Below are 901,360 nucleotides of genomic sequence, written 5' to 3'. Positions count from 1 at the left end.
CCAAGACGGCGAACGCGGAAAAGGCGGAAAAGGCGGAAGAGGGCTAGCCTCCTTGAGCCTCGCGTGGCGGCGCGGCCGTGGCCCGGCTCTCTATTTCCTTCAGCTCTGCATCGATGGCCGCGGGCGAAGCGTGTTCAAGCCCCACCACCTCGTTGCGGGCGGCGTCCAGGGCGACGATTATCTCATTGAGCTTCGCCTGCATGGCCGAGGTGTCGCGGTAGTTCTGGATCAGGACCACGCCTGTCAGGCACATCGCTGAAATGGATATGATGTAGGTTCCGAGCGTCGCGCTGGTGAGCAGTGCGCAGACGAGCGCAGCGGCCAGCATCACGTAGAAGCCCGGCGGCTTGGAGAAGAACTCGGCGAGGGCATAGAGAGGTCTGTCCACCCAAATCTCCGCCTGAGGATGCAAGGAGCCCGCCATGCCGATGAGGGCCGCGAGCTCCTTGCCGATCGGCAAGCCGCCGATCGGACTGACTGATGTAATGTCCGAGAAAGAAGCCGGTTCCAGCTGATGTCACCAAAGATCGGCTTCAGCCCAGCTTCACCTTCGGTTCGCGTGCCCACAAGCGCAGGTCGCCGAGACTGGTGACGAAGCCTGCCACGTCCTTGGCCGATGCAAGCGGGATCACCGCTTCATCCTGGACAATGCCGGCCTTGTCCAACAGTGGTGCCGCCGCTTCGACGAAGCCGATGAACTTGCAGTGCGCGAAGGCGTCGGCGACAAAATCGCGGGCGTTCGATTCCTTCAGCAGGTCGGCCATTGCGGGTTTTGCCGGCAGGAGTGCGATGGCGTCGTAAAGAACCGACGGTGCGCCAGCGATCATCTGCTGCGCGTCGATCCAGCCGCCGTCGCTCGCCTTGGCGCCGCCGACCTTGGGCGCGATGATCTCGAACTTGGCTCCGGCCTTGGTCAGCGCCTGCTTCAAGGCATTCAGCAAACCGGCATCCGTTCCCTCGGTCACCAAGATGCCGAGCTTGCGGCCCTCGAAACGGCCGGGGCCGTTCTTGAGGATGCTGAGCGCATCCGAGGCGGGAAGATCCCTGCGCGTCGGCACCGCCGCATCGGCGGGCTTCGGCATGGCTTTCAAGCCGAGTGCATCCGCCACCTTGCCGGCCAGGCCGTCATCGATGTTGAGAAGGTGGGAAACGATGCGCTCGCGAATGACAGGCGTCCGCACCTTGCTCAGTTCGAAGGTCAGCGCGGCGGCGATATGGCCTTGCTCCACGGGGTCCTGGCTGATGTAGAACTGGCGCGCCTGGCTGTAATGGTCGGCGAAGGTTTCCGACCGCAGCCGTGCCTTCGGTCCGGCTTCGACCTCGGCAAAGGAACGGAAACCCTTTTGCGGGGATTTGCGCGGACCTTCATCCCATGAGTTGGGCTGGTAGTTGGCGCGCCCGACCGGGTTGCGCATCGCCATGTGGCCGTCCTGCTGGAAATTGTGGAAGGGGCATTTCGGCGCGTTGATCGGGATGTGGGTGAAATTGGTGCTGCCCAGCCGTTTGATCTGCGTGTCGAGATAGGAGAAATTCCGGCCCTGCAACAGGGGATCGTTGGAGAAGTCGACGCCGGGCGGCACGTTCTGCGTCATGAACGCGACCTGCTCGGTCTCGGCGAAGAAATTGTCGGGCATGCGATCGAGCACCAGGCGGCCGACCGCGATCGGCGGCAGCACCTCCTCGGGAATGAGTTTTGTCGGATCGAGGATGTCGAAATCGAAACTGTCGGCGAAAGCCTGGTCGAAGAGCTGCAGCTGCAGCTCCCATTCCGGGAAATTGCCGGCATGGATCGCGTCCCAGAGATCGCGGCGGTGGAAGTCGGGGTCGGCGCCGTTGATCTTGACCGCCTCGTTCCAGGCGACCGACTGGAGGCCGAGCTTCGGCTTCCAGAGGAATTTCACGAAGGTCGATTCATCCTTGGCGTTGAGCAGCCGGAAGGTATGGACGCCGAAGCCTTCCATGAAGCGCAGCGAGCGCGGGATGGCGCGGTCGGACATCGCCCACATGATCATGTGCATGCTTTCAGGCGTGAGCGAGATGAAGTCCCAGAAATTGTCGTGCGCGGTCTGCGCCTGCGGGAAATCGCTGTCGGGCTCGGCCTTCGCGGCGTGGATCAGGTCGGGAAACTTGATCGCGTCCTGGATGAAGAACACCGGTATGTTGTTGCCGACAATGTCCCAGTTGCCTTCCTGCGTGTAGAGCTTGACGGCGAAGCCGCGCACGTCGCGGGCAAGGTCGGCCGAACCCTTGTTGCCGGCGACCGTGGAGAAGCGCACGAAAGCCGGCGTCTTCTCGCCAGCGCGCTGAAAGATGTCGGCGCGGGTGTATTTGGCCAGTGATTTATAGGTTTCGAAATAGCCGTGGGCGCCATAGCCGCGCGCATGGACGACGCGCTCGGGAATGCGCTCGTGATCGAAGTGGAAGATCTTTTCGCGGAAATGGAAGTCCTCGAGCACCGTCGGGCCACGGGCGCCGATCTTGAGCGAGTTCTGGTCGTCCGAGACCGGCCCGCCTTGCGCGGTGGTCAGCACCGGCGTCGAGCCGGATGCGGTCTGGTGCAGTTCGCCGCCTTCGCCGCGCTGCAGTTTCTGATCGTGAATGGTCGCGGCCGTTCCGGCCGGCTTGGATGTTTGCTTGGCCATGACTGAAGTCCTCGAGGGGTCAATGCGCGGGCTGCGCTGGTTCCTCAATCTCTGGCGGGGCAATGTGTTCCCTGCCGATTTCAAATCCGGACGTAAAGAAGGCCGCCGGTTGGTACGGCGGCCTTCGGGTGCTTCAAGAGCGAAGAAGCCCTCAGAGGTTCTTGTTGATCGCGGCGGCGGTCTTGTTGGTCGCGTCCTTGACCGCGGACTTGGCGTCGCCGACGGCCTTCTGGACCTTGCCCTTGGCTTCCTGTGCCGCGCCTTCGGCGCGCAGGCGATCATTGCCGACGGCCTTGCCGACACCTTCCTTGGCCTTGCCTACAGCCTGATTGGCGAGACCCGAGGCCTTGTCACTGGTGCTTCCCATGGAATGTTCCTTTTTGCGAATTGTCTGCCTGACCGGCGAGGACCAACGTCGCTTTGTCGGGAAGGTTCCGCATGCCATGGGTCCGCATGCCATGGAGAGCGCGGCAAACGAAAAGGCCCGCCACCGACGCGAGGGGTGACGGGCCTTCTGGAGTAGACCGGGCGTCCCACCGCCCGGCCGTTTGCAAAACCTGTCAGCGGGACGATCGTTCCATCGTGACGAAAAGCCCGTCTTCCGCGACGCATGCGGGCGGCCTTGATCGCCAGATAAAAGAAACCCCGCCGGCCGGGGCCTGGCGGGGCTGATTGGAGGAGTAGCGGATCGAATGGGAGACGATCCACCCCTGAAACGCAAACGCCGCGCAAAGGTTCCGCTCTTTCTCCGTCAGTTCCTGTCCACCGGCTTCGAGCGCATGCGTGACACCGTCTCGCGCTCCGCCCGCTTGGAGCGCAGCGGCGGCAGGCCGCGGTCGATCAGGTCCATGTCCTCCAGCACCATGTCGCCCATGCGCTTGAAGGCGATGTCGAGCGCGCCGGCGCGGTGGGCCGAGCGCAGGAAGCCGGGCAGGGTGCGCACGGGATGGTCCGGCGCCAGCGGTTCTTCCGGAAAGACGTCGCTGGCGGCGACGATGTGGCCGCTTCTCACCGCCGCCATCAGTGCCGGGAAGTCGACCACGCCGGCGCGGCTGAGCAGGATAAAGGCAGCGCCCTTGCGCATTTTCGCAAAGGCATCGGCACCGAGAAAACCCTGGTTCTCGGAGGTTACCGAGGCGACGACGAAGACGAAGTCGCTGCGCGACAGCACCTCGTCGAGCGAGGCCGGCTCGACGCCATTGTCGATCAGGATCGATGGCGGCAGCCAGGGGTCGAAGACCCGCGTGCGGGTACGGAAGCCCGACAGCAGGCGGTTCAGCGCGCGGCCGAGATCGCCGAAGCCGACGATGCCGACATCGGCGCCCGACAGAAGCCGTGCCGTCGAATTGCCGTCGCCGCCCCACAACTCCTTGCCTTGCCGGAAGGCGAGGTCGGCGTCGACGATGCCGCGGGCAAGGTTCAGCGCCATGGCAAGGCCAAGCTCGGCCACCGGATCGGCGAAGACGAGGCCGGTGGTGACGACATGGATGCCGCGCGCGAACAGCGTCTCGTAAGGCATGTTGTTGAGGAGGTTGCTCTCGACGTTGAAGACGCAGCGCAGCGCCTGCATGGCGTCGAGGGTTCCGGGCGCGATCGGCGGCTGGCCGACGATGTAGCGGGCCTGCGCCAGCACATCGGCCGGCAGGCTGGCGACGCCATCGGCCGTGGTTTCAACGACGCGGTATTTCGCCTTGAAGCGCGCCAGCTGCGGCGGCGTGAAGATCAGCTCGAGCGTGCGTGGCTCCGGCGCGCTGATCACCAGCGGCAAATCCTTGTTCGACATGATGATTCCTCCCGGCGCGACCCGCGCTCTCGCGGCAATAATCACCTCGCGTGAACCGATTTACAACTCGCAAAAATCGATTATTCATGTCCTCGGCCGACAAGAATATGCCTCTGGCCGCGCCTCGGGAGGACGAGCCATGGCACATAGGCAGGACCAGCCGCGGCGTCCGTCGATCCACGACGTGGCGAGCCGCGCCGGCGTGTCGGCCGCCACCGTCTCCAAGGTCATGGCCGGCGTCACCACGGTGAAGCCCGAGAACGCGCAACGCGTCTTCGATGCCGTCGAGCAATTGGGCTACCGCGTGGATCCGCTGGCCTCCGACATGCGCAGGGCCAGGCGCCGCATCATCGGCGCCATCATGCCGGAATTCGAAAGCGAGTTCTTCGGCCAGATGCTCACCCAGCTCGAGAGCCTCGCCGAGCAGCGCGGCTACACGCTGGTGGCGGCGTCGAGCCGCGAATCCGAAGCGCGCGAAACGGAGATCCTGGCCCGCATGCATGACTGGCGCGTCGCCGGCGTGGTGCTGGCGCCGGTGCGCAACGAGCATGGCCCGGCGGCCGCATTCATGAAGGCCAACGGCATGACCGGCGTGTTGATCGACCGCGTGTTGTCCGACGATGCCTTCGACACGGTGTCGGCCGACAGTGCCTCGGCCAGCGCCGAAGTGGCGCGCGAGCTGCTCGGCAAGGGCCACCGCCACATACTGGTCGTCGGCCTCGGCGAGCAGGCGGCGACGGTGCGCGCCCGCCTCGACGGGTTCCGCGCCACCGCGCTGCGACTGGCGCCGGATGTGCGCATCGACGTCGTGCTTGCCGAAACCGATGTCGAGCCGCTCAGGGCACGGTTGCGCGACTATTTTGCAGAAGGCGAGCGCCCGACGGCGGTCTATTCGCTGTTTCTCAAGGGCACGCTGGTGGCGTTGTCGGAATTCCGCCGTCGCGGCTGGCACTGCCCCGACGACATTTCGCTGGTCGGCTTCGACGACGCCGAATGGATGCAGGCGACATGGCCGGCCATCGCCGCCGTGGTCCAGCCGGTGCGCCAGATCGCCGGCCACGCGATGGACGCCCTGTTTGCCAGGATCGAAGGCAAGGAGGGACCGCCGACGGCGCGGCTCGAACCTTGCCGGGTCTTGATGCGGGAATCCGTTGGCTCGCCAGGCAGCGGCCCGCCTTCCGGGGAAGGGGACCGACAATAGCAGCCGCATCGTCCATAGCGCCGTGCCTGAGGCGGCTCGCACAATTGACATCGCGCGCCGAAGCGGTTTTTTATGGCGCGGTATCCAACGCGGAGGGCGCTATCCGGTGAAGAAATACGAGAAGCCAAGCTGGCAGAAGCGTGAGCGGCTTTCGGCCGTCACGGCCCAGGCGAGCCCATCATCAGGTGCGACGCCGCCGCCCTGAGCTGTCTGGCGCATTCGCCTGCCGAAACGCAAGGCGCGGTCGCTCGATCGCGCCTTTTGCTTTTTGGCCCCTCACGCGATGCCGGGCGCCCGCCGCGGTCCCAGATGACGCATCCTGCGGCCGATGATCATCAGTTGACGTGCCGTGTTGTTGCGCAGGCGCCGCACGCGCCATTCCAGCCCGGTTTCGGTGGTGATCTGCTTGGCGTAGACGCTCACACGCATACCTTCCTCATCCGAAGCCACCTTGACCGGGTCGTCATAAAAAGCGCCGATCTTGTCAGCCGCCATGCCTGGCGTTTCCAGCCAGCGCGGAATGTGAACCGAATGGAGCTGATCGACATCGATCATGACCCGCCCGATGCCGACGCCCGGCGTCGGGCATGTCGTCACGAATGCATCGCCAATGAAGACGACCCCATCGCGACGATGGCCTTGCGTCATGGTCAGATTGACCTGTCTGACCTCGACGGGGCTCGCCACTTCGAAGTTGCCGCACTGCGCCGATATTTCGGGCATCAGCTCGCAGAGCATCTTTTGCGGATCGGCGCGGAAATCCCGCGTCCACTGGTCGGCGACGGTGCGATAGACGAACATGTTCGCCCGCATCCTGTCGCCGATGGGAAAAACGGTGAGATAGGCGACGCGGTCCGAGGCCCGCTTGCCGTAGGAGGTTACGGCCCGATAGGCGCAATCACGCGGCGCAATGGCGAGGTCGAACCCCATCGACAGCGAATGCGCCTTCGACAGCTCGATGCGTTCGACGCCGATGGCGCGCCGCACCGCCTCGCTGTAGCCGGTGGCCACCACCAGCAGGCGGGCATTGATGACGCTGCCGTCGGCCAGCACCAGCCGCTGCCGGTCCGGTCCGGTCGAGACCTCGGTTACCTTGCCGACCGTCAACGGCACCTGCGGCGGCAAGGCGTCGCGCAGGCCGTTGATCAGCGCGCCGTAGGAAAATGCGTATTCCCACTTCTTTTCACGGGCGAAGAACTGGCCGAGGCGGAAGACATCGACGTCGGTAAACGGGGTGACGAGAGGCATGACCATCTTGTCGAGGCCGAGCTTCTCGAACAGTCGCATTTGGTTCGCGCCGATCTTCTCGGCCCGGAACTCGTCGTGATGGACGCGGTGCGGATCGATCAGCGCCACCTTGCGGCCGGCGTTTCCCAACAGTGTTGCCAGGGTGGTGCCGGCCATCCCGGCGCCAATGATCGCCACGTCGACTTCAGTCGGGGTAGCCTCGGCGGGCGGCATGTCGACGCCCTCTATGCTAGTCATTTCCGTCTCCACAATCTCTGGTGGAACTATCTTCCGGGCCCATATCAACCTCAAGCAACCAGCACGGGTGGCTGGTGGTAACCAATGTTTAGGTTAATGGTGGGCGCCTCTCCTGTTTCCAGCGCGGCGCGATCGCCGAGCCATCGATGAATTCCAGGCCGCCCGCCTCGTTGAGCGTGTGCAACTTGCGCCCATTCCATAGCGCGCCTGGGGTTAAGATGGTCTCGACCACCTGCTCCATGCCGTTCACATCAAGGTGAGCGACGCGTGCGATGCCAAGGGCGGCGCCGTAGCTCCTGCGGCAATCCTGCACCGGGCGCAGCAGGTCGTTGCCGCGCTTGACCATGCGGCCGGCCGGCCGCGCCGAGGCAATGTCGACCAACACGGGGTTCTTGGGATGCGGCGTCCAGGGTCCGCGAAAATCCGGCGCCGACCACAGATACAGCGCGTCGGAGAAGGCCCCGCCGCCGTCGCGGACGGTGGCGAACAGCCACCAGCGCCCGCCATGCTCGACCAGCGTAGCGTCGCTGGCGACGATGTCGGACAAGAGCGTCGCCTCCTTGACCCATCCGCCGGGGAAGGCGGTGGCACGGTAAAGGTCGACCGTGCGGTTGGCGCAGCTTTCCGGCACCATCCAGACTTCGCCGTCGCGCTCGAAGACGAAGGGGTAGGAGAGGTGATAGGGCAGGTCGAGCACCGGCTCGGGACGTCCGATCGGCCCCGATGGGCCAAACGGCACGGCGGAGATGATGGCCTTGCCGAGGCGGTGGATATAGTCCTCGACGAACAGGGTTACCTGTCCCTGGTAGAGGATCGGAAACGGATCGGCGTAGAAGCGGCTGCCATCGTCGGGCAGCACCTGCCAGCCCGTTGCCGGATGGGCGCGCAGGTCGAACAGGTCGCGGCCATTGGTCTGGCGCCAGCCGACCTTCCAGTGCGGGGCATTGTAGCAGAGGTGATAGATCTTCTGGACGACGCGCCGCGCCAGCGCCTTGCCCGCCCTGATGCCAAGCCTGGCGGTGGAGGGTATCCGCGGCGAGGCGCCGGCCTGCGCCGGTTCAGGCAGGACGGGCACGGTGCGCGCCGTGCCATTCATTGCCGACGGGGGCATCGCCGCGACGATCAGGCTTGCCGTGCGCGCCAGCATGTCCTGGAACGAGGCAAGCGCGATGCCGCCATATTCGGTGCCCAGGCGCCCTTCGGCGACGGCGGCGCCGTTCTCCTCGATGCGGGCGACCGGCGTGCGGCCGTCGAGGATCAACGCCAGCAGGGCCGCTTCGCCGGCGGCGCCGTCATAGGTCACGCGCCAGACCCGCGTTCCTTCCAGGCGGACGTCGCCGCAGAGGTCGATCACCAGATCAGGAGAGGCGGGCGGCTGCGTCCGGTAGGGCGCCAAAGCCGACAGCGGCAGGCGCTTGGCCAGCCCGTCCGCCGGCAGGCCATGGATGGCCGTTTCAAGCTGAAACAGCGCCGTGGCGCTGCCTGGAATGCCGCCCCCGGCCGGCCTGGCGTCGACGGAAACCTCGACCGGGGCCAACTCGGCCAGGCGCTGCAGGAGCAGCAGGTGAAAAGCACGGACGCGCTCGCTGTCCAGGCGCAGGCTTACCCGCATGTCGCACCCCTGGCATTTCGACGTTCGGCATCTGGCCGGTGTTCGAAAATTGGACACGCGAGAGGCCCGGACGGATGGGTCGAAGTGAAATGTTGCCCCATTTGCGTCCGTCTCCTGCTCGCCCGCGCCCGCGTCACCACGCTCGTGCCTTTATCAGGCAAACTCCGTGCCAAAAATCAGGAGAGCTCCCAACATAATTAACAGTGTTTTAACAGTTGGAGGAATAGCTAGGCTGAGGCCGCAATTAATCTTTTGGGGCATATGGAGTGTTGTCGGAGCGACCTTTGCAATCATCCCTGCTCTCGTTGCCGCAACAACATGCTCCAGAGGTGACGCAATACGCCCCGGAGCCAGCGCCGACGGCGTCCTATGCATCCTCGACCGTCGAGCTGGGTGACCTGAAGCGCATATTGGTGCGCCGTCGTTTCCTGATCCTCGCCACCGCCGCGCTGCTGACCCTTGTGACGCTGCTCTACGGCCTGTTCACGCCGGCGCTCTACAGTTCGGTGGCCGAGATCATCATCGACCCGCAAGACCTGCAGGTGGTCACCAACGACGTCAATCCGAGCCGCGTTCCGCCCGATGGCGGCATCACCATGGTGGAAAGCCAGGTCAGCGTCGTCCAGTCGACGGGCGTGCTGCTCAGGGCCATCGAGGCAACCAACCTGACCGAGGATCCGGAATTCAACGGGCAGGGCGGGTTGGTGGGCCGTTTGCTTGGCGGCTTGCTGGGTTCGGGGTCGGCCGAAACCGACAGGACCGGAAAGACGCTCGATGCGCTGCGCCGGCGGCTGGCGGTGAAGCGGGCCGACAAGGTGCTGGTCCTGGATGTGATCGTCACCGCCAAGAGCCCCGACAAGGCGGCGAAGCTCGCCAATGCCATCGCGCAGGCCTACCTCGCCGACCAGGCGAGCGCTCGCGCGAAGATGGCCACCGACGCTTCCGATTCCATCACCGCGCGGCTGGACGAACAGCGCAAGCGCGTCCAGCAGGCCGAGAACGCGGTGGAGGCCTACAAATCCGCCCACAACATGGTGATGGCGGCGGGCAATCTGGTCAGCGACCAGGAACTGACCGAGATCAACACGCAGCTTTCCGCCGCGCAGAGCCGCACCGCGACGCTGAAGGCGCAGGTCGACCAGCTGCGCCGGTCCGGCGGTGCGCCGGACGCGACCTCGGAAGCGATGCGCTCGTCGGTGATATCGAGCCTGCGGGCGCAGGAGGCGACGCTTGTCGACCAGGTTTCGCAGCTTGGCACCGAACTCGGGCCGCGCCACCCCTCGATGATCGCGGCGCAGCAGCAGCTGCGCGACACGCGCGCCCTCATCGCGCGCGAACTCGGCCGCATCAGTGCCGCCGCCGAGACCGACTACGAACGGGCGCTGGCCAACCAGCAGGCGCTGGAGGCCAAGGTCGCCGGCATGAAGAGCAAGTCGCTCGACACCGACCAGGCGTCGGTCAAGCTGCGTGAATTGCAGCGCGACCTCGAGGCGGTGCGCTCGGTCTACGCCACCTATCTGCAGCGGGCGCAGGAAACGCGCGAGCAGATCAACGTCGACAGCACCAATGCGCGCATCATCTCGCAGGCCATGCCCGCCTTGAAGAAGAGCTGGCCGCCGCTGCCGCTGCTGCTTTTCGGCGCCCTCTTCGGCGGGCTGGGGCTGGGCACCGCGCTGGCGCTGATCGCGGAATATTCCTCGCCGACCGTGCTTTCCAGCGCGCAGATGCAATCGGCCATCGACGCGCCGGTGTTTGGCGTTCTGCCGGCGAAATCGGCGCGCCGCCGCTGGTGGCCCTTCGGCGGCGCGGCCGCCTCGGCCGGGCAGAAAACGGATGCGGTCGCGGGCCTGGCGCTGAGGCGCCTTTTCGCCTCCAGCCGGCGTCCGCCGAACTGGCCGCTGGTGCCGTCCATCCTGCTGACATCGCCGCCCGAGGACGCCGCGCAACGGGGCAGGGTGGCGCGCCTGCTCGCCAATGCGGCGGCTGCCAGGGGCAGCCGTGTCCTTTTCATCGACACCAACAATGCCGGCGGCAAGAAGGAGCCGCAACCCGGTCTCCTCGACGTGCTGCGCGGCGAATATGCCTTCGAGTCGCTGAGCCAGTACACGGCCGGCAGCAATGTCGCGGTGCTGGGCAGGGGTCGACAGAAGGCCGTCCTTTCCGAGGCGCAGGCCGTCTACTTCACGCAGCACATGCTGGCGCAGGCGGGCCGCAATTTCGACCTCGTCGTCGTCGACGGCGGCGCGCTGGCCGACAATCTCAACGCCTCGCCGCTGGTCGCCATGGTCGACGAGATCGTGATGGTCGCGACACTGAACTCGACGCCGATGCGCGATGTCACGACGGCCTCGCAGGCCATTTCCGTCATGGGGCGGTTGCCGACCGGCGCCTTGCTGGTCGACGAGGCGGCCTGACATGGCCGCGATCCGGACCGCCAACCCGGCAGCCGGCTGGGCCGGTTCGGGTCAGGTCGCGGCCGCACCCCGCGCCGACTCCGTCGACTGGGTGACGCGCTTCGGCCTGGTCGCGGTCGTGGCGCTGCTATTCGCCATCTCCGGCGGCATGTTGTGGCTGGTGGGCTATAATTACGACGGCCTGACCGGCAACCCCGCCACCAAGATCCATCCGTCGACCTATCTGCTCGTGCTGGTGTTTGCCTGGCGCGCCTGCACCTTCGGCAATCCGGTCGGCTACACGGTGGCCATCGCCGACCGGCGGCCGGCCAGCACGCTGATGGCGGTCATCTCGATCGTGCTGCTGGTCGTCGTCATCGCGCGCCAGCGCCCTGGCATGGCCGGCATGATCGACACGTTCGTGGCGCCGGCGCTGCTGGTGATGATGCTGGCCGAGGACGACGAGAAGACATTCACCCGGATGCAGACCGTGGTTCACGCCATCATGACCGTGAACGCACTGCTGGCCCTGTTCGAGTTCGCCACCAAGACGCTGATCTTTCCCTATCGCCTCGACGGCGAAGCGTTCATGACCGACCTGCGCTCGACGGCGCTTCAGGGCCATCCGCTTTCCAATGCCACGGTCACCTCGATCTATGTGCTGGCGCTGCTCTCCGGCTCGAAATCGCTGTCCGTGCCGCTGCGGCTGGGGCTGATCGGCCTGCAATGCGCGGCTCTCGTCGCCTTCGGCGGCCGCTCCGCGATGGTGCTGACCATCTTGCTCGGCGGTTGCTACCTGCTCATCCAGGGCCTTCGCGGCTTGCGCACGGGGCGCGTCAACCTGCTTGGCGCGGCCCTGGGCCTCATCCTTGCCGCGCTGGTCCCGGTGGTCATCGCGGTGGCGGCGTCCTACGGCTTTTTCGACGCGCTGCTCGAGCGCTTCGTGTCGGACTCCGGCAGCGCCAACGCCCGCGTCGAGATGTTCGACCTTTTCAATCATCTGGAATTGCGCGACGTGATCGTGGGGCCGGATATCGACCTCATCGAGAGCCTGCGCCGCATCAGCGGCCTCGAGCAAGGCATCGAGAACCCCATCATCCGCATGGTCCTCTACCAGGGCGCCTTCTTCACCTTGCTGTTGTTCGTCGGCTTCGCGCTGTTCATGCATGAAGTGGCGCGCCGTTGCCATGCCGGCATCTGGCTGCTGATGCTGGGCTGGCTGATCCTGCTCAACACGTCCGAAAGCCTGGCGTCGAAGACGACGCTCACGACCAAATTCGTGGTGATCGCGCTGGCGCTGTATCGGCCGACGAGGGGGGTGGTGAGGCAAGGAGTGCGCGGACCGGGGGATGGTCAGCCAAAGGGCTTGCCGCTGCGTCGTTAGCGTCAGATTCCCCCGCGCCTCGTCATCCGTGCCAGCGCTTCTCCCAGGGGCCATCGTCAGGCGCAACACGTCAGGTTTCGACCGTTGCCTCATTTGATGTTCGCGGCATGGGTTCCAGGCGACCCGGTCGCAAAAGTCCGCCCAGAAAAAGTCTGACGCGGTCCCCTGGAACGAGAAGATTACGCAGGAGATTCATGGCAAGGGTGGGACAATCTGGTTCCAGCCCTCGAGACCCGCCCCGTGCCGATCAAGCCGTTTTTCCTTGCCTCCGCATCGAGCCTCGCGCTCCTCGCCGCACCTGCGGTGGCGCGAGCCAGCTGCCCTCAGTTGTCCCTCGACAACCAGGCCTACACCAATGCGACGGCGATCTGCTTCGTCACCACGAGCGGCGTTGTCGACCTGACCAACACCAATACGGGCATGATAGGCGGCGTTGGGGATACGGCGAGCACCGACACCACGACGATCGACAATGCCGGCTCGATCAGCAGCTCCTTCTCGGCAATCAGGTTGCAAGGAACGCTGACCCTGACCAATCGCTTGGGCGCCACCATCTTTGGATCGAGAGGAGCCATAAATGTAGGCCCCAGTGGCCTCACCACGATCGTCAACGATGGCAGGATCGAAGGCATCTACGCCCTCGATGGGGACCACTACCTTGACCTGACGAACACCGGGGTCATGGCGGGGCAGTCATTCGGCATCGACGGCTACACGGTGAAGGCGACCAATTCCGGCACGATCTCGGGTGGCTACTTCGCGCTCAGGGCCATCGGCGACCTGACCCTCGACAATTCGGGCGACATCGTCACGGACACCGACCCATCGACCAACAGCACGGCTGTCAGGGCTTGGGGCGGCACCACCGTGATCACCAATTCGGGGCTGATCTGGAGCGACAGCGGCTATGGCATCCACGCGGAGGTCTACGTAAAAAACGTTTCCGTCGGCTCTTTCAGCTTGACCAACAGCGGCACGATCGGCGGCGACATCGGAGTCTATACCGCCTCCAATAGTCTCAGCACTGTCAGTGCGACTATTGTCAATTCCGGTACGATTTCTGGCTCTTCGGCGGCCATTTCAACCGATGGAGATCTGACCCTCGATAATTCAGGCTGGATCAAGTCCATCGGCAATTCGGGCGATTGGGATGGTGTCGCGGCCCACGGCGTCACCACGAAGATCACCAATTCGGGCAACATCGACAATTTCGGCGTCTATGGCACGGGCATCGTTGCCGACGGCACCGACGCCAACGCGTCCCTGGCGTTGACCAATAGCGGCCGGATCACCGCCACGTTCGGTGTGTCCTCGCAGGTCACAACGACGACGATCGACAATTCCGGAGGCATTACCGGCACGGGTGGCGCTGGCGTCTACGCGGACAGCGCGGCCGCCAACGCGTCTCTGGCGTTGACCAACGGCAAGAGCGGCACGATCACCGGCGAGTACGGTGTCGATTCGCAGCTTGTCACAACGACAATCACGAATTCGGGCACCATCACCGGCGTATACGATGCCGGCGTTTATGCCGAAAACGCCGCCGCCGCCGCATCCCTGACGGTGACCAACAACGGCACGATCACCGGCGTGTCCGGCGTCTCCTCGCAAGTGGCCGCGACGACGGTCGCCAATTCGGGGATCATGACCGGCACAGGCGACTCCGGCGTCTTTGCCCGCAGCGCACTTGCCGACGCGTCCCTGGCGCTGACCAACAGCGGCACGGTCACAGGCGGCTATGAAGGCGTCAATTCCCAGCTTGCCACGACGACGGTCGCCAATTCGGGGGCCATGACCGGCACAGGCGACTCCGGGGTCTTTGCGCTCAGCGCGCTTGCCAATGCGTCCCTGGCGGTGACCAACAGCGGGGCGATCGCCGGCGGTTACTTCGGCGTCAACGCGCAGGTGGCCACGACGACGGTCGACAATTCGGGGACCATCACCGGCACGGGCGCTTTCGGTACTGGCGTCTATGCTTTCAGCAGAAGCGCCGACTCGTCTCTGCTGTTGACCAACATTGGCTCGATCACCAGCGGCTTCGGCGTCAATGCACAGGTCGCCACGACGACGATCGACAACGCCGGAACGATCGCCGGTGCGGCCTATTTCGGCGTTGGCATCGGTGCTTACAGCTCACTTTCCGGCGCATCCCTGGTGCTGACGAACAGTGGCACGATCACTGGCAACGTGGGCGTCTCATCGATGGTCGCCACGACGACGATCGACAATTCGGGGACCATCGCCGGCGACCAATACGGCATCAACGCAGGCAGCTTGCTCACGCTCACCAATACAGGCCTGATCTCGGGCGGTGCTGCCGCGGTCCTGCTGAACAAGGACGGCAACAGCATCGGCCTCGACAAGGGTGCTCGCTTCGATGGTGCCATCGACTATGCCGGCACCACCGGCAACACCACCCGCTTCAGCCGTGGCAGCTGGATCCTCGACGTCGCCAATTACGATGCCGCTGACAACACGATCGTCACCGGCGGCAGCGCCTATGTCGTGAAGGGACACCAGATCATCGTCGCCGATGGCTCCGCGGTGCAGGCCGGCGCGCGCAGCGCGCTCGACATCACCCGCTCGCTCTCGGGCCTCGCCAGCGACGCCCTGTCACTGTCGCCGTCGTCCTTGCCCATTGCCAGTTCCTCCGGCGCCAGTTCCTCCGGCGGCGCGCTCGCCTATGCCGACGACAATGCCGTCGATCGGAGGTTTACCTCCGCGGCGCTGACCGGCTCAGGCCAGGACAACGCGTTCTCGGGCTTCTCGAACGGGGCTGTCGGCGATGCTGCCGGCAACATCGTCTGGTCGCGTGTCCTGGCCGGGCGGAGCGTGGCTTCGCAGGACGCGGCCAGTGCAGACTCCTGGATGAATTTCGTCGGCGTTGCCTTCGGCGGCGATCATCGCGTCTCGGACACGCTGCGCCTCGGCGGCTTCTTCGGCCTCGCGGACAGCCGCACCGAGACCGACAGCAATTCCTCGCTCAAGTCCAAATGGTACTATGCAGGGCTCTATGGCAGCTGGTCGCCCGGTGCCGCCTTTGTCGAGGGGAACCTTACTGGCGGCTATGCCGAGAACCGTTCCGAGCGCATGGTCACCAACGGCCTCGCCACGGAAACGGCCAGCGGCGACTATGGCTCGACTTTCGTATCGCCCGAGCTCGCCCTTGGCTATCGTGTCGCCCTGCAGCCCGGCACCAGCCTGACGCCGCAACTGCGCGTCCGTTATCTCGGCGTCGACGCCGAGGGCTATGGCGAAACCGGCTCGAGCGCCGACATGACGGTGTCCTCGCACTATACCGGCTTCCTGGAGGAGCGGGCGCTGGCGAAGCTTCAATTCGACAATGAGCGCTGGAGCCTCTTCACCACTCTCGGCGTCGTCGCCCTGCAGCGCGTCCAGGGCTCGGGCACGGATGTCAGCCTTCTCGGCATCGCCTCGACCGTGGCGGAAGGCGACAGCAACCTCTTCGGCATCAGCTTCGGTCTCGGCGGCAACTGGAAGATGAGCGACACCGTCTCGCTCTACGGCGCCGTCAACGGCACGGCCTTGAACAACAATGCCAGCATCGACACCAATGTCGGGGTGAAGATGGTGTTTTGAGGGGCGGCACCGCGCCGCGTCGCTCCTTGCTTCGCGCTAGGGTGACGAAGGGGGAAGCTCAATCTCGACGGTCGGCGCGCTATTCCGCCGGCATCCTCAACCCAAGTGCTTCGACCATCGCCGGATCCAGCGCGCGCGTGGTGTCGTCCATCATGCCCATGCCGTCGAAGAGGTCCCAGAACGCCCAGGGAAAGCCCGCGGCCTCGGCGCTCTGCCTTACATCGGCGATGTAGCGGGCGCGGTCGGGGTTGGGTGCTGCCACATAACGCGCGTCGGTGCGCAGCGCGCCGAATTCGCCCATGATGACGCGCTGCGGCGCGATGCCGTTTCTGTCTGCCCAGTCGCGCGCCTGGCTGAGATATTTGTCGATGAACCAGCGGTCGGGCCGGGCGTCGAAATAGACCTTCAGCACGCGCTCGGTCTCCGCATAGGCGGCCTTCTTGTCCGCTTCGGAGGTCTCGGTATCCGCGGCCATGCGCGCCCGGACGGAGGCCAGCGTCCGTTCGAGCGAACCGGCGGAGGCCGGCCACGGCACGTTGTTCAGCGCGCGGTAGACGGGCTCGCGCATCCACGGCGCGCCCTGGTGGCTGAACAGATAGGGCTCGTAGAAGTGGAAGGTGAACAGGATCGGCTCGTAGGCCGCCAGCGGCGCCGGATCGAGCGCGGCCAGCCTGCTCACCATCGAGCCGCAGCCGCCGGTGACGACCAGCGGCAAGGCCCGGGATGACGCCCTGGCCGCGGTCAGCAGGGATGCCTGGACCTGCGACCAGACATTGGAGTCGCAGGACTGAGGCGGTTCGTTGACCGGCTCCAGCGCCACCATGCCCCGCGTGAACCGGTCCAGCCTGCCGGCAAGCTCGCCGACCAGCGCCCGATAGGCCGCGAATTCGGGTGCCGCGGTGCTGGAGACCATGCGGTCGGGGTTCCAGTAATGGGTGGCGCCGTTGGCCTGGACGTTGACGATGATGCCGAGACCGGCGTCGATCGTGGCGGTGACGGCGGCGTCCAGCATATCCAGCAACTTGCCGCGCGTGGTGGCGTCGGCTGCCAGGAACGGGCCGGGATCGACGGGCAGGCGGATGAAATCGAGCCCGGTCTGGCGCAGCCGACCTAGGTCGTTTGGGGTTGGCACCGGCCGCTGCGACTGGAAGGGCGGCCAGTCATAGTCGGTGCGCGGGGCGGGGAATTCGCGTGTCAGTGCAAACCAGGGCCAGGCGTTGACGCCACGGCGGAAACGCCATTCGCCGGCGCCGGCAAAGGCGGACCGCGCGGGAAGCTGCGCCAGCGCCGCGGGCACCAGCGCCGTCGACAGCGCGGTGCGCAGCAACCGCCGCCGCGACCAGCCCGTCATACGGCGCCGGGCGAGGGGCGGTCGATCGCGGCTGTCCGCTCTGATGTCACGCCGAGAAGCCGGTAGGCTTCATCCTCATAGGCAAGCAGCACATCCTCCCAGCGGAAGGCTTCGCGGGCGCGCGTCCTGGCGGCTTCACCGCAGGCCTTGACCAGCGCGTCATCCTCCATCGCCTGCCGCATCCGCTCGGCGCAGCTCTGCGTATCGGTGAAGTGGACGGCGGCGGCCCCGGCGACCCACCTGTTGTAGGGATTGTCGTGCGCGATCACCATGTTGCCGGCGGCCAGCGCCTCGACCAGCGACGGGTTGGTGCCGCCAACCGTGTGGCCATGCATATAGGCGCGCGCATGATATCTCAGCGCCTTCACCGCCGCCTGGTCGTAGATGGCGCCGGGCAGGACCACCGAGGCGTTCGCCGCCTTGCGGATGGCGACATGATAGGGATTCTGGTCGGAGAGCGTGCCCAGCACCACCAGCTTCATGTCGCGTTTCTGGCTGCAGAAGGCTTCGACGATGGGCAGGATGTTGTTGTCGGGCTCGATGCGCGCGATCGAGATGAGGTATTTTCCAGGTTCGAGCCCGAGCGCGCGTACCGGCGCCTCGGGTGCCGATGTCACCGGGTCGGCGCCATAGGTGATGGTGGCGATGGCGCTGCGCGGCCGGCGCGTCGCCAGGTGATCGGCGATGACAGGATGGTCGGCGACCAGGCGGTGCGAAGCCCAGGCGCCGATCCATTCATTGAGCCAGAACCAGGTGCGCGCCGCTGGTCCCCATTTCGGGCGGCGCCACTCGATGCCGTCCATATTGGTGATGATCTTGCGCCGCATCAGCCTGAGCCAGGTCAGGAAGACCGCGCCATTGTAGCCTAGCACCAGGCAGACACCGGGCCGGCGCGCTGCATCGAGCACGCACTGCCAGTCGAATTCCAGCGTCGCGCGCGGGCCTTTCGAGGCGACCTGGATGTGGATCAGGTCGATGCCGCGCCAGCTGTCGAGACGCACCCGCTGGTCGACCCGCTCGACCTCTTCCTGGCAGTAGACGCCGACCTTCCAGCCGCGTGCGACCAGGAAAAGGGCCAACTTCTCGGCGAAGGTCTCGAAGCCGCCATGGGCCGCGGGAATGCCGCGCGTCCCCAGGATCAGGATGGAAGGCTGTTCCGGTTTCATGACTGCTGGTACTTTCAGGTCCGCTCGATCCGTGACGCGAGGCTGTGTCATCTCAGAACCGCAGCCTAGCGATATCCATGCCAGACTCAGTTCCGGCCATCATCGCACTGGGGTTGTAAAATATTTCTTCCAACCGCCGGAGTTGTTTCACTATCGGTCAACTTTCCGCACGTATGTGTATCGAAACGAGGCAATGCCGGGGCCAGTCGGCCCGCGGATGGGTATATTAGCCCGGTATGATCCTTGCTGATGGACTTCTGCGCGCCGGAATCGGCGGAGGGCGTGCAGCATTGGTGTGGTGATCCCGTTCACGACCACACTCGCAACCAGTGAAGTCCAAAGGGGTGTTTCCGGCCGCCGGTAGCGTCAGGCGGCGGGATCGTCACACCACCCCTGACAGAAAGATGCATGTGAAGATGCGGATTGCCTGCATCCACCAAGGCTACGAACTCTACGGCTCCGACCGCAGCTTCGCGGAGAGCGTGGCGGCGCTGCGCGCCGCGTTTCCGTCCGCCGACATCGAAGTGGTCCTGCCGCGCAGCGGGCCGATCCTGCAGATCCTGGAGCCTCATGCCAGCCGGATCGTCTTCGAACCGCTCTGGGTGCTGCGGCGCCAGGCGATGCTGAGGCTGGCGACCATCGAGATGGCGCGGCTGCCGGTCGCGCTGTGGCGGGCATGGCGGCGCCTGCGCGATTGCGACCTCGTCTACGTCAACACCTCGATCGTCGCCGACTATGCGCTGGCCTCGCGCCTGCTGCCGACGAAAGCCCTGCTGCACATCCACGAGATTCCCGAAGGCGTGCTGCGCCGGATCCTGGTCGGGTTGATGCACTGGAGCCATGCCGATCTCATCTTCAACTCGCGCGCCACACGCGCCGCGTTCGGCGATCCCAAATCCGCGCGCTCATACGTCGTCTACAACGGCGTTGCCGGCCCGCCGGCGGCCGAAGCGATGACCTATGACGGCAAACGCCCGCTGCGGGTTCTGCTGCTTGGCCGCATCAACCGGATCAAGGGCCAGGAAGTGCTTCTGGAGGCGATCGCCTCGATGCCGGCGGAGCTGAAGTCGAGGATCGAGGTGCGGCTGGTCGGCGGCGCTTTCGAAAGCGTCGAGCGCGAGCGCGCCTTGGCCGAACTCGTCGGGACCATGGGGCTGGCCGACCAGGTCAGCACCTTGCCTTTCATATCCGACCCTTCCGAGCATTATCGCTGGGCCGATATCGTCACCGTGCCGTCGCGACGCCCGGAATCGCTCGGCCGCGTCGCCATCGAGGCGATGGCCTATGGCCGGCCGCCGCTGGTGTCGGCGATCGGCGGACTTGTCGAGGTGGTCAGCGACGGCGAGACCGGCTGGCATGTTCCGCCTGACAATGCTCCCGCGCTTGCCGCGAAGTTGCAGGAGATCGTCCTCGCCCCTGAAGCCTGGCGCGGGTTCGTCGCCGCCGGGCGCAAGCGCTACGAGACGGTGTTCAGCGAGCCGGTCGCGGCCGCGGCGATCGCCGCGATCGCCGCCGACAAGCTGAAGGCGGCGATGGCAAGGCCAGGCAAGGCGGCTACCACCCGCCAGGCGGAGACGCAGCCGTGAAGTTCCCCGTCCATCTGGTGCGGCGCCTCGTGCTGATGATCGGCGGCGAGGCAATGCAGAGCGGCTTTCACTTCGCCCTCAACCTCGCGCTGCTGCACATGCTGTCGGCGCAAGGCTACGGCCTTTTCGCCCTCGCCATGGTGATGGGCGGCGTTGGCCTCTCCTACATCAGGTCGCTCACCGCCGTCCCCGCCTCGATATGGATGAGCAAGAGCAGCAACAGGGCCGGCGTCGATGCCCATGACGTGGCCTTCGGGACGGCGGCGCTGGTCGTGGCGCTGCTGATGGCCGCCGGCACGGCTATTCTGATGCATCTCCTGGGCGACCCAAGCGGCATTGCCGCCGGCTGCTTCGTCGGCGCCTGGTCGCTGCGCAGCCATATGCGAACGGCATTCTTCACGCGTCGCCAGCAGGTGGTCGTCTCCATCAGCGACGCCGCCTTCACGATCGCCGGCACCGTGCTCGCCGGGTCTGCGATCTGGTTCGCCAGGGACGTGCTGCAGACCGTGTTCTACGCCCTCGCGGCGGCAAACCTATTTGGCATCTTCGTCCTGGTCCGGCTGGCGGGCCGCAGGGTTCGCGTCAGTTTCCGCATGCCGACGCGCCGGCGCTACACCAAGCTCTGGCGCCAGCTGTGCTGGTCGGGCTTCAGCGCGACCACCACCAACATCCAGGGGCAATCCCTGGCGCTGCTGGTCGCGGGCATTGCCGGACCGGCCGCCTACGCGCCGCTGGCGGCGGTCCTCGTGCTGTTTGCTCCGCTGCGCATCATCAGCCTTGCCTTCGTGAACATGACGCAGCCGGAACTCGCGAAGCTGATGCAGAACAACGAAACGCGCCGCGTCTGGACGCAGGCGAAGATCTGGTCGCTCGTCATGGGGCTCGGCGGCCTGGCCTATGGATGCGCCATCATGTTCGTCCTGCCGATGATAAAATCCCAGGCTCTGCAGGATGCCTCGGTCGGGTTCATCGGGCTTTTCGCGATCGCGAATTTCGTGCCGATCATGCTCTACATCATGCCCCGGATCGTGCTCGAGATCTTCGGTGATTTCCGGATCGTCGCCTTCATCACCATGGGCGGCGCGATCGTCGGGCTGGCGCTGATCGCGATCCTGCTGGCCGTCGCGTCCCCGCCATGGGCGCTGCTGGGCTCGGCGGTCTCCGAGACCTTCGTGCTCGTGGCATCATGGTATTTCGCGCATCACCGCATGTGGAACATCGAGCATCCGGACCAGCAGCGGCACAGCCGCCTGGGCTCCTGGCGGCGGGCGGTCACGTTCGCCGCGGCAAAGCGATAGGAGAGGGATGTGACAGACCAGGCATTGCACATTGCCGCGGCGACCGACTTGCCCGACGGGCAGGCCTCTCATCCCGCCATCGTCGCCGCGAACGACGCCTACACGGCGCGATTGCACACCAGCCTCGAAACGGTCAGGCCGCTCTGGCTGCGCTTCCAGACGGATGGCGTCTGCACCGCCCACCAGCATTTCGCGTGGGTGGAGGGGATCGTGGCGCGGCTGATGCCTGCAGGCGCGGAGCCGCTCATCGTTGAAGTGAACAACGCGGTGACGGGCGCGCCCTTGATGTTGGTGCCGCTGATGCTGCGGCCAGCCTTCCACCATCGGGTGATCGAATGGCTGAGCTGCGGCGTCTGCGACTATTCGGCACCGCTGCTGGCCGATGCGAGCGCGTGGACGGCACAATCCGCGCAGGCCGCGTGGGCGGCGGTGCGTTCCGTGCTGCCGGCGGCGGACCGCGTCAACATCCTGGGAATTCCGCGGCGGATCGACGGCGTCGCCAATCCGCTGGCGCTGCTTCCGGCGACGCGCGATTCGTTGCAGACCACCTTCGGCCTGGCCATCGACGGCGAGCCGGAAACCGTCCTCAAGCGCCTGTGCAGGCCATCCTTCGTCAAGGAATTCGGCAAGGACTGGCGGCGGCTCGAACGGCTCGGCGGCGTGGAACTGGTCGAGGCCGCCACGCAGGCCGAGGTGGAGCAGCTCTTCGGCGAACTGATCCGGATGCGGCTCAGCCGTTTTCGCGAACTTGGCCGCTTCGACCTGCTGACGCAGGAGGCGGTTGTCGATTTCTACCGCAACGCCGCCCTGCAGGGCCTGCCGGACGGATCGGTGCGGCTCTTCGGGCTGCGCGTCGGCGATGCCCTGATCGCCGTCCAATATGCGGTGGTCCATCAAGGGACTGTTCATGCTCTGCTGATAGCCATGGACCAGAGCGTGGTGCCCAACGTCTCGCCGGGCCTCTTGATCATGGGCCGGCTGATAGGCTGGGCGCGCGAGCGGCGGTTCGATTATTTCGACCTGTCGGTCGGCGACCAGAGCTACAAGGAACGTATGGGCGCCAAGGCTTCGGTGCTGGCCGAGCTTCGCCATGGGTTGACGGTGCGGGGCAGTGTCGCGAGCACCGCCATCGAGCTCCGCAACCGGACCGAGGCCTTCGTGCGTTCCAACCCCCGGCTGCGCAGCGCGGCCCAGGGGATGATGCGGGGTTTGCGGCGTCTTCGTGGGGGATGACGAAGGCGGGCCTGAACGACGGGAGAAGTACGTGGCAGGCCAGGCAATGCGAATGGAAGCGGCGGCGGATGTATCGGGCCAGCTGGTTTCCCCCGATGTCGCCGGTTTGGGCGCCGTCGCGCACTATACGGCGCGTCTGCACACCAGCTTCGACAGCGTAAGGCCGCTGTGGCAGCGCCTTGAGGCGACCGGCCTATGCACCGGTCATCAGGGCCTTGCCTGGGTGGAAGGGATCGCCAAACGGCTGATGCCCGGAAGCGCCGAGCTGCTGGTCGTCGAGGTCAACGACGCCGTTACGGGCGGGCCGGCCATGTTGCTGCCCCTGATGCGGCGCCGGGCGCTTGGGCACTATGTCATCGAATGGCTGAGCTGCGGCGTGTGCGATTATTCGGCGCCGCTGCTGGCCGATGCGAGACCCTGGACCAGGCAAGGTGCCGATGCCGCATGGGCAGCGGTCCGCGCCGTGCTGCCGCCGGCGGACCGCATCCACATAGCGGGCATTCCGCAACAGATCCATGGCGTCGCCAATCCGCTGGCGCTGCTTTCGGCGACGCGCGATTCCATCCAGATCGCCTCGGGCCTGGCCATGCATGGCGAGCCGGCGACGCTGATCAAGCGCATCTGCAAATCGTCCTTCGCCAAGAACTTCCACAAGCACTGCCGCCGCTTCGAACAGATGGGCAAGCTCGACCTGGCCGAAGCCGAGACACCGGATATGGTGGAAGAGCAGTTCGCGACGCTGCTGGAGCTCAGGCTCAATCGCTTCCGCGAGCTCGGGCGTTTCGACCTCCTGACGCAGGCACCGGTCGTCGAGTTCTATCGCAACGCCGCCCTGCAAGGCCTGTCCGACGGCTCGGTGCGGCTGTTCGGGCTGCGTGTCGGGCAAACCTATCTCGCCGTCATCTATGTGCTGGTCATGAAGGGCACCTTGCATGCCCTTCTGCTCGGGATCGACCAGGACGCGGTGGCCAACGCCTCGCCGGGCCTGGCGACAATCGGCAAGCTGATGATGTGGGGGGTGGCGCAAGGGCTCGGCTATTTCGACCTGTCGGTCGGCAGCCAGGGTTACAAGCAGCATATCGGCGCTTCAAGCTCGGTGCTGGCGGAGTTGTGCGAGCCGATCACGCTGCGAGGCAGCGGGGCGACGGCCTATATCAAGTTGCGCGGCAGGATCGAGCTTTTCGTGCGCTCCAAGCCGGAACTGTACAAGACCGTGCAGGGTGTGATGCGCCGGCTGCGGCGATTGAAGAACTGAAGAACGGCTCCCGAAGCGGCTTCGGGAGCAGGAATTGATGGCCGTGCGCGATGACGTGATGGTTCAGAGCGGCTCGGTGTCGAAGAGCAGCATCGTCACCAGATCATCATCGCCGGCGAACTTTCGCCGGTCCTCCGCGCAGGCCCGGCCGATCTCGCTGGCAAAGGCCGTGCGAATGGCCTCCGGACTGTCGAAATGGAGGATGGCGACCCTGTAGGGCGTCTCGCCCGGCAGGACATTCATGATCGGCGACCGGCTGATCTCGTAGCGCCGCAGTCCGGGCAATTGCTTGGCCAGCGGCACGTGAATGTCGTGATAATGGCGCTCGAACGCCGCTGGATCGGCGGGAGTTTTGTAGATGACAAGCATCTTGGCCATGGTGGAGCTCCCTGCTTGAGGTGATCGCGCCTCGTCGGCGCCGCACCAATGTCGTTCGCCGGGAGCGGATTTCGACAGCGATGCCGGATTTTCGCGGGACCAGCGGCATGGTCCCGCGCCCGAAATTGACAGGACTGCTTGTCTCCGTCATCCTTGAGCCCAGTCGCCCGATGTGTCAGGGCGACCGAGGGCAGCGTCATGTTCAGTCCCGTAACCAGCCAGAATGCCAAGCGCGCCGCGGTGCGCAAGGCGCTCGACGCCCACAAGGTCTACATCACCGCGCAGAGCTTTTCGGACGGTGCCTACAGGGCGCGCGTGCTGGTCGACGGCGAGGCCTACTGGGTGGATGAGTTCCGGCTCGAGCAACTTCGGCAGGGGCTGTCGCCGGCCGAGCTCGAACTCACGCCGGCCGCCGACGATTGAGAGCGTGACGTCCATCGGTTACGGAACGCGGCGGTTGCTCCTGCTTGCCAAACGCTTTGGGCGCTGACCCATGCCCGCTTCCTCCAAGCTCAAACCCTATCGCGCCAAGCGTGAATTCTCCAAGACGCCGGAGCCGGCGGGCGGCCTCATTACCGGCGACGGCAACCGCTTCGTCGTCCACAAGCATCATGCCACCGCCGATCATTACGACCTGCGCCTGCAGGTCGGCGATGTGCTGAAGAGTTGGGCGGTGCCACGCGGGCCCTCGCTCAACCCGGCCGACAAGAGGCTGGCGGTCGAGACCGAGGACCATCCGCTCGAATATATCGACTTCGAGGGCGTCATCCCCGAGGGCGAGTATGGCGGCGGGCCGATGATCGTCTGGGACACCGGCACATGGGCGCCGATGGACGATGTGGAAAAGAGCCTGAGGACCGGCGCCTTCAAGTTCCGGCTGGCCGGCGACAAGCTCAATGGCGGCTGGATGCTGACGCGCCTGAAGCCCAAGCCCGGCGAGGGCGCGGAGAAGAAAAACTGGCTGCTGTTCAAGGAGCGCGACCTTGCCGCAGACACGACGCTGAACATCCTCGAAGCGCGGCCGGAAAGCGTGAAATCGGGATTGCGCATCGAGGAACTGGCCGCAACGGCGAAGCCGGCCGCGAAGTCCTCGCCCAAGCCGGGTTCCCTGAAACCAAGCACGCTGCCTGGCGCCGTCAAGGCGCCGGCGCTCAGCCGCATCGAGCCGCAGCTGGCGACGCAGGTGCCAAAACCGCCGGGCGGCGAAAGCGTTGCCGAGAACACAAACGAGCTCTGGCTGCACGAGATCAAGTTCGACGGCTACCGCACCATGGCGCATGTTTCCGACGGGCAGGTGCGGTTGATCACCCGTGGCGGCATAGACTGGACAAGACGCTACGGCGACCTGCCGCACGCCTTCGCCAGATTGCCGTGCCGCGAGGCAATCGTCGACGGCGAGATCGTCGTGCTCGACGGCCGGGGCATCAGCCGCTTCGCGCTGCTGCAGGATGCGCTGGCCGAAGGTGCCGGCAGCAAGCTGCATTTCTATGCCTTCGATCTCCTGCATCTCGACGGCTGGGATCTGACGAAGGTGCCGCTGATCCGGCGCAAGGCGCTGCTGGCGGAACTGCTTGCCGGCCTTGGCGCCAACTCCGCCATCCAGTTCTCCGACCATGTCGAAGGCTCCGGGCAGGGGCTTTACGATCAGGCTACGGAGATCGGGCTCGAAGGCGTCGTGTCCAAACGCGCCAACGCCATATACCAGAGCGGCCGCACCAAGAGCTGGACCAAAAGCAAGGCGCTCCAGAAGGACGATTTCGTCATCGCGGGCTACACGACCTCGCAAGCGGCGGAAGGGCTGGCCGCACTTGGCATGGCCGAGTGGGAGGACGGCGAACTGCATTATCGCGGCAAGGTCGGCACCGGCTTCGATGCCGAGACGGCCTCGGACCTGCTGGCACGGCTGGAGCCGCTGACAGCGGGCGCGACGCCGCCCGAAGGCGTGCCGCGCGAGATCATGCGCGAGATGCACTGGGTGAAGCCATTGTTTTCGGCGCGCATCCACTATGCCAACCGAACGGCGGACAATTCGCTGCGCCATGGCGTGTTTCGCGGTCTGAGGGATGTCGGCCTGTCGACACCGGTCTCGGCCAAGCGCAAACGGCTGATATCCGAGGCGGACCTCGCCACCATCTGGGTGACCAATCCGGAGCGGCGCCTGTTCGGCAAGACCGGACCGACCAAGCTCGACATCGCCGTCTATTACGCGCTGGTCGGCGACTTCATGCTGCCGCACATCCTTGGCCGACCGGTGTCGCTGGTGCGCTGTCCGACCGGCCTGCCCAAGGATTGCTTCTTCCAGCGCCACGCCTTCACCGGCATGCCGCCCTCGGTGGTGACGTTCCAGGCGACCAATTCCGAAGGCGAAACCAAATCCTATCTCTCGGTCGAAGGCGCCAAGGGCTATCTGGCGCTGGCGCAGTTCGGCGTCGTCGAGTTCCACACCTGGGGCACGCACCGCGCCAGCCTCGACAAGCCCGACCAGATCGTCTTCGACCTCGACCCGGGCGAGGGGATTTCGTGGCGCGAGGTGGTGGAGGCGGCCGTCCATATCAAGGGCGAGCTGGAGGGGCTGGGGCTGGTTCCTTTCGCCAAGACATCCGGCGGCAACGGCATCCACATCACCGTGCCGGTGACGCCAAAACAGAACTGGAAGAAGCTGCATCAGGCGACCAGCGCCATATCAACCCATCTGGCGGCCACCGCGCCCGACACCTTCACGACCACCATGGGCAAGGAAAACCGCAAGAAGCGCATCTTCATCGACTATCACCGCAACGCGCGCGGCCACACCTCCGCCGCCCCCTATTCGCTGCGGGCGCGGACCAATCTGCCGGCCTCGACGCCGGTGAGCTGGAGCGACCTGGAAGCGATCGATGCGCCGCAGGATCTGAACTATTCCTCGCTGCCGGGGTTGCTGGAGACGTCGGGCGATCCGTGGGCGGAGATTGATGAGTTCGCGCGGGATTTGCCGGTGTTTGGGACCGCGCGGTAGATCATTCGTGATGGCGCGCGACCCTCGCATTCGTCATCCTGGGGTCTGCGCGCGTCGCTTCGCTCCTTGCTCCGCCCTAGGGTGACGAAGCTTCGAGGCAATCGGCCAATCACCAGCGCCTCGCCCACCATCGACGCTTCCGACAATTTGAATTATTCTCCGCCCCTGACCCCTCCGGCGAGATGGAAGATTTCGTCAGGGATTTGCTGGTATTGTGCGGGGTCGGTGTAGGATTACCACGGCGCCAATCGTCCTTCGGACGAAAGCGCTGCAGAGAGCATGATCCCAAAAAGTGGGAACCGGTTTTTGGGTAAGATCATGTTCAAGCTAAAATGTCAGTGCATGGCCGCGTAGGAGTGTATCATGGCGCCCAGGGCAAGTTGGAAGGGTTACCTCAAGCTCAGCCTCGTCAGCTGTCCGGTGCGGCTATACCCCGCAACGACCACCAGCGAACGCATCTCGTTCAACCAGCTGCACAAGAAGACCCACAACCGCATCAACATGAAGCCCGTCGACCCGGAACTCGGGCTTGTCGAGCGCTCGGATCTGGTCAAGGGTTACGAGTACGAGGACAAGCAGTACATCATCATCGATGATGCCGACCTCGACGCGGTGCGCATCGAGTCCAACCATACGATGAACATCGAAGCCTTCGTCGACGAGGGCGAGGTCGATGTCATCTACCAGGACGCGCCCTACTATCTGGCGCCGGATGGGGCGATGGCGGAGGAGACCTTCGCCGTTTTGCGCGAGGCCATGCGCAAATCCGGTAAGCTGGCGATCGCGCGGCTGGTTCTGTCCAGCCGCGAGCGGGTGGTGACGATCGGCGCGCGCGAGAACGGCATGTTCGTGTGTACCTTGAGAAATCCGAACGAAGTGCGCGGCACGGCTGAATATTTCGGCAACATTCCGGCCGGCAAGCCGGATCCGGAAATGCTTGAACTCGCCGAAGCGCTGATCAAGCAGAAGGAAACCACCTTCGATCCGAAGAACTACGAGGACCGCTACGAGATCGCGCTGATGGCGATGATCCGCGAGAAGCTCAAGGGCCACAAGCCGATCATCGCGGCGGCGCCCGAGCGCGGCAATGTCATCAACCTGATGGACGCGCTGAAGGCCAGCCTGTCGCAGTCGAAGCCGCCGGCCAAGTCGAAGAGCAAGGCCGACGAGGTGGCGGCCAAGCCCGCCGCCAAGAAGGCGGCAGCGGGCGGTGCCCCTGAAAATCCGCTGAAGGCCAGTCTGCTCAAGGCGGTCGGCAAGAGCAAGAAATGACGGCACCGGCCGTCGGGCTACCGGGCGCCGTCTTCGGGACTGTCGGCGCGCTGTCGGCGTTTCCGCTCAGGCTCGCCGCCCGCGAGGTCGAGCGCCAGCATGGCCAGCTCAGGCGCGGCATCACCCGGCGCACCACGCATGTCGTGTTCGGCCGCACGCTTCTCGCCAAGGCTGGTCTGACGAAAAACGGCGATGCCGGGATCGGGCGCCGCGTCGCCGCCGAACGTGCGGCAGGGCGCGTGCTGATCAGCGAGAATGGTTTTCTGCGCCTGCTCGGGCTGATGAAGGCGCCGGAGGTATCGTCACTGTCCAGGCAGTCGCTGATCGATCAGTCGCGGCTGTCCGGCGCCGACCTCGATCTGCTCTCGCTGTTCGATGCCTTCGAGCATGATTGCGAACCCTATTCCTTCCGCGACCTGATCCTGGCGCGCAAATATGCCGGGCTGGTGGCCGGCGGGGCGAGTTGGGGCGCGATCGCGCGCTCCGTGCACCGCTCCGGTCCGGTCGCCTCGCTCACCGCCAAATCGCTCAATGTCGGCTCGCAGCACGGCCGGCCCGACGCGATCTATCTCGAGGGCGGCCAAAGCGAGCTCGACGGGCAATTGCTGTTCGATCTTGGCAGTGCTGCACAGGGCGACGACACGCTGGAAGAATTGTTCGCCGAGGCCGAAGCGGCGGAGGAGGGCGGCGACCATGAAGGTGCCGCCGCGCTCTACCAGCGCTGCCTCGCCATCGACCCCAGCGATGCCATCGCCGCCTTCAACCGCGCCAATTGCCTGCGCGCCGGCGGCCACGCTGCCGAGGCCGCGCATGACTATGCCAGGGCGATAAAACTAGACCCCGCCTTCGTCGAAGCCTGGTTCAACCTCGCCGGGCTGATGAGCGAGCAAGGCCGCGAGGCCTCGGCGCGACGGCATTTGCAGAAAGCGATCGCGCTCGACAAGGCCTATGCCGACCCGGTGTTCAACCTGGCGCGACTGGAGTTCGATGCCGGCAATCTGTCGGAAGCGCGGCGGCTGTGGGTGCGGTATCTGGAGCTCGATGCGGAGTCCGAATGGGCCGGTGTGGCGGCCAGGGGGGTGCAGTTCGTGGATTTGCAGCTGGCGCGGACGGCGGGGTGAGGGAAAAGTCTTCTGATCGGCAGTCGGTTCGACGTTACTGTTGACGGGCAGTCAAGTGTCGATCAAGTGTCGATCGGAGTGTCTTGAAATCGTCCTAATGCTCCAGCTATGCTACGCTCGGGTGGGTCGATAGCAGTTTGCGTGGGCAGCAATATGCGTTTGAGGGGTGTTCTGCTGGCGCCGTTTTTGGTGCTTTGCTGGATGTGTGCGTCGCAGGCTCAAAGCGATGCGGTCGAAGATTTTTCGACGCCCTCCGGTTCGGATATTTTCTACAAGCGTTACCTAGAGGCACTGGATAAGCCGGCTTCTGCCGCCGACGCCGTCACGTTCTTCGTGCGCGGTGAGGTCGCTGCCGGAAAATGGATGCCGGCAGACGAGGGCGCACAGCAGGAGCCGGGCGCCGCCAGCCCTGAAAACGAGGATGCGGAACTGGGCTCGGCAGGGCCTTTCGTCACCCACTCCTGGGAGCAGGTCAGCGTCGCCGACATCGCCACTCTCACCCGCGTTGCCACGCTGGCCGGTCGTTATGAGGCAGGGATGCAGGCGTTGCGGCCCGCCCCGCCGGCGTTGCAGGTCGCCGTAGCGGAACGCTTGCTCGAGGGGACGGTCGATGGCCGCAATGCTGTCGCCGCCACGCGCCTTTTCGAAATGGCGGCGGAGGCCGGCAGTCCGCTGGCGCAATCGCGCCTGGCCTTCCTGTATCAGGAGGGTCTCGGTGTCGAGAAGGACAAGGCGGCCGCCAGGCGGTGGGCGCAACGTGCCGCCGATGCCGGCGATGGTTTCGCCATCTACCAGCTGGCGCGCATGGCCGAGACGGACGAGACGCGCGCGGGCGCTTCCATGGCGCTCTCCCTCTATCAGCGGTTCCTGTCCGAGCCCGGGCGGTTTCGCGCCTCCGAGGGACCGACGGCGGCGGCGCTGCTTATGGCCAACCGGATGATGTCGCCCGGACTGGCGCTGTCATCAGAGGCGGCGGCCACCGCGATCATGAACGTGGCGGAGGTGGCGCCCGACTTCGCGCTCGCCCTGGCGCGGGTCAATCTCTGCAGCGGATGCGGCGGCGTCATAGACGTCAACAGGGCCGCTGAATGGCTTCGCCTGGCGCATGATTTCGGCAATCAGGACGCCGGCTACGAGCTCTACCTCCTGTTGCGCGCCCGGCCCGATCTTGCGCAGCAGCCCAATGAAGGACTGGAACGCCTGCGCGCGGGTGGGACGGAGCACATCGATTCCTTCGTCGCCGCGGCTCTCGAGGAGGCCCGCCAGAGGGACGGTGAAAGGGCGGTGCCGGTCGCGGCCGCCGCATTGCTCAAGCGTGTCTGCAAGGACGACCAGTATGCCTGCGAAAGCTCCGCGCGGGCCATGGCTTCGGGCCGGCTCGACCTTGCAGCGGTGGCGCCGGGGCTCGCCAAGCTGACCGAGCTCGATTCGAACGAGCTGGTCGACATTCTGGCCGCGTATGGCGACTTCGACGGCGCGCTGGCGCGGGCCCGCCGGATCCGACCGACAAGCTTTGAAATGTCGCAGGTCACCGGTCCGAGCGAGCAGCATGCCCGGACGCCCACCTTCCGGCGCCTCGTCGCTTCCCGCGACGCCGGCAACCTAAAGGCGCTACCGGAAGGGTTCGTACCGCTTCTGACCTTCCTGGCGGACAATGGCGACGAGGAGGCGATGGCCTTCCTCGATACGCTGATGCAGCGCGGTTCGGCTGGCAAGCGCGAGCCGACGGTGCCTCCGCTCGACGATGCCCGCGCGGCTTTCGGGCGTGTTGCCGCCAAGGGCGGCCTGTCGCGCGCCTTCGTCAACGCCGCACGCGATCTGTCGGGTGCGTTCAAGCAGGTAGAGCAGCCGAAAGAGGCACTCCGCATGGAACTGACGGCGCTTTCGGCCGAACTTCAGCTCAACGAGATCGCGGGGCTTTCCGAGGGAAGCCTGCAGCGCGACCTGACGCGAGTCTGCCTGCTCTCCAAGGCCAGCGAACGGACGCTGGCCCTGGGCTCGAATGACGTGGCGATGGTGCTGGCCAAGGACGCGGTCAACACGCTGCAGACGGTGCGCTCGGCGCTGTCGACCCTGCCCGAACATCTGCAGACATGTTTCAGCGACTTGGTCGCGGACAATTATCGCTGGCTTGCCGACTTCTTCGTGCGCCAGAACCGTCTTGCCGAAGCCGAGTCCGTGCTTGCCATGTTGAAGGATTTCGAGGCCTTCCAGTTCGTCGACCGCGATGCCGATTTCCGGGGCCGTTCCTATGATACGCTGCCGCTGTCCGAGCCGGAGCGCGGGCTGAAGGCGGCGATCGACACGCTGCGTCCGCCGACGACGCAGGATGCAAGGCGTTCCGAGGAACTGATTGTCAAGCGCGGCCAGGGCGGCCTCAACGACGCGGAGACGAAAGAGCTCGATACGCTTCAAGCAAGGCTCGCCGAGGCGGACGCCGCCTATGACAAGGCGCTCGACGCCATCGTGGAAAAGGCCGAGGCGCTGGGACGCGGCGAGGAGGTCGCGCGGATCGACGCGCTCGGATCGCTGCAGGGTTATCTGAGGGATGAACCCGAGCAGCCGGCGGTGCTGCACTATCTTGTTCTTCCCGACAGGCTGAACATCATCCTGACGACCGCCTATGACCGCAAAAGCGTGACGATCGACCAATGGGACGGCCAGCCCTTCTCTGAGGCGCATCTCAATGAAGAGATACAGAAGCTGCACCTCGCGATGACGTCGCCGTCGCGCGACCCGAAGTCACAGGCGCGCAGGCTCTACGACTTGCTTATCGCCCCCTTCAGGGCCGATCTAGATGCGGTCCAGACCAAGCTTGTGCTGCTGTCGCCGGACCGCCGCCTGCGCTACATCCCCTTCGCCGCGCTCTATGACGGCACGGGCTATGCCGTGGAGCATTTCGAGTTCGCCATGCTGTCCGACGCCGGCTACGAGATCGCCGGCAGGAAGACGACCGGCATTCCGTTCGCCGCGCTTGGAATGACGCGCGCTGCCGATGGGTTCAAGGCGCTGCCGGGCGTCAAAGCCGAGATCGACGGCATCATCAAGGGCAAGGACGGATACGGCCTTTTCGAGGGGCGCGCCGTCTTCGATGCTGCGTTCAACAAGGACGCGCTGGCCGATGCGCTGCGCATCGGCGCGCGCTCGCCGGCCGGCCTCGGCGTCGTGCATATCTCCTCGCATTTCAACTTGGCGGGAAGCGATGGGGCGTCTTTCCTGCTGCTCGGCACGGGCGAAAAACTGTCGCTGCGCGATATCAAGAAGGATCGGCGCGCCTTCGATTTCGGCCGCGTCGACCTGCTGACGCTCTCCGCGTGCGAGACCGGCTATGTCGATCCGGGTCTCGACGGGCGCGAGCTCGAAAGCCTTTCCATGCTGACCGGCAGCCGTGGCGCGCGCGCGATCCTGGCCAGCCTGTGGCCGGTCGACGATGCCTCGACGGCACTCAGCATGCAGCGCTTCTACGAGATCCGCGAGCGGGGCAATATGTCGAAGGCCATGGCGCTGGCGCTGACACAGCGCGAGTTCATCGCCGGCAAGATCGGGTCGACGGATATCGCGGCGGGGCCGAGCATCGTGACCGAGACCGCGGCGCGCGGCGCCATTTCGCTGGTGCCGCCGGATGCGCAGGGCGGGCTTTCGCACCCTTACTACTGGGCGCCCTTCCTGCTCACCGGCAACTGGCGTTGAGAGATGAGCATGACGCGTATCTTTTCAATGATGCTGGCGATGGTCATGCTGGGATTGGTTCCGAAAATCGCGCGGGCGGCGGACAAGTTCGAGTCCGGGCAATGCATGACACTGCACAATGACCGCAAGGACGGGCCTGTGAAGGACATGGCCGTGCAGTTGCAAGACGACATCATTAGGATCTCGTTCACCGAGTGGGATGTGCCCAACACCGAGTTCGAGACCAGTGCCAAGTGCTATCTCGTCAAGGGCAAGCTGGAATGCCAGATCGATTGCGACGGAGGCCACGTCACGGTTTCGTCGACGCCTGACGGGGCGTGGGAACTGGACAGCTCGCTGATCTACTCGATGACCGGTTCGGAGAGTCTTTTCACGGTGCAGCCGGGGCCTGACCTCGCCTCGCTGGTGGGCAAATTCAGGGTCTCCCGGGATGAGGGAAACAAGCAGTGCAAGGTCTTGCCCGACCATGTGTTCGCGGCTCTCCAGCCGGGCGACATCTCGCCGCGCGTCAAGCGGGTCGAACGGCTGCTCAGCCGGCTGGGGCTGCTGCTCGAATTCCCCGACACTGTCTATGACGAGGCCACGGCCGAGGCCGTTCGCCGCTTCCAGCGGCAATACGGGCTGACGCAGAGCGGGATCATAGACGAGGCGACATCGGCCACGCTGGTTTCGGCGGGCTTCGTCGGCACGGGCTGCTAAAAACTTGCAAGAGGAAAATGCTTCATGAAATTGTTGCGACTGTCAGTTCTGCTCGCCGTGGTCTTCGCGCCCGCCATGGCATTGGCCGATCCGATCGAGGGAGAGTGGAAGACATCAGATACGTCGATCGCAACGATCAACGGCTGCGGCGATCAATTCTGCATCGTCATGAAGACCGGCGATTGGCCGGGCAAGGAGATCGGCCGGCTCAAGGCGTCGGGCAAGGGCATCTATTCCGGCACGGTTACCGATCCGCGCGACGAGAGGGAATATTCGGGCCGTGCGACGCTGAAGGGCAATTCCCTGAAACTCACCGGCTGCGCGCTCAAGATCTTCTGCCAGACGGAAATCTGGTCGCGGCGCTGAGGCGGGTAGGCACGCGATGCCATCCACCGTGCCAGGAAGACGATTTTTTCGTCATCACGGCGCAACCGCGGCGGGCAAAAGCGAGGGCATGTGATAGAAAGCATGTCGAAGCGGATTGTCTCTTCTCTTCCGGGAGTTCCCGCCTGATGCCCACCACCTTCCTCTTCGACGGCGACGACACCGCCCCCGTCACCATCCTGCTCGCGCATGGCGCCGGCGCGTCGATGGATTCGCCCTCGATGACCGCCACCGCCAAGGCGCTGGCCGCCGCGGGCTTCCAGGTGGCGCGCTTCGAATTCCACTATATGGCGGCCCGCCGCTACGGCCAGCGCAAGCCGCCGCCGCGCGCCGAGACGGTGAATCCGGAGTACATCAAGGCGATCGCCGACTTGCGCGCCAGGGGCGTGACCGGGAAGCTTATCATCGGCGGCAAGTCGATGGGCGGGCGCGTCGCTTCCATGGTCGCGGACGAGATGTTCGCCAAGGGCGAAATATCAGGCCTGCTGTGCCTCGGCTATCCCTTCCATCCGCCCGGCAAACCTGACCAGTTGCGCACGAAGCATCTGATAGGGCTGAAGACGCCGACGCTGATTTTTCAAGGCACGCGCGACGAGTTCGGCACGCGCGACGAGGTGGCCGGTTATGGGTTGTCCGATGCGATCGAGGTGATCTGGCTCGAGGATGGCGACCATGATCTCAAGCCGCGCAAGAGCATTTCGGGATTTTCGGCGGCCGATCATCTGAAGACGCTGGCGGAGGCGGTGAAGGTTTGGATGGTGCAACCATCGACTTCGTCATCCTCGGGTCAAGCCCGAGGATGACGAACCGAAATGAAAATCGCCACCTTCAACATCAACAACATCAACAGCCGGCTGGAAAACCTCCTGTCCTGGCTGGCGGCGGCAGAACCCGACGTCGTCTGCCTGCAGGAGCTCAAGGCGCGCGACATGCAGTTCCCACGTACCGCGCTGGCGGACGCCGGCTATGGCGCGGTGTGGAGGGGCGAGCCGACCTGGAACGGCGTCGCCATTCTCGCGCGCGGCGCGGAACCCGTCCTGACCCGCGATGCCTTGCCCGGCGACGATGCCGACAAGCAAAGCCGCTACATCGAGGCAGCGGTGAACGGCATCGTCATCGCCTGCCTCTACGCGCCGAACGGCAATCCGCAGCCGGGGCCGAAATTTAAGTACAAGCTCGCATGGCACAAGCGCCTGGAGGCGCATGCCGAACAGCTTCTCGGCACCGGCCTGCCTGTCGTGCTGGCCGGTGACTACAATATCGTGCCCGAGCCGCGCGACATCTATGCCACCCGCTCCTATGACGACAACGCGCTGGTGCAGCCGGAAAGCCGCGCCGCCTTCGCCGCCCTCATCGAGCAGGGCTGGACGGATGCGCTGCGCAAGGTCTATCCGAAGGAGACGCTCTATACTTTCTGGGATTACCGCCGGAACCGTTGGCCGCGCGATGCGGGTTTGCGGCTCGACCACATATTGCTGTCGAAGACGCTCGTCCGCCGGCTGAAGGGGGCGGGCATAGACCGCGACGTGCGCGGGCAGGACGGCGCCAGCGACCATGCGCCGGTCTGGGTGGAGTTGAAGTGAGCGGCCGCGCGACAATCGTCACACGAACAGGCAGCGCCAACACGTAGCCTACAAAATCTCCAGCGGCCTATCCGTGCCCGCCGTCAATCCAGGCCCGGTCGTGTTGGTTGATCAGGTTCCGAGGGTCAATCCAAGACCGGCGGAGCCGAGGCGGTCGCCGTGACCGATTTCAAATTGCCCTTCTTGACCAGGACGGGCCGTACATAGGTCTTCTTCATATTCCAGCTCTCGACAATGGTGATGGCGTAAATCAATTAAAGCCGTCAAATCAACACCATTGACAGCCAGGGCCATACCGGAAAACCCGGCGAAGACGCGATATTCTTATTGCGGCTGGATCGACGGCGTCACCGCGACGACGGATTTCAGATTGCCCTTCTTGACCAATACCGGCCGTTCATAAATTTTCTTCATAATGCAGACTCTCCACTATATCCCAGCACGACAGTGACACAGTGCCGCCTGGTGTCAATATTTCGCAGGGGATAGTCCAACGCGTATCGGTGATGACTGTGGTAAATTGACATCGGTTCTTTTTGTAGCGCCTGATCAAGCCGAAGAACACATTTTTGCGCCGCGACGCGGGCGATCGCGATCAGCTTCGAACTGCTCTCTTGATCGAGGTCACTAACCGATCTTCTTCAAGGTTTTAGACGCATCCATCCGTCGCATGCAGGCACAGGATGCGTTTTGCGATAGACGGTTGACGCTGGTAGTGTCGCCCGAGAGCCCGGCGAGGGGGGAGCGCGATGAACAGATTGGCTGACAGGTTGGCTGCGCTTGTCCTTGCCGCGTTTGCGATCGCCTGCCTGGCGCTGATCTATCCGCTGATCGGCGCTGTCGCCTTGCACGGCTTTTCCGGGCCGGGCGCGAATTTGCCCCGGCTGGCGGCTTTCTCCGTGGCGGCGTTAGCCTGCCTGGTCGGCGCCTTGCTGTTCTGGGCCGGTCTTCTGCCTGGGCGGCCGGCGCATGCCGCCGGGGCGCCGCTGTTCGGCCGCACGGCCGAGGTGCGGGAGACTGGCAGGCCCGGCCTGCGCAAGGTGTTCTTCGCCTTGCCGTTGGTTGTGCTGGCGGCGCTGGCCGCCGACCGGTTCGGCCCGTGGCATGATGGCGGCGACGTGGCCAGCCAGCCGAGCGAGCCCAAGCCCAATGAACCCAAGCCAGATCAACCCAAACTTGCCGAACCCAAACCCGGTGAACCAGAAGGCCAGGATGTGGCCAGCGCGCCACCGGCAGCGGAGCCGGCTCCCGCGCCAGCCCCGCAACCAGCTCCGCCGCCGGTAGCCGCCAATCCGCCGCCGGCACCGGCGCCGCCAGCACCGCCCATGGCCGCGCCGGCGCCGGCGCCCGTCGCCCCGCCGGAGGTTGCGGTCATTCCGCCGCCCACCGTGGCGCCGTTGCCGCCGCCGCCACCGGCGGCTCCGACGCAGCCCGATGGCCATCGCGACGCGGTCGTGTGGCTGGCGGTGGCGCCCGATGGCCAATCGATCATGAGCGCCAGCACCGACCATGTGATCAAGCTCTGGGACATGGGCGGCAAGCACCTGATCCGCAACCTCGGCGTCCACAAGGACATGGCGCGCACCGCGCTCTACATGCCCGACGGCGTCAGCGCGCTGACGGGGGGCGACGACGGCGAGATCGTGCTGCGCAAACTTGCCGATGGCGCCGTGCTGCATGTCTTCCAGGCCGGCCAGAATGGCGGCGTCAATAAGCTGGCGATCAGCCCGGACGGCAAGCGTGCCGTCAGCGGACATGATACCGGCAACGTCATCGTCTGGGATCTCGTCAACAATTCGGTGCTGCATGTGCTGACCGGGCACGACTGGTCGATCAGCGCGGTCGCCGTCTCACCCGACGGCAAGCAGGCGCTCAGCGGCAGCATCGACGGCACGCTGAAGCTCTGGGACGTCGAAAGCGGCAAGCAGCTGCGCAGCTGGCACGGCCACGAGCAAGGCACCTATGGCGCCGTGTTCACCGCCGACGGGCGCCATCTGATCACCGGCAGCGGCGACCTGACGATCAAGGTCTGGGATCTCGACAGCGGCCGCGAGGTGAAGCGCTTCGACGGCCATGAGGGCACGGTCTACACGGTGGCACTGTCGGCGGACGGCAAGCGCCTGCTGTCGGGTTCGCTCGATGGCACGGCGCGCCTGTGGGACATGGAAACCGGCAACCAGATCGCGATGTTCGACAGCCAGACCGGCCCGATCTACGCGGTGGCCTTCGCCCCCGACGGCACGGTGCTGACCGGCGGCTACGACCGCACTATCAGGGATTGGCCGGCGGCCGGCGGCGACGGCGTGGTGCTGTTTGCCGGTGCGCCGCAGTGAGGGCTGGAGAGGCCGAGGGCAAGACAAGCCATGTTCGGCTCGCGCCTTGACGATTTGTCACTGTGTATACAACGACGGCTTAATTCCGAGCTGACGATTGGTCCGATAAGACGCCTGGATGAATTGGTGGATCGGCTTTTGCTGGATTGCCGGCAGCATCTGCTCCGCAATGTTGGACTATCGCGATCGTCACGTCGCGCGGCGGCGTCGTCTGGCGCCATGCGCTTGCCGTGGCCGACGCGGGCGGGGGGGCGCATTGTTGGGGTGTGCTTGGGCGCCCGCGTCAACCAGGGCGGCTCGTACCGCCGCGACAGCATCATTGCATATCGCGGCGCCCGCCGAAACTTCCGCGAAAGCGGAATAGGCAGGAGCCAAGACGTGGTTCCCGACCGGGCTGTTGCGTGAAACAGTTCTCGCCTCCGCCGCATTGACCCGCGGCGCGCGGGCGGCGAGGACTGGCGCTTTCAACAGGACCGGTGAGCCAACTGACGATTTTCCGCAACGCGAAGCTGGCCGATGGGTCGCTGGCGAATTTCTCTACCGCTCCGGCTTCTACGAGGACCGCGACCTGGCTGCTGCCTTCGATGTGGTGGTGGATTAGGGCATCATGGTTGGCGCCAAGGCCGATTTTGTGGCCATGCGGGCGCTGCATGTGCCCGAGGCGGTGGTAGCCGTGCCGAAGGACCGCACGGTCTATCGCCGGGACAAGGCGGTGGCCATGGACGAGACGATACTGGCGCGCCGAGGCGGCGTCCTTGACATGAGGCGAGAGGGCGCTCCGAAGCGCGGATCGATCAATTCGCCGCTCCGCGATCAGCTTGCTGGAACGATCGCGCCGGCACCGAAGACAGGGCGTGTGAGTCCGAAGACGCCTCGCCGAAGTAGAGCGCGCCGCCAAGGACGAGGAACACAATTCCCACCGCCATCAGCCCGACCATCAACACGGCGATCGCCGTACCGGGGCCGTGGCCTGTCCTGGTGATGATGGACCGATGTGACATCGCTTTTCCTCCTAAATGATCCGGTCTGGGGACCTTGCGGCAAACGATGGCAGAGGCGGGATGTTCCCGATGAGGAGCGTCATCGGCCCTTTGCGTTTCCTTGCAGGACCAAGGTCTTGGGTATCTGTAGCAAAGGTCCGGGAGGCCCTGTTCGGTTCCGGCAATGTCCATTGGACGTTCCGTTATTTTAGCCAAAGGAGATATAATGCCCTTGCCCTCCCGAGAGGCAGAAGGGTGTTGGGAAGGGCAATTATCAGCCGGCGACATGTGGCTGCGAGGTGGAATTCGCCACATTTCATCAGGCAAAGGCCGCAGCCCAGGGACAAAGAATTTATAGGGCTTCTTGCGCGGCAGGTCGTCATGCGGCACCCCAGCCGATGCCGATGCCGATGCCGATGCCGGAAGTCCGCGAGGAAGCGGACCCATTTGAAGAGGCTTACCGGCTTGCAGGCGAAGCAGGAAAATCCTGGATTGCCGCAGCCGCCCGCAAAGATCCATGAACTTGCTGAACATCGCCGTTTCCCGCGGCCAGGCACACTCGCTCGTTTCGAAACTCAAGATGCATCCCACACGACTGTTGCGGGAGTGGGGTCAGCTGCAAGGGCCTACGCCGAAATTGCGGGAAGAGGTGCTTGCAGCTCTGAAAAGGGCCGGTGATTGCAGCCCTCACGTCTCGTCGAACCGACCCTCGCGCGTCGGGTGGCGCTTGATCGCGGCTTCTTCCTCGTCGTCGGGCAAGGCGTCGTCGCTGTCCTGATTGGCGTTGTCGTCGTCTTCGTCCGGCAGCTCGCCATCCTTTTCCGTGCCGTAACGCATGTCGCCGTTTTCGGAGACGGAATCCGGCAGGATCTGGCCGCCCTTGACGGCATCCCAGTCCAGTTGCGCGATGGTCGGACCCTCGACATCAGGGCCGTCGTCATCGTCGGTGCGTGGTTTGCTGCGCCGTGCCATGCTTGGACTCCAATCCATGAAAGACTGAAGGCGAAACTCGGGATACAGCTGTTGGTTCCGCTTCGGACCGCGGGGTCCAGGCGCAGCTACCCCAGCCACCACCACAGTGCGGCAAGCACCGCCACCACAGCGGCGATCGCCAGCCCCAGCATGATGTACGACCCCTTGATGATGTCGCGGATGATCTTCTTGATCGTCTCGCGGTCGTTGAGATTGGGGAAGGGATCGTTGGGCAGCGCCACGCCGAGGAACTCGCAGAGCGGCGCCCAGCCCTCGGTCACCTTGTAGACCAGCAGCTTGTGCGGCGGCACCGCCGCCTTCACCTCCTCGATATAGGCGTTGTATCGCGCCACGGCCTTGGCGCGGTCGCCCATCACCCTGTCCAGCGTGCGGCCCCATATCAACTTGCGCGACATGTCGCCGAATTTCCGCCCGAACGGCGTCAGCCATTCCAGGATCTTGAACTGCCAGACATTCTCGGTGAAGTAGATCGTGTCGATGGTGCTTTCGTACCACGCCTCGGCGCCGCGCGGGTGCAAGGTCAAAAGCACCTTGGCATCGGGATAGGTGGCCAGCAATTCCTTCCACACGCAGCAGCCCGGGTTGTCGACGGTCGCCGTATAGTTGGCGAAGACGCGGTTCCAGTCGTGCTGGGTGCCGGGCGGGCTGTTGGCGACCTTGCGCCAGAAATCGAGATGGCCCTTGTTGGCCTTGTTCATGATTACTTCCTGCATGTGATAGCAGGGCAGGCCGAGCCTGTTCAGCGCAACAAAAGTAGACCACGTGCCTGTGCGGCCGAAACCGGCCCCAATCAGTTTGAGCGTCATTTCCCCCATCCCCCGCAGACTTATTTTCTGCGTTATCTCAGTCCGTGAGCATCAAATTGCGCCGGACCGGGCCAACGCGCAATAGCCGTTGCCCAACCGGTCGACCACATACTTGCGATTTTGCTAAAACAATGGAGCGTTGTGTGCGGGAAAATGGGAATTCGGGCAGGGAGTCGTGCGAACCGGGGCGGTTTCGGCGACTTTGGGAATCAATGTACTTTGGACAGTTTCTCGTTGGGATGTCAGCCACTTCAATCATTGTCGCGGTATGGACCTATATAGCCACCGGTTCTTTCTGGCAGGCGCTTGCGTGGACAATAGCAGCACTGCTTGTCCTGCAGGTCGGCTATGTGGTGCTCGTCGTGCGGCTGATCTACAGGGGCGCGCGCAATGCGACACGCCACGGTCAGGTCGACGCTGTCCCGCCGCTGCATCGCGACGGGATCTGGCTGTGAGCCTTTCATGGCCTGTCGTTTCGTTGAACATGCGGGCCGGGCGGAATCAGCCCGGCAGGGTGATCTCGCGGCTGAGCTTCACCAAGTCGCCGCGCGAGTGACGCCCGGTCTTCTCGAACACCTTTAGCAGATGGGTGCGAACGGTGCTTGGCGCCACGCCCAGCGTCCGTGCGATGGCGGCCGTCTTTTCGCCGGCCACGACGAGTTCGAAAACGCGCTGCTCCGCAGGCGTCAGTTCGTAGAGCAGGCGCATGGCATCGGCGGGCATTTCGAGGGGAGCGGCGGCGTCGCCGATGAACACGGCGACCACGGCGCGTCGGTCCACTCCGCCGCGCAAAGAGCGGTTCTCGAGCGGCATCACCTGCACGGCAAGTGCTGTACCGTCTCGGGACTTTGCCGCGATGCCGATGCCGCGACGGCCCAGTTCCTGTTCGGCGCGCGCGGCGGCCTGCACCGCTGCTTGCAAACGGTTTGGCACGAGTTCGCGCGGCAAGGTGAGCTTGCCGCGCACGGAGGCTATCGGATCACCGTTCCCCAACATGGCCCGGGCCACGGCATTGGCATGCACGATCGCCATGTCCCCGTCGACCAGAACCACGGCCGAACGCGTTGCGTCGAGCGCGGCCTCGAATGTCGCGGCAGCCGAAGCCGAACTGTCCAGCAGGCGGCTGATGATCGCCGCGCGCCGCACATGTGGCGCCATGAAGCGCAGGCCGTCCATATGCACCTGCGTGAGCGGCCGCGAGGATTCGTGCAGGCCAAGCCCGATATTGCCCACCATTGTACGGTCGCGCGCCAACATGATGCCGACCTGATCGACAAGACCGAGCGGGCGCACCCATTCCTCATAGAAGCGATTGCCTTCCCAGACATCCGGCCCTGTGATCCGCGACTGAAGGATGGGCTCCTCCAGCGGCATCTCGGCCATCCGAGCCACGCCGCCCCAAAGCTCGATCACGTCGTTATTGTAAGCCTGCATTCCGGCGAGGTACTCGTCGGGAATGTTGGTGGTTACCTGCACAACGGCGCTCCCAGTAGGCATGGCTATTACGGAGATTGCGCCTAGATGGAAGCCGAAGTGGCGGCGCATATCGTCGAGCGCCTTCTGCCAGAGGTGGGGCTCAATGACCGCATCATAGAAGGTGCCGATCATGTCGGTGAGTTCTGAAGACCTATCTGGCAAGCGATGCTCTCCCCCGAAAGCGCCCAGTGACTGAAATACAGCATAGTGTGGGTACGTTGGCTAGTTAGGACAGTGATCTTGTCCCATTCCCCGTTGATACACTGGCTCCAGCTTCGCCGTATCCACCAATTGGTGGATGCCGGCATCCGATTCGCCGACTAGGTTCCTGTCGATTGCGAATCTGGTTTTCGATCAGGCGGGGGCGTTTGCGGATGACGAAGCAGTGCGGCGTGGTGCGTGGTGCGGTTACGGTCGGCGTTTGGGGTGGCAGCGTTTTTTCGGAATGCTCGAAGACCACTCGAACCTTCCTGAATGTTTCATCAGTCGCGCTTGGCATCGCGTTGTGTTCGGGCACCTCGGCTCTTGCCGATGACTGCGGCGACGGGTCCGGTCTGGACGGTGCCTATGCCTGTGGATCTGGCGCGCTCGCATCCAACAGCCCGGCCAACAGCGCATTCGGCAACAATGCCGTGGCCACTAGCGATGGCGGCAATACTGCGGTTGGGGCGGCTGCGACCGCCGGCCTTGGTGCCAACAACACGGCTGTCGGCTACAATGCGCTCGCATTTGGCAACGGCGCCACCGCAATCGGACAAGGTGCCAATGCCAGCTTTGACGCATCCACGGCTGTGGGCCAGGGTGTTTCCACGACCAGGGATAACCAGGTTGCCATCGGCACTGGCCAGGCGACGTACACGCTGGCCGGCCTGCCTTCGGCAGCCAGCACCAGCGCCCAGTCCGGCACGACTTACTTTGTAACGACAGACAGCGCCGGGAATCTGGCTGCCTCTACATTCGACCTGGCAACGCTGTCGGCCTTGCCGGCGACGGTCGCGCAGAACAGTTCCGACATCAGCGCCCTGCAGGGCACGGTCAGCGGCCACACCACGGAACTCGCCAACCATGAAACGCGCATCACCAACAATGAGGGCGATATTGCGCAGCACACGACCCAGATCGCCTCGCTCGACACGCGAGTGACCACGAACACCGCCGACATAGCCACCAACACCAGCAACATATCCATCAACACCGCCAACATCGCCATCAACACCGCTGACATCGCCACCAATACCAGCAACATCGCGTTGCTGGACGGCCGCGTGGGCAGCCTTGAAAGCGGGCTGAATGCGGTCAATGGCAGGATCGACAAGGCTTTCGAAGGCACAGCCATGGCGCTGGCGATGGCCGGCAGCGGCCTTCCCGGCGACAAGAACTATGCCGTGTCGCTGAACTGGGGCACGTTCCAGGGCGAAAATGCCTTTGCCGGCAGCGCGCAGGCCCGCATCAGCGAAAACGTCATCCTGAGCGGCGGCATCGGCGTCGGCGCTGGCAATCACACCGTTGGCGGGCGTGCCGGCGTGACTGTCGCCTGGTAGTTCGGGACCAAGCCGGGCTGTTGGTCATGAGCGCTGCCCACCGGCCAGCTTCGCCCTGGAGAGGCATTGCCCTGGCCGCATTGCTGCTCGCGATGCCGGCAAATCTTGTCGCCTCGCCGACAATGGCGCAAGCGTCCGGCACATCCGACAAAAGGGTCCAGCCCAAGCCGGCCCAGATCGATCGCAACGGCGTGCTGATCTTGACGCGCAGCGTCCTCTTGGCGCTCGACCAGGCCAACAAGACCGGCAATTACACCGTGCTGCGCGACCTTGGCTCGCCCAATTTCCAGGCCAACAGCGCGGCAGGGCTCGGCGACATCTTCGCCGCCCAGCGCAAACAGGCGCTCGATTTCAGCGCGGTTGCGGTGCTCGAACCGCAATTGACGCTGCTGCCGCAGATTGAGCCCAACGGCATGCTGCACATGGCCGGCTTCTTTCCCTCGGCGCCGCTGCAGGTGAATTTCGAACTGCTGTTTGAGCCGGTAAACCGGCAATGGAAGATTTTCGGCGTCTCGGTCAACCTCACGGCGGGCGGGCCGGCGGCACCGGACAAGCCGGCGGTGGATAAGCCTAAGCCATCTGAAGCATCGCCGCCTCCCGAGGCTCCATCGGTCACCGTCGGGAAAAAGACGACCAAGCGGTAGTTTCCTGGTCGCGCCTTACAGACAGCCGCGAAGCCTACCAACCTATCCATTCGCGGGTACGCCAGGCGAGGCCAGCAAAGGGCGCCATCAGCGCGATGACGACAAACATCAGCGTGAAGGGATGCTTGGTCACGGGAGGGCGGGGAGCCATGGCGCGATATCCTTGCTTGGGATTTCCTCGAATGCGTGCACAACGTCGTCAGGGCGCCGTGGTTGCATCGAGGGCAGCCCATGTCGCCTTGGCTGGAACCGGATGCCGGCACCGGCGTTTTCCTGGTGTGACCGGTGAGGCTGCCACCTCCGCCGGCATCGTCTAAGGCTCGCTCTGCTCCCGGCAGCGCGAGCCTTTTTCGTCGCACCGCGCAACGGCATCCGGAACGACATCGCGCTCTTTACGTTAGCTATCGCTAAGGCGATCGGTAAATCGTGTTTACGGAAGAGGCACCTATGCGCATCTTTCCGTTGTAAGCGTATTTTGCTTTATGTCTTAAATATTAGGATTAATTTTTGATATTTCGCCATAGGCTGAGTGATACAACTCATGCGTAAACTAATAAAATCGGCGTTTGTTTGGCATGCCGCATTTATTCCACAAATTGCGATGGAACCTCGTGGTATCGGCTGAGTTATTCTCCTGGGTGGCTACTGAATAAATACAAATGGAGGTTACCGTGAAACATTATCTTTCGAGTGCAGCAGCCGCGATCGTCCTGATGGGCGGCATGGGTGTGGCGATGGCCGACACAATCGTCGTTCAGCCCGAGCAGGAGACGGTGGTTCGTGAATACGTCAAGAAGCAGCCGCTGGCGTCGGTTAACCTGCTCGGCCTTGAGCTCAAGCTCGGCTCTCCTGTGCCGGACAAGGTAGAATTGCGTGAGGTGCCGAACGTCAAGTACCGCGTCGCCGTGATCAACGACCAGACCGTGCTGGTCGATCCCGATACGCGTCAGATCGTCGAGGTGCTGCACTGATCCATGGCGCGGCCATGACAGTGGGTGCGACACCAGTCTAGCCTTGGGAAAAGCCCGCCACGGTCCGTGGCGGGCTTTCTTGTGAAGCTGGTCTTGCCGCTGTCTATTCGGCGGCCAGCTTGTCCTGCGTCTTGGTGTCGAAATCCCCGGCGTCGTGGCGCTCGTGCAACTGCAGGGCCGGTTCGCCGAAGGCGCGGTTGACCATGCGGCCGCGCTTGACCGCGGGGCGGGCGTCGATCGCCTTCGCCCAGCGCTGTACATGGCTGTAGTCCTGCACCGACAGGAACTCGGCGGCGTCATTGTACATGCGGCCAAGCGCCAGCCCGCCATACCAGGGCCATACCGCCATGTCGGCGATCGAATAGTCCTTGCCGCCGAGATATTCGGTCTCGGCAAGCCGGCGATCGAGCACGTCCATCTGCCGCTTCACCTCCATCGAGAAGCGGTCGATGGCATATTCGAATTTCTGCGGCGCATAGGCGTAGAAATGGCCGAAGCCGCCGCCAAGATACGGCGCCGAGCCCATCTGCCAGAACAGCCAGGACAGAACTTCGGCGCGCGCCGGCTGCTCGGTGGGCAGGAATTCGCCGAACTTTTCGGCGAGATAGACCAGGATCGATCCGGATTCGAAGATGCGCACCGGCGTCGCGCCGCTGCGGTCCATCAGAGCCGGGATCTTGGAGTTCGGGTTGACCTCGACGAAGCCGCTGCCGAACTGGTCGCCATCGTTGATCCTGATGATCCAGGCATCGTATTCGGCGCCCTCGTGGCCGCGCGCCAGAAGCTCCTCCAACATGACGGTGACCTTGACGCCGTTCGGCGTCGCCAGCGAGTAGAGCTGCAGCGGGTGCTTGCCGACGGGCAATTCCTTGTCATGCGTCGGCCCGGCGATCGGCCGGTTGATGCTGGCAAAGGCGCCGCCATTTGCCTTGTTCCAGGTCCATACTTTCGGCGGGGTGTACTCTGTCATGTCGGGCCTCGTGGGGAAGATAGCGTGGGACGGGATGGGCAGATCCATCTACAGCTAGGGCTGCGGAGGCGGAAGTTCAACTTGCGTTGAACTATTGTCAATGTGGGTGCCGGTCTCGACCTTCTCGCCGCGTGCCGCCCTTCGCTGGCTCCTGCCTTTCAGGCGTTCAGCCCCTGAAGGCCGACCGGGCCTTCACCGTTCGAAGCTCGAAAAGCCAAGCAATTGGCTTTTCGTCCGCCGCGCGGACCGCTTCTCACCCCTTGCACCATCCCCTCCGAGGCATACCTATAGAAGAAGCCGCCAGGGCATTTGCATCGCAGGACAAAATCATGGCCATCAATCCCAACCCGCGCTCCGTCGTCGCCGTGCGCGCCACCGTTCCCGACGATGCCTTCACGGCCGGCGCGCTGGGCACGCTCAGGGAAGGCAGCGGCGTCGTCATCCGGGATGACGGGCTGGTGCTGACCATCGGCTATCTCATCACCGAGGCCGAGGAGGTCTGGCTGACCGCGCATGACGGCCGTGTCATCCCGGCGCACGCGCTGGCCTATGACCAGGAATCGGGCTTCGGTCTGGTCCAGGCACTGGCGCCGACCGGCCTGCCGGCGGTGGCGCTGGGCGATGCCGGCAAGGCCCGGATCGGCGACGCGGTGGTGCTTGCCGACGGCATCGGCCGGGCGGTCGAGGCCAAGATCGTCACCAAGCAGGAATTCGCCGGCTATTGGGAGTATCTGCTCGACGAGGCGATCTTCATCGCGCCCGCGCATCCGTCCTGGGGCGGTGCGCCGCTGTTCGGCGCCGATGGCGCACTGCTCGGCATCGGCTCGCTGCGCCTGCAGATGAGCCGCGCCGGCGAGGTCGCCGATATCAACATGGTGGTGCCGATCGATCTGCTGCCGCCGATCCTCGACGATCTCCTGACGCGCGGCCAGGTGGCCAGGCCGCCGCGTCCATGGCTTGGCGCCCTGTCGGCCGAGAGCGACGGCAAGGTGGTGGTGATGAGCGTGACCGAGGGCGGCCCAGCGGCAAAAGCCGGCCTGCGTCAGGGCGACGTCATCTCCGAGGTCCGCGACGGCGCGGTCGACGGGCTCGCCGATTTCTACCGCAAGCTATGGGACAGCGGCTCGGCCGGTGCCGAAATCCCGATGCGCGTGGTGCGCGACGGCCGCGAGACCTGGCTGCGCGTCAAGTCCGCGGACCGCGGCAGCTTCCTGAAGAAGCCGCAATTGCAGTAGGCTGGGCGATTTCGGCCAGGCGATGCATCCAAGACTGCTCAAGACCTTTCTCGCGGTGGCGCGCAGCCGCAACATCACGCGCGCCGCCGAGGCGGTTCACCTCGCGCAATCGAGTGTCAGCGACCAGATCCAGACCCTCGAGGCCGAGCTTGGCGCTGCCTTGTTCACGCGCTCGAAGTCGGGCCTGGAGATGACGCCGGCGGGGCTGGCGCTGAAGCCGATCGCGGAAGAGTTGCTGCGGCTCGACGTCGAGGCGCGCGCGGCGGTTCTGCTGGCCGCCGGGCAGACAAGCGGGGCGCTGAGCATCGGCGCGCTGGAAACGATCGCCTCGGCCCGGCTGGCGCCCTGGCTGCCTGGGTTCCAGGCCAGCCATCCAGAGATCACCGTGCGGATGAAGGTGGCCGACAGCGGCACGCTGCGGCACCTGCTCAGGGATGGCGATATCGATGTCGCCTTCTGCTTCGAACGTCGCGACCGCGTGGGGGGCGCCGCCGATGAACGCCTGGCCAGCCGCACGATAGGGGCCGAACCGCTGGTGCTGGTCGCGGCTCCAGGGCAGGCCACCGCGCCACGCGGGTTGGAAGACCTTGCCGCGCTGTGCTTCGTGGCGACCGAGCCTGGGTGCATCTACCGTCATATGGTCGACACTGCTTTTGCCGAGGCGGGCATGGCGGCACCGAGGCTTGCCGCCGAAGCCGGCAGCATCGGCGCCATCGTCCGGCTGGTGGCGGCGGGCGCCGGCCTGGGCCTCGTTCCACGCCTTGCCGCCAGCGACGCGCTTGAGCGTGGTGATCTTGTCGAACTGCCATGGCCCGGCCGGATGCGGGCGGCGCCGCTGGCGATGATCTGGCGGCGCCGGCGCGTCCAGCCGCCGGCGCTCAGGCAATTGCTCGCCGCCGCGCGCGACATACTGGCGCCGGAACGCTCCGGGGCTCGTTCAGGTCTTGAATCGGCCGAAGGGTCCAAGGCCCTGTTTCCAAACAACTCTCTGAAAACGAGCGTCACCAGCTAAACCAGCCGGTGCCCGCCCTCGACATGCAGCGTCGTTCCGGTGGTAAAACCATTGCCGATCAGGAAGGCGATGGCGTCGGCGATGTCTTCCGGTCGGCCGACCCTGCCGACGGGCAGCCGCTCGGCCATCGCGGCAAGCGTCTCTGCCTTGCGGTCGCCGGCGACCTGCGCCCAGATCTCGGTATCGACCCAGCCGGGCGAGACGGCGTTGACGCGGATCGGCGCGAGCTCGACGGCAAGCGCCCGCACCAGCCCTTCGAGCGCGGCATTGACCGCGGCGACGACCGAGCCGCGCGCCGCCGGCCGGTAGGCGGCGATGCCTGAAACGAAGCTTATCGAGCCGGTTGCCGCCAGCCGTGGCGCGCCGTGCTTGGCGAGCAGCAACGGGCCATAGAACTTGCTCTCGACCACGCGTTGCGCCGCCTCGAGATCGAGCTCCGGCAGCAGCCTGTAGGCACCTTCAATATCGGCCGCCGTGCTGACGATGTGGTCGAGCCCGCCGATGCGCGCGAACAACGCCGCAACCTGGTCTTCCCGGGCGATGTCGACGACGGCTACCTCCAGGCCGGCGGGATTGCCGAGCGCCTCGCGCGCCTGTTGCAGCCTCTGGTCGCCGCGCCCGGCGATGACGATTTCGGCACCGGCCTCGACGCAACGCCTGGCCAGCGCCAGGCCCATGCCGGAGCCGCCGCCGACGATCAGGATTTTCTGGTTTGAAATGCTCATGTCGCTCTGCCTTTGCTGGATTGGACAAGGGCAGGGGATTGGCAGGTCAGGGCACCATGGGAAAACGGAAGAAACCGATGGTGCTATCGGAGAGGCCGATGGTGTTGGCCGCCCAGTGGGACCGTCTCGTTCAACGCACCAGCGGGCTGTCCCACACCGCGAACAGCAGCGCCTTCAGCTGGTGAAGCGCTCCGGCCCGAGCTCGGTGCGCCACTCCTCCTCGATGTCGCGCAATATGTCCCCGGCGGCGATCGGCCCGGACTATTTCCACGAGATCTTCGCCATGTTCCACGCCACCGCGGGCGGCCCGCCTGACAAAGCCGGGATGATGGGGATCATACGCCGCCATGGACTGACGCCGGCCACCCCGCCACCGGCCTAGGCGGCCTATCTTCCCGCCGTGCGGGCGCAGTTCGGCGCTCCTACTCGCGTTCGTGGCTCGCGAACACCACCAGGTTCCCGTCGGGATCGCGCATGCGCATGATCCAGAAATGGTCGGCCTCCTCGATCGGGCCGGGTTGGAGGCCGGCCGCCACCAGCCGCTGCCGTTCGGGTGCCAGGGGCAGGACGCCGAGCGTCAGCGTCGAGGTGCCGGCCTTGTCCTTGTCCTCGAACAGCTGCAGCTCGGCGCTCTCGGTGAAGTGCCACTCGGCCAGCCCCGGCATCGGCCGGCGCAGCGGCGGCTTGCCGAAGAGCTTTTCGTACCAGCCGATGCTGGCTTCGAGATCGGAACAGCTGACATGGGCGAAAATGGTCTCTATCGCCATCGGGACCTCCATCGGGCGGTTGCACTGAAGCCGCAACGCGGCGATGGATGGGCCGTTCCGTTGCTTCGCGGCGGCGTGCCCCACTGCTGCCTAAAACTGACAGTGGACTGCGCCATGATGCGGGCAATCGCACCATGACGGAGGCAAGATGAAAGCGACGCCAGCGACAATGATGCCGAACAGGCGGGCTGGCTGATGGCACCGGTCAAGGTCGATCCCGCCAAGGTCCGGGAATTCCCCGACGCGGCCAGTTTCCACGCCTGGCTCGGCCAGCACCATGCCACGGAAACCGAAGTGTGGATCAAGGTGCACAAGGTCGGCTCGGGGCTGAAGTCGATCACGCCGAAGGAGGCCATCGACGTCGTGCTGTGCTTCGGCTGGATCGACGCGGTGCGCAAGGGGCTCGACGAGAACAGTTTCCTGCAGCGCTACACGCCGCGCGGCAGGAAGAGCATCTGGAGCAAGATCAACATCGACAATGTCGCGCGGCTCATCGAGGAGGGCCGCATGACCGGGCATGGGCTGAGCCAGGTCGAGGCCGCCAAGGCCGACGGACGCTGGGCGCGCGCCTATGGCAGCGGCAAGGAGATGAAAATCCCTGACGATCTGCAGGCGGCGATCGACGCCGAACCAGCGGCGAAGGCGATGCTGGAAAAGCTCAGCGCGCAGAACCGCTTCTCGCTCGCCTTCCGCACCCACAACATGAAGACCGAGGCCGGCCGCAAGAAGAAGATCGAGACCTTCGTGGCGATGCTGAAGCGCGGCGAGACGATCTATCCGCAGGGCAAGAAGTAGGGCGCGTCCGGCGCTGGAGCGTGGGTCGACGTTATAGGAATGGTCGGCGAGGGCGGCGCCGACGCCATCAGGATGTCGTCGCGCACGGCCTGGACAAGAAAATCGAGGACTGTCGTCACACGCGGCGGTATATTCCGGCGGGATGGGTAGACGATGTTGATCGGCAGGCGTGTCGGCGGAAAGTCCGGCATCAGCCTGACCAGCCTGCCGGCTTCGATGTCCGGCCCGGCCAGGATGTGGGAGAGCACCGCAAGCCCGGCTCCTGCCAATGCCGCGCGATGGACGGCCATTGAATTGTTGGCGACAAGGCGGGGCTCGATGCGCAGAACAACGTCATCCGCTCCACCGGAGAACGACCATGACCGGCCGTCGCCGCCACGGCTGTAACAGATGCAGGCGTGATCCTTGATGTCTTGCGGGGTTCGCGGTGCGTCGCGTCCCTTGAGATAGGCTGGCGAGGCGACGAGAAAGGCTGTTGTCCAGCCGATCCGGCGGCACATCAGGCTGCTGTCACCTACCGGCCCGAGCCGTACCTCGAGATCGATTGCGTTCGCGACCAGCTCGGACGGCTCGTCGCGAAGGAGCAGTTCGACCTGAAGTGCCGGATGGCGCTCCAGCAGCGTTGCCAGGCGGTCGCTGATGAAGAAACCAAGCGGCGTCGGCAGGCTGAGCCTCACCTTTCCGGATACGGCTGCCGCTTCGGCGCCGTTGGCCTGGCCGAGCGCTTCGACCGCTTCAATGACGCGCAGCGCCATCGGCAGCACCCGTTCACCCTCCGCCGTCAGGGCGAGCGCGCTCGTCGTGCGGTGCAGAAGGCGGGTCTTCAGATGCGCCTCCAAAGCGGAGACCTGCCGGGATACAGCCGGCTGCGTCAGATCGAGGTCGATGGCAGCCGCAGAGAAGGATTTTGTCTGCGCCACGCGCAGGAACGTTCGCAACGCCGATACGACGTCCATCCTCGCCCTCATACTTTTCGACATAAGCCTTATGTCCGCATTCTAGGCGGGTGGCACTTTACTGTCCAGAGATTATGGATATTAAATATCCTTAAGGACATAAAATATCCTCAAATAAGGGAAAGCCATGACACACCGCCTCAACGCCGCGCAGCAATCGCCTGAATTGTTCAAGAAGCTCATCGATCTCAGCATGGCTGAGACACATGGCGCCATCGAAGAGAAGATCCGCGATCTGGTCCACATCCGGGCTTCCCAGATCAATGGCTGCGCCTTCTGCCTCGACATGCATGTCAAGGAAGCCAAGATCCATGGCGAGAGCGAGCTGCGGCTTTACCACGTCGCCGTCTGGCGGGAATCGAGCCTTTTCATTCCCCGTGAACGCGCCGCCCTTGCCTGGACCGAGGCCGTCACCAAACTCCCCGAAGGCGGTATCCCGGACGAACTCTACGAGCGCGTGCGCGGGCAGCTCTCTGAAAAGGAAATCTCCGACCTCACCTTCTCGATCATGGCCATCAACGCCTGGAACCGCGTCAACGTCGCCTTCAAGACCGTGCCCGGCTCCGCGGACAAGGCCTACGGTCTCGACAAGGCCGGCCTGAACTAACCCGTCGCCGAACAAACCCATCGATCGATGCGGCGCAACAGTGCGGCCGCAAACGGAGACTGTTATGAAAATCGTCATCATCGGGGGCACCGGTCTCATCGGTTCCAAGACCGCCGAACGCCTGCGCGGGCAAGGTCACGAGGTGATTGCCGCCGCACCCAATACCGGCGTCAACACCATCACCGGCGAAGGCCTGCCAGAGGCGCTCCAAGGCGCGGAGGTCGTCATCGACCTCGCCAATTCACCCTCCTTCGAGGACAAGGCGGCGATGGACTTCTTCGAGACGTCGGGCCGCAACCTGCTCGCCGCGGACAAGGTCGCCGGGGTCAGGCACCATATCGCGCTCTCGGTGGTCGGCACCGAACGCCTGCAGGATTGCGGCTATTTCCGCGCCAAGCTCGTCCAGGAGAATCTGATCAAGGCTTCCGGCATTCCCTACACCATCGTTCATTCCACGCAGTTCATGGAATTCCTGGCCGGCATCGCCAAGTCGGGCACTGTTGGCGAGGCCGTGCATCTGTCGCCGGCCTATGTGCAGCCCATCGCATCGGACGACGTCGCCGACGTCATGGCCGGGGTCGCGCTCGCCGCGCCGATCAACGGCATGATCGAGATTTCAGGTCCAGAGCGTGTGCGCATGAGCGAGCTCGTCGCCCGCTACCTCAAGGCTGTCGGCGATCCCCGCGAGGTGGTGGCCGATCCGGAGGCGCTCTACTTCGGCGCGCGGCTGAACGACACTTCGCTCGTCTCCGACAACAATCCCCGTCTTGGCCGCATCACCTTCGAGCAGTGGTTTCCGACCTCGGCGCGGAAGTGACCGCCAGGATGCGGGTCGCGGCACGTCGCTCAACACAAAAAGGAGTTCTCAGATGTTCAAGTCAATAGCCGCCGCCCTCGTCATGACGGCAGCACTGGCCGGCCCGGCCGGAGCCACAGAGGCCCATGACGCCGGCCAGAAGGCGGCCAAGGTCACCCTCGTCTATGAGCATGAGCTGCCGAATGTCCCGGGCAAGAGCATCAAGGGTATTCTGGTCGAATACGGCCCGGGCGGTACTTCGGAGGCGCATACGCATCCAAGCTCCGCCTTCATCTACGCGACGGTTCTGGAGGGCTCCATCCGCAGCCAGGTCAATGACGGCCCGATCAAGGTCTACAAGGCCGGCGAAAGCTTTTCGGAGATGCCGGGCGATCGCCACAGCGTGAGCGCGAATGGCAGCAAGACGAAGCCTGCAAAGCTGCTGGCCGTCTTCGTGGTCGATACCGCTCAGAAAGAACTGACCTATCCGATCAAGAAGTAGGTGCAAAAGGCCGGGCGCCCCTTCCTGGCGTCCGGCCGTGCCTGTTAACCCGGATCACGGGGGTTCTACCCGCGACGAGAGGCCCGTCGCCCGTCGCGGTCATCCGGCTCGCTCCAGCACCCATTCGAAGCTGCTTTTCCAAAGGTCCGCCGGAATGTCGAGGGCCAGCGCTTCGGTCAGGTCGGAAAGCCTGACGGCGCGCAATTTTTCACGCCAGGCCTCGTCGGCTTCCCACATGATGCGCGCCACCGGGCAAGGCCCGCTTTCGCAATAGCCCTGGGGACGACACGGATTGTTCTCGCGGATGTTGTTGCACACAAACGTCCGCGCCTTGCCCTCCACCGCTTCGACGATGTCGAGGAAAGTCAGCTCGGCCGGTGGCCGCGCCAACCGGTATCCACCTGACGGCCCCAGCGTCGTAGCGACCAGACCCGCCTGCGACAGGCTTTGCAGAGCCTTGGAAAGATATTCCTTGGGAAGGCCGTGGAATTCGGCGAGCGCTTTCGTGGAAAGATAGCGCCCCTCGGGCAGACCGGCGAGAATGGCGCAGCAGTGCAGCGCCCATTCGACTTGGCTTTTCAGGATCATCCACGGATTCCGGCCGACCGAACTCTATTAAGGATATGAAATATCCCTATTCTGCCATGGTGTAAACAGACAGGTTCCGGCGGCACGGTCGGACGGTTGTGGGTCGAGGCCGGACCGCCGTCGCAGGCCCGCCGCTCGATCCCGGCACTGTCGTCTTCGACAGCGGCATGAGCGGCCCACAGGTTCGGGCCGCACTCGGCATTGGCGGTTCAACAGGTGAATCGCGAAATTGCGCTAACTGCCTGTTTTTACTTGAATCGGCGCCGGCCTATCGTGCTCCGCTTGCTGGCCGATGCCAACATCGCGGGTGGACGAAGGGCGGCGTGACCGCTACTTTTCGAACGCCGCGACGATCGGGCGGCGGAGCTGGTCGCGGAAGTCCTTGCCGTTGAGAAGAGTTGCTTCGTGGGCGATGACGTTGTTCCTCGTCGCCGCCGTCGCGTGTGCCGCAACCGGCGCCACCGCGCAGACCGATCAGTCCTCGTCCCTGCCCGCCAAGGAGATAGCGGTCGGGATCAAGGCCGCGCCGCCCTTCGCCTTCAAGCTGCAGGACGGCACCTGGTCGGGGTTGAGCGTCGACCTCTGGCAGAAAATAGCGGGGCGGCTCAACCTTCGCTTCCGCTATGTCGAAGTGCCAAGCGTGCAGGACCAGATCGACGGTGTCGTCGGCGGCAAGTTCGATGCGGCGATGGCCGCGATCACGGTCACCGCCGACCGCGAAAAGGTCGTCGACTTCACGCAGCCCTTTTTCTCGACCGGGCTCGGCATCGCCACGCCGCTCAACAGCCAGCCCTCCTGGCGGCCGGTGCTGCGCGCGCTGACCTCGTTCGGATTCCTGCAGGCGGTGCTGGGGCTGATCGTCATATCGGTGGTGGTCGGCGTGCTGATCTGGATGTTCGAGCGCCGCCACAATGATGATTTCGGCGGCGGCGTCGCCAGGGGCCTGTTTTCCAGCATGTGGTGGTCGACCATCGCCGCGACACAGGCCAGCACCGGCGATTTCGGGCCGCGGACCGTGCCGGGACGCGTGCTCGCCGCGATCTGGATGATCGGCTCGATCATCGCGATCGCGGTGTTCACCGCCGGCGTCACATCGGTGCTGACGGTGACGCAGATGGAAGGCATGGTGCAGGGCGAAAGCGATCTCGCCAAGGTCAGGGTCGGCGCCGTGCGGAATTCGTCGACGGCGTCCTACCTGGATTCGACCCATACCCGCCATCAGGACTTCGCCACGGTCGAGCAAGGCCTCGACACGCTGCGCGCCGGCAAGATCGATGCGCTGGTCCACGACAAGCCGCTGCTTGGCTGGCTGGTCGGGCAGAACTACGCGACCAGCCTGCAGGTTCTCGACGCGAGCTTCGACCAGCAGCAATACGCCATCGCGCTGCCGCTCGGCAGCCCGCTGCGCAAACCTCTCGATGTCGCCCTGCTGCAGACGATGGAGAGCGACTGGTGGAAGCAGGCCGTTTTCCAGTATCTGGGCGAGAAATAGCTCGGCAAAGGGCAGCGCGCGCAAGAAAAAGCCGCCCTCGCTTCATGCGAGTGGCGGCTTTTTCCCGGGAGGAAGTCAGAGAGAAGTCAGGGCAGCTCAAGCAGCCTTGGCGTGCTTGTGGCCATGCTTCTTGTGGGTACGGATGTGGTGATGCTTCTTGGCGACGTGCCGGTGGCCGTGCTTCTTGCCCGCGTGCCGGTGAGCGTGCTTGCGCACATGCCCGTGGTGCTTCTTGTGGTGCCGGTGACGCTTGTGCGCGGCCGCCTTGACCGGCGTCTTCGCCGCGTCCACGGCAGCGGCAGCCGCCGGAGCGGCCGCGGGGGCGGTCGTCGTGGCCGGAGCTGTCGTCGTCGTCGTGGTGGCTGTCGTGGCCGCCGCATTGGCGACAACCGGCATTGCCAGACCGAGAGCGATGGCCAGGCCGAGGGCAGAGAGGAGGGGCTTGTTCATGGTAGGCTTCCCTAGGGGTTGATGGTTGCTGTCACTGGTCGAGGTCGACCGGCGTCACGCCAAGAAGTTTCAGGGCGTTGGCGTAGGTCCGGATGCCTTGCGCCTGCTTGCGCTCGGAACAGAACCGGTTCGCCTTGTCCTGGAGTGCCGTTGCCTGCGCGATCTGGCTCGCACTGGCACCGGGTTCGGCTTTGGTCCGGATGGCTCCGTCGAGTTGAAGTCCGAGCCGGCTGCAATATTCGCTCCGGGTAACCGCCGCCTCCGCACCCGACTGCGCGACCGCGAGCATGGCAAGCGAAATGCCGGTCAGGGCACCCATCCATCCGGTCGAACGTCGTTGCATTGTCGGGACCATCCCTTTGCGTTGATGTGGCGGTCTCTGTTCGACCGCCGCGAGGATGGTTATCGCAGACGATGTTTTCCTCAGTTTTTCCCGGATGTTGAATCTTGTTTCTGAAGTGTGTCTGGGGGCCTTTTTCCCTTCTCCCCTTGTGGGAGAAGGTGGATCGGCGCGCAGCGCCGAGACGGACGAGGGGCGCGCCACAGAGGACCGTCGGTGCCAAGCTGGAGCACCCCTCATCCGACCTCGCTTTGCGAGGCCACCTTCTCCCACAAGGGGAGAAGGGAGAAGCGTCGCGCCCGCTGCGGCGGTAGCGCCTCTTCCTTTGATGCGCGCCATCGCGTATGGCCCCGGGAAAATCCTCCCAAGTTTCAATTCTCCGGAAACCGCATGATCAGACTTGAAAGCATCAGCAAGCAGAACGGCCGTCAGCTTGTCTTCATCGAGGCATCGGCCTCCTTGCAGAAGGGCGAGAAGGTCGGCCTTGTCGGGCCGAACGGCGCCGGCAAGACGACATTGTTTCGCATGATCACCAGCCAGGAGCAGCCCGACGAGGGCCAGGTGCAGGTCGATCGCGGCGTCACCATCGGCTATTTCAGCCAGGATGTCGGCGACATGGCGGGCCATAGCGCTGTCGCCGAAGTGATGAACGGCGCCGGGCCGGTGAGCGAGGTGGCGGCCGAGATGGCGGAACTGGAGGCCGCCATGGCCGATCCCGACCAGGCCGACCGCATGGACGAGATCATCGAGAAATATGGCGAGGCGCAGCATCGCTTCGAGGAACTCGACGGCTATGCGCTCGACGGCCGGGCGCGCGAGGTGCTCGATGGCCTGGGCTTTTCCCAGGAAATGATGGATGGCGATGTCGGCAAGCTCTCCGGCGGCTGGAAGATGCGCGTGGCGCTGGCGCGCATCCTTCTGATGCGGCCCGACGTCATGCTGCTTGACGAGCCGTCCAACCATCTCGACCTGGAAAGCCTGATCTGGCTGGAGCAGTTCCTCAAGGGCTATGACGGCGCGCTCTTGATGACCTCGCACGACCGCGAGTTCATGAACCGCATCGTCAACAAGATCGTCGAGATCGATGCCGGTTCGCTGACCGCTTACTCGGGCAACTACGAATTCTACCAGCAGCAGCGGGCGATCGCCGACAAGCAGCAGCAGGCGCAGTTCGAGCGCCAGCAGGCGATGCTGGCCAAGGAGATCGCCTTCATCGAGCGCTTCAAGGCGCGCGCCTCGCATGCGGCGCAGGTGCAGAGCCGGGTGAAGAAACTCGACAAGATCGACCGCGTCGAGCCGCCCAAGCGCCGCCATGAGGTGAATTTCGAATTCCAGCCGGCGCCGCGCTGCGGCGAGGATGTCGTCACCTTGAAGAACGTGCACAAGGCCTATGGCAGCCGCACCATCTATGAGGGGCTCGACTTCCAGGTCCGCCGCCGCGAACGCTGGTGCATCATGGGCGTCAACGGAGCCGGCAAGTCGACGCTGCTGAAGCTGGTGGCCGGCGCTTCCGACCCCGACACCGGCACGGTGGCGCGGGGACCGAGCGTGAAGATGGGCTATTTCGCCCAGCACGCCATGGAGCTGCTGGAAGGCGAGCGCACCGTGTTCCAGACGCTGGAAGACAATTTCCCGCAGGCCGGCCAGGCGCCGCTTCGCGCGCTTGCCGGCTGCTTCGGCTTTTCCGGGGACGAGATCGAGAAGAAATGCCGGGTGCTGTCAGGCGGCGAGAAGGCGCGGCTGGTGATGGCGCTGATGCTGTTCGATCCGCCCAACCTCCTGGTGCTGGACGAGCCGACCAACCACCTCGACATCGCCACCAAGCAGATGCTGATCGAGGCGCTCTCGCAATATGAAGGCACGATGCTGTTCGTCTCGCACGACCGGCACTTCCTGGCCGCGCTCTCCAACCGGGTGCTGGAGCTGACGCCCGAAGGCATCCACACCTATGGCGGCGGCTATACGGAATATGTCGAGAGGACGGGGCAGGAAGCACCGGGCTTGCGGAGCTGACATCAAGGGCGGTCGTCGAGCCGACGCCGCCCTTGTGACCAGCTTGCGTGTAAAGGGCGGAATGACCGCCCTTATCGCAGCGAGATGGCCATGCCGCTGAGATCGGCGTTGACCTGCAGCCCAACCTGCTTGCCGGTGAGTTCGAGCTGGGCGCCCTTGTCATTGGTCATGACGATCACCTGGGCACCCTTGCCGAGCGTGCCGCCGCCACCCGCCGCGCCATAGACCCCCGTCACGTCGCGCGCGCGCCTGATGTGGCGCACGGTGCCGTGGAAATAGGTCTTGGAAACGCCGAAGGCGAGGCCGCCCGAGACGCCGCCGATCGAGATCGGATAGGTCTTGCCGTGGAAGGTGAACGTGCCTTCGCCGCCGGAGCCGCCGACGAAGAAGGCAGCCTTGTAGACGGCAAAGCGGATCGTGCCGCTATCGGCATGGGCGGCGCTGGCGACGCTGACTGCCGCCGTGGCGATGGCGGCAACCGCGACGGACCGAAATCCGGACGAAATCTTCATGATGAAAGCTCCTTAAAATCGCCGCTTGCCCAACCAGCCGGGCGCGTCAGCGCTGTGTCAAAGTTACAACTGAACAGTCTCGCCGGTCATTTGGTTCCAGGCACGCGGCCCGAATCTGGCCGCGGGAAGATCGACACGAAGCGAGGCCTGTGGCAAGCGCTGGAGCGGCACATCGCGTATACGTGATGGCGCGGCCCGAATGTCCGTGGAAAGCGGAACGGCAAACAGCAGAGGCTTCGGGGATGAGACTTGCGATACGCATTGCAATGTCCGCATTGGCCGCGACGGTGGCTGGATGCGCGACCTCTCCCGTCGACTATGGCGCGTCGCTTTCGCCGCAAGACCCGAAATGGGCGTCGCCGGGATGCCAGCAGGCCCGCGCGGCGGCGGCGGACTATGCGGTTCGCGAGAAACAGCATCCGGGTTGGGAATTCGCGGCGCTTGGCCCGTACGGCCTAGGCATCATCGCGGCCACCAAGGAGGCCGAGCAGAAGCAGCGAAAGCTGTTCGCCCGCGAGGTGCACCTGCAATGCTCGAGCCTGCCCTTGCCGAAGGAGCTGGAGGGTGACCTGAGCCCGGCGGCCGCACAGGCGAAATATCCGTAGTCGTGGCTAGAGGGGCAGCCTGCCTGGCTCACGCACGGCGGGCCGCTCTCAGCAACATGCCGCTGGCGACGTCGATCAGGACATAGTTGGCGGTCTCAGGGTGAAGCGTTGCCCCCGAGCGCCTATCGATATACCGCCTAAAAGCTGGATTTATAGGGCCTGCAAATTTCTTCACTCTATTTTCTTGGCTAGATAAAATCTGCGCTGCGCGCGAGCCATTCTTGCGTTAAAGCTACCAAATATATATGAGAACGCCAAGAGAGTGACTGCCGCAAATATTTTATCGATCTTTAAAAAAATATGAAAAACTATTGCAGATATAAAAAATGCGATGAAGAGCTGAACAACCGTTGATATTCCGTCTGCCCACATTCTATTGCTTGGAAGATAACTCTCCATCAATGGTGGAACCAATCGGTTCCTGTCCCAAAACTGTTCAATGCGAACCGGTTCCTGCGTTACGCTTCCAAAATTTTTGGTCCCAGCGATAGTTTCATCGGGGCTATTTGAGCTGGGGGCCTCAGTCGCTGTCGTTGCGTTCCACTTCATTCCACTCATTTACCTGCCCCAGTTGACCACCACCGTAGCGCTTCACTCGCAGCTTGCCTAAAACGGTTTTGATCCCGGCCATCACTTTCTGTTGTTGGATAAGGGCTGCGTGGCTCATCGTAGCCGCCATTGGATTGCACCGAACGGCTTTGTCAGCAGCCTTTGGAACGTAAGTGCATTCGCCAAGTTCTTAGCCCAAGACAAGCTAAGGGACATTACGCATGCTGATCGCCGTTCGAGCCATGATTGGCCAAGCCCGCCTCATCACCGCCAAGAGCGAACCCGAAGCGCAGGCCACCCGGCAGACGCCGGTCTTGAAGGAGATCGATACGCTGGCAGCGATCCGCCTGACCGACATGGCCGGCTTGGGAGCGTGGTCGCAAGACCGTTGATCGGTTTTGATAGCGTCAGCTCTTTGACAGGGCGTTTATCGCAAATTGCGCGGCGAAGGCCCTGGCATAAGCAGGCCGGGCTTCGCCGCGCGCGACATAGGCAGCCAGGGTCTGATATTCGTCCAGAATGCCTGACATTCGCAGCCGAAGCAGCACCGATACCATCAACAGATCGCCCGCGCTGAATGCACCATCGAGCCATTCTGCGGCGCCCAGATAGGCCGAGAGCTTGTCCAGCACTGCCCGAACACGGTCTTTCACCAAGGGCAGGCGTTCCTTGGCCCAGGACCTGTCGGCTTCGAATATCCTGGCCGTCGTCAAGTCGAGGACCGGCGGCTCGACGGTGTTGAGCGCGGCAAACATCCAGGTGATCGCGCGGGCGCGGGCATCGCGATCCCGAGGCAGAAGGCCCGCATGCTGCTCGGCAAGATGAAAGACGATCGAGCCGGTCTCGAAGAGGCACAGAGATCCTTCCTCATAGGTGGGGATCTGGCCGAAGGGATGGATGGCCAGATGGCCGGGCGCCTTCATTCCGGCGAAGGAAACGAGACGAACCTCGTAGGGCTGGCCCACTTCCTCGAGCGCCCAGCGAACGCGCGTATCACGCGCCAGTCCCTTGCCGCCATCGGGCGATCGTTCAAAGGCTGTGATGGTGGGGGTCATTGGCAGGCTCCGGTGGTCGGTTCGGTGTCCGGTTCTTGGTGGTGGCACCCAGAGGACGAAGGGCCGACGTCATTCCCGACACGCCATCTCGTTTTTCGGCCATTGGATTTCGCGGCTCGAACCGGAGCAGTGCGTCCTCGGTCCTAGCGCAGCAGGCCTTCCGCCTCGAATGTGTCCCAACCTTCCAGCCGTGGAGTATTATCCTTTCCTGAACTCCTGGCGCTGCGCGCCTTACGCTGCCGTTTTCCAGCTCGCGTCAGAGCGGCCTTACCGGCACCGCGCCGTCTGTTTTCGGACGCTTCCCGCGCATCTTCCTCCCGCCAGGCGCTGGCCAGGTCACGATCGAGAATGTCCTCGATGTGGCGTGGATCGAAAACGTGGAAGGTCACCGCCTTGGATCGCCCGCGCATCTTGACGGTGCGGGTGCCGATGCTCTTCAGGCGACCGTCCTTCAGCCATTTATGGCGCTCGCGGGCGGAGATGGTGAGAATGTCCTCTGCCTCGCGCGGCAGCACGGCCAGTGTTTCGATGCCCTCCAGCGTCCTGGAGATGATTTCAGAGGCGGCCTGGAACGCATCCGCGTCGGTTTTCAACATGCGCAATACGATGCGGCCTGTATCAGCCTTGGCAAACTTCCTCACTGCCCATGGCAGGCGGGCTCGAATTTCGCGTTCGATCCCCTTCAGGCGCAAGGCGGAGCCAAGCGTCGCCGATGGCGGCAGCGGCCATTCGGCGACCACTGACGCCTTGGCGGCGCTCGCGCCTTGCTCTGATGTGCGATCAGGCGAGGCGGCAATCGCGGCGACGATGCCGCTCAGGATCTTCCGCAGGGAGTCGCGCTTCTTGGCTGCCATGTTTCATGTTCGCTCATCAGGGGCCTTCGTGGAACGACAGTTCGCACAGAAGACAACCGAAACCATGCTCAAACGGTTCCTCTAGCACATGGGCGGCTAGTCGCCTTGGCCAAACCATCGCGACGCGGCCTGGGCAGCGTGCTCGGGGTCAAGCTCACCATCGGCAGCCCAGGCGACGAAGCCATCGGGGCGCACGAGCAGGGCGCTCAGGCCCATCCGCTCCCTGGCATCCTCGGCGACATAGGTGATCCGGTCGCCCCAGCGGCTTGCAAGCGCTTGCAGGGCAGGGTGGGCATCGAAGTCCAGAAGCAGGCCTTGCCCGCTCCTCAGGCGCTCGCCGAGCCTCGTTCCGTCGGCCAGTTCGAAATCGGGCGCGCCGCGGCCGACCAGTGGGTGACTGCCGCCAAGATCGTAGCGCAGGGAAACGCCCCAGACGCGTTCGGCGAAGTAGGTCGCGCCGTCGCGCGTGGCGATGAGGTCGCGGATGATGGCTTCGAGCGCGCGCGAGCCGCGGTTTGGCCGCATCAGCGCGACCTGGGCGCGCGACCAGTCGAGAATTTGCGCGCCCACCGGATGCCGCTCATCGAAATAGCTGTCGAGCAGGCCGGCCGGCGCGTCGCCGCGGATGGTGGCGGCGAGCTTCCAGCCGAGGTTCATTGCGTCGCCGACCCCGAGGTTGAGGCCCTGGCCGCCCAAAGGCGAATGGATATGCGCGGCATCGCCGGCAAGCAGCACCCGCTTGTTTCGGTAGGTGCTCGCCTGGTAGGCGCGATCGGTCCAGGTCGTGGCGAGGCGCAGCGCCGTCAAGGTGACCCCCGTGCCGGACACGCGGCGCAACACCGCTTGTACATGCTCCAGCGTGATCGGCTTTGTCCGGTGGAAAGCGGCGCCGTCGAACTCGACCATGGCGATCGTGCCGGGCCGTGCGTAGGTATACATGCCCGTCGGCGTGTAATGGCGGCCGAGGCTCAGCGTGTCGGGATCGGCCAGTTCGACTTCGACGGAATAGCCGGTGAACTCGGCATCGGTGCCGGTGAAGGCAAAGCCGCCCAGCTTGCGAACCGTGCTGCGGCCGCCATCGCAACCGACGAGCCAGCGGGCGTGAAAAGTCTCGCCACCGGCGCTGACGGTCACGTCCTCGTCCGACTGGCTGAAGCCGTCGACGCCAAGGCCGCGCCTGATCTCGGCGCCCATGGCGCTCGCGCGGGCGGCAAGCACGGTTTCGAGATGCTCCATCTCGACCGCCATGCTGGTGCCGGCCGGGCCGGGCAGGCGATAGGGCCATTGCGAGGTGTCGACGGCATCGAGGTAGAACTGGATACCGGCGAAATGGCCGCCCGGGCGGCGCGGCTGCCGCATCCAGTGCGCGGCGGCCGCTTTGCCGCCAGCGGGGCCATCCTTCGCGGGCCGCGCCGCAATGTCGTCCAGCAGGCCGCGCCGATGGAAGGCCTCGATGGTGGGTGCCGAGAGGCCGCGCATGCCGAAGGGAAGCCGCTTCAGCGGCGAGCGGGGATCCTCGGCCTTTTCCAGCACCAGCACGGAAAGGCCTGCCAGGCGCAGCTCGCAGGCGAGAAACAGGCCGACGGGACCGGCACCGGCAATGATGACATCACGGGGAATAGGGTTGTGCATGAAACTGCTCCTTGGTCGATGTGTTCGACCGGAGCGTTCCTCGCGTTCGAGAGCCACACGGACGAACGATTGGGCGCTCAACAGCGTCCGATGTTCGTCGTGGGGATCTCGTGCACGAAGCCAAAGACCAGAGCTCCCGTTACCGAGAGGAGTTGGGCTTACCAAACCAACCCTGCCTTTTCCGACAGCGCCGATATAAGGTCATGGCGATCGATCCGCAACAGGGTGAGCCATGGTTTTCTGGATAGCGAGCGTGGCTGGATTGGCGATCGCCTACCTCCTTGGCTCTACGCCCACCGGCTATCTGGCGGGGAAAATGCTCAAGGGGATCGATATACGCCAGCATGGCTCCAGATCGACGGGCGCAACCAACGTGTTGCGGACGCTTGGCAAAGGACCCGCTTTGGCGGTGCTGCTGGTCGATGTGCTGAAAGGCGTGGCGGCGATCCTGTTCGCCCGCAGGCTTTACGCGCTGCCGTTCCTGACGCCTCCGGCAGGACTTGAGCTGCAAAGCTTCGTACCCTGGGCGGTGTGCCTCGCCGGACTTGCCGTTTTGCTGGGGCATGGCCGTTCGGTCTGGCTGAATTTCACCGGCGGCAAATCCGCAGCGACGGGGCTTGGCGTGCTGCTGGCGCTGTCCTGGCCGATCGGTCTCGGTGCCGCCGCCGTTTTCTGCGTTGTGCTGGCAATATGGAGGATTGTTTCGCTGGGTTCGATGCTGGCGGCGTTGACCGCGATCGCTCTGGTCTGCGCCCTGGAGCAGCCCTTGCCGCACCGGCTGCGGGTGATTGCCGGCGGCCTCTATGTGATCGCGCGCCATCGCGCCAACATCCGGCGGCTGCTGGCCGGGACCGAGCCGCGCCTGGGGCAAGGCAGTCCGGAATCCAAAGCGGAACCGCAGACCTAGATCGTTGGCTCGCATTCGACACCGTCAAGCTGACAGACTCCCTTTCTGGTTGTGACGATATCGCGTACAGGCGGTGGCAAAGCGGCAACCGCCGGGGGTAGGGCCACTACCCCGCGGCCAGCCATTTGCGCGACTGGGCGAAGGCCTTGAAGGCCTTGGCCTCCATCGGGCGGCTAAAAAGGTAGCCCTGCAAGATATCGCAGCCAAGTTCTTTCAGTATACGCGCGTGCTCCATCGTCTCGACGCCCTCGGCAACCACTTCGATGCCGAGCGATTTGCCGATCTCGATGATCGACGCCACCAGGTGCCGTTGCGCCATAGAGCCGGTGATGGGTGTGATCAGTTGGCGGTCGATCTTGAGGCGACGCGGCCGCAGCTTAAGCAGCGACACGATCGAGGCATGGCCGGTGCCGAAATCGTCGATCTCGATGTCTATGCCGAGTCCCTTGATGTGGTCGATATTCCAGGTGACCAGATCGTCGTTTTCGTCGAGGAAGATGGACTCCACCAGTTCGAACGACACGGTTCCCGCCTTGATGGCGAGCTTGCGCAGGCCCTCGATCAAGTCCTTGTCCTCCAGGCGCCTGGCCGAGACGTTGACCGACACGCGCGGGATGTTGAGATGACTGCGCGACCAACGTTCGAAATTCTCAAGCGCGTGTTTGAGGACGATGCGGTCGATCAGCGACACGACGTTGAGTTCTTCGGCCACCTTGAGGTAGGCGTCGGGGGCCAGGATGCCCCGTTGCGGATGCCTCCAGCGCGACAACGCCTCGACGCCAACGATCTCAAGCGTCCTGGCGTCGAACTGCGGTTGATAGTAGGCGACAAATTCGTGCCGCTCCAGCCCGCCGAGAATCTCGTCGGCGATCTGCTTGGTCCGCACGATCTCGCTCTGCAATTCCTCGTTGAAGAATTCGTAGCGGTTGCGGCCACGGCTTTTCGCCCGGTAAAGCGCGAGATCGGCATTGACCAGCAACTGCTTTACGTCGACGCCGCTGTTGGCGGCAATGCCGATGCTCACTCCAAAACGGCACGGATGGCCACGATAATCGACAGGCTGGCGCATGTCCTCAATGATGCGGTCGGCAAGTGCCGAGAGTTCGTCGTCGTCAAGCCCACGGCTCACCACGACGAACTCGTCGCCGCCGATGCGCGCAACGAAATCGTCAGGGCCCGCTTTGGCCATGATAACCTCGGAGGCATGCATCAGCATGGCATCGCCCGCGGCGTGGCCGAGCGTGTCGTTGATCTGCTTGAAGCGGTCGAGGTCCAGATGCAGCAGTGCCGTGCGCCGGTCCGGTTCGCCGTTCTCGACCAGCAGCTCATCGAGATAGCGGCGGTTGGGAAGGCCGGTCAGAGAATCGTGCAGCGCCGCATATTCAATATGTGCCTTGGCGAGATTGAGCTCGGCGTTCTTCGATTCCGTCAACTGGCGCTCTCGAACGAGGTTTTCGTTGAGCAGCACGTCGCTGGTCACATCCCACTCGGCGCCGATCAACTTGGGCGTGCCGCCGATGTCCTGGAAGTAGGTTGCGCGCGTGCGCACATGGCGGACGGTGCCGTCGGGGTGCAGTAGCCGGTATTGCGAGGAGTAGGGGCCTTTTTGGGCTGCGGCTGAATCGAAATCCTGTCTTGCCCGTCCGAGATCTTCAGGGTGGATCGCCTGCGCCCAGTCATCATAACCGCGTGGCTTGCCGTCGGCTGACTTGCCGTAGATTTCGTTGACGCGGTCATCCCAAACCATTTCGTTGGTTGTGAGGTCGTGTTCCCAAACGCCGATACCGGAGGCTTCAAGCGCCAGCTCCAGGCGCCCGGACAGGCGCCTGAGCTCTGCGTAGTTTTTCTGCCTTTCGCCGAATAGCCGGCCGGCCGCCATGATCGGCAGCACCACCAGCGCGCCAGCGAGCAACATCAGCGACCGCAAGGTCCATTCGTTCTTCGGAGCTGTCAGCCAGCCACCTTTGGGAATGGCCGAAATCCGCCAGGAGCCTGATGGCACTTGCACATTGGCCGATACGGGATTTCCGGCGATGACCTTTTCGCCGCCGAAAAAGCGTTCGCCGCCGCCACCCAGCGCATCCTTGCCTGTGAGCGCGACATCGATGTCGAGATCCGGGTCGGTCAGCCCGCTCGCCGCATAGAGCCGGTCGACATCGACCACCGCCGAAACGATGCCCCAGAAGCGTTCGCCGCCGCGCGCGGTCGGCACAAAGACCGGAATGCGGCCGATGAAGCCGCGACCGCCCTGGGCAAGGTCGACCGGGCCGGCAAACACCAGCACGCGCTGGTCCCGCGCCCGCAGCGCTGCCATGCGCTGCGCTTCATTCTTGCGGTAGTCGAGGCCGATCGCCTTCTCGTTGCCTTCCACAGGGTACATCAACGAGATGACAAGATTGGGCGCGCCGGCAATGTTGCGCAATTGCGATTTTTGCTCGAACAGATTGCCGGCAAGCGATGCAAATCGCTGCTGGCCCATATAGGGTTCCGTATCGATGGCCGAGACCAGTCCCTGAACAAGCTGAAGATTGCCGTTTATATTGCCTTCGAGCTTGGCGCGAATGATGTTGACCTTTGCCAGCACGTCGGCGCGCGCCAGTTGATCGGAGACCCTTCTGTTCTGCTGGTCGGCAACGACGGCGCAGACCAGAAGCACGACAAAAGCGATCGCCGCCGGCAAGTTGGCGGAAGAAAAAACGGCCCGGCTTACACGGCCGACACTGAATCCTGTTGTGGTCAATTCAACCCGGATACCTTTCCTGGACAATAGCTCATCGATCGAGCCTAGTAGCAAACGCTTAAATTTGCCCTTCCAGGCTGGCAGGAAGTTTCAGCATCAGCTAAGGCGGGGCGGACGGATTGCGGAAGTACAATCGCAAGGCGGTTTGCGTTTCTCCTGGTTCGCGACTTCACCATGTCGTCGCTGTCAGGACGGAGCCCCGCCTGGGGCAGGGCGGCCCGCATCACGAAATGCGCTGACCGTCCTCGTCGAGCAGAACGCAGCCCTCGGGATCAAATCCGAGGTCGATCGTCTCGCCTTCGCGAAGGACCCGGCCACTGATCGTTGCGTTGGCCCGGATGCTGGTCTTGCCGCCGATGTCGATCTCGTAGATGGCGCTGCCGCCCAGATATGACGCCGAGACGACGCGGCCCGACAGAAGGTTGGCGCCCGGCGCCGCGCCGACTGTCAGTTTCTGCGGCCGCACCACGACGGTGACCTTGCTGCCGTCGGCAAGCCGCCTTGGACAGACCACGTTGATCGTCTGGCCGCTGGCAAGCACCACCGCCGTTGCCTTGCCCGATCCGCTCACGGTGCCGGCCAGCATGTTGGCCTTGCCGAGGAAGTCGGCGACGAAGGCGGTGGCGGGCCGCTCGTAGACTTCCTCGGGCGTGCCGATCTGCTCGGCCGATCCCGCGTTCATCACCACGATGCGGTCCGACATGGAGAGCGCTTCTTCCTGGTCGTGGGTGACGAAGATGGCGGTGATGCCGGTTTCCTTCTGGATCTTCTTGATCTCGACGCGCATCTCCTCGCGCATGTTGGCGTCCAGGGCCGATAGCGGCTCGTCGAGCAAAAGCACCTGCGGCTCGAAAACGATGGCGCGGGCAAGCGCGATGCGCTGCTGCTGGCCGCCCGACAATTGCGAGGGCAGTTTCTTCTCGCTGCCCGGCAGCCGCACCATTTCGAGCGCCTTGCCGACCCTGCGCACGATTTCCGGCTTCGGCACGTTGCGGTATTTCAGGCCGAAGGCGACGTTGTCGAACACGGTCTTGTGCGGGAACAGCGCGTAGCTCTGGAAGACAAGGCCGATATTGCGCTTGTAGATCGGCACGTCGTCGACCCGGCGCCCATCGATCATGATCTGGCCGCCTGAAATGTCGACCAGGCCGGCGATCGAGCGCAGGATCGTGGTCTTGCCGCAGCCCGAAGGGCCGAGCAGCGTGACGAAGGAGCCCTTGCGGATCGACAGCGAGAAATCGCGCACGGCAACGAACTTGCCATAGGCGATGTCGATGTCGCGGAACTCGACCGCCGGCTGGCTCGCCTCGGCGCTGTCCGGTGCGGCCTTGCCCGCCCCGGCCGCTTCCGGCCGGGGCAATGCTGAAAGGTCGTTTCTGTCAGGCACCTTTCGAGATCCTGTTCCACTGCTTGGTCCAGGCGTCCTCATTGGTCGCCCAGTAGACCGGGTCGGCGAAGGTCAGCGACTTCATCGTGCCCGTCTTGTCGAAGGCCGGCAGCTTCTCGATCTTCTCGGTGAGCTTGACCTTGGTCGGGTCGAGCGATGGCGGATAGCTCTGGCCCTCGGCCACCGCGATGGAAGTCGCCGGGTCGAGCATGAAGTTGATCAGCTCCTCGCACTCGGCCATCGGCGAGCCCTTCAGGATCAGCATGTCCTCCATCCAGGCGTAGGAGCCGGCCGGATCGAGATAGCCGATCGGATGGCCCTGGTCCTGCAAGGCGGCGACGCGGCCCGACCAGGCGTCGGTCACCACGATCTCGCCCTTGGAAAGCAGGTCCATCAGCTCGGCGCCCGAGCTCCAGAACTTCTTGGCGAGGTCGCGCGTCTCGCGCACCTTGGCCCAGATCGTGTCCATGTCCTTGATGTTGTTGGGGTCCTGCCCGGTGGCGAGCGCGGCGTACCAGACGCGCGTCGTCATGTCGTCATAGCCGCCGACCTTGCCGGCATATTTCTTGTCGAGCAAAAGGGCGGCGCCCTTTTCCTTGGCTTCCTCGGGCGAGATCACCTTGGTGTTGTAGGCGATGCCTGTCGTGCCGTAGTCGTAAGGCACGGCCGAGAGTTTCGGCGTCAGCTTGCGGAACGGGTCGATCATCGGCTGCAGCACATTCGCCATGTTGGGAATGTTGGCCTCGTTGATCTCCGAGGTCAGGCCGCCATTGACGTACTTGATGTAGTAGTTGACGCCGGAGGAATGGATGACCTGGTAGTCGCCGGGCTTCGAGGTCTTGATCTTGGTGATGATCTCGTCCTCGTCGCCGAACGTGCCCTGGACGACCTTGATCTTGGTCTTGGTCGTGTAAGGCTGGAACGCGTATTTGTCGATCGCGTCCTGCACCGTGCCGCCCCAGCCGTCGAAACGAACCTCCTGGACCGCGGCGAGCGCCTGCCGCATCCAGGGCATGTCGAGACCCGCCGCGGCAGCCGCGGCGGCTGTCAGCGTCAGGAAAGTGCGGCGGCTGAGATCACCGTTGCGATATCTATCTTGCAGCCGTTCAAGCCGCTTGCCGTTGGACAGTTTCATCGTGCTTCCTCCTTTGGTTCGCCACGTCTTTTCAATCTGGTCAAGCTTTGCAGGATCAGGCCGCCGAGCAGCGGGATGCCTACGGTCACCAGGATCATCACGGTGCCGAGCGCGTTGATCTCGGGGCTGATCGAGATCTTGAGCATCGAAAGGATCTGGGTGGGCATGGTTTCGACGCCAGCCGGGCGCCAGAACAGGCTGGCCGACGTGTTGTCGAACGAGATGGTGAAGGCGAGCAGCGCGCCGCCGACGACGGCGGGGATGAGCAGCGGCAGCGTGATCTCGCGGAACGACGAGAAGCGCGAGGCGCCCAGCGAGAGCGCCGCCTCCTCGTAGACGCGCCGGATGCCGACCATGCGCGCCTGCGCGATCAGCACCACATAGGGCACGGCGAGCAGGATATGGCCGAGCACCAGCAGCAGCATGGTCCTTGGCTGGTCGACCGCCTTGATCAGCACCAGAAGGCCGACGCCGAGGATGGTCTCCGGCACCAGCGCCGGCAGGATCACCAGCGTGCTCAGCGCCTGCTTGCCGGGGAATTCGAAGCGCACCAGCGCAAAGGCGGTGACCACGCCTATCGCCGTGGTGACGGCGGCGGTGACCAGCGCGATCCACAGCGAGGTGCGGAAGGCGGCAAGCACCTGCTCGTTGGTCATCAGCTTGGCGTACCATTGCAGGGAAAAGCCGGTCATCGGGAAGCCGCCGAACATCGAGGCGTTGAACGACAGGATGACCGTCGCCACGATCGGCGCGAACATGAAGATGTAGACGCAGAGCGTGACGAAGCCGGTCAGCCGCCAGGCCCATCTGCCTTCCTCCTTGCGCCGCGCCTTCATTCGCCCAATCCCGTCATCCGCCAAGTCCTTTGACGATCTGCGACATGCCCATGTAGCGGGTGTAGATGGCGGCGAAGAAGCCAAGCACGAGGAACAGGACGATCGAAAGCGTGGCGCCCATCGGCCAGTTCAGCTCGCCCATGATGGTGTCGTAGATCAAATTGCCGAACAGCGCGTCGCGCCCCGAACCCAGAAGCTGCGGCGTCACATAGCTGCCGGCGGCCAGCACGAAGCAGAGCAGCAGGCCCGCCGCGAGGCCCGGCAGGGACAGCGGCAGCGTGACCTCGCGAAACGCCTGCGCGCTGGTGCAGCCCATGGAGCGCGCGGCCGAGATCAGCGTGCGGTCGATGCCCTCGAGGCTGACATAGACGTTGAGGATCATGTAGGGCAGCAGGAAGTGCAGGAGCCCCAGGATCACCGCGCCCTCATTGTAGAGCATCGGCAGCGGATCGCTGATGATCCCCATCCTCAGCAGCGCGACGTTGATGACCCCCTGTTCGCCCAGGATGTTGATCCAGGAGAAGGTGCGGATGGTGAAGGAGATCCAGAACGGCACGATGAGCAAAAGCAGGAGCAGCCATTTGTGCTTGAAGGTCGTGGCCCAGATGAAATAGGCCGGGAAATAGCCGAGCACGCCGCAGAGCAGCGCCGTCATCGCGCCGACACGCAGCGTCTTCAGGAGGAAGCCGTGATAGTAGCTGTCGGTGAGGAATTCGTGCCAGTTGGCGGTCGTCAGCGCGCTCGTTTCCACACCGGCGGTGACGAAGGTGAAAAAGGTGTAGGCACCCATCACGGCGATCGGCAGCACCAGGAAGAAGATCAGCAGCAAGAGCACCGGCGCGACCAGCATCCAGGCCAGCCGCGGATCATACAATGTCCATCGTCGTTTCATGACCACCCGGTGCGCTTTCTTTGAAGCGCGTGTTTTGTTCCCGGTACCAAGATTGGGTGATTAAAGGCCCGATGTCTACAGTCGGCGATTGAGCCAGTGGATATCGCCACGCCGCCGGCCGCGATGGACGCCGAAACTTGATGGGCGGACGGCACGGCAACAGGGGGCCATGGCCGTTCGACCTGGTTGATTTTCCCGACGGCAATCGCCTTCCATGCCGGCAGCCCTGCCGTTCGCATGGGTGCCTCGTACCCGGTTTCTGCTGCCACGCCCAGCAGCCTCTTCCCGGGTCGTCGATCTCATCTCCGACATCCGATGGCCACTCCTGGGGATCGCGGGGCTTGACGCCTGTGCCAAACAATACGCATCGGTGATAACAGCTCCAGCACGGGCGAGGGGACGGTTCCGGACACAAATGGCAAGGCGATTTGCGTTTCTGTTGGTTCGCGACTTCACGCTGTCGCCGCTGTCGCTGTTCATCGACACGCTGCGGCTGGCGGGCGACGAGGGCGACCGCAGCCGCAGGATCGAATTCGACTGGGAGATCGTCGGCGAACGCGGCCTGCCGATCCGGGCGAGTTGCGGCGTCGAATTGCTGCCGACCAAGGGGATCGGCAATCCGGAGGATTTCGACAATGTCGTCGTGGTCGGCGGCCTGCTCGACACCAACCGCAGCCTCAGCTCGGATAAGGAAACGTTCCTGCTGCGCGCCGCCGAGAAGGGGGTGCCATTGACGGCGCTCTGCACGGGAAGCTTCGTGCTGGCGCGCTACGGCCTGCTTGATGGCTACGCCGCGGCCGTCAGTTGGTTCCACATCAAGGACTTTCGCAGCCAATTCCCTGATGTAAACGCCCATGCCGACAGTCTGTTTTCCGTCGACCGTGGGCGTTCGACATGCGCCGGCGGCACGGGCGCCGCCGACCTCGCCGGCCATTTCGTGTCCCAGTTCATCGGCCAGAAGGCGGCGGAGAAGGCCGCCAAGATCCTGGTGCTCGACCGGATCAGGAGCAGCCGGGACGTGCAGCCCGTCGGCGACCTGTTTCCGGAGGCGTCAAGCCGCGCGGTGAAGCGCGCTCTTCTCTTGATGGAGAGCAACCTCCAGGAGACGCTCTCGGTGACCGAGATCGCGAGCCGCCTGAACTGCTCGCGGCGCCAGCTCGAGCGGCTTTTCGGGACCGAGCTCGGTATCGGTCCGATGGCGGCCTACCTGGCGCTCAGGGTGCATCATGCCAAGTCACTGCTCGAAGGCAGCGACCTGCAGATCGGCGACATCGCCTATCGCTGCGGCTTCACCAATGCCGGCCATTTCAGCCGGGTGTTCCGCCAGCAGACCGGCATCACGCCGACCCATCTCAGGCACCCCAACCGGATGCCCGCCACAGCCGCGGGGCAATGAGGCTCGCCGCGAAGCGGCGCTGACACTTTGTTTGGCGCAATTCCGGACGGAAAACCGTTCACACTTTTCCTGGAATTGCTCAGCCCTTCGAGATGCCGCGCGCGATCAGCCTTGCGAGCCGCTCCGAGAACGCCCTGGCGTCGGCCGGCTTGTCGCCGTCGAGCACGCGCGCCTCGTCGTAGAGAAGATGGGCGGCATCGTCCTTGAAGGCCTGCTCGTCCTCGCCCAGGCCGGCGAGCGCCAGCACGCGCTCGTGCCTCGGGTTGATTTCGAGGATGGGCTTGGCCGCCTTGTCGAGGCGGCCGGCGGCGTTCATCAGCCGCTCGAACTGACGGTCGGGACCGTGTTCGGGGGCGACAAGGCAGACCGCGCTTTCGGTCAGGCGATCCGATGCCTTCACGTCCGAGACGGCATCGCCAAGGGCGGACTTGACGAAAGCCAGGAAGCCATCGACCTCCGGCGTCGCTGCTGTCTCCGGCTTCTTGGCGTCGTCGAGCAGCGGGATGTCGGACAGCTCGGCCACGCCCTGTGTGACCGATTTGAACGGCTTGCCGTCGAATTCGGGCGCCATCGTCACCCAGAAACTGTCGACCGGGTCGGTGAGCAACAGTACCTCGATGCCGCGCGCCTTGAACCCTTCGAGCTGCGGCGAGGCTTCGAGCCGGGCGCGGTCGTCGCCGGCCATGAAGAAGATCGCCTTCTGGCCTTCCTTCATCGCGGCGACATAGTCGGCAAGGCCGCGCCAGCCTTCGCCAGAGGCGGTCGAGCGGAAGCGGGCTAGCTTCAGCAACTGCTCGCGCCGCTCATAGTCCTCGTAGAGCCCTTCCTTGAGGACGACGCCGAAATTGTCCCAGATTTTCGCATAGGCGTCGGCCTCGTTCTCGGCCAGCTTGGCGAGGTCGCCGAGCACGCGATTGGCCAGGCCCTTGCGGATGGAGGCCAGCAGCGGGCTTTCCTGGATCATCTCGCGCGAGACGTTGAGCGCCAGGTCGGCGGAATCGACCAGCCCGCGCACGAAGCGCAGGTAGCGCGGCAGAAGGTCGGCATCGTCGGTGATGAAGACGCGGCGCACATAAAGCTTCATGCGGCCCTTGCGGTCCTGGTCGAACAGATCGAACGGACGTGATCCCGGCACGAAGGCGAGCACTGAATATTCCTGCCGGCCCTCGGCGCGGAAATGGATGGTGGCTGCCGGCTCGTCATACTGGCCGGCGACGCCGCGGTAGAAGTCCGTATATTCCTCGGACTTGATCTCGCTCTTCGGCCTGACCCAGAGTGCCGTGCCGTCGGCGATGTCGCGCGCCTCGGCGCCGGGCTTTTCGATAAGCGTGATGGGCACCGGCACATGGCCCGACTGCGACTTGGCCAGTTGCTCGAGCCGGTAGGATCCGGTGTAGGAGACGGCATCGTCCATGAGATGCAGCACGACGCGGGTGCCGCGCTTCGGCGCGGCTTCGAGCGGGGCGGGCGCGATCTCGTAGGACCCCTTGCCGTCGGACGACCAGCGCCAGGCTTCCTCGCTTCCCGCCAGGCGGCTGATGACATCGACCCGGTCGGCCACCATGAAGGCGGAGTAGAAGCCGACACCGAACTGGCCGATGAGCTGGGTGTCCTCGGTGCCGGAGCCGACGCGCTCGATGAAGGCGCGGGTGCCCGAGCGGGCGATCGTGCCCAGCGCCTCGGCCATGTCTTCGCGGCTCATGCCGATGCCGTTGTCCTCGACCGTGATCTGCTTGTTGTCCGCGTCAGCCGAGATCGAGATGCGCGGCTTGGGATCGTCGGCCAGAAGTTCCGGGCGGCTGACGGCCTCGAAGCGCAGCTTTTCGCAGGCGTCGGCGGCGTTGGAAATCAGCTCGCGCAGGAAGACATCCTTATCGGAATAGACCGAGTGCACCATCATGTGCAGCAGCCGCGAAACATCCGCCTCGAACGCCCTGGTTTCAGTCGCTTTCGTATCCGTCGTCATTCCAATTTTCCCACGCTGTTCATCCGCCCGCCGCGCCGGGGCGCGTGCAGGACTTCCTTTCAACCATTTTTTGCGTTGCTGGCAACTCGGCAGGTGCCAGCGCGACGACAATATTGTGATGGGATGCGAGGGTGACAAGGGGGGCGGGCGCCGGCGGCAACGCTGCCAATCTCCGCCACGAGGGGGGAGATCGTTAGCGTCGGCGTCGCGCCTACTTCCCCGCCATGTGATCCGCCAGAGTCTGCGCCTGTGCCAGCAGCGCCGGGAAGGCCGCATCCGCAGGCAGGTTCTTGCCCATGCAGGCGCGGAAGTCGTTGTCGCCTTTGGTCCAGGCGGCGTTGGCGGCATCGGATGTGTTCTCGTCGCTGTCGTCGGTGGCCTGCTTGGCCAGTTTCTGGGCGGCGGCGTCGGCGGCGGTCCAGACGGCGTCGCAGGCCGCGATCTTCGGGACCGGCGGCGTCGCGGGGGCTTCGGCGATCAGGACGCTGTTGCCCTTGACGACCGTGACGATGACCTCCTGGTCGTAGTTCGGCCCGATATCCTGTGCCCAGCCGCCGAGCCGCGCGATCGCCATGTCGGCGCCATCAGGTGTCTTCAGCGCGAAGTCGAGGGTGCCGGTGAAGGCGGCGTCGCTGCCGATGGCCTGGGTGTAGAAGGCGTCGAGCTTCAGTGCGGCGTCGAAGCTGGTGGGCAGTTTGAGATCGGCGTCCGTCTCGGCGGCACGCGACTTGAGCCAGCGCTCCACCAGCCCGCGTGTCGATGCCACGATGCTGGGGCCGTCCTCGGTGCCGTGGCGCAGCCCGTCGAGCATGCCGAAGCCGACATCGGAGGAGCTGAGGCTTTCGATATTGATCGTGCCGGCAGCCGGGAAATCCTTGACCGTGAAGGGGCCAAGGAGGGCGGTGAGACGCGTTTCGAGATCGGCGCGGGCCTTTTCATTGGCGGCGTCGAGGGTTTCCACGGCTGTGTTCGTGCTCTCCATCGCCGCGATCTCGGCAATCGCCTTGTCGCGCGCGGCGATATAATCGTCCTCGGGCGAGGCGGCGAAGGCAGCACTGCTCGCCAGTGCGAACATGACCGTCCAGACCAACCGCATGACAGAACCTTTCTTCGTGGCGATCAACAGGCCAGGCAGCCATCGGGCAGCTTTGCGGCTATTGCGCGGCAGGAAACGCCGAGGCGAAACATCCTGATCGGGGTGGGATGGCAAGTGCGGTCATTAACCATCGATTAACTATCCGGTCGCCTTTGAATCAAATCTGACGGATACTGTTTCCGGGCCAGACGAGGCTGCTCGAGGGACCTGGAGAAGACAGCAATTGTGAGCCTGGCGCGGGGCCTCGGTCGCGCGGCAGGCTGAAATCAAGCGGCAGGCTGAAATCAAAGAAGGAGCGACGGACCACCGTCGCCTTGCGGGGAGGCGTCAGCATCATCTTGATGAGGATCGCCAGAATGAAGATCGAAGACGCGGTGACCGCTGTAACAGCCGAGGCCAGCGCGCTGCTGTCCTGCCTCGGCCAGCCCGTCATTGCCTACCACGTCACGGCTATCATGCGGGAGGCCGACCTCGATCACGCCAGGCGGATGCAGCTTGCCCTGATGCGGCGGAGCATCGAGGCGCTCGTCGATGACGGCCTGGAGGATGTCGCCGCGAAGCATTTCGCCTCGCAGTTCGATGGGCGCGTTGGCTCGGCGTGGCGGCTGCTGCACGCTTCGGATGGTGTGGCGCACTGACCCGATCGAGCTTTGATTGGCTGCGCTTCGAATGGCGGTAATGCGCCTCATGTCGGTTATTCCGACCGACTTGACGCCTACCAAGAGCGGACATTTCTGGCGCCGACGCTGAGGTCGCGGCTGCGCCACGACGGCCATTCCGCTCTGCGCCAGTGAAGGCACAAGCCTAGGCAGGAATCCATTCATTTGAGTGCTCCGCAGGCGGTCGCCGGCGACGAGAGGGCGTGGGCGCGAGGTGCAATTCCGGTTCAGTTCCGACGTGCAAGTGGCCTTTGTGCTGCGTCGTCCTGGGCCCGCAAGCTCTGAGTTTGTCCATGGAAATCGGCTGGACAGCCAGCGGCTCCAGATTTCCGCATGCGGCGAGGTCATCCACGTTATTATTGAGTCTTTTCTTTAGTAAGGGGGAGCTAATTAAATAGGTTTCCTGTCGCACAGACGTCACGGACTTCATTTTACTGATCAACGTTAGCTTTTTGGTAGTCCTCAAGACTATAAGTGCCTTGCGGGCCAATAATTTTCGTGCTGCCTTCGGCGCACTTGGGAATCAAGGGGATCAGGGGCATGGCGGGGCAAATTCTGGGGGGCGACAGGCTTCTGGACGGAGGCCGCAGGCGCCTTCTGGCGGGCGCTTCCTGCGCCGTGCTCATGCTGGCCTGCGGGCTTCCGGGCGCGGCTTTGGCCGCGACCTACTATGTGAGCACCGAGGGACAGCTGCGTACCGCTGTAACAGCGGCGAACGCTGATGGCGATGCGAGCGCAACGATCATCCTGACCACCAATATTACGATGGTCAATTCGGGCAGTCCGGATACGGCCGCCAAGCCGATTACGATTGACACCCAGGGGTTTACGCTCTCCGGCTCGGGCATACAGGCCCTTACCCTCCCAACAACCGGCAGCATGTATACACTGGTCGGCAACTTCAAGGGCAGCGATGGGGCCGCGTCGAGCAGCGCGGGTGTTCAAGCCTCGTTTGGCTCATCGATGACCAATAACGGCACCATCCAGGGAGGAAACAGCCAAACAGGAGGCGGTGGCCCCGGCGTGCTGGTGGGAACCTCTGGCGGGGCGAAGACATTCGTCAACAATGGGACTATCCGTGGCGGAACCGGACCAGCCAACGGCGTCGGCTCCAGCGGCGCGGGAATCTTTGTTCGAAATGCAACCACGAACCCGATCGTCAATACCGGCACCGGCACGATCGAGGGCGGCGCCGGAGCGGCGGCAATCGTCCTGAATCAAGCCACCTCGGCTTACAGCTTCGTCAACAGCGGCACGATCAAGGCCGGCGCCGGCGCCAATGCGATCCAGTGGTCCAGTTCCGTTACCCCGACGACGGGCTCACTCACCCTGGAGCTGCAGGCCGGCTCGGTGATTGAAGGTAATGTCGTCGCCAACGCCAACGCGCTCACCGATACGTTGCGCCTCGGCGGCACGACCAACGCCGCATTCGACGTCTCGGCCATCGGCGCCACGGCGCAGTACCGGAACTTTGACACATTCCAGAAAACCGGCACCAGCACTTGGACGCTGACCGGCACGGGCACCGCCACCACCAACTGGGACATCCAGCAAGGCACGCTGCAGCTTGGCAATGGCGGCACCAGCGGCTCTATCATCGGCGACGTGAACAACAATGGCACGTTCGCCTTCAACCGCAGCAATGAGCTGACCTATGGCGGCATCATCAGCGGCAGCGGAATGGTGCGCCAGATCGGCGGCGGAACGACGATCCTTACCGGCGCCAACACCTATAGCGGCGGCACCGCCATAGACGGCGGCACGCTTCAGGTCTCCGAGGACGGCAATCTTGGCGCGGCCTCGGGCAGTCTGACCTTCGACGGTGGCACACTGCGGACGACAGCGAGCTTTGCCACTAACCGCGATGTGCTGATCAGTTCGACGGGCGGGTTCGACACGGCGGCGGGCACGCAGCTGGACCTTTCCGGCCAGGTGACCGGCTCAGGCATGCTGGTCAAGAACGGCGCCGGCACGCTGAATGTCACCAGCTATTCCAACAACTACACCGGCGGCACCGTCGTCAATGCGGGTACGCTCGCCGGCAATACGGTGGCGATCCGCGGCGACATTCTGAACAATGGCGCCGTCTCGTTCCTCGACCTCGGCCCCAACACCTTCAGCGGAAACATCTCCGGAACGGGCAGCCTCGACGTCGAAGGTATCGGCACGCTGACCCTGACTGGCACCAACACCCACAGTGGCGGCACCACGGTCGGGGTGGGCAAGAGCATCTCCGTGGCGTCGGACCAGAATCTGGGCGCGGCGACAGGTCTGCTGACGCTCGACGGCGGCGAACTTGGCACCACGGCGAGCTTCGCCATGAGCCGCGACATCAGCCTCACTGCCGCCTATGGCTATTTCCGCACGGCGACGGGCACGACGCTGACCGTTAACGGCGAGTTGAGCGGAGCAGGCGGCCTCTACAAAGAAGGCGCCGGCACCATGGTTCTGAACGGCGACAGCATTTATACCGGCCGCACCACGGTCGATAGCGGCAAGCTTGTCGTCGAGGGATCGCTCGGCAACACCGAGACGACGGTCAACAGCGGCGGCACGCTCGGCGGCTCCGGCTCGATCGGCGGCGCGGTGATCGTCGCCGACGGCGGCACGCTGGCGCCGGGCTCCAGCCCCGGTACACTGACGATCGGATCGCTTAGCCTGAGTTCCGGCTCGACCCTCGACTACGAGCTTGGCCAGGCCGGCGTGGTCGGTGGCGGCGTCAACGATCTGATCGTGGTGACCGGCGCCCTGACGCTGGACGGCAGCCTCGACATTACCGATGTCGGCGGCTTCGGCCCCGGCGTCTACCGGCTGATCAACTATGGCGGCGCGCTTACCGACAATGGTCTCGAACTCGGCGATTTGCCGGTCGGCGTCACGGCTGCCGACCTGACGGTGCAGACCTCCGTCGCCAACCAGGTCAATCTGATCAGCAGCGTCGGCAACGACCTCTTGTTCTGGGACGGCGACGCGGCCGGCAATGCCAACAATGATCTGGTCGACGGTGGCAACGGCACCTGGACGGCGACAAGCCTGAACTGGACGACGAGCACCGGCCTGGTCGACGCAGCGATGAAGCCGCAGCCCGGCTTCGCCATCTTCCAGACGCTCGGCGGCATCGTCACCGCCGACGACGGCGCTGGCGCGCTGGAGGTTACCGGCATGCAGTTCGCCGCCGATGGCTACCGCATCGAAGGCGACGCCATCACGCTTGCCGGCGCTGGCGGCGAGAGCATCATCCGGGTCGGTGACGGCACGGTCGCCGGAGCAGGCTATACCGCCACCATCGCCTCCGTGCTGACCGGGGCGAGCAGCCTCACCAAGACCGATGCGGGCACGCTGGTGCTTTCGGGCGCCAACACCTACACCGGCGGTACCAACGTCTCCGGCGGCGTGCTTTCGGTTGCGGCCGATAACAATCTCGGCGACGCCGCTGGCGGCCTGACGCTTTCCAGCGGCACGCTGCGCAACACCGCCGCCTTCTCCTCGGCGCGCGGTGTCACGCTTTCGGCGGCCGGCGGCACCTTCGACACCGTGGCCGACCTCACCCTTTCCGGCGCGATCTCGGGTGCCGGCAGCCTCGCCAAGACAGGCTCCGGCACGCTGACCCTCACGGGAGCGAACAGCTATGGCGGCAACACGCTGGTGGACGCCGGCACGCTGATCGGCAATGCGGCTTCGATCCGTGGCGACATCGGCAATGCCGGTACGGTCGTGCTCGACCAGGCGGCGGATGCCAGCTTTGCCGGCGATATCTCCGGCACCGGCACGATGGTGAAGGACGGCGCCGGCGCGCTGACGCTGACCGGTACCTCGCTGCTCGACTGGACCATCGATCAGGGTGGCCTCGTCTCGGCGGCCGAGCGCTTCGGCGGCGATGTCGCGATCGGCGCGGGGGCCTCCTTCACCTTCGATGGGGAGGCCAATGCGAGCTATGCCGGGGTGCTCTCGGGCGCCGGCACTTTCGTCAAGGACGGGCTGGGCACGGTGGTGCTCGCCTCGGACAACTCAGGCTTCACGGGGGCCACGTCGGTCGTTGGCGGCACGCTTGCCGCGGGCGCGGCCAACGCATTCAGTTCCTCCTCGCAGTTCTCGGTCGCCTCGGGCGCCACGCTCGATCTTGCCGGCACCTCCCAGACGCTTGCCGGGCTGACCAATGCCGGAACGGTGCGCATCGCCGGCGGCGCTCTCGGCAACACGCTGACCATCAGCGGCGATTATGTCGGCAATGGCGGCACCGTCGTCCTCAACACCGCGCTCGGCGGCGACGGCTCGGCGACCGACATGCTGGTGATCGCCGGCGGCACGTCGGGGACGGGCACGCTCGAGGTCGCCAATTTCGGCGGCGCGGGAGATCAAACGGCCGAAGGCATCAAGATCGTCGACATCGGCGGCGTCTCGAACGGCACCTTCTCGCTCAAGGGCGATTATACCTTCGAAGGCGATGCGGCGGTCGTCGCGGGCGCCTATGCCTACAGGCTCTATCAGGGCGGCGTGAGCACGCCCACCGACGGCGATTGGTATCTGCGCTCCGAGCTCGACAACAGCCTGCTTTTCCAGGCCGGCGCACCTGTGTACGAGGCCTATGCGGGCGTATTGCAGAGCTTCAACCAGCTGGGCACGCTGCAGCAGCGGCTCGGCAACCGGTCCTGGACCGTAGAGGCACAAGGCGCCGACGGGATCTCCGATGACGTAAAGGCCGAGGCCGGGATCGGGCTGTGGGGCAGGATCGAAGGCGCCAGCGGCTCCTACGATCCGGCAAGCTCCACCACCGCAACGACATACGACACATCGACCTGGAGGCTGCAGACCGGCGCCGACATGCTTTTGTCCGACAGCGCGGCCGGCCAGCTCATCGGCGGCATCGCCTTCCAGTATGGCACCGTGTCCGCCGACGTCTCGTCGGTGTTCGGCAGCGGGTCGATCGACAGCACCGGCACCGGCGTTTCCGGTTCGCTGACCTGGTACGGCGCGGAAGGCTTCTACCTCGACGGCCAGGCGCAGGTGATCTGGTACGACAGCAATCTCGACTCGGCGACCGCCGGACAGCGGCTCGTCGACGGCAACAACGGCGTCGGCTACGCGCTCGGCGTCGAAGCGGGCAAGCGCATCATGCTCGATCCGAGCTGGTCGCTGACGCCGCAAGCGCAGCTTGCCTGGTCATCCGTCGATTTCGACGCCTTTACCGATACCTTCGGCGCAAGGGTTAGCCTGGATAGCAGCGACAGCCTGCTTGGCCGCCTCGGCCTGTCGCTCGACCACCAGTCGCAATGGCAAGACCACACGGGCCGCGCCGGCCACACGAACCTCTATGGCATCGCCAACCTTTATTATGATTTCGAGGATGGCTCGTCGGTCGACCTGGCCGGCAGCAGCCTCTTCGAGCAGGAACGAGCAGCTCTGGGGCGGTCTCGGCATCGGCGGCACCGTCAATTGGGCCGACGACAAGTTCTCGGTCTTTGGCGAAGCCATCGCCCGGACAGGCCTGGAAGACTTCGGTGACAGTCATGTACTGACCGGCTCGCTCGGCCTCCGGGTCAAGTGGTGAAACAAGTTGGGCATCCAATACCGAAAGTCGGCTTCGGGTCAGTCAGGGACTTCAATCCTGCCTGGTTGAATGTCTGCCGCGCTTTCTAGATGCCAGAATCTGCCATTCCGCTTTCGTGAAGAGTTTCGGGCGCCGGCGGGCGTATGAAAGTCCCCGAGGAAGGAACCCGTGCTACAGGCGAAGGCTATGGAGATTTCGATCTGCTGCTGATGCCGGCGATGGCTGGGGCGTCGCCCGGAGGCACCGAGTTGGATGCGGGCAGGCCGCTTCGTGGCGCCTCCACGCGATGTTGCCAGGACAGTGGGCGGCTGGGCGCGGTCCTGTCGGCGTCAGCAATTATCATGGATACGCGCGGACCCGTTGCCGAAGGCTGGGCGCCTGCGGCTGAACGCCTGCGGCTGAACGCTGGTTTATGGTCGCTCGAACAAAGATTTCACTTTCCGCGGAACGGAGGTTCCAATCTCATGTGAGCTGCTTCAAGCTCGGTCCTGGATCGCGGCAGGGGGCGTGACATGGCGGATCATGATCGGATCGACGGACTGATCGCGGCGGTGCCCGCCGCCCTGGCGCTTCGCGCCGGGCTGGACCTTGGCATCTTCACCCGGCTCGGTGGCGATGTGGCGACTGCCGACAGCCTTGGGGCCGCGCTCAAAGTCGAGCCCGATCGTCTGTCGCGGCTCCTCTATGCGCTCGCCAGCATCGGTCTCCTCGAGGTCGAGGATGGTCGCTTTCGCAACGGAGCCGAAGCGTCGGCCTTCCTCGACGCGTCCAAGCCGACCTATCGCGGCGGCGATCATGCGCTGCTGCGCGAGCTCTGGGGAGCGGACCTTTTGACAGCGGAGTCGCTGCGGCGGAACCGGCCGGCCGCGCTGCACGATTTTTCCGAGGCCGGACCCGAGGCCGCGGCCGCCTTCAGCCGCATGCTCGCACCGGGCGGGGTGATTTTCGGCAGAAACCTGGCCCGGGAGATGGACCTCTCCGCGATCCGTTCGGTGATCGATATCGGCGGTGGCGCCGGGACCATTCTGGTCGGACTTCGCGAGCGGTGGCCACGGATTACGGCGACGCTGATGGAACTCCCAACGGTCGCGGCGGTCGCGCCTTCCATCCTGGCCGAATACGGTGCCGACGACGTGACTGTCGAAGAGGGGGACATAACCGTCGCGCCATCGATCGGCCGGCACGATCTGGCGATCCTGAAGGCCGTCGTCCAGGTCCTTCCGCCGGACCGGGCGCGCAGTGCGATCCTGAACGCGGCGCGTTGCCTCACGCAAGGCGGCGAGATCGCAATCGCGGGGTGGGGCGTCGTCGATGACGACCGCCTCGGCCCGCCCGAGGGTGTCTTTCTCAATCTCACCTTCCTGAACCTCTATCGCCACGGCGAATCCTACACGGAAGGTCAGTATCGCGCCTGGATGACCGAGGCTGGATTGCGCGACATCTCCAGGTCGCGCCTGGCGGATGGCTCCGCCTTGTTTCGTGCGCGCCTCGGCTGAAGATCAGATTGGCCATGGAGTTCGTGGCCTGATTGCGGGTTCTCAGCCCTTCCGCTTCTCCACCTCCGCCTTCCTCAGCAGGAACCGCTGGATCTTGCCGCTTGGCGTCTTCGGCAGTTCGGCGACGAAATCGATCTCGCGCGGATAGGCGTGCGCCGAAAGCCGTTTGCGGACATGCTGGGCCAGCTCCTCGGCAAGCTCGGGGCTGCCCTGGTAGGCTGGCGCCAGGATGACGAAGGCCTTGACGATTTCGGTGCGCTGCGGATCGGGCACGCCGACCACGGCCGCCTCGTTGACCGCAGCGTGTTCGATGAGCGCGCTTTCGACGTCGAAGGGGCCGATGCGGTAGCCCGACGAGGTGATGACATCGTCGGCGCGGCCGATGAAGGAGACCGAGCCGTCCGGTTCGTATTCCACCGTGTCGCCGGTGCGGTAATAGCCGCCCGCGACCGCCGGCGTCTCGGCCTGGTGATAGCCGCCGAACCAGCGCAGCGGCGAGTTGGCGATATCGACGGCGAGGATGCCGGGCTGGTTGGGACCGAGTTCGTTGCCGGCCTCGTCGAGCACCACCATGCGGTAGCCCGGCATGGCGAAGCCGGCCGAGCCCGCGCGCACCGTATGCGCCAGGCCATGGTGGTTGTTGACCATCATGCCGTTCTCGGTCTGGCCGTAATGGTCGTGGATGGGGGCGGCGAGATGGGTGTCGAACCAGCGGATCACTTCCGGATTGAGCGGCTCGCCGGCGCTGCTCACGACACGCAGGCGGCCCTTTATGCTGGCGGCGGCCTCCGGCCCTTCGGCCAGCAGCAGGCGGAAGGCGGTGGGCGAGCCGGCGAGGCTGGTGACGCCGAGCCGCTCGATGATTTCGTAGGTACTCCTGGCCGTGAAGGCGCCCTCGTTGAAGGTCGTGGCGATGCCAAGCAGCAGCGGGCCCGTGATGGCGTAATAGAGGCCGTAGGCCCAGCCTGGGTCGGCGATGTTCCAGAAGACGTCGTCGGCGCGCAGCCCGATCGCGTCGCGCATATAGGCGCCGAAGGCGAGCAGGGCGCTGAGCGGCACCGGCACGCCCTTGGGCAGGCCCGTCGTGCCTGATGTCGACATCATCATGAACAGGTCGCCGCCCTTGCGCATGACGGGTTCGCAGTCCGGGGAGGCGGCGGCGAGGGCGGCGCGGAAATCGATGTCGCCTTGGGGCAAGGCATCACTGGGGCCAAGAATAGTGGCGATAGGCGGGCGGTTCTCGATCTCGTCGAGCTTGCCGCGATTGGCCGGGTTGGTCACCACCAGCCTGGCGCCGCTGTAGCCCAGGCGATGCTCGATCGCCTTCGGCCCGAAAGCGGTGAACAACGGCTGGTAGACGGCGCCGATGCGCCAGGTGCCGAGGATGAGCGCCACCAGTTCGGGAATGCGCGGCAGCATGCCGGCGACGACATCGCCGGGGCCGACGCCCAGCCCCTTGAGCATATTGCCGACGCGGCCCGACATATCGGCGAGGTCATCGAAGCTGAACAGCCGGAGTTCGCCGGCGGCGGAGATCGCGCGCAGCGCCAGCCGGTTCTGCCCGGTATGGCGGCCGCAGCATTCGACATACGCATTGATGCCGGTCGCCGGGTCACCGTCGAGCCGGGCGATCTCATCCTCGATGCGAAAGCGCGAAACGGCATCCCCGTAGCGCGGCAGGCCGGCTTGTGTGCTGGTCATGTCAGTCCTCCCTGGCGGCGCCCCATCTCCCCATGGCGCGCTGTCGCGACAACAATGCCATCAGATGGCGCCGATGGGCAACGACGGAAGCCTATCTCTTTGTTTTGACGCAATTCCCAAGGGAAAACGTCAAGCGTTTTCCCGGGAAAAACGCCACACACATTCCTGGAATTGCCCTTACAAGTTCGCCTCGGCGAAGATGGGGGCCGCCCAGTCGAGGAAGACGCGCAGGCGCGGCGAGAGTTGCCGGTTTTGCGGGTAGAGCGCCGAGAGCGTCGTCGGCGATGGCGGGTAGTCGGCCAGCACCTCGATGAGCGTGCCGTCGGCAAGGTCCTTCTCGAAGCGATAGCGCGGCGCCTGGATGAGGCCGAGGCCAAGGCGCGCCAGGTCGGCGGCGGTGTCGGAATTGTTGGCGGCGACGCGGCCCGGCAATCGGACCTCGCGCGTCTTGCCGCCGACGGTGAACTCGAAGGGCAGCACCTCGCCGGTGCGCGACGAGACGAAGCCCACCGCCTGGTGGCCGTCGAGCGCATCGGGGGAGGCGGGTGTGCCGTGGCGTTCGAGATAGGCGGGACTGGCGCAGGTCATCTCGCGGATCATCCCCAGCCGGCGCATGATCATGCCGCTGTCGGGAGGCTCGCCGACGCGGATGACGCAATCGACGCCCTCGCGCACGAGATCGACCAGCCGGTCGCTCTGGCCGATCTGCAGGTCGATCCTGGCATAGCGGGCGAGGAATTCCGGCAGGCGCGGCAACAGGAAGGTGCGGGTGAGCAGCGTGCTGGCATCGATGCGCAGCAGGCCGAAGGGCTCGGCCTTGCGGAAGGCGGCCTCGGCATCCTCGATCTCGGCCAGGATCGACAGGCAACGTTGATAGTAGGCCTCGCCGTCCTGCGTGGCGTTCACCTGCCGTGTCGTCCGTTCCAGCAGGCGAGCGCCGAGATGTTCCTCGAGCCGCCGGATCGCTTCCGTCGCGGTTGAGCGCGGCAGGCCGAGATCGGCGGCGGCAGCGGTGAAGCTGCGCCGCTCCAGCACGCGAACGAAGAGCCGCATCGTGTCCAGCCGATCCATCGCCTTTGTTCGCAGTTCCCGAATAGTGATGTCAAGTGTGAGTTGATTATCCGGAAGTTGGCCTGGCTTATATCCGTGTCACCAACAAACGGAGAGACTTCCATGGAAACTGAGCAAAAAAGAACGGGCCAGCAAACCAGAACAGCGATCGTGACCGGCGCCTCCAAGGGCATCGGTGCGGCGATCGCGCGGCGGCTCGCCCGTGACGGCATCGCCGTCGTCGTCAACTACGCACGGGGCCGCGCCGAGGCCGAAGCGCTTGTCGGCGCGATCGAGGCCGATGGCGGCAAGGCGATCGCCGTGCAGGCCGACATCGCCGACCCGGCTGGCATCGCAACACTTTTCGACGCCGGCGAGAAAGCCTTCGGCGGCGTCGATATCCTCGTCAACAATGCCGGCATCATGAAGCTGTCGCCGATCGCCGCGACCGACGATGCGTCGTTCGACACGCAGGTCGCGATCAATCTCGGCGGTGTGTTCCGTGGCATGCGCGAGGGCGCGAAACGCCTTCGCGACGGCGGCCGCATCGTCAATTTCTCGAGCAGCGTCGTCGGCCTGTACCAGCCGGGCTACGGCGTCTACGCCGCCACCAAGGCAGCGGTCGAGGCGATGACGCATATCCTCGCCAAGGAGCTTGGCGCGCGCGGCGTCACAGTCAACGCCGTGGCGCCCGGACCGGTCGAGACGGCGCTGTTCACGGACGGCAAGAGCGCGGCGCAGATCGAGGCCATTGGCAAGATGATCCCGCTCGGCCGGCTCGGCCAGCCCGACGATATTGCCGGCGTGGTCTCGTTTCTGGCCGGGTCGGACAGTGGCTGGATCAACGGGCAAATCATCCGCGCCAATGGCGGCGTGATCTGAGGAGGCAATGATGCAAAAGACAATCCTGATCACCGGCGCCTCCAGCGGTTTCGGCGCGATGACGGCTCGGGCGCTCGCAAGGGCCGGCCACACGGTCTATGCCTCGATGCGCGACCCCTCGGCGCGTGTAGCTGCGGTCGCCGAGATGGAAAAATTCGCTCGTGACGAGGGTGTGACGCTGAAGACCGTCGCGCTCGACGTCACCTCGGATGCCTCGGCGCAAGCGGCGATCCGGCAGATCCTGGGCGAGGCCGGCCGGCTCGACGTGCTGATCCACAATGCGGGGCATATGGGGTTCGGACCGGCCGAGGCGTTCTCGCCCGAACAGCTGGCGCAGCTCCATGACGTCAATGTCGTCGGCACGCAGCGCGTCAATCGCGCGGCCCTGCCGCATATGCGCTCTCTCGGCCGGGGCCAGATGATCTGGGTCGGCTCGAGCAGCACGCGCGGTGGCACGCCGCCGTTCCTGGCGCCCTATTTCGCGGCCAAGGCGGGCATGGATGCGATGGCGCAGAGCTATGCGCTGGAACTCGCCCGCTTCGGCATCGAAACGACGATCGTGGTGCCCGGCGCCTTCACCAAGGGCACGGAGCATTTCCACCATGCGGCGGCACCAGCCGACACCGAGCGCGCCGGCCTCTATTGGTCCGGTCCCTACGCCGATGTCGACCAAAAGGTGCTGAAGGGGTTGGCGGCCCTGGAGCCGATGGATGCCGACCCGGCCGAGGTCGCGACGGCAATCGTCGATCTCGTGGCGATGCCGCACGGCAGCCGACCGCTACGCGTGCATATCGACCCCTCCGATGATGGCGCCGCCATCGTCAACGGTGTTGCCGACCGCGTGCGGGCGCAACTCATGGAACGGATCGGCCTTGCCGACCTGCTCCATCCCAAAGCCTGAAATCCAATCTCAAGAAGCAAGGAGACGATCATGCCATTCGCAAACATCAAGGTGCCGCAGGCCGCACTCTCCAGGGCGCAGAAGGAAGACCTCATCCACCGAACCACGGCCATGTTCGTCGATTTTTTCGGTGAAGTCGCCAGGCCCACCACGATGGTGCTGGTGGAAGAGGTCGCCGACGGCGGCTATGGCCGGGCCGACGAAGTGTTCGTCGTGCCGGAGGCCTATCGCGCCAAGGAATAGGCGGGAGCGGCCCATGCAGTGCTCGACAGTCGTCATATGACGACTGGTCGCCGCGGACGCTAACGTCCACTCTGTCCGCGGGGCTGCATGTCGGTTCCCTGAAAACCGATGCCCCCTTTGGGGCGACATGCGCCAGGCGGGGGCCAGGTGGACAGCCCCGAGCTGTCCACCTGTCTCGGGCCTCCGCCTCTCCTGACTTTTCAAGACACCAGGCTCAGCGGCCGTGCTTCGGCGTCGTCGAGCCGTTCGGTTTTCCCCGCGGTCCGATAGCGCTTGGGCGCGGTGCCGGTGGCGCGCTTGAAGGCGTTGCTGAAGGCGCTTTCCGAGGTGTAGCCGAGCGAGCGGGCCAGTACCGCCACGGGCGTGTCTTCCTCGCGCAAGGCGCGCTCGGCCAGATGCATGCGCCATTGCGTCAGGTAGGCCAGCGGCGCGACGCCGGCGGTCCGCCTGAAATGGAAGGCAAAACTGGTGCGCGACATGGCGGCGGCCTTGGCGAGGTCCTCCAGATGCCAGTCGCGGCCGGGATCGCCATGCATCAGCCGCAGCGCCGGTGCCAGGCGCGGATCGGCGAGCGCGCGCAGCCAGCCGGCGGGCATCAGGCTCGACGTCTGCAGATGCGCCCGCAACACCTGGATGAACAGCAATTGCGCCAGCTGCGCCGAGGCAAGGCTGGCGCCGGGCTGGCCATCCGCTTGCTCGCGCACCAGCTGGTCGAGGATCCAGCGCAGGATCGTGGCTTGCGGCGACGAGGCCTGGATGTGGATCCAGGGCGGCAAGACATCGGCCAGCAGCCGCCCGCTCGCCTGGTCGAGCAGGACATGGCCGCCAATATGCGCGAAATCCTCGCCGTCGCCGAGCTGTGCGATCTTGCGGCCTGAGAACACCGCCATGGCGTCGAGCGGCGGCACCGACAGGTCGCTGGCAAGGATGAAGGAGCGCCGCGAGGCGAGCAGCAGCACGTCGCCTGTTTGCGCATGCACCGGCTCGTCCTCGCCCTCGAGGCGGATCCAGCAACTGCCCTTCACCACGGCGAAGAACTTGATTTTTTCGGGTGCCGGAAAGCGCAGCGCCCATGGCCCGCCGGCGGTGAAGCCGCCCGTCACCATGGTTTGCGCGCTGGTGAATTTGAGGATGTCGGAGAAGGGATCACCGGTCATTCCGTACTCTCACGCAATTTATGCGGATTTTCAAGCATTCACAATCCGGGCGCGGGCGCATAGCTGAGGTCGATCAATTGTAGGAGGTCGACATGAAAGATGAACTGGTGCTGGTGACCGGCGGCTCAGGCTTCATTGCATCGCATTGCATGCTGAAGCTGCTCGACGCCGGCTATCGCGTGCGCACGACGGTGCGTTCGCTCAAGCGCGAAGCGGAGGTGCGCGCGATGCTGAGGGAAGGCGGCGCCGAACCCGGCGACCGTCTGTCCTTCGTCGCCGCCGACCTGACCGCGGACGCCGGCTGGGCGGAGGCTGTCGCCGGCTGCGCCTATGTCATGCACGGTGCTTCACCAACACCCTCCGGCAGCCAGACGCGCGAGGAGGAATGGGTGCGGCCAGCCGTCGACGGCGTGCTGCGGGTGCTCAAGGCCGCGCGCGACGCCGGCGTGAAGCGTGTCGTGCTGACCTCGGCCATCGGCGCGGTCGCCATGGGCCACAAGCCGCAGACGCGGCCCTTCAACGAGACGGACTGGTCCGACCTCAGCGGCGCCATCGCGCCGTATCAGAAATCGAAGACGCTGTCGGAACGCGCCGCGTGGGACTTCATTGCTCGCGAGGGCGGTGGCCTCGAATTATCCGTCGTCAATCCGGTCGCGGTGCTCGGCCCTGTGCTCGCCGCCGATTACTCGCATTCGATCGGGCTGATCAAGCGGCTGATGGACGGCATGCCCGGCTGTCCCCGGGTTAATTCCGGCTATGTCGACGTGCGCGACCTGGCCGATCTGCACCTGCTGGCGATGACCAGTCCTGCGGCAAAGGGCGAGCGTTTCATCGGCATTTCGGGCCACAGCCTGTGGATGGCCGAAGTCGCGAAAGTGCTGCGCCGGCGCATGGGCGCGGCGGCCAGCAAGGTGCCGACCCGGGAGATTCCCAACTGGGTGATCCGCCTGCTGGCGATGCGCGGCGATCCGACGACGAAGATGCTGGCCAGGCATCTCGGCGTGATGATGGACGCCACCAGCGAAAAGGCGACGCGCCTGCTCGGCTGGACGCCACGCCCGGCCGAAGAGGCGATCGTCGCCACGGCCGAGAGCCTGGTGCGGCTGGGGTTGGTGGGGTCGAGAGCGGCATAGGCATAGGCCTCCCTCAACCGCCCTTGGGCATCCCAAGCCAGTCAGCCGCCACCTCAGCAAACAGCCAGTCGCGGAATGCCCTGGCCTTTTTCTGCCGCGGCGCGCCGTCGGGATGGACGAGGTAGTGGCTGGCCGCCGATTTCAGCGCGAGGTCGAAGGGCCGCACCAGCCGCCCTGCCGCGAGATCGGCCGAGACCAGCGCGCCGCGGCCGAGCAGCACGCCTTCGCCATGCACGGCGGCCTCGACGCGAAGGTGGCGGAATCGAAGCGCACGCCGCGTTTGGGGTCGATGCCGTCGACGCCGGCCTGTCGCAGCCATGTCGCCCAGTCGATGCGAAAAGCGTAAGCAATCGCTGCGGCATTTGAGCAACACGTCCGGGCAAATCCTGCGCGCCATGGCGCGGCAGGGGCAAGGTCGCGCCGTTGCCCAAAAAGCGCTATCACCGTGAAAAACATGATAAAAATATTCATCTATTTAGCCGCGGCCGTTCCCTGATTCGAAAAATCATTCTAACCTGTTGCCATTGCAGGATAATTTCAGAACCCGTAGGGATGGCGATCAACGGCTTGCCTGGTGACAGGATGCAAGCCAACTCACAGTTGTTGTATCCGTCCAATGGCTACTGATCGTCATTTCCAAAGCCGCTCGCGGCTCTCGTGCAGGCGCAAGCGATCATTGTCGACCGACGCGTTGGGGCCGCCCCGGTTCGCGGAGGCCGCGTGAGGTGGGATCCGCACGGCCTGTTCGTCAGGCATGCGCGCGAGATCGACCGGTTCCTGCGCCGTCGTGGCCATACGCCAGAGACCGCCGCCGACCTGACGCAGGACACGTTCGTGCGGGTGATGACGGCGATGCCGAACGGCGAGGGCGAAAACCCGCGCGCGTATCTGTGGCGCGTCGCCCGCAACCTTTCGACCGACCTCAAGCGGCGCGAACGCGTCGTCGAGCACGTGCATCTGGCCGATGACGACTTCCAGCGCATCGCCGACAGCGCGCCTTCGGCCGAGACTGTCGTCTATGACCGGCAGCGGCTGGCGATTGTCGAGAAGGCGCTGCTGGAACTGCCGCAGCGCACGCGCATGGCCTTCGAGATGCACCGGCTGGGCGAGAAGACGATGAGCGAAGTCGCCGTCGAGCTCGGGCTTTCGACGTCGCGGACCTGGACGCTGATCCGCCGCGCCTACCAGCACCTGCGCGCGCGCCTCAACGAGGATGTGCCGCGATGATTGCCGACGGCACCGCAAGTCGCGGCAGGAAATTGCCGCCGTTCATTCGTTTCAATTGCTGGAGGGTGGATTTGGCCTTCGGAAGCAGGGCGCTGGCGGGTTTGCAGTGGCATGATTGAGGACATCAGCGACGACGACAGGCTTTTCGAGGAGGCGGCCGACCTCGTCATCCGCCTGCAGAACGAGCCGGCCAATCCGGTCGCGCGCGAGCTGATCCAGAACTGGCGTGCCCGCGGCCCAGCGCATGAAGCGGCCTGGGCGGAGGTTGCTGAAATCCACGGCATGGCCGGCAAGGTGTTCGAGGTCCGCCGCAAGGCCGCGAGCAGCGTGGAAGGCGTGTCACGGCGCAAGGTCATACTGACGGGTCTTGCCGGGCTGGCCGCGCTCGGCAGCGGCGCGCTCTATGGGCCGGACCTGCTGATCCGCCTCAAGGCCGACCAGATCACGTCGACGGCGGAGCTGCGCCGCGTCACCCTGTCCGACGGCAGCGTCGTCACGCTCGGCCCCAACAGCGCCATGCGCAGCGCGCTCACGCCCGATCTGAGGCGGGTCGAGCTGCTGGCCGGCATGGCCTTCTTCGAGGTCGCGGCGGATGCCGCCAGACCCTTCCAAGTGCAGATGGAGACGCTGACGTCGACCGCGCTCGGCACCGCTTTCGATGTCAGCCGAGATGCCGGGCTGCTGACGGTGTCGGTGGCGCATGGGCTGGTCGAGGTGGCGATGCCCGCTTCGCCGCTGGCGCGGACGCAGAGGCTTTCCGGCGGCGAATGGCTGGCGCTCGACGACAGCACGCTCGCCGTCGAGCGTGGAACCCGTGACGCCGGGCAGATCGCGGCGTGGCGCGACGGGCTGATCGTCGCCGAGCGCGAGACGGTGGCTTCGGTCGTGGCCAGGATCGCGCGCTGGCAGGCCGGCCGCGTGGTGATCGCCGATTCCGGGCTTGGCGCAGGGCGCATCAGCGGCGTGTTCGACCTCGGCAATCCACTCGCCGCGCTGGAAGCGGTCGTGCAGCCGCACAACGGCAAGGTACGGCGGATATCGCCGTGGCTGACCGTTATTTCATCGATCTGAGAATTGGTCATCGACCTGAGAGATTGGTCATCGATCTGAAAAAATTCGGGCCGAGGGGAGAAAATCCGAACCCCCCGTTCGTTTGATCTCACAGGGGTTGCCGTCAGCCGCTGCCAACAGGTCTCCCTTCCACAAAATGAAAATGGAGCGGCTGGGCCATGGGGCTGGGGCAGAAGACTGGTGCGACAAGAGGATTTGGACGAAGGCTGCTGATCGCGGCGCTGCTGTCATCGACGGTGGGCGCGGCAATGGTTGCCGTGCAAGGGGAGGCGCATGGGCAATCCGCGCAGCAGGCGACCTTCAACATTCCGCCCGGCTCGCTTTCGGGCGCGCTGGCGGCTTTCGGCAGGCAGGCCGGGCTGCAGGTCACCTATCTGCCCGAGATCGCCGCCGGCAAGCGGTCGCCCGGCGTCTCCGGCGCGGCGGCACCTGGTGCGGCGCTGGCGCGGATCCTGCAGGGCACGGGCCTGACCCATGCCTTCACCGGCGCCAACACGGTGACGATCAGCGACAGGGTCGCCGCCGCGCACGCGCCGGCGGCGGGCGCGGTGGACGGTTTGACGCTCGACCCGATAACCGTCATCGCCGGCGGCGGCAGTCCCGGCGAGGAACCGTACAGAACAGCGGCTCCCACCGCCTACATTTCAGGCGAAACCATCGAGCGGTTCCGCGGCTCGAGCCCGGCCGACATTTTTCGCGGCACGCCGGGTGTGATGTCGGGCGAGGCGCGCAACGGCGCCGGTTCCATCGACGTCAACGTGCGCGGCATGCAAGGCATGGGCCGCGTCAACGTCACCGTCGACGGGGCGGAAAACTCGCTGCAGGTCTATCAGGGCTACCAGGGCATCTCGAACCGCACCTTCGTCGATCCGGACCTTCTGGGCGGTGTCGACATCACCAAGGGCTCGGATGTCGCATCCTACGGCATTGCCGGCACCGTCGCCATGAGGACGTTGAACCCGTCCGACATCGTCGAGGACGGCAAGACATTCGGGGTGCGGCTGAAGGGCGGCTTTGGCTCCAACACGAGCACGCCCCAGCCTGGCGACAAGGCCGGCTATCTCATCAGCAACCCCCTTGGCTCCACGAATGATCCGAATTCGGGTTATGGAGTGATCACACCCTCCGGAACCGGACTGGATCGGCCAGGCTTGCTGAAGCCCACGCAGGGCTCGGCCAGCATCGTCGCGGCGGTCAAGCAGGAGGACTTCGACTTTCTCGTCGGCTATGCCTATCGTGACCAGGGCAACTACCACGCCGGCAAGTACGGCCCCCACGCCAATCCCGTCAGAACAGGTCCCCAGCCTTACTGCTATGCGAGCGGTGAATGCCCATCCTATCTCCTCTACAGGGACTATGTCGTGAACACCGGCATCGCCAATTATCGCCCCGGCGAGGAAGTGCTCAACACGCAGCTTCAATCCCAGTCCTGGATCACCAAGGGCACTTGGCGTTTCGGTGACGGACAGAGCCTGCAATTTGGCTATACCGGCTTCCGCAGCGAGGCCGGCGACCGGCTGGCTTCAGCGCTCGGCAGCGCCACCGGACAGGCGGTCCAGCAGGCCCAGACAACCGGCACCAAGGTCGACACCGGCACGCTGCGCTACCGCCTCAATCCGGAAGGCAACGACCTGCTCGATCTCACCGCCAATCTGTGGGTGACCAATCTCGAGCTGCGCAACCCGCCGCGCAACGCCTATGGCCAGCGGCCCCCGGGTGTGCCGGCGGACTACCGCACGGGCTCCGATACGGTGATGTGGGGCGGCGAGGTCTCCAACAAGTCCAAATTCGTCACCGACTATGGCGCGCTCGATTTCACCTACGGCCTGACCTACCGCAACGAGGACACCAAGCCGAGCGAATTGACCGACACGATCGAAGGCTGGCTCAACCTGCGCGACGCCGAGCGGCAGGAGGCGGCGGGTTATGCCAAGCTGGCCTACAAGCCGGTGGACTGGCTGACGCTGAATGCCGGCCTGCGCTATTCGCAGTTCTGGTCGCATGACCGGCGCACGCAGGCCAACTCACCCGATCAGTTGAACGCCAAGCCCGACCGCCACGACGGCGGCTTCAGCCCGTCGGTCGGCGTGACGGTCGAGCCGTTCGACGGCACGCAGTTCTATGTCAACTATTCCAATGCCTTGCGCTTTCCCAGCCTGTTCGAGTCGGTCTCGGCCTTCACCATCATCCCCAATCCGAACCTCGGTCCGGAGCGCTCCAGCAATTGGGAGCTTGGCATGAATGTCCACAGGAACGGCCTGTTCACCGATACCGATACCGGCATGCTCAAGCTCGGCTACTTCAACTGGAACGTGAAGGATTATATCGCGCGCTCGTTCCGGTCGTTCCAGGGCGACGGCTACACCTGGTACGGCATGCAGGTCTACAACATCGACCGCGCCAGATTCTCCGGCGTGGAATTGTCCGGCCGCTACGAGGTCGGCGACTTCGCGGCGGATTTCGCGGCCAACTACTATCTCAATGTCGAGTTCTGTCAGCTGAACGGCGCCTGCGACACAAAGACGATGTATGGCGACTACGCCACCAACCAGGTGCCGCCAAAATATTCGCTCGACCTGACGCTGACGCAGAAATTCCTCGAGGACAGGCTGACGCTGGGCGGCAGGGCTTCCTATGTCGGGCCGCGCGTCATCGGCCACGGCCAGGTGACCAGCCAGGGGCTTAGCCAGTTCATTTCGCTGGTCAAATGGGATCCCTACACGCTGGTCGATGTCTTTGCCGAATACAAGCTGACGGCGAACCTGACGGCGACAGCGCGGATCGAGAACCTGTTCGACAGGTACTATGTCGATCCGCTTGGGCTGGTGACCGAGCCGGGACCGGGGCGGACGTTTTATGGGTCGCTGACGGCGAAGTTCTGAGGGCATCGCACAAAGGTCGCGGAGTGGGGCGGGCGTCGTCGGCACCGTGGCGGTTGACCGCGCCGCCCATCCGGCCGATAGGTCCGCGCGAACAGCCCGAGACCTGCAATGACCGACCTCAACGATGCCCCCTATACCGCCTGGCAGGACGATGTCCGCCAGGGCGTGCGCCATGTACGCGACCTCGCCGCCCTGCCGCTTTCGCCCGCCGAGCGCCAAGCCGCGCTGGAGGCCGCCAGCCGGCACAAGGTGCGTGCGCCGAAAGCCTATCTCGACCTGATCGACTGGAACGACCCAGGCGATCCGATCCGCGCGCAGGTCATCCCGTCACCGGGCGAACTGGTGGAAACGGAGGGCGAGCTTGGCGATCCGATCGCCGACCATGATTTCAGCCCGGTGCCCCGGTTGACGCATCGCCATGCCGACCGGGTGCTGTTGTTCCCGACCTATCAGTGCGCGGTCTATTGCCGGTTCTGCTTCCGCAAGGAATCGCTGACCTCGATCGGCCGCGGCTATACGCGCGAGGCGCTTGAGCCGGCGCTGGCCTATATCGCGGACCATTCCGAAATCCGCGAGGTGATCCTGACCGGCGGCGACCCGCTGTCGCTGCCCGACAAGGCGCTGGCCGAGATCGTCGCGCGCATCGAGGCCATCCCGCATGTGCGGCTCTTGCGCATCCACACGCGCGTGCCGGTGGTGCTGCCGGCGCGCATCACATCAGGGCTGGTCGAAGCGCTGCAGGGCCGGCTGATGGTCACCGTCGTCACCCATTTCAACCACGCGCGCGAGATCACAGACGCCACCGAGGCGGCCTGCCGGAGGATGCGGCAAGCCGGCTTCGTGCTGCTCAACCAGAGTGTTCTCCTGAAAGGCGTCAATGACAGCGTCGAGGTGCTGGAAGAGCTCTGCCGCGAGTTGATGTACCGGCTCGGGGTAAAACCCTACTATTTGCACCATGGCGATCTCGCGCGCGGCATGGCCCACCGCCGCACCACGATCGCGCAGGGCCAGGCGCTGGTGGAAGCGCTCAGGGCTAGGCTCTCGGGCATCTGCAATCCCGTCTATGTGCTCGATCTGCCGGAAGGCGGCGGCAAGGTGCCGCTCGGACCGTGCCCTGTCGAGGGCCGCGACGGGGAGAACTGGCGGATACGCGGGCTGGATGGGAAGGTGAGGGAGTATCGGGAGATTCTGGCCGAATAGGGCGGTGCGCTATTCCCCGACGAACGCCAGCACGACCACGCGCGGGGCAATGCGGTAGACGAGGCTGGCGCTACGACCGGTCGTTGTCGTCGCGTAGCCGGCGTTCAGGTCGACGGCGATATCCTCGTAGCCCAGCACCTGGTGGTCCAGCGGATAGACGGCCTTGTAGACCGCTTCCTTGGCGGCAAAGAGGATGCGGCCGGCAAGACGCTGGTCGGCTGAGCCCATCCGGTCCGCGCCGGTTGCAACGAGCGCGAAAATGTCATCGGGCAGAGGCAGCGTCGGCTCGACGTCGATGCCGAGCGAGAGGATCCGGCCGACCGTCGCGACCGCCGCCACGGCCATGTCGTCGTCATGGGCGAGCGAACCAATTGTCCCGTCCGGCCAGACCGGAGCACCGGATGGCGCGCGCGGGATGGCGACGTTCTTGATCCCGATGTCGGCCAGCAGCCGGTGCGCGATCCATCGCGCCGCGCCGCTCGCCCGCCGCATTGCCGGCCGGCGCGCCGGAATGGAGCGCGCCTCCTCGGGCAAAAGATGGGTCTCGTCGCCTTCGCGTATGAGCCGGCATCCGGTGCGGACCCCATACGGGGCGAGGGCGGCCAGCGCTTGGGCCAAGGAGGTTTCCTCGGGCAGATCCGGAGGCGAAGGATTTACGGCAGGCGTCATCGATCGCCCATCGATGCCGGCAAGGCGAGGTTGGCGATCATTTCGCCATCCTCGTCGAGCCCTTCTTCCACGAAACCGGCGGCGCGGTAGAGCTGGCGTGCCGCTTCATTCTCCGGCTCATAGCAGATGGAAACGTGCCTGATGTGGCCGAGCCCGCCGATTTCGCGCAGCACCTCGCGCAGCGCGGCCTTGCCGTAGCCTTTGCCCTGGCTGGCGCGGTCGATCATGAACCGATAGATGCGCGCCTCGTCATCATCGCGTGGCGCCTCGTACATCAGGAACCCGACAACATGATCCCCGGCCATGATCGCGCGCGGCCGCGCGTCGTGATCGGATCTGGCTTCGCGCAGCGAGGCCGCGTTGCTTGCGACGAAATCCATCTGCTCCGGGGCCAGCCGCAGTGCTGTCACCAGCGCGCGATTGGCGGGGGTTACCGGCGCGATCCGGATGTCCGGCGTGCTTCCGGATCGCTCTGTCACATGACCTCCGATGCTCTCGGGATCGAGCGTCAGGATGACGCCGTGGAGCCGTCATCCATGATCGGCTCGACGAAACGATGCAGCTTGGCCGGGTTGCCGCGCCAGATCGAGTTGGGCTCCAGCACTTCGCCCTTCATCACGAAGGAGTCCGCATCGACCATCGATCCCTTGCCCATGACGACGCCGTAATGGACAAAGGCGGACGGTCCGAGCGTGCAACCGTCGCCGATGCGGATGAAGTCCGACTTGAACGCACCTTCTTCCAGCGAATGGGCCTGGATGACGCAGCCCTCGTTGAGCGTGACGTCATCGCCGATCTCCACCAGCGAACGCTCGGTCAGGTTGCTGCCGCCGTCATAGACCCGCTTGCCGACCTTGACGCCCAGCATGCGCAGGATGATCGGCCGAAACGGCGTGCCGGCGAACAGGCGCACGATCGGTGTATCGGCAAGCTTCCAATGGCGTTCGTGGCGCCAGAAGTCGACGTCGTAGATCGTCGTCATCCGCGGCTTCAGCCGCCCAAAGCCAAGGCTTGCCCGCTCGACAAAAATGTAGAACGGAATGGTGATCGCCGAGGTCAGGAGCACGGCGACGAAGAGGGCGACCTCGTTCCATTCGGTGTAGTAGTTCAGCGCGCGGTCCCAGATCGCCAGCGTGGCGAACAGCATGACCCATTGCGTTGCCATGAACAGAAGGATCGTCACCAGGTTGTGGCGGTTCTTGAACGGGATGCGCTGGCGCCGGTCGGCCTCGTCGACGCCGGCGATGAGTTCCTTGTCGCGGTTCACCATGCGCGGGATTTCAAAGGCAGGCGAACCCAGGAGCCCGACATTCTCGCGCACCGGGCCATCGATGGGGATCATCACCTTGGTGCCGAGCAGGACGTTGTCACCCGTGCGGCCATCCGGCGGATAGTAGATGTTGTTGCCGAGATAGTTGCGCTCGCCAATGCGTGTCGGCTCGAGCCGGAACGCCGAGGCGGATTTGTGCACATTGATCATGAACAGCCCGTCGGACACCATGGTCTCGGTGCCGATCTCGCACAGAAGCGGGTTTTCGTGCTGCTGGTTGGAGCCGAAATTGGAGCCGGTCTGCACCACCTTGTTCAGGTTCCAGCCGATGGCGCTCATATAGTGGACGATGGCCGAGCTGTCGCCGAACAGCAGCCCCAGCACGCGCGAGTTGCTCGAAGAATTCGGAGACGGTCTGCAACCAGTAGCGGAAGCCATAGAGCGTGTAGGTGCGGCCCGGCTTCAGGATCAGGCTGAAAACGCGCGGCACAACCGTGGCGGCCAAAAAGGCCACGGCGATATAGCCGAATAGCGTGACCGTGGTGCCGATCGCGACAAGGCCGATCGTCTCCTGATAGTCGTCGCCGACATATTCCCAGTAGCTGTGGAACAGGAGCGGCAGCGGGGTGATGACAGCGAACAGCAGCACCAGCTGGACGGCTTCATAGAGGAAACGCCGGACCTCGTAAGGGTTCGCATTGCGCACCTTGCAATAGTCCGCCGTGGTCGGCACGGCCGGCGATCCGTGCCAGTGCTCGCCGTCGGGAATGCTTTGCCCGCTCTGCAGCGAGGACGAATGGCCGAGCTGGCCGCCGTCGCCGATCGAGGTGTCGATGTCGAGCGTGGAGCCGACGCCGACGAAGGCATCGCGACCAATGGTCAGCGGCCCGGTGTGGATATAGCCGGCCTGGGCCCGATAGCCGAGGATCATCGATTCCTTGCGCAGGATCGTGTTGGCGCCGATCGAAATGAGATCCGTGCAGACGGGCACGGATTTGGATTCGATGACGGCATTGTGCCCGAGCTTGGTGCCCAGCAGTTGCAGATAGATGCTGTAGAGCGGGCTGCCGCGGAACAGCACGACGGGTGCCGTCCGGATCAGTGTCTTGACGATCCAGAAGCGATAGTAACGCCATCCCCAGATGGGGAACGCCTCGGCCTTCCAACGGCCGATGAGCAGCCATTTCGCGGCAACGGCAAAGCCGGACATGCCGAAGAACACGCCGGCCGACAGCGCCACGCACCTGACGTAGAGCTCCAGCGGTTCGTCGAGTGCGTCATAGACCCAGTCGAGGCCGTGGTTGAGGACCCACAGCGCGGCATAGCTATAGAGCAGGTAGAACGAAAGCTGGCCCGCTCCGCAGGTCCAGTAGACAAGGTTCGATGCCTGGCGGGTGAGGACAGGCTCGTTGGTGGCCGTCGTCATCTCTTCCGCCACGCTCAGATGCTTGGCCAGGCGCGCAACGGTCGGATAGAGATAGATGTCGCGCATCGACGTCGTCGCCCATTCCTTGCGGGTGCGAACGCGGGCGCAGAAATGCGCCATCAGCAGCGAGTTCGCGCCGAGGTCGTCGAAGAAATTGTCCTCGACCGAGACCGCGTCGAATTTCAGCACCGCTGCCAGCGCATCCGCCAGGAAGCGCTCGTCGTCATTGCCGGGCGCGACCATCTCGCGGTCGGCGGAAAGCCGCACGCTGGTCGGCTTCGGCAACTGGCGAAGATCCACCTTGTTGGAGACGGTCATCGGGATCGCCGGCAGTTCCTCCAGATAGGAGGGCACCATGTAGTCCGGCAGACGCCGCTTCATCGTCTGGGCGAGATCGGCGCGCGAGAGCGCCGGCGCTCCGGCCTTGGGCGCGTAGTAGGCGACAAGCTCGACGCGGCCGGGCTCGATCTCCCAGGTGGTGACGGCAGCTTGCGCGATGTCGGGCTGGTCGAGCAGAACCGCCTCGATCTCGCCGAGCTCGATGCGATAGCCGCGGATCTTCACCTGGGTGTCGATGCGTCCGGCATACTCGATCTCGCCATCGCCGTTGATCCGGCCAAGGTCGCCCGTGCGGTAGATGCGCTTCGACGGGTTGTTCGGCAGGCCGATGAAATCGGGGATGAATTTCTGTTCGGTGAGGTCTTGCCTGTTGAGATAACCGACCGCGAGCCCGATGCCGGCGATGCCGATCTCGCCCAGTTCGCCAGGCTCGGCGAGTTCCGGCAGCGAAGGGTCGAGAATGACGATGGAGTAGGTGGGCAGCGGCGCGCCGATGGTTACGGGCTTGTCCGGCGTCAGCGCGCCCATGGTCGCGGTGACGGTCGCCTCTGTCGGCCCATAGGTGTTGAGGATCTGCCGCCCGGGCTTGGACCAGCGCACCACGAGATTGTGCGGGCAGGCCTCGCCGCCGACCAGGAGCGTGCGCAGGCTGGGCACGTCGCTCGTCATGGACGACAGCAAGGTCGGGCTGCAGGCCATGCAGGTGATGTCGTGATGCCGCAGGAAATCGGCGAGTTCCTCGCCGACGAGCGGCATCTGGCCGGGTGCCGGCACCACCGTCGCACCGGCGACGAACGGCACCCAGATCTCCTCGGAGGAAAAGTCGAAGGCGATGGTCATGCCCTGGTAGACGCGGTCGCCCGGCCGGTAGCCATAGGATGCGGCGGCGACGCGGATGAAGTTGACGAAGCTCTGGTGCCGGACGGCCACGCCCTTCGGCCTGCCTGTCGTGCCCGACGTGTAGAGGATGTAGCAGATGTCCTCGACTGCGACGGGGGCCGGCGCCTTCCGCGGTTTCAGCGGCGCGTCGGACTGTCTGGAGATCTCGGCGGCGGCGCTGTCGATCAGCACGTGGGGAACCGGCAACTGGTCGGCGCGCGACGCATAGGTGGCGATGGTGACGATCAGGCTGACGCTGGCGTCGTCGATGATCAGCGCCATGCGCTCTTGCGGAAAGGCGGTGGCTAGCGGCACGAAGGCGGCACCCGCCTTCACGACCGCGAGCACCGCGACATAGGTCTCCGCCGACCGGTCGAGGATAAGCCCGACCCGGTCGCCCGGCCGCACGCCGCGCTTGACCAGCAGGCGGGCGAACTGGTTGGCGCGCTTGTCGAGCTCCTGATACGTCCAGACACGTCCCTCGGAGATCACCGCCGGCAGCGTGGCGAATGTCTCGGCAAGCTCTTCGAAGATCGAGTCCAGCCGCTCATCGGGCCGGCCTGCCCGGGCGAAATCCGCGCCGGTCAGAACCTGGCCATGCACGGCCACGGACCGCTGGGCACTTCTTATGAGCGCATCGAAGCTCGCGACGCTGGTTTCGGGCTCTCCGTCCAGTCTTGCCGTGTCCCTGTCGAGTTCGGCGATATCGACACCGTGATCCATTTCCAAACTTTCTCGTCCTGGCCGCGCATCGCCCGGCTGTTCATGCCGCCGTTCGAGCAGGCATTTTCGGCTGTGCCGCCGCTGCGATTTGACCCTTGTTGGTGAGGACCGAAGCTTCCAAAAAGGAAATCCCCGCAGTCCCCCGCGGGATGGTTATGGCATCCGATCTTTTCGCCAGTTTTTCCGAACTGTTGAAACTTGTTTCTGAATTGTGTCTGAGCGAGACATCGCGAACACGGGGAGGGGCCGGAGGAATCGGCCCGCGATGGCGTAAAACCCGGTGTTGTCGCGGCCCGGTATGCATGCCTATGCTGCGCGGTTCGCGGAGGAACGTGGCGGATGGCATCGGGAGGCAACGGTCAGGACGTGGTGCCGGGGAGGGCTCCCGTGGGGCGCGGGGTGCCGCGTTCCGTGCTGGACACGGCGGGCCTGGCGCCCAGGGACGCGGTCGCGCTCTGGCAGGAGAACATGGGTTTCTTCTATGACGTTCGCCTGCGCAATGGCGGCGACGACCGGTTCCATGTCCATGCGGAAGCATTCTATTTCGGCGAGATCGCACTCAGTTCGTACCGATGTGTCGCGCAGAACTTCGACCGCTCGCGCGCCCGCATCGGACGCGACGGTCTCGACCAGATCACCGTGCAGGTCTGCCTGCGGGGCAGCCACGGCCGGCGCGATGGCGGGCCGGATGAAAAGGCATGCCCGGGCGACCTGATCGTCTCCGACCTGGCGCAGGCCCAGTCGACGGGGACGTCCGGCATCGACAGCCTCAACCTGACCATGCCGCGCCGCCTGCTGGCGCCGCTTCTGAAGGCGCCGGACGAGCACAATCTGCGCGTCATCCCAGGCAATGCCCCTTTGACGGCGCTGTTGCGCGGCCATCTGCTCGGCCTCTACGAGGCAGCGCCCGCCATGAGCGGCCAGGACGCCGAAGCGGTGACCAGGCCGACGCTGGACCTTGCCGCCGCGGCCATCAATTCGGCCGTGGCGGAGGCAAACGCCGCTTCGGTGCAGCTGGCGCTGGCCGGTGAAATCCGCCGCCACATCGACAGGCATGTCGGCAGCCGGGACCTTACCGCCGCAACGATAGCCGCGCTGTTCGGCATTTCGACACGCAAGCTCTATTACCTGTTCGAGCCGTATGGCGGCCTTTCCAGATATATCCAGGAGGAAAGGCTGCGCCGCTGCCGCGCCGAGCTCGTCGATCCCGCCCGCCGGCACGAAGCCATCGGCGAGATCGCCGACCGCTACGGCTTCGGCCACCGCAAGAGTTTTGTCCGTGCTTTCCGGCGTTGCTTCGACATGACGCCACGCGAGATGCGGGCGCTCGCCGCGCAGGGGCGCGGCCTGCCCGCGGGACATGGGCCGGACCGCACCCTGTGGCGCTGGATCCGCGACCTCCGCTAGGGCCATGCCTGGGTCGCGCCGGCCAGCAATCCGGTGCCGGTTTTGCGCCCACGGCCACATTCCTTGCGCGTGCCGCCACATTTGCGCGGAGCGTTCACACAAGCCTTGAATTGCCGCCGCCGCCCGCACGAAAACCAGTCGGAAGAACGGGGGGCGGACACAGGTGGCCAGCCAGGACAATGTCATCGTCCTGTCCACGGACGAGATCGCGGACCGCGAGCGCGAAGCGGCCGTGCGCGAATTCTACGGCCGCATCTGCATGCGGCTGGACCTTGCTCCGCTCGATCGCGGCGCGCTGCATCTGAGCGCCTCCACCCTTTTGCTGCCCGGGGTGAGCGTGGCCGAGGGCACGGTCTCGCCGATGGCCTGGGAACGCACGGCAGCCTTGCGGCAGGACGCCAATGACGATCTCGTCGTGTCCTGGATCGCGGGTGGCTGGGGCTTCGACACGCCAGGCCAGGGAACCGTGGAGACGCCGGCCGGCGCACCCTGCATCATGCCGATGGAGGAACGCTGGCGCGCCAGGGCGCCAGGCGGGGACTGGACCATCTGCGCCCGCTTCGACAGGTCGACGCTCGAGCCGCTGGTGCGCCATGTCGGCGATCTCAGGCCCGACGCGATCAACCCCGGCACGCCGGAGGCGCGGCTTCTCCTGGCCTACGTCACGGCGGTGGCGCGCGGCGGGATGAGCGCCGGGCTTGCGCCGCTGGCCGCCCAGCACATTGCCGATCTGTTCGCCGCGGCGGTCGGAACCAGCCGCGAGGTGGGCGAGGTGATCGCCGGGCGCGGCGTCCGCGCCGCGCGCATCGAGGCCATCAAGCGCTATATCGAGGAGAATTTGCACAGAGCGCGGCTGTCGGCGGAGATGGCGGGAAGGGGCCTTGGGCTCAGCCCGCGCTACATCAGGCGTCTTTTCGCCGAGGAAGGGCAGGGCTTTTCCGACTATGTCATGCAAAGGCGGCTGGAGCGGATCCACCGGCAGCTCGCCAGCCCGCTTTTCGCGGCAAGGCCGATCGCCGATCTCGCCTTCGAGGCCGGGCTGGTCGAGCCGTCGACCTTCTACCGGCAGTTCCGGTCGCGTTATCGGATGACGCCTTCCGAGGTGCGCGCCGGCCTGGCGCAGTGAGGCGCCTGTTCCGTCAGTGCCATCCGCCTGTGCCGCCCGTGCGATACGCCCATTGCTTGGCATCCGCATAGTCGCACGGCGGACGCGGTGCCGGAGGCACGCGCGGGAACGGAGGCTGGGCGGCCGGGCCTCCGCGACATCAGGAAACCTGGCCACAGGAGGCAACAATGCGTGCGGCGAAAAGGTGGATTCTCGGTATCTCGGTTTTCTGCGCCCTTCTTCCAACCGAGGTCTTCGCGGCCTACAAATGCATGAACCCGGCGATCTGCAGGGCTGTCTGCGGCAGCGAGACATGCGGCAAGATCAGCGCCAGCAATCGCGACATGAAGGCGCTGGACCTCGGCGCGTCCGGACAACTCGCCGCCTCCAGCGGCGGCTCTTCATCCGGCACCAGTTCCAAGAAGACCTACACCTGCTCCAACGAGGCGATCTGCATCGCGGTCTGCGGCAAGAAGACCTGCCCGTAAGCGGCGCCGGCCTGGCGCATTATCGGAGGCGTCGGCGCCCTGCGCCGGCGCCTTTTGTGTGTTTGTGCGATGCACCTGGCGGAAAGCGCCTGGCTGGCCGCGCCGCCGTGAAATCCTCTCTTTCAAAAAAATCTCACCGCCCCCGGGAATAAAGCACCACCCCGCCGGGTCTTCACTACAGCGGGCCAATACGGCCCGCGACCCAAAGAAAACGAAACAAGGATTTTTGGAAATGACCAAGCTCGCTCTCGGCGTGGCTGCGATGTTGCTTGCCTCGAGTGCTGCTTTTGCCGGCAGCGACCATTTCAACGCCGACACGGCAAACCAGCCGCTTGCCGCCGTCGACAGCAACGCCACCGCCTCGATCCCCCACAAGGCGCGTCAGAACAAGGTCGACACCAAGGTGACGACCGGTCCCAGCCAGACCGCTCCCCAGACTGATGCGGGTGAATTCGTCGGCCCGCCTGTGCCGGGCAACTGAGTTCAGGGGTCGCGACCCCTCCTCGAGGTCCCGACCCGGTCCGCACTCAGGACGGAGGGCCATGTGGCGTGGCCCTCCGTCACCCCCGGAATTTCTCGCCTTCCGACTTTTGCCGCCACCGCAACCCCACAGGAGACCACCATGTTCAGCATGACACGCCGCACAGTGCTTCAATCCGCTGCCGCCGCTGCCGCCTTCGGCCTTGCCGGCAAGCTCGAATTCACGCGTCCCGCTTTCGCGGAGCTGCTGGTCGAGCCGACCATCGGCTTCTACAAATACACGGTCGGCGATATCGAGGTGACCGCCATCTATGACGGCATCTGGAAGAAGCCGCACGACCCGGCCTTCATCAAGGACGTCTCGGTCGACGAGACCAAGGCAGCGCTCGCCAAGGCGGGGCTGACCACCGACTTCATGCCCATCCCGCTCACCGTCGTCGTGCTCAAGATGGGCGGCAGGCTGATCATGATGGATGCGGGCTCGGGCGTCGGCCAGTGGCAGGCCAACGCCACGCACCTGCCGGCCAACATGGCCGCCGCCGGCATCGACTACAAGGCGATCGACACCATCATGATCTCGCATTTCCACCCCGACCATGTCTGGGGCCTGATGGAGAAGGGCACCAACACGCCGGTGTTCCCCAATGCCGAGCTGATCGTCAACGCCACCGAATACAATTGGTGGACCGATCCGAGCCGGCTGGCCAAGCTGCCGGAGGGGCGCAAGCCGGCGGGCAAGCGCATCGCCGAAAACTTCCCGAAATGGAAGAACTGGAAGCTGGTTCAGGACGGCGCGGAAGTGGCGCCCGGCATCCAGATCATCGGCGCGCCCGGCCACACGCCGGGCCATTCCGTCTACCTCGCCAATTCCGGCAAGGAGCAGCTGATGATCTCGGCCGATACCATGTATGTGCCGGCCCTTCTGGCGCCGCACCCGGAATGGCAGGGCAGCTACGACCAGGATGGGCCCACCGCCATCACCACGCGCCACAAGATCATCGACCGGGTGATCGCGGACAACATCCGCATTTCCGGTTCGCACTTCCCGTTCCCGGGCACCGGCGTCTTCGTCAAGGACGGCAATGCCTATGGCTTCACACCGGTTCAGATCTGAACGCGGCAACCCAAACCAAGCGAGAAAGACAATGAAACAATCCTGTCTGGGCAAGCACGCCCTCTACGGCCTGCTCGGCGCCATTGCCGTGCTGACCGTGGTTCCCGTCGCGACGATCATGCCGGCCTATGCGGTCGACGACATCGAGGGCACTGATGCGCCCGACCTGACCGCCGTCCAGGCCAAGATCGCCGCCAAGGACTACAAGGGCGCGCTGGCCGATCTGCGCGACCTCGCGCAGGACAACCAGCAGGCCGACGTCTACAATCTGCTCGGCTTCACGCTGCGCAAGACCGGCGATTTCACCACCGCGCTGACCTATTACAACAAGGCGCTGGAGCTGAAGCCCGACCACAAGGCCGCCCGCGAATATCTGGGCGAGCTCTATGTCGAGACCGGCGACATGGCCAAGGCCAAGGAGCAGCTGGCCTCGCTGCAGAAACTCTGCCCCGCCGGCTGCGACGAGCTTTCCGACCTGCAAAAGGCCATCGACACCAAGGTGACGCAGTAAGACCGCGACGCATTTCCTTTCCCTCCGCGGGGGCGGGGGAGAGGTGGCCGCGAAGCGGCCGGAGTGGGGGACTGGCCCTGACCGCTCCAGTCCCCCACCACCAGTTCGGGCGCTCGTGGCTGGCGCCCATTGCCGGAGCCGGCGCCTCTCCCTCGAGCCGGCTCCGGCCTTTTCGAACAACCGACATCGCAGCGCCATCCGCGCGCCCGACCGGGCGGGCGGCGCCCGCCTGTTACCAAAATTGGCTTGTGCCCAAAAATTGGAGGCTGACCATGACACCCAATGACATCGCCGCGAAGCTCACCGGCCTCGCCACGAAATACCACATCAGGGACGTGGCCCTGCTCGCGGACCGCCTGCTTTTGTCCCTCATCTTCCTGCATGAGGGCGTGACACTGGCCACCCATTTCGAAGCCGCCGCCAAGGCGATGGCAACTCAAGGTGTCGGCCTGCCGCTGTTCGTCGCCACCATCGCGCTGCAACTGGGGGCAGGGCTCTCGGTGGCAACAGGCCTGCTGACGCGGCTGGGCGGCATCGGGCTCGGCCTGTTCTGCCTGTCCACGGCCTTGCTGTTCCACATCAACTTCGCCAGCCAGAACGAGCTGCTGCATTTCGAAAAGGACCTGGCCATATCAGGCGGCATGTTCGTGCTGGCCGCCGTCGGCGCCGGCAGGCTCTCGCTGGACCGGCTGCTGGGGCTCTATCTGCAAAAGCGCCGGCGCGACAAGGAAATGGTCGCGGCATTGCTGGCGCTGGAGAACGACTTCACGGTGGATGTAAGGCTGCCGGTTTGAGGCGCGCGCAGCGCTTTCCTGCCGCATTCCACGCAAAATCCCACTCTCCGGGCGGTTCTTACCACGCCGGCACCCACGCTGGCACAAACACCGGCCCCTTATTGAAGCCGCCAACAGCGCAACAACGAACCGAGCGCTGAAACCGGCAACCGCAAGCATCCAGTGAGGGTCGCGGCTGGCCGGTTCGCCTGAGACCATGAACAGACAGCCTCAAGGACGCGTGCGGGCGGCGCGTCGAGGTCGATGTCACCTTTTGAAAGATGGAGACTTGAAATGAAGAAGATCATTTTGGCTACTGCTGCGTTCCTGTTTGCCTCCGGCATGGCTTTTGCCGGCAGCGACCATTTCGGCTCGGACTTCGTCCCCGCCGTCAGCAGCTACCCGACCACCACCCATGCGATGATGTCCGGCGGCGCGGTCGACCAGGGTATCACCAAGAGCATCACCGACAGCGCGGCCGGGTCCAATGCGACCTCCGGCATGCCCGCATCGGGCTATGGCCAGGGCATCTGGGGCCGCTGACCTCAAAGCCGGCCAGCACGGCCGACAGCCAGGCGGCGGGCTTGCCCGCCGCCTGGATCGTTTCATCCGGGCGAAAGCGCGATGATGATCGGATGGTCGCTGAGCGTAATTTCCAGCGAACGCAAATTGCTCAGTGTTTGGATGGGGTCGACGCCAATTGTTGGATCGTAGGTTTTTACCGACATCTGCTTTTCGCCGAAATGGATCGTCAAGCGGTCCTGACCGGTCAAACGTTCGTTCCACACGACAAGTTGGAACGTGCCGTCGCTGTGCTGCAGGAGCAGGTCGTGAACGGTTTCGGGTTGGTCCGCGATGGTGAAGTCGAGCTGGCCGGGTTTGGCGAGGGCGCCTTTGTCCGCCAAAATCGTCGTAAGGTTGTGAAGGTAGATGGCGGCCATGCGGGGTGAATAATCAGCCTTGTAGAAGCCGAAAGACTGGTTGCCGCCTTCGTCGGTACGGTCCCGCAACAGATAGACCGATGTGTAGGCGTAGCCGCGCTTGAACTGCGCAAGGTACATGCTCATCAAGTTCAAGCCGTGCATTTGTTCCGTGACCATGCCTCCGATCGCCGCCCCGGTCTCGGTCGTGACCCGCGGCAGCGTATCGAGTTGCTCCTGGGTGTAGCCCAAAAACCCTCTCGCCCAGGTGACGCCGAAGTTGCCGAACAACCCGTCCACCCTGGATGCGGCGGTTGGATCGGCGGCGCGCCACGTCTTGTTGTCCGCCGGATACGGCGAATGCGAGTGATAGATGTAGTTGTGCACATTGGCGTAGTCGGCATATCTCGTGCCGTCCGGCATCCGGGTTTGCGCGCCGGGCGGGATCGTCAGGAACTGAAGACCGACATTGTCCCGCTGCGCACCGGGTTCCGAGATCGACCAGACAGGATACTTCGCAAGCACAGGATCACTTTTGACAGCCTGGTAAAGATCGCGCTGAAGCTTGGCGACGGCCATCCACGAAGGCTCCCTGCCGCCGCCTTTCTCGCCCTGATAGGTGACGCCCCAGTTGTTCGGCTCGTTGTTGCCCTCGAATGCGAGCAGCGCGCCGGCTTCGGCAAGCACCTTGCCCGTTTCGACCAGCTTCTTCACGTCGGTCCCCCCACTGACCAATCCCCAGTTCAGCAGCACTCCGGTTTCGCGATGCAGATCGAGAAAGGTCTGGATGGTTGTGGGGCCGTCGTCGCTCAGACCTTCTATTCCGGCCCTTACCCATCGAAAGCCGCAATAGCGGACCATCTCGATCGTCTTGGCCAATGGCTGGCCTCGATCGGGGAATGTGGAAACGACGCCGATGCTGTTGAGAAAGTCGTTCGTCGCAACGGCGGTTTGGGGTGCTGCAAGCGCATGGCGAGGCGATATGGGTGCCAGCGCCAACCACGCGCCGACGAGGAAGTGAAGCATTTTGGAAGTGGTGATCATCGCCTGGGACTCTAACCCACGTCTTTGCAGGGCGCATCGCCCACCTTTGGTTGGCCCGCCTGCATGATCGCGTCCGAACGGGCGATCTTCTCGACGGTTCATGGCGCCGAGGTCGCAGCTGATCCGGCCGAGCACGGCGGTGGCCACGCCGGTGGGCCCGGCGCCTCGCTGATGCGATCCGACCCGGGCCAGCGATCACGCAAAATTTTTGGATCGTTCGCGCAGGCGCGGCGTTCTTCCCGAACACCAAGGGAGAACGACGATGACCGACGACCGCAACGACAAGATCCGAGACCGCGCCTACGCCATCTGGCAGCGCGAAGGCGGCGCCCATGGCGACCACGAGCGCCACTGGCACCAGGCCGAAATGGAGATCGACCGGGAAGCAGCCCTGCCGCTGACGGCCGATGATGCCCTGCCGCAGACCCGCGAAATCGCCAGCACCGACGTGCTGGAGGTCGAGCAACTGGCCGTGCGCACCGGCCTGTCGGGCGACGAGGCGCAGGACCTGATCGACCGCCTGGGCGCCGACCGCGCGGCGACGGAACAAGCCGCCCGCAGCCTCAAGGCCAGGCGCAAATCCTGATCGATCCTGGACAAGGGAGAGCGATATGATCCGCAAACTCAAGGACGGCAAATACCGGCTTTATTCCCGCAAGAAGGACGAGAAGACCGGGAAACGGCGGAATTTGGGGACGTTCGAGACGCGGGAAGCGGCGGAGAAGCATGAGAAGGAGGTGCAGTATTTTAAGAGGCACTGAGGGGGTGGGTGCTACCATATCCTGGCGGTTGCAATGTCAGTAGGTCTTGCACCCGCCAGTCTCCGGTTTTGGATGGCGCGGCTAGCCGCCGAATAAGTGAGCAAGCCGCTTGTGCAATCCATCAAAGAACGGTTCCATGAACCGCAATTTGAAGAGGTCCGCAAACGCAAGAATCGTCATAACGGATAGGATGCCACTCAAAACCCACAAAGTCCTGGAAGAGTGAGCTTCTTCATTTTGTAGGAGAAAGGCATCGCCTACAACCCAAACTAGTGCCAGCAATAACAAGACCTTCAACCCCGTCACCACCCGATGTGCGCGCACACTGGCCGTCCTTTTCTTCTCGTCATCGAGTTGAGCCCGGATTTCAGCTTTAGCCTCCGCAACGGCTACATCAACGGCGCTTCGCTCACGAAGGCGCGCGTGCTCCAACTCCTCAACCTTGGTCTGCTCCATCTGTTGCACGATTGAAGCCTTCTCTTCCTCGGCCCGCTTTCGATGATCAGCTAGTCTCGCCTCTTGCTCCTCGACCATGCGCTTCTGTTCGGCTTCGGCCCGGCTCAATATCTCGGCCATATTGAGCTGACGCATGATGGCGGAACTACCAAAACTCTCGTCCTGTGCAATCCTGCGCGCGGCCTGGATGGTCAACGCGTTAGTGCCATTGCTTGAATAATCCTCCAATGAGTCGGAAACGACTTGCTCTATGCCCTCGCGGAAATACTTGAACCATTCTGCGTCGGGCCGAACTGCGGCGAAGCAGTTGGTCAAAAGCTCGCGCCCCGCCTTCTCAGGCGGAATCGTCTGATCTTTCAGGAGCCAGGCAATGGTGGCCATCTGCCCGAGCGAGATAATTGGAGGGAAGTTGTTGTAACCAAGCATCCGTTCCTCGATGAGGAAGCGCCTCGACGCATAGGCGAGAAAGGTGTTGGGCGTCACGAAGACGTACCCGCAATCCGCGAGATCGCGGGTTCTGTTACCGCGCCGCAGTCGCATAATCCATGCGAGAAAACCAGAAGTCATTGGTGCGGTTCTTCTCGCTGTATAGGCGTCCGGACTTCCTTGCTTGGGTGACGAGATAAGTGGAGAAGCCCGCCTCATCGATTTGAAAGCGAGCGGCATCGGCAGCGTTGGATTCCAGCGTTCCCGCTGGAAATATATTGAACCGTGCCAACTGCTCGGGAAAGTTATTCTGCAACATGCGGAGGCTGGTTGTCGTAACCTCTCCGTCCGCGATCGCGGCCGCCGTCTCACCCTCCAATTCCCCTCCCGTGTCTTTAACGTACACGATGGTATTTAGGATGTTGGATACTTCAGCCTCGTTGCCAGAGAAATATCGAATTTCCATCCCAAGATCTTGCAAGTAGCGCGTCAATTCCTCAGTGGCCACTTTCAGACTCTTGCCGGAACATCCCAACTGCCGAAGCAATACGGCGGTGTCGTACAACACCGTCACAGGTTTATCGAGGCTGAGTGTGCCGATTTCCGTGATTGACGAGATGAAGTCCTCAATCAATACGCCCATGAAGATGTGGACAATTTTTTCAAAATGCTCGGGTGAGTCCGTGTTCAGCTTGCGGATAAAAGTGGCGACAACCGCCATCTCGGCCGAACTGGGATCAATTAGCGCCCCTTTTATCTTCACAATACCTGCAGCGCCCTTATCAGTACGGACCCGCAAGAACGCGATAAGTGCCTGTCCCCATGTCCCCGACGGTGGGGGCTTCACCGTGAAGCCAACCGTCTCAGCGTAAGCTGCTAGCTCGGCAGTAATGTCATCGAACTCGGTCTCAATCTCCGACTTAACAACATCGAATTTGCTCTCGTGTGGTACGGCAAAGTGGGCCTTAACCTGCTGACGATATGCCACAAAGCCTTGCTGAGCGAGTGCCTTGATAAGTTGGTCAATCGCGTACTGAGGGATGTCAAAACCGAAGTCCTGTTTGAGGTAAGTCTGGATGCCCTGGGCTGTGACTTGCTTTCCGGCAATCTTGTTCGTGTAGGGCGCGACGAACGGAATAAGGCAATCGAGCGCATCGCGTACTGGGTTTGCGCTGATCTCCGTGCGCCTAAAAGCTGCCCATAGGAATGCGTATGCCTTCGCCTCCCTATTAGCGCCCTTAAGCTCGAATAATTCATCAATTGTAGTTTTAGCTTCAGCGTCCACCCGGAAATCCCCCATGCCTACTTTGAGGTAGTGTCGCGACACATGGGTATGAAAGCAAGGGCCTACAAATGAGCCAACGAGAGGCACGCGCCAAGCGGTTTGTACTTGGAGCGATGCGTTTGCTGATTCTACTTGCCAAGCCTCTGAGATGGAGAGCCAAACGACTCCGATGCGATCCCTTCGGCAGCCCTACTAGGTTCGTTAGAACGGCCCGGGGGTTGGATCACTGGATCGGCGACTCGCCGGGCTATTTTTTGCCGGACAATAAACATACACAGCACCGCAGTTACCGATCTTGACGATATTTCGGGCGTTCTAAGTCTTCGGCGGACCGCAGCGCCCTTTGAGGATGGCAATCTCGGCTTCATGATCACCCCCCGACATCGACGCCACCGGCACGCCAATCAAGAACACGCCCAACGCATCTCCAGTCGCAGCCTTATTCTGCTGGTTGGATATGACGGCCAGGCGCTCCCTATCAGCCTGTGTGCAAGGGCCTGAATTTGGAATTCCCGAAATCCTCTCCGGCGGCGTGGCGCAGCCTGCTAGGCCGGCCAATACCGATATTGTCAAAACAGCGCATTTCACTATTCCCCCACTTTTCAATAAATCCACCCGCCGGTACCATTACGTGGTGCATGAATTCGCACAAGTATTGGGCAGCGTGTTACACACGACTATTTTTGACAACAGGCGCTGGCCATTCTTCTCACTTGAGGTTTTTATGGCAGTGGCGTTGAGGCTACCGAATGCGCAGCCGGCTCATTCGCTGAAAAGGTCGGCAGGGGCTCTGTCAGGAACCTTAATTTCAACGGTCCTTAACCCTCCCTCATTAACCATTCGTTAACCATTCCCTCGCTAGCGTTTACCTCTCAGTAAGGATTCGCCAGCCGTGACCTTTGCCGCTCCCCTCGAGGCCAAATCCATTCGCTTTCGTGCCCGTTCTTTCGTCGCTTTCACATTGACCCCGGAAGCGCCCATGGTGGAGTGGTTGCAGGGGCTGGATCATTGGATCGGCAACTCGCCGGGCTATTTTGCCGGGCGGCCGGTGTTGCTGGATTTGAACGTGCTCAAGCCCGCGCCGAGCGAGATCGCGGCCCTTGTGGCGGAGCTTGGTACGCGCGGCATTCGCATCTATGCCATCGAGCTTGAAGGGGCTGTGCTCGGCCCTGAACTGCCGCCGCTGCTGGTCGGCGCCAAGGAGGCGACGACGGATGGGTTGTTGCCGGGCCGCAAGGGTGGGCAAGAGGGTTCCGGCACATCGGACAGCAAGGCCGAGGGCAGGGCGTCTGACCACCGCATGGACGCGCACGCCGGCAGCGTTGCGAAGGGCAAGGCTGGCGCAAGCAAGATTGGGGAAAGCGAGCCGCAGGTTTCGCACTATGATTCGGGCACGCTGATGATCAAGGCGCCGATCCGTTCCGGCCAGGCGATCATGCATGCGCATGGCGATGTCATCGTGCTGGGCTCGGTCGCGTCCGGTTCGGAGATCGTCGCCGCCGGCTCGATCCATGTCTACGGCACGCTGCGCGGGCGCGCTTCGGCGGGTGCGCTGGGCAACACCAGCGCGCGCATCTTCTGCCGCCGCAACGAGGCGGAGCTTCTGTCCGTCGACGGCTGGTACATCACCGCCGAGGAGATGGAAGGGGTGTCGCGCGGAAAACCGGTGCAGGCCTTCCTCGACGGCGACGGCCTGCGCGTCGAGACTTTGAGCTGAAGCGACTTGGGAGCTGGAGCGACTGACTGAACCGAAGGCCGTCAGGGCGGCCGACTGAGAAACAAAGCCGGTGCGGCCGACTGAAGGCCGGCAAGCCGGCCCGGAACAACAAAACGAACAACAACGGAGGCTTTTTGATGGGCAAGGTAGTGGTGGTCACTTCGGGCAAGGGGGGCGTCGGCAAGACCACCTCGACGGCGGCGCTCGGTGCCGCCGTGGCCAAGACCGGCAAGAAGGTGGCGCTCGTCGATTTCGACGTCGGCCTCAGGAATCTCGACCTGATCATGGGCGCCGAACGCCGCGTGGTGTTCGACCTCGTCAACGTCATCCAGGGCACGGCGAAGCTGTCGCAGGCGCTGATCCGCGACAAGCGGGTCGAGACGCTGTTCCTGCTGCCGGCCTCGCAGACGCGCGACAAGGACGCGCTGACGGAAGAGGGCGTCGGCGAAGTCATCGACAAGCTGCGCTCGGTGTTCGACTACGTGTTCTGCGACAGCCCGGCCGGCATCGAGCGCGGCGCGCAGCTCGCCATGCGCTTTGCCGACGAGGCGGTCATCGTCACCAATCCGGAAGTGTCGTCGGTGCGCGATTCCGACCGCATCATCGGCCTGCTCGACGCCCGCACCATGCGTGCCGAACAGGGCGAGCAGATCGCCAAGCACGTGCTGGTCACCCGCTATGACGCGGCGCGCGCCGCGCGGGGTGAAATGCTCAGCATAGACGATGTGCTGGAAATCCTGTCGGTGCCGCTGCTCGGCATCATTCCGGAAAGCCAGGATGTGCTCCGCGCCTCCAACCTCGGTTCTCCGGTGACGCTGTCGGAGCCGCTCAATTCGGCGGCCAAGGCTTACATCGAAGCCGCAAGGCGGCTTGAGGGCGAGGAATTGCCTGTCATCGTGCCCTTCGAGCGCAAGGGCTTCCTCGATCGTCTTTTGGGAAGGAGGGCGGCATGAACCTGCTCGACATCTTCAAGCGGCGCTCCAGCGCGCCGGTGGCGCGCGAGCGGCTGCAAGTGCTGCTCGCCTATGAGCGCCGCAACCGCAGCCAGCCCGACCTGGTCTCCATCCTGCGCGAGGAGATCATGGCCGTCATCGCCAAGCACGTGCAGATCGACCAGGATTACCTGCAGGTCTCGATGGACCGCGGCGAGACCATGTCGACGCTGGAGATCGATATCCAGATCCCCAACAAGAGCGCTGTGCCGATGGCGATCGCGGGATAGCTCTTTACCTTCCCCCTTGTGGGGAGGGTCGATCCGCAAAGCGGATCGGGGTGGGGGGGCCGCGCCGCACCCCTCACACAGCCTTGAACACCACCGTCTGCGCCAGCCCGCCACCTTCGCGGTTCTCCAGCGTCACCGTCCCGCCATAGCGTTCGATGATCTCCTTGGCGATGGCCAGGCCCAGCCCCGCGCCCGGAATGAACTGCTGGCGGCCGGGATCGACGCGGAAGAAAGGTTCGAAGGCCTTGTTGATGAGGTCGGGCGGAATGCCCGGGCCGTTGTCGGAAATGGTCAGCACGGCGCGCCTGTCGGCGAGCGCGAGGTCGATGCCGCAGGCCTTGCCGTGGGTGGCGGCGTTGACGATCAGGTTGCGCAGCGCGCGGCGCAGGCCGAGCGCGCCGGCGCGCACCGAAACCTTGTCCAGATGCCCGACCGAGACGTGATGGCCGAGCGTGACCATTTCGGCCGATATGTCGCGCACCATCTTTTCCAGGTCGAGCGGCTCGACGGCATCCTGGTCCACCTCCTCGCGCACCAGGCGGATGGCGCTGTCGGCGATGCGGTCGAGCTCGTCGAGGTCGTGAAGCCATTTGTCACGCTCCTCGTCGAGGAATTCGGCGCGCAGCCGCATGCGCGTCATCGGCGTGCGCAGATCGTGGCCGGCGGCGGCGACCAGCCGCATGCGGCTTTCCATGGCGGTCCTGAGCCGCGACGACAGCTGGTTCAGCGCATGCGCGGTCGCCTTGACCTCGGCCGAGCCCACTTCCGGCACCGCCGCCAGCACGCCATCGCTGCCGATCTTGGAGACGGCGGCCTCCAGCATTTCCAGCGGCCGGATCAGCACCGAGGTGAAGTACACCGAGACGGCGGTGGCGCCGGCCACGATCAGCGAGATCCAGCCGGCCAGGACCAGCCATTCGCGCCCGGGCGGGTTGACGTGCGGCACCTCCATGATCGCCCAGCGCCTGTCGGGCATTTGCACCGAGGCGATCTGGCCGGGTTCGTCCGGCTTCTGGCTGATGATCGCCATGAGGTCGAAGCCGCGGCGTTGCAGGATATCGTTGAGCATCTCCGTTTCCGCGCGGGCGACCTTGCCGGCGGCCGGATGGTCCGTGAATTGCACCCGCAGCACATCCGGTATCGGGCCCGGCAGCAGCCGCACCACGAGTTCCATCTGCTGGGCGATCCAGGGCACGGTCAGCTCCGGCGGCGGCCTGCCGCCGCGCACGCTGAGGACGGCGGCCGTCGCCAGGCCGACGACGCCGACGATCGAAAGGACCAGCAGCAGGATGAGGCGGCGGCGCAGCGAATTCACGCCTGCGCCTCCACCGCCTCGACGCGCGCGGTCAGCTGGTAGCCGCCATTGCGCACGGTCTTGAACAACGGGCCGTCGCCGGTATCGGAGAATTTGCGGCGCAGCCGGCTCATCAGCACGTCGACCGAGCGTTCGAGCGGGTCGCGCTCGCGGCCTTGCGTCAGGTCAAGCAACTGGTCGCGCGACAGCAGCCGGCCAGGGCGGTCGAGGAACACTTGCAACAGATCGAACTCGGCGCCGGTGAGGTCGACGAGTTCGCCCCGCGCATCCATCACCTTGCGGGTGTCCGGCTCCAGCCGATAGCTGGCGAAGCGGTAGATGCGGGCGCGGGGCGCGGGCGCTTCCTCGGGAACCGCGCGCCGCAGCACGGCCCGGATGCGGGCGGTGAGCTCGCGCGGGTTGAAGGGCTTGCCGAGATAGTCGTCGGCTCCCAGTTCCAGCCCGATGATGCGGTCGACATCTTCCTTCAGCGCCGTCAGCAGAATGACGGGGACGTGCGGCTTGCGATCGCGCAAGGCACGGCAGATGTCGAGCCCCGAGCCATCAGGCAGCATGACGTCGAGCACGACGAGGTCGAACTGGCCAGCACCCAGCTTCTGCTCGCATTCGCGCCGGTCGGCCGCCACCGAGACGCGAAAACCCTGGCCGTCGAGGTAGCGGCCCAGAAGCGTCCTGATCTCGCGGTCGTCGTCCACGACGAGGATATGGGGTTGTGATTGCATCATGCGGTGCCCTTTGCTTGGCGGTGATTATAGGGAGAGCGCTCGCCGGCGGCATGGAAAATTGCAACGCAATGTTTCTGGCCGGGGGCGGGAAACATTCGGAAACAAATTGCCGCTTTGCGGAAACCTTCGGCAACATGCCGACGCGAAGCGGAAAAACAGGCTTCCTATCCTCATGGCCGTCCGATGCATGAGAGAAAGGAACACCATCCATGCGAAGCAGACTTCTTGCGCTCGGCCTGTTTTCCGTCGCCGCGATTCATCCCGTGCTGGCGGCGCAGCCCGATGCCGGACCCGCTCCCGGCGCGCCGCCGCCCGCCATGGCCATGCAGGACGGCCCGATGCCCGGACCGCAGGGTTTTGGCCCGCATGGCCCGATGCGGCATGGTCCGCAAGGCTGGGGTCCGCAAGGCTGGGGTCGGCAGGGCTTTGGCCCGGAAGGCTTTGGTCCCCGCCGCATGGGACCGCCGCCGGAATTCATGCTGGCCGCCCGGCTGGCGGCGCTCGAGACGCGCGTCGGCATCCGCAGCGAGCAGCTCGACGCCTGGCGCGACTACACCAGCGCGCTCCAGGCGGTGCTTTCGCCGCCCCGGCCTGATCGCGGCCCCGGCGGCACTGGCGGTCCCGGAGAACCCGAGGCAAAGGGGCCTGATGCGGTTCCGGGCGGCAAGCCGGATGCCTTCGCCTTCCAGGAAAGGCTGGCCGACGACATCACCGCGCGCGCGGCTTCGGCCGCCAAGCTCAAGGATGCGATCGCCGTGCTGCGCGCCAAGCTCACTCCCGAACAACTCGAAATTCTCGCTTCGGCGGAACGCCCTCACGGACCACCCCCCGGTCCCTGGGGCGGCCCGCCGAATGATGCAGCCGCACCTGGAGGTCCGCCCGACCAGGGCGGGCAGCTTCCGCCACCCCAGCCCGGGAATGGCTGATAACTCCAGCCGGCTGCGCCGGCCGGCCCGCGCCCAACCCGTTCTCGGGCCGGCCGGTCCCGTGGGATGGCTGACATATCCAGCCATCCCACCCTTCAAATCACGCACAATGGAAGCTCGGCAATGTGGGAAGCCTTGATGATGCTGCGGCTGATCGCGTCGCTGAGCCCGAGGCTCTCGCTCGGCCAGCGCGCCAATCACGCCGCCGTGCCGGCGGCGTTGCCCGCCGACACGCTGAAGCGCGCGGTGCGCTTGCACTTTGCCGCCTGGCGCCTGTCGCTGCCGGTTTCGCGGCAGCCCAACGGCCACGGACATCATGACCGCAAGATCGCGTAAGACTTATCTTGTCCTGGCCGCCGTGCTGATCGTCCTGGTCGCCATGGCGGCGCTGAACGCCTATGGCCGCTCGACAGTCGAGCCTGCCGCACAGGCGGTGGCGGCGCCGCGGGCCAGTTTGACGGTCGCGGTCGAAAAGGTGCGCTCCGAGGCGATCGCCTCGTCGATCAGCGCCACCGGCACCGTCGCCGCCTGGCAGGAAGCGACTGTCGGCGCCGAGACGTCCAGCCTGAAGTTGACGGAAGTGCTTGTCTCCGAAGGCGACCATGTGCGGGCCGGCGATGTCGTCGCGCGGCTCGACGCCTCGGTGCTCAAGGCACAGCTGGCCGAGCAGAAGGCCGCGGTCGACCAGGCGCAGGCGACGCTGGATACGGCCATCTCCGCCGCCGGCCGCGCCGACAGGCTGCTAGCCAGCAAGGCGATCAGCGCCGAGACGGCGGAAGACAAGGCGACCGCCGTCAAGACCGGCCGGGCCTCGGTCGAGCAGGCCAGGGCCGCCGCCGACAGGCTGCAGGCCGAACTCGACCAGGCGACCATCCGCGCGCCTTTCGACGGCATCGTCTCCAGCCGGCCCGCGGTTGCCGGCTCGATCGTCCAGGCAGGCACCGAGCTGATGAAGATCATCCGCGACGGCAGGCTTGAGGTCGGCGTGCTTGTTCCCGAAAAGGACCTTCCTTTGGTCAAGGTCGGGCAGGCGGCAAGCGTCGTCGACGCCTCCGGGCGGACTTTTGCCGGCAGCGTGTCCTCGATCGCCGAGACGGTCAGTTCGACGACGCGGCTCGCCACCGTCTATGTCGCGCTCGGCGAAGGCTCGGGCCTAAAGCCCGGCATGTTCGCCCGCGTCTCGATCGCAGGCGCCACCTCGCAAAGGCTCGATGTCGCCGAGGCCGCCCTTGTCTGGCAGGACGGCAAGCCCAGGGTTTTCGTGGTCGACGCCGCCGGCAAGGCCGCCGCGCGTACGGTCACCACCGGCGCGCACCGGAACGGCCGCGTCGCCATCGAAAGCGGGCTGTCGGAGGGCGACAGAGTCGTTGTCGCCGGCGCCGGCTTCCTCAGCGATGGCAATCTGGTGCGTATCGCCGATGCGCAAGCGGGCACTGATGCCGGCAAGCTGACGGAGGCGGCGCGATGAACGCCATCTCCTCCTGGTCGATCCGCAACCCGGTGCCGACCATCGTCTTGTTCCTGTCGCTGACCATTGCCGGCCTCTACGGCTTCATGCAGCTGCGCACCAACAACATGCCCGACATCGACCTGCCGACGGTCACCGTCACCGTCTCGCAGCCGGGCGCGGCGCCGAGCGAAATGGAAGTGCAGGTGGCGCGGGTGGTCGAGAACGCCGTGGCGACGCTGGAAGGCGTCGACGACGTCTCGACCTCGATCAGCGAGGGGGCGTCCGTCACCACGGTCGAATTCACGCTCGGCACCGATCCCGAGACCGCGACCAACGATGTCCGCAACGCCGTGTCCGAAGTGCAGTCGAGCCTGCCGGCGGCCGCGCAGACGCCTGTCGTGGCCAAGATGAACGCAACCGGCAATTCGGTGCTGACCTACGTCGTCGAGGCCCCCTCGATGTCGCCGGACGCGCTGAGCTGGTACATCGACAATGATGTCGCCAAGGCGTTGCTCGGCGTCGACGGCGTCTCCAAGATCACCCGTTCGGGCGGCGTCGACCGCGTCATCCGCGTCGAGCTCGATCCGGACCGTCTGGCCGCACTCGGCATCAGCGCCGGCAATGTCAGCCAGACGCTCGCCTCCAACAATGTCAACCAGCCGGGCGGCCGCACCAGCGTCGGTGGCCAGGAGCAGTCGGTGCGCACGCTGGCCAGCGCCGGCACCGTCGAGGCGCTGGGCGATACGCGCATCGCGCTGTCGGGCGCCGGCGGCGTCAAGCTCTCGGATCTCGGCAGGGTGGTCGACAGCTGGGAAAAGCCGCGCCAGGCCGCCTATCTCGACGGCAGGCAGGTCGTTGCCTTCAACGTCTACAGGTCGGTCGGGTCGAGCGAGATCGACGTGGTCAAGGCCGCGCGCGCCGCGATCGCGGGCATCGCGTCGAAGACCGACACCGCGAAATTCACCGAAGTCACTTCGTCATCCGGTTTCGTGCAGGAAAGCTATGACGCCGCATTCGAGGCGCTATGGCTCGGCGCGCTGCTCGCCATCGGCGTCGTCTGGCTGTTCCTGCGCGACATCAGGGCGACGCTGGTTTCGGCGGTCGCCATGCCGCTGTCGCTGATCCCGACCTTCGCTGTCATGGCGGCGTTCGACATCTCGCTCAACAACATCACCTTGCTGGCGCTGTCGCTGGTCGTCGGTATCCTGGTCGACGACGCCATCGTCGAGATCGAGAACATCGTGCGCCATATGCGCCAGACCGGCGCCAGCGCCTACCAGGCGGCGATCGAGGCCGCCGACGAGATCGGGCTTGCCGTGGTGGCGACCACGGCGACCATCGTCGCGGTGTTCCTGCCGGTCGCCTTCATGCCGGGTATTCCGGGAAAATTCTTCTTCTCCTTTGCCGTCGCCGTCTGCGTGTCGGTGCTGTTCTCGCTGCTGGTGGCGCGCATGCTCACCCCGCTGATGGGCGCCTATCTGGTGCGTGCCGGCGGCCATAGCGAGGAGGACCTGCCGGCCTGGGTGCCGACCTATCTGTGGCTGCTGCGCAAGGCGCTCGACCATCGCTGGATCACACTTGTCGCCGGCATCGCCTTCTTCGCCGGTTCGCTCGCGCTGGCAACCAAACTGCCGACCGAATTCATGGCGGCGACCGATCGCGGCCGCTCGATGATCTCGGTCGAGCTGCAGCCGGGGTCGACGATCGAACAGACGACAGCTGTCGTCCAGGACATTACCAGGCGCCTGAAGGACGAGCCGGCCGTCGACAGCATCTTCGCCACGATCGGCACCGCGGCCTCATCCGGCGGCGGGCCGAACCGCGGCTCGACCTCGGCCGAGGTGCGCAGCGCAAACGTCACCGTCAACCTGAAGCCGCGCGGCGAGCGCAGCGTCAGCCAGCAACAGTTCGAGGCCGAGGCCTCGCCGAAGCTCAACGATATCCCGGGTGCCCGCATCCAGTTCGGCGCCGACGGCTTTGCCGGCGCCAAGGTGGCGATTACGCTGGTCGGCGACGATGGCGAGGCGCTGCAGAAGGCCAGTGACGCGCTGATCGACGCGATGAAGTCGGTGCCCGGCCTGATCAACCCGACCTCGACGGCGGCGACGACCAAGCCGGAACTGATCGTGCGCCCCGACAGCGCGAGGGCGGCCGAGCTTGGCGTGACACCGACCGAGATCGCGTCGACAGTCAAGATCGCCACCATCGGCGACACCGACACCAGCCTGGCCAAGTTCAATCTCGGCGACCGCCAGGTGGCGATCGTCGTCACCTTGCCCGACGGCGCCATCGACGATCCGGCGAAACTGGCCGTGCTGCCGCTGATCGGCAGCAAGGGCACGGTGCCGCTCGGCGCCGTCGCCGATATCGGCTTCAATGCCGGGCCAAATAGCATCACAAGGGTGGGGCGCAGCCGCAGCGCCACTGTCGAGGCAGACCTTTCCGGCCTGACGCTCGGCCAGGCGACCACCGCCATCCATGCCTTGCCGGCGATGCGCAACCTGCCGGCCGGCGTGGATGAGCTGGCGCGCGGCGACGCGGCGCGCATGCAGGAGCTGTTTTCGGGTTTTGCCACAGCGATCGCCGCCGGCATTCTGCTGATGTACCTGACGCTGGTGCTGTTGTTTCGCGGTTTCGTGCACCCGGTGACAATCCTGGTCGCGCTGCCGCTGTCGATCGGCGGTGCGCTCGGCTTCATGCTGATTACCGGCAAGGCGCTTGGCATATCGCCGCTGATCGGGATATTGATGCTGATGGGCATTGCGGCCAAGAACTCGATCCTGCTTGTCGAGTACGCCCTGGTCGCTCAGAAGGAGCGTGGCATGAGCCGCTTCGACGCACTGCTCGATGCCGCCCGCAAGCGGGCACGACCCATTGTCATGACATCGATCGCCATGGGCGCCGGCATGTTGCCGATCGCGCTCGGCATCGGCGCCGACGCCGAAACGCGGGCGCCGATGGCGATCGCCGTGATCGGCGGGCTCATCTCCTCGACCGTGCTCAGCCTCGTCTATGTTCCCGTTGTCTACACTTTCATGGACGACATCCAGCGCTTCCTCGGCCGGCATCTCGCCCGGCTGCTGGTTGAACGATCCGACCCCGACAGCCAGACGGCGACCGCAACTTCAGCGAAAGATCATCCAGGCCATGTCCATCCAGTCTAGCCCGTCTTCCCGCCGCCGGCTCGCGCCATGGGCCGCAGCGCTCGCCGCGACGGTTCTCCTGGCTGCCTGTTCGCAGGAGGGGAGCAAAGCTCCCGCCGGCATGGCCGGTGCAAGCAAGCCGGAAGTAGGCGTCGTCACGCTGCATCCGCAGTCGGTGGCGATAACAGCCGAACTGCCGGGACGCACGTCAGCCTCGCTCACCGCCGATGTGCGCCCGCAGGTCAACGGCATCATCCAGGCGCGCCTGTTCAAGGAGGGCAGCGAGGTGGTGGTCGGGCAACCGCTCTATCTCATCGATCCGGCGAGCTACCAGGCCGCCTATGACAGCGCGCAGGCGGCCCAGCAGAAGGCCGAAGCGGCGGTGCCGACGGCGCAGGCCAAGTTCGACCGCTATGCCGGCTTGCTGAAGCAGAACGTTGTTTCCAAACAGGATTATGACGATGCCGCCGCAACGCTGGCACAGGCCAATGCGGATGTGGCGTCCGCCAAGGCCAGTGTCGAAAGCGCGCGCATCAATCTCGACTACACCAAGATCACCGCGCCGATCGCCGGCCGCATCGACAAGTCGTCGCTGACGCCAGGCGCCCTGGTCACCGCCAATCAGGACACCTTGCTCACCACCATCCGTTCGCTCGATCCGATCAATGTCGACGTCACGCAGTCGAGCACCAACCTGCTCAATCTGCGCCAGGCCATCAATGAGGGCCGGCTGAAGTTCAGCGGCCCCAATGTCAGCGTCAAGCTCAAGCTCGAGAACGGCACCATCTACAACCAGACCGGCAAGCTGGAATTCGCCGGCGCCAATGTCGACCAGACCACCGGCACCTTTGCGCTGCGGGCCGAGTTCCCCAATCCCGACCGCCTGCTTCTGCCGGGCATGTATGTGCGCGCGCTGGTCGAAGAGGGCGTCGCCCAGAACAGTTTCCTGGTGCCGCAGCGCGGCGTCACCCGCAACACCAAGGGCGAGGCGACCGCCATGATCATCAACGCGCAGGGCAAGGTCGAGACGCGCGTGCTCACCGTGCGCAACAGTGTCGGCAACAACTGGCTGGTGGATTCCGGCGTCGGCGATGGCGACCGTGTCATCGTCGAGGGCCTGCAGCTGGTGCGCGCGGGCGGCGACGCGACGGGCGTCGAGGTGACGATCGACGAGACCACCGGCGAGGTCAAGGACCGGGCGCAGACCTCTTCGGCCGCATCTCCCACGTCCAAGATGGCCGATAGCAGCCAGTCGACCGGGAACTGAGGCGATGTCAGCATTCTTCATCAACCGGCCGATCTTCGCCTGGGTGATCGCCATCGTGATCATGCTGGGCGGCCTGCTCGCGCTCACCACGCTGCCGATCTCGCAATATCCGCAGATCGCACCGACCACGGTCAACATCAGCGCCAACTATCCGGGCGCCGACGCGCAAACGGTCGAGAACTCGGTGACCAAGGTCATCGAGCAAGGCATGACCGGCATCGACAATCTCGACTACATGACGGCGACCTCGACCTCGACCGGTGCGGCCACCATCACGCTGACCTTCACCAGCGCGGCCGATCCCGACACCGCCCAGGTGCAGACGCAGAACAAGCTGCAGCTGGTGCAGTCGCAGCTGCCGCAGGTGGTGCAGAGCAATGGCATCACCGTCTCCAAATCCTCGACCGGCTTCCTGATGGTCATCGGCTTCGTCTCCAGCGACGGCAAGATGAACTCGACCGATCTTGCCGACTACGTCGACTCGACCATCAACGACACGCTGAAGCGCGTCGAAGGCGTCGGCTCGACGCAGCTGTTCGGCTCCAGCTATGCCATGCGCATCTGGCTCGATCCCGACAAGCTCGCCAAATATACGCTGATGCCGAGCGACGTGGCTTCGGCGATCGAGGCGCAGAACACGCAGGTCTCGGCCGGCCAGCTCGGCGGCATGCCGCAACGCAAGGGCCAGCAGCTCAACGCCACGGTGACGGCCAAGAGCCGGCTGCAGACCGCCGAACAGTTCCGCAACATCATCCTGAAGAGCCAGACCGACGGTTCGCTGGTTCGCCTCAACGACGTCGCCACGGTGGAGCTCGGCGCCGAGAGCTATACGACGCAAGCCAGATACAATGGCCAGCCGGCGGCCGGCGTCGCCGTCAACCTCGCAACCGGCGCCAACGCCATCAGCACGGCGGAAGCGGTGCGCGCGACGATCAACCGGCTGAGCTCGACTTTCCCGCAAGGCGTCGAGGTCGTCTACCCCTACGACACCTCGCCCTTCGTGCGGCTGTCGATCGAGGAGGTGGTCAAGACGCTGGCCGAGGCGATCGTGCTGGTGTTCCTGGTGATGTTCATCTTCCTGCAGAATCTGCGGGCGACCATCATCCCGACCATCGCCGTGCCGGTGGTGCTGCTCGGCACGTTCGGCGTGCTGTCGCTGTTCGGCTATTCGGTCAACACGCTGACCATGTTCGCCATGGTGCTGGCCATCGGCCTGCTGGTCGACGACGCCATCGTCGTGGTCGAGAATGTCGAACGCGTGATGGCGGAGGAAGATCTATCGCCGAAAGAGGCGACGCGAAAATCGATGAACGAGATCACCGGCGCGCTGGTCGGCATCGCCACCGTGCTGTCGGCGGTGTTCGTGCCGATGGCCTTCTTCGGCGGCTCGACCGGCATCATCTACCGGCAGTTCTCGGTCACCATCGTCTCGGCCATGGTGCTGTCGGTGCTGGTCGCGCTGGTGCTGACGCCGGCGCTCTGCGCCACGATCCTGAAACGGCCCAAGGACCATGCGACGCAGACGGGCCCGTTCGGCTGGTTCAACCGCGTCTTCGACCGCGGCACGACAGCCTATCGCGACGGTTCGCAGGGCATCATCAACCGGTCCTGGCGCTTCCTCGCCGTGTTCCTCGCCATCGTCGTCGCCATGGGCTGGATGTTTGCCCGGCTGCCGAGCTCGTTCCTGCCGGAAGAGGACCAGGGCATCCTGATCACCAGCGTGTCGCTGCCGGTCGGTGCGACGCAGGACCGGACCGAGCGTGTCCTGGCTGAGGTGACCGACCACTATCTCAAGCAGGAAAAGGACGCTGTCCAGGGCGTCTTCACGGCTTCCGGCTTCGGCTTCGGCGGCGCCGGGCAGAATGTCGGCATCGCTTTCGTGCCGATGAAGGATTTCAGCCTGCGCAAATCGCCGGCCTTGTCGGCGCAAGCGGTCGCCGGGCGCGCCATGGGCGCCTTCCGAGAGATCAGGGATGCGCAGGTTTTCGCGCTTGCCCCGCCCGCCATCCAGGGTTTCGGCAACACCAACGGCTTCGATTTCTACCTGCAGGACGTCAACGGCGCCGGCCATGACGCGCTGATCCAGACGCGAAACCAGCTGCTGGGTCTTGCCGCGCAGAGCAAGCTGCTCGCCAATACCAGGCCCAACGGCCAGGAGGACCAGCCGCAATTCTCGATCGATATCGACCAGGAGAAGGCCAGCGCGCTCGGCGTCAGCCTCGCCGACATCAACAACACGCTGTCGAGCGCCTGGGGCAGCGACTACGTCAACGACTTCATCGACCGCGGGCGGGTGAAGCCGGTCTATATGCAGTCGGACGCGAATTTCCGCATGCAGCCGGAAGACCTGGACAAATGGCAGGTGCGCAATGCCAGCGGCGCCATGGTGCCGTTCTCGGCCTTCGCCTCCAGCCACTGGACGTTCGGTTCGCCGCGGCTGGAACGCTACAATGGCTCGGCGGCGGTCGAGATCCAGGGCGCGGCGGCGGCCGGCGTGAGCTCCGGCGCGGCGATGGACGAGATCGACAGGCTGGTGGCGCAGCTGCCGCCCGGATATTCTCACGAATGGACCGGGCTGTCGCATCAGGAACGGCTTTCCGGCAACCAGGCGCTGTCGCTCTATGCGATTTCGGCGCTGGTCGTGTTCCTCTGCCTGGCGGCGCTTTATGAGAGCTGGTCGATCCCGTTCGCGGTCATGCTGTCGGTGCCGATCGGCATTTTCGGCGCGCTCGCTGCGGCAACGCTTTTCGGCCAGACCAACGACGTGTATTTCAAGGTCGGCCTGCTGACCACGATCGGCCTGGCCGCCAAGAACGCCATCCTGATCGTCGAGTTCGCCATCGAGCGGCAGACGGCCGGCATGGGATTGGTCGAGGCGACGCTGGAAGCGGCGCGACAGCGATTGCGGCCGATCCTGATGACGTCGCTGGCCTTCATCCTCGGCGTCACGCCGCTCGCGATCGCCAGCGGCGCCGGCTCGGGCGCGCAGAACTCGGTCGGCATCGGCGTGATGGGCGGCATGATCGCGGCGACGGTGATCGGCGTGTTCCTGGTGCCGCTGCTGTTCGTCACGGTGCGGCGCATCTTCAAGGGCAGGGTGGCCAAACAGGATACCGGGCCGGATCTCGGGCAAGGCACGGACGAGAAGCCAGCGACAGCCAACCAGCAATAAGGAAACTTCCCATGACAGGTTTTGAACGTGGCCCTGTGGCCGCGGGGCGGCTCATTGCGCCCATGATTACGGCTGTTTTGCTCAGCGGATGCGTTGTCGGCCCGGATTACCAGTCGCCGATCCTGCCGATGCCGGCAAACTGGAGCGGTGAGAAGCCGACGAAATCCGTCCAGCCGGCGCAGCTGTCGCAATGGTGGCAGCGCCTGCGCGATCCGCAGCTCAACACGCTTGTCGAGGAAGCCGTCGCTGGCAATCTCGACGTCGCCACCGCCAAGGCCAAGATCCGCGAGGCGCGCGCCAGCTATCGCCAGAGCGCCGGCACGCTGCTGCCTTCCGTGGATGGCTCCGGCTCGGTGACGCGCAACAAGTCGTCCACGACCACGGCGGGGACCAATTCGATCTACAGCGAATACCAAGCCGGTTTCGACGCCAGCTGGGAGCTCGACCTGTTCGGCGCCAACCGCAGGGGCGTCGAGGCCGCGCGCTACGGCGTGGACGCGGCGCAAGAGGAATTGCGCTCGACCCTTCTGACCCTGGTCGGCGATGTCGCGTCCTATTACACCCAGGCGCGCGGTTACCAGGCCCGCATCGCGCTCGCCCGGCGTTCGGCCGCCTCGCAGCGGCAGACCGCCGAACTCACCCGCACCATGGCGCTGGCGGGGTCGGCGACGGCCGCCGACGTCGCCAAGGCGATGGGGCAGGCGGCCGGCACCGAGGCCGAGGTTCCGACGCTGGAGGCAAGCTATGCCGAGGCGGTGCATCGCCTGTCGGTGCTCACCGGCCGGCCGCCGGCCGCACTCAGCGAGCGGCTGAAGCGCGGCAAACCGATCCCGTCGCCGCGCCTGCCGATGCCGACCGGCATTCCCGCCGACATCCTTTTGTCGCGCCCGGACGTGCGCATGGCTGAGCGGCAATACGCGCAATACACCGCCAAGGTCGGCCAGGCCGAGGCGGCGCGTTATCCCTCGGTCAGCCTGACGGGAAACATCAGCACGGCGGCCCTCAATCTCGGCGATCTCGGCAAGAATTCGTCGATCGGCTGGTCGTTCGGGCCTTCGCTCAGCGTGCCGCTGTTCAACGCCGGCCAGTTGCAGGCGGCGGCCGACGTCGCCCGGGCGCAGCGCGACCAGTATTTCATCGCCTATCGCGCCTCGGTGCTGACCGCGCTCGAGGATGTCGAGAATGCGCTGGTGCTGATGGCGCAGGAGCGCATCCGGATCGGCAAGCTTGCCTCGTCGGCCAAATCCTATGGCGAGGCGGCCAGCCTGGAAGGCACGCTCTACAAGGCCGGCGAGACCAGCCTGCTCGACGTGCTCGACGCCCAGCGCTCCCTCTACACGGCGGAAGATTCGCTGCTGCAAAGCCGCGTGCTGCTGGCGACCAACTACATCGCCCTCAACAAGGCGCTCGGTGGCGGCTGGGACGGCGCGCTCGACAGCGCGAAGCCCGAGATCATCGACGTCAAGACCGGGCCAAGACTGGCGTCGACGATGACGGCACAGTGAACAAGATGTGTAAGCAAACCCGGGGCCGTCCGTTTATGATAGCGTGGAGGCAATGCGATGTCCCGTACCTACGATCTTGCATCCGATGTGATCCGGCGTGTCTATGAGAAGCGGATAGAGGCGCCGGCGATCCTCGATACCGATACCGAATTTCCCAACGCGGCGAAATTCATCGACGCCTGGCGTGAGATCCGCGACGAAGCGCTGGGCGTGCATCTGGGCAAGGTCCCGCGTTTTCACGACATCATGCCCGAGCAGGCCGAAATCTCGGCCAATGACGGTCTCGACTGGCGCATGTTCGTGCTCAAGGCCTACGACATGGCGGTTCCCGAGAACCTTGCGCGGATGCCGGTTCTCAGCCGGTTGCTTGCCGAATGCCCCGAAGTCAAATCGGCTGCTGTCTCGTTCCTCGCGCCGCGCAAGCACATTCCCAGCCATCGCGGACCCTTCCGCGGGATCATGCGGTTTCACCTCGGCCTGGTCATCCCGCGCCAGGCCGATGGCCGCCCGGCAACCGTCATGATGATCGACCATCAGGAGAAACGGATCACCGACGGCGAAGGCATGCTGTGGGACGATACCTATCTTCACGAGGTGATGAACAATGCCGATGAAGCCCGCATAGCCCTGCTCCTGGATGTCTGGCGTCCAGGAATGCCCTGGGACATGGAAGTCCTGTCCAGGCTGATCGTGCGCGGCGTGCAGGCGGGAATGCGCCGCAGGGGCGTGTCGTTCGGCGGCTGAACCAGCGGCGGGTGACAACGCCGTGCGACGGCGTAACAGGCTGGCCCGCCCTTGGTCCGATGCAACGAGGCTGTGCCTGCCGGCCGCTGCCGTCCGTCTGCTTGACAGGCCTAATTAATTTCTTAACATTAGAAAATAATAGGGAGGAAGGACATGGGCGCCCATCACGGAGCCATCCTGCGCATCCTGCGTGATGACGGCCCGCAGTCGCGCGCCGAATTGGCGCGGCGTACCTCGCTTTCGCCTACCGCGCTCACCCATCTGACGGCCCATCTGCTGAGGGAAGGCACGGTGGTCGAACTCAACCAGGCGGCCACGGGCGACGCGCCGGTCGGGCGGCCGGCCATTGGTGTCGCGCTGGTGCCGGATGCGCTGTCGGTGGTCGGCGTGCATATCGGCGCCGGCACCATCGACGCCACCATCACCGATCTCAGGGCCGCGTCGAAAGCCATGGCCTCTCAGCATTTCGACACCGCCACCAGCGAACCCGCCGATGTGATCGGCAAGGTGGTGCGAACCGTCGAGCAATTGATCCGAAAGACCGGGGTCGAGCGGTCCCGCCTGATCGGCCTCGGTCTCGGCGTACCGGGGCCGGTGGACACCAAGCGCCGCCGCAACCTGCAATCCGTCAACTACGACTGGAAGGACGTGCCGTTCGCCGACGAGCTGGAAACGGCGCTGCGCATGCCGGTCGTGGTCGAGCACAATGTCAGCGCGATGGCGCTGGCGGAATCGCGCTACGGCATCGGGCGCGACGCCACCGCGCTGCTCTACATCTACCTGCGCACCGGCCTCGGCGCCGGCCTGGTGATCAATGGCATGCCGTTCCGCCCCGGCGGCTATGGCGCCGTCGAACTCGGCCATGTCCAGGTGATCGAGGATGGCGAGCTTTGCGCCTGCGGCAACAGGGGTTGCCTGGAAACCTTCCTGTCCGAACGCGCACTGGCCCGCGCCGCGCATGTCGACACGCCTCATCCCCGGCACCTGCTGGCCGCGGTGGAAAAGCATCCGGACGTGTGGAGCGCGGCCCTCAGGCACCTGACGACGGCGATCGCCACCGCGACCAACCTGCTCAACCCGGACCTGATCGTCTTCGGCGGCCATTTGGCCGAAGCGCCGGAAAGCTTCATCGATCACATCCGGGCCGGCGTTCCGCCACGCGTCCTGCCGCCGATGCGCGACGTGCTGCGGATCGAACGGTCGAGCCTTGGCCCTGGTGCCGGCGCCATCGGCGCCTCCGCCGCGGCGCTCGACCATTTCTTCTATTCGGGGGTGTCGCGATGAGCGAGGCATCGAAGACGACCCGCCAAGGCAATGCCCAGCCGGAAGGCCAGGGCGTCGATTACTCCAGCCTCGCGCTCAATCTGTGCGGCCTCGTCGCCGGCATCGCCATCTGGTGGGCGCTGACGGCAGGCGGGGCGGTCGGCCTGCCGCCGCCGCCGCAGGTCGCGGCAAGGTTTGTCGACGTCATCGCCAGCGGCCAGCTCGCCACCGACATCGCCTCCAGCCTGGCACGGGTGCTGACCGGCTTCCTTCTCGGCGTCGTCCTGGCGATCCCGGTCGGCTTTGTCATGGGCTGGTACAAGGTCGCGCGTTCACTCATCGAGCCCTACCTGCAGTTCTTCCGCATGATCCCGCCGCTTGCCATCATTCCGCTGGCGATCGTGACCATGGGCATCGATGAGACGCCGAAGATCTTCGTCATCTTCCTGGCGTCCTTCCTGGCCAGCGTCGTCGCCACCTATCAGGGCGTCATCAGCGTCGACAAGACGATGATCAACGCCGCCCGCGTGCTTGGCGCCCGGGACATGACGATCTTCCTGCGCGTCATCATTCCCGCCTCGACGCCGTTCATCCTGGTCGGCGTGCGCATCGGGCTTGGATCGGCCTGGGCGACGCTGGTGGCCGCCGAACTGATCGCCGCGCAGACCGGCCTCGGCTTCCGCATGCAGCAGGCGCAGCTCTACTACGACCTGCCTACCATCTTCGTCAGCCTGATCACCATCGGCGTTCTCGGCCTTGCCATGGACCGCATCCTGCTGGTGATCGAACGCCGGCTCACCGTCTGGCAGGAGCGCGTGTGATGCCGCCCGAGATCGCCCCAAAGCCAAAGATTGCCCCAAAAATCGTCTTCGACAAGGTGACGCGCCGCTTCGACCTCAAGGACAACGCCTTCCTCGCGCTCGACCGGCTGTCGCTCGACATCGCCGACGGCGAGTTCGTCACCCTTGTCGGTCCGTCCGGCTGCGGCAAGTCGACGGCGCTCAACATCGCCGCCGGCCTGTTGACGCCGAGCGAGGGCACCGTGCTGGTCGACGGCAAGGCGGTCGATGGACCTGGGCCGGAGCGCGGCATGATCTTCCAGCAATACGCGCTTTTCCCCTGGCTAACCGTGCGCCAGAACGTGGAGTTCGGGCTGCGCGTCAAGGGCGAGGGGGCTTCGCGGCGCAGGGAAATCGCCGCGCGCTTCATCGACCTCGTGGGACTTGGCGACTTCGCCGACGCGCTGCCCAAGACGCTGTCGGGCGGCATGAAGCAGCGCTGCGCGATCGCCCGCGCCTACGCGGTGGACCCGTCGATCCTTTTGATGGACGAGCCGTTCGGCGCGCTCGATGCGCTGACCCGCGTGCAGTTGCAGGACCAGTTGCTCGACACCTGGAGCCGGGAGCGGCGCACCGTGATGTTCATCACCCACGATGTCGACGAGGCCGTCTACCTCGCCAACCGCGTCATCGTCATGGCGGCGCGGCCCGGCCGGCTGAAGGAGATCATCGACGTGCCTTTGCCTTACCCGAGAACCGAGGAAATCCGGCTTTCGGCAGCGTTCATGGCCATCCGCAATCGCGTCTGGCAAGCCGTTTACCACCAGTGACAGTGACAGGAGGAGAGTATGGTGACACTGACAAGACGTAACTTCATCGCATCATCGGCGGCACTGGCCGCATTCGCCGCTTCCGGCGTTCCCGCCAAGGCAGCGGGAATGGCGGCGCGCATTGGCTATAACGGCGATTTCTGGGGCGCCAGCGTGGCCGGCGTCGCCGCGGACCAGGGGTTCTACGCCAAGCACGGCGTCGATGCCGATATCAAGGTCTTTACCAATGGGCCGATCCAGGTGCAGGCGCTCGGCGCCAACAGCCTGGAATTCGGCTATCTCGGACCGGGCGCGCTCTGGCTGCCGGCGACCGGCAAGGCCAAGATCATCGCCGTCAACGATGTCGGCTTCTCCGACCGGGTGATCGCCCAGGCCGGCATCACCTCGATCACCGACCTCAAGGGCAAGAAGGTGGCTATCGCCGCCGGCACGTCGGGCGACATGTTGCTGCGGCTGGCATTGCGCAAGGCCAACATGGCGATGACCGACCTCGACATCGTGCAGATGGACCCCAGCACCATCGTGGCGGCCTTCGCTTCCAAGCAGGTCGACGCGGCCGGCATCTGGTATCCGTTCGTCGGCATCATCCAGAAGACCGTTCCCGATCTGGTGGAATTGGCCAAGAATGACGACTTCTATCCGCAGACCACTTTCCCGAGCGTCTTCATCGCCCGCAATGACCTTATCGAGGGCAATCCCGATCTCGTGCGCAACGTGGTCCGCGCCATCAAGGACGCGCAGGACTTCCGCGCCGCCAACCAGGGCAAGGCGATCGAGATCACCTCGAAGCTACTGGGCATCCCTGCCGACCAGCTGAAGACGGAGGCCGGCTACGGCCGTTTCATGACGTCGGCCGAGCTGATCAAGCTGACCAAGGACGGCACGGTCAATGGCTGGTTCGCGACCATGAACGAGCTGTTCAAGACCTTCGGCAAGTTCGAGACCTCGCTCGATCCCAAGGATTACTACCTAGGCGATCAGTATATCGCGGCCTGAAGCCGGCCCGGAAACCATCCCTTGCAATCTCGGGTCCCGGTTCCGAACCGGGACCCGCCTTCTGAAAATCATACCACCAGCGGCGAGCCATCCATGAACGTTCTCTACATCGACATCGACAGCCTGAGGCGCGACCATCTCGGTTGCTACGGCTACCATCGCAACACCTCTCCGGTCATCGACAGCCTTGCTCGCGACGGCATCCGCTTCGAGAACATCTATGTTTCCGATGTGCCCTGCCATCCCTCGCGCACGGCGCTGTGGAGCGGCCGCCACGGCATGCGGACCGGCGTGGTCGGCCATGGCGGAACCGCCTGCGAGCCGTTCCGCGAGGGCGCCGAAAGGGCCTGGGCCGGCACCTTTTACGAGGAGGGCTGGATGCGGGCGCTGCGCGATCTCGGCTACCACACCACGACGATCAGCAGTTTCGGCGAACGGCATGGCTGCTGGCACTGGTATGCCGGCTTCAACGAGATCATCAATCCGGGAAAGGCCGGCATGGAGAACGCCGACGAGGTCTCAGGCCTGGCGCTCGACTGGCTGAAGCGCAACGGCTCGGCCAAGAAGTGGTTCCTGCATGTCAATGTCTGGGACCCGCACACGCCCTATCGCGCACCGGATGCCTTCGGCGATCCCTTCGCCGATCAACCGCTTCCCGACTGGATGACCCAGGCGGTGTTCGAAAAGAGCCATGCCGGCTATGGCCCGCACAGCCCGCAGGAGCCTTCGGGCTTCGATGTCGAGCCGGGCGGATCGAAATACCGGCGCATGCCGTCGCCGATCAGCGACATGGACACCGTCAAGGCCTGGTTCGACGGCTACGATACCGGCGTGCTCTACGCCGATCACCATGTCGGGCTCATCGTCGAGGAATTGAAGCGGCAGGGCCTGCTTGACCAGACCATCATCGTCATCGGCGCCGACCATGGCGAAAACCTTGGCGAGCTCAATGTCTGGGGCGACCACCAGACGGCGGACGAGTTCACCTGCAACGTGCCGCTGGTCATCCGCTGGCCCGGCGCCGACGACATGCGCGGCGTCAACCGCGGGCTGCATTATCATTTCGACTGGGCCGCGACGCTGATCGACCGGCTTGGCGGCAGCGTGCCGGCGCTGTGGGACGGGCGCTCCTTCGCGCCCGCGCTCGCCGCCGGCCAGGACGGCGGTCGCGACTTCCTGGTGCTGAGCCAGGGCGCATGGGCGGTGCAGCGCGGCGTGCGGTTCCGGCGCGACGGGGCCGACTGGCTGATGCTGCGCACCTACCATGACGGCTACAAGGATTTCGGCCCGGTCAGCCTGTTCAACCTCAGCGAGGACCCGCATGAGCAGCATGATCTTTCCGGCTCCCGGACCGACATCGTCGATCACGCCAGCCGCCTGCTCGAGGACTGGCGCGGCGCCATGGCCGTCCGCGGCGACAGCGACGTCGATCCGCTGGTCACGGTGATGAAGGAAGGCGGGCCTTTCCATTGCCGTGGCGAATTGCCGGGCTATCTTGAAAGGCTGCGCCGGACGGGTCGCGCGGCGGCGGCGACGCAGCTCGAGCAGCGTCACCCGGCGCCACCGCCGCGGCGCCAGTCGCTGAACTGAGGGGAGAGCCCGCGGCCGGCGGCACGCCTGGCCGTGTCCCATCAAACGCTGCGCTCTGTCTCACGACAGGCGGTTCGGTCCGGCCTATCCCGATGCGCCAGAGGGCTTCCGCCCGGTGGCACGGAGGATAGCACCAAGTGACATCGATGCCGGTTGCCAGTCGCGAAGCGGCGCCCTTGCCCGTCGCGGCGCTGATGGGCGCGATGGTGTCGATCCAGATCGGCGCCACTTTCGCCAAGACCCTGTTTCCGGTGATCGGTGCGCAAGGCACGACGACGCTGCGGCTGGTCGTCGGCGCGCTGATGCTGATCGTGGTGCTGCGTCCCTGGCAGATGCGACCGACGCGCGCCAACTTGCCCTGGCTCGCCGCCTATGGAGTGACGCTCTGCGCGCTCAACCTCCTGTTTTATGCGGCCCTTTCCAGGATCCCGCTCGGCGTCGCCGTGGCGCTCGAATTTTCCGGGCCGCTGCTGGTGGCGACGCTGACGTCGCGGCGCGCCAGCGACTTTGCCTGGATCGCGCTGGCGGTGGCCGGCATCGTCCTGCTGTCGCCCTTCATTCATTCGCTGCAGCCGCTCGATCCGACCGGGGTGATGCTGGCGCTGGCGGCCGGCGGCTTCTGGGCGCTCTACATCGTGCTCGCGCAGAAGACGGGCGCCCAGCTTGGCACCCGCACCACCGCCTACGGGATGGCGATCGCCGCCGTGCTGGTGCTGCCCTTCGGCATCGCCGAGGCCGGAACGGGCCTGCTGGCGCCGTCGATCCTGGTCGGTGCCCTGCTCGTAGGCCTGTTTTCCAGCGCGCTGCCGTTCTTCCTTGAGATGGTGGCCCTGACCCGGATGCCGGCCCGCATCTACGGCACGCTGACCTGCCTGGAGCCGGGGCTCGGCGCGCTCGCCGGCTTCCTGTTCCTGCACGAAAGCCTGAGCCTGGCGCAACTGGCCGGCATCGCCGCCGTCATCGCGGCCGCCGCCGGCACGGCGCTGACCTCGAAGCCACCGGTGCCGTCGCCGGAGTAGGGTGCCGCAGCGCCCCCGTCCTCGTCGGCGCCTTCGGTGTCACGACGGCCAATGCCGCGTTCGCGCCGATCGACTGCGGCTGAATGGTCACACTGATCGGGAAAGCGGCGTGTCGCTTTCCTGGACAATTCCGGTGCGACCCAGCCCAAGACGCAGCCCACGGACAATGCCACATCGGGGGCCTCGACCACACCTGGATCGCCACGGAGTATTTTCGTGGCGAGGACCACAACATATGGGGCGGCAGACAAACATGAAAATCATTCTTCTCGCGACGGCCTTCATTCTGGCGCCTGTCGGCATGGCGTGCGCGGCCGACATCAACGAGGTCTCGCCTGTTGCCGGCTACGACTGGTCCGGCCTCTATGCCGGCGTCGACGCCGGCTACGCAGCCGGAAAATCCAATCTCCTCATCGCTGGCGGCGGCTTCGGCGGCGGATCCGACCTCAACGTGCCGCTTGATCCGGACGGTTTTATCGGCGGCATCCATATCGGCGCCAACTACCAGATGGCGAACAGTTTCGTGATCGGCGCCGAGGCCGACATCGCCTACAGCAATGCCGATGGGCTGACAGGCGTCGACGCTGGCGGCGGTGGCGTCAATACGTTGCTCAAGAGCGAACTCAAGTGGTCGGGGTCGGCGCGGCTGCGGGCCGGCTATGCGTTCGACCGGACCTTGCCTTACATCACCGCGGGCGTGGCCGCGGCCAAATATGAAGTGACCGCGATCAGCGCCGGCCCCGGCGGTGAGATACCGTTCCACGACGAGAGCCATGTCGGCTGGACGGTTGGCGCCGGCATCGAGCATGCCTTCACCGACAGATGGATCGCGCGGGCCGAATACCGCTACTCCGATTTCGGCAGCCAGGATCTGTCGATAGCAGCCGGCCTGCCCACGGAGACGAACGTCGACCTGCAGACGCACGATGTCCGGGTAGGCCTCAGCTACAAGTTCGGACGCTTGAACTGCAAATCTCCCTCGGGAGATGGCCGGCGGGCCAAGGGGCCGGGGGGCTCGGCCTGCTGCCGCGGACGGGGTCGGCGCTCTAACGCGACGACCCCTCTGTCGCCTTCGGCGACATCTCCCTTGGAGGGGATCAGCAGCTTCGACGTCGCATCCTGAATCCGTTTTTCCGCCGTGATCGGCAAGTCGCGTACCCGTTTGCCGGTAGCGTGAAACATCGCCTCCGAGCTCGACCCGTTCCGCCGGTCGCAAAATAGCCGCTGTTGCCGGAAATCGTGCGGCCAAGCAGCTATATGGCGCGAGGGGAGAGCCATGATGAAACGATCGATCATGGCGGGCCTCGTTCTGGCAAGTTCCCCGGCGTGGGCAGGCGGCATGCCCTATGCGCCCTCGGCCGATGTCCCCGACTATGTCGCGACCATGACGGTCCAGGAGATTTGGGGAAAATCAATCGGCCCGCAAACGCGGATCGTCATACAGCATGGCGGTTGGGTGCGTGTCGACCAGCAGCAAGAGACCATCTATGGAAATCCGGCAAAACAGACATCGATCGTCATCCGCTCACATCCACAGGCAAGCTATTCGTCTGTCCTGATCTACCGTGAGATACCCGCATCGTCGCTTGGAGTGCGCGGAACAAGCCAGACGGGGCAAACAGAAATACATGCCGGCGAGTCCTGCACTGTGCTGAAGCTCCTGCGCGGCGATCCGGACAGGATGAAGAACGGGCCACAATGGCTGAGTTGCCTGACAGCCGACGGGATCGAGATCGGCGCGAAGGTGCTGGGTAACAATGGTTCGCCGGAGGAGCAGGTGACGCTGGTCAGGCTGGAGCGCCGGCCTGTGCCCGCCGAGGACGTAAGGCCGCCCGCCGATCTGCTCGACGTCGCGCAATGGCTGCATTTCGACGACCAGCCGGCGCAGGGCGCAACCGCCGTTGAACAGTTTCCCGACTATGCCCTCCACATGCATTCCGAAGGGGCGACAAGGACAGTACGCCGGCACGGTGCCTGGACCTATGATGAGAGATCGTATGCTGACGGGCGGCGATATCTCGTCATCTGGAACGACAAGACGGGGCAGCAACTATCCTTCAATACGCTCAAAGGTGGCGCGTTCGAACGGCTCTCTATGCTGCAGAAATACCTGCCTGGACAGAGAATCTACTTTCCCGATGGTCGTGGCAGCGCTGGCACCCCGACAAGAACCGGTAAAAACAGCGGCGTTATGGGCGAGCCGTGCGCATGGTTCGACATGACGCCGAATATGGCGGACGGGAGCCTTCACCACTGTCTCACGCAGGACGGCATCCCGTTGAAAATCAGAAGCGGCGAGTGGGGATCCGAGGAATTTGTCGCCGATGAGATCCAGCGCCGGGATATCAAGACAGAAGAGATTCTTCCTCCCGCCGATGTTCTGACACGATCGAACTGGGATATTCCGGGGTAGGCCGACGGAGCCGGGATGACGGCCCTCCCGTTGCGATACGAGAGGGCCGTTGCGGCCCTAAATCAGCTTCTCCAGCGTGATCGGCAAGTCCCGCACCCGCTTTCCGGTCGCGTGGAACACCGCGTTGGCGATCGCCGGCGCCACGCCGACAATCGCCAGCTCACCGACGCCCTTGCCGCCGAGCACCGAGGAATGCAGGTCGGGGATGCCGACCGAGATGACTTCGATGTCAGGGATGTCGGCATTGGTCGGCACCAGATAGTCGGCGAGGTTGTTGTTGACGATGCGGCCGTGGCGGCGGTCGACGATGCCTTCTTCCAACAGCGCCTGGCCGATGCCCATGATGATGCCGCCCTTCCACTGGCTCTCGGCGAGCTTCGGGTTGTAGAGCCGGCCGGAATCCAGCGCCGACACCACGCGTGACACACGCACCGTGCCGAAATCCTCGTCGACGCGCACCTCGACGAAATGCGCGCACCAGGAGTGGCGGGAATAGTCGCCTTCGGTGTGCGGCAGCGCCATGGCGATGGTGGTGTAGTTCTTGTAGCGGTCCTCGGCGGTCGAATTGGCCGGCATGGTGTCGCCGGTCGCCTCGATGCGGTCGCGCCCCACGCTCTTGAGCAGGTCGGCGATCGAGACATCGGGGCCATCGCCGCGCGGCGAGCCGATGCGGCCATTGGCGACGACCAATGTGTTTGCCTGCAGCGTGTGGAAGGGCGAGCGCGGGTCGCTGATCGCCAAGCCCACCAGCTGGTCGAGCGCCGAGGTGGCCGCCTTGTAGACCGCACCCGTCATCACGCCTGCCAGGCGCGAGCCGCCGGTGACGCCGGCGCGGGGAAAGCGGGAGTCGCCGAGCTTCACCACCACGTCGTCGGCGCTCACGCCGACCGTTTCGGCGGCGGTCTGCGCCAGGATGGTGTAGGTGCCCTGGCCCATGTCGATCGAGGAGCTTTCGACCTCGACCGAACCGTCGGCGAGGATACGCACGACCGCCTCGCCATAGGCGCGCCGGACCGGATAGGTGCCGGCGGCGACACCCCAGCCGATCAGCTGATTGCCGTCACGCATCGAACGCGGTTCGGGTGTCCGTTTGGACCAGCCGAAGCGTTCGGCGCCCGCGGCAAAAGCCTCGCGCAACTGCCTGGTCGACCAGGCTTTTTTGGCGTGCGGATCCTGTTCGGCGTAGTTGCGCAGCCGGATCTCCAGTGGATCGATGCCGACCTCGTGGGCCAGCTCGTCGATGGCGCTCTCGATGCCGAAGGCCGAGGGGTTTTCGCCCGGCGCGCGCATGGCGCCCGGCACCACGGAATTCACCCGCACAACATTCTGCTTCGAGGAGAAATTCGGCGTCGCGTACATGATCGAGGTGACAGATCCCAGCGGCTCGACCCACATGCCGTCGATGGATGTTTCATTGACGCCGCGATGCACGATCGACTGGATCACGCCGTCATGGTCGGCGCCGATCGTCACCGTCTGCCGGGTCGCGGCGCGGCCGCCATAGCCGGTAAAAGTCTGCGGCCGCGTCATCACCAGTTTCACCGGCCGTCCCAGCATTCTGGCCGCACTCGCGGCAATCGCGCCGTGGCCGAGCGCCAGCGCCTTGGAGCCGAAGCCACCGCCAATATAGGGCGAGACCAGCCGCACATTCTCGAAGGGCACTTCGAACCATTCGGCATAGGTGCGGGCCATGCCGTCCAGCCATTGGCTGGGCTCCCACACGGTCAGACGATCGCCTTCCCAGCGCGCGATCAGGCCATGCGGCTCCATCGGCGCCTGGTATTCGCGCGGCGTGTTGTAGGCGGCGCAGATCCGCACCGGCGCCGAGGCGAAGGCGGTGGCCGCATCACCCCATTCCTTGGTCATGGCGTCGATCGGGATGCCGTCACCGGCCTTGCCGTCGCTGAGGTCGACGATGGAAGGCGTCTCGTCATAGCTGACCTTGACCAGCGCCGCCGCGGCGACCGCCTGCTCGAAGGTTTCGGCCACGACGGCGGCGACATGCTGGCCTGAAAACGTGATGTCGCGTGCCAGCGGGCAGTAAGGCCTGTCCGGCGGCGGCGTGCCGAACCAGTCCGACGCGGTTCTCAGGCTGATGATGGTGTCCGGTGTGAGCACCTTGAGGACGCCCGGCGCCGCCTCTGCCCGCGCGGTGTCGATCGCGCGCACCTTGCCGGAGGCAATCGTGCTTTCGACCAGCACGGCATGGGCGAGGCCTTCGAGCTGCTGCTCGACGGCGTATTTGGCCGCACCGGTGATCTTGGCCGGGCCGTCGACGCGAGACAGCCGCCCGCCTATGGCTTCCGCCAGCGCGCCATCCGAGGCGTCGCCATGTCTTGCGTGGACAGTCATGCCGTCTCTCCCAATTTGAGGATGGCCCGCGCGACAACGCGCGGTGCGAGTTCGATCTTGTAGTGGTTGGCGCCATGGTCGACGGCGCCTTCGACGGCAAGCAGGCTGGCCGCGCGGACAGCGGCCGGTTCCAGCACCTTGCCTATCAAGGCGGCCTCCACGGCCCGCGCCCGCCACGGCTTCGTCGCGACGCCGCCGAGCGCCACGCGCAGGTCGCGGATGGTGCGCCCATCGGCTTCCAGCTCGAGCCCTACGGCCGCGCTGGCCGCCGCGAATTCGTAGGATTGCCGGTCCCGGATCTTTAGGTAGGTCGAACGGCGCGCAGCGGCGGATGAGGGGATCTCAATCGCCGTGATCATTTCGCCCGGCTCGATCGCGTGCTCCCTGTCGGGCGTGGTGCCGGGCAGCAGGAAGAAGTCGTCGACCGCGATGCGGCGATCGCCGAGATGGACCATCGCGTCGAAGGCGACCAGTGCGGTGGCGAGGTCGCCGGGATACATGGCGATGCAGGCCTCGCTGGCGCCGAGCACGGCGTGGCCCCTGGTGACGCCGCCGATCGCCGAACACCCGCTGCCTGGCTCACGCTTGTTGCAGGCGGAAAAGTTCGAGGGATCGCGGAAATAGGGGCAGCGCGTGCGCTGCATCAGATTGCCGCCGATGGTCGCCATGTTGCGGATCTGCGCCGACGCCGCCTGCCACAGCGCTTCCGACACGGCCGGGAAGCCGCTCTGGATGTCGGCATGGTCGGCGACATGGCTCATTCTGGCGAGCGCGCCGATGGTGGCTCGGTGTTCGCCCACTTCGATCCGGTCGAGCCCCTTGAGGTGGGTGATGTCGACCAGCGTGTCGGGTTCGGCGACGCCGCATTTGGCAAGATCGATCAGTGTGGTGCCGCCGGCAAGCAGCATGGCGCCGGGCAGGGCAGCGGCCTGTCGTGCGGCATCAACCGAAGTGGCGCGCAGATACGAAAAATCCCTCATGATGCGACCTCCAGGGCTGCCTGGCGCACGGCGGCGACGATGTGCGGATAGGCGCCGCAACGGCAGAGATTTCCGGCCATGTATTCGCGGATTTCCTCATCCGATCCGGCGTGGCCCTCGCGGATGCAGGCGACCGCCGACATGATCTGGCCCGGCGTGCAATAGCCGCACTGGAAGGCGTCCTGCTCGAGGAAGGCAGCTTGCACGGGATGCAGTTCGCCCTCCCGTGCAAGCCCCTCTATGGTGGTGATGGCGCGGCCCTCGGCCTGCGCCGCCAGCGTGAGACAAGCCAGCACGCGCTCGCCGTCGACATGCACGGTGCAGGCGCCGCACTGGCCGTGGTCGCAGCCCTTCTTCGTGCCGGTCAGGCCGAGCCGCTCGCGCAAGGCATCGAGCAGCGTCACGCGCGGCTCAAGCTGCAATTCGTGATGATGGCCGTTGATCTCGAGATGGACGGGGATTTTCGTCATGGGCGTCTGGCTCCAGTTGCTTGACGCGAAGTCGGTTGATCATGTTGCGCGGGCGGGGCAGCCGGCGGGTCTAGCTCCAGCCGTCCGGCCCTTCGCTGTCGCTTCCTGCCCTTCGGGCGTTCAGCCCCTTAAAAAGCTCCACTGGACCTTTTGATCCGCCCGAAGGCGGACCGGGCCTTCACCGTTCGTTGTTCGGGAAGCCGGGCAATTGGCTTCCCGTCCATTATGCGAACCACTCTTCACACCAGCAGGTCCTCGATGCGGATCGGAAAGCGGCGAGGCCGCACGCCTGTCGCATGCCAGACCGCGTTGGCAACCGCGCCGGCCGTGCCGGTGACGCCGATTTCGCCGACGCCCTTGATGCCGAGCGCGTTGACGTAGGGGTCGTCCTCATGGACCAGGATCGCCTCGACCGACGGCACGTCGGCATTCACCGGGACATGGTATTCGGCGAGGTTGGCGTTCTGGATCCGGCCCGAGCGCCGGTCGGTGCTGGCTTCTTCATGCAGCGCGAAGGAGACCCCCCAGATCATGCCGCCATAGTACTGGCTGCGCACCAGCCTGGGATTGATGACCCGTCCGGCGGCGAAAGCGCCGACCAGCCTGGTGACGCGGATTTGCCCGAAATCCGGATCGACCTTGACTTCGGCGAACACGGCGCCGTGCGCATGCTTGGCATAGGTCTCCTGGGACGCCGGGTCCGGGGCGCCCTTGCCGCGGCCTTCGATCTCCGTGAGGCCGGCGCGCGTGAGGATCTCGGCATAGCTTTCGCCCCGGCTTTCATCGTCGCGCCGGTACAGCCAGCCGCCACGCGCCAGCACGCCTTCATTGCCGGCACCGAACAATGGCGAGGCCTCGTTGCCGGTGGCGAGATCGGCGAGCCTGGCGATGACGGCGGCGCCCGCATTGTGGATCGCCATGCCGGCCGTCGCCGTGTGGCCGGAGCCGCCGGCAATGCCCGCATTGGGCAGGTCGGAGCTGCCGGCCCTGAAATCGACCTGGTCGATGTCGAGCCCCAGCCCATCGGCGGCGATCTGGGCGAAGGCGGTCCAGGCGCCTTGCCCCATGTCCTGCGCGCCGGTCTCCATCAGGCCGCTGCCATCGGCCCTCAACACCGCACGCGCCTCGGCCTGGAACATCAGGGCCGGAAACGTCGCCGTACCCATGCCCCAGCCGGTGAGGAAACCGTCGGCGTCGCGCATCAACCGGGGCTGAAGCGGGCGGCTCGCCCAGCCGAATGCCTCAGCGGCTTGGCTGTAGCATTCGCGCAGCGCCTTGGAGGAAAACGGCTTGCCGGTCATCGGCTCGACCTCGGCATAGTTCCTCAGCCGGAATTCCAGCGGGTCGATGCCGCAGGCGTGAGCCGCCTCATCGATGGCGCTCTCCAGGGCTATCGAGCCGGTGGCTTCACCGGGTGCCCGCATGAACAGCGGCGTACCGGTGTCGAGCCGCACCGCCTCGTGCGAGGTGGCGATTGCCGGGCTGGCATAGAGTGTGTGGGAGGCATCCGCCGCCGGTTCGAAGAAATCGTCGAACGTGCTCGAAGCGGTCTTGGCGTGATGGTCGATCGCCGTCAGCCGGCCCTCGCCATCCATGCCCATGCGCAAGGTCTGGCGCGTCGGAGCACGGTGGCCGACCGGCCCATACATCTGCTCGCGCCGCAGCACCAGCTTGACCGGACGGCCAACGAGGCGCGCCGCCAGGATGCCCAGAACCTGCGGCCCCGAAATCATGCCTTTCGAACCGAAGCCGCCGCCGAGGAAAGGGCTGCGGATATGGATGTCTTGCGGCGCGATGCCGAACAGGCCGGCTATGCGGCCCTGGGCCATGGCAAGGCCCTGGCTCGGCGTGTCGATCGACAGCCTGCCGCCATCCCAGGCGGCGACGATCGCATGCGGTTCCATGGCGTTGTGGTACTGGGCAGGCGTCTCGTAGGTGGCTTCGATCCGCGTCGTTGCCGATTTGAGGCCGGCTTCGACATCGCCCTTGTGATGCACGGCCGGATTGCCGACGCCGACACCACGCGGCACGAAGCTTTCGGCACCGTCGAGACCGACGCGCGCCGGCAGCGCCTCATAGCGCGGCGAGAGCAGCGCCGCCCCCTCGGTCGCCGCCTCCAGCGTTTCGGCGATCACCACGGCGATGGTCTGGTTCGGGTAGCGGACCTGATCGTTCTGCAACAGGTCGAGCCGGAACATGAAGGGATTGTCCTTGGCATCCGCATCGATGGCGAGCGCCGGCCGGTTGCTGGGCGTCATCACCTCGACCACGCCCTTGTGCGCCTTGGCCGCTTCGATATCCAGCGCGGCAACGCGGCCGCGCGCGATGCTGGAGACGGCGAGCACGGCATAGAGCATGCCGGGCGGATGGTTGTCGGCCGCGTAGCGCGCGGCTCCGGTGACTTTCAGAAAGCCGTCGCGGCGGGTCAGCGGCTGTCCGATGCTGGAGCCTTGCCGCGCGTGGGCGGGTTGCTGGTTGAGTTCAAGCGTCATGGCGCACTCCGGGAATGGAGGAAAAGGGAGAGGCCGGAAGGGCCGGTATCCGCTCGGGCGTCCCCGCCAGGGCCGATATCAGCGCCCTGACCACGATGCGGCGGGCAAGCTCGATCTTGAACGCATTGTCGCCGGAGGGACTGGCGTCGGCCAAGGCCGCGTCCGCCGCGCTGGCGAAGGTCGCCTCGTTGGCATCCGCGCCAAGCAGCACGGCTTCCGCCGAGCGGGCACGCCACGGTTTGGCCGCGACGCCGCCCAGTGCCAGCCTCGCGGCGCGGATCTTGCCGCTGTCGACGACAAGTGCCGCTGCGGCCGAGACGACGGCGAAGGCATAGGAGGTGCGTTCGCGTACTTTCAGGTATCGGGCATTGGCGGCGAAGGCGGTTGCCTCGGCCGGCAGGCGCACCGCCACGATCAGGTCGCCGGGCTCCAGCACATTCTCCCGCTGCGGCGTTTCGCCGGGAAGCCGGTGGAATTCCTCCAGCGTCACATGGCGCCGGCCCTGCTTGCCCTCGATCTCGACCACGGCGTCGAACGCCACCAGCGGCACGCAGAAGTCCGAGGGATGGGTGGCGATGCAGGCATCGCTCCAGCCAAGCACGGCGTGCAGGCGGTTCTCGCCTCCCAGCGCGTCGCAGCCGGCGCCTGATACACGCTTGTTGCAGGCGCTGGCGGTGTCGTAAAAATAGCTGCAGCGCGTGCGCTGCAGGAGATTGCCGCCGACGGTGGCGGCGTTTCGAAGCTGCGCGGAGGCGCCCGACAGCAGCGCCTCGGCCACCGCCGGATAGGCCTTGGCGAATGCCGTGTCGTGGGCGAGATCGGCGTTGCGGACCAGCGCGCCGATGCGCAGGCTGCCATCGTCCAGCCGTTCGACGCGGTTGAGTTCCGGCAGCCGCGAGATGTCGACGATGCGCTCGGGGCTGGTGACGCCGCCTTTCATGAGGTCGAGCAGATTGGTGCCGCCGGCGAGATAGGCCGAACCCGGCTCGGCCGCCGCCGCGATGGCGTCGGGGATGGTGGCGGGCCTGATATAGTCGAAGTCCTTCATGCCGCGGTCCTCCGGTCGGCCTTGGCAAGCTGTTGCTGGGCTTCCAGGACGGCCTCGACGATGCCGCCATAGGCCGCGCAGCGGCATATGTTGCCGCTCAGCCCCTCGCGGATGCGCTCGGGATCGTCGCCGGCCTGTCCTTCGGCGATCAGGCCGAGCGTGCTCATGATCTGGCCCGGTGTGCAGAAACCGCATTGGAAGCCGTCATGGGCGATGAAGGCGGCCTGCACCGGATGCAGTTCCTCACCACGGGCGACGCCTTCAATGGTCAAGACATCGGCGCCGTCATGGCTGACCGCCAGCGCCAGGCAGGAGTTGATGCGATTGCCGTCGACCAGCACCGTGCAGGCGCCGCACTGGCCACGGTCGCAGCCCTTCTTGGTACCGGTGAGGTCAAGCCGCTCGCGCAGCAGGTCGAGCAGGGTTACGCGTGGATCGACTTCCAGTTCGTGTCGGTGTCCGTTGATGGTAAGCGTGATGGGAAGACTGGTCATGGGCGTCTGGCTCCAGTTTGCTTGACGCGGATGGGAGGTGAACTGGTGCCTTGCCGGGGAAGGGCAAGGTAACCTTTTGGTCAGGTGTTGGCGGAGATGACAGCGGATCTCCCGGGAGATAGGCGGGCAGGGGAGATGTCAGCTTGCAGGTTCGAAAGGCGTGACATAAGCGTTCCCCTTCTTATATGATGAAAGCACTCCACTAAATCGGAGGCGCCTCCGTTTATTACGTGGGGGCTGGCCCGGCCGGGTTCAAGCCCCCATATTTCGACCGTGGAGAAAAAATTGGCCGTTGAGCCGTCCGTCATCGCCGAAACGAAGACCGCCGCGGAAGCCAAGCCGCTGCGCGCGGACGCGCGACGCAACCGCGACCGGCTGGTCGAGGTGGCCGCATCGGTCTTCGCCGAACGCGGCATCGATGCCTCGCTGGAGGACATTGCGCGCCGCGCCGGTGTCGGCATCGGTACGCTCTACCGGCATTTCCCAACGCGCGAGCATCTGGTCGAGGTGGTCTACCGCCGCGAGGTGGAGGCGCTGTGCGCGGCCGCCGGCGAGCTTGCGGCAAAGCATCCGTCCGATGTCGCGCTGGAAGAATGGATGCGGCGCTTCGTCGACTACATCGCCACCAAGCGCGGCCTGGCAACCAGCCTGCGCATTCTGCTCACCACCAACTCGACGCTGTTTTCCGACACGTCGGGCAGGGTCTCCCAGGCCTTGCGTCAATTGGTCGAGGCTGCGGTGGCCGAGGGCACGATCCGGGGCGACGTCGATGCCTCCGATGTGCTGCATGCGCTGTCCGGCATTTACTCCGCACCCGATACGCCGGAGTGGCGCGACCGCTCGCGCCGGCTGGTCAAGCTCCTGATGGACGGCTTGCGGTTCGGGGCAAACAGCCCGCGTTGAGGAGCTGGATATCGGCCGCGTGACAACCATGCCTGTCCACGATCTTTGAGGGGAATCCGATGTATGTAGGCCGTTCCTACAAGCTGATCGACTTCGCGCTCTGGTCGCGGCGCAGCGTCATCTACATGGTGGTGGTGAGCGGGCTGGCCGTCGCGGCCTATCGTCTTCCCGGTATCGCCGGCTTCTCGGTGCCATGGTCGGTCGTGCTGGTGCTCGGCACCACCGTATCGCTTGTCGCGGGGTTCAAGAATTCGCAGGTGTTCACCCGCAGCGGTGAGGCGCTGCAGGCGTTCACGCAAATCACCGCCAGCAGCCGGGTGTGGTCCAATTTCTGCCGGGACTTCCTCGACGCGCCGACGGCCAGGCAGCTCATCTACCGCCATATCGCCTGGATGACGGCACTGCGCTTTTCGCTGCGGCGGCCGATGCCCTGGGAATCCATGGGGAAGGCCGCCAATATCGAATACCGGCGGCGCTACCGCATCCAGGAGGACAAGGGCTCGATCGCCGACGAATTGCGGCCGCTGCTGGCCGAACAGGCCGAGGCGGTGCTGAAATCGCCACAGCCGGCGCTGGCCCTGCTCGAAATGCAATCGGTCCAGGTCAACGCACTGTTCAAGGACGCCAGGATTCCTCCTCAGATCTATGTCGAACTGACGAAGCTGATCCGCGACTTCCACGATCAGCAGGCGCGCTGCGACCGCATCAAGAACAATCCCTATCCGAGGCAGTATGCCATCGTCAGTTCCATGTTCGTCATGATCTTCTGCACGCTGTTGCCGTTCGGCGTCGTTCCGGTCTTTGCCGACATGGGCAAACTTGGCGGCGTGCTCGGTACGCTCGGCATCTGGCTGACGATCCCGTTCAGCACGCTGCTGGGCTGGGCCTACATGTCTCTCGACCAGGTCGGCGAGAGCAGCGCCAACCCGTTCGAGGGCAGCGCCAACGACGTTCCGATCTCGCAGATATGCCGCGACATCGAGATCGAGCTGCGCGCCGGGCTTGGCGAGGCTGACCTCCCCAAGCCATTGCTGCCGGTCAACGACATCGCGACCTGAAGTGCTGGACCTGGCGCGGCTACGCCTTCGCTTCGACCAGGATCACCAGGGACTCCGGCACCACGCCATCGTGCGCCATGGCATCAGCGGCCGCCTTGCTCTGCATCAGCGCGGCCATCTTATCCATATCCGGCACATCCATCATCACGGCCACCCGTTTCGGGTTCTGCGGGTCGACGAAGGTGCGGATGTTCGTGATCCCCAGCGAGCCGAAAAGCTCCTTGCGCTTGGGTGAACCGAGCCAGTGCTTGCTGTCTTTCGAGATGTTGTGATGGCCGATTACGGTTGGCATGGCATCCTCCCCAGGGTGACGCCGGCGGTCGAAATCGCCCGCCTGCTGCTGCGATCCACCTGTACAAGGCACTGAGCGCCGTTTCGCATCGGCTGTCAATTAGCCATTGCTGATGGAGTGGCGGTGACGTGGAGTCACCGACAGATCAGGGCTGCGAACGGTGTGACGTGCATTCTACCCGTGCTTGTAGCCATGAATTGGAAGCCATTGCTGCTGGTCGACGATATTGCGACCCATGCGGGACTGACGCCTATTCCCAGACTGCTCGAGTGCCGACCGCGACGCCACCCCAGTCCTCAGGCGCGACGTCGGCAATCGACTGGGAGAACGTCCAGTGGTGGCCGGCGAGGTCGCGGCAAGTATACTGGCGCTCGCCATAGGGGTAGCTGGCCGGCGGGCTCAGGATCACGACACCGTGGCGCGCAACTCGCTTGTGATGGGCATCGACATCCTCGACACGCACCATCACCGCGAACGGCGCGCCGGCCTGTTCCGGTATCGGTTCGCCGTTCTTCGACCCGGTGACAACCACCGCTCCGTCGCCGAAGCCGAGCCGGTGGCGGTGGTTGCCGATGATCAGCCTCTGTTCGAACCCGAAAACCTGGCAGAGCCAGCGGCTGGCCGTCTCGACGTCGGGATAGGACAGCACGGGTATGACCGCGCTCGCGGGCATGGAGCGATTGGCGATCATGTCATTCTCCGTGGCCTTCCGCGCGGGGCATCCAGGACGGATTTCTCCGCTTCAACTATAGGGCGACCAGCATTGCTGGCGAGGCCCGTTATAAGGCTGGTAGCTGTTGTCCCAAGCGCGGTAGGAGACGTACCGGTCATAGCACCAGCGCACATGCGCCGCTTCCAGCCGGACGGCAGGAGGCGCCGGCAATGGCGCGGCGGACCCGGCCGCGACGCCGGCGGCAAAGGCAGCGGCGGGGAACCAGTAACCGTTGTAATAGCGGTAGCCGGGCCGCATGCGCACATAGCCGCGATAGCCATTGTAGTAGTATCCGCCGCCGACGACGTAGAAACCGCGCCGAAACCAGACTGGTGTCGGCGCGGTGGTGACCGACGCCGGGGCAGAAGCCGGCACGACCGGCAAGGCCTCGGCCGGCGAGGCCAGCACCGAGGCGCCAATCATCAAACCGCAAAACGCTGTAAGTGTCCGTTTCATCATGTCTCTCCTGTGAGGGGTGTTAAGGGGATCACTGGCGTCTGAGCGCCCGCAGTTCGGAGATCGAAAGCGCGCCGTCGCCGTTGGTGTCCGCCCGCAGCAACCGGTCTGGAATGAAGGCGGCAAACTCGTCGCGCGAAATCCTGCCGTCGCCATTGCGGTCGATGCGGCCGGCCTGGGCCTGGAAGCCGCCGAATTGGGCGGCCTGGAAGTCGCGCTTCGACTTCACCGCTTCCACCGCCGCGCGCACTTCGCCCGCGTCGAGCAAACCATTGTGGTTGGCATCCATCCGGTCGAACATCCGCGCTCGCGCGGCCTGGATTTCGCTGAATTCGAGCTTGCGGTCGCCGTTGGTGTCTATGCGCCGGAAGAGTTCCTTGGCACTGCCGTCCGCCGCACAGGCGCTTCCCGCGCCAAGCAGCAGGCCGGCAAAGGCCATGACTATCTTGTTCATGCTGGTCTCCGCATTGGGTCGGATGGTCCGCCGCGGACCGTCCTTGCAGAGCCTTCTACGCGGCGCCTTCCGTGCCCCTACGCGGCGCGAGGTCATTTTTTTTCAAGGTGGTGCAGGCGTAACGGCCTACCCCGCCGCGACAGGGATTGGCAGGTCCGGCAAAGAATCCTCCGCGTCGAGCGTAGGGCTTGGCCCCGTGCTGCGTATCGGTCAGCAGTCGCCCCCCGACTAGACACGAAAGGACCACCATCATGAAACGCTCTGCACTCATTGCGGGCCTGCTCATCGGGCTTACGCCGCTCTTTGCGGCGCAGGCACAGGACATGCCCGGCCAGCGCATTCTGCAACGGATCGACACCAATGGAGACGGCGCCATCTCCAAGGATGAGATGACGGCCGCCCGCGAGCGCTTGTTCAGGAAGCTCGACCGCAATGGCGATGGCGTCATCGACGAGAAGGAGATGGAGAGTGCCCGCCAGGCGATCAAGGATCGCGCCGAGGTGGCGCAGGCGCGGCTCGGCAGCCGCTGGCGGCGCATGGACGCCAATGGCGACGGCAAGGTCTCCGAGCAGGAATTCGCCAGCAGCATGCCTTTGTTCGACCTCGCGGACCGGGATGGTGACGGCAAGATTTCGGCCGACGAGATCGCCTCCGTCCGCAAGCTGATCGCCGAGCACGCCAACTGATGATCGGCAGCGATCATTCCCTTTACAAAACAAGGAGTACGACATGTTGTCTTCGGTAAAGATTCCGATTTTCTGTCTCGGTGCGATGCTTATCTGGTCGACCGCTTCGCCGGCTTCGGCCGAGGAATGGCAGCGTCCGACCGCGCACGGCGGCGAGATCAGCCGAAGCGTCAGCAAGGACGGCAATGTCTACACCGGCTCGACCACCCGCACCGGCCCCAATGGCGGCACCTATACGTCGAGCTCCAAGTGCATTGCAGGCGTTGTTGACCGCTGCGCCAGAAGCTATTCTGGCACCGGGCCGAAGGGGCAGACCTACTCTGGCAAGCGTGTATCGGCGGGCGGGGTGTTTCGGGGCCGTTCGGCAGGCAGCTTCACCGGCCCGAACGGCAACACGGTCCACGGCTTCCGCCGCTGGCGGCGCTGACATCTGATGTGATGGATTTGAACCCGAAATTCGTTTCTGTGCTCCTCCTGATCGATGCGAATTTCGGATTCGCCGAACCAGCAGTCTCGTCCGTGGATGCGCGCCGCCGTGCGACATGAGGAACCCCGCGGTGACGATGAGCTTCTGGCGCGCATCGCCGCGGGCAGCCAAAGCGCGCTGTCCGAGCTCATCGCCCGCCATGGCCGTGGGCTGCGAATGTTCGCGGCGCGGTATCTCGGCAATGCCGGCGACGCCGAGGATGTGGTGCAGGAGGTATTCGTGGCCGTCTGGAAACAGGCCACGCGGTTCGATCCGGCCAAGGGGCGGGCTTCGACCTGGCTCTATCGGATCACCGCCAACCGGTGCATTGACCAGCGTCGACGCAGGGCGCTACGCAGTTTCATCGGGCTGGACGACATAAAGGAAGAGGTCGCGTCGCCGGAGGCGGATGCCGAAGTGACGACAGCGGCGCGGCAGGAACTGGCGATCGTGCGCGACGGGCTCTCGCGCCTGCCGGAACGGCAGCGCATGGCGGTGCTGCTGAGGGCGGTCGGCGACCTCGATATCGCCGCGATCGCCGAAGTGATGGGCAGCAGCATCGGCTCGGCCGAGCAATTGCTGGTGCGCGGACGGCGCGCGCTCAGGGATCATTTGGCAATGGCGGCCGTGGGCCGTGAAAGGAAGTCCTCATGACACGGGACGAATTCGAACGAAACAGGCGCCGCTTCGGCGACAGGGTCGAGGCATGGCCGGCGCCCTTCCGCCAGCAGGCGCTGACCTTGCTGGCGGCGGAGTGGAAGGACGATCCGGATGCCGTGCTCGATCGTCTTGTGCTCGAGGCGGCGCTGACCGATGGCGACGACCAGGCGCTGGCGCGCAAGGTGCTGGCCCGTATCGACAGCGGTAGTGTTCCGGCGCGCTCGTCTTTCCTGCCGCGCTTCCTTTTGAGCCCGGCCGGGTTCGCGGCCTGCGCCGCCGCCGCGCTCGTTGCGGCGACGCTGGCAGGCTACCAGCTGGCACGGCTTCAGGACGATCTGTCTGATACGGAGCTGCTGGCGCTGGCGTCCGGTTCGTCGCTGGCCGAAGGCCGCGGTATCGTGGCCGATCCAGAAGGGGAGGGCTCGCTTTGAAGCGCTCCTGGATATGGACGGCGACCCTGGTGCTGCTTGCTCTTTCGCTGGCCGTCAACTTCTTCCTGGTCGGTTATGCCATGCATGGCCTGCGGCAAGGCGCGGCGACGCGTGTGCTGTTGTCGGAGATTGCCAGCAGCTATCCGCCCGAGGTGAGGAAGGAGTTCCGTGGCATTCTGCGCGACAACCGCGCGCGCACCTTCCAGGCTCTGCGCGACCTGCGTAGCGCGCGCGCCACCCTGGCGGCGGCACAAACAGCCAAACCCTTTGACGAAACGGCGGCGAAGGACGCGATGGCGGCTGTGCGCAGCGCAACGACCAACCTTCAGGCGACCATGCAGGACTATCTCCTGACCGCGCTGAAGAATGTCAACGCCAGGCCCGCCGCGGGAGGTTGAGCCGCGGCGGCCCTACTGGCGGCACAATTGTCGCCGACCCATGTCGGTATCCAACCGGCTTGCGATCGCGAAGATGGAATAATGCGGCACGACAGGCTTGTCCTAACCCTGCTTTGGCGCGAGTTCTCGGCTGGTCTGCGCTCGATGCGCCGCCGCGACCTTGCCTGGATCGTGGCTGGCGGTGGGGCGTTGCTCGCCTACGCCATTGCCGACATCGTCGTCGCACTGCATGCGGCCGCCGCCACGTTGCGGCAAGCGCAGGTGTTGTGGATGGCCGGCCTGCCGGCGGTACTGCTTTGCCTTGGCGGCTTCGCCGGCAGTGCGGTCGCAAGACTTTGCCTGTCACGCGCATTCGCGCCGTTCCTGAAAGCATTTCCGCTCTCCCTCTTCGAGCGGCGGCGCATGGCCGCGGTAGCGGCATGTGCGCTGGGCGTTCCCATTGCCTTCATCGTCGCGGTGGCCGCGGGCCTCGGCTGTTTCGTCATCGCAAAGCCGCTTGCGTCGGTCTGGGGTGTCGGTGCCGCGATGCTGTTTGGCACCGGCTTTGGCGCCGCGGCCGGGCTGCGACTGCGGAGCGCTCGCGACCTGATCCACTCCGGCAACACCGAGCCGGCGGGCGATCGCGGCGGGCGCAAGCCCTCGCTCGGCGCCTTCGATCGTTCGACGCCGGCCTGGCTCTCGAGCTGGGCCTGGGACCTGCCGGCCGGCCGCGTAAGGCTTTCATGGCGGCTGATGGGCGCGGCCATGCTGCTCGGTCTCGTGGCGGTCGTTGCGGCCTCCATCAGTTTCGTTCGCCATGATGCCGTGCCGGCGGCCATGGCCGGGCTGGCCGGCGGCGTTCTCGTCTTCATGCTGAGCGCGCGCTTCCACCCGCTCGGCTCGCCGGTGCTGCGCACGGCTCCGCTCGGCTTCGTCAGGGCCTGGTTGCGCCTGGCGCGGCTGCCGCTGCAACTGTCGCTCGCCTTCTTTCTCCTGCCGGCGGGTGCTGCCCTGGCGGCGGAGCCGTCGGCCTGGGCGATGCCGATCGCCAGCGGCTTCTGGCTGCTGGCGCTGAACGGCGCCTATGCGGTGTTTGCCGCCTATTTCATGAGCGCGCCGTTCGTCGCCGCGCTGAGCTTTCTCAGTGCCATCGCCTACACCAGCTACGAGTTGCTCGAATATGGGCGCACGGTGCTGATCGGCTTTGCCGCCCTTGTCCTGTTCCTGTGGCACCGGGCGCAACGGAGATACCGCCATGGATAGCAGCGCCGACCCTGCCGAGATACTCGCGGTTCGCGGTCTCAGCGCCGGCTATGGGGGCCGCCCGGTCGTCCGCAGTGCCGACCTGTCGCTCGGCCGTGGTGACATCCTTGGCCTGCTTGGCGCCAACGGCTCGGGCAAATCCACTTTGCTGAGAGCAATCAGCGGTCAGATCCGGCCGCTCGCGGGCAGCGTGGCGATCAACGGCGTCGACCTTGCCGGCGCACCGGAGCGCGCCAAGTCAGGCTTCGGCCTTGCCGTGGATCCATCCGAACTGCCGGCAGCACTGAGCGGGTGGCAATATCTCCAGCTCGTCGCCTCGATCCGCGGCTGCGCCGAAGACGACTGGCCTGGCGTCAATGTCGCCGATCGGCTCGGGCTCAAGCGCTGGATCGACCGGCCTATCGGCGAATATTCGCTGGGCACGCGGGCCAAGATCGCCATTGCCGCGGCTCTGCTTGGTGCGCCGCCGCTGCTGATCTTCGACGAGTCCCTGAACGGCCTTGATCCGCTTGCCGCCTTCGAGGTGAAGCGCATCATCCAGGCCCTGGCTTCGACCGGCCGCCATGCCATCATCATCTCCACCCATGTCGTGGATTCCGTGCCTGGCCTGTGCAACCGCGTCCTGCTTCTGGCCGAGGGCCGCATCGCGCGTGACTGGAATGCACGGCAGCTGGCCGAGGTGGGGCGCGTGCCTGGCGCTTTCGAAGCCGAAGTCATGCGGGCGCTGACGGTCCAGGCGGCTGACGGATGAAGGCACGTCGAGGCGTGAATCTGCCGCAGGCTCAAAGCTCCAGGCAAACCTTGCCGAAGTGCTTTCGCGCTCCCGTAATGCGTGAAGGCGGCGGCAATGTCGCGCAGCAGGAAGCGGCGGTCGATGACGGGCTTCAAGCTGTTTGATCGCTATCGCGCGGATCATGTCCTCCTGGTCCGCCCGGCTGCCGCCGCCGACGGCGATCACTTCACCCGCGCCGTCGGACAGCGGCACGCGGCCGTCGGCGAGCGGTGTCCTGCCTTGCACCGCGAAATCGTCGCGCATGTTCAACGAACAGGCGCGTATCCTGACCGGCACGTCGCCCCGCCCCCCTCCGGCCGCGGCGGATCCTTCTCGACCAGTTCGAGCCTGTCCAGGCCACCCCGCGCCCTCAGCCCGACCAGCTTCATTGTCTTCTCCGACGTGTGGATGTCTTGATATGGCGACAGCGAGCCAGGTCTACCGGACCTGCCGGCCGGAAATCATCCTGAGCCAGGGTGCGAGATGGAAGGCGCTCATCAGGAGGTACATGGCCGCCATGCCGGTCAGCGGCGAGCCGCCCATGCACAGCATGGCTGCGTCGCCACCTTGAAGACACGAGAGCAGGGCCATCAGGGCGAAGGTCGGTGCCGCCGCGAGACACAGCCAGTCGGCGATACCAAGGGAGGCGGTATTTTCGGGGGTCGCGCCGCCGGTGCCGGAATGGATGTCGGTCATGGTCCTTTTTTCCCTGATGATCATGCCAGTGACGAGGCCAGGGCTTGGGTTCCTCGCCCCACGGTGTGGGGAAGAGGAACCCAGGCTGGATGGGGCGTCGATCCACCGGTCCTATTGTTCGCCCTTGTCGCGGAAGGCGGCTTCGCCTGCGGCGGACACTTCGGCCCATTTCTTGTCGGCCCCGGCTTCGTAATTGTCGTGCCAGTTCCACCAGCTGTAGAGCGGCGTCTGGGGATAGCCTTCGGGCGAGTCCTCCCAGACCTCCTGGCGACCGAGCGGGGTGGCGTCGAGGTAGCTCCAGACCGTGCCCATCGCCTCGTCGCCGCGGCTGTTGATGAAATAGGTGCGGAAGACGCGGTCGCCGTCATGGATGAAGACGTTGTGGCCATGCCATTCGTCGACACCGAAGTCTTTGTCGAAGCTGTCGGTGATGGTGTACCAGGGCATTTCCCAGCCCATCCGCGTCTTCAGCCGCGCAATGTCGGCCTGCGGGGCGCGCGAGGCGTAGGCGAGCGTGGTGTCGCGGGCGTTGAGATGGGCGAGGTGGCCGACCTGGTCGGCGCCGAGCGAGCAACCGCGGCAGGCGTGATCGGGCCAGCCATAGACACCGGGCTCGAAGAAGGCGCGATAGACGATCAGCTGGCGGCGGCCTTCGAACAGGTCGAGCAGGCTTGCCTTGCCGTTGGGGCCCTCGAACACATAGGCCTTGTCCACTTCCATCCACGGCATGCGCCGGCGTTCGGCGGCCAGCGCGTCCTTGGCGCGCAGCGTCGCTTTCTCCTTCACCAGCATCTTTTCGCGCGCGGTGTCCCATTCCTGCCTCGAAACGATCGGCGGGGTCTTCATCGTCATGTGCTTGGTCATTGATCTTCTCCTTTGCCAGTCATGGGGCCGCCGCGGCCTGTGATCGCCCGGGGATCCTGAGCCAGGGTGGGGCGGTGAGGGACGGGTGTTGCAAAAGCGGTCGGATCCGCATCGTCCGGTCCGGCGCAGCAGGGGTGACGTCGGGCATGCCCGGCGCCGTCCTTCGATGCGTCGAGAGCAAGGTCGGTTGAGACAGTCATTGCGTTCTCCTTGGTGCGCCGCCCGTTGCCGATGCGGCTTGCTGCCTGGCCGTGGTGACTTAAGTTAGGGCGGTGCTTCGCGAAGGTGGGAGTTACAAGTGTGACGGGATTTGAATGGACTCGCTGATCACGGCGGCGGCACTTGCGCTGGCGGCGGGTGATCCGCTCGGCGCGCTCGACCGCGTCGCGCTGCGCGAAGATGCGCCGGCGCTGGCGCTGCGCGGCATTGCCATGGCGCAGCTCGGCGACTTCGACCGCGCCAAGCTTTTGTTGCGGCGCGCGGCCCGCGCGTTCAGCCCGAAAGAAGCCGTCGCGCGCGCCAGATGCGTCGTCGCCGAGGCCGAGATCGCGCTGGTCTCGCGCGATCTGGGCTGGCCCGCCAAGGCGCTCGACGCGGCGCGGACCGCTCTGGAGAAGCATGGCGACCGGCTGAACGCGGCGCATGCAGGCCAACTCAAGGTTCGGCGCCTGTTGCTGATCGGCCGCCTCGACGAGGCCGAACATGTGCTGGCGGGGCTTGACCCGACGCCGCTGCCGCCGGCCGCGAGGGCCGCCCATGAGCTCGCTGTCGCCGGCATCGCCATGCGGCGCCTCAGGATCCGGCCGGCGCGCGCGGCGCTGGAATGGGCACGCAACGCCGCCCGCCAGGCCGGCATTCCAGGCCTCATGGCGGAGGTCGCCAGCGCATCGCTGGCGCTCGAAACACCGGCGGCGCGGCTGATCACGCAAGGTGCGGAGCGGCCGCTGCTGCTCGAAGAGGTCGAGGCGCTGCAGGCATCGCCGGCGCTGGTCATCGACGCCATTCGCCATGTCGTGCGCGCCGGCGCCAGCACCGTCTCGCTGGCGAGCCGGCCGGTGCTGTTCGCGCTGGCGCGCGCGCTCGCCCAAGCGTGGCCCGGGGATGTATCGCGCCAGGATCTCGTGGCGCGGGCCTTCGGCGGCAAGCACGCCGATGAATCGCACCGCGCGCGCCTGCGTGTCGAGATCGGCCGGCTGCGCGCCGAGCTTGCCGCGCTGACGGATATCAGCGCCACCAAGCGCGGCTTCACGCTGGCGCCGCGCCAGGCGCGCGCGGTGATGGTGCTGGCGCGGCCGATCGAGGAACGGCACGCGGCGGTGCTGGCCTTGCTCGCCGACGGCGAGGCCTGGTCGAGCTCGGCGCTGGCGCTGGCGCTCGGCACTGGCCAGCGCAGCGTACAGCGGGCGCTCGAGCCGCTTGCCGAGGCCGGCAAGGTACAGTCCTTCGGCCATGGCCGGGCGCGTCGCTGGATGACGCCGCCAGTGGCCGGATTCACGACCACCTTGTTACTCCCGGCGCCGCTGCCGAACGGCTAAGGTGTGGCGATATTCAGGTGAGGCCGGCCTGCAAATGGCGGCCTGACCCGGATTTCGACACCTTGGATGACGACCATGAGGATCAAGACATGAAACATTCAGCGGCCGAAATCCTGCGCGAATACGGACCCTTTTCCGGGGTGGAGCGGGTGCATGGGGTGAGCTTCGACGGCGAGAACGTCTGGTTCGCCTCGGGCGACAGGCTGAACGCCTTCGATCCGGAAAGCGGGCAGGCGCTGCGTTCGATCGACGTCGCGGCGCATGCCGGCACCGCCTATGACGGGCAGCATTTCTTCCAGCTCGCCAATGATCGCATCCAGAAGATCGATCCCGATACAGGCAAGGTGGTCGCCACGATCCCGGCGCCGGGCGGCGGCCGCGATTCCGGGTTGACCTGGGCCGAAGGCACGCTTTGGGTGGGGCAGTACCGGGAACGCAAGATCCACCAGATCGATCCCGAGACCGGACAAATCCTGCGCACGATCGAATCCAACCGCTTCGTCACCGGGGTGACGTGGGTGGACGGCGAGCTGTGGCATGCCACCTGGGAAGGCGACGAGAGCGATCTGCGCCGCGTCGACCCACAGACCGGCAAGGTCCTGGAGAGGCTCGACATGCCTGATGGCATCGGCGTCTCGGGGCTGGAATCCGATGGCGGCGACCGCCTCTTCTGCGGCAGCACATCCTCTGGGGTGGTGCGGGCGGTGCGTCGGCCGAGATGAGACGGTTCTCCTGACAGGGGCATCAGGGCTGGCAGCCCGCGTTTGCGAATTTGTCCACCGGTGACTGGCCGTCGCCCCAGTGCGCGCCTAGATAGGCTGCGTTGGGCGACCGCCCGGACATCTCTTCGCAAAGGAACCGACCATGCCCGAACAGATCACGCTGAACGACGGCGCCACCATTCCCCAGCTTGGCCTTGGCGTCTGGCAGGTCGATCGTGACATCACGGCTGATGTGGTGGGCTGGGCGATCAAGGCCGGCTACCGGCTGATCGACACTGCCGAGGGCTACCAGAACGAGGAGGGCGTCGGCGAGGCGATCCGCGCCGCCGGCGTGCCGAGAAGCGAGCTCTTCATCACCTCGAAACTGCGCAACGGCGCGCATCAGCGCGATGCGGCCCTTCGCGCTTTCGACGATACGATGAAGAAGCTCGGCATCGAGCAGCTCGACCTGTTCCTGATCCACTGGCCGGTACCCAGCCAGGACAAATATGTCGAGGCCTGGAAGACGCTTGTCGAATTGAAGCAGGCGGGGCGGATCAAGTCGATCGGTGTCTCGAATTTCAACCAGGATCATCTGGAGCGTATTATCGGCGAGACCAGCGTAGTCCCCGTGGTCAACCAGATCGAACTGCATCCCCGTTTCCAGCAGCGCGAGCTCAGGCATTTCCATGCCCGCTACGGCATCCACGCCGAAAGCTGGAGCCCGCTGGGCAGCGGCCGGCTGCTCACCGACCCGACGATTGCCGGGATTGCGGGGAAGCACGGCAAGTCGGCCGCGCAGACCATCATCCGCTGGCATCTTCAGGAGGGCTTGATCGTCATCCCGAAGTCGATCCACCAGGATCGCATCGCGGCCAATTTCGACGTCTTCGATTTCGAGCTGGACGAGCAGGACCTGAAGACGATCGCAGGCATGGATTCGGCCGATGGACGCGACGGACCGAACCCGGCCACGGCGGCATTCTTGTTTTGAGCTAGTCCGGCAGATCGACCAGCACGGCGCCGCCTTCCAAGCGCGCTGCGTAGCTCTTGAGATTGATGCAGGGCGGGAGGCGTTTGGCTGCGCCGGTGCGATAGTCGAAGGCGCCGCCGTGCTTGGGGCATTCGACCTCGTAGTCCATCACCAGCCCGTCGGCGAGGTGGACCGCCTCATGGGTGCACAGCCCGTCGGTGCAGAACACTTCGTCGTCGGGCGAGCGGAAGATGGCGTAGGTCCGGCCGCCATGATCGAAACGGCGCGCGCCCTCCTGTTCGATGTCGTCGAGGCCGCAGGCCTTGATCCAACTGGACATTTTGCTTCCTTCTTTGTCGCATGATGTGAGCGTTCCGGCTGGCGCCGTCTACTGGCTGCCTGGTCGGGCCGGGGTCAGTTGGCGGCGTTGGCGCGCGCCTTCTTCTTCTCGTAGCGAGCCTGCATGCGGGCCTCACCTTCCTTGCCGCCGTCGTGGAAAGTGCCCAACCATCGGTCGAACGGGATGAGACCGTCGCCGTAGTTCACCTCGAAATATTTGTGGTGGAGGTAGTGGATGTAGGCATGGCTATCGACGCTGGCCTTCTCGCCCAGCTCGATCTTGTCGAAGCCGACATGGCCGGGAATGGCGCCGAAGCCGGCATAATTCAGTTGGTAGAGCGCCAGGATCGGGTTGGACGGAATGACGAGGTGCCAGAGCGCCACGCCGAGGTAGCCGAACTGCTCGACCGGGTGCATCGCCAGCGACGACCACGGCGACGGGTTGACCGAATTGTGGTGTACCGAATGCACCCATTTGTAGAGCGGCGGCCAGTGGATCGCGCGGTGCAGCAGGAAGAAATGCGTCTCGTGGATGATCGGCACCGCCAGCGCCAGGCAGAAGAGGTAGACCGGGTGCGAAGTGAAGGTCAGCCACGGCACATAGCCATTGGCGTAGGCGTAGAGAATGCCGACCTCTATCGCCGTCCAGATCGGCATGCCGGTGCCGAAGGTGCGCAGCATGTTGTCGAGGTTCTGGTTCTGGAAGAAGAACGCCTTGCTCTTCTGCTCCGACGGCCATTTGCCGTTGTATTTGAATCGGTTGCCCTGGCTTCTCAAGATGTAGAGTTGGAGTTCGAAGACACCGAAGAACACAAGCAATGCCGCGCAGTTGACGAGGAACAGCCGCAGGATCCAGCCCCAGCCAAGCGTCTTCATCACCTCGACATCGGGCAGCACGAAGTGCCACCAGGCGACCGCCGAGAGCGCGAAAAGGAGATTGTAGGGCAGGAAATAGTGCGGCAGCCATTTCAGGAACGCCAGCGGTTGCGGCGGGAAGGTAAAGAGCGGCGCCGTGCCGGCAGGCTCGTTCGGCGCCCAGTCGCCGCGCTTGTTGCGTGTGCCGTATTTCAGATCGTCCATGGCGGCCTCACAAGGTGCTGGTTCACAAGGATTGGGAGAGGGTGAGAAAGCGGTCGTAGGCGGCATCGTCCATGTCCACCTGGTGCCTGGCCTCGGGGTAAAGGCCATCTGCCACGTCGCGACCAAAGGCGCGGAAGGCGGCGATGCGCTTTTCCTGCAGTTCGGCTTCCAGCGTGACGAAGTCGGCGTAACGCCTGGCGTGGCGCGGATAGTGGCCGGTATGAGTGCCGAGCACGTCAGAGGAAAACAGATACTGCGTGTCGCAGGCGCTGCCGCAACCCATGCCCATGGTGATCAGCGGCGTCGAGCGGGTGATGTGCTCGGCAAGCCTGACCGGCACCACCTCGACCTCGATACAGGCCGCGCCGGCGTTTTCCAAATCCTTGGCGGCGCGCAGCACCGTGATCGCTTCTTCGGCTGATTTGCCGATGGCGCGGAAATTGGTCCAGGTGGCGCGGTTGGGCACCAGGCCGACATGGCCGGTGACGGGAATGCCCTCGACCGCCATGGCTTCGATGAAGCGCGGCGAATGCGATGAATAGACCGCATCGGCGCCGCGCTTCATCATCGCGAAGCCGAGCCGCACCGCCTCATCAGGCGAGGCGACCGCGCCGTGCGGCATCCCCACGGAGAGGAAGGCGAAGGGTGCTGCCTGGCGAATGGCTTCGAGATTGTGGTCGGGTTCGCAGGACAGGATGACAATGTCGCTGGCGACAGCGGCGCCGGCCTCGGCCGGGGTGTCGACATGCAGCTGCAGCCATTTCTTGCTACCCTTGGCGCCTTGCAAGTCGTGTACCGTCAGCCGTCTTGTCACCAGTGATCCTCCCATTTGCGAGAGGCGTAGCATCGCGGCCGGCGGAAGGCCGCTTGTTCCTTGATCAAATCAGATCAAAGGTTCTCGGCGGTGAAGGTGATGAAGCGGATCGGCGGGTTGTCGATTGGCAGATCGTGCAGGCCAAGCCGGGCCATGATGAGATCGATGGCGCGGCGCGCTTGCGCTTCCGGCGCCTGGTCGAGCACGACGTCCATGGTCCCCGCGCGCAGGGCAGCACCGCTGCGCTCGGTGAGTTCATGGCCGACGAAGAAAATCTCGTGGCGGCGCGGATGGCGAGCCAGCACCTCGTTCAGCGAGCCGTTGCCACCGCCGGCGTTGTAGAAGCCGGCGAGATCGGGGCGCTGGCCCAGCACATCGACGAGAAGGTCGGCGCTGCGGCGCCCTTCGTCATGGCCAAACAGCACCTCGGCGAAGGTGAGGTCGGCGCGCGGGTGCTCGGCAAGATAATCGGAAAAGCCGCGGATGCGGTCGCGGTGCACCTGGTAGATCTGGCTGTGGCAGAGCGCGACGATGCTACCACTGCCCATCTGCATGCGGCTAATCAACTGCGCGGCCATGCGGCCGGCGGCGTAATTGTCGATGCCGACATAATCGGCCTTCGAGCCGGCGATGCGGGTCACCACCTGGACCGTCGGCACGCCTTGCCCTTCGACTTCGGCCAGCGCCGCACGGATCAGCGGATCGTCCGGCACCGCCAGGATCAGCCCGCCACGGCGCATGCCGGGCTCGCGGATGCGCCGGGCGATGGCCGTGGCGTCGCCTTCGTCGAGGAAGGTCCGGTGCACGGCGACCGTGCGGTCGAGCGTGGCGGCGATGCGCTCGAAGGCACGGGACAGGCGGGAGAAAAAGGTCGAGTCCGGCCGCACCAGGATGACCTCGATGCGGATGATGCCGCGATGCGCTTCGGGAAGCCGGCGCGGATAATCGAGCGAGCGCGCGGCGGCGACCACCTTCTCCACCGTCTCGGGTCGCACGCCGCCCCTGCCGTTGAGAACGCGCTCGACCGTCGCGGTGCCGACGCCGGCGCGGCGGGCAATGGCGGCGAAGGTCGGCTTGGTGATGGCGGGCTCCTGATCTGATTTGATCAGGGAGATATCATATCTTGCTGGGAACCCTCAAATCCCCGACCCATCCAACTGCTGGGCATCCTCACCTTCCCAGGGCGCCGGCAGCGAGCCGCCGCGGCTGAGGTTGGCCGAGGGCAGGGGCATCCAGCACTTCAGCTCGGGGTCGGCGTATTCGACGACGCGGCCGGGCGAGGAATCCGACGCCCGCCAGCCTTCGCCGGCGAACTGGTCGCCGCGCGACCAATAGGCGAGATCGACTTCGGCCGGTCCCTGCTCGGAGGGACGGACCGTGACCAGGATGCGGCTGCCGTCCTTGGGCGCTGTCGACATGTGGCGCCACCGTTCGGGCTCGTCCATCGCATTTCCTCCTGCCTTTGGTGCGAGAGGAAGTGTCGCCTCGCCATCGGGGCCGGTCAACCCAAACTTTGTCGGATTGCACCGTCCACTTTCGTCCTTGGTCTGGCGATGTTCGCCAGGACAAGGAGAGGCATTCATGAGTGACAAGGTCGAGCTGGTGCCGGCCGCGGGCGAAATGAAACTGTATTTCAGCCGCAATCCCAATCCGCGCCTGGCGGTCGCGGTGGCGCGTCACCTCAAGGCGCGGGTGACTTTCGAATTCGCCTCACCGTTCGCGCCAGGGCAGGCCGACAAGTATCGTCCGCTCAATCCCAATCTTTCCATCCCGATACTGGCATGGCCGGGCGGCAGCCTGTGGGAGACCGACGCCATCGCCTGCCGTCTGTCGCGTGATGTCGGGTCGGATTTCTGGCGCACCGGCGATGACGAGCCCGACATGATCCGCTGGATAAGCTGGGGCAAGGAGAATTTCGCCAGGGCCTGCGACATGGTGCATTTCGAGCGTGGCACCAAGCAGCGCTATCATCTGGGCCCAATCGATCATCAACTGGTCGAGGAGGGGTTGAGTCTGTTCCACAAGATGGCGGCGATCCTTCAGGGCGCACTTGGGGGCCAGCAATGGCTGGTCGGGGATCGGGTCTCCTATGCCGACTTCCGCATGGCAACGTTCCTGCCTTTCAACGATGTCGCCGGCCTGCCGCTCGGTGATTATCCCGTGCTTGCCGGGTGGTATCGCCGGCTTGAAGGCATCGAGCCCTGGCGCGATCCGTTCAGAGGTCTGGATGCACCTCAGCTGCCGCCGGTGCAGCCTGGCTGAGGCACGGCGCGGAATGGCGACCAAGCTGATGCGAGGACGAAGGCTTCGCACGACCGGATATGCTCATTTCGCCTGGGCGAGCTGCTGTTCCACCAGGCCGAGTTCATTCTCGTAGAAGCCCTCGAAACCGGGGGCATAATGCTGCTCGCGGAAGATGTCGCGCGCGCTGATGAAGGCGTCACGGGCGGCGAGCAGGCTGGCCCTGTCATGCGTCCTTGTGCCGATGGCGAGCAGGATTTCGCCGCGCACCGAATGGGTCTTGCCCCAGATGATCGGCGACTTGCCGCGTGTCAGCTCGGTCAACGCGAGGTCCATCTGTTCCAGCCCCTTGCGGTAGCTTGGCACGCTGGCCTCGGCGTCGCCGATCAAGCGGTAGGCCCTCCCCATATTGTGGGTGATGGTTGCCCAGGTGAAGGGGTCAACCTCCCGGGTGATCACCTCATGCGCCTTGTCGAAGGCGGCAAGGGCCTGCGTAAAGCAGTCCGGGCATTTGCCGCGCTGGCCGAGCGACAGAAGCACCGAGCCGAGATTGTTTTGCGTGTTGGCCCAGTCCATGGGCTGGGTTTCGCGAGCACGGAAGGCGAGCACGTCCTCGAAGGCGGCCCGCGATGCTTCCAGTTTCTCGGTGCCGCCGCCGACGTCGCCGAGCCTCTGCAAGGCGACGGCGAGGTTGCCCAGTGCCATGGCCCATTGCATCGGCATTTTGTCGCGGGTCCAGACGGTGAGCGCGGCATGATAGGCCTCGATCGCCGAAGTGTAGTTCTTTTGGGGGTCGGCGGCGTCGCCTAGGGCGGTGAACGCGTTGCCGATGTTGTTTTGCAGCCCCGCCCATTTTTCGGGATAGGTCTTTCTCGTGTAGACCTTGGTTGCCTGGCGGTAGGCCTCCATGGCCTTGGCATAATAGGCCATGCCGCCGGCGCGCTGGCCCATCAGGTGGTAGGCGTTGCCGAGGTTGATCAGCACGGTGGCCCACAATTGCGGCTTGCGCTTGCGGGTGAAGAAATCAAGGGCGTCCTCGTAGACCTTGATCGCCTGCTCGAGACGGGCCGTGCCGTTCTCGCGCTCGGCCAGCGCGGTGAGGGTGATGCCCTCATTGATGGCGACGCCGGCCGGACCGCCGGTGAAGACTGTGACGCCCGGCAGGAGCTTCGCCGCTTCGTAGACATCGACGGCCTGCGACAGCGCGGCGTTCTCGCCCTTGATCATGCCCTGGTCGGTCAGCGCGTCGGCTTCGAAGATCTTGTAGATGAAGGCGGTCTTCGGGTCCCAGCGCTCGGCTTGCCGGAAGGCGTCCTCGTAGCGCGCCGCGGCGGTGCGGTAGTCGAAGTTGAGGATCGCGGTGCGGGCATGGTCGGCGAAGGTGTCGGCCAGTTCCAGCCGGCGCTGCCTGATATCGGCCTCGGCCTCGTCAAGCGCCTTGCCGATCTCCTCGGCGCGGGCGCTGGCCTTGGCCCGGAAGGTCAAGGCGAGGCGGATCGCGCCTTCCGACTGCGCGCGGTCAGCAAGGCCGGAAAGCCGAATCAATTCCGGGTCCTGCCTGGTTTCGGTGTCGTGCCGGTCGAGGATCTCACGCAACTTCTGTGCGCCCGCCGCAAGCTGCGCCCGCAAATCGGCGGGACCGGCCGACGTATCGACCTGCAAGGCGCCGAGCATGCCGTACAGCTGGTCGAGAGGCACCTCGTTCTGCGCCGCCACCGTCTCGACCATGGAGCGCTGTTCAGCCGGTGTCGCGGCGATGGTCAGCAGGAGCTTGCGCCGGGCCGAGCGGATCGAGGCCTCGTCGCTGACGGTTTCTTCCGGTGCCTGGCCGAAATAGAGCAGGCGGCGCAGGCTGGCGTTGGTCCATGGCAGTTGCCGGCCGCCGGTCTTCACATAGACCTCCTCGGCGACCATGGTCATGACGTCGCCGAAGGCGAAGCCGCCGGCGGCCAGATGTTTCAAGAGCGCCGCGGCATAGGGGCTGTTGCCGCCGGGCTCGCCGTCCAGCGCCGCGTGGCCGGGCTCGGCGGCAAAGCCGATGACCTCGCCGAGGCTCTGCGGCGCGCCGGATGCATCCGCCAGCGGCGCCGCGCCGCGCGCCAGGTCTAGTCCGGCGGCCGCGACCGTCGCCGGGCCGGACGGGGCGGTCAGCCTGGCACCCGGTGGAAATGGATTCGAGCGGCAGGCGTCGAGCAGCACGATTGCCACCGGCACGCTGGCCTTCAGCTCAGCCAGCAGAGCGGAGACAGGCACCAGCCGGTTCGCCGGATCGGACAGCGAAGTGGCGTCCGCTTCGACCGGCACCAGGTAATTCTCGCCGCCGGCCTCGATGCCGTGGCCGGAATAGTAGAGCAGCGCGACGTCAGCGCCGGCGGCGTCCTCGACGAAATGCTTGAGGCCGCGCGCCAGGCGAGGCGCGTCGCCGTCGGGAATGGAGCTGACCTCGAAGCCGAGGCTGGTCAGAAGCTGGGCGACGGCGCGCGCGTCATTGGCCGGGTTGGGAAGCGCGGGCAGGGTGCGGTATTGGGATTCGCCGATGACCAGTGCCACGCCGCGCAGCGGCTTGGCGTCGTCGGCCCGTGCCGGCCAGGCCAGCACAACGGCCTGCAATGCCAGCAGCAATGCAGCGCAAAGAGCAAAGCGACACCAACCCGCCATGCACAACCCCGATCAGCCCAGCCCATGCTAACCGGCATAAAGTGGCGGCTCAATGGCGAATGGTGGTCCGCCGACTGGCGAAAAGACTGGCGACCGGCGTATACACGAAGGGACTTGAAGACGCCGGCCGCCATTTGGGGCGTTGGGTGCATCCCGTTGGGGCGCGATGCAGGGTCAGGCTAGGCGGATGACCGGCATCTTCAATCGGAACGCCTGCCCATGGTGAATGAGGGGTTACTATCCACAGGGGCCGGCCAGGCGATGGCGCACTCTTCGCCCGGCCTTCGCTGTCTCTCGCAACTGTGTGCAACGCCGGGCAGTCGGCCATCAGTGCTCGACGGGCAGCGCCTGGGTTGGTAAGCCCCATGCCGCGCAGGAGACCTTTTTGAGTCGAGACATGACCGTTGCGATCGAGATGGGACACACCACGGCGGGCGCCCCAGCCAACCTCGATCTCGAGGAACTGCTGGCGACCCGCCTTCTGGTGCAGGGCAATTCCGGCTCCGGCAAGTCGCATCTCTTGCGCCGTCTCCTGGAGCAGAGCGCGCCCTGGGTGCAGCAGACCATCATCGATCCCGAAGGCGACTTCGTCTCGCTCGGCGAGCGCTACGGCCATCTGGTGATCGATGCCGAGGAGCATACCGAGCGCGGCCTGCAGGCGGCCGGCGAGCGGGCACGCATCCACCGCGTCTCCACCGTTCTCAACCTCGAAGGGCTCGACGCGGAGAACCAGATGCGGCGCGCCGCCGCCTTTCTCGGCGGGTTGTTCGAGGTCGCCCGTGACCATTGGTATCCGATGCTGGTGGTGGTGGACGAGGCGCAGCTGTTCGCGCCGGCGGTGGCCGGCGAGGTCTCCGACGAGGCGCGCAAGCTTTCGCTCGGCGCCATGACCAATCTGATGTGCCGCGGCCGCAAGCGCGGGCTGGCCGGCATCATCGCCACGCAGCGTCTGGCCAAGCTCGCCAAGAATGTCGCCGCCGAGGCGTCGAATTTCCTCATGGGCCGGACTTTCCTCGACATCGACATGGCGCGCGCCGCCGATCTGCTCGGCATGGAGCGGCGCCAGGCGGAAGCCTTTCGCGATCTGGAGCGCGGGCAGTTCATGGCGCTGGGGCCGGCGCTGTCGCGCCGTCCGCTCGGCCTGCGTATCGGGCCGACCGACACCAGCCCGCGCAACGGCACGCCGCGGCTGATGGCGATGCCGGAGGCAGCGCTTGAGGACGCCCGCGCGATCATCCTGGCGGCGCCGCCGCCCGAGACGGTGCGCGCGCCGCGCCGGGTGGCGTCGCCGGATCTGCTCGACCAGCTGATGGCGGCGAAGTCGGCGGCGCTCGAAATCCGCCCCGAACCGCCGGAGCCGCAGATCAGCGCCGAGGATCTGGCCGATCGGCGCGAACGGGTCGACCGCGTGCTGCGCGCCATTCTCGCGCAACCCGACGCGGGTTTCCGCGTCATCGGGGTGCTCTACCAGGAATTCGTGGTACGCTGCCGCATCGAGGGCCTCGCCTCGGTGGTGCCGGATCTGCCGGAGTTCCGCCGCATGCTGACGCGCGCGCGCGCCGGCCTCGGCTCCGAGACGACGCAGGATGACGCGTGGCGGGACGTTTCCGTCCGCGCCTCGCTGCTGCCCGACGATATGCAGGGCGTGTTCATGATGATCGCGCGTGCCGCGAAGGAGGGCTGGCCGTGCCCGAGCGACGCCGCGATCGCGCGCGCCTATGGTTCGCACTCGCTGCGCCGCGCCCGGCGCCTCCTGACCTATATCGAGGAGCAAGGCCTCATCGTCTGCCAGATCGACGGCACGGGAAAGCGCACCGTGACACTGGTCGAACTCGCCTGGGCCACGGCGCCGGGCGATCCCAATGCCGAGGAGGCGGAGCAGGGGAGCCTGGCGCTGTGAGACGGCCATGACGCGTTCAGCCCCCGACGGACCCCAGAGGCAGCCTGGCGGCAATGCCGCCCGGGTGCGCATCATGGGGACGCCGAGATCCGGCACAAATCTCGCCAAGCACCTTGTCCAAACCCATCTCGGCGTGCCTGTCGTCTTCGACCAGGGCTTTTGGAAGCATGGGATATTTCCGGCGCTGATGAGCGGGCGCGACCTCGGATATGGCGGCTTGCCTATCATCGTGATGAGCAAGGACCCCATTACCCAGCTTCTGTCATGGTTCCGTTTCACCAGGAACAGCAGCATTTTCAGGCCGGCCAGACATCTCGGTCCGTTCCTGAACAGGCCTTTGGAAATCAGGCAGGATTTTACGCGGCCGGGCCAGATGGAGTACAGGTTCCGCACGCCCGCCGACTACTGGAACCAGTTCTACTTTGCCATGGAAGCCCTGCGCCGCACCGGCGCGCCGGTGCATTTCGTATGTTATGAGCAGCTCGTTTCCACGCCGGCCCTTTGCCTGAGTTCGATGTCCCGTTTTCTCGATTTGACCTCGCCTTTCGACGCCGGCGCCTCGGTGACGGTCCCCCGCTACGCGATGGGCGCAAGCAATGACATCGACCGGTCCGCCGATCCGGCCGCCAATCAGGGGCCGTTCGATCCCGCGCGCGCGGATCTGGCATCGGCGCTTGCCAGGATCGGATGGCGCAATGCGCGCCGCATCCTGCGCGACATCGACGATGATGTGCTCGAGGCGACGGGCCGGGCCGGATTTCGCAAAATCTGCCGGAAAGCGATCGGTCCCGCGGCGATACTGAGGTCGCTGGTGGGTTTTTGGTGAGGTGGGCGGACGCCGGCAAGCTTGACGTCACCGGCCCGTCAACCCGCGGAGGGTGTCGCAATGCCGGCGTGATGGCTGCCCAATTGCCACAGGGGCAGGGGGAAACGCCCGTGCTGCTGTTCGGTGAGGCTGAAGCCGGCGGCGCGGATCAGGCTTAGCGGATCGCGGTTGAGGTGGCAGCCGCCGGCGAGACGCCCCCATAGCCCGTTGAGCCGCTGTTGCCAGCGGCGGCACCACTTTCCCTCGGCCTGGCCGTGCTCGATGAAGATCAGCTGGCCCGTGGGCTTCAGGATGCGCCGGATTTCGCCGAGCGCGGCTTCAGGGTCGGGAATGGTGCAGAAAGCATAGGTGACGACGACCGTGTCGGCGAGGCCATCGGCCAGTGGCAGGCTTTCGCCGCTCGCCCGCAGGCACTCGACCCGGAATGGCAAGCCACGGCTCCTGGGTCCGGCAAGGCCGAGCATCGTGCCGTCGGGATCGACGCCGATCAGCCATTCCACTTTGGCGGGGTCGTAATAGGGAAGGTTGAGGCCGGACCCGAAGCCAACCTCGACGACAATTCCCTTTGCGCGCGGGATCACGCGCCCGCGCATCCGCGAAAAGGCACCGGCCGAACAGCCGGCGTGGACGAAGTAAGGGGCGACGCAGCGCGCGTACCAGGAAAGGCAGGTCTGGCACATGGTTCAGCCTCCATGCCCGGCGGCAGGGGCGCCGGCTAGCGGTTCTGATGTGCGATGGCTTGATGTATTGACCGGTGACATTTCTCGCTCCAAGGGAGTTGATCGGGCCGGATCGGCTCGAAACCGGGGATAGAAGGCCGGCGTCCCCTCAACGTCCTCTGAAAACCCTTGCCCGGCCGCGTGCGGATCGATGGAGCTGATACAACTCAGACTTCTGGGTTTTCCGGAGTTCCGGCTGAACGGGCGGCCGATAGAGCTTGCCTTGCGCAAGGCGGCGGCGCTGGTCATCTACCTCGCCGAGGCCGGCGGGCCGGTGGCGCGCGACGTCGCCGCCACGCTGCTGTGGCCCGAGGCCGACGCGGAAGCCGCCCGCGCCCGCCTGCGGCGCACGCTCTACAAGATCCGCGTCGCGTTCGGCGAGGAAGTCATATCCGCCAGCGCGGCATCGCTGAGCCTGCGCCCGGCGCTGTCGGTCGAGGCCGACTCCCGGGCTTTCGACCACGCCTGCGACGCCGGGCTTCTCGACGATGCCGCTGACCTCTACACCGGCGACTATCTCGCCGGTTTCTCGCTGCCGGATTGTCCCGAATTCGAGGAATGGGTTTTCTTTCGCCGCGAGGCCTTGCGCAGCCGGCTGGTGCAGGCGCTGGAGCGGCTGGTCGAAGCCAAGATCGCCGGGGGCGAACCGCGCGGCGCTGTAGTCCACGCGACGCGGCTTGCCGCCCTCGACCCCTTGAGCGAAAGCGCGCACCGCCACCTGATCCGCGCCCATCTGGCGGCCGGCGACAGGGCGGCGGCCGAGCGCCAGGGCGAAACCTGCATGCGGTTGCTGCGCGACGAACTCGGCGTGGCGCCGGACCCGGCCACGCTCGCCCTGCTGCGCGCGCCGACGCCCGACCCCGAACTGGAGATGCCCAGGACCTGCTATGTCGAGGTGGACGGCATCCATATCGCCTACCAGACCGTCGGCAACGGCCCGGCCGATATCGTGCTGGTGCCGGGCTTCATCTCGCATGTCGAGCGCATCTGGGAGGACAGGAGCTGCCGCGCCTGGCTCAGCGCGGTGTCGCGGCTTGGCCGCCTGATCCTGTTCGACCGGCGCGGCATGGGCCTGTCCGACCGCGTCGGCGCCCGCCCGACCGTCGAGGCGACGGCGCGCGACATTCTGGCGGTGATGAACGCGGCCGGCAGCCGCAAAGCCTTGCTGGTCGGCGCCTCGGAGGGCGGCCCGGGCTGCATCCGCTTCGCCGTCGACCACCCCGACCGGCTGACCGGCCTGGTTCTGTGGGGCTCGCTCGCCAAGGGCAGCCACGCGCCCGACTACCCCTTCGCGCTGACATCGGCGCAATACGATCTGTGGCAGCGGCGCCTGCTCGCGGGCTGGGGCGGCCCGGCGGAAATCGAGACTTTCGCGCCGAGTGTCGCCCGGGATCGCCAGGCGCGCGCCTGGTGGGCCGGCCTGCTCAGGGCCGCCTCCAGCCCCGGCGCGGTGGCGGGCCTGCTGCAGGCGCTGCGCGATGCCGATGTGCGGCCGCTGCTGTCAAAAGTCTCGGCCAGGACGCTGGTCCTGCACCGCACCGGCGACCACGCCGTGCGCATCGAGGCCGGGCGGTACCTGGCGGCGCGGATCGCGGGAGCCCGGTTTGTCGAGGTGGAGGGGGAGGATCACTGGTTCTGGGTGGGGGAGCAGCGGCAACTGCTGGAGACGATCGCGGCGATGGCGGGCGCACGGTGAGGGCAGGCCCGCTTCCGCGCGTGTCGGCCATATCAGGCATTGGTCGGGGCCGCGCTTGCGAGGCCGGCCGCCGCGACGTCAATTACACGTCGTCGCGGTCCTCAGTGCCTGCGCACGGGAAGGCTCGGGCAAGGCCGCGATCCGCCGAACGGACGCATAGAACCTTGGATAGTCGCCGGAGCACAAATCATGCAGGCGAAGGAACGCCGGGACCTGTTCGCCGTAGACGGACGTCGCGGCGAGCTTTGCGTTGTTGATGGGGCTGTTGAACCAGGCGTCGTATCCGCGGTATCCGGCCCAGCGCCCGTCACGCATTTGCCGGTAGCGCACCCGCAGTCTGTCGATCACGGCTGTCTTGGCGGCAGCCATCTGCCGCGGGGCGCGGGGACTTCCGTAGACCTGCCGCAACTCGTCGCGCGTTTGCGCGATGAGTCCGAGAAAATCCGCACTGCGCTTGCGGCCGACCTCGTAGCGGCGCAATCCGGCGCGATTGCCGGTGACCCGCAGCCATTTCCTCACGCCGCTGGTTTCGACGGCAACAGCGAACGCCTCGTTGAACGCGGAGTCGTTGTTCACATAGATTTTCTGATGCGCCAGCTCATGGAAGATAAGGCCCGCAATATAGGTGTCGTCCTGACGCAGCATGGTGCTGAGCAGCGGGTCGCTGAACCAGCCCAGCGTGGAATAGGCGGTGATGCCCGAGACGTAGACGTCCAGCCCCTTCCGCTGCAGGTCGCCGGCGCTTTCAGCCGCTGCTTTCTGGGAAAAGTAACCCCGGTACGGAACGCAGCCGAAGACCGGAAAGCACCATGTTATGGGTGTGAGCGAGAATTGCGGCGCGGCAAAAACCGCAAAGGTCACATTGTCCCGTCCGATGTCGACATAGCTTCGATAGCTGCTGTTGTCGGGCAGCGCCAGCTCATCCGTGGCAAAGCGACGTATGGCGCTCGCCGACGTCAACTTCGCGCGCAATGCCTCCGGCGTCGAGGGGTCGTGGATGAGCCTTCCGACATTCTTGCGCGCCGCCATGATCCGCGCATGGCCTTCCAGCGACTGCGCGTAGTAGGAAACGCTGGTGCACCCGGCCACCCCGGAGACCATGACCACAGCGGCAAGCAATCGAAAAAAGCGCTTCACAGCTTGCCCTGCTCATCTCCCCATGGAGCGATTGCCCCATTTGCCCTAGTGTCTCAAACAGGCGCACCGGTTCTCGTCAAGAGCTCGATGGGCAGGCGGCCTCGGTTGCGCCAGGGAATGAACCGGACATGGGCGCCCCCTATCCCTTGCTTCCGATCGATCGCCTTGGCCATGCCGCGAAATAGCTGTACGCAGAGATCAGAAGCCGAACAGACCATTCGGAGCCGGGACGGACGCCAAATGGCCCGAATCAAGATTGTCCATACGACCGAGTACACCTACCGCAATCCGGTCGGCCTCCTGCGCCACCGGCTGATGGTGCGGCCAGACGACAGCCACGATTTGAGACTGCATCACGCCGACCTCAAGATCGAGCCGGAGCCAGCCTCCATCCACTGGAAGCACGACACATTCGACAATTCCATCTGTTTCGTCGAATGGCCCGAAACGCTCAGGACCAAACGTCTAAGCATCGTCTCGACGCTGGACTTGACGCATCATCCCGAAGGCCCGCCACTGCCGCAATACAGCCTTGAGCCCGCGGCCGAAAAATTCCCGCTCTCCTACGACCAGAGCGAAACCGCTGACCTGGGGCGTCTGACCGAACTGCAAATGCCGGACGCGGACTGCAAGGTCGAGGCCTGGGCGCGACGCGTGGTCGCCGAGGCCGGCGGCACGGACACGTTGAAGGTATTGGAGGCGATGACTCGCGCCATCCAGCGGCAGTTCCGCTACGGCGCCCGCCATGAGGAAGGCACGCAGACAGCCGCCCAGACAATCGAGCTCGGCACCGGTACCTGCCGCGACTTCGCTGTCCTGATGATGGAGGCGCTGCGAAGCTTCGGCCTGGCCACCCGCTTCGTCACCGGGTACCTCTACGACGACACTTCCGGCACGACGCGCGGAGGCGGCAGTACGCACGCCTGGTGCGGTGTCTATCTTCCGGGCGCCGGCTGGGTCGAGTACGACCCGACCAACGGGCTGGTCGCGGGCGCCAACCTGATCCGCGTGGGGGTGACCCGCGAAGCCTCGCAGGCCCTTCCAATCTCGGGAGGCTTTGTCGGCAGCGCCGCAGATCCGACCGGCATGCATGTCGACGTATCAGTCTCCGCGGTTCCGATACGCTGAAGCATCTGTCCTTGAAGGCAGTCTTCCCTTGGTGTCGGTGCATAAGCCCTGCTGGTGGGAATCTCGACTCTCGGATAGCCTTCGCTGACCGAACGCCTTCCATTCCGCCGCCGACCGCCAACAACGAGCCAAGATGCCTTCAATTGAGGAAATCGCCCGGGCGGGTTGGTTGCCATTGAACGGGGATGCAAAATGAATGCAGAACTCGGGCTCGTCCTCGCCCTGCTGGTCTCCGCGATTGTCATGTTCGCGGTCAACAAGCCAAGGCTGGACGCCGTCGCGCTTATCATGCTGGTGGCGCTGCCTTTTACCGGCGTGCTTTCGATGGGAGAGGCGCTGGCGGGCTTCAGCGATCCGAACATCGTCCTCATCGCGGCTCTTTTTGTCATCGGCGACGGATTGGTGCGGACAGGTGTCGCCCAGCAGCTCGGCGACTGGCTCATTGCAACAGCGGGATCAAGCGAGCTCCGGCTGACCGTGCTCCTCATGCTGGTCGTCTGCTCGCTGGGGGCGACGATGAGTTCGACGGCGGTAACCGCGATTTTCATTCCCGTCGTCCTGCGTATTTCGCAAAGCACCGGCATAGGCCCGGGACGGCTGATGATGCCGCTCAGCTTCGCTGCCCTCATCAGCGGCATGATGACCCTCGTGGCCACCGCGCCCAACCTTGTCGTCAACAGCGAGCTCGAGCGGCACGGCGTGCCGGGCTTCGGCTTCTTCAGTTTCACGCCGTTCGGCCTTCCGGTTCTTGGTCTTGCGATCGTGTACATGATCTTTGCCCGACGCTGGCTGCCTGGCGAAAACGAGCCGAAAGCATCCCAACAGGCGACGTTCGGGGCCTGGGTGGACGAATACAAGCTCGCTCATCGAGAGCGGCGGGTGAAGATTTCCGACCGGTCTCCCCTGGTCGGACAGAATCTGGAGCGGTTGGACCTGCCAAGCACATCGGGCGCCAACATCCTGGCGATCGAGCGTAGTCACAAGTTCCGAAAGGAAATTCTCAGGCCGGCCATCAACACGGAGTTGCAGGCCGGCGACATTCTCCTGATCGACCTGACGGCTCCCGGCGGTCAATTCGACGAGCTCCGGGCGCGGATGGCCCTGGAAGACCTGCCATTGAGCGGCGGCTATTTCGCGGATCGGTCACAAGAGATCGGCATGGCGGAGACCATCGTGCCGCCGACGTCGGAACTCATCGGCAAGACGGTGGTGGAGGCCGAGCTGCGGACCCGGTTCGGGTTGACGGCCGTCGGCCTGAACCGCGGCGACGGCCCGCACACGGACAATCTCCTGGCCGAGAGACTTCAGACCGGCGATACGTTGCTGGTGATCGGATCCTGGAAGGAAATCGAGCGGTATCGGACCGATACGAAGGATCTGGTGGTCATCAAATTGCCCGTCGAGATCGAGGAACGGCTTCCGGTCCCCGGAAAGTCGTTGCACGCGGTGATTTGTCTGCTTTTCGTCATCGGCCTGATGGTCAGCGGCATCGTGCCGAATGTGCAGGCGGCGCTCATCGGCTGCCTGCTCATGGGCGTGCTCGGCTGCGTCGACTTCGCGAGCGCCTATCGATCGATCGACTGGAAGACGATCATCCTGATCGTCGGCATGCTGCCGTTTTCCGTCGCCTTGGAGCGAACCGGCGGCGTCGACCTGGCGGCGGAAGGCCTGAAGACGCTCACCGCCGGGGCGGGAAACAGCATTGTCCTTGCCATGCTCTTCGCCATCACGGCTGCCCTGGGCATGTTCATCTCGAACACGGCAACCGCGGTGCTGATGGCTCCGGTCGCCCTTGCCGTGGCGCACGAACTGGGTGTGTCCCCCTATCCATTCGCCATGACCGTCGCGCTGGCGGCCTCCACAGCCTTCATGACGCCGGTTTCCTCGCCCGTGAACACGCTGGTGGTCGCGCCGGGGCGCTACTCCTTCGGGGATTTCGTCCGCATCGGCGTTCCCTTCTCCTTCATCGTGCTGATCGTGAGCGTGATCCTGGTTCCGTTGCTCCTGCCTTTTTGAGGTGGAGCGGGGCAGGATTTGGAAGCGGGTTCGTGATGGATGCCTCCGGCAGCCGGCGCTGCTGGTCGGCGCCTCGGAGGGGGCCGGGCTGCATCCGCTTTGCCGTCGACCACTCCGACCGGCTGAGCGGCCTCGTTCTGTGGGGTTCCTGCTCGCCGACTGGGGCGCCCCGGCCGAAATCGAAACCTTCGCGCTAGAGCGGGTCAGCGTTTCACGGAATCGCAGAACCGCTCTAACTATTTGTTTTTACGCAATTCCGGACGGAAAACCGTTACACACTTTTCCTGGAATTGCTCTAGGCGTCGCCTCCTACCGCCAGCGCGCGCCTGGTGGGCCGGCCTGCTTAGAGCCGCCTCCAGCCCCGCGCGGTCGTCGGCCTGCTGCAAGCGCTGCGCGACGCCGATGTGCGGCCGTTGCCGTCAAAGTCTCGGCCAAGACGCTGGTGCTCCACCGCAAGGGTGACCGGGCGGTGAGGGCTGAGGCCGGGCGGTATCTGGCGGCAAGGATAGCAGGGGCGCGGTTTGTCGAGGTGGAGGAGGAGGATCCCTGGTTCTGGGTGGGGGAGCAGGGGGGCTGAGGGGATTGGGCGGATGGTGCGGGGTGGTTGAGAGGCGGGGCGAAGTTGGCCATCAGCCGACGCTTGCTTAACAGCAAGAAGCAAGCCCAGGGTCGGACTTAAATAAGTGTGTTGTGGGCCGAGGCGTCGCGCGCCCGCGCTAATTCAAGGTCCGCTTTGCGCCTCATGTAAGCCGTTGAAGTCAGCTTTTCCATTTTCCGCAAGCGGTCATTGAGTGCGATTGCTGGAGTCGGACTTTGGACGAAGATGATTGTCGGAGACAACTCGGATTTACCTATCCCGTCGCTTTTGGCGCGGCAAAATAAGCTACCACCAGCGTCAGTACGGTCAGAATCCCGGCAACAACGCTGGCCGTTGTAATGCCACCAGCGTAGAGGGCGGCTGTGCCTGCCCAGCCGACCGACGAAAACCCTTCGGCGAACGTAGCGATCCGCGAGGAGGTCTGGCGACGATGAAATTGGGCACGCCGCGCCTGCGCGCGGAACCAAAGCTGGATCATCGTCGCCGAGATCGCGGCCAGTGCCGAGCCGGCTGCCAGAACCAGCGCGTGTCGCGTCGAAACCAATGCGAAAGCCAGGACGAATGGGGCGACGACGACTATGATTGCGCGCAAAACCGCCTCGACCTTTGCGCGTATGATGCTTGTCGCGGTGACCGGCGCGGTTGCCACCAGATCGGGTGCATCCTCACCGGAAATGGCAAGCCAGGCCAGGCCGCCGGCCAACTGCCCGGATGCCATCACCAGCACGGGGATGATCAGAACCAGAGCGTCCGTGCCGTGGCCATAACTCTTCCACAGCAATATCGCGGGTGGCAGCATGTAAAGCAGTTGCATCAGGCTTTGCGATATGAGCCAAGGATCGCGAAGCAACAATGTCCATTCCTTTGAACGCAAGGCGTGTCCCGGCGACATCAGACGAAACGACGCTGCCTTGCCTTGGCGGATCAAACCGCTTTCGCCAATGTTGGCGGTGAGCGCCGTGTAGCGCACGAAACGCCATGAGAAAACTGCAATGGCGGCGGCGGCCAAAGCCACCGCACAGCCAAGCACCCAGGCCAGCTTCACGCCGTCGCCAAGCACGGCCCGCGCCGGCCACCACACCAGGCTGTCCTCGGGCGGCGAAAGCGCGATTACCCACTCGTCCCGCAAGACCGCTAATTGCGAGAGCGTGTCGGTCGTGAAGATAGCGATGACCTGCAGAGATATGACGAACAGCGCGCCGACGATTGCGGCCACAAACTGGGCGGCAAATCGCGTGCGCCGTGGGCCGACGACGTTGAATAAAAACGCCGTTAGCGTGATGGCCAAAGTAGCTGCAACGCACCCCGTCGCGAACACCACGCCATAGGCGGCCAGCCATTGAGCTCCGTGGCGCCAAGCCAAGACGTTGATGAAAGGCGATGCGATCAGCATCGCCATTGTGGCGATCGAAATCGCGATCATCGTCAGGCGCACGACAAAGACCCGCCGCAGCGCCACCGGGGATGAATGCAGCAATTCCAGATCGGCGCGGGCATACAGCACACGGGTCGCCGCCTCCATCGCCTGCGAGGTCATCAGGAAGAAATAGAGCAGAACACCGCTGGTCAGCAGTAGATAGTTGGCGCGCGAAACGGGAAAATCGGCGGCGGTGAAACGCCCAATCACAAATAGAGCAAAGGCATGCGCGAGCAGCACGCCGACTATCAAGAGTATGCCTAACCCGCGCGAACGCCCCTTCTTGCCTGCAGTGAAGAGATAAAACCAGTCGCGCCACGAGAGGCGCAATTCATGTGCCGCCAGCCAACCGATCGTTGCGGGATGGGCGCTCATGCCGCTTCGGCCACCAGAGCCAGGAAGGTATCTTCTAGGGTTCCCACCCCATGGCCGGCCTGCCGCCGCAGTTGCTCGAAAGTGCCCTCGGCGATCAGCCTACCCTTGGCAATGACTCCGATGCGCTCAGCCATGCGTTCGGCCACCTCCAGAATGTGCGTCGTCATTATGACCGTTGCGCCGGCATCGACGCGTTCGCGCAACACCCGCTTGACCTGACGCGCCGAGCCGGCATCAAGGCCGGTCAGCGGCTCGTCGAGGATGATGATTTCCGGGTCATGGACCAATGCTCCAGCCAACGCCACCTTCTGTCGCATGCCCTTCGAAAAGCCGCTGCAATGCGTGTGTGCATACGGCGTCAAGTCCAGCAGATCGAACAGCTGCCTTGCCCGTTCCTGTGCCGTGCTTGCCTTGACGCTCCACAGACCGGCGACGAATTCGAGATATTCGAATGGCGTGAGCTTATCGTAGATCATCGGTTCGTCCGATATCCAGGCAATGATGCGTTTGGCTTCGATGGGGCTTCGGAGCGCGTCGCGACCTGCAATGGTGATCGTTCCCGCATCCGGTTGCAGCAGCCCAGCTACCATGCGCAGCGTCGTTGTCTTTCCGGCGCCATTTGGGCCAAGAAGGCCGTAAAACTCTCCCGCCCTGACGGTCAGGTCGAGGCCAGCCACCGCAGGCTTGTCGAAGCTTTTGTAGAGCCCACGAATTTCAAGCGCGTTCGCAGTCGTCGTCTCAGCGGCCATGGCAATCTCCAATGGATGGAGTTGGTAGCCCGGCAACGGTTTCCTAGGGGTGAAGGCCGCACCTGCACGTGAGCCACCGTGTCCCATTGGTTAACGAACGGTAATCCGACCCCGCGCACGCCAGGGCGGTCACAGCCCCAGTGCCGCAGCGACCCGTTCCTGGAAATACTGCACTCCCCGCTCATGCCGCCCCGAGAGCGGGCCGGAGCTATAGGCTCCCGCGGCATAGTTGCGATGCGTATCGGCGCAGATGGTATAGTCCTCGCGTACCACGGCCAGGGTGCCTTGCACGGATTTCGCCCTGCTCTCGGATGCTTCCGCGGAGGTGTCGGCAAAGAAGAAATGGTAGTGCTGGTCTGTGTGATGCGGTGAGGTCGGGTTGATCCGGCTAACGTTCATGCCGCCATCGAAAAGCGACAGCGTCCAGTTCGGCCACATCCAAAGCCATTTGCCGCGATAGAACAGACCGTCTTTCGGCGGTGCGGTCATCCGGACATAACCGGGATGGGCGGTGGTCTGGAAGGCTTCGAAGTCGATGGCAGCGTAAAACGAGGGATGCGTGCCAGGGATGTGGTAGCCTTCGACGAAATTGTCGGTGTAGATCTTCCAGTTCGCCGCAAAGCTGACAGTGGCCTGATCGGTGGCGGCATAGGTCTCCAACGGCTCGTCCTCCAGTTCGGCGGGCAGAGAGCCAAGTTGATCCAGAAGGCTTTCCTTCGGGTCGAGTGCCGCGAAGAGCAGCCCGCGCCATTCGGACAACTGCACCGTCTCCAGTGGCCAGTCTTCGGCGATGATCGCGGGATCCTTGCCATACCATGGGGCCTGCACCAGCCGTCCGGTGTCGGCAAAGGACCATTTGTGATAGGGACAAACGATCAGCCCACATTTGCCCGCGCCATCGGCCAGAAGTTTCGCCCCCCGGTGGCGGCAGACGTTCTTAAATCCGCGCAAGGTCCCGTCCCGGCCCCGGATGGCGAAGACCGGCGTGCCAGCGATGTCGATGGCAAGGTATTGACCTGATGTCGCGACCGAGGCGGCAGGCCCCATGAACTGCCAGGTGCGCGCGAAGATGTCGCCCCGTTCCTGCTGCCAGATATCATCGCGGACATAAAGCGAAGGGTCCAGGTTCAGGTATTGCACGGGCGGAGCGTCGAGTGGCAGGTGGTCGGGCCGCAAGGTGTCTGGCGTCATAGGTTAACCTCAAGTTGCGGCAATCCTGTCGTAAGCGGGGCGACATCGCAAGGGAATTGGCTCTGCCGCGCACAGCCTGTAAGCCGGCGTGCAATTTTGCTCTAACGCAGATTTGCTGGAGTTGCGGTTCATTTCCAATTCGCCGACCTAGTTGTCGACCGCGATCAACACGTCGTCTGCCTTAACCGCAGCACAGGTTCCAGGCCGACCTCGAGCCCAGTTCGTCGTCCGCCTGATGAACTGCCGGTATCAGAATGGTGCGGTTCGCTCGCGAACGACGAGGATGGGGTCGTCAGCTGACGAGGCAAACTTTGCCCGATGACTGTGAACTCGAACGGCAGCTTACCGACGAGCGCTTCCTAGAAGCAGACCGTCAGGATACGGCCCAAAGTGAGCCGTTTCCCCTACCTTTCCTCCACAATCCGCAAATAGGCCGCCGTCACGAACAGCACGATCAGCCCGAACAGAATTCGCCTTGCCCCCTCCGGCATCTGCAAAATCGTCAGCAGCGTCGTCAGCACGGTCAGGATCAGGGCGCCGATGATGGTGCCTGTGTAGCCGCCGCGGCCGCCGAAGATGGAGGTGCCGCCGATGACGGCGGCGGCGACCGAGGGCAGGACCAGGGGTTCGGCGAGCGACAGGGACGGGGCCTTGATCAGGCCGATATAGAGCAGGCCGGTGATGCCGGCGAGCACGCTTGACGTGATGTAGAGCGCGGTGATGACCTGCCAGTATTGCACGCCCGACAGGCGGGTCGCGCGCTCATTGTCGCCGACGGCGTAGAGCAGGCGGCCGAAGCCGGTGCGCGCCAGCGTGAAGACGATCAGGGCCGCCAGCGGCACGTAGAGCAGCAGCGCGTTGGGGAAGCTGAAACCGATGCCGGCGTCGGTCAACCACTGGCGCGCCGCCTCCGAAGGCACCCATGCGTCCGGCAGGCGGGTGACGCCTGTGCCGAGCCAGGCCAGGAAGTCGGGGATCTTGGCGCCCGACGCGATCACCGTGCGCTGGTAGACCTGCAGGCAGCCGGTGCCGATCAGGCTGGTGCCCAGCGTCATGATCAGCGGGTGGACGCGGAAGACGCCGACGCCGATGCCGTTGACGAGGCCGATCAGCACCGCCGGCATCATCGCCAGCAGGAAGGCGATGGCCGGGTCCTGGTTGACGATTTGCGTCGCCATGATGAAGGCGCTCATCGTCGCCACCGTGCCGACCGAGAGATCAATGCCGCCGGTCAGCATGGTCATGGTCTGGCAGCCAGCCAGGATCGCCAGCGGAATGGCGAACTTGATGGTGTTGGCGATCCAGCGCTCGTTGACGATGCCGGGGCGCAGGAGCTGCAGGATCACCACCAGGATGACGAGCAGGATGATCAGCGGCACCAGCGGCCGGTCGGCCATGAAGCGCTTCAGGCGGCGGCCGAAGGGGACGGTTTGGGGAACAGTCGCGGCGTTGCTCATTGTTGCCGGCTCCGCATGGTGATGAACGCTCCGAACATCACCACGGCGACCATGATGGCGCCTTCGATGATGGCGGTGACGTTGGGGTCGATGGCGAGCAAGGTGAGATCCGTGCGCACCAGGCGCAGCACGAAGACGGCGATGATCGGGCCGAGCAGGCCGCCCTTGCCGCCGCCGAGCGCCACGCCGCCCAGCACCACGGCGGCGACGCTGGCCAGGAGATAGGGGCCGGGGATGGGCGCGCCGATGCCGGTGCTCATGGTCAGCGCCAACCCGCCAAAGGCGGCGAACAGGCCCGACAGCGCATAGGCGATGATGCGGGTGCGCTTGACCGGCACGCCTGAGCGGAACGCGGCCAGCTCGCTGGAGCCGATGGCGTAGATGGAGAGGCCGAGGCGCGAGCGCCGAAGCGGTATCCAGATGATGGCGAGACAGACGATGAGCACCAGCAGCGCCTTGGGCAGCCAGGCGTCGATGGCGTCGGGCAGGCCCGGTATCGGCACGGTGCCGGAGATCAGCGCCTTCAGCCATTCGGCCGCGGCACCGCCCGGCGCGTCGAGCACCAGAAGGGCCGCGCCCTGCAGCACGAACAGCATGGCGAGCGTGACGACGATGTCGGGCACGCGGGTGACGACGATCAGGACGCCGTTGAGCGCGCCGAGGACAAAACCCATGGCCAGCACGAAAGGCACGACGAACAGCGCGTATTCTTCCGATGCACCCGCCATCATCGAGGCGGCGGTGACGCTGGTCAGCGCCATCATGGCGGCGACGGAGAGGTCGATGCCGCCAGCGATGACCACCACCGTCTGCGCGGCGACGGCGAAAGCGTAGGGCAGCACGGCCCGCGCCAGCGAGCCGAAATCGCCGCTGCCATAGGCGGGCTGGATGATCCTGGTGGCGATGAACAGGACGACGAGGAGGGCGAACAGGCCGATGACCCAGCCCTGGCGGCGCAGGAAATGGTTCATGGCTTTGCCTCCGGCGCATCGGAGGCGTTGGCAGTGGGGGCCGCCAGGATGCCGACATCGGCCTTGGCGCCGCGCGGCAGGCCGTAGGCGGCGCGCATCAGCGCCGGCTCGTCGGCCTCCTCGACCGGGAAGATGTCGACAAGGCGGCCGCCGAAGATGACGATGACGCGGTCGCAGACGCGCTGCACCTCTTCGAGTTCGGAGGTGTAGAACAGCACCGACTTGCCGTGGCCGGCAAGCTCGCGCAGCAGCTTGTAGATCTCCTGCTTGGTGCCGACATCGATGCCGCGCGTCGGGTCGAAGCACAGGATGGTGCGGGCGTCGGCCGCGATCCAGCGGGCAATGGTCACCTTCTGCTGGTTGCCGCCGGACAGGCGCTGCACCTCGCCTTGAGCGCGGGTGTCGATCTGCAGCCGCTCGATGGCGCTGAGCACCTTCGCGCGCTCGCGGCGCATGGGAATGGGGCCCCAGTTGCGCAGCGCGGCGCTGAAGGGCAGCGCGATGTTTTCACGCACCGAACGCTGCATGGCGAGCGCCTCGGAACGGTCGCCCGGCACATAGGCGATGCCCGATCGGATGGCGTCGATCGGATGCGAAAATTTCACCGGGTGGCCATCGACCTCGATCGTGCCGCCGGAAGGCCGGATCGAGCCGGCAAGGGCGGAAAACAATTCGTCCTGGCCCTGGCCTTCCAACGCTACCACGCCGGCGACCTCGCCATCCCCGAGATCGAAGGAGACGTCGTTGAGCTTGGTGCCGACGCGCAGGTTTTTCACGGCGATGCGCGGCCGGGCAGGGGCGGGCGCGGCCTTCTCGGCGGCACTGCGGGCGGCGACATGCGTCTTGACGATGCGGGTGCCGAGCATCAGCTCGACGATCTTTTCCTCGACGCCGGGCACGATGTCGACGACGCCGACGGTCTCGCCGTCGCGCAGCACCGTGGCGCGGTCGCAGAGCGCCGATATCTCGACGAAGCGGTGCGAGATGAAGATCACGGCGCGGCCGGCGTCACCCTGGCGGCGCACCACTTCGAGTACCTTTTCGGCGAGGTTGGCCGGGAGTGCGGCCGTCATCTCGTCGAGCAGCAGCACATCGGGCTCAACGGCCAGCGCGCGGGCAAGGTCGAGCACGCGCAGCACGGCCAGCGGAATGTCGCGCGCGGTGTCGCGCAGGTCGAGGTCGGCTATGCCGAGTTCGCGCACCCAGGCGCGGAACGGCTCGACCGGCGTGCCGGTGAGCCGCAGATTGGACAGAACGTCGAGATCGGGGATCAGCGACGGCTCCTGGTAGACCGGCAGCAGCCCGGCGCGGCGGGCGGCGGCGGGCGAGCGTATGTCGCGCGCCTCGCCCCGGATCAGGATGCGCCCGGCATTGGCCGATATGGCGCCGGTCAGGATCTTCACCAGCGTCGACTTGCCCGCACCATTGGCGCCCATCAGCGCATGCACCTCGCCCGGCAGCACGGAGAGCGACGCGTTGCGCAGTGCCGCGACCGCGCCGTAATTCTTGGCGACGCCTGACGCGTCGAGGAGGGGGCTGGTGGTCAAATCGCTGTCCGCATCAGAAATTCTCTTGCTGGCATTCTACGGCGCCCCCTCTGTCCGGCAGGAAAGAGAGGGGCGTCGCAGAGCGCCAATCTGAGTGGCGAGGATGGCAGTTCGCCGTCCTCGCCATGCAATTCAAAGCCCAGACTTACTCGCCCGGGCCCTTGCAGGCCACGATCTGGTCCTTGGTGTATGTCGTCCAGTCCGGGATCGAGATCGAGACCGGCCATTCGGGGCTGAGCGACGGGTCGGCGGCGGCCTTCAGCTTGGCCTTGCCTTCGTCGGTGGCGTTGTCCCACAGCTGCGGGTCGACCAGCACGGTCTGCTGTGCCGGCTTCTTGCCGTCGAGGATCTGCAGGGCCAGCGTCACGCCCGCGCCGCCGATCGAACCGGGGTTGGTGACGGCAGCGCCGACGAGGCCCTTGACCGAGCTCAACTGGCCGACGAAGCCGGCATTGTCGGCGCCGACCACCGGCACCAAAGGCGCCTGCGATTCAACCAGCGCGTCGACGATGACGTTGTCGATGCCCGACGTCCAGACGCCGTTGAACGGCGTGCCGGTGGCGAGGAACGACAGCATCTGCTGCTTGGCCTGGTCCTGCTGCCAGCCGGTGAAGACTTCCTGCGCGACCTTCACGTCGGGGAATTCGGCCAGCGCCTTCTTGAAGCCCTTGTCACGATCGCTGTCGGCGGAAGCGCCGGCGGCGCCACGCATGTAGAACACCTCGCCCTTGCCGCCCATCTGCTGGAACAGCCACTTGGCGCCGAGATAGGCATACTGCTCCTGGTTGTTGGAGATGATGTAGGCCGACGGTTCGGTGACCGCCTGGTCGACGGCGACGACGACGATGCCGGCCTTGGTGGCTTCTTCCAGGCCCGCCTTGATGCCGGCCGGATCGGCGGGGTTGACGACGATGGCGTCGACCTTGGCGCTGATCAGGTTGCGGATGTCTTCCAACTGGCCGGCGGCGTCGGTGTTGCGGTGCGCGATGTTGAGCTTGGCGACTTCGCCCGAAGCCAGCGCCTGCGCCTTCATGGCGCAGACCATCTCCTCGCGCCAGCCATTGCCCTGCACGGTGTTGGAAATGCCGATCGTGTATTTGCCGGCGGCCGACGAGACGCCCACCGAGGCCAGCAAGGCCGCGCCCGCAAGCAACGGAACCATGGTCAGGATTTTCTTCATTTCAGTACTCCTCCACATTGTTTTTCAGTTTCAGTTTCAACCTGTTGAAACACGCCGCTGACAAAGTGAGTCATGCGGCGCGCCCTCATTCATTTGACGAAGGGGCGCAGCACGTCGCGGGCGAGCAGGAAACCGCGCTTCACCTTGTCGTCGCTGCCTTCAAATCGCCTGTCCTCGTGTTCGATGATGACGGATCCATCATAACCGGCGCGGTAAAGGCCGGAGAAGAAGCCGCTCCAGTCGACATCGCCCAGCCCCGGCATGCGCGGCACCTGCCAGCCTATGCCGGCCGAAAGGATTCCGCGCTCGTACAAACCATCATGATCAATCATCAGGTCCTTGGCGTGGACATGCAGCATGTAGGGACCGAACTCCCTGATGAAGCGGGCCTGGTCGATCATCTGCCAGACCAGGTGCGAGGGGTCGAAATTCATGCCGACATCGCCGCCCCATGTCTCCAGGATGCGGCGCCAGACCTGCGGCGAATAGGCGATGTTATGCCCGCCCGGCCACTCGTCATGGCTGAAGATCATCGGGCAGTTCTCGAAGGCGAGTTTCACCCCGTGCCCGCGCGCATAGGCGACGATCTCGGGCCAGATCTTCAGCGCGTCCTGCCAGTTGACGTCGACCGTCTTGGATGCATCGCCGCCGCAGAAGGTGTTGACGACCGGCACGCCCATAGTGGCGGCCAGCACGATCACCTTCTTCAGATGGCCGATGACCGCCTCGCGATGCGCGGCATCCGGGTGCAGCGGATTGGGATAGTAGCCGAGGCCTGAGACAGTGAGGTTCTTCTGCGCCAGCGAGGCAACGATTTCCTTGGCCTGCGCGGGGGAGGTGCCATCCGCATCGATGTGGCTGGTGCCGGCATAGCGGCGGGTCGCGCCGGATGTTTTCGGCCAGCAGGCGATTTCCAACGCCTCGAAGCCGGCGGAACTCGCCCAGCCGGCAACCTCGCCAAGCGACGTCTGCGCGAACGGTGCCGTAAGCACACCAAGTTTCATCATGCCTCCCCTAAAGCCAGTGCCTATAATGCCGATTGTTTGGATCGCTTCAACCTCGCGACCTCATCTTGTTCAAGACCGCGCCTGACAGCAGCCATCGGATCGTCCGAGAGCAGCTCGCCAAGCGCCGAGGTCACGGCCTCGCGAAACGTAGCGTTGGCTGCGAGGCCAGGGTCGAAAATCGTGTCGATCGCGAGAATGGCGGAGGCCAGCGCCGGTGCATCGCGCCCGGTCGTGTCCGCGATCTCGGCGACCTTGCCGGCATAGGGGTCCGACACCGGCCAGCGTTTGCCGAAGCGGGCCGAGGCCTGGACGAGGTAGGCCATCCAGCCGGCGACCGGTACCGACAGAAGGCCGATGCCCTGGCCCATGGCAAGGCGGTCGCGGATCGGGTTGAGCAGGCGCTGCACGATCTTCTGCGAGCCGTCGGTGGCGATCTGGTGGTTGCGGTGGCGGATCGCCGTGTTCCTCAGCCGGCCAAGGCTTTGCTCGACGTAGGCCAGCGGCTCCATGCCGGGCACCGGCATCAGCGTCGGCAGCGTTTCCTCGACAAGCATGCGGTGCACGAAGACCGACAGCAGCGGGTCGGCGATGGCATCGAATGTGTGTTCAAGCCCGGCCAGGACGCCGAGGGTCGCAAGCGTCGTCTGGGCGCCGTTCAACACCCGCATCTTGAGATGCTCGAACGGCGTCACGTCTTCGACGAAGGTCGCGCCGGCCAGATCCCAGCGCGGCATGCGGCCGGCGAATTTCTTCTCGATCACCCATTGCCGGAACGGTTCGCCAACGGCAACGGCGGTATCGCGGTAGCCGAACCATTGCTCGACGCTGTCGAGATCGTCCTGCGTCACCGCCGGTGCGATGCGGTCGACCATGGCCGAAGGGAAGGCGGCATTGGCCGCGATCCAGTCGGCCAGGCCATTGCCGCGCCGTTCGGCAAACGTGCGCACGACATTTTCGAGGATGACGCCGTTGGTCGGGATGTTGTCGCAGGAGAGCAGCGTCAGCTTCCGGCCATGCGTGGCCCGGCGCAATTCCAGCGCCCGCGTCAGTATGCCGGGCACGCTGCGCGGTGCTTGCGGGTTGGCGAGGTCGTGAACGATGTCAGGGTGGCCGAGGTCGAGCGCGCCGCTGGACGGGATGTGGCAATAGCCTTTTTCCGTCACCGTCATCGTCACCAGTTCGATGTCGGGAGAAGCCAGTACGTCGAGCGCCGGCGTGGCACTATCCTGGCTGTCGACCACTTCGACGATGCTGCCGATGACGCGCGCCTCGACATGGCTGTTCTCGCGGATCAGCCTCGTATAGAGCCCGCCCTGCCGGCCGAGCGTGTCGGCAAGGTGAGGCGGGCGGATGTTGATGCCGACAATGCCCCAGCGGCCGAACTGGAGCGAGAGCAGATCGTCCGTGTATTCGGCCTGGTGGCAACGGTGAAAGGCACCGACGCCGAGATGCGCCATGCCCGGGGCCAACGCAGCGCGGTCATAGGACGGTGTCTGGACAGCCGACGGAAGCCGGTCAAGCAAGGCCGGCCCAAGTGTTTCCGGCGATTTGGGAGCAGCGTTCACCGGTTCGCCCCGATCACCGACTGCTCCTGATCGATGACGGCGCCGGTCATCGGCCCGGCCGCGTCGGAAAGAAGGAAGACCGCGAGGCTGGCGATATCGCCTGGCTCGAGCAGCCTGCCGAAAGGCTGCGCGGCGCTGGCGGCGTCGAGCCAGCCGGGGCCATGGCCGAGCGTTTCGGACTGCATGATGCGTTCGGCCGGCGTGTCGGTCCAGCCGACATTGATGCCGTTGACGCGGATGCGGTCGAAACGGTGGGCGTTGGCGGCGTTCTTGGTCAGCGTCGCCAGAGCGCCCTTGGTGGCGGAATAGACGGCAAGCTCGGGCGAGCCGCAATGGGCGTTGATCGACAGGATGTTGACGATGGCGCCGCGCTCGCCGCGCTTCTTCATGTCGGCGATGGCCGCCTGCATCAGGAAGAAGGGCGCGCGCGCGTTGACGGCGAACAGCGAGGCCCAATCGTCGAGGCTGGCATCGAGGAAGGAGGCGCGGTCGGTCAGCCCCGCCGCGTTGACGAGACCGTCGATGCGGCCGAAGCGCTCGACGCAGGCCTGCGTCAAAAGGGCAGGAGCTGCCGGGTCTCCGAGGTCGGCGGCCACGAAGACAGTCGGCGTGCCCAGCCGCGAGAGCTCCGCCGCCACCGCATCGCCACGCGTCTTCTCGCGGCCGGTGACCAGCAGCCCGGCCGCGCCGGAGCGCGCCAGCGTCTCGGCGATGGCCCGGCCGATGCCTTGCGTCGACCCGGTGACCAATATCACCTTGCCGTCGAGCCTGATCTCCATTCCTCCTCCCGGAACAAAGTTTCTATTTTTTGAAATATGGAATGATAATTCCCGATAGTCAATTGTGCCAGCACCACCTCATGTGCCGCGCTTTGCCGCGACGCCTTGGACCAGTGCCATGCCGACCGCCAGCGACGCCGCCAGCGAGCGGAAGCCGGCGAAGTCGGATTCCACCACCTCCAGCCAGCTGTCCGACAGCCGTATCAGCGGGCTGAAGGTGCTGTCGGTGATGGTGACGATGCGGGCCTTGCGCTCATGCGCCACCGCGACGAGGTCGGGTGTGATCGAATTGTAAGGGCTGAACGACACCGCCAGCACGGCATCGCGCGCACCAATGCAGCCGACCTGGTCGAGCGCGGTGGAGCCGACATTGTCGACCAGCACGTTGCGCACGCCCTGCTGGGAGAGCGTCAGCGACAGATAGGTGGTGACCGGGAAGGCGCGCTTGGAGCCGATGACATAGATCAGGTCGGCGGCCGCCAGCACCTCCACCATCTTCTCGAAACTCTCGACGTCGAAGCCCGCCTCGATGCGGCCAAGCGAGGCCTGCGAGGCGCCGACCATGCCATGCAGGAAATGCAGGAGAGCATTGGGTTCGGCCTCGGTCCGCTGCTCGCCGCGCCCGTCCGGCCATGACCCCTTGATGTGCTCCTTGAACAGGCCCTGGAAATCGGAAAAACCGGAATAGCCGAAGATCTGCGCGAAGCGCACCAGTGTCGATGGCTGCACGCCGGCCTGTGCCGCCACCTGGGCGATGGTGCCGAGCGCTACATCGCTCGGATGCTGCCACAGGAAGATCGCCACCTGGCGCAGGCGCTTGGGGAAATGTACCGTGCCGGATGACAGCACGGCGCGCAGTTCCTCATAGGTCTGCGGCTGGATATAGCCCAGTGCCGCCAGCGAGCGCCCGCGCTTACGTGTCGCCGCCTCGTCGCTGAGAGACCGTCCCGATGATTTGCCCGCCCCACTCATGATGTTCAGGCTAGCGCGGCACAATCGTATTACAATATGGAAATTGGAAATTATGTTCGAAAGTGGTAGCCGAGCTTGAGGCTTGGCGCGTCGCCAATGATCTGCCCGGAGGAGAAAACATGGTCTACGCAACATCGGATGGGTCGGCGGGCAAGCGCCTGAGGGTCGGCATGGTCGGCGGCGGCCGCAATGCCTTTATCGGCGCGGTGCACCGGTTGGCGATGCGCCTCGACGACCAGATCGCGCTGGTGGCAGGCGCGCTGTCCTCCGACCCGGAGAACGCCGCCGCTTCGGCCGCCGAGATCGGCATCGCGCCGGAACGCAGCTATGCCGATTACCATGCCATGGCCAAGGCCGAAGCCGCGCGGCCTGACGGTATCGAGGCGGTGGTCATCGTCACGCCCAACCATCTGCACGCGCCGATCGCCACCGCCTTCCTCGAGGCCGGCATCGACGTCATCTGCGACAAGCCGCTGTCGACGACGCTCAGCGATGCCGAAGCGCTGGTGGCGTTGGCACGAGCAAGACAACGCCGCTTCGTCGTCACGCTCAACAACACCGGCTACGCCATGGTGCGGCAGGCGCGCGAGATGGTGATGGCGGGCGAGCTCGGCCGCATCGTGTCGGTGCATGGCGCCTATATCCAGGACTGGCTGACCAAGCCGATCGACGCCGAGGGCCAGAAGCAGGCGGAGTGGCGCACCGATCCGGCAAGGGCAGGGCAGTCGGCGGTGCTGGCCGATATCGGCGTGCATGCCTTCAACCTGGCGAGCTTCATCTCCGGCCGCGAGGCCGAGGCGGTCTCGGCCGACCTGTTCACCGCCGTGCCCGGGCGCCGGCTCGACGACAACGCGCATGTGCTGGTGCGCTGGACGGAGGGCGCGCGCGGCACGATCCTGGCCAGCCAGACCTCGCCTGGGCACTACAATGATCTCTCCGTGCGCATCTATGGCGACAAAGCCGGGCTCGAATGGTCGGGCGGGCGGCCGGAGGAACTGCGCTTTTCGCCCTATGGCGAGGAAACCCGCACGCTGGTGCGCGGCGGTCACGGATCGACGGCGGAAGCGCGGCGCGTGTCGCGCATGCCGGCGGCGCACCCGGAAGGCTATATCGAGGCCTTCGCCAATTTCTACCGCGACGCCGCCGACATTATCCGTGCGCATCGCTCCGGCGGCACGGTCGATCCGGAACGCGCGGCACAGGTGCCCGACGTGGTCGATGGCGCGCGGGGTGTGAAGTTCGTCGCGGCGGCGGTGGAGTCGAACGCGGCGGGCGGGGCCTGGACGGCGGCAAGGTTTGGAGGATGACAGCGGATCTCTCGACAAGCGGGGAGATCACTCAACTCCCAGCTGCTTCGCCAAATCAGCCAGCATCGGGCGTTGCCCCTGGACAATCTTGGCCTCGGCCTCGGACAGGCCGAACCAGCCGGCCCTGTCGACCTCCGGGAACTCTTTCATCGACCCAGACCGCGGCGGCCATTCCATCGTAAAGCTGTTGCTCTTGATGCTCGTCATATCGATCTCGGTGTACGCTTCGACCGACCAGGCGATGACGATCTTGCCGCCCGGTTGCTTGTAGTCGCCAAGGCGCGTGAAGGGGCCGTCGACCGTGATACCGAGCTCTTCCCCGGTCTCGCGTCGTGCCGCCGCGAGATCATCCTCGTTCTCCTCGACGAGGCCTTTCGGGATCGACCAGGCGCCATCGTCCTTCTTTGCCCAGAATGGGCCGCCGGGATGAACCAGAAGCACTTTGAGTTCGCCATTGTTTCGACGATAAATCAGCAGGCCCGCACTGCGTTTTGCCATGATAGCGTGTCCGTTTGCCGTGCTGGTGCGAGTCGGCCGATTCCGCAGGGATGATGGTTGCCGAACTTGCACCGGGAAATTGCGACGCTATGTCAGATGCTTCTGCATTGCACCTCACCCGCGAGTTAGGCAATCTGATAGCATCGTTTCTGGGGCGGCGTCGAAAATCGGATGGGACGTCCGGAATGCAACTGAGTCTGATCGGCTACTACAGCGACTTCGTGGTCTATCCCTTGGTAATCGCCCTCCTGGGGGTGGCCGGGCTGATCGAGGCCGGCGAAGAGAGCGCGCCGGAATGGATCGGCACGGTGCTGATCTGTCTCGTTCTGTGGACCTTGATCGAATACGTCCTGCACCGCTTCGTCCTGCATCACGTTCCCTACATCAGGGATCTGCACGACCGTCATCATGTCGAGGAGCGCAGTCCGGTCGGCACGCCGACCTGGCTGAGTCTCGGCGTGCATGCGTTGATCGCACTGCCCGTCTGGCTGATCTCGGATTTCGCGACCGCCAGCGCGGTCGGCTGCGGGCTGATGCTGGGTTATCTCTGGTACATCAGTGTTCACCACATGATCCACCACTGGCATCCCGCCCATCCCAGCTATCTCTACACGCTCAAGCGCCGCCACGCGGTGCACCACCATATCGACGACAACGCCAATTTCGGCGTGACGTCGCTGTTGTGGGATCGGGTTTTCGGCACGGCGCGGCTTTAAGGCGGCAGTAGGGCAGTGGTTCAGCGCCGCTTGCCGCGGCCGGCGGGGGACTTCGCTCCGCGCGGCCCGCTCTGCACTGGCGTGTTGTGCTGGTTTTCTTCGGACAGTTTGCGCCAGCGGGCCAGGCGCTCGGGATCGAGCGTGCCGGCCTTGATGGCAGCCTGCACCGCGCAGCCCGGTTCGTGCACATGGGTGCAGTCGCGGAACTTGCACAGCGGGGCAAGCTCGGTGATCTCGGCAAACAGCGTGTCGATGCCGTAGCCGACGTCGCTGACCTGCAGCGTGCGCATGCCCGGCGTGTCGATCACCCAGCCGCCGCCGGCAATGGCATGCAGCGACCGCGCCGTGGTGGTGTGACGTCCCTTGGCGTCGTGTTCGCGAATGGCTCCGGTCTGCTGCGGCGATTGCTGCGCCGATCCAGCCAACGTGTTGACCAGCGTCGATTTGCCGACGCCGGAGGAACCGATCAGCGCCACCGTCTGCCCCGCGCCGCACCAGGCGGCGAGGGCGGTCGCGGCATCCGCTATGCGCGGGTTCAGCGTCACCACGGCCAATCCGCGCTGCAGCGCGGCGGCTTGGCGTTGATACGCCTCGGCGTCTTCAGCCGTGTCGGCCTTGGTCAGCAGGATGACGGGTGTCGTTCCGGCCTCGTTGGCCAGCGCCAGATAGCGCTCGAGCCGCGCGATGTTGAAGTCGGCATTGCAGGAGGTGACGATGAACAGCGTGTCGACATTGGCCGCGGCCAGCTGCGGCACCCGGCCGCCCTGGGCGCGGCGCTCCAGAACCGTCTTGCGGGTCAGGCGGCGCTTCACAAGCTGATCATGCGGCTCGACCAGCACCCAGTCGCCAACGGCATAGTCGCCGGTGGTGGCCTGCGGCGGCAATGTCAGGTCGGTTTGCCCTGCCTGGTACAGGCCGCTCAGGCGGTCACGATGCACCATCGCGATGCGGGTCGGGATCAGGCTTGCCTCGCCCGATTCGAGCTGATCGGCGAAGAAATCCGACCAGCCAAGGTTGACAAGCGATGGTGACGAGGCGGGGGAGGAGGCCGTCAAGGCTTCGACCAACGGTACGGCGTCGCAGACATCGGACAGTATCCCGGCAAGAAGAGGTGTGGCGCGGACAACGCCTTTCGGGGGCGATCCGCCCGCGCTGTTGTATGGGCGGCATGGCGGGATTTGGCAAGCATCTCACGGCGAGAGGGCCTGGCTCGGGTGCATTCCGACCATTCGCGGCCACAAATCATACGTCCAGCGACGTCGATTGTCGCGATGATCACCGGGCGAGCCTCAAGACGCGCCAGGCCGGAGTCCGCACCTTCTTGACAAGCTGTGCTGGCCGGATGTTACTGCCGCCAGCCGCTTGGGCTGGGGACTTTGCCGTGAAGAAGACATATCAGAAGCCGGTCTTGGTGAAGCGCGAGCTGCTGTCCGCCGTGACCGCCGCGCCTGCCACTTCCGGGCGTTGATCCGGAAGCCGTGGGGCGAGGGGGCTGACGCCTCACGCGCTCACAGCTCCTTTTCCGCCAATTCCCTGAATTCGTCGGGCACGGAGCGCGCTGCTTCCAGCGCCACCGTGCCGTAGCCGACCGCCTGTTTGCCGAAGCGCTCGCGGATCTTGTCGATGGCGCGGTCGGCGCCGAAGCGAGCGAGGCCTTTTTTGCTGCCCGGCCGGCGCTTCTCGTCGGCGAGGCCAAGCGGCAGGTCGAGTTGCAGTTCGGCGTTCTCCTCCAGATGCGAAACGGAGATCGCCAGCAGCGAGATCGTCTTTTCCCGGGGATGGTCGGCGAGTAGGCCACGCACCAGGTCCTGCGCGATTTCGGCCAGCATGGTGGTCGCCGAGATCGGCTGGTCCAGCGTGATCGAGCGTGTGACGGCGCTGAGATCGGCAAAGCGCACCCGCACCGTCACCGTGCGGCCGGGCCGCGCCTTGGCGCGCAGGCGGCTGGCGACGCGGTCGGCCAGGTGCAGCAAGGTCGGCTCGATCACCCGCGCCACGGCGGGTTTCTGGCCAAGCGCCGATTGCGCACCGGCCGAGTGTGCCCGGCGCTTGGGTTCCAGTTTTCTCGGGTCGCGGTTCCACGACAGGGCGGCAAGCTTTTCGCCGGCGGCGGGGCCGAGCAGCCGCGTCAGCGCGCCGCTATGCGTCCTGGCCAGCTGGCCGATGGTCTCGACACCGATCTCGGCCAGCCGCGCTTTGGTCGCCGGGCCGACGCCCCACATCAGGGAGACCGGCAAATCGTGCAGGAAGGCGAGTTCGGTGCCGGGGGCGACCACCACCAGCCCGTCGGGCTTGGCGACCTGCGAGGCGATCTTGGCCAGGTGCTTGGTGCGGGCCACGCCTATCGAGATCGGCAGGCCAAGTTCCGTGCGCACGCGGCGGCGGATCGCCGTGGCGATCTCTGCCGGTTGCCCGAACAGATGCGTGCAGCCGGCGACGTCGGCGAAGGCCTCGTCGATGGAAATGCGCTCGACCACCGGCGTGAAATCGTCGAGTACCTTGATCGCCGCGTCGCCCAGCCGCTGGTAGTGGCTGAAATTGCCGCCGACGAAGATCAGCTGCGGGCAAAGCTCGCGCGCCTTGCGCCCCGGCATGCCGCCGCGCACGCCAAAGGCGCGCGCTTCATAGGAGGCGGCGAGCACCACGCCGCCGCCGACAGCGATCGGCTTGCCGCGCAGCGACGGGTCGAGCAGCTGCTCGACCGAGGCATAGAACGCATCGAGATCGGCATGCAGGATGGTGGCTGTCGTTTCCATCCCGACCGCTCATCCGCAGTTGCTGATAGATGCGAACAGATAGAGAACAAAAGGTGATTGTTGTCAAGGGAAACCGTTTACCGAAACCCGTTCCCTTGAGGGAAAGGAGAGGCAGCGCCTAGACAACATGCTCCGCCCGCAGCGCGGCCTTCATCCGTTCCAGCGCCGGCTCGCCGCCGGCCGCCAGTTCGTCGGCAAGCCGGGCCAGGTGATCGTCGGCCTTGCGGTGCTTGCTGCCCCAGGCGCCGAGCGTGGCCAGCACCGGCAAAAGGTCGATGCCGGCCTCGGTCAGCCGGTAAATCGCCTTCAGCCCATGGCTCGGGTCGACGCTGCGGGTGAGGATGCCTTCGTCCTGCAGCGTCTGCAGCCGCTCCGCCAGCGTGCGTGAGGAGATGCCTTCATCGGACTGCAGGAACTCGCGAAAATGCTTTTTCCCGGCGAAGACCAGGTCGCGGATGATGAGCAGCGTCCAGCGGTCGCCAAGCAGTTCCAGCGACAGGCTGATCGGACAGCCGGATCTTTCACGCGTCGACATGTCTATGCTTCCATTTTTAAATCACTTTACTATTGACATCATTTTTGGCTTGCGTCAATAGTTCCAAAAGTAAAGCAATAGCCTTTTGATCCTGCAGGGGAGACGACGATGAAGAAGCTCATCCTTCAGATGCAGATGTCGGTCGACGGTTTCGTCGGCGCCCATGAGGATCATGGCTGGCAGCTCTGGGAGTGGGGCGACGACAGCGCCTGGGACGAGGAGCTGAAGCGGGACTTCAACGCCGTCTTCGCCGGCATCGACACAATCCTGCTCAGCCGCAAGATGGCCGAGGAGGGGTATCTGACCCATTGGGGCAATGCGGCGAAGAGGTTTCCGGCCGATCCGTTCCACGCCTTCGCCCAGCGCATCGTGGAGGCCCGGAAGGTGGTGCCGAGCGGCAGGCTGAAAACCTCGCGCTGGGAGCGCACGACGGTGGTCAGTGGTGACCTGCCGCGCGAAGTCGAGGCACTGAAGGCGGGCGAGGGCGGCGACATCGCCGTCTTCGGTGGTGCCGGCTTTGCGTCGGCGCTGATCGCGGCCGGGCTGGTCGACGAGTTTCAGCTGTTCATCAACCCGGCGGTGCTGGGCGCGGGACGTCGTATCTTCGAGGAAGGCGGTTTCCAGAACCTGCTTCTGCTCGGCTCGAAGGCCTATGCCTGCGGCATGGTGGTCAACCGTTACGCCCCGGCAGGGTGATTGGGGGCACGAAGGTTTCAGTCAAAAAAACTGTTTGGGGAGAATCCTTTGCCCTCGTCTCTTCGTCTTCAGGGTGCGGTCGCCGCTGTGGCGCCCGTCTCAATCCCAGACGGAGAGAAGACGATGATCCTGGTGACGGGCGCCACGGGCCTGAACGGCAAAGCGATCGTGCGCGAGTTCGCGCGGCAGAAACATGAGGTGAGGGCGCTGGTGCGCGATCCGAAGCGGGCGTCCGTGGCGGGACTCGGCGGACTTGCCGGCGTCGAACTGGTCGAGGGCGACATGCGCCGGGCGGAGACGCTGGGCGCGGCGCTCGACGGTGTCGACCGCGTGCTGATGATTTCGACCGCCGCCGAAGACATGACGGAGACGCAGTGCCGTTTCGTCGATGCCTGCAAGCAGGCCGGCGTCGCGCATGTGGTCAAGTTTTCCGGTGCCGAATCCAACATCGGCTACGATGCGACGAGGTTCCGCTTCACGCGCATGCATGAGGAGGTCGAACGCTATCTGGAGGGAGCCGGCATGGCCTGGACGCATCTGCGCCCCAGCCAGTTCATGCAGGTCTACCTGCGCGACGCGCCGACCATTGCCGCCGAGGGGGCTTTCTACCTCGCACTTGGCGAGACCGAACTGTCACCGGTCGATGTCGAGGATATCGCCAAGGTGGCCTTCCGGCTGTTGCGCGATGGCGGCCATGAGGGGGAGAGCCTCGACATGACCGGGCCAGAGGCGCTGACCATGAGCGACATCGCGGCGCGTATATCGCAAGCGATCGGCAAGCCGGTCCGCTATGTCGATGTCAGCCCCGCGGAGCGGCGGCGCAACCTTTTGGCCGCCGGCATTCCGCCCGGTTTCGCCGATGCGCTCGACGAGCAACTGGCCGAGCGGCTGCGGCGGCCGAAATCGCGGGTGCATCTGGCGACGCACGACATGTTCGGGGTGCGTGCAACGCCGTTCGTCGAATTCGCCCAACGCCAGGCGGCCATGTTCCGGGGCGAGGCTTAGCCGAGCCTTGGAAAAAGCATCCGCGGCCGCGTATCCTTTTTGCCCGCCCGTCCGTCTCTGCTTCTCGAAGGTCGCAGTCGGCGATCCGTAACCCGGGAGACCATCATGGCGAGCACTGAGAGCGAGGCAAACAGGAACCACTACGCGGCGATCGCCGCCAATGCGGGCAAGCTGACCAGCCCGCAGGCGATCATCGACCACAACGACACGCATTGGACGGCGCTGACCGGCGAGCCGGGCGGTGTCGACTATAGCGAGGTGGATGCCGGCGGCGTGCCGGCGCTATGGATCGTGCCGAAGGGCGCCGACGCGCAGCGCGTGCTGTTCTACGCCCATGGCGGCGGCTTCATCGGCGGTTCGGTCCACACGCACCGCAAGCTGGTCGGCCATCTGGCCAAGGCCGTCGGCTGCCGGGCACTGGCATACGATTATCCGCTGGCGCATCAAGCCAAGCATCCGGCCCAACTCGAGGCGGCGATGGCCGCCTGGAACTGGCTCATCGACCAGGGCGTCGACCCTAGGCATGTCGCGCTTGCCGGCGATTCCTGCGGCGCGGTGCTGACCTATGGCGTGCTGCAGCGGCTGCGTTCGCAAGGCCGGCCGTTGCCAGCCGCCACGCTGATCATCTCCGGCTGGTTCGACATGGCGCTGACCGGCGCCAGCTACGAGACCAACCGGAAGAAGGATCCAGCCTTCGCCAGGGAGGCCGTCGACTGGCTGGTGACCAACTTCATCGGCGACCGCGACCGGCTCGATCCGGAGGTCAGCGCGCTCTACGCCGACTTGAGGGGCTTTCCGCCTGTGTTCCTGCAGGCCGGTGCCGACGAGACGCTGGTCGACGAAAGCCGCATGTTCGCCGAGCGCGCGCGGCAGGCGGGCATCGAGACGCGCCTCGATGTCTTCGACGGCATGCTGCACTCCTTCCAGATGATGGCCGGCCGGGCGCCGGAGGCCGATGACGCGATCGGCCGCTTGGCCGCATGGGTGCGGCCGAGGCTGGGCCTGCCGGATGCCGTCAACATGGCGGCCGGCGAAAGGGCGGCGTGACCATGCGCCGGCTGAGCCGGGCGAGCTTCGCGCTTGTGGATGTGCCGCGCTTGCGCGATGCTGCGGTGACGTTAGAGCAGTTCACCGTTTCACGGAAACGGCGAACTGCTCTAACTCTTTGTTTTGACGCAACTCCGAACGGAAAACCGCTACACACTTTTCCTGGAATTGCTCTAAGCGACGTGCCGCGATGAACCAGCAGATCCGCACATCCCATGAAACGAGGCAAGGCATCGAGCCGCGCCTCGATCCCGAAGGCCTGTTCGACCTGCGCTACAGGGCATTCCTGGAGACGGTCTCGCATTTGCGCGTCCGTCTGCACCGCTACTGCGCGCGCATGACCGGCTCGGCTCTCGACGGCGAGGACATCATGCAGGAGGCGCTGTTCGAGGCCTACCGCAAGATCGGGCTGCTCGACGATGCACAGGCATTGCGGCCATGGCTGTTCCGCATCGCCCATAACAGGTGCATCGACTTCATCCGCACCCGTCGCACGCGGCTCAAGGCCGAAGCAGGCTATGCCAGCGATGAGATCGTGCTGCCCGTCGAGCCCGCCGGTGCGGGCGCCGGCCGCGCCATCGAGCGGCTGGTGGTGCACCTGCCGCCGAAGGAGCGCGCCTGCGTGCTGCTCAAGGATGTCCTCGACCATTCGCTGGAGGAGATCGCCGACCTGGTCGGCTCGACATCGGGCGGCGTCAAGTCGGCGCTCAATCGTGGCCGCGCCAAGCTCGCCGCTCTTCCGGCGCAACCGGTCGCGGCACCCGCGCACGACCCCGAACTGGCGCGGCTGCTCGGCCGCTATGTCGAGCTCTTCAATGCCCGGGACTGGGACGGTGTGCGGGCACTGACCAGCGCCGATGCCCGGCTGCGGGTTTCGGACTGCTACAATGGCCTGCTCTCCCGCTCGCCCTATTTCGTCGAATACGAGCGCGGCGAGCCGTGGCGCATGCGGCAAGATGCGATCGAAGGGGAGACCGTGCTGGTCGTCGACAGGCTGCAGGGCGAGGCGTGGCGGCCGGCCTATCTGGTGCGCATCCATGCCGATGGCGGCGTCATTGATCGCATAGCAGACTATTATGCCTGCCCCTGGATCCTGGAGATGGTCTTGGCGGACGGGTGACGGACCTATCCGGCCCGCGTCCTATTTCACGGAGTTGGCCGCCGCCAGAATGACATCGGCCACCTCGCGCGGTTTGGAGAGCATCGGAACGTGGCTGGTCGCAAGCTCGGTCACCTCAGCGCCTATCGCCTTGGCCATCGCAGCTTCGGCCGCTGGCGGTATCATGCCGTCGTTGCTGGCGACGATGTAGAAGCTCGGCTTGGTCTCGTAGGCGGCGGCCGTGAGCTTCTCGTCGAAGATACCGGCAAAGGGCGGACCTTGCGTGGCTGCGATCAGGCTGATTTCCTGTGGCGGCAGGTCCTGCGCGAAATGTTTGGCGACGCCTTCGGCGCTTAGCCTGACATAGCCGCCGCTATCGGCTTCCAGGGCGCTCGCCCAGGGCAGCGGCGGCTGACCCTTGCCAAGATCGTTCACCGACACGCCCTTTGGCGGTGCGAAGGCGGCGACGTAGACCAGCGCCTTGACCTTGTCGTTCACGCCCGCCTGACTGATGACGACGCCGCCCCAGGAATGGCCGACCAGGATGACCGGACCCGGCTGGGCATCGATGACCCGCCTGGTTGCGTCGACATCGGCGGCCAGCGAGCTCAACGGATTCTGCACCGCCACCACATTGAGCCCCTTGGCCTCCAGCAAGGGGATGACCTTGCTCCAGCTCGAGCCGTCGGCAAAGGCGCCATGCACCAGCACGACCGTTTTCTTCGGCGCGCCGGCGGCCGAAGCCGGCGCGGCCATCGCCATCAGGACGGCGGTTCCCGACAAGAGAAGATGCGACAACGACATCGAATGGCTCCATTTTTGTCGTGAGGGCCGCCTTGCGGGGGACAACCCATCGGATTCGTTCATGAGATCGGTTTCAGCAGGCCCGAGATGATCGCCGGTCGGTTGTTACCTGGCGAGGAAATCGGTGATGAGCTTGACCGTGGCATCCGGGTTCTCTTCCATGATCCAATGGCCGGACGCGGGCACGATGGCGCCCGTCACGTCCGACGCGACGAACCGCAGGATGTCGGCCTGTGACGTGCCTGCCGATTTCTCCGCGCCGGCCGCGAGCACCGGCATGGGCAGCTTGCCGCCGGCGGCAAGCATCGCCTGGTTGTCGATGGCGTCCTGGTCGAATGCCTTGAACTGCTCGAAGGCGTCATGCATGGCATGCGGCCGCGCATAGAGTTTTGCGTAGTGGGCGCGCGTCGCCTCGTCGATCTTCTTCGGGTCGGCCGACAGTTCGTTGTAGAAGCGGTCGAGGTAGATGCGCTCGCGGCCCGCGACCAGCCGCTCCATGTCGGGGCCGCGGAAGTTGAAGTGCCAGAGCAGCGGGCTTTGCTTGATCTTGTCCCAGTCACCTATGCCCGGCAGCGGTGCGTCGATGACAACCCATTTCGTGATGCGCTTCGGATATTGCGCGGCCAGCGCATAGCCGACCATGTTGCCGATGTCGTGCGTCACCAGGTCGGCCTTGTCGATCTTCAGCGCATCCATCACGCCGGCGATGTCGATTGCCTGGTTCTTCTTGGCGTAGCCGCTGTCCGGATGCGCCGAAAGGCCCATGCCGCGCAGGTCCGGTACAATCACCGTGTGATCCTTCATCAGCTTTATCGCCGCCGGTGCCCACATGTCGCCGGTATCGCCGAAGCCGTGCAGCAGAATGACCGCGGGCCCTTGTCCGCCGACGCGCACATGCAGGCTGGTGCCGTTGGTCTCGATCGACTGGGTCTTGAAGCCCGCCGGAAACGGGATCACCCGCGCCGAGGCCGGAGCGGCGAGTGACAGCAGACCAAGCACGATAACCAAAGGACGAAACATGATGCATTACCCCGAGCTTTTGTGGCCGCCTATCGCGGTCCTTCCAACTATGGCACCATGCCCTTGATTTCGTTAGGCGTCGGTCGCCTGATTGTGAATTCGGGAACGCCGAACAATGCTAAAGCTTGAAGCCGCCGCCGCGTTTGTCGCCGTAGCGGAATCCGGTTCGATCAGCGAGGCGGCCAGGCGCATGAGCCTGTCCAAGTCCGTCATCAGCGAGCGGCTGTCGGAGCTCGAGCGCAGCCTCGGCACAAAGCTGCTGGACCGCACCACCCGCAAACTCTCGATCACCGAAGCGGGGCGGGGCTTTTACGAACGCGCCAAGCGCATCCTGCAGGAGGTGGCCGATGCGAGCGCCGAAATCGCCGAACATCGCGGCGAACTGGCCGGGCCGCTCAGGATATCGGCGCCGACCAGTTTCGGCATCCTCCATCTCGGCCCAGCGCTGTATGGCTTCCTGGCCAGACACCCGGGAATCGAACTGACGCTTGATCTCGACGATCGTTTCGTCAGCATGGTGGCCGATGGCTACGATGCCATCGTGCGTCACGGGCCGGTCGTCGATGACGGACCTATCATCGTCAAGAAGCTGGCTTCCAGCGAGCGCTTCCTGGTGGCCTCGCCGGATTATATCGAGCGGTTCGGACGACCCGCGACCACCGACGACCTGAAATGCCACAAGGGGATCATCTATTCCATCCGGGGCGCCGCCGACTGGCGCTTCAAGATTTCGCGGCGGCTGGTGACAATCCGTCCGCAAACCGCGCTGCGCGTCAACAACGGGATCTTGATGCGCGACGCCGCTCTTGCCGGCCTCGGCCTGGCATTGCTCCCCGCCTACTTCATCCAGACCGAAATCGCCGACAAGCGATTGACGGTCGTCGATGTCGGCGCCGAGCCGCAAGGAGCCACCATCTATATCGCCTATCCCGAGGATAGGCGCGGATCCGCCAAACTGCGCGCGCTCACCACATGGCTACGCGATGCCTTTGGCCATCCGCCCTATTGGGAGGCTTGAGCGGCGCTCACTTGGCATCGTGAAAAATGATGCCGACCGTGTGGCGCATGCCCGAGTGCAGCCGGCTGACGCCGTGGCGCAGCTTGACGCGGTAGTTGCCCATGGTTCCCTGCACCGGCCTGTTGTGGACGGCGAAGGCCACCGCATCGCCCTGGCGCAACGGCACCACTTCGACGCGGCTCTGCATGCGCGGCCGCTGCTCGGTCAGCGCGAACTCGCCGCCGGTGAAATCCTCACCCGGTTCGGAGAGCAGGATCGCCACCTGCAGGGGGAAGGCGAGGTCGCCATAGAGGTCCTGGTGCAGGCAGTTGAAGTCGCCGGGCACGTATTGCAGCAGAAGCGGCGTCGGCCTGATCTGGCCGGCGGCATGGCACTGGTCCAGAAACGCGGCATGCGTGCCGGGATAGCGCAGGGCGATGCCCATGCGCTCGTTCCATCGGTTGGCGACCTCGGCCAGCCTTGGGTAGAGCGCGCCGCGCAGGCCGCCGATGAGGTCGGGCAAGGGATAGCGGAAGTAGCGGTATTCGCCCTTGCCGAAACCGTGCCTGGCCATGTGGACATGGCTGCGGAAATGCTGCTCCTGGGGGTAGAGGCCGGCGATCCGCCGGCACTCCTCGGGTGAGAGCAGCTTTTGCATCACCGCGCAGCCGAAGCCGTCGAGTTCGGCGGCAAGGGCCGGCCAGTCGTAGCCGGCGATGCGGGTCTCCGCGGCTTCGACCACGGATGTGGCAACCTTGGCATGGGCGTTCATATCGCGGCTTCCTTGTCCAGCAGCGCGCGCTTGCGCTCGATGCCCCAGCGGTAGCCCGACGGCGTGCCGTCGGCTCTGACAACACGATGGCAGGCAATGCCGAGCGCGATCGCGTTGGCGGCGCAGGCGATCGCCACGGCGCGGGCACCGTTCGGCTGGCCAAGGCGCCGGGCAAGGGCGGTGTAGGTGATGGTGGCACCGCACGGTATGGTGCGCAGCATCTCCCAGACCCGTTGCTGGAACGGCGTGCCGTGACGCATGTCGAGCGGTATGTCGAGGCCGGCGCGAGGTGTTTCGATGAAGCGCGCTATTGCCGCGAGATCGTCGCGCAAGGCGGCCTCGTCCTCGGCCAAGAGCTTGCCGGGGAAGCAACTGGCGAGATCCTGCTTCAATGCATCGGCGTCGGAGCCGATCAGGATGGCGCAGACGCCGAAGGGGCTGCGCGCCGCCAGGATGTGGCCGATCGCGGATTGGCCGGTGGCATAGGCGATGGTGTCGAGGGTGGCAGTGTTGCGGGCCGTCGCGGGTATGTGGGTTTGCATCAGGTTCATTGTCCTTACTCCTTCTGTGTGCCTGAACCCTAGCCGCGTGCCGGTGGGCGCTCACTCCGGTGCTTGCTTTCAAATTCAAATCCTGGCGTTCGAGGGACTAGCGATGCCAAGGTAAGCACGCCGTAGAGCGCTGAGTGTGCCTATGCCACACGCGTGACGGACACCTCGCCCAGCACGAGCACCTCGCCTGATGACAGCCGCAACTCGATCTCACCTGTCGCGGTGCGGCTCCACTCCGCCCTGCCGGTGTCGACCAGTTCGCCGATGGCGGCCAACACCAGCGACTTGGCGTCTTCTGGGCGGCTGACCGCGATCTGGCTGTTCGCGCCGGTGGTGGAGGACCTTGCCATCGCGCGCATCGCCGATCCTCGTCAGGCCCGCGAAGGCCGGTCGGCCCTGTCGGCGGCGGTCGCCGTCCCGTCCGCCTCGCGGTCGAGAAGCGCGCGCCGGCGCTCGGCACCCCAGGCATAGCCTGAGAGGGCGCCGTCCTTGCGGATCACGCGGTGGCAGGGAATCGCGACCGCGTGGGCGTTTGCGGCGCAGGCGCCGGCGACGGCGCGGGTTGCCTTGGGCGAACCGATGCGTTCGGCGATCTCGGCGTAGGAAACCGTGCTGCCGACCGGGATATCCCGCAAGGCCCGCCAGACGCGCTGCTGGAACGCGGTGCCGCGCACGTCGAGCGGCAGGTCGAGACCGAACTGTGGGGCCTCGACGAAGCCGACGGCGCGGGCGACCAGCGCCTCGTAGTCGCGGTCGCCGCCGATCAGCCGGGCCCTGGGGAAACGGTCCTGCAGGTCGCGGACCAGTGCATCCGGATCGTCGCCGAGCAGGATCGAGGCGACGCCCTTGTGGCTTGACGCGACCAGTATGGTGCCGAGCGAGGATTCACCAACGGCGAAGCGGATATCCTCGTTGGCGCCGCCGGCGCGGTAGCGCGTCGGCGTCATGCCGAGCATGCCGGTCGATTTTTCGTAGAAGCGCCCGCTCGAATTGAAGCCAGCGTCGTAGATCGCGGCCGTCACGCTGGCGCCGTCCTCCAACCCCTGGCGGAGCCGGGCGGCACGGTGCGCGGCGGCATAGTCCTTCGGCGTCAGCCCGGTGGTCGCCTTGAAGATGCGGTGGAAATAGCCGGCGCTGCGGCCGGCGGCATCGGCGAGTTCGGCGAGCGAGGGCTCTTCCTCGCATTGTTCGATCCTGCGGCAGGCATCGGCAACCATCGCGGCATTGCCGGCCTCGAGCGATCGACCATCCGGGTTGCAGCGCCGGCAGGCGCGAAAGCCGGTCGCCTTCGCCCGGGCCAGCGTGTCGTGCAGTTGCACATTGGCAGGGTTGGCCTGCCGCGACGGGCAGGAGGGCCGGCAATAGACGCCGGTCGTCGCCACGGAATACCAGAATTGCCCGTCCGCCAATTTGTCGCGCGCGACGATGCGCGCCCAACGCGGATCATCCGTGACCGGCAGCGGCGTGGATTTCAGATCTCTGGCCAGGGTGACGAACATGGCCGCATTGAAGCCTAGCGAAGCCGGGCTCGCCACCCGTTTCCTGCCAACTGTCAGGATGCCTCACGGGTCTTCCCAGATTGGGAAGATTCCTCTTGTTCCCAATTTGGGAAGTTGCTATATCGGGACATGCAGATCATCGCCAAGAAAGCGCTGAAGGATTTTTGGGCCAAACACAATCAGGCCGAAGCTCCTTTGACGGCTTGGTATGTGGCTGTCAGCAATGCTGACTGGAAGACTCCGACAGACATCAAAAACGCATTTGGAGCGACAGTCGATTTCGTGGGCGACAATCGCGTCATTTTCGACGTTGGCGGCAACAAGTACCGCTTGATTGTCCACGTCGCCTACAAGTTTCACCGCGTTCTGATCAAATTCGTCGGGACGCATCGAGAGTATGACAAGGTTGATCCGGAGAAGGTGTGATGGAGAATATTCGACCCATTAAGACCGAAGCCGATTATGATTGGGCGATTGCCGAAATCACCAAATATTTCGATAATGAGCCGGAGGTCGGCTCCCTCGATGGTGACCGCTTCGATGTCCTCGCAACGCTGATCGAGGCTTATGAGGACAAGCACTACCCGATCGAAGCGCCCGATCCCGTTGAAGCCATTCAGTCGCACATGCAACTGTTCAGCCTGTCGCGAAAGGCTCTGGCCGAGGTGATCGGATCATCGCCTCGGGCGACTGAGGTGCTGAACAGGAAGCGGGCTCTCACCCTGGATATGGTCTTCAAACTGAACAAGGAATGGAACATTCCTGCAGAAGTCCTCGTGCAACCCTACCATCTCGCAAATGACAGGGGCCGCAAGCGCGCCTAAGCCGCCGCCAGACCCTCCTACGCCGCGCGCTTGGGCTCGACCGCGAACGGGCTGAGCCCGAGCCAGGTCTGCATCTTCCTGCCGATGGCCTGGTCGTCGGTCAGGGAGACCTTTGCGCCGGCCTTCTCGACGGTCAGCAACCTCATCCAGATCGCCGTCATCGTGTGCAGGTCGGTGGCGGTCGAATACATCACCTAGAAGGGGCCGGCGTCGCTGGACGGACAGCTGTTCAACTTCAACAGCGCGCCCAACCGCTACGGCCTTGGTGAATTCCACGAGCTGCATGTCTGGGCCTGGAAGGGCAACCCGACCGGCACTTTCGCCGACATGAACCCGAAAGTGTCTTGCGAATACACGATGGCGCCGAGCCAGTAGCCAGCCAAGGCCAGGCGGCGCCGAGGCCGCCTGGCCGAAAGGCAGCGGGGCGGTTTGCCGGCGTCAGCCGGCTCGGTCATTGCGACACCGGTTCGGGCAGCGGCAGATCCATCCCAACGGTTTCCCGGCTCGCTTGCGGCAGGACGAAACGCCCCGTCAGGTACCAGATCGCGGACACGACAAGGATCGAAAGGTAGCCGTCCACGGCATAGTGCCAGCCGGTGTAGACCGAGCCGAACAGGATGAGTGCTGCAAAAGACCAGCCGGCGACGGCCCAGCGGCGGCCGAAACCGGTGAGGAAGAGAGCATTGAGCGTGGCGATGGCGACATGCATGCTGGGCATCGCGGTGATGCCGGTGCCCAACTGGGACCTGCCGTTGTCGTGTGCATCGAGCAGATAGTTGGCGGCGAACCTCACCGGCAAGGCATGCGGGTCCGCCAGCAACGCGGCCAGCACCCCGGCAAATCGGTCACCGCCGTAGAACCGGTCGTAGAATATCGGCCCGGTGGATGACAGCACGGTCGCAAGAACGGCGCCGCACGACATCATGGTGAGCGCGAACGCCCAAAAATAGCGGATGCGCCGGGCGGGATTGTTCCAGAAGGCGACGAAGAGCATGACGCCGAACCATTGCATGAACCACCAGGACATGTAGGCCTTGAAAACCAGCATGGAGGCGGGCTCTGAAACGATGCGGTGCGTCCATACCCAGGGATCGATGCCATGCAGCCAATGGTCGAGTTCTGCCAGCTTGGGATCGGCATAGTAAGGCACGACCTCCGGTATGGTGATCCTGAACGTCGTGAAAGCGGTGATGCCGAGAAAGAACAGCAGGACGACCCGCGCGGCCGCCAGGCCACGTTCCCTGAGCACCCGCACCATGAACCTTGTCGGCCTGGGCCTGCCATACATAAGGGCCGCCAGCCCGAGGCCAACCACCAGGAGCACCGGCAGCACACTGAGGAATGTCCCGAAATACTGTATGGACAGCCGCAGATAACGCTCCGGCCGCAGGCAAATCGCCGCCGCGATAGGGGTAAGGCAAAGGGCGGTCAGCAGCCAGCCGCTCCTGGTCACCGCGATGTCCACGTCGAAAACGGCAAGAGATCGGCGATCGCGGCCCTGTTGCCCGGTGTACGCACTCATTGAGGGACGTCCCGCCATCTGCCCAAAGCATTATTGATGGGTATTTCGCATATTGTGTATTACTATTCAGTTACACTTGGCAAAGGATAAAAATGGAAATATTAGACCTCTATAATTCTTCCTTTTTTATCAAGGAATCGTTGACGAAGATATCGTCGTGAAATGCATAAGTATTGACGATGTCGCGGGCCGCTTCCGAACACCCTGAACGGCTCCCAGCTTCAACCAAGGGGCCACCGCCCAGGCCGTGAAGTCATAAATACGGAAAAACCGACATGGGGTGGAAGCAGACTTCAGGGAAAGCGTCGACTGCGTTGACGAGCCTGGATTTCGGCGGCCATCAGCTTCTGGATTTGCCACAGGTTTCTGTCGCGGATTCCATGTTCTTCCAGCTTGCTGACGGTGTTGAACGCATACTGCGCCGCGGACCCCCAGTGCCCAGCCGCTTGAGAAAGCACACTGGCGACCTCCGATAGAGGCCTCTTGCCAGCGTAAGCGCCGCCACTGCGCAAAGCTATGAAGGCGAGAGCTTTGAAACGTCCTTCATCTGTTGAAACGTCTATCCATCGAGGCACATTCGTTGGAGGATTTGCATCGATCTCACGTTCAAGCAGCCGGACGATCTGCCCTTTCTTGTCGCCGGGTGGCAAGCGATACGCAATTCCCACGCAGGAGCCGCCGCGGTCGAGTGCCAGCATGAGGGCAGGAAGCTCGCGTGTGCCTCGCCATCTTGTCAGCTTCAGACAAAAGGATCGATGCCATCCGGCTGCGACGGCACGGCGTTGTTCGACCGCCTCAAACTCCGGGTTCCAGATCAAGGAACCATAGGCGAAAACCCACAGGTGCTCTGGATCGTGTTGAGCCAGCATTGCATCGGCCATCGACGCGAAATCGCCAGCAGTGTGTTCGGCGGTGCCAGCCTCGGGACCAGGATCTGGTTCCTTCCGCTCAATCAGTGCGATGAGTTCGGCCGTCAGGTGCATCGCGTTCCTCGGATCTCGATCTCAAGCCAATATGGAGATCGCGTTGCCGCCTCCGCTCATCGCAGCAATGATCGCAGATGAGGATCATCCTACGTGTGAAGGTGGTAGAGCTTGCTGACGATCTTCCACTCTCCGTCGATCTTGAGCAGGGAAAGATAGTCGGTGAACTTCATGCTCCCGAACTCGTCCTCAACCTTCACCGTGGCTGCGTCGACCGTGATGTCGAGCAACGAGACTTTCCAGTTGGGGCTGCTGTTCGGTGCCAAGCCCGCGCCCATCACCTCGCCCACATAGGCATCGACGCTCAGCCATTCGACCGCGCCTTGGTAGTTGCCGATGATTGATGCTGATGCGTGAAACGCCGCTCGCAGCTTCTGTTCGTCGGCAGCGGACATGGCCAGGACGTAGGCCTCAACCACAGCATTGATTTGGCTTTCTTCGGTTTGCGTCATCAAGGATAGCCCCAAGCTTTCCCCAAAATCATAGCCCAATCAAAGAGCATTCGCCACTTCCACCGATCTCGAATGGCGCGCGATCGAGCCGCTGTTGCCTAACAAGCCGCGAGGAGTGCCGTGCGTAGACGGCCGCCGGGTGCTGAACGGCATCTTCTGGGTGCTGCGATCGGGTGCGCCCTGGCGCGATCTGCCAGAGTGATACGGCCCCTGTACCACTTGCTACAATCGCTTCGTCCGATGGCGGAAGGCAGGTGTGTGGGGCGACTACGAAAAGCCGAGGCTCGAAAGGCGCGAAAAGCTGTCCAGCGTGACGGCGGCCAGTGGCGTGTCAACGGTCGAGATAAATTGACGGGCCGCCCGTTGCGGCAAGCAGCGTGGACGCCTTGACGGGCCGCTGACCTTCCAGACATGGCAATCCGCCCCTCCGGTAACTGTTTCTTCTCTGGTTTTGGCGCAGATTGCCCTTGGGTGGGGCAAGCGAAACAGACTATGGCGCGTCCGGGCAAGAAAAGTCGCAATGGAGCGTTCTGGGCCAAGGCCCTGGAACGCGCCCATCTTGGCGTCTGGGACTGGGATCTTCGCAGCGGCGACTGCTTCTATTCGGCGACCTGGGCGCGAATGCTGGGTTACGGGGAAGATGAACTCGCCAACGCCAGCGACCTGTGGCTGCAACTCACCCATCCCGAAGATCGCGAGCGGGCGCTGGCCAGTGGCGACCGCCACATCGCCGGGCTGACCGATATCATCGAGACCGAACTCAGGCTGAAGCACAAGCAGGGGCACTGGGTGTGGGTGCTCGATCGCGGTGGTATCGTCGAGCGCGGCACGGACGGGCGGCCGCTGCGGCTGATGGGCGTGCAGACCGACATCTCGAAGCAGAAGGCTGCCGAAGCCGCGCTCGAACAAGTCACGATGCGCTTCCGGCTGGCGCTCGCCGCCAGCGGCACCGGCATCTGGCACTACGACATCGCCACCCACAGGAGCTATTGGGACGCCCGCACCAGGGCCATATTCGGCGTCACCGCGGATGCCGACGAGGTGCCCGCCGACCTCTGGCACAGCTTTCTGCACCCTGACGACAAGGAAGCCACCGAGCGCGCGCACCAGCCGATACCCGGATCGGACGGCGTCACCGCCTCGCAATACCGCATCATCAAGCGCGACGGCGAGATCCGCCATATCGAATCGCTGGTGCGTTTCGTCGCCGCCGCGGGCGCTGCCGGCCAGGTCCTCGGCACGGTGCGCGACATCACCGAGGACAAGCTGCGCGAGCAGGAGCTTGCCTTCGCCGCGCGTCACGACGCGCTGACAGGCCTGTGGAACCGCGCCGCCTTCGACAGGCTGCTTGCCGACCATATCGCCACGGGCATGCCGCTGGCGGTGTTCTACGTCGATCTCGACTACTTCAAGGCGCTCAACGACTTCGCCGGCCACGCCGCCGGCGATCTCGCGCTGAAGAGCGTGGCGGCGGGCATCGGCCGCTGCCTGCCGCCATCGGCGCATGCGGCGCGGCTGGGCGGCGACGAGTTCGCCCTGCTGGTGCCCCATTGCGACACCGCGCAGGCCGAGCGGCTGGCCGGCGCCATCCTGGCGGCCGTGCGCGGCGCCGATCTCGGCCTCGCCGTGACCTCGCGCCGGCTTGCGGCGAGCATCGGCATCGCGATCGTCGATGACCGAGCCACCACGGTTGCCGACGCGCTGGCCTGCGCCGACGATGCTTGCTACGCGGCCAAGGCCGCCGGGCGCGACCGTTTCGCGGTGTTCTCGGCCGAGGCCGCTTCGGGCGGCCTCAACGCGGCACGGCTCGCCGCCGACACGGTCGAAGCCATGGAGGACGGCCGGCTGAAACTGTTCGGCCAGGAGATCCACCGGCTGGGCCGGCCCTGGCAGGAAAGCCGCCATGTCGAGGTGCTGGCGCGGCTTGCCGGGCGCGGCGGCAAGCTGATCCCGCCCAGCGAATTCATACCGGCGGCCGAGCGCTTCGGCATTGCCGCCAGGCTCGATCGCTGGATCATCCGCACCGCGCTCTCGCGGTACGGCGCGGCCATGAAGTCCGGCGCGATCACGCTCGGCTTCAACCTCTCGGCGCAGACGCTGAGCGACCCGGGGCTGTGGGACTTCGTCGACAGCATCATCGAGCAAACCGGGGCGCCGCATTCCGGCATCGGATTCGAGATCACCGAAACCGCCGCCGTCACCAATTTCGACGCCGCCGAGGCGTTCGTGCGCAAGGCGCGCGAGCGGCGCTGCAAGGTCAGCCTCGACGATTTCGGCGCCGGCATGAGTTCGTTCGAATATCTCAGGCGTTTTCCGGTCGATGCCATCAAGATCGATGGTTCCTTCATCGAGCACATCGCCGAGAGCCGCTTCGACCGCGAGATCGTCTTGGCCATATCAGGCATTGCCCGCAGCGTCGGCTGCGCCGTCGTGGCCGAGAAGATCGAGCAGGTGGAGACGCTCGGCATCCTGCAGGCAATGGGCGTCGATTTCGGCCAGGGCTTCCTGCTGCACCGGCCCGAACCGCTGGAGCAGATCGTGGCACGTGTGGCCGGGCCGGCAAGCGCTGCCCGCAAGGCATCCTGATGCTTGTCGCTTATATCAACTCGGTTGCCGCATCGTCGCCTGAGCAAAGTCCAGCACTCCGGTCTCGGGCCGCCTGTGCTGGGCCTCCGCCACCGTCTCGATGAGGAGGTCGAGGGCCTCGCATGTCGAGCGGCTCGTCTCGTCATTGCCGCGCAGATAGTGATAGGCGCGTTCGAGATGGATGCGGGCGGCTGAAAAATCACTGGTCAATGGTCCCTCCATGATCTCGCCCTAATTTATCTTGGCTCGCCCGCCGGAACGCTGGGTAAATATCCACAGGCGTTTTTTAATCAAATGCCGCCGGACCTTGCCGCGCTGTCAGGAGAGACACCGCGCAACTCTTTGCCTTGCCTGGCCGCACGGCTAGACTGTGACTTCCTCGCCCGAGGTGACATTCATGATCGTCCAGGCCTGCATCAACGGCGCGCGTCCGCGCGATTTCCACCCGAGGCTGCCGCTCGACGTGCAGGCCATGGCAAGCGATGCCGCGGCCTGCGTCGCCGCCGGCGCCGGCGAACTGCACATCCATCCGCGCGGCGCCGAGGGCCGCGAAAGCCTGGCCGCCGTCGACGCGACGGTGCTGGCGGTGCGCCGGGCTTGCCCGGGCACGCTTGTCGGTGTGTCGACCGGCGCCTGGATCGAGAACGATGTCGGGGTGACCCGCGCGGCGATCGCCGGCTGGCGCGAGCTGCCCGACTACGCCTCTGTCAATCTGTCGGAAGCCGACGCGCCCGCCGTGATGGAGCTGTTGCGCCAGCGCGGCGTCGGCATCGAGGCCGGGCTTGCCACGACGGAGGATGCCGAGCGCTTCGTGGCGCTTGCCGACCGCAACCGGGTGCTGCGCGTCCTGATCGAGATCGACATACAGGACCTGCCGGCAGGGCTCGACGAGGCTCGAGGCATCGGCGCCGTGCTCGAACGCGCCGAAATGCGGCGGCCGATCCTGCTGCATGGCGTCGACGCCACGGTCTGGCCGTTCGTGGAGCTCGCGCGCCAAAAGCGCTGGTCGACGCGGGTCGGGCTGGAAGACGGCAAGACGCTGGCCGATGGAACGGTGGCGAAGGACAATGCCGAAATCGTTGCGGCGGCGGTGGCGATTTTCTCGTCGCGGGGCTGATCCTATTGCCTCGTCTCGTCCGGCGCCGCGAGCCGCAGCACCAGCGCTGCCAGCGCGATCACCGGCGGAACGACGAAGCACCAGACATTGACGAAGGCGAAGCCGAGGGCGGCTGCCGCGCAGCCGGCGGCGAACACGGCGACCGCCGCCGCCATGCGCCGCAGGCGGGCAACAAGCGCCGGACGGGTCTCCGGCGCCGGGACGCCGATGAGGTCGGCGAGGTCGATCATGATCTGGGTGGTGGTGCCGGTCATCAGCGTCGAGGGCGGGGCTGCCGCCAGATGGACCCGATGCACGGCGTTCTGGATCGCCATGGCGGCGACCAGCACCATGCCGGTGAGGATCGCGGCCGCGCTGTCGCCACTGGCGAAGGGGCCAAAGCGGATCGCCAGGGCGGCCCCGACGACAAGCAGCGCCAGTTTGGTTCCCAATAGCGGCCCGAGCGCCGGCCGGCCATGCCGGCGCAGATGTTCGCCGGCCAGCCGGGTCAGGATGACGACGATGCAGAACACCGGCAGCGCCAGGAGCTTTGCCAGCACACCCGAAATGCCGAGCACCAGCGAGGCGCCCAGGGTGACGAAGTTCCCCGTCACATGCGCGGTGAACAGGCCCTGCAGCGCCAGGAAGCCCGCCGTGTCGACATAACCGCCATTGAGGCTCAACAGCAGCGGCAGAGTGGGCTTCATGGCGGCATCTCGCGTCCGGGAATCAGGCAGCGTCTCATATCCCTGCGCGGCATGCCAGTTGCGAGCGCACCAACCGTAACGATCGCGGCATCACGTCTTTCTTCGCGATCGCGTGCTCAGCTTACTCGAGAATGATCCGGATCGCTTGATCGACCACTGGATGGAGGCCGCTGGCCTGGAAGGAGAGGCGGTTGCCGGAGCCGACATTGCTGGTCATGGCGATGGTGAGATCCGTTTCCGGGTCATGCAGCATGACGGCGACATAGCCAGGAATGCTGCCCTGGTGGCCGTAGAAGGCGCGGTCGGCATAGGCGCTCTGGAACATGCCGGCGCCGGTTTCGCGCATGCGTGTGCCGGGAAAGCTCGCCGGCACGCGGTGTTCGAACATCTCCGCGAAGAAGGGCGGCGACAGCAGCCCGCCGGAAAACAGGCCGCGCATGAAGCCCACCATGTCGGACGGGGTCGACACCATGTCGCCGCAGCCATAGGCGGCGCCGAAGGGGAAGGAATCGGAGGAATCCTGCAAGGCGTCGGAATAGGGCAGAACACCGTCCATGCGCCACATCTCGCCGCCCGAGGCGATGTCGGTGGGTGCGTTCGACGCCGGCGGCGGCCGGTGGTAATAGCCGCGCACCATCGATTTTTCCGGAAAGGCTTCGGTCGCCGGCGACCAGGTGTTTTTCAGGCCGAGCGGCTGCAGGATCGCGCTTCTGACATAGGCGCCCAGCGACTGGCCGGTGACGGCCTCGATCACCATGCCGGCCAGCACATAGCCGGTGTTGTTGTAGACGGCCGGACCGCCCGGGGCCTTCTGCTTGTCGGAGGCGAAGGCGATATCGACCAGCTGCTGCGGCGTCCACCGCCGGCTTGGGTCCATCGGAATGTAATATTCGAATTCCGGCAGCCCGCTGCGATGGTTGATCAGCTGGCGCACCGAAATATCCCTAGCGCCTGGCAGGTCCGGGAACCAGATGGAGATCGGCGCGCCGAGATCGAGCTTGCCGGTCTCGGCGAGCTTGACCAGTGCAGCCGCGACGAAGGTCTTGGTGCAACTGCCGATCTTGAACAGTTGGTCCGATGTGACGCCGGCCCCGCTTTGCCGGTCGGAAAGCCCTGATGCGAGGGCGGTCGGTGTCGCGCCGTTTCGCGCATAGGCCAGCGAGGCGCCTACCGCGCCATCGGCGAGGTAACTGTCGAGGAGGGCGTTCAAATTTTCACGCATCGATTCTGCTTTCGCCGCTAAATTGCTGGTTTCATGGATGTCGTGGTCCATCCTGCCGAAGGATGGACCACGAGGAGCCGAGCCCTCACTCCGCTATATCGACCGCGGCGAAATTCTGCCGGCCGAAGGGGTCGAGCACGTAGTTGAGCACGCTCTTGCGGATCGGGATCGCCACCATGGAATGAGCGATCGGGGCCACCGGCACTTCCGCCTTCAGGATGGCCTGCGCCTTGCCGTAGATCGCGGCGCGTTCCTTCGGGTCGGCGGCGACGCGGCCTTCGTTCAGCAGCTTCTCGAAATCCTTGTCGCACCAGCGCGAGCGGTTGGAGCCGCCCTTCACGCCGTCACAGGACAAGAGGTAGCTCAGCATGTTGTCGGGATCGCCATTGTCGCTGCTGCCGCCGAGCAGGAAGGTGTCCTGCTCGCCCGCCGCGGTACGCTTGAGGTATTCGCCCCATTCGAAGCTGACGATCTCCGACTGGACACCAACCTTGGCCCAGTCGGCCTGGATCATCTCGGCCATGCGCTTGGCGTTGGGATTGTAGGGACGCGACACCGGCATCGCCCACAGGCTGATCTTCAGCCCGCTTTCGTGCCCGGCTTCCTTCAGCAGCTGCTTGGCGCCGTCGGGATCATAGTCGATGCCGGCATCGGTGACGGCACCGAGCTGCGCCGGCGGCACGACGCTGCCGGCCACCGTGCCCGCGCCGGCATAGACGGCCTCGACGATCGCCTTGCGGTCGATGGCCTTGGCCAGCGCGGCGCGCACGCGCACATCGTTCAGCGGCTGGTGTTCGACATTGAAGCCGAGGATGCCGATGTTCTGGCCCTTGAGATCGAGCACCGTGATGTCGGGATCGGCGCGCAGGTCGGCCACCGCGCTTGGCGGCGGCGGGGCGGCGATCTGGCATTCATTGGCCTTGATGCGCTCGACGCGGGTGGTCGGCTCGGGCGTGATGGCGAAGACCAGCGTGTCGATCTTCGGCGCGCCGCGCCAGTAATCCTTGTTGGCGGTGTAGCGGACCTGGCTGTCGGGCACATAGGCCTCGAGCATGAACGGGCCGGTGCCCACCGGCTGGCTGTCGATCAGTTCCGGTGTGCCGGCAGCCACCATCTTCTCGGTCTGCTCCAGCGACAGGATCGAGAGATAGTCAAGCGCCAGCCCGGCCAGGAAGGTGACGTTGGCTGATGTCAGCGTGAAGCGCACCGTGTAGTCGTCGACCTTGTCGATCTTGTCGATGAGCGTGCCCATGCCCAGCGCGTTGAAGTACTCGTAAGTGCCGCCGCCGAGCTTGTGGTAGGGATTGTTGGCATCGCGCTGGCGGTTGAAGGTGTAGAGCACGTCGTCGGCGTTGAAATCACGCGTCGGGGTGAAATGCTCGTTCGACTGGAACTTCACGCCGTGGCGCAGGTGGAAGGTGTAGGTCTTGCCGTCCGGGGAGACATCCCAGCTCTCGGCCAGCGCCGGCCCGACCTCCGTCGTGCCCGGCTTGAATTCGACCAGCCGGTTGAAGATCGTCTTGGCGGCGGCGTCCATGGTGGAATCGGCGATGCCGATCGCCGGGTTGAAGGTCTCCGGATTGGCTTCGGAACAATAGACCAGCGTCTTGGCGTAGGCCTGCCCGCCGAGAAGGACGGACGAGGCCAGAAGGGTCGAGGCAAGCACTGCGCGCAGAACGGTGGATTTCATCGCAAACGCTCCTGATGACACTTTCGGGGTTGAGGGAAGGGCATGAACTTCATGGCGTTGCCGCCGGGACGAGGAAGCGGTCGGGCGCCAGCACCGCGGCGGTGACGCCGAGCGCCGTGACATCCGCCGGCAAGGGCTGGCCGCGCATCAGCGCCGAGCTCAGCCTGGCCAGCGTCAGCGACACCTGGAAGCCGTAGCCGCCCTGGCCGCCGAGCCAGAAGAAGCCGGGCAGGCGCGGGTCGAAGCCGGCGACCGGCGTGCGGTCGGGCGCGAAGGTGCGCAGGCCCGCCCACGGCGTCGAGGGCCGGCCGATGCGCATCGACGTTGCCTGCTCGATGCGGTCGACAGCGATGGCGATGTCGATGTCCTCGGGCCAGGCGTCGCAAGGCTCGGAGTCCGTTTCGTCGGCGAGCGAGCCGATCAGCCTGCCGGCATCGGGCTTGAAGTAGAATTGTTCGTGCAGATCGACCACCAGCGGCCAGCCGGAAATGTCGATGCCCGCGGGCGGGTCGAACAGGAAGGCGGTACGCCGTTTCGGCTGGAAGCCAAGGCCGGAGAGTCCGGCAAGGCCGGCGACGACATCGACCCAGGCGCCGGCGGCATTGACGACGATGTCGGCCCGATGCTCGCCGGCACTGGTGGTGATGCGGAAGCCGTCTCCAGCATGGGCGATCTCGCGGACTTCCTCGCCGGTGCGGATGATGCCGCCGCTGGCCTTCAGCGCCGAGGCGCTTGACCCCAGCATCTTGCCCGTGTCGACATCCATCGCGTCCGGCTCATAGACGCCGCCGCAGGTAGCCTCCGTGGCAATGACCGAAACCAGCGTGTGCAGTTCGGCCGCGGAGAGGCGGCGCACGCTCGGCACCAGCGCCCGCAATTCGCCGGCAAGCCGGTCTATCGCCGCGTCGTCGCCGCGCCAGCCGACATGCAGGGCGCCACGCCGGTGGGCGACGAACCCGCCCTCGACGATGGCCTGCCGGCTGGCCAGCGTCAGCCCGCGTACCACCCGGTTGCCATAGGTCTCGGTGAACAGGGCGGCGGAGCGGCCGCTGGCGTGGTAGCCCAGATGCGGCTCACGCTCGATGACGATGACATCAGCCCAGTCCCGCACGGCCGCCGCCAGCGACAGGCCGGCAATGCCACCACCGATGACGACGATTTTTTGGGGAGACTTCGACTGCATCCACCACTCGTAAAAATGTTTTCGTATCCAGTCAATATTTAGCGTATAAGAAAATTGTTGGTGTTGTTGATGGCGGTGGGGAGTTCGACTACCTAGAGCAAACGAGCGACGGGTGGCCGCGCCATGGAGCTGATGATGTCGGAGCAACCGAACCTCGGTGATTGTCTGCGTGCGCTGAGAAAGACGCATGGCTGGACCTTGCAGGAGGTCAGCACGCTCACCGGCGTCGCGGTGTCGACGCTGTCCAAGGTCGAGAACGACCAGATGTCGCTGAGCTACGACAAGCTCCTGCAGATCTGCGAGGGGCTCGGTATCCATGTGACGGAGTTGCTCAGCGGCGACCGCAAGCAGCCCGCGTCGCGCACCCGCCGCTCGGTGACGTCGCCAGCCAACACGCTGCGCCAGCTGACCCGCAACTACGACTATCGCTATCTTGCCACCGACCTGGTGCGCAAACGCATGGTGCCGATCCGCGCCTATGCGCGCGCCCGCACGCCGGAGGAGTTCGGCCCGCTGACCAGGCATGCCGGCGAGGAATTCCTGATCGTGCTCAAGGGCGAGATCGAACTGCACACCGACCAGTACGCGCCGGTGCGGCTCAAGGAGGGCGAGAGCGTCTACATCGATTCCACCATGGGCCACGCTTACCTCTCGGTGGGCGAGGGCGACGCCGAGATGCTGTGCGTGTGTTCCGGCGACGAGCCCGACATGGAAGGCACGCTGCTGAGCGTGCTGGAGACTGTGGAGGGGTAGGGGCGGGAAGGCTTAGTGAATTCACCGCCCCATTTGGCTAATGGAGGCGCTCGTCGTACTGATCGCTGCCGGCAATCCGCACCACTTGCGGGAAGATCCCGAAGAACATTCGAAGCCCTTGAAGCCGGGTACCAAAGTTCCCTCGGCCCTTGATCATCCGCATTGCAAGCGCGCGTTGCGCAAAAAGATGACCGGCATTGGCCGCCTTCAGCAGAAGCTCATTGCGCTCGCCCGCGTGGCGTTCCAGCTGCGGGTTCGTGTCCAGGACCCTGAACTGCCAGTAGAGTGAGGAGATCGGCTTGCTTGTCTCTGTCCGCAACCACTTCAGCGCCACCTCTGGACGGCCAGCCCGGAAGTTTGCGACCCCCGCGATGTTTGCGACCGCGTGCCGGCCACCTTCGTAAGCTGCCTCGTAATGCCGGACCGCCTGGCCAAAATTCTTGGCGACACCACAGGCACAGAAGTAGATATACCCTAGGCATTCGTGAGCCCATGCATCGCCTTCCTCGGCAAGCTTTTCGAAGACAGGTAAAGCCTCCGCATAGCGTTTTGCAGTCAGGAGGTTGTGAGCTTCACGTTGGTGCTGCCATTTGATCGAAGGCTTATGGTCCTGTGCCGCTGCTTTTCGCAACCACCGATCTGATTCTTCGTGTTCGCCCGCTGCCGCTAGAACCGATCCATAGTTGTATTGGCCGTCAGCGTCCCCCAATTCTGCCGACTTGGAGAACCAAAGGCGTGCTGCATCGAGATTGACGGGCACTCCGATCCCTTGCGAGAGCATGTAACCGAGCCAGGACATCGCGCTGGCATCACCTGCATCCGCCGCCTTCGCATACCACTGGTATGCCGTGGCCTTGTCCACGTCGACACCGCTGCCTCTGAAATAAATGTTGCCGATCCAGCCCATGGCCTCCGCGTCGTCTGCTTCCGCGGCTTTCAAAAACCATTCAAGCGCCGCCGCGGTGTCGACCGCTACACCTTTGCCTTTCAGATAGACATATCCGACCCATGTCATCGCCGGCGCCGAGCCGGACTCCGCAAGCTTTTTGAATAGGGGTACAGCGTCGGCCTCATCCCCGGACCGGTAGAGGGCTTTGGCCGCCTCCAACTCCGGGTCCAACTGGACGGAGTGCGAGTTGTGATTGGCAGTAGCGTCTTCGTCCATTGACAGAAACAGTCCTGATCCTGGTCCGTTCTGCCAAATATATGTATTCCGAAAATGGGACGTTAGACGTCTCAACTCAAATCGAAGACATGCCTACATTCTGGTAAACGTGCGTTCTTCGTTGCTTCATAGGCAAGCGGCTTGACGTCTCCAACGGGTGCGGCGTCATCGTCAAGACAACGCCCGTTCCCCCGCATCGAGCAGCCATTGCCGCACGGCCTGTGTCGGTTCGGGATGGCGCTGTTTTCTCGGCATCACGACATAAAAATCCTGCGTGCCGCGCATTTCGCCACGCACGGGCTGGACCAGCCGGCCGGCGGCGAGGTCGGCGGCCACGAGGAAGCGGCTGGCCAGAGCGATGCCCTGGCCGGCGATGGCCGCGTCGATGGCGAGCCCGGTCTGGTTGAAGCGCATGCGTTTCAACTCGGTCGTCATCTTCAGGCCGACCGCCTTTTCCATGAATTCCGGCCACAGATTGTGCGCGTCGTGCAGCAGGACGTGATGCTGGATTTCGGCCGCCGCGATTTCGATTGTGCCGGCCGGCAGCAGGGCCGGACTGCAGACCGCGATGATCTGCTGGGGGAACAACAGGTCGACGATCAGGCCGGGGCCGAAGGGGGCGCGGCCTTGCCGCACCGCGATGTCGACGCCGTCGGCCTGGAAGCTCGACAGGCTCTCGCTGGCCAGCACGCGCAGGTCGACCAGCGGATTGTCCGCCATGAAGTCCTGCAGCCTGGGGATCAGCCATTTGGTGGCGAAGCTCGGGGTCACGCTGATCGTCAGCCGCGCCGGTTCGGGGCGCAGAAGCAAGGTTGCCTCCGAGATCAGGTCGAAGGCGCGGCGAATGTTGGGCACATAGGCGCGGCCCTCATCGGTCAGCGCCAGGCCGCGCGGCAGCCGTTCGAACAGTTTCGTGCCGAGATCGGCCTCCAGCCCGCGAATGTGCTGGGCCACCGCCCCTTGCGTGACGTTCAGCTCCTCGGCGGCGATGCGAAAGTTGAGATGGCGTGCCGAGGCCTCGAAGGCGCGCAGCGCATTCAGTGGCGGCAGGCGCAGGAAGGCTTCTGGCATGCAGGAGTTTTTCTACTGGTTGATTTCAGGCATTCTGGTTCGAACCGATCGGAAAAACCAGCTATATCGGCGCTCAGATCCCGAAAATACCGTTTGCGGCTCCTGCCAACCCGAAGAGGAAAATCCAATGAGTGTAGAAAAAGTGGCCGTGGTCGTGGCCGGCGGCAGCGGCATGGGTGCGGCGGCGGCCAAGCGGCTGGCGGCGGATGGGTTCAAGGTCGCCATCCTGTCCTCGTCGGGCAAGGGCGAGGCGCTGGCCAAGGAATTGGGCGGGCTCGGCGTCACCGGCTCGAACCAGTCGAATGAGGATCTGCAGCGCCTCGCCGACCTGACGCTGGAGCGTTTTGGCCGCATCGACGTGCTGGTCAACAGCGGCGGCCACGGCCCGCGCGCGCCGATCCTGGAGATCACGGACGAGCAATGGCACACCGGCATGGATGTCTATCTGCTCAACGTGATCAGGCCGGTGCGCATCGTGGCGCCGCAAATGGTCAAGCAGAAGGGTGGCGCCATCATCAACATCTCGACCGCCTGGGTCGCCGAGCCGAACGCGATGTTCCCGACCTCGGCCGTGTTCCGCGCCGGTCTTGCCGCCTACACCAAGATCTTCGCCAACACCTACGCGGCCGACAATGTACGCATGAACAATGTGCTGCCCGGCTGGATCGACAGCCTGCCGGCCACCGAGGAGCGCCGAGACAACGTGCCGATGCGGCGCTATGGCACATCGGAGGAGATCGCCGCGACCATCGCCTTCCTGGCCTCCGAAGGCGCCGGCTATATCACCGGCCAGAACATCCGGGTGGATGGCGGTGTCATCAGGGCGCTGTGAGGCGCCTGCCTGGATCCAGGCAGGCGCCAATCTCGCGGCCCATGCGCAGTACTTTCAATCATTTCTTGAAACCAGCAGCGATCGTTTCATGGTTTGATGGCGCCGGCCAAGAGGGGAGGCGTCATTGACCGACTTCATAGGACTGCCGAAAGCCGAAGTGCACATCCATATCGAGGGCTGCTTCGAGGCCGACGATGTGGTCAGGAACTGCGAGGAAGCCGGCATTCCGCTGCGCGCGCCGCGCGACAGGCTCTTCGAAGCCCATGACCTCGAGAGCTTCCTCGAGATGCTCGACTGGTTGTGCGGGACATTCCGCACACGCGAACAGCTCGCCACCACGGCCTACAAGTTCGCGCAGCGCATGGGCCGAAGCGGCGTGCGCTACGCCGACGTCATCGTCAACCCGACGCATTGGCCGCATTGGCACAAAGACGTTCCGGGGATGATCGACGCGTTCGATGCGGGCTTCGCGGCCGCCGAACAGGATGGGCACCCGCCGGCCGGGCTTTGCGTCAGCCTGCTTCGCACGCAATCGGCGGCGGAAGCGATCGAGCTGGTGGAGTTGCTGAGCGACATCAGGCACAGCCGCGTCGTCGCCTTGTCGATCGACGGAAACGAGGCGGCCGCCGGTCGCACCGGTCCACGCTTCGCCGAGGCGTTTCGCCGCGCCGGCGCGGCGGGTTTGCGGCGGACGGTTCACGCCGGCGAGTCGAGCGGGCCGGAAGGTGTTCGCGACGCAATCGAACTGCTGGGTGCCGACCGCATCGACCACGGTGTGCGGGCGATCGAGGAACCGGACCTTGTCGACTTGCTGGCGCAAAGGCAGATTCCGCTCGGCATCTGTCCGGTCTCCAATCTGGCGCTCGGCGTTTATCCCTCGCTTGCGCAACATCCGCTCGACGCCCTGCGCAAGGCCGGTGTCCCGGTCTCGATCAACACCGACGATCCGGCGCTGCTCGACACCACGCTTGAAGCATCCTACGCCGCTTGCGCCGAGGCCTTTGCCTGGGACGAGGAAACCATTCGCCAGCTCGCCGCGACGTCGGTGCGGGCGAGCTACGCCGACCCCGCGCTGAAGGCACGGATCCTGGCCGATCTGGCGGCTTGGCGAAGCTAGCAGGGGTTCAGTTCGCAGGCACCGTCCCGGCCTGCTGATCCGCGTCCGTCAGCGTCTGCAGGAACGCGACAATGTCGTCGATCTCGGCGTCGTTGAGCGCCGGCTTGTCGCCGGGCTTTTTGCCGTTGAAGGGCGGGTCCTGATTCAAGTTCGGCCAGTAAGCCTTTGGCAGATCATCATATTGCCGGACCGTGCCATCGGCATTTCTGGGGTACCAATGGCCGGGATCGGTATCGCGGCTGGCGTAGAAGGCGACCGCGTCGCGCAGCGTGTGGAAGGCGCCGTTGTGGAAGAAGCTCTTGCGCAGCGCGACGTTGCGCAGGGTCGGCGTCTTGAACAGGCCGCAGTATTCGGACCGGCCGTGAAAATCGGTGCGCAGCGGGCCGCACAGGCCGAGATCGACATAGGCCGCATCGGCATTGGCGGGGATCGCCGCATTGCGCGGCACGGCGATGGCGATCAGGCCGAAATCGGTGAATTGCGGCGGCTCGCCGTCATTGGCGGGTTCGCTGAGGTGACAGCTGGCGCAATTGCCCTTGGCCTCGTCCTCGAACAGCGCGCGGCCTCGCAACTCCCGCGCCGTCAGATGCGCCTTGCCGGCAAGGAAGGCGTCGTAGCGGCTGGAATAGGGATAGAAATCAGGCGCGCTCTGCTCGAACGTGCCGAGCGCTTCGGCGGCGGCGTCGAAGGCATCGCCCGGGTGGTCGAACACGTCGTCGCCGAAGGCGGCCTTGAACTCGCCGGCATAGGCGGCCTTGCGCAAGGCTGATGTGACGGCGGCCCCGTCCTTGTTGGCCATCTCGAAGGGCGAGAGCAGGGGGATTTTCGCCTGGTCCTTGCCATGGTCGGCCCGGCCGTCCCAGGTCAGGCCGCCGGTCGGGCCATTGTCGACGCTCTCGTCCCCCTCGTCCTCGGAATCGTAGAAATGCTCGGTGAAGGCGGGCGCCGCCTGCAGATAGCGCAGCGACGGCACGGCGCGCACGCCTGGTTGGTCGAGGTTCGGACCGCCCATCTCGACCGGCGCGGCCGTGGCCGGGCCGAAGGCGTGATGCGGGTCATGGCAGGACGAACAGGCCTGCCTGCCCGAGGCGGACAGCGCCGGATCGAAGAACATTTTTCGGCCAAGCGCGGTCAGCGCCCGCGCCCGCGCGAAAGCATCGGCGCGCGACAGCGGGCCGGGATGGATGCTGCCGGTTCCGGCGCGAACAAGGGTTGCCGGCAAAGTGATGGCAAAGCCGAACAACGATGCGGCAGCGGCCGCGATCATCAGGCGTCTGCCTCGTCCCGTCGTCATCGCTTCCAGGTCCATTTCATTCCGCAGTAGGTTCGCACTGCAACGGATTGATGACTGCTCCCGCTCTTCACGAAACCGTGTTCGCGGGCGAGGCAAGTGTCACAAAGGTGACAAGGCATCGACGTAGCTCTTTGCGTGCGCGGCCACCGGCCATGCACGACGCCTCTAGCCATCCCCCCTAGCCATGAGGACTCCTTAATGCGGCCCTTCAATTCGCTTTTCCTGGCCTCCACCGCCCTGGCATCGTTTGCTAGTGCTGCCAACGCCGCGCCTCCCGGCTACGACAAGATCGATACGGTCGTCGTCATCTATGCCGAAAACCGCAGCTTCGATAATCTCTATGGCGGCTTCCCCGGCGCCAATGGGCTGGCCAATGTCTCGGCCGACCAGGCGCGCCAGCTCGATCGCGACGGCAAGCCGCTCGCCGAATTGCCGCCGGCCTGGGGCGGACTGACCGCCAAGGGCGTGACGCCTGTTGTGACCGAGGCGCAGTCGGCGCATCTCAGCAACGCCAGCTTCGCCATCGACGACGCCAACGGCTTCAACGAGAAGGCCTCCGTCGTCACGCGCGACCTCTGGCACCGCTTCTACCAGGAGCAGATGCAGATCGACGGCGGCAAGAATGACAAGTTCGCCGCCTGGGCCGATTCCGGCGGTCTCGTCATGGGCCATTATGACGGTTCCGGCCTGCCGATGTGGGCGGTGGCGAAGAAATACGTGCTGGCCGACAATTTCTTCCAGGGCGCCTTTGGCGGCTCCTTCCTCAACCATTTCCAGCTCGCCTGCGCCTGCGCCCCGGTCTATCCCAATGCCGATACCAGCCCGGTGAAGGGACAGATCGCCGTCGTCGAGGCCGATGGCAAGACGCTGAAGGTGGCCGACAACTCGCCGCCCTCCGCCCTTGGCGGCGTGCCGAAATTCGTCAATGACGGTGCCATCACGCCCGACTTCTATGCCGTCAACACCATGCAGCCGCCTTACCAGCCGAGTGCCAACAAGCCCGTCGAAGGTGGCGACAAGGCGCTGGCCGATCCGGCGCAGCCGACGACGCTGCCGCCGCAGCACGACATCACCATCGGCGACCTCCTTTCGCTGCGGGGGATCGACTGGGCCTGGTATGCCGGCGCCTGGCAGGCAACGCTCGACGGCAAGAATGCGACGCCGGTGCCGAACTTCCAGTTCCACCACCAGCCGTTCAACTATTTCGCCGCCTATGCGCCGGGCACCGCCGCGCGCACCGCGCATCTCAGGGATGGCGGTCTGGACGGCTCCGAATTCATCAAGGCGATCGATGACGGCAAGCTGCCTTCTGTCAGCTTCTACAAGCCGCAAGGCAATCTCAACGAGCACAGCGGTTATGCCGATGTGACATCGGGCGACCAGCATCTGGCCGACCTCGTCGCGCATCTGGAGAAGAGCCCGCAATGGAGCCACATGCTGGTGGTCGTCACCTATGACGAGAATGGCGGCTTCTGGGATCATGTCGCGCCGCCCAAGGCCGACCGCTGGGGACCGGGCAACCGCGTCCCGGCCTTCATCATCTCGCCCTACGCGAAGATGGGCACGGTCGACCACACGCAATATGACACGACGTCGATCCTGCGCTTCATCACCGCGCGCTACGACCTGCCGGTGCTTTCAGGCATAGTCGCCCGCGACAAGGCGCTGCGCAACAACGACCAGCCGCCGATGGGCGATTTGTCAGCCGCGCTTGATCTCAGCCGCTAGGGCAGAGGCAGGTCAGAAATCCGCCGCCGCGTCGTCAAGGCGCTGCGGTTCGTTTCAAGGACCGCTCACCAAGGCTAATACAAGCTTCTGCAGATTGCCGCCCTGACCGAACTCGACACGGTCGAAATCCCGGCTGCCCTGTATCCTCGCCTTCGAGATCGCGTCGAGCCGCTTGACCACCTCGGCCCTGGTCTTGCTGCATTTGGGGTCATCGGAGACGGTCAGGCCGTCTGTCGCGGCTTCGATGTCATGCACCATTTTTATCATGCTGGCGCCATGCACCTTCTCATGGGCGCTGACGCCGGCGATGAACACCTCCCAGGTCTTCTGGACGGCCGGCGGCAGCGGCGCGGAAGGGCTTGGCAAGGTGTAGGTGATGATCAGTTTCGGCTTGCCCGCCGTCAGCACGCAATCCTTGCCCCGGGGCTTGTAGTCCCTGACCCCCCAGGTCAGCTTGAAATTGGTGTAGGCGATGGCGCGGGCAATGCCGACATTGGGTCCGTTCTCGCCGATCGACCGGTAGAGCTCCAGCCCGGACTGGCCCGAAATGGCGTAGGTCTCGACCTTCTCGACCGGCTTCCATTCGGCATGGGCGGTGGGCGGCAAGGCCACCAGGGCGGCCAGCAGAAGATACAGGCGAACTTTCGACACAACGCTCTCCAAACCGATCCCGAACGTACGTGCCGCAACGGGCAATGCCACGGGATCGCTTTTCCTATATGCTGCCCGCGGGTGCTGCAATTGTCAGGGGGAATTCATGAAAGCTGGATATCTCGTCGTCGCCGGTGCCGTGGCGGTCTTGCAGGCCGCGCAGCCGGCCGTTGCCGCGTCGTGCGGCGGCTGGAGCGCGAAGATGGAGGAAGACGAGGGCGGCAAGGTGCTGACAGCCTCGGTCTGCGGCGGACCGAAGGGCGATGCGTATCTGATGCTGACCTGTTTCGACACGCCGGTGCTGAGCTACGATCTGGGCGCCAGCGGCCAGCAGACGGAGCCCGGAATCAGCGGCGCGTTCGACTTCAAGGCCGACGGCAAGACGGTGACCAAGACGCTGCAGCTCGAGGAAATGTACAATTATTTCGTGGTCAATCTGGCCAAGGCCGATCCGCTGCTCGACCTGTTGCGTTCGAAGGGTGATGTCTCGGTCAGCTCAGCCAAATATGGCGCGATCAGCTTTCCCCTGAAGGGCTCGAGCGGGGCTATCGGCAAGGTGCTGGCGCAGTGTGGCAAGGCCAAGCCCGCGGACGACGGGGATTAAGGGCGGTACCCGCGCCTTCCTCAGAGTTGATGACGATGGGAGGGGATGCTACCGCATCACCCCGCCCAGCCGCATCGTCGCTCCCATCAACTCCTCATCCGAAAACCCGGAAAACCCCAGCACCAGCCCGTGCTTCGGCGCCCCGTCGATGAACATCGCGGACAGCGCCCGCGCGCCGACGCCCACCGCTTTTGCGGCTTCGACGATCGCGGTGTCCGGGCCTGAGCCCTGCAGCGTCGCCATCAGATGCAGTCCCTGTTCGGGCACGGACACCTCGAGCGTATCGCCGCAATGCGACTCTAGCCCCGCGACCAGCACGTCGCGCGCGGCTTGCACCCGGCGGCGCACGCGCCTGAGATGCGCGGCGAAGTGGCCTTCGTTCAACAGGTCGGTCAGCGCGCCTTCGGCCAGTGTCGAAGGGTAGCGGTCGGAGCGCGCCCTGACCGCCATCACGGCATCGAGCAGCGGCTCCGGCACCACGACATAGCCGATGCGCAGGCCGGGGAAGAGCACTTTGGAGAAGGTGCCGAGATAGGCGACGCGGTTCGCGCCATCCATGCCTTGCAGCGAGGTCAGCGGCGGGCCGGCATAGCGGAACTCGCTGTCGTAATCGTCCTCGATGATCCAGGCATCGTTGCGCCGCGCCCAGTCGAGCAGGGCAAGGCGGCGCTGCATTGTCATCGTCACGCCGAGCGGATATTGGTGCGAGGGCGTGACATAGGCCGCGCGCGCCTTTGGACAGAGGCTTTCGCCGATCCCGGGATCGAGCCCTTCGCTGTCCACCGGCACGGCGACAATCCTGGCGCCGCTGCCGGCCAGCACGGCGTGCGCCATGGGATAGCAGGGATTTTCCAGCCAGACGGCGTCGCCGGGGCGAAGTGCCGCGCGCGCCAGGAGGTCGAGCCCCTGTTGCGTGCCCGAGGTCAGCACGATCTGGCCGGCGTCGCAGCGCACGCCGCGCGCGGTCCTCAGATAGGTTGATATCGCGGTGCGCAGCGCGATGCCGCCACGCGGATCGCCATAGCGGAAATGTTCGGGGCCGGGGCGGGCGAGGTGGCGCGACAGCAGGATGCGGAACAGGTTGAGCGTGCGCGGGTCGGACACCGCGACGCCAAGGCCGCAAGGCAACGACGTGGCGGCATCGATCTCGGGCGGACGGGGCTTTGACAGTGTTGTCGGCAGATACGGTACATCGCGCGCGACGAAAGTGCCGGCGCCGACCTTGGCGACGGCAAAACCTTCCGAGATCAGCATTTCGAAACAGGCGACCGCCGCCGAGCGCGACAGGCCGAAGCGCCGGGCGAGGTCGCGGGTGGTCGGCAGCTTGGCGCCGGCGGCCAGCGCGCCGGTCTCGATCAGCCGCCTGAGCGCCGCGTAAAGCTCGCGGCTGCGCGGGCCGCCGCCGGGCAGAACCGGGATCAGCGCCGACCAATCCGGCGGATTGGTCTGAATTTTATCACCTTGATTGGTTCTTTTATCGACCAATGCCATGGTGCATGGTTGGCAGACAAGAAGTGAGGATGCAAGCCGTGAACGATGTCGCCGCCAGCTTTCCGACCACCAGCCGCAACCGGGTCAAGCGCCTGCACGAGCGCGGCAGCTACGACCATGCGGCCGTTTTCGCGGTGCTGGATGCGGGGCTGCTCTGCCACGTCGCCTATACGTTCGACGGCCAGCCCTATTGCACGCCGACCATTCACTGGCGCGAGGGCGACATGCTCTACTGGCACGGCTCTTCCGCCAGCCGCATGCTGCGCCAGTTGCGCGGGGGCACGCCTGCCTGTCTCACCGTGTCGCATCTCGACGGGCTGGTGCTGGCGCGCACCGGCTTCAACCATTCCGCCAACTACCGCTCGGCCATGTGCTTCGGCACGGCACGGATTGTCGACGAGCCGGAGGAGAAGATGAAGGCGCTGGCCGGCGTCGTCGACCGCTTCTACCCCGGCCGCAGCGAAACCTTGCGGCCGATCTCGGCGCAGGAGGCCAAGGCGACGACGGTGATCGGCATGCGCATAGAGGAAGCGTCGGCGAAAGTGCGCGCCAAGGGTGTCGGCGATGACGAGGAAGATTACGGCCATCCCGTCTGGGCGGGCGTCATCCCGGTGCGGATGGTGATCGGTGCGGACGAGCCGTGCCCGAGGATCCTGCCTGGTATCGAGCGGCCAAAGAATCTGGCTGGTTATGCCGAGGGCGAGAGGCTGGACCGGGCGCTGACGCAGGCGCAGAGAGTGTATGAGGGTGGGCGTAACTAGCGCCTTGCCGCCACCACCGCCTCGCGCTATCCCGGCGCATGATTACCTTCCACAAGGCGCAAGCCTCCGATCTTCCCGCCATCGTCGCCATGCTGGCCGACGATCCGCTGGGCGCTGCCCGTGAGGATGCCTCGTTGCCGCTGGCGCAAGGCTATCTCGACGCCTTCAACGCCATCGACGCCGATCCGAACCAGTTGCTGGCGGTGGCCGTGGATGGCGCGGAGGTGATCGGCACGCTGCAGATCACCTTCCTTGCCGGGCTGTCGCGCAAGGGCGCCTGGCGCGGGCAGATCGAGGCGGTGCGTGTCGCCGGCCATCGCCGCTCGGGTGGCGTCGGCCGGCTGATGTTCGAATGGGCGATCGATCAATGCCGCGCGCGGGGCTGCAGCCTTGTGCAACTGACCACCGACAAGGGGCGGGCGGACGCGCACCGCTTCTATGAAAGCCTCGGCTTCGCAGGCAGCCATATTGGCTACAAGAAGAGCCTTTAGGGCAATTCCGTTTCCGCCCGTGCGGTGACTGGCGTATACCGCAAGGTTGTCAGGCACTATTCAAATCTCCTGGCAAAGCGGATATAGGTCAGCCAAGTTGACCTATATCGGAAACGTCTGGGGAGGCGTGACTTGACCCTTTTGAACCTCTTGGCTTCTCGCTCGTCGCGCATGAAAGCCTCCGAAATCCGCGAGTTGCTGAAGCTGCTCGACCAGCCTGATATCATCTCGTTCGCCGGCGGCATTCCCGATCCGTCGCTGTTTCCGGCCGACGCCATCCGCGATGCCTATGCCGAGGTGCTGGGGGGCGCGGAGGCGGGCGCTGCGCTGCAATACCAGGTCTCGGAAGGCTATCTGCCGCTGCGGCGCTGGATCGCCGGGCAGATGGGCAAGCTGGGCGTCGCCTGCGACGAAGCCAACATCTTCATCACCTCCGGCTCGCAGCAGGCGCTGGACTATCTCGGCAAGCTGTTCCTGTCGCCGGGCGATACCGCGCTGGTGACATGGCCGACCTATCTCGGCGCGCTGCAGGCCTTCAACGCCTATGAGCCGCGCTATGACCGGCTGCGGCCCGAAGGCGGCAACATGACACCGGATGCCTATCGGGCGGCGGCGGCGGCAAATGGCGGCAAGGTCAAATTCGCCTATTTGGTTCCTGATTTCGCCAACCCGACCGGCAACACGCTGGACCGGCAGCAGCGCGAGGCGGTGCTCGACCTTGCCGGCGAACTCGACATCGCCATCATCGAGGACGCCGCCTATCGCGCGCTGCGCTATGACGGCGAGGCCGTGCCGCCGATCCTGGCGCTTGACTGCGCGCGGTCCGGCGGCATCGACAAGGCGCGCACGCTCTATTGCGGTTCGTTCTCGAAAATCCTGTCGCCTGGCATGCGCGTCGGCTGGGTGTGCGCGCCGCGCCATGTGGTCGAGAAGCTGGTGCTGATGAAGCAGGCCTCCGACCTGCACAGCCCGTCGATCAACCAGTTCGTCATGCACCGCGTCGCCGAGGCCGTGTTCGACGGCCAGGTTGAAAAACTCATCGGCGCCTACCGCGAGCGCCGAGACGGACTGCTGGGCGCACTGGAAGCCAATATGCCCAAGGGCGTGACCTGGAGTTGTCCGGAAGGCGGCATGTTCGTCTGGGTGACGCTGCCGGAGGGGGTCGATGCAACCGAACTGCTGGCGCGGTCGGTCAAGGAGGCCCGCGTCGCCTTCGTGCCCGGCAATGCCTTTTATGCCGATGGCACCGGGCGCAACACGCTGCGGCTGTCCTTCACGCTCGCCGACCGCCGCGCGGTGACCGAGGGCATTCCAAGGCTGGCGGCGCTGCTGAAGGGGTAGGCTTGGTTGAGCTTCGCCGCCGAAATGACGATCCGGCAGCGAAGCTTCTGGAGCAGTTCACCGTTTCACGGAAACGGCAAACCGCCTTAACTCTTTGTTTTGACGCAATTCCCCGGGGAAAGCGCTACGCGCTTTTCCCGAAAGAACCGTTTCACACTTTTCCTGGAATTGCTCGAAGTCAGACGCGGTTCACGTCACGAGCTCCGTCGCGTCCGATTTCGTTCGAGCGGTAATTCTCCGCATCGGCGTCAAAGCCGGTCCAACCGTCGGCCTGGTATTCACCGCGCCGCTCTTCCAGGTTCACGGACTTGGCCTGCCCGAGGATCCTTTCAGCCTCGGGCACCAACTGGTCATCAACCTTGGCCGTGACCAATGTGCCCCCACGGCGCACGCCCTCCGCGTAAACGTGTGCATCGGCTTCAGGCACGCCGGAGTCGGTCAGCGCGCCGACGATGCCACCCGCGGCGCCACCAACCACGGCACCTCCCACTGCGCCGACCGCGGTGGCCGCCAACCATCCAGCCGCCACCACCGGGCCGACGCCCGGAATGGCCATGAGGCCAAGTCCAGCCAGCAGCCCGCCGGCTCCGCCGATCGCAGCTCCCAGTCCAGCACCGCCCGCGGCATCATCCGCGGCCTTGGAGCCGTCATTTTCGTGCCGGTTGTCCGCGTTCTTGGCGACGATGCTGATGTCGGAATGCGGAATGCCCGTGGCTTCCAGTTCGCCAACGGCATCGGAAGCGTCGTCATAATTGTCGAATAGTCCGGTTACGGTTTTCATGTTCTTGATCTCCTGGATTTCGGATTCAGTTGGTGCCGGCAACGACGTTGCCCTTGTAGTCCAGCGCGATGGCGGTGTTCTTGCCGTCCTTGCTCGCCTGTCCACGCCAGATGCCCTGGTCGTCCTTGGTCAGCTTCGAAACATCCGAGAAACCGGCATCCTGGATCCGGCTCTTTGCCTGGTCTTCGGTGAAGCTGTTCGCGCCGGAAAGCGGAGGGGTCTGCTCAGGCTTGTCGCCGACCGTAACCTTGGGCGTCTGCGAAGTTGACGACTGGGTGCCCTGGGTCGCCGCGATCTTTTCGATCATCTCCTGGTGCATCTTGAGTGTCGGCAGAGTCTGCCCGGCGAACGTCTTCAGCTCGGCGTTGTCGCCGTCCTTGGCGTAGCTCTCGAACAGCTTCACGGCATCGGTGTGCGCGTCGCGCTGCATCTGGACGTAGGGGCCGTCGATCGGATCCTTGCCGTTCTGCAGGGTGTCGACGTCACTCTTGTGCTTGGCGTCCAGTTCCTTGGGAACCGTCAGCTTCTGCTCGCCGGCGATCGTCTCCAGCTTGGCATTGGCCGCGCCGTGATCGCCGATCATCTTATGCGCAAAATCCTTGACGCTCTGATCCTGCGATCTGGTTTCGGCGATCTTGCTCGAATCCACTTCGAACATTGCACCGTTCGCTGCCTTGTCGACAAAGTCTTGCGCGCTGTCGGCAGCAAAGGCTGGCAGCGCGAAAGCCATAGTTGTGGCTGTGGCCAGTGAGGCCATAAGAAGGCGAGTTTTCATGGTGAAGGTCCTTGTTGATGCACTGATGTGCCGAGGACTTAATCTGCGCCCGAGAGCTTTGTTCCCAGGGATAAGCAATAAAGCGATGTCGCCAATGGCAACAAAGTCATCTCCCTACCTTTGCGACCAGCGAAGGAACTGAAGCGGGGTGGGCTACGCGGAAACCACGTATCGGCGCTCGGCAGGCTTGTGGACCTGGCCACCAGCCCGTTACGCCGGAACGCCGACCAAGAGCTTGATCTTCGAAAGCCTGGCGCGAGCCAGCTTGCGGATCGATTTTTCGAACCCTTCCTTGCCGCTTTCAATGACGAAGACCAATGTCTTGAGGTCCAGCATGAACTCGTCCACCGCCGCTGTGATCTCTTGCGACCTGCCCTTGAAGCGGCGCAGCAAAGCGGTGGCTTCTTCGATGCTGTCGCCGCCGGCGCTATCGACGAGTGCTTCGAGCCTCTGAAAACTGTCCAATTCCATTCCTTCCTGACCGCGCCACAAAACCCGGTCAGCAGTGGAAGGTTCCAGCTCGGAGCGGTCCCGTGAAAATAAATCGCTTCCGCGTTTGAATCGCCGAGGTCCAACCTCTGTCGGCATTCTTTTGGTTTTGTTGGAACCTCTGTGCTCACTAAAGGTTGTCACTGCGTCTGATCCCCCGTCAGACATCTGAAAGCTCAATATCAGCTTTCCAAAGGCCCGCTGGATCCCCCTCCTGGCGGGCTTTTTGTTTGAGGCGCGGCCGGCGGGCCACCCAGTGGCGCGCCGACCGGTGCGGCGGGCTTAGGGGCCGTTATGCGTGATACGGGCTCGGCCACCGCGAGTGTACGCAGGTCGCGCGGCGGAGATGATTCCCGCGCTCCTGTATATTTTCGATTGTCTTGAATTTTCGAACGCGGGATCGACGAATATCGACTGAATTCTTGACCGGGACGGCAATGAAATTGTCGTGCAAGGCACAAATATCGCCAACTCTGGACAAGACGCAAGCAAGTTTCATACGGTGCATTTCCTGGAAGGCGCGGGAAGGGCCGGTTACTTTTGAAAAAGAACGTCTTCTCGTCGATCGATCTGCCGTCGCATCTCGATGATCAAGCACGGTTCGCGCTCTGGCAGGATATCCATGTCGCCGAGATATGGTCGGTCGAATATGCCATCTCGGCCAACCGGCCGTTCGCCGCGGCCATCGAGGCGACGGCGGTCGGGCCGTTGGTGCTGGGGCAGATGGCCGGAACGATCCAGCATGCCAGCCGCAAGGCCCGCAACATCGCCGATGACGGCCGCGACGGCTATCTCCTCCTGATAAACAACGGCGACACAAGGCTGAGCGGCATCCAGGCCGGCCGCGACTACAGCGTCGGCAAAAACGAGGCCGCGCTGGTCTCTGCCTCCGAAGCGCTGGAAATGAGCGGCGGCGACAGCAATGTGTGGGCCAACATCGTCGTCCCGCGCGAGATCCTGGAGAATGCCTTTGCCCGTGTCGAGGACCGGCTGGCACTGACTGTCGCGGCCGACAATGAGGCGCTCGGCATGCTCAGGCGGTATTGCAGGTTCCTGGAGGCGGGCCCGGCCCTGGTCTCGCCCAACCTTGTTACCCATGCCACCGAAACCATCGTCGACCTGATCGGCCTGGTGACCGGCGCCAAGGGCGATCCCGCCGAACTCGCCGGCATGCGCGGCCTGCGCGCGGCGAGGCTGCAGGCCATACTGGACAAGATCCGCGACAATTTCGCCGATCCCGCCATCTCGGCCCAGCAGGTCGCCCAGCAGTTGCGGCTTTCCGTGCGCTATGTCCACGACCTCCTGCAGGAGACCGGGGCGAGCTTCGCCGAGCGCATTCTCGAATTGCGCCTGCAGAGAGCCCACCGCATGCTTGGCGACAGGCGCAACGACCGCATGCGCATCAGTGAGATCGCGCTGCTGAGCGGTTTTTCCGACGTCTCCTATTTCAACCGCTGCTTCCGCCGCCGCTTCGGCTCGACGCCGAGCGGCGCCAGATAGGGCAACTCCAAGAAGCATGAAACGGGCTTTCCCTTGGGAATAGCGCCAAAACAAGGAGTTGGGGCGGTTCGCCGTCGTCGTGAGACGGTGAACCGCTCTACCGCATCGGGCGATCCGGTTTCATCCGGCCGGTGCGGAACGGCCACACGGGGCGGGAAAGCAGCACGGCGCGTTCGAAGACAAGTCCGGTGCGGTCCAGACCAAGACGCGGGACAGCGAATAATGCAAGACCGCGATGTATCGCCGCGAAGCACTTCCGCCGTGGCGTGCATCTCGGGGACCGCGGACAAGCAATGAAAACGATATTTCTCGCCACAGCCTTCTTTCTCGGGCTCGCCGGCATGGCTTCTGCCGCCGACGCCGGCCCGCCGGTCTCGGCCTCCTACAACTGGTCCGGCGGCTATATCGGCGCGCAGGCCGGATACGGATGGGGGGACGCAAGGGTCGGCCAGACTTTCGCGGCTGACAGTTTTGGCGGCTACGGCTGGGGCTACGGCAGCCTTTCGGGCGGCTTCGGCGGCCTTTATGCCGGCTATATGAAGCAGTTCGACAGCGGCCTGGTCCTCGGCGTCGAGGGCGACTACAACTTCGCAAATCTCAAGGACACGACCGTCTATCAGGCGCTGGGCGTCGACGATCCCGGCTTTGGCGGTGTGCTGGAACTGAGCTCGATCGGGTCCGCCCGCCTGAGGGCTGGCTACGCGATGGATCGGTGGCTTCCGTTCGTCACCGCCGGCGTGGCGATGGCGCACTACAAGCACAGCACCGTCTTCCTTCCGAGCGGAGATACCTATGCCGATGTCGAGGACACCATCGCGGGCTATGCGCTGGGCGCCGGCGCCGAATATGCCGTCAGCGACAATTGGGTGGTCCGGGGCGAATACCGCTTTGCCGACTTCGGCCGCCACACCTCCATACGGCACTCGACCTTCAATGGGGCCGCCGTGAACCCCGATGCGATCGAACTGAAGACGCACGATATCCGGCTCGGCATCGCCTACAAATTCTGAACGGCGTCTCGGCTGATGCCGAATGGTCACACCGGTGCGCCAAGTGCGGCGGCGCACTTCAGGATAATTCACATGCGGTCCAGCCCAAGAACGCGGCACGGCGAACGATGCAGCAGGGGAAGGCCCGTCAGGGCCGGCCGCGGTATCGGCCAATTGATGGTGGTATCGGCCAATTGACGGTCATTTCGCCGGACGCGGGGTCCGGAACACACGGTAACCAACACGAAGTGACGGGGCGGGCCCAGCGCGGCGGACAGTGTCCGGGAATTTACCAGCCGCCGCGCAGGGCCGGCTCAAGGGAAATCCAGCGAAACCAGGCAAGGCATGTCAGCTGACACAGTCGCCCGTATTGACGGCGCCCGGTCCGAATCTACATTCGGAGCCTTGCAAGGAGGATTTGCATGGAAACCCAGGAATTGCATCGCGGCCGGCTCATCGACCATATCCAGCTGGTGGTAAGGGATCTCGCCGCCAGCCGGCGTTTCTACGAGGCGATCCTGCAAGCGCTCGACGTGCCGATCGGCGGGACGGCAACGGATTATTTCTGGTGCGACGAGCTGTTCGTCTCCAGTGCCGACAGCCGCGCCGCGCTGGGACAGCTCACCGGCCGTCATCATCTGGCCTTCCAGGCAAAGGACCACGCGATGGTCGACGCCTTTTACAAGGCCGGGTTGGCGGCCGGCGGCAAGGACAATGGCGCGCCAGGCGAGCGGCCCTATCATCCCGGGTACTACGCCGCCTTCCTGCTCGATCCGGACGGCAACAACATCGAGGCCGTCCATCATGGTCCGCACACGCGCAGTACCGCTTCGGTGAAGATCACCTTCTGAGAGACTGTCTGGACATTCCTCCCTGGCGGCAAGAGCGAATTCGAAACAGTCTCCAAGCGTCGGCTTTTATTTGGTCTCGTATCCTCGTATACGAGATTGGAATGAGCCGCCCCGAGGATTCGCATGAGCCCGTTGCCTGAAGCCGTGCCGTTTTTCAGCCAGTGGGAAACGCCTGACATGACGCTGGCCGTGCTCGCCGATGGCGCCCAGGCCGCGTTGCGGCGGGATCCGCTGTGGCGAGGATCAGGCGCGGACACCCTCGAAGAATACGCGGTCTGGGCCGACAACATCTGCGGCATGGCGTGCCTGAAAATGATCCTGGCGACGCGGGGTGAGATCGTGCCGACGATCGAGCTGGCCAGGCGGTGCACTGGATATGGCGGCTATGTCGTCAAGGAAGGCTCGATCAAGGGCCTGATCTACGCGCCTTTCGTGACCTTCGTGAAGGCGGAATTCGGCCTGGAGGCGCAGGTGATGACCAATGTCGCGACATCGGACATCCCGGCGATCCTCAGGCAGTCGCGCTTCTTCATCGCTTCGGTCAGCAGCTCGATCCGCTGGCCCGAGCGCGAGCCGCCCTCGAAGGGCGGCCATCTGGTGCTGGTGACAGCGGCATCGGACGATGGTTTTCGCTTTCACAACCCATCCGGCCATACCAGCGCCACACAAGAGAACGCAATGTTGGCGCCATATGATTTCGACCGTTTCTTTGCCAATCGCGGCATTGCCGTCGCCATTTGATTTTTTGAGGGGTTTCAATGACCGGGAAGACAAGAGTTGCCATCCTCTATGGCGGGCGCTCGGCCGAGCATGAAGTGTCGCGCCTGTCGGCGGCCAATGTGCTGAAGGCGATCGACCGGACGCGCTATGAAGTGGTCCCGATCGCCATTACCAGGGACGGCAGATGGCTGCTGCAAACGTTGTCCGAGGCTGGCGGCGACGGGGCAGGGGCCGCGGTATCCGAGGACGGTATCGAGGTCGCCCTGTTGCCAGGCGGCAAGGGAAGGCTGGTGGCCGTGCCGCACGGTGGCGCGCAGCACGACCTGCCGCCGGTCGATGTCGTCTTTCCCGTGCTGCACGGGCCGTTCGGCGAGGACGGCTCGGTGCAGGGCTATGCCGAGGTCGCCGATGTCGCCTATGTCGGCTGCGGCATCCTGGCCTCCGCCGTCGCCATGGACAAGGACGTCGCCAAGCGGCTGATGCGCGAGGCGGGGCTTGGCGTTGCCCGCTCCGTGACCGTGCATCGCAACGACAAAGGTTCGTTCCAGGAAATTGCCGGCGCGCTTGGGCTGCCCTTCTTCGCCAAGCCGGCGCGCCAGGGCTCGTCCTTCGGCGTGAGCAAGGTGAATGACAGGGATGGCTTCGAGCAGGCCATCGAAACGGCCTTCCGCTATGACGGCAAGGTGCTGATCGAGGAGTTCGTCGAAGGCCGCGAAATCGAATGTTCGGTGCTGGAGCGGGCCGACGGCTCACTCACGGTGTCGCTGCCCGGCGAGATCATTCCGGCCGGCAAGCATGGCTTCTACACCTATGAGGCCAAGTATCTCGACGCCGACGGCGCGGTGGTCCAGGTGCCCGCCAATGTGCCGGCCGCGGTTGCCGACAGGGCGAAGGAGATGGCCGCGCAGGCTTTCCGGGCGCTTGGCTGCGAGGCCATGGCGCGCGTCGACTTCTTCCTGCGCGCCGACGGTTCGCTGCTGGTCAACGAGGTCAACACGCTGCCGGGCTTCACCGACATTTCGATGTACGCCAAGGCGCTGGCGGCGATAGGCATCGGCTACAGCAAGGTTATCGACGTGCTCATCGAGCACGCGCTGGCAAGGTATGCGGCGCGGTGATCGACTGATACCGTTCGGGAGCAAGCCCCCATCGCGCTTGCTTCCGGCTGGAAGCCGACGGCATTTGCTGTATGTACAGATGATCCTGTACGGTATCATGATTTGTGATCCCGTACGGTAGCAAAATGGCTTTGATTTCATCCCGGCAAGGCATATGCTCCCGCTCGGGAGCAGAATCATGACCGAGACCACACCGTCGCCTGAAAGCGCTGTCGAAATTGCGCGCCGCGCCGTACGATCCGCGCCCGCCGAGCAGGGGGATTTATTCGGGTCGCTGGCGCCGGCCGTCCCGGCTGGCGGCGTTTCGAATAAGCATGATGGGAGCCTTGAGAACCCCCGCGATGCCTCCGGGTCCGTCCGCGCATCGCTGCCGCGGCGGCTTCCGTCGGTCCGCGACGATGACGGGGGCGCCTTGGCGCAATCGGCCTTGCAGGGCAACACCATAACGTCGCCGGCGGATCTCGGCCGGCTGGTTCGCGCGGCCCGCAAGCGGCGAGATTTCTCCCAGCAGCAGTTCGCCGATCTCGCTGGGGTCGGCCGGCGCTTCCTGTCGGAGTTGGAGAACGGCAAGCCGACGCTCGAACTGGGGAAAGTCCTGAAGGTCGCCGGCACTGCCGGCATTGCGCTGTTTGCCAGGGAAGGCTGAACGGACGGGCGCCCGGTTCGACCGAGATGACCTTGACGCCGAAGGGGGCGAGTTCCGACGCCAGCACTTCGGTTGGGCCGCCCACCGCCACTTTGCTGCCTGGTAGGCGCTGAGGCCGGCGTGGCCATCCGCCCGCCGACCGAGGAGATGTTGGCGATATCGCCCGAGCGCTGCGACGGATATGAAGTCAGCAAGGCGTTGCCGAGGTCGGTCTTGATCTCGAGTAGAGCTGGTTGAGCAACTCATCCTTGCTGGCGAAGTCGTTGAAGAGCGTGCCTTCCGAGAGGCCGGCCTCCCTGGCGATCCTGGCCGTGGCCGCGCCGGTTCCAAGCGTCGCCACCAGTTCGGTGGCCGAGGCCAGGATTGCCTGACGTTTTTCTTCGCCGAGGGGGCGTGCCATGTCCAACCCGTTTGAGTGAGTGGTCACTCATTTATTGCGGTGTGCACAAAATGTCAGGCGTGTGGAGCCATTCGGACCGGCGTTCGTTTGGAAGCAGCGCATTGCCGCCGGCCAAGGTTGCACGCCGGCTCAATATATCAGACCATGGCCATTGGCAGGGGAGAGGTACGAGGTGGCGAACAATCGTCCGAATGGAATGGCGCCTCAAGCGCTGGACGACATTCTTGCGGCCGCCGCGCCCCACCCGCGAACCTCGTTGCCCAATGTGGCGACCACCGTCACGACGGTGGCCGCACTCTATTTCGGGCGCGAGGTTTTCCTGCCGATCGCCATTGCACTGCTGCTGACCTTCGCGCTCGCGCCCTTGGTTTCGGCGCTCAAGCGGATCGGCATTCCCCGGATCGCCGCTGTCATCGCCAGTGTGCTGGCCGCTTTCGCGGCACTTGCCCTGTTCAGCTTCGTCGTCGCCACGCAGGTCAGCGAACTGGCGCAGAACATCCCTGTCTATCAGACCAACATCCTGGCCAAGATCCGCTCCCTCAAGGAAACCGGGGTCGGGGGAGGGATCATTTCGAGATTGAGCGGCGTGGTCGAGCGTGTCGGCCAGGAGATCGACAGGCAGGACGCCACGCTGCCGGCCGCCACGCCCGACAAGCCGCCGCGCGAGCCGGTGCCCGTCGAAATCGTCGCGCGCGAAAGGCCGCTCGAAGTCCTGCAGAACATCGTCGGTCCGCTGATCAGCCCGCTCGGATCGGCCGGGCTGATCATTGTCGTCGTCATCTTCATGCTGCTCGAGCGGGAGGATTTGCGCGACCGTTTCATCCGGCTTGTCGGCTATGGCGACCTCCACCGCACCACCGAGGCGCTTCAGGATGCCGGCAAGCGGGTGGGCCGCTACCTGCTCATGCAATTGGTCGTCAACATCGTCTACGCCATACCGATCGCGATCGGGCTGTGGATCCTCGGCATTCCAAATGCGCTGCTGTGGGGCCTGCTCGCACTCGCGCTGCGTTTCGTTCCCTATATCGGTCCGGCCATAGGCATGCTGCTGCCGCTGCTCCTGGCGCTGGCCGTGGCACCCGGCTGGTCGCTCGTCCTGTGGACGGCCGCCCTGTTCGTGGTGATGGAACTGGTCACCGGCAACGTCGTCGAACCCTGGCTTTACGGTTCGCGAACGGGGCTGTCACCGCTGGCGATCATCGTTGCGGCCATCTTCTGGACGTGGCTCTGGGGGCCGCTCGGACTGGTCCTGTCGACGCCGCTCACCGTCTGCCTGGTGGTTCTGGGCAGGCACGTGCCGCAGTTCGAATTCCTCGACGTGCTGTTCGGCAACGAGCCCGTGCTGGAACCTCATGCGCGGCTCTACCAGCGGCTTCTGGCCGGCGATCCGGACGAAGCCACCGATCATGCCGAGGAGATGCTGGAAGAAAAATATCTGGTCGAGTTCTACGACAAGGTCGCCATTCCGGCTCTTCTGCTGGGCGAGCGGGACCGTGTGCGCGGCGTCATGGGTGACCTGCAAAGACGTCAAGTGGCGGCCAGTGCCCTGACGCTGGTGGCCAATCTGGAAGACGACGCGAAAGAGGAAGCGGGCGAGGAGGATGCGCAGGCCGAGGAGACGGGCGAGCCCGGCGACGCGGCCGATGAGGACGCGGCCGACCTGCCAGACGGCACCGGCCTATCGGTGCTTTGCGCCGGCGGGCGAGGCGAGCTCGACGATGCCGCCGCCGCGATGCTGGCGCAGGTGCTGGAAGTCCAGGGCGCGGCCGCGTCGAAGGCGGGCTTTGCCGACATGGAACCCGCCAGCATCCGCCGCCTCGAACTTGAAGCCATCGATACGGTCGTGGTCGGCTTCCTCAACCGCGATTCCGTCAAGCACGCCCGCTTCCTGGTTCGCCGGCTGAAGCGGGCGAAGGCAGCACTTCGGGTGGGCATCGTGTTCTGGTCGGAGACCGGCAACGACGACAAGGAAGCGGCCGCCAGGCTGGCCCAGGACATCAGCGCGGATTTCGTCGCGCATGGCATGGTCGGCGCGGTGACGGGCGCGCTGTCGAAGGAGCCGCCAATTGCGTTGAAGCTCGTCGCCAAACGGCGCCGGCCGCGCGCTGCCCCAAGAAAGGTGGCTGCCGCGGCGACGGCTTAGAGACGAAAGCCGGTTACAGCGAGGGAGTTTGAGTCTGAGTGGGCTCTCCCGGGAAGGTGCTCATGACGGCTTTGCGCCGCATGTCAGTCTTTCGATCAGTTCGATCGCTATCCGGAAAGCGGACGTAACCGTGGGTGCCCTGGATTTCCGGTTCCGCTGAGGCGGCTGGCTCGATTCGATTTCGTCGGATCACATGCGCTTCTCGAAGCGGAACATCCCGCCGTCCTCCGGCAAGTCCGGTCCGGCGGAATGTTCCGGGCCCGGGTGGCGTGCGTTGTAGTACTCCACGATGCTGAAGCCACAGACGTTGATGTAGAAGTGGATGTTGCGCTTCTCGAAATACGGCGTGTGGGTCGTCCATACCTTGGTGGCGGGATAGCGGTTCTCGATCGCGGTCCACGCCTTGCGGCCGATTCCCCGGCCGATCTCGCCTGCGCGCACGAAGAAGAAGTCGAGCGAATTGTGCTGCGTCTCGATGTCGATGGACACGACGGCGCCGCCGACCCATCGCCCGTCCTCCAGGATGCGGTGCACCTCGGCGTTCGGCGCCTCGAACGAGGCGGTCACGTCTGCGTCGGATGGAACCGATCCGTCTTCGGTAGACCCGAACGCCTCGATGGCGGCGATCGCGAAGGCTTCCCCGAGATCCCAGCGGAAGCGGGGCAGATCGGCTTCTGTGGCGATGTCGAGCGTAATACGGCTTTGGTTCGGCGAGGCTGTCATCGGAAGTCTCCAGATTGAGGGAAGAAGCGGCGCTCGCGTTCGGCCGATCGAGCCCGGATACTCATGCCTTGACCGGAGCCGCGCCGGCTCCGCCTTCGGCCGGCGCCTTGCGGCCCGGCAATCGCATGACGAGGACGAAGAACACGGGCACGAAGATCACGGCAAGCACGGTGGCCGAGATCATGCCGCCGAAGAGGCCGGTGCCCAAAGCGTTCTGCGTTTCGGAACTCGGACCCTTGGCGACGACCAGGGGCACGATGCCGAGCGTGAAGGCCAGCGATGTCATGACGATGGGGCGCAGCCGCAACCGCGCCGCTTCGACGGCCGCCTCGCGCAGGCTCCGCCCCTCGTCGCGCAGCTTGCGGGCGAACTCCACGATCAGCACGGCGTTCTTGGCCGACAGGCCGATCAGCGTGATCAAGCCGACCTTGAAGAACACGTCGTTCTCGAAGCCACGCAGATGCACCGCGACGACCGCGCCCAGGATCCCGAGCGGCACGACCAGCATGACCGAGAGCGGAATGGCCCAACTCTCGTAGAGGGCGGCCAGCACCAGGAACACGACGACGACGGAGAACGCCACCAGAAGCGGCGCCTGCGCGCCCGACTGGCGTTCCTGGAAGGACTGGCCTGTCCATTCCACGGCGAAGCCGGCGGGAAGCCGCGCGGCGATCCGCTCGATCTCGTTCATCGCATTGCCGCTCGACACACCGGGCGCGGCATCTCCCGAGATGCTGAGCGAGGGGTAACCGTTGTAGCGGTTGAGCTGCAGCGGGCCGACGGACCATTGCGGCGTCACCACTTCGGACAGGGGAACCATGCCGCCCTTGTCGTTGCGCACCTGGAGCTTCAGGACGTCCTCGACCTGCATGCGGTCCCTGGCCTGCGCCTGCACGATGACCTGCTGGAGACTTCCGGCACGCGGAAAGTCGTTGACATAGGTCGAGCCCATGGTGGAAGCGAGCACATCGCTGATGACCGAGAAGGAGACCCCGAGCGCGCCGGCCTTCTGGCGGTCGATGCGCAAGTTCACGCTGGGCCCGTTGGGCAGGCCGTCCACGCGCACATTGCGCAGGAGCTTGCTTTGACCGGCGAGTGCGACCAGCGTCTCCGACGCATCCCGCAGCGCCCCCGCGTCGCGCCCGACGCGGTCGACGAGGCGAAGCGAGACGCCCGAGGTCGTGCCAAGTTCCTCGATGGCTGGCGGCTTCATGATGATGACCTCGCCTTCCGTCGCCTCCCGCATCGCCCGTTCGGCCGCCGCGATCTCCGCATCGGTGCTGCCGCTGCGCGCATCCCAGTCGCGCAACGTCGTGAACGCCATCGCCGCGTTCGAGCCGGAGCCGGAAAAGCCGAAGCCCATGATGGACAGGTTGTTGGCGATGTCGGGGCGCGTCGCGGCGTGGCGGTCGAAGCGTTCGACCAGTGCCTGGGTGCGTTCGGAGGTGGCGTCGGCAGGCAGCGTGAACGAGGCCATGAATGTCCCCTGGTCCTCGTCCGGCACGAAGGCGGTCGGCAGCGTGCCATAGCCCAGCGCCAGCGCGCCGATGAGAACGCTGTAGACCAGCATGACGCGACCGGTCCGCCTCACGAGCCAGCCGACCCATGACGTGTACCGTCCCGTCAGCCTTTCGAAGCCGCGGTTGAACCAGGCAAAGAAGCCCTTGCGCTCGTGATGAGACGGCACCGGCTTCAGGATCGTGGCGCAGAGCGCGGGCGTCAGGCTGAGGGCCAGGAACGCGGAGAACAGGATCGAGACCGCGAGCGAGACCGTGAACTGGCGGTAGATTGCGCCGACCGACCCGCCGGCGAGGCCCATGGGCAGGAACACCGCCGTCAGAACCAGCGTGATGCCGACGACCGCGCCCGTAATCTCGCGCATGGCGCGGCGGGTCGCCTCGCGCGGTGACAGGCCCTCGGTCGCCATCAGCCGTTCGACGTTTTCCACCACCACGATCGCGTCGTCGACGATGATGCCGATCGCCAGCACCATGCCGAACATCGTCAGCGCGTTGATCGAGTAGCCGATTGCCCACATCACCGCGAAGGTGCCGAGCAGCGCGATCGGCGCGACGATGGCCGGGATCAGCGTGTAGCGGATGCTCTGGAGGAAGAGGAGCATGATCAGGAACACCAGCACCATGGCCTCGGCGAGCGTCCGCACGACCTTCGAGATCGACAACTTCACGAAGGGTGCCGTGTCGTAGGAAACGGCATAGGTGACGCCCTTCGGCATCGACGGCGCGAGCTCGGCAAGGCGTGCCTTGACACCTTCCGAGGTCGAGACGGCGTTGGCGCCGGGCGCTAGCTGGATGGCCGCGGCGGTAGCCGGCTTTCCTCCGTCGAAGATCGAAAAACCCATTGTCTGTGCGCCGATCTCGACCTTGGCCACGTCGCCGAGCGTCAGCTTCGAACCGTCCGGATTGGAACGCAGGACGATGGCGGCGAACTCCTCGGGAGTCTTCAATTGTCCGTCGAGGCCGAGCGGAACGCTGATCATCTGGCCGGGAATGGTGGGCGCCTCACCGAGGCGGCCGGGCGCCACCTGCACGTTTTGGGCCTGAATGGCTTGTGTGATCTCGGCCATCGAGACCGAATAGGAAACGAGCCGGGCCGGATCGATCCAGACGCGCATGGCCGCCTCGGAGCCGAATGACTGGACGCGGCCGACGCCCGGCACGCGCTTGAGCTCCGGGGTGAGCCCGCGTACCAGATAGTCCTCCAGCGCCAGGGAATCGGCCTTGCCGCCTTCGGAGCGCAGGGAGACGATCATCAGGAATCCCGACGTGACGCCCTCCACGGAAAGGCCTGAGCGCCGGACGGGCTCGGGCAGGCGCTGCTCGACGGCCTTCAGCCTGTTCTGGACATCGATCTGGGCGAGCTCCGGATCGGTGCCGGGCTTGAAGGTGACGGTTACGCTGGCGTTGCCGGCCGAGTCGGACGACGATTCGATATAAAGGACGTTCTTCACAGCCGTCAGCTCGCGCTCGATCGGTGCGGTGATGCTGTCGTTGATCGTCTGTGGGCTGGCGCCGGTGTAGGTAGCGTTGATGCTGACGCTCGGCGGCGCGATGACGGGGAAGCGCGAGACCGGAAGCTGTGGGATCGAGACGAGACCGGCCAGCGCGATGAAGATCGCGATGACCCAGGCAAAGACCGGCCGATCAATGAAGAAATTGGGCATCGCACAGTTCTCCTCAGACGTCGTTCTTGGGCGACGCAGGCTGGTAGGGGACGAGCTCCAGCGGTTGGCCCCCTTCAGTCCGATCCTGGCCCTGCACGACCACGGTCTCGCCGGCCTTCAGGCCGGACAGGATGACGTATTGACGGTCGACCAGCGCTCCCAGCTCGACGTCGTGGCTGGTGGCGGTCTTGCCGTTCGCGATAACCGTGAGTTGGGCCCGCCCCGAAGCATCGCGGCGTACGGCCTCCTGCGGCACGGTCAAGGCATCGGGATAGATGGCGCTGGGTACCCTGGCGCGCAGATACATGCCCGGCAGCAATTGCCTGTATGGGTTGGGCACCTCCACGCGCATGGCGATGCTGCCGGTGCCGGGATCCACGGTGCTGTCGGAGTAGAGGACCTTGCCCTGGTACGCGTAGGGCTTTCCGGTGATCGTCAGAATGTCGACCGGAAGGGCGGCGGCATCCTCGCCGCGACCGCTTTCGGCTTCCTCTTCCAATTGCTCCCGACGCATCGAGGGCTGACGGACATCGAGATAGACGCTGTCGATCTGCTGGACGACGGCGAGGGCCGTCGCGGCGCCGACGGAAGCGAGGCCGCCTTCGGTGGTGAGAGCCTGACCGATGCGCCCGGCGATAGGGCTTCGGATGGTCGCATGCGACAGTTCGAGTTCGCGGCGGACCAGGTTCGCCTTGGCTTCGGCGACACTCGCACGTGCCTGTGCCAATGCAGCCTTCGCATCGCCGAGGGCCGCGGCGCTCGCGGTCCGCGCCATTGCCAGCGCCTCGACCCGTTCATGCTTGACCGTCGCATTGACGAGATCGGCCTCTGCCCGCGCCAGCACAGCGGAAGCGGCGTCGACATCGGCGGCGAAAGGCGCGGGATCGATCTGGAAGAGGGGCTGGTTCGCCGAAACCTCCGCTCCTTCGGTGAAGATCACCTTCTGCACGATGCCGTTGACTTGCGGACGTATCTCGGCTGTTCGCAGTGCCGATACGCGGCCGGGCAGTTCGTCGTAGACAACCACTCGGTGCGGCTGCACCTTCAGCACAGAAATGCGGACGGGGGCGGCGATTGCCTCCGGCTGCCTCTTGGCATCGGACGTTGGGCCTCCTGCACTATCCGTGCAGGCAGCGAGAAACAGCGCCATACTGGCGAAGGCAGCAGACGTCAGGAGTGGGCGAAGGCGCATCGTGCGGTCATCCGTGAAAGCGGTTCCGTCGCTGGGGGCGACGTCGCCTCTATCCATCCGCCGGGTTGCTGCCGTGTGGACGTTATGTTGCGATTTGATGGAGACGGGCCTGGAGCGCTCGACGCAGGCCGCGCCGGATGGCATTCCTTGTCCAAGGAGAACGCCATGACAGCCCTCGTTCTGATAGCTGAAGACGATGACGAGATCGCCGCGATCCTCGACGCCTACCTCGTGCGGGAGGGGTTTCGGACGGTGCAGGCTCGTGATGGCCGCACGGCTCTCGACCTGCACCTCGCGCTGAAGCCGGACCTCGTCCTTCTCGACGTCACGATGCCCCGGCTCGACGGATGGGAGGTCTTGGCGGAACTGCGGCGCCGGGGAAACACCCCCGCCATCATGATCACCGCGCTCGACAAGGACATCGACCGGCTGCAGGGCCTGCGCATCGGGGCGGACGACTATGTGGTCAAGCCCTTCAACCCGATCGAGGTCGTCGCCCGGGCCAAGGCCGTCCTGCGTCGCTCGGGCCTCGCGACCGCGGCGGGCATCCTGCGGGTCGCCGATCTCGCCATCGACCTCGATGCCTACCAGGCAAGCTTCGGCGCCGGCGACGAGGCGACACGGCTTGCGCTGACGCTGACCGAGTTCCGCCTCCTCGCCCACATGGCGCGCAATCCTGCCAAGGTCTTCACGAGAAGCGAGCTGGTGGACGCGTGCCTGCCGGGCTCCGACGCGCTTGACCGCACGGTGGACAGCCATGTCAGCAAGCTGCGCAGGAAGCTCGAACAGGCTGGAGCCATCGGCCTGCTGCCGGGCGTGCGCGGCATAGGCTACCGGCTGTCGGCCTGACGCGATGGGTTCGCGCACCGGATTGAGCCGGCAGATCCTCATCGCCATGTCGGCCATCACCGTAACGGCCGGGCTGCTGGTCTTCTTCGGAACCTATTTCGCCTACACGGCCATCGTCGCCCTTTATCCGATGCCGGAACAGGACGGCGGGCTTACCTCGCTCGATTTCGTGATCGTGGGCGTGCTGATCCTCGTCACCCTGCCGATCGCGGCCCTGATTTCCCTGCGTCTCGCACGCCGGATCCTCGAGCCCCTGGAGTCGCTTGCCCTGAGTGCACGGCGGATCACGGCCGGCGACCTCACCGCGCGCGCATCGGCCGGCGACCGTGCCCTCGGCGAGACAGCAGCCTTGATCGACGATTTCAACACGATGGCGCAACGCCTGCAGGACATGGCCGCCGACATGGCCCTGTGGAACGCCACGATCGCGCACGAGCTACGCACCCCGCTGACCATCCTGAAGGGACGCCTGCAGGGCATCATCGACGGCGTTTTCGAGCCGGACGAGCGCTCGCTTCAGGGGCTGATCCTGCAGGTGGACGGCTTGGCGCGGCTGGTCGAGGACCTGCGGACGGTGACGCTTGCCGACAGCGGCCATCTGGATCTGCGCATCGAGCCGATCCGCCTTGCGTGGGAAATCGAGCAGATGGCCGAGTTGATGGAACAAGACCTGCGTGCCAGCGGCTACCACCTGAAACTCGACCTGGCCGATTTGACCGTGGAGGCGGATCCGACACGCATTCGCCAGGCCCTGCTGGCTCTCGTCACCAACGCGCGTCGCTATGCGGTTCGGGGCACTATAACGATCTGCCTCGCGCAGGACGACGGCGCAATTCGGCTGGGCGTCGCCGACGACGGACCGGGGCTCTCGCCGGAGATGGCGACGCGCGTCCTTGAACCATTCATCCGGGGCGACCCGATACGCTCGCGGGAACTGGGCGGCAACGGGCTCGGCCTGTCGGTGGTGCGCGCGATCGTGGAGGCGCATGGCGGACATCTTCGCTACCGCAGCGCGCCCGGGGGCGGGGCGCTGTTCGAGATGATCTTTGCCCAGACGAAGCGTCCTCCCGCCGCACGCGATGCATAGCCGGAGCGCTGCGAGGGGCTTCGCCGCGCATTTCAAAGCATCCGCCGCCTCGAACTCGAAGCCATCGATACGGTCGTGGTCGGCTTCCTCAACCGCGATTCCGTCAAGCACGCCCGCTTCCTGGTTCGCCGGCTGAAGCGGGCGAAGGCAGCACTTCGGGTGGTCATCGTGTTCTGGTCGGAGACCGGCAACGACGAAGCGGCCGCCAGGCTGGCCCAGGACATCAGCGCGGATTTCGTCGCGCATGGCATGGTCGGCGCGGTGACGGGCGCGCTGTCGAAGGAGCCGCCGGTGGCGCTGAAGCTGGTCGCCAAACGGCGCGCGAGACGGCAAAGGGCACCGCCAAGGAAGGTGGCGGCGGTGGTGAGTTAAGGCAAAATCCAATGGCTGCGAGCGCGCTGGTTCGAGCCTGAGCCTAGCTTCGGTTACACTCGGACGAATTCACGTCCTGGCGGACTGACATGTCCGCTTTGATGCGCCAGGAATAGCTATCCCGATAGGGGCGTTTCGTTGTCGGCGATAGTGCGTCGTCGGGTTCGAGGTCGCTTCCCAAAGGGGGTGGAGCGCAGCGTGATCAAGCACAAGCGGGGGCGTCAGGTGTGATCGGGATGCTGTTGGTTCAGCAGCGTCGATAAAGCCGTGATGATCTGAGGCAGGAAGAAGGGCTTGGTGATCATGACGCTTTCCGGAACGCCCTCGGCGCCCCAGTGGATGGCACTGTCGCCACTCATGTAGATCACGGGAATTGTCGGGTTGGCGTGGCGCAGATGCCTTGCAACATCCCAGCCGGATTTGCCCGCCCCCAGGCGTATGTCGGTGACGAGGCCCTTGAACTTGCCCGGCTCGGCGTCAAAGGCCGCGATGGCTTGAACCGCATTGTGAGCCGCCACGACTTCAAAGCCGGCTTCTTCCAAGGCCGACTCGACATCAAGCAGGATGAGTTGCTCATCGTCCACGACCAGAACCGCGCCGTTGCTCATCTGGATGCTCCCTCGGCGGTCCACGCCACGGTCTCGGTAGGCTCATACTACGGCTTCGAGCCCGATTTAGTTCCATCTAATAATTCAACTGGATGTGAGGCCAGCCTTAAGTCTTTAAAGAGTGGGCCAGACGGTCCGCGCTCAAGGCTTCTGACGCGTTTCGATCGGCGACAGCATCCGGCGCATCTGTTCGACAATCGTGCCGTCGTTGTAGGGCTTGGGAAAAAAGTGACTTCCTTCAGGCAGCCGGCTCTGTTCGATAATCGACCTGCCGGAAGCGACGATCAGCTTGACCGGCGGCCATCGATTTCGGATGTGGTGGGCCAATTTGATGCCGTCCATGGTGCCGGGCATGCCAACGTCGGTGAACACCAGCACGATGTCCGTTCGTGCCTCGAGCAGCCGAATTGCCTCCTCCGCATTGCTGGCCTCGAGCGCCCCGTAACCGGCATGGACGACGAGGTCGACCGCTCCCATCCTGATGATGGCGTTGTCTTCGACGATCAGAATGAAAGCCTTGCGGTTTGCCGTGATGTCTCCGGCCTGCGCGGGACCAAGTTTCGCATTGGGCGATGGTTGCCCCGCGTCAGCGGATTTTGCTGGGGTCATCTGGCTATGCTGCCGCCGGCACGTTGTCGATGGCGTCGGCGAGGTGGGTAACCGACACGAGCGTTCCGGGATTTGCGTCGGTCACGCTGATGTCGCTTTGCAAGTTCCTGGCAAGCGCCTCGACGATGCCGGTGCCAAGCCCAGCCTTTGAGGCACTGTCGCCCATACCGATCCCGTCATCGCGAATTGACAAGGTCCAATCCTGCCCGTGCGAACGGTAGTCGACCGAGATCTTGCCGGACCGCTCCTGCGGAAACGCATGCTTCAGTGCGTTGATCACCAGTTCGGTGACTATCAGCCCCAAGCTGATCGAAATGTCCGACTTTACGACGCTGTCGTCCACGGAAACGACGATTGAAAGCCGGTCCCTGTCGGAGATCATCGACGCGCCAAGGCTTTCACTTAACTGCGTAAAATAGGTCCGAAGCGAAACGTTTTCCACGCCGGACTGGGCAAGGTGCCGCTGCACGGCCGCGATCGACATCACCCTGTTGTGGGCGTCACGCAGATGGCCGCGAGCCTCTTCTGACTGGACCCTGCGCGCGCTCTGCATCAGCACGCTGGCGATGATCTGCAAGCTGTTGGCGACCCGGTGCTGCACTTCCTGCATCAGGATCGCCTTGTCGCGAATGAGATCGTCCTTTTGCCGGGCGTCCGCGCGCGCATCGGTGACGTCGGCCACGGCCACCAGAAGGCGAATTCGATCGGGATCGCCGTCTTCGAGCACGCGCGCGTTCACGACCAACTGGCGGGTCTTCTGGCCGGCCCGCTTCAGGTCGATCTCGTAGGCCTCGATCCTGGCGCTGCCGGCGGCGGTCGCCTTGAGCAATGAGTTCAGCTTCGGCATGTTCCATTCGCCGGCGCCGATCTCCGAAAGCAATTTCCCCGATATCGTTGCGGGATCGACCTGAAAGGTCCGGCAAAACGAGGCACTGACAACAATGATCCTGAGATCATCGGTCAGGAACAGAAGCGGCTCGTTCGATGAAACGACGACTGCAAGCGTACTCGCCGCTTCTAGATGGGATGTGGATGCTGAAATGGATGCCATGAAAGTGGCCCTCAAGGGCCGAAAGCGCGCGAAGCGAGCCATCACTCGGCAGGAACGTCGACCGGAATACGTCCGGCCGAAAAACATGACACACCCTATCACATTGTGGGCCGCTGGCTATGCAATTTAACTCTGTCTCACATAGGAACGCGATATGACGACAGACGGTCAGTCCCGGAGGCCAGAAGCGGCAGACAGATTTTGACCCCGAAGCCTGCGGGCCGCAATGCGTCTCATGCCGTCATGTGAAAGCGAAACGGGCGCATGCATGTATCGCGTCGAGCGCTGCCATCAGATTGGGCGTGCCAATCGTTGAACTGGCCGCGGACGAAGCGGAATCGCTCCGCCCGTCACGCCAGATTACGTCAGCTCATAGTAGAAATCACAAATCAGGTCCGCGACCTTGACGGCCTCGAAATCCGTCATGTGTGCGGCGGTCTCGACAGCGACCGTTTCCATATCGTCTTGATCGACAGCAAGCAGATCCAGTATTTTTGCAAACTTGAACTTGAGTTCCGGGTCACCATCGAACTCGTCGATCGTAACGTCCAGAATGTTCGTATTTGCGTCGATCAGGCGCGCTTGAACACTGTCGGCAGAGGCTGCTAGCGTCCTGATCGCCGCGAAAAAGTGCTCGCGCGCGTTGGCATATTTGTCGTCCATTTTTGATACCTTTATGGGTGAAGCGCTGCGCCTTGGACGTGAGACGCGCACCGCGACTTACGCTTTTGGCATGTCCTGAGTCAACGACACAGACGCGGCCGGTCGCACGCGGATGCCCATGAGCGGCCGGACTGCAGGCGACCATTCAGACAACGCTTAACCGAATGTTCGAGCTTCAATGGACGGCAAGCGCCTCTACCAAAACCGGATTGCAAAGACTGGGGACGGTCCTGATGGAGATGCTGGACGATGATGAAGACACACAGCCGTGCATTGCAGCCCAGCACGCCGGGCACTTCAGGAAATGGGCGGCGTTTGCCGGGTCATCTTCAAAAGCAGGGCGGAAGGCCAGCCTTTGCGAACCCGCTGCGAACCGGCGCAGCGGGTTGCCATGTGCCTTTCGCCAACAAGCGCTCAGTCAGGCATAGGCCGGCTGGTGATTGGCCATCACATACGCGCCACCTTGCCCCCCACCCGGTACGCGCGGCGCGACGGCAGCCGGGCAAGGCGGCGGATCATCATCGTCGTCCCTGCCAGTAAAGCGCCGTCTGCGCGGCGATCCATTGATGCGCCGGGCGCGGCGATCGAACGCCACGGTCCACGGCATTGCCCGACGCGAAAGACCCTTGCCGGCGGGGCCGACTTGATCCAGCGCCTTCAGGCATCGCAAGATATCGTCGACGGGGACGATCTTGCCATTGTCCAGTTTGCGTAGGGTGGGGCGATTTTCGACGGCATGCGCATCAGACGCCCATGATGCGAGCAAGGCGCGCTTTTCGTCCAAGGCCATGCGTGGATGCTTGAGCACATCGCTCGGACTGTCGAGAAGACAAAAAAGACCCTCGAAACGTCCGGTGCGCCGGGTCGCCGCGCGGAATGTTTCAGTCTGCTGATTCATCTCCAATCTCCGCAATCGAGGCCTCCCGACCGAAGCCGGGAGGCGACCGCAGTGTTCGTGTTGAAAGATCGGCGTCAGGCAACCTTGCGCGGTTTTTCGACATCCTGGACGATCTGCTTGCTGACCGCTACAGCGTCGCCCGAGCCGATGTTGATGCGGCGAGGCTTCAGCTCCTCGGGGATTTCCCGCACGATCTCGACGCTGAGCAAGCCATTCTCAAGGGACGCAGCCACCACCTTCATGTGGTCGGCCAGCTTGAACACGTGTCTGAAGTTGCGCAAGGCAAGGCCCTGGTGCAGCACTTGACGCCCCTCCGTGTCGGTGGATTTCTGGCCGACAACCACAAGTTCCGGGCCATTCTGCGTCAACTCCACCTCCTCGGAACTGAAGCCGGCGATAGCCATGGCGATACGGTAGTCGTTTTCACCCGTCTTCTCGATATTGTAAGGTGGCCAGTCGGTCCTGGCGCTGTTTTCGAGCATGTCGAAAAGACGATCGAATCCGACGGTGGTTCGATAAAGCGAGTCAAAGGTTCTCATAGCCACATTCTCCTTGAAGCAACATGGGTACAAGGTGCGCCGCCCAGCGGCAGCGCCCGTCGTCGAGCCATACAGCCTCGACGGCGGACGATTTGGGCAGCGTCGAAAACAGCTTCAAGACCCCTGCGCAAAAAAATTCGAGCCTCTTGAATCCGCTGCCGGGGATCGATGTCGACGTCGCTGCCTTGCCGAGCGGCGGATCAGAGCAATCTGGCCTGGCTTGTCGCCCCGCGCGGTCGCCATGACCGTGCACCCGGGAGTGGTCGATCTTCAGGACAAGGCAACGGCCAACTGAGCTCGTCAGGCGTTCATGCACGCCAAAACCAATTGCCAAGCTCAGGCGATACAGCTTAAATCTGATTGCATAACGCAATCAGATTTCGCTCGAATACGACGCGCAAGGAAAGGGGAGTGGGCATGGCCAGGCTTGTCTTCGGAATGAACCAGTCGCTGGACGGTTACGTCGACCATACGGGATTCGCGCCGGGCCCCGCGCTGTTCCGCCACTTCGTCGAGGAGGCGGAGCGGCAGGCGGGCAGTGTGTACGGTCGCCAGATGTATGAGATCATGCGTTACTGGGACGATGATCATGCTGAATGGAACGCGGATGAACGCGCCTTCGCGGCGGCGTGGCGGCGCCAGCCGAAATGGGTCGTCTCGCGCACCTTGAAATCGGTCGGCCCTAACGCGCGGCTTGTCCAGGGTGATCTGGAGAGCGCCATACGCGCGCTCAAGGCCGAGCGCGACGGGGAGGTCGAAGTGGCCGGCCCGAACCTGGCGCGGAGCCTCACGGATCTTGGCCTGATCGACGAGTATCGGATCTACCTGCACCCCGTCGTGCTTGGTGGCGGCAAGCCCTATTTCGCCGGACCCCGGCCGCGGCTGCGCCTTGTGGCTCATGATCGGATGGGTGGGGACGTGATCAGGTTGACCTACGTCCCTGCTTGATCCCGCGACCCTTCGGACGAGACGGAATTCGGGTTTTCCGGATCAGGCTATGGTCGCCTTACCGATCCACCATCGCCATGCCGCGCTCGTTATAGCGGGGGCCGGCGATTTTCCCGGGCGCAAGCGCTTCGTCGAGTGCTGCCATTTCGGCGGCATCGAGCTTCAGCAAGGCGGCGGCGATGTTTTCTTCCAGATATTGTCTTCGCTTGGTGCCCGGGATCGGTACGATATCGATTCCGAAATCGGAGCCTTTGCCGAGCAACCAGGCCAGTGCGACCTGGCCTGATTTGGCGCCCCTGGCGGCCGCGATGGCGCGCACGGTGGCGGCCGCCTCGACATTGGCGTCGTAGTTCGCGCCCTGGTAGCGCGGGTCGTTGCGGCGGTAGTCGCCTTCGGGATAATCCTCGGCCCGCCTGACGTCGCCGGTCAGAAAGCCGCGGCCAAGCGGCGAGAACGGCACCAGGCCGATGCCGAGTTCACCGAGCAGCGGGATGATCTGCGGCTCCAGATTGCGCTCCCAGAGCGAATATTCGCTCTGCACGGCCGAGACGGGATGCACGGCATGCGCGCGGCGAATGTTGGCGCTGCCTGCCTCCGACAGGCCGAAGAAGCGAACCTTGCCCTCGTCGACCAGTTTGCCGACCGCGCCGGCGACATCCTCAATCGGCACCGCCGGGTCCACGCGGTGCTGGTAGAGCAGGTCGATATGGTCGGTGGCGAGCCGGCCGAGCGAGGCTTCCACGGCTTCCCTGATGTGGCCGGGCCGGCTGTCGACCCCAACCTGCTTGCCGCTTTCGATGCGGAAACCGAATTTGGTGGCGATGGTCACCTGATCGCGCTTGCCCTTCAGCGCCCGGCCGAGCAGTGCCTCGTTGGTGTACGGACCATAGACCTCGGCGGTATCCAGGAAGGTGCAGCCAAGCTCGATGGCCCGGTGCAGCGTGGCGATGGATTCGGCCTCGTCCGCCGGACCATAGGACTGGCTCATGCCCATGCAGCCGAGGCCGATGGCCGAGACCTGCAGCCCCTGGCTGCCGAGTTTTCGTGTGGCGAGGGTCATGGCTACGGTGCTCCGGTTGAGATTCAGCAGCACCATATAGAGCGCGCGCTCTATTCCCAAAGGCGTTTGGCGCTCTCTCAACCGACTGTGATCCAAGGCGCGAGGCACCGGGATTCTCCCGGCCACGGGCCGGACAGCCGCGCGGCGTTCAATCAGATATCGGCAAGCGGCATTCCGGCTGGAGGGCGTCGCGTCAGGGCGACATTATTGGATCGAGGCCGGCGGGGAGAAAACGGATGTGCTGATCGCCGGCTCGTCATCATGGAGAACATCGTCTCCAGACAGTGCCAAACCACTGCCCAAGGCGTCGAATTCGATTGCCGCGCCAAGCAGTTGGGCCGCCTGGAGAACCAGATATTCAATGTCCTCGAGGGCGACATTCTCGGCCAGGTTCCTGACCCTGATCTGCTCGGCCGTCGCCGAGATGTTGACGATGCCTGCCGTCTTGAATGCCATTTGGACCGCTGAATGGACGTCGTCGCGCAAGCGCGTGGAGTAGTCGTACCGCATCGAAACCTCCCAAAGGGAACGGTTTTCTGTTCAGTCTGAAGCATGCGCTCCAAGAGGCGGGCGGGCAAGTGAAATTTTCAAAATATCCAAATAAAATCAATTAGTTAGTATAGTTGCAAGAATGTGCATCCGGGGCTTGATACGCATCATGAGCTTGATGCGCGGAGTGCTCACTGGCCGGTCTTGACGCATGATGAGCGCTATCATAGTTATAAGATAAATGAGTTACATACTAACTCACCGTATTTTTAGTCCTGAGCGAGGAAAGCGCACATGGCTGAACTGGAACGCCCCGAACGGCTGCAAATCATGCTCGCCGCCGACGAATTGGCGGCCCTGGAAAACTGGCGCTTCGAGAAGCGCATGCCAAGCCGCTCGGCCGCGGTCAGGGAGTTGTTGCGGCGTGGCCTGGCCTCGGACGGATTCCTGATGGCCGGGCAGGGCGTCAAATCGCAAGACTTCGGCGTCCTGCCCGAGAGCGACGGCAAGGTAACCGATCGGCCTTCGGAGTGAATTCCGTTTCGGCCGTGATTCGCGGACCGTGCGAATTGTCCGGGGCGAGATTGCCTTGATCCGTTTGCGCGCTACCTCATGCAAATGAGCGACATCGTGGCGGCGACAACCAACCAAAAACTGAGCGCGACCGCGGATGCACGCCTTGCGGCGATCGTCGATTCCTCTTTCGACGCCATCATCAGCAAGGATTTGAACAGTATCGTCACCAGCTGGAACCGGGCGGCCGAACGCATGTTCGGCTACAGCGCCGAGGAAGCGATTGGCCGGTCGATCGTCATGCTCATTCCCGATCACCTCAAGAGCGAGGAAATCGAGATTATCAGCCGGGTTCGCGCCGGCGAGCGGGTGGCGAGCTATGAGACGACGCGAAAGCGCAAGGATGGGGCGCTTATTTCTGTCTCGCTGACGGTTTCACCGATCAAGAACGCCAATGGCGAGATCGTCGGCGCCTCCAAGATCGCCCGCGACATTTCCGCCGCCAAGGAGAGCGAGCGCAAGATCAGGCTGCTGATGCGAGAGGTCAACCATCGTGTCAAGAACCAGTTCGCGGTCATCCTGTCGATGGTCCGGGAGACGAGCAAGCGCTCGAGCGACCCGCGCGAGTTCGAGGAGCTGATCCGTGCCCGCATCATGGCGCTGTCGCGTTCGCATGATCTGCTTGTCACCTCGGAGTGGGCCGGCGCCAGCCTGTTCGACCTGATCCAGGAGCATTTGAAGCCTTTCGGCCGCGAGGAGCAGATCCTGCTCTCCGGCCCGGTCCTGACGCTGCAGTCGAATGCGGTGCAGAATCTTGGCATGGCTTTCCATGAGCTCGGCACGAATTCGTCCAAATATGGCGCGCTGGGCAGCGAAGACGGCCGCGTCGAAGTCACCTGGACGATCGGCCCCGGCACCCACGATGCCGGCGCCTCGGGCGAGCGTGAGTTCCAGCTGCTTTGGAACGAGACATCCACGCCCCGTCCCGACGACAGGCCCGACCAGGCCACACGCAAGGGGTTCGGCACCGTCGTCCTGCAGCGGGTGGCGCCGCAGTCGCTTGGCGGCTCCGCCGTCCTCGAGCGATCCGCGGGGCATCTCAGATGGCAGTTGGCCGCGCCGCTGGCATCGATCATCGTGCCGCAACCCGGCGCCGAGTCCGATGACGCCGCCGCGCTCGGCTTCGGCCTCTGACGCCCCGTCAAAAGAACCTGGTGTCGCGCCTATCCGGCGGCGGGCAACTGCCGGACGTTGATCCCCACGTCGATGGCAATCGCGGCAACTCGGGAACATGCCCGATGCGCGTGGACAACGGCCGCTGCCCGAGCGGCGTTGTGCCCAGGTGGGGGCGGCAGGTTTCTCCGCCGCCCCGGCCTGCCGGTCCAATATCATTCGACCAGTATGTGCGCTTCGCGCGCGGCCTCGACGAAGGCCTCCCTGGCGGCATCGGGAGACACGTCGCCGCTCGTCGCCCGGCGGCAGGCACGCAGCGCGGACTGATGTTTCAGGCTGCCGGCATCGCGCCAATGGGTCGTGAGCAATTCGATGGCCTGCTGCGTGTTGGACAGGTTGCGGGTGGCACCGGTGACACCGACGGAAACCACCACGGGTTTGGAGAACCAAGCGGTCTGCATTGGAACCTCGACGGCGTTGCGGTACTAAACGTCCGCGTCGGCGCAAAGTTTCATCCCTGCCAATCACTGTCGCGTGAGGCTCGGTGGCCCCCCGCCGGCAGAACGCAATCATCCCCTGGCCGGCGCCAGGAGCGCGGGGCTAGAGGATGTTGGTCGTCACCTCGACGATGATCGCGGCACCATCCAATGTGCCGCCGGGGACATGCACGACGCGAGAGACCCGCAGGTCCTGCGGACTTCCATCGACCGACAGCGAAATGCTTTCTCCGATCCGCGGCACCGCCTGGAAAACGGCGTCGGTGGCGTCCGGCCGGTTGTCGATGGATATGCGGCAGTTGACGGTCATGAGATGTCTCCTGTGTCTGGCCATGCCCCGGTCGTCAACGCAGGGTCCATGAAATGGTTTCAGGAGGACCGGTTCCAAACCGGAGCTCTCTTGACGCAATTGCCGATGGAATAACCGTTTCACGGCTTCCTGGAATTGCTCCAGCCTGTTGAAGGGCTGGTTCCCGCTCATGGGCTCGAACCACGATTCACGCCTTCAAAGGGCGCTGTCCTACCATTAGACGAAGCGGGAGAAGCTGGGAACGGTTATGGCGCCAGTACGGCGAAGCGTCAATTCGGGAAGTTGTTGACCGGCTCTTCGCAGCGATAAACCGGGCAGTTTCCATCGCGCGCCGGTATATAGGCCGACATCGGCACCTCCGGCCAGTCGCATTCATTGCCGAATTGCCTGACATAGCGGTCATAGGTGTTGGGGCCGGTGGTCAGCACCACCGCGCGACGGCTCTGGATCATGGCCCGGATCTCGGCGCAGCTCATGGCGCGGCTGTCGGGCCGCGCCTCGGCGAGCCCGGTCGCCGCTAGCACCGTGCCCAAGGTCATCAATAGGATTCGAACGCGAGCTGACATCATGTTTCTCTTCTAACGCGGTTTCGGACAAAGCCGCTTCACTTTTGCCGGAGCTGCCCGAGCGGCTTTCATCGTCCCATGGAACTCTTCCTCCGTCCCGCCGGTTCCGCGACAGGCTACGCATGGAGCGTGGCGAGACGCGGCGCGGCCACCAGCGCAACCAAATCACGTGTCGCGCATTGCTGGGAATGGACAGCAGGAAACCTTACGAAACACCGCGATGGTGGCCCGGAGACGAGGGCCGCGAGGCGATGTGCTGTTCTTTCTGCGGCGGCCGCGACCACCGCTATGAGGAGTGCCCGCAAAGGGCAGACCCGCCCGCTGCCCCGTCCGAGGACGATGCGGAAAAATCTCGCTGATCCCGTTGCAGCCGACAACCGAACATGCCGTCGTTGGCTTTGATCCTGTCACGCCTTGAATGCCACCTTTCGCGCCGACAGGCGTTGTCCTGCGAAATGGAAAGCCGCCGCGGGCGGCCGCGCAGGAGAAGGAGATCGAGATGAAACCTCTCGCCATCGCGTCCCTGATGCTGGCGTTGGCAGTGCCGCCGGCGGCGGCACAGACGGATCCGCAGCAGAACCCGGCCCAGCAGGCCGACAAGTGCCAGGTCCAGCCGGAGCAAGGCAAGCAGCCGTCCAGCGGCGGCAATCTGACCGAAAAGCTCAATGATTGCGGCGGGGTGCTGAAGCCGCCGGCCACCGGCGACCAGGGCATGGCCGCGCCAGCGCCCGACGAAGGCAAGACGCCGGTGATCAAGCCCGGCCAAGTGCCGGCACAGCCGCCTTCCAAGTAGAAACCAGGTCGGCGCATTATCGCCGGGCAGCGGAACCTCTTAGATCGGGAAACGTTTCTTTCGTGGATTGGATTCGAAAGGACGGAGCCTTGAGGGATATTGCCGGAACCGCCACATTTATTGCCACGATCGCAATCGTGATCGCCCTGATGCTGATGGCGCCAAAGAATTTCGGGTTCGAAACCTCTCATCCTATCGTGGACGGCGACCTGCCTGCCCAATAACAGACCCGCTTCGCGAAAAAGCAGGCGAGGGCATCGCCTGCTTTTTGTCGGGCGAAACCGTTCGCACTTTTCCTGGGAGTGGTTCTAGCGAACCAGAATGCCGGCGTGATCGCACAGTGCGGTGAAGGCTTCCTGCGCCTGTGCCGCGCCGTCCTTGTTTTCCAGCGCCGCCTCCACCTTCTCGCGCGCGGCCTGGTAGAAGGGACCGCGGCTGGCATGCGGCCAATCGATCAGGATCTCACTGGCGTCCTGAAGGCTCGCCACCTCACGGATCGTGTCCGAGCCATGCGGCCTGATGCGCATTGGTGTCGACAGCATCGCATCGGCCATTGTTTTTCCCGCTACTGGAGGATGTGTGCTTCGCGCGCGGCATCGATCATGGCCCGCATCGCCTTTTCCGGCGGCGTCCAGCCATCCAGCGCATCGCGGCAGCTGCGCAATGCCGCCCGGTATCGCCGGCCCTGGCCGGCCGGCCAGTCGCCGAGGCATTCCAGGCCCTCCCAGGCGCTGCGCACCACGCGCTCACGCTCGGGGGCAAATTTCAGGCGGATCGGTCGGGGAAACATCTTGTCGTTCAACTGAAGTCTCCGTGACGGGTGCATATGGCCCTGCGGTTTTGAGGGACCGCGGCATGCATAAGGGGCGCCGGATAACGCCGCCGGCAGGGGAGGGTTCCAGAGCCTAGGGATCAATTTTCAATCGCCGGCGACGACGTCCGACAAAGGTCTCGGCGCCGGCGGATCGGCGTCTTCGGCCTGCGGCCGGTCATGCTCGAATTGCTCGGCGCCGGGCAGGGCGTGCAGCCAGGTCTCGCGGCGGCTGATCCACAATTCATATTCGGGGGCAAGGTCGGTCGGCGCGACGTCGAGGCTGCCAAGCATGACCTCGGCCTCGGTGTCGCCGACCCAGGCCACGCGACCGCCGCAGGTCGGGCAAAAGCTGCGCGTTCCGTAAGTGGCGACTTCGCCCGATGTCTCGAAGGCATCGCGCGGCCAGATGGCAAAGGCCGAATAGACCGAGCCGCCCGCCTTGCGGCAGTCCTTGCAATGACAGAGGCCGACCCGCGTCGGCTGACCGGTGACGACGAAATGCACGCCGCCGCACAGGCAGCTGCCGGTCCTGCGTATGGTGTCGGACATCGGCGGCCCTCCGTTCCCGCGGCGCGCGGCCGCCACCTCTATCCGCGCGCGGCCATATGGTTGTCGAGCTTCTTGCGCGAAGGCCCGTAGCGCTTGATGATGGTCTGGGCTTCGCTTTGCGGGATGCCGTATTTGCGGGCAAACGCGGCAACCTCGTAGGTTTCCTCGCTCGAAACCAGCTTGCGGTCCTGTTTGATCTTCGATTTGTCGTCAGGCATGGCTTGCCTCGCTTTCTGTCAGCCGCATGGTCGCGCGGACATTGTACCACGCGATGCCGCGATCAGACATAACAGCGATCGGCGCTGCTGGTTCCATGATGGCGGATCGCACCGGCAGGAAGCGCTTGCAAGCAGTTGTTCAGGCCGGCGAATGAACCGGGCCGGCGTCGCGGTGACCGGTGTCGCCGCATTCGACGCAGGGCGCGCTGGCGCCGGGGCAGCCACGATGGTGGGTGCCGGCGGGACAGCAAAGGCCGTTGGAGCTTGTCCAGCGCGGGCATTGGAAAACCTGCCCGCTGCCGCCGCAGCCATTACACTCCACCACCGATGACCCGACCAGAAAGGATCTCGTCCCCAGCCTGACACGCGCGCCCAATTCTTACCCACCCAAACACTGCATCAGACATAGCTGTGCATTAGCCCAAGCTAACGATATCACGATCATGGTTACGAACAAGTTTCGCGATATTGTGGCGAGAGCCTCGCCCGGGCAGAAGGGCGTTTGAAGCAGGGTGATCGACTGCCGCCACCGTGGCGGCGGATGCCTTATGGGTTTTCGGGTAAATTCGCGAAGGGGTGTCGGAACCGCCTCCCGTCGCACGTCCTTGGGAGCGAAACGTTTTTCAACCCCTGGAGAAAATCATGCCGTCGCAAATCGCTCAATCGCCGTGGCAGACCACGGCCCTTCTCATTGCCCGCCTGATCTTTGCCGCCGTCTTCCTCATGGCGGTGACCTTCAAGTTCATGGGCATGGGCGCCACCGCGGGTTTCATCGCCGCCGCCGGCTTTCCTTTCCCGCTCTTCCTCGCCTGGTGCGCGGCGATCCTGGAGGTTGCGCTGGTGCTGTGTTTCCTGAGCGGCGCCTTCTTCACGCAGGCGGCCCTGGTCGCCGCGGCCTATGTGCTGTTCCTGGCCTTTGCCTTCCACGGCCCCAGCCACTGGGCCGGCAACCAGGCCGAGTTCGGCTTCTTCGTCGACCATTTTTCCTTCATCGCCGGATTGCTGTTCGCGGCGGTGCATGGGCCGGGACAGACGCTGGCGCTGAACCTGGGCTGGCCGGGCAGGGCGTGAGGCGAGGATAATTCCAGGTCAGACGTGTTCGCCGTTCCGTGAAACGGCGAACCTCACATCTGGTCGTTGTATGGTTCCTTCATCTGGCCGACCATGCGAGCCAGTTTCGAAAATGAGGGCATGTCCGCCTCCGGCTGGCATTGATTGGCGAGCTCCAGGAGCCGGATCGGGAAGTTGACGGCGTCACGGCTCGACGCCGACATGCCGCCGGACCTCTCCTCGCTGGTCTCGCCGGCCTCGGCCTTGCGCAAGGCGATATCGATCTCCTCCGATGTCAGCACGCCTTTGCGCACCAGCACGTGGTTGATCGAGGCGACGGCCATCAGCAGGCCTTCGAGTTGCAGGTTGGCGACATTCATGGCGGTTGCTCCCTCTATTCACCGTAGCTGAAACGCGCCAGCGGCGTTTCCGATCCGGAGGCAATGCATGCCGCCTCGGACCCTGTTGGCGAACAGCAGGACCAGCAGGATCGCCGCCGCTATCCCGGCGAGCCGATGAAGGCGCCGGTACGGTCATCTTCAATCCGGACGGCGGGCAGGTCGTCTGCCGCGGGAAACGATCTATTCCTGCGTCAGGCGCTCGCCATATTCGCGCCACAGCGCCTTGACCTCCAGGCTGCCGAGGCGCGGGATCGACGGATCGCCGCAAGTGATGGCAACGGCGCCGATGTCGTAGTTGGGGTAAGCACCGGCGACGAAACGGATCGCCTCGCCAAGCGAGTTCACGCGGATCACCGGATCGGCCTGACCCTGGCCGGTACTTCGCACCCCGGAAACCGAGGCTGGAGCATGTCGCATCCTGAAAACGGATGCCATGGCTGGTCTGTCCATCGTCCTCTCCCACAAAGGCCGTGACGCGAATCATTCCATGAGCTTCAACTGATGATTCCACAGCCGGGGGCCGAAGAAAAGCCGGCTAGCCAAAGCCGGATTTCGGCGATCTGCCGGCGGCCATCCGATTGTCCGGTGAGGGCAGCTGTGCTACCATTTCGTCCATGGTGCTGATTTGCGCCGCCGACCCGCCGCCGAGGCGGTTTTTGTTTTTTCGGCCTCCCGCTCCCGCCGCCGGCGGCTTGTCGAAGCGCCCGCGCTCTGGCATCTTGCCAGTAATGGGAGATGTCTGGCATCTTACCAGTGATGGGAATGGGGTTCTCCCGAAACCGCCAGTGATGGCTGATGACTCCTGCCGTGAAAACCGCGGTGGGAATCCGTCGATTCCGCCGCCATGGCGGGCCGATGTGCTCGTCTCAGAGAGGATCGAGCATGTCTTTTTCAAACTGTCTTCTGGTCATGGCCGGTGGGGCGATCGGCACGCTGGCGCGCTACCTCGTTTCCACCTGGGCGTTGCCGGTGAGCAGTGAACTGCCCTGGGGAACCATCATCATCAACATCAGCGGCTCGCTGCTGATCGGCTTCTTCGGCACGCTGACGCTGGCCGGCGGGCGCTATCCCGCCTCCGAAGGTCTGCGCCTGTTCGTGATGATCGGCCTGTGCGGCGGCTACACGACCTTTTCGTCGTTCAGCCTGCAGACGCTCGACCTGCTGCGGGCCGGCGGCTTCGGCCGTGCGGCACTCAACATCGGCCTCTCGGTGCTGCTGTGCGTGGGTGCCGTGGCGCTCGGCCACATCATCGCCGCCCGGATCAATGGCGGCGCCACGCAGGTCGCGCAGAGCATGATCGAGGAGGAGGCTTGAGGCGAATTTGAAGGTCTAGGAATCTTTTCCTTGACCGAGTGAGGGCAGCCAAGCTATCATTTTGTCCATGGTGCTGATTTGCGCCAACGACCCGCCGCCGAGGCGGGTTTTGTTTTTTTCATCAAGCGACACGGCCTTGTGCCAACATTGAAATGCCGGCGGGACCGCGCCCCCTCTGCGAGAATCCGATGACCCAACGCTACGCCACCATCATCACCGACGATGACGGCCGCGACATCGTCAGCGCCATTGGCGAGTTCGAGGGCGGCGCGCCGCAGGCGCGTCTGGGGCGCGTCGAGCCGGCCGCGCCAGGCGTGCTGATCGGCATGGTGCGGGATGCGGCCGGCGGCTTTGGTTTTCCGCGGTCCGGCATTGGCGGGCAGGCCATGGGCCTCGTACTGGCGCGGCTCAAGGCGCAGGCCAGCGTGGCAAAACGCGCCAGTGCGGCAAAACCTGCCGCGGTGGCCAAGTCGAAGCGCGCCAAGCGGGCCAAGAAAAAAGCCACCCACTCGAAGAAGCCGGCCGGATCGATGCCGAACGCGGGCAAGGCGGCCAACGATACCGCCGCAAAGGCGATGGACCCTGTCGATGGCTGATGATGTCGACGCCAAACCGGCGCGCCGCAAGACAAGGCCGGCAAGGCACAAGCCGGCTCGCGAGACGGTCGCGCCGACGCCTCGTCCGAAGCGGACGAAAAAGACGCTCGGCGACGACTTTCTCGCCGCCGTGCGGGCCGATTTCCGCGCGCATGGCGCCGGCGTCATCGCCGAGGTGCGGGCCGACAAGCCGGACCAGTATCTGAAGATCGTGTTGTCAGTCCTGCCCAAAGATTTCGATGTCGCCGTCAACCATCTGGATGCAATGAGCGATGAAGAAATCCGCAGCCGTATCCGCGGCCTCGAAGCCGTCCTCAGGCCGTTCCTCCAAGAGCCCACCGATCGCGGCGAAGACGGAATATCTGACGCTGCTCGCGGAGCTTGATCGCCGACGCCGCAGAAATCTGCTGGCGGCCTATAAGCCGTATGACCGCCAAGCCGAATTTCACGCGGCGGGTGCCCAGAACCGTGAAAGACTGTTCATGGCCGGCAACCAGCTCGGCAAGACCAGGGCCGGCGGCGCGGAGTGGGCCATGCACCTGACCGGCCGCTATCCCGCGTGGTGGCAAGGCAAGGTTTTCGACACGCCCGTGCGGCTGTGGGCCGCCGGCGTGACCGGCGAGGGCACGCGCGACAACCCGCAGCGCGTGCTGGTCGGCCCGCCGCAGCAGCAGGCGGCCTGGGGCACCGGCATGATCCCGGCCGATACCATTGTCGACACCATCATGGGGCGCGGCGCGCCCGGCGCGCTCGACAGTGTCGTGGTGCGCCATGGCGGCGGCGGCGATGTGCAGGCCGGCGAGAGCGTGCTGTCGTTCAAGAGTTTCGAGAAGGGCCGCGAGAAATGGCAGGGCGAGACGCTGCACGGCGTCTGGTTCGACGAGGAGCCGCCGCTCGACATCTATTCCGAAGGCCTGACCCGCACCAACGCGACCGGCGGGATAACGATCGTGACGTTCACGCCGCTGCTTGGGATGAGCGATGTGGTGCTGTTGTTTTTGTCGGCCGCGCAGGTCGAGGGGATGGGGAAGGGGTGAACCGCCGCGAAACCATGATCCGCAATACCGCTTTTGCGGCAACCAGTGGCCGAGTAGCGTCCGGCGTGACGATCGGGGTCCGACATGCGCCAAATTGCAGAACTGCTCCTCCTTTCCGCCCTGCTTTCAGCCTGTAGCGGCAGCGGCGATTGGCGCGCCGATGCAATCAGTGCCGCCGAAGGCAAGATGCACAAGCTGGTGAGCGATCCTTCCGCCACATTCTCACATGTGCAGCTTACCGGCGACAGTTCGTCCGGCCAGACCTGCGGCGTCATCACCGCCAAGGTTGGCACCTTCACCAAGGAGGCGCGCTTCATCGTCTATATCGACAACACCGCCGGTCCGTTTGTCGAGCCTGGCATGGGCCAGTCCATGTCGCGGGCCGACTTCGACTGGGCCTGGAAGAATGATTGCCTGAACGAGGGGTACAAGAGTTAGGTGGGCCTCGGAACTCGGGTCCTGGAGTCGCTCACTCCGTCTCCCGCGCCACCATCCGATCGAGGTTCTCGTTCAGCCGCCTGAGCATGCCCAGCAGCGTCGCCACCTCGTCCTCGCTGAAACCGGCCAGTGCCTCGTCCCTGCCTTCGTCCAGCGCCTCGCGCGCGGCGGGCAGTTTTTTCAGCGCCACTTCGGTCAGCGAAATCAGGCTGCTGCGGCCGTCGTTGGGGTCGGGCGTGCGGTGGATCAGGCCGTCGCGTTCCATGCGCGCCAGCATCTGCGCCATGGACGGCTGTTCGATCTTGGCGAAGCGCGCCAGTTCCTTCTGCGACATCGCCGCGCCGTCGCGCAAGAGATAGATCACCGGCATCTGGCCGATCGAGAAGCCGAAGGCTTTCACCCGGCGCTCGCCGAGGCGGGCGAGGCTGCGCGAGGCCATGTTGATGAGCGGGGCGGGGTTCGAGAACAGGGTCCAGTCGGTCATGACTTGCATTGGTGCCTATGTTTATTGTATAGGTTCCTATATAAATCAATGCGAGCCCCCTGTCCATGACCGGAATCCCTTTGCGCATCGCCATCATTGGCGCCGGCCCCGCGGGCCTGACGCTTGCACGCATCCTGCATCTCAACGGTATCGCCGCCACAGTCTTCGAGCGCGAGGCGCATGCGCTGGCCCGGCCGCAAGGCGGTACGCTCGATCTGCATGTCGACTCCGGCCAACTCGCCCTGCGGCGCGCCGGTCTCGAAAAGGAATTTTTGCGCATTGCCCGCTACGAGGACCAGGGCAGCCGGCTCTACGACAGGGATGGCCGCCTGGTGCTGGCCGATGACGACGACAGCGGCGACCGGCCGGAAGTCGACCGCTCGGCGTTGCGCGACATCCTGCTTGCCTCGCTGCCGGAAGGCAGCGTGCAATGGGGCAGGGAGCTGCGCGAGGTCTATGCGCGCTCCGACGGTGCCTATGACCTGGCCTTCGGCGTCAACCTGCTCGGCCCGTTCGACCTCGTCGTCGGCGCCGACGGTGCCTGGTCGCGGGTGCGACCGCTGGTCTCGCGCTACCGGCCGCAATATTCCGGGCTCACCTTCATCGAGTTCGGCATCGACGATGTCGACGCCAGCCATCCGGCGCTGTCGAAACTGGTCGGGCGCGGCAAGATCGGCGCCGAGGGCGACGGCCGCGGCATGATCGTGCAGCGCAACGCCAACGCGCATCTGCGCGGCTACGCCATTTTCCGCGTGCCGGCGGACTGGGCGGAGAGAACCTTCGATTTCGCCTCGCCGGCAGCGGCGCGGGCCCGTCTGATCGCCGAATTCGAGGGCTGGGCGCCGCAGCTTGTCGCGCTGATCGCGGCCAGCAACGACAATATCGTGGCCCGCGCCATCCACGCGCTGCCGATCGGCCACCACTGGCCGAACCGGGTCGGGGTGACGCTGCTGGGGGACGCCGCCCATGTCATGTCGCCCTTCGGCGGCGAGGGCGTCAACGCCGCCATGCTCGACGCGGCCGAACTCGCCCGCCACCTGGTCGAGGCCGATGACTGGAGGCAAGCGGTGAAGCATTACGAACAGGAGATGTTCGAGCGCGTCGTGGAACCGGCCACGCACGCCGCCGATGCGGCTGCGACCGAGCTGTCGCATATCGGGCTGGAGCTGACGCTGGAGCATGTGCGGCAGCATGCCGAGATGCGGGCGGTGGCTGGGTAAAAAGATCGAAGAGCGCGCTCTTCCTTCTCCCACAAGGGAGAAGAACTGTCGCATCTGACCCCAAAAAACCACGCATGAACAGCGCCATACAGTGGTCACCTCGCAATCTGATTCAGGTCCCGCCATGTCCCGTCACGTCACCTTCATGACCATCGACGATGCCGCGCATTATTCGCCTGGGGAACGCGCGGCGATCGTCGCCGCCTATCCCGAACATGAGCGCGAGGCGCGCGCCCGCGGCATTCCGGTGCTGGGCTCGGGCCGCATCTTTCCGGTGGCCGAGGCGCTGATCGCCTGCGAGCCGTTCCGGCTGCCGCGCTACTGGCCGCGCATTGGTGCGCTCGATTTCGGCTGGGACCATCCTTCCGCCGCCGTCGAGCTCGCCTGGGATACGGAGGCCGATGTCGTTTATGTTTCCAAAGCCGTCCGCGCCTCGCAGCAGACACCGGCCATGCAGGCGCTAACCTTGAAACCCTGGGGCGAATGGCTGCCCTTCGCCTGGCCGCGCGACGGCCGCCGCGAAACGCTGGAAGGGGCGGGCGTGGCGCTCGCCAAGCAATATGCCGCCCACGGGCTGAACATGCTGTCGCGCCACGCGCAATTTCCGGACGGCTCGGTCTCGGTCGAGGCGGGGCTGATGGAAATGCTAGACCGCATGCAATCCGGCCGCTTCAAGGTGTTTTCGACGCTCATCGACTGGTGGGAGGAGTTCCGGCTCTACCAGCGACAGGGATTTCGCATGTGCCGTATCGTGCAGGACGCGTTCGGGCCATCGACTGGCTACCCCGAAGGGTTGCTTGTGAACGGCATTCCGCTGCGCGACCAGGTGGTCTTCGAACGCGACCTCGGCACGGATCGAGGGTAGCGGATCCTCCACCTCGCGCTCCGGCTTCACGACAGTCCAACAGCCCGCTCCGGTTCGCCGGAGCGGGCTTTTTTGCGTTTCGGCCCAAAGCGCGTCGCGGCGAAGTGGATTCATGCGTCGCGCTTTGGGTCTTTGTTTTTATGCATGTCTTCTTCCCAAACCGCGGTCACTTTTGCGCGCCATGCATCAGGCCAGGATGTTGACGGCGCGGGCCGCGACCAGTGCGATCGTCAGCAGGGAGATCATCGCCTCGGCCATCATCAAAAGTTTGGCGCGCTGGGATAGCGGCAAGGTGTCAGTCGGCGAAAACGCCGTCGCGTTGGTGAAGGCGAGGAAGACATAGTCGACGAAGCCCGGCAGCCAGTCGCGGATCTCGCGGTCGTTCAAGGTCATTTGCGGGAACAGGAAATCGGAATGGGCGCGGTTGACGAGGCCGCAGGTCGGCGGCCCGCCGCGATCGGTGCTCCAGAACCACAGGGCAAAGATGATGACATTGGTGACCCAGATGTTGAGCGCGTCGATCAGCAGCGTCTGGCCGCTGGAGCCGGCATGGCCCGCCAGCAGCGCGCGCACCAGGAACACCAGCGAACCGCAGTTCATGACGCTGACGACGCCAGTCATCACCAGGGCCGTCCTGCGGATCATGACGCGGAACCGGCCGACCAGATACCAGTGCTCCTCCTCGACCGCCTTCTGGGTGGCGACCTGCGTCCAGGCCGTGGCGACCGACAGCGGCACGAGCAGCGCCGCTTCAAGGGCCGGCGCCAGCCAGCGGGGGCCGAACGAAAGATCGTTTATGACCAGAAGCTGCAGGCAGATGATGACAAGGACAGCCGCGCGCGCCAGCCAGAAATCGAACGCGCGGTGGTGGATGACGGCATGCTGGTGACGCATCGAGTATCCGGAAGGTTCAGACAGGATCAGATATGCGGGTTGTTCTGTCGGGGAGGGCAACGGAGCGCTGAAATTCCTGCTCAATCTTGGTCTTGCAATGGCCTGCAAGTATACTTTTTCGTAAGCTTTGACGTTGGGGCTGTTCGGCAAACCGGTCGGTGTGATTTAAGCGCCGCATGACGGGAATTGACGACTCCATAGATGGTTGGCTGCCGGCCGGGTTGCTTGTCGTGGGCATCGACCGTTCGTCGGTCTGGTCCGGCCTGCTTCGTCATCCCTGGTATTTGCTGGCGCTCTTGTGCCTGGTGCAGATCGTGTGCTGGACGGTGGTGCCGGCGCTGATCGACCCCGCGCCGCCTGGCGATGTCGTGGAAGGTTTCATGTGGGGCCGCGAATGGATGCTGTTGACCTACAAGCATCCGCAGCTTCCCGGCTGGCTGCTTGAAACCAGCCATCTTCTGACCGGATCGTTCCGCTGGCCACAATATCTGCTCGCCCAACTGACGATTTCGTCGACCTTCGTCCTGGTCTATCTGCTGGCCCGCGACATGCTCGGCCAAACCCGCGCGCTGGCCGCCGTGCTCTTGATGCCGTCGGTTTATTTCTTCGGCTGGCCGACCCCGCAATTCAATCATGACTATGCGCAGATGCCGTTCTGGGCGGCCATATGCTGGCTGCTTTGGCGCGCCGGCCGCGGCGGTGGGCCCGGCTGGTGGCTGGCGCTTGGACTGGTGTCGGGCGTCGGACTCTATGCCAAGTTCTCCACCGGCCTGCTGCTTGCCTTCGGCGCTCTCTGGCTGTTGTCCGACGCACGCGCGCGCAGCCGGCTTGCGACGCCTTGGCCATGGCTCGGCCTCGCCGTTTTTCTGGCTGTCGCCGCGCCGCTGGCAATTGAACTCTACCGCATCGATTTCCTGCCGCTGACCTATTTCGCCGACCGCGACGCCTGGGTGACTGAACACCGTGCGCGCCTGTATTACATCGGTGTCCAGATGGCCGGGCTCTCCGGCTTTCTCCTGGTGCTGTCGATATCAGGGCTGCTGCGGCGCTCGCCTGCCCCCGAAGCGTCCGTCGAACGCGGCATTCTGGTCTATCTCGTATGGATGGGGCTCGGCCCGGCGGTCCTGATCATGCTGGCCTCGTTGTTCACCGGCACCGGTGAATCCTGGGGTGCGCCGATGTACAATCTTGTCGGCGTCGTGGTGCTCGCCTTCCTCGGCCACCAACTCGGCGCCTTCGAGATGCGAAGGCTGGCGATCTGCGCATTCACCTGCATCGTCACCATGTCGGCCGCCTATGCGGCGATCCGCTGGACGGACTGCAATGTGCGAGGACGCATGGATGCCGTCTGCTGGCCGGCGCAGCCGATCTCGGACGAGGCCGAGGCGGTCTGGCACGCGGCGGTGCCCGGCCGGCTCGACGTTGTCGGCGGCGACACCAATCTGGCCATGCTGGCTGGCCTCAATGCCTATGACAAGCCGTCGATCTTCACCGACCTCAATATGCGGTTCGCGCCGTGGATCACCAGGCAGCGGCTGCGCGACCACGGCATGCTGATGGTCTGGTCGGGGCGTGGTGTGCCGCTGTCGCTGCGGGCATGGCTGGGTAACATCCCGGTCAAGACCGTTCTTTTCAACTGGTCGCGCAAGGCGCCGCCCGTGCCAATCAATTTTGCCGCTATTCCGCCTGGCACGCGCTATCTGCCGCTTGCCGTGGACAGCCGAACCCGGCATCCGCACAGCTGAAGCCTGTCGCGCGGCCCGATCCCGTTCCCGCATCGTGATATTTCGTTCGTGCATGGTCACACGCCCCTTGTAGGCGCCGCGTTCACTTCCAGTCGGCTGGACGAAGCCGCCGACAATGCCCATTTATGGGAAATCCAATTTGTTGTTGTGCAATTCAGGTCGGAAACGGCTACCGTTTCTTCTGAATTGCTTTCTTGAGGAGACGTGACATGGCGACTTCGACCGAACGCGCAGTGCTTGCCGGTGGCTGTTTCTGGGGCATGCAGGATCTGATACGGCGCTATCCTGGCGTCATCTCCACTCGTGTCGGCTATAGCGGCGGCGACGTACCCAACGCCACTTACCGCAATCACGGCACCCATGCCGAAGCCATCGAGATCAATTTCGATCCAGCCGTGATCAGCTATCGCACACTGTTGGAGCGCTTTTTCCAGATCCACGATCCGACGACGCGCAACCGTCAGGGCAACGATGTCGGGATGAGCTACCGCTCCGCGATCTACTATACCAGCGACGAGCAAAAGCGCGTCGCCGAAGACACCATTGAAGACGTCGATGCCTCCGGTCTGTGGCCCGGCAAGGTCGTTACCGAAGTCGCGCCGGCCGGTGCCTTCTGGGAGGCCGAGCCCGAGCATCAGGATTATCTGGAGAAATACCCCAACGGCTATACCTGCCATTTCGTCAGGCCAGGCTGGAAGCTGCCTGTTCGTGAGAAGGCCGTCTCATAGGTTTACGGATAGGCTTTCGCGCGGCATGGGGCTATAATTGCTTTGCCGATTGCCGCGCGACCAGCCATCGCATGGCGATTGACGGGAGGTGGCATCTACCGAAATTGCGCGGGCTGATCTGACGGGGGTGAGCATGAAGAAGATCTATCGGAAGCCAGTCCTGGTGAAAAAGGGCCGCCTTTCAGACGTCACCGCCTTGATACCGCCTTCGCAAATCAAGGCCACCTGATCGACAGCCTTCATTGGCAGGTGCGGTCGCCCGCCCCGAAAAGGCCAGGCTCGACCGCCGTTTGAATGAGGTGATCGGCTTGACAGGCGCTTTGAGAGGGTGCCGCTTTTGAGCCCGCGGACCGGGCAAGACCGGCTTTCGGCCGTGTTCATACTCGACGTCAACCCCTATACCGGGCCGCTGCTGGCAGGGTGGCTTGAAGCAGGCCATCGCATCGGTGCGATTGTTGTGCCGGGGTTGCGTCGGCGCCCAAAACACTTCAGCATCAGCAATTTACGCCGAAGACTGAAACGCAGATTGCTGCTCAGGCGCTATGTCGGCGACACGCCGGTAAGGCTGATCGAATTTGCGCGACCTTATGATTGGGACACGCTCGGCAAGCAATTGTCGCAGGTCAGGGCCGCTGTGTTGATCTGCTATGCTTTCCCCACATTGGTCCCACAGCAATTGCTGAACATCTTTCCCAAGGGCGGGCTCAATCTTCACCCGGCGCTGCTGCCCAACTATCGGGGCCCGCATCCTCTCCATCGCCTGGCGGTGGACGGCCAGCATGCCGTTCATGGCGGTGTGACGCTGCATCAGATGTCCGCCGCCTTCGACGACGGCGACATCCTTGGGCAGGTGTCGTTTTCGGAAACAGACTGGACGTCGCGGCGGGCCCTGATCGACGGCTTGGCAAGCGCGATGCGCACGCTGGTGAGCGAGGTGGCGCCAGCCTACTGCAAAGGCAGCCTTTGGGGAAAACCGCAGCCGGCCGGCGATTTCATCTGGGCGCGGCTTGAATCGGCCCACACGATGATCTCGCCGGCCATGTCGATCGAGCATGTCGCTCGGTTGTGGCATGTGCTGGGCAATATTCCAGGGATCTATCTGGATGTCGCCGGCCGCAAGGTCAGGCTGGCGTTCCAGATCGGACGGCTAGGCCCGCCGACCGGACAAGTGCCGGTCGCACGATGGGGGACCGTGGAGTTCGATCTTGCCGATGGGAGGGTCCGGTATCTCATCTATGGCCGCCTGGTCAAACGGCTCTTGAAAATGCGCGCCGCTTTCGCGCGCGCTCACGTCAGCAGCCGTGTTCTGAAATAGCGTTTCCAGCGAGAAACGACTGGACCAGGGACTTGCTGAAGCGTCGCCATTGAGCTCGCTGAACGCGGAGAGTCGCGGCGCTTGCGCTCCGCGACCTCCCTGGCTGCGATCGAAATTATTTGCCGCAGTTGTTGTCGTTCACCGTAGGTGCGGTTGCGTTGCCGTTGGCATCGCTCTGCGCGCCCTGGGGATTGGTCGGGCAGTTCTTATCCGCATTGGAATTCATGTCGCCGGGGGCGGTGGTGGTGCTGTTGGTCGCCGCCGGATCGACCGGATTGGGTGACGCCGGCGTGCTGGGGTCCACGGTGATCGACTGGCCGCTGCCGCCCGACCCGTCCGTGCCGTTTGCGCTATTGCTTTGCGCCATCGCGGATGTGGCAAGGGCAACGGTGAACGCCGAAGCTGCGAGGATTTTCATGAACATGGTTCTGTCTCCATTTCTGTGAACTCGTCGCGTTGCGACTGGTGGTCAACCTCGCGGCGTGGCGAAGGTTCCCGATAAAATTCGCGCGGAGAGGACCCTCCGGCGTCCATCTTGTGATCAGATCTGGTGCAGTGTTTTTGGGCCAGTGCGCTGAAAAAACGGCTTCCCCTTCAGCTCGAATGGTGCTTTAACGCGTCCATCCACAGGGGTGCTCCGTACGGTCGGGGCTGAGACGGGGGCGGCAAGCCCACAGACCCTAGAAGCTGATCTGGGTAATACCAGCGGAGCGAGGCGGGCGATGTTTTCAGGCGCACAGATTTCCTTATATCCCATGGCCGACGATTTCGTTGGCGTCATCCTTGGTGCGCTCGGCGCGCTCGATCCTTACCGGGACAGGCTCAGGATCGAGACCGACGACATCTCGACCTTGCTGGTCGGGCCGCCCGAAGTGCTGTTCCCGGCGCTGCGGGATCTGTTCGTGGCGGCGGCGCGGAGCGGCAAGCATTGTGTGCTGTCGGCGGCCATTTCGCGCGGCTGCCCGGGCGAGCCGGACGATCCGATCTGCCGCTCCGACGCGTTTGGCGGACCTGTGGGGCCGCTCGGCCCACGCAAGGAAGCCGCCATCACCGCAGTGCGCAATGCTGCTGCCACCGGCCAGCCGGCGGCGGCGCAATTCTCGCTCTATGTGATGGGCACGGGCGACCACATGGACGAGATCTATGGCTGCATCGATTTCCTCAAGCAGTCCGGCGTCTACGATCGTTCCAAGAACTTCTGCACCAAACTGCGCGGCGACACGGGCGCGATCTTTTCGGCACTGAACGAAGCCTTCTGCCGCTTCGGGCCGGGCGCCGGCCACGTAACCCTCGACGTCACGGTTTCGGCCAACAGCCCGTCGGCTGTCTAAGCCGGCCGCGCTTCCGCGCGACCCCGTCAAAGGTTATGCCCGTGGTCTCATCATCAGTGCCGCGCCCGCTCGCGGATTCCCTTGCCAAGGCGATACCCGCCGTCATCTCGGTCGGGTTGCTGCTTGTGGCGTGGGAGCTCTATGCCACCTATTCCGGTATCAAGCCGACGATCTTGCCCGCGCCGTCACGCGTCTTCGAACAGGCGATGCTCAATCGCGGGGCACTGGTCGACAACGCTATCCCCACCATCCGCGCCACGCTGATCGGCTTTGCCTGTTCGCTCAGTGCCGCCTTTCTGCTGTCCATGCTGGTCGATTTCTTCCAGCCGCTGCGGCGCGCTCTGTTTCCTGTCTTCATCATCAGCCAGACCTTGCCGCTGGTGGCGATCGCGCCGTTGGTGGTGCTGTGGTTCGGCTTTGGGCTGACCCCGAAGATCATGCTGGTCGCGCTGGTCACCTTCTTTCCCATGCTGGTGGCTCTGGTGCAGGGCTACGAGGCGACCGAGGCCGAGATCGGCCAGATGCTGCGCGCCATGGGGGCAGGGCGCTGGCGCGTCTTCGTGCTGGCGCGGCTGCCTTCGGCGCTGCCCTATTTTTTCGCGGGCCTGCGGATCTCCATCACCTATGCGGTGGTCGGCGCCATCTTCGCCGAATATGCGGGTGCGGCGAAAGGGCTGGGCATCTACATGCTCAACGCCAAGAACAATTTCCGCCCCGACCTGGTGCTGGCCGCCGTCGGTGTCAGCGCCGCGCTGACACTTGTCCTGTTCGGGCTGACGGCGCTCGTTCAGCGCTTTGCCATGCCTTGGGAACGGGCCGACCGGCAGCCGGCGGGGAAGGGGGCGCAGAGATGAGCCGGCTCGAATTGCGGCATGTGCGCAAGGCATTCGGTGGGCTCGACGTCCTCGCCGACATTTCGCTCAGCGTCGGCGCCGGCGAATTCGTTTCCATCCTTGGGCCTTCGGGTGCCGGCAAGTCGACGCTGTTCCAGCTCCTGACGGGTGCCGAGCACGGCGAAGGCGACATGTTGTTCGACGGCGTGCCGCTCGACGATCATGGCAGGCATTTTGCTTTCATGCCGCAGCGTGACGCGCTGATGCCGTGGCGGCGCATCATCGACAACACGACGCTCGGGCTGGAAGTGCAAGGCACCAGGCGCAAGGTGGCGCGGGCTCGCGTCGCGCCGCTGTTTGCCGAGTTCGGGCTTGCCGGCTTCGAGCGGCATTTTCCGGCACAGCTTTCGGGCGGCATGCGCCAGCGCGCGGCGCTTTTGCGCACGGTGGTGCAGGAGCGCGACATGCTTTTGCTCGACGAGCCGTTCGGCGCGCTCGACGCGCTGACCCGCGCGGCCATGCAGCGCTGGCTCGAGCAGATGTGGCGGCATCATCGCTGGACGGCATTGCTGATCACGCACGATGTGCGCGAGGCCGTGTTCCTGTCCGACCGCATCTATGTGCTGTCGGCGCGCCCGGCCCGTGTGCTGCGGGAAATCAGGGTGCCACTACCGCGCCCGCGCGATCCGATCGGCGCTGCCGCGCAACAGGCCAGCGCACTCGAGGCCGAGATCCTCGACATTTTGCTCAACCCTCAACCATCCAAAGGACATGACCATGACTGACTTGACGCGCCGGCGGGCATTGCTGCTCACCCTTGCCAGTGGTCTTCCGCTGGTCGCGGGATCGAGCCGCTCCTTCGCGGCAACGCAAAAAGTCTCTGTCGCACTGGACTGGACCGTCAACACCAACCACATCGGGCTGTTCGTCGCCCGTGACAAGGGATTTTACCGCGAGGCCGGTCTCGAGGTCGATATCCTGCCCTACAGCGACACCGGCGCCGGCACGCTGGTCGCCAACCGCGTTGCCGATTTCGGCATCAACGGCACCATCAGCCTCTTCACCCAGAGGACCGCCGGTGCCGACCTGAAAGCGGTCTATGCGGTGGTGCAGGCCGAAACCGGCCGGGTGGTCTTCAATGCGACGCGCGGCGAGATCAAAAGCCCGAGGGACCTCGACGGCCTGATCTATGGCGGTTTCGGTAGCGCCTGGGAAAATGCGCTGATCTCGACCATCATCCGCCATGACGGCGGCAAGGGCAATTTCGAGACGGTGACGCTCGGCACCTCCGCCTATGAGGCGCTGGCCAATGGCTCGGTCGACTTCACGCTGGAGGTCGAGACCTGGGAAGGCGTCGAGGCCGAACTCAAAGGCGTCAAGCAGCGCAGTTTCGTTTATGCCGACTACGGCGTCCCCGACGAGCACACGACGCTGATCTCGTCGAGCGAAGCGTATCTCCGAGCAAACCCGGCATTGGCATCGGCCTTCGTCCAGGCAACGCGGCGCGGCTATCAGTTCACCGTCGATCATCCAGAAGAAGCCTCCGCGCTGCTGATCGCGGCCAACAAGGATGCCCTGACCAATCCGTCATTGATCGAGGCGTCGCTGAAAGCGCTGATCGACGGACACTATCTGCGCGCGGAAAACGGTGCCATCGGCACGTTAGACCCCGCCAAGATGGACGCGATCGGGGGCTATCTCTTCACTGCGGGCATTTTGCGCGACGCCGATGGCAAGGTTCTGACGCAACGTCCGGATTTCGCCAGGTATTTCGCAAATTCATATCTGGGTTGAGGCTGGATGCGCGTCAGCCGGTGGCGCTCGGTGCGCTACGTCGGCTTGGCGTCGGGGCGCGTCTTTCTCCAGCCTTCGGGTCTATCCCGTCAATCCCGATTCAATCTTGCCGGTTAACCGCACGGCAATGGTTGCATGCAATGGTCCCGCCGAGGGATCATCGGGGTGTTTGCCTTGTTCACGTCAAAAAGTGAAACGCTTTCAAGCGCCAGCCGGGACGGGATCTTGTCCGACGTGCGCAAGCGCGAGATCCTTGCCGACCTGCGCGAAGGCTTCTTTCGCGCCTGTGCCCTGGCATGCGCGGGGCTGTTCGTCTATCGCGGCCTCTATCAGGTCGTGGAGGATCCGACCCGGCTCAACGCCGCCTTGATGGCGATTTCCGAGATACTCACCTTCACCTGGCTGCTTCTGTCGCGGCGTCCGGTGACGCGTGACTGGAATCCGCTTACGGTCATCGTCTCCGTCAGCGCCAGTTTCGGGGTTGCATTGATCAGCCTTGAACCTGGCACGGCGCTCGTTCCAGTCTATATCGCCGCGCCGTTGCAGTTCGCGGCGCTGCTATTCGTCATCTGGGGCAAGATATCGCTTGGCCGTTCCTTTGCCATCCTGCCCGGCAACCGTGGCGTGATGACGGGGGGCGCCTACCGTATCGTGCGGCACCCGATTTATGCCGGCTACCTTGCCGGCCACGTGCTCTACCTGCTGTCGGCCTTTTCCTTCCACAATCTCGCGGTCTATGCGGTCATCACCTATTTGCAACTGTATCGCATCCTGCGCGAGGAGGCCCTGCTTGCGGCCGAGCCGGAATATCGCGCCTATATGGAACGGGTGCACTACAGGCTGTTCTATCGGATATTCTGAGAGCAGGACTGTCGATGAAGAGGGGCCGATCCTGTCAGGCTTGGGGATGGCCGGCAGCGCTTGCCCGGAGCGATTCATTGTTTCATGTCCTGATCTGTGAGTGATGTCCGATCTTCCGTTTTGCGCCAAGCGGAGATGTCTGTTGGCAATGACCGGAGTGACGCTTCCATGGAAAATCGTTTTATCTCTAGATAAGACACTATATCGATACACATGTATTATATTTTTATTCATTTTATAATTTCTGTTTTTTTTCATTTAACACCATCATCCTCGCAAGTATGAGATGATTTGAAACCTGATCTCCCCTGTCACGTAGTTGAATCTGCAATCGGCTGTATGCCGACTGCCTTGGCGCAACGACAACAGGAGAGTGTTATGGCTTTTACCTTCAAGACAGTCGCCAGTGTGTTGGCCGGTAGTGCAATAGTCGTCGTTCTTTCCTTGCCAGCGAATGCGGCAGGGTTGGGTGTCGGCGCCTCGGTGGGCGGTAGCGGTGGCGTCAATGCCGGTGTCGGCGCGTCCGTCGGCGGCAGTGGTGGTGTCAACGCCGGCGCCGGAGCTTCGGTTGGCGGGAGCGGTGGCGTCAATGCTGGCGCCGGTGCCAATGTCGGCGGATCGAACGGCGTCAACGCCGGATTGGGGGCCTCGGCCGGTGGAAGCAACGGCATCAATGCCGGGGCCAGTGCGAGTGTCGGCGGCACGGGTGGCGTTACTGCCGGGCTCGGCGCCAATGTCGGCGGCACGAGCGGCGTCGGCGTTGGCATCGGCGGAACCAATCCGACAACTGCGTCCAACCCAAGCAATCCGTCGAACGCGAGCCTCCCGGGTGTCGTGGCCGAGATGTCCGGCAGCAAGGTCGCGCGCATGAAGAAGCGCTGCGTCGATGTGCTCAGCAGCGAAGGCACCTATGACCGCGATCTGCGTCAGCTCTGCCTGCTGATCGCCCGTCGTTGAGGCAAAGAGCGCCAGGGAGGGAAGTGCGAAACCAGCCGTGAGGCTTGACTGCACTCTCCTGGCCTCCGGCCGGTCGGAAGCCCGCCACTCAGGCGGGCTTCCTGCGTGTCGAGCGCTTTCAATTTCCACCGGCACTTTATTGCCCGAGATTTCATTCGCCGGCGAAAATTATCTCCGAGCGGATGCCGTGCCACAATCGCGCGGAACGGTAGAGCTGCTCGAACGTTCTCGTCTTCGAAACATCGCATGCAGCGATGTTAAAACCGGCGTGGCAGCGCCTACAGGAGCGGGAAAGCCATGAGCTTAGGCACCATACTCATCATCATCCTTGTCATCGCGCTGCTTGGCGGTTTCAGCGGGCTCGGGGGCGGGCCGTTCTATGGAACTGGCTACTATGGTGGCGGCGGGCTCGGGCTTGTGCTGCTGATCATTATCGTCCTTGTCGTGCTAGGGCGGATCTAGAGGCCCGCAAGGCTTCGGATAATCGCGATCTCGTGACCACGTTCAGGTCGGAGCGCACCGGATTGTGATGAAAGCAAGCCGGCTTGTGATCCCAGATTTTTCGCGACTCTCGTATTGTGAGTTCGGTCCACACCCCCCGTGGAAACAAGAGGAGAGGGTCCCACCCCTTCATCCTCCTCCAAGGCCCGCCCCGGCATTCCGGAGCGGGCTTTTGCATTGAAGCCGAGGGAACCGGCTTGCGTCGAGACTGTGGAGTTTGCGGAAGGCTGCCCGATGCCTGCAACACTTAGAACCACATTCTGCGAAATTCGCGATGATCTTCATGTCCTGCGGCGGATGTTGGCGGCTGGCAAGCATATCGAGACATCCAGGGGATCGATGGGTTGATGGCATAGCGGAAAGCGGAGGCGATCAAGGTCATGCGGCCAATCCCCATGCATGCGAATTGGTGGGAGCCTGGAGCGCCGAAGCCCGGCGATACTCTGGTGCCCTCGGGCAGCCATCTTTTCTATTAGATCAGGATCGAGGCGATGTCGGGAAGGCAGGCCTCGTGATAGCGGTTCTTACGCCGCGCGCGGCACTCGTGAGGTGAACGTTGCCCGGGTGACCGAGACGCTTGTGCCGTTGGTGTCGCTGATGGTTTCCACCTTGGCCTCCAGCTGTTTCACCAATGCCTCGACAATCGCTGTTCCCAGTCCAGTATTCGACAAGTCGTTGGCGATTTTGCCGACGCCGTTGTCCGACACCGTCAATTTCCAGTCAGTGCCGGCGGTCTCGAAGGTAACCTGGATACGGGCGCCGGACTTTTCCTTGGGGAAGGCATATTTGATGGCGTTGAGGGCGAGTTCGGTGACGATGAGGCCGAGGCTGACGGCACGATGCGAGTCAATCCTGCCGCCCTCTGCCGTAACGGTTACCTCGATCGGCTGAGTCTCGCCGATCATTGACGAGGCGAGGCTGCCGCACAGCTTTGAAAGGTAGGAGCCGACATCGATCTCGTCGACGCCGACCGAGGTGTGGAGATGGCGTTGCACCTCGGCCACGGACAACACGCGCTGGTGGGCATCCTTGAGATGCTGGCGCGTCTCTTCCGACGTGACCGAGCGTGCCTTCAGCAACAGGATGCTGGCGATGATCTGCAGGCTGTTGGCAACCCGGTGCTCCATCTCGCGCAGCAGCACGTCCTTCTGCTGGAGCAGATCCTCGGTGCGGCGCAGCAGTTCTTCCTTTTCCCGTTCGATGACACGGCGGGCGGTAATGTCATTGAAGGCGAGAAGGATGGTTACGGCCGGGCTGTGGTCGTAAAGCACCTTGCGGGCGTTGAGCAGCATGGTGCGGCGGCCGATCCGCGGGAAATCGTGCTCCACCTCGAAACCGTCCATGGCGGCTTTCTCGGGAATGATCGTCTCCAGCAGCAGGCGAAGTGCTGGAATGTCCCACTGACCATCGCCAAGCGCGTAGAGCAGCGTGCCCTGGGTCTGTGCGGGGTCGACTTCGAATGTCTTGTAGAAGGAGCGGCTGGCGGCCAGCACGCGAAACTGCTCGTCGAGCACCAGGAATGGCTCGGTGATCGTGTTGACGATCGCCTGCGCCAGCGTCTGCGCGTCCTCGATGTTCGCAATGGGTTGAAACATGAGCAAGAAGCCAGACGAGCGGCGTTTCGCCTCTCCAAGCAAGGACTTTACACCTTTGCCTGACCGCTGTCGCGAAGTGAATCGCCAGCCACGATGACGTGATGTCCCGTGTATCGCGAAAAGGCGGGCACTCGGCCCGCCTTCGTCCGGCTGTTCGATTTAGGCGTGCGCCCAATCGTGGTGCGTCAGTTTGCGCCGCCGAGCTGCTTGGTCATCTTGCAGAAATTGTCATGCGACTTGGCAATGGCGTTGTCGCCGCATTCCTTCATCATGCCTGCGCGGTCTTCTTCTTTCATGGCCATCCAGGCGGCCTTGAATTCCTTTTCGGATTTCATCGTCTTCATGCCGGAGTCCGTATAGAAGGGGGCCATCTTCTCCGGATTGTCGAGCGCGGAGGTGTTGCCGCCAGAAGCGGCCAACGCCGAGCCAGTCATCATCGCAAGCGCCATCGCGCCCATCGTGAGCATCTTGAAGTTCATCTGGGAATTCCTCTCTGTCGAGGTCATTGGAATAAACGACCTGAAGACAAACGGTATTGAGAGAAAACAGTTCCTTCAGGCGAGCTAATATTAAAATCAGATTTTATTTCACCTGTCTGCCTGAGCGCTGCCGAATTATTCCATGTCCGGGACGTCGCCGCTGACAAACAGCGTGGTCGGCGGACCGTAGTCTCCGAGTGTCGGGTCGGCATCGCGGCTCCAGGCGATCACGCCGGCATGTTTTGCCGCCAAAGCCCTGGCCGTGCGTATGGCGCGGTCTTCGCTCTGTTGGTCAGCGGGGCCGAAGGCTGGAAACAGGTCACCGTCCTCGCCGCGATCGAACGCGACCACGACGATCAGCCTGGGATTTTTTTGCTCTGTTGAATGGGACATGTTGCTCCTTCGCCGCGCGAACGTATCACACTGCCGGCACCAGTGGTCGGTTGTCCGGCTCTCCCACCACATTTTCCGGGGCTCCCCGGAACGCGCTGCCTTCTCCAACTGCCTTGGCGCCGCATTGACACGCGTTTTGTGACCATATATTGAACAGGATTATACAGGTTCACTGAACAGGTACGCATATGAAGCGGCGCGCGGTTCAACTGTCTCCCGGCACGGGCAAGCCCGAGCAGATCGCGACCGTTCTGGAACATGAAATCCGTTCCGGTCTGCTCGGTTTCGGCGACCGCCTGCAAAGCGAAAACGAGCTCGTCCAGCGCTTCTCCGTCAGTCGCAACACGGTCCGCAAGGGCCTCGAGGAACTGTCAAGCCGCGGGCTGATCACCACCAAGGTCGGCATCGGCTCCTTCGTCACCTTTGACGGCAAGCCGGTGGACGACGCCATCGGCTGGTCGCGGGCGCTCGCGAATGCGGGTGCCAATGCCGAGACAAGGACGCTGCGGCTGGAAGTCATCGAAGACGCCGATCTCGCTGCCTTGCTGGAGATCGAAAGCCCGTTCTTCATCGCCGTCGACCGGGTGCGCACCAATGCCAGCGATGGCCATGCGATTTCCATCGAGCGCAGCCGCCTGCCGCTGTCGCCGGAACTTGAGGATGTGCCGCTGCGCGGCCTGCGCGAGGGGTCGCTGCACCAGACGCTGCGCGGCGCCGGCCTGATCCCCGACCATGGCGAGGAATGGGTGGGCATCGAGATGCTCAACGCCGAGGACGCGGCCATTCTGGGCTGCCCGCAGGGCACGCCCTTCCTGCGCGGCCGCCGGCTGACGCGTGCGGCCGACGACCGGCCGATCGAATATGTCACCAGCCTGCTCAATCCCGCGCATTTCGCGCTGCATATGAGGTTCTGAGCGATGCCGGACAACATCACGCTTGATCGCGCCATGGGCGCGCTTGTCGGCGGAGCGCTGGGAGACGCGCTCGGCATGCCGACGCAGCTTCTGTCGCCGGCCCGGATTGCCGAGCTCTACGGCCATGTCGAGGATTTCATCGCGCCCTTCGCCGATCATCCGGTGTCGAAGGGACTGCTGGCCGGCACCATCACCGACGATACGGAACAGGCGCTGCTGCTTGGCCGAATCCTGGTCGAGTCCGGCGAGCGCTTCGACCATGCGCGCTGGGTCAACGCGCTGCTCGACTGGGAGCGCGAGGTCAAGGCGCGCGGCAGCTACGATCTGCTGGGCCCATCGACCAAGCGTGCCATCGACGCCATCAACAATGGCGTGCCGGCACAAGAGGCGGGGCGCGGCGGCGACACCAATGGCGCCGCGATGCGCATCGCGCCGGTGGGCATCATGATGCCGCTGGAGCCGCTCGATGCATTCGTCGCCAAGGTGGCTGAAACCTGCCGGGCGACGCACAACACCTCGATAGCCATATCGTCAGCCGCCGCCGTCGCGGCCGCCGTCAGCCGCGGCGTGTCCGGCGGCGACTGGCGCGCCGCATCCGACAGTGGCGTCGCGGCGGCGAGGCGAGGGGCGACGCTTGGCCATTGGGTGACTGGCGGCGACATCGCGGCGCGTATCGTCTGGTCGCGGGATCTGGTGCGGGGCAAGGTGATGGGGGATGCAATCCGGCTGATCACCGATCTGGTCGGTACCGGCGTGGCCAGCCAGGAATCCGTTCCGGCGGCCTTCGCGGTGCTCGAGGTCGCCGGCGGTGACCCCTGGCAAGCGGCGGTCATCAGCGCCAATCTCGGCGGCGACACCGACACGATCGGCGCCATCGCCGCCGGCATGGCCGGCGCCTGCACCGGCTTTTCGCAATTGCCAAGGGATCGCGTCGCCGGCCTCAGGGGGATCGACATCGTGGAGGTTCGTGCGCTTGCCGCCGACCTTGTTGCGGCGCGTACGTCCAAAGACCTTGCGCCAAAAACCGGCTCCGGCAAGGACGCGGCGGCATGAGCGGGCGGCTCGTTCATATCGGCAGCGCGGTGGTCGACTATGTCTACCGCATCGACGCATTGCCGGCGCCCGGCACCGAGAAGACGGCATCGAGCTATGCCCAGGTCGCCGGCGGCGGCTTCAACATGATGGTCGCGGCCGCCCGCACCGGTATGACAGTAGTGTTTGGTGGCCAGCTCGGCAGCGGGCCGAACGGCGATTTCCTGCGTGCCGCCTTCGCAGCCGAGGGCATCGAGACGCTGACACCGCCATCATCCTTGATGGACAGCGGCAATTGCGTCGCCATGGTCTCGAGCGATGCCGAACGCACTTTCGTGTCATGGCCCGGTGCGGAGAGCATTCTCGACCTCGACATGATGGCGCCGGTATCAGTGGCTCCGGCGGATTGGGTGTTCACCTCGGGCTATACGCTGAGCTACCCGGGCAGCCGCGAGGCGCTCGCCGACTGGATCGAGGCGCTGCCGGAAAACATTCCCTTTGTCTTCGACCCGACGCCCGTCGTTTCAGACATTCCACGCCCGATCCTGTCGCGGGTGCTGGCCCGCTCGGCATGGCTGAGCTGCAACATGGCGGAAGCCGCCGAGATCGCCGGCCAGGGCGACGTCGAGACCCTCGCGGCGCGGCTGCTTGCCGATCATTGTCCAAGGGCGGCCGGTGTCGTGATCCGCTCCGCCGCCAAGGGCTGCCATATCAGGCTTGCCGACGGTTCGACGCAAACCGTTGCCGGGTTCAAGGTCGATGCCGTCGACACCAATGGCGCCGGCGACACCCATATCGGCGCTTTCGTCAGCGCGCTGGCACGGGAGGCACATCCTTTCGAGGCGGCGCGCTACGCCAATGCGGCGGCGGCCATTTCGGTGACCCGCCATGGCGGCTCATCGGCGCCGACCGATGCCGAAATCCAGACTTTCCTGAGCCAGGCCGCCGCGACCGGCACGCCGGGCCAGAACCAGAAGGCCCATCAGATAGCCTGACAAGCCCCGCCAAGCGGGCAAACAAAGAGAGGAACCAACATGCGCATGCCAAGACTGACTGCTCTCTTGACGGCGACCGCCGTCTTCACCACCGCGCTCACGCTGGCGGCAAGCGCCGCTGAAGTGCATGTGCTCAACTGGAAAGGCTACGGCGCCGATGAGCCATGGGCCGTCGAGGCCTTCGAGAAGGCGACCGGCAACAAGGTCGTCAACGACTTCTTCAATTCCGAACAGGAAATGCTGACCAAGATCCGGACCAATCCGGGCCTCTACGACGTCGTCATGATCAACGCCGCTTTCAACGACCAGGCGATGGCTGAAAAGCTGATCCAGCCGATCGACGTGTCCAAGCTGCCGAACTATGCCGACATCAGCAAGGACAAGGCGGGCTCGCCGATGCTCGACCATGACGGCAAGGTCTACGGCGTGCCGTGGGTGTGGGGGCTGACCGCACTCGCCATCAACGAAAAGTCCTTCGACAAGCCGCCGACGTCGATCGCCGAAATGTGGGACCCCGCGCATAAGGGCCGCGTCGTCATCCGCGACGACGCCGTCGAGGCGGTGCAGTTCGGTGCCATCGCCACCGGCCAGAACATCAACGACATCAAGGATATGGATGCGGTCAAGACGAAGCTCACCTCGTTGATGCCGCAGATCAAGACCTTCTGGAGCTCGGAGAACGACTGGAACCAGATGGTCGCTTCCAACCAGATCGACATCGGCACCTACTGGAGCGGCTCGGCCGACCGCGCCAAGACGCATTTCAAGCTGCCGGTTTCGCTGGTCATTCCGCAGGAGGGCGCCGTCGCCTGGCTCGATGCGTTCTCGATCCCGGCAGGTTCGAAGAATGTCGAAGGCGCGCAGGCCTTCATCAACTGGATGATCGATCCGAAATTCTATGTCGAATGGGTCACCAAGGTCGGCGCTCCAGTCTCTGCCAACACCAAGGCGGTGGAAGCGCTGCCCGAGAATGCCTTCAACCGCAAGGTCATGGGTGATCCCGAGGTTGCCAAGCGCATCCAGTTCCAGGCGCCGATCACCGACGCGCAGCGCGAGGCCTATCTGGCGCTTTGGCAACAGCTCAAGGTCGACGTGAAGTAGGCTTACGTCCGGACCAGTCGTCGGTTCGCGCCGGCTGGTCCTTCAATCCTGGGGAGGAGGCTTATCATGGCAGCGCAGAGTGCGCCGCGCAGCGGGCTGAGATCGGCCCTGCCGCTGCTGGCGCCGGCCTATCTCTGGCTGACGGTGGCGATCTTCCTGCCGCTCTCGGCCATGGTCTTCTTCTCCTTCATGACCGACCTGCCGCTGACGGGGAAGCCTTGGGCTTTCACGCTTGGCAATTACGCTGCCTTCTTCTCGCAGAGCCTCTATCTGACGCTGCTGCTCGCTTCGCTCAGGCTCGGCCTGGAAGTGACGCTGTGGTGCATCGTCATCGGCTATCCCGCCGCCTACGTGCTGGCCAAGGTGCTGAAGGGCCGCAGCCGCGAAGCGATCTTCCTGCTGGTCATCCTGCCCTTCTGGTCGAACGGGCTGGTGCGGATCTTCTCCTGGGCGATGGTTTTGCGCGAGGGCGGCATCCTCGACACGGCGCTCAACGCGGTGTTGCCGTTCAAGATCAATATCGATCTGATGTATTCCTATCCCGCCGTCATCATCGGCCTGGTGCACTCCTACGTGCCCTACATGGTGCTGACCTGTTATCTCACCTTGCAGGCGATCGACGATTCGCTGATCGAGGCCGGTCGTTCGCTCGGTGCCTCGCGGCTGCAGGTGCTCAAGCGGGTGATCATCCCGCTGTCGATGCCCGGTCTGGTGGCGGGGGCCGCGCTCATCTTCGTTCCCGTCGTCGGCTCGTTCATGGAGCCGCGTATCCTTGGCGGGCGCACCGGCACCTTCTACGGCACCGTCATCGAGGACCAGTTCGTCGCCGTGTTCAACTGGCCGCTAGGCGCGGCACTGTCCTTCATCCTCCTGGCCGTCGTGCTGGTCATCCTGGCAATTGCCTCACCAGTGCTGCGGAGGGCCGCGTGATGATGACGACACGCATCCTCGAATGGTTCGGCCGGATCTATATCTTGTTGCTGCTTGCCTTCCTCTATCTGCCGATCATTATCATGGCGCTGATGTCGTTCAACGTCTCGCCCTTCTACCAACTGCCGTTCGAGTGGACGACGGAATGGTACGCCTCGCTGTGGCAGAACGACCAGCTGATCGCGGCCACCTGGAACAGCCTCGAGATCGCAATCATCACCACGCTCATCAGCGTGGTGCTCGGCTCGGCGGCGTCGCTGGCGCTTTTTCGCTATGAATTCCGCGGCAAGAAGGTGCTGCAGGCACTGCTCTTTCCGCCTATCGCCATTCCGTGGCTGATCACCGGCACGGCGATGCTGATCTTCTTCTTCGGCGTCGGCATCGGGCGCGGTCTGTTCGCCATTCTGCTCGGCCATGTCGCGCTGGCGCTGCCCTATGTCATCGTCGTCGTCTCGGCCCGGCTGCAGACCTTCGCGCCGGAACTGGAAGAGGCGGCACGCTCGCTCGGCGCCAACCAGTGGCAGGTGACCAATCGCGTCACGCTGCCCTGGATCATGCCGGGCGTCATCGCCGGTGGGCTGTTTGCTTTTGCCGTGTCGTTCGACCAGTTCGTCGTTTCCTACTTCCTCTCGACACCCGGCCAGACGACGCTGCCGGTCGAAATCTACGCCGCGATCCGCAAGGGTTTCACGCCCGAGATCAACGCGGTCTCGACCATCATCATTGTCGTGTCCATGGCGCTCATGCTGCTCACGGCGCGCTTCTTCAAATTCGGCGGAGAGAAATAATGGCTGGCGTGCAGGTCGCGAACGTCTCCCGCAGCTTCGGCGCGCACAAGGCGCTGGACAATGTCTCCATCGATTTCGCCGATGGCGGCTTCTATGCGCTGCTCGGACCGTCGGGCAGCGGCAAGACCACACTGCTCAGACAGATCGCCGGTTTCGACTTTCCCGACTCCGGCCGTATTTCCATCGGCGGCGAGAGCGTCGAACGCGTGCCGGTCGAGAAGCGCCGCATCGGCATGGTGTTCCAGAACTATGCGCTGTTTCCCAATATGAGCGTCGCCGACAATGTCGCCTTCGGCCTGTCGGTGCGCGGCGAGGCCAAGGCTGTGATTGCCACCGAAGTGCAGCGCGCGCTCGACCTCGTGCAATTGGGCAAGCTCGGCGGCCGGCGTCCGCACCAACTCTCCGGCGGCCAGCGCCAGCGTGTTGCATTGGCGCGCGCCATCGTCACCAAGCCGCGCGTGCTGTTGCTCGACGAGCCGCTCGGCGCGCTCGACAAGGCGCTGCGCGTCGACATGCAGATCGAGTTGAAACGCATCCAGCGCGAGATCGGCATCACCACCATCTTTGTCACCCACGACCAGGAAGAAGCGCTGACGATGAGCGACCGCATCGGAATACTGCGCGACGGCAGGCTCGTGCAGGAAGGGCCGCCGGAGGAAATCTACGACCGGCCGAAAAGCGAATTCGCCGCCACCTTCCTCGGCGACGCCAACATCTTTCGCGGGGACTCGACCGGCAACGGCATCCGCCTGCCGGACGGCACGGCGATCGCCGCTGGCGTGGGCCTGACGCTTGCCGCCGGCGCCAAGGCGAGCTGCGCCGTGCGGCCCGAGCGAATTCGCATTGCCACTGATGGCGGGGTCTCCGATGCGGCCGATGCGAATATGCTGAAGGGCCAGGTGTCCAAGCGCATCTTCGCCGGCAACAACAGCACCTACTTTGTCGAGCGCGCCGGCCAGACGTTGAAGGTCATCGTGCAGAACACTGGCGCTGAGAGGCTGGCGGAGGGGCAGGATGTGGTGCTGCGCTGGTCGCCGGAAAGCACGGTGTTGATCGCTGCGGGTTGATGCGCCGGGGTCTTGCCAGACTGTTCCCAATCAGGGACAGCATAGGCAGGCAAGAGCCTGGAGCATGCCGATGACCTTGGAACTGACCCCGCAGGACCGATCCATGCTCGATGGCGGACAAGGCCCATCCGCGGCCGCCGCCATGAAGATCCTCATCGCCTTTTCCAACGCGATCGGCGCGCGCGGCCTGCTCGACATTTCGGGTGCCCATATCGATGGCTGCCTCTATCACGGCAAGGCCGGGCTCGATTTCGTCGAACGGCTGGTCGAGGGCGGCGGGCGCGTGCAGGTGCCGACGACGCTGAATGTCGGCTCATTCGACCTCATCCATCCGGGCATGGTGAAGATGCCGGGGGCGCAAGAGGTGCCGGCGCGGCGGCTGATGAAAGCGCATCTGGAACTGGGCTGCCAGGCGACCTTCACCTGTGCGCCTTACCAGACCCGGTTTCGGCCTGAATTCGGCCAGCAGATCGCCTGGGGCGAATCCAACGCCATCGTCTTCGCCAATTCGGTGATCGGCGCGCGCACCAACCGCTATGGCGATTTCATCGATCTGTGCTGCGCCATGACCGGACGCGCGCCCGCCTGGGGCCTGCATCTCAGCGAAAACCGGCGTGGCCGCATCCTATTCGAACTGGACATCGCTGAGGCCGAACCAAGCGACAGCCTGTTCGTCGGCGTCGGGCTGATCATCGGGCAAGCCAGTGGCGACCGCGTTCCGGTCATATCAGGTCTACCGAAGCCACGCGACGAGGATCAGTTGAAGGCGCTGGGCGCGGCCGCCGCTACGACGGGTGCCGTGGCGCTGTTCCATGCGGTGGGCATCACGCCGGAAGCGGGGACGCTCGACGAGGCGTTGCACGGCCACACACCGGAAGAGACGATCATCGTCACCCGCGCCGATATCGATGATGCGCTGGCCAGGCTGTCGATGGTGCCGGACGGAGCGCCGCTGGCGGCCGTGTCGCTCGGCACGCCGCATTTCTCGCATGAGGAATGGATGCGCCTGTTGCCGGTGCTGCGCGAGGCATCCCCTGGCAAGGGCATCCCGATCTATGTCAACACCGGGCGCGCGACGCTGACGCGGCTGCAGGAGGAAGGCGCGCTTGCCGGCATGGAGGCATTCGGCCTGATCCCGGTCGCCGACACCTGCACCTATGTCACCGCGATTCTCGAGCGGCTCGACGGCGTGGTGATGACCAACTCCGGCAAATGGGCGCATTACGCGCCGGGCAATATCGGCGTGACCGTCGCCTTCGCCGACATGAGGGATTGCATCCGCTCCGCCGCGGTCGGCCATGTCGTGAGGAGTGGTTCATGACGCGATCGGTTGCAACGGGAGCTGTCGAATGGCCGGGCGCTTTCCAACTCGCCGGCGAGGCCGAAGGCCTGGCTTTGGTGTTTTCGCAGCCGCTCAGTTTCTGGGGCGGTATCGACGCCGAGACCGGCGACATCATCGACCATTCGCATCCTGGCCTTGGCCAGAACGTGGCCGGCAGGATCCTGGTCATGCCGAGCGGGCGGGGGTCGTCGTCTTCGTCGTCTGTCCTGGCCGAAGCGATCCGCCGCGACACTGCGCCGGCTGGTATCCTTCTGCAGCGGCCTGACCCGATCCTGGCAGTGGGCGCAATCGTGGCGGAGTTTCTCTACGACATTCACATGCCGCTGGTCGTCTGCGACATTGCGAGGATTGTTTCCGGCGACGGGATCGCAATCGACGTTGGTCAGGACGGGGGGGCGGTCGTCAGAGTCTACCCTGCCATGAGCCCCGCAGCCCCGCGCCGCCAATAGGCCGCTGCCAGCGTCCGGTCTCGGCCCAAACCCAGCGTGTCGCGCCAATATTCGCGCACGATCCTGGCGGCACCCGCTTCCGCCGCGAACCAGCCGAAGGTCGAGCCGTCCTGCGGCCATGCCACCGAGCGGACGGCTTCGGCGAGCAGCTTGTCCTCGCCCGCCGGCACACCATCCCTTGTCAGCCAGTGCAGTTCGATGCCGGTGGCGTTGTCGATCTTCTGCTTCTCGCGCTCGTCGGCGATTTCGACAAAGGCGACGCCCCTGGTTTGCGCCGGCAGCGTTTCCAGCAGCCGCGCCAGCGCGGGAAGACCGGTTTCGTCTGATCCCATGACATACCACTCAGCCTGCCGCACGGGGCGGCCGACCGGTCCCATGACGCCGACCTTCATCCCGGCTGCCGCCTGCATGGCCCAGGCCGAGCCGACGCTGTCACCGGGATGGACGAGGAAATCGACATCCATGATGCCCTTGGCGACGTCGAGGGCGCGGATGGTGTAGACGCGCGCCACCGGGCGCCGGTCGTCAGCTGGCCAGACCGGTAGGCCATTGTCACCGAGCATCGGCCACAGCGGATCGGGCACGTCCCCGGTTGGGAACAGCATGCGGATATGCATGCCGCCGAATTTGGCGAAACGACCGAGGTCCTGGCCGGCAAGGCGGATGCGGCGCATATGCGGGGTGAGGTCACGAACCTCAATTACCGTCATCTCGCGGAACTGGGCGAGGCTGGTTTCGCCAGAGAGATCGCCGGTCCAGACGATCTCCGGGTTTTCTTCCTTGGCGTAAACCTGGACCGCCGTGGCGAGCAGGTCCTTGATGCGGGCGAGCCCATCACGGTCGGGCGCGTTGGCCCGCATCACCAACTGCTCCATGTCGATGGAGGCACCGCCAAAGGCGAAGCGGAAATCGATGCGCCCGCCATGATGCGAGGCATCGGCCTCGAAGCTCCGCAGCCTGTCGCTGATGCTGTCCATGTAGTCCGGCAGGCGCCGCAGCTTGAGCCGCGCCTCGCAGGCAAGTTCATGCACCGGTGCTTCGCTCATTGTCATCCTCCTATTCTGCCGGTGAGGGCCAGCTTGAAGGTCCGGCCCTTGCCCTGTTCCGTTGCAGCCGTGGTCGACCATGCGCTTTGCGGGTCGGTGTAGGCGGTGTTGAAGACGTTATCGACGCCGAAATCGAGCTTGAGATTGTCGTTGATGGTCCAGTTGGCGAAGACGTTGACGAGGTCGAAACCGTCGTCGACCACCGGCACGGCGTTGGGATTGGTGCGGCTGGTGCGGGTGATCTTGCCGACGCTGAGATATTGCGCGCCAACGGTGAGCTGGTCCTCCAGCATGCGCAAGCCGATCGTGGCCGAGAAGCGGTCGAGCGGCGTGTTGTTCAAAGCCTGGCCGGAATAGACCCCGCTGACGACCTTGGCGTTGATCAGCGCGCCCGCGAAGTTCACGAAACCCCAGTTATAGTCGTAGACCATCTCGGCCTCGACACCCCTGAGGCGCGCGTCGCCGATGTTGATTGCCGTGCGCGGCAGGACGGTAAGGTCGACGTCGATGTAGTCCTCGACATCGGTGTGGAAGACGTTGACCTTGGCGCGCAGCCGGTCGCCCGCCGTCAGCACATCGTCGTACTTCACGTTGATGCCGGCCTCCCAGTTCTTCGCCGTTTCGGGCTGCAGCAGGAGATTGGGCCGGTAGCTGTCGGCGCCGCCATGCGCGCCGCCGCCACGGAAGACATCCTGCAGGCCCGGCGCCCGGTAGCCCTCGGAATAGGTGCCGTAGAGCTGGAAGCCTTCGAATGGCGTGACACCGACGGTCAGGCGAGGCGACCAGCGGTCGCCGGAGATCGACGCCTGTTCCGGTGGCACGGAGCGGGTCTCGCCGTCGAGCTGGTAGCCGTCATAGCGCAGGGCCGTGATCACCTGCAGCCAGTTCTGGTAGTCGCCCTGCCATTGCAGGAAGCCGCCATAGCCCTGCTGTTCGCCGGCGCCGAAATGCGCGGCTTCCGAGGAGGCCTCGAGATAGTAATAGTCGAGCCCATAGGTCAGCGTGTGGGCGATGCCCCGGGCGTCGAAGCGCGAGGAGTTCTTCACGTTGAAGCCTGATGTCGCGACATCATAGAAGCGGAAGTTGCCGATCGCCGAGATGGGCCAGACCTGCGTCTGCTCGGCGCGGGTGCGGTTGTGATAGGCACTGGCGCTGAGGTCGATCAGGTCGTTGTCGTCAGGCTTCCAGGTGTAGGCGGCGGTGTAGGTCTGGTTGGTCGTGTTGGTGTCGTAGCGGCTCAGTGTCGGCGAGGTCGAGCCGCTCGAACCGGTGATCTGGTCGTTGTAGCGCTGCAGGATGGCGCCGAGCTTCAGCTCATGGCCGTCGGCCGGACGCAGCGTCGTCTTCAGATAACCGCTTGTCACGCGCTCGCCGGTCCATGGCACGGTGTCGCCATTGCCGTCGGTGTAGCTGTCGCGGTCGCGATAGATGAGGTTGCCGATGATGTCGGCATCGTCGCTGAATCGGTAAGCGCCGGTGGTGCTGGTGGTGAAGCCGTCGCCATTGTCCTCATAGCCGAGCTTCTCGCTCAGTGCCCAACTCTCCTGCGGCTTGAGAAAATCGCCGGCGTCCTTGGTCTCGAAGGAGACGACGCCACCGATGCCGCCCGAACCATAGGCGTTGGACACCGGGCCGCGAATGACGGTGGCTTCCTTGATCAGGTCCGGCTCGACATAGAACGAGCCGGAGCCATGGCCGACGCGCCAGTAATCCTGGCGGGCGCCGTCAAGCGTGACGACAACGCGGCCATACTGTTCCAGGCCGCGAATGTTGATGGCGGTGGCCGGGTCGTCGCCATTCATCGAGGCGGCGACGCCGGGCGTGGTGCGGAAAATGTCGGCGGCGGTGTCGGGCTGGATGCGGTCGAGCTCATCCTGGTCGACGGCGCTGATGGCGGCCATCGATTCGATGACGGCGGTCTTGATCATCGTCGCCGAGATGGTGATCACGTCGAGCATGGTCGCAGGCTGGCTCTGCTTGGCAGTGGCCGGCGCCAGGCGGTCGCTCTTGGTGGCGGCCTTTTTCTCCTGTTCCTGCGCGTTGGCAAAAGGCGCGGCGCAGAGGCCGAGCACGAAGGCGAGCGCGGTGCTGGCCATCAAGGTCGTGTTTGTTGTCGTTGTCATGCAAGCCCCCAAGCAAATGCAAACTGCTGGCGGTGGCCGAACGGCCCTGGCTGGCATGATTGGAATCCCTCGACTCTAGCGGTCGGGCACGGGTCACATATTAAAACATGATGACATGAGTCAACTTTAAATTTATAGGCCAAACTAGTCATCGAAAAGGCAAATGGACAGGAGTGAACGATGCAGGGCAGCGTAGGCGAGGGCAGGCGGAGTCCGTGGTTCCGGCCGGGCAGGACCCTGGCGGTGCTGTTTCTGGCGCTGTCGGTGCTGGCACCGTCCTGCGGCTTCAAGGCGCTGGCCGCCGAGAACGTTGTCGATGCGCTGGGGCGAACTGTCGCGCCGGGGCCGGCAACGAGAATCCTGACGCTTGGCTCCGATGTCACCGAGATCGTCCATGCGCTCGGCGCCGGCGAGCGCGTCATCGCGGTCGACCGGGGCAGCAAATATCCGCCCGAGGTGACTGAGAAGCCCAATGTCGGTTATCGCCGCCAGCTTTCGGTGGAAGGGCTGGCGGGCCTGCGTCCCGATCTGATCCTGGCGGCCGAGGACAGCGGGCCGCCGGAAGCGATGGAGGTGCTGAAATCGCTGGCGATCCCGATCGTCTTCATCCCGCAAGACAACACGCCAGAAGGCATCGAACGCAAGATCACGCTGATCGCCGCCTCGCTCGGGCTCGAGGACAAGGGCAGAGCGGTTTCCACCGAAATGCTCGCCGCCTTCCGGACCGCCGCCGAGCTGTCCGCGAAAATCCCGCTGGAGCGGCGCAAGAAGGTGGTGTTCTTCCATGGGCTGGTGAAGTTGAGCGCCGCCGGCGCCGGCACCTCGGCCGACGCCATCATCCGCTATGCCGGCGGCCTCAATCCCATGGATGTCGTGCAAGGCTACAAGGCCGCCTCGGAGGAAAAGCTGGTGGAGATGGCGCCCGATGTGATCCTGATGATGAGCGACGGCAAGGGCGGGCCGACGCCGGAGCAGGTCTTCTCAAACCGGGCATTGGCGGCTACGCCCGCGGCGGCCAACAAGGCACTGATCGTGCTCGACGGCGCCTACATGATCGGCTTCGGCCCGCGCACATCGGACGCGATCCGCGACCTGGCGAAGGCGCTTTATCCGGAAGGTGATGCCCGCACCGACCCTTGATCAGCAGATGACGCCTCATTCGCCGGATCTCTGGCTTTTGAAAGGTTCGATCGACTACGGCAAATGGGTCGACAAGAGTTTTGTCGACGCCGCCGAAGCCCAGCTGGCCGCCGTCCAATAATTGTAACCCAGACATTCATGAGGTCGCGCCAACCAGGCGCGACCGTCGTTTCCGGCAGCAGTTCGTCTGCCCGGTGATCTTGTCGCCGATGGCGGCGGTGATGGGAATTGATGGTGCTGGCCTTGGCTGACCGGCAAGCCATGGCGCTATATGCTGTCCTCCAGGGAGGAATGGATGGCAGGCACGGATCTCGAACCAGATGTGAAGGTTCGCAGCAGGGAATACCGGATCGGCTGCGTCGGCGCGGGCATGATCATGGCGGAATGCCATCTGGCCGCCTATGCGCAGGCTGGTTTCCCGGTGGTGGCGATCGCCTCGCGGACGAAGGCCAGCGCCGAGAAGGTGGCCAGGCGCTGGGATATCCCCGTCGTTCACGACACGCCCGAGCAATTGATCGAGGATTCCGAGGTCGAGATTGTCGACCTTGCCTTTCCGCCGGACCAGCAGCCGGCTCTCATCCGTCACGCGCTGAGGCAGCCCCACATCAAGGCGATCCTGGCGCAGAAGCCGCTCGCGCTGTCGGTTGAGGAAGCCGTCAAGCTGCGCGACGAGGCGGCCAGGTCCGACAAGATTCTCTCGGTCAACCAGAATATGCGCTACGACCAGTCGATGCGCGTGCTGAAGCAGATCATCGACAGCGGCGCGCTGGGCGACATCGTCTTCGCCCAGATCGACATGCATGCCATCCCGCACTGGCAGGCTTTCCTTGCCGATTACGACCGGCTGACGCTCGCCAATATGAGCGTGCATCATCTCGACGTGTTGCGCTTCCTGTTCGGCGATCCCCAGGAAATCACGACGCTGACACGCAAGGATCCACGCACGGCCTTCGATCATTCCGACGGCATCACCGTGTCGACTTTGCGCTTTCCTTCCGGGGTGCTCGCCGTTTCGCTGGAGGATGTCTGGTCCGGTCCGCGTGAGCAGGGCTATCGTGACGACCAGCACATCAACTGGCGTGTCGACGGCACCAGGGGGGTCGCCAAGGGCACGATCGGCTGGCCGACGGGCGTCGCTTCGACGCTGACCTATGCCTCGACGGAGACGACGGGCGGCGAATGGGTGAGCCCCAGCTGGGACACGATGTGGTTTCCACACGCCTTCATCGGTGTGATGGAGCAGCTGCAATATGCGGTGAAGACCGGCACGCCGCCGGCCCTTTCGGTTGCCGACAACGTCAAGACCATGGCGCTGGTCGAGGCCGGCTATCGCTCGATGGCGGAAGGCCGCACCGTCCGGCTTTCTGAAATTCCGACCAACTGAAATACGGACCGCGTAAAAAGCGTGGCGGCTGAATCGCTTACCGGGAGGAGTTCACATCATGATGCAGGCAGGGATATTTACCGGCTACTTTCCCTACGAGCTCGACGAGGCTGCCAGGCGCATCCGCGCGCTCGGCTTCAATACCGTGCAGCTCGACATGCATTTCCGGGATATCGATCTCACCGCCGGGCAGATCACACGGGACAAGGCCAGAAAAGTGCGCGACACGTTCCGCGATCACAATCTGCCGGTGTGCTGCATTTCCGGCTACACCAACATCATCCATCCCGACAAGGCCGAGCGCGAGAAACGCGTAGGCTATCTCAAGGAAATCATCCGCAACGCACGCGAATTCGGTTCGCCCTACGTGATTTCTGAGACCGGAACCTACAACACCGAGTCCGACTGGGTGCATGATCCCAGGAACAAGACCGAGGAGGGTTTCGAGGAATGCCGCAAGGTGATTTCGGATCTTGCCCAGACCGCCTATGACCATGGCGCGGTCTTCCTGCTTGAAACCTATGTCAACAATGTCGTGGGTTCGGTCGAGGAGACGGTGAAGATGTTCGCGCAGGTCGACCATCCGGGCCTCGGCCTGCTGATGGACCCGACCAATTACTTCGAAGCGCACAACATCGATCGCATGGACCAGGTGCTGAACCAGGTGTTCGACACGCTGAGCGACAAGATCCGGATCGCGCATGCCAAGGATGTGAAGCGCTCGGGCAGCGACAAGACGGAGAAGCATGCCGACATCGGCGATGCAGACGCGCATGAGGGACTGACGTTCCGTGGCGTCGGCGAGATCGAGCTGCCGGCGCCTGGCCTCGGCTCGCTCAACTATGATCTTTATCTGAGGCGGCTCAGCGAAAAGCACCCGAACATCCCTGTCATCATCGAGCATCTGACCGAGGATGACGTGCCGCGCGCGAAAACATTCCTCGACGGAAAATTCCGCGCCAACGGTCTCTAAGTCCAAAGAGATAGAGCAGGATGTCGTCCAACAACCGCTTCACACTTTTCGGCATCATGCTCTCGAGGCGACGATGACGACGATGGCAAAAAAGCGCGATTACAGCCTGGTCGGCGAAAGCACACGCAGGGCGATCGAGACCGGCCTGGCCTCGGCCGAATGGTACCACACCGACGTGCCGCGCAAGGCGATGAAGGAACTGATGCAGCGCTCGGACGGCCCGGCGATCCGCGACACGGTGATCTGGCTCGCTGTCATCGTGGGCTCGGCCGCCGGCATTGTCTGGTTCTGGGGTTCGTGGTGGGTGGTGCCGTTCCTGTTCGTCTATGGCGTGCTCTACGGCTCGTCGAGCGACTCGCGCTGGCACGAATGCGGCCACGGCACGGCCTTCCGCACGCGCTGGATGAACGATGTGGTCTATCACATCGCCTCCTTCATGCTGATGCGCAATCCCGTGCAATGGCGCTGGAGCCATGCCCGCCACCACACCGACACCATCATTGTCGGCCGCGACGCCGAGATCGCCGTGATGCGTCCGCCGGATTTGTTGAAGGCGGCGCTCGCCTTCACCGGCATTCTCGATTTCCGCTATTCGCTGCCGACGCTGGTGCGCCAGGCCTTCGGCACGCTGTCGGCGGAGGAGAAGAGCTACATCCCCGAAATGGAACAGCACAAGGCCGTGGTCGCTGCTCGCTGGCACGTGGCCATCTATGTGGCGACGATCGCTCTTGCGATCGCGCTGAGGTCATGGATACCGCTGGTGCTGATCGGCCTGCCGCGCCTTTACGGCACCTGGCACATGGTGACGACCGGCCTGCTGCAGCATATCGGCCTTGCCGACAATGTCGTCGACCACCGGCTCAACACGCGCACCGTCTACATGAACCCGATCAGCCGGTTCATCTACTGGAACATGAATTACCATGTCGAGCATCACATGTTCCCCATGGTGCCGTATCACGCGCTGCCCAGGCTGCACGAGCTGATCAAGCACGATCTGCCGGAGCCGAACCCATCGATGTGGCATGCCTATCGCGAGGTCTGGCCGGTTCTGCTCAGGCAGCTGAAATACGAGGATTTTTACCTCAAGCGCGAATTGCCGCCGACGGCCAGGCCCTATCGCGGCGAGTTCCACGAGGTCGATATGTCGGCAGCCGCCGAATAGCGATCGCGAGTGTTGGCAGGAGACTGAGATGGCCGATTGGGTTGAAGCGTGCGCGGTGGATGACGTCGAGGAGGAAGATGTCATCCGCTTCGACCATGGCGGCCGCACCTTCGCGGTCTACCGCTCGCCGGATGATGAGTTCTTCGCCACCGACGGCTATTGCACGCATGAGAAGGCGCATCTGGCCGACGGACTGGTGATGGACGACATCATCGAATGCCCCAAGCATAATGGCCGTTTCAACTACAAGACCGGCCAGGCCAAGGGCGCGCCGGTCTGCGTCAATCTCGTGACCTATCCGGTGAAGATCGAGGCCGGTAAGGTGATGATCCAGATTTGACGCGCGGCAACCGACCCAGCACATGGCAAGCGTTAGAGGGGATGTTTTAATGAGCCGAAAGAGACCGACCGTCGCCGATCTGCGCGCCATGAAGGGCAAGCGCCAGCTGACCATGCTGCGCGTGCTGACGCTTGACGAGGCGGAGGCCGCCGAACGGGCAGGGGTCGACATTGTCTCGGTGCCGCCCGAACTGGTGCTCAACCCGCAATATCGCGATGCCGCACCCAGCCTGTTCACCATGCCGGGCGAAAACTTCTTCGAGATCGGCACGGCGGACGATTTCCTGCGCTGGGCGTTCCGGCTCTACAAGGCCGGTGCCGACGCGGTCTATTGCAGCGCCGGCTATGCCACGATCAGGCGCATGGCGGATGACGCCATACCTGTCATCGGCCATGTCGGCCTCATTCCATCCCGCGCCACCTGGACCGGCGGCTTCAAGGCGGTCGGCAAGACCGCCGATACCGCTCTCCAGGTCTTCGAAGCGGTAAAGCAACTGGAGGCTGCCGGTGCCATCGGCGCGGAGATCGAAGTCGTGCCGGTGGAGGTGGCCAAGGCGATCTCGGAGCGGACCTCGCTGATCATGCTGTCGATGGGGGCGGGCACCGGCTGCGACGCGCAATATCTGTTCGCCGAGGATATCCTTGGCCAGAACCGGGGCCACATGCCGCGCCACTCCAAGGTCTATCGCAATTTCGCCGCCGAATATGACCGGCTGCAGGCGGAGCGGGTGGCGGCATTCTCCGAATATGTCGCCGACGTCAACAGCGGCGCCTATCCCGAGGACAGGCACATCGTGCACATGGACCCGGCCGAGCTCGGCCTGTTCATGAAAAGGGTAGACGCAAAGAGCTGATTATTCGGTTTCCTGGCTGACCATCGCAGCGCCTTGCCACGCTCCATCGGCGAGCATGGCGTGGAGCAGCTCGGCGTCGGTTCCCAGCGGCCGGTCGTCTTTCAGCATCGATACATGCGCGCGCACCGCCGCATAGATCGAGCCAGTCCGTGGCCCCAGCGTTGACCCTTCACGCAGGTCGACGGCCTGGGCGGCGGCCATCAGCTCGAAGGCTATCAGCCGCCGCCACAGCGCGATCATCCCGGCGCATTTCGCAACGGCGAGGGGTGACTGGGTCGCATGGTCCTCGACGCCTTCCGATACCGGCAGGAAGTCGAGCATCACAGGATTGGCCTTGTGGCGAATGGCGGCCAGGATCGATGTCGCCGTCTTCTGCAGGGGCACGAAGCCGGCCGACGCGCCGCCGACCGGCGACAGATACTTCGCCAGGCCGTTGCGTCCCGAGCCGGTGAGCTGAATGAAGCGGGCGACGCTCGCGGCGGCGCATTGCGCGATCGCAAGGCTGAGCGTCTCGAAAGCGAGCGAAAGGGCGGCCGTGTGGAAATTGCCGGTCGACAGCACGAGTTCGTCATCGCCCAGCACCAGCGGGTTGTCGGCGGCGGCATTGAGCTCGATCTCGACGGCACGTTTCGCCTGGCCGATCGCCTCGATCAGCGCGCCGTGGATCGACGGCATGCAGCGGATCGACAGCGGGTCCTGCAGGGTGGTCGGCGCCGGCGGCTCGTCGCGGGCCAGCAGATCGTGCAGTACCTTGGCGGCCTCCTGTTGGCCGGCCGCCGGGCGTGCCATGTGCAGGCGCGGATCGAGGATGGTGCGGTTGGCGCCAAAACCTTCCATGGTCAGCGCGCCGGCCTGCTGCTGCTGGGCCAGCGCCGACAGCGCGTCAGTTATCGCAAGCGCGCCGCTGCCGGAAGAGACCGCCGAAGCGTTGATCAGCGACAGCCCGTCCTTGGGTGCCAGGCTGATGGGTGCGAGGCGGCCCATCATCAGCGCCTTGGCCGCCGGCATGCGACGGCCCTGATAGTCGACTTCGCCTTCGCCGATCAGGACACGGGCAAGCGCCGTCATCAGGACGAGGTCGCCGGCGCCGATCGAACCGAGAGACGGCATCACCGGATGGACACCGGCATTGAGCACGTCGGCCAGAGCGACGAAGACAGCGGGCGAGAGGCCGGAGCCGCCGGCCGACAGCATCGCCAGGCGGGCGACCATTGTTGCCCGCACCGCCTCAACCGGCAGCGCCTCGCCGACCGCGCCGCTGCGCCCTTCCAGCAATTGGCGCTGGAAGGCACTGGCGTCGCCCTCGACCGCCGTGCCGAGATTGGCGCCGAGCCCGGTGTTCAGCCCGTATATGGGCTGGCCGGAGGCAGCGGCCTGGTCGAGCACTTTTCGTGCCTTGTCCAGCCTGCCGAGGACATCGGATCCGATCTCCACCTTGCGGGCTTCGCGGGCGACGGTGGCGATATCGCCGACACTGACGGCGGCTCCGGTGAGGACGAGCGCGCTCATGCGAAACGCAGCCTCTGGCCGACGCCTTTTTCTCCTGCCTTGGCCAGCATAGCCTTGCCGAGCGCAATGTCGGACAACGACAGGCCGCGGTGCCAGAACAGGATGGTTTCGTCGTGGCTCTGCCGGCCCGGCTTGAGGCCGGCGGCGATCTGGCCGAGCTCGGCATGCAGCGTCTTTTCGCTCAGCCGTCCGGTTTCGACATGGGCCCGCAGCGAGCCGAACTTGCCGCCCTTGCACTGGCCCCAGTCGTCGACCACCATCTTCTGCATGATGTCGGTCAGCGACAGCTCCACCGCGCTCATCGTGCCATAGGGCACGACAAGGGCGCCGGGCCTGATCCATTCGGTCTTGAGCAGCGGCTGAGGCTCCGGCAGCCGTGAGGCCTCGACAACGATGTCGGCACCTTCGATGCAGGTCTTCCAGTCGGCGACCGCCGTCACTTTCTTGCCGAGGTCGGCGGAGAGCCTGGCGGCAAAGCCGTCACGGCTTTCCGGGCGGCGCGAATGGACGCGGATCTCGTCGAAGTCGAAGAGATGGTCAAGCAGGCGCACGTTCCAGTAGGCGGTGCCGCGCGCGCCGATATGGGCGAGCACCTTGGAGTTCTTGCGTGCCAGATGCTTCGCGCCGATGGCGGTGACGGCGCCGGTGCGCATGTCGGTGATGACGGTGGCATCGAGGATGGCACGCGGCGTGCCGGTGCGCGGATCGAACAGGTTGAGAATGCCGAATTCAGAGGGCAGGCCATGCAGATAGTTGTCGACATAGTCGCCGACGATCTTCACGCCCGCCGCGTCGAGTGGCGCCACGTAGCCGCGCAGGACGTTGAAATGGCCGTGGAAGGATGGGTCCGGTTCCAGGTGGACACGCGGCTCGATCACGGTCTGGCCCTTGCCCTGAGCGACCAGGCCGGCCTCGACGGCGGCAATGATTTCGCCGTCGGTCATGGCAAGCGCATCGATGTCAAGAGCATTGAGATAGTCGATGTAGATGGGCTTCATTCTATGCGCGCCCTTTCCTCGGTCGCCCCGCTCATCCCATAGCAGGCCGCGAGGCGACACGAAAGTTTGTTGCGCTGGCTATGGACGCAGTCGGTCAAATGCTGTTCAACCCGGTCTCGACATGACTGCCATTCCCGAAACTGAAACCTTACCGGCAACGGCCACCAGTGCGCGGCGCGTGGCCCTGATCGTCGCCATCGCCTTCTTCATGCAATTGCTGGATTCGACGATCATCTCAACCTCGTTGCCGCAGATGGGTGCCTCCTTCGGCGTGCCGGCGGTGGCGATGAGCATCGGCATCACGGTCTACATGCTGACAATGGCTGTTTTCGTGCCGCTGTCTGGCTGGCTTGCCGACCGGTTCGGCGCGCGCAACATTTTTCTCGTGGCGATAGCGCTGTTCACGCTGGCCTCGCTCGCCTGCGGCTTTTCGGAAAACCTGACCCAATTTGTCGCTGCTCGTGCCGTGCAAGGGCTGGGCAGCGCGCTGATGACGCCGGTCGGCCGCATTCTTGTCCTGCGCAATGCGTCGAAGTCCGAGCTGCTGAACGCCACCGCGCTGATCACCTGGCCGGCGCTGTTCGCGCCCGTGGTCGGGCCGGTGCTCGGCGGTTTCATCACCAGCTACCTGTCCTGGCACTGGAATTTCTTCATCAATGTACCGCTTGGGCTGATCGGGCTGGCGCTGGTCGCCCGCTTCATTCCGGGCGACCGGGAAGCCGATCCCAAGCCGCTCGACTGGCCGGGGTTTTTCCTGACGTCGCTCGGGCTCGCCTGCCTGCTCTTCGGCCTCGAGCGCATCGCGCATCCCGAGGACGGCCTGCGGCCGACGGTGCTGCTGATCGCGGCGGGCATCGTCATCGGCTGGCTGGCGGTGCGGCATCTCCTCCGCGCGGCTCATCCGCTGCTCGATCTCTCCTCGTTCAAGGTGCTGACCTTCGCCATCTCGACACTCGCCGCGGGCACCATATTCCGGATGGCGATCAACGCCACGCCGTTCCTGCTGCCGCTTTTGTTCCAGGTTGGCTTCGGCCTCTCGCCCGTCGATGCCGGCTTGATGATCCTGGCCTATTTCCTCGGCAATCTCGGCATGAAGACGGTAACGACGCCAACGCTGCGGCGTTTCGGTTTCCGCTCGGTGATGGTCGTCAACGGCATCATCGCCTCGGCCTCGATCATGGCTTGCGGAGCGATCTCGCCGCAGACGCCGCGGGCGCTGGTCGTGGTTCTGATGCTGATCGCCGGCCTGTCGCGGTCGATGCAGTTCACCGCGCTCAACACGCTGGCCTTCGCCGATATCGATGCGGCGCAACGCAGTTCGGCGGCGACGCTGTCGTCCATGCTGCAGCAGGTGGCGATGCTGTTCGGCGTCGCGGTGGCGGCGGCGATCCTGAACCTGTCGCAGATCGCCAGGGACCGGCCGGCGCTCGACCTCGCCGATTTTCGAATCGCCTTCCTGGCGATCGGTGTCATCGGCCTGATCGCGGCATTGCGTTTTCTCGTGCTGCCGCCCGCGGCGGGGGCAGAGGTTTCCGGCCACGTACCGGCGAATTGAAACCGAATTTTTCGCCTGATGCGGAGATAAATTCCGCCTCATCCTTTCGCCTTGATGCAGCGCTTTCGCAAATGGCTGCGATGGCGCAATCGATTGCCAAAAATGCAGGAGTTTCCGCGCATTGCGCCAGTTTCGGCAATCAATGTGTCCACCCGATGAATATCGACATCAGCCGGTGTTCCGAGCGCGGATTCATTTGACGAACCGGCGCTGAGCCGATTAGCTTTTGCTTTCGGGATGGCAGCGCTGCCATCGGGGCAAATGCAGACATGAACACGATCGGCTGGCTAAATCCGAGGAGCCTGAATCAGGAAGGCATTGTCTTTGCCATTGCCGTGGTGCTGTTCGTTGCCGCGGCAATAGGGCTGCCGGGCTTCATCGATCCCAACAACCTCGTCGCCATTGTCCGCTCGGTGTCGGTGCTGGGCATATTGGCGCTCGGCATGGCCGTTGTCATCATCGGCCGCGGTATCGACCTGTCCGCCGTGGCGATCATGGCGATGTCGGTCGCCTGGTATCTGCAACTGCTCAACACGGGAACCTCGGACGGGCTGGCCTTCGCCTATGTGCTGGCCGGCGTGCTCGCCATCGGGCTGCTCAACGGCTTTCTCGTCGCCTATGCCGACGTCCCGGCGATTTTCGTGACGCTGGCCACCGGCTCCTTCGTCTTCGGCTATGTGCGCTCGCAACTGATCACGCAGGATGCGGTACCGGTGCCGCAAGGACATTGGGTCGAACTGCTCGGCGGCCTGCGCTTCCTCGATATCCCGATCGAGGTGTTCGTCTTCGCGGGCCTCGCCTTCCTGTTCTTCCTCTTCCTGCGTTACACCAAATGGGGGCGCTACATCTATTTTGCCGGCGACAATCCGGTCGCGGCCCGCAACATCGGCATCCCGGTGCGGCCGATGCTGGTGCTGCGCTACGTGCTGTCCGCCTTCGTTGCCCTGATCGCCGGCCTGCTGACAGCGGCCAGCCTGCATTCGATCAACACCCGCGTGGTCAATTCGACGCTGCTCTACGACATCGTGCTGGTGGCGGTGATCGGTGGCATCGGCCTGTCCGGCGGGCGGGGCGGGGTGCGTAACGTGCTGGTGGGAGCGGCGCTGATCGGCATCCTGCTCAACGCGATGACCATCATCGACATTCCGCTGCTCTACCAGAACCTGATCAAGGCGGCGATCCTGCTCGGCGCCATCATCGTCGACGGCATCATCAATCCACGCGACGAACAGACCGCGCAACAAGGCGACATTTAGGGGTACCCGGAACGATCGCGACGATCGGCCGGCAATGACAATCGAAACAGAGGATGTGACATGAAACTGCTCAGAACACTGATGGCCGCCGCCACGGCGCTGGCCGTTACCGCCTTCGTGGCGCCGACCTTCGCCGCTGATGATCCGGGTCCGGCCGCCTATGCGCAGGCGCTCAAGGGCAAGCGCGTCATGCTGGTGCCGCTGGCGATGGGCTTCGACCTTGCGCAGGGCTGGGCGCACTATCTGAAGAAGGAAGTCGAGGCCTGGGGCGGCGTGTTCGAGACGCGCGATCCGAACTGGGTGGTCGACGCGGGCGCGCAGGCTATCACCGACGCGATCTCGTCCGACACAAGGCCCGACGTGCTGATCATCCATGCACCGGACCTCAACTCCTATTCCAAGCTGATGAAGAAGGCGCAGGCCGCCGGCACCTATGTGCTTCTGGTCGACAACCCCGCCAACTTCCCGGCCGATGCCTTTGTCGGCAGCGACTGGGACCGGCTCGGCCAACTCGAGGCCGAAGCGGCGATCAAGGGCTGCGGCGAGAACTCGTCGAAGAAGATCGGACTGGTGCAAGGCGACCAGGCGAACTCTTCCAGCCTCTATCAGTATGCCGGCATCATGAAGGTGCTGGACAAGCATCCTGACTTCAAGGTGGTGGCCAAGCCCGACTCCAACTGGGATGCGACGACCTCGCGCAACGTGACGACGACGATGCTGCAGCAGAACCCGGACATCTGCTCGATCATCGATTTCTGGGATGGTGACGCCACCGGCGCATCCGCCGCGATCCGCGACGCCAAGCTCGACGGCAAGGTGTTTCTCGTCACCACCGGCGGCGGCGAGAAGGCGGCCGATTGCGACAAGCTGCAGGATGGCACCTATGGCGCGGTGGTGATGACCGATCTCGCCCGCCAGTCGGGCGACATGAACGCCATCATCAAGTTCCTGCTGCAGAGCGGCCAGCCAGCCGGCACCTCGCACACCTACATCTACACGCTGGAGAAGGCGACGACCAAGGCCGATCTCAAGCCCGACAGCTGCTGGGACCTGAAGGCGCTGCAGGCCGAAGCGGCGGCGAAATAAACCGCACGTTGCCGACAGATATCAATGAGGTGGCCGGATTGTCCGGCCACCTCTTTCTCGTACCGCAGTGAGCCGATGTCCTTTCGCGAACGCCTTCAGTCCTGGCGCTACAATCTCGTGCCCGACCATCTGGTCGGCGAGATCCTGACCAAACGCTGGACCGACAATGCCATTCCGTTCCTGGCGCTTGTGGCAACGCTCGGCGTGTTCGGCTCGATCATTCCGGGTTTCTTCAAACTGACGTCGCTGCAGGAATCGACCCGCCAGCTCGGCGAATTCTCCATGGTGGTCACCGGCATGACGGTGGTGATGCTGGGCGGCGGCATCGATCTCTCGGTCGGTTCGATCTTCGCGCTGTCCTGCTTCTCGGCCGTCTATGTATTCTTCATCCTCGAACAGTCGATCTGGCTGGCGCTGGCCGCTTCGCTCGCCACCGGCCTCGTCTTCGGCGCCATCAACGGCTACCTCGTCGGATATCTCAGGCTGCGCGCCTTCCTCACCACGCTGGTCACCTTCATCTTCGGGCGGGCGTTGTTCGACATCCTTGTCACCACCTATGCCGCCGATGTGCAGCTTTCGACCGCCACATCGGATGTGCTGGATTTCATCGGCGACAGCACCTTCTGGGGCCTCTCGGTCTCGGTCTGGCTGGCGATCATCCTCGCCATCGTCACCCATATCGCGCTGACGCGCTCGCGGCCGGGCTGGCATGTGCTGGCGGTCGGCGGCTCCCGGCGCTCGGCGCACAATGCCGGTATCCGCGTGCGCCGCACCGTGTTCATGACCTATGTCTTCTCGGGCTTCTGCGCCTCGATCGGCGGTTTCCTCATTGCCTGCCGCTTGAGCGGTGCGGGGCCGGGCACCGGCCTCAACCTCGAGATCATGGCGCTGACGGCCGCGGTGGTCGGCGGCGTCAGCCTCGGCGGTGGGCGCGGCTCGGTGATCAAGGGGCTGATGGGCGCCATCATCGTCTTGACCATGACCAACGGGCTGATCCGGCTGGGCTACGGCACCGGCACCAACCAGATGGTGCTCGGCATCATGCTGGCGGTGGCGGTGACAATCGACATCCGCTGGCTGAAGAACCGCCACAAGGTGCTCAACGAAGTCTATGTCGCGCCGGTCTATCTCAAGATGGGCGAGACACAGTCTGCGGTGCCTGGTTCCGGTACGCCTTACGAGCTCGACAACCGTCTGTCCGCGGCCGATCATATCGGGCTTGGCGAACTGGAGGGGCCGGAGGACGTCATCCTCGACCGCAACGATCATCTTTACTGCGGCACCCGCCATGGCGAGATCGTCCGCTTCTTCGCACCGGACTATGTGAAATCTGAAGTTTTTGCCCATATTGGCGGCTTTCCGCTGGGGCTCGCCTTCGACAAATCGGGCAATCTGATCAGCTGCGTCGGCGCCATGGGGCTCTATTCCGTTTCGCCGGACCGCGAGGTGAAACGCCTTTCGGCCGAGACGTCGCGCTCCTGGACCTCGATCGTCGACGATGCACGGCTGCGCGATCCCAATGATTGCGACATCGCGCCGGACGGGCGCATCTATTTCACGGATTCAACGAAGCGCTACGACGCGCATGACTGGGCGCTGGACTCGATCGAGAACCGCGCCACCGGCCGCCTGCTGGTCTACGATCCGAAGGACGGTTCGACGAAAACGCTGCTCGACGGCTATCGCTACACCAATGGTGTGTGCATGGCCCATGACGGCAAGTCGCTGTTCTTCGCCGAAAGCTGGGCCTGCCGCGTGCATCGCTATTGGCTGGAAGGGCCGAAGGCCGGCACCGCCGAATGCGTCATCCGCGACATGCCGGGCTATCCCGACAACATCAACCGGGCGTCGGACGGCAATTACTGGATGGCGTGGCTGGGCATGCGCACGCCAAGCTTCGACCTGTCGCTGCGCCATCCCGACATGCGCAAGCGCATGACGCGCCGGCTGCCTCAGGACGAGTGGCTGTTCCCCAACATCAACACCGGCGGCGTGGTGAAATTCAACGAGAAGGGCGGCATCGTCGAGGCACTCGGCGACCTCACCGGCGATGCGCACCCGATGGTCACCTCGATGCGCGAGCACAAGGGATATCTTTTCGTCGGCGGCATCCTCAACAACCGCATCGGCCGCTACAAGATCTCGGGCGCCGACCCGAACTGGACCAGCCCCGCTTCCTATTGGGGAGCAAAGCCATGATCCTCGATCTGATCCTGGATATGTTTCGCGGCAAGGCGGTCACCATCCCGCCGCTCGACGGCGCCTTCCGGCCCAACACGCGGCTCGATGACGCGCCTGCGTTTGCCGAACTGACCGAGCCGGACAATCTGCTGGCCTCCGGTGAGGGGTTGCTCGCCTCAAGCGGCAACGCCGTCTATTCGCTTGGCTCCGGAGCCGAGCCCAAGGTTGTCGAGACCTTTGCGTCCCCCGTCTCGGCACTGGCGCTGTCGCCGTCGGGTGAGCTGACGGTGGCGCTCGAAAGCGGCAAGCTGCTGATATCGGACAAGGAGGTTTCGCTGCCGACGGACGTGCGTTGCATCACGGCACTTGCCTATGCCGATGATGGCACGCTCTGGCTGGCCAACGGGTCGGCCGAGCATGCGCCATCGCAATGGGCTGCCGACCTGATGAAGAAGGGCGCGTCCGGTTCGCTTTGGAAGCGGGACGCGGCCGGCGGCGACTTCCGCAAAATGACCGGCGATCTCGCTTTTCCCTATGGGCTCCATCCCGTGGGCAGGGATTTGCTGGTCAGTGAAAGCTGGCGCCATCAGCTCATCCGCTTCGATGGCGCGACTGGCAACCGTTCGACGGTGCTCACGCATCTGCCCGGCTATCCCTCCCGGCTGTCGCCAGCTGGCGATGGCGGCGCCTGGCTGGCCCTGTTCGCGCCGCGCAACCGGCTGATCGAATTCGTGCTGCAGGAGACGCACTACCGGCAGGACATGATCGACCAGGTGCCGCCGGCCTACTGGATCGCGCCGGCGCTTGCCTCCAACCGCAGCTTCCTCGAACCGCTGCAATGCGGCGGTATCCGCACCATGGGTATCCACAAGCCATGGTCGCCGAGCCGCTCCTACGGGCTGGTTGTCAGGCTCGACGCAAGGATGCAGCCGCAATTCAGCCTGCACAGCCGCGCCAACGGCACGCGTCATGGCATTTGCAGCGTGGCCGAGAAGGACCGTCGGCTGTTCATCGCGTCCAGGGGCGGCGATTGCGTGCTGGCCATCGACATTGCTTCGGGAGGTTTCTGATGGAACCGATCGTCCGCCTGGAGAATGTCACCAAGAATTATCGCGGCGTGCCCGCCGTGAAAAATGTCAGCTTCGAACTTCGCAAGGGCGAGATCCACGCGCTGCTCGGCGAGAACGGTGCGGGAAAATCGACGCTGACCAAGATCATCGCCGGTGTCGTGGACGCCACATCCGGCAAGATGTTTCACAAGGGCCGGGAGATCGCCTACGCCTCGCCGCATGCAGCGCTCGAGGCCGGCATTGCCATGGTGTTCCAGGAGACCAGCCTGGTGCCGTCGATGACGGTGGCGCAGAACCTTTATCTCGGTACTGAAAAGTTCCTCAACCGGCTGCGCGGCACGTATATTTCGGCACAACAGTTTCTGCAGTCGCTGAATTTCCCGGTCGATCCGAACGCGATGGTGGCGACGCTGGGCGCGGCGAAGCGGCAGATGGTGGAGATTGCGCGTGCGGTCCACCACAATGCCGAAATCATCATCTTCGACGAGCCGACGGCGACGCTGACGCCGGAGGAGAAGCGGCATTTCTTCGCGCTGATCCGCCGGTTGAAAGCGAGTGGCGTGTCGATCGTCTTCATCAGCCATGCGCTGGAGGAGGCGCTTGGCATTGCCGACCGCATCACCATTTTGCGCGATGGCGAGCTGGTCGTCACCGACGATACATCCGCCTTCGACCGCGACAAGATCGTGGCCGCCATGGTCGGGCGCACCTTGTCCGGCCAGATCTACCGGCAGCGCGACGAAGCCAAGCTGCGCAAGGCGGGCAAGAAGGTGTTGTCGGTGCAGGACATTTCGATGAGCAATGTCGTGCGCAACAACTCCTTCTCGATCTTCGAGGGCCAGATCACCGGTGTGTTCGGGCTGATCGGCTCCGGCCGCACGGAGACCTTCAAGATCGTGTCCGGCATCTACAAGCGCGATTTCCTGCGCGGTGGGGCGATCGAGCTCGATGACAGACCGGTGCGCTATCTCGTGCCGAGCGAGGCGGTGGCCGACGGCATCGTCTATGTCACCGAGGACCGCAAGAGCGAGGGCATTTTCGAGACGATGGGCATTGCCGAGAACCTCTTCGGCGGGCTGCTGGCGGCAGGCCGCGAAAAGGCCTGGGTGATCAACCAGCAGGAGATGCGGCAGCTCTCGGCGGAATGGACCAAGACGCTCAATATCAAGGCGATCAACGACAATGCGCGCGTGGTCGAGCTTTCCGGCGGCAACCAGCAGAAGGTGGTGATCGGCAAGGGGCTGGTGCAAAAGCCGCGCATTGTCATCTTCGACGAGCCGACGCGCGGCGTCGATGTCGGCGCCATCGCCGAAATCCATCAGATCATCAACCGGCTGGCCGACGAGGGGCTGGCCGTCGTGGTTATCTCGTCCTACCTGCCGGAGATCATGAACCTGTCCGACCGGATTTTGGTCTGCCGCCAGGGCCGCATCGTCGAGGAGTTTTCGCCGGCGGAGGCGACAGAGGAGAAGATCATGTACGCGGCCGTGCATTAGGGGGCTGGCGGGCTCGGCTAACCATCAACGTTCCGCGCCAATCGGCATCGAAAACTGAATCAGAAGAGCCGATTAGCCATCTCTGCTCGAGACCTGATTCAACGACCTGATCCACCGATCCAACGAAGGAAAAACAACATGGCCACCACAAGAACTCCTCAGCGATGCCGAGGTCGAAAAAATCCCGGCGGTGAAGGCCGTGTTCGACGATATCCGCGCGACGCGCAAATCCGATTTCGTCAACAATTTCTGGCGCGGGCTGGCCAATGATCCGGTGTCGCTGAAGCGGGTCTGGGAGCAGCTCAAGGCGGTGATGGTGGCCGACAGCGCCATAGATCCACTGACCAAGGAGATGATCTATATCGCCGTCTCGACCGCCAATGGCTGTTCCTACTGCGTCCATTCGCACACGGCGGCGGCGCGGGCCAAGGGGATGACCGATGCGCAGCATGGCGAGCTGGTGTCGATCATCGGGCTGGCGGGGCAGACCAACCATCTGGTCACGGCGATGCAGATCCCGGTCGACCCGCAATTCGAGGTGAAGTGAGCGTGATTTCCCGCCGCGCTGTCGCAAGATTGTGAGCGCGGCCGTTCCATAGGCAAGCAGCGGCAAGCAACTGAAATCCGGGCGCTTTCCACGCTGCGCCGGTTGCCGCCGGCTAGCTTCGCCAGCCGCTGCCCGCAATTGCGCGGTTTACCCCAGCGTCTGTTAAGGAAGTGACATGGAACGGCACTAAGGAAGCCCCATGCGATGCCGCTCGCCGGGGGCCTCGGCTCGCATGGTGGAGCCGACATGAAAATCGTTCAGATCACAGACACCCATTTCAGCCCGACCAAGCCGCATTTCAACGGCAATTGGCAGCCGCTGGCCGCCTGGATCGAGCAGAGCGGCGCCGACCTTGTCATCCACACGGGCGACCTCAGCGTCGACGGTGCCGACAAGGACGACGACATCGGCTTCTGCGTGGATCTGATGCGGGAAATCGCCACGCCGATGCTGCTGGTGCCCGGCAATCACGATGTCGGCCATCTCCCCGGCTCGCTGCAGCCGGTCAATGCCGGACGCCTTGAGCGCTGGCGCCGGCTGGTCGGCCCTGATTACTGGGTGGAGGACACCGGCACCTGGCGTCTCATCGGGCTCGACAGCCTGCTGATGGGGTTTGACGATGCCGAGGAAGAGGCGCAGTTCGACTGGCTGCGGAGCGCGCTGGAAAGCCGCGGCGGCCGGCGCGTCGCCCTCTTTGCCCACAAGCCGCTCTTCATCGACGAGCCCGGCGAGGGCGACACGGGTTACTGGAGCGTCAGGCCGGCGCAGCGGCAGCGTCTTTATGACCTGATCGGCGCCCACGATGTTGCGCTGTTCGCCAGTGGTCACCTGCACCGGGCATGGCAGGGCGAATATGAAAACACGTCGCTTGTATGGGGTCCGTCGGCGGCCTTCGTGGTCGGCGACATGGAGCGCGATATGCCGGGCGAGCGCTTGCTTGGCGCCGTTGTCCATCAATTCGGCGACACGGTCGCCAGCCAGATCGTCGCCATCCCCGGCATGACGGTCCATGTCCTGGATGACGTCGTCGAGGAGGTCTATCCGCATGAGGCGCACAAGGTCCGCAAGAAGGTCGCGTCATGAGCGCGCTTTCGCTTCGCGGCGTAAAAAAGTCGTTTGGCGGCAATGCCATTCTGAACGGCATCAGCCTTGATGTGGAGCCCGGCGAGTTCATCGCGCTTGTCGGTCCCTCCGGATGCGGCAAGAGCACCTTGCTGCGCATCCTGGCGGGGCTCGACCATGCCGACAGCGGCGAGATCTTCGTCGGCGACAGGGACATGTCGCCGGTTGCCGCGGCCGACCGCAACATCGCCATGGTGTTCCAGTCCTACGCCCTCTATCCGCATCTGACGGCCGGCCAGAACATCGCCGTGCCGCTTGCCATGAAGCGGCTGAGCCGGCCGCAGCGCCTGCCGCTCGTCGGCTCGCTGCTGCCCGGCCAGAAAGAGATCCGCACGGGCATTGCGCGCGATGTCCGCGAGATGGCGGGTCTGCTCAAGATCGACCATCTGCTCGACCGCAAGCCGGGGCAGATGTCGGGCGGCCAGCGGCAGCGCGTCGCCTTGGCGCGCGCGATGGTGCGTCATCCCAGCATCTTCCTGATGGACGAGCCGCTCTCCAATCTCGACGCCAATCTGCGCGTCCATGCCCGCGGCGAGATCGTCGAACTGCACCGCCGCGCCGGCGTGCCGACGCTCTATGTGACGCACGACCAGGCCGAGGCGCTTTCGATGGCCGACCGGGTGGCGGTGATGATCGGCGGCAATCTGCTGCAACTCGCATCGCCCGAAGTGATCTACAACGATCCCGCCCATATCGAGGTCGCGCGTTTCGTCGGCCAACCGAGGATCAACATCATCCAGGCACAGGCCGAAAGCGGCCGTGTCGGCTTCGAGGGCATCCGGCTGGCCCTGTTGGAGAAGGTTGCGACCGGTCCGGTCAGCCTCGGCATCCGGCCCGAATTCGTAAGACTTTCCCCCAGCGGCCGGAGCGGCCTTGCCGGACGGATCGAGCGTCTCGAATTTCTCGGCTCGGAAGTCATGGCCCATTGCCGCCTCGACGCCTCCGGCGACATCATCATCGCCAAGCTGGCGCCGCACGAGACGAGGGACCTGATTGCCGGAATGCCGGTGGGCATCCTTCTGTCACCCGAACAGGCGATGGTCTTCGGGCCGGAGGGAAAGCGTCTGCGCATCGCGGCGGGCGCGCGGCAGGAGCCGGCCTATGTCTAGTGTCGCGCTGGCGGGCAACGTCTCGAGCGCGGCGGCGCTGCGCGCGCGCAGCGAGGACCGGACCGCCTGGCTGCTGGCGGCGCCGGCCATCGTGCTGTTGCTGCTGTTCGTGCTCTTGCCCGTGGCTGCCGTGATCTTTCTCGGCTTCACCGATTTCGAACTCGGCTACGGCAAGTTCCGCTTCGTCGGCTTCGAGAATTACGCGCATCTCCTGAACGACCGCACCTTCCGCCGGTCGCTGTGGAACACATCGATCTACACGGCGATCGTCGCGCCGGTCTCGATCGTGCTTGGCCTGGGGGTTGCCTTGCTGATCGAAGGCGAGGGGCGGGCGCGCGGCTTTTTCCGCACCGTCTATTTCCTGCCCGTCGCCTCGCTGATCGTCGCCATGGCGACCGTCTGGCAATACATCTTCCACCCGACGATCGGGCCGCTCAACGCGCTGCTTTCATTGGCCGGCATTCCCGGCCCGAACTGGCTCGGCGCGTCGAACACCGTGCTCTACAGCCTGTCGATTATCGGCATCTGGCAGTCGGTCGGCTTCAACATGGTGCTGTTCCTGGCGGGGCTGACGGCGATCCCGCGCGAGCTCTATGCCGCTGCTCACGTCGACGGCGCGAAATCTGCGCTCGACCGGTTTTTCCTGGTCACCTGGCCGATGCTTGGGCCGACGACGCTGTTCGTCGTCACCATCAGCATCACCAATGCGGTGAAGGTTTTCGAAACGGTGAAGATGCTGACCGATGGCGGCCCCAACAAGGCCTCCGAAGTGCTGCTTTTCACCATCTATCAGGAGGGCTTCGTCTATCTGCGCGTCGGCTATGCCTCGGCGATGACGGTCGTGTTCCTGGCGATCCTGGTCGTGCTGATGCTCCTGCAATACCGCGTGCTCGACCGGCGGGTGCATTACACATGACGAGCATTCCGGCCGGCCGCATCATCCGCTTCGCGCTGCTTTCGCTCGGCACGCTGATGATCCTTGCGCCCTACATCTTCATGATCTCGACGGCGGGCAAGACGCAGAGCGACATCTTCACCTCGTCGCTGACGCTCATCCCGCGGCATTTCTACTTCGCCGAGAATTTCGCCAAGGCGTTTGCCAAGGTGCCGATGGCAACGCTGCTGTGGAACGGCGTCGTCGTCTGCGGCCTGATCTTCTTCTTCCAGGTCGCGGTCGCGATCCCTTGCGCCTACGCGATGGCCAAGCTGAAGTTCCGCGCCGCGCGGCTGATGATGGTGCTGGTCATGCTTGGCCTGCTGGTGCCGATCCATGCGACGGCGCTGCCGCTCTATGTCGCTTTCGACAGGATGTCGCTCTTGAACAGCTACACCTCGCTGGTCGCGCCCTTCACCATATCGGTGTTCGCGATCTTCATGTTCCTGCAGTTCTTCCGCGCCATGCCCGACGACCTGCTGCACGCGGCAAGGCTCGACGGCATGTCCGAACTCGGCATCGTGGCGCGCGTCATCGTGCCCAATGCGTGGCCGGCGGTCACCGCCTTCGCGATCTTTTCCGTCGTCGCGCACTGGAACGACCTCTACTGGCCGCTGATCGTCGTCAGCAAGCAGGCTTATGCCACGCCGCCGCTCGGCCTGATGTATTTCCGCGCCGCCGAGGCTGGCGACGACTACGGCGCGCTGATGGCCGCCACGCTGATCATCACCCTGCCTCTCGTCGCCGCCTTCCTGCTCGCGCAGAAGCGTTTCGTCGAGGGCATCACCATGACCGGTCTCAAAGGCTGAACTTGCCAATAACTGACTGGGCCAACAAGGAGCACGAGCGATGAAGCATTTCTCCAGGATTTTTGCCGCAGCAGTGGTGTCGCTGGCGGCGGCCCTCCCGGCCTATGCCGAGACGACGCTGACGGTTCACTACCCGATGCCCGGCTTCTTCAAGAACGTGATGGACACGATCTCGAAGAAGTTCATGGAGGAAAATCCCGATATCAAGATCCAGTTCGCCAGCCCGTCGGCAACCTATGAGGAAGGCATCCAGACCATTCTCCGCCAGGCCGGCACCGACGAGATGCCCGACATCACCTTCATCGGCCTCAACCGCCTGCGCATGCTCAACGAGCGTGACGTTGCCGTCGATCTCGGGCCGCTGGTCAAGAAGGAAGGCAACATGGCGGAGCTCGGTTTCTCCGACACGATCCTGAAGCTGGCGCAGGTCAACGGCAAGCAGGTTGGCCTCGCCTTCGCCACGTCCAATCCGATCATGTATTACAATGCCGATCTGGTGAAGGCCGCCGGAGGCGATCCCGACAATCCGCCCAAGACCTGGGACGAGGTCATCGCGCTAGGCGGCAAGATCAAGGCGCTTGGCAACGGCGTCGACGGCATCGACTTCCGCTGGCAGGGCGATGACTGGATGTTCTCGGCGCTGCTGTTCGGCGCTGGCGGCAAGATGCTGAACGAGGACGAAAGCAAGGTCGCCTTCAACGGGCCGGAAGGCGAGAAGGCGGTGGAGATTCTGGCGCGGATGGTGAAGGAGGGCGGCATGCCGGTCTTCACCAAGCCGGCGGGCGAGCAGGCTTTCGCGGCCGGCAAGGTCGGCTTCGAATTCCAGACCACCGGTGCGCTGGTCAATACGATCAAGAATGTCGGCGACAAGTTCACGCTGCGCACCGCCAAGATCCCGCTGATCGATCCGGTCAACGGCCATCTGCCGACCGGCGGCAATGCCGTGGTCATCCTGACCAAGGATGCGGCCAAGCAGGAAGCCGCCTGGAAGTTCGCGAAATTCGCCGCTGGCCCTTATGGCGCTTCCGTCGTCGTGCCGGGCACCGGCTATGTCCCCAACAATGAGCTGGCGGCGAAATCGTCGGACTATCTCGGCGATTTCTACAAGAAGAACCCGCTCTTCCAGGCCGGGCTCAGGCAGATGCCGCTGATGGTTCCGTGGTATGCCTTCCCGGGCACCAACGGTGTGAAGGTGACGCAGACGATCGTCGACAATCTGTCGCGCATCGTCGACCAGTCGGCCTCGCCCAAGGAAGCGCTCACTGACGCGGCCAGCGACGTCGAAGGCATGCTGCCGACGCAATAAGAATTTTTCCAGGGCAACCGCCGCGCTTGCGGCGGTCGTCCTGGCGATCAGGCCGGCCGGTAAACCCGCTCCGCCGTGTTCCAGAAGATATCGGCCTCGGCGGCCGCGCCGTGCTTCGCTACCGCGTCACGGTGCGCCTTGATCAGCTCGGCGTGGCTGGTCCAGAGCTTCTCGATCGGGAAGTTCGAACCGAACATCAGATGATCGGAACCCAGGATATCGATCGCGTTGTCGACGATATAGGCGATGAGCGCCGGGTCGTTGCGGTGGACGAAGGTGCCGAGACCGGAGAGCTTGGCATAGAGATTGGGTGCCGCTGAGAGCGTGCGCAGCCCCGCCTTCCAGGCCTCGGTGGTCTCTTGATCCGTGCCGGTCAGCATGCCGGCATGGGTGAGGATGAAGCTGGTCTCGGGATTCTCCCCGACCAGCGTCAGCCCGTCCTTCATCTGGGCGGGGAAGAGCTGCAGGTCGAAAGACAGGCCATAGTCCTTCAGCCTCGCGACGTTGGCGCGCACTTTTGGGTCGATGACCTGGTCGGCCGAAGCGGCGAAGCGGAAGGCCGGCGTTTCGTGCCAGTGCAGCTGCATGCGCACGCCGCGCAGCAGTTTGTATTTCATCAGCCGGTCGATCTGGGGCCTGACATCATCCACCGTCATGTCGGCATAGCCGACGATGGCGTGCGGCCAGCCGGTTTCATCGGCTGTCTTCTGCAGGAAGGCGACCTCTTTCTCGAAATCCTCCTTCGCCCAGTTGGTCTGGACATAGACGGCCTTTTCGACGCCTGATCCCTTCTGGTCGTCGAGGAATTCGGCGATCGGATAATCGCGGCGGATCGGCTCATAGGGGCCGAAGATGCGCGGCACCATCGGCCCGACCAGCCAGGGCTGGTCCTTCTGGCGCCAGATGTGGAAATGCGCGTCGATGGCTTTTTGCATCAGGAAACCCTCTTCCAGATTGTCGATGCCGTGGGGGCGGGACGGGCGAGCGACAGGATGAAATCGGTGAGGCTGGTCAACGACGAGCCGTCGATGAGGTCGTCGAGATCAGGCAGGATGGCGCGTAGCGCCGCAGTAGCTGGCCGGAAGCGCGGGTCGCCGGCCAAGGGTGTGGCCAGCGACAGCCGGAAGGCGCGGGCGCTCAGCCTGCGTATGGCCGTCTCCAACTCGGCATGGTCGCCGCGCTCCAACGCATCGGACAAAATGATCACGGCTGCGCCGCGTGCAAAGGCGGAAAAACGCGGCACCGAGAGGAAAGCGAGCAGCGTCGGCCCCATGCGGGTGCCGCCGTCCCAGTCGTCGACCTGGGCCGCCGCGCGCGCCAGCGCCTGATCGCGGTCGCGGATGCGCAGTGCCGTGGTGATGCGGGTCAGCCTTGTGCCGAAGGTGAAGATCTCGGCGCGGTCGGCGCCTTGCACTGCGGCATGCGCCAGCTTGAGATAGTCCGCCGTATGCAGCTTCATCGAGCCGGAGACGTCTATCAGCAGCAGTAGCTTGCGGGGCACGGTCTGGCGGCGACGCAACAGCGGTGAGGGCACGTCGCCATCGGCGCTGACGATTTCGCGCAGCGAGCGGCGCAGATCGAGCTTGCCGCGCGAAGGGGTGCGCACGGTGCGGAAGGAGCGGCGGGCGGGCAGGGCCGACGGGAGCCTGCGTTGAAAGGCGGTCAGCCTGTCCTCGTCGCGCTGGAAGTCGCGGCTGCTCAATAGCTCCAGGACCGAGGACAGTTCGCCGCCTTCCTGGCTGTGCTCGGCTTCAATCCGCTCGTCATCAGCGCCGCCATCATCCTTGACGCGGGTTTCCTCGTCCGCGTCGCCTTCGACCACGGCTGAAGCGTTGCCGTAGAAATGGCTCTGGAAATGCGCTTCGAATTCGTCGCGGCGATCGGGCGGCGGTGCCAGCGTGGCAAGGGCCGCCTCACGGATATCGGCCATCGACCGGGGACCGAGCAATGTCACCGCCCGCATGAAGCCGGAGACTTGCTCGGGGGCGATGGCAAAGCCGTAGCGGCGCAGCAGCCGACCGAAGCCGAGGAAGGGCGTTGCGGCGCGGGGCAAGGCGCTCACGCAAGCGCCTCCTCGACAATCCGGCCGAGTTCCGGCGCGATATAGGACAGGTCTTCCTCGTCCTTGATCAGCACGCCGATGGCGCGGCGGAAGGCTTCGGGCCATGGGCTGCCACCCCTTTCGAGGATGGTGGCGGCATTGGCCCATTCGACGGCCTCGGCGATGCCGGGCGGCTTGGCCAGCGGGCGGGCGCGGATGGTCTGCACGGCTGCAGCAACGGCGCGCGCGGTGCCTTCAGCGACATCGCCGGCACGCAGCATGATGATGGCGGCTTCGCGCTCGGCATCGGGATAACCGATCCAATGATAGACGCAACGCCGGCGCAGGGCTTCGGCAAGTTCGCGGGTGCGGTTGGAGGTCAGGATGACAATCGGCTGCGCGGCGGCGCGGATGGTGCCGCGCTCGGGGATGCTGATCTGGAAATCGGAGAGGAATTCGAGCAGCAGCGCTTCGAATTCATGGTCGGAACGATCGATCTCATCGACCAGCAGCACGCGTTGCTCCGGTGCCCGCAACACCTGAAGGAGCGGACGGGCGATCAGGAAGCGGTCGTCGTAAATGTCGATTTCGTGTTCGCCGGCATGGCGGATGGCGAGCAACTGGCGCTGGTAGTTCCATTCGTAGAGCGCATGCGCGGCGTCGATGCCTTCATAGCATTGCAGGCGCACCAGATCGCGGCCGAGCAGCTCGGCGACAGCCTTCGCGGCCTCGGTCTTGCCGACGCCCGGCGCCCCTTCGAGCAGCAGCGGCTTGCCGAGCCGGATCGCCAGGAATATGGCGGTGGCCAGGCTGTCGTCGGCCAGATAGCGCGAGGCGGCGAGATGCGACGCCACCGCCTCCGGTGAGGTCGCGACAGTCTCGGCGTTTACCTCGGGCATGTCAGTTCGCCGCTTGCGCCTTGAGCGCGCGCAGGATGCGTTCGGGTGTGATCGGCAGCGTGTCGATGCGCACGCCGACGGCGTCGAAGACGGCATTGGCGACCGCCGGTATCTGCGGATTGGCGCACATTTCGCCCGGCCCCTTGGCGCCGTAGGGACCATCCGCCGAGGGCCGCTCCAGAACGATGATCTCGGTCTTGGCAAGGTCGCCTGGCCCCGGCATCAGATACTGGTTGAAGTCGGTGCCGCCATGATCGCGGTTGGGGTAGTAGGGCTCGGTCGTCTCGTAGAGCGCGTGGCTGATGCCCATCCAGGAGCCGCCGACCAGCTGCTGCTCGACCATCTTCGGGTTCAGCGCGCGGCCGATCTCGAAGACGTTCTTGACCGTCAGCACCGTGACCTCGCCGGTCTCGTCGTCGACTTCGACCTCGGCCACGGTGCAGGCATGCGCGTAGCAGGTCGATGGCTTCATCGCGCCGGTTTCCTTCTCGGGATAGGAACGCGGGATCAGGAACATGCCGCGCCCCGAGATCGAGCGGCCGCGCTTGAAATGCGCCGACAGCGCGACATCGAAGATCGAGATCGATTTCTGCGGCGCGCCCTTGACCAGTATGTTGCCCTGGCCGTCGGTCTCCAGATCGGAGGCGTTGACCTCAAGTTCTTCCGCCGCCACTTCCAGCATCACCTGGCGCGCCTCTTTCGCGGCCTGGATGACCGCATTGCCGGCGCGATGCGTGCCGCGCGAGGCGAAGGTACCCATGCAATGCGGGCCGGTATCGGTGTCGGCGGTGTCGACGACGACGCGGTCGGTCGGCACGCCGATGGTTTCGGCGCAGATCTGCGCCATGATCTGCTTCATGCCCTGGCCGAGATCGACCGACGACAGCGTCACCATGAAATTGCCGGTCGGTGTCGAGTGGACCAGCGCCTGGGTCGGGTCGCCGCCGAGATTCATGCCGGTGGGATAGTTGATCGCGGCGACGCCGCGTCCGCGCCTGATCGCCATCTCAAGCTCCCTTCACGTAGGACGACATCGCCATGTATTTCTCCGCCACCGGCCAGTTGGCGGCGCGCGAGGCTTCCTGCATGCACTCGATGAGTGCTGCTCCTTCCGTCGGCTGGCGATGCGCCTTCATGTCGCCGTCGCGATAGGCGTTGATGAAGCGGAATTCGAGCGGGTCCATGCCGATCAGCCGTGCCAGCTTGTCCATCTGCACCTCCAGCGCGAAGTCGCCGATGGTGACGCCGAAGCCGCGCATGGCCGACGACGGCGTGCGGTTGGTGTAGACGCAGTAGGTGTCGATCCACACATTCGGGATTGTGTAGGGGCCGGGATAGTGCCCCGCACCCTTCTGCGCGCCATAGGGCGAGTGACGCGAATAGGCGCCGGCATCGGTGTAGCCGGTGACCTTGCGCGCAACGATGCGGCCGTCCTTCATCACGCCATCCTTGATGACCACCTTTTCGGCCGCACGGGGTGACGAAATCTGCATCTCCTCCTCGCGGCTGTAGATGAAACAGACCGGTCGCCCGGTCAGCTTGGCGCCGAGGATGGCGATCGGCTCGACGATGACGTCGACCTTGCCGCCAAAGCCGCCGCCGACCGTGCCGCCGACGAAATGCAGCTTCGAGCCTGGCATCTGCAGGATGATCGAGGTGTTGTCGAGGGTGAAGAACATCGCCTGCGTGTTGGTGTAGCAGGTGAAGCGGTCGTTGCCCTCGGGCGCCACGACGCAGCCGGTGGTCTCGGTCGGCGCATGCTCGATCGGCGAGGACTGATAGCTTTGTTCCAGGATGTGGTCAGCGCCGGCGAAGCCGGTCTCGACATCGCCGAAGCGCACCTTCCGGCACTCGCCGCTGTCATAGAGATAGTAGTTCTGGCCGTGATATTCGTTGACCAAAGGCGCGCCGGGCTTCAGCGCTTCCTCCATGTCGAAGACGGCCGGCAGCACTTCATAGTCGACCTTGACCTTCGCCGCGGCTTCCTGCGCGGCGCGCTCCGTCTCGGCCAGCACCGCCACCACGGCCTCGCCCTTCCAGCGCACCTTGCCGTCGGCCAGCACCGTCTCGTCCTCAGGACCGACCTGGATCAGGATCAGGATGGTGTAGACATTGTGCGGCACGTCCCTGGCGGTCAGCACCTTGACCACGCCTGGATGTTTCTCCGCCTCCGACGTGTCGATCGAGCGGATGCGGGCGTGATGGTGCGGACTGCGCACCATCTTCAGGTGCAGCATGCCGGGAAGGTTGCGGTCGGCGAAAAAAGCTGTCTTGCCGGTGACATGGCCGGGCGAATCCGAACGGGGCCTCGGCTGGCCGATCTCGTGCAGATCGTCCTTGCGAACATCGGCGAAGTAGTTCTTGCGCAGTTCCATTCTCTTGTTCCCTCAAGCCGCGTTCTGAGAGTTGGACCGCGCGGCGGTGAGCACCGCCTGGATGATCGGCTCGTAGCCAGTGCAGCGGCAGATGTTGCCCGACAGCGCCTCGACCACGTCGTCGCGGGTGGGGTTGGGCGTGTGGTCGAGCAGTACCTTGGCCGCCATGATCATGCCCGGCGTGCAGAAGCCGCACTGCGTGGCGAACGTGTCGAGGAAAGCGCGCTGCAGCGGATGCAGGACGCCGCCCTCGGCGAGGCCCGATGTCGTGGTGATGGCTGTTCCGCTGCAAGTTTCAGCCAAGGTCAGGCAAGACAGCCGGAGCTCGCCGTCGATGATGACGGAGCAGGCGCCGCAAGTGCCCTGGTGGCAGCCGCCTTTCGGCGAAGTGTCGCCGATCTTGTCGCGCAAGGCGTTGAGCAGCGTCGTGCCACTGTCGATGAATTCGGCTTTTTCGGAGCCGTTGAGCGTGAATTGAACCGGGACCTTCGCCATGTTTCCTCCTTGCGCGTCCGTCCGAAGGATCGGACAGACGCGCGCCCCCCAACTCGTTATTTCAACTCAGCAGCAGCCGGCCGAGATGGACCGGCAGCACTTCGGCGCGATACCAGGCGCTGGCGATCGGATCGGTGATAGGCGTGGTGCCTTCGGTGGAGGCGGCCAGTGCTGCCGCGATGCCGCCCTGGTCGAGCGACTTTCCCTTGAGCGCCTTTTCCGCCGCCCTGGCCCGTATCGGCCGGTCAGCCATGCAGCCAAGTGCGATCCGTGCCGAAGAGACGGTGCCGTCCGCGGCCTGCTCCAGAACGGTGGCGATGCTCAGCACCGAGACGCCCTTGGGCTTGATCCGCGATACTTTCAGGAAGCGGAAGCCGTCGGCCTTCGGCAGCGTGAAGGCGACCGACGTGACAATGGCGTGGCTGTCGTCCCGCCCGGCCAGGAAGGTCTCGATCGGCAATTCGCCATCATCGGTTCCGACCGTGGCGTCGAGCGCCAGCAGGGCAACGGCGAAATCGCCGTAGGGCGCGGGCGCCAACAGATTGCCGCCGACGGTTGCCATGTTGCGCACCGCCGGGCCGCCGACGGCGCGCGCGGCCTTGGCGAGCGTGCCGAGTTCCGGATGGCGCGCGATCGCCGCCATGGTCACCGAGGCGCCGATGCGGATCTTGCCGTCGGCGACCGTGATGGCCAACAGGGTCGGGTCGGTTGACCTGACAAGACCGGAGACCGAGACATCGCCTTCATTGGCCGCGCGGACCACGAGTGTGCCGCCACCGAGATAGCGGGTGCCGGCCGTCTTCAACGCGGCATTGGCGTCCTTCACGGTCGGAAATGTCTGGAGGGCAAGCGCCATTGAACACTCCTGTTCTCAGCCCGATTCAGCTCTGGCCGGCAAAGTGGTTCTTCAGGGCGTTGAAGCCGCCCTGGAAGACATTGGCGCCCATGCCCTCGGCCAGCTTGTCCGCATCTTCCGGGGCGGCGTCGAAGCTGGCGGTCCATTCGGCATAGGTACGGTCGCCATCGGTGACGCGCCGAAGCTGCAGCGTCGCCTTGTGGTTGGTGAGCGGCTGCGGCGTTTCGAGGATGGAATAGCTGACGAGGAAATTGTCGTCGGAGAAGTCGAGCAGTTTTTCACGGATGCGCGCGCCGCTGGCGAGCTGGAAGTTGCGCACGCAGCCGATCGCGGTGGCGTCCTTGCCATCCTCGATATGGCTTTCGACCATGCGCGGGTGCCAGCCCGGCAGGCCGTTGAAGTCGCGTATGCGCGCCCAGACTTTCTCGACCGGCGCGTCGATGACGCTGGAGATGGTGACCTTGGCCATATGATGTTCCCTTGCGAATGATCGTTGTGACAAGGGTAGGGGGCTGGCCCGGGTGACGCTTATCAATGCGTCTTGAGCGCGTATCAAGGAGTCTGAAAAAACAGGCGGCTTGAGCTCAGGCCGTTGCCCGCGCTGCCTCGCGGTAGAGTGTCGGCGGCACGCCGACATGGTCGCGGAAGAAGCGCGAGAAATTGCCCTGCGTGGTGAAGCCCAGATTGCAGGCAACCGAGATCAGCGGCTCCTGCGACCACTGCAACTGGCGCACCGCTTCTTCCATGCGCAGCGTGTTCCAGTAGACGTTGGGCGTCAGGTTGGTCTGTTCCTTGAACAAGGCAAAGAAATGCGGCCGCGACAGCCCGACGCTGCGCGCCACGTCATCGAACGAGATGCGCTCGCAGACATTGGCCTTCATCAGCTGGATCGCCTTGCGGACGCGGAAATCCTGCATCGTGCTGATGCGGATGCGCGTGTCCTGTGGCGCCGAGGCGTCGGCGGCATCGAGCACGCTATCGATGAAGCGCTCGATCTCGTAATTGGCGACGTCGTCGACGCTTTCATTGTCGGTCAGATGGTCGAGCAGGCTTGCGGCGGCCTGGTGCAGCCAGGGCTCCAGCGTGATCGCCGCCTGGGCAAACAATGGCGCGGAGGAGGGCAGGTCGCGGCGGCGCCGCGCCCAGTCGGGATCGATGTAGAAGGCCAGGAACAGGCCCGGCCTGCCATCCTGCGACAGGACGTGGCTGTGCGGTTGCAGAGAATTGATGCCGGCGGCGGTGTGTGGTCCCAGCCGAACCGTCTCGCGGCCGATCGTCATTTCGCCGGCCGTGCCTTCCAGCCAGATGATCAGGTGTGCCTCGACATGGGCATGGGTGACGAAGTCGCTTGCGACATTCAGGATAGAAACATGTCCGAACCGGCCCCAGTAGAGCCTGATCGCTTCCGTCATGGGTATATCCTCCCGCAGGCGACTGGCCTCCCTTCGCCTGCATTGGGATTGTGCGGCCGGTTTCCGGTTTCCGTCAAGGCATCGGCTCGCGGCCGGTACCGATGGCGGGTCGCCTCAGCCGATTTTCAGACTGAGCGATAGGAACCGGAACGAATAGCGCTTCGGCGGCAGAGGCCTCTCAATCGCTGCGGCGGAAGTTGCGGATGCGGTCGAACAACACCGCCAGCAGGATGGCGCCGCCGATGAAGGTGCCCTGCCAGAAGGCGTTGATGCCAAGCAGGCCAAGGCTGTTGCGGATCACCTCGATGAGGGCGGCGCCGACGATGGCGCCAAAGGCGGTGCCGACGCCGCCGGCCAAGTTGGCGCCGCCGATGACGGTGGCTGCGATGACCTGCAGCTCCATGCCGGTGCCGAGATTGGTGGTGACGGCGCCGAGCCATCCGGTCTGGATGATGCCGGCAATGCCCGCCGACAGCGCCGAGATCATGTAGACGGCGACCTTGATCTGGCGCACCGGCACGCCGGTCAGCGTTGCAGCGTGCTCGTTGCCACCGATGGCGAAGATGTGGCGGCCGAACTTGGTCCAGCGCAGGACGAAGCCGGTGATCAGCGCCAGCAGGATCATGTAGAGCACCGGATTGGCGATGCCGAACAGCCAGGCGCCGCCGCCCAACGCCAGCAGCTTGTTGTGGTCCGGCCCGAACTGGAAGACGACGGTGTTGTTGGAGGCGACCATGGCCAGGCTGCGGGCAATCGACAGCATGCCGAGCGTCACCACGAAAGGCGGGAAACCGAGATAGGCGATCATGACACCGTTGAAGGCGCCGATGGCAAGCGCGGTGGCGATAGAGGCCAGGATGCCGATTTCGATCGAATAGCCGGCATGCATGGTGACGGCCAGCACCATCGACGACAGGCACAGCACCGACCCGACCGACAGGTCGATACCGCCGGTGATGATGACGAAGGTCATGCCGAGCGCGACGATGGCGACGAAGGTGACGTTGCGGGTGATGTTGTAGAGGTTCTTCGAGGTGGCGAAGGCATCGGTGGCAAACGACAGGAAAATGCAGGCGAGGATGACGGCGATCACCACCCAGAACGTCTGGCTGGAGAACATCCGCGACAGAAAACTGTGCTGCTTCTGCGCGATCGTCTGGTCAAGGGTGACTGCCATTATCGACCTTTCCTGCCGGCGGCGATGCGCGCCAGCGTGGTGAAATACGGGTTTTGCGCCCTCATGCCGCCTGCTCGATGGCGCCGGTGATCAGCCCGGTGACTTCCTCGGGCGAACTCGACGCGATCGTCTTGTCGGCGACCTTCCTGCCGCGCCGCATGACGATGACGCGATCGGCGACGTCGAAGACGTCGGGCATGCGGTGGCTGATCAGCACCACCGCGATACCCTGGTTGCGCAGATTGCGGATCAGGTTGAGCACTTCGGCGACCTGCCTGACCGAGATCGCCGCCGTCGGTTCGTCCATCAGCACGATCTTGGCCTGCGACAGCATGGTGCGGGCGATGGCCACCGCCTGGCGTTGGCCACCCGACATCTGCTTGACCAGGTCGCGCGGCCGGGTTTCGGACTTGAGCTCGGCGAAGATCTGGCCAGCGCGCTTGTACATCGCCGCATAGTCGAGAATGCGGAACGGACCGAGGCCGCGCCGCAACTCGCGCCCGAGATAGACGTTCGCCGCCGCGGTCAGATTGTTGCAGAGTGCCAGGTCCTGGTGGACGATCTCGATGCCGTGCTGGCGCGCCTCGACCGGCTTGTGCAGGATCAGTTCCTTGTCGTCCATCCGCATCGCGCCGTGGCTCGGCCGGAAATTGCCTGCGATCATCTTGACCAGCGTCGACTTGCCGGCGCCGTTGTCGCCCATCAGGCCGACGACCTGGCCTGGCTCGATCGACAGCGACACGTCGTTGACCGCCTGGATGGCGCCGAAATGCTTCGAGATGTTGGTGAGTTCGAGAACCGCCACCAGCCTTTGCCTCCCTGTGCTTGCCGCATGCCCGGGACAGGGGCGGCTTTCGCGTCGCTCTCCCAGCTCCTCCCGGAAACAGCGATGTCAGGCATTTACGCAAATGCCCGTGCGGGCGTCAATTGTCCGATGAATAGGAAATAGGGCAATTGTCGGACGAATAGGGGATAGCGGTTCCGAAAAATCCGTTTTGTAGGACAAATAGCAATTGACGTTGGCGGCTTGCCGTTATTAGCTGAGGGTCGGAGGAAGATTTGCCAGTCCCGAGCCATGATCGACGGCGGGGTCGGCGCGAGATCATCGACCGTGCCGGCGCTGCCGGTCCGGTCGCATCTGGAAATGCTTATCGGTCTTGCCAGGCGGCACGGGCATTCCCTGCCATCTCGCGTTGGGGCCGATTTGTGTGGCGGGCACGCCGTGTCCGTCTGTTTTTCAAGGGAGGACTGATATGAGGAAAACAGTTTTGCTCGCCGCCGTCGCCGCCATGGCGTTGGGCGCCGGGCCGGCTTTGGCCAAGAAGCAACTCGTCATCGTGGTGAAAGGTCTCGACAATCCGTTCTTCGAGGCCATCCACCAGGGCTGCGAGAAATGGAACAAGGAAAACGCCAGCTCGGAATATGAATGCTTCTACACTGGTCCAGCGTCGACTTCCGACGAGGCCGGCGAGGCCCAGATCCTTCAGGATATACTGAGCAAGCCTGACACGGCGGCGGTGGCGATCTCGCCGTCCAACGCGCCACTGATCGCGCAGACGCTCAAGACCGCCAATCCGACGATCCCGATCATGACCGTCGACGCCGACCTCGCCAAGGAGGACGCAGCCCTTCGCAAGACCTATCTCGGCACCGACAACTACCTGATGGGCAAGAAGATCGGCGAATACATCAAGAAGGCCAAGCCGAATGGCGGCACGATCTGCACCATCGAGGGCAACCCGGCAGCCGATAACATCCTGCGCCGCGCGCAAGGCATGCGCGACGCCCTGACGGGCAAGGAGGGGCTTGCGGCACTCGCAGGCGAAGGCGGCTGGACCGAAGTCGCCGGCTGCCCGGTGTTCACCAATGACGACGGTGCCAAGGGCGTCCAGGCAATGACCGATATCCTTGCCGCCAACCCCAAGCTCGATGCTTTCGGCATCATGGGTGGCTGGCCGCTGTTCGGCGCGCCGCAGCCTTATCGCGACCTGGTTGGACCGTTGAAGGACCGGCTGGCCAAGAACGACTTCGTCATCGGCGCCGCCGACACGATCGGCGACGAGGTGGCGATCGCCAGGGATGGCCTTGTCACCGCGCTGGTCGGCCAGCGGCCCTTTGAAATGGGCTACAAGGCGCCGTCGGTGATGATCGACCTGATCACGGGCAAGAAGGTCGACGATCCGGTCTTCACCGGCCTTGACGAATGCACCAAGGATACGGTCGACACCTGTATCCAGAAGTAGGTCTTCGATCCGGGGCGCTCGGCAAACGGGCGCCCCGTCAATTCCTGAGCGAGACGCCGTGGCGAGGGGCAACAGGCTCCGGCCTTGTCGCGTCCATGGTTTGGATTTTCGGCAACGGGATCGGCGCGCGCCACGCAGGTTCGGATCCATCCGGGCGACGGGCAGCCGACCTATTGGAACGTGGATGCCGCACGAGAAGGCAGAAAGAAAAGCCAGCCGGGCCAAGGCGCAAGCCAGCCGCGATCCGGCGGTCATGCGCAGGGCCGACGCGGCGCACTTTCCCGGATCCAGTGTTCATGCCTCGCTCGCCAGCGAGATCGGTCTGCGGATCGTGCGCGGCGATTATCCGCCCGGCAGCATCCTGCCCAACGAGGCCAAATGGGCCGAAACCTTCAATGTCAGCCGTTCGGCGGTGCGCGAGGCGATCAAGATGCTGATGGCCAAGAGCCTTTTGGCATCACGCCCCAAGATCGGCAGCTGGGTCGAGCCGAAGGAGCGCTGGAACCTGCTCGACCGTGACGTGCTCGCTTGGTACGCGACCGCGCCCGACCGCGAGGCCTTCCTGCGCACCGTGCAGGAGTTCCGCCATATCATCGAACCGGAAGCGTCGGCCTTTGCCGCCATGCGGCGCAGCGACGAGCAGATGGCCGAGATCAGCCTTGCCTGCCGCGAGATGGGCGAGGCGGCCAACCTGCCTGAACGCATCCGCGCCGACACACGCTTTCACCTCGCCATCCTGCGGGCCTCGGGCAATGACCTTCTGGTGCCGCTCGGCGTGCTGATCGAGTCCGCGCTCGACCATCTCTTCGTCTTCACCACGCGGCAGGTCGGCGACCAGCGGCGAGCGCAGAAACTGCATGAAGCGATCGAGAAGAACATCCGACTGCAACGGCCGGCGGCGGCCCGCAATGCCGTGCACAAACTGCTCGCAGACACCGATGAGGGGATTGGAAGCAGGCGGCGGTGAACCGTCCGGCCGTTTGAGCCTCAAATCGTCTGCTTCTTGCCATCCTTCGTCGGCATCAGGTCGACGCCGTTGATCTTGGCGATATGCGTCGCCAGCATGGGCACGAACTGTTCTGCCGGACCGGTGGCATGGGCGCCGGCGAAGGAATTCTTGGTGGCGTTGCCGAGCGGGTTGGCGATACCGGCCGCACCCGCCATGGACTCCAGGTAAGTCAGGTCCTTGAAGGCGTTGGCGATGGTGAATTTGTGGGCGTCGCGGTCGCCTTCCAGCGTCCAGCGCATGAAGGTCTGGTAGAAGCCGCAATCCATGCGGCCGTTGCGGATGACGCTGTCGAAACGCGGCGGCGAGATGCCGACCTTTTCAGCCAGGGCCAATGCTTCGGAATAGATGGCGGCATAGCCCAGCGAGATGAAGTTGTTGAGCAGTTTCATGCGGTGGCCATCGCCGGTGTCGCCGATGTGGACGATGCGGCCGGCCCAGGTTTCGATCACCGGTTTCACCCTGGCAAAGACGGCATCCGGCGCGCCGACCATGGCATCGAGCGTGCCTTCCCAGGCCTCCTTCGGGGTGCGGCTCAGCGGCGCATCGACATAGTCGATGCCAAGCGCGTTGAGTTCGGCCGCGAGCGCGACGGTCGAGACCGGGTCCGAGGTTGAACAGTCGACGACGACCGAACCTTTCTTCAAGCCTTCCTTGAGGCCACCGGGGCCGCGGATGATGGCTTCCACTTCGCGCGACCCGGTGACGCAGATGAAGACAATATCAGACGCCGCCGCGACATCGCGCGAGGTCGATGCTTCCCTGGCGCCTCGGCCAAGAAGGTCCTCCGCCGGCTTACGGTTCTTGCGGCCAAGGAATGTCAGGGGATAGCCCTTGTCGACGATGTTCTTGGCAATGCCGTGCCCCATCAGGCCAAGGCCGATGAAGCCGATCGTCTCGCGCGCGGCGGAGGTATTCATGTCGTCTGTCCTATCCCGGATTATCGATAATTGCGCCGCCGTTTTAGACCTATGTGGTTGCGGAATGCAATATTGTCTGACAATAGACGGGGATTCCAGAGCCTGTCATGGAGACCAGAATGACGAAGCGGATCATGTTCACCGGCGGCAGCGGCAAGGCTGGGCGCCATGTCGTGCAATATCTTGTCGAGCAGGGCTGCCAGGTGCTCAACATCGACACCAAGCCGCTCGACAATCCCAAGGTGCGCACGCTGATCACCGACATTACCGACAGCGGGCAGGTGTTCAACGCGCTGTCGAGCTATATGGGCCTGCACGAATTCGACCCGTCGCTGCGCCCGCAGCCGGTGGATGCGGTGGTGCATTTCGCCGCCATCCCGCGCATCATGATCACGCCCGACAACGAGGTGTTCCGGATCAATGCGATGGGCACCTATAACGTCATTGAGGCGGCGGTGAAGCTCGGCATCCGCAAGATCATCATCGCTTCCTCCGAGACAACCTATGGACTGGTGTTCGCCAACGAGCCGCGCGATCCCAAATATTTCCCGCTCGACGAGGAGTATGATGTCGATCCGATGGATAGCTACGCGCTGTCCAAGATCGTCAACGAGAAGACCGCGCGGGCTTTCGCGCAACGCAACGGCACCGACATCTATGCCTTGCGCATCGGCAATGTCATCGAGCCGCACGAATATTCGCTGTTTCCGAAATGGTTCGCCGATCCCGGTTTTCGCAAGCGCATTGCCTGGAGCTATGTCGACGCGCGCGATCTTGGGCAGATCACGCTACGCGCCATCGAGAAGGACGGTCTCGGCTACCAGGTGTTCAACGCGGCCAATGACGATACCTCGTCCGACCTGCCGACGGCGGAACTCCTGAAGCGCTTCTATCCGGGCGTGCCGGTCAAGGCCGAACTTGGTGAATATGAGACGCTGCTGTCGAACCGCAAGGCGCGCGACATGCTGGGCTTCCGCCCGGAACACAGCTGGCGCAAATACGTCAAAACGGCCTGACCGAGCGAACAAGAGAGGCTGGGCTGTGCATAGCGGGGCGCTTTGCGGCCCAACCGTTCCGTGGTGCTTGACAGCTTCCGCAAACCAGCCTTTCTGAAGCGTATGCGGGACGCGAAGCCGAACAAGGAAAAATCGCCTGTTAAGGCGGATGCCGCCGAGCGCTCGACCGGTGTTCGCCGGCCCGACGCGGCGCGTATTCCCGGCGCCAGCGTGCACACGTCGCTGGCGAGCGAGATCGGTCTGCGGATCGTGCGCGGCGACTATCCGCCCGGCACCATCCTGCCCAACGAAGCCAAATGGTCGGAGACCTTCAGCGTCAGCCGCTCGGCGGTGCGTGAGGCGATCAAGATGCTGATGGCCAAGAGCCTGCTTGCATCCCGCCCCAAGATCGGCAGTTGGGTGGAGCCGAAGGAACGCTGGAACCTGCTCGACCGCGATGTGCTCGCCTGGTACGCGACGTCGCCGGACCGCGAGGTGTTCCTGAAGACGGTGCAGGAGTTCCGCCACATCATCGAGCCGGAAGCGACCGCTTTCGCGGCGATGCGGCGGACCGACGAGCAGATGGCCGAGATCAGCCAGGCCTGCCGCGAGATGGGCGAGGCTGCCAGCCTGCAGGAGCGCACCCGCGCCGACACGCGCTTTCATCTCGCCATCCTGCGCGCCTCCGGCAACGATCTTCTGGTGCCGCTTGGCGTGCTGATCGAATCCGCGTTCGATCACCTGTTCACCTTCACCACCCGGGAAGTCGATGATCTCAACCATGCGCAAAAGCTGCATGAGGCGATCGAGAAGAACATCCGGCTGCAACGCCCGGACGCGGCGCGAGCCGCGGTTCGCAAGCTGCTGGCCAACACCGACCACGTGATCAAGTCGCGCTAGGGTGAATTGATGTCCAGGTGATGCCGGCCCGCGAACGGCAGTTTACGCCCCGCACCGGTTCTCGAGAACCACCATTCTCGGCTCGTCCTGAATCTCAACAAACCCTAGGCCGGAGCTACTCTTCCTTCTCGCGGCCGAAGGCCACGCGCAGTTCGTCCTTGGCGTGCTCGAGCACCTGTCTGCGCGCGGCGGGCAGGTTCTTGCCGGCGCGGTTGATGTAGAAATTCAGCATCGACATCGCTGACTGGAAGGGTTCGGCCTTGCGGCGGTGGCTGTGCTCGGCCGACCGCTTGAGCGAGGCGGCGATCTTTTTGGCGTCGTCGGATTCGAAGACGTGATCCTCAAGATCCATCGCGTCGCTGTGCTCGGTCACCTCGGCCGACCATTTCTTCTTGGCTATGGTCATGGCTGGGACTCCTTTGCGGGTTCGCTGATCGGAAAACTCCAGACATTGGCGTCGGTTCCCGCCTTCGTGCCCGCTCTGGAGCCACGGATTTGCTGGCCGTGGCGCTGCTGTGGGCTGAGAATGTGCCGATAGTGGCCGAAACGGCAGCCGATTTCGAGACCGCCGACAGGAAACGCCTTTGACCCGAACCGACTTGAGCCGGCCCAGTCCCGGCATCGACAGTTCCTACGCGTGGATGCGGCTGGCCATCTCAATGCTGCTGGCGACCATCGGTGCGGTCGGCATGTGGGCGGTGGTCGTGGTGCTGCCTGCCGTGCAGGCCGAGTTCGGCGTCGACCGTGCCGCGGCATCGATGCCCTACACCGCGACCATGGTTGGCTTTGCCGCCGGCAATGTGCTGGTCGGCCGCGCCATCGATCGCATGGGCTATTGGATCCCGGCGCTGTTCTCTTCCGTGGCGCTCTCCGCCGGCCTGCTGCTCGCCGCGCTTTCGACCTCGATCCTGCAATTCACCCTTGCCCAAGGGGTGCTGATCGGTGTCGGCACTTCGGTGATCTTCGGGCCGCTGATCGCCGACATCTCGCACTGGTTCAACCGGCGGCGCGGCGTCGCTGTGACAGCGGCGGCGGCCGGCAACTACCTCGCCGGCGCGCTCTGGCCCACCATCATGCCGACGCTGATCAAGGCGGAAGGCTGGCGCTTCACCTACGCGGCGATCGGTGTCTTCTGCCTGGTCACCATGGTGCCCCTGGTGCTGTTGCTGCGACGCGGTGCTCCTGACGCGGCCGCTGCTGGCTCGCCCGGGAGCCGGCCGGTGCAGCCGATTCCCATGTCGCCGGCGGCGCTGCAAATGCTGCTGGTCGTTGCCGGCCTCGGCTGTTGCGTGGCGATGTCGATGCCACAGGTGCACATCGTCGCCTATTGCATGGATCTTGGCTACGGCATGGCGCATGGCGCCGACATGTTGTCGATCATGATGGCGGCGGGCGTCGTCAGCCGGCTTGCCTCCGGCTTTATCGCCGATCGCATCGGCGGTGCGAAAACCTTGCTCATCGGTTCGGTGCTCCAGTGCCTGTCGCTGCTGTTTTACATTCCGTTCGACGGACTGGCCTCGCTCTACGTCGTGTCGCTGGTGTTCGGCCTGTCGCAAGGCGGCATCGTGCCTTGCTATGCGATCATCGTGCGCGAGTACCTGCCCGCCAAGGAGGCTGGCCAGCGTATCGGCATCGTCATGATGGCGACGATCTTCGGCATGGCGATCGGCGGCTGGATGTCGGGTTGGATCTACGACCTGACCGGTTCCTACGCCGCCGCCTTCCTCAACGGAATCGCGTGGAATCTGCTGAACATAGTGGCGATCGGGCTGTTCATGTGGAAGGCAAGGCACAGAGCCGTCATGGCAGCCTGACGCGAGCGGCGGGGCGCGGTTCTGAGCACCTCGGCTTGACAACGGGCAGGCACTGCGCGACCCCAGAGGCCGAAGGGTGCGGCAACAGGCCGGTGAGATGGCGATAGCTCAGATGATCATATTGCGGGCGCGCTTCGGCTGCCATGCGCACGAGCCGTGGCCTTGATCAAGCCGCGCTCGCGCCGGGGCGGCGGCCGCCCGACCATTTCGGATGTCGCGCGCAAGGCCGGCGTCGGCGCCATCACAGTGTCGCGCGCGCTGCGTGAGCCGGAGCGTGTCAGCCTGGATTTGCGCCGTCAGATCCAGGCCGCCGTCGACGAGCTTGGCTATGTGCCGGACCCCAATGCGCGGGCTCTGGCCTCGGCGCGCGCCGAAGTGTTCGGCGTGCTGGTGCCCTCGCTCACCAACAACGTCTTCGCCGAGGTGGTGCGCGGCATTTATGACAGCCTGTCGGACAGCCCGTTCCGCATCCAGCTGGGCAACACGCATTATTCGGGACTGGAGGAAGAGCGGCTCTTGCAGGTGTTCGGCTCGCAGCGGCCGGCGGCGCTGATCGTGGCCGGCATCGACCAGACGCCAACCTCGCGAAAACTGCTGGAAAATGCCGGTTGCCCGGTGGTGCAAGTGATGGAGACCGGGCCGGATCCCGTCGACATGATGGTCGGCTTCTCGCATCTCGACGGCGGCAGGACGGCGACCGAACACCTGATCGAGGTGGGGTATCGACGCATCGGCTTCATCGGTGCGCGCATGGATCCGCGCTCGCAGCGGCGCCTGGCTGGTTATCGCGCCGCGATGGAGAAAGCCGGGCTGTTCGACCCGCGCCTGATCACCACCACGCCGGTGCTGTCCAGCGTGTCGCTCGGCCGCGAAATGTTTCGCGATGCCCTTGCCAAGATGCCGACGCTCGACGGCGTGTTCTGCAACAATGACGATATCGCGCTCGGTGTGCTGTTCGAATGCCATCGCGCCGCGATCGATGTGCCGAAGACGATCGGCATCGTCGGCTTCAACGATCTCGATATGATGCAGGTGGCCTTTCCCTCGATCACCAGCATCCGCACCCATCGCTACGAAATCGGGCGGCGCGCGGTGGCCATGGCGCTGGCGGCGATCGCCGGCGACCGACCGGAGCAACGCATCGTTGACCTCGGCTTCGAGCTCAAGCGCCGCGAGAGCACGGCCCGCTGAACACACTTTCGGGAACGACCGCAAATGGCGCTTTACACAACGTCATGGTAGCGCTACCATTTTCACTGAACGGGCACCGCCAGCAAAGGTATTGCGCCTGTTTATTATACATAAGCAACAGTTCATGCTTGTTTATTATGTATAATATGATAGATTTTCCCCTGATCGATGGGGGCGGCAAGGGGAGGGATCGCGGAGGTCTTCGGCACCTGGCAGGCGTGACTGGGCAAGGCGGAGGGGCCAGCCCGAAACGCGAAAATTCCATAAACTGAACCGACACTCAGAACTGCAATCGGGAGGATTATCGATGATCAAGTCACTTGTCGGTGGCATTGTTGCCGCCAGCGCATTCGTCATGCTCAACTCGGCCGCCATGGCCGCCGGCCCGGAAATCGTATCCGGTCCCGCCGCCCAGGCCGACTGCTTCGTGCCGTGGAGCGCGGACACGAAATTCTTCAAATATCCAAAGAAGGAAGGCCCGTTCCGCATCGCCTTCGCCAATGGCTATATCGCCAATACCTGGCGCATCCAGATGGTGCAGACGGCCAAGGCCTATGCGGCCCAGCCCGAGGTCAAGGCCAAGATCAAGGAATTCAAGGTCGTCTCGACCGGCGAGGACGTCCCGGCGCAGATCTCGGCGATCAACAATTTCATCGATTCCGGCTATGACGCCATCGTCACGGACGCGCAGAATCCGACCGCTTTCGGTCCGGTCATCAAGCGCGCCAAGGAAGCCGGCATCGTTCTGGTCGCCTTCGACAACATCCTCGACACCAAGGATGCCATCAACGTCAATGTCGACCAGAAGGGTCTTGGCGAATTGTGGGCCAAGTGGCTGGTCGAGAAGGTGCCGAATGGCGGCAAGATCCTCGAGGTGCGCGGTGTGGCCGGCACCTCCGTCGATACCGATCGCCACAATGGCATCCATGAAGTGCTCGACGCCTCCGGCAAGAAATGGGACGTCACCGAAGTCGCCGGCAAATGGGATGACGGCGTGGCGCAGAAGGTGACCGCCGACGCCATCGCCACCAACGGTCCGTTCGACGGCATCACCGGCCAGGGCGGCGATACGGGCATCGTCCAGGCGATGATCGATGCCAAGCATCCGTTCGTGCCGTTCGGCGGTGAAACCGAAAACGGCTTCCGCAAGTTCTGCGCGGCCCATTCCGCCGATGGCCTGAAATGCACCTCCGCTGGCTCCGGTCCGGCCCAGGTTGCCGTCGCCATCAAGACCGCGATCGCGGCACTCGAAGGCGAGGTGGTGCCGCAGGAAGTGAAGCTGCCGCTGGCTGTCGCCACGGATCCGGACATGAAGGAAGGCACCGATTACTTCCCGAAGGAATCCGACAATTTCTTCGTCGGCAATTCCTTCCCGACCTGCGGCATCAATTTCAGTGCCCAGGAAATCATGGGGCAGACCAAGGAAAACCAGTAATCGCTGGCCAATGCCTGGCGCCGCGGCTTACCCCGTGGCGCCAGCCTGCAATCCCACAATGGCCCTGGAGGGTTGATGGACGGTGCGGCTCCTCTCTTTCGCATGGAAGGCATATCCAAGCGCTACGGCGGCGTGCGGGCGCTGGAAAAGGCCGAGCTTGCGGTCGAAGCCGGCAGCATCCACGCCATTCTCGGTGAAAACGGCGCCGGCAAATCGACGCTGATCAAGGTCATGGCCGGTGTCGTGGCGCCCGACGAGGGCCGCATGATGCTGGACGGCCGCGAAGTGACTTTCGCGTCGCCCGGTGCGGCGAACAAGGCCGGCATCGTCTGCATCTTCCAGGAACTGTCGCTGATCCCCGAGCTCAGCGTTGCCGACAACATCGTCATTTCCGACCCGCCCAAACGCTTCGGCATGATCGACCGCAAGGCGCAGCGCCGCATCGCGGAGGAAGCCCTTGCCCGCGCCGGCGCGGCCGACATCCATCCGCTGGCGCTGGTCAAGGACCTGCCGCTGTCGCGCCGGCAGATGGTCGAGATCGCCAAGGCGTTGGCCAGAAAACCGCGAATCCTGATCCTCGACGAGGCAACCTCGGCGCTGACGGCGGCGGATGTCTCGAAGATATTCGGCGTCTTGAAGCGGCTGCGCTCGGAAGGGTTGGCGCTGCTCTACATCTCGCACCGCATGAACGAGATCGCCGAACTTGCCGATCAGTGCACGGTGTTCCGCAACGGCCGCAACGTCGCCAGCTACAAGGCCGGCTCGAAGAGCGACAATGAGGTGGTCGAACTGATGATCGGCCGCGAATACAGCCACATCTTTCCGCCCAAACCGGCGGCTGCACCGGCCAGCGCCGCCCCCAGGCTCGAAGCGCGCAAGCTCTCCTGGGCCGACCGGCTGCACGACATCTCGCTGACCGTCAGGGCGGGCGAGGTCGTCGGCCTCGGCGGTCTTGACGGCCAGGGCCAGCGCGAATTGCTGCTTGCCTTCTTCGGGGTGCTGCGCGGCCTTGCCGGCGAGGTGCTGATCGACGGCAAGCCGGTGGCCATCAGCAGTCCCGCCGTGGCCCGCCAGGACGGCATCGGCATGGCGCTCATTCCGGAGGACCGCAAGACGGAAGGCTTGATGCTGCCGATGACGGTGCGCGAGAACCTGTCCTTTGCCGCGCTCGACCGGCTGTCCAGGAGCGGCATCATCGATCGCGCCGCCGAGCAGCGGCTGATCGACGATATGGTTGGCCTGCTCGCCATCAAGACGGCGGGTCTCGACATTCCGGTCGGCGCGCTGTCGGGTGGCAACCAGCAGAAGGTGGTCATCGCCAAATGGCTGATGCGCCAGCCGCGCATCATCCTGCTCAACGATCCGACGCGCGGCATCGATGTCGGCACCAAGCAGGAGATCTACCAGCTGATGCGCAAGCTGGCGGATGCGGGTGCGGCGATCCTGTTCTATTCGACCGATTATGACGAGCTGATCGGCTGCTGTGACCGTGTGCTGGTGCTTTACGATGGCGCAGTCAAGCGCGAACTGGTCGGCGCCGAGATCACCGAGCGGGCGCTGATATCGAGCGCGCTCAACATCCATGGCGAGGAGAGCCCGGTGGGCCTGGGAGCAAGCGTGTGAAAGATTGGCGCTACTGGCTGGCCGAGCAGCGCGGAACGCTGCTGGCGCTCGGCATCTTCATCGTCATGTTCGTCATCTACACCTCGAACCATCCGGCCGGATTTACCGCCAATGTGGTGCAGACGGCGGCCAACAAGGGCGTGCTGCTCGCCTTCGTCGCCATGGCGCAGACGCTGGTGGTGATCACCGCCGGCATCGACCTGTCCGTCGGCATGATCTTCCTGCTCACCAACTGCCTGGCTTCCTGGCTGGTGGTGGGCACGCCGGCGCAGACGGCGCTCGGCGTCATCGCCGTGCTGGCGGTCGGCCTTCTGTGCGGCGCCATCAACGGCGCCATCGTCATCTATGGACGACTGCAGCCGATCGTCGCCACCATCGCCACCGGCGCCGTCTATTACGGTATCGGTCTTTTGCTGCGGCCATTCCCGGGCGGCTCGGTCAATGAGGATCTTGCTGATGCGCTGACCGGCCGCGTGTTCAGCGTGGTGCCGGCGAGCCTCGTCGTGCTGCTCGCCATCGTGCTGGTGGTCTGGGTGCCGTTCAGCCGCTCGGTGCTTGGCCGGGCGGCTTACGCGGCGGGATCGTCGGAGACGGCGGCCTACATGTCGGGCGTGCCGATCCGGCGCGGCAAGTTCGCCGCCTACACGCTGGCCGGCCTGCTGGCATCGATCGGCGGTCTGTTCCTGACCTTCTTCACCTATACGGGCGAAGCGGCCTATGCCAGCGGCAACTCCTACACGCTGTTCTCGATCGCCGCCGTGGTGCTCGGCGGCGTCTCGCTGTTCGGCGGCAAGGGCAGCGCCATTGGCGCCATCTTCGGCGCGCTCGCTTTCCGCACCATTGGCGATCTGTTGTTCGTGTTCGATTTCGATCCGCTCTGGCAGCCTTTGTTCCAGGGCGTTATCCTGCTGGTCGCCGTCAGCCTCGGCGCCTTCGCCCTGTTTCGGGTCCGCAACCGGCTGGAGTGGTTCCTGTGAGCGAGACGACGCCGATGGTTGGGAAGAGCGACGGCGGCATTGCCGGCCGCATGCCGAAATTCATCCGCCGCGCCGATCCGGCGGTGCTGACGGCTTTTGCCTGCATCGTGGTGCTGCTGTTGCTGGGCAGCCTCTATTCGCGCAGCTTCCTGTCGCCTGAATATCTACTGCAGCAGCTCAAGGTGGCCTCATTCCTCGGTGTCATCGCCACCGGCATGATGCTGGTCATCCTGCTGGGCCAGATCGACTTGTCGGTGCCCTGGGCGGTGGCGGCGGGCGCTATGATGGCATGCGCGGCGGCGGCCTACGGTCCGGTCGGCGTCGCGCTGGCCATCCCGTTCGGCATCTTCTGCGGCGTGCTGATCGGCGTCGTCAACGGCATCGGCGTTGCCTATCTGCGCATCCCCTCGATGATCATCACACTTGCCACCAACGCCGTCGCGCAAGGGCTGATGGTGGTCTACACCGGGGGCTTCTCGCCGCAGGATTCGGCCACCGGCGCCATGCGTTACCTCGCCACCGGCTTCGCCATTCCGGGCGTCCCCAACGCGGTCATCATCTGGGCGTTGATCGGGGCCGCGATGGTGTTCGTGCTGACCCGCACCGGTTTCGGCCGCACCGTCTACGGCATCGGCAACCGCGAGCGCGCCGCCTATCTCTCGGGCATCGACACAAGGCGCGTGGTGATGATCGCCTTCGCCGTCTCCGGCGGGCTCTCCGCCTTCGGCGGCGTGCTTCTGGCCGGCTATGCCTCCAAGGCGGCGCAGTCGATGGGCGATGCCTATCTCTTGCCGTCGATCGCCGCGGTCGTGCTTGGCGGCACCTCGATCCTCGGCGGGCGCGGGTCCTATCTCGGCACCGTTGCCGGCGTCATCCTGATCACGCTCCTGCAATCCATCCTTTCGGTCATGCAGATGCCGGAGGCGGGGCGGCAGATCATCTATGGCGTCGTCATCGTCGCCATGCTGTTGCTCTACGGCCGCGCGCCGGCAAGCCGCTAGAGCCGGATGATTTCAGGTCGAATCGACCTGAAATCTGAATCCGCCTCTAAATCAAGGAGATAGAGCATGATGTCGTCCGAAAGCCGCTTCACACTTTTCGGCATCATGCTCTAGCCGTGGACGAAGAAGCAGCGCAGGCGCCGACGCGCGCCCCCGGCTCAGTGCCTCCGGCCATCGTGGTGATGGGCGTCGCCGGCTGCGGCAAGTCGGCCGTCGGCACCGCGCTGGCGGCCGCGCTGGGCGCCATCTTCATCGAGGGCGACAGGCTGCACCCGCCCGAGAATGTCGCCCGCATGGCAAGCGGCGAGCCGCTCACCGATCAGCTGCGCGAAGGCTGGCTCGATGCGATCGGCGAACACATCGCGGCATCGGTCGGCAAAGGGCAAGGCGTGGTCGCGGCCTGCTCGGCGCTGAAGCGCGGCTATCGCGAACGTCTGCGCGGCTTTTGCCTTGATATCACCTTCCTCTACCTGGAGATCGACCCGGCGACGGCGAGCGAGCGGGTCGCCAGCCGGAAGGGGCATTTCATGCCGGCCAGCCTGGTCGACAGCCAGTTCGCCATACTGGAGCCGCCGGGGAGGGATGAGCGGGCACTGACGATCGACGCGACGAAACCCGTCGCTGATGTGATTGCCGACGCGATCCGGCTGCTGGCTAAATCATGAGCCGGTATCGTCGGTTGTCATGGCATCGTCCGGGGCTTCCGTCAGCCTTCGGCTGCTGGACCAGATCAGCATCTGTTCGGGAAACTGTTTCAGCGCTTCGAGCAGCCGGTCGCGCTTGAGCAGGATATAGCGTGCCTGTCGCACCATGTCCTTGGTTCCGTCCCGTCCCATTTCCGCTTCAGGCGGCAGCAGCTCCGGGCTGATGACGGCCCGGTATTCACGGAAGGGAATGGTCTCGAAGGTCGACATTGCAAACAGCGCCGCCTTGCCCCTTGCGGCGAAATTCGCCGGTGCGGAGGCAAGGTGTGTCCAGCCGCCTTCGCCGATCGCGACCTCGGTGAAGGTTGAGCCTGCATGGATGGTGTTGGTCATCAGCACCACGCCATTGCGCTTCAGGATCTTCTGGATGCGGATGGTGACCTGATAGGCATCGTCGCGCTCAAAGACGATACGGCTCTTGAGGTAGCGGTTCTCGACCTTGACCATCGGCGGGTTCAGGAAACGCAGACCGAACATCGATTCCGAGACACCGTGTGAATTGACGCTCACCTGATGCGCCTCGATGCCCGCCTCGTGCAAGGCGCGCTTGCCGAAGATGGTCTGGGAGGTGAACTGATCGCACCAGATGATGGCGCCGTGGCCGCGCCGCAGTCCCGCCTGCAGTCCTTCCTGTCCCTCCAGCCGGACAATCGGAGACCACCGGAAACCGGCGAGGTGCGCTGCAAGCTGCAGCCGGCGGCGGTGGCGCGCCGCGAGCAATGCCTCGAACAGCTTGCGTGCGTCGATGCCGCCGCCCAGCACCGCGCGCGTCGCGGCGGCATAGCCTGGAAATTGCTTGCGCATATGGCGTTTCAGGCGAAGCCTGGACATCCGATCGCAAACCGATGCCCACCAGCGCACCGGCACTGAAGCCGCGACCATGATATAGAAGGCGGCCAGGAGGGTTTCGCGCAGGTCCTGGTTCGAGAACCGGCGCACCTTGCCGGGGCGGACGATCCTGCGGCTGAAGAAGCGCACGTCCTCAGCCCTTTCCGGCACAAGGACATCGGCGATGATTTCAGTCTGGAACCTGGCCGTGGGCGTCGGTCCGCGGGCAGCCTTTCGGGATTTCGCGAACGTCGACAGCCTCATTCAGGGGCGTCCATCTGTTCCTGTTGCAAGACCGCTTTAATGCGCCTGCGCGCATCGCGCAATCTCACGGGATGAACGGTGTTCGCCAGCCGTCGATCTAGATCTGCGAGGACAGCTCGACCGGGAAATCGTCGTTATCGGCATCGCGCATGGCGGCGAGGCTTCTGTTGTCGAGCACCTCGGCGATCGCCTGCCGCACTTCCAGCATCATGTGCCGGACCTGGCAGGTCGCTTCGTCGCAATCCTCGCAGCGCTGGTACTGTGTGCGGCTGGCGCAGGGAATGGGCGCCAGCGGCCCGTCGAGCACGCGCACGACGTGGCCGATCTTGATCTCCGAGGCCGGGCGGGCGAGGCGATAGCCGCCTTCCTTGCCCTTGCGGCTCTGGACGAAGCCCGCATTGCGCAATTCGCCCAGGATGGCATCCAGGAACTTCTTCGGGATGTTGTTGGCGACGGCGATGTCGTTGACGAAGGCCAATTGCCCAATCGGGAGACTGGAAAGATGCACGAGGGCCTTGAGGCCGTATTTGCCTTTTTTTGTCAGCATGCCCGAGTCAACCCGTTGAAACCCCAACCACCCCGCATCTGGCGGCTGTTTGTGTGCAAATAATGACGGTTTTGCCGCGCAATGGTATTTTGCGAAAGCGAGATGCCAAATGGCACGTTAGGCACAAACGCGTTGATTCTTTGTAACGTTTCGCAGGGATGGCGCTGTATTCGCCATGGCTGAAGGCAAAAACGAAGAAAGCCGGCTCATTGCCGGCTTTGCTTATCTGCTCAATATGTGCCGTGAGCCTTCAGCGGCTGCCATAGGCCTGATCGAGCAGGCCGCCGGCGGCGAAATGCTCTTTCTGGATCTTGTCCCAGCCGCCGAAGACGTCTTCCACGGTCAGCAGGCGTACCTCAGGGAAGTCAGCCTTGTATTTGGCTGCGACGGCTGCGTCACGCACGCGGTTGCCGTTCTGTGCGAGGATGTCCTGGCCTTCGGGTGTGTAGAGGAAGTCGAGATAGGTCTTGGCCAGATCGCGCGTGCCGTGCTCGTCGGCGACCTTGTCGACGATCGCCACCGGAAATTCGGCGAGCAGACTGACCGAAGGCGTGACCTGCTCGAACTTGTCGTCGCCATACTCCTTGCGGATGCCGCGCGTCTCGGATTCGAAGGTGATCAGCACGTCGCCGATTTCACGCTGCACGAAAGTGGTGGTCGCGGCGCGGCCGCCCGTGTCGAAGATCGGAACATTGTTGAACAGCTTGGTGATGAACTCCTTCACCTTGGCATCGTCGCCCTTGAAGGCTTCCTTGGCGTAGGCCGTGGCCGCCAGATAGGTGTAGCGCGCATTGCCCGAGGTCTTCGGGTTGGGGAAGATCACCTGGACGTCGTCGCGCACCAGATCGTTCCAGTCCTTGATATGCTTGGGGTTGCCTGCGCGGACAAGGAACGAGGGCAGCGAATAGAACGGCGAGGCGTTGTCGGGAAAGTCCTTCTGCCAGTCGGCGGATACGAACCCTTTCTTGGCCAGGAAATCGATGTCGGTGACCTGGTTGAAGGTGACGACATCGGCGCCAAGGCCTTCGGCGATCGCGCGCGCCTGCGCCGAGGTGCCGGCATGCGACTGGTCGACGGTCACGCCCGGATGCCCTGATATGAAGGCCTTGTTGACCTGAACGAACAGTTCGCGGCCAACGTCATAGGAGGCGTTGAGCAGCTTGTCGGCCGACCAGGCTTGGGAGGATGCGAGGAACAGGCCGGCGACGGTGGCAACGCCGAGGAAAAATCGCTTCATGAAAAAGGCTCCGGATGCAATGCGTTACCGCTGGACGATAGCCGTGGCGCAGGGGTGGGGCGAGGCATGCATAACGGTTCCGCGACCTTGCCACGAGAAAAGATGTGGCCAACACAATGGGTCCTTAGAATTCTGTTCCAGATGACACTCACTTCGGCCTGCGTTTTTTGTGCCTTGTCCAGGGGCTGTCGTTTGGCATATACATATGGCATATACAAACGGAAGCAACCATGCCCCAGCATCGTCATTCAACAACGCCGCCACCGAAGGAGGCGAAGCTGTTCCGCAACAATCGCAGCCAGGCGGTGCGCATTCCTGTCGAGTTCGAGCTTCCCGGCGAGAAGGTTCTGATCAGCCGCGAAGGCGACCGCCTTGTCATCGAGCCGCTCCGCAAACCCGGCCTTACCGCGCTGCTCGCCCAATGGGCGAAAGAGCCACCGCTTGGTCCTGAGGACGACTTTCCCGAGATCAAGGATGCGCCCGTTGAAGCTGAGGACATTCTTTGATGCGGTTCATGCTGGATACGAACATTATCAGCGACATGATCCGCAACCCGGCCGGCAAGGCCGCCAGTGCAATGGTGCGCGAAGGAGACGCGGCTGTTTGCACCAGTATCGTCGTCGCCTCTGAATTGCGATATGGCTGTGCCAGGAAGGGGTCGGCCAAGCTCCTCAAGAAGGTCGAGGACCTGCTGGCCGAGATCCCTGTCTTGCCACTCGACGTGCCCGTGGATGCCGAGTACGGCGCACTTCGCGCCGAGTTGGAGTCCGTTGGCCAACCCATTGGCCACAATGACCTTTTTATTGCCGCTCACGCCTGTGTATTGGGTACCACGCTGGTGACGGCCAATATTGGGGAGTTCACCCGGATAGGGAAGCTGAAGGTCGAGAACTGGCTGGAATAGCGCCTGACCCGAAGATCAGACTACCGGAAATAGCTTCCAACGCCCGGGACGGAACGCCACCCGGCTTTTCTGTGCCGCTGGATGATCGACGGGCAGTTCGATCTCGACCCGCTGGCGATCGCCTCCGATCTCGAGCTCCACCCGGCGCGTGCCCGCGACGCGGCGGCTGGCGGCGACCGTGCCGGCGATGCAGCCGCTGCAGCCATCCAGCAATTCGACATCGTGCGGGCGGAAGTAGAGCGTCGCCTCGCCCTCGGTCGCGTGCGGCGCCGACAACCCGATCGGGCGATCAGCGAGCCAGACCTCGCCATTCTCGACCTTGACGGGAAGCGAGCTTGATTCGCCGATGAAGCCATAGACGAAGGGCGAGTTCGGCGTGTCGTAGATATCGTCGGCGGTGCCGACCTGCTCGATGCGGCCCTGGCTCATCACCACCACGCGGTCGGCAAGTTCCAGCGCTTCTTCCTGATCGTGGGTGACGAAGACGGTGGTGTGGCCGGTGCGGTCATGTATCTCACGCAGCCAGCGGCGCAGTTCCCGGCGTACCTGGGCATCGAGCGCGCCGAAAGGCTCGTCGAGCAGCAGCACCTTGGGTTCGATCGCCATGGCGCGGGCCAGCGCGACACGCTGGCGCTGGCCGCCAGACAACTGCGCCGGATAGCGCTTCTCCAGCCCTGAAAGCTGGACGAGGTCGAGAAGCTCGGAGGCGCGGCGGCGGATTTCCTGTGCCGGCGGCCGCGAAGGCCCATGCCGGACCTTCAGGCCGAAGCCGATATTGTCAGCCACGGTCATGTGCCGGAACAGTGCATAATGCTGGAACACGAAGCCGACATTGCGCTCCTGGATCGACTTCTGCGAAGCGTCCTCGTCGCCGAAGAAGATTTTTCCACGGGTCGGCCGCTCCAGCCCGGCGATCAGCCTGAGCAGCGTCGTCTTGCCGGAGCCGGACGGCCCCAGCAATGCGATCAGTTCGCCCGACTTGATGTCGAGCGATACGTCGTGGAGCGCCGGAAACCGCTCGAACTCCTTGCGCACGTTGGCAACGCGAACTTCCATACAAATCCCTCTGTCAGTGTCCGCGCGTCGCGGCGAGTTCGGCGCCGTAGCGCATCTCGAGCAGTGTTTTCAAGACCAGCGTGACGAGCGCCAGCCCGGCAAGCAGTGAGGCGACGGCAAAGGCGCCGACCGCGTTGTACTCGTTGTAAAGAATTTCGACATGCAGCGGCATGGTGTTGGTCAGGCCGCGTATATGGCCCGACACCACCGACACCGCGCCGAATTCGCCCATGGCGCGGGCGTTGCACAGGAGCACGCCATAGAGCAGGCCCCATTTGACATTGGGCAGCGTCACATACCAGAAGGTCTGCCAGCCATTGGCGCCGAGCGAAAGGGCTGCCTCCTCATCGCCATTGCCCTGTTCCTGCATCAGCGGGATCAGTTCGCGGGCGACGAAGGGGAATGTGACGAAGACGGTGGCCAGCACAATACCTGGCACGGCGAACAGGATTTGGATGCCATGTCCCTTCAGCCAATCTCCGAGCAACCCTTGAGCGCCGAACAAAAGCACATAGACCAGGCCGGAGATGACCGGCGAGACTGAGAAGGGCAGGTCGATCAGCGTGGTCAGGAACGCCTTGCCCTTGAATTCGAACTTGGCGATGGCCCAGGCGGCGGAGATGCCGAAGACGACATTGAGCGGCACCGAGATTGCCGCGACGAGCAGCGTCAGGCGGATGGCCGAGCGTGCGTCCGGCTCGCCCAGCGCTTGCGTATAGGCGCCGACGCCTTTCGCCAGCGCTTCGTGGAAGACGATGATCAGCGGCAAGAGCAGAAAGACGCCGAGGAAGACGAAGGCGATGGCCATCAGTACGGCTTGTGCCGGACGGCTTTCGGTCACCGCCGCCGAGCGGCTCTCATGATACGGTTCGTAGGATTTGATTTCGGGATCAGCCATAGCGCTTGCGGCTCCATGTCTGCACGAGATTGACGACCAGAAGCATGACGAACGACAGAGCGAGCATGATCGCCGCGATCGCGGTCGCCGCCGGATAGTTGTATTCCTCCAGCCGGATGACGATCAAAAGCGGCGCGATCTCGGATTTATAGGGCAAATTGCCCGCGATGAAGATGACCGAGCCGTATTCACCGACGCCGCGCGCGAACGCCAGCGAAAAGCCGGTGATGATGGCCGGCGCCAGGCCCGGGAACAGCACGCGGGTGACGATCTGGAAGCGGCTGGCGCCAAGCGTGGCGGCTGCTTCCTCCACCTCCTTGTCGATCTCCTCCATGATCGGCTGCACGGTGCGCACGACGAAGGGCAGGCCGATGAAGACCAGTGCGACGACGATGCCGAGCGGCGTGTAGGCGACCTTGATGCCGAGCGGCATCAGCAATTTGCCGATCCAGCCGTTCGGCGCGTAGAGCGTGGTCAGCGCGATACCGGCGACCGCGGTCGGCAGCGCGAAGGGCAGGTCGACCATTGCGTCGACGATGCGGCGGCCGGGAAAGCGGTAGCGCACCAGCACCCAGGCGACGAGCGTGCCGAAGACGACATTGACGGCAGCCGCGAGAAAGGCGGTGCCGAAGCTGATTTCCAGCGCATTGATGGTGCGGCGGTCGCTGGCGATCGCCCAGAATTCAGCCCAGCCGAGAGAGGCCGAGCGCCAGATCAGCCCGGATAGCGGAATGAGGATGATGAGGGTGAGGTAGGCAAGCGAGAAGCCGAGCGTCAATCCGAAACCCGGAATGACACTCGGCTGCTTGAACCGCCACCCCGCCTGCGCGGGAGCTGTCGTCATGAAATTCTGGATTGTCCCTTCTTATTCAACCGGACTTTGCTTGAAGCTAGCTTCCTCAGCACAACCGAACCTCACTGGGCCGGCTTGTAAATCTGGTCGAATATACCACCGTCGCCGAAATGATAAGGCTGCGCTTTCTTCCAGCCGCCGAAAAGCGGATCGTCGATCGAGATCAGCTTGATGTCGGGGGTCTTGGGCAGATCCGCTGGTGCGACGAGCTCGGGCTTGGCCGGACGATAGTGGTTCTTGGCGATGATCGTCTGGCCTTCCTTGGAATAGAGCCAGCCGAGATAGGCCTCGGCCACCTTGCGCGTGCCCTTGGCATCGACGTTGGCGTCGACAATCGCCACCGGCGGCTCGGCCAGGATCGACGTCGGCGGATAGACGATCTCGAAATTGTCGGCGCCGAATTCGTCGAGCGCCAGATAGGCATCGTTTTCCCAGCCGATCAGCACGTCGCCGATGCCCTTTTGCGCGAAGGTGACGGTCGAGCCGCGCGCACCGGTGTCGAGAACCGGGGCATTGGCGTAAAGCTTGCCGACGAATTCCTTGGTCTTGGCCTCGTCGCCGCCGTCATGGGCATTGGCATAGGCCCAGGCGGCCAGATAGTTCCAGCGTGCGCCACCCGAGGTCTTGGGGTTGGGGGTGATCACCTGGGTGCCGTCCTTGACGAGGTCATTCCAGTCGTGAATCCCCTTGGGATTGCCCTTGCGAACCAGGAAGATGATGGTCGAGGTGTAAGGCGCTGAATTGTTTTCGAATTTCTTGCGCCAGTCGGGATTGATCTTCTTCGACTTCGAGACGATGGCGTTGATGTCGCCCTCGAGCGCCAGCGTGACCACGTCGGCGTCGAGGCCGTCGATCACGGCGCGGGCCTGGGCACCCGATCCGCCATGCGACTGCTGGATCGTCACCGTCTCGCCGGTCTCGGCTTTCCAATGGGCGACGAAAGCCTCGTCATAGGCCTTGTAGAGCTCGCGTGTCGGATCATAGGACACGTTGAGGATGGTGGTGTCGGCGAACGCGAAACCGAGCGTGCCGAACTGGACAGATGTGGCGACCAGTGCGCCGAGCAGTTTCCTGAAATGAGGTTTGGTCATTTCCGCCTCCGTTGAACCGCGCCAAATCTAGCGAATTGATAGAAATTAGATGCATCGAATGTTGCCTTTTTTGCCCTCCTGAAGAAAATCTTCGACGATCTTCCGCCACATCGGGAAATATCTTCCTCGCCGACGCACTACGCGGACTAGAGGGTCCTATCTAGAGATGCGCCATGCCGCGGCAAGGCCGTTTGGGCTTGGTCCGGCAATTACTCGGCGCTCACCGGGAAATCGAAGCGCTGCTTTGGAAAGGGCTCGTGCCCGAGCGTAAAATGCCACCATTCGCGGGCGTAGTTCTTGAAGCCGCCGGCAAGCATGGCCTCGACAAGCCGCTTGCGGTTTGCTGTCACTTGACTGCCGAGCGGTCTGTGCGCTGTCTCGCTCATCGGGTCGAAACAGTCGAAACCGGTGCCGAAGTCGAGTGTATCGGCATCGATGGCGCCACAGGCAGGTTTGGAGACTGATGGACCGTCGACCCGCGCAATCGCGACATCGACGGTCGAACCGCGCGAATGGGTTGACAGTTCACCGACATACCCCTTGGCGATGAGATCGCCACGCCGGACCCTGGGATACCATTGCGGGTCGGGCGGACCGCCCGCTCGCGTCCATTCGCCCATGTCGGCGACAGCGCGGGCAGGGCGGTAGCAGTCGAACACGACCAGCGTCAGGCCTTTCGCGGCGATCGCCTGCTGGACGCCGGCAAGAGCTTGCGCCGCCTGCCGGGTGAGAATGCAGATCGGTGCGTCGTAGCCATTCACCTTGCGGTGCAGGAAATCGTCCGGTCCGGCGTAACGAATGTCCTGGCGGATGGAGGGATCGATATCGGCGAGCCGAACGAAGCCGGTTGGGAGGGGGTCGGCATGTGCCTGCAGAACGGGAGCGACCGTCAGCGCGTAAAAGCCAACGCGCAGAATCGCCTGGTGCACTCTATTCAACGAACACTTTCACGCTGGCCGCTCGCCCGGCCGCGTCGATCACCGTCAACGTCGAATAGCCCGCGCCGTCGGGCAGCCAGGTCGCGGTGCGGCGTCGATCGATGCCAGTGAGCGGCTTGCCGTTGGCCAGCCAGCGAAACGGCGCGCGGCCGCCTTGCAGTTTCAGCACCAGCGGCGAGGCATCGGCCGAATTCGTGGCGAGATCGACACGGGCGCCGTCCGGCGGGAAGATGATGGTTGGGGCGGGCTCGGTCGGTGTCGCCTGCACCAGCCCGTCGGCACCGGCGCCGAAGCGGGCGAGTGTCACCGGCAGATCCTCGCGCTTGGGGGTGAAGGCGCCAGGCGGCTTGCCCGGCAGCGGCACGGTGGCGAGGCCGGAGCGGACAAAGCCCTCGAACAGGATCGGGGCCGCCGAGACATAGCCGGAGAGGCCCGGCACGGCGCTGGCATCGGGACGGCCAACCCAGACGCCCAGCACATAGCGGCCGTCGAAGCCGACCGACCATGCATCGCGGTAGCCGTAGGACGTGCCGGTCTTGTAGGCGATGCCGCGCTGCAGGGCGCCTTCCGGCGGTTTCACGCCCGACAATATGTCGATGATCTGCCAGTTGGCCTGGTCGTTGAGGATGGTGGCGGTGGTGCGTTCGGCATTGGCGGGCTCGGTGCCGTCATGCAGCGTGTGCGTCTTGCCGCCATTGGCGAGGCCCGTATAGAGCTGGACGAGATCGCGCAGCGTGACGCCAACGCCGCCAAGGCCGATGGCCAGGCCGGGCGCCTCGTTGACCGGCAGGATCGGATTGACGCCGGCCTGGCGGAAGCGCGCTGTCAGCCGCGCCGGGCCGACCGCGTCGAGCACGCGGATGGCCGGCACGTTGAGCGACAGTTGCAGCGCCTGGCGGATCGAGACATCGCCCTGATAGCCCATGTCGAAGTTCTTGGGCCTGTAGCCGCCGAAATCGACCGGGCTGTCCTCGATCAGCGTTTCCTGCGCCACCAGTCCCTGCTCGAAGGCGAGGCCATAGATGAACGGCTTCAGCGTCGAGCCGGGCGAACGCACGATCTTGGTCATGTCGATCCAGCCGGAGCGGCTGGAATCGAAGAAATTGGCCGAGCCGACTTCGCCGAGGATGTCGCCGGTCCGGGAATCGGCCAGCACCATGGCGACGGAGAGGCGCGGCCCGAGCTTGGTGGCGGCGTCGCGCGCCACCTGCTCCAATCCTTGCTGGACGCTTTTGCGGATCGTCAGCTTGAGCGGCTGGCCGGGAACGGCCCTGGGCAGCATCGCATAGGCGGCGTGCGGGGCAAGTGCCGGCAGAGTGCGGCGCAGGCCAGACACGTCGTCGAGGGCGGCGCGTGCCGCCTCGCGTTCGCCGATCAGGCCCGAGGACACCATGCGGGTCAGCACCCGGTCGCGGGCGGCGTGGGCGATTTCGAGATTGCGGTCGGGCCGGCGCTTTTCCGGCAATTGGGGCAGCGCCACGAGCAAGGCGGCTTCGGAGACGGTGAGCCGCTTCGGCTCCTTGCCGAAATAGGCGAGCGAAGCGGCGCGCACGCCTTCCAGGTTGCCGCCATAGGGCGCCAGTGTCAGATAACGTTCGAGGATCTCGCGCTTGGACAGCCGCCGCTCGATCTGGATGGCGCGCAGCATCTGCTTGACCTTGGAGCCGAGGCTGCGGCTTTCGCGCGGCTCGATCAGGCGCGCAAGCTGCATCGAGAGCGTCGAGCCGCCGGAGACGATGTGGCCGCTGGTTGCGAACTGGCCGGCGGCTCGGCAAAGCGCCAGCACGTCGACACCCTCATGGTCCCAGAAGCGCTTGTCCTCATAGGTGACCAGCATGTCGACGAACTGCTTGTCGACCTGATCGAGCCTGGTTTCCAGCCGCCAGTAGCCGTCCGGCGTGGCGAAGGCGCGCAACAGCTGGCCATCGCGGTCCTGGACTTCCGTCGAGACGGTGAGCTCCGCCGGCAAGGGGGGAGGGAAGGCGCGGTCGAGTTCCCACAAGGCGGCTGTGGCGACCGCCGCAAAACCCGCCAGGGCGGCAACGGCGATGCCTGTTCGACGGAGAGATTTTCTGGAGAGCATGGTGCTGCCCCTCATCCGCCTGCCCGTCCCCCGCAGCAGCTGCGCTGCAGCTGCGGAGAGGGGGCCGGCACCTTCTCCCCGTTGAACGGGGAGAAGGCAACTGTCGCGGACATCGGCGTGTTCATCTTCGCCAAGGCACCTTACGGCGCCTTGATCTCCATCATGCCGGTGGCGGTCCGGGCCGAGAATTGCGGCCGGTACATGTCTTCCACCGTTGCCGCCGGATGGGCATAGGTGCCCGGCGTCACGGCGCGCACGACATAGGCGAGCGTCAGATTGTGGTCGTGCTCGCCATCGGCCGGGTTGAACGCCGCGACGAAACGGTCGTCGCGGAATTCGAGATGCGCGGCGTCGGTCTGTGCCAGCCAGGAGAAGTTCGTCAATTGCGCGCTGGAAACCAGGCCGGGATTGTCGATCTCGAAGCCGGCGGGCAGGAGGTCGGTGACCAGCAGGCGCGACGGCCAGCTGTTCTGTTCGGTGACCTTGAGCACGACGACATAGCGTTCGTTCTGGGTGGCCTCGGTGACATTGGCTTCGGTGCCATCGAGCTTGTAGTAGGTACGGCTGATGGTGAAGCCATCACCGCCGGCCGGCAGGGGCTGGATCGGCGACGCCACGGTGGTGACGACGGCCTGCAGCGGGGTCTTGCCGGTGTTGGCGATTTCGAGCGGGCTATCGACCAGCTCGGAGCCGTTGACCTGGTTGGAATAGCCGCCCGAATGCGGCGCGCCGTTGACGGTCAGAGTGATCGAATCATTGCCTTCCTTCAGCGCACGGGCCGCCAGCAGCATCCAGGAATCGTCCTGGGTGCTGGTCCAGCGCACTTCGGCGCGCTGCCTGGTCACCAGCTTGATCAGTTCAGGCACGACCGTCGAAACCGGCTTCGATTCCGCCGCCAGCGACAGCATCGCCGCGCCGTCACGCAGCGCCGAGCCGTAGTCGGAGCGGTACCAGTCATAGTCGGTCTGCGACTTGGCGAGCTGCAGCGCGGTCTTGAACGTCGCTTCCGAGCGCTGGGTGTCGCCATAGAGCGCAAGGCTCGCCGCCAGCTGGGCCACGGCCATCGGGCTCGAAGAAGGCCTCGAGCTGGGTGTCCGCATAGTAGCGCAGGTCGCCGATCGAGGCCTTCTTGTTGCGGGCCAGAACGTAGAGGGCGTAGGCGATCTCGCTGCCGCGGTCCTGTACGCTCTGGTCGTAGCCGAGCGAGTTCTGCAGATTGCTCAGCGCCTGGTTCATGGCCAGAGCCGGCACATCGTATTTCTGCTCGCGCGCCCTGGTCAGGAACTCGCTGACATAGGCATCGAGCCACAGATCGCCGGAGCCTGGGCCCCACAGGCCGAAGCTGCCGCTTGAGGATTGATAGCTCAGCACCTTGTAGATGGCATCCTGGATACGGCCGTGCAGGTCAGGGTCGCTTTCCATGCCGATGCCCGAGGCCATCTCGTTGACATAGAGAAGCGGCATGGCGCGGCTGGTGGTCTGTTCGGCGCAGCCATAGGGATAGCGGTCGAGCGTCATCAGGAGCGAGGGCACGTCGAAGGCTGCCGCCTGCGAAACGCCGACGCTGACGGAGGCGCCTTCGAGCAGGCTTGCCGCAAGCAGCTCCTTGTCGACGCGCAGCGCGCCGCCATTGCCCTTGAGGTCGACCACAAGGCGCGTGGTGACCGGCAATTGCGCCGGACGTACCGGCACATAGAGCGTCTGCTCGACCTTGGTGCCGTCGGCATGCGCCAGCTTGATGGTAAGCGAGGCATTGCCCGCCGTCTTCGCGATCAGCGGCACGGTCAGCGTCTGGCGCTTGCCCTGGGCGAGCGTCAGTTTCTGGGGCAGGGGCTTGTCGCCCGTCGACAGGTCGCCGGTCGTGTCGATCGAGAAGGCATAGTCGCCGGCCGGGCCGTCGGTGTCGGCCACGTCAAGCCGCATGACGGCGTTGTCGCCAGGCGCCAGGAAGCGCGGCAGACCGGCGGTGATGACTACCGGATCGCGCACGATCACATCGGACTGGGCATGGCCGACCGCTTCCTTGGTCCAGGCGACGGCCATGACGCGCACGGTGCCGTTGAACTGCGGAATGTCGAAGTCGATCCGCGCCTTGCCGTCGGCGTCGAGTTCGACCGGGCCGGAGAAGAAGGCGACCAGCTTCTCGGTCGGCGGGCTGCCTTGCGCCTGCATGTTGGCGCCGTCACCGCCGGTCCTGAGCTTGCCGGTGGTGCCGAGCGACCCATCGATCAGGCGGCCATAGATGTCGCGGATCTCCATGCCCAGCATGCGCTGGCCGAAGAACCAGTTCTCAGGGTCCGGCGCCTTGTAGTTGGTCAGGTTGAGGATGCCGACATCGACGGCGGCAACCATGACGTAGGCGTTCGTGCCCGGCTGCACGCCGGCCACGGAAACCGGGATAGACAGCTGCTGGCGCGGCATCGTCTTGGCCGGCGGCGTCAAGGTGACCGCGAGCTTCTTCGAGCCCGGATCGACCGTCAGCCATTTCACGCCGATGGCGCGGGCCGGCATGCGCGTTTCCTGCGCATCGCCCGGCCGGAACAGGGTGGCCGTGACATAGGCGCCGGCACCCCAATCGTCGCCAACCGGAATATCGACGGTGCTGCCGCCGGCCGGCACGGTCGCCGTGATGGTCTTCAAGAGCTTGTCGGAACCGATATTGACCAGAAGTTCGCCGGCAAAATGCGGCGAGACTTTCAGCTTGGCCACTTCGCCCGCGGCATAGTTGTCCTTGTCGAGGGCGATCTCCAGTCCGTCAGGCGTTTCGGTGGTCGTCGAGGCGACATACCAGCCGGCGTCGAATTCATAGCTGGTCGCCGGCCCCTCGGGATCCGAGGTCTCGACCTCGAGCCGGTACTGGCCCCAGTCGACCGGCACGGAGACGGTGGCGTCGCCCTCGGCGTTGAGGTCGACCTGGCCATTGGCGATCGACTTGGTGAAGGTAACCGGCTCGTAGTTCCACGAATTGTTGGAGCGGTACCATTGGTAATTGCGTTCGACCTTGACCAGCGTCCACTGCGCGCCCTTCAGTGCCTCGCGCTTGCCATCGGGGTCAACGGCGATCAGGCTGAACTTGGCCGTGCCGCCCTGCGGCACTTCACCATCGGCGAAGTCCGGTCTAATGCCGATCATATGGCCTTGCGGGCGGATGCCGATGTTGAGCGAGCGTTCGATGGCGCGGCCACCGGTTTCGCGCATGCGCACCGTCACCTTGCCGTCGACCAGCTTGGTGGTCGAGGGCAATTGGTCAACGGAGATCGGGAAGGTCGCCTTGCCGTCATCGCCAACGACGGGCAGGTTGGTGAGCGGCGTTACCGTCGGCTCCGCCGACTGCTCGTCGGCGAGACCGAAGGAAAAGTTGGGGAAGCGGTCCCAGTCGCGCGCGGTCGACAGCGTCAGTTCGCCTTCAAGCGCCAGGCCCGCCGCCGGCGCGCCATAGAGGAAGCGGCCGTCAATGTTGATGTTGGCGGTTTCGCCGCGCTCGATCTCCTGCTTGTCGGCCTTCATGTCGAATTCGATGCGATCCGGCACGAAGTCCTCGACCAGGAACATCTGGCTGGCGACCGCCGGCTGCTTTGGGTCGGTGTAGATCGACACCGACCAGGTGCCGCGCATGGCATTGGGTTCAAGCGGCAGGTCGACGGCATGGCCGCCGGCCGAAGCGCCGTCGCTGACGATGCGGCGGTCCTCGACGCCGTCGGGGCGCGAGAAGATGAAGGTCAGCGGCAGGTTCTCAACCGCTTTGGCGGCGCCATCGCGGGCAAGGGCGGCGACATGGACATCCTCGCCGGCGCGGTAGATACCGCGTTCGGTCCAGGCATAGACGTCGAGCGCGCCGGGTGCGGCGCGTCCGGTGACGCCACGGTCGGAGAGGTCGAAGCCGGCCTTGGACATGTCGAGGAAGACGAAATCATTGTCGCCTTGCTTGGCCATCAGCACGGCCGGCACCATGCCGCCGTCGCCGCGTGTCAGGCCGGGGTTGAAGACGGCGTGGCCCTCGGCATCCGACGTCGCGGTGCCGAGAACCTCGTTGTTCCTGGCAACCAGCGTCAGTTCGGCGCCGGCGATCGGCTTGGCCGAGCCCAGCGAACGGGCAAAGACATTGAGCCCATCCTGGCCGGTATAGGTCGACAGGCCGATGTCGGAGACGACGAACCACTGGGTGGCCAGCGAATTGTAGCTGTCGCTCTTGTCGTTGACGGCCTGGGCGGTCAGCACATAGACGCCCGGCTTGCGCTGCGGCAGCGCTTCGTCGACCGGGAAGGAGGTGGTGACTTCCTTGTTGAGGTCGTTGACGATGTCGAGCTGGCCCTGCCAGACCGGCGCGCCCATCTGCTCGGAAATGTTGGAGATGTCATAGCCGTCGAGCTGGTGCAGGAACTGGTAGCCCGACAGAAGCTGCGCCAGCGAACGGTCGCCGATGCGGTAGAGCTTCATTTCGGCGGCGTTCATGTTGACGGTAACGACCGGAATGCCGCGGCGCGCGCCGGCCGGCAGCACGAAACTGTCACCGGTGAAGCGGGCGGACGGGGCGCGGTCCTGCACATAGATCGACAGCACCACGGGAGCGGCGGTCACTTCGCCGATCGCCGCCGGCAGGCCGGCGCGGAAGGTCACCTCGTAATGCTGGCCGTGTTCGAGCCCTTCGACGCAGATCTGCTTGTCCTTGGCCTCGACGCCCTTCGGCGGCGCGTTGTCGACGGTGACAAACTGCGCATAGTCGACGCCGGTCTTGACCAGATCCTCGGAGAATTGCGCGCAGATGCGCGGCGCGCTGGTGTCGGCATCGACGCTGTGGTCGATGACGCGGAAACCCTTGCGAGCCTTCAGATCGGCATAGTCGGCCTGGACGGCGGGGGACGTTACGAGCGCAAGGCTTGCCTCATAGGCCTGCAGGGCAGGCCGATAGAGATCGCGCTTGTCGAGGCCGGCGCCGAGCAGCGCCAGCACATCGGCGCGGGTCTTGGTGGTGCGCAAAAGCTTGTAGGCGTTGAAGGCGGCCGAAGTGGCGTTCATCGGCAAGGTAGACGCTTCGGAGGTGTTGGCGGCGGGCTGCACGGCCAGCGTTTCGCGCGCCAGATTGAGCCAGAGCTGGCCATCATCGGGCATTACCGAGACCGCGGCCTCGTATTTCTGCATGGCGGAACGATGGTCGCCGGTCAGCACGGCCTGCTCGGCCGCGTTGATCAGGGCCGCCATGCCTTCGGTCGGCTTGTCATAGGCCGGGCCAAGCAGCCTGTTGCGGTATTGCTGCGCCTGATCGGCCATCCAGTTGGGGAAGAAGGCGAGTTCCGGCGGCGCGCCGATATCCGGATCGCCGTCAATGTTGACGATCTTGCCGGCAACTGCTCCGTTGAAGGGCTTCAGCTGGTTGTAGTCGGATTTGAGGAAGCACCATTTGGCCTTGGTGTTGTAAGTGAAGGCGCGGCAGGCCGGGTCGCCAAGGCATGTTGTCTTGCACTGGTCGAGGGTGACATTCTGGTCGGATCGCAGATCGAAGCCGAAATAATCGGAATTGTCGGTCGTTGCGATTCGCCGGGCCTCGGCCGCTTGCGCGATGCCGTTCCAGGCCAAGGCATTGGCCCAGGCGAAGAAAAGAAGGATCAGAATCGACAGACCACGAGCCGTGCGCATTGCCATAACACCCTCCAGACAATTGCAGACGTCCGGGCATGTTCAAGCTTCAGTCGAGCTTGTCAACGCGCGGACGCGGCAGGTTCCGCCTGCCAACGGTTTATTTTCCGGCCAAGGACCGGTATGCGGACAGTAACCTCCATAGGGCGGGGGATCACGCTTTCTTGCGGAAACGCAGAAGGTGTGAATTCCAAGCCCGTCCTATTTCAGACAATTGGATTGTGGCCCCTTTACGTGCGCTTCAGAACTTCATTCCAATTTTAGTTTTGTAACCTAGGTTGTCTTAATGCCAGCGCATGAAAAGCAGATGTCAGGAGGGACCGCGCCAGGGCGCGTTCTTTCGCGCGCCCTGCTTTTGGCCATGATCTGCTCGACCGCGCTGGTCGCCGAATCAAGGTCCGCGGCTGCGTTCGAACTTTTCGGCATCAAGCTGTGGGGGTCGTCCAACGACGAGGACGCCGACATTGTCGACCCGCTGCGCTATGCCGTGACCATCACAGCGCCCGATGCGGACAAGGATCTTGTCAAGAAGCTCGAGAACGCCTCGGCGCTGAAGGGCGACGAGGACCGGCCGGTCTCCGGCTCGCTCGGGCTGATGGCGAAGGCGCGCAGCGACCGCGAACAGCTGGTTGCCGCGCTTTACGCCGATGCCCGCTACGAAGGCGTGGTCACCATCACCATCGACGGCAAGTCGCTCGACGAATTGCCGCCGGACGCCGAATTCAAGGGCCCGCAGCCGATTCCAGTGGCGATCAATATCGCGACCGGCCCCAAGTTCACCCTCGGCGATATCAGGCTGGAAGGGGACGCGGCAGGGCTGATGAGCGCCGACTACGGCCTGATATCGGGCGGCGACGCGGGATCGGGGGCGGTGCTCAAGGCCGAGGCGCTGATCGTGCGCACGTTGAAAGAACAGGGCCGGCCGCTCGCCAAGGTGACCGACCGGCAGATCGTCGCCGACCATGCCACCTCGACGCTCGACGTGACGCTGACGGTCGCGGCAGGCCCCGTCGCCGGCTACGGCGCGACAACGGTGGAAGGCACCGAGAAGGTCGACCGCGACTTCACCGAATACATGACCGGGCTGAAGCGTGGCCGGCAGTACTCGCCGCAGGAGATCAGCGATGCGCGTGACAGGCTGCTGGCGCTCGAGGTTTTCAACAGCGTGACCTTCAAGGAGGCCGACAAGCTCGATGCCGACGGCAACATTCCGATCGGCGTCCAGGTCAGCGAGCGCAAGCCGCGCTATTTCGGCCTGGGCGGCACCTTCTCGAACACGGAAGGCCTCGGCCTGGAAGGCTATTGGGGGCACCGCAACCTGTTTGGTCACGCGGAAAAGCTGCGCATCGATGGCGCCATCAGCGGTATCGGCAGCAACAATCTGTCCGATCTGAACTACAATGCCGGCATCATGTTCGAGAAACCCGGCGTGATCGGGCCGGCGTCGAAGTTCTTTGCCAGCGTGAAGACCGTACTCGAGCATCCCGACGCCTACGACCATTTCTCGGTCAAGGGCAGCACCGGCCTGTCCTATGAACTCGACAAGAAGCAGACCGTCTCGGCGGAGGTGGCGCTCGACTATTCCAGGATCACGGATGCGTTCGGCAAGCACACCTACCTGATCGCCAGCGTTCCGCTGCAATATGTCTATGACAACAGGGATAGCAGGCTGAACCCGACCAGGGGCTTCCGGGTTCTGGCCTATGCCGAGCCGAGCTACGACATTATGAGCGGGGCCGCCTTCCTCAAGCTGAAGGGGGAGGGGTCGGCCTATCAGTCGCTGGATACGGCCTCGAAGTTCGTACTGGCCGAGCGTGTCGCCGTCGGCTCGATCGTCGGCACGGGGCTTGAAAACGTTCCAGCCGACCGGCGCTTCTACTCCGGCGGCGGCGGCTCGGTGCGCGGCTATGCCTATCAGGGCATCGGCCCGAAAGACTTCACTGGCCAGCCGATCGGCGGCCTGTCCTTCTTCGAGACCTCGGTGGAGATGCGCATCGCCGTCACCGACACGATCGGCATCGTGCCGTTCGTCGATGCCGGCACGGTGTCGACCAAGTCGGTTCCCAACTTCTCCGACGTCAAGGTCGGCGCCGGCGTCGGCCTGCGCTATGTGACGCCATTCGGGCCGCTGCGCATCGATGCCGCCGTGCCGCTCAACCGCGATCCCAGCGATCCGCATTTCGGCATCTATGCCGGCATCGGGCAGGCGTTTTGACATGAAGACGGTCTGGCGCATCCTTCGCATTGTTTTTTACACGCTGCTGATCGTGGTCGCGGGCGCGATCGGCGCTCTCGTCGTCCTGACCAAGACCGAGCGCGGACGCGACAATCTCGCCGGTATCATTTCGCGGCTGGCCTCGAGCGACGACCGCAAGGTCACGGTCAGCGGCATCGACGGCATCTGGTCGGGCGCGCTCAGCGTCGACCATGTCGTGCTGGAAGACCGCAACGGTGCCTGGCTGGTGGCGCGCAAGGTCGCCGTCGACTGGTCGCCGCTGGCGCTGCTGTCGAAAAGCTTCAGTGCCGACCGCATCGCGGCAGAGCGCGTCGAACTGGCGCGCCTGCCGGTGGCCGGCACGCAACAGCCGGCGCCGAGCGGCGGCACGACGACATTGCCGGTTTCCATCGACATCAAGCAGATCGACCTGCCGGAAATCGCGCTTGGTCAGCAACTGGCCGGCAGCGGCATCGCCGAACTCGCCGCCAAGGGGATGCTCAAGGCCGATGCGGCGCCGCTGGCGGTCGAGACCACGCTCAACGTCACCCGCCATGACGGCAAACAAGGCAGTGTCGATGCGAACATCCACTTCGCGCCAGCCGACAACAGGCTCGACCTCAAGCTCAAGGCTTCGGAGCCGGCAGGCGGTATCATCGCCAACCTGCTCAAGCTGCCCGATACGCCGCCGGTCGACATAACCGTCTCAGGCACGGGGCCGCTCGCCAACTGGAACGGCATTGCCACGTTCACGGTAGACGGCGAGATCGTCACTCAGCTGACGGGCCGCCACCAGTCGACCGACAAGGGCAGCCACGTCGAGGCGAAGGGTGACGGCGATTTTGCCCGCTTCCTGCCGGAGAATTTGAAGTCGCTGTTTGCCGGCAAGACCAGTTTCGATGTCGCGGGCACCGCGACATCGGCCGGCGGCATCAGTGTCGACCGCGCCAGCATCGAAAGCGATGCCATTCATGGCACAGCGACCGGCATCGCCGATCCGGCCGGTGCCAGCGACCTGTCTGTGGAAATTGCCGCCAAGGGCGCGCCTGTACAGATCACCGTGGGAAGTGCCGCGCAACCGATCACGCTGGCGATCAGGAACGCGACCGCGCGTGCGTTCGGCGACGGCAAGGCGCCGATCGTCGACATCGGTGCCTCGCTGGCTTCGGTGGTGGCGGGCGGCACGCAACTGAACGACCTTGCGGCGCAGATCCATTCCGACGGCTTCGACATCCAGAATCGCTCCGGGCCGGTCGCCGTCAAGCTGACGGCGGGCGGGTTGAAGACCGACGTGGCGACGCTGGCGCCGCTGGTCACCGGCAAGGTCGATGTCGATCTCGCCGGATCGCTGAGCAAGGATGCCATCATCATCGACCAGGGCACGCTGCGTTCCGATGCGCTCAATGCCTCCCTGACGATGACGGTGGCACTCGCGGACCTGTCGATGCAGCTCAAGATGAATGCCGATGCGGTGTCGACCGCCTTGCCGCCACAGATCAGTTCGGTGCTCGGCGAGCGGGTGAAATTCTCGGCCGCGGCGACGCGCGATCCGCAAGGGGCCTTCGCCGCCAATTCGATCTCATTGACCTCCGGGACGCTCAGCGCCAGCGGCACCGCCAGCGCGCAAGGCACAGACATCCAGGCCGACATCAAGGGCACGCTCGGCGACGTTTCGGTGCTGTCGCCGATGGTCGGCGTGCCGGTTGCCGGCGGCGTCGATTTCGCCCTGTCGGCCAGCGGTTCCAGGACGGCCCCGGATTTCACCGTCTCCGCCAATAGCGACAGCCTGACGGCCTCGGGCCGCACGGTGAAGGCGATCAAGCTGACGGCAAGCGGCAAGGCCGACATAGCGAGCCCTTCCGCCGATGTTTCGTTGACGGGCGCCGTCAACGATCAGCCGCTCGACGTCAAGGCGGCGCTGGTGACGAGCGAGGGCAAGCGGTCGATCAACGGCTTGCTCATCTCGCTGGGCGACAACAAGGTTTCGGGCGACCTGGCACTGGATGACAAGTTCATGCCCCTGGGCACGCTGACGCTCGCAGCACCCGCAATCGACCAGTTGGCGGCGCTTGCCGGGCAGGCGGTGACGGGTGATATCAACGGCACCATCAATTTCGCCAAGGACGGCGAGTCGCCGTCGGTCACCATCGATGCCAAGAGCACCTCGATCGCGCGTGGCGAGGTGACCGCCAAGGCGATCGCCGTCAACGCGCTGATCGCCAACTACCTCAAGGCACCGGCGATCTCGGGCACCATCAAGGCTGACTCGGTCACGTCGGGCGCCACCGAGATCAGCGGCATCGGCGTCGACCTGAAGCGCGACGGCGACTGGACCAATTTCACCGGCGGCGCGACGATAGCGGGCATTCCAGCGACAGCGGCCGGCCGGGTCAAGATCGCTCAGGGCACCACCAGCGTCGAGATCGCCTCGGGGGAAGCGACGGTCCGCGGCATCAAGGCGGCAATCGCCCAACCCTCGACACTGACCATCGCCAATGGCACCACCAGCATCGAGAAGCTGGCGCTCGACATTGGTGGCGGCGCGGTGACGTTGTCGGGCAGCGCCGGCCAGACGCTCGATCTCGCCGCACAGTTCTCGGCGCTGCCAGCGGCGCTTGCCGATGATTTTGCGCCCGGCCTCGATGCCCTGGGTACACTTGGCGGCACGGCGCAAGTGACGGGAACGCCGTCCGCCCCGGAAGTTCGGTTCAGCGCGCAGCTTGCCGGCGCCGAAACCAGCCAGACCCGCCAGGCCGGGCTTGGCCCGCTCGCGGTCGATGCGGCCGGCAGCTACACCTTGGCTGGCGGCATCGTCCTCGATCATGCGACACTGTCCGGCGACAAGATTTCCGGCACGGCCGCCGGCACCATCAATCCGAACGGCGCCAGCGATTTTGCCCTGGATCTCACCTCATCCGGCCCCAGCCTGCCGCTGACCGTCGGCAGTGCCGATAGCCCTGTGAAGATCGAGGTCAAGTCCTTGTCGGCAAAGGTGGCGGGGGAGAGCACGAAGGCTCGCCTGGATGTCTCCGCGATCCTGCCTTCGGTCGTCACCAGCCCGGCGAAGGTGGACGGACTTGTCCTGGCGCTGCATTCCGATGCGTTCGATCTCAAGAACCGCGCCGGAGCGGTTTCCGGCACGGTGTCGGTGGACAAGGTCGGCCTCGACAATGCGGCGATCGCGCCGCTGATCGCCGGCAAGGTCACGGCCGCTCTCAATGCCCGGCTGAGCGCCGATTCCGTCGCGATCGACAGCGGCTCGCTCAAAAGCGATGCGCTCAACAGCCAGGTTGCCGGACAGGTATCGCTGCGCGACGGCGCCATCGACCTCAAGCTCAATGCGGATGCTCCGTCATCGGCCTTGCCGGCCGCGGCACGCGGCTTGCTTGGTGAACGGGCGCAGATCAGCGCCACGCTGAAGCGCGATCCCAACGGCAGCATCAATGTCGATGGGCTGAAGCTGGTCTCTGGCGCGCTGACCGCCGGCGGGCAAGCCAGCCTTGCCGACAACAAGCTGGCCGCCGACATCAAAGGCGCGCTGAGCGACATCTCACTGCTATCCAAGGACGCCAAGGGCGCCATTGCCTTCGCGCTGAACGCTCAGGGGCCGGCCATCGCCCCCGACCTGTCGCTGACCATCAACAGCGATCGGCTGCTGGTGGCGGAGCGCGAGATCACCGGGCTGAAGCTCATCGCCACCGGCAAGGCCGATGCCGCCAACCCGGCGGCGAATGTGCAGTTGACCGGCAATGTCGCGGGACAGGCCCTGCAGGGCAGCGCGGTGCTGGCGACGGCGGATGGCAAGAGCGCCATCAACGGTCTGCTCCTGTCGCTGGGCCAGAATAAGATCTCCGGCGATCTGGCGCTGGACGACAAGTTCGTGCCCGAGGGCACGATCTCGCTCGACCTTCCCGATATCGGCCCGCTCGCCGCGCTGGCACTGGAAAAGGCCGAAGGCGACGTGCGTGGCACGATCGCCTTTACGAAGAATGGCGCCGCACCCCAGGTTGCCATCAAGGCGGCCACCGCCTCGATCACGCGCGGCGACCTGCAGGCGAAGGCCGTCTCCATCGATGCGCTGATCGCCAACTATCTCGCCGCTCCAGTCATTTCGGGCAAGATCCGCGCCGACAGCGTCATATCAGGCGGCACCGTGATCAGCGGCATCGATGTCGATCTGAAGCGCGATGGCGACTGGACCGGCTTTTCCGGCGGCGCCACGGTCAAGGGCATTCCGGCCAAGGCCGCGGGCCGCGTGAAGGTGGCCAATGGCACGACCACGATCGAGCTCGCCTCGGGCCAGGCGACCGTCCAGGGCATCAAGGCGGCGATCGCCCGGGCGTCGACCGTCAGCATCGCCAACGGCACGACGACGCTCGACCGGCTGGTGCTCAATCTCGGCGGCGGCACGGCGACGGTGACCGGCAAGGTCGGGCAGACGCTCGACATCAACGCGACGCTGGCGCGGGTGCCGATGTCGCTCGCCAACAGTTTCTCGCCGGGCCTCGATGCTGCCGGTTCGATTTCAGGCACGGTGAAGGTGACCGGCGCGCCGGCCAGTCCGGCCGTGGCCTTCAACATCGACGCGACCGGCGTGCAGACGTCGCAGACCCGCGGCGCCGGGGTCGGCGCGGTAAGCGTTTCCTCGTCCGGCACGTTTGCCGGCAACAAGCTGACCTTCAACGCCAATGTCAGCGACGGCGCCGGACTTGGCCTCAAGGGCGGCGGCACGGTGACGACGGCGGGCACGCCGGCGCTCGTGCTCGACTTCAATGGCGCCGTGCCATTCGGCCTCCTCAGCCAGAAGCTTGCCGCGCAAGGCCTGGCACTGACGGGAACCGCCAATGTCAACGTCCAGGTGCGTGGCCCCGCGACGTCGCCTGTCATCGGCGGCAGCGTCAGCACCTCCGGTGCGCGGCTTGTCGATGCGCGCTCGGGCCTGGCCGTCAACGATCTCACGGCCGACGTCTCGATCGGCGGCGGCGTCGCCAGGATCAACCGGCTGACCGGAACGCTGTCGACGCGCGGCAGCCTGTCGGCGAGCGGCACGGTCGGCATCGACCCGGCGCAAGGCTTCCCGGCCGACCTTTCGATCAAGCTGACCGACGGCCGCTATACGGATGGACGCGTTGTGACCGCCAATCTCGGCGGCGACCTGACGATCAAGGGGCCGCTGACATCGGCACCGGTGATTGCCGGTACCGTCAATCTCGCCAAGACCGTCATCACGGTTCCGGACAAATTGCCGGGCTCGCTCTCGGCGCTCGACGTCAAGCACAAGAACGCGCCAAGCGCCGTCAAGGCGCAGGACAAGGCGCTGCGCCCGGCGACGGCCAGCGGCAAGAGCGGCGGCAGCGGTCTCGCGCTCGATGTCACCGTCAACGCGCCGAACCAGATCTTCATCCAGGGCAGGGGCGTCGATGCCGAACTCGGCGGCTCGCTCCGCCTGACCGGCCCGGCCTCGTCACCGCAGGCGGTCGGCACCTTCACCCTGCAGCGCGGCCGGCTGTCGATCCTGGGCAAGCGGCTGACCTTCACCGAGGGCACCGTTGGCTTCTCCGGCTCGCTGGTGCCCTATCTCAACCTGACGGCGACAACGACGACGACCGGCGCCACCGTCACCATCGTGGTGTCGGGCGAGGCGACCAACCCGAAATTCACCTTCTCCTCGGTGCCGGCGCTGCCCGAGGACGAGGTGCTGGCGCAACTGATCTTCGGCCGCTCGATGTCGAACCTGTCGCCGCTGCAGATCGCGCAGCTTGCCGAAGCCGCCGCGCAACTGGCCGGCGTCGGCGGCTCGACCTCGCTGCTCGAAAACCTGCGCAGTGCCATAGGGGTCGACGATCTCGATGTGACCACGGACAGTCAGGGCGGGACGGCGGTCTCGGCCGGCAAATACCTGAACGACCGCACCTATGTGACCATCCAGAAGGGCGACAAGCCGGGTTCGGGCAAGGCGACCATCGACCTCAATGTCGGGCGTGGCGTCAAGTTGCGCGGCGAGGCGACGGACGCCGGCGAGGCCAAGGGCGGCATCTTCTACGAAAAGGAATATTGAGAGGCTGGCCCTCACCATGGCCGCGACTGGCGCTGTCGTAACCAGCGCCAATGTCTCAGTTTAATCGCCTTGGGAGGAATCTGGGCGCACTAGCAATTTTGCGTCAAGACTGTCGCTATCGCGCGTACCGCTCCCTTTTCAAAGTTGCACATTCGCTAACATGTTCCCAATCCAAGCCATCTTTGACATCATGGCCTGGATGCGGAATGTTAATCGGCGGAAAGCCAACAATGGGAGTTAGTCATGACAATCTATAAAAGTAACGGCGACAGCGTTCCGGATCACATCCTGGCCATGGCCGAAGAAGCCAAGGCAGGAACAGTGGACCGCCGCGAATTCCTGGCGCTTGCCAGCGTCTTCGGCGCGTCGACGGCCATGGCTTACGGTCTGCTCGGCCTTGCCGCTCCAACGCCGGCCAGGGCCGAGGACGTGCAAGGCAAGAAGGGCGGCGTGATCAAGGTCGCCATGTCGGTCAAGGATCCCAAGGATCCGCGCACGGCGGACTGGTCGGAGATTTCCAATGCGGAGCGACAGGCGCTCGAACCGCTGGTGAAATACACCAAGGAGTACACCTTCGCGCCGTACCTGCTGGCGAGCTGGGACATCAACGACGACGCCACCGAATACACGCTGCATGTGCGGCCGGGCGTCGAATGGAACAATGGCGACAAGTTCACGGCCGACGACGTGATCTACAATTTCACCCGCTGGGCCGACAAGTCCGCCGAAGGCAACTCGATGCCGGGACGCCTTGGCAGCCTCGTCGATGATACGACCAAGAAGCTGCGCGAAGGCTCGATCGTCAAGGTTGACGACATGACGGTCAAGCTCAAGCTGACCAAGCCGGATATCGCCATCATCCCGAACCTGTGCGACTATCCCGGCCTCATCGTCCACAAGACCTTCGACGAGAAGGGCGCGAACTTCAAGAACTGCCCGATCGGCACCGGTCCGTTCGAACTCGTATCCTACGACGTCGGTCAGAAGGTCGTCTACAAGCGCCGCACGACCGGCAAGTGGTGGCAGGGCGAGGCCTTCCTCGACGGCGTCGAGTTCATCGACTACGGCACCGATCCGGCCGCGACGGTTTCAGCCTTCGAATCGGGCGAAGTGCACACCAACCACGAGACGACCGCCGACTACGTCAAGATCATCGAAGGCGTCGGCGCGCCGGCCTCGGAAGTTGTGACCGCGGCCACCGTGGTGTCGCGTTTCAACGTCAACGCCAAGCCTTATGGCGACCAGAAGGTGCGTCAGGCGATGTGCCTGGCCGTCGACAATTCGGTGGTGCTGCAGCTTGGTTACGGCAACGCCGGAACGCCGGCCGAAAACCACCATGTCGCGCCGATCCATCCGGAATATGTCGAACTGCCTAAGATCAAGCGCGACATCGCCAAGGCCAAGCAGATGCTGACGGAAGCCGGCGTGATCGATTTCGAGCACGAGCTGATCAGCAATGACGAGGACTACCACAAGAACACCACGGACGCGATCGCGGCCCAGCTGCGCGAGGCCGGCATCAAGGTGAAGCGCACCGTGCTGCCGAGCTCGACCTTCTGGAACGACTGGACGAAGTATCCGTTCTCGGAGACCAACTGGAACATGCGTCCGCTGGGCATCCAGGTCATCGCCATCGCCTATCGCAGCGGTGAAGCCTGGAACGAGACGGCCTATGCCAATCCGGAGTTCGACAAGAAGGTCAACGAGGCCCTCGGGATCGCCGATGCGGAGAAGCGCAAGGTGGTGATGAAGGACATCGAGACGATGCTGCAGGATTCCGGCATCATCATCCAGCCCTACTGGCGCAAGCTCTACATCAACATCAAGCCCGAGGTGAAGAACCACTCGATGCACCCCACCTACGAGCATGATTTCGGCAAGGTCTGGCTCGATCAGGCGTGACCCACAGCTTGAAGAATGCGAGGGGCGCAAGGCCCCTCGCATTCGCAGGATCGCCGCCGTTGCATGAGATGCAGCGGCGGCGTGACGTCACAAGGTTTTCGTCACAGGGTTGACCATATGACCCCAACCCGGCCGGCAGGGGGGCACACATGTTCTCATTCATCATCAGACGCATCGGCACAATCCTGCTCACGATGCTGTGCCTGACGCTGGTCGTCTTCTTCCTCGTCAATCTCGAACCCAATCTGAAGAAGCTGGCGATCAGCCAGACCGAAATGCACACATCGGCCGATCAGCTCGAAAGCTGGCTGGTCAACCATGGCTACCGCCAGAACTTCTTCTCGCGCTATGGCCAGTGGCTCGGCGTCCTGCCCAAGCAGCCGATCACCGATCCGGCGACCGGCAAGACGACGCAGCGCTTCACCTTCTGCAACGACCCGACCGTGCCGACATTCTCCGGCGTGATCGAGGGCGATTTCGGCTGCTCGACCAAGTTCAAGACCACGGTCGCGGCCAAGCTGTTCCCGGCGCTCGGCGCCACCGGGATCCTGATGTTCTGGGTGCTGGTGGTGATGGTGCCGGTTTCACTGCTGATCGGCATTCTCGCCGGCATGCGCGAGGGGTCACGAACCGACCGGGTGCTTTCTGTCGCCTCGATCGCCTCGACGGCGACGCCTGAATATGTGTCGGGCGTCATCTTCACCGTCGTCTTCGCCTCTTGGCTCGGCTGGCTGAACGGCTCGGCCGCCTCGGCGAGCCAGGGCATCACCTTCTACAATTTCACGCTGCCGGTGATCACGCTGGCGATCTACGGCATCGGCTACATCGCGCGCATGACGCGCGCCTCGATGGTCGAGGTGATGACGCAGCAATATATCCGCACCGCGCGGTTGAAGGGCCTTTCCTTTCGCGGCGTGGTGGTCAAGCACGCGCTGCGCAACGCGCTGATAGCGCCCTTCACCGTCATTATGCTGCAGTTTCCCTGGCTGCTCACCGGCGTCGTCATCGTCGAGGTCATGTTCCGCTACCAGGGCTTCGGCTACACGCTGGTCGAGGCCGCCGGCAACAACGACATCGATCTCTTGCTCGGCTGTTCGCTGGTCTCGGTGTTCATCGTCCTGATCACGCAGCTCATTTCCGATGTCGGCTACGCGTTCCTCAATCCGCGCATCCGCGTTCAGTAGGGAGAAGGCGCATGCAAGCTCAATATATCGGCGCCTCCACCATCATCCTCGAAGTGCTGTGGCGCTTCTGGCCGGTCTGGGTCGCGCTCGCCATCGTCATGGGGGCGAGCTTTCTCTACAAGAAGAAGCTGGCGCTCTATGGCCAGCTTTTCGACAGCGGCGTCGGCATAGCGGGTGTCTTCATCTGCCTGTTCTGGCTGTTCACGGCGATCTTCGCCTCAACCATCTCGCCGTTCGATCCGCTGGGCCAGATCCCGATCATGAAGGACACGCTGCCGGGCGCCATCGAGCCGCAATCGGGGCTCGTCTATCTCTTCGGCGGCGACAAGCTGGCGCGCGACGTGTTTTCGCGCATGGTCTACGGCAGCCAGATCGTGCTGATCATCGCCCCGGCGGCAACCGGTTTCGCGCTGATGGTCGGCATCACGCTCGGCCTGCCGGCCGGCTATTACGGCGGCAAGATCGATTCCATCCTGTCGTTCCTGGCCAACCTCGTGCTGGCCTTTCCGGTCATCCTGTTGTTCTACCTGCTGGTGACGCCGGGGATCATGGACACGCCGATCCCCTATGCGCTGGCCGGTGTCTTCTTTCTGTTTCCGATCATCTTCTTCAGCGTGCTGTTCTGGACACGCTACAAGAACCGGCCCGACCGGATCTACATCCTGCTCGGCCTGACGCTGATCGTAGGCGGCTGGATCTACCTCGGCCTTGTCTTCGACAGGGACCCGCTGCACATCGTGCATATCGACCCCAACCAGCTCAACATCTTCGTGGCGGTGGTGTTCGCCTCCAGCCCCGGCGTGTTCCGCATCGTGCGCGGCCTGGTGATGGACATCAAGACGCGCGACTATGTGGCGGCGGCGCAGACGCGCGGTGAATCACCCTGGTACATCATGCTGTGGGAGATCCTGCCGAATGCGCGGGGTCCGCTGATCGTCGATGCCTGCCTGCGCATCGGCTACACCACGATCCTGCTCGGGACGCTCGGCTATTTCGGCCTCGGCCTGGCGCCGGAAAGCCCCGACTGGGGCACGGCGATCAAGGATGCCAGCCGGCTCCTGCGCTCCTTCATCCACCCAGCGCTGCCGCCGACGATCGCGCTGATGTCGTTCGTGCTGGGGCTCAACCTCCTGGCCAACTCGTTGCGCGAGCAATCGATGAAAGACTGATTGACGGGCCTTGGCCCGCCTCTGGTATAATTTGGATTGGAGCGACCCATGAACGAGGCAGTTCGAAATCCCGGTAAGCCGACCACTGCGCCGATCATCGAGATCGAGAACCTGTCGATCTCCTTCTTCACCCGCAAGGGCGAGATACCGGCCGTCATGGATTTTTCCTGCACGGTCATGCCCGGCGAAGCGATGGGCATTGTCGGTGAATCCGGCTGCGGCAAGTCGACCGTGTCGCTCGGCATCATGCGCGACCTCTCCAACATCGGGAAGATCGTCGGTGGCAAGATCAAGTTCCAGGGCAAGGATATGGGCGAGCTCTCCGAGGAGGAGCTGCGCGCCATCCGCGGCAACAAGATCGCCATGATCTACCAGGAGCCGATGGCCAGCCTCAATCCGGCGATGAAGATCGGCCAGCAGCTGATGGAAGTGCCGCTGATCCACGACAAGGTGTCGAAGGAAGAGGCCTATAAACGCGCGGTCGAAATGGTGCGCTCGGTCAAGCTGCCGGACCCCGAGCGCATGATGCGCTCCTATCCGCACCAGCTTTCAGGCGGCCAGCAGCAGCGTATCGTCATTGCCATGGCGCTGCTGTCGAAGCCGGCGCTGCTTCTGCTCGACGAGCCGACGACGGCGCTCGACGTGACGGTGGAGGCGGGTATCGTCGAACTGGTCAAGGGGTTGGGCGAAAAGTTCGGCACCTCGATGATCTTCGTCTCGCACAATCTGGGCCTCATCCTCGAGACTTGCGACAGGATCACGGTCATGTATTCGGGCGAGGCGGTCGAGACCGGCAAGATCAAGGACGTCTTCGACCGGATGCGCCATCCCTACACGCAAGGGCTGTTCCGTTCGATCCCCCTACCGGGCGCCGACAAGAATTCGCGGCCGCTGATCGCCATTCCGGGCCAGTTGCCGCTGCCGCATGAGCGGCCCAAGGGCTGCAATTTCGGCCCGCGCTGCCACCATTTCGTCGAGGGCGTCTGCAACGCCGCCGAAATCCCGATGGTCGAGGTCGCCGGCCACGAAGGTCATTTCTCGCGTTGCGTGCGCTTCAACGAGATCGATTGGGAAGCGTTGCCGCCCGGCGCCAAGAAGGTCAATGAGCGTGTCGTGCCCGGCGCGCCGGTGCTCAAGATCGAGGATCTCAGGAAGTACTACAAGGTCGGCGGCAGCGAGGTGTTCGGGTCGAGCGAAGGCCGTGTCGTCAAGGCCAACGAGACCATCTCCTTCATGGCGCGCGAATCCGAGACGGTCGCCATCGTCGGCGAATCCGGCTGCGGAAAGTCGACGCTGGCCAAGGTTCTGCTCGGCCTGGAGACGGCAAGTGCCGGCACGGTGACGCTGGGCAACAAGGAGATCCAGTCGACCGGCATCGAGAAGCGCAGCGTCGACACCGTGTCATCCATCCAGATGGTGTTCCAGAATCCGTTCGATACGCTGAACCCCAGCCATTCGGTCGGCTCGCAGATCATCCGCACGCTGGAGAAATTCAACGTCGGCAAGACGGTCGCCGACCGCCGCAAGCGCATGCTGGAACTGCTCGACCTGGTGAAGCTGCCGCGTGCCTTCGAGACGCGCAAGCCGCGCCAGCTGTCGGGCGGCCAGAAGCAGCGCATCGGCGTGGCGCGCGCCTTTGCCGGTGACGCCAAGGTGGTGGTGGCCGACGAGCCGGTCTCGGCACTCGACGTGTCGGTGCAGGCGGCAGTGACCGAACTGTTGATGGATATCCAGCGCAAGAACAAGACGACGATGCTGTTCATCAGCCACGATCTGTCCGTCGTGCGTTATATCGCCGACCGCGTCGTCGTCATGTATCTCGGCTATATCGTCGAGCAAGGCACGACCGACCAGATCTTTGCGCCGCCTTATCATCCGTATACCGAGGCGCTGCTGTCGGCGATCCCGATCGCCGACACCAGCGTGGTCAAGAAGCACATCGTGCTGGAGGGCGACATCCCGTCGGCTATGAATCCGCCGTCTGGCTGCCCATTCCAGACACGCTGCGGCTACAAGAAGCTGGTGCCCGACAATCTGTGCGAGACCAAGGTGCCGCCGGTCAAGCACCTCGGTGACGGCCATATGAGCCTGTGCTGGCTGGCCGATGACGTGCTGGCGAAGATGGAGCCGGTGATCAAGTTCGACAAGGAACACGCCGCGCATGAGGGCGTACCGGAGGATGCGCAGGGCACCGGGCCGGGTTTGGCCGGGACAGCGCCCAAGCGGCCACGTGGCAAAACGGGCAGCGCGGAAGCCGACCAGATCGGGGACGCTGTGGAGCAGGGCGAGGCCGGCATGCGAGCCCGTCGCCACGAAGTCCGCGACGAGGTTTCCGAAACCGGTGTTTCGAAGCCGAAAGATACGACGAGGCGGCACTAACCTAGGTAGGTATCAGGAGCCGCATTGCCGTAGCTGCGCTTCATAGTCTCGGGCCATCTTGTCGGTGGCCCGGGCGTAACCCTGCACCCCGGCGTCGCCGCGGTTGCCGCGGCCATAGGCGGTCCAGCCGAGATAGTAGGCGAGGTAGAGATTGTAGGTGTCGTTGCGGGCGACGCCGTAGGTGTCTGATGTCTTGGAGTGATACCAGCCGACGAAGTCGACGGCGTCGGCGAATTTGGTGCGCCGCGCCGCCCAGTTGCCGGTTTCACGCTGATATTGCGACCAGGTGCCGTCCAGCGCCTGCGAGAAGCCGGTGGCCGACGAGACGTGCTTCCAGGGAATGAAGCCGAGCAGCTTGGTGCGCGGCGGCCGGGCATTGCTCTTGAAGCCGGATTCCTTGCGCACCGTCGCCATCAGCACAGGGACGGGAATGCCGTATTTCTGCTCTGTCCGTTCGGCCGCCGACTGCCAGTTGTCGAACCAGCCGTCATTCTGGTCGAAGACGGCACAGACATTGTTGATGTGGCTGGGCGCGGTCGCGCAGGCCGACAATGCCAGCAACACGCCAACCGCTGCAATTTTACTAAAACTCGACCTACGCATTGGATGAGCAATAGGCCGAAATCATAAAGGGAATCTTGCTGGCTCCGTTAATGCTCTGCCGCCATCAGCGCTTGAGAAAATGCCATATAGGCATTCCGACGCCTCCTGTCGCTTTTTATAAAAGGCTGCCGTAAAGATGCCGCCTTGACTAAAATCGCGCCTGTAAGCGGCGCATTTCTGACAGCTTGCCCGGTTTGCCGAAGCTTTGATGCCAGGCATGAACGAACCAAGACGCAAGCGCGGCGCCGAGCGCACCAGCAACCGAGGCCCAGCGCCCATCCCGCAACTGCCACCCAGGCGCGTGAGGAATCCCTATCCGCCGATGGCGCTGCTGTCGTCCGACCAGATCGAGGCGATCCACCAGGCGTCGATGCATATATTGGAGAATTTCGGCATCGAGGTGATGAGCCCGCGGGCGCTGTCGCTGTTCGAGAATGCCGGTGCCGCGGTCGATCATGCGACGGCCAATGTCCGCATCGATCGCGGCATGGTCGACGAGGCGCTGAAGACCACACGGCCCACCTATACGCTGACACCACGCAACCCGGCCAACACAATCCATCTCGGCGGCAACACCATCAATTTCACCCTCGTTGCCGGACCGCCCAATGTGCACGACATGGAGCGAGGCCGCCGCGCCGGCAATCTGCGCGACTATGCCGACCTGACCCGGCTGGCGCAGCATTTCAACTGCGTTCACATGCTCGGCAACCAGGTGTGCGCGCCGGTCGAGCTGCCGGCCAATTCGCGCCATCTCGACACCTACTTCACCAATCTGACGCTGACGGACAAGAGTTTCCATGTCTCGGCGATCGGCCGGGGCAGGGCGCTGGACGGCATAGAGATGATGGCGATCGCGCGCGGGCTGACGCTGGAACAGCTGCGCGAGGATCCCGGCATCGCCACCATCATCTCGGTCAACTCGCCGCGCCGCTTCGACGAGATGATGGCCGAAGGGCTGATGACGATGGCCGAGTTCGGCCAGTCGGTGGCGGTGACGCCGTTCACCCTGATGGGGGCGATGAGCCCGGTGACGCTGGCGGGTGCCTTGGCGCAGCAGAATGCCGAGGCGCTGTTCGGCGTCGTGCTGACGCAATTGGTGCGACCCGGTGCGCCGGTGATGTATGGCGCCTTCACCTCCAATGTCGACATGAAGTCCGGGGCGCCGGCCTTCGGCACGCCTGAAAACACCAAGGCCAACATCGCCTCGGGGCAATTGGCCCGGCGCTACGGGCTGCCGTACCGGACAACGCCGGGCTCGGCCTCCAACGCCGCCGATGCGCAAGGCGCCTACGAGACGCTGATGGCGCTGTGGGGCGCCGTGCTCGGCCATGGCAACCTCGTCTACCACGCCGCCGGCTGGCAGGAGGGTGGGCTGACAGCGTCCTTCGAGAAGTTCATCATCGATGTCGAGATGATCCAGCACATGATGGAGTTCCTGCGGCCGATCGAAGTCAACGAGGCCGAGCTTGCCGTCGAGGCGCTGGGCGCGGTGCCGACCGGCGGCCATTTCTTCGGCGAGCCGCACACGCTGGAGCGCTACGCGACCGCCTTCTACCAGCCTATGCTGTCCAACTGGCAGAATTTCGAGGCCTGGCAGGAGGCAGGTGGGCTCGACGCAACGGCGCGCGCGACGCGGCTGTGGAAGAAGGCGCTGGAGGACTATGTCGAGCCGGCGATGGATATTGCCGTGCGCGAGGCGCTGGAGGCCTATGTGGCCAGGCGCAAGGAAGCGATCGGGCACGGCGAGCCGTGATGCCTTCCGTCCTGAATCCACTTTCCCGTCCAATCCATTGATATCAGAGAAAAATCCATGAAGTCGCATGCAAAGGTCGTGGTCATTGGCGGCGGTGTCGTCGGGTGCTCCGTGCTGTTCCATCTCGCCCGCCACGGCTGGACCGACGTGGTGCTGCTGGAACGCGACGAACTGACCTCGGGTTCGACCTGGCACGCGGCCGGCGGCATGCACACGATCAATGGCGATCCCAACGTCGCCAAGCTGCAGAAATACACGATCAGCCTCTACAAGGAGATCGAGGAACTGTCGGGACAGGCGACCGGCGTGCACCTGACCGGCGGCGTGCTTCTGGCGGCGACCGAGGCGCGGCTGGACTGGCTGCGCGGTGTCGTCGCCAAGGGGCGCTATCTCGGCATCGACCTGGAAGTGATCTCGCCTGCCGAGGCGGCCGAACTGATGCCGCTGATCGACCCCAAGCAATTCGTCGGCGCCGTCAGAAACAAGGAGGACGGCCATCTCGATCCATCGGGCGTCACGCATGCCTATGCCAAGGCCGCGCGCAAACTCGGCGCCGAGGTCGAGCGCTTCACCAAGGTCGAGGACATTGTGCGGCGGCCCGACGGGATGTGGCGCGTCATCACCAACAAGGGCGAGGTGGTGGCCGAGCATGTCGTCAACGCCGGCGGCCTGTGGGCGCGCGAAGTCGGCCGCATGGTCGGGCTCGAACTGCCGGTGCTGGCCATGGAGCACATGTACCTGATCACCGAGGACATGCCGGAGGTCGCCGCCTGGAACGCCAAGACCGGCACCGAGATCATCCATGCGGTCGATTTCGACGGCGAGCTTTACCTGCGCCAGGAGCGCGGCGGCATGCTGATGGGCACCTACGAGAAGGCCAACAAGCCATGGTCCGAATACCAGACGCCATGGAATTTCGGCCATGAACTGCTCGAGCCCGACATCGACCGCATCGCGCCGTCTCTCGAAGTCGGATTCCGCCACTTCCCGGCTTTCCAGCACACCGGCATCAAGCAGATCATCAACGGGCCCTTCACCTTCGCGCCCGACGGCAACCCGCTTGTCGGGCCGGTGCGCGGCCTGCCGGGCTTCTGGGTCGCCTGCGGCGTCATGGCCGGCTTCAGCCAGGGCGGCGGCGTCGGCCTGGCGCTGTCCAACTGGATGATCGAGGGCGATCCCGGCGCCGATATCTGGGCCATGGATGTGGCACGCTACGGCGACTGGGCGACGATGGCCTACACCAATGCCAAGGTCCGCGAGAACTATTCCAGGCGTTTTTCGATCCGCTTCCCCAATGAGGAACTGCCGGCCGGACGGCCGCTGAAAACGACCCCCATCTATGACCTCTTGTCGGCCAAGGGTGCGCAATGGGGTGTCGCCTACGGGCTGGAAGTGCCGCTCTGGTACGCGCCGGAGGGCATCAAGGACGAGTTCTCCTGGCGGCGCTCCAGCGATTTCACGCATGTCGCCAGCGAGGTCGCAACGGTGCGCGGTGGCCTCGGCCTGTCGGAGATTTCGAGCTTCGCCAAATACAAGGTGACGGGCGAGGGGGCCGCTGCCTGGCTCGACCGGATGCTTGCCTGCAAAATGCCGAAACCCGGCCGCATGACGCTGGCGCCGATGCTGAAGGAGGACGGCAGGCTGATCGGCGATTTCACACTGGCCAATCTGGGCGCGGATGGCTGGTTCCTCGCCGGCTCCGGCATTGCCGAGCAGTACCACATGCGCTGGTTCGAGGCGCATCTGCTGGGAGACGGCTCGGTCCAGATCGAGGCGCTGGGCGCGAAACTCACCGGCCTTGCGATTGCCGGGCCGAAGGCGCGGGACGTGCTGGCCAAGGTCAGCCGCGCCGATGTCTCCAACGCGGCGTTTGCGTTCATGGCGGTGGCGAGGATGGATATCGGCATGGCGCCGTGCCTGGTCGGCCGCGTCAGCTACACCGGCGATCTCGGCTACGAGATCTGGGTGGCGCCCGAATACCAGCGCGCGGCTTATCATGCGCTGATGGCGGCGGGCGAGGAGTTCGGCATCGGCCTGTTCGGTTCGCGCGCGCTCAATGCGCTACGGCTGGAGAAGAATTACGGCTCATGGGGACGCGAATACCGGCCGATCTATGGGCCGCTGGAAGCCGGGCTCGACCGTTTCGTCGCCTATGGCAAGGACGTCGATTTCATCGGCAAGGCGGCGGCGCTGGCCGAGCGCAAGCAAGGCGGGAAATTGCGGCTGCGCGCCTTCATCGTCGATGCTGACGATGCCGATGTCATCGGCGACGAGCCGATCTGGTTCGGCGGGACGGTGTGCGGCTGGGTGACGTCCGGCGGCTACGCGCATCATTCGAAAAAATCGGTCGCCGTCGGTTATGTGCCGAAGGAGATCGCCGACGAGAGCGACGGCTTCGAAATCGAGCTGCTGGGCAAGCGTCACGCGGCGCGCATCCAGGCGGCGCCGCTGTTCGATGCGAATTTCGAACGGATGCGGGGATGAGGTTCACCCCCGGCATGGGGCATCAGGCGTTGCGGCGATTGTCCAGCGCGAAGGCGCCGGCGCCGGCGAAGACCAGATAGAGGAAGATGAAACAGAAGGAGATTGCCGCATCGCCGCCATTGTTGGCCGGGAAGAAGTCGCGCGGATAGTGCGCCATGAAGTAGGCGATCGCCATTTCGCCGGCCAGAAGGAACGCCACCGGGCGAGTGAACAGGCCCAGTGCCAACAGGATGCCGCCCGCGAATTCGAGGATGCCGGCGGTCAGCGTCAGTCCGGTGAGGGCGTGAGCCTGCGCGCCGGCGGGGAAGTTGAACAGTTTCTGGCTGCCATGCTCGATGAACTGCAGCGCGGTCATGATGCGCAGCACGCCGAGTGCCTGCGGCTGGTATCTGGCAAGGCCTTCAAAAAGTTTCATCCGAACTCCTTTTTCACCCTCCCGGCCCGGCGTTAGATTATCGCCCAGCGATGGACCATTCACTTCCCTTGGCATGTCATCAACAATCGGTGATTGGAAATGTCCCCCGGCATGCCCTTTGATATTGTTCTCGCCTGGGTTGCATTTATATCGCTATGGTTGTATTAGCATGAGCGCTCTGAACAGGTGGATTTCCTTGCCATGAAAAAAGTCATCATCAGCCTATTCGCACTCGTCGCAGGCACCGGTTTCGCCATGGCGGAGGACGCCGGCTGCGAGGCCTTCAAATGGCCGGTGACGCGGGAACAGACGTTGTTTGCCGCGGCGCCGGCAACGCCGTCCGGAGCGACGCTGGCGGTCGGCGCGGCCGCTGATCTGGCGCTGGTGCCGGTCGACAAGGCCAGCTTCGCGGTGCCCCCTGAACATGCTCCGGGAGAGGGCACGTTTGGCGCTGTCGCCAGCGTGGCTGTGCCACCCGAAGGCGCCATCCAGATCAGCCTGTCGGGCGAGGCCTGGATCGATGTCATCCAGGACGGCAAGGCCGTGAAATCGGCCGGCTATAGCGGTGTGAAAACCTGCCCGGGTATCCGCAAAAGCGTGCGTTTCAAGCTTGCAGCCGGCCCGGCCACCATCCAGTTCAGTGGCGCGAAAAAGGCTGAGCTGAAGGTCGCGGTGTTGACGCCGGAATAAGTCGGCCGGTAGAGGCATGCGGCCCTTCATCGATAGTGCGATAAAGGGCCGCCGCTTCGCGCCTGCAGTGTCTATTGTCGTCAGCGCACCGGCGCCATCAAGGCGAAATGCGCGCCTTGCGGGTCCTGGCATTGCACGATCCAGCTGCCGCCGGGCACCTCCATCGGCCCCATCAGGATCTTGCCGCCATTGTCGGTGACGCGTTTTGCGGCCGAGTCGATGCCGGTGACGTTGAAATAGAACTGCCAGACCGGGACGGGGATTTGCGCTGGCTTGTTCATGATGCCGCCGCCGGATTCGGGGCCGGCCGTGAAAGTCTGGTAGATGCCCATCGGGCCCATGTCGAAATCGCCGGCATTGGTCCAACCGAACTGGCTGGAATAGAAATCGAACGCGGCCTTCCAATCGCTCGTGTAGAGCTCGTGCCAGCCGATATGACCGGGTGTGCTGGCCGGAACGACGGGCTGGTCGGGGCCGTTGGGCTGCAGGAACATGAAGGCCGCGCCTTGCGGATCGGCGACAACGGCAAAGCGGCCGACGCCCGGAATGTCGGTGGGTTCACGGTGAACGCCCCCGCCGGCAGCTTTCAATGATTTCGTCGAGGCGTCCGCGTCCTTCGTCTTGATGTAACCGAGCCAGGCAGGCGGCGCGCCCATCCTGCTGACATCCTCGGGCACGGTCATCAGGCCGCCGACGCCGCGCTCGCCGACATTCATGACGATATAGCGCGGCATGCCGGGAGCCGTGTCGAAGGGCTGCGCCGTCCAGCCGACAACCTTGGTATAGAAGGCCTCGGCGGCGTCGAGGTCTGATGTCATCAGCTCGTACCAGAAGAAGGGCATCGGGGATTTCGGCATGGTCGGTCTCCTCACCGTTCAGCATCGATCGTTGTCCGATCCATCGAAGGACGATCCTGGCGACGGAAATCCGACATTCGCCCGGACGAATAATGTCGACGCATGACATGCGTTCCCGGGTTGCGCGCCCGACTTTTTTCGATTTCCCTGCGGCAAAAGAGGGGTTGTCGTTTCATGCGCCTGATGTCGCTCACGCCTGAGCTTGTCGCACTGTGTCATCGGCAAGAGGCCGATCCGGGCCCGGACCCAAGCTGGACCGAGCTGAATGACGAGGATTTCCGGACCCTTGCCATGCGGCTTGCCGCTGAAGCGGACGAGGGGCCGCTCTGGGTGTTCGCCTACGGATCGCTGATCTGGAAGCCGGAATTCGAATCGTTGGAGCAAAGGCTCGCCACGGCCTTCGGCTGGCACCGCTCCTTCTGCCTCGACATGGTGCGCTGGCGCGGCAGTGCCGAGCAGCCCGGGCTGATGATGGCGCTCGAACGGGGCGGACGGTGCAACGGCGTGATCTACCGCTTGCAGGAGGGCGAAAAACCGGCCCAGATCGAAAGGCTGCTGCGGCGTGAGATCAGCGACCATGAGAGCATCAGCTCAGTCCGGTGGCTGCCCGTTCATACGGCGCAAGGCCCGTTGCGGGCGCTCGGTTTCTGGGTTGGCGTGAAGGGGCGGGGAACGTCGCTGGGGCAGCCACTGGACAAGGTGGCAAGCATATTGGCCAGGGCCTGCGGCCATATCGGCTCCGGAGCTGAATATCTCTACAATACGGTCAGTCATCTCGAAGCGTTCGGCATCCACGACCGCAATCTGTGGCGGCTGCAGGAGCTGGTGGCGGACGAGGTCCGGGCACTCCATGGCCGGCCGGTCGACGAGGGCTTCCCAGCCCGGCAAGAGCAGCCGTCCACAGCATAACATGAGTAAAAAAATCATGTTTTTATCGAACCTTTTCAGCGGCTTGCGCCGAAAATTGACCAATTGATAAAAAAATAAAACGTGCTAGCCTTCCCCAAAACGAAAACATGGGGAACTGACAATGCCAGAAGGCCAGTTCAAGGAAGGTATTGCCGGCGGCCGGCTTGCGGCCGAGCAGTATGCGGATAATTTTTCCGACCTGCATCCGCCGCTCGATCACCACGAGGCGCTGGTCGAATCCGACCGCTGCTATTTCTGCTACGACGCGCCGTGCATGAACGCATGCCCGACCTCGATCGACATTCCGATGTTCATCCGCCAGATCTCGACCGGCAATCCGATCGGTTCGGCCAAGACCATCTTCGACCAGAACATCCTTGGCGGCATGTGCGCTCGCGTCTGCCCGACCGAGACGCTGTGCGAAGAGGTCTGCGTGCGCGAGGTGGCGGAAGGCAAGCCGGTGCAGATCGGCCGCCTGCAGCGCTACGCCACCGATGTCGCCATGGCCGAGAACAAGCAGTTCTATCCGCGCCCGGAGCCGACCGGCAAGACGGTCGCCGTGGTCGGCGCCGGCCCGGCCGGCCTTGCCGCCGCGCATCGGCTCGCCCGCCATGGCCATGACGTGACCATCCTGGAAGCGCGTCCGAAGGCCGGCGGCCTCAACGAGTACGGCATCGCCGCCTACAAGAGCGTCGACAATTTCGCCCAGGCCGAGGTCGACTATGTCACCGCGATCGGCGGCATCGACATCCAGAACGGCAAGGCGCTCGGCCGCGACTACCAGCTCTCCGACCTGATCCGCAATTATGACGCGGTGTTCCTCGGCATGGGGCTCGGCGGCGTCAATGCGCTGCGCGCCGATGGCGAGGATGCCGCCGGCGTCATCAATGCGGTGGAATTCATAGCCGAGCTGCGCCAGGCCAGCGATCTCTCCGGCCTGCCGGTTGGTCGCCGTGTCGTCGTCATCGGCGGCGGCATGACGGCGATCGACGCGGCCGTGCAGTCGAAGCTGCTCGGCGCCGAGGAGGTGACGATCTGCTACCGGCGCGGCCAGGAGCACATGAATGCCTCGGAGTTCGAGCAGGACCTGGCCGCCGCCAACGGCGTCACCATCCGCCACTGGCTGCAGCCGAAGCGGGTGATTGCCGAGGCCGGCAAGGTGTCGGGCATAGAACTCGAATACACGGCATTGAAGGGCGACAAGCTCGCCGGCACCGGCGAGACGCTGACGCTGGTGGCCGACCAGGTGTTCAAGGCGATCGGCCAGAGCTTTGTCCCGGCCGCCCTCAATGGCAGCGGTGCCGCAATCGAGCTCGAAGCCGGCCGCATCAAGGTCGACGCGGAAGGGCGTACCTCGCTGGCGAAAGTCTGGGCCGGCGGCGACTGCATCTTTGGTGGCGACGACCTGACCGTTTCCGCCGTGGCGCAAGGGCGCGATGCGGCGGAGAGCATACACAGGAGTCTGACGCAGGGATAAGGATCATGGCCACGGTGGAACCGGGCGTCGCCCGTCACTACGACATAGCGGGTCTCGAGCAGCGCATCCTTGCCGCGCTCGCCGATACGGGCGTGGACGTTGCGCATCTGCGCGCCGGCGATCTTGAAGCGGTCGACGAATTCCACATTGGCGGCATCGCCGCCACAAGGGAACTCATCGGGCAGATGGGTTTGAGGCCTGGAGCCAGGCTGCTCGATATCGGATCGGGGGTGGGTGGTCCAGCCCGCTTTGCCGCCAACGAAGCCGGCGCGGATGTCACCGGCATCGATCTCACGCAAAGCTATGTCGACATCGCGACCAGCCTGTCGAAGCGCACGGGAATGGCCGACAGGACGCACTTCGTGCAGGGCAGCGCCTTGGATATGCCGTTCCAAAACGCCAGCTTCGACGCGGCCATGATCCTGCATGTCGGCATGAACCTTCCCGACAAGAAAAAGCTGATGAGCGAGGCCGCGCGCGTGCTCCGTCCGGGCGGCGTCTTCGCCGTCTATGATGTGATGCGGCTGAAGGTCGGCGCGCTGACCTATCCGCTGCCATGGGCATCGGATGAAACCATGTCCTTCGTTGCCACGCCCGGTGACTATCGCGCGGCCGCTGCAGCCGCGGGGTTCTCGGTAACCGCCGAGCGGCCACGCGGCGCTTTTGCCATCGAATTCTTCGCCACTGTGCGTGCCCGGATGGCCGCCGCGCAAGCAGAAGGCAAAAAACCGCCGCCCGGCGTCGGCCTCATCATGGGCGAGAGCGCCCGCACCAAGATCGCCAATATCACCGCCGCGCTTGAAGGCGGCATTCTTGCACCCGTGGAAATGCTCCTTCGTCTCCGTTGAAAGGGACCTGTCATGGCTGACATCCGCAACAATTTCGTCGGCATCAAATCGCCCAATCCATTCTGGCTGGCCTCCGCGCCGCCGACCGACAAGGCCTACAACGTCATCCGCGCCTTCAAGGCAGGGTGGGGCGGCGTTGTGTGGAAGACGCTGGGCGAGGAAGGCCCGCCTGTCGTCAACGTCAACGGCCCGCGCTATGGCGCGATCTGGGGTGCGGACCGGCGCCTGCTCGGTCTCAACAATATCGAACTGATCACCGACCGCGACCTGCAGACCAATCTGCGCGAGATGAAGCAGGTCAAGATGGATTGGCCCGACCGCGCGCTGATCGCCTCGATCATGGTGCCTTGCGTCGAGGAGAGTTGGAAATCCATCCTGCCGCTGGTCGAAGAGACCGGTGCCGACGGCATCGAGCTCAATTTCGGCTGCCCGCATGGCATGTCGGAACGTGGCATGGGTGCGGCCGTCGGCCAGGTGCCGGAATATATCGAAATGGTGGTGCGCTGGTGCAAGCAGTACACGCGCATGCCCGTCATCACCAAGCTGACGCCCAATATCACGGATATCCGGAAGCCCGCGCGGGCAGCACATGCCGGCGGCACCGACGCGGTGTCGCTGATCAACACCATCAATTCGATCACCGGTGTCGATCTCGACAGCTTCGCGCCGATGCCCACCATCGACGGCAAGGGCTCGCATGGCGGCTATTGCGGCCCGGCGGTGAAGCCGATCGCCATGAACATGGTGGCCGAAATCGCGCGCGATCCCGAAACGCGCGGCCTGCCGATCTCGGGCATTGGCGGCATCACCACATGGCGCGACGCCGCCGAATTCCTGGCTCTGGGCGCCGGCAACGTGCAGGTGTGCACGGCGGCCATGACCTATGGCTTCAAAATCGTGCAGGAGATGATCGCGGGTCTCGAGAACTGGATGGACGAGAAGGGCCACCGCTCGCTCGACGACGTCATCGGTCGCGCCACGCCCAACGTCACCGACTGGCAGTATCTCAACCTCAACTATGTCGCCAAGGCGCATATCGACCAGGATGCCTGCATCAAATGCGGCCGCTGCCACATCGCCTGCGAGGACACCTCGCACCAGGCGATTACCAACATGGTCAACGGCGTCAGGCATTTCGAGGTGATCGAGGCGGAGTGCGTCGGCTGCAATCTGTGCGTCAATGTCTGCCCGGTCGACAATTGCATCACCATGGAGCCGCTGGCCGCCGGGGCAATGGATGAACGCACCGGCAAGCCGGTATCGCCAATCTACGCCAACTGGACGACGCACCCGAACAATCCGATGGCCAAGGTGGCGGCGGAGTAGGGGCAGACATTCGACAAAGAAGCGGCGCCTTCCGGCGCCGTTTTTCATTTTCCTATTGCGGATAAAGATTATCCAGGATAAAAGATATCCATGAATTGGAGATCGGCATCATGAAACTTGGCGAGGGCGTTGAAGCGGCCATCCACTGTGCGGCCACGCTGGCCAGCGTGGACGGAAACAGCACCATGCCGGGTGCCGCTCTTGCCGAATCCTTTGGCCTGTCGCCGAGCTATCTGCTGAAGCATCTCAACATGCTGTGCGCGGCGCGCATCCTGGAATCGATATCAGGGCCGGCGGGCGGCTACCGGCTGGCGCGGCCGGCGGAGAGCATCACCCTGCTCGACGTCGTGCTGGCCATCGAGGGACGTGAACCGGCCTTTCGCTGCGGCGAGATCCGCCGCAACGGCCCGGTCAAGCTCGACGCTTCGGCCTATGTCAAACCCTGCGGCATCAATGCCGCGATGCTGAAAGCCGAGCGCGCCTATCGGGCTGCGCTCGCCGAGACAAAGCTCTCCGACATCGTGGCGGACTACGCGGCAGAGGGCGATCCCCGATCGTTTGCCGCGAGTTGTGCCTTTGTCGCACGCCATCAGCGGCCGCAGAAATCCAGTTCCATCCCTCAACCCCCAAAGCAGATGTGAAAGGAAGACGATGAAACAGAGGATGCAATTCTTCGCCAAGGCGCCCGAGATCATGAAGGCGGTGTCGGCGCTCAACAAGGCGGTCGACGAATGCGGGCTGGAGGTGAGCCTGCTGCACCTGATCAAGCTCAGGGCGTCGCAGATCAATGGCTGCTCCTACTGCGTCGAGATGCACAGCCGCGAGGCGAGGCGCGACGGAGAAACCGAGCAGCGGCTCTATCTCGTCTCGGCCTGGAAGGAATCGCCGCTGTTTTCCGAACGCGAGCGCGCCGCCTTTGCCTGGACCGAGGCGGTGACCCTGATTGCTGACAATGGCGTCTCTGACGAACTTTATGCCCGCACGCTTGAGCATTTCTCGGACGAGGAACTGGTCAAGCTGTCGGTTGCTCTCGGCATGATCAACACCTGGAACCGGCTTTGCATCCCGTTCCACGCCATTCATCCGATGCCGGCCGCCAAGGCAGCCTGATTTTCTTGCGCTATGGGAGCGCCGCCGAGGCGGCGGCGCTCCAACAGTTTCAAAGGGAGCGTTTGATGCCTGTCGATTTGCCTTCGACCTTGTTGTTTCTCGGCCGCCTGTTGCTCGGCGGCGCTTTCGCCTTCGCCGGCCTGCGCAACATCCAGAACGCTGCTTTCCTGACAGGGCTGATGGCCGCGCGCGGCGTGCCGCGGGCGCGGCTGGCGCTATGGGCCGGCATCGTCTTGCAGATCGTTGCCGGTGCTCTGGTGATAGCTGGGCCATGGACCGCGATCGCCTGTGCGGTGCTGGTGGTGTTCCTGGTCGTCGCGACACCGATATTCCACAATTTCTGGGACCATCAGGGCCCGGACCGCGCGGCGCGCATCAACGGCTTCGTCGGCAATGTCGCGCTCGGCGGCGGGTTCCTGACTCTGATCGCTCAATCCGTTTGAAGGCTGAGGTCATGCCGCGAAGCGCAGGCCGCCATCGCAGGTCAGCACCTGGCCGGTCATGAAGCCGTTGGAGACGAGGAAGGCTATCGCCGAGGCGACATCCTCGGCGCGGCCGACGCGGCCGACAGGCGTCTTGCCGGCATATTCGGCAAAGACCGCCTGCCGCTGCTCTTCCGGTAAAAAATCCCACCACGGCGTGTCGATAACGCCAGGCGCCACGACGTTGACGCGCAAGGGCTTCAGTTCGACAGCCAGGATCGGCGCCACGGTCAACAGCATGCCGTTGATGGCGCCGATGCCGGCGATGCCCGGCATGGCGACCTGAGCCGATACCGCCGATATGAAGGTGACCGATCCGGTCTTGCCGAGCGTCGGCAGGGCTGCCTGCAGGCAGGACAGTTGCGGCCGTACCTTCTCCTCGACGCCGCTGCCGATGTCGGCAAGGTCGAGGGTCTCGAACGGGCCGAGGCCCTTGCCGCCGCTCGCCGCCAGAACGAGGTGGTCGAACGGGCCGAGGCGCTCGAAGAACTGACGCACTTCATCCGGCTTCGAAGCATCGAAGGCCGCCTTGTCGGCAGCGCCGCCAAGGCTTTTCCAGGCGCCGGCGAGCTTATCCTGGTTGCGCCCGGTGATCGTCACCTTCATGCCGGGTCCAATCAGCTTGCGCGCGGTTGCCAGGCCGATGCCGGACGAGCCGCCGATGATGACTGTGTGTTCGGCTCTGTTGGTCATGAGTGTTGTTCCTTCGATTTTGAGGAGGCCGGGCCGACAAGGTCGAGGCTCAGGCTCCGCAATTGCTGTCTTGCCCTGGCGTCGTAGGCCTGGGCGTCGGCGCGGGATTCGCGCAGACCGTCGAAATAGAGGCCGCTGCGTCCTGCGAGCGCGGACGAGGTCGCGAGGTTGACGATCGCGTCGGCACCGGTTTCGACCGAACTCCATGGCGTCACGCCCGCCTGCCGGACCATGGTGGTGTTCATGTAGCTCGCCGGATGCAGCGCGTTGACGGTGACGCCGGTGCCTTTCAGCTGTTCCGCCAGATCGACGGTGAACAGGATCTGCGCCAGCTTGCTCTGGCAGTAGGCTCGCACGCCGCCATAGCCGTGGGTCAGCATGACATCGCTAAAGTCGATCGCCTGCTGGCCGGCCGAGGCGACATTGACGATGCGCGCCGGCGCACTCGCCTTCAGCAACGGCAGCAGTTCCGAGGTCAGCAGGAAACCAGCGAGATAGTTGACCGCGAAGCGCAGTTCGTAGCCGTCGGCGCTGACCAGTCTCTTGGCGCTGGCCGTGCCGATGCCGGCATTGTTGATGAGGATGTCGAGCCGGTCCGTCCCGGCGCGGACGGTTTCGGCGAGGCGGCGAACCTCGGCCAGCGAGCCGAGGTCGGCGGCGAAGAACTCGGCTTTGCCGCCGGTTGCCTCGATGTCGGCGACTACCGCCTTGCCGCGCGCCGCGTCACGGCCGTGCAGCAGCACGCGGGCGCCGGCGGCGCCTAGCCTTTGCGCAACGACGCGGCCGACGCCGTCGGTCGAGCCGGTGATGAGGATTGTCTTGTCTTGCAGGTCCATGTCCGGAGCCTCCATTTCGTCGCTCCGAGCCGAAGATGGGACATCCGGCAGGCCTCAAACAGTTCAAACTTTATCCTGGTATCAGTACTGCTATAATAAGTGTCATGGACGCTCCCTCTCATTCCGCTGAAGACAGCCGCCGGCGTGAACTCGGTGCTTTCCTGCGCTCGCGACGCGAGAGGCTGACGCCCTCGGCAACCGGCATCGCGACCGGCCTCAGGCGGCGAACGCCGGGCCTGCGCCGCGAAGAGGTGGCAATGATCGCCGGTGTCGGCACCACCTGGTACACCTGGCTGGAGCAGGGCAGGGACGTGCGACCTTCGGTGGAAGTGCTGACGGCGCTCAGCGAGGCGCTGCGGCTGGACCCGGCTGAGAAGCGGCATTTGTTCACGCTCGCCGGCCGCCAGCAGCCCGAGCGGCGGCGCATTGTGCCGGCGAAGGTCGACGGGCCCTTGCTGCATATGCTGCAGAGCCTGGTGCTGCAGCCCGCCTATGTCGTCGGCCCGCGCTGGGACGTGCTGGCCTGGAATGGCGCGGCTGTTGCCATTTTCGGCGATTACGGCCTGTTGGAGGGGGACGCCCGCAACATCATCCATGGCGTTTTCACCGATCCGCACCGGCGGCATCTGCTGGTCGACTGGGAGCAGGTGGCCCGCGCCACTCTCGCCGCGTTCCGCGCCGAAAGCGCGAAGTATGTCGGTGATCCGGATTTCGAGCGGCTGATCGCGCTGATGATGCGCTCAAGTCCCGAGTTCCGGGAATGGTGGCCGCAGCGCGACGTCGTGCACCGTCTGTCCGGCTTGAAGCACCTGCGCCACCCCACGGCCGGCCCGATGGTGTTCGAGCATATGAGCCTGTCGATCGACGACGGCTCGGACATGAAGCTGATCGTCTACACGCCGCTTGCCGAGCAGAACTCGATCGCCAAGCTGCGCAAGCTGCTCGACGACCTTCCGGCCGAGCGACGCAGCGCCTGAACCATCGCGGCCGGGTCAGCCCTTTGGTCTCAGCCCCTCAAGAAACAACTGCTCCAGAAACCGCGCCGCGTCCTCGAAGCGGCCGTCGCCGCCTCGGTTCGGTCCCAGCACCGCGCGGACCTGGACGTCGAAATCGGCATAGTGCTGCGTCGTCGCCCAGATCGAGAAGATCAGGTGCCAGGGGTCGGTCTTGGCGATCTTGCCGGCACGCATCCAGCCCTTGATGACTGATGCCTTCTCGTCGACCAGCGTCTTCAACTCGCCGGCCAGCAGCGGCATGATGCGCGGAGCGCCTTGCAGGATCTCGTTGGCGAACAGCCGGCTCTCGCGCGGAAAATCGCGCGCCATTTCGAGCTTGCGCCGGATGTAGCTCCTGAGCTCGGTCATGGGATCGCCGATGTCGTCGAGCTCTCGCAACGGCGCCAGCCAGGTGTCGAGCAGGCGCTGCATCAAAGTCTCGTGAATGTCTTCCTTGCGGCGGAAGTAATAGAGCAGGTTCGGCTTCGACATGCCGGCGGCTTCGGCGATCTGGTCTATGGTCGAGCCGCGGAAGCCGTTGGTGGAGAACACCTCGAGTGCGGCCTCCAGGATGATTTCGCGCTTTTCCTGCTGGATGCGGGTGCGGCGGGGGGCCTCCGTGCTGGTGTTCACCTTTGCGGACCCTCGCATTGCCAAATCTCGTGCTCAAGGTCATCTGGACCAATTCTCTGGACCAGTTTTTCCCCGGGCTGTGGAACGCACTTCAGGAGCCGCATTTCCGCTAGTAATCCCTTGACCGCCGACAGGGCGGTGCTAACGTTTGTCCAATCGGTCAAAAATTTGCGTAGCATGAAAACGGCGCAAAGACCAAGCGTTGGACGCACCGAAACAGGTTACAAGGGGAAGTCTTGGTCATGTCCAACCGGCTGAAAGTCACGCCGAACGATCTCAGTGCATTCTGGATGCCGTTCACGGCAAACCGGCAGTTCAAGCAGGCGCCACGCATGTTCGTGTCCGCCAAGGACATGCATTACACGACCAGCGACGGCCGCAAGGTGCTGGACGGCACCGCCGGCCTGTGGTGCGTCAATGCCGGCCACTGCCGGCCCAAGATCACCGAGGCGATCCAGCACCAGGCCGCCGAACTCGATTACGCGCCTGCTTTCCAGATGGGCCATCCCATCGTGTTCGAGCTGGCCAACCGCCTGGTCGACATCGCGCCCAAGGGCATGGACCACGTGTTTTTCACCAATTCCGGTTCGGAATCGGTCGAGACCGCGCTGAAGATGGCGATTGCCTATCACCGGGTGAAGGGCGAGGGATCGCGCACCCGCCTGATTGGCCGCGAGCGCGGCTATCACGGCGTCAATTTCGGCGGCATCTCGGTCGGCGGCATCGTCACCAACCGCAAGATGTTCGGCACGCTGCTCGGCGGCGTCGACCATATGCCGCACACGCATCTGCCGGAGAAGAACGCCTTCTCCAAGGGCGTACCGGAACATGGCGCGGAACTCGCCAACGAGTTGGAACGCATCGTGGCGCTGCATGACGCCTCGACCATCGCCGCAGTCATCGTCGAGCCGGTCGCCGGCTCCACTGGCGTCATCCTGCCGCCCAAGGGCTATCTGCAGAAGCTGCGCGAAATCTGCACCAAGCATGGCATCCTGTTGATCTTCGACGAGGTCATCACCGGTTTCGGCCGCCTCGGCGCGCCGTTCGCGGCGGACTATTTCGGCGTGGTTCCCGATATCATGACCACCGCCAAGGGCGTCTCCAACGGCGTCATCCCGATGGGCGCGGTGTTCGTGAAGAAGGAAATCCACGACGCCTTCATGACCGGCCCCGAGCACATGATCGAGTTCTTCCACGGCTACACCTATTCGGGCAATCCGATCGCCTGTGCGGCCGCACTCGGCACACTCGACACCTACAAGGAAGAAGGTCTGCTTACCCGCGGCGAGGAACTGGCGCCCTATTGGGAAGACGCGCTGCACTCGCTGAAGGGCGAGCCGCATGTCATCGACATCAGGAACATCGGCCTGATCGGCGCGATCGAACTGGCGCCCATTGCCGGCAGCCCGACCAAGCGCGCCTTCTCGGCCTTCGTCAAGGCGTTCGAACGCGGCGCGCTGATTCGCACCACCGGTGATATCATCGCGCTGTCGCCGCCGCTGATCATCACCAAGGGCCAGATCAACGAACTGATCGACCATGTGCGGGAAGTGCTGCGGTCGATAGACTAGACTTGCTTTTATCTGGGCGGGTGGCGATGGGAACCGCCACCCGCCCAGAGCATGAAATGGAAGGACTTTGAATGGCCGCACCCGGCGAGAATCTGCGAATCAATTCAGATCGTTTGTGGGATTCGCTGATGGAGATGGCGAAGATCGGCCCCGGCATTGCCGGCGGCAACAATCGCCAGACCGTGACAGACGAGGATGGCGAGGGCCGGCATCTGTTCAAGCGCTGGTGCGAGGCCGCCGGGCTCGAAATGGGCGTCGACGAGATGGGCACCATGTTTGCCCGCCGCGAAGGCACCGACCCCAGCCTGGCGCCGGTCTATGTCGGCAGCCATCTCGACACGCAGCCGACAGGCGGCAAATATGACGGGGTGCTCGGCGTTCTTGGCGGGCTGGAAGTCGTGCGCTCACTCAACGATCTCGGCATCAAGACGAAACATCCGATCGTCGTCACCAACTGGACCAACGAGGAAGGCTCGCGCTTCGCGCCGGCGATGATGGCGTCGGGCGTGTTCGCCGGTGTGCTCGATCAGGCCGATGTCTATGAGCACACGGACAAGAACGGCAAGAAATTCGGCGAGGAGCTGGAGCGCATAGGCTGGAAGGGCACCGAGAAGGTCGGCGATCGCAAGATCCACGCCTTCTTCGAACTGCATATCGAGCAGGGCCCGATCCTCGAGGACGAAGACATCGACATCGGTGTCGTCACCCATGGCCAGGGCCTGAAATGGCTGCAGGTGACGCTGACCGGCAAGGAGGCCCATACCGGCTCGACGCCGATGCCCAAGCGCCGCAATGCCGGGCTCGGCATGGCTCGTGTGATCGAACTGGTGCATGAGATCGCCATGGACTACCAGCCCGACGCCGTCGGCGCGGTCGGCCACATGGAGGCCTATCCCAACTCGCGCAACATCATCGCCGGCCGCACCGTCTTCACCATCGACATACGCTCGCCGGAGAAGGAAGTGCTGGATGCCATGGACGGCCGCATCCGCGAAGGCATCGACACGATCTGCGAGGCGCTGGATATCCAGTACAAGGTCGAGCAGGTCGGCCATTTCGATCCGGTCACTTTCGATGCCGGCTGCGTGAAGGCCATCCGCGATGCCGCCGAACGGCTTGGCTACACGCACCGCAACATCGTCTCGGGTGCCGGCCATGATGCCTGCTGGATCAACCGCGTCGCGCCGACCGCAATGGTGATGTGCCCCTGCGTCGATGGGCTGAGCCACAACGAGGCCGAGGAGATCACCAAGGAATGGGCCTCGGCCGGCGCCGACGTGCTGTTCCACGCGGTGGTGGAGACGGCTGTCATCGTGGAGTGAGCTTTAGACATCCAGATTCCAAACGCTGCTCACGAAGAAGCGCGAAAAGAACAAGGGAACACGAAAATGACCAAAGTCATCAAGAACGGCACCGTCGTCACCGCTGACCGCAGCTGGAAGGCCGACGTGCTGTTCAGCCACGGCAAGATCGTCGCCATCGGCTCGGACCTGCATGGCGATCATGAGTACGACGCCACCGGTTGCTATGTGATGCCGGGCGGCATCGACCCTCATACCCATCTCGAAATGCCGTTCATGGGCACCTATTCGGCCGACGATTTCGAATCCGGCACGCGTGCGGCCCTTGCCGGCGGCACCACGATGGTGGTCGATTTCTGCCTGCCGGCGCCGCAGCAATCGCTGTTGGAGGCCTTGCAGATGTGGGACAACAAGACCTCCAAGGCGTCGTGCGACTATTCCTTCCACATGGCGATCACCTGGTGGGGCAAGCAGGTGTTCGACGAAATGGCCACCGTCGTCGACAAGGGCATCACCTCGTTCAAGCACTTCATGGCCTACAAGGGCGCACTGATGGTGGATGACGACGAGATGTATGCGTCGTTCCAGCGCTGCGCCGACCTTGGCGCGCTGCCGCTGGTGCATGCCGAGAATGGCGATGTGGTTGCCGCCCTGTCGCAGAAGCTGCTGGCCGCCGGCAACAACGGACCCGAGGGTCACGCCTATTCGCGTCCGCCGGAAGTGGAGGGCGAGGCCACCAACCGCGCCATCATGATCGCCGACATGGCCGGCGTGCCGCTCTATGTCGTGCATGTCTCCTGCGAGCAGAGCCATGAGGCCATCCGCCGGGCGCGCCAGAAAGGCATGCGCGTGTTCGGCGAACCGCTGATCCAGCACCTGACACTGGACGAGAGCGAGTATTTCGACAAGGACTGGGACCATGCCGCGCGGCGCGTGATGAGCCCGCCCTTCCGCAACAGGCTGCACCAGGATTCGTTGTGGGCCGGCTTGCAGGCGGGATCGCTGCAGGTGGTGGCGACCGACCATTGCGCCTTCACCACCAAGCAGAAGCGCTTCGGCGTCGGCGATTTCACCAAGATACCGAACGGCACCGGTGGCCTCGAGGACCGTTTGCCGGTGTTGTGGACCAAGGGCGTCAACACCGGGCGGCTGACGGTGAACGAGTTCGTCGCGGTGACCTCGACCAACATCGCCAAGATCCTCAACATGTATCCCAGGAAGGGCGCCATCGTCGAAGGTGCTGACGCCGACATCATCGTCTGGGATCCGAAGCGCAAGAAGACGATCGCAGCCAAGAAGCAGCAGTCTGTCATCGACTATAACGTCTTCGAAGGCGTCGAGGTGACCGGCCTGCCACGCTTCGTCTTCTCGCGCGGCGAACTGTCGATCGAGGAGACCGAGGTGAAGGCCAAGCCCGGCCATGGCCAGTTCGTCGGGCGCGAGCCGAACGCCGCGGTCAACCGCGCGCTGTCGACGTGGAAGGAAATCACCGCGCCGCGCAAGGTGGAACGCACAGGCATCCCGGCGACGGGGGTTTGAGGTGCGGCGCGGGGGGCTTCTTTTCAGCGCTCTTGTGGTTCTGGCGGCCAGCCAGGCGTCAGCGGCCGGCATCGACCTCAGCAAACCTTATGGCAACAAGTCCGGTTGCATCAACAAGAACGGCCAGCAGGTCTATGCCGAGGAGATGCTGCTCCTGACCAGCGAGGCATTCGTCACGGTGGCCAGTGCTTGCACCTTCACCGAAAAGAAGGTCCAGGCCGACGGGTCGCTGGTGGTGAAGGCCAGTTGCCAGGCGGAAGGCGAGGAGGGCGAGACGCCCGGCCAGTTCACCATCAGGAAGAGCGCCAAGAACGCCAAGAGATTGGTGATCGCCGACGAGGACGGCAACGTCATGGGCGAAGTCTCTCGGTGCAAATGACGGCACGAGCCTTTGCGTCGACCTCAGGCGACCAGCGCATCCAGTTCCGGCAGCAGGACGACGCTTTCCTGTTCGTTGGGATCGGTGCGGGCAATGACGGCCGAAGACGGGGCGTTGCTCAGATTGGCCGGCAAATGCGGCACGCCGGCAGGAATGTAGAAGAGGTCACCGGCCTTGACGACGATGTGGTGCTCGAGCCGGTCGCCATACCAGGTATGGACCTCGCCGGAGAGGACATAGATCGCCGTCTCATGGTTCTCGTGCAGATGCGCCTTGGCGCGGGCGCCGGGCGGCATGGTGAGAACGTGCATGCAGATGCCGGAGGAGCCGACCAATTCCGTGGCAATGCCGGCGAAATAGGTCAAACCCTGCTTGCCTTCATAAGTGCTTTCAGGGCGGATAAGATGGCAAGTGGGTTTGGGCGACATCGGGGAACTCCGGGCGTCGATTTGAGTGGGACAAGACCAATGGGACTGGGCGAGTGGAAAACAACATCGCTATAAAAGCAATCGGAATCCGGACGGCGCCGCAGGGGCGGGAACAGGCAGGCGGCAGCCGATGACCGGAATTTCGCCAGCCGTCGTCGCGGCAAGCAAACTTGGCCTCACCTTCCAGACCAATGACGGACCGGTCCAGGCGCTGTCCAATGTCGACCTGACCATCGGCAAGGGAGAATTCGTCTCCTTTATCGGGCCGTCGGGTTGCGGCAAGACCACGCTGCTGCGCGTCATCGCCGACCTGGAGAAACCGACATCGGGGACGATTTCGGTCAACGGCATGACCGCGGAGCAGGCACGCGAGAAGCGCGCCTATGGCTATGTCTTCCAGGCCGCCGCGCTGTTTCCGTGGCGCACGATCGAACGCAATGTCGCGCTGCCGCTGGAGATCATGGGCCTCTCCAGGGCGGAGCAGGCGGAGCGCATCAAGCGCACGCTCGACCTCGTCAACCTCTCGGGCTTCGAGAAAAAATACCCCTGGCAGCTTTCCGGCGGCATGCAGCAGCGCGCCTCGATCGCGCGTGCGCTCGCCTTCGACGCCGACCTGCTGTTGATGGACGAGCCATTCGGCGCGCTGGACGAGATTGTGCGCGACCATCTCAATGAGCAATTGCTGCAACTGTGGGCGCGCACCAACAAGACCATCTGCTTCGTCACCCACTCCATTCCGGAAGCTGTCTACCTCTCGACGCGCATCGTGGTCATGTCACCGCGCCCGGGGCGTGTCAGCGACGTCATCGAATCGACACTGCCGAAGGAGCGGCCGCTCGACATCCGCGAGACGCCGGAGTTTCTGGCGATCGCGGCCCGCGTGCGCGATGGTCTGCGGGCAGGGCACAGCTATGATGATTGAGGCGGCGAACGACGGGCTCCCTCCTCTCCCCAACGGGGAGAGGGTGGCCGGAGCGAAGCGGAGGTCGGGTGAGGGGGCGGCGCCGACGGATCCGACCAAGAGGAAGGCCGGGGCCACGGAGCGCGCCCGAGAGCTGCGACTTGACGAAACCAAGGCCGAATACCGGCTTTGGGGCGAGTTAAGGGGGCGACATCTCAACGGCTACAAGTTCGTAAGGCAAGTGCCGCTCGGACCGTTCTTCGCCGATTTTCTCTGCCGCGAGAAGAGCTTGATCGTCGAGCTTGACGGCAGCCAACATGCCGAGTCCCTGACTGATGAAAGCAGGACAGCTTGGCTGAACAGCCATGGCTATTCTGTTCTTCGCTTCTGGAATCATGAGGTTCTGGCGGAACGGCGGGCAGTGCTGGATACGATATTGGCGGTGCTTGAGGAGCAGATACACTCCCCCTCACCCGGCCTTCGCTTCGCTCCGGCCACCCTCTCCCCGGTGGGGAGAGGAGAAGGGCCCCGCTAGATGGACTCGTTCCGCGACAAGCTCGTCCCCGTGACGTCGATCCTGTTGGGCGTCGTCGTCCTTTGGTACGTCTTCGCCGTCATCCTCAACACGCCGTTTCAGCGCGACCTTGACCGCCGTGCCAACGCGACCTCCACCTTCAGCGAATTCATCGGCAAGACGCTGTCGCAGCCCAAGCCGACGCTGCCGGCGCCGCATCAGGTGGCGGTGAACTTCTTCGAGAACACTTTTCTGCGGCCCATCAATTCGAACCGCAGCCTCGTCTACAATGCCTGGGTGACGCTGTCGTCGACACTGCTCGGCTTCGCCTTCGGCACCGCGCTCGGCATCATCATCGCGGTGGGCATCGTGCATGTGGCGACGCTCGACCGCAGCCTGATGCCGTGGATCATCGCTTCGCAGACCATTCCGATCCTGGCGGTGGCGCCGATGATCATCGTCGTGCTGGCGGCAATCGGCATCACCGGCCTGATCCCGAAGGCGATGATCTCGACCTATCTGTCGTTCTTCCCTGTGACCGTCGGCATGGTGAAGGGGCTGCGCTCGCCCGAGATCATGCATCTCGACCTGATGCACACCTACAATGCCAGCCGTGCGCAGACCTTCTGGAAATTGCGTGTCCCGGCCTCGGTGCCGTTCCTGTTCACCTCCATGAAGGTGGCGGTGGCGGCAAGCCTGGTCGGCGCCATCGTCGGCGAACTGCCCACCGGTGCGGTCGCCGGCATCGGCGCCAAGCTGCTCGCCGGCGCCTATTACAGCCAGTCCATCGACATCTGGTCGGCGCTGGTCGCGGGTTCCATCGTGGCGGCACTTCTGGTCATGGTGGTCGGCATTGCCGGCCGCCTCGTCGACCGCGCCATGGGCGGGAGGCCGGCATGAACTGGCTGAAACCCTCCTGGCAAGCGGTGCTGGCGATCCTGCTCTGCCTGATCGCGCTCGCCCTCGGCGCGATGTCGAAGCCGGAAGCGGCAGCGCTTGCGGACCCGACAGCGAGCATCAACTATCCCTACCTTGGAACGAAGGGCGTGATGCTCGGCCTGGCGATCGTGGCGGCACTGATCTCGATGATCAGGATTCCGTCGCTTGCGGAGGCCGTCGTGCTGTTTGTCGGCGCCCATCTCGTTGCCTGGCTGCTGATCTCGGGCATCGCGGGGTTCGAAGGCACGGCACTGGCGCCGTATTTCCTGCTGCTCGCGGCCGCCTGGTTGCTTGGCTGGCGCTGCGTGGCGGTGCTGTCCAGCCTTCGTCCGATGAGGGGCTTGGCCCGCAACGCGCTGCGCCTGATCATCCCCGCCATATTCGGCGCCTGGATCCTCATTATCTGGGAAGCGGTGACGCGGGGCGCCGGCATCCCCTTCATCCTGTTGCCGCCGCCCAGCGCCATCGGCGCGCGCATCGCCAGCTCGCTGCCGGTGCTCGGCGCCGATGTCCGGCAGACCATCTTCAAGGCGGTGCTCTTCGGCTATGTCGTCGGCAGCGGCGCCGGTTTCATCACCGCGATCCTCGCCGATCGCGTGCCGTTCCTGCGGCGCGGACTCCTGCCGATCGGCAACATGGTCTCGGCGCTGCCGATCATCGGCGTGGCGCCAATCATGGTCATGTGGTTCGGCTTCGACTGGCAGTCCAAGGCGGCTGTCGTCATCATCATGACCTTCTTCCCGATGCTGGTGAACACGGTCGCCGGCCTGGCCGCCTCAGGCCATATGGAGCGCGACCTGATGCGCACCTATGCGTCGGGCTACTGGCCGACACTGGTCAAGCTCAGGCTGCCGGCAGCGGCCCCCTTCATCTTCAACGCGCTGAAGATCAACTCGACGCTGGCCCTGATCGGCGCCATCGTCGCCGAGTTCTTCGGCACGCCCGTGGTCGGCATGGGCTTCCGCATCTCGACCGAGGTCGGGCGGATGAACATCGACATGGTCTGGGCCGAAATCGCAGTTGCAGCACTTGCGGGTTCGGTCTTTTATGGCGTGGTCGCTCTTGTCGAAAGAGCCGTCACGTTTTGGCATCCCTCTGTCCGTGGTGGATAGGGGCGGTGGGTTTAAGGGCACTAACTTCAGAGGGTAAAAGAATGAAAAAACTGATTATTCCCGTTTTGGCCGGCGCGATGTCGCTGGCCGCGTTCCAGGCAATGGCCGCCGACAAGGTGACGTTGCAGTTGAAATGGGTCACGCAGGCCCAGTTTGCCGGCTACTATGTCGCCAAGGCCAAGGGTTTCTACGAGGCCGAGGGTCTCGACGTCGACATCAAGCCGGGCGGCCCGGACATTGCGCCCGAGCAGGTGATCGCCGGCGGCGGTGCCGACGTCATCGTCGACTGGATGGGCGGGGCACTGGCCGCGCGCGAAAAGGGCGTGCCGCTGGTCAACATTGCCCAGCCGTTCAAGAAGGCCGGCATGGAACTGGTCTGCCCGAAGGACGGTCCGATCAAGACCGAAGCCGACTTCAAGGGCCACACGCTCGGTGTCTGGTTCTTCGGCAACGAATATCCGTTCTACGCCTGGATGAACAAGCTCGGCCTCAAGACCGATGGCGGCCCGGATGGCGTCACGGTCTTGAAGCAAAGCTTCGACGTGCAGCCGCTGATCCAGAAGCAGGCGGATTGCATCTCGGTCATGACCTACAATGAGTACTGGCAGTTGATCGACGCCGGCTACAAGCCGGAACAGCTGACTGTCTTCAACTACTCGGCGATGGGCAACGACCTGCTCGAGGACGGGCTCTATGCCTCGGAAGACAAGCTCAAGGACCCGGCCTTCGAGGACAAGATGGTGCGGTTCGTGCGCGCCTCGATGAAGGGCTGGAAATACGCCGTCGACAACAATGACGAAGCCGCCGGCATCGTCATGGACGGCGGCGGCCAGGACGAGAACCACCAGAAGCGGATGATGAGCGAAGTCGCCAAGCTGATCGACAACGCCGACGGCAAGCTCGACCCGGCGACCTATGAACGCACCGCCAAGGCGCTACTCGACCAGAAGATCATCACCAAGGAGCCGAAAGGCGCCTACACGACCGCCATCACCGACAAGGCGATCAAATAAGGCGATCAAATAATAAGCCTACGGGAGCGTGATCCCGAAAAGATCATGCTCAAACGACAAGATGGAACGGCGCCTCAGAGGCGCCGTTCCTTTATGGTGTTCATGACGAAGCTGGTCTCGATCGAGGCGACGCATTTCAGCCTTGCGATCTTTTCCTTGATGAAGCGCTCATACTGTTCGAGGCTGCCGGTCACCACCTTCAGCACATAGTCGCGCGAACCGGTGACGAGGTGGCACTCCAGCACCTCTTCCCAGCCGCGGATCGCGTCCTCGAACATCACGATCTCGTCCTCGTTCTGCCGGCTGAGCCGGATGGTGGCGATGGCGACCATGCTCCAGCCGAAGGCGGCGGGGTCGACCAGCGTGGTATAGCCCTTGATGACGCCGGTCTCCTCCAGCCGCCGCACGCGCCTGAGGCAAGGCGACGGCGACAGGCCGATGCGCTCGGCAAGCTCGTTGTTGGTGATGCGGGCATCCGCCCGCAATTCCCTGAGAATCCTGAGGTCGAAGTCGTCGGCTATCTTCTGCTGCACTTTCGCTCTCTTGCGGCAATTTGTTGCCGACATGCAGTCATGCGAGCCCAAGAATAGCAAGGACTGGCTGATCGGGATCGCATAAATTGCGACGGAATACCCCTCGAAAGCAGGAAAAGCCATGACCGCGCCGCGCCCGTCGAAAACCCATATCAGCAACCACAAGCTCCATCCGGAGACGCTGATGCTGAGCTACGGCTTCGACCCGCAGCTTTCGGAAGGCGCGGTCAAGCCGCCGGTGTTCCTGACCTCGACCTTCGTGTTCAAATCGGCGGAGGAGGGACGCGACTTCTTCGATTACACGTCCGGCCGCAAGGAGCCACCGAGCGGCACGGCGTCCGGCCTGGTCTATTCGCGCTTCAATCATCCCAACAGCGAGATCGTCGAGGATCGGCTGGCGATCTATGAGGGGACGGATGCGTGCATCCTGTTTTCATCGGGCATGTCGGCGATCGCCATGACGCTGCTCGCCTATGCCCGCCCGGGCGATGTCATCCTGCATTCACAGCCGCTCTATGGCGGCACCGAGACGCTGTTGACGCGCACGCTTTCCGGGTTTGGCATCGGCGCCGTCGGCTTTGCCGACGGTGTCGACGAGAAAGCGGTGCGCGCGGCGGCCGATGCCGCGGTGGCGAAGGGGCGTGTTTCGGTCATTCTGATCGAGACGCCATCGAACCCGACCAACAGCCTGGTCGACATTGCGCTGATCAGGACGATCGCCGACGAGATCGGCGCCAGGCAGGACTCAAGGCCGATCATCGTCTGCGACAACACGCTGCTTGGCCCGGTGTTCCAGCGGCCGATCGAGCACGGCGCCGACGTCTCGGTCTATTCGCTGACCAAATATGTCGGCGGCCATTCCGACCTGATCGCGGGCGCCGCCATGGGCAGCAAGGCGGTCACCAAGCCGATCAAGGCGCTGCGCGGGGCGATCGGCACGCAGCTCGACCCGCATTCCTGCTGGATGCTCGGCCGTTCGCTGGAGACGCTGTCGATCCGCATGGAGCGGGCCAACGACAATGCGCGCCTGGTCGCCGAATTCCTGCGCGATCACGCCAAGGTTGCAAAGGTGCATTATCTGCCGTTCCTGGGCGAGGATACGCCGGCTGGCCGCACTTACAGGGCGCAATGCAGCGGCGCCGGCTCGACCTTCTCCTTCGACATCAAGGGCGGTGAGAAGGCGGCTTTCGCCTTCCTCAATGCCCTGCAGATATTCAAGCTGGCGGTAAGCCTCGGCGGCACGGAGTCGCTCGCCAGCCACCCGGCGGCGATGACCCACTCCGGCATTCCCTTCGACGTGCGCCAGCGCATCGGCGTGCTCGAGACCACGGTCAGGCTGTCGATCGGCGTCGAACATCCGGACGATCTGATCGCCGATCTGACGCAGGCGCTGGCGGCGGTCTGACGGCGCTCTCTCGTGGCTGGAAAGGGTGAGCGATCGCCCCTTTGCTGCTTTCCCGGTCACAAAACCGTGTGCAGGGAAACATTGGGCCGCCCAGCCGTTTCGGTTGAGGCATGCGCGCGACGGGGAGCCGCGACGCATGCGACAGCCACGGAGGTCCTTAATGCGCACACATTCCATCCTGCCGGTACTTTCGGCGTTGGCCATTTCGACCGCTTTCGTCTTCGCGTCCCCGGCCATGGCCGAGGTGGTGAAGTACAAGGCGACGCTCGATGGCAGCCAACAGAGCCCGCCCGTAACCACCAAGGGCAAGGGCACCGCCACGCTCACATTCGACACCACCAAGAAGAAGCTCAGCTGGAACGTGAAATATTCCGGCCTTAGCGGACCGGCGACGGCAGCGCATATTCACGGCCCGGCGGCGATGGGTGCGAATGCCGCTCCCGTCATCCCGTTCAAAGGCAAGCTCAAGAGCCCGATCAAGGGATCCGCAACGCTGACGGACGCACAGGCGGCCGACCTGGCGGCCGGCAACTATTATGTCAACGTCCACACCGCCGCCAACAAGGACGGCGAGATCCGCGGCCAGATCGAGGCAGCGAAGTAGCGCAAGCGTTTCGAAAAAGGGGCTGATAACCGCCCCTTTTTTGAATCACGCCTTGTCGCGGATCTGCGTCAGCGTGCGAGTCGGCGTGATTGCTTCCGGATCGAGCCTGATTTCGACGATCGCCGGCTTGCCGCTGGCGCGGGCTCGCTCGAAGGCGGGCGCGAAATCCGCTGTCCTCTCGACCGTCTCGCCATGGCCGCCATAGGCACGGGCCAGCGACGCGAAATCGGGGTTCTTGAGGCCGGTGGCGACGACACGGCCGGGATATTCGCGCTCCTGGTGCATGCGTATCGTGCCGTAGATGCCGTTGTTGACGACGATGACGACGATCGGCAGGTCATACTGCACGGCGGTGGCGAACTCCTGGCCGTTCATCAGGAAGCAGCCGTCGCCGGCAAAGGCGACCACGGTACGCTCCGGGAATAGCGCCTTGGCGGCGACCGCGGCCGGGGTGCCATAGCCCATCGAGCCCGATGTCGGCGCGGCTTGCGTGCCGAAGCGGCGGGAGCGGTGGAAGCGATGCACCCAGGTGGCGTAGTTGCCGGCGCCGTTGGTTAGGATGGCGTCGTCGGGAAGTACCTTCTCCAGATAATTCATGATCGGCCCCATCTGGACCGGGCCGGGGCCGGTTTCCGGTGGTGTCGACCAGTCGAGATAGGCGGCATGCAGTTTCGCCGGCTCGTCCTCCCATCCTGGTGTCGCAGCCGGTCTGCGCTTGACGAAAGCCTCGACGAAAGCCGAGGGCGATGCGTTGATCGCCAGCGTCGGCCGGTAGACGCGGCCGAGTTCGCCGGCATCGGCGTGAACATGGACCAGCGCCTGGTCGGGGTAGGGGCTTTTCAGCAGCGTATAGTCGGAAGACGGCATTTCGCCCATGCGGCCGCCGATGAGCAGCACGAGGTCGGCCTGCTTGATGGCGTTGGCCAGTTTCGGATTGATGCCGATGCCGACGTCGCCTGCATAGTTCGGGTGCAGATGGTCGAACAGCATCTGGCGTCGGAAAGAACAGCCGACCGGCAGCGACCATGTCTCGGATATGGCGCGCATGTGCGCCACGGATTCCTCATTCCAGCGCGTGCCGCCGAGGATGACGAATGGGCGCTTGGCGCCGTTGAGCAGCATCTCCAGCGCGTCGAGTTCGGCCTCGCCGGGATAGGTCTCGACCGGCGTGTGGGGAAGTGCGTCCGGCGCCTCGACCACGCTGGTCAGCATGTCCTCGGGCAACGAGATGACCACCGGGCCGGGACGCCCCGATGTCGCCACGGCGAAGGCGCGGGTGACGAATTCCGGGATGCGCGAGGCGTCGTCGATCTCGACCACCCATTTGGCGATGTCGCCGAAGAACCTGACATAGTCCACCTCCTGGAAAGCCTCGCGCTCCTTGGCGTGGCTGGCGACCTGGCCGATGAACAGGATGAGCGGAACCGAATCCTGCATGGCGATGTGGATACCGGCGGACGCATTGGTCGCGCCGGGGCCGCGGGTGACGAAGCAGATGCCGGGCTTGCCGGTCAGCCTGCCCTGGCAGTCCGCCATCATCGCGGCGCCACCTTCCTGGCGGCAGACGATGGTGCGGATCGCCGAGTCGTGCAGAGCGTCGAGCACCGCGAGATAGGATTCGCCCGGCACGCAGAAGATGCGGTCGGTGCCGTTCGCTTCCAGCGCTTCGACGATCAGTTGTCCACCGGTCTTCATTTGCCTGATCTCTCCAGCTCAGCAAGGATTTCGTCGGTATGTTCGCCTAGGCGCGGCGAAGGGCGTTCATAGAGCAGCGGTGTGCCCGACATCACCATCGGCGCGCGCACGGAAGGCAGACGGTTGCCATGGCCGTCGTCGAGGTCGAGCCGCATGCCGCGCGCGATCGTCTGCGGGTCGGCGAACATCTGGCCGATCGTGTTGATCGGGCTCGCCGGCACGCCTGCGGCTTCGAGCTTTGCCAGCAGCGGATCGCGATCAAGGATGCTCAGCGCCTCGATGATGCGCGCGCGCAGCTTGACCCGGTTGGCGACCCGGGCGGGGTTGGTAGCGAAGTCGGGATTGGCGGGCAGATCGTCCAGCCCGACGGCGGCGCAGAATTTTTGGAACTGACCGTCATTGCCGACCGCCAGGATGATGTGGCCGTCACGGACCGGCACCACCTCGTAAGGCGCGATGTTCATATGCGCATTGCCCATCTGCACCGGCGACTTGCCGGAGACGAGATAGTTGAGGTTCTGATTTCCGAGCGCCGAGATCTGCGTGTCGAACAGCGCCATATCGATGTGCTGGCCTTGGCCGGTCTGGTCGGCGTGCCGCAGCGCGGCCTGGATGGCGACGACCGAATAGAGACCGGTGAATATGTCCGAGATGGCGACGCCGGCCTTTTGCGGCTCACGGCCGGGCTCGCCGGTGATCGACATCATGCCGGCCATGGCCTGGATGATGAAGTCGTAGCCCGCGCGTGGCGCATACGGACCGTCCTGGCCGAACCCGGTGATCGAGCAATAGACGAGGCGGGGGTTGATCTGGCGCAGGCTGTCATAGTCGAGCCCGTATTTCCTGAGCCCGCCGAGCTTGAAATTCTCGATCAGCACATCCGATGTGGCGACCAGCCGGCGGATGGTTTCCGCACCCTCAGGCGTCGAAAAGTCGATGGCGATGGAGCGCTTGCCGCGATTGCAGGAATGGTAATAGGCGGCCGACAGGTTCTCGCCGTCATGGCTCATGACGAAGGGCGGACCCCATTTGCGGGTGTCATCGCCGCCGTCAGGGCTTTCAACCTTGATGACATCGGCGCCGAGATCGGCAAGCAACTGTCCAGCCCAGGGGCCGGCCAGGATGCGGGCGAGTTCGATGACGCGGACGCCTTTCAGCGGGGGTTCAGCCATAAATCACCATGATTGCCGCAATCACCGTGATTGCTGCGAAAGCAGAGGCTCTACCAAGCCCGGCAAGGGCTGTCACGGCCCTTGCAATAGGCCAATCCGTCACGCCTTCAGGGTACCGTCGGCCCAAGCGGCGAAATCGTCCATGATGATGTCGCGGTTCACCTCGTTCAGGCTTTCGTGGCGGGTGTCGGCGTAAACCTTTGAAACGAGATTCGAAAAGCCCATCCTGAGCATGCGGTTGGCAAGGTGGGTGATGCCCTTGCCGTAGTCCGAAGCGGGGTCTTTCTCGCCGCCAACGATGGCGACCGGAAGGTCGCGCCGCACGCTCGTGAACCCTGCATCCTTGCCGCCGTTCATCGCCATGGAGACCACATCGTGCCACATCGACACCGAGGCGTCCCAGCCGCACAGCGGATCGGCGATGTATTTCGCCACCTCCGCCTCGTCGCGTGACAACCAGTCGAACGGCGTGCGGTGGTTGGGCACCGCCTTGCCCCAGGCCTGGAAGGTGAGTTTCGGCAGCAGGCGCGATGGAACGTCGGAGCCCAGCCGCATCCGTTCCCAGGCAAGGATGCCGAGCGCTACCTGCCCAAGCCGCCCTTGCGAGAAATTGCCGTTCCAGATCGCGGCGGCATGGACACGCGGCGAGTGGCTCAAAAGGTAGTTCAGCGCTATCGACGCGCCCATCGAATGACCGAAAAGGATGACCGGCAGATCAGGGCATTCGCTGGCGATCAGGTCATGGATGGCATCGACGTCGGCGATCACCTTGGCCGGGCCATCCTTGTCGGCGAATTTGCCGAGCGGCGCGTCGGGCGCCTTGGTCGCGCCATGGCCGCGATGGTCATGGACATAGGCGTGGAAGCCGCGCGCGGCCAGGAAGTCGGCGAACCCGGCATAGCGCGCGGCGTGTTCGGCAAGCCCATGATTGATCTGGACGACGGCACGTGCCCGGCCATCGGCATGCCTGACGAGGAGATTGAGATCGGCGCCGGTCGATGAGCGGACCATGCGTTGTTGACTGAAAGGCATGGCCGCCTGCTCTCTCCCCATTTATCGTTGTTGGTTTTGTTTGCGCCGGCGTCGCTTTCGCGTCAATCCACAGCAACTGCTTTTACGCGACGATGTTTCTTGCGTTCGGCCAGCAAAACATCGCAATTCTGACATGGAGACAGCTTCAGTCTGTCGCCCACTTTCTTCAGCCGGGGATTCTCATGCGCATTGGTGTTGTTTTCGGATTGGCCATGCTGGCGATATCGCTGGCCGGCGCGGCGCATGCCGACGTCAAGATGAGCGGCACTTTCGTCGCCGACGCTGCCTGTCCCGCAACGCAGGCCATCAAGAACAGCAAGAATCCCGGCAATGTCTCGACCGATGCCGGACAGAGCTACCAGCTGCTGGCCGGCAACAAGGACGCGCCGACACATTATCTGATCCTGGTGCCGGGCGCCGATCCGGAGCGCCGCTGGGTGAAGGTCAGTTGCGGCCATCTGTCGGGCAGCAGTGCCGCGACGGTGCCGGCCGCACCTGGCGGACAAGGCAAGTCCGCCGCCTCGGGCAAGCCCGAATATGTCTTCGCGCTGAGCTGGCAGCCGGCTTTTTGCGAGACCAAGTCGAACAAGACCGAATGCAAGGCGCAGAACCCGAACGAATTCGATGCCACCAATTTCACCTTGCACGGCCTGTGGCCGCAGCCGGCCGGCAATTTCTATTGCCAGGTGGCGGCCAACGACAAGGCCAACGACAATCCGGCTCACTGGAAGGACCTGCCGCCGGTCAATCTGGACGCCGGCATCCGCAAGGAGCTCGACCAGGTGATGCCGGGTACGGCCTCCCAGCTGGAGCGGCATGAGTGGATCAAGCACGGCACCTGCTACGGCAAGAGCCAGCAGGAGTATTTTGCGGATGCGCTCGGCCTGATGCGGGAGGTCAACGGCTCGCCGGTGCGCGATCTCTTCGTCAAGAACATTGGCGGCAAACTGACGGCGGACCAGATCCGTGGCGCCTTCGACACCGCGTTCGGCGCGGGGGCGGGGGACCGCGTGCGGGTGTCCTGCGTCATCGATCCCACGAGCGGCCGGCGGCTGATCGGCGAACTGACGCTTGGCCTTGCCGGCCCGATCGGCCCGAACGCTTCGCTCAAGGATCTGCTGCTGGCCTCGGTGCCGACCAACAAGGCCGGTTGCCCAACCGGCACTGTCGACGCGATCGGGTTCCAGTAAGCACGCGCCCGAACGGCGTCGACTGCCCGTTAAGCACTGCGCTGAAATGGCTGGCGATCGCGTTGACGGCGGTCTCGACGCTGACGAGCATTCGGCGCCAGAGAAAATCCCAGACCGGCGCTAGAATTGCCCTGACTTGGTCCAAGCGACCGCCATTTCGGCCTCAGGGCCGCCTGGCTCGCCGACGACGCGATCACGCCCGGTCGACTTCGCCTTGTAGAGGCGTTGGTCGGCGAGCGCGAACAGATCGGCAAGGCAGCGGGTCGTTTCGCTGACGGTTGAAACGCCGGCGCTGACGGTCAGCTCGAAGCGGCTGGTGACGGCCGATGCCTTGACCGCGTAGCGGATGCTTTCGCCAAACAGCCTGGCGACCGAATGCGGGCGCGAACTCAGGACGGCGAATTCCTCGCCGCCGATCCGGAACACCTGGTCTTCGGCGCTGGCCACTTCGCGAAGCAGGGTCGCAACCGCCTTCAGCACCTTGTCGCCCTCGGCATGGCCGAAACGGTCGTTGATCGACTTGAAATGGTCGACATCGATGATCAGCAGGCTGAGCGGCCTCGCCGTGCGCAGGCTGATCTCGACCGCGGCTTCCCCGTCAGCGTCGAAGCGGCCGCGATGCAGCAGGCCGGTCAGGCCGTCACGGCCGACATGCTCGACCAGTGCTTCGTAGCGCTCGCGGTATGTCAGCGTTTGGAAAATATCCGTCAGTCCGCGCGGCAGCGGAATGTCGCGCTCCTCGAACCATCTGAGGTAAGCCACGAGCATGCCGCTGAAGGCCAGGGCGGCGGCCATCTTGGCGAACCAGCCGCCGAAGAAGACATCGATCGGCGCGCCGGCAACGAAATGCAGCGCGGTGAAGAAACCCGCCTGGTCGAAGGTCAGCACGCAGGCGACGCAAATCAGGATGCGCGCGAACTGCGTCTGGCGCAGATACCGGCCAAGCTTTTCATAGATCAGGATGATCAGGATGGCGTCGATGAACAGCAGCGTCGTGCCCCACACCATCAGCCAGCCCATCTCGTCGATGAAGCCGATGTCGGGCAGACGGCCGTCAGGCAGCGGCGCGATGGCGTGCAGGCGCAAGAGCAGCACCAGCCCGATCATCAGCGCATTGCCGAGCAGGAGGCCGTAGATCGGCTGGCGTACGGTGGCCGCGTCCTCCTTTATGTAGAGCAGGAGGAGCATCACCAGCTTGCCCGAAAACAGCACCGCCGAGCCCGGCGAAACCATGCCGAATGGCAAGGCGACATAAAAGACGCTGGCGAGATAGGTTTCAAGGAAGTGCATGACGCCGAGCGCGCAGACGAAGACGCCCAGACCAATGCGCTTCCTGAAGCGAAAAAGCGTCACCATGACGCTGAAGTAGACGATCGCTTCGGCAAGGAGCAGGAAACTGTTCAACAATGCCGTCGATCCGCTCTCTTTCCAGGAATCGCCGTAAGCCAGCGATTCCACCCCGATCCTGTTTTGACGCGGAAGGGTTAACCGGAGCTTTCAGCGGCTTCGTTGCCGATGGAAAACTTCAGGGAGGCGGCACACACTTGTCCGTGTGGTCGGCTTGATCTGGCAAAAGCGATTGCCGTTCGCCGCCGCATCGCCTACATAGCGGCCAACCTCCATTCAAATCGACAATTCAGTCAGTTTCAGGGAAGCGCGCGTGGCACGCCAGTTCATCTATCACATGTCCGGCCTGTCGAAGGCCTATGGCACCAAGAAGGTGCTCGATAACGTTCATCTGTCCTTCTACCCGGACGCCAAGATCGGCATTCTCGGGCCGAACGGCTCGGGTAAGTCGACGATCCTGCGCATCATGGCCGGGCTCGACAAGGAGTTCCAGGGCGAGGCATGGCTGGCCGAAGGCGCCACCGTCGGCTACCTGGCGCAGGAGCCGCATCTCGACAACTCCAAGACCGTGCGCGAAAACGTCATGGACGGCGTCGGCAGGAAGACCGCCATCATCGAGCGCTACAACGAGCTGATGATGAACTATTCCGACGAGACGGCGGACGAGTCCGCCAAGCTCCAGGACGAAATGGACCGGCTCAACCTTTGGGATCTCGACCAGCAGGTCGAGATGGCGATGGACGCGCTGCAATGCCCGCCGCCTGATTCCGAAGTCACCAGCCTGTCTGGCGGCGAGCGTCGCCGCGTGGCGCTCTGCCGGCTGCTTCTTGAACAGCCCGACCTGCTGCTGCTCGACGAACCGACCAACCATCTCGACGCCGAGACCACGGCGTGGCTCGAAAAGCACCTGCGCGACTATCCGGGCTCGGTGCTGATCATCACCCACGACCGCTACTTCCTCGACAATGTCACCGGCTGGATCCTCGAACTCGACCGCGGCCGCGGCATTCCCTACGAGGGCAACTACACCAGATATCTCGACGCCAAGGCCAAGCGCCTGATCCAGGAAGGGCGCGAGGACGACGCTCGTCAGAAGTCGATCTGGCGCGAGCGCGAATGGATCCAGTCGAGCCCGAAGGCGCGCCAGACCAAGTCGAAGGCGCGTATCAAGGCCTATGAGGAACTGGTCGAGCAGTCGCAGAACCGCAAGCCGACCGACACGCAGATCGTTATTCCCTCGAGCGAGCGTCTCGGCAATGTGGTCATCGAGGTCGAAGGCCTCAACAAGGGCTTTGGCGACGAGCTTCTGATCGAGAACCTGTCGTTCCGGCTGCCGCCGGGCGGCATCGTCGGCGTCATCGGCCCGAACGGCGCCGGCAAGACGACGCTGTTCAAGATCTTCACCGGCCAGGAGAAGCCGGATGCGGGCACCGTGCGTATCGGCGAGACGGTCAAGCTGGGCTATGTCGACCAAAGCCGCGATGCACTGGATGGGAACAAGACCGTGTGGGAAGAAATCTCCGGCGGCGCCGAAATCATCAAGCTCGGCAAGCACGAGATCAACAGTCGCGCCTATTGCTCGTCCTTCAATTTCCGTGGCGGCGACCAGCAGCAGAAGGTCGGCAACCTCTCCGGCGGCCAGCGCAACCGCGTGCATCTGGCCAAGATGCTGAAGAATGGCGGCAATGTCCTGCTGCTCGACGAACCGACCAACGACCTCGACACCGAAACGCTGGGAGCGCTGGAAGACGCGCTCGAAGCCTATGCCGGCTGCGCCGTCATCATCAGCCACGATCGCATGTTCCTCGACCGCATGGCGACCCACATGCTGGCCTTCGAAGGCGATGCGCATGTCGAGTGGTTCGAAGGCAATTTCGAGGAATATGAGAAGGACAAGCTGCGGCGCCTGGGCGCCGAAGCGGCGGCCCCTCACCGCATGACGCACAAGCGGCTGACGCGGTAGGGGACCAAGGGGGCGGCGAATTCTCAAACCATATGAGGAGTTCAAATGGCTGACTGGTCCGCCGCCCAATATCTGAAATTCGAGGATGAGCGCACGCGGCCCGCGCGCGACCTCGCAGCACAGGTGCCGGTTGATTTCCCGCGCCGGGTCGTCGACATCGGCTGCGGACCGGGCAATTCGACCGAACTCCTGGTCGAACGCTGGCCGGATGCTCAGGTGAGCGGTTTCGACACCTCTCCCGACATGATCGAAAAGGCGAGGGCACGCCTGCCCAATGTCAGCTTCGACCTCGCCGATGCTTCGACATGGCAGCCGGCCGAGCCGGTCAATGTCATCTTTGCCAATGCGGTGTTCCAGTGGCTGCCCGAGCACCCTGCGGTGTTTCAGCGGCTGATGGGCTTCCTCGCGCCCGGCGGTGCGCTGGCGATCCAGATGCCCGACAACATGGCCGAGGATTCGCACCGGCTGATGCGCGAGACCGCGGCCGAAATGCCGTTTGCGGCAAAGATAAAGGGCGCGGCGCGCGCGCCGCTGCCGCCAGTGTCGTTCTACTACGACCTGTTGTCGCCGCTCAGCGACCGGCTCGATATCTGGCACACCATCTACAATCATCCGCTGGCCGATGCCGAGGCGATCGTCGAGTGGGTCAAGGCGACCGGGCTGAAGCCGTTCCTCGATCCGCTGGAGGCGGACGAGCGAAAGCTGTTCCTCGACAGCTACACGGCCAAGATCGCCAAGGCCTATCCCAGAACGGCCAACGGCAAGGTGCTGCTGCGCTTTCCGCGAATTTTCATTGTCGCAAAAAGGGCCGGCTAGGAAAAGAATTATCCACTTTGCTTGGGCCCTGATGTGGCCGCTTGACCCGGTTTGACCGCCGTGCCCAACTCATCGCGCGGGCGACGATGGCCCGCATGGCAGGGGGTGAATGATGACTTTGAAAAGATTGCTTTACGGCAGTGGCGTATGCGCGGCGGCACTTCTGGCGTTTTCGGTTTCGGCCGAAGCCAAGCGGGCGCGCTGCTTCACCACGGATGACGGGTATTTTCCGTGCAGCTACCGCGCGATCGATGGTTCGGGCAGCTTCCGCATCTCGGCGCCGGGCTATCCGACCTATGTGCTGGAGATCGACGGGCCGGGTTTTGCCTATGGCTACGTCAATCTCGGCCGCCGCAACGTGCCGTTGCCGGGACAATATGTGCGCAGCCGTGACGACGGCGCCTGCTGGAACAACCCGCAGACAGACGCCAAGCTATGCGCCTGGTGAAAGCGGGTCAGGCCGGCCTGAAACCTTGATTTAAGCCGGCGTAAACCGGCCGGATGAGAAAAGTGTTGCGCCGAGACGTTTCGGCGCCCACATGAAGCCGCAACGCCTGCGGATGGGACGGACTGGAACATGCATCGCGTCATCATCAGCGGCATCGGCGCTGAAATTCCTGAAGCTGTCATCACCAATGAAGAGCTGGTCGAGAGCTTCAACAGCTGGGTCGACACCGAGAACGCACGCCGCCAGGTCACCGGCGAGGCGCTGCTGCAGAAATCCGACAGCGACTTCATCGTTCATGCCTCGGGTGTGAAATCCCGTCATGTGATCGAGCGCGAAGGCATACTCGATCCAACCCGCATGACGCCGCGTATTCCAGCGCGGCCCGACGATGCGCTGTCGCTGGAAGCGGAATTCGGCATCGCCTCGGCCAGGAAGGCGCTCGACCATGCCGGGCTTGAACCGTCGCAGATCGACCTGATCATCTGCTCTGCTTCGCACCACCAGCGGCCCTATCCGGCGATCGCCATCGAAATGCAGGAAGCGCTGGGGACAAGGGGCGCGGGCTTCGACATGGGGCTTGGCTGTTCGTCCGCCGCCGCCGCTCTTCACATGGCCGTCAATCTGGTGCGCTCGGGCGCGCACAAGCGCATCCTGGTGACCACGCCGGAAATCATCACCGGCCACCTCAATTTCCGCGACCGGCAGACGCATTTCATCTTCGGCGACGCCTCGGTGTCGCTGGTGGTGGAGGGACTTGCCAAGGGCGACAAACGACCGGGGCGCTTCGAGGTGTTGGATACACGCATCTGGACGCAGATGTCGAACAACATCCGCACCAATCTCGGCTATCACACGCGCACCGCCCAGGACGATCCCTACATGATCAACCTGGAAGGCAATCTGATCAAGCAGGTCGGGAACAAGGTGTTCAAGGAAGTCACCGTCGCCGGCCAGAAGTTCATCGTCGAATTCCTGGCCGAGCACGGGCTGACCCCTCAGGCAGTCCGGCGCTTCTGGCTGCACCAGGCCAATGCGCGCATGAATGCCATGATCCTGAAGCTCTCCTTTGGCCACGATGTCGATCATGACCGTGCGCCGATGGTGCTGGAGCGGCTGGGCAACACCGCTGGCGCTGGCGCCATCGTGGCGCTGTCGGAGAACCATGCCGACATGAAGCCAGGCGATTTCGGGTTGATCTGCGCCTTTGGCGCGGGGTATTCGATCGGCGGCGCACTCATCCGAATGCTTTAACGTGCGCCGATATTTCAGGTGATGCCGGTCTGCAAACGAAGGCTTTTCCGCGCTTCCGTCAGGCCGGTGTGAAGGGCACCAGCATCGGCACCCGCCGTGCGTAATCGTCATAGGCGGGGCCTAGTTCGCCGCGCAGGAAGCGTTCCTCGAGCTTGGCCTTCATGACGACGCCGATGATGAGCAGAGCCGCGCCGGCAATACCCCACACCGTGCCCTTCGCCGCCATTGTGGCGAGCACGGCCAACAGCAGCCCCGTATAGATCGGATGCCGGACCAGGCCATAGGGGCCGGTGTCGACGATGCGATGGTCTGCCTTGGCAGTGACCGAGGCCGACCACAACCTGCCCAGATGAATGCGCGCCCACCACGAGAAGATCAGCCCTATGGCGATCAGGGCAATGCAAGCCCAGGCCTCGGCGAGGGTTGGGGTCCACAATCTCAGCCTGCCTTCATAGCCGTGCGCCGGAACGAACAGCAGGACGGTGCCGGCCAGCCAGAAGACACGATAGCGGACCTCAGCTCCGATGGTGGCGCGTTTTTGAGCCGGATCAGCCCACGCCGCGGCCGCAACCCACGTGAGCACCCAAATCAGCCAGAGCAGCGTGATTGCCGTCACCGGTCGCATGCCGAACCTCCGGTCCTTGCTTTTATGCATGTCGTTCTCCCAAAGCCGGGATCCCTTTTGGGGCGACATGCATTCGAGCACCATGAAAGCGATCCGACGCGGCGGCAATGCGGTGACAATTCCATTTCCGGTAAGAAGATCGTGATCCTTATCCTCACTCGCTGGAACAGCTGAACATCCATTGCACGCCGTAGGCATCGACCAGCATGCCGAAACTGCTTCCCCAATATTGCCTGGCCAGGGGCACGGCGATGCGGCCGCCGGCGGCGATGCGTGGGAAAAGCTCCCGCATGGCGGCGAGATCGTCGAATTCCAGCATCATGGCGGAGCCTTTCATCGGCTCCGCATCGTCATTGTCGGAAGCGTGAAACAGCACACCCGGACCTTCGAAGCGCGCATGCAGGATCTTTCCGCGCATGGCTTCGGTTCTTACCGGCATGCCGTTGTCGCCCCAGCGCAACAGGATGGTTGCCCGGCCGAGCCCGCACTCTTCGTAGAAGGCCAGTGCCGGCTCGCAGTTGGCGGTGAAGAACAGCGAAGGGGAGAGCCGCATCCTGTCGTTCCCCATCAGTTCAGTGTGCTGCGGCGGCGACGGCGGCGGCGACAAGTGCATCGCCCGTATATTGCCTGTCGCCGATGCCCCAGCCGCCGTCGGGCGCGTTGACAATGTTGATCCAGGTGTTTTCAGCCTTGTGCTCCGGGACGCAGAGATCGGCGACTATCCCGGCGGCGGTGATGATGAAGGCCTTGCGGGCTTCAACCGAGCCAAGGCCGATATTGGGCAATTTCAACTCCACCATGACGACGGGCCGGTTGGCGCCGCCGGCATAGATGTGGCGGGACGGCATGACATGGACCGTGCCGCCGACGATCGCGGTGAAGAACGAATTGCCGGCAGCACCTGAGGCTTCGATGAGAGCGGCGCTGAGGCGCGGCAGGATTTCGCGCTCTCCGGCCTCTGTCAGGACGCCTTCCGGCGCGGTCACGGTGATTGGCATATGGGCTCTCCTTGTCCTCGGGTTGCACGGCCTTGCCCGACGGATCGTCTTCCGGCTTGCCATGTTTCGTATCAATTGTTACGTTATGCGAAACAATTGAGTCAACAGGTTTCGTATCGATCACTATGAATAATTTGGAAAAGGCCAGGGGCGGTCGTCCCCGTGCGTTTGACCCCGACCGGGCACTGGACGCGGCGATGCATCTGTTCTGGGAGCATGGCTATGAGGCGACGTCGCTTGCCATGCTTCGCGAGGCGATGGGGCTGACGCCGCCGCAGATCTACAATGCCTTCACCGACAAGGAGACCTTGTTCCGCAAGGCGCTGACACGCTACCACGAGACCGAGATAGGGTTTGCGCTGGAGGCGCTGAGCGCGCCGGTACCGACGCGCGAGGCGATCCGGCGGTTGCTCATCGGGGCGGCGGAGGCCTATTCCAGGCCCGGCAAGCCGGGCGGATGCCTTTTCGTCAGCGGCGCGCTGGCGGCCTCGCCGCAGGCGCAAGCCATTGCGGATGAACTCAAGGCCTATCGCAAGGCGAGCGAGGCGGCGATCGCCGAGCGGCTGGCCAGGGGCAGGGCGGTGGGTGACCTGCCGGAAAACCTCTCCGTTGAAGGCTTCGCCAAATACATCGCCGGCGTCATGAACGGCATGTCGATCCAGGCGCGGGACGGCGCATCGGTCGATGAGTTGCGCATTTTGGCCCAGACCGCTCTTGCGGCCTTGCCGGCCTAAGGGCAAAACCAGGGTGCATCATCCAAGGAATGAAGCCATGCTGGATCTCTTCCCCGAGGCCAACAAGCCGGTCGAAATCATCCCGGCAAAGAAGCTGTCCGCCCGTGCGGCCGCGCTTTACGTCGCGCCGGCGGGTCATTTCCAGACACGCCCGGTGGCGGAATTGCGGCTGGGCTTCGACGGCATATCGGGCGATTTCCATGCCGGCGCGACGCGGCGTTCGGGCGGACGCGAACCCTGGTATCCGCGCGGCACCGAAATGCGCAACGAGCGGCAACTGTCGATCGTGGCCGGGGATGAACTGGCCATTGTCGCCGAGCGGATGGGGCTAGCCGAGATCAAGCCGGAATGGATCGGCGCCAATCTGGTGATCGAAGGCGTGCCGCATCTGTCGATGCTGCCGGCCGGCACGCTGCTGTTCTTCAAGGACGGCGTCACCCTCAAGGTCGATGCCCAGAACGGACCATGCCGCATCGCCGGGCGGTCGATTGCCGAGAATTCTGGAATGGCCGACGTCGAAGCCGGCGCATTGTTGTTCCCGAAAGCGGCGAAGCGGCTGCGGGGCGTGGTCGCCTGGGTCGAGAAGCCGGGAACGATCAAGGCTGGCGAAGAGATTTCGGCACGGGTGCCGGAGCAGTGGATTTATCGGTCATAGCTTCTTCCGGGCGTGAGCGGCGGAAAAGGGCAGGGCCTCGCTTGACCTCAGAGGGCGCAGGCGGCCTACCGGGATAGCAGTTTCACAGGTTGCAAATGATTGTCCGAACAAGCCGCAGGGAAATCCTCAAATATATGGGAGCGACAATAATGGTTAGCACGACACCGGCCATGGCGGACGGCGACTGGCAGATTGCCGCGCCAAACACGGCGGGATTCAAATCCGATCCCGCGGCGAGCTTCGACGAACTGGCGAAGATGGGCAAACTGGCGGGGGTCCATGGAGTCGTTGCCCTTCGGGGCGGTCGTATCGTGTTCGAGCGCTACATGGACGGGAACGACATGAGATGGGGGCAGTCGCTCGGGAACGTGGCATTTGGGCCCGACACGCTGCACGATGTCAGGTCGGTCACCAAAAGCATCGTCGGTCTGCTCTATGGCATCGCGCTCGCCGGCGGCCAGGTGCCGGGACTTGATGAACCCGTTGTCGCGCAGTTTCCCGAATACCCCGATCTTGCCAGCGATCCACAGCGCAAGCGTCTGACCATTCGCCATGCCTTGACCATGACGATTGGCACGGAGTGGAACGAGAACGTGTCGTACACCGATCCCGCGAACAGCGAAATCGCCATGGAGCAGGCGCCGGATCGCTACCGCTTCATCCTCGATCGCCCGATACTTGCCGAACCGGGAAAGAGGTGGACCTACAGCGGCGGAGCCGTTGCGCTGCTCGGAAAGATCATCGAGAGGGGCACCGGCCAAAGCTTGCCTGAATTCGCTCGCGGCGCGCTGTTTGATCCCCTCGGAATCAACGCCATGGACTGGATTCGCGGACAGGACGGCGAAGCGTCGGCCGCGTCGGGCCTGCGGCTGGCGCCGCGTTCGCTGGCTCGCATCGGGCAGATGATCCTGCAGGACGGTCAGTGGGAAGGTCGCCCGATCGTGCCAAAATCCTGGCTTGAGCAGAGTTTCCAGCCCGCCGCATTGGTCGACATGGGCTGGCCGGGAATGCGCTACGGCTATCTCTGGTATCTGGGCGAAGAGGCCATAACGGATAGAGCTGGGACGTATGGGGAGCGCTTTGTCGCCGCCTTTGGAAATGGCGGACAAAGGTTGTTTGTCTTCCCCGGCCTCGATTTCGTACTCGCCATAACGACCGGAAACTACAATTCCCCCGATCAGTGGCGAGCGCCCGCGGCTATATTGTACAACGTATTTCTTCCTGGCTTGACCGGCACCTGACCGATCGCTTCCGGCCGGAACCGGCCCGATCCCGACAGGCGCGAGCAAACGTTTGTCGGGATCATACCGGGGCAGCCGCACCGCTTGGGGGCGATGCAGCATGGACGCGCCTCAGCCCTTGCGGTTCTTGTTGGCGCCTTGCGCCATGACGGAAACGTGGTCCCACTTGTCCCAGGTGGCGAGGCGGTTGGCGTATTCCTGGCGGATCATCGGCAGGCCGCCATCGCCGAAGAACACGCGCAGCGGCGGTTCGGCGGCGTCGACGATGGCCAGCATCGCCGGGCCGGTCGCCTTGGGATCGCCGGCGACCGAGTTGGCGCGGCGCTCGGCCATCTTGGCGCGGGCAGGCGCATAGGCCTCGATCGGCTTGGAGACCTTGGCGGAGGCGCCGGACCAGTCGGTGGAGAAGCCGCCCGGCTCGACCAGCGTGACATGGATGCCGAACTCCGCGACCTCGATGCTGAGTGACTGGCTGAAGGCTTCCAGCGCCCATTTCGAAGCATGGTAGAGGCCGAGCGAGGCAAAGGCATTGACGCCGCCGATCGACGAGATCTGGATGATGTGGCCGGACCTCTGCGACCGCAGGATCGGCAGGGCTGCCTGCGTGACCCAGAGCGCGCCGAAGACATTGGTTTCGATCTGGTCGCGGGCTTCCTGCTCGCTGACTTCCTCGATGGCCCCGAAATGGCCATAGCCAGCATTGTTGATGACGACGTCGAGCCGGCCGAAGCGCTTGTGCGCCTCGGCGATGGCGGCGTCGACAGCCTTCTTGTCGGTGACGTCGAGCTTTATCGCGGCAATGTCGTCGCCATACTTCTCGACCAGATCGGCGAGCGTGCCGGCGTCACGGGCGGTCGCGGCAACGCGGTCGCCACGCGCCAATGCGGCCTCGGCCCAGACGCGGCCAAAACCCTTCGACGATCCGGTGATGAACCAAACCTTTGATGTCATGATGTGGGATCCTTGCCCCTGCGGGCGCGATTTTGGGTGAAAGCGGAGGCTTCTCCGCTTTCGCGCATATACAGTCCGTCCCCTGATTTTCCAGAGGCGAGGGGGAAATCTTTTTGAACCGGGCGGCCGGGGATCAGGGATATTTCACGGGGCTCGACCACGCCGGATGATCGTGCTTTCGCCAATAGAGCGTCATCAGCCGGCTGGTGACGGGCCCGACCTTGCCATCGGCGATCGCCGCGCCATCGATCCGCGTCACCGGCATGATGCCGCCAGCGGTCGAGGTGATGAAGACCTCGTCGGCCGCCTTGAGCGCGGCGACGCTGACATCGGTGGCCTCCACGGTCAGCCCCTCCTCGCCACAGAGATCGAAAACGGTGCGGCGGGTGATGCCAGGCAGCACGCCGATGGCCGGCGTCGACAGTTTGCCATCCTTGACGCAGAAGACGTTGAAGCCCGGGCCCTCGGCGACATTGCCGTTGAAGTCGAGAATGAGCGCGGTCTCGGCGTCGCGGTCATAGGCGTCGTAGAGGCCGCGCACCAGGTCGAGCCAGTGGTAGTTCTTGATGGCAGGATCGATCGAAGCCGGCGGGATGCGCACCTTGTCGCTGATGGCGACGTGCAGGCCGCGCCGCAACTGTTCGGCATTGGCGACCGAGCCGAATTGCACCGCGAACGCCATGAAGCGGTTTATCGCCTGGCGTGGATCGCGGCTGAAGGTCGGCGAGGCGCCGCGGGTGCACAGCATCTCGACATAGGCGGCGCGATGACCCGACAGCGCGACGCAATTGTGCAGGATCTCGGCCACGCCATCCCTATCGAAGGGGATCGCCATGCGCAGCTTTTCGAGCCCGCCGAAGAAGCGGTCGAGATGCAGGTCGAGCCGGAAGAAGCGGCCGTCCCAGACATGCACCGTATCGTAGGTGGCGTCGGAGTGCAGGAATCCCCAATCCAGTACCGACACCTTGGCTTGCGACATCGGCAGGTACTGACCATCGAGGAAGGCGATGCCGTAGGGATAGGAATGCGGGTCGATATGGCGATCGCCAACCAGGGGCAGTTGCGCCAGGTCCTCTGTTGCCTTCGTCCGGTTCATCGCGGCCTCCTCTCTCACAAGGCGGACCAGCAGGCTATCGGCGCCGGACGGAAGCGATAGAGCCAGCCATCAGGCGCTGTTCGTCCTCCGTGATCTGGTCGATACATCGGATTGGAGTTGCCTTATGATCCGGCAGCTTGGAAATGGGAGGGGGATATGGTCAGGCTTGGGACCGTCATCGCAACCATGATGATTTTCGCCGCCGCGAGCGAAGCCAGCGCACAGTGCGTGAAACAAGGCGACGAACTCTGCCAGAACGGCCAGACCTATCGCTGCGAGAAGACCGGCAGCGAACTGACGCCGATCTTCCAGAACCTGCCTTGCGGGGTGAATGTGCCGGCGCAGACGCTGGCCGGCACCTGGGTCGGCAGTGGTCACCAGAGCCCGGCGGGTGATGCCGGCGCCGACTGGTCGATCGCCATGACGATCAGGGATGATGGCGCATCGATCGATTATCCGTCACTCGGCTGCGGTGGATCGCTGTCGCAGACGTCTCGGGACGGGACATCCGCCGAATTCCATGAAAGCATCACTTACGGCCAGGACAAATGCATCGATGGCGGCGACATCACCGTCCGGTTTTTCAAGGGGAACCTGTCCTGGACCTGGGTCGGCCAGGCCGACGGCCAGCCCTACAATGCGGTCGCGGTGCTGAAGCGAAAATAAACGGACCTGCCGTCTCATTCATCCTCGTCGTCGGCGTCGAGCAGGCGTGTCGCCCGCCAGCGGGTGAGCACCATGTTGGTCTGCTCGATGACGAAGAAACGTGCGGAGTCGCGGTCATACCCCTCGGTCAGCAGCTTTTCGTAATCGGTGTGCATGTGGCGGATGTGGGCGATCGTCGCCAGCCACACCGCGATCGTCGGCGGCAAGGTTTTCATATGCACCGAGCCGGCATCGGCACGAATTTTCTCCATGTCGGCGTAAGGCGCCAGCGGCAGGAGCGCTGTCAGCGCCTTGGCGATGGCGCGGCGGCGGCCGGTCGGCGCCGTCATCGCTCCTCGCGCCCTTCGATGGTCGCCTCCGGCACGGCGTCGGTCGAGGCGAAGTAAGGCTTGATGTCGATGACCGGGGTGCCGTCGAGCGCATCGATGGCCTCGATATCGATGCGCCCGGCGGCGATATCGAGCCCGACAAGTTTTGCCACATGCAGGCCGATCGGGTTCGGCCGGGCAGGGGAGCGTAGGCCGAATACGCCTTTTGCTTCAGCCGCATGGCGCGGTTTCTGAACAATCAGATTCCGCGGCGCGTGATGCAGCCAGGACAGGATGACGACGTGGCTGGCGCGCCCCAGGCCCTGCAAGCCGCTGCGATAGGGCGCGTCGATGGTCAGTACCGCCGGCAGGCCGGTCTCGCGGGCCGTGCGCATGTTCTTCGGGCAGCTCTCGCGTGTGGTCCATGGCGAGGCGATGCGGCCGATGAAGACGATGCCGCCATCTGGCGGCATTAGTGCCGGGTCGGTTTCCAGTCTCTGCTCGCCTTCGCGCGCCTCGAACATTTCACGCGGTGCGGTCATTCTGCCATCTCTGTGTCGGTGCCTGTCATTGTCCCAAAACCGCTACACGTTTTTGGGCGATATGCACCGGGAAATCACGCGTGCGGCATTTTCTTGTCCGGAAGCGCCATAGCGCTTGCAAGGTTTTGAAAATCGACATAAACATATGTTTATATCTTTTTCAAATCTGATGCGCTGAAAAGAGAATACGCAGATGCATGTCTCGCTCGACACCATGGTGGATACGCTGAAGGCGGCGGCCGAATCCAGCCGCCTGCGCATATTGGCACTGTTGTCGCGCGGCGACCTCACCGTTTCCGATCTTACCGAAATTCTCGGCCAGTCGCAGCCGCGCGTCTCTCGGCACCTGAAGCTCTTGCTGGAGGCCGGGCTGATCGGCCGTTACCAGGAGGGGTCGTGGGCCTTTTTCCGCCTGTCGGATGCCGATTCCGCGCGTGACTTTGTCATGGGGCTGGTTTCCAGCATTCGCGGTGCCGATCCGCAGGTCGAACGCGATCTCGAGCGCCTGGCCTCGGTCAAGCGCAAGCGGCAGGACCGGGCGGCGGAGTATTTTTCCGTGAATGCCGCAAGCTGGGACCATATCCGCTCGCTGCATGTGCCGGATCGTGCGGTCGAGGCCGCGATGCTGAAGCTGGTCGGAAAGCGGCCGTTCCAGTCGATGCTGGACCTCGGCACCGGCACCGGCCGGCTCCTGGAAATCTTCTCGCCGCTCTACCGGCGCGGCGTCGGCATCGACATGTCGCGCGAAATGCTGACCGTGGCGCGCGCCAATCTCGACAAGGCCGGCGTTTCCAACGCGCAGGTGCGGCAGGGCGATATCTTCTCGCCGCCGGTGGAGCGTGACGCCTTCGATCTCGTCACCATTCACCAGGTGCTGCACTATCTCGATGATCCCGCCCGCGCCATCCACGAGGCAGCGCGGCTGTTGCGCCCGTCGGGCCGGCTGGTCATCGTCGATTTCGCGCCGCACACGCTGGAGTTCCTGCGTGACGAGCATGCGCATGTCAGGCTCGGCTTTTCCGACCGGCAGATCGGCGAGTGGTTTGCCGAGGCGGGCCTCGATCTCGAGGATGCCCAGGAGTTCGAGCCGCGCGGCGGCAACGAGGCCAGTCTCACCGTCAAGCTGTGGCTTGGTCGCGACCGGCGCCTGCTGATCGCCGATCCCGCCAATGACAGCCAGCAGAGCAAAGTGAATTCGATAGGGGAAATCGCCTGATGAACCAGTTCCGCTTTTCCCGCCGCCCCGACATTGGCGACAAGGTCCGGGTTTCCTTCGAATTCTTCCCGCCCAAGAACGACGAGATGGAGGCGCGCCTCTGGGACACGGTCACGCGGCTGGAGCCGCTGAAGCCGAAATTCGTCTCGGTGACCTATGGCGCCGGCGGCTCGACGCGCGAGCGCACGGCGCGCACCATCAGCCGTATCCTGAACGAGACGAGCCTCACGCCGGCCGCGCACATGACCTGCGTCGACGCCGCCCGCCATCAGGTCGACGCCGTGATCCAGGAATTCGCCGATATGGGCGTGAAGCGCTTCGTCGCCTTGCGCGGCGACCCGGCCGCCGGCGTGGGCACCGCCTACCGTCCGCACCCGGACGGCTATGCCAACGGTGCAGAGCTGGTCGGAGCGCTGAAGGACGCCGGCGATTTCGACATTTCGGTCTCGGCCTATCCGGAGAAGCATCCGGAAAGTCCTGACTTCGCCACTGACATCGACATGCTGAAGCGCAAGGTCGACAATGGCGCGACGCGGGCGATCACCCAGTTCTTCTTCGACAATGATCTCTACGAGCGCTATGTCGAGCGCGCGCGCCGCGCCGGCATCTACATCCCGATCGTGCCCGGCATCCTGCCGGTGCACAATTTCACCCAGGTCGCCAATTTCTCCGCACGCTGCGGCGCGCTGGTGCCGGCATGGCTGGCGGAGCGCTTCGACGGGCTGCAGAACGACCCGCAGACCCATGCGCTGGTGGCATCGGCGGTGGCCGCCGAACAGGTGCTGGACCTGGTCGAGCGCGGCGTGGGCGATTTTCACTTTTACACGATGAACCGCGCCGACCTCGTCTTCGCCATCTGCCACATGATCGGCATCCGCTCGCACGAGGCGGAGGTGGCCGGATCGGCTGCTGCGTGAGGCAGGGCTGAACAGCAAAAGGCCGGGTAAAACCCGGCCTTTCGAATTGCTTAGACTATCTGGTGCTGGTCTTCCCCGTTTTGGCGGGTTCAGGGAAGGACGCCCATAATGAGGGCGCCGATGAAAGCAAACGCAGCACAAATCATCAATGCGTTGATTGGCCTCGTAAGTCCCATGACATAGCCTCCTCTTAAAGAGCTATGCCTAAGAGTCTAGGTTCATTTGTGCCACAGGCAAGCGGAAAATGTGCTGCATTGCGACGTGATTGCCAGATTTGCGACCTCGGTTTTGCCGTTAGCCGTTGAAACTTCTCGGCAAAAACCCGCTTCAGACCTGTGAATAAATTGTGGCGGGATGGTGTCGCGGGCGTGTCATGGCAGCGCTACATCAGCGAAAGTCGACTTCGATTTTCACGCCAATGCGGTTCAACCTACCGCCTTCCAAGGACGCGTCCGTCGATGGTGAGAAGACCAAGTCCGATCAGCACCACGCCGCCGACCTCGAACAACTCCAGGCGTTCGCCAAGGAACAGAAAGCCGAGCAGCATGGCGCTGGCCGGAACGATGAGCGTGACCAGCGAAGCGTTGGTGGCGCCGGCCGAGGCGACGAGGTTGAAATAGAGGATATAGGCAAAGGCGGTGGACAGGAGAGCCAATGCGAACACCGCCGCCCAGACCGGCGGCGAGGCCGAGAACAATCCGGCCGGACCGTAGGTGAAGAGCACAATGGGGATCATGATGATGGTCGAGGCGGTCAGCTGCCCGGTGGCGATAACCGGCGAGGGCACGCCCTTGAAGCGGCGGGCGACCATCAGCGCAATGCCATAGGACAGCGAAGCGCCGATCAGCGCGAATTTCGCCCAGACCGGGCCGCCAAGCCCGGCGAGCAGGCCGGGACCGATCATCACGGCGGTGCCGGCAACGCCGAGCGCGATGCCGGCCAGCTTGTTCCAGGAGAGCTTTTCGTCCGATGTCATCGCGTTGGCGAGGATCAGCGTCCAGAACGGCGTGGTTGCGTTGAGCACCGAGGCGACGCCGGCGCCAAGCTCGGTCTGGCCGGCGAAGATCAGCGAGAAGGGGACGACGTTGTTGGTGAAGGCCAGCAGGAAGAACAGGCCGGCATGCGGAAGGGCAAGGCGGAACGAGGGACCGCGCAGGCCGAGATAGAGCTGCAGCGCGATCGCGGCGATGGCGACGCGAAACAGCACCAGCACCAGCGGATGAAGTTCGGCCACCGCGATGCGGGCGAAGAAGAACGAGCCACCCCAGATCGCGCCGAGCAGCAGCAATTGCCCCCAGTCGGCAAGCGTCATCGGTCCGCGCGGCGCTGATGTCGCGGCTATTGCCATGTCTATCGTCCTCCCCCAGACGGCCCGGATGCAGCCGGTCGGACACACAGCATATCCGTTCCGGCGACAAGGGCCACCCGAAACCTGATCGCCGGCAAACGATGCCGCCAAAAACTAGCGCCGCTGCGTCAAGTGCACGAGACACAGAATTGTTTTCATTAGCCGCTAGCTTGGATTAATTGTGCGCAGGCTGAAGTCGAGGATTCGTCAATGCAGCGATTCGAGAATGCCCGCGAGGCGGCTCTGGCGCTTCGCCCGGACGATCCCGTCTATTGCTTCCGCCCGCAGGTGCTGAAGGCCGATGCCAGGCAGTTCATGGGCATGTTCCCCGGCAAGACCGCCTATGCGGTCAAGACCAATGGCGAGCAGATCGTGCTGAAGACGCTGGTCGAGGCCGGCGTGACCGCCTTCGACGTCGCTTCACCAGGCGAATTCGCGGCCGTGCGCGCCGTCTCGCCCGATGCCGAGATGCTCTACATGCATCCGGTCAAGGCGCAGTCGGACATCAAGCTGGCGCTGGAGAAATACGCCATCCGCGTCATCGCGCTCGACCACGAGGACGAGATCACAAAGCTGACCCGGGTGGTGCGGGCACTCGACATCGACCCGGGCTCGGTCAGCGTGTTCGTGCGGGTGCAGACCAAGGGGCATGCCGCCTACGAGCTGTCGAAGAAGTTCGGCGCCGGCCCGGCCTATGCCGTGGAACTGGCTGAGCGGCTGAACCGTACGGGCTACAAGGTGGGGCTGTGTTTCCATGTCGGCAGCCAGATCGAGGATCCAGACACCTATGAGCGGGCGCTGGCTTCGGCCGACTGGGTGCGCAACCGGCTGACCTTCGATCTTGCGGGGCTCGACGTCGGCGGCGGTTTTCCCGCCGAATACGGCCATGATCCCAACCGCAAGCAGATCGAGATGCCGTCGCTCGGCCAGATCATGTCGCGGCTTTCCGGCGACCTGAAAGAGTACCAGTTCGACCAGATGCCGCTGGTGGCCGAACCGGGCAGGGTGATCGTGGCGCGCTGCCTGTCGCTGATCGTGCGGGTGCTGTTGCGCAAGGGCAAGCGGCTCTACATCAATGACGGCATCTGGGCATCGCTGTCGGATTCCTGGACCGGCAAGATCACGCTGCCGGCGCGCTTCATTCCTGATCCGGCGATAAGGACCCGCAATGGCGATGAGAGCAAGATCGTGCCGTTCAAGGTCTGCGGCGCGACCTGCGATTCCGTCGACATCCTGTCCAGGCCATTCTGGCTGCCGGAAACCGTCGATACCGGCGACTGGATCGAGATCGGCCATATCGGCGCCTACTCGCTGTCGCTGCGCACACGCTTCAACGGCTTTTATCCCGACACCTTCGTCGAGGTGACGACGCCCTTCGACGAGGGCGACGCGCCGCAAGGATTCGCGAGTTTGGAGACGATGGCGGATTGAGTTTCTTCCTTCTCCCCTTGTGGGAGAAGGTGGCCTCGCGAAGCGAGGTCGGATGAGGGGTGCTCCAGAAGACACCAACGCCTCACTTCGCTGGAACACCCCTCAACCGTCTCGGCGCTGTCGCGCCGATCCACCTTCTCCCACAGGGGGAGAAGGAAAAACGAGCTACAATTTCCCCAACAGCTCCGGCGTCGGCCACCCATCCACCGGCAATCCCAGCCGCATCTGCTCCTTGCGGATGGCTTCGCGGGTGTTGGTGCCCAGAATGCCGTCGACCGTGCCGACGTCGTAGCCCCGGGCTTCGAGTTTGGTCTGCAGCGCCTTCATCTGCTCGTTGTTGAGGCCTTGTTCAGGGTTGCGGGGATCAAGTGGCGGCGCGCCGGCAAGCCGCGCGGCGAGATTGGCCGCGGTCAGCGCGTAGGTGAAGGACTGGTTCCATTCGAGATAGACATCGAAATTGTCATAGGTCAGGAAGGCTGGCCCCTTGCGGCCCATGGGCAGGGCCAGGCCGGCCTTCAGGCCCTTGTCGACGAGCGGCGAGCCGTCGGGATTGGTGACGCCCCACTGCGCCCACTGTGTCAGTGGCAATTTGTTGGTGCGCCCGGTCTGGTCCCAGGGCATCTCGTCGGGCACCCGCACTTCCTGGATCCATGGTTCGTCACGCTTCCAGCCGCGCGAAAGCACCTTGTTGGCGGTGGTCATGATCACGTCGGGCACGCTACCCCGCAGGTCGATCTTGCCGTCGCCGTCGCCGTCGACACCACGGGCCAGATAGTCCGAAGGCAGGACCTGCGTCTGGCCGATTTCGCCGGCCCAGGCGCCCTTGACGTCGGCCGGCAGCACGCCGCGGTCGATCAGCTCCAGAAGCGGCACCAACTGTTGGCGGAACAGTTGCGGGCGGCGGCAATCATGCGAAAGCGTCACCAGCGCGCTCAACGTGTGGAAATCGCCCTGCACGGCGCCGAAATCGGTTTCGAGCGCCCAGAAGGCGGTGATGACAGGTGCCTGGACGCCGAACTGCTGGTCGGCACGCGCGAAGATGTCGGCGTATTTCTTCATGTTCGCCGCACCCTGCTTCAGCCGGTAGGCGGAGATCATGCGGTTGGAAAATTCGATGAAGGTCTGGGTGAAGACGCCCTGGGCGCGGTCGCGCGCCAATGCCCTCTCGTCAAAATTGGCATCTTCCAGCGCATCGAGGCCGACGGCGCCGACACCGGCCGCCTTGGCTTCCGCCGCCACGCCCTGTTTCCAGGTTTCGAAGTCGCCGCCGCATTCCTGTGCCATCGCCGGCAAGGCCGTGGCGCACAGGAATAGCGCCGCGAGGGCTTGGGAACGCAGTCGCATCAGCTTCCTTCCGAAACGAAAAGGGCATTGTCGTGATTGGCTGGAAGCCCAACGCCCCGAATTACCAGCGGTTGCACTCTTTGCCGCTGGCTGTGTCGAAAAGCAGGCGGCAGGCCCGGTGTCAACGGTTCTTCTGCCACAGTCGCTTGTTCAAGGCGGCTTCGCTGCCGTGTACCCGGTTCAACGGAAACCCTGCCGGAGTGATTTGGTCGAAGGCTTCGCTGCCGTGTACCCGGTTCAACGGAAACCCTGCTGGAATGATTTGGTCGAAGGCTTCGATGCCGTTGAACCCGGTTCAACGGAAACCCTGCCTGGGTGATTTGGTCGAAGGCTTCGCTGCCGTTGAACCCGGTTCAACGGGTGTTTTGCCGCAGCCACTTGTTCCAGGCGGCCTCGCTGCCGTTGAAGACGTTGATGTCGGATTTGCCGGTCATGCCCGGAACGATGCCGGTCCCGGTGTACTGCCAGAAGGTGAACGGATGGCTGCCATACTTCTCGCGCGGGTGGCCGGCGACCGAGCGTAGCCAGTAGGGGTAACCGCGGAAGCTCGAGAGCTCGTTGTCGTCGAAGAAATCGACCGAGGTGTAGATGATCGGCTTCTTGCCGTAATGCCGCTCGACGATTTCGAGGAAGGTGGTCATTTCCGCGCGCACCGTGGCCGGGTCGGGGCGCAACCTGCAGGTCGGCGATTTCGGGTTCCATTCCATGTCGAGGACAGGCGGCATGGCGGATCGGTCGACGGGAACATTCTGGATGAACCACCGCGCCTGCTGGGCGGCCGGAGTGCAGAAATAGAAGAAATGATAGGCCGCGCGTGGAACGCCGGCGGCCTTCGTGCGCGCCCAGTGCTCGTTGAAATACTCATCGAAGCGGTCGCCGCCCTCCGTCGCCTTGATGAAGGCGAAGGAAATGCCGCTGGCCTTGGCGATCGGCCAGTCGACCGAGGTCTGGTATTTGGAGACGTCGGTGCCGTGAACAGCATAGTTCCACGGGGCGCCACTGTCCCATTCATGCGGCTTGGAATCCTCGAAGCGCGGCGCGCGCACGGCCACCGTCGGGCTGCTGGAAGCGGATGGCGACTGCGGCGACAGATCGTCCACGGTCGAGCAGGCGCCAAGCAGTGTCAGCATGAAAAGGACCGCAAGACGGCGCATCGCAACTTCCAAGCCGGAATCAGCCGGTCGCTGATGGGTCTGTGAACCGATGGCCGACGACTGGTCGAGCCCCCTCCAGGCGATCGCCCCACAGCATCGCCCAGCATATCCATTTCTATGCATGTCGTTGTCTCAAACCGCTATGCGGTCTTGAGCGGCATGCATCTCCCGTGATCGCCGATCATGGTTGATAATCCGTTGACGGCGCTCGACAAGTACCCCGATTTGCGGAAGCAATGGCGGCAAATCGATGACATAAGGGTCGGGCGAGAGCCCTGGAGGATGCGGATGCGGATCGTCGTCAGGATCGTCAGATGGCTGCTTGGCCTGATCGTGCTGGCGGTCGTCGCGCTGTTTGCCTGGCTTTACATCGCGCCACCCGAACTGATCCGCGTCGGCTCCGGCTATTCGGCCAAGATCGTCTGCTCCAATGTCTTCATAGCCGGGCGCGATCCCAACGAGGTGCTTGCCGTCGACGTGCAGGCGCCCGGACACCCGCTGCTGCGGCTGATGCGGGTCTCGGTCGACAAGAACCGGGGCACGGTTTCCGCCGGCCTGCTTGGTTTCCTCGGCAAGAGCGAGGCGGTTTCCCGTGATGGATTGGGCTGCGCCTCGGTGCCCGACGGCGATGTCGGCAAGGCGCGGCGCACGGCGGTCCATGTCGAACCATCGGCGACCAGCCAGGACACGCTGTGGCCCGAGGGCGAGCGGGTCGAGGCATCGCAGGATCCGGTGATCGGCAAGCTGCTGGACGACGCGGCGCTGACCGGGACCGGCATGCGCGCGGTGGTCGTGGTCAAGAACGGCCGCGTCGTCGCCGAACGCTATGGCGACGGTTTTTCCGCCAAGACGCCACTGCTTGGCTGGTCGATGACCAAGACGGTGAACGCCGCCATCATCGGCACGCTGGTCAAGGACGGCAAGATGGCGGTCGACAACAAGGGCCTGTTCGCACCGTGGAAGGCGGATGGCCGCGCCGCGATCAGCCTTGCCGACATGATGGCGATGTCGAGCGGACTTGAATTCAACGAGGACTATGGCGACGTCGCCGATGTCACGCGCATGCTTTATCTCGAGCCGGACATGGCGGGCTTTGCCGTATCCAAGCCCTTGGTGGGCGAGGTCGGCAAGGTGTTTTCCTATTCGAGCGGCACCGCGGTGATGCTGTCGCGGCTGTGGCAGGATGCGATCGGCGACAAGGCCAAGGCGCTGACATGGCCGCGCACGGCGCTGTTCGAGCCGCTCGGCATGCACAGCGCCGTGCTCGAAACCGACGAGCAGGGCACGTTCGTCGGCTCATCCTATCTCTACGCCACGGGGCACGACTGGGCCCGCTTCGGCCAGTTCCTGCTGCAAGGCGGGGTCTGGAACGGCAACCAGATCCTGCCGGCCGGCTTTGTCGACTGGATGCGCGAGCCGGCGCCGGCCTCGAAAGTCTACGGCAAGGGCCAGTTGTGGATCGAGGCGCCGGGCGACGAGGAAAGCCCCGGTGCCGGTGTCGCCGCCGGCCTGCCCAAGGACACCTACTGGATGGAGGGGCATGACGGCCAGACGGTCACCATCATTCCCTCCGAGCAATTGGTGATCGTGCGGCTGGGGCTGACCCCGGCCAAGCTCGGCTACCGCCCGCAGGCAATGGTGGGTGCGCTGGTGAAGGCGCTGCATTAGCTCCTTTTACCCTCCCTTTGATGGGGAGGGTCGGCGCGCAGCGCCGGGGTGGGTGCCTAGCGCTTCACCCCCAACCGCGACTTCGGCGCGACCTCCCCCATCGAGGGGGAGGCAAGGTTGCGCGGCCCGATCACGCCAAGCCAGGCGTAACCGCGATAAAGCGTGCGGAAACGGAAGGTTGCGCCGGTTCGCCGAGATTCCGATTCCAGGACTTCACGCAGGGTTGAGCGCGGCGTGACGTGGAATTTTTTCAGCCAGCCGCGCAGCATTGCCCGGAACCAGCCCGGCAGGCCTTCCTGCTGGCCGAAATCGACGACATGCAGCGAGCCATCGGGGGCCAGCGCCGCAAGGGCTGCCGACACCGTCTTTTCCCATCCCGGGATCATCGACAGCGAATAGGAGACGAAGACGCGGTCGAAGCGCTCGATGCCGTAAAGGGAGCCCGCATCGAAATCGGTGGCGTCGCCCCTTGCCAATGTGACGCGGCCGGTCAGGCCTTCTCGGTCAATCGCCTTGCCGGCGGTCTCCAGCATCTCGGCCGAGATATCGAGGCCGAAGAAGCGGGCATCGGGATAGCGACGGGCGGCAAGGATGATGTTGCGGCCGGTGCCGCAGCCGAGTTCCAGCACGGTGCCGCCTGCCGGCACGTCCAGCTCCGATATCAGCCGGTCGCGGCCGAGCAGATAGTATTTGCGGGTCAGGTCGTAGATGTGGCGCTGCCAGCGGTAGACGCCGTCCATCAATTCTGCATGGCCGGCCGGCAGCTCCGTCGTGCTCATGCCGCGCGCTTCACATAGAGGTGGAAGCCGCCATAGATGGCCGAGCGGTCGCGGGCCGAGAATTCGCGCGACGCCTCGTCCTGATAGTCCCACTGGTCGAGCAGCGAGGTCGAGACGCGGCCCGGCAGCAGACTGGGCTCGGCGGCGGTGCGGAAGATGACGCGGGCGCCGGCGGAGGCGGTGCGGCTGATTTCCGACCACAGCGCATTGAGCTGGTCGTCGGTCATCCAGTCCTGGGCATCGAGCAGGATGAAGCGGTCGACGGTGCCGGCATCCTTGCCGGCCAGGAATTCGATCAGATTGGCATGGTGGATGGCGACGCGGTCGACATTGCCGCGGATGGTGTCGTAGTTCTGCTTTTCCAGATAGGCGGGCAGGGCGGCCTCGCCGGGATTTGGATAGCGGCGGGCGAACGCCTGCCAGGCGAAATAATTGTTTTCCAATGGAAAGTCGCAGGCGAGCTTTTCCAGCCGGGCCTTCAGCACGCTGGCCATTGTGCCGTCGCCGGAGGTGATCAGGGAATCATACTGCGCCGGCGGAATGCCGAGGCCGAAGAGCGAAGCCTTGCGCGATGTTGCCCATTTGAGAAGCTTCTTGTCGAAAACCGGCGCCAGTTCCTCGTTGAAGAAGCGGCGCTGTTCGCCGATGTTCCTGGCTTCCATCATGCGGGCCGGGTTGACGCCGAAGAATTTGGCCGTGCGGTGGCCCATGGCGATGAACAGGCCAAGCAGGCCGGTCTGGTAGAAATTGCGGTCGAAAACACCGATGCGCCGGCGGCCGCGCCAGTTGCGGCGCTCCCAATAGTGGCGGCTCACCGGGTCGAGATGCGGCGCGATGAAACGGTCATAGGCTTGCGAATTGTGGCTGGTGTCGGCGGCGCCGAAGAACCGGAACAGGTCGCCCTGCGAAGGCAGGCGGCGCACCGCCTCCAGCTTCATGCGGTTCAGCGCGATGTGCGCGGCGTTGAGGTCGACGGCGTCGATCCGTGCCGGCGAGCGGGTGAGGTAGGCCAGGATGTTGCAGCCGCCCGAGGCGATGGTGACGATGCGGTGGCCCTGGCCAAGCTGCATGGCCTCCATGTCGACATCGGGGTCTTCCCAGATCTGCGGATAGACGAGGCCGGAAAACAGAAGGGCAAACAGCCGCTCCGAGATGCCGGCTTTCGAAAGCGGGCGGTTCTGGTAGACGGCCTTTCCAACTTCCTTGCCGCGGCGAAAAACCAGATCCGAGGAGACGTCCGTCATGACAAAGTGATTCCCCATTTGCTTTGGCGCAAGCGGGTACCGCAGGGTCATGACAGGCCGGTGACAGTCGGAGGCGTCGATAATTCCAGTGCGGTGGCCATCTGACGCGGCTTTCTGCGCTTCCGGTGCTCACGGACTTCTATGTCCGCTCCGCTCCGGTTCTCGAAAGCCACGTCACCTGACTCGCCGCAGCGAATTCTCGAAGCTTCCTCAGGCGCGGCCAAATCCACCCGGTGTCGGTGTCGTCAGGATGACAGCCTCACCGGCATCCAGCACGGTCTGGTCGCAGGCTTTCAGCATGTCGATCGTGCCGTCCTTGCGGCGGACCTTGGTCGAGCCGACCTCGCCGTCGCCGCCTCCGTCCAGCCCCTGCGGCGGGCGGTTGCGGTGCGAGGACAGGATCGCGCATTCCATCTTCTCGAGGAAGCGTATGGTGCGTCTGGTGCCGTCGCCGGCATTCCATTTGCCCTTGCCGCCAGAGCCCTCGCGGATGTGAAAATCCTCAAGCACCACGGGAAAGCGCAGTTCCAGCACTTCGGGATCGGTGAGGCGCGAATTGGTCATGTGGGTATGGACGCCGGAGGTGCCGGCAAAGCCGCGGCCGGAGTTCATGTGGCCAGCCGGGGAGCCGGAGCAGATCGTCTCGTAGTACTGGTACTTTCTGTTGCCGAAGGTCAGGTTGTTCATCGTTCCCTGCGCATTGGCCATGGCGCCCATGGCGCCGAACAGCGCATTGGTGACATGCTGCGAGGTCTCGACATTGCCGGCGACGACAGCGGCAGGATAGGCAGGCTTCAGCATGCAGCCATCGGGAATGACGATGTTGATTGGCCGCAGACACCCGGCATTCATCGGGATCATGTCCTCGACCATGACGCGGAAGGCGTAGAGGACCGCCGCGCGGGCGACGGGCTCCGGCGCGTTGAAATTGTTCTTCATGACAGGTGACGTACCGGTGAAGTCGACCGTCGCTTCGCGCTTTTGCCGGTCGACCGATATCTTCACCTTGATCACCTGGCCGGTATCGGTGGGATATTCATAGGCCGACGTGTCCGGCAGCCGCTCGATCACCCGCCGCACGCTTTCGGCGGCGTTGTCCTGGACGTGCCCCATATAGGCCTCGACGACATCGAGGCCGAAATGCGCGACCATCTTGCGCAACTCGGCGACGCCTTTCTCGTTGGCGGCGATCTGCGCCTTGAGGTCGGCGATGTTCTGGTGCGGGTTGCGGGCCGGGTGGGGGTGATCGGTCAGCAGCGTCTGCAGCTCCGTCTCGCGGAAGCGGCCGCGGTCGACGATGCGGAAATTGTCGAACAGCACGCCTTCCTCGTCGACCGTGGTGGCGAGCGGCGTCATCGAGCCGGGCGCGGTGCCGCCTATATCGGCGTGATGGCCGCGCGATGCCGTCCAGAACAGGATATTCCTTTGGGTATCGTCGAAAACGGGCGTCACCACGGTGATGTCAGGCAGATGCGTGCCGCCATTATAGGGAGCGTTCAGGGCAAAGACGTCGCCGGGGTGGATGTCGCCGGAGTTCAGCCGGATGATGGTTTCGACCGAACGGTCCATCGAGCCGAGGTGCACCGGCATATGCGGCGCGTTGGCGACGAGCGCCCCGGTGTGGTCGAAGACGGCGCAGGAAAAATCCAGCCTTTCCTTGATGTTGACGGAATAGGCGGTGTTCTGCAGTGTCACGCCCATCTGCTCGGCGATCGACATGAACAGGTTGTTGAAGACTTCGAGCATCACCGGGTCGGCTGATGTGCCGAGGGCGGCGGCCCGCGCCTTCCTTTCGGTGCGGCGGATCACGACGTGGTTGAGGTTGGTGATTTCGGCCCGCCAGCCCGGTTCGACAACGATGGTCTGGTTCGGTTCGATGATGAGAGCGGGGCCTGCGACCAGATTGGATGGGCGCAGGTTTTCGCGAAGATGGATGCCGGCTTCATGCCAGCGGCCTTCGGTGTAGATGCGCCGCGTTCCAGAAGCGCCAGCTTCAATCCTCGCAGGTCCGGCGGGCGCATAGGCTTCGGCGCTGCCCTCGCTGATTTCGCTGGCTTCGACGCCGACCGTCTCGACGATCATCGGCTTGTCGTCATAGACGAAGCCGAACTGCGCCTTGTGGGCGATTTCGAAGTCGCGCTTGGCCTGGAAGATCGAGTCGCTTTCGAAATTCACCGGCAGCGTCGTGTCGGTGCCGTCATAGCGAATGTGCAGCACCGGCCTGGTAGCAACCGCGTCCTCGGCGATCCCTTGCGCCGCAAGCTCGGTGATAACGGCCTTTTTCAAGATGGCGATAAGGCTGCCGATCTCCGTTCTGGATTCTTCGGCAAGCGGCTTGAGCAACGCCTGCTGGCGCGAGGCAAACACCGACGCCAGGCCGATACCATAGGCCGAAAGCAGGCCGGAGAAGGGGTGGATCAGCACAGCCTCCATGCCGAGCGCATCGGCGACCAGGCATGCGTGCTGGCCGCCGGCGCCGCCGAAGCAGTTGAGCAGATATTCGGTGACGTCGTAGCCGCGCTGCACGGAGATCTTCTTGATGGCGTTGGCCATGTTCTCGACGGCGATGGTGACGAAGCCCTCGGCAACCGCCTCGGGTGAACGACCGTCGCCGATTTCGGCGGCCAGAGCCGCGAATTTCGCGCGCACGGTTCCGACGTCGAGCGGCTGGTCCTGGCCGGGACCGAAGATCGCCGGGAAGAAATCGGGCTGCAGCTTGCCGAGCATCACGTTGGCGTCGGTGACGGCCAGCGGGCCGCCGCGCCGGTAGGCGGCGGGGCCGGGGTTGGCGCCGGCGGAGTCCGGTCCGGCGCGAAAACGGCCGGCCTCGTAATGCAGGATCGAACCACCGCCGGCAGCGACGGTGTGGATGCGCATCATCGGGGCGCGGACGCGCACGCCGGCGACTTCCGTGTCGAAAGCGCGTTCGTACTCGCCATCATAGTGGGCGACGTCGGTTGAGGTGCCGCCCATGTCGAAGCCTATGACCCTGTCGAAGCCGGCGAGCTTCGCCGTCTCGACCATGCCGACGACGCCGCCGGCCGGACCCGACAGCAGTGCGTCCTTGCCCTGGAACATATCGGCGGCGGTGAGGCCGCCCGAGGACATCATGAACATGAGGCGAGGGGACTGGTCGCTCCCTTCTTCAGGTGGGGAGACTGGCGCCGCCCCCAGCTCTCCCGCCACTCTCTGCACATAACGTGACAGGATGGGCGAGAGATAGCTGTCGACCACGGTGGTGTCGCCGCGGCCGACCAGCTTGATCAGCGGCGAGACCTCGTGGCTGACCGAGACCTGGCTGAAACCCAGCTTGCGGCAGACCATTGCCACCGCCTTCTCGTGGTCGGGGTATTTCCAGGCATGCATGAAGACGATTGCGACGGCATCGATGCCGTCGGCCTTCGCCTGCTCGATCGCCGGCCGGCAGGCGGCGATATCGAGCAGCCGTTCGACGCAGCCATCGGCCAGCACGCGTTCGTTGATCTCGATGACGCGCTCATAGAGCTGCTCGGGAAGGATGATTTCCTTGGCGAAAATATCGGGCCGCGCCTGGTAGGCGATCCTGAGCGCATCGCGAAACCCCTTGGTGATGAGCAGGAGCACGCGGTCGCCCTTGCGCTCCAGAAGCGCGTTGGTGGCGACCGTGGTGCCCATCTTGATATCGTCGATCAGGCCGGATGGGATCGTGGCGCCCGATTCAAGGCCGAGCAGGTCGCGGATGCCCTGGATGGCGGCATCGGCATACGCTTCGGGATTCTCCGAAAGCAGCTTGCGCGGATGCAGCCGCCCTTGCGGGTCACGGCCGATGACATCGGTGAAGGTGCCGCCGCGATCGATCCAGAAATCCCATTTCGCGGCCATGGCTGTAGTCTCCGGCATTTTCGTTTTCAGGTTTCGTTGTTAATGCGCCAACGCGCCGGCAGCAACGCATCCCGTTGATGTTACATGCAGAAACGCAACGTTACGAAACTCATCGACCCGTGGTGCATTGTTTCTCCGAGCGCTCACCGCAATTTGGGCGTGTATTGAAGGAGAGATATTATGAAAAAGCTCATTCTAGCTTCCGTGTCCGCCCTTGCCCTGCTGGGCGTCGCGGCCTGCAGCGACAGCGGCACCGACAAGACCACCACGCAGAGCACCAATCCGCCGGCTGCCGAGCAGCCGATGAAGCCCGCGGCCCCGGCTGACAATTCGACCAAGCCTGCCGAGCCGGCTCCGGCAACGCCTGCTCCTGCGCCCGCGCAGTAGTTTGTAAGCAGCAAGAGTGTCTTGGGAGGAAGGGCCGGCGTTTCGCCGGCCTTTTCTTGCAAAAGGGCCAGCGGGATCGACAAGGTGCCTCTCGGTCACGGACCCGGACAGGCCGTTATTGGCTTGATAGCGGGGACCGGTTGGCTCTATGAAGCGGGCCATGTCGATTTGGGATCGCCTCGGCGAGTTTATCACTCGGGTATCGTCTTCAGCGACGTCGGGCGTTGCCGACGTCGTCGAGGCTGTGCGCACAGTATTCTCCGGAGATGCGGATCTGCGCCGCCGCGTCGCCTTCTCGGTGGCGATGATCGCGCTGTCGGCCAAGATGGCCAAGGCTGACGGCATCGTTACCCAGGACGAGGTGCGCGCCTTCCAGGAAATATTCGAAGTGCCGCCCAAGGAGACGCGCAACGTTGCGCGTCTGTTCGATCTCGCCCAGCAGGACGTGGCCGGTTTCGAAACCTACGCCGAGCGAATGGCACAGCTGTGCGGTTCCGGGCATTCCAATTGCGTCATGCTGGAAGACATACTCGACGGCCTGTTCCATATCGCCAAGGCCGATGGGCTGGTGCATGAGCGCGAAGGCATCTTCCTGCACCGTATCGCCGAGATATTCCGTATCGACGAAGCACATTATGAATCGATCCTGGCCCGCCACGTCAATCTTGGCGCCGGCGATCCCTATGTCGTGCTCGGCATCGAGCGCGGCAAGCCGTTCGAGGAGGTCAAGAAGCGGTATCGCAAGCTGGTTTCCGACAATCATCCGGACCGGCTGATCGCGCGTGGCCTGCCGCAGGAATTCATCAAGATCGCGACGACCAGGGTCGCCGCGATCAACGCCGCCTATGAAATGATCGAGCGGGGCCTGCGGCACGCATGAGCGGCTTCCTGCCCGACGAGCCGAGCGCCGAGGTCAGGGTGTCGCCGAATTTCGGGCTAAGGCGCGATATGCTGAAGCCCGACATGATCGTGCTGCACTATACCGGCATGGCGACGGGGGCCGGGGCGGAGGCATGGCTGTGCGATCCGGCAAGCGAAGTCTCGTCGCATTATCTCGTCCATGAGAGCGGCCACATCGTGCAGATGGTCAGGGAAAGCGATCGCGCCTGGCACGCCGGCAAGAGCTCCTGGTTCGGGCGCACCGACATCAATTCCTGCTCGGTCGGCATCGAGATCGTCAATCCTGGACATTCGCTGGGCTATCCCGGTTTCCGCCGGCGCCAGATCAATGCGGTGATCGGCCTGTGCAAGGGGATTGCCGGGCGGCATGCGATACCCGCCACGCGCGTGCTGGCGCATTCCGATGTGGCACCGGGTCGCAAGATCGATCCGGGCGAGAAGTTCCCGTGGGCTGCTCTGTTCGAGGCCGGTGTCGGCCATCTCGTACCGGCCGCACCCGTCAGGCGCGGAGCCGCGCTGAAGCCCGGCGACAACGGTGCCGATGTCGAAGCATTGCAGTCGATGCTGGCGCTCTATGGCTATGGTGTTGAGATATCGGGCGTTTTCGACCACCAGACACGGATTGTCGTCGAGGCCTTCCAACGGCATTTCCGACCCCGCCTGGTCGACGGGCTGGCCGACGGCTCGACGATGCGCACGCTGCAAAAACTGCTTGCTTCCGTAAGCCGCTGACCTCAGGTCAAGGCGCTGCCCAAGTAATCTTATCCTGAATCAGGTTACAAACTGTCACTCAAAGTGACTTGCCCCGCCTTCATTGGCGCCAATTCGGGCTTCAAAGGGCAATTCGTACAGTTTGTCGGACGTCTTTCCCCCCGGATGTTCCGATAGTAATCAAGCCGCGCCGTGCGAAGATCTTCGAACGGTCCAGACAGAACAGGATCACATGCAGAAATTGTCCGTTGTAACGGCAGCTCTTGCTGCCGGCGTAATGACTATTGCCTTCAGTGCGGCCGACGCCGCGCCGTTGAGCCCACGGGCCGATCAGGGGCCCGTCACGGCGACCGTCAAGGGCAAGCCCATTTCGGCCAAAAGCAGCAAGAGTGCGAAGGCAACGACGAAGCAGGCTTCCGCCAAGGTGGAAAAGGCCAGCTGGGCCAAAGCGCAGAAATCCACGTCCAAAAGGCAGACGAAGCGTGGCCGCAAGACCATCGACATGACGACAACGGCCTCGATCGGCCTCAGGGATGTCGCCGCGTCGACGGCGGCGGTGGCCAGCGGCGGCCAGTATTCCGCGATCGTCGCTCGCTATGCGGCAAGCTACGGCGTTCCGGTGTCGCTGGCGCACGCCGTCATCAAGATCGAGAGCAACTACCGGCCGAACATGGTCGGCGGCGCCGGCGAGATCGGCCTGATGCAGATCAAGCCGGCGACGGCGCGGATGATGGGCTATAACGGTTCAGCCAAAGGCCTGTTCGATCCCGACACCAACATCAGATACGGCATGAAGTACCTCGCCTTGGCGCAGAACCTTGGCGGCGGCACGACCTGCGGCACGATCCTGAAATACAATGCCGGCCATGCCGCGACGCGGATGAACCCGATCTCGGCCGCCTATTGCAGCAAGGTCAAGGTTCAGATGGCGGCGCTTTGATTGCAAGTTGTGTGAGAGCCGGCGGACAAGCCGGCTTTTTCATTTGCGTTTTCCCGGCTGAACCCCTTTATACGCCTTGCCAGCTGGCTGGGCGGCCGCACTCGCAAACGCCGAAAGGCCGCGAGTGAGGAAAGTCCGGGCTCCATGGAGACACGGTGCCGGTTAATGGCCGGCGGGGGTGACCCCAGGGAAAGTGCCACAGAAAGCAAACCGCCACGACTTTGTCGGGGTAAGGGTGAAAGGGTGGGGTAAGAGCCCACCGCGCGACTGGCAACAGGAGCGGCACGGTAAACCCCACCGGGAGCAAAACCGAATAGGGGCGGTGCGAGGGGAAACCCTCGAGGGCTGTTTCCGGCTCACCGTCCGGGTAGGTTGCGTGAGGCGCATGGCAACATGCGCCCAAGATGAATGGCCGCCACGTTCTCGTCCCGCAAGGGCCGAGGGCCATACAGAACCCGGCTTACAGGCCAGCTGGCAGTTTCGCCTCGAAAAGAAATCCCTTGAGATCAGCAGGTTGCGCCCCAGGCGCGCCTGTCGTGTCCGCGGCGAGGCGATCGAAATCGTCCGCGTGCTGCACGGCCATCGCAACATCGAGGCCGACGACCTCGGTGCGTGACCGGCCCGTCAGCCGCTGATCCTGTCCAGTGACGTCTCTATGGCCTTCCAAAGCTCTTCCACCGGCTCACAGCCGACCGAAAGGCGGACGAACCCTGGCGGCACCGCATCGCCTCGCTTCAAACGCCGCTCGGCCGAGGTGTGGACGCCGCCGAAGGAGGTCGCGGCCTCTATCAGTGGGCAATTGTTGATGAAATCCTCGGCCTTCTCCTCCGAGGCGAGTTCGAAGGAAATGAGGAAGCCGAAGCGCTCCATCTGGGCGCGGGCAAGGTTATGCGAGGGGTCGCCGCTCAAACCGGGAAAACGCACGCCACGCACCGCGCGGTGTTCCTTCAGCCGTTGCGCGATCGTTTCGGCTGAAGAACACATGCGGTCGAAGCGCACCTCGAGTGTTTCGAGGCCGCGATGCACCAGCCACGCTTCGAACGGTCCGGGAATGCCTCCGGCCATTGCGCGCCAGTCCGTCACCTTGGTGACGATGTCGGCGTTGCGGCTGGCGACGTGGCCGAACAGCACGTCCGAGTGCCCGTTGACCGCCTTGGTGTCGGCGGAGACGACGATATCGGCACCCAAGTCGAGCGGCCGCTGGCCGAACGGCGTCATCGTCGTATTGTCGACGACAAGGACCCCGCTTTGTTCGTGGACAGCCTTGGCGACGGCCGAGATGTCGCAAATGTCCAGCCGCGGATTGGACGGTGTCTCCACGAAGACCAGCGAATAGCCTGCGAAGCCGCCGTCGAGGAAGGTCGGCGTCGGCCTGGTGTCGCAAACTATGCCGAGCGGCTTCAGGAAGCGTTCGGCCATCGCACGCGTGGCGTGATAGCCGTCCGCTGGCAGCAGCACGCGATCGCCCGATTTCAGGAGCGCGAAAAACACCGCGGAAATCGCAGCCATTCCGGAGGGAAAACTCACGCATTGCGCATCTTCCAGATGGCCGAGCACATGTTCCACGGCGCGCCAGGTCGGGTTGTCGTAGCGGCCATATTGATCGATGCCGGTCTCGACGCCCGGCGTGTGAAAGATCGAAGCCATGGTCAGCGGCAAGGGGATCGGGTCGCCGTTGGCGAAATCGCGGCTGCGCAAATGGGACAGTTCGGCGGCGCGTGACTTTGCCGTCTCGGACATGAACTCGATCCTTGTTTTTGGGCGGAAGACGGTTCGACGCTATGCGGGCGGGTGATCCGCAGCAAGCCCAAGTCTTTTGGGCCAGAGGGCTCTAAACGGTTCGTTAGGCTTAATAGACCATAAAGACGAGACGTGCCGTCAAGGCTGCTCTCATTGGCCGCGATGCGCGTGTTTGTGAAGCCTATTCCCGTTGACGCCCATAGTGCCCCATGATATCCCATTTTGACATCAAAGCCTTCGTTCCGCGTCAGGGTAAAGCGTACGCCAATCGGGCAGCCGCGGCGGCTGCGCGTTTGCCGCTCTTTACCCGTGTGGAAGAGCTGGCTGTGGGGCAGGGAACGCGCTGCGGCGGCGCGTGCAAGACGATGAAGAGGGGGGCGGCGGCGCAAGCGGCTGTAGCGTTTAATGGACCGGTTTCTGTCGAACACGGTGAGCAGGATCGATGCGAAGGGGCGGGTGTCCGTTCCTGCGCATTTCCGCGCCGTCGTGCAGAAACGCGGCTATTCGGAACTCTACGCACTGCGCTGCCTCGACCTGCCGGCGATGGATGTCGGCGGACTCGACCTGCTCGACCGCTACGAGCAGCGCATCGCGCAGGAAGATCCGTTCCTGCAGACGGCGGACGACATGTCTTTCTTCTGTCATGGCGACGGGACCTTCCTGAAACTCGATCAGGACGGCCGCATCACGATGACCGATTTCATCCGCGAGCACACCGGCATCTCGGCGGAGGTGGCCTTTGTCGGGCGCGGCAATTTCTTTCAGATCTGGGAGCCGGGGCGGCTTGCTGCCTATGGGGCGCAGGCGCGAGCCCGGCTTTTGCAGCTTCGGCAGGGGACGAAGCCTGGGGAGCGACCGGAATGACGGTGGGCCACGGCGATGACCTTCCTCACGCTGTAGGTGGGCACGCCGTTGGCGGATCGGTCCGCCACATTCCGGTCCTTCTTGGCGAAGTGCTCGAGGCGCTGGCGCCGGCGGCGGGCGACATCATCGTCGACGGCACGTTCGGCGCCGGTGGCTACACAAAAGCCATTCTGGCGACCGGGGCTTCCGTCGTGGCGATCGATCGCGATCCCGACGCCATCGCGGCCGGACGCGATCTCGAGGCGCAATCGGGCGGCAGGCTGAGACTGGTGCAGGCACCGTTCTCGACGCTGGACGAACATGTCGAAAGTGTCGACGGCGTCGTGCTCGACATTGGCGTGTCCTCCATGCAGCTCGACCAGGCCGGGCGCGGCTTTTCCTTCCGCACCGATGGGCCGCTCGACATGCGCATGGCGCAGGCGGGCCTCAGCGCCGCCGACGTCGTCAACAACTTCAAGCCGGGCGACCTTGCCCGCATCTTCGGCTTCCTCGGTGAGGAGCGTCACGCCGGTCGCATCGCCCGCATGATCGAGGCGCGCCGTGAAAAGCGGCCGTTCGAGCGCACGCTGGAACTGGCGGACGCCATCGAGACGCATATCGGCCGCGCGCCGAAGGACAAGATCCATCCTGCCACCCGCGTGTTCCAGGCGTTGCGCATCTACGTCAATGACGAACTTGGCGAATTGGCCAAGGCTCTGTTCGCGGCCGAACGCGCATTGAAGCCGGGCGGGCGCCTGGTGGTGGTGACGTTCCATTCGCTGGAAGACCGCATCGTCAAGCGTTTCATCGCCGACCGGGCCGACGTCGCCACCGGCTCACGTCATTTGCCCGAGGCGCAGGCGCGTACCGCGACTTTCCGCAAGGCTGGCGGTGGCGTGACGCCAGGTGATGCCGAGACCGCGGCCAATCCGCGTGCCCGTTCGGCCAGGTTGCGCGCGGCGATCCGCACCGAGGCACCGGCGCGAGCCGGCGATTTTTCGATTTTCGGCCTTCCAAAACTTCCCGGTATCAACCTGCCGGGGGAGAGGTAAGCACGTGTTCCGTACCAGCGACATTGTCCTGATCGCCGTCATGGTTTCGGCGGCGGCCCTGACCTACAAGACCAAGCGCGAGGCCGAGGATCAGTTGGCGGCGGTGCAGAAAATCCATACCCAGATCCGCTATGAGGAGGAGACGATCGACCTGCTCAAGGCCGACTGGAGCCTGCTCACCCAGCCGTCGCGGCTGCAGAAGCTCACCGAACTCTACAAGTCGCAGCTCGCACTCGAGCCGGTCAGCGCACGCCAGATCGTGGGCCTGGGCGATCTGCCGGCCAAGGCCCTGGATATCCAGGATATCCTGAACGGACGCCAGGGGGGCATGGCCGACAATTCCGACAAGGCGCCCGCGGGCGACAAGGACCCCGTCGTGACCGGAGGCATCGCCCAATGATCGGCAAACTGCTGAGGCGTCGCGCCAGGACGGGTGAGGACGGATCGATCGTCGTCGAGGGCGCCCGCAAGGCGACAGGCGGCAAGGGCAAGGCCCGCATCGTCATGACGATGGCGGTGTTCTTCGGCATCTTCTCGACCATTTCAGGTCGGCTGGTCTATCTCGGCTTCCAGACGCCAGATCTGTCGGGCGGCCCGCAGAGCCGGGTCACCGCCTCGCGGCCCGACATTGTCGATCGCAACGGCGAAGTGCTGGCGACCGACATCAAGACAGCGTCGCTGTTCGCGGAGCCGCGCCGCATCGTCGATGCCGACGAGGCGATCGAGAAACTGTCGACCGTGCTGCCCGAGATCGATTACGAGCAGACCTACCACAAGCTGAAGAGCGGCGCCGGATTCGTCTGGCTGCAGCGGCAACTGACGCCCAAGCAGCAGGCCGATATCATGCAGCTCGGCATTCCCGGTTTCGGCTTTCGCACGGAGAAGCGCCGCTTCTATCCGAGCGGCGAGACCTCCTCCTACGTTGTCGGCCTGACCAACATCGACAACCAGGGCATCTCCGGCATGGAGAAATATATCGACGAGCAGGGCCTGAGCGACCTGCAGGCGTCGGGCCTGGCGGTGGCCAAGGATCTCAAGCCGGTGAAGCTTTCGATCGATCTGCGCGTCCAGCATGTGGTGCGCGACGAGATCGCCGCCGGCCTGGAGCGCTATCGCGCCCTGGGCGCCGGCGCCGTCGTGCTCAACGTCAAGACCGGCGAAGTGGTGGCCATGGCCTCGGTGCCGGATTTTGATCCGAACAATCCTTACAACGCACAGGAGAAGGACCGGCTGAACCGTATGTCGGCCGGCCTCTACGAGATGGGCTCGACGTTCAAGAGCTTCACCTCGGCGATGGCGCTCGATTCCGGCAAGGCGACGATGAACAGTCGTTTCGATGCCTCGCATCCGATCCGGGTCGGCCATCAGGCCATTCACGATTTCCACGGCAAGAACCGTGTGCTGTCGTTGCCGGAAGTGTTCCTCTATTCGTCCAACATCGGGTCGGCCCGGGAGGCCGAGCTGGTGGGCATCGAGGGGCACCGGGAATTCCTGCATCGCCTTGGCATTCTGGAGAGGATGCAGACCGAACTGCCGGAAGTTGCCCGCCCGACCGAACCAAAGGTCTGGAAACAGGTCAATTCGTTCACGATCGCCTTCGGCCACGGCGTATCGACGACGCCCCTGCAGGCTGCTGTCGGCTGCGCTGCGCTGATGAATGGCGGCTTCCTGATGAACCCGACCTTCCTGGTGCGTACGCAGGCGGAAGCGATGGCCACCGCCAAGAGGGTCGTGAGCGAAAAGACGGTCGAGGGCATGCGCTACCTCTATTCGCTCAACGCCGAGAAGGGCTCGGCCAGAAACGCCAGAGTCCCCGGCTACCGCGTTGGCGGCAAGACCGGAACGGCCGAGAAGGTCGTCAACGGCCGCTATTCGAAGGACTTGAATTTCAATACGTTCGTCGCCGCCTTCCCGATGGACGACCCGCAATACCTCGTCTTTACGATTGCCGACGCCCCGCACCCTGAAAAGCCTGGCATGACGGACGTCGCGGCGGCGAATGCGGGGGTTATGGCCGGCAATATCATCAGGCGTTCCGCGGCCATGCTTGGCGTGAAACCAGATTTCAGCCATGAAAATGGTGCAACGTTGGTTTCCTATGAGTGATTCTTGGGGCGCGCCGGCGACTGCGCGCTATTTTATTGCGGTGAACGGAACTCGATGAAGCTCAGAGATCTAGCCGGTGTCCTGCCAGTCGAAGGAACAGCTTCCGCCGATCTGGAGGTTACCGGGATTTCGTCCGATTCCCGGCAGGTAAAGCCCGGCGTCGTCTTTTTTGCGCTCGCCGGCACCAAGGCGGACGGCGCGGCCTACGCTGCCGACGCGGCCCAGCGTGGCGCGCTTGCGATCGTGACAAGCAAAGGCGGTTCCGTTACCGGACTGCCGGTTCCGGTGCTGGCGGTCGATGATCCGCGCCTGGCGCTGGCGCTGAGTGCTTCCCGCTATTTCGGCAGGCAGCCGCAAACCATGGTGGCGGTGACCGGCACCAGCGGCAAGACCTCGGTCGCCGCCTTCACCAGGCAGATCTGGGAGCAGGCAGGCTATGCCGCGGCTTCGATCGGCACGACCGGCGTGGTGGCGCCAGGTCGCAACGAATATGGCTCGCTGACCACGCCCGATCCGGTCGCCCTGCACCAGTTGCTCAAGGAATTGGCCGATGCCGGCGTCACCCACGCTTCGATGGAGGCTTCCAGCCACGGGCTCGACCAGCGCCGGCTTGACGGCGTGAAGCTGGCGGCCGGCGGCTTCACCAATCTTGGCCGCGACCACATGGATTACCATCCGACGGTCGAGGATTATCACCGCGCCAAGCTGCGCCTGTTCGACACGCTGTTGCCGAAAGGCGCGCCGGCGGTGATCTTCGCCGACGACCCATGGTCGGCGCCGACCATCCAGGCGGCGCGGGCCGCCGGGCTCGACGTGCTGACGGTTGGCCGCCATGGCGATTTCCTCACGCTGAAGCGGGTCGAGCACGAACGCCATCGCCAGCGCGCCGAAGTGGAGGCCGAGGGCGTGCTTTACGAAATCGACCTGCCGCTGGCCGGCGATTTCCAGATTTCGAACGCGCTGGTTTCAGCGGGGCTTGCCATCTCCACGGGAACGCCTGTCGCCAAGGCCTTGATGTCCCTGGAGAAACTGAAGGGCGCGCCGGGCCGGCTCGATCTCGTCGGGACCACCGCCGGTGGCGCGCCGGTCTATGTCGACTATGCCCACAAGCCCGATGCGCTGGAAAATGTGCTGGCCTCGGTACGCCCGTTCACGACGGGCCGCGTCATGGTCGTGTTCGGCTGCGGCGGCGACCGCGACCGGGGAAAAAGACCGATCATGGGCGAGATCGCGACCCGGCTTGCCGATGTCGTCATCGTCACCGACGACAATCCGCGCTCCGAAGTGCCCGAAACGATCCGCGCCGCCATCATGGCCGCTGCTCCAGGCGCCATCGAAATTGGCGACCGGCGCAAGGCGATCCACGAGGCCGTCGGCATGCTTCATGCCGGCGACACGCTGATCGTGGCCGGCAAGGGCCATGAGGAAGGCCAGACGATCGGCTCCGAAACCCTGCATTTTTCAGATCATGAGGAAGTCCGCGCCGCTTTGCGGGAGCGTGCCGCATGAGTTTGTTGTGGACCTCCGAGGCGCTGGTTGCCGCCATGGACGGGAGGCCTCTCGGGCCCATGCCCGAAGGCATATCGGGCATTTCGATCGACAGCCGCAGCCTGGAGCCGGGTGACGCTTTCTTCGCCATCAAGGGCGAGGCCATGGACGGCCACGACTTCGCAACCGCGGCCATCAAGGCCGGCGCCGGCGTGCTGGTGGTGGCGGAAGGCAAGCTGCCGTCGCTCGGCCGGCTGACGGCGCCGATCATCGTCGTCGAGGACGTGCTGATCGCACTGGAAAAGCTCGGCGTCGCATCGCGGAACCGCTCGCAGGCCAAAATCATCGCTGTCACCGGTTCGGCCGGGAAGACCACCACCAAGGAAGCGCTGCGCCATGTGCTGTCGGCGGTCGGCAAGGTGCACGCCTCGGCGCAGTCCTTCAACAACCATTGGGGCGTGCCGCTGACCCTGGCCCGCATGCCCGCCGATTGCGACTATGCCGTGTTCGAGATCGGCATGAACCATCCCGACGAGATCCGGCCGCTGGTGAAGATGGTACGGCCGCATGTCGCCATCGTCACCATGATCGCGGCCGCCCATCTGGGTTTCTTCCGCAATCTGGATGAGATCGCCAAGGCCAAGGCCGAGATTTTCGAAGGGCTGGAGCCCGAGGGTGCCGCGGTCCTCAATCGCGACGACGCGCGCTTCAAGCTTCTGGACAAGATGGCGCATGCCGCCGGCGTGGAGCATGTCTACGGCTTCGGCGAGAATGCGCGCTCGACCTTCAAGCTCACCAAATGCGAATTGCATGCCGACCACTCCGACATCGCCGCCAGGATTGGCGGCCATGACATGATCGCCCGCATCGGTGCGCCCGGCCGGCACATGGTTCAGAACGTGCTGGCGGTATTGGGCGCGGCGCAGCTGATGGGCGCCGACCTCGACAAGGTAGCACTGGCCCTGGCCGATCTCTCGGCCGAGCGCGGCCGCGGAAAACGCCATGTGCTGCGGCATCCCGGTGGCTCGACTTCGAGTCACCCCGGTGGCTCGACTTCGAGTCACCCCGGTGGGCCGATCACGCTGATCGACGAGAGCTATAACGCCAATCCGGCCTCGATGGCGGCTGCCATGGCGCTGCTCAACGCAACGCCGGTGACGGGCGAGGGCCGCCGCATCGCCGTGCTCGGCGACATGCTCGAACTCGGCGAACATTCGGCCAAGCTGCACGCCGCACTGGCCGATCTCATCGTCGGCACCGGCACACGGACCGTCTTTCTCGGCGGGCCGGAAATGCGGGCGCTGGCGGAAGCGCTGCCAGGCGACATCAAGACGGAATACCGCGCCGGCGTCGAGGAACTGAAGCCGGTGCTGATTGCCGCGCTGAGGCCGGGCGACGTGGTGATGATCAAATCGTCGAAGGGCATCGGTTTTGCAAAACTGGTCGATGCGCTGCTGGGCAAGTACCCGGCTGAAACGACAACCAGCAAACTGACCTAGTCGGGGGACGAAAGCGCATGTTTACACTGCTGGTCGATTTCGCGGACAAGGTCTCGGTCTTCAACGTCTTCCGCTACATCACCTTCCGCACCGGCGGGGCGCTGATCACGTCGGCGCTGATCGTCTTCATCTTTGGGCCGACGATCATCAATTCGCTGAGGCTGCGCCAGGGCAAGGGGCAGCCGATCCGCGCCGACGGACCGCAAACGCATTTCAAGAAAGCCGGCACGCCGACGATGGGCGGCCTGATGATCCTGTCGGGCATCATCGGCTCATCGCTTTTATGGGCGAACCTGTCGAGCATCTATGTCTGGGTGGTGCTTCTGGTGACGCTGGGTTTCGGCTCGATCGGCTTCTATGACGACTATCTGAAGGTCACCAAGCAGTCGCATCTCGGCTTCTCCGGCAAGGCACGGCTGGCGCTCGAATTCGTCATCGCCGGCATCGCCGCCTGGGTGATCATGCATAACGGCCAGGCGCCGTTCTCGTCGTCGCTGACATTCCCCTTCGCCAAGGAATTCATCATCAACCTCGGCTGGTTCTTCATTCCGTTCTCCTGCTTCGTCATCGTCGGCGCGGGCAATGCGGTGAACCTGACCGATGGCCTCGACGGTCTGGCGATCGTGCCGATCATGATCGCTGCGGCATCCTTCGGCGTCATCGCCTATCTCTCGGGCAATGCGGTGTTCGCCGAATATCTGCAGATCCATTTTGTTCCGGGCACCGGTGAACTGGCGGTCGTGCTGGGCGCCGTCATCGGCGCTGGCCTCGGCTTCCTCTGGTTCAACGCGCCGCCGGCGGCGATCTTCATGGGCGACACCGGTTCGCTGGCCATGGGCGGCCTGATCGGCACGGTGGCGGTCGCCACCAAGCACGAGATCGTGCTGGTCATCGTCGGCGGATTGTTTGTCGTGGAAATCCTGTCGGTTATCATCCAGGTCGGCTACTTCAAGATGACCGGCAAGCGGGTGTTCCTGATGGCACCGATCCACCATCATTTCGAAAAGCTCGGCTGGACCGAAAGCCAGGTGGTGATCCGTTTCTGGATCATCGCCGTGATCCTGGCGCTGGTCGGCCTGTCGACCCTGAAGCTCAGATAGGACCGCCCCTTGATCCCCGCCGCATCCTTCGCAGGCAAGCAGGTTTCGCTCTTCGGGCTCGGCGGCTCGGGGATCGCGACGGCGCGCGCGCTGATCGAGGGCGGCGCGCAGGTGCTGGCCTGGGACGACAATCCCGACAGCGTCGCCAAGGCGGCAGCCACCGGCATCGCAACCGCCGACCTGCGTGGCGCCGACTGGGCGAAATTCTCCGCCTTCGTGCTGTCGCCGGGTGTGCCGCTGACCCATCCCAAGCCGCACTGGACGGTGGAGCTCGCGCGTGGCGCCGGCGTCGAGGTGATCGGCGACATCGAACTGTTCTGCCGGGAGCGGACGCTCAGCGCGCCAGCGGCGCCTTTCATCGCCATCACCGGCACCAACGGCAAATCGACGACGACGGCGCTTACGGCGCATATTCTGAAGGCTTCCGGCCGCGACACCCAGATGGGCGGCAATATCGGTCGCGCGGTGATGACGCTCGATCCGCCGAAGCCCGACCGCCACTATGTCGTCGAGTGCTCGTCCTACCAGATCGACCTTGCGCCCTCGATCAATCCGACCGCAGGCATCCTGCTCAACCTGACGCCCGACCATCTCGATCGCCACGGCACCATGCAGCACTACGCCTCGATCAAGGAACGGCTGGTGGCGGGCAGCGAGACGGCGATCATCGGCATCGACGATTCCTGGTGCGCGCAGATCGCCGAAAGGCTGGAGCGGGCAGGGCGGCAGGTTATCCGCATTTCCAAGCGCCTGCCGCTGACCGACGGCTATTTCGCCGACGGCACCAATCTGATGGAGGCCGTGCATGGCCGCTACAGCAAGGTCGCCTTCCTCGAAGGCATCGGCTCGCTGCGCGGCCAGCACAATGCGCAGAACGCGCTGGCTGCCGTCGCCGCTTGTCTGAAAGTCGGGCTGGACCTTGGCGAGATCCAGTCGGGGCTCGAAAGCTTCCCGGGTCTCGCTCACCGCATGGAGCAGGTCGGCCGCAAGGACCATGTGCTCTTCGTCAACGACTCCAAGGCGACCAACGCCGATGCGGCGGCTCCCGCGCTGTCGAGCTTTCCTCGTATCTACTGGATCGCGGGCGGCCTGCCCAAGGAAGGCGGCATCGAGCCGCTGCGCGGCTTCTTCCCGCGCATCGCCAAGGCCTATCTGATCGGCGAGGCGGCGCCCGCCTTTTCGGCGACGCTGGGCGAGGCTGTGCCCTACGAGATATCGGGCACGCTGGCCGCCGCGGTCGCGCATGCGGCGCATGATGCGGCCAGGGACGACAGCGGCGAGGTGGTGGTGCTGCTGTCGCCGGCCTGCGCCAGTTTCGACCAGTTCAAGAATTTCGAAGTTCGCGGCGAAGCCTTCAGGCAAGCTGCGAGCGCTATAGATGGCGTCAAACCCATCGGAGGGGCACGATAATGCAGAGCCGTCTCGATAAAAGTCCCGTCGCAACCTGGTGGTGGACGATCGATCGTTGGTTCCTGGCGGCGTTCCTGTCGCTGATGGGGCTCGGCATCGTCTTGTCCTTCGCCGCCAGCCCGGCGGTGGCCGAACGCATCGGCCTCGACAGTTTCCACTTCGCCACCAGGCAGATCATCTTCACCGTGCCGGCGCTCGGCGTGATGCTGGCCGTCTCCTTCCTCGATTCCAGGGAGATCCGGCGCATGTCGCTGATCATGCTGTGCCTGATGCTGGTACTGATGGTGGCGGTGCTCTATGTCGGCGTCGAGGTGAAGGGGGCGCGGCGCTGGGTCTCGCTCGCCGGCCTGTCGATCCAGCCGTCGGAATTCCTGAAGCCGGCCTTCGTCATCATGTGCGCCTGGCTGTTCGCCGAGCACAAGCGCCAGCCCGACATTCCGGGCAATCTGTTCGCCATGCTGCTCCTCGTGCTGGTCGTGTCACTGCTGGTGGCGCAGCCCGATCTTGGCCAGACCATGCTGACGACCGGCACCTGGGGCATCATGTTCTTCATGGCGGGGCTGCCCTGGCTGTGGATCATCGTGCTGGGTGCCGCCGGCGTCGGCGGTGTCTTCGCCGCCTACACGGTGTTTCCGCACGTTGCCTTGCGCATCGACAAGTTCCTCACCGGCGAAGGCGACACATTCCAGGTCGACATGGGACGCGACGCGCTGATCAATGGCGGCTGGTTCGGCGTCGGGCCAGGCGAGGGTACGGTCAAGCGGGTCATCCCAGACAGCCATGCCGACTTTGTCTTCTCGGTCGCGGGCGAGGAATTCGGGCTGATCATGTGCTTCTTCATCATGTCGATCTTTGCCTTCATCGTGCTGCGCGGCCTCAACACGGCGCTGAAGGAGCATGACGATTTCACCCGCTATGCGGTCGGTGGCCTCGTCACCGTGTTCGGCCTGCAGGCCGTCATCAACATGTGCGTCAACCTGCAGCTGGTTCCGGCCAAGGGCATGACGCTGCCCTTCATCTCCTATGGCGGCTCCTCGCAGATCGCCATCGCCATCTCGATGGGCATGGTGCTGGCGCTGACGCGCAAGCGGCCGGAAAAACGCAAGCAGATGGGCTTTACGTTGCCGCAACGCGCCCTGCCGGCGGAGTGACATGGCGAGGGGTGTCATCCTTCTCGCGGCGGGCGGAACCGGCGGACATCTGTTTCCGGCCGAGGCGTTGGCGCATGAGCTGATCGAGCGCGGCTGGACGGTGCAGTTGGCGACCGACGAACGCGCCGAGCGGTTTGCCGGCCACTTTCCGGCCACCGCCATCCACCCGATCCAGTCGGCGACGATGGGTTCGAAGAATCCCATTGCCGTGCTCGGTGCCTTCTGGAAAATCTGGCGCGGCGTGCGCCAGGCCTCCGCCATTATCGGCAGGATCAAGCCGGACGCGGTGATCGGCTTCGGCGGCTACCCGACCCTGCCGCCGCTCTATGCGGCAACGCGGCGCAAGGTGCCGACGCTGATCCACGAGCAGAACGCGGTGATGGGGCGCGCCAACCGGGCGCTGGCCGGCCGTGTCGATGCCATCGCCGGCGGCTTCCTGCCGCAGGACACAAGCGCCGCTGGTGCCAAGACGGTGACGACAGGCAATCCCGTCAGGCCGGCTGTGCTGGAGGCGGCCAAGACTCCCTATGTGGCGTCGACCGGAGAGCAGCCCTTCCGCCTGCTGGTGTTCGGCGGCAGCCAGGGCGCCCAGTTCTTTTCCGATGCCGTGCCGGGGGCGATCGCACTGCTTTCGGATGCGCAGCGCAAGCGGCTTGCCATCACCCAACAGGCGCGCGCCGACGACGTGGCGCGGGTCAAGGCGGCCTATGCCGCCCTTGGCGTCGCCGTCGAGGTCTCGCCCTTCTTCACCGACATGGCGGCGCGCCTGGCGGCAGCGCATCTGGTGATCTCGCGCTCCGGCGCCTCGACCGTCTCGGAGATCGCCGTCATCGGCCGGCCGGCGCTGCTGGTGCCCTATCCCTATGCGCTCGACCACGATCAGGCGGCGAACGCGGCTGCCCTTGCCTCCGCCGGTGGTGGCGAGGTGCATCCGCAATCGACGCTGTCGCCCGAGCGCATCGCGGCCCTCATTGGCGGGCTGATGGACAATCCCGAGCGGCTGGCGGCGATGGCCGCTGGCGCGAAATCGGTCGGCAGGCCCGACGCGGCACGGTTGCTCGCCGATCTCACAGAAGCTATTGCGTCCCGCAAAAGCGTATCGGATTTCAAGAAGGGGACGCACGCATGAAGATGCCGCAGACCATCGGCCTTGTGCATTTCATCGGCATTGGCGGCATCGGCATGAGCGGCATTGCCGAGGTGCTGCACAATCTCGGCTACAAGGTGCAAGGGTCCGACCAGGCCGACAGCGCCAATGTGCAGCGGCTGCGGGACAAGGGCATCGAATGCTTTGTCGGCCATAAGGCCGAGAATCTCGGCGACGCCGAGGTCATCGTCGTCTCGACGGCGATCAAGAAATCCAATCCGGAGCTGAAGGCCGCGCGGGAAAAATTGCTTCCCATCGTGCGCCGCGCCGAGATGCTGGCCGAGCTGATGCGCTTCCGCCAGGCGGTGGCGATCGGCGGCACGCACGGCAAGACGACGACGACCTCGATGGTGGCGACCTTGCTCGAAGCCGGCGGGCTTGATCCGACCGTCATCAATGGCGGCATCATCAACGCCTATGGCACCAACGCCCGAATGGGCGACGGTGAGTGGATGGTGGTCGAGGCCGACGAGAGCGACGGCACCTTCCTCAAGCTGCCAGCCGACATCGCCGTGGTCACCAACATCGATCCCGAGCATCTCGACCACTATGGCAGTTTCGACAATGTGCGCGAGGCGTTCCGCCAGTTCGTCGAGAACGTACCTTTCTACGGTTTCGGCGTGATGTGTACCGACCACCCCGAAGTCCAGGCGCTTGTCGGCCGCATCGAGGACCGCCGCGTCATCACCTATGGCGAAAACGCGCAGGCCGATGTGCGCTTTACCAACCACCGCATGGCGGGCGCGACGTCCGAGTTCGACGTGGTGATCCGCGACCGCAAGACCGGCGCCCAGAAGACAATATCGGATCTGCGCCTGCCGATGCCCGGCCGCCACAATGTCTCGAACGCCACCGCTGCGATCGCCGTCGCGCATGAGCTTGGCCTGTCCGCCGAGGCGATCAAGAAGGGCCTGTCGTCCTTCGCCGGGGTCAAGCGCCGCTTCACCCATACCGGTTCGTGGAACGGCGTCGATGTGTTCGACGATTACGGCCACCATCCGGTCGAGATATCGGCGGTGCTGAAGGCGGCGCGCAGCGCCACCAAGGGCCGCGTCATCGCCATTGCCCAGCCGCACCGCTTCACCCGGCTGCATGATCTGTTCAACGAGTTCTCCGCCTGCTTCAACGACGCCGATACGGTGATGGTGGCGCCAGTCTACGCTGCCGGCGAAGACCCGATCGACGGTGTCACGTCGGACGAATTGGTGTCGCGCATCCGTGCCGCTGGCCATCGCGATGCACGCTACATCGAGGGGCCGGCGGCGATCGCGCCAATCATTCGCGACCTGGCCAAGCCCGGCGACTTCGTCGTCTTCCTCGGCGCCGGCAACATAACCCAATGGGCCTATGCCTTGCCCAAGGAGCTTGCCGCCTCATGATGCACGGCCAGGTCCTGATCGACAGACTCGGCGACCGGCTTGCCGGCCTGCGCGGTCGTCTCACGCCGAATGCCGAGATGGACAAGATCACCTGGTTCCGCGCCGGCGGCCTGGCCGAGGTGCTGTTCCAGCCGGCGGACGAAGAAGACCTTGCCGCGTTCCTGCGCGCGGTTCCTGAAGAGATACCTCTTACCGTCGTTGGCATCGGCTCGAACCTGCTGGTCAGGGATGGCGGCATCCCGGGCTTCGTCATCAGGCTTTCGGCCAAGGGCTTTGGCGAGGCAGAGGTCGTCTCACCGATCAGGATCAAGGCCGGGGCGGCGACGCCCGACAAGCGCGTGGCCGCCCTGGCACTGGAAGCGGGCATTGGCGGCTTCCATTTCTATCACGGCATTCCGGGCGCCATTGGCGGCGCGCTCAGGATGAATGCCGGCGCCAATGGCGTCGAGACGCGGGAGCGCGTCGTCGAGGTGCGCGCGCTCGACCGCAAGGGCAATGTCCAGACGCTGAGCAATGCCGAGATGGGCTATGCCTATCGCCATTCGGCGGCACCTTCCGGGCTGATCTTCACATCGGCCCTGTTCGAGGGCTTCGCCGAAGACAAGGCCACGATCAGGGCGGCGATGGATGCGGTGCAGAACCATCGCGAGACCGTGCAGCCGATCCGCGAGAAGACGGGGGGCTCGACCTTCAAGAATCCGGAAGGCACGTCGGCCTGGAAGGAGATCGACAAGGCGGGCTGCCGCGGCCTGATGATCGGTGGCGCTCAGATGTCGCCGATGCACTGCAACTTCATGATCAATACCGGCACGGCGACCGGTTACGACCTCGAATATCTCGGCGAGACGGTGCGTGCGCGGGTGCTCGAACATTCCGGCATCCGGTTGCAGTGGGAGATCAAGCGCATCGGCAATTTCCGTGCCGGACATGCAGTGCAGGAGTTTTTGGGCCAGCTGCTTTAGTGCCGGCTGAAGTTCACGTGATGGATGAACTTCAACGCGTCCGCAGAACGCACAAACCGTTGCTCTGGGGACTCAGCGACACGGTTTTCGCATCCATTTTCTCAGAAAGTGAATCTCTCGGAATCATAAGTACTTGCCAGTGAATCAACTCTCTGATTCTCTGCTCGAAAGCGTTTCCTGATTTGAGTCGTTCGACGCGTTATCCGCGTTTTCCGTCTGGGGGGACATCCTGCCGGGAGACTTGGACTCAATGTTGCGGAAATCTTGGTTTTTGGTCCGCCGTGAGAGGGGATGACGGGGAATGAAAAGCAAGCATGTGGCCGTCCTGCTGGGAGGGTTTTCGTCCGAGCGGCCCGTGTCCCTGTCTTCCGGAAAGGCCTGTGCCGATGCTCTGGAGAAGGAAGGCTATCAGGTCACCCGCGTCGATGTGGGGCGCGATGTCAGCTCCGTGCTTGCCGATCTCAGGCCCGACGTCGCCTTCAATGCGTTGCATGGCCCCTTCGGCGAGGATGGCACCATCCAGGGCATCCTCGAATATCTCGGCATTCCCTATACCCATTCCGGCGTGCTCGCCTCGGCGCTCGCCATGAACAAGGAGCAGGCGAAGAGGGTTGTCAAATCGCTCGGCGTTCCCGTCGCCGAATCGAAGGTCGCCAATCGCTTCGCCATCCAGAACAAGCACCCGATGAAGCCGCCCTATGTGATCAAGCCGGTCAGTGAGGGTTCGAGCTTCGGTGTCGTTATCGTCTCCGAAGGGCAGTCTCATCCGCCGCAGGTCGTCGGCTCGTCCGAGTGGAAATATGGCGATACCGTCATGGTCGAGCGCTATATCCACGGGCGGGAACTGACCTGCGCCGTCATGGGCGATGTGGCGCTCGGCGTCTGCGAGATCATTCCGACGGGGCATTCCTTCTACGATTACGATTCAAAATATGTCGCGGGCGGATCAAAACACGAATGCCCCGCAAAAGTTTCACCGAATATTTACCAAAAAATACAGACACTGGCGCTCAAGGCTCACCAAGCTGTCGGCTGTCGGGGCGTTTCCCGGTCGGACTTCCGTTATGACGATCGTCACTCCGAAAATGGCGAGGTTGTATGGCTCGAGGTCAACACTCAGCCGGGCATGACGCCGACGTCTTTGGTGCCTGAAATCGCAGCCCATGCCGGGCATTCGTTTGGTGAATTGTTGAGTTGGATGGTGGAGGACGCTTCGTGTCTGCGTTGAAATGGGGACAAGGCAAGGAGAGGGGCGCGGCTGGGCCGTCGCTGTTCGGCTTGTCGCTGTCATCAGGCCATTTCGTGCTGCCGCGCGTGCTTCGCCGCCCGGTGCGCATCCTGGCGCGCCTGGGCGATGGTGAATTCGAGGCGCCGCGTTTCTCCGCGGCGATGATGTCGGCGGTGCTGCTCGCTTCGAGTGGTGCCTATGGTGCCTATCTCGGCGGCCATGCCGATGGCATCATCCAGAGCATCACTGCCCGCACCGGCTTTGCCGTCGATCAGGTCAAGGTGGTCGGTAACCGCCAGACATCCGAGATCGACATTCTCGACAGGCTCGAACTCGACGGCTGGACGTCGCTGATCGGCTTCGACGCGGAGGCCGCGCGCGAGCGCATTTCCGGCCTGCCCTGGATCGAGGTGGCGGCGGTGCGCAAGGTCTACCCGCATACGCTGGAAGTGCGCGTCGAGGAACGCGAGGCCTTCGCGCTCTGGCAGCAGGGCAATGATCTCTCGGTCATCGAGAAGGATGGTGCCGTCATCGCCCCGTTCTCCGGCGGCAAGCAGGTGCTGCTGCCGCTGCTGATCGGCGAGGGCGCGCCGGCCAAGGCACCTGATTTCCTGGCCAAGATCGAAAAATATCCCGACCTCGCGAGCCGCGTGAAAGGCTATATCCGTGTCGGCGACCGGCGCTGGGATCTGAAGCTGGACAATGGCATCACGGTCAAGCTGCCCGAGGATGACGAGGACCAGGCGCTCGCCGAGCTGGTTAAGATGGACCATGACAAGGGGCTGCTGTCGCGCGACATCGCCGCCGTCGACATGCGGCTCACGGACCGGCTGGTCGTGGAGCTGACGCCCGAGGCGGTGACGCAGCGCGAGGCTGCCCTCAACGAGAAGCCGAAAACCCTCAAGCGCAAGCCGGAGACGAAGATATGAGCTGGCTTGGCGGTTCTGGCGATGCCTCGTCGCGCCGGTCCGGCACCCTGACGGTGCTGGACGTCGGCTCGAACAAGGTCTGCTGCATGGTGGCCAAGCTCAAGCCGAACGATGACGGCAAGCTCTTGCGCGGCCGCTCGCACCGCATCCAGGTGATCGGCATCGGTCACCAGAAGTCGCAAGGCGTGAAGTCGGGCGTGGTCGTCGATCTCGACCGGGCGGAGCATGCCATCCGGCTGTCCGTCGATGCCGCCGAACGTATGGCGGGACTGACGGTCGATTCGCTCATCGTCAACATGACCGCCGGCCGGCTGAAGAGCGAAGCTTTCTCCGCGACCATCAATCTCGGCGGTCATGAGGCGGATGAGGCCGACATCAAGCGGGTGCTCGGCGCCGGCGCCAAACAGGCGCTCAAGGCCGAGCGCGAGGTTATCCATTCGTTGCCTGTCGGCTTCTCGCTGGATGCCGAACGCGGTGTGCGCGATCCGCGCGGCATGGTCGGCGACGCGCTCGGCGTCGACATGCATGTGCTGACGGGGGACGCGGCACCAATGCGCAACCTCGAACTCTCCATCAACCGCTCGCATCTGTCGGTCGAGCGCATGGTGGCGACGCCCTATGCCAGCGGGCTGGCGGCGCTCGTCGATGACGAGCTGGAGCTGGGTGCTGCCTGCATCGACATGGGTGGCGGCACGACCACGATCTCGGTGTTTTCGGAAGGCAAGTTCGTCCATGGCGACGCCATCGCGATCGGCGGCAACCACGTCACGCTCGACATGGCCAAGGGGCTCTCGACCTCGCTTGATGCCGCCGAGCGGCTCAAGGTGATGCATGGCTCGGCGTTGCCGGGCAGCGCCGACGACCGCGATCTGGTCTCGATCCAGCCGATCGGCGATGACGGCGACGTGCCTCTGCAGATACCGCGTTCGGTGATGACGCGCATCGTGCGCGCCCGCATCGACGAGACGCTTGAATTGCTGCGCGACCGGCTGAACAAATCCGGCTACGGCAATGCGGTCGGCAAGCGCGTCGTGCTCACCGGCGGCGCCAGCCAGTTGGCCGGCCTGCCGGAAGCGGCGCGCCGCATCCTGGGGCGCAATGTGCGCATCGGCCGTCCGCTCGGCGTGGCGGGCCTGCCCGAAGCGGCGAAGGGGCCGGCCTTCTCGGCCGCCGTCGGGCTTCTGATCTATCCGCAGATGGCGAGTTTCGAGAGCCATCCGGCGAAAGGCATTTCCGGTCTCAGGATGACCGGAACGGGTGGAAAACTGCATCGCATGAGTCAGTGGTTGAGAGACAGTTTCTAATTGACGGGGACAGCCCCATAGGCGGCCGCGGCGGCGAAGCGGCGTGAAAGGCAAAGGACGGAGACAATGACCATCAATCTGCAGAAGCCGGACATTACCGAGCTTAAGCCGCGCATCACCGTGTTTGGCGTTGGCGGCGGCGGCGGCAATGCCGTGAACAACATGATCACCGCGGGCTTGCGCGGTGTCGAGTTCGTCGTGGCCAACACCGACGCGCAGGCGCTGACCATGTCGAAGGCCGACCGGCTTATCCAGCTTGGCGCGCATGTCACCGAAGGCCTCGGCGCCGGCTCGCAGCCGGAAGTCGGCCGCGCGGCGGCGGAAGAATGCATCGACGAGATCCTCGACCACCTCACCAACACCCATATGTGCTTCGTCACCGCCGGCATGGGCGGCGGCACCGGCACCGGTGCTGCTCCGGTGGTTGCCCGCGCCGCGCGCGAAAAGGGCATCCTCACCGTCGGCGTCGTCACCAAGCCGTTCCACTTCGAGGGCCAGCGCCGCATGAAGACGGCCGACATGGGCATCGAGGAACTGCAGAAATGCGTCGATACGCTGATCGTCATCCCCAACCAGAACCTGTTCCGGCTGGCCAATGACAAGACCACCTTCGCCGATGCCTTCGCCATGGCCGACCAGGTGCTCTATTCCGGCGTTGCCTGCATCACCGACCTGATGGTCAAGGAAGGCCTGATCAACCTCGACTTCGCCGACGTGCGCTCGGTGATGCGCGAGATGGGCAAGGCGATGATGGGCACCGGCGAGGCTTCGGGCGAGGGCCGTGCGATGGCCGCCGCCGAAGCCGCGATCGCCAACCCGCTGCTCGACGAGACCTCGATGAAGGGCGCCAAGGGCCTGCTGATCTCGATCACCGGCGGCCGCGACCTGACCCTGTTCGAAGTCGACGAAGCGGCGACCCGTATCCGCGAGGAAGTCGACCAGGACGCCAACATCATCCTGGGCGCTACCTTCGACGAGGAACTCGAAGGCGTCATCCGCGTCTCGGTGGTCGCCACCGGCATCGACAAGTCGGCGGCTGAAATCGCAGCGGCGCCGATCTCGATCCGTACCGCTCCGCCGAAGCCGGCCGGCCGTCCGGCCGTGGCCGCCGTGGAAAGCCGCCCGGCGCCAGTCCAGCAGCCTGTCTATGAGCCGCGTGCCGCCGACCCGGTCGCCGAGGCCATCCAACTCGCCGAGGCAAATGCCGCGGCCATGGCTCAGGCTCGCCCGGCTCCGGTCGCCCATGCGGACGATTTCCGGCCGCAGAGCAAGATCTTCCAGGCGCCCCCGGCACAACCGCAGCCCATGCCGCAGCCGGTCGTCCAGCAGATGATGCAGCCGGCTCCGCAGCCGCGCGAGGTCCAGCAGCCGGTGGCGATGGCGCCGCAGCGCATGCCGCGCGTCGAGGACTTCCCGCCGGTGGTCAAGGCCGAGGTGGACGCCAAGAGCCGTCCGGCGGACCACGAGAACAACAGCGGACCGATGGGTCTTCTGAAGCGCCTGACCAACGGCCTGACCCGCCGCGAAGAGGAGCCGGCACGGCTGCAGCCGGCGCAACCGCGCGAGCCGAAGCTGCGCCAGGCTGCTCCTGAAGTGCGCCGTCTCGCCAGCCAGGACGCCCAGCTCTACGCCCCGCGCCGCGGCCAGCTGGATGACCAGGGCCGCCTGACGCCGCAGACCAGGGCGACTCAGGACGACGATCAGTTGGAGATTCCGGCGTTCCTGCGCCGCCAAGCCAACTGAACCGTTAACGGACTGTAACAATCGTTAACAGGCAAGCAAGGAATTGCTTGCCTGTTAACGTTTTAAATGGTGTAAAATCAATCGGTTACAGTGCCGTACATGTTCCAGTTCGCGGTTACAAAGAGTAAGAAACCGTGATTTGGAGTCTCCCTGCCGGGACATTATCTTCGCTGCCTACCATAGTCGGTCTGCCGGGATTTCGGGGAAGTGGCCCTGCCTGCCGATTTCACAAGAGCCGCGCCCTCGGGCTGGAGAAGCGGACCTAGGCATTTCGGGCTTATGGGGATTGTCTTGCACGACTACCAGACGACAGTGAAGACGCGCGCGTCGCTTACAGGCACCGGCGTTCACAGCGGCAAAGAAGTTTCCGTCAGTTTCCTGCCCGCGGATGCCGATACCGGCATCGTGTTCCAGATGATCGGTGGAGAAGGGCAGGGCCGCGAATTCCGCGCTCTGTTTTCCGAGATCGGCGCCACCGACCTTTGCACCATGCTTGGCGATCCCTCGGGCGAGCACATCGCCACCGTCGAGCACATCATGGCCGCGCTGCTCGGGCTCGGCATCGACAATGTCCTCATCGAGATCGATGGCCACGAGGTTCCGATCCTCGATGGCAGCGCCATGGACTTCGTGGAAGCCATCGACCAGGCGGGCATCGAGACGTTGCTGGTCAAGCGGCGCTACATCAGGGTCGTCAAGCCGGTCCGCATCGAGAACGGTGCGTCCTGGGCGGAGTTCAGGCCCTATGACGGCACCCGCTTCGAGATCGAGATCGATTTCGAAAGCCCCGCCATCGGCCGCCAGCTCTTCGCATCGGATATCAATGCGGACATTTTCCGCCGCGACATTGCGCGCGCCCGCACCTTCGGCTTCATGAAGGATGTCGAACGGCTGTGGGCCGCCGGCTATGCGCTTGGCTCGTCGCTCGAGAACTCGCTGGTGATCGGCGACGACAACCGGGTCATCAACATGGGCGGCCTGCGTTATCCCAACGAATTCGTGCGTCACAAGACGCTCGACGCCATGGGCGACCTGGCGTTGGCCGGAGCCCGTTTCATCGGCTGTTTCCGCTCCTATCGCGGCGGCCACAGGCTGAACGCGGCCGCGCTGCGCCGCCTGCTGTCGGACCGCACGGCCTTCGAGATCGTCGAGACCACACGCCGCGAGCGTGGCCGCGCGGCGGAGATGAGCGCCGTCAATGCGCCGCTCTACGCGCCCTGGATGATCTGAGCCCCGCGACGTTTTCGTCCCCGGTGACGGGGGCGCCGAGTGTTGCAGGAATGCACCACAAGCACGCGAAATTGCAGGGATGCTTCGACGCCGGTCGGCCGCCACAAAAATGTGCGATTGGCTAGACATAGCGTTGCCGGGCAAGGCGGTTATGGTTTATGGCTGCTGCCGTCGATTAGTGCATGTCGCTCAAAAGTGGGGACCAATTTTGGGACAACAGCATGCAAGAGGCATTAAAATAACGCCGAAAGGGCGCAATCCAATCATGTTCTTCAAGCGAGTCGGTCAATCGAAAGCGCCCCAGCGGTCTGTTCTCCTGGCGCTTTCGCTGGTTGTTCCATCGCTCTTCCTGTCGGCCTGCATGTCGTCGGAGAAAGACATCGACCTGTCGACCTATGTCGACCAGACCGAGCCGGCCGACGTCCTCTACAATCAGGGCCTCGCCAACATGAACGCGGGACGCCTGGATGAGGCGAGCAAGAAGTTCGACGCCGTCGATCGCCAGCATCCCTATTCGGAATGGGCCCGTAAATCGATGGTCATGGGCGCTTTCGCCGACTATCGAAAGGGCAGCTACGACGATGCTATCTCGTCGGCCAAGCGCTATCTGGCGCTGTATCCGTCCACCGATGACGCGCCCTACGCGCAGTACATCATCGGCCTGAGCTACTATCGCCAGATCAAGGACGTGACGCAGGATCAGAAGGAAGCACGCCAGACCTTGCAGACGATGCAGGATCTGGTGACGCGCTGGCCGAATTCGGAGTATGTCGACGACGCCAAGGAGAAGATGCGCTTCGCCAACGACCAGCTCGCCGGCAAGGAAATGCAGATCGGCCGCTATTATCTGGAGCGCCGTGAATACATCGCCGCCGTCAAGCGCTTCCGCACCGTGGTGGAGAGCTATTCCAACACGCGCCATGTCGAGGAAGCACTCGCCCGCCTGACCGAAAGCTATTACGCGCTGGGGCTGACCTCGGAGGCGCAGACGGCAGCCGCCGTGCTCGGCACCAACTATCCCGACAGCCCGTGGTACAAGGATTCCTACAAGCTCCTGCAGAGCAACGGACTGGCGCCGCGCGAGAATGCCGGATCGTGGATATCCAAGGCCGGAAAGCTGATCACCGGCGCCTGATCTTAGAGCGGCTCGCCGTTTCACGGAAACGGCGAACCGCTCTATCTCTTTGTTTTTGACGCAATTCCCATGGGAACCCCGTTTCACACTTTTCCTGGAATTGCTCTAAGGCGCGTCGCGGCGACGCGCTTTTTCGGATTGATCCGACGCTGAAACAAAAAGATAGTGCGGCGCTGCGACTCCGATTGGTCGCGTGCCGCTCCACGGCGGTTCTGTGGTTTGATTGAGCCGCTGAACCGTCCTATCTCTTGTTGTCGCAATTCCGATGGGAAAACCGTTACGCACTTTTCCTGGAATTGCTTGAGGTCCGGGTTCTGATGCTTTCCAGACTGTCGATCCGCGATATCGTCCTGATCGAGAAGCTGGATATCGACTTCCAGCCGGGCCTTTCCGTGCTGACCGGCGAAACCGGCGCCGGCAAATCCATCCTGCTCGATGCCCTGTCGCTGGCGCTTGGCGCGCGTGGCGACGCGTCGCTGGTGCGCCATGGCGCGGCACAAGGCCAGGTCATTGCCGTGTTCGATGTGCCGCGAAACCATCCGGTGCGCGCGCTGCTTGTCGAAAACGCCATCGAGGATGACGGCGACATCATCCTGCGCCGCGTGCAGACGGCGGACGGCCGCACTCGGGTCTTCGTCAACGACCAGCCATCCAGCGTGACCCTGATGCGCGATGTCGGCCGCGCGCTGGTCGAAATCCACGGCCAGCACGATGAGCGAGCCTTGGTCGATCCCGGTGCGCACCGGGATGTGCTCGACGCCTTCGGCGGCCATCTTGGGGCCGTCCGCTCGACCGGCGAGGCCTGGCGGCACTGGCGCGCCTGCGAGCAGGAGCTTACGCGCCACCGCGCCAAGGTGGCGGCGGCGGCACGCGAGGCCGACTATCTGCGCGCCGCGGTCACGGAACTGACCAGGCTCGATCCGCAGCCCGGCGAGGAAACGGAACTTGCCGAACTGCGCGCCCACATGATGCGCGCCGAAAAGATCGCTTCCGAAATCCATGATGCGCAGGATGTGCTGTCAGGTCCGTCGTCACCCTTGCCGCAACTCGCCAGTCTGCTGAGGCGGCTGCAGCGCAAGGCGACCGAGGCGCCCGGCCTGCTCGAGGACGTAGTCAAGTCGCTCGACGAAGCCATGTTGTCGCTCGACGCGGCGCAGTCTGGCGTCGAGGCAGCACTTCGCGCCACCGAATATGACCCTCAGCGGCTGGAGAAAGCCGAGGAGCGGCTGTTTTCGCTGCGCGCGGCTTCACGCAAGCACAGCGTTGCCGTCGACGATCTGGCGCAACTGCGCGACACGATGGTGGCCGACCTCGCCGATCTCGACGCTGGCGAGGAACGCCTGCATGGGCTGGAAAAGCAGGCCGCCGCGGGGCGTGAAGCCTATGACATCGCCGCCGCGCAGCTTTCCTCGCTTCGTCACGCGGCGGCCGTTGGCCTGACCAAGGCCGTGATGGCCGAATTGCCGGCGTTGAAGCTCGAACGCGCCGCCTTCATCGTCGAGATGAAGAGCGAGGCCGAGACCCGCATGGAAGAGGGCATAGACCAGATCGAGTTCTGGGTACGCACCAACCCCGGCACGCGACCCGGGCCGATGATGAAGGTTGCATCCGGCGGCGAGCTGTCGCGCTTCCTGCTGGCGCTGAAGGTGGCGCTGGCCGACCGTGGCTCGGCACCGACGCTGGTTTTCGACGAAATCGACACCGGCGTCGGTGGCGCCGTGGCAGACGCCATCGGCCAAAGGCTGGCGCGGCTGTCGAAGCGCGTGCAGGTGCTGTCGGTGACCCACGCGCCGCAGGTGGCGGCGCGCGCGGCGACGCATTTCCTGATCTCCAAATCGGGCGGCACCGATCGTGTGGCGACCGGCATTGCCGAGATGGACAGGACGGCACGACAGGAAGAGATCGCCCGCATGCTGGCCGGCGCCACGATCACCGACGAGGCACGCGCGGCCGCCGAGCGGCTGCTGCGCGAAAATACAAACGCGGCGTAACAACAATATCCGGCGTCACGGATCGAGTCAGGATATGGCTCCATGCTACTGGTTGGGAATGATTTTCCCAAAATCCTGATCTATTGTGACGCGCCACCGTCGGGGACGAAAAGCATGTCGGAAAAACCTGTCTATTCGCTTAGCGAAAGCGAGGCTGAAGCCGAGCTGAAGCGCCTCGCGGAGGAGATTGCCGAGCATGACCGGCGCTACCATACCGAAGACGCGCCGATAATCTCGGATGCGGCCTATGATGCGCTGACGCGGCGCAATCTCGCTATCGAAGAGCGTTTTCCCGACCTGGTGCGCGACGATTCGCCTTCGCGCCGGGTCGGGTCGCCGCCGGCGGAGGGCTTTGCCAAGGTACGCCATGCCGTGCCTATGCTCAGCCTCGCCAAGGCCTACACAGACCAGGATGTTGCCGATTTCATCGAGCGCGGCCGGCGCTTCTTCGACCGTGACAAGGATCTCGACATCGCTTTCACCGCGGAGCCGAAGATCGACGGGCTGTCGGCGTCGCTGCGCTACGAAAAGGGCGTGTTCGTGCAGGGCGCGACGCGCGGCGATGGTGCCGTCGGCGAAGATATCACCGCCAATCTCAGGACCATCGCCGACATCCCCGCCAAGCTGAAAGGCTCGGGCTGGCCCGAAATCATCGAGATACGCGGCGAGGTCTACATGACCTATGCGGAATTCGAGGCGCTGAAGCAGCGCTCGGCAGCGGCCGGCGGCCAGGATTACGTCAATCCGCGCAACACGGCGGCCGGCTCGCTGCGCCAGAAGGATCCCTCCGTCACCGCCACCCGAAACCTCAAGTTCTTCGCCTATGCCTGGGGCTTCACGACGGCGGATCCGGCGCCGACCCAGTACGAATCGGTGCAAAAATTCGCCGATTGGGGCTTCAAGATCAGCCCCTTGATGGTGCGGGCGAAGTCGGTCGAGGAACTGGTGGCGCATTACCATCTGATCGAGGAGCAGCGCTCGTCGCTCGGCTACGACATTGACGGCGTCGTCTACAAGGTCGACCAGTTGGAGTTGCAGCGCCGCTGGGGTTTCGTCACCGGCGAGCCGCGCTGGGCCATTGCCCATAAATTCCCAGCCGAACAGGCAATGACGACGGTCGAGAAGATCGACATCCAGGTTGGCCGCACCGGCACGCTGGCGCCGGTCGCGCGGCTGGCCCCTGTCACCGTCGGCGGCGTCGTGGTCGAGAACGTCACGCTGCACAATGAGGATTACATCAAGGGTTTCGACAGCAACGGCCTGCCGATCCGCGACGGCATCGATGTGCGCATCGGCGACACGGTGGTGATCCAGCGGGCAGGGGACGTCATCCCGCAGATTGTCAGCGTCGTCATCGACAAGCGTCCTGCCAATGCCGTGCCTTATGAATTCCCGCACACCTGTCCGGTTTGCGGTTCACCGGCAACGCGCGAGATCAACGAGAAGACCGGCAAGGAGGATTCCCGGCGCCGCTGCACGGGCGAGCTGATCTGCGCAGCACAAGCCGTGGAACGATTGCGCCATTTCGTGTCGCGTGGCGCCCTGGATATCGAGGGTCTGGGCGCGGAGAACATCGACACCTTCTTCAATGCCGGACTGATCAAGACAGCCGCCGATATCTTCACGCTCCGGGACCGTCGACCCGCCGTCACCAAGGCGCTTGCCGAGCGGCGAGAGGAGCAGGCCAGGCAGCGCGAGGCGGCGTCCGGCAAGACGCGCAAGAATGTGCGCAGCGTCGAGGATCGCAACTATGAAGGCCTCGACAAGCTGTTCGCGGCGATCGATTCGCGCCGCGAACCGGAGCTCGACCGCTTCATCTTCGCGCTCGGCATCCGCCATATCGGCGAGACGACGGCGGCTGTGCTTGCAAGGACCTTCTCGACCATCGAGGAACTGATCCGCGTTGGCAAGGAGACGGCGGCGGCGGAGGATCCGCATGCCGTTTTCCCGTCGATCAACGGCGTTGGCGACACGGTGATCGACGCGCTGCGCGATTTCTTCGGCAATGAGCGCAATGACGACGTGCTCGATAAGCTGCTCGAACAGGTCAAGCCGAAACCGTATGTCGTCACCGTCTCGGCTGACAGCGAGGTCGCCGGCAAGACCATCGTCTTTACCGGCTCGCTGGAAAAGATGACCCGCTCCGAAGCCAAGGCTATGGCCGAGCGTCTCGGCGCCAAGGTCGCCGGCTCGGTTTCGGCCAAGACGGATCTGGTGGTGGCGGGACCGGGTGCCGGCTCCAAGCTCAAGCTTGCCAGTGAACTCGGCGTCGAAGTGATCGACGAGGACACCTGGCTGCAGCGGGTCGGCAAGGCGTGATGGAAGGAGCGTTCAAAGGGTTCGGCCCGAAGGCCATTCCGTTCCTGAAGGCACTGGATTTCCACCAGAGCCGGGAGTGGTTCCTGGAGAACCGCGACTTGTTCGAAACGGAACTGCGTGATCCCCTGGGCGATCTCGTCGATACGCTGACGCAGCGTTTCGCCGATGCCGGACTTGGCCTGCGTGGCGACCGCAAGAAGTCGCTGTTCCGCATCAATCGCGACGTGCGCTTCGCCAAGGACAAGCGGCCCTACAACCGGCATGTCTCGGCGATCCTGTCGCCGGACGGTACCAAGATGTCGCAAGGCGTCTTCTATGTTCATATCGGGCTGGAGCGTTGTTTTGCCGACGTCGCCTGGTGGGACCCGGAGCCGGCCTCGCTGCTCGCCATGCGCAAGGCGATCGCAACGCGGCCAGATACATTTCGCGGCCTGGCGGCGGCCTTGAAGAAGAACCGGCTTGGGCTGGAGGCGGAGGGTCGCATGAAGCGGACGCCGCGCGGCTTCGAGCATATCAGCGATCCCGATCTGGCCGAGGCCATCCGCAACCGGCATTTCGTGGTCCAGCACGTCATCGATCCGGCGGGAATCCATACGCCAGCGCTGGTCGAGGAACTCGTCGATTTCACCATGCGCGCCAAGCCGCTGCTCGACTGGGGCAGGACGATCGAGGGCAAAATCGCGAAGGACTAAGTTCTATTCGGACCGGAGCGCCACGATCATTTCCGCTGATGGTTTGGCTCAAGCGAATTCGTGTGACAAGGCACGGTGTGCCACCTACATACCGCCACTCCTTGTTGTTGTGCATGTCGTACTCCCAAACCGCTACGCACTTTTGGGCGAACATGCATCAGGAGTGGTCGATGGCGACGGACGTGATCTCGCAGAGCGGCGGCAAAAGCGACTTCTGGCAAGGCGTGCGGCTCTCCATGCCTGTCGTGGTGGCGTCGGCGCCGTTCGCTGTGCTGTTCGGAGCGCTTGCCGTTGACCAAGGTTTCTCGGTCTTCGAAGCCTTCCTGATGAGCGCGCTGGTCTTCGGCGGCGCCAGCCAGATGGTCGGCATCCAGCTGTTCGGCCAGCATGTCGCGCCGTGGCTGATCGTGCTGTCGATCTTCGCCGTCAACTTCCGCCATGTGCTCTACTCGGCCGGCATTGGCCGGCGCATCGCGCACTGGCCTGTCATCAGCCAAGCTCTCGGCTATTTCATCCTCACCGATCCGCAATACGCGGTGACCGAAGCGCGGGCGCAATCGGGCCAGACCGTCAGCTTTGCCTGGTATCTGGGACTCGGCCTGCCGGTCTATCTGTTCTGGATCATCGAAAGCGCGCTCGGCGCGGTGTTCGGCAAGCTGATCCCCGATACGCATGCGCTGGGTATCGATTTTCTGCTGCCGATCTATTTTCTTGGCCTCGTCATGGGCTTTCGCAAGCGGCCGCTGTGGCTGCCAGTGGTCATCGCCAGCGCCGCGGCGTCCATCATCGCCTACAAGACGGTTGGCTCGCCCTGGCACGTCTCGATCGGCGCTGTTGCCGGCGTGCTGCTCGCCGTCATCCTGCCGCCGCACCATAGCGGCGTTGGAGAGCGGCCATGAGCACGACGTTCTGGATCATCATCGCGGGCGCGATCGCCACTTATCTCACCCGCGTCGGCGGACATCTGGTCATCTCCCGCTTCGAGAACATCCATCCGCGCGTGGAAGCAGGCCTCAATGCGGTGCCGGCGGCGGTTCTGACGACGCTGGTGGCGCCGGAACTGTTGAATGCCGGACCGGCGGAATGGGCCGCACTGGTCGTCACCGCCGCGGTCTCGCTGCGCGGCGGGCTGATGTCGATGTTTTTGGCGGGTGCCGCGGTGCTGATCCTGGCGCGACAATTTGTAGGGTAGTTTGTAAGCGCGATCTTTTTCGGAGCATTGGCGCTGCCCCTCATTGCCCTGCCGGGCATGCCCTCCGCTGTCGCTCCGGGCGTTCGTTGTTCGAAAAGCCAGGCAGTTGGCTTTTCGTCCACTGCGCGGACTACGTCTCACCCCCGTAGAACGGGGAGAAAGAAGCTAACCTCAAATCTTCGCGTCATGCGGCAGCGGTGCCGTCGCCTTTTCCAGCCAGGCCCGGGTTTCGCCATCGAGCATCGGTCCGATCTCGGCCAGCACACGCGCATGGTAGGCGTCGAGCCAATGCAGTTCGTCACGCGTCAGCAGGTCTGACCGCACCAGCCTGAGGTCGATCGGCGCCAGCGTCAGCGTCTCGAAGCCGTGCATGGCGATGTCGCCGCCCTCGATCTGTTCGGCCGGCGTCACCAGGATGAGGTTCTCGATGCGGATGCCGTAGGCGCCTTCCTTGTAGTAACCCGGCTCGTTGGACAGCATCATGCCTTCGAGCAGCTTTTCGGTGCCGGTGCGGGCGATGCGCTGGGGTCCCTCATGCACGGCCAGATACGAGCCGACGCCATGGCCGGTGCCGTGGGCGAAGTCGCAGCCATGCTTCCAGAGCGCCATGCGGGCGACGGCGTCGATCTCCGAACCGCGCGTGCCGGCGGGGAAGCGCAACGTGGAAATGCCGATCATGCCTTTCAGCACCAGCGTGAAGCGCTCGCGCATCTCCTCGGTCGGCTGGCCGATCGGCACGGTGCGGGTGATGTCGGTGGTGCCGTCCTGATACTGCGCGCCGGAATCGAGCAGGAACAGCTCGCCGGCCTGGAGCTTGCGGCTGGTGGCGCGCGACACACGGTAATGCATGATGGCGCCGTTCGGACCGGCGCCGGAAATGGTGTCGAAGGAGACGTCGCGCAGCGGCATCTGCGTTTCCTCGCCGGTCTGCCGGCGGCTCTCTTCCAGCCTGGTGACCACCGCGATCTCGTCGAGCGAGCCGGGCTTCTGCCGCTCCAGCCAGCACAAGAGCTTTGCCACCGCCGCGCCGTCACGGCGATGCGCGGCGCGTGAGCCGGCGATCTCGGCCTGGTTCTTGGTGGCGCGCGGGATGCGGGCCGGGTCGGGCGCGGCAATCACCATGCCGCCATTGTCCTCGACCAGCATGCGCAGCCTGTCGGCCGCCAGCACCGGGTCGAGCGCGATCTTGGCGCCGCCCTTGGCAAGCGCTGCGACCGCCGCCTCGAACTCGCCGGGCTCATGCGGATCGGCGAGCTGGGTGAGATAGGCCGCGACCTGGCGCGAGAATTTGCGCTTGTCCATGAACAGCTGGTGCGACCCGTCGGCGGCGAGGATGGCGAAGCCGAGCGCCAGGGGCGTATGCGGCACGTCGCCGCCGCGAATGTTGAAGACCCAGGCGATGGAGGAGGGGTCGGTCAGCACCGCGTGAGTGGCGCCGTCCTTGCCGATCGCCGTTGCCAGCCGCGCCAGCTTGTCCTTGGCGAGCTCGCCGGCGAAGCCGATCGGGTGCAGCTCGACCGGGGTCACGGGTGCGGCGGGCTGGTCCTTCCAGATGATGTCGATCGGGTTTTTGTCGAGCGGCACCAGCACGGCGCCGGTCTTGTCGGCCGAGGCCTGCAGCGCCTTGACCTCGCCGATCGTGTGCAGCCATGGATCGAAGCCGAGCCGCGCGCCCTTGCCGATATTGTCCTTGAGCCAGACAGCGGGTGGGTTGTCGACCAGGCTTTCGATCGAAAAAATGTCGAGATCGACCTCATTGCGCACCTGCAGCGTGTAGCGCCCATCGACGAAGACGAAGGCGCGGTCGCGCAGAACGATGGCGACACCGGCCGAGCCGCTGAAGCCGGTCAGCCATTTCAGCCGTGCCGAACGATCGGCGACATATTCGCCCTGATGCTCGTCCGCGCGTGGCACGATAAAACCATCGAGGCCATTGGCGCCCAGCCATTGGCGCAGCAGCGCCACGCGCGGCTTTCCGACCGAGGGGTCGCCGGCGGAATCGAAGGTCTGGAACATTATGGGCCTCCTTGGTAGTCGCGCGACCGTAACCTATGGGCTGGGAAAGCGGAATCGATTTCCGGCCGGCGCAAACTGCTACAGCGCCGCCTGGCTGACAACCAAATGGGGCTGGTCCAGCCGCGGCACGAGGGCGGGGTATTCGTTGTTCGCCCCCAACACGACGCGGCATCGCCGCGCTGCCCGCCAGCACCCCGGCAATTGTAACCAGAAAAAGTCAGCAATGGCCGCTTTTTGCGCGTGCGTCACTTCGCACGGCAAGTTATCTGTCTCGGGTTTTCTTGTCTTGACCGGAGGGGGGGCCTTCCGGTCAAGGTTGGTGTTGGCGGACCAATTCCGACATGGCCATGATGCTAGCCATGCGCCGCTTGCAGGATCGATGTTGGAAATGAGGACTGCATCCTGAGCCAGTCAGTCGGCAGAAACCGTGCTTGTTCGCGGTCTGGCGTCTGGTGTGGCCAACTGTTGATTGATGCAAATTCGCAACGGATTTGCTCTGATTTCTGGCCGAGTTCTGTGTTGCTTGGTTCCGGTAATCTTTACGGCTTACATTCGCTTGTCTCTCGGCAGCGGGTTTCGTAGCGTCGCCACGGGCTTAAGGGGTCGATTCACCCAATGGATGGTTGGTCGGGGGGTAGATGAGACATTCTGTTTGCGCAGCGCGTGCCAAAGGCGATGGCGAAGTGAATGCGCGGCTTGCGGGCTCGCTTCTGTCGTCCACGTCGCTTCCCGCTCTGCTGTTAGCCGGGCTGATCGTGGCCGCTGTAACGCCGATCACGTCAGGTGTCGCCTCGGCCGAGGATTTCGCTCACAACAGCGGCGATTGGGGTACGGCCGCGAACTGGACTCCCGCAACGGTTCCCAACGGCGTCGATGCGGTCGCGAACTTCAACCATGACGCGCCGGACCAGGGGCTCGGCTATACCGTTTTCCTGGCTGGCGGACCCTATACGGTCGGCACGCTGAACTTGAATGCCACGAGCACCTCCGGCGGTTACCGGTTTTCAAGCGGCGTTTTGAATTTCGAGGCCTCCGGGCAGGCCGCGATCAACGTGCAGACGCACAATTTCATTCCCGACCTGGACGCCAGCGCCAGTTTCAATCTCGTCTCCGACACTGTCGTCACGGTCGATGCCGGTGCTCATTTTACGGCCGATGGCGTGATCTCAGGCGCAAGCCTCACCAAGAGCGGTGATGGATTGCTGACCTTGAATGGCGCAAACACCTACACCGGCGGCACCAATCTCTATGGCGGCACGCTCAGCCTGGGCAACAATGCGGCGCTTGGAACGGGGCCCGTCTACGCCAACGGCGGCACGACCATCGACATCCAGAACGGCATCACGATCAACAACGACCTCACCATGTATGCCGGCATGAATCTGAATGTCGGCTTGGGGGCAACCGGAACCTATGCCGGTCAGATTTCGGAATTCAGCGATCCAACCGCGATCGTCAAGACCGGCGCCGGCACGCTTGTTTTGACCAACAGCAACAGTTTCAGCTCCGGCGCTATGATCGAGGAGGGAACGATCCGGGTCACTGCCGATCATGCGCTAGGCTCAGGCCCGATCACACTGGATGGCGGCACGTTGCAGGCCGGCGCAAACCTCAACCTTCCGAACGTCTCGATCCTGTTTGGCGCTGCGGGCGGTACCATCGACACCAACGGTTTCGACGTCAGCACGACCGCCAGCATGGGTGACAACGATACGCCAAGCGGGACGTTCACCAAGACTGGGGCCGGAACGCTGACGGTGGACGGTTTCGCCGGCAACAACAATTATGCCACGGCCACCGATGTCGCCCAAGGGACGCTGAAGGCGGGCCTGGGCACCAACCTTTTCAGCGCAAACAGCGCCTATACGATCGAAAGCGGCGCAACGCTCGATCTCAACAATTTCCAACAGACGATCGGCTCGCTTGCCGGCGCGGGAACGGTCAATGCCGGGGTAGGCGGCCTGCTCACGGGAGGCAACAACGGCTCGACGGTATTTTCGGGCGTCATCACCGGCAATGGCGGATTGATCAAGGACGGCACGGGAACTTTCGAGCTGTCGGGTTCGAGCCCGTTGTCTGGCGGGGTCGTGGTGAAGGCCGGCACCTTGCTGGTCTCCGGCTCACTTGTTAGTGCGGGGATTACGGTCGATAGCGGCGGCACGCTCGGCGGCGGCGGCACGGTTGGCGTGCTCGATGCTTTCGGCACGGTCGCGCCCGGCAAAAACGCGATCGGCACTTTGACCGTCGACTACTCCGCCCAATTCCGGGCCGGTTCGACCTATGCGGTGGAACTCAATTCCGCCGGGCTCTCCGACCTGATCGACGCAACGGGCGCCGCCACCATCGACAGTGGCGCCGGCTTGACAGTGAGCAATATCGGGCTGGGTAGCCTGGTGGCGGGCACCCGCTACACGGTGCTCGAAGCCGCCAGCGTCAGCGGAACCTTTACTCTGGTCGGAGATCCGCAGGTTTCCGCCTTCATCAGCCTGAGCACCACGTCCGATGCGACGCATGCCTATATCGATGTCACCCAGACGCAGACCTTCGGCTCCGCCGGCCTGACGCCGAACCAGATCGCCACCGGCGCGGGGCTGGACAGTGCGGCCAGCAGTGCCTTGGTCAGCGCGGTGCTTGCCTTGCCGAGCGACGCGGCCGCGCAGGCCGCTTTCGACCAGCTTTCGGGCGAAGTCCATGCCTCGGCCAAGGGCATGCTCCTCCAGGACAGCCACTTCCTGCAGGACGCGGTGACGGCGCGCCTGCGTTCGGCCTTCGGCGACAGCGGCAAGACCACTTCGCTGCCGGTCATGGCCTATGGCGAGGACGGCGTTCAGTCCGTCGCCGCCGACACCGACCGCTTCGCCATCTGGTCGCAGGGTTTCGGCTCCTGGGGCGGTACCGACAGCGACGGCAATGCGGCCGCCTTCGACCGGTCGACCGGCGGCCTGCTGGTCGGCGCCGACGGCCTGGCCGGCGACTGGCGCATCGGCGTGGTCGGCGGCTACAGCCGCACCAGCTTCAATGCCGACGACAGGCATTCTTCCGGCGACAGCGACAATTACCATCTCGGCCTCTATGGCGGGACCAATTGGGGCGCCATCGCCTTTCGTACCGGGGCCGCCTACACCTGGCACCGGATCTCGACGTCGCGCTCCGTCGCGCTCCAGGGCTTCACCGACGGCCTGTCAGCCGACTACGACGCCGCGACCGCGCAGGCCTTCGGCGAACTGGCCTACAAGACCGATGCCGGGCCGTTTGCCTTCGAGCCGTTCGCCAATCTCGCTTACGTGAACCTGCACACAGACGGCTTCGCGGAGAGCGGCGGCGCCGCGGCGCTGACCAGCGGCAGTTCCTCGTCGGATGCGACCTTCACCACGCTCGGCGTCAGAGCTTCCACCGACATCACAATTGGTGGCGTGGCGGCGACCGCGCGTGGCATGTTCGGCTGGCGCCATGCCTATGGCGAGGTCACGCCGCTGTCGACCGTCGCCTTTGCCGGCGGCGACGATTTCACCATCGCCGGGGCGCCGATCGCCAGGGATGCGATGCTGGTCGAAGCCGGCTTCGATGTGCAACTGGCGCGAAACGCGACGCTTGGCCTGTCCTATGCCGGGCAGTTCGGGCCGGATGCCTTCGACAACGGCTTCAAGGCCAATCTGGGCATCAGCTTCTAGGCGGCGACGGGGCTTTTTGCTGTTGGGGCGGAACATTCGTGCAGTGGCGAAGTTCTGAAAGGCCTGTTTCCCTCACAGGCATCTGAAGCTGGTAGAAAACAGCATTCAAGGCTCCGCTGACTCCGGTCGGCGGAGTTTTGGGCTTTGGCAACAATTTCGGAACGGATCTTGCTGTTGCCGGCGCTGCAGTGCCCGCCCTGTCTCAATGCTTGAGATGGATCGTCACCCAGCCTTCGCGATGCAAGGTGCGCACGTGCCGGAAATTCTGGCCGACATAGGCCGAGATGACGGCATCGCGCTGGCGCTCGAGAATGCCTGACAGCACGATCGAGCCACCAAGCGCGATGTGCCCGGCCATTTGCGGCGCCAGCCGCATCAGCGGCCGCGCCAATATGTTGGCGACGATGAGATCGAAGGGGGCGCGCTTGCCGAAGATCGGGTTGTGAAAGCCCGGGGCTGTCACCGTTTCGACGAGCGCCTTGACATGGTTGAGCCGCGCATTGGCGGCGGCGACCTTCACCGCCACGGGATCGATGTCGGTGGCGAGCACCGGAATATGCGCCAGCTTGGCGACGGCGATGGCCAGTACCGCGCTGCCGGTGCCGAGGTCGAGCGCATTGCGCGGATGCTCGCGCCGCACCACTTTCTCCAGCATATCGAGGCATCCGGCGGTGGTGCCATGGTGGCCGGTGCCGAAGGCGAGGCCTGCCTCGATCTCGATGGCGAGTTCGCCGCTGTGGCGCTTTGTGCGATCATGTCCACCGTGGACGAAGAAACGGCCGGCGCGCACCGGCTTCAGGCCTTCCAGCGAACGCGCCACCCAGTCGATGTCGGGCAGTGCTTCGCGCTCGACCGGCTGCGACAGAGCGAGGCCGGCAAGAATGTCCTTCACCCGCGCCTCGACGGCGTCGACGTCGCCATCGGCGTAGAGCGAGACCTCGTGGATGTCCTTGTCCTCGTCGACTTCGAGCACGGCAATCGGCAAGCCTTCATCCTCGAAGGCCAACTCAAGCGCCGCGAAGACGCGCTCAGCCTCGATCTTTCCGGTGGTGAAATGGAGCCGCGTCTGGGTCATCGGGAGTTTCTTCTTCGAGTTTGATCTTTGGACAAACGGAACCGTTTGTCGGAGAAAACCGGTTTCCACTTTTCGGGATCAAACTCTAGCCCTTCGTGGCAAGACGCTTCAGCTTTTCGACCGCGGTGCTGGCGCTTTCGCCATAGGCGATCGTGCCGGCGAAGTCGCCCTTGCCGTTGAGCAGCAGCACCGAGGCGGTGTGGTCCATCGTATAGTCGCCGTCGCCGGTGTCGACCTTCTTCCAGTAGATGCCGAACGACTTTGCCATGGCATGGACCTTGTCAGGGTCGCCGGTGATGCCGGTGATGCGGTCGGAGAAGTTGCTGACATAGGCATTCATCACCGCCGGCGTATCACGTTCCGGGTCGACCGACACGAAATAGGCGTGCAGGGTCTTGCCGTCGTCGCCGAGCGTCTTCAGCCAGCCGGAGAGTTCGAACAGCGTGGTCGGGCAAACCTCGGGGCAGTGGGTGAAGCCGAAGAAGACGACGCTGGGTTGCCCCCTGAACGCGGCCTCGGTGATCGGCGCGCCTTTCTGGTCGACCAGGGTGAAGGGTGCGCCGAACGGTTCGCCGCCATAATGGCCGCGATACCAGTCGAAGGTCAGCCAGCCAATGCCGGCCGCCATCAGGACGAGAATACCGACCAGGATAGAACGCATCATCAGAAAAGTCCGTCTGCAGAAATCATCGCGCCGGCTCAATGCCGCGCCGGTGCGACAGTCTTAGCGGTTCGGCCCTGCGCAGGCAAAGTGCCGCGTTGCCGCAACCGCGGTGGTGTTGACGCATCCGCTTGCAAAGCGGCACAACGCGCCCCACCTGAAACCGGCAACTCGAACCGCGGGGAGACTCCTTTGCGCAAACTGATTGGGCGAAAAGTGATCGGCGGCGCCTTGGCCGCATGCATTGCGCTCGGCACCGGCGGCGCCGTCGCCGAGGAAGTCGGCAAGGTGGGCGTCGACTGGGTCGGCAACGACATCATGATCGATGCGATCAAGGACCCCAAGGTGGATGGCGTGACCTGCCATGTCGCCTATTTCGACCGCAGCGTCATCGATCGCCTGCACAAGGGCAACTGGTTCGAGGACCCCAGCGATTCCTCGATCTCCTGCCGCCAGACAGGCCCTATCACCATCGGCGACATCGACATGAGCGAGGGCGGCGAGGAGGTGTTCAAGCAAGGCCTCAGCCTGATCTGGAAGAAGCAGGTGGTGAACCGCATCTACGACAAGGCCAACGAGACGTTGATCTACCTCTCGCATTCCCGCCAGGTGCAGAACGGCTCGGCCAAGATGTCGGTCACGACAGTGCCGCTCTACGGCCAGAACGTGGTGTGGAGCAAGGGCAAGCCGAACTAAGCGGGGTGGGCCTCTTTTGGGCTGATTGGCCCCACGGACAATTGCTCCTGCCTTGCAGGAGCAATTGCTCTGACGTAAAGCCGCCGCATGGACCGTTCCGAAAACCTCGTCCTCAAAGACCCCGAGCCGCGCATCCATCCGACCGCGGAACTCAAGACGTGCAAGCTCGGCCGCTATGCCTCGATCGGCGAACGGGTGGTGCTGCGCGAAGTGAGCGTCGGCGACTTCTCCTATTTCGAGCGCCATTCGGAAGCCATCTACACAACCATCGGCAAATTCTGCTCGATCGCCGCCAACAGCCGTATCAATGCGCTGGAGCATCCGATCGAGCGGCTGACCCAGCACAAGGTCAGCTATCGGCCGAACGAGTATTTTCGCTGGCTGGGCGTCGATGCCGCGTTCCGCGAGCGGCGGCAAGCGAATGCCGTGACCATCGGCCATGATGTCTGGGTCGGCCACGGCGCGGTGATCATGCCTGGCATCACTGTCGGCAACGGCGCTGTCATCGGCGCCAATGCGGTGGTGACGCAGGACGTGCCGTCCTACATGATCGTCGCCGGCGTGCCGGCGAAGCCGCTGCGACCGCGCTTTCCCCCGGCTGTCGCGGCACGGATCGAAGCGCTCGCCTGGTGGGACTGGCCGGTCGAGAAACTCGCCAGGGCGGTTCCCGACATCCAGGCAATGCCGATCGAGGCCTTCCTCGACCGTTGGGAAAATGACGCCGCTTAGAGTCGATCGTCTGTCCGAGTGCTGGTCGGCGCTTTCGGGAAACCCCTTCCGCCATGCGGGGGTGGCGCGGCGGAAGGGGCTGGAGTTAAACCGCCGTGAAGCGGAAGGAGCAGGCTCTTTGCCTGCATGGTTACCATGACACTAAACCGATAAGGTGTGCTTTCGCCAAACACCCTCATTGCGTGCATTCAATTGCGCCAGACGTATTTGTTGCCGGTGGGAACCTGGAACGGTCGTCGGTTGTTTCTCATCGCGGCAGCCATTGAGGGTTCTCGATGATGGAAAAGCTCTTCACCAAGGTCGCCAACTGGGTCGCGCACATAACCGGCCTACCGCTGACCTTTGCCGCCTGCTGCCTGATCGTCGTCGTCTGGGCGATAAGCGGGCCGTTCTTCGGTTTCTCGGACACCTGGCAATTGGTGATCAACACCGGCACGACCATCATCACCTTCCTGATGGTGTTTCTCATCCAGAACACCCAGAACCGCGATGGCGCGGCGATCCAGGCCAAGCTCGATGAACTGATCCGGGTCGGCGAGGGCCACAACCGCTTCATCGGCATCGAGCACCTGACGGAATCCGAGGTCGAGGAAATCCGCGCCAAGTGCGAACGGGCGGCGCGACGGCATGACGAAAAGCTCGCAGCCATGGCCGCGAAGAAGGCCGTGGCGCAAAAGCGGCCTCCGAAGAAGCGCGCCGCCTGAAGCGAAATTCAGTGCTTCAGGAAGGCGGCGAAAGGTTCCTTGTAATCCGGATGCCAGCGCGAAAGAGCCGGGCGGTTTTCGATGATGTCGCCAATGGCCCACGCCATGCGCTTCTCGTCCAGCGGCCGCGCCACTTCATTGTCGGGGCACAGGATGTAGAAGTCACCTCTGACCAGGGATTCCAACATGAAATCAACGACCTGCTCGCCGGTCCAAGCACCGGCTGGCTTTTCCGTGGCACCCTCGGTGAGGCCGGTATAGGTGAAGCCGGGGATGAGCAGATGCGCTGACAGGCGCGCACCAGGCTCGTTGCGCAGCGCATGCGCCAGGCCCTCGGTGAATGTCTTCACGCCGGCCTTGGAGACATTGTAGGCAAGGTTGCCGGGCGGCGTGGTGATGCCTTGCTTGGAGCCGGTGTTGACGATCAGGCCCGGCTTGGCCGATGCCAGCATGCGCGGCGCGAAGGCTTCGACACCATGCACGACACCCCAGAAATTGATGTCGAGCAGCCGCTTCCACGCATCGCGGTTCTCCCAGGGCTTTCCCGGGTTGTCGCCGACGCCGGCATTGTTCATCAGCAGCGAGATCTCGCCGAAGGCGCCAAATGCCCGGTCGGCGAGACGATCGACCTCGTCGGCCTTCGAAACGTCCGACGCAACGGCAAGCACGGCGTCGTCGCCGGCAATGGCCGAGACGGCCCGGGAGGCATCGTCAAGGCGGGTCCCGGCAATGTCCGCGAGCACGATCTTCATGCCCATCAACGCAAGCCGTTTGGCGGCCGCCAGACCAATGCCGCTCGCGGCCCCGGTGATGACGGCGGTGTTGCCGGTGCTAAGCGCGGGCAGGGCGGTCTGGATTTCGGCGTCGGTGATCATGAGCAACGGGTCCTTCTCTCGATGGCGCCGAACTTAGCGCTGGAACAGGCTTGCGCAAGCCTGCGTCGGCACGTGTCCGGGTTGACCGGGCCGGTCGAGGCTGCGCATGCTGTCTCGGTAATGGAGATTTTCTATTGACGGATTGGGTTGCAATTCTGAAGGAACAGACCGCCACCGGCGATCAGATGGGGCGAGAGGTGCCGCAGATGCTGGCCAACCCCGATATCAGCGAAGCCCAGGTGAAGACGCTGTTCTCCGCGTTGGAAAAACAGGCCGAATTCGTCGAGAAACTGCGCATGGCGCTCGAGAAGTTCGGCCATGATTTCTCGATCATCAAGGCAGCCGAACGGCTGGAGGAGCGCTATGCCGACCTTGCCGCTTCGGTGGCGGAAAAGCTGAAGGCGATGCGCGGCTAGGCATTCCAAGAAAAATGTGCAGCGCTTTCCCTTGGAAATTGCGTCGAAAGATAAAACTACTTCTCCAGGACGCGCGAGAAACGCGTGTCCGGCACAAGCCATACCAGGGCGATCGCAACGTAGAGCGCCACGCTGATCCACCGGTTGAGGAAGGCAAGCGCGATGGTCGCCAGATAGACGGCAAGCGAAATCCTTCCCTTGCGGTCGCTGCCGATTGCCTTGGCGAAGGCGGTATCCGGCCCATGCAGACGGTGCAGGGCGATGACCAGGATGCTGTAGGCGGCCGCGCACATTGCAAGGTCGAAACCATAGACCGCGACCGGAACCGTGGCGAAGTGGTTCTCGCCCATGAAAGCGGTCGTTACCGGCATCAGGGACAACCAGAACAACAGATGCAGGTTTGCCCACAACACGCCACCGTCGACGCGCTGTACGGTGTGGAACATGTTGTGCAGATTGTTCCAGTAGATGCCGACATTGATGAATGAGAGCACGTAGCACAGGAAGATCGGCAACTGCGGTACCAGGGCGGACAAGTCCTCGCCCTCCGGCACCTTGAGGTCCAGCACCATGATGGTGATGATGATGGCCACCACGCCGTCGGTGAATGCCTCGACCCTGCCTTTGCCCATGGAGCCTCCTGCCGCCAGGTTGCCAGTCTAGATGAGCCGAACGGCATCGGGAAAGGGCTCGAGGTCGGTTCTCAGCCGTTTGGCGTCTCAGGCGCCATGTTCGCGCGCCCACGCGGCACCCCAAGCCCGGTGTCCGGCGGCTCGCCGGCGGCCGGCCTGTCCTCGATCATGTGCATGGTGCGCCAGCCGCCGAAGCGGTAATAGGCCGCGGCCAGAACCAGCGAGGTGATCGAGCCGGCCGGAAAACTCCACCACAACGCTTCCTCGCCGATCACGCCGCGCATGAAATAGGCAAAGCCGGTGCGTATGACGAGCACCGAGATCACCAGGATGATCAGCGGCGGCATCACCGCACCGGTGGCGCGCACCGTGGCGAACAGCACGATGGTGATGCCGAACAGGATGAACGACCAGGACGCCACGGTATTGATATGGGCGGCGATATCAATTGCCGCGCTGTCGCTGCTCAGGAACAGGCTGAGGATCGAGCGGTCGAAGAGCCACAGCAGCGCAACGAGAGCGCCGGTCAGGACAAGGTTGAAGCCGACGCCGGACGCGGCGACGCGGCCGATCCGGTCCCAGCGGCCGGCGCCGACATTCTGCGCCGCCATCGAGGAGACCGCGGCACCGATGGCGAGCGCCGGCATCTGGATGTAGGTCCACAGCTGCGCGGCGATGCCGTAGGCGGCGGCGACTTGCGAGCCATAGGAGTTGACGATGCCCATCACCGTGAGTGCCGCCGCCGAAATGACGATCATCTGCAGCCCCATCGGCACACCCTTGAAGACGACAATGCGCAGCAAGGCGGGGTCGGGCCGCAGCAGAGCGAGATTGGCGCCGGCCAGCCGCAGCGGATGCTTGCGCGCATAGAGCACGACAAGGATAGCGATGACACTCACGGTCTGACCGACCAGCGTCGAGGTCGCCGATCCGGCGATGCCGAGTTCGGGGAAGGGGCCGATGCCGCGGATCAGCAGCGGGTTGAGCACGATATCGAGCACGACCGCCAGCGCCATGAAGAAGAAGGGTGTACGCGAATCGCCGGCACCGCGCAGCACGGTCATGACGAAGGACAGAAGGTTCATCATCGGCACGGCGATGAAGATGATGCGCAGATAGGAACGCGCCAGCGGCAAGGCGTCCGCCGGTGTGCCAAGCGTGTTGAGGATGGCGTCCACCCAGATCCAGCCGCATATCGCGAAGACTATGGAAACGAGGAAGAAGAAGGTGGCGCTGGTGCCAACGATGCGGCGCGCCTCGGGCAGGTCGCGGGCACCGACCGACTGCGCCACCAGGATGGTCGCCGCCATGCCGATGCCGAACACCGTGCCCAGGATCAGGAACAGGACGAGGTTGGCGTTGGAGGTGGCCGTCAGGGCCGATTCGCCAAGGAAACGGCCGACCCAGACGGCATTGATCGACCCGTTGAGCGACTGCAGCACGTTGGAGCCCAACACCGGCAAGGCAAACAGCAGCAGCGTGCGCGGGATCGGGCCGCTGGTCAGGTCGCCGGTGCGCCGGCGCGTGGGCATTTTTTCGGTCATGGCTGGAGGTTTATCCCAACTCGGTCCGCGATGATTGCCGATTCAACGGCACAGGTCGATGCGGCGTCGCAAAATTCCGCTTGGCGTGTATCGAGCGGTTCACCGCTTCACGAAACGGCGAACCGCTCGATCTCCCTGTGTGACGCAATTCCAAAGGTGGAAAGCGATATGCGCTCTGCCTGGGAAACCGAACGCGTTTTCCTGGAATTGCTTTGGTCCGATCATGTTCTCAAAGCTCCCGGAATGGGGTATTGATCCTTGGGGCGTGGGGCCCGCATATCCTTATCAGATATGGACAAGCCGGGGGGATCATGTCCGATATTCCGCTGTTTTCCGAGCGCCTGAGCCGGCGCGCGTTTCTTGGTGCGTCCGCTTTGGGTGCGGCCTCCATGGCTCTTTCGGCCTGCACCACGACGGATGTGGCAACGCCGCCGCCGCCGGTGGCCGCGGCGCCACCCGATGCGGCGTTCGGCGATGCCGCAAGCATGTACGCGGCGCGCACCGATGAGGGTTATCAACTGCCGGCAATCCCGGTGGCCAAGCTCGATCCGAAGTTCGTGCGCCAGATCGTGGCCGACCCGACCGGAGAGAAACCCGGCACCATCGTCGTCGATGTCTCCGAGCACTTCCTGTATCTGGTGCGCGATGGCGGCAAGGCCATCCGCTACGGCGTCAGTCTCGGCAAGGCCGGTTTTGGATGGACCGGCAGCGCCGTGGTGCAGGCGAGGAAGAAGTGGCCGGTGTGGACGCCGCCGCCGGAGATGATCCAGCGCCGGCCGGAACTGGCGAAATACAAGGACGGCATGCCGCCCGGCCCGCAGAGCCCGCTGGGCGCCCGCGCCCTCTATCTGTTCCGTGACGGCAAGGACACGATGTACCGGCTGCATGGCACGCCGGAGTGGGATTCCATCGGGAAGAATGCTTCGTCGGGCTGCGTGCGCTTCATGAACCAGGACATCATCGACCTCTACAGCCGCGTCAACGGCCCCGCACAGGTCTTCGTCCGCCCGAACCTGTCGGCCGCCGGCAAGATGATGGCCGTGTCGAGCTGGACGGCCGAGCCGATCGATGCGGGCGTGCCGAAGGACGCGGAGTTCTTGAAGTAGGCGTCCTCACGGCCAGCCGTTCGAGGTCGCTCAGGCGGACGCGCCGGGCGCGCCCGCCCTTTGTATGCGTTACTTCTTGGCGAGGCCGGGAAGCGTGACCTGATAGACCAGGAACATGGTGTCGACATTGGCGCCGTCGTCGGCCTTGTAGGGCGCGCCGACCTGGAAACCGTCCTGGGCGAGGAAGTCGTTGTCATTGGCGACGAACAGGAAATAATCGTCGGGCAGCTTCGGATCGAGCACGCTCGCCAGCGACATCGCTTCCCACTTCTCGGACAGGTTATTGTGGTCGTTCGGGGCGCCATTGTGCAGGCCGAAGCGGCCAAGCTCGACATTGTCGTTGATGTCGATGAACGGGGTCAGCTTGGCCGGCGTCACCGACGGGTCGAGTACGCCCTTGGGGGCGAGCGGCTTGTCCGCGGCGTCGAAAGGACCGCCGGCAATGTCGGTCGCGGCCGAGACATCGACGATGCTGATTTCGCGGTAGAGTGATGTATCGCCCTTCAGGCCCTGGCCGTTGCCGCTGTCGCGCGCCAGCATGAGGAACGCCGTGTCCGACAACGCCACGATCTCGCTTTGGGCGGCGACCTTGGTCTTGCCCTTGGCGTCCTTGAACACAGGCAGCGGCACGACATATTCGTGCGCCAGCTTGAGATGGGCGAGATCGGAGGCGTCATAGACCAGCGCCCGTGTGTTCTGCCGGGTCGAAGGTGAATCGCCGCCGTCCTGCCTGGTCGCCGACTGCAGCACGGCGATCAGGAACTTGCCGTCCGGCGTCATCGCCATGCCTTCCAGGCCCTGGTTGTTCTGGCGGCCGGTATCGGGATCCTTCGGATCGGGTTCGGCGGCACCTGGACCGGGATTGTCAGAAGAGAAGTTCGGCGCGCCCTTGCGCATCGGCACCAGCGCCGCCGGCGGTTGGGTCGCCGACATCAGACGGCCTTGCGCGGAGAACCGGTAGATATTCGGGCCATATTCATCGGAGATGAACATCGAACCGTCGGGCAGCCGCACGATCGCCTCGTTGTCTAGGGCGAGCTTGCCGTTCGTGGCGGCGGGCAGGATCGGCATGTCGCCAGCCGCGGCACGCACATCCGACAGCGGATCGAGGCCGCTGGCATCAGTGCCCTTGTCGTCGGTGAGCAGCAAGGTGTCGGCAAGCGTTGCCTTCACGCCTGTCTGCTCCTGGCCAGCGGCACCCGGTGCTGTCGGCGTGAATTCGATGTCGATGGTGTTGAGGCGCGGCCGGTAGTCGGTGGTGCCGGCGACATTGTAACCGCGATCCGGCAGCAACCAGAGCGAACCCTTGTAGGTGCCCGCGTCATGCGTCCAGCCGGCGGCGTCGATCGACATGCCGGAGCCTGAGCCGAACGTCTCGCCGAACTTGTCGCGCTGTGCCGCCGGGACGCGACCGACGCCAACCAGGCCCTTGTTGACAAAGCTGGTGGCGCCGACGGTCGCGGTGCTGTCGGCGAGCGCCGGCGTCAAGGCGGTGAACAAGGCCAGCGCGACGCCGAGCGAGACGGTTCGGTGCAGGTGTTTCATGGATAGTCCTCTTGGTGACGGATGTGCCGGAGCGGCCGAAGAACGAAAAAGCTCAAGGAGGCGGCACATCGATGATGCCGCGCGCCGTCCCCCCGAAAGCGGTCTACGGCGCGAACATGATGCTTGCGTGACAGCGCGACACGTATGCCCGCCGGCGTGTTCATTGCCCTGTGAGGACATGCGCTCGAGGCGAGAATTTGATCACTGCCGCATCCATTTGGGTAGGCAAGCGCAGTACTAGACACTTATGTACAGCGCGTATATGGTGCGGCTTCTGACGGACCGGGAGGAAAGCCTTGAAGCCGCATTATCGCGCAGTGGTCATCGGGGGTGGGGTGGTCGGCGCCTCGGTGCTCTACCATCTGACGCGATTCGGCTGGTCCGATGTGGCGCTGATCGAGCGCGCCGAATTGACGGCCGGTTCGACCTGGCATGCGGCGGCCGGATTTCATGCGCTCAATGCCGATCCCAACGTCGCGGCGCTGCAGGATTACACCATCAATCTCTATCGCGAGATCGAAGCCGAGTCCGGCCAGGACATCGGCCTGCACATGACCGGCGGCGTCAATATCGCCAGCGACCCCCAGCGCTGGGAGTGGCTGAAATCGGCCTGGGCGGTGTTCCAGTCGGTCGGCATCGAAAGCGCGCGGCTGGTGACCCCGGAAGAGATCAAGGCGATCTGCCCGATCGTCGACGTCGCCGGCGTACTCGGCGGCCTGCATGATTCCAACGAAGGCCATCTCGACCCCTACGGCACAACACATGCTTATGCGGGCGCCGCGAAGAAGCGCGGTGCCGAGGTGATCCTGCGCAACCGTGTCGTCGAGTTGAAGTCTCGCGCGGACGGCCACTGGGACGTCGTCACCGAACAGGGCACAATTGTCGCCGAGCATGTCGTCAATGCCGGCGGGCTGTGGGCCAAGCAGCTCGGCCGCATGGCCGGCGTCGACCTACCGGTGACGCCGATGGAGCACCACTATTTCATCACCGAGGACATTCCCGAGATCGCGGCACTGGACCGGGAAATCGGCATCGCCGTCGACCTCGACGGCTTTTCCTACCTGCGGCAAGAGCGCAAGGGCGTGCTGCTCGGCGTCTATGAGCAGAACCCGAAGCATTGGAACATGGACGGCGCGCCTTGGGATTACGGGATCGAGTTGATCCCGGAAGACATCGACCGCATCAGCCCGGAACTCGCCAAGGCGCATGAGCGCTTTCCCTGTCTGGCGAGCGCCGGCATCCGCAAATGGGTCAACGGCGCCTTCACCTTCACGCCGGACGGCAACCCGATCGTCGGACCGGTGCGTGGCCTGAAGAACTACTGGGTCGCCTGCGGCGTCATGGCGGGCTTCAGCCAAGGCGGGGGCGTCGGCAAATCGCTGGCCGAATGGATGATCTACGGCGAGCCGCAGGCCGACATTTTCGGCATGGACATTGCCCGCTACGGGGCCTTCGCCGCCAATCGCGAATATCTGAAGCAAACGACGCGGCAGTTCTATTCGCGCCGTTTCGTCATGACCTTTCCCAATGAGCGCCTGCCAGCCGGCAGGCCGCTGAAACGCTCTGGCGCCTATGACGGCATGAGTGCCGCGGGTTGCGAATGGACGGCATCGTGGGGGCTGGAAATCCCGGCCTATTTCGCGCCGATGGGTTTTCGCGAGAACACCACGCTCAAGCGCTCCAACGCCTTCGACATCGTCGGCGACGAGGCGCTGCAAGTCCGGCGTGCCGCCGGCCTCGTCGATATCTCGGCCTATTCACGCTATGCGGTGTCCGGCGCGGATGCGGAGGCATGGCTCGACCGGCTGCTGGCCTGCAAGCTGCCGACGGCGGGACAGGCGCGGCTGGCGCCGATGCTCGGGCCGGACGGACGGCTGAAGGGCGACCTCACCGTGATCAATTGGGGCAGCAGTGACTATTGGCTGATGGGTTCCTACTATCTCAGGGAATTCCACATGCGCTGGTTCGAGAGCCAGGCAGCAGAGGGCGCCGCGGTCACCGACATTTCCGACGCGACGGGCGGTTTCCTGCTGACCGGGCCGAATGCGCGGAAAATCCTGGAGCGTACAACACATCAGGACGTCTCCGTCGCCGCACTGCCGTTCATGGCGTGCGGCGCGTTCGACATCGGCATGGTGCGGGCGCGGGTTGCCCGCCTCTCTATCGCCGGCGAGCTCGGCTTCGAGATCAGTTGCCCGGTTACCATGCATGCCACGCTGCGTGACACGCTGCTCGCGGCAGGCGAGGATCTTGGTCTCGCCGAGGTCGGCTACTACGCGCTCAATGCGCTCAGGCTGGAGAAGAGCTTCGGCATCTGGTCGCGTGAATTCACGCAGGGCTACACGCCAGGCCAGACCGGCCTCGACCGCTTCATCGCCTTCGACAAGGGCGATTTCGTCGGTCGCGAGGCGGCGCTGAAGGCGCGCGAAGCCGGTGCCGTCCAGCGGATTGTGACGCTGGAGATCGATGCGCTCGATGCCGACGCCAGCGGCTTCGAGCCGGTCTGGCACGGCGGCCGGCGCGTCGGCTTCGTCACTTCGGGCGGTTTTGGCTACACGATCGGCAAGAGCGTCGCGCTGGCGTTGGTCGACGACGATTTTGCCGAGGAGGGGACGGCGCTTTCGGTGCACATTGTCGGCGTCGAACGGCCGGCACGGATCATCGCGGCCTCGCCCTACGATCCCTCGGGCAAGGCGATGCGGCAATGAGGAGGATTTTCGATGGTCGATGACGCGGCACGAGACAGCAGGCGCGAACGCCGGCGCGGACGCACGGGCGAAGCCGGCAGCGAAAGCAGCCGCCGACCCAATTACCGGTCGCTGAAGAACCCGTTCCTGCCGCAACCGATCTTTTCCGACGACCAGGTCGCCGCCATCCACGACACGGCGCTGCGGGTGCTGGAAGAGCTCGGCATCAAGGTGCTGCTGCCGCAGGCACGAGAGCTTTTTGCCAGCGCCGGCGCCCTGGTCGACCCGGACACCGACATGGTGCGCATCGGCCGCGACATGGTGGCGGCGGCACTCGCCTCGGCGCCGAAATCGATCCAAGCGCAAGCCGGCGACCGTTCCCGCGATCTGACGCTGGAACTCGGATCGATGACCTTCCTGGCCGGATGCGGGGCGCCGAACGTCACCGATCTCGAACGTGGCCGCCGGCCGGGTACGCTGGCCGATTTCGAGGATTTGCTGCGGCTGGTGCAGCATTTCGACGTGCTGCATATGCTTGGCCCCTGCATCGAGCCGCAGGATGTCGACAACCGCCTTCGCCACTATGCCGTCAACCGCGCGCAACTGACGCTGTCCGACAAGTTTCCGTTCGTCTTCGCGCGCGGCACGCCGCAGGTCGAGGACGGGTTCGAGATGATCCGGTTGGCGCGCGGCCTGTCGCCGGACGAATTCCTGGCGAACGCGCATTGCTACACCGTCATCAACACCAACTCGCCTCGCCAGCTCGACATTCCGATGGCGCAAGGCATCATCGATTTCGCAAGAGCCGGCCAGGTTTCCGTCATCACGCCGTTCTGCCTGGCGGGTGCGATGGCGCCGATCACGGTCGCCGGCGCGCTGGCGCTGCAGCATGCCGAGGCGCTGGCGGGCCTGACGCTGGCGCAGATCGTACGGCCCGGTGCGCCGGTCGTCTACGGTTCCTTCTCCTCCAATGTCGACATGAAATCCGGAGCGCCGGCCTTCGGCACGCCGGAGCATGTCAAGGCGACGCTGGGCGCCGGCCAATTGGCGCGCTTCACTGGACTGCCCTGGCGGTCGGGCGGCGGCAGTGCGGCCAACATTTCGGATGCGCAGGCAGCGCACGAAACGCAGTTCGCCCTGTGGGGCTCGGTGCTGGCCGGGGCGACGATGTGCATCCATGCCGCCGGCTGGCTGGAAGGCGGCCTGAGTGTCTCTTTCGAGAAGATGATCACCGATATCGAGGCGCTGCAGACGGTCGCGGAACTCTGCGCCGCGACGCCCGGCGACGATGATTCGATCGGCTTCGAGGCGATCGCCGAAGTGCAGCCTGGCGGGCATTTCTTCTCGGCCGGCCACACGATGGCGCGCTACCGCACCGCATTCTATGAGCCACTGGTGGCCGACTGGTCGAATTTCGGCAACTGGACGCAAAGCGGATCAAAGACCGCCAGCGAGCGCGCCACCAGTGTCTGGCGGCGCGCGGTTGCCGATTTCGAGCCACCCGCATCGGCTGCCGCCACATCGGGCGTGCTCGACGAATTCATCGCGCGGCGCACCGAAGAGGGCGGAGCCGCACCGGTTTCGTGAGCGGCGAGTAAGCCCCAAGACGCGTGATGCCTGCGGGAACTTTTCGGTGGATCGGTTCCCGCCATTGGCAATTGGCGCGTCCCGTGCAGAGATGAGCGATGCTCGAAGCCTTCATCGCAATGGTGATCTTCCTGTGCCTGGCGGCGTCGGCGTTCGCCAGCATGGCGATCTGGCCGAGATTGCCGGCCAGACATCGTGATGACGACACGAACGCGGTGGTTCGGCTCGCCGCCAATCTGTTCGGGGTCATGACCTCACTGATGCTCGGCCTGATGATCAACTCGGCCAAGAACACCTTCGAATCGATCGATCACAATGTGCACGCCTATGCGACGGAGCTGATCCTGCTCGACAGGACACTGCGGCTGTATGGCCCGGAAACCGACGCGGTGCGCCAACCGTTGGTCGCCTATATGCAAAGGGTGGTAGACACCTCGTCACAAGACAGCGAGACGACTATCGCCGCCAATCAGCTTTCCGAACGTCTGCTGACGGAGATTGGCGTGCGGCTGAATGGGCTGACCCCTCCCGACGCTGTACACGGTTCCCTTCTGCAGGACGGACGCCAGCGCCTGCAGAAGGTGCTGGAACTGCGCTGGATTCTGGTCGAGCAGTCGGAGGGCACGATTCCCTGGCCGTTGATCGCCATGCTGGTTACCTGGCTGGCGCTGATCTTCGCCAGTTTCGGGTTCAGGGCACCGAAGAATACAATCACCGCAGGAACCCTCATGGTGTCGGCCGCGCTGATTGCCGGGGCGATCTACCTGATCCTCGACATGGATGTGCCGTTCTCCGGCCCGATCCAGATTTCGTCGGCGCCGCTGGAAAGGGCATTGGCGGAATTGCAGCGATGATGCGGAACCGGCGGCATTCCCAGGCATTCATGGGAATGAACCATCGGAGGACGACATGGGTTTCGACCAGTATCACGAACCTCCTGAAGAACTATCGCAGAAGGTGCGGACCTTTGCCCGCATGATCACCTCGCTGATCGAGGAGGCGGAAGCCATCGGCTGGTACGAACAGCGCATTTCGGTGGAAAAGGATCCTCAGGCCCGCGCGATCATGAAGAACGCGCAGGGCGAGGAGTTCAAACATTTCGGCATGGATCTGGAATTCCTGCTGCGCCAGAAGCAGGACTGGCGGGCGGAACTGAAGGAAATCCTGTTCACGACGGGCGACATCGTCAAGGCCGGCGAGCGGGGCGAGAAGAAGGTGGATTGACCGGTAGCTCTACCGATTTCCGGCACTTTCACGAAGATGCCCAACTCGCCCGATGGCAGGTGACGGCTATCACCTGCCGGTGCTGGCGTTGGTGTTCGTCGGCGGCACCCCGACCTGGGGCGGCATCGGCACGGTTGCCGGCGGCGCGATCGGCGCGGTCACAGTGTCGTTCATCCAGACCGGCGTGGTGGCGGTGGGCCTGAGCGGCTTCTACGTGCAGTTGTTCAACGGGTTGATCATCCTGTCGCTGCTCGGCCACAAATGGAACCAGGCGGGGTGCAGGCGAGGGCAAGGGATTTTGCCCCGGGGGGCGCGGCCGTAAAAGCGAACGCTGCGGGCAGGCGGTTGCTAAGACCTTGATGACCAATCCGTCGAGCGCGCTTCCAGTTACAAAAGATATTCATCAGCCAATCATACGGGGCTGGTAGAAAGTCACTGTATGCGGCATTCTAAGTTATGCCGATTGCATTACCAGATACAAAAATTCTGTGGGGACGAGCAGGTGGGAAGTGCTCAAATCCGAAGTGCCGCGCTGACTTGACTAAAGTAGTGGACGGTGTGCCAACTTTTCATATTGGGGAAATGGCGCACGTTATTGCGCACAGCGCCGATGGTCCTCGTGGTCAAGCTGGAGGCGGACTCGACACGTATGAAAACCTGGTTTTACTGTGTCCAAACTGTCACACCGCCGTTGACAAGGCTCCGGCTGCATATTCGGAAGATTTGCTACGAGGATGGAAAAATGGGCGAGAAGAAGAAGTCAAACAAGCGGGATGCAATGTTCGATTTGAAAATTTTGACGAACTAAGAAACTATATTGGTCTGCTATTGGCGGAAAATCACGGAATTTTCTCGGAAGTTGGCCCGAGTTCGCCGATAGCGAACGAAGATCCTGGTTCCGATGCTGTTGAAATTTGGAGTGCTCGTAAATTAGATACAATTTTACCAAACAATATAAAGATCATGAACGCTATTGCGGGTAATATTTCGTTGTTGTGCAAGGAAGACGCGATCGCGTTCCTCGCTTTCAAGAAGCACGCCTTAGCCTATGAGCAGCAGCAGTTTGGTCGTACGGAGTTTTATCCAAAATTCCCAAGCATCTTTTCTGAAAGATTTGGCTATGAGTGATTCCGTCAACCCTTGGAGTATACCCTTCTCAAGGACGTCATTTCTGCAAAAAATTCTTTCAAACCATGATAACGTAAAGAATTTGCGGAGAGAAAAAGATATCCTTTTTCTATTTGATCGAAAGCAACAGGGAGACCAAATGCGCCTACTCGGCGGCGACGACTATGCATTCAGCCTTGCATTGGTCATGCGTGCCTTGCAAGATTTTGGGCCGCTTCAATATATTTGTGTAGGGGGCTCTTGGAATGGCTATTCGAATCAGGCGAAAGATTATTGCAGGGAAAATCATATCGGACTCTACAACTCTACCGAGCTGGCCGGAGGAATTTGGGCTACTAAATATTGGGATTATGCAAAGAAAGATAAAGACGGTAATCGATACTATAGCACTAAATCTTGACGTTATATCAGTCTATGGTTTTGGATCATTCTTTCGTGGCGAATTATTTGATGACGTAGATATGCTTTTTACTACTGAAATTTCAGACGAAAGGCTGCCGGATTTGCATCGGGCTCTTTGTGGGTATTTAAGTGGATTGTCTCTTTCGATCGACTGTCGTGTTGATTTCACGCTTTTAACTCTCGACGAATTCTCGGGCGCGCCGCTTAGAGATCACGCCGAGTTGGTGAAGCTGATCTAGGATCGCCACAGGCGAGCAGCTCACACCGCCGCGACGAACCCGTCCAGCACGCGTTTCTGCCCTGCCTTGTCGAAGTCGATGGTCAGCTTGTTGCCTTCGATGGCCGAGATATTGCCGTTGCCGAATTTCTGGTGGAAGACGCGGTCGCCGACGCTGAAGGCGGACGGCGTGTCGGAGACGGATTTGGCGACCAGTTCGCCATCGATGGTGCGGCCCTTCACGCTCGTGCGGCCGGCGCCGTAGCCGCTGTCGGTCTCGCCATAGCCGATACGCTCGACCTGGTGGCCGGAGCGCGAGCCCCAGTTGCGGTCGGTCGCTTCGGTGCGGTTGGCCTGTGCGCGCTGCCAGCCGGGCGTCGAATAGGTGTTAGAGAAGGCGCCGGATTTCTCCGCGCCGCCATTGTTGGCGCCAACATTGTCGAAACGCGACGCGCCATAAGGGTTCTGGCGGCCACCACGACCGGAAGCGAATGAGCCGCCGCCGTAGGAATTGCCATAGCCGCCATAGCTGTTGCCGCTTTCCGCGACCTCGACATGGGCCTCCGGCAGCTCCTCCAGGAAGCGCGACGGGATGGTCGATTGCCAGAGCCCGTGGATGAGGCGGTTGGAGACGAACCAGATATGCAGGTTCTTCTTGGCCCGGGTGAGGCCGACATAGGCCAGCCGGCGCTCTTCCTCCAGACCGGAGCGGCCGCCTTCATCGAGCGCGCGCTGGTGGGGAAAGAGGCCTTCCTCCCAGCCAGGGAGAAAAACCGTCTCGAATTCGAGGCCCTTGGCCGAATGCAGCGTCATGATCGAGACAGCGTCCTGCCCGGCATTCTGCTCGGCATCCATGACCAGCGCCACGTGTTCGAGGAAGGAGCGCAGCGACTCGTACTCCTCCATCGAGCGGATCAGTTCCTTGAGATTCTCCAGCCGCCCCGGCGCTTCGGCCGAGCGGTCGTTCTTCCACATGTCGGTGTAGCCGCTCTCTTCGAGAATGGTCTCGGCGAGCTCGGTGTGCGGCGTGGTTTCCAGCGCCTTTGCCCAGCGTTCGAAATTGGCGGCCACTTCGCGCAATGCGGCGCGCGGCTTCGGCTTCAACTCGTCGCTTTCGGCGAGATTGCCGGCGGCCTCCAGCATCGGAATGCGCAGCGCACGCGCCGTGTCGTGGATCTGGCGGATGGTGGCTTCGCCCAGGCCCCGCTTCGGCACATTGACGATGCGCTCGAAGGCGAGGTCGTCGCCGCCGTTGGCGACGACGCGGAAGAAGGCCAGCGCGTCGCGAATTTCCATGCGCTCGTAGAAGCGCGGGCCGCCGATGACGCGGTAGTTGAGGCCGAGCGTGATGAAGCGGTCCTCGAAGGCGCGCATCTGGAAGGACGCGCGCACAAGGATCGCCATGTCGTTCAGATTATGCTTCTCGCGCTGATAGGCCTCGATGGTCTCGCCGATGGCGCGGGCTTCCTCCTCGGAATCCCACGCGGCGTGGACATTGACCTTGCCGTCCTCGGGGTCGTTGCGGTCGGTGAACAGCGTCTTGCCGAAACGGCCCTCATTGTAGGCGATGAGATGCGAAGCCGCGCCAAGGATATGCGCGGTCGAGCGGTAGTTGCGCTCCAACCTTATGATGGTGGCGCCCGGGAAATCCTTGTCGAAGCGCAGGATGTTGTCGACCTCGGCGCCGCGCCAGCCATAGATCGACTGATCGTCGTCGCCGACGCAACAGATGTTGACTTTGTTATCGCTCACGGGCCGTTCCGCGCCTGCCGGCGCGGGCCCTCCGCGGGGGCCTCGCAACGGCTCGGACGCCCGGTCGGGCTTGCGGCCTTCGGCCGATCGCAGATCCGTCGACGTTGATCCGCGCCCGCTGTCCGGCCGCTGTGCCAAAAGGCGCAGCCACATGTACTGGGCGGTGTTGGTGTCCTGGTATTCGTCGACGAGGATGTATTTGAAGCGCCGGTGGTAGTCCTTCAGCACATCCGGATTGGCGCGGAAGATGCGGATCGGGTGGCAGAGCAGGTCGCCGAAGTCGCAGGCATTGAGCGTCTGCAGGCGCTCCTGATAGGCCTTGTACAGTTCGCGGCCCTTGCCATTGGCGAAGCTGCGCGCGTCGCCCTCGGCGATATCGGCCGGTCCTTGGCCCTTGTTCTTCCAGCCGTCGATCATCTGCGCGAACTGCTTGGCCGGCCAGCGCTTGTCGTCGAGTCCCTCGGCCTGGATCAGCTGCTTGATCAGCCGCACGACATCGTCGGTGTCGAGGATGGTGAAGTCGGAACGCAGACCGGCGAGCTCGGCATGGCGGCGCAGCAGCTTCACGCCGATCGAGTGGAAGGTGCCCAGCCACGGCATGCCCTCGACATTTCCTTCGCCGATCAGGATGCCGATGCGCTGTTTCATCTCGCGCGCGGCCTTGTTGGTGAAGGTCACGGCCAGAATCTGCGAGGGGAAGGCTTTTCCCGTGGCGAGAATATGGGCGATGCGGGTGGTGAGCACGCGCGTCTTGCCGGTGCCGGCGCCGGCCAGCACCAGAACAGGACCCTCGGTGGTCTCCACCGCCAGCCTTTGTTCCGGATTCAGCCCCCGGAGATAGTCCGGCGCATTGTTGTGGCCGCCGCGGGCAGCCATGGCGCGCGCGGCAATGCCCGACGGGGCCGTGGGCCGCGCATTGGGTTCGTCGAAAAAGGGCATGTCTTCGGAAAAGCCGGACATCGCCCCCGAATGTAGTGATTCGGTTGGGAAAGACCAGAACTGTCTACGTTTTGTTCCCGGTAAAGTGGCTTATCCGGTCACCTTGGCACGCATGACGCTCAGCCCGCCGCGCATTTGCAGCCGGACCGAGCGCTGCCTTTCGGCTCGTGGCCCAAGCTTGACAGGCGAGGCGGGCGGGAGAAAGTTGTGTACCGGGCAGGAACGCAATGCCGGGTTGCCCATGGCCGCGCGAGGCGCGCAACAGTCGAAGGAGTATCATCTTGGCTGTCACCATCACCTCCCTTGTTCTCTTTCTTCTCGGTCTGGCGCTTGGCGCTGGCGGCATCTGGTTGGCCTCGCTGGGCGGCAGCTGGTACTACATCATATCGGGTCTCGCGTTCCTGATCACCGCCTGGCTGTTCTACCGGCGCCGCTCCACCGCGCTGTGGCTCTACGCGGCGATCGTGCTCGGCACTCTGGCCTGGGCGGTCTGGGAAACCGGCTTCGACTGGTGGGAACTCGGCCCGCGCGGCGGCATCATCGTGCTGGTGGCGCTATGGCTGCTGACGCCGTGGGCGCGGCGGGGCCTTGCCGGTCCTGACGGGCGGGCGCCGCTGATCCTGGCCGTGCTGGCCTCGCTGGCGGTGGCCGGCTATTCGATGACCACGGACCCGAAGGACATCGCCGGCGCGCTCGACACCGACAAGGTGACCCCAAACGCCAATCTGGGCAACGATGTGCCGGCCGGCGAATGGCATTTCTACGGGCGCACGCAATTCGGCCAGCGCTATTCGCCGCTTGACCAGATCACGCCCGACAATGTCGCCAATCTGCAGCCGGCCTGGACCTATCGCACCGGCGACGTGAAGGGGCCGGACGATGTCGGCGAGACCACCTATCAGGTGACGCCGCTCAAGGTCGGCGACACGCTCTACATCTGCACGCCGCACAATTTCGCCATCGCGGTCGACGCCGCGACCGGCAAGGAAAAATGGCGCTACGACCCCAAGATCAAGCTCGACAAGGACCGCCAGCACCAGACCTGCCGCGGCGTGTCCTACTATGCCGATGCCGCTGGCGCCGCCGGCCAGCCCTGCGCGACCCGCGTCTACCTGCCGACCTCGGATGCCCGGCTGATCGCGCTCGATGCCGCCAACGGCCAGGTCTGTCCAGCCTTCGCCGAGGCCGGCACGCTCAATCTCTTGACCAACATGCCATACCCGAAATCGGGCTACTACTATTCGACCTCGGCGCCGCTGATTGCCGGCGGCAAGATCATCGTCGGCGGCGCGGTCAACGACAATTATTCGACGCAGGAGCCGTCGGGCGTTATCCGCGCCTATGATGCGGGCACAGGCAAGCTGCTGTGGAACTGGGATTCAGGCAATCCGGACGAGACGACGCCGCTGCCGGCCGGCCAGACCTACACCGCCAACTCGCCCAACATGTGGTCGACGCCGAGCGCCGACGAGAAGCTTGGCCTGCTTTACGTGCCGCTCGGCAACCAGACGCCGGACCAGCTCGGCGCCGGACGCAGCGCCAATGTCGAGAAGTTCTCCTCCTCGATCACCGCGCTCGATCTCAATACCGGGCAGTTGAAATGGGTGCGGCAGACCGTGCACCACGACCTCTGGGACATGGACGTGCCGGCGCAGCCGAGCCTGATCGACATCACCAAGGCCGACGGCACGATCGTGCCCGCGCTGGTCGGGCCGACCAAGCAGGGCGACCTCTATGTGCTCGACCGGCGCACCGGCGAGCCGGTGATCGCGGTCAAGGAAGTGCCGGCGCCCGGCGGCGCCATCGAGGGCGACCATGCGTCGCCGACGCAGCCTTCGTCCGATCTCTCCTTCAACCCGAAGCCGCTGACCGAAGCCGACATGTGGGGCATCACCATGTTCGACCAGCTGGCTTGCCGAATCGAATTTCAGGGCCTGCGTTACGAAGGCCGCTATACGCCGCCTTCCGTACAGGGCTCGCTGATCTATCCCGGCAATTTCGGCACCTTCAACTGGGGCGGCGTCGCGGTCGATCCGGTTCGGCAGGTAATGTTCGGCATGCCGACCTATCTGGCGTTCAAGTCGCGACTCATCCCGCGCGACCAGGTGCCGCCACCGGATGGAGGGCGCGGCAGCGAACAGGGCTTGAACCGCAACGAGGGCGCACCCTATGCGGTGGTGATGGGACCGTTCCTGTCGCCGCTCGGCATTCCCTGCCAGGCGCCGCCCTGGGGATATGTCGCCGGCGTCGATCTGAGAACCGGCACAATCGCCTACAAGCACCGCAACGGCACCGTCTATGACATGACGCCGCTGCCGTTGCCGCTGAAGGTCGGGGTGCCCGGCATTGGCGGGCCGATGATCACAGCCGGTGGTGTCGCTTTCCTGGGGGCCGCGGTCGACGATTATCTGCGCGCCTACGACCTGACGTCGGGCAAGCAGCTCTGGCGGGCGCGGCTGCCGGCCGGCGGGCAATCGACGCCGATGACCTATACGGTCGCCGACGGACGCCAGTTCGTGGTCATCGTTGCCGGCGGCCACGGCTCGGTCGGCACCAAGCCGGGGGATTATGTGATGGCTTACGCGCTGCCCAAGTAGACGGGGTTGCCTGGAGGCAAGCTCGGCGAATTGACGGTCAGCCGAGCCCGAGATGGCTCTTCAGGCTGGGCACCGAGCCCAGCACCTGGTTGGTCAGATCGGGGCCGGCAGCGGTTTCGGCCTGCTGGACCAGTGTGGCGCCAGCCTTCTGGATCTGCGCCAGATCGAGGCCGGATGCCTTGAGGGCGGCGAGGCCGTTGACCAGCGCGCCCGCTTTCTCGCCGAGAACGCCGCCAAGCGCGCCTTGCAGCGAGGACAGGAAGCCGCCACCGCCGCCGGCGGGGGCGGCGGCCATGACGTCATATTTCTGCGCCAGTGCATCGGCGCCCGGAATCTTGGCGAAGAAGGATGAGGCGCTGGTGCCTTCCGCCTCGTGCTCGAGCACCGAGAAGATGGTGCCGACGACCTTTTCCGTCGTTGCCTGGTCAAGGCCGGCCTTCTGCGAAACGGTGTTCACGATATCCTGTACGTCCATGACTTCACCTCAACCTTGGGTTTTCGTGTCTGCCGGGTGGCGCTGGCGGCCGCGGACCTTGACCATGGACTTCCGGCTCGCCGCTACAACGGCCGCGCGCATCGTCAGGATCGCGGCTGCGGCAACGATAAAGGCGGTTGCCAGGATCGGCGAGGGCATGGTCATCGGCGGCTTCCTTTCAGCTCGGGCCTTTCAGGACCGTGGCCGCGCCATGGGGCGGCCGTATGGTCAGTTTCCCCTACTATTGTGGCAGCGCCATCAAGATTTGTCGCCGATGACCAAATTGTGATGATGCCAGATTGGGATGATGTTGCCTCGGCTCGCCGGGAGAGATGGGGTGTCTCACCGGGCCGTGACTGGACGATGCAAGGCTCGCCCCTATCTTGCGAACGGCAGACATCGCATCGAGATAGCGAGATCGAGGAGTGCGCCGATGACCAAATCCACCGCCACCGACCAACCCGCCATCACCCAGGCGATGATCGACGCCTATGACGAATACACGCATCTGACGCTCGACCGCCGGCACTTCATGGAACAACTGACCAGGCTTGCCGGATCGGGTGCCGCGGCGGTCGCGATCGTGCCGATGCTGGCGGCGAACTCCGCCCAGGCGGCAATCGTTGCCGACAACGATCCACGGGTGAAAGGCGAGGAGATCAGCTATCCCGGCAACGGGGGCGATATGAAGGGCTATCTGGTCAAACCGGCAAACCAGGCCGGCAAACTCGGCACCGTCATCGTCATCCATGAAAACAGGGGGCTCAACCCGCATATACGCGACGTGGCCCGGCGCGTGGCGCTGGAGGGGTTCGTGGCGCTGGCGCCGGACTTCCTGTCGCCGCTTGGCGGCACCCCCGCCGATGAGGACAAGGCGCGTGACATGTTCGCGAAGCTCGACCCGGCGCAGACGGTCGCCAATGGCGTGGCGACCGTCGCTTTCCTGAAGGACGACAAGGACGGCAATGGCAAGGTCGGCGCCATCGGCTTCTGCTGGGGCGGCGGCACGGCCAACATGCTGGCCGTCAATGCGCCGGATCTCGCGGCGAGCGTGGCCTATTACGGTATGCAGCCGAAGGCCGCCGATGTTTCGAAGATCAAGGCCGCACTGATGCTGCACTATGCCGGCCTCGACGATCGCACCAATGCCGGCATCGACGCCTTCCAGAAGGAGCTCGATGCCGCGCATGTCGAATACACGGTCTATGTCTATGAAGGCGCCAACCATGCCTTCAACAACGATACCTCGGCTGCGCGTTACGACAAGAAGGCAGCCGATCTCGCCTGGGGCAGGACGATCGCCTTCCTGAAACAGAAGCTGGCGTAGGACGTCAGGCCGCTGGCGCCCAGACCGCCGCGAAGGCCGGCGACAGGGTGAAGCCGGCTGGACGTGTCGAAACCGGAGGCGGGCGGCGCACGCCCTCCTGCAGGTACCGCAACGCCGACGTCAGCCCGTTCATCGTATAGGGCTTGGCGATGACACCGATCGCACCGGCGAAATGCTCGGGAATGCGCTTCGGATTGGCGGTCATGAACACCACCATCGAGCTCTTCTTCTGGCCGATATATTCGGCCACCTCGACACCAGTCGGACCATCGGTGAGATGGATGTCGACAAAGGCGATGTCGGCATCCGTGGACTCGACCATGCTTTTTGCTTCCGCCGAAGACGTCGCCCAGCCGACGACGCTATGGCCGGCTTCCTCGACAAGGCTTTCCAGCTCCATCGCCAACAGCGCTTCATCCTCGACGATCAGGACCTTGAGTGGTTCAGTCATGAGAGAGTCCCTTTTGCTGCGGTTCGTTTGGCATCGAGATCACGACCTTGGTGCCGGGGCCGGCGTCACGCCATTCGATATCGGCGTGCAACTGGCGGGCGAGCGATTTGATCAGCCGCATGCCAAAAGAGGCATCGCCATTGGCTTCGGCCATGCCGACGCCATCGTCTGATACCTCGATGTTGAAGTGGCCGTCGGGCTGGCTCATCTTGACGCCGATGCGCCCCGCGGTGGTCCCGTCGGGTCCCTCCTTGAAAGCATGCTTCAAGGCATTGGTGACGAGTTCATTGACCATCAGCGCGACAGGCGTCGCCTTCTCTGCCGAAATCACAATGGGTTCGAGCTCAAGGTTCGACTTGATTCCGGATCGCCCCGACGCCGTCAGAAGATCCGTCACCAGGTCCTTGGCGAAATCCGAGACGTCGAACCGGCTGACATCCTTCGACTGGTAGAGCCGGCGATGCACGGTGCTGAGCGCCTCGATGCGCTCCAGCATGGTGGTCAACGAATGCCTGGTCGCTTCATCCTTTATGGTCCGGCGCTGCATGATGATGAGCGATGAGATCATCTGCAGATTGTTTTTCACCCGGTGATCGACCTCGTGCAGCAGGGTGGTCTGTGCCTCCAGTGCTGCTTCCAGTTCGGCGGTGCGTTCCTTCACCGCCTTCTCGAAGCGATCCTTGTCGGCCGTGATGCGATGCTCCGAGCGCTTGCGGTCCGAGACGTCGAGTTGCGAGGCGAAAAAGAACTGCACTTCGCCCTTGTCGTTGGAGACAGGGCTGATGTAGAGCGCGTTCCAAAAGGTCGAACCATCCTTGCGATAGTTCAGGATGTCGACGCTGACATCGGCGTTGTCTTCGATCGCCGTGCGGATTTGCCCGACGGCGGCCTTGTCGGTTTTCGGCCCCTGCAGGAAGCGGCAGTTCTTGCCCAGCACCTCCTGGCGCTCATAGCCGGTCAGCCGCAGGAAGGCGTCATTGGCAAAGACGATCGGGTTATCAGGCCGCCGAGGATCAGTGATGATCATCGACATGCGGGTGGCGCGGATGGCCGCCGCGAACGGGTCGCCCTTGCCATGCTCGACATGAAGGTCATCCGTCATGTGCCAAGCGTCGGCAGGCTCCCTGGTCCGTTTCCAGTCCATGGTGTCACTCCAAGCCGTTTTCGTAGGGGACAACGGCTCAAGGGCGAAATTGGTTCAATATTGAGCGTCTTGTCGCAGTCCGGCGAGATCGGGAACCGACTCGGCAGTTCTACAAGCAATTGAAGATAAAGGCTTTCCTGGCAGCTAGCTGCTGGATGCAGGCTTGTGGAAGGCGACACCGGCAACCACCAGCGCGATGCCGAGGCAATCGATCAGGCTCGGAATCTGGCGCAGCACGATGACGCCGATCAGCGTTGCCGTGACCGGCAGCAGCGACAGCATCAGCGCGAAACTCGAGCGCGGCAACCGCGACATCGCAAGCTGGTCGCAGATGTAGGGAATGACCGAGGAGCAGATGCCGACGCCGATGGCGGCGACCAGCAGCGGTGGTGAGAAAAAAGCGGGCAGCGCATCCGCGAAGCCGATCGGCAGCACGAAGACGAAGGCGACCGCCATGGCGGCACCGAGGCCCGCAATGCCGTCGCCGGCACCGGAACGGGCGACGCGATGGCCGAGCACGATGTAGCCGACAAACAGCGCGCCGTTGAGGAAGGCCCAGAACAGGCCGACGGGATCATCGGGCCATCTGACGTCGATGAGCAGCAAGGTGCCGGTGACGGCGACGGCGAGAGCAGCCAGGTTGCGGGCGCTCCTGAGGCCGACGAGCGCGACGCCGATGGTGCCGACAAATTCGATCGCCGCCACCAGCGAGATCGGCAGGCGGTCGAGTGCCAGGTAGAACGAGCAATTCATCACCGCCAGGTAGACGCCGAAAGCCATCAGCAGCAGGCGCGTTGCGGGATCGGCGCGAGCGAAGCTTCGCCACGGGCGCGTCAGCGGCGCGAAGATCAGCGCCGCGGTGGAGATGCGCAGCCATGCCATGCCGAGCACGTCGACATGCGGGAACAGCAGCACCGCGAAGGCCGGGCCGAGATAGTGGAAGATTGCGCTGACGCCGAACCAGACATGCGGCGGCAACCTTGCCGCCAGGGTGTCGAGCACGGGGCCGTTGAGGGCAGGGCCGGCAGCGGGCGCTTGCGTCTGATCGTTCATCGGATCAGTATCGCAGGCAGTTTTTCTATTTTATATGATGAATGGCCGATTTATCTGGCAATTTCATTCCTGAAAGAAAGGACTTTTCGTTGAAACGCCTTGGAACTGAAAATCCCGATCTCGACGCGGCGGATATGAAAATCCTGCGCCTGCTGGAAAAGGATGCGCGCACCAGCACGGCGGAGCTTGCGCGCTCGGTCGGCCTGTCGGCACCGAGTGTCGCCGAGCGCATCAAGCGGCTGCAGGAGAGTGGCGTCATCGAAGCCTATTGCGTCCGGATCAATCCCGCCGCGCTTGGCCTGACGCTGTCGGCGTGGCTGCGCATCCGGCCGGTGCCGGGACAATTGTCGGTCGTCGCCGATATCATTCGCGAGTTGCCGGAGATCGCGCAATGCGACCGGGTGACTGGCGAGGATTGCTTCATCGCGCTCGCTCATGTCGGGTCGGTGGCCGAGCTCGAACGGGTGATCGACCGCATCATCCCCTATGCGATGACGAATACGGCCATCATCCAGTCATCGCCGGTGGTGGCCCGCTCGCCGCTGGCGGCAATCAGGCGATCGCCATGAAACGGCACGACTTAATGGAACGGCACGACTTAATTGGTCGCCCCGATTTTTTCTCAGGCCGACTCGCGGACGCTATGCGTGGCCGCGCTTCAAGCGGGCGCGCTTCAAAATGCTGCGCCAGCGGATCATGTCGAACGGGATCGGCTCATTGTTGTTGGCGATATGGAAGATCTCGTTGTCGACGTTCTTGAGCGAACGCCAGAAATCATAGTCCGATATGCGCGGATCAGCGGCCAGCCTGTCCACCTCGACCTTGATGTCGGTTTTCATGCACGTCCCTCGAACCGGCTTCGCCCCGCCGCTCGTAAACAACTCTATGCGGATGGTTTTCGACCGCTCCGCTGAGTCGTTCAACGGCTCAATTGGCTTCTTCCCGTTAAAACCTCGGTAAGGTTAACGCCGGTCCAAACCCGCTTCAAGCACCGCTGCCGGTGGATATCGGGGGGCTCTGTGATTTTGAGTTCAGGGTGTGGCTTTGAAGCCAGACCCAATGCCTCGGCGTGCCGAATCCGGATGGATATCGGCTTCGCCCTATTTGCGTTTGATGCCGATGGCGCGGCCGGCGCGCTCCGGCATGGGCAGCACCGAATGGGCGGCGCGCATGGCCTCGATCCTGGCCAGCACATCGGCGGGGAAGGGCGCGACCTTTGGCCCAGCCATGTCGACATGCAGCGACAGCGTCTCGGACGTGGCGGCGAGCCAGCCGTCGACATGGCGGATTTCCTGGTAGGACCTGAGCCGCTTCGCGTCATGGTCGATGAGCTGGAAGGAGACCGTGACCTTGTGGTCGAGATGCAATTCCTGGACGTAGCAGACATGGATTTCGGCGGTGTAGATGGTGAGGCGCCGTTGCTTCACATAGTCCAGTCCCACGCCCATCGCCTCGAAGGCCTCATCCGAGCAGCGGTCGAACAGGACGTTATAATAGGCCATGTTGAGATGGCCGTTGTAATCGATCCAGTCCTTCTCGATGTCCATGGGCCTGGAGATGAAGGGGGCGGGGATGGACATTGAAACTTCCTTGTTCTGGTGCTGGATAGAGCGTGGCTGCGGGGTCTTTTTTGTTCTGACGCAATTCCCTAGGGAAAGCGCCATGCGGTTTCCCAGGAAAAGCGCTTCACACTTTTCCTGGAATTGCTTTAGGCATCCATAGCTGCAAAACAAGCGTGGGCGCTGGTCCATTCGCGGAGGAATTCATGGCTCTGAGCGACCTCAATCCGGTCGAACGCAACGAGGAAGGCATCGCGGCGGTGCTCGGCATCCTCAAGCAACAGTTGGGCGAGCGCTTCCAGACCGGCCAGGCCATCCGTTCGCAGCACGCGCACACCACCACCTATATCCCGACGCAGGCGCCCGATGGCGTCGCTTTCCCGGAGACGACGGCCGAGGTGCAAGAGATCGTGCGCGCCTGCGCGGCGCACCGCGTGCCGGTCATCGCCTTCGGTGTCGGCTCGTCGCTGGAAGGCCATACCAACGCGCCGGGCGGCGGCATCTCGGTCGACACGTCGCGCATGAACCGCATTCTTTCGGTCAACCCGCAGGATCTCGACTGCACGGTCGAGCCTGGCGTGACACGTGAGGATCTGAACCGGCATCTGCGCGACACCGGCCTGTTCTTTCCGATCGATCCGGGCGCCAATGCCTCGCTTGGCGGCATGGCGGCGACGCGGGCTTCCGGCACCAATGCGGTGCGCTACGGCACGATGCGCGAGAACGTGCTGTCGCTGACGGCCGTCATGGCCGATGGCGAGACGGTGACGACCGGCAAGCGGGCCAAAAAGAGCTCGGCCGGCTACGATTTGACCAGGCTTCTGGTCGGTTCGGAAGGCACGCTCGGCATCATCACCGCGCTGACGTTGAAGCTTCAGGGCATTCCACAGGCAATCTCCGGCGGCGTATGTCCGTTCCCGAGTGTCGAAGCGGCCTGCAACGCCGTCATCGCGACGATCCAGATGGGCATTCCGGTGGCGCGCATCGAACTGGTCAACGCGCTGCAGATGCGGGCGATGAAGAATTATTCCAAGCTCGATTATCCCGAGAGCCCGTGCCTGTTCGTGGAGTTCCACGGCAGCGATGCCGGCGTTGCCGAACAGGCCGAGACTTTCGGCATGATCGCCGAGGAAAATGGTGGCGGCCCGTTCCTGTGGACCAGCGTCGCCGAGGAGCGCACCAAACTTTGGAAGGCCAGGCACGACGCCTATTGGTCGTCGCTGACGCTGCGGCCGGGCGCCAAGGGCCTGTCGACCGATGTCTGCGTGCCGATCTCGCGCTTTGCCGAGTGTGTCACCGAAACCGAGGCCGATATCGCCGAGATGGGCCTGATCGCGCCGATCGTCGGCCATGCAGGCGACGGCAATTTCCACGTGCTGGTGCTGATGGATGTGAACGACCCGAACGAGATAGCGCTGTCGGAAAAGTTCGTCGCGCGGCTCAATTTGCGGGCGATCGCCATGGATGGCACCTGCACCGGCGAGCACGGCATTGGCCAGGGCAAGATCGGCTTCCTGCGCCGCGAACTCGGCCACGGCGTCGACATCATGCGCACCATCAAGCAGGCGCTCGACCCGCAAAACATCATGAATCCCGGCAAGATCCTGCCCGATGTGGGGTAGGGCTTCACGAAAAGGCTCGTCTTGACCGCGCCACCATTCGGGTCGAGGCTCCCGAGGCGGCGAGCCTGAAAGAACAGGCACGCCAGCCGAGGAGGACTGTGATGGCCATTTCACGCAAGGAAGAAGCGCGTGCGCTGAGCGCCGATGAAAAGGAACTGGTGGAAAAGTCGCACCATCCGGCGGTGCAGGACCTTTCCGACGCCGACCTTTCCGGTCTGGTCAAGCTGCTGCGGGACCGGCGCGACAAGGCGCAGGCCGAGGCGCACCGCCGCCGGCGCGAGATCCGTGGCAAGGGCGCGCCGAAAGGGGCTGCCGCTTCAAAGGCCGATGGTGGCTCGCAGGTGAAGTTGGCCGTGCTGGCCATGGCCATGCGGCGGCTGAATGGCGAGGCCGAACGGCGGCGCCAACTGGCGGCCCGCGTTTCCCTGGTCGGGAACGCACGCAAGGCGTTGGCCTTGAAGCAAGGTGCGCCATCGGACGGTCCGTCTCACAATTCACGGACGGCTCACAAGGGCATGCGCTCCGTGGCCAATAAGCGGGCGTCGAATCTGGTCCGGCCGGCGGAACTCGGCCGGCAGCGCAAGGCAGGCAAGGTGGCGCAAGCCAAGCGCGACGCACGCTGAGGTCCCGCGGACAATGGCTGTCGGCCCGCCGCTTTACCGTCCGGCGGGAAGCTGCTCCTGCGCGCCCTCGACAAGGGTCTGCAGCATGGGACGGGTCGGCGCGAAGAATGTCGTGCCGGTCTGCGGTGTCGAGACGTCGAGCAGCCGATCGTAAGCCCCCGGCGGGTCGCCGACATACATGCGCTGCAGCATTTTCTCGGTGACCCAGAGGTACCTGCTGTAGCCGATGAAGTAGGTGCCGAACTCATTCTGCCCGGGCCGGCCGAACGGCATGTTGTCGCGCAATATGTCGTACTCGTTGCCGTCGGCATCCTCGATCGTGGCCAGCGACTTGTGCGATTTGCGCGGCGCGTCGTCATCATCGATCTCGATGTTGTCGATCTTGGTGCGGCCGATGATCGCCTCCTGCTCGGGCGTCGGAATGCGCGCCCAGGCCTGCATATCGTGCAGATATTTCTGGACGACGACATAGCTGCCGCCGGCAAAGTCGCCATCTTCGTCGCCCACGAGCGCCGAGGCGGGCAGGTCGAGGCCGGTCGGGTTGGCGGTGCCGTCGACGAAGCCGAGCAGGTCGCGAGCGTCGAAGTAGCGAAAGCCGGTCACCTCGTCGACGACGGTCACATCGGGACCAAGCCTGTCGAGCAGGATACGCTCGAACTCGAAGCACATGTCGGGCCGCTCGGCCCGGATGTGGAAGAGGAGGTCTCCCGGTGTCGAGGGCGCCGAATGGACCGCTCCCTTGATCGGCGCGAACGGTTTCAGTTCCAGCGGCCGCCGGCCGGGGCTGAGCCGGTCCCAGAGATCGCGGCCGATGCCGGCAATGCACGACAGATGGCCGCCCAGGTCGCGGAACCCGACAGTCTTGACCAGGTCGTCAAGCTCACCGAGCACGGAACAAACCTTGGCCAGGGCCGGCTGTTCCGCGGCGACCGTGACAACGAGGAAAATCGCCGATTGCGAAAGCGGAGCATCGACGCTCTGCGCATCGATCGGCACACGGTCCCAGTTCTTACTCGACATCCGAAAATCTCCGCTTTTCCCGGATTTGTTTCAGATCGTCCGGGATGACGCAATACTGGATGAATTGCCTCTTTATCGACACGCGGATGCGGGTAGAGTGCGGCAGAATTTCAATCAACCTGTTCGGAGCTGATGCTCGCACGCCTGTTCGTGATCTTCGGTGGCTTGTTCGTGCTGGTGCTGTGCGCGGCGCTGGTGGGACCGTATTTTGTCGACTGGACCGGCTACCGCGCCCAGTTCGAGCGCGAGGCAAGCGCGATCCTCGGCCGCAAGGTGACCGTGCAGGGCGACGCCACGGCCAGGCTTTTGCCGTTCCCCTCGGTGACCTTCTCCAACGTCGCCGTCGCCGGTGGCCCCAACGGCCAGCCGGCCATGACCGTCGAGACGTTTTCGATGGATGCGGAACTGGCGCCCTTCCTGCGCGGCGAGGTGCTGATCTTCGACATGCGGCTGGTGCACCCGAAGGCGACCATCGATATCGCCAATGACGGCACGGTCGACTGGGCGATACGGCCGTCCTCGCCCTTCGATCTCAACCAGATCTCGATCGAGAAGCTGACGGTGACGGAGGGGCAGATCGAACTGCGCCATGCCGCGGGCGGACGCAGCCATGTCTTGTCCGAAATCAACTCGACCATCTCGGCCAAGTCGCTGGCCGGCCCATGGCGCATGGATGGCACGTTGCGGCTGGACGGGTTGCGCACCACAGTCGCGGCGTCGACCGGCAAGGCCGAAGGCAATGGCCAGATGCGGCTTCGCCTGAAGGCCGATCCCGATGCCTATCCGCTGGTCATCGAGACCGACGGCAATGCCGGCATCGTCAACGGCGCCGCCGTCTATTCCGGCCAGTTCAAAATTTCTGGCGCCGACAAGAACAGCGCCCAACTGCGCGGCAACGATGGCGAGACCGTGAAGGTCAGCGCCGGCAAGTCCGATCCGGGCTTCCGGCTGAACGGCAAGTTCTCGCTCGACCACCAGAAGCTCGGCGTCGATGAATTCCGCTTCGAGACCGGACCGCTGGACAATCCCTATACAGCCGACGGCAAGGCCTCGGTTGATCTCGGCCAGAAGCCGAGTTTCGCCATCGAGGCCAATGGCGCGCAGGTGCAGTTCGACGAGGCGGTCGGTGCCGAGGCCGGCGCCGGCCTGACGCTCGACCAGCGCATTGCCGGGCTGGAGCAGGCGCTGCTCGGGCTGCCGAAGCCGACCATACCCGGCACCGTCGAGGTGAAGCTGCCGGCGGTGGTGGCCGGCGATACGACGGTGCGCGATGTCCATCTTTCCGCTGAGCCGGTCGAAGGGGGCTGGTCGGTGAAATCGCTGGCCGCGACCTTGCCCGGCCGCACCACGCTGGAAGCCAATGGGATGCTGAGGGTCGAGGACCATTTCGGCTTCACCGGCTCGCTGCTGTTGGCGGTGGCGCAGCCGTCCGGTTTTGCCGCCTGGCTGTCGAAGGATGTCGACGAGGCGATCCGCCGTCTGCCCGCCGCCGGCTTCAAGGCCAAGGTCGATCTCTCCGAGAAGCGCCAGGCCTTCAGCGACCTCGAACTGATCCTGGGCAAGGCGAAGTTTTCCGGACGCATCGATTCCAGCCAGCCTGACGAAGCCAGGCCATCGGTGCTGATGCGGCTTGAAGGCGGCGAGCTTGACGTGGATGGGCTGGCGGCCTTCGCCTCGATCTTCGTCAGCGACAAGGGGGCCAACCGCTTTGCCGACCGCGATCTCGATTTCCAGATCAAGGCAGGGCCGGTCAGTGCCGGAGGGTTGACCGCCGACACGGTCGACACCGCGCTCAGGCTGCGCGACGGTTTGCTTGAAGTCGACCGGCTGTCGGTCGGCGGGCTGGCGGGCGCCTCGATCAGCGCCACGGGCCGGATCAAGGATTTCCCGGCAAGCCCGACCGGCAAGCTCGACGCTTCCGTCGTTGCTGTCGACCTCAAGCCGCTGATCGACGTTGCCGCGCAGCATTATCCCAATAATGCGGTGCTGAAGGGGCTGGCGAGCCGTGCGTCGGCCTATCCGGATCTGTTCCAGGATGCGCGTGTCGACCTTGTGGCGAGCGCCGCCGACAATGGCGACGGCACGACGGGATTGGCTGTAAGCGGGCAGGGTAACGCCGGAGGCTCGGCCTTTTCGGCTTCGCTGTCGGGGAAGGGGACGCTGGACAGACTGCTTGAGGCACCGGTGACGCTGACCCTTAACGCCAAGAACCCGGACGCCACGGCACTGCTGGCGCTTTACGGCCTGCCGGCGCTGCCGCTTGGCATGCTGGGCGAGGCACACACGGACATCCAGGCCAAAGGCACGTTTGGCGGCGGCCTGGCGACGACTTTCAGCCTTGTCGGCAATGACTTCAAGGCCGGCTTCGAAGGGACGATCGCCGATACGCCGCAAGGGCCTACCGCCAAAGGCAGGATCGACCTCGATGCCGCAGACATCGAACCCTGGCTGATGACGACAGGCATTGGCCTGCCGGGCATGGGAGCGGGCATGTCGACGTCGCTCTCGGCCCAAGGCGACTACGGCAACGGGCTGCTGGTGCTGGACAGTGTCAGCGGCGCCATCAACGAAGCGGCGGTCTCAGGCGACGTCAATATCGACACCAAGGACGGCATTCCGCATCTGGCCGGCGCGCTGGCGCTCGATGAGCTCGATCTCGATCCGATGGCCGTGGCGCTGTTCGGCGATTCCGCTTTCCTTGTTGACAAGAAAAACGGGGCCGACAAGAGCGCGAGTGACAAGGGGGGCGCTTGGCCGTCCTCGCCCTTCAGCCAGAAATCCAGCCTGCCGTTCACCGCCGACCTCGACCTGACGACATCAGCCCTTGCCGCCGGACCGTTCGCCACCGCCTATGACGCCGCCTTTTCGCTCAAGCTCGACAAGGAAGGCATCCGTGTTTCGGACCTCAAGGCGAAGCTTCTTGGTGGTGCGTTGACCGGCCTGTTCGAGCTGAAGAACAATGAAGGCACCGGGCTCTTCACCGGCCAGATGAAACTGGCGGGTGCCGATCTGGCGAACGTGTTGCCGGATGCCGGCATTGGCGGCATCGGCGATTTCTCGACGACGCTGTCGACCAGCGGCAAGTCGGTCGATGCGATGATCGCCGCTCTGTCCGGCTCCGGTACGGCGACGCTGAGGGGCTTGCAGGTCGCCGGCGTCAACCCCGATGCGTTCAGCGCCTTCCTGGCCAAGGCGGACGCGATCGGGCGCGACATCGACGTGGCCAAGACCGCCGGCTTCGCGCCCGGGATCGCGGCCGATGGCAGTTTCGCCGCCAAGGATGCCGACATCGCCTTCACGATTGCCGGCGGTACGCTGCGGGCGCCGCCGATCAGCCTTGAAAACCCGGCGGCGACCCTGTCCGCCGACATCACGGCGGATCTCAACACCAGCACGGTCTCCGCCAAGGGCGCGATCACCTATCGGCCAGGAGACGAGGCGCTGGTCGGTTCGGAGCCGGTCGTCAATTTCACCGCCGAAGGGCCTTTCGGCGCCATCACGCGGCAGTTCGACAGCGAGCCGCTGGCGCAGTTCCTGACCCAGCGCGCGCTGGAGAAAGAGCAGCAGCGCGTCGAGGCGATGCAGGCGGCGCTGCTCGAAAAGCAGAGGCTGCGGCGCGAGGTGCGCTATTACGCGGCACTGCAGGACGCACGCGACAAGGCGGCGGAAGAATTGCGCCAGCAGGAGGAAGCGGCGCGGCTGAAAGCCGAGGCGGACGCCAAGGCGAAAGCGGAGGCTGAAGCCCAGGCCCAGGCTGAAGCGGAGGCTAAGGCGAAGGCCGACGAAGAGGCGAAAGCCCAGGCCGACGAAGCCGCCAAGGCAAAGGCCGATGCCGATGCGAAAGCCGCGGCCGAGCAGCAGGCCGCCGACGAAGCCGCCAAGGCGCAGGCCGAACAGGAACGGCAGAAGGCGGAAGAAGCGCTGCGCATCGCTTCGCAGGAAAAGGCCAGGCTCGAGGCCGAACGCAAGGCCGCGGAACAGGCACCCAGGGTCGAGCGTGCGCCGCTGCCCGAGGCCAACGACAATCCACCGCCGGCCAAGCCGAAGTCCAATCCGTTCACGATCGACAATCTGCTGAAGTCGTTGCAGTAGGGCAGTAGGGCGGCCTTCCCAGGTGCTCTCCTGAAGGACAATTCTCTCAAAGGATGGACAGTTCGGCGCCGTCGGCGACGTAGCGGGCGTGGCGGAAATCGCGGATGGCGGCAAGCCTGCCATCCTGCCAGGCCAGCAGGATGAAATAGGCGGGGCGGGCCGCTGGGTCGTTAGGGTCGCGGACGAGGATTGCCGGCCTGTTTTCAACGAAGCCGGGCACGAGACGCCAATCCTGGACTCGGGAATAATTGTGGAAGTAGGTGGCCACTTCCTTGCGGCCGTTGAGCCGTGTCCTGGCCACCAGTTCCAGCCGCACTTCTTGCGCCAGCATGTCGCGCACCGCATCGAAATCGCGGGCATTGAAGCGATCGATGTAGGCATCGAGCAGCAGTCGTTCAGCGGCGCCCAGACTGGGAAGAGGGCGGTCGTCCGGTTCGTCGGCAATCCGGCGCAGCCGGTCGCGGCCGCGATGCAGCGCCGCCTTGACCGCGGGGATGCTGGTGTCGAGCGTCGCGCTGATCTCCTGCAGGGAATAGCCCAGGACGTCCATCATGATGACGCTGCTTCGCTGCGCGACGGGAAGCCGCATGAAGGTATGCAGCCCGGCGGCCGCGGCCTGACGATCGATGGTGGGGTTTACCGGGTCGACGATCATGTCCGGGTCCTCATCGGCGGAGGTCTTTTCGCGGGAGCGCCGGCGCAGGAAGTCGAGCGCCGTATTGTGCGCGATGCGAAACAGCCAGCCCTCCGGATTGGCGATCGGGCCGGCGCTGAGCAACGCCTCGAATGCCTTGGCCAGCGCCTCCTGCAGCACGTCCTCGCCGTCGATGACCGAACCCGTCATGCGGGCACAATAGCGGTGCAGCTTGGGGCGCAATTCCCCAGACAGGCGTTCAAAGAGCCGATGCTGCTCGCCGGGAATGGGAATGTTCATAAGCCTCCCGTTCGATGACGTCGTCTGCCCCGGTCACTCATCCAGCATCCGATAGCTGCCCACCACGGTCATCTCGTCGCGTTGCGGACGTTCGCTGCAGCGATCCCTGATGCCGTTTTGAAAGGCCTCGAATGCGGCCAGTCTGGTGATGATTTCGGCATGGGCATCGGTTTCCGTCTCGACCAGATGGACGAATGTCCCGTCGGGGGACCGCAAGGTCATGTAGCGAACGCCGTCCGGTGATTTGTCGCGTAGCTCCTTGAACACGGCCTTGATCAGCCGCTCGTTCTCGTCAGCCCGTTCGGGTTTCGTCTTGTAGCGTATCAGATGGCGTTTCATCGCGGGTCTTCCTCTCGATTGCCTTGCGCCCTTTGAAGCCTTCATCCCCTAGACGTTGCGGCGAGGTCGAAGGATTCGGGCGCCGCGAAAAATGACAATGCCATCCGGCGCAAGACGCCTGGGCGTCACTCGCGGCCCTGGTCGAGCAGGCGCCGCAGCATGGGCTCGATGCGAGAAAGCTCGTCGAGATGCGCCGCCGACAGTTCGGCCAGGCAATCGTCGGCGCGCTCGGTCAATCGCAGCAGCACACGGCGATGGTCATCCTTGTCCTGATCCCGCGCGACCAAGCCCGCCTCGCTGAGGCGATTGACCAGTTCGACCGCGCTGTGGTGGCGGATGCGCAGGCGTTCCGCCAGGTCGCCGACCGTCACCGGTCCGCCGCCCGGAAATCCCTTGATCGCCAGCAGAGCCTGGTGCTGGCGCGGCGTCAGGCCCGCGTCTTCCGCCTGCAGCTGGCTGAATTCGAGGAAGCGGCGGATCAGGTAGCGGAACTCGGACAGCCGCTGGTAGTCGGCCTGTTTGATGGCGGGGCGAGATTTTCCGGGCTGCGTCATTCCAGACATTTGTTCCATTCCGGCAAAAGGCTCAAACGGTTTTGATGCAAACCGGCTTGAATTTATATCGTGTTACGATACATAGCGAACCGACAAAGCCGGCTGGCGTCTTCGCCCGTGCCGCATATCCGAGATCCGGCCGCCACCAGAAAGCCAGCCATGAAGCCCCATCATTCCGAAAACGGTCACTTGCGCGATTTCACCACCGACGCGCGAGTCTTGACCATTGCCACCATTGCCGTGGTGGTCGCCACGGCGGGGCTGTTCGCCGGCATCGTGCTTTTGAAACTGATCCGGCTCGCCACCAACATCGCCTATTTCGGCCAGTTCACGCTCGACGACCTGAAGTTGCAGGACACGCCGCTCGGTTACGCCGCGGTGGTGGTGCCGGTGATAGGCGCACTGATCATCGGCCTGATGGCGCGCTATGGCAGCGAGAAGATCCGTGGCCACGGCATTCCCGAGGCCATCGAGGCGATCCTGCTCGGGCGCTCGAAGCTCGATGCCAAGGTTGCGATCCTGAAGCCGCTGTCGTCGGCGATTTCGATCGGCTCCGGCGGCCCCTTCGGCGCCGAGGGCCCGATCATCATGACCGGCGGCGCGATCGGCTCGCTGATCGCACAGATGCTGCCGGTCACCGACAATGAGCGCAAGACGCTGCTGGTGGCGGGGGCGGCGGCGGGCATGACCACGGTGTTCGGCACGCCGATCGCCGCGATCATGCTGGCGGTGGAACTGCTTCTGTTCGAATGGACTCCGCGCAGCTTCATTCCGGTGGCGGTGGCGGCCATCGTGGCCGAGGTCGAGCGCACCGTGTTGCATTTGCCCGGGCCGATCTTTCCGTTCCAGGGCGGCATGGCGGTGTCGTTCACCGGGCTCGGCGGCTGGGTTCTGGTCGGCATCTGCGCCGGCCTGTTGTCGGGACTGCTCACCCAGATGGTCTATGCCTGCGAGGACGCCTTCCAGAAATTGCCGATCCACTGGATGTGGTGGCCGATGATCGGCGGCCTGGTGGTCGGCATCGGCGGCTTGATCGAACCACGGGCACTCGGCGTCGGCTACGACAACATCGCCGACATGCTGGATGGCCGCACGATCGCCGCCGCGGCACTTCTCCTGCTTGTGGTCAAGGCGATCATCTGGTCGGTGGCGCTCGGCTCGGGAACATCCGGCGGCGTGCTGGCGCCACTGCTGATCATGGGTGGCGCAATGGGCGCGGTGCTTGCCGGGATTCTGCCCGCGGCGGATCCGGGCTTCTGGGCTCTGCTGGCCATGGCCGCCACGATGGGCGGCACGATGCGCGCGCCGCTGACAGCTACTTTCTTCGCCGTCGAGTTGACCGGCAACACGCATGTGCTGGTGCCGCTGATCGCGGCCTGTGCGGCGGCGCATGCCGTGACGGTGCTCCTGATGAAGCGTTCGATCCTGACCGAGAAGATCGCCAGGCGAGGGCACCACCTGGTGCGCGAATATCGTGTCGATCCGTTCGCGCTGACCAGGGTGCGCGAGGTTATGACGTCGCAGGTCGAGAGCGTGCCGGCGACGATGACGCTGTATGGCGCGGCGGCCTTCCTGACCGCGCCGGAAACACGCCATCCGAGTTTTCCCGTAGTCGATGAGAACGGGCAGGTGCTCGGCCTCATCGATCCGCCGGCGATCCTGCGCTGGCGCCGTGCCGGCACGCACAGGACGGCGACGCTCGGCGAGCTGCTCGCCGGAAGCAAGGTGACGCTGGCTTTTCCCGACGAATATCTGGAAGGTCTGTCCGACAAGCTGTTGATGGCCAATGTGTCGCATCTGCCGGTCGTCTCGCGCGAGGACGCAAAGCTGGTTGGCTATGTCGGCTGGAAGGATCTGATGCGCGTGCGGTCCAGAAAACAGGCCGAGGAGCGTGATCGTTCGACCTTGCTTGGCTTCGGCACCAGGCGCGGGAAAAAGACGGACCCAGTCGCGCGCGCCTAGATCGGTTCCCCGTTTCATGGAAACGGTGAACCGATCCAACTCTTTGTTTTGACGCTATTCCTGTGGGAAAACCGCTTCACGCTTTTCCTGGAATTGGTCTAGTTCAGGTGTCCGTTCCGCGCTTGGCCCATTGCAGCACGTGCAGCCTCAGCGCCGAGGACAGGTTGGTATCGCGGGGCCGGGTCTCGTCGACTTCAGCCACGAGTGCGGCGAGCGTCAGCTTTCTCTGCGCCGCGATCGCGACGAGATCGTCGTAGAAGGGTTTTTCAAGGGAATAGCTGGTGCGATGGCCGCGGATGGTCACCGAGCGCTTTTCGACGACGCTCACGGCCGAACGCTCATTGCTCGTCCTTGCCGGACGGCTCGAGGCGATGGCCTTCGACAAATCTTTCTGCCTTGTCGGTGACCAGCCGATCGCGTTGCTTGTCCGCCTTGGAACGGCCGTGCAGGGCCCGGTTCTGTTCGGCGATGCGCAGCTTCTCGTCCCGCGCCCTCTGCTTGCGAGCCTGGCGGAGATTGACGATGTCGGCCATGGCGGGAGCCCGGGAGCCTATTTCTTGCGGAAGGCGTCGAGCGAAACCACTTCGGCGCCCTTGGTGCCGGCTTCAGCCGCGGCGGGCTTCTTCTCCGCTTCGGCGGCGGCTTTCTTCTCGGCCTTCGGCTTCTTCTCGGAGACGATGGTCAGCGGCTCGGGGGCGGGGGCGGCCGGCTCCTCATCGGGCTGGGTGTCGGTCTTGACGTCGAACTCGAGCTCGAAATTGACCGAGGGATCATAGAAGCCGCGCACGGCCGAGAACGGAATTTCCAGTTTCTCGGGCACGTCGGAGAAGGACAGGCCAACCTCGAAGCCGGTGTCGGTCACCTTCAGGTCCCAATACTGGAACTGGATGACGATGGTCATCTGCTCTGGATAGCGCTCGCGCAGCCGCGACGACACGCGCACGCCGGGCGCGCCGGTCAGGAAGGTGATGAAGAAGTGGTGGTTGCCGGGGAGGCCGGTGCGTGCGACCTCGGCCAGGACCTTGCGCATGACGCCGCGCAACGCCTCCTGGGCCAGAATGTCGTAGCGGATGTGGTCGTCGGCCATGTGGTGGTCGGGTTCCGTTGAATCGTCCGCATAGCTGTAATCAAGCTTGAGCGCGGCGTAAACCGCATATAGATCACCGCCGCGTCGAAGCGAGGACTATTGCAAACGATTTGATCGGCAAGCCGGCTTCATGGCAACCGCAAATGTTATGCGTTAGCCAGCGTAGCGTGCTTTTTCACGCTGGCCGCCGTGGGGCGCTTGCCGAAAGCGCGCAGGAAGGTGCGCACGCCGTTTGTCGCCGATTGCACCACCTCATCCTCGCGCGGCGTGCCGCCGAGCATGAAGGTGGTCTGCAGTTCGGCATTGACCAGGCCGAGGAACTGGCGCGCCGCGACGTCGGGATCATCGATTGCGAGGTAGCCGCCATAGGCGAGGCGGGCGAAGCGGGCGGCGATTGCCGGCCATGTCCTGCCCGGGCCTTGCTCGCGCCATTCGGCAAACAATTCGGGATAGCGCTCACCTTCGGTCTGGATCAGCTTGCGCAGGAATTTTCCGTCGCGGTTGCAGATGCAGTTCTGGTTCAGGCGCACGGCAAAGCCGATCAGGTCGGCTTCGAGATCCCCCGGCTGGTCGGGAAAGGTGGCTATGGTGGCGAAGATGCCGACATTGCAGCGCTCGGTGAGGTCGCGCACCACGGCCATGAAGAGCTTTTCCTTGTCGCCATGGTGGTTGTAGACGGTCTGGCGCGAGACGCCCGCCTCGGCGGCGATCAGGTCGATATTGGCGCCGGCGAAGCCTTCGCGGCAGAACACGGTCGCCGCGGTGTCGACGATCGACAGGCGCTTGGCCTCGTGGCCGCGTGGCGGGAAAGTGTCAGGAGAAACGCCCGGTCTCATGAAAATCTATATAGAGGCGATTGACCATTTAGACAAGAGTGTCTAAATTTGTGGACAGGATACAAAGAGATTTCGCATTGGGGAAGCGAATAGAATTCGCTCTTGGCGAGTCGGAATCTCGCGGGGTGGACCGTCCTAGGGTTAGACGTCGCCTGGCGGCGGCAGCCAGATTCGAAAGAAGCCAATATCATGAGTCCCAAATTCCTCCGCATCGCGGTCGTGCTCGGCCTGTTGTCCGCCATCGGCCCGTTCGCGATCGACATGTATCTTCCCGCTCTGCCGTCGATCGGGGCGGATCTGCACGCCGGCACCGCCGCCGTGCAGATGAGCCTGCTGATCTTCTTTCTGTCGATGGGTTTCGGTCAGATCGTCGTCGGGCCGATCTCCGACATGGTCGGCCGCAAGCTGCCGCTCTATGGCGGCCTTGCGCTGTTCATGGTCGGCGGCATCGGTTCGGCAATGGCGCCGACCATCGAGTGGCTGATCGCCTTCCGGTTCCTGCAGGGCCTTGGCGCCAGCGCCGGCATGGCCGTGCCGCGCGCGATCGTGCGCGACCTGCACACAGGCAATGAGGCGGCCAAGCTGATGTCCTTGCTGATGCTGGTGTTTTCGGTGTCGCCGATCCTGGCGCCGCTGACCGGCAGCCAGATCATCGAGAATTTCGGCTGGCGTGCCGTTTTCTGGACGGTGACTGGTGCGGCGGCCCTTGCCACCATCCTGCTCGCGACCTCGCTCAAGGAGACGCGGCCGGCGGAAGAACGCGTCGGTTCTTCCTTTGGAACCGCACTTGCCGGCTACCGCTTCCTGATGGGGGACCGCAATTTCCTTGGCCTCGTGGCGATCGCCGGCTTCGGCATTGCGAGCTTCTTCGTCTATCTGTCGAGCTCGTCCTTCATCCTGATCGACCATTACGGGCTTTCGCCTTCGGTCTACAGCGTGTTCTTCTCGATCAATGCGGTCGCCTTCATCGGCATGTCGCAATTGACGGGAGTGCTGGCCGAGCGTTTTGGGCTGCGGCGCGTGGTGCGCGTCGCGGTGACCGGCTATGCCTCGACGATGGTGGTGCTGCTCGCGGTGATGGCGACGGGTATCGACCGGCTCGATGTGATGGCGGCACTGCTCTTCGTCGGATACGGCTTCCTCGGCCTGGTCATCCCGACCACTTCGGTGCTGGCCATGGAAGAGCATGGCGAGATCGCCGGCACGGCTTCGGCGTTGATGGGCACGCTGCACTTCGCCATCGGCGCGCTCGCCATGGGCGTCGCCGGTGTGTTCTTCGACGGCACGCCGCTGCCGATGGTCGCCGGCATCACGCTCTGCGCGGTGATTTCGTTCACGCTGGCCAAGGTCACGCTCGGCCGTTCGCGCGAGGCAGTCGAGGCGCCAGCGGAATAAGCAAACCCAAACGCATGAGAAGGCCGGGTTCGTCCCGGCCTTTCTCTTGCCCACGAGCTCTTATGCCCGCAGGCCGACCTCATCGAGGATGAAGCGGACGCGGTCCTCCGCCGGCACAAGCGGCAGGGGCACCAGTTCGTGCCCCAGTTCGGCATAGACGCCAGCCACCAAGTCATGGGTGCGCCTGGCTTCGTCGAGCGTCTGTTTGCGCTCTTTGTCCGGCGCAAAGATCTCCGGCCAGGGCGGCGCGATGAAGACACGGCGCGCATAGCGGAATTTCTCCGCCGCGCTGACGGCGTGATCCGGCACCGGCAGGCCGCAGAGCCTGAGGTAGCCGATCGTGTCCGGCACGCCGCGATCGAAGAAGACCGGACCGGATTCGGCATGCGCGGCATGCCAGGAGCGCAGCTCCCAGGAAAGCATCAGTTCGGCAAAGAGCGCGCGATCCTGCCAGGGAAGGGCAGGGCCGCCGATCGCCACCTGATCGCGGATGATGCCGCGTCCGGCTTCCGGCGCTGTCGGGAAGCCTGCTTGTTTCAGCGCCTCGATCAAGGTGGTCTTGCCGGAGCCCGGGCCGCCGGTCAGCACGAAGAATCGATCGGAATCGTTTTGCAATGTCCTATCCATGGAGAAAGGGGCGCACGCATGGCTGCCCGAAGGCATGCGAAGGAGCCGCCAGCGGAAGCTGCCATTTCGCGTGACGCGCGTCTATTGAGGGGAAGGAGAAGTGGAGGTTTCTGTTGCCAGGTACCTCCGAACCCCGCCTAGAAGTGCGAACCCCTAGGGCTTGATTTGAAGCGTTCGCACTGCATTAAGCAGCGAGACGAGCTTCCGCATAGTTGTCGTTGGCAACTATAAGTTTAGCCCGATAACGGTGGTACAATGCCGGGCAAAAGTACGATCTTTACACCTTCGTCGATCCTATTTCGCCCCCAGCAAAAACCGCTCTGTCGTCGACAGCGGCTTTTGGTGGAGGCGCCGGGTACCGCCCCCGGGTCCGAACGGCTTATTTCATCGCCCATTTATCGCCATAGTCGGTCAAGCCGACAAAACGAATATAGGGGGCGTTTGACTGAAATGAAAGGCCGCAATGGGGCTTTGTCCCTGTGTCAAATTGCGACGGCAAGGGTTGACTTGGGAGCGGTCTCAACCGAAGCTTTGCGGGCGGTGAGGAGTTATCGACCTAACGCACGGATTGCGAAGCGCGCCACAGCCCTCATCGATCGGATCCGTGGCGCCGACGAGGGGAATTTTAATGGCCGACTATCTTGCAGACGTGAAGAAGTACGACGCGGGCGCCAGCGCCGAAATTGTCGAAAAGATCGTCAAGCATCTGGGCATTGCGCTCAGGAACCGCAACTCCTCGCTGGTGTCCTGCACGGACCCGAAGGAGCTTGAACGCGTCAAGGAGAACTGGGTCGCCAAGAAGCTCGGCATCAGCGACGGCGCGAAAGCCGACGCCTCGATCGAGAAGACCTGCAAGGCCATGCAGTCCGACAATACCAAGAGCCGGGTGACTTTCTACTATCTGGTGGCCAAGGATCTGGGCAAGCTCGGCTCGCTCTGAGACATCTGACAATTCCACTTTGGTGGCCGATTGGCGCGGTCTTCCGCGCTTCCGGCTCGCCAGAGCGAGTTCTGAAGAGTCCGCTGCCATCCGCGTGGGGAAGACTTCAGACAGGCATGGCGTCGGCGCGCACATTCGCTATGATTGGCGAAATCTCGAATCGAGCCGGAACCGATGCGCCAATATCTCGACCTCTTGCAGCATGTGCTGGAAAACGGTGCCGATCGCGGCGACCGCACCGGCACCGGCACGCGCTCCGTCTTCGGCTACCAGATGCGTTTCGATCTGGCGCGCGGCTTTCCCGTCACCACGACCAAGAAGCTGCATCTGAAGTCGATCATCCATGAACTGCTGTGGTTCCTGGCCGGCGACACCAACATCAAGTACCTGACCGACCATGGCGTCACGATCTGGGACGAATGGGCCGACGAGAACGGCGACCTTGGCCCCGTCTATGGCAAGCAATGGCGTTCCTGGCCGGATGGTCATGGCGGCTCGATCGACCAGATCGCGAATCTTCTCAAGGAGATACGCCGCAATCCTCAATCGCGGCGACTGATTGTCTCTGCATGGAACCCGGCCGAGGTGGAAGCCATGGCACTGCCGCCGTGCCACTGCCTGTTCCAGTTCTATGTCTCCGAGGGCCGGCTTTCCTGCCAGCTCTACCAGCGCTCCGCCGACATCTTCCTCGGCGTGCCGTTCAACATCGCGTCCTACGCGCTGCTGACGCTGATGGTGGCGCAGGTGACCGGGCTGAAGCCGGGCGATTTCGTCCATACGCTGGGTGACGCGCATCTCTACTCGAACCATTTCGAACAGGCGCGCGAACAATTGCGGCGCACGCCCAGGGCGCTGCCGACCATGTGGATCAATCCGGAGGTGAAGGATCTGTTCGCCTTCCGCTTCGAGGATTTCCGGCTGGAAAATTATGTCGCCGATGCGTCGATCAAGGCGCCAATCGCCGTATGACGCTGGACAAAGCGACACTTCAAGCTATTGCCAATGCCAAACTGAACGATGCTGAGCTCCTGTTTCAGAACGAGCGCTTTTCGAACGCCTACTATCTTTTCGGCTATGCAGCAGAAATTGCCATCAAGTCACGAATTTCTAGGCTTTTTCTACCGGACACGATTCCCGATAAGAAATTTGTCCAAGATATTTATAGTCACGATCTCAACAGGCTCATAGGCTTAGCTGGGTTATCCGCGGAACTTGCCGAGAGCCGAACGGCGTCTCCGGTATTTGATGGCCACTGGTCGGCCGTCTCAGATTGGAATGAGGCTTCTCGTTACGATATGATAGATGTGTTTGAAGCGACGGCCATGCGAAATGCTATGGTTGATGAAGAGCAAGGAATATTCACATGGCTTCGGGAGCGCTGGTAAGGACGGACGTTGATGCCGGCATCAACCTAATTCGGGCTCTCGATGAGAAAAAATTTGGAGTCGCTGCTGCACTCTGGTTGTATAACAGCGATGTTGACAATTGGCGGATGATTATCGCCTATCGCGGCCCGCGCAAGGATCTAGAGAAAAAATACCTGGAAGCTGCGACCATTGCGGCAGACTGGCGAAAGGCTCGGCCAAACGAACCCATTTTAGATCTTAGCAAAGTGAAGATAACGTCGGCGGATGATCGTCTCATCGCCGGTTTAGGCATAGCCATGCGGGTTGATGGTCTTGGGGAGGTGCGCTTTTCCCACAACACTATCAATGGCATCTATGTCGAGGATGCCTTGATCCACCGGCTTGCTGCGTAAGCTTTGCAAGCCAGCAGATGGTTCAGTCGATGCCGACCATCGTCCGATGGCCTTGACCACGGCATAGGCCTGCTTACCCTTCGAGCTTGAGGTCGGCAACGGCTTCGTTGGTGATCGAGGCGGTGACGATGGCGCCGCCGCCAATATCGATCCTGACATGCGAGGTGGTCCCTCCCTTGACGATCTCGGTGATCGTCCCCTTGAGGACGTTGCGGGCGCTGACCTTCCTCGGGCTCTCCTTTGCTTTCATGCATGTTGTTCCCCCAAAACCGAAGTCGCTTTTTTGGCGACATGCATTGGGGTTCCTGCTCGTCTTGCCAGGACAATCGACGCCGCACAGACGTTTTCGCGAGGTGCCGGGCCTTCCCTTGTTATATTCATGCGGATATATCGGGTGGCAGGCTGCGAGCCGCACGGATTTCAAACCAGGGGAGTTTTCGATGACGCGCAAAGGTTTCGGGTTGAGGGCGATCGCCATTGGCGGTTTTGCGGCCACGCTGATGGCCGCGATGCCGGCCGCCCATGCGGAAGACAAGGTCGTGGTGTTCGCGGCGGCCAGCCTCAAGGACGCGCTCGATGCGGTGAACAAGGCCTGCGAGGCTGATGTCGGCGAGGCCGCGACCGTCTCCTATGCCGCGAGCTCGGCACTGGCCAAGCAGATCGAGGGCGGGGCACCGGCCGACGTCTTCATCTCGGCCGATCTCGACTGGATGAAATATCTCTCCGACAAGAAGCTGACCAAGCCGGACACCGAGGTGAAGCTGCTCGGCAACGAGATCGTGCTGGTGGCGCCGAAGGATTCGACCGTTGACGCCAAGATCGAGAAGGGTTTTGACCTCGCCAAGCTGGTCGGCGACGGCAAGCTCGCCATGGGCGATTTCAAGGCGGTGCCGGCCGGCAAGTACGGCAAGGCGGCACTGGAATCGCTGGGCGTCTGGTCCTCGGTCGAAGGCAAGGTGGCGCAGGCCGAGAATGTGCGCGCGGCACTCAAGCTGGTTTCAACGGGTGAGGCCGCTCTCGGCATCGTCTACGCCACCGACGCTCACGCCGAAAAGGGCGTCAAGGTGGTCGGCACATTCCCGGAGGATTCGCATCCGCCGATCATCTACCCGGTTGCCCAGACCGCCGATTCGAAGGACAAGGATACGCCGGCTTTCCTGCAATGCCTGCAGTCCGCCAAGGCCGGCGCGCTCTTCAAGGAACAGGGCTTCACCGTGCTCACGCCGAGCAACTGAGACGGGTCTGACATCGCAATATGAACTGGCTGCTGGACCTCACTCCCGACGAATGGAATGCGGTCCGGCTGTCCGTCAAGGTGGCGACTGTGGCGATGGTCGCCAGCCTGCCGCCCGGCATATTGATCGCGCTGCTGCTTGCCCGAGGGCAATTCTGGGGCAAGACGCTCCTCAACGGCGTTGTTCACCTGCCGTTGATCCTGCCGCCCGTGGTGACCGGTTATCTCCTGCTTTTGACTTTCGGCAAGCGCGGCCCGGCCGGTGCCTTCCTGGCCGAGCATTTCGGCATCGTCTTCTCGTTTCGCTGGACAGGTGCGGCACTTGCCTGCGGCGTCATGGGATTTCCGCTGATGGTGCGGGCGATCCGGCTGTCGATCGAAGCGGTGGACCGCAAGATGGAGGCGGCGGCGGGCACGCTTGGCGCCAATCCCTTGTGGGTGTTTGGCACCATCACGCTGCCACTGATCCTGCCCGGGCTGATCGCCGGTTCCATCCTGGCCTTTGCGAAAGCGATGGGGGAATTCGGCGCAACCATTACCTTCGTCTCCAACATCCCTGGCGAGACGCAGACGCTGCCGTCGGCGATCTACACTTTCACGCAGGTGCCGGGCGGCGATGAGGGCGCATTGCGGCTGACATTTATCTCGATCGTCATCTCGATGGCGGCACTGGTCGCCTCGGAAGTGCTGGCACGGCGCGTCGGGCGGCGGATGGACATCGAATGAGCGTCATCGTCGACATCAGCCACCGGCTGGGCGATTTCGCCATCGAGGCCCGTTTCGAGAGCGCAGGGCGTCTGACAGCGCTGTTCGGGCCGTCCGGCTCGGGCAAGACCACGCTCATCAACATGATTGCCGGGCTGATCCGGCCCGACAAGGGCCGCATCGAGGTCGACGGCCGCGTGCTGGTCGACACCGGCGCCGGCATTTTCGTGCCCAAGCACAAGCGCCGCATCGGCATGGTGTTTCAGGATGCGCGCCTCTTCCCGCACATGAGCGTGGCCAGCAATCTGCGTTACGGCCGCTGGTTCACGCCGGCAAAGGAGCGCTATGCCGACATGGATGACGTCGTCGACCTGCTCGGCATCGGCCCGCTGCTCGGGCGGCGCCCGGCAAAGCTGTCGGGCGGCGAGAAGCAGCGCGTGGCGATCGGTCGGGCGCTGCTGGCCAGCCCCGGATTGCTGCTGATGGACGAGCCGCTGGCCTCGCTCGACGAGGGGCGCAAGGCCGAGATCCTGCCCTATATCGAGCGGCTGCGCGACGAGACGAAAATCCCGATTGTCTACGTCAGCCATTCGGTCGCCGAGGTGGCGCGGCTGGCCAGTGACGTGGTGATGCTGGCGCAAGGCAAGGTCGTCGCCAGTGGCCCGACCGAGGCCGTCATGCAAAGGCTCGACCTGTTGCCGGCGGAAGAGCGCGGCGAGGGTGGCGCCGTGCTGGACACGAAGGTGCTGCGTCACGACGAGGTGTTCGGCATGACCGTGCTCGGCTCGGCCGCCGGCGAGATCCGCGTGCCACGCCTTGCGATGAAGGCAGGGGCTCCCGTGCGTGTCCGCATTCGTGCCCGCGATGTGATGATCGCGACGGAGAAGCCGACAGGCCTCAGCGCGCTCAACATCCTGCCCGGCGCGATCGTCGCGATCAGCCCGGGCGAGGGGCCGACGGTCGAAGTCGGCATCGATTGCAATGGCGCGACCGTGATGGCCCGCATCACCGAACAGTCGCGGCAGGCGCTGAAACTGCGGCTTGGCGGCAAGGTTTTCGCGGTGGTCAAGACAGTGAGCTTCGACCGGGCAAACACAGGGGCCGGCCTGCCTGCCGAGGCGGATGGATGAGTGCGCTATGTCTTTTTGGAATAGCGGTATCGCTGAAGACCTTCTACTATGGGGATCGGGCGTGAGCGAGGAGGAGCAAAAATGCCATCGCTGAGCTTGCGGATAAATCTCGATCCTGACGGGCGGATCGGTCCGGGCAAGATCGAGCTTCTGGAACACATCGCCACCTTCGGCTCGATCTCCGCCGCCGCGCGCGGCATGGAGATGTCCTACAAGCACGCCTGGGACCTGGTCGAGGACATGAACCGGGTGTTCGGCAAGCCGCTGGTTGCGGCGCAGACCGGCGGCCGCAAGGGCGGCGGCGCGCAGCTGACGGCCATCGGCCTGGCCGTGGTCAGCCGGTTCCGCGCCATCGAGCGCGCGGCGACGGCCGTGGCGGCGACGCATATGGATGCACTGCAGGCGGAGATCGACGCGGGGTGAGATCGACTGGAAACTCTGCCCCGACGGGCGACTAGCGCGATCTTCCGCGCCTCCGGTGCTCACGGACTTAATGTCCGCTCCGGTTCTCGAAATTCACGATATTGACCTCGCCAGGGCGAATTTCGAGCCGATCTCAGCGTTAGCGCTGACAAAAAAGATTAGTTCTCTTCCGGTTCACCGGCCTTGCGCAGCAGATAGGTGTCCATGATCCAGCCCTTTTTCCGGCGGGCCTCCTCGCGGACCTTTTCGATTTCGGCACCGACATCCCCCAGGCGGCCGGAGATGATGATCTCGTCCGGTGTGCCAAGATAGGCGCCCCAGTGAATGACGAGATCATGGTCGGCCAGCGTGTTGAAGGCGCATTTGCCGTCCAGCATGACGACTGTGCTGCCGGCATTTTCCGCAAGGCCTTCCTCGGTCAGCCGTCGGCCGGTGGTGACCAGGATGGAATCGCCTATGCGGTTCAGCGCTGTCTTGTGGCTGGCGGCAAGCGCCTGGATTGCGGTGATGCCGGGGATGACCTCCAGTTCGAAGGCGACATTGTCTCTCAGGCGCACCCGCTCGAGGATGCGCAACGCGCTGTCGTAAAGCGAAGGGTCGCCCCAGATCAGGAAGGCGCCGCAGCCATCGTCCGCAATCTCGTCGCGGATCAGGCCTTCGTAGATGGCGGCGATCGCCTCGTGCCAGTCGTCGACGGTCGAGCGGTAGGAGGATGTCGGTTCGGCGCGCACCGGCACGTCGAACTCGACCCGGCGTGATTTCGGGTTGGTGACGAAGCGGTCGCAGATCTCGCGCCGCAGGTCGGCGAGGTCGTTCTTCTTCGCGCCCTTGTCGGGGATGAACAGCACGTCGGCGCGGTTCAGGCCTGATATGGCCTGCACGGTCATGTGGTCGGGATTGCCGGCGCCGATGCCGATGACGAGGAGCTTGCGCATGGGCGAACTCCTGCCCGATCGGAACCTGCGTGTCCAGACCGCCACTGCGTGTCCAGACCGCTACCGCGTGTCCAGACCGCTACCGCGTGTCCAGACCGCTACCGCGTGTCCAGACGCTGTCGTGTACCCATGCGAGCGAAGGGCTTTGAAACGCCGCATTGAAACGGCTAGGGTCATCAGGGCATTCTTGCCGAGGGGGCTTCGATGTTGCGATATGTTATGACTGCGGCGCTGGCGCTTTCAGCCGCGCCTGCCTTGGCCAACGACTCTGTTGCCGAACTCGGCACCGGCGGCCTGATCCTGTCGCGCAGCGACGCGGTCGCGATGCAAAGCGAGGACCTCTTCATCTCGCCCGAAAAGGTGACGGTCGACTACGTTTTCCACAACAACACCGATAGGGATGTCGATGCGATCGTCGCCTTCCCGATGCCGGACATTTCGGGCGATCCCCATGAGATGCCGGCGATTCCTGAAAACCAGAGCGACAATTTCCTCGGCTTCGAGGTGACGATCGACGGTGTCGCGGCAAAGCCGCAACTCGAGCAGAAGGTGTTTGCGCTCGGCATCGACATCAGCGCCGACCTGAAGGCGCAGAATGTGCCGTTCAACCCGTTCGGCGACGCGGCCAAGGCGGCACTGGCGAAGTTGCCGAAGGCGGTGGCCGACGACTGGGTCGACCGCGGCATCATCATCGAGGATCCGGAGGGCGACAGCGACCCAAGCACCAGCCCGTCCTATGCACCCTTCTGGCAATTGCGCTCGACCTATTGGTGGCGCTCGACCTTTCCGGCCAACAAGGACGTCCGTGTCTCTCACCGCTACAAGCCCAGCGTCGGCGCCACGTCATCGGTCAGCTTCTTCAGTGACGGCCAGTTCCAGGGCGCATACGCCGCCTACAAGACCCGCTACTGCATGGATGGCACATTCGAGAACGCGGTGCGCAAGGCGGCGAAGGACAATCCGGACGGTTACCCGAGATATTACGAAAGCCGCATTGCCTATATCCTGACCACGGGCGGCAACTGGGCGGCGGGCACCATCGGCAAGTTCAAGCTGACCATCGACAAGGGCAATCCGAAAGCCCTGGTCTCGTTCTGCGGCGACAACGTAAAAAAGGTCGGGCCGACGACCTTCCAGATGACGGCGGACGATTTCTACCCGGAGCACGACATTGATATCCTGCTGCTCGAACCGTCCAACAGCAATGGCGGGGACGCGAACTGATGCATGTCGCCATCTATGTCGCCATTGCCGAGAACGGCGTGATCGGGCGGGACGGCGGGTTGCCCTGGCGGCTCTCCACCGATCTCAAGCGTTTCAAGGCCGACACGATGGGCAAGCCCATCATCATGGGCCGCAAGACCTATGAAGGCATCGGTCGTCCGCTGCCGGGCAGGCTGAACATCGTCGTCACGCGCGACAAGACCTGGCGCGCCGAGGGCATCGAGGTGGCGCATACGCTGGAAGCCGCGATTCAGCTGGCAACGGTGCGCGGGCGCTGCATGGCTGGCGTGGACGAGGTCTGCGTCATCGGCGGCGGCGAGATCTATGCCCAGGCGCTGCCGCTGGCCGACCGGCTGCACGTCACCCATGTGCTGGCCACCGTCGATGGCGATGCGCATTTTCCGCCGATCGACCCTGAGACATGGCGCATGGTCAGTGCGCAGGAGGTTCCGGCTGGAGAAAAGGACAGCCACGCAACGCGCTATTCGGTCTACGAGCGCCGTCGCCAGATACTTTGACAGACAAAACGTGCATTGAGGGACGACAAAGGGTCGCTACAGGGCCAAAAGGGATGATGTCGGCGGCGCATCGCGTTGAAAGCGCGCCGTGGCGTCCCTATAGAAGAACAACACTGGATTTGCGCCGTAACTCCGGCGCTTGAGGGAATTCCAAGCGAAAGGACATTCATGCCCTGGAACGACAAGAGTGGCGGAGGCGGCGGCCCGTGGGGCGGCGGCGGTAACAATCAGGGACCCTGGGGGCAGGGACCAAAGGGGCCAAGCGGCCCGCAGGGCTCGCCTCCCGACCTCGAAGACATCATCCGCCGCGGCCAGGACCGGCTGCGGCGCGCGCTGCCCGGCGGTGGCGGTGCCAGTCCGGCCGTTTTCGGACTGATCGCCGCGGTGCTGGTCGTGCTGTGGGCTTTCCAGGCGGTCTACACAGTGCAGCCCGACGAGGTTGCGGTCGAACTGCGTTTCGGCAAGCCGAAGGCCGAACTTTCCCAGCCGGGCCTGCATTTCCATTGGTGGCCGCTTGAGACCGTCGAGACGGCCAAGATTTCCGAGCAGCTCGTCGACATTGGCGGCGGCAACACCAGCGGCAACGGCCTGATGCTGTCGGGCGACCAGAACATCGTCAACGTGCAGTTTTCGGTGGCCTACCAGGTCTCCGATCCCCGCGCCTATCTGTTCGACGTCTCCGATCCGGACGGTATGCTGCGGCAGGTCGCCGAAAGCGCCATGCGCGAAGCCGTCGGCCGCAGGCCGGCGCAGGATATCTTCCGTGACGACCGCCAGGGCATAGCGGCCTCGGTGCGCGAGATCATCCAGACCACGCTCGACGGCTACAAGGCCGGCCTGCAGGTCAACGCCATCTCGATCGAGGACGCGGCGCCGCCACGCGAAGTGGCCGACGCCTTCGACGAAGTGCAGCGCGCCGAGCAGGACGAGGACAAGTTCGTCGAGCAGGCCAACCAGTATTCCAACCAGAAGCTCGGCCAGGCACGCGGCGAGGCCGCACAGGTCCGCGAAGACGCGGCCGCCTACAAGAACCGGGTGGTGCAGGAAGCCGAGGGTGAGGCGCAGCGCTTCATCTCGGTCTACGACGAATACGCCAAGGCGCCCGATGTCACGCGCAAGCGCCTCTATCTGGAAACCATGGAGAAGGTTCTGAAGGACTCAAGCAAGGTCATCGTCGAACAGGGCAACGGGCAAGGGGTCGTCCCCTACCTGCCGCTCCCGGCATTGCAGCAGAAAGCGCCGGCTCCGGCCGCGCTTGGCGCGAACACGGGAGGTAACCAGTGATGGGCAACCGTCTCCCCGTTTTCGTCGTCATCGCGGCGGTCATCCTGTTCCTCATCTATTCCTCGGTTTTCGTGGTCAATGCGCGCCAGCAGGCGCTGGTGCTTCGCTTCGGCGAGATCGTTGACGTCAAGACCGAGCCCGGCATCTACTTCAAGGCGCCGTTCTCGTTCTTCGACGCCGACACGGTGCAGCTGATCGAGAACCGGGTGCTGCGCTTCGACCTCGACAACATCCGCGTCCAGGTTTCGGGCGGCAAGTTCTATGAGGTCGACGCCTTCATCGCCTACCGCATTTCGGATCCGCGCGTGTTCCGTGCCGCGGTGTCCGGCCAGATCGAACTGGCCGAGGCGCGGCTCAGGACCCGTCTCGACGCTGCCTTGCGCCGCGTCTACGGTCTGCGCGATTTCGAGGCTGCTCTTTCGGAAGAGCGTGCGGTGATGATGCGCGAAGTGCGTGATCAGCTCCGGCCCGACGCCACCTCGCTCGGCCTGCAGATCGAGGATGTCCGCATTCGCCGCACCGACCTCACCGCCGAGGTCTCGCAACAGACCTTCGACCGCATGAAGGCCGAACGTCTGGCCGAGGCCGAAAGGCTGAGGGCACGCGGCAACGAAGCGGCGCAGCGCATCCGCGCCCGCGCCGACCGCGAAGTCGTGGAGATCATCGCCGAGGCGCAGAAGGAATCGGAAATCCTGCGCGGCGAGGGCGAGGCCCAGCGTAGCGCCACCTTCGCGCAAGCCTATCAGCGCGATCCGGCCTTCTTCGATTTCTACCGGTCGATGAACGCCTATGGCACGGCGCTGGACAACACCGGGACGACCATGGTGCTGTCGCCGAATTCGGAGTTCTTCCGCTACTTCCGCGATCCCGACGGCAAGGAAGGGCCGGCGAAACAGACGCCGCCGGCACCGGCAGCACCGGCGACGGCACCCGCCGCGCCGACGACACAACCCGGCACCGGCCAGCAATAGCCGGTGCAGGACTTCTTCGCGGCGATAGGCCTGGTCCTCGTCATAGAGGGCCTGGTCTATGGCGGCTTTCCCGGTTTCGCGAGGAAGCTCGCGGGCGAGGTGCTGTCGATGCCGGAGAACGCATTGCGGATCGCAGGGCTGGTCGCCATCGCCATCGGGGTCGGCATCGTCTGGCTGGTGCGGGGCGGGTGAGAACCATCGGTTTTCGTCTTCGGCAAAACGGGGGATTTATCCTCTGCCGCTGGTGGTAGCCGCAAACGTGCCGTATTTTTTGCCAACATGGCGCAACGCGGTGTTTTTGCCGTTGCGCTTTCTCTTTCAGAAATACCGGGAGGCTTCTCGATGACGTCAACACTCCTTTTGCGCGCAGCACGGCGGACATTCATAGCCGGCTCGGCAGCGCTTCTTGTCGGCACTGTCGCCGTCCCGTCCTTCGTGACGCCGACCTTCGCCGCCGACGGACCTGCTTCGGTGGCCGACCTGGCGGAAGGCCTGCTCGGCGCGGTGGTCAACATCTCGACCTCGCAGACGGTGAAGGGCACGGAAGGGCCAGGCGCCGTGCCGATGCCGCAGCTTCCAGAAGGCTCGCCCTTCCAGGATTTCTTCGACGATTTCTTCAAGAACCGCGGCGGCGACAAGGATAATGGCGCGCAGAAGGTGCAGTCGCTGGGATCTGGTTTCGTCATCGACGCCGAGCAAGGCATCGTCGTCACCAACAACCACGTGATTGCGGACGCCGACGACATCGAGGTCAATTTCTCCGATGGCGTGACGCTCAAGGCAACGCTGGTCGGCACCGACACCAAGACCGACGTCGCGGTGCTCAAGGTCGATCCGAAAGGCCACAAGCTCACCGCGGTGAAGTTCGGCGATTCCACCAAGATGCGCGTCGGCGATTGGGTGATGGCGATCGGTAATCCGTTCGGTCTTGGCGGCACGGTCACGGTCGGCATCGTCTCGGCGCGCAACCGCGACATCAATTCCGGCCCCTATGACGATTTCATCCAGACCGATGCGGCAATCAACCGTGGCAATTCCGGCGGACCGCTGTTCAACAGCGCCGGCGAGGTCATCGGCATCAACACGGCGATCATTTCGCCCTCCGGCGGCTCGATCGGCATCGGCTTCTCCATCCCCTCGCAGCTCGCCTCGGGCGTCGTCGACCAGTTGCGCCAGTTTGGCGAGACGCGGCGCGGCTGGCTCGGCGTGCGCATCCAGCCAGTCACGGACGACATCGCCGAGAGCCTCGGCATGGCGACCGCCAAGGGGGCGCTGGTCGCCGGCGTCATCAAGGGCGGACCTGTCGACAACGGCACCATCCAGGCCGGCGACGTCATCATCAAGTTCGACGGCAAGGACATCCATGAAATGCGCGACCTGCCGCGCGTGGTTGCCGAAAGCCCTGTCGGCAAGGCAGTCGACGTGCTGATCGTGCGCAAGGGCGTCGAGCAGACGGTGAAGGTGACGCTCGGCCGGCTCGAGGATGGCGAGAAGCTCGCCAGCGGCGAGAATGGCAACACCGACCAGGACAAGGGCGACAAGGCTCCGGCCGTTTCGACCGCCTCGGTGCTCGGCATGACCGTGGGCGAGCTCAATGAGGAGACGCGCAAGAAATTCAGCATCGCCGCCGATGTCTCCGGCGTCGTCATCACGGACGTGGCAAAGGACTCGGCCGCCGCGGAGCGGGGCATCCAGCCGGGCGAGGTGATCACCGAGATCGCGCAGGAATCGGTCGCCACGCCCAAGGATGTGATGGACCGGATCGGCGCGCTGAAGGAGCAGGGTCGCAAGAACGCGCTTCTGATGCTGGCGTCGAAGACCGGTGAGTTGCGCTTCGTGACGATCCGGATGGATTGAGTTTTCAATCTACCTCTTCGTTTTGAAGCAATTCCGGACGGAAAACCGCTTCACACTTTTCCTGGAATTGCCTAGCCAGCCGCCTTTTTTCTTGTCCGCCAACCGGCGCGAGAGAGCCGATAGAGCACATGCCGCTTGAGCGCGGGATGGCTGTCGGGAATGCCGGGATGATCGAAGTCAGCCGATGGATCGGCCGTCATGCCGAGGCGTTTCATGACGGCGGTCGAGCGGTGGTTTTCCGCGACGGCGAAGGAGACGATTTCGTCGACGTCAAGCGTCTCGAAACCGTAGGCAAGCCATGCCTCGGCGGCCTCGGTGACATAGCCCTTGCCCCAGAATTCCGGAGCCAACCGCCAGCCGATCTCGATCGTGCCGGCCGGCAGGACATCCATGTCCTCGGTTCCTGATAGTCCGACAAAGCCGATGCACTCGCCCGTGGCGGCAATCTCGGCCGCGGCGAAGCCATAGCCATCCTCATCGATCCATGCGCGGACCTCGTCCATCTTGGCGTCGGCGGCGGCGCGGTCGCGACGGAACGGGAAGAATTCCATGACGCGCTCGTCGGAATTGATGCGATGGAAGAGCTCGCGGTCGCGCTCTTCCCAGTTGCGCAGGATCAGCCGCTCGGTACGCATTGGTTTCATTGCGCAAATTCTTCCTGGCGATAGCCCTGCAAATAGAGCAGTGCGGTCAGGTCGCCATGGTCGATGCGCACCTTCGCCTGCGCCGCCACCGTGGGCTTGGCATGGAGCGCCACGCCGGTGCCGGCGAGGCGGATCATGTCGAGATCGTTGGCGCCGTCGCCGACGGCGATGGCGTCGGCGGGTGTCAGTCCAAGGCGCGCCGAAATTTCGAGCAGTGCATCGGCCTTGGCGGCGCGACCGAGGATCGGTTCGCCGACCAGGCCGGTGAAGTGTCCATCCTGTTCGAGCAGGCGGTTGGCGCGGTTTTCATGAAAGCCTAGCATCGTCGCGATGCGTGTGGTGAAGACCTCGAAGCCGCCCGAGACCAGCGCAGCCCAGGCGCCGTTGGCGCGCATGGTCTGGACCAGTTCGCGGCCGCCCGAAGCCAATGTCAGCCGGTTGGCGACGATGCGGTCGACGACGGCGGCATCGAGCCCCTTCAACAGCGCGACGCGTTCGCGCAGGGCCGGTTCGAAGGCGATCTCGCCGTTCATCGACCGCGCGGTAATAGTGGCAACGCGATCCTTGACGCCGATCTCGTCGGCCAGTTCGTCGATGCATTCCTGGTCGATCATGGTCGAATCCATGTCGGCGATGAGGATTTTCTTGCGACGCGTTTCCGCCAGCTGGACGATCACGTCGACCGGTTCACCGGCCAATGCGGCGCGCAGGGCATCGGTGATCCCTGCGGTGTCAGCCCCTTGCGGCAAGGCAAGATCGCAGGCAATGCCTTCGGCCAGCCAGACGACGGTGCTTGCGCCCACCGTCCGCGAGGCCATATTCGCAAGCGACTGCGACAGAGCGCGGTCAGCGGGACGGGAAACAAGCGTGGCAATGAGCGGCATCGAGAATTCCGGCGCGGATGCGGGCGAAGGCCGCGTGAAGAATGCGATCCTGATAGCCGGGCCGACCGCCAGCGGCAAGTCGGCGCTGGCGCTCGACCTGGCCGAACGCACAGGCGGCGTCATCGTCAACACCGATTCCATGCAAGGCTATTCGGTTCTCGACGTGCTGACCGCCAGGCCACAACCGGCCGACCTCGCACGGGTGCCGCATTTTCTGTACGGCCATGTCCGTCCCGATACGGCCTATTCGACCGGCGCGTGGCTGCGCGACGTGATGAAACTTGTCGACGACGGAACGTTGTCGCGGCGGCCGGTCTTCGTCGGTGGCACGGGCCTCTATTTTCGCGCGCTGGCCGAGGGCATTTCGGAAATGCCCGATATTCCGCCGCGCATCCGCGACCGCTGGCGCTACGAGCTGAAAGAGCAAGGCGCGGTCAAGCTGCACGGGCTGCTGCTGCGCGAGGATTCGAGAGCCGCCATGCAGCTCAAGCCAACCGACAGCCAGCGCATCGTGCGTGCGCTCGAAGTGCTCGACGCCTCCGGCCGGTCGATCCTGGAGTGGCAGGCAGAGCGCGGCCGGCCGCTCATCGACAGGCAGACGGCGCGTTTCCTGGTCATCGAGCCGGATCGGGCCGCGCTGGTCGATCGTATCGAAAGGCGCTTCGACCAGATGCTGGACAAGGGCGCGCTGGAGGAGGTCAGGCAACTTGCGGCCCTTCGCCTCGATCCGGACCTGCCGGCGATGAAGGCGATCGGCGTTCGCGAACTGCAAGCCGCGATGGCCGGACTATCAAGCTTTCCCGAGGCGATCGAGCGCTCCAAGATCGCGACCCGGCAATATGCCAAGCGGCAAGCGACCTGGTTTCGGCACCAGCTGGGGCCGGAATGGCAAAGATTGCGCTGGGATGACGATCTCGAAACCACGATCCAAACACTTGTTGCTAATGCAACTTAAAAAGTTGACCTTGAGGGAAAGGTTCCCGTCGAGGTTGTCGGAGTTAACGCTCCGTAAGGCGGTCCGTGCCATAAGGTCGACGGGCACTTTTCCATTGGGGAGCAGATGCGTTTCCATAAGGCGGAATCCGCTTTTTTCGTCTTTATTTTCGTGATCCTGGCCGCTGGTCTGGTGACGCTGCACGCCTATGGACTCATGCAATCCTTCGCCACCGAACTCCATACCCAGTCGGGCCTGGACAAGGTCATCTACCTCAACAAGCTGTTGTTCGCGACCGGCGTTCTGCTCGCCACCGCGCTGTTTTTCGGTATCTTCTTCATCTACCCGCTGATCCGCAAACAGGCGACGGAAGAAGGCAAGCTGCGCGCCATGACGGTTTCGCTCAGCGCCCGTTCCGAAACGCTCGAGCACGCCGCCCTGACAGATGGCCTGACCGGCATGCAGAACAGGCGCTATTTCGACGATGCGCTGAAGGAATATCTCGAGGAGTTCCGGCGTATCGAAAAGCCTGTCGGGCTGATGATCCTCGATCTCGACCATTTCAAGCAGGTCAACGACACGCACGGCCACGACGTCGGCGACGAGGTGCTGAAGGCCGTCGCCAGTTGCCTGAAGGACATGACACGCTTCCATGATGTGGTGGCTCGCCTGGGCGGTGAGGAGTTTGCCGTGGTCACGCCCAACATGGAGGCGGAACTGCTCGGCAAATTCGCCGAGCGCATCCGCAAGGCCATCGCCAACATGTCGATCCTTTCGGGCAATGTCAGGCTCAAGATCACCACCAGCGTCGGGCTCGCCGTCTGGGACCGCAAGGAAACCGCCGAAGAGTTCTACCGTCGCGCCGACCGCCAGCTCTACGAGGCGAAGAGGCAAGGCCGCAACCGCGTCTGCGCCTGAAATCCCATCATTGAATGCGCGAGGCCGGCCGTCTGCCGCCATTTTCTGCGCTTCCGGTGCTCACGGACTCAATGTCCGCTCCGCTCCGGTTCTCGAAAACAGCACCAGCCGACTCGGCCTGACGAATTCCCTGACGGGATTTACCAAGCTTTCGAGCGAAGAAGAGCCATGGAAGCCTGGCGCGGCTTCTCAGAACTGCCGGCAAATGGGCGTGACGCCCTGGGCTCAGTCGTTCTGGGGGCGCAGGCCGAAGGTGGCGGGCTTCAGGCCGTAGCGCATGTCGAAATCGTCGTCCGACGGCACGCGGGCGGTCGCCGGCTTGCGGTAGTCGGGGTCGCCGGCCTGGCGGCCGGAATCGACCACCTCGGCGAAGGCCATCGCCTGCGGCGTCGGTTTGGGCACGTTGCGCAGCCGCTCTACGATCGCCACCAGATCGACATCGTCGCCGGTCTTCGGCGCCTCGGCTTCTTCGCGTTTGGCCGTGCCGGGCAGCAGGTGGGCGGGCAGCTTTTCAAACTTCAACCGCATGGTCGTCGCCACGCCTTCGCCGAAGGCAATGGCCTCGCGCTGGCCCATGGACGACAGGAAGGCAAGCGTGGATGCGGAAGAGTCGGCGATGGCCGAGCGGATGATCGCCTGGTCCTGCTCATTGGCGAGCCGCATCGCGAAGAAGGTCGAGCATTGCGACAGGATGGTCGGGTCAAGCTCGCCCGGACGCTGGGTGACGACGCCGAGATAGCAGCCATATTTGCGGCCTTCCTTGGCGATGCGTGACAGCGCGTGCCGGGTCGGCGCGAAGCCGAGACGCGGATCGGCCGGCATGTAGCGATGCGCTTCCTCGCACAGAAACAGGAGTTGCAGCTTGCCCTCGCTCCACAGAGCGAGATCGAAGGCCAGGCGCGCCAGCACCGAGCAGACGGAATTGACCACTTCGGATGGCATGCCGGCCATCTCGAAGCAGGTCACCGGGCGGCCGTGATGCGGCACGCGGAAGATGTTGCCGATCGTCTCGTGGATGGTGTCCTCGATCAGGCGCGAGCTGAACATGAAGCGGTAGCGCGGATCGGCCGCAGCCGATTCGATGCGCGTCTTCAGCGCTTTCAGCGTCGGACGATCGGTCTTGCCTTCGAGCATGCCCATGCGCTCGTCGATCTGCTTGAGCAGGTCGGCGATGCGGTAAGGTACCGGCGTATCGGCAGTCAGCGCATCGTTGCCGCGCCTGAGATAGGCGCCCGAATTCGGGTTGCGGTAGAGGTTCTTGGCGAGTGGAATAAGGTCGCGCAGAGCGTCGATCTCCTCCGGGACCGTCTCACGGCCGCGGAACAGCACTTCGGCGAATTCCTCGAGCTTGAACATCCAGAACGGCAGGTCGAGAAGTTCTTGGAATCGACCTTGACGCAATATTCGGGCAATGAGCTGGCGAATTCATTGTGCGGGTCGAGGATCAGGATGCGCAGATCGGGCCGCGCCGCGATCGATTTGCGCAGCAGCAGCGAGACAGCGGTGGACTTGCCGACGCCCGTGGTGCCGACAATGGCGAAATGGCGCGCCAGCGTGTCGTCGATCGCGATGTTGGCGGCGATCCCTTCGTCCTGGGACAGCGAGCCGATGGTGATGGAATGGCGGCCGGCCAGATCGTAGACCGCATGGAGATCACGGCTGCGGATCCGGTGGGCGACGGCGCCGATATGCGGATAGCTGGTGATGCCGCGGTCGAAGATCGGCTTGGCGCCTGGCTCGGCGGCGTCGCGCACTTCGCCGATCAGTTCGATGCTGACCTCGATGGCGTTCTGGCCCTCACTGCTCCAGGCACGGTCCGACTTGCCGATGGCATAGACCAGGCCGACCGTTCGCGTCGTGCCCAGGTTGATCGAGATCATCTTGCCGACCGTCCAAAGGCCGGTGACCGCACCGTCGACATCGTCGGCATAGGCGCTGATGGTGGCGCGCGCGCCGTCGCATTGCACGACATTGCCCAGGATGCGCCGGTCGTTCTGCTCTGCGTTGCGGCGCTCCTGCGACGTCGGTTCTCCGACGGAAGCTTCGCGTTCGACATACATGGACAGGCCAATCCCCGTTTCCCTGGAGATCGGATCCTATCGGAGCGGGGTTAAGGTCGGATGAGGCTGGATGGTGTAGAGAGGATTAAGCGCTTGTTGAAAATTGTCACAAGAGGGCACTTTTCGATGGTCGGAATTTCGCTATAATGGACGAATGGATGATATAGCGAACGATATTTCCTCGACCATCGGCAGACGGATTCACACCGAAAGGACCATGCGGGACTGGTCGCTGGCCGAACTCGCCGAGCGGTCCGGTGTTTCCAAGGCGATGCTGAGCACGATCGAACGCGGCATGACCAGCCCGACGGCGGCCCTGCTGGTGCGCATTGCGGCGGCCTTCGGCATGACCCTGTCGACGCTCATCGCTCGGGCGGAACTACAAGGCGGCGGACTGTTGCGCGAAGCCGACCAGCCAGTGTGGCGCGATCCTGATACAGGCTATGTCAGGCGGCATTTGTCGCCGGCCTGCGACATGCCGCTCGAACTGATCAAGGTGCATCTGCCGGCGGGCGCCAGGGTCAGCCTGCCGGCGGCCTCCTACGCCTTCATCAAGCAGCAGATCTGGCTGATTTCCGGACAGCTCGAATTCACCGAGGGCGATGTGGTGCACAGGCTGGAGCCCGGCGACTGCCTGGCGCTCGGGGCGCCGTCGGACTGCATCTTCCATGCCCTGGAGGCGGGCGCCGACTATCTTGTCGCGCTGGTCAAGGGCTGACGCCATGGCGAGACGGCCAAAGCGCTCCCACAATGGGGGCCGCCTCTTGACGACTACAAGGGGCCGCCATGGGGCAAGGGTGATCCCTTTATCTTCCTGGCCTGGCAGGCCGCGCATGCCAAGGCATGGAAGGCGCCAAGCCACGAAATCATGCTGATGCGCATGGACAAGGCCGAGCGGCTGGGCCTGACCTATGAGGAATACACGCTCGAGATCCTCGAGCGCGGACGGCATCTCAGGGAAGAAGACGCCGAGCGCATCAGCGCCATCAAGGCGGCGCGCAAGCGGCGGCGCGTGCGCCATCTCGACTGATGCCGGCGCGCTATCGACCCCATTCATCGTTTCCAGAGGACTGGCCATGGATTTCATCGAGATCGGAGCCCTGAGCGCCAGTGCGGAAACACTGGCAAAGCTGGCTGACCTGCTGGTCGAGACAGTTGCCGCCGGCGGCTCGGTCAGCTTCATGCATCCGCTGGCGCCGGAAGCGGCAAGCGCATTCTGGGCGAGGTCGCTGGCCGCGGCGGCAAAGGGCGAAAGGGTGGTGCTTGGCGCCTGGGACGGCAAGGTGTTGGCCGGTACCGTCACCTTGCTGCTCGACTGCCCACCCAACCAGCCGCACCGGGCCGAAATCGCCAAGCTGATGACATCAGTCGAATACCGGGGCAAGGGTATCGGAACGCGGCTGATGGGCGCGGCGGAGCGTCTCGCCGTCGAGAAGGGGCGCACGCTACTGGTTCTGGATACGGCAACGGAAGAGGGCGCCTCGGGCCTCTACGAAAAACTCGGTTTCACCCTGGCCGGGGAAATTCCGGACTATGCGCTGAAGCCGCATGGCGGGCTGACCGGCACGCTGATCTACTGGAAGCGCATCGGCGCCCGATCGTGATAGCTCACGCCGGTCGGGTAGAGGTTTCCCTGGACAGGTGCCTCAGCAGCCACTGGCGGAAATCCTGCTCGGCACTGGTCAGGCGCGCGGTCGACGCCTTGGTGAGGAAATGGCCTGACGTGCTGGAGAGCTCGAAACCGGAAAGCGGCACCAGGCTCCTGGTCGTCAGTGCCATGTCGACAAGCGGCCGCGACCCCAGAAGCACGCCGGCTCCGGAACTCGCCGCTTCCATGGCGGCGACAAAGCTGTCGAAGCGATGCGACCGTTGGGGGTGGCCGGCCAGTCCGGCCGCCGCGAACCATTCCGACCACATTTCGCGCGCGCCGGCGACCAGAAGCAGCGGCAGGGATGTCCAGTCGGCGGCACCGGCGAGCGCCGGGCTTGCCACCGGCAAAAGGCGCTCGGCGGTCAGCCTGTCGGCCTCGCGTCCGGGAAAGGATCCGTTGCCGAAACGGATGTCGAGCGCGGAGCCCGGCAAATCGTAGTCGGTCGGCCGATGGATCGTCACCAGATCGAGCTGGATACGTGGCAGCGCCTCGGCGAGATCGGGCAGCGCCGGGACCAGTATCAGCAGGGCGAAGGAGATCGGCACCCGGATCGAGACGGTCTGGACGGCGCGCGGCTCGAACAGTTCCGTCGTGCTGCTGGAGATGGTGGCGAATGCCGACTGGATGTGGGGCAGGTAGGCCGCGCCCTCGGGCGACAGGGCGACACCACGCGCCAGCCTTGAAAACAGGCGCGTCTTCAATCGTTCCTCGAGCAGCCGGATATGCTGGCTGACGGCGGCTTGGGTCAGGCCGAGTTCGGCCGCTGCCGCCGTGAAATTTGACAGCCGTGCCGCGGCCTCGAAACTGCGCAGCCAGTCGAGCGGGGGCACAGAGGGAATGGGTTTTCGAGGCATTAGAAATTTATGGTCTTTGGCCAAAAAATGATAATTTGAATTATGCCTTTGCTGTGGCCAACATGCAATCGAAACCTCACGGATCGGGCCGTGGGGCGCAACGGACAGGAACGGCATTCCCATGCTCACCCACGCGCTGGTTGGCGACGAAGGCAAGACAATCGAACTTGGCTGGCAAGGTGGCAGGCGCGCGCGCTTTCACGCCATGTGGCTGCGTGACAATGCGCTCGACGACAAGACGCGTAGCGCCGGCAACGGCCAGCGCCTGATCACCATTCTCGACATTCCGGCCGAGACGAGGATTGGCGAGGCCACCATCAAGGCCGGTGCGCTGGAAGTCAGCTTCGTGCCGGAAGGAAAAACGGTCAGCTTTCCCGCGCAATGGCTGAGCGCAAACGCCTATGACCGCGACGAGCCTGGCGAGCCCGGCTGGACGGGCGACATCATCCAGCGCTGGACCAAGGCGACGATGCAGAATTCGGTGCCGCGCGCCCGATACGCGGCGGCCTTTCACAGCCGCAGCGTGCTGCGCGAATGGCTTTCGGCGGTGAGGACCTATGGCTTTGCGGTGATGGACGGCCTGCCGGCCGAATCCGGCGCGCTGTGCAAGGTCTCCGATCTGTTTGGCTATATCAGGGAGACCAATTACGGCCGCTGGTTCGAAGTGCGGGCGGAGGTCAACCCGAACAATCTCGCCTATACCAATCTCGGGCTTCAGGCACACACCGATAATCCCTACCGCGACCCGGTGCCGACGCTGCAGATCCTCTCGTGCATCGAGAATACGGTGGAGGGTGGCGAGTTCGAGCGTGGTCGACGGTTTTGCCGTCGCGGCCGCGCTGCAGGCTGAAAACCCCGAGGGCTTCCGGCTGTTGAGTTCCTGTCCGGCACGCTTCGAATATGCCGGCTCCTCGGGTGTACGGCTGCAGGCGAAGCGGCCGATGATCGAACTCGGGCCGGATGGCGAACTCATCTGCATCCGCTTCAACAACCGCTCGCTGGCGCCGGTCGTCGACGTGCCGTTCGCCGACATGGATGCCTATTATGGCGCCTATCGACGGTTCGCCCAGCTGATCGAGGATCCCTCTTTCGAAGTGACGTTCAAGCTGGAAGCGGGGCAGGCCTTCATCGTCGACAACACGCGCGTCATGCATGCCCGAAAGGCGTTTTCCGGCACCGGAAAGCGCTGGCTGCAAGGCTGCTACGCCGACAAGGACGGCCTGTTGTCGACGCTTGCCGCGATCGAGCACAGCTTCAAGGAGGCCGCGGAATGAGCGGCCGGGATCTGAACGCCGACAACATCGTCGAGTTCATAGCCGACATCTTTGAGCGCCGGGGCGCCGAATCCTATCTTGGCGAACCGGTGACGATGTCCGAGCACATGCTGCAGGGGGCATGGCTGGCGGAACAGGACGGCGCGCCCGACGCGCTGGTGGCAGCCGCGCTGCTGCACGACATCGGCCATTACACCAGCGAGTTCGGCACCTATTCGCCCGACGATGTCGAGGACAAGCATCATGACGAGGCCGGAGGCGAGGTGCTGGCGCCGTTCTTCCCGCCTGTCATCGTCGAGTGCGTGAGGCTGCACGTCGCGGCCAAGCGCTATCTCTGCGCCACGGACCCGACCTATTTCTCCAAGCTGTCGCCGGCTTCGGTGCATACCCTGTCGCTGCAGGGCGGACCGATGAGCGCCGACGAGGTGGCCGATTTCCGCAAGAACCCGTTCCATGAGGAAGCGGTGCGGGTCCGCATCTGGGACGAGGGCGGCAAGATCGCGAACATGAAGACGCGGGCGTTTCGCGATTATGTGCCGTTGCTGCAGCGCGTCGTGCGCGATTTCGCCCATCGCGCCTGACCGCGGTCCATCACCGGGAGGGTCAGCCCATGTGCTTCTGCTTCGATGGCGCAAACGCGCTGGCTGCATTCCGGCCGGAGACCTGTCGCGAGCGTTCGCCCGACGCGTCTATTTTCGACCCATTGCCGATCGCGCCCAGCGGCGGGCCTGATCAGTTCTCCGCAGCCGCCTCGTTCGAGGTCGCTGAAGCCGGACACGCTGGTCGTCTTGCCGTTGCCCCCTTTTCCGGATATTAGCCGCGCCCAACCTGCGGCGTCCATTTCGTCTTGCCGTAGACATCGACCACACGTTTCATGGAGGCGAAGATGAGATCTTGTTCACGCGTTTCGCGCCTTCGTGGCGGTCGAAAGGGCTGACTCGCGCCCCAGCGAATTCTACGTCCCTGATGATCTGAGAACCGCCCGTCCGCAACGTGTACTGCGGTCCGTTTCTCGTGCGCCCGAGCCGCACCGATGCTGGTCATGTCATTGTGACGGTGGGGGCTTCCCGGCCGACGATGGCGGCTGCCGGAAACCTCGAGATGCACCTTTGCAACACTCCGTCAGGCCCTTGTAAATATTGAGATAATTTCCCTTGCTCGGTTGCCTCTTGGGGCATAGAGAGCCCGCCCAGTCCAACCCGTCGTCCCCAGAGGAGACCTGTCAAATGTCACGCCAACCCAGATCGACACATTCCGTGCCGGCGCTGGACTTGCGTGCGGCTGACAGGGTTCCAATCGGGAAGAACGGCCATGGCCAGGTCCATGATCCAGCGCAGGCAGGACGCCGAGCGCGAACGCATTGAAATATACACCGCAACGCTGCGGCGGGTTTCTCCCACGCCGCGTCCCGCTCCGGATTTCGAGCGGGCGCTCGACGAGGTACGCCGGGGCTATGCCGGCATGGCGATCCGCGACGGCGCGTTGTGGCGTCCGAAGCTGAAGACGCGCGATCCCGCGCGGCTGCGGCTCGCTGCGGCCCGTCATCTTTATGCCCGCTATCCGGTCTCGGCCGCGCTCGAGGCCATCTGGCGGGATGGTTCGGGGCTGGATGCCGGCGAGATTGCGCTCCGCAAGGCCTGGTATGTCGCGGTTGCGCGCGGTGACTCGCTCTACAAGGCAGGTGCCAATGCCTTGATGTCGCGCAAGGAGGTGCATTGCTTCCTGAACCTGTCGGACGACTTGACCTTCGACGAGGCGTTCTGGATGGCGATCATCCGGTCCTACACGGATGATTTCGGATTGGCGGCCCGCCTTGCGCGCACGAAGATATCGCGCACGCCGCGTGCCGATCTGGCCTTCTGGCGCGAGGTGGCACGGTTCTTCTGCGCGCATCCGACGTCCAAGGAAGAGACCGACGATCTCTGCGACTACATCGGCGCCATGTACCGGCATGACCGAGCCTACAGCCTGAAGGGGCGCACGCTCGCCTCGCTGCGCAAGCAGATGTCGGAGTGGCACCGCGACATTGCCGCCGTCGAGCGCATCGAGGCCATGCGCCGCCGTGTCGCCGGCCTGGGCTCGGCGGTAAAGGGCGCTTGGGATGGCTCGCGGCTTGAGGACTGGGAGTGGCAGCCTTCGGCCAAGGAGGCGAAGGCGCATGGCGAGCGCTTCTTCGTCCGCCAGTTGAGGACCGCCGAGGACCTGGTCGGCGAATCCAGGGCGATGCATCATTGCGTCTCGACCTACGCGGCCAAATGCATCGCCGGCAATGCCTCGATCTGGGTGCTGCGGCGCACGGCACTTGGCAAGATCGAGCGGCTGCTGACGATCGAGCTCGATCCGCAGAACCGCGCGGTGCAGGTGCGTGGTTTCTCCAATCGCGTCGCCTTGCCCGACGAGCGCAAGATCATCGAGCGCTGGGCCAAGGCAAGGGGCGTGATGCTCCGCGACTGAAACGAAGTACCCGCGCGGCGGACATGCCGCGCGGGGCCGGCCTTGCTGATCGCAGGAGAGGAGGGGAACTCCTGGGGATTGGCAGCTAGGTGTTTAGTCCCGGCATTTGCTGGAGCGGATTTAGCGTGAAGCGTTCCGGCTGTGCAGCCCAGGCCTTGCAGATGAACTCGTATGGGGTGAGGCCCTTAAGGGTCTTCAGTCTGCGAGCGAAGTTGTAGGCTGCGACGAAGTCGGCGAGGTGCTGCCGGAGCTGATCGTGGCTCTCGTAGTAGAAGCGCTTGACGGTTGCGTCCTTGATGGTCCGGTTCATCCTCTCGACCTGGCCGTTGGTCCATGGGTGCCTGGCCTTGGTGGTGCGGTGGTCGATGTCGTTCCTGGCGCAGGTGTATTCGAAGGCGTGCGCCCGGAACAGTTCGCCGTTGGTGATGGCCTCTTTAATCAGCGGGACGGCCGAGCCACCGGCGCCAGGCGTCGTGAATTGGATGCCGTTGTCGGTGAGCACGGTGTGGATCTTGTAAGGGACGGCCGCGATCAGCCGGAGCAGGAACTCTTTGGAGACGGCGGTGGTGGCCTTCTCGTGCAGTTCGACGAAGGCGAACTTCGATGTGCGATCGATGGCGACGAACATGTGCAGCTTGCCCTGCTCGGTCCGCACCTCGGCGACGTCGATGTGGAAGTAGCCGATCGGATAGCTCTTGAACTTCTTTCTCGCGGGCTTGTCACCCTCGACATCCGGCAGCCGACCGATGCCGTGGCGCTGCAGGCAGCGATGCAATGAAGACCGGGTCAAATGCGAGATCGTTGGCTGCAGCGCATAGAGACAGTCGTCCAGTGGCAGCAGCGTGTAGCGACGGAAGGCAACGATGATCGCCTCTTCCTCGACGGAGAGCACCGTCGAGCGCGGCTCCTTCGGGCCGGTCGGCAGATCGGCCACCGAAGTCCGCGTCTTCCACTTCGCGACCGTCTTCTGGTTAATCCCGTAGCGTTTGGCCAGCGTCCTCAGGCTCTCTTGACTATGTTGTATCGCTCGACGGATCGCCTCTGTCGTCGTGGCGCTCCCATGAAGAACCTGGCCCATAGCGCATCCTTTGATTCGGACGACAAGAATGCCCCATCAAAGCCTGGGATCAAACAGCTAGGCCTTGTGGTGAACCTGTTGCAGCCCATAGACCGGCGTCGGCAAACCGACCTGCCGGGCTTTCAGCTGCAGCGACAGATACTGCGAATAATGGCGCGACTGGTGGAGGTTGCCGCCATGGAACCACAGTGCTTCCTGCTGGGTCGGCTTCCACATGTTGCGCTGCTCGCCTTCCCACGGGCCGGGATCCTTGGCGGTGTCGGAGCCAAGGCCCCAGACCTTGCCGACCTTGTCGGCCACCTCCTGCGAGATGAGGTCCGCGGCCCAGCCGTTCATCGAGCCGTAGCCGGTAGCATAGATGACGAGATCGGCCGGCAATTCGGTGCCGTCGGCGAATTTGACGCCGGTTTGCGTCAATTCCTGCACCGCGGCACCTGGCCCGCTCTTGAGCTTGATCGAGCCGTCGATGACGAGATCGCAAGCGCCGACATCGATATAGTAGCCCGAACCGCGGCGCAGGTATTTCATGAACAGGCCCGAGCCGTCATCGCCCCAGTCGAGCAGGAAGCCGGCCTTTTCCAGGTCTGCGTAGAACTTCGCGTCGCGTTCCTTCATCTGTTGGTAAAGCGGGATCTGGAACTCGTGCATGATGCGGTAGGGCAGCGAGGCGAAGATCAGGTCGGCCTTGCGCGTCGTCATGCCGTTCTCGACCGCCTGCTCGGAATAGAGCCCGCCGAGCCCGATATCCATCAGCGTATCGGACCTGACGATATGGGTGGAGGAGCGCTGCACCATGGTGACGTCGGCGCCTCCCTCCCACAGTGCCGCGCATATGTCGTGGGCGGAGTTGTTGGAGCCGATGACCACGACTTTCTTGCCACGGTACTTGTCTGGGCCCGGATGGGTCGAGGAATGCTGCTGTTCGCCCTTGAAGATGTCCTGGCCCTTGTACTTTGGCCAGTTCGCCTTGCCGGACATGCCTGTCGCGAGCACCAACTGCTTGGGCTTGAGCACGATCTCTTCGCCATCGCGCTCGACGACGATGGTCCATTCCTTGGCTTTCTCGTCGTACTTGGCGGATTTGGCTGATGTGGAGGACCAGTAGTTCAGCTCCATCACCTTCGTGTACATCTCCAGCCAGTCGCCGATCTTGTCCTTCGGCGCGAAGACCGGCCAGTTCTTTGGGAAGTCGATATAGGGCAGATGGTCGTACCAGACGGGATCATGCAGGCAGAGCGACTTGTAGCGCTTGCGCCAGGAATTGCCCGGGCGTTCATTCTTTTCGATGATGATGGCCGACACGCCGAGCTGACGCAGGCGTGCACCCAGCGCAATGCCGCCCTGGCCGCCGCCGATGATCACGACATAGGGCTGTCTGCTGTGGCCGAGTTCGGCGACCTCGTCGTCACGCTCCTCGCGCCAGGATTTCCTGTCCTTGCCGTGACCATGCTTGGCACCGAGCGGTCGGGTGAAGCCGGACTTCTCCTCGTGTCCCTTCAGTTCAGCCATGGTGGTGAGCAAGGTCCAGATGAGGTCGCCCTTGAAGCGAACCAGGCCGAAGCCGCGCGCCGCCCTGGTCTCGAAGGTGATCCAGGCAGTGGTGACGCCGTCCGCCTCGCTCGCTTCCTCGCCTTCGGCGACCTTCCAGTCGCTCGGTCCGGTTTCAGCCAAGGTTGCCGTCAGCATGTCGCGGATCTGGTCCTGGCCCTCCATCGTCTTCAGGTTCCAGGTAAAGGTGACGAGGTCGCGCCAGTAGCAATCCGCCTGGAAACAGTTGACGGCCGCGTCGATGTCGCCTTCCGCGAGCGCCTTGCCGAACTTGTCGAGCAGCGCCTGCGCCTTCGTAGTGGGAGTTCTCTCAAGCATGGTTTCTCCTCCGGTTGTCAAATTGATCAGGAAAGGTCGATCAGGATTTTCAGCTGGGTTCCGGCGGGATCGAGCAGCGCATCGAAACCGTCGGACACCGCCTCCGCAAGACGTATGCGCCTGGTGACCACCTTGGAGGCAGGCAACTGTCCCGAACTGATGAGACGGATGACACGCGGCCATAGATGCGTTGGATAGGCCCAGGAGCCGCGGATATCGACGTCCTTGAACGTGACCTGGAACCAGTCGAGCGGGTTCTCGTGCGGATGCAGGCCAGTTTGCACGACGACACCTTGCTTGCGCACAGCCGCGAGGCAGGCCTTCAGCGCATGCTCGTTGCCGACGCATTCGATGGCGATATCGCAACCGACGTTGCCTTCGCTCGCGGCGCGCACTGCCTCATCCACTTTGTCCCGCTTCGGATTGAGAGTCACGACGCCGGGCAGGATCGAACGCGCCATCTCCAGCCTGGTGTCGTTCAGGTCCGAGATGAACAGTTGCGTTGCGCCCGCGGCCCGCGCGGCCAGCATCGTCAGAATGCCGATCGGACCGGCGCCGGTGATCAGCACCGAGCTCCCGGCGCTTACCCCACCACGGTCGCAGGCATAGACGGCGACCGCGGTCGGCTCGACCAACGCAGCTTCCTCGTCGGACATTTCGTCTGGAATGCGCTCGACATTGTAGTCGTTGAGCAAGGCGGCTTCCGCCATGCCGCCGCCGATCCAGCTCAAGCCCGCCAGGGCAAGCTTGTCGGACAGATGGTACAGGCCGCGCGCGGCATAATAGTCTCCCGAGCGCGGCATGATCAGCGGCTGCACGGCCACGCGGTCGCCAACCGAGACCGACGTCACGCCGTCGCCGACGGCCTCGATCACGCCGCCAAATTCATGTCCAAGCACCTGCACACCGCTGGCGCCGGTGAACGGATGCGGCTGCGTCGGTATGAAGATCGGCCCGTAACTGTATTCATGCAGGTCGGTTCCGCAGATTCCGACAAACTTGTTGCGGAGAACAACCTGTCCCGGCCCCGGCTTTGCCGGCCGGGGAATGTCCTCGATGCGCAAATCCCTGGCGGCATGAAAGCGCAGGGCCTGCATGCTCCGCGCCGTGGCTGCGAGATTGACCGCGTTCTGTGTCATGGCTTCTCCTCCAAGTTCCATGTGGGTACCTGGAACAGGGAGCAAGCAGCATGCCAACCATACTGCTGAATCGGAAACCGTAATAAAATCAGCATCATGTAGCGGTTTCTGCTGTCATAGGCTGTTGCGGCGGTGTTGCGCGCACCATGGCGCGCCACAGCCGACGCAACACTAATTGGGCGCGTCCAGCCGCAGCCGCTTCATGCGGCGATGCACCGTCGTGCGGTCGACACCCAGACGCCGCGCGGCCTCGGAAATGTTCCAGCCCGCGGCCACGAGGGCGTCCAGAAGTGCCGCACGCTCGTCCTCGGGCGACGGAGCACGCAGGGCAACCAGCCTGGCGGGCGAGGCAAGCGGCGTCAGGTACGGCAATGCGAAGTCGGGCAGGTCGGCGGGCTCGATCATCCCGCCTTCGCAAAGCGTCACCGCCAGATCGATGGCGTTTGCGAGTTCGCGGATGTTGCCGGGCCAGCGGTGGCGGATCAGCGCCAGACGCGCCGCGGGCGAAAGCTTGGCTGTCCTGCCGGCGAGGTGGGCGCGCTGATCCACCAGCCGGTCCAGCAGCCATTCGAAATCGGTGCGTTCGCGCAGCGCCGGCAAGGTCAGCGAGGCCGCGTTCAGCCGGTAGAACAAATCCTCGCGGAAACGTCCCTCTTCGACCAGCTTGCGCAGATCATGGTGCGAGGCCGAAATGATCTTGATGTCGACCTGTCGCGGCTCAATGGCGCCGACCGGGACCAGTTCGCGTTCGGCGATCACGCGCAGCAGCCGCGATTGCAGGGGGTAGGGCATGTCGCCGATCTCGTCGAGGAACAGTGTGCCGCCGTTCGCCCCCTCGATCAGTCCCTTGCGTCCCTTGGCGGCGGCTCCGGTAAAAGCACCGGCGACATGGCCAAAAAGTTCGCTCTCGATCAGATGCTCGGGAATGGCCGCGCAGTTGATGGCGACAAACGGGCCGGGCCGCTGCGCGCAATCGTGGATCGCGCGGGCGAGATACTCCTTGCCGGAGCCGGTCTCGCCATGAATCAGGATGGGAATGGTCGTGCGCGCCAGCTTGGCGGCACGCAGTTGCGTGGCGGCCATCGCCGGATCGCCGCCGGAAAGGTCGCCGATCGGTTTCGGCACCGCCTCGACCGGCGCGCGGCGTGCGGTCGTCGGCTGCGGTTCGATGGCATGCGCGAACAGCGCGCTGCCGCTGCGGCCGGACACCAGCCGCTCCTCGGTCGGGCGGCCGCGTGTCAGGCTCGGCAAATCATCGACGCTGACATCGAGATAGCGCGAGATCGACTGGCCAATGGGGGAGGGCGAGTGCCGCCAGTCGACGCCTCCGGCCTGCGCCAGGAGCAGCGCTCCGCCACGCGTCGTGCCAAGGATGCGGCCGGAGGCATCGAGGGCGATGGCTGCCTCGGGGTCGACGTCGAGGAATTCCGGCGAACGGGAAAAACGCAGCACCCATTCGGAGTGCATCTGTGCCATCAGGTTGGCGAGTTCGATGCGCCGCGCGGAAGCCGTCACCAGATGCAGCGCCAGATTCTGGCTGATTTTCGGTTGCGGGGAGCGGAGCAGGGAAATGTCGAGCACGGCGGCGAGCTCGCCATTGGTGTCGAAGATCGGCGCGGCGGTGCAGGAGAGCGGCGTGTGGGTCGTGTCGAAATGGTCGGTCTGGTGGATCGTCATTGCCTCGCCGGTGACGATGCAGGAGCCAACACCGCAGGTTCCGGTGCGGCTTTCCGACCATTCGGAGCCGAGATAAAGCCCTGCCGTGCGCAACTGGTCCATGAACAGGGGATCACCGAGGAAGTCGACAGTGACGCCCTTGGCGTTTGCCAGCAGCAGCACATAGTTCTGGCCCGCCACCTGCTTGAAGAGGGTTTCCAGTCCGCTGCGGGCGATCGCGATCAGCCGCTCGGACTGTTCGCGATGTTCGCGCAACTGGGTATCGGGGACGATATAGGCTTCCGTCGGCCGGGCCGGGTCGAGCCGGTGGGTGTCGACACAGCGTAGCCAGGACTTGACCACGACATCGTCGCGGGCCGATGTCCTGCCGGACAGGACCTGCTCTATCTCCCGGATATGCTCCCGTTCGCCAGCCACGCGTCCTCCTCCCAAGGCAACGTCCTAGCCTGGCATAGTGGTGCGCCGGCCGCATGGGCTCAACTGTACTATGGTAGCGCGTGGCTTTATCATCGCAGTAGCGCGAGACGGGGCCGATCTCACAGGCGAGTGAATTCGCATTATCCCCCATTGACGAGCCCGCGACTCCACCTTTATGGTTCGCCACCATGAAAAAGGCACTCATTCTCGTAGGAAGGCGCGTGGGCAAGGCGGTGTAACCGCCGGGCGAAATCCTCCCATGCGCAACACACAGGCTCCCTCGGGGGCCTTTTTTATTGCCTGAAACACGACTAAACGACCAGCAATCGCCAGATGGCGGACAGTACGGGACCAGACCGATGAGCAATGGACAGAACGGGCGACGTGAAATGACGGGCGCCGAAATGGTGGTGCAGGCGCTGAAGGACAACGGCGTCAAGCACGTCTTCGGCTATCCGGGCGGCGCGGTCCTTCCGATCTATGACGAGATTTTCCAGCAGGACGAGGTCGAGCACATTCTGGTGCGGCACGAACAAGGCGCGGGCCATGCGGCCGAGGGCTATGCGCGCTCGACCGGCAAGGCCGGCGTCATGCTGGTGACCTCCGGCCCCGGTGCCACCAACGCGGTGACGCCGCTGCAGGACGCGCTGATGGATTCGATCCCGCTGGTCTGCCTGACGGGGCAGGTGCCGACCTCGCTCATCGGTTCCGATGCGTTCCAGGAGTGCGATACGGTCGGCATCACGCGGCCCTGCACCAAGCACAACTGGCTGGTGAAGGACGTCAACGAACTCGCGGCGACCATCCACGAGGCCTTCCATGTCGCGACGACCGGCCGCCCCGGTCCGGTGGTGGTCGACATCCCCAAGGACGTGCAGTTCGCCAAGGGGTTCTACGTCCCGCCGCAGATCGCGCCGCGCACCAGCTACCAGCCCAAGGTTCAGGGTGATCTGGAGAAGGTGAAGGCGGCGGTCGACCTGATGGCCGGCGCCAAAAGGCCGATCATTTATAGCGGTGGCGGCGTGATCAATTCCGGCCCGGAAGCGAGCCATCTGCTGCGCGAATTGGTCGACCTCACCGGTTTCCCGATCACCTCGACGCTGATGGGGCTCGGCGCCTATCCGGCGTCGGGCAAGAACTGGCTGGGCATGCTTGGCATGCACGGCACCTACGAAGCCAACATGGCCATGCATGATTGCGACGTGATGGTCTGCATCGGCGCGCGCTTCGACGACCGTATCACCGGCCGGCTCAACGCGTTCTCCCCGAATTCACGCAAGATCCACATCGACATCGATCCATCGTCGATCAACAAGAACGTGCACACCGAAGTGCCGATCATCGGTGACGTCGGCCGGGTGCTTGAGGATATGGTGCGGTTGTGGCGGGCAACCGCCAAGGCCGACAAGAAGGCGCTCTATCCCTGGTGGGAGCAGATCGCCAAATGGCGCGCGCGCGATTCACTGGCGTTCAAGATGAACAACGACGTGATCATGCCGCAATATGCCATCCAGCGACTCTACGAACTGACCAAGGACATGGACACCTACATCACCACCGAGGTCGGCCAGCACCAGATGTGGGCGGCGCAGCACTATCATTTCGAAAAGCCGAACCGCTGGATGACGTCAGGCGGGCTGGGCACGATGGGTTACGGCCTGCCGGCCGCGCTCGGCGTGCAGATCGCGCATCCCGACGCGCTGGTCGTCGACATTGCCGGCGATGCCTCGGTGCAGATGACGATGCAGGAGATGAGTGCCGCGGTGCAGCATAATGCGCCGATCAAGATCTTCATCCTCAACAACCAATACATGGGCATGGTGCGTCAGTGGCAGCAGTTGCTGCATGGCAACCGGCTGTCGCATTCCTACACCGAGGCTATGCCGGACTTCGTCAAACTGGCCGAGGCCTATGGTGGCCACGGCATTCGCTGCGAGAAGCCGGACGAGCTAGACGATGCCATCAAGGAGATGATCTCGGTCAGGAAGCCGGTGCTTTTCGACTGCCGCGTGGCGAATCTCGCCAATTGCTTCCCGATGATCCCGTCGGGCAAGGCACATAACGAGATGCTGTTGCCGGACGAGGCGACCGACGAGGCGGTGGCGAATGCCATCGACGCCAAGGGCCGGGAACTGGTGTAATCGACGAGCCAAGGCAGGGCTTGTCGAAAGAAGCCGTGCGCAAACAATAATTAGATCAAGAATTTGAGATCCATGTCATGAACGCACAGCACCTTCAACCGACCGGCTCCGCCTACTTCATCGCCAAGGAAACGGAGCGGCCGGAAATCCATACGCTTTCCGTGCTGGTCGACAACGAGCCCGGCGTGCTCGCCCGGGTCATCGGCCTGTTTTCCGGACGCGGCTACAACATCGAGAGCCTGACCGTCTCCGAGACCGAACATGAGAAGCACCTGTCGCGCATCACTATCGTGACGCGCGGCACGCCGCATGTGATGGAGCAGATCAAGAACCAGCTCGAGCGCATCGTGCCGGTACACCGTGTGGTCGATCTGACTGTCCGCTCGCACGAGCTTGGGCAGGAGCGGCCATTGGAGCGGGAACTGGCGCTGGTCAAGGTGGCCGGCTCCGGCGAGGCTCGCGTCGAGGCGTTGCGCCTGGCGGACGCCTTCCGCGCCAGTGTCATCGACGCCAACACCGAGCATTTCATCTTCGAGATCACCGGCAAGGGCTCCAAGCTCGACCAGTTCATCGCCATCATGAAACCGCTGGGCCTGGTCGAGATCTGCCGTACCGGCGTGGCGGCGATGAACCGTGGTCCGCAGGGCATGTAAGGCCTGCCACGTCGGCGTCGGATCAGTCCTGGGGTTTTGCCGGCGGGACCTCGCTTTTGCCGCTGGCCAAGGCCTTGCTTTCCCTTTTTAGTGGGCGTGACACGGGGCAGACATCCTGAACGAAGCCGTTCAGGGTGTTCACTAGGTTGTTCTCGACCAGCGAGTAGTGGATGAACTGTCCCTGCCGCTCCCTGGCGATGAGGCCCGCCGTCTCCAGAATGTTCAGGTGCTGCGAGATCGACGGCTTCGACATGTCAAAGCGCGCCGCGATCTCGCCCGCGGTCAGCGAGGAATGGGCCAGATAGGCCAGGATCCTGCGCCGGGGTGCCGAAGAGAGCGCCTCGAAGACGCGCTGGATCGCGCCGCTGGCGCCGATGCCGGCTTCAGCCTCCGATACCTGTTCAGTTTTCTCGACCACTTCGCGACCTCGTAATCACAGGCGCCATGGAGACGCTTGGCGGCATTTTTTTCGGCTATCATTTAGACTATTGCCTAAATGCCTAATCCCGCATAATAGATGATTAGCTTATTGCCTAAATACGGCGCGAGACGCCAAAAGGCAAGGCTTGGTTCGGAAAATGTTCATGCGAGGGGTTCCCATGAAGACCATATCCACGGGCAGAATGATTTCTCGACAAGACAGCGACGCGCGCGATGGCAGGGTTGTCTGGATGCCGGCCAAGTCGATCTGGGTCGGCACGATGACACTTATCGCCATCGTGTTCGGACCGCTCACCTTCAGCTGGAGCGCCTTTGCGCTGTTCGTGGTGACGACAGCGGCGACGATCTGCGCCGGGCACTCGGTCGGCATGCATCGCCTGCTCATCCATCGCTCGTTCAAGGTTCACATCTGGATCGAACACGCATTGGTCTATCTCGGCGTGCTGGTCGGCATGGCTGGCCCGTTCGGAATGATTCATGCGCACGATATCCGCGACTGGGCGCAGCGCCAGACGGCCTGCCACGACCTGCATGCCCACCGCCGGCCCTTTTTCATCGACGCCTTCTGGCAGATGCACTGCGCGGTCGCCTTGCGCAATCCGCCTGATTTCATCATCGAGCCGTCGATCAGGAATGATCGGTTCTACAAATTCCTCGAGCGCACGTGGATGCTGCAGCAACTGCCATGGGCCATTGCCTTCCTGCTGCTCGGCGGCTGGAGCTGGGTGGTCTGGGGCATCGCGGTGCGTGTTTCCGCGTCTCTAACCGGGCATTGGCTGGTCGGTCATTTCGCGCATCGGGGCGGCGACCAGGGATGGTGTGTCGAAGGCGTGGCGGTGCAGGGCTACAATCTGCCGCGTTTCGGATTGGTGACGTTCGGAGAGAGTTTTCACGGCAATCATCACGCATTTCCCGAATCCGCCAGGCTTGGTCTCGAACGGGGGCAGATCGACCTCGGCTGGGTCTTTATCCGGATCCTTGCCGGCCTTGGTCTCGCGCACAGCGTGAAACTCCCGGAAAATACTCCAAGACGGAAGGGGTTGCGCCGCCTGCGCGGCGGGCAGCAGGCCATGCCCGCCGCCAACAACCGGTTGCCGGCGCCGTCTCACGGCAGATGACGGCATCCTGGGTTCGGCGGGCTGAAGTCACGATCGATATGGCCGGCGGCTGCTGGACCAAAGGATTGCGGTTGCGTCTGACATGTCCGCTATCTATGGCGGCATTGCTGGCCTTGTGGACCCGATGTCACTCGACGCATTCCTCGCACTGCTCGTCTATGCCTTCGTGACCTCGATCACGCCGGGGCCGAACAACCTCATGCTCTTGGCCTCCGGTGTCAATTTCGGCATCATCAGGACGATACCGCACATGCTGGGCATCAGCATCGGCTTTCTCGTCCTGTTGCTGGCCGTCGGTTTCGGGCTTGGCGCGGTGCTGACGGCGTTTCCGGCGCTGCACAATGCCCTCAAGCTCGCCGGCGCCGCCTATCTGCTCTACCTCGCATGGAAGATCGCCATGTCGCGCTCACTGAGCGGCAAGGGTGAGGCGGAAGCGCGGCCGATGCGCTTCATCGATGCGGCGGCATTCCAGTGGGTCAATCCCAAGGCCTGGGTGATGGCAATCACCGCCATGGCTGTCTACACGAATCCCGATCACCCCTTCATCTCGGTGGCGCTGATCTCGATCGCCTTCGCCGTCGTCAACCTGCCCAGCGTTTCGGTGTGGGCGGGATTCGGCACGGCATTGCGTGGATTCCTGTCGGATCCGGTGCGGCTGAAATGGTTCAACATCGGCATGGGCGTGCTGCTTGCGGCGACGCTGTGGCCGATGCTGAAATAGGGTTCCCGGCGATTTGACGGGGCTCGGCCCCCGTGGCGGCGACAGGTTGCACACCTATTGTGCAGTGCACATTAAATCTTCGTAATGCCGTGTTTTGGCCCTTTTCCGACGAACGCCTGTCCTATCTATTCGGCTAAATCGCGGCAATCAGCCGCGAATGAGCTATAATACGACCACCTGGCAACGGCGTGTCGGACCGAGAGGGTACTTTGACGATACGTGGGAAAGCCATTCTTTCATTGCTTGCCGTCGCCTGTGCGGGCGCGGCCTGGCTCTATCTGTCTCCCGATACGCTGGGCAAGGTCGAGCAACTGGCCGGCGTAAAGCCGGTCGCAGTTGCGGGCAAATCGGCAACCGACAAGCCGGCGGCGGGCGACAAGCAGGCATCAGGCGGCGGTGGCGCCCGTTCGGCCTCGATCGTTTCGGCAACGGCAACGACGGCCGACTTCCCGATCCGGCGCTATGCCATCGGCTTCGTCTCCTCTCCGGCCGTGGTCAACATCAACGCGCGGGTCTCCAGCCAGATCGTGTCGATCGACGTCAAGGACGGGCAAATGGTGAAGGCGGGCGACACGCTGTTCTCGCTCGATGACCGCGCGCTGAAGGCGCAACTCGCCAAGGACCAGGCGCAGCTGGCCAAGGACCAGGCGATGCTCGCCAGCTCGAGTTCCGATCTTCAGCGCGCCAAGGATCTTGTCGCCAAGCAGGCCGGTACCCAGCAGACCTATGACCAGGCTGTTGCCGCGCAAAAGGCGGCGGCCGCCACCGTGGATGCCGACAAGGCGACGATCGATGCCGACAACGTCCAGCTTGGCTTTGCCACGATCACCGCGCCGATCGCGGGTCGACTTGGCGCCGTCAACGTGTCGGTCGGTGATCTCGTCACGGTCAGCAATGGCAACAGCAGTACGGCAACGCCGCTGGTGACGATCACCCAGATGGACCCGTTGCAGGTCAATTTCAATCTGCCGGAAAGCAACCTTGCGCTGTTGCACAAGGCGCTTGCCAATCCGCGGCAAGGGGCGGTGACGTTGACCAAGAACGGCGACCCGACGCCGATCGGCAAGGGCACGCTCGATTTCGTCGATTCCAGTGTCGACACCGCGTCGGGCACGATCGCCACGCGGGCAAGCATACCGAATGCCGATCTGTCGCTGTGGCCCGGCCAGTATGTGAATGTCGTCCTTGACGCCGGGATCATGCCGCAGATGATCTCCGTTCCGACCGTCGCGGTCCAGCCCAGCCAGAAGGGGCCGTTCGTCTATGTGGTCAAGCCGGACAGCACCGTCGAGATGCGGCCGGTGCAGGTGGCGCTGACCCAAGGCGAGAACAGCGCCATCAGCCAGGGACTGAAAAGCGGCGAGAAGGTCGTCACCGAAGGCCAGACAAGGCTGAAGGACGGCGCCGCCGTGCATGAAGGCAAGGCTACGGCCGTCGCCGCGCCGAAGGTGGCCGAGGCGACCAACGCGGGCGAGACGGCCCAATGATCTCCGAATTCTGCATTCGCAGGCCTGTCGCCACCCTTCTGATGTCGTTCGCCCTCGTGCTGGGCGGACTGTTTGCCTACAAGTTCCTGCCGGTGGCGGCACTGCCCAGCGCCGAATTCCCGGTGGTCAACGTCTCGGCCTCGCTGCCGGGCGCCTCGCCGGAAACGATGGCGACATCCGTGGCGACGCCGCTGATCAAGCAGTTCGCGACCATCGCCGGCATCGATTCCATTTCGACCACGAACTCCCTCGGCCAGACCTCGATCGCCATCCAGTTCGTGCTCAACCGCGACATCGACGCCGCGGCCGCGGACGTGCAGGCGGCGATCGCGCGCACGCAGAAATCGCTGCCGCCCGAAATGACGGCGCCGCCCAGCTATCGCAAGGTCAATCCGGCCGATGCGCCGATCCTGTTGATGTCGCTGGTCAGCGATACGGTTCCGCTGACCGACCTCGATGCTTTCGCGGAAAACGTCATCTCGCCATCGCTGTCGACGATCGACGGCGTGGCGCAGGTTTCGATCTACGGCCAGCAGAAATTCGCCGTGCGCGTGCAGATCGATCCGACCGCGCTTGCCGCGCGCGGCATCTCGATCGATCAGCTCCAGGCGGCGATTGCTTCCGCCAACAGCAACACGCCTCTCGGCGTACTGCAGAACAACAAGCAACAGCTAACTATCACGGCCAACACCCAGCTCGACAATGCAGCCGGGTTTTCCAACCTGATAATCGCGACCAAGAACGGCCACCCGGTGCGACTGGGCGAGGTGACCCGTGTCATCGACTCGGTCGAGACGACGACGACGGCAAGCTGGTATGACGGCACCCGCGCCATCATCCTTGCCGTCCAGCGCCAGCCAGACGCCAACACCGTCGATGTCGTCGACAAGGTGAAGGCGATGCTGCCGTCCTTCCAGGACCAGATGCCGGCCGCTGCCTCGATCAAGCTGCTCAACGACCGCTCGACCTCGATTCGTCAGGCCGTCGACGACGTGCAGTTCACGCTGCTTTTGACCATCGCGCTGGTGGTCATGGTGATCTTCGTGTTCCTGCGCCGGGTAACGGCGACCATCATCCCGGCCGTGGCGGTGCCGATCTCGCTGATCGCCACGCTCGGCGCGATGTTCCTGTTCGGATTCTCCATCGACAACATATCGCTGATGGGCCTGACGCTCGCCGTCGGTCTTGTGGTCGACGACGCCATCGTGATGCTCGAAAACATCTTCCGCCACATGGAGGAGGATGGTTTGTCAGCCTTCGACGCGTCGCTCAAGGGCGCGCGCGAAATCGGCTTCACCATCATCTCGATCTCGATCTCGCTGGTGGCGGTGTTCATCCCGGTGCTCCTGATGGGCGGCGTGATCGGGCGCATCTTCAACGAGTTCGCCGTCGTGGTGACCGTCGCCATCCTGGCATCGATGTTCGTGTCGTTGACGCTGACGCCGATGCTGTGCTCGCGGCTGCTGTCGGTCACGAAGGCCGATCGCGACAAGCATGGCCCTGGTCATAAGCAGGACCTCGTCACACGCGGCTACGACCGGGTCCTGACATTCTGCCTGCGGCACACCTTCCTGGTGTTCCTCGTCTTTGTCGGCACCGCGGCAGCGTCGGTGTGGCTGATCCAGATCTCGCCGAAAGGCTTCTTTCCGCAAGAGGATATCGGCCAGATCTCGGTGACCACCATCGCGCGCCAGGACATCTCGTTCGCCGCCATGTCGAAGCTGCAAGGACAGGTGGCCAGCGTGTTCTCGCATTCGCCCTATGTCGACCATGTGGCGTGGTCGGTGGGCGGGGGCAATAACGCCCTCAACCAGGGCCGGGCCTTCGTTCAGCTGAAACCCAAGGACCAGCGGCCGGATATCGAGAAGGTGCTTTCCGATCTGAGGCGGCAATTGTCGAATGTGGCCGGCATCGAAGCATACATGCAGCCGGTGCAGAATCTGCGGCTCGGTTCGCGCTCGTCGGCCAGCGCCTACCAGCTCGTGGTTCAGGGCCTCGATACCGGCCTGACCGACACGTGGGCGCAGAAACTGAACGACGCGATGGCGGCCGACCATGCGACGTTCACCGACGTTACTAGCGACCTGCAGAACAATGCGCTGCAGGCATCGCTGGTGGTGGATCGCGACAAGGCCGCCCAGCTCGGCATCGACACCGACACGCTGCGCACCGCGCTCTATGGCGGGTTCGGCACCGATCAGGTTTCGACGATCTTCGGTTCGGCCGACAGCTACGAAGTCATCACCGAGCTCGATCCCAAGATCGAATGGTCGCCCGAGCGGATGCTTGCCATCCAGATGAGGACGGCGAGCGGCTCCCTGGTTCCGCTTGGCGCCTTCGCCCGGGTCGACCGCACGGCCGGCGCCCTGACCGTCAACCAGCTCGGCCAGCTTCCGGCCGTGACGATCTCCTACAATTTGCCGCAAGGCGTGGCGCTGGGTGACAGCGTGACCCGCATCAACGCGCTCAAACAGCAGATCGGCATGCCGACGGAGATCTCGACCACCTTTGCCGGCACGGCCAAGACTTTCCAGGATTCACTGGCCAACCAGGGGCTTCTGGTCGGCGGCGCGATCCTGACCATCTATATCGTGCTCGGCATTCTCTACGAGAGCTTCATCCATCCGCTCACGATTCTCACCGGCCTGCCGTCGGCTGTGCTCGGAGCGGTGGTTGCCTTGCGCTTCGCCGGCATGGATCTGTCCGTCATCGCGGTGATCGGCATCCTGATGCTGATCGGCATCGTCAAGAAGAACGGCATCATGATGGTCGACGTCGCGCTTGAACTGCGACGAGAGGGCATGTCGGCCAAGGAGTCCATCCACAAGGCCTGCCTGATGCGTTTCAGGCCGATCATGATGACGACGCTGGCGGCGCTGATGGGGACATTCCCGATCGCGCTCGGCACCGGCGCCAGCGCCGAACTGCGCCAGCCGCTGGGCGTTGCCGTTGTCGGCGGCCTGCTGGCTTCGCAGGCGCTGACCCTGTTCGTGACGCCGGTGATCTATGTCTACATGGAGAATTTCTCGGGCTGGCTGGTCGGACTGTGGTCGAGGGGCAAGGCCAACCCGCAGGTGATCAAAGAGAGTGGCGACCAGCCTTCGCTGTTCGGCACCAATGACGACATCCCGGCAGACGCGCAAAAGACCGCAGCTGAATGACAGGCTGACACGGCAAGGATGGAAACTGGCCCAAGTTGTGGTGCTTGCGGCTGGCAGAGTAGAGCCGTAATTTACGGCCATGTCCCATGATCATGACCACGACAACGAACTCGATCCGTTTGCCGCCCGCGTGCGGGCCCTGGAAACCATCCTGACCCGCAAGGGACTGATCGATCCGGCGGCGATCGACGTCATCGTCGATACCTACGAGACCAAGATCGGCCCCCGCAACGGCGCAAGGGTGGTGGCCAAGGCATGGAACGATCCCGCCTATGCCGACTGGCTGAAGCGCGACGCGACGGCGGCGATCGAATCGCTGAGCTATACCGGCCGCCAGGGCGAGCACATGCAGGCGGTGTTCAACACCAGCGACACCCACAACCTCGTCGTCTGCACGCTGTGCTCCTGCTATCCATGGTCGGTACTCGGCCTGCCGCCTGTCTGGTACAAGGCGCCGCCCTATCGGTCGCGGGCTGTCATCGATCCGCGTGGTGTGCTCGAGGAATTCGGGCTGGCGTTGCCGGCCGCAACCAAGATACGCGTCTGGGATTCGACGGCGGAGCTGCGCTATCTCGTGGTGCCGATGCGGCCGGACGGTACCCAGGGCTGGAGCGAGGAGCAACTGGCCGATCTGGTGAGCCGCGATGCAATGATCGGCACCGCCCTGGCGAAAGAACCGGCATGAACGGACCGCAGGATCTCGGCGGGCAGATGGGGTTCGGCCCGGTCGCGCCCGAAAAGGACGAACCCTATTTCCACGCTGCCTGGGAAAGGCGGGCGCTCGGCGTGACGCTTTGCGCCGGCGCCATGGGAGCCTGGAATATCGATGAGAGCCGGCATGCGCGGGAATCGCTGCATCCGGCCGATTACTATGGTTCCAGCTACTATCAGATCTGGATCAAGGCGCTGGAGACCTTGCTCAAGCGCCATGGTTTCGTCAGCGAACGCGATCTCGAGGCGGGCGAGGCGATCGATGCGGCGGCGACCCCGAAGCGGGTGCTGAAGGCGGAAAACGTGCCGGCGGTGCTGGCCAAGGGTGGTCCCTGCGACCGGCCCGTTGCATCGCCGGCGCGGTTCAAGGCCGGCCAGCACGTGCGGACGAAGAATTTCAATCCCACCGGTCACACGCGGCTGCCGCGCTATGCGCGCGGCAAGCTGGGCAAGATCGAGGCGGTGCGCGAAGGCTTCGTCTTTCCCGACACCAACGCGCACGGGCAAGGCGAGAATCCGCAATGGGTCTATACGGTGGTTTTCGACGGCATGGAGATCTGGGGCGAGGGTGCCGATCCGACGCTTGTTGTCTCGATCGACGCCTGGGAGAGCTATCTTGAGCCGGCCTGACGGGATCGCCGCCGATTTGCCCGTTGGCCTCGACGCGCCTGTTTTCGCCGAACCCTGGCAGGCCGAGGCGTTCGCCATGACGGTGGCGCTGCACGACAAGGGACTGTTTTCGTGGGGCGAATGGGCCGATGCACTATCGGCGGAGGTGAAGAGGCCAAGTGCGGCAACCGACGGCCATGACTATTACGAGCATTGGCTGGCAGCACTGGAACGGCTTCTGGCCTCGAAGGGATTGGCCGCCAAATCCGATGTCGACGCGATGGCCGAAGCCTGGGAGCGCGCCGCGCACGCCACGCCTCACGGCAGGCCGATCCTGCTCGAGAACGACCCGGAGTTCCAAACCGCGACGTGAGCGGATGTCCAGGCCCCCGCCAAATCCTCGCCTCCGCCTGAGCGATGGCAGCCATCCGCCTCGAAAGCCGCCCTCTACCCAAAAGAGAATGAATGTACCTGTCGGAAATTCTCTCGATCGGCGCGGCCCTGTGCATAGCCACAAGCGGCATGCTCGCCGGTGAGCTGGTCGGCCGGATCGATGCCCTGACCCTGACGCGGCTGCAGACGCTCGCGGTGACCGTTGCCACTGCCATCGCGGCAACGGTGCTGGGCGGCTGGGGCGGGCTCGTTCCGTGGCAGGTTGCCTATCTTGCGGCGTCCGGCGTGTTCGGGATCTTCGTTGCCTCATCCGCCTATATCTCGTCGATATTCGCGCTCGGGCCGCGTCTGGCGCTGCTGGTCTTCTCGTTGACTTCGCCCTTTGCCCTGATCATGGGCTACGTGTTCCTGAGCGAGACGGTCGGTCCGGTGAAACTGACTGGCGTGGCGCTGGTCATCGCGGGCATCGTGCTCGCCATCCTGTTCGGGCGCCCCGCCAAAGTTCAGCCGGAAGGCATCTTCCCGACACCGCCCATCGAAACGCCGGCGCTGCCGGGACGACAGATGACCTTGCCTGTCGGTCTCGTCTTTGGGCTGATTGCGGCATTGGGGCAGGCCGCCGGCGCGCTGGTCGCGCGTCCCGTCATGGCGTCGGGTGTCAACCCGTTCCCGGCGATGGCGATCCGGACCGGCGTGTCGGCCGCACTGTTCCTGTTGCTGCTGGTGGTTCCGCTGCCTGGCGTTGCGAAGCGCTCCCAGCCATCGGCGCGAACACTCGGCATCGGCATTGGCGGCGCGCTGATCGGCACGGGCATGGGCATGTCGCTCATAATGGCCGCATTGGCCGGCGGCAAGGTCGGCATCGTCTCGACATTGTCATCACTGTCGCCGGTGCTGGTGTTGCCGATGGTGTGGCTGCGCAGCGGCTACAGGCCGCCGGCGCCGGCCTGGGCGGGGGCAGTGCTCGCCTTCGCCGGCACAGCCTTGATTGCGCTCTGCTGACAGCAACGACGAGCCGCGCGCCTGCTTTTTGTTCTCTTTACGTTCTCGTATGCGCCTGATAGCCTCAACCGTCGGAGGCGCGCGGTGCGTCATTGACGGCAGTCGATTGGCGGCTGTCTTGTGTTTCGCTTGCGAATCCGGTCTGTCGCACTGATGGAATTCTCACCCCAACAGGACGAGGCGCTGCAGGCGGTTGCCCGCTGGCTGCAAGCCGGCAAGCCGCAGCTGTTCCGGCTGTTCGGCTATGCCGGCACCGGCAAGACCACGCTGGCACGCTATTTTGCCGAACATGTCGACGGCCAGGTGCAATTCGCCGCCTTCACCGGGAAGGCGGCCCAGGTGCTGCGCTCCAAGGGGGCGGTCAATGCCCGGACCATCCATTCGCTGATCTACAGGCCCAAGGGCGAGGAATCGGTCGAGGACGAGGTCACCGGCAAGACCTCGATGTCGCCGACCTTCTCGCTCAACCGGCAGAGCCCGATCTCGCGCGCCAAGCTGGTCGTCATCGACGAATGCTCGATGGTCGACGAGCAGCTCGGCCGCGACCTCATGAGTTTCGGCACGCCGATCCTGGTACTGGGCGACCCCGGCCAGTTGCCGCCGATTTCCGGCGGCGGCTTCTTCACCGATCACGAGCCCGATTTCCTGCTCACCGAAATCCACCGGCAGGCGCGTGACAATCCGATCCTGCGCTTGGCGCTCGACGTGCGCGAAGGCCGCGAATTCATGCGCGGCGACTATGGCACGGCGCAGGTGATCGGCAAGGAAGACGTCAACCAGGAGCTGGTGCTGAGGGCGGACCAGGTCCTTGTCGGCACCAACCGCACGCGCCGCCGCTACAACCAGCGTCTGCGTGAGCTCAAAGGCTTCAATGCCGACTATCCCCAAGCCGGCGACAAGCTGGTCTGCCTGCGCAACGATCCCGCCAAGGGGCTGCTCAATGGCTCGCTGTGGAAGGTGATGACCTCGTCGCGCGAGACGGTGAAGCCCGGCATCAACCTGCTGGTTTCGCCCGAAGAGGACGATCCCGACCGCGGCGTCGCCAAGATCAAGCTTCTCAAGGCGGCGTTCGAGGATCCCGACGCCGATATCCCATGGCAGCAGAAGAAGCGCTTCGATGACTTCGACTATGGTTATGCGCTGACCGTACACAAGGCGCAGGGCTCGCAGTGGAACGAGATCGTGCTGTTCGACGAGAGCTGGGCCTTCAAGGAAACCCGCCAGCGCTGGCTTTATACCGCGATAACCCGGGCAGCCGAACGGCTGACCATCGTCAGGTAGCTACGACGACGACTTTTCCCGCACGCCGACGTGCCTGGCGCCGAGCCATTCCCAGGCCTCTTCCTCATCCTCGGCCTTGAAATGCCTGAATTCGATGGGTGACGACGCGGGCAAGGCGTGCCGTGCGTCCGGCGTCCAGTCCGGTGCGCCGATCGCCGCGCAGCGGCCTATATGCTCCAGTGCATGGAGGGCGCCCAGTTTGAGGGTCTCGTCGGAGATGTCGGCCCAGTCGACGCCGTCGTGATCGACCATGCGCACAGCCACGTCGATTCGCTGATGGAGCGCGTAGGCCGCTTCCAGCAGGCCGAACAGGTTTTCCGCATCGGCCGCCGAGACATGCCCGACCACATCGATTGCGAACAGTTCGTCGCGACTGGTGTCGATGCGACGGATCGCCGGCACGGATTGCAGGAAATTCACGGCGGGCCTCCTTTGACGGAACAGAGTTGGTCTTCTGGAACACTGGAAAGCCCTATCTGTTCCCGCCAAAGACGCTATAGATGCCGGTCTCAAGCGCGCCGAGGCTGAACGGATGGTTGTGGCGCGCCGTCAACCCGCCTGTTTCACGGACACCAGCCCATGCCCGCAAAGCTTTCCGTCAACCTCAACGCCATCGCCATGCTGCGCAACCGGCGCGACTTGCCGTGGCCCAGCGTGATCGGCATCGGCCGGCTCGCGCTTGCCGCCGGAGCGCATGGGCTGACCGTCCATCCGCGTCCCGACGAACGTCACACGCGGCATTCCGACCTGCCGGAGATCCGGGCGCTGATCGACGACGAGTTCCCGCAGGCCGAATTCAACATCGAGGGCTATCCGAGCGAGGATTTCCTGACGCTTGTGGAAAAGCACCAGCCCGAACAGGTGACGCTGGTTCCCGATGACCCGGCACAGGCAACCTCCGACCATGGCTGGAACTTCGCCGCCGATGCGGCGTTCCTGACACCAATCGTCAAGCGCTTGAAGAAGGGTGGTTTCAGGGTGTCGCTGTTCTCCGACGCCGATCCCGCCGGCATCGCGGCCGCGCGCGATACCGGCGCCGACCGGATTGAGCTCTATACTGGCCCTTATGGCAGCTACCATTCCGATTCCGCAAAGGCCGCCAACGAGCTGGAAAGATTAGGGAAAACAGCCGATGCTGCATCTGCGGCCGGTCTCCAGGTCAATGCCGGGCACGATCTGACGGTGGGCAATCTACCCGCTCTGGCGAAGCGCATTCCGGCATTGGCCGAAGTGTCAATCGGACATGGGTTGACAGCCGACGCGTTGGAGTATGGCATGGCCGGCACGGTGGGTCGATTTCTTAGGGCTTGTGGGTGGTAATGATGGCAGCCTCGCGTACCAGGCATGGCAGCCATAACGTGACGGTACTTGATATTGCATCGCAGCAAGCGTAGAGCACCGCGCGCTTATCGGAGTGTCGTCCATGGCCCTTGCCAATACTGGTAGTGAGGCAGAACCCGTCGAACAATCGAGCCATCCGGAAATCGAGCAGCACAGCACCAAGGTGTTGATGCTGGGCGCGCTTGGCGTTGTCTATGGCGATATCGGCACCAGCCCGATCTATGCTTTCCGCGAGGCCCTGGTGGCGTCGTCGGGCGGTGAAGTCGCCGATCGTGGCGATATTCTCGGTGTGTTGTCGCTGATCATCTGGTCGCTGACGATCATCGTCACCATCAAGTACATCATGTTCGTGCTGCGCGCCGACAACCGCGGCGAGGGCGGCGTGCTGTCGCTGATGGCGCTGGCGCGCGGCAGTTTCCCGAAGCGCTCGGCGGTCATCCTCGGCATCGGCATCGTCGGCGCCTCGCTGTTTTTCGGCGACGCCGTCATCACGCCGGCGATTTCGGTGCTGTCGGCGGTCGAGGGCATGAATGTCGTCACGCCCACCTTCCAGCCCTATGTCGTGCCGCTGACGCTGGTCATCCTGGCGATCCTGTTTTCCGTGCAGCGATTCGGCACCGGCGGCGTGGCGCTTATCTTCGGCCCGATCACCGCTGTGTGGTTCCTGGCTATCGGCCTGTCCGGCCTCAAGCACATCATCGCCGATCCGGAGATCCTGTGGGCGGTCAGCCCGCACTATATCGTCGCCTTCCTGATCCATTCGCCCGACGTTGCCTTCGTCACCATCGGCGCCATCTTCCTCGCCGTCACCGGCGCCGAGGCGCTCTATGCCGATCTCGGCCATTTCGGCCGCAAGCCGATCGTGCTGGCCTGGCTGTCGGTCGTGTTTCCCTGCCTGCTGCTCAACTATGCCGGGCAGGGTGCCTTCGTGCTGGCCAAGAACGGCGTGGTCGGCCATCCGTTCTTCGAGATGAACGAGGGCTGGACGCTGATACCGATGGTGGTGCTGGCGACTGCGGCGACGGTCATCGCCAGCCAGGCGGTGATTTCGGGCGCATTCTCGCTGACCAGGCAGGCGGTGCAGCTCAACATGCTGCCGCGGCTCGAAATCCTGCACACCTCGGAAAGACAATCCGGCCAGATCTACATGCCGCGCGTCAACCTGTTGCTGGCGCTGGTGGTGATGATGCTGGTGGTCGGGTTCGGCAAGTCCAGCAAGCTGGCTTCGGCCTACGGCATATCGGTGACCGGCAACATGCTGGTGACGACGGTGCTGCTCTACGTCGTGATGACCCGCATCTGGAAATGGCGGTTGTGGGTTGCCGTCGCGATGACCGCACTGTTTGCCTTCATCGATGTCGGCTTCTTCGCTTCCAACATCGTCAAGGTGTTCGAGGGTGGCTGGGCCTCGCTGGCGGTGGCCTTCACCATTGTCACAGCCATGTGGACCTGGGTGCGCGGCAGCCGCTACCTGTTCGACAAGACCCGCCGCAACGAGATCCCGCTCGATTTCCTCGCCGGCAATCTGTTGAAGAAGAAACCGCAGCTGGTGTCGGGCACCGCGGTGTTCCTGACCAGCGATCCGCTCAGCGCGCCGACAGCGCTTATGCACAGCCTGAAGCACTACAAGGTGCTGCATGAGCAGAACGTCATCCTTTCGGTGGTGACGGCGCCGCAGCCGGTGGTGCCCGATAGCGACCGGGTCAAGATGGAGACCGTCAACGAACTGTTCATGCGGGTGACGCTGACGTTCGGCTACATGGAACAGCCCAATATTCCGCGCGCGCTGGCGATCTGCCGCAAGCAGGGCTGGAAGTTCGACATCATGACGACGTCCTTCTTCCTGTCGCGCCGGTCGCTCAAGGCATCGCCCAACTCCGGCATGCCGGTGTGGCAGGACCGGCTGTTCATCGGCCTGGCGCGCACGGCCGCCGACGCGACCGAATATTTCCAGATCCCGACCGGACGCGTGGTGGAAATCGGTACGCAGGTGGCGATCTGACGACCTGATCGCCTCGACCTAACCTGGTGGAGGGCGGGCATGAGCGGCGAATTGGTGCTTGTCACCGGCGGATCGGGTTTCCTCGGCGCCCACTGTATCCTTGAACTCCTGAAGGCCGGCAACCGCGTACGCACCACGGTGCGCTCCGCCAAGCGGGAAGCCGATGTGCTGGACATGCTCAAGGCCGGCGGCATCGAGCCGGGCGACAGGCTGTCCTTTGCCATCGCCGACCTCACGAGCGACGCAGGCTGGCCGCAAGCCGTCGCCGGTTGCGACTATGTACTCCATGTCGCCTCGCCATTTCCGCCTGGTGTGCCCAAGCATGAGGATGATCTGATCATCCCGGCTCGCGAGGGTGCGCTGCGGGTGCTGCGTGCGGCGCGGGACGCTGGTGTCAAACGCGTCGTGCTGACCTCGTCCTTCGCGGCGATCGGCTATGGCAAGATGCCGCCAGACGGCCGGCCTTTCACCGAAGAAAGCTGGACCGATCCGACGGCCAAGGTCAGCGCCTATGTGAAGTCGAAGACGCTTGCCGAGCGGGCGGCCTGGGATTTCATCGCCGCCGAGGGCGGCAGGCTGGAGTTGGCGGTCGTCAATCCGGTCGGCATCTTCGGACCGGTTCTCGGCGCCGACCATTCGACGTCCACTGAATTTGTCCAGCGTATGATGAACGGCGCCGTGCCGGGGTTGCCGCGTCTGTCCTTCGGCGTCGTCGACGCACGCGATGTGGCCGACCTGCATGTGCGTGCCATGATCAATCCAGCGGCCAAAGGCGAGCGCTTCTTGGCGGTATCAGGCGACTTCATGACCGTGCGGGAAATCGCGCAGACCGTGAAGACGCGGCTCGGCGATGCGGCGTCGCGCGTCTCGACGAGGCAGCTTCCCGATTGGCTGGTGCGGATCGTCGGATTGTTCAACGCCGAAGCCGCGCAACTGGTGACGGAACTGGGCAAGGTCAAGAATGCCACCAACGCCAAGGCCGTGCGTGTGCTCGGCTGGGCGCCGCGCTCGCGCGAAGACGCGCTGGCTGCCACAGGCGAGAGCCTGGTCCGGCTCGGCCTGCTCAAGACATCGAAGTAGCGCGGCGGGAGGGTGACCTCCCACCGCTCTGGTTTCAACCAGCCAGCGCGGCTTTGTTGGCTTCCAGGAACTGCTTCAGCGGTACCGACTTTCGGCCGGAAAGCGTCTCGACCGAATCCGTCACCATGCCAAGGTCGCCGGCGCGCGCGGCGGCGTCGAAGGACACCAGAAGCTTGGCGATCGGCTCGGGAAGCCCAGCGGCCTTCATGCCGTCGGTCAGTGCTTCATCGGAGAGCTGGACGACCTGGATCGGCTTGCCGGTGGCTTCAGTGACAAGCGCGGCGACCTCGGCTGTCGTATAGGCCTTGGGGCCGGTCAGCGTGTAGGTCTTGCTCTCAACGGTTTGCGAGGCCAGCCCCGCGGCTATGGCCGCGGCGAGATCGTCGCGCGCTCCATAGGAAATGGCGCCGTCGCCCGCGGACGTATACCATTGGCCCGACGCCAGAATCTGCGGCATCGCCATAAAGAGGTTCTCGTCGTACCAGCCATTGCGGAAGATCGTGTAGGGGATGCCGCTCGCCTTGATCGCCTGCTCGGTATCGTAGTGGTCAGGCGCGAAGAGGACCGGCGAGCCCGGCTCAGTGTTGGGCAAGGAGGTGTAGAGCAGATGCTTGACACCTGCCTTTCTGGCAGCGGCGACCGCCGCCAGTTGCTGCTCGCGACGCTTTCCCTGGATCGCCAACTCGTTGGTCGAGATGATGAGCGCCCGGTCGGCGCCTTCGAAGGTTTTTGGCAGCGACGCCGTGTCATCGAAGTCGGCCTGGCGGATGGTGACCCCGCGCGCTGCAAGGTCCGCAAGGTTGGCGGGCGTGCGCGTGGTGGCGATGATCCGGCCCGCCGGTATCTTGAATGTGTCCAGCAGGTGGTTGATGACGCCGCGGCCGAGCTGGCCGGAAGCGCCGGTGACGAGAAGGGTTGCAGTCATGGGGAATCCTGACATTGCGCCGAAAGGCGGTTCGGTTGCTGGTCTCAAAAAGAGACCAGCACTAAAATAGGAATTGACCCGGTGCCGTAAAGAAGGCAGTTTTTGGGGAGGTAGGCACAGGCAGGGAACCAGCCGTGGACAGCAAGATCATCAATCTGAAATCCAAACTCGACATCTACAAAGCCATGACCGACGGCGGCAATCTTGCCGATTGCCCGGTCCGCGACGTCATCCAGGGACTCAATGGCAAGTGGAGTTCGCTGTTGATGGCGGCGCTGGCCGAGCAGCCCTACCGCTTCGGCGAGTTGCGGCGGCTGGTTCCCGATATCTCGCAGCGCATGCTGACCCAGACGCTCTACGATCTGCAGCGCGACGGCTACGTGCATCGCGAAGTGTTCCCGACCAAGCCGCCGAGCGTCGAATATAGTCTCACCGATCTCGGGCGGTCGATGTTCGACGCATTGCGGCATTTGTTGCAGTGGGCGGAATTCAACCATGATGCGGTGCGCGCGGCACGGGCCGGCTTCGACGCAACACAGGCTTGAACAGCCGGACAGAGCTAGGCGCCGCGACTTGATTTCGCACAGCGGCTGAAGGATTGTCCCGGCCAGTTCGGCTTGGGGGCATCGGCATTTCCTACGACATCGCAATTGCAGGCGCCGGCCCGGCGGGGCTGGCCATGGCGCTTTATCTCAAGCGGGCCGGGCACAGGGTCACCGTCTTCGAGCGCTTCGAGGAACCGAAGCCGGTTGGCTCCGGACTGATCCTGCAGCCGACCGGGTTGACGGTTCTGGCCGATCTCGGCCTGCTCGACGACATACTGGCGCTCGGCGCCCGCATCGACCGGCTGCATGGCGCCGATGCCTCGACCGGCCGCACCGTGCTCGACGTTCGCTATGATGCCCGGCGCGGCCGCCGTTTTGGCCTGGCGGTGCACCGGGCTGCGCTGTTCGGCACGCTCTTTCGCGCCGCCCGGCGCGAGGCGATCGCCATCGAGACCGGCGTCGAGATCGAGACCGCGGAGGCCGGAGAGGGGGCAACGCTGATCCGAGGCAATGGACGAAGGGCAGGGCCATTCGATCTGGTCGTCGACGCCAGCGGTTCGCGCTCGAAACTGCGGCAGCGCGCCGGCAATGCAGGCGCGCCACGGCCACTCACCTATGGCGCGTTCTGGGCATCGCTCGGCTGGCGCGGCGAAGGCTTTGACGAGCACGCGCTCTTGCAGCGTTACGACAAGGCCAGCGTGATGATCGGCGTGCTGCCGATCGGCCGGCCGGAGCCCGGTGCCGAAAAAATGGCGGCCTTCTTCTGGAGCCTGAAGCCTGATGATGCCGATGCGGTGCGCGCTGCCGGCCTCGACGCCTGGAAGGAGAGGCTGGTGCGGCTATGGCCGCAAAGCGAAGCGTTCACCCGCCAGATCTACAGTTTCGACCAGCTGTCACTGGCCCGCTACGGCCATCACACGATGAAGCTGCCGGTCGGCCGAAGATTGGCCGTCATCGGCGATGCCGCGCATTCGACCAGCCCGCAGCTCGGACAAGGAGCCAACATGGCGCTGCTCGACGCGGCGGCGCTCAGCCATGCGCTGGCACGCACGCAGAGCGTCGAGGCAGCACTTGAGGCCTATGCCAGGGCGCGGCGATGGCACGTGCGTGTCTTCCAGGCGCTGTCGCTGGCGTTCACGCCATTCTACCAATCGGATTCCGTGGCGCTGCCCTTCATCCGCGACAGGCTGGTGGCGACCATCGCAAAGATCCCGCCGGCACCGCAGCTTCTGGCCTCAATGGTCGCCGGCACGGTGATCGATCCGTTCAGGCCGGCAGGGTTGACGGAAGCGCGATGGGATTTCGGACAAAATCCAGGTCATGGTACGACAGCATCATAGAGTTTTCGCCAGGCCGATCCGCGTGAACACAGTGATGTCCATAGCCAGAGGACCGAGAGGTCTGATCCGCGTTGCGGCTTCGATGCTGGCGATGTTGATCGTCGCGCTGCCTATGCCGAAGGCATACGCCCAGACGACAAGCCAGTCCGGCCAACAGCAACCATCGGACAGCCAGGCAACGCTGACCGCCCGCATCGACGCGGCTTACAGACTGATGATGGACGCGGGACGGTTCGACGAAGGCTATGCGCAATTGCGGGCAGCGCTGCTCGCCACCGCCAGAAGCGACCTCTACGAATTCACCGTGGAGAGTTACTCGAACGCGGGCGCGACTTTCCTCAACAACCAGATCCTCGACGATGCCGAGGCGATTTTTGCCGAGGGCCTGAAGACGAGGGCGATGCAGCAGGATGTCGCCAAGCGCGCCGACTTTTATCTCAACTACGCTATGCTGAAGCAGGCGGAAAAGGATTATCAGGGCTTCGTGTCGATGTGCGCGACAGCCACCAATTTATACGCCCACTATCACGGCAAGGAGTCGCAGGAACTCCTGTATGCCAACGATGTGTTGGCGACCGGGGTCGCGGCGTTCGGTCAAATCGCTTCAGCCATCAATATCGAGCAGCGCAATCTGAAGTTGGCCGAGCAGGTGACAGGTACCGATGATCGTTTCATCTGGAAACTGCAGAACAATCTGGCCGACATGCTGCGCCAGATGGGAGCTCCGACACGCGCCCTGCAATATGATCTGGCCGTGCTGGAGAAGCGTATCGGCTACTACGGCCCGGACCACTTCAACGTTTTGGTCAGCGCCAACAACACCGCGCAGGACTATCTGGACCTTGGCAAATACGACGAGGCCTTGCGCCACTTCCAGCAGGACCGGGACATTGCCGTCGATCTCAAGCAGGAAGGCAATCTGGTCGAACAGGCCGATGCTTGGATGCTCTATACCAGGGTGCTCTCTGGTGCGCAGCCGCTCGATCGGCCAACGCTGGCACAGCTGCGGCAACTGACCACCGACCCGAATTATCCCGAGATACTGGCGATCAAGATCGCCAACCTGCTGGCCGCGCATTTTGCCACCGCGGGCGACACCGAAAGCAGTATGGCCCAACTCGAACGGGCCTACAGCGTCGCCGGATCGACTTACGGGGTGGTGCATCCGCTGACATTTGCCGCGCGCCAGGCGATGGCCAATCTCAAGGCAAGGAGGAATCCTGCCGCCGCGGCCGCCGATTTCGCTGCTCTCGACGATGACATGCTGCGTTGGAATTGGTTCCAGGTGAGCACATCTGGCAATCCCGTCGTTGCCGAGGCCAGCCGCGCCTTGGCCGACGACATGCTTTACGACTATGCGCGCCTCGCAAAAGACAATGCGCCGGTGGTGTCGGCGTTTGCTGAAGCCGTGCGCCGCTGGCCGACGCTTGAGAATGAAAAACGCGATCTGTTGCGCAGGCTATCCCGCTTGATCGATCCGAACGATTTGGAGACACGGCACTTGATCGAGGCAGGGATCCAGCTGTCCCTGGCCTATCAAGAGGCGGCTTCCAGCGGTGACAGCTCCGATGATCCGGGAGCGGTGCAGCCCGACCAGGTTGAGGCGGCGTACCAAAAAGCCATCGCCAAAGTCATGGCCAAGTACAGTTTCAGCCAGGGTCTGGTGGACAAACCCCTCCCGTCGGCCGGCACCTTGCTGAAGCCCAATCAGGCGCTGATCGACTACTTCATCACCCGCAAGTGGCGGGCGGATCGGGAGAGCGCCGAACCGCTGGAAGACGAGCGCCTCTATGCGATCGTCACACGCAAGGACCAGCAGCCGCGCCTCTACGATCTCGGCGATCCGCGCCGGCTCATCCCGGCCGCTCGCGAAACACGCATGGCAAATCTGAGGTCGACGCGTTCCGCGCAGGAGCGCGGCGCCGTGACGTTGGTCGACCTGAACGCCACATTCACGGGGCTTTATGCCGGTCTGATCGCACCGCTGGAGCCGTCACTCGGTGGCGCCGACACGCTCTTCGTGGTGCCGGACGGCAAACTGTTTTCGGTGCCGTTCCCGCTGCTGCAGGACGGCAAGGGCGCAACGCTTGATGACCACTTCGCCGTGCGCATGCTGACGCGGCCGGAATCGCTGCTGAACGCCAGCGTCGACCAGAGTCTTCCCAAGACCGGCAGAGCCCTGCTGGCCGGCGGGCTGGATTATGCGCGAGGTCCGGAAAAGGGGGCGGAGCCGTTACCGGGCACCCGCAAGGAGGTGGATGCGATCGCCTCGATCCTGCGCGCCGATGACTATTCGGTCCAAATGCTGACCGGAACGGCGGCCAGCGAGCGGACGTTGCGCGAGGATATGGAGCAGGCGACGGTCGCGCATCTGGCCACCCACGGCGCCTACCGTGACGAAAAAGAGGGCGGCGTGGGCGGTGTGAACGCCCTTTGGCAGAGCCAGGTCGTGCTGTCGCAAGCCGGAGACCGGCAGTCGATGAAACGTGACGATGAGGACGGTCGGCTCTATGGCATGGAACTGACGAACTGGGATCTGTCGGGGCTCGACCTGCTTGTCCTGTCCGCCTGTGAGACGGCGCGCGGCCAGGAGACATTCGTCGGCGGCTTGCGCGGTCTGCCTACGGCAATCAACATTGCCGGCGCCAAACGCTCGCTGCTGACGCTGTGGCCGGTGGACGACGCCGGTACCGCCGCCTTCATGGTCGGGTTCTACCACTATCTTGCCGCCGGACAGACCTATCCGGAAGCACTGCGCCAGACCCGCCGCGATGCCCGCGACGGCAAGATATCAGGCGCCCAGGATTCGCGGGTCTGGGCCGCCTTTGTCATGTTCGAGAACTGAGGCCGCTCAAGGCGAGTGATTGCTCGCGGGCGCTCACGCGGATCGCGCCAACGCAAATGGTCCGGCTGCATCGCTTCGGCGGATGAGGCTCGACAGGAAAGATCCCTTCGCTTGCAGGAAGGCATGCAGGCGTTGCGGATAATCCGGCGCCACGGTGTCCCTGATCGACGATCGATCATTCAGCGCTTTCCGCCAGGCCTGGACGCGCGGCTTGCCATCCAGGATGCCGAAGTCGCCGATCCGGTCGAAAGCGTCGACATATCTGAAAACAGGGCCGTAGACCGCGTCGACGAGCGAGAAGCTGTCGCCGGCGAACCATGGCTCGCTCCGGTCGGTGCCATCAGCCAGTTCGGCCTCGAGGCGCTCGAACATCCCCGACAGCGCGCGGGACTCGGCAAGGAAGCCGGCCTCGGTCGGCGCTGAATAGAACCGGCCGATGGCATTGAGCATGGCCGAGCCGTATTCGATCCAGGCACGGTGCCGGGCACGGGTATAGGGGTCGGCCGGGTGCAGGGGATTGGCCTGTGTCTCCTCGAGGAATTCGAGGATGACCGCGGATTCGAAGATTGTTGTTTCCTCGCCATTTCGCTGCACGCGCAGCAGCGGCACCTTGCCGAGCGGCGAGATCGCCTTGAACCACACAGGCTTGTCGGCGAGGTCGATGTCGACGCGCTCGAACGGCACGCCTTTCTCGGTCAGCGAGATTGCCGCGCGCTGGACATAGGGACAGAGAGGATGGCTGACGAGGATGAGCATGTCGGACATGATTTGCCTTTCGACGTTGATGCAGTTGCATCTATATAGATGCATGTGCATTTATCGTCAAGCTTGATGCATCTGCATCTATCGCCTAGGGTAGGCCATGACCGAGAAAGCCACGCCTTCGCCGGAAGCCATCAAGGCCTGGGCTCGCCTGATGCGCGTGTCGCGCCAACTGGTGGAGCGTGCCGAAGACGCCCTGAAAGAGGGCGGCCTGCCGCCGCTTGCCTGGTACGACGTGCTGCATGAGCTCGCCGAGGCGGGCGAGGGGGGCTTGCGGCCGTTTCAGTTGATCGAGCGCACCCTGTTCGCGCAGTACAACATCTCGCGGCTGCTGGCGCGGCTTGAGGCCGACGGATTGGTCGAGAAGCTGCCGGTGGCCGATGACGGTCGCGGCCAGACCATCCGCATCTCGGCCAAGGGACGTGAGACGCGCCGGCGGATGTGGGCCGTCTATGGCCGGTCGATCGCCGAACTGGTTGGCGCCAGGCTCTCACCGGACGAGCTGAACATGGTGTCGGCACTGCTTGGCCGGCTGCGCCATCCGCCTGCCGGCGATTGAGCATAGGCGCTGCGCGCGTCGCGCGGATAGTTGCGGATATTTTTCGTCATATCCCCCTTGCGCCGAGCATCGGATTGCGCAATATGCCGAACCGTAACGTACGGTACGGCTTCTGGTGACCCCAAGGGCTCTACCTTTGAACGGGAACAAAGCGTGTTGCTGGCAAACGCCGACATCGACAACAGCCAGGCGCTGACGGAGCGGCAGAAGGCCGTTCTGGATGCGGCGTTGCGGCTGCTGGTCGAGGAGGGCGATCAGCTGACCATGACCGCCGTGGCGCGGCGGGCCAGTTGTTCCAAGGAAACGCTCTACAAGTGGTTTGGCGACCGTGACGGGCTGCTGACGGCAACCGTGCAGTGGCAGGCGTCCAAGGTGCGTGTGGCGCAGGTCGACGGCAAGGGGCTCGACCTTGCCTCCCTGACGGCAAGCCTCGAGCGCTTCGCCTCCGACTGGCTCAAGGTGATCTCCAGCGACACCTCGATCGCGCTCAACCGGGTGGCGGTCGGTCATGCCGGATCGGGCAAGGACAATCTTGGCGCCGTTGTGCTGGAGAACGGCCGTTTCGCGCTGGCGAGGCGGCTGAAGCCGGTGCTCGAGGCGGGGCGCCAGGCCGGGCTTTTGGAATTCACGGATGCCGAGACGGCGTTCCGTACCTTTTTCGGGCTGGTCGCCCGCGACGTGCAGATCCGCCTGCTGCTCGGCGACCGGCTGGAATTGACTGAGGCGGCGATCGGCGGCGATGCCGCGCGGGCGACGCAGCAGTTTCTCGCTCTTCATGGAGCAAAAACCGGGCCACAAAGCCTCTGATTTAAAAACGGGAAGGAAGACAAAATGCGTGTTTATTACGATCGTGATGCCGATCTCAACCTGATCAAGGGCAAGAAGGTCGCCATCATCGGCTATGGCAGCCAGGGCCGGGCACATGCGCTCAACCTCAAGGATTCCGGCGCCAAGGAGATCGCCATCGGCCTCAAGGCCGGTTCGGCGACCGCCAAGAAGGTCGAGGCCGACGGGCTCAAGGTGATGAGCGTGGCCGACGCCGCCAAATGGGCCGACCTGATGATGATGGCGACGCCCGACGAGCTGCAGGCCGACATCTACAAGAACGAGATCGCGCCAAACATCCGCGACGGTGCCGCGATCGCCTTCGCGCACGGCCTCAACGTGCATTTCGGCCTGATCGAGCCGAAGGCCTCGGTCGACGTCGTCATGATCGCGCCGAAGGGCCCGGGCCACACGGTGCGCGGCGAATACCAGAAGGGCGGCGGCGTGCCGTGCCTGGTCGCCGTCAACCAGGACGCTTCGGGCAATGCGCTCGACCTTGCGCTCTCCTACGCCTGCGGCGTCGGCGGCGGCCGTTCCGGCATCATCGAGACCAATTTCCGCGAGGAATGCGAGACCGATCTGTTCGGCGAGCAGGTCGTGCTGTGCGGCGGCCTGGTCGAACTGATCCGCGCCGGCTTCGAGACGCTGGTGGAAGCCGGCTACGCGCCGGAAATGGCCTATTTCGAGTGTCTGCACGAGGTCAAGCTGATCGTCGACCTGATCTATGAAGGCGGCATCGCCAACATGAACTACTCGATCTCGAACACCGCCGAGTGGGGCGAGTATGTCTCGGGCCCGCGCATCATCACCGCCGAGACCAAGGCCGAGATGAAGCGCGTGCTGAAGGACATCCAAACCGGCAAGTTCACGTCGGAATGGATGCAGGAATACCGTGCCGGCCTGTCGCGCTTCAAGGGCATCCGCCGCATGAATGACAGCCACCAGATCGAGGAAGTCGGCGCCAAGCTGCGCGCGATGATGCCGTGGATCTCGAAGAACAAGCTGGTCGACAAGGCAAAGAACTGAGCAGATCCACGTTTCTTGCCTTGCGCGTCCTCGGGCTTCGCCCTGCGGGAGCGCGGGGATTTCGAAGAACAAGCTGGTCGGCAAGGCAAAGAACTGGGCGAAGTCAGCTCTATCAAAAACAGAAACGGCGCCTCGTGGCGCCGTTTTTCATTTTCGCATCACGCTAAACTCAGCTGTAAGGCGAGTAGCACTGCTGGCGCGGGCCATTATAGGGCTGGAACGTGTTGTCCCAGGAGCGATACGACCGGTAGCGGTTGTAGCACCATTGCACATGGGCGTTTGAAAGCCGTCCGGCGCGATAATAACGGCGCGGCGGCGGTGCATAGTAATCGTAGTTGTTATACATGCTGCCAAGGCCGAGCCCCAAGCCAAGGCCAAGGACCGCAGCGGCGGCGCCGTCATCATAGTAGCCGCCGTGGTAGTGGCGGCGGCCATGGCGCCAGCGCCAGTTGTCGCCGCCGTTCCAGTTGCCGCCACCATTCCAGTGCCGGTTTCCGTTCCAATGGCCCGACCGGCGCAAGCGCCAGTCATTGTTGAAGCTACGGTTATTGTTGTTGCCGCCCGCCCAGCTGTCACGAACCGGCGTGACCGTCGGTGCCGCGGTGCTGGTGGGAAGCGACAGGTTCGGCTGAAGGATCGGTCCGGCGGCCGACGGCGCGGTGATGCCGGAGACAATGCCGAGCGCTATCAGCCCGGACTTGATGGTGGAAGAAAAGAGCGAGTTCATTGTACTCTCCAAGAGATACAGGCCCCACGCCTACCCTGGAATGGGCCCAATGTGGATGTTTGCATCTGAACGGCGGATGAACGGAAAGGTTCCGTCAACCATGGCGCGAATGCCGGCAGGACCAACCGATCTCTGCTTGTGGTCCTGCGATCTTGTTTTCCGGCGCTCTTGCAGGCAAAGGTCTGGGCATGTCGCTGCGCCTTGCTACCTTCAATGTCGAGAACCTGATGAACAGGTTCGATTTTTCCGGCTATCGCAACCAGCTCAACGAGGATCGGACGCTGGCGCTGTTCGATATCCAGAGCGAGGCCGAGTACAAGGTGCTGGAACAGGCCCGCGCCATCGCGCAGTCCGACGACACGCGCCAGCTCTCGGCGTTGGCGATCGCCGCCACCCGGGCCGACATCATCTGCATGCAGGAGGTCGACAACATCGAGGCGCTGAAGGCCTTCGAATATGGCTATTTGTTCAAGATGGTGGGGCAGGGCTACCGGCAGAAATACACCACGTCAGGCAATGATTCTCGCGGCATCGACGTCGCCGTGATGATGCGCAACGAGACCGCGCAGGGACAGCCGATCGAATTCGTGCGCATGACCAGCCATGCCTATGTCACCTACGAGCAGTTCGGGCTGCATACGCCGGAACTGGCGGCCCTCGGCAGCCAGGCCAATGAACGCATCTTCCGGCGCGACTGCCTGGAAGTCGACATCACCGTGGGCGGCCTACCGCTGACGCTTTATCTCGTGCATTTCAAGTCGATGGGCCCGCCGCGCAACGGGCTCGACGGACGCGAGGCGACGATGCCGGTGCGCATCGCCGAGGCGCTAGCCGTGCGCCGGATCATCGAGGAGCGCTTTGGTAGGGACCATGCCGCCGACAAGCGCTGGGCGATCTGCGGCGACATGAACGACTACCGGCAGCGCGTCAAGATCGCCGGCGATGATGTCGACGGCTACCGTTTCGAGGTGGTCGACGAGAGCCAGTCCTGCATCAACCTGCTGACGGCTGGCGGCTTCTGCGAAAACGTCGTCGAGCGGCGGCCGGAAATGAACCGCTGGACCTTCTATCACACACGCGGGCCTGAAGAGCGGCATCTCTGCCAGCTCGACTACATACTACTCTCCAGGGGACTGGCGGCGAAGAATGCCACCGCCGTTCCCGACATCATCCGCAACGGCCAGCCCTGGCGCACGATCTTTCCGGCGGGCCAGGAGGTCGAGCGCTTTCCGCGCGCCGGCTGGGACCGGCCGAAAGCGTCCGACCATTGCCCGGTGGCGATCACGCTGGACATGGCTTGATAAGGGACTGAGGCTGGATTGGCATGAGTTTCGACCTGCCGCGCAATGTCATCCTGACGGTCGATGCCGTCGACGTCCGGCTCGACCCCGGCCCGCATCCTTTCGCCAGGGATAATGCGGCGGCGATCGCCGAGAACTGGCAGCGCGAGATAGCAGCCAATCCCGCGCTGTTCGACGGCACCGTGGTGCTGCTGTCGCAACTTGCCTGGCGCGACAACCGCCTCGTCGGCCGCTGCCATGCGGTCAACTACTCCACCTTCATGCTCTGGCGGAAGCGGCCAGAGAATTCCGGCGCCGAGCACGCCTATGCCCATGCCGTGCTGGTGGCGGGCGACAATGCGCTGGTGGCGATCCGCATGGGACCGCAGACGGTCAATGCCGGCCGCGTCTATTTCGCCGCCGGCTCGTTCGAACCTGTAGATTTCCGCGACGGGATGGTCGATGTCGATTTCAACATGATCCGCGAGGTGCGCGAAGAGACCGGTATCGACCTGACGGATGCCAGGCGCGGCGTGCGCTGGCACGCTTTGTCGACGGCAAGCGGCACGGTGATCTTCCGCCGCTATCATGTCGATGAGCCGGCCGATGAGGTCGCGCGCCGAATTTCGGCCTTCGTTGCCGCCGAAACCGATCCGGAGATCGAGGGGCCGGTGATCATCCGTCACGCCGCCGACCTGCCGGATGGGCTGTCGCCGCACATGAAGCCGCTGGTCGAGTGGCATTTCGCCTACAGCTAGATTGTCGTTTCCGCCCGCCGGCTTTTAAACTCCGCTCGGTTTTGACGAATCGGCGGGGGCCGCATGCTGTCAGTCTTTGAAATCGCCGCGCTGCTGTTGACGTTGTCGGCCCTGTTCGGCTGGCTGAACCTCCGTTTCCTCAAACTGCCGCATACGATCGGGCTTTTGATCATGGCGCTGGCGGCGTCACTGCTCTTGCTAGCCCTGGAGAAGGTCGCGCCGGGCCTCGGCATCACGGCGACGCTGCAGAATGTGATGCAAGAGATCGATTTTACCTCGGCGATCATGAACGGCATGTTGTCGCTGCTGCTGTTTGCCGGCGCCCTGCATGTCGATTTCGATCTGCTCAAAGGGCAGAAATGGGCGATCACCCTGATGGCCAGCATCGGCGTCGTCATCTCGACGGCGGTGGTCGGGGTAGCCTTGTGGTTCATGGCTGGCGGGCTTGGCTTCAACGTCCCCCTGCCATGGGCCCTGGTGTTCGGCGCGCTGATTTCGCCGACCGATCCGGTCGCCGTGCTCGGCCTGCTCAAATCCATCAACGTGCCGGAATCGATCAAGGCCAAGATCGCCGGCGAATCCTTGTTCAACGACGGCGTCGCGGTGGTGGCGTTCGGCGTGCTGCTGGCGGTGGCTGTCGCGACCACGGGCGAGCATCGGCCCGACCTTTGGGATATCGGCGAACTGCTGCTGCGTGATGGGCTGGGCGGCGCGCTGTTCGGGCTCCTGACCGGCTGGATCGCCTATCGCGCCATGCTGGCCGTTGACGATCACATCGTCGAGATCCTGATCTCGCTCGCCGTCTGCATCGGCACCTACACGCTCTGCAACCGGCTGCACATTTCGGGGCCGATCGCCGTGGTTGTCGCGGGGCTTTTGATCGGCAACCATGGCGCCGAGCATGCGATGAGCGAGACGGTGGAGGATTATCTCTTCGCCTTCTGGGAAGTGGTCGACGAGATGCTGAATTCCGTCCTGTTCCTGTTGCTCGGACTGGAAGTGCTGGTGCTGTCGTTCGATCCCTCGCATGGCTGGATCGTGCTGATCGCGATCCCGATCGTGCTGACCGGGCGCTTTGTCTCCGTCTGGATTCCGATCTCGCTGCTGGCGATACGCCAGACCTTCTCGGCGGGATCTATTCCAGTGTTGACTTGGGGCGGTCTGCGCGGCGGCGTTTCAGTGGCGCTGGCGCTGTCCTTGCCGGACAGCGCGGCCAAACCGGTGCTGCTGACCGCGACCTACGCGGTGGTGATCTTCTCGATCATCGTGCAGGGACTGACGATGAAATGGGTGATTGGCAGGACGACCAACCCGGCCAACGCGTAGCTTGCCCGGCTTTTCACAGGCTTTGTCAGCGCGGCGTGTTGCCCTGGGCCGCGCAGGCAAGCGTCCGAGGTTGGGGATAGCCCTTGAAGCCGCTGCCTATTCGTGCCGCAGCGCGTCGATCGGATCGAGCCTGGCGCCGCGCAGGGCCGGGAAGAAGCCGAACACCATGCCGATGAGCGCTGAAAAGCCGACGGCGAGCAGGATGACCGCCGGGCTTGGCGCGAAGGGGATGGTCAGCGTCACGGAGGCAAGGCCGGCCAGCGCCAGGCCGATCAGGATGCCGATGATGCCGCCGAGCAGCGACAGCACCGTCGCCTCGACCAGGAACTGGATGAGGATGTGCTTTTCATGCGCGCCGATGGCGAGCCTGATGCCGATCTCGCGGGTGCGCTCGGTGACCGAGACCAGCATGATGTTCATGATGCCGATGCCGCCGACCAGAAGGCTGACGCCGGCGACCGCGCCGAGCATGCCGGCCATGGTGGTGGTGGCGCTGGCCATGGCGTCGGCGATCTGGGTCATGTCGCGGATGGCGAAATCGCTCTCGCGGTCGGGGGGCATGCGGCGCGCGTCGCGCAAGATGTCCTCGACTCGCGGCTGCAATTCGCTGGTCGGCGTGCGGTCGTCGGCGGCGATGTAGATGTTGTCGATGTCGCGGTTGCCAGCGATGCGGCGCTGATAGGCGTGCAGCGGCATCAGCACGACATTGTCCTGGTCCTGGCCGAAGCCGGTATAGCCCTTGGGTTCGAGCAGGCCGATGATCTTGCAGGAGGTACGGTTGACTCGGATGATCTCGCCCTCGGGGTCGCCGGAGCCAAAGAACTGCTGGCGCACCGTTTCGCCGATCAGGCACACGCCGGTGCCCGAGCGGGTTTCGGAATCGCTGAACGGGCGGCCGGACACCAGCTTCCAGTCGCGCGCATCGAGATAGGCGCTGTCGGTGCCGGTCACACCGGAGGTCAGGCTTTCGGTGCCGAAGATGACGCGCACCTGCTTCTGCGAGGCCGGCGAGATGGCGCGCGCGCCGGTCAGATGCGCGACCAGTGCGGCAAGGTCCTTCTCGGCCAGTGGCCGCACCACCTGGTCGAGCCCGCCCGGGCCGCCGGGACCGGCTGGACGCCCGGCACGGACGACCAGCAGGTTGCTGCCGAGCTTGGAGATGTCGGCCTTGACCTTTTGCGTGGTGCCGGAGCCGATGGTGAGCATGGCGATGACGGCGGCGACACCGATGACGATGCCGAGCAGCGTCAGGAACGAGCGCAGCACATTGCGGCGGATCGAGCGCAGCGAGAGGCGAACGGTTTCCCAGATCATGGTCAGGTCACCTCGACATTCATGGTGTCTGATGCGACGTGGCCATCGAGGAAGCGGATGGTGCGTTCGGCATATTCGGCGACGTCGGCCTCATGCGTGACCATGGTGACGGTCAGGCCAAGCTCCTTGTTGAGCTTCGTCAGCAGTTCCATGATCTCGTGCGTGCGGGCGGTGTCGAGGTTGCCGGTCGGTTCGTCGGCGACGAGCAGCGTCGGCCGGGTGACGATGGCGCGCGCGATGGCCACGCGCTGCTGCTGGCCGCCGGAAAGTTCCGCCGGCGTATGATGCTCGCGGCCGACCAGGCCGACCTGGGCGAGTGCTTGCATGGCCAGGTCGCGCCGCTCGCGGGCGGCCACGCCGCGATAGATCAGCGGCAGTTCGACGTTTTCGGCGGCCGTGGTGCGCGCGAGCAGGTTGTAGCCCTGGAAGACGAAGCCGACATAGAGGTTGCGCAGCATGGCGCGGCGGTTGCGGTCGAGCCGGCCGGCGTCGACGCCCATGAAGGAGTAGGTTCCGGCCGTCGGCGTGTCGAGGCAGCCGATTATGTTCATCGCCGTCGATTTGCCGGAGCCGGACGGCCCCATGATGGCGACGAATTCGCCGCGCCTGATGGCAAGGTCGACGCCGGCCAGCGCATGGACCTTGGCTTCGCCCTGGCCATAGCTCTTCCAGACCTTGTCGAAGGTAATGAGCGTTGCGCCCGCGGCCACGGCCGTCAGCTCCGCGGCTGCGAGGCGGTGATGACTTGCGCGCCTTCGTCCAGGCCGGACGTGATCTCGGTCAGTTCGCCATCGGTCGAGCCGATCTTGACGTTGACCGGATGCGGCCGGCCGTTCTCCAGCACATAGAGCGTGCGCGAGCCATCGGTCGGGGTCGTCGCCTGACGCTGGCGGTTGCCGCCCGGACGACCCATGCGGCCGGTGAACAGGTCGCTGAAGCTCCAGCCACGCGCGGCCTGCTGCGCCGGGCGGTAGCGGAAGGCGGAGGAGGGCACGGTCAGCACGCCCTTGGCCTCCCTTGTGACGACGGAAACGGTGGCGGTCATGCCGGGCCGCAACAACAGCTCGTTGTTGTCGACCTCGAGCCGCGCATTATAGGTGACGACGCCGTCTGTCGTGACCGAGGCATAGGAGATGTCGCGGATCTCGGCATCGAACGGCCGGTCGGGGAAGGCATCGACGGTGAAACGAGCATGCTGGCCTGTCTTGACGGCGCCGATGTCGGCCTCGTCGACCGCCGCCACCAGTTCCATGTTCCGCAAATCCGCGGCGATGACGAACAGCACCGGCGCCTGCAGCGAGGAGGCTACCGTCTGGCCGGGGTCGACCGAGCGCGTCAGCACGATGCCGTCGATCGGGGCATAGATGGTGCTGTTGGCAAGGTCGGTCTGCTGCGATTTGAGATCGGCATTGGCGATTGCGAGATTGGCCTGGGCGCTGTCGAGCGCTGCCTTGGAGCGGTCGCGCGTCGCGGTTGCCGCCTCGAGCGACTGGTCGGTCGCCATGCCGCGCTTGGTCAGGGCCGCCGCGCGCACCAGCGCGCTTTCGTTCTCGGCCAGCGTCACCGTGGCGTCCTCGACATTGGCGGCGGCCCCTTTCGCGGAAGCCTCGGCCCGTTCGATCTGGACCTGCAGTTTGGCGGTGTCGAGAGCCGCCAGCACGTCGCCTTTCTTCACCTGCTGGTTCTCGTTGACCGAGACCGAGCGTATGATGCCGGAGAGCTGGCTGGAAATGTCGACCTGGGTGAGTGGCTGCAGCGTGCCCGTCGCCGAAACCTGGACGGTCAGGTCGGCCTTGGCGGCCGGCACGGTGGTGTAATCAATCCTGGCGGGCGTGGCCGCGTACCATTGATAGAGGCCAAAACCGGCGGCAAGCACGATCAGGGCCAGCAGCGCATAGAGCCAGCCACGCCGGCGCGTCTTGCGCAGACCTTGTCGGTCGAGCCCAAGCGCCGTCTCGATGGCGGAATCCGATTCCGTCTTTGGCAGATTGACAATCTGGTCCACGTCGGACCCCTATGATGCGTATGTCCCTGTCTGTGCACAGATCAGGCTTACCGGTTCAAATATCAAATTAAATTTCGCCCATGTTGGGATTGAGGCAGGAATGCAAACCCGGAATTACTTGCTTTACGATGTGTTTACGACCGAGCGACTGGCCGGAAACCCGCTGGCCGTGGTGTTGGATTGCAAAGGTCTGGATACGGCGGCGATGCAGGCCATCGCGCGCGAATTCAACCTGTCCGAATCGGTCTTTGTGCTGCCGCCCGACAATCCCAAGCACAAAAACCGCATCCGCATCTTCACGCCCGACTATGAAATGCCGTTCGCCGGCCATCCGACGGTGGGATCGGCAATCGCGCTGGCCGAACTAGCGGGTGAGGGCGGGGCCGGCATCTTCGTGCTGGAAGAGAACATCGGCCCGGTGCGCTGCGCCGTCAGCGCGCACGATGGCAACACCTTCGCCGAGTTCGATCTGGCGAAACTGCCGGAACCGCTGAAGCTCGAGGCCGATCCGGAAGCGATCGGGGCGGCCCTTGGCCTGGCGCCGCACGAGATCGGCTTCGAGAATCACCGCGTCTCGTTCTGGTCGGCCGGCGTGCCCTATGTGACCATTCCCGTCGCCAATCTCGAGGCGGCGGGCCGCATCCGGCTGGACAATCAGGCCTGGTCGGAACTGGCGCCGCGCAAGAGCGAATGGGCCTTCGCCAGCCCCTATGTCTATTGCCGCGAGACGGTGAACCACGAAAGCGCCTTTCATGTCCGCATGATCGTGCCCGGTACGCCTTCCTATGAGGATCCGGCGACCGGTTCAGCGGCGGCCGCCTTCGCCGGCGCCATCATGCATTTCGACGGCCCGACGGATGGCATTTCACAGCTGTGGATCGAGCAGGGGCTGGAGATGGGCCGGCCGTCTCGCATCCGCCTGGAGCTCAATGTCGAAGGCGGAAAACTGGCCTCGGCGCGCATTGGCGGTAACGCGGTCAAGGTGGCGGAAGGCAAGCTTTTCGTGTGACCATCTGCGTCACTTCAGCGATTTGTCGGGAAATGATTCCGGCAGGGCTAGACATGACCGATGGTGGCGGCTATATGCCCGCCAACGCCGGTTTTTGCCGGCCGAGTGGGTGCGTAGCTCAGTTGGTAGAGCAGCTGACTCTTAATCAGCGGGTCCACAGTTCAATCCTGTGCGCACCCACCAAATTCCTAGAAGACTTGGTGGAAAGACCCTGAAAGCGTGACGCGTGTGGCGCGTCTCGGGCCAAGTGCTGCGGCTTTTCAACCGGCAACGCTATTTCGCGCTCATGATGATCTAATTGCGTGCAAAAATGCGGCTTAGAAATCGGCCGAACCGAAAAGCAATGTTCTTTTCTGCGCTTTCAGCTTCGCTAGCGTCAGTTCCGCCTTCCCGCCCGAGAAATCGCTGATGAGCCACCAGAAGAAAACCAGGAAAACAACGAAAATCGCGGTGTCGATCGGGCCGTGGCTGGAGTATCCATCGCGCCGAAGCACAATGGCAAGCACAACGGCAATAGCCACAGCAGCGGCAGCGGGATGGAGTTTTTTCATCCGCCAGATCTATTCGAGAATCACCGTAGCAGGAAGATGCCACTCCTGCCTGTGACGGGAGCAGCTTCACGGACCCAACCGTAGAAGTCCGAAGCTACTTCTCCGAGACCCCAGCCTCGGCAAAGCTCGCCATTCTCGCATGACACTCCAGTGCCGAGCGGACGATGTTGACGGCGAGGCAGGCACCCGAACCCTCACCGAGCCGCATGCCGAGATCGAGCAGCGGCGGCAGGCCGAGCGCTTCGAGCAGGCCGCGATGGCCCGATTCGGCCGAGACGTGGGCCGCGATTGTGTGGGCCAGCCCTGTCGGGTGCAGCCTTGCCAGCGGGGCCGCGGCGGCGGTGCAGACGAAGCCGTCGAGCAGCACGGGAATGCCGAGATGACGGGCGGCGAGTGTGGCGCCGAAGATGGCGGCGAGTTCTCGGCCACCGAGTGCCGCGGCAACCCCCAACGGGTCGGCAAGGGCGGCGGCATGACGCTTCAGGCCGGCTTCGATGGCGACCACCTTGCGCTTCAGGCCGGCATCGTCGACGCCGGTGCCGCGCCCGGTCCATTTTTCCGCGCCCCCGCCGAACAGCGCGGCCGAAATGGCGGCAGCCGGCGTGGTGTTGCCGATGCCCATCTCGCCGAAGCAGATCAGGTCGAGATCTTTCGTCACCGCGTCGTAGCCGGCCGACACGGCGGCGAGGAAGGCCTTCTCGTCCATTGCCGGCACTTGCGTGAAGTCGCCCGTCGGATGGTCGAGGTCGAGCGGGATGACATCGAGTTCAGCGCCGGCGATGCGGGCGAGCTGGTTGATGGCGGCCCCGCCGCCGGCGAAGTTCGCCACCATCTGCACCGTCACTTCGGAAGGAAAGGCCGACACGCCCTGCGCGGTGACGCCGTGATTGCCGGCGAAGACGAACACTTTCACGCGGTCGAGTTTCGGCATGTCGCGGCCCTGCCAGCGCGCCAGCCATGCGGCGATGGTTTCCAGCCGGCCGAGGCTGCCTTGCGGCTTGGTCAGCGTGTCCTGGCGGCGGGCAACCGCCTTTGCGGCGGTATCGCTGCCGGCGGGCAGGTCGAGGCAGGCGGCGCGCAATTCATTGAGGGATTTGAAGGGCATGGGGGCAAGGTCTCCGGAAGAGAATCAGATCAAGGGGAATCAGGAAAGCGCGACGGAAGCGACGAGAAGCACTGATATTTCGCTCACTTGCTGCAAGGCGCCGATCGTGTCGCCGGTCTGGCCACCGATCTGGTTGAGGCAAAGGGCATGGAAGGCGGCAAACAGCAGGCCGAGCAGGATAAGCGCGGCGATGGCGCCGCCGAGCCCAAGCAGCAGGAGCGGAATCGCGCCAAGCACGGCGCCGACGATTGCCGTTTCAAGCGAGACAGTGCCGGCGCCGGCCGAGAGGCCGTCATCGCGCGCCGGAGGCAACAGATGCATGAAGGCGCCCAACACGCCACGCGAGGCCGCGTGGGCGGCAATAAGGGCAAAGAGAGCCTGAGTGGGGTCGACCAGTTGCGACAGTGCGCTCCAGCGGATGAGCAGCGACAGAGCCAGCGCCATGGCGCCATAGGCGCCGATGCGGCTGTCGCGCATGATGTCCAGCTTGCGGCCGCGCGATTTTCCCCCGCCAAAGCCGTCGGCGACATCGGAAAGCCCGTCCTCGTGCAGGCAGCCGGTGGTGACCACCGTTGCGACCAGGGCAAGGGCTGCCGCCGAGCCCATGGCAAGGCCAAACCGTTCCGCCGTGGCAAAGACGATGGCGCCGATCAGGCCGACGACGAGGCCGGCGACCGGCGCCGCCCAGATCGCGGCGGCAAGGCCGCGGCCGCGAAAATCGAGGATGGGCAGAGGCAGGCGGGTGAAGAAGACCAGGCAGAGCGCCAAGTCGTCGAGGATTTGCCGGGGCGAAAGGGTCAAATTCGGGAGCTTCATGCGCCGCCCCTTGCTATCGCATGGAAGAAGGTGCCGCTGACATGACCGCGCCGATAGCCGGAGGCGCCGATCGGATTGCCCTGACCATCGGCGAGGTCGGCCAGCGGCTCGTCATTGCCGGTTGCGGTCATCTGCGCATAGTGGAATTCATGCCCCCGGATCAGCGCGCCCTGTGAGCCCAATGGGCAATCGGCGCGCAGCCGCGCCTCGCGGTAGCCAAGATTCATCTTCCGCTTTGCAAAACTGGTGGAATGGCCAAGCAGGCCAAGCATTCCGTGCGTTTCGCCGGAGGCATCCTCCAGCGTCTGGCCAAGCACCATGAAGCCGCCGCACTCGCCATGCACTGGCTTGGTCGCGGCGAAGCGCGCCATTCCGGTCTTGAAAGTCTCCGACGCTGCGAGCCGACCGGCGTGAAGCTCGGGATAGCCGCCGGGCAGCCAGCAGACGTCACAATCCTCGTCGGGCGCTTCGTCGGCGAGTGGCGAGAACGGAACGATTTCCGCGCCCGCCTTGCGCCAATAGCTGGCGACATGCGGGTAGAGGAAGGTGAAGGCGGCGTCTTCTGCCAGGGCTATCCGCTGTCCGGGCGGCTGCAGCGCCTCGTCGAAGCCGCCTTCTGCCGGGGTGAGGGGCGTTGCCAGCGCCATGACCGCATCGAGGTCGAGCGACTTCTCCGCCATGTCGGCGAGGCGGTCCAGATGCGCCATCAGATCATCATACTCGCCGGCCTGGACGAGACCGAGGTGCCGCTCGGGCAGGTTCAGGGTAGGGTCGCGTAAGATGGCGCCGACGACAGGCAGGCCGATCGCCTCGATCGCGTCGCCGGACAGCCGGCGGTGGCGCTCGCTGCCAAGCCGGTTGAGCACGACGCCGGCCATGCGGACATCCGGATCGTAGGTGGCAAAGCCCTTGGCGACGGCCGCCGCCGTGGTCGATTGTCCGGAAACGTCGAGCACCAAAAGCACCGGCAGGCCGTAGAGCCGGGCGAGATCTGCCGCCGAGCCGGTGCGCCCCGGCGTGGCCGGAATGCCGTCGAACAGGCCCATGGCGCTTTCGAGGATAACGAAATCGGTGTCGTCGGCCGCCTGTGCGGCGAGCGCATTGAGCAGCGATGGCGGCATGGCCCAGCTGTCGAGATTGACGCCGGACAGGCCCGTGGCAGCCGTGTGGAAGCCGGGATCGATATAGTCGGGGCCGGATTTGGCGCCCCGCACCTTCAGCCCACGTCGGGTGAGCGCGCGCAGGATGCCGATGGTGACGCTGGTCTTGCCCGAGCCGGAACGCGGCGCGCCGATGATGATCGCGCGGGCCGTCATGCCTTGCCTGCCAGTGCCGCGCGCATGGCGACGATGCCGCCGACAACAATCAATGCCGGCGAGGCAAGGCCGGCGGCGGCCGCTTCCTCGGCAATGGTGGCGAGCGTGGCTACGACGGTTCGCTCCTGCGGTGTGGTCGCGGCGACGATCACCGCCGCCGGCGTCGATGGCGCCAGCCCGCCGTCGAGCAGTGCTGCCGCGATCAGCGGCAGGTTCGCCATGCCCATGTAGACGACAACCGGCTGGCCGGTGCGGGCGATTGCCACCCAGTCGATGTCGTCGTCGGTGCCGGCGGCATGGCCGGTCGCCAGGATCACCGCCTTGTTGATGCCGCGCATGGTGGCCGGGATGCCGGTCGCGGCCAGCGCGCTGAGGCCGGATGTCAGGCCGGGCAGAACCCGGAAGGGGATAGCTTCGCGCGCGAGCGCCAGTGCCTCTTCACCGCCACGGCCGAAAATATAGGGATCGCCGCCTTTCAGCCTGACGACGCGGCGGCCTTCGCGCGCCAGCCGCACCAGCAGGGCGGTGATGTCGTCCTGCTTCATCGAAGGCTGGCCGCCGCGTTTGCCGGCGTAGAACAGCTCGGCTGCCGATGCCACCGCCACGACATCAGGTGAGACCAGCGCATCATAGACCAGCGCATCCGCCTCGGCCAAGGCCGCCAGCACTTCCAGAGTCAGGCAGCCGGGATCCCCGGGGCCGCCGCCGGCCAGCCAGACATGGCCCGGCTCAAGCGGACGCGGCTTGAAGTTCAGCCGGGCGAGCGCCTGTTCGAGCGTGGCGTTTTCGCTCTTCTTTTTGATGCTGCCGCTCACAATCCGTCCCGTCCGCGAAAACGCCGCTGATAGTGGGCGTCGTACAATGAACTCTCGCCAAACCCTTCCGCCGCCAGCGAGCGGCCGACGAAGATGATCGCCGTGCGCTCCATCGGATCGGCGGCCAGCTGCGCCTCGATCGTTTCCAGCGTTCCCGTCAGCACGCGCTCATCTGGCCACGAGGCACGGAAGACGATCGCCACCGGACAATCGCCGCCATAGTGCGGCGTCAGTTCGGCGACGACACGGTCGATGGCGTGAATGGCAAGATGGATGGCCAGCGTGGCACCGGTGCGGCCGAAGCCGGCCAGCGTTTCGCCGGGCGGCATTTTTGAGGCGCGGCCGGAGATGCGGGTCAGCACCAGGCTTTGCGCCACTTCGGGAATGGTCAGCTCGCGCCGCAGCGCCGCGGCGGCTGCGGCGAAGGAAGGAACGCCCGGCGTCAGCGTGTAAGGGATGCCGTGTTTTTCCAGCCGGCGGATCTGCTCGGCCACCGCACTCCAAACCGACAAGTCGCCGGAATGCAGCCGCGCTACATCATGACCAGCCTTGTGGGCCTCGACATAGGCGGCCTCTATCTCGTCGAGCGACATTGGCGCGGTGTCGATCAGTTTGGTCCCAGGTGTGCAGTGCTGCAGCAATTCGGGTGCGACGATGGAGCCGGCGTGCAGGCAGACCGGACAGCTTGCCAGGAGCCTAGCGCCGCGCAGCGTGATGAGGTCGGCCGCACCGGGACCGGCACCGATGAAATGAACGGTCATGGCGCGTCTCCGCTGATGGCGATGGCGCAGGTGACCGGGCCAAGCACGGTGCGAGGGCCAAGCAGTTTTCCGCCGGCCCCGGCAACGGCAAGGGCTGCCGCTTCGGAAACGGAGGGCGTGCCGGCGAGTTCCTGCGAGAGGCTGGAATGGCTGAGCGTGCCTGGCGAGGCGGCTTGAAGCGCTGCGTCATCGACGATGACAACCGGGAGGTTCAGCGCGCGGCCAGCGCCAGCGATCGCGTCTTCATCCTTCTTGAACGCTGCGGTGGCCAGTGCCGAGAGCGCCGTCATTGCCAGCCCGTGCGCTTCAAGCGCGGTTTCAATCGCGGCAAGCAAGTCTTCGACGCCAACGCCTTTGCGGCTGCCGATGCCCGCGACCATCATGGCTTCACCCAGTTCCATTGCGTGACCGGCATTGCGGGCCGCCAGGCCTGCATCGAACCGACCGGCGAGGCGCGCGAAATGTCTATCCGGGTAAGATCGCCGCCCAGTTTCAGGTGCTGGGCGAGAAGCAGCGTTTCCATTTCCAGCGTCACCGCATTGGCGACGAGACGGCCACCTGGGCGCAGCGCCTTGATGGCGGTGTTCAAGACACCGGTGTCGCTGCCGCCGCCGCCGATGAAGATAGCGTCCGGCGTCTCCAGCCCGGCAAGCGCCCTTGGCGCATTACCTTCCACCACCACAAGGCCCGGAACGCCGCAGGCGGCGGCATTGCGGTGGATGCGAGCGGCGCGGCTCGGGTCGGCCTCGATGGCAATGGCGCGCATCAAGGGGTGGGCGAGCATCCACTCGATGCCGATCGAGCCTGAGCCGGCGCCGATGTCCCACAGCAACTCGCCGCGCCTGGGCGCCAGCGTCGACAAGGTGACAGCGCGGATTTCGCGCTTGGTGATCTGGCCGTCATGGTCGAACAGATGATCGGCAAGGCCAACCGTGAGCGGCAGCACACGGCCTTGCGGGTTCGAATCAATTTCGATGGCCAGCACATTGAGCGGATTGATGTTTTCGAGGTCGAAGGCATCGGCGCGTGCCATGTGCTGTTTCTCGTTCGGTCCGCCCAAAGCCTCCAGGACCGTCAGCCGCGATGCGCCGAAATCGAGTTCTGTGAGCAGGCGGGCAATTGCCGCCGGCGCGTTGCCGTCCGACGTCAGTGCCAGGATGCGTGCATTGGGCTGCAGCAGCGGCCGGATCAGGTCGAGCGGCCGGCCATGCAGCGAGACGGTCTCGATATCCTGCAGTGCCCAGCCAAGGCGGGCGGCGGCCAGCGAGACGGCCGACGGCGCTGGGATGACATGCATCTCCCGCAGCTCGACCTTGCGGGCGAGGGTGGCACCGACCCCGTGGAAAAAAGGATCGCCGGAGGCGAGCACGCAGACTTTGCGGCCCACCAGCGCCAGCACGTCAGCCATCCCGGCATCGAAGGGCACCGGCCAGGGGCGCGGCTCGCCCTTGGCGAAGGACGCGACCAGCGCCAGATGGCGCTTGCCGCCGAAGATGAACTCCGCGTCGGCGAGCCGCTGCTTGGCCTCGTCGCCGAGACCCGCTAAACCGTCCTCGCCGATGCCGATCACCGTCAGCCATTTCGACGTATAGCCGGCTCCGCGCGGACTTTCAGCAGGCATGATGACCCACCGTATTCTGATCCTCGGCGGCACCACGGAAGCCCGGCAACTGGCCGGAAAGGTGGCGGTGCGCGCTTCGGTCACGCTGTCGCTGGCTGGTCGCACCGAAAGCCCCGTAGCGCAAGGCGTGCCCGTGCGAACCGGAGGGTTTGGGGGCGCCGACGGTTTGGCCGCCTATCTCAAGGAGACAAGCACCGATCTTCTGATAGACGCCACGCATCCCTATGCGGCGCGAATCTCCGCCAATGCCGCGCAAGCGGCGCGAGCGACCGGCGTGCCGATCTTCGCTCTGCGCCGTCCGGGCTGGGAGCCTATTGAAGGCGACCACTGGACTGATGTCGATAGCGTCACCGATGCCGTGCATGCGCTTGGATCGGCATCGCGCCGCGTCTTCCTGGCGCTTGGCCGACAGGAGGTCGCGGCCTTCGAAGCCGCGCCCCAGCACCATTACCTCATCCGCAGCGTCGATCCGGTCGAGCCGAAGCTCGCCGTGCCCGACGCTGACTACCTGCTGGCGCGCGGTCCGTTCTGCGAAGCTGACGAGCGTGTGCTGCTGGAAAGACACAGCATCGATGTTGTCATGTCCAAGAACAGCGGTGGCGCCGCCACTTACGGCAAGATTGCCGCAGCGCGGGCGCTTGGTGTCGAGGTGATCATGGTCCGCAGGCCGATGTTGCCGGAGGTGCCTTCGGCTGAAACCGTCGAAGCGCTGGCCGCGATTGTCAACCAATTCGGGGCCGATCATTTTGTCGAACCCGATGCCGAACGCGGCGTGTAGACCAGCGCCGGCTTGTCTGCGCGCTTGATGATCCGGGTTTCCGGCGACCCGATGATGATGCAGGTCGCCATGTCGGCCTTTTTCGCGTCGACATCGGCCAGCAGATAAACCTCGATGCGCTCGTCCGGACGGCCGGCGGCGCGGCCGAAGATGACCGGCGTGGTGCCGGGCAGGATCGCGGTCAGGCATTCGAAGGCGCGGCCAAGCTGCCAGGGGCGTGCCTTGCTGATGGGGTTGTAGAGCGCGATGACGAAACCCGCGCCGGCCGCCGCCAGCAGGCGCAGTTCGATCAGTTCCCACGGCTTCAGATTGTCGGACAGCGAGATGGCGCAGAAATCATGGCCGAGCGGGGCGCCGATGCGGGCGGCAACCGCCAGCATGGCGGTGACGCCGGGCACCACGGCAACGTCGACAGCCCGCCATTCAGCCGGGCCGGCCTCGATCGCCTCGCAAACCGCGGCTGCCATGGCAAAGACACCGGGATCGCCGCCGGAAACCACGGCGACGTCATGGCCTTCGGCGGCCTTGATCAAGGCGTCCTTGGAGCGGGCGAGTTCCTCGCGGTTGTCGGAGGCAACGCGAGTCTGGTCCGGGCGCAGGTCCAGCCGGTCGAGATAGGGCTTGTAGCCATAGAAGAACTTTGCCTCGGCCACGGCGCGGCTTGCTTGCGGCGTGACCTGATCGGCATTGCCGGGTCCAAGGCCGATGACGGTGAGACGGCCGCTCATGCCTGTGCCTCCAGTGCCCCTGACCGGCCGGACCAGCCGGCGACCAGCACGATGGCGAAATAGGGGGCCTTGTCGTCCTGCTTGTCGGCGAGCTTCATCGAGACGCTGCCGGCCATGGTGCCGCGCTCGACATAGACGGCGCGCGTCAGCTTGCCGGTGGCTTCGAGCGCCCGCCTGATCTTGGGCAGGTTGCGGCCGACCTTCATGATAACGGCGGCATCGGTGTCGGCGAGGCGACGCGTCAGTTCGAACTCGCTCATCGTGCCGGGCAAAACCGTCAGCACGTCATCGCCCTGGACGATCGGCACACCGGTCTGCGACCAGCAGCCGGACATTGCGGTGACGCCGGGGATGACTTCCGTGGGGAAGCGATGAGCAAGGCGCACATGCAGATGCATGTAGGAGCCGTAGAACAGCGGGTCGCCCTCGGACAGGACGGCTACCATCCTGCCGGCTTCGAGGTGTTCTGCGACCTTTTCGGCCAACTCCTCGTAGAAACCGGTGATCTGCGAGCGGTAATCGTCGTGATTCTTGTCGATTTCGGTGGTCACGGGATAGAGCAGCGGCAGTTCCAGCATGTCCGGCCGGAAGCGCGCTTCGACGATGGCGCGCGCGTTGCTGTTGTTGCCGCGCTTGGCGAAATAGGCGACGACATCGGCCTCGGCCAAGGCCCGCGCGGCCTTCAGCGTCAGCAATTCTGGATCGCCGGGACCGGTGCCGACGCCGACAAGTCGGCCTTTGGGGAGCGCGTTCACAGGCCGGGCCTCGCCAATGAATTGAGCGCGGCGGCGGTCATGGCGCTGCCGCCAAGTCGGCCACGCACAATGGCATAAGGCACGCCATAGGAATTCTCGGCCAACGCATCCTTGGATTCGGCAGCACCGACGAAGCCGACTGGCATGCCGATGATGGCCGCCGGCTTCGGCGCGCCGTCGCGCAATTTTTCCAGCAGGTAGAAAAGTGCTGTCGGCGCATTGCCGATGGCGACCACCGAACCGGCCATGCGCTCGCCCCACAGGTCGATCGCGGCGGCCGAACGGGTGTTGCCGATCGCCTTGGCGATGTCGTGCGTGCGCGGATCGCGCAAGGTGCAGATCACCTCGTTGCCGGCCGGCAGACGAGCGCGGGTGACGCCATGCGAGACCATTTCGGCATCGCAGAAGATCGGCGCGCCGGCAGCGAGTGCCTTGCGTGCGGCTGTGACGAAATCAGGCGAGAAAACAAAATGGCTTGATGCTTCGACCTGGCCGCAGGCATGAATCATGCGGATGGCGACATCGGACTCGGCGTCCGAGAAGCGCTTGAGGTCGGCCTCGGCGCGGATAATGGCGAAGGAGCGCTCGTAGATCGCCGTGCCGTCGTGGATGTAGTCGTAGGCGGCCATGCTCATTTCCGGTTTTTAGTTTGGGCCTGTCGGTAAGTCTCGGCGATTGCCGCCGCCCCGAGCCTTGTCAGGCAAGCGGCGGCGGTCTCACCCTCAAATCGTGCGCTGCGGATCGTCGCCGCGACGCGACTGAAGCCGCGCGCGGCGTCATAGCCCGGCCTGTAGCCGGCAGGAAGAGCCTTTGCCGTCGCGTTCACGACAAGTCCGGCTCCATTTTCGCCGCCGACGATTGTGAGCGCCGCCGGACCGGGATGCGCGCAGCCCTTGGCGCAGCCGGAAATGTGCAGGGTGAAGTCGAGAATGTCTGCGTTTTCGGTGGCGATCGTCTCGGCGATGTCACGCGTGGCGATGCGGCCGGAGGCGCAGGCCGGCGTGCCGGGGCAGGCGGCAATGCGGGTGCGCGGATCGGTGGGAGAGGTGACGAAGCCGAGGGCGGCGGCTGTTTGCTGGAGGCTTGTGCAAGCGACGTCCGGCTGACCAACGACGAGCAAGGCGCGGCCCGGGGCGAGGCGGATTTCGGTGGTGCCAAGGGCGAGGGGGCTTTGCGCGAGGCTGATGATCTTGTCCGCCGGCATGCTGCCATAGGGGAGGCCGATGCCGAGAGTGAAAGTATCATCGGCCAAGGGGAAAAGGCCGATAGGTTTGCGCGAGGCGCCCCCCTCTGTCCTGCCGGACATCTCCCCCACTAGGGGGGAGATTGGCAGCCCTGCCGGCGGCGCTGCTCTTGCGAAGGCGGAGGTGGGCTCAGCCGTTTCGGCGTTGGAAATTGGCGAAGGCGAGCGTGAATGAGCAATCTCCCCTCTTGTGGGGGAGATGTCCGGCAGGACAGAGGGGGGCGCCACAGAATGCCAGCCTGCGAGAGATACTAATTGCCTCTCCGACAAATCCCTCGCATGCGCTTCGCGGCCCTTTTCAGCGACCATCCTGAGCGTGGCGACGGCTATGTCTCTAGCGGCATCCGCATCGACTGTTGCCAGCACCTTCGCGTTTCGGCCGTCACCGGCAACCGATACGCTCCAGACGATGACGTTGTCGGCTCGCTCCGCCTTTAGCCGCACGTCGGCCGTCACCGCATCCATCGTCAGTTGCCCGCCGCCGTCGACAACCACCGACACCTTCGGCCCCAGCCTTGGCGCCAGCCCGGCCTCTTCAATCGCCATCCTGATCCGCTCTGCCAGCGGTCGCGGATCGGCGATCTCCTGCGGATCGATGCCCGCCAGCGGTCCTGTCTCCACCGGCACGCCGGTCCGCACCGCAATGCCCAGCGCATCGACCTCCGCTGCCAGCAATGCTGCGCTCTCCGCTGTCAGCCCACGTATCTGTAGACTGCCGCGCGCCGTCACTTCCATGACGCCGTTGCCATGCCGCTGGGCAGATTCAGCCAACTCGATCAAAAGCTTCGGCGTCAGGGCTCCAGCAACCGGGTTGAGCCGCACTAGGAGCCCATCGCCGGTCTGCATCGGGGCCGACAGGGCCGGACACGCGCCACGGCGCGAGAAGGCGTTCATGCCGCCACTCCCAGCGCTTCTGCCTCGGCAATCAGCGCGGCGAGATCGTCGTCGATGGAATTGCGCAAGGGATGCCAGAGGCCGCGCCGGCGCGCCGAGAGAAAACGCTCGGCGATGACTTTCGCGGCCGCCGGGTTTTCGCGCAGGATGAAGGCGCGAACTTCCGCGTCGCCGACATAGGCGTCGTGCACGGCCTCGATCAGCGCGCCCGAAATGGCATGGGTGGTCTCGGCGAAGCCGACCAGCCGGTCGACCGTCTCGGCGAATTCGGAGGCGCCGCGCGGGCCGTGCCGCATCTGTCCGGCAATGAAACGCGCGTTGACGGCGCGGGCGCGTACCACCCGCGAGACGGCCTCGCCGACCGAACGCGGCTTCGGCTTTTGCGGGTCTGTCGTGTCGAGGACGATGACGTCGGCATTCCGGCCAAGCGCGGCAAGCGCGGCCGAGAAGCCGCCGATGAAGGCGACGTCGGCGGAGCCTTCGAGAATGTCGCGGCCGGGGTCATCGCCGGTGTGAACCAGAAGATCGGCTTCGGCGATGCGGGTTTCGAACGCGCCGGGCGCCGAGACGCCTTCGCCGCCGGCACCGCCATAGGCATGCGAGGTGGCGTCGAGATAGGCGCGGCCAATTTCTTCGCGCGCTGCCCAGTCGCCGCTCGACAGGAGATTCTCGACGCCGGCGCCGTAAGTGCCGGGCGAGGTGCCGAAGATGCGCGGGCTGATCTTGCCGTCGGCTCGGGTCCGGGCCGCGAGCGGGTTTTCCGAATCCTCCTCGTCGCGAGCGGCGACGGCATTGGCGGCGGCGTCGATCAGCGCGATCTGGGTCGGGAACATGTCGCGGAAGAGGCCCGAAATGCGCCAGGTGACGTCGACGCGCGGGCGGTCGAGCGTTGCCGGCGGCAGCACCTCGATGCCGGTGATGCGGCCGGTGGCGGCATCCCATTGCGGCCGGCAGCCCATCAGCGCCAGGCCTTGCGCGATTTCTTCGCCGCCGGTGCGCAGCGAGGCCGAGCCCCAGAGGTCTATCACCAGAGAGCGCGGCCAGTCGCCATGCGACTGGAGGTAGCCGCGCACGACCTCTTCCGCCGCCGCCTTGCCCAGATCATAGGCGGTCGGGGTCGGCATGGTGCGTGGGTCCGACGTGAACAGGTTGCGGCCGGTGGGCAGCACGTCGGAACGTCCGCGCGCGGGCGCGCCGGCCGGGCCGGCCTTGACGTGACGGCCATCGAGCGCGGCGACCAGCGCCGACCTTTCAGCCTCGGCACTTTGGCGGCGCATGGTGTCAGGCTCGCCATCGGGTGCACGGCCGTAGATATGCAATCCGTCCTTGATGGCGAAGTCCTTGAGGTCGCAGAGCCAGGCGTCGATGCGGCGCAGCGCCTCATCGGGCGCGTCGGTCCTGGCGACGCCGGCTTCGGTGGCGAGGCCGGTCTTTTGCGCCGTGTCCACGATCAGTTTTGCCAGGCGATCGCGGCGGCGACGGTCGAGGCCGTCTGCCTGGGCGTATTCGTCGACCAGGCGCTCGAGTTTTTGCTGGTCTTCGTCCAGTCCCGCGCCAGTCAGCGGCGGTGGCAAATGGCCAAGCGTGACGGCGGCGATGCGCCGCTTGGCCTGCGCCGCTTCGCCTGGGTTGGAGACGATGAAGGGGTAGATGACGGGCAAGGGACCGGTGACGATCTCGGGAAAGCAGCTTTGCGAGAGTGCAACCGTCTTGCCGGGCAGCCATTCCAGCGTGCCGTGCGCGCCGACATGGATGAGCGCATGGATGCCGAGGGATTTGCGCAGCCACAGGCCAAACGCGACCAGGGCGTGACGCGGGGGCAAGGTTGGATCGTGGTAGTCGGCGCGGCGATCGGCGGAGCGGCCGCGATCGGGGGCGAGGGCTACGGTGATGTTGCCGAAGGTCGCGGCGCGGAAGGGGAAGTGTTTCTGGCCGGTCTCGTATTCCGCTTTTCCCCAGGCCGCTTCAACGGCAGTCATTGCCTCAACCGGCAATTCCTTCGAGAAGCCGAGATAATCCTCCAGCCCCAGCCCGTCATCGCCTCTCCCCAGCAAATCCAGCAATTCCCGCTGCGATTTCGGAATCCCCTCAACGTCATAACCCTGCTCCTTCAGGTCATGCAGCATCGCCAGCACGCTGGACGGCACATCGAGGCCGACGGCATATCCCGTGCGGCCCGGTGCGCTTGGATAGTCCGGGATCAGGATGACAAGCTTGCGCTCGGCGCGTGGCGTCTCCTGCAGCTTGATGAAGGCCACCACGCGATCCGCCACCTGCGCCACGCGATCCGGCTCCGGCCGGTTGGCGAAGGCACGGTGGCCAAGTGCCGGATCGACATCGCTTTCGCCCTTGAAGGAAATGGCGCCGGCGAGGATGCGGCCGTCCAGTTCTGGCAGCACGACATGCATGGCGAGGTCGGCGGGCGCCACGCCGCGCTGGTTGTTTTCCCAGACGTCGCGGCGGGTGGTGGCGACGATGACCTGGAAGACGGGCACGCCGGCACGGTCGAATAGGGTTTCGACGCCGGGTTCGGCACCGGAGGCGAAGGCGGTCGCGGCGATGATGGCGGCGGGTTTCAGCGCGGCGAACGCGGTTTCCACAAAGGCGAGTGACGCCGGCTCTTTCAGGCTGGAGACGAAGATGGGGACCGGGAGGATGCCGCGTTGGCGCAGCGCCTCAAAAAGGGCATCGATCGGCGCGACATCGGCGGCCAGCAGCATCGAGCGGTAGAAGAGGATCGGTACCACCTTTCCCTCCCCCTGCAGGGGGAGGGGGACGACGCCGCGTGTGGGCTCGTAGTAGCCGGCTTTTGGCACTGCCACCGGCTCAACAACGGCCGCATCTTGTCCAGCCAGCCGCCCCAGCCTCTGCACCAGCGCGCTCATATTGGCCGGGCCGCCTTCGCGGAAATAGCCGAGCAACGCGTCCAATTCCTGGCGCGGCAGCGTCGAGGCTTCGATCAGCCTGAGATCCTCGTCGTGGCTTTCACCGGGAAGCAGCGCCAGTTTTATGCCGCGCTCGCGGGCGATCGAAGCCAACTGGTCGCAGCCATAGCGCCACCAATCGTGGCCGCCGAGGATGCGCACCAGGATGATCTTGGCGTGGCGGGCGACGCTGTCGACCCAGAGGTCGACGGACATGGGATGGCGCAGGTCGCGCAGCGCCGCCAGCCGCATCGAGGGCAGGCGGCCGGCATCGGCCTTCCACGCCGCCGCCAGCCCGGCAAGATCGCTGTCGGTGAAGGACAGGGCCACGATATCCGCCGGCGTCTGCCGCAGATCGACCGGCTCGGCGAGATCGTCGAGCGAGGCGGAGGTCGTGGTGAGGATATGCATCGCGGCCCGTGTCTGAAAATCAGCCGGCGAGTATACGCTCGATTGCCGGGCGGTTCAGCCCCTTGAGGCCGATGACGACCAGGCGCGAGCGGCGGTCGTCCTCGACCGTCCAGGCGCGGTCATAGTAGTGATTGACGCGCGGGCCGACGGCCTGCAGCAGGAGCCGCATCGGCTTGCCGCCGACCTCGACGAAGCCTTTCACACGCAGCACGTTTTCCTGTTCGGCGGCGGCCGCGACGCGCTTTGCCAACTCGTCCGGATTGGCGATCGAGGGGATGTCGACGATGAAGGTATCGAAGTCGTCATGCTCGTGGTCGAACGCGCCGTCATGATGCGACTTGCGGTTCTCGATATCGTCCTCGACAGCGAGACCGAGGCCGAGCAGCACCGAGGGGTCGACCTTGCCATGCGAGGTCGGCACGATCTTCACGGCGCGGGCGGAATGTTCGTTGATGATGGCGTTGGCTCGGGCCGAACCGGCGGTGTCCATCAGGTCGCTCTTCGACAGGATGATCAGATCCGCGCAAGCGATCTGATCCTCGAACACTTCCTCGACCGGGTCGTCATGGTCGAGGCTCTCATCCCCGGCGCGCTGCGCCTGCAAGGCGTCCATGTCGTTGGCGACGCGGCCTTCGGCCAATGCGGGGCCGTCGACCACGGCGATGACGCCGTCGACCGTCACGCGGCTCTTCACCGTCGGCCACTGGAACGCCTGGACCAGCGGCTTGGGCAGAGCGAGGCCCGAGGTTTCGATCAGGATGTGGTCGACCTTCGGCGTCAGCGACAGGATCTGGTCCAGCGCTGGCACGAAATCGTCTGCCACGGTGCAGCAGATGCAGCCATTGGCCAGTTCGACGATGTTCTCCTCCGGGCAGGTGTCGATGCCGCAGCCCTTCAAAATCTCGCCGTCGATGCCGATGTCGCCGAACTCGTTGACGATGATGGCAATACGCTTGCCGCCGGCGTTTTCCAGGAGATGGCGGACCAGCGTCGTCTTGCCGGCGCCGAGGAAGCCGGTGACGACGGTGCAGGGGACACGGGAGAGATTGCCGGTCGAATTTGGGGCGCTCATGATCAATCCTTCAACAGGTCGAGGGGAGGAATGCGGGCCACGAGGCCGCGCTTGAGGGAATCGGGCCGGCCACGCCATGGAATGAGGCCGTCCGTCGAGGTGGCGAAGAGCTTGGCGCCGGTGACGAGGTCGGCGCCGCTGGCCGCGGTCAGGTCGCCGAAGACATAGCTCCAGCAGCCGTCGCGCAGGATGGCGGCGCTCAGCCGGCGCTTGCAATTGCCGAGGCATTCGACCGTGCGGACGCGGATGTCGTCGCCCGCCGCGGCACGGCGCGTGTCCTCAGCCAGCAGTGCGCCGGCGCGGGGATGCGCGTCCGAGCCGGTCTCGTCGCGACAGGAGGCGCAGACGATGATGGTGACGCCGGCCAAGGCTTCGCCGTCGGCGGACGAATTGTCCGCTGTGCCAGCCGAAAAACTGCCGTTCTGGTCCAAAAAGCCGGGCTCCTTGCCCGGAAACCCGCCGGGCGATCGGATTCTTTTGTCGCAGACGGCAGGTCTCCTGGCTCGCGGATCATCGCCTTGGGTGCCGCCTTCCCGGGAATTCCCAGTGGCTTTCGGCCTTGGCTCTTCGCTTACAGTTGCGGGGACAGCCGCGGATTTGAGATTTTTCACCTCGCACCGCATTCCCTCTTAGCCCCTGCCGTTGCGGGCAGGGGACCGTCTGGACGGGATTTAGGCTTTTGCAGGCAGCGGTGTCAACGCGGGCTTACGACACGGCGATGTCGGCCAGCGCCGGGCCCAGATCGCCTGCCGGCGTCACGTCCATGCGTTCAAGGCCAAGCCAGCCCTGCATCTGCTTCAATTCCTCGAAGAGCTGCGCGGCGGTTTCAGGCGGGGCGCCGGGCTCGGGGTAGGCGGCATGGACGCGCAGGACGCTGGCCGGCCGGTCTGCCTTGAGGTCGACGCGCGCCACGATCTTGTCGCCGAGCAGGAAGGGGAGGACGTAGTAGCCGTATTGGCGCTTTTCAGCCGGCGTGTAGATCTCGATGCGGTAGTGGAAATCGAACAGCCGCTCAGAGCGCGAGCGCTCGAAGACGACCGGGTCGAACGGCGCCAACAGCGCGCGGGCCTCGATTTTCCGGGGCAGGCGCGCGTCCTTGTGAAGGTAGGCCGGCTTGTCCCAGCCTTCGACGCGCACCGGCAGCAACTCGCCCAACTCGACCAGTTCCTCCAGCCGGCCTTTCATATCGGCCGGCGACAGCCGGAAATAGTCGCGCAGGTCGCCCGATGTCGCCACGCCATGGGCGCGGGCCGAGATGCGCAGCAATTCGCGATGCGCGTCCTCGGCCGGGGGCGCCGGCAGATCGAGGATCGCCTGCGGCAGCACCCGCTCTGGCAAATCGTAGAAGCGCTCGAAGCCGCGGCGGTGCGCCGTGGTGATGCGCCCGGCCCAGAACAGCCATTCGAAGGCGTGCTTGGCATGGCTCCAGCCCCACCAGCCGCCCGAACCTTTCTGGCCTTCGAGCGCCGACGCGGCGATCGGGCCGAGCTCGACGACCGCGCGGTAAATGTCTTCTATATAGGCGGCGTGTTCGCGACCCCATTTGGCCAGCCCCAGATACATTTCATCGCCTTGCTCGGCGCGCTGCATGCGCCAGCGCATCAGCGGGTAGGTCTCGACCGGCAGGAACGAAGCCTCATGCGCCCAGTATTCGAAGACAGTGCGCTTGCGAGTCACGGCGGCATTGTCGAGCAAAGCGAACGGGTAGGGACCCAGGCGCGAATAGAGCGGCATGTAATGAGCACGCACCACCGCGCTGACGGAATCGATCTGCAGCAGGCCGGTACGGGAAAGCACACGGGCGAAATGGCGGCGGTCGGGTGTGCCATTTGGGCGCGGATCGAGGAACCCTTGAGCGGCGAGTGCAATGCGGCGGGCGGCGGCGAGCGAGATTTTTTCCTTCATGCAGGCATCACTCTGAGGGGCTTCGGCTGTGGGTCGGGTCTTTGTCTGGGCAGGTTCTTGTCGCAAAATCGGGTCCGCTTTTGCGGAACCTGCATGGTGATTCCAACCCATGCTAGCAGGGTTTTGGCGGCAACCATGTCAGGAGAGAAAAGTGGAGTAAAAGACGAAGGAAATCAAACAGGAGCGGATCGGACCAGTTTCTCCGGATATGCCGTCCAGGTCGGCGTTTTGAACAAGGTTTGACTTGCTTCGCTGGAAGTGCTGCGCTAACCCTCGCCGCGTTGCAGCATAGGCCCCTTAAAACGGTTCAGCGGTTAAACTGTCACGCTTCCGCATTAAGGTCCGGTGCTGTAATCAAAGTGGATTGGCGCCAACGGAAAACCGCTGCATGAACGCACTTCTCAGTTCGTACCTGCCCATCGTCCTGTTCATAGGCGTGGCACTGGTCGTCGGCCTGGCGCTGCTGGCCGCCCCGTTCCTGGTGGCCTACCGCAATCCCGATCCCGAAAAGCTTTCCGCCTACGAGTGCGGTTTCAACTCGTTCGACGACGCCCGCATGAAATTCGACATCCGTTTCTACCTGGTGTCGATCCTGTTCATCATCTTCGACCTGGAAGTGGCCTTCCTGTTTCCCTGGGCCGTGTCCTTCTCGAAGATCGGCATGCTCGGCTTCTGGTCGATGATGGTGTTTTTGGCGGTGCTGACCATCGGCTTTGCCTATGAATGGAAAAAAGGAGCGCTGGAATGGGATTGAACGACAGTTCAGGCACCCTCGTCGCGCCGAAGCCGAAGGGCATCATCGATCCCAACACCGGCAGGCCGGTGGGGGAGGACGATCCCTTCTTCCTCGAAATCAACAATGAGCTTGCCGACAAAGGCTTTCTGGTCACCTCGACCGAGGCGCTGATCACCTGGGCGCGCAGCGGCTCGCTGATGTTCATGACCTTTGGTCTGGCGTGCTGCGCGGTCGAGATGATCCACACCTCGATGCCGCGCTACAACTCGGAGCGGTTCGGCGTCGCGCCGCGCGCGTCTCCGCGCCAGTCCGACATCATGATCGTCGCCGGCACGCTGACCAACAAGATGGCGCCGGCGCTGCGCAAGGTCTACGACCAGATGCCGGAGCCTCGCTACGTCATCTCGATGGGCTCCTGCGCCAATGGCGGCGGCTACTACCACTATTCCTATTCGGTGGTGCGCGGCTGCGACCGCGTCGTGCCGGTCGATATCTATGTGCCCGGCTGCCCGCCGAGCGCCGAAGCTTTGCTCTACGGCATTCTTCTGCTGCAGAAGAAGATCCGCCGCACCGGCACGATCGAACGGTAAATCCATGGCCGCATCCCTGAGTGAACTGTCGACCTATCTCGGCGAAAAGCTGATCGGCCGCGTCAATGACGCGGCGATCGCCTATGGCGAGCTCACCATCCACGTCGAACCGCGCGACCTGGTCGAGGTGGTGACCTTCCTGCGCGACGATGCGCGCTGCCAGTTCATCTCGATCATTGATGTCTGTGGGGCCGATTATCCGTCGCGGGCCAAGCGCTTCGACGTCGTCTACCACCTGCTGTCGCCGAAGCAGAATGTGCGCATCCGCGTCAAGGTGCAGGCCGACGAGGAGACGATGGTGCCGTCGATCACCAGCGTCTATCCCGGCGCCGACTGGTTCGAGCGCGAGACCTACGATCTCTATGGCGTGCTGTTCTCGGGCCATCCCGACCTGCGGCGCCTGTTGACCGACTACGGTTTCGAAGGCCATCCCCTGCGTAAGGATTTCCCGCTGACCGGCTTTGTCGAGGTGCGTTACGACGACGAAGCCAAGCGCGTCATCTACGAGCCCGTGGAATTGAAGCAGGAATTCCGCAATTTCGATTTTCTTTCCCCTTGGGAAGGCACGGATTACGTGCTGCCCGGGGACGAAAAAGCCAAGACGAATTGAGGCGCCACAATGGCTGAGACCTCCGTCCGCAATTTCAACATCAACTTCGGTCCGCAACACCCTGCGGCGCACGGCGTTTTGCGTCTCGTGCTGGAGCTGGACGGCGAAGTCGTCGATCGCGTCGATCCGCATATCGGGCTCTTGCATCGCGGCACGGAAAAGCTGATCGAGGCCAAGACCTATCTGCAGGCGGTGCCTTATCTCGACCGGCTCGATTATTGCGCGCCGATGAACCAGGAACATGCCTTCGCTCTTGCCGCCGAGCGCCTGCTCGGCATCGAGGTGCCGAGGCGCGGCCAGCTGATCCGCGTGCTTTATTGCGAAATCGGCCGCATCATGTCGCACATCCTCAATGTGACGACGCAGGCGATGGATGTCGGCGCGCTGACGCCGCCGCTGTGGGGCTTCGTCGAACGCGAAAAGCTGATGGTGTTTTATGAGCGCGCCTCCGGCTCGCGCATGCATGCCGCCTATTTCCGCCCCGGCGGCGTCCACCAGGACCTGCCGCGCCAACTGGTCGAGGACATCGGCAAATGGATCGACCCGTTCCTGAAGTCGATCGATGATCTCGACAAGCTGCTGACCGGCAACCGCATCTTCAAGCAGCGCAATGTCGATATCGGCATTGTGTCGCTGGCCGATGCCTGGGCCTGGGGCTTTTCGGGCGTCATGGTTCGCGGCTCGGGTGCGCCCTGGGACCTGCGCAAGTCGCAACCCTATGAATGCTATTCGGAAATGGATTTCGACATTCCGATCGGCAAGAACGGCGACTGCTACGACCGTTATCTCGTGCGCATGGAAGAGATGCGCCAGTCTGCGCGGATCATGCGCCAGTGCGTCGATCTCCTGCTCGGCAAGGAAAGCACCGGCCCGGTGTCGAACCTCGACGGCAAGGTGGTGCCGCCGAAGCGCCAGGCGATGAAGCGCTCGATGGAAGCGCTGATTCATCACTTCAAGCTCTACACCGAGGGCTATCGCGTGCCGGCCGGCGAGGTCTACGCGGCCGTCGAGGCGCCCAAGGGCGAGTTCGGCGTCTATCTCGTCTCCGACGGCTCGAACAAGCCATACCGCTGCAAGCTGCGCGCACCCGGTTTCGCGCATCTGCAAGCCATGGATTTCCTCTGCCGCGGCCACATGCTGGCCGACGTCACCGCCGTTCTCGGCTCCCTCGACATCGTGTTTGGTGAGGTCGATCGCTAAATGTCAGTCCGCCGTCTCGCAGAAGCCAGCGTCCAGCCAGCATCCTTCGCCTTCAACCGGGCGAACGCGGCAGCGGCGAAGCAATGGATCAAGAAGTACCCGAAGGGTCGCGAGCAGTCGGCGATCATTCCGCTGCTGATGATAGCGCAGGAGCAGGAAGGCTGGGTCACCAAGGCGGCGATCGAGACGATTTCGGACATGCTCGGCATGCCGCGCATCCGCGGTCTCGAAGTCGCGACCTTCTACACACAGTATCAGCTGAACCCGGTTGGTACCCGCGCGCATATCCAGGTCTGCGGCACCACGCCCTGCATGCTGCGCGGTTCGGAAGCGCTGATGGATGTCTGCCGCTCGAAAATCCACCACGACCAGTTCCACACCAACGACAAGGGCACCCTGTCGTGGGAAGAGGTCGAATGCCTTGGCGCCTGCGTCAACGCACCGATGGTCATGGTCTTCAAGGACACGTTCGAGGATCTGACGCCGGAACGGCTGGCCGAAATCATCGATCTCTATGACGCCGGCAAGGGCGCCTCAGTGGCGCCTGGACCGCAGAATGGTCGCACCGGCTCGGAGCCGGCCTCCGGCCTGACGACGCTGAAGAGCGAAAAGGCGATCCTCAAGTCGACACGTGACAAGGAAGCCAAGGCGGCGACCAAGGCCGCCCAGAATGCGGCGCCGACCGCTCCGGCTGCTCCTGCTGCGCAGGCACCCGCAGCCGCCCCTGTCGCACCGTCCAATGCCAGCAAGCCGAAGACCGACGCGCCCGAAACCAGCCCGGCGTTGAAGACGCCTTCGGCGACCAAGGTGGCACCGGCGGCGGAGAAGGCGGCAAGTGTTTCGGCGCCGCTGCATTCGGCCGCCAACGCCAACACGGCAGCGCCGGAAGTCGAGAAGGTCGCCAAGCAGCGCAATGGGCCGACGGCCAAGGCCGAACCGGCCGCTGCCTTCAAGGCGCCGGAAACCAAGGCGCCGGCCGCAAAACAGGCGAAGCCGTCGCTGGACAACAAGAACCGTCCGGCAGGCATCGACAGGCCGGCCGCGGTCGACGATCTCAAGCTGATCTCCGGCGTCGGCCCGAAGATCGAGGGCATCCTGCATACGCTGGGCATCTTCACCTTCGCGCAGGTCGCGGCGTGGAAGAAGGCCGAGCGCGAGTGGGTGGACGGCTACCTCTCTTTCCAAGGCCGTATCGAGCGCGACGACTGGGTCAAGCAGGCCAAGGCGCTCGCCAAGGGCGGTGTCGCCGAATACATCCGCGTCTTCGGCAAGAAGCCGGTCTGAGGGACGAAAAATGCTCCAGGACAAAGACCGCATCTTCACCAACATCTACGGCCTCTTCGACAAGTCGCTGGCCGGCGCGATGGCGCGCGGCGCTTGGGACAACACGCCCGGCATCGTTGCCAAGGGACGCGACTGGATCGTCAACGAGATGAAGGCGTCGGGCCTGCGCGGCCGTGGCGGCGCCGGCTTCCCGACCGGTCTCAAATGGTCGTTCATGCCCAAGCAGAGCGACGGCCGCCCGAGCTACCTCGTCATCAATGCCGACGAGTCCGAACCCGGCACCTGCAAGGACCGCGACATCCTGCGCAATGACCCGCACACGCTGGTCGAGGGCGCGCTGCTCGCCGGCTTCGCCATGGGCGCGGTCGCCGCCTACATCTATGTGCGTGGCGAGTTCATCCGCGAGCGCGAGGCGCTGCAGCGTGCCATCGACGAGGCCTATGAGGCCAAGCTGATCGGCAAGAACAACACATCCGGCTACGACTTCGACGTCTACATGCATCATGGCGCCGGCGCCTATATCTGCGGCGAGGAAACCGCGCTGCTGGAAAGCCTCGAAGGCAAGAAGGGCCAGCCCAGGCTGAAGCCGCCATTCCCGGCCAATGTCGGCCTCTATGGCTGTCCGACCACTGTCAACAATGTCGAATCGATCGCGGTGGCGCCGACCATCCTGCGCCGGGGCGCGGCCTGGTTCTCGTCCTTCGGCCGGCCAAACAATGTCGGCACGAAGCTGTTCTGCATCTCCGGCCACGTCAACAATCCGTGCACCGTCGAAGAGGCGATGTCGATCCCGTTCCGCGAGCTGATCGAGACGCATTGCGCTGGCATTCGCGGCGGCTGGGACAATCTCCTGGCGGTCATTCCCGGCGGCGCCTCGGTGCCGCTGGTGCCGGCCGAGCAGATCATCGACACGCCGATGGATTTCGATGCGCTGCGCGACCTCAAATCCGGCCTCGGCACGGCCGCCGTCATCGTCATGGACAAGTCGACCGACGTGGTGAAGGCGATCGCGAGGCTGTCCTACTTCTACAAGCACGAGAGCTGCGGCCAGTGCACGCCGTGCCGCGAAGGCACCGGCTGGATGTGGCGAGTGATGGAGCGGCTGGTGCGAGGCGAGGCGCAGAAGCGCGAGATCGACATGCTGCTCGACGTCACCAAGCAGGTCGAGGGGCACACGATCTGCGCGCTGGGCGACGCGGCCGCGTGGCCGATCCAGGGCCTGATGCGGCATTTCCGCGGCGAGGTGGAGCGGCGCATCGACGAGTTTTCGCGCAACGCGCACCGGGCCGAGCCGGTGATGGTGGCAGCGGAATAGAGTTTGTGACCGCGGGCGAGAGCCCGAAGCGAGAATAACGGGGCGGGCGAACGAAGAAACGACCAGGAGAATTCTATGGCGCCGTATTCGACACCCAACCCATTGATGCCCAATTTGGACCAGCTCGAGAAGATGAACCAGGACCTGACCAGGATGATGCCGAAGGAGATGGCCAGCGCCGTCAACCTTTTCGTGCACCCTGTCGCGGGTGCGGCGGCGATGTCGGCGCTCGGCATCGGGCTCGCCAACCACGCGTTCGGCGTCTGGATGGGCGCGCTGTCGGGAGCCGCCGAGGCATCACAGCGCCTCATGCAGCCGCTGATCGAGGATTTCGAGGCACGCATCGAACAGTTCGAGGACGCGAACTCGTCGTCCATCAAGGCGCGGGCGACGGCGAAGACGCTGATTGCCGAGGCGCAGTCCTTCGCGCAGGAGGTCACCGACATCGCCGCCAAGGAAGCCGCCACCACGGCGCCAGCGGTGAATGCCGCTCCGACAACCGGCGAGGCCGCGGATGTGCTGCTGCCTGAAGATTTCAGGCAGCCCAAGACCATGGACAGGCCTGCGAAACCCTCCAACCTCAAGGCGATATCGGGCATCGGCCCGAAGCTGGAGAAGGTGCTGAACGGGCTTGGCATCTGGACATATGCCCAGATCGCCGCCTGGTCGCCGCAAGAGATCGCCTGGGTCGACGACTATCTGTCGTTCAACGGCCGCATCGGCCGCGACGACTGGACCGCCCAGGCGGCGGCGCTGGCCGCGAAGAAGTGAATGAAATGTCGGGCGCGTCTGCCGCGCCCGGGAAATGAGATTGCGGGAAATCCGCAGGGGTTTGAAGCGAATGGCAAAGCTCAAGGTCGACGGGAAAGAGATCACTGTACCCGACCACTACACGCTGCTGCAGGCGGCGGAAGACGCGGGCGCGGAAGTGCCGCGCTTCTGCTTCCACGAGCGGCTGTCGATCGCCGGCAATTGCCGCATGTGCCTTATCGAGGTGAAGGGCGGGCCGCCCAAGCCGCAGGCCTCCTGCGCCATGGGCGTGCGCGACCTGCGCCCGGGCCCCAATGGCGAGCCGCCGGAAATCTTCACCAACACGCCGATGGTCAAGAAGGCCCGGGAAGGCGTGATGGAATTCCTGCTGATCAACCATCCGCTGGACTGCCCGATCTGCGACCAGGGCGGCGAGTGCGACCTGCAGGACCAGGCGATGGCATTCGGCGTCGATTCCTCGCGCTATCACGAGAACAAGCGCGCGGTCGAAGACAAGTATATCGGCCCGCTGGTCAAGACGGTGATGAACCGCTGCATCCATTGCACGCGCTGCGTCCGCTTCACCACCGAGGTTGCCGGCATTTCCGAGCTCGGCCTGATCGGTCGCGGCGAGGACGCCGAAATCACCACCTATCTCGAACAGGCGATGACCTCGGAGCTGCAGGGCAATGTCATCGATCTCTGCCCGGTCGGCGCTTTGACTTCCAAGCCCTTCGCTTTCCAGGCGCGGCCGTGGGAGCTGACCAAGACCGAATCCATCGACGTGATGGATGCGGTCGGCTCGGCGATCCGCATCGATAGCCGTGGCCGCGAAGTGATGCGCATCCTGCCGCGTGTCAACGAACAGGTGAACGAGGAGTGGATTTCCGACAAGACCCGCTTCATCTGGGACGGCCTCCGCACGCAGCGCCTCGACCGCCCTTATGTGCGCAAGGACGGCAAGCTGGTTCCGGCAAGCTGGGCAGACGCGTTCGCGGCGATCAAGGATGCGGTATCGAAGACGACGCCAGAGAAGATCGGTGCCATTGCAGGCGATCTCGCGGCGGTCGAAGAGATCTACGCCTTGAAGCTCTTGATGGCTTCGCTCGGCTCGAACAACATCGACTGCCGCCAGGATGGCGCCGCGCTCGACCCGTCGCTCGGACGCGCCAGCTATATCTTCAACCCGACCATCGAGGGCATCGAGCAGGCCGACGCGGTGCTGATCATTGGCGCCAATCCGCGCTTCGAAGCCTCCGTGCTCAATGCCCGCATCCGCAAGCGCTGGCGGGTCGGCAACCTGCCGGTCGGCGTCATCGGCGATGTCGGCGACACGCGCTATGATTACGAATTGCTGGGTGCCGGTCCGGATTCGCTCAAGGATCTGGCCGATGGCAATGGCAAGTTCTTCCAGACACTGAAGAAGGCGACGCATCCGCTGATCATCGTGGGCCAGGGTGCACTGGCGCGCGCCGACGGCGCGGCCGTGCTCGGCCAGGCGGCCAAGCTCGCCACGGCCGTCAACGCCGCTCGCGCGGACTGGAACGGCTTTGCCGTGCTGCACAATGCGGCAGCCAGAGTCGGCGGCCTCGATCTTGGCTTCGTGCCGGGCGAGGGCGGCAAGGATGTCGCCGGCATGCTGGGCGAAACGGACGTGCTGTTCCTGCTCGGTGCCGACGAGATCGACATGGGCAGGACCGGCGGCGCCTTCGTCGTCTATATCGGTACGCATGGTGACGCCGGCGCCCACCGCGCCAATGTCATCCTGCCGGCTGCGGCTTACACCGAAAAGTCGGCCACCTACGTCAACACCGAAGGGCGCGTGCAGCAGACCAACCGCGCCGGCTTCGCGCCGGGCGATGCACGCGAGGACTGGGCGATCCTGCGGGCGCTGTCCGACGTTCTGGGCAAGAAACTGCCGTTCGATTCACTGCCGCAACTGCGCGCGAAGCTCTACGGCGAATACCCGCATCTGGCTCGCATCGACCAGGTCGCGGCCGGCAATGCCGAGGACGTCGCCGGCGTGGCGAAGCTCGGCGGGCGGCTGAACAAGGGCACCTTCACGTCGCCGGTCAAGGATTTCTACCTGACCAACCCGATCGCGCGGGCATCGGCCGTGATGGCGGAATGCTCGGCACTGGCCAAGAGCGGCTTCAAGCAGGCGGCGGAATAAGCATGGACACCTTCTTCTCCTTCTACGTGCTGCCGGCGCTGCTGATCCTCTTGAAGTCAGTCGTGCTGATCGTGGTGCTGCTGGTCTTCGTCGCGTATATCCTCTACGCCGACCGCAAGATCTGGGCGGCGGTGCAGCTGCGCCGTGGCCCGAACGTGGTCGGCCCCTGGGGCACGCTGCAGGCTTTCGCCGATCTGTTGAAATTCGTCTTCAAGGAACCAATCATCCCGTCAGGCGCCAACAAGGGCGTGTTCCTTTTGGCGCCGCTGGTGTCGGCTGTGCTGGCGATCTCGGCCTGGGCGGTCATTCCGGTCAACCAGGGCTGGGCGATCGCCAACGTCAATGTCGGCATCCTCTATGTCTTCGCCATCTCCTCGCTCGAGGTCTATGGCGTGATCATGGGTGGCTGGGCGTCCAACTCGAAATATCCGTTCCTCGGCGCGCTGCGCTCGGCCGCGCAGATGGTGTCCTACGAAGTCTCGATCGGCTTCGTCATCGTCACCGTGCTGCTGACGGCCGGCTCGCTCAACCTCAGCGATATCGTGCTGTCGCAGCAGGGTGGGCTTGGCACGCGGCTTGGCCTGCCCAACACCTTCCTCGACTGGAACTGGCTGGCCCTGTTCCCGATGTTCATCATCTTCTTCATCTCGGCGCTGGCCGAGACGAACCGGCCGCCCTTCGACCTGGTCGAAGCCGAATCGGAGCTGGTCGCCGGCCACATGGTGGAATATTCGTCGACGCCGTTCCTGCTGTTCTTCCTCGGTGAGTATGTCGCCATCGTGCTGATGTGCGCGCTGGCCACCATCCTGTTCCTCGGTGGCTGGCTGCCGCCCTTCGACTTCGCGCCCTTCACCTGGGTGCCCGGCGTCATCTGGTTCGTGCTGAAGGTCTGTTTCGTGTTCTTCGGCATTTCGATGGTGAAGGCCTTCGTGCCGCGCTACCGCTACGACCAGCTGATGCGGCTGGGCTGGAAAGTGTTCCTGCCGATCTCGCTGTTCATGGTGGTCGCCACCGCAGCCTTCCTCAAGATCACGGGGTTTGCGTGATGTCCGCTCTTTCCCAGGCCGCAAAATCGCTGCTGCTGCAGGATTTCGTCAGTGCCTTCTTCCTGTCGATGCGCCAGTTCTTCGCGCCGAAGGAGACGATCAACTATCCGCACGAGAAGGGGCCGACCAGTCCGCGCTTCCGTGGCGAGCACGCACTGCGCCGCTATCCCAACGGCGAGGAACGCTGCATCGCCTGCAAATTGTGCGAGGCGATCTGCCCGGCGCAGGCCATCACCATCGAGGCCGGCCCGCGCCGCAATGACGGCACGCGCCGCACGGTGCGTTACGACATCGACATGGTGAAGTGCATCTATTGCGGCTTCTGCCAGGAAGCCTGCCCGGTCGACGCCATCGTCGAGGGGCCGAATTTCGAGTTCGCGACGGAGACGCGCGAGGAACTCTACTACGACAAGGACAAGCTGTTGGCGAATGGCGACCGGTGGGAGCGCGAACTGGCGCGCAACATCTCGCTGGACTCGCCCTACCGCTGATATTTGACGCATGGACGGGGCGAGGGGCCTCGTCCAGAGGATGATCCCGAAAAGTTGCAGACTTTTCGGACCAGATCATTCTCCGGATGAAAAGAGTGTCGCATGTTTCTTTCGATCGGGTCTTTCAACCCGATCGGAACATGCGATAGGAACACGCAACTTGCCGACCGGAGGCGGTCGCAGAAATCAAACGGGACGAACGTCCTGTTTGGACAGGAACCCGGGGGAACCCCAATGCTGAGTGGACTAGAGGCGGCCTTTTTCTACCTCTTCGCCTTTGTCGCCGTGGCGTCGGCGTTCATGGTCATTTCGTCGCGCAACCCCGTGCATTCGGTGCTGTTCCTGATCCTGACCTTCTTCAACGCCGCCGGCCTGTTCATGCTGACGGGCGCCGAATTCCTGGCGATGATCCTGCTTGTCGTCTATGTCGGCGCGGTCATGGTGCTGTTCCTGTTCGTCGTCATGATGCTCGACGTCGATTTCGCCGAACTGAAGAGCGGCGCGCTGCAATATGCGCCGATCGGCGCCTTCGTCGGGCTGATCCTGGCAGCGGAACTGATCGTGGTGCTGGGCGGCTACACCTTCGTACCGCAGCTCGCCTCGACGATCTCCAAACCCATTCCGGATCTCGCCACGCGCTCGAACACGGCCGCACTCGGCGACATCCTCTATACCGACTACCTCTACTACTTCCAGATTTCGGGCCTCATCCTGCTGGTCGCCATGATCGGCGCCATCGTGCTGACGCTGCGCCACAAGGAAGGGGTCAAGCGGCAGTCGATCGCAGCCCAGGTCGGCCGCACGCCGGCCACCGGCATGGAAATCCGCAAGGTCAAGTCGGGCGAAGGAGTTTGAGATGGTCGTCGGCATCGCACATTATCTGACCGTATCGGCGATCCTGTTCACGCTCGGCGTGTTCGGTATCTTCCTGAACCGCAAGAACGTCATCGTCATCCTGATGTCGGTCGAGCTGATCCTGCTTGCGGTCAACATCAACTTTGTCGCCTTCTCGGCGGCGCTCGGCGATCTGGTTGGCCAGGTGTTCGCACTGTTCGTGCTGACGGTCGCGGCGGCCGAGGCGGCAATCGGACTTGCCATTCTCGTCGTCTTCTTCCGCAACCGCGGCTCGATCGCGGTCGAAGACGTGAACATGATGAAGGGTTGACGGAACCACCATGTATCAGGCCATCGTCTTCCTTCCACTGCTCGGCTTCTTGATCGTCGGCCTGTTCGGCACGTCGCTCGGCGCCAAGGCGTCCGAATACATCACCTCCGGCTTCCTGGTGATTTCGGCTGTTCTGTCGTGGGTTGCCTTCTTCAGCGTCGGCTTCGGCCATGGCGAGGTGTTCGTCGTGCAGGTGCTGCACTGGATCCAGTCCGGCGGGCTGGACGTATCCTGGGCGCTTCGCATCGACACGCTGACGGTGGTGATGCTGGTGGTGGTCAACACCGTGTCGGCGCTGGTCCACATCTATTCGATCGGCTACATGCACCACGATCCGAACCGGCCGCGCTTCTTCGCCTATCTGTCGCTGTTCACCTTCGCCATGCTGATGCTGGTGACGGCCGACAATCTGGTGCAGATGTTCTTCGGCTGGGAAGGGGTGGGCCTTGCCTCCTACCTGCTGATCGGCTTCTGGTACAAGAAGCCGTCGGCCAATGCCGCGGCCATCAAGGCCTTCGTCGTCAACCGCGTCGGCGATTTTGGCTTCGCGCTCGGCATCTTCGGCGTTTTCGTCCTTTTTGGTTCGGTCAATCTCGGCACCATCTTCGCCAACGCAGCAACGTTCATTCCGGCTGAAGGCGCCCCGCAAGGTGCGGCTGTGCTGACCTTCCTCGGCCATGCGCTGGACAAGCAGTCGGCGATGACCGTCGTCTGCCTGCTCCTGTTCATGGGCGCCATGGGCAAGTCGGCGCAGGTGCCGCTGCACACCTGGCTGCCGGACGCCATGGAAGGCCCGACGCCGGTCTCCGCGCTCATCCACGCCGCCACCATGGTGACGGCGGGCGTGTTCATGCTGGCGCGGCTGTCGCCGCTGTTCGAGCTGTCGCATTCGGCGCTGACGGTGGTGACCTTCATCGGTGCCTTCACCGCCTTCTTCGCGGCGACCGTCGGCCTGGTCCAGAACGACATCAAGCGGGTCATCGCCTATTCGACCTGCTCGCAGCTCGGCTACATGTTCGTGGCGCTCGGCGTCGGGGCCTATGGCGCGGCGATCTTCCACCTGTTCACGCATGCCTTCTTCAAGGCGCTGCTGTTCCTCGGTTCGGGCTCGGTCATCCACGCCGTCTCCGACGAGCAGGACATGCGCAAGATGGGCGGCCTGCGGTCACTGATCCCGACAACCTACTGGATGATGGTGATCGGCACGCTGGCGCTGACCGGCGTCGGCATTCCGGTGACCGTCATCGGCACCGCCGGCTTCTTCTCCAAGGACGCCATCATCGAGAGCGCCTTTGCCGGACATAACTCGGTCGCCGGCTTTGCCTTCGTGCTGCTGGTCATCGCCGCCTGCTTCACCTCCTTCTACTCCTGGCGGCTGATCTTCATGACCTTCCACGGCAAGCCGCGGGCGAGCCATGAGGTGATGCACCATGTCCATGAATCGCCGCCGGTGATGCTGGTGCCGCTGTTCATCCTGGCCGCCGGCGCGCTGTTTGCCGGCATCATCTTCCACAATTCCTTTATCGGCGAAGGCTATGCCGAGTTCTGGAAGGCGTCGCTGTTCACGCTGCCGGACAACCACATCCTGCACGAGATCCATGAACTGCCGCTGTGGGTCGAACTGTCGCCCTTCATCGCCATGCTGATCGGCTTCGCGCTGGCCTGGAAGTTCTATATCCGCTCGCCGGAAATGCCCGTGAACCTTGCCAAGCAGAATCGCGGGCTCTACGCCTTCCTGCTCAACAAGTGGTACTTTGACGAGCTCTACGACTTCCTGTTCGTGCGGCCGGCCAAGCGCCTCGGCCATTTCCTGTGGAAGACCGGTGACGGCACCATCATCGATGGGCTCGGACCGGATGGCATTTCGGCGCGCGTCGTCGATGTCACCAACCGCGTCGTCAAGCTGCAGACCGGCTACCTCTACCATTATGCCTTCGCCATGCTGATCGGCGTTGCCGCACTCGTCACCTGGATGATGCTCTGATGACCGCCTGGCCAATCCTCTCGCTGGTCACCTTCCTGCCGCTGGTTGGTGTGCTGTTGATCCTGTTCATCAACGATGACAGCGAAAACGCACGCCGCAACATCCGCGCCATTGCGCTGTTGACCACGACGTTCACGTTCATCATCTCGCTGTTCATCTGGACCGGCTTCGACAATTCGCAGGCGGGCTTCCAGTTCGTCGAAAAGGTCGCGTGGCTCGACTCCGGCATCTCCTACCACATGGGCGTCGACGGCATTTCCATGCTGTTCGTCATCCTGACGACCTTCCTGATGCCGCTCTGCATCCTGGCGTCGTGGGAATCGATCGAGAAGCGCGTCAAGGCCTACATGATCGCCTTCCTGTTGCTCGAGACGCTGATGATCGGCGTGTTCTGCGCGCTCGACATCGTGCTGTTCTACGTCTTCTTCGAAGCCGGCCTGATCCCGATGTTCATCATCATCGGCGTCTGGGGCGGCAAGCGTCGCGTCTACGCCTCGTTCAAGTTCTTCCTCTACACGCTCGCCGGCTCGGTGCTGATGCTGCTCGCCATCATGGCGATGTTCTATCAGTCCGGCACCACCGACATCCCGACGCTGTTGACCCACAACTTCCCGGCCAACATGCAGACCTGGCTATTTCTAGCCTTCTTCGCCTCCTTCGCGGTGAAGATGCCGATGTGGCCGGTGCACACCTGGCTGCCGGATGCACACGTCGAGGCGCCAACGGCCGGTTCGGTCATCCTGGCCGGCATCCTCCTGAAGATGGGTGGATACGGCTTCCTGCGCTTCTCCCTGCCGATGTTCCCGCTGGCGTCCGAAATGTTCGCGCCGCTGGTCTTCACGCTCTCGGTCGTCGCCATCATCTACACCTCGCTGGTGGCGCTGATGCAGGAGGACATGAAGAAGCTGATCGCCTATTCGTCGGTCGCCCATATGGGCTTCGTCACCATGGGCATCTTCGCCATGAACCAGGAAGGCGTGCAGGGCGCGATCTTCCAGATGCTCAGCCACGGCCTCGTCTCGGGCGCGCTGTTCCTGTGCGTCGGCGTCATCTATGACCGCATGCACACGCGTGAGATCGATGCCTATGGCGGCCTGGTCAACAACATGCCGAAATACGCCACCGTGTTCCTGATCTTCACCATGGCCAATGTCGGCCTGCCAGGCACCTCAGGCTTCATCGGCGAGTTCCTGACCATGCTCGGCGTGTTCCGGGTCAACACCTGGGTGGCGTTCTTCGCCGCCACCGGCGTCATCCTGTCGGCGGCATACGCGCTCTGGCTCTACCGCCGGGTGATCTTCGGCGCCCTGACCAAGGACAGCCTGAAGGGGCTGCTCGACCTGTCGGCGCGCGAGAAGGTGATCATCTACCCGCTGGTCGTGCTGGTCATCTTCTTCGGCGTCTATCCCGCTCCCGTCTTCGATGCGACGGCCCAATCGGTCAAGTCGCTCGTCACCAATGTCACCGCATCCATCGGCGCCGCGCAGACCGCGGCGGCGAACTGACCAGAGGTTTTGCGAACCATGACGCCGGACCTTCTCTCCAGCCTGTCGCTCTCGACGCCCGAGCTGATCCTTGCCATCGGCGCGCTCGCGCTGTTGATGGTCGGCGCCTATTCGCGCGCCAACACCGCCAATACGGTGACCGGCCTTGCCGTCGCCGTGCTGGTGGTCGCCGGCGCTTGGCTGATCTTTCACACCGGGCAGGGCAGCGCCTATGGCAATGCCTTCATCCAGGATCCCTTCGCCCGCTTCATGAAGGTGCTGGCGCTGGTCGGTTCGGCGGTGACGCTGGTCATGTCGATGCGCTTTGCCAAGGCGGAGCATTTCGACAAGTTCGAATATCCGGTGCTGATCCTGCTGTGCACGCTCGGCATGATGCTGATGATCTCGGCCAATGGCATGATCGGGCTCTATCTCGGCCTCGAACTGCAGTCGCTGGCGATCTACGTGCTGGCGGCGATCAATCGCGACAATCTGCGTTCGACCGAGGCGGGCCTGAAGTACTTCGTCCTCGGCGCGCTGTCGTCGGGCATGCTGCTCTACGGCATCAGCCTGGTCTATGGTTATACCGGCAATACCGGCTTCCAGGAGATCGCCACGGCACTTGGCAGCGGCGAACGCCAACTCGGCCTCGTCTTCGGTCTCGTCTTCGTGCTGGCCGGCCTTGCCTTCAAGATCTCGGCGGTGCCGTTCCATATGTGGACGCCCGATGTCTATGAAGGTGCGCCGACGCCGGTGACGGCCTTCCTCGCCGCAGCCCCCAAGATGGCTGCAATGGCACTGATCGTGCGCGTCACCATGGGCGCGTTCAAGCCGATCGCCGCCGACTGGCAGCAGATCATCGTCTTCATCTCGATCGCCTCGATGGCGCTCGGCGCGTTCGCCGCGATCGGCCAGACCAACATCAAGCGCCTGATGGCCTATTCCTCGATCGGCCATATGGGTTACGCGCTGGTCGGCCTTGCCGCCAACAGCCAGGCCGGCGTGCGTGGCGTCGCCATCTACATGCTGATCTACCTGGTGATGACGCTCGGCACCTTCGCCTTCATCCTTGCCATGCGGCGCAAGGAAGGCAATGTAGAACAGATCAGCGACCTGGCAGGGCTGTCCTCGACCAACCCGATCATGGCGACGATCCTGACCATCCTGATGTTCTCGCTGGCCGGCATTCCGCCGCTCGCCGGCTTCTGGGGGAAGTGGTACGTCTTCCTCGCGGCCATCAACGCCAACCTCTACGCGTTGGCGATCATCGGTGTTCTGGCCTCGGTGGTGGGCGCTTACTACTATCTGCGCATCATCAAGATCATGTGGTTCGACGAACCGGTCGGCGGCTTCGTGCCGATGGCCAGTGAACTGCGCCTCGTGCTCGGCGTCTCCGGCGCCTTCGTGCTGTTCTATGTGCTGATCGGCGGGCCGATCGGTACCTATGCCGAAGCCGCCGCCAAGACATTTTTCTGACGGGATGGCATTTCGGCTGGCCCCAACCTCGGCGTCGGAAGGGTTCCGGCTCGAGGCCCATGACAGTATCGGCTCCACCAACACGGTGGCGCTGGACCACGCAAGGGCAGGCGATCCGGGCAAATTATGGGTCGTTTCCAAGAAGCAGGAAAGCGGGCGTGGCCGGCGCGGCCGCGCCTGGGTGTCGCCCGAAGGCAATCTGGCGGCGACCTTGCTTGTCGTCACCGGCGGTGAACTTCGTCTTGCCGCGACGCTGGGTTTTGTCGCCGGCCTGTCGCTTGCCGATGCACTCGATGCCGTGGTGCCGAAGGGCCGCATCGCCATCGGGCTTGATGGCGCAAGCCAGGGACAAAACCGTTTCGAGTTGAAATGGCCGAACGACGTTCTGGCCTCCGGCGCCAAGCTGGCCGGCATCCTGCTGGAGTTGGCGATGCTGGACGGCGGCCGTTTTGCCGTGGCGGTGGGCATCGGCGTCAATGTGGTGGCGCATCCCACGGATTTGCCGTATCCCGCGACATCGCTCCAAGCGCTCGGCGCGACATGCGATGCCGAAACGCTGTTCCTGGCGCTGTCGGATGCCTGGAGCGAGAATGCCCGGCTGTGGGATGAGGGGCGCGGGCTTTCAGCCATCAGGAGACGCTGGCTGGCGCGCGCTGCGGGACTCGGCGGCGAGGTTGCTGTCAGAATTGACGGTAATGTGGTGCGTGGGGTGTTCGAGACCATTGACGAGGATTGCCGTTTCGTGATCCGCGACGATGAAGGGGCGGTTCTGACGATCGCTGCCGGCGATGTGCATTTTGGCGCCGTGGCATCCGCCCGGGTATAGTTTGTCCTTGCGCAATTCCGGACGGAAAATGGTTAGACACTTTTCCTGGAATTGCTTTAACGGCTTGGCCTGAGGGCCAGGAAGGGAAAAATCATGGCGAAAACGGAAAACGCCGAACTCGTCTTCGTGCCGCTCGGCGGCGTCGGCGAGATCGGTATGAACTTCGCCCTCTACGGCTATGGCCCGCCGAGCGCGCGCGAATGGATTGTCATCGATGTCGGTGTCACCTTTCCAGACGCGGCGCATCCGGGCGTCGACCTGATCCTGCCCGACACGCGCTTCATCGAGGAGAACCTCGCCAATCTGCGTGGCATCATCATCACCCACGCGCATGAGGATCATTACGGCGCGCTACTCGACATCTGGCCGAAGCTCAAGGCGCCCGTGTGGATGACGCCGTTCAGCGCCGGGCTGCTGGAAGCCAAGCGCCAGGGCGAGCAGGGGGCAGCCAAGATCCCGCTGACGATCTACCGGGCTGGCGAGAAATTCACTGTCGGCCCGTTCGAGATCGAAGCCATTCCGGTGGCGCACTCCATCCCCGAGCCGATGTCGCTGGCCATCACCACGCCAGCCGGTACGGTCATCCACACCGGCGACTGGAAGATCGATCCGGAGCCGACGATCGGACCCAAGACCGACGAGGCGCGTTTCCGCGCCTATGGCGACAAGGGCGTGCTGGCACTGATCTGCGATTCGACCAATGCGCTGCGCGAAGGCGAATCGCCTTCGGAAGTCGCCGTTGGCGAGGGCCTGAAGGGCGTCATCCAGAGTGCTGTCGGCCGCGTCGCCGTCACCACATTCTCCTCCAATGTCGGGCGCATCGTCTCCATCGCGAGAGCAGCACGCGATGCCGGCCGCCAGTGCCTGGTGTTGGGCCGCTCGCTGAAGCGGGTCATCGATGTCGCCGACGAGCTCGGCTACATGGACGGCTTGCCGGAATTCATCGCCGAGGAAGATTTCGGCTTCATCCCGCGCGAAAACCTCGTCATCATCTGCACCGGCAGCCAGGGCGAGCCGCTTGCCGCACTTGCAAAACTGTCGCGCGACGAGATGAAATCGGTGTCGCTGACGGCAGGTGACACGGTGGTGTTTTCCTCGCGCACCATTCCCGGCAATGAGAAGGCGATTCTCGAGATCAAGAACCGCCTCATCGATCTCGGCATCAAGATCATCGAGGACGGCGACGCGCTGGTGCATGTCTCCGGCCACCCGCGCCGCAGCGAGCTGCGCAAGATGTATGAATGGGTGCGTCCGCAGATCGGCGTTCCCGTGCATGGCGAGGCGGCGCATCTGGTGGCGCAGGGATCGCTGATGTCGACATCCGGCATCGGCCAGGTGGCGCAGGTGCGCGACGGCGACATGCTGAGGCTCGCGCCCGGTCCTGCCACCATTATCGACCAGGTGCCGTTCGGCCGCATCTACAAGGACGGCAGGCTGATCGGCACCGACCAGGCGATGGGCATTCGTGACCGGCGCAAATTGTCCTTTGCCGGCCATGTCGCGGTAAATGTCGTGCTGGACGACAAATATGAGTTGGCCGGTGACCCCGACCTGGTCGCCATTGGCGTCGCCGAGGCGGATGCCAGCGGCGAGACGCTCGAAGACCTGATGATCGATGCGGCGGTAGGCGCGGTCGACTCGATTCCCCGTCAGCGCCGGAAAGACCTGGACCTTGTGCAGGAGGCCGTGCGGCGGGCGGTGCGCGGTGCGGCCAACGAGGCCTGGGGCAAGAAGCCGCTGGTGACGGTGTTTGTTACGAGATGAAGGGACTAGGGCAGTAGAGATTTCGACATGGGCTATACGTCTGCCTTTCCCCCATTGCCGTACTGCCCTATTGCCTTACTTGCCTGAGGAATTTCTATGCTTGGACGCTTGAACCATGTCGCGCTTGCGGTGCCGGATCTGGCGGCGGCGGTCTCCGCCTACCGCGATACGCTCGGCGCCGAAGTGACGGAGCCGCAGGCTTTGCCGGAGCATGGCGTCACGGTGGTGTTCGTCAATGTCGGCAACACCAAGATCGAATTGCTGGAGCCCTTGGGGGAAAGCTCGCCGATCGCGGCATTCCTCGCGAAGAACCCGTCCGGCGGCATGCATCACCTCTGCTACGAGGTCGACGACATCCTGGCCGCGCGTGATCAGCTCAAGGCCGCCGGCGCCCGTGTGCTGGGCGACGGCAACCCGAAGACCGGTGCCCATGGCAAGCCTGTGCTGTTCCTGCACCCGAAGGATTTCTTCGGCACGCTGATCGAACTGGAGCAATCATGAGCTGGGTTTCGTTCACCGCCCTGTTTTTCGCGACGTGGTGGGTGGTGCTGTTTGCCGTCCTGCCGTTCAGCGTCAGGACACAGGACGACGATCATGACGTGACGCTGGGCACGGTTCCAAGCGCGCCGCGCGGCCCGCACATGCTGCGTGCCGTCATCCGCACCACCATCGCCACCGCGATCCTGATGGGCATTTTCTACGGCCTGACGCATGGCCTGGGATACAGCCTCAACGACATCCCGCACATCGTGCCGGATTTCGGCCAGACACCCGCAAAATAGATCGCCCGGCAAGGGCGCTTCGATACCGTAAAAGCGTGGCGGAGGGGATCGAGACGCCGCACTGCCTGGCAGCTGTATGCTTGCTGACGCAGGGTAATGTGGCCTGGCAACTCGCTGCGCTAACCAGATGATTGCACAAAAAAAATGCAAGGCACGAGGCCTTGCAATTAAACGCGTCCGATCTGTTTCCGGTTTCCGGCGGCAGCGAGTAACCGCGCCTAGATCGCATCCTCCCAAGACTTTGACCGCGTAGGAGAGCAGATTTTTCTCCGCCCTCTCGGTTATCGCGGCACACTAGCCTAAGCCGAATGAAAATGTCACGAAGAATTTTGCCTCGAAACAGGCATTCTCGTGCTGCACTGCACAATAGTATGGCATGCTTTGCTTTCGAAACGACCAGCAAGGCAAAGAGGAGCTGCTGCGGCATGTTTTGAGTTGACGTGCGCAAAGAATTCGAGGCCGAACGCGAAGAGATTGTGTGGGCTCAACCGCCGGCGCGGCCTGGCCCGGAAAGCGGAGGTTTCCGGGCTGCAACGCGCTGATGTGCCGCGATGGCCGGGTTTCCATTCCGCCATGAAATGGCTATGAAGCCGGGTCAAGCAAGCCTGCGTCGCACCGATTCTGGCGCGACCATTCTCATTCACGGACCAGTCCATGCGTTTGTCGCGCTATTTCCTGCCTATCCTCAAAGAAAATCCGCGCGAGGCCGAGATCGTCTCGCATCGGCTGATGCTGCGTGCCGGCATGATCCGCCAGCAGGGGCAGGGCAGTTTTTCCTGGCTGCCACTCGGCAAGCGGGTGCTGGACAAGGTTTGCCAGATCATCCGCGAGGAGCAGAACCGCGCCGGCGCGCTGGAGATCCTGATGCCGACCATTCAGTCGGCCGATCTGTGGCGCGAAAGCGGTCGCTATGACGACTACGGCAAGGAGATGCTGCGCATCAAGGATCGGCAGGACCGCGACATGCTCTACGGCCCGACCAATGAGGAAGTGGTCACCGAAATCGTCCGCGCCTACGTCAAGTCCTACAAGGACCTGCCGCTCAATCTCTACCATATCCAGTGGAAGTTCCGCGACGAGGTGCGGCCGCGCTTCGGCGTCATGCGCTCACGCGAATTCCTGATGAAGGACGCCTATTCCTTCGACCTTAACTTCGAAGGCGCGAGGGCCGCCTACAACAGGATGTTCGTGTCCTATCTCAGGACCTTCACGCGCATGGGCCTGCAGGCGATCCCGATGCGCGCCGACACCGGGCCGATCGGCGGCGATCTCAGCCACGAATTCATCATCCTGGCGGACACCGGCGAGAGCCAGGTCTATTGCGATCGCGATTATCTGTCGCTCCAGGTGCCTGACGAAAACACCGACTTCGCCAATGACGCCGAGATATCGGACATCGTCAAAACCTGGACAACGCCTTACGCCGCTACCGACGAGATGCATGATGAGGCGGCGTGGGATCAGCTCGGCGAAGCGGATCGGGTTTCGGCGCGGGGCATCGAGGTCGGCCACATCTTCCATTTCGGCGACAAATATTCCAAGCCCATGGGCGCCAAGGTGACCGGGCCCGACGGCAAGGACCATTTCGTCTCCGGCGGTTCCTACGGCATTGGCCCGTCACGGCTGGTCGCGGCGATCATCGAGGCCAGCCATGACGAGAACGGCATCATCTGGCCTGACGCCGTGGCGCCGTTCGACATCGGCCTGATCAACATGAAGGTGGGCGACGCCGAGTGTGACCGCGTCTGCGACGAGCTTTATGCCGCCTTCGCAGCCAGCGGCAAGGATGTGCTTTACGACGACACCGACCAGCGGCCGGGCGGCAAGTTCGCCACCGCCGACCTGATCGGCCTGCCCTGGCAAGTGATCGTCGGGCCGCGCGGCGTGGCCGCCGGCGAGGTCGAGATCAAGAATCGCAAGACCGGCGAGCGCGAAACGCTGCCGCTGGCCGACGCGAAAAAACGCTTCGGTGCGGCCGCATGAGCGAGGCGGCTGCGGCAAGATCGGCGGGCGCCGGCCCGTTCTCCATCTTCGAACGCATGGTGGCGTGGCGCTATTTGCGCTCGCGGCGCAAGGAGACGGTGATATCGGTGATCGCCTCGATCTCCTTCCTCGGCATCATGCTGGGGGTGGCGACGCTGATCGTCGTCATGGCCGTGATGAACGGATTCCGGGCCGAGCTTCTGACGCGCATCCTCGGCGTCAACGGGCATCTGATCGTGCAGCCGCTCGATTCGCCGCTTGAGGACTACGCCCAGGTCGCCGGCCGCATCAATGGCGTGCCCGGCGTAAAATACGCCATCCCGCTGATCGACGGCCAGGTGCTGGCGCAAGGCAATGTCGGCGGCGGCACCGGTGCGCTGGTGCGCGGCATACGCGGAGAGGATCTCGGCAAGATCGCCATCGTCGCCAGCAATGTCAAACAAGGCACGCTCGCCGATTTCGACTCGGGCGAAGGCGTGGCCATCGGCAAGCGCATGGCCGAGAATCTCGGACTGACGCTCGGCGATACCATCACCTTGATCTCGCCCGATGGTGACGTGACGCCGCTGGGCACCACGCCGCGCATGAAGGGCTACAAGATCGCGGCGATCTTCGAAGTCGGCATGTCGGAATATGACAGCTCCATCGTCTACATGCCGTTCTCGGAAGCGCAGCTCTACTTCAACATGGATGGACGCGCGCAGACGATCGAGATCTATGTCGACAATCCCGACAATGTCGACGCACTGAAGCCGAAGGTGGAAGAAGCGGCGCAACGGCCCATCGACATCGTCGACTGGCGCCAGCGCAACGAGACCTTCTTTTCCGCCCTGCAGGTCGAGCGCAACGTCATGTTCATGATCCTGACGCTGATCGTGCTGGTGGCGGCGCTCAACATCATTTCCGGATTGATCATGCTGGTGAAGGACAAGGGGCACGATATCGCCATCCTGCGCACCATGGGCGCGACGCGCGGTGCCATCCTGCGCATCTTCCTGATGACGGGGGCGGCGATCGGCGTCACCGGTACGCTCGCCGGCGTGCTGCTCGGCGTCGTCATCTGCACCAACATCGAATCGATCCGCCAGTTTTTCTCCTGGATGACCGGGAAGGTGCTGTTCAACCCGGAGCTCTATTTCCTCAGCCAGTTGCCGGCAAAGATGGATCCACGCGAAACGACCTATGTCGTCATCATGGCACTTGGACTGTCCTTCCTGGCGACGGTGTTTCCAGCATGGCGGGCGGCTCGCCTCGATCCCGTCGAAGCCTTGAGGTACGAGTAGTGGCCGAGGTCATTATCGAACTGAAGAGCGTCGAGCGGCACTATGTGCAGGGGCCGCGCAAGCTCACCATCCTGAACGGCGCCGATTTCTCGCTGAAGCGCGGCGAGATGGTGGCGCTGGTGGCGCCGTCGGGCACCGGCAAGTCGACGCTGCTGCACACGGCCGGCCTGCTGGAGCGCCCCGACGCCGGCGACGTGATCCTGTCCGGCCGGGCCTGCGGACGACTGTCCGACGACGAACGCACGTCGATCCGCCGCAACGATGTCGGCTTCGTCTACCAGTTCCATCACCTGCTGCCGGAGTTTTCCGCATTGGAAAACATCATGATGCCGCAGCTGATCAAGGGCCTGTCGCGCAAGGAAGCGGCGGAGCGCGCCGCACAGCTGCTCGACTATATGCAGATCGGCAAGCGCGCCTCGCACCGGCCGGCCGAATTGTCCGGCGGCGAGCAACAACGCGTCGCGATTGCGCGCGCGGTCGCCAATGCGCCGCTGGTGCTGCTGGCCGACGAGCCGACCGGCAACCTCGACCCGGTCACCGCCTCCTATGTGTTCGACGCGCTGGGCGCACTGGTCAAGCAATCGGGCCTCGCGGCGTTGATCGCGACCCACAATCACGACCTGGCATCGCGCATGGATCGGCGCGTTACGCTCGCCGATGGCAAGGTGGTGCCGCTTTAGGGCACGTCGATGTTCGGTGCCGGAATGGGTCCAACCTGGACAACCTCCAGCGAGATTTCGCGAATATAAGTTGCCGTCAGGGATTCTGATATCTTCGACAGTCACTCAGGCTTAGAACCGCCAGTGAGCATTCAGCGCGATCAAGGTGGAAGAGATCGCGATCATCACCAGGATCAGCAGCCAGGTTACAAAGTTGCGCGAGAGGCGCCACCGGCGGCCCTGTCTCATACGCTTTCGCCAGCGATCAGCTTGATTGGCGCCTTCGTGTTGCCCCACGTCCATCGCTCGGTAGTCGTACAGCTTGGCCACTATTGTCTCGACTGAGATTGAGTGTAAGCAGGCGTTACCACAGCTTGCCCTAGCCGAGGAACCGCAAGCTTGAAGCGCGCCAGGAGCCGCAAAAGGCTCATCCATACGCTACGGGAAGATGGCGTCGCCCACATCCTCCTGACCTGTTGATAGGTTTCGCGCCGTCAACCTTTCCTTAACCCTGCCGATTTGATCGCTCGAAGATTCCGGCCGCGGGCGGATTCTGTGCGTTGACTTTGAAACAAAGTTAGAACAAATTGAGAACATATCAACAACAGGAGAGAGTTATGACCGATCTGGTTCAGGATGTCATCTCGCTGGTTTGCATGAGTGCGTTTCTCGTTTCCATGGCGATCTGGATCGGCGCCATGTGATTTGGCGGCTCTCGCCGCTTTGGTTTCCGCAGGTGAAAGCCGCTCCCCGACCGGTCAGTATCGCAAGGGCGGCTGGTTCGAGCATCCGTTCAGTCAGGTCGGCTTTGCCGTACTGTCGGCATTGATGCTGTGGCCGTTCTTCGGCCTTCACCTCGGCGGGCTGGCGCTCGCCTCGGTCGTGGCCCTGCATGAACTCGGCCACATTGCGGCGTTCCGGCTGATGGGCCACCGCAAGGCGCGGATGATCTTCATCCCGCTGCTCGGCGGCATCGCCATTGGCGGCCGGCCGTACAACAGCCGTTTCGAAGTTGCCTTCGTGGCGCTGATGGGGGCTGGCTTCTCCGCCTTCCTGGTGCCGATGGTCATTGCCGCCAGTGCGTTTGCGGGCGGTGAGGGGCACAAGGCCGCGGTCGCGCTGCTGGCGGCGCTGGCGGGCTGCGCCGCCTTGTTCAACATCGCCAATCTGGTGCCGGTGTGGAAGTTCGACGGCGGCCAGGTGCTGCGCCAGATCTGCCCGGGGCCGATCGCGCTGGCGCTGGCTTCGTTTTTCCTGCTCTCGGCGTTCCTGGCGGTGGGGTGGCGGGCCGGCTTTTCCTCCGGCTTCCTGCTCGCGGCGGGGGCGGTCTTTTCAATCCTCAGCCTGCTGACCATGGGCAGCGGGATCAAGCCGCGTTACGAGCTGGAGCCGATCCGCACGGTCGACCGCTTCGCCATCGCCTGCGCGCTGCTGGCGGTGTTCGTCATCCATGGCTGCGGCGTCCTGTGGGCGTCGGCGCAGTTGCTTTGAGCCATGTTTGAACCCGAAGGGTTCAACCAGTCTTTCGGACTGGCTTGGTGGGTGCAGCCACGGCGGGACCGAAAACATCCTCGAAGGCTGATTTCAGCGCCAGATCGAGGTCGGCCATGCCAATGGGAAGGCCGAGGTCGACGAGGCTGGTGACACCGTGGTCCTGCACGCCGCAGGGCACGATGCCGCTGAAATGGTCGAGATCCGGCTCGACATTGATGGCGATGCCGTGAAAACTCACCCAGCGCCGCAGCCGGATACCTATTGCCGCGATCTTATCTTCGGCCGGCGAACCGTCCGGCAAGGCAGGGCGATCGGGCCGCACCACCCAGACGCCGACCCGGTCCTCGCGGCGTTCGCCGCGCACGTTGAAGGCGGCGAGCGTGCCGATGATCCACTGTTCGAGCGCGGCGACGAAGGCGCGCACGTCCTCGCGTCGCCGTTTCAGGTCAAGCATGACATAAGCGACCCGCTGGCCCGGTCCATGATAGGTGTATTCGCCGCCGCGACCGGCCGAAAAGACCGGGAACCGGTCGGGATCGATCAGGTCCTCGACGCGCGCGCTGGTGCCGGCGGTGTAGAGCGGCGGATGTTCGACCAGCCAGACCATTTCGCCGGCGGCGCCGCTGCGTATCGCCTCGGCACGCGCCTCCATGAAGGCAAGCGCATCGGGATAGGGGGTAAGGCCAGGCTCGATGCGCCACTCGACCGGTGCTGAACCGGCGAGCGGCAGGAACGACGTGGCGATCTGGCTGCGTTCTGTCATGGCTTTTCGTTTTTCACTTATGCCGCCGCGATCCGCTTGCACTTTCGGGCGGCATGCATCTGTCTCCATATGGCGTTATCAGCTGGAAACGTCCAGTTCCGGCCCTTCATTCCAATCCTGTGGACCGTTATGCCAATCGCTTGAGATTATTGCGTGTAGCGCACTTGTTTCACTGGAAACGATTTGCTACACGCCGCGAGCCGGTCGGTTCCGGCTCCTACCACGTGCGGTCGTGGCGGAATTGGTAGACGCGCAGCGTTGAGGTCGCTGTGGGGCAACCCGTGGAAGTTCGAGTCTTCTCGACCGCACCAACTCTCGATCCGTCGGCATCGCGATTGCCGCCATCCGAAGCCCAAACAGAGATCAGGTCTCGACGTCCAGCCGTATCTTGAGGTCGAGCAGCCGCGGGGCCTTGTTGCACACCTTTTGGAGCCGGCAGTGCGCGGCGTTGAGGTCGCTGTGTGGCAACCCGTGGAAGTCGATTCTTCTCGACCGCGCCATTTCGGTACAAAACCGGGCACTCCTGCCGGAGCCGTGCCGCCGCCCATCACCAGATTTCCAGAACCGTCTGCCTTCCGAGAGTACAGATTTCCGTGCCGTCCACCGTCGACGTTGTCGATCACCGCGCGGCCACAAGCGCGGGAGGTCAATCGACGACTTCTGCTTCCAGATCGTCCCCTTGCCTCCGGCCACCGTCAGAGCGGCGAAATGCTCGGTAGCGGCCAGGCGATAGGCCGTGATGTCGATGGAAAAGCTTCGAAAACGCGGTCGCGGTCTCATAGCCGACACGGGCCGCAATCCGTGCAATCGCCTCGTCGCTTGTTTCGAGCAGAAATGCGGCCTCCGACATCCGGCGCGCGATCAGATAGCGGTACATGGGCTCGCCGACGAGCTTGGTGAAGCGGGCCGAAAACGCCGAACGACCAAGTCCCACGCTTTGCCCGAGGTCGCCAAGCGTCCAGGGTCGATCCGGTCGTTCGTGGATCAACTGAAGGGCCGGTCCTATATGCGGGTCCGCCATAGCCCCCAGCCACCCGCCTTCTCCGGGGCCGAGCGACTTGATCCAGCTCCGCAACACCTCAACGAAGAGCACTTCAGTCAGACGTGAGAGCGCGACGCCTTGTCCGGGACGCTCGAACGCCGCCTCGCTCACCATGCGTTGCAAAATCGCCGCGAGCCATCCTCCGTCTTCCGCCGGCTTCAGGAGAAGCAGGGGCGGAAGCAATTCCAAAACGCTGCCGCGCGAGGGCCGTGCCACAGTGAAATTGCCACAGATCATCGTCGCGACAGGCTGCCCGCCGCCTCCGTGACGAATGAGGCCAAGACGCCCGGCCAGTCGATCGATGTCGAGAATCGGTAACGGCTCCGTCCGGCTATCCGAGTAGATCACATGGGGCTCGCCACGCGTGACGACCACAAAGTCGCCCTCGCTCATGTGGAGTTCCCGTCCCTCTTCGAGCGCGAGGGTAGCCGAGCCACGGCTGAGATAGTGGAACAGGGCGTAGGGGCGCTTTGGCAACGCGACATTCCAGGGATGGCCAAGCTCGAAGTGGAACAGCAAGGTTCCGCCAAGGCGAACGCGATCGAGCACTTCAGCCAGGATGTCCATCCTCCCAATGATAATACGACGGACGGTCCGACACAATATTCGGACGATTGAGGCCTAACGTCCAAATACTCCCCGTACTAGTTGATCGCAAGTCGAGCCGACAGGTCGCGCGGCAACCATCACCCGCAGCGGCGGATGGGAGAACCGCGACTGTTGCCGACACGCCTGCCCTTCCTCGGACCTGCGTCGTCCGTCATCACAACAGGAGCAATCAATGCGAAATCTTCTACTCTCCGTCGCCACTATCCTCATGGCCGGAGCAGCAATTGCCGCCCCCGCCCAATCGGCTCAGCTGCCCAAGGGGGCGGCTCACAATATCGTGCTCGTTCATGGCGCTTTCGTCGACCAGACGAGCTGGAAGCCGGTTGCCGATATCCTCACGAAGAAGGGCTACAACGTAACGCTCGTCGAAAACCCGCTCACCTCCCTCGCAGCGGACGTTGATGCCACCAAACAGGCGCTCGCCAAACAGAACGGCAGGACCGTCCTCGTTGGCCACTCCTGGGGCGGTGTGGTCATCACGCAGGCGGGTAACGATCCCAAGGTCTCGGCGCTCGTCTATGTCTCCGCATTCGCGCCCGACGTGGGAGAATCCCTGGCGAGCCTGGCCAAGAGCGGTCCGGCAACCGAGGGCGGCGCGGCGATTCATCCCGACGAAAAGGGCAACCTCTACATCGATCCCAAAGTGTTTCCTTCGGCAGTCGCGGCCGACCTTCCCGCGGAGATCGCCGAATCCCTGGCAAACCATCAGCTGCCGTTGAACCACACGGCGTTCGAGGCTCCCGTCGATACGGCAGCCTGGCATGACAAGCCGACATTCTATGTGATCAGCACGAAGGACAAGGTCATCGCACCCGAGGTCCAGAAGATATTCGCCGAAAGGATGAAGGCCCAGACGACGGAGGTCGCCGGTAGCCATGCCTCCCTGGTCGTCCACGCCAAGGAAGTCGCCGCGGTGATTGAAAAGGCTGCACTCGTGAAGTGACGATACCGCTCCCGGCACCTTCGTGCCGGGAGCAACACGCGTGCTCGACGGACCACGGAATGCCTTGGACCGCGAGCGGCTCAGACCCAGCCAAAACCGCACCAGCCACTCCCACTCAATTATTTAATGCCAAGCATCCGGAGGATGACATGACTGAGTTCGACCCCGCGAGCCAGGACGCAGCCACTCTAGAAACGGCGCCCACCCGTTACATCGAAGGCGGCGGCATCCGCTTCGCCTATCGCCGCCTCGGCCCATCGACCGGAACGCCGCTGGTTCTCCTGCAGCATTTCTCGGGCAACATCGATGCGTGGGACCCCGCCGTCGTCAATGCCCTGGCCACCGATCGACCGGTGGTCGTTTTCGACAATGCCGGGGTCGGCCGCTCGACAGGCCAAACGCCCGACAACATCGCGGCGATGGCCCGAGACGCGGTCGCCTTTATCAACCAGCTCGGCCTCTCCCAAGTCGACCTTCTGGGCTTTTCCCTTGGCGGCTTCATCGCGCAGCAGATCGCCGCCGAGCACGCAACGCTGGTCCGCAAGCTCATCCTCGTCGGCACCGCTCCGAAAGGCGGAGAGGAACATCTGTTGGCGGTTCTACAGGACGCGTTTTCCCAAACCGACGCGCCGGACCCCCGCCTGCCGTTGTTCTTCACGAAGTCGTCCGCCAGCCAGTCGGCCGGTCTGGCGTTCCTGAAGCGGGCGAAGGTGCGTAAGGAAGATCGGGACACCGATAATGGCGGCGCGGTGACGGATCCACAGGCCAAGGCGCTTATTACCTGGTGCGCCACACCTGATCCAGAGCACTCAATTCTGCGCGCCATCCATCAGCCCGCCCTTGTGGTCAGCGGCAGCCACGACACCATGCTGCCGGCGGACAACGCCTACGCAATGTTCAAGGCTCTAAGCAACGCTCAGCTGGTCCTCTATCCCGATTCCGGCCACGGCGCCCTGTTTCAGTACCACGAATTGTTCGTCAGCCACGTCCGGACCTTCCTGGAAGCGTAATCACGGCGCGATCGGTCGCCCCATTATTCCTGAAAGCTGTTGCGGAGAAAGAAATGACAATCGCAAAGGTCGAGGTTGAGCGTTTCAGCCTGACGTGTTCCAAACCATTCGACGCCGTTGTGGCCGCGCTCAAGTCAGCGGTCGGGCAACCTGACATGGTCGAATTTTTCAAGACAACGAGGGCTGCAAATTCCTTCTCGGATTTGGAGCGCGTTGTGCAAAGCGGCCTCGGCCGAACAGGTCTCATGCTCTTCGCGGAATTCGACTTGGGCGCCATTCTGCGCCGTGAAACTGGACGCGACACTCCCAAGAGCATGCGATTCCTGGTGGGCAATCCACTCATCATGAAGGACATGGTCAAGCACGTTCCCGATGCTGGATCTTACGCCCCGGTCACAGTCCTTGTTGATGAACGTCTCGATGGCGTTCATGTCTCCTACGACAAAATGGAGAGTTGTCTGCTCCCTTATGGCAGTTTGGAGGCTCTTGCCGTCGCTCGCGATCTTGATGCGAAAATCACAACCTTGCTACGCGAATGCGCGCGCTAACTCATGGTGACGCTTCAGGCGGCAGGTTACGCCCACGCATTTGGCCATGACATAGCATTGGCCCTGCTGCCGCTGGTCTTGGCACGCCCGGCACGGCGCTGGAGGTTTCAATTCTCGGCGAGCGGCGCCCGGCAGGGGTGATCGCCGACTCTCCCTATGACCCGGAACGATCGCGCGGGCGTATGTGAGGGACACCCCCAGCGTCGAGAGGCCCGGAAATCACGCCGCCTTTTTCATCCGTGCCAGCGTATCGGCCACCACCTCGCCAAACGACGATGGCGTCGGCACGATGATGACGCCTGCCTCCTTCAGGATTTCGACCTTCTCCTGCGCCGACTCGCCGAAGGCGGAGATGATGGCGCCGGCGTGGCCCATGCGGCGGCCCTTCGGGGCGGAAAGGCCGGCAATGTAGGCGATGAGCGGCTTGCGCATGTTGTCGCGCGCCCAGATCGCGGCTTCGGCTTCCTGCGGTCCGCCGATCTCGCCGATCATCACCACGGCGTCGGTCTCGTCGTCCTGTTCGAACAGCTTCAGCATGTCCTTGAAGGAGGAGCCGTTGATCGGGTCGCCGCCGATGCCGACGCTGGTCGACACGCCGATGCCGAGCGCCTTCATCTGCGAGGCCGCCTCGTAGCCGAGCGTACCGGAACGGCCGACGATGCCGACGCGGCCGGGCAGGTAGATCGAGCCGGGCATGATGCCCATCAGGGCTTGCCCGGGCGTGATGACGCCGGCGCAGTTCGGACCGATCAGCCGCATGCGGTCCTCGAAGCGGTAGCGGCGCATGTAGCGCTTGACCTGCATCATGTCCTGCGAGGGGATGCCGTCGGTGATGCAGACGCAGAGTTTTATCCCCGCATCGGCGGCTTCCATGATCGAATCGGCGGCGAAGGGCGGCGGCACGAAGACGATGCTCGCCTCCGCGCGGGTCTCGCGCACCGCGCCCTTGACGGTGTTGAAGACGGGCAGGCCGAGATGCGTCTGGCCGCCCTTGCCGGGGGTGACGCCGCCGACAAGCTTGGTGCCGTAGCGCTTCATGTCCTCGGCATGGAAACTGCCGATCTTGCCGGTGAAACCCTGGACGATGACGCGGGTGCTGCGGTTGAGCAGGATTGCCATTTTTTGACCTCCCTAGAGCATGATGCCGAAAAGTGTGAAGCGGTTTTCGGACGACATCATGCTCTATCTGTTTGATTTTAGAGACGGATTCAGATTTCAGGTCGATTCGACCTGAAATCATCCGGCTCTAGGCTGCTTTTTTCTTGGCGGCCGCGCGCCAGGCGGCGACGGCTTTTTCGGCGGCTTCGGCAAGCGTGTCGGCGACGATCACCGCCTCGCCGGAATCGGCCAGGATGCGGCGTCCTTCCTCGGCCTTGGTGCCGGAGAGCCGCACCACCAGCGGTATGGTGACGCCGACCTCGCGTATCGCCTTGATCACGCCCTCCGCGACCCAGTCGCAGCGGTTGATACCGGCGAAGATGTTGACCAGGATGGTCTCGACATTCTTGTCGCCGAGCACGGCGCGGAAGGATTTCGCCACCCGCTCGGGCGAGGCGCCGCCGCCAATGTCGAGGAAATTGGCCGGCTCGCCGCCGGCGATCTTGATCATGTCCATGGTCGCCATGGCGAGCCCCGCGCCATTGATGATGCAGCCGATGTTGCCGTCGAGGCCGACATAGGAGAGGCCACGGTCGCTGGCGAAGGTTTCGCGCGGGTCTTCCTGGCTCTTGTCGCGCAGTTCGGAGATTTCCGGCCGCCGGAACAGCGCGTTCTCGTCGAACGACATCTTGGCATCGAGCGCGATCAGATTGCCGTCGCGGGTCACCACCAGCGGATTGATCTCCAGCATCGAGGCGTCGTAGTCGCGGAACACCTGGTAGCAGCTGAAGATGGTCTCGGTCGCCTTGCCGATCAGGTCGTGATCGAGGCCGAGCCCGAAGGCGATCTCGCGGGCCTGGAAACGCTGCATGCCGACGCCGGGATCGACCGAGGTGCGCAGGATGGAATCGGGGGCCTTCTCGACGATGTCCTCGATCTCCATGCCGCCGGCGGCCGAGGCCACGATCATCACGCGCTCTTCCTTGCGGTCGAGGACGAAGCCGACATAGAGCTCCTGCGCGATATCGACCGCTTCCTCGAGATAGAGCCTGGAGATCAGCTTGCCGCGCGGGCCGGTCTGCTGGGTCACAAGCTTGCGCCCGAGCATCGCTTCGGCGGCACTGGAGATTTCCTCGTCATTGGCGCACAGCTTGATGCCGCCGGCCTTGCCGCGGGCGCCGGAATGAACCTGCGCCTTCAAGACCCATTTGCCGCCGCCGATCTCGCGCGCGCGGTAGGTCGCCTGCTCGGGGCTGTAGGCCAGCCCGCCGCGCGGCACATGCACGCCGTGCCGGGCGAGCAATTCCTTGGCCTGATATTCGTGGATGTCCATTCTCGTCCTCCCTGAACAGTCAATGCGTGGCGGTTTGGCCAGCACGTTCGATGGCTTCGTTGACCACCAGAACATTCCTCGCCATGCGTTCCGACGCGGCGTCGATCATCTTGCCGTCGAGTGCGGCTGCGCCTTTTCCCAGAGCCTCGGCTTCCTTGAGCACCTCAAGGATGCGCCTGGCCCGCGCAACCTCCTTTTCCGGCGGCGAGAAGACGTCGTTGGCAAGCGCGATCTGCGAGGGGTGGATCGCCCATTTGCCTTCGATGCCGAGTGCCGCCGCGCGCCTCGCGCCGGCGATGTAGCCCTCCGGATCGGAGAAATCGCCGAATGGTCCGTCAATGGCGCGCAAGCCATAGGCGCGGCAGGCGACGGTCATCCGCGATAGCGCGAAATGCCACTGGTCGCCGGGATAGTCGGGGTTGAGGCCACCAATGTTGACGGTGCGCGCCTTGCAACTGGCGGCATAGTCGGCGACGCCGAAATGCATCGCCTCGAGCCGGCCAGGCGTCGCGGCGATCGCCTCGACATTGGCCATGCCGAGCGCGGTTTCGATCAACGCTTCGAGGCCGACACGGGTCTTGTAACCCTTGGCCATCTCGATCTGGTTGACCATGGCCTCGACCATGTAGAGATCGGCCGGGACGCCGACCTTCGGCACCAGCATGGTGTCCAGCCGGTCGCCGGCCTGTTCCATCACATCGACCACGTCGCGGTACATGTAGTGGGTGTCCAGCCCGTTGATGCGCACCGAGACGGTCTTGCCCTTGGCGCGCCAGTCGATGTCGTTGAGCGCCTGGATGATGTTCTTGCGGGCGCGTTCCTTGTCGGGCGGGGCGACCGCGTCCTCGATGTCGAGGAAGACGAAGTCGGCAGCGCTGTTGGCCGCCTTGTCGATCATCTCCGGGCTGGAGCCGGGAACCGCCAGTTCGCTGCGCTGGAGTCTCAATTTCCTGAGGTGGTTGATGGTGTGGCTCATCGTCGTATCCCTCAGGCGGCTTCGGCGACCGGCACGGCGGCCGAGGCGCGGAAATGCTGGATGGCGGCGCCGACGCCGGAACCAGGCGCCAGGCGCACGCCGCAATCGAGCAGCGCCATTTCGGCCGCCGACAGCGAGGCGAGCACCATCACCTCGTTCAGCCAGCCGAGATGGCCGATGCGGAAGACCTTGCCCATCACCTTGTTGAGGCCGCCGCCGAGCGAGGTCTGGTAGGTGCGGTAGGCGCGCTTGACGACGTCGCCGCTGTCGATGCCTTCAGGAACCAGAATGGCGCTCACCGTATCGGAATGCCATTTCGGCGCCCTGGCACACAGCTTCAGGCCCCAGGCGTCGACCGCCTTTCGCACGCCTTCGGCGAGCCGATGATGGCGGGCGAAGATTGTGTCGAGGCCTTCCTCGGCGATCAGGTCGAGCGAGGCGCGCAGGCCGCGCAAAAGCTGCGTGGCCGGCGTGTAGGGGAAATAGCCGGCATCGTTGGCGCGGATCATGTCCTCGAAGGAGAAGAAGCAGCGCCTGTGTGTGGCGGTTCGCGAAGCAACGAGCGCCTTCTTGCTGACGGAGAGAAAACCGAGGCCGGCGGGCAGCATGAAACCCTTCTGCGAACCGCTGACGGCGCAGTCGACGCCCCATTCCTCCTGGCGGAAGTCGATCGAGCCGATCGACGACACGCCGTCGACGAAGAGCAGGGCAGGGTGGTTTGCGTCGTCGAGCGCGGCGCGGCAGCCGGCAACGTCGCTGGTCACGCCGGTCGCCGTTTCGTTCTGCGTGCAGAAGATTGCCTTGATGCGATGCGTCTTGTCCGCCTTCAGCCGTTCGGCATAGACCTCGAGCGGTACGCCGGTGCCCCATTCGCAGTCGATCACCTCGACCTCGAAGTCGAGGCGCTCGGCCATGTCGACCCACAGATGCGAGAACTGGCCGAAGCGCGACATCAGCACCCGGTCGCCGGGGCTGAGCACATTGGTCATCGCCGCTTCCCAGGCGCCGGTGCCGGAGGAGGGGTAGATGAAGACGCGGCCGGTCTCGTTCTTGAAAACGCGTTTGATATCCTCGAACAGCGGCAGAGTGAGATCGGGGAAGGACGCGGCGCGCATGTCCTCCATGGGCAGGTTCATCGCCTGCCGGACCTGTTCGGGAATGTTGGTCGGCCCGGGAATGAAAAGATGGGTGAAACCGGCCATGATGCGAACTCCTCCTGATCCAGCAAAGCGGTGGGGGGAGTTTCGTTTCGAGGGCTAAAGCCAACAACACCTTGGCGGGTAAGATCTCGCCGCGCGCGGGTGGGAAAAGCCTACCCGCTCAGCCTACCCGAGTGGCCCGGGTTCTGTCCTACCCGAAAGGCTGCTTCTGGGTGCGTTTCTCCCGCGCATAGAGGGCGACGGCCATCGCCCGGTTGCGGACATCGAGCTTGTCGTAGAGATTCTTCAGGTGGTATTTCACCGTGTTCTCGGAAATGCCGGTCCGCGTGGCGATCTGCAGATTGGTCCAGCCGTCGGAAAGCACCGCCAGCAGCTCGCGTTCGCGCACGGTGAGCTGCGCCAGCGGCGTGTCATTGACCTTGTTGATGTCGATATAAGGGATGCAGATGCGGCCATGCGCGACCGCCAGTATCGTGTCGAAGATGATGGCTGGGTCGTCGAACTGGAAACAGTAGCCCTGGGCGCCGAGCCGCACGCATTGCTTCAGGATGCCGATGTCATGGTCGTTGGAAAAGACGGTGATGCGCACGTCAAGCTTGCGGCTCTGGATCTCGGCCAGCACATCAGCGCCGTCCATGTCGGCGAGCTTCCAGCCGATGACGGCGACGTCGAACCCGCCCTTTGCCGCCAGATCCAGGAATTGCCTGCCGCTCTGCACGGTGCTCAACAGGTCGAAACGGCCGTCGCATTCGAGCATTTCGCGCAGCGCCGATATGACGAATGGGTTGCGCTCGGCGACGACAATGCGCATGCGCCGGTCGCCAACTGCCTTGCTCGTTTTCCCGGGCTTGCTGTTCAAGGGCCGTTTTTGTCCTGGGCTGGTTGTGCCGCAACTCCGAGGCCAGGCTTCAGGCCTGGACCCGTATCATGACAATTCTGCCCCAATCGCGCCGGGGTGCTCTTTCCCCAGCGACATCGGCTGTCGCGCCGCCTGAAGCCGGGATTGGCTGGTTCTTGATGGGATAGGCATTGCCAGGTCAGGCATCCGCGATACACTCGCCGGACAACGTGGAGCAGGCGTTTCGTTTGATATTCCGTACCTTAGAGCGATAAGTTCTCGAATCGAATCGCGTCTGTACGCGAGATGCATCGGATTTCCGCGAAACCGGTTTCCGCTTTAGGGTCCGATGCTCTAGACCTGAGGCACAATTTTTCCGGGATGGCAGGAGGCGCTGGTGGAGGACAAGCAGACGACCTCCGCCAAGGCGGCTGACGATGCCCGCGCCGATATCTATGGCGAGGACGGTGCGGTCCTTCCGTCTTTCCTTGCCCAGATCGGGGCGGCGATCGCCGATCGCGATACGCTGACCCTCAAGCATGAAGTCGACCATCTGCACCAGTCGGAACTCGGCGACCTGATCGAGGCGCTGCATCCCGAACAGCGGCAGGCCCTGGTCGAGCTGCTGGGCGCCGATTTCGACTTTTCCGCGCTGACCGAGGTCGACGAGGCGATCCGCATGGAGATCGTCGATCATCTGCCCAATGCGCAGATCGCGCAGGCGGTGCAGGAACTCGATTCCGACGACGCCGTCTACATTCTCGAAGATCTCGAAAAGGAAGACCAGGACGAGATCCTCTCGCAGCTGCCGTTCACCGAACGGATCAGGCTGCGCCGCTCGCTCGACTATCCCGAGGAGACCGCCGGGCGGCGCATGCAGACCGAGTTCGTCGCGGTGCCGCCGTTCTGGACCATCGGCCAGACCATCGACTACATGCGCGAGGACAAGAACCTGCCTGAGCGCTTCAGTCAGATCTTCGTCATCGACCCGACCTTCAAACTGTTAGGGGCCATCGACCTCGATCAGATCCTGCGCACCAAGCGCGCGGTCAAGGTCGAGGATGTCATGCACGAGACGCGCCACGCCATTCCGGCCACCATGGACCAGGAAGAGGCGGCGCGGGAGTTCGAGCAGTACGATCTTTTGTCAGCCGCGGTCGTCGACGAGAATGAGCGGCTGGTCGGCGTGCTGACCATCGACGATGTCGTCGACGTCATCCAGCAGGAAGCGGAGGAAGATCTGCTGCGCATGGGCGGCGTTGGCGACGAGGAACTGTCCGACACAGTGTTTGCGACCTCGCGCTCGCGCGTTCCCTGGCTGCTGGTCAACCTTGTCACGGCATTTCTGGCGGCATCGGTGATCGGCCTGTTCGACCACACGATCGAGCGGATCGTGGCGCTCGCCGTGCTGATGCCGATCGTGGCCGGCATGGGCGGCAATGCCGGTTCGCAGACCATGACCGTCACCGTGCGGGCGCTGGCGACGAAGGACCTCGACATCTACAATGCCGCCCGCATCATCCGCCGCGAAATGGGTGTGGGCTTCATCAACGGCATCGTCTTTGCCGTTCTGATCGGCATCGTCGCCGCCGTCTGGTTTCGCGATCCCAATCTGGGCGGGATCATCGGAGCGGCCATGATCATCAATATGTTCGCGGCCGCACTCGCCGGCATCCTGATCCCACTGCTGCTCGACCGGTTCAAGATCGACCCGGCCGTGGCGTCGGCGGTTTTCGTCACCACCGTCACCGACTGCGTCGGCTTTTTCGCTTTCCTTGGCCTTGCAAGCTGGTGGTTCGGCGTAAGGTAGTCGCCTCAATTGACTTTTACGTAAATGCCGTGCGAGGCTCGCGCGGGGGCCATGTCGATTCCGGCGGCCAAGGGTTTGGTTCAGGACAGAAGGCGGCGCCGCGTGGCGGTCGCCCGGAATTCCGACTTGGAGTGACAATGCGGGAATATTATTCGATCACCGAACTGACCCGCGAATTCGACGTGTCGACGCGGACGCTGCGTTTCTATGAGGACGAAGGCCTGGTGCAGCCGGTGCGGCGTGGCCGAACGCGGCTGTTTCGTCCCTCCGACCGCCATCTCATCCGGCAGATCATGCGCGGCAAAAGGCTCGGCTTCTCGATCAACGAGATTCGCGAAATCATCCAGATGTACAAGGAGCCGCCGGGCGAGGTCGGGCAGCTCAAACTGATGATCAAGCGCATCGAGGAAAAGCGCGAGGATCTGAGGCAAAAGCGCCGCGACCTCGAGGAGACGCTGGCCGAACTCGACCAGGCCGAGGAATCCTGCGTCGAGCGGCTCGTGGAGCTTGGCGTCAACACCTGACGCTGTTCAAATCCAGCGCCGCACCCGCTTCGCGTAGTCGCGGTATTTCTTGCCGAATTTCGCCGCCAGTATCTTTTCCTCGCCCTCGATCGCCAGCTTCTGGGTGAGGAAGGCGGCGATGAAGGCAAAGAGCAGGAACCAGGCTATCCCCGAGACAAAGGCGACGCCGATCAACAGCAGTGTGTTGGCGAGATACATCGGGTTGCGGGTGACGCCGAAGGGGCCGGTCGTGACGAGATGGTCGGGCACGGCATTGGGATTGAGCGTTGTCCTGGCCCGCATCATGGTGCGGATGGCGGTGAACCAGAGCACGGCGACGCCGAACAGCGCCACCCAGCCGGCCGCGAACAGGAGGTCACCCAGGAGATCGCCGATCCAGGGCAGGGGATAGAGCATGCCGAGGATGACGCTGATGGCGATCGCCGCGGTGTAGATAACCGGCGGCCACGGTATCACCCCGGGCTTCGGTTGGGGCTCGGTCATTGCGTTCCTCCCTCATCCATCTTGTCTTCGGTCTGGGCCGTGCAACTGCCGGCCAGATCGCCCAGATGCGCCCGGAATTCCGCAGTCTGGTCGTTGTTCTCGAGCCGATCAAGAGAGGCTTCGCCCTCGAGCGTCGTCAGCATGCATCCGCAATAGCTCGAACAGAAGGTTGCGTTGCGCGTCTGCTCGCACGAGCGCTGGCAGGTTTTGAGGAAATTGACCTGCGGGGTTTCGACCTGGGCCGGCATCAGTTGCGAGAACAACCAGACGCAGCCGATCAGCACCGGCTGGTGGATCAGGTAGAAGGCGAGGCTGTGGCGGCCAATGAAGACCAGCGGACTGGCCCAGCGTCCGGGTTCGAGGCTCGCAAGGCGGGCTCGCATGCCTGATGCGGAGGCGAGTTTCGCCACGCCGATGCCGACAAGCACCGCGCCGAACCATGGAAACAGGGGCACATAGTCGTTGGATCGCGGATTGATCGCCGACAGGCCGATCCACCACAGCCAGGGATGATCCAGCGCCTCGAAGCGCAAGTAGATGGGCGCCGCGATGACCAGCGCGGCAATGACAAGCGTCAGCAGCGCGGGCAGCCGCAGGAAGGCGAGGCCGAGCAGGCTGGCGAGCGCGATCTGGTGCAGGATTCCGAAGAAGATGAAGCCATCGGGCGTGGCGATCCGCGTGACGACCGAAATGGCGATCGCCGCTCCGGCAACCATGGCGAACCGCTTCCAGAAGCCGTTCCAGCGGATTTGCCGGCCATGGGCGAGGTACAGGCTGACGCCGACCAGGAACAGGAAGGTCGAGGCGATGCAGCGTGCGTAGATCTTCCACCAGCCGAAGGCGGTGAGGCCCGGATCGGTGTAGCCGAAGAATTCCAGGTCCCAGGTGAAATGGTAGCTCGCCATGGCCAGCAGCGCGATGCCGCGCACGATGTCGATGGCGACGATGCGCCTGGATGGCTCCGGAACGGGTGCGGTCGGCATATGGATGGTCATGGTCTCGCGATCTGATTCAGCCCGCCTGAGGACTATCACGGTTGGACGGGACAGAAGAAGGCCAGGGGGTGGATCAAGCGACGCTTTAGGCCAGAGCCGGGAAGCCTTTGACCGGCTTCGCTTTTGGCCGGTAACGGGTCGGTTTCCTCTTAATCGCCCGGGAATGGCCAGGGCAGATTTGGCTGGTGATTCTGCTTTGGGGAAGCAATGTCCACCCATGTGCGCCATCCGATCTGGCTCCCGGCCCTCAAGGCTGCGGATGCGCGCACCTTCGCCTCGCTCTACGCGGTGGAGTCCTTTGCCCGCGCCACGGTGTCGAGCGTCATCCCGATCCAGGCCTACGAGATCCTGCACAACGAGCAGATCGTCTCGATCCTCTACACCATCGTGGCGCTGCTCGGCCTGTCAGTGACCTTGTTCATGCCGATGCTGATCCGCCGCTTTGCCCGGCGCTGGGTCTACACGGCGGGCGCCTGCCTGCTCGCCATCGGCTCGCTGTTCTTCGTCACCCATACGCTTGCCGGGCAACTGGCGGGGATGCTGTGCCGGGTGATGGGCGCGAGCGCTTTGTCGATCACGCTCAACCTCTACATCATGGACCACATCCGCAAGACCGACTTCATGCAGGCCGAATCGCTGCGCATGGCGTGGTCGATGTTCGCCTGGACCGGCGGGCCGACGCTCGGCATCTTCCTCTATACACGCTTCGGCATCTACGCGGCGCATGGAGCGGTGGCGGTGTTCGCGCTGGCCTTGCTGGCGTTGTTCTGGACCTATCGGCTGGGCGACAACCAGTCGATCCGGCCCGGCAAGACCCGGCCGGCCAATCCGCTCGCCAATATCGGCCGCTTCGTCGCGCAGCCCAGATTGAGGCTTGCCTGGCTGATCGCCTTTGGCCGCTCCTGCTTCTGGACGACGTTCTTCGTCTATGGGCCGCTGTTCATGGTGATCACCGGCCAGGGCGAGCTGGCCGGCGGCCTCTTGGTCTCCGCCGGCAATGCGCTGCTGTTCATGGCCATCTTCTGGGGCAAGGCCGGAAAACGCTTTGGCGGTCGCATGACCATGACCTTTGCCTATTTCGCCATGTCGGCAACGCTCATGGCGGCAGGCGCGGTGGGCGAGAGCGTGCCGCTGCTCACCGGCGCCTTCCTCTTGTGCGGCGCCTTCTTCACCATCGCGCTCGACGCCTTGGGTTCGACCGCCTTCATGCGTTCGGTACGATCTTATGAACGGCCGCAGATGGCTGCGGTCTACCGCACCTATCTCGATTTTTCCGAACTGACGCCGCCTCTGGTCTATTCAGTGGTGCTGGCTTTCTTCGGGCTGGGTTCGGTGTTCGTCACGCTCGGCCTGCTGGCGGCGGCGTGCGGCTTCGTGACCTGGCGCTATCTGCCGAAGTCACTGTGAGGATCACGGCGAAAGCGTTGCGTGGTGTTCGCGCACCCAGTTGTGGAAGCGGTGCAGTTCATATTCCTCGGGCATCAGCACGCCGGCGGCGTGCCGCATCGAGCGCAGGCCTCTCTGGTTGACCTCGCAGATCGCCGCATCCTCCTCCAGCACCTGTGTGCCGAAGGCGATGATGTTGTCGATGTCGGTCGCGGCCAGCGCCTCGGGCGCGAACAGCCATTCGGAGACAAGTTCCGTCTGTTCCGGCCCGAGCGGCACCAGCCGAACGGTCCTGACATAGTCGACATGGCCGACGATGAACATCGAGGGCAGGCTGGTGGCGTAGGTCTGGCCGGCGGCGCGTTCGGCTGGTGTCAATCCCGAGAAGACCGGCCCATGGGTCTTGCCGTCGCTCGACCAGGTTTCGGCGCCCGCCCGCAGACCACCGGAAAACTCCGGCGCGTCATTGTCGGCGTGGCGGGTCCATTCGGGGTCGTCATGCCGGCTCATCAGGCCGCGGCCATAGATCGGCACCAGCCGCGACAGGTCCTTGTGGACGCCCGGACAATGCAGGCACTCGTTGAAGTTCTCCCAAAAGATCTTCCAGTTGCAGTGCATCACCTTGCGCAGCACATGGCCTGCCACCAGCGTTTCCAGAGGCCAGTTGCCGAGATTGCCGGAGGCCGGGTCGAAGGATGCCTGCGCGGAGCCCGCCGCGTCCTCCTGCAAATTGATGAACACGAAGCCGCGCCATACCGAGAGTGCGACGCGATAGAGCGGATGGTCGGCCTTGTCGAAGCCGTCCGGCAATGATTTCGACGGCACGCGCACGAGGTCGCCGCGCAGCGAATAAGACCAGGCATGATAGGGGCAGGTGATCAGCCGCGCCTTCAGCCGGCCCTCGCTCTCCTGGCAAAGTTGGGAGCCGCGATGCCGGCACGTATTGTGGAAGGCCCGTAACGCGCCGGTGTCGTCGCGCAGCACGATGATGTCCTGCGTGCCGATGCGGAATCGGCGAAAGGCCAGCGGTTGGGCCAGATCGGCCTCGCGGCAGACCAGCAGCCAGTTCTTGTACCAGATGGCATCGAGGTCCAGTTGATAGGCCGCTGCATCCCAATAGGCCGATGAGGGCAGGGTGGGTTCGGCCTGGGTCAGGCCGTTATAGGGATGGCGCTCGCTGGCAATTGGCTGCATGGCTGGCTTCCTGTGAAGAGGCAGCCGACACCCGGCCAGCATAATTGTCAATTGTGGTGCCGATGACGGCGGATGTGGGCGGCATGGCGTAATCGCGCTGGTTACCGGCGGAATTTGGTTTGCCGGAGGCGATGATTCTGCCTATAGTCGCCGATGTCGTCGGTTCCATTTTGGAGCCAAGAGGGAATACGGTGCGGGCTGACTTGTTGCCCAATGCCGTTGCTGCCCCCGCAACTGTGTGCGGTAGTCCTCTCCATATGCCACTGAAGATTTGTCTTCGGGAAGGTGGGGAAGGGCGCTGATCCGTGAGCCAGGAGACCTGCCGGCGACAGGAAACTGACTTCGATGCCCTCGGGTGGAGGGTGAAAGGACAAGACATGACTACCGCTTCCGTCTCTCTCGGCGCCTCCGTTTCCTCGCAGTCGCGCTTCATGCAGCTGGCGCTCGCCGCGCTGCTCGGCACCTTCATCATCGGCTTCGTCGGCTTCTCGCATATCGATGCGGTCCACAATGCCGGTCATGACAACCGGCATTCGATGGCGTTTCCCTGCCACTGACGAGGATCTGACATCATGAATCTGTTTCGCAACGTCGTGTTCATCGCGGCGATCGCAGGGCTCGTGGCCGGCGTCGTTCTCGCCTGCATGCAGGCCTATGCCACCGTGCCGCTGATCCTCAAGGCGGAAGTTTACGAACAGGCCGAAGGCGGCCATAGCCATGACCATGCCACGGCGCCGGCTGATGCCGCCAGCGGCAACGCAATGAGTTCCGCCGCGCCAGCGGCATCGAATGCCATGAGCGCTGCCACCCCGGCTCCGGCCGCAGCGGCTGTTCCGGCCGAGGACGAGGGCTGGGCGCCTGCCGACGGCTTCGAACGTTTTGCCTTCAACGTGGTGTCCAACGTCGTTACCGGCATCGGCTTCGCGCTGATCCTGGTCGCTGTTTCGGAATTCGCCGGAGGCATCGGCAATTGGCGCCAGGGCGTGTTCTGGGGCCTGGCCGGCTTTGCCGTTTTCACGCTGGCGCCCGGCCTCGGCCTGCCGCCGGAACTGCCGGCCATGCCGGCGGCCGACCTCACGCAGCGCCAGATCTGGTGGGTGGCAACGGTGGTCGCGACCGCCATCGGGCTTGGCCTGATCGCGTTCCGCAAGTCGTTGCCGCTTGCCATCCTTGCCGTGCTGCTGATCGTGGCGCCGCACATCGTCGGCGCGCCGCAGCCCGATAGCTTCGAGACACCGATCCCGGAAGGCCTGCACCACCAGTTCGTGGTGGCGGTGACGCTGACCAATCTGGTGTTCTGGCTGGTGCTTGGCGCCGTCGTCGGCGTGGTGCGCGGACGCTTCACCGGCACCGCGACCAGCCTGCGCGACAGCTTTGCCTGATCGCGGCAAGCTGAGCTTCATCATTGGTGGCGCGCGCTCGGGAAAGAGCGCGCACGCCGAAACCCTGGCGACGGCGTTGCCCTCGCCATGGGCCTATATCGCCACCGCGCAAGCCTATGACGACGAGATGCGCGAGCGCATAGCGCTGCATCGGGCGCGGCGCGGCGCGGGCTGGACGACTATGGATGCGCCGCTCGACCTCGCCGGCGCGCTCGAGGCTTTGCCCGATAGCCACCCGGTGCTGGTCGACTGCTTGACGCTGTGGCTGACCAATCACATGCTGGCAGACCATGACCTTGGGTTTGAGTGCCGGCGGCTGGCGGATGTGTTGTCGCGACCTCGCGGGCCGTGGTTCGTGGTATCCAACGAAGTCGGGCAAGGCATCGTGCCGGACAATGCGCTGTCGCGCCGCTTTCGTGATGAGGCCGGTCGGCTCAACCAGCAGGTCGCGGCGATCGCCGATACGGTGCTGCTGATGGTGGCGGGGCTGCCACTCAAGGTGAAATGAGATGACCGATATCGACGGCAAGACCACCGAAGACCGGGACGAAGAGCGCCACCGCGCCAAGATGGCCAAGCGCAAGGCGGTGCAGGACGCCGAGGTGGCGGCCAAGACGATCGAGAAGGGCCTGCTGATCGTCAACACCGGCCCGGGCAAGGGCAAGACGACAGCAGCGTTCGGTTTGGCGCTCCGCATGCTCGGCTATGGCAGGCGCGTCGGCGTCGTCCAGTTCATCAAGGGCAAGTGGCATACCGGCGAGAAGGATGCTTTCGCAACCTTCGGCGACCGCGTCGTCTGGCACGCAATGGGCGAGGGCTTCACCTGGGAGACGCAGGATCTGAAACGCGATATCGCCGCTGCCGAAGCCGCCTGGGCCAAGGCGCTGGAGTTGATGGCCGATCCGTCCATCAGCCTTGTCGTGCTCGACGAGCTCAATATCGCATTGCGCTACGACTATCTCGATCTCGACAAGGTGGTCGCAGCGCTGAAAGCGCGTCACGAGGGACTGCATGTCGTCGTCACTGGCCGCAACGCCAAGCCGGCACTGGTCGAAGCTGCCGACCTGGTCACCGAAATGGCTGTGACCAAGCACCACTTTTCGGCAGGCGTGAAAGCCCAGCAGGGGATCGAGTTCTAGAACGCCAGAACCGCGACAACCGAGACCAAGCCGACCAGCGCGATCAGCAGATAGTCAGCGACGCGGTAGAGTTTCAGCGCCCGCCTGATGTCGCCGCTGTCGACGTCGCGGCGGCCGCCTTCACCCATGAAGACGTCGTCGACCATGATGCCGCCATAGCTGCGCGGCCCGGCCAGTGCCAGACCGAGCGCGCCGGCCATGGCCGCTTCCGGCCAGCCGGCGTTGGGCGAGCGATGTTTTTTCGCGTCGCGCCACACCGCGTGCCAGGCGCTGCGGGGATCGGCGTCCCTGACCAGGAAAGCCGCCAGCACGATCAGCAGCGCCGTCAGCCGAGAGGCCGGCAGGTTGATCCAGTCGTCGAAGCGCGCCGCCGCCCAGCCGAAGGCCTCGTGGCGCGGGGTGCGGTGGCCGATCATCGAATCGGCGGTGTTGGCGGCCTTGTAGGCGGCGCCGCCGGCCAGCCCGCCGACACCGGTCCAGAAGGCGGGAGCGACGATCCCGTCGGAAAAATTCTCCGCCAGACTTTCGATCGCCGCACGGCAGACGGCGGCGCGGTCGAGCGCTTCGGGATCACGGCCAACGATTCGCGAGACGGCGACACGGCCCATGGCCAGCCCGCCTGTATCGAGCGCGTCGGCGACGGATTCGACATGTTCGTAAAGGCTCTTCTGCGACAGAAGCGATGTCGCCAGAAGGGCGGCAACGATCAGTCCCAGGGGAACGAACCAGAGCAGGACAAGCTGTACGCAAAGGCCGATCGCCGCCGGCACCAGCACGATGACCAGAAGTGCCTGGACACCGCGTTGGCGACGTAGTGCGTCGGGATCAGTGGCGCGGTTGAGCCTGCGATCGAGAAAGGATATCAGCCTGCCGAACCACGTCACCGGATGGCCGATGGCGCGAAACAGCCAATCCGGGTAACCGAGGGCGAATTCGACGGCCAATGACAGGAAAGCGATCAGGACTGACATGAAGCTTCTTGAAGGAGCGGTGGACCATGGTGGAAGTCTCGGCCGGGCGAGGGTGCTTTTCCCCAACGCCGTATTGCCTTTCGTCGACCTCTCTACCGGTATCAATCCGCACTCCTACCCGCTTTTCGACCTGCCCGCCACCTCGCTGTGGCGATTGCCGGAAGCCGGGCGAGCGCGTGAGCTGACAGAGATAGCGGCCAGAACCTACGGCGCGCCGTCGCCAGCCAACGTCGTCGCGGCGCCCGGCACGCAGATCCTGTTGCCGCGCGTGGCGTCGCGGGTCAGGCCTGGCAAGGCGTTGGTGCTGGGGCCGACCTATGCCGAACATGCGCGTGCCGCCGCGATCGCCGGTCACGAGGTGAGCGAAGTCAGCGATTTCGCGGCGCTGGCGCAGGCCGACCTTGCCGTCATCGTCAATCCCAACAATCCCGACGGTCGCGTAATCGAGCGCGGCCGGCTGCTGGCGCTGGCCGCCGGGCTGCGTGCAAAAGGCGGGCTGCTGGTCGTCGACGAAGCGTTCATGGATGTCGGCCCGCGCCAGCACAGCCTCGCCGGTGACGTCGATCAAGGCGGCATCGTCGTGCTGCGCTCGTTCGGCAAGTTCTTCGGCCTGGCCGGCCTGCGGCTCGGCTTCGCGCTTTCGGATGCAGCGACGGTGGAATCTCTGGAATCGCAATTCGGGCCATGGGCTGTTGCCGGCCCGGCGCTGGAATACGGCATCCGCGCGCTTGCCGATATCGGTTGGCAGGAAACGATGCGGGGCTCCCTGGCGGACGCGGCGGCGCGGCTGGACACATTGTTCGACCGTTTCGGCGTGCCTGTCGTGGGCGGCACCACGTTGTTCCGCTATCTCAGCCTGCCGGATGCCGCTGGCCTGTTTTCAGCGCTTGGCGAGCGTGGCGTCCTGCTTCGGCATTTCTCCAGCCGGCCGCATGTCCTGCGCGTCGGCCTGCCGGGGAGTCAGGAAGAATGGCTGCGGCTCGAATCGGCCCTTGCCGGTTGGGCGACGCGGCACGAGGATCGATCAAAGGGTTTAACACCATGATCCATGTCTGTTCGTTGTCGAAGATCGAGGAGACGGTGGCCAGGGCCGGTGCCGACCGCATGCTGTCGCTGCTCTCCGTCGGAACGGATGTGACGCGTCCGGCATCGATATCGAGAGAGAATCATCTGCACCTGGTCATGCACGATATCGCGGTGGCTCAGGACGGCATGACCATGCCGGGCGAGGAGCATGTGCGCAACCTGCTCGATTTCGCGCGCCGCTGGGACCGGGCGAAGCCCATGGTCGTGCATTGCTATGCCGGCATCAGCCGCTCGACGGCTTCGGCCTACATCATCGCGGCCGCGCTCGCGCCGAAGCGCGACGAGGTCGAACTGGCTCGGACGCTGCGGACACTGTCGCCATCGGCGACACCCAATCCGCGCTTGATTGCGGTGGCCGACGCGCTGCTGGAGCGCGATGGCCGAATGATCGAGGCGATCCATTCGATCGGGCGCGGCGCCGACGCGTTTGAGGGCACGCCGTTCGAGCTGAAGATCGATATCCAAGTCGATTATTTCAGCCAATCGGCTAGCTTTGCCTTGCGCACATCCCTGAGCAGGCTGATGAACCCGTCGGCTTGATGTTCCGCTGTCAGCCGGCCTTTTTCCGATGTCGCGATGCTTGCATCGCCGACCACCCCGTTCGGGTTGAGATCGCCGGCAATCCAGGCAAAGGCGTGGGTGCCGGTATGGCGCAGCAGCGAGAATTCCTTCTCGGCCCCGGCGACGTTGGAAACGAAATTCTCGGCCTTGGCCATGTCGACGAGATCCGGCCGGAAATGCAGCATCAGCGAGGTCTCGACGTCGCCGCCATGGATTCCGTGACGATCCTCGAGTTCGGTATACATGCCGGCCGGCCGGCCAAAACGCTGCCAACTCGTCTTCACCGCCAGCATCTTTTCGCGAACCCGCAATTCGCGCGTGATGATGCCCATGATCTCTTCGTTGCCGCCATGCGAATTGACGACGATGAGCTTGCGCACGCCGGCGCGCGCGATCGACACGCCAAGTTCGGTCCAGGCCTCGACCAGCGTCGTTGCGGGCAGGGTGAGCGTGCCCGGCGCGTGCAGATGCTCATTCGACTTGCCGACCGCCTGGACCGGCAGGATGCGGATGTCCAGATCGTCGGGCAGGCGGGCGATCACCGTGTCGAGCATGCCGTTCATGATCGAGGTATCGGTCGAGACAGGCAGATGCGGGCCATGCTGCTCGATCGCCGCCACCGGCAGGACGGCGATCGTCGCCTCCGGATCGATCGAGGCGTATTCCGTGGTCCGGTAGTCACCCCACCAGACTCGTCTTTTGGCTACGGTCATATCATGCCTCTTCAATGCTCAGGGCAGAGAGCAGTTCACCGTTTCACGGAAACGACGAACCGCTCTAACTCTTTGTTTTGACGCAATTCCCTAGGGAAAACGCTACGCGCTTTTCCCGGGAAAACCGTTTCACACTTTTCCTGGAATTGCTCTAGCCCGGCATGGGCGGCCTGTCGATCACCCGGCAGCGATGGCTTCGACCTCGACCTTGAATTCGGGCCGGGCAAAGCCGGAAACGATCATAAGTGTCGAAGCCGGCGCCGGGCTTGAAAACAGCCGATCGCGGACATCCATATAGGGCCGCAGATGCGCGCGGTCGGTGACGTAGGCGTTGATGCGCACGATATCCCCGAGTCCCAGCCCGGCCTCTCCAAGGATCGCCTCGATGTTGCGGAAGCAGAGCTCGGCCTGGGCGCCGGCATCCTCGGGGATCTGGTCGTCCGCCGTGATGGCGACCTGGCCCGAGCACAGCACCAGCCGCTTGCCGGCGGGCACTTCGACGCCGTGGCTATAGCGGGCAAAGGGAGGCTTGATCGACTTGGGGGTGAGGAATCTGAACATGGCAATCTCCTGGATGCCGTCAGCCTAAGGCCGTATTCACTACAGCTTCAAGATGGCCTGGGATGTCGCTGGTGCGATTGTGGACAGGCGTTCAAAAAATAGGCACGATGCCTCCGGTGCAGCACTACCTATCCGGCTTTCGCAGATGGCTGTGGTGCAAGCCGGCGGGTCCCGGCGCGAGACGCCGGTGGCATGTGTCTTGCTTCTTGAATCTTTGGTGTCGAGCCTGGCGCGAGGCGCGCCGGAGCAAACAAAGGGTGGTTGTCGATGTACGCAAAACAGAAGACCTCGGTGGCGGTGGTGGCCTTGCTTGCCGCCAGCACACTGGGGGCCGCGGCGAATGAAAAGGTGACCTTCGGCACCAACTGGCTGGCCGAGCCGGAACATGGTGGATATTACCAGGCCGTGGCGGACGGCACCTATGCCGCTTGCGGCCTCGACGTCACGATCATGCAGGGCGGCCCGCAGGTCAGCGGCCGGCCGATGCTGCTGGCCGGCAAGATCGATTTCTACATGGGAGGCAACCTGTTGTCGGCCTTCGATGCCGTCCAGCAAGGCATTCCGATGCGCGTCGTGGCCGCCGATTTCCAGAAGGACCCGCAGGTCATCATGTCCCATCCCGGCGAGGGGCTCGACAAATGGGAAGACCTCAAGAATGCCGACCAGTACATTCTGGGCGATGAAGGCGTGCAGACCTTCTTCCAGTGGATGGTCACGGCACTTGGCTTCGACGCCGCCAAGCGCGCACCCTACACCTACAACACCGCTCCTTTCCTCGCCAACAAGAAGTCGATCCAGCAGGGCTACGTCACGTCGGAGCCGTTCGCGGTCAAGAAGGAAGGCGGCTTCGTGCCCAACCAGTTCCTGCTCGCCGACTATGGCTGGGACACCTACTCGACGACGATCGAGGTCATGCAGGACACGATCGACAAGAAACCGGAAGTGGTCCAGTGCTTCGTCGATGGCTCGGCCAAGGGCTGGTACAAGTACCTCTACGGCGACAACAAGGCCGCCAACGACATGATCAAGAAAGACAATCCTGACATGACGGATGAGCAGATCGCCTTTTCGATCGAGCAGATGAAGAAGTTCGGGCTTGCCGATTCCGGCGATACCGAAAAGCTCGGCATCGGCGCCATGACCGATGCACGGATCAAGAGTTTCTACGACAAGATGGTCAAGGCCAAGGTCACGCCTGATGGCATCGACATCACCAAGGCCTACACGCTGGCCTTCGTCAACAAGGGTGTCGGGCTCGACCTGAAGAAATAGGCCAGCCTGGGCATGATAGGGGAAAAGGTGGCGCAAGCGCCGGCATCGGACGTCGCTCCGACCTTGCTGGCGCTGCGCGGCGTCGGCAAGGTGTTTTCCAACGGCGTGACGGCACTGAGCGCTGTCGACCTGACGATCCGGGAAGGCGATTTCCTTAGCCTGCTCGGGCCGTCCGGCTGCGGCAAGTCGACGGCGCTGCGGCTGATCGCCGGCCTGTCGACGCCGACCTCCGGCGTGCTCGACTGGCGCGGCGGTGGCTCGCTCGACCGCGCCAATATCGGCTTCGTCTTCCAGGAACCGACGCTGCTGCCCTGGGCCAGCGTCTTCGACAATGTCTGGCTGCCGCTGAGGCTGAAAGGCATTTCCCGCGCCAAGGCGGCGCCGGCGATCACGGAGATGCTGGCGCGGGTTCACCTGACCGGCTTCGAGGACGCCGTGCCGCGCGAACTGTCGGGCGGCATGAAGATGCGTGTGTCCATCGCGCGGGCCATGGTGACCAAGCCGCGCGTGCTTTTGATGGACGAACCGTTCGCGGCACTGGACGAGATCACCCGCTTCAAGCTCAACAACGATCTGCTGGAGCTTTGGCAAGACGAACGCTTCACCGTCGTCTTCGTCACCCACAGCGTCTTTGAGAGCGTGTTCCTTTCCAACCGCGTCGTCGTCATGGCGGCGCGGCCGGGCAGGGTGTTCGACGAACTCGCCATCGAGGCTTCCTATCCGCGCGACGAGGCGTTTCGGACCTCGCCGGACTACGCGGCCCTGTGCCGGCAAGCCTCGGACGTGCTGGTCAATGCCATCAATTCAACAGCAGGCGCGCATCATGACGGTCATTGACGAAGGGGTGCTCAAACTCGACCCCGAGGAAGCGCGCCGCGTGCGCCAGGAGCGGCTCGAGCGGGTCGGCCGTTGGGTGCTGCCGCTGGCGATCATGATCCTGGCGATCTGGCTGTGGGACCGCATCTGCGTCTGGAACGAGATCCCGCAATATATCCTGCCGCGCCCCGGCGTGGTGCTGCAGACGCTCTACAACGATGCCGGCCTGCTGCTCTCCTCGCTGCTGGTCACCTTGCGTATCACCTTTCTCAGTCTGGCCCTGGCCGTCATCGGCGGCGTTGGCCTTTCGGTGCTGTTCGCGCAGTCGAAATGGGTGGAGATGTCGTTCTTCCCCTTCGCTATCGTGCTGCAGGTGACACCGATCGTGGCGATCTTTCCGCTGATCAATATCTATGTGAACAACCAGACGACCAAGCTCCTGCTCTGCGCCTGGATCGTCGCCTTCTTCCCGATCCTGTCCAACACCACGCTTGGCCTCAACTCCGTCGACCGCAATCTGCGCGACCTGTTCAAGCTCAACGGCGCGACACGCTGGCAGCAATTGCGATATCTGCGGCTGCCGGCGGCAATGCCTTATTTCCTCGGCGGCTTGAAGATCGCCGGCGGCCTATCGCTGATCGGCGCCGTCGTGGCCGAGTTCGTCGCCGGCGCCACCGGCCAGTCGTCGGGACTTGCCTCGCGCATCATCGAGGCCGGCTACCGGCTGAACGCGCCAAGGCTGTTCGCGGCGCTGTTCCTGATCTCGCTGACCGGCATCCTGATCTTCCTCGTGCTGTCGCTGATTTCGCATCTCATTCTGCGGCGCTGGCACGAAAGCGCGCTGAAACAGGAGCGGTAGGTCCTTGATTCCGAACACAGGTTCATACCATCTCGCCAACGCTCGCGTTCATGCGTCGCTGACGCCCGGACTTGCCGCGGCCTTCGACGGCGACGGCTTTGCGCTCGCCGATATTTCTGTCGCCGACGACAAGATTTCCAGCATCACCGCGCATGGCCGACCGAAGGCGCCCGCCGATGCTATCGACCTTCACGGCCGCATCATCTTGCCCTGTTTCGTCGACTGCCATACGCATATCGACAAGGGCCATATCTGGCCGCGAAAACCCAATCCCGACGGCACTTTCATGGGAGCGTTGAACGCCACCGGCGCCGACCGCGTCGCGCGCTGGAGCGCGCAGGACGTGGCGCGGCGCATGGATTTTTCACTGCGCTCGGCCTACGCGCATGGCACCAGGGCGCTGCGCACCCATCTCGACAGTGTCGCGCCGCAGGAGGAAATCTCCTGGCCGGTGTTCGAGACGATGCGCGAGACATGGCGCGGCCGCATCGAGCTGCAGGGCGCCTGCCTTCTCGGCATCGAGGGCGTGCGCGACAAGACATGGTTCGACAGGCTGGCAAAGCGGGTGGCTGCCGCCAAGGGCGTACTCGGCGTCGTCACCTATATGGTGCTGGACCTGGAAGAGCTGCTCGACCATGTCTTCGCGCAGGCGATCAAGCATGGGCTCGATCTCGATTTCCATGCCGACGAGACCGACGACATTGCTGCCATCTCGCTGAAGAAGATCGCCGAGGCAGCGCTTTGGAGCGGCTTCGAGGGCAATATCCTCGTCGGCCATTGCTGCTCGCTGGCACGGCAGCCCGATCTCGAGGTTCTGGACACGCTGGACAAGGTGGCGAAGGCCGGGTTGGCGATCGTTTCTCTGCCGATGTGCAATCTCTATCTGCAGGACCGGCGTGTCGACGCCACCACGCCGCGCTGGCGCGGCGTCACGCTGCTGCATGAGATGAAGGCGAGGGGCATTCCGGTGGCAGTTGCTTCCGACAATACACGCGATCCCTTCTATGCCTATGGCGACCTCGACGTGCTGGAGGTCTATCGCATGGCGACGCGCATCCTGCATTTCGACCATCCGGTCGCCGACTGGCCGCAAGCGGTCACCGCGACGCCGGCCAAGGTGATGCGGCTTGATGGCTTCGGCACGCTTGCCGCCGGCGGCGGTGCCGATTTCATTCTGTTCAAAGGTCGAAGCTGGACGGAATTGCTGTCGCGGCCCGAATCGGATCGCATCGTCGTGCGCGCCGGACGCGCGATCGACCGGCAATTGCCCGACTATGCCGAGCTCGACGAACTGATGGTGGAATGATGGACGTCTCGGCGCTCAAACGCGATCTCGACGGGATAAAGCTCGACGACAATCCGGCCATCGTCCAGCAGAAGAGCCGCGACTTCTACTGGTACAGCCCGGTGCTGAAGCGGCAGCTCGACCATGTCACCGGCGACCTGGTCGTGACGCCGAAAACCGAGGCCGAACTGATCCGCGTGCTGGCCGCCTGTCATCGGCATGGCGTACCGGTGACGCCGCGCGGCAGCGGCACGGGCAATTATGGGCAGGCAATGCCGCTGTCGGGCGGTGTCGTGCTCAACCTCGCCGAGATGAACGAGATCAAGTCGATCGCGCCGGGGCGCGTGGTGACCGGGCCGGGCGCGGTGCTGGCGGATATCGACAAGGCGACGCGGGCGCATTCCGGCCAGGAACTCAGGCTCTCGCCCTCGACCTACAACACGGCCTCGATCGGCGGCTTCATCGCCGGCGGTTCGGGCGGCGTCGGCTCGATCAATTTCGGCGGGTTGCGCGATTTCGGCAATGTGCTTCGCCTGCGCGTGGTGACGATGGAGGCCGAACCAAAAGCGCTCGAACTCACCGGCGAGGATTTGCACAAGGTGACCCACGCCTACGGTACGAACGGCATCATCACCGAAGTCGAGATGCCGCTGACCGCGGCCTATGACTGGGTCGATGTCATTGTCGGCTTCGATGCCTTCATGGGCGCGGCGCGCTACGGCAATGCGCTCGCTTGCCAGGACGGCATCCTGACCAAGCTTATCACCCCGATCGCCGCACCCGTGCCGCAGCTTTATTTCAAGCGGCATCAGAAGTTTTTCAGGGAAGGGCAAAGCATCTGCGTCGTCATGGTGGCGCAGCATGGGCTGGATGCCTTCCTTGCCTTCACCCGGCGCGCCGGCGGCGAGGTTATCTTCAACGCGGCCACAGCGACGCCGGAGGAGAAAAAGGGCCTGCCGCCGGCCTACGAGCTGGCCTGGAACCACACCACGCTCAGGGCACTGCGTGTCGACCCCGACATCACCTATCTGCAATCGCTCTATCCCTTTCCCAACCAGCTGGCGCTGGTCGAGAAAATGGATGCAATGTTCCCCGGCGAAGTGTTCTCGCATCTCGAATTCGTGCGGCTCGACGGCAACATCACCTGTTTCGGCCTGCCATTGGTGAAGTTCACCACCGAGGCGCGGCTCGACGAGATCGTGCGGCTGCATGAGGAGAATGGCTGCCCGATCTTCAACCCGCACCGCTATACGCTGGAAGAGGGCGGCATGAAGCAGACGGATGCCTTGCAGCTCGCCTTCAAGCGCGAGACGGACCCGCAAGGCCTTCTTAACCCCGGCAAGATGATCGCCTGGGAAAATCCGGACTACGACTACCGCTCCGGGCGGACTTTTTTGTTCAAGGGGCTGCAAAAGGCAGGCTGATGAACATCCTCGTCCTCTACGCCCATCCGGTCGAGACCAGCTTCAATGCCGGCCTGCACCGATTGGTCGTCGAGCGGCTGATGGCGGCGGGCCATACGATCGATGATTGCGACCTCTACGCCGAGAATTTCGATCCAAGGCTGACGCGCCAGGAGAGGCTGGACTATCATGACCAGCGCGGCTCCGCGGACCCCGCGGCGCCCTATGTCGAACGTCTGCTGCGGGCCGATGCGCTGGTGCTTTCCTATCCTGTTTGGAACTACGGATTTCCGGCGATCCTGAAGGGCTTCTTCGATCGCGTGTTCCTGCCTGGCGTGTCGTTCAAGCTGGTCGACGGCAAGGTGCAGCCGTCCCTGCACAACATCAGGAAGGTCGCGGCCGTCACCACCTATGGCGGCAGCCGGTTTCGCGCCATGCTGATGGGCGATCCGCCGCGCAGGCTGATCAAGCGCATGCTGCGCGCGACGGTAAAGCCAGGCGCGCCGGTCACCTACCTCGCGCATTACGCAATGAACCTGTCGACCGACGAAACACGGAAGTCCTTCATGACGAAGGTTGCGGCGAGCATGGATGCGTTCTGATGCGGGTCCTCGTGGTCTACTGCCATCCGGTGCCGGAGAGTTTTTGCGCAGCGGTCCGCGACACCGCTCTCGATGTGCTGAAGGCAAGAGGCTGGGAGGTGCGGCTGCTCGATCTCTATGCCGAGAAATTCGATCCGGTGATGGGTTGTGACGAGCGGCGCACCTACAATGACCAGGCGCCGCGCGATCCCGCGCTGAAGCCGCATTTCGAACTGCTCGCCTGGGCTGAAGCGATCCTGTTCGTCTATCCGACCTGGTGGTACGGGTTACCGGCGATGCTGAAGGGCTGGCTTGATCGGGTGTGGGCGACCGATGTCGCCTTCAAGCTGCCGGCGGGCAAGGGGCGGATCACATCGCTGATGAGGCATGTCACCAAGGTCGGCGTCATCACCACCTGCGGCGCGCCGACCTGGTGGAGCGTCGTCGTTGGACAGCCCGGACGCAAGACCTTGCTGCGCGGCATGCGGGCACTGTGCGCGACGCGCTGCAAGACGTTTTTCCTGGCGCATTATTTGATGGATGCCTCGACGCCGGCAACGAGATCGGCGTTTCTAGCAAAGGTGCGGACGAAGCTGGAGCGGTTTTAGAAGCAGCTTCCTTCGCCCCGTTTAGGGGGCGAAGGAAGAGATCACATCTTCACCCGTTCCGCCTTCGGGTCATACATCGGCTTCAGCGACGCTTCGGCCGCAAACCGCTCGCCGGCGATCTCGATCTCGTAGGTCGAGGCCAGCACATCCGCCTCGCTCTCGCCTGGGCAGGGCACATAGCCCAGCCCGATGGCGCCACCGAGATGATGGCCGTAATTGCCTGACGTGATCGGGCCGACGATCTTGCCGTCGCGCAGGATCGCTTCGTTGTGGAAGAGCAGGGGTTGCGGGTCCTTCAGGCGGAACTGCACGAGCCGGCGGTTCAATCCGGCCTCCTTCTTCTTCAGGACGGCATCGCGGCCGATGAACTCGCCCTTGGCCGTCTTCACCGCGAAGCCGAGACCTGCTTCCAGCACATTGTCCTCGTCGGTGATGTCGTGGCCGAAATGCCGGAAGGCTTTTTCGATGCGGCAGGAATCCAGCGTATGCAGGCCGCAGAGCTTCAGGCCGACATCGGCGCCGACCGCGTCGATTGCCTCGAAGACATGGGCCGCCTGGTCGGTCGAGACATAGAGTTCCCAGCCGAGTTCGCCGACATAGGTGACGCGGTGGGCGCGGGCGAGGCCCATGCCGATCTCGATCTCCTGGAACGTGCCGAACGGATTGTTCTCGTTGGAGAAATCGTTGGGGCTGACTTTCTGGATCAGCTTTCGCGCATCCGGGCCCATCAGGCAGAGCACGCTTTCTGCAGCGGTCACATCCGTGATGACGACGAACTCGTCGGCCTGGTGTTTGCGCAACCAGGCCAGATCGCGCTGCAGCGTGGCACCCGGCACGACGAGGAAATAGGCCGTTTCCGAGAGCCTGGACACGGTGAGATCGCTCTCTATGCCGCCGCGCTGGTTGAGCATTTGCGTGTAGACGATCTTGCCCGGCGCCACGTCCATGTCGTTGGCGCACAGTTTTTGCAGGAAGGCACAGGCATCGCGGCCCTCGACACGGATCTTGCCGAACGAGGTCATGTCGAACAGCCCGACCTTGTTGCGGACCGCCAGATGCTCGTCGCGCTGGTTGTCGAACCAGTTCTGCCGCTTCCAGGAATAGCGGTATTCGCGCTCCTGGCCTTCGCGGGCGAACCAGTTGGCGCGCTCCCAGCCGGCGACTTCGCCGAACACGGCACCCCGCGCTTTCAGATGCTCATGCAGGGGCGAGCGCCTGACATTTCGCGATGTCGCCATCTGCCGGTAGGGGAAATGGTCGGCATAGAGCAGGCCGAGTGTTTCTGAGACGCGCTCCTTGAGGTAGCGGCGGTTCTTCTGGAAGGGCTGGGCGCGGCGGATGTCGACTTCCCACAGGTCGAAGGGTGCTTCGCCATCGTTGATCCACTGCGCCAGCGCCATGCCGGCGCCGCCGGAAGAGACGATGCCGATCGAATTGTAGCCGGTCGCCATCCAGTAGCCCCGCAGTTCCGGCGCCTCGCCGAGATAATAGCGGTCGTCCGGGGTAAAACTCTCGGGGCCGTTGAAGAAGGTGTGGATGCCGGCGGTCGCCAGCATCGGCATGCGGTTGACGCCCATTTCGAGGATCGGCTCGAAATGGTCCATGTCCTCGGGCAACTGGTCGAAGCAGAAATCCTCGCGGATGCCGTCCATGCCCCATGGCTTGGCCACCGGCTCGAAGGCGCCGAGCATCATCTTGCCGGCATCTTCCTTGTAGTAAGCGCACTCATCGGGGACGCGCAGCACCGGCAGGCGGGAGAGGCCTGGGATCGGCTCGGTGACGAGATAGAAATGCTCACAGGCGTGCAGCGGGATGGTGATGCCGTTCTGACGCCCGAGTTCTCGGGCCCACATGCCGGCGCAGTTGACGACGATGTCAGCCTCGATGGTGCCTTGGTCCTCACCTTGCGCCCACGACACGCCGGTGACGCGGCCGGCCTTGGTGTGGACCTTGGTGACCTTCACATTCTCGGCGATGGTGGCGCCGCGCTGGCGCGCGCCCTTGGCCAGCGCCATGGCGATGTTGGCGGGGTCGCACTGGCCGTCGAGCGGCAGGTGCACGGCGCCGACGACGTCGGACACGTTGAGATGCGGGTACATCTCTTTGACCTCGTTGGGGGAAATCTCGCGCACATCGACATCGAAGGCACGGGCGAGAGACGCCTGCCGGTAGATCTCGTGCTTGCGCTCCTCGGTCAGCGCCACGGTGATCGAGCCGACCTGGCGCATGCCGGTGCCGACTTCAGTCTCGGCTTCCAGCTTGACGTAGAGGTCGGCCGAATATTTCGCCAGCCGCGTCATGTTCTGCGAACCGCGCAACTGGCCGATCAGGCCGGCGGCGTGCCATGTCGTGCCCGAGGTCAGCTGCTTGCGCTCCAGAAGCACGATGTCGGTCCAGCCGAGCTTGGCCAGGTGATAGGCGACCGAACAGCCGGAAACGCCGCCGCCGATGATCACCGCGCGGGCCTTGGTGGGAATGGTCTTGGTCATGCGGCCTCGCGGCGATAAGTGGAAGCAAAACGGCGTAGCCGGGCCGCTGCTTCTTGCAGCACGGGCTCCGGCTGGCAGAGGCTGATGCGGATGTGGCCGGCAGCGGCTTCGCCGAAGCTGGAACCCGGCATCACGCCGACCTTCTCCTTGTCGAGGAAGGCGAAGGCGAATTTCTCGTCGTCAGGTTCGACCGCGGATATGTCGAGCATGACGTACATGCCGCCTTCGGAGCCGCGCACGCTGACGTCGTTCATGCCGCGCACGGCATCGAGGAGGACGGTACGGCGCGCCGCGTAGCGCTCGGCGATGTCCTTTACGCCGTAATGGTTCTCCAGCGCCTCGGCGCAAGCGACCGAAATGAAGGCCGGGAGGCCGTAGGTCGTCACCAGATTGAGATTGATGAGCAGTGTGATCATCGCTTCAGGACCGGTCAGCCAGCCCATGCGCCAGCCGGTCATGCCATGGCTCTTGGACATGGAATTGATGACCAGCGTGCGTTCGGCCATGCCGGGCAATGAGCGCGGCGAGATGTGCTCGCCGCCGCCCAGCGTCCAGTAGACCTCGTCCGACAGCAGCCAGAGGTCGTGCTCCCTGCAGATTTCGGCCAGCTGTTCGAGCCGCTCTCGCGAATAGACCGCACCGGTGGGGTTGTTCGGCGTGTTGATCAGGATGGCACGCGTGTTGGGCTTGAGTGCCGCGCGGATCATGTCGGCGTGCGGCTGGAAACCATCCTCGGCCGGCGTCTCGACGACGGTGAAACTGGCACCGGCGGCGCTGAACGTGTTGGGGTAGGTGGCGTAGTAGGGAGCAACGACGATGGCGTGGTCGCCCTGGTCGAGCACGGCCTGCACGGACGCGTAAAGGGCCGCCTGGCCGCCCGGCGTGGCAATCACCTGATCCGGCGTCGTCTCGACGCCGGTGCAGGCGCTGGAGGCTGCCGCCATCGCCTGGCGCAGGCGCGGCAGGCCGGGCAGCGGCGTGTAGTGGTGATTGCTGCCGCGGACCGCGGCGACGCAAGCCTCGATCGTTTGGGAAGGCGTGTCGAAATCATGGTCGCCGACCGACAACATGATGATGTCCTCGCCCGCTTCCTTGCGGGCCCAGGCGGCGGAATGGACTTCCCAGCCATCCTTGCCCGACGGGACAATGCCGGAAATGCGCGACGATGGTCTAGGCATGCAAAACTCCCGAAATTTCGTAACCATCCTGCTGCAGACGATCGTGTAGCGCGGCAATGTGCGGCGGTCCGACTTCGCAGCAGCCGCCGACGATGTCAGCACCTGCCTCCACCCAGCCGATCGCCTGCTCGGCATAGGCGTCCGGGCCGAGGTCGTGGCGGGCATGCAGCACATCGACGGTGCCGCCGTGCTTGAGCGCATCCGTGGAGGTGAAGCCATTGGCATAGGCGCCGACCGGGCCGCCAAGATCGATCAGCTCAGGCAAGGCGGCGGCGATCGCTTCCGGCCGGCAGCAATTGAGCAGCCGCGCCGCTATCGGCAAGCCATCAAGCGCGCTGGCCGCGGCGGTGATTGTTTCGCCGCTGCGCAGCCGCGGCGCGCCGTGATCGGCGAGCGTCCACGACACCCAGATCGGCTTGCCGCTCTCAGCGGCCGCGGTGACGGCCGCGCGCGCCTCATCGGCCGAGGCCATGGTCTCGCAGAGGAAGAGATCGACGCCATCCGCCTGCTCGGCAACGATGCGGCGGTAGATGTCGAGCGTCTCCTGGTAGGAAATGGTCAGCGCCGGTGCGTAGCTGCCGAAAAGCGGCGACAGGCAGCCGGCGATCGCTGTGTCGCCGGCCTCGTCGCGGGCTTGCCTAGCAAGCTCGATGCCACGCTTCTGCAGCGGCTTGAACAGGTCCTCGGCACCCTCGCGCGCCAGGCGTTCGGGTGTCGCCGAATAGGTGTTGATGGTGATGACGCGGGCGCCGGCGCGGATGAATTCGGCGTGCAGGTCGCGCACCAGATCGGGTTCGTCGATCAGCACCCTGGCCGACCACAGCGGCGTCGGCTCGGATTTGCTGCGCCGGACCAGCTCCTGGCCCATGCCGCCGTCTGTGAGGATGACCGCCTTCATGCGCGCAGCCTCTCGTTCCTGGGATCCCAGAGCGGTTCATCCTTCTGCACGACCGCCTTGAAACGGTCGCCGAAGATTTCGACCTCGACCGATGTGCCGGGCTCGGTCAAATCCACGCGCAGCATGCCGAGCGCGATGGACTTGTCGATGCGATGGCCCCAGCCGCCTGACGTGGTCTCGCCGACGATCTGGCCGTTATGCCACAGCGTCGACATGTAGGGTGCGTCGCAATCGCCGGGGTTTTCAACGACCAGCGTGACGAAGCGCTTCTTCACGCCTTGCTGCTTCTCGTTCTGCAGCGCGGCTTTGCCACGGAAGTCGGGCTTTTCCCATTTGACGAAGCGCTCAAGCCCGCCCTGCAGGATGGAATAGTCGGTCGAGAGATCGCCTTTCCAGGTGCGGTAGCCCTTTTCGAGCCGCAGTGAATCCAGCGCATACATGCCGAACGGCTTCAGGCCATGCTGTTGTCCTGCCGCACAAACGGCATCGAAGATGGCGGCTGTGTCGTCGACCCTGGTGTGGATTTCCCAGCCGAGTTCCCCGGCGAAGGAAACACGCACGAGCTTGGCCCAGCGGCCGGCGATCTTCGTTTCCTGATGCGTCAGCCACGGCAGCGTAAGGTCGGCGTCGCAGACTTCGGCGAGGATTTTTCGCGAATTGGGGCCGGCCAGGATTTGAGTGGAGAATTCCTCGGTCCGGTCGATCAGCTTGAATGGCAAGTCCTTGGGCATGCGCGATTTCAACCACTCGAAATCATGCCATTGCGCGACCGCGGCGGTGATCAGCGTCATCACATTCTCGTCGTGGCGCACGACGGACATTTCTGTGACGATGCGGCCCTTGTCGTCGGCGAAGTAGACGAGGCCGATGCGGCCGGGCTTCGGCACCAGTCCGGTGACCTGCAGGCTCAGCCATTCGGCGGCGCCCGGACCTTCGAGGTTGAAGCGTGAGAAGCCCGGCAGGTCGAGGATGCCGGCGGCGTCGCGCACCGCCAGGCATTCCTCGCGCACGCGATGCTGCCAGGGCCCGTCGCGACGGAAGGTCAGCGTGGCTTCCTCGGAGATGTCGTCGCCGTCCTTCGCGTACCAGGTGGCGCGCTCCCAGCCATTATAGGCGTCGAAACGACCGCCGAACGCCTTGATGCGGTCGTGGATCGGCGACAGTTTCCTGTCACGCCCTTCCGGCCAGGCATGGCGCGGGAACTGGATGGCATATTCATTGCCGTAGATTTCCAGGCCCTTGGCGACGCAGTAGTCGGGTGCGGCGGCGAAAGAGGTGAAGCGACGCGGATCGCAGGACCACATGTCCCATTCCGTCTGGCCTTGCGTGACCCATTCGGCCAGCACCTTGCCGGCGCCACCGCCCTGGGCGATGCCGAAGGTGAAGACGCAAGCCTCGAAGGCATTGGGCACGCCGGGCATCGGCCCGATCAGCGGATTGCCGTCCGGTGCATAGGGGATAGGTCCGTTGATAACCTTGGACAGGCCGGCGGTGCCCAGGATCGGCACGCGCGCGACGGCATCGGCCAGATAGTGTTCCAGCCGGTCGAGATCGTCGGGGAAGAGCTGGAAGGAAAAATCCTCCGGCATGGGATCGCCAGGGGTGGCCCAATGCGCGCGGCAATTGCGCTCATAGGGGCCGAGATTCATGCCGGCCTTTTCCTGACGCAGATAATAGGAAGTGTCGACATCGCGCAGCAGCGGCAGCTTCTTGCCCTGTTCCTTCGACCATGCGGCGAGTTCGGGGATTTCCTCGAACAGGATGTATTGGTGGCTCATCACCATCATCGGCACCTCGCGGCCGAACATCCGGCCCACTTCAGCGGCGCGATAGCCGGCGGCATTGACGACGATCTCGCAGCGGATCTCGCCTTGCGGCGTGGCGACCACCCATTCATCCTTCTCGCGGCGCACGCCGGTGACGGGGCAGAAGCGGATGATCTTGGCGCCCATGTCGCGCGAGCCCTTGGCCAACGCTTGGGTCAACTGCGCCGGGTCGATGTCGCCGTCGCTCGGGTCGTAGAGCGCGCCTTCCAGATCGTGCGTCTCGATGAAGGGGTAACGGCGCTTGATCTCGTCGACACCGACCACGTCGATGTCCATGCCCTGGTAGCGGCCCATGCCCTTGGCGCGCTGGAACTCCTGCATGCGCTCTTTCGAATGGGCGAGACGCAGAGAACCGGTGACGTGATAGTTCATGGGATAGTCGACAGCGTCGGCCAGGCCCCGGTAAAGCTCGGTCGAATAGCGCTGCATGTTCATCAGCGACCAGGACGAGGAGAAGGTCGGCACATTGCCGGCGGCATGCCAGGTGGAGCCCGAGGTCAGTTCGTTCTTCTCCAGAAGCACGCAGTCGGTCCAACCCGCCTTGGCGAGATGATAGAGCGAGGAGGTGCCGACAACACCACCTCCGATGATCACCACGCGCGCCGTGCTCGGCAAACCCGCCATGTTTCTTCTCCCAAACTGAACTTAGTATACGGGTGGCGAAACCACCCAGATGATCACTGCGGGCTCGGTGCCTGGATTGCGCCAGCGATAGGGCTTGCCTTCGAAGCGGAAGGAATCGCCTTCGCCGAGCCGGTGCCAGACGCCCGCTATCTCGATTTCGAAAATACCCGAGGCGATATAGCCGGCTTCCTCGGTCGGCCGCAGTTGCTCGGTCTTCATCTCCGCGCCTGCCGCGAAGATCGAGCGCACCATCTCGAAGCTGCCACCGAGATCGGGCGATAGGAGTTCTTCCACCAGGCCGGTCTCGCTGGTGCCAAGCGTGCGGCGCCGGCCGGCGCGCACCACCACGCCGCGTTCGCTCTCGACAGGCACGTCGTGGCTGAAGAACAGGCTGATCGGCACGCCGAACAGCTCAGCGAAGGCCCTGAGATCGCTCAGCGACGGCGTCGACAGGCCGCGCTCGACCTGGCTGACCCAGCCGACCGAGCGGCCAAGTTTCAGCGCGATCTCCGCCAGGGTCAGCCCGCGCGCGCGACGCAGCGCCCTGATATCGCCGGCCAGAACGCGTTCGTCGGGTCCCTGCAATGTTCGTGCGGTGGTGGAGGGCAAAACGCTCTCTTCGTGAAAATTTCATTCAGAATTTCATGAGAAATCAAGCTTATGAAAAAATCAAGTGGATTTTCACCAATGCTCAAGATTTGCTTGCAGGATTTTGGCGGTTCATGCAAAGGCTCCGCCGCGAGCGGCGAGTGGGGACGTCCGATCGACAAAAAGGCTAAGGGACGGCCCATGCTGGAAAAGAAGGCTCGAATCGCGGGTGATGCCGAGATCGTCGACGAGGCGATCATGTCGCGCCGTTCTGTGCGCGCATTCCTGCCCGACATGATCGACGACGACACCATCCGGGACATTCTGGCGGTCGCGGCGCGCGCGCCGTCCGGCACCAACATGCAGCCGTGGCGGGTCTACGTCACCAAGGGCGAGACCAAGCAACAGATCTCCGATGCCATCCTGAATTCCGGTATCCGAGCCGAAAAGGCCGACTGGGACGAGTATCGCTACTATCCCACCCAGTTCTTCGAGCCGTATCTTACCCGCCGCCGTGCGAACGGTTTCGGCCTCTACGGTGCGCTCGGGATCGGCCGCCGGGAGGTGGACAAGATGCGCGCCCAGCATGACCGCAACTTCGTTTTCTTCGACGCTCCGGTCGGCATGATCTTCACCATCGATCGCCGGCTCAACCAGGGCTCGTGGATCGACTACGGCATGTTCCTGCAGAACATCATGGTCGCGGCGCGGGGCAGGGGCCTGCACACGTGCCCGCAAGCCGCATTCGCGCCCTATCACAGGCAGATCCGCCCGGTGCTCAACATTCCCGACGAGGAGATCGTCGTCTGCGGCATGGCGCTTGGCCATGAAGACACGTCCAAGCCCGAAAACGCCTTTCGTACCGACCGTGTGCCGCTGGAAGAGTGGGTGACGTTCAGCGAGTAGCCGCGCCAGCGGTTGACTTTTCTCTTATGCATGTCGTTGTCCCAAAACCGCTGCACACTTTTGGGCGACATGCATTATTCCGTGTTCATCTGCATGCCGTGGCCGCTGACATGGGCGCCGTCCTGCGGCGTCAGCTTGAGGTAGGCGAGCAGAGCGCAGAGCGTGATGACGCCTTCGATCGCGAACAGGATCCGGAAATCATTGGTCACCGCAGGGCCGCCGCCGGCCAGGAACGACAGCATCGCCGCCGAAAGGCCGACGCTGATGGCCACCGCCAGCTGCCAGAGGATGTAATAGAGGGCGCTGAAGCGGGCAAGCTGTTCGGGGGCGATGTCGGAATAGGCGAGGTTTCCGGTCGAGGCCCATTGGATGGAGCGGAAGACGCCGAAAACAAAGATGTAGCCAAGCACGATCCAGACCGGCGTCGTGGCCTGCATCAAGGCGAAGCCCGCGACCATCGCTGCCACAACAGGCGTGTTGAAGACCAGTACGCGGCGAAACCCGAACCTGTTGAGAACGCGTGGCATGAAGAAACGCATGACCACCGAGCCGAGCGCGGCAACGAAGGTCAGCGATCCCGCCTGCACCGCGCTCATGCCGAAGCCGAGCTGGAACATCAGCGGCAGCAGGAAGGCGACGGAACTGAGCCCGATCGTGTCTAGCCCGCCGCCGGTGAGGAAGGAGATGCGGAAGGTGCGGATGCGCAGCAGCTTGAGGTCCAGCAGGGGATTGGCCACGCGCAGGCAGTAAAGCGAGGCAATCGACAGGATGACGACCGCCAGCGCCAGTTCACCGGCAATCATGCCGCCGGCGGCATCCTTGGCGGCAAGCGAGTCCATGCCGAAGACAAGCAGGATCATGCCGCTGCCGACCAGCAGGAAGCCTGGAAAATCGAAGCGCGTGCGCACCGGCTTGGTCACTGTCGGGAACAGCGAGGCGGCAAGGATTGCCGCCGCCAGCGCGAACGGCACATTGATGAAGAAGATCCAGCGCCAGGAAATGTAGGTGGTCAGCGCGCCGCCGACGAGCGGCCCGACCAGCGGACCGGTCTGGCTGGCCACGGAGATATACATGTTGATCTTCAGCGTCCGGTTGCGCGGAAAGCTCGACAGGATGACGACCTGGCCGAGCGTGCCCATCAGTGCGCCGCCAAATCCCTGCAGCGCGCGAGCGCCGACCAGCGTCCAGATGTCGTTCGACAGGCCGCAGAGCGCCGAGGAGGTGGCGAACACCAGCAAGGCAAAGCAGTAGACATTGCGCAGGCCGAAACGGTCGGCCGCCCAGCCGCCGAGCGGCATCGAGATGATCAGGCTGGCGACATAGACGGTGATCAAGAGGCCGAGCTGGCTGGGCGGTCGAGCCAGGCTTTCGCCGATGCCGGGCAGCGCCGTCACCACGACATTCTGGTCGAGGCTGGTCATGAACACGCCGCAGGCGACCGTCAGCGGCAGCAGAAGCAAGGCTCTGGCCGACACCTCGGCGCGATCCGTGGCGCCGGCGGATATTTCTGCGGTCATGGGGATGTTCGAACCAAACGAATGCGCCGACTCTTAAGACGGGATTTTTCTACCCCTTGGACCGTTTGGGCGGCCACGTGACTCCATCATGGGCGCCCGCGGCAGGATTCTCTAGCGACAGAACCGGCCGGCATTGAGGCCAGAAGCAACGGGGAGGCCAGAAGCAACGGGGAGGCCAGAAGCAACGGGGAGGCCAGAAGCAACGGGCGAGCGACCATACGTCGCCACCGGCTATTGTACTTCGTAGCCGACCTCCTCGCTGGCATGGCAAAGCGCCTTCCAGAAAGAACGCGCGAAGGAGCGGAAGACATAGATGTCGAACTGGTCGGCACCGGTGCGCTGGATCTGGGCGAAGACGTCGTGATGGGTGGTCGAGCGGCCCGCGCCGATGGGGAAGGCCGGCAGCGCGAAGTCGATGGCGAAGAATTTCGCCAGCACCCACTCCGCTTTCGGTCCGGCGATGCGGATGGCGGTGCGGCCATGCGACAGGTCCGTCACCGTGCCGATGGCCGGCGTCACCGCCTTGGCAAAGGAAGCGACCAACCCTTCGGCTTCGTCGGCCACGGTGAATTTTCCCGGTGCGAAGCCGAACACAGATTTCGTGCCCTCGCTCAGGCCACCGCCGGCGCCATCGGGCAGCGCAAGCCCGGTGACGGCGCGGATGGCCGCGATCAACTTCTTCTCCTCCCCAGGCCAGGCGGCGAGCTGCACGATCGAACCCGGCCGCGTTTCGGTCAGGAGGATCTCGACGCCGTGTTCGAAATTACCATGCGAGCCGACATGGAATTCCGGCTCGAGGGGGGATTGGCGCTCAACCATGCATGCGGGTCCCTTCCGGATCGTAGAAATGGTTGGAGACGATCTCGACCGGCCCGAAGCGGTTGCGCAAGGGATCGGAGACATGGGCACGCGTGCCGTGCCGCGCCTTGCCGCCCTCGACCAGCGCCAGTGCGATATGCTTGCCGAGCGCCGGCGAATAGCAGCAGGCGGTGATGTGGCCGATCGAGCCGTGTGGATTGGCCTCGTCCAACGTCTCGACAATGTGCGCGCCGCCATTGAGCGGCCGGTTGTCGAGCGCGATCAGGCCGACCAGTTCCAGGCGGTCGGACGCGATCAGGCCTTCGCGGTCCATCATGGCCGAGCCGATGAACGGCTTCTTCTTCGACAGCATCCAGTCGAGATGCAGGTCGCGCGCCGTGGTGCGACCGTCGATCTCGGCGCCGGTGACATGGCCTTTCTCGATGCGCATCGTGCCCAGCGCCTCGAGCCCGTAGGTGACCAGCCCGAACGGCTTGCCGGCGTCGATCAGCGCTTGCCAGACATGCGTGCCATGGCCGGCACCACAATAGACCTCGAAGGCCATCTCGCCGGAGAAAGACAGTCGACAAATCATCACCGGAACGCCTGCTATCTCGCCGCGCACGATACCCATGAAGGGCAGGGTCGCATTGTCGACGGCGGTGCCGGTGACACAGGAGGCCAGGATCTGCCTGGCCTTCGGTCCGCCGATCGCGGCACCCGCCCATTCGTCGGTCACCGAAGTGACATGGACTTTCAGCTCCGGCCAGATCACGTCGAGGAAATATTCCAGATGCTGCATCACCTTGCCGGCATTGGCCGTCGTGGTGGTCATCAGGAAATCCTGTTCGCCGAGCCGCCAGGTGGTGCCGTCGTCGAAGGCAAAGCCGTCCTCGCGCAGCATCAGCCCGTAGCGCGCCTTGCCAACGGCGAGCGTCGAAAACATGTTGGTGTACACGCGGTCGAGGAAGGCGGCGGCGTCGGGGCCCTGCACGGCGATCTTGCCTAGTGTCGAGACATCGACGATGCCGGCGCTTTCGCGCGTCGCTCTGGCCTCGCGCACATAGGCCTGCTCGACCGTTTCGCCTGAAAGCCCGTAAATCATCGGCCGGTACCAGAGGCCGGCGGAGTACATGGTCGCGCCATTGTCGAGGTGCCAGTCATGCATCGGCGTCAGCCGCTCAGGCTTCAGGTCGCCGAAGCGCTCGGCCGCGAGCGAGCCGATCGACACCGGCGCGAAGGGCGGCCGGAAGCGTGTCGTGCCGACTTCCGGGATCGGCTTGCCCAGCGCCTCGGCCATGATGGCAAGGCCGGGAATGTTGGAGCTCTTGCCCTGGTCGGTCGCCATGCCAAGCGTGGTGTAGCGCTTCAGGTGCTCGACCGAGACGAAGCCTTCGCGGTGGGCCAGCCGTACATCCTCAGCCGTCACGTCATGCTGGAAGTCGACGAAGCTCTTGCCCTTGGCCCTGATCTCGAAGACGGGCGCCGGATCGGGGTCGCCGCCCACAGCTTCCACAGTCGGCAATGCCGCGGGCGTGCCTGTTCCACCCGCGGCGGCAAGACCGGCGGCGCGGCCTTCGGCGATCGCCTCGGCCGTCGAAAAACTGCCGGTGAAAGCGCCGGCCCCGATCCATTTCTGTGTCGGCGTCGGTGGCAGGAAAGCCTGCCGGGCGGCATTCCATTCCGCTTTGGCGCCGGCCTGGCTGGCCAGATGGATGGTCGGCGACCAGCCGCCCGACATCAGCAGGCAGTCGGCGTGGATGCTTCGCTCATCACCGGTGAGCGCCCCGGTGACCATGTCGAAACGCTGAACCTTGAAGCCGGAAAGCGCCTTGCCGCCCTCGGTGGCGACGACGGCGTGGCCGGCAAAGATCTCGGCTTCGGCCTCGGTGGCCAGCTTGCGCATCTCGGCCGAAAGCTCGGACCGGACGTCGACGATGGCGACGATTGCCGAACCCGCCTTCTTCAGGGCGATGGCCGCGCGATAGGCGCTGTCATTGTTGGTGAACAGGGCGATTCTCTCGCCTGGCAGCACGCCGAACTCGTTGGCGTAGCGCTCGGCGGCATGGGCAAGCATCACGCCCGGCCTGTCGTTACCCGGGAAGACCAGCGGCCGTTCGAAAGCACCGGTTGCCAGCACCACGGATTTGGCACGGATTGCCCAATAACGATGGCGCGGCTCGCCCTTGGCGGGCTGTTCCTTGTGGTCGCTCACCCGCTCGAGCGCGGCCAGCGTGTTGTTGTCGTAGTAGCCCCAGACCGTGGTGCGCGGCAAAAGCCGGACATTGTCGCGGCCTTCGAGCTGAGTGACGGTGCGGCGGGCCCAATCGGCGGCCGGCGCGCCATCGATGGTTTCCTCGGACCAGTTGGTCGAGCCGCCGAAACGCGGCTCGAGATCGGCCAGCATGACGCGTGCCCCCTGATCGGCGGCGGCCTTGGCGGCCATCAGGCCGGCGGGGCCGGAACCGACCACCAGCACGTCGCAAAAGGCGTTCATGCGCTCATAGCGGGCCGGATCCTTCGCTGATCCGGCGCTGCCGAGACCGGCGGCGCGGCGGATGAAATGCTCGCAGAACATCCAGAAACGCGTACCCTTGAGCGGACCGATCACCGGTCCCATGAAGGTCTTGTAGTAGAAGCCGGCGGACAGGATCTTGCCGCCGAGCTGGTTGACGGCATTGACGTCCCAGGCCAGCGACGGGAAGCGGTTCTGGCTGATCGCCACAAGCCCGTCGTGGATCTCGACCATGGTCGCCGGGATGTTGGGTTCGCGCACCTCGCCCTTCAGCACCGTCACCAGCGCGTTGGGTTCCTCCACACCAGCAGTCAGCAGGCCGCGCGGGCGGTGGTACTTGAACGAGCGCCCGAAAAGCGTGATGCCCTTGGCCAGCAGCGCGGACGCCAGCGTGTCGCCGGCATGGCCGGTGTAGGCGACGCCGTCGAAGGTGAAACGGATCGTCTTCATCCGGTCGACGCGGCCGCCAGTGTCGGTGCGGCGCGGGCTCATGCCTTGTCCTCCGCCTTGCGGCGCGCGGTCGAGACATGGTCGCCGCGCACGAAGGCAACGCTCGAAATCTCATGCGTCAGCGTGTTGCGCACGACCCTGAGATGCGCGCGGCAGCCGCCGGAATGCTGCCAGATCTCATTGTGGTCGCCGGCCGGGTTCAGCCGGTCATAGACATAGGCGTTCCATGCCTCGAAGTTCTGCGAGGCGGGGTCGGGGCGCTCGCGGTTGCCGTCACCTTGATAGGTGAACTCGATGACGTCGCGCGGGCCGCAATAGGGGCAAGTGATGAGCACAGGATGTTTCCTAATGGAGCCGCGGGTTCGCACCCTGGCCCTTGTCGTCGATGACGAGGCCGCGGTGGAAGCGGTCGAGGGTGAACGGCGCGTTGAAATCGTGCGGCTCATCCTTGGCGATGGTCCAGGCGAAGGTCCACCCGGAAGCCGGCGTCGCCTTGAAGCCGCCATAGCACCAGCCGCAGTTGAGATACATGCCGGGCAGGGGGCCCGTGGTGATGATCGGCGAGCCATCCATCGACATGTCGCATACGCCACCCCAGGAGCGCAGCATGCGTACACGCGCGAGGCCCGGGAACAGCGCCAGCATCTCGCTCATCACCTCGTCGACGATGGGCAGGTTGCCGCGCTGGGCGTAGCTGTTGTAGCCGTCGATATCGCCGCCATAGACCAGGCCGCCCTTGTCGGACTGCGACATGTAGAAATGACCCATGCCGAAGGTCACGACCGTGTCGATGAAGGGCTTCAGCGATTCCGTCACGAAGGCCTGCAGCACATGGCTTTCGATCGGCATCGTCTCGATGCCGGCCAACCGCATGACGCGCCCGGTGCTGCCGGCTACCGCGACCGCCACCTTTTTGGCCCTGATATCGCCGCGCGACGTGGTGACGCCGGTGATGCGGTCGCCATCGCGCAGGAAGCCGGTGACCTCGCAATTCTCGATGATGTCGACGCCGCGCCGGTCGGCGCCGCGCGCATAGCCCCAGGCCACCGCGTCGTGACGGGCGGTGCCGGCGCGTCGCTGCATCAAGCCACCGACCACCGGAAATCGTGCATCGCTGGAAATGTCGAGTGCCGGGATCAGGCGCTTGATTTCGGCAGGCGTCATCAGTTCGGCGTCGACGCCGAGATGTCGCATGGCGTTGCCGCGCCTTGCATAGTCGTCGAACTGGGCAGGGGTGTGCGCCAGGTTCAGGCAACCGCGCTGCGAGAACATGACGTTGTAGTTGAGCTCGTGCGACAAGCCCTCCCACAGCTTCATCGAATGTTCGTAGAAGCGGGTGTTGGCGGGCAGCAGGTAGTTCGAGCGCACGGCCGTCGTGTTGCGGCCGACATTGCCGGAGCCGAGCCAACCCTTCTCGAGTACGGCGACATTGGTGATGCCGTGTTCCTTGGCCAGATAGTAGGCGGTCGCGAGCCCATGGCCGCCGCCACCGATGATGATGACATCATAGGAAGCCTTCGGGTCGGGCTTGCGCCAGGCCGGCTTCCAGTCCTTGTTTCCCTTGAGCGCGTTCGCGAGCAGCGAAAAGGCCGAGTACTCTGCCATCATTGTCATCCGGTTCGGGCGATGCGGCAGACTATAGAGCAGGCTGTATCCGCAAAGCCAATATTGCGCCATTGCCTTTCGACTGGCCGACGCTCGGATCGCGATCCGAACGCGATCGGATGCGACGGCTTGCCCCAAGATATGGCCGTCTTTATCAAGGACAGGCTTTTGAATGCCTTTGCCGCCCATGAGTTGCCAATACGTCATGCTTTTGAGATTGCTCCGCCTCATTCTGATCCTCGCGCTGGTTATTTCGGCGCCGCCTTCGTTCGAGGCCATGGCTCAGGCGCTTGGTCAAGGCTCCGCCGGATTGATCACCGATCAGCAGAAGGTCATCCAGGGCCTGACGGCCAAGACCGACGATCTCGAGAAGAAAATACAGCAGGACAGTGACGACGATTCCTCGCTCGTGGATATCCGCCTGCAACTGGAGGATTTGTCGCGCGCGGCATTAACCAGTGCGCTGGCGTTCCGTCCGCGACTGACCGATATCAACAATCGCATCGAGGTGCTGGGCCCGCCGCCGGCCGCCGGCCAGCCGCAGGAACCCGACATCGTGACCGGCGAGCGCCAGGCACTGGAGTCGGAAAAGGCCGAGATCAACGCGGTTGTCGCCAGCGCGCAGAACCTGTCGATCCGTATCAGCGGGCTGATCGACAAGATCGGCAATATGCGCAGCGAGCTGTTCCGCAACCTTTTGACCAAGCGCTACGTCCTGTCGGACGCACTGAGCCCACAGGTGTTTTCCGACGCGCAGGACGAATACGCCAATTTCTACAAGGCGGTGTCGTCCTGGCTGAGCTTCGCTTTCAAGTTCAAGTTCCAGGCCATTCTGGCGGCAACCTTCGTGGCGCTCGGGCTGGCGCTGGTGCTGCTGGTCGGCGGCAGGCGCCTGTTCGGGCGCGTGTTCGAGGCAGACCCTTCCAACGAAGACCCGTCCTATCTCAGCCGCTTGTCGGTGGCCTTCTGGTCTACCTTGCTGCCGACGCTGGCGGTCGGCGCCTTTCTCGGCTCGACCATCTTCTTCTTCAATTATTACAATGTGTTGCGTGGCGACATTGGCCTCTTCCTCAATGCACTGGCGACCGCCATCGGGGTGGTGTTCTGCGTCAACCGGCTGACCAACGCGGCACTGTCTCCGCGGCTGCCGAACTGGCGTCTCATCCCGGTCGAAACCGGGCCGGCGCGCTGGCTGGTGCGCCTGGCGACCGCCATGGCCGTGGTCATCAGCGCCAACACATTCCTGTCTATTATCAACGACAAGATGGGATCGCCGCTGTCGCTGACCATCGCGCGCAGTTTCGTCGCCACCATTGTCGTCGGCATCATCCTGATCCTCATGGCGATGCTGCGGCCGTTCAAGGCACGTGACGGAAGCTGGCGACCGTGGCCCGCATGGCTGCGCTACCTGGCACTGGCGCTTGGCCTGTTCACCATTACCGCCGCCTTGCTCGGCTTCATCGGCCTTGCGCTGTTCGTCTCGCTGCAGGTCGTGGTCACCGGCACGGCGCTGATCACCGCCTATATCGGCTTCCTCTCGGCGCAGGCGATCGGCGAGGAGGGGGCGTTCGCCAACACGACTGTCGGGCGCTGGCTGTCGACCAATTCCAGCTACGAGGACACTGCACTCGACCAGCTCGGCCTTGTCGTCAGTGTAGCCATCAATTTGTTGATCGTGCTGGTTTTCCTGCCGCTGATCCTGCTGATGTGGGGCTTCCAGCCCGGCGACATCCAGGCTTGGAGCTACAAGCTGGCGACTGGGATCAATATCGGGTCGGTGACGATTTCGGTCACCGGCATTCTTTCGGGCATCGTCGTGTTCGTCATCGGCTATTTCCTGACGCGCTGGTTCCAGGGCTGGCTCGACGGTTCCGTCATGGCGCGCGGCAAGGTCGATACCGGGGTGCGAAACTCGATCCGGCTGGCGGTCGGCTATGCCGGTGTCGCGCTGGCGGCGCTCGTTGGCATCTCGGCCGCCGGCATCGACCTCTCCAGCCTGGCACTGGTTGCCGGCGCGCTCTCCCTCGGTATCGGTTTTGGCTTGCAGAATGTGGTGTCGAATTTCGTCTCCGGCCTGATCCTTCTGGCCGAGCGGCCGTTCAAGGTCGGCGACTGGATCGTCGCCGGCGACGTCAGCGGCACGGTCAGGAAGATCAGCGTGCGCGCCACCGAGATCGAGACTTTCCAGCGGCAGTCGGTGATCCTGCCCAACTCAAACCTGATTAACAACGCCGTCGGCAACTGGACGCACCGCAACAAGCTCGGCCGTGTCGAGATCAAGGTCGGCGTCGCCTATGGCAGCGACGTCAGGCAGGTGCATGCCATCCTGCTGGAAATCGCGCGCAGCCATCCGCTGGTGCTGAAGAACCCCGAGCCCTTCGTGCTGTTTTCCAATTTCGGCGCCGCCGCGCTGGAATTCGAGATCCGCGTGTTCCTGGCCGATATTATGAACGGCAGCGCGGTGCAAAACGACATCCGCTTCACCGTTCTCGAAAAATTCGACGACCAGCATATCGAGATACCGTCGACGCCCCGCGCTGTCGTCGAGCCCAAGCATGTCACGGCCTGGCCTACCGACGACGACAAGATCGAGGCCGACTTTGCCGAACAGGAGCTGGCCAAGGCAGAAGCCGCGGCTGAAGCGAAAAAGCTGGCCAAATCAGGGCGCAAGCTGCGCAAGCCCGATCCCGACTAGCGCATTTCACCGTTTCCCGGAAACGCGGCCAACCGCTCTAACTCTTTGTTTTAACGCAACTCCGACGGAAAACCGTTCACACTTTTCCTGGACTTGCTCGAGGCCTGCTCACGGTTGGGACCAGCGCCGACAGTGCCGTGCGCAGATCGGTCTTGCCGCGCCTGATCTCACCGACGCCGTGTTCCACATCTATGCGGCCGGCATTGTGGGCGTCGAACATCGCGGCGACCAGTTCGGCGTAGCTCGTACCGATGCCGCCGCCGACGAGGGCGGGAATCCAGTCCTGTCTCGGCAATTCGCGAGCGACAATCTCGCCGCCGGCAATCTCACCAAGTGTCCGCGCCACATCGCTTGCGCTGTAACGATCAGGCCCTTCGGCATGGACCACACGCAACGTTTCGCCGCCCGGCGAAAGAAGCAGATCGGCCGCCATCAGGCCGACATCGCCGGCCGAGACGGTCGGGAAGGATTTGGACAGGGGATGATGCAGGCTCGGCAGCACGCCAGTCTCGATTGCCCTGCCAACCAGGCGGCTCCAGTTCTGCATGTGCTCGGCCGAGCGCAGCACCGTCAGCGCCGCCGGCATCTTTTTCAACCGCGATTCCAGATGATGGAAGGTCAGCGTGATGCCGGTGCCGGCGGCAAGCTGGGCCCCATAATCCGAGATCGCCAGGATGCTTTCCGGCCTGGTCTGATCGAGTGCATCCATGATGGACCGGATGGTGGATTCCATCTCGGCTGCCGCACTGTCGGCGCGGACGCCAGTTGGGCAGATGACTTGCACCGCTGTCGCGCCCCTTGTTGCCCGGGCCAAAGCCGGCGCATCGCGCAGATCGGCGATTTCTGCGTCGCAACCGAGCCCGCGGAATTCGTCGGCATGCGACGGGTTTCGCACCACGGTCCTTACCGGAACGCCATGTCGACGAAGTGCGCCAACCGTCGCCCGTCCGATCTTCCCGGCAGCGCCCAACACAACAAACATGCCCGTATCCTTCATTCTGGCCAATGGGATGTCAGGAATGCCGGATTGGTGGGCCGAGGTCGCCCAGATATGGACGGCGGAAGACAAAAACGGATGATTGGACTCGAAGCCGCAGACGGCGAAAATGCCGGATCGCCTGCTATCGGCGCATACGGATCAGTGCGCCAGGCGTGGCGCCGAGGATGCGCTTCATGCTTTGAGCCATGTGGCTCTGATGCGCGAACCCTGCTTCCAGCGCGATCTGGCTGAGCGGCATTTTTCCCTGGTGCAGCAACGCCTTGGCGCGCTCAACCCGCCGATGGATAACATATTGATGAGGCGGCATGCCGAACGTACGGCGAAACAGCACTTTCAGATGCGAGACGCTGATGGCAGCCACCTGCGCCAGCTCGTCCAGTGAAAGGTCCTGAGCGAGGTTGGCTTCGATGAAATCGGCCAGCCTGCGCTTCTGGCGGAAGGAAAGCGTTTGCCTGGCTGGAACGTCCGACTTCGACGCAGCACCCTGGATGATCTGTATCGCCAATGCCTTGGCCAGGCTTTCGAAATACAGCCGGTCGGATGGCACGTCCGGGCTGAGACCAGTCGCCAGCGCATGGGCGATATGTTCGATCCTCGGATCGCGACGTTGGAACTGGGGATGGACGACGATCCTGTCCGGATCGATCTCGAGATCCTCGGCCGCGCGCCGAACCAGCGCCGGGCTGACCCACAGCCGCAGGATGGTGCAATCTGCGTCGTCTTTCCAGTCGCCGTCGAGCCCTGCGGGTACAATATCGATGTCGCCGTCCGACTGGACCCGCCGGTGATGTTTTCCATCGCAGTGGCACGACGCATTGACCGGCGCCCCGACGTGGATTCCAAGCCGATGGTTGATGGATGCAGGCACATAATGGGTCAGTCCAGCGGCAATCCTTCGCGTCTCAACTCCAACGCCGATCGTTTCCAGCCAATTGCGGTGCATTGTCTCGGTACCGGGCATTGTCTTTCTTCGCGGTTGCCGCCTTCGGCATCATATTGTGCCGGTCGGGTAAATTAACAGGGCCCAGGCGTGTGCCGGGCAACCGGCATTGGAGAATGCCAAAACCAATTGCGGCATGAATACGGCATTCAGTTGCGGTTCAGCTTCCATCTCATATAAGCTTGCAAGCAAAGGGCGAAAATGCCTTGCGAAATGCAACAGAGGCGGTGGGAACACCGATATTGCACCATGTGGAAGTCTCTCGTCGCTGCCGTCGCCTTGCTCGCCGTGAGCGGCTCGGCTCATGCCGCCAGCGCGGTCAACAAGGACGCCGAGACCCGTACGCTGGTCGTGACGGAGGGCGGCAGCAAGACCGACCTTGCTCTGGCCGGCGGTGAAACCGTTGAATTCTGCCAGAACGGCTGCTTCGTCACCTTGCCGAACGGTGACCTCGAAGCCCTGACCGGTTCGGAAACCGTCGAAATTTCCGGCGGCGTCGCGCGCATCAAGTAATTCTGGCGGTATCATTGGAAAGGCCGGGTATTTGCCCGGCCTTTTATCGTTTCCAGTAGCCGTTGTTTAACAATGATGCCGGAAATACCGGTGCGGCAGCCGCCTGCAACCAGGCGTTTTAACGTTCGCTACGTCATCCCCCGCTATACCAGCATCAAGACGCCGAAAAGCGGCGCGCAACGGGATTCCGGTTTTCCGGATCATACGCTGGCAAGGCAGGACGGGCATGGATGCGCGGTCGGACAGGAACGCAATACCGCTTGCGGTCGATCTCGACGGCACGCTGATCGCGACCGACCTGTTGTGGGAAGGCCTGTTCCTCCTCCTCAAGAAGAATCCTCTCTATGTTTTCCTGGTGCCTTTCTGGGCGGCCGGCGGGCCGGCGCGGCTGAAGCAGGCGATCGCGCGGCGCATCGACATCGATCCCGCGTCGCTGCCCTATCGCGCGCCGCTGCTCGACCGGCTTCGCACTGAACATGCCGAGGGACGCAAGATCGTGCTGGCGACCGGCACGCCGCGCAAGTTCGCCGACGCCATATCGGCCCATCTCGGCATTTTCGACCGTGTGCTGGCGACCGATGGTTTCGACAATCTTACCTCGGGCAAGAAGCGCGCCTCGCTGGTCGCGGCCTACGGCGATGGCGGCTTCGACTATGCCGGCAACAGCCGCCACGATCTCCAGGTCTTCGATGCCGCGCGCAATGCAATCGTCGTCGCGCCCGACCGCCACGCCGCACGCTGGCAGGCGGCGAATGGCGCCGAAACCATGCCGGCGCCCAAGCCGACCTTGCGGACCATCATCAAGATGTTGCGCGTGCATCAGTGGCTGAAGAACTCACTGATCGCCGTGCCGATGGTGCTGTCGCACGAGTATTTCAACACCAACATGATCTGGCAATGCGTACTGGCCTTCATCTCGTTCAGCGCGGTGGCCTCGGCTATCTATATCCTCAACGATTTCTTCGACCTCGCGCTCGACCGCAAACACGCCACCAAGCGCAACAGGCCGTTCGCCAGCGGCGCGCTGTCGATCCCGTTCGGCCTTGGCGCGATCGCGGTGCTGCTGACGGTCGGCGTCGGCACCGGGCTGTTCCTGGCGCCTGAATTCCTGGCCGTCCTCGGCGGCTACATGGTCGTCACCACGGCTTATTCGCTGTCGTTCAAGCGCATGCTGCTGGTCGACGTGCTGACGCTTGCCGGCCTCTACACCATCCGCGTGCTCGCCGGTGCCGCCGCGACCGGTGTCGACGTCTCTTTCTGGCTGCTCGCCTTCTCGATCTTCTTCTTCCTGTCGCTGGCGCTGGTGAAGCGCTTTGTCGAACTGCGCACCACCGCCATTCCGCCTGGTGAGCGCATCGCCGGTCGTGGCTATCGCACCGAAGACCAGGAGATCGTCGCCCAGGCCGGCATGGCATCGGCCTTTTCTTCGGCGCTGGTGCTGGCGCTCTACATGGACAGTGTCGCGGTGCGCGAGCTCTACCCGCATCCATGGCTGATCTGGCCGCTGCCGCCGATCGTGCTTTACCTCACCATGCGCGTCTGGATCCTGGCGCGCCGTGACGAAATGCATGACGACCCGGTCGTCTTCATCATCCGTGACTGGCGCAGCCAGATCGTGGTGCTGATCGGCGCGGTGCTGCTGGTCATCGGGGGCTGGTAGGCATGGTTGACCGCTTCCGGAGCTTTGGCCTTGCCACGCCGCCCGCGCCGCATGCCATCCACGCCGATGACGCCATCGCGCTGTTGAAGGGCGGCCAGGCGAAGGAAGCATCGCTGCTGGCCTATGGCAATGGGCGTTCCTACGGCGATTCCTGCCAGAACCACGCCGGCGCGGTCGTCGACATGCGGACGCTGAACCGCATCCGCGCCTTCAATGCCGAAACCGGTGTGCTCGAAGCGGATGCCGGCGTGCTGCTGGCGGATATCATCGCACACGCTGCGCCCTACGGCTTCTTTCCGGCTGTCGTTCCGGGTACGCAATTCGTGACGCTCGGCGGCGCCATCGCCAATGATGTGCACGGTAAGAACCATCATCGGCGCGGTACCTTCGGCTGCCATGTCGAAAGCTTCACGTTGCTGCGGTCCGATGGAAAGCCCCATCGCTGCTCGGCATCAGACAATCCGCGCCTGTTCCGGGCGACCATCGGCGGCATGGGGCTGACTGGCCTCATCCTGTCCGCCTCGATCCGGTTGATGCGGGTGCATTCACTCGACATCGTCGAAAAGACGACACCGTTTCGCGACCTCGCCGAGTTCTTTGACCTCGCCGAAGCGGCGGACCAGGCCAATGAATATGCCGTCGCCTGGATCGATCAACTTGCCGGTGGCCGCAACAGCGGGCGTGGCCTGCTGTTTACCGGCAACCACGCCGAACACGGCTCGCATGCGGCCTCGCGCGCCGGCGGCAACCTGGCGATACCGTTTCAGCCGCCCTTCAATGTGCTCAGCCGGCCGTTCCTGACCGCTTTCAACGCCGCCTACCGATGGAAGAAGGGCCGGGCGACCGTGCCGCGCCAGACCGGCTACCACGGTTTTTTCTTTCCGCTCGACGGTGTACGTGACTGGAACCGGCTTTATGGCCCCAGGGGGCTGTTCCAACATCAGAGCGTGGTGCCGGAAGAGGCTGCGCGCATCGTTGTGCCAGAGCTGCTGACAGCGGCCCGACAGGCCGGGCAAGGCTCCTTCCTCACAGTACTGAAGCGTTTCGGCGAGGTCCGCTCGCCCGCGCTGCTGTCGTTCCCGCGACCGGGCTACACGCTGACGCTGGATTTCCCCAACAAGGGGGCGGCGACGCTTGCCCTGCTTGGCGAGCTCGACCGCATCGCGATCGCGGCTGGTGGAGCTGTCAACCCTTACAAGGATGCGCGCATGAGTGCTGCAACCTTCGCTGCCTCCTTCGCCGACTGGCCGAGGCTGGAAGCGTTGCGCGACCCTGCCTTCATGTCGGATTTCTGGGCGCGCACGGCCGGCAGCATCGATCTGCGGCGGCGTGGGGTCGAGGCCGCTGAGTAGATAAAATTGGAATGAATCGTGGTTATTGGATGATTAATCGCAGGATTTACTCAAAACATTCTTGTGAGTTCACGATATCTTTTCAGGTTTGTATTAGTCGATGACATGGGGTGGCGAGCTGGCATGAAATATATCGTCTTCATTCTCTTTACGGTCATGACCAATGCCGCCGCGCAGCTCATGCTGAAGCAAGGCATGATGTCGCTTGGGCCGATCTCGTTCGAAGGCGTCAATCCGCTCCTCAAATTGCTGCAGACCGTCTTCAGCCCCTGGGTGTTTCTTGGGCTCTGCACTTTCGTGATTTCCATGGCTTCGCATCTCTACGTGCTGTCCAAGGTCGAGCTTTCCTTTGCCTATCCGTTCCTCAGCCTCGCTTATGTCGCTGTCGCCATCTTCGCCTACTTCGTCTTTCGCGAAGACCTCAATGGCTGGCGCATTGCCGGCATCGCCTTCATCTGCGTCGGCACCGTGCTGATCGCGCAAAGTGGGCGAGGACATGAAGACCAGACCGCTTCCATCACGCCCGACAAGATCCCTGCAAACGAGACCGTTCGATGAGACATGTGATTTTCGGCGGTGACGGCTTCGTCGGCCGCCACCTTGCCCCGAAGCTTGTGGCCGATGGCGAAGAGGTTGTCGTCGCCGACATCGTCAAAAGCGATCTGGCGCACTACCGCAATGTCCGGTTCGTCCAGTGCGATGTCACCGATCCGGCCTCGGTCGCCGCTGTCGAGCTCAAGGCCGACGACATGGTCTACAATCTGTCGGCCAAGATGCTGTCGCCGATCCAGGTGCGGGCCAAGCGGCACGACTTCTTCTTCCCGGTCAATTTCCACGGCACCGAGCACATCATGCAGGCCATGGACAAAGCCGACGCGCCCAGGCTTGTCCACTACACGACCGACATGATCTACGGCCACACGGTCACACAGCCCATGACCGAGGAGCACCCCGTCGCGCCGCTCGGCGAATATGGCTGGTCGAAGCAGAAGACCGAGGAACTCGCCGCCGAATGGCGCAAGCGCGGCATGTCGATCTCATTGTTCCGGCCGCGCCTGATCATCGGCCCCGGCCGGCTCGGCATATTGGAGAAACTGTTCAAGCTGATCGACTGGAACCTTCCGGTGCCGATGATCGGCTCGGGCAAAAACCCCTATCAGTTCATCTCTGTGTTCGATTGCGCGGAAGCCGCGCGTGCCGCCTGGAAGGCCGGCGTGCCCAACGAGGCCTATAATCTCGGCTCGCTCAATCCGCCACCGGTGAAGAAATTGCTCGGCGACCTGATCCGGCATGCCGGTTCGAAATCGATCCTGATCCCGACACCGGGCTGGGCGGTCAAGCGCACGCTCGACCTGCTCGACCTCGTGAACATGCCGATCATGGACCCGGAGCAATATCTCATCGCCGACGAGGAATGCGTGCTCGACGTGTCCAAGGCCGAGCGCCAGCTCGGCTGGGTGCCGCAATATCGCGACGAGGACATGCTGATCGCCGCCTACAGCGAATACCGCGCCAAGAAGGCAGGGCACGCCGTCGCCACCAAACATGTGCCCGCCGAATAGCGGGCTCGCCAAACAGTTTTATGGCGCACGACGCTGGTCGTAGCGCGGACAGGAGATTGAAATGACCGTCATGGCCAAGCCCGAACAGACCAATGCGCGCACCATGGTGAGCGCACCGGCACTGTCGCCCGCCACCATCGCCAAGCCCGATCTGATCAGCGTCGAGCAGGCCAAGGCGATGGATGTCGCCCGCATGACCGACCTCTTCAAGGCGCATCTCAATCCCGGCCAGCTGCATTTCATGAAGCTGCTCGGCTTCCACAAGATCAAGATCGAGCGTGCCGAAGGCATGTTCTACATCGATCAGAACGGCCGCAAGATCCTCGATTTCTTTGGCGGCTTCGGTTCGCTGGCCTTCGGCCACAACCATCCGCGCCTGCTTGAGGCGCGCAAAAAGTTCCAGGAGGAAAAGCGCCAGGAAATCGCCATCGCCTTCATGTCGCAATATGCGGCGGCATTGGCGCACAACATCGCCAAATGCTCGCCGGGCGATCTCGACATGGTGTTTCTGGGCTCGTCCGGCTCGGAGGCGATGGAAGCGGCGGTCAAGCTCGCCGAGCGCGCCGCCGGACCGAAGCGGCCGAAAATCGTCTATGCCGAGAATTCCTTCCACGGCAAGACCAAGGGCGTGCTCGGCATCACCGACGGCCAGCTCTACCGCGCTGACTTCAAGATGGCCGAGAACACGGTCCGCATTCCGTTCGGCGACATCGAGGCGGTCGAGCGTCTGTTCCGCAGCGATCCCGAGGTCGGCGTCATCGTGCTCGAAACCATCCAGGGTGGCGGCGGCATCATCCAGGCGCCAGCCGAATACTGGCAGAAGCTGCGCGCGCTGTGCGACCAGCATGGCGTGCTGTGGGTGGCCGACGAAGTGCAATGCGGCTATGGCCGTTCGGGCCGCTTCTATGCCTTCGAGCACTACGGCGTCGTGCCGGATGTGACGGCACTGGCGAAGTCGCTCGGCGGCGGCAAGGCGGCGGTCGGCGCGATGATCGCCAGACGCGAAATCTACATGAAGGCCTATGGCACGCCGAAGACCGCGATGATCCATGCCATGGCGACTTTCGGCGGCATGGGCGAGGCCTGCGTCACCTCGATCGAGGCGCTCAACGTGCTCTATGACGAGGGGCTGATCGACAACGCCGCCGCCACCGGCGATTATCTGCTGCAGCGGCTGCGGGCGCTCAAGGACAAATACCCCAAGATCATCAAGGATGTGCGCGGCAAGGGTCTTATGGTCGGCCTGGAGTTCCACGACTTCTCGCAGACCTTGCCGATGGTGCTCAGGCCCATCGTCAGCGTGCTCGACGACAAGCTGAAGGGTTCGCTGTCGGGTTTTGTCGGCGCGCTCTTGCTGCGCGACTACGACGTGCTCGTCGCCTTCACCGAGTACAACCGCAACGTCATCAGGCTCGAACCCCCGCTGATCTGCCAGCGCGAACATGTCGACCGCTTCGTCGACGCCTTCGACAGCTTGCTGTCACGCGGCATCGTGTCGATCGTCAAGGACTTCGTCAAAAGCCAAGTTCGCTAAAAGAAAGCTCATTGGGCAGAACGATGCTGACCAAGTCTCCCGCCGCGAAAAACCCGCTCGACCGGCTCGCTGAAACCGGTCTGGCCTGGGGCGAGGGGACCTATGCGCGGCTGGCCGCACCCATCGGCGCGGCGGCCTTCGCGCTCTATATTCTTCTGACCGCGTTCACGGCATGGGTAATGCCCGACGCCAACTGGGACATGCTGCCTTACCTCGCAATATCAGAGGAAGGCACCTATCCCGATGCGCAGGCGCTGCATGATTACGCCTACAGCACGGTCAAAGCGGGTGTTTCGGTCGCCGATTACAAGACGCTGACCGATGATGGCGGCGGCTTCCGCAGCCACATGACGGAGAATGCCGCCGACTTCCATTCGCTGCTCGGAATGTATCGGATCAAGTTCCTCTATGCCGAGATGCTGTCGACGCTGAGCGCTGTGATGTCGCCGGTCGAGGCGATGCGCCTCGTACAGGTGTTTTCGGTGCTGCTGTTCGGCGCGATCGTGCTGCTCTGGCTGCGCTGGGAAAAGGCCTTGGCCTTGGCACCGGTGATCGGCGCGGTGCTGATCATGGCTGATTTCGGCGATGCGGCGCGTGCCTCGACGCCGGACCTGCTCACGTCGGCGCTGCTGCTCGGCGGGCTCTACGCCTATGTCAGGGGCCGCGAGGCGGCGACGGCGATCCTGCTCTTCCTCGCCTTCATGGTGCGGCCTGACAATATTGTCTTCCTTGCCATCCTTGCTGTGTTGCTGGTCTCCTTCCGGCAGCAGGCGTGGGGCGCGCTGGCCGGGTTCGCCGCGTCCTTCGTTGCCTATTTCGCCATTTCGCACTGGGCCCATCATCCCGGCTGGTGGCCGCATCTGTGGTTCTCCAGCATCGAACAGCACTACAATATGGACGGGTTCGAGCCGGCGTTCTCGGTCACCGCCTATCTCAGGGCGTTTGCGACGTCGCTGCTGCGCGCCGTCAACCTGAACAGCTGGGTCGGTGTCTCCGTGCTGGCGCTGGCCGGCTGGTTTGCCGCCGGCCGTGCCGGGTTCCACCTCGAGCGCCGTGCCGGCATCCTGTTCGCGGCGCTGGTCCTCGGTGCGCTGGCGAAGTTCACGGTCTTCCCGATCCACGACACGCGCATCTATTTCCCACATCTGATCCCGCCATTCCTGCTGCTGGCGGCGCCCTTCATGGCGCTGTGGGCGGCATCGGTTCGTGGCCAACACCGCGCGGCCTTGCACGTCATTCCCGGAGACAAGCCATGAGTTCTCTATCCAGCCTGGCGCGCATCGCCTTGTCGCTCGGTCTTCCCTCCGGCCTGCTCGATCGCGGGCCGTCGCTGCGCGGCACGAAATTCCTCGCCAAGGCGGCGCTGAAAGCGCGCTTCGGTGGAGCAGGGCAGGCGTTCCAGATGGTCAATGTCGGCGCCTGCGACGGCGCGCTGTTCGACGATGTCACGCCGTGGCTGCACAGGATTGCCGGCGCCCGCGCCATGCTGGTCGAGCCGATTCCGTACAATCAGAAACGGCTGCGCGCCAATTATCCCGACATGGACCGCTTCATCATCGAGCCGGTGGCCGTCACAAAAACCAGGGGCACGATCACCGTCCATACTTTCGACGCAGCCGCGCTGGAGGCCGGCACGCTGCCGATCGAGTTCATCGGTTGCTCGTCGGTCACCGACACCAATCTGATGTCGGGCAAGAATGCCTGGGGCGAGGCCGATGCCAATTTCAACAAATTCGCGCCGCACCTCAGGGATATCGAGGTGCCGTCGGAAACGCTGCAGACGCTGCTCGACCGCAATGGCATCAGCCATATCGACGCTTTCCTCGTCGATTGCGAGGGCGCCGACTGGATCGTCTTCGAACAGCTCGACCTCAAGCGCTACCGCCCGGGCTTGATCAAGGTGGAAGTCGGCGCGCTGCCGGCGCCCGAGATCGGCCAGGTCGTGGTCAAGCTGAAGACGGCGGGCTACCAGGTCGGCTTCCAGGCCGAGGATATCTGGGCGTTCGCGTAAGGTTTACCCATCAACGGCGGCAGCGGCTCCGCGTCGTTCAGCCATATAGCGGCCCGGCGAGGTACCGAACGCTTTTCGGAACATCGTGACGAAACTGCCCGCGCTTTCATAGCCAAGGTCGAGCGCCACGCTCTGGATCGAGGCGCCCGCCGCCATCCACTGTAGCGCAAGCATGATCGTCAGTTGCTGGCGCCAGCGGCCGAAGCTCATGCCCGTCTCGCGCGTGAGAATGCGTGCAAACGTCCGCTCGCTGAGACCGGCGCGTCTCGCCCATGTCTCCATCGTGCCGCGATCGGCGGGGTCGGCCATCATCGCCTCGACGATCCGGCGCAGCCGATCGTCTCGCGGCATCGGCAGGTGCAGATGCTCGACCGGAGCCGCGGCGATCTCATCGAGCAGCAGCGTGCCCAGATGCGATTCTCGGCCGCCTTCGGGATAGTCCAGGGGAAAGCTGGCGGCGCGGATCAGCAATTCGCGCAGCAGTGGTGAGACGGACAGCGTACAGCAGGTGGCCGGCAAGGCAGCCGCCATCGCGGGATCGATAAAGACATTATAGCCTTCAATCGGTCCGGCCGCCTTGATGGCGTGCACGGCACCGCCGGGCATCCAGATCGCGCAATGTGGCGGCACCAGCCACAGACCGCTCTCGACTTCGCATGTGAAGACGCCGCGCATTGTGAGCAGCAGCTGAGCCTTGCGGTGCGCATGATGGCTGAGCTCGATGACGCCTGTGGCCAGCGTCAAACCATAGACCATCACTGGTCGAGGCACATCGTCCGGATCGGGAAAATCGGCAGGTTTGGGATGCGATTCGATAATGGGCATCTGGTCTGCTGGCTTTCCATATTGGCAGGATCTCGAAACATTTTGTCATATTTGCCCGATGTCGCCAATCGCTTGAGATTGTAGTGATTGTCCTCGAACCTAAGGGAAATGCCACCAAGGAGCCCATTAGGAGGCCATGGAGAAGGGGTATTGAGGTCGTGTCCGTCGCGCTCCCTCAACGCCCACCCAAACGTGGAGTGCCGCCATGAACAAGCCGGTTGATACCGCCGCCCTGTTGAAAGCAACCATGGGCGCGACCCCGCCGATGAACTCTCGGATTATCGGTCATCTCGATCATGCCGCGCTGCGCTGGATCGCGGCTTCGCCGTTGATGTTCGCAGCGTTCGGAGACAGCTCCGGGCTCGGCGTCACCCTCGGCGGTGGCGTGACTGGTTTCGCCAGCGGCGACACATACGAACTGCGGTTGCCGGTTGCGATGCTCGACGATCCGGCCTTGGCCGTGCCTGGCCAGGGTTTTGGCTCGCTGTTCCTGCTGCCATGCGTCGGCGAGACGATGCGCGTCAACGGCACGGTGAGGGAGGTTCGGAATGGCGAAATCCGCATTGCCGTCGAGGAATGCTATGGCCATTGCGACAAGGCGTTGATCCGCTCCGAATATTGGGCGGCCCTGTTCGAGATGCTGGCGCCGCAAGGCGTCAGCGCGTTCGCTGCCGCCAACCGCTTCATGGCGCTGGCGACCGTCGATGCGTGGGGCCGTGTCGAGCTCAGTCCCAAGGACGATCCGGCCGGCATACTGGCGCGGAGCGGCGGGAGCGGTTTCACGGAGCGTCCGGGCAATCGCGTCTTCGGCGATCATCTTGCGCAGCCGCAGGTCGCTGCCCTGGTGCTGGTCCTGGGTTCGGCGCAGGTCGTTCGTGTGTCGGGCACCGTCCGCATATCAGCCGATCAGACCGCATGCGCACCATTCGTCTTCCAGGACGAGACGGCAGCGCTGGTCGCCATCATCGAGGACCCCGCCGCCGAGTTCGGCGAGAGCTCGACCCTTCTGCGCCTCGGCGATTGGCCCGGCAGGCCACCAGTCCGCGCGATGGAGGCGGCCAAGCCATTCGCCGCGCACATCAGGCCCGGCCGGCACACGGGCCTCGGCACCGAACTTGCGAGTGCTGCCGTGTCGGTTCCCGGCGTTTCCGATCTTTTGCGGAAAGGTCTGGAAACGGACCGCCAAAGCTACCTCCGTTCGGTTCCATCGTGATCGGCTCGCGGTGCCGATATCCCGCCCAGACGCTATAATGGAGTGATGCTCTTGACCAATTCTGCCCACCGCTTCCAGGAGACGACGTCTTCGCCTCAGCCGGGCTACGTCACGCGGACGTTGCTGCGATGGTTGATGCGCCCAGCGCGCGTTGCCGCCGTGGAGGTCCTGTCGCAGCATTTCCGCCTGATCGATCTTGAAGGCGAGGCGCTTAAGGGGATCGCCTGGGCGGTCGGCCAGAAGCTGCAGATATCCATGGGCACGGGCCTGACTGCCCGAACCTATACGCCGATATCCTGGGACGCGGAACGCGGCAGGACACGGCTGCTCGCCTTCGCGCATGGCGACGGTCCCGGCAGCCGGTGGGCTGATGCCTTGCGCGAAGGCGATAGTTGCCAGTTCTTTGGGCCACGCCGTTCGCTCGACCTCTCCGGCCTTGAGGCAACGATGGTGCTGTTCGGAGACGAAACTTCCTTCGCCCTGGCGGCGGCACTCCACGCCATTCCCAGATCGCGCGTGAGCTGTATTTTCGAAGCGACTGATATTGCGGAATCGCGGCCGGTACTGGAGGCGATCGGCCTTGGCGATGCGACGCTGATTGCGCGTGCCACCGACGATGCGCATCTCACCGCGGCTTCAGTCGAGGTGGCCACGCATGCTGCCGGCGGTGCGTATGTCATCCTGACAGGCAAGGCGCGGTCGATCCAGCATGTGAGCCGCGTGCTGAAAACCGAGGGCGTCGGATCGTCACGGGTGAAAGCCAAGGCCTATTGGGCGCCGGGCAAGGTCGGGCTGGACTGAGCCACGAACAGAACCATTCTGTCGTCTGGTCGCTCGGCTTTTTACCAATGTCGCAAACAGGCTTCATCAGGCCCACCGCTCCGCCCTATAGTCCGCCCGCTTTATCACTTTGGAGTCGCGGGCAATGGCAGAGTTTCCGAAAAAGGCGAAGGTCGTCATCATTGGCCTCGGCGGTATTGTCGGCGCATCGATCGCCCATCACCTGATCGAACGTGGCTGGGACGACATTGTCGGCATCGACAAGTCGGGCATCCCGACAGACATCGGTTCGACCGCGCACGCCTCTGATTTCTGCTACACCACCAGCCATGATTTCCTGTCCTGCTGGACGACGCTCTATTCCATCGATTTCTACGAGAAGATGGGCCACTACGCCCGCATCGGCGGCCTTGAAGTGGCCCGTGTCGGCGACGACGGCCGCATGGACGAGATCAAGCGCAAGATCGCCTCGGCGAAAGCTTTCGGCACACGCGCCCGCCTGATCGAACCGGCCGAGATCAAGGAAAAGTTCCCGCTGATTGAACAGGACATGGTCCAGGGCGGCCTGTGGGATCCGGACGCCGGCCTCGTCATTCCGCGCTCGCAGACCGTTGCCGGCAAGCTGGTCGATCAGGCGGAGGCGTCGGGGAAGCTGAAATCCTTCGCCAACACGCCCGCCAAGTCGCTCGTGGTCAAGGACGGCCGCATCAGCGCCGTGGTGACGGACCGCGGTACCATCGAGGCCGACTATGTCATCGTCTGCGCCGGCATCTGGGGCCGGCTGATCGCGGAAATGGTCGGCGAGGACCTGCCGGTCATGCCGATCGACCATCCGCTGACCTTCTTCGGGCCTTACAACGAGTTCGCCGGCACCGGCAAGGAGATCGGCTGGCCGCTGCTGCGCGACCAGGGCAACTCGGCCTATATGCGCGACACTGGCGATCCCAAGACCGCCGAAGGCGGTCAAATCGAATGGGGTTACTACGAAGAGACCAATCCGCGCCTTTGTCATCCGCGCGACCTGCTGGAGAAGGACCAGGCCCGTCTTTCGCCGTCGCAGCGCGATCTCGACATGGAGCAGATCCTGGCGCCGCTCGAGCGCGCCATGGAGTTGACGCCGATCCTGGGCGAACTCGGCTACAATGAAAGCCATTCCTTCAACGGCCTGCTGCAGGTGACGGCCGATGGCGGTCCGTCGATGGGCGAAAGCCAGAAGGTGAGGGGCCTGTGGTATGCCGTCGCCATCTGGGTCAAGGACGGGCCCGGCATGGGCAAGCTGATCGCCGACTGGATGACCGACGGCCGCACCGCGATCGATCATCACGCCATTGACTATGCCCGCTTCTATCCGCACCAGACCAAGGAGCAGTTCATCTGGGATCGCTGCACCGAGACGGCGATGAAGGTCTACAATCCCGCGGTGCATCCGCGCGAACCGTTCTCGAAGGGCCGCAACATCAGGCGCTCGCCGTTCTGGGAGCGCGAGAAGGAACTCGGCGGCTACTTCATGGAACTGGGCGGCTGGGAGCGCGCCCATGGCTATGCCGCCAACGAGCATCTGCTGGAGAAATACGGCAACCGGGTGCCGGTGCGCGAGAACGAGTGGGACAACCGCCATTTCTGGCGCGTCTCCAATGCCGAGCATCTGGCGATGAGCGAGGATTGCGGCATCGTCAATCTCTCGCATTTCTCCATGTATGATGTCGAAGGGCCCGACCATGTCGCGCTGCTGGAATGGCTGTGCGCGGCCAAGATCGGCGGCGACAACAACATCGGCAAGGGCATCTACACCCACTTCCTCGACGAGGAAGGCATGGTGCGCGCCGACTTCACCGTCATCCGGATGGCCGATCGCTGCCGTGTGATCGACGGTGCCGACGCCGGCCCGCGCGACTTCCGCTACATGCAGCGAACCGCGCAGGACAAGGGTTTTGATGTCACCATCACCGATGTGACGGAAAAATACGTCACCATCGGCATCTGGGGGCCGAATGCCCGCGCGACCCTACAGAAGGTGGTCGAGAATCCGGACGGGCTCTCGGTTGAAAACTTCCCCTTCGCCGCGATCAAGCCGATCCGGATCGGCGGCAAGGATGTCACCGCTTTCCGCATCTCCTATGTCGGCGAGCAGGGGTGGGAACTGCACATGCGCTATGAGGACGGGCTGGCCGTCTGGGACGCGTTGCGCACGACCGGCGTCATGCCGTTCGGCGTCGAGACCTATGCCAATACGCGACGCATGGAAAAGAGCCTGCGGCTGCAGAACGCCGACCTTCTGACCGAGTACAATCTGCTCGAAGCCGATCTCGCGCGCCCGAAGGTCAAGGAGAACGATTTCTGCGGCAAGGCCAAGCACCTGGAATACCGTGCCCGCGAACACCAGCCGGCGACTTTGTGCACGCTGGTGATGACCGAAAACACCGATTCGAAAGGCGTGGCGCGTTATCCCGTGGGCACCATGCCGGTGCTGGATCCCGCCACCGGCGAGACACTGGTCGACGAACTCGGCCGCCGCTCCTTCACCACATCGGTCGCCTATGGCCCGACCATCGGCAAGAACATCGCGCTCGCCTACCTGCCGCATTCGTATGCGCAGGAAGGCCGCAAGCTCAAGGTGGAATATTTCGGCGAGACCTACCCGGTCGAAGTCGCCGGCGTTGGTTACAAGCCACTCTACGATCCGGAGAACTTGAAGCCGCGCAGCTGAGCACAAGAGCCTTGGGCGCGCTGCGTGGCGGTTGCACCCAAATCCAAGCGAGATGCAAAAGCAAGAACCTGAATCGCGTAGCCTGAATCCGTTCAAACGCGAGGCGCTTTAGGTCAGTGCATTGTCTATTTCAGCCTGGCTTGATGGAATGCTGCCGCCGGCGGCGATTTCTTCACTCAATCGGCTTGCCCGCTCCCAGCGGTCGGCGAAGTTCCACCCGCCGATCTGGACACTCGAATAGACGGTGGTCTCGCCCCTTGATCCCGGCGTGAAATACATGGCTCCGTCCGCCGGAGACGGGTAAACCATGGCGCGTTTGTACTTCTTGTAGAACTGGCCGCGGATGCGGTCGCTGATCCGGGTGTTGTCCTGTTCACTGATCCACGACACGAAGGCCGCCGACAGGAATGTCGATAGCCCGGCGGCAAGCGTTTTCATCATCTCCTCGGTTGTGGCATCCGTGTCCTTCGGCGGTGTGAGGTCGATGGCCAGGACGACGATCAGGCCGGAAACGAAAGCCGCTATGGCTGCCGGTCCCAGCACCCAACCTTCAAGGAAAAGCAGCCCGGCGCGCGGCCTTTTCGGCAGCAACAGGGTGCCGATCAATTCCAGCAGATAGCCGGCCACGATTGCCGACAACACCAGCAGAAGCGCTTCAGCCCATTGGTGATGTATCAACATCCATGCGAAAGCCATGCCAATCAACACGACAATCAGCGCCTTGGCGGGGCCGCGAAGATCCCCGAACAGGTCTTGCAATTCCGAAAGGAACTTACCCAGCCCAAACATGGCAATTATGGATGTTGGGAGGGACGATGGCTGCATTGCCAGACGACGCTGCCGTCCGGCCTGCGAACCTGATGCATCGGCGCGTAAGGTACAGCCAGTTGGCATTCGCTGGCCGCGGCCAGGGCCGTCAACAGCTTCACGCTCTCGAAAAGCACTCGCATCAGCGGCTCGGCTGGGCCGATTGGCAGCATCGCCTGCCGGCTCTTGTCCAGGGCGGTGATGGCCTCGGCCAGTTCAAAGGTCGAGATCGACTTCGGGTTGTCGACGGGGGGCGATGCTGCGTTGAAAGTCAAAACCCGCGTCGCCAGAGCGAGCGCGCGTACCATGGGCTGGAGATCGACGCGTTCCGAAATCTCTTGCGTCGGCAACACGCCGCGCAACTCCAGTCTCGACAATTCGTTTTCCAGCACGCGGAGCTGCTCGACAGCTTGGCTTTGCGCGGCGGCAAGTTGAAGGCTGACCTCATCGCCTGAGCCTGTCCGAGACATGGTTTTCCTCCCAGCAGAAGGCGAAACAATAGTTCAAATCCGCTCGCCGCAGAAGTACTTCGACCCGATGGCGCGAATTTTCTCCGCGACTTGCCAACAACGACAGCGGTCGGGCGAAACACTGCGCAAGCGCGCCAATGCGAGAAAATGTGAGTGGTGCCACTTCACGCGCCAGTCGGCTGAGCGCATTATCCGGACATGGTTCGGGCATTGACAGCACTGCTGGCAGTATCCGCGGTTATCCTGCCGCTCACCGCCGACGTGTCGCTCGCGGACGAGCCGGTCGATGTCGAGCTGGTGCTGGCGGTCGATGTCTCGCTGTCGATGTCGGCGGATGAACTCGAGATCCAGCGACACGGCTACGCGGCGGCCCTGACGCATGACAATGTACTGCAGGCGATCGCCGATGGCGCCTATGGCAAGATCGCCGTCACCTATGTCGAATGGGCCGGTACCACATGGCAACGCGTCATCGTGCCGTGGACGGTCATCGCCAACCGCGCCGATGCCGAGCGAGTGGTGGCGCAATTGTCCGCCCAGCCGCCCAACAGCGCGCGCCGCACCTCGATATCCGGCGCGCTGGAGTTCGGCAGTGATCTCTTCGCCGAAAGCGGCTACCAGGGAACCAAGCGGGTCATCGATATTTCGGGCGACGGTCCCAACAATCAGGGCGCGCCGGTCAATCTCACTCGCGACGGGGTGGTCAGGCAGGGTATCGTCATCAACGGCCTGCCGCTGATGACCCGAGGCGGATTTTCAGGCGCCTATGACGTCAATGATCTCGACCGTTACTACAGCGACTGCGTCATAGGCGGCCCCGGTGCCTTCATGATCCCGGTCAACGACTGGACGCAATTTCCCGAAGCCATACGCCGCAAGCTGGTGCTGGAACTCGCCGGTCCGGCGTCACGGCAGTGGGCTGTGGAGGAGGCCGATCATCCGCCGGTGGTGCTGGCGCAGGACAAGCCGGCCGCCGACTGCCAGATCGGAGAGAAAATGTGGCGTAACCGCAGCTGGATGCTGGACAGTCGCTAGGCCTGGGCAACGGCGCGGCAAGCATTGGCAAACTGGCCAGACCGCGCTATCCAGTTGATGGGGGCCGCGGTTGAAACCGAGGAAACAGCAGATGAAACGCCTTGCCATCCTGACAGCTGTCGCGTCCGTGCTTTTTGCCGACGGCGCCAGCGCCCAGTACAATGACCAGCCCGCCTGCGTCATGTTCGAGCATGTGAATTTTCGCGGGCGGTCGATCGAAATGAGCCCCGACGATTCGGTGAATTTTCGCGGCGGCCAGTTCTGGAATGACCGCGTATCGTCGGTTTTCGTTCGCCGCGGCTGCAGCCTCGTTGCCTATGAGGATACGCGAATGGGCGGCCGTTCAATCGAAATCAGGCGCAGGGCCCGTGCTCTCGGGGACTGGAACGACCGCATCTCATCGGCCGAGTGCGTCTGCGACGGGTATTGACGGGGCAGGGCGTTGGCCCTGCCGAGCGCCGGCCACGAGGTGAGCGGGCTTCCCGCCGCCAAACACGTTCCTGTTGATTGACAAGCCCATTGGCGTCTGTGAACAATTTCCCCAGATAAAACAAAAGGGGAACTCGCATGAACAGGATCGCCGTTTTTGCCGCAACATTGACGCTTGCCGCCGGTCTGTCGGCGCCGGTGATGGCCGCCACATCGGTCACCATCGGCATCAGCGGATGGACCGGCTTCGCGCCGCTGACGCTTGCCAAGCAAGCAGGCCTCTTCGAGAAACACGGCCTCGACGTGACCTTGAAGAAGGTGCCGCAGGCGAGCCGTCCGCTTGCCATCGCCAGCGGCGACTTGCAATGCGCCGCCACCACGGTCGAAACCTGGCTGGTGTGGAACGCCAGCGGGGTGACCACCAAGCAGATCTTCCAGCTCGACAAGTCCTATGGCGCCGACGGTATTGTCGCCCGCAACGACATCAAGACCGTCGCCGATCTCAAGGGCAAGAACGTCGCCTCCTCGGCGCCGGGCACATCGCCCTATTTCCTGCTCGCCTGGGTGCTGAACAAGAAGGGCATGTCGACCAAGGATGTGACCGTCGTCAACCTTGAGCCGGACGCGGCGGCGCAGGCCTTCCTTGCCGGGCAAAACGATGCAGCGGTCACCTATGAGCCGTTCATCTCGGCCGTGCGCGACAAGTCCGACCAGGGGCACATACTGGCGACCACGCTCGACTATCCGATGGTGCTCGACACGGTCGGCTGCACGCCCGAATTCCTCAAGGCCAATCCCGACGCGGCAAAGGCGCTCGCCGACAGCTATTTCGACGCGCTCGACCTGATCAAGAAGGACCCGCAGAAATCCTACGAGATCATGGGCGCCGACGTGAAGCAGTCGGCCAAGGAGTTCGAGGATTCGGCGAAGTACCTGAAATGGGCCGACCGGGCGGAGAACAAGCAGTTCTTCACCAAGGAATTCCAGGACTTTTCCAAGACCGCCGGCGAACTGCTGCTGCAGATGGGGCTGATCAAGGAAGCGCCCGACGTTTCCACGCTGGCCGACACCAGCGCCGTGTCGAACTGACGGTCCGGCTTCCGACCATAATGCGGCGGCGCTCGGCGCCGCCGTTTTCTCCTGGACAAAGCACGACTTGAGCATGGGGACGATTTGAAGATGGGGTCGATTTGACGATGCGCCCCTTGCATCCAGTTTCGCCGGGCCTGCGAACCGTGCTCGGCATTTCTTTCTTCGTGCTGTTCATCGCGTTCTGGGCCTGGATCACACTTGGCGGTCACGTCAACCGCATCTTCCTCGCCGACCCTCTGTCGATGCTCAGGGACGGCTGGCGGCTGCTTGTCGAGGACCGTTTCTGGCTCGACATCCTGATCACCATCTGGCGGGTCTTTGGCGGTTTCGTGCTGGCGTCGGTAGTCGCCGTGCCGCTCGGCATCGCCATGGGGGCATGGAAGCCCGTGGAAGCCTTCCTGGAGCCCTTTGTCTCCTTCGCCCGCTATCTGCCGGCCTCGGCCTTCATTCCGCTGCTCATCCTGTGGGCGGGCATTGGTGAGCTGGAAAAGCTGCTGGTCATCTTCGTCGGCTCGGTGTTCCAGATCATCCTGATCATCGCCGTCAAGGTGGGGTCGACGCGGCGCGACCTTGTCGAGGCCGCCTATACGCTTGGCTCGACGAACAACAGCATCGTCAAGCGGGTGATCATGCCGGCCAATGCGCCTGAAATCGCCGAGACGCTGCGGCTGGTGCTCGGCTGGGCGTGGACCTATGTCATCGTCGCCGAACTGATCGGCTCGTCCTCCGGTATCGGCTACATGATCATCAACAGCCAGTCGCGCCTGGCGACCGGGCAGATCATTTTCGGCATCATCGTCATCGGGCTGATCGGGCTGTTGTCCGATTTCGCCTTCAAGGCGTTCAACCGCTGGCTCTTTCCATGGAGCCTGGCGTGAGCAAGCTTCTCATCGAGGGCGTTTCGCGCACCTTTGCCGGTGTGCGCGGCGGACAGCCGGTCAAGGCTCTGATGCCGATCGACCTGGTGGTCGGCGCCAATGACTTCATCACCATCCTTGGTCCGTCCGGCTGCGGAAAGTCAACACTGCTCAGGATCGTCGCCGGTCTCGAGGCGCCGAGCGAGGGCCGTGTGCTGCTCGACGGCAAGGCGGTGACCCGGCCGGGACCGGATCGCGGCATGGTCTTCCAGTCCTACACATTGTTTCCGTGGCTGACGGTCGCCGAAAACATCGCCTTTGGCCTGCGCGAACGCGGCATGGCTGAAAAGGAGCGAGACGGAATCGTTGCGTCCTATGTCGACCTCGTCGGCCTGAAGGGGTTCGAGAACCATTGGCCGAAGCAGCTCTCTGGCGGTATGCAACAGCGCACGGCGATCGCCCGCGCGCTCGCCAACGATCCCGAGATCCTGCTGCTGGACGAGCCGTTCGGGGCGCTGGACAACCAGACGCGCGGGCTGATGCAGGAGCTTTTGCTCGGCATATGGGAGCGGCGCAAGAAGACGGTGCTGTTCGTCACCCATGATATCGAGGAGGCGATCTTCATGGCCTCGCGCGTCATCGTGATGACGGCGCGGCCAGGCCGCATCAAGTCGGATGTCGCCATCGACCTGCCGCATCCGCGCCATTACACGCTCAAGACCAGTCCGGAGTTCTCGGCGCTGAAGGCGCGGCTGACCGAGGATATCCGCGTCGAGGCGATGCGCACGGCGCAGGGCCAGCCCGCGGAGACTTGATCCGGTCAGGCCGCCAGCAATTGCTTGCGATCGACGCGCTCCTGCTGCGGCGAACGGGCATAGAGTTCACGGTAGCACTTGGAGAAATGCGAGGCCGAGACGAAGCCGCAGGCGACCGCGACCTCGACCACCGGCAACGAGGACTGGATCAACAGGTGCCTGGCGCGGTCGAGCCGGATTTCCAGGTAGTAGCGGGCAGGGGAGCGGCCCATCTCGGTGCGGAACAGGCGTTCGATCTGGCGGCGCGACAGGTCGACATGGTCGGCGATCTCGATCAGTGACAATGGCTCGGAGAGGTTCGCCTCCATCAATTCGATGATGGTCAGCACTTTCGAGTTCTGCACGCCAAGGCGAGCCCGCAGCGGCAGGCGCTGGCGGTCGGTCGGGCTGCGCACGCGGTCGGTCAGCACCTGCTCGCAGACGCGATTGACGAGGCTCTCGTCGAAATCGTCGCCGATCAGCTTCAGCATCATGTCGAGCGCGGCTGTGCCGCCGGCGCAAGTGTAGATGTTCTGATCGATCTCGAAGAGGTCGGCAAAGACATTGGCCTTCGGAAACGCCTCGGAGAAGCCCGGCAGGTTTTCCCAATGGATGGCGCAGCGCTTGTTGGACAGCAGGCCGGCGGCGGCGAGGATATGCGCGCCGGTGCACAGACCGCCGACGGCGACGCCGCGATTGTACTCTTCGCGCAGCCAGGCAAAGGCCGACTTGTTCTGGTAACGCTCGACATTGATGCCGCTGCAGACGATGGCCATGTTGGGCCGATCAGGGCCGGCCATCTTCTTGCGCTCGTCCTCCAGCGAGGTGTTGACCGCGCATTCGACGCCGTTCGAGGCGCGCACCGGCTTGCCATCGATGCTGGCGAGGCGCCAGCGATAGGCTTCGTAGCCGAGCATGCGGTTGGCGGAGCGCAGCGGGTCGAGCGCGGTCGCAAAAGCGATCATGGTGAAATCGGGGATAAGGAAGAACACAAACGATCGCTTGATCGGATGCTTGACGGCGTTCACGGGAACCTCATCTGGCCATGACGCGAACAGGATGTCGCGAATAGCATAGCGACATCAGGAAAAACCATGCTTGTCAATTGGCTACGCCGCCTGGGTAAGATTAAATTTGCGACATGGGTCGCAAATGGGCAATTGCTGTGCGGCGATGCCCGGGGCGCGGCATCAACTGTCCAAACGACGGGCAAAATGCGCAAAGGCGAACAAAAACGCCGCCGTGGCCGGAGCCAGGCGGCGTTACAGTCTTGAAGCAGCGGCAGGGAAGCGCTGCCTGGAAATGGTCAGGCGACGAAGCCGAGGCGCGCCGCAGCCATCGCGCCGGTCTGGCCGGGCATGGTGTTGGCAAGGCGCTGACGCTCGAGAGCGGTGGTCAGGTTCATTTCGCGGCGGGCAAAGAGGCGGGAAAAAAGCTTCATGATCATCTCCAATCGGTTGCTCAGACGGGTCGCCTTCGCTTGATGGAGTGGGGCAGCTCGTTTGCTGGCGCTGATATAGGCTTGTGTGAGCAGAAACTAAATCGCAAAAACGAAGCGCTTGATATGAAATGCGACACCGAATGCGACAAATTTGGGCAGAGTGCCTGAAATTTGCAATTATTTACAGAGCGTTAGTTTGAAATCCGCGCCGCTATGCGGCTTGCTCATATGCGTCATGCAGCGCTCGCATGGCTTCGAAACTCATTTGAATGCAAATAAGATAGAGAAGGCCTGCCGGGCGGACTGCGCGGCAGGCCTCAGCGTTTGATACACACGATTTACTTTGCTCCAGCCCAGGATCCGATGCCGTTGCGAATACCGGTCTTGGTGTCGGATGCCTCGGGCCAGCCGATATCCTTCTGCAGTTCGATCGGCAGGGAACGGATGGCACGCTCGGTCTGGTAGCGGGCGCGGGCCGCGCTGAATTCGGTCGCGATGCGGCCGAGGGACGACAGGATAGACATTTCATTTCTCCTTGCGCGCCTGGCGGGGATGCCAGGGCAGCGACTGTTAAGTCAGGTTTGTTTCAGCTTCATTTCGTGTCGATTGCAGGTCTGTGTCGTGGTCGTTTCATGGCTGCTTGTGGCAGCATCCTCAATCGATGGAGTTGACTATGCTCCCGATCTGATGTTCAATCAAACGAAATGGAATGATGCTTTGTATCAGAAAAATTGAAGGCTGATCGCCATGAACGCCCCGCTTAATCATCCGCTGCCACTGCTCGATCTCGATGTTCTGCGTACTTTCGTGGCCATTGCCGAGACCGGCAGCTTCACCACCGCCGCCAATGCCGTCTTTCGTACGCCGTCGGCGGTGTCGATGCAGATCAAGAAGCTGGAGGACATTCTTGGCCGCTCGGTGTTCGCGCGAGACGCCCGCTCGGTGTCGCTGACCACGGATGGCGAGATGCTGCTTGGCTATGCCCGCCGGCTGCTGTCGATCAACCGCGAGGTGGTGTCGAAATTCATCATTCCCGAGATTGTCGGTGTGGTGCGGCTGGGGTCGCCGGATGATTATGGCGAGCGCGTGCTGCCGCATGTGCTGAAGCGCTTCGCGCAGTCGCACCCCTCGATCGCCGTCGATGTCACCATAGACCAGAGCAGCAATCTGCGCCGGCGCATGGACGACCGCGCGCTCGACATCACGCTGCTGACCAACTCCTACAAGACCAGCGCGCTCGGCGCCGAGGTGCTTTTGACCGAACCGATCGTGTGGGCCGGCGCCAAGGGCGGCTGCGCGCATCTGCGCGAACCGTTGCCGGTGTCGCTGTGGGAGGAGGGTTGCGCCTGGCGAGCCGGCGCGCTCGATGCGCTGGGGCGCGAGGGCCGCAATTACCGCGTCGCCTACATGAGCGCGCATACGGCCGGCCAGCGTGCCGCGATCATGGCCGACCTCGCGGTCGCGCCGCTGCCGCGGTCATTCCTCGGCAACGACATGGTCGAGCTCTGCCCGAAGGACGGCATGCCCGATATCGGTACCTACAATCTTGCCATGGTGGTGGCCCCGGACGCCAGCGCGCCGGTCAAGGCGGTGGCCGACCACATCCGCGCGACGTTCGAAGTGTTCCGGGAAACCGGCAAGTTCTGAGCCGCCGGGATCGGACCGAAAGCAGAAGCGCTACTCCGCCGCCTCGGCGGAGGGCGCTTCAAATCTTGTTTTCCTGTCTTGCCGTACCGGTGAGCGGTTCTCGCTGAGGAACGCAACGATGTGCTGGCGAGCGCGTCGTGATTCCGGCATGTCGATCAGCGGCCAGACGTGGAACATGCCTTCCTCATGGACGACATCGACCTCGACGCCGGCTGCCCGCGCCTTTTCGGCGAAGATCAGATTGTCGGGGGTCAGAAGATCACGCGAGCCTGTCAGCATCAGCGTTTTCGGCAGCACCGAGAGATCGCCGTAGACCGGGCTGATATGCCAGTCGCTGCGGTCCATGCCGGCACTGTACATTCGGATCGCCTCGAGGCCGCCCGGGATGCCGAGCCAAGGGTCATTGCGCTCTGCCTCGAACAGTTCGGGGTTGGACAGCGACATGTCGAGCCCAGGTGAAATCAGCACATGGCGCGACGGCAAGGGCAGGGCCTCTTCGGCAGCCATCATGGTCAGCACCACGGCCATGTTGCCGCCGGCGGAATCGCCCATGAAGATGATGTCCTCCGGTTCCGTCTCGTCGAGCATCTGGCGATAGACGTCGCCGACCATGCCGAACATGGCGTGGAAATCGTGTTCCGGGGCGATGGGATAGATCGGCACGGTGATGCCGTAGCCCAGCCGGTCGGCCATGTCGGCGATCAGACGCCAGTGATAGGGCGTGATCTCAAACACATAGGCGCCGCCATGCAAATAGAGGATGCGCTTATACTGGCCGTCCCTCGGGGCGATTTCGTATACCGGAAAGCCGTCGACGGTGCGTGTCTGGATATCCAAGCGCTGGCGCAGGGAGGCCGGCGGATGGTGATCCTCCGTCTTGCGCGCGGCCGCGATCCAGCGCTGCAGGTTTTCCGGGCTGGAAAACGCCTTCTTGCGGCTGTACCTGAGCACGAAGGACACGACGTGGCTTTTGAAACTTGGCATGCGGATACACGAACTTCGGCAAGAGCCGACTAAGAGAAACCTCCACTATTTCCGAAGATCGTACCTTGGCCGAGAAAGTCAAGTTTTACGCAGTGCCCACACGGCGCTGTGATCCGCGCCGCTGACGTCAGCGGCGCGGCAAGAGTGCCGCGCGCAGCCGGTTGCTGGTTGCCGCCGGCGATGTGCGAGCTCCCCGGCGGACGCCGAGCAATTTGCATTTGTCGGCGAAAGTCATCAGCGCGCCGTACCCAGAAGCAGCGACGTGAGCGCGGCCTGCGGATCGCTCGGCGGCGAAGCTGGCCAGCCAATATCCTTCTGGACATGCGCCGGCAGGCTGTTCAGCGCGCGGATCGCCTTGTTCCTGGCATGGGTCTGCCTGATGGTCACACCGAACCGGCCAAGATTTTCGAACATCGACATTTTCATCTCCCTTGAAGAACGGCTGTGGCCGAGGCTTATCTTCGGCTGCCGTTCGATGCGGGGTAAATGCGCCTGCTATGTATCGGATAGATTTCGCGAAAACAGCGTTTCGGTTTCCGGATCGGTTCGATCCGGAAACATTTGCATGCAAATGAGTTTGAGATTTCGAGGCAACCTGTAGAGGTCGCCTTTATTCCCGGCCGCGTCGTGCCGCGTGGCCTTCGCGCGAGCGCCGGCGCGGAGTGGCGTCGCCGGCGACACCATCCTCGCTGACCGTCTTGCGTGGCGGCAGTTTCACCGCCGCCGACAGTTTCGGGAACGGATCGACCTTGTTGGGCAGCGCCATGGCGTAGACGAAATGCTCCTGGAATTTCGGCTCCAGGGCAGTCTCGATCTTCTCGATCTGGCTCACCGTCTCCTCGATCTCGCGGCGATAGCCGCGGTTCAGGAGCGCCATGCGCGCACCGGCGCCGGCGGCGTTGCCGACGGCCGAGACCTTGTCGAGGTCGCAATCAGGGATCAGGCCCAGCACCATGGCGTATTTCGGATCGATGAAGGAGCCGAAAGCGCCGGCGAAATGGATGCGGTCGACGTGCTCGGTGTTCTGCTTTTCCATCAGCAGCTTGGTGCCGGCGTAAAGGGCGGCCTTGGCGAGCTGGATGGCGCGCACGTCGGTCTGGGTGATGGTGATCTTCGGTTCGCCTTCCTTCAGCACGTAGGAGAAGGTTCGGCCGTTGGCGACGACCCGGGGCGAGCGCGAGCTGAGCGATCCGTCGACGACGCCATCCTCGGAAATGATGCCGGCGAGATACATCTCCGCCACGATCTCGATGATGCCGGAACCGCAGATGCCGGTAACGCCCGTTGCCTGCACGCTGTCGAGGAAACCCGGCTCGTCGGACCACAGTTCGGAGCCGATGACGCGGTATTTTGGCTCCAGCGTTTCGGGGTCGATGCGCACGCGCTCGATGGCGCCGGGCGCGGCACGCTGGCCGCCGGAGATTTCGGCGCCCTCGAAAGCTGGGCCGGTGGGAGATGAAGCCGCCACGACCCGCGTACGGTTGCCGAGCACGATCTCGGCGTTGGTGCCGACGTCGACGATCAGCATCATCTCGTCCTGGCGATGCGGGCCTTCCGACAGCGTGACCGCTGCGGCATCGGCGCCGACATGGCCAGCGATGCAAGGCAGCATGTAGAGGCGTGCGCCCTGGTTGAGCTTCAGGCCGATATCGGAGGCCTTGATGCGCACCGCACCCGAGACGGCGAGCGCGAAGGGCGCGCCGCCGAGTTCGGTCGGATCGATGCCGAGGAACAGATGGTGCATGATCGGATTGCCGACGAAGACGGAATCCAGGATGTCGTTGCGCTGGACATTGCCTTCCGCGCAGACCTTGTCGACGAGGCTGGAGATCGCCTCGCGCACGGCCACCGTCATGCCTTCGCGGCCATCCGGGTTCATCATCACATAGGAGACCCGGCTCATCAGATCCTCGCCGAAGCGGATCTGCGGGTTCGACGTGCCGGACGAAGCCGCGACACGGCCCGACAGCAGGGACACCAGATGCATGGCGATGGTGGTGGAGCCGATGTCGCAGGCCAGGCCATAGGCCTCGTTCTTGAGGCCCGGCCACAGCGCGATGACGCGCGCGATGTCGCTGTCGGCATCCTTGTGGATGGCGGCGGTGGCGGTCCAGTTGCCCTTGCGCAGGATGCCCTGCACCTGCGGCAGCAGGTAGAAATCGAATTCGAGGTTTTTAAAGCCCCAATCCTTCATCAGCGCGATCTTCAGCCGGTCGAGGTCGCCGAGCGGCTTGTGCATGTCGGGCTCTTCGATCTCGACATAGCACATGCGGATCGCCGTATCGCGGGCGATCACCCTGGTGTCGGCATCCTTGCGGATGGTCTGCGCATTGATGACGGTATCCTGCGGCACGTCGATGACGAGGTCGCCGAGGATCTGCGCCGAGCAGGAGAGGCGGCGCCGCTCGGGCAGGCCGCGCACGCGCTCATAGCGCTCTTCCTTGGGTCCCTTGGCCGAAATGTGATCGTTGGAGGAGACGATCTTGTGCTTGGCGAAATTGCCTTCCTGCACCTCGATCTGGCAGCGCCCGCACGTGGCGCGGCCGCCGCACACGCTCTCGACATAGACGCCGAGCTGGCGCGCGGCATCCAGCACCGGCGTGCCGACGGGAAACCGCCCGCGCTTGCCCGACGGCATGAACAGCACGAGCGGATCGGTGATGTTGGCGGGAGAATTCATGCTTGCACGTGTCTCGGTAAGAATTGTCGATACCGTTTAACGGATCGTCTCAGGATTGGGCGGAATGTCTGATGGTCCAGAGACCGATCATGTCCGATCTCCTGCTTTCCGGCATATTCACTGCCTTCACCATGGTGCGGCTGCTCAAGGGCCCATGGCTGCGCAATCCGCAACATCTGGCCACCGGAATTCTCGGTGCGATTGTCGCGGTGCTGCTGCTGCACGGGCTCTGGCCCGCCTATGACGGTGATTTCATCATAGGCGGCGTGACCGGCATATTCGGATCGTGGGTGGAAATGGTATTGTTCGATGCCATATTGGGCATCGCCTGACCACAAAGCGAGCCCGTCCGGCGGCATCAACCGCACGACGGTACCGGTGATGTTGGCCAGTAAGTTCAAAGGGTCATAACGCTTCTGCTGGTTTCATTCGAGTATTGATTGCTTTGCAGCTTAATGTGGGCAAAGACGGCGGCTACGGCTAAAGCCAACAGGATCGAGCTGAACCAAAAGAAAATACTCGATAGTCGTTCCTGTCGACGCCGGTCGATCTTGTTCGCCAAGACGCCGATTAGCGCCCCAATTACAATAACCGACAGTGCTATGCCGAGCGGGGCCACATATCGCTTCAATTCCTCCACGAACAACTTGAACTCTTGGGCATTTTCGAACAGCGCATAACGCGCGATCACCACGAGCGGCAGCAGGATCACAATGGTGATAAAATGCCTTTTGAGCTCAAACATCACGATGTGCCATTAGCTGCGCTCTTAATGCGTTGCGCTTATCCCCGACCCATCCGGGCTTCACGGCCACCGCGCCGGCGTCCGCCATTGCCGCCGCCTTCGCCGGGAGCATTGACCTGCGTCGGCGCCGCAACCGCCTGGCCGCCTTCGGCAGGCTTGTAGTCCTTGTAGGTCCTGATCCAGTTGGTGCAGTTCTCGTCGGTGCCGTTCAACACATTGGCACCGCGCACGGCTTCCATTTCCTGCGGCCGAACCGGGTTCATGATCGCCGAGGTCATGCCGGCGCCGATCACCATCGGGATGAAGGCGGCGTTGATGCCATGGCGGTGCGGGAGGCCGAAGGAGATGTTGGACAGGCCGCAAGTGGTGTTGACCTTGAGTTCTTCGCGCAGGCGGCGCAGCAGCGCGAACACCTGGCGGCCGGCATCACCGAGCGCACCGATCGGCATGACCAGCGGATCGACGACGACGTCGTGCGCCGGAATGCCGAAATCGGCGCAGCGCTGCACGATCTTCTTGGCGACGGCGAAGCGCACATCCGGATCCATCGAAATGCCGGTTTCGTCATTGGAGATGGCGACGACCGGAACATTGTATTTCTTGATCAGCGGCAGGATGGCCTCGAGCTTTTCTTCCTCGCCGGTGACGGAGTTGACCAGTGGGCGGCCCTTGGCGACCTTGAGTGCCGCCTCGATCGCCGCGGTGACCGAGCTGTCGATCGAAAGCGGCAGGTCGACGAGACCCTGCACGATCTCCAGTGTCTGCACCAGCAGCGCCGGCTCGGTCGCATTGGGGTCGACCGCGGTCACGCCGGCATTGACGTCGAGCATGGTGGCGCCGCAGGCGGCCTGCTCCAGCGCATCCTTGATGACCGTCTCGAAATTGCCGGCGACCATCTCGGCGGCAAGCTTCTTGCGGCCGGTCGGGTTGATGCGCTCGCCAATCACGCAGAAGGGCTGGTCGAAGCCGATGATGATTTCTCGTGTCGCCGAGGCAACGATGGTCCGGGTCATGAAATCTCTCCGTCGTGATATAAAGAGTTCTTTATATCGTTATCTCTTTTCGATCAAGTGAATGCTGGTGCTCCGTGCAGGATCAGTGCGCGGTCTTCACCATGTCCACCTGGGTTTCGGTAATCTCGTCATGCAGGATGTGGTCCAGCCGATCGGCAACCATCTGGTCGTCGCGCCGGATTTCGCGCTTCCAGGGCTGGCGGCCCTTGAGCACACCCGATTCATCGACGATCTCGGCGACGTATTCCTCCTGGCGGTAGGCCATCACATGGATGCCCGAAATACCGGGGATTTCCTTCACCTCGTTGATGATGTCGATGCAGAGCTGCTTGCCTTCCTTCTTCTGGTCCTGGGCACCCTCCAGCCGCTTGATGACGGCGTCCGGGATATGGATACCCGGCACGTTGGAGCGGATCCACTTGGCGGTCTTGGCCGAGGCGAGGGGGCCGACGCCGCACAGGACGAACACTTTCTCGGTGTGGCCGAGGTCGCGCGCCTTCTGCATGAAGGTCTTGAACATCGGCACGTCGAAACAATACTGCGTCTGCACGAACTGCGCGCCGGCCGCGATCTTCTTGCCAAGATGGATCGGGCGGAAATCGAAGGGCGGCGCGAATGGATTGACGGCAGCCCCCAGGAAGACCTGCGGCGGCGTCGTCAGCTTGCGGCCGGACAGGAACTTGCCGTTGTCGCGCATGATGCGGACGGTTTCGAGCAGCGACATGGAATCGAGGTCGAACACCGGCTTGGCGCCGGGCTGGTCGCCTGCCTGCACGCCGTCGCCGGTCAGGCACAGCATGTTGGCGACACCCATGGCGGCGCCGCCCAGCACGTCGCCCTGGATGGCGATGCGGTTCTTGTCCCGGCAGGCGATCTGCATGATCGGGGCATAACCCATGCGGGTCAGAAGCGCGCAGATGCCGACCGAGGACATGTGGCAGTTGGCGCCCGAGGCATCGACGGCGTTGATGGCGTCGACCCAGCCATCGAAAATCTTCGCTCTGTTGTAGACGTCCTCGGGATCGGCGCTGTCTGGGGGATTGAGCTCGGTCGTCACCGCGAATTCACCGCGCCGCAGCACGCGCTCCAGCCGGCCGCGGGAAGAGTGCCCGGGCAGGGGATCGAGCGGCAAGTGAATGCCGGCCGGGTTTTCGTCGCGCTGGCGAGCGGTCATGCGGCGGCTCCGGTCTTTGACGCGGCAGCGGCTTCACGAGCTGCCGCCGCCTGCGCGGTGACCCGCAGCCAGGCTGACGTTTCCCGCAACGACTGGTCGACCGGCTTCTGCACGGCCAGGATCTTGTCGGAGTTGACCATGTTCTGCGAACCTTCCCAGGCCTTGACCCAGACGCAGGGCATATCGGGCTCCACCTCGCAATTGCCGTTGGCGCGCACGCCGCCGCAAGGACCGTTGCGCAGTTGCTTGGGGCAGTTCATCGGGCATGACATGCCGGTCGAGGACAGGATGCACTGGCCGCACATGCGGCAGTCGAACATAAAGCCTTTGACGCGCTTCTCGACGAATTTGATCGGGGCCTCGACGCGACCGTAGCCGATGCCCTTCCACAAGGGGTGCAGCAGCAGAAACATGTCGGCGAAACGGGAATAGAACCATTCAAGCAGGCGCGAATGCCGGATCGACCACAATCTCACCGCGAAAGAACGCTGCACGCGCCGCTGGGGCGACACGTCGGCTGGCTTGTAGTCGGATTTCGGCGCTGCCTTCTTGACCAGGGTGGCCTGGGTAACCGCCGGGTTCGTCTCAGACATTTTCTTTCCCGCCCGCCTTGACCAGAGCGACCAGCCGCTCGCGGTCGTATTTCGCATCGAGCTCCCGAAAAGCCTTTTCGACCTCGGCTTCGAGGTCGTCGCCAACCGGGACCGGATCGGCCTTGCGCCATTCGGCCAGATAGTCGTCGGTGCCGCCAGCGCCGGTGCGCATGGCGCACATGTCGATGGCCTCGGTGAAGCGCAGCGGCAGCTCACGCTTGGCGTTCTGCCGGCCCTTCTTGACGATGACCTGGGCAGGGATGTCGCGCCAGTAGACGACGATAAGATCGGCCATGAATTCTCGCTCCTCGAACTATCGAGCATTGCCGCATGCGCAATGGGGCCGCTTGTTATGGGACGACGCGCGCGCATTCAAAAGCGACGCATTTCAATGTCGTAAAATGAAAGGTGTCTTTATTCGTTTGCGACGTGCACCGGCGGCAGGTTCGGCATGCCGAAAAAGCCGTCCTGCCTTATGCGGTGCCGGGCTGAAAAGAGCCTACCAGATTCCGGTTCTGAGGCCGGTCCAGAGGTAGAACCAGATCGTCGGGTGATACCATTGTTTCGAAGGTAGGCCCGGGTCGATCGTCGTGAGTTTTCCGGCCAGTGCATCGCGCACGGCCTCGACGCAGATGTCGCGCGAGAACGCCGCCTGGCGCAGCGCGTGAGTTGAGATGGTGTCGCCTTTTTTCGGTCTGCCGCGCGCCTGCTTCAGCACGCCGCCAGTGTCGACGCCAGCATCGACGAGATGGACAGTCGTGCCGAAATTCTGCGGGTCACCGGACACCAGAGCCCAATAGCCGCCATTCATGCCGCGATATTTCGGCGTGATGCCCGCATGGTAGTTGAGCACCGGGCAGGGCATCTTGCTCAGCATCCCGGCCGAAATCAGCCGGCAACCGTTGAGCAGCACGACGCCTGGCTGGATCTTCTGGATCGCCTGCAGGCACTCAGGCCCATTGGCCGAGGCCACCTGGATGATCTCCTGGCCTGGTCGCGGCTCGACCTCCAGTTTCTCCTCCGCGATCAATCGCGCGCCATGGCTGGCCAGAAGCCGCTTGCCCAACCTGCTCAGCACCATCGTGCCAAGCTGACCCATGGCGGAAACCCAGCCCTGGCGCCGAGCCCGGCCACGCAGCAATTGCTTTTTGGATTCAGGGATTTCGAGGATGACGCTGACAGGACCAACGCGATCGGCGATTGCGTTGATCATGGCCCAGACATGCTGGCCGCCGCCGGTCACGACGACGATCGGCGCGCTCGTTGCTCCCGGTGAAGACATTGACCGTTTTCCTGCCTTGCATGCGACCGGCTGCCGCGTGCTGGCCGGATTTTGTGCCGGAAGGGGGTTAAATCTTGATGACCACGCTCAGCGCTTGAACTCGATGATGTCGAGCTTCAATTCGTAGTAGGGCGCGGGAAGTTCGATGCGCCATTCGCTGGCGCTGGTGCGGAAGGCATAGCCGACCTGGTCGGTCTGCGGACCGCTGCCGTAAGGTTTGGCCCGATCGTTGTTGACGGAGCCGGAGCCGAGATAGATGGCGCGTTTCTCGTTGTCGTCGAAGAAGCGGCCTTGGGTTCGCTGCGACCCGCTGATCTTTTCCAGCCGCCACCCGGAGCCGTCGTCGGTCACCTTGCACTTGAACCAGCCATAGATGACGAGCGGGCTCAACCCGCCTGCCTTGATGGTGCGGCACTTCCAATTGCCGGTCAGGTCCTTGTCGGAGAACGACACCAGCGGCTTCGCCAGCAAGGCATCGAGCTGTTTGACCTCGTCCGGATTGCCCGCCTTCGCCTCGGCAAGCGCCGCCTTGCGCGTCTCGCCATACTGGTCGAGACGGGCCTTGTCGGCGGGCGTGATCAGCTTCTGCACCTGGCCGTCGGCGAGGGTGGGCAAGGTGCAGCAGAGCAGGCCGATGGCCGCAAGCAGTGGGCGAAGGATCATCTGGAACTCCCCGAGTCTCTGAAATGGCAGTTGAAAATGGCAGTTAATGTCCGGAGCGGCGCTTCTGCCGGCTTATGGCTGACTTTACCGGGTCGCTCGCGCCTGTCATCCGTGCTTAACAGCGTCACCGTCAAAAATCATGGTGGTGCGCATGCAAATCTTGCTCACGGGATCGTCGGGTTGGCTGGGCGGCGCGCTGGCGCCGCGCTTGCGCGCGCTTGGCCATCAGGTGATTGGCCTCGACCCTGTTCCATCTGTTGAAACGCAGATGATCGGCTCGATCGCCGATCGTGACCTGGTTATGCGGGCGGTCGGGGATAATGATATCGAAGCCATCATCCACAGCGGCGCGCTGCACAAGCCCAATATAGAGAGCCGCGCCAACAGCGATTTCGTCGCCACCAATGTGCAGGGCACACTCAATCTGCTCGACGCGGCGGTGGCGACCGGCGTCGAGCGCTTCGTCTTCACCTCGACAACATCGCTGATGATCTCGCAGGCGATACGCGACGGCTTCAAGGGCGGCGCGCGCAAGGCGGCATGGCTGACCGAAGCGATGTCGCCGGAGCCGCGCAATATCTATGGCGTCACCAAGCTCTCGGCCGAACATCTCTGCCGCCTCTATCATCTTCAGCACGGCCTGCCGGTGGTCGTCCTGCGCACGGCCCGCTTCTTTCCCGAAGCCGATGACATGGCGCATCAGATCGAACAATCGGATGCCAATACCAAGGCGAACGAGTTGCTCTTCCGGCGGCTGACGGTGGAAGATGCAGCGCAAGCTCATGTCTCCGCGCTGGAGAAGGCGCCGCAGCTTGGCTTCGACATCTTCATCGTGTCCGCGCCTACACCGTTCCGGTCCGACGACTGCGACGCGCTGATCAGGGACGCGCCATCGGTCGTCTCGCGCTATTTCCCGGACTTCGCGGCCCTCTACGCGCGCAAGGGCTGGACGATGTTTTCCTCCATCGACCGCGTCTATGACGCGTCGCGGGCGAGGGACTGGCTGGGTTTTGTCTGCAGGACGAGCTTTGCCGATGTGCTGGCGGCGCTGAGGGCGGAGAACGGGCCAGGCTAGATTGCGCTCAGGCGACCTTCGCCGCCTGCGCCATTCCCGCGGTCAGGTCGCCATAGCCGGTCGCGCGCCGCTCATAGGCGAGGCCGAGCAGGGCGGCTGCTTTTTCCGCGACCTTGTCGAGTTCGGGATCATCGGTCTGGGCGAGATAAATCAGCTTCTCGTAATTGCCGAAATAGTCCTTGATCAGTTCCGGGTGCTTGTCGAGGCCGAGCGGCTTCATGAAGAAAGCATCGAACTGGCGGCAGAGGAAATCCGTCATGTAGAAGGACATCATGTCGTCGTCGGCAACCTTCGCGTAGGCTTCCATGCCTTGATAGAAGGCGAAGCAATGCGGGCCGGCCATGCGCTCGACGCCATGTTTCTCGATGACGCGGTCGAGCAGGCCGCCGGTGCCGCAATCGGCATATCCGACAAAGATGTGGTCGTAGCCCTCCGCCTTGGCCTTCCCGATCGCCTTGTCCATGGCGGGCGCGATGCGGTCGGGATAGAAGTGAAACTCGGCCGGCAGGCAGGTCAGGTCAAGGTGATCCAGCCCGAGTTGTTCCTTGACGGCCAATACCTCGCGCGCAATCATCCCGCAGGCGATGACGAGGAGCCTGTCTGTCTTATTCGGTTTCGTTTTTTGCGTCTTGACCAAGTCGAGCCGGCTTTCGCTGCGGGGCTAATTTATCTTTCGAGGGAGACACCGTCCATGAAACTGCTTCGCATCGCACCGATTGCCATTCTTGCCTGTGCCCTGGCCCTTTCCGCTTGCGCGAACACCGTCCGCGGCGTCGGCAAGGACGTCAAATCGACGGCGAGGGCGGTCAAGGACACTGTCGCCAACTGATCGGCAGCCTCGTCCATCATCTGGGAACAAAAAAGCCGCGCTGCAAGGCGCGGCTTTTTCTGTCTGTCCATCCTGATGCCTTGGATCAGGCGGAAGCGCGCACGTTATGCTTGCGCTTCATGAAGTCCTTGGCGGTCTCGACCGCCACCGCGGCATCGCGGCAATAGGCGTCGGCGCCGACGGCCTTGCCGAATTCCTCGTTGAGCGGGGCGCCGCCAACCAGCACGACATAGTCGTCGCGGATGCCCTTTTCCTTCATCGTGTCGATGACAACCTTCATGTAGGGCATGGTCGTGGTGAGCAGCGCCGACATGCCGATGATGTCGGGCTGATGCTGCTCGATCGCATCGAGATATTTCTCGACCGCATTGTTGATGCCGAGGTCGATGACGTCGAAGCCTGCGCCCTCCATCATCATGCCGACCAGGTTCTTGCCGATGTCGTGGATGTCGCCCTTGACGGTGCCGATCACCATCTTGCCCTGCTTCGGCGCACCGGTGGCGGCCAGCAGTGGCCGCAGGATGAACATGCCGGCCTTCATGGCGTTGGCGGACAGCAGCACCTCGGGAACGAACAGGATGCCGTCGCGGAAATCCTCGCCGACGATGCGCATGCCTTCGACAAGCGCCTCGGTCAGTACCTTGTAAGGTGCCCAGCCACGCTCCAGCAGGATGCGCGTGCCTTCCTCGATCTCTTCCTTCAACCCGTCATAGAGGTCGTCGTGCATCTGCTGCACCAACTCGTCGTCGGAAAGTTCAGAAAGGATGATCTCGTCGTCGGACATTTTAATCCAGCTCCTCACGGCATCGCGACTGTGTCGCAAGGCACAAAATATTGGCGTTCATACCTAACCCGCAACGGGCGGGTATCCATAGCTGATTTGCGACTTCCCGCAAAAGGAAAGCGACTGGAAAATCTACTGGTTTTCTTGTCGATTTTGCGACAGGCGTTGGCGCGGACGGGCCGTTTCGAATAGGGTGCATGGCTACGATCCGGCGAAAGCCGCGCCATGCGGCCGCAACGGTTACGGACCGGCCCATAGTAGGCCAGGCCATATTCAGGGAAGAGCGATCATGAGCGAACACGCGGCAGTCGACCAGGAAGCGTCAAACGCGCGGCGTGGGCGCGGCGCCAGCGGCGGAGCGGCGGCCAGGCGCGCGGCGCGCTCCGGTGGCGGGCCCGGCACCCAGCTCACCTACATCAAGCGCAAGATCAACGTCTATGAGGTGCTCGACGAGGAAGGGCTGGCGCTGATCGAGAAGAACACCGACACGGTGCTCGAGGAAATCGGCATCATCTTCCGCGACGACGCCGAAGCGCTGCAGCTCTGGAAAGAGGCCGGCGCCGACGTCAAGGGCGAGCGCGTGCATTTCCCGAAGGGTCTTTGCCGTTCGCTGCTGAAGACCGCGCCGTCGGTCTATACACAGCATGCCCGCAATTCAGAACGCTCGGTGCAGATCGGCGGCAATGCCACGGTGTTCGCACCGGTCTACGGCCCGCCCTTCGTGCGCGACCTCGATGGTGTCAGGCGCTATGCGACGATCGAGGATTTCCGGAATTTCGTGAAACTCGCCTATATGGCGCCGTCAATCCACCATTCCGGCGGTACTGTGTGCGAACCGGTCGACGTGCCGGTCAACAAGCGCCACCTCGACATGGTCTATGCGCACATCAAATATTCGGACAAGCCGTTCATGGGTTCGGTGACCGCGCCGGAGCGCGCCGAGGACACGGTGGCGATGGCCAAGCTCGTCTTCGGTGACGATTTCGTCGAGAACAATACGGTGCTGACCAGCCTGATCAACGCCAACTCGCCGATGGTGTTCGACGAGACGATGCTCGGCGCGCTGAAGGTCTATTCGCGGCACAACCAGGCCTGCATCGTCACACCGTTCATCCTTGCCGGCGCGATGAGCCCGGTGACGGTCGCCGGCACGCTGACGCAGGTCCTGGCCGAAGTGCTGGCCGGCGCATCGTTCACGCAGCTGATCCGGCCGGGCGCGCCGGTGCTGTTCGGCACCTTCGCCTCGTCGATCTCGATGCAGTCGGGCGCGCCAACCTTCGGCACGCCCGAACCGTCGCTGGTCTCCTATGGCGCGGCGCAACTCGCACGCCGTCTCGGTCTGCCATTCCGCACCGGCGGTTCGCTCTGCGCGTCCAAGGTTCCGGATGCGCAGGCCGCCTATGAAAGCGCCAACACGCTGAACTCGACCATCCTTGCCGGCACCAACTTTGTGCTTCATTCGGCGGGCTGGCTCGAGGGCGGGCTGGCATCCTGCTATGAAAAATTCATGATGGACGTCGACCAGCTCGGCATGCAGCAGAAATTCTCCGAGGGCGTCGATCTGTCGGAGAACGGCCAGGCGATGGACGCCATCCGCCAGGTCGGGCCGGGCAGCCATTATCTCGGCTGCGACCACACCCAGGCCAATTTCCAGACCGCCTTCTATCGCTCCAACATCGCCGACAACAATTCCTATGAACAGTGGTTGGCCGAAGGCGAAAAGACCGCGCCGCAGCGCGCCAACGAACTCGCCCGCCGCTGGCTGGAGAGCTACGAGGCGCCGCATCTCGATCCGAGCATCGACGAAGCCCTGAAGGACTTCATCGCCAGGAAGAAGGGGTCGATGCCCGACGCCTTCACCTGAAAGGAGCCCGAGTCAGGCGGGGCTAAAGTCGCCAACATCATCCACAAGGAAGTCTGGCGGAGTGCATTCTCCGATCCGGACAAGAAGGGATGATTCTTGCGCGCGGCATGATCGACGGGATCACGGCCGCGCTTGGCGCCAACGGCCTGATCCTGCGCGGCGGTTTCGTTTTCCCCGATAATGATGCCCCTCATGGCGCATCGGGTGCACCGGCAAGATCCATCCTGCTGGTGGGGCAGGCGGGTGCCGCACCCTGGCGGCATTTCCTGCGCTGGCGAGAGCAACAACCCCAGGCAATCGCCAATCCGCTCGACACATGGTCACGCGAAATAATTGGCGCGATCGCGGAAAAATTTGGCGCCCGTGCCGTTTCGCCCTCGGACAAGCCCTATCTGCCGTTCCAGCAATGGGCGATGCGTGCGGAGGGGCTAAAACCGTCGCCGCTCGGTATTCTCATGCATCCACAATACGGGCTCTGGCATGCCTATCGCGGCGCGTTGCTGTTCGAGGACGAGATCGCGCTTCCAGAGCAGGTCGCGGCAATTCACCTTTGCGACGCCTGTGTCGAGAAACCTTGCCTGAAATCCTGTCCGGTCGATGCCTATTCCAGGGAGGGCTTCGCCTACCAGGCCTGCCTGGCGCATGTGCGTGGCGGGAATGGCGAACCGTGCCGGAGCGGCGGCTGCCTCGACCGCAATGCCTGTCCCTATGGCGCCGCCTATCGTTATCCGCCGGACGTTCAGGCCTTCCATATGGCGAGCTTCGCACGGGCCGGGAGCTGATCGTCGCCATTGCGTGGCGCTTGGACTTGCTGATGTGAATCTTGACGGCAGGCGAAAGCAAGCCTATTCATCAAGTCATCATATGACTTGATGAATAGGCCCATGCAACCTGCCATCCGAACGAATCTTACCGACAGCGCAACCGGGAGCTTGCGTGCCGAAATCGTCGGCGGCCGCTGGGGCGTGGGCGAGCGCATTCCCAATGAGGCGGCTCTCAGTGACCTGCTGTCGGTCAGCCGCGGCACGGTGCGCGAGGCGGTGAGGGTGCTGGTCTCGCAAGGATTGCTGGACACGCGCCAGGGTTCGGGCACCTATGTGCGCTCGACCGTCGATTCATCGGCCGCGCTCGACCGCGTCAAGCGCACCGGCTTGCGCGACCAGTGGGAGGCGCGGGCAGCGCTGGACCTGGAGGCCGCACGGCTTGCCGCCTTGCGCCGCACACCCGCCGATCTCGAGCGGATGCGCCAACTGCTTGCCGAACGCGGCACCGTTGCCGACGGTGGAAGCGACGCCTTCATCCGGCGTGATCTCGCCTTCCACAAGTCGGTCGTCGCGGCTTCCGGCAACAAGGCGATGATGGAGCTCTACGACTTCTTCACCGCGGCCATCACCGAAACCATCCACGCCACCATCGACGGCGAACTGCCCGAGCCGGACCAGCAGGCGCATGCGGCAATCGTCGACGCCATAGCCGCGGGTGACCCCGACCGTGCGGTTTCCGCCGTCCGCGCTTTCATGGCGCCGGTGCTTGCCCAACTTGAAAGACTGCTTTCCCAATGAACCAGACGTTTCGTCAGCCCGCTCCGACGGCGCAATCCAAGGCCGTCGAGGGGCTGGATCTCATCGATGCCGAAGCCGACAGCTTGCCGAAGCCGCAGCCGCCCGAACTGCGCAGCCGTGCCGCGCGCATCGCGCTTGGCGCCAGCCTTGTGCTGATCGCCTTCAACCTGCGGCCACTATTTTCCAGCCTGTCGGTGCTGCTGCCCGAGGTGATGCAGGCGACCGGTCTTTCGACGACTGGCGCCAGCCTGCTGACCACGCTTCCGGTCTTGTGTCTCGGCCTTTTCGCCCCCTTTGCGCCCAGGCTTGCCCAACGCTACGGGGCTGAACGCACGTTGCTTGGCGCGCTTGCGCTGCTGGCGCTGGGAACCGGGCTGCGTTGGTTCGGCTCGGTGCCGCTGCTGTTTGTCGCCACCTTCCTTGCCGGCGGCGCCATCGCGATCGGCAACGTGCTGCTGCCGGGGCTGGTCAAGCGCGATTTTGCCGGCAGCGTCGCCGTCATGACCGGGCTCTACACGATGGCCCTGTGCGCCGGTTCAGCCGCTGCCGCCGGCCTCACCCTGCCGATCGAACATTTTGTCACGGGCTCATGGTCGGGCGCGCTCGCCGCATGGGCGGTGCCGACATTGGTCGTGCTGCTGATCTGGATCCCGCAAGCGCTGGGCAGCCGGCGACAGGTCAGCCATCGCGGCTTTCGCGTCGTCGGCCTGTGGCGCGATCGCCTGGCCTGGCAGGTGACGCTGTTCATGGGGCTGCAGTCGGCGCTTGCCTATTGCATCTTCGGCTGGCTGGCGCCGATCCTGCGCGAGCGCGGCTTCGACGCGGGCACCGCCGGCGCCATCGCGTCGGTGTCCGTCATGGCGCAGGTCATCACCTGCCTTGCCGTGCCTTCCGTCGCGGTACGGCTCAAGGACCAGCGCGGCATCAACGTGGCGCTTGTCGGCATAGCGGTGGTCGCGCTGCTCGGCATTCTCTTCGCGCCGACCTCGACCGTGCTTTTCTGGGCGGTCCTGCAAGGCATTGGGCAAGGTGGCCTGATCGCTGCCGCCATGACCCTGATCGTTCTACGTTCGCCGGATTCGCATGTCGCCGCGCATCTTTCGGGCATGGCGCAAGGCGTGGGCTATGTGCTTGCGGCAACCGGCCCGCTGTTGGTCGGCCTGATCCGCGGCTGGACCGGCAGTTTCGCGGAATCTGCCTTCCTCTTCGTCGCGCTTGGCCTGGGTGCCGCCATCATGGGGTTCGGCGCCGGACGTGCGCTGCATGTCGGCGCCAGGACCATGCGCATCGAGGGGGAAGGCTGAGCCAGGCCTTCCAAGTCGCTGCCTCGGACACTCGCCAACGCGTCACGCCTGCACGAAATGTTGACCAAGGGGCTCAGGGAACGCCTTGCCGTGGCGGTTTGCGCGGATATGTATCGCTGATCTGATCAACGGAGCAGGCAATGACGAAGCAGGACCTTCAGATCAAGACCCGTGACGGTGTGGCGAAGGCGGGCCTGTTTCGCTCGGCCAAGAACTCTCCAGCCAAGGCCGGCGTCATTGTCTACCAGGATGCGTTCGGTCCACGCCCGGCGCTCGACGGCATGGCCGAGCGACTGGCGGGTGAAGGTTATGCGGTGCTGGTGCCCGATCTCTTCCACCGCAACGCGCCTTACGGGCCGTTCGATGCCAAGACCGCCTTCGTCGAGGAAAAGACCAAGGCAGCGCTGATGGCGTTGGTCACCGGCACGACACAGGAGATGACGATCAGCGACAGCGCGGCCTTTCTTGATGCGCTCGTTGGCGAAGGCGTCACCGGGCCTGTCGGCACAGTCGGCTATTGCATGGGTGGCGCGCGGGCGCTGAACGCCGCCGCGTCCTATCCCGAAAGGATCAAGGCCGCCGCCAGTTTTCATGGCGGCAATCTCGCCAGCGACGCCGCCGACAGCCCGCACCGAAAGGCCGTGTCGATCAAGGCACGCGTCTATGTCGGCATGGCCGGCGTCGACAGGAGTTTCCCACCGGAACAGTCGACGCGGCTGGAGGAGGCACTGCGGAACGCGGAAGTCGACCACACGATCGAGAACTATATCGGCATGGCGCATGGCTGGTGCGTGCCGGATCATAGCGTCTACAACGAAGCCGGCGCCGAGCGGCACTGGCAAAGGCTGATCACGCTGTTTGCCGAAACACTGATCTGAGCCGTCGTGCGGCTCGCCTAAGCGAGGCCGATAGCGTGAAGTCCGATGAAAATAGCCACGCCTGCGCCGATCAAAAGCAGCGGATTGACCTTGGTCAGAAGAAGCGTGGCTGTTGATGCCAATGCGATGGCGCGCGCGACCCAGCCGCCATCTATCGCCTGCAGCAACACGTAGGTCGCCGCGAGGATCATCCCCGCGGCGACTGGCCGGAGCCCTGTCTCCAGCGCTCGCTTCCAGCGCGCGCCGCCGTTGCGGGACCACAGATGAGCGACCGCGTAGATCAGAAAGGTGGTTGGACCGAAAATTGCCAGCGTTGAAACGACGGCGCCCCAAAAACCCGCGACTTGCCAGCCGATCAGCGTAACCAGCAGCGATCCCGGACCCGGGGCCATGCGCGAAATGGCGAAGGCGTCGACGAATTGCGCCTGGCTAAGCCACTGATGGACGTCGACGACCTGCCGGTTGATATCGGCGATGGCGCTCTGCCCGCCGCCGATGGTGACGAGGGAGAGCGGAGCAAATACCGCCAGCAAGCTCAGCAACAACGATGTGTGTGGGGTCTCGCTCATCAACCTGCCTTGGCGTAGGTGTAGGCGACGCTTACTGTCCCAGCCGCGAGAACGACCCAGAAAAGCGGCCAGTGCAGAAGTGCAACGGCAATGAATGTGCCGGCCATGATCGTCATGGGAACAACGTTTCGAGGCACCGCTCGCGCGGCCGTGATGCCCATTGAGAGCGATAGGCCAACGGCCGCCGCCGCGGCTCCGGTTAGCGCAACATGTGTCAGCGCATAGCGCGACAGTGAAGAGAATACCGTTCCCAACAGGACTATGACGATCGCAGGCGGGACGATAATGCCGACAAAGCCAATAACGGCGCCACGCCAGCCAAGCAGCCGATAGCCGATCCAGACAGCCATGTTCTTGACGTTCACACCCGGGAGCGCCTGGGAAATCGACAGGCCGTTGAGAAATTCCTCCTGCGTCATCCACTTGCGGCTCTGAACAAATTCCCGGAGCAGCCAGCCGCTCAATCCACCGCCGAAACTGGTCAGGGCGATGCGTGTGAAAATCCAGAACAGCTGCGAGCAGCTGGGGGCCGATGGTGTTTCCGGTTCGGACATGTCGACGTTCTGACCGCGACCATCTCTTTGTTGGACTGTGGCAAGAGAACCAGAGACCCGAGTCGATATGGAATTGCCAGCACCATGCTTGATGCCAGCGGGTCACTCTTTCTTGCGCCGGATGTGAAGCCGTCCCGGCAGGCGATTTGAGCGTCAAAGCGCTGGGCTGAAAAAAATCTTTGCATCACCCCAAGGATTGGCCATTAGCCTTCGTCCAACAGGCAAATGATGGCGATGATGCTGGATGAGAGCGAAGCCTCCGACGCCGAACTGATCGGGCGGGCGAAGGGCGGAGACAGGGGGGCCTTCGGCAAATTGCTGGAGCGTCACTACGACTTCGTCTATCGCGCCGCCTATCGCTGGTGCGGCAAGAAGGCCGATGCCGAAGACATCGCCCAGGAAGTCTGCGTCCGGCTCGGCCGGGCGATCCGCGACTATCGCGGCGGCGGCGCCTTCACGACATGGCTTTACTCCGTGACCTTGAACGCCGCGCGCGACATGATGCGCAAATCCGCCCGCGACATGGCCAAGACCGAGGCCTACGGCGTTCATGCGCTGATTTCGGGCGAGGCTCCGGCCGAACCGGAAGACCCGGCCGAGGCGCTGTGGGCGGCGGTGCGGCAACTGCCGGACAAGCAGCGCGACGCCGTGCTGCTTGTCTATGGCGAGGGCCTGAGCCACGCGGCCGCCGCAGAGGCGATGGCGATCTCGGAGGCGACGGTTTCCTGGCACATCCATGAAGCGAAGAAACGGCTGAAGACGCTGATGCGCTCGGCCGGGGAAGTGTGACCATGGTCGACGACAACGAACTCAAGAGACTGCGCGATATCGCAACGCCGGTGCCGGGCGAGAGCGCGAAGGCGCGCGCCTTCGAGGCCGCCATGCGGGCCTATGATCAGGAAAATATTTCTGCCGTCACCCAAGGATCAGTCGGCGGTCTTCGTCTCACAGAGCGAGCACAAAAGCTCTGGAGCGAGATCATGCAAAAGAAACTCATCGCCACGCCGGCCCTTGCCGGGCTCGTCGCCCTGCCGATCGCCGGATACGCCACCTTCCATCTGCTGAGGGAACAGCCGCCCAAATTCGGCGGCGACGAAAAGATCACCGAGACGCTGGCTAACAAGCCGGCGACCGTGAAGCCAATCGTGGCAGAGCCGAAGCAGGCTCCGACCGAACTGGCGAAGGACAAGAAGGCCGATACCGATGTGGAAAGCCGCGACGCCGCCGATGCGCTTGTCGCGCCGGCCGCTCCGCCGAAACCCGAATCCGCCCAGGCCGGTGGCTCAGCTCAGCAGACTGCCGCGGAGCGCGGGATAGTGGCCGAGCCGGCACCGCCGGCGCCGACGGGTGAATTCGCATTGGACGGAACTGTGAGCACGCCCAGCACATCGCGGGTCGCCCGCATGCCCGCGGCCCAGTCCAAGCTGATGGCACCGCAGCAGCCGGCCATGGCACCGGCCGACCAGATCGCGCCGCAAGAGGAGAACCGCGACCGCGTCCAGGATTTCAAGACCAATCCGGTGCACGCCGCACTTGAAGATCCGGTCTCGACCTTCTCGATCGATGTCGACACGGCATCCTATTCCTTCGTGCGCAGTTCCCTGAAGCAAGGCTTCGTGCCGCAGGCCGACACGGTGCGCGTCGAGGAGATGATCAATTACTTCCCCTATGACTGGAAGGGGCCGGACTCGGCGTCGACACCGTTCAACTCGACGGTCAGCGTCATGCCGACCCCATGGAACACGCACACTAGGCTGATGCACGTCGCCATCAAGGGGTTCGATATCAAGCCGACCGAGCAGCCCAAGGCCAATCTGGTCTTCCTGATCGACGTCTCGGGCTCCATGGATGAACCCGACAAGCTGCCGCTGCTCAAATCGGCGTTCCGGCTGCTGGTGAGCAAGCTGAAGGCCGACGACACGATCTCGATCGTCACCTATGCCGGTGACGCCGGCACCGTGCTGATGCCGACCAAGGTTGCCGAGAAGGACAAGATCCTCAATGCCATCGACAATTTGCAGCCTGGTGGCTCGACCGCCGGCGAGGCCGGCCTCAAGGAGGCCTACAAGCTTGCCGGGCAGTCCTTCGTCAAGGACGGTATCAACCGGGTGATGCTTGCCACCGACGGCGACTTCAATGTCGGCCAGACCGACGATGACGACCTCAAACGGCTGATCGAGAGCGAGCGCAAGACCGGTGTCTTCCTGTCGGTGTTCGGCTTCGGCCGCGGCAATCTGAACGACCAGATGATGCAGACCATTGCCCAGAACGGCAACGGCACGGCGGCCTATATCGACACGCTGGCCGAGGCTGAAAAGGTGCTGGTCGAAGACGCTTCTTCGACGCTGTTCCCGATCGCCAAGGACGTGAAGATCCAGGTCGAGTTCAACCCGAACAAGGTCTCCGAATATCGCCTGATCGGTTACGAGACCCGGGCGCTCAACCGCGAGGATTTCAACAACGACCGCGTCGATGCCGGCGACATCGGCTCCGGCCATTCGGTCACCGCGATCTACGAGATCACGCCGAAGGGCAGCGGCGGCGAGCAGATCGACCCGCTACGCTATGGCCAGGCCACGGTCAACAATGGCGGTGTCGCCAACGCGGATGAATATGCCTTCGTCAAGATTCGCTACAAGCTGCCCAACGAGGACGTCTCGAAACTGATCACCACGCCGGTGACATCAGCCAACGAGGTGGCATCCTTCGACGAGGCCAGCACCGACCAGCGTTTCTCCGTCGCGGTCGCGGCTTTTGGCCAGAAGCTGCGCGACGAGGATGCGACCGCGAAGTTCGGTTACGACAAGATCATGGAGATCGCCACCGCCGCTCGAGGAGCCGACCCGTTTGGGTACAGGTCGGAGTTCCTCTCGCTTGTGCGCCTTGCCTCGGCGCTGGGCGGCAACCGGTAGTGGTGATACGGCCGGTTTCTTTCAGATGGGATCGTTCTGATACGGGAAATCGGCCTACGGGCGGGTGAGGCAGGCCGGCGAGGGATATTACCCTTGCCGGCCTTTTTTTCGGATCTATTGATATTCAGGTGAGACCGGCCTGACCTGAATCTCGACAGATTCCAAGGCGCGGCCTTGACCCACATGATCGTTAAATTGCGCGGTATTTCCGGTACCGGATCGCAATGTCCTCTTGTTACACCGGGCTTGTTTACAGGGCTTGAGGGAGCCGGAATTGCAGATCAAGACTATCGCCAACTCGCTGCCGCCGGCGCGGGACGCTTCGCCGACTTCATCAGCCCTGTCAGCCGAAACCAGACGCATCAGCGACGATGTCGCGCAGGCGCGTGACACCGCAATGTCGGCGCTGACCAACGATCGCTTCCGCTTGATGCTGGAACAGATCACCGACCCGGGTTCATCCGGTGCTCTGATGACGATGCGCGGCGACAATCTGGTCGATTTCAAGTCGGCGCAGTCGAGCTACGCCGACAATAGCGATTAACCCAAAGATATTGCTTCAGGCCCGGCTGCGGCGGCGTTCGCGGCGGGCTTCGCTGGTCTCGGTGGTGTTTTCCGTCGCCACCTTGTTGCGCATCGGACCGATGCGCTCGACGATCGTCTCGACCGTCGGGCGGCTGGCTTTGGTATGGGCGTCGAGCGCCTTGCGCATGGCGGCAAGGTGCTGGAACGATGTGCCGCAGCAGCCGCCGATGATCTTGGCGCCGGCATCGACGGCGAGACGGACATAGTCGGCCATCAATTCCGGCGTGCCGGAATAATGGATCTCGGTGCCGCGGAATTCGGGAATGCCGCAATTGCCCTTGACGATCACCGTCGCCTGCGGCTTCGCCTCGGTCATGTCGAGCAGCGAGGCCAGGATATCGGAGGCGCCGACACCGCAATTGGCGCCAACACCGAGCGGGGCCTGCGCCAGGCCATCGGCGACGCCATGGATGTCTTTCGGCAACAGGCCCATCATGGTGCGGCCGGCCGTGTCGAAGGAGCCGGTATAGGTGTAGGGCAGGCCGACGCGGATTGCGGCCTCGGCGGCGGCGCGGATTTCGTCGGGTGCCGACATGGTCTCGATCCACGCGACTTCGGCGCCGCCTTCCTTGAGACCCTCGATCTGCTCGGCAAAGGCGTCGACCGCCTCGTCATAGGTCATGGCGCCGAGCGGCACCAGCAATTCACCGGTCGGGCCAACGGAGCCGGCAACGATCACCTTGCGGCCGGCCTTGTCGGCAACGGCCCGCGCAATCTCGGCGGCGCGCTTGTTCAGCGCATGAACACGGTCCTGCGCATGGTGGAGCTTCAACCGATGACGGGTGCCGCCGAAGGAGTTGGTCAGGATGATGTCGGCGCCGGCATCGACGAAATTCTGGTGCAGGCTGGTGATGGTGGCGGGCGCGGTCTCGTTGAGCAGTTCCGGCGCCTCGCCGGCCTCCAGACCCATGGCGAACAAATTGGTGCCCGTGGCGCCATCGGCCAGCAGCACGCCCTTTTCAGCCAGCAGGGCATCGATCGGATTGGTCGTCGTCATCGGATTGGCTTTCATATTTCTAATTCGAATAAGGATATAAAGAAGTCTTTATGTCTAGTCAATGATTTGCAAGCGACGAGCTGCTCTATAACCGCGATGGTCGTCGATCAGGCGGAGCCCGACGGGAACGTCATGCCGGCCAGATTGCGCGCGAAGGCGGCGGCCTCGTGCGGGTTGACGTCGGCGGCCCGGATCAGGTTGTCGAAGTGCTGGGTCAGCGCCTGAACCGGCTGGGTGGCGTTCAGCACGACATACATGTCACCGACATAGATGGCGGCGCGATAGGGCCCGAAGATGGTGAGCGGGATCGAATAGCGCATGCGGCCGTCATAGAGAAACAGCCGGAAGGTCGGGTAGAGATCGTCAAGCAGCGTCGCCATATGGGCGAGCTGCTGCTGGCGATCGGCCTCCGGAAAACGGTCCCAGACACCGAGGCCGCGAGCGAAAATCTCCAGCGTGTGGCGCGGCATGCAGACTTCCATGTCGGTTTCCGGGCGCCGGTTGTATTCGATGCGGTACTGCGTCTCGCTGGCCTGCGCCAGGCGGCTCCTGTTGGTGATGTTGGCCTCGTAGTCGACCAGCGCGCGGGTCCGCAGCAGGTCGGGGATGCCGGCCGGCACGTAGCGGATCTTGGTGCCAGCGGCCTCGGCGAACCATTTGGCGAGCAGCGTGCGGTCGAAACCGTCGGGCGCTTCCTCGATTTCCAGGCTTTCACGGATTTCACCGGTTACGCCTTCGTCCTGGCTGAGGCCGAGCAGCCAGTCGAGCGAGACTTTGAATTCAGCGGCGATGTTGAGCAGCGTTTCTGCCCTCGGCAGGCGCGTCGAAGCGCCCGACATCAGCTGCGACAGTGCCGACCGGTCGATGCCGACCGCTGAAGCGAAGGCAGACTGGTTGAGATCCGATCGTGTCAGGAGCAGCCTCAGACGCTCCCGAAAGATTGCTGACAGGTCGCGTTTGTCCATCGTCCGGTCCTCCGAATGTTGAGGAAAAATTTGCGCCGAAGCGGCCCGGGAGCCGTCTCAGGCGTAAATGAATCCCTAAGGTTGTTTACAATGTGTAACATGTGCGGTCAAAAATGCGCAATCGCAACATTTTGTATACTTTGTCGCGTTGAGTGGAATCATTTCTCCTGACACTATGTTGTCAGGAACCATTTGGGGTTCCGGCGACTGAGGGGCAGTGGTCGATAGCATGACAGGCAAGAGCATCAAGCGACGAAACGCACCGGCCATCGAGTGGCCGACCACGGTTCTCGCTTTCTTCTGTTACGGAACGTGGCTTGCCACCGGTTTCCTGCTCTGGCCTTCCTATCCCATCGTGGCGCTCTTTCTCCTCGGCTTTGTCCTGGCGCTTCAGTCGTCGATCATGCACGAAGTGCTGCATGGCCATCCGACGCGCAATGCGTTGATCAACGAAGCCTTCGTCTTCCTGCCGATCGGTCTTGTCTGGCCGTTCCGGCGCTTCAAGACGCTGCACTTGCGCCACCATGCCGACGAGCGGCTGACCGATCCGCTGGACGATCCGGAAAGCTACTATCAGGCGCTGTGGCAGCACGACGAATTGCCGTCGACGATGAAATTCCTGCTCAAGGTCAACAACACCATGGCCGGCCGGTTCTTCCTCGGCCCCTGGCTGTCCTGCATCGGCTTTTTCATCGACGACGCCAAGCAGATCATGGCTGGCGACAAGGCGATCCGCAAAGCCTGGCTGTTGCATGCGATCGGCCTCGCCATCGTGGCGCCGATCGTGCAGTTCGGCTTCGGCATTCCGCTTTGGCTCTACATTCTGGCACCGGTCTGGCTGGGTCAGTCGCTGATCGCGATCCGCACCTTTGCCGAGCATCAGTGGTCCGAGCACCCGGAAGGCCGGACGGTGATCATCGAGCGCTCGCCGCTGTCGTTCCTGTTCCTGAACAACAACCTGCACTTCGTCCACCACAAGACCCCGACAGTGGCCTGGTACAGGCTGCCCAAGCTGTTTCGCGAGCGCCGCGACGAGTGGCTGCGGATGAACAATGGCTATGCCTATCCGAATTATTTCGCGCTGATCAAAGCCTATGCCTTCAAGGCAAAGGAGCCGATCGTGCACCCGGTGCTGCGTCGTGCGCCTGAGCACGGCCGGGCATTCAAGCCACGCATCCGGGCCCGCAACATCAACGGACTCGGCACCGCGCCGGTGCCCGCCGAGCCGCCCAAGGAATAGTCCGGGCATCCCGGGATACGTGTCGGCGAATTCTGATTGGACACCGCGTTTTGCGATCCTCTCTCGGACAGGATGATTTGATATCGGCATGAGTGAATCGATTGCGGCATTGCCAATGTATGACTGGCCCGAGGTGCGCGGCGAGGTCGACGCGCAATGGGCGCTGCTGCGGGACGCCTTCCGTCAAAAGGGCATCGATGCGCCGCAGACCCTCGTGCGCCGCAATGGCGACCTGTCGCCCGTGCCGGGCGGCATCCGCGATGCCCAGGGAGCCTTGATCGCGCCGGATCCGGTGACATTGCCGCCGGATGAACTCGATTTTCACAAGCTCTGGCTGCACCCGGCGCTGCTGTTCGCGCAGACCTGCTGGGGGCCGATGGAGCTTGGCCTGTCGAGCCATGTGCAAGTGGTCGGCCAGCCGAGCTACGACGCCTATGAAGGCGGGCAAAGCGAGCTCTATTCCAGTGCGCTGGTGATGCGGACGGGCGAGGGGCCGGAGGTTCGCTCGCCCGCGGACGGCAAGGCCTTGCTCCCACTAGATCTGATGCGTGGCAAGCGCTTCACGTTCAACGGTCTCGATTCGATGTCGGGCATCATCGGACTGACGCGCGACCTGCACGCGGCCGGCGAAAGCCTCGATATCTTTTCGGCGCGTAGCGCAAGCGGCGGTCATCGCGCGTCGATCGTCACTGTCGCCGAGGGCAAGGCGGATATCGCTGCGATCGACTGCGAAAGCTGGGCGCTGGCGCAGCGTTTCGAGCCGGCCGCCCGCGAGGTCGCCATTGTCGGCTGGACGGCACGGCGCAAGGGTCTGCCTTTCATCACCGCCCGGACGACGCCGGAAAAGACAGTCAAGGCAATGCGCGAAGCTCTCGCTGGATTAGCTGAGCAGCCTCGCATCCAGCGGGTAGGTTGAGAGCTGCTCGTTGCCGCTCTCGGTGATCAGGATCTGTTCCTCGATCTTGACGCCCTCGCGCCCGCCCAGCCGGCCGATATAGCTTTCCACGCACAGTACCATGCCCGGTTCAAGCACGCCGTCGGGCGTGTCTGGCGTCCAGTCGCTGGCATGTGGCAGCGTGGGGTATTCGTCGGCCAACCCGACGCCGTGGTAGAGGACGCCGTAGCGTGTCGGGAAGCAGTCTCCCGGTGGCACCGTCGAGCGCTCGACAAGATCGCGGAACGAAATGCCAGGCTGCATCAGTTGCGTGTTGTGTTCGATCTGGTCGGCGGCGATGCGGAAGAGGTCGCGCTGCTCGTTGGTCGGCTTTGCGTCGCCGCAAAGCCAGGTGCGCGACAGGTCGGCGCAGAAGCCGTAGGGGCCGATCAGGTCGGTGTCGAAGGCGACGAGGTCGCCCGCTTCGATCACGCGCGACGAGCATTCCTGGAACCAAGGATTGGTGCGCGGGCCCGACGCCAGCAGCCGCGTCTCGATCCATTCCCCGCCGCGCGCAATGTTGCCGCGATGCAGTTCGGCCCACAATTCGTTCTCGGAGATGCCCGGCTTCAGCGCCTGTTCCATCTCGCCCATTGCCGCCTCGCAGGCGACGATGGCACGGCGCATGGCGAGGATTTCGTCCGGCGATTTGATCAGCCGGGCATTCTCCATCACCGCTTCGCCATTGCCGATGGAGATGCCAAGCCGCACCAGTTCCTCGACGCCTTCCGGATTGATGTGATCGACCGCGATGCGGCTGTTGCCGCCGCCATGCTCTCTCACCAGATCGGCAATGCTTGCGGCCCAGCGGCGGACTTTCTGCTCCGTCAGTTCGCCGCCATAGAGATACATCCACGAGATAGCTGGACGCACTTCGTCGACGACGCCGGAATGGTCGGACAGATGCTCGCAGGAAAAATAGTCGAACAGCACCACCGGGCCTTCGGTGGCGACGAAACAATGCCGCGTCGGGTTGTGCGCCACCCACAGTTGCATGTTGGTGCTGTCGGTCGCATAGCGGATATTGACCGGATCGTAGAGGAGGGCGCCGGCATAGCCGCGGCGCTTCAGCTCGGCGCGGATGCGTTCCAGCCGGTATTTGCGCATAGCCGGAAGATCGGGGGCGGCAATGCCCGCTGCCGCCCATTCTGCTTCAGCTTGGACGCCATAGCCCAGCACATGCTGGTTGAGCGAAGCCGCCTTCTGGCGGGAGCCTTCGCGCAATTCCTCGATCGAGCCAGGCTCGAAAGGCATGATCTTGCGATGGCGGCCGAAGCTCCCCTTTGGCGCCGCGCTGTCCATTGTCGAACCTCAGGTCCGCATCTTCTCGCCGCTCGGGTCGAAAGGCGCCTCGACATTGATGCGGGCCGGACGCCGATGTCCAAGAATCTCGATCTCGAACAGGCCGGCGCTTTCGTCCTCGGCAAGCGCCGCCGGCACATAACCCTGTGCCATCGACTTCTGGACATAATGGGCATAGCCGCCCGACGTCACCCAGCCGACCACGCGCCAGTCACCGTCGATGATGCCGCGCACGGCCGAAGCGCCCTCGGCAGCCTTGGAGCCACGCACTTCCTTGCCCTTGTCGTCGAAGCGGGGCGCGCCATAGCCATGCGGCTTGTCCACCGTGCCAAAATCCTTGCTGACCTTGGCCCAGATCGGTTCGTCCCCCATCACGTCGGCATCGGCGGCATCAACGATGAAGGAGACACGGCGCAGTTTCGGGCCTTCCGCCTGTTCCTTGGCGGCGGCTTCGCGGCCGATGAAGTCGTTCTTCTCGAGCTTGATGAAGCGGTCCATCGAACCTTCGAACGGCCCGTAGATCGGCCGCAGCTCGCGGAACCAGGTCGGGAAGTTCTTCTCAAGACGCATCGACAGCAGCGCGCGCATGCCGAAATCGACCAGGCCGAATTCCTCGCCGGCGTCCTTGATCGCCTTGTACACCAAACGCTGGTAGGCCGGCGCCATCCAGATCTCGTAGCCGAGGTCGCCGGTATAGGTGATGCGGTTGACCATGCAGGGCGCGCCGCCGACCGCCATCTCGCGGAAATCCATGAAGCGGAAAGCCTTGGTCGAGATGTCGACATCGACCAGCTTCTGCAAGAGGTCGCGGGATTTGGATCCGGCGATCGACAGGCCGACCAGCGTCTGGTCGAAGCGATGGATGCGCACCGAACCGTCCTTCGGCAGGTGCTTTTCGAACCAGCGCATATGGTATTTCTGCGCCGCGGACGAGCCCCAGATCATGAAGCGGTCGTCACCGGCCTTGGCGATGGTGAAGTCACCGATCAGCTTGCCGAATTCGTTGATCATCGGGGTGAGCACGATGCGCCCGGTCTTCGGCATGCGGTTGGTCATCAGCCGGTTGAGGAACTCTTCCGCTCCCGGTCCCGACACTTCGTATTTGGCGAAGTTGGCGATCTCTGTCACGCCGACGCGCTCGCGCGTGGCGCGGACTTCCTCGCCAATCGGGCCGAAATCGTTGGAGCGGTGGAACGAGACGATGTCCTTTGGCTCCTTGCCTTTCGGCGCGAACCACAGCGGGGTTTCCAGGCCCCATGAGTTGCCCATAACGGCGTTGTTAGCGAGCATGGTGTCGTAGAGCGGCGTCGTCTGCGCTGGACGCGCTGCCGGCAGTTCCTCGTTCGGGAAGCGGATCGAGAAGCGACGCGAATAGTTTTCGCGCACCTTGGCGTTGGTGTAGCGCAGGCCGGCCCATTCGCCGAAGCGGGCGACATCCATGCCCCAGACGTCGAAACCGGGATCACCATGCACCATCCAGTTGGACAGAGCGAGGCCGACGCCGCCGCCCTGGCTGAAGCCGGCCATGACGGCGCAGGCGCACCAGAAATTGGTCAGGCCCTGCACCGGGCCGACCAGCGGGTTGCCGTCGAGCGCGAAGGTGAAGGGGCCGTTGATGATCTGCTTGATGCCGGCCTTTTCGATGCCGGGGAAATGCTTGAAGCCGATTTCCAGCGACGGCGCGATGCGGTCGAGGTCCGGCGGCAGCAATTCATGGCCGAAATCCCAAGGCGTGTTGACCGGCGACCACGGCTTGCAGGCCTTTTCATAGGTGCCGAGCAGGATGCCGTTGCGCTCCTGGCGGGTGTAGATCTCGCCCTTGAAGTCGAGCACGCCGATCATCTCGCGGCCGGTCGACTTGTTGAATTCCTCGACCTCCGGCATCGGCTCGGTGAGGAGGTACATGTGCTCCATCGCCAGAACCGGCAGCTCGACGCCGACCATGCGGCCGATCTCGCGCGCCCACAGGCCGCCGCAGTTGACGACGTGCTCGGCATGGACAGTGCCCTGTTCGGTGACCACGTTCCAGGTGCCGTCGGGCTGCTGCGTCAGGTCGACGACGCGGTTGCGCAGCACGATCTCGGCGCCGAGTTTCTTGGCCGCCTTGGAGTAGGCAATGGTGGTGCCGGAGGGATCGAGGTGGCCTTCGACCGGATCCCACATGGCGCCGACGAAGTTCGTCTCATCCATCAGCGGGAACATCGCCTTGGCTTCCGAAGGCGTGATCAGCTCGGTGTCCATGCCGAGATAGCGGCCCTTGGCGTGCGCGAGCCGCAGGAAGTCCATGCGCTCGGGCGTATCGGCCATCATCACGCCGCCGGTCAGGTGCAGCGAGCAGGACTGGCCTGATAATTCCTCGATCTCCTTGTAGAGCTGCACGGTGTAGGCCTGCAGCTTGGCGACGTTGGGGTCGCCGTTCAGCGTATGGAAGCCGCCGGCCGCGTGCCAGGACGAGCCAGAGGTGAGCTCCGAGCGTTCGATCAGCATGATGTCGGTCCACCCAGCCTTGGCCAGGTGATAGAGCACCGAGCAGCCGACGACGCCGCCGCCGATGACAACCGCTTTTACATGGGATTTCATGAAGATAGGTCCGTTTTTGCGTAAATTGAATCAGAGGTTTCGGTCGCTGGCGTGACGACGCACGCCAAGCACGGTCAAAAATCGGTCGGCGCGCCGCCTTCGGCCGTGCGCTTCTGGACGAAGTCGTTGAGTTCCTCGCGGATCGCCGGATCCATGTAGGGCTCGTCATAGGCGGCCAGCCGCTCTTTCCAGACCTTGTTGGCTTTTTCCATTGCCGTCGGCGAGCCGGCTTCCGCCCAGGTCTCGAAATTGCGCCAGTCGGAAAGGATCGGCGAGTAGAACGCGGTCTTGTAGCGGTCCTGCGTGTGCTGGGTGCCGAAGAAGTGGCCGCCTGGGCCAACCGACTGGATGGCGTCGAAGCCTAGCGCTTCTTCCGACAAATCGAGCGGGGTCAGGAATTCCGCCACCATCTGCAAGAGGTCGATGTCGAGAATGGTCTTTTCGTAGGAGCAGCGCAGGCCGCCCTCCAGCCAGCCGGCCGCGTGCATCATCAGGTTGCCGCCGCCCTGGATGGCGCCCCACAGCGAGAACACGCTCTCATAGGCCGCCTGCGCGTCGACCGTATTGGCGGCGCAGGTGTTGGATGTGCGATAGGGAATGTTGTAGCGGCGGGCAAGCTGGCCGCCGACAAGCTGTGCCTTCATGTATTCGGGCGTGCCGAAGGCCGGCGAACCGGACTTCATGTCGACATTGGAAGTGAAGCCGCCATAGCCGACAGGCGCACCCTTCTTCACCATCTGGGCAAAGGCAATGCCCGACAGCGCCTCGGCATTCTGCTGCACCAGCGCACCGGCGATGGTCACAGGCGCCATCGCACCCGACAGGGTGAAGGGCGTGACGATGACGACCTGGCCCTTGCTCGACATCTGGATGATGCCTTCCATCATCGGCACGTCGAGCTTGAGCGGCGAATTGGTGTTGATGATGGTGAAGACGGACGGCTCCTCGAGCAGTTGCTCGTGGCTGATGCCGCGCGCGATGCGGGTGATCTCAATGCCGTCGACATTGCGTTCCTTGCCGAGCGAATAGATGTGGAACACCTTGTCGGTCAGCATTGCGAGGTCGCGAACACATTCGAGGTGGCGGACGGATGGATGGATATCGGTCGGCTCGACCGGATAGCCGCCGGTGCAGTTCAGGATGTTGTGCATCTGCGCAAGGCGCAGGAAATTGCGGTAGTCCGCCTGGTTGCCGGGCCGGCGGCCACGGTCGATGTCGGAGCAATTGGGTGCCGACGCCATCATCGAGATGATCAGATTATCGCCGCCGAAGCGGACATTGTGCGCGGGATTGCGGGCATGGATGGTGAATTCGGACGGACAATGCGAGACGAGTTCGAGAATCATGTCGCTGTCGAAGCGAACGCGTTCCGAGCCTTCGCGCACATCGGCGCCATGCGCCTTCATGATACGCCGGGCCTCGTCGTGTAGGACGTCGACGCCGATTTCCTTGAGCACGCGCAAGGAGGTGAGGTGGATCGACTCCAGCTCGTCGTCCGAAACCAGCTTCGTGGGTTGCAGCGGGATCTTCAGCTGCCGAAACGGCGGCTGCTCGAACGCGGCCGAGCCTCCGGCTCGCTTTCCGGCACGGCCGCCACGGCGGGCACGGTCGGGTGCCAGGGCCGGTTCTGCAGGGTTTAGGGCGGCGGTCATGATGGTCCTCGTAGGATGCGAATGGCGGGCGGCATAATGGACCGGCGGCCCGCCGGCCATTGCGGAGGTGGCGACCACTAGGGCGAGGGAAGCGACATGCCGGAACGGCAGCCGCGTGGCTACGACATTCGCCTTGGCCAAACCGGCTCGCCGGGAAATGCCCGCGGGCGGCAGGCGGGATAGAGGCTGACGTGGAGTGCGTTACACTTCCGTCTTTTACTTCTGATATACTTCGGCGCTTAACGTCTTTGGAGGGGGCAGTCATGCCTGACGTCGTCAAAGTGCGTGCCGCGACAAACAACGAAGTCGCGTTCCTTTCCTGGGATCTTGACGGGATGATCCCGGGTTGCCTCGGTTTCGAGATCGTGCGCCTCTATCCAGACACAGGCGAAGAGCGCTGCCTGGCGTCCTGGGTGCCGTTCAAGGGGCAGCGCAATCCGCGATGGATTCCGCAGGACACCGGCGTCTGGCCGGTGCAGAAGACATTTTGGCGCGATCTGACCGTGCGGCGACGGCGCGACAGCATCGACGTCAGACCGGACGGCGAGATGATCGCCTACCGGGTGCGTCCCGTTGGCGACATGAAGCCGGGCCTCGATCCGGTGCCGGTGCGCCCCGATCAGGTCGTCGACGGCAAACCCGCCTATACGGGGCCATCGCGGCCGCTCGGCTATCTCGGCCAGGGTGCCGTCAGCCCGCCGATCTTCCTTGGCCAGATGTTCGGCAAGGCACGCGTCGCCTTCACCAATGGCGTGCTGTCGACGCAATGGATGTCGCACGCGTTGCAGGAAGCCGGCATCAAGGTGGGGCAGCGCGAGAAGATCGCCGCGATCCTTCAGGACCCGACCAGCAAGATACGCACCTATCTGCATGGCGATGTGCCCGATGTACTGACCAGTCTCCTGAAACGGGCCAGGACCGAGGGCGGCACGGTCAGGCTTGCCCTCTATGAGCTTGGTGATGACGAATTGTGTGACGCTATCATCGCCGCGAAGGATGTCATCGAGGTTATCCTTTCCAATTCCGGCAAGGGCAAGCTTCCAGACGCGGCCGAAGACGACAAGACCGAGGTTTGGGATGCCGGCAACTTTCGGTACAGGCAGCGCCTGCGCGATGCGGGCGTGGTGGTGACGGACCGCCTGTTCAACAACAACCATATCGGCCACAACAAATTCGCCGTCTACCGCGATGCGCAGGGCAAGCCGCTGGCGGTGATGACCGGCAGCACCAACTGGACCTCGACGGGCATTTGCGGACAATCCAACAATGCCTTCGTCCGTGACGATCCCGCGATGGCCGAGGTCTTCAACGACTATTGGCAGCGCATGAAGGCGGACGTGTTTCCTCCGCCAGCCAGCGAAACCGCTGCCGGGCACGTCGCGCAGATGCAAGGCGTGCCGTTCCGCAGGGATAACCATTTGCCCAATCCGCGGAACGGGGCGACCTCGGCGCTGGACGGCATGACAGTCTGGTTCTCCCCGAACGACCCGAAGCGCAGCAAGAAGGATATCTCGGTGCGACCGGTGGATCTGGAAGATGTCTTCGCACGCATCAAGGCGGCGAAGCGGGCGGTGCTGTTCCTGGTGTTCAATCCTTCGCTGCTTGGCGAAAACTCGATTGTCGACCAGGCCGTCGCGGCGGCGAAGGCGGATCCGAATTTGATCGTGCAAGGCGCGATCAGCGATGAAACCGCAATGCCCAATTATGTCGCTCCGACCAAGGATCCGGTCACCCACAAGTCGAACAAGGACGGCAAGGCGCCCTTCGTGTATCCGGAGAAGGTCTGGGAAGCGCCGAATGTCTCCATAGTGCGGGCGGCGAACCTGACCGGCGCCACGATCGCGCGCGACTTCCAGGCGGAGGTGCTGACCGTCGGCCATGCCATCGTGCACGACAAGATCGTCATCATCGATCCGATGGAGAACAACGCCACCGTCATCACCGGCAGCCACAACCTCGGTTACAAGGCGTCCTACGAAAACGACGAGAACCTGGTGATCGTGGAAGGCGACAAGACATTTGCCGCGGCCTATGCCGTGCACATGCTCGACGTCTTCGACCACTACAAGTTCCGCGCCTGGCGAAGGACGATCGGCAAAGGGCCTTCCGCCGATGACGGGATTTCGGTCGACGACAAGTGGCTGAAGCCTTACGCAGAAGGCAAGAAAGGCGCGATTGCCCGGTATTTTCCGTAGCGTCGCCAAGTCGCGCGTTTCAATCCGGACCGATCGGTGATCGCCAATCGCTCGGGTTGATTGGCGCAAGCGGATTTCCCCTGCCGGCCCTTTCTTTCCCATGATCGAGCCAGTAGCTAGTGACGCTTGCCGGCCGGGAGGTCAGCCGGCACCTCACATGGAATGACGGAATGGTCGCAACCGGCTCGAGCGAAGGCGAAGCGGGGACGCAGTGGGCGGCGCTTGCCGGCGTGACCGCGGCGCTTGCCATGTTCGGCGCCGCGCAAGGGCTGAGCTCGCCCCTGTTCACGCTCCTGATGCAGAAGCAAGGCATGTCGCCTGGGCTTATCGGCCTGTCGGCGGCAATGATGCCGCTCGGGCTGATCCTGTCGGCGTCGTTCGTGCCGGCGGCGGTACGGCTGGTCGGTGCGCGAAACCTGGCGGTCGGCTGCTCGCTGGTTGGAGCGCTGTGCTTCCTCGGCATCGGCTACCTGCAAAACTGGGTGGCCTGGTATGCCATCCGCTTCATCATCGGCGTCGTCATCAACCCGCTCTATATTCTCGGCGAGGTCTGGGCACTGTCGCTGGCGCCGCCCTCACGGCGCGGTCGCGTGATGGGTGTGTTCAACACGCTGATGGGCGCCGGCTATGCGGCCGGCCCGTTCACCTTGACCCTGGTCGGAACTTCGGGCTGGGGGCCTTTCAGCGTTGGTGTCGGCGGCTTCGTGCTATGCGCGATCATCCTGCGTCTTGTCTCCTCGAAGCTCGCCGGTTTCGAGGATGACGGCCAGCCCGCCGGCAGCTTTATCGGTTTCGCACGGCTGGCGCCGGCGCTGCTGCTGGCCGTGCTGGTCTCGGCCGCCGTCCAGCAAAGCACCTATGCGCTGGTCCCGGTCTTCGGCGCCGGCTATGGCTTGCCGGAAGCCGTGCTCGCCGCGCTGGTGATGGCGCTTTCCCTGGGCAACATCCTGCTGCAGATCCCGCTTGGCCTGCTCGCTGAGCGGTTCGGCGGCCGCCCGATGATCCTGGCTTGCGCGATGGCAACGGCCGCCTGCGCGATTCTGCTGCCGCTGCTGATCCTGACACCGCTGATATGGGGCGTGCTGCTGGTGATGGGCGCGGTCGGCTACGGCGTCTATACGATGGCATTGGTCGAGCTCGGCAGCCGGTTCAAGGGCACGCTGCTTGTCACCGGCAACGCCGCCTTCGCCTTGCTGTGGGGCGTTGGCGGTATCGTCGGCCCGCCCGGCGCCGGCCTGCTGATGCAGGGCATCGGCCCGCTGGGCCTGCCCGTGGTGATCATCGGCCTCGACGCCTTGCTGGTGATCTTCGCGCTCTATCGCGCATCGGTTCGCCGGAGCGGCCAGGCATGATGGCGGCCGGTTCGGACAACAGCCAGGCCGGGATGCAATGGGCAGCGATCACCGGCGTGATCGCGACGGTCTCGGTGTTCGCGATCGCGCAAGGGCTGTCCTATCCGCTGTTGAGCTTCATCCTGCAGCGCCAGGGCGTCTCGCCGGCAATGATCGGCTTGTCGGCGGCGATGACGCCGATCGGCTTCATCGTCTCGTCGCCGCTCATCCCAGGATTGGCGCGGCGGTTCGGGGCAGGGCGGACGGCGCTTACCTGTGCAGCGCTTTCGGCTGTGGTGCTGGCGCTGATCGGCTGGACGCAGAATGTCTATCTGTGGTTTCCGCTGCGCTTCCTGATCGGCGCGGTGACCAATCCGCTCTATGTGCTGAGTGAAATCTGGGTGATCGCACTGGCGCCGCCGGCGCGGCGAGGGCGCATCATGGGCGTCTATTCGACGATCATCTCGGCCGGATTCGCGGCTGGCCCGCTTTGCCTGCTTGCCGTCGGCACCGAAGGCTGGCCCCCCTTCCTCGTCGGTATTTCCGCCTTCGTTCTATGCGGCATCTGTCTGGCTTCGGTGCTGCCGCGCCTACCCAAGGTGGACGAGGCCGGTCACCAGGTCTCGGTCCTGGGCTTCGTGCCGATGGCGTGGCTGCTTTTGTTTGCGGTCATCGTTGCCGCGGGTTTCGAACAGGGCGCGCTGGCCCTGCTACCGGTCTATGGCACCCATCACGGCATCGCGGAGGTCCGCATGTCGGCGCTGCTGTCGGTGATGATTGCCGGCAACATCGCCATGCAGGTGCCGCTTGGCCTGCTGGCGGAGCGGATTTCCGCGCGTCTGGTGCGGCTTGCCTGTGTTTGCTTGACCGTGCTCGGATGCGTGCTGCTGCCGCTTCTCATCGAAACGCCGCTGATCTGGCCGATGATCTTTGTCTGGGGCGCGGTTTCGTACGGCATCTACACGATGTCGATCATTGAGCTTGGCGAGCGCTTCACCGGCTCGACACTGGTCGCCGGCAACGCCGCCTTCTCGCTGATGTGGGGCGTGGGTGGCATAGCCGTGCCGCCGCTGGCGGGAAGCGCGATGGATTTGCTGGGCGCCGGTGGCCTGCCGATCACGCTGGGTCTGATGTGCCTGGTGCTGGCGGTTGCGAGTGTCGCTGGTCGCGGTAAGGCCCGAATCCTCTGCTGAGATGCCGCAGCTATTGAATATCGGACAAGGCATGTCGATCTTGCATGCCGAAGCATTGCCTATCGGAGATTCCATGACCAAGCCCATCGCCAAGCCAGAAGCCGCAGATCCATATCTCTGGCTGGAAGACAGGACCAGCAAACAGTCGCTGGACTGGGTGCATCGCCAGAACGAGATCACGGTTGGCGAATTGCAGGGCGATCCGTCCTACCAGGCGTCGTTCCAAACGGCGCTCGACCTGATGACGGCCGAGGACAATATCGCGGTCGGCGCGGCAATCGCCGGCCATGTCTATAATTTCTGGCAGGACAAGACCAATGCGCTCGGGCTGTGGCGCCGCACGACGGTCGCTTCCTACAAGACCGAGAAGCCGGTCTGGGAAACAATCATCGACTTCGACCAGCTTGCGGCGAAGGAGGGGATAAAATGGGTGTTCAGCGGCGCCAGCCGGCTCTATCCGGATTTCAGCCGCTGCCTGCTGTCGATGTCGCCCGATGGCGGCGACGCCAGCGAGATGCGTGAGTTCGACATCGAAACCAAATCGTTTATCGAGGGTGGTTTCCGGGCGCCGGCCTCGAAGTCGAGTTTCGGCTGGCTGGACAAGGACACGGTCATTGTCTCGGCTGCCTTCGAGGAGGCCGACAAGACCGAGTCCGGCTACCCGCGCGTGATCAAGCTCTGGAAGCGTGGCACGACGCTGGATGAGGCGACGCCGATCTTCGAGGCAAAGACCGAAGATCTCGCCGCCGGCGCCGGCGTGGAGTTCGACGGCGACAAGCGTCACGTGTTTCTGGCACGGGCGATCAATTTCTTCGCGTCGCACAGTTTCCTGCATTTCCCGTCTGGTGAAAACAGGCGCATTCCGCTGCCCGACGACGCCACCGATACATCGCTTTTCAAGGATCAACTGGTGTTTGGCGTGCGCACGCCGTGGACGGCGCCTGACGGCACGGTGTGCCAGCCGGACGGGCTCTATTCGTTCAATTTCGCCCACTGGATCGAAGCCGGCGGTTTTGGGACCATCGAAACCTTGTTGGCGCCGGCGCATCGCGTGTCCATCGCCGGGCTCGCCAGAACGCAGGACCGGCTGTTCATCAGCCTGATGGACAATGTCCGCGGCAAGGCTCTTGTCTGCGAACGCAAGGAGGGCGCCTGGTCCATGAAACCGGTGGCGTTGCCTGAAAACGGCACTGTCGGCATCAGCCATGCCGAGCATTTCGGGTCGAGCGTGTCCTTCTCGTTCACGGATTTCCTGACGCCGAGCTCGATCATCTGGTCGGATGATGATGGCGAGACGCTCGCCACGGTGAAGTCGCAGCCGGCGCGGTTCGATGCCGCGCCGCTGATCTCGGAGCAGTTCGAGGCGCGCTCGAAGGACGGCACGATGATCCCGTATTTCGTCGTCAGGCGGCGCGACCAGAAGGGTCCGGTGCCGACGCTGCTCTATGGCTATGGCGGCTTCGAAGTGCCGCTCCTGCCCGGCTATGCCGGCGTGCGTGGCAGGCTGTGGCTGGAGAAGGGCAATGCCTACGTGCAGGCCTGCATCCGTGGCGGCGGTGAGTTCGGGCCGGCCTGGCACCAGGCGGCGCTGAAAGGTAATCGCCAGAACGGTTTTGACGATTTCGCCGCGGTGGCTGAGGACGTCGTCAGGCGCGGCATCGCGACAGCAAGCTCGCTCGGCATCCAGGGCGGCTCGAATGGCGGCCTGCTGACCGGCGTTTCGCTGACGCAGCATCCCGAACTTTTCGGCGCCGCCATCATCGAGGTGCCGCTGCTCGACATGCTGCGTTACACCGAGCTGCCGCCCGGCGCCTCGTGGATGGCCGAATATGGCGATCCGTCGAAGCCGGAAGACGCCAAGTGGCTGTCCGCCTATTCGCCCTACCAGCACGTCAAGGCCAATCCCGCCTATCCGCCGGTGCTGCTGACGACCTCGACCGCCGATGACCGGGTCCATCCCGGCCACGCGCGCAAGATGGCGGCTCGCCTGCAGGAGGCGGGCCACGCCAGGACGCTGTTTTTCGAGGAAACCGAAGGCGGACATGGCGGGCGTGGCGACCGCCGGCCGCAGGCGGCGCAGACGGCGATGAAATATGTCTTCCTGCAGCGGGCGCTGACCGCCAAGGCCTAGAATCATTCGTTCATGGGCCAAGCAAAGGGTGGTTCACCTCGACCAGCCTTTGCTCTAAGGTGCCGGCATGGCTCTCGTCAGGACCTTGGTTCGCGCATTTGAGGCTCGCGCATCGCGGGTCGCGGTGACACCGTCACCGCGCACGCTGCGCGCCGAGCTTTTGCGGCTGTGCGCCCGCATCGGTTATTCACCGCCCGCAGCCCTCTGATGCATTCGCCCCGGCGCCAGCCGGACAGAATCCAGAGGAAAGATCCAGACATGACCTATCAGAATTATTCGCTGAAGCAGCTTCAGCAGATCGACGCCGCGCATCATCTTCATCCCTTCACCGACCACAAGGAACTGCGCGAAGCCGGCTCGCGCATCATCACCCACGCCAACGGCCCGTTCATCTACGATTCCGAAGGGGCCGAAATCCTCGACGGCATGGCCGGGCTGTGGTGCGTCAACATCGGCTATGGCCGCGACGAGCTGGCGGAGGCCGCTTACGCCCAGATGAAGGAACTGCCCTACTACAATTCCTTCTTCAAATGCTCGACGCCGACGCCGGTGCTGTTGTCCAAGAAGCTGGCCGAGATCGCGCCGAAGCACGTCAACCAGGTGTTTTATGGTTCCTCCGGTTCGGAGGCCAATGATACGGCGCTCCGCCTGGTGCGCCACTACTGGGTGCTGGAAGGCAAGCCGGAAAAGAACCGCATCATCTCGCGCAAGATGGCCTATCATGGCTCGACCATCGCCGGCACCTCGCTCGGCGGCATGGATGCCATGCACAAGCAGCTCGGCGGCGCCGTGCCCAACATCGTCCATGTGATGATGCCCTATGCCTATGAACTGGCACTGCCTGGCGAGAGCGATCATGATTTCGGCCTGCGCGCGGCAAAGTCGGTCGAGGACGCCATCCTCGAAGCCGGCGCCGACAAGGTCGCGGCCTTTATCGGCGAGCCGGTGATGGGGGCGGGCGGTGTCAAGATTCCGCCGGCGAGCTACTGGCCGGAAGTGCAGCGCATCTGCCGCAAATATGATGTTCTGCTGATGCTGGACGAGGTCATCACGGGCTATGGCCGCACCGGTGAATGGTTCGCGGCGCAGACGCTTGGCATCGAACCGGACACCATCACCACGGCCAAGGCGCTGACGTCAGGTTACCAGCCGTTGTCGGCCTTGCTGGTCGGCGACCGCATTGCATCGACGCTGGTCGAGAAGGGCGGCGAGTTCAATCACGGCTACACCTATTCCGGTCACCCGGTGGCTTGCGCCGTGGCGTTGAAGAACCTGGAAATCATCGAGCAGGAAGGCCTTGTCGACCGCGTCAGGAACGACACCGGGCCTTATTTCGCCAAGGCCCTGCAGGAGCGCATTGCCGGACATGACCTCGTCGGCGAGGTGCGTTCGATCGGCCTGATGGGCGCGATCGAGATCGTCAAGGACAAGGCGACCAAGGAACGGTTCCTGCCGTCGGGAAGTGCCGCGGTGACGGTGCGCGACCATGCGATCGCCAACGGCATGATGCTGCGCGCCACAGGCGACACGATGATCCTGTCGCCGCCGCTGATCTGGACTCGCGACACGATCGACATGGCCTGCGAGCGTATCGGCAAGGCGCTGGATCTGGCAGAGGCCGATCTGCGCAAACGATAAGAGCAAACCTCGACCGGGCGTTCTTCAAGGGAATGCCCGGTTTCGGGATACATGCCGTGATGGTCGGGAACGATCCCGTTCTTGGCGCGTAGTGTGTGAGGCGGCGGCCGATCGGCCCGCGACAAGGGATTTGTTTCCATGAGAAAGACCGGCAAGAGCCGACGTATGCACGATGCGGCCGGCATCGGCGCGGACCTGATGCTGGCGCCTTTGGTGGCGATGATGCGCCTGCCCCTGATGGTCATGGACGCCAGGAGCGGCGAACCCTGGGCCACGGAGACGGCGAGGGCGGTCAGCGAGAAGACCCTTGCCATGGCCGAAGGCACGCTTGCGGCGCAAATGTCCTTGCTGCAATCGGCTTCGCGGTTCTGGCCGGAGGTTCTTTCGGGCCGCACACCGTCGCTGTTCAATGGCGTCGCCGCTGAACGGTCGGTCAGCGCGGCGCTGAAGCCGGCCAGCCGCACGGTAAAGGCGAATTTTCGCCGCCTTTCGTCATAGGCTTGACCCCGAGGCCACGGATTGTCGCCCGAAGGGGAGCGGTTACGGTTTTCGGGATGGTGATGTAGAACCCACTGAGGCAGATTTGCCCGCAGCGCATTGTGCGTGCCGGTATTCCAGAACCGATCTGGGGGCGGCTTGCATCAGGGGGACCTCCATGGCCGGTCAGCCGCTTAACCAACCCGCCGAAATCCCGGCCGAACTCGACCGCTGGAACTGGGGCGCTTTCTTCCTCAACTGGATCTGGGGTATCGGCAACAGCACTTTCATCGCGCTGCTGGCGCTGATCCCGGTCGTCAACCTCATCGTGATCATCGTGCTTGGCGCGCGCGGCAGCCGCTGGGCGTGGCAGAACCGGGCCTGGCGCGACGTGGAACAGTTCCGCAAGACGCAGCGCAACTGGGCAATCGCCGGTCTTGCTGTCTGGGTGGTCAGTATCGGCGGCTGTGCGACCATGGTAGGCAGCATCCCCTTCATGCTCAAGGGCAACGGCGCCTACCACATGACCATGGATGCCATTCGCGCCGACACCCGTGTGAAGGCTGCCATTGGCGACGACGTAGCCGACAATTTCTGGGTCGGCGGCCATCTCAACGTCAACGCGAATGGGACGGGCGACGCGCAGTTCAGTATTCCCGTCCACGGCACCAAGGGCAAAGGCACCGTGTTTTCCCATCTGGTTCGCAATGCCGGCACTTGGAGCATGCGCCTGCTCGTGGTCAGGGTTGATGGAGTGGACGCGCCGATCGTGCTGACCAACGAAGACCACGTGCCAATCCCGAACGCGGCGATCGGAATATAGACGTCAGCCCGGATTGAGCGGTGCAGAAATGCAAAAACCGCGCTCCATCGGGAACGCGGCTTTGCCAGATACGCATGGGAGCTTCGCTACGCAAACAATTTGCGAAACTTATGGGCACTTGTCGAAACTTACGGGCTCCGGTACGCGAGACCTGATCCGGAGCGCCGGGCGGATGCGATATGTCCGCCTCACGATCAGTTTTATAGCGACATCGTTACCGCGGAGTTATCGAGAGCTTAAGCAAATCTAAATTTGCGGTTTTTCTGCCGGAAGAATCCGAAAAAGTCCATCAAATCCGTTGGTTACGCTAGGTCACCCCTGAGAAAATTAATTATGCCGGAGAAATCGGCGCCGCCATGGCCCTGGGCGCTGAACAGGGCGTAGAGCTGCGCCGCTTCGGCGCCAAGTGGGGTCACCGCACCAGCGCCAAGTGCTGCCTCCTGGGACAATTTCAGGTCTTTCAACATAAGGGCCGCGGCAAAACCCGGTTTGTAATCCCTGTTGGCGGGTGAGGTCGGCACGGGCCCGGGAACCGGACAATAGGTGGTGAGCGACCAGCATTGGCCTGAAGACGTCGAGGCGACGTCGAACAGCGCCTGATGCGACAGGCCGAGTTTTTCCGCCAGCACGAAGGCCTCGGCGACGCCGATCATCGAAATGCCGAGGATCATGTTGTTGCAGATCTTCGCCGCCTGGCCGGCACCATCGCCGCCGCAATGGACGATGCGGCCGGCCATCGGCTTCAGGATCGGCTCGGCGGCGGCGAAGGCATTGTTGGAGCCGCCGGCCATGAATGTCAGCGTGCCGGCCGTGGCGCCTCCGGTGCCGCCCGAGACGGGCGCATCGATCGACAGCAGGCCGTGTTTTGCAGCCAGCGCATGCGCCTCGCGAGCCGATTCGACATCAATGGTCGAGGAATCGATGAACAGTGCGCCCTTCTTTGCCTTGGGCGCGATGTCTTCGTAGACCGACAGCACGTGCCTGCCGGCGGGCAGCATGGTGATCACAACGTCAGCATCCTTCACCGCCGTCGGTGCGTTGGCCATGACGATGATGCCATGCTCGCGCGCGATCGCCAGATTCTCGGGCATGAGGTCGAAGCCGTGCACCTGATGCCCCGCCTTGACCAGATTCGCGGCCATTGGATTGCCCATGTTACCGAGGCCGATGAAGGCGATCGTTGTCATTGTCTCACTCCCGGAGTTTGCTGGCTTCAGCGGCCGATCAGCGCCCGCGCGATGATGACGCGCATGATCTCGTTGGTGCCTTCGAGGATCTGGTGCACCCTGAGGTCGCGCACCAGTTTCTCGATGCCGTAGTCGTGCAGATAGCCGTAGCCGCCAAGCAACTGCAGCGCATTGTTGGCGACGTTGAAGCCGGTGTCGGTGACGAAGCGCTTGGCCATGGCGGACCATTTGCCGGCATCGGGCGCCTTGCGGTCGAGCTTGGAGGCGGCGGCATAGAGGAAAATGCGTGACGCCTGCAGTTCGGTCTCCATGTCGGCCAGCCTGAACTGCAGCGCCTGGAACTGGTTGATCTTCGAGCCGAAGGCCTTGCGCTCGGCCGTGTAGGACAGCGCCTTGTCGAGCGCCGACTGCGCGCCGCCCAGCGAACAGGCGGCGATGTTCAGCCTGCCGCCATCGAGGCCGGCCATGGCGATGCCGAAGCCAGCGCCTTCGCCCGACAAGAGGTTTTCCGCCGGCACCTTGCAGTCCTCGAAGATGACCTGGCGGGTCGACTGCATGTGCCAGCCCATCTTGTATTCATTCGCGCCGAAGGAGAGCCCTGGCGCATCCTTCGGCACAACGATGGTGGAAATGCCTTTCGGCCCCTCGGCGCCGGTGCGCACCATCACGGCATAGACATCGCTGTCGCCGGCGCCCGAGATGAACTGCTTGGCGCCGTTGAGGACATAGTCGCCGCCGCTCTTGACCGCGCGCGTCTTCAACGCCGCGGCGTCCGAGCCGGAGCCCGGCTCGGTCAGGCAGTAGCTTGCCAGCCATTCCATCGAGGTCAGCTTCGGCAGGAAACGCTGGCGCTGCTCGTCATTACCGAACCGGTCGATCATCCAGGCCACCATGTTGTGGATCGAGATGAAGGATGAAAAGCCCGGGTCGGCGTGCGACAGAGCCTCGAAGATCAGCACGGCGTCGAGGCGACCGAGGGCCGAACCGCCGACATCGTCCCTGACATAGATGCCGCCGAGGCCGAGCGGCCCGGTCTCGCGGATCACGTCGGCGGGGAAGTATTTCCTGCGGTCCCAGTCGAGCGCATTCGGCGCGACGCGATCGGCGGCGAAGGCCTGCGCCATCTCCTGGATGGCACGCTGCTCCTCGTTGAGTTCGAACTGGCTGGTGCTCGCATCGACCGCGGCGTCCATGGCGTGCTCCCTGATGGTTTCGGTCCTGCTGGCCTGTCGTTTTTGGCTTTGCGCGCGCACCAATCTAGACCAATGATGCCGCCGCGCAACCCGACCCGCTGCGGAGCGGCTGTGCACCAATGCATGTCCGGAGCAAGAAGTGACGACAAAATTCGATGAGCTGCTGGGACGGTTCCACGCCTATCTCGCTTCTGTGGATGACGCGCTGGTGCGCGACGCCGTCGCGCGCATAGGCTGGGACATGCCGGCCCGCGCCCTGGAGCCGCATGCGCTCGGTTGCCTGCGCCATCTCGATCGCGCGGCTGACCTGGCGCCGATGGCCGCGCAACCGCTGGTCCAATGGCTGGCGCAGCGGCGCAACGAATTGCATTGGGGGCAGACCTACACCGAGGCCGATTTCGGCAAGACCTTCATCGACAATTATGGCTGGCTGGAATTGTTCGGCACGCGCGGCCATTTCGCCAATGATGAGGTGGCGGCCGGCCTGCTGATCCTTGGACCCGAAATCGTCTACCCAGACCACCATCACGTCGCCGAGGAGATCTATATTCCGCTGACCGGCGGCACCGAATGGCGCATGGGCGAGGAGGGATTTCGCAAGCGGGAGGCCGGCGAGGTCGTCCATCACGCGTCCAATCTCAACCATGCCATGCGAACCGGCAACGAGCCGCTTCTGGCGCTCTACATCTGGCGCGGCGGACCGCTGGCGCAGAAATCCACGATCACCGGAACCGCAGCGCAGGGTCGGAACTGATGGCCAAGGCGATCATGCTGCAGGGGACGGGTTCGGATGTCGGCAAGACGGTGCTGGTCGCCGGCCTGTGCCGCGCCGCGAAAAGGCGCGGCCTGAAGGTGCGGCCGTTCAAGCCGCAGAACATGTCGAACAATGCCGCCGTCGCCGACATTCCCGGCGACAACAGCAAAAGCGGCGGCGAGATCGGCCGCGCGCAATGGCTGCAGGCAATCGCCTGTGGCGTCGCGCCGTCGGTGCACATGAACCCGGTGCTGCTCAAGCCGCAGACCGATGTCGGCGCGCAAGTCATCGTGCAGGGCAAGGTGTTCGGCGAGGCGCGGGCGCGCGACTACCAGGCGCTGAAGGGCCGGCTGATGGATGCGGTGCTGGACTCCTGGGCGAAGGTTGGCGAGGGCGCTGATCTCATCATCGTCGAGGGTGCCGGCTCGCCGGCCGAAATCAACCTGCGCAGCCGCGACATCGCCAATATGGGCTTTGCCACCCGTGCCGATGTGCCGGTGGTGCTGGTCGGCGACATTGATCGCGGCGGTGTCATCGCCTCTGTCGCCGGCACACATCTGATCCTGCCGGAAGAGGACCGGCGCATGATCGTCGGCTACCTCATCAACAAGTTCCGTGGCGATGTCTCGCTGTTTGATGACGGCATCAAGGCAATCGACAGTTTCACCGGGTGGCGCTGCTTCGGCGTCGTGCCGTGGCTGAAGGCGGCGGCTCGGCTGCCTTCGGAGGATTCGGTGGTGCTGGAGCGGCTGGCGTCCGGCGAGGCGCGTGCGTTGAAAGTGGCGGTGCCGATGCTCGGCCGCATCGCCAATTTCGACGATCTCGATCCTCTCAAGGCCGAACCGCAGGTCGAAGTGGTGTTCGTGCCCCCGGGCAAGCCGTTGCCGGAGGACGCCGGGCTGGTGGTTATCCCCGGTTCCAAATCGACGATCGGCGATCTCCTGAAATTCCGCGAAAACGGCTGGGACCGGGATCTTGCCGCGCACCGCAAGCGCGGCGGCCATGTCGTCGGCATCTGCGGCGGTTTCCAGATGCTTGGCCGTCGGGTGCGCGATCCGGACGGCATAGAAGGCAGCATCACCGAGGCCGAGGGGCTTGGCCTGCTCGATATCGAAACGGTGATGGAACCGGAGAAGACGGTGCGCAATGTCCGTGCGCGCTCGGTCCAGTTCGATCTGCCGCTCGAAGGCTACGAAATCCATCTCGGCCGCACCACCGGACCGGACACCGTGCGGCCGTCGGCGATCATCAATGGCGCCGAGGACGGTGCGATCTCCGCCGATGGCAAAGTGATCGGCACCTATATGCATGGCCTGTTCGGCGCCGACGCCTTTCGCGGGAAATTCCTGGAAAGCCTCGGCATCAAGGGCGGCGGCATTGACTACCGTGCCGAAGTCGAACGGGCGCTGGACGAGGTCGCGGCCGAGTTGGAAACCCATCTCGACTGTAACGCGATTTTCGGCCTGGCTCGGTGAGGCGCGCCGATATTCAGGTGAGGCCGGCCTGCAAACGGCGGGTTCCTGTGCTTCCGGTGCTCACGTACTTGAGTACGCTCCGCTCCGGTTCTCGGAACCCGTCATTTTCGGCTCGGCCTGACCTGAATCTCAGCACGCCTCAGGCCGGTGTCAGCCCTTATCCCCCGCCTTCGGCCAGTAGGTGCCGAACGACCAGACACCACCTTCCGGATCGCGGCAGATGAATTCGCGGCTGCCATAGTCCCGGTTCGTCAGTTCCTGGATGATCGTCGCGCCGGTCGTCTTCGCCCTCGCATAGGCGGCGTCGGCATCGTCGACAGCGATATAGATCGACTTGCCGCCGCCTGTACCGGGTTCACCGACCATCTTGCCGTAGTCGTCGTCGCGCACCGTGCCCAGCATGATCATCGAAGAGCCGAAGACCAGTTCGGCATGGTGCACGACATCGCCTTCGCCATGGCGGGCGCGGATGCTGAAGCCGAAGGCCTCGCAGAGCCAGTCGATCATTTTCGCCGCGTTTTTGTAGCGCAAAGCGGGGTAGAGGCGGGGGGCTTCGGTGGTGGTGGGCATGGGGACTCCTTCATCTGGATTGGTCGATGCCCCAATCTCGGCGAAGGCCGTTCCAGCGTCTTGAAGAAATGTTACCTGCCGACAAGTGCCGTCGGCGTCTCGCCGGCGAGGTCGCGGAATTCGCGCACCAGATGCGCCTGGTCGGCATAGCCGCAATCGGCGGCGATATCGGCCCAGTTCACCGTTTGCTGCCGCGACAGGCCAAGTGCCCGGTTGAAGCGGACGATGCGCGACAGCCTCTTGGGGCCGATGCCGGTTGCGTCGGAGAATTTTTCGGCGAGGTGTTTGCGGCTCCGGCCCAGCCGTTCAGCCAGCGATCCAATGCTGACCCGACCGCCTGATGCGATGATGCGGTCATAGGCCCAGGCGATTTCGAGCGGTGTTTCGGCGGCGTCGCCAAGACGGGCGATGACGAAAGCTTCGGCGAGGTCGAAACGCGACGCCCAGTCCGGCGCGTTGCCGAGCCGTTCGCGCAGCGCCAGGCCCTCGGCGCCCAGCACGTCGTCGAGGACGACCATGCTGTCGGTCAGTTCGCTCATCGGCAGGCGGAAGAAACGGCGTGCGCCAAGCGGCGTGAAGTTGATCTGCACGCAGCAGGCGGCGCCGAAGGATTCGATCATCACCGGTCCGGCAAAGAGGCCGGCGGCGAAACTGGCGAAGCGGTCATTGTCGCCGGGCGCCTTGCCGAGACCGATGGCGAAGGGTTCGGCGAAGCTGATCACCAGCGGCACGGTGAGCGAAGCGTATTCGACATTGCGGAAGTGACCTGGCGCCGTTTCGCGGTAGCCGCAAATGTCGGTGACGATCCCATCAAGCGCCGGATCGGGAAGGCGCCGGCGCATCTCGAAGCGCCCCGCGATGGAGCGGTCCTGTTCCTTCCGGCGCTGCATCTCGATCGGCATCGGCCATCCTTCTGCCGAGATGAGCCTATCAGCCGTGCGCCGGAATCAAAAGCGCCCGGCTTTGGACCGGGCGCTCTTTGTCCCCACTTCAGGGGAACTTTGTCAGGCGCCGCGCATCAGGCAGCCGGCGGCGAGCACGATGTAGGCAATCAGAACGATCCACACCGATGCGAGCGGGATAAAGGCGAGAACGCCAAGGGCGGCAAGAATGCCGATGATGGCGATGACAAGAGAAATTATGAAAACAATCTGAGTAGGCGCGCTGAGGTTCATGTCCGGGCTCCTGCAACATGATTCGAACAACGGCATAGTAACAGGCGCGTGATCACACACCAATCATGACACGCAGCGGGTTGGCCGGGTCGGCCAGCAGTTTCACCGCCAGGGCGAGGCAGACGACCACCAGCAGCGGCTTGATCAGTCTGGCGCCGACGCGCATGGCAAGGCTCGCACCGACGCGGGCGCCGAGGAACTGGGCAACGCCCATCATCAGCCCGATCTTCCAGGAGATAACGCCGACAGCGGCGAAGACGATGAAGCCGCCGATATTGGAAGCGAAGTTGAGCAGCTTCGTATGTGCCGTTGCCTTGAGCACGCCGTAGCCGGCAAGAGCGACGAAGGCCAGCATGTAGAAGGAACCGGCGCCGGGGCCGAACAGGCCGTCATAGAAGCCGATTGCCGGCACCAGGGTCAGTCCGAACAGGAAGGGCGACAGGCGCTCGGCCCGGTCGACATCGTTCATGTTGGGCTTGAGCGCGAAATAGAGTGCGATGGCGATCAGCACCAGCGGCAACAGGGCGCGCAACAGGGCGCCCGGAACAATGGTGGCCAGCAAGGCGCCAATGACACCCCCAGCGACCGCCAGCAGGGCCGACGGCAATTGTCGGCGCAAGTCGACATGACCCTTGGAGGCATAGTGGATCGTCGCCGATCCGGAGCCGAACATACCTTGCAACTTGTTGGTCCCAAGCGCTTCGACCGGAGAGAACCCGGCAAGCAGCAGTGCGGGTATGGTGATCAGCCCGCCGCCACCGGCAATCGAGTCCACAAAGCCCGCCGCAAAGGCGGCCAAGGCGAGCATGGCGACGGTCTGGGTGGTGAGATCGATCATCTGATGTGTGGAGATGTCCGGTAGACTGGAGATAGCGGGGCGTTCGACCACGACAGCCCAGTTTGCGCAAGGCCGATTCCGCGCTAACTCTATTGAAGAGGAATCGGAAAGGGGCCGCCCCATGGCATTCGCATTGCTGGACCAGATACGCTCGATCTTCGACGGCGACCCGGGTGTGCGCAAGGTCGCGGACGATCCGGTGCTGTCGGCCGAACTTCTGATGCTTTTCCGCATGATCCTGGCCGACGGGACGGTCAGCGAGAGCGAGATGGTTGCCTTCCGGCGCATCTGCAAAGAGGCGTTCGGCATTGCCGAGACCAGTATCGATAGCGTCGTCGAATATCTCAACGAGTTCGGCTACGAGACCAACGGCTCGCAGGCGATCGCGCTGTTTCGCGATCTCGACGTCGAGCGGCGCAAGCAATTGGCTCGGCACATGGCGGAGATCGCCAAGGCGGATTCGCAACTGGCCGAGACAGAGGTGCGCCTCTTGCGCCGCACGCTCGACCTGCTCGACATCAGCCCGGTCGATGTGGTGAAGCCGGAAGAATAGGGGCTGTCATCCCGCTCACCCTTGCTCTTGCATCTTCCGAGCGATCGCCCGGTGTAAATCGGGAGCCGCGGTGACCAGCTCCCTGGCGGCCTCGGACTGCGGATGGTCCAGCACCTCGCTCGTCTTGCCGCGCTCGACGATCTTGCCTTCATGCATCACCAGCACCTCGTCGGTGATGGCACGGGCGACGGTCAGGTCATGGGTGATGAAGAGGTAGGCGATGCCGAGCTTTTGGTTGAGCTCGGCGAACAGATCTAGGATCTGGGCGCGGATCGAGACGTCGAGCGCCGAGACCGGCTCGTCGGCGACGACCAGCTTGGGGCGGGTGATGATGGCGCGGGCAATCGACAGGCGCTGGCGCTGGCCGCCGGAGAACTCGTGCGGGTACTTCTCCATGTCGCGCTGGTCGAGGCCGACCTCGTGCACCGCATGCGCCACCATCTCGCGGCGCTCGGCGCGCGTCGGTTTGTTCTCGAGCACATGCAAGGGTTCCGAGACCAGTTTTTTGACCTTCTGGCGCGGGTCGAAGGAGCTGTAGGGATCCTGGAAGACAACCTGCATGTCACGCCGGGCCGGCTTCAACTCGGCTTCGCTCTTGCCGGTGATCGCTTCGCCGCGAAACCGGATCGTGCCTGAACTCGGCCGGTCCAGCGCCAGGATCATGCGCGCGAGCGTCGACTTGCCGCAGCCGGAGCGGCCGACCAGCGCCACAGACTGGCCTGGCGTCATCGACAGCGAGACGTCGTCGACGGCGCGGATGTCAGGCGCGCGGCGGAACAGCGAGGCGCGGCGGCCGCGATAGTCGCGGGTTACACCTTCGACCTGGAGCAGGGGCTTGCCCTGGCTGGCGTCATGTCGTCCGGCGCGTGCCGGCACATGCATCGAGGCTTGCGCCAGCTGGCGCGTGTAGGGGTGGAGTTGTTCGGACAGCGTGCGCGCGGTGTCTCCGGCCTCCATCACCTCGCCGCGGCGCAGGATGGTGATGCGGTCGGCCATCTCGGTCACCACGGCGAGGTCGTGCGAAATCAGCAGCAGGCCCATGCGGCTCTCCGCGACGAGGTCACGCAGAAGGTCCAGGATCTGCGCCTGCAGCACGACGTCGAGCGCCGTCGTCGGCTCGTCGGCGATCAGCAGTTTCGGTTTCAAGGCGCAGGCGATGGCGATGACGACACGCTGGCGCTGGCCGCCGGACAGTTCATGCGGATAGCGCGACATCGGGAATTTTGCCGAGGGCAGACCGACCCGGTCGAGCATTTTTCGCGCCCGCTCCTCGGCTTGCGCGCGTGTCGCCTTGGTGTGCCAGCGAATGCCCTCGGCTACCTGTTCGCCGATGGTCTTGACCGGGTTCAGCGCCGTCATAGGCTCCTGGAAAACCATGCCGATATCGTCGCCGCGCAGCGCGCACATCTGGTCCTCGCTTGCCGCCAGGATATCGATGCCGTCGAACGAGACGCGCCCGGTGGCGCGCGCTGCATGGGGAAGAAGCCGCATCATCGTCAGCGCGGTCATCGATTTGCCGGAGCCGGATTCGCCAACCAGCCCCATGACCTCGCCGGGCGCGACGGAAAGCTCCATGTCTTTCAGGATCTGGGTGTCGCCGATGGACAACGACAGGTTCTGGATCTCCAGCAGGCTCATCGCTGCCGCCGCGATTTCGGGTCGAGAATATCGGCGATGCCGTCGCCCAGAAGATTGAGCCCAAGCACGGTGATGACGATCGCCATGCCGGGGAAGATCGCCATCCAGGGCGCCACCACCATGCGGGTCTGGGCGTCGAACAGCATGCGGCCCCAACTTGGCATTGGCGGTTGTGCGCCGAGGCCGAGATAGGAAAGCCCCGCCTCGGCCAGGATACCCAGCGCGAACTGGATGGTGCCCTGGACCAGCAGCAGCGTGGCGATGTTGGGCAGCACATGTTCGACGGTGATCTGCGTGCTGCTCTTGCCCGCTGCGCGCGCGGCAAGGATGAATTCGCGCGGCCAGATCGCCAGCGCACCGGCGCGGGCGACGCGGGCAAAGACCGGGATGTTGAAGATGCCGATGGCGATGATGGCGTTGACGGCGCCCGGCCCGAAGATGGCGGTGATCATGATGGCCGACAGCAGCGCGGGAAAGGCGAAGACCAGATCGTTGACGCGCATCAGCGCCTCGTCGATCAAGCCGCCGCGTGCCGCGGCAAAGGCGCCGAGCGGCACGCCGATGCTCATGCCGATGCCGACCGCGACCAGCGCCACGGCGATCGAATTGCGGGCGCCAACCATGATCATCGACAGGATGTCGCGGCCGAAATGGTCGGTGCCGAACCAATGGGCCGGCGAAGGTCCTTGCGTCTTGTCCGCAATGATCAGCTTCGTCACATCGTAAGGCGTCCAGACATAGGAGATTATAGCCATCGCCAGGATCAGCACGGTGATGACGAAGCCGGTGACGAAAGCCGTGTTTCGGAACGCCTTGGCCAGAATGGAGCTGAATGTCTCCTCGGGGATATCGATGTGCAAGGTCATTGCAGGCCTCTCAGGCGCGGATCGACTACCGCGTAGGAAAGGTCGACAACGAGGTTGACGGCAATGACAGCGGCAACCAGCAGCATGACGACGCTTTCGACGACGATCAGGTCGCGCTGGGTAATCGCCTGGAACACCAGCCGGCCGAGGCCCGGGAGATAGAACACATTCTCGATGACAATGGTGCCGGCGAGCAGGAAGGCGAATTGCAGGCCAAGGATGGTCAGCACCGGGATCATGGCGTTGCGCAGCGCGTGCCGCCACAGCACGGCGCGGTAGGGCAGGCCCTTGGCGCGGGCGGTGCGGATATAGTCCTCGTTCAGCACCTCGATCAATGCCGAGCGGGTGACGCGCGCCAGGATCGCTGCTTGCGGCAGCGCAAGGGCGACCGCCGGCAGCAGCAGCGATTTCAGCGCAGGCCAGATACCGGCTCCCCAGCCGGGAAACCCGCCGGCCGGCACCAGCCGCAGCCAGACGGCGAAGACATAGATCAGCATCAGCGCGAACCAGAAATTGGGCACGGCGACGCCAAGCTGCGCCGCGCCCATGGAAATCGTGTCACCGGCGCGGCCGCGCCGGCTGGCGGAAAACAGGCCGACCGGAATGGCGATGAGGGTGGAGAGCGCGAGCGCGATCAGCGCCAGCGGCAGTGAGACGGCCAAGCGTTCGCGCACGAGGTCGATGACCGGCACCGAATAGGTGTAGGAGCGGCCGAAATCGAGGCTGAGCAGGCCGCCGGCCCAGTGAAGGTAACGCCAAGCCAGCGGCGCGTTGAGACCCAGCTGGTTGCGAAGAAGCTCCACCTGGTCGGCGCTCGCATTCATGCCCAGCATCAGCCGCGCCGGATCGCCGGGCAGGATTTCCAGCACCGCGAACACCACGATGGAAGCCAGCACCAGCGTGGCGAGGGAGATGGCCAGGCGCTTGAGGAGATAGGTGGTCATGGATGTTGCACGACGACAGTAGCGTCGTCATCCTGGGGTGAGGCAGGAGCGAAGCGACGTCGCGAAGACCCCAGGATCCATGCCGTGACAGAGATCAAAGAGCGCGACGGTCCAAAACCAGCGTCGCCTCCTTCTGTCTTCACTGCTAAGTCTCCCAATTCTGCACCGCGGGGGCGCTCGCAAGTCACGGAATGGATCCTAGGGTCTGCGCAGCCGCTGCGCGCCTGCTTCGCCCTAGGATGACGAAGCCGAGAGAGCCTCACTCGCTCCACTTCACCTTGGTCAGGTCGTTGGCGGGGATCGGGGCGTTTTCCCACAAGCCTTGCAGCTTGGCGTCCCAGACCCCGACCTTGGGCAGTTCGTAGAGGAAGCCGACCACGGCATCGTCGGCCAGGATCTTTTGCGCCTCGGCATACAATTCCTTGCGCTTGGCCTCGTCGGACGTCAGCTCCAGATCGGCAATGACCTTGTTGAAGGCGGGGTTGTCGTAGTTGAAGTAGTAGTCCTTGCGCGCGTAGATATCGATGTCGTTCGGCTCGGTATGGGAGACGATGGTCAGGTCGTAGTCTTTCTTGGTGAACACCTGGTCCAGCCACTGCGCCCACTCGACGGGGATAATTTCCAGGTTGATGCCGACATCGCGGAGCTGCGAGGCGATGATCTCGCCGCCGAGCCGCGCATAGGTCGTCGGCGGTAGCTTCAACGTGGCCTTGAGGCCGTTCTCCAGTCCCGCCTCCTTGAGGAGTTCCTTGGCCTTGGCCACGTCGTGCGGATAGCGGCCGGTCAGGTCGACATAATATTTGTTAGCTGGCGACATATGCGAGCCGATTGGCAGGCCGAGCCCGGCCGAGGCTCCGTCGATGATCGCCTTGCGATCGAGCGCGTAGGAGATCGCCTGCCTGACCTGCAGCTTGTCGAAGGGTGGCTTCTTGTTGTTGATGGACAGGATGGTCTCGCCTTCGGTCGCGCCGACAACAACCTTGAAGCGGGGATCATCCTTGACCTGGGAAACGCTGTCGGGATCGAAGAAGGGGAAAGCCTGTATGTCGCCGGAAAGCAGGGCTGGCACCGCGGCCGCGGCATCGGGAACGATGCGGAACTCGACCTTTTCGAGGAAAGCGGGGGTGCCCCAGTAATGATCTGATTTCACCAGGGTGATCGATGAGCCCTTGGCCCAGCTTTGGAATTTGAAGGGGCCGGTGCCAACGGGCTTTTCCTTGTTGGTGTCGGCGGATTTCGACGACACGATCACCGCATCGCCCCAGCCCATATTGTAGAGGAACGAGCCTTGCGGGTGGGTGAGCGTCACCTTCACGGTGGCGGGGTCGACAACTTCGACCTTGTCGATGGCGGCAAAGAGCTGCTTTTGCGCGTTGACGGAGTTTTCCGCGCGGGCACGGTCGAGCGAGAACTTCACGTCGTCGGCGCTGAAATCGGTGCCGTCGTGGAATTTCACGCCGGTGTGCAGCTTGAAGGTGTAGACCTTGCCGTCATCGGAAATGGCCCAGCTTTCGGCGAGATCCGGCAGAACCTCGCCATTCGGGCCGATCCGGGTCAGGCCCTCGAACACATTGGCGTAGGTGACCTCCCGGATAGCCGCGGCCGCTCCCGCCGTCGGGTCGAGATGCGGGGGTTCAAGCGGAATGCCGATGACAAGATCGGTCCGGGCGGCAAACGCCGAAGTGGCGGTTGCGACCGCCAGCACGGCAGCGGCCAGAAGGGTCTTCCACAGTTTCATCGCTGAACTCCCCATGTGCTCGAATGCTCAAGCCTAAAGCGCGTCGCGTTGAAACGGATCCATGCGAGGCGCTTTAGGTCCTTGTTTTTATGCATGTCGTCCTCCCAAAACCGAGGTCACTTTTGGGCGACATCCATTAGGGATAGAAGCGTGATTTCGCGCGGGAGTAAATTGCGTTTCGTGCTGTCGCGCCGCGTCAGGAGAAATGTTTTTTCGCCGCGGGCCGATCATCCGATTGTGCCGCGCAGCAGCACGTTGAGCCCGATCGCCATCACCTTGGCCGATTCCACCATATCCTCTATGCCGACCCACTCGTCCGGCCGGTGGGCGAGGTCGAGAATGCCCGGTCCATAGGCGATGCAGTCGTAGATATGGCCGATGCGGGCAATGTGCTTCTGGTCGTACGTGCCGGGCGAGATGACGTAGTCGGGCTCGCGGTCGAAGATCGCGTGAATGCCTTGCGCCACGGCCTTGACCACCGGCGCGTCGCGCTCGGTCATCAACGGCAGTACTTCCATCAGGTCGCGGATCTCGTAGTCGAATTTCTTGCGCTCGCGCTTCAGCCGCTCGAGAATGCCGGTCACTTCGCCCTTGACCGTGGCGAGATCTTCCTCGAGCAGGAAGCGGCGGTCGATGGTCAGCCGGCAGGAATCGGGCACGTTGGGCGAGGGCAGGCCGGGCCGGAAATCCTCGGTCTGGCCGCCATGGATGGAATTGATGTTCATGGTCGAGCGCCTGGCGCCTTCGGGCACGACCGGCATGCGCGTCACCTTGCGGTCGAGCGCCGGGAATAGTTCGTCCTCGAAAGCTCTCAGCACGGCACCCATATGGCGCACCGCATTGTCGCCGAGAAACGGCATCGAGCCATGCGCGATCTCCCCCTTGGTCTCGATCTCCGCCCACCAGACGCCGCGGTGGCCAAGGCAGATGCGGTCCTTGTTCAGCGGCTCGGGGATGATGACGTGGTCGACCCTGGGCTTGGAGAAATAGCCGAGGCCGGCCAAATGGGCGACACCGCCGAAGCCGCCGGATTCCTCGTCGACCGTGCCGGATATTTCAATGGCGCCGGGGAAGTCTGGATAGGCGTCCATGAAGGCTTCGACAGCGATGATCGACGCGGCCAGGCCGCCCTTCATGTCGCAGGCGCCGCGTCCATAGACCTTGCCGTCCTTGACGACGCCGGCAAACGGATCGACGGTCCAGCCGTCGCCAGCCTCGACGACGTCGATATGCGAGTTGAAGTGGACGCAGGCACCGGGTGATCGGCCGTCGAAACGGGCCACGACATTGACACGCGGGTAGCGGTCGGTATCGCCGGGCGTGCCTTCGGCGCGGATGAATTCGGTTTCAAAACCACGCTTCCTCAGCCGCGCGCCAAGATATTCGGCGCATGGCCGGTAGGCTTCGCCCGGTGGGTTGATGGTCGGAAAACGGATGAGGTCGGCGGTCAGCGCGACGACATCGTCGCGCCTGTCATCGATTGCTTGCAGGAGTTGATCGTTCATCGGGAGAGTTGAGCAGCGTTCGGTGTTGCATTGCAAGCCCGCCGGGTATCAAGCCGGCGTGACGTGTCGTTGCGGCAACTATCGCGGGAAATCGTTCAAATTCGCTGTTTTGGATTGGGGAATTGATCAAGGAGTATGTGTTAGCTGTTCACTGCCATTAAAAAGGTGAAAAACAACGTGATGGCAAGCAGGCAAGGGGCAATCAAAGGGGTTTGATCGCATGAAGAAGTTCTTTCTCGTGGCAGCTGCGATGTTGGCAACCGCGCTGTTTGGTACGCCGTCCGCAAGTTACGCGGCGATGTTGGAAGCGAAGATCGACGTGTCGTCGCAGACGATGACGGTGCGGTACGGGTCGGAGGTCTATCGCTGGGCCGTGTCGACCGCCCGCTCGGGTTACTTCACCCCGCGTGGCACATATCGGCCGCAGCGAACCGCCAAGATGTGGTATTCGCGCAAATACGACATGTCGCCGATGCCTTATTCGGTGTTCTTCCATGGTGGCTATGCCATCCATGGGACGGGCGCTGTCAGGCAACTCGGCCGTCCGGCCTCGCATGGCTGCGTGCGGCTGCACACGTCCAATGCCGCGGCTTTCTATTCGATGGTGCGGGAAGTGGGCTTCGGCAACACGCGCATTGTCGTTACGAACTGAAACGTCGCGGATTCGCCGTGGCATCAATGGCTGGCGTAGAAGTCGCTTTCTCGCCAGCAGCTTGAGCTAGGCGCTCGCGGCAGGAGCTGGCTTCGGCCGCTTTTTGCGCCGCCAGTTGCTGATTTCCCACCTTTTGTGAAACCACATCCACTGGCCGGGATCCTCGCGCACCCAGCGCTCGACCACATCGTTCAGCATCTGGGTGGTGGCGTGGACGTCGACGCTGCCGTCAGCGGTGCGCGGCAGGACCAGCTTGTCCTCGATCTCGAGCCGGAAACGGTTGCCTGGCAACCTGATGCAACGCGCCGGATAGACGTCGCAGTCGTAGTGGCGGGCAAGGGTGCCGAGCACCCGGTTGCTTTGGCAGGGGCGGCCGAAGAATGTCGTCTCCAGGCCGTTGGAGAATTTCTGGTCGACAAGGACACCGATATTGCCGCCGTTTTCCAACACAGACGCCAGGGCAAACGAGGCTCCCGCCATCGACGGCAGCAGCGCCCCCATGGTCGAACGCCGCGTCGAAAGGATGTAGTCGGCGAGGTATGGGTTGTTTGGCGGGCGAAACAGCGCCGTGATGTTCATGCCGAAAGTGGCCGCCGCCACCGGCAGCAGTTCGAAATTGCCGAGATGGCCGGTGAAGACGATATGCGGCTGCTTCTCCGCGGCGATCTCGACGAAATGTTCTACGCCCTTGACCTCGACGCGGCCGGGCTTGCTGGCAGCCGGGTCATAGTCGAACAGGGCGTCGAGGAAGATGTATTCGGCGGCGAGGCGGGCCATGTTGCCCCACATGTCGGAGGCGATGGCCTGGATTTCGTCCTCGCTCTTTTCCGGATAGGCGTTGCGCAGATTATCGACGGCGACCTGATGGCGCCCGACCCGGGGGCCAATGAGGCGCGCGACCCGGTCGGCGAAATTCAATGCGCTGTCGACCGGCAGCAGGCGCAGCACCGAAAGGATGATCATCGCCGCACGCGCAACCAGCCAGTAGTTCGCCTGGCGCAACTGCCGACCGTAGCGAAATCTGAGGTCGCGGCGAAACTTCTTGAGCACCGAGGTCAAGGCCCTAGGCGACGCGCAGGATGATCTTGCCGAAGACGTCGCGACCTTCCATGCGCTTCAGCGCGGCGTCGATATCGTCGAATCCGACCTCGGTGTCGATGACCGGTGCGACCTGTCCCGCCGCCATTTTCTGCATGGCGTTGGCCATGTTCTCCATTCGGCAACCGAAGGATCCGAGCAGCTTCAGCTGCTGCTGGAACAGCTGCATCAGGTTGATCTGCGTCGACACGCCGGAGGTCGAGCCGCAGGTCACCAGGCGGCCGCCGCGCTTCAGGCACAGCATCGAGCCGGCAAAGGTGTCGGCGCCGACATGTTCGAACACGACGTCGACGCCCTTCTTCTTCGTAAGCTTGCGCACGACGCCTTCGAAGCGGTCGTCGCGATAGTTGATGACATGGTCGGCGCCGAGCGCCTTGGCCTTGTCAATCTTGTCGTTCGAGCCGACCGTGGTGATGATGGTGCAACCCATCCGCTTGGCGAGCTGGATGGCAGCCGAGCCGATGCCGGAGCCGCCGGCATGGACGAGGATGGTTTCACCCGGCTGAAGCTTGGCGTTGTCGAACAGCATGTGCTCGACCGTGCCGAAGGTGACAGGCGCCACCGCGGCGCCAATGTCGGTCACGCCGGGTGGGGCCGGCACCAGCAGGCGTGCGGGCAGGTTGATCTTTTCCTGCGCGAAGCCGTCGAGATGGAAACCGTGAACGCCGGAAACATGTTCGCACAGATTGTCGCGGCCTTCGCGGCAGGCGCGACAAAGGCCGCAGGTGCGCGCGCCATAGATCGACACCAATTGTCCGGGCAGCAGGCTGGAAACGCCGGGGCCGACCGCCTCGACCTCGCCGGAGGCTTCAGCGCCGACGACCAGCGGCAGCTTGCGCTTGGCGAAGGCCATGCCGCGCCAGCCCCAGACGTCGATATGGTTCAACGCCACCGCCTTCACGCGCAACGTGACTTCGCCGAGTGGGGGCGGCGGGGGAGGCGGCAGGTCCACCGTCTCAAGACGCCGGTCCTCGATAAGTTGCAATGCGCGCATTGGGCCTGTCGGTTCTGTAGGGCTGAAAAAGGTCGCTTAGACCGGTTCCCGTGCCATGACAAGGCAAGTGTTCTGGCCGCCGAAGCCGAAGGAGTTCGACAAAACGCTGCGAACCTCGGCGTTGCGCTTCTTGTTGGGCACCACGTCGAGCACGATCGCCGGGTCGGGATTGTCGTAGTTGATGGTCGGCGGGATGACGCTTTCGCGCATGGTCATCAGCGAGAATGCCGCCTCGACGGCGCCAGCCGCCGACAGCGTGTGGCCGATCATCGACTTGTTGGACGAAACCGGCATGGAGCTTATGCGCTCGCCGAATACGGTCGACAGCGCCAGATGTTCCATCTTGTCGTTCTCGGGGGTCGACGTGCCGTGGGCGTTGACATAGTCGATCTCGTCTTCACTCAGGCCGGCATCGGCGAGGGCGGCGCGAACCGCGGCGATGGCGGGCGAAGCGTCCGGCTTCGAGCGGGTGCGGTGGAAGTCGTCGGCCTTCTCGCCGCAACCGCTGAGGACGCCAAGAACGGTCGCGCCGCGAGCCAGTGCCGCCTCAAGCGATTCCAATACCAGCGCCCCGGATCCCTCGGCCAATACGAAGCCGTCGCGATCCCTGGAAAAAGGCTTCGATGCCTTTTCGGGAATGTCGTTGTGCGTGGAGAGCGCCGAAAGCAATGAGAAGCGGATCAATGCCTCGGCGGTGGCAGAACCGTCCGCGCCGATCGATAGCGCACGGTCGCATTCGCCGCGTCGGATCGCCTCGACACCGAGCTGGATCGCGGTGGCACCTGAAGCGCAAGCCGTCGACAGGGTGATCGGCAGACCGCGTGTGCCAAGGCGGTCGGCAAGGCGGTCGGCGATCGAACCGAACTGGGTGGTCTCGAAAATATCCAGCTCTTTCAAGCTACGCGCCACCCGAAGCAGTCTTTCGGCGGCGGTGTCATCCTTGTCCTTGTCAGAATTGTAGAGCGAGAAGCGCTCGGCCCAGTCGAGTTCGACCGGCGGCGATGCTAGGAAAAGCGGTCCACCGAAGTCGCTGGAATCAAGACCGGCTTCGGTCACCGCTTCGAGGCCCGCAAGCTCGGCCAGCTCATAGGTGAGCGGACTGGCACCTTTCGAACTCGACGGCAGGAAATCGACCATGCCGGAGATGCGGGTATTCAGTTGATCGATGGGAAAGCGGGTGATCGGGTGGATGCCCGACTTGCCGGACGTCAACGCCGCCCAATTGTCGGTCTTGCCGACGCCAAGCGAGGTGACCACGCCGATGCCGGTGACGGCGACGATTGGCCTGCCCATGTGATCGTTCAGATTGGCCATCCGGGAGCCCTCGAGCGTTTATCGTTGCAGCATGGATCGCGGAGCGCCGCGTTACGCGGCGTTGACCAGCGCCATGCCCTCGAATTGGTGATAGCCGATCGCCGTTGCAAGGACCGTCGTGGGAACGCCTTCGAACGGCTTCTCGGCTGCGGCATCGAAAATAGGGTAGGCGGCCCTGCGGTCGACGGCGAGTGCCGCCAGCGCCACCGCGAAAGGAAACTGCGCTTCCTTCATGTGTCCGGTCAGCGTCGAGAAGCCGCGCGTGGCAATCGCCGGATTGGCATCGAGCACCGCCTTCTCGGCGGTGGTTGCGGCATGCGCGCCCGAGGCGCCCGACAAGGCAAGCAGCTTGCCGTTCGGCAGCGCCGCCTGGCTGAGTAATGCTGCGATCTCGGCGCCGAGCTCTCCGCGCGAGCGCCTGGCGCGGCCGGAAACCACCGGTCCGAGCTCGGCGTAGATCTTGCGCCCGCGGCTCACGGCGTGTTCGCGCTGCTCCAGCACCAGGAAGGCACCGCCGGATCCAGTGACGATGCCGCCCCCCTCGGCGCCCTGTCTTTGCCACACAGGTTTCCAGGGGCCGCGATGCAAATAGCCGGCCAGCTCGTAACCGAGCAGCATGTCGGAATGTTCGGTCTGGAAGGCGCCGCCGACCAGGATGTGCGTCGACTGGCCGGAACGGATGCGCGCGGCGGCCGTTTCGACGGCGGCGACGCCGGCACCTTCCTCGCCCATGAAGGTGCGCGACGAGCCCGTCACCTTGTGGACGATGGAGATGTTGCCGGCGAGCAGGTTGGAAAGCTGCGCCAAAAACAGGGTCGGCCGCAACTCGGTGGTCAGCTTCTCATTGAGCAGCACGTCGCGGTCGTTGCGGCTCTCGGATGCGGCGAGAATGGCGGCATCGACTGCCTCGTCGCGCTCGCCGCCGCCGGCGGCCACCACCATGTCCATGGTCGTGCAGAGCTCATCATTGCCTTTGATGCCGGCGTCGTCGAGCGCAAGCCCGGCGGCATAGGTGCCGAGCCGCTGCCATGTTTCCATCTGCCGCTGGTCGCCGCGCTTGGCGATCTGCAGGTTCCAGTCGATCTCCGGCAGCGGATGGACGGTGTAGGGCGCAAAGCGAGCGGCTTCGAGCACCGGCTGCAGGCCCGGCTGCGCCAGCTTCTGCCAGTGGGCGTCAGGACCTTCTCCCAGCGAGGAGACAAGGCCGATACCAGTGATGACGACGTCGCGGGGGCTGCTCATGGGCGGCTTTGTGGGTCAGGCGGCAGAGCGCGTCAAGGTCGCGTGCTCAACTGACGTCAGGCGGTCTTGGCTGCGACCAGCGCGTCGATCTTGGCGCACAGGTTCTTCATGACGAAGTAGTCGTCGGTCGACGCCTTGCCGTCATTGACTTCCTGGGTCCACTTTTCCAGCGGCACCTTGATGCCGAATTCCTTGTCGATGGCGAAGACGATGTCGAGGAAATCGAGGCTGTCGATGCCGAGATCGTCGATCGTGTGGCTCTCGGGTGTGATGGTGTCGATATCGATCTCGCTGGTGTCGGCAATGATCTTGGCGACTTTGTCGAACGTGGTGGAATTCGTGGTGGACAACGGGCTTTTCCTTCTTTGCGGGCGGAATCTGTCCGCATCTTGTTTGGGCGCTGTCTAATCGGTTTTTCCCAGCAGGAAAAGGCCTGATAAGCCGGGCGCAGATGGGTAGGCTGCCCAAGAAACGCAAGAAGGGCCGGCCGGTCAACCCGGTGGCCCTTCCCATTACGTCACGTCAGTCCCTGTTTCGGTGCCTGTCGTTTTCCCAAAACCGGAATCAATTTTGGGCGACATGCATCAGTTGTCGCGGAGCTTGACCAGGTCGTTGAGCAATCCGCCCGTTCCGTTGTGGACGGTCAGCCGCTCGACCTTGCCGGCGATGGTTTCCAGAGCCTCGAGCTCCTTCAGCCGCAGCATCACCGGGTTCTCCGCCATCACCCTGGCCGTGTTGAGCAGCGAACGCGTGGCGTTCGTCTCCTCGCGGCGGCGGATGACATTGGCCTCGGCCTGCTTTTCGGCCGACACCACCTGATTCAGGATCTCGCGCATTTCGCCCGGCAGGATGACATCCTTGAGGGCGATATCGCTGACCTCCACACCGATCTCGGCCATGTCGGCACGCACCTTGGCTGCCGCTTCCTCGTCGACTGTCACCTTCTTTTCAAGGATCTGGTCAAGCGTCAGCGAGCCCAGCGTCTTGCGGAAGGCGTATTGCAGGGCGCGGTAAAGGGCTTCAGAGAAGTCCTTCACGGCGCTCACCGCCTTGACCGGATCGACGACCCGGTATTCGGCGGCGATGTTGACGCGGATCGTCACGCGATCCTTGGTCAGCACTTCCTGCCCGGCGACGTCGAGCGACTGGCGCTTGAGGTCGACGACCTTCACCTGCACCATGCGTCCGACATTCCAGAAGCCGTGCATGCCCGCGGAAAGCGTCCGGACCAGAACACCGTCGATGAACAGCAACCCGGCCTGGCCGTCGAGGACCGGATGGACCGACATCAACTCCGCCTTCCTGGCCTGGCCGAGCCGGCGCATGACCGCCGGATCGATGGTCAGATCGGCCGATGTGTCGATCAGCGCCACCGTCCACGGACCGGCATCCGTCCACAGCACCAGCTTGCGATCCGGCGCCAGCACGGCATGCAAATTGCCGTCACGCTCGATGACGGCGACATCCGTGCGCCCGGTGCGAACGACGGTGAGATGACGCGCGGCCACATCCGGGAGCTTGTCGAACAACGCCTTCTCATATGCCGAAACGAATTCCGGATTCTTCAGATCGTGCCGGGACACTTCCAGGCTTCCGCGCCGATTGGCGAGCGAGTGCTCGCCCGGCAGCAGGACGGCCTTGATCTCCCCCTTGTGGAGGGTGAGGGCACGTTCGTTTTCCCTTACGAGGACGCGCTCGCGTCCAAGAACCTTGTCGAGAATAGTCGTCATTGTCTTACTCCTGTCGGGCATGGCCCCATGCGAGGCGTCACGTCATGCGTCGATCTTCCCTTCGTTTCTCGTTTCACGTCGTCATGGTCCGGACACGAATGATCCGGGGACTGGTGGCATCAATCCGTGGCGGGCCTTCGGGAGCGGGTCGCGGGGCAGCGAAGCGGGCTCGGCAAGCCTTGGCCTGCATTGCCGGCGACACTGCGCCTTGACCGTCACCGCGGACCTGGCCGCGAGCCGATGGCATCGGACCTTTCAAAACGGCCTTGGCCCGAAGGCTTCGGCCGTTTGTCAGGTCTTCAGCATTCCAGTCCCCGGACCGTTTTCAGATAACACCGTGGCAGGGTGCTGGCTTATCAGGCCAATGGAGAAGGAATCGAACCTTCGACAGTCAGATTACAAGTCTGATGCTCTCCCAACTGAGCTATCCGTGGTGCAGACGACGGGACTCGAACCCACAACCTCCGGACCCAAGTCCGGCGCTCTCCCAGTTGAGCTACATCCGCGATCCCAATCCCCAAAGCGGCGCCGTATACAGGGCGGCAAAGCCGCCTGCACGGGCGGAGACGAAAGCTCCAACCGTTGTGCTCACTTCGGTTCTCGTGACCGGGAGCGCGGCTATAGAGCCTGCGACGGGTTGTCGCAAGCGGCATTGTCGGGGCGAATTCGCGGCTTCTTTCGGGGGTGGTATTTCGGCAACACCGCGTCCGACGTCTGTGACGCGATACCGCATCGCTAGAAGGTGACACGGCCGAGCACACGCAGGCCGTCGCCCTGCGGCTCGACGACCACGGCTTCTCCCTCTCGCGGCGAAATACCGGTCAGCGCCACGATGTCTTCCAGATGGGTGACCATGACCAGGTTATCCGAGCCGGAATAGGCGCGGATTTCCTTCATGATGGCGGCGATCTGCGCTGCCTTTTGAGCATCGTCACCCCTCAGCAGATCGAGCGGCGCAAACAGCTCCGGCTCGGCCTCGAAGGCGATGCGGGCGGTGTCGAGGCAGCGGCAGTAGCGGCTGGACAGCACGCGCTCGATCGGCGCGGCGCGCGCGGCAAACAAGGCGCCGATCTTGCTCGCCTGCTGTTTGCCGCGCGCAGAGAGGTTGATCTGGGTGGCGCAGCTGTCGATGTCGAAATTGGCTGGATCAGTGGTGCCAGTGACCATGGCATGGCGCAGCAGCACCACATGGCCGCCATCGCGCAGCAACGCCCAGCCGGCATCCGTGGCATGGGCCGCGACGGGAATGACGAGCAGGAACAAGGCCAGGGCAAATCGGATCATCGCGGTCCTTCCAGGAGCCCGACACCGGGCTCCGGTCATTCGCATATAGGGATCGGAAGGCCGGCACAAAGACAAGCGGGCGTCGCAGACGGCCCAGTCTCACTTTTTGGCGAGCTGCTGCTTCACCAGATCGATCTTCTGGTCGGTGAGCGGGATGGGTACGGTGTAGCCGGCTTCGGTAAAGCCCTGCTTGGCGTTCTCGAAGAACTCGATGGCCCTGAGATATTCCGGCTTGCCGCCGCCATAGCTGGCGCGGTTCCAGTGGATATCGCCGAGATTATTCTGTTCGAAAGCCCATTGCATGGGCTGGTTTTCCCTTGTGAACACCTTCAGCGTCGCGGTGAAAGCCGCCTCGGCCTCGTCGAGATATTTGCCGGTCCGTTCGATATTGCCGAGGTTGAGCAGGCTCATGCCGATGCCATTCTGGGCGTTGGCCCAGTCGACGGGTGCCGATTCGATGGACAGCACTTCAAGTGCCGCCCGCCGCGCCGCGATCGAATCCTGCAAGGTTTTCGGATCGGCATTGCTCATGCTCAGCCAGTGCAGCGTCGAGCCCAGACCGGCCTGTGCCAGCGCCCATTGCCGAGGGTTCGTCTCGCGCTTGTATTCGCGCAGAGCATTCCGATAGGCGTCGACCGCCTCGCTGTAGTGCCCGGGCTTGTCCGTGACGCCGCCAAGCAGCTGAAGCGTGTTGCCGAGATTGTAGTAGCTCATGGCCCAATCCTGCGGGAATTTCCGCCTGACATAGACCTGTCGGGCGGTCTGGAAGGCTGCCGCCGACTGCTCAAGCTTGGCCGCATCGCGGGTCCGCTGGCCAAGCGTCTGGTAGATCGAGCCGAGATTGTTCTGCGCCGACGCCCAATCCATCGGGAACCGCTGGCGGGTAAACACCGTCAGCGCGTCGTCATAGGCCGCGGCGGCCTCTTCGAGCGTGCCCGTGCCCATATCGAAGCGGGCAACCCCGCTCAGCGCGTTGCCGAGATTGAGCCGGCTGGTCGCCCATGACACCGGAAAGGTCTCGCGGGTCCGCACCTTGAGCGCCGCTCGGAACGCATCGGCCGCCTCGTTGATCTTGGCCTTGTCGTTGAGCTGGATGCCTGAAGTCACAAGGGTATTGCCGAGATTGTTCTCGACCATCGCCCATTCCACGGGTGTTTTCTCGCGCGTGTATTCCTCAAGCGCCAGCCGGTAGGCTGCTTCCGCATCCTTCAGATGCCCGCCGTCAGGCTCACGCTCCGAGAGCGCATAGAGCGCGAGGCCGAGATTGTTCTGCGAAGCGGCCCAGTCGAGCGGCAGCTTGTCGCGTGGGCGCTTTTCGAGCGTGGCATGCATCGCCGCCACCGCTTCATTGAGTCGCTTCGGGTCGCTTTCCCGTTCCCCCACCTTCAAGAGCACATTGGCGAGGTTATTCTGCGCGGCCGCCCAGTTGCGGTCGTCCTTCTCGCGCTCGAAAATGGCAAGCGAATCGCGAAAGATCTGTGCCGCTTCTTCGAGATGGGCGGTTTCGGTCTCGCGTTCGCCGATGGTCTGCAACACCACCGCCATGTTGTTGCGGGTGATGGCCCAGTCGCGGTTCTGCTCGCCATTCGGGATGAAGTCCAGGATGACGCGATAGGCTTCGATCGCGTGCTGCAGCGCATCGAGGTCGCCGGTGACATACCCATGGGCATTGAGTGCCTCGGCTTCCTGGTTCTTGTAGTTCCAGCGCAGCTTTTCGTCCCATTTCTCGGCCAGCGAGAATGCCTTGGCGTAGTCGTTGGCGGCGGATCTGTAGTCGAAGATCAGCGCCGACGCGTCGGCGCGCCTGGCGTAGATGGCGGCGTCGGCGATCCGTTTCTGCCGGACCAGGTCCTCGGTCTCGTCAACCGCGTCGCTGTTCCGCTCGACCCTGCCGACCGCGTCATCGAGGAATTTGCGCGCCGTCACCATTGCGCCCTGGCTGACGGCCTTGTCGGCGGACGCGACCAGCCGTTTGATCTCCGGATCGTCTGTACGCAGTGCCGCGCGCGCGGACATCATCTTCTTCAGGCGCTCGGCTTGCGCGTCGAGTACCTTCTGCAGGTCGGCCGGATCCTCGGGGATCTTTTCGGTGCCGAGTGCCCTCAGCACCCCATAGAGCGCGTCGAGGGGCACTCCGTCCTGCAGCGAGGCCAGTTCCACCTGCGCCCGCTTCGGGTCGGGCAGGTCGGAGATGGTCAAGAGCAACTGCCGTCTTTCGCCGGTGATCAGCCCGTCATCGCCTGTCGGTTCCGGTGGCGCGACACCGAAATAGAGCAGCCGGCGCAGGCTTTCATTGACCCAGGGGCGCTGCCTTGCCTTGGTGTCGAGATAGACTTCCTCGGTCACCATGCGCATGACCGAGCCGAACTCCGTGCCTTTCATCGCCGCGAGGTGGCGCAGCAGCGCTGCCGCGTAAGGGCTGTTTTCACCGGCGGCACCATCCAGAGCCGGGCGCCCCGGCTCGGCGGCGAAGCCGACCACCGTGCCCAGGCTCGCGTCCGCCGCCGGCGTGTTGCCGAGGGCCTTGGCGCCACGCACCGGTTCCAGCCCGCCAGCACCGATCGGCTCGGCGGAAGCGGTTGGTGCGCGCCGCACCACGGCGTCGGCCGGAAACGGATTGGTGCGGCAGGCGTCGAGCAGCATGATCGTCACCGGCACGGTCTTTTTCAATTCATCCATGACGGCGGACATCGGCACCAGGGCCTGACCGGCATCCTTGAGCGACGAGACGTCGGCATCGACCGGAACCAGATAGTTCTCGCCACCGGCTTCGATACCGTGGCCGGAATAGTAGATGAAGGCGACGTCGGCGCCTTCGGCATCCTCGACGAATCGTTCGAGGTCGCGCTTCAGCTTGGCGGCATCGCGATCAGTGACGTTGCGGGCATCGAAACCGAGGTCGGTCAGCATCTTGGCCATGTCGCGGGCGTCGTTGGCCGGGTTGGGCAGGGCGGCGATGTGTTCGTATTTCGACTGACCGATAATCAGCGCCACACCCTTGAGGTTTTTCGGTTCGGCAAATGCAAACGCCGTCGCGGCAAGACAAAACAGAGCGGCGACGAAGACCGTCAGCCACATCCGCGCAAAAAGATTGCGTCCTGAGGTTTCGACAAAGGTCATTTGTCGTTCGTGTCCGCCCTGATGTTCCAAACCCTCTATAACGCTGCCTGCAGACCATGATCAAATTCGGGCATGATCAAATTCGGGCGCGATTGCGCCACGGGCGTGGCTCGCCTATCCCTGAAAGAATGTCCCCGCTCACAGAAACCGTGCTTTTCGTCTTCAGCCTGGTTGCGCTCGGCTATCTCGCCGGGCTCACCGGCTATCTCAGACCGGCGAGCGGTGAGGGGATATCGGACTTCGCGGTCTCGGTGGCGATGCCGCTGCTTCTGTTCCAGACGATGGTGAATGCCGATTTCCACGGCGTGGCGCCATGGCCGCTGTGGGGGGCTTATTTCACGGCGGTGGCGATCACCTGGGCCGCCGGCCATGTCGTCACCACGCGGATCTTCGGACGTGATGCGCGCGCCGGCGTCGTCGGGGGCGTGTCGTCGGCCTATTCCAATGTCGTGCTGCTCGGCGCGCCGTTCATCCTTGGCATATTCGGTCCGAGCGGCTTCGAAGTGCTGTCGCTTCTGGTCTCCGTGCATCTGCCGGTCATGATGATGGCCTCGATCGTGCTGTTCGAGATGTTCGGCCGCGGCAGCGGTGAACATGTCCATCCGCTGCGGGTGCTGCGCAGCTTCCTGCGGCGCTTGTTCATGAACCCGCTGATCATCGGCATTCTGCTGGGGCTGGCATGGCGGCTCAGCGGCGTGCCGCTGCCCGACCTCGCCATGCGGCTGGTCGATGCGCTGGCCGACACGGCGGGGCCGGTGGCGCTGTTTGCCATGGGGCTCAGCCTGCGCCGCTTCGGCGTTTCCGGCAATGTCAGGCCGGCCCTGGCGCTTTCGGCGCTGAAGCTGTTCCTGATGCCGGCGCTGGTTCTCGCCTTCGTCTGGCTGCTCGGCCTGCCTCCGATGACCGCCAAGGTGGCGGTCGTGGTCGCAGCGCTGCCATCCGGGATCAATTCCTATCTCATCGCCGTGCAGTTCAACACCGGCCAGGCGCTGGCTTCGAACCAGATGACCATCGCCACGGCCTGTGCCGCTGTCACCACGGCTTTCTGGCTGACCGTGGTTCTCCACATCTACGGCTAGTTCGTCTTCGGCTGGTTTCGCGCTGGCCCAAAGCCTATATGCCATCTTGCAATTGATTGCGTGGCTTGCCCTAGGTAAAGAGCACTGGCTCCAGTGTCCCGGCCTCGATATCATCGGGCACGCCCATCGAAGAAAATCCAGATACCGGCCCGTCAGTGCGCCGAGCGGAGGCTAGACCATGCTTCAGAAAACCAGCCATTTCATGCGGCAGGCCAATCTCATCAACGGCGAATGGGTGCAGGCCGACAGCGGCCAGACGGTCGACGTCAACAACCCGGCCACCGGCCTCAAGATCGGCACCGTGCCGAAGTCGGGCAAGGCCGAGACCCGCCGCGCCATCGAGGCGGCCGATACCGCCTTCAAGTCGTGGCGCAAGACGACCGCGCTCGAGCGTTCGAAGCTGCTGCGCAAGCTGCATGACGCGATGATGGACAATCAGGACGTGCTGGCCGAACTCTTGACCATCGAGCAGGGCAAGTCGCTGTTCGAATCCAAGGGCGAGATCGGCTCTGCCGCGGCCTACATTCTGTGGTTCGCCGAGGAAGGCCGCCGCACTTATGGCGACGTCGTGCCGTCGCCATGGGCGGACCGCCGCATCCTGGTGACCAAGGAGCCGGTCGGCGTCATAGCCGCCATCACGCCGTGGAATTTCCCGTCCTCGATGCTGGCCCGCAAGCTCGGCCCGGCTCTCGCCGCCGGCTGCACCGCCGTCGTCAAGCCAGCCTCGCAGACGCCGTATTCGGGCCTTGCCTGGGGCGCGCTGGCCGAGGAAGTCGGCTTCCCCAAGGGCGTCGTCAACATCCTGACCGGTGCCGCCGGCGAAATCGGCGACGAAATCTGCGCCAACCCGCTGGTCAAAAAGATCACCTTCACCGGCTCGACCGAGGTCGGCAAGATCCTGATCCAGAAGTCGTCCGTCACCGTCAAGAAAGTCTCGATGGAACTCGGCGGCAACGCGCCGTTCATCGTCTTCGACGACGCCGATATCGACCGTGCCGTCACCGGCGCCATAACAGCCAAGTACCGCAATTCCGGCCAGACCTGCGTGTGCACCAACCGCTTCCTCGTGCAGGCCGGCGTCTATGACAAGTTCGTCGAGAGACTGGCCGCCGCCAGCAATGGGCTGAAGGTCGGTTCCGGCCTCGAGGAAGGCGTGCAGCAGGGACCGCTGATCGACGAGAAGGCGGTCGAGAAGGTCGAGGAACTGATTGCTGACGCCACCTCGAAGGGCGGCAAGATCGTCGCCGGCGGCAAGCGTCATGCGCTCGGCGGCTCGTTCTTCCAGCCGACGGTCATCGCCAATGCTACACCCAAGATGCGCTTCATGAAGGAAGAGATCTTTGGCCCGGTCGCACCGGTGTTCAAGTTCGAGACCGAGGAAGAGGCGGTGCAACTGGCCAACGACACCGAGTTCGGCCTTGCCTGCTATTTCTACACCGGTGATCTCGGCCGTGCCTTCCGGGTCATGGAAGGGCTGAAATACGGTATGGTCGGCGTCAATGAAGGCCTCATCACCACGCCGGAGGCGCCGTTCGGTGGCGTCAAGGAATCAGGTCTCGGCAAGGAAGGCGGACATCAGGGCATCGAGGATTATCTCGATACCAAATATGTCTGCATCGGCGGCCTCGGCCTCTGATAGGCGGCTCTTGAGATGGGCAGCCCAACGGGCGGCCCATCTCTCCTGGGAAGACCTCCCGAAGTCCTCTGGATCAACTGGCATTTGCGGGCATGGCGATGAAGGACGGCGAGGTTTTCGGCACGACACAGGCGGGCGAGCCCGTGCGCCGCTTTACCATCCGGGGCGGTGGCCTCACCGCCAACATCATCGGTCTCGGCGCCATCATCCAGGATTTGCGCCTGACCGGCCATGAGGCGCCGCTGGTGCTCGGCTACAGCACCCTACAAGAGTATGAGGCCGACAACGCCTTCTTCGGCGCGGTGGTCGGCCGCTATGCCAACCGCATCCGCGACGGCCGCTTCACCATTGGCGGCAACCGCTACCAGACCGAGCCAAATTTCCTCGACAGGCACACGCTGCATGGCGGCTCGCAGGGCTATTCGCACCGGCCATGGGCGGTTTCACTGCACGGCCGGGATTTCGTCACGCTGACGCTGCACGATCCCGACGGCGCGATGGGCTTTCCCGGCGCGCTCGACGTCACCTGCACCTACCGGCTGAAGATACCCGGCGCGCTCAGCGTCGAACTGACGGCGACCTGCGAGGAGCCGACGCTGTGCAATCTCACGCAGCACTCCTATTTCAACCTGGATGATGGCGGCGCCGGCGACATTCTCGATCACAGGATGATGCTGAACGCCGGCGCCTATCTGCCGGTCGATGGCGACATGATCCCGACCGGTGTGGTCAAGCCGGTTGACGGCACGCCTTTCGATTTCCGCCAGGCGCGGCCGTTGCGCATGGAGACCGAGGGCGAACAACTGCCGTACGACCAGAATTTCTGCCTTGCCTCGGCGCGCGGGCCGCTGCGGCAAGCGTCATGGACGCAAGGGGCAAGCTCCGGCGTCGAGATGGAGGTCTGGACGACGGAGCCTGGCGTCCAGCTCTATACAGGCCAGTATGTGACGCCCCGCAAGGGGCTGGAAGGGCGAGACTACAAGGCCTTCAGCGGCTTCTGCCTGGAGCCTCAGATATGGCCGGATGCGCCGAACCGTCCGTATTTTCCACAGGCGACGCTGTGGCCGGGTGCAATTTATCACCACGTGACGGAATATCGTTTCCGTCTTCCCTAGTTTCTCCAGGCGCTAGTTTTCAAACGCCGCCCGCAATGTCTCGAACGGCGCGAGCGCGCCGCGGACCCGCACCACGGCGGCGGCGACGCGATGGGCCCGGCTTGCCGCTTCCCGCGGACCATGGCCGGCAAGGCGTGCCGCCAGATAGCCGCCATTGAAGGAATCGCCGGCCCCGGTCGTGTCGACTGGGTCCGCGACATGGATGGCCGGCACGTCGTGCAGCGTTCCGTTTTCGGCAATCAGCGCCGGCTGTTCGCCGTTCTTGACGACGACTTCGGCGACCCATTGCCTGAGCCGTCCGGCGGTCGCCTGCGGTGTCTGGTCACCAAACAGCATCTGCTCGTCGGGGAAGGTCGGCAGTGCGATGTCGGTGACGCCGAGTGCTTCGACAATCGCTGCCTGCGCGCTTTCGCGGTCGCGCCAAAGCCGCGGCCGATAGTTGGGGTCGAAGGCGATCAGCGAGCCAGCGGCGCGTGCCTTGGCCACGGCTTCCAGCAGTGTTTTGCGCGCCGCATCCTCCAGAATTGCCAAAGTGATTCCGGAAAAGTACACAAGCGCCTGATTTTCAAGGTTTTTCGACAGCGCGGCGGGATCCGATGCAAGCTGCCGGGCGGCGGCGTCGCCGCGCCAGTAAGTGAAGGAGCGTTCGGCCCCGGTCAGCGTGATCGCGTAGAGGCCGGGGCGTGCGCCCGATATCACCGGGCTGGAGCCGATGCCGATGCCGTTTTCGGCGAAGAAGCCGATCTGGCCTTGCGAGAAGGGGTCATCGCCGAAGGCCGAGACATAAGTCGCCGGCCGGCCCTGGCTCAAGGCATGCAACGCCCACAGCGTGTTGAAGGTGTCACCGGCAAAACCCATGCGCCAGTTCGTGCCGGTCTGGCCCGACAGTTCGAGCATGCATTCGCCGATCGATGCGACGCCGTTTCCCGCCATCTGCTATCCTCCAGTGATTTCCGTGCTGTAGCTTTTTGCCGGCGGCGGCGCCATGCTTGGCAAGCAGGCTTTTTTCCGCCACAGCGTTTTCCCACAGGCTGGCGGGATGCGATCCACCCGGCAGAACGTTGTCTGCAGAAGAGGAACCGGTTTGGCATCGATATGGCGTTATCTCCTGGCGGGTCTTGGTCTGGCTGCTCTGCTGGTCGGCGTTCTCGCGGTCGTCTATCTGACGGCGCCACAATCAGCGCAGCTTGCCGGCCCGGATGTCTCGCGGACGAAGAAATCCGAGAATGGGCTGTACATGGCCAGCTTCGTGCCGGAACGGGGCGTGGTGCGGCAGGGCGAACTGGAATCCTGGCTGCTGACCCTGAAAACAAAGACGGGGGCTTCGGTGGAGCGCGCCGCGATCGCCATCTCCGGCGGCATGCCGCAACACAATCACGGCCTGCCGACCAGCCCGCAGGTGACCGATTACCTGGGCGACGGCCGCTACCGCATCGAGGGGCTGAAATTCACCATGAGCGGCTGGTGGCAATTTCGTTTCGCCATCTCGTCCGGCGCCGGCTCCGACACGGTGCTGTTCAACGTGGTGCTGTGAGCGATCGATGAAGCGCCTGTTCTGCTTTCTGGCGCTGACGGTGGCCGTCATCCTTGGCGGCTGCGGCAAACCGGATTTTTCCGACGCCGAGAAGAAGACCATCGCTTCGCTGGCCCTGAACACCTTGCCGTCTCTGAAGCCCGACACGACCAATCGCTTCGCTGACGTGCCGGCCGCGGCGGCGCTTGGCTCGACACTGTTCTTCGATCTGGGCATGAGCCGCGACGGCACCGTGTCGTGCTCGACCTGCCACAAGATCGACCGCCAGTTCCAGGACGACCTGCCGCAAGCCGTCGGCGTCGGCCGCACCAACCGGCGCACCATGCCGCTGGCGGGCGTGGCGCGCGACCCCTTTTTCTTCTGGGACGGCCGCCGCGACAGCCTGTGGGCGCAAGCGCTGACCCCACTCGAAAACCCGCTGGAGCAGGCTGGAAACCGCGCCGCCTACGCGCATTACATCAAGGCCCGCTTCGGCGAGCGCTATGAGCGCATTTTTGGGCCGCTGCCCGACTTTTCCGGCATTCCGCTGAATGCCAGCCCGCTCGGCACCGATGCGGAGAAGGCCGCCTGGAACGCGATGAGCGATGCACAGCGCGACTCGATCAATCGCGTCTTTGCCAATATCGGCAAGGCGATCGCGGCCTTCGAACGCTCGATCGAGCCGCCGCAGACGCGCTTCGACCGCTTTGCGCTGGACCTCGCCACCGGCGCCGAACCGAAAGGCGATGCGGTCTTTACGCGCGAAGAAATCCTTGGGCTGAAACTGTTCATCGGCAAGGCCAATTGCGTAACGTGCCACGACGGCCCGCGCTTCACCGACAACGGTTTTCACAACACCGGTGTGCCGCCCGTCGCGGACCTGCCGCCGGATCGTGGCCGCGTCGACGCGGTCCACCAAGTCGAGGCTGATCCGTTCAACTGCTTCGGCACCTATCGTGACGGCGACGTCGCCGCCTGCGGCGAATTGCGCTTCATGGTCAAGGATGCGCCGCAACTGATCCGCGCCTACAAGACGCCGTCGTTGCGCGGCGCGGCCACGCGGCCGCCCTATATGCATGCCGGGCAGTTTTCGTCGCTGGACGAGGTGGTGGCGCACTATGCCAAGGCGGCTCCCAGCGCCGAGGGGACATCCGAGATCCATCCGCTGGAATTGTCGGATCGCGAGCGTGCCGCGCTGGTGGCGTTCCTGAAGACGCTGTCGGAGTAGGCTCTGTTGTCTTGTTTGACCATGATCTGGTCCGAAAACCGGCGCCCGCTTTTCGGGATCATGGTCAGCGGTCCTTCACCGTCTCCATCGCCACGAAGGTCGAGGTCTGGGCGACGTGGGGAAGGGCCGAGATGCGCTCGCCCAGCACACGGCGATAGGCGGCGATATCCCTGGTGCGGACCTTCAACAGGTAATCGAAACTCGACGCCATCATGTGGCACTGCTCGATCTCAGGCACGGACTGTACCGACCGGTTGAATGCGTCGAGTGCTGCTGAACGGGTGTCGGACAATTTCACCTGGACGAAGGCGACATGGCCTTCGCCCATGCGCTCGCGGTCGATGATTGCCTGGTAGCCCCTGATATAGCCGTCCTTCTCCAGCCGCTTCACCCGCGCCTGCACCGGTGTCTTCGACAGACCGACCTTTGCCGCCAATTCCGACATGGAAAGCCGGCCATTGCTTGCCAGCGCCGACAGGATGTTTCGGTCGATGCGGTCCAATTGGTCTTCTGTCATGGAAATCACAGTCCAAGCTTTGGAAAATTGACATAATGATAGGTCGATTGGTTTGCCCTGTCGATTTCTTTGGACCGATGGAAATTCACAGCTGTGCTAGCTTGCGCCATTCGGTCCGGTGACCGCCGGCCCGCTCCCCGATGCTCGTTCCGCAGGACCGCCATGCCGCTCGACACCATCCGCCAGCAGATCCGTGCCAACTATTTGCCTGACGAAGACGATGCCGTGAAGCGGCTGGCCGAGGCGACAGGACTCTCGACAGAAGATCGGAATGCGATCTCGGCCCGCGCCGCCGATCTGGTGCGGGCGGTGCGCGGCTCGTCCGATCCCCGGCTGATGGAGGTCTTTCTCTCGGCCTACGGTCTCTCCACCAAGGAGGGCGTGGCGCTGATGTGCCTGGCCGAGGCGCTGCTGCGCGTGCCGGACACCGAGACGATGGACGATCTGATCGCCGACAAGATCGCGCCGCATGATTGGTCCGCGCATTCCGGTGGTTCGAGCTCGATCTTCGTCAACGCCTCGACCTGGGCGCTGATGCTGACCGGTCGTGTCCTCGACGAGGGCGAGGGCGGGATCGAAGGCACGCTGCGCTCGATGGTGCGGCGGCTGGGCGAGCCGGTCATCCGCAAGGCGGTCGCCGCCGCCATGCGTGAAATGGGCGAACAGTTCGTGCTCGGCCGCACCATCGCCGAAGCCGTCAAGCGCGGCCGGCCGATGATCCAGAAGGGCTATCTCTATTCCTTCGACATGCTGGGCGAGGCGGCCCGCACCGAGGCTGACGCGCTGCGCTACCACAAGGCCTATGCCGATGCGATCTCGTCGCTCGATTCCGGCTCGAACGGTCCTGACATCAGGCAGAACCATGGCATCTCGGTGAAGCTCTCGGCGCTGCATCCGCGCTATGAAGTGGCGCAGAAGGAAGAGATGCTGCCTGTCATGGCCGAGCGACTGTTGTCGCTCGCGCTCGCGGCCCGGCATTCGCGCATGGGCCTCAATATCGATGCCGAGGAGGCGGATCGGCTCGACCTTTCGCTCGACGTCATCGAGCGGGTTCTGGCCGAGCCGGAGCTCGCCGGCTGGAACGGTTTCGGCATCGTCGTTCAGGCCTATGGCCCGCGTGCGGCCTTCGCTATCGACTGGCTCTACGCGTTGGCGAAGAAGTACGACCGCACCATCATGGTGCGGCTGGTCAAGGGTGCTTATTGGGATACCGAGATCAAGCGGGCGCAAACGCTCGGGCTTGACGGCTATCCCGTCTTCACCCGCAAGGCCAACACCGACGTTTCCTACATGGCTTGCGCGAAAAAACTGCTCGGCATGACCGACCGCATCTATCCGCAGTTCGCCACCCATAACGCGCATACCGTCGCCGCCATCCTGTCGATGGCGGGTGATCGCAATTCCTTCGAGTTCCAGCGCCTGCACGGCATGGGCGAGGCATTGCACGAGACGGTGCGCCAGGCCGAAGGCACGCGCTGCCGTATCTATGCGCCGGTCGGTGCGCATTCCGACCTGCTGGCCTATCTGGTCCGCCGGCTGCTGGAAAACGGCGCCAACTCTTCCTTTGTCCACCAGTTGACCGACGAAGACGTCGAGCCGGAGGACATCGCGCGCGATCCGCTCGAAACGATCGAAAGCCAGGGCCCCGCCGCCAATCCGGCGATAGCCCGGCCTTCGCAGATTTTTGGCGCTGGCCGCCGCAACTCGAAGGGATTCGACATCACCGACACGGTGACGCTGGCGGCGATCGACAGGGCCAAGGCGGCCTTTGCCGGACCGGACCGGTGGCATGCCAAGCCGATCACGCGGGCCGCCGGCTATGGCAAGCAGCGCCCGGTGGTCAATCCGGCCAAGCCTGACGACGTGGTCGGCACCGTTCACGAGGCCGCGGCCAAGCAAGTCGCGACCGCCGTGCGCATTGCGGTGGAAGCGCAGCCGGCTTGGGCAAGGCGTCCCGTTGCCGAACGCGCCGCCATCCTCAACCGCGCCGCCGATCTCTATGAAGCCAATGCCGTCGAGTTCTTCGCGCTGGCCACCCGCGAGGCCGGCAAGTCGCTGGCCGACGGCGTGGCGGAAGTGCGCGAAGCCGTCGATTTCCTGCGCTATTACGCGGCCGAGGCGGCAAACGCCGAGACGGGCACGCAGGCGCGCGGCGCCATCGTCTGCATTTCGCCGTGGAATTTCCCGCTTGCCATCTTCACCGGCCAGATCTCGGCAGCGCTGGTCACCGGCAATTCGGTGATCGCCAAGCCGGCCGAGCAGACACCGCTGATCGCCTTCCGCGCCGTCGAACTGCTGCGCGAGGCCGGCGTGCCGGAGGACGTCATCCAACTCCTGCCCGGCGACGGCCCATCGGTCGGCGCGCCGCTGACCGCCGACCCGCGCATTGCCGGTGTCTGCTTCACAGGCTCGACCGAGGTCGCCAAGCTGATCGAAAAGCAGTTAGCCGAGACCGCGGTACCGGACGCCATGCTGATCGCCGAGACCGGCGGTCTCAACGCGATGATCGTCGATTCCACCGCGCTGCCCGAACAGGCGGTGCGCGACATCCTGGCCTCGGCCTTCCAGAGCGCCGGCCAGCGCTGCTCTGCGCTGCGAGTGCTCTATGTGCAGAAAGACGTCGAGAAGAAGATGCTGGAGATGCTGAAGGGCGCCATGGAAGCGCTCAACATCGGTGATCCCTGGCAAATTTCGACCGATGTCGGCCCGGTCATCGACGATGAGGCACAGGCTTCGATCCGCGACTATTGCTCCAAGATGGGCCTCGAGGGCCGGCTGATCGCCAAGCTCGAGGCGCCGAAGGATGGCCGCTTCGTCGCGCCGCATGTGTTCAGGGTCAAGGGCATCGAGGAGATGGAGCGGGAAGTGTTCGGGCCGGTGCTGCATGTCGCGACATTCGACGCCGATGAGATCGACGCTGTGATCGCCGCCATCAACCGCAAGGGCTATGGCCTGACTTTCGGCTTGCACACCCGCATCGAGGGTCGCGTGCAGCATTTCGTTGACGGCATTCACGCAGGCAACATCTACGTCAACCGCAACCAGATCGGCGCTGTCGTCGGTTCGCAGCCCTTTGGCGGCGAGGGGCTGTCCGGCACCGGGCCGAAGGCCGGCGGACCGCATTATCTCCGGCGTTTCCGCAAGGGGCCGGAGGCGGGCACCCATCTGCAGGATGGCCACAAGGTGACGGCGACCGAGCTGGCCGACAATCTGCCCGATCCCACGCTGGGCGGCTGGTCGACGCGCCCGGATCGGATCGCGATCCTGAGGAAGCACCTGCGCGGCAAGGGAGCTGCCGCCATCGGGGCCGCCGCTGGTATCGATTTCGGCCAGGTCGATCTGCCCGGGCCGACCGGCGAGGCCAACACGCTGTCGCTGTCGCCGCGCGGCCGCGTGCTGTGCCTGGGGCCGGACGCCGACACGCTGCTTGCCCAGACGATCCAGGCGCTTGCCGCCGGCAATGCGGTGCTGGCCGTTGCCCCCGGGGCGCCGGCGGCGCTTTCGGCGTTGACCGGCAAGGGGTTGCCGCTCGCGGCGATAGATGGCCGGCCTGATCCGGTCGAGGCGCGCTCGCTGCGCGTCGATGTCGTTGCTTTTTCGGGCACGCCGGAAGCCGCGCGCATCGTGCGCAAGGTCATTGCCGAGAGGACTGGTCCGATCGTGCCGCTGGTCAGCGAAGTGCTCAACCCTGCGGCCTATGCGCATGAGCGGGCTGTCTGCGTCGACACGACCGCGGCCGGCGGCAATGCCAGCCTGCTGGCAGCGGCATAAGGACTATTCGTACCTCGCTTGCCTTATGTCGAGTTGCCGGGGATAAACATGGCCGGCAATTCGAGGGGGGCAACCGATCAGATGAATAACAAGTCCCCACCGTTTGAGCTGCCGTGCGTGGCGGTGGTCATCACCTGCTACAATTACCGAGCCTACGTCGAACACGCGATCCGCTCGGTGTTGGCGCAGACCTATCGGAACTGGAGCTGCGTCATTGTCGACGACGCCTCGACCGACGGTTCGGCCGACCTATCCGCGAGCTTCTGGCGGCCTTAGACGATCCGCGCCTGCGCCTGCTGGCGCGCTCACAGAATGGCGGGCAGATCGCGGGATTCCGCGATGGCTTCGCCGCGACCGACGCGCCTTTCGTGGTATTTCTCGATGCCGACGATGCGTGGCTGCCGGATTTTCTCCTGGCGCATCTGTCCGCCCACCTCAACGCAACACATTCGGCCGCGCTGTCGAGCTCCGACGTGTTCCTGGTCGATGGCAGCGGCACCTTGCTGAGCGGCACTTTCCTTGCCTTGCGCAAACCGCGCTCCGGGGTTGATGACAATGGCGTCGCCATAGCGCCTGGTGGCCAGCTTGCCGATATAGCGTCCGGGATTGCCTACGCATCGAAGCATCCGGTGACCTATTTCACGCCTGCGACAACTGGCTGGCTATGGTCACCATGCTCTGCGATCATGTATCGGCGTGGCGCGCTGGAATCGGTATTGTCCTTCCCGTTCAAGGCCAAGGTGGGTACGGATTATCTGACGGCCACGTGCGCGCATCTGGCCGGTGGTAGCCTCATCCTGTCCGAAGGCCTCAGCCTCTACCGCCTGCACGGGTCGAACCTGTCCTCCACTGGCGCTGCCTTTGCCGGCGGCCATGTGGGGCAAACATCTGGCTACCGGGCCTACAGGAGCATATTGGCGGCGGATGTCGTCGACTATGTGCTGGAGAATTCAGCCTGGCTCAGTGATGTCAACGGGCGCAAGTTGGTACCCGCATTCCTGAAGCAGCATGTGCGTCAGTTCAGGGAGCTGGCCGACGATCCGCGACTGATGCGAGATCTGACCCGGGGACGGCCCTGGCAGTGGCTGCGCATGCACATTGCCCAATGGCTGCGTCGGCTGGGTGGGCGCGGTTCCACGCGACCATGACGAGGGTGCCGGAGGTTCTCACAGTCGCTCGGGCAAAGCCACGTCAGGCACCCTCGACGACGGAGAAGCCCTCGAATTGCGGATGGCCGAGATAGTGGACTTTCGTCGTGCCGACATTCCTGTGGGCAGCGCGGAAATTCTCCGATCTGGTCCAGGCGACAAAATCGTCCTGGCTTGCCCACACGGTGTGCGAGGCAAACAGCGTATAGCCTTCGGTCTCGTTGACCGGGCCGCGCAGCAGGTGGAATTCCCGAAAACCCTTCATCTCGGCAAGGCTGGAATCGCGGTTCTTCCATACGGCTTCGAAATCGGCTTCCGAGCCGTTCTGCACCTTGAAGCGGTTCATGGCGATGTACATGGGATTTCCTTTTTCAATCAATGGATTGCGGACTGTTGATGGTTGAAGGCGGGACATTCAAAACGGCCCGATAGCGCCGGTAAACTCCAGGCTGCTGCCGATTTTGGGCGGAATAGGCGGGAACGGCGCCGCCTTGCGGACGATGCCAAGCACGATCTGGTCGAAGTTTGGCGATCCGGAGCTTTCCAGGATACGCAGGTCATCAATGCCGCCTTTGCTGCTGATAGCGAATGTCACAACGGCATTGTTGCGCGCGGTCAGTTGCAGGGAAGGCGGGACGGCTCGATTGACGCGGCTGAGCTTTCTGATCACATCGCCCCGGTAGCTGTCTTCCGCGGCGCTGCCTGGCTCTTCCTGTTTTTTGCCCTTGCTGGCCGCTTGAGCCAGCCGGTCCTGGCCGTCAGCGGTGCCGCGCTTCTCATCCGCTGCTTTTGAAGGGATCGCCGCCGGCGTTGGCCTGGCGCTGGGGATCGGCGGCTGGTCCGGAACGGCGACAGGCGTTTCGATGGTTTCGGCCTGGGCTCTTGGCTGTGCCAGCGTTTCGGCCTTGGCAGCCACGCTTTGGTCATCGGGGCGCGGGGCCTCCGCCACCAGTATGTCCGGCGTGACCGCTTGCTGTTCGACAGCTTCCGGCAAAGGCTGGGGCAGTTGCTTTGCCGCCTCCTTTGTCGGCTCGGGAGCTTGGTTCACGGTTTCCAGCTCGGGCCGCGAAGGTTTTGCCGGCGGCGCTGGTCTGGCAGGCTTTGCCTGATGTGGCCTGGCCGGCCGAGGGCTCGGCACCAGCCTGACGTTCACTGCCGCGGGGTCCTTGTCCAGTGCGCTGCCGGCGACCTTGTCACCTGTCTGATTGCTGCCTTCCGACTGCTCCGCATCCTGGAAATCGAATGTGCCGGCGGGCGAAACCAGAAAGGCCGCCGCTGCCGCGGCATGGAGCAGACCGGAGATGATAATCGCCGTCGCCCACTTGCCGTTGCCGGCTTGCGGTCGCGTCTGGGCAAGCGGCTCGGCCGGCGCTATCGCCAGCTCGCCGCTGGCGTCGGGGAGGGGACTGACTTCCTGCATGTTGCGGGCCGGAAACTGCAGCGGCCCACGCAGTGTTGTCAAATCAAGATCGATTGCCCCGCACGGCAGTAGACCGCAGCCGGTCATGGACCATGCCGCGGTGTCTTGTGTGAACGCGGTGTGCAGCCCCACCTTAGACGCCGAAAACGATGCCGGTCTTGGTGTCGGTCTTCAGCCTGCGCATGCAGGCGTTCGGCTCGACGCCGGTGCCGGCGCATTCCGTCGCGCTGTTGATCAGAACGCGGCTGATCTTGGTGCAATCGGTGCCGGCGAGATCAAAGCGCGTCACCTTGGTCTTGCCTTCCGGCAAATCCTTGAAGTCGAGCACGGTCAGCCGGTCGACGACGCCAGCCTCGTTGAACAGCGCGATCTCGAATGCCGCCTTGGCGAGGCCGGCGCCGAGGTTGTTGTTGACCAGGAATGTCAGCCGGCAACCCTTGTCGGAAGGTTGCGCGGCGTTCAGTTCGAGGGTCAGCGCGGGGACCGACGCGGACCCTTCAGCCCACGCCGGAACCATCGCCAGCGACATCGCAAACGTCGAGGTCAGCAGACGAAGGGATGTCGTCAAGCTCTTCATGACCATCAGCCTCCAAAACGCATGGTTGCCGCCAGCTTCAACGTTATGCCCGGCTCATAGACCGCAACTGTCGTGCTGCCGTTCAACGGGTTGGCGTATTTGACGTCGAACAGATTATCGGCACGGAAATCGACCTTCAGATCGTCCGTCGCCTGATAGCTGGCGAAGGCGTTGACCAGCGTATAGTCCGTGGCCACGGCATTGCCCTTCGGCTTGCCATTGTATTGCACTTCGCCGCCGACGGTCAGCTTGTCCTCGAGGAAGCGCAGGCCAAGCTGGGCCGTGACCTGAGAGGACGGTATCGTGGCGAGGTCTGCTCGAACGCCCGTGTAGGAAATGGTGTGACCATTGGTTATCGAGGCAGAGAGGCCAGCATATCCCCAACCGGCGTCATAGAGGCCTTCCAACTCGAAGCCGTTTATCTTGGCCTTGGCAAAATTCTGATACTGGTAGCAGATCGGGATGTAGCCGGGGTTGTTCATGAGCTGGTCCCAATCGACCGGGCAGGCGCTCGCTGGATTGGTGAAGGAAGCCCCGAAGGAGGTACCCTCTATGTAGTCGTCCACATTGTTGTTGAAGTAGGCCGCCTTGATGCGAAGCGCATCGCCGGGTTCAAGGATGTCATTCTGTTTGTAGTTGACGCCGAATTCCACGGTCTTGCCGGTCTCGGGCTTCAGGTTGGGATTGGGCAGGAACGGGAAGGTGACCCCCGCCGGATGGTTGCCGCTGATCAGTGTCTCGGTCAGCGATGGAGAGCGGTAGCCCTCCGCATAGGTGCCGTAGAACTGCAACCCCGACAGGCTTGGCGTGTCGAAGGGCGTGACGCCGACGGTGATGCGCGGCGAAAGACGGTCACCTGACGTTTCATGGGTGCCGTCCTTGAGGCTGTAGTTGTCGTAGCGCAGCCCGGCAATGACTTCGAGCCATTCCCAGGTGAGCTTGTCCTGAACGTAGGCTCCAGAGACGTTACGCTTTCCCGAAGGTGTGTAGAAACTGTCTCCGCCCGCGGTACCGCCGGTTTTGACGTCATCATTGACCCAATCGCCGCCATAGGTCAGTTCGTGCGCTACGCCGCCAGTCTCGAATCTCGATGTATTCCAGATGTCTATCGCCGCCGTGCCGACATCGAATGTCGATGTCGATCCAACCGGAAGGATTATGGAATCGCCCGTGATGGGATCGAATCGGCTGAGAGGAACAAGGCTGGTCAGGCCGAGATTGGTCTTGTTGTAGGAGGTGTTGATATGGAGATCGAGCCAGCTCTTGTCTTCGTCGGTGATGTTGTAGCGAGCCGTGAAAGTGTTGGATTTCAGATCGGCATCATTGATCGGCACGCCGCCGCTGATCTCGCTCCAGCCGTCGCTTGAGCCGACCCAGCCCAGCTTCAACTCGCTGTTGTCGGTCGGGCGGATGGTGGTCTTGAGCAGGCCGCTCAACACGTCGAAGCCGGTGCCCTTGACGGTGTCGCCGCCACCATCCTTGTAGTCGTCATAGTTGCGGTAGACGATATTGCCCAGCACATCCCAATTCTCGTTGAGACGATAGGCGCCGGTGGCACTGGTGCTCCAGCCCTTGCCGTTGCTCTCGTAGCGTCCGGTGACGGAGCCGGCCCACGTCTCTTCAGGCTTGAGAAAATCCGAGGCATCCTTGGTGTCGAAGAAGACGACACCGCCAATGGCGCCCGAACCGTAGGTGTTGGCGACAGGACCACGGATCACATCGACGGATTTGACGAGCTCGGGATCGATATAGAAGGTCGACTGCGTGCCGTGGTCGGACCGCTGGAAATCCTGGCGTGCGCCATCGACGATGACGGCGACACGGCCAAAATCCTGCAGGCCGCGGATGTTGATGCTGGTGCTGACACGCCTGGCGTCGGCCTGCGCGGCGACACCGGGCACGCCGAGCAGCATCTCGTTCGGCGTCGTCGCCATGCGACGGTCCAGCTGTTCCTGATCGATATGGCTGGCCGAGGCCAGTGATTCGATCGCCGTTTCGCCGGTGCGGCTGAGCACCAGGATCTTGTCGAGCAGCGTCGCACCCGCGGGTACTGCTTTTTCCTGGTCAGCCTTCTTCGATTGATCCGTTTGATCGCCCGCCGGCTGCGTTGCCTGTTGGGCGCGGGCTGCCGGCGCGGACAGAGCGATGACCGCCACGCTTGCCAACAAAGCCGCCATCCCGCTCGCCGCCGACCGGCCACGCCATTCCCAGTTCACCAACCCCATGCCCCAACTCCAAATTCCAGGTTTCATGCTGGCTGGCCCGGGGCTGGCTGGCATTTTTCATCGTGTCCGGCGTGTTAAATGTTGACTCATTTGCTCCGGTATTGCACTGACTAATAAACATGATTATTCAAGTCAAGAAATGAATCGGCAATTACGCAACGCCTAGCCAGATGCCCGGCACAGGAAAGGGATCGACCCAGATGAACACGCACAATCCCAACGATTTTCGTTATCGCGTCCGGCGTTCCGATGATGCCTCCACCCGCTTCGACCGGATCCCGCTGGCGGTGCGAACGCTGTCCAGCAACACGCTGTTCCAGGGCGAGCACGAGATCGGCATCGAGCATCATGGTGCGCTCTACCGGCTGAAGATCACCCGGCAGGGCAAGCTCATTCTCAACAAGTAAAAAGGTATCAGGGGTTAAGACATGGACCAGCGCGTAAAACCCGCCCCGCATGAAATCCGGCGGGCACGGACGGACAATCCGAAAGCGCGCGAGCGTGACCTTGCCGCTCAGCTCGGCATTTCGGAGGCCGAACTGGTGGCCGCACATTGCGGCGACGGCGTCGTGCGCATCGAGCCGCGCGTCAACGACCTTCTGACCGGCCTCGAGGCCGTCGGCGAGGTGATGGCGCTGACCCGTAATGAAAGCGCGGTCCACGAAAAGATCGGCGTCTATGACAAGGTGGTCACCGGCAACCACAATGCCATGGTGCTTGGCGAGAACATCGACCTGCGCATCTTCCCGAAAGTCTGGGCGCATGGCTTCGCGGTGGAAAAGCGTGACGGCGAAGAGATCCGCCGCAGCCTGCAATTCTTCGACGAGGCGGGCGAAGCGGTGCATAAGGTGCATCTCCGCCCGGCCTCCAGCCTCTATGCCTACCAGAAGCTGGTCGCCGCGCTGGCATCGTCGAACCAGGAGCCGACGATCGATATTTCGGGACCAATCCCGGATGATGAGAGCGAGGCCGGAGCAATCACCGCCAATCTTGACGACCTGCGCGACCGCTGGAGCCGGCTGACCGATGTGCACCAGTTCTTCGGCATGCTGAAGACATTGAAGCTCAGCCGTCGCCAGGCTGTGCGCATGGTCGGAACGGACTATGCCTGGCTGCTCGACAATGACGCTGTCCGCGCCATGTTCCATCACGCCTCCGAAGGCGAGATGCCGATCATGTGCTTCGTCGGAAACCGCGGCTGCATCCAGATCCATTCCGGACCGGTCAGGTCGATCAAGCCGATGGGGCCATGGATCAACGTGCTCGACGAGACCTTCCATCTGCACCTGCGCACCGATCACATCCATGAAGTCTGGGCGGTGCGCAAGCCGACCAAGGACGGCCATGTCACCTCGCTCGAGGTCTACGCCGCCGACGGTGAGATGATCATTCAGTTCTTCGGCAAGCGCCATGAAGGCGAAAGCGAGCGCGACGATTGGCGCTTCCTGGCCGAGAACCTGCCGCGCATCCCGAACCCGACGGCAGCCTGAGGAACAAAACGATGTCTTTTCTTTCGAAATCGCCGACCATGCGTGGCGCAATGGTCGGCCTTTCCCTCGTTTTTGCCATGCTGCAGCCGGCTGCCGCCACCGAAGGCGTCTCGATTTTCACGGACACCTCGAAGATCGTCGCCATAGGCGGTTCGATCACCGAGATCGTCTATGCGCTTGGCGAGGAGAAACGACTGGTGGCGCGCGACTCCAGCAGCCGCTATCCGAAGGCGGCGTTCGATCTGCCCGATGTCGGCTATATGCGCGCGCTGTCGCCGGAAGGTGTGCTGTCGGTCAATCCGACCGGCATCCTGGCGTTGCAGGGCAGCGGTCCCAAGGAAGCCGTCGACGTGCTGAAGAAGGCGAGCATCCCCTTCATCGAAGTGCCTGAACATTATAGCCGTGAGGGCATCCTGGAGAAGGTTCGTATCGTCGGCAAGGCGCTGGGCGCCGACGCCAAGGCCGAGGTGCTGGCCAAGGAGCTCGATGCCAAGCTCACCGCTGCCGAAAAGCAGACGGCCTCGATCAAGCAGCGCAAGCGCATCCTGTTCGTGCTGTCGATACAGGGCGGCAAGATCCTGGCGGCCGGCAGCGATACCGCTGCCGACGGCATGGTCAAGCTGGCGGGCGGGGTCAATGCCGTCGATGGCTTTTCCGGCTACAAGCAGATGTCAGACGAGGCGATCATCACCGCCAGGCCGGACGTGATCCTGATGATGAGCAATGCCGGACTACCGGTGTCGGACGACGAATTGTTCGGCAATCCGTCTGTTGCCTCGACGCCGGCCGGAACCGCGCGCAAGGTTATCCGCATCGATGGCGGCTATCTGCTCGGCTTCGGGCCGCGCACGGCTGAAGCCATACACGAACTCGCCGTCTCGCTCTATGGCGCGCAGGTCACGGACTGAGCGGCGCATCATGGTCGATCAATCGATCGCCGGCCCGGTGAAGGTGATGGCGAATGCATCCGAAGGCGACCGCTCGGGCCGCGCCCGCCTCGTCATCCTCTTGTTGTGCCTCGGGCTCGCGGCCGCCGTGCTTTTGTCGCTCACGTCAGGGGCATCGGATGCTTCGGCCGTCAACGTTCTCAGAGACTGGCTGCTTGGAGCCGTCCCGGGTGATGCGGCGCTGAGCGCGCGTGACAACCTGATCGTCTACGACATCCGCTTGCCGCGCATCATCCTCGGCATGCTGGTCGGCGCGGCGCTCGCGGTCTCCGGCGCCGTCATGCAGGGACTGTTCCGCAATCCACTGGCCGACCCCGGCCTGATCGGCGTTTCCGCCGGCTCCAGCCTTGGCGCGGTGGCCGTCATCGTGCTTGGCACGACGGTACTGGCGCCGGTGACAGCCTTGTTCGGCACGCTCGCGCTGCCGCTGGCCGCCTTCTTCGGCGGTCTTGCCACGACACTTGTGCTCTATCAGGTCGCCACGCGACGCGGGCAAACTTCGGTCGCCACCATGCTGCTGGCCGGCATCGCGCTGGCAGCCCTTGCCATGGCGCTGACCGGCATCCTCATCTTCATGGCGGACGATCGCCAGTTGCGCGACCTGACCTTCTGGCAATTGGGATCGCTCGGTGGCGCAACCTGGCAGAAGATCGGTTCCGTCGGGCCGATCATCATACTGGCATTGGCAGCGATGCCGTTCCTGGCGCGCGGGCTGAACGCGCTGGCGTTGGGCGAGGCGACCGCCGGCCATCTCGGCATTCCGGTACAGCGGCTGAAGTATACGGCCATCATCGGTGTCTCGGCAGCGGTCGGGGCGTCAGTCGCCGTCAGCGGCGGTATCGGCTTCGTCGGCATCGTCGTGCCGCATCTGCTGCGCCTGCTGATCGGTCCGGACAATCGTTATCTTTTGCCGGCCTCGGCACTGCTCGGGGCCTCGCTGCTGCTGCTTGCCGATGCCGTCGCACGTACCATCGTGGCGCCGGCGGAACTGCCGATCGGCATTGTCACCGCGGTCGCCGGCGCGCCGTTCTTCCTGTGGATCCTGCTGCGCAAGCGAGGCGTCATTGACCTGTAAAATTCGGGATTTGTGAGGCTGGGATGATCGAGGCAAGAGATGTTTCTGTTGATATCGCCGGCAAACGTATCGTCGGCGGGGTCGATTTCGATGCGCGACCCGGCGAAATCGCGGCGATCGTCGGCCCCAACGGCTCGGGCAAGACGACCTTCCTGAAGGCGTTGTCCGGCGAGCTTGCCCATACAGGGCGCATCGCGCTCAACGGCCGCGACCTTGCGGCGATGAAGCCGGTCGAGATTGCAGTCCATCGCGCGGTCCTGCCGCAGGCGACGACGCTGTCGTTTCCATTCACCGTGCGCGAGGTGGTCAAGCTCGGCCTCGTCGGCGGCCGCTCGGGTGCCTTGCCTGGCGAGGATGCGCGGCTGCCGGAGCGGGCGTTGGCTCGCGTCGACCTCGACGGTTTTGCCGGGCGCTTCTACCAGGAGCTTTCGGGCGGCGAGCAGCAGCGCGTCCAGCTTGCGCGCGTGCTGTGCCAGGTCTGGGCGCCAGTCCTCGATGGCAAGCCGCGCTATCTATTCCTCGACGAGCCTGTTTCCAGCCTCGACATCAAGCACCAGCTGATCATCATGAACATCGCCCGCGACTTCGCCAGAAGGGGTGGCGGCGTGGTCGCCATCCTGCACGACCTCAATCTGACTTCCATGTATGCCGACCGCATCTTTGTCATGCATCGCGGCCGGCTGGCCGCGACCGGCTCACCGCAAGAGGTGCTCAGCGACGATTTGATCGAGAAAGTGTTCGACTGCCGGCTCAGGGTCGGTGTGTTGCCGGCCGGAAATATGCCGTTCGTGCTGCCGCAATCGTCGGTCGGTTGATATTCCGGTGAGGCTGGCTTCCTGCGCTTCCGGCCGTGCCGCCCCAATTGTCGAAGTCGGCGCTGCCCCTCATTGCCCTGCCAGGCATTTCTCCCCGTGGAACGGGAAGAAGAAGCTCAGGCGGCTGGGGCGCGGCGTTCCAGCATGTCGATGCCAAGCAGGTTACGCACGTTCGGCCGTGCCGCCACCATATCGGCGATCGTGTAGCGGGAAAGCACGGCGAAGAAGGCGTTGAGCGCCTCGCGCAGCGCTGAATTCAACGCGCAGCTGTCGACCAGCGGACACTCGGCCGCATCGTTCTCGAAGCATTCGGCCATGGCGAAGCTTTCCTCGGTGACGCGCACGACGTCAAAGAGGCTGATCGCCTCGGCGGCACGGCCAAGCCTGACGCCGCCATTGCGGCCGCGCACCGTCTCGACCAGGCCATGCTCGACCAGCGGCTGCAAGATCTTGAACAGGAACAGTTCCGATACCGAATAGGCGGCCGCGATTTCGGGAATGCGGCTCAACCGGTCATTGTTGGCGGCACAATACATCAGGATGCGCATGGCATAATTGGTCTGGCGTGTAAGCCGCATTTTTGTCCTCACTAGGCGCCGGCGCGGTGCAACCACGCCAGATTCCAGAACTTTTGCCGGCGCGGCTGTGATCCGGAAGTTTCGGAGTCGCACGCTGGCCTTGGCCCGAATATGGCTTATACCTTGGAATAATTCCAGACTAGCTTCGCATTATAGATGAATATTCTCGTCAACTTTATGTGCGCAACCGGGCGGGACGCGGGGAAAGCTGGTCGTCACGGGCATTTCGGCTGATGAAACCCTAGATAGGCCGGAGATCGACCCCGAGATCGACCAGTGGTCGACCAGAAATCGACGAGGAGCAGTTCGTCCATGTCACAATCGGCTTCGTCCCTGGCGCCTGTCCGTTTCGATGCCGATGCGGCCGCCAAGCTCTCGGCGCTGCGGCGGACCAAATTCATCGCCACGGCCGCGCTGGCGGTTTGCGTGCTGGTGTTCGCCTTGGCCAAGTCGTTCCAAAACACCTATCCGTGGCTGGGGTTCGTCGCTGCCTTCGCAGAGGCGGCGACCATTGGCGGCCTGGCAGACTGGTACGCGGTGGTGGCGCTGTTCAGGCGGCCGCTCGGCCTGCCGATCCCGCACACCGCCATCATCCCGGAAAACCAGAACCGGATCGCGGACAATCTCGGCCGTTTCATCGAAGGCAATTTCCTGGCGCCGGAGCCGGTGCGGGAGAAACTGGCCGAGGTCGATTTTGCCGCACTCGTCGCCGACTGGCTGACTGATGCCGAACGCGCCGCTGGCCTGTCGCGCTTCGTGGTTCGGCTGGTGCCGCAGACACTTGCGGCCGTCGAACAATCCGGCCTGCGCGGCTTCGTCACCAGCCGCATGCTCGAACAGATCGAAAAGGTGCCGCTGGCGCCGCTGGCGGCGGAACTCCTGTCGGCGCTGACCGACGATCGTCGCCACCAGAAACTGTTCGACGAATTCATCAAGGTGGTCGGACGCTTCCTCAATGATGAACAGGCGCTGGCGACGATGCGCGAGAAAATCCGCGAGGAATTGCCGTCGCTGTTCAACCTGTTCCGCGCAGACGCCTATCTCCTGAAGAAGATCGTCGCCTCGGCGGGTTCCTTGCTCGACGAGGTGCGGGCCGATCCCGACCATCCGATGCGGGCCGAGTTCGATCGTTTCGCGCAAGGCTTCGTCGAGCGGCTGCGGACGTCCAAGCAATATGCAAAGCGTGCCGAGAAGATGAAGCACGATTTCCTCGCCCGCCCCGAAGTCAGGGCGCTGGCCGGCGACATGTGGGAGAGTCTCAGCCTGTTCATCGAGCAGGACGCCAAGGCGCCGAATTCGGTGATCCGCGCGCATCTCGCCAACATGTTCGTCGAGGTCGGCCGGCATCTTGCCGGCGATGCGCAGATCCGGGCCGACATGAACCAGGGCTTCGTCGTGGCGCTGGCCTCCTTCGTCGAGAGCCAGAAGAGCGGCGTGTCGAAATTCATCGCCGATCAGGTCAAGCGCTGGGACCTTGCCCAACTGACGCGGCTGATCGAGATGAACATTGGCCGAGACCTGCAGTACATCCGCTTCAATGGCATGATCATCGGCGGGCTGGCGGGCATAGTGCTTTATACGATCGAGCTGCTGCTCCCGGTCAATTGATTCCATGTCGATCGCCATGCCTGTGTCCGAATGGACTCGTGACACGCGAGTGCTATTCTCCGGCAAGGGCGCCCGCATCCGCGGCGACAGGGGAGAAGAAGTCATGGCAAAACAACCGGAATCCGATTCCTTCATGGACATGTTCGGCAAATTCGGCCGCGACCTGAAGGTGCCCAATGTCGATGTCGAGGCGATCCTCGCCCATCACCGCAAGAACCTGGAAGCGCTGGAAAAGGCGGCGCGAGCCGGCGCAGCCGGAGCGACCTCGCTGTTGTCGAGGCAACGCGAGATGCTGCAGGACACGTTGCGCGAGGTTGCCGACGTGGCGCAAAGCTATCGGGCGCCGGGCAATCCACAGGAGCTCATGGCCAAGCAGACGGAGTTCGCCAGGAAATCGTTCGAGGCGGCGCTCAAGAATGCCGGCGAAGTGGCTGAATTGGCCCGGAAATCCGGCACCGAATCGATCGACATCCTGCGCGCGCGGATCAAGGAGGCGATGGAGGAAATCCGCGCCGGCTACGAGAAGAAATAGGTCTGCGTGCGCCGTTGTCCGCATCCCCACGCGGGTCGTCGGCACTCCTTATCCCTTGCGCATAGTTGCATCGGCGCCACGCGTCAGGCGGCATGGCACGATTCAGCCGGAATTCGGCGGAACGGATTCACGCAAGGCGAATTGACAGGAGCCGTCCGTTCGTGGTCCGGAGGCACTGCAAGCTATCGGGAAAGCAGGAATGACTGAAGTACGGCCTAAAACGCCGCCGACCTACGAGCAGTTGAGAACGATGTCCGGGCAGGAACTGGGCGTCTCGGAATGGACCACGGTCGACCAGAACCGTATCAACCAGTTCGCCGAATGCACTGGCGACCATCAATGGATCCATGTCGATCCCGAGCGGGCGCGGCGGCAAAGCCCGTTCCGCACGACGATCGCGCATGGCTACCTGACGCTGTCGATCATCGGCGCGCTGGCGCTGGGCATGGGGATCGTGCCCGAGAATACGCAGGCCGCCTTCAACTACGGCTTCGACAAGGTGCGTTTCCTCGCGCCGGTCAAGGTCGGAGCACGCATCAGGCTGCGCACGGTCTTGCTTTCCATGGAAGACAGAGGCCCCGGCCAATACCTGATGAAGGCAGCCAACACCGTCGAGATCGAAGGCGAGGAAAAGCCGGCACTGACGGCGGAAACGCTGGTCATGCTTTACGAGCGCCGCAAACGCGCAGGGGCCTGAGCGCACCCGCCCAAGTCCCTGCGATTTTTCAGTTGGCGGCTCGTCGCCGGTTCTGAAGACGCCTCAATGCACCTAGCGTCGTTGCCGCGAGCACCGTGGCGTAGCCGGCCAGCGGCCATGCGGTGTCGCCTCCCAAGAGGATGACGAACAATGTACCCATAATGCCGACAATCAGGCTCTGGGCACAGAAATATAGCGCCGCCGCGGTTCCCGCGATATTCCCGAATGCTTCAAGCGCGCCGTTGGCGGTGACCGATCCGGCAAGGACGATGCCCACCGCCATCACCCACATCGGCAGGACGAAGCTCGCGAAGGAGGGTGCGGCGAACAACTGGCCGATTGCCAGCATCGATGCGCCGAGAAGCAGCATCGCCATACCGCGCGCCAAGCTGCCCGCAGTGCCCCAGCGCGCGATGTGCGGCCTGGCCAATCGCGTCGTCACGATCATCGCCAGTGCTGCAGTCGCAAAGGCAAGGCTGAACCCGACCTGGGTAAAGCCGGCACGATCGATGAGCACGCGCGGCGCCGTCGAGAAGAACACGAAGAACGTGCCCATGGCCGCGGCGAAACCAAGCGTATAGGTCCAGAAGGCGAAGCTGCGCAGGATCGGACCGAAAGCAGGAACCGGGCCAAAGCTGTTCGAGGGCCGCGTCTCGTGCCAGCGCAGCCAGGCCTGGAACGTGGCGGCCGTGGCCAGGATGCAGAGCGTGACGAAGATCGCTCGCCAGCCGAAACCCTTGCCGATCACTGCGCCGGCGATCGGCCCCAATGCCGGCACGAAAGCCAGCATCGCGCTGAACAGGCCATAGATGATCGTGCCTTCGGGGCGCTCTGCATAGACGTCGCGCACCGTCGCGAAGGTCGCGACCAGAACGGCGGACGCGCCGATCGCCTGCACGATACGCAGCGTGACGAAGGCGGTGGCCAAAGACGTGCCGCCGAGCGCCATGGAAGCGCCCGCGAACAGCAGTCCACCGCCAAGCAGCACCGGGCGCCTGCCGATCCGGTCCGAGATCGGGCCGAACACAAGCTGGCCGAGGCCAAGGGTGATCATATACAGGCTCAGCGTCAGCTGGATGACCGAGGGCGATGTGCCGAGAGCTTCCGGCATCAGCGGAACCACCGGCAGGTAGATGTCCATGGCCAGCGAGGCAAGGATATCGAAAGGTGCCATCAGCAGCAGCGCTGACGGTAAGGAATAGGCCCATATCGTCCTTTTTGGAGACGGGTTTTTTGGAAAAGGCATGATTGAGAATCCGCACAAATGGTGAGATTTGGCGGCGATCTGCCGTTTTATAGATGGGTCTGATTTGACGGGGCAGAAGGCCGCAACAACAAGATGTTGTCGCGGCTTACTTGTCTGCTGACTTGGTGGTTCCCATACCGCTGTCCCGCAATTGCCGTCGCAGGCATTCCCCTGCGCGCCGTTCATTACCAGCAGGGCATTGGCTCGGCAACCTGCGGCAGTTTCCGCTACCGGCAACCACCGAACAGATCAGGTGGTCCTGGGTTCATCGGCGCTGGCAAACCGTAGCGAAAACAGCGCGAGCAGCAGCGCAACCAGCGCCAGGGCCGTCGCCGTCTCAAAGGTGACCTGCATGCCTCGAGCGGCCGATGCCGAATTCAGAACGTCCTGACCATCTCCTTGCCGGGCACCAGCCGACGCAACCGCGAATATGGCGCCCATCAAGGATGCGCCGGTGATGAGGCCGAGATTGCGCGACAGGTTGAGCAGGCCCGACATGACACCGCGTTCGCCGGCGCCGACACCGCTCATGACGGCCGCATTGTTGGAGGTCTGGAACAGGGCGTAGCCAAAGCAGGTGATGGTGATCGGAACGACATAGCTGGCAATGCCGAGTTTCGTCATGGCAAGCGAGAGCAGGAACGTGCCCGCGGCAAGGCTGGTGAGCCCGGCGACCATCATCCTGTTGGCTCCGAAGCGATCGGAAAGCCGCCCAGCCAGCAACGCCGATAGGGTCGAGACCAGCGGCCCGGTCGAAAGCACCACGCCGACCATCGCGGCATCGAGCCCCAGCCCTCGCGACAGATAGAACGGGGCAACCACCAGGGTTGCCATCATCACCGTGGCGACGATGAGGCTCATGGCCAGACTGGCGCTGAGCCGCAGATCCCGGAAGCTGGCAAGCTGGACCAGGGGGTTCTTTACGCGCCTCTGCGCGATGACGAACAGACCGACGCCGGCAGCGGTAGCGATCAGCAGGCCGATGTTGAGCGGACCGAAATTGCCTCGACCAAGCGTCATGGCCAGTGCGTAGGCGGCCAGCGTCAGGGCCAGCAGGACAGTGCCCATCGCATCGAACTTGCCTTTATTTGCCTGCGCGTTCTTGTTGTTCGCAGGCAAGGCACGCCAGGCGAGGGCGAAGGTCAGGAGACCCAGCGGCACATTGACGAGAAACATCGCGCGCCAGCCGAGGCCGGCGATCAGCAGGCCGCCGAGCGAGGGACCGAGCGTGGTGCCGATCGCCGACATGGCACCGAGCAGACCCATGGCGCTGCCGGTCCGCTCCCTGCTCACGGTCTCGGCGACAAAGGCCAGCGTCAGCGCCATCATCAATGCGGCGCCAAGCCCCTGCGCGGCGCGCGCGGCAACCAGCAGCCAAAGCGTCGGGGCCAGGCCGCAGAGCACCGATGCCGATGTGAACAGCGCGATGCCGCCAAGCAGCAATGGCCGGCGCCCGAACATGTCGGCCAGCCGCCCGGCGCTGACGATCAGCGTGGTGATGGCGAGGAGGTAGGCCAGAACCACCCATTGCACGGCCTGGAACGACGCGTCGAACGTCTGCATCAGCGAGGGCAACCCGACACTGGCAATGCTGGTTCCGAGCGAGGACAGCAGCGTGGCGAGCGACAGGCTTGCCAGAGCCCAGCCGGCCGATTGTTTCTCTTGCGGGGCTGATATCAGCCCATCTCGACTTTGTGCGGCGACTGCCATGGCGATCTCCTTTCCATTCGCTCCGGAACCGGAGCCATCGGAGATCTAGTCTTGTGGTTGATATGGCGGAAGGCGCAGCATTTGCATCATATTCATGCGTCAGACGCCACATCATGTTATGATCCGGAGATGACGTGTCCTGATCTCAATTTGCTGTTTGCTCTCGACGTGCTGCTGGCGGAAGGCAGCGTGGCCCGCGCCGCGCGCCGTTTGCGGCTCAGCCCCTCGGCGATGAGCCGGACGCTGGCGCGGCTGCGCGAGGCAACGGGCGATCCTCTGCTGGTGCGGGCCGGGCGCGGCCTGGTAGCGACGCCACGCGCGGAGGAATTGCGGCGGCAGGTCGGCCCCGTCGTCCAGGACGCGGAGATGCTGCTGCGCCCTGCCGAGCTGCTTGATGTCTCCGTTATGGACAAGGTCTTTACGCTGCGCACCAATGAAGGCTTTGTCGAGGAGTTCGGGCCTCGCCTTGTCGCCCGCATCGAGGCCGATGCGCCAGGAGTACGGCTGCGTTTCGCACCGAAATCCGACAAGGATGTGATGTCGCTGCGCGACGCGGCGATCGACCTGGAAATCGGCGTTGCCGGGGAAACCGGGCCCGAAGTGCGCATCCAGGCCTTGTTTCGCGACCGCTTCATTGGTGCTGTTAGGGCAGGCCATCCCTTGAGCGAAGGCACGGTGACGCCCGAGCGTTATGCGGCGGGCCGGCACATCAGTGTTTCGCGGCGTGGCCGCGAGAAAGGACCGATCGACGAAGCCCTGAGCGCGCTTGGCCTGCAGCGGACCGTCGTGTGCATGGTTTCGGGTTTTTCGGCAGCACTCGCCATGGCGCGCGCCTCGGACCTGATCGCCAGCGTGCCCGAGCGGCACACGGCCGGCGCGCGCGCCGGCATGCACAGTTTTCCGCTGCCTGTCACGACGGTGGAGGTCACCATTTCGATGCTCTGGCATCCACGCCTCGATGCAGATCCGGCGCAACGCTGGTTGCGCGACTGCGTGCGGGAGGTCTGTGCGGGGCGCTGATTGCAGGCGGCGCGCGATCACCGCTTCATCGCGGTTTCCAGCACCTTGAAGATCCGCTCGTCGTCGCACTGGGCGACGTTGAAGCGCAGGAAACGGCTGGCCGTCTGGGACAGGCTGAACGCATTGCCGGGTGCCAGCACGACGTTATCGGCAAGCGCCCGGCGTGCGACTTCGGCCGCGTCAACGCCATCGGGCAGGCCGCACCACAGGAACAGACCGGCCGGCTGGTCGATCCAGGGCGAGATGCCAATCGCCTTCAGGCGAGTGCCGGTCTCGACCATCGCGCGCGCGAGCTTGGCGCGCAGCAGATCCATATGCTTGCGGTAGCTGCCGTCCTTGAGCAGCGTCAGCACCAGTTCGGCCGCAAGGCGCCCGCCGCCGAAGGTGGTGGCGATCTTGAGGTCGGTCAGGCCCTCGATCCAGTCGCGCGGCGCGGCGATGAAACCGCAGCGGACCGAGGCCGACAGCGTCTTGGAGAAACTGCCGATCTGGACGACGCGGTTCAGCCCATCGAAGGCCGCCAGCCTGGGGGCAGGGGCATGTTCGAAATCGGCGAAGATATCGTCCTCGACGATGGTCAGGTCCGACTGGTCGGCGAGCTTCAGCAGACGATGCGCGGTGACCGGCGACAGGATCGCGCCGGTCGGGTTGTGGATGGCGGAGTTGGTGATGTAGAGACGCGGCCGGTGTTCGGCGAGCGCCTGCGCGAACAGCTCGATGTCAGGCCCCGACTGCGTGTAGGGAACGCTGACGACCCTGGCGCGGTGGGCGCGCAGCAAAGCGTGGAAATTGAAATAGCAGGGATCGTCGACCAGCACTGTGTCGCCGGGCTCGATCAGGAACCGGCACAGAAGATCGATGGCCTGCGTGCCCGATTCCGTCAGCATGATCTGTTCAGGCGAGGCTTCGATGCCATGCCCGGCCATGCGCCGCGCCAGCAATTGCCGCAGCGGCGGCAGGCCGAGCGGCGTGCCATAGTCGGCAAGCGCGGCATCATCGGCACGCGCCGCCGTGCGTAGCGCTCGGCGCAGTCCGGCCTGGGGCATCCACGAGGCCGGCAGCCAGCCGCAGCCGGGTTTCAGCACCTCGTCGCCGGCGTCCAGCGACTGGCGCGAAACCCAGAGCGGATCGACTGCGCGGTCGAGCCGGGGACCGATCTCGGCCAGGGACAGCGGCGCCAGCGAGCCGGCGGCATAGAAGCCTGAACCCGGCCGGGAGCGGATCGTGCCTTCGGCGGCGAGCCTCTCATAGGCTTCGACCACGGTGGACTTGGACACTTGCATGGATTGCGCGAAGGCTCGGATCGACGGCAGCCGGGCGCCCGGTGTCAGGCTGCGCGCGGCGATCCGCTGGCGGATGGCCGCCATGACGCTTTCGACCAGAGTGGGGGCGGCCACGGCTCGCGCGCCGTCGGTTTCCAAAGCGAGGTCGTTCATCCGTACTGCTCGTCATGCCATTACAGTTTCGCTGAATTGTACCCCATTGTCTCTGGCTGCGCCATGGCATCTGCCCGATAGAGGGCGAAAGACATGGAGCCTGGAATGGACAAGATCGCGAGCGGCTGGCTGAACGGATTTATCGGCGTGCTGATCTTCTCAGGCTCGCTGCCGGCGACGCGCGTGGCCGTGATGGACTTCGATCCGACATTCGTGACGTCAGCCCGCGCCGCGATCGCCGGACTGCTTGGCCTGGCAATGCTGCTCTTGTTCCGGCAGAAACGCCCGGAGCGGGGCGATCTGCTGTCGCTGGCGATCGTCGCACTTGGGGTGGTGGTCGGCTTTCCCTTGCTGACCGCGCTGGCGCTGAAGCACGTCACCTCCGCCCACTCGATCATCTTCGTCGGCCTGCTGCCGCTGGCAACCGCGATCTTCGGGGTGCTGCGCGGCGGCGAGCGTCCACGACCGGCGTTCTGGCTGTTTTCGTGCATCGGCAGCGCGCTCGTCGCCGGCTTTGCCCTGTCGCAAGGCGGGACCGCGTCACCGCTCGGCGACGGCCTGATGCTGGGCGCCATCGTCGTGTGCGGGTTGGGTTACGCCGAGGGCGCCGCGCTGTCGCGCAGGCTTGGCGGCTGGCAGGTGATCTGCTGGGCGCTGACGCTGTCGCTGCCGATCATGTTGGTGCTGACTTTCGCGACGCTACCGCCATCCTTTGCCGCCGTCGGCTCCCACGCCTGGATCGGCCTCGCCTACGTCTCGCTGTTCAGCATGCTGATCGGCTTCGTCTTCTGGTATCGCGGCCTGGCGCAAGGCGGCATTGCCGCGGTCGGACAACTGCAATTGCTGCAGCCCTTCTTCGGCCTGGCACTCGCGGCGAGCCTGCTGCACGAGCAGGTCAGCCCGCTGATGATGGTCGTCACGCTGGGCGTGGTGGCGTGCGTGTTCGGGGCGAAGAAGTTCGCGCGGTAGCTGGGGAGGCGACGCCCGCCTCTAGAACTTCGTTACCACGCCGATACCAATGCCCTCAAAACCGCCCATCGCCATCAGGGCCGCGGGCGCCTCGTCGAGGCTGATCTTCTTGCCGACCAGCAGTTCGGGCCTGAGCTTGCCGGTACGAATCATCTCCATCATTGCCTGGTAGCGGTAAGCCTGCATGCCGTGACTACCGAGGATCTCCAACTCGAAAGCGATGATCTTGCTCATGGGCACCGCCGCCTTGGCATGGTCGCCGAGCATCAGGCCGACCTGCACATGGCGGCCGCGCCGGCGCAGGTTCGAGATGGAGTTGAACGAGGTGGTCGGATGGCCGAGCGCGTCCATCGACATGTGAACGCCGCCATTGGTAAGCTGCTTGACGGCCTTCACCACATTGGGGGTGGTCGAGGCGTTGATGGTCGCCACCGCGCCGATCTTGCGGGCAAACTCCAGTTTCTCGTCGGTGAGATCAATGGCAATGACATTGGCGCCCATGGCGCTGGCGATCATGATCGCCGAAAGCCCGACGCCGCCGCAGCCATGCACGGCAACCCATTCGCCGGGCTTGACCCGTCCCTGGTCGACGATCGCCCGGAACGACGTGACGAAGCGGCAGCCCAGGCTGGCGGCGGTGGCGAATTCCATCTCTTCCGGCAGGCGTACGAGATTGGTGTCGGCGAAGTCGATGGCGACATATTCGGCGAAAGAGCCCCAGGCGGTGAAACCGGGCTGGAACTGATGCTCGCAGACCTGATGGTTGCCGGACGTGCATTCGAAGCAGTGGCCGCAGCCGCCGACAAAAGGCACCGTGACCCGGTCGCCCGCCTTCCAGTGCGTCACGCGCTTGCCAGCCGCCACAACGACGCCCGCCAATTCATGGCCCGGTACATGCGGCAGCCGGATGTCATCGTCGTGGCCCATCCAGCCATGCCAGTCGCTGCGGCAGAGCCCCGTTGCCTCGACCTTGATGACGACGCCATCGGCTGCCGGCTTCGGATCAGGGACGGTCTGGATCGTCGGCGCTTCGCCGAATTTCTCGAAGACGACGGCTTTCATCGGTCACTCCACCCTGCGTACTGTCTGGGGAAACGATAGCCGATTCCCTGTCCGGTCAAGCGGAAATCGATTCCGCCAGGCTGGCCAGTCCGCCGCGCCAAGAGCGGTCAGTTGTTTTCCCGGTCTCGGAAATCGGCAAGTCGGGTGTCGCCGGGAACGAGCAGCCGACCATCCTCCGCATGCACTTCAAGGCGCCTGATCGGCCTGCCGCTCCGCGTATCGACCATGAAAGTGTAGGGCTCGCCCGGTCCGGAGAAATAGGCCTCGCCCCATTGCCGCAATGCGACCAGGACATAGAACAGGCCGCGCCCCTTTTGCGTCAGCACATATTCATGGTGCGCGCTGCCGTCGGGCGCGGGAACCGTTTCCAGTATGCCATGCGCGACCAGATTGCGCAGCCGCGCCGACAGGATGTTCTTGGCGACGCCGAGGCTCTTCTGGAACTCGCCGAAGCGCCGCAAACCGTCAAAGGCGTCGCGCACGATGAGCAGCGACCACCAGTCGCCGATCGCGTCCAGCGGCCGTGCGATCAGGCAATCCGCTTCGTGGTGGCTCGTTCGTTTCACCATGGCAATCGTTGGTCCAGATCAATCATGTCGGTTGCAAGATAAAACTGATTTGGCTATCCAGCAAGTGGTTTCAAGTTGAAACCGATTGTGGAGAGCGACATGAATCTGCAGGTGGTGAACAGCGCAACGTCAAGCGCGGAGCGGTCCGGTGGGCCACCGCAGGTCGTGCCGGCGTCACCACCGGGATTGTCGGGAATGACGGCGCTGGTCTTCGCCATTGCCTGTGGCCTGAGCGTCGCCAACGTCTATTTCGCCCATCCGCTGCTCGACGCCATCGCGCATGATTTTGCCATCGCGCCGGCCTCGGTCGGCATCGTGGTGACGGTCACGCAGATCGGTTATGCGCTCGGCCTGTTCTTCATCGTGCCGCTGGGCGACCTGTTCGACCGCCGCAAGCTGATCGCCGGCCAGGCGGTGCTTTCCGCCGTGGCGCTGAGTGCGGTCGGGCTCGCGCCGAGCGCGGCGATGCTGCTGGCAAGCCTTGCTGTTGTCGGACTGCTTGCCGTGGTGGTGCAGGTGCTGGTGGCTTACGCGGCCGATCTCGCGGTGCCGTCCGAGCGGGGGCGGGCGGTCGGCACCGTCACCAGTGGTGTCATCCTTGGCATCCTGCTTGCCCGCTTCATCGCCGGTGTCGTCGCCGATCTCGCCGGCTGGCGCTGGGTCTATCTGGTCTCGGCGACGCTGACGCTGATCATGGCGGTGGTTCTCTTCCTCATCCTGCCGCGCCGCGAGGCGGAGCGGCCACGCACATCCTATCCGCGCCTGCTCGCTTCGGTCGTGCTGCTGTTCGTGCGGGAGCCGTTATTGCGCGTGCGCGCCGTGCTGGCCATGCTGATCTTCGCCAGCTTCAACGTGCTGTGGGCGCCGCTGGTGCTGCCGCTGAGTGCCGCGCCATTTTCACTCTCACACACCGAGATCGGGCTGTTCGGGCTTGCCGGTGTCGCCGGCGCACTGGGCGCGCGCTGGACGGGCGGCCTCGTTGATCGCGGGCGCGGGCAGCTGGTCACCGGCCTTAGCCTGCTTCTGATGACGGCTGCCTGGCTGCCAATCGCCTTCATGGGTCTATCGCTGTGGCTGCTTGTCGCCGGCATCGTCATGCTGGACCTGGCGATCCAAGCCGTCCACGTCACCAATCAGAGCCTGATTTTTTCGCGCCGCCCGGATGCCCGCAGCCGGCTGGTTGGCGGCTACATGATCTTCTATTCGCTCGGCAGCGCGCTCGGCTCGATTGCCTCGACCATGGTCTATGGCGCCATGGGCTGGAGCGGCGTTTGCCTGCTTGGGGCGAGCATCGGCCTGTTTGCTTTGGCGTTCTGGGCGCTCACGCTGCGCGTGGGTCGGTAGAGGCCCTATTCGGCATCGATCTGGTTCCGCGGCGCGGCTTTCTGGAAGGCTGGCAGTGCCATGCAGGCGGCGTGGATGCGGGCGGTCGTCGGGTAAGGTGCCATGTCGACGCCGAAGCGGGCATTGTTGGTGACCTGCGCCGCCAGGCAGATATCGGCCAGCCCCGGCGCCTCGCCATGGCAGAAAGTTCCAGTGTCGGGGGACGAAGCCAGAATCTTTTCAAGCGGCTGGAAGCCTTCGTTCACCCAGTGGCGGAACCAGTTGGTGATGTCCTGGTCGCCGGCGCCGAACAAAGTGCGCAGCGAGGTCAGCACGCGCAGATTGTTCACCGGGTGGATATCGCAGGCGATCATCTGCGCCAGCATTCTCACGCGAGCCCGGCCAAGTGCGTCTTTCGGCAGCAGCGGCGGCGCGGGCTGGATCTCGTCGAGATATTCGATGATCGCCAGCGACTGCGTCAAAAGCGTGCCGTCGTCGAGCACCAAGGCCGGCACCAGCCCCTGCGGGTTGATCGCGAGATAGGACGGTTCCAGATGCTCGCCATGGCGCAGATGATGCGGGACGTAGTCATAGCTCAGCCCCTTCATCTCCAGTGCGATCCGCACCCGGTAGGAGGTGGAGGAGCGATAGTAATTGTGCAGGACGATATGGCTCATGGCTTTGTCGTTCAAGATTGCGGCTGGCCGATCGTCACTTCGATCGTGCCGATGCCGTCGACGCCGCCGGTCATTGTCTCGCCCGGCTTGACCGCGCCGACGCCGGCGGGCGTGCCGGTGAAGATCAGGTCGCCCGGTTGCAGTTCGACTGCTTCGCTGCAGATCGAGACGATGTCGGCGATTGGCCAGATCAATTCGGTGAGGTCGGCATCCTGTTTCACCGCGCCGTTGACGGCGAGCCAGATACGCCCCTTCGTCGGGTGCCCGGATTTCTGCGCGGGAACCAGCGGGCCGCAAGGGGCTGAACGGTCGAAGGCCTTCGACCAGTCCCAGGGCCGCGCCGCCTTCTTGGCCTCATCCTGGAGATCGCGGCGGGTGAGGTCGATGCCGACGGCATAACCCCAGACATGATCCAGCGCCCGATCACGCGCGATGCGGAAGCCCGGTTTGCCGATCGCTGCCACCAGTTCGATTTCGTGGTGCAGATTGGCCGTCAGCGGCGGGTAGGGGATATCAGTGCCGGAATCGACCACGGCGTCGGCGGGCTTGGTGAAGAAGAAGGGCGGATCGCGTTCATCGTTGCCGAACTCGCGCGCGTGCGCCGCATAGTTGCGGCCAACGCAGAAAATGCGCCGCACGGCAAAGCGCTCGGCCGAGCCGCTGACGGCGACGGAAGGTGTTGGCGGCACGGGAAGGACAAAGGCGGTCATGCTGGTCTCTGCGTTTGGATATCGGGATGATGGCGGTACCTTCGACCGATTTCGGGGGGCGGGCAAGGCGTCGCTTTTCATAAAGCAAGGGCTTTGCCTGGGCTGTATGAGGAATTGAGGGTTTCCATTGCTTCTGCAGCGGTGCATCCTGGCAATTGGCGATAGACTATTTGCCAATAATCCGGCCATGGTCGCGGGACTATGGTGTGGCCGGTAAACCGGAACGAGCCACATGACAGCACCCAACGATCGCGCCCGGTTCCTGATCATCGACGACCATCCGCTGTTTCGCGAGGCGCTGCACAGCGCCGTCCAGATGGCCTATCCGGAAGTCGATACGGTGGAAGCGCGCTCGATTACCGAGGCGGTGGAATTGCTGGCGGGCGCCAAGCCTTTCGACCTTGCGCTTCTCGATCTCTCAATGCCCGACGTGCACGGTTTCGAGGGCCTGCTGCAGCTCAGGACCCGCTATCCGCGCCTGCCGGTGGTGATCGTGTCGGGATATGAGGAGCCAAGGATCATTTCCGAGGCACTGTCTTATGGTGCCGCCGGCTTCATCCCGAAATCGGCCCGCAAGAGCGATCTGGCCGCTGCCATCCGCTCGGTTATGGACGGCGCGATCTATGTGCCGGAAACCTATGAGGGCCAGCCGGCGGACGCCGACAGCATCGACCGCGCCGACATGGTCCAGCGCCTCTCCAAGCTGACGCCGCAGCAACTGCGCGTGCTGCAGATGCTGCGCCAGGGCCTGCTCAACAAGCAGATCGCCTATGAGCTGCAGGTCGGCGAGACCACGGTCAAGGCGCATGTCTCGGAGATCCTGCGCAAGCTCAACGTGTATAGCCGCACGCAAGCGGTGATCGAGGTTTCGAAACTCGACAATGCGGAGCTTTTCAGGGATCAGGCGGGTTTTTGAACCTTTTCCCTGCCTATCGAGACGAGGGTATGGGCTAAGCCAACAAATGCGCCAGAAGCGCGCGCAACTGCGCCGGCTTCAGCGGCTTGCGCATCAATTCGATGCCGCCGGCCCGCGCCGCCTTGGCGACGGCTTCGGAACTGTCGGCGGTGACGATCAGCGCCGGCACGGCGCGGCCGAGATAGTCGCGGACTTCCGATATGGTTGCGGTGCCGAGATCGCCGCCATCGAGATGCTGGTCGGCAATGACGATGTCGGGCACCCAGTCGGTGTCGCCGAGCAGGTCCAGCGCATCGTCGGTCGAGGTCGCGGCCCGCACCAGGCATTGCCAGCGCTCGAGCAGGAAGGTCATGGCCTCCAGCACCTCGATGTCGTTCTCGACCAGCAGCACCTTGGTGCCGAACAGGCCGTAGCCGCGCGACCGCTCAAGGCCGGTGGCGCTGGCGATGGCGTCGGCGGGCGCCCCGATGCCGACCGGGACATCGATGTGGAAGATCGTGCCGCGCCCGACCTTCGACGAGAAAGTCACGGGGTGGCCGAGCGCGCCGGCCATGCGGCGCACGATGGCAAGTCCGAGCCCAAGGCCGCCGCCGTCGAGTTCGGCACTGGTCGGCGAAGTGCCGCGATGGAACTCCTCGAAAACCGCCTCACGCTGGTCCTCGGGAATGCCGCAGCCGGTATCGGCGACATCGATGCGGATCGTGTCGCCGCGATGCCTGGTGCCGACAAGGACGCCACCCGAGCGAGTGTAGCCCAGTGCGTTGGAAAGAATGTTCTGCAGGATGCGGCGCAGCAGCGTCCGGTCGGAGCGGACCACGGCGTTGACCGGCCGGAATTTCAGCGACAAACCCTTCATTTCCGCGACCGGCTGGAAATCCGAGCGCAGCGACGAGAACAGCGCCTCGAGGCTGACGTCGCCAATGTCGGGCTGCACCACGCCGGCGTCGAGCTTGGAAATGTCGAGCAGCGTGCGCAGCAGGTCCTCCATCGTTTCCAGCGAGCGCTCTACCTGCCGCACCAGCTTCCTGCCCTCATCGCTGGTCTGCACCTCGGCGAGCGCCGAGACGGAGAGATGGGCCGCGTTCAGCGGCTGCAGCACGTCATGGCTGGCGGCGGCGAGGAACCTTGTCTTGGACAGGTTCGCCAGTTCGGCATTTTCCTTGGCGGCGATGAGATCGATGTTGGATTGCTCGAGCCGCCGCAAGGTCGAGTGCAGCTCCTCCGTGCGCGTGCGCACGCGGTTTTCGAGCGAGATCGCGGTCTGGAACAGCGAGAAGGCATTGCCTTGCTGGTCCATCGACCGCTCGACGCGGCTGACCAGGGCGGCGTTGATCTTCTTCAGTTTTTCGAGGTCGTTTATGTCCCTGAGCGGCATCTTATTCCGCCGCTTGCCGTTCGCCGAAAGCGATGCCGGTGAAAGTCTGGTTGAGGTGCATCGACCGGTACTGCTCGCCATAGGTGCCGAAGCCGACGACGTTGTTGACCCGGTAGAGTTCCGAAATGTCACGAAAGACCTGCCGGTTGCGTGCATCGAGCCGGCGCAGCACGCAGTCGAAGCCGAGGATCATGTCGATGCCGCCAAGCCTCTCTTCGACCTCGCGCAGGGCGGCGCGTGTCGATTCCACCATATCCTTGGGCTGGGCGATCGACAGCACGACGCCGTCGTCGATGGCGCAGAAGAACGACAGCGAACCATCCGGGTGCATCTTCTGGATGGAACGGCAATAATATTCACCGCCCACCTTCACCACCACCGGATGCGAGGCGAAACTCAGCGGCGTCAACGTTTGCGCTACGATCCCGACGGAAGCGGCATATTCCTCCGCCGCATTGGTGGCGTTGAATTCGCGCACGATGCGGTGATCGGCATCGGACGCCGTCACCACCAGCTTTTCGTCGGTCGGAACGAAATTGTCGGTCTTGAAGACGTGGAACGGAATTTCCGTGGCGATCAGCATGATGATGGCGCTGTCCGAGGTGACCCTGCCGTTCGAGATCAGGCGTGTCGTCTCGAATTTCAAATCGTCGCCTGCCGAGCCGCCGAGCAGCGGTATGTCGTCAAGTCCCCAGTGGATGGCGGAGCTTACCGCTTCCTCGGCATAGGATAGCCCGTCGATGAAGCAGAGCGCGAAGGTGTTCCTGGTCTGCTCGCCGCCGAGCCGGCCGCGCAGCGTGCGCCGCAAGGCCTCGACCTCGCCGGTGATTTTGTCCATGCCCGATGTGGACAGGTTGTCGACCATGGTGCTGACCGCGGTGAACGATGCCGACGGCAGCAGCATTGCCAGCATATGGCCTTCTTCGAGCCCCTGCGGCGTGATCTCGCCGGCGGTGGAGCAGCCTGCATGATGGAGCCCCGGCGCGTGGGCCGAGAGTGCCCGCGACAGGGCGCCGGCCTCGACGAGGCTCTGGGAAAAGAACAGCAGCGCAAAGCCGGCGTTTATTGCGGCAGCCTCGGCGGCCACCGCGCGCGCGAAAACATCTGGGTTGGGCTCGTCCGTGGTCAGCGCCGACAAGCCGCATGCGTAGCGCGTCCGTGAACAGGTCAGCGGCGTTCTCCCGCACTTCCTCCGACGCTGTTTTTATGCGCGGCTATTTTACAAGCTTCTGGCGCGCGGGCGTCGAAGATATTGTTGCTTCCAATCGGCGTTTTGGCAATGGGGGCGAGAAGAGTGCGCCTTTGGCCTTGGCCATGACCCGAAAGTACAATGATCCGCCTTTTCCGTCGCGCTGTTTTTTGTGCGTTGTGCGGTGTACGAATAACGCATGGCCGAAGCGCCAGCGGCGTGTCGGCAGGTGATGACCAAGGTTGATACCCAGGGAGGGACCATGTCGGACGTTTCTTTGATGGTGAACGGGAGGCGAGTCAGCGGCGTTGCCGAGGATCGAACGCTTCTGGTCCATTTCCTGCGCGAGAATCTCGGCCTTACAGGCACTCATGTCGGGTGCGATACCTCGCAATGCGGGGCCTGCGTCGTCCATGTCGACGGCAAGGCGGTCAAGTCCTGCACCATGCTTGCGGTCCAGGCGTCCGGCTCGAGCGTTGTGACGATCGAGGGTCTCGCCAACGGCGCCGACCTGCATCCAGTGCAGGCAGCCTTCAAGGAACATCACGGGCTGCAGTGCGGTTTCTGCACGCCAGGCATGATCATGACGGCGACCGACATGATCAACCGCCACCCCGAAGGCCTCGACGAGGCGACGGTGCGGGCCGAACTGGAAGGCAACATCTGCCGGTGCACCGGCTACCACAACATCGTCAAGGCGATCCTCGCCGCATCGAAGACGATGGCGAAGGGAGCCAAGGGCAAGGCGAGGCAGGCTGCGTGAAGAGTGAGCAGTAGAGTAGTGAGTAGTCGGTTGCCGGTCTGAACCGGCGGCGATCTTCACTATTCACGCACTCGCTACCTCATACTCACCATTTCGGGAGGAATTTCTTATGGGCATTGAAGGTGTTGGCGCTCGGGTCGCGCGCAAGGAAGACAAAAGATTCATCACCGGCGCCGGCCGCTATGTCGACGACATGGTGGTTCCCGGCATGAAGCATGCGGCCTTCGTGCGCAGCCCGCACGCGCATGCGCAGATCAAGAAGATCGACGTCAAGAAGGCACAAGCCATGCCCGGCGTCATCGGGGTGCTGACCGGCAAGGAGCTCAAGGCCGATGGCATCGGCAACCTGATCTGCGGCTGGATGATCCATTCCAAGGACGGTTCGCCGATGAAGATGGGCGCATGGTCGCCGCTGGCCTTCGACAAGGTTCGCTATGTCGGCGACGCGGTCGTCATCGTCGTCGCCGAGACCAAGGGCCAGGCACGCGATGCGGCCGAAGCGGTCGAGATCACCTACAAGGAACTGAAGGCGGTTGTCGACGCCTCGAAGGCGATGGACAAGGGCGCGCCGCAGATCCACCCGGAAGCCGACAACAACCTGATCTTCGACTGGGACATCGGCAACGCCGACGAGACGGCGGCTGCCTTCAAGAAGGCATCCCATGTCGTCAAGATGGACATCATCAACAACCGGCTTGTTCCCAACGCCATGGAGCCGCGGGCGGCTCTTGGCCACTACGACAAGGCCGAGGATCACTACACCTGCTGGACCACGTCGCAGAACCCGCACGTCGCGCGGCTGGTGATGAGCGCCTTCTACAATGTCGCGCCGGAGAACAAGCTGCGTGTCATAGCTCCGGATGTCGGCGGCGGCTTTGGCTCCAAGATCTACATCTATCCCGAGGAGATCGTCTGCCTGTGGGCGTCGAAGAAGACCGGTGTGCCGGTCAAATGGGTAGCCGACCGCACGGAGAGCTTCCTCACCGACGCGCATGGCCGCGACCATCACACCCATGCCGAAATGGCCTTTGATGCGAACCACAAGATACTTGGCCTGAAGGTCGAGACCAAAGCCAATCTCGGCGCCTACATGTCGCTGTTCTCATCGGCGACGCCGACCTATCTCTACGCGACGCTGTTGTCGGGCCAGTACAACATTCCGGCGATCCACGCCAATGTGAAGGCGATCTACACCAACACCGCGCCAGTCGACGCCTATCGCGGTGCGGGGCGTCCGGAAGCGACCTTCGTCATGGAGCGCATGATGGAAACCGCCGCTCGCCAGTTCGGCGTGTCGCCGGCAGAGTTGCGGCGCAAGAATTTCGTCACCTCGTTCCCACACCAGACGCCGGTCATCATGTGCTATGACGCCGGCGACTATGCGGCTTCGCTCGATGCGGCCATGAAGGCTTCGGATTATGCCGGCTTTGCCAAGCGCAAGGCTGCTGCCGCCAAGAAGGGGCTGCTACGCGGCATCGGTATGAGTTGCTACATCGAGGCCTGCGGCATCGCGCCGTCGGCGGCGGTAGGCAGCCTTGGTGCCGGCGTCGGTCTTTGGGAATCTGCGGAGGTGCGGGTCAACGCTGTCGGCACGATCGAGGTGCTGACCGGCTCGCACAGCCATGGCCAGGGCCACGAAACGACGTTCGCGCAACTGGTCAACGAGCGTTTTGGAGTGCCGATCGATTCGGTTTCGATCGTCCACGGCGACACCGACAAGGTGCAGATGGGCATGGGTACCTACGGTTCGCGCTCGGGGGCGGTCGGCATGTCGGCCATCGTCAAGGCGCTCGACAAGGTTGAAGCCAAGGCCAAGAAGATCGCGGCTCATCTGCTCGAAGCCGACGAGGGCGATATCGTCATCGAGAATGGTGCGCTGAAGGTCGCCGGCACGGACAAGAACGTGCCATGGTTCCAGATGGCGCTCGCCGCCTACACCGCTCACAATCTGCCGGGCGGCATGGAGCCTGGCCTGAAGGAGACGGCATTCTACGATCCGTCCAATTTCACCTTCCCGGCGGGCTGCTACATCTGCGAGGTCGAGGTCGATCCGGAAACCGGCCTGACCGAGATTGTTCAATTCGTTGCCGCCGATGATTTCGGCAACATCATCAATCCGATGATCGTCGAAGGCCAGGTGCATGGCGGACTGGCGCAAGGAATCGGCCAGGCGCTGCTGGAAGGCGCCCACTATGACGCCAGCGGACAGCTGCTGACGGCGAGCTACATGGATTACACCATGCCGCGCGCCGGCGATCTGCCGTCGTTCACGGTTTCGACCTCGAACACCCCATGCCCGGGCAACCCGCTTGGGATCAAGGGCTGCGGCGAGGCCGGCGCCATCGGCTCGCCGCCGGCGGTGATCAACGCCATCACCGATGCCATCGGCATCGCCGATATCGCCATGCCGGCTTCGCCGTCCACCGTGTGGGCCGCGATCCGCGCCGCGACGAAGCACTGAGGAGGAACATCCATGTACTCGGTCAACTATCACCGTGCCGCTTCGGTCACTGAAGCCGCCAAGCTTGTGAAGAGCGGCGATGCCAAGCTTTTGTCGGGGGGCATGACCTTGATCCCCGCCATGAAGACGCGGCTGGCGGCTCCTTCGGATCTCGTCGACCTCTCGCGCATCAAGGAACTGCACGGCGTCAAGGTATCGGGCAAGACGGTCACCATCGGCGCCGCCACGACCCACTATGATGTCGCCAATGACGAGAAACTGCGGAAGGCGTGTCCGGCGCTTGCCCATCTGGCGTCGCTGATCGGCGACCCGGCGGTGCGTCACAAGGGCACGATTGGCGGCTCGATCGCCAACAACGACCCGGCGGCGGACTACCCGGCGGCCCTGCTGGCGCTGGGCGCCACCATCGCCACCAACAAACGCGAGATATCAGCCGACAAGTTCTTCAAGGGACTGTTCGAAACGGCATTGAAGGACGGCGAGATCATCGCCGCGGTCAGCTTCACCGCTCCGGCAAAGGCCGCTTACGAAAAATTCCGCAACCCGGCCTCGCGCTACGCGATCGTCGGCGTGTTTGTGGCCAAGGGCAAGGATGGCGTCAGCGTTGCCGTCACCGGCGCCGGCGACGACGGTGTCTTTCGCTCGAAGGAAATTGAGGCGGCACTTGCGAAGAATTTCGACGCCGCATCGCTTGCCGGCATCAAGGTGCCGGCCAGGAACCTGATGAGCGACATCCACGCTTCCGCCGACTATCGCGCAAATCTGATCGTGGTCATGGCCAAGCGCGCCGTCGCTGCCGCCAACGCCTGACACTGGCGCGTTTCATGGTTTCACGGAAAGGGGCCATCGCGGCCCCTTTTTCGTGGTGGCCGGTAGTGACCCACTTGATGATGGAATCAGCCGCAGCGCAACATCGCTTTGCTTGAAGCAATTCCGGGCCATACCGGCCTGGAAACCGTATCGGCGGCAATCTCGCACTTGCACAAATTTATATTGCACTGCAGTATAGGTCGGGGCGGGAATGCGAGCCGGGTTCGGAACACGTACCGCCGTGCCCTTTCGCATGCCAATGCGAAAGGATCGGCATGTCCGAAATTTCCGCGACCCATTTGGTTCCGTCCCGGGCCGTTGTAGACAGACCGGCCAGGACAAGGTTGGCCTATCTCGATGGCTGGCGCGGCCTGTCGATCGCCCTGGTCTTGATCGGCCATTTTTTCCCGGTTCCCGGAATCAACCTCGGCGTGCTCGGCGTTGAGTTCTTCTTCGTGCTCAGCGGCCGGCTGATGGCCGAGATCCTGTTCATCGAACGGTATCCGCTGAAGAAGTTCTTCAAGCGCCGTTTCTCGCGCATCTATCCGGCGCTCCTGGTCTTCGTCATCATTGCCATGATCGCGCTGTCCGGCACATTCATCGCCTTCAAATGGAAGGCGGCGCTGACGGCGCTGACATTCACCTACAACTACGCGGGAATCCTCGTCACCCGCGCCGGGGCGCTTGACCATATCTGGTCGCTCTGCGTCGAGGAGCACGCCTATGTCATCCTGGCGCTGATCAGCGCGACGGTCCTCAGCCGCGACCGCGTCCTCCCTTTGCTGGTGGCGCTGGCCTTGCTCGCCATGGCCAATGGCGCGGTGTCGTACTGGGTCTTCAATCTGGACTACGAGGCCACTTACTGGCGCACCGACGTGCACATCGCATCGATCCTGCTGTCGGCCTCTATCTGCCTGCTCAAGGCCGAGGGCAGGCTGCCGGACGTGCTGAAAGGGCCTTATGTCGCCCTGGCAGCGGCGGCTGGCGCGGTTTTCCTGTTCGTGGACGCGGTGCCGACGCCGATCCATTATCTCCTGGCTACGCCGCTGCTGGCGCTGGCCGTCAACGCGCTCGATTTCAGCAGCCGACTTTTTTCCGGTCTGCTGTCGTCCTGGCCAATGACGACATTGGGCCTGTGGTCATATTCGCTCTATCTGTGGCAGCAGCCATTCTACAAATTCGTCTATGAGCAAGGCAGCAACCCCTGGCCGATGCTGGCCGGCGCCTTTGCCTGCGCGCTCTGCAGCTACTACCTCATCGAGCGTCCGGCGCGCGAATGGCTCAATCGCAACTGGTGAGCACGGCAAGGCAGTTGCGGCGGGGGTGGACATCGTGGCTGCAGACGGCCGGCCGGATTTCGGTCGGGCGGTCAAGCGGCTCTGTTTTTCGCCATCAGATACGGCGCAGGCCGGCTTCGCCGCGCGGCGTTGTCCAGCGATGGTTCCATGCGAAGGCCGGCCGCAGCAACGGTGGGAGGAATTTGAGGATGGGCCTCTCGACCGTGACCTGCCAGGTCAGCTGAACATGGGTGCCGGCGCCTGGCGGCGACAGTTCGGCCCGCCACAATCCGTCAAAATCGCCGAAGGTCTTCACCACCACCAGGCCAGGCTCGAGTTCGGCGGCCTCGATGATGAAGTTCAGTTCATAGGGCAGGGCGCCGCGAGCACGCGCCCTTGCCCGCGAACCAACTGACGCCTTGCCCTTGGCGTCGAGCGGCACCACTTCCTTATAGTCCTCGCCCCACCACAGCGGCAGCAACTCGGCGTCGGAGAGCACGTCCCGCACTTGCCGAAGTGTGCCTTCGGGAATGTGCCAGCTTTCGTCGAAGCGGAAGACGTTGCTTGGCATCGGAACGGCTATGTTAGTTGCCGCTTCTTTATGTGGCCAGCGCTAGCGGATCAGGCGACGATCCGCCTGGCGTAATAGCGCACGGCTTTCTTGCCGCCATGGATGACCGCGTCGCCGACTTCGGCGAAACCGAGAGCGGCGTGGAAGGCATCCGACGCCGGGTTGGGCGGGTCGATGTTGACCTCGCAGGTGACCAGCCTGTAGCCGGCGCGCTCCGCATGCTCGAACAGATCCTGATAGAGCCGGCGCGCATGGCCGCGGCCCCTTGCGTGCGCCGCCACCACGACGCGGTCGACATAGATGAAGCGTTCATAGCGCTCGCGGAACCAGACGAAGTTCGGGCTGTCGTAGTTGGCTTCCTGGTCGAAGGTCATGATGAAGGCTTCGAGATCGCCGATGCGCCGCGCGTAGAATGCCTCGCCAAGCAGGAACGACAGCCGCTCGGCTTCGAGCCAGGAGAGTTCCGCCGCATGTTCGTTGTTGAGCGCCAGTATGGCCGCCTCGTCGTCCGGCGCTATGCGGTCTATCGGAGAGGTCATGCCTTGGCCGCCGCGATCGTCGCCGCCACCAGCGGTGTGTCGGTCAATGTGTTGCGGTACTCGCGATCGAGATCGGAGCCGCCCATGCCGACCTTGGGATTGCGGTAACCCATGGCGCTTGGCACATCCTTCAGCGCCGCGAAATGCATTTCGGCCAGGCCGGTCTTTTTGCGCACCTCGGCGATGTTGGCGAGATCGAGCCCGCCGCAGCCGAGGATGATTATACGGTCGCCCGCTTGCCGCACCAGATCGGCCAGCAATGGCAGGCCTTCGATCGCGGTGTCGCGCTGGCCGCTGGTCAGCACTCGGCCGACCTTGCAGCGGATCAGCGCTTCCAGCGCCTCGCTGGGATCACGGGTCATGTCGAAGGCGCGGTGGCAGGTCACATTCAGGGACCCGGCGGCCTGCGTCAGCTCGCCCATGCGCTTCTCGTCGATGGTGCCGTCGGCGTTCAGGCAGCCGAACACCACGCCGGCCGCGCCGAGATCGCGCAGCGCGGCGACGTCGGCGAGCATCGAGCCGTATTCGGTCTCGCTGTAGAGAAAATCGCCACCGCGCGGCCGCACCATGACATGAAACGGCACCGTCGCCTGGTCCAGCGCCGCGCGCACCGTGCCCAGGCTCGGCGTGATGCCGCCTTCGACCAGGCTGGCGCACAGTTCGACCCGATCGGCGCCGGCAGCCTGCGCTGCGAGCAGCCCATCAATGCCTTCGACACAGATTTCGATCAGCGGCGGGCGGGGTTGTGTGGTCAAGGGGCGATCCTGTCCATGATGGTGCGCAATGCCCTAGCACCCGGGCGGCTGACGCGAAAGCGTGAACGAAACAAGGCCATTTGGACCAGGCGCCATTTCCTTGCTTGACAGTCTTATAACTGTGTACTTATGAATATGACCCATAGCTGATGGGTTATTGATTGGTCGTCGGCGATCCGGCGGCAGCCGAAAATCTCATCGGATCGAAGCTGGATGCGGCATCCGGGCACGGCAAAACACGCCCTGTGAAACGCCTTCAATGGAGAAAGACCATGCAAGCTCGAATCACGAATCCGGTCATGCTCATCCCGGGCGCCCTGCAAGCGCTGCTGGCTCTGGACAATTCGACGGAGGCGGCCGACGTGCCTTATGTGACGCGCAAACTCATTCATCTGCGCGCCAGCCAGATCAACAATTGCGCCGTCTGCGTGGACATGCACGCGCGCGAACTGAAAAAAGCCGGTGAAAAGGACGAGCGCATCTTCGCGCTGGCGGCATGGCGGGAGACGCCGTACTTCACCGATGCCGAACGGGCGGCCCTGGCACTAGCCGAGGCAGGCACAAGGCTCGCCGACCGCCCCGACGCCGTGCCGGACGATGTCTGGGACGAAGCCGCCAGGCACTATGATGAAAAGGCGCTAGCCGCCTTGGTTGTCCAGATCGCCTTGATCAATGCCTTCAATCGGCTGAACGCGACGACCCGACAGAGGGTCGGAGCCTGGGGCTGAGCACTCGTTGAAACGCTTGAGGTGTCCGCGACGGCGCGGGAAGGCGGATTGCTTTGCGCTTGGGCATAGGCGGCTACTGCCGCAATTCCGTATTCTTGGCGCCTTCCTCGACCTGATCGATCACCAGGAGCTTGACCGGGCCATCGCCGATATTGGTGGCTTGATGCCACTGCCCGATCATTTCGACGATGAAATCGCCTGTCTTGTAGGTGTTGCTGTTGCCTGTCTCGACATTGGTGACCTTCAGCGTTCCGGCCTCGACATAGGCGTAACGCGGGAAGGGGTGCCGGTGCACCGGCAAGGTCGCGCCCGGCGCGATATCATAGGTCGACACCAGCACCTGCACGTTCTTTTGCGGCAGCGTGATCGGCTGGCCGGACGCGGTTGTCGTGCGCGATGCAAGCGGTGTCACAACGACAGGCGTGCCGCTGCTGTCGAGTGCGAGAGCGCAATTCGCATAAAGTACGGCTGCGGTCAGCAGTACCGATACCAGGATTTTCCGCATGATTCCTCCCTGAACCGACGCATCTATCGCGCGGCGGACAACCGCGCGCAAGCGCCGCCAGGCGTTGGCGGATATTTCCGGACCGGACTGTTGGAAATGCTGGCGCGCCGGAGCCGACGAAGCAGCGAATTACGAGCCGGCTACCGACGACATCGAGCCGCGCTGTTGAAGACGCGCAGAGAAGACACGTCTAGAAGACACAAAGCGGATCGCCATCGTCAGCCGCCGAAAAGGATCACCGTATCTTGCCGTTCAAGGCCTCCCGCAGGGCGAAGACGCGCGTGACCTCAGCCATGTTTTCCGTGCCCCAGGTGCAGAGCGGCACGAGGGCCTCGGCCAGGCTGAGGCCGAGCGGGGTGAGACTGTAATCCACCCGAGGAGGGATCTCCTTGTAGTCGGTCCGCTTCACGAGACCGTCGGTCTCCAGCTCCTTGAGCTGCTGGATCAGCATCTTGTCGCTGACGTCGCGCACGGCCCGTCGCAACTCGCCATAGCGGGTGGGGCCACCCTGGGCGAGGAAGTAGAGGATTAGCGGCTTCCACTTGCCCGCGATGACTCGCAGGGTGGCGTCGAGGCCGCAGGTGAAGCCTGGCAATGTCGGCGTGCAATTCTGGGCCGACGGGGGGATCTGGGTCGGCGACGAGGTTGGGTCTGAGCCATCTAACGACATTTCATGGCACTTACCAAAAGGTGCATACTTGTCAATAGGTGGGTAGGTCGCCAAGTCTGTGCAACCTCAATGAAGGAGCACATCATGAGCAGACTACAGGGTAAGACGGCAGTGGTGACGGGCGGCGGCAGTGGCATCGGATTCGGGGCCGCCAAACGGTTCGTCGATGAAGGCGCATTCGTCTACATCTTCGGGCGGCGGCAGAAGACGCTCGACGCGGCCCTGGAGCAGCTAGGCCCCAATGCGCGGGCGGTGGGCGGGTCCGTAACCGATCCAGCCGACCTCGATCGGTTGTACGAGACGGTGAAGGCGGAGCGGGGCGGGCTGGACATCCTGCTCGCCAACGCCGGGACCGGAGCGTTCGCGCCACTCGGCGAGATCACGACAGAACACTACGACCAGATCTTCGATCTGAATGTAAAGGGACTGGTTTTCACGGTGCAGAAGGCTTTGCCGCTGATGGGCGAGGGGGCGTCGATCATCCTGACAGGTTCCAGCACGGGCGTGATGGGGACGCCGGCGTTCAGCATCTACAGCGCAACGAAGGCGGCTGTCCGCAATCTGGCGCGTAGCTGGGCGCTGGATCTCAAGGGCACGGGCATCCGCGTCAACGTCCTGTCGCCGGGACCGACCACAACGGAGCTGGCACTGGAAGTGCTGGGCGACGAAGGCATAGCCGCGCTCGGGGCCAGCACGGTCCTCGGGCGGATGGGAGATCCGTCGGAGACCGGCGCCGTGGCCGCCTTTCTTGCGTCCTCGGACAGCAGCTTCATGACCGGCGGCGAGGTGTTCGTCGACGGAGGGTTGGCGCAAGTCTGAGGCGGCTGAGCGCGAGGGCTTCGATGACCGGGATCGAAGCCCTCGATGCGCCACGTGGGGCTTGTCTCGACGGGAATGGCGCCTGGGCATGCCGCCGGCCAGGACAAGACCGGTTACAGGTCCGATTTGCAGCAATCGACAATCGTTGCCCCTGGCGCAAACCCGACAACTGCATCAACTCGCGACACGCCGCGACGGTTCAATCCCTTGGCGGGATCGCGCGCTGGCGAGGCTGGCGGAGGCCTAATGCCTCATTTGAGGATGAAGTAGAGCGGGACGAGAATCGCGAATGCCGCGACAGCGGCAAGAAACAGGTCTGTGGTCATGAGCCCCCGCTCGGAATTCCATGACCATCTCCCACATCAATTTGGCTCAAATGCAAGGCGTCACATCGTCCCGATAGGAACGGAAGCGGGGGTTCGAAGTTTACTGATCGCTAATGCGACCTTGCGCGGAGGCGGCAAATGAAAACGGCGGTTGGGCCCGATACAGTCGACGTGGCCATGGCGGTCGAGACGATGCTGGGTGGACATGACTTCCAATCCATGGCCGAGTTTATCGAATTGCTTCGCCAAAGGACGGGAACGGAACGTTCTGACGCGGATCTGAAAGCTCTGGTCTTGAAGAAGGCGGCAGTGCTTGGTGTCGCTATACAGTGAGACGTCCGACGTTCGGGTAACGGTGAGTACCCTGAAAACTGGTCGATTATCTCACGCGGACACTGGATTGTTGCCCCGAACGTTGCCCAAGGCAGAGCTTGGCACTGTTGTGCGCGCCAAAATAATCACAAGTGCATGGAATGATTGGCTCCCCGGGCCGGATTCGAACCAGCGACCAACCGGTTAACAGCCGGTTGCTCTACCACTGAGCTACCGGGGAACGGAGGCTCTTTCAGCAAGTGGCGCAGCCTATAGCAAACCCCTTTCGGCTTTGCAAAGAAGCATTTCGTATTTTTCCGAGACTTTTTCGCGTGGCGGTTTCTCGCAATCGACGGTGTCCGCCCTCATATTAGCCGTCTTGGCGACGGGCGCGGAACCGATAGGGCGGTCGCGGCTTTCGTAAACTGACATTATCGAGCCACCAGATGGGCAGCCATTCGCGATGACGGCAGCAGACGAAAACCGGATACCGGCACGAAAGATCTCGATTTTCGGGCGCGAGTTCACCATGCCGCAATCGCGGGGCCTCAGAATCACGATCGGTATTCTTTTGACCATGGGCGGCATTGTCGGGTTTCTGCCGATTCTTGGCTTCTGGATGGTTCCGATCGGACTGCTGGTGCTTTCTTATGAATTCGCCATGGTGCGGCGCCATCGCCGTCGCCTTGTCGTCTGGTGGGAGCGGCGGCGGCGGCGGCCGGACTGAACGACGGCCACCAAGCCGCGTCCTTGACCGGGCCGGCCTGCCGGCGCGTCATGTCCTTGTCCGGGTTTCGGATTTTCGCGAATCCGCTTGCCGGTCCGCACTTCTTTCCAGGTCCTCGCGGATTTCCCTGAGAATGGCGGCGGCCGAGGCGAGGCGGGCGCGGTCACGTGGTGAAAGCTTGGCGGCGCCGTCTATCGCAAGGCAGTCGATGGCATGCCGCAGCAACTCCTCGCATCCCGATCGCGACAAGCCGTCCCAGACGTCCATTGCGTTGTTCGGGCTTGCAGGCCGTATGGAGCAGTCCTCCCGTTTCTCAACGGCGGCCGGGGCGTGGAGTTTCGGGTGATCTGCTGTTATACCTAATGCCGTGCTAATATGCGTCGCGATCACCGTGGCCGCGACGCTCGATGTTTGGGGGTAAGGATTCATTCAGAGGAAACCGCGAGGAATGCATGGAGGCCGCTTGACGCCATTTTCGCCGCAACCTATTGGAACCGGGTGGAACGCCGGGAGCAATGAGGCCTCGTGGCGGAGTGGTTACGCAGAGGACTGCAAATCCTTGCACCCCGGTTCGATTCCGGGCGAGGCCTCCAATGCCCCAGGCTCCCGCGCACACGTGCCGGGGCCTGAAGTTCCAGTCGAAATGAGCCGCGTTTTTGACGCGGCAAGCGGATTGGTTGGAACATGAGCGCTGATTTCTCCGAGCTTCGCGTCAAGATGGTCGACGGTCAGGTTCGCACCACCGACGTGACCAGCGCCCCGTTACTGGAAGCCTTGCTTTCCGTGCCGCGAGAGCTCTTCGTCGGCGAACGCCAGCGCGATCTCGCCTATATCGATGAGGACATTCGCATCGGCGGCGGCGCCGATGGCGCGCGCTATCTCATGGAAGCATCACCGCTGGCCAAGCTGATGCAACTGGCCGAGATCAACCCGACCGATTCGGCGCTCGATGTCGGCAGCGGCAGCGGCTACGCCTCGGCCATCCTGTCGCGCCTGGCGAAATCCGTCGTGGCGCTCGAAAGCGATTCGGTACTGGCGCAAAGCGCGGCGTCGACTCTTTCGAGCCTGGGCTGCGGCAATGTGACCGTGGTCCAGGGCGCGCTGGCGCAAGGTCATGCGGCCAAGGCACCCTATGACGTCATCTTCATCGGCGGCAGTGTCGAGAAAGTGCCGGCGCCGCTGCTCGATCAGCTCGCCGATGGCGGCCGACTCGTCGCGGTCGAAGGGCAGGGTAATTCCGGCGTGGCGCGACTTTTTTTCAAGGCTGGGGGGGTTGTAACCGGGAGACGGGCATTTAATGCGGCAATTAAGCCACTACCCGGATTCGAACGTGAGCATGCTTTCGAATTCTGAATGATTTGGCCTTGCAGCAGAAGCTTTGTCATGGTCGCTTGCATTTGAACGATCGTTGCTGATCCCGGACTGGGGGCACTTTGGGACCGAGCGACAGGGAACATCGAAACACGTCACTCCGGCTACTCTGGCGAGAAGCTGGCGCGGCGCGGTTCCCATGGAAAACGAATGAGGGATATACCCGTGCCGTCTGTATCCAAGACCCTTTTTGCCGCTGTCCTTGTTTCCGCGACCGCGCTGTCTCCACTGACCGCTTCCGCGGAAACCATCACCGGCGCGCTCGCCAAGGCCTATCAGAATAATTCCTCGCTGAATGCGTCCCGCGCCGGCGTGCGCGTCACCGATGAAGGCGTGGCCATCGCCAAGTCCGGCTGGCGCCCGACGATCACGGGATCGGCCAACATCGACTATACAAACACGCGGCAAGCAAATGGCGGCGGTAACTCGAAGCTGACGAGTGGCAGTTACGGCATTGTCATCAACCAGACCCTGTTCGACGGCTTTCAGACCAGGAACAATGTGGCGGCGGCGGAATCCCAGGTGAAGGCGTCGGTGGAGAGCCTGCGCAACACCGAAGAGAACACGCTATTCAATGCGGCCACGGCCTATATGGACGTGATCCGCGACCGGCAGATCGCTGTGCTGACCGAACAGAACCTGCAGTTCCTGACCGAGCAGGCGCGCGCCGCGCGCTCGCGTTTCGAGGTTGGCGAGGGCACGCGCACCGATGTCGCCCAGGCCGACGCGTCGCGCGCCTCGGCGGTGGCCTCGCTCAGTGCCGCCCGGGCGCAGGCGTTGGCCAGCGCTGCAACCTATCACCAGGTGGTCGGCGACGAGCCGGGCAAGCTCAAGCCAGCGGCGCCACTGGCGAAGCTGTTGCCGTCGAGCCTCAATTCGGCGATTGCCATTGGCTCGGCCGAACATCCAGCCATTCTCGCCACCCAGCATCTCGTCGACGCGGCTGCGTTTTCAGTGAAATCGTCTGAGGGCGCGCTGTTGCCGCAACTGTCGGCGTCGGCCGGCATTTCGGAAAACTACCGCAATGCCATCCCCAACTCGACGGGTTCCAACGGCAACTCGACCTCGGCCAATATCGGCGCCACGCTGACCGTTCCGATCTATTCTGGCGGCCGAACCTCGGCGCTCGTGCGGCAGAGCAAGGAATCGCTGGGTGAAGCCCGCATCCAGGTCGATGTCAGCCGTGACCAGGTGCGCCAGGCCGTTGCCACCGCATGGTCGCAATATACCGCCGCGCAGCAGAGCGTCTCGGCCAACAGGCAAGTGATCGACGCTGCGCAACTGGCGCTGAACGGCGTTATCGAGGAGCGCAATGTCGGCCAACGCACCACGCTCGACGTGCTCAACGCGCAGGCCACCGTCATCACCGCCAAGATCAACCAGGCCAATTCCGAACACGATGTGGTCGTGGCAAGCTATGCCATCCTGTCGGCGATGGGCCGCCTGTCGGTCGATCGGCTTGGCTTGCCGGTGACCAAGTACAAGCCCGAAGAGCACTACAACGCCGTCAAGGACAAGTGGATCGGCCTGCGGACGCCGGATGGCCGCTAAGGCCATCGGCTGGAATTCTCGCCTTCTGCCAGGACGGGATTTTTTGAAAAACCCGTCCAGCTTTTTTCGGCTTCACGCTCTAATCTGTTGAAATCCCACGTGTCCCCAGATTGGGGATTCTCGTTCGGCGATCCGTCGGTTACGCTGTCGCCATGATTCGAACCCGGCTCTGCCGGAGTGGAAGTCTGCAGGGTCACCAGGGCGGCGGAAGTGACGATGGCAATGGCAAGCAGCGCTCAGCGCGAACCTTCCATGGAAGAGATACTGGCTTCCATCAGGAGGATCATCGAGGATAGCGATAACGGTCGCAAGCAGCCCGGCGACGCCGATGAGCCGCGGCAGGATCTGGAGCCTTCGCCGAGCGAAGCTCCGGCGGCGGACGTCGATGCGTTTCGCGCCGAACTGCATGCTGCTCCCGAAGTCAGGAAGCCGGTCGCACTGGCGGAAGTCCAGACGCCGTCGCCCGAGCCGGTGATCGCGCGCATGGAATCGCAGCCGCACGCCGATCCTGTGCCGGTCAGGCCGTCGATGACGCTTGCAGAGGTCAGTGCCAGGGTCGCGGCCGAGCCGGCGCCCCACGCCAGGATCGACGCGCCAGCGGCCCCAGAGGCCAGTGCGACAAGCGATACCATCGTTGCCGATTGGCGGCGCGAGATCGCCGCGGTTGGAGAGCAGGCGAAAGCGATGCCGGACAGGAGCATGCGCAAGCCGCTCGCCCAGCCCGAGGCCCCGGCGAGCGAACCGGTGGTGGAGGGTGCGTTCGGACGGCCTTCTTCAAGCGACGCTTCGACCGGTATCGCTCAGGCATATGCGGCGGCAAATGAAACGCCTTCGGCTCGTCCGGCAATTCTTTCCGAACACACGGGCCGGCAGGTCGCCGCGGCCTTTGGCGAGCTGTCCGATGCCTTTGCCAGCCGCAGCAAGAAAACGTTCGACGAGATGGCCGAGGAGATGCTGCGGCCGATGCTGCAGGACTGGCTGGACAACAATCTGCCGACGCTGGTCGAGCGCCTGGTGCGCGAAGAAATCGAGCGCGTCGCGCGTGGCGCGCAGTAATCTCCTCCAACGATCACTCTCGAAACGCCGCCCATGAGGCGGCGTTTTTGTCGATGAGGTCAGCCCGCGGTGGTCGCGAAGCAGATGAGGTTGCCGTCGGGATCCTTGACGATGAACGTGCGGGCGCCCCAGGGTTCGGTCCGCAATGTCTGGTGGAACGAGGCCGTGGCCGCCTGGTACTCCAGAAACAGAGCCTTGATGTTGTCGACAACGATCGTCGCCGCCAGTAGGTCATCGGTCGAATTGGCGGCCAGTGGAGGCTTGTCGACGTGGCGCAGGTTGAGCCGTGCGCCATCGCGGATGATTTGGGCGTAGAAGGGTGGCTCGCCATAGGTGAAGCGCGTCTCGAAGCCGAGCTTTCGCCGGTAGAAATCACAGGCCGCTGCGATGTCGCAGACAAAGAGCTGTGGCTCGGCGAAGGCGAGATGCGGTTTTGCGGCGTCTGTTGCTGCATGATCGGTCACGGTTTGAAGGCCTTCCTTCAGCGCCTGCCAGCTCTCGAAACCTGACTTCCTGGCGACGAGTTCCTGGGCATCGGCCAGCTTGAAGCCGTGATCGAGGATTTGGCTGTCGCTGAAATGGCGAAAACGCGGCAAGAGCCATCCAATCACGGCAGCGACGGGGTAGTACCGCTCGCGGTGCCATTTGAGATAGAGCTTGGCTTGTTTCTTGTGGTGTTCGAGTGTCGGCATGGGCGCATTGCGGGTTAAGATGACGTAGGCGGGCAATGCCCCTCCGGCCGGAAGCCGATGCGCCCTACAGCAGCATCGACAAGGTATTGCCGGGACGGCCGCGGGTCAAGGCGCGGACGCCGCGCGGCATGGCTCCCGTTGAAATGAACACCGCCGCGCCTATCTGCTTCTCATGAACCGAAGCTGCCCTTGCGGTTGACTTGGCCAAGACCTTCCGATTTACACCGAACCAGCAAAAATCCCGACAGCGCGGACCATTTTCCCATGCTTGAAAAGACCTACGACGCAAAGACCGTCGAGCCGAAGATCGCCAAAGTCTGGGAAGAGGCGGACGCCTTCCGCGCCGGCGCAGGCGCCGAGGAGGGCGCGGAGGCCTTCACCATCGTCATCCCGCCGCCGAACGTCACCGGCTCGCTGCATATGGGCCATGCGCTCAACAACACGCTGCAGGACATATTGATCCGCTTCGAGCGCATGCGCGGCAAGAACGTGCTGTGGCAGCCGGGCATGGACCATGCCGGTATCGCCACGCAGATGGTGGTCGAGCGCCAGCTGATGGAAAAGCAGATCCATCGCCGCGACCTGACGCGCGAGGAATTCATCGAGAAAGTGTGGGAGTGGAAGGCCGAATCCGGCGGCGCGATCTTCAACCAATTGAAGCGGCTCGGCGCCTCGGCCGACTGGAGCAGAGAGCGCTTCACCATGGACGAGGGCCTGTCCAAGGCCGTGCTCGAAGTCTTCGTCACCCTCTACAAGGAGGGGCTGATCTACAAGGACAAGCGCCTTGTGAACTGGGATCCGAAGCTGCTGACCGCTATTTCCGATCTCGAGGTCGAGCAGCAGGAAGTCAACGGCAATCTCTGGCATTTCCGCTATCCGATCGAGGGGGCGGCCTTCGACCCGGAAGACCCCAAGACCTTCATCATCGTGGCCACCACACGCCCCGAGACGATGCTGGGCGACACGGCGGTCGCGGTTCACCCCGATGACGAGCGCTTCCGGCATCTGATCGGCAAGAACGTGGTCCTGCCGATCGTCGGCAGGAAGATCCCTGTCGTGGCGGACGAGTATTCCGATCCCGAAAAGGGTTCGGGCGCGGTCAAGATCACGCCGGCGCATGATTTCAACGACTTCGAGGTCGGCAAGCGCCACAAATTGCCGGCGATAAACATCCTGACCGTCGAAGCCGCCATCAAGTTGAAGGACAATGAGGACTTCCTCGCCGGCCTCGAGGTGACGCCGGAGCGCCAGGCTGTCTGGGACGAGCTCGACGGGCTCGACCGTTTCGTCGCGCGCAAGAAGATCGTCGAGCTGATGGAAGCCGGCGGCTTCCTCGACAAGGTCGAGCCGCATCGCCATGCCGTGCCGCATGGCGACCGCGGCGGTGTGCCGATCGAACCGTTCCTGACCGAGCAGTGGTATGCCAACGCCGCCGAACTCGCCAAGCCGGCGATCGCCTCGGTGCGCGAGGGCCGCACCAACTTCGTGCCGAAGAACTGGGAAAAAACCTATTTCGACTGGATGGAGAACATTCAGCCCTGGTGCATTTCGCGCCAGCTGTGGTGGGGTCACCAGATTCCGGCCTGGTACGGGCCGGACGGACGCGTCTTCGTCGAGAAGTCGGAGGAAGAGGCGCTGAGCGCGGCGATCGAATATTATCTGGCGCTTGAAGGCCCGTGGAAGGCCTGGGTCGAGGACAAGCTGGAAAACTTCAAGCCCGGCGAGATCCTGACCCGCGACGAGGACGTGCTCGATACCTGGTTCTCCTCGGCACTTTGGCCGTTCTCAACCTTGGGCTGGCCGGACCAGACGCCTGAACTGAAGACCTATTACCAGACCGACGTGCTGGTGACCGGCTTCGACATCATCTTCTTCTGGGTTGCCCGCATGATGATGATGGGCCTGCACTTCATGGACGAGGAGCCGTTCCATACCGTCTATGTGCACGCGCTGGTTCGCGACAAGAACGGCGCCAAGATGTCGAAGTCGAAAGGCAACGTCATCGACCCGCTCGACCTCATCGACGAGTACGGCGCCGACGCGCTGCGCTTCACGCTGGCGGTGATGGCGGCACAGGGGCGCGACGTGAAGCTCGATCCGGCGCGCATCGCCGGCTATCGCAATTTCGGCACCAAGCTGTGGAACGCAACGCGCTTCGCCGAGATGAACGAAGTCGCCCGCAATGACGATTTCTGGCTGAACGATGCCAAGCTGGCGGTCAACCGCTGGATCCTGACCGAACTGACACGCGCGGCGCGCGAGGTCACGGACGGCATCACCTCATACCGCTTCAATGAAGCGGCCGGGGCGGCCTACCGCTTCGTCTGGAACCTGTTCTGCGACTGGTATCTCGAGCTGCTGAAACCGGTGTTCATGGGCGCGGACGAGGCGGCCAAGGCCGAAAGCCGCGCCTGCGTCGCCTTCGTGCTCGACGAGATCTACAAGCTCTTGCATCCGATGATGCCGTTCATGACGGAAGAGCTGTGGGCGCAGACGGCGGGCGAGGGCAAGGAGCGCTCCTCGCTGCTTTGCCACGCCGCCTGGCCGGCGCCGGATTTCGAGGACGCGGATGCCGCCGCCGACATCAATTGGCTGGTCGACCTCGTCTCCGGCATTCGCTCGGTGCGCTCGGAAATGAATGTACCGCCGGCGGCGATAGCACCACTCGTCGTGGTCGGCGCCAACGATCTCACGCGTGAGCGGCTGGTTCGCGAGGACTCGGCGATCAAGCGGTTGGCGCGCGTCGGTGACATCTCGCTCGCTGATGCAGCGCCCAAGGGCGCGGCGCAGATCGTGCTCAACGAGGCGACGATCTGCCTGCCGCTCGGCAGCTTGATCGATCTCGCCGCCGAGGCCACGCGGTTGCAGAAGGAACTGGCCAAGGTCACCGAGGAAATCGCGCGCCTGCACAAGAAGCTGTCCAACGAACGGTTCGTTGCCAGCGCGCCGGTCGAGATTGTCGAGGCCGAGCGCGAGAAGCTCGCCGAATACCGCGACGCGCAGGACAAGCTTTCAGTGGCTTTGACCAGGGTTCGCGACGCCGGTTGAAGGACAGATTCGCGCATGCCATGAGGCGAATTCCCATACGTCAGCTGCCTCGAAAACAGGCGTTCCGCTACGTTAATTTTGACGTAAACGGAAACTTTGTGCCTATTGTTGCCATAATGTAACAATGGGGCCATGACTCCCTTAAAAGTGGCTTTTTTTGAGCCTTTTGGGGCGAATTTTCGTTGTTTCCTGGTCTGACAAGCACGCCTCGATCCGTTTTAGGCCTTGCGGCGCTTATCTGTATTTTGTCGAAAATGCGTTCGGCGAGCATGTACATGTACGCCCCGAGAATTCGTTGTTGCGCCGTTAACCTGAATTGGTTCTAGCTTGATGCACTCGAATTCGGGGAGGAGATTCATGACCATTCTGCGACTGAAAGCGCTATTGGGGGCGGGGTGCTGTTCGCTGGCTTTGATGGGTTCGGCGCATGCCAGCGGTTTTTCGCGCGGCACCGCCGATACCGATATTCTTTTCGAGGATGGCAACTTCAATATGCGCACCAGCGTGACCTATGTCGCGCCCACTAGAAAATATTCGGTGAACCCGATGAATCCCTATCTGGTCGGGGAGAACTACTCAGACAGTTACGCCATTCCATCGGCTGCCGTTAAATTCAAGCTGACGGACAGTCTCTCCTGTGCCGGCACTCTCACGCAATCATACGGCGGCGCCGCGACTTGGTCTCGTTCGAGTGGCACGCTCGGCAAGCTGAATGAAGACTTCACCATGTATGAATATGGTGCGACTTGCGGGTTGAAGTTCGATCTCAGCAAAGGGCGTGTCTGGCTTATTGGCGGCGTTTATAACGAAGTCACCGATTACAATCTCGTTGCCGGTGCTCCTGTGGGCACAAGCATACCGGTCCTTGGTGTTGACCTGCATGACAGCAATTTCGGTTGGCGTGCCGGCATTGCGTACGAGATTCCGGAGATCGCGCTGCGCACGCAATTGATGTACCGTTCCGGCGTCGATATCAATGCCTCCGGCGCGGCAAGTTTTCAGGGGGCGGATCTTCCTGGCGGAGCAACGGGACAAGCCAATTTTCCTCAATCGGTCGAGTTCAAGGCGCAAACCGGTATCGCTCCAGGCTGGCTCGCCTACGGTAGCGTGAAGTGGACGGATTGGTCCGTTACGGAAAGGTTGATGCTGAACGTGCCGGCGTTGGCGCTGAACAGCGGCAATCTGTATTTCTGGCGCGACGGTTGGACAGTCACCGGCGGCATCGGTCACAAGTTTAACGATCAATTCTCAGGGACTGTTTTTGCAGCCTTTGACCGTGGCGTCAGCACCGGTTGGGACCTGACCGGCGACAGCTATACGATCGGCACAGGTGTTTCGATGAAGGATAAGTTGGGTGGCGAATTGCGCTTGGGCTTAGCGGCAATATATCTGGCCTCCGTTTCCGAGACCCAATACAATAACAGTTATGTACCTGGCAGCCCCGACCCGCGAAATGGCTTCAACCGTTCCGTGGACGGTGATTGGGGCTATGCGCTGTCGGCTGGCTACAGCATCAAGTGGTAACGAAGTTGATCTCTGGAGAAAGGCCGGGCAATGCCCGGCCTTTTCTTTTTCGGTTGCGCCGTCGCTCCAAAAGCAGTTGCTTAACTAAGTTGATCTTGACGTAAACGGAAGCTTTTTTGGCATGATGTTGCCATAATGTAACAGCTCCCAAATCGGCCGCCAGGGCATCATTCCTGGAAGATCTTGGCTGATTTTCCTTGTTTTTTTTGAGATACGCCTCCGAAATCGGCTATTTCGCCTGGTTCATTTAACCCGACATCGTGACGAGAGTACATTTCGCCGCAAGCGTACGTGTACACCTCTTGAAATCCTTGTTGCGTTAGCCATGCAAAGCGGTCTTGCTTGGGTTGCACTCGAATCCGGGGAGGAGATTCATGTTCGATCCGCGTCTGAAAGCGCTGCTGGGGGCGGGGTGCTTTTCGGTTGCTTTGATAGGCACGGTGATGGACACGGCGCATGCTGGCGGCCTTGAGCGCGGCGGCTACGACATCGACCTGTTGTTCGATCCGGCCCCCTTCACTTCGGACGTCAGCGGAACCTATGTCATGCCGCAGCGCGATCTCAAGAACGCGACGGACACGTCCGGCGGCGGGCTGACGGGCAAGAGTACCGCCCGTAATACAGAGGGCTACTGGGTGCCGTATGTCGGCGTCAAGGCAACGCTTGGCCATGGCGTTGACTGCATGCTTGACTATTCGCAGCCATGGGGTGCGAGTTCAAACCCCGGTATCTGGAACGGCTCCTATTCCAACATCAACACCCAGATCAAAAGCAACAACTATGCTGGCACCTGCTCCTACAAGATGGATGTCGGCAAGGGACAGCTTCGCTTCATCGGTGGCGTTTTCTACCAGGAAGTCTACGGCTTCAAGGAGAGCTATGCGAACCCGGCCTTGGGCACCACAATCGGTCGTGTTGACCTGAGCAGCAGCGGCTGGGGCTGGCGCGTTGGCGTCGCCTACGAAATTCCTGATATCGCGCTGCGCGCCAGCCTCGTCTACAATTCGCAGGTGAAGCTCGACAACATCGCGGGCACCTTGAATATTGTCGGCGATATATATGGCCCAACCCAGTCGATGCCGGACTCGCTGGAACTGAAATTGCAGTCGGGCATCGCGCCTGGCTGGCTCGCTTTCGGTTCAATCAAGTGGGTCAACTGGAGCCTGCTGCAAAGCATCCCGATCTGCCCGCAGGGGGTTCCGGCTTCTGTGTGCGTTACCGGTTCGGCGGCGGCCGTTACCTCGCTGGATCTGATGTATCGTGACGGCTGGACAGTCACTGGCGGCATCGGCCACCAATTCAACGAGCAGTGGAGCGGCGCGGCCCAGATTTCATGGGACCGCGGGACCTCGCACGGCTATGGCGACCAGACCGATACCTGGACGATTGGCGGCGGCGTCGCCTACACTCCCAAGCCCAACATCGAATTGCGCCTGGGTGGCGCGATCGGCGTGCTGACCAGCGGCCACTCGGGCGTGGTGAACGGCGAGAACGGATTTCAGGCGGGTACGGACGTCAGCTACGACTTTGGTAACGATCTGGTCTCCGCGATCTCAGGTGGCCTCAAGATCAAGTTCTAAGCTTATGAAAATACTAGAAAAAGTCCGGGAATTGCCCGGCCTTTTTCGTTTGCGCGGGCATTGTTGGTGATGCTGCTATCCAAGCTGCGTTGCATGGAAGCCGCACTGGGACTGCCTCGTGCGATTGTGACGTTTTGGCAACACTTCCTGAACAACCCCTGCGCTAAAAGTCAGGCCGAGGAAATTGCCTATTTCCCGCCATAAACCCGGCGCACCTCGAACCTGTCTCGGGACACGTGCCAAAAGGCCCGGCGACGAGGCAGGCCGCACCGCCCGCGGCAAGGATGAGAATGGACGCCAAGGTCATTTCAAAGGCTAAGCTCCCTAGCCGCTATGTGACTGTCGGTCCGGCGCGCGCGCCGCACCGGTCCTATCTCTATGCCATGGGGCTTTCCGCCGCCGAGATCGCGCAGCCGCTGGTCGGCGTAGCCTCGTGCTGGAACGAAGCTGCCCCCTGCAACATCTCGCTGATGCGCCAGGCGCAGGTGGTCAAGAAGGGGGTGGCGGCCGCCAATGGCACGCCGCGCGAATTCTGCACCATCACCGTCACCGACGGCATCGCCATGGGCCACCAAGGCATGAAGTCTTCGCTGGTGTCGCGCGAGGTCATCGCCGATTCGGTCGAACTCACCATGCGCGGCCATTGCTATGATGCACTGGTCGGCCTCGCTGGCTGCGACAAGTCGCTGCCAGGCATGATGATGGCCATGGTGCGGCTCAACGTGCCGTCGATCTTCATCTATGGCGGTTCGATCCTGCCCGGCAGCTATCGCGGCCGACAGATCACCGTACAGGATGTGTTCGAGGCGGTCGGCCAGCATTCGGTCGGTACGATCGGTGATGCCGAACTGCTCGAGATCGAGCAGGCCGCCTGTCCCTCGGCCGGCTCCTGCGGCGCCCAGTTCACCGCCAACACCATGGCTACCGTCGCCGAGGCGATCGGCTTGGCGCTGCCTTATTCCTGCGGCGCGCCGGCCCCTTACGAAATGCGCGACCGTTTCAATTTCGCCTCCGGCGAAAAGATCATGGAGCTGATCGCCAAGAACATCCGGCCGCGCGACATCGTCACGCTGAAGGCGCTGGAGAATGCGGCGACCGTGGTTTCGGCCACCGGCGGCTCGACCAACGCAGCGCTGCATCTGCCGGCGATCGCGCATGAGGCGGGCATCAAGTTCGACCTGTTCGACGTGGCGAAAATCTTCGAGAAGACGCCTTACATCGCCGATCTCAAGCCCGGCGGAAAATATGTCGCCAAGGACATGTTCGAGGCCGGCGGCATTCCGCTGTTGATGAAGACGCTGCTCGACCACGGCTATCTGCATGGCGACTGCCTGACGGTCACTGGCCGTACTTTGGCCGAAAATATGGAGCACGTTGCCTGGAATGAACACCAGGATGTGGTCCGCCCGGCCAACAGACCAATTACCCAAACTGGCGGTGTCGTGGGGTTGAAGGGAAACCTTGCCCCCGAAGGCGCGATCGTGAAGGTCGCGGGCATGGCGGAGTTGAAATTCTCCGGCCCGGCGCGCTGCTTCGATTCGGAAGAGGAATGTTTCGAGGCGGTGACGCATCGCAACTACAGGGAAGGCGAGGTTCTCGTCATCCGCTATGAAGGACCGCGCGGCGGCCCAGGCATGCGTGAGATGTTGTCGACGACGGCGGCCCTCTACGGCCAGGGCATGGGCGGCAAGGTGGCGCTGATCACCGACGGCCGCTTCTCGGGCGCGACGCGCGGCTTCTGCATCGGCCATGTCGGGCCGGAAGCGGCGGTTGGCGGTCCGATCGGTCTCATCCGGGATGGCGACATGATCTCGATCGATGCCGTGAACGGCACGATCGAAGTGGCGCTGACCGACGGCGAACTGGCGGCGCGGGCAAAGACATGGAAGGCGCGCACGACCGACTACCAGTCGGGCGCGATATGGAAATACGCGCAGACGGTCGGGTCTGCCAGGGATGGTGCGGTCACCCATCCGGGCGGTGCGAAAGAAACACACTGTTATGCGGATATCTGAGTTGTTGAGGTCATCTGTCCTTCCGGCACTGGTCGCTGTTGCGATCTTTGGCGCCGTGGGCCAGGCTTTGGCCTTCGACGACAAGGTGTTCGACGACAAGACCGGCGTGAAGCCGCAGTCCAGTCCATGGGCAGTGTTCCAGTTCGGCTTCTCCGCCTACAAGAACGGCCACAAGGAACAGGCCGCCGAGGCCTATAAATACGCCGCCGAAAACGGCCAGATTGGCGCCACCTGGAAGCTTGCGCGCATGTATGCCGAGGGCGATGGTGTGGCCCGCGACGACTATGAGGCGTTCAAGTTCTTCTCGGAAATCGTCGACCAGGATGTCGAGCCCGGTTCTCCGGAAGAAAGCTACGTGTCGGACGCGCTGGTGGCGCTCGGCGACTATCTGCGCAAGGGCATTCCGGGCAGTCCGGTCACCGAGAACGAGGTGGCCGCCCAGGAATATTACATGCGCGCCGCCGCCAACTACCGCAACCCGAACGCCCAGTTCGAGATGGGGCAGATGTTCCTGAAAGGCGAGGGCGGCGTGAAGGCCAGCGTCAAGCAGGCCGGGCGCTGGTTCCAACTCGCCGCCGAGAAGGGCCATGCCGGCGCGCAGGCGACGCTTGGCCATCTCTTGTTCCAGAGCGGCAAGATCGTTCGCGGCCTGGCGATGATGACCGCGGCGCTCGAACGCGCGTCGCCGGCCGACCAGCCCTGGATCCGAGGCATGCAGGAAGAGGCTTTTGCCGCGGCCGGTGAAGCTGATCGCCGCACGGCGATTTCGCTGGCGGATGATATCCTTACCAAAGGCACCACCAACGCAGACCAGTAAGGGTGATCTTCCCCCAGGGAGATCAGCCATCGGGAAAATCAGTTTTCGGTCGGTTCCGTCGGCACCATGCTTGGCGCGGGCGTCGAGATCGGCGTGACATGCAGGTGCGGCGCCATCTTGTTTTCGGGGCAGCTGTCGCCGACCTTGGTCCAGGATGTGTTGTTGAGCACCATGTCGCAGCGCGCCAGATGGCTCTGGTCGGCAACCGTCAGGCAGGCGACCTGACCGACCTGATAGGATTTTCCATTGGCGAGACATTCCGGGGCGGCGAAGGCCGGCAGCATGACGACCGTGGCGAATGCCAAGCCGATCGGACAAGCAACAAATCGAAAAGTCATGGAAACCCCCGCCGCCATGATGGTTTTACATCATGCGCCTGATTTGTGGCGATACAAAGCCGGGGCGATTCGATGGCGGAAGGGGCCGGTCAGGCTGGCTGCAGCGCGAGATCGATCGCCACCGGCACATGATCGGATGGCTTTTCCCAGGCGCGCACATGCTTTTCGATCGAGGCCGACGAGAATCGGTTGGCGGCTTCCGGCGACAGCAGCAGATGGTCGATGCGGATGCCGTTGTTCTTCTGCCAGGCACCGGCCTGATAGTCCCAGAAGGTGTATGTGTCGGGCGCATCGGTCACCGCGCGCACCGCTTCGGTGAAGCCGAGATTGAGCAGCCGCCGGAACGCCTGCCGCGTCTGCGGCTGGAACAGCGCGTCGCCCAGCCAGTTCTCCGGGAAGCGCGCATCGATCGGCTCGGGAATGACGTTATAGTCGCCGGCCAGCACGAGTGCCTCTTCGAGCCTCAGCCGTTCTTCTGCCCAGCGTTCCAGACGGGCCATCCAGGACAGCTTGTAGGGAAACTTCTTGTCGTCATCGATCGGATTGCCATTCGGCAGATAGAGGGAGGCGACGCGAAGCGCGCCCTTGTCGGTCGAGAAGACGCCTTCGATGAAGCGCGCCTGCTCGTCGGTGTCGTCACCCGGCAGCCCTCTGATGACTTCGTCAAAGCGCAGCTTCGAAAGCAGCGCCACGCCGTTGAAACCCTTCTGGCCATGGGTTTCGACATTGTAGCCAAGCGCCTCGATCTCGGCGCGCGGGAACTGCTCGTCGACCGTCTTGATCTCCTGCAGGCAAACGATGTCGGGCGCGCTTTCGGTCAACCAATGGGTGAGGTTGCCGATGCGGGCGCGAACGCCATTGATGTTCCAGGTGACGATTTTCATGACGCTCTCGGTGCTTATTCAGAGGGTTCCTGCGCTGGATGGCGCTCGACCAGGCCGATCGTATTGCCTGCCGGGTCCTTTAGGAAGGCCATCCACTCGCTTTCCCCCGCCGGGCCGAACTGGCCCTCGGTATCGCGATGCACGAGCGCCGGCGGCGCGGTGAAGGGGACGCCCGCGGCTTTTGCCCCGGCGTGGAAGGCTTCGAGGCCCGTTATGTCGAGATAGACCGTGCCGGCGGGTATGCCGTCGGTGAACAGCAGCCGTACGCTGCCTGCCATGATGAAAGCGATGCCCGGTGGGTCGAAGCGGGCATGCACATTCATGCCGAGCACCTCGCGCCAGAAGGCGAGCGTCGAATCAAGATCGCGTCCGGCCGACAGCGCGACCTGACGGACCGCGCCGACGGCAGGCATGCCGCTAGATGGAGAAACTGGTGCCGCAGCCGCAGGAGGCGACCGCGTTCGGATTGCGGATCTGGAACGACTGGCCCATCAGGTCGTCGACGAAGTCGATCACCGACCCGCCCATATAGACCAGAGACAAATCGTCGATCAGCACCGTGGCGCCATCCTTCTCGATGGCGACGTCATCGTCGTTGCGTGTATCGACCAGATCGAACTTGTAGGAAAAGCCGGAGCAGCCGCCGCCTTCGACGGAAACGCGCAACGCCGTCTTGCCGGCCTCGTTAGAGACAATCCTGGCGATCCGCTTGGCGGCGGCCTCGGTCATATCGACTTTCATGGCGGTCTTGGCATCCGCGCCCATGGGCGTCACCTTGCTTTCGGTTTCACATGATAGGTATGAAGCGCAAGCGGCCAAGTCAACTAGACCAGTCAACCTGCGGCATCGACCATGACCAACGAGTTGGGCGACATCGGATTCGGCTACCGGCCGCGCGCGGCCTATGCCACGGATCCGGCGCGCTCGCGCGGCCGGCTGTTCGACGAGGTCGAAAGCCCGACCCGCACGCCGTTCCAGCGCGACCGCGACCGCATCATCCATTCGACGGCGTTCCGGCGGCTCAAGCACAAGACCCAGGTCTTCATCGCCCATGAAGGCGACCATTATCGCACAAGGCTGACCCATTCGATCGAGGTGGCACAGATCGCGCGTGCTCTGGCGCGGGCGCTGCGTGGCGACGAGGATCTGGCCGAGGCTGTGGCGCTGGTGCATGATTTCGGCCACACGCCTTTCGGCCACACCGGCGAGGACGCGCTGAACGACAAGATGGCCGCCTGGGGCGGTTTCGATCACAATGCGCAATCGCTGCGTATCGTGACCCGGCTGGAAGCGCGCTACGCCGAGTTCGACGGGCTGAACCTGAGCTGGGAGACGCTGGAAGGCCTGGTCAAGCACAATGGCCCGCTGACGGACAGCAGCGGCAAGGGCCTGGAAGGGCCGGTGCCGCAGGCGATCCGCGATTACTCAGAGCTGCAGGATCTCGAACTGGACCACTTCGCCGGCATCGAGGCGCAGTGCGCCGCCATCGCGGACGATATCGCCTACAATACGCATGACATCGACGACGGCTTGCGGGCAGGGCTGCTGACGCTCGATATGCTGGAGGCCGTCTCGCTGCCGGGAGCGATCCTGCGGGGGGTGCGCCAACGCTATCCGGCGCTCGATGGCGTGCGCACCGGCCACGAACTGATGCGGCGGCAGATCACCGCCATGGTCGAGGATGTCATCGTTTCCGCGACCGCCAATCTGGAGCGTGTCGGTCCGCGCAATGCCGATGCTGTGAGGGCGGCCGGCGAGACGATGGTGACCTTTTCCACCGAGATGGCCGCGGCCGAGAAGGAACTGAAGGCCTTTCTCTACAAGCACCTCTATCGGCACAAGGAGGTGATGCGGGTGCGCGCCGGCGCCGAGCAGATCGTCAGGGACCTGTTCGACGTCTATTTCGCCGATCCGCGCGCCATGCCCGACGGCTGGCGCGAGGGGCTGGACCGGGCCGAGGATCGCATCAAGGCGCGCAGCGTGGCCGATTTCCTGGCAGGGATGACCGACACCTACGCGCTCAAGGAACATCGGCGTTTGTTTGACCGCACTCCGGATTTGAGCTAGGGCGGGCGCGATTTTGCCGGCCAACGAGCCGGATTCACCATAAAGCCGCCAGAGCAATACCCATGAACATCTTCGCCGATTTCACCGCGCGAGTCACAAAGGCTGTCGAAGCGCTTGATCTGAAAGACAAGGACGGCGTTTCGCCTGACCTGTCGCGCATTGCCGTCGAACCGCCGCGCGACCCCAGCCATGGCGATCTCGCGACCAATGCGGCAATGGTGTTGGCCAAGCCCACCGGCCAGAACCCGCGCGCGCTGGCCGAAAGGCTGGCGCTGGCGCTTCGGGACGACAGGGATGTCGCCGCCGTCGACGTCGCCGGTCCCGGCTTCGTCAATCTGAGGCTCAAGGACGGTTTCTGGCAGGCTCATCTGTCGGCACTTCTGGGCGAGGGCCGCGATTATGGCCGCTCGACGATCGGCGCCGGCCGGAAAACCAATGTCGAATATGTCTCGGCCAACCCGACGGGGCCGATGCATGTCGGCCATTGCCGGGGCGCCGTGGTGGGCGACGCGCTCGCCAACCTGATGGCGTTTGCCGGTTACAACGTGACCAAGGAATATGTCATCAATGATGCCGGCTCGCAGATCGATGTGCTCGGGCGTTCGGCGATGCTGCGCTATCGCGAGGCGCTTGGCGAGGATATCGGGGAGATTCCGCCCGGGCTTTATCCCGGCGACTACCTCGTCCCGGTCGGTCACGCGCTGGTCAAGGAGTTCGGCCGTTCGCTGCTGCAGATGCCGGATGACGAAGCACTGGCCATCGTCAAGGATCGGACCATCGATGCGATGATGGCGATGATCCGCGAGGATCTGGCGCTGCTCAATGTACATCACGACGTGTTCTTCTCCGAACGCACGCTGCACGCCGACAATGCCAGGAAGATCCGCTCGGCGATCAACGACCTGACGCTGAAGGGCCACATCTACAAGGGCAAGCTGCCGCCGCCCAAGGGCGAGAAGCCGGATGACTGGGAAGACCGCGAGCAGACGCTGTTCCGCTCGACCGCGGTCGGCGACGACATGGACCGGGCGTTGGTCAAGTCCGATGGCGCGTTCACCTATTTCGCCGCCGACGTGGCGTATCTGAAGGACAAGGTCGATCGCGGCTTCGTCGACCTGATCTATGTGCTTGGCGCCGACCATGGCGGTTACGTCAAGCGGCTGGAGGCGCTGGCACGGGCCATCGCGGGCGACGAGGTCAAGCTCACCGTCCTGTTGTGCAACCTGGTCAAGCTGTTTCGTGATGGCGAGCCGGTCCGCATGTCGAAGCGGTCAGGTGATTTTGTCACGCTTCGGGAAGTGGTGGAGGAGGTTGGCCGCGACGCCATCCGCTTCATGATGCTTTACCGCAAAAGCGATGCACCGCTCGATTTCGACTTCGCCAAGGTCACCGAGCAGTCCAAGGACAATCCGGTGTTTTACGTGCAGTACGCTTCGGCGCGCTGCCATTCGGTGTTCCGGCAGGCAAGCGAGCAATTGGGCGAGGCGAATTTCGACCGCGGCAGCCTGGCGGCCGCCGTCGCGTCGCTGACCGACGAGGGCGAGATCGGCCTGATCCGCAAGCTCGCCGAATATCCACGCCTGATCGAATCCGCCGCTCTTGCGCTGGAGCCGCATAGGCTGGCATTTTACCTCTATGATCTGGCTTCCAGTTTCCATGGACACTGGAACCGGGGCACGGATAATCCGGACTTACGTTTTGTTAAGGTTAACGACCGACAATTGACTCATGCCAGACTAGGGCTGGTGCAGGCTGTTTCGGACGTTCTGACGTCCGGCCTGACGTTGATCGGAGCCGCAGCGCCCACCGAAATGCGTTAGGTTTGACTAAAAAACCTGTCACCTTTTGCCCACATTGCGCTGGTAAGGGCCAACCCTGCGCGACGTCCATGGCGTCCGAATGAGTGCGAGTTCGGGAACAATAATGGCAGACAGAACCCAGCTGAGAGTAGCCGACAACAACGACATCGCTGACGATGATCCGTTCGCGGAACTGACCAGGATCATGGGATTCGACCCGCGCCAGCCGGTCAAGCAGCAGGCGCCGGTACAGGCTCCCGTCGCCAACCAGCCCGTGCAGGAGGACGATTTCGACATCGACCTCGAAAAGGAGTTGATGGGCGAGTTCGACACTGGCGACAGTGCACCCGCTCCATCCGTCGAGGTTCATGAGCCGACATTCGAAACGGCGGCCACGCACGTGGCCGACGATGGCCTTGCGCTGTCGCTCGACGACGATTTCCATCTGGACTTCACGGGTGCCGATGAGAAGGGGCTGGTCGCCAGCCATGCCAATCCTCACGCTGCCGAAGCCGCGCCATCCGTCGAACCTGCCTTCGACGCCGATTTCGACAATGCCGTTGCCAGTTCGCTGGAAGACGTTTCGCCCTTCGAAGACGATCTGCCGATGGAGGACGAGCTTGCCGCGTCGCTCGATCAGGATTTCCACATCGAGGACGATACCGTCGAAGCTCGGCATGCGGTGGCCGAAGTGCCGGCGGCTGTGGAGCCCGATCATCAATTCGACGATGCGGTCGCGCTTTCGCTCGAAGATGAGCTGATGCTTGACGACCATCCGGCGGATCAGCGCCATGTGGCTGCGACCGCGGTCGACTATTCGGAGCCGGCACCAGCCGTTGCAAATGAGGCCCAGGCGACTTCCGATGAGGATTTCACGGGTCATTTCGACGACGCCATGGCTGATGTCGACATGGATTTTGACGTTCAGGCAGACGAGCCGGTGGCCTTTGATGCAGCGGATGCGCACGACTTGCTCGCCGATGCCGTGGACAAGGAAGGTGAGTTCTCAGGCCCCGAAGCCGTTTCGGATGATGCTTTCGATCTGACTTTGGACGATGCGTTCGCCGAGCCTGCCGAAGAGCCGGTCGCCGAGGTTGCGGCTGCGGTCCAGCCGATGGCCCCGGCGGCGGTCATGGCCGAGCCGGTGCGGGCCCACGCAGCGGACGAACGGAGCCTCGAAGACGAATTGAACGCGCTTCTGGGCGCGATGACGGCGCGCACGCCGCCGCCGGTCAACGAGCCTGTCGTTGCTCGGCCTGTTGTAGCCCAGCCGGCTGTTGCTCTCCCTCAGGTCCATGCCGCCGCACCGGCAAAGGTCTCCGAGGAACCTGCCGATCTCGTTGGCGATCTCGACTGGGATCTTGACGACCATGCGCCCGAGGATCCGCATCCTTCGAGTGGCGTTCACGCCGCCGATGCCGACCTCGACAATCTGCTGCTCGACGAAATTCAGGGCCAGGATTTTGGTTCGGATACCGCTGATCATGTCGATCTCGACGATGATGCGTTCGATGCGGCCCTGGCCAGGAGTCTCGATGCGCGCCACGAGACAGCTTCCGAGCAGGATCAGGCCGATTCCTTCGATTGGCTGGCTGAACGCTCAGTGCCGACGGAGCCAACCCGTTCGTGGAGCCGCGTGACACCAGTTCCCCAGCAGCCGGCATTTGCCACGCAGCCGGCCGCTTCGATGGCGGCCAGGGCCGCCGCACCGGAAGTGGCCCCGGCAGTGGCTGTGGTGCCGACCTATCGCGCGCCCGAGCCGGTTGCGGCTGCTGCCCATGCAGCCCCTGTATCCACACCGCAGCCGCGACAGCCGTCGCGCTATGAAGAGATGCCCGATGTCGAAACTGTCGATGTGCCGGAGCGCGTCGTGGCGCTGGCGGACGATCTCGACATTCCGGAACTGCATTTCGAGGAAGATGAACCGGCCTCGCCTGGCTATGACGATCTCGACGCCGAGTTCGCCAGCCTTCTGACGGAAATGAATTCGGTGGAGGTCGCGCCTGCTCCAACTGCTCCCGCAAGCAGCGCTGCCTATGCCGACGAATCCTACAATGCCGGATTCAATTCGGGATATGAGAAGCCCAATCCGGGATATGAGAGTCTCAATCCGGGATATGAGAGGTCCAATACGGGATACCAGGCGCCGGCATACGAAGAAGCCAAGCCTGCCTATCAGACTGAAGCGCGGACCTATGCGGCGCGGCCGGCGGAAACGCCTGCTCGTGCTGCGGCGAACACTGGCTATGCCGATGCCGCGGACGGCTTCGATCTCGACAATCTGCCCGGCAGCCAGCCGGTTTCGCAGGCGGACGATTTCACCGTCGATGAACTCGACTACGACCCCGAACTGGACGAGGCCATGTCCGTTCCGGGTCTCGGCGAGAGGGAAGCGGCCAGGTCTTCGGGCCGTCGCGGCCTGTTCATCGCTGCGATCGTCGGCGCCGTTGCGGTCGCGGGCGGTCTTGGCGCCTTTGCGTTGTCCTTCGGCGGCAAGGGCGGCAGCGAAGCTCCGGTGATCGTCAAGGCCGACAATTCGCCGATCAAGATCAAGCCGGAAAATCCGGGCGGCACCGTGGTGCCGAACCAGGACAACAAGGTCTACGACGCGGTGGTCAAGGGCGCGAAGCCCGCCGAACCGGTGCAACAGAAGCTTGTCACCAACACCGAGGTGCCGGTGGACGTGCAGGCAAAGGATCCGGCCCGCGCCATAGATCTTTCTCCTGACCAGAGTGCTGCCGTTGGCGGAGCCGACGACGGCAACGCCTCGCCCACCGCCAATGCGGCTCCGGCCGACAATGCGGCGCCGGCGCCCAAGTCCGAGGATCGCATCGCGCAGGTGCTGCAGGATGCCGACAAGGGCACCAACACCGATGTCGTCGCCGTTGCGCCGCGCAAGGTGCGGACCATGGTTGTCAAGTCGGATGGCTCGCTGGTGCCGCGCGAGGACCCGGCGCCCGCCACACCGCAGGTCGCGGCTGCTGAGCCGACCGATCCGGCGCCGCAGCATGTCGCGCCGTCTGCCGATGCCGATCAGACCGGCACCGTGGCGCCTGCCGCCGCCCAGTCGGACGAACCGGCTCTCAAGCCGGCAGCCAAACCGGCCAAGGCCCAGTCGGCAAACACCCCGGCCAAGGTTGCGATCGCGCCACAGCGCCCATCCGACCAGCCGGTCGACGTCGTCGGCGAGGTCAAGCCCGATCAGGTCGCTTCCATCGATCCGGCAACGACGGCGACCGGTGGCGGTTCGTGGTCGATGCAGGTTGCTTCGCAGCCTACGGTGGAAAGCGCCCAGTCGACCTACCAGGACCTGCAGCGCCGCTATGGCAGCGTGCTTGCCGGTCGCACCGCCAACATCGTCAAGGCCGAGATCGCCGGCAAGGGCACGTTCTACCGCGTCCGCGTCGCGGCCCAGTCGCGCAACGATGCCATCAACCTGTGCACCAGCTACAAGGCGGCTGGCGGCAACTGCTTCGTCTCGCGCTAGGCGCCGATCAATCAATCAAGCCGGCGCGGTCCTCGATCGCGCCGGCTTTTTCGTGTGCCCAGCGTTTTCATGTGGAAGCACTTCTGGCGTTGGACCGCATGTGATCGCAAGCGATTCCCTTTGGTCGCGCGAAGCCCTAAACTCCTGACATGACCGAATCAAAATCCATGATCCTCGGCTGTGCCGGGAAATCGCTCACCCGCGAAGAAATCAATTTCTATCGCAATGAATGCCCGTGGGCCTTCATCCTGTTTGCCCGCAACATTGGCGAGACCGAGCAGATCCGCGATCTGGTCGCCGAGATGCGCGACTGTATCGGGCGCCCGGACGCGCTCGTTTTCATCGACCAGGAAGGAGGCCGGGTGCAACGCCTGCGGCCACCGCTGGCTCCCAACTATCCGGCCGGCGGGGCGCTTGGCGCGCTGTGGCGCGACGATCACGACGCCGGCGCCCGTGCCGCATGGCTGATGGCGCGCCTGCACGCCTTCGACCTGTTGCGCTACGGCATCACGGCGGATTGTCTGCCGGTGCTCGACGTGCCGATCGAAGGCGCCAGCGATGTAATCGGCGCGCGCGCCTACGGCAAGGAGCCGCGCGCGGTCATCGAACTCGGCCGTGCCGCCGCCGAAGGCCTGATGTCCGGCGGTGTGCTGCCGGTGATGAAGCATATTCCGGGGCATGGCCGGGCCTTTGCCGACACGCATTTCGAGCTGCCAACGGTCGACGCTTCGCTCGGCGATCTGCAGCGGCATGATTTCGCCCCGTTCCGGGAGCTCAACCATCTGCCGATGGCAATGACGGCGCATGTCGTCTATAGCGCCATCGACCCGAAGAACCCAGCGACGACCTCAGGCAAGGTCATAGACGAGATCATCCGCCGCGACATCGGCTTTGACGGGCTCTTGATGAGCGACGACACCTCGATGAAGGCACTTTCTGGGGATTTCCCGACAAAGGCGGCCTCGATCCTTGCGGCGGGCTGCGATCTGGTCCTTCACTGCAACGGCGTTTTCGAGGAGATGGCGGGCATCGCATCGCGCACCACGGGGCTTGAAGGCAAGTCGCTGGAGCGTGCAAAGCGGGCCCTGACCTATATAAGGAAACGCGACGCGGCCGAGGAAACCGAGATACGCGCTGAATTCGCCACCTATTTCGATGCGGTGGCCTAACGAAGGGAAGTAACAGGACGTGGCGGAAACATTGGAGAGCAAGGCCGCGAAGGCCGCACCGATGGACCGTCTGTGGGCCGGGAATGACGATTCACGCGTCACCGGCGACCCGTCGCTGGTTGTTGACGTCGCCGGCTTCGAAGGCCCGCTCGATCTCCTCTTGCATCTTGCCCGCACCCAGAAGGTCGATCTGGCGCGCATCTCGATCCTGGCGCTGGTCGAGCAGTATTTGACCTTTGTCGAGACGGCGAGGGCGCTGCGGCTCGAGCTTGCGGCCGACTATCTGGTGATGGCGGCGTGGCTCGCCTTCCTCAAGTCGAAGCTTTTGATCCCCAAGCAGCCGGGTGAAGAGGGCGAAAGCGGCGAGGAGCTGGCGGCGGTGCTGCAATTCCGCCTGAAGCGGCTGGAAGCCATGCGCGATGCGGCGGCCCGCCTGGTCAACCGCAACCGGCTCGGCCGTGACGTGTTCGCGCGCGGCATGCCGGAAATGGTCATCATCGAGAAGCGCAACGCCTATTCGGCGTCGCTTTATGACTTGCTGACCGCCTATGCGCAGCAACGGCAGAAGCAGGCGATCAACAACGTGACCATCGCCAGGCGTGGTGTCTGGTCGCTCAAGGACGCGCGCGACATCCTGACCCGGCTGGTCGGGGCTGTGAGCGACTGGACGACGCTGGAAAGTTTCCTGATCATTTACATGACCAGCCCCGAGGAAAGGCGCACGGCTATCGCCAGTTCCTTTGCGGCAACATTGGAACTGGTGCGCGACGGCACGATGGACGTGCGGCAGGATCAGACGTTCGCGCCGATCTATCTGCGCGGCCGCACGCAGGCAATCAAGGCAGTCGAGGTGGCATCATGAGCGAACGCGCCAACGCTTCCGTGATCCCGTTCAAGGTAGAAGACGAGCCGGATCAGGAGCTGTTTGCCGAGGACGCGGCCGAGCAGGTCCAGAACCCGGCCGAGCGGCTGCACATGGCGGAGGCGGTGCGCATGGCCGAGGCGATCGTTTTTGCCAGTGCCGAGCCCGTGACCGAAAAGCAGCTTGCCGCGCGGCTGCCCGACGGCATCAACATCGCGGCGGCGATGGCCGATCTGCAGCAGATCTATGCACGGCGCGGCGTCAATCTGGTGCGGGTCGGCGACGCCTGGGCGTTCCGCACCGCCGGCGACTTGGCCTTCCTGATGAGCCGCGACACCGTGCAGCAGCGCAAGTTGTCGCGCGCGGCGCTCGAAGTGCTGGCGATCATCGCTTACCACCAGCCGGTGACACGCGCCGAGATCGAGGACATCCGCGGTGTGGAGACCTCGAAGGGCACGCTCGACACGCTGCTCGAGACGGAATGGGTGCGCATGCGCGGCCGTCGCAAGACGCCCGGCCGTCCCGTCACCTACGGTACCACCGAAACCTTCCTCGACCATTTTGCGCTGGAGGAAATCCGCGATCTTCCCGGCATGGAGGAGTTGAAGGGCGCGGGCCTGCTTTCGGGCCGCATGCCGTCGAATTTCTCCATTCCGCAGCCGCCGGCCGACCCCGACGCGCTGACCGAAGACGAGGATCCGCTGACCGACATCGACCTCGAGGAACTTGGCCTGCTGACGCCGCCTGTCACGGAAGATTGACCTCCCGGCCTCTGTCAAAGCGCGCCGATAGGTCGTAGATGCGCCGATTGGTAGCGGGCCAGCGAGTTGAAAAAGCGTGACATCCGTCACCCTTTCATAAACTCTGTCGCTGTTGTGTTTGAATCCCAACGCGAAAACGCATAGATCATCGCCAGGGAAAACATTCGAGAGAGATTTGCTATGGGTTCATTTTCGATTTGGCACTGGATGATCGTGCTGGTGATCGTGCTGCTGGTTTTCGGCCGCGGCAAGATTCCCGAGCTGATGGGTGACATGGCCAAGGGTATCAAGAGCTTCAAGAAGGGCATGGCGGACGACGACGTCGCCGAGGACAAGCGCACCGTCGAACACCGTGCCGACGAGACCGTTTCGGCCGTGAAGGAAAAAGCCAGCAAGAGCTGAGCCAAAAGTTCTAGTCGGAACAGAGTGCCATGTTTGAAGTCGGCTGGACCGAAATGCTGGTGATCGCGATCGTCATGATCGTGGTCGTCGGGCCGAAGGATTTGCCCAATATGCTGCGCACGTTCGGCCGCACGACGGCGAAGCTGCGCAGCATGGCGGCCGACTTCCAGAAACAGTTCAACGATGCACTGAAGGAAGCCGAGCTCGACGACGTCAAGAAGTCGGTCGACGAGCTCAGGGGCCTCAGCCCGGTTGCCGAAATCAGAAAGCAGCTTAATCCGTTCGAGCAGGCGGCGGCCGATGTGCGCGCCGGAGTCGACGCCGCGATGAAGCCGAAGCCTGCCGCTGATCCGGCTACGCCCGCCGCTTCGACGCCACAGCCGGCCGAACCGTTGAAGAATGGCGCAACGGAAATGCCTGGCGTCAATGCGGCGGGAGCTGCGGCGCCAACACCGGTTTTCCCGGCGATGACCGATGAATCGGTGGTATCGGCATCCGCGGAAGCTGCCGCGGGGCCAAAGGCATCAGCGGCCAAGAAGGTTGCCAAGTCGGCACCGGTGGCAAAAGCGCCTGCCAAGGCCTCGACATCCGCGAAGACTGCGACGGCAAAAGCCACACCAGCAGTGACGGCAAAAGCAGCACCCGCGTCCAAAGCGTCGACAAAGGTCGCGACGGCAGCAAAGCCTGCAACCGCCGCTGCGACGAAGCCCGCCGCCAAGGCGACTGCCGCCAAGGCCGTGGCGAAAGCCGAACCGAAGCCCGCGCCCGCGAAGAAGCTGGCGACCAAGAAGACGGCTGGAGCCGCCAAGTGAGCGTTTCGGACAAGGAAAAGGATGAGATCGAAAAATCGTCGGCGCCGCTGATCGAGCATCTCATCGAATTGCGCCGCCGGCTGATCTGGTCGCTGGGCGGCTTCTTCGTCGCCTTCCTGGTCTGCTTCTTCTTTGCCAAGAAGCTGTTCAACCTTCTGGTCGTGCCGTTCAAATGGGCGACGAAGTGGGCGGGTCTCGACCCTCACAAGGTCGAGCTGATCTACACCGCGCCGCAGGAATTCTTCTTCACGCAGGTCAAGCTCGCCATGTTCGGCGGCATGGTGATCGCCTTTCCGCTGATCGCCACGCAGATCTACAAATTCATCGCGCCCGGCCTCTACAAGAACGAGCGCAACGCCTTCCTGCCGTTCCTGATCGCGTCGCCCATCCTGTTCCTGATGGGCGCCTCGCTGGTCTATTTCTTCTTCACGCCGATGGTGATGTGGTTCTTCCTCGCCATGCAGCAGGCCGGTACCGACGAGCAGGTACAGATTTCGCTGCTGCCGAAAGTGTCGGAATATCTCAGCCTGATCATGACGCTGATCTTCTCCTTCGGCCTGGTGTTCCAGCTGCCGGTGGTGACCAGCCTGATGACCCGCGTCGGCATGCTGTCGTCCAAGGCGCTGGCCGAGAAACGCAAATGGGCGATCGTCATCGCCTTCGTCGTCGCGGCGGTGCTGACGCCGCCCGATCCGATGAGCCAGATCGGCTTGGCCATTCCAACCATCCTGCTCTACGAGGTCGCCATCTGGGCCGCGCGGTGGATCGAGCGCAGCCAGGAGCGCGAGCGCCTGGCACGCGAGAAGCAGGAAGCCGCCGAGACCGTGGCGGACAAGGCACCGGACGAACCTCCGGCGCCGGCAGCCTCCTAAGAACATCAACGCGGCGGAAAACGACAACCGCCGCCCAGCCTCATCTTGCATCGGTCAAGGATGCGGTTTACGCCCTCTGACTGAAACGCATCGCCATCAAGGCGGTGCGTTTCAGTTTTTGTTTTGAGCATGTCGTTGTCCCAAAACCGCTGCGCACTTTTGGGCGACATGCTACCCGAGGACGGATAGACCATGCTTGACATCAAATGGATTCGCGACAACCCGAAGGCCCTTGTCGAGGCGCTGGCCAAGCGCTTGTGGTCGGCGGCAGAGGCGCAGTCCACGGTCGATGATTTGATCGCCAGGGACGAGGCGCGGCGTGAGCACGTCACCGAGCTGCAGACCAAGCAGGAGCGCCGCAACGCCGCCTCCAAGGAGATCGGCAACGCCATGCGTTCGGGCGATGCCGCCCTTGCCGAGAAACTGAAAGCCGAAGTCGGCGAGATCAAGACCTTTATCCAGAATGGCGAGGCGCGCGAACGCGAGCTCGACAAGGCGCTGAACGATGCGCTGGCGGTGCTGCCCAACGTGCCGTTCGACGATGTACCGGTCGGCAAGGACGAGCACGACAATGTCGTCAAGCACGTCGTCGGCAAGGTGCCGACGCGGCCGAACTGGGTGAAGGAACATTTCGAGATCGGCGAAGCGCTCGGGATGATGGATTTCGAGCGGGCGGCAAAGCTGTCGGGCTCGCGCTTCACCGTGCTGAAGAGCGGCCTGGCGCGGATGGAACGCGCGATCGGCCAGTTCATGCTCGACCTGCACACGACCGAACATGGCTATGAGGAAGTCATCCCGCCGCTGATGGTCCGCGACGAGGTGCTTTTCGGCACCAACCAACTGCCGAAGTTCGAGGAGGATCTGTTCTTCACGCCGCACGGGGAGGGCAGGCTTGGCCTGATCCCCACCGCCGAGGTGCCGCTTACCAATCTCGTGCGCGAGGAAATCACAGCGTATGAAAAACTGCCGCTGCGCTACACGGCGCTGACGCCTTGCTTCCGCTCCGAAGCAGGCTCGGCCGGACGAGACACGCGCGGCATGCTCCGTCAGCACCAGTTCTACAAGGTCGAGCTGGTGTCGATCACCGACCAGGAATCATCGCTTGCCGAGCATGAGCGGATGACTGAGTGTGCCGAGGAAGTGCTGAAGCGCCTGGAGCTGCCGTTCCGCACCATGGTGCTGTGCACCGGCGACATGGGTTTTGGCGCGCGCAAGACATATGACATCGAGGTCTGGCTGCCCGGCCAGAACGCCTATCGCGAAATCTCGTCCTGCTCGGTCTGTGGCGATTTTCAGGCGCGCCGCATGGACGCCCGCTACAAGGACAAGGATGGCAAGAGCAATCGCTTCGTCCATACGCTCAACGGCTCGGGCACCGCTGTCGGCCGCGCTCTCATAGCTGTCATCGAAAACTACCAGAATGAGGATGGCAGCGTAACCATTCCTGAAGTGCTGCGGCCTTACATGGGCGGTCTGGAAAAGATCGAATCGAAATAATGCGCATTCTTCTGACCAATGACGACGGCATTCATGCCGAGGGCCTGGCGTCGCTCGAACGCGTTGCCCGCACGCTCTCCGACGATGTCTGGGTGGTGGCGCCGGAGCAGGACCAGTCCGGCTATGCGCATTCGCTGTCGATCTCGGAGCCGTTGCGGCTGCGCAAGATCGGCGAGAAGCATTTTGCCGTGCGCGGCACGCCGACCGACTGCGTTATCATGGGGGTGAAGAAGATCCTGCCCGGTGCGCCCGACCTGATCCTCTCCGGCATCAATTCCGGCGCCAATATCGCCGACGACGTGACCTATTCGGGGACCGTCGCCGGCGCCATGGAAGGCGCGCTGCTCGGCATCCGCTCGATCGCGCTCAGCCAGGGCTACTCCTATGTCGGCGAGGATCGCGTCGTCCCCTACGAAACCACCGAAGCGCTGGCGCCGGCACTGCTGAAGAAGCTCGTCGCGACGCCGCTGCCGGACGGCGTGCTGCTCAACGTCAATTTTCCGAACTGCCTTCCCGAGGAGGTCGCCGGCACGGTGGTCACCTCGCAGGGCAAGCTCGTGCACAGCCTGTGGGTCGACGAGCGCCGTGACGGGCGCGGCCTGCCTTATTATTGGCTGCGATTTGGCCGCGAGCCGGTCGAGGGCAAGCGAGGCACCGATCTCTACGCCTTGCGCAATCGCCTGGTGTCGGTGACGCCGTTGCAGCTCGACCTCACCGCGCATGAGATCCGCGACCAGCTGAGCAAGGCGCTTGCATGAACCTGCCAATCGATGACCGCGAAGGATTTGCCGCTTTCCTCCTGCGCCTGCGCGGCAGGGGAACCGTGCCGAAGGCATTGATCGCGGCTTTCGAGGCGACGCCACGGCGCGGTTTCCTGGCAGCGCAGTTCCACCAGATCGCCTGGTCCGACCGCATGCTGCCGATCGAGTGCGGCGAGGCGATAGAAGGCGCGGACATGCAAGCGGCGGTGATCGCGGCACTTGCCATCGAGCCCGGCAATCGCGTGCTCGAGATCGGCACCGGCTCCGGCTACACGGCGGCGGTAATGTCACGGCTGGCGGCACGGATCGTCACCATCGACCGCTACAAGACGCTTGTCGAACAGGCCAGGCAGCGCTTCGAGGCGCTCGGCATCGGCAACGCCATAGTGCGCCAGGCCGACGGTTCCGGCGGTCTGCCTGCCGAAGGGCCGTTCGACCGTATCGTCGCCTGGGCCGCCTTCGACAGCTTGCCGCGCTTCCTGCTCGACCAACTGTCGAGCGGTGGCATCGTCATCGCGCCGATCGGTCCGGAGGAGGGCGAGCAGGTGCTGGCCAAGCTCACCAAGGTCGGCAGCCGTTTCGAGCGTGAGGATATCGGCCTCGTGCGGCTGCAGCCGATCTTGCGCAGCGTCGCCGCGGTGATCTAGCGCATTTCGCCGTTTCATGGAAACGGCGAACCGCTCTAACTCCTTGTTTTGATTCCGGACGGGAAACCGTTCACACTTTTCTTGGAATTGCTCCAGGCGCCTCCAGCGCGCTCGAAAATGTTTTAAGAAAATTTTCGTCGGATTCTAATGGGTTAACCGCCCAGTAACATTAACGCGCTTTAATCCTGTCTCAGTTGGTGCAGAGTTTGTGCGGGTTAGTGCAATGCAACTCAGTTTTTTGAAGGCAAATAGTCGCAATCTGGCGCGGGGCTGCGCCGTTCTTGTGATTGCAGGCGCGGCCGCCGGGTGCAGTTCCCAGGCGTCGCGGTTCAACAGTGTCGACGACGTCTTCACATCCTCGACCAACAATCAGCGTGCCATCATCAACAAGCAGGATGCCGTGCAGCCCTATCCGGGCGATGTCTCGGCAGCCCCGCTCGACGGCAGCCACACGCAGTCGGTCAGCCGCTCCAGCCTCGAGCCGGTCTCCAGCCGGCCGCTGCCTCCGCCCGTTTCAGCCCAGGCGCAACCCGCTCCAGCACTCGCGCCTGCCGCCAATCCCGTGCGTGTCGCATCAGCGCCGGCCATGGTTCGGCCTGCTCCTCATGTCGACAGGACGACGACCGGCACTGTCGAGCCGGCCGCGAAGCCATTCAAGAATGCCCAGCCCGACGCGCCGAAGATGGCGCAGGCCGGCACGCCGCATGCGACCGAGATCGTCGTCAGGGACGGCGAAACCATTTCCGGCCTGGCGGCGCATTACAAGGTGCCGGCCGATGTCATCATGAAGGTGAATGGCCTGAGTCCGACCAAGGGGCTTAAGACCGGCCAGAAGATCGTCATCCCGGCCTATGCCTATTCGAGCAAGGCTGAACCGAAAGTCGCGGACGCAAAACCGGCAAAGGACGGCAAGCACGACCTGCCGGCCACCGCGCCGGACAAGGTCGCCGTTCTGCCGCAGCAGCCGAAACTCAAGGAGGGCAAGTCCGCCGCTCAGGTCGATGCTTCGGCCGCCGCGAGCCAGCCCAAGGAGCCCAAGCCCGCGCAGGTGGCCAAGGCAACCGGCGCCGCCGGTACCTACACGGTCCAGTCGGGCGACACGATGTCCTCGATTGCCAGGAAGACCGGCGTTGGCGTCGTGGCGCTGAAGCAGGCCAACGGCATGAAGGACGGTTTGCTCAAGATCGGCCAGACCCTAAAAGTGCCGGCCGGCGGAACGGCAACGGTCGCCAGTGCAAAGCCGGCGAAGGTCGATCCGGTGACCACGGCAACCACGCAGCCTCCTGCAAAGACCACGCCATCGGAAACACTGGCGTCCTATACGCCGCCGAAGAAGGATGCGAAAGTCATCCAGCAGGCAGAGGACGACGACGCGGTGGCTCCCGATGCCACCGGGATCGGCAAGATGCGCTGGCCGGTGCGCGGCCGGGTGATCTCCGGCTTCGGATCGGGCAAGGACGGCGTCGACATCGCCGTGCCCACGGGCACGCCGATCAAGGCGGCCGAAAACGGCGTCGTCATCTACGCCGGCGACGGGCTCAAGGAATTCGGCAACACGGTGCTTGTGCGCCACGAGAACGGCCTGGTCACCGTCTACGGCCATGCCAGCTCGATCGAGGTGCAGCGTGGCCAGAAGGTCAAGCGCGGCCAGGAAATCGCACTCTCCGGCATGAGCGGCACGACGAACTCGCCGAAGCTGCACTTCGAAGTGCGCAAGAACTCGGCGCCGGTCGATCCTTCGACCTATCTCGAATAGAATAAAAAAAGCGATTTGCGGGCCGTCTGACCTCCAGTCCGGCCCGCCGGCTCAGCCCGTTCCGCGAGGAGCGGGCTTTTTCAGTTTTGTTTGAGAGATTTGTATTTCTAGGCGGATGGACTTCGTTCGTCCCACTCTGGTGCAAAGGTCCACTGGCGATTGACTGACATGTCCAATGGGCGCTGGCTCCCATCAGGCATTCAGTAATTTTCTTTGTCTATGATCACCGATGGGATCAATCGCAAGGTAAATCGTGGCAAATTTAGATGTGTGGCATCAGATCAGGATGCGGCTGCTAATTAGTGTGCCACTCGTGATTGGCGGTGCGCTTCTTCGCCACTATAGTTTTCATGTGTTCGAACTTGCAATGTTCGGGTTCTCGATCGCACTGACCCTTTTCTCGATCTGGCTTGTCTACCGCAGTTGGCCCAACCGAGAGCAAAGGCTGGAAGGGAAGACAAGCGCTGCCTACGCGGGCGTGATCATGGCCTCATTCCTTCTTGTTGTGTCCCTCTACGGAAACTACATCGTCCTGCCTGTGGTCACTGGCTGACGAGATCATTTTGGGTGCGCGAAGGCTCGACTGCATCATCATCCGAGAAGGATGAACGCCAGCGTGAACGCTGCCATCCATCTGGAACGTTTGCCGCAAACAGCCGATTGAGTTTCGATCTCAGTCCTTCAGCGGCTTGCCAAGCCGGCCGGCCAGATCCTGCGTGAACTGCCAGGCGACGCGGCCCGAGCGGCTGCCGCGCGTCGTCGCCCATTCCAGCGCCTCGGCGCGCAGCTGCTCGTAATCGATGTCGAGGCCATGATGGCTTGCATAACCGTTGATCATCTCGAGATATTCGTCCTGCGAGCATTTGTGGAAGCCGAGCCAAAGTCCGAAACGATCGGACAGCGAGACCTTTTCCTCGACCGCCTCGGACGGGTTGATGGCTGTCGAGCGCTCATTGTCGATCATGTCGCGCGGCAACAGATGGCGGCGGTTCGAGGTGGCGTAGAAGATGACATTGGCCGGGCGCCCCTCGACGCCGCCCTCAAGCGCCGCCTTCAGCGACTTGTAGGATGTATCGTCGTGATCGAAGGACAGATCGTCGCAAAACAGGATGAAGCGGAAGGGGGCTGCCTTCAGCAAGCCCATCAGCTTCGGCAGCGTGTCGATGTCCTCGCGGTGGATCTCGATCAGCTTCAGCGGCAGGTCGGATTTGGCCTTTTGTGATTTGGCCTTGGCATTGATCTCGGCATGCACGGCCTTGACCAGCGACGATTTGCCCATGCCGCGCGCGCCCCACAACAGCACATTGTTGGCCGGATGGCCGGCGGCAAAGCGCTCGGTGTTGTCGACAAGGATGTCGCGGACACGGTCGACGCCCCGGATCAGGCCGATATCGACGCGGTTGACCTTGCGCACCGGCTCCAGATAGCCCGGATCGGCCTGCCAGACGAAGCATTCGGCCTCACCAAGGTCGGTTTCGGGCACGGGCGGCGGGGCGAGGCGGCTGACAGCCTCGATCAGGCGGTCAAGTTTCTTGTTGAGGGCGTCGATGCTGCTGTCGGTCATTTCAGGTCTTTTGGTTCGTTTCCTTGGGGCGGGCAGGTGGGACCCGTTCGATTCCGTCGGGTTCGAAACCGGTTCCAACCTTTTGTTCGAGCGTGATCTTTTCCGAAAACCGGCTCGCGCTTTTCGCGATCATGCTCTAACACGGCCCGGCAGGCCGGAAAAGCAGCCGATTTGCCCGGCCGCGCAGTTGCATTGACAACTTTACCGACTATATTCCGGCCAAATTTCAAGGGGCCGCCAAGCTCCGCAGGACGGTTGGCGGCTGTTTTCAAAATTCAGGAGTACTCTCGATGTTCGTGACACCGGCATACGCCCAAGGCATCGGCGGCACCTCTCCCGATATGCTCATCAGCATTTTGCCGTTTGTCCTGATTTTCGTGATCATGTATTTTCTGATCATCCGCCCGCAGCGCACGCAGCTGAAGAAGCGCGGCGAGATGCTGGCGGCGGTCCGTCGCGGCGATACTGTTGTCACCGGCGGCGGGTTCGTCGGCAAGGTGACGAAGGTGATCGACGACAACGAGCTCGAGATCGACCTCGGCGGCGGTACCAAGGTGACGGCGCTGCGCTCGACGATCGCCGACGTGCGCGTCAAGGGCGAACCCGTGGCGAACCAGAACGCCAAGAAATAACCTAATTCCAGGCGGAGCGATCCGCGGACACGCTCTGACGGACGACGCCATATGCTGTATTTTTCGCGCTTCAAGATGATCCTGATCTGGCTGGCCGTGGCCGCCACAGTGGTCCTCGCCGCGCCCAATCTCATTCCCGCGAGCACATTGGCCCAGCTCCCGAGCTGGGTGCCGAAGCGGCAGATGACACTCGGCCTCGACCTGCAGGGCGGTTCGCACATCCTGCTCGAGATGAACCAGAACGATCTGATCAAGGATCGGCTCGAGACAACGCGCGACGAAATCCGCACGCTGCTGCGCGACGCCAAGATCGGCTACACCGGCCTTGGCGGCACGGGGCGGACCTTGCAGGTCCGCATCACGGATCCGGCGCAACTCGACGCCGCCAAGAAGGCGTTGAAGACCTTGACCGATCCGGTGGCCGCCGGCCTGTTCACCGGCGGGTCGATCCAGGAAATGTCGCTGGACGATTCCGAACCGGGCCTGCTCAAGTTCACCGTCACCGACGCAGGCATCAAATACCGCACGTCGACCGCCTTGGCGCAATCGATCGAAGTGGTTGAGCGCCGCGTCAACGAACTCGGCACCACCGAGCCTATCGTGCAGCGGCAAGGCGACGACCGCATCCTTGTCCAGGTGCCAGGCCTGCAGGACCCGCAGCGGCTGAAGGAAATCCTCGGCCAGACCGCAAAGCTGACCTTCCAGATGGTCGACCAGTCGATGCCGGTGCAGGACGCGCTCAAGGGTCGCCCGCCCGCCGGCTCCTCGGTGCTTTATTCCCAGGACGATCCGCCGGTTCCGTATCTGATTGAAAACCGCGTCATCGTTTCGGGCGAAAACCTCGTCGACGCGCAAGCGACGTACAATTCGCAGAACAATGAGCCGGTGGTTTCATTCCGCTTCGATTCGAAAGGGGCCGCGCGCTTCGGCCAGGCGACCTCGCAGAATGTCGGCAAGCTGTTCGCCATCATCCTCGACAACCAGGTGATCTCGGCGCCGCAGATCCGAGAGCCGATCCTCGGCGGCACCGGCCAGATTTCAGGCAATTTCACCGCCCAGAGCGCCAACGATCTCGCCGTGCTTTTGCGCGCTGGTGCGCTGCCGGCGACGCTGACGGTGATCGAGGAACGCACCGTCGGTCCAGGCCTTGGCCAGGATTCGATCCATGCCGGCAAGGTCGCCGGCATCATCGGTTCGATCCTCGTCGTTGCCTTCATGTTCGTCGCCTACGGCTTCCTCGGCTTCCTCGCCAACATCGCGCTGGCGGTGCACGTGGCGATGATCGTCGGTGTGCTGTCCCTGCTCGGCGCGACGCTGACCTTGCCGGGTATCGCCGGTATCGTGCTGACCATCGGCATGGCGGTCGATTCCAACGTGCTGATCTACGAACGCATCCGTGAAGAGCGACGAGCTGGCCGCTCCGTGATCCAGGCGATCGACACCGGCTTCTCGAAGGCGCTGGCGACCATCGTTGATTCCAACGTCACGTCGCTGATCGCCACCGTGGTGCTGTTTTATCTCGGCACCGGTCCGGTGAAGGGCTTTGCCATCACCTACGCCATCGGCATCCTGACCACCGTCTTCACCGCTTTCACCTTCACGCGCCTGCTGGTGTCGATCTGGCTGCGCCGCGCCCGTCCGAAGGAATTGCCGAAGGCGCCGGTGACCTTCATTCCGCCGGGCACCAAGATCCCCTTCATGGGCATCCGCCGCTGGACGTTCGCGCTGTCGAGCATCTTGTCGGTGCTGTCTGTCGTGCTGTTCATGACCGTCGACATCAACTACGGCATCGACTTCAAGGGCGGTTCGATGATCGAGGTGAAGGCCAAGAGCGGCGATGCCAATATCGGCGATATCCGCAGCCGATTGATGGAGCTCAACATCGGCGAAGTGCAGGTTCAGCAGTTCGGCGCGCCGAACGACGTGCTGATCCGCGTCGGCACGCAGGATGGCGGCGAGAATGCCGAGCAGACGGTCATCGACAAGGTGCGCGGCGAGCTGCAGGACCAATATGACTTCCGCCGCGTCGAGGTTGTGGGACCGACGGTTTCCGGCGAACTTGCCAAGCAAGGCACCATCGCCATGCTGGTCGCGCTGGTCGGCATCCTGGTCTATGTCTGGTTCCGTTTCGAATGGCAGTTCGCGGTCGGCGCCATCGTTGCGACGGTGCACGACGTGGTCATGACGCTCGGCTTCTTCGTCATCACCGGCCTCGAATTCAACCAGTCGTCGCTGGCGGCGATCCTGACCATTATCGGCTATTCCCTGAACGACACGATCGTGGTCTATGACCGCGTCCGCGAGGATTTGCGAAAATACAAGCGAATGCCGCTGCCACAGCTGTTGAACAACGCCATCAACGAGACACTGTCGCGAACGACGCTCACCTCGGTGACGACGATCCTGGCCTTGCTGGCACTGGTGCTGTTCGGCGGCGAGGTCATCCGCTCCTTCACCATGGCGATGCTGTTCGGTGTTGTGTTCGGCACCTATTCGTCGATCTTCATCGCCGCACCGCTGCTGATCCTGTTCAAGCTGCGGCCGCAGGCCACAGCCGACGAGGAGAAGCCGGTGAGTGGCGGCAAGGCGGTCGCGACCTGACGCGCGGCCCCGAAGGGGTGACTGAGTGGTGACCGGCAGAGGGATCGTCATCCGCGAGGCGCATTTCCCAGGCCGCGCTCCGATCGAGGCCTATGGCAATGGCGGGTTCCGCTTTGCGGACATGTCGCACCGCGGCTCGTTGCTGTGCCTGCCGTCCGGCATCCATGGCTGGGAGCCGGCGGACGCTACTGCGCTGACGGTGGCGGATTTCGACAAACTTCTGGTCGAGGCCGACAAGGTCGAGATCCTGCTGGTCGGCATGGGCAGGGATCTCCGGCCGTTGCCGGTGGCGTTGCGGGCGGCGCTGAAAGAGGCAGGCATAGCGTCCGATCCGATGTCGACCGGGGCAGCGGTGCGGACCTACAATGTCCTCCTAGCGGAAGACCGCGCAGTGGCTGCCGCGCTCATCGCCGTCGATTGATATGTCCGAAAATGCCAAAATCGTCATGGACGCGGTGCGCGCCGCCGACCATGACCGGTATCTAACGGCGCTCTACGCGCCCGTCGGCAAGCGCGATGCGCTGTTTTCGCTTTACGCTTTCAATGCCGAGGTTGCGGGCATTCGCGACCGCATCCATGAAGCGTTGCCGGGTGAAGTACGGCTGCAATGGTGGCGCGATCTCATCGCGGCCGACAATGATGGTGCAGGCATCGGCCATCCCACCGCCGACGCGCTGAAGGCGACAATTTCCGTCCATCGCCTGCCGAAACTGGCCTTCGAGAACATGCTCGAAGCGCGCATCTTCGATCTCTACGACGATCCGATGCCGTCGCGCACGGATCTCGAAGGCTATTGCGGCGAGACGGCAGCCGCGCTCATCCAGCTTGCGGCGATGGTGCTCGATCCCGTCGAGGCGCCGCGCTTTGCAGAACTGGCGGGCAGGGCGGGCTGTGCGCAGGCCATGACCGGCCTGCTTCTGCTGTTGCCGCTGCACCGCAAGCGCGGGCAGTGCTTTATCCCGGCCGACATCCTGGCGGCGGCGGGATCGTCGCCGGAAGAATTTGTTGCCGGCGATGGCGGACCTGGGGCGCAGCGCGCCGTGGCGGCGATGATCGCGCTGGCACGCGAACACCTCTCCGCCTTCGAGCGGGGCGCTGCGGAATTGCCGGCGTCGTTACGCCCAGCATTCCTGCCGCTGGCGCTGTCGCGCGCCTATCTCGACAAGATGGAAGGCTCGAGCCATTCACTGCTCGACAGCGTCGCGCGGCTCTCTGCCCTGCGCCGACATTGGCTCCTGTTGCGGCGCGCAAGCAAGGGCTGGCCGGTACTTTGACGTAAACGTCAATCGTGTTAAGGATTCGGCCCAGCCGAAAACTGTCGCCGAAGACGACAGACCGGCCCGGAGGAAATCCATGAGCTTGCCCGTGCTGGTCGCGATCGTCGCCTTTGGCATTGCGCTGTCGGTCGCCGCGGTGCATTTCACCGGCGGCAGCAAGACGGCCACACTGGCTGGTCCGGATCAGGCGCTGCGCCGATTCGCAGAAGATTATCCTGACGAGACGGCTGCGACAGTCCGCCTGACGGCGGATGCCAAGACCGCATTTCTCGATCTTGGGCGAGGGCGTATCGGCATTGTTCACAGCATCGGCGATTGCTTTTTGACCCGCATCGTCACGCCCGCAGACATAAAGGTGTCCGGCGCTGGCGAGGCGCATACGGTTCTGGTTCGGCTGACGGATTTCACCTGGAAGGGCGGCCGATTCCGCTTCGCGAGTGCCGTCGATGCCCAGGCCTTGCTGAAGGCTCTCGGGTCGCATCATTCAAATTCCGCGAGGGAGGCCGCGTGATGGACAGCTATGATTTCCCCCAGGTCACCCAACTGGCCATTCCGTTCTTCGTCGCCGCGATCCTGATCGAGCTCTGGCTGGTGCGCAGCGGCCGCGCCAAGGGCTCGTTCGAGACGCGCGACACGCTGACCAGCCTGATGATGGGCACCGGCAATGTCGTCGCCGGGCTGCTGCTTGGCGTCGTCTCCTACTGGGCGCTGCTGTGGCTATGGCAGTTCCGCGTCTTCAATCTCGGCCAGTCGGTCTGGGTGTTCCTGGCCGCCTTCCTGCTCGATGATTTGCGCTACTATGTCTATCACCGCATTGCGCACCGGGTGCGCTGGGTGTGGGCCGAGCATGTCAACCATCATTCGAGCCAGCATTACAATCTGTCGACGGCGCTCCGGCAAAGCTGGACCGGGCTGTTCACCTTCATGTTCGTGCTGCAGGCGCCGCTGGTGCTGCTCGGCTTCCATCCGGCGGTCATCGCCTTCACCTTCGGTTTCAACCTGGTCTGGCAATTCTGGATCCACACCGAGACCATAGGCAAGATGTGGGGCTGGTTCGAATTGATCTTCAACACGCCGTCCCACCACCGCGTCCACCACGCCACCAACCCGCGCTATCTCGACGCCAACTATGCCGGAACGCTGATCATCTGGGACCGCATGTTCGGTACCTTCGTCGAGGAATTGGAGGAAGACCGGCCGCGCTACGGCATCGTTAAGAATCTCGGCACCTTCAACCCGCTGAAAGTGGCCTTCCACGAATGGATCGGCATGTTCAGGGATGCGTTTTCGTCGGGCCTGACGCTGCGCGAGCGCCTGAATTACCTGATCAAGCCCCCCGGCTGGAGCCATGACGGCTCACGCGAGACCTCGGAGAGCCTGAAGGCCGCCTATGTCAGGCGGAATCCTGGTGAGGCCGGCAAGCCTGGGTTGCCGATGGCGGGTGCCGAGCCGGCGGAGTAGGATAGTATCCTACTTTCTACTTCGGGTCCAATTGAGGGCTATTCCGCTGCTTCGGCCGTTTGCGCCGGCAGCCCCAGCCATTGCCGGCAATCGCCCAGTGCGCGTGATGTGATGGCGTGCCTTTTGGCGACCGTCTTGTCCTTGCCGCGCAGGCGCTTGCCTTCGGTCTTCGGCGCTTCCACCGGGGGGAACAGGCCGAAATTGACGTTCATCGGCTGGAACGAGCGCTTGCCCGGCTCGTCATCGGAAACAAGATGGCCGCCGGTGATGTGGTTGAGCAGCGCGCCGAAGGCCGTGGTGAGCGGCGGCAGCGACGGCGCATGGCCGAGCCTTTCGGTGGCGGCGAAGCGACCTGCCAGCAGGCCGATGGCCGCGCTTTCGACATAGCCTTCGCAACCGGTGATCTGGCCGGCGAAACGCAGGCCCGGGCGCGACTTCAGCTGCAGCGAGGCGTCGAGCAGCGTCGGCGAGTTGATGTAGGTGTTGCGATGTAGGCCGCCGAGGCGGGCGAAGTCGGCGTTTTCCAGGCCCGGAATGGTGCGGAAGATACGGACCTGCTCAGCGTGCTTCAGCTTGGTCTGGAAACCGACCATGTTGTAGAGCGTGCCCAGCGCATTGTCCTGCCGCAACTGGACGACCGCATAGGCCTTCACCGTCGGATTGTGCGCATTGGTCAGGCCCATCGGCTTCATCGGCCCGTAGCGCAGCGTCTCGACGCCACGCTCGGCCATGATCTCGATCGGCAGGCAGCCGTCGAAATAGGGCGTGCCTTCCCATTGCTTGAATTCCGTCTTCTGGCCATCGACCAATGCCTGCACGAAGGCAAGGTACTGTTCCTTGTCCATCGGGCAATTGATGTAGTCCTTGCCGGTGCCGCCAGGCCCGACCTTGTCGTAGCGCGACTGGAACCAGCAAATGTCCATGTCGATCGTGTCGAAATGGATGATCGGCGCGATGGCGTCGAAGAAGGCGAGCGCATCAGCGCCGGTCGCCTCCGCTATCGACTGGGCAAGTCCAGGAGCGGTCAGCGGCCCGGTGGCAATGATCGCCTGATCCCAGTCCGCCGGCGGCAGGCCTGGCACTTCCTCGCGCTGGATGGTGATCAGCGGGTGTGCTTCGAGCTTCTTCGTCACGGCCCCGGAGAAACCGTCGCGGTCGACGGCAAGCGCGCCGCCGGCCGGCACCTGGTTGGCGTCGCCGGCGCTCATGATCAAGGAGCCGGCCAGCCGCATTTCGGCGTGCAGCAGCCCGACCGCGTTGTTTTCGGCATCGTCGGAGCGGAAGGAATTGGAACAGACCAGCTCGGCCAGGCCATCCGTCTTGTGGGCGTCCGTGCCGCGAACCGGCCGCATTTCATGCAGCACAACGGGAACACCGGCTTGCGCCACCTGCCATGCGGCTTCGGAACCGGCGAGGCCACCGCCGATGATGTGGATAGGATTTTTGCTCATGAGCGCCGGAATAATCGCTTGCCGCCGCGATTGCAATTGTCGCGCGGCGGTGAACGGGAAACGCCTGGTCGGGAGAGCTTGCCCTCGGAAACAACAACACCCGCCGGGGGAGGAGGTCCGGCGGGTGTCGTTTTGGGGGTCGACCCTCGGGAGGAGGTGAAGGCCGACCGTATTCGTCATCGCCGGGGAGGAGGTCGGCTTTGACGAAATTCCTTTCGCCATCTTGAAGAGGGGCGAAACCTCTGGGGCAAAATTCGTTGCCGCCTGGGAAACAGCGCCCGCCGCGGGAGGAGGTGCGGCGGGCGCCGTTTGGTTGGCCAACCCTCGGGAGGAGGTGAAGGTTGGGCCTATTCGTCATCGCCGGGGAGGAGGTCGGCTCTGACGAAATTTCTTTCGCCATCTTGAAGAGGGGCGAAACCTCTGGGGCAAAATTCGCTGCCGCCTGGGAAACAGCGCCCGCCGCGGGAGGAGGTGCGGCGGGCGCCGTTTTGGTGGTCAACCCTTGGGAGGAGGGTAAGGGCTGACCGTCTTCGCTGGGCTCGGGGAGGAGGTCGATCCCAGCGAAATTCCGTTAGATTGCCCTGCGGGCGATGATCTTGATTTCGTCACGGACGATACCGAGATCATGCAGCTGGCGGTTCGAAAGGCGACCCAGCTCGGTAACCGTCTCGCGATAAACGCGCCAGTTACGATAGTTGCGGATCAGGTTCATTGTCGTTCTCTTTTCAGAAACTTGTTCGGACCATTAGCGGTCCGAAGAATTAGACCGCCTTGCGAGCGACGTAAGGAATGTCGCTGCGGCTGATGCCGAGGTCGGTCAGTTCGCGGTTGCTCAGGCGGCTCAGCTCGGACACAGTGTCCCTGTAGCGGCGCCAGTTGCGGTAGTTGCGGATCAGGTTCATGGTAGTTCTCGTTTCGTCTTTCTTGCGGATCATTCCGTTTGTGTACGAACCATAAATAGGCGGGCCCATATCGATTTAAAAGCGCTATGGCTGCATGGCAGCAATGCAAATTGTGCAATGCAACATTAATACGCCTTCACGGGCCTGACACAAAGAAGCCAGAATCAGAAAGTGCCGTGACGTCAACGGTTTGGCTGGTTCGGCTGAAAAAACGACCTAGCGGGGGAGGCAGGGCATGGCAGGGTACTCGACACGGGTCAGGTCCGACATCGCGCGGTGGCTGCAGACAGGCCTGATTGATGCCGCGACAGCCAACTCCCTGACGCGTGACGTCGAGGCCAACGCGCGCAAATCACTCAGCTTCGGTTCAATCCTGGCGATGATGGCGGCGCTGCTGTTTGGCGCGGCCATCCTGATCTTCGTCGCCGCCAACTGGGATGCGATCCCGCGGCTCGCTCGAGTGGCCGCGCTCTTTGCCATCATCCTTGGCGGCTATGTCGGCGGCGCGGTGCTGAAGACGCGCGACCATGCGGCGATCGGCGAAGCGCTGTGGATCGTGGCTGCTGCTGCTTTCGGCGGTTCGATCGCGCTGATCGGCCAGATGTATCATCTGTCCGGCGACGAGGCTTCCGCGCTGGTCACCTGGGGCGCCGGCACGGCGCTGGCGGCGGTGGCGCTACGATCGAACCCCCTGACTGTCGCGGCGGTGGGTATCGCCGACGCCTGGCTATTCCTGAAAGGCTTCGATTACTACAGCCGCAGCAACTTTCCGCATGCCTTCGTCGTCATGGCCGTCGCGCTGTTTGCCGTCTCATTCTGGACCCGCAGCCAGCCGGCGCGGCACCTGATCATCCTGTCGTTGCTCTTCTATCTCGTGCTGTTGGCCGGGAATCACGCGACGCTGCCGGTGGCGATCCCCCTTGTCATTGTCTCTGCCGTGCTTTTCGCGGCTGCCGTCTTCGCACCGGAACCAGTCGACCGGATCGTGCAACTTGGCGGCCGCTTGCCCTTGCATGCCCTGCTCGGCTTCCTCACCGGCCTGGCAATCATCCAGTTCGAACTGGCGGACGAAAGCTCCTATAATAGCGGCTTCACTATCGCCTCGGTCGTCGCGCTCGCCGGCATTGTTGCCGCTGTCGTGCTGGCGGGACGGGAAAGCCGAGGCCTGCGCTGGCTTGCCTATCTCGGCTTCGCCTTCGAACTCGCCATGATCTATGTCGTGACCTTGCAGTCGATGCTCGATACGGCCGGCTTCTTCCTAGCCGCCGCGGTGCTGCTCGGTATCCTGGCAGTCGTCATCATTCGCGTCGAAAAACGCATGAACGGTCCAGCCATCGGAGGAGCCACGGCATGATGACCGGAAAGAGACTTGTTATCTCGGCGCTGGTGCTGGCGCTCGTCCAGATAGGATTCCTGAGCTGGATCATCGCCGGCCGGGCGGCGATCCTGCGCAACGGCAAGGACGTGCTGTTGAAGATCGAGCCCGTCGATCCACGCGACCTGCTGCGCGGCGACTACATTGTCCTCGGCTACGATATCTCGCGCATTCCGGTGAAAATGATCGCCAACATTCCCGCCGGCAAATTCTCCAGCGACGAAACCTCGATCGTGGTCCGCCTGAAGAAGGGTGCGGACGGTTACTGGACGCCGACCACTGCCTGGTTCGGCAAGGCGCCGACGCCCGCGGCCGCCGACGAGGCCGATATTCTGGGCCATGTCGCCGAAGGCTGGGATCTGCGCGGCGAGGGCATGACGATCGCGCCGGATTACGGCATCGAGCGCTTCTACCTGCCGGAGGGCGAGGGCATCGCGATCCAGAACGACATGCGGGTGCGCCCGTTCGGGATACGCCTTGCACTCGCCAGCGACGGTACCGCGCAGATCAAGGCGCTGGTCGATGGCGACAAGACGTTGTTCGAGGAGCCGCTCTATTAGTGATGTTGGATGTCTGTCGTTGGTGCGGGTAGAGGGACTCGAACCCCCACGATCTCTCGCCAGAACCTAAATCTGGTGCGTCTACCAGTTCCGCCATACCCGCATGGCCCGGCAATCTCATGTAGCCATCATTCTGTCAATGTCGGAGACAAGATGTTGGGTCAGGGCCGAAATGCTGGTTATTCGCCTAAACGCGAAGACTGTTGAAAATTAGCCTCGCCTGTGACAAAAGGCGTGTCAAATGTGACGGGACGCGACGATCCGCTTCTGCAGAATGTGATAAGAAGTAGGAAAAACAAGAACTTATTCACATTTTGGAACGCAGTTTGGGAGAGTTTGAGCCGTAATTTCGGTCAAATCGCCAGGTTCCGTACCAAAAGCCATTCCCGGCAAGATTATACCGGCAGGCTGTAAACGGCAGAGGCCGTGGCAGTCTCATTGGTGAAAACAAAGGTTTTACGATGCAGGTCACCGAAACGCTCAATTCCGGTCTCAAGCGCGAGATCAAGATCACCGTGCCGGCCGGTGACATGGAAGCCAAGCTGATGGCGCGGCTGTCGGACGCGCGCAACAAGGTCCGCATCAACGGCTTCCGCCCCGGCAAGGTGCCGGTGCAGCACCTGCGCAAGGTCTACGGCAAGTCGTTCATGGCCGAAGTGGTCAACGAGATCCTCAATGATTCGACCCGCTCGATCATTACCGGCCGTGGCGAAAAGGCCGCCATGCAGCCCGAAGTCATCATGACCGAGGACGAGAAGGAAGCCGAGAAGATCTTGGCCGGCGGCACCGACTTCGAATTCCGCCTCAACTATGAGGTCATCCCGGCGATCGAGATCAAGGATTTCTCGGACATCAAGGTGACGCGTCAGGTGTTCGACGTGCCGGACAGCGAGATCGACGAGCAGGTCAAGCGCGTCGCCGAATCGGCACGCAGCTACGAGCCGAAGACCGGCAAGGCCGCCGAAGGCGACCGCGTCAGCATCGACTATGTCGGCAAGATCGACGGCGAGGCCTTTGCCGGCGGCGCCGGCACTGATCAGCCTCTGGTGCTGGGCTCCAAGGAGTTCATCCCGGGTTTCGAGGACCAACTCATCGGTGCCAAGGCGGGCGACGAAAAGCAGGTCACCGTGACCTTCCCGGAAAACTACCAGGCGGCCCATCTGGCCGGCAAGGAAGCGACCTTCGACGTCACCGTCAAGGAAGTGTCGAAGCCGGGCGAACTGGAAATCAACGACGAGACCGCCAAGAACCTTGGCCTGGAATCGCTGGAGCGCCTGCGCGAGATCGTACGCGGCCAGATCGAGAACCAGTTCGGCTCGATGACGCGCCAAAAGGTCAAGCGCCAGCTGCTCGACCAGCTCGATGCGGCCTATTCGTTCGAGGCGCCGTCGAAGCTCATCGACGCCGAGTTCAACAACATCTGGGCGCAGGTCAATCGCGATCTGGAAGCCGCCGGCCGCACCTTCGCCGATGAAGAGACGACCGAAGAAGAAGCCCGCGCCGAATATCTGCGTCTTGCCGAGCGCCGCGTGCGCCTAGGCCTGGTGCTGGCCGAGATCGGCGAGAAGGCCGGCGTCACTGTATCGGACGAGGAATTGCAGCGTGGCCTGTTCGAGCAGGTTCGCCGCTTCCCGGCCAACCAGCAGCAGGAAGCTTTCGAGTTCTACCGGAGCAATCCCGAAGCGCTGAACGCGCTGCGCGCACCGATGTTCGAGGAAAAGGTGGTCGATCATCTGCTCGGCCAGATCTCGGTCACCGACGTCAAGGTCAGCAAGGAAGAGCTGATGGCCGATGACGAGGAAGCGGAAACCACGACCAAGGCGAAGCCCGCGAAGAAGGCCGCGGCCAAGAAGGCCGAAGCCAAGGCGAGCGAGGCCAGCGACGAGGCAGAAGAGCCGAAGAAGAAGGCCGCGCCGAAGAAGAAGGCCGCCAAGGACGCCGAATAAGTTTCCCGCACTTGATGGAATCGACGAAGGCCGCCCCCGAGGCGGCCTTTTTCGTTGCGAAACTGCAACAGCCGGGTCACTTCTCGGGACGCGGCACTTGGCGATACCGGGCGTTGATCATTATCTGCGCTGCTGCTGCAAACCGTATGGTTCCTGGAGGGGGCGTTGAGCCTATTCTTTGAAACGGGGCGTGCTGTCGCCCTGGCGCTCGTTCTAGCCTTCGCCTGTGATCTTGCCCAAGCCGACGCGCTTGCCGGCGACTGGCGCTTCGGCACGGATGACGCTGGCCTTGTCACCGCTTCGCTCCATGCGACCAACAAGCTGATCACCGGCGGCGGCGCCTTGAGCTACAGCCCGGTGCTGACCATTGCCTGCCGGGCGGACGGCGAACCGCGCTGGACCGAATGGCTGCAGTTGAATGACGGGGTTTCGGCCAGCCGCAAGATCACCATGTCGGTTAGCGTTGACGGCGGCGGCAAGTTCGACGAGAGCTGGTCGGTCGGGTCACGCGGCCGAATGCTGGTGCGCGACGGCGCCGACGGCATCAAGCGCCTTGTTCCCGCAAACCGGCTGTCGCTTTCCTGGCGGTTCGGATTGTTGTCAGGCCGCGGCCAGGCGGATTTCGACCTTGCCGGGCTTGAAGATGCGGTGGAGCAGATCGCCGGGACCTGCCGGACCGATCCGCCTTGAGCGCGGCCGGGTTCTAAACCTTCGCAATTTTCCTGCAATTGCTCTAGCGGCACCATTTCTCGACGGCGATCGCAATGGCCTTTGTGCAATCGACGAGATCGCGCACCGAGACCCGTTCGTTCGGCTGATGTGCCTGCGCCGGGTCGCCTGGGCCGAAATTGACGGTCGGCGTGTTGCCAAGCCCGGTCGGCAGGCCGATGTCGCTGTGCGCGCCGAAGCCGCTGAGGATTGGTGACAGCTTGGCTTCCTCGACCGCCTGCTGGAAGACGCCGACGAACGGATTGTCCGACGGGATCTCGGCGCAGTCGGCGTCGAGGATCCATTCGACGCGGGCCGGGTGCTTTCGCAGATAGGGGTCTGCCTGGCAGACATTGGCGATGTGCTCTTCGATTTCGCGTTTGACGTTGCCGCCCAGCCTGAACTCGTCATGCTCGCTCGGCAGATACTGCGCATCGATGATGATCTCGCCGCGTCCTGCCATGGAGGAGGGGTGTTCGCCGGCATTGATCTGAGTGACGATGATCTGGTTGGGCAGGTCCATCAGTGGATGGTTCTTCCTGGGATCGAACATCCAGCGCCGATTGAGAATGTCGATACCGTCGAGGATTTGCCGGCAAAGCTGGACGGCATCGACCGGGCCGCTCGAGTACCAGGCATTCGGTGTGAGTTCGGCATGGCCGCCTATGCCGTCGATGATGATCCTGCCCCACAGGATGCCGTGGCAGAGCGGCGCTATTCTGTTCGCGGTGGGTTCGGTCATGATGCCGGCGTCGGCGTGAAAGCCGCGATCGACCATGGCGAGCGAGCCCATGCCGCCGATCTCCTCGTCGACGACGGTGGTGAAGACGATGTCGCCGGACAGAGGAATGTCGAGTTCCTTCAGGATCTCGACGGCCATCAGCATGCAGGCGACGCCGCCTTTCATGTCGACCGTGCCGCGGCCGTGCAGAAATCCATCCTTGAGGACGGGCTTGAACGGGTCGGTCGTCCAGTGGCTGGCGGCGCCGGGTGGGACGACGTCGATGTGGCCGGTGAGCATGATGGAACGCCCGCCGCCGGTGCCCTTCAGGACGCCGCCGAGATTGGGCCGGCCATCGAAGGTCCTGCCCTTGTTGGCGCCGGCGCGGCCTTTGTATTTTTCATAGAGCGCCGGACCGTCCGGGTCCCATAGATCGGTCGTGAAGCCGAGCGCTTCGATGCGTTTTTGCAGGTAGAGCTGGCAATCACGCTCACCCGGCCCGGCCTCCTTGGGATTGGATTTTACGATCGAAGGGAAGGCGACGAGATCGCTCAGCGTTGCGACGATGCGGTCGGCTGCTGCCTCGACGCGTGCGGCGATGATCTCTTCTTTGGACGGCATCATGATCTCCAACGTTGGGAAAGTCGGTCGGCGAGAAGGACGAAAACCAGAAGGGCGCCGACAATCCCCACCTGCCAAACCGTGTTGATGTTCAATTGCAGAAGACCGGTCTTCAGCGTGACCAGCAGCAGGACGGCCGCGAAAACGCCGCCGACGCCACCGCGCCCGCCGGTGATGACGATGCCCCCCAACATGGCGGCGGTCAGCGATTCAAGTTCGAGGTTCTGGCCGATATTGGGCCTGCCGCTGCCGAGCCAGGCGAGCGAAACCAGACCGGCGGCACCGGCGAGCGCTCCGCTCAGGCAATAGAGAATGAAACGCACGCGATCGACCGGGATGCCGACCAGCTTGGCCGAGCGTTCATTGAAGCCCATGGCGTAGATCCAGCGCCCCCAGGCCGTCGAGATCAGCACCAGGCCAGCCAGGACGAAGCACGGGATGGCAAGTGTGAGGAAGGGCATGGGAACGCCCATCACCACGCCACGCCCCCAGACAAGCAGCCATGACGGTACGCCGGCCTGGGCGGCACCGCCGGTGACGGCGAGTGCCGCGCCTGAATAGACGAAGAATGTGCCGAGCGTCGCTATAAAGGGAAGCAGGGAGAGCCCGTTGACCAGCCATCCGTTCAATGCGCCTAGCACCGCCCCGGCCAGGATGCAGACGACCGGCAGCAGGACAGGTGGCAAGCCCAGCTTGACGCAAAGCATCGCGACGATGGCGGATAATGAGACCGCGCCGCCGACCGACAGGTCGATGCCGGCGCCTCCGGCCAGGATAACCAGTGCCTGGCCGAGGCCGACCAGCGCCAGGATCGTCGAGAACTGAAGAATGGTGGTGACCGTGCCGAGGTTGAAGACCGAAGGCCTGAGCACCGCCAAGCCGACAACCACGATCAGCCAGAGCCCGCAGAGCAAGGCCAAGGTGAGGGCTGGGCCCTGTAGATTGCGGAGCGTTTTCATGCGCGGGCCCGCTGTATCAGGCCAAATGGCAAGCGGTTGGACGCGGCCTCGAAGCCGAGCACGCCGATGATGAGAACTCCGGTGACAACGGGTTGCCAGAGCGAGGGGACACCGATCAGCAGCAACCCGTTCTGGAGGATTCTCAAAAGCAGCACGCCGAGCACGGTGCCGATCAGGCTGCATTTGCCGCCCAATATGCTCGTGCCGCCGAGAATGACCGCGGCAATGGCATCGAGCGCCAGCGTGCTGCCGACCGTCATTTCCACATTGCGGTAGGTGGCGACATAGAATGTGGCGGCAATGCCGGTCAGAAGGCCGCTGATGAGGAAGGTCATGAAGCGGGTCTTGACGACCGGTATGCCCGACAGCCGTGCCTTTTCCTCCGAATTGCCGATCGCCAGCAGATGCAGCCCGTAGGGCGTTCGCCGCAACGCCAGCCAGACGATGAGATAGGCAATGGCGATCACCAGGGCGGGAACGGGGACGCCGAATACGGTTGTTGCAAGGATGTTGGTTAGGCTCGAGGGCAGGCCGGAAAGCCATTGCCCACCGAGCAGGACAAAGACGGCGGTGCGGTAGACGCCGAGCAGGCCAAGCGTGCCGACGATGGCGGGGACCCGGCCGAGGACGACGACAATTGCCGTCACGCATCCGAGCAACGCCCCGACCAGCGGACCGACAATGATCGCCAGCACCGGACTGCCATCGGCACCGAGCACGCGGCCGATGGCGATGGCCGCCAGCCCCATGACGATGCCGATCGACACATCGATGCCGCCCATCGCCAGCAGCAAGGTCATGCCAAGGCCGATCAGCAGCAGTTCGACACTGTTGCGCAGCACCGTCGCCGCATTGCCAGAGGTGGCATAGTGAGGCGATGCGACAGAAAAGATGGCGATCGCCAGCAAACAGGCGACAAGCAGAGACCACTCTCGTCCGTTCATGGAGAAGACACCGTTTGCAGACCGTCGCACCGCGCTCATGTCAGGCTCAGAAGTTGAACTTGTCGACATTGTCCTTGGTGAAGACAGCCGGCGGCCCGAGCAGCAAAATGCCCTTGGTTGCGTCATAGGTGACGGGCTTTTCCAGGCCGGCGATCTTGTTCTCGGGCTCGAAGGCCTTGCCGTCGATCAGCTGTTTGCCGGCCCAGACCGTGAGATAGCCGAGCTGCTCGGGATCCCACAGCACGGTGAAGCCGAAGGCGCCGCTCTTCAGGTAGGAACGCGCCGTGTTCGGGCTGCAATAGCCGGCGCCGATTACGGAACCGATCTTGCCGGCGGTCTCGATGGCCTGGGCGACGCCCGGGCAGGTCGAGGATGCGACGGCGATGATGCCCTTGATGTCGGGGTTGGCGGCCATGAGATCGCCTGAGATTTGCGCGGCGCGCTCCGCCGTGCCGCCGGCGAATTGCGGGGCGAGCAGCTTCAGCTTCGGATATTTGGCTGTGGCTTGCTTCTGCATGAAGCCGATCCAGGCGTTGAGGTTGGACGCCGTCGCCTCGCCGGAGACGATACCGATCGTTGCGTCCTCGCCGACGCGCTTGACGAGTTCGTCGATGATGGTCGTGCCAAGGCCTTCGTCGGTCGCCTGGGCCACATAGACCGCGCGGCCGCTATCGGGCGCATCGCTGTCGCTGGTGAACAGTTTGATGCCCTTGGCCTTGGCGCTCTCGACCACCGGGGCGATGCTGGAGGCATCAAGCACGCTGACCGAGACCGCTTCGACGCCCTGGTCGATCAGGTTCTGCACGATCTGCAACTGGTCGACCGGGTTGGTGTCGACCGGGCCGGAATAGATGAAGTCGACGCCGAGATCCTTGGCGGCGCGATTGCCGCCGGCTTCCATGGCGTTGAAATAGGGGATGCCGATCAGTTGCGGGACGAAGGCGACCTTGTGCTTGTCCGCGGCATGCGCTGTCGTGGCAACAACGAGTGACAATGCGGAGGCGGCGAGCACTTTCTTGAGCTGTGAAAGCATTTTGGTTTGATCCTCTCTGGAAATGACGTGCGTTTCAGTTTGTTTTTTCGAGCGCCCGCACGTCGGGATGAGCGCCTGTTATGAGCGAAACGACTTCTTCGTGATTGGTCTCGGTGGCCAGCCGCTCGGCCACCTTGCGGCCGCGTCGGAACACGACGATGCGGTCGGCAACCTCGAAGACTTCGGAAATGTTGTGGCTAATGAGGACGACGGCGCAGCCGCGCGCGGCGAGCCGCCGTGTCAGCGCCAGCACCTTACGGGTCTCGGCGACGGCAAGGGCCGCCGTCGGTTCGTCCATGATGACCAGCTTGGCATTCAGATTAAGCGCCCGGCAAATGGCGACAGCCTGGCGCTGACCGCCGGACAGGCTGCCGACAGGCGCTTCCGGGTCGGAGATATGGGCATCGAGTTCTTTCAGCAGGCCGTCGACGCGCAGGCGCATTTCCTGGCGCTTCAGGAACGGGACGCCAAAAATGGAGCGTTTCAATTCCCGGCCGAGAAACACGTTCTCCGCAATCGAAAGGTTCTCGGAAAGCGCCAGTTCCTGGAAGATCGTCGCGATCCCTGAGGACGCCGCATCCTTGGGCGAATGAAAGGCGACTGGATTGCCCTCGATGATCAGTTCGCCCTCGCTCGGCGCATGGGCGCCGGCCAAGATCTTGATGAAGGTCGATTTGCCCGCGCCATTGTCGCCGAGCAGCGCCAGCACCTCGCCGGAGCGGATTTCCAGGTCGACATTTGAAAGCGCCGTCAGCGCGCCAAAGCGCTTGGCGATGTTTCTGGCCACAAGAAAAGGCTCTGTCATGACGGGTTCCCCGGTGACTGCGGATTGGCTAGACGGCCTTGCTCACCCAGCGCAGCACGTTGGTCCAAAGGCGCGCATAGCCGGGCCACTCGACAAAGCTGTTCGGCAGCCAGTGCGGGCCGATGTCCGACGTCCAGACCAGGGTGCGGCCTTCGCCATGGCGCCCGGTGACCAGCAGCGGATGGCCGCCCTGGTCCTGCGGCAGCCGCGCCAGGACTTCGACATCGTCCCGGTCGCGTGCAACGACCTCGTTGGCGCCGAGAAGAATGGGCCACTCGCCGTCTATGCCGGCAAAGAGCGGGTGATCGCTGGGGCCGGTGATCTCGGGCCGAAAGCCCTCGGGGATTTCCAGCCGGTCGTCATTGGGCAGACAAGTCACCGGCAGCGCATCCTCGACAGCCGTGCGGTGCCAGCGCGCCTTGCCATCGATGCCCTGGAAGGAGAAATAGCCGCCGATCATGATCAGGCCGCCGCCGGCCAGCGTCCAGTCGCGTAGGAGCTTGAGCCGGTTGGGAACCGTCTTGCCGTGCAGCCAGACATCGGGATGGAGCAGCAGCGAGTTCGCACCGATGTCGGACAGGATGATCGCCCTGTATTGCGACAGGCCTTCCATGGTGAAAGGCAGCTTTTCGACAGCCTCATGGGCCGGCATGTAATCGAGATCGAACTCGCTGTCCTTCAGGGCGGCAACGAGCGGTGTCGCACCCAGATGAAAGGTGACGCTGCCGAACTGATCGAAGCCCTTGTAGTGGGTTGCCGAACTCATCCAGCTCTCGCCGACCAGAAGGACTTTTGCTTTCGCCATGATCATATTCTCCTGATTTCGCTTGATGGGCGGATGTCCAGAAATCGATAAGTCTTTGATTTAACTTGTCATAACAGTGTCGCTCGCCAAGGCGGCGGCCTTCAGGGTCGCGAAATCCGCGATGTAACCCTGCGCGCCTTCGACCGTGGTCGTCAGGCTCGCGCCGATCGCGGCATGGCGGGCGGCGGCGTCCAGCGACGCGCCATGCAGCCACAGGCTCAGGAAGATGCCGGCGAAGCTGTCGCCGGCGCCGGTGGCATCGACGCGGTTGACCGGAAGTGCCGGCACCTCGATCTGCGGGCCGCCGCCAGCCGGGAAGACGACCGCGCCAAACTCGCCAAGGGTGAGCACGACGGTTCCACGCGGCTTGATGCGTGACAGCATTAGCCGTACCTCTTCGATCATGCTTGCGATCCCGGTGCGAAAGCCGAAAATCTCGCGCATCATCACGTCGTTGATGAAGGTCAGGTCGATCTGCCTGACCATCTGCGCGAAGGTTTCCGGCGTGCGCGCGCTTTTGGGCAAGCCGGCCGAATGCAGGCTGACCTTCCAGCCGGCCTGATGAAAGCGTGTGATGGAGGCGGTCATCGTCTCATAGTGAAAGCCTTCGATATGCAGGCAGGCCGGGCGCTGCTCGGGCTGGATGTCCAGATTGGCGGTCAGGTCGACCTCGCCCAGTTCGAACGGCTCGCTGATGATGGTGCGGCTGCCGTTGCGCTCGATGATGACGATCGCCTGCGAAAGCCGGTTGTTGGGCGTGCTGCGGATGGGGAGGGCGTGGACGCCCAGCTTGGAAAGTTCGCCCAGCGCCCAGTCGCTTTCCGCGTCCCTGCCGACCGCCGTCGCCAGTTCCACGTCAAGGGCGTAGGGCGCCCCGACACCGGCCGCGGCGACCGCGAGATTGGCCGCCGGGCCGCCAAGCGCCTTTTCAATATGGCTGGCGGTGATCCGGTCGTCTCTATGCGGCAGCACGTCGACCCGGCACAGGAAGTCGACGCTGACGCGTCCGGCGACCAGAAGCCTTGGCAGGTGATCGAGGTTTTTTGGCCTGCGCAGTGCGCGGCCAGGCAGGGAACGGGCAAACGAACTCGGCCGGTACATCAGCGCGGCGACTGCCTTCTCGATGCGGTCGCGCGTGTCTTCCCTGAGGCCGGCTGTGCCATTGATGAAGTTCGATACCGTGCCGATGGAAACACCGGCGGTCCGTGCGACATCCGCTATGGTAGGGCGCTTGCGTTGCAATTGCCTGGTTCCGATTGAAGCGTTTCAAACGGTAGCAGCGCACGTGCGGCGCCTCAACGAAACTATTTTCCAAAAAACTAAAGATCGTTCTCATTTATTGGAAGATTGATCCAGGCGGATCAAGGTGACTGGAGCGATCTTTCCAGGATTGAACGATTTTCAAATTTCCGTATTTCGCTCGATCCGCTGCGCCAGATCGGACGCTCATCGCAACGCCTTCCAGCAACCCAGCAAGCGGCTGCCACGCTTGAATGGCCCTCGGGCGTTTTCCCCACGGCCAGAACAGCAATGCCGTCGGGCGAACCCGACGGCATTGTCTTCGACAAATCAGGATACTGCCGTTTTTGGTGGACGCCTAAGGCGTCGTCTCCGCGTTGATCTTGGTCGCCATCTGGTCGATCTTGTCGGCAAGGACGCCTTGGGCCCAAGCCGTGACCTCGGCGTCGACTGGTTTGTTGGCCATGTCCGTCAGCGCCGCGTCGAGCGACGCCTGATCGGTGCCGACGGTCGCCGCGGCAGCCGCCGCTTCTGCCTGGGCCGCCGCCGCGTTGTCGGCGTCGACAACGGCCTGCTGAGCCGTGATCTGATCGTTCACAGCCTGGACTTGCGCGGGTGTGGCGGTCGGGTCCGCCTGCAGCGCGGTCAATTGCGCATTCAGCGTATCCAGTTGGACCTGGGCAGCAGCGGCCGTGGCGGCAGCCGCCTCAGCCGCGGCCTGGGCGTTCTTGGCTTTCGCCGACTGCGTCACAAAGGCCTGAATGGCAGCGAACTTCTTGCTCTTGGAATTCATATAGGCGTTGATGTTGCGCTGCAGCGAGTTCAGCCGACCAAGCTTGGCATGGATGTTCTTGTCCTTGGGCACGGACGCAACCTGGGTGGTGTCGACCGTGGTATCGGTTGTTGTGTCCGTTTCCGCCTTGGCTACCTGTCCTGGGGCTGACGCAGACTTTCCGTGCGAAGCGCCGCTCTTGCCATGGCCATTGCCGCCAGCATTGCCGTTGCCATTGCCGCCGGCATTGCCACCGCCGTTGCCGTTGCCACCGCCGTGCCCGTTGCCGCCTCCGTGCCCGTTGCCGCCTCCGGCGAGCGCCGGCGACGCCAGAAGCGCCAATGCGGCAAGCGCCGCGAACAGAGTTTTTCGGTTTGTCATGGGTAACCTCCTCGGGGAATCGCCACCTCAACCCAACCGCTAGGGCAGCGTAATATGAGAAACCGCTAACCGTACGGAGTAAACTTTAGACAAATGCGGTCGCAATGCGCGAGGCTGGTGACCGCAAGCGGCGTAATCATTTGATATTCCACGCAAATCAGCGTCATGAGACGGCGATGGCACTGAAGTCCCATGCCGGCCGGACCATGGTCCTGGCTGCCAACCAATAATGGTCGAGCGGCCTGGCGGAAAGGCGCTGGAACACGGGAAGTCGATGACGAAAGCCTTGTCGGATGCGTTGCGTGCGAACGTCCTGGCTTTGCTCCCGGCGAAGATGACTTGTTCGCCATATCGGCCTAGCTCAGATCAGAAGCAGGCCCTTGATGCTGGCATATCCCTTGCGCCCGATGATGATGTGGTCATGCACGGCGATGCCCAGCGATCACCGTGGCTTCTCGTCGTAACCCCGGCGCTGCATTGGAGCGCTAAGGCGACGATGACAGCTTTGCGCCTCACATCCGGTCAATCAGAAACTCAAGGGCCGAAATTTCAAAGCGGACACTAAGACCGTCCTCTCACCTGCTTTGCCGCTCGGGACAGGTTCGGTAATGGGCCCTTTCGAGGTGAGGAAGAAGATACTGAATTGAGGGCGCTGGTGCTCGGCAGCGCCCATGGGATGAAGCGTCGCGAACATACAGGAATGTTCCGCCTACTAGTGTCGCTCGGTCACCAGAGGGGCGCCGCGATCAGTGAAACGCGGTAAAACCTTGGCGCACGCGGAAATCATTCGAGGTTGGCCCGCGGATGTTCTGGAGTTTACCATGGCGATGCGATGGGCGCGATGTGATGCATCTCCAAACGCGATGACGTGCTGCCCATATGAGACTTCTCCCATTGCTTTCGTTGCCGCTAAAAATCGAATGACAATAAGATGCGGTCACTGGAGTGGCTCACGGCTAGGGATGCCTGTTTTCGAGGAGGAGGAGTTGAAATGCGGATAAAATCATTGGCCGCCGCTGGCCTGCTGGCGGCTATCGCTTTTGCCGGTACCGTCCCGGCGTATGCCCAGATGAAAGCCAAACAGTTCAATATCCTGATGTTGACCGATCTTTCTTCGGTTTACTCAGAAACATCGGGTCCCGGTGACGTTGAATTCGCCAAGATGGCTGTTGATGACTTCGGTGGAAAGGTCAACGGCGTACCGATCAATGTCATCGTCGTCGACAACAAGCTGGATCCTGCACTCTCGGTCAATAAGGCGCGCGAGATCATAGACTCTCAGGGCGTGAACCTCATTACCGACGTGTCGAGTTCCGCTGCAGCCATCGCCATAGCCAAGCTCGCCAATGAAAGGCACATTCTGACGACCTTCGTTAGCCCGGGAACCATGGCGCTTACTAATGAAGCCTGCGGCAAATACACTTGGCACTATGGATACGATACCTCAGCCATGTCCGCGCCGGTCAAGAAAATGACCCAGGACGGCACCAAAAAATGGTATTTTATCACAGCCGATTTTGCCTTCGGAAAGTCGTTGCTGGCTTCTTTCTCGAGTGCCGTTAAGCAAAATGGTGGTGAGGTCGTTGGGGTGGATATGGTGCCGTTCCCGAACGACGATTTCTCAAGCTATCTTCTCAAAGCGCAGGCGGCTGGCGCCGAGGCTATTGGCATCCTTGAATCCGGACAGGATCTGCGCAACGCGGTTAAGCAGGCCCGTGAATTCGGCTTGATGGATGCCGGAATAAAGATTGTTCCCGGACAGTTGAATCTTTCTGATGTGAAGGCTCTCGGGCCGGACACGTGGGCCGGCGTAAACGCCGCGCTGATCTGGTATTGGGATCTCGACGACGAAACCCGGAAATTCACAAAGCGTTTCCGCGAGAAGCTGAGCTTCTACCCTGGTGACATACACGCGGGCAACTATTCTGCCGTCTATCAAGTACTGAAAGCCGTCCAAGAAATCGGGACGGACGATCCCGACAAGGTAACGGAAGCCCTAGAAGGTCGGCGTTTCAGCGACATGTTCACCAAGGACGCGCTCATGCGCAAGCGCGACCATCTTGTGGTGAAGCGTACCTTTATTGGCCAGGTCAAACCCGCATCGGAGGTCAAGAACGACAGCGACTTTTTTAAGATCGTCGGGTCGGTTCCAGGGGATGAGGCGTACTACCCGGAAGCAGAAAGCACCTGCAAGCACGATTGGTAGCGGAAGAAGCATGCCTCCCGCCATCGGCTGATCGCCGACGGAGGGAGGCGTTCATCCGCAACGCAACCGAGGCCGGCCAATGTCTTACTATGCAATTTTGCTCTTCAACGGACTTGTGACGGGAGGTGTCCTGGCGTTGATGAGTCTCGGCATGAGCATCATCTTCGGCATGATGCGCGTAGTCAATTTCATGCATGGCGCGATGTTCATGCTGGGCGCAATCGTCGCGGTGATTCTGGGATCGCATCTCGGTGTTTCGCTTTGGCTGGGCTTTCTCATTTCCGCCGTTCTGGTCGGACTGCTTGGTGTGATTATTGAGCGGCTGCTCATCCGCCGACTTTATGGCTTGGATCTCGCCTACATCCTGATTTTGACCTTCGGCCTCTCGCTGATCATCGAAGACGTTGTTCGAATTTTTTACGGCGTTACGTCGGCGCCATACCTGGTGCCTGACCTTCTCAAGGGTGCCGTCAGCCTCGGCTTCGCCTCATACCCGAAATATCGCCTCTTCGTCGTTGTGGTATCGGTATTTCTATGCCTGGGCACATATTTGGCGCTTGAGCGCACGCGCCTGGGAGCTCTGATCCGGGCGGCATCGGAGCGGCCCGATCTGCTTAAATGCTTCGGCGGCAATGTGCCCCTTCTCGTGTCCGGCACGTTCTTTTTCGCCTCCGCTCTGGCTGGGCTCGCGGGGGCGCTTTCCGCGCCGATGCGCAACGTGTCGCCGTTCATGGGAGAGGAAATGATCAATTTCGTCTTCGCCGTGGTCGTCGCCGGCGGCATGGGCTCGATCGCCGGATCGGCAATCATGGGCTTTGCGTCAGGCCTCGTCTCGGCTATCGCGGCCATCTTCTATGCGCCGGCGGCCTCCGCAGTCATATACATTCTGATGCTTGTCGTGCTTCTAATACGCCCGGGCGGGATTTTCCAAGGCATCGATATTTCGCATTTCGCGCTGCATTATACACCGATGACCGAGCGTGCGCGGCGGGTGTTCTTGAGCCGACCCACCGCTCTCATTGCGCTGGCGGCAGCGCTTTTGCTTCCGTGGCTGGTCTATCCGGTCCTTGCGACCGACATTATCCTTTGGGGGCTGTTTGCGGTTGGTTTCGATCTGTTGTTCGCGATCGGCGGACTCCTCTCGTTCGGCCAGGCCGCCTATTGGGGCATGTCGGCCTACGTCACCGGGATCCTGATGGTTAAGTTCGGGGCTCCGATGTTCCTTTCGCTGCTCGGCGGCGTCGCCCTGAGCACGATTGTAAGTCTTCTTTTTGGCTTCATCGTCGCAAGAAAGAAAGGGATCTATTTCTCCATGATCACCTTTGCATTCGCGTCGATCGTTTATTTCGTCGTCAATCAGTTTCCCGACTACACGGGCGGTGAGGACGGGTTGCACGGATTGGTTCGACCAACGCTCCTGGGCTTGGACCTCAAGGACGACCGGATCTTCTATTATGTTTGCCTCGCTGCCGCTGCCTTGGTGATTTTCACGGTAATTCGACTTCTAAAGTCGCCGTACGGCCTTGCGCTTCTCGGCGCCCGCGAGAACGAGCAGCGCATGATGAGCCTTGGCTACAGCGTCTACGGCTTGCGTGTGAAGGCGTATGTATTTTCGGCGGTGGTGTGCTCGATCGGCGGCGCTCTCTATGCCCTTAACCATCAGTTTGTTACCCTTGAAATGGTCTCATGGCGCGCTTCTGGAGAGCCTATCATGATGACGCTGCTTGGCGGCGCCGGTACCATCTTCGGCCCATTTCTAGGTAGTGGCATCGTTTTGCTCATGCGCAATACGTTGTCGTCAATCACGGACAATGGCAGCCTGTTCCTCGGCCTTCTGTTCGTGGCCGTCGTACTGTTGTTCCGACGCGGAATACTCGGCGAGATCGTGCATCATTCGGTCGATCGCGCCACGTCGCCCGATATGCCGGCAAAGGGTGAGCTTTACGCCGCAAACCCGAACCAGATTGCAACAACCGGAGAGGTGGCCGATGCCTGATCCTGGCGTTAGTAACTCCGTCTACGGGGCGGGTTCGACAGACGTGCCGCTCCTTGAACTGCAGTCGGTCACAATGAGCTTTGGCGGTTTCACGGCCATCAACAACATCAGCTTGAAGTTCGAGAAAAAGCCGGTTTACGGGATCATCGGACCGAACGGCGCCGGCAAGACCACTCTGTTCAATATCTTGAGCGGTTTCTATCGGCCCAAGCGTGGTCGTCTGCTGTTTAACGGTGAAGACATGACTTCGCTGCGCACCGAACAGTTTGCCCGGCGCGGGATCGTGCGAAGTTTTCAAATCACCAGCATTTTTCCCAATCTGGCGGTCATGGACAATGTTGTCCTGTCGGTGCAACGGCGAGCGGATGGGGGCGCCAAAGTGCTGGCGAAGTCAGGCTGGCACGAGAACCACAGACCTGAAGCCAACGCTTTGCTGGATCAGGTCGGCATTCCGCCATCTTTGCGCGAGCGGCCGGCCAGTGATCTTTCCTATGGCCGCAAACGGGCCTTGGAACTCGCGATCTCCTTGGCGGCGCACCCGGCGATCCTTCTTCTCGACGAACCGACCGCAGGGATGACGAGTGCGGACGTGTCACGCACAACTGACCTAATCGCCCAATTGTCCCGCGAGCGCACGATCATCGTTGTGGAGCACAATCTTGGAGTCATCGCCGATGTCGCCGACGAAATCATCGTCATGCAGCAGGGTGCTCTGCTCGCTTGCGGGCGCTATGACGACGTACGAAGGGACCCTCGCGTAATCGAAGCCTACCTGGGAAAACGCCATTGAGTATGTTGGAGATAAGAAATCTCGATGCCTATTATGGTGAAAGCCATATATTGCAGAGCGTCGGCCTGTCAGTCGACGCAGGCGAGGTCGTGACGCTGGTGGGGCGCAACGGCGCCGGCAAGACCACGCTGCTTAAATCCATCATTGGTGACATACCGCGCCGGACGGGAAGCATCCGTTTTGGGAGCTCGGAAATCATCGACATTTCGCCCGAGCGCATTTGCAGGATGGGAGTGGGCTTTGCCCCTGAGGACCGCGGCATATTTTCGACATTGAACGTCCATGAAAATCTGACCATCGGTCGGCCGAACAAAACCACAGGATGGCCACTTGAACGGATTTACCAGCATTTCCCGATTCTCAAGGCACGGCGCTTGCAAAAGGCAGCGTCTCTGTCTGGCGGAGAGAAGCAGATGCTGGCGATCGCGCGTCCGCTCTATATGGGAGCGTCGTTCCTCCTGCTTGATGAGCCGACCGAGGGCTTGGCTCCTGTAGTTGTCGATGCAATCGGTGCGATCATTAATGATATCAAGTCGACCGGTCTGACAATTCTATTGGTCGAACAGAATCTTCAGTTTGCGGCTGAGGTTACGGACAGATACTACATGATCGAGAACGGGAAGATCGTAAAGGAATTGACGAATCTCCAGATGGCTGATGAGGAACAAAGTCTACTCGACTATCTTGGTGTCTGACAATTCTCCGTACTTCTCGTTGCGTGTAGGAAGGCGTTCGTGACCGACCGTTTTAGGCGTCGGCTTGGGAATGCCGACCAACGCCTGACAGGGCTGGGAGGCAGAACTGTCCAGCCGCTCCGCTGATTTTGAAGATGCGGCGGGCAGAAGCAACTGGACCGTGGCGTGATCCGCATCGTCGTTCGCGACGGAGCCATGTCGAAATGAGCCTTCAAGGCGTGTGGGCTAACTCCTAGATTGCAGGCGGCCTGATACCTCTGTGGATTTCGCCGACGACGAGCGCCTGGTGTCCAGTCGCATGCGCCGTTCAGCGAGTGTCCCCGGCAGATGCAATCAGGCGCCGCCGCGAAGAGGTCACCATGGCGAAGACGCTGTATGAAAAAATCTGGGATGCCCATGTCGTCAAGCCACTGGGCGACAACAGGGCCATTCTCTTTGTCGACCGACATCTGGTTCATGAAGGTGTCGCGACTTACGCATTTTCGGGGCTAAGTGCGCGCGGGCGCAAGGTGCACCGTCCCGATCTGACGATCGGCGTGGCCGACCACGTCGTTCCCACGACGCCCCGCGTCAACGGGATCGCCTATGAGGACGAGGACGCCCGCAAGATGGTCCAGGACATTGAGGCCTACTGCGGGCAGGCCGGTATCGACGTCTATTCGGTCGGCAACCGCCGGCAGGGTATCGTCCACGTGATCGGGCCTGAACTCGGCTTTGTGCTGCCCGGCGCGCTGCTGGTGTGCGGCGACAGCCACACCTCCACCCATGGCGCATTCGGGGCACTCGCCTTTGGCATCGGCATCTCCGAGGTCGAGCACGTGCTGGCGACGCAGACCATCGTGCAGCGCAAGTCCAAGTCGATGCGTGTCAACGTGAAGGGCGAACTGCCCTCCGGCGCAACGGCGAAAGACCTAATCCTTTCGATTCTGCATACGATCGGCGTGGCAGGTGGTACCGGCCACGTCATTGAATACCAGGGAGAGGCGGTTCGGGCGCTGACCATGGAACAGCGCATGACGCTGTGCAACATGTCGATCGAGGGCGGCGCGCGCGCCGGCATGGTGGCGCCCGACGAGAAGACCATCGCCTATCTGGAAGGACGCAAATACTCGCCGAAGGACGAAATGTGGGGCCGGGCAGTGGATTCGTGGCGCTCGCTGAAGTCAGATCCGGATGCGTTCTTCGACGCGGATGTCGAAATCGCCGGATCCGACGTAGTGCCCTTCGTCACCTGGGGCACCAATCCCGGCCAATCGCTGCCGATCGTAGGCAGGGTGCCAAACCCTTCGTCCTGCGACAACGAGAGCGAGCGCACCAGTATCCAAGGCGCACTCGACTACATGGGCCTGCAGCCCGGACAGGCGCTGACCGATATCCACGTTGATCACGTCTTCATCGGCTCGTGCACCAATGGCCGCATCGAGGATTTGCGGGCCGCGGCCGCAGTGGTGCGGGGGCGCAAGGTCGCCGACGGTACGACCGCCTGGATTGTGCCTGGTTCGGGGCCGGTCAAGGACCAGGCTGAGCAGGAGGGACTCGACCAGATCTTCATCGAGGCCGGCTTCGACTGGCGTGAGCCTGGCTGCTCGATGTGCCTGGCGATGAATGGCGAGCGGCTGAAACCTGGCGAACGATGCGCATCGACATCGAACCGGAATTTCGAAGGGCGACAGGGGCGCGGTGCGCGTACGCATCTGATGAGCCCCGCCATGGCCGCGGCAGCGGCGATCACCGGCCATTTGACAGACGTGCGCGAACTGATCTGAGGCGAATATGGAACCGATCTCCGGACACAGCGGCATCGCCGCGCCCTTTCCGATGTCCGACATCAACACAGACCTGATCTATCCCCAGCAGTTCCTGCGCAAGCCGGATCGCAACGCGATGGCACCGTTCCTGTTTCACAGTCTGCGCTACAGACCAGACGGCACACCAGATCCGGACTTTATCCTCAACAAGCAGCCCTATGACGAGGCGACGATCATCATCGCGGGGCGTAATTTCGGCTCCGGTTCATCGCGCGAGCACGCGCCCTGGGCACTGAAATCATTCGGCATACGCTGCCTGATCTCCTCCATGTTCGCCGATATATTCAAGGCGAACTGCATCAACAACGGCATCATTCCTGCGACTGTCAGCGAGGACGTGCTAGCAGAGTGCCTGCGCGCGGCGGCGAATCCGCAGGAAGCGCGCTTCACGGTGGACCTGGAAAGGCGCGAGCTCAGCCACCTGCGGCTTGGCACAGTGCCGTTCTTGATTGTCGATTCCGACCGGGAGCGGCTGCTGAAGGGCAATGATTTCATCGACGACACTCTGGCGGAACTGCCGGCGATCAAAGATCATGAGAAAGCGTCGGCGCAAGCGACGCCATGGCTCAGTCTCGGGGCTGTCGCCGACTGACACGAAAGGGCCAAATGGCGTATTGTCGGCTGCGCTTTGAGACCACGCAGTCGCGGATGCACCGTTCTCTGCGACGCTGGCAGCGATCGTGTTCGCTGCTGTTTGAGCCACAACCGCTACAGAAAGCAACGCTATCGGGACACAGCTAGGGTCATCCATGGCTCGAACGACTTGCCTCGGTTATACGCCAAAACTCCATAGGGTCGCTCCCGCTCCGCCGCCCTGACACCCGCTCGACGAGCGCCGAACACCGTGAAGGAAGCGCCGCTTCCGTTCCCGCAATCCGGCTTATGGCTGAAGGCGTGCCATCTCGAAAATGTCGTCGCAGACAATGTAGCTGTTACCCTGCATCCGCCCGACGACGCGCATCTTCGCCGTATCGACATGGAAGCGTTCCGGATTGATGAGCAGGTCGTTGCGGATATGCATGACTTGCACAAGGCCGAGGATAAGCGAACGGTTTGACCCGAGCTCGACGATTTGCATCAGCTTGCATTCGAAGGACACCGGGCTTTCTGCGATGCGCGGCGCGCGGATCGAAAGCGAGGCCTGCGAGCTCAGCCCGGAGATGGTGAACTCGTCGACGGCCGGGCCGTATTCGGTGGCCGTGACGTTCATCACCTTCAGCCGATCTTCGTCGACCAGGTTGACGACGAACTCGCCGGTGGCGCGGATGTTACGGCCTGTGTCCTTCCGGTCGCCGGGACTGCGGTCGTTGATCGAGAATCCGACAACCGGCGGATCCTCGCCGAAAACATTGAAGAAGGAGAACGGCGCGGCGTTGCGCTGACCGGCTTCGCTGATGGTGGAAACCCAGGCTATAGGGCGGGGCGTGATGGTGGAGGACAGGAGCTTGTATCGCTCAATGGGCTTGAGGTCGGAAAAATTGAAATGCATGCCTGCTCCGGCGGGTCTAGAAATGTCAGATGCCAACATTGATGGGCGATGTGAAGGCCCTAACCGGGATGGCGAACGGAAATCGTCAGCCTTCGAGGATTTAATCGCTGCCACCCACGTCAAAGGCGTCGGGTCGACGGTCATGGAGCATCCGATCGCTACGCCTGGATGCATTGCTGGCGCTGTTCGCCAAGACCCTCGATGCCCAAGGTAATGACATCCAGTCGAGCGTCAGACCTGGATTGAAGACGCCCGGGCAGGAGAAGGACTCTCCTTTCTGGGAGCTTGCGACGTATCGGACCGATCAGCCGACGGCCTGCCTGCTGGTTCCGGCGACGAGAACCGCTACAACGGCGTCACCCATCTCGCTGGTGGAGACCCTGCGGCAGCCGGGCCGCATAATGTCGGCGGTTCGGTAGCCAGCTGCAAGCACCGAGCGGACCGCAGCCTCGACGCGCGCGGCCTCATGTTCCAGCGAGAAGGAATAGCGCAGCATCAGCGCTACCGACAGAATCGCTGCCAGCGGATTGGCAATATTGCGGCCCGCAATGTCGGGTGCGGTGCCGTGGACAGGTTCGTAGAGCCCCTTGTTTCCGATGCCCAACGAGGCCGACGGCAGCATGCCGATTGAACCGGCCAACATCGCTGCGGCATCGGAGAGGATGTCACCGAAGACATTTCCGGTGACGATGACGTCAAACTGCCTGGGATTGCGGATCAGCGCCATGGAGGCTGCGTCGACATAGAGATGGGTCAGTTCCACATCCGTATAGTCCTTGCCGACGCGGGTCACCACCTCGCGCCACAACATCATTGTCTCCAGCACGTTCGACTTGTCGACAGAGCACAGCTTCCTGCCGCGTTTTTGCGCCGCCTTGAAGCCTACATGGGCGATGCGCTCTATCTCGCTCTCGGTGTAGCGCATTGTGTTGATGCCTTCGCGCTCGCCGGCCGCGTTGACCGAGATGCCGCGCGGCTCACCGAAATACAGGTCACCATTCAACTCCCGCAGGATCAGCATATCGACGCCTTCGACCACCTCCGGCTTCAGCGTCGATGCGTCGAGCAATTCGGGATAGAGCAGCACCGGACGAAAATTGGCATAGAGCGACAGCGCCCGGCGAAGCCGCAACAGCCCGTTTCCAGCGCCCTCGGATGGTGGGCGGTGCTCGTCGGCGGGCACACCGGTACCGCCAAGCAGGATAGCGTCAACCGCACGGCAGAGCTCAAGCGTTTTCGCCGGCAACGCATCGCCGACGGTCTGAATGCCTTCGTCGCCGATGATGGCTTCGGTCATCTCGAAGGCGAGTCCAGCGCCGGCAAGTGCGCGCAACACTTTGACCGCCTCAGCGGTCACCTCCTTGCCGATGCCGTCGCCGGGAAGTACCGCGATTTTCACGTCCTATTCCTCCAGATGGATTTCACAGGAGCGCAAACCACCACGGCGCGCGCCCTTTCGGGTGTCTTATAGGAGTGTCGCGTGCATCCTCGAAGTCGTCCTTCGGAAACAGCCCATCGCCATAGGCGAACGCGCGTCGGCGGTCGCGGGCGGACCGCGCCGACGAGGACGGCTGGCGAAATCAAGCGGCCTTATCGGGTTTCGCTGTTGGTGAGATGGTTGAGCAGCAGGCGCACGGGCGGCGGCATGGTCTGGCTTGCCTGCACGCAAAGGTTCCACTGGCGCTCGGCCCAGGGTTCGTCAAGGACGATGGCGACGGTGTTGCCGCTGGTCACATAGCGCTCGGCGCATTTCTCCGGGACCAGGCCGATCCCCAGTCCGGCTTCAACCATGCTGAATACGGTCTCGAAACCGTTCACGCGGACCGGCATCCGCAACGAGCGGGCGAGGTCGGAAGCAGCGCGTAGCACAAGAGAGTCGAGGAAGGATCCCTTCATCGGCCCGATTAGATCGAAATCGGTGAATTCAGCAAACTTGACGATCGTGCGGTCCGCCAGCGGGTGGTCCTTGTGAACGAGTGCGACAATGCGGTCGACACGGTAGGGGATGATCTTCAAGCCTTGGCGCGGCACAACGCCGCCGAAGACGCCGATATCGGCGGCGTTCTCCGCCACCGCCTCGAGCGCCTGCTGGCTGGTCCCTTCCTGCAGGTCAATGCGCACGGCGTCGTGTAGGGCGAGGAACTCGCGCAGGTCACGCGGAAGGTGTTGGATGATGGTGGAAACGCTGGCATAGACGCGGACGTGGCCGCGCACGCCGCTGGCATGATTGGACAGCTCGGATTCCATCTGGCGCAGGTCGCGCATGACCACGCGGGCGTGGTACAGCAGGGAATTGGCGGCCGCGGTGAGTTCCAACCCCTTGGAACCACGCAAGAACAGCGGTGTCTTGAGCCTGGCCTCGAGATCGGAAATGCGCTTGCTGATTGCAGATGCAGCTATGTGCTCGCGGTCGGCGGCCTTGGCAATGCTTTGCTCCTCACAGACTGCGACGAACAATTCCAGTGACAACAGGTCGAAACGCACTCGTTACAAAGCTCCACGCTTAGGTTGCCCGACCACGATCCAAGGATGGACCGACAATCGCGAATGGTTCGGTCGCGCTGGGGCGCATCGCGGATCACGACGCACGCGTTCCCAATCAAGTCTTCGCGCTGCCCACCATGTCTCCAATAAGGTCGTATTCCCGTTTGGCAGAAAACACAAAATGAAATTGCCCACGTGCGGCGAAGCGGGCACCAACGGAAAGGTCAGGATCCGTCCATACATGAATCAATATGATCTCGAAGGCCGCACCGCGGTCATCACGGGCGGCGCTCAAGGTATCGGGTTTGCGGTGGTCAAGCGTATGCTCGAATCGGGCGCTAGCGTTGCCATCTGGGACCGCGACGAAACAGTTCTAAGGGCCTGCGCCGACAAGCTCGCGGACGCCGACCGCGTATACTGCCGGACAGCCGATATCGGCGTGCTCGCCTCAGTGGAAGCGGCGACAAAGGCGACGCTCGGGCGCTACGGCAAGGTCGACATCCTGATTAACAATGCCGCCCTTGTCGGCCCTAACATGCCGACTTGGGAGTACCCGCCGGAAGCCTTCGCAGAGGTGGTCCAGGTCGGCCTCAACGGAACTTTCCACTGCTGCCGCACGATCGTGCCGCACATGATGGAGAAGGGTTACGGACGCATCGTCAACATCAGCTCTGTCGCCGGCAAGGAAGGCAATCCCAATGCGGTCGCCTATTCGTCAATGAAAGCCGGCGTGATCGCGCTAACCAAGTCGCTTGGTAAGGAGTTGGCCGATCGCAACATCGCCGTCAACTGCGTGACGCCGGCCGTCGCCAAGACACCGGGCGCGATGGCCCAGGCGCCCGAACATATAGCCTATATCCTTGGCAAGATCCCACGCGGGCGCATGCTCGAACTGGAGGAGGCAGCGTCCATGATCTGCTGGCTGGCGACGCAGGAGAATTCCTTCACCACCGGAGCGGTCTTCGACCTGTCGGGCGGACGTGCGACCTATTAACAGGAATGATTGAAGAGGAGATTCCCATGCCTTCATTTGTCTTCGAGAACGCGCGCGTGCTTGATGGTTCCTCGGACGACGGGGAGTATGACCGTCATATACGGGTGTCGGAAGGCATGATTGACGAAGTTTCCGACAAGCCGATTAAGGACGCCAACGCGATCATGATCGACCTGAAGGGCAAGACGCTGATGCCCGGCTTGATCGATTGCCACGTCCACGTTTATTCGGCCGCTGAAGATCCGTCCGCCAGCTCACGTATGCCCAACGAACTGGTGGCGCTGCACGCGGCCAAGATCGTCAAGGGCATGCTGTTGCGCGGCTTCACGACAGTCCGCGACGTCGGTGGGGCGACGCTGGGCTTCAAATACGCGCTTGAAAGCGGTCTGATCGACGGACCCAGGTTGACCATGTGCGGCAAGGCTTTTGTCCAGTCCGGCGGCCATACCGATCCGCGCGAGCGCGGCGAACTGATCTCGGCTGAGACCTTCAACAATCAACTCGGCAACGTGTCGAAGATCGTCGACGGCGTTGATGAGTGTCGCCGCGCGGCGCGCGAGGAGATACGCAAAGGCGCTCAGTTCATCAAGGTGATGGCCGGCGGCGGCGCGGCGCAGCTGCGGATGCCACGCTCATGGAATGCCTATTCGATGGATGAGCTTCGCGCCTTCCAGGAAGAAGCGGAGAACGCCAAGACCTACGTCTGCGTGCACGCACATTCGGACGAGTCAATCGCGCGGGCGCTGGCCTGCGGGATCAAGTCGATCGAGCACTGTACGCTGATCACCCCCGCGACGGCCGCGATCATGGCCGAGAAGGGCGCCTATTCAACGCCGACAATCAGCGCATACGAGGGACAAATCATCGAGGCTGAAAGGCTCGGACTCGACGCTGCCGCCGTTGAGCGCCTGCAGTGGGTGCGTGATCGTGGCCCGGAATCGCTCGAGATCATGCACAAGGCCGGTGTAAAGATTTGCCACGGTTCGGATCATCTCGGCTTTCTACATCCACACCAGAACCTGGAATTCAATATCCGCGCCGAGGCGCTGCCGCCCATCGAGGTCATCCGATCGACCACCATCAACGCGGCCGAACTGTGCTTGATGGCTGGCAAGGTCGGCACCATCGCCGCAGGGGCCTATGCTGACATGATTGTGATAGACGGCGATCCACTGAAAGACATCTCGCTGCTCGGCGACGAGGGCAAATCCTTCCAGGCGATCATGAAGGGTGGGGTTTTCTACAAGAACGAACTTTCCCACTAAGGGTGGACGGATTCGACAAGATGGAGGCTGGGGCGACGGGCGCGAAAATTCCGCTCCGTCTTTTCAGTGTCGTCGGGCGACGCGGACCTGCGGCCCGCGCGCGATCTGAAGCGACAGCACACTGTACGTTGGCAATCCGGCGGACGGGCCGCTTCTCGGTACACGTCGATGAGGCGCATGGCGGCAGTCGAGGCGCATGGCGTCAGCAGTTAGATGGACGCCGCCGAGCCAAGGACATTCGACTCGGAGGATGAGGACCGACGCGCCTAATCTCGGTCATTGCCTCCAATAGCCGTGGTTCCAACAACCAATAGCCGTGGTTCCAACAAACGGATTGCACGGTTAAATCGAGGGTGTCCTTTGAGGTTAGCCCGTGGATTGACGAACCTGCGTTTCAGGACGTTGCAGCCTCCCAGTTTGGAGCAAAGGGCGGGTCCACGTAACGTAGGTTCTTCGGCAAAGCCGCGATGGCCGCGCGGTCCTGATCGTCGAGGCGAATGTTGAGCGCATCGAGATTGGCTGCCTGGCTCGAGGGGTGAGCGGCTTTGGGAATCGCGATGACTCGTTCCTGGTCCAGAAGCCAGGCGATGGCGATCTGGGCGGCGGTGGCGCTGTGCTTTTCACCGATCCTGGCGAGGACGGGATCCCTCGCGGCCCGACCCTGCGCAAGCGGCGCATAGGCGGTCATCGGAATACCCTTGCCACGAAGATAATCCAGCATCGGCGTCTGCGACAGGAACGGATGATATTCCACCTGATGAACGGCGATGGGGGCGCCGATATCCTCAACAGCGCGCCGGATCATGGGCAGGTTGAAGTTGCAGACGCCTATGGCGCGGGCCAGCCCTTCTTCCTTCAGTTTGGTGATCGCTTCCAACGTCTCGCCCATCTTCATGTTCGCCGACGGCCAATGGACCAGAAAGAGATCAACATGGTCGAGACGAAGCTTGCCGAGGCTGGCATCGAACGATCGGCGCAGGGCGTCGGGGGCAAGCTTGTCGTGCCAGACCTTGGTGGTGACGAAGAGATCCGCACGCTTCAAGCCGGAAGTGGCGAGTGCGGTCCCGACGGCGGCTTCGTTGTCGTACATGGCTGCCGTATCGATATGTCGGAACCCGAGGGCAAGCCCGCTTTCGACCACGGATCGGGCGGCATCGCCCGGCATCCGGAATGTACCAAGCCCCAGACGGGGGATGGCGACGCCTTGAGTTTCAACCGTTTCCATGATCGTTCCTTTCAATTTGCGAGGGACGCGGCAGAGGCAGAAGCCGTCCGCCGCCCGTTCTACCGGCGGGCTCAGGCGGTCTCGCTCGCGGCCGCCTGCCGGACCAGCGCTTCGATCACCTGCTCAAGTGATGTCGTGCCCATGGCACGGTTTTCGCCGTCTGCCTTGAAGTCGATCCAGCCTTCGTTGAAGCCGTCGAGCATGCGCATGCGCGGCTGTGGGTTACGCGTACCCTGGGCACGGAACAGGCCCTCCCAGCTTTCCCGCGGGACGATCTCCACCCGCACCGGGTGCCCGAGCACCGACGCGAAGGCATTGGCGAGATCGTTGGGCGAGACCCGTGCGGGGCCTTCCAGTTCCACGACCCGCTTGCCGGTCCACTCCTCGCGGATCAGATCTGCGGCAAGCCGGCCGATATCCTGCGTCGCCACCATGGCGAAGGTCTTGTCGGCAGGCTGGAGGAAGCTATGCAGCACGCCTTCATCGCGGGCCGGCGCGACGTCCCAGGCCGCATTTTCCATGAACCAGCCGGGCCGCAGGAAGGTGACGGGAAGATCGAGCTCGCCGAGGGCTTGTTCCAGCATCGTCCGCTGGCTCAACAGATTGTCCACTTCCGCGTCGGCGCCGATGGTGGAGAGGCAGACGACCCTTTCCGGGCGGGCAGCAAGGAGAGCGGTCGTCAGCACCTCATTCTGTTTCGCCGCTTCCGGATAGCCGGGCGCCGGGTCGAATTCCGACGGCGGCAGGATGAAAACGCCAGTGGCGCCGTTGAAGGCGGCAGCAAGCTGCGCGGCGGCGTCCATCTCGGCAAAGGCGATTTCGCAACCTCGCTTGCGCCAGATTTCCGCCTTGGCGGGGTCGCGCAGCACCGCACGGACCGGTTCTCCGGCATCGATCAGGGCTTTCGCCAGCGCGCCGCCGACCTTGCCAGTAATTCCTGTAATCGCATACATGGTATGTCTCCTGGTGTTGAGGTCGTGAATTGATCAGGCGAGGCTGTCGTAGAGGCCGCGCTCGAATGTGCCGTAGAGCTTCACGACCTTTTGGTCGTAGAAGGGCAGAAGCTGGGTGAAGATAGCTCCGGTCACCTTCCTGACAGGGTCGAGCCAGAAATAGCAGTTGAGCAGGCCGGCCCAGGAAATGCTGCCTGCCGACCGACCGTTCGGACCGGGCAGCGTGTTGATGTCGAACGAATATCCCCACTTGTGGGGCTCGCCGGGAAACTGGTCGAAGCTCTGCGAATAGGCAGGCTGGGCGGTCCTCATGGCCTGGACATCGAGGTCGCCGATCTGGTTGCGCATCATCGACGCGACCGTTTCCGGCTTCAGCACCCGTACGCCTTTATGAGTGCCTCCGTTCAGCAGCATCCGCAGGAAGGCCATGTAGTCGCGCGGCGTACTGAAGCCGCCGCCGCCGCCCATGAAGAATTCCGGCCGCTGAGGCATTTCGAAGGGCGCGGGCGTCAGGCCGCCGTCTTCGCGACGGTTATGGAAGGTGGCGACCCTGGCCTTCTGCGTGCTTCCGATCAGGAAGCCTGAATCGGTCATGCCGAGCGGGGCGAAGATGTTCTCGCGGAAATAGACTTCCAGTGACTGGTCGCTGACCGCTTCCACCAGCTTTCCGACCCAGTCCATGCTGATGCCGTATTGCCAGCGTTCGCCAGGGTCGAATTCGAGCGGTGCCAGGAAGGCGCCGTTCTTGCACGTGGCGATGTCCGGCATGCCGGTGACGTTCTCGTAGCGGGTTAGTGCATCGCTCCAGATCGAATAGGTATAGCCGGAGGTGTGTGTGAGCAGGTGACGCACCTTGATGGCTCGCTTGGCCGGACGCAGGCGCGGCTGGCCGTCGCCGTCGAAACCCTCCAACACCATCGGATTGGCGAGTTCCGGCAGATATTTCGCCGCATCGTCCTCGGGATCGATCCTGCCCTGCTCGATTAGCTGCATGCAGGCCGTAGCGGTGAAGGCCTTCGTCATGGACAACAGCCAGAATACCGTATCGGGGCGCATCATTGCTCCGGTGACGGTATTGGCCTTTCCGAAGGTTCCTTCATAGATCATGCTGTCTGGTCCTGCCGCGGTGGCAACGACGCCGGCGACGGTACCGTCCCGCACCGCCTGTTCCATGGCCATGTCGATGGACTTGAAGTTGCCGGACCGCGCTTGCGGGTTGGCCGCCAGTGCGTGGACCGGCGTGTTCACGGCGGCGGCGCCCGCCGCCAGCAAAAGGCCGCCACGCGCCAACAGGCTTCTGCGTGAGATCGCATTCATGGATGAATTCCTTCTCGCAAGGCCGGAGACTTCCGCGGTCCGGTGTGCCGCTGCGCCGTCCCGGCGCTCAAAAATCATCTATGGGAAGCGATGCGATGATTCACGCGCAATAAAATCAAAGATAAGATGACTCAAAATCACTCATGATGGGACGGTTGAGATCACCGACCTTGCAAAGGAGAGAGGGCATGAGTTTCGACACGCGGTTGTTGACCGGGGTCGGCGTTTTCGGGGCGGTGATGGAAGCGGGCAATTTCGTGCGGGCCGCGGATGTTCTCGGTCTCACGCCATCGGGGGTCAGTCGTGCGGTGGCGAGGCTCGAACAACGCGTCGGTGTCAGGTTGTTCGACCGCAATCCGCGCGCGGTCACGCTGACGGAGGAGGGCGCCCGCTTCCATGCCCGGATAATGCCGCTGCTGGCCGGACTGGAGGAGGCGGCCTCCGAAGCCGCCGGTTCGGCGGCATTCGTCGGCGGGCGGCTCAGGGTTTCGATCGATCCCTGGTTCGCGCGAATGGTGCTGGCGCCGAGGATCGGTGAATTCCTGGCACGCTACCCCGCACTGTCGCTCGATCTGACCACCAGCAACTATCGCGAAGAGATGATGAGCGGCGCGGATGTCGCCGTGCGCTTCGGTCCACCGGACGAATCCTCGCTGATCGCGCGCAAGCTGCTGGACGTACCGGTGCTGACCTGTGCCGCCCCAAGCTATCTCGACCGTCACGGCATTCCAGCCACGCCCCACGACCTGATGCACCACGATTGCATCCTATTTCGCGACCCGCAGACCGGGCGGCCGTTCACCTGGGAGTTCCAAGGGGATAGCGGGACCATCGAGATCAAGGCGTCGGGGCGGTTGGTCATGGACGATCCCTCCGCTGCCGTCGCGGCCGGTCTCGCGGGGCAAGGCATATTCCAGAGCCTTGCCATCGGCCTCGACGAGTGGCTTGAGAGCGGGGCGCTCACGACGATCCTGGCGGAATGGTCCGACGAACAGTTTCCGCTTTACGCCTATCATCCGTCACGCCACATGCCGCCGGCAAAAGTGCGGGCTTTTCTGGATTTTGTTCAACGGATCGCGGCGGCGTAGCGCGGGGCATTCTTGCCGCGCACGGCCCTGGCTGTCCACCGGCAAAAATGCTTGCCGCCTCGCATGACGGTGTTGCATAACGGTCATATGAGCCGACGGGGGGCGCCGCTCAGGCCATGGATCGAGCGGCCGATGCAATCAGCGCCTCAGCCGCTGGATGTCATCGCCTGGCTGCCGGTGACGCATGCTACAGTTCTGACGAGGGGCACATGGTCGAGCAACTCGGCGACCGCCTTCGCACGCGGGGACATTCGCGTCCATTGGCCAACGCCACCCCGCTATATATGGCATGACATAATGGCGTTTCTCCATGCTGGTCAGAATCCTGGATTTTGCACCGCCAATCGGGACAATCGATCGATTCGATCGAACATCTCGCACTCATCCGTACTTCTGGATAGATTGAAGCCGTGCGAGAATGAAGGCAGGCATTCGTGCCAACCCACATCCAACCTGGTCGGCGGAATATCCTCAAAGCTGCTGTGGGCGGCTTCGCTCTGCTGAGCTTATCCCGACAGTCTAAGGCCGAAATCGCGCCCTTTCAGTTCGGACTCACTCCGGTTTTCCTCTCCAACGATCTGGAGCTTCTTGGCCACCTCCGGGCATATCTCACTGCGAAGCTGGATAGCCCGGTCGAGCTGGTGACGCGTCGGACCTATCAGGAAATCACGGCGCTGCTCGTGTCTGGGGAAATCCATGCGGCGTGGATCTGCGGCTACCCTTATGTGCAATACAAAGGGGAGCTCGATCTGGTCGCGACCCCCGTCTGGCACGGCAAACCACTCTACCAGTCCTATTTGATCGCCGCTGCTGACCGTAAGGTCGACGACTGGCACGGGCTCGCCGGCGACGTTCACGCCTTCTCGGATCCCGATTCGAACTCCGGTTTCCTGGTCACCCGGGCGTTGCTCGCCGAAAACAAGGTGCTGCCGGAGGCGTTTTTCAAAAAGACCTTCTTCACCTACGGACACCGCAACGTCATCCGTGCCGTGGCCTCGGGATTGGCACAGTCCGGCAGCGTTGACGGCTATGTCCATGAGGTCATGCGCGAGACCGAACCCGACTTGGTCAAGCAGACCAAGATTGTCCGCAAGTCGGAATGGCTCGGCTTTCCGCCAGTGGCGTCTCCGAAGTCGCTCGCCGGCGACGCGCGCGTCAAGGCGCTGCAACAGGCGTTGGTGTCGATGAACAAGGATCCGGAAGGAATGAAGGTCCTTAGACTGCTGCGCCTGGATGGCTTTGCTGCAACCGATCCGTCGCTCTTCGACACCATAGCTGCCAAGGTCGAAACCGTGAGGCAGTTCGGATGAGCATGGCGCAACGACTGCGAGCGATCCCTGTTTCTTACCGTGTTCCGGTCATGGTGGCGCTGCTGATGGTGTTTATCAGCGCCGTCATATCTGAGCGTGTGCTCGACCGGCTGTCGCATACGCAAAAGACCTATCTGGACGGACTTGCGGAAACCTATCTCGACGGATTGTCCTCGGCGGTGGTGCCGGCGGTGCTGCGCCAGGACGTTTGGGAAGTCTATGACGCCCTCGATCGGTCTTCATCCTCGTATGAGGCGCTCTCTCCCGTCGAAACGGTCGTGACTGGTGCCGATGGTCGAGTTTTAGCGGCAACCGATCCCATCCGCATGGCCACGTTCTCGCAACTGCCGGACAGTTACTTCAAGCGTTATGGCCCAGGCATTGTGACGATCGATGAGGCGACGTCGACCGGGTTTGCCAAGCGGGACCTGGTGTATCAAGGCCAGTCCATCGGGACGATTCACGCCACTTTCGATGTGTCGCATCTGTTCGCCGAGCGACGTGAGATCTTGGTCACGCTGCTGATCACCAACGGCGTGCTGGCGGTGCTGTTTTCTCTCGGCGGTTTCCTGATCGTAAGGCAGATGATCGCGCCGATGCGGATCCTCGAGAACCACATGCGGTCAGCGGCCGACGGGGCTGCAGAGCCAATATCCCAAGATCAGATCCCCAAAGGCGATAGCGAAGTGGCAGGCCTGTTTAGGGGCTATAACACGCTGGTCCAAGCCGAACGCGAGCGTGCGAATTTCGCGATGCAACTCGCTGAGGAAGAAAAGCTGTCCAGCCTGGGGCGCCTTGCATCGGGCATGGCGCACGAGATCAACAACCCGCTGGGAGGGCTGTTCAACGCCCTCGATACGTTGAAAAAACATGGAGAGACACCCGGCGTCAGGGACACGTCCATAAGCCTGATCGAGCGCGGCCTTGCCGGCATCCGGGACGTGGTCGAAGCGGCCCTTTCGACCTATCGACCGGAACGCTCGCATCGCCCGTTGTCGGCCGACGACCTTGACGACGTCCGCCTCCTCCTGAAACCTGAACTGCACCGCAAGCGGCAGCGCCTGGATTGGGAAATCATCTGGAACGACATGCCTGAACTACCGGTGAGGGGAGGGCCTGTACGTCAGGCCGTCCTGAACCTCCTGCTGAATGCCAGCACGGTTACCCCAGAGGGCGGAGCGCTCTCGCTGAAGGCGAACTGCTCGGGCGACTTCCTCAACATCGAGATCGGCGACCAGGGTCCCGGTATCCCGCCAGACATCGCGGGGATTCTGGTCGACAGCGATCCAGGTCCCGCTGTGCGAGCCGGCTGCGGCTTGGGTCTCTGGATGGTCCGGCGCGTCGTCGACGAACTCGGAGGGTCTGCCGCAATCACCACAAGAGAGGGGGAGGGACGGTGGTCACGCTGACCATTCCCTTCGAAAGGGAGACCAAAGCCAATGCAGCCTGACCCAGCACGCATAGGTCTCGTTGAAGATGATCCGGTAATGGGAGGGTCGATCGTTCAACGCCTCGAGCTCGAGGGCTGGCGCGTGACCTGGTGGCAGTCAGGACGGGACGCCATTTCCGGGATCGAAGGAATCTCCGATGCCCTCGATCTGGTGATTTGCGACATCCGTCTCCCGGATATTTCGGGCGAGGTCGTTTTCAATGAGCTTGCCAACCTGCCGAACTCGCCGCCCTTCATGTTCGTCACCAGCCAGGGTGAGATTGATCAGGCGGTTCGTCTGATGCGGTCCGGCGCCGTTGATTTCATGACCAAGCCATTCGCGATGGATGAATTCCTGCGGCGTATCGATGCGGGACGGCGCACAACCCACAGCCAACTCCGGCTGAAGGGTTATTTTCTGGGGGAGTCGACCGCCATCCAGCACGCCGAAGACCTGTTGCGCCGCTATGCCGGCCATGATCTGCCCGTCTTGATTGCCGGCGAGACCGGCTCCGGCAAGGAAGTCGCCGCGCGTCTTCTCCACGAGGTTTCGGCTCGGAGTGCCGAGCCCTTTATCGCCGTGAATTGTGCAGCAATCCCGGCCGAGCTGCTTGAGAGCGAGATCTTCGGACATGAGAAGGGGGCGTTTACCGGCGCCCAGCAACGGCACCTCGGCTACGCCGAGCGAGCCGGGAAGGGCACGCTGTTTCTCGATGAGATTGGCGACATGCCAATGCCCCTACAGGCCAAGCTCCTGAGGCTGATCGAGGACGGCAGCTTCAACCGGGTCGGTGGCGAGGCTCCCTGCAAATTTCGCGCGCGTGTCGTCTCCGCCACCCATCGCGACCTTGCGCAGCGTGGCGGATCGTCTGGCTTCCGCGAAGATCTCTATTTCCGGCTTGCCGTGTTGCCGGTGACGATCCCGCCTTTGCGCGAGCGACACGAGGACATCCCCTGGCTACTCGACCGGTTTCTTGAAAATGCGGTCAGCCGGTCTGATGTCCGGATCCGGGGGTTCAGCGCGTTGGCCCAGGAAGCTGCGCTTACCTATCCTTGGCCGGGAAATGTGCGGGAACTCCGGAACCGTGTCGAGCGAGCGGTTGCCTTGTCGACTAGCGAATGGATCATGCCCGGTGACTTGTTCCCGGAGCGGGCAGTAAAATCAGGGAATACGACATTCGCTCCCCTCGCCGATGTTCGCGACGCGGCCGAGCGACGCCAGATCGAGCGGGCGCTGGACGAAACCGGCGGTCAAATAGCGAAGGCCGCCGGCCTGCTTGCGGTCTCGCGGACCACGCTTTGGGAGAAAATGACGCGGCTCGGACTGGCCGATCGGGCGCGTTCGACTTCCTGAACCTTCGGCAGTGCAGCATGTTCGGGTTTCCGAACGTGGCGGACAATTTCCAGCTGTTTCCTCCGTCCTGTTGCGGCGAAACCAACGGTTTCTGCGGTTGGCACACGCATTGCAAAGCTCCTGGCGACAAGGTTTCGCCAAATGGGAGGATTGCATGGATCGCTGCAACAAGCTGGTCGACGTCGGCCGCCGTCAATTTCTGCGGGGAGGGGCATTCGCCGCCGCAGGCATGGCCACAGCCGTGGCACTACCGGTTCAAGCGCAGACCAAGGCTGCCCCCGGGCTCGCTCTCGTTGAATACCCCTCAAACAAGTTGGCCAACATAGTCGATTTGAAGCCGAACGAACCTTTCGAAGTCGGCTATCCGGATGAAAACGCCCCCGGCGTGCTGCTGAAACTTGGCACAAAGGTGGAAGGCGGTGCAGGGCCGGATGGTGACATCGTCGGGTTCTCGACGACCTGCCCTCACAAGGGCTTCCCGCTGAATTACAATGCGGATGATCATTCCTTCAACTGCCCCGGCCACTACTCGCGTTTCGACGCCGACGCCGGCGGGCAGCAGATCTGGGGCCAGTCCACCGCCAACCTTCCCCAATACGCGCTGCGCATCGATGCTAAGGGCGACATCTACGCCGACGGCGTCGACGAGCTTCTTTATGGCCGCCTGAGCAACGTACTTTAAGGGAGGATCGGATCATGGCTTACAAACGTCACGTCGCCCGTCTGCCGATCATTCCGGCCGACGCCAAGAAACAGAACGTCACCTGCCACTACTGCATCGTCGGCTGTGGCTACCATGCCTACACCTGGCCGGCCAACAAGCAGGGCGGCACCGATGCCGCCTCGAACGCTTTCGGGGTCGACCTTTCTCAGCAGCAGGCTGCCGAGACCGACGCCTGGTATGCACCCTCGATGTACAACATCGTCAAGCAGGACGGGCAGGATGTGCACATCGTCCTCAAGCCCGATTCCGAGTGCGTGGTGAACTCTGGCCTCGGCTCGGTACGTGGCGCCCGCATGGGTGAACTGCGGTACTCAACCGCCCGCGGCTCGCAGCAGCAACGCCTGATCAGCCCGATGGTCTGGCGCTACGGGCAGATGCAGCCAACCTCGTGGGACGACGCCTTGGACCTCGTGGCGCGGGTCACTGCGGCCGTCATCAAGGATCAAGGCGAGGATGGCCTGTTCGTGTCCGTGTTCGATCATGGCGGCTCAGCTGGCGGCTATGAAAACACCTGGGGCACGGGCAAGCTATACTTCGGCGCGATGAAAATCAAAAACATCCGGATTCACAACCGGCCGGCCTATAACTCTGAAGTCCATGCCACGCGCGACATGGGCGTTGGCGAGCTCAACAACTGCTACGAGGACGCCGAGCTCGCCGATACCATCGTGTCGGTCGGCAACAATCCGCTCGAAACCCAGACTAACTATTTCCTCAACCATTGGATTCCGAACCTGCGTGGAACGTCGATGGACAAGAAGAAAGCGCAGTTGCCGGGCGAGCCCCATGCCAACGGGCGCATCATCTTCGTCGACCCGCGTCGCACGGTTTCGATCAACGCGGCCGAGGCCGAGGCCGGCAAAGACAACGTCATGCACCTCGCCATCAACTCCGGCACGGACATGGTGCTGTTCAACGCCTGGCTGACCGAGATCGCCACCAAGGGCTGGGTCGACAAGGCCTTCATCGACGCATCCACCAAGGATTTCGATAAGACCGTCGCCGCCAACAAGACCTCTCTCGAAGATGCGGCGAAGATCACCGGTCTGACCGTCGACCAGATAAAGCAGTCGGCGGCGTGGATTGCCGAGCCCAAGGAAGGCAAGCGCCGGCGCACGATGATCGCCTACGAAAAGGGCCTGATCTGGGGCAACGACAACTACCGCACCAATGCGGCGCTGGTGAACGTGGCGCTGGCAACCGGCAACGTCGGCCGCGAGGGCGGTGGCTGCGTGCGCATGGGTGGCCACCAGGAGGGCTATGTACGTCCCTCCGACGCCCATGTCGGCAAGCCGGCCGCTTACGTCGACAAGCTGCTCATCGAAGGCAAGGGCGGTGTTCACCACATCTGGGCCTGCGATCACTACAAGACCACCCTGAACGCCCACCAGTTCAACATGGTCTACAAGAAGCGTACCGACATCGTGAAGGACGCTATGAACGCGGTGCCTTATGGCGATCGCGACGCAATGGTGAAGGCGATCACCGACGCGATCAAGGCTGGTGGGCTTTTCTCCGTCGACGTTGACATCATCCCGTCGATGATCGGTGCGGCCAGCCACGTTTGGTTGCCGGCGGCCGAGTCCGGCGAGATGAACCTCACCTCGATGAACGGTGAGCGCAGGATGCGGCTGGTCGAGCGCTACATGGACCCACCCGGCACCGCCAAACCGGATTGCCTCATCGCTGCAGGCATCGCCCAGAACATGGAGAGAGTTATCCGTGCGTCGGGGAATGCCAAATATGCCGACCAGTTCAAGGGGTTCGACTGGAAGACCGAGGAAGACGCGTTCATGGACGGCTATCACTTGAACGCCAAGGGAGGCGAAAACGTCACCTATGAGCGGCTTCGCGCCATGGGTAACAACGGCTTCCAGGAACCCTCGACCGGCTTCGCGGATGGCAAGATCGTCGGCACCAAGCGGCTCTATACTGATGGCAAGTTCGGAACGAAGGACGGCAAGGCGACCTTCATGGAGGCCGCTTGGCGCGGCCTGCAGGCCCCGGGCAAGGAGGAGCAGAAGAAAAACAACAAGTTCCTCATCAACAACGGACGCGCCAACCTCGTTTGGCAGAACGCGTTCCTCGACCAGGACAGCGAATTTGTCATGGACCGCTGGCCCTACCCGTTCATTCAGATCAGTCCGGACGATATGAAGGAGCTTGGCCTGAACAACGGCGACCTCGTCGAGGTCTACAATGAAAGCGGCTCGACCCAGGCCATGGCGTATCCGACGCCAACCGCCAAGAAGGGCGAGACCTTCATGCTGTTTGGGTTCCCTACCGGCGTGGTGGGGAACGCCATCAATGCGGGCACCAACGAGCTGATCCTGCCGAACTACAAACAGACGTGGGCCAACATCCGGAAGATCTCAGATGCTCCGGAAGGTGTGAAGCATCTCTCCTTCAAATCCACGGAATATCAGGCGGGCTAAGCCCAACGGATTTCTGCCGCGAGCCGATCTGCTCGCGGCAGCTGTCATGTCTTCAATCGTACGGAAAACGGAGAGTTCCCGCGTGAAATATCTTTTCGTCGGCGCCACCTTTGTTTTGGCGCTCCTGCCACCGGTCGCCCAAGCCAAGGATATCGAAGCCGGCAAGGTGGTCTTCAAAAAATGCGCCGCCTGTCACAACGCCGATACCGACGCCAATAAAGTCGGGCCAACCTTGAAGGGCGTCGTCGGGCGGACGGCCGGGACTGCGCCAGGCTATTCGTATTCAAAAGCCATGAAGGATGCCGGTGCTGCGGGCCTAGTCTGGGATGAGCCGAACCTGACGGAATATCTGACCGACCCCAAGGCGAAAGTGCCAACGAACAAAATGGGGTTCCCTGGCCTCAAGAATCCCGACGACATCAAGAACGTCATCGCCTATCTCAAAAGTGTATCAGGCTAGAAACCCTTAGGCCGTTGCGTTTCCAGATCAAACGCAAGGGAGGAGCGATCGTGTTTCACGCCGCGCAACCCGTTTTGCAAGCCGACTGCTCGGCAGGGCAGGGCGGTGAAGCTATTCCGTTCGAGGCTGCGGTGGCGAAGGCCGTTGCGCTTGCCCGACCGGTTCGCTACCGGGAACATCTCTCGCTCATCGCAGCATTGGGACGGGTTTGCGCTGTCGCTGTTCATTCGCCGGTCGCTCTGCCACCCTTCGACAATTCAGCCATGGACGGGTTTGCCGTGCGAACGTCGGATTTCGATGGCAACGGTCCCTGGACGTTCCGGGTGGCCGGTCGGGTTGTCGCCGGCGACGTGCGCGCGCATGACCAGCTGGACCCGCGAACGGCGCTGCGGATCTTTACGGGGGCTCCCGTTCCTCCGGGCTTTGACGCGGTGGTCATGCAAGAGCAATGCGAACGCTCGGGTGACATGGTGACCGTCTTTGAGCGGCCGCGTCGCGGCCGCCACATCCGCCTCGCCGGCGAGGACGTCAGCGCGGATTCCGAGCTCGCAAGGCGGGGCAGGGCCCTGTACGCAAGGGACCTTACCCTGCTGGCCGCCGTGGGGATCGCCGGTGTTGAAGTCCTCCGAAAGGTACGGGTCGGTCTGCTGTCGACCGGCTCCGAGTTGAAGGAGCCCGGCGAACCTCTCGCCCATGGCCAGATTTATAATTCCAATAGGATCATGCTGCGGTCGTTGCTGGCAGCCTGCCCTTGGGCCGAGATCGTCGATTTTGGCATCGTGCCGGACAGCCCGGATCTTCTCGCCGACGTTGTCGCGCGGGCGGTCGCCTCCTGTGACGCGCTGGTGACCACCGGAGGGGTCTCTGCCGGCGAAGAGGACCATATGGTCACCGCCGTCCTGCATCACGGCGCCAGCCTCGAGGTCCTCAAAGTGGCGATGCGACCGGGAAAGCCGGTGAAAGTCGGTAAGATCAAGAACATGCTTTTTGCCGGGTTACCCGGCAATCCCAATGCGGCGATGGTCACATTCCGACAGATCGTCTTGCCTGCCTTGCGCAAACTTGCAGGTCTCGCCGATATCCAGCCGCAATGGTTTTCTGCGGTGGCTGGCTTCACCTGTAAGAAACGACAGGGCCGGACCGAGTTTGCGCCTGTCCGCATATCCGGGCGCACCGAAACCGGGGAACCGGTGCTCGAGTTGCTCGAACGTGGATCCTCTGCCAACTTGATGGCGCTTGCGCTGGCGAATGGCCTTGCCCTCTTGCCGGCTGAAGCTGCCGAGATCACTGACAGCATGCCCCTGCGCTACGAGCCGTTTGGGAGTTAGCCTAAACCCATCCGCCCGGCTCCTCACCAGCGCTCGAGCTGTTCACGCCGCAAACCTGATCAACCGACTTGCCTATTGTCATCCTGCTGTCATATCTTGGAGCTACGTACCCTTAATTCCGGATTTATAGATACATGGATAAAAAGTTAGCTCTCCTCGCATTGGCGGCCCTCGGCCAGGACACCCGGCTTGAGGTCTTCCGCCTGCTCGTTCAAGCAGGCGCCGAGGGTGTGCCCGCCGGCGAGATCGCTTCACGCCTTGATACCGTGCAGAACACGATGTCGGCGCACCTGAAGGTTCTTGACCATGCTGGCCTGGTCCGCGCCGAGCGCGACGGCCGTACCATCCGCTACGTCGCCGACATGACCGGGTTCCGCGACCTGCTCGCCTATCAACATGGAAGATTGCTGCAACGGGGCTCCGGAACTCTGTCAGCCCGTGATTCAGGCGGTGACCTGTAAATGCTAGAAGGGAGGCTTACGCCATGAGCGAGCCATACAACGTTCTTTTCCTCTGCACCGGCAACTCGGCCCGGTCGATCTTCGCGGAAGCGATCCTGAACCGTGTCGGTGCCGGCAAGTTCAAGGCCTATTCGGCCGGGTCGCACCCAAAGGGGGAGGTCAACCCAAAAACACTCCAGCTTCTGAAGAACTTGAATTACGACACATCCTTTGCTCGCTCGAAAGACTGGGAAGAATTCGCGGTTCCCGGCGCGCCGCAAATGGATTTCGTTTTCACCGTTTGCGACAACGCCGCCAATGAATCATGCCCGGTCTGGCCGGGACAACCGATGACAGCGCATTGGGGCGTGCCTGATCCGGCTGACGTGGACGGCACCGATGCCGAAAGGCACTTGGCCTTCGCCGAAGCCTATCGCATGCTCAACAACCGCATTTCGATCTTCATCAGCCTGCCGATGAACATGGTCGACAAGCTGGCCCTGCAAAAGCGGCTGGACGAGATCGGCCGCAACCTGCCGAAGGCCGGCTGAGCCAAGGAAAGCCATCATGACCGATCACGTTTTGAAGGCCGGCGAGGCGGCGCGGCCTAGCATAGGGTTCGTCGAGAAATATCTCACGGTATGGGTGGCGTTGTGCATCGTCGTTGGTGTCGCGCTCGGCCATTTGCTGCCGGGCGTATTCGGCGCCATCGCGTCCGCCGAGATCGCCAAGGTCAACATTCCCGTCGCGGTGCTGATCTGGCTGATGATCGTGCCAATGCTGTTGCGCGTCGATTTCGCGTCTCTTGCCAGCGTTAGCACCTATTGGCGCGGCATTGGCGTGACACTATTCATCAACTGGGCGGTAAAGCCGTTTTCCATGGCGCTGCTGGGCTGGCTGTTCATCGGCTGGCTGTTCCGGCCTTGGCTGCCAGCCGTGCAGATCGATTCCTACATTGCCGGGCTGATCATCCTTGCCGCCGCACCCTGCACCGCGATGGTGTTCGTCTGGTCGAACCTGACGCGCGGCGAACCGAACTTCACCCTATCGCAAGTGGCGCTCAACGACGCCATCATGATCGTTGCCTTCGCGCCGATCGTCGGTCTGCTGCTCGGCCTGTCGGCTATTACCGTGCCATGGGGCACGCTGGTGCTGTCGGTGGCGCTCTACATTGTGCTGCCCGTGATCGTCGCACAGCTCGTTCGAGGCCGCCTGCTGGCCACCAGAGGACAGCGCGGGCTTGATGCGCTGCTGGCCGCGCTGCAGCCCTTGTCACTGGTTGCCCTGCTGGCGACGCTGGTGCTGCTGTTCGGCTTCCAGGGCGAGCAGATCATCGCCCAGCCGCTGGTGATCGCGTTGCTGGCGGTGCCGATCCTGATCCAGGTCTATTTCAACTCCGGCCTCGCCTACCTGCTCAACCGCGTGTCCGGCGAGCGGCACTGTGTGGCCGGTCCGTCGGCGCTCATTGGCGCCTCGAACTTCTTTGAGCTGGCGGTGGCCGCCGCGATCGCGCTGTTCGGGCTGAATTCGGGCGCCGCGCTCGCCACTGTCGTCGGCGTCCTCATCGAGGTCCCGGTCATGCTGTCGGTGGTGTGGATCGTCAATCGTAGCAAGGGCTGGTACGAGCAGGGGGCTGCGGTGCGCAACACAATGTCCAGTGAAAAGGCAGCGAAATGACCGTCACCATCTATCACAATCCCGATTGCGGGACCTCGCGCAACACGCTCGCCATGATCCGGCAGTCGGGAGAGACTCCTGAAGTCATCGAGTATCTGAAAAGCCCGCCGTCTCGCGAACGGCTGGTCGAGCTTATTGCAGCCATGAAGATGAAGCCGCGTGATTTGCTGCGCGAGAAGGACACGCCCTATGCCGAACTCGGCCTCGGCGATCCCAAGTGGACCGACGACGAGATACTCGATTTCATGCTGGCGCATCCGATCCTGATCAACCGGCCGATCGTCGTCACCCCTCTCGGCGTAGTTCTCGGCCGACCCTCGGAAGCCGTTCTTGACATCCTGCCCAATCCGCATATCGGCCCATTCGTCAAAGAGGATGGCGAAGTCGTCGTCGATACGAAGGGCAAGCGCATTGCCTGAACAGAACCAGGTGGCCGAAGACGCGTTGCCCAACATTGACGGCGAGCAGTTGCGGCCGATCGACATGCAGGCTCTGCTGGACGCGCCGCGCTCGATTCACAAGCCCCGCATCCTGATGCTTTACGGCTCCCTGCGGGAGCGCTCCTATTCCCGCCTCGTCACCGAGGAAGCGGCCCGCATCCTGCGCCGACTTGGTGCCGAGGTGCGCATCTACAGCCCTGTGGGACTCCCGCTGCCTGATTCAACGACTGCGGATCATCCCAAGGTCCAGGAGCTGCGGGAGCTCTCCATCTGGTCGGAAGGTCAGGTCTGGTGCTCGCCAGAGCGCCATGGCTCGATGTCCGGCATCATGAAGGCCCAGATTGACTGGCTGCCGCTGTCCACGGGCGGCGTCAGGACGACACAGGGCCGCACGCTTGCCGTGATGCAGGTGTCGGGCGGCTCGCAGAGCTTCAACGCGGTCAACCAGCTGCGCATTCTCGGCCGCTGGATGCGCATGGTCACCGTCCCCAACCAGTCATCGGTGGCCAAGGCTTTCGCCGAGTTCGACGAAGCCGGCAGGATGAAGCCTTCGTCGTACTATAACCGGATCGTCGACGTGATGGAGGAACTGATGAAGTTCACGCTCCTTCTGCGCGACCGTTCCGCCTACCTGACGGACCGCTATTCGGAGCGTGTCGAAAGCGCGGAAGAAGTCGCCAAGCGGGTTAATCAGCGCTCGATCTGAGGATATTTCGACAATAGTCGAAATTATGGTGACTTCGGAACTGGGGTATGTAGCAAGTGCCCACACGTGATCCTCCACACTTGGGCATGGTTGCATTTGCTCTGTACGCGGACGTCCCGATCAACCACGGATTCCGAACGCGTATCTTTCTAGCCAGCGCCCTCGGAACGACTGAACGGCCTCTCTGCTACCACTCTTGCGGTCCCGCCTTTTCATTCATCGCATCAGCAAAGGTGACTTCCTGTCATCCAGCGACGCCTTTCGCCTCATCGACGTAATCGGTGATCCATGTTTTGAAGATATCCGGGCCATACTTCTGTGCGATGCTCAACATCGCAACTGCGCGTAAAATCTCAATCAACCGGGGGAGGCGGATGCAGTTGCCATATTGCGCTGATATCGATAACAATAGTTTTGCAATTGTCGTGGGTGGAAAAGTGGCCAAGGCGTCCATTTCAAAGACTGTAGAACTGGAAGCGCCAACGATGGCAGATGTCGCGCGCCTTGCCGGCGTTTCGACCATGACGGTTTCCCGGGCGCTCAAACAGAATGGCCAGGTCTCCGGG

At 63.8% G+C, this 901,360-nt stretch carries 842 protein-coding genes, 9 tRNA genes, 2 other RNA genes, 10 pseudogenes and 4 riboswitches (2 of these 867 cut by a window edge); of the genes and pseudogenes, 500 read left to right on the top strand and 363 right to left on the bottom strand.

All coding sequences use genetic code 11. The features are described from left to right. A protein-coding gene (locus AC1VON_RS27675; protein ID WP_483125544.1) for a low affinity iron permease family protein crosses the window boundary here: on the top strand, positions 1–47 show its end. It extends 337 nt beyond the left edge of the window; the window shows 47 of its 384 coding nt (coding positions 338–384); the start codon falls outside the window, past its left edge; the stop codon is at positions 45–47. Here AC1VON_RS27675 and AC1VON_RS27670 read toward each other — a convergent pair. The 4 genes from AC1VON_RS27670 to AC1VON_RS27655 all read right to left on the bottom strand — a co-directional run bounded on the left by AC1VON_RS27670 (position 44) and on the right by AC1VON_RS27655 (position 4,425). Continuing rightward, complete coding sequence (locus AC1VON_RS27670) at positions 44–460, bottom strand: low affinity iron permease family protein (RefSeq protein WP_483125543.1); 417 nt, start codon at positions 458–460, stop codon at positions 44–46. The genes AC1VON_RS27675 and AC1VON_RS27670 overlap by 4 nt on opposite strands. Positions 461–533: 73 nt before the next feature. Continuing rightward, entirely contained in the window at positions 534–2,642 is a 2,109-nt protein-coding gene (katE, locus tag AC1VON_RS27665) for a catalase (RefSeq protein WP_483125542.1), read from the bottom strand. 151 nt (positions 2,643–2,793) lie between these two features. Next, positions 2,794–3,009 (bottom strand): CsbD family protein, encoded by a 216-nt coding sequence (locus AC1VON_RS27660; RefSeq protein WP_019859538.1) that lies wholly within the window; start codon positions 3,007–3,009, stop codon positions 2,794–2,796. Between the two features lie 384 nt (positions 3,010–3,393). Next, positions 3,394–4,425: a hydroxyacid dehydrogenase gene (locus tag AC1VON_RS27655; RefSeq protein ID WP_483125541.1), complete on the bottom strand. Its 1,032-nt coding sequence runs from the start codon at positions 4,423–4,425 to the stop codon at positions 3,394–3,396. 139 nt (positions 4,426–4,564) lie between these two features. Here AC1VON_RS27655 and AC1VON_RS27650 point away from each other — a divergent pair, with 139 nt between their 5' ends. Next, complete coding sequence (locus AC1VON_RS27650) at positions 4,565–5,626, top strand: LacI family DNA-binding transcriptional regulator (RefSeq protein WP_172349423.1); 1,062 nt, start codon at positions 4,565–4,567, stop codon at positions 5,624–5,626. A 276-nt stretch (positions 5,627–5,902) separates the two neighbouring features. Here the strand turns inward: AC1VON_RS27650 and AC1VON_RS27645 are convergent, their stop codons facing one another. Continuing rightward, positions 5,903–7,111, bottom strand: coding sequence for an FAD-dependent oxidoreductase (locus tag AC1VON_RS27645; RefSeq protein ID WP_483125540.1), 1,209 nt, complete (start codon positions 7,109–7,111; stop codon positions 5,903–5,905). A gap of 88 nt (positions 7,112–7,199) precedes the next feature. Beyond that, the gene (locus tag AC1VON_RS27640) at positions 7,200–8,723 is read right to left on the bottom strand and encodes a glucosamine inositolphosphorylceramide transferase family protein (RefSeq protein ID WP_172349425.1); all 1,524 of its coding nucleotides are present in this window, start codon (positions 8,721–8,723) and stop codon (positions 7,200–7,202) included. Positions 8,724–9,007: 284 nt separating this feature from the next. Here AC1VON_RS27640 and AC1VON_RS27635 point away from each other — a divergent pair, with 284 nt between their 5' ends. The 3 genes from AC1VON_RS27635 (at position 9,008) to AC1VON_RS27625 (ending at position 16,100) form a co-directional block, all read left to right on the top strand. Beyond that, the gene (locus tag AC1VON_RS27635; RefSeq protein WP_172349426.1) at positions 9,008–11,137 is read left to right on the top strand and encodes a GumC family protein; all 2,130 of its coding nucleotides are present in this window, start codon (positions 9,008–9,010) and stop codon (positions 11,135–11,137) included. A 1-nt stretch (position 11,138) separates the two neighbouring features. After that, complete coding sequence (locus AC1VON_RS27630) at positions 11,139–12,500, top strand: VpsF family polysaccharide biosynthesis protein (RefSeq protein ID WP_483125539.1); 1,362 nt, start codon at positions 11,139–11,141, stop codon at positions 12,498–12,500. A gap of 327 nt (positions 12,501–12,827) precedes the next feature. Next, positions 12,828–16,100, top strand: coding sequence for an autotransporter outer membrane beta-barrel domain-containing protein (locus AC1VON_RS27625; RefSeq protein ID WP_483125538.1), 3,273 nt, complete (start codon positions 12,828–12,830; stop codon positions 16,098–16,100). Positions 16,101–16,179: 79 nt separating this feature from the next. On the opposite strand, the gene AC1VON_RS27620 is transcribed toward AC1VON_RS27625, so the two are convergent. Beyond that, positions 16,180–17,451, bottom strand: coding sequence for a glycoside hydrolase family 5 protein (locus AC1VON_RS27620; protein WP_483125537.1), 1,272 nt, complete (start codon positions 17,449–17,451; stop codon positions 16,180–16,182). Continuing rightward, the gene (locus AC1VON_RS27615; RefSeq protein WP_172349430.1) at positions 17,448–18,617 is read right to left on the bottom strand and encodes a DUF1972 domain-containing protein; all 1,170 of its coding nucleotides are present in this window, start codon (positions 18,615–18,617) and stop codon (positions 17,448–17,450) included. The genes AC1VON_RS27620 and AC1VON_RS27615 overlap by 4 nt, the downstream gene beginning before the upstream one ends. 416 nt (positions 18,618–19,033) lie before the next feature. On the opposite strand from AC1VON_RS27615, the gene AC1VON_RS27610 reads away from it, so the two are divergent. The 4 genes from AC1VON_RS27610 to AC1VON_RS27595 are packed head-to-tail and all read left to right on the top strand — an operon-like array spanning position 19,034 to position 23,989. Continuing rightward, entirely contained in the window at positions 19,034–20,203 is a 1,170-nt protein-coding gene (locus tag AC1VON_RS27610) for a glycosyltransferase family 4 protein (protein WP_246741019.1), read from the top strand. Next, positions 20,200–21,501 carry a lipopolysaccharide biosynthesis protein gene (locus AC1VON_RS27605; RefSeq protein WP_172349432.1) on the top strand — a complete coding sequence of 434 codons (1,302 nt, stop codon included), beginning with the start codon at positions 20,200–20,202 and terminating at the stop codon, positions 21,499–21,501. The genes AC1VON_RS27610 and AC1VON_RS27605 overlap by 4 nt, the downstream gene beginning before the upstream one ends. Positions 21,502–21,510: 9 nt before the next feature. Beyond that, positions 21,511–22,734 (top strand): GNAT family N-acetyltransferase, encoded by a 1,224-nt coding sequence (locus AC1VON_RS27600; protein ID WP_172349433.1) that lies wholly within the window; start codon positions 21,511–21,513, stop codon positions 22,732–22,734. Between the two features lie 31 nt (positions 22,735–22,765). After that, positions 22,766–23,989, top strand: coding sequence for a GNAT family N-acetyltransferase (locus AC1VON_RS27595; protein ID WP_246740955.1), 1,224 nt, complete (start codon positions 22,766–22,768; stop codon positions 23,987–23,989). A gap of 63 nt (positions 23,990–24,052) precedes the next feature. Here the strand turns inward: AC1VON_RS27595 and AC1VON_RS27590 are convergent, their stop codons facing one another. Beyond that, positions 24,053–24,367 carry an EthD family reductase gene (locus AC1VON_RS27590; protein WP_172349434.1) on the bottom strand — a complete coding sequence of 105 codons (315 nt, stop codon included), beginning with the start codon at positions 24,365–24,367 and terminating at the stop codon, positions 24,053–24,055. A 198-nt stretch (positions 24,368–24,565) separates the two neighbouring features. Here AC1VON_RS27590 and AC1VON_RS27585 point away from each other — a divergent pair, with 198 nt between their 5' ends. The 9 genes from AC1VON_RS27585 to AC1VON_RS27545 all read left to right on the top strand — a co-directional run bounded on the left by AC1VON_RS27585 (position 24,566) and on the right by AC1VON_RS27545 (position 36,111). After that, a complete protein-coding gene (locus tag AC1VON_RS27585) occupies positions 24,566–24,790 on the top strand; it encodes a hypothetical protein (RefSeq protein WP_172349435.1) in 225 nt (74 codons plus the stop codon). A 70-nt stretch (positions 24,791–24,860) separates the two neighbouring features. Continuing rightward, positions 24,861–27,362: a DNA ligase D gene (gene ligD, locus AC1VON_RS27580; protein ID WP_172349436.1), complete on the top strand. Its 2,502-nt coding sequence runs from the start codon at positions 24,861–24,863 to the stop codon at positions 27,360–27,362. Between the two features lie 363 nt (positions 27,363–27,725). Then, entirely contained in the window at positions 27,726–28,634 is a 909-nt protein-coding gene (ku, locus tag AC1VON_RS27575; protein WP_172349437.1) for a non-homologous end joining protein Ku, read from the top strand. Further along, positions 28,631–29,755, top strand: coding sequence for a tetratricopeptide repeat protein (locus AC1VON_RS27570; RefSeq protein ID WP_483125536.1), 1,125 nt, complete (start codon positions 28,631–28,633; stop codon positions 29,753–29,755). Before ku ends, AC1VON_RS27570 begins: the two co-directional genes overlap by 4 nt. 201 nt (positions 29,756–29,956) lie before the next feature. After that, positions 29,957–33,445 carry a CHAT domain-containing protein gene (locus tag AC1VON_RS27565; RefSeq protein ID WP_483125535.1) on the top strand — a complete coding sequence of 1,163 codons (3,489 nt, stop codon included), beginning with the start codon at positions 29,957–29,959 and terminating at the stop codon, positions 33,443–33,445. Between the two features lie 9 nt (positions 33,446–33,454). Then, positions 33,455–34,144, top strand: coding sequence for a peptidoglycan-binding domain-containing protein (locus AC1VON_RS27560; protein ID WP_483125534.1), 690 nt, complete (start codon positions 33,455–33,457; stop codon positions 34,142–34,144). A gap of 24 nt (positions 34,145–34,168) precedes the next feature. Next, positions 34,169–34,510, top strand: coding sequence for a DUF2147 domain-containing protein (locus tag AC1VON_RS27555; protein WP_483125533.1), 342 nt, complete (start codon positions 34,169–34,171; stop codon positions 34,508–34,510). Between the two features lie 146 nt (positions 34,511–34,656). Further along, complete coding sequence (locus tag AC1VON_RS27550) at positions 34,657–35,331, top strand: alpha/beta hydrolase family protein (RefSeq protein ID WP_483125532.1); 675 nt, start codon at positions 34,657–34,659, stop codon at positions 35,329–35,331. A gap of 9 nt (positions 35,332–35,340) precedes the next feature. Next, positions 35,341–36,111 carry an exodeoxyribonuclease III gene (locus tag AC1VON_RS27545; RefSeq protein ID WP_483125531.1) on the top strand — a complete coding sequence of 257 codons (771 nt, stop codon included), beginning with the start codon at positions 35,341–35,343 and terminating at the stop codon, positions 36,109–36,111. 111 nt (positions 36,112–36,222) lie between these two features. Here AC1VON_RS27545 and AC1VON_RS27540 read toward each other — a convergent pair whose 3' ends face one another. Further along, a complete protein-coding gene (locus AC1VON_RS27540) occupies positions 36,223–36,405 on the bottom strand; it encodes a hypothetical protein (protein ID WP_483125530.1) in 183 nt (60 codons plus the stop codon). A gap of 30 nt (positions 36,406–36,435) precedes the next feature. Then, entirely contained in the window at positions 36,436–36,525 is a 90-nt protein-coding gene (locus tag AC1VON_RS27535) for a putative RiPP precursor (protein ID WP_483125529.1), read from the bottom strand. 335 nt (positions 36,526–36,860) lie between these two features. Here AC1VON_RS27535 and AC1VON_RS27530 point away from each other — a divergent pair, with 335 nt between their 5' ends. Together AC1VON_RS27530 and AC1VON_RS27525 are read left to right on the top strand one after the other, a co-directional pair. After that, positions 36,861–38,444 carry a WD40 repeat domain-containing protein gene (locus AC1VON_RS27530; protein ID WP_483125528.1) on the top strand — a complete coding sequence of 528 codons (1,584 nt, stop codon included), beginning with the start codon at positions 36,861–36,863 and terminating at the stop codon, positions 38,442–38,444. Between the two features lie 397 nt (positions 38,445–38,841). Continuing rightward, positions 38,842–39,045 carry a hypothetical protein gene (locus tag AC1VON_RS27525; protein ID WP_483125527.1) on the top strand — a complete coding sequence of 68 codons (204 nt, stop codon included), beginning with the start codon at positions 38,842–38,844 and terminating at the stop codon, positions 39,043–39,045. 193 nt (positions 39,046–39,238) lie between these two features. Here AC1VON_RS27525 and AC1VON_RS27520 read toward each other — a convergent pair whose 3' ends face one another. Then, on the bottom strand, positions 39,239–39,445 hold the full coding sequence (locus AC1VON_RS27520; protein ID WP_172349444.1) for a hypothetical protein: 207 nt from the start codon (positions 39,443–39,445) through the stop codon (positions 39,239–39,241). 278 nt (positions 39,446–39,723) lie between these two features. Between AC1VON_RS27520 and AC1VON_RS27515 the strand changes: the two genes are divergently transcribed. Then, a complete protein-coding gene (locus tag AC1VON_RS27515; RefSeq protein ID WP_483125526.1) occupies positions 39,724–39,945 on the top strand; it encodes a hypothetical protein in 222 nt (73 codons plus the stop codon). 166 nt (positions 39,946–40,111) lie between these two features. Here the strand turns inward: AC1VON_RS27515 and AC1VON_RS27510 are convergent, their stop codons facing one another. Together AC1VON_RS27510 and AC1VON_RS27505 are read right to left on the bottom strand one after the other, a co-directional pair. Continuing rightward, the gene (locus AC1VON_RS27510; protein ID WP_483125525.1) at positions 40,112–40,396 is read right to left on the bottom strand and encodes a hypothetical protein; all 285 of its coding nucleotides are present in this window, start codon (positions 40,394–40,396) and stop codon (positions 40,112–40,114) included. Positions 40,397–40,482: 86 nt separating this feature from the next. After that, the gene (locus AC1VON_RS27505) at positions 40,483–41,223 is read right to left on the bottom strand and encodes a sulfotransferase family protein (RefSeq protein ID WP_483125524.1); all 741 of its coding nucleotides are present in this window, start codon (positions 41,221–41,223) and stop codon (positions 40,483–40,485) included. A gap of 239 nt (positions 41,224–41,462) precedes the next feature. Between AC1VON_RS27505 and AC1VON_RS27500 the strand changes: the two genes are divergently transcribed. Beyond that, positions 41,463–41,678: a hypothetical protein gene (locus AC1VON_RS27500; protein ID WP_483125523.1), complete on the top strand. Its 216-nt coding sequence runs from the start codon at positions 41,463–41,465 to the stop codon at positions 41,676–41,678. 46 nt (positions 41,679–41,724) lie between these two features. On the opposite strand, the gene AC1VON_RS27495 is transcribed toward AC1VON_RS27500, so the two are convergent. Next, positions 41,725–42,831 (bottom strand): helix-turn-helix transcriptional regulator, encoded by a 1,107-nt coding sequence (locus AC1VON_RS27495; protein WP_483125522.1) that lies wholly within the window; start codon positions 42,829–42,831, stop codon positions 41,725–41,727. A gap of 242 nt (positions 42,832–43,073) precedes the next feature. Here AC1VON_RS27495 and AC1VON_RS27490 point away from each other — a divergent pair, with 242 nt between their 5' ends. From AC1VON_RS27490 to AC1VON_RS27480, 3 genes are all read left to right on the top strand, one after another. Continuing rightward, entirely contained in the window at positions 43,074–44,240 is a 1,167-nt protein-coding gene (locus AC1VON_RS27490) for a YadA-like family protein (RefSeq protein ID WP_483125521.1), read from the top strand. A 26-nt stretch (positions 44,241–44,266) separates the two neighbouring features. Beyond that, positions 44,267–44,884 carry a hypothetical protein gene (locus tag AC1VON_RS27485; RefSeq protein WP_483125520.1) on the top strand — a complete coding sequence of 206 codons (618 nt, stop codon included), beginning with the start codon at positions 44,267–44,269 and terminating at the stop codon, positions 44,882–44,884. A gap of 671 nt (positions 44,885–45,555) precedes the next feature. Further along, positions 45,556–45,855, top strand: coding sequence for a DUF1236 domain-containing protein (locus tag AC1VON_RS27480; RefSeq protein WP_172349448.1), 300 nt, complete (start codon positions 45,556–45,558; stop codon positions 45,853–45,855). Positions 45,856–45,958: 103 nt separating this feature from the next. On the opposite strand, the gene yghU is transcribed toward AC1VON_RS27480, so the two are convergent. Beyond that, complete coding sequence (gene yghU, locus AC1VON_RS27475) at positions 45,959–46,825, bottom strand: glutathione-dependent disulfide-bond oxidoreductase (protein WP_483125519.1); 867 nt, start codon at positions 46,823–46,825, stop codon at positions 45,959–45,961. A 329-nt stretch (positions 46,826–47,154) separates the two neighbouring features. Here yghU and AC1VON_RS27470 point away from each other — a divergent pair, with 329 nt between their 5' ends. After that, on the top strand, positions 47,155–48,060 hold the full coding sequence (locus AC1VON_RS27470; protein WP_483125518.1) for a S1C family serine protease: 906 nt from the start codon (positions 47,155–47,157) through the stop codon (positions 48,058–48,060). 22 nt (positions 48,061–48,082) lie between these two features. Further along, positions 48,083–49,072: a LysR family transcriptional regulator gene (locus AC1VON_RS27465; RefSeq protein WP_483125517.1), complete on the top strand. Its 990-nt coding sequence runs from the start codon at positions 48,083–48,085 to the stop codon at positions 49,070–49,072. On the opposite strand, the gene AC1VON_RS27460 is transcribed toward AC1VON_RS27465, so the two are convergent. Then, positions 49,069–49,797: an SDR family oxidoreductase gene (locus AC1VON_RS27460; protein ID WP_483125516.1), complete on the bottom strand. Its 729-nt coding sequence runs from the start codon at positions 49,795–49,797 to the stop codon at positions 49,069–49,071. The genes AC1VON_RS27465 and AC1VON_RS27460 overlap by 4 nt on opposite strands. A 422-nt stretch (positions 49,798–50,219) precedes the next feature. After that, positions 50,220–50,564, bottom strand: a complete 345-nt coding sequence (locus AC1VON_RS27455; protein ID WP_483125515.1) for a VOC family protein — start codon at positions 50,562–50,564, stop codon at positions 50,220–50,222. Positions 50,565–50,759: 195 nt separating this feature from the next. Here AC1VON_RS27455 and AC1VON_RS27450 point away from each other — a divergent pair, with 195 nt between their 5' ends. After that, complete coding sequence (locus tag AC1VON_RS27450; RefSeq protein ID WP_483125514.1) at positions 50,760–51,359, top strand: YdeI/OmpD-associated family protein; 600 nt, start codon at positions 50,760–50,762, stop codon at positions 51,357–51,359. Here the strand turns inward: AC1VON_RS27450 and AC1VON_RS27445 are convergent. Continuing rightward, positions 51,338–52,315 (bottom strand): LysR family transcriptional regulator, encoded by a 978-nt coding sequence (locus tag AC1VON_RS27445; protein ID WP_172349458.1) that lies wholly within the window; start codon positions 52,313–52,315, stop codon positions 51,338–51,340. The genes AC1VON_RS27450 and AC1VON_RS27445 overlap by 22 nt on opposite strands. Positions 52,316–52,442: 127 nt before the next feature. On the opposite strand from AC1VON_RS27445, the gene AC1VON_RS27440 reads away from it, so the two are divergent. From AC1VON_RS27440 to AC1VON_RS27430, 3 genes are all read left to right on the top strand, one after another. Then, complete coding sequence (locus tag AC1VON_RS27440) at positions 52,443–52,922, top strand: carboxymuconolactone decarboxylase family protein (RefSeq protein ID WP_172349459.1); 480 nt, start codon at positions 52,443–52,445, stop codon at positions 52,920–52,922. A 64-nt stretch (positions 52,923–52,986) separates the two neighbouring features. Continuing rightward, positions 52,987–53,739, top strand: a complete 753-nt coding sequence (locus AC1VON_RS27435; RefSeq protein ID WP_172349460.1) for an SDR family oxidoreductase — start codon at positions 52,987–52,989, stop codon at positions 53,737–53,739. Positions 53,740–53,791: 52 nt separating this feature from the next. Then, the gene (locus AC1VON_RS27430) at positions 53,792–54,220 is read left to right on the top strand and encodes a cupin domain-containing protein (protein WP_172349461.1); all 429 of its coding nucleotides are present in this window, start codon (positions 53,792–53,794) and stop codon (positions 54,218–54,220) included. Positions 54,221–54,319: 99 nt separating this feature from the next. Here AC1VON_RS27430 and AC1VON_RS27425 read toward each other — a convergent pair whose 3' ends face one another. Continuing rightward, complete coding sequence (locus AC1VON_RS27425) at positions 54,320–54,808, bottom strand: RrF2 family transcriptional regulator (protein WP_172349462.1); 489 nt, start codon at positions 54,806–54,808, stop codon at positions 54,320–54,322. A gap of 412 nt (positions 54,809–55,220) precedes the next feature. Here AC1VON_RS27425 and AC1VON_RS27420 point away from each other — a divergent pair, with 412 nt between their 5' ends. Beyond that, positions 55,221–56,300, top strand: a complete 1,080-nt coding sequence (locus tag AC1VON_RS27420) for a transporter substrate-binding domain-containing protein (RefSeq protein WP_172352918.1) — start codon at positions 55,221–55,223, stop codon at positions 56,298–56,300. A 96-nt stretch (positions 56,301–56,396) separates the two neighbouring features. On the opposite strand, the gene AC1VON_RS27415 is transcribed toward AC1VON_RS27420, so the two are convergent. Together AC1VON_RS27415 and AC1VON_RS27410 are read right to left on the bottom strand one after the other, a co-directional pair. Next, positions 56,397–56,750: a hypothetical protein gene (locus AC1VON_RS27415; protein ID WP_172349463.1), complete on the bottom strand. Its 354-nt coding sequence runs from the start codon at positions 56,748–56,750 to the stop codon at positions 56,397–56,399. Between the two features lie 31 nt (positions 56,751–56,781). Beyond that, the gene (locus tag AC1VON_RS27410) at positions 56,782–57,093 is read right to left on the bottom strand and encodes a hypothetical protein (protein ID WP_172349464.1); all 312 of its coding nucleotides are present in this window, start codon (positions 57,091–57,093) and stop codon (positions 56,782–56,784) included. Between the two features lie 387 nt (positions 57,094–57,480). Here AC1VON_RS27410 and AC1VON_RS27405 point away from each other — a divergent pair, with 387 nt between their 5' ends. Continuing rightward, positions 57,481–59,103, top strand: coding sequence for an ABC-F family ATP-binding cassette domain-containing protein (locus AC1VON_RS27405; protein ID WP_172349465.1), 1,623 nt, complete (start codon positions 57,481–57,483; stop codon positions 59,101–59,103). A gap of 71 nt (positions 59,104–59,174) precedes the next feature. On the opposite strand, the gene AC1VON_RS27400 is transcribed toward AC1VON_RS27405, so the two are convergent. Continuing rightward, entirely contained in the window at positions 59,175–59,615 is a 441-nt protein-coding gene (locus AC1VON_RS27400; RefSeq protein WP_172349466.1) for a lipid-binding SYLF domain-containing protein, read from the bottom strand. Positions 59,616–59,857: 242 nt separating this feature from the next. On the opposite strand from AC1VON_RS27400, the gene AC1VON_RS27395 reads away from it, so the two are divergent. Then, positions 59,858–60,220: a hypothetical protein gene (locus AC1VON_RS27395; RefSeq protein WP_172349467.1), complete on the top strand. Its 363-nt coding sequence runs from the start codon at positions 59,858–59,860 to the stop codon at positions 60,218–60,220. 171 nt (positions 60,221–60,391) lie between these two features. On the opposite strand, the gene AC1VON_RS27390 is transcribed toward AC1VON_RS27395, so the two are convergent. Continuing rightward, on the bottom strand, positions 60,392–60,778 hold the full coding sequence (locus AC1VON_RS27390) for a hypothetical protein (protein WP_172349468.1): 387 nt from the start codon (positions 60,776–60,778) through the stop codon (positions 60,392–60,394). Further along, the gene (locus tag AC1VON_RS27385; RefSeq protein ID WP_172349469.1) at positions 60,741–60,887 is read right to left on the bottom strand and encodes a hypothetical protein; all 147 of its coding nucleotides are present in this window, start codon (positions 60,885–60,887) and stop codon (positions 60,741–60,743) included. The genes AC1VON_RS27390 and AC1VON_RS27385 overlap by 38 nt, the downstream gene beginning before the upstream one ends. A 103-nt stretch (positions 60,888–60,990) precedes the next feature. Between AC1VON_RS27385 and AC1VON_RS27380 the strand changes: the two genes are divergently transcribed. Then, positions 60,991–61,161: a hypothetical protein gene (locus AC1VON_RS27380; protein WP_172349470.1), complete on the top strand. Its 171-nt coding sequence runs from the start codon at positions 60,991–60,993 to the stop codon at positions 61,159–61,161. Between the two features lie 15 nt (positions 61,162–61,176). On the opposite strand, the gene AC1VON_RS27375 is transcribed toward AC1VON_RS27380, so the two are convergent. The 3 genes from AC1VON_RS27375 to AC1VON_RS27365 all read right to left on the bottom strand — a co-directional run bounded on the left by AC1VON_RS27375 (position 61,177) and on the right by AC1VON_RS27365 (position 64,310). Then, positions 61,177–61,824: a glutathione S-transferase family protein gene (locus AC1VON_RS27375; protein ID WP_483125513.1), complete on the bottom strand. Its 648-nt coding sequence runs from the start codon at positions 61,822–61,824 to the stop codon at positions 61,177–61,179. Between the two features lie 143 nt (positions 61,825–61,967). Then, on the bottom strand, positions 61,968–62,678 hold the full coding sequence (locus AC1VON_RS27370; RefSeq protein WP_483125512.1) for a hypothetical protein: 711 nt from the start codon (positions 62,676–62,678) through the stop codon (positions 61,968–61,970). A 96-nt stretch (positions 62,679–62,774) separates the two neighbouring features. After that, complete coding sequence (locus tag AC1VON_RS27365) at positions 62,775–64,310, bottom strand: FAD-dependent monooxygenase (protein WP_483125511.1); 1,536 nt, start codon at positions 64,308–64,310, stop codon at positions 62,775–62,777. A 232-nt stretch (positions 64,311–64,542) separates the two neighbouring features. On the opposite strand from AC1VON_RS27365, the gene plsY reads away from it, so the two are divergent. Beyond that, positions 64,543–65,217, top strand: coding sequence for a glycerol-3-phosphate 1-O-acyltransferase PlsY (plsY, locus tag AC1VON_RS27360; protein ID WP_483125510.1), 675 nt, complete (start codon positions 64,543–64,545; stop codon positions 65,215–65,217). 106 nt (positions 65,218–65,323) lie between these two features. Here the strand turns inward: plsY and AC1VON_RS27355 are convergent, their stop codons facing one another. The 5 genes from AC1VON_RS27355 to AC1VON_RS27335 form a co-directional block, all read right to left on the bottom strand. Beyond that, positions 65,324–67,957, bottom strand: coding sequence for a bifunctional diguanylate cyclase/phosphodiesterase (locus AC1VON_RS27355; protein WP_483125509.1), 2,634 nt, complete (start codon positions 67,955–67,957; stop codon positions 65,324–65,326). A gap of 223 nt (positions 67,958–68,180) precedes the next feature. Further along, entirely contained in the window at positions 68,181–69,344 is a 1,164-nt protein-coding gene (locus AC1VON_RS27350; protein WP_483125508.1) for an ABC transporter ATP-binding protein, read from the bottom strand. Then, positions 69,337–70,479: an ABC transporter substrate-binding protein gene (locus AC1VON_RS27345; protein WP_172349476.1), complete on the bottom strand. Its 1,143-nt coding sequence runs from the start codon at positions 70,477–70,479 to the stop codon at positions 69,337–69,339. The genes AC1VON_RS27350 and AC1VON_RS27345 overlap by 8 nt, the downstream gene beginning before the upstream one ends. Then, positions 70,476–71,315 carry an ABC transporter permease gene (locus tag AC1VON_RS27340; RefSeq protein ID WP_172349477.1) on the bottom strand — a complete coding sequence of 280 codons (840 nt, stop codon included), beginning with the start codon at positions 71,313–71,315 and terminating at the stop codon, positions 70,476–70,478. The genes AC1VON_RS27345 and AC1VON_RS27340 overlap by 4 nt, the downstream gene beginning before the upstream one ends. Before the next feature lie 13 nt (positions 71,316–71,328). Then, positions 71,329–72,207 (bottom strand): ABC transporter permease, encoded by an 879-nt coding sequence (locus tag AC1VON_RS27335; RefSeq protein ID WP_172372887.1) that lies wholly within the window; start codon positions 72,205–72,207, stop codon positions 71,329–71,331. A 415-nt stretch (positions 72,208–72,622) separates the two neighbouring features. Here AC1VON_RS27335 and AC1VON_RS27330 point away from each other — a divergent pair, with 415 nt between their 5' ends. Continuing rightward, entirely contained in the window at positions 72,623–73,603 is a 981-nt protein-coding gene (locus AC1VON_RS27330) for a GlxA family transcriptional regulator (protein WP_483125507.1), read from the top strand. Positions 73,604–73,682: 79 nt separating this feature from the next. Here AC1VON_RS27330 and htpG read toward each other — a convergent pair whose 3' ends face one another. Next, positions 73,683–75,569 (bottom strand): molecular chaperone HtpG, encoded by a 1,887-nt coding sequence (gene htpG, locus AC1VON_RS27325; RefSeq protein WP_483125506.1) that lies wholly within the window; start codon positions 75,567–75,569, stop codon positions 73,683–73,685. 211 nt (positions 75,570–75,780) lie between these two features. Then, positions 75,781–76,665 carry a hypothetical protein gene (locus AC1VON_RS27320; RefSeq protein ID WP_483125505.1) on the bottom strand — a complete coding sequence of 295 codons (885 nt, stop codon included), beginning with the start codon at positions 76,663–76,665 and terminating at the stop codon, positions 75,781–75,783. Between the two features lie 356 nt (positions 76,666–77,021). Between AC1VON_RS27320 and AC1VON_RS27315 the strand changes: the two genes are divergently transcribed. The 3 genes from AC1VON_RS27315 (at position 77,022) to AC1VON_RS27305 (ending at position 84,368) form a co-directional block, all read left to right on the top strand. After that, positions 77,022–77,303 (top strand): hypothetical protein, encoded by a 282-nt coding sequence (locus tag AC1VON_RS27315; RefSeq protein WP_246740962.1) that lies wholly within the window; start codon positions 77,022–77,024, stop codon positions 77,301–77,303. Positions 77,304–77,864: 561 nt separating this feature from the next. Beyond that, positions 77,865–82,826: an autotransporter outer membrane beta-barrel domain-containing protein gene (locus AC1VON_RS27310; protein ID WP_483125504.1), complete on the top strand. Its 4,962-nt coding sequence runs from the start codon at positions 77,865–77,867 to the stop codon at positions 82,824–82,826. 597 nt (positions 82,827–83,423) lie between these two features. After that, entirely contained in the window at positions 83,424–84,368 is a 945-nt protein-coding gene (locus tag AC1VON_RS27305) for a methyltransferase (protein WP_483125503.1), read from the top strand. A gap of 42 nt (positions 84,369–84,410) precedes the next feature. On the opposite strand, the gene AC1VON_RS27300 is transcribed toward AC1VON_RS27305, so the two are convergent. Both AC1VON_RS27300 and AC1VON_RS27295 read right to left on the bottom strand, forming a co-directional pair. Further along, positions 84,411–86,069 (bottom strand): acyl-CoA synthetase, encoded by a 1,659-nt coding sequence (locus tag AC1VON_RS27300; RefSeq protein WP_483125502.1) that lies wholly within the window; start codon positions 86,067–86,069, stop codon positions 84,411–84,413. A 177-nt stretch (positions 86,070–86,246) separates the two neighbouring features. Next, positions 86,247–87,140, bottom strand: coding sequence for a LysR family transcriptional regulator (locus AC1VON_RS27295; protein ID WP_172349486.1), 894 nt, complete (start codon positions 87,138–87,140; stop codon positions 86,247–86,249). A 102-nt stretch (positions 87,141–87,242) separates the two neighbouring features. Here AC1VON_RS27295 and AC1VON_RS27290 point away from each other — a divergent pair, with 102 nt between their 5' ends. Genes AC1VON_RS27290 through AC1VON_RS27280 form a run of 3 tightly spaced genes read left to right on the top strand, consistent with a single transcriptional unit; the run spans position 87,243 to position 89,145 of the window. Beyond that, positions 87,243–88,001, top strand: coding sequence for an SDR family oxidoreductase (locus AC1VON_RS27290; protein WP_483125501.1), 759 nt, complete (start codon positions 87,243–87,245; stop codon positions 87,999–88,001). A gap of 7 nt (positions 88,002–88,008) precedes the next feature. After that, positions 88,009–88,902, top strand: a complete 894-nt coding sequence (locus AC1VON_RS27285) for an SDR family oxidoreductase (RefSeq protein ID WP_483125500.1) — start codon at positions 88,009–88,011, stop codon at positions 88,900–88,902. A gap of 30 nt (positions 88,903–88,932) precedes the next feature. After that, positions 88,933–89,145, top strand: coding sequence for a tautomerase family protein (locus tag AC1VON_RS27280; RefSeq protein ID WP_056571206.1), 213 nt, complete (start codon positions 88,933–88,935; stop codon positions 89,143–89,145). A gap of 200 nt (positions 89,146–89,345) precedes the next feature. Here the strand turns inward: AC1VON_RS27280 and AC1VON_RS27275 are convergent, their stop codons facing one another. Next, complete coding sequence (locus AC1VON_RS27275) at positions 89,346–90,302, bottom strand: AraC family transcriptional regulator (protein WP_483125499.1); 957 nt, start codon at positions 90,300–90,302, stop codon at positions 89,346–89,348. Positions 90,303–90,394: 92 nt separating this feature from the next. Between AC1VON_RS27275 and AC1VON_RS27270 the strand changes: the two genes are divergently transcribed. Next, positions 90,395–91,435: an SDR family oxidoreductase gene (locus AC1VON_RS27270; protein ID WP_483125498.1), complete on the top strand. Its 1,041-nt coding sequence runs from the start codon at positions 90,395–90,397 to the stop codon at positions 91,433–91,435. Positions 91,436–91,448: 13 nt separating this feature from the next. On the opposite strand, the gene AC1VON_RS27265 is transcribed toward AC1VON_RS27270, so the two are convergent. After that, complete coding sequence (locus AC1VON_RS27265) at positions 91,449–91,754, bottom strand: LysR substrate-binding domain-containing protein (protein ID WP_483125497.1); 306 nt, start codon at positions 91,752–91,754, stop codon at positions 91,449–91,451. 401 nt (positions 91,755–92,155) lie between these two features. Here AC1VON_RS27265 and AC1VON_RS27260 point away from each other — a divergent pair, with 401 nt between their 5' ends. The 4 genes from AC1VON_RS27260 to AC1VON_RS27245 all read left to right on the top strand — a co-directional run bounded on the left by AC1VON_RS27260 (position 92,156) and on the right by AC1VON_RS27245 (position 97,815). Beyond that, positions 92,156–92,662, top strand: a complete 507-nt coding sequence (locus AC1VON_RS27260) for an RNA polymerase sigma factor (RefSeq protein WP_172349493.1) — start codon at positions 92,156–92,158, stop codon at positions 92,660–92,662. A gap of 111 nt (positions 92,663–92,773) precedes the next feature. Next, on the top strand, positions 92,774–93,733 hold the full coding sequence (locus AC1VON_RS27255; protein ID WP_172349494.1) for a FecR family protein: 960 nt from the start codon (positions 92,774–92,776) through the stop codon (positions 93,731–93,733). Between the two features lie 158 nt (positions 93,734–93,891). Further along, positions 93,892–96,615 (top strand): TonB-dependent receptor, encoded by a 2,724-nt coding sequence (locus AC1VON_RS27250; protein WP_206681921.1) that lies wholly within the window; start codon positions 93,892–93,894, stop codon positions 96,613–96,615. 108 nt (positions 96,616–96,723) lie between these two features. After that, positions 96,724–97,815 (top strand): KamA family radical SAM protein, encoded by a 1,092-nt coding sequence (locus AC1VON_RS27245; protein ID WP_483125496.1) that lies wholly within the window; start codon positions 96,724–96,726, stop codon positions 97,813–97,815. 9 nt (positions 97,816–97,824) lie between these two features. Here the strand turns inward: AC1VON_RS27245 and AC1VON_RS27240 are convergent, their stop codons facing one another. The 3 genes and pseudogenes from AC1VON_RS27240 to AC1VON_RS27230 form a co-directional block, all read right to left on the bottom strand. Next, positions 97,825–98,433 (bottom strand): 4'-phosphopantetheinyl transferase family protein, encoded by a 609-nt coding sequence (locus tag AC1VON_RS27240; RefSeq protein ID WP_483125495.1) that lies wholly within the window; start codon positions 98,431–98,433, stop codon positions 97,825–97,827. 47 nt (positions 98,434–98,480) lie between these two features. Beyond that, on the bottom strand, positions 98,481–98,963 hold the full coding sequence (locus tag AC1VON_RS27235; RefSeq protein WP_483125494.1) for a GNAT family N-acetyltransferase: 483 nt from the start codon (positions 98,961–98,963) through the stop codon (positions 98,481–98,483). Positions 98,964–98,992: 29 nt separating this feature from the next. Beyond that, a pseudogene (locus tag AC1VON_RS27230) lies at positions 98,993–103,121 on the bottom strand (Pls/PosA family non-ribosomal peptide synthetase). A gap of 339 nt (positions 103,122–103,460) precedes the next feature. Here AC1VON_RS27230 and AC1VON_RS27225 point away from each other — a divergent pair. From AC1VON_RS27225 to AC1VON_RS27190, 8 genes are all read left to right on the top strand, one after another. Continuing rightward, on the top strand, positions 103,461–104,528 hold the full coding sequence (locus AC1VON_RS27225; RefSeq protein WP_483125493.1) for a helix-turn-helix domain-containing protein: 1,068 nt from the start codon (positions 103,461–103,463) through the stop codon (positions 104,526–104,528). Positions 104,529–104,691: 163 nt separating this feature from the next. Beyond that, positions 104,692–105,654: an AraC family transcriptional regulator gene (locus AC1VON_RS27220; protein ID WP_483125492.1), complete on the top strand. Its 963-nt coding sequence runs from the start codon at positions 104,692–104,694 to the stop codon at positions 105,652–105,654. Between the two features lie 167 nt (positions 105,655–105,821). Continuing rightward, a complete protein-coding gene (locus tag AC1VON_RS27215; RefSeq protein WP_172349503.1) occupies positions 105,822–106,121 on the top strand; it encodes a hypothetical protein in 300 nt (99 codons plus the stop codon). Between the two features lie 232 nt (positions 106,122–106,353). Then, entirely contained in the window at positions 106,354–106,602 is a 249-nt protein-coding gene (locus AC1VON_RS27210; protein ID WP_483125491.1) for a DUF680 domain-containing protein, read from the top strand. Between the two features lie 141 nt (positions 106,603–106,743). Beyond that, on the top strand, positions 106,744–107,715 hold the full coding sequence (locus AC1VON_RS27205; protein WP_483125490.1) for an MBL fold metallo-hydrolase: 972 nt from the start codon (positions 106,744–106,746) through the stop codon (positions 107,713–107,715). A gap of 31 nt (positions 107,716–107,746) precedes the next feature. Further along, positions 107,747–108,226 carry a tetratricopeptide repeat protein gene (locus AC1VON_RS27200; RefSeq protein ID WP_483125489.1) on the top strand — a complete coding sequence of 160 codons (480 nt, stop codon included), beginning with the start codon at positions 107,747–107,749 and terminating at the stop codon, positions 108,224–108,226. A gap of 272 nt (positions 108,227–108,498) precedes the next feature. After that, the gene (locus tag AC1VON_RS27195; RefSeq protein WP_483125488.1) at positions 108,499–109,020 is read left to right on the top strand and encodes a DoxX family protein; all 522 of its coding nucleotides are present in this window, start codon (positions 108,499–108,501) and stop codon (positions 109,018–109,020) included. 273 nt (positions 109,021–109,293) lie between these two features. Then, a complete protein-coding gene (locus AC1VON_RS27190) occupies positions 109,294–109,542 on the top strand; it encodes a DUF680 domain-containing protein (protein ID WP_172349508.1) in 249 nt (82 codons plus the stop codon). A gap of 62 nt (positions 109,543–109,604) precedes the next feature. Here the strand turns inward: AC1VON_RS27190 and AC1VON_RS27185 are convergent, their stop codons facing one another. Next, positions 109,605–110,963, bottom strand: a complete 1,359-nt coding sequence (locus tag AC1VON_RS27185; protein WP_483125487.1) for a glycosyl hydrolase — start codon at positions 110,961–110,963, stop codon at positions 109,605–109,607. A gap of 262 nt (positions 110,964–111,225) precedes the next feature. Between AC1VON_RS27185 and AC1VON_RS27180 the strand changes: the two genes are divergently transcribed. Both AC1VON_RS27180 and AC1VON_RS27175 read left to right on the top strand, forming a co-directional pair. Next, the gene (locus tag AC1VON_RS27180) at positions 111,226–111,549 is read left to right on the top strand and encodes a DUF2934 domain-containing protein (protein ID WP_172349510.1); all 324 of its coding nucleotides are present in this window, start codon (positions 111,226–111,228) and stop codon (positions 111,547–111,549) included. Positions 111,550–111,574: 25 nt separating this feature from the next. Beyond that, the gene (locus tag AC1VON_RS27175; protein WP_140773983.1) at positions 111,575–111,724 is read left to right on the top strand and encodes a hypothetical protein; all 150 of its coding nucleotides are present in this window, start codon (positions 111,575–111,577) and stop codon (positions 111,722–111,724) included. Between the two features lie 81 nt (positions 111,725–111,805). Here the strand turns inward: AC1VON_RS27175 and AC1VON_RS27170 are convergent, their stop codons facing one another. Together AC1VON_RS27170 and AC1VON_RS27165 are read right to left on the bottom strand one after the other, a co-directional pair. Beyond that, the gene (locus AC1VON_RS27170) at positions 111,806–112,663 is read right to left on the bottom strand and encodes a hypothetical protein (protein WP_483125486.1); all 858 of its coding nucleotides are present in this window, start codon (positions 112,661–112,663) and stop codon (positions 111,806–111,808) included. 37 nt (positions 112,664–112,700) lie between these two features. After that, complete coding sequence (locus AC1VON_RS27165) at positions 112,701–113,891, bottom strand: hypothetical protein (RefSeq protein WP_483125485.1); 1,191 nt, start codon at positions 113,889–113,891, stop codon at positions 112,701–112,703. 892 nt (positions 113,892–114,783) lie between these two features. Here AC1VON_RS27165 and minC point away from each other — a divergent pair. From minC to minE, 3 genes are all read left to right on the top strand, one after another. Next, entirely contained in the window at positions 114,784–115,608 is an 825-nt protein-coding gene (gene minC / locus AC1VON_RS27160) for a septum site-determining protein MinC (RefSeq protein ID WP_483125484.1), read from the top strand. Positions 115,609–115,745: 137 nt separating this feature from the next. After that, on the top strand, positions 115,746–116,561 hold the full coding sequence (gene minD / locus AC1VON_RS27155; protein WP_172349516.1) for a septum site-determining protein MinD: 816 nt from the start codon (positions 115,746–115,748) through the stop codon (positions 116,559–116,561). Then, complete coding sequence (gene minE, locus AC1VON_RS27150) at positions 116,558–116,830, top strand: cell division topological specificity factor MinE (RefSeq protein WP_172349517.1); 273 nt, start codon at positions 116,558–116,560, stop codon at positions 116,828–116,830. The genes minD and minE overlap by 4 nt, the downstream gene beginning before the upstream one ends. Positions 116,831–116,903: 73 nt before the next feature. Here the strand turns inward: minE and AC1VON_RS27145 are convergent, their stop codons facing one another. Together AC1VON_RS27145 and AC1VON_RS27140 are read right to left on the bottom strand one after the other, a co-directional pair. Then, a complete protein-coding gene (locus AC1VON_RS27145; RefSeq protein ID WP_483125483.1) occupies positions 116,904–118,145 on the bottom strand; it encodes an ATP-binding protein in 1,242 nt (413 codons plus the stop codon). Then, positions 118,142–118,867 (bottom strand): response regulator, encoded by a 726-nt coding sequence (locus AC1VON_RS27140; RefSeq protein WP_483125482.1) that lies wholly within the window; start codon positions 118,865–118,867, stop codon positions 118,142–118,144. The genes AC1VON_RS27145 and AC1VON_RS27140 overlap by 4 nt, the downstream gene beginning before the upstream one ends. 212 nt (positions 118,868–119,079) lie before the next feature. Between AC1VON_RS27140 and AC1VON_RS27135 the strand changes: the two genes are divergently transcribed. From AC1VON_RS27135 to AC1VON_RS27060, 16 genes are all read left to right on the top strand, one after another. Beyond that, positions 119,080–119,796 carry a hypothetical protein gene (locus AC1VON_RS27135; protein ID WP_483125481.1) on the top strand — a complete coding sequence of 239 codons (717 nt, stop codon included), beginning with the start codon at positions 119,080–119,082 and terminating at the stop codon, positions 119,794–119,796. Between the two features lie 123 nt (positions 119,797–119,919). Further along, positions 119,920–120,132 (top strand): hypothetical protein, encoded by a 213-nt coding sequence (locus AC1VON_RS27130; RefSeq protein ID WP_483125480.1) that lies wholly within the window; start codon positions 119,920–119,922, stop codon positions 120,130–120,132. Next, complete coding sequence (locus AC1VON_RS27125) at positions 120,113–121,264, top strand: efflux RND transporter periplasmic adaptor subunit (RefSeq protein WP_483125479.1); 1,152 nt, start codon at positions 120,113–120,115, stop codon at positions 121,262–121,264. Before AC1VON_RS27130 ends, AC1VON_RS27125 begins: the two co-directional genes overlap by 20 nt. Further along, positions 121,261–124,410, top strand: coding sequence for an efflux RND transporter permease subunit (locus AC1VON_RS27120; RefSeq protein ID WP_483125478.1), 3,150 nt, complete (start codon positions 121,261–121,263; stop codon positions 124,408–124,410). Before AC1VON_RS27125 ends, AC1VON_RS27120 begins: the two co-directional genes overlap by 4 nt. Then, entirely contained in the window at positions 124,394–125,656 is a 1,263-nt protein-coding gene (locus AC1VON_RS27115; protein WP_483125477.1) for an efflux RND transporter periplasmic adaptor subunit, read from the top strand. The genes AC1VON_RS27120 and AC1VON_RS27115 overlap by 17 nt, the downstream gene beginning before the upstream one ends. Before the next feature lie 4 nt (positions 125,657–125,660). After that, complete coding sequence (locus tag AC1VON_RS27110; RefSeq protein ID WP_172349522.1) at positions 125,661–128,828, top strand: efflux RND transporter permease subunit; 3,168 nt, start codon at positions 125,661–125,663, stop codon at positions 128,826–128,828. An 11-nt stretch (positions 128,829–128,839) separates the two neighbouring features. Then, on the top strand, positions 128,840–130,333 hold the full coding sequence (locus tag AC1VON_RS27105) for an efflux transporter outer membrane subunit (RefSeq protein ID WP_483125476.1): 1,494 nt from the start codon (positions 128,840–128,842) through the stop codon (positions 130,331–130,333). A 57-nt stretch (positions 130,334–130,390) separates the two neighbouring features. After that, positions 130,391–131,077, top strand: a complete 687-nt coding sequence (locus AC1VON_RS27100; RefSeq protein WP_483125475.1) for an aspartyl/asparaginyl beta-hydroxylase domain-containing protein — start codon at positions 130,391–130,393, stop codon at positions 131,075–131,077. 153 nt (positions 131,078–131,230) lie between these two features. Next, positions 131,231–132,361 (top strand): ROK family transcriptional regulator, encoded by a 1,131-nt coding sequence (locus tag AC1VON_RS27095; protein WP_172349525.1) that lies wholly within the window; start codon positions 131,231–131,233, stop codon positions 132,359–132,361. Next, complete coding sequence (locus AC1VON_RS27090) at positions 132,358–133,161, top strand: ABC transporter permease (RefSeq protein ID WP_483125474.1); 804 nt, start codon at positions 132,358–132,360, stop codon at positions 133,159–133,161. The genes AC1VON_RS27095 and AC1VON_RS27090 overlap by 4 nt, the downstream gene beginning before the upstream one ends. Positions 133,162–133,190: 29 nt before the next feature. Continuing rightward, positions 133,191–133,949 (top strand): ABC transporter ATP-binding protein, encoded by a 759-nt coding sequence (locus AC1VON_RS27085; protein ID WP_172352921.1) that lies wholly within the window; start codon positions 133,191–133,193, stop codon positions 133,947–133,949. A 27-nt stretch (positions 133,950–133,976) separates the two neighbouring features. Further along, positions 133,977–134,945: an aliphatic sulfonate ABC transporter substrate-binding protein gene (locus AC1VON_RS27080; protein ID WP_483126388.1), complete on the top strand. Its 969-nt coding sequence runs from the start codon at positions 133,977–133,979 to the stop codon at positions 134,943–134,945. A gap of 93 nt (positions 134,946–135,038) precedes the next feature. Further along, on the top strand, positions 135,039–136,535 hold the full coding sequence (locus AC1VON_RS27075) for a sulfatase (RefSeq protein WP_172349527.1): 1,497 nt from the start codon (positions 135,039–135,041) through the stop codon (positions 136,533–136,535). Positions 136,536–136,672: 137 nt separating this feature from the next. Continuing rightward, complete coding sequence (locus AC1VON_RS27070; RefSeq protein WP_206681922.1) at positions 136,673–137,554, top strand: EamA family transporter; 882 nt, start codon at positions 136,673–136,675, stop codon at positions 137,552–137,554. A gap of 253 nt (positions 137,555–137,807) precedes the next feature. Next, the gene (locus tag AC1VON_RS27065) at positions 137,808–138,677 is read left to right on the top strand and encodes an outer membrane protein (protein WP_483125473.1); all 870 of its coding nucleotides are present in this window, start codon (positions 137,808–137,810) and stop codon (positions 138,675–138,677) included. 156 nt (positions 138,678–138,833) lie between these two features. Continuing rightward, positions 138,834–139,967, top strand: a complete 1,134-nt coding sequence (locus AC1VON_RS27060) for a hypothetical protein (RefSeq protein ID WP_483125472.1) — start codon at positions 138,834–138,836, stop codon at positions 139,965–139,967. Between the two features lie 57 nt (positions 139,968–140,024). On the opposite strand, the gene AC1VON_RS27055 is transcribed toward AC1VON_RS27060, so the two are convergent. The 6 genes from AC1VON_RS27055 to AC1VON_RS27030 form a co-directional block, all read right to left on the bottom strand. After that, positions 140,025–142,319 (bottom strand): xanthine dehydrogenase family protein molybdopterin-binding subunit, encoded by a 2,295-nt coding sequence (locus tag AC1VON_RS27055; RefSeq protein WP_483125471.1) that lies wholly within the window; start codon positions 142,317–142,319, stop codon positions 140,025–140,027. After that, on the bottom strand, positions 142,316–143,299 hold the full coding sequence (locus AC1VON_RS27050) for an FAD binding domain-containing protein (protein ID WP_483125470.1): 984 nt from the start codon (positions 143,297–143,299) through the stop codon (positions 142,316–142,318). The genes AC1VON_RS27055 and AC1VON_RS27050 overlap by 4 nt, the downstream gene beginning before the upstream one ends. Further along, positions 143,296–143,769: a (2Fe-2S)-binding protein gene (locus tag AC1VON_RS27045; RefSeq protein WP_483125469.1), complete on the bottom strand. Its 474-nt coding sequence runs from the start codon at positions 143,767–143,769 to the stop codon at positions 143,296–143,298. Before AC1VON_RS27045 ends, AC1VON_RS27050 begins: the two co-directional genes overlap by 4 nt. Positions 143,770–144,008: 239 nt before the next feature. Continuing rightward, positions 144,009–146,261 carry a xanthine dehydrogenase family protein molybdopterin-binding subunit gene (locus tag AC1VON_RS27040; protein WP_483125468.1) on the bottom strand — a complete coding sequence of 751 codons (2,253 nt, stop codon included), beginning with the start codon at positions 146,259–146,261 and terminating at the stop codon, positions 144,009–144,011. Next, positions 146,251–147,309 carry an FAD binding domain-containing protein gene (locus tag AC1VON_RS27035; RefSeq protein ID WP_483125467.1) on the bottom strand — a complete coding sequence of 353 codons (1,059 nt, stop codon included), beginning with the start codon at positions 147,307–147,309 and terminating at the stop codon, positions 146,251–146,253. The genes AC1VON_RS27040 and AC1VON_RS27035 overlap by 11 nt, the downstream gene beginning before the upstream one ends. Continuing rightward, on the bottom strand, positions 147,306–147,803 hold the full coding sequence (locus tag AC1VON_RS27030) for a (2Fe-2S)-binding protein (RefSeq protein ID WP_172349533.1): 498 nt from the start codon (positions 147,801–147,803) through the stop codon (positions 147,306–147,308). The genes AC1VON_RS27035 and AC1VON_RS27030 overlap by 4 nt, the downstream gene beginning before the upstream one ends. A 285-nt stretch (positions 147,804–148,088) precedes the next feature. Here AC1VON_RS27030 and AC1VON_RS27025 point away from each other — a divergent pair, with 285 nt between their 5' ends. Next, positions 148,089–148,706 carry a TetR/AcrR family transcriptional regulator gene (locus AC1VON_RS27025; protein ID WP_483125466.1) on the top strand — a complete coding sequence of 206 codons (618 nt, stop codon included), beginning with the start codon at positions 148,089–148,091 and terminating at the stop codon, positions 148,704–148,706. 59 nt (positions 148,707–148,765) lie between these two features. Beyond that, a complete protein-coding gene (locus tag AC1VON_RS27020; protein ID WP_483125465.1) occupies positions 148,766–149,764 on the top strand; it encodes a bestrophin family protein in 999 nt (332 codons plus the stop codon). A gap of 19 nt (positions 149,765–149,783) precedes the next feature. On the opposite strand, the gene AC1VON_RS27015 is transcribed toward AC1VON_RS27020, so the two are convergent. From AC1VON_RS27015 to AC1VON_RS27000, 4 genes are all read right to left on the bottom strand, one after another. Continuing rightward, positions 149,784–150,056 carry a hypothetical protein gene (locus AC1VON_RS27015; protein WP_483125464.1) on the bottom strand — a complete coding sequence of 91 codons (273 nt, stop codon included), beginning with the start codon at positions 150,054–150,056 and terminating at the stop codon, positions 149,784–149,786. Positions 150,057–150,306: 250 nt separating this feature from the next. Then, the gene (locus tag AC1VON_RS27010; protein ID WP_483125463.1) at positions 150,307–150,747 is read right to left on the bottom strand and encodes a VOC family protein; all 441 of its coding nucleotides are present in this window, start codon (positions 150,745–150,747) and stop codon (positions 150,307–150,309) included. Between the two features lie 51 nt (positions 150,748–150,798). Beyond that, on the bottom strand, positions 150,799–151,227 hold the full coding sequence (locus AC1VON_RS27005; RefSeq protein ID WP_483125462.1) for a BA14K family protein: 429 nt from the start codon (positions 151,225–151,227) through the stop codon (positions 150,799–150,801). Positions 151,228–151,255: 28 nt separating this feature from the next. Beyond that, the gene (locus AC1VON_RS27000) at positions 151,256–151,678 is read right to left on the bottom strand and encodes an EF-hand domain-containing protein (protein ID WP_483125461.1); all 423 of its coding nucleotides are present in this window, start codon (positions 151,676–151,678) and stop codon (positions 151,256–151,258) included. Positions 151,679–151,929: 251 nt separating this feature from the next. Between AC1VON_RS27000 and AC1VON_RS26995 the strand changes: the two genes are divergently transcribed. The 8 genes from AC1VON_RS26995 (at position 151,930) to AC1VON_RS26960 (ending at position 156,750) form a co-directional block, all read left to right on the top strand. Beyond that, positions 151,930–152,364: an EF-hand domain-containing protein gene (locus AC1VON_RS26995; RefSeq protein ID WP_172349540.1), complete on the top strand. Its 435-nt coding sequence runs from the start codon at positions 151,930–151,932 to the stop codon at positions 152,362–152,364. Positions 152,365–152,407: 43 nt separating this feature from the next. After that, complete coding sequence (locus AC1VON_RS26990) at positions 152,408–152,791, top strand: hypothetical protein (RefSeq protein WP_483125460.1); 384 nt, start codon at positions 152,408–152,410, stop codon at positions 152,789–152,791. A gap of 96 nt (positions 152,792–152,887) precedes the next feature. Further along, a complete protein-coding gene (locus AC1VON_RS26985) occupies positions 152,888–153,484 on the top strand; it encodes an RNA polymerase sigma factor (protein WP_483125459.1) in 597 nt (198 codons plus the stop codon). Beyond that, positions 153,481–153,921 (top strand): hypothetical protein, encoded by a 441-nt coding sequence (locus AC1VON_RS26980; protein WP_483125458.1) that lies wholly within the window; start codon positions 153,481–153,483, stop codon positions 153,919–153,921. The genes AC1VON_RS26985 and AC1VON_RS26980 overlap by 4 nt, the downstream gene beginning before the upstream one ends. After that, the gene (locus tag AC1VON_RS26975; RefSeq protein WP_172349544.1) at positions 153,918–154,319 is read left to right on the top strand and encodes a periplasmic heavy metal sensor; all 402 of its coding nucleotides are present in this window, start codon (positions 153,918–153,920) and stop codon (positions 154,317–154,319) included. Before AC1VON_RS26980 ends, AC1VON_RS26975 begins: the two co-directional genes overlap by 4 nt. A gap of 81 nt (positions 154,320–154,400) precedes the next feature. Continuing rightward, the gene (locus AC1VON_RS26970) at positions 154,401–155,561 is read left to right on the top strand and encodes a hypothetical protein (protein WP_483125457.1); all 1,161 of its coding nucleotides are present in this window, start codon (positions 154,401–154,403) and stop codon (positions 155,559–155,561) included. Beyond that, entirely contained in the window at positions 155,554–156,312 is a 759-nt protein-coding gene (locus AC1VON_RS26965; RefSeq protein ID WP_483125456.1) for an ATP-binding cassette domain-containing protein, read from the top strand. Before AC1VON_RS26970 ends, AC1VON_RS26965 begins: the two co-directional genes overlap by 8 nt. A 123-nt stretch (positions 156,313–156,435) precedes the next feature. After that, complete coding sequence (locus AC1VON_RS26960; protein WP_483125455.1) at positions 156,436–156,750, top strand: hypothetical protein; 315 nt, start codon at positions 156,436–156,438, stop codon at positions 156,748–156,750. Positions 156,751–156,771: 21 nt separating this feature from the next. On the opposite strand, the gene AC1VON_RS26955 is transcribed toward AC1VON_RS26960, so the two are convergent. Next, positions 156,772–157,029, bottom strand: coding sequence for a hypothetical protein (locus tag AC1VON_RS26955; protein ID WP_483125454.1), 258 nt, complete (start codon positions 157,027–157,029; stop codon positions 156,772–156,774). A 111-nt stretch (positions 157,030–157,140) separates the two neighbouring features. After that, complete coding sequence (locus AC1VON_RS26950; protein WP_172349549.1) at positions 157,141–157,893, bottom strand: DUF899 domain-containing protein; 753 nt, start codon at positions 157,891–157,893, stop codon at positions 157,141–157,143. Positions 157,894–158,207: 314 nt separating this feature from the next. On the opposite strand from AC1VON_RS26950, the gene AC1VON_RS26945 reads away from it, so the two are divergent. The 3 genes from AC1VON_RS26945 to AC1VON_RS26935 all read left to right on the top strand — a co-directional run bounded on the left by AC1VON_RS26945 (position 158,208) and on the right by AC1VON_RS26935 (position 161,123). Further along, a complete protein-coding gene (locus AC1VON_RS26945) occupies positions 158,208–159,428 on the top strand; it encodes a helix-turn-helix domain-containing protein (RefSeq protein WP_483125453.1) in 1,221 nt (406 codons plus the stop codon). An 89-nt stretch (positions 159,429–159,517) separates the two neighbouring features. Continuing rightward, on the top strand, positions 159,518–160,150 hold the full coding sequence (locus AC1VON_RS26940) for a Vgb family protein (RefSeq protein WP_483125452.1): 633 nt from the start codon (positions 159,518–159,520) through the stop codon (positions 160,148–160,150). 142 nt (positions 160,151–160,292) lie between these two features. Continuing rightward, entirely contained in the window at positions 160,293–161,123 is an 831-nt protein-coding gene (locus tag AC1VON_RS26935) for an aldo/keto reductase (RefSeq protein ID WP_172349552.1), read from the top strand. 1 nt (position 161,124) lies between these two features. Here the strand turns inward: AC1VON_RS26935 and AC1VON_RS26930 are convergent, their stop codons facing one another. From AC1VON_RS26930 to AC1VON_RS26910, 5 genes are all read right to left on the bottom strand, one after another. Continuing rightward, the gene (locus tag AC1VON_RS26930) at positions 161,125–161,442 is read right to left on the bottom strand and encodes a MocE family 2Fe-2S type ferredoxin (protein ID WP_172349553.1); all 318 of its coding nucleotides are present in this window, start codon (positions 161,440–161,442) and stop codon (positions 161,125–161,127) included. A 74-nt stretch (positions 161,443–161,516) separates the two neighbouring features. Then, positions 161,517–162,521 carry a sterol desaturase family protein gene (locus AC1VON_RS26925; protein ID WP_483125451.1) on the bottom strand — a complete coding sequence of 335 codons (1,005 nt, stop codon included), beginning with the start codon at positions 162,519–162,521 and terminating at the stop codon, positions 161,517–161,519. Between the two features lie 22 nt (positions 162,522–162,543). Beyond that, entirely contained in the window at positions 162,544–163,335 is a 792-nt protein-coding gene (locus tag AC1VON_RS26920) for a 3-methyl-2-oxobutanoate hydroxymethyltransferase (RefSeq protein WP_483125450.1), read from the bottom strand. 74 nt (positions 163,336–163,409) lie between these two features. Beyond that, complete coding sequence (locus AC1VON_RS26915) at positions 163,410–164,417, bottom strand: LacI family DNA-binding transcriptional regulator (protein WP_483126387.1); 1,008 nt, start codon at positions 164,415–164,417, stop codon at positions 163,410–163,412. 54 nt (positions 164,418–164,471) lie between these two features. Further along, positions 164,472–164,780: a hypothetical protein gene (locus tag AC1VON_RS26910; protein ID WP_172349556.1), complete on the bottom strand. Its 309-nt coding sequence runs from the start codon at positions 164,778–164,780 to the stop codon at positions 164,472–164,474. Between the two features lie 175 nt (positions 164,781–164,955). On the opposite strand from AC1VON_RS26910, the gene AC1VON_RS26905 reads away from it, so the two are divergent. Further along, positions 164,956–165,597 carry a glutathione S-transferase family protein gene (locus AC1VON_RS26905; protein WP_483126386.1) on the top strand — a complete coding sequence of 214 codons (642 nt, stop codon included), beginning with the start codon at positions 164,956–164,958 and terminating at the stop codon, positions 165,595–165,597. A 63-nt stretch (positions 165,598–165,660) separates the two neighbouring features. Here AC1VON_RS26905 and AC1VON_RS26900 read toward each other — a convergent pair whose 3' ends face one another. Next, entirely contained in the window at positions 165,661–168,234 is a 2,574-nt protein-coding gene (locus AC1VON_RS26900) for a caspase family protein (protein WP_483125449.1), read from the bottom strand. Positions 168,235–168,631: 397 nt separating this feature from the next. Here AC1VON_RS26900 and AC1VON_RS26895 point away from each other — a divergent pair, with 397 nt between their 5' ends. After that, positions 168,632–170,134: a helicase HerA domain-containing protein gene (locus AC1VON_RS26895; RefSeq protein WP_172349558.1), complete on the top strand. Its 1,503-nt coding sequence runs from the start codon at positions 168,632–168,634 to the stop codon at positions 170,132–170,134. A gap of 7 nt (positions 170,135–170,141) precedes the next feature. Continuing rightward, positions 170,142–170,960: a hypothetical protein gene (locus AC1VON_RS26890; protein WP_483125448.1), complete on the top strand. Its 819-nt coding sequence runs from the start codon at positions 170,142–170,144 to the stop codon at positions 170,958–170,960. 38 nt (positions 170,961–170,998) lie between these two features. Here AC1VON_RS26890 and AC1VON_RS26885 read toward each other — a convergent pair whose 3' ends face one another. Beyond that, complete coding sequence (locus AC1VON_RS26885) at positions 170,999–171,640, bottom strand: class I SAM-dependent methyltransferase (RefSeq protein ID WP_483125447.1); 642 nt, start codon at positions 171,638–171,640, stop codon at positions 170,999–171,001. A 190-nt stretch (positions 171,641–171,830) separates the two neighbouring features. On the opposite strand from AC1VON_RS26885, the gene AC1VON_RS26880 reads away from it, so the two are divergent. Further along, positions 171,831–173,375, top strand: a complete 1,545-nt coding sequence (locus tag AC1VON_RS26880) for a bifunctional AfsR/SARP family transcriptional regulator/alpha/beta hydrolase (protein WP_483125446.1) — start codon at positions 171,831–171,833, stop codon at positions 173,373–173,375. Between the two features lie 78 nt (positions 173,376–173,453). Here AC1VON_RS26880 and AC1VON_RS26875 read toward each other — a convergent pair whose 3' ends face one another. After that, the gene (locus tag AC1VON_RS26875) at positions 173,454–174,476 is read right to left on the bottom strand and encodes an aminopeptidase (RefSeq protein ID WP_483126385.1); all 1,023 of its coding nucleotides are present in this window, start codon (positions 174,474–174,476) and stop codon (positions 173,454–173,456) included. Between the two features lie 276 nt (positions 174,477–174,752). Here AC1VON_RS26875 and AC1VON_RS26870 point away from each other — a divergent pair, with 276 nt between their 5' ends. Together AC1VON_RS26870 and AC1VON_RS26865 are read left to right on the top strand one after the other, a co-directional pair. Further along, a complete protein-coding gene (locus AC1VON_RS26870) occupies positions 174,753–175,640 on the top strand; it encodes a transglutaminase family protein (protein ID WP_483125445.1) in 888 nt (295 codons plus the stop codon). A 192-nt stretch (positions 175,641–175,832) separates the two neighbouring features. Further along, the gene (locus AC1VON_RS26865; RefSeq protein WP_483125444.1) at positions 175,833–177,656 is read left to right on the top strand and encodes an SLC13 family permease; all 1,824 of its coding nucleotides are present in this window, start codon (positions 175,833–175,835) and stop codon (positions 177,654–177,656) included. Between the two features lie 851 nt (positions 177,657–178,507). On the opposite strand, the gene AC1VON_RS26860 is transcribed toward AC1VON_RS26865, so the two are convergent. The 11 genes from AC1VON_RS26860 to AC1VON_RS26810 form a co-directional block, all read right to left on the bottom strand. After that, complete coding sequence (locus tag AC1VON_RS26860) at positions 178,508–180,046, bottom strand: permease (RefSeq protein WP_483125443.1); 1,539 nt, start codon at positions 180,044–180,046, stop codon at positions 178,508–178,510. After that, the gene (locus AC1VON_RS26855; RefSeq protein ID WP_172349563.1) at positions 180,043–180,795 is read right to left on the bottom strand and encodes an ABC transporter ATP-binding protein; all 753 of its coding nucleotides are present in this window, start codon (positions 180,793–180,795) and stop codon (positions 180,043–180,045) included. Before AC1VON_RS26855 ends, AC1VON_RS26860 begins: the two co-directional genes overlap by 4 nt. A 129-nt stretch (positions 180,796–180,924) precedes the next feature. Beyond that, entirely contained in the window at positions 180,925–181,986 is a 1,062-nt protein-coding gene (locus AC1VON_RS26850) for an aromatic ring-hydroxylating oxygenase subunit alpha (RefSeq protein WP_483125442.1), read from the bottom strand. A gap of 404 nt (positions 181,987–182,390) precedes the next feature. After that, positions 182,391–183,443 (bottom strand): ABC transporter permease, encoded by a 1,053-nt coding sequence (locus AC1VON_RS26845; protein WP_483125441.1) that lies wholly within the window; start codon positions 183,441–183,443, stop codon positions 182,391–182,393. After that, entirely contained in the window at positions 183,440–184,414 is a 975-nt protein-coding gene (locus AC1VON_RS26840) for an ABC transporter permease (protein WP_483125440.1), read from the bottom strand. The genes AC1VON_RS26845 and AC1VON_RS26840 overlap by 4 nt, the downstream gene beginning before the upstream one ends. Beyond that, positions 184,411–185,961: a sugar ABC transporter ATP-binding protein gene (locus tag AC1VON_RS26835; protein WP_172349567.1), complete on the bottom strand. Its 1,551-nt coding sequence runs from the start codon at positions 185,959–185,961 to the stop codon at positions 184,411–184,413. The genes AC1VON_RS26840 and AC1VON_RS26835 overlap by 4 nt, the downstream gene beginning before the upstream one ends. Positions 185,962–186,106: 145 nt before the next feature. Then, complete coding sequence (locus tag AC1VON_RS26830; RefSeq protein WP_172349568.1) at positions 186,107–187,141, bottom strand: ABC transporter substrate-binding protein; 1,035 nt, start codon at positions 187,139–187,141, stop codon at positions 186,107–186,109. Positions 187,142–187,230: 89 nt separating this feature from the next. Further along, positions 187,231–188,145, bottom strand: coding sequence for a sugar phosphate isomerase/epimerase family protein (locus tag AC1VON_RS26825; RefSeq protein ID WP_483125439.1), 915 nt, complete (start codon positions 188,143–188,145; stop codon positions 187,231–187,233). Positions 188,146–188,168: 23 nt separating this feature from the next. Further along, the gene (locus AC1VON_RS26820) at positions 188,169–189,713 is read right to left on the bottom strand and encodes a mannitol dehydrogenase family protein (protein ID WP_483125438.1); all 1,545 of its coding nucleotides are present in this window, start codon (positions 189,711–189,713) and stop codon (positions 188,169–188,171) included. After that, entirely contained in the window at positions 189,710–190,492 is a 783-nt protein-coding gene (locus AC1VON_RS26815; protein ID WP_172349571.1) for an SDR family oxidoreductase, read from the bottom strand. Before AC1VON_RS26815 ends, AC1VON_RS26820 begins: the two co-directional genes overlap by 4 nt. A 78-nt stretch (positions 190,493–190,570) precedes the next feature. Continuing rightward, the gene (locus tag AC1VON_RS26810) at positions 190,571–191,464 is read right to left on the bottom strand and encodes a MurR/RpiR family transcriptional regulator (protein WP_172349572.1); all 894 of its coding nucleotides are present in this window, start codon (positions 191,462–191,464) and stop codon (positions 190,571–190,573) included. A 119-nt stretch (positions 191,465–191,583) separates the two neighbouring features. Here AC1VON_RS26810 and AC1VON_RS26805 point away from each other — a divergent pair, with 119 nt between their 5' ends. Then, positions 191,584–192,771, top strand: a complete 1,188-nt coding sequence (locus AC1VON_RS26805; RefSeq protein ID WP_483125437.1) for a Gfo/Idh/MocA family protein — start codon at positions 191,584–191,586, stop codon at positions 192,769–192,771. Between the two features lie 27 nt (positions 192,772–192,798). Here the strand turns inward: AC1VON_RS26805 and AC1VON_RS26800 are convergent, their stop codons facing one another. Beyond that, a complete protein-coding gene (locus AC1VON_RS26800) occupies positions 192,799–193,269 on the bottom strand; it encodes an NUDIX hydrolase (RefSeq protein ID WP_483125436.1) in 471 nt (156 codons plus the stop codon). 185 nt (positions 193,270–193,454) lie between these two features. Between AC1VON_RS26800 and AC1VON_RS26795 the strand changes: the two genes are divergently transcribed. Then, on the top strand, positions 193,455–193,985 hold the full coding sequence (locus AC1VON_RS26795) for a sterol desaturase family protein (RefSeq protein WP_172349575.1): 531 nt from the start codon (positions 193,455–193,457) through the stop codon (positions 193,983–193,985). 20 nt (positions 193,986–194,005) lie between these two features. Here the strand turns inward: AC1VON_RS26795 and rsgA are convergent, their stop codons facing one another. The 3 genes from rsgA to AC1VON_RS26780 form a co-directional block, all read right to left on the bottom strand. Further along, positions 194,006–195,040, bottom strand: a complete 1,035-nt coding sequence (gene rsgA / locus AC1VON_RS26790; RefSeq protein WP_483125435.1) for a ribosome small subunit-dependent GTPase A — start codon at positions 195,038–195,040, stop codon at positions 194,006–194,008. 453 nt (positions 195,041–195,493) lie between these two features. Then, complete coding sequence (dinB, locus tag AC1VON_RS26785; protein WP_483125434.1) at positions 195,494–196,741, bottom strand: DNA polymerase IV; 1,248 nt, start codon at positions 196,739–196,741, stop codon at positions 195,494–195,496. A gap of 118 nt (positions 196,742–196,859) precedes the next feature. Continuing rightward, positions 196,860–197,276, bottom strand: coding sequence for a winged helix-turn-helix transcriptional regulator (locus tag AC1VON_RS26780; protein WP_483125433.1), 417 nt, complete (start codon positions 197,274–197,276; stop codon positions 196,860–196,862). A gap of 108 nt (positions 197,277–197,384) precedes the next feature. Here AC1VON_RS26780 and AC1VON_RS26775 point away from each other — a divergent pair, with 108 nt between their 5' ends. The 4 genes from AC1VON_RS26775 to AC1VON_RS26760 all read left to right on the top strand — a co-directional run bounded on the left by AC1VON_RS26775 (position 197,385) and on the right by AC1VON_RS26760 (position 201,144). Beyond that, entirely contained in the window at positions 197,385–197,972 is a 588-nt protein-coding gene (locus AC1VON_RS26775) for a dihydrofolate reductase family protein (RefSeq protein ID WP_483125432.1), read from the top strand. Between the two features lie 123 nt (positions 197,973–198,095). Beyond that, positions 198,096–198,977 (top strand): SDR family oxidoreductase, encoded by an 882-nt coding sequence (locus AC1VON_RS26770; RefSeq protein ID WP_483125431.1) that lies wholly within the window; start codon positions 198,096–198,098, stop codon positions 198,975–198,977. A 105-nt stretch (positions 198,978–199,082) separates the two neighbouring features. Then, positions 199,083–200,024: an alpha/beta hydrolase gene (locus AC1VON_RS26765; protein WP_483125430.1), complete on the top strand. Its 942-nt coding sequence runs from the start codon at positions 199,083–199,085 to the stop codon at positions 200,022–200,024. 190 nt (positions 200,025–200,214) lie between these two features. Continuing rightward, positions 200,215–201,144 (top strand): sigma-70 family RNA polymerase sigma factor, encoded by a 930-nt coding sequence (locus AC1VON_RS26760; RefSeq protein WP_483125429.1) that lies wholly within the window; start codon positions 200,215–200,217, stop codon positions 201,142–201,144. 21 nt (positions 201,145–201,165) lie between these two features. On the opposite strand, the gene AC1VON_RS26755 is transcribed toward AC1VON_RS26760, so the two are convergent. Together AC1VON_RS26755 and AC1VON_RS26750 are read right to left on the bottom strand one after the other, a co-directional pair. Next, a complete protein-coding gene (locus AC1VON_RS26755) occupies positions 201,166–201,927 on the bottom strand; it encodes an alpha/beta fold hydrolase (RefSeq protein WP_483125428.1) in 762 nt (253 codons plus the stop codon). 105 nt (positions 201,928–202,032) lie between these two features. Continuing rightward, a complete protein-coding gene (locus AC1VON_RS26750) occupies positions 202,033–202,947 on the bottom strand; it encodes an alpha/beta fold hydrolase (RefSeq protein WP_483125427.1) in 915 nt (304 codons plus the stop codon). Positions 202,948–203,062: 115 nt separating this feature from the next. Between AC1VON_RS26750 and AC1VON_RS26745 the strand changes: the two genes are divergently transcribed. Further along, positions 203,063–203,965 (top strand): LysR family transcriptional regulator, encoded by a 903-nt coding sequence (locus tag AC1VON_RS26745; protein ID WP_483125426.1) that lies wholly within the window; start codon positions 203,063–203,065, stop codon positions 203,963–203,965. 7 nt (positions 203,966–203,972) lie between these two features. On the opposite strand, the gene AC1VON_RS26740 is transcribed toward AC1VON_RS26745, so the two are convergent. The 4 genes from AC1VON_RS26740 to ada all read right to left on the bottom strand — a co-directional run bounded on the left by AC1VON_RS26740 (position 203,973) and on the right by ada (position 206,766). Then, on the bottom strand, positions 203,973–204,716 hold the full coding sequence (locus AC1VON_RS26740) for a 2OG-Fe(II) oxygenase (RefSeq protein ID WP_483125425.1): 744 nt from the start codon (positions 204,714–204,716) through the stop codon (positions 203,973–203,975). After that, on the bottom strand, positions 204,713–205,267 hold the full coding sequence (locus tag AC1VON_RS26735; protein WP_483125424.1) for a methylated-DNA--[protein]-cysteine S-methyltransferase: 555 nt from the start codon (positions 205,265–205,267) through the stop codon (positions 204,713–204,715). The genes AC1VON_RS26740 and AC1VON_RS26735 overlap by 4 nt, the downstream gene beginning before the upstream one ends. A 140-nt stretch (positions 205,268–205,407) precedes the next feature. Then, the gene (locus AC1VON_RS26730) at positions 205,408–205,617 is read right to left on the bottom strand and encodes a hypothetical protein (RefSeq protein WP_246740967.1); all 210 of its coding nucleotides are present in this window, start codon (positions 205,615–205,617) and stop codon (positions 205,408–205,410) included. A 21-nt stretch (positions 205,618–205,638) separates the two neighbouring features. Beyond that, positions 205,639–206,766 carry a bifunctional DNA-binding transcriptional regulator/O6-methylguanine-DNA methyltransferase Ada gene (gene ada / locus AC1VON_RS26725; protein ID WP_483125423.1) on the bottom strand — a complete coding sequence of 376 codons (1,128 nt, stop codon included), beginning with the start codon at positions 206,764–206,766 and terminating at the stop codon, positions 205,639–205,641. A 129-nt stretch (positions 206,767–206,895) separates the two neighbouring features. Here ada and AC1VON_RS26720 point away from each other — a divergent pair, with 129 nt between their 5' ends. Continuing rightward, complete coding sequence (locus tag AC1VON_RS26720; protein ID WP_172349588.1) at positions 206,896–207,192, top strand: type II toxin-antitoxin system HigB family toxin; 297 nt, start codon at positions 206,896–206,898, stop codon at positions 207,190–207,192. Next, entirely contained in the window at positions 207,192–207,590 is a 399-nt protein-coding gene (locus tag AC1VON_RS26715; RefSeq protein ID WP_172349589.1) for a helix-turn-helix domain-containing protein, read from the top strand. The genes AC1VON_RS26720 and AC1VON_RS26715 overlap by 1 nt, the downstream gene beginning before the upstream one ends. A gap of 17 nt (positions 207,591–207,607) precedes the next feature. Here the strand turns inward: AC1VON_RS26715 and AC1VON_RS26710 are convergent, their stop codons facing one another. Further along, a complete protein-coding gene (locus AC1VON_RS26710) occupies positions 207,608–207,784 on the bottom strand; it encodes a hypothetical protein (protein ID WP_483126419.1) in 177 nt (58 codons plus the stop codon). On the opposite strand from AC1VON_RS26710, the pseudogene AC1VON_RS26705 reads away from it, so the two are divergent. After that, a pseudogene (locus tag AC1VON_RS26705) lies at positions 207,765–207,965 on the top strand (hypothetical protein); the annotation flags it as partial. The gene AC1VON_RS26710 and the pseudogene AC1VON_RS26705 sit on opposite strands and share 20 nt — an antisense overlap. 76 nt (positions 207,966–208,041) lie before the next feature. On the opposite strand, the gene AC1VON_RS26700 reads toward AC1VON_RS26705, so the two are convergent. The 3 genes from AC1VON_RS26700 to AC1VON_RS26690 form a co-directional block, all read right to left on the bottom strand. Beyond that, positions 208,042–209,112, bottom strand: a complete 1,071-nt coding sequence (locus AC1VON_RS26700; protein WP_483125422.1) for a phosphatase PAP2 family protein — start codon at positions 209,110–209,112, stop codon at positions 208,042–208,044. Positions 209,113–209,405: 293 nt separating this feature from the next. Further along, positions 209,406–210,095, bottom strand: coding sequence for a gamma-glutamylcyclotransferase (locus AC1VON_RS26695; protein WP_483125421.1), 690 nt, complete (start codon positions 210,093–210,095; stop codon positions 209,406–209,408). An 89-nt stretch (positions 210,096–210,184) separates the two neighbouring features. Further along, the gene (locus AC1VON_RS26690; RefSeq protein ID WP_483125420.1) at positions 210,185–210,547 is read right to left on the bottom strand and encodes a nuclear transport factor 2 family protein; all 363 of its coding nucleotides are present in this window, start codon (positions 210,545–210,547) and stop codon (positions 210,185–210,187) included. A gap of 61 nt (positions 210,548–210,608) precedes the next feature. Here AC1VON_RS26690 and AC1VON_RS26685 point away from each other — a divergent pair. Beyond that, positions 210,609–210,809 (top strand): annotated as a pseudogene (locus AC1VON_RS26685) (transposase); the annotation flags it as partial. Positions 210,810–211,039: 230 nt separating this feature from the next. Next, positions 211,040–213,133 (top strand): EAL domain-containing protein, encoded by a 2,094-nt coding sequence (locus tag AC1VON_RS26680; RefSeq protein WP_483125419.1) that lies wholly within the window; start codon positions 211,040–211,042, stop codon positions 213,131–213,133. Positions 213,134–213,148: 15 nt separating this feature from the next. On the opposite strand, the gene AC1VON_RS26675 is transcribed toward AC1VON_RS26680, so the two are convergent. Then, entirely contained in the window at positions 213,149–213,343 is a 195-nt protein-coding gene (locus AC1VON_RS26675) for a hypothetical protein (RefSeq protein ID WP_483125418.1), read from the bottom strand. A 187-nt stretch (positions 213,344–213,530) separates the two neighbouring features. Here AC1VON_RS26675 and AC1VON_RS26670 point away from each other — a divergent pair, with 187 nt between their 5' ends. Then, positions 213,531–214,250, top strand: a complete 720-nt coding sequence (locus AC1VON_RS26670; protein ID WP_483125417.1) for a 3-keto-5-aminohexanoate cleavage protein — start codon at positions 213,531–213,533, stop codon at positions 214,248–214,250. A 2-nt stretch (positions 214,251–214,252) separates the two neighbouring features. On the opposite strand, the gene AC1VON_RS26665 is transcribed toward AC1VON_RS26670, so the two are convergent. The 4 genes from AC1VON_RS26665 to AC1VON_RS26650 form a co-directional block, all read right to left on the bottom strand. Then, positions 214,253–214,936, bottom strand: coding sequence for a YoaK family protein (locus tag AC1VON_RS26665; RefSeq protein WP_483125416.1), 684 nt, complete (start codon positions 214,934–214,936; stop codon positions 214,253–214,255). 121 nt (positions 214,937–215,057) lie between these two features. Continuing rightward, positions 215,058–216,158 (bottom strand): serine hydrolase domain-containing protein, encoded by a 1,101-nt coding sequence (locus tag AC1VON_RS26660; RefSeq protein WP_483125415.1) that lies wholly within the window; start codon positions 216,156–216,158, stop codon positions 215,058–215,060. An 85-nt stretch (positions 216,159–216,243) separates the two neighbouring features. Further along, a complete protein-coding gene (locus tag AC1VON_RS26655; RefSeq protein WP_483125414.1) occupies positions 216,244–217,848 on the bottom strand; it encodes an ABC transporter substrate-binding protein in 1,605 nt (534 codons plus the stop codon). A gap of 49 nt (positions 217,849–217,897) precedes the next feature. Next, positions 217,898–219,031, bottom strand: a complete 1,134-nt coding sequence (locus AC1VON_RS26650; RefSeq protein WP_483125413.1) for an NAD(P)/FAD-dependent oxidoreductase — start codon at positions 219,029–219,031, stop codon at positions 217,898–217,900. A 135-nt stretch (positions 219,032–219,166) separates the two neighbouring features. On the opposite strand from AC1VON_RS26650, the gene AC1VON_RS26645 reads away from it, so the two are divergent. Further along, positions 219,167–219,784, top strand: a complete 618-nt coding sequence (locus AC1VON_RS26645; protein ID WP_172349600.1) for a helix-turn-helix domain-containing protein — start codon at positions 219,167–219,169, stop codon at positions 219,782–219,784. A 37-nt stretch (positions 219,785–219,821) separates the two neighbouring features. Here the strand turns inward: AC1VON_RS26645 and AC1VON_RS26640 are convergent, their stop codons facing one another. Together AC1VON_RS26640 and gcvA are read right to left on the bottom strand one after the other, a co-directional pair. Further along, positions 219,822–220,949: an SEL1-like repeat protein gene (locus tag AC1VON_RS26640; protein WP_483125412.1), complete on the bottom strand. Its 1,128-nt coding sequence runs from the start codon at positions 220,947–220,949 to the stop codon at positions 219,822–219,824. Positions 220,950–221,120: 171 nt separating this feature from the next. Further along, entirely contained in the window at positions 221,121–222,020 is a 900-nt protein-coding gene (gcvA, locus tag AC1VON_RS26635) for a transcriptional regulator GcvA (RefSeq protein ID WP_483125411.1), read from the bottom strand. A gap of 127 nt (positions 222,021–222,147) precedes the next feature. Here gcvA and AC1VON_RS26630 point away from each other — a divergent pair, with 127 nt between their 5' ends. After that, positions 222,148–222,852: an SDR family oxidoreductase gene (locus AC1VON_RS26630; RefSeq protein ID WP_483125410.1), complete on the top strand. Its 705-nt coding sequence runs from the start codon at positions 222,148–222,150 to the stop codon at positions 222,850–222,852. Positions 222,853–222,976: 124 nt separating this feature from the next. After that, entirely contained in the window at positions 222,977–223,969 is a 993-nt protein-coding gene (gene add, locus AC1VON_RS26625) for an adenosine deaminase (protein ID WP_483125409.1), read from the top strand. Positions 223,970–223,976: 7 nt separating this feature from the next. Here add and AC1VON_RS26620 read toward each other — a convergent pair whose 3' ends face one another. Beyond that, on the bottom strand, positions 223,977–225,263 hold the full coding sequence (locus AC1VON_RS26620) for a cytochrome-c peroxidase (RefSeq protein WP_483125408.1): 1,287 nt from the start codon (positions 225,261–225,263) through the stop codon (positions 223,977–223,979). 198 nt (positions 225,264–225,461) lie between these two features. On the opposite strand from AC1VON_RS26620, the gene AC1VON_RS26615 reads away from it, so the two are divergent. Beyond that, a complete protein-coding gene (locus tag AC1VON_RS26615; protein WP_172349606.1) occupies positions 225,462–226,991 on the top strand; it encodes an acid phosphatase in 1,530 nt (509 codons plus the stop codon). Positions 226,992–227,045: 54 nt separating this feature from the next. Here AC1VON_RS26615 and AC1VON_RS26610 read toward each other — a convergent pair whose 3' ends face one another. Then, positions 227,046–227,642 (bottom strand): DUF922 domain-containing Zn-dependent protease, encoded by a 597-nt coding sequence (locus AC1VON_RS26610; RefSeq protein WP_483125407.1) that lies wholly within the window; start codon positions 227,640–227,642, stop codon positions 227,046–227,048. Positions 227,643–227,748: 106 nt separating this feature from the next. Here AC1VON_RS26610 and AC1VON_RS26605 point away from each other — a divergent pair, with 106 nt between their 5' ends. Then, positions 227,749–228,246 carry a hypothetical protein gene (locus AC1VON_RS26605; protein ID WP_483125406.1) on the top strand — a complete coding sequence of 166 codons (498 nt, stop codon included), beginning with the start codon at positions 227,749–227,751 and terminating at the stop codon, positions 228,244–228,246. A 48-nt stretch (positions 228,247–228,294) separates the two neighbouring features. Here the strand turns inward: AC1VON_RS26605 and pdxR are convergent, their stop codons facing one another. After that, positions 228,295–229,737: a MocR-like pyridoxine biosynthesis transcription factor PdxR gene (gene pdxR / locus AC1VON_RS26600; protein WP_483125405.1), complete on the bottom strand. Its 1,443-nt coding sequence runs from the start codon at positions 229,735–229,737 to the stop codon at positions 228,295–228,297. A gap of 5 nt (positions 229,738–229,742) precedes the next feature. Between pdxR and AC1VON_RS26595 the strand changes: the two genes are divergently transcribed. The 3 genes from AC1VON_RS26595 (at position 229,743) to AC1VON_RS26585 (ending at position 232,330) form a co-directional block, all read left to right on the top strand. Continuing rightward, the gene (locus tag AC1VON_RS26595) at positions 229,743–230,498 is read left to right on the top strand and encodes a pyridoxamine 5'-phosphate oxidase family protein (RefSeq protein ID WP_172349609.1); all 756 of its coding nucleotides are present in this window, start codon (positions 229,743–229,745) and stop codon (positions 230,496–230,498) included. A 38-nt stretch (positions 230,499–230,536) separates the two neighbouring features. Beyond that, positions 230,537–230,989, top strand: coding sequence for a GNAT family N-acetyltransferase (locus tag AC1VON_RS26590; RefSeq protein ID WP_483125404.1), 453 nt, complete (start codon positions 230,537–230,539; stop codon positions 230,987–230,989). Between the two features lie 171 nt (positions 230,990–231,160). Then, positions 231,161–232,330, top strand: a complete 1,170-nt coding sequence (locus tag AC1VON_RS26585) for an aminotransferase-like domain-containing protein (protein WP_483126384.1) — start codon at positions 231,161–231,163, stop codon at positions 232,328–232,330. Between the two features lie 178 nt (positions 232,331–232,508). On the opposite strand, the gene AC1VON_RS26580 is transcribed toward AC1VON_RS26585, so the two are convergent. From AC1VON_RS26580 to AC1VON_RS26570, 3 genes are all read right to left on the bottom strand, one after another. After that, positions 232,509–233,111: a general stress protein gene (locus AC1VON_RS26580; RefSeq protein WP_172349611.1), complete on the bottom strand. Its 603-nt coding sequence runs from the start codon at positions 233,109–233,111 to the stop codon at positions 232,509–232,511. A 25-nt stretch (positions 233,112–233,136) separates the two neighbouring features. Beyond that, positions 233,137–233,886 (bottom strand): DUF4142 domain-containing protein, encoded by a 750-nt coding sequence (locus AC1VON_RS26575; protein ID WP_483125403.1) that lies wholly within the window; start codon positions 233,884–233,886, stop codon positions 233,137–233,139. Positions 233,887–234,096: 210 nt separating this feature from the next. Continuing rightward, positions 234,097–234,555 (bottom strand): hypothetical protein, encoded by a 459-nt coding sequence (locus AC1VON_RS26570; RefSeq protein ID WP_483125402.1) that lies wholly within the window; start codon positions 234,553–234,555, stop codon positions 234,097–234,099. A gap of 360 nt (positions 234,556–234,915) precedes the next feature. Between AC1VON_RS26570 and AC1VON_RS26565 the strand changes: the two genes are divergently transcribed. The 6 genes from AC1VON_RS26565 (at position 234,916) to AC1VON_RS26540 (ending at position 240,199) form a co-directional block, all read left to right on the top strand. Beyond that, positions 234,916–235,875, top strand: a complete 960-nt coding sequence (locus AC1VON_RS26565) for an AraC family transcriptional regulator (protein ID WP_483125401.1) — start codon at positions 234,916–234,918, stop codon at positions 235,873–235,875. Between the two features lie 293 nt (positions 235,876–236,168). Further along, positions 236,169–236,885 carry an outer membrane protein gene (locus AC1VON_RS26560; protein WP_483125400.1) on the top strand — a complete coding sequence of 239 codons (717 nt, stop codon included), beginning with the start codon at positions 236,169–236,171 and terminating at the stop codon, positions 236,883–236,885. A 401-nt stretch (positions 236,886–237,286) separates the two neighbouring features. After that, positions 237,287–237,715, top strand: a complete 429-nt coding sequence (locus tag AC1VON_RS26555; protein WP_172349615.1) for a VOC family protein — start codon at positions 237,287–237,289, stop codon at positions 237,713–237,715. A 123-nt stretch (positions 237,716–237,838) separates the two neighbouring features. Continuing rightward, positions 237,839–238,456, top strand: coding sequence for a C39 family peptidase (locus tag AC1VON_RS26550; protein WP_483125399.1), 618 nt, complete (start codon positions 237,839–237,841; stop codon positions 238,454–238,456). 17 nt (positions 238,457–238,473) lie between these two features. Next, positions 238,474–239,553 carry a D-alanine--D-alanine ligase family protein gene (locus tag AC1VON_RS26545; RefSeq protein WP_483125398.1) on the top strand — a complete coding sequence of 360 codons (1,080 nt, stop codon included), beginning with the start codon at positions 238,474–238,476 and terminating at the stop codon, positions 239,551–239,553. A gap of 178 nt (positions 239,554–239,731) precedes the next feature. Next, positions 239,732–240,199 carry a helix-turn-helix transcriptional regulator gene (locus AC1VON_RS26540; RefSeq protein ID WP_483125397.1) on the top strand — a complete coding sequence of 156 codons (468 nt, stop codon included), beginning with the start codon at positions 239,732–239,734 and terminating at the stop codon, positions 240,197–240,199. Between the two features lie 187 nt (positions 240,200–240,386). Here AC1VON_RS26540 and AC1VON_RS26535 read toward each other — a convergent pair whose 3' ends face one another. Beyond that, a complete protein-coding gene (locus AC1VON_RS26535; RefSeq protein WP_483125396.1) occupies positions 240,387–240,599 on the bottom strand; it encodes a TetR/AcrR family transcriptional regulator in 213 nt (70 codons plus the stop codon). Positions 240,600–240,771: 172 nt separating this feature from the next. On the opposite strand from AC1VON_RS26535, the gene AC1VON_RS26530 reads away from it, so the two are divergent. Beyond that, the gene (locus AC1VON_RS26530; RefSeq protein WP_483125395.1) at positions 240,772–242,742 is read left to right on the top strand and encodes an AI-2E family transporter; all 1,971 of its coding nucleotides are present in this window, start codon (positions 240,772–240,774) and stop codon (positions 242,740–242,742) included. Positions 242,743–242,931: 189 nt separating this feature from the next. On the opposite strand, the gene AC1VON_RS26525 is transcribed toward AC1VON_RS26530, so the two are convergent. The 3 genes from AC1VON_RS26525 to AC1VON_RS26515 all read right to left on the bottom strand — a co-directional run bounded on the left by AC1VON_RS26525 (position 242,932) and on the right by AC1VON_RS26515 (position 247,985). Beyond that, entirely contained in the window at positions 242,932–243,465 is a 534-nt protein-coding gene (locus AC1VON_RS26525) for a GNAT family N-acetyltransferase (RefSeq protein ID WP_483125394.1), read from the bottom strand. A 61-nt stretch (positions 243,466–243,526) separates the two neighbouring features. Then, positions 243,527–246,649 (bottom strand): multidrug efflux RND transporter permease subunit, encoded by a 3,123-nt coding sequence (locus AC1VON_RS26520; protein ID WP_483125393.1) that lies wholly within the window; start codon positions 246,647–246,649, stop codon positions 243,527–243,529. A gap of 13 nt (positions 246,650–246,662) precedes the next feature. Next, the gene (locus AC1VON_RS26515) at positions 246,663–247,985 is read right to left on the bottom strand and encodes an efflux RND transporter periplasmic adaptor subunit (protein WP_483125392.1); all 1,323 of its coding nucleotides are present in this window, start codon (positions 247,983–247,985) and stop codon (positions 246,663–246,665) included. Between the two features lie 21 nt (positions 247,986–248,006). On the opposite strand from AC1VON_RS26515, the gene AC1VON_RS26510 reads away from it, so the two are divergent. The 3 genes from AC1VON_RS26510 to AC1VON_RS26500 all read left to right on the top strand — a co-directional run bounded on the left by AC1VON_RS26510 (position 248,007) and on the right by AC1VON_RS26500 (position 250,149). Next, complete coding sequence (locus tag AC1VON_RS26510) at positions 248,007–248,690, top strand: response regulator (protein ID WP_483125391.1); 684 nt, start codon at positions 248,007–248,009, stop codon at positions 248,688–248,690. Positions 248,691–248,694: 4 nt separating this feature from the next. Further along, a complete protein-coding gene (locus tag AC1VON_RS26505; RefSeq protein WP_483125390.1) occupies positions 248,695–249,777 on the top strand; it encodes an ATP-binding protein in 1,083 nt (360 codons plus the stop codon). Between the two features lie 75 nt (positions 249,778–249,852). Then, entirely contained in the window at positions 249,853–250,149 is a 297-nt protein-coding gene (locus AC1VON_RS26500; protein ID WP_483125389.1) for a hypothetical protein, read from the top strand. 221 nt (positions 250,150–250,370) lie between these two features. Here AC1VON_RS26500 and AC1VON_RS26495 read toward each other — a convergent pair whose 3' ends face one another. The 7 genes from AC1VON_RS26495 to AC1VON_RS26465 all read right to left on the bottom strand — a co-directional run bounded on the left by AC1VON_RS26495 (position 250,371) and on the right by AC1VON_RS26465 (position 254,890). After that, complete coding sequence (locus AC1VON_RS26495) at positions 250,371–250,757, bottom strand: response regulator (RefSeq protein WP_172349624.1); 387 nt, start codon at positions 250,755–250,757, stop codon at positions 250,371–250,373. Between the two features lie 141 nt (positions 250,758–250,898). After that, positions 250,899–251,291, bottom strand: a complete 393-nt coding sequence (locus AC1VON_RS26490; RefSeq protein WP_172352932.1) for a response regulator — start codon at positions 251,289–251,291, stop codon at positions 250,899–250,901. A gap of 79 nt (positions 251,292–251,370) precedes the next feature. After that, the gene (locus AC1VON_RS26485; RefSeq protein ID WP_483125388.1) at positions 251,371–252,417 is read right to left on the bottom strand and encodes a sensor histidine kinase; all 1,047 of its coding nucleotides are present in this window, start codon (positions 252,415–252,417) and stop codon (positions 251,371–251,373) included. Between the two features lie 360 nt (positions 252,418–252,777). After that, positions 252,778–253,080: a hypothetical protein gene (locus AC1VON_RS26480; protein ID WP_483125387.1), complete on the bottom strand. Its 303-nt coding sequence runs from the start codon at positions 253,078–253,080 to the stop codon at positions 252,778–252,780. Between the two features lie 418 nt (positions 253,081–253,498). Then, positions 253,499–253,978, bottom strand: coding sequence for a hypothetical protein (locus AC1VON_RS26475; protein WP_483125386.1), 480 nt, complete (start codon positions 253,976–253,978; stop codon positions 253,499–253,501). Positions 253,979–254,052: 74 nt separating this feature from the next. Beyond that, positions 254,053–254,517: an Hsp20 family protein gene (locus AC1VON_RS26470; protein ID WP_172349627.1), complete on the bottom strand. Its 465-nt coding sequence runs from the start codon at positions 254,515–254,517 to the stop codon at positions 254,053–254,055. Beyond that, entirely contained in the window at positions 254,504–254,890 is a 387-nt protein-coding gene (locus AC1VON_RS26465) for a hypothetical protein (RefSeq protein ID WP_483125385.1), read from the bottom strand. Before AC1VON_RS26465 ends, AC1VON_RS26470 begins: the two co-directional genes overlap by 14 nt. A 44-nt stretch (positions 254,891–254,934) precedes the next feature. Between AC1VON_RS26465 and AC1VON_RS26460 the strand changes: the two genes are divergently transcribed. Then, entirely contained in the window at positions 254,935–255,465 is a 531-nt protein-coding gene (locus AC1VON_RS26460; RefSeq protein WP_483125384.1) for a dihydrofolate reductase family protein, read from the top strand. Between the two features lie 58 nt (positions 255,466–255,523). On the opposite strand, the gene AC1VON_RS26455 is transcribed toward AC1VON_RS26460, so the two are convergent. Continuing rightward, positions 255,524–256,525, bottom strand: coding sequence for an aldo/keto reductase (locus tag AC1VON_RS26455; protein WP_483125383.1), 1,002 nt, complete (start codon positions 256,523–256,525; stop codon positions 255,524–255,526). Between the two features lie 204 nt (positions 256,526–256,729). Beyond that, positions 256,730–257,035: a hypothetical protein gene (locus tag AC1VON_RS26450; protein ID WP_172349630.1), complete on the bottom strand. Its 306-nt coding sequence runs from the start codon at positions 257,033–257,035 to the stop codon at positions 256,730–256,732. A 273-nt stretch (positions 257,036–257,308) separates the two neighbouring features. On the opposite strand from AC1VON_RS26450, the gene AC1VON_RS26445 reads away from it, so the two are divergent. Together AC1VON_RS26445 and AC1VON_RS26440 are read left to right on the top strand one after the other, a co-directional pair. Beyond that, positions 257,309–257,548, top strand: a complete 240-nt coding sequence (locus AC1VON_RS26445) for a hypothetical protein (RefSeq protein WP_172349631.1) — start codon at positions 257,309–257,311, stop codon at positions 257,546–257,548. A 78-nt stretch (positions 257,549–257,626) separates the two neighbouring features. Beyond that, positions 257,627–258,721 carry a sensor histidine kinase gene (locus AC1VON_RS26440; RefSeq protein WP_483125382.1) on the top strand — a complete coding sequence of 365 codons (1,095 nt, stop codon included), beginning with the start codon at positions 257,627–257,629 and terminating at the stop codon, positions 258,719–258,721. Positions 258,722–258,915: 194 nt separating this feature from the next. Here AC1VON_RS26440 and AC1VON_RS26435 read toward each other — a convergent pair whose 3' ends face one another. The 4 genes from AC1VON_RS26435 to AC1VON_RS26420 all read right to left on the bottom strand — a co-directional run bounded on the left by AC1VON_RS26435 (position 258,916) and on the right by AC1VON_RS26420 (position 260,046). Then, on the bottom strand, positions 258,916–259,161 hold the full coding sequence (locus tag AC1VON_RS26435; protein ID WP_483125381.1) for a DUF982 domain-containing protein: 246 nt from the start codon (positions 259,159–259,161) through the stop codon (positions 258,916–258,918). A 139-nt stretch (positions 259,162–259,300) separates the two neighbouring features. Next, entirely contained in the window at positions 259,301–259,507 is a 207-nt protein-coding gene (locus tag AC1VON_RS26430) for a hypothetical protein (protein WP_483125380.1), read from the bottom strand. A gap of 157 nt (positions 259,508–259,664) precedes the next feature. Continuing rightward, positions 259,665–259,738: transfer RNA gene (locus AC1VON_RS26425), tRNA-Gln, on the bottom strand. Between the two features lie 38 nt (positions 259,739–259,776). Beyond that, on the bottom strand, positions 259,777–260,046 hold the full coding sequence (locus AC1VON_RS26420) for a hypothetical protein (RefSeq protein ID WP_172349635.1): 270 nt from the start codon (positions 260,044–260,046) through the stop codon (positions 259,777–259,779). Between the two features lie 526 nt (positions 260,047–260,572). On the opposite strand from AC1VON_RS26420, the gene AC1VON_RS26415 reads away from it, so the two are divergent. Both AC1VON_RS26415 and AC1VON_RS26410 read left to right on the top strand, forming a co-directional pair. Next, positions 260,573–260,866, top strand: coding sequence for a hypothetical protein (locus tag AC1VON_RS26415; protein WP_172349636.1), 294 nt, complete (start codon positions 260,573–260,575; stop codon positions 260,864–260,866). Positions 260,867–260,955: 89 nt separating this feature from the next. Further along, a complete protein-coding gene (locus tag AC1VON_RS26410) occupies positions 260,956–261,090 on the top strand; it encodes a hypothetical protein (protein ID WP_281411443.1) in 135 nt (44 codons plus the stop codon). An 84-nt stretch (positions 261,091–261,174) separates the two neighbouring features. On the opposite strand, the gene AC1VON_RS26405 is transcribed toward AC1VON_RS26410, so the two are convergent. The 4 genes from AC1VON_RS26405 to AC1VON_RS26390 all read right to left on the bottom strand — a co-directional run bounded on the left by AC1VON_RS26405 (position 261,175) and on the right by AC1VON_RS26390 (position 262,447). Continuing rightward, positions 261,175–261,420, bottom strand: a complete 246-nt coding sequence (locus tag AC1VON_RS26405; RefSeq protein ID WP_172349637.1) for a DUF982 domain-containing protein — start codon at positions 261,418–261,420, stop codon at positions 261,175–261,177. Positions 261,421–261,431: 11 nt separating this feature from the next. Next, positions 261,432–261,668: a DUF982 domain-containing protein gene (locus tag AC1VON_RS26400; protein WP_172349638.1), complete on the bottom strand. Its 237-nt coding sequence runs from the start codon at positions 261,666–261,668 to the stop codon at positions 261,432–261,434. A gap of 117 nt (positions 261,669–261,785) precedes the next feature. Further along, a complete protein-coding gene (locus AC1VON_RS26395) occupies positions 261,786–262,229 on the bottom strand; it encodes a GFA family protein (protein ID WP_172349639.1) in 444 nt (147 codons plus the stop codon). 38 nt (positions 262,230–262,267) lie between these two features. Then, positions 262,268–262,447, bottom strand: coding sequence for a DUF3606 domain-containing protein (locus AC1VON_RS26390; RefSeq protein WP_027052489.1), 180 nt, complete (start codon positions 262,445–262,447; stop codon positions 262,268–262,270). A 642-nt stretch (positions 262,448–263,089) separates the two neighbouring features. Here AC1VON_RS26390 and AC1VON_RS26385 point away from each other — a divergent pair. Further along, entirely contained in the window at positions 263,090–263,518 is a 429-nt protein-coding gene (locus AC1VON_RS26385) for a DoxX family protein (RefSeq protein WP_483125379.1), read from the top strand. Positions 263,519–263,571: 53 nt separating this feature from the next. Here AC1VON_RS26385 and AC1VON_RS26380 read toward each other — a convergent pair whose 3' ends face one another. Beyond that, positions 263,572–263,877: a hypothetical protein gene (locus AC1VON_RS26380; RefSeq protein ID WP_056571591.1), complete on the bottom strand. Its 306-nt coding sequence runs from the start codon at positions 263,875–263,877 to the stop codon at positions 263,572–263,574. Positions 263,878–264,078: 201 nt separating this feature from the next. Beyond that, the gene (locus AC1VON_RS26375) at positions 264,079–264,348 is read right to left on the bottom strand and encodes a hypothetical protein (RefSeq protein WP_056571594.1); all 270 of its coding nucleotides are present in this window, start codon (positions 264,346–264,348) and stop codon (positions 264,079–264,081) included. Between the two features lie 299 nt (positions 264,349–264,647). After that, positions 264,648–264,710, top strand: a riboswitch (Fluoride riboswitch). Between the two features lie 70 nt (positions 264,711–264,780). Between AC1VON_RS26375 and crcB the strand changes: the two genes are divergently transcribed. The 5 genes from crcB (at position 264,781) to AC1VON_RS26350 (ending at position 267,283) form a co-directional block, all read left to right on the top strand. Next, on the top strand, positions 264,781–265,212 hold the full coding sequence (crcB, locus tag AC1VON_RS26370) for a fluoride efflux transporter CrcB (protein WP_483125378.1): 432 nt from the start codon (positions 264,781–264,783) through the stop codon (positions 265,210–265,212). Positions 265,213–265,400: 188 nt separating this feature from the next. Continuing rightward, positions 265,401–265,808, top strand: coding sequence for a hypothetical protein (locus tag AC1VON_RS26365; protein WP_483125377.1), 408 nt, complete (start codon positions 265,401–265,403; stop codon positions 265,806–265,808). Next, positions 265,801–266,193, top strand: coding sequence for a hypothetical protein (locus AC1VON_RS26360; RefSeq protein ID WP_483125376.1), 393 nt, complete (start codon positions 265,801–265,803; stop codon positions 266,191–266,193). Before AC1VON_RS26365 ends, AC1VON_RS26360 begins: the two co-directional genes overlap by 8 nt. 97 nt (positions 266,194–266,290) lie before the next feature. Beyond that, positions 266,291–266,845 carry a terminase large subunit domain-containing protein gene (locus AC1VON_RS26355; protein ID WP_483125375.1) on the top strand — a complete coding sequence of 185 codons (555 nt, stop codon included), beginning with the start codon at positions 266,291–266,293 and terminating at the stop codon, positions 266,843–266,845. Between the two features lie 84 nt (positions 266,846–266,929). Continuing rightward, positions 266,930–267,283, top strand: a complete 354-nt coding sequence (locus AC1VON_RS26350; protein WP_483125374.1) for a hypothetical protein — start codon at positions 266,930–266,932, stop codon at positions 267,281–267,283. A 31-nt stretch (positions 267,284–267,314) separates the two neighbouring features. Here the strand turns inward: AC1VON_RS26350 and AC1VON_RS26345 are convergent, their stop codons facing one another. Next, complete coding sequence (locus AC1VON_RS26345; RefSeq protein WP_483125373.1) at positions 267,315–267,767, bottom strand: MarR family winged helix-turn-helix transcriptional regulator; 453 nt, start codon at positions 267,765–267,767, stop codon at positions 267,315–267,317. 65 nt (positions 267,768–267,832) lie between these two features. Between AC1VON_RS26345 and AC1VON_RS26340 the strand changes: the two genes are divergently transcribed. Beyond that, entirely contained in the window at positions 267,833–268,987 is a 1,155-nt protein-coding gene (locus AC1VON_RS26340) for an FAD-dependent oxidoreductase (protein ID WP_483125372.1), read from the top strand. 124 nt (positions 268,988–269,111) lie between these two features. Continuing rightward, on the top strand, positions 269,112–269,852 hold the full coding sequence (locus AC1VON_RS26335) for a phage terminase large subunit family protein (RefSeq protein ID WP_483125371.1): 741 nt from the start codon (positions 269,112–269,114) through the stop codon (positions 269,850–269,852). A 186-nt stretch (positions 269,853–270,038) separates the two neighbouring features. Here the strand turns inward: AC1VON_RS26335 and AC1VON_RS26330 are convergent, their stop codons facing one another. Then, on the bottom strand, positions 270,039–270,746 hold the full coding sequence (locus tag AC1VON_RS26330) for a hypothetical protein (protein WP_140775652.1): 708 nt from the start codon (positions 270,744–270,746) through the stop codon (positions 270,039–270,041). A gap of 176 nt (positions 270,747–270,922) precedes the next feature. Here AC1VON_RS26330 and AC1VON_RS26325 point away from each other — a divergent pair, with 176 nt between their 5' ends. The 3 genes from AC1VON_RS26325 to AC1VON_RS26315 all read left to right on the top strand — a co-directional run bounded on the left by AC1VON_RS26325 (position 270,923) and on the right by AC1VON_RS26315 (position 274,534). Further along, entirely contained in the window at positions 270,923–272,491 is a 1,569-nt protein-coding gene (locus AC1VON_RS26325) for a glycosyltransferase family 39 protein (protein ID WP_483125370.1), read from the top strand. Positions 272,492–272,700: 209 nt separating this feature from the next. Then, positions 272,701–273,219, top strand: coding sequence for a peptide-methionine (S)-S-oxide reductase MsrA (gene msrA / locus AC1VON_RS26320; RefSeq protein ID WP_056571625.1), 519 nt, complete (start codon positions 272,701–272,703; stop codon positions 273,217–273,219). A gap of 526 nt (positions 273,220–273,745) precedes the next feature. Further along, entirely contained in the window at positions 273,746–274,534 is a 789-nt protein-coding gene (locus AC1VON_RS26315; protein ID WP_483125369.1) for a formyltransferase family protein, read from the top strand. 115 nt (positions 274,535–274,649) lie between these two features. Here AC1VON_RS26315 and AC1VON_RS26310 read toward each other — a convergent pair whose 3' ends face one another. After that, positions 274,650–274,958 (bottom strand): hypothetical protein, encoded by a 309-nt coding sequence (locus AC1VON_RS26310; protein WP_483125368.1) that lies wholly within the window; start codon positions 274,956–274,958, stop codon positions 274,650–274,652. Between the two features lie 194 nt (positions 274,959–275,152). Further along, positions 275,153–275,266, top strand: a riboswitch (TPP riboswitch). On the opposite strand from AC1VON_RS26310, the gene AC1VON_RS26305 reads away from it, so the two are divergent. The 7 genes from AC1VON_RS26305 to AC1VON_RS26275 all read left to right on the top strand — a co-directional run bounded on the left by AC1VON_RS26305 (position 275,257) and on the right by AC1VON_RS26275 (position 280,772). Continuing rightward, the gene (locus tag AC1VON_RS26305) at positions 275,257–275,865 is read left to right on the top strand and encodes a YkoF family thiamine/hydroxymethylpyrimidine-binding protein (RefSeq protein ID WP_056571635.1); all 609 of its coding nucleotides are present in this window, start codon (positions 275,257–275,259) and stop codon (positions 275,863–275,865) included. Its footprint overlaps the riboswitch before it by 10 nt. Positions 275,866–275,900: 35 nt before the next feature. Continuing rightward, the gene (locus AC1VON_RS26300; protein ID WP_483125367.1) at positions 275,901–276,719 is read left to right on the top strand and encodes an ABC transporter permease; all 819 of its coding nucleotides are present in this window, start codon (positions 275,901–275,903) and stop codon (positions 276,717–276,719) included. Then, a complete protein-coding gene (locus AC1VON_RS26295; protein ID WP_172349683.1) occupies positions 276,716–277,483 on the top strand; it encodes an ABC transporter ATP-binding protein in 768 nt (255 codons plus the stop codon). The genes AC1VON_RS26300 and AC1VON_RS26295 overlap by 4 nt, the downstream gene beginning before the upstream one ends. Continuing rightward, positions 277,476–278,492 carry an ABC transporter substrate-binding protein gene (locus tag AC1VON_RS26290; RefSeq protein ID WP_483125366.1) on the top strand — a complete coding sequence of 339 codons (1,017 nt, stop codon included), beginning with the start codon at positions 277,476–277,478 and terminating at the stop codon, positions 278,490–278,492. The genes AC1VON_RS26295 and AC1VON_RS26290 overlap by 8 nt, the downstream gene beginning before the upstream one ends. Before the next feature lie 234 nt (positions 278,493–278,726). Further along, complete coding sequence (locus AC1VON_RS26285; RefSeq protein ID WP_483126383.1) at positions 278,727–279,353, top strand: methyltransferase family protein; 627 nt, start codon at positions 278,727–278,729, stop codon at positions 279,351–279,353. 378 nt (positions 279,354–279,731) lie between these two features. Further along, positions 279,732–280,310, top strand: a complete 579-nt coding sequence (locus AC1VON_RS26280; protein WP_172349686.1) for a hypothetical protein — start codon at positions 279,732–279,734, stop codon at positions 280,308–280,310. Positions 280,311–280,607: 297 nt separating this feature from the next. Next, positions 280,608–280,772 (top strand): DUF3309 family protein, encoded by a 165-nt coding sequence (locus tag AC1VON_RS26275; RefSeq protein ID WP_064988046.1) that lies wholly within the window; start codon positions 280,608–280,610, stop codon positions 280,770–280,772. Between the two features lie 563 nt (positions 280,773–281,335). Here the strand turns inward: AC1VON_RS26275 and AC1VON_RS26270 are convergent. The 3 genes from AC1VON_RS26270 to AC1VON_RS26260 form a co-directional block, all read right to left on the bottom strand. Beyond that, complete coding sequence (locus AC1VON_RS26270; RefSeq protein ID WP_483125365.1) at positions 281,336–282,406, bottom strand: sensor histidine kinase; 1,071 nt, start codon at positions 282,404–282,406, stop codon at positions 281,336–281,338. A gap of 185 nt (positions 282,407–282,591) precedes the next feature. Further along, positions 282,592–282,885: a hypothetical protein gene (locus AC1VON_RS26265; protein WP_172349688.1), complete on the bottom strand. Its 294-nt coding sequence runs from the start codon at positions 282,883–282,885 to the stop codon at positions 282,592–282,594. 135 nt (positions 282,886–283,020) lie between these two features. Continuing rightward, the gene (locus AC1VON_RS26260; protein ID WP_483125363.1) at positions 283,021–283,278 is read right to left on the bottom strand and encodes a hypothetical protein; all 258 of its coding nucleotides are present in this window, start codon (positions 283,276–283,278) and stop codon (positions 283,021–283,023) included. Between the two features lie 188 nt (positions 283,279–283,466). Here AC1VON_RS26260 and AC1VON_RS26255 point away from each other — a divergent pair, with 188 nt between their 5' ends. The 9 genes from AC1VON_RS26255 (at position 283,467) to AC1VON_RS26215 (ending at position 291,896) form a co-directional block, all read left to right on the top strand. Beyond that, on the top strand, positions 283,467–284,192 hold the full coding sequence (locus AC1VON_RS26255; RefSeq protein ID WP_172349690.1) for a GntR family transcriptional regulator: 726 nt from the start codon (positions 283,467–283,469) through the stop codon (positions 284,190–284,192). Between the two features lie 3 nt (positions 284,193–284,195). Further along, on the top strand, positions 284,196–285,245 hold the full coding sequence (locus tag AC1VON_RS26250) for an ADP-ribosylglycohydrolase family protein (protein ID WP_172349691.1): 1,050 nt from the start codon (positions 284,196–284,198) through the stop codon (positions 285,243–285,245). Next, on the top strand, positions 285,242–286,219 hold the full coding sequence (locus AC1VON_RS26245) for a PfkB family carbohydrate kinase (RefSeq protein ID WP_483125362.1): 978 nt from the start codon (positions 285,242–285,244) through the stop codon (positions 286,217–286,219). Before AC1VON_RS26250 ends, AC1VON_RS26245 begins: the two co-directional genes overlap by 4 nt. Positions 286,220–286,258: 39 nt before the next feature. Beyond that, a complete protein-coding gene (locus AC1VON_RS26240; RefSeq protein WP_483125361.1) occupies positions 286,259–287,320 on the top strand; it encodes an ABC transporter substrate-binding protein in 1,062 nt (353 codons plus the stop codon). A gap of 66 nt (positions 287,321–287,386) precedes the next feature. After that, positions 287,387–288,250, top strand: a complete 864-nt coding sequence (locus AC1VON_RS26235) for an ABC transporter permease (protein WP_483125360.1) — start codon at positions 287,387–287,389, stop codon at positions 288,248–288,250. Next, positions 288,250–289,038 (top strand): ABC transporter permease, encoded by a 789-nt coding sequence (locus AC1VON_RS26230; RefSeq protein ID WP_483125359.1) that lies wholly within the window; start codon positions 288,250–288,252, stop codon positions 289,036–289,038. Before AC1VON_RS26235 ends, AC1VON_RS26230 begins: the two co-directional genes overlap by 1 nt. Continuing rightward, positions 289,038–290,105, top strand: coding sequence for an ABC transporter ATP-binding protein (locus AC1VON_RS26225; protein WP_483125358.1), 1,068 nt, complete (start codon positions 289,038–289,040; stop codon positions 290,103–290,105). Before AC1VON_RS26230 ends, AC1VON_RS26225 begins: the two co-directional genes overlap by 1 nt. 70 nt (positions 290,106–290,175) lie before the next feature. Next, a complete protein-coding gene (locus AC1VON_RS26220) occupies positions 290,176–291,426 on the top strand; it encodes an aconitase X (RefSeq protein ID WP_483125357.1) in 1,251 nt (416 codons plus the stop codon). Further along, positions 291,423–291,896, top strand: coding sequence for an aconitase X swivel domain-containing protein (locus AC1VON_RS26215; protein ID WP_483125356.1), 474 nt, complete (start codon positions 291,423–291,425; stop codon positions 291,894–291,896). Before AC1VON_RS26220 ends, AC1VON_RS26215 begins: the two co-directional genes overlap by 4 nt. On the opposite strand, the gene AC1VON_RS26210 is transcribed toward AC1VON_RS26215, so the two are convergent. Both AC1VON_RS26210 and AC1VON_RS26205 read right to left on the bottom strand, forming a co-directional pair. Next, on the bottom strand, positions 291,857–292,942 hold the full coding sequence (locus AC1VON_RS26210) for an SIP domain-containing protein (RefSeq protein WP_483125355.1): 1,086 nt from the start codon (positions 292,940–292,942) through the stop codon (positions 291,857–291,859). The two genes, AC1VON_RS26215 and AC1VON_RS26210, sit on opposite strands and share 40 nt — an antisense overlap. Positions 292,943–292,944: 2 nt before the next feature. Next, a complete protein-coding gene (locus AC1VON_RS26205) occupies positions 292,945–295,065 on the bottom strand; it encodes a TonB-dependent hemoglobin/transferrin/lactoferrin family receptor (RefSeq protein ID WP_483125354.1) in 2,121 nt (706 codons plus the stop codon). A 180-nt stretch (positions 295,066–295,245) separates the two neighbouring features. On the opposite strand from AC1VON_RS26205, the gene AC1VON_RS26200 reads away from it, so the two are divergent. The 6 genes from AC1VON_RS26200 (at position 295,246) to AC1VON_RS26175 (ending at position 300,920) form a co-directional block, all read left to right on the top strand. Continuing rightward, positions 295,246–296,205 carry a heme/hemin ABC transporter substrate-binding protein gene (locus tag AC1VON_RS26200; protein ID WP_483125353.1) on the top strand — a complete coding sequence of 320 codons (960 nt, stop codon included), beginning with the start codon at positions 295,246–295,248 and terminating at the stop codon, positions 296,203–296,205. A 295-nt stretch (positions 296,206–296,500) separates the two neighbouring features. Further along, positions 296,501–297,589, top strand: a complete 1,089-nt coding sequence (locus AC1VON_RS26195) for a Gfo/Idh/MocA family protein (protein ID WP_172349699.1) — start codon at positions 296,501–296,503, stop codon at positions 297,587–297,589. Positions 297,590–297,647: 58 nt separating this feature from the next. Then, positions 297,648–298,562: a sugar phosphate isomerase/epimerase family protein gene (locus tag AC1VON_RS26190; RefSeq protein ID WP_483125352.1), complete on the top strand. Its 915-nt coding sequence runs from the start codon at positions 297,648–297,650 to the stop codon at positions 298,560–298,562. A 73-nt stretch (positions 298,563–298,635) separates the two neighbouring features. Continuing rightward, the gene (locus AC1VON_RS26185) at positions 298,636–299,727 is read left to right on the top strand and encodes a fatty acid desaturase family protein (RefSeq protein ID WP_483125351.1); all 1,092 of its coding nucleotides are present in this window, start codon (positions 298,636–298,638) and stop codon (positions 299,725–299,727) included. 28 nt (positions 299,728–299,755) lie between these two features. Next, positions 299,756–300,067, top strand: a complete 312-nt coding sequence (locus tag AC1VON_RS26180; protein ID WP_172349702.1) for a MocE family 2Fe-2S type ferredoxin — start codon at positions 299,756–299,758, stop codon at positions 300,065–300,067. 49 nt (positions 300,068–300,116) lie between these two features. Beyond that, positions 300,117–300,920 (top strand): 3-methyl-2-oxobutanoate hydroxymethyltransferase, encoded by an 804-nt coding sequence (locus tag AC1VON_RS26175; protein ID WP_172349703.1) that lies wholly within the window; start codon positions 300,117–300,119, stop codon positions 300,918–300,920. On the opposite strand, the gene AC1VON_RS26170 is transcribed toward AC1VON_RS26175, so the two are convergent. Both AC1VON_RS26170 and AC1VON_RS26165 read right to left on the bottom strand, forming a co-directional pair. After that, the gene (locus AC1VON_RS26170; protein ID WP_483125350.1) at positions 300,921–302,429 is read right to left on the bottom strand and encodes an HAL/PAL/TAL family ammonia-lyase; all 1,509 of its coding nucleotides are present in this window, start codon (positions 302,427–302,429) and stop codon (positions 300,921–300,923) included. Continuing rightward, positions 302,426–303,427 carry an ornithine cyclodeaminase family protein gene (locus AC1VON_RS26165; RefSeq protein ID WP_483125349.1) on the bottom strand — a complete coding sequence of 334 codons (1,002 nt, stop codon included), beginning with the start codon at positions 303,425–303,427 and terminating at the stop codon, positions 302,426–302,428. Before AC1VON_RS26165 ends, AC1VON_RS26170 begins: the two co-directional genes overlap by 4 nt. A gap of 121 nt (positions 303,428–303,548) precedes the next feature. On the opposite strand from AC1VON_RS26165, the gene AC1VON_RS26160 reads away from it, so the two are divergent. The 12 genes from AC1VON_RS26160 to AC1VON_RS26105 all read left to right on the top strand — a co-directional run bounded on the left by AC1VON_RS26160 (position 303,549) and on the right by AC1VON_RS26105 (position 317,898). Further along, positions 303,549–304,982, top strand: a complete 1,434-nt coding sequence (locus tag AC1VON_RS26160) for a DHA2 family efflux MFS transporter permease subunit (RefSeq protein WP_483125348.1) — start codon at positions 303,549–303,551, stop codon at positions 304,980–304,982. 269 nt (positions 304,983–305,251) lie between these two features. Beyond that, positions 305,252–306,238, top strand: a complete 987-nt coding sequence (locus tag AC1VON_RS26155; RefSeq protein WP_172349707.1) for an ABC transporter permease — start codon at positions 305,252–305,254, stop codon at positions 306,236–306,238. 60 nt (positions 306,239–306,298) lie between these two features. Further along, complete coding sequence (locus tag AC1VON_RS26150) at positions 306,299–307,324, top strand: sugar ABC transporter substrate-binding protein (RefSeq protein WP_483125347.1); 1,026 nt, start codon at positions 306,299–306,301, stop codon at positions 307,322–307,324. 75 nt (positions 307,325–307,399) lie between these two features. Then, positions 307,400–309,523 (top strand): ABC transporter permease, encoded by a 2,124-nt coding sequence (locus AC1VON_RS26145; RefSeq protein WP_483125346.1) that lies wholly within the window; start codon positions 307,400–307,402, stop codon positions 309,521–309,523. Beyond that, positions 309,520–310,575 carry an SMP-30/gluconolactonase/LRE family protein gene (locus tag AC1VON_RS26140; RefSeq protein ID WP_483125345.1) on the top strand — a complete coding sequence of 352 codons (1,056 nt, stop codon included), beginning with the start codon at positions 309,520–309,522 and terminating at the stop codon, positions 310,573–310,575. The genes AC1VON_RS26145 and AC1VON_RS26140 overlap by 4 nt, the downstream gene beginning before the upstream one ends. Next, on the top strand, positions 310,575–312,071 hold the full coding sequence (locus tag AC1VON_RS26135; RefSeq protein ID WP_483125344.1) for a sugar ABC transporter ATP-binding protein: 1,497 nt from the start codon (positions 310,575–310,577) through the stop codon (positions 312,069–312,071). The genes AC1VON_RS26140 and AC1VON_RS26135 overlap by 1 nt, the downstream gene beginning before the upstream one ends. 199 nt (positions 312,072–312,270) lie before the next feature. Then, positions 312,271–312,618: a carboxymuconolactone decarboxylase family protein gene (locus AC1VON_RS26130; protein WP_483125343.1), complete on the top strand. Its 348-nt coding sequence runs from the start codon at positions 312,271–312,273 to the stop codon at positions 312,616–312,618. Positions 312,619–312,864: 246 nt separating this feature from the next. Continuing rightward, the gene (locus tag AC1VON_RS26125; RefSeq protein ID WP_172349713.1) at positions 312,865–313,701 is read left to right on the top strand and encodes a metallophosphoesterase family protein; all 837 of its coding nucleotides are present in this window, start codon (positions 312,865–312,867) and stop codon (positions 313,699–313,701) included. Continuing rightward, a complete protein-coding gene (locus tag AC1VON_RS26120) occupies positions 313,698–314,849 on the top strand; it encodes an ABC transporter ATP-binding protein (protein ID WP_483125342.1) in 1,152 nt (383 codons plus the stop codon). The genes AC1VON_RS26125 and AC1VON_RS26120 overlap by 4 nt, the downstream gene beginning before the upstream one ends. After that, positions 314,842–315,765 (top strand): carbohydrate ABC transporter permease, encoded by a 924-nt coding sequence (locus tag AC1VON_RS26115; protein WP_483125341.1) that lies wholly within the window; start codon positions 314,842–314,844, stop codon positions 315,763–315,765. Before AC1VON_RS26120 ends, AC1VON_RS26115 begins: the two co-directional genes overlap by 8 nt. Further along, on the top strand, positions 315,762–316,592 hold the full coding sequence (locus AC1VON_RS26110) for a carbohydrate ABC transporter permease (RefSeq protein ID WP_483125340.1): 831 nt from the start codon (positions 315,762–315,764) through the stop codon (positions 316,590–316,592). The genes AC1VON_RS26115 and AC1VON_RS26110 overlap by 4 nt, the downstream gene beginning before the upstream one ends. 40 nt (positions 316,593–316,632) lie before the next feature. Next, positions 316,633–317,898: an ABC transporter substrate-binding protein gene (locus tag AC1VON_RS26105; RefSeq protein ID WP_483125339.1), complete on the top strand. Its 1,266-nt coding sequence runs from the start codon at positions 316,633–316,635 to the stop codon at positions 317,896–317,898. Positions 317,899–317,945: 47 nt separating this feature from the next. On the opposite strand, the gene AC1VON_RS26100 is transcribed toward AC1VON_RS26105, so the two are convergent. The 11 genes from AC1VON_RS26100 to AC1VON_RS26050 form a co-directional block, all read right to left on the bottom strand. Beyond that, positions 317,946–318,833, bottom strand: a complete 888-nt coding sequence (locus tag AC1VON_RS26100) for an amidohydrolase family protein (RefSeq protein WP_483125338.1) — start codon at positions 318,831–318,833, stop codon at positions 317,946–317,948. Continuing rightward, the gene (locus AC1VON_RS26095; protein WP_483126382.1) at positions 318,833–319,951 is read right to left on the bottom strand and encodes a vWA domain-containing protein; all 1,119 of its coding nucleotides are present in this window, start codon (positions 319,949–319,951) and stop codon (positions 318,833–318,835) included. Before AC1VON_RS26095 ends, AC1VON_RS26100 begins: the two co-directional genes overlap by 1 nt. Before the next feature lie 5 nt (positions 319,952–319,956). Next, a complete protein-coding gene (locus tag AC1VON_RS26090) occupies positions 319,957–320,838 on the bottom strand; it encodes an AAA family ATPase (RefSeq protein WP_172349719.1) in 882 nt (293 codons plus the stop codon). A gap of 1 nt (position 320,839) precedes the next feature. Beyond that, positions 320,840–321,844, bottom strand: coding sequence for a xanthine dehydrogenase family protein molybdopterin-binding subunit (locus AC1VON_RS26085; RefSeq protein WP_172349720.1), 1,005 nt, complete (start codon positions 321,842–321,844; stop codon positions 320,840–320,842). A gap of 1 nt (position 321,845) precedes the next feature. Continuing rightward, the gene (locus tag AC1VON_RS26080; RefSeq protein ID WP_483125337.1) at positions 321,846–323,213 is read right to left on the bottom strand and encodes a xanthine dehydrogenase family protein molybdopterin-binding subunit; all 1,368 of its coding nucleotides are present in this window, start codon (positions 323,211–323,213) and stop codon (positions 321,846–321,848) included. Positions 323,214–323,225: 12 nt separating this feature from the next. Next, positions 323,226–323,708, bottom strand: coding sequence for a (2Fe-2S)-binding protein (locus AC1VON_RS26075; protein ID WP_483125336.1), 483 nt, complete (start codon positions 323,706–323,708; stop codon positions 323,226–323,228). A gap of 61 nt (positions 323,709–323,769) precedes the next feature. Continuing rightward, positions 323,770–324,564 carry an FAD binding domain-containing protein gene (locus AC1VON_RS26070; RefSeq protein ID WP_483125335.1) on the bottom strand — a complete coding sequence of 265 codons (795 nt, stop codon included), beginning with the start codon at positions 324,562–324,564 and terminating at the stop codon, positions 323,770–323,772. A 25-nt stretch (positions 324,565–324,589) separates the two neighbouring features. Then, on the bottom strand, positions 324,590–325,033 hold the full coding sequence (locus AC1VON_RS26065; RefSeq protein ID WP_483125334.1) for an SRPBCC family protein: 444 nt from the start codon (positions 325,031–325,033) through the stop codon (positions 324,590–324,592). A gap of 115 nt (positions 325,034–325,148) precedes the next feature. Beyond that, positions 325,149–325,976 (bottom strand): AraC family transcriptional regulator, encoded by an 828-nt coding sequence (locus tag AC1VON_RS26060; protein WP_056571805.1) that lies wholly within the window; start codon positions 325,974–325,976, stop codon positions 325,149–325,151. Positions 325,977–326,154: 178 nt separating this feature from the next. Beyond that, on the bottom strand, positions 326,155–327,153 hold the full coding sequence (locus AC1VON_RS26055; protein ID WP_172349726.1) for an ABC transporter permease: 999 nt from the start codon (positions 327,151–327,153) through the stop codon (positions 326,155–326,157). 61 nt (positions 327,154–327,214) lie between these two features. Further along, positions 327,215–327,958 carry an ATP-binding cassette domain-containing protein gene (locus tag AC1VON_RS26050; protein ID WP_483125333.1) on the bottom strand — a complete coding sequence of 248 codons (744 nt, stop codon included), beginning with the start codon at positions 327,956–327,958 and terminating at the stop codon, positions 327,215–327,217. Between the two features lie 448 nt (positions 327,959–328,406). Here AC1VON_RS26050 and AC1VON_RS26045 point away from each other — a divergent pair, with 448 nt between their 5' ends. After that, the gene (locus tag AC1VON_RS26045; protein ID WP_140775706.1) at positions 328,407–329,396 is read left to right on the top strand and encodes a sugar-binding protein; all 990 of its coding nucleotides are present in this window, start codon (positions 328,407–328,409) and stop codon (positions 329,394–329,396) included. Between the two features lie 184 nt (positions 329,397–329,580). After that, on the top strand, positions 329,581–330,363 hold the full coding sequence (locus tag AC1VON_RS26040) for a FadR/GntR family transcriptional regulator (protein WP_140775707.1): 783 nt from the start codon (positions 329,581–329,583) through the stop codon (positions 330,361–330,363). Between the two features lie 20 nt (positions 330,364–330,383). Here the strand turns inward: AC1VON_RS26040 and AC1VON_RS26035 are convergent, their stop codons facing one another. Next, the gene (locus AC1VON_RS26035) at positions 330,384–331,343 is read right to left on the bottom strand and encodes an NAD(P)-dependent oxidoreductase (protein WP_281411451.1); all 960 of its coding nucleotides are present in this window, start codon (positions 331,341–331,343) and stop codon (positions 330,384–330,386) included. A gap of 98 nt (positions 331,344–331,441) precedes the next feature. Here AC1VON_RS26035 and AC1VON_RS26030 point away from each other — a divergent pair, with 98 nt between their 5' ends. Next, complete coding sequence (locus AC1VON_RS26030) at positions 331,442–332,338, top strand: NAD-dependent epimerase/dehydratase family protein (protein ID WP_172349728.1); 897 nt, start codon at positions 331,442–331,444, stop codon at positions 332,336–332,338. A gap of 102 nt (positions 332,339–332,440) precedes the next feature. Next, on the top strand, positions 332,441–333,217 hold the full coding sequence (locus tag AC1VON_RS26025) for a FadR/GntR family transcriptional regulator (protein WP_172349729.1): 777 nt from the start codon (positions 332,441–332,443) through the stop codon (positions 333,215–333,217). 115 nt (positions 333,218–333,332) lie between these two features. Here AC1VON_RS26025 and AC1VON_RS26020 read toward each other — a convergent pair whose 3' ends face one another. Further along, positions 333,333–333,623 carry a DUF3175 domain-containing protein gene (locus AC1VON_RS26020; RefSeq protein ID WP_483125332.1) on the bottom strand — a complete coding sequence of 97 codons (291 nt, stop codon included), beginning with the start codon at positions 333,621–333,623 and terminating at the stop codon, positions 333,333–333,335. A gap of 178 nt (positions 333,624–333,801) precedes the next feature. Between AC1VON_RS26020 and AC1VON_RS26015 the strand changes: the two genes are divergently transcribed. The 7 genes from AC1VON_RS26015 to AC1VON_RS25985 all read left to right on the top strand — a co-directional run bounded on the left by AC1VON_RS26015 (position 333,802) and on the right by AC1VON_RS25985 (position 341,923). Then, on the top strand, positions 333,802–335,031 hold the full coding sequence (locus tag AC1VON_RS26015; protein ID WP_172349731.1) for an MFS transporter: 1,230 nt from the start codon (positions 333,802–333,804) through the stop codon (positions 335,029–335,031). A gap of 162 nt (positions 335,032–335,193) precedes the next feature. After that, complete coding sequence (gntR, locus tag AC1VON_RS26010) at positions 335,194–336,222, top strand: HTH-type transcriptional regulator GntR (protein WP_172349732.1); 1,029 nt, start codon at positions 335,194–335,196, stop codon at positions 336,220–336,222. Positions 336,223–336,529: 307 nt separating this feature from the next. Continuing rightward, positions 336,530–337,657 carry a sugar ABC transporter substrate-binding protein gene (locus AC1VON_RS26005; RefSeq protein ID WP_483125331.1) on the top strand — a complete coding sequence of 376 codons (1,128 nt, stop codon included), beginning with the start codon at positions 336,530–336,532 and terminating at the stop codon, positions 337,655–337,657. A gap of 75 nt (positions 337,658–337,732) precedes the next feature. Beyond that, complete coding sequence (locus AC1VON_RS26000; RefSeq protein ID WP_172349734.1) at positions 337,733–339,280, top strand: sugar ABC transporter ATP-binding protein; 1,548 nt, start codon at positions 337,733–337,735, stop codon at positions 339,278–339,280. After that, complete coding sequence (locus tag AC1VON_RS25995) at positions 339,277–340,257, top strand: ABC transporter permease (RefSeq protein ID WP_483125330.1); 981 nt, start codon at positions 339,277–339,279, stop codon at positions 340,255–340,257. The genes AC1VON_RS26000 and AC1VON_RS25995 overlap by 4 nt, the downstream gene beginning before the upstream one ends. A 14-nt stretch (positions 340,258–340,271) precedes the next feature. Continuing rightward, complete coding sequence (locus tag AC1VON_RS25990) at positions 340,272–341,258, top strand: ABC transporter permease (RefSeq protein WP_155772460.1); 987 nt, start codon at positions 340,272–340,274, stop codon at positions 341,256–341,258. Between the two features lie 116 nt (positions 341,259–341,374). After that, positions 341,375–341,923, top strand: coding sequence for a gluconokinase (locus tag AC1VON_RS25985; protein WP_483125329.1), 549 nt, complete (start codon positions 341,375–341,377; stop codon positions 341,921–341,923). Here AC1VON_RS25985 and AC1VON_RS25980 read toward each other — a convergent pair. From AC1VON_RS25980 to AC1VON_RS25970, 3 genes are all read right to left on the bottom strand, one after another. Continuing rightward, on the bottom strand, positions 341,918–343,054 hold the full coding sequence (locus AC1VON_RS25980; protein WP_483125328.1) for a hypothetical protein: 1,137 nt from the start codon (positions 343,052–343,054) through the stop codon (positions 341,918–341,920). The two genes, AC1VON_RS25985 and AC1VON_RS25980, sit on opposite strands and share 6 nt — an antisense overlap. A gap of 97 nt (positions 343,055–343,151) precedes the next feature. Then, positions 343,152–343,601 (bottom strand): RrF2 family transcriptional regulator, encoded by a 450-nt coding sequence (locus AC1VON_RS25975; RefSeq protein ID WP_027029809.1) that lies wholly within the window; start codon positions 343,599–343,601, stop codon positions 343,152–343,154. A 250-nt stretch (positions 343,602–343,851) separates the two neighbouring features. Then, the gene (locus AC1VON_RS25970; RefSeq protein WP_172349738.1) at positions 343,852–344,838 is read right to left on the bottom strand and encodes a sulfate ABC transporter substrate-binding protein; all 987 of its coding nucleotides are present in this window, start codon (positions 344,836–344,838) and stop codon (positions 343,852–343,854) included. Positions 344,839–345,068: 230 nt separating this feature from the next. Between AC1VON_RS25970 and AC1VON_RS25965 the strand changes: the two genes are divergently transcribed. Beyond that, positions 345,069–345,344 carry an antitoxin gene (locus AC1VON_RS25965; protein ID WP_172349739.1) on the top strand — a complete coding sequence of 92 codons (276 nt, stop codon included), beginning with the start codon at positions 345,069–345,071 and terminating at the stop codon, positions 345,342–345,344. Further along, positions 345,344–345,742 carry a type II toxin-antitoxin system VapC family toxin gene (locus tag AC1VON_RS25960; RefSeq protein ID WP_172349740.1) on the top strand — a complete coding sequence of 133 codons (399 nt, stop codon included), beginning with the start codon at positions 345,344–345,346 and terminating at the stop codon, positions 345,740–345,742. The genes AC1VON_RS25965 and AC1VON_RS25960 overlap by 1 nt, the downstream gene beginning before the upstream one ends. 15 nt (positions 345,743–345,757) lie before the next feature. Here the strand turns inward: AC1VON_RS25960 and AC1VON_RS25955 are convergent, their stop codons facing one another. The 7 genes and pseudogenes from AC1VON_RS25955 to AC1VON_RS25925 all read right to left on the bottom strand — a co-directional run bounded on the left by AC1VON_RS25955 (position 345,758) and on the right by AC1VON_RS25925 (position 358,301). Beyond that, positions 345,758–346,798 carry a sulfate/molybdate ABC transporter ATP-binding protein gene (locus AC1VON_RS25955; protein ID WP_483125327.1) on the bottom strand — a complete coding sequence of 347 codons (1,041 nt, stop codon included), beginning with the start codon at positions 346,796–346,798 and terminating at the stop codon, positions 345,758–345,760. 13 nt (positions 346,799–346,811) lie between these two features. Next, positions 346,812–347,696 (bottom strand): sulfate ABC transporter permease subunit CysW, encoded by an 885-nt coding sequence (cysW, locus tag AC1VON_RS25950; RefSeq protein ID WP_172349742.1) that lies wholly within the window; start codon positions 347,694–347,696, stop codon positions 346,812–346,814. Further along, positions 347,689–348,540 (bottom strand): sulfate ABC transporter permease subunit CysT, encoded by an 852-nt coding sequence (gene cysT / locus AC1VON_RS25945; RefSeq protein WP_483125326.1) that lies wholly within the window; start codon positions 348,538–348,540, stop codon positions 347,689–347,691. Before cysT ends, cysW begins: the two co-directional genes overlap by 8 nt. A gap of 71 nt (positions 348,541–348,611) precedes the next feature. Next, complete coding sequence (locus AC1VON_RS25940; RefSeq protein ID WP_056571863.1) at positions 348,612–349,640, bottom strand: sulfate ABC transporter substrate-binding protein; 1,029 nt, start codon at positions 349,638–349,640, stop codon at positions 348,612–348,614. Positions 349,641–349,849: 209 nt separating this feature from the next. Further along, entirely contained in the window at positions 349,850–350,578 is a 729-nt protein-coding gene (locus tag AC1VON_RS25935) for a M15 family metallopeptidase (protein WP_483125325.1), read from the bottom strand. Beyond that, positions 350,571–352,661, bottom strand: a complete 2,091-nt coding sequence (pbpC, locus tag AC1VON_RS25930) for a penicillin-binding protein 1C (RefSeq protein WP_483125324.1) — start codon at positions 352,659–352,661, stop codon at positions 350,571–350,573. The genes AC1VON_RS25935 and pbpC overlap by 8 nt, the downstream gene beginning before the upstream one ends. Before the next feature lie 140 nt (positions 352,662–352,801). Continuing rightward, positions 352,802–358,301: pseudogene (locus AC1VON_RS25925) on the bottom strand (alpha-2-macroglobulin family protein). 280 nt (positions 358,302–358,581) lie between these two features. Between AC1VON_RS25925 and AC1VON_RS25920 the strand changes: the two are divergent. From AC1VON_RS25920 to AC1VON_RS25895, 6 genes are all read left to right on the top strand, one after another. After that, positions 358,582–360,510 (top strand): autotransporter assembly complex protein TamA, encoded by a 1,929-nt coding sequence (locus tag AC1VON_RS25920; protein WP_172349747.1) that lies wholly within the window; start codon positions 358,582–358,584, stop codon positions 360,508–360,510. Position 360,511: 1 nt separating this feature from the next. Then, on the top strand, positions 360,512–366,568 hold the full coding sequence (locus AC1VON_RS25915) for a translocation/assembly module TamB domain-containing protein (protein ID WP_483125323.1): 6,057 nt from the start codon (positions 360,512–360,514) through the stop codon (positions 366,566–366,568). Between the two features lie 243 nt (positions 366,569–366,811). Continuing rightward, positions 366,812–368,470: an ABC transporter substrate-binding protein gene (locus tag AC1VON_RS25910; RefSeq protein ID WP_483125322.1), complete on the top strand. Its 1,659-nt coding sequence runs from the start codon at positions 366,812–366,814 to the stop codon at positions 368,468–368,470. 149 nt (positions 368,471–368,619) lie between these two features. After that, entirely contained in the window at positions 368,620–369,654 is a 1,035-nt protein-coding gene (locus AC1VON_RS25905; protein ID WP_056571884.1) for an ABC transporter permease, read from the top strand. 11 nt (positions 369,655–369,665) lie between these two features. Continuing rightward, positions 369,666–370,823 (top strand): ABC transporter permease, encoded by a 1,158-nt coding sequence (locus tag AC1VON_RS25900; RefSeq protein ID WP_483125321.1) that lies wholly within the window; start codon positions 369,666–369,668, stop codon positions 370,821–370,823. A 48-nt stretch (positions 370,824–370,871) separates the two neighbouring features. Further along, on the top strand, positions 370,872–373,202 hold the full coding sequence (locus AC1VON_RS25895) for a dipeptide ABC transporter ATP-binding protein (RefSeq protein ID WP_172349751.1): 2,331 nt from the start codon (positions 370,872–370,874) through the stop codon (positions 373,200–373,202). A gap of 12 nt (positions 373,203–373,214) precedes the next feature. Here AC1VON_RS25895 and AC1VON_RS25890 read toward each other — a convergent pair whose 3' ends face one another. Next, complete coding sequence (locus AC1VON_RS25890; RefSeq protein ID WP_172349752.1) at positions 373,215–373,805, bottom strand: transglycosylase SLT domain-containing protein; 591 nt, start codon at positions 373,803–373,805, stop codon at positions 373,215–373,217. Positions 373,806–374,022: 217 nt separating this feature from the next. Here AC1VON_RS25890 and AC1VON_RS25885 point away from each other — a divergent pair, with 217 nt between their 5' ends. Together AC1VON_RS25885 and AC1VON_RS25880 are read left to right on the top strand one after the other, a co-directional pair. Beyond that, positions 374,023–375,561, top strand: a complete 1,539-nt coding sequence (locus tag AC1VON_RS25885; protein ID WP_483125320.1) for a trimethylamine methyltransferase family protein — start codon at positions 374,023–374,025, stop codon at positions 375,559–375,561. 57 nt (positions 375,562–375,618) lie between these two features. Further along, positions 375,619–378,045 carry a GcvT family protein gene (locus tag AC1VON_RS25880; protein WP_483125319.1) on the top strand — a complete coding sequence of 809 codons (2,427 nt, stop codon included), beginning with the start codon at positions 375,619–375,621 and terminating at the stop codon, positions 378,043–378,045. A 22-nt stretch (positions 378,046–378,067) separates the two neighbouring features. Here AC1VON_RS25880 and AC1VON_RS25875 read toward each other — a convergent pair whose 3' ends face one another. Continuing rightward, positions 378,068–378,460 carry a DoxX family protein gene (locus AC1VON_RS25875; RefSeq protein WP_483125318.1) on the bottom strand — a complete coding sequence of 131 codons (393 nt, stop codon included), beginning with the start codon at positions 378,458–378,460 and terminating at the stop codon, positions 378,068–378,070. Positions 378,461–378,661: 201 nt separating this feature from the next. Here AC1VON_RS25875 and AC1VON_RS25870 point away from each other — a divergent pair, with 201 nt between their 5' ends. Beyond that, on the top strand, positions 378,662–379,150 hold the full coding sequence (locus AC1VON_RS25870; RefSeq protein ID WP_172349756.1) for a hypothetical protein: 489 nt from the start codon (positions 378,662–378,664) through the stop codon (positions 379,148–379,150). An 80-nt stretch (positions 379,151–379,230) separates the two neighbouring features. Here the strand turns inward: AC1VON_RS25870 and AC1VON_RS25865 are convergent, their stop codons facing one another. Beyond that, the gene (locus tag AC1VON_RS25865; protein ID WP_483125317.1) at positions 379,231–380,007 is read right to left on the bottom strand and encodes a VOC family protein; all 777 of its coding nucleotides are present in this window, start codon (positions 380,005–380,007) and stop codon (positions 379,231–379,233) included. A gap of 174 nt (positions 380,008–380,181) precedes the next feature. On the opposite strand from AC1VON_RS25865, the gene AC1VON_RS25860 reads away from it, so the two are divergent. The 7 genes from AC1VON_RS25860 to AC1VON_RS25830 all read left to right on the top strand — a co-directional run bounded on the left by AC1VON_RS25860 (position 380,182) and on the right by AC1VON_RS25830 (position 386,120). After that, positions 380,182–380,916, top strand: coding sequence for a gamma-glutamylcyclotransferase (locus tag AC1VON_RS25860; protein ID WP_483125316.1), 735 nt, complete (start codon positions 380,182–380,184; stop codon positions 380,914–380,916). Positions 380,917–381,037: 121 nt separating this feature from the next. Next, positions 381,038–382,393, top strand: coding sequence for an NAD(P)-dependent oxidoreductase (locus AC1VON_RS25855; protein ID WP_483125315.1), 1,356 nt, complete (start codon positions 381,038–381,040; stop codon positions 382,391–382,393). Positions 382,394–382,398: 5 nt separating this feature from the next. Further along, complete coding sequence (locus AC1VON_RS25850) at positions 382,399–383,241, top strand: class I SAM-dependent methyltransferase (RefSeq protein WP_172349759.1); 843 nt, start codon at positions 382,399–382,401, stop codon at positions 383,239–383,241. Positions 383,242–383,253: 12 nt separating this feature from the next. Further along, a complete protein-coding gene (preA, locus tag AC1VON_RS25845; protein WP_172349760.1) occupies positions 383,254–384,567 on the top strand; it encodes an NAD-dependent dihydropyrimidine dehydrogenase subunit PreA in 1,314 nt (437 codons plus the stop codon). A 110-nt stretch (positions 384,568–384,677) separates the two neighbouring features. Continuing rightward, positions 384,678–385,208: an RrF2 family transcriptional regulator gene (locus tag AC1VON_RS25840; RefSeq protein WP_483125314.1), complete on the top strand. Its 531-nt coding sequence runs from the start codon at positions 384,678–384,680 to the stop codon at positions 385,206–385,208. Positions 385,209–385,218: 10 nt separating this feature from the next. Then, positions 385,219–385,677 carry a carboxymuconolactone decarboxylase family protein gene (locus tag AC1VON_RS25835; RefSeq protein WP_172349762.1) on the top strand — a complete coding sequence of 153 codons (459 nt, stop codon included), beginning with the start codon at positions 385,219–385,221 and terminating at the stop codon, positions 385,675–385,677. A 65-nt stretch (positions 385,678–385,742) separates the two neighbouring features. Continuing rightward, complete coding sequence (locus tag AC1VON_RS25830) at positions 385,743–386,120, top strand: DoxX family protein (protein ID WP_483125313.1); 378 nt, start codon at positions 385,743–385,745, stop codon at positions 386,118–386,120. Between the two features lie 9 nt (positions 386,121–386,129). Here AC1VON_RS25830 and AC1VON_RS25825 read toward each other — a convergent pair whose 3' ends face one another. Then, positions 386,130–386,852: an SDR family oxidoreductase gene (locus tag AC1VON_RS25825; RefSeq protein ID WP_483125312.1), complete on the bottom strand. Its 723-nt coding sequence runs from the start codon at positions 386,850–386,852 to the stop codon at positions 386,130–386,132. Further along, positions 386,849–387,688: an SDR family NAD(P)-dependent oxidoreductase gene (locus AC1VON_RS25820; protein ID WP_483125311.1), complete on the bottom strand. Its 840-nt coding sequence runs from the start codon at positions 387,686–387,688 to the stop codon at positions 386,849–386,851. Before AC1VON_RS25820 ends, AC1VON_RS25825 begins: the two co-directional genes overlap by 4 nt. A 104-nt stretch (positions 387,689–387,792) precedes the next feature. On the opposite strand from AC1VON_RS25820, the gene AC1VON_RS25815 reads away from it, so the two are divergent. Continuing rightward, the gene (locus AC1VON_RS25815) at positions 387,793–388,665 is read left to right on the top strand and encodes a helix-turn-helix transcriptional regulator (protein WP_483125310.1); all 873 of its coding nucleotides are present in this window, start codon (positions 387,793–387,795) and stop codon (positions 388,663–388,665) included. 15 nt (positions 388,666–388,680) lie between these two features. Here the strand turns inward: AC1VON_RS25815 and AC1VON_RS25810 are convergent, their stop codons facing one another. Further along, complete coding sequence (locus AC1VON_RS25810) at positions 388,681–389,334, bottom strand: TetR family transcriptional regulator C-terminal domain-containing protein (protein ID WP_172349766.1); 654 nt, start codon at positions 389,332–389,334, stop codon at positions 388,681–388,683. Positions 389,335–389,558: 224 nt separating this feature from the next. Here AC1VON_RS25810 and aptA point away from each other — a divergent pair, with 224 nt between their 5' ends. The 4 genes from aptA (at position 389,559) to AC1VON_RS25790 (ending at position 394,106) form a co-directional block, all read left to right on the top strand. Continuing rightward, a complete protein-coding gene (gene aptA / locus AC1VON_RS25805; RefSeq protein WP_140775746.1) occupies positions 389,559–390,887 on the top strand; it encodes an omega-aminotransferase AptA in 1,329 nt (442 codons plus the stop codon). 71 nt (positions 390,888–390,958) lie between these two features. After that, complete coding sequence (locus AC1VON_RS25800; RefSeq protein ID WP_172349767.1) at positions 390,959–392,209, top strand: Zn-dependent hydrolase; 1,251 nt, start codon at positions 390,959–390,961, stop codon at positions 392,207–392,209. A 66-nt stretch (positions 392,210–392,275) separates the two neighbouring features. Further along, positions 392,276–393,727, top strand: a complete 1,452-nt coding sequence (gene hydA / locus AC1VON_RS25795; protein ID WP_483125309.1) for a dihydropyrimidinase — start codon at positions 392,276–392,278, stop codon at positions 393,725–393,727. A 1-nt stretch (position 393,728) separates the two neighbouring features. Continuing rightward, the gene (locus AC1VON_RS25790) at positions 393,729–394,106 is read left to right on the top strand and encodes a hypothetical protein (protein WP_483125308.1); all 378 of its coding nucleotides are present in this window, start codon (positions 393,729–393,731) and stop codon (positions 394,104–394,106) included. A 23-nt stretch (positions 394,107–394,129) separates the two neighbouring features. On the opposite strand, the gene AC1VON_RS25785 is transcribed toward AC1VON_RS25790, so the two are convergent. After that, entirely contained in the window at positions 394,130–394,534 is a 405-nt protein-coding gene (locus AC1VON_RS25785; RefSeq protein ID WP_483125307.1) for a cupin domain-containing protein, read from the bottom strand. A gap of 130 nt (positions 394,535–394,664) precedes the next feature. Between AC1VON_RS25785 and AC1VON_RS25780 the strand changes: the two genes are divergently transcribed. From AC1VON_RS25780 to AC1VON_RS25760, 5 genes are read left to right on the top strand one after another with little or no spacing between them, the layout of a single operon-like run. Continuing rightward, a complete protein-coding gene (locus tag AC1VON_RS25780; RefSeq protein ID WP_483125306.1) occupies positions 394,665–395,456 on the top strand; it encodes an ABC transporter ATP-binding protein in 792 nt (263 codons plus the stop codon). After that, positions 395,422–395,970, top strand: coding sequence for an endonuclease domain-containing protein (locus AC1VON_RS25775; RefSeq protein ID WP_483125305.1), 549 nt, complete (start codon positions 395,422–395,424; stop codon positions 395,968–395,970). Before AC1VON_RS25780 ends, AC1VON_RS25775 begins: the two co-directional genes overlap by 35 nt. Further along, a complete protein-coding gene (locus tag AC1VON_RS25770; RefSeq protein WP_483125304.1) occupies positions 395,971–396,849 on the top strand; it encodes an ABC transporter permease in 879 nt (292 codons plus the stop codon). It abuts the gene before it with no gap. Continuing rightward, positions 396,846–398,000, top strand: coding sequence for an ABC transporter permease (locus AC1VON_RS25765; protein WP_483125303.1), 1,155 nt, complete (start codon positions 396,846–396,848; stop codon positions 397,998–398,000). Before AC1VON_RS25770 ends, AC1VON_RS25765 begins: the two co-directional genes overlap by 4 nt. 41 nt (positions 398,001–398,041) lie before the next feature. Further along, entirely contained in the window at positions 398,042–399,013 is a 972-nt protein-coding gene (locus tag AC1VON_RS25760) for an ABC transporter substrate-binding protein (protein WP_056571965.1), read from the top strand. Between the two features lie 74 nt (positions 399,014–399,087). Here AC1VON_RS25760 and AC1VON_RS25755 read toward each other — a convergent pair whose 3' ends face one another. Continuing rightward, entirely contained in the window at positions 399,088–399,546 is a 459-nt protein-coding gene (locus AC1VON_RS25755; protein WP_096447534.1) for an Lrp/AsnC family transcriptional regulator, read from the bottom strand. Positions 399,547–399,667: 121 nt separating this feature from the next. Here AC1VON_RS25755 and AC1VON_RS25750 point away from each other — a divergent pair, with 121 nt between their 5' ends. After that, the gene (locus AC1VON_RS25750; protein ID WP_483125302.1) at positions 399,668–400,951 is read left to right on the top strand and encodes a cystathionine gamma-synthase family protein; all 1,284 of its coding nucleotides are present in this window, start codon (positions 399,668–399,670) and stop codon (positions 400,949–400,951) included. A 160-nt stretch (positions 400,952–401,111) separates the two neighbouring features. Then, on the top strand, positions 401,112–401,555 hold the full coding sequence (locus AC1VON_RS25745; RefSeq protein WP_172349772.1) for a CHRD domain-containing protein: 444 nt from the start codon (positions 401,112–401,114) through the stop codon (positions 401,553–401,555). Between the two features lie 45 nt (positions 401,556–401,600). Here the strand turns inward: AC1VON_RS25745 and AC1VON_RS25740 are convergent, their stop codons facing one another. The 3 genes from AC1VON_RS25740 to AC1VON_RS25730 all read right to left on the bottom strand — a co-directional run bounded on the left by AC1VON_RS25740 (position 401,601) and on the right by AC1VON_RS25730 (position 405,454). Then, complete coding sequence (locus tag AC1VON_RS25740; protein WP_172349773.1) at positions 401,601–403,250, bottom strand: thiamine pyrophosphate-binding protein; 1,650 nt, start codon at positions 403,248–403,250, stop codon at positions 401,601–401,603. Beyond that, positions 403,247–404,422, bottom strand: a complete 1,176-nt coding sequence (locus AC1VON_RS25735) for a CaiB/BaiF CoA transferase family protein (protein ID WP_172349774.1) — start codon at positions 404,420–404,422, stop codon at positions 403,247–403,249. The genes AC1VON_RS25740 and AC1VON_RS25735 overlap by 4 nt, the downstream gene beginning before the upstream one ends. Positions 404,423–404,521: 99 nt before the next feature. Beyond that, complete coding sequence (locus tag AC1VON_RS25730; RefSeq protein WP_172349775.1) at positions 404,522–405,454, bottom strand: alpha/beta fold hydrolase; 933 nt, start codon at positions 405,452–405,454, stop codon at positions 404,522–404,524. Positions 405,455–405,636: 182 nt separating this feature from the next. Here AC1VON_RS25730 and AC1VON_RS25725 point away from each other — a divergent pair, with 182 nt between their 5' ends. After that, positions 405,637–406,644: a ribonuclease T2 family protein gene (locus AC1VON_RS25725; protein WP_483125301.1), complete on the top strand. Its 1,008-nt coding sequence runs from the start codon at positions 405,637–405,639 to the stop codon at positions 406,642–406,644. Positions 406,645–406,764: 120 nt separating this feature from the next. On the opposite strand, the gene AC1VON_RS25720 is transcribed toward AC1VON_RS25725, so the two are convergent. Beyond that, positions 406,765–408,051, bottom strand: a complete 1,287-nt coding sequence (locus AC1VON_RS25720) for a GGDEF domain-containing protein (protein ID WP_483126381.1) — start codon at positions 408,049–408,051, stop codon at positions 406,765–406,767. A 253-nt stretch (positions 408,052–408,304) separates the two neighbouring features. Here AC1VON_RS25720 and ettA point away from each other — a divergent pair, with 253 nt between their 5' ends. The 4 genes from ettA (at position 408,305) to AC1VON_RS25700 (ending at position 412,469) form a co-directional block, all read left to right on the top strand. Next, positions 408,305–409,954, top strand: a complete 1,650-nt coding sequence (ettA, locus tag AC1VON_RS25715; protein ID WP_172349778.1) for an energy-dependent translational throttle protein EttA — start codon at positions 408,305–408,307, stop codon at positions 409,952–409,954. Between the two features lie 45 nt (positions 409,955–409,999). Beyond that, the gene (gene tam / locus AC1VON_RS25710) at positions 410,000–410,770 is read left to right on the top strand and encodes a trans-aconitate 2-methyltransferase (protein WP_172349779.1); all 771 of its coding nucleotides are present in this window, start codon (positions 410,000–410,002) and stop codon (positions 410,768–410,770) included. A 112-nt stretch (positions 410,771–410,882) separates the two neighbouring features. Next, positions 410,883–411,218, top strand: a complete 336-nt coding sequence (locus AC1VON_RS25705; protein ID WP_483125300.1) for a hypothetical protein — start codon at positions 410,883–410,885, stop codon at positions 411,216–411,218. Positions 411,219–411,347: 129 nt separating this feature from the next. Next, positions 411,348–412,469, top strand: coding sequence for a beta-ketoacyl-ACP synthase III (locus AC1VON_RS25700; RefSeq protein ID WP_172349781.1), 1,122 nt, complete (start codon positions 411,348–411,350; stop codon positions 412,467–412,469). Between the two features lie 58 nt (positions 412,470–412,527). Here the strand turns inward: AC1VON_RS25700 and AC1VON_RS25695 are convergent, their stop codons facing one another. The 3 genes from AC1VON_RS25695 to AC1VON_RS25685 form a co-directional block, all read right to left on the bottom strand. Beyond that, complete coding sequence (locus tag AC1VON_RS25695; RefSeq protein ID WP_483125299.1) at positions 412,528–413,124, bottom strand: methyltransferase family protein; 597 nt, start codon at positions 413,122–413,124, stop codon at positions 412,528–412,530. Between the two features lie 124 nt (positions 413,125–413,248). Further along, positions 413,249–413,647 (bottom strand): VOC family protein, encoded by a 399-nt coding sequence (locus tag AC1VON_RS25690; RefSeq protein WP_172349782.1) that lies wholly within the window; start codon positions 413,645–413,647, stop codon positions 413,249–413,251. Positions 413,648–413,666: 19 nt separating this feature from the next. Next, the gene (locus tag AC1VON_RS25685) at positions 413,667–414,092 is read right to left on the bottom strand and encodes a hypothetical protein (RefSeq protein ID WP_483125298.1); all 426 of its coding nucleotides are present in this window, start codon (positions 414,090–414,092) and stop codon (positions 413,667–413,669) included. A gap of 197 nt (positions 414,093–414,289) precedes the next feature. Here AC1VON_RS25685 and AC1VON_RS25680 point away from each other — a divergent pair, with 197 nt between their 5' ends. The 3 genes from AC1VON_RS25680 to AC1VON_RS25670 all read left to right on the top strand — a co-directional run bounded on the left by AC1VON_RS25680 (position 414,290) and on the right by AC1VON_RS25670 (position 416,722). Then, on the top strand, positions 414,290–414,826 hold the full coding sequence (locus AC1VON_RS25680; RefSeq protein ID WP_483125297.1) for a TetR/AcrR family transcriptional regulator: 537 nt from the start codon (positions 414,290–414,292) through the stop codon (positions 414,824–414,826). A gap of 37 nt (positions 414,827–414,863) precedes the next feature. Next, complete coding sequence (locus AC1VON_RS25675; protein ID WP_483125296.1) at positions 414,864–415,481, top strand: MOSC domain-containing protein; 618 nt, start codon at positions 414,864–414,866, stop codon at positions 415,479–415,481. Positions 415,482–415,651: 170 nt separating this feature from the next. Then, positions 415,652–416,722 (top strand): serine hydrolase domain-containing protein, encoded by a 1,071-nt coding sequence (locus AC1VON_RS25670; protein WP_483125295.1) that lies wholly within the window; start codon positions 415,652–415,654, stop codon positions 416,720–416,722. Positions 416,723–416,833: 111 nt separating this feature from the next. Here the strand turns inward: AC1VON_RS25670 and AC1VON_RS25665 are convergent, their stop codons facing one another. Both AC1VON_RS25665 and AC1VON_RS25660 read right to left on the bottom strand, forming a co-directional pair. Further along, the gene (locus tag AC1VON_RS25665) at positions 416,834–417,673 is read right to left on the bottom strand and encodes an SDR family oxidoreductase (RefSeq protein WP_483125294.1); all 840 of its coding nucleotides are present in this window, start codon (positions 417,671–417,673) and stop codon (positions 416,834–416,836) included. A 133-nt stretch (positions 417,674–417,806) separates the two neighbouring features. Beyond that, positions 417,807–418,769, bottom strand: coding sequence for a D-amino acid aminotransferase (locus AC1VON_RS25660; RefSeq protein WP_483125293.1), 963 nt, complete (start codon positions 418,767–418,769; stop codon positions 417,807–417,809). A 156-nt stretch (positions 418,770–418,925) separates the two neighbouring features. Here AC1VON_RS25660 and AC1VON_RS25655 point away from each other — a divergent pair, with 156 nt between their 5' ends. Then, positions 418,926–419,435, top strand: a complete 510-nt coding sequence (locus AC1VON_RS25655) for a hypothetical protein (protein ID WP_483125292.1) — start codon at positions 418,926–418,928, stop codon at positions 419,433–419,435. Positions 419,436–419,449: 14 nt separating this feature from the next. Here AC1VON_RS25655 and AC1VON_RS25650 read toward each other — a convergent pair whose 3' ends face one another. Together AC1VON_RS25650 and tsaA are read right to left on the bottom strand one after the other, a co-directional pair. Next, positions 419,450–419,764, bottom strand: coding sequence for a DUF2293 domain-containing protein (locus tag AC1VON_RS25650; protein ID WP_483125291.1), 315 nt, complete (start codon positions 419,762–419,764; stop codon positions 419,450–419,452). Continuing rightward, entirely contained in the window at positions 419,761–420,285 is a 525-nt protein-coding gene (gene tsaA / locus AC1VON_RS25645) for a tRNA (N6-threonylcarbamoyladenosine(37)-N6)-methyltransferase TrmO (RefSeq protein WP_483125290.1), read from the bottom strand. The genes AC1VON_RS25650 and tsaA overlap by 4 nt, the downstream gene beginning before the upstream one ends. Before the next feature lie 193 nt (positions 420,286–420,478). On the opposite strand from tsaA, the gene AC1VON_RS25640 reads away from it, so the two are divergent. Both AC1VON_RS25640 and metF read left to right on the top strand, forming a co-directional pair. After that, complete coding sequence (locus AC1VON_RS25640; RefSeq protein ID WP_483125289.1) at positions 420,479–421,501, top strand: ArsR/SmtB family transcription factor; 1,023 nt, start codon at positions 420,479–420,481, stop codon at positions 421,499–421,501. Further along, a complete protein-coding gene (gene metF, locus AC1VON_RS25635) occupies positions 421,501–422,418 on the top strand; it encodes a methylenetetrahydrofolate reductase [NAD(P)H] (RefSeq protein ID WP_140775777.1) in 918 nt (305 codons plus the stop codon). Before AC1VON_RS25640 ends, metF begins: the two co-directional genes overlap by 1 nt. A 430-nt stretch (positions 422,419–422,848) precedes the next feature. On the opposite strand, the gene AC1VON_RS25630 is transcribed toward metF, so the two are convergent. Further along, complete coding sequence (locus AC1VON_RS25630; protein WP_483125288.1) at positions 422,849–423,766, bottom strand: DMT family transporter; 918 nt, start codon at positions 423,764–423,766, stop codon at positions 422,849–422,851. Positions 423,767–423,976: 210 nt separating this feature from the next. Here AC1VON_RS25630 and AC1VON_RS25625 point away from each other — a divergent pair, with 210 nt between their 5' ends. Then, the gene (locus tag AC1VON_RS25625) at positions 423,977–425,197 is read left to right on the top strand and encodes an alanine racemase (protein ID WP_483125287.1); all 1,221 of its coding nucleotides are present in this window, start codon (positions 423,977–423,979) and stop codon (positions 425,195–425,197) included. Between the two features lie 165 nt (positions 425,198–425,362). Here AC1VON_RS25625 and AC1VON_RS25620 read toward each other — a convergent pair whose 3' ends face one another. Beyond that, positions 425,363–426,541, bottom strand: a complete 1,179-nt coding sequence (locus tag AC1VON_RS25620; RefSeq protein WP_483125286.1) for a lytic murein transglycosylase — start codon at positions 426,539–426,541, stop codon at positions 425,363–425,365. 353 nt (positions 426,542–426,894) lie between these two features. Next, complete coding sequence (locus tag AC1VON_RS25615) at positions 426,895–427,695, bottom strand: glycoside hydrolase family 25 protein (RefSeq protein WP_483125285.1); 801 nt, start codon at positions 427,693–427,695, stop codon at positions 426,895–426,897. Between the two features lie 288 nt (positions 427,696–427,983). Between AC1VON_RS25615 and AC1VON_RS25610 the strand changes: the two genes are divergently transcribed. Then, positions 427,984–429,363, top strand: coding sequence for a serine hydrolase domain-containing protein (locus AC1VON_RS25610; RefSeq protein WP_483125284.1), 1,380 nt, complete (start codon positions 427,984–427,986; stop codon positions 429,361–429,363). A gap of 56 nt (positions 429,364–429,419) precedes the next feature. Here AC1VON_RS25610 and AC1VON_RS25605 read toward each other — a convergent pair whose 3' ends face one another. The 3 genes from AC1VON_RS25605 to AC1VON_RS25595 form a co-directional block, all read right to left on the bottom strand. Then, positions 429,420–430,142, bottom strand: a complete 723-nt coding sequence (locus AC1VON_RS25605) for a class I SAM-dependent methyltransferase (protein WP_483125283.1) — start codon at positions 430,140–430,142, stop codon at positions 429,420–429,422. Continuing rightward, complete coding sequence (locus AC1VON_RS25600; protein WP_483125282.1) at positions 430,139–431,437, bottom strand: BtaA family protein; 1,299 nt, start codon at positions 431,435–431,437, stop codon at positions 430,139–430,141. The genes AC1VON_RS25605 and AC1VON_RS25600 overlap by 4 nt, the downstream gene beginning before the upstream one ends. A gap of 159 nt (positions 431,438–431,596) precedes the next feature. Then, a complete protein-coding gene (locus AC1VON_RS25595; RefSeq protein ID WP_483126380.1) occupies positions 431,597–435,247 on the bottom strand; it encodes a hydantoinase B/oxoprolinase family protein in 3,651 nt (1,216 codons plus the stop codon). A 180-nt stretch (positions 435,248–435,427) separates the two neighbouring features. Between AC1VON_RS25595 and AC1VON_RS25590 the strand changes: the two genes are divergently transcribed. From AC1VON_RS25590 to rnpB, 5 genes are all read left to right on the top strand, one after another. Then, on the top strand, positions 435,428–435,634 hold the full coding sequence (locus tag AC1VON_RS25590) for a hypothetical protein (RefSeq protein ID WP_027044745.1): 207 nt from the start codon (positions 435,428–435,430) through the stop codon (positions 435,632–435,634). Positions 435,635–435,794: 160 nt separating this feature from the next. Next, on the top strand, positions 435,795–436,514 hold the full coding sequence (locus AC1VON_RS25585; protein WP_172349797.1) for a J domain-containing protein: 720 nt from the start codon (positions 435,795–435,797) through the stop codon (positions 436,512–436,514). Next, positions 436,511–437,266: an N-acetylmuramoyl-L-alanine amidase gene (locus AC1VON_RS25580; RefSeq protein ID WP_483125281.1), complete on the top strand. Its 756-nt coding sequence runs from the start codon at positions 436,511–436,513 to the stop codon at positions 437,264–437,266. The genes AC1VON_RS25585 and AC1VON_RS25580 overlap by 4 nt, the downstream gene beginning before the upstream one ends. 211 nt (positions 437,267–437,477) lie before the next feature. Then, a complete protein-coding gene (locus tag AC1VON_RS25575; protein ID WP_483125280.1) occupies positions 437,478–438,185 on the top strand; it encodes a lytic transglycosylase domain-containing protein in 708 nt (235 codons plus the stop codon). 79 nt (positions 438,186–438,264) lie between these two features. Next, positions 438,265–438,664, top strand: an RNA gene (gene rnpB / locus AC1VON_RS25570) — RNase P RNA component class A. A gap of 145 nt (positions 438,665–438,809) precedes the next feature. On the opposite strand, the gene AC1VON_RS25565 is transcribed toward rnpB, so the two are convergent. Further along, on the bottom strand, positions 438,810–439,925 hold the full coding sequence (locus AC1VON_RS25565) for a cystathionine gamma-lyase (protein ID WP_483125279.1): 1,116 nt from the start codon (positions 439,923–439,925) through the stop codon (positions 438,810–438,812). Positions 439,926–440,330: 405 nt separating this feature from the next. Between AC1VON_RS25565 and mraZ the strand changes: the two genes are divergently transcribed. From mraZ to AC1VON_RS25450, 23 genes are all read left to right on the top strand, one after another. Next, the gene (gene mraZ / locus AC1VON_RS25560) at positions 440,331–440,789 is read left to right on the top strand and encodes a division/cell wall cluster transcriptional repressor MraZ (protein ID WP_056573299.1); all 459 of its coding nucleotides are present in this window, start codon (positions 440,331–440,333) and stop codon (positions 440,787–440,789) included. Next, positions 440,786–441,820: a 16S rRNA (cytosine(1402)-N(4))-methyltransferase RsmH gene (rsmH, locus tag AC1VON_RS25555; RefSeq protein ID WP_483125278.1), complete on the top strand. Its 1,035-nt coding sequence runs from the start codon at positions 440,786–440,788 to the stop codon at positions 441,818–441,820. Before mraZ ends, rsmH begins: the two co-directional genes overlap by 4 nt. Positions 441,821–441,824: 4 nt before the next feature. After that, positions 441,825–442,220 carry a cell division protein FtsL gene (gene ftsL / locus AC1VON_RS25550; RefSeq protein ID WP_172349802.1) on the top strand — a complete coding sequence of 132 codons (396 nt, stop codon included), beginning with the start codon at positions 441,825–441,827 and terminating at the stop codon, positions 442,218–442,220. Then, positions 442,217–443,926, top strand: coding sequence for a peptidoglycan D,D-transpeptidase FtsI family protein (locus AC1VON_RS25545; protein WP_172349803.1), 1,710 nt, complete (start codon positions 442,217–442,219; stop codon positions 443,924–443,926). Before ftsL ends, AC1VON_RS25545 begins: the two co-directional genes overlap by 4 nt. A 54-nt stretch (positions 443,927–443,980) precedes the next feature. Next, on the top strand, positions 443,981–445,435 hold the full coding sequence (locus AC1VON_RS25540; RefSeq protein ID WP_172349804.1) for a UDP-N-acetylmuramoyl-L-alanyl-D-glutamate--2,6-diaminopimelate ligase: 1,455 nt from the start codon (positions 443,981–443,983) through the stop codon (positions 445,433–445,435). Further along, positions 445,432–446,913 (top strand): UDP-N-acetylmuramoylalanyl-D-glutamyl-2,6-diaminopimelate--D-alanyl-D-alanine ligase, encoded by a 1,482-nt coding sequence (locus AC1VON_RS25535; protein WP_483125277.1) that lies wholly within the window; start codon positions 445,432–445,434, stop codon positions 446,911–446,913. Before AC1VON_RS25540 ends, AC1VON_RS25535 begins: the two co-directional genes overlap by 4 nt. Positions 446,914–446,930: 17 nt before the next feature. Next, positions 446,931–448,013: a phospho-N-acetylmuramoyl-pentapeptide-transferase gene (gene mraY, locus AC1VON_RS25530; protein WP_172349806.1), complete on the top strand. Its 1,083-nt coding sequence runs from the start codon at positions 446,931–446,933 to the stop codon at positions 448,011–448,013. Between the two features lie 9 nt (positions 448,014–448,022). Then, entirely contained in the window at positions 448,023–449,423 is a 1,401-nt protein-coding gene (gene murD / locus AC1VON_RS25525) for a UDP-N-acetylmuramoyl-L-alanine--D-glutamate ligase (RefSeq protein ID WP_172349807.1), read from the top strand. Further along, a complete protein-coding gene (gene ftsW / locus AC1VON_RS25520; RefSeq protein WP_056573273.1) occupies positions 449,423–450,574 on the top strand; it encodes a putative lipid II flippase FtsW in 1,152 nt (383 codons plus the stop codon). The genes murD and ftsW overlap by 1 nt, the downstream gene beginning before the upstream one ends. Before the next feature lies 1 nt (position 450,575). Next, positions 450,576–451,703, top strand: coding sequence for an undecaprenyldiphospho-muramoylpentapeptide beta-N-acetylglucosaminyltransferase (gene murG / locus AC1VON_RS25515; RefSeq protein ID WP_483125276.1), 1,128 nt, complete (start codon positions 450,576–450,578; stop codon positions 451,701–451,703). Continuing rightward, on the top strand, positions 451,700–453,100 hold the full coding sequence (gene murC, locus AC1VON_RS25510; protein ID WP_172349809.1) for a UDP-N-acetylmuramate--L-alanine ligase: 1,401 nt from the start codon (positions 451,700–451,702) through the stop codon (positions 453,098–453,100). The genes murG and murC overlap by 4 nt, the downstream gene beginning before the upstream one ends. Then, positions 453,097–454,062, top strand: a complete 966-nt coding sequence (gene murB / locus AC1VON_RS25505) for a UDP-N-acetylmuramate dehydrogenase (protein WP_483125275.1) — start codon at positions 453,097–453,099, stop codon at positions 454,060–454,062. The genes murC and murB overlap by 4 nt, the downstream gene beginning before the upstream one ends. Positions 454,063–454,363: 301 nt before the next feature. Beyond that, positions 454,364–455,290 carry a D-alanine--D-alanine ligase gene (locus AC1VON_RS25500; protein ID WP_483125274.1) on the top strand — a complete coding sequence of 309 codons (927 nt, stop codon included), beginning with the start codon at positions 454,364–454,366 and terminating at the stop codon, positions 455,288–455,290. Beyond that, the gene (locus AC1VON_RS25495; protein ID WP_483125273.1) at positions 455,278–456,219 is read left to right on the top strand and encodes a cell division protein FtsQ/DivIB; all 942 of its coding nucleotides are present in this window, start codon (positions 455,278–455,280) and stop codon (positions 456,217–456,219) included. Before AC1VON_RS25500 ends, AC1VON_RS25495 begins: the two co-directional genes overlap by 13 nt. Then, positions 456,216–457,523 (top strand): cell division protein FtsA, encoded by a 1,308-nt coding sequence (gene ftsA, locus AC1VON_RS25490; RefSeq protein ID WP_010910249.1) that lies wholly within the window; start codon positions 456,216–456,218, stop codon positions 457,521–457,523. Before AC1VON_RS25495 ends, ftsA begins: the two co-directional genes overlap by 4 nt. 66 nt (positions 457,524–457,589) lie before the next feature. After that, positions 457,590–459,266 carry a cell division protein FtsZ gene (ftsZ, locus tag AC1VON_RS25485; RefSeq protein ID WP_483125272.1) on the top strand — a complete coding sequence of 559 codons (1,677 nt, stop codon included), beginning with the start codon at positions 457,590–457,592 and terminating at the stop codon, positions 459,264–459,266. 279 nt (positions 459,267–459,545) lie between these two features. Continuing rightward, complete coding sequence (lpxC, locus tag AC1VON_RS25480) at positions 459,546–460,496, top strand: UDP-3-O-acyl-N-acetylglucosamine deacetylase (protein ID WP_483125271.1); 951 nt, start codon at positions 459,546–459,548, stop codon at positions 460,494–460,496. A 265-nt stretch (positions 460,497–460,761) separates the two neighbouring features. Continuing rightward, positions 460,762–461,631, top strand: coding sequence for an outer membrane protein assembly factor BamD (locus AC1VON_RS25475; protein ID WP_172349814.1), 870 nt, complete (start codon positions 460,762–460,764; stop codon positions 461,629–461,631). Positions 461,632–461,948: 317 nt separating this feature from the next. Then, on the top strand, positions 461,949–463,622 hold the full coding sequence (recN, locus tag AC1VON_RS25470) for a DNA repair protein RecN (protein ID WP_483125270.1): 1,674 nt from the start codon (positions 461,949–461,951) through the stop codon (positions 463,620–463,622). A gap of 114 nt (positions 463,623–463,736) precedes the next feature. Further along, entirely contained in the window at positions 463,737–465,941 is a 2,205-nt protein-coding gene (gene ligA / locus AC1VON_RS25465; protein ID WP_483125269.1) for an NAD-dependent DNA ligase LigA, read from the top strand. After that, positions 465,941–466,633 (top strand): DUF2461 domain-containing protein, encoded by a 693-nt coding sequence (locus AC1VON_RS25460; RefSeq protein WP_483125268.1) that lies wholly within the window; start codon positions 465,941–465,943, stop codon positions 466,631–466,633. The genes ligA and AC1VON_RS25460 overlap by 1 nt, the downstream gene beginning before the upstream one ends. A 170-nt stretch (positions 466,634–466,803) precedes the next feature. Next, complete coding sequence (locus tag AC1VON_RS25455; RefSeq protein ID WP_483125267.1) at positions 466,804–467,532, top strand: AzlC family ABC transporter permease; 729 nt, start codon at positions 466,804–466,806, stop codon at positions 467,530–467,532. Next, positions 467,529–467,825, top strand: a complete 297-nt coding sequence (locus AC1VON_RS25450; protein WP_172349819.1) for an AzlD family protein — start codon at positions 467,529–467,531, stop codon at positions 467,823–467,825. Before AC1VON_RS25455 ends, AC1VON_RS25450 begins: the two co-directional genes overlap by 4 nt. Positions 467,826–467,996: 171 nt before the next feature. On the opposite strand, the gene AC1VON_RS25445 is transcribed toward AC1VON_RS25450, so the two are convergent. Further along, positions 467,997–469,841 carry an aminopeptidase P family protein gene (locus AC1VON_RS25445; protein ID WP_483125266.1) on the bottom strand — a complete coding sequence of 615 codons (1,845 nt, stop codon included), beginning with the start codon at positions 469,839–469,841 and terminating at the stop codon, positions 467,997–467,999. A 638-nt stretch (positions 469,842–470,479) separates the two neighbouring features. Here AC1VON_RS25445 and AC1VON_RS25440 point away from each other — a divergent pair. After that, complete coding sequence (locus AC1VON_RS25440; protein WP_172349821.1) at positions 470,480–473,512, top strand: autotransporter outer membrane beta-barrel domain-containing protein; 3,033 nt, start codon at positions 470,480–470,482, stop codon at positions 473,510–473,512. A 202-nt stretch (positions 473,513–473,714) separates the two neighbouring features. Here AC1VON_RS25440 and AC1VON_RS25435 read toward each other — a convergent pair whose 3' ends face one another. Together AC1VON_RS25435 and AC1VON_RS25430 are read right to left on the bottom strand one after the other, a co-directional pair. Then, positions 473,715–474,587: a 50S ribosomal protein L11 methyltransferase gene (locus tag AC1VON_RS25435; protein ID WP_172349822.1), complete on the bottom strand. Its 873-nt coding sequence runs from the start codon at positions 474,585–474,587 to the stop codon at positions 473,715–473,717. Between the two features lie 85 nt (positions 474,588–474,672). Then, entirely contained in the window at positions 474,673–475,251 is a 579-nt protein-coding gene (locus AC1VON_RS25430) for an SCO family protein (protein ID WP_172349823.1), read from the bottom strand. A 189-nt stretch (positions 475,252–475,440) separates the two neighbouring features. On the opposite strand from AC1VON_RS25430, the gene AC1VON_RS25425 reads away from it, so the two are divergent. From AC1VON_RS25425 to AC1VON_RS25415, 3 genes are all read left to right on the top strand, one after another. Continuing rightward, positions 475,441–475,944: a CreA family protein gene (locus AC1VON_RS25425; protein WP_172349824.1), complete on the top strand. Its 504-nt coding sequence runs from the start codon at positions 475,441–475,443 to the stop codon at positions 475,942–475,944. Between the two features lie 87 nt (positions 475,945–476,031). Next, positions 476,032–476,673 carry a transferase hexapeptide repeat family protein gene (locus AC1VON_RS25420; RefSeq protein WP_172349825.1) on the top strand — a complete coding sequence of 214 codons (642 nt, stop codon included), beginning with the start codon at positions 476,032–476,034 and terminating at the stop codon, positions 476,671–476,673. 278 nt (positions 476,674–476,951) lie between these two features. After that, complete coding sequence (locus AC1VON_RS25415; protein WP_483126379.1) at positions 476,952–477,377, top strand: low affinity iron permease family protein; 426 nt, start codon at positions 476,952–476,954, stop codon at positions 477,375–477,377. An 8-nt stretch (positions 477,378–477,385) separates the two neighbouring features. Here AC1VON_RS25415 and AC1VON_RS25410 read toward each other — a convergent pair whose 3' ends face one another. After that, the gene (locus tag AC1VON_RS25410) at positions 477,386–478,252 is read right to left on the bottom strand and encodes an SDR family NAD(P)-dependent oxidoreductase (protein ID WP_483125265.1); all 867 of its coding nucleotides are present in this window, start codon (positions 478,250–478,252) and stop codon (positions 477,386–477,388) included. Between the two features lie 134 nt (positions 478,253–478,386). On the opposite strand from AC1VON_RS25410, the gene AC1VON_RS25405 reads away from it, so the two are divergent. Then, the gene (locus AC1VON_RS25405) at positions 478,387–478,668 is read left to right on the top strand and encodes a hypothetical protein (RefSeq protein ID WP_023792142.1); all 282 of its coding nucleotides are present in this window, start codon (positions 478,387–478,389) and stop codon (positions 478,666–478,668) included. 56 nt (positions 478,669–478,724) lie between these two features. On the opposite strand, the gene AC1VON_RS25400 is transcribed toward AC1VON_RS25405, so the two are convergent. Both AC1VON_RS25400 and AC1VON_RS25395 read right to left on the bottom strand, forming a co-directional pair. Beyond that, positions 478,725–479,300, bottom strand: a complete 576-nt coding sequence (locus tag AC1VON_RS25400) for a TMEM175 family protein (protein WP_172349828.1) — start codon at positions 479,298–479,300, stop codon at positions 478,725–478,727. A gap of 71 nt (positions 479,301–479,371) precedes the next feature. Next, positions 479,372–480,844 carry an MATE family efflux transporter gene (locus AC1VON_RS25395; RefSeq protein WP_483125264.1) on the bottom strand — a complete coding sequence of 491 codons (1,473 nt, stop codon included), beginning with the start codon at positions 480,842–480,844 and terminating at the stop codon, positions 479,372–479,374. Between the two features lie 311 nt (positions 480,845–481,155). Between AC1VON_RS25395 and AC1VON_RS25390 the strand changes: the two genes are divergently transcribed. After that, positions 481,156–481,950, top strand: coding sequence for a L,D-transpeptidase (locus AC1VON_RS25390; RefSeq protein WP_483125263.1), 795 nt, complete (start codon positions 481,156–481,158; stop codon positions 481,948–481,950). 69 nt (positions 481,951–482,019) lie between these two features. Here AC1VON_RS25390 and AC1VON_RS25385 read toward each other — a convergent pair whose 3' ends face one another. Beyond that, a complete protein-coding gene (locus AC1VON_RS25385) occupies positions 482,020–483,495 on the bottom strand; it encodes an esterase-like activity of phytase family protein (protein WP_483125262.1) in 1,476 nt (491 codons plus the stop codon). A 296-nt stretch (positions 483,496–483,791) separates the two neighbouring features. Between AC1VON_RS25385 and AC1VON_RS25380 the strand changes: the two genes are divergently transcribed. The 7 genes from AC1VON_RS25380 (at position 483,792) to AC1VON_RS25350 (ending at position 490,521) form a co-directional block, all read left to right on the top strand. Further along, positions 483,792–486,203: a GcvT family protein gene (locus AC1VON_RS25380; RefSeq protein WP_483125261.1), complete on the top strand. Its 2,412-nt coding sequence runs from the start codon at positions 483,792–483,794 to the stop codon at positions 486,201–486,203. Positions 486,204–486,215: 12 nt separating this feature from the next. Beyond that, the gene (locus tag AC1VON_RS25375; protein ID WP_172349833.1) at positions 486,216–487,769 is read left to right on the top strand and encodes a trimethylamine methyltransferase family protein; all 1,554 of its coding nucleotides are present in this window, start codon (positions 486,216–486,218) and stop codon (positions 487,767–487,769) included. A gap of 98 nt (positions 487,770–487,867) precedes the next feature. Continuing rightward, positions 487,868–488,623 carry a bestrophin-like domain gene (locus AC1VON_RS25370; RefSeq protein ID WP_483125260.1) on the top strand — a complete coding sequence of 252 codons (756 nt, stop codon included), beginning with the start codon at positions 487,868–487,870 and terminating at the stop codon, positions 488,621–488,623. Between the two features lie 55 nt (positions 488,624–488,678). Beyond that, positions 488,679–488,993 carry a ferritin family protein gene (locus tag AC1VON_RS25365; RefSeq protein ID WP_172349835.1) on the top strand — a complete coding sequence of 105 codons (315 nt, stop codon included), beginning with the start codon at positions 488,679–488,681 and terminating at the stop codon, positions 488,991–488,993. A 52-nt stretch (positions 488,994–489,045) separates the two neighbouring features. Further along, the gene (locus AC1VON_RS25360) at positions 489,046–489,315 is read left to right on the top strand and encodes a hypothetical protein (RefSeq protein ID WP_483125259.1); all 270 of its coding nucleotides are present in this window, start codon (positions 489,046–489,048) and stop codon (positions 489,313–489,315) included. Between the two features lie 134 nt (positions 489,316–489,449). Next, positions 489,450–490,121, top strand: coding sequence for an HNH endonuclease (locus AC1VON_RS25355; RefSeq protein WP_483125258.1), 672 nt, complete (start codon positions 489,450–489,452; stop codon positions 490,119–490,121). Next, complete coding sequence (locus AC1VON_RS25350; RefSeq protein ID WP_483125257.1) at positions 490,114–490,521, top strand: hypothetical protein; 408 nt, start codon at positions 490,114–490,116, stop codon at positions 490,519–490,521. The genes AC1VON_RS25355 and AC1VON_RS25350 overlap by 8 nt, the downstream gene beginning before the upstream one ends. A gap of 261 nt (positions 490,522–490,782) precedes the next feature. Here AC1VON_RS25350 and AC1VON_RS25345 read toward each other — a convergent pair whose 3' ends face one another. Beyond that, the gene (locus AC1VON_RS25345; protein ID WP_483125256.1) at positions 490,783–493,452 is read right to left on the bottom strand and encodes an ATP-dependent helicase; all 2,670 of its coding nucleotides are present in this window, start codon (positions 493,450–493,452) and stop codon (positions 490,783–490,785) included. Between the two features lie 260 nt (positions 493,453–493,712). On the opposite strand from AC1VON_RS25345, the gene AC1VON_RS25340 reads away from it, so the two are divergent. After that, a complete protein-coding gene (locus AC1VON_RS25340; protein ID WP_483125255.1) occupies positions 493,713–496,028 on the top strand; it encodes a glucose/quinate/shikimate family membrane-bound PQQ-dependent dehydrogenase in 2,316 nt (771 codons plus the stop codon). Positions 496,029–496,065: 37 nt separating this feature from the next. Here the strand turns inward: AC1VON_RS25340 and AC1VON_RS25335 are convergent, their stop codons facing one another. Next, positions 496,066–496,503, bottom strand: coding sequence for a hypothetical protein (locus tag AC1VON_RS25335; RefSeq protein ID WP_172349838.1), 438 nt, complete (start codon positions 496,501–496,503; stop codon positions 496,066–496,068). A gap of 64 nt (positions 496,504–496,567) precedes the next feature. Between AC1VON_RS25335 and AC1VON_RS25330 the strand changes: the two genes are divergently transcribed. Both AC1VON_RS25330 and AC1VON_RS25325 read left to right on the top strand, forming a co-directional pair. Continuing rightward, positions 496,568–496,792, top strand: a complete 225-nt coding sequence (locus AC1VON_RS25330) for a hypothetical protein (RefSeq protein WP_483125254.1) — start codon at positions 496,568–496,570, stop codon at positions 496,790–496,792. 144 nt (positions 496,793–496,936) lie between these two features. Next, complete coding sequence (locus AC1VON_RS25325) at positions 496,937–497,830, top strand: dienelactone hydrolase family protein (RefSeq protein ID WP_483125253.1); 894 nt, start codon at positions 496,937–496,939, stop codon at positions 497,828–497,830. 4 nt (positions 497,831–497,834) lie between these two features. Here the strand turns inward: AC1VON_RS25325 and AC1VON_RS25320 are convergent, their stop codons facing one another. The 3 genes from AC1VON_RS25320 to AC1VON_RS25310 form a co-directional block, all read right to left on the bottom strand. Then, a complete protein-coding gene (locus AC1VON_RS25320) occupies positions 497,835–498,281 on the bottom strand; it encodes a response regulator (RefSeq protein ID WP_483125252.1) in 447 nt (148 codons plus the stop codon). Next, positions 498,274–499,425, bottom strand: a complete 1,152-nt coding sequence (locus AC1VON_RS25315; RefSeq protein ID WP_483125251.1) for a histidine kinase dimerization/phosphoacceptor domain -containing protein — start codon at positions 499,423–499,425, stop codon at positions 498,274–498,276. The genes AC1VON_RS25320 and AC1VON_RS25315 overlap by 8 nt, the downstream gene beginning before the upstream one ends. A gap of 144 nt (positions 499,426–499,569) precedes the next feature. Continuing rightward, a complete protein-coding gene (locus AC1VON_RS25310) occupies positions 499,570–500,478 on the bottom strand; it encodes an EamA family transporter (RefSeq protein ID WP_483125250.1) in 909 nt (302 codons plus the stop codon). A gap of 89 nt (positions 500,479–500,567) precedes the next feature. On the opposite strand from AC1VON_RS25310, the gene AC1VON_RS25305 reads away from it, so the two are divergent. After that, a complete protein-coding gene (locus AC1VON_RS25305) occupies positions 500,568–501,047 on the top strand; it encodes an Lrp/AsnC family transcriptional regulator (RefSeq protein WP_483125249.1) in 480 nt (159 codons plus the stop codon). Positions 501,048–501,119: 72 nt separating this feature from the next. Here the strand turns inward: AC1VON_RS25305 and AC1VON_RS25300 are convergent, their stop codons facing one another. Together AC1VON_RS25300 and AC1VON_RS25295 are read right to left on the bottom strand one after the other, a co-directional pair. Further along, positions 501,120–501,317, bottom strand: a complete 198-nt coding sequence (locus AC1VON_RS25300; protein ID WP_015317249.1) for a hypothetical protein — start codon at positions 501,315–501,317, stop codon at positions 501,120–501,122. 261 nt (positions 501,318–501,578) lie between these two features. Further along, a complete protein-coding gene (locus tag AC1VON_RS25295; RefSeq protein WP_483125248.1) occupies positions 501,579–502,058 on the bottom strand; it encodes a thioesterase family protein in 480 nt (159 codons plus the stop codon). A 185-nt stretch (positions 502,059–502,243) separates the two neighbouring features. Here AC1VON_RS25295 and AC1VON_RS25290 point away from each other — a divergent pair, with 185 nt between their 5' ends. Continuing rightward, positions 502,244–503,659, top strand: a complete 1,416-nt coding sequence (locus tag AC1VON_RS25290; protein WP_483125247.1) for an FAD-binding oxidoreductase — start codon at positions 502,244–502,246, stop codon at positions 503,657–503,659. A 101-nt stretch (positions 503,660–503,760) separates the two neighbouring features. After that, on the top strand, positions 503,761–504,282 hold the full coding sequence (locus tag AC1VON_RS25285; protein ID WP_483125246.1) for a hypothetical protein: 522 nt from the start codon (positions 503,761–503,763) through the stop codon (positions 504,280–504,282). A gap of 33 nt (positions 504,283–504,315) precedes the next feature. Here the strand turns inward: AC1VON_RS25285 and AC1VON_RS25280 are convergent, their stop codons facing one another. Next, on the bottom strand, positions 504,316–505,302 hold the full coding sequence (locus tag AC1VON_RS25280; protein ID WP_483125245.1) for a Dyp-type peroxidase: 987 nt from the start codon (positions 505,300–505,302) through the stop codon (positions 504,316–504,318). A gap of 132 nt (positions 505,303–505,434) precedes the next feature. On the opposite strand from AC1VON_RS25280, the gene AC1VON_RS25275 reads away from it, so the two are divergent. Then, positions 505,435–509,394, top strand: a complete 3,960-nt coding sequence (locus AC1VON_RS25275) for an AsmA family protein (RefSeq protein ID WP_483125244.1) — start codon at positions 505,435–505,437, stop codon at positions 509,392–509,394. A 46-nt stretch (positions 509,395–509,440) separates the two neighbouring features. Here AC1VON_RS25275 and AC1VON_RS25270 read toward each other — a convergent pair whose 3' ends face one another. The 3 genes from AC1VON_RS25270 to AC1VON_RS25260 form a co-directional block, all read right to left on the bottom strand. Then, the gene (locus tag AC1VON_RS25270; RefSeq protein ID WP_483125243.1) at positions 509,441–510,328 is read right to left on the bottom strand and encodes a sigma-70 family RNA polymerase sigma factor; all 888 of its coding nucleotides are present in this window, start codon (positions 510,326–510,328) and stop codon (positions 509,441–509,443) included. Positions 510,329–510,361: 33 nt separating this feature from the next. Further along, positions 510,362–510,667, bottom strand: coding sequence for a hypothetical protein (locus tag AC1VON_RS25265; RefSeq protein WP_483125242.1), 306 nt, complete (start codon positions 510,665–510,667; stop codon positions 510,362–510,364). Between the two features lie 125 nt (positions 510,668–510,792). Further along, entirely contained in the window at positions 510,793–511,230 is a 438-nt protein-coding gene (locus AC1VON_RS25260; protein ID WP_483125241.1) for a MarR family winged helix-turn-helix transcriptional regulator, read from the bottom strand. Between the two features lie 150 nt (positions 511,231–511,380). Here AC1VON_RS25260 and AC1VON_RS25255 point away from each other — a divergent pair, with 150 nt between their 5' ends. Beyond that, positions 511,381–513,183 carry a chloride channel protein gene (locus AC1VON_RS25255; protein ID WP_483125240.1) on the top strand — a complete coding sequence of 601 codons (1,803 nt, stop codon included), beginning with the start codon at positions 511,381–511,383 and terminating at the stop codon, positions 513,181–513,183. 103 nt (positions 513,184–513,286) lie between these two features. On the opposite strand, the gene AC1VON_RS25250 is transcribed toward AC1VON_RS25255, so the two are convergent. The 4 genes from AC1VON_RS25250 to AC1VON_RS25235 form a co-directional block, all read right to left on the bottom strand. Continuing rightward, entirely contained in the window at positions 513,287–513,511 is a 225-nt protein-coding gene (locus tag AC1VON_RS25250; protein WP_172349853.1) for a ribbon-helix-helix domain-containing protein, read from the bottom strand. Positions 513,512–513,521: 10 nt separating this feature from the next. Next, positions 513,522–513,716: a DUF4169 family protein gene (locus tag AC1VON_RS25245; protein ID WP_172349854.1), complete on the bottom strand. Its 195-nt coding sequence runs from the start codon at positions 513,714–513,716 to the stop codon at positions 513,522–513,524. 17 nt (positions 513,717–513,733) lie between these two features. Next, positions 513,734–514,270, bottom strand: coding sequence for an SspB family protein (locus AC1VON_RS25240; RefSeq protein ID WP_172349855.1), 537 nt, complete (start codon positions 514,268–514,270; stop codon positions 513,734–513,736). A 146-nt stretch (positions 514,271–514,416) separates the two neighbouring features. Next, complete coding sequence (locus AC1VON_RS25235) at positions 514,417–515,106, bottom strand: TetR/AcrR family transcriptional regulator (protein ID WP_483125239.1); 690 nt, start codon at positions 515,104–515,106, stop codon at positions 514,417–514,419. A 189-nt stretch (positions 515,107–515,295) separates the two neighbouring features. Here AC1VON_RS25235 and AC1VON_RS25230 point away from each other — a divergent pair, with 189 nt between their 5' ends. Beyond that, the gene (locus AC1VON_RS25230; RefSeq protein ID WP_172349857.1) at positions 515,296–516,501 is read left to right on the top strand and encodes a multidrug effflux MFS transporter; all 1,206 of its coding nucleotides are present in this window, start codon (positions 515,296–515,298) and stop codon (positions 516,499–516,501) included. Positions 516,502–516,561: 60 nt separating this feature from the next. Here the strand turns inward: AC1VON_RS25230 and AC1VON_RS25225 are convergent, their stop codons facing one another. Next, a complete protein-coding gene (locus AC1VON_RS25225; protein WP_483125238.1) occupies positions 516,562–517,116 on the bottom strand; it encodes an AAA family ATPase in 555 nt (184 codons plus the stop codon). Between the two features lie 111 nt (positions 517,117–517,227). Next, positions 517,228–517,588, bottom strand: a transfer-messenger RNA (tmRNA) gene (ssrA, locus tag AC1VON_RS25220). A 168-nt stretch (positions 517,589–517,756) separates the two neighbouring features. Between ssrA and AC1VON_RS25215 the strand changes: the two genes are divergently transcribed. The 4 genes from AC1VON_RS25215 (at position 517,757) to AC1VON_RS25200 (ending at position 519,827) form a co-directional block, all read left to right on the top strand. Continuing rightward, positions 517,757–518,068, top strand: coding sequence for a DUF2853 family protein (locus tag AC1VON_RS25215; protein WP_483125237.1), 312 nt, complete (start codon positions 517,757–517,759; stop codon positions 518,066–518,068). Between the two features lie 174 nt (positions 518,069–518,242). Next, the gene (locus AC1VON_RS25210; RefSeq protein WP_483125236.1) at positions 518,243–519,037 is read left to right on the top strand and encodes a thymidylate synthase; all 795 of its coding nucleotides are present in this window, start codon (positions 518,243–518,245) and stop codon (positions 519,035–519,037) included. Next, a complete protein-coding gene (locus AC1VON_RS25205; RefSeq protein ID WP_172349861.1) occupies positions 519,034–519,453 on the top strand; it encodes a HEPN domain-containing protein in 420 nt (139 codons plus the stop codon). The genes AC1VON_RS25210 and AC1VON_RS25205 overlap by 4 nt, the downstream gene beginning before the upstream one ends. Next, complete coding sequence (locus AC1VON_RS25200; protein ID WP_172349862.1) at positions 519,432–519,827, top strand: hypothetical protein; 396 nt, start codon at positions 519,432–519,434, stop codon at positions 519,825–519,827. Before AC1VON_RS25205 ends, AC1VON_RS25200 begins: the two co-directional genes overlap by 22 nt. A gap of 22 nt (positions 519,828–519,849) precedes the next feature. On the opposite strand, the pseudogene AC1VON_RS25195 reads toward AC1VON_RS25200, so the two are convergent. After that, positions 519,850–520,077, bottom strand: a pseudogene (locus AC1VON_RS25195) (TOBE domain-containing protein). 190 nt (positions 520,078–520,267) lie between these two features. Here AC1VON_RS25195 and modA point away from each other — a divergent pair. The 4 genes from modA to AC1VON_RS25175 all read left to right on the top strand — a co-directional run bounded on the left by modA (position 520,268) and on the right by AC1VON_RS25175 (position 523,319). Beyond that, the gene (gene modA, locus AC1VON_RS25190; RefSeq protein WP_483125235.1) at positions 520,268–521,062 is read left to right on the top strand and encodes a molybdate ABC transporter substrate-binding protein; all 795 of its coding nucleotides are present in this window, start codon (positions 520,268–520,270) and stop codon (positions 521,060–521,062) included. Positions 521,063–521,082: 20 nt separating this feature from the next. Further along, a complete protein-coding gene (modB, locus tag AC1VON_RS25185; RefSeq protein ID WP_172349866.1) occupies positions 521,083–521,787 on the top strand; it encodes a molybdate ABC transporter permease subunit in 705 nt (234 codons plus the stop codon). Then, positions 521,784–522,896: a molybdenum ABC transporter ATP-binding protein gene (gene modC, locus AC1VON_RS25180; protein WP_172349868.1), complete on the top strand. Its 1,113-nt coding sequence runs from the start codon at positions 521,784–521,786 to the stop codon at positions 522,894–522,896. Before modB ends, modC begins: the two co-directional genes overlap by 4 nt. Before the next feature lie 81 nt (positions 522,897–522,977). Further along, a complete protein-coding gene (locus tag AC1VON_RS25175) occupies positions 522,978–523,319 on the top strand; it encodes a winged helix-turn-helix domain-containing protein (RefSeq protein ID WP_172349870.1) in 342 nt (113 codons plus the stop codon). Between the two features lie 158 nt (positions 523,320–523,477). Here the strand turns inward: AC1VON_RS25175 and cobF are convergent, their stop codons facing one another. Further along, positions 523,478–524,254: a precorrin-6A synthase (deacetylating) gene (gene cobF / locus AC1VON_RS25170; protein ID WP_172349872.1), complete on the bottom strand. Its 777-nt coding sequence runs from the start codon at positions 524,252–524,254 to the stop codon at positions 523,478–523,480. Between the two features lie 204 nt (positions 524,255–524,458). On the opposite strand from cobF, the gene AC1VON_RS25165 reads away from it, so the two are divergent. The 6 genes from AC1VON_RS25165 to AC1VON_RS25140 all read left to right on the top strand — a co-directional run bounded on the left by AC1VON_RS25165 (position 524,459) and on the right by AC1VON_RS25140 (position 530,108). After that, positions 524,459–525,478 carry a DUF4424 domain-containing protein gene (locus AC1VON_RS25165; protein ID WP_483125234.1) on the top strand — a complete coding sequence of 340 codons (1,020 nt, stop codon included), beginning with the start codon at positions 524,459–524,461 and terminating at the stop codon, positions 525,476–525,478. Further along, a complete protein-coding gene (locus AC1VON_RS25160; protein WP_483125233.1) occupies positions 525,478–525,996 on the top strand; it encodes a dihydrofolate reductase in 519 nt (172 codons plus the stop codon). Before AC1VON_RS25165 ends, AC1VON_RS25160 begins: the two co-directional genes overlap by 1 nt. Before the next feature lie 168 nt (positions 525,997–526,164). After that, on the top strand, positions 526,165–527,280 hold the full coding sequence (gene hflK / locus AC1VON_RS25155; RefSeq protein WP_056573080.1) for an FtsH protease activity modulator HflK: 1,116 nt from the start codon (positions 526,165–526,167) through the stop codon (positions 527,278–527,280). Further along, entirely contained in the window at positions 527,280–528,251 is a 972-nt protein-coding gene (hflC, locus tag AC1VON_RS25150; protein ID WP_483125232.1) for a protease modulator HflC, read from the top strand. Before hflK ends, hflC begins: the two co-directional genes overlap by 1 nt. A gap of 3 nt (positions 528,252–528,254) precedes the next feature. Continuing rightward, entirely contained in the window at positions 528,255–528,443 is a 189-nt protein-coding gene (locus AC1VON_RS25145; RefSeq protein WP_056573074.1) for a DUF2065 domain-containing protein, read from the top strand. 150 nt (positions 528,444–528,593) lie between these two features. Further along, the gene (locus AC1VON_RS25140) at positions 528,594–530,108 is read left to right on the top strand and encodes a DegQ family serine endoprotease (RefSeq protein WP_483125231.1); all 1,515 of its coding nucleotides are present in this window, start codon (positions 528,594–528,596) and stop codon (positions 530,106–530,108) included. 71 nt (positions 530,109–530,179) lie between these two features. Here AC1VON_RS25140 and AC1VON_RS25135 read toward each other — a convergent pair whose 3' ends face one another. Further along, a complete protein-coding gene (locus tag AC1VON_RS25135; RefSeq protein WP_483125230.1) occupies positions 530,180–530,752 on the bottom strand; it encodes a GNAT family N-acetyltransferase in 573 nt (190 codons plus the stop codon). Next, a complete protein-coding gene (gene serB, locus AC1VON_RS25130; protein WP_172349883.1) occupies positions 530,749–531,636 on the bottom strand; it encodes a phosphoserine phosphatase SerB in 888 nt (295 codons plus the stop codon). Before serB ends, AC1VON_RS25135 begins: the two co-directional genes overlap by 4 nt. Here serB and miaA point away from each other — a divergent pair. Both miaA and AC1VON_RS25120 read left to right on the top strand, forming a co-directional pair. Then, positions 531,626–532,591: a tRNA (adenosine(37)-N6)-dimethylallyltransferase MiaA gene (gene miaA, locus AC1VON_RS25125; RefSeq protein WP_172349885.1), complete on the top strand. Its 966-nt coding sequence runs from the start codon at positions 531,626–531,628 to the stop codon at positions 532,589–532,591. The genes serB and miaA overlap by 11 nt on opposite strands. 105 nt (positions 532,592–532,696) lie before the next feature. Further along, positions 532,697–533,488, top strand: a complete 792-nt coding sequence (locus AC1VON_RS25120) for a GGDEF domain-containing protein (protein ID WP_056573060.1) — start codon at positions 532,697–532,699, stop codon at positions 533,486–533,488. Positions 533,489–533,713: 225 nt separating this feature from the next. Here AC1VON_RS25120 and AC1VON_RS25115 read toward each other — a convergent pair. Then, positions 533,714–535,548: pseudogene (locus AC1VON_RS25115) on the bottom strand (ATP-binding protein). Between the two features lie 154 nt (positions 535,549–535,702). Here AC1VON_RS25115 and AC1VON_RS25110 point away from each other — a divergent pair. The 3 genes and pseudogenes from AC1VON_RS25110 (at position 535,703) to AC1VON_RS25100 (ending at position 537,152) form a co-directional block, all read left to right on the top strand. After that, a complete protein-coding gene (locus AC1VON_RS25110) occupies positions 535,703–536,266 on the top strand; it encodes an XRE family transcriptional regulator (RefSeq protein ID WP_172349889.1) in 564 nt (187 codons plus the stop codon). 4 nt (positions 536,267–536,270) lie between these two features. Further along, positions 536,271–536,578: pseudogene (locus AC1VON_RS25105) on the top strand (hypothetical protein). A 46-nt stretch (positions 536,579–536,624) separates the two neighbouring features. Further along, the gene (locus AC1VON_RS25100; protein ID WP_172349893.1) at positions 536,625–537,152 is read left to right on the top strand and encodes a GNAT family N-acetyltransferase; all 528 of its coding nucleotides are present in this window, start codon (positions 536,625–536,627) and stop codon (positions 537,150–537,152) included. Positions 537,153–537,156: 4 nt separating this feature from the next. On the opposite strand, the gene AC1VON_RS25095 is transcribed toward AC1VON_RS25100, so the two are convergent. After that, on the bottom strand, positions 537,157–538,053 hold the full coding sequence (locus tag AC1VON_RS25095; RefSeq protein WP_172349894.1) for a LysR family transcriptional regulator: 897 nt from the start codon (positions 538,051–538,053) through the stop codon (positions 537,157–537,159). A 121-nt stretch (positions 538,054–538,174) separates the two neighbouring features. Between AC1VON_RS25095 and AC1VON_RS25090 the strand changes: the two genes are divergently transcribed. The 4 genes from AC1VON_RS25090 to AC1VON_RS25075 all read left to right on the top strand — a co-directional run bounded on the left by AC1VON_RS25090 (position 538,175) and on the right by AC1VON_RS25075 (position 541,781). Continuing rightward, positions 538,175–538,903, top strand: a complete 729-nt coding sequence (locus tag AC1VON_RS25090) for a TauD/TfdA family dioxygenase (RefSeq protein ID WP_483125229.1) — start codon at positions 538,175–538,177, stop codon at positions 538,901–538,903. Continuing rightward, positions 538,863–539,327, top strand: a complete 465-nt coding sequence (locus tag AC1VON_RS25085) for a TauD/TfdA family dioxygenase (protein WP_483125228.1) — start codon at positions 538,863–538,865, stop codon at positions 539,325–539,327. The genes AC1VON_RS25090 and AC1VON_RS25085 overlap by 41 nt, the downstream gene beginning before the upstream one ends. Beyond that, positions 539,324–539,908: a (R)-1-hydroxy-2-trimethylaminoethylphosphonate oxygenase gene (tmpB, locus tag AC1VON_RS25080; RefSeq protein ID WP_483125227.1), complete on the top strand. Its 585-nt coding sequence runs from the start codon at positions 539,324–539,326 to the stop codon at positions 539,906–539,908. The genes AC1VON_RS25085 and tmpB overlap by 4 nt, the downstream gene beginning before the upstream one ends. Before the next feature lie 730 nt (positions 539,909–540,638). Continuing rightward, the gene (locus tag AC1VON_RS25075; RefSeq protein WP_483125226.1) at positions 540,639–541,781 is read left to right on the top strand and encodes a PcfJ domain-containing protein; all 1,143 of its coding nucleotides are present in this window, start codon (positions 540,639–540,641) and stop codon (positions 541,779–541,781) included. Positions 541,782–541,866: 85 nt separating this feature from the next. Here the strand turns inward: AC1VON_RS25075 and AC1VON_RS25070 are convergent, their stop codons facing one another. The 4 genes from AC1VON_RS25070 to AC1VON_RS25055 form a co-directional block, all read right to left on the bottom strand. Next, positions 541,867–542,859 (bottom strand): IS481 family transposase, encoded by a 993-nt coding sequence (locus AC1VON_RS25070; protein ID WP_483125225.1) that lies wholly within the window; start codon positions 542,857–542,859, stop codon positions 541,867–541,869. Positions 542,860–542,916: 57 nt separating this feature from the next. After that, complete coding sequence (locus AC1VON_RS25065) at positions 542,917–544,725, bottom strand: NAD(P)/FAD-dependent oxidoreductase (protein ID WP_483125224.1); 1,809 nt, start codon at positions 544,723–544,725, stop codon at positions 542,917–542,919. Between the two features lie 26 nt (positions 544,726–544,751). Then, positions 544,752–545,822, bottom strand: coding sequence for a 2,3-butanediol dehydrogenase (locus AC1VON_RS25060; protein ID WP_483126378.1), 1,071 nt, complete (start codon positions 545,820–545,822; stop codon positions 544,752–544,754). 213 nt (positions 545,823–546,035) lie between these two features. Next, positions 546,036–547,958, bottom strand: a complete 1,923-nt coding sequence (locus tag AC1VON_RS25055) for a sigma-54-dependent Fis family transcriptional regulator (protein ID WP_483125223.1) — start codon at positions 547,956–547,958, stop codon at positions 546,036–546,038. Positions 547,959–548,317: 359 nt separating this feature from the next. On the opposite strand from AC1VON_RS25055, the gene AC1VON_RS25050 reads away from it, so the two are divergent. Together AC1VON_RS25050 and ilvN are read left to right on the top strand one after the other, a co-directional pair. Beyond that, the gene (locus tag AC1VON_RS25050) at positions 548,318–550,099 is read left to right on the top strand and encodes an acetolactate synthase 3 large subunit (RefSeq protein WP_172349906.1); all 1,782 of its coding nucleotides are present in this window, start codon (positions 548,318–548,320) and stop codon (positions 550,097–550,099) included. Between the two features lie 77 nt (positions 550,100–550,176). Further along, positions 550,177–550,752, top strand: a complete 576-nt coding sequence (ilvN, locus tag AC1VON_RS25045; RefSeq protein WP_010910160.1) for an acetolactate synthase small subunit — start codon at positions 550,177–550,179, stop codon at positions 550,750–550,752. Positions 550,753–550,774: 22 nt separating this feature from the next. Here ilvN and AC1VON_RS25040 read toward each other — a convergent pair whose 3' ends face one another. Next, positions 550,775–551,170, bottom strand: coding sequence for a metalloregulator ArsR/SmtB family transcription factor (locus AC1VON_RS25040; RefSeq protein ID WP_483125222.1), 396 nt, complete (start codon positions 551,168–551,170; stop codon positions 550,775–550,777). Between the two features lie 181 nt (positions 551,171–551,351). Here AC1VON_RS25040 and AC1VON_RS25035 point away from each other — a divergent pair, with 181 nt between their 5' ends. The 9 genes from AC1VON_RS25035 (at position 551,352) to AC1VON_RS24995 (ending at position 561,676) form a co-directional block, all read left to right on the top strand. Further along, positions 551,352–552,311: an acyl-CoA desaturase gene (locus AC1VON_RS25035; protein WP_483125221.1), complete on the top strand. Its 960-nt coding sequence runs from the start codon at positions 551,352–551,354 to the stop codon at positions 552,309–552,311. Positions 552,312–552,435: 124 nt separating this feature from the next. Continuing rightward, positions 552,436–553,032 (top strand): LysE family translocator, encoded by a 597-nt coding sequence (locus AC1VON_RS25030; RefSeq protein ID WP_483126377.1) that lies wholly within the window; start codon positions 552,436–552,438, stop codon positions 553,030–553,032. A 215-nt stretch (positions 553,033–553,247) separates the two neighbouring features. Further along, positions 553,248–554,519: an efflux RND transporter periplasmic adaptor subunit gene (locus AC1VON_RS25025; RefSeq protein WP_483126376.1), complete on the top strand. Its 1,272-nt coding sequence runs from the start codon at positions 553,248–553,250 to the stop codon at positions 554,517–554,519. Next, the gene (locus AC1VON_RS25020) at positions 554,516–557,680 is read left to right on the top strand and encodes an efflux RND transporter permease subunit (RefSeq protein WP_483125220.1); all 3,165 of its coding nucleotides are present in this window, start codon (positions 554,516–554,518) and stop codon (positions 557,678–557,680) included. The genes AC1VON_RS25025 and AC1VON_RS25020 overlap by 4 nt, the downstream gene beginning before the upstream one ends. Positions 557,681–557,759: 79 nt before the next feature. After that, positions 557,760–558,365, top strand: coding sequence for a nitrile hydratase subunit alpha (gene nthA / locus AC1VON_RS25015; protein ID WP_483125219.1), 606 nt, complete (start codon positions 557,760–557,762; stop codon positions 558,363–558,365). Continuing rightward, a complete protein-coding gene (gene nthB, locus AC1VON_RS25010; protein WP_483125218.1) occupies positions 558,362–559,021 on the top strand; it encodes a nitrile hydratase subunit beta in 660 nt (219 codons plus the stop codon). Before nthA ends, nthB begins: the two co-directional genes overlap by 4 nt. Beyond that, positions 559,008–559,373 carry a nitrile hydratase accessory protein gene (locus AC1VON_RS25005; RefSeq protein ID WP_172349917.1) on the top strand — a complete coding sequence of 122 codons (366 nt, stop codon included), beginning with the start codon at positions 559,008–559,010 and terminating at the stop codon, positions 559,371–559,373. The genes nthB and AC1VON_RS25005 overlap by 14 nt, the downstream gene beginning before the upstream one ends. A 92-nt stretch (positions 559,374–559,465) precedes the next feature. Beyond that, a complete protein-coding gene (locus tag AC1VON_RS25000; protein ID WP_483125217.1) occupies positions 559,466–560,395 on the top strand; it encodes an EamA family transporter in 930 nt (309 codons plus the stop codon). 153 nt (positions 560,396–560,548) lie between these two features. Next, positions 560,549–561,676: an ATP-dependent DNA helicase gene (locus AC1VON_RS24995; protein ID WP_140775885.1), complete on the top strand. Its 1,128-nt coding sequence runs from the start codon at positions 560,549–560,551 to the stop codon at positions 561,674–561,676. Here AC1VON_RS24995 and AC1VON_RS24990 read toward each other — a convergent pair whose 3' ends face one another. Then, positions 561,677–562,096 carry a SpoIIAA family protein gene (locus AC1VON_RS24990; RefSeq protein ID WP_483125216.1) on the bottom strand — a complete coding sequence of 140 codons (420 nt, stop codon included), beginning with the start codon at positions 562,094–562,096 and terminating at the stop codon, positions 561,677–561,679. Positions 562,097–562,255: 159 nt separating this feature from the next. Here AC1VON_RS24990 and AC1VON_RS24985 point away from each other — a divergent pair, with 159 nt between their 5' ends. From AC1VON_RS24985 to AC1VON_RS24975, 3 genes are all read left to right on the top strand, one after another. Continuing rightward, positions 562,256–562,996: a pyridoxine 5'-phosphate synthase gene (locus tag AC1VON_RS24985; protein ID WP_483125215.1), complete on the top strand. Its 741-nt coding sequence runs from the start codon at positions 562,256–562,258 to the stop codon at positions 562,994–562,996. A 103-nt stretch (positions 562,997–563,099) separates the two neighbouring features. Continuing rightward, on the top strand, positions 563,100–565,019 hold the full coding sequence (locus tag AC1VON_RS24980) for a potassium transporter Kup (protein ID WP_483125214.1): 1,920 nt from the start codon (positions 563,100–563,102) through the stop codon (positions 565,017–565,019). A gap of 39 nt (positions 565,020–565,058) precedes the next feature. Further along, the gene (locus tag AC1VON_RS24975) at positions 565,059–566,099 is read left to right on the top strand and encodes an SDR family oxidoreductase (protein ID WP_483125213.1); all 1,041 of its coding nucleotides are present in this window, start codon (positions 565,059–565,061) and stop codon (positions 566,097–566,099) included. A gap of 34 nt (positions 566,100–566,133) precedes the next feature. Here the strand turns inward: AC1VON_RS24975 and AC1VON_RS24970 are convergent, their stop codons facing one another. Continuing rightward, complete coding sequence (locus AC1VON_RS24970) at positions 566,134–567,024, bottom strand: SDR family oxidoreductase (RefSeq protein ID WP_483125212.1); 891 nt, start codon at positions 567,022–567,024, stop codon at positions 566,134–566,136. 134 nt (positions 567,025–567,158) lie between these two features. Between AC1VON_RS24970 and AC1VON_RS24965 the strand changes: the two genes are divergently transcribed. From AC1VON_RS24965 to AC1VON_RS24955, 3 genes are read left to right on the top strand one after another with little or no spacing between them, the layout of a single operon-like run. Beyond that, the gene (locus AC1VON_RS24965; protein WP_172349930.1) at positions 567,159–567,569 is read left to right on the top strand and encodes a winged helix-turn-helix transcriptional regulator; all 411 of its coding nucleotides are present in this window, start codon (positions 567,159–567,161) and stop codon (positions 567,567–567,569) included. 53 nt (positions 567,570–567,622) lie between these two features. Continuing rightward, positions 567,623–568,909 carry an FAD-dependent oxidoreductase gene (locus AC1VON_RS24960; RefSeq protein ID WP_483125211.1) on the top strand — a complete coding sequence of 429 codons (1,287 nt, stop codon included), beginning with the start codon at positions 567,623–567,625 and terminating at the stop codon, positions 568,907–568,909. Positions 568,910–568,943: 34 nt separating this feature from the next. Then, positions 568,944–571,754, top strand: coding sequence for a CHAT domain-containing protein (locus AC1VON_RS24955; RefSeq protein WP_483125210.1), 2,811 nt, complete (start codon positions 568,944–568,946; stop codon positions 571,752–571,754). 33 nt (positions 571,755–571,787) lie between these two features. On the opposite strand, the gene AC1VON_RS24950 is transcribed toward AC1VON_RS24955, so the two are convergent. Continuing rightward, positions 571,788–572,519, bottom strand: a complete 732-nt coding sequence (locus AC1VON_RS24950; RefSeq protein ID WP_483125209.1) for a glutathione S-transferase family protein — start codon at positions 572,517–572,519, stop codon at positions 571,788–571,790. Positions 572,520–572,616: 97 nt separating this feature from the next. On the opposite strand from AC1VON_RS24950, the gene AC1VON_RS24945 reads away from it, so the two are divergent. The 3 genes from AC1VON_RS24945 to ilvC all read left to right on the top strand — a co-directional run bounded on the left by AC1VON_RS24945 (position 572,617) and on the right by ilvC (position 574,926). Next, positions 572,617–573,075: a MarR family winged helix-turn-helix transcriptional regulator gene (locus AC1VON_RS24945; RefSeq protein WP_483125208.1), complete on the top strand. Its 459-nt coding sequence runs from the start codon at positions 572,617–572,619 to the stop codon at positions 573,073–573,075. Positions 573,076–573,228: 153 nt separating this feature from the next. Beyond that, entirely contained in the window at positions 573,229–573,882 is a 654-nt protein-coding gene (locus AC1VON_RS24940) for a TetR/AcrR family transcriptional regulator (RefSeq protein ID WP_483125207.1), read from the top strand. Between the two features lie 24 nt (positions 573,883–573,906). Next, the gene (gene ilvC, locus AC1VON_RS24935) at positions 573,907–574,926 is read left to right on the top strand and encodes a ketol-acid reductoisomerase (protein WP_483125206.1); all 1,020 of its coding nucleotides are present in this window, start codon (positions 573,907–573,909) and stop codon (positions 574,924–574,926) included. A gap of 169 nt (positions 574,927–575,095) precedes the next feature. Here the strand turns inward: ilvC and AC1VON_RS24930 are convergent, their stop codons facing one another. After that, complete coding sequence (locus tag AC1VON_RS24930; protein ID WP_483125205.1) at positions 575,096–575,653, bottom strand: BA14K family protein; 558 nt, start codon at positions 575,651–575,653, stop codon at positions 575,096–575,098. Between the two features lie 188 nt (positions 575,654–575,841). Here AC1VON_RS24930 and AC1VON_RS24925 point away from each other — a divergent pair, with 188 nt between their 5' ends. From AC1VON_RS24925 to AC1VON_RS24915, 3 genes are all read left to right on the top strand, one after another. After that, positions 575,842–576,954: an endonuclease/exonuclease/phosphatase family protein gene (locus AC1VON_RS24925; RefSeq protein ID WP_172349946.1), complete on the top strand. Its 1,113-nt coding sequence runs from the start codon at positions 575,842–575,844 to the stop codon at positions 576,952–576,954. A gap of 23 nt (positions 576,955–576,977) precedes the next feature. Beyond that, positions 576,978–577,691, top strand: a complete 714-nt coding sequence (locus AC1VON_RS24920; protein ID WP_172349948.1) for a hypothetical protein — start codon at positions 576,978–576,980, stop codon at positions 577,689–577,691. A gap of 63 nt (positions 577,692–577,754) precedes the next feature. Then, on the top strand, positions 577,755–579,017 hold the full coding sequence (locus AC1VON_RS24915; RefSeq protein WP_483125204.1) for a cation:proton antiporter: 1,263 nt from the start codon (positions 577,755–577,757) through the stop codon (positions 579,015–579,017). Between the two features lie 96 nt (positions 579,018–579,113). Here the strand turns inward: AC1VON_RS24915 and AC1VON_RS24910 are convergent, their stop codons facing one another. Genes AC1VON_RS24910 through AC1VON_RS24900 form a run of 3 tightly spaced genes read right to left on the bottom strand, consistent with a single transcriptional unit; the run spans position 579,114 to position 582,336 of the window. Continuing rightward, entirely contained in the window at positions 579,114–580,331 is a 1,218-nt protein-coding gene (locus AC1VON_RS24910; protein ID WP_483125203.1) for an ABC transporter permease, read from the bottom strand. Between the two features lie 2 nt (positions 580,332–580,333). Further along, positions 580,334–581,041 (bottom strand): ABC transporter ATP-binding protein, encoded by a 708-nt coding sequence (locus tag AC1VON_RS24905; protein ID WP_483125202.1) that lies wholly within the window; start codon positions 581,039–581,041, stop codon positions 580,334–580,336. A gap of 5 nt (positions 581,042–581,046) precedes the next feature. Continuing rightward, the gene (locus tag AC1VON_RS24900) at positions 581,047–582,336 is read right to left on the bottom strand and encodes an efflux RND transporter periplasmic adaptor subunit (RefSeq protein WP_483125201.1); all 1,290 of its coding nucleotides are present in this window, start codon (positions 582,334–582,336) and stop codon (positions 581,047–581,049) included. A gap of 100 nt (positions 582,337–582,436) precedes the next feature. Here AC1VON_RS24900 and AC1VON_RS24895 point away from each other — a divergent pair, with 100 nt between their 5' ends. Together AC1VON_RS24895 and AC1VON_RS24890 are read left to right on the top strand one after the other, a co-directional pair. Continuing rightward, on the top strand, positions 582,437–583,345 hold the full coding sequence (locus tag AC1VON_RS24895; RefSeq protein WP_172349956.1) for a PhzF family phenazine biosynthesis protein: 909 nt from the start codon (positions 582,437–582,439) through the stop codon (positions 583,343–583,345). Positions 583,346–583,452: 107 nt separating this feature from the next. Further along, positions 583,453–583,528: transfer RNA gene (locus tag AC1VON_RS24890), tRNA-Lys, on the top strand. A gap of 134 nt (positions 583,529–583,662) precedes the next feature. Here AC1VON_RS24890 and AC1VON_RS24885 read toward each other — a convergent pair. From AC1VON_RS24885 to cbiE, 8 genes are all read right to left on the bottom strand, one after another. Continuing rightward, the gene (locus AC1VON_RS24885) at positions 583,663–583,896 is read right to left on the bottom strand and encodes a hypothetical protein (RefSeq protein ID WP_483125200.1); all 234 of its coding nucleotides are present in this window, start codon (positions 583,894–583,896) and stop codon (positions 583,663–583,665) included. 94 nt (positions 583,897–583,990) lie between these two features. Then, entirely contained in the window at positions 583,991–585,001 is a 1,011-nt protein-coding gene (gene cobT, locus AC1VON_RS24880) for a nicotinate-nucleotide--dimethylbenzimidazole phosphoribosyltransferase (protein ID WP_483125199.1), read from the bottom strand. Between the two features lie 39 nt (positions 585,002–585,040). Next, positions 585,041–585,817 (bottom strand): adenosylcobinamide-GDP ribazoletransferase, encoded by a 777-nt coding sequence (cobS, locus tag AC1VON_RS24875; protein WP_483125198.1) that lies wholly within the window; start codon positions 585,815–585,817, stop codon positions 585,041–585,043. Next, positions 585,814–587,133 carry a cobyrinic acid a,c-diamide synthase CobB gene (locus tag AC1VON_RS24870; RefSeq protein ID WP_483125197.1) on the bottom strand — a complete coding sequence of 440 codons (1,320 nt, stop codon included), beginning with the start codon at positions 587,131–587,133 and terminating at the stop codon, positions 585,814–585,816. Before AC1VON_RS24870 ends, cobS begins: the two co-directional genes overlap by 4 nt. Continuing rightward, positions 587,130–587,948, bottom strand: coding sequence for a uroporphyrinogen-III C-methyltransferase (gene cobA, locus AC1VON_RS24865; RefSeq protein ID WP_483125196.1), 819 nt, complete (start codon positions 587,946–587,948; stop codon positions 587,130–587,132). The genes AC1VON_RS24870 and cobA overlap by 4 nt, the downstream gene beginning before the upstream one ends. Further along, positions 587,945–588,709: a precorrin-4 C(11)-methyltransferase gene (gene cobM, locus AC1VON_RS24860; RefSeq protein ID WP_483125195.1), complete on the bottom strand. Its 765-nt coding sequence runs from the start codon at positions 588,707–588,709 to the stop codon at positions 587,945–587,947. Before cobM ends, cobA begins: the two co-directional genes overlap by 4 nt. After that, on the bottom strand, positions 588,706–589,092 hold the full coding sequence (locus tag AC1VON_RS24855) for a cobalamin biosynthesis protein (protein ID WP_483126375.1): 387 nt from the start codon (positions 589,090–589,092) through the stop codon (positions 588,706–588,708). Before AC1VON_RS24855 ends, cobM begins: the two co-directional genes overlap by 4 nt. After that, on the bottom strand, positions 589,089–590,330 hold the full coding sequence (cbiE, locus tag AC1VON_RS24850; RefSeq protein WP_483125194.1) for a precorrin-6y C5,15-methyltransferase (decarboxylating) subunit CbiE: 1,242 nt from the start codon (positions 590,328–590,330) through the stop codon (positions 589,089–589,091). Before cbiE ends, AC1VON_RS24855 begins: the two co-directional genes overlap by 4 nt. 1 nt (position 590,331) lies before the next feature. On the opposite strand from cbiE, the gene AC1VON_RS24845 reads away from it, so the two are divergent. Beyond that, complete coding sequence (locus AC1VON_RS24845) at positions 590,332–591,108, top strand: cobalt-precorrin-6A reductase (RefSeq protein ID WP_483125193.1); 777 nt, start codon at positions 590,332–590,334, stop codon at positions 591,106–591,108. On the opposite strand, the gene AC1VON_RS24840 is transcribed toward AC1VON_RS24845, so the two are convergent. The 8 genes from AC1VON_RS24840 to AC1VON_RS24805 all read right to left on the bottom strand — a co-directional run bounded on the left by AC1VON_RS24840 (position 591,072) and on the right by AC1VON_RS24805 (position 601,040). Then, positions 591,072–591,836, bottom strand: a complete 765-nt coding sequence (locus AC1VON_RS24840) for a precorrin-3B C(17)-methyltransferase (protein ID WP_483125192.1) — start codon at positions 591,834–591,836, stop codon at positions 591,072–591,074. The two genes, AC1VON_RS24845 and AC1VON_RS24840, sit on opposite strands and share 37 nt — an antisense overlap. After that, on the bottom strand, positions 591,833–592,591 hold the full coding sequence (locus tag AC1VON_RS24835; RefSeq protein WP_483125191.1) for a precorrin-2 C(20)-methyltransferase: 759 nt from the start codon (positions 592,589–592,591) through the stop codon (positions 591,833–591,835). The genes AC1VON_RS24840 and AC1VON_RS24835 overlap by 4 nt, the downstream gene beginning before the upstream one ends. Next, positions 592,588–593,220, bottom strand: coding sequence for a precorrin-8X methylmutase (locus AC1VON_RS24830; RefSeq protein WP_483125190.1), 633 nt, complete (start codon positions 593,218–593,220; stop codon positions 592,588–592,590). The genes AC1VON_RS24835 and AC1VON_RS24830 overlap by 4 nt, the downstream gene beginning before the upstream one ends. 2 nt (positions 593,221–593,222) lie before the next feature. After that, on the bottom strand, positions 593,223–594,728 hold the full coding sequence (cobG, locus tag AC1VON_RS24825; protein ID WP_483125189.1) for a precorrin-3B synthase: 1,506 nt from the start codon (positions 594,726–594,728) through the stop codon (positions 593,223–593,225). Next, entirely contained in the window at positions 594,725–598,063 is a 3,339-nt protein-coding gene (cobN, locus tag AC1VON_RS24820; protein WP_483125188.1) for a cobaltochelatase subunit CobN, read from the bottom strand. Before cobN ends, cobG begins: the two co-directional genes overlap by 4 nt. Before the next feature lie 19 nt (positions 598,064–598,082). Further along, positions 598,083–599,135, bottom strand: coding sequence for a cobalamin biosynthesis protein CobW (cobW, locus tag AC1VON_RS24815; protein ID WP_483125187.1), 1,053 nt, complete (start codon positions 599,133–599,135; stop codon positions 598,083–598,085). A 2-nt stretch (positions 599,136–599,137) separates the two neighbouring features. After that, a complete protein-coding gene (locus AC1VON_RS24810) occupies positions 599,138–599,566 on the bottom strand; it encodes a DUF1636 family protein (protein ID WP_483125186.1) in 429 nt (142 codons plus the stop codon). A 40-nt stretch (positions 599,567–599,606) separates the two neighbouring features. Next, positions 599,607–599,811, bottom strand: a riboswitch (cobalamin riboswitch). A gap of 29 nt (positions 599,812–599,840) precedes the next feature. Continuing rightward, on the bottom strand, positions 599,841–601,040 hold the full coding sequence (locus AC1VON_RS24805; protein ID WP_483125185.1) for a winged helix-turn-helix domain-containing protein: 1,200 nt from the start codon (positions 601,038–601,040) through the stop codon (positions 599,841–599,843). A gap of 388 nt (positions 601,041–601,428) precedes the next feature. Between AC1VON_RS24805 and AC1VON_RS24800 the strand changes: the two genes are divergently transcribed. The 22 genes from AC1VON_RS24800 (at position 601,429) to AC1VON_RS24695 (ending at position 624,662) form a co-directional block, all read left to right on the top strand. Continuing rightward, the gene (locus AC1VON_RS24800) at positions 601,429–601,794 is read left to right on the top strand and encodes an NADH-quinone oxidoreductase subunit A (RefSeq protein ID WP_010910112.1); all 366 of its coding nucleotides are present in this window, start codon (positions 601,429–601,431) and stop codon (positions 601,792–601,794) included. Continuing rightward, the gene (locus tag AC1VON_RS24795) at positions 601,785–602,366 is read left to right on the top strand and encodes a NuoB/complex I 20 kDa subunit family protein (protein ID WP_483125184.1); all 582 of its coding nucleotides are present in this window, start codon (positions 601,785–601,787) and stop codon (positions 602,364–602,366) included. The genes AC1VON_RS24800 and AC1VON_RS24795 overlap by 10 nt, the downstream gene beginning before the upstream one ends. Positions 602,367–602,370: 4 nt before the next feature. Then, positions 602,371–602,976, top strand: a complete 606-nt coding sequence (locus AC1VON_RS24790) for an NADH-quinone oxidoreductase subunit C (protein ID WP_483125183.1) — start codon at positions 602,371–602,373, stop codon at positions 602,974–602,976. Positions 602,977–602,985: 9 nt separating this feature from the next. After that, positions 602,986–604,176 carry an NADH-quinone oxidoreductase subunit D gene (locus AC1VON_RS24785; RefSeq protein WP_027044896.1) on the top strand — a complete coding sequence of 397 codons (1,191 nt, stop codon included), beginning with the start codon at positions 602,986–602,988 and terminating at the stop codon, positions 604,174–604,176. Further along, the gene (locus tag AC1VON_RS24780) at positions 604,177–605,460 is read left to right on the top strand and encodes an NADH-quinone oxidoreductase subunit E (protein ID WP_483125182.1); all 1,284 of its coding nucleotides are present in this window, start codon (positions 604,177–604,179) and stop codon (positions 605,458–605,460) included. A 10-nt stretch (positions 605,461–605,470) separates the two neighbouring features. Next, positions 605,471–606,775, top strand: coding sequence for an NADH-quinone oxidoreductase subunit NuoF (gene nuoF / locus AC1VON_RS24775; protein WP_483125181.1), 1,305 nt, complete (start codon positions 605,471–605,473; stop codon positions 606,773–606,775). A 75-nt stretch (positions 606,776–606,850) separates the two neighbouring features. Then, positions 606,851–607,546, top strand: coding sequence for an NADH-ubiquinone dehydrogenase (locus AC1VON_RS24770; RefSeq protein WP_483125180.1), 696 nt, complete (start codon positions 606,851–606,853; stop codon positions 607,544–607,546). A gap of 70 nt (positions 607,547–607,616) precedes the next feature. After that, entirely contained in the window at positions 607,617–609,698 is a 2,082-nt protein-coding gene (nuoG, locus tag AC1VON_RS24765) for an NADH-quinone oxidoreductase subunit NuoG (protein WP_483125179.1), read from the top strand. Between the two features lie 2 nt (positions 609,699–609,700). Continuing rightward, the gene (gene nuoH / locus AC1VON_RS24760; RefSeq protein WP_172349997.1) at positions 609,701–610,744 is read left to right on the top strand and encodes an NADH-quinone oxidoreductase subunit NuoH; all 1,044 of its coding nucleotides are present in this window, start codon (positions 609,701–609,703) and stop codon (positions 610,742–610,744) included. Next, positions 610,744–611,235 carry an NADH-quinone oxidoreductase subunit NuoI gene (nuoI, locus tag AC1VON_RS24755; RefSeq protein ID WP_023812382.1) on the top strand — a complete coding sequence of 164 codons (492 nt, stop codon included), beginning with the start codon at positions 610,744–610,746 and terminating at the stop codon, positions 611,233–611,235. The genes nuoH and nuoI overlap by 1 nt, the downstream gene beginning before the upstream one ends. Before the next feature lie 234 nt (positions 611,236–611,469). Next, positions 611,470–612,090 carry an NADH-quinone oxidoreductase subunit J gene (locus AC1VON_RS24750; RefSeq protein WP_172349998.1) on the top strand — a complete coding sequence of 207 codons (621 nt, stop codon included), beginning with the start codon at positions 611,470–611,472 and terminating at the stop codon, positions 612,088–612,090. 1 nt (position 612,091) lies between these two features. Further along, entirely contained in the window at positions 612,092–612,400 is a 309-nt protein-coding gene (gene nuoK / locus AC1VON_RS24745; protein ID WP_019858930.1) for an NADH-quinone oxidoreductase subunit NuoK, read from the top strand. Positions 612,401–612,410: 10 nt separating this feature from the next. Next, entirely contained in the window at positions 612,411–614,384 is a 1,974-nt protein-coding gene (gene nuoL / locus AC1VON_RS24740) for an NADH-quinone oxidoreductase subunit L (RefSeq protein ID WP_483125178.1), read from the top strand. After that, the gene (locus AC1VON_RS24735) at positions 614,384–615,889 is read left to right on the top strand and encodes an NADH-quinone oxidoreductase subunit M (RefSeq protein WP_483125177.1); all 1,506 of its coding nucleotides are present in this window, start codon (positions 614,384–614,386) and stop codon (positions 615,887–615,889) included. Before nuoL ends, AC1VON_RS24735 begins: the two co-directional genes overlap by 1 nt. Positions 615,890–615,907: 18 nt before the next feature. Continuing rightward, positions 615,908–617,344, top strand: coding sequence for an NADH-quinone oxidoreductase subunit NuoN (gene nuoN, locus AC1VON_RS24730; protein WP_172350004.1), 1,437 nt, complete (start codon positions 615,908–615,910; stop codon positions 617,342–617,344). A gap of 4 nt (positions 617,345–617,348) precedes the next feature. Beyond that, entirely contained in the window at positions 617,349–618,170 is an 822-nt protein-coding gene (locus AC1VON_RS24725; protein ID WP_483125176.1) for a biotin--[acetyl-CoA-carboxylase] ligase, read from the top strand. Positions 618,171–618,263: 93 nt separating this feature from the next. After that, positions 618,264–619,934, top strand: a complete 1,671-nt coding sequence (locus AC1VON_RS24720; RefSeq protein ID WP_172350007.1) for a ribonuclease J — start codon at positions 618,264–618,266, stop codon at positions 619,932–619,934. A gap of 96 nt (positions 619,935–620,030) precedes the next feature. Continuing rightward, positions 620,031–620,435, top strand: a complete 405-nt coding sequence (gene mce, locus AC1VON_RS24715; protein ID WP_483125175.1) for a methylmalonyl-CoA epimerase — start codon at positions 620,031–620,033, stop codon at positions 620,433–620,435. Beyond that, entirely contained in the window at positions 620,432–620,716 is a 285-nt protein-coding gene (locus AC1VON_RS24710; RefSeq protein WP_010910093.1) for a DUF1467 family protein, read from the top strand. Before mce ends, AC1VON_RS24710 begins: the two co-directional genes overlap by 4 nt. A 654-nt stretch (positions 620,717–621,370) precedes the next feature. Next, a complete protein-coding gene (proS, locus tag AC1VON_RS24705) occupies positions 621,371–622,699 on the top strand; it encodes a proline--tRNA ligase (protein WP_483125174.1) in 1,329 nt (442 codons plus the stop codon). After that, a complete protein-coding gene (locus AC1VON_RS24700) occupies positions 622,696–623,982 on the top strand; it encodes a lipoprotein-releasing ABC transporter permease subunit (protein WP_483125173.1) in 1,287 nt (428 codons plus the stop codon). Before proS ends, AC1VON_RS24700 begins: the two co-directional genes overlap by 4 nt. Further along, on the top strand, positions 623,934–624,662 hold the full coding sequence (locus AC1VON_RS24695; protein ID WP_172350014.1) for an ABC transporter ATP-binding protein: 729 nt from the start codon (positions 623,934–623,936) through the stop codon (positions 624,660–624,662). The genes AC1VON_RS24700 and AC1VON_RS24695 overlap by 49 nt, the downstream gene beginning before the upstream one ends. A 111-nt stretch (positions 624,663–624,773) precedes the next feature. Here AC1VON_RS24695 and AC1VON_RS24690 read toward each other — a convergent pair whose 3' ends face one another. Then, positions 624,774–624,971, bottom strand: a complete 198-nt coding sequence (locus tag AC1VON_RS24690) for a hypothetical protein (protein ID WP_483125172.1) — start codon at positions 624,969–624,971, stop codon at positions 624,774–624,776. A 375-nt stretch (positions 624,972–625,346) separates the two neighbouring features. On the opposite strand from AC1VON_RS24690, the gene AC1VON_RS24685 reads away from it, so the two are divergent. After that, on the top strand, positions 625,347–626,132 hold the full coding sequence (locus AC1VON_RS24685; protein ID WP_483125171.1) for a zinc metalloprotease: 786 nt from the start codon (positions 625,347–625,349) through the stop codon (positions 626,130–626,132). Positions 626,133–626,154: 22 nt separating this feature from the next. Here the strand turns inward: AC1VON_RS24685 and lipB are convergent, their stop codons facing one another. After that, complete coding sequence (lipB, locus tag AC1VON_RS24680) at positions 626,155–626,898, bottom strand: lipoyl(octanoyl) transferase LipB (RefSeq protein WP_483125170.1); 744 nt, start codon at positions 626,896–626,898, stop codon at positions 626,155–626,157. 226 nt (positions 626,899–627,124) lie between these two features. On the opposite strand from lipB, the gene AC1VON_RS24675 reads away from it, so the two are divergent. Both AC1VON_RS24675 and AC1VON_RS24670 read left to right on the top strand, forming a co-directional pair. Next, positions 627,125–627,209, top strand: a tRNA-Leu gene (locus AC1VON_RS24675). Positions 627,210–627,302: 93 nt separating this feature from the next. Then, positions 627,303–627,398: transfer RNA gene (locus AC1VON_RS24670), tRNA-Leu, on the top strand. Between the two features lie 146 nt (positions 627,399–627,544). Here AC1VON_RS24670 and AC1VON_RS24665 read toward each other — a convergent pair. Then, the gene (locus AC1VON_RS24665) at positions 627,545–628,507 is read right to left on the bottom strand and encodes a cupin domain-containing protein (protein WP_483125169.1); all 963 of its coding nucleotides are present in this window, start codon (positions 628,505–628,507) and stop codon (positions 627,545–627,547) included. Between the two features lie 214 nt (positions 628,508–628,721). Between AC1VON_RS24665 and AC1VON_RS24660 the strand changes: the two genes are divergently transcribed. The 3 genes from AC1VON_RS24660 to AC1VON_RS24650 all read left to right on the top strand — a co-directional run bounded on the left by AC1VON_RS24660 (position 628,722) and on the right by AC1VON_RS24650 (position 631,050). Further along, on the top strand, positions 628,722–629,492 hold the full coding sequence (locus AC1VON_RS24660) for an alpha/beta hydrolase (protein ID WP_483125168.1): 771 nt from the start codon (positions 628,722–628,724) through the stop codon (positions 629,490–629,492). A 149-nt stretch (positions 629,493–629,641) separates the two neighbouring features. After that, positions 629,642–630,502, top strand: a complete 861-nt coding sequence (locus AC1VON_RS24655; protein ID WP_483125167.1) for an alpha/beta fold hydrolase — start codon at positions 629,642–629,644, stop codon at positions 630,500–630,502. A 53-nt stretch (positions 630,503–630,555) separates the two neighbouring features. Further along, on the top strand, positions 630,556–631,050 hold the full coding sequence (locus AC1VON_RS24650; protein WP_483125166.1) for a DUF302 domain-containing protein: 495 nt from the start codon (positions 630,556–630,558) through the stop codon (positions 631,048–631,050). A gap of 219 nt (positions 631,051–631,269) precedes the next feature. Here the strand turns inward: AC1VON_RS24650 and sucD are convergent, their stop codons facing one another. The 5 genes from sucD to AC1VON_RS24625 all read right to left on the bottom strand — a co-directional run bounded on the left by sucD (position 631,270) and on the right by AC1VON_RS24625 (position 636,428). Continuing rightward, positions 631,270–632,169, bottom strand: coding sequence for a succinate--CoA ligase subunit alpha (gene sucD, locus AC1VON_RS24645; protein WP_172350020.1), 900 nt, complete (start codon positions 632,167–632,169; stop codon positions 631,270–631,272). Positions 632,170–632,296: 127 nt separating this feature from the next. Beyond that, positions 632,297–633,481, bottom strand: a complete 1,185-nt coding sequence (locus tag AC1VON_RS24640; RefSeq protein WP_172350021.1) for a malate--CoA ligase subunit beta — start codon at positions 633,479–633,481, stop codon at positions 632,297–632,299. Positions 633,482–633,500: 19 nt separating this feature from the next. Further along, the gene (locus tag AC1VON_RS24635) at positions 633,501–634,457 is read right to left on the bottom strand and encodes an HpcH/HpaI aldolase/citrate lyase family protein (RefSeq protein WP_172350022.1); all 957 of its coding nucleotides are present in this window, start codon (positions 634,455–634,457) and stop codon (positions 633,501–633,503) included. A gap of 11 nt (positions 634,458–634,468) precedes the next feature. Continuing rightward, positions 634,469–635,659, bottom strand: a complete 1,191-nt coding sequence (locus tag AC1VON_RS24630; RefSeq protein ID WP_483125165.1) for an aminotransferase class V-fold PLP-dependent enzyme — start codon at positions 635,657–635,659, stop codon at positions 634,469–634,471. A 148-nt stretch (positions 635,660–635,807) separates the two neighbouring features. Beyond that, on the bottom strand, positions 635,808–636,428 hold the full coding sequence (locus AC1VON_RS24625) for a response regulator transcription factor (protein WP_483125164.1): 621 nt from the start codon (positions 636,426–636,428) through the stop codon (positions 635,808–635,810). 424 nt (positions 636,429–636,852) lie between these two features. On the opposite strand from AC1VON_RS24625, the gene mgtE reads away from it, so the two are divergent. Together mgtE and AC1VON_RS24615 are read left to right on the top strand one after the other, a co-directional pair. Then, the gene (gene mgtE, locus AC1VON_RS24620; RefSeq protein WP_483125163.1) at positions 636,853–638,265 is read left to right on the top strand and encodes a magnesium transporter; all 1,413 of its coding nucleotides are present in this window, start codon (positions 636,853–636,855) and stop codon (positions 638,263–638,265) included. Positions 638,266–638,402: 137 nt separating this feature from the next. After that, positions 638,403–638,789 carry a MerR family transcriptional regulator gene (locus AC1VON_RS24615; RefSeq protein ID WP_006203215.1) on the top strand — a complete coding sequence of 129 codons (387 nt, stop codon included), beginning with the start codon at positions 638,403–638,405 and terminating at the stop codon, positions 638,787–638,789. Positions 638,790–638,795: 6 nt separating this feature from the next. Here the strand turns inward: AC1VON_RS24615 and AC1VON_RS24610 are convergent, their stop codons facing one another. Next, complete coding sequence (locus tag AC1VON_RS24610) at positions 638,796–639,272, bottom strand: methyltransferase family protein (RefSeq protein ID WP_483125162.1); 477 nt, start codon at positions 639,270–639,272, stop codon at positions 638,796–638,798. Continuing rightward, positions 639,269–640,267 carry a heparan-alpha-glucosaminide N-acetyltransferase gene (locus AC1VON_RS24605; protein WP_483125161.1) on the bottom strand — a complete coding sequence of 333 codons (999 nt, stop codon included), beginning with the start codon at positions 640,265–640,267 and terminating at the stop codon, positions 639,269–639,271. Before AC1VON_RS24605 ends, AC1VON_RS24610 begins: the two co-directional genes overlap by 4 nt. A 207-nt stretch (positions 640,268–640,474) precedes the next feature. Here AC1VON_RS24605 and AC1VON_RS24600 point away from each other — a divergent pair, with 207 nt between their 5' ends. Continuing rightward, a complete protein-coding gene (locus tag AC1VON_RS24600) occupies positions 640,475–641,674 on the top strand; it encodes an MFS transporter (protein WP_483125160.1) in 1,200 nt (399 codons plus the stop codon). A 3-nt stretch (positions 641,675–641,677) separates the two neighbouring features. On the opposite strand, the gene AC1VON_RS24595 is transcribed toward AC1VON_RS24600, so the two are convergent. Next, entirely contained in the window at positions 641,678–642,847 is a 1,170-nt protein-coding gene (locus tag AC1VON_RS24595; RefSeq protein ID WP_483125159.1) for an aromatic ring-hydroxylating oxygenase subunit alpha, read from the bottom strand. 143 nt (positions 642,848–642,990) lie between these two features. Continuing rightward, positions 642,991–643,188: riboswitch (cobalamin riboswitch) on the top strand. Positions 643,189–643,224: 36 nt separating this feature from the next. Here AC1VON_RS24595 and AC1VON_RS24590 point away from each other — a divergent pair. The 4 genes from AC1VON_RS24590 to cobO are packed head-to-tail and all read left to right on the top strand — an operon-like array spanning position 643,225 to position 645,368. Further along, positions 643,225–643,404: a CbtB domain-containing protein gene (locus AC1VON_RS24590; protein WP_027029535.1), complete on the top strand. Its 180-nt coding sequence runs from the start codon at positions 643,225–643,227 to the stop codon at positions 643,402–643,404. A gap of 15 nt (positions 643,405–643,419) precedes the next feature. Then, positions 643,420–644,229 carry a CbtA family protein gene (locus tag AC1VON_RS24585; RefSeq protein ID WP_483125158.1) on the top strand — a complete coding sequence of 270 codons (810 nt, stop codon included), beginning with the start codon at positions 643,420–643,422 and terminating at the stop codon, positions 644,227–644,229. After that, positions 644,222–644,737 carry a bifunctional adenosylcobinamide kinase/adenosylcobinamide-phosphate guanylyltransferase gene (gene cobU / locus AC1VON_RS24580; RefSeq protein ID WP_483125157.1) on the top strand — a complete coding sequence of 172 codons (516 nt, stop codon included), beginning with the start codon at positions 644,222–644,224 and terminating at the stop codon, positions 644,735–644,737. The genes AC1VON_RS24585 and cobU overlap by 8 nt, the downstream gene beginning before the upstream one ends. A 1-nt stretch (position 644,738) precedes the next feature. After that, positions 644,739–645,368, top strand: coding sequence for a cob(I)yrinic acid a,c-diamide adenosyltransferase (gene cobO / locus AC1VON_RS24575; RefSeq protein ID WP_483125156.1), 630 nt, complete (start codon positions 644,739–644,741; stop codon positions 645,366–645,368). Here cobO and cbiB read toward each other — a convergent pair. Beyond that, positions 645,365–646,339 carry an adenosylcobinamide-phosphate synthase CbiB gene (gene cbiB, locus AC1VON_RS24570; RefSeq protein ID WP_483125155.1) on the bottom strand — a complete coding sequence of 325 codons (975 nt, stop codon included), beginning with the start codon at positions 646,337–646,339 and terminating at the stop codon, positions 645,365–645,367. The genes cobO and cbiB overlap by 4 nt on opposite strands. Between cbiB and cobD the strand changes: the two genes are divergently transcribed. Together cobD and AC1VON_RS24560 are read left to right on the top strand one after the other, a co-directional pair. After that, a complete protein-coding gene (gene cobD, locus AC1VON_RS24565; protein WP_483125154.1) occupies positions 646,338–647,384 on the top strand; it encodes a threonine-phosphate decarboxylase CobD in 1,047 nt (348 codons plus the stop codon). The genes cbiB and cobD overlap by 2 nt on opposite strands. Further along, positions 647,381–647,965, top strand: a complete 585-nt coding sequence (locus AC1VON_RS24560; RefSeq protein ID WP_483125153.1) for a tyrosine phosphatase family protein — start codon at positions 647,381–647,383, stop codon at positions 647,963–647,965. Before cobD ends, AC1VON_RS24560 begins: the two co-directional genes overlap by 4 nt. Here AC1VON_RS24560 and AC1VON_RS24555 read toward each other — a convergent pair. Continuing rightward, positions 647,896–648,699 (bottom strand): creatininase family protein, encoded by an 804-nt coding sequence (locus AC1VON_RS24555; protein ID WP_483125152.1) that lies wholly within the window; start codon positions 648,697–648,699, stop codon positions 647,896–647,898. The two genes, AC1VON_RS24560 and AC1VON_RS24555, sit on opposite strands and share 70 nt — an antisense overlap. 177 nt (positions 648,700–648,876) lie before the next feature. Continuing rightward, on the bottom strand, positions 648,877–649,260 hold the full coding sequence (locus tag AC1VON_RS24550) for a RidA family protein (protein ID WP_027044938.1): 384 nt from the start codon (positions 649,258–649,260) through the stop codon (positions 648,877–648,879). A gap of 267 nt (positions 649,261–649,527) precedes the next feature. On the opposite strand from AC1VON_RS24550, the gene AC1VON_RS24545 reads away from it, so the two are divergent. From AC1VON_RS24545 to AC1VON_RS24515, 7 genes are read left to right on the top strand one after another with little or no spacing between them, the layout of a single operon-like run. Further along, a complete protein-coding gene (locus AC1VON_RS24545) occupies positions 649,528–650,532 on the top strand; it encodes an ABC transporter substrate-binding protein (RefSeq protein ID WP_172350038.1) in 1,005 nt (334 codons plus the stop codon). 12 nt (positions 650,533–650,544) lie between these two features. Further along, on the top strand, positions 650,545–651,369 hold the full coding sequence (locus AC1VON_RS24540) for an ABC transporter ATP-binding protein (RefSeq protein WP_483125151.1): 825 nt from the start codon (positions 650,545–650,547) through the stop codon (positions 651,367–651,369). Further along, positions 651,356–652,207, top strand: coding sequence for an ABC transporter permease (locus tag AC1VON_RS24535; RefSeq protein ID WP_483125150.1), 852 nt, complete (start codon positions 651,356–651,358; stop codon positions 652,205–652,207). Before AC1VON_RS24540 ends, AC1VON_RS24535 begins: the two co-directional genes overlap by 14 nt. A 4-nt stretch (positions 652,208–652,211) precedes the next feature. Beyond that, positions 652,212–653,513 carry a cytosine deaminase gene (locus tag AC1VON_RS24530; protein WP_483125149.1) on the top strand — a complete coding sequence of 434 codons (1,302 nt, stop codon included), beginning with the start codon at positions 652,212–652,214 and terminating at the stop codon, positions 653,511–653,513. Next, entirely contained in the window at positions 653,513–654,916 is a 1,404-nt protein-coding gene (locus AC1VON_RS24525) for an FAD-binding oxidoreductase (protein ID WP_483126374.1), read from the top strand. Before AC1VON_RS24530 ends, AC1VON_RS24525 begins: the two co-directional genes overlap by 1 nt. After that, entirely contained in the window at positions 654,916–655,497 is a 582-nt protein-coding gene (locus AC1VON_RS24520) for an NAD(P)H-dependent oxidoreductase (RefSeq protein WP_483125148.1), read from the top strand. The genes AC1VON_RS24525 and AC1VON_RS24520 overlap by 1 nt, the downstream gene beginning before the upstream one ends. Then, a complete protein-coding gene (locus AC1VON_RS24515; protein WP_483125147.1) occupies positions 655,497–656,084 on the top strand; it encodes an NAD(P)H-dependent oxidoreductase in 588 nt (195 codons plus the stop codon). Before AC1VON_RS24520 ends, AC1VON_RS24515 begins: the two co-directional genes overlap by 1 nt. Before the next feature lie 41 nt (positions 656,085–656,125). On the opposite strand, the gene AC1VON_RS24510 is transcribed toward AC1VON_RS24515, so the two are convergent. From AC1VON_RS24510 to AC1VON_RS24490, 5 genes are read right to left on the bottom strand one after another with little or no spacing between them, the layout of a single operon-like run. Next, positions 656,126–658,573 (bottom strand): GcvT family protein, encoded by a 2,448-nt coding sequence (locus AC1VON_RS24510; protein WP_483125146.1) that lies wholly within the window; start codon positions 658,571–658,573, stop codon positions 656,126–656,128. After that, positions 658,570–659,751, bottom strand: a complete 1,182-nt coding sequence (locus AC1VON_RS24505) for a pyridoxal phosphate-dependent aminotransferase (protein ID WP_172350045.1) — start codon at positions 659,749–659,751, stop codon at positions 658,570–658,572. Before AC1VON_RS24505 ends, AC1VON_RS24510 begins: the two co-directional genes overlap by 4 nt. Beyond that, positions 659,744–660,649 (bottom strand): homocysteine S-methyltransferase family protein, encoded by a 906-nt coding sequence (locus AC1VON_RS24500; protein ID WP_483125145.1) that lies wholly within the window; start codon positions 660,647–660,649, stop codon positions 659,744–659,746. Before AC1VON_RS24500 ends, AC1VON_RS24505 begins: the two co-directional genes overlap by 8 nt. Next, positions 660,646–663,099 (bottom strand): GcvT family protein, encoded by a 2,454-nt coding sequence (locus AC1VON_RS24495; protein WP_483125144.1) that lies wholly within the window; start codon positions 663,097–663,099, stop codon positions 660,646–660,648. Before AC1VON_RS24495 ends, AC1VON_RS24500 begins: the two co-directional genes overlap by 4 nt. A gap of 21 nt (positions 663,100–663,120) precedes the next feature. Further along, the gene (locus AC1VON_RS24490; protein WP_244494098.1) at positions 663,121–663,708 is read right to left on the bottom strand and encodes a helix-turn-helix domain-containing protein; all 588 of its coding nucleotides are present in this window, start codon (positions 663,706–663,708) and stop codon (positions 663,121–663,123) included. Positions 663,709–663,888: 180 nt separating this feature from the next. On the opposite strand from AC1VON_RS24490, the gene AC1VON_RS24485 reads away from it, so the two are divergent. Beyond that, positions 663,889–664,593 carry a nitroreductase gene (locus AC1VON_RS24485; protein ID WP_483125143.1) on the top strand — a complete coding sequence of 235 codons (705 nt, stop codon included), beginning with the start codon at positions 663,889–663,891 and terminating at the stop codon, positions 664,591–664,593. A 74-nt stretch (positions 664,594–664,667) separates the two neighbouring features. On the opposite strand, the gene AC1VON_RS24480 is transcribed toward AC1VON_RS24485, so the two are convergent. The 5 genes from AC1VON_RS24480 to AC1VON_RS24460 all read right to left on the bottom strand — a co-directional run bounded on the left by AC1VON_RS24480 (position 664,668) and on the right by AC1VON_RS24460 (position 671,478). Further along, positions 664,668–666,110, bottom strand: coding sequence for an MFS transporter (locus AC1VON_RS24480; protein ID WP_172350048.1), 1,443 nt, complete (start codon positions 666,108–666,110; stop codon positions 664,668–664,670). Between the two features lie 231 nt (positions 666,111–666,341). Then, a complete protein-coding gene (locus AC1VON_RS24475) occupies positions 666,342–666,929 on the bottom strand; it encodes a sarcosine oxidase subunit gamma (protein ID WP_172350049.1) in 588 nt (195 codons plus the stop codon). Then, positions 666,922–669,915 (bottom strand): sarcosine oxidase subunit alpha, encoded by a 2,994-nt coding sequence (locus AC1VON_RS24470; RefSeq protein WP_483125142.1) that lies wholly within the window; start codon positions 669,913–669,915, stop codon positions 666,922–666,924. Before AC1VON_RS24470 ends, AC1VON_RS24475 begins: the two co-directional genes overlap by 8 nt. Next, a complete protein-coding gene (locus AC1VON_RS24465) occupies positions 669,912–670,208 on the bottom strand; it encodes a sarcosine oxidase subunit delta (RefSeq protein WP_056572614.1) in 297 nt (98 codons plus the stop codon). Before AC1VON_RS24465 ends, AC1VON_RS24470 begins: the two co-directional genes overlap by 4 nt. Before the next feature lie 10 nt (positions 670,209–670,218). Continuing rightward, complete coding sequence (locus AC1VON_RS24460; protein WP_172350051.1) at positions 670,219–671,478, bottom strand: sarcosine oxidase subunit beta; 1,260 nt, start codon at positions 671,476–671,478, stop codon at positions 670,219–670,221. Between the two features lie 205 nt (positions 671,479–671,683). Between AC1VON_RS24460 and AC1VON_RS24455 the strand changes: the two genes are divergently transcribed. Then, positions 671,684–674,173 carry a mechanosensitive ion channel family protein gene (locus tag AC1VON_RS24455; RefSeq protein ID WP_483126373.1) on the top strand — a complete coding sequence of 830 codons (2,490 nt, stop codon included), beginning with the start codon at positions 671,684–671,686 and terminating at the stop codon, positions 674,171–674,173. Between the two features lie 76 nt (positions 674,174–674,249). Here the strand turns inward: AC1VON_RS24455 and AC1VON_RS24450 are convergent, their stop codons facing one another. Next, a complete protein-coding gene (locus AC1VON_RS24450; RefSeq protein WP_172352950.1) occupies positions 674,250–675,170 on the bottom strand; it encodes an NAD(P)H-binding protein in 921 nt (306 codons plus the stop codon). Positions 675,171–675,294: 124 nt separating this feature from the next. After that, on the bottom strand, positions 675,295–676,134 hold the full coding sequence (locus AC1VON_RS24445) for an AraC family transcriptional regulator (protein WP_246740673.1): 840 nt from the start codon (positions 676,132–676,134) through the stop codon (positions 675,295–675,297). Between the two features lie 228 nt (positions 676,135–676,362). On the opposite strand from AC1VON_RS24445, the gene AC1VON_RS24440 reads away from it, so the two are divergent. The 8 genes from AC1VON_RS24440 to AC1VON_RS24405 all read left to right on the top strand — a co-directional run bounded on the left by AC1VON_RS24440 (position 676,363) and on the right by AC1VON_RS24405 (position 684,745). After that, the gene (locus AC1VON_RS24440; RefSeq protein WP_032930670.1) at positions 676,363–676,626 is read left to right on the top strand and encodes a hypothetical protein; all 264 of its coding nucleotides are present in this window, start codon (positions 676,363–676,365) and stop codon (positions 676,624–676,626) included. 226 nt (positions 676,627–676,852) lie between these two features. Beyond that, a complete protein-coding gene (locus tag AC1VON_RS24435; RefSeq protein ID WP_483125141.1) occupies positions 676,853–678,286 on the top strand; it encodes a UbiA family prenyltransferase in 1,434 nt (477 codons plus the stop codon). A 2-nt stretch (positions 678,287–678,288) separates the two neighbouring features. Further along, positions 678,289–679,638, top strand: coding sequence for an FAD-binding oxidoreductase (locus tag AC1VON_RS24430; protein WP_483125140.1), 1,350 nt, complete (start codon positions 678,289–678,291; stop codon positions 679,636–679,638). Positions 679,639–679,761: 123 nt separating this feature from the next. Continuing rightward, complete coding sequence (locus AC1VON_RS24425) at positions 679,762–680,196, top strand: EamA family transporter (protein ID WP_483125139.1); 435 nt, start codon at positions 679,762–679,764, stop codon at positions 680,194–680,196. After that, positions 680,193–681,200 carry an NAD-dependent epimerase/dehydratase family protein gene (locus AC1VON_RS24420; RefSeq protein ID WP_483125138.1) on the top strand — a complete coding sequence of 336 codons (1,008 nt, stop codon included), beginning with the start codon at positions 680,193–680,195 and terminating at the stop codon, positions 681,198–681,200. The genes AC1VON_RS24425 and AC1VON_RS24420 overlap by 4 nt, the downstream gene beginning before the upstream one ends. Positions 681,201–681,303: 103 nt before the next feature. Further along, a complete protein-coding gene (locus tag AC1VON_RS24415) occupies positions 681,304–682,734 on the top strand; it encodes an aspartate aminotransferase family protein (RefSeq protein WP_483126372.1) in 1,431 nt (476 codons plus the stop codon). Positions 682,735–682,757: 23 nt separating this feature from the next. Then, positions 682,758–683,990, top strand: coding sequence for a hypothetical protein (locus AC1VON_RS24410; RefSeq protein WP_483125137.1), 1,233 nt, complete (start codon positions 682,758–682,760; stop codon positions 683,988–683,990). After that, on the top strand, positions 683,987–684,745 hold the full coding sequence (locus AC1VON_RS24405) for an FkbM family methyltransferase (RefSeq protein WP_483125136.1): 759 nt from the start codon (positions 683,987–683,989) through the stop codon (positions 684,743–684,745). Before AC1VON_RS24410 ends, AC1VON_RS24405 begins: the two co-directional genes overlap by 4 nt. Positions 684,746–684,748: 3 nt before the next feature. Here the strand turns inward: AC1VON_RS24405 and AC1VON_RS24400 are convergent, their stop codons facing one another. After that, positions 684,749–685,570 carry an AraC family transcriptional regulator gene (locus AC1VON_RS24400; RefSeq protein WP_483125135.1) on the bottom strand — a complete coding sequence of 274 codons (822 nt, stop codon included), beginning with the start codon at positions 685,568–685,570 and terminating at the stop codon, positions 684,749–684,751. A gap of 205 nt (positions 685,571–685,775) precedes the next feature. On the opposite strand from AC1VON_RS24400, the gene AC1VON_RS24395 reads away from it, so the two are divergent. The 3 genes from AC1VON_RS24395 to AC1VON_RS24385 all read left to right on the top strand — a co-directional run bounded on the left by AC1VON_RS24395 (position 685,776) and on the right by AC1VON_RS24385 (position 690,270). Next, complete coding sequence (locus tag AC1VON_RS24395; protein ID WP_483125134.1) at positions 685,776–686,783, top strand: pyridoxamine 5'-phosphate oxidase family protein; 1,008 nt, start codon at positions 685,776–685,778, stop codon at positions 686,781–686,783. Positions 686,784–686,834: 51 nt separating this feature from the next. After that, the gene (locus AC1VON_RS24390; protein WP_483125133.1) at positions 686,835–687,584 is read left to right on the top strand and encodes a siderophore-interacting protein; all 750 of its coding nucleotides are present in this window, start codon (positions 686,835–686,837) and stop codon (positions 687,582–687,584) included. 124 nt (positions 687,585–687,708) lie between these two features. After that, entirely contained in the window at positions 687,709–690,270 is a 2,562-nt protein-coding gene (locus tag AC1VON_RS24385) for a GcvT family protein (RefSeq protein WP_172350061.1), read from the top strand. A gap of 108 nt (positions 690,271–690,378) precedes the next feature. Here AC1VON_RS24385 and AC1VON_RS24380 read toward each other — a convergent pair whose 3' ends face one another. Together AC1VON_RS24380 and AC1VON_RS24375 are read right to left on the bottom strand one after the other, a co-directional pair. Beyond that, the gene (locus tag AC1VON_RS24380) at positions 690,379–691,059 is read right to left on the bottom strand and encodes a hypothetical protein (RefSeq protein ID WP_172350062.1); all 681 of its coding nucleotides are present in this window, start codon (positions 691,057–691,059) and stop codon (positions 690,379–690,381) included. A 5-nt stretch (positions 691,060–691,064) separates the two neighbouring features. After that, positions 691,065–691,547: a hypothetical protein gene (locus AC1VON_RS24375; RefSeq protein WP_483125132.1), complete on the bottom strand. Its 483-nt coding sequence runs from the start codon at positions 691,545–691,547 to the stop codon at positions 691,065–691,067. Between the two features lie 198 nt (positions 691,548–691,745). On the opposite strand from AC1VON_RS24375, the gene AC1VON_RS24370 reads away from it, so the two are divergent. The 5 genes from AC1VON_RS24370 (at position 691,746) to AC1VON_RS24350 (ending at position 695,775) form a co-directional block, all read left to right on the top strand. Further along, entirely contained in the window at positions 691,746–692,582 is an 837-nt protein-coding gene (locus AC1VON_RS24370; RefSeq protein WP_172350064.1) for a DUF1194 domain-containing protein, read from the top strand. A 91-nt stretch (positions 692,583–692,673) separates the two neighbouring features. Further along, the gene (locus AC1VON_RS24365) at positions 692,674–693,012 is read left to right on the top strand and encodes a peptidase inhibitor family I36 protein (RefSeq protein ID WP_483125131.1); all 339 of its coding nucleotides are present in this window, start codon (positions 692,674–692,676) and stop codon (positions 693,010–693,012) included. A 137-nt stretch (positions 693,013–693,149) separates the two neighbouring features. After that, positions 693,150–694,100, top strand: a complete 951-nt coding sequence (locus AC1VON_RS24360) for an ABC transporter substrate-binding protein (protein ID WP_483125130.1) — start codon at positions 693,150–693,152, stop codon at positions 694,098–694,100. A gap of 107 nt (positions 694,101–694,207) precedes the next feature. Further along, positions 694,208–694,981: an ABC transporter permease gene (locus tag AC1VON_RS24355; protein ID WP_172350067.1), complete on the top strand. Its 774-nt coding sequence runs from the start codon at positions 694,208–694,210 to the stop codon at positions 694,979–694,981. Next, on the top strand, positions 694,978–695,775 hold the full coding sequence (locus tag AC1VON_RS24350) for an ABC transporter ATP-binding protein (protein ID WP_483125129.1): 798 nt from the start codon (positions 694,978–694,980) through the stop codon (positions 695,773–695,775). The genes AC1VON_RS24355 and AC1VON_RS24350 overlap by 4 nt, the downstream gene beginning before the upstream one ends. A 5-nt stretch (positions 695,776–695,780) precedes the next feature. On the opposite strand, the gene AC1VON_RS24345 is transcribed toward AC1VON_RS24350, so the two are convergent. The 3 genes from AC1VON_RS24345 to AC1VON_RS24335 form a co-directional block, all read right to left on the bottom strand. Beyond that, a complete protein-coding gene (locus AC1VON_RS24345) occupies positions 695,781–696,719 on the bottom strand; it encodes a GlxA family transcriptional regulator (RefSeq protein ID WP_413814136.1) in 939 nt (312 codons plus the stop codon). Positions 696,720–697,060: 341 nt separating this feature from the next. Continuing rightward, the gene (locus AC1VON_RS24340) at positions 697,061–697,195 is read right to left on the bottom strand and encodes a hypothetical protein (protein ID WP_081295128.1); all 135 of its coding nucleotides are present in this window, start codon (positions 697,193–697,195) and stop codon (positions 697,061–697,063) included. A gap of 338 nt (positions 697,196–697,533) precedes the next feature. Next, complete coding sequence (locus tag AC1VON_RS24335) at positions 697,534–697,719, bottom strand: hypothetical protein (RefSeq protein ID WP_027061621.1); 186 nt, start codon at positions 697,717–697,719, stop codon at positions 697,534–697,536. 223 nt (positions 697,720–697,942) lie between these two features. On the opposite strand from AC1VON_RS24335, the gene AC1VON_RS24330 reads away from it, so the two are divergent. Then, entirely contained in the window at positions 697,943–698,842 is a 900-nt protein-coding gene (locus AC1VON_RS24330) for a LysR substrate-binding domain-containing protein (protein ID WP_027043894.1), read from the top strand. A 30-nt stretch (positions 698,843–698,872) separates the two neighbouring features. Here the strand turns inward: AC1VON_RS24330 and AC1VON_RS24325 are convergent, their stop codons facing one another. The 3 genes from AC1VON_RS24325 to AC1VON_RS24315 all read right to left on the bottom strand — a co-directional run bounded on the left by AC1VON_RS24325 (position 698,873) and on the right by AC1VON_RS24315 (position 702,506). Then, complete coding sequence (locus tag AC1VON_RS24325) at positions 698,873–699,826, bottom strand: alpha/beta hydrolase (protein ID WP_172350070.1); 954 nt, start codon at positions 699,824–699,826, stop codon at positions 698,873–698,875. Positions 699,827–700,060: 234 nt separating this feature from the next. Continuing rightward, on the bottom strand, positions 700,061–700,246 hold the full coding sequence (locus AC1VON_RS24320) for a hypothetical protein (RefSeq protein ID WP_172350071.1): 186 nt from the start codon (positions 700,244–700,246) through the stop codon (positions 700,061–700,063). A gap of 190 nt (positions 700,247–700,436) precedes the next feature. Continuing rightward, entirely contained in the window at positions 700,437–702,506 is a 2,070-nt protein-coding gene (locus AC1VON_RS24315) for an ASKHA domain-containing protein (protein ID WP_483125128.1), read from the bottom strand. Between the two features lie 71 nt (positions 702,507–702,577). On the opposite strand from AC1VON_RS24315, the gene AC1VON_RS24310 reads away from it, so the two are divergent. Then, complete coding sequence (locus tag AC1VON_RS24310; RefSeq protein ID WP_483125127.1) at positions 702,578–702,838, top strand: hypothetical protein; 261 nt, start codon at positions 702,578–702,580, stop codon at positions 702,836–702,838. A 65-nt stretch (positions 702,839–702,903) separates the two neighbouring features. Here AC1VON_RS24310 and AC1VON_RS24305 read toward each other — a convergent pair whose 3' ends face one another. From AC1VON_RS24305 to AC1VON_RS24275, 7 genes are all read right to left on the bottom strand, one after another. Continuing rightward, the gene (locus AC1VON_RS24305; RefSeq protein WP_483125126.1) at positions 702,904–703,251 is read right to left on the bottom strand and encodes a hypothetical protein; all 348 of its coding nucleotides are present in this window, start codon (positions 703,249–703,251) and stop codon (positions 702,904–702,906) included. Between the two features lie 38 nt (positions 703,252–703,289). Continuing rightward, a complete protein-coding gene (locus AC1VON_RS24300) occupies positions 703,290–704,264 on the bottom strand; it encodes a methyltetrahydrofolate cobalamin methyltransferase (RefSeq protein ID WP_483125125.1) in 975 nt (324 codons plus the stop codon). Positions 704,265–704,346: 82 nt separating this feature from the next. Next, on the bottom strand, positions 704,347–705,438 hold the full coding sequence (locus AC1VON_RS24295) for a methylenetetrahydrofolate reductase (RefSeq protein WP_140772967.1): 1,092 nt from the start codon (positions 705,436–705,438) through the stop codon (positions 704,347–704,349). Beyond that, entirely contained in the window at positions 705,435–706,031 is a 597-nt protein-coding gene (locus tag AC1VON_RS24290) for a methylenetetrahydrofolate reductase C-terminal domain-containing protein (protein ID WP_483125124.1), read from the bottom strand. Before AC1VON_RS24290 ends, AC1VON_RS24295 begins: the two co-directional genes overlap by 4 nt. Continuing rightward, positions 706,024–706,326, bottom strand: coding sequence for a virulence factor (locus tag AC1VON_RS24285; RefSeq protein WP_483125123.1), 303 nt, complete (start codon positions 706,324–706,326; stop codon positions 706,024–706,026). The genes AC1VON_RS24290 and AC1VON_RS24285 overlap by 8 nt, the downstream gene beginning before the upstream one ends. A gap of 204 nt (positions 706,327–706,530) precedes the next feature. After that, positions 706,531–707,313: a formyl transferase gene (locus AC1VON_RS24280; RefSeq protein ID WP_483125122.1), complete on the bottom strand. Its 783-nt coding sequence runs from the start codon at positions 707,311–707,313 to the stop codon at positions 706,531–706,533. Positions 707,314–707,400: 87 nt separating this feature from the next. Further along, complete coding sequence (locus AC1VON_RS24275) at positions 707,401–707,976, bottom strand: DUF4893 domain-containing protein (protein ID WP_483125121.1); 576 nt, start codon at positions 707,974–707,976, stop codon at positions 707,401–707,403. A gap of 151 nt (positions 707,977–708,127) precedes the next feature. Here AC1VON_RS24275 and AC1VON_RS24270 point away from each other — a divergent pair, with 151 nt between their 5' ends. Further along, positions 708,128–709,051 carry an NAD-dependent epimerase/dehydratase family protein gene (locus AC1VON_RS24270; RefSeq protein WP_483125120.1) on the top strand — a complete coding sequence of 308 codons (924 nt, stop codon included), beginning with the start codon at positions 708,128–708,130 and terminating at the stop codon, positions 709,049–709,051. Between the two features lie 7 nt (positions 709,052–709,058). Here AC1VON_RS24270 and AC1VON_RS24265 read toward each other — a convergent pair whose 3' ends face one another. After that, positions 709,059–709,688 (bottom strand): DUF1638 domain-containing protein, encoded by a 630-nt coding sequence (locus tag AC1VON_RS24265; RefSeq protein ID WP_483125119.1) that lies wholly within the window; start codon positions 709,686–709,688, stop codon positions 709,059–709,061. Between the two features lie 54 nt (positions 709,689–709,742). Between AC1VON_RS24265 and AC1VON_RS24260 the strand changes: the two genes are divergently transcribed. Then, positions 709,743–709,880 carry an EncA/B family entericidin gene (locus tag AC1VON_RS24260; protein WP_172227922.1) on the top strand — a complete coding sequence of 46 codons (138 nt, stop codon included), beginning with the start codon at positions 709,743–709,745 and terminating at the stop codon, positions 709,878–709,880. A gap of 85 nt (positions 709,881–709,965) precedes the next feature. Here the strand turns inward: AC1VON_RS24260 and AC1VON_RS24255 are convergent, their stop codons facing one another. Further along, positions 709,966–710,664, bottom strand: a complete 699-nt coding sequence (locus tag AC1VON_RS24255) for a corrinoid protein (protein WP_032930649.1) — start codon at positions 710,662–710,664, stop codon at positions 709,966–709,968. A gap of 289 nt (positions 710,665–710,953) precedes the next feature. Here AC1VON_RS24255 and AC1VON_RS24250 point away from each other — a divergent pair, with 289 nt between their 5' ends. The 5 genes from AC1VON_RS24250 to AC1VON_RS24230 all read left to right on the top strand — a co-directional run bounded on the left by AC1VON_RS24250 (position 710,954) and on the right by AC1VON_RS24230 (position 716,272). After that, positions 710,954–712,528: a trimethylamine methyltransferase family protein gene (locus tag AC1VON_RS24250; protein WP_172350080.1), complete on the top strand. Its 1,575-nt coding sequence runs from the start codon at positions 710,954–710,956 to the stop codon at positions 712,526–712,528. Positions 712,529–712,617: 89 nt separating this feature from the next. Further along, positions 712,618–713,310, top strand: coding sequence for a hypothetical protein (locus AC1VON_RS24245; protein WP_483125118.1), 693 nt, complete (start codon positions 712,618–712,620; stop codon positions 713,308–713,310). Positions 713,311–713,412: 102 nt separating this feature from the next. Continuing rightward, positions 713,413–714,090, top strand: a complete 678-nt coding sequence (locus AC1VON_RS24240) for a FadR/GntR family transcriptional regulator (RefSeq protein ID WP_483125117.1) — start codon at positions 713,413–713,415, stop codon at positions 714,088–714,090. Beyond that, complete coding sequence (locus tag AC1VON_RS24235) at positions 714,087–715,394, top strand: CynX/NimT family MFS transporter (RefSeq protein ID WP_483125116.1); 1,308 nt, start codon at positions 714,087–714,089, stop codon at positions 715,392–715,394. The genes AC1VON_RS24240 and AC1VON_RS24235 overlap by 4 nt, the downstream gene beginning before the upstream one ends. 140 nt (positions 715,395–715,534) lie before the next feature. Beyond that, entirely contained in the window at positions 715,535–716,272 is a 738-nt protein-coding gene (locus AC1VON_RS24230; protein ID WP_483125115.1) for a dienelactone hydrolase family protein, read from the top strand. Positions 716,273–716,289: 17 nt separating this feature from the next. On the opposite strand, the gene AC1VON_RS24225 is transcribed toward AC1VON_RS24230, so the two are convergent. Both AC1VON_RS24225 and AC1VON_RS24220 read right to left on the bottom strand, forming a co-directional pair. Further along, on the bottom strand, positions 716,290–716,841 hold the full coding sequence (locus tag AC1VON_RS24225; protein ID WP_483125114.1) for a chromate transporter: 552 nt from the start codon (positions 716,839–716,841) through the stop codon (positions 716,290–716,292). Further along, entirely contained in the window at positions 716,841–717,395 is a 555-nt protein-coding gene (locus tag AC1VON_RS24220; RefSeq protein ID WP_172350085.1) for a chromate transporter, read from the bottom strand. Before AC1VON_RS24220 ends, AC1VON_RS24225 begins: the two co-directional genes overlap by 1 nt. Before the next feature lie 228 nt (positions 717,396–717,623). On the opposite strand from AC1VON_RS24220, the gene AC1VON_RS24215 reads away from it, so the two are divergent. The 3 genes from AC1VON_RS24215 (at position 717,624) to AC1VON_RS24205 (ending at position 720,851) form a co-directional block, all read left to right on the top strand. Next, positions 717,624–718,184: an RNA polymerase sigma factor gene (locus tag AC1VON_RS24215; RefSeq protein WP_483125113.1), complete on the top strand. Its 561-nt coding sequence runs from the start codon at positions 717,624–717,626 to the stop codon at positions 718,182–718,184. A gap of 2 nt (positions 718,185–718,186) precedes the next feature. After that, positions 718,187–720,307: a vWA domain-containing protein gene (locus AC1VON_RS24210; RefSeq protein ID WP_483125112.1), complete on the top strand. Its 2,121-nt coding sequence runs from the start codon at positions 718,187–718,189 to the stop codon at positions 720,305–720,307. A gap of 274 nt (positions 720,308–720,581) precedes the next feature. Beyond that, on the top strand, positions 720,582–720,851 hold the full coding sequence (locus tag AC1VON_RS24205; RefSeq protein WP_483125111.1) for a hypothetical protein: 270 nt from the start codon (positions 720,582–720,584) through the stop codon (positions 720,849–720,851). Between the two features lie 15 nt (positions 720,852–720,866). On the opposite strand, the gene bmt is transcribed toward AC1VON_RS24205, so the two are convergent. Both bmt and AC1VON_RS24195 read right to left on the bottom strand, forming a co-directional pair. After that, on the bottom strand, positions 720,867–721,889 hold the full coding sequence (bmt, locus tag AC1VON_RS24200; protein WP_483125110.1) for a betaine--homocysteine S-methyltransferase: 1,023 nt from the start codon (positions 721,887–721,889) through the stop codon (positions 720,867–720,869). A 107-nt stretch (positions 721,890–721,996) separates the two neighbouring features. Continuing rightward, entirely contained in the window at positions 721,997–722,854 is an 858-nt protein-coding gene (locus AC1VON_RS24195) for a helix-turn-helix domain-containing protein (RefSeq protein WP_140772996.1), read from the bottom strand. Positions 722,855–723,083: 229 nt separating this feature from the next. Here AC1VON_RS24195 and AC1VON_RS24190 point away from each other — a divergent pair, with 229 nt between their 5' ends. Both AC1VON_RS24190 and AC1VON_RS24185 read left to right on the top strand, forming a co-directional pair. Continuing rightward, positions 723,084–724,094, top strand: coding sequence for a fatty acid desaturase (locus AC1VON_RS24190; RefSeq protein ID WP_483125109.1), 1,011 nt, complete (start codon positions 723,084–723,086; stop codon positions 724,092–724,094). An 88-nt stretch (positions 724,095–724,182) separates the two neighbouring features. Continuing rightward, entirely contained in the window at positions 724,183–725,010 is an 828-nt protein-coding gene (locus AC1VON_RS24185; RefSeq protein ID WP_483125108.1) for a phosphate/phosphite/phosphonate ABC transporter substrate-binding protein, read from the top strand. Here AC1VON_RS24185 and AC1VON_RS24180 read toward each other — a convergent pair. The 3 genes from AC1VON_RS24180 to AC1VON_RS24170 all read right to left on the bottom strand — a co-directional run bounded on the left by AC1VON_RS24180 (position 724,975) and on the right by AC1VON_RS24170 (position 730,562). Continuing rightward, complete coding sequence (locus AC1VON_RS24180; RefSeq protein ID WP_483125107.1) at positions 724,975–726,330, bottom strand: M24 family metallopeptidase; 1,356 nt, start codon at positions 726,328–726,330, stop codon at positions 724,975–724,977. The genes AC1VON_RS24185 and AC1VON_RS24180 overlap by 36 nt on opposite strands. A gap of 9 nt (positions 726,331–726,339) precedes the next feature. Further along, on the bottom strand, positions 726,340–728,910 hold the full coding sequence (locus tag AC1VON_RS24175) for a GcvT family protein (RefSeq protein WP_483125106.1): 2,571 nt from the start codon (positions 728,908–728,910) through the stop codon (positions 726,340–726,342). A 74-nt stretch (positions 728,911–728,984) separates the two neighbouring features. Beyond that, a complete protein-coding gene (locus tag AC1VON_RS24170) occupies positions 728,985–730,562 on the bottom strand; it encodes a trimethylamine methyltransferase family protein (protein WP_483125105.1) in 1,578 nt (525 codons plus the stop codon). Positions 730,563–730,825: 263 nt separating this feature from the next. Between AC1VON_RS24170 and AC1VON_RS24165 the strand changes: the two genes are divergently transcribed. From AC1VON_RS24165 to AC1VON_RS24135, 7 genes are all read left to right on the top strand, one after another. Then, positions 730,826–732,757 (top strand): phospholipase D-like domain-containing protein, encoded by a 1,932-nt coding sequence (locus AC1VON_RS24165; protein WP_483125104.1) that lies wholly within the window; start codon positions 730,826–730,828, stop codon positions 732,755–732,757. A gap of 170 nt (positions 732,758–732,927) precedes the next feature. After that, complete coding sequence (locus AC1VON_RS24160) at positions 732,928–734,109, top strand: MFS transporter (RefSeq protein WP_172350097.1); 1,182 nt, start codon at positions 732,928–732,930, stop codon at positions 734,107–734,109. Then, positions 734,109–735,281 carry an MFS transporter gene (locus AC1VON_RS24155; protein ID WP_483126370.1) on the top strand — a complete coding sequence of 391 codons (1,173 nt, stop codon included), beginning with the start codon at positions 734,109–734,111 and terminating at the stop codon, positions 735,279–735,281. The genes AC1VON_RS24160 and AC1VON_RS24155 overlap by 1 nt, the downstream gene beginning before the upstream one ends. Before the next feature lie 73 nt (positions 735,282–735,354). Next, a complete protein-coding gene (locus AC1VON_RS24150) occupies positions 735,355–737,412 on the top strand; it encodes a prolyl oligopeptidase family serine peptidase (RefSeq protein ID WP_483125103.1) in 2,058 nt (685 codons plus the stop codon). A 258-nt stretch (positions 737,413–737,670) separates the two neighbouring features. Next, complete coding sequence (locus AC1VON_RS24145; protein ID WP_172350100.1) at positions 737,671–739,050, top strand: aspartate aminotransferase family protein; 1,380 nt, start codon at positions 737,671–737,673, stop codon at positions 739,048–739,050. A 138-nt stretch (positions 739,051–739,188) separates the two neighbouring features. Then, complete coding sequence (locus tag AC1VON_RS24140; RefSeq protein ID WP_483125102.1) at positions 739,189–739,548, top strand: hypothetical protein; 360 nt, start codon at positions 739,189–739,191, stop codon at positions 739,546–739,548. Between the two features lie 157 nt (positions 739,549–739,705). Further along, entirely contained in the window at positions 739,706–740,350 is a 645-nt protein-coding gene (locus AC1VON_RS24135; protein WP_483125101.1) for a cytochrome c oxidase assembly factor Coa1 family protein, read from the top strand. 302 nt (positions 740,351–740,652) lie between these two features. Here the strand turns inward: AC1VON_RS24135 and mmsB are convergent, their stop codons facing one another. Together mmsB and AC1VON_RS24125 are read right to left on the bottom strand one after the other, a co-directional pair. Continuing rightward, entirely contained in the window at positions 740,653–741,537 is an 885-nt protein-coding gene (gene mmsB / locus AC1VON_RS24130) for a 3-hydroxyisobutyrate dehydrogenase (RefSeq protein ID WP_483125100.1), read from the bottom strand. Positions 741,538–741,563: 26 nt separating this feature from the next. Then, on the bottom strand, positions 741,564–742,730 hold the full coding sequence (locus AC1VON_RS24125; protein WP_483125099.1) for an isobutyryl-CoA dehydrogenase: 1,167 nt from the start codon (positions 742,728–742,730) through the stop codon (positions 741,564–741,566). Positions 742,731–742,869: 139 nt separating this feature from the next. Here AC1VON_RS24125 and AC1VON_RS24120 point away from each other — a divergent pair, with 139 nt between their 5' ends. Beyond that, a complete protein-coding gene (locus AC1VON_RS24120) occupies positions 742,870–743,484 on the top strand; it encodes a dimethylsulfonioproprionate lyase family protein (RefSeq protein WP_483125098.1) in 615 nt (204 codons plus the stop codon). After that, a complete protein-coding gene (locus AC1VON_RS24115; RefSeq protein ID WP_483125097.1) occupies positions 743,484–744,959 on the top strand; it encodes a cobyric acid synthase in 1,476 nt (491 codons plus the stop codon). Before AC1VON_RS24120 ends, AC1VON_RS24115 begins: the two co-directional genes overlap by 1 nt. Positions 744,960–745,109: 150 nt before the next feature. Here the strand turns inward: AC1VON_RS24115 and AC1VON_RS24110 are convergent, their stop codons facing one another. From AC1VON_RS24110 to AC1VON_RS24095, 4 genes are all read right to left on the bottom strand, one after another. Continuing rightward, positions 745,110–745,529, bottom strand: a complete 420-nt coding sequence (locus AC1VON_RS24110; protein WP_483125096.1) for a VOC family protein — start codon at positions 745,527–745,529, stop codon at positions 745,110–745,112. A gap of 71 nt (positions 745,530–745,600) precedes the next feature. Further along, the gene (locus AC1VON_RS24105) at positions 745,601–746,431 is read right to left on the bottom strand and encodes a helix-turn-helix domain-containing protein (RefSeq protein WP_483125095.1); all 831 of its coding nucleotides are present in this window, start codon (positions 746,429–746,431) and stop codon (positions 745,601–745,603) included. Between the two features lie 102 nt (positions 746,432–746,533). Continuing rightward, positions 746,534–746,704: a hypothetical protein gene (locus AC1VON_RS24100; protein ID WP_080511798.1), complete on the bottom strand. Its 171-nt coding sequence runs from the start codon at positions 746,702–746,704 to the stop codon at positions 746,534–746,536. A gap of 52 nt (positions 746,705–746,756) precedes the next feature. Then, positions 746,757–747,542, bottom strand: a complete 786-nt coding sequence (locus tag AC1VON_RS24095) for a TSUP family transporter (protein WP_483125094.1) — start codon at positions 747,540–747,542, stop codon at positions 746,757–746,759. A 121-nt stretch (positions 747,543–747,663) separates the two neighbouring features. Here AC1VON_RS24095 and AC1VON_RS24090 point away from each other — a divergent pair, with 121 nt between their 5' ends. Continuing rightward, on the top strand, positions 747,664–748,095 hold the full coding sequence (locus AC1VON_RS24090) for a TerB family tellurite resistance protein (RefSeq protein WP_172350109.1): 432 nt from the start codon (positions 747,664–747,666) through the stop codon (positions 748,093–748,095). 15 nt (positions 748,096–748,110) lie between these two features. On the opposite strand, the gene AC1VON_RS24085 is transcribed toward AC1VON_RS24090, so the two are convergent. From AC1VON_RS24085 to AC1VON_RS24065, 5 genes are all read right to left on the bottom strand, one after another. Then, positions 748,111–749,733, bottom strand: coding sequence for an ABC transporter ATP-binding protein (locus tag AC1VON_RS24085; protein ID WP_483125093.1), 1,623 nt, complete (start codon positions 749,731–749,733; stop codon positions 748,111–748,113). Next, on the bottom strand, positions 749,730–750,599 hold the full coding sequence (locus AC1VON_RS24080) for an ABC transporter permease (RefSeq protein WP_483125092.1): 870 nt from the start codon (positions 750,597–750,599) through the stop codon (positions 749,730–749,732). The genes AC1VON_RS24085 and AC1VON_RS24080 overlap by 4 nt, the downstream gene beginning before the upstream one ends. Next, entirely contained in the window at positions 750,596–751,543 is a 948-nt protein-coding gene (locus tag AC1VON_RS24075; RefSeq protein WP_483125091.1) for an ABC transporter permease, read from the bottom strand. Before AC1VON_RS24075 ends, AC1VON_RS24080 begins: the two co-directional genes overlap by 4 nt. 259 nt (positions 751,544–751,802) lie before the next feature. Then, positions 751,803–753,281, bottom strand: a complete 1,479-nt coding sequence (locus tag AC1VON_RS24070) for an ABC transporter substrate-binding protein (RefSeq protein ID WP_483125090.1) — start codon at positions 753,279–753,281, stop codon at positions 751,803–751,805. Positions 753,282–753,508: 227 nt separating this feature from the next. Continuing rightward, positions 753,509–754,786 (bottom strand): acetylornithine deacetylase/succinyl-diaminopimelate desuccinylase family protein, encoded by a 1,278-nt coding sequence (locus AC1VON_RS24065; protein ID WP_483125089.1) that lies wholly within the window; start codon positions 754,784–754,786, stop codon positions 753,509–753,511. Positions 754,787–755,006: 220 nt separating this feature from the next. Between AC1VON_RS24065 and AC1VON_RS24060 the strand changes: the two genes are divergently transcribed. Next, entirely contained in the window at positions 755,007–755,438 is a 432-nt protein-coding gene (locus AC1VON_RS24060) for a L,D-transpeptidase (protein WP_483125088.1), read from the top strand. A 66-nt stretch (positions 755,439–755,504) separates the two neighbouring features. On the opposite strand, the gene AC1VON_RS24055 is transcribed toward AC1VON_RS24060, so the two are convergent. The 10 genes from AC1VON_RS24055 to AC1VON_RS24010 all read right to left on the bottom strand — a co-directional run bounded on the left by AC1VON_RS24055 (position 755,505) and on the right by AC1VON_RS24010 (position 766,220). Further along, positions 755,505–756,488, bottom strand: coding sequence for a lipid A biosynthesis lauroyl acyltransferase (locus AC1VON_RS24055; protein WP_483125087.1), 984 nt, complete (start codon positions 756,486–756,488; stop codon positions 755,505–755,507). Between the two features lie 13 nt (positions 756,489–756,501). Next, positions 756,502–757,530: a zinc-binding dehydrogenase gene (locus AC1VON_RS24050; RefSeq protein ID WP_483125086.1), complete on the bottom strand. Its 1,029-nt coding sequence runs from the start codon at positions 757,528–757,530 to the stop codon at positions 756,502–756,504. A gap of 36 nt (positions 757,531–757,566) precedes the next feature. Beyond that, complete coding sequence (locus AC1VON_RS24045; RefSeq protein ID WP_172350118.1) at positions 757,567–758,844, bottom strand: beta-ketoacyl-ACP synthase; 1,278 nt, start codon at positions 758,842–758,844, stop codon at positions 757,567–757,569. Positions 758,845–758,895: 51 nt separating this feature from the next. Beyond that, the gene (locus AC1VON_RS24040) at positions 758,896–760,086 is read right to left on the bottom strand and encodes a beta-ketoacyl-ACP synthase (protein WP_483125085.1); all 1,191 of its coding nucleotides are present in this window, start codon (positions 760,084–760,086) and stop codon (positions 758,896–758,898) included. 56 nt (positions 760,087–760,142) lie between these two features. Further along, positions 760,143–760,436, bottom strand: a complete 294-nt coding sequence (locus AC1VON_RS24035) for an acyl carrier protein (RefSeq protein ID WP_027029416.1) — start codon at positions 760,434–760,436, stop codon at positions 760,143–760,145. A 234-nt stretch (positions 760,437–760,670) separates the two neighbouring features. Further along, positions 760,671–761,816, bottom strand: coding sequence for a slipin family protein (locus AC1VON_RS24030; RefSeq protein ID WP_172350120.1), 1,146 nt, complete (start codon positions 761,814–761,816; stop codon positions 760,671–760,673). Between the two features lie 361 nt (positions 761,817–762,177). Continuing rightward, positions 762,178–762,245: transfer RNA gene (locus AC1VON_RS24025), tRNA-Thr, on the bottom strand. Positions 762,246–762,247: 2 nt separating this feature from the next. Beyond that, a tRNA-OTHER gene (locus AC1VON_RS24020) sits at positions 762,248–762,322 on the bottom strand. Positions 762,323–762,551: 229 nt separating this feature from the next. Further along, entirely contained in the window at positions 762,552–763,100 is a 549-nt protein-coding gene (locus tag AC1VON_RS24015) for a histidine phosphatase family protein (protein ID WP_172350121.1), read from the bottom strand. Between the two features lie 99 nt (positions 763,101–763,199). Then, a complete protein-coding gene (locus AC1VON_RS24010) occupies positions 763,200–766,220 on the bottom strand; it encodes a caspase family protein (protein ID WP_483125084.1) in 3,021 nt (1,006 codons plus the stop codon). Positions 766,221–766,348: 128 nt separating this feature from the next. Here AC1VON_RS24010 and AC1VON_RS24005 point away from each other — a divergent pair, with 128 nt between their 5' ends. From AC1VON_RS24005 to AC1VON_RS23995, 3 genes are all read left to right on the top strand, one after another. Next, positions 766,349–767,299: an AEC family transporter gene (locus AC1VON_RS24005; protein WP_172350123.1), complete on the top strand. Its 951-nt coding sequence runs from the start codon at positions 766,349–766,351 to the stop codon at positions 767,297–767,299. Between the two features lie 178 nt (positions 767,300–767,477). After that, positions 767,478–768,935 carry an NAD-dependent succinate-semialdehyde dehydrogenase gene (locus AC1VON_RS24000; RefSeq protein WP_483125083.1) on the top strand — a complete coding sequence of 486 codons (1,458 nt, stop codon included), beginning with the start codon at positions 767,478–767,480 and terminating at the stop codon, positions 768,933–768,935. A gap of 92 nt (positions 768,936–769,027) precedes the next feature. Further along, a complete protein-coding gene (locus tag AC1VON_RS23995; protein ID WP_483125082.1) occupies positions 769,028–770,050 on the top strand; it encodes an aldose epimerase family protein in 1,023 nt (340 codons plus the stop codon). A gap of 12 nt (positions 770,051–770,062) precedes the next feature. Here the strand turns inward: AC1VON_RS23995 and AC1VON_RS23990 are convergent, their stop codons facing one another. Further along, a complete protein-coding gene (locus AC1VON_RS23990; RefSeq protein ID WP_483125081.1) occupies positions 770,063–770,983 on the bottom strand; it encodes a sugar kinase in 921 nt (306 codons plus the stop codon). A gap of 151 nt (positions 770,984–771,134) precedes the next feature. On the opposite strand from AC1VON_RS23990, the gene AC1VON_RS23985 reads away from it, so the two are divergent. Then, the gene (locus AC1VON_RS23985) at positions 771,135–771,584 is read left to right on the top strand and encodes a FixH family protein (protein ID WP_140773928.1); all 450 of its coding nucleotides are present in this window, start codon (positions 771,135–771,137) and stop codon (positions 771,582–771,584) included. A gap of 7 nt (positions 771,585–771,591) precedes the next feature. Further along, complete coding sequence (locus AC1VON_RS23980) at positions 771,592–772,791, top strand: cytochrome-c peroxidase (protein WP_483125080.1); 1,200 nt, start codon at positions 771,592–771,594, stop codon at positions 772,789–772,791. A 64-nt stretch (positions 772,792–772,855) separates the two neighbouring features. Here the strand turns inward: AC1VON_RS23980 and AC1VON_RS23975 are convergent, their stop codons facing one another. Continuing rightward, positions 772,856–773,308, bottom strand: coding sequence for an Lrp/AsnC family transcriptional regulator (locus AC1VON_RS23975; protein WP_056572481.1), 453 nt, complete (start codon positions 773,306–773,308; stop codon positions 772,856–772,858). A gap of 162 nt (positions 773,309–773,470) precedes the next feature. On the opposite strand from AC1VON_RS23975, the gene putA reads away from it, so the two are divergent. Next, positions 773,471–777,079: a bifunctional proline dehydrogenase/L-glutamate gamma-semialdehyde dehydrogenase PutA gene (gene putA / locus AC1VON_RS23970; protein ID WP_483125079.1), complete on the top strand. Its 3,609-nt coding sequence runs from the start codon at positions 773,471–773,473 to the stop codon at positions 777,077–777,079. Between the two features lie 48 nt (positions 777,080–777,127). Beyond that, positions 777,128–778,227: pseudogene (locus AC1VON_RS23965) on the top strand (glycosyltransferase). 43 nt (positions 778,228–778,270) lie between these two features. Here AC1VON_RS23965 and hmuQ read toward each other — a convergent pair. From hmuQ to AC1VON_RS23945, 4 genes are all read right to left on the bottom strand, one after another. Next, entirely contained in the window at positions 778,271–778,585 is a 315-nt protein-coding gene (gene hmuQ / locus AC1VON_RS23960) for a heme-degrading protein HmuQ (RefSeq protein WP_095772901.1), read from the bottom strand. Positions 778,586–778,642: 57 nt separating this feature from the next. Next, the gene (locus AC1VON_RS23955) at positions 778,643–779,689 is read right to left on the bottom strand and encodes an energy transducer TonB family protein (RefSeq protein ID WP_483125078.1); all 1,047 of its coding nucleotides are present in this window, start codon (positions 779,687–779,689) and stop codon (positions 778,643–778,645) included. Between the two features lie 91 nt (positions 779,690–779,780). After that, positions 779,781–780,224, bottom strand: coding sequence for a hypothetical protein (locus tag AC1VON_RS23950; RefSeq protein WP_483125077.1), 444 nt, complete (start codon positions 780,222–780,224; stop codon positions 779,781–779,783). Positions 780,225–780,229: 5 nt separating this feature from the next. Continuing rightward, positions 780,230–782,449, bottom strand: coding sequence for a TonB-dependent hemoglobin/transferrin/lactoferrin family receptor (locus AC1VON_RS23945; RefSeq protein ID WP_483126369.1), 2,220 nt, complete (start codon positions 782,447–782,449; stop codon positions 780,230–780,232). 200 nt (positions 782,450–782,649) lie between these two features. Between AC1VON_RS23945 and hemP the strand changes: the two genes are divergently transcribed. The 5 genes from hemP to AC1VON_RS23920 are packed head-to-tail and all read left to right on the top strand — an operon-like array spanning position 782,650 to position 786,776. After that, on the top strand, positions 782,650–782,856 hold the full coding sequence (gene hemP, locus AC1VON_RS23940) for a hemin uptake protein HemP (RefSeq protein ID WP_010909946.1): 207 nt from the start codon (positions 782,650–782,652) through the stop codon (positions 782,854–782,856). A gap of 21 nt (positions 782,857–782,877) precedes the next feature. Further along, positions 782,878–783,939: a hemin-degrading factor gene (locus AC1VON_RS23935; protein WP_483125076.1), complete on the top strand. Its 1,062-nt coding sequence runs from the start codon at positions 782,878–782,880 to the stop codon at positions 783,937–783,939. Positions 783,940–783,950: 11 nt separating this feature from the next. Continuing rightward, positions 783,951–784,847, top strand: coding sequence for a heme/hemin ABC transporter substrate-binding protein (locus AC1VON_RS23930; protein ID WP_483125075.1), 897 nt, complete (start codon positions 783,951–783,953; stop codon positions 784,845–784,847). A 10-nt stretch (positions 784,848–784,857) separates the two neighbouring features. Next, complete coding sequence (locus tag AC1VON_RS23925; protein ID WP_483125074.1) at positions 784,858–785,961, top strand: FecCD family ABC transporter permease; 1,104 nt, start codon at positions 784,858–784,860, stop codon at positions 785,959–785,961. 23 nt (positions 785,962–785,984) lie between these two features. Then, positions 785,985–786,776: a heme ABC transporter ATP-binding protein gene (locus AC1VON_RS23920; RefSeq protein WP_483125073.1), complete on the top strand. Its 792-nt coding sequence runs from the start codon at positions 785,985–785,987 to the stop codon at positions 786,774–786,776. 116 nt (positions 786,777–786,892) lie between these two features. Here the strand turns inward: AC1VON_RS23920 and rirA are convergent, their stop codons facing one another. After that, positions 786,893–787,354 carry an iron-responsive transcriptional regulator RirA gene (gene rirA, locus AC1VON_RS23915; protein ID WP_172350137.1) on the bottom strand — a complete coding sequence of 154 codons (462 nt, stop codon included), beginning with the start codon at positions 787,352–787,354 and terminating at the stop codon, positions 786,893–786,895. Between the two features lie 312 nt (positions 787,355–787,666). Between rirA and AC1VON_RS23910 the strand changes: the two genes are divergently transcribed. The 3 genes from AC1VON_RS23910 (at position 787,667) to AC1VON_RS23900 (ending at position 790,191) form a co-directional block, all read left to right on the top strand. Next, positions 787,667–788,962, top strand: coding sequence for a DUF445 domain-containing protein (locus tag AC1VON_RS23910; protein WP_172350138.1), 1,296 nt, complete (start codon positions 787,667–787,669; stop codon positions 788,960–788,962). A gap of 103 nt (positions 788,963–789,065) precedes the next feature. Beyond that, positions 789,066–789,494: a phasin family protein gene (locus tag AC1VON_RS23905; RefSeq protein WP_140773084.1), complete on the top strand. Its 429-nt coding sequence runs from the start codon at positions 789,066–789,068 to the stop codon at positions 789,492–789,494. Between the two features lie 199 nt (positions 789,495–789,693). Continuing rightward, positions 789,694–790,191 (top strand): MaoC family dehydratase, encoded by a 498-nt coding sequence (locus AC1VON_RS23900; protein WP_027043813.1) that lies wholly within the window; start codon positions 789,694–789,696, stop codon positions 790,189–790,191. A gap of 28 nt (positions 790,192–790,219) precedes the next feature. On the opposite strand, the gene cml is transcribed toward AC1VON_RS23900, so the two are convergent. Further along, positions 790,220–791,437, bottom strand: coding sequence for a CmlA/FloR family chloramphenicol efflux MFS transporter (gene cml, locus AC1VON_RS23895; RefSeq protein ID WP_483125072.1), 1,218 nt, complete (start codon positions 791,435–791,437; stop codon positions 790,220–790,222). A gap of 249 nt (positions 791,438–791,686) precedes the next feature. Next, positions 791,687–793,147 carry an MFS transporter gene (locus tag AC1VON_RS23890; protein WP_483125071.1) on the bottom strand — a complete coding sequence of 487 codons (1,461 nt, stop codon included), beginning with the start codon at positions 793,145–793,147 and terminating at the stop codon, positions 791,687–791,689. Positions 793,148–793,276: 129 nt separating this feature from the next. On the opposite strand from AC1VON_RS23890, the gene AC1VON_RS23885 reads away from it, so the two are divergent. After that, positions 793,277–794,167: a LysR family transcriptional regulator gene (locus tag AC1VON_RS23885; RefSeq protein WP_483125070.1), complete on the top strand. Its 891-nt coding sequence runs from the start codon at positions 793,277–793,279 to the stop codon at positions 794,165–794,167. A gap of 17 nt (positions 794,168–794,184) precedes the next feature. Here the strand turns inward: AC1VON_RS23885 and AC1VON_RS23880 are convergent, their stop codons facing one another. Further along, entirely contained in the window at positions 794,185–795,603 is a 1,419-nt protein-coding gene (locus tag AC1VON_RS23880) for an aminotransferase-like domain-containing protein (protein WP_483125069.1), read from the bottom strand. 105 nt (positions 795,604–795,708) lie between these two features. Between AC1VON_RS23880 and AC1VON_RS23875 the strand changes: the two genes are divergently transcribed. After that, a complete protein-coding gene (locus AC1VON_RS23875; protein ID WP_172350143.1) occupies positions 795,709–796,572 on the top strand; it encodes a DMT family transporter in 864 nt (287 codons plus the stop codon). Between the two features lie 21 nt (positions 796,573–796,593). On the opposite strand, the gene AC1VON_RS23870 is transcribed toward AC1VON_RS23875, so the two are convergent. Next, the gene (locus tag AC1VON_RS23870; RefSeq protein WP_483125068.1) at positions 796,594–797,634 is read right to left on the bottom strand and encodes a zinc-dependent alcohol dehydrogenase family protein; all 1,041 of its coding nucleotides are present in this window, start codon (positions 797,632–797,634) and stop codon (positions 796,594–796,596) included. 107 nt (positions 797,635–797,741) lie between these two features. Continuing rightward, positions 797,742–798,203 carry a winged helix-turn-helix transcriptional regulator gene (locus AC1VON_RS23865; protein ID WP_483125067.1) on the bottom strand — a complete coding sequence of 154 codons (462 nt, stop codon included), beginning with the start codon at positions 798,201–798,203 and terminating at the stop codon, positions 797,742–797,744. A gap of 99 nt (positions 798,204–798,302) precedes the next feature. Between AC1VON_RS23865 and AC1VON_RS23860 the strand changes: the two genes are divergently transcribed. After that, positions 798,303–799,547, top strand: coding sequence for an MFS transporter (locus AC1VON_RS23860; RefSeq protein ID WP_483125066.1), 1,245 nt, complete (start codon positions 798,303–798,305; stop codon positions 799,545–799,547). A 5-nt stretch (positions 799,548–799,552) separates the two neighbouring features. On the opposite strand, the gene maiA is transcribed toward AC1VON_RS23860, so the two are convergent. Together maiA and AC1VON_RS23850 are read right to left on the bottom strand one after the other, a co-directional pair. Beyond that, positions 799,553–800,203 (bottom strand): maleylacetoacetate isomerase, encoded by a 651-nt coding sequence (maiA, locus tag AC1VON_RS23855; protein ID WP_483125065.1) that lies wholly within the window; start codon positions 800,201–800,203, stop codon positions 799,553–799,555. Between the two features lie 11 nt (positions 800,204–800,214). Continuing rightward, positions 800,215–800,913 (bottom strand): fumarylacetoacetate hydrolase family protein, encoded by a 699-nt coding sequence (locus AC1VON_RS23850; RefSeq protein ID WP_483125064.1) that lies wholly within the window; start codon positions 800,911–800,913, stop codon positions 800,215–800,217. Between the two features lie 232 nt (positions 800,914–801,145). Between AC1VON_RS23850 and AC1VON_RS23845 the strand changes: the two genes are divergently transcribed. After that, a complete protein-coding gene (locus AC1VON_RS23845) occupies positions 801,146–801,829 on the top strand; it encodes a response regulator (protein ID WP_140773104.1) in 684 nt (227 codons plus the stop codon). Positions 801,830–801,863: 34 nt separating this feature from the next. Here the strand turns inward: AC1VON_RS23845 and AC1VON_RS23840 are convergent, their stop codons facing one another. Both AC1VON_RS23840 and AC1VON_RS23835 read right to left on the bottom strand, forming a co-directional pair. Further along, positions 801,864–803,204 carry a hybrid sensor histidine kinase/response regulator gene (locus tag AC1VON_RS23840; RefSeq protein ID WP_172350149.1) on the bottom strand — a complete coding sequence of 447 codons (1,341 nt, stop codon included), beginning with the start codon at positions 803,202–803,204 and terminating at the stop codon, positions 801,864–801,866. A gap of 1 nt (position 803,205) precedes the next feature. After that, positions 803,206–804,342: an FIST signal transduction protein gene (locus AC1VON_RS23835; RefSeq protein ID WP_172350150.1), complete on the bottom strand. Its 1,137-nt coding sequence runs from the start codon at positions 804,340–804,342 to the stop codon at positions 803,206–803,208. Positions 804,343–804,655: 313 nt separating this feature from the next. Between AC1VON_RS23835 and AC1VON_RS23830 the strand changes: the two genes are divergently transcribed. From AC1VON_RS23830 to AC1VON_RS23815, 4 genes are all read left to right on the top strand, one after another. Beyond that, the gene (locus tag AC1VON_RS23830) at positions 804,656–805,156 is read left to right on the top strand and encodes a (2Fe-2S)-binding protein (RefSeq protein ID WP_483125063.1); all 501 of its coding nucleotides are present in this window, start codon (positions 804,656–804,658) and stop codon (positions 805,154–805,156) included. Positions 805,157–805,265: 109 nt separating this feature from the next. Continuing rightward, positions 805,266–807,617 (top strand): xanthine dehydrogenase family protein molybdopterin-binding subunit, encoded by a 2,352-nt coding sequence (locus AC1VON_RS23825; protein WP_140773107.1) that lies wholly within the window; start codon positions 805,266–805,268, stop codon positions 807,615–807,617. A 12-nt stretch (positions 807,618–807,629) separates the two neighbouring features. Continuing rightward, positions 807,630–808,427 (top strand): FAD binding domain-containing protein, encoded by a 798-nt coding sequence (locus AC1VON_RS23820; RefSeq protein WP_483125062.1) that lies wholly within the window; start codon positions 807,630–807,632, stop codon positions 808,425–808,427. 275 nt (positions 808,428–808,702) lie between these two features. Next, entirely contained in the window at positions 808,703–809,725 is a 1,023-nt protein-coding gene (locus AC1VON_RS23815) for an acyltransferase family protein (protein ID WP_483125061.1), read from the top strand. Positions 809,726–809,819: 94 nt separating this feature from the next. On the opposite strand, the gene AC1VON_RS23810 is transcribed toward AC1VON_RS23815, so the two are convergent. From AC1VON_RS23810 to AC1VON_RS23800, 3 genes are read right to left on the bottom strand one after another with little or no spacing between them, the layout of a single operon-like run. Continuing rightward, positions 809,820–810,275, bottom strand: coding sequence for an SRPBCC family protein (locus AC1VON_RS23810; RefSeq protein ID WP_483125060.1), 456 nt, complete (start codon positions 810,273–810,275; stop codon positions 809,820–809,822). A gap of 50 nt (positions 810,276–810,325) precedes the next feature. Beyond that, positions 810,326–810,814 (bottom strand): GNAT family N-acetyltransferase, encoded by a 489-nt coding sequence (locus AC1VON_RS23805; protein ID WP_483125059.1) that lies wholly within the window; start codon positions 810,812–810,814, stop codon positions 810,326–810,328. After that, positions 810,811–811,569 (bottom strand): copper homeostasis protein CutC, encoded by a 759-nt coding sequence (locus tag AC1VON_RS23800; RefSeq protein WP_483125058.1) that lies wholly within the window; start codon positions 811,567–811,569, stop codon positions 810,811–810,813. Before AC1VON_RS23800 ends, AC1VON_RS23805 begins: the two co-directional genes overlap by 4 nt. Before the next feature lie 272 nt (positions 811,570–811,841). Here AC1VON_RS23800 and AC1VON_RS23795 point away from each other — a divergent pair, with 272 nt between their 5' ends. Then, positions 811,842–812,297 carry a carboxymuconolactone decarboxylase family protein gene (locus tag AC1VON_RS23795; RefSeq protein WP_483126368.1) on the top strand — a complete coding sequence of 152 codons (456 nt, stop codon included), beginning with the start codon at positions 811,842–811,844 and terminating at the stop codon, positions 812,295–812,297. Between the two features lie 73 nt (positions 812,298–812,370). On the opposite strand, the gene AC1VON_RS23790 is transcribed toward AC1VON_RS23795, so the two are convergent. Continuing rightward, positions 812,371–812,802, bottom strand: coding sequence for a cupin domain-containing protein (locus AC1VON_RS23790; RefSeq protein ID WP_483125057.1), 432 nt, complete (start codon positions 812,800–812,802; stop codon positions 812,371–812,373). Between the two features lie 235 nt (positions 812,803–813,037). Beyond that, a complete protein-coding gene (locus AC1VON_RS23785; RefSeq protein ID WP_246741025.1) occupies positions 813,038–813,397 on the bottom strand; it encodes a winged helix-turn-helix transcriptional regulator in 360 nt (119 codons plus the stop codon). A gap of 159 nt (positions 813,398–813,556) precedes the next feature. On the opposite strand from AC1VON_RS23785, the gene AC1VON_RS23780 reads away from it, so the two are divergent. Then, positions 813,557–814,291 (top strand): SDR family NAD(P)-dependent oxidoreductase, encoded by a 735-nt coding sequence (locus AC1VON_RS23780; protein WP_172350160.1) that lies wholly within the window; start codon positions 813,557–813,559, stop codon positions 814,289–814,291. 464 nt (positions 814,292–814,755) lie between these two features. Beyond that, positions 814,756–814,950 carry a hypothetical protein gene (locus tag AC1VON_RS23775; RefSeq protein WP_483125056.1) on the top strand — a complete coding sequence of 65 codons (195 nt, stop codon included), beginning with the start codon at positions 814,756–814,758 and terminating at the stop codon, positions 814,948–814,950. A gap of 145 nt (positions 814,951–815,095) precedes the next feature. Here the strand turns inward: AC1VON_RS23775 and AC1VON_RS23770 are convergent. After that, positions 815,096–815,170 (bottom strand) — tRNA-Asn (locus AC1VON_RS23770). Between the two features lie 222 nt (positions 815,171–815,392). Here AC1VON_RS23770 and AC1VON_RS23765 point away from each other — a divergent pair. The 5 genes from AC1VON_RS23765 (at position 815,393) to AC1VON_RS23745 (ending at position 819,634) form a co-directional block, all read left to right on the top strand. Continuing rightward, the gene (locus tag AC1VON_RS23765) at positions 815,393–815,656 is read left to right on the top strand and encodes a hypothetical protein (protein WP_483125055.1); all 264 of its coding nucleotides are present in this window, start codon (positions 815,393–815,395) and stop codon (positions 815,654–815,656) included. Positions 815,657–816,175: 519 nt separating this feature from the next. Then, positions 816,176–816,249, top strand: a tRNA-Cys gene (locus AC1VON_RS23760). Positions 816,250–816,340: 91 nt separating this feature from the next. Further along, on the top strand, positions 816,341–817,009 hold the full coding sequence (locus tag AC1VON_RS23755) for a protein-L-isoaspartate O-methyltransferase family protein (protein WP_483125054.1): 669 nt from the start codon (positions 816,341–816,343) through the stop codon (positions 817,007–817,009). Positions 817,010–817,192: 183 nt separating this feature from the next. Continuing rightward, the gene (locus AC1VON_RS23750; RefSeq protein WP_483125053.1) at positions 817,193–818,578 is read left to right on the top strand and encodes a TolC family outer membrane protein; all 1,386 of its coding nucleotides are present in this window, start codon (positions 817,193–817,195) and stop codon (positions 818,576–818,578) included. A 216-nt stretch (positions 818,579–818,794) separates the two neighbouring features. Further along, positions 818,795–819,634, top strand: a complete 840-nt coding sequence (locus tag AC1VON_RS23745) for a PopZ family protein (protein ID WP_483125052.1) — start codon at positions 818,795–818,797, stop codon at positions 819,632–819,634. Between the two features lie 59 nt (positions 819,635–819,693). Here the strand turns inward: AC1VON_RS23745 and AC1VON_RS23740 are convergent, their stop codons facing one another. After that, entirely contained in the window at positions 819,694–820,326 is a 633-nt protein-coding gene (locus AC1VON_RS23740) for a bleomycin resistance protein (protein ID WP_483125051.1), read from the bottom strand. Positions 820,327–820,590: 264 nt separating this feature from the next. Here AC1VON_RS23740 and AC1VON_RS23735 point away from each other — a divergent pair, with 264 nt between their 5' ends. From AC1VON_RS23735 to AC1VON_RS23715, 5 genes are all read left to right on the top strand, one after another. Continuing rightward, a complete protein-coding gene (locus AC1VON_RS23735; protein ID WP_483125050.1) occupies positions 820,591–823,374 on the top strand; it encodes a valine--tRNA ligase in 2,784 nt (927 codons plus the stop codon). Between the two features lie 357 nt (positions 823,375–823,731). Beyond that, the gene (locus AC1VON_RS23730) at positions 823,732–824,898 is read left to right on the top strand and encodes an outer membrane protein transport protein (RefSeq protein WP_483125049.1); all 1,167 of its coding nucleotides are present in this window, start codon (positions 823,732–823,734) and stop codon (positions 824,896–824,898) included. A gap of 374 nt (positions 824,899–825,272) precedes the next feature. After that, positions 825,273–826,478: an outer membrane protein transport protein gene (locus AC1VON_RS23725; RefSeq protein ID WP_483125048.1), complete on the top strand. Its 1,206-nt coding sequence runs from the start codon at positions 825,273–825,275 to the stop codon at positions 826,476–826,478. Between the two features lie 290 nt (positions 826,479–826,768). Then, positions 826,769–828,493 carry a dihydroxy-acid dehydratase gene (gene ilvD / locus AC1VON_RS23720; protein WP_483125047.1) on the top strand — a complete coding sequence of 575 codons (1,725 nt, stop codon included), beginning with the start codon at positions 826,769–826,771 and terminating at the stop codon, positions 828,491–828,493. Beyond that, positions 828,480–829,310, top strand: a complete 831-nt coding sequence (locus tag AC1VON_RS23715; RefSeq protein ID WP_483125046.1) for a tetratricopeptide repeat protein — start codon at positions 828,480–828,482, stop codon at positions 829,308–829,310. Before ilvD ends, AC1VON_RS23715 begins: the two co-directional genes overlap by 14 nt. 38 nt (positions 829,311–829,348) lie before the next feature. Here AC1VON_RS23715 and AC1VON_RS23710 read toward each other — a convergent pair whose 3' ends face one another. The 4 genes from AC1VON_RS23710 to erpA form a co-directional block, all read right to left on the bottom strand. Then, complete coding sequence (locus AC1VON_RS23710) at positions 829,349–829,666, bottom strand: hypothetical protein (protein ID WP_483125045.1); 318 nt, start codon at positions 829,664–829,666, stop codon at positions 829,349–829,351. A gap of 71 nt (positions 829,667–829,737) precedes the next feature. Further along, positions 829,738–830,532 carry an exodeoxyribonuclease III gene (gene xth / locus AC1VON_RS23705; protein ID WP_172350176.1) on the bottom strand — a complete coding sequence of 265 codons (795 nt, stop codon included), beginning with the start codon at positions 830,530–830,532 and terminating at the stop codon, positions 829,738–829,740. A 14-nt stretch (positions 830,533–830,546) separates the two neighbouring features. Further along, entirely contained in the window at positions 830,547–830,945 is a 399-nt protein-coding gene (locus AC1VON_RS23700) for a VOC family protein (RefSeq protein WP_483125044.1), read from the bottom strand. Positions 830,946–830,949: 4 nt separating this feature from the next. After that, positions 830,950–831,297: an iron-sulfur cluster insertion protein ErpA gene (erpA, locus tag AC1VON_RS23695; protein ID WP_013531288.1), complete on the bottom strand. Its 348-nt coding sequence runs from the start codon at positions 831,295–831,297 to the stop codon at positions 830,950–830,952. Positions 831,298–831,384: 87 nt separating this feature from the next. Between erpA and AC1VON_RS23690 the strand changes: the two genes are divergently transcribed. The 13 genes from AC1VON_RS23690 to AC1VON_RS23630 all read left to right on the top strand — a co-directional run bounded on the left by AC1VON_RS23690 (position 831,385) and on the right by AC1VON_RS23630 (position 847,424). After that, complete coding sequence (locus tag AC1VON_RS23690) at positions 831,385–832,599, top strand: deoxyguanosinetriphosphate triphosphohydrolase (protein WP_483125043.1); 1,215 nt, start codon at positions 831,385–831,387, stop codon at positions 832,597–832,599. A gap of 62 nt (positions 832,600–832,661) precedes the next feature. Continuing rightward, entirely contained in the window at positions 832,662–834,419 is a 1,758-nt protein-coding gene (argS, locus tag AC1VON_RS23685) for an arginine--tRNA ligase (protein ID WP_483125042.1), read from the top strand. A 103-nt stretch (positions 834,420–834,522) separates the two neighbouring features. After that, a complete protein-coding gene (locus AC1VON_RS23680) occupies positions 834,523–837,885 on the top strand; it encodes an SPOR domain-containing protein (protein WP_483125041.1) in 3,363 nt (1,120 codons plus the stop codon). Between the two features lie 149 nt (positions 837,886–838,034). Beyond that, positions 838,035–839,054, top strand: coding sequence for a beta-N-acetylhexosaminidase (gene nagZ / locus AC1VON_RS23675; RefSeq protein WP_483125040.1), 1,020 nt, complete (start codon positions 838,035–838,037; stop codon positions 839,052–839,054). A 61-nt stretch (positions 839,055–839,115) separates the two neighbouring features. Continuing rightward, positions 839,116–839,916: a segregation and condensation protein A gene (locus AC1VON_RS23670; RefSeq protein ID WP_483126367.1), complete on the top strand. Its 801-nt coding sequence runs from the start codon at positions 839,116–839,118 to the stop codon at positions 839,914–839,916. Next, positions 839,913–840,677 (top strand): SMC-Scp complex subunit ScpB, encoded by a 765-nt coding sequence (scpB, locus tag AC1VON_RS23665; protein WP_483125039.1) that lies wholly within the window; start codon positions 839,913–839,915, stop codon positions 840,675–840,677. The genes AC1VON_RS23670 and scpB overlap by 4 nt, the downstream gene beginning before the upstream one ends. Positions 840,678–840,857: 180 nt before the next feature. Continuing rightward, positions 840,858–841,079 carry a twin-arginine translocase TatA/TatE family subunit gene (locus AC1VON_RS23660; protein ID WP_013895102.1) on the top strand — a complete coding sequence of 74 codons (222 nt, stop codon included), beginning with the start codon at positions 840,858–840,860 and terminating at the stop codon, positions 841,077–841,079. A 29-nt stretch (positions 841,080–841,108) separates the two neighbouring features. Then, positions 841,109–841,891 (top strand): Sec-independent protein translocase protein TatB, encoded by a 783-nt coding sequence (tatB, locus tag AC1VON_RS23655; protein ID WP_483125038.1) that lies wholly within the window; start codon positions 841,109–841,111, stop codon positions 841,889–841,891. Beyond that, the gene (gene tatC, locus AC1VON_RS23650) at positions 841,888–842,763 is read left to right on the top strand and encodes a twin-arginine translocase subunit TatC (protein ID WP_140773149.1); all 876 of its coding nucleotides are present in this window, start codon (positions 841,888–841,890) and stop codon (positions 842,761–842,763) included. Before tatB ends, tatC begins: the two co-directional genes overlap by 4 nt. A 192-nt stretch (positions 842,764–842,955) precedes the next feature. Further along, complete coding sequence (serS, locus tag AC1VON_RS23645; protein WP_483125037.1) at positions 842,956–844,260, top strand: serine--tRNA ligase; 1,305 nt, start codon at positions 842,956–842,958, stop codon at positions 844,258–844,260. Further along, positions 844,260–845,018, top strand: a complete 759-nt coding sequence (surE, locus tag AC1VON_RS23640) for a 5'/3'-nucleotidase SurE (protein WP_056572365.1) — start codon at positions 844,260–844,262, stop codon at positions 845,016–845,018. The genes serS and surE overlap by 1 nt, the downstream gene beginning before the upstream one ends. Beyond that, the gene (locus tag AC1VON_RS23635; protein WP_172350186.1) at positions 845,015–845,668 is read left to right on the top strand and encodes a protein-L-isoaspartate(D-aspartate) O-methyltransferase; all 654 of its coding nucleotides are present in this window, start codon (positions 845,015–845,017) and stop codon (positions 845,666–845,668) included. Before surE ends, AC1VON_RS23635 begins: the two co-directional genes overlap by 4 nt. A gap of 223 nt (positions 845,669–845,891) precedes the next feature. Beyond that, the gene (locus tag AC1VON_RS23630) at positions 845,892–847,424 is read left to right on the top strand and encodes a peptidoglycan DD-metalloendopeptidase family protein (RefSeq protein WP_483125036.1); all 1,533 of its coding nucleotides are present in this window, start codon (positions 845,892–845,894) and stop codon (positions 847,422–847,424) included. Positions 847,425–848,097: 673 nt separating this feature from the next. On the opposite strand, the gene AC1VON_RS23625 is transcribed toward AC1VON_RS23630, so the two are convergent. Continuing rightward, entirely contained in the window at positions 848,098–848,988 is an 891-nt protein-coding gene (locus AC1VON_RS23625) for an ATP-binding protein (RefSeq protein WP_483125035.1), read from the bottom strand. Between AC1VON_RS23625 and AC1VON_RS23620 the strand changes: the two genes are divergently transcribed. The 7 genes from AC1VON_RS23620 to AC1VON_RS23590 all read left to right on the top strand — a co-directional run bounded on the left by AC1VON_RS23620 (position 848,972) and on the right by AC1VON_RS23590 (position 854,959). Further along, entirely contained in the window at positions 848,972–849,184 is a 213-nt protein-coding gene (locus AC1VON_RS23620; RefSeq protein WP_172350189.1) for a hypothetical protein, read from the top strand. The genes AC1VON_RS23625 and AC1VON_RS23620 overlap by 17 nt on opposite strands. A gap of 94 nt (positions 849,185–849,278) precedes the next feature. Continuing rightward, a complete protein-coding gene (gene yajC / locus AC1VON_RS23615; RefSeq protein ID WP_056572354.1) occupies positions 849,279–849,620 on the top strand; it encodes a preprotein translocase subunit YajC in 342 nt (113 codons plus the stop codon). A 51-nt stretch (positions 849,621–849,671) separates the two neighbouring features. Next, positions 849,672–852,221, top strand: a complete 2,550-nt coding sequence (gene secDF, locus AC1VON_RS23610) for a protein translocase subunit SecDF (RefSeq protein WP_483125034.1) — start codon at positions 849,672–849,674, stop codon at positions 852,219–852,221. Between the two features lie 25 nt (positions 852,222–852,246). Then, complete coding sequence (locus tag AC1VON_RS23605; protein ID WP_483125033.1) at positions 852,247–852,642, top strand: Mth938-like domain-containing protein; 396 nt, start codon at positions 852,247–852,249, stop codon at positions 852,640–852,642. Position 852,643: 1 nt separating this feature from the next. Further along, entirely contained in the window at positions 852,644–853,495 is an 852-nt protein-coding gene (locus AC1VON_RS23600) for a phytoene/squalene synthase family protein (protein WP_483125032.1), read from the top strand. Between the two features lie 79 nt (positions 853,496–853,574). Continuing rightward, a complete protein-coding gene (locus AC1VON_RS23595; RefSeq protein ID WP_483125031.1) occupies positions 853,575–854,009 on the top strand; it encodes a hypothetical protein in 435 nt (144 codons plus the stop codon). After that, positions 854,009–854,959: a sterol desaturase family protein gene (locus tag AC1VON_RS23590; RefSeq protein ID WP_483125030.1), complete on the top strand. Its 951-nt coding sequence runs from the start codon at positions 854,009–854,011 to the stop codon at positions 854,957–854,959. The genes AC1VON_RS23595 and AC1VON_RS23590 overlap by 1 nt, the downstream gene beginning before the upstream one ends. A gap of 38 nt (positions 854,960–854,997) precedes the next feature. On the opposite strand, the gene trmFO is transcribed toward AC1VON_RS23590, so the two are convergent. The 3 genes from trmFO to AC1VON_RS23575 all read right to left on the bottom strand — a co-directional run bounded on the left by trmFO (position 854,998) and on the right by AC1VON_RS23575 (position 857,312). Next, positions 854,998–856,410, bottom strand: a complete 1,413-nt coding sequence (gene trmFO, locus AC1VON_RS23585) for a methylenetetrahydrofolate--tRNA-(uracil(54)-C(5))-methyltransferase (FADH(2)-oxidizing) TrmFO (RefSeq protein ID WP_483125029.1) — start codon at positions 856,408–856,410, stop codon at positions 854,998–855,000. Positions 856,411–856,981: 571 nt separating this feature from the next. Continuing rightward, positions 856,982–857,122, bottom strand: a complete 141-nt coding sequence (locus AC1VON_RS23580) for a DUF1127 domain-containing protein (RefSeq protein WP_019858543.1) — start codon at positions 857,120–857,122, stop codon at positions 856,982–856,984. 49 nt (positions 857,123–857,171) lie between these two features. After that, on the bottom strand, positions 857,172–857,312 hold the full coding sequence (locus tag AC1VON_RS23575) for a DUF1127 domain-containing protein (RefSeq protein ID WP_013531315.1): 141 nt from the start codon (positions 857,310–857,312) through the stop codon (positions 857,172–857,174). 235 nt (positions 857,313–857,547) lie between these two features. Here AC1VON_RS23575 and AC1VON_RS23570 point away from each other — a divergent pair, with 235 nt between their 5' ends. Together AC1VON_RS23570 and AC1VON_RS23565 are read left to right on the top strand one after the other, a co-directional pair. Beyond that, the gene (locus tag AC1VON_RS23570; RefSeq protein ID WP_483125028.1) at positions 857,548–858,666 is read left to right on the top strand and encodes a DUF2157 domain-containing protein; all 1,119 of its coding nucleotides are present in this window, start codon (positions 857,548–857,550) and stop codon (positions 858,664–858,666) included. After that, the gene (locus tag AC1VON_RS23565) at positions 858,663–859,247 is read left to right on the top strand and encodes a GDYXXLXY domain-containing protein (RefSeq protein ID WP_483125027.1); all 585 of its coding nucleotides are present in this window, start codon (positions 858,663–858,665) and stop codon (positions 859,245–859,247) included. Before AC1VON_RS23570 ends, AC1VON_RS23565 begins: the two co-directional genes overlap by 4 nt. Positions 859,248–859,267: 20 nt before the next feature. Here the strand turns inward: AC1VON_RS23565 and AC1VON_RS23560 are convergent. Further along, positions 859,268–859,350 (bottom strand) — tRNA-Leu (locus AC1VON_RS23560). A gap of 358 nt (positions 859,351–859,708) precedes the next feature. Between AC1VON_RS23560 and tig the strand changes: the two genes are divergently transcribed. Together tig and AC1VON_RS23550 are read left to right on the top strand one after the other, a co-directional pair. Then, on the top strand, positions 859,709–861,193 hold the full coding sequence (tig, locus tag AC1VON_RS23555) for a trigger factor (RefSeq protein ID WP_056572338.1): 1,485 nt from the start codon (positions 859,709–859,711) through the stop codon (positions 861,191–861,193). A gap of 165 nt (positions 861,194–861,358) precedes the next feature. After that, positions 861,359–861,883 (top strand): hypothetical protein, encoded by a 525-nt coding sequence (locus AC1VON_RS23550; RefSeq protein ID WP_483125026.1) that lies wholly within the window; start codon positions 861,359–861,361, stop codon positions 861,881–861,883. Positions 861,884–861,926: 43 nt separating this feature from the next. On the opposite strand, the gene AC1VON_RS23545 is transcribed toward AC1VON_RS23550, so the two are convergent. The 8 genes from AC1VON_RS23545 to AC1VON_RS23510 all read right to left on the bottom strand — a co-directional run bounded on the left by AC1VON_RS23545 (position 861,927) and on the right by AC1VON_RS23510 (position 870,181). After that, positions 861,927–863,243 (bottom strand): M20 family metallopeptidase, encoded by a 1,317-nt coding sequence (locus AC1VON_RS23545; protein ID WP_483125025.1) that lies wholly within the window; start codon positions 863,241–863,243, stop codon positions 861,927–861,929. Next, a complete protein-coding gene (locus AC1VON_RS23540) occupies positions 863,243–864,202 on the bottom strand; it encodes an ABC transporter permease (RefSeq protein ID WP_483125024.1) in 960 nt (319 codons plus the stop codon). Before AC1VON_RS23540 ends, AC1VON_RS23545 begins: the two co-directional genes overlap by 1 nt. Then, on the bottom strand, positions 864,199–865,146 hold the full coding sequence (locus AC1VON_RS23535) for an ABC transporter permease (RefSeq protein WP_483125023.1): 948 nt from the start codon (positions 865,144–865,146) through the stop codon (positions 864,199–864,201). Before AC1VON_RS23535 ends, AC1VON_RS23540 begins: the two co-directional genes overlap by 4 nt. Positions 865,147–865,192: 46 nt before the next feature. Further along, positions 865,193–866,179, bottom strand: coding sequence for an autoinducer 2 ABC transporter substrate-binding protein (locus AC1VON_RS23530; RefSeq protein ID WP_172350202.1), 987 nt, complete (start codon positions 866,177–866,179; stop codon positions 865,193–865,195). A 34-nt stretch (positions 866,180–866,213) separates the two neighbouring features. Further along, complete coding sequence (locus tag AC1VON_RS23525) at positions 866,214–866,984, bottom strand: ATP-binding cassette domain-containing protein (protein ID WP_483125022.1); 771 nt, start codon at positions 866,982–866,984, stop codon at positions 866,214–866,216. A gap of 28 nt (positions 866,985–867,012) precedes the next feature. Next, positions 867,013–867,789, bottom strand: coding sequence for a glutamine amidotransferase (locus AC1VON_RS23520; protein WP_483125021.1), 777 nt, complete (start codon positions 867,787–867,789; stop codon positions 867,013–867,015). Between the two features lie 60 nt (positions 867,790–867,849). Then, positions 867,850–869,031 (bottom strand): carbohydrate kinase family protein, encoded by a 1,182-nt coding sequence (locus AC1VON_RS23515; protein WP_483125020.1) that lies wholly within the window; start codon positions 869,029–869,031, stop codon positions 867,850–867,852. 355 nt (positions 869,032–869,386) lie between these two features. Next, the gene (locus AC1VON_RS23510; RefSeq protein ID WP_483125019.1) at positions 869,387–870,181 is read right to left on the bottom strand and encodes a hypothetical protein; all 795 of its coding nucleotides are present in this window, start codon (positions 870,179–870,181) and stop codon (positions 869,387–869,389) included. A 991-nt stretch (positions 870,182–871,172) separates the two neighbouring features. Between AC1VON_RS23510 and AC1VON_RS23505 the strand changes: the two genes are divergently transcribed. From AC1VON_RS23505 to leuD, 6 genes are all read left to right on the top strand, one after another. Next, positions 871,173–872,387: an ABC transporter substrate-binding protein gene (locus AC1VON_RS23505; protein WP_483125018.1), complete on the top strand. Its 1,215-nt coding sequence runs from the start codon at positions 871,173–871,175 to the stop codon at positions 872,385–872,387. 79 nt (positions 872,388–872,466) lie between these two features. Beyond that, positions 872,467–874,383: an ABC transporter permease gene (locus tag AC1VON_RS23500; protein ID WP_483125017.1), complete on the top strand. Its 1,917-nt coding sequence runs from the start codon at positions 872,467–872,469 to the stop codon at positions 874,381–874,383. Beyond that, positions 874,376–875,173 carry an ABC transporter ATP-binding protein gene (locus tag AC1VON_RS23495; protein WP_483125016.1) on the top strand — a complete coding sequence of 266 codons (798 nt, stop codon included), beginning with the start codon at positions 874,376–874,378 and terminating at the stop codon, positions 875,171–875,173. The genes AC1VON_RS23500 and AC1VON_RS23495 overlap by 8 nt, the downstream gene beginning before the upstream one ends. A 2-nt stretch (positions 875,174–875,175) precedes the next feature. Continuing rightward, positions 875,176–875,868 carry an ABC transporter ATP-binding protein gene (locus AC1VON_RS23490; RefSeq protein ID WP_172352956.1) on the top strand — a complete coding sequence of 231 codons (693 nt, stop codon included), beginning with the start codon at positions 875,176–875,178 and terminating at the stop codon, positions 875,866–875,868. 359 nt (positions 875,869–876,227) lie between these two features. Further along, entirely contained in the window at positions 876,228–877,634 is a 1,407-nt protein-coding gene (gene leuC / locus AC1VON_RS23485) for a 3-isopropylmalate dehydratase large subunit (RefSeq protein WP_483125015.1), read from the top strand. Between the two features lie 7 nt (positions 877,635–877,641). Further along, positions 877,642–878,268: a 3-isopropylmalate dehydratase small subunit gene (leuD, locus tag AC1VON_RS23480; RefSeq protein ID WP_172350211.1), complete on the top strand. Its 627-nt coding sequence runs from the start codon at positions 877,642–877,644 to the stop codon at positions 878,266–878,268. A 288-nt stretch (positions 878,269–878,556) separates the two neighbouring features. On the opposite strand, the gene AC1VON_RS23475 is transcribed toward leuD, so the two are convergent. The 3 genes from AC1VON_RS23475 to AC1VON_RS23465 form a co-directional block, all read right to left on the bottom strand. Next, positions 878,557–879,309, bottom strand: coding sequence for a flavin reductase family protein (locus tag AC1VON_RS23475; RefSeq protein ID WP_483125014.1), 753 nt, complete (start codon positions 879,307–879,309; stop codon positions 878,557–878,559). 160 nt (positions 879,310–879,469) lie between these two features. Beyond that, the gene (gene leuB / locus AC1VON_RS23470) at positions 879,470–880,564 is read right to left on the bottom strand and encodes a 3-isopropylmalate dehydrogenase (protein WP_172350213.1); all 1,095 of its coding nucleotides are present in this window, start codon (positions 880,562–880,564) and stop codon (positions 879,470–879,472) included. A gap of 191 nt (positions 880,565–880,755) precedes the next feature. After that, a complete protein-coding gene (locus AC1VON_RS23465; RefSeq protein WP_172350214.1) occupies positions 880,756–881,649 on the bottom strand; it encodes a LysR family transcriptional regulator in 894 nt (297 codons plus the stop codon). A 181-nt stretch (positions 881,650–881,830) separates the two neighbouring features. On the opposite strand from AC1VON_RS23465, the gene AC1VON_RS23460 reads away from it, so the two are divergent. Both AC1VON_RS23460 and AC1VON_RS23455 read left to right on the top strand, forming a co-directional pair. Next, a complete protein-coding gene (locus tag AC1VON_RS23460; protein WP_340163183.1) occupies positions 881,831–882,643 on the top strand; it encodes an SDR family NAD(P)-dependent oxidoreductase in 813 nt (270 codons plus the stop codon). 5 nt (positions 882,644–882,648) lie between these two features. After that, the gene (locus AC1VON_RS23455; RefSeq protein ID WP_246740678.1) at positions 882,649–883,908 is read left to right on the top strand and encodes a metal-dependent hydrolase family protein; all 1,260 of its coding nucleotides are present in this window, start codon (positions 882,649–882,651) and stop codon (positions 883,906–883,908) included. Between the two features lie 394 nt (positions 883,909–884,302). Here the strand turns inward: AC1VON_RS23455 and AC1VON_RS23450 are convergent, their stop codons facing one another. From AC1VON_RS23450 to AC1VON_RS23440, 3 genes are all read right to left on the bottom strand, one after another. Continuing rightward, positions 884,303–885,133 carry an aldo/keto reductase gene (locus AC1VON_RS23450; protein WP_172350216.1) on the bottom strand — a complete coding sequence of 277 codons (831 nt, stop codon included), beginning with the start codon at positions 885,131–885,133 and terminating at the stop codon, positions 884,303–884,305. Positions 885,134–885,204: 71 nt separating this feature from the next. Further along, on the bottom strand, positions 885,205–886,086 hold the full coding sequence (locus AC1VON_RS23445) for an NmrA family NAD(P)-binding protein (protein WP_172350217.1): 882 nt from the start codon (positions 886,084–886,086) through the stop codon (positions 885,205–885,207). A gap of 33 nt (positions 886,087–886,119) precedes the next feature. Next, positions 886,120–887,403 carry a serine hydrolase domain-containing protein gene (locus AC1VON_RS23440; protein ID WP_483125013.1) on the bottom strand — a complete coding sequence of 428 codons (1,284 nt, stop codon included), beginning with the start codon at positions 887,401–887,403 and terminating at the stop codon, positions 886,120–886,122. Between the two features lie 188 nt (positions 887,404–887,591). Between AC1VON_RS23440 and AC1VON_RS23435 the strand changes: the two genes are divergently transcribed. The 15 genes and pseudogenes from AC1VON_RS23435 to AC1VON_RS23365 all read left to right on the top strand — a co-directional run. Then, on the top strand, positions 887,592–888,491 hold the full coding sequence (locus tag AC1VON_RS23435) for a LysR family transcriptional regulator (RefSeq protein WP_483125012.1): 900 nt from the start codon (positions 887,592–887,594) through the stop codon (positions 888,489–888,491). 434 nt (positions 888,492–888,925) lie between these two features. Then, positions 888,926–889,801, top strand: a complete 876-nt coding sequence (locus AC1VON_RS23430) for a substrate-binding domain-containing protein (RefSeq protein WP_483125011.1) — start codon at positions 888,926–888,928, stop codon at positions 889,799–889,801. After that, positions 889,798–891,210 (top strand): sensor histidine kinase, encoded by a 1,413-nt coding sequence (locus tag AC1VON_RS23425; protein WP_483125010.1) that lies wholly within the window; start codon positions 889,798–889,800, stop codon positions 891,208–891,210. The genes AC1VON_RS23430 and AC1VON_RS23425 overlap by 4 nt, the downstream gene beginning before the upstream one ends. Positions 891,211–891,240: 30 nt before the next feature. Further along, positions 891,241–892,584 (top strand): sigma-54-dependent transcriptional regulator, encoded by a 1,344-nt coding sequence (locus AC1VON_RS23420; protein ID WP_483125009.1) that lies wholly within the window; start codon positions 891,241–891,243, stop codon positions 892,582–892,584. Between the two features lie 154 nt (positions 892,585–892,738). Continuing rightward, the gene (locus AC1VON_RS23415; RefSeq protein WP_172350223.1) at positions 892,739–893,266 is read left to right on the top strand and encodes an arsenate reductase (azurin) small subunit; all 528 of its coding nucleotides are present in this window, start codon (positions 892,739–892,741) and stop codon (positions 893,264–893,266) included. 14 nt (positions 893,267–893,280) lie between these two features. Continuing rightward, the gene (locus AC1VON_RS23410) at positions 893,281–895,743 is read left to right on the top strand and encodes an arsenate reductase (azurin) large subunit (RefSeq protein WP_483125008.1); all 2,463 of its coding nucleotides are present in this window, start codon (positions 893,281–893,283) and stop codon (positions 895,741–895,743) included. A 46-nt stretch (positions 895,744–895,789) separates the two neighbouring features. After that, entirely contained in the window at positions 895,790–896,203 is a 414-nt protein-coding gene (locus tag AC1VON_RS23405) for a c-type cytochrome (protein WP_483125007.1), read from the top strand. A 50-nt stretch (positions 896,204–896,253) separates the two neighbouring features. Next, positions 896,254–897,252, top strand: a pseudogene (locus AC1VON_RS23400) (molybdopterin molybdotransferase MoeA); the annotation flags it as partial. A 111-nt stretch (positions 897,253–897,363) separates the two neighbouring features. Then, positions 897,364–897,531, top strand: a complete 168-nt coding sequence (locus AC1VON_RS23395) for a hypothetical protein (protein WP_483126366.1) — start codon at positions 897,364–897,366, stop codon at positions 897,529–897,531. A gap of 134 nt (positions 897,532–897,665) precedes the next feature. Then, positions 897,666–897,999: pseudogene (locus AC1VON_RS23390) on the top strand (ArsR/SmtB family transcription factor). Positions 898,000–898,015: 16 nt separating this feature from the next. Then, positions 898,016–898,522, top strand: a complete 507-nt coding sequence (locus AC1VON_RS23385) for an arsenate reductase ArsC (protein WP_483125006.1) — start codon at positions 898,016–898,018, stop codon at positions 898,520–898,522. Between the two features lie 16 nt (positions 898,523–898,538). Continuing rightward, entirely contained in the window at positions 898,539–899,648 is a 1,110-nt protein-coding gene (arsB, locus tag AC1VON_RS23380) for an ACR3 family arsenite efflux transporter (RefSeq protein ID WP_445299283.1), read from the top strand. Next, positions 899,645–900,067: an arsenate reductase (glutaredoxin) gene (arsC, locus tag AC1VON_RS23375; protein ID WP_483125005.1), complete on the top strand. Its 423-nt coding sequence runs from the start codon at positions 899,645–899,647 to the stop codon at positions 900,065–900,067. Before arsB ends, arsC begins: the two co-directional genes overlap by 4 nt. Beyond that, positions 900,060–900,794 carry an arsenical resistance protein ArsH gene (gene arsH, locus AC1VON_RS23370; protein ID WP_483125004.1) on the top strand — a complete coding sequence of 245 codons (735 nt, stop codon included), beginning with the start codon at positions 900,060–900,062 and terminating at the stop codon, positions 900,792–900,794. The genes arsC and arsH overlap by 8 nt, the downstream gene beginning before the upstream one ends. A 485-nt stretch (positions 900,795–901,279) precedes the next feature. Then, positions 901,280–901,360, top strand: the beginning of a protein-coding gene (locus tag AC1VON_RS23365) for a LacI family DNA-binding transcriptional regulator (RefSeq protein ID WP_172352961.1). Its footprint extends 912 nt past the window's final position; the window shows 81 of its 993 coding nt (coding positions 1–81); the start codon lies at positions 901,280–901,282; the stop codon falls past the right edge of the window.

The sequence above is a fragment of the Mesorhizobium sp. HAY1-8B genome (genome assembly GCF_056868045.1).
The sequence above is the reverse complement of the archived record's forward strand: the minus strand, read 5'-3'. Positions and strand labels throughout refer to the sequence as shown.

Coding starts and splice junctions, on each gene's coding strand:
- katE (WP_483125542.1), bottom strand. CDS start 2,642: ATGGCCAAGCAAACATCCAAGCCGGCCGGAACGGCCGCGACCATTCAC.
- AC1VON_RS27660 (WP_019859538.1), bottom strand. CDS start 3,009: ATGGGAAGCACCAGTGACAAGGCCTCGGGTCTCGCCAATCAGGCTGTA.
- AC1VON_RS27655 (WP_483125541.1), bottom strand. CDS start 4,425: ATGTCGAACAAGGATTTGCCGCTGGTGATCAGCGCGCCGGAGCCACGC.
- AC1VON_RS27650 (WP_172349423.1), top strand. CDS start 4,565: ATGGCACATAGGCAGGACCAGCCGCGGCGTCCGTCGATCCACGACGTG.
- AC1VON_RS27645 (WP_483125540.1), bottom strand. CDS start 7,111: ATGACTAGCATAGAGGGCGTCGACATGCCGCCCGCCGAGGCTACCCCG.
- AC1VON_RS27640 (WP_172349425.1), bottom strand. CDS start 8,723: ATGCGGGTAAGCCTGCGCCTGGACAGCGAGCGCGTCCGTGCTTTTCAC.
- AC1VON_RS27630 (WP_483125539.1), top strand. CDS start 11,139: ATGGCCGCGATCCGGACCGCCAACCCGGCAGCCGGCTGGGCCGGTTCG.
- AC1VON_RS27620 (WP_483125537.1), bottom strand. CDS start 17,451: ATGACGGGCTGGTCGCGGCGGCGGTTGCTGCGCACCGCGCTGTCGACG.
- AC1VON_RS27615 (WP_172349430.1), bottom strand. CDS start 18,617: ATGAAACCGGAACAGCCTTCCATCCTGATCCTGGGGACGCGCGGCATT.
- AC1VON_RS27610 (WP_246741019.1), top strand. CDS start 19,034: ATGCGGATTGCCTGCATCCACCAAGGCTACGAACTCTACGGCTCCGAC.
- AC1VON_RS27590 (WP_172349434.1), bottom strand. CDS start 24,367: ATGGCCAAGATGCTTGTCATCTACAAAACTCCCGCCGATCCAGCGGCG.
- AC1VON_RS27585 (WP_172349435.1), top strand. CDS start 24,566: ATGTTCAGTCCCGTAACCAGCCAGAATGCCAAGCGCGCCGCGGTGCGC.
- ligD (WP_172349436.1), top strand. CDS start 24,861: ATGCCCGCTTCCTCCAAGCTCAAACCCTATCGCGCCAAGCGTGAATTC.
- ku (WP_172349437.1), top strand. CDS start 27,726: ATGGCGCCCAGGGCAAGTTGGAAGGGTTACCTCAAGCTCAGCCTCGTC.
- AC1VON_RS27570 (WP_483125536.1), top strand. CDS start 28,631: ATGACGGCACCGGCCGTCGGGCTACCGGGCGCCGTCTTCGGGACTGTC.
- AC1VON_RS27565 (WP_483125535.1), top strand. CDS start 29,957: ATGTGTGCGTCGCAGGCTCAAAGCGATGCGGTCGAAGATTTTTCGACG.
- AC1VON_RS27560 (WP_483125534.1), top strand. CDS start 33,455: ATGACGCGTATCTTTTCAATGATGCTGGCGATGGTCATGCTGGGATTG.
- AC1VON_RS27555 (WP_483125533.1), top strand. CDS start 34,169: ATGAAATTGTTGCGACTGTCAGTTCTGCTCGCCGTGGTCTTCGCGCCC.
- AC1VON_RS27550 (WP_483125532.1), top strand. CDS start 34,657: ATGCCCACCACCTTCCTCTTCGACGGCGACGACACCGCCCCCGTCACC.
- AC1VON_RS27545 (WP_483125531.1), top strand. CDS start 35,341: ATGAAAATCGCCACCTTCAACATCAACAACATCAACAGCCGGCTGGAA.
- AC1VON_RS27540 (WP_483125530.1), bottom strand. CDS start 36,405: ATGGCCCTGGCTGTCAATGGTGTTGATTTGACGGCTTTAATTGATTTA.
- AC1VON_RS27535 (WP_483125529.1), bottom strand. CDS start 36,525: ATGAAGAAAATTTATGAACGGCCGGTATTGGTCAAGAAGGGCAATCTG.
- AC1VON_RS27530 (WP_483125528.1), top strand. CDS start 36,861: ATGAACAGATTGGCTGACAGGTTGGCTGCGCTTGTCCTTGCCGCGTTT.
- AC1VON_RS27520 (WP_172349444.1), bottom strand. CDS start 39,445: ATGTCACATCGGTCCATCATCACCAGGACAGGCCACGGCCCCGGTACG.
- AC1VON_RS27510 (WP_483125525.1), bottom strand. CDS start 40,396: ATGGCACGGCGCAGCAAACCACGCACCGACGATGACGACGGCCCTGAT.
- AC1VON_RS27505 (WP_483125524.1), bottom strand. CDS start 41,223: ATGACGCTCAAACTGATTGGGGCCGGTTTCGGCCGCACAGGCACGTGG.
- AC1VON_RS27500 (WP_483125523.1), top strand. CDS start 41,463: ATGTCAGCCACTTCAATCATTGTCGCGGTATGGACCTATATAGCCACC.
- AC1VON_RS27495 (WP_483125522.1), bottom strand. CDS start 42,831: ATGATCGGCACCTTCTATGATGCGGTCATTGAGCCCCACCTCTGGCAG.
- AC1VON_RS27490 (WP_483125521.1), top strand. CDS start 43,074: ATGACGAAGCAGTGCGGCGTGGTGCGTGGTGCGGTTACGGTCGGCGTT.
- AC1VON_RS27485 (WP_483125520.1), top strand. CDS start 44,267: ATGAGCGCTGCCCACCGGCCAGCTTCGCCCTGGAGAGGCATTGCCCTG.
- yghU (WP_483125519.1), bottom strand. CDS start 46,825: ATGACAGAGTACACCCCGCCGAAAGTATGGACCTGGAACAAGGCAAAT.
- AC1VON_RS27470 (WP_483125518.1), top strand. CDS start 47,155: ATGGCCATCAATCCCAACCCGCGCTCCGTCGTCGCCGTGCGCGCCACC.
- AC1VON_RS27465 (WP_483125517.1), top strand. CDS start 48,083: ATGCATCCAAGACTGCTCAAGACCTTTCTCGCGGTGGCGCGCAGCCGC.
- AC1VON_RS27460 (WP_483125516.1), bottom strand. CDS start 49,797: ATGAGCATTTCAAACCAGAAAATCCTGATCGTCGGCGGCGGCTCCGGC.
- AC1VON_RS27455 (WP_483125515.1), bottom strand. CDS start 50,564: ATGGCGATAGAGACCATTTTCGCCCATGTCAGCTGTTCCGATCTCGAA.
- AC1VON_RS27450 (WP_483125514.1), top strand. CDS start 50,760: ATGGCACCGGTCAAGGTCGATCCCGCCAAGGTCCGGGAATTCCCCGAC.
- AC1VON_RS27445 (WP_172349458.1), bottom strand. CDS start 52,315: ATGGACGTCGTATCGGCGTTGCGAACGTTCCTGCGCGTGGCGCAGACA.
- AC1VON_RS27440 (WP_172349459.1), top strand. CDS start 52,443: ATGACACACCGCCTCAACGCCGCGCAGCAATCGCCTGAATTGTTCAAG.
- AC1VON_RS27435 (WP_172349460.1), top strand. CDS start 52,987: ATGAAAATCGTCATCATCGGGGGCACCGGTCTCATCGGTTCCAAGACC.
- AC1VON_RS27430 (WP_172349461.1), top strand. CDS start 53,792: ATGTTCAAGTCAATAGCCGCCGCCCTCGTCATGACGGCAGCACTGGCC.
- AC1VON_RS27425 (WP_172349462.1), bottom strand. CDS start 54,808: ATGATCCTGAAAAGCCAAGTCGAATGGGCGCTGCACTGCTGCGCCATT.
- AC1VON_RS27420 (WP_172352918.1), top strand. CDS start 55,221: ATGACGTTGTTCCTCGTCGCCGCCGTCGCGTGTGCCGCAACCGGCGCC.
- AC1VON_RS27415 (WP_172349463.1), bottom strand. CDS start 56,750: ATGAACAAGCCCCTCCTCTCTGCCCTCGGCCTGGCCATCGCTCTCGGT.
- AC1VON_RS27410 (WP_172349464.1), bottom strand. CDS start 57,093: ATGCAACGACGTTCGACCGGATGGATGGGTGCCCTGACCGGCATTTCG.
- AC1VON_RS27405 (WP_172349465.1), top strand. CDS start 57,481: ATGATCAGACTTGAAAGCATCAGCAAGCAGAACGGCCGTCAGCTTGTC.
- AC1VON_RS27400 (WP_172349466.1), bottom strand. CDS start 59,615: ATGAAGATTTCGTCCGGATTTCGGTCCGTCGCGGTTGCCGCCATCGCC.
- AC1VON_RS27395 (WP_172349467.1), top strand. CDS start 59,858: ATGAGACTTGCGATACGCATTGCAATGTCCGCATTGGCCGCGACGGTG.
- AC1VON_RS27390 (WP_172349468.1), bottom strand. CDS start 60,778: ATGAGTGGAATGAAGTGGAACGCAACGACAGCGACTGAGGCCCCCAGC.
- AC1VON_RS27385 (WP_172349469.1), bottom strand. CDS start 60,887: ATGAGCCACGCAGCCCTTATCCAACAACAGAAAGTGATGGCCGGGATC.
- AC1VON_RS27380 (WP_172349470.1), top strand. CDS start 60,991: ATGCTGATCGCCGTTCGAGCCATGATTGGCCAAGCCCGCCTCATCACC.
- AC1VON_RS27375 (WP_483125513.1), bottom strand. CDS start 61,824: ATGACCCCCACCATCACAGCCTTTGAACGATCGCCCGATGGCGGCAAG.
- AC1VON_RS27370 (WP_483125512.1), bottom strand. CDS start 62,678: ATGGCAGCCAAGAAGCGCGACTCCCTGCGGAAGATCCTGAGCGGCATC.
- AC1VON_RS27365 (WP_483125511.1), bottom strand. CDS start 64,310: ATGCACAACCCTATTCCCCGTGATGTCATCATTGCCGGTGCCGGTCCC.
- plsY (WP_483125510.1), top strand. CDS start 64,543: ATGGTTTTCTGGATAGCGAGCGTGGCTGGATTGGCGATCGCCTACCTC.
- AC1VON_RS27345 (WP_172349476.1), bottom strand. CDS start 70,479: ATGAAACTGTCCAACGGCAAGCGGCTTGAACGGCTGCAAGATAGATAT.
- AC1VON_RS27340 (WP_172349477.1), bottom strand. CDS start 71,315: ATGAAGGCGCGGCGCAAGGAGGAAGGCAGATGGGCCTGGCGGCTGACC.
- AC1VON_RS27335 (WP_172372887.1), bottom strand. CDS start 72,207: ATGAAACGACGATGGACATTGTATGATCCGCGGCTGGCCTGGATGCTG.
- AC1VON_RS27330 (WP_483125507.1), top strand. CDS start 72,623: ATGGCAAGGCGATTTGCGTTTCTGTTGGTTCGCGACTTCACGCTGTCG.
- htpG (WP_483125506.1), bottom strand. CDS start 75,569: ATGACGACGGATACGAAAGCGACTGAAACCAGGGCGTTCGAGGCGGAT.
- AC1VON_RS27320 (WP_483125505.1), bottom strand. CDS start 76,665: ATGCGGTTGGTCTGGACGGTCATGTTCGCACTGGCGAGCAGTGCTGCC.
- AC1VON_RS27315 (WP_246740962.1), top strand. CDS start 77,022: ATGAAGATCGAAGACGCGGTGACCGCTGTAACAGCCGAGGCCAGCGCG.
- AC1VON_RS27310 (WP_483125504.1), top strand. CDS start 77,865: ATGGCGGGGCAAATTCTGGGGGGCGACAGGCTTCTGGACGGAGGCCGC.
- AC1VON_RS27300 (WP_483125502.1), bottom strand. CDS start 86,069: ATGACCAGCACACAAGCCGGCCTGCCGCGCTACGGGGATGCCGTTTCG.
- AC1VON_RS27295 (WP_172349486.1), bottom strand. CDS start 87,140: ATGGATCGGCTGGACACGATGCGGCTCTTCGTTCGCGTGCTGGAGCGG.
- AC1VON_RS27290 (WP_483125501.1), top strand. CDS start 87,243: ATGGAAACTGAGCAAAAAAGAACGGGCCAGCAAACCAGAACAGCGATC.
- AC1VON_RS27285 (WP_483125500.1), top strand. CDS start 88,009: ATGATGCAAAAGACAATCCTGATCACCGGCGCCTCCAGCGGTTTCGGC.
- AC1VON_RS27280 (WP_056571206.1), top strand. CDS start 88,933: ATGCCATTCGCAAACATCAAGGTGCCGCAGGCCGCACTCTCCAGGGCG.
- AC1VON_RS27275 (WP_483125499.1), bottom strand. CDS start 90,302: ATGACCGGTGATCCCTTCTCCGACATCCTCAAATTCACCAGCGCGCAA.
- AC1VON_RS27270 (WP_483125498.1), top strand. CDS start 90,395: ATGAAAGATGAACTGGTGCTGGTGACCGGCGGCTCAGGCTTCATTGCA.
- AC1VON_RS27265 (WP_483125497.1), bottom strand. CDS start 91,754: ATGGCTGCGACAGGCCGGCGTCGACGGCATCGACCCCAAACGCGGCGT.
- AC1VON_RS27255 (WP_172349494.1), top strand. CDS start 92,774: ATGATTGAGGACATCAGCGACGACGACAGGCTTTTCGAGGAGGCGGCC.
- AC1VON_RS27250 (WP_206681921.1), top strand. CDS start 93,892: ATGGGGCTGGGGCAGAAGACTGGTGCGACAAGAGGATTTGGACGAAGG.
- AC1VON_RS27245 (WP_483125496.1), top strand. CDS start 96,724: ATGACCGACCTCAACGATGCCCCCTATACCGCCTGGCAGGACGATGTC.
- AC1VON_RS27225 (WP_483125493.1), top strand. CDS start 103,461: ATGGCATCGGGAGGCAACGGTCAGGACGTGGTGCCGGGGAGGGCTCCC.
- AC1VON_RS27215 (WP_172349503.1), top strand. CDS start 105,822: ATGCGTGCGGCGAAAAGGTGGATTCTCGGTATCTCGGTTTTCTGCGCC.
- AC1VON_RS27210 (WP_483125491.1), top strand. CDS start 106,354: ATGACCAAGCTCGCTCTCGGCGTGGCTGCGATGTTGCTTGCCTCGAGT.
- AC1VON_RS27205 (WP_483125490.1), top strand. CDS start 106,744: ATGTTCAGCATGACACGCCGCACAGTGCTTCAATCCGCTGCCGCCGCT.
- AC1VON_RS27200 (WP_483125489.1), top strand. CDS start 107,747: ATGAAACAATCCTGTCTGGGCAAGCACGCCCTCTACGGCCTGCTCGGC.
- AC1VON_RS27195 (WP_483125488.1), top strand. CDS start 108,499: ATGACACCCAATGACATCGCCGCGAAGCTCACCGGCCTCGCCACGAAA.
- AC1VON_RS27190 (WP_172349508.1), top strand. CDS start 109,294: ATGAAGAAGATCATTTTGGCTACTGCTGCGTTCCTGTTTGCCTCCGGC.
- AC1VON_RS27185 (WP_483125487.1), bottom strand. CDS start 110,963: ATGATCACCACTTCCAAAATGCTTCACTTCCTCGTCGGCGCGTGGTTG.
- AC1VON_RS27180 (WP_172349510.1), top strand. CDS start 111,226: ATGACCGACGACCGCAACGACAAGATCCGAGACCGCGCCTACGCCATC.
- AC1VON_RS27175 (WP_140773983.1), top strand. CDS start 111,575: ATGATCCGCAAACTCAAGGACGGCAAATACCGGCTTTATTCCCGCAAG.
- minD (WP_172349516.1), top strand. CDS start 115,746: ATGGGCAAGGTAGTGGTGGTCACTTCGGGCAAGGGGGGCGTCGGCAAG.
- minE (WP_172349517.1), top strand. CDS start 116,558: ATGAACCTGCTCGACATCTTCAAGCGGCGCTCCAGCGCGCCGGTGGCG.
- AC1VON_RS27140 (WP_483125482.1), bottom strand. CDS start 118,867: ATGCAATCACAACCCCATATCCTCGTCGTGGACGACGACCGCGAGATC.
- AC1VON_RS27135 (WP_483125481.1), top strand. CDS start 119,080: ATGCGAAGCAGACTTCTTGCGCTCGGCCTGTTTTCCGTCGCCGCGATT.
- AC1VON_RS27130 (WP_483125480.1), top strand. CDS start 119,920: ATGTGGGAAGCCTTGATGATGCTGCGGCTGATCGCGTCGCTGAGCCCG.
- AC1VON_RS27125 (WP_483125479.1), top strand. CDS start 120,113: ATGACCGCAAGATCGCGTAAGACTTATCTTGTCCTGGCCGCCGTGCTG.
- AC1VON_RS27120 (WP_483125478.1), top strand. CDS start 121,261: ATGAACGCCATCTCCTCCTGGTCGATCCGCAACCCGGTGCCGACCATC.
- AC1VON_RS27115 (WP_483125477.1), top strand. CDS start 124,394: ATGTCCATCCAGTCTAGCCCGTCTTCCCGCCGCCGGCTCGCGCCATGG.
- AC1VON_RS27110 (WP_172349522.1), top strand. CDS start 125,661: ATGTCAGCATTCTTCATCAACCGGCCGATCTTCGCCTGGGTGATCGCC.
- AC1VON_RS27105 (WP_483125476.1), top strand. CDS start 128,840: ATGACAGGTTTTGAACGTGGCCCTGTGGCCGCGGGGCGGCTCATTGCG.
- AC1VON_RS27100 (WP_483125475.1), top strand. CDS start 130,391: ATGTCCCGTACCTACGATCTTGCATCCGATGTGATCCGGCGTGTCTAT.
- AC1VON_RS27095 (WP_172349525.1), top strand. CDS start 131,231: ATGGGCGCCCATCACGGAGCCATCCTGCGCATCCTGCGTGATGACGGC.
- AC1VON_RS27090 (WP_483125474.1), top strand. CDS start 132,358: ATGAGCGAGGCATCGAAGACGACCCGCCAAGGCAATGCCCAGCCGGAA.
- AC1VON_RS27075 (WP_172349527.1), top strand. CDS start 135,039: ATGAACGTTCTCTACATCGACATCGACAGCCTGAGGCGCGACCATCTC.
- AC1VON_RS27065 (WP_483125473.1), top strand. CDS start 137,808: ATGAAAATCATTCTTCTCGCGACGGCCTTCATTCTGGCGCCTGTCGGC.
- AC1VON_RS27060 (WP_483125472.1), top strand. CDS start 138,834: ATGAAACGATCGATCATGGCGGGCCTCGTTCTGGCAAGTTCCCCGGCG.
- AC1VON_RS27055 (WP_483125471.1), bottom strand. CDS start 142,319: ATGACTGTCCACGCAAGACATGGCGACGCCTCGGATGGCGCGCTGGCG.
- AC1VON_RS27050 (WP_483125470.1), bottom strand. CDS start 143,299: ATGAGGGATTTTTCGTATCTGCGCGCCACTTCGGTTGATGCCGCACGA.
- AC1VON_RS27045 (WP_483125469.1), bottom strand. CDS start 143,769: ATGACGAAAATCCCCGTCCATCTCGAGATCAACGGCCATCATCACGAA.
- AC1VON_RS27040 (WP_483125468.1), bottom strand. CDS start 146,261: ATGACGCTTGAACTCAACCAGCAACCCGCCCACGCGCGGCAAGGCTCC.
- AC1VON_RS27035 (WP_483125467.1), bottom strand. CDS start 147,309: ATGAAGGACTTCGACTATATCAGGCCCGCCACCATCCCCGACGCCATC.
- AC1VON_RS27030 (WP_172349533.1), bottom strand. CDS start 147,803: ATGACCAGTCTTCCCATCACGCTTACCATCAACGGACACCGACACGAA.
- AC1VON_RS27020 (WP_483125465.1), top strand. CDS start 148,766: ATGTATGTAGGCCGTTCCTACAAGCTGATCGACTTCGCGCTCTGGTCG.
- AC1VON_RS27015 (WP_483125464.1), bottom strand. CDS start 150,056: ATGCCAACCGTAATCGGCCATCACAACATCTCGAAAGACAGCAAGCAC.
- AC1VON_RS27010 (WP_483125463.1), bottom strand. CDS start 150,747: ATGATCGCCAATCGCTCCATGCCCGCGAGCGCGGTCATACCCGTGCTG.
- AC1VON_RS27005 (WP_483125462.1), bottom strand. CDS start 151,227: ATGATGAAACGGACACTTACAGCGTTTTGCGGTTTGATGATTGGCGCC.
- AC1VON_RS27000 (WP_483125461.1), bottom strand. CDS start 151,678: ATGAACAAGATAGTCATGGCCTTTGCCGGCCTGCTGCTTGGCGCGGGA.
- AC1VON_RS26995 (WP_172349540.1), top strand. CDS start 151,930: ATGAAACGCTCTGCACTCATTGCGGGCCTGCTCATCGGGCTTACGCCG.
- AC1VON_RS26990 (WP_483125460.1), top strand. CDS start 152,408: ATGTTGTCTTCGGTAAAGATTCCGATTTTCTGTCTCGGTGCGATGCTT.
- AC1VON_RS26985 (WP_483125459.1), top strand. CDS start 152,888: ATGCGCGCCGCCGTGCGACATGAGGAACCCCGCGGTGACGATGAGCTT.
- AC1VON_RS26980 (WP_483125458.1), top strand. CDS start 153,481: ATGACACGGGACGAATTCGAACGAAACAGGCGCCGCTTCGGCGACAGG.
- AC1VON_RS26970 (WP_483125457.1), top strand. CDS start 154,401: ATGCGGCACGACAGGCTTGTCCTAACCCTGCTTTGGCGCGAGTTCTCG.
- AC1VON_RS26965 (WP_483125456.1), top strand. CDS start 155,554: ATGGATAGCAGCGCCGACCCTGCCGAGATACTCGCGGTTCGCGGTCTC.
- AC1VON_RS26960 (WP_483125455.1), top strand. CDS start 156,436: ATGACGGGCTTCAAGCTGTTTGATCGCTATCGCGCGGATCATGTCCTC.
- AC1VON_RS26955 (WP_483125454.1), bottom strand. CDS start 157,029: ATGACCGACATCCATTCCGGCACCGGCGGCGCGACCCCCGAAAATACC.
- AC1VON_RS26950 (WP_172349549.1), bottom strand. CDS start 157,893: ATGACCAAGCACATGACGATGAAGACCCCGCCGATCGTTTCGAGGCAG.
- AC1VON_RS26945 (WP_483125453.1), top strand. CDS start 158,208: ATGGACTCGCTGATCACGGCGGCGGCACTTGCGCTGGCGGCGGGTGAT.
- AC1VON_RS26940 (WP_483125452.1), top strand. CDS start 159,518: ATGAAACATTCAGCGGCCGAAATCCTGCGCGAATACGGACCCTTTTCC.
- AC1VON_RS26935 (WP_172349552.1), top strand. CDS start 160,293: ATGCCCGAACAGATCACGCTGAACGACGGCGCCACCATTCCCCAGCTT.
- AC1VON_RS26930 (WP_172349553.1), bottom strand. CDS start 161,442: ATGTCCAGTTGGATCAAGGCCTGCGGCCTCGACGACATCGAACAGGAG.
- AC1VON_RS26925 (WP_483125451.1), bottom strand. CDS start 162,521: ATGGACGATCTGAAATACGGCACACGCAACAAGCGCGGCGACTGGGCG.
- AC1VON_RS26910 (WP_172349556.1), bottom strand. CDS start 164,780: ATGGACGAGCCCGAACGGTGGCGCCACATGTCGACAGCGCCCAAGGAC.
- AC1VON_RS26905 (WP_483126386.1), top strand. CDS start 164,956: ATGAAACTGTATTTCAGCCGCAATCCCAATCCGCGCCTGGCGGTCGCG.
- AC1VON_RS26900 (WP_483125449.1), bottom strand. CDS start 168,234: ATGGCGGGTTGGTGTCGCTTTGCTCTTTGCGCTGCATTGCTGCTGGCA.
- AC1VON_RS26895 (WP_172349558.1), top strand. CDS start 168,632: ATGACCGTTGCGATCGAGATGGGACACACCACGGCGGGCGCCCCAGCC.
- AC1VON_RS26890 (WP_483125448.1), top strand. CDS start 170,142: ATGACGCGTTCAGCCCCCGACGGACCCCAGAGGCAGCCTGGCGGCAAT.
- AC1VON_RS26885 (WP_483125447.1), bottom strand. CDS start 171,640: ATGTGCCAGACCTGCCTTTCCTGGTACGCGCGCTGCGTCGCCCCTTAC.
- AC1VON_RS26880 (WP_483125446.1), top strand. CDS start 171,831: ATGGAGCTGATACAACTCAGACTTCTGGGTTTTCCGGAGTTCCGGCTG.
- AC1VON_RS26875 (WP_483126385.1), bottom strand. CDS start 174,476: ATGGTCTCCGGGGTGGCCGGGTGCACCAGCGTTTCCTACTACGCGCAG.
- AC1VON_RS26870 (WP_483125445.1), top strand. CDS start 174,753: ATGGCCCGAATCAAGATTGTCCATACGACCGAGTACACCTACCGCAAT.
- AC1VON_RS26865 (WP_483125444.1), top strand. CDS start 175,833: ATGAATGCAGAACTCGGGCTCGTCCTCGCCCTGCTGGTCTCCGCGATT.
- AC1VON_RS26860 (WP_483125443.1), bottom strand. CDS start 180,046: ATGAGCGCCCATCCCGCAACGATCGGTTGGCTGGCGGCACATGAATTG.
- AC1VON_RS26855 (WP_172349563.1), bottom strand. CDS start 180,795: ATGGCCGCTGAGACGACGACTGCGAACGCGCTTGAAATTCGTGGGCTC.
- AC1VON_RS26850 (WP_483125442.1), bottom strand. CDS start 181,986: ATGACGCCAGACACCTTGCGGCCCGACCACCTGCCACTCGACGCTCCG.
- AC1VON_RS26845 (WP_483125441.1), bottom strand. CDS start 183,443: ATGAGCAACGCCGCGACTGTTCCCCAAACCGTCCCCTTCGGCCGCCGC.
- AC1VON_RS26840 (WP_483125440.1), bottom strand. CDS start 184,414: ATGAACCATTTCCTGCGCCGCCAGGGCTGGGTCATCGGCCTGTTCGCC.
- AC1VON_RS26830 (WP_172349568.1), bottom strand. CDS start 187,141: ATGAAGAAAATCCTGACCATGGTTCCGTTGCTTGCGGGCGCGGCCTTG.
- AC1VON_RS26825 (WP_483125439.1), bottom strand. CDS start 188,145: ATGAAACTTGGTGTGCTTACGGCACCGTTCGCGCAGACGTCGCTTGGC.
- AC1VON_RS26815 (WP_172349571.1), bottom strand. CDS start 190,492: ATGGAGATCAGGCTCGACGGCAAGGTGATATTGGTCACCGGGTCGACG.
- AC1VON_RS26810 (WP_172349572.1), bottom strand. CDS start 191,464: ATGAGTGGGGCGGGCAAATCATCGGGACGGTCTCTCAGCGACGAGGCG.
- AC1VON_RS26805 (WP_483125437.1), top strand. CDS start 191,584: ATGGTCTACGCAACATCGGATGGGTCGGCGGGCAAGCGCCTGAGGGTC.
- AC1VON_RS26800 (WP_483125436.1), bottom strand. CDS start 193,269: ATGGCAAAACGCAGTGCGGGCCTGCTGATTTATCGTCGAAACAATGGC.
- AC1VON_RS26795 (WP_172349575.1), top strand. CDS start 193,455: ATGCAACTGAGTCTGATCGGCTACTACAGCGACTTCGTGGTCTATCCC.
- dinB (WP_483125434.1), bottom strand. CDS start 196,741: ATGGAAACGACAGCCACCATCCTGCATGCCGATCTCGATGCGTTCTAT.
- AC1VON_RS26780 (WP_483125433.1), bottom strand. CDS start 197,276: ATGTCGACGCGTGAAAGATCCGGCTGTCCGATCAGCCTGTCGCTGGAA.
- AC1VON_RS26775 (WP_483125432.1), top strand. CDS start 197,385: ATGAAGAAGCTCATCCTTCAGATGCAGATGTCGGTCGACGGTTTCGTC.
- AC1VON_RS26770 (WP_483125431.1), top strand. CDS start 198,096: ATGATCCTGGTGACGGGCGCCACGGGCCTGAACGGCAAAGCGATCGTG.
- AC1VON_RS26765 (WP_483125430.1), top strand. CDS start 199,083: ATGGCGAGCACTGAGAGCGAGGCAAACAGGAACCACTACGCGGCGATC.
- AC1VON_RS26760 (WP_483125429.1), top strand. CDS start 200,215: ATGAACCAGCAGATCCGCACATCCCATGAAACGAGGCAAGGCATCGAG.
- AC1VON_RS26755 (WP_483125428.1), bottom strand. CDS start 201,927: ATGTCGTTGTCGCATCTTCTCTTGTCGGGAACCGCCGTCCTGATGGCG.
- AC1VON_RS26750 (WP_483125427.1), bottom strand. CDS start 202,947: ATGTTTCGTCCTTTGGTTATCGTGCTTGGTCTGCTGTCACTCGCCGCT.
- AC1VON_RS26745 (WP_483125426.1), top strand. CDS start 203,063: ATGCTAAAGCTTGAAGCCGCCGCCGCGTTTGTCGCCGTAGCGGAATCC.
- AC1VON_RS26740 (WP_483125425.1), bottom strand. CDS start 204,716: ATGAACGCCCATGCCAAGGTTGCCACATCCGTGGTCGAAGCCGCGGAG.
- AC1VON_RS26735 (WP_483125424.1), bottom strand. CDS start 205,267: ATGAACCTGATGCAAACCCACATACCCGCGACGGCCCGCAACACTGCC.
- AC1VON_RS26730 (WP_246740967.1), bottom strand. CDS start 205,617: ATGGCAAGGTCCTCCACCACCGGCGCGAACAGCCAGATCGCGGTCAGC.
- ada (WP_483125423.1), bottom strand. CDS start 206,766: ATGTTCGTCACCCTGGCCAGAGATCTGAAATCCACGCCGCTGCCGGTC.
- AC1VON_RS26720 (WP_172349588.1), top strand. CDS start 206,896: ATGCAGATCATCGCCAAGAAAGCGCTGAAGGATTTTTGGGCCAAACAC.
- AC1VON_RS26715 (WP_172349589.1), top strand. CDS start 207,192: ATGGAGAATATTCGACCCATTAAGACCGAAGCCGATTATGATTGGGCG.
- AC1VON_RS26700 (WP_483125422.1), bottom strand. CDS start 209,112: ATGAGTGCGTACACCGGGCAACAGGGCCGCGATCGCCGATCTCTTGCC.
- AC1VON_RS26695 (WP_483125421.1), bottom strand. CDS start 210,095: ATGCACCTGACGGCCGAACTCATCGCACTGATTGAGCGGAAGGAACCA.
- AC1VON_RS26690 (WP_483125420.1), bottom strand. CDS start 210,547: ATGACGCAAACCGAAGAAAGCCAAATCAATGCTGTGGTTGAGGCCTAC.
- AC1VON_RS26680 (WP_483125419.1), top strand. CDS start 211,040: ATGGCGCGTCCGGGCAAGAAAAGTCGCAATGGAGCGTTCTGGGCCAAG.
- AC1VON_RS26670 (WP_483125417.1), top strand. CDS start 213,531: ATGATCGTCCAGGCCTGCATCAACGGCGCGCGTCCGCGCGATTTCCAC.
- AC1VON_RS26665 (WP_483125416.1), bottom strand. CDS start 214,936: ATGAAGCCCACTCTGCCGCTGCTGTTGAGCCTCAATGGCGGTTATGTC.
- AC1VON_RS26660 (WP_483125415.1), bottom strand. CDS start 216,158: ATGCGTGAAAATTTGAACGCCCTCCTCGACAGTTACCTCGCCGATGGC.
- AC1VON_RS26655 (WP_483125414.1), bottom strand. CDS start 217,848: ATGAAATCCACCGTTCTGCGCGCAGTGCTTGCCTCGACCCTTCTGGCC.
- AC1VON_RS26650 (WP_483125413.1), bottom strand. CDS start 219,031: ATGCAGTCGAAGTCTCCCCAAAAAATCGTCGTCATCGGTGGTGGCATT.
- AC1VON_RS26645 (WP_172349600.1), top strand. CDS start 219,167: ATGTCGGAGCAACCGAACCTCGGTGATTGTCTGCGTGCGCTGAGAAAG.
- AC1VON_RS26640 (WP_483125412.1), bottom strand. CDS start 220,949: ATGGACGAAGACGCTACTGCCAATCACAACTCGCACTCCGTCCAGTTG.
- gcvA (WP_483125411.1), bottom strand. CDS start 222,020: ATGCCAGAAGCCTTCCTGCGCCTGCCGCCACTGAATGCGCTGCGCGCC.
- AC1VON_RS26630 (WP_483125410.1), top strand. CDS start 222,148: ATGAGTGTAGAAAAAGTGGCCGTGGTCGTGGCCGGCGGCAGCGGCATG.
- AC1VON_RS26620 (WP_483125408.1), bottom strand. CDS start 225,263: ATGACGACGGGACGAGGCAGACGCCTGATGATCGCGGCCGCTGCCGCA.
- AC1VON_RS26615 (WP_172349606.1), top strand. CDS start 225,462: ATGCGGCCCTTCAATTCGCTTTTCCTGGCCTCCACCGCCCTGGCATCG.
- AC1VON_RS26605 (WP_483125406.1), top strand. CDS start 227,749: ATGAAAGCTGGATATCTCGTCGTCGCCGGTGCCGTGGCGGTCTTGCAG.
- pdxR (WP_483125405.1), bottom strand. CDS start 229,737: ATGGCATTGGTCGATAAAAGAACCAATCAAGGTGATAAAATTCAGACC.
- AC1VON_RS26595 (WP_172349609.1), top strand. CDS start 229,743: ATGGTTGGCAGACAAGAAGTGAGGATGCAAGCCGTGAACGATGTCGCC.
- AC1VON_RS26590 (WP_483125404.1), top strand. CDS start 230,537: ATGATTACCTTCCACAAGGCGCAAGCCTCCGATCTTCCCGCCATCGTC.
- AC1VON_RS26585 (WP_483126384.1), top strand. CDS start 231,161: ATGAAAGCCTCCGAAATCCGCGAGTTGCTGAAGCTGCTCGACCAGCCT.
- AC1VON_RS26580 (WP_172349611.1), bottom strand. CDS start 233,111: ATGAAAACCGTAACCGGACTATTCGACAATTATGACGACGCTTCCGAT.
- AC1VON_RS26575 (WP_483125403.1), bottom strand. CDS start 233,886: ATGAAAACTCGCCTTCTTATGGCCTCACTGGCCACAGCCACAACTATG.
- AC1VON_RS26560 (WP_483125400.1), top strand. CDS start 236,169: ATGAAAACGATATTTCTCGCCACAGCCTTCTTTCTCGGGCTCGCCGGC.
- AC1VON_RS26555 (WP_172349615.1), top strand. CDS start 237,287: ATGGAAACCCAGGAATTGCATCGCGGCCGGCTCATCGACCATATCCAG.
- AC1VON_RS26550 (WP_483125399.1), top strand. CDS start 237,839: ATGAGCCCGTTGCCTGAAGCCGTGCCGTTTTTCAGCCAGTGGGAAACG.
- AC1VON_RS26545 (WP_483125398.1), top strand. CDS start 238,474: ATGACCGGGAAGACAAGAGTTGCCATCCTCTATGGCGGGCGCTCGGCC.
- AC1VON_RS26540 (WP_483125397.1), top strand. CDS start 239,732: ATGACCGAGACCACACCGTCGCCTGAAAGCGCTGTCGAAATTGCGCGC.
- AC1VON_RS26535 (WP_483125396.1), bottom strand. CDS start 240,599: ATGGCACGCCCCCTCGGCGAAGAAAAACGTCAGGCAATCCTGGCCTCG.
- AC1VON_RS26525 (WP_483125394.1), bottom strand. CDS start 243,465: ATGACAGCCTCGCCGAACCAAAGCCGTATTACGCTCGACATCGCCACA.
- AC1VON_RS26520 (WP_483125393.1), bottom strand. CDS start 246,649: ATGCCCAATTTCTTCATTGATCGGCCGGTCTTTGCCTGGGTCATCGCG.
- AC1VON_RS26515 (WP_483125392.1), bottom strand. CDS start 247,985: ATGCCATCCGGCGCGGCCTGCGTCGAGCGCTCCAGGCCCGTCTCCATC.
- AC1VON_RS26510 (WP_483125391.1), top strand. CDS start 248,007: ATGACAGCCCTCGTTCTGATAGCTGAAGACGATGACGAGATCGCCGCG.
- AC1VON_RS26505 (WP_483125390.1), top strand. CDS start 248,695: ATGGGTTCGCGCACCGGATTGAGCCGGCAGATCCTCATCGCCATGTCG.
- AC1VON_RS26495 (WP_172349624.1), bottom strand. CDS start 250,757: ATGAGCAACGGCGCGGTTCTGGTCGTGGACGATGAGCAACTCATCCTG.
- AC1VON_RS26485 (WP_483125388.1), bottom strand. CDS start 252,417: ATGGCATCCATTTCAGCATCCACATCCCATCTAGAAGCGGCGAGTACG.
- AC1VON_RS26480 (WP_483125387.1), bottom strand. CDS start 253,080: ATGGACGACAAATATGCCAACGCGCGCGAGCACTTTTTCGCGGCGATC.
- AC1VON_RS26475 (WP_483125386.1), bottom strand. CDS start 253,978: ATGAATCAGCAGACTGAAACATTCCGCGCGGCGACCCGGCGCACCGGA.
- AC1VON_RS26470 (WP_172349627.1), bottom strand. CDS start 254,517: ATGAGAACCTTTGACTCGCTTTATCGAACCACCGTCGGATTCGATCGT.
- AC1VON_RS26460 (WP_483125384.1), top strand. CDS start 254,935: ATGGCCAGGCTTGTCTTCGGAATGAACCAGTCGCTGGACGGTTACGTC.
- AC1VON_RS26455 (WP_483125383.1), bottom strand. CDS start 256,525: ATGACCCTCGCCACACGAAAACTCGGCAGCCAGGGGCTGCAGGTCTCG.
- AC1VON_RS26450 (WP_172349630.1), bottom strand. CDS start 257,035: ATGCGGTACGACTACTCCACGCGCTTGCGCGACGACGTCCATTCAGCG.
- AC1VON_RS26445 (WP_172349631.1), top strand. CDS start 257,309: ATGGCTGAACTGGAACGCCCCGAACGGCTGCAAATCATGCTCGCCGCC.
- AC1VON_RS26440 (WP_483125382.1), top strand. CDS start 257,627: ATGCAAATGAGCGACATCGTGGCGGCGACAACCAACCAAAAACTGAGC.
- AC1VON_RS26435 (WP_483125381.1), bottom strand. CDS start 259,161: ATGCAGACCGCTTGGTTCTCCAAACCCGTGGTGGTTTCCGTCGGTGTC.
- AC1VON_RS26430 (WP_483125380.1), bottom strand. CDS start 259,507: ATGACCGTCAACTGCCGCATATCCATCGACAACCGGCCGGACGCCACC.
- AC1VON_RS26420 (WP_172349635.1), bottom strand. CDS start 260,046: ATGACCTTGGGCACGGTGCTAGCGGCGACCGGGCTCGCCGAGGCGCGG.
- AC1VON_RS26415 (WP_172349636.1), top strand. CDS start 260,573: ATGAAACCTCTCGCCATCGCGTCCCTGATGCTGGCGTTGGCAGTGCCG.
- AC1VON_RS26405 (WP_172349637.1), bottom strand. CDS start 261,420: ATGGCCGATGCGATGCTGTCGACACCAATGCGCATCAGGCCGCATGGC.
- AC1VON_RS26395 (WP_172349639.1), bottom strand. CDS start 262,229: ATGTCCGACACCATACGCAGGACCGGCAGCTGCCTGTGCGGCGGCGTG.
- AC1VON_RS26390 (WP_027052489.1), bottom strand. CDS start 262,447: ATGCCTGACGACAAATCGAAGATCAAACAGGACCGCAAGCTGGTTTCG.
- AC1VON_RS26385 (WP_483125379.1), top strand. CDS start 263,090: ATGCCGTCGCAAATCGCTCAATCGCCGTGGCAGACCACGGCCCTTCTC.
- AC1VON_RS26380 (WP_056571591.1), bottom strand. CDS start 263,877: ATGAATGTCGCCAACCTGCAACTCGAAGGCCTGCTGATGGCCGTCGCC.
- AC1VON_RS26375 (WP_056571594.1), bottom strand. CDS start 264,348: ATGGACAGACCAGCCATGGCATCCGTTTTCAGGATGCGACATGCTCCA.
- crcB (WP_483125378.1), top strand. CDS start 264,781: ATGTCTTTTTCAAACTGTCTTCTGGTCATGGCCGGTGGGGCGATCGGC.
- AC1VON_RS26365 (WP_483125377.1), top strand. CDS start 265,401: ATGACCCAACGCTACGCCACCATCATCACCGACGATGACGGCCGCGAC.
- AC1VON_RS26360 (WP_483125376.1), top strand. CDS start 265,801: ATGGCTGATGATGTCGACGCCAAACCGGCGCGCCGCAAGACAAGGCCG.
- AC1VON_RS26355 (WP_483125375.1), top strand. CDS start 266,291: ATGGCCGGCAACCAGCTCGGCAAGACCAGGGCCGGCGGCGCGGAGTGG.
- AC1VON_RS26350 (WP_483125374.1), top strand. CDS start 266,930: ATGCGCCAAATTGCAGAACTGCTCCTCCTTTCCGCCCTGCTTTCAGCC.
- AC1VON_RS26345 (WP_483125373.1), bottom strand. CDS start 267,767: ATGACCGACTGGACCCTGTTCTCGAACCCCGCCCCGCTCATCAACATG.
- AC1VON_RS26340 (WP_483125372.1), top strand. CDS start 267,833: ATGACCGGAATCCCTTTGCGCATCGCCATCATTGGCGCCGGCCCCGCG.
- AC1VON_RS26335 (WP_483125371.1), top strand. CDS start 269,112: ATGTCCCGTCACGTCACCTTCATGACCATCGACGATGCCGCGCATTAT.
- AC1VON_RS26330 (WP_140775652.1), bottom strand. CDS start 270,746: ATGCGTCACCAGCATGCCGTCATCCACCACCGCGCGTTCGATTTCTGG.
- AC1VON_RS26325 (WP_483125370.1), top strand. CDS start 270,923: ATGACGGGAATTGACGACTCCATAGATGGTTGGCTGCCGGCCGGGTTG.
- msrA (WP_056571625.1), top strand. CDS start 272,701: ATGGCGACTTCGACCGAACGCGCAGTGCTTGCCGGTGGCTGTTTCTGG.
- AC1VON_RS26310 (WP_483125368.1), bottom strand. CDS start 274,958: ATGTTCATGAAAATCCTCGCAGCTTCGGCGTTCACCGTTGCCCTTGCC.
- AC1VON_RS26305 (WP_056571635.1), top strand. CDS start 275,257: ATGTTTTCAGGCGCACAGATTTCCTTATATCCCATGGCCGACGATTTC.
- AC1VON_RS26300 (WP_483125367.1), top strand. CDS start 275,901: ATGCCCGTGGTCTCATCATCAGTGCCGCGCCCGCTCGCGGATTCCCTT.
- AC1VON_RS26295 (WP_172349683.1), top strand. CDS start 276,716: ATGAGCCGGCTCGAATTGCGGCATGTGCGCAAGGCATTCGGTGGGCTC.
- AC1VON_RS26290 (WP_483125366.1), top strand. CDS start 277,476: ATGACTGACTTGACGCGCCGGCGGGCATTGCTGCTCACCCTTGCCAGT.
- AC1VON_RS26280 (WP_172349686.1), top strand. CDS start 279,732: ATGGCTTTTACCTTCAAGACAGTCGCCAGTGTGTTGGCCGGTAGTGCA.
- AC1VON_RS26275 (WP_064988046.1), top strand. CDS start 280,608: ATGAGCTTAGGCACCATACTCATCATCATCCTTGTCATCGCGCTGCTT.
- AC1VON_RS26270 (WP_483125365.1), bottom strand. CDS start 282,406: ATGTTTCAACCCATTGCGAACATCGAGGACGCGCAGACGCTGGCGCAG.
- AC1VON_RS26265 (WP_172349688.1), bottom strand. CDS start 282,885: ATGAACTTCAAGATGCTCACGATGGGCGCGATGGCGCTTGCGATGATG.
- AC1VON_RS26260 (WP_483125363.1), bottom strand. CDS start 283,278: ATGTCCCATTCAACAGAGCAAAAAAATCCCAGGCTGATCGTCGTGGTC.
- AC1VON_RS26255 (WP_172349690.1), top strand. CDS start 283,467: ATGAAGCGGCGCGCGGTTCAACTGTCTCCCGGCACGGGCAAGCCCGAG.
- AC1VON_RS26250 (WP_172349691.1), top strand. CDS start 284,196: ATGCCGGACAACATCACGCTTGATCGCGCCATGGGCGCGCTTGTCGGC.
- AC1VON_RS26245 (WP_483125362.1), top strand. CDS start 285,242: ATGAGCGGGCGGCTCGTTCATATCGGCAGCGCGGTGGTCGACTATGTC.
- AC1VON_RS26240 (WP_483125361.1), top strand. CDS start 286,259: ATGCGCATGCCAAGACTGACTGCTCTCTTGACGGCGACCGCCGTCTTC.
- AC1VON_RS26235 (WP_483125360.1), top strand. CDS start 287,387: ATGGCAGCGCAGAGTGCGCCGCGCAGCGGGCTGAGATCGGCCCTGCCG.
- AC1VON_RS26230 (WP_483125359.1), top strand. CDS start 288,250: ATGATGACGACACGCATCCTCGAATGGTTCGGCCGGATCTATATCTTG.
- AC1VON_RS26225 (WP_483125358.1), top strand. CDS start 289,038: ATGGCTGGCGTGCAGGTCGCGAACGTCTCCCGCAGCTTCGGCGCGCAC.
- AC1VON_RS26220 (WP_483125357.1), top strand. CDS start 290,176: ATGACCTTGGAACTGACCCCGCAGGACCGATCCATGCTCGATGGCGGA.
- AC1VON_RS26215 (WP_483125356.1), top strand. CDS start 291,423: ATGACGCGATCGGTTGCAACGGGAGCTGTCGAATGGCCGGGCGCTTTC.
- AC1VON_RS26210 (WP_483125355.1), bottom strand. CDS start 292,942: ATGAGCGAAGCACCGGTGCATGAACTTGCCTGCGAGGCGCGGCTCAAG.
- AC1VON_RS26205 (WP_483125354.1), bottom strand. CDS start 295,065: ATGACAACGACAACAAACACGACCTTGATGGCCAGCACCGCGCTCGCC.
- AC1VON_RS26200 (WP_483125353.1), top strand. CDS start 295,246: ATGCAGGGCAGCGTAGGCGAGGGCAGGCGGAGTCCGTGGTTCCGGCCG.
- AC1VON_RS26195 (WP_172349699.1), top strand. CDS start 296,501: ATGGCAGGCACGGATCTCGAACCAGATGTGAAGGTTCGCAGCAGGGAA.
- AC1VON_RS26190 (WP_483125352.1), top strand. CDS start 297,648: ATGATGCAGGCAGGGATATTTACCGGCTACTTTCCCTACGAGCTCGAC.
- AC1VON_RS26185 (WP_483125351.1), top strand. CDS start 298,636: ATGACGACGATGGCAAAAAAGCGCGATTACAGCCTGGTCGGCGAAAGC.
- AC1VON_RS26180 (WP_172349702.1), top strand. CDS start 299,756: ATGGCCGATTGGGTTGAAGCGTGCGCGGTGGATGACGTCGAGGAGGAA.
- AC1VON_RS26175 (WP_172349703.1), top strand. CDS start 300,117: ATGAGCCGAAAGAGACCGACCGTCGCCGATCTGCGCGCCATGAAGGGC.
- AC1VON_RS26170 (WP_483125350.1), bottom strand. CDS start 302,429: ATGAGCGCGCTCGTCCTCACCGGAGCCGCCGTCAGTGTCGGCGATATC.
- AC1VON_RS26165 (WP_483125349.1), bottom strand. CDS start 303,427: ATGAAGCCCATCTACATCGACTATCTCAATGCTCTTGACATCGATGCG.
- AC1VON_RS26160 (WP_483125348.1), top strand. CDS start 303,549: ATGACTGCCATTCCCGAAACTGAAACCTTACCGGCAACGGCCACCAGT.
- AC1VON_RS26155 (WP_172349707.1), top strand. CDS start 305,252: ATGAACACGATCGGCTGGCTAAATCCGAGGAGCCTGAATCAGGAAGGC.
- AC1VON_RS26150 (WP_483125347.1), top strand. CDS start 306,299: ATGAAACTGCTCAGAACACTGATGGCCGCCGCCACGGCGCTGGCCGTT.
- AC1VON_RS26145 (WP_483125346.1), top strand. CDS start 307,400: ATGTCCTTTCGCGAACGCCTTCAGTCCTGGCGCTACAATCTCGTGCCC.
- AC1VON_RS26140 (WP_483125345.1), top strand. CDS start 309,520: ATGATCCTCGATCTGATCCTGGATATGTTTCGCGGCAAGGCGGTCACC.
- AC1VON_RS26135 (WP_483125344.1), top strand. CDS start 310,575: ATGGAACCGATCGTCCGCCTGGAGAATGTCACCAAGAATTATCGCGGC.
- AC1VON_RS26125 (WP_172349713.1), top strand. CDS start 312,865: ATGAAAATCGTTCAGATCACAGACACCCATTTCAGCCCGACCAAGCCG.
- AC1VON_RS26120 (WP_483125342.1), top strand. CDS start 313,698: ATGAGCGCGCTTTCGCTTCGCGGCGTAAAAAAGTCGTTTGGCGGCAAT.
- AC1VON_RS26115 (WP_483125341.1), top strand. CDS start 314,842: ATGTCTAGTGTCGCGCTGGCGGGCAACGTCTCGAGCGCGGCGGCGCTG.
- AC1VON_RS26110 (WP_483125340.1), top strand. CDS start 315,762: ATGACGAGCATTCCGGCCGGCCGCATCATCCGCTTCGCGCTGCTTTCG.
- AC1VON_RS26105 (WP_483125339.1), top strand. CDS start 316,633: ATGAAGCATTTCTCCAGGATTTTTGCCGCAGCAGTGGTGTCGCTGGCG.
- AC1VON_RS26100 (WP_483125338.1), bottom strand. CDS start 318,833: ATGCAAAAAGCCATCGACGCGCATTTCCACATCTGGCGCCAGAAGGAC.
- AC1VON_RS26090 (WP_172349719.1), bottom strand. CDS start 320,838: ATGCCCGAGGTAAACGCCGAGACTGTCGCGACCTCACCGGAGGCGGTG.
- AC1VON_RS26085 (WP_172349720.1), bottom strand. CDS start 321,844: ATGGCGATCAGGCGCGGACGCGGCGTCGCCGCGATCAACTATCCCACC.
- AC1VON_RS26080 (WP_483125337.1), bottom strand. CDS start 323,213: ATGGAACTGCGCAAGAACTACTTCGCCGATGTTCGCAAGGACGATCTG.
- AC1VON_RS26075 (WP_483125336.1), bottom strand. CDS start 323,708: ATGGCGAAGGTCCCGGTTCAATTCACGCTCAACGGCTCCGAAAAAGCC.
- AC1VON_RS26070 (WP_483125335.1), bottom strand. CDS start 324,564: ATGGCGCTTGCCCTCCAGACATTTCCGACCGTGAAGGACGCCAATGCC.
- AC1VON_RS26065 (WP_483125334.1), bottom strand. CDS start 325,033: ATGGCCAAGGTCACCATCTCCAGCGTCATCGACGCGCCGGTCGAGAAA.
- AC1VON_RS26060 (WP_056571805.1), bottom strand. CDS start 325,976: ATGACGGAAGCGATCAGGCTCTACTGGGGCCGGTTCGGACATGTTTCT.
- AC1VON_RS26055 (WP_172349726.1), bottom strand. CDS start 327,153: ATGGCAGTCACCCTTGACCAGACGATCGCGCAGAAGCAGCACAGTTTT.
- AC1VON_RS26045 (WP_140775706.1), top strand. CDS start 328,407: ATGAGGAAAACAGTTTTGCTCGCCGCCGTCGCCGCCATGGCGTTGGGC.
- AC1VON_RS26040 (WP_140775707.1), top strand. CDS start 329,581: ATGCCGCACGAGAAGGCAGAAAGAAAAGCCAGCCGGGCCAAGGCGCAA.
- AC1VON_RS26030 (WP_172349728.1), top strand. CDS start 331,442: ATGACGAAGCGGATCATGTTCACCGGCGGCAGCGGCAAGGCTGGGCGC.
- AC1VON_RS26025 (WP_172349729.1), top strand. CDS start 332,441: ATGCGGGACGCGAAGCCGAACAAGGAAAAATCGCCTGTTAAGGCGGAT.
- AC1VON_RS26020 (WP_483125332.1), bottom strand. CDS start 333,623: ATGACCATAGCCAAGAAGAAATGGTCGGCCGAGGTGACCGAGCACAGC.
- AC1VON_RS26005 (WP_483125331.1), top strand. CDS start 336,530: ATGATCAAGTCACTTGTCGGTGGCATTGTTGCCGCCAGCGCATTCGTC.
- AC1VON_RS26000 (WP_172349734.1), top strand. CDS start 337,733: ATGGACGGTGCGGCTCCTCTCTTTCGCATGGAAGGCATATCCAAGCGC.
- AC1VON_RS25990 (WP_155772460.1), top strand. CDS start 340,272: ATGGTTGGGAAGAGCGACGGCGGCATTGCCGGCCGCATGCCGAAATTC.
- AC1VON_RS25980 (WP_483125328.1), bottom strand. CDS start 343,054: ATGAGGCTGTCGACGTTCGCGAAATCCCGAAAGGCTGCCCGCGGACCG.
- AC1VON_RS25975 (WP_027029809.1), bottom strand. CDS start 343,601: ATGCTGACAAAAAAAGGCAAATACGGCCTCAAGGCCCTCGTGCATCTT.
- AC1VON_RS25970 (WP_172349738.1), bottom strand. CDS start 344,838: ATGAAGCGATTTTTCCTCGGCGTTGCCACCGTCGCCGGCCTGTTCCTC.
- AC1VON_RS25965 (WP_172349739.1), top strand. CDS start 345,069: ATGCCCCAGCATCGTCATTCAACAACGCCGCCACCGAAGGAGGCGAAG.
- AC1VON_RS25960 (WP_172349740.1), top strand. CDS start 345,344: ATGCGGTTCATGCTGGATACGAACATTATCAGCGACATGATCCGCAAC.
- AC1VON_RS25955 (WP_483125327.1), bottom strand. CDS start 346,798: ATGGAAGTTCGCGTTGCCAACGTGCGCAAGGAGTTCGAGCGGTTTCCG.
- cysW (WP_172349742.1), bottom strand. CDS start 347,696: ATGGCTGATCCCGAAATCAAATCCTACGAACCGTATCATGAGAGCCGC.
- cysT (WP_483125326.1), bottom strand. CDS start 348,540: ATGACGACAGCTCCCGCGCAGGCGGGGTGGCGGTTCAAGCAGCCGAGT.
- AC1VON_RS25940 (WP_056571863.1), bottom strand. CDS start 349,640: ATGACCAAACCTCATTTCAGGAAACTGCTCGGCGCACTGGTCGCCACA.
- pbpC (WP_483125324.1), bottom strand. CDS start 352,661: ATGCTCTCCAGAAAATCTCTCCGTCGAACAGGCATCGCCGTTGCCGCC.
- AC1VON_RS25920 (WP_172349747.1), top strand. CDS start 358,582: ATGCCAGCGCATGAAAAGCAGATGTCAGGAGGGACCGCGCCAGGGCGC.
- AC1VON_RS25915 (WP_483125323.1), top strand. CDS start 360,512: ATGAAGACGGTCTGGCGCATCCTTCGCATTGTTTTTTACACGCTGCTG.
- AC1VON_RS25910 (WP_483125322.1), top strand. CDS start 366,812: ATGACAATCTATAAAAGTAACGGCGACAGCGTTCCGGATCACATCCTG.
- AC1VON_RS25905 (WP_056571884.1), top strand. CDS start 368,620: ATGTTCTCATTCATCATCAGACGCATCGGCACAATCCTGCTCACGATG.
- AC1VON_RS25900 (WP_483125321.1), top strand. CDS start 369,666: ATGCAAGCTCAATATATCGGCGCCTCCACCATCATCCTCGAAGTGCTG.
- AC1VON_RS25895 (WP_172349751.1), top strand. CDS start 370,872: ATGAACGAGGCAGTTCGAAATCCCGGTAAGCCGACCACTGCGCCGATC.
- AC1VON_RS25890 (WP_172349752.1), bottom strand. CDS start 373,805: ATGCGTAGGTCGAGTTTTAGTAAAATTGCAGCGGTTGGCGTGTTGCTG.
- AC1VON_RS25885 (WP_483125320.1), top strand. CDS start 374,023: ATGAACGAACCAAGACGCAAGCGCGGCGCCGAGCGCACCAGCAACCGA.
- AC1VON_RS25880 (WP_483125319.1), top strand. CDS start 375,619: ATGAAGTCGCATGCAAAGGTCGTGGTCATTGGCGGCGGTGTCGTCGGG.
- AC1VON_RS25875 (WP_483125318.1), bottom strand. CDS start 378,460: ATGAAACTTTTTGAAGGCCTTGCCAGATACCAGCCGCAGGCACTCGGC.
- AC1VON_RS25870 (WP_172349756.1), top strand. CDS start 378,662: ATGAAAAAAGTCATCATCAGCCTATTCGCACTCGTCGCAGGCACCGGT.
- AC1VON_RS25865 (WP_483125317.1), bottom strand. CDS start 380,007: ATGCCGAAATCCCCGATGCCCTTCTTCTGGTACGAGCTGATGACATCA.
- AC1VON_RS25860 (WP_483125316.1), top strand. CDS start 380,182: ATGCGCCTGATGTCGCTCACGCCTGAGCTTGTCGCACTGTGTCATCGG.
- AC1VON_RS25855 (WP_483125315.1), top strand. CDS start 381,038: ATGCCAGAAGGCCAGTTCAAGGAAGGTATTGCCGGCGGCCGGCTTGCG.
- AC1VON_RS25850 (WP_172349759.1), top strand. CDS start 382,399: ATGGCCACGGTGGAACCGGGCGTCGCCCGTCACTACGACATAGCGGGT.
- preA (WP_172349760.1), top strand. CDS start 383,254: ATGGCTGACATCCGCAACAATTTCGTCGGCATCAAATCGCCCAATCCA.
- AC1VON_RS25840 (WP_483125314.1), top strand. CDS start 384,678: ATGAAACTTGGCGAGGGCGTTGAAGCGGCCATCCACTGTGCGGCCACG.
- AC1VON_RS25835 (WP_172349762.1), top strand. CDS start 385,219: ATGAAACAGAGGATGCAATTCTTCGCCAAGGCGCCCGAGATCATGAAG.
- AC1VON_RS25830 (WP_483125313.1), top strand. CDS start 385,743: ATGCCTGTCGATTTGCCTTCGACCTTGTTGTTTCTCGGCCGCCTGTTG.
- AC1VON_RS25825 (WP_483125312.1), bottom strand. CDS start 386,852: ATGACCAACAGAGCCGAACACACAGTCATCATCGGCGGCTCGTCCGGC.
- AC1VON_RS25820 (WP_483125311.1), bottom strand. CDS start 387,688: ATGGACCTGCAAGACAAGACAATCCTCATCACCGGCTCGACCGACGGC.
- AC1VON_RS25815 (WP_483125310.1), top strand. CDS start 387,793: ATGGACGCTCCCTCTCATTCCGCTGAAGACAGCCGCCGGCGTGAACTC.
- AC1VON_RS25810 (WP_172349766.1), bottom strand. CDS start 389,334: ATGCGAGGGTCCGCAAAGGTGAACACCAGCACGGAGGCCCCCCGCCGC.
- aptA (WP_140775746.1), top strand. CDS start 389,559: ATGTCCAACCGGCTGAAAGTCACGCCGAACGATCTCAGTGCATTCTGG.
- AC1VON_RS25800 (WP_172349767.1), top strand. CDS start 390,959: ATGGCCGCACCCGGCGAGAATCTGCGAATCAATTCAGATCGTTTGTGG.
- hydA (WP_483125309.1), top strand. CDS start 392,276: ATGACCAAAGTCATCAAGAACGGCACCGTCGTCACCGCTGACCGCAGC.
- AC1VON_RS25785 (WP_483125307.1), bottom strand. CDS start 394,534: ATGTCGCCCAAACCCACTTGCCATCTTATCCGCCCTGAAAGCACTTAT.
- AC1VON_RS25780 (WP_483125306.1), top strand. CDS start 394,665: ATGACCGGAATTTCGCCAGCCGTCGTCGCGGCAAGCAAACTTGGCCTC.
- AC1VON_RS25775 (WP_483125305.1), top strand. CDS start 395,422: ATGGTCTGCGGGCAGGGCACAGCTATGATGATTGAGGCGGCGAACGAC.
- AC1VON_RS25770 (WP_483125304.1), top strand. CDS start 395,971: ATGGACTCGTTCCGCGACAAGCTCGTCCCCGTGACGTCGATCCTGTTG.
- AC1VON_RS25765 (WP_483125303.1), top strand. CDS start 396,846: ATGAACTGGCTGAAACCCTCCTGGCAAGCGGTGCTGGCGATCCTGCTC.
- AC1VON_RS25760 (WP_056571965.1), top strand. CDS start 398,042: ATGAAAAAACTGATTATTCCCGTTTTGGCCGGCGCGATGTCGCTGGCC.
- AC1VON_RS25750 (WP_483125302.1), top strand. CDS start 399,668: ATGACCGCGCCGCGCCCGTCGAAAACCCATATCAGCAACCACAAGCTC.
- AC1VON_RS25745 (WP_172349772.1), top strand. CDS start 401,112: ATGCGCACACATTCCATCCTGCCGGTACTTTCGGCGTTGGCCATTTCG.
- AC1VON_RS25740 (WP_172349773.1), bottom strand. CDS start 403,250: ATGAAGACCGGTGGACAACTGATCGTCGAAGCGCTGGAAGCGAACGGC.
- AC1VON_RS25735 (WP_172349774.1), bottom strand. CDS start 404,422: ATGGCTGAACCCCCGCTGAAAGGCGTCCGCGTCATCGAACTCGCCCGC.
- AC1VON_RS25730 (WP_172349775.1), bottom strand. CDS start 405,454: ATGCCTTTCAGTCAACAACGCATGGTCCGCTCATCGACCGGCGCCGAT.
- AC1VON_RS25725 (WP_483125301.1), top strand. CDS start 405,637: ATGCGCATTGGTGTTGTTTTCGGATTGGCCATGCTGGCGATATCGCTG.
- tam (WP_172349779.1), top strand. CDS start 410,000: ATGGCTGACTGGTCCGCCGCCCAATATCTGAAATTCGAGGATGAGCGC.
- AC1VON_RS25705 (WP_483125300.1), top strand. CDS start 410,883: ATGACTTTGAAAAGATTGCTTTACGGCAGTGGCGTATGCGCGGCGGCA.
- AC1VON_RS25700 (WP_172349781.1), top strand. CDS start 411,348: ATGCATCGCGTCATCATCAGCGGCATCGGCGCTGAAATTCCTGAAGCT.
- AC1VON_RS25695 (WP_483125299.1), bottom strand. CDS start 413,124: ATGCATAAAAGCAAGGACCGGAGGTTCGGCATGCGACCGGTGACGGCA.
- AC1VON_RS25690 (WP_172349782.1), bottom strand. CDS start 413,647: ATGCGGCTCTCCCCTTCGCTGTTCTTCACCGCCAACTGCGAGCCGGCA.
- AC1VON_RS25685 (WP_483125298.1), bottom strand. CDS start 414,092: ATGCCAATCACCGTGACCGCGCCGGAAGGCGTCCTGACAGAGGCCGGA.
- AC1VON_RS25680 (WP_483125297.1), top strand. CDS start 414,290: ATGCATCTGTTCTGGGAGCATGGCTATGAGGCGACGTCGCTTGCCATG.
- AC1VON_RS25675 (WP_483125296.1), top strand. CDS start 414,864: ATGCTGGATCTCTTCCCCGAGGCCAACAAGCCGGTCGAAATCATCCCG.
- AC1VON_RS25670 (WP_483125295.1), top strand. CDS start 415,652: ATGGCGGACGGCGACTGGCAGATTGCCGCGCCAAACACGGCGGGATTC.
- AC1VON_RS25665 (WP_483125294.1), bottom strand. CDS start 417,673: ATGACATCAAAGGTTTGGTTCATCACCGGATCGTCGAAGGGTTTTGGC.
- AC1VON_RS25660 (WP_483125293.1), bottom strand. CDS start 418,769: ATGAACCGGACGAAGGCAACAGAGGACCTGGCGCAACTGCCCCTGGTT.
- AC1VON_RS25655 (WP_483125292.1), top strand. CDS start 418,926: ATGGTCAGGCTTGGGACCGTCATCGCAACCATGATGATTTTCGCCGCC.
- AC1VON_RS25650 (WP_483125291.1), bottom strand. CDS start 419,764: ATGACGGCGCCGACCGGCCGCCGCCGCGCCATCGCCAAGGCGCTGACA.
- tsaA (WP_483125290.1), bottom strand. CDS start 420,285: ATGACCGCACCGCGTGAAATGTTCGAGGCGCGCGAAGGCGAGCAGAGA.
- AC1VON_RS25640 (WP_483125289.1), top strand. CDS start 420,479: ATGCATGTCTCGCTCGACACCATGGTGGATACGCTGAAGGCGGCGGCC.
- metF (WP_140775777.1), top strand. CDS start 421,501: ATGAACCAGTTCCGCTTTTCCCGCCGCCCCGACATTGGCGACAAGGTC.
- AC1VON_RS25630 (WP_483125288.1), bottom strand. CDS start 423,766: ATGGCAATAGCCGCGACATCAGCGCCGCGCGGACCGATGACGCTTGCC.
- AC1VON_RS25625 (WP_483125287.1), top strand. CDS start 423,977: ATGCAGCGATTCGAGAATGCCCGCGAGGCGGCTCTGGCGCTTCGCCCG.
- AC1VON_RS25620 (WP_483125286.1), bottom strand. CDS start 426,541: ATGCGACTGCGTTCCCAAGCCCTCGCGGCGCTATTCCTGTGCGCCACG.
- AC1VON_RS25615 (WP_483125285.1), bottom strand. CDS start 427,695: ATGCGCCGTCTTGCGGTCCTTTTCATGCTGACACTGCTTGGCGCCTGC.
- AC1VON_RS25610 (WP_483125284.1), top strand. CDS start 427,984: ATGCGGATCGTCGTCAGGATCGTCAGATGGCTGCTTGGCCTGATCGTG.
- AC1VON_RS25605 (WP_483125283.1), bottom strand. CDS start 430,142: ATGAGCACGACGGAGCTGCCGGCCGGCCATGCAGAATTGATGGACGGC.
- AC1VON_RS25600 (WP_483125282.1), bottom strand. CDS start 431,437: ATGACCCTGCGGTACCCGCTTGCGCCAAAGCAAATGGGGAATCACTTT.
- AC1VON_RS25595 (WP_483126380.1), bottom strand. CDS start 435,247: ATGGCCGCGAAATGGGATTTCTGGATCGATCGCGGCGGCACCTTCACC.
- AC1VON_RS25590 (WP_027044745.1), top strand. CDS start 435,428: ATGAAAAAGCTCATTCTAGCTTCCGTGTCCGCCCTTGCCCTGCTGGGC.
- AC1VON_RS25585 (WP_172349797.1), top strand. CDS start 435,795: ATGTCGATTTGGGATCGCCTCGGCGAGTTTATCACTCGGGTATCGTCT.
- AC1VON_RS25580 (WP_483125281.1), top strand. CDS start 436,511: ATGAGCGGCTTCCTGCCCGACGAGCCGAGCGCCGAGGTCAGGGTGTCG.
- AC1VON_RS25575 (WP_483125280.1), top strand. CDS start 437,478: ATGCAGAAATTGTCCGTTGTAACGGCAGCTCTTGCTGCCGGCGTAATG.
- AC1VON_RS25565 (WP_483125279.1), bottom strand. CDS start 439,925: ATGTCCGAGACGGCAAAGTCACGCGCCGCCGAACTGTCCCATTTGCGC.
- mraZ (WP_056573299.1), top strand. CDS start 440,331: ATGGACCGGTTTCTGTCGAACACGGTGAGCAGGATCGATGCGAAGGGG.
- rsmH (WP_483125278.1), top strand. CDS start 440,786: ATGACGGTGGGCCACGGCGATGACCTTCCTCACGCTGTAGGTGGGCAC.
- AC1VON_RS25545 (WP_172349803.1), top strand. CDS start 442,217: ATGATCGGCAAACTGCTGAGGCGTCGCGCCAGGACGGGTGAGGACGGA.
- AC1VON_RS25540 (WP_172349804.1), top strand. CDS start 443,981: ATGAAGCTCAGAGATCTAGCCGGTGTCCTGCCAGTCGAAGGAACAGCT.
- AC1VON_RS25535 (WP_483125277.1), top strand. CDS start 445,432: ATGAGTTTGTTGTGGACCTCCGAGGCGCTGGTTGCCGCCATGGACGGG.
- mraY (WP_172349806.1), top strand. CDS start 446,931: ATGTTTACACTGCTGGTCGATTTCGCGGACAAGGTCTCGGTCTTCAAC.
- ftsW (WP_056573273.1), top strand. CDS start 449,423: ATGCAGAGCCGTCTCGATAAAAGTCCCGTCGCAACCTGGTGGTGGACG.
- murG (WP_483125276.1), top strand. CDS start 450,576: ATGGCGAGGGGTGTCATCCTTCTCGCGGCGGGCGGAACCGGCGGACAT.
- murC (WP_172349809.1), top strand. CDS start 451,700: ATGAAGATGCCGCAGACCATCGGCCTTGTGCATTTCATCGGCATTGGC.
- murB (WP_483125275.1), top strand. CDS start 453,097: ATGATGCACGGCCAGGTCCTGATCGACAGACTCGGCGACCGGCTTGCC.
- AC1VON_RS25500 (WP_483125274.1), top strand. CDS start 454,364: ATGAAAAGCAAGCATGTGGCCGTCCTGCTGGGAGGGTTTTCGTCCGAG.
- ftsA (WP_010910249.1), top strand. CDS start 456,216: ATGAGCTGGCTTGGCGGTTCTGGCGATGCCTCGTCGCGCCGGTCCGGC.
- ftsZ (WP_483125272.1), top strand. CDS start 457,590: ATGACCATCAATCTGCAGAAGCCGGACATTACCGAGCTTAAGCCGCGC.
- lpxC (WP_483125271.1), top strand. CDS start 459,546: ATGGGGATTGTCTTGCACGACTACCAGACGACAGTGAAGACGCGCGCG.
- AC1VON_RS25475 (WP_172349814.1), top strand. CDS start 460,762: ATGTTCTTCAAGCGAGTCGGTCAATCGAAAGCGCCCCAGCGGTCTGTT.
- recN (WP_483125270.1), top strand. CDS start 461,949: ATGCTTTCCAGACTGTCGATCCGCGATATCGTCCTGATCGAGAAGCTG.
- ligA (WP_483125269.1), top strand. CDS start 463,737: ATGTCGGAAAAACCTGTCTATTCGCTTAGCGAAAGCGAGGCTGAAGCC.
- AC1VON_RS25460 (WP_483125268.1), top strand. CDS start 465,941: ATGGAAGGAGCGTTCAAAGGGTTCGGCCCGAAGGCCATTCCGTTCCTG.
- AC1VON_RS25455 (WP_483125267.1), top strand. CDS start 466,804: ATGGCGACGGACGTGATCTCGCAGAGCGGCGGCAAAAGCGACTTCTGG.
- AC1VON_RS25450 (WP_172349819.1), top strand. CDS start 467,529: ATGAGCACGACGTTCTGGATCATCATCGCGGGCGCGATCGCCACTTAT.
- AC1VON_RS25445 (WP_483125266.1), bottom strand. CDS start 469,841: ATGTTCCAGACCTTCGATTCCGCCGGCGACCCCTCGGTCGGAAAGCCG.
- AC1VON_RS25440 (WP_172349821.1), top strand. CDS start 470,480: ATGAGACATTCTGTTTGCGCAGCGCGTGCCAAAGGCGATGGCGAAGTG.
- AC1VON_RS25435 (WP_172349822.1), bottom strand. CDS start 474,587: ATGACCCAGACGCGGCTCCATTTCACCACCGGAAAGATCGAGGCTGAG.
- AC1VON_RS25430 (WP_172349823.1), bottom strand. CDS start 475,251: ATGATGCGTTCTATCCTGGTCGGTATTCTCGTCCTGATGGCGGCCGGC.
- AC1VON_RS25420 (WP_172349825.1), top strand. CDS start 476,032: ATGGACCGTTCCGAAAACCTCGTCCTCAAAGACCCCGAGCCGCGCATC.
- AC1VON_RS25415 (WP_483126379.1), top strand. CDS start 476,952: ATGGAAAAGCTCTTCACCAAGGTCGCCAACTGGGTCGCGCACATAACC.
- AC1VON_RS25410 (WP_483125265.1), bottom strand. CDS start 478,252: ATGATCACCGACGCCGAAATCCAGACCGCCCTGCCCGCGCTTAGCACC.
- AC1VON_RS25400 (WP_172349828.1), bottom strand. CDS start 479,300: ATGGGCAAAGGCAGGGTCGAGGCATTCACCGACGGCGTGGTGGCCATC.
- AC1VON_RS25395 (WP_483125264.1), bottom strand. CDS start 480,844: ATGACCGAAAAAATGCCCACGCGCCGGCGCACCGGCGACCTGACCAGC.
- AC1VON_RS25390 (WP_483125263.1), top strand. CDS start 481,156: ATGTCCGATATTCCGCTGTTTTCCGAGCGCCTGAGCCGGCGCGCGTTT.
- AC1VON_RS25385 (WP_483125262.1), bottom strand. CDS start 483,495: ATGAAACACCTGCACCGAACCGTCTCGCTCGGCGTCGCGCTGGCCTTG.
- AC1VON_RS25375 (WP_172349833.1), top strand. CDS start 486,216: ATGGTCGATGACGCGGCACGAGACAGCAGGCGCGAACGCCGGCGCGGA.
- AC1VON_RS25370 (WP_483125260.1), top strand. CDS start 487,868: ATGCTCGAAGCCTTCATCGCAATGGTGATCTTCCTGTGCCTGGCGGCG.
- AC1VON_RS25365 (WP_172349835.1), top strand. CDS start 488,679: ATGGGTTTCGACCAGTATCACGAACCTCCTGAAGAACTATCGCAGAAG.
- AC1VON_RS25360 (WP_483125259.1), top strand. CDS start 489,046: ATGGCAGGTGACGGCTATCACCTGCCGGTGCTGGCGTTGGTGTTCGTC.
- AC1VON_RS25355 (WP_483125258.1), top strand. CDS start 489,450: ATGCCGATTGCATTACCAGATACAAAAATTCTGTGGGGACGAGCAGGT.
- AC1VON_RS25350 (WP_483125257.1), top strand. CDS start 490,114: ATGAGTGATTCCGTCAACCCTTGGAGTATACCCTTCTCAAGGACGTCA.
- AC1VON_RS25345 (WP_483125256.1), bottom strand. CDS start 493,452: ATGTCCGGCTTTTCCGAAGACATGCCCTTTTTCGACGAACCCAATGCG.
- AC1VON_RS25335 (WP_172349838.1), bottom strand. CDS start 496,503: ATGGACGTACAGGATATCGTGAACACCGTTTCGCAGAAGGCCGGCCTT.
- AC1VON_RS25330 (WP_483125254.1), top strand. CDS start 496,568: ATGGACTTCCGGCTCGCCGCTACAACGGCCGCGCGCATCGTCAGGATC.
- AC1VON_RS25325 (WP_483125253.1), top strand. CDS start 496,937: ATGACCAAATCCACCGCCACCGACCAACCCGCCATCACCCAGGCGATG.
- AC1VON_RS25320 (WP_483125252.1), bottom strand. CDS start 498,281: ATGACTGAACCACTCAAGGTCCTGATCGTCGAGGATGAAGCGCTGTTG.
- AC1VON_RS25315 (WP_483125251.1), bottom strand. CDS start 499,425: ATGGACTGGAAACGGACCAGGGAGCCTGCCGACGCTTGGCACATGACG.
- AC1VON_RS25310 (WP_483125250.1), bottom strand. CDS start 500,478: ATGAACGATCAGACGCAAGCGCCCGCTGCCGGCCCTGCCCTCAACGGC.
- AC1VON_RS25300 (WP_015317249.1), bottom strand. CDS start 501,317: ATGAAAACCGACATCAAGGTCGAGGTGGACAGGCTGGCCGCTGATCCG.
- AC1VON_RS25295 (WP_483125248.1), bottom strand. CDS start 502,058: ATGTCCATCCCCGCCCCCTTCATCTCCAGGCCCATGGACATCGAGAAG.
- AC1VON_RS25290 (WP_483125247.1), top strand. CDS start 502,244: ATGGCTCTGAGCGACCTCAATCCGGTCGAACGCAACGAGGAAGGCATC.
- AC1VON_RS25285 (WP_483125246.1), top strand. CDS start 503,761: ATGGCCATTTCACGCAAGGAAGAAGCGCGTGCGCTGAGCGCCGATGAA.
- AC1VON_RS25280 (WP_483125245.1), bottom strand. CDS start 505,302: ATGTCGAGTAAGAACTGGGACCGTGTGCCGATCGATGCGCAGAGCGTC.
- AC1VON_RS25275 (WP_483125244.1), top strand. CDS start 505,435: ATGCTCGCACGCCTGTTCGTGATCTTCGGTGGCTTGTTCGTGCTGGTG.
- AC1VON_RS25270 (WP_483125243.1), bottom strand. CDS start 510,328: ATGAACATTCCCATTCCCGGCGAGCAGCATCGGCTCTTTGAACGCCTG.
- AC1VON_RS25265 (WP_483125242.1), bottom strand. CDS start 510,667: ATGAAACGCCATCTGATACGCTACAAGACGAAACCCGAACGGGCTGAC.
- AC1VON_RS25260 (WP_483125241.1), bottom strand. CDS start 511,230: ATGTCTGGAATGACGCAGCCCGGAAAATCTCGCCCCGCCATCAAACAG.
- AC1VON_RS25255 (WP_483125240.1), top strand. CDS start 511,381: ATGAAGCCCCATCATTCCGAAAACGGTCACTTGCGCGATTTCACCACC.
- AC1VON_RS25245 (WP_172349854.1), bottom strand. CDS start 513,716: ATGGCCGACATCGTCAATCTCCGCCAGGCTCGCAAGCAGAGGGCGCGG.
- AC1VON_RS25240 (WP_172349855.1), bottom strand. CDS start 514,270: ATGGCCGACGACCACATCCGCTACGACATTCTGGCCCAGGAGGCGTTG.
- AC1VON_RS25235 (WP_483125239.1), bottom strand. CDS start 515,106: ATGAGACCGGGCGTTTCTCCTGACACTTTCCCGCCACGCGGCCACGAG.
- AC1VON_RS25230 (WP_172349857.1), top strand. CDS start 515,296: ATGAGTCCCAAATTCCTCCGCATCGCGGTCGTGCTCGGCCTGTTGTCC.
- AC1VON_RS25215 (WP_483125237.1), top strand. CDS start 517,757: ATGGCCGACTATCTTGCAGACGTGAAGAAGTACGACGCGGGCGCCAGC.
- AC1VON_RS25210 (WP_483125236.1), top strand. CDS start 518,243: ATGCGCCAATATCTCGACCTCTTGCAGCATGTGCTGGAAAACGGTGCC.
- AC1VON_RS25205 (WP_172349861.1), top strand. CDS start 519,034: ATGACGCTGGACAAAGCGACACTTCAAGCTATTGCCAATGCCAAACTG.
- AC1VON_RS25200 (WP_172349862.1), top strand. CDS start 519,432: ATGGCTTCGGGAGCGCTGGTAAGGACGGACGTTGATGCCGGCATCAAC.
- modA (WP_483125235.1), top strand. CDS start 520,268: ATGACGCGCAAAGGTTTCGGGTTGAGGGCGATCGCCATTGGCGGTTTT.
- modB (WP_172349866.1), top strand. CDS start 521,083: ATGAACTGGCTGCTGGACCTCACTCCCGACGAATGGAATGCGGTCCGG.
- modC (WP_172349868.1), top strand. CDS start 521,784: ATGAGCGTCATCGTCGACATCAGCCACCGGCTGGGCGATTTCGCCATC.
- AC1VON_RS25175 (WP_172349870.1), top strand. CDS start 522,978: ATGCCATCGCTGAGCTTGCGGATAAATCTCGATCCTGACGGGCGGATC.
- cobF (WP_172349872.1), bottom strand. CDS start 524,254: ATGCGCAAGCTCCTCGTCATCGGCATCGGCGCCGGCAATCCCGACCAC.
- AC1VON_RS25165 (WP_483125234.1), top strand. CDS start 524,459: ATGTTGCGATATGTTATGACTGCGGCGCTGGCGCTTTCAGCCGCGCCT.
- AC1VON_RS25160 (WP_483125233.1), top strand. CDS start 525,478: ATGCATGTCGCCATCTATGTCGCCATTGCCGAGAACGGCGTGATCGGG.
- hflK (WP_056573080.1), top strand. CDS start 526,165: ATGCCCTGGAACGACAAGAGTGGCGGAGGCGGCGGCCCGTGGGGCGGC.
- hflC (WP_483125232.1), top strand. CDS start 527,280: ATGGGCAACCGTCTCCCCGTTTTCGTCGTCATCGCGGCGGTCATCCTG.
- AC1VON_RS25140 (WP_483125231.1), top strand. CDS start 528,594: ATGACGTCAACACTCCTTTTGCGCGCAGCACGGCGGACATTCATAGCC.
- AC1VON_RS25135 (WP_483125230.1), bottom strand. CDS start 530,752: ATGAAACCAATGCGTACCGAGCGGCTGATCCTGCGCAACTGGGAAGAG.
- miaA (WP_172349885.1), top strand. CDS start 531,626: ATGAGCGGCATCGAGAATTCCGGCGCGGATGCGGGCGAAGGCCGCGTG.
- serB (WP_172349883.1), bottom strand. CDS start 531,636: ATGCCGCTCATTGCCACGCTTGTTTCCCGTCCCGCTGACCGCGCTCTG.
- AC1VON_RS25120 (WP_056573060.1), top strand. CDS start 532,697: ATGCGTTTCCATAAGGCGGAATCCGCTTTTTTCGTCTTTATTTTCGTG.
- AC1VON_RS25110 (WP_172349889.1), top strand. CDS start 535,703: ATGGATGATATAGCGAACGATATTTCCTCGACCATCGGCAGACGGATT.
- AC1VON_RS25100 (WP_172349893.1), top strand. CDS start 536,625: ATGGATTTCATCGAGATCGGAGCCCTGAGCGCCAGTGCGGAAACACTG.
- AC1VON_RS25095 (WP_172349894.1), bottom strand. CDS start 538,053: ATGCCTCGAAAACCCATTCCCTCTGTGCCCCCGCTCGACTGGCTGCGC.
- AC1VON_RS25090 (WP_483125229.1), top strand. CDS start 538,175: ATGCTCACCCACGCGCTGGTTGGCGACGAAGGCAAGACAATCGAACTT.
- tmpB (WP_483125227.1), top strand. CDS start 539,324: ATGAGCGGCCGGGATCTGAACGCCGACAACATCGTCGAGTTCATAGCC.
- AC1VON_RS25075 (WP_483125226.1), top strand. CDS start 540,639: ATGGCCAGGTCCATGATCCAGCGCAGGCAGGACGCCGAGCGCGAACGC.
- AC1VON_RS25070 (WP_483125225.1), bottom strand. CDS start 542,859: ATGGGCCAGGTTCTTCATGGGAGCGCCACGACGACAGAGGCGATCCGT.
- AC1VON_RS25065 (WP_483125224.1), bottom strand. CDS start 544,725: ATGCTTGAGAGAACTCCCACTACGAAGGCGCAGGCGCTGCTCGACAAG.
- AC1VON_RS25060 (WP_483126378.1), bottom strand. CDS start 545,822: ATGCAGGCCCTGCGCTTTCATGCCGCCAGGGATTTGCGCATCGAGGAC.
- AC1VON_RS25050 (WP_172349906.1), top strand. CDS start 548,318: ATGAGCAATGGACAGAACGGGCGACGTGAAATGACGGGCGCCGAAATG.
- ilvN (WP_010910160.1), top strand. CDS start 550,177: ATGAACGCACAGCACCTTCAACCGACCGGCTCCGCCTACTTCATCGCC.
- AC1VON_RS25035 (WP_483125221.1), top strand. CDS start 551,352: ATGAAGACCATATCCACGGGCAGAATGATTTCTCGACAAGACAGCGAC.
- AC1VON_RS25030 (WP_483126377.1), top strand. CDS start 552,436: ATGTCACTCGACGCATTCCTCGCACTGCTCGTCTATGCCTTCGTGACC.
- AC1VON_RS25020 (WP_483125220.1), top strand. CDS start 554,516: ATGATCTCCGAATTCTGCATTCGCAGGCCTGTCGCCACCCTTCTGATG.
- nthA (WP_483125219.1), top strand. CDS start 557,760: ATGTCCCATGATCATGACCACGACAACGAACTCGATCCGTTTGCCGCC.
- nthB (WP_483125218.1), top strand. CDS start 558,362: ATGAACGGACCGCAGGATCTCGGCGGGCAGATGGGGTTCGGCCCGGTC.
- AC1VON_RS25000 (WP_483125217.1), top strand. CDS start 559,466: ATGTACCTGTCGGAAATTCTCTCGATCGGCGCGGCCCTGTGCATAGCC.
- AC1VON_RS24995 (WP_140775885.1), top strand. CDS start 560,549: ATGGAATTCTCACCCCAACAGGACGAGGCGCTGCAGGCGGTTGCCCGC.
- AC1VON_RS24985 (WP_483125215.1), top strand. CDS start 562,256: ATGCCCGCAAAGCTTTCCGTCAACCTCAACGCCATCGCCATGCTGCGC.
- AC1VON_RS24980 (WP_483125214.1), top strand. CDS start 563,100: ATGGCCCTTGCCAATACTGGTAGTGAGGCAGAACCCGTCGAACAATCG.
- AC1VON_RS24975 (WP_483125213.1), top strand. CDS start 565,059: ATGAGCGGCGAATTGGTGCTTGTCACCGGCGGATCGGGTTTCCTCGGC.
- AC1VON_RS24970 (WP_483125212.1), bottom strand. CDS start 567,024: ATGACTGCAACCCTTCTCGTCACCGGCGCTTCCGGCCAGCTCGGCCGC.
- AC1VON_RS24955 (WP_483125210.1), top strand. CDS start 568,944: ATGTCCATAGCCAGAGGACCGAGAGGTCTGATCCGCGTTGCGGCTTCG.
- AC1VON_RS24950 (WP_483125209.1), bottom strand. CDS start 572,519: ATGTCCGACATGCTCATCCTCGTCAGCCATCCTCTCTGTCCCTATGTC.
- AC1VON_RS24945 (WP_483125208.1), top strand. CDS start 572,617: ATGACCGAGAAAGCCACGCCTTCGCCGGAAGCCATCAAGGCCTGGGCT.
- ilvC (WP_483125206.1), top strand. CDS start 573,907: ATGCGTGTTTATTACGATCGTGATGCCGATCTCAACCTGATCAAGGGC.
- AC1VON_RS24930 (WP_483125205.1), bottom strand. CDS start 575,653: ATGAACTCGCTCTTTTCTTCCACCATCAAGTCCGGGCTGATAGCGCTC.
- AC1VON_RS24925 (WP_172349946.1), top strand. CDS start 575,842: ATGTCGCTGCGCCTTGCTACCTTCAATGTCGAGAACCTGATGAACAGG.
- AC1VON_RS24920 (WP_172349948.1), top strand. CDS start 576,978: ATGAGTTTCGACCTGCCGCGCAATGTCATCCTGACGGTCGATGCCGTC.
- AC1VON_RS24915 (WP_483125204.1), top strand. CDS start 577,755: ATGCTGTCAGTCTTTGAAATCGCCGCGCTGCTGTTGACGTTGTCGGCC.
- AC1VON_RS24910 (WP_483125203.1), bottom strand. CDS start 580,331: ATGATCTGGGAAACCGTTCGCCTCTCGCTGCGCTCGATCCGCCGCAAT.
- AC1VON_RS24895 (WP_172349956.1), top strand. CDS start 582,437: ATGCAAACCCGGAATTACTTGCTTTACGATGTGTTTACGACCGAGCGA.
- AC1VON_RS24885 (WP_483125200.1), bottom strand. CDS start 583,896: ATGAAAAAACTCCATCCCGCTGCCGCTGCTGTGGCTATTGCCGTTGTG.
- cobT (WP_483125199.1), bottom strand. CDS start 585,001: ATGCCCTTCAAATCCCTCAATGAATTGCGCGCCGCCTGCCTCGACCTG.
- cobS (WP_483125198.1), bottom strand. CDS start 585,817: ATGAAGCTCCCGAATTTGACCCTTTCGCCCCGGCAAATCCTCGACGAC.
- AC1VON_RS24870 (WP_483125197.1), bottom strand. CDS start 587,133: ATGACGGCCCGCGCGATCATCATCGGCGCGCCGCGTTCCGGCTCGGGC.
- cobM (WP_483125195.1), bottom strand. CDS start 588,709: ATGACCGTTCATTTCATCGGTGCCGGTCCCGGTGCGGCCGACCTCATC.
- AC1VON_RS24855 (WP_483126375.1), bottom strand. CDS start 589,092: ATGATGGTCGCGGGCATCGGCAGCCGCAAAGGCGTTGGCGTCGAAGAC.
- cbiE (WP_483125194.1), bottom strand. CDS start 590,330: ATGCCTGCTGAAAGTCCGCGCGGAGCCGGCTATACGTCGAAATGGCTG.
- AC1VON_RS24845 (WP_483125193.1), top strand. CDS start 590,332: ATGACCCACCGTATTCTGATCCTCGGCGGCACCACGGAAGCCCGGCAA.
- AC1VON_RS24840 (WP_483125192.1), bottom strand. CDS start 591,836: ATGAGCGGCCGTCTCACCGTCATCGGCCTTGGACCCGGCAATGCCGAT.
- AC1VON_RS24830 (WP_483125190.1), bottom strand. CDS start 593,220: ATGGCCGCCTACGACTACATCCACGACGGCACGGCGATCTACGAGCGC.
- cobG (WP_483125189.1), bottom strand. CDS start 594,728: ATGAACGCCTTCTCGCGCCGTGGCGCGTGTCCGGCCCTGTCGGCCCCG.
- cobN (WP_483125188.1), bottom strand. CDS start 598,063: ATGCATATCCTCACCACGACCTCCGCCTCGCTCGACGATCTCGCCGAG.
- cobW (WP_483125187.1), bottom strand. CDS start 599,135: ATGAGCGCCCCAAATTCGACCGGCAATCTCTCCCGTGTCCCCTGCACC.
- AC1VON_RS24805 (WP_483125185.1), bottom strand. CDS start 601,040: ATGAAGGAAAAAATCTCGCTCGCCGCCGCCCGCCGCATTGCACTCGCC.
- AC1VON_RS24800 (WP_010910112.1), top strand. CDS start 601,429: ATGAACGCACTTCTCAGTTCGTACCTGCCCATCGTCCTGTTCATAGGC.
- AC1VON_RS24795 (WP_483125184.1), top strand. CDS start 601,785: ATGGGATTGAACGACAGTTCAGGCACCCTCGTCGCGCCGAAGCCGAAG.
- AC1VON_RS24790 (WP_483125183.1), top strand. CDS start 602,371: ATGGCCGCATCCCTGAGTGAACTGTCGACCTATCTCGGCGAAAAGCTG.
- AC1VON_RS24785 (WP_027044896.1), top strand. CDS start 602,986: ATGGCTGAGACCTCCGTCCGCAATTTCAACATCAACTTCGGTCCGCAA.
- AC1VON_RS24780 (WP_483125182.1), top strand. CDS start 604,177: ATGTCAGTCCGCCGTCTCGCAGAAGCCAGCGTCCAGCCAGCATCCTTC.
- nuoF (WP_483125181.1), top strand. CDS start 605,471: ATGCTCCAGGACAAAGACCGCATCTTCACCAACATCTACGGCCTCTTC.
- AC1VON_RS24770 (WP_483125180.1), top strand. CDS start 606,851: ATGGCGCCGTATTCGACACCCAACCCATTGATGCCCAATTTGGACCAG.
- nuoG (WP_483125179.1), top strand. CDS start 607,617: ATGGCAAAGCTCAAGGTCGACGGGAAAGAGATCACTGTACCCGACCAC.
- nuoH (WP_172349997.1), top strand. CDS start 609,701: ATGGACACCTTCTTCTCCTTCTACGTGCTGCCGGCGCTGCTGATCCTC.
- nuoI (WP_023812382.1), top strand. CDS start 610,744: ATGTCCGCTCTTTCCCAGGCCGCAAAATCGCTGCTGCTGCAGGATTTC.
- AC1VON_RS24750 (WP_172349998.1), top strand. CDS start 611,470: ATGCTGAGTGGACTAGAGGCGGCCTTTTTCTACCTCTTCGCCTTTGTC.
- nuoK (WP_019858930.1), top strand. CDS start 612,092: ATGGTCGTCGGCATCGCACATTATCTGACCGTATCGGCGATCCTGTTC.
- nuoL (WP_483125178.1), top strand. CDS start 612,411: ATGTATCAGGCCATCGTCTTCCTTCCACTGCTCGGCTTCTTGATCGTC.
- AC1VON_RS24735 (WP_483125177.1), top strand. CDS start 614,384: ATGACCGCCTGGCCAATCCTCTCGCTGGTCACCTTCCTGCCGCTGGTT.
- nuoN (WP_172350004.1), top strand. CDS start 615,908: ATGACGCCGGACCTTCTCTCCAGCCTGTCGCTCTCGACGCCCGAGCTG.
- AC1VON_RS24725 (WP_483125176.1), top strand. CDS start 617,349: ATGGCATTTCGGCTGGCCCCAACCTCGGCGTCGGAAGGGTTCCGGCTC.
- AC1VON_RS24720 (WP_172350007.1), top strand. CDS start 618,264: ATGGCGAAAACGGAAAACGCCGAACTCGTCTTCGTGCCGCTCGGCGGC.
- mce (WP_483125175.1), top strand. CDS start 620,031: ATGCTTGGACGCTTGAACCATGTCGCGCTTGCGGTGCCGGATCTGGCG.
- AC1VON_RS24710 (WP_010910093.1), top strand. CDS start 620,432: ATGAGCTGGGTTTCGTTCACCGCCCTGTTTTTCGCGACGTGGTGGGTG.
- proS (WP_483125174.1), top strand. CDS start 621,371: ATGCGTTTGTCGCGCTATTTCCTGCCTATCCTCAAAGAAAATCCGCGC.
- AC1VON_RS24700 (WP_483125173.1), top strand. CDS start 622,696: ATGAGCGAGGCGGCTGCGGCAAGATCGGCGGGCGCCGGCCCGTTCTCC.
- AC1VON_RS24695 (WP_172350014.1), top strand. CDS start 623,934: ATGGCGGGCGGCTCGCCTCGATCCCGTCGAAGCCTTGAGGTACGAGTA.
- lipB (WP_483125170.1), bottom strand. CDS start 626,898: ATGACAGAACGCAGCCAGATCGCCACGTCGTTCCTGCCGCTCGCCGGT.
- AC1VON_RS24665 (WP_483125169.1), bottom strand. CDS start 628,507: ATGGACATCCTGGCTGAAGTGCTCGATCGCGTTCGCCTTGGCGGAACC.
- AC1VON_RS24660 (WP_483125168.1), top strand. CDS start 628,722: ATGCGAAATCTTCTACTCTCCGTCGCCACTATCCTCATGGCCGGAGCA.
- AC1VON_RS24655 (WP_483125167.1), top strand. CDS start 629,642: ATGACTGAGTTCGACCCCGCGAGCCAGGACGCAGCCACTCTAGAAACG.
- AC1VON_RS24650 (WP_483125166.1), top strand. CDS start 630,556: ATGACAATCGCAAAGGTCGAGGTTGAGCGTTTCAGCCTGACGTGTTCC.
- sucD (WP_172350020.1), bottom strand. CDS start 632,169: ATGGCAATCCTGCTCAACCGCAGCACCCGCGTCATCGTCCAGGGTTTC.
- AC1VON_RS24640 (WP_172350021.1), bottom strand. CDS start 633,481: ATGGACATCCACGAATATCAGGCCAAGGAATTGCTCGCCCGGCACGGC.
- AC1VON_RS24635 (WP_172350022.1), bottom strand. CDS start 634,457: ATGAGCCACACCATCAACCACCTCAGGAAATTGAGACTCCAGCGCAGC.
- AC1VON_RS24630 (WP_483125165.1), bottom strand. CDS start 635,659: ATGGCCGGTTTCACCCATCTTTTCATTCCCGGGCCGACCAACATTCCC.
- AC1VON_RS24625 (WP_483125164.1), bottom strand. CDS start 636,428: ATGCGCATTGTCGTCGCCGAGCGCAACCCATTCGTCATATCGGCGCTG.
- AC1VON_RS24615 (WP_006203215.1), top strand. CDS start 638,403: ATGCGGGAATATTATTCGATCACCGAACTGACCCGCGAATTCGACGTG.
- AC1VON_RS24610 (WP_483125162.1), bottom strand. CDS start 639,272: ATGACCGAGCCCCAACCGAAGCCCGGGGTGATACCGTGGCCGCCGGTT.
- AC1VON_RS24605 (WP_483125161.1), bottom strand. CDS start 640,267: ATGACCATCCATATGCCGACCGCACCCGTTCCGGAGCCATCCAGGCGC.
- AC1VON_RS24600 (WP_483125160.1), top strand. CDS start 640,475: ATGTCCACCCATGTGCGCCATCCGATCTGGCTCCCGGCCCTCAAGGCT.
- AC1VON_RS24595 (WP_483125159.1), bottom strand. CDS start 642,847: ATGCAGCCAATTGCCAGCGAGCGCCATCCCTATAACGGCCTGACCCAG.
- AC1VON_RS24590 (WP_027029535.1), top strand. CDS start 643,225: ATGACTACCGCTTCCGTCTCTCTCGGCGCCTCCGTTTCCTCGCAGTCG.
- AC1VON_RS24585 (WP_483125158.1), top strand. CDS start 643,420: ATGAATCTGTTTCGCAACGTCGTGTTCATCGCGGCGATCGCAGGGCTC.
- cobO (WP_483125156.1), top strand. CDS start 644,739: ATGACCGATATCGACGGCAAGACCACCGAAGACCGGGACGAAGAGCGC.
- cobD (WP_483125154.1), top strand. CDS start 646,338: ATGAAGCTTCTTGAAGGAGCGGTGGACCATGGTGGAAGTCTCGGCCGG.
- cbiB (WP_483125155.1), bottom strand. CDS start 646,339: ATGTCAGTCCTGATCGCTTTCCTGTCATTGGCCGTCGAATTCGCCCTC.
- AC1VON_RS24560 (WP_483125153.1), top strand. CDS start 647,381: ATGATCCATGTCTGTTCGTTGTCGAAGATCGAGGAGACGGTGGCCAGG.
- AC1VON_RS24555 (WP_483125152.1), bottom strand. CDS start 648,699: ATGACCGTAGCCAAAAGACGAGTCTGGTGGGGTGACTACCGGACCACG.
- AC1VON_RS24550 (WP_027044938.1), bottom strand. CDS start 649,260: ATGTTCAGATTCCTCACCCCCAAGTCGATCAAGCCTCCCTTTGCCCGC.
- AC1VON_RS24545 (WP_172350038.1), top strand. CDS start 649,528: ATGTACGCAAAACAGAAGACCTCGGTGGCGGTGGTGGCCTTGCTTGCC.
- AC1VON_RS24540 (WP_483125151.1), top strand. CDS start 650,545: ATGATAGGGGAAAAGGTGGCGCAAGCGCCGGCATCGGACGTCGCTCCG.
- AC1VON_RS24535 (WP_483125150.1), top strand. CDS start 651,356: ATGACGGTCATTGACGAAGGGGTGCTCAAACTCGACCCCGAGGAAGCG.
- AC1VON_RS24525 (WP_483126374.1), top strand. CDS start 653,513: ATGGACGTCTCGGCGCTCAAACGCGATCTCGACGGGATAAAGCTCGAC.
- AC1VON_RS24520 (WP_483125148.1), top strand. CDS start 654,916: ATGAACATCCTCGTCCTCTACGCCCATCCGGTCGAGACCAGCTTCAAT.
- AC1VON_RS24515 (WP_483125147.1), top strand. CDS start 655,497: ATGCGGGTCCTCGTGGTCTACTGCCATCCGGTGCCGGAGAGTTTTTGC.
- AC1VON_RS24510 (WP_483125146.1), bottom strand. CDS start 658,573: ATGACCAAGACCATTCCCACCAAGGCCCGCGCGGTGATCATCGGCGGC.
- AC1VON_RS24505 (WP_172350045.1), bottom strand. CDS start 659,751: ATGCCTAGACCATCGTCGCGCATTTCCGGCATTGTCCCGTCGGGCAAG.
- AC1VON_RS24500 (WP_483125145.1), bottom strand. CDS start 660,649: ATGAAGGCGGTCATCCTCACAGACGGCGGCATGGGCCAGGAGCTGGTC.
- AC1VON_RS24495 (WP_483125144.1), bottom strand. CDS start 663,099: ATGGCGGGTTTGCCGAGCACGGCGCGCGTGGTGATCATCGGAGGTGGT.
- AC1VON_RS24485 (WP_483125143.1), top strand. CDS start 663,889: ATGCTGGAAAAGAAGGCTCGAATCGCGGGTGATGCCGAGATCGTCGAC.
- AC1VON_RS24480 (WP_172350048.1), bottom strand. CDS start 666,110: ATGACCGCAGAAATATCCGCCGGCGCCACGGATCGCGCCGAGGTGTCG.
- AC1VON_RS24475 (WP_172350049.1), bottom strand. CDS start 666,929: ATGGTTGAGCGCCAATCCCCCCTCGAGCCGGAATTCCATGTCGGCTCG.
- AC1VON_RS24470 (WP_483125142.1), bottom strand. CDS start 669,915: ATGAGCCCGCGCCGCACCGACACTGGCGGCCGCGTCGACCGGATGAAG.
- AC1VON_RS24460 (WP_172350051.1), bottom strand. CDS start 671,478: ATGGCAGAGTACTCGGCCTTTTCGCTGCTCGCGAACGCGCTCAAGGGA.
- AC1VON_RS24455 (WP_483126373.1), top strand. CDS start 671,684: ATGCTTTTGAGATTGCTCCGCCTCATTCTGATCCTCGCGCTGGTTATT.
- AC1VON_RS24450 (WP_172352950.1), bottom strand. CDS start 675,170: ATGAAGGATACGGGCATGTTTGTTGTGTTGGGCGCTGCCGGGAAGATC.
- AC1VON_RS24445 (WP_246740673.1), bottom strand. CDS start 676,134: ATGCCCGGTACCGAGACAATGCACCGCAATTGGCTGGAAACGATCGGC.
- AC1VON_RS24440 (WP_032930670.1), top strand. CDS start 676,363: ATGTGGAAGTCTCTCGTCGCTGCCGTCGCCTTGCTCGCCGTGAGCGGC.
- AC1VON_RS24435 (WP_483125141.1), top strand. CDS start 676,853: ATGGATGCGCGGTCGGACAGGAACGCAATACCGCTTGCGGTCGATCTC.
- AC1VON_RS24430 (WP_483125140.1), top strand. CDS start 678,289: ATGGTTGACCGCTTCCGGAGCTTTGGCCTTGCCACGCCGCCCGCGCCG.
- AC1VON_RS24425 (WP_483125139.1), top strand. CDS start 679,762: ATGAAATATATCGTCTTCATTCTCTTTACGGTCATGACCAATGCCGCC.
- AC1VON_RS24420 (WP_483125138.1), top strand. CDS start 680,193: ATGAGACATGTGATTTTCGGCGGTGACGGCTTCGTCGGCCGCCACCTT.
- AC1VON_RS24415 (WP_483126372.1), top strand. CDS start 681,304: ATGGTGAGCGCACCGGCACTGTCGCCCGCCACCATCGCCAAGCCCGAT.
- AC1VON_RS24410 (WP_483125137.1), top strand. CDS start 682,758: ATGCTGACCAAGTCTCCCGCCGCGAAAAACCCGCTCGACCGGCTCGCT.
- AC1VON_RS24405 (WP_483125136.1), top strand. CDS start 683,987: ATGAGTTCTCTATCCAGCCTGGCGCGCATCGCCTTGTCGCTCGGTCTT.
- AC1VON_RS24400 (WP_483125135.1), bottom strand. CDS start 685,570: ATGCCCATTATCGAATCGCATCCCAAACCTGCCGATTTTCCCGATCCG.
- AC1VON_RS24395 (WP_483125134.1), top strand. CDS start 685,776: ATGAACAAGCCGGTTGATACCGCCGCCCTGTTGAAAGCAACCATGGGC.
- AC1VON_RS24385 (WP_172350061.1), top strand. CDS start 687,709: ATGGCAGAGTTTCCGAAAAAGGCGAAGGTCGTCATCATTGGCCTCGGC.
- AC1VON_RS24380 (WP_172350062.1), bottom strand. CDS start 691,059: ATGTTTGGGCTGGGTAAGTTCCTTTCGGAATTGCAAGACCTGTTCGGG.
- AC1VON_RS24375 (WP_483125132.1), bottom strand. CDS start 691,547: ATGTCTCGGACAGGCTCAGGCGATGAGGTCAGCCTTCAACTTGCCGCC.
- AC1VON_RS24370 (WP_172350064.1), top strand. CDS start 691,746: ATGGTTCGGGCATTGACAGCACTGCTGGCAGTATCCGCGGTTATCCTG.
- AC1VON_RS24365 (WP_483125131.1), top strand. CDS start 692,674: ATGAAACGCCTTGCCATCCTGACAGCTGTCGCGTCCGTGCTTTTTGCC.
- AC1VON_RS24360 (WP_483125130.1), top strand. CDS start 693,150: ATGAACAGGATCGCCGTTTTTGCCGCAACATTGACGCTTGCCGCCGGT.
- AC1VON_RS24355 (WP_172350067.1), top strand. CDS start 694,208: ATGCGCCCCTTGCATCCAGTTTCGCCGGGCCTGCGAACCGTGCTCGGC.
- AC1VON_RS24345 (WP_413814136.1), bottom strand. CDS start 696,719: ATGATCGCTTTTGCGACCGCGCTCGACCCGCTGCGCTCCGCCAACCGC.
- AC1VON_RS24340 (WP_081295128.1), bottom strand. CDS start 697,195: ATGAAGCTTTTTTCCCGCCTCTTTGCCCGCCGCGAAATGAACCTGACC.
- AC1VON_RS24335 (WP_027061621.1), bottom strand. CDS start 697,719: ATGTCTATCCTGTCGTCCCTCGGCCGCATCGCGACCGAATTCAGCGCG.
- AC1VON_RS24330 (WP_027043894.1), top strand. CDS start 697,943: ATGAACGCCCCGCTTAATCATCCGCTGCCACTGCTCGATCTCGATGTT.
- AC1VON_RS24325 (WP_172350070.1), bottom strand. CDS start 699,826: ATGCCAAGTTTCAAAAGCCACGTCGTGTCCTTCGTGCTCAGGTACAGC.
- AC1VON_RS24320 (WP_172350071.1), bottom strand. CDS start 700,246: ATGTCGATGTTCGAAAATCTTGGCCGGTTCGGTGTGACCATCAGGCAG.
- AC1VON_RS24315 (WP_483125128.1), bottom strand. CDS start 702,506: ATGAATTCTCCCGCCAACATCACCGATCCGCTCGTGCTGTTCATGCCG.
- AC1VON_RS24310 (WP_483125127.1), top strand. CDS start 702,578: ATGGTCCAGAGACCGATCATGTCCGATCTCCTGCTTTCCGGCATATTC.
- AC1VON_RS24305 (WP_483125126.1), bottom strand. CDS start 703,251: ATGTTTGAGCTCAAAAGGCATTTTATCACCATTGTGATCCTGCTGCCG.
- AC1VON_RS24300 (WP_483125125.1), bottom strand. CDS start 704,264: ATGACCCGGACCATCGTTGCCTCGGCGACACGAGAAATCATCATCGGC.
- AC1VON_RS24295 (WP_140772967.1), bottom strand. CDS start 705,438: ATGACCGCTCGCCAGCGCGACGAAAACCCGGCCGGCATTCACTTGCCG.
- AC1VON_RS24290 (WP_483125124.1), bottom strand. CDS start 706,031: ATGTCTGAGACGAACCCGGCGGTTACCCAGGCCACCCTGGTCAAGAAG.
- AC1VON_RS24285 (WP_483125123.1), bottom strand. CDS start 706,326: ATGGCCGATCTTATCGTCGTCTACTGGCGCGACATCCCTGCCCAGGTC.
- AC1VON_RS24280 (WP_483125122.1), bottom strand. CDS start 707,313: ATGTCTTCACCGGGAGCAACGAGCGCGCCGATCGTCGTCGTGACCGGC.
- AC1VON_RS24275 (WP_483125121.1), bottom strand. CDS start 707,976: ATGATCCTTCGCCCACTGCTTGCGGCCATCGGCCTGCTCTGCTGCACC.
- AC1VON_RS24270 (WP_483125120.1), top strand. CDS start 708,128: ATGCAAATCTTGCTCACGGGATCGTCGGGTTGGCTGGGCGGCGCGCTG.
- AC1VON_RS24260 (WP_172227922.1), top strand. CDS start 709,743: ATGAAACTGCTTCGCATCGCACCGATTGCCATTCTTGCCTGTGCCCTG.
- AC1VON_RS24255 (WP_032930649.1), bottom strand. CDS start 710,664: ATGTCCGACGACGAGATCATCCTTTCTGAACTTTCCGACGACGAGTTG.
- AC1VON_RS24250 (WP_172350080.1), top strand. CDS start 710,954: ATGAGCGAACACGCGGCAGTCGACCAGGAAGCGTCAAACGCGCGGCGT.
- AC1VON_RS24245 (WP_483125118.1), top strand. CDS start 712,618: ATGATTCTTGCGCGCGGCATGATCGACGGGATCACGGCCGCGCTTGGC.
- AC1VON_RS24240 (WP_483125117.1), top strand. CDS start 713,413: ATGCAACCTGCCATCCGAACGAATCTTACCGACAGCGCAACCGGGAGC.
- AC1VON_RS24235 (WP_483125116.1), top strand. CDS start 714,087: ATGAACCAGACGTTTCGTCAGCCCGCTCCGACGGCGCAATCCAAGGCC.
- AC1VON_RS24230 (WP_483125115.1), top strand. CDS start 715,535: ATGACGAAGCAGGACCTTCAGATCAAGACCCGTGACGGTGTGGCGAAG.
- AC1VON_RS24225 (WP_483125114.1), bottom strand. CDS start 716,841: ATGAGCGAGACCCCACACACATCGTTGTTGCTGAGCTTGCTGGCGGTA.
- AC1VON_RS24220 (WP_172350085.1), bottom strand. CDS start 717,395: ATGTCCGAACCGGAAACACCATCGGCCCCCAGCTGCTCGCAGCTGTTC.
- AC1VON_RS24215 (WP_483125113.1), top strand. CDS start 717,624: ATGGCGATGATGCTGGATGAGAGCGAAGCCTCCGACGCCGAACTGATC.
- AC1VON_RS24210 (WP_483125112.1), top strand. CDS start 718,187: ATGGTCGACGACAACGAACTCAAGAGACTGCGCGATATCGCAACGCCG.
- bmt (WP_483125110.1), bottom strand. CDS start 721,889: ATGACGACGACCAATCCGATCGATGCCCTGCTGGCTGAAAAGGGCGTG.
- AC1VON_RS24195 (WP_140772996.1), bottom strand. CDS start 722,854: ATGGACAAACGCGACCTGTCAGCAATCTTTCGGGAGCGTCTGAGGCTG.
- AC1VON_RS24190 (WP_483125109.1), top strand. CDS start 723,084: ATGACAGGCAAGAGCATCAAGCGACGAAACGCACCGGCCATCGAGTGG.
- AC1VON_RS24185 (WP_483125108.1), top strand. CDS start 724,183: ATGAGTGAATCGATTGCGGCATTGCCAATGTATGACTGGCCCGAGGTG.
- AC1VON_RS24180 (WP_483125107.1), bottom strand. CDS start 726,330: ATGGACAGCGCGGCGCCAAAGGGGAGCTTCGGCCGCCATCGCAAGATC.
- AC1VON_RS24175 (WP_483125106.1), bottom strand. CDS start 728,910: ATGAAATCCCATGTAAAAGCGGTTGTCATCGGCGGCGGCGTCGTCGGC.
- AC1VON_RS24170 (WP_483125105.1), bottom strand. CDS start 730,562: ATGACCGCCGCCCTAAACCCTGCAGAACCGGCCCTGGCACCCGACCGT.
- AC1VON_RS24165 (WP_483125104.1), top strand. CDS start 730,826: ATGCCTGACGTCGTCAAAGTGCGTGCCGCGACAAACAACGAAGTCGCG.
- AC1VON_RS24160 (WP_172350097.1), top strand. CDS start 732,928: ATGGTCGCAACCGGCTCGAGCGAAGGCGAAGCGGGGACGCAGTGGGCG.
- AC1VON_RS24155 (WP_483126370.1), top strand. CDS start 734,109: ATGGCGGCCGGTTCGGACAACAGCCAGGCCGGGATGCAATGGGCAGCG.
- AC1VON_RS24150 (WP_483125103.1), top strand. CDS start 735,355: ATGACCAAGCCCATCGCCAAGCCAGAAGCCGCAGATCCATATCTCTGG.
- AC1VON_RS24145 (WP_172350100.1), top strand. CDS start 737,671: ATGACCTATCAGAATTATTCGCTGAAGCAGCTTCAGCAGATCGACGCC.
- AC1VON_RS24140 (WP_483125102.1), top strand. CDS start 739,189: ATGAGAAAGACCGGCAAGAGCCGACGTATGCACGATGCGGCCGGCATC.
- AC1VON_RS24135 (WP_483125101.1), top strand. CDS start 739,706: ATGGCCGGTCAGCCGCTTAACCAACCCGCCGAAATCCCGGCCGAACTC.
- mmsB (WP_483125100.1), bottom strand. CDS start 741,537: ATGACAACGATCGCCTTCATCGGCCTCGGTAACATGGGCAATCCAATG.
- AC1VON_RS24125 (WP_483125099.1), bottom strand. CDS start 742,730: ATGGACGCCGCGGTCGATGCGAGCACCAGCCAGTTCGAACTCAACGAG.
- AC1VON_RS24115 (WP_483125097.1), top strand. CDS start 743,484: ATGGCCAAGGCGATCATGCTGCAGGGGACGGGTTCGGATGTCGGCAAG.
- AC1VON_RS24110 (WP_483125096.1), bottom strand. CDS start 745,529: ATGCCCACCACCACCGAAGCCCCCCGCCTCTACCCCGCTTTGCGCTAC.
- AC1VON_RS24105 (WP_483125095.1), bottom strand. CDS start 746,431: ATGCCGATCGAGATGCAGCGCCGGAAGGAACAGGACCGCTCCATCGCG.
- AC1VON_RS24100 (WP_080511798.1), bottom strand. CDS start 746,704: ATGAACCTCAGCGCGCCTACTCAGATTGTTTTCATAATTTCTCTTGTC.
- AC1VON_RS24095 (WP_483125094.1), bottom strand. CDS start 747,542: ATGATCGATCTCACCACCCAGACCGTCGCCATGCTCGCCTTGGCCGCC.
- AC1VON_RS24090 (WP_172350109.1), top strand. CDS start 747,664: ATGGCATTCGCATTGCTGGACCAGATACGCTCGATCTTCGACGGCGAC.
- AC1VON_RS24085 (WP_483125093.1), bottom strand. CDS start 749,733: ATGAGCCTGCTGGAGATCCAGAACCTGTCGTTGTCCATCGGCGACACC.
- AC1VON_RS24080 (WP_483125092.1), bottom strand. CDS start 750,599: ATGACCTTGCACATCGATATCCCCGAGGAGACATTCAGCTCCATTCTG.
- AC1VON_RS24075 (WP_483125091.1), bottom strand. CDS start 751,543: ATGACCACCTATCTCCTCAAGCGCCTGGCCATCTCCCTCGCCACGCTG.
- AC1VON_RS24070 (WP_483125090.1), bottom strand. CDS start 753,281: ATGAAACTGTGGAAGACCCTTCTGGCCGCTGCCGTGCTGGCGGTCGCA.
- AC1VON_RS24065 (WP_483125089.1), bottom strand. CDS start 754,786: ATGAACGATCAACTCCTGCAAGCAATCGATGACAGGCGCGACGATGTC.
- AC1VON_RS24060 (WP_483125088.1), top strand. CDS start 755,007: ATGAAGAAGTTCTTTCTCGTGGCAGCTGCGATGTTGGCAACCGCGCTG.
- AC1VON_RS24050 (WP_483125086.1), bottom strand. CDS start 757,530: ATGCGCGCATTGCAACTTATCGAGGACCGGCGTCTTGAGACGGTGGAC.
- AC1VON_RS24045 (WP_172350118.1), bottom strand. CDS start 758,844: ATGGCCAATCTGAACGATCACATGGGCAGGCCAATCGTCGCCGTCACC.
- AC1VON_RS24040 (WP_483125085.1), bottom strand. CDS start 760,086: ATGAGCAGCCCCCGCGACGTCGTCATCACTGGTATCGGCCTTGTCTCC.
- AC1VON_RS24030 (WP_172350120.1), bottom strand. CDS start 761,816: ATGACGACTATTCTCGACAAGGTTCTTGGACGCGAGCGCGTCCTCGTA.
- AC1VON_RS24015 (WP_172350121.1), bottom strand. CDS start 763,100: ATGATCCGATTTGCCCTGGCCTTGTTCCTGCTCGTCATTCCCGTCGCG.
- AC1VON_RS24010 (WP_483125084.1), bottom strand. CDS start 766,220: ATGACCTTTGTCGAAACCTCAGGACGCAATCTTTTTGCGCGGATGTGG.
- AC1VON_RS24005 (WP_172350123.1), top strand. CDS start 766,349: ATGTCCCCGCTCACAGAAACCGTGCTTTTCGTCTTCAGCCTGGTTGCG.
- AC1VON_RS24000 (WP_483125083.1), top strand. CDS start 767,478: ATGCTTCAGAAAACCAGCCATTTCATGCGGCAGGCCAATCTCATCAAC.
- AC1VON_RS23995 (WP_483125082.1), top strand. CDS start 769,028: ATGGCGATGAAGGACGGCGAGGTTTTCGGCACGACACAGGCGGGCGAG.
- AC1VON_RS23990 (WP_483125081.1), bottom strand. CDS start 770,983: ATGGCGGGAAACGGCGTCGCATCGATCGGCGAATGCATGCTCGAACTG.
- AC1VON_RS23980 (WP_483125080.1), top strand. CDS start 771,592: ATGAAGCGCCTGTTCTGCTTTCTGGCGCTGACGGTGGCCGTCATCCTT.
- AC1VON_RS23975 (WP_056572481.1), bottom strand. CDS start 773,308: ATGACAGAAGACCAATTGGACCGCATCGACCGAAACATCCTGTCGGCG.
- putA (WP_483125079.1), top strand. CDS start 773,471: ATGCCGCTCGACACCATCCGCCAGCAGATCCGTGCCAACTATTTGCCT.
- hmuQ (WP_095772901.1), bottom strand. CDS start 778,585: ATGTACATCGCCATGAACCGCTTCAAGGTGCAGAACGGCTCGGAAGCC.
- AC1VON_RS23950 (WP_483125077.1), bottom strand. CDS start 780,224: ATGAAGAGCTTGACGACATCCCTTCGTCTGCTGACCTCGACGTTTGCG.
- AC1VON_RS23945 (WP_483126369.1), bottom strand. CDS start 782,449: ATGGGGTTGGTGAACTGGGAATGGCGTGGCCGGTCGGCGGCGAGCGGG.
- hemP (WP_010909946.1), top strand. CDS start 782,650: ATGAACACGCACAATCCCAACGATTTTCGTTATCGCGTCCGGCGTTCC.
- AC1VON_RS23935 (WP_483125076.1), top strand. CDS start 782,878: ATGGACCAGCGCGTAAAACCCGCCCCGCATGAAATCCGGCGGGCACGG.
- AC1VON_RS23930 (WP_483125075.1), top strand. CDS start 783,951: ATGTCTTTTCTTTCGAAATCGCCGACCATGCGTGGCGCAATGGTCGGC.
- AC1VON_RS23925 (WP_483125074.1), top strand. CDS start 784,858: ATGGTCGATCAATCGATCGCCGGCCCGGTGAAGGTGATGGCGAATGCA.
- AC1VON_RS23920 (WP_483125073.1), top strand. CDS start 785,985: ATGATCGAGGCAAGAGATGTTTCTGTTGATATCGCCGGCAAACGTATC.
- rirA (WP_172350137.1), bottom strand. CDS start 787,354: ATGCGGCTTACACGCCAGACCAATTATGCCATGCGCATCCTGATGTAT.
- AC1VON_RS23910 (WP_172350138.1), top strand. CDS start 787,667: ATGTCACAATCGGCTTCGTCCCTGGCGCCTGTCCGTTTCGATGCCGAT.
- AC1VON_RS23905 (WP_140773084.1), top strand. CDS start 789,066: ATGGCAAAACAACCGGAATCCGATTCCTTCATGGACATGTTCGGCAAA.
- AC1VON_RS23900 (WP_027043813.1), top strand. CDS start 789,694: ATGACTGAAGTACGGCCTAAAACGCCGCCGACCTACGAGCAGTTGAGA.
- cml (WP_483125072.1), bottom strand. CDS start 791,437: ATGCCTTTTCCAAAAAACCCGTCTCCAAAAAGGACGATATGGGCCTAT.
- AC1VON_RS23890 (WP_483125071.1), bottom strand. CDS start 793,147: ATGGCAGTCGCCGCACAAAGTCGAGATGGGCTGATATCAGCCCCGCAA.
- AC1VON_RS23885 (WP_483125070.1), top strand. CDS start 793,277: ATGACGTGTCCTGATCTCAATTTGCTGTTTGCTCTCGACGTGCTGCTG.
- AC1VON_RS23880 (WP_483125069.1), bottom strand. CDS start 795,603: ATGAACGACCTCGCTTTGGAAACCGACGGCGCGCGAGCCGTGGCCGCC.
- AC1VON_RS23875 (WP_172350143.1), top strand. CDS start 795,709: ATGGACAAGATCGCGAGCGGCTGGCTGAACGGATTTATCGGCGTGCTG.
- AC1VON_RS23870 (WP_483125068.1), bottom strand. CDS start 797,634: ATGAAAGCCGTCGTCTTCGAGAAATTCGGCGAAGCGCCGACGATCCAG.
- AC1VON_RS23865 (WP_483125067.1), bottom strand. CDS start 798,203: ATGGTGAAACGAACGAGCCACCACGAAGCGGATTGCCTGATCGCACGG.
- AC1VON_RS23860 (WP_483125066.1), top strand. CDS start 798,303: ATGAATCTGCAGGTGGTGAACAGCGCAACGTCAAGCGCGGAGCGGTCC.
- maiA (WP_483125065.1), bottom strand. CDS start 800,203: ATGAGCCATATCGTCCTGCACAATTACTATCGCTCCTCCACCTCCTAC.
- AC1VON_RS23850 (WP_483125064.1), bottom strand. CDS start 800,913: ATGACCGCCTTTGTCCTTCCCGTGCCGCCAACACCTTCCGTCGCCGTC.
- AC1VON_RS23845 (WP_140773104.1), top strand. CDS start 801,146: ATGACAGCACCCAACGATCGCGCCCGGTTCCTGATCATCGACGACCAT.
- AC1VON_RS23840 (WP_172350149.1), bottom strand. CDS start 803,204: ATGCCGCTCAGGGACATAAACGACCTCGAAAAACTGAAGAAGATCAAC.
- AC1VON_RS23830 (WP_483125063.1), top strand. CDS start 804,656: ATGTCGGACGTTTCTTTGATGGTGAACGGGAGGCGAGTCAGCGGCGTT.
- AC1VON_RS23825 (WP_140773107.1), top strand. CDS start 805,266: ATGGGCATTGAAGGTGTTGGCGCTCGGGTCGCGCGCAAGGAAGACAAA.
- AC1VON_RS23820 (WP_483125062.1), top strand. CDS start 807,630: ATGTACTCGGTCAACTATCACCGTGCCGCTTCGGTCACTGAAGCCGCC.
- AC1VON_RS23815 (WP_483125061.1), top strand. CDS start 808,703: ATGTCCGAAATTTCCGCGACCCATTTGGTTCCGTCCCGGGCCGTTGTA.
- AC1VON_RS23810 (WP_483125060.1), bottom strand. CDS start 810,275: ATGCCAAGCAACGTCTTCCGCTTCGACGAAAGCTGGCACATTCCCGAA.
- AC1VON_RS23805 (WP_483125059.1), bottom strand. CDS start 810,814: ATGACCTCTCCGATAGACCGCATAGCGCCGGACGACGAGGCGGCCATA.
- AC1VON_RS23795 (WP_483126368.1), top strand. CDS start 811,842: ATGCAAGCTCGAATCACGAATCCGGTCATGCTCATCCCGGGCGCCCTG.
- AC1VON_RS23790 (WP_483125057.1), bottom strand. CDS start 812,802: ATGCGGAAAATCCTGGTATCGGTACTGCTGACCGCAGCCGTACTTTAT.
- AC1VON_RS23780 (WP_172350160.1), top strand. CDS start 813,557: ATGAGCAGACTACAGGGTAAGACGGCAGTGGTGACGGGCGGCGGCAGT.
- AC1VON_RS23775 (WP_483125056.1), top strand. CDS start 814,756: ATGAAAACGGCGGTTGGGCCCGATACAGTCGACGTGGCCATGGCGGTC.
- AC1VON_RS23765 (WP_483125055.1), top strand. CDS start 815,393: ATGACGGCAGCAGACGAAAACCGGATACCGGCACGAAAGATCTCGATT.
- AC1VON_RS23755 (WP_483125054.1), top strand. CDS start 816,341: ATGAGCGCTGATTTCTCCGAGCTTCGCGTCAAGATGGTCGACGGTCAG.
- AC1VON_RS23745 (WP_483125052.1), top strand. CDS start 818,795: ATGGCAATGGCAAGCAGCGCTCAGCGCGAACCTTCCATGGAAGAGATA.
- AC1VON_RS23740 (WP_483125051.1), bottom strand. CDS start 820,326: ATGCCGACACTCGAACACCACAAGAAACAAGCCAAGCTCTATCTCAAA.
- AC1VON_RS23735 (WP_483125050.1), top strand. CDS start 820,591: ATGCTTGAAAAGACCTACGACGCAAAGACCGTCGAGCCGAAGATCGCC.
- AC1VON_RS23730 (WP_483125049.1), top strand. CDS start 823,732: ATGACCATTCTGCGACTGAAAGCGCTATTGGGGGCGGGGTGCTGTTCG.
- AC1VON_RS23725 (WP_483125048.1), top strand. CDS start 825,273: ATGTTCGATCCGCGTCTGAAAGCGCTGCTGGGGGCGGGGTGCTTTTCG.
- ilvD (WP_483125047.1), top strand. CDS start 826,769: ATGGACGCCAAGGTCATTTCAAAGGCTAAGCTCCCTAGCCGCTATGTG.
- AC1VON_RS23715 (WP_483125046.1), top strand. CDS start 828,480: ATGCGGATATCTGAGTTGTTGAGGTCATCTGTCCTTCCGGCACTGGTC.
- AC1VON_RS23710 (WP_483125045.1), bottom strand. CDS start 829,666: ATGGCGGCGGGGGTTTCCATGACTTTTCGATTTGTTGCTTGTCCGATC.
- xth (WP_172350176.1), bottom strand. CDS start 830,532: ATGAAAATCGTCACCTGGAACATCAATGGCGTTCGCGCCCGCATCGGC.
- AC1VON_RS23700 (WP_483125044.1), bottom strand. CDS start 830,945: ATGCCTGCCGTCGGCGCGGTCCGTCAGGTCGCGCTGTCGGCCGGACGC.
- erpA (WP_013531288.1), bottom strand. CDS start 831,297: ATGGGCGCGGATGCCAAGACCGCCATGAAAGTCGATATGACCGAGGCC.
- AC1VON_RS23690 (WP_483125043.1), top strand. CDS start 831,385: ATGACCAACGAGTTGGGCGACATCGGATTCGGCTACCGGCCGCGCGCG.
- argS (WP_483125042.1), top strand. CDS start 832,662: ATGAACATCTTCGCCGATTTCACCGCGCGAGTCACAAAGGCTGTCGAA.
- AC1VON_RS23680 (WP_483125041.1), top strand. CDS start 834,523: ATGGCAGACAGAACCCAGCTGAGAGTAGCCGACAACAACGACATCGCT.
- nagZ (WP_483125040.1), top strand. CDS start 838,035: ATGACCGAATCAAAATCCATGATCCTCGGCTGTGCCGGGAAATCGCTC.
- AC1VON_RS23670 (WP_483126367.1), top strand. CDS start 839,116: ATGGACCGTCTGTGGGCCGGGAATGACGATTCACGCGTCACCGGCGAC.
- scpB (WP_483125039.1), top strand. CDS start 839,913: ATGAGCGAACGCGCCAACGCTTCCGTGATCCCGTTCAAGGTAGAAGAC.
- AC1VON_RS23660 (WP_013895102.1), top strand. CDS start 840,858: ATGGGTTCATTTTCGATTTGGCACTGGATGATCGTGCTGGTGATCGTG.
- tatB (WP_483125038.1), top strand. CDS start 841,109: ATGTTTGAAGTCGGCTGGACCGAAATGCTGGTGATCGCGATCGTCATG.
- serS (WP_483125037.1), top strand. CDS start 842,956: ATGCTTGACATCAAATGGATTCGCGACAACCCGAAGGCCCTTGTCGAG.
- surE (WP_056572365.1), top strand. CDS start 844,260: ATGCGCATTCTTCTGACCAATGACGACGGCATTCATGCCGAGGGCCTG.
- AC1VON_RS23635 (WP_172350186.1), top strand. CDS start 845,015: ATGAACCTGCCAATCGATGACCGCGAAGGATTTGCCGCTTTCCTCCTG.
- AC1VON_RS23630 (WP_483125036.1), top strand. CDS start 845,892: ATGCAACTCAGTTTTTTGAAGGCAAATAGTCGCAATCTGGCGCGGGGC.
- AC1VON_RS23620 (WP_172350189.1), top strand. CDS start 848,972: ATGCTGCTGTCGGTCATTTCAGGTCTTTTGGTTCGTTTCCTTGGGGCG.
- AC1VON_RS23625 (WP_483125035.1), bottom strand. CDS start 848,988: ATGACCGACAGCAGCATCGACGCCCTCAACAAGAAACTTGACCGCCTG.
- yajC (WP_056572354.1), top strand. CDS start 849,279: ATGTTCGTGACACCGGCATACGCCCAAGGCATCGGCGGCACCTCTCCC.
- secDF (WP_483125034.1), top strand. CDS start 849,672: ATGCTGTATTTTTCGCGCTTCAAGATGATCCTGATCTGGCTGGCCGTG.
- AC1VON_RS23600 (WP_483125032.1), top strand. CDS start 852,644: ATGTCCGAAAATGCCAAAATCGTCATGGACGCGGTGCGCGCCGCCGAC.
- AC1VON_RS23595 (WP_483125031.1), top strand. CDS start 853,575: ATGAGCTTGCCCGTGCTGGTCGCGATCGTCGCCTTTGGCATTGCGCTG.
- AC1VON_RS23590 (WP_483125030.1), top strand. CDS start 854,009: ATGGACAGCTATGATTTCCCCCAGGTCACCCAACTGGCCATTCCGTTC.
- trmFO (WP_483125029.1), bottom strand. CDS start 856,410: ATGAGCAAAAATCCTATCCACATCATCGGCGGTGGCCTCGCCGGTTCC.
- AC1VON_RS23580 (WP_019858543.1), bottom strand. CDS start 857,122: ATGAACCTGATCCGCAACTATCGTAACTGGCGCGTTTATCGCGAGACG.
- AC1VON_RS23575 (WP_013531315.1), bottom strand. CDS start 857,312: ATGAACCTGATCCGCAACTACCGCAACTGGCGCCGCTACAGGGACACT.
- AC1VON_RS23570 (WP_483125028.1), top strand. CDS start 857,548: ATGGCAGGGTACTCGACACGGGTCAGGTCCGACATCGCGCGGTGGCTG.
- AC1VON_RS23565 (WP_483125027.1), top strand. CDS start 858,663: ATGATGACCGGAAAGAGACTTGTTATCTCGGCGCTGGTGCTGGCGCTC.
- tig (WP_056572338.1), top strand. CDS start 859,709: ATGCAGGTCACCGAAACGCTCAATTCCGGTCTCAAGCGCGAGATCAAG.
- AC1VON_RS23545 (WP_483125025.1), bottom strand. CDS start 863,243: ATGCCGTCCAAAGAAGAGATCATCGCCGCACGCGTCGAGGCAGCAGCC.
- AC1VON_RS23540 (WP_483125024.1), bottom strand. CDS start 864,202: ATGAAAACGCTCCGCAATCTACAGGGCCCAGCCCTCACCTTGGCCTTG.
- AC1VON_RS23535 (WP_483125023.1), bottom strand. CDS start 865,146: ATGAACGGACGAGAGTGGTCTCTGCTTGTCGCCTGTTTGCTGGCGATC.
- AC1VON_RS23530 (WP_172350202.1), bottom strand. CDS start 866,179: ATGCTTTCACAGCTCAAGAAAGTGCTCGCCGCCTCCGCATTGTCACTC.
- AC1VON_RS23525 (WP_483125022.1), bottom strand. CDS start 866,984: ATGACAGAGCCTTTTCTTGTGGCCAGAAACATCGCCAAGCGCTTTGGC.
- AC1VON_RS23520 (WP_483125021.1), bottom strand. CDS start 867,789: ATGGCGAAAGCAAAAGTCCTTCTGGTCGGCGAGAGCTGGATGAGTTCG.
- AC1VON_RS23510 (WP_483125019.1), bottom strand. CDS start 870,181: ATGACAAACCGAAAAACTCTGTTCGCGGCGCTTGCCGCATTGGCGCTT.
- AC1VON_RS23505 (WP_483125018.1), top strand. CDS start 871,173: ATGCGGATAAAATCATTGGCCGCCGCTGGCCTGCTGGCGGCTATCGCT.
- AC1VON_RS23500 (WP_483125017.1), top strand. CDS start 872,467: ATGTCTTACTATGCAATTTTGCTCTTCAACGGACTTGTGACGGGAGGT.
- AC1VON_RS23495 (WP_483125016.1), top strand. CDS start 874,376: ATGCCTGATCCTGGCGTTAGTAACTCCGTCTACGGGGCGGGTTCGACA.
- AC1VON_RS23490 (WP_172352956.1), top strand. CDS start 875,176: ATGTTGGAGATAAGAAATCTCGATGCCTATTATGGTGAAAGCCATATA.
- leuC (WP_483125015.1), top strand. CDS start 876,228: ATGGCGAAGACGCTGTATGAAAAAATCTGGGATGCCCATGTCGTCAAG.
- leuD (WP_172350211.1), top strand. CDS start 877,642: ATGGAACCGATCTCCGGACACAGCGGCATCGCCGCGCCCTTTCCGATG.
- AC1VON_RS23475 (WP_483125014.1), bottom strand. CDS start 879,309: ATGACCGTCGACCCGACGCCTTTGACGTGGGTGGCAGCGATTAAATCC.
- AC1VON_RS23460 (WP_340163183.1), top strand. CDS start 881,831: ATGAAATTGCCCACGTGCGGCGAAGCGGGCACCAACGGAAAGGTCAGG.
- AC1VON_RS23455 (WP_246740678.1), top strand. CDS start 882,649: ATGATTGAAGAGGAGATTCCCATGCCTTCATTTGTCTTCGAGAACGCG.
- AC1VON_RS23450 (WP_172350216.1), bottom strand. CDS start 885,133: ATGGAAACGGTTGAAACTCAAGGCGTCGCCATCCCCCGTCTGGGGCTT.
- AC1VON_RS23445 (WP_172350217.1), bottom strand. CDS start 886,086: ATGTATGCGATTACAGGAATTACTGGCAAGGTCGGCGGCGCGCTGGCG.
- AC1VON_RS23440 (WP_483125013.1), bottom strand. CDS start 887,403: ATGAATGCGATCTCACGCAGAAGCCTGTTGGCGCGTGGCGGCCTTTTG.
- AC1VON_RS23435 (WP_483125012.1), top strand. CDS start 887,592: ATGAGTTTCGACACGCGGTTGTTGACCGGGGTCGGCGTTTTCGGGGCG.
- AC1VON_RS23425 (WP_483125010.1), top strand. CDS start 889,798: ATGAGCATGGCGCAACGACTGCGAGCGATCCCTGTTTCTTACCGTGTT.
- AC1VON_RS23420 (WP_483125009.1), top strand. CDS start 891,241: ATGCAGCCTGACCCAGCACGCATAGGTCTCGTTGAAGATGATCCGGTA.
- AC1VON_RS23415 (WP_172350223.1), top strand. CDS start 892,739: ATGGATCGCTGCAACAAGCTGGTCGACGTCGGCCGCCGTCAATTTCTG.
- AC1VON_RS23410 (WP_483125008.1), top strand. CDS start 893,281: ATGGCTTACAAACGTCACGTCGCCCGTCTGCCGATCATTCCGGCCGAC.
- AC1VON_RS23405 (WP_483125007.1), top strand. CDS start 895,790: ATGTCTTCAATCGTACGGAAAACGGAGAGTTCCCGCGTGAAATATCTT.
- AC1VON_RS23385 (WP_483125006.1), top strand. CDS start 898,016: ATGAGCGAGCCATACAACGTTCTTTTCCTCTGCACCGGCAACTCGGCC.
- arsB (WP_445299283.1), top strand. CDS start 898,539: ATGACCGATCACGTTTTGAAGGCCGGCGAGGCGGCGCGGCCTAGCATA.
- arsC (WP_483125005.1), top strand. CDS start 899,645: ATGACCGTCACCATCTATCACAATCCCGATTGCGGGACCTCGCGCAAC.